Origin of the sequence: Stenotrophomonas sp. STK17_22, assembly GCF_051983905.1 — a bacterium.
In the GTDB taxonomy this organism is placed as follows: domain Bacteria; phylum Pseudomonadota; class Gammaproteobacteria; order Xanthomonadales; family Xanthomonadaceae; genus Stenotrophomonas; species Stenotrophomonas maltophilia_A.
This window is the reverse complement of the sequence record NZ_CP197010.1, coordinates 1,575,121-2,479,284: the sequence shown is the minus strand read 5'-3', so window position 1 is coordinate 2,479,284 and position 904,164 is coordinate 1,575,121. Positions and strand designations below refer to the sequence as shown.

The window sequence follows — 904,164 nt, the reverse complement described above, 5'->3', positions numbered from 1 at the left end:
AAGGTTGTTCTCACGCGCACCGCGCACCTCTACAAGGCCGCTTGCTGCGACACTGCAGGAAGCTTCACCGAATGTGGCGTTTGGCATGTGCATGTCTCTGTAGGTTGTAGACGTTAAGTTCAGCTGGATCACTGGCCCGAAGAGGGATCGGCTTCGGTTTGCGATGCCTCTTCATCCAAGGCTCGCTGCCATGCCTGTCTCTCAGCCAAGGCGCGCTCAGCTCCCCGATCAGTGGGCCGATACCAGTTCGGCCTCTCCACACCCTCCGGCAGGTACGTCTGTCCAGCTGCGTAGCCGTCTGGCTCATGATGCGCGTAGCGATATGCTTGTCGATACCCCATCTGCCTCATAAGCTTCGCTGGAGCATTCCGAAGATGCATGGGAACTGGTAATGATCCGTGCTCCTTGACGAAGGCCCTTGCTAGATCCCAAGCCGCATAGGACGCATTCGACTTGGGGGAGAGCGCCAGATAGGTCGCAGCCTGGGCCAAGACAATTTCACCTTCAGGAGAGCCAAGTCGCTCATACGCCTGCGCAGCGTGGATGGCCAAGTGCAGAGCGCCCGGATCAGCATTTCCGATATCTTCGCTTGCCATAACAATCATTCGACGTGTGACCTGGCTCACGTCCCCGCCCCCATCCAGGATGCGCGCTAGCCAGTAGAGGGAGGCGTCGGGATCAGAGCCACGCAGTGATTTGTGAAACGCGGAGAGCTGCCAATAGAACTCGTCCCCACCCTTATCGAATCGACGCAGTGACGGGCTGGTGGAGCGCTTGGCAAACTCAAGATCCACCTCTTCCACCCGCTTCTCAGAGGCCGCAGTTGAGACCTGCTCGAGAAGATTCAGGAATCTGCGGCCATCACCATCAGCGAAGCCCTTCAGCAGCTGCAATGCGGGATCGGAGAGGTCAACGCCTCGCAAGTGAGGTCTGGCGCGTTCGTAGAGCTTCTCAAGATCTGCGTCAGACAGAGGCTCAAGTGTGTACACCTGCGCGCGCGAAAGCAGCGCCGAGTTAACGGCCAGTCCTGGATGCTCTGTGGTGCCGCCCACCAGCGTGAGTAGCCCTGATTCAACGTGAGGTAGCAGCGCATCCTGCTGGGCCTTGTTGAACCGGTGAATTTCGTCGACGAAAAGTACCGTGGAGCGACCGCGTACGTCGAGTTCGGCCCGCGCATCATCAATGGCCTGCCTGATGTCCTTTACCCCGGCGAGTACGGCGGAGATCGCAATGAAGTGACTGTCAGTCACCATCGCTGCGAGGCGCCCCAGGGTGGTCTTACCGACGCCCGGGGGCCCCCACATGATGAAGGAGTGCAGACTTCTTGCTTCAAAGGCAAGACGCAAAGGCTTCCCCGGCCCCAGCAGGTGCTGCTGCCCAACAAACTCGTCGAGAGACTTCGGTCGTAGCAGTTCGGCCAGGGGTGCCCTTGGTTTCGCTGTGAATAGATCTGCCAAGGTGTTCTCCTTCGGGAGGTCAGTTGCGAGTATGCATTCGGAGCTTCTTGGCCCCTATTTCAGCTTCCCATCCAATGAGCCGCTTGTGGCATTGCTTGCTTTATCACGGAGGATGATGCGAGCTCCTCTGTATCCAACGCTGTGATTCCATACCCAGCTCATTGCAACGCTCAGGCGATTTCGCACTCCGATAAGGAAGTAGATGTGAGCGAGCTTCCAGATCCACCATGCGATTCCTCCGCTCAGCTTTAGCTTCCCCATATCGATTACTGCAAGGCTGCGTCCAATCGTGGCGAGGTTGCCCTGGTGCCGGTACTTGAATGCAGCGGTCCTCCGCGCCCCTGTTATCAGCCCTTCAATCTGGCCCGCGACGTACTTGCCTTGTTGCTTGGCCGCCGGCGCGATTCCAGGAACGGTCTTTCCGTCCGCAGTGGCTGATGAAGCAGTGTCCCCAATCACGAAGATGTTGGGGGAACCAGGCACCGTTAGATCAGGGCCGACGATTGCGCGCCCCGCCCGATCTGATTCGGTGTCGAGCCAACGTGCGGCTGGAGACGCCTGAACTCCGGCTGCCCAGACGATTGTGGATGCCGCCAGCTTCTTGCCATTGAGCATCACCCCATCAGAGGCGCACTCTGTGACAGGTGCCCCCAACAAAACGGATACCCCAAGCTTCTCGAGGGCGCGCCTCGTGTACTCGGAGAGCTTTTCAGGAAAGACAGGAAGCAGCCGCGGACCCGCTTCAATGAGAAATACCCGGGTTTTGCTGGGATCAACTGACCGAAAGTCATCCTGCAGCGTGCCTCGCGCCAGCTCCGCGATGGTTCCGGCAAGCTCGACACCTGTAGGCCCACCACCAATGATCACAAAGGTTTGAAGGGCTTCTCGAACCTCGGGATCATTGCAGAGCTCCGCTTGCTCGAACGCGCTCAGGATCCTGCCTCGAATGGTTGTTGCATCCTCCAGGCTCTTCAGGCCTGGAGCGTACTTCGACCATTCGTCATGCCCAAAGTAGGCATGTGTCGCTCCCGTAGCGAGCACAAGGGTGTCGTAAGGGTATCGAGTGCCGTCCTGAAGGATCACTTGGCGGGCAGCTTTATCCACACCCTCGACCTCCGCCATGAGGGTCCTCACCTCCGGGCGGTCACGGAACAGATAGCGGATCGGCCATGCAATCTCCGACGGTGACAGTGACGCACCAGCTACCTGGTAGAGCAGCGGCTGGAACAAGTGATAGTTCCGCCGGTCAATGATTGTTACATCGACATCCACTCCTTCAAGGTGCGTGGCGGCCTCCAGTCCGCCGAAGCCCGCCCCAACGATCACAACTTGATGACGATTTCTGGAGGTCTTGATCACGGCAGCACTCCCTAATTAGGTGCTCAGTGCCGATGCGTGGTGCCTGAGGTGATCGGCAATGAAGCTGGAGATGAAGTAGTAGCTATGGTCGTAACCATCGCGAAGGTTCAGCGAAAGCGGATGATTCGCCTTGGCGCATGCATCTCGAAGCAGTTCAGGGCGAAGCTGATTCTGCAAGAAGTCATCACTGAGCCCTTGATCCACCAGTAGGGGCAGGCGCTCCTTTGCATCTGCAATCAGCTCCACGGCGTCATACTGCCGCCACTGCTCCTGATCTCCCCCCAGGTAGGCCGAAAACGCCTTCTGGCCCCAAGGAACCTGGGTGGGCGCCACTATCGGAGAGAAGGCGGATACGCTGCGATAGCGACCTGGGTTTCGCAAAGCGATGACCAAGGCACCGTGGCCGCCCATTGAATGGCCGCTAATTGAGCGAGCCTGGCTAACAGGGAAGTTCTTCTCAACGAGAGCAGGCAGCTCACTTACAACGTAGTCATACATGCGGTAGTGGTCAGACCACGGTGCCTCGGTGGCATTGACGTAGAACCCCGCGCCTTGGCCGAGATCGTAAGCTGGATCATCCGCGACGGACTCTCCGCGCGGACTTGTATCCGGAGCAACGATGGCAATGCCATGCTCAGCAGCGAGCTGCTGCACTGCAGACTTGGTGATGAAGTTCTGCTCTGTGCACGTCAGGCCAGAGAGCCAGTAGAGAACAGGTACCGGGCCGCTGGACGCCTGCGGAGGGAGATAGACTCCAAACTTCATGGTGCAACCAAGGCTGGATGATTCATGCTGGTAGACGTCCTGCCATCCACCGAAGCTTGCGTGACGCTCAATGCGTTCCATTGTTCTTTCCTCTGAATTGAATTTGATAGGCCATCTATCGCGAATCGAATGTGGCCTTAAGCGAGGCTTTAGGCCTTGTCCTCGACTGCCGAGTCACCGTGTGCATGCCTAATCCTTCGGACAATCCACCAAATCAGCAGCAATACAGCGGGAACCAAGATCGCAGTGACGGTTGCTGCGATGTCATGCGTCCCAGGCAAACCCTTGAGCAGGTATGCGAGAAGACTCACGACGTAGTACGAGATGGCGGCCACCGACAAACCTTCCACCGTCTGCTGCAGGCGCAGCTGAACCTTCGCCCGTTCATTCATGGACGCCAGTAGGTCGCGGTTCTGCCGCTCGAGCTCAACATCAATCCACGACCGAAGGAGCGAGATTGAGCGCGTCAACTTGTCTGAGAGCTTCCCCTGTCGCTCCTTCACTGACTGGCAAGTTCGCATGGCCGGTGCAATCCTTCGATACAAGAAGTCCGCCCAGGTGCTATAGCCGGCAACTTGATCCTCCGCCAACGCATCCAGTCGCTCTTCAACAATTTCGTAGTAAGCCCGACTTGCACCAAACCTATAGAGATTTGCCGCGGCGTCCGCCTCCAACTCTGCAGCCAAGCTGGTCAAATCCGAGAGGAGTACGTCACTGTCACGACGTCCACCGGAGGCCCTGCGCATCTCTTCAGTAATTGCAGCCAGACGCGCCTCCATGCGACGAAGATTCGACGTCATGGAGCGAGTCAGCGGTAGCGCTAGCAGGGCAAGCGTTCGGTATGTCTCGACCTCGAGCAGTCGTTGTGCCAGCGCCCCTGCCCGCGCCGGAGTCAGGCCGCGATCAAGGATGAGCATGTGGGTTAGCCCTTCCTCGTCTTGCCGGAAGTCGGTCACAATGGCCGCGGCACCGTTCTCAACCAGCGAATAGCAGCGGCTGACGGGATCAAAGCAATCTATTTCCTTCTCCGCCTCCGCGGTCCAAGGCAAAAGCCTGACGCTAACAGCCGAGATCACGGGTCCTGGCGGCTTGAATCCCTGTCTAAACGGGTTGTCCCCACAAGGCTCACCTGTTTCTGAGCTCAGTGGTGCGCTCCAGAGGTAGGAAGAGAACTCAGTGTGCTTCTCGCAGTGCAGATCGCCCTCATTCCACGTAAGCGCGTGATGAGGTGTGGTGTGATCCTCGACTGCAGCCCCCATACGACCTGAAAGATCGTCGATCGCGGCACGATCTCGACTCATGTCCCCTTCTGTCATGAAGGAGAGCTGGAGAAGGCTTCGCGGAGACTGGGTGAGCAGGTGCGGTCGCGCATGGACTTCCTCAACGGCGGCGCGGCGGTCCGCGTGCGCCGGCATCCCATATACGTAGCCTTCTGCTGGCGTGCCTGCAGCTTGGCTCAGGCCGGATGGGTCATTCATACATAGCCTCAAGAATGGATGATCTTCTAAACACCGCTCACGGGAGGTCTATCACTTGCTTGTGCGATAGCTCAGCGAAAGGTCGCGTGGTGGAACCGGCTCTGGTGTAGGGCGGTAGTGGGAACCACAACAAGCTGGGAGGACGGCACCGCATAGATCGCAGGCCCTTGCTCTCCCACCTTCCAAGCCAGGCGCGGACCACATGGGAGTCGCAACGAGGCTGGAAGCTCACTTCAAAGGGCCTGCCATGACTCAGTCAGATGCGGAAGGCAACGATGCCGACAGAGATTGCCCGCCCCAAGAAATACAGACAGGCACAACTCGACTGACATCATCCAGCATGCCTTGGAGCCTCCTGGAAAGGCCTCAACGTCCTAGTCGTGACGCCCTAACCCACGAAGGGGTTAGGAATGGCGGGTTCTACTTGGAAATGAAGTAGTTCGGACACCCATAGATTGCCTCCTCTACTTAGTACTAGCGCCATCAAGCAATGTCGCGAACTGACTAACGGAGATAGGAGCGGACAATAGAGATGGTCTCGTCAATCGACTTCCTTTGAGAGTCGGTGTGGGTGTCGCTATGCGGGAACTCTTCACGCAGATAGCTCTCCAGAACCGTCGCCATCAAACCATTGACCGCCCCGCGCACAGCAGCAAGCTGCTGAAGTACTGCAGCACATTCCGCCCCGCTCTCCAGAGCCTGCTCCAATGCAGCCACCTGTCCGCTGATCCGACGTACGCGGGTAAGGGCCTGCTTTTTCTCCCGAGGGCTGTGAGGCATTGCGCACCTGTCCGTATCACATGAGGGAACGATACTATACTCCCCGATAGTATGCAAGCTAGCAATCTGGGAGGGTCTTTAACTCCGTCAACTGAGTCTGCGCCTGATTTCGAGCAGCCGCCAGAGGCCAGTGAAAGGCCCCTCTCGCCCCACCCGCACACCAGAAAAGGCGGGCTCCTGCAGGAGCCACGCCCCACCACTCGGGAGAGTGGTTACATGTAGATGAATTGGCGGTATAGCTTGTCTAGCTCCAGCCTGACGAACTCGATCTCCTCCTCGTCCCCGGCATCAGAGAGATCCAGAAGCTGTCGCTCCTTTGATGTAATTCGATCACAGAGATCTTTTAGGCTGGCGCAGAACTCCGCTGAATGGGCATGCGACCGGTCAGGGCGAGCCTCTGTTGATCCCAACATTCCGCGAGACGTTGACGGGGTGATGCCGAACTCCTCATTGAACGCGATCTGATGCTGTCGCCTGTCATCAGTCTCAGAAATGGCCTGCCGCATCGCACTGGTGATCGTATCGGCATACATGATCGCCTTACCGCGCGAGTTTCTTGCAGCTCGTCCAATCATCTGAATGAGGGCCTGGCTCGACCGAAGGAAGCCCGCCTGGTCCGCATCAACGATAGCGACCAGAGAGGCCTCGGGAATATCGAGCCCCTCTCTCAGCAGGCTGATACCCACTAGCACATCGAACTCGCCGGCCCTCAGCCCATTGATGATCTCAACTCGATCCTCTGCCTTGATATCCGAGTGCATGTACTTCGCACGCACCCCTTGATCCTCGAGGAACTCGCACAGCTCCTCAGCAGACACCTTTGTCAGCGTGGTCACCAAGACCCTGTCGCCCTCTCGTACACAACGGGCGATCTCTGACAGAAGATCGCGCCTGTAGCCCTCCCTCGGCCTCACCTCTACCAGCGGATCGAGCAAGCCAGTGGGCCTGATGAGCTGGTCAATCAATCTTCCCTTGGATCTCCCAATCTCATAGGCGCCAGGCGTAGCCGAAACGAAGATCGTCTGGGGCTTGATGGCTTCAAACTCAGAGAAGCTAAGCGGTCTGTTGTTCATTGCCGAAGGTAGACGGAACCCGTACTCGATTAGAGTCTCCTTCCTGCTCTGATCGCTCCTGAACATTGCCGCGATCTGAGGAACCATGACGTGCGACTCGTCAACAAATAGCAGGCCATCCTTCGGGAGGTAGTCCATGAGCGTCGTCGGCCTAGCTCCTGACGGCTTTGAGTTCAGGTAACTGGAGTAGTTCTCCATGCCAGAGCAATATCCCAGCTCCCTCATCATCTCCACGTCGTTCGTGATCTTCTCGTAAAGCCTATTTGCCTCAACGATTCGACCAGATGCGTTGAGCTCCGCCACCCTGGCCTCCAAATCCTTGAGGATGGCCTTCGTAGCCTCATTGATTTCTGTTTTGGGGCTTGCGAAGAGTGTCTTTGGAGAAACGAGGTAGCGCGTCTCATCGCCAAGCTTCTTCCCTGTAACCGCATCAATCCAGATGAGCGACTGCACTCTCCCCTCGTCCGTGAGCTCTACTCTAATTGCCTTGTACTCAGAGTCGGCGGGAAAAATATCGACCACATCGCCAGACACACGGAACGTGCCACGCTTCAGGGTCCGCTCAGTCCTGTCGTACTGAAGCGATGCAAGCCGACGCAGGAAGTCCCTCTGATCCAGCTCGATTCCAAGCGCAAGCTCAACCTGCAGATCCCGGTAGCTCTGTGGGTCTCCCAGTCCATAGATTGAGGACACCGAAGCGACAACAATCACGTCTCTACGCTCAATCAGAGACTTCGTAGTCGATAGTCGAAGCCTCTCAAGGTGATCATTGATGGCTGAGTCTTTCTGGATGTAACGATCGCTACCTGGGATATAGACCTCTGGCTGGAAGAAGTCGTAGTAGGAAACGAAATACTCCACGGCGTTCTCGGGGAACAGCGCCTTCATCTCCCCGTAGAGCTGAGCAGTCAACGTCTTGTTTGGCGCAAGAATGAGCGTGGGTCGCTTCAGCCGATGGATCACATTGGCCATCGTGAAGGTCTTCCCTGACCCTGTAATTCCCTTCAAGGTCTGATGTGTTGCTCCCTCCTCGATGCCAGCAATCAGCCTGGCAATCGCCTCGGGCTGATCCCCCGCCGGCGTATGATCCGAATGCATCACGAACATATCTGTTGACATCACTCTTGCTCCTGCTGGCTCAATTTTTGATCGTTATGGAAGTTAAAGCCGTCTAGAATATTCCGCCGCATACGTGCGGACAGAATCGGATGAGCGACACGAATGCTACCTTTGGGCAAGTTCTTTCCAGGTGAGCCTCGTAATCCATGGCTGACTGACGCTAGGGCATGAGCTTGCCTGCTGGAAAATGCCGGAGCGGCCTTACAAGTGCACCGACCTTCCTCCGCTCACACCTCACTCCTCCCTACGTGGCTGCTGCACTGGCTGCTGTACCGACTCCTGATCGACCACAGTCAGGGCCAGCGTAGACATTAGCTCTGTCTCGATCGTCCTCTTCATTGAGTAGATCGGGAGCGCGTTCGGCGCGGAACTGAATGGCTCCTCCAGCTGACGGCCCAGCGCATCGAGACCAAAAAACGTGTACGCCACAATGAGCACCGGTAGAAAGGTCCACCACCCCAATGTTCCTGCCAGCGCAAAAGGAAGCGTTGTGCAGAATACGATCGCAGTCCGGTGAAGCAGCAGCGAATACGAGAATGGAATCGGAGTATTGAGTATCCTCTCGCACCCACCTTGGATACGAGCCAAGTTGGCAAGCTGCTTATCCAGCACCGAGTACTGAATCGAGTCGATCCTTCCCTCATGAGCCAGATGGGCAAGCTTCAAGCCAATGCCCTGGAGCACAGCGTCCGTCGGATTCGGGCCTTGTGATGCCTTGCCAATATCCCACCAAGGTGCGATCGCATGGGCTTCGTCGGCCCGGCGCAGTCGAGAATAGAGGCCCGCACTGAAGCCACACAGGCCTCGCAGGATCTGTGCTCGGCTGTTTGGATCCAGCAGGGACGTCTGCCTGGCTATCGAGCGACACGCTATGACCAGGTCACCCCAAAGGTGCCTCGCCTCCCACCATCTGGAGTAGCAAGCGTTGTTTCGAAAACTCATGAATACGGAAAGTGCGATACCAATGAGCGTGAACGGAACGGCACTGAAGCGAGCAAAGATTCCTGGATGCTCCGTTGATGCGAGCACCGCTCCTGCGGTCACAATGCTAATCAGTAGTAGATGCAATGCGATCCTGGGCAGGATGGTACCCCTGACGGCAAACGCAACGTCCCACAACGTCGGCTGCCTTCGCATTCTCGTTTCAACATCTGGGAGACGGTGTGTCATGCCAACCTCTGATTCATTGATCGACTGCTGGCGTCGATACGCCCAGGCAACAAATTCCTTCCACTTGAGTTCGAAATGCGAATGACATCACGCCGTTCGCATGACACTGCTACAGCAGGTCTAAAGCAGTTCATCGTCGGCAGCCTCGGGCATCCATAGTTCAATGACCGTCCCTGTCAGGCCGGTTCTCTCCACAGACAGGCTGCCACCGTAGCGGTTGGCAAGCATCTGACTGATGGAAAGACCCAGCCCGGTACCTTGACGATGTTTGGTCGTAAAGAATGGCTCAAAAATTCGGACCAGAATATCCTGAGGAATGCCGCTTCCAGTATCTGAGACTCGCAAAGCGACGCCAGGGTGACCATGAACGTCGTCAACGTCCAACGTCGCCAATCCCAGCGTTCCGCCCTTCTGCATCACATAGATTGCATTGATCATGAGGTTCACAAGAATTTGCTGCAGCTCGCCCCGATTGCCCGTTACGAGCCGTGTGGACAGGAAGTTCTCCTCTATCTTCACGGGATGGCGCTTGATGAGGTGTTGAATCAGGGGCAGCGTCTCCAACATCAGCGTGGCAGGCTCTAGCAGCTCACTATGACCGGAGTACTCACTGGGCTTGGAGAACTGCAGCAACTTGGAAACAATGGTGCTGATACGCCCAATCTGATCCTCAATGAGGTCAATCTCTTCTCCAAACCCTTGACCCTCGGGCTCCCTGATCGAGTCACGCAGAAGCTCGAGGTTCCCCTGCATGACGGCAAGCGGATTGTTGATCTCGTGCGCTATTCCTGCTGCGATCTCGCCAATTGTTGCCAGCTTCTCAGTGACAATCAGGTGCTGGGTCGTCTCTTCCAACCGTCTATTGGCTAGTGCGAGACCAGCAGTTCGCTCCTCTACCCTGGAATTGAGCTCCTCGTTCCAGGCGACCAGCTGTCGTTCCTTCTCTTCCAGCTGACAGAGCAGCTGGTCCAAGTGCGAAGCGACACGTCCGATTTCATCATTGGATGCCCCTGCTCCGGAGCGAGCACTGCGGTCACCCGCCTTGACCCGTCCAATTGCCTGATCCATCCGCTCAAGTGGCTTGAACACGCCGCGAGCGATGTACAGAAAAAGGGGTACGGTGATGACTGCAACAAGCAGGCAACCGAACACGATCGCTCCGATGGAGTTTCGACGGGCGGTGGTGAATGGCTTCTCCAGAAAGCCCACGAAGAGCATACCAATGGGTACGCCCCGGCCATTGAGAATGGGCATATAGCCGGCAATGTACCAATCATTGACTACGTAGGCTCTTGCCTGCCAGGTCTTTCCCTGGCCCAGCACGGCCTCGGCCACTTCAGAAGACACCCGTGTCCCCGACGCTGGGTTCCCTCCCGCCAACAACGCGTTGGTGCTGATGCGGGTATCACCAAGGAAGATGGAGGCTATCCCTGTTGCGCCAGTACGCAGGGCCTTATCTCGGTAGACAAGGTCAGTGATCTGCTTGATGAATTCGGTGTTGTGGTTCAGCAGAGTACCCGCAATCAAGACGCCGACCTGATTGTTTGGCAGTGCAACCGGCGTTGCAGCTTGAATCATTAGGCCCCGCTTCTCACTCTGGGCCGAATCGACAGGATTCCTTGCGTTATGCGGACGAATGACCTCGGCCCGTGCGGCGAGCTTTGGGGAGATCTCCATCAGATCGTCCCGGCTTACCACCCCCACCTCCACGCTGGACGCTCCCTTCAGGGCCTTTTCGATGACTGACCAGTCCAAGTCAAGCTCAGCTGGCGAGGCCGGCTCGCTACTAGCCAACAAGCGACCGTTTGAATCCAACAGTGCGATGAAGTCTAGTGAACCACCTTGGACTTTCGACGCTAGTAGGCTGCCAAGCTCTGCATTCTTGTTGACCCCCTGGCTAATGACGCCATGGAAGCTCTGCGAATCAGCAATCGCAGCCAGCGTCGCGCGGTCGTTGACGAGCAGCTGGTTCATGTACTGTCCCGCAACTTTCAGGTCCCCGCCAACCTTCGAGGCGAGCAGTCGGTCGAAGCGCAAATCCCATTGGTAGATGAGTCCGCCGACGATAGCCGGCAGGATCACAAACATTGGAAGGATCGCGATTAGAAGCAGGCGGAAGCGAACTGAGCGCGCTCGGTTCATTGCAGATTCCTAGGCTAATACATTCCAACTGGAGCACTTACGATCAATCGTCTTTCGCGATATGCCCAAGATCGTGGCCGCTCTTTCGCGATCTCCGCCAGTCTCACGAAGCACTGCAAGGATGTGCCTGCGCTCGACCTCCGAGAGCAGCCGGCTTCGTGGGTCAGAGAGTGACTCCAACCGCTCAAGCTGAGTCGGAAAGTGTCCGAGTATCAGGCTACGCTCAACGTAGTTGTGAAGCTCGCGGACGTTCCCGGGCCACGAGTAGCTCTGAAGATATGCCCGGGTCCTTTCGTCGATCGGAATCGGTTGAAGGCCAAGCTGCAGCCCCAGCTCACGCATGAAGCCCGCCGCCAGCTCCAACACATCAGCGCCGCGGTCATGAAGGCGAGGAAGCGACACCTCGAGAACGTTGATGCGATAGTAGAGATCCGAACGGAATGTTCCATTCTTCACTTCCGCAACCAAATTCTTGTTGGTTGAGAAGATGAATCTGACATCGATCGGAATCTCCCGATCTGCGCCAACTGGTCGTATCCGTCTATCTTCAAGCATCCTTAGCAGCTTTCCTTGGAGAGCCAAGGGAAGATCAGCGACTTCGTCAAACAGCAATGTTCCGCCTTCTGCATAGGCGACCAGTCCTTGGCGAGACGAGTTCGCTCCACTGAACGTTCCTTTGAGACTCCCGAACAGTTCAACGTCAATCAACTCGCTGGGAACAGCTGCACAATTTATTGGAATGAAAGGATGAGATGCCCTTGCGGACAACGCGTGCAGCGATCTTGCGGCAACCTCCTTTCCAGAGCCGGATTCTCCAGTGAACAGCACGCTACTGGGCAGTGGTGCGACCTTCGCGATCAGATCCTTGGTGGCCTGAATCGCACGCGAGCTACCTGTGAGCCTGTCTCGAAGCGCAGCTGGTGCACCGGAGCCATGTAGCTCGTGACGGAGAATGGCATTCTCCCGCCGTAGGCGACCGCGTTCCAGGCAGCGCGATATAGCGGCCAGCAACTGATTGGTTCTGAAAGGCTTGAGAAGAAAATCAGCCGCTCCCGCGCGGATAGCGCCGATAGCGGAATCCAAGTCTGCGTACGCAGTAATCAGAATGAAGTCGGCCAAGACCCCTCCCCTGCGCTGGTCCTCCAGCCACGCGATGCCACTCTTCCCTGGCAACACGTTGTCCACAATCACGATGTCAAAGTGGCGCTCCGTCAGATGCTGCTCCGCTTCAATGGTGTCAGCTGCAGCTTCCACAGCTTTGCATCGCGGTCGCAAGGCACGAACCAAGAAGCTACGCATGCCAGGTTCGTCGTCAACGATCAGTATCGATGAGCGCGCAAGGTCCGGCCATGCAAGATCGCCGTTTGCGCGCTCTTCGGAAGATTGGTTGGCGCTCTTTGGCGTCATGTTTCCCTCAGTACAATTGAAGCGTGGCTAGTTCCGTCGATTCGTGGTCGAGTTCATTTCGATCTTTCGACCGCTAGATGACGGGTGACATATCGAACAAAACACCCCCTCTCACGACGTAGGACGTTGTGCACCAAAGGCCAGTCTGAGACGTTCAATGCTGTCGACCTCAGTCATATGCCAATCCGGAATTCTTACCCTACGAGCCTCGTATCGACCTCTTGGTGGCCAAACGGACCGGGGGCTCCTCGCCATATTGCCCAGAGCGCCAATGGCCTCCGTGCCCCTCCAAGCCCCTCGGCGGTCTGCCGCCACGGGAGGCTGGAGAAGTCTCGCTCCCTTCGAGCGGATCATTACGCCAATTCGGCCATATGGGAAGCGCTGGGTGCGCGTTGTCCCCGCCTCGGCCGGAGCCACGAAGCGCGGCCAAGCGCGGGCGAGTCGATCCGCCTTGCAAGAAGGTCCAGGCCCTACCGCTCGCCTACCGGCATAGAGATGCCTATGCACCAGGGTCGTCTCCCATTTGCGCGGCTCGCGGGCAGATGTATCGTGGCTTTGGGCTCTCTGAGTCTCCAACCGACTGATGGTTGCTCTTCCCCTCAAGACCCGGGCTTGTTGGGGAGCTGACTAAGGATGGTAGAAGGCGGGGCTGACGGGTCGGCCTCTGACGCGAGCCGGGAGGAGAGATCAGTCGCCCATTTTCGATGTAGGCGATCTGGCCCCCAAATATCTCAATGTCGTTGGGATCATGGCTGATCAGCAGCAGTGGAATACCGGCCCCGTCCAGCACCGTCTCCAGCTCCCGCCGCAGGTGCTGGCGAAGATCATGGTCCAGCGCAGAGAACGGCTCATCCAGCAGCAACGCCTGCGGCTGCGTCACCAGAGCACGCGCCAATGCAGTGCGCTGGCGCTGGCCGCCGGACACCTGCGAGGGCAGCAGATCACCCACCGTATCGATGCGGAATGCGTGCAACCACTGTTCCACCGCATCGAAGCGCTGGCCGATCCGCGGATTCAACCACCCCTTCTCCAGACCGAACGCCACGTTCTGGCGCACGCTCAGATGCGGGAACAACGCGTAATCCTGGAACACGTAGCCCAGCCGGCGGCGTTGCGGCGGCAGATCCACGCCGGTGGCCGCATCAAACAGGGTCTGCCCCTGCAGCCGTACATGACCCTGGCCCGGTCGTAGCAGCCCAGCCACCGCCTTCAAAGTCAGGCTCTTGCCGGCGCCTGAAGGCCCGAACAGCACCACCTGCCGCTGCGTGCACTGCAGCGATACGTCCAACACAAAATCCTGGCCGGCCCCCTGCAGGCGGCGCCGCACCTGCAGGTCAAGCCACATCGCGCAGCTCCCGGCGACGCCCGCCCACCAGCCGCGCGGCCAGCAACAGGATCACGATACAGACCACCGAAGTCAGGATCACCAGCGCATTTGCCTTGCCATCCTGCCCGGCCTGCACCGCCTCGTAGATGGCGATCGACAGCGTCTGCGTGCGGCCTGGAATGCTGCCGGCCACCATCAGGGTCGCGCCGAACTCGCCCATCGCGCGCGCAAACGCCAGCAGCAGGCCGGCGAGGATGCCGCGCCAGGCCAGTGGCAGGGTGATGCGGAAGAACACCGCCGCCTCGGACACACCCAGCGTTCGTGCGGCCTGCTCCAGCTGACCGTCCACTTCCTCGAATGCCGCGCGTGCCGGTTTGAACACCAGCGGCAGCGAGGCCACCGCCGCAGCGATCACGGCCGCCTGCCAGGTGAACACCAGGTTGATGCCGAACCACGACTGCAGCCACGCGCCGATCGGGCCGTTGCGGCCGATCAGCACCAGCAGGTAATACCCCAGCACGGTCGGCGGCAGCACCATCGGCAGGGTCAGCAGCGAATCCAGCAGCTCACGGCCGGGAAATCGCCGACGCGCCAGCAGCGCGCCCAGTGCCACGCCCAGCACCAGGTTGATCGCGGTGGCCCAACCGGCCACCTTCAGCGACAACCACAGTGCGCTCCAGTCGAGATCCATGCCTCAGGGCTTGCCGAACCCGTGCTTGGCCAGGATCGCCTGGCCCTGTGCCGAACGCACGAAGGCGGTGAAGCGCTTTGCTTCAGCCGGTTGCGCGCTGGCCTTGGTCACCGCCAGCGGATAGGCAATGCGCCCCGACACAGGTACTGCGAAGGCACGGCGCACCCGGTCGGGCATCGCCTGCGCATCGGTGGCATAGACGAAGCCGGCATCCACTTCACCGCGTGCCACGTAATCCAGCGACTGGCGCACGTTCTGGGTGGTGATGGTCTTGCCCTGTACCGACGGCCACAGGCCCGCCGCCTCCAGCGCGCCCTTGGCATAGCGGCCGACCGGCACGCTGTCCGGGTTGCGCAGTGCGATGCGCTGCACACCAGCACCGGCCAGGTCCTTCAAGGTACGCGGCGCGGCCTTGGCCTGCGGTGGCACCACCACCCACAGCGCGTTCACCGCGAACACCTCGCGGGCACCGGCGGCCAGCAGATCCTGCTGCTGCGCCTGGTCCATCGTGGTTTCGTCGGCCGAGGCGAACACATCCACCGGTGCACCGCGGCTGATCTGCTGCAGCAGCACGCCAGACGCGGCAAAGTTGAAGTCGACCTTGGTGCCCGGGTGCGCCTTCTCGTAGGCCGCGCCCAGTTCACGGAAGCTCTCGGTCAGACTCGACGCCGCCGACACCGTCAGCTCGGCCGCCCAGGCCGGCACCGTGGCCAGCAGTCCCAGCAACAATAGTCCAGCTCGTTTCATCATTGGTTTCCCCGTTTGGTTGGGTTTAGATCGGTTTCACCGCCTATCCTTGGCATCGCAGGCGCTACATAGCTGGCCCGCCCAGAGCTAGGCAGAGGGTGCACGGCGGTGCGGACCTCGTTGGCGCAGGCTGTCTCGTACATCCACATCGAATTGAAGCTGCAGCGAGATGTCATCACCCAGCCCGATGCCAAAACCCAGACCATCACGACAGGGCAAACGTGATGCCAAGGACTGAACCGCTTCGCGAGGAAGCATCAACCGGCAGTACTCGCTCCCCTCCAGAAGCACCGCCTGTTGCCCTGCATGCAGTGATAGCACCATGCTCCAGCCGCGATCGCCGCCGAACCGCGTCAGGTTCTCCACCGATTCGCCGGCCAGCAACTGCGCTAGCTCCTCTTCATCAACGCGCAGACGAACTCCCTGCCGCTGTAGCTGGACTTTCATGATGCAATGAACTCGAGCTCGGTTGGGGTGTTGCAGTTGAGCAGCAGGTCGTGTTCGCTCAGTGGCAGCTCGATTGTGCCCAAGCGTTCTCGCAGGGCGCGTAGCGAACGGTGCGCAGCTGGATTCTCGATCAATTCCCGCAACACATGCCGGCAATGGTCATCAATCTGCAACCGCATCGGCAGCGGTTCTCCCGCAAACAGCACACAGGCAGCCGAGGGCGCATCACGTAACCGTTGAAGTAACGCCGGGGTCACGTTGGGCGTATCCACCGGAATCACCAGAGCGGCAGCGTCCGGCATGCACATGGCCACACTGTAGAGCCCGCCCAACGGGCCGCAGCGTGCCACGCGATCAGGAATGCCACCGAAGGCCGGGTAGTTGCCACTCACCCATACCCTTTCCGCACCTGCCTGTCGCAGCAGGCCACGCATGTGCTCTAGCAGGGTTCGCCCGTGCCACGGTACCAGCGCCTTGTCACGGCCCATCCGGCTGGAAAGACCACCGGCGAGCACGATGCCGTCAATGGAAGTGTTCGTGATCGTGTGCACGTTCATGGGCATTGTCATGGGCTTGCGTGGGTTCGTTATCCGCATGGCACAGGCTGCAGCCCTCGCTCCATTCGCTGTCGCCGTCCTGGTAATGCTCTTGCTTCCAGATCGGGCACTGGTGCTTGACCACCTCGATCAACTGCCGGCAGGCGCGGAACGCCTCGTCGCGGTGCGGGCTGCCGGCAGCCACCACCACCGCCACATCACCAATGCCCAACCGGCCCTTGGCATGCGCCACATACAGCTTCAGCTTCGGACCAAACGTGGCCTCGACCTCGGCGGCCAGGCGCTTGAACTCGTTCAGCACCAGCGGCTCGAACAGGTCGTAGGTGATGCCGGTCACTGCGCGGCCGATGTTCACATCGCGCACCTTGCCGATGAACACATCGATGCCGCCAAACCCCGGATCGGATACCGCCGCGATGCCTTCGGCCGGATCGATCGCCGCCTGCGCGCGGTCCACCACCTTCGCGATGATCTTCTCGTTCATGGCTCAGCCCCCGCTCACCGGCGGCAGGATCGCCACCCGGCCATCGTCGGGCAGTGCGTCGTGGTCCCGCAGCACGCGTTGCTGGTCGGCGAACGCCGAGTAGTCCAGCAGGCCGGCGCGGAAACCCGGCCAACGCACCGGCAGAAGTTCGCGCAGCGCCTGACGCAGATCGGCCACGGTGCCACCGCTCACGTCCACGGCAATCTCGCGGCTGGCATCCAGATCGGAAAACGCACCGAACAACTGCAGATTCACCTGTTTCATCATGACTCCTGGCTCACCAGCTGCACCGGTTCGTGGTGACCCCAACCCTGCACGCGTACGAAGGTGCCAGCGCTGGCCAGGTCTCCCTCGGCCTCCAGCACCACCCAGGCGTTGGCCTGCAGCATGGACATCAATCGGAACGACTCCTGCCCTGCCAGCACGCGCGCACTCAGGCGGCCCTGCCCGTCCATTTCCACCCGCGCCCGCGCGTGGAAGCGCAGACCGGGCGGCGTGCGCACGTCGGCCTGCAGCGGCAGCTGCAACATGACTTCCGGCGCCAGCCCCAACAGGCGGCGCAGCACCGGCTCGACGAAGAAGCGCTGGCCCACGGCAGCCGAGACCGGGTTGCCGGGCAGGCCGAAGTACAGCGCGCCATTGGGCAACACCGCGAACAACAACGGCTTGCCGGGGCGGATCGCCACCTTATGGAAGACGATGCGCGCACCACGGCCACGCAGTGCATCGGGAATGAAATCATAGCGCCCGGCCGACACCGCGCCGGTGCTGATCAGCAGCTGCGCGCCGGCGGCCAGCGCCTTATCCATCACTGCATTGAACGCGGCCGCCTCATCACCCACCGTACCCTGCCAGACCACTTCGGCACCGGCTGCCTGCAGACGGCCGACCAGGTACGGCCGGTTGCTGTCACGGATCTGGCCGGATTCCAGCGTCTGCACTGCTTCGGTCACCAGCTCCTTGCCCGTGGCGATCACCGCCACCTTCGGCCGTGCCACCATCGCCACCTTGCCCACGCCGATGGCATGCAGCAGCGTGCGCGCGTTGGTATCCAGCACCTGCCCGGCCTGCAGCACACGGTCGCCGTCGCTCACATCCTGGCCGCGCAGGCGTACGTTCTGGCCCGGCTTCACCGTGCTCTTCAGAGCAATGCGGGTCGGGCGGCCGTCCTCGCTGGTAAGGATCTCCACGTTCTCGACCGGCACCACCGTATCCAGCCCAACCGGCATGCGCGCTCCGGTCATGATTTCCCAGGCACCCTCGCCGCCCTCGGCACCGGCATCGCCGGCCGCCTGCCAGCCCTGCACCGCGAACCCGGTACCGGCCTCGAACGTCGCGCCGTTGGCGCGCAGCGCGAAACCGTCCATTGCCGAGTTGTCGAACGGCGGCAGCGACTGCTCACTGATGATGTCACTGGCCAGAGTGCGGCCGCCGGCCTCATGCAACGGCAGGCGCTCGGCCGGCAGCGGCGTGGCCGCATCCAGCAGGTGCTGCAGGGCTTCGCTATAGGCAATCATCAGTGGCCACCACCATCGACCATCGCCAAAGCGTGGCCCAGCACCGGCGCCAGAATATCGAGGCACTGCGCCGCCGCCTTCGGGCTGCCCGGCAGTGCGAACACCAGCATGCCGCCCAGCTGCACTACTTCGGCGCGGCTCAGCCAGGCCATCGGCGTGTGCTGTGCACTCAGTGCCCGCACCATCTGCGCCAGGCCATGCACCGGCCGTGCGTTCAAGGAACGCAGCGCCTCCGGGGTCAGGTCACGCGGACCCAGTCCGGTACCGCCGGTGCACAGGCACAGGCGCACGCCCTCGGCGGCCAGCGCCTGCAGCCGGCCGGCCAACGGCTCGATGCCGTCGGGCAGCACGTCGACCGCCACCACCTCGCCGCCCAGCTTTTTCAGGCCGCTCACCAGGGTCGGGCCAGACACATCTTCATAGGTGCCCTCGCTGGCGCGATCGCTCAGCGTGATCACCGCGCAGGCCGCGCCCTCCAGGCCCTTCGGCGCACGCGGCTTGAAGCGCGCGCGCTCGGCATCGTCCATGCCGTCGGGGTGCAGCCACACGCCGCGCTTGCCGCCTTCCTTGAACAGCAGGCGGATGCCTTCGATGCGCAGGGCCGGTTCCACCGGCTTGCTCAGGTCGTACAGGGTCAGCAGTGCCGCGTTGACGCCAGCCAGTGCCTCCATCTCCACGCCGGTGCGCGCCTCGCTGGCGCACTCGCACCACACGCGGATTGCCTCCCGTTCCGGCACCGGCGCGCAGAACACCTGCACCAGTTCCAGCGGCAGCGGATGGCACAGCGGCATCAGCATCGAGGCCATCTTGGCGCCCTGCAGGCCGGCAATCTCGGCCATCACCAGTGCATCGCCCTTGGGCAGGCGGCGCTCGACGATCAGCGGATAGGCCACCGGACCGGCATGCAGCTCGCCCACCGCCACCGCACGGCGGCGGGTGATGCGCTTGTCGCGGACATCGGCCATGTGGAAGGCCGCATTCAATTCCCCACTCATCGTGTTGCTCATCCTCCGATGGAGGCCAGGTGCGGGGTCAGCCCGGTCTGGCCCTGGTGCAGTCCATGCCCGGCCGCTTTCAGGCCAAGCTGTGTGGTGATGCGTGCCAGCAGCGCGTCGTGGTCGTCGTCGCGCTGCAGCAGCGGGCGCAGCGGTACGCCGAACTCGCCGAACAGGCACAGCCGCAGGTCGCCCTTGGCGGTTACCCGCAGGCGGTTGCAGCCCTTGCAGAAGTCACGCGAATACGGGGCGATGATGCCGATGCTGCCGCGATGGTCCGGATGCCCGAACTCCCGCGCCGGGCCGGCATCGGCGGCGCGCGGCCGTTCGTGCCAGCCGGCCGCCAGCAGCTGCTCGATCACCACGTCGGCGCGCAGGTGGTGGCGCTGGAAATAGGCTTCGTTGTCGCCGGTGCGCATCAGTTCAATGAAGCGCACGCTGAAGGGGCGATCGCGCAGGTAATCCATCCACTGCGGCAGCTCGTCGTCGTTCAGGCCGCGCAGCAGCACCGCGTTGAGCTTGATCGCCGGCAGGCCCAGTGCCTGCGCCAAGGCCAGGCCCTGTTCGATTTCCGGCAAGCGGTCATGCCCGGTGATGATCTTGAAGCGTTCGCGCTGCAGGCTGTCCATGCTCACGTTCAGCGCAGTCAGCCCGGCGCGGTGCCAGCCCGGCAGGCGCCGCGGCAGCAGCGTGCCATTGGTGGTGATAGCCACCTTGGCGATGCCCGGCACCGCCGCCACGGTGGCGATGATCTCGTCCAGATCCTTGCGCAGGCTCGGCTCACCGCCGGTCAGGCGGATCTTGCTCATGCCCAGCGCGGCGAACGCACGCACCAGGCGCGCGATTTCATCCACCTGCAGGAAGCGCGGGCGGTCGTCGGCCTGGTAACCGTCGGGCAGGCAGTAGCTGCAACGGAAGTTGCAGGCTTCGGTCAACGACAGGCGCAGGTACGGAAAGCTGCGTCCGAAACCGTCGGTGAGTTGGCGGGGATGACCTGCCAGTGCGCCCTCACCTACCGGCTCTGGCGCCCGAATGAGCTCGGCTGACATTCTTAGTCCTCCCTACGACATGCCGGCGCAATCACTGTGAAATGACCACCCTGACCGGGATCGACTTCGCCGCGGGGGTACCACTGATGCGATCGAAGTAATCCAGAGGTAGCAGTGGATTGAGTTCAGGGTAGTAGCCCGCAATCGCGCCACGCGGCATCGGATAGTCAAGCACAGTCAACCCATCGACCCGCCGGCAGACGCCATCACTGGAGATCGTCTCGAGGCTCACCTGTTCCTCCTTCCCAATCCCTCGTGCTACTCGATCTTCCAGGTTCATGAAGAGGATCATTCGATCGTTGTACACACCGCGATAGCGATCGTTGTAGCTGTAGATTGTCGTGTTGTACTGGTCATGGGAGCGAACCGTGGCCAGCCGAAGCATAGTGGGATCCTCGACCAGGTCGTTCACTTCAAGACCCGGCAACACCAGAATATTGGCCTTCCCGTTAGGTGTCGGCCACTCACGGCGGCGCGGCGGAATGTCCAAGTGGAAGCCACGCGGCGCCTGGATCCGTTCATTGAAGTCTGCGTAGATGCTGGGATAGACCGCCGCGATCAGCTCACGAACATGGTTGTAATCGTGCATGCAAGCTGCCCAGTCGACCTTGCTGTCCGGCAGTGTTGCCATTGCCATGCGGCACACGATCTCAACTTCCGGAAGAACATGTTCACTCACAGGCTCCAGTACTCCACGGGATGCGGTGACATTCGACATGGCATCCTCAATGGTGACAAACTGCTCACCCAGCGGGGTATGGATCCACTCCGAGCGCGCCACCACCGGTAGGATCAGCGCCTCCTTGCCATGCACTAGGTGGCCACGGTTGAGTTTGGTGGCGATGCCAACCGTAAGCTCAAGACCACGCATTGCCCTGTAGGCAATTTCGGTATCAGGAACAGCATGGATGAAGTTCCCGCCCATGCCGATGAAGACCTTGGCGGTTCCAGCCAGCATCGCCTCAATAGACTCAACCACATGGTGCCCATGTTCGCGCGGCGGTTCGAACCCGAACACGTCGCGAACTTGGTCCAGGTAGCGTTGCGTCGGCTTCTCATCAATGCCGACGGTACGGTCGCCTTGCACGTTGGAATGGCCGCGAATAGGAGCAATGCCCGCCCCGGGCTTTCCGAAGTTGCCGCGCAGCATCAGCAGATTGGCAACCTGCTGCAAAAGGCGAGATCCTTGCTGGTGCTGGGTCAGGCCCATGCCATAGCAGATAATGGTCGCACGGGAACGGATGTAGATCTCTGCACAACGCAGAATCTGCTCCTTCTTGATCCCGGACACTTGGGCGATCTGGCTCCACTCCAGGGACATCACTTCTTCACGCAATGCCTCCAGCCCGACGGTGTGCTCGGTCAGGAATTCGTGATCGAGAACAGACTCGCCGGCCGCTTCCCGCTCGAACATAGCCTTCATGATGCCCTTGATCAGGGCCAGGTCACCGCCGATGCGAATGTGTACAAATTCACTGGAAATCTCGGTGGAGCCAAACGTGGCCATCTGCACGACGTCCTGGGGCTCGGCAAAGCGAATCAGCGCACGTTCCGGCATAGGATTGACCGCGACAATTGGAGCATTACGCTTCCGCGCCTCCACCAAGTTGGACATCATTCGTGGTGAGTTGGTGCCTGTGTTCTGGCCGATGACGAAGATGGCCTCAGCATGCTCAAAGTCATCGAGCACGATAGTGCCCTTGCCGACGCCAATTGCCGGCGGCAACCCCCGGCTGGTCGGCTCGTGGCACATGTTCGAGCAGTCCGGGAAGTTGTTGGTTCCGAACTCGCGCACGAAGATCGAGTACAGGAACGCGGCTTCGTTCGGCGTCCTCCCCGAGGTGTAGAACTCAGCCTCATGCGGGCTGGACAGGGCCTGCAGGTGTCGCCCGATCAGCGCGAAGGCCTCATCCCAGCTACAAGGAACGTAATGGTCGGATACCGGGTCATATCGCATCGGCTCGGTCAATCGACCCTGCATCTCCAGCCAATAGTCGGACTGCGCCATCAGCTCCTGGACAGTGTGCTCCGCGAAGAACTCACGCGTGGCGCGATGCTTGGTTGCCTCCCATGCCAAGGCCTTCGCACCGTTTTCGCAGAACTCCAGCTTCTTGGTGTGATCTGCATCCGGGAAAGCGCAACTGGGGCACTTGAATCCCCCAGGCTGATTCATCGACAAGAGCGCTTTAGATCCCTTGGCAATGACGCTCTGCTGCATCAGAACCTTGGCGGTTGCACCGGCGGCACCCCAACCACCGGCAGGATGGTCGTAGGCTTTGTAACGGGGGATCTTCTGCTCTGACATGACAGGCACTCGCAGCATGCAATTGGGAGTGGGAAAAGTTAAGCACGCGACGGCCTCCCCTTCCACGGACAGTATGTCCACCCTGCCCAGACAAGACGTCCGGCGTACACGCCGGGGATCGAATCGAGGCACTGGTGTCCGATACGAGTGCCTCAACGGACCCGAAGCGCTCATCCTGGCCCTCACCACGAACAGGTCTTCACGCCACCCGCCATCGATTGTAACTATCTAATTTATCGGGCGTTCTCTAGCTACAGACACCTGTAGCGGACAGGCGGACCACAGCCCCTCGAACAGAATGTCGGATCAACTCAGCCAAACTGTCCATCTGCGAACATTTGTAAATTTTGACCGCAGCGGGGTGTACGCCTTGGGATACTCTCCGCACTGTCAAACCACTAAGAAGTCCCCGACCCGAGGGACCCTGCACGCCCAGATCATCGTTACCGGCTTCCCTCCCCGCCAGGCCTCATCTCCATGCAAGCGCCCAGCCCAGTACCTGCCAACGAGCCCTGCGGCATCGCATATCGAAGAACCCTTCGGTGGCGTGGTGGCGAGCGCGGCTCAATCATGGACAGCGTTGCCGAAGAAGTGCCTGTCGCGATGCTCTACAACGACAATCCTTTCTCGGTGATGATGGCCAGCCCAACGGATCTGGAAGACTTTGCGCTGGGCTTTTCCATGACGGAGGGAACAATTTCTGATCCCTCCCAACTTCTCCGGATTGAAGTGAGGCCATCGCTGGAAGGCATTGAGCTGGCGATGGAAGTCACAGATAGTGCGCCCATCGTGTCAATGCCCAAGGACGCCACCCGCAACCTACCCGGGCGTAGCGGTTGCGGGCTATGTGGAGCTAGTCGACTGGAGCAAGTGCTCAGAATGCCTTTGCCAATCGACCGACCCACCACCTACTCCGCCTTGGCGCTACGCGTAGCGCTGTCCTCGCTAAAAGGGCTACAGCCAATGAACGAGGCTGCCGGCTCAACCCACGCAGCAGCGTGGGCTCTCCCGGACGGAGCTATCGATGTGGTACGCGAAGACGTAGGCAGGCACAACGCACTAGATAAGCTCATTGGTGCAATGAGGCGCTCATCGACTTCAACCAACGAAGGTCTCGTGCTTCTATCTAGCCGTGCTAGCTACGAAATGGTGAGTAAGGCCGCCTATGCAGGCATGGCGATCGTTGCAGCGGTATCGGCACCCACAGCCTTAGCCATAGATCTCGCAAAGGCAGCAGGAATCTGTCTTGTCGGCTTCGCGCGCTCGGATGGCTTCAACATCTATTCACACCCCCAGCGCCTACTCGATTTGGAAGCTGCACACCTAGCAGCCGTATGACGCCAGATGACGCCTGCCGTGCAATAAGCAAGGATCTCCGCCGATGAAATTGCCAAGCACGATCGGAACTTGAGCCGCTAGCCACCACCCACCCCCTATTGGGATCGTTATGGACGCCCTCCTCCTTTCCCGAATTCAGTTCGGCTTTCTCATCAGCTTCCATGTGCTCTTCCCTGCCTTCACCATTGGCTTGGCCAGTTGGCTTGGTTTCGTGGAATGGCGCTGGCTTCGAACCCGCAACCCGGTGTGGCGGGATCTGTTCTTCTTCTGGCAGAAGATCTTTGCCGTGTCCTTCGGCATGGGCGTGGTAAGCGGTATCGTCATGGCGTTCCAGTTCGGCACAAACTGGCCTCGTTTGAGCCAGATCGCCGGAACCGTAATCGGCCCCCTACTGACTTACGAGGTCCTGACAGCCTTCTTCCTGGAGGCAAGCTTCCTCGGAGTGATGATGTTCGGCTGGGGGCGAGTATCACCACGCCTGCACTTCTTTTCCACATGCATGGTCGCACTTGGAACGCTCTTTTCAACGTTCTGGATTCTTGCCTCCAACAGCTGGTTGCATACGCCTGCGGGCTACGAAATGATCAACGGAGTGGTCCATCCGATTGACTGGTTCGAGGTTGTGTTCAATCCATCGTTCCCCTATCGACTGGCCCATATGGCAATAGGGTCATTCATAACAACCTGCTTCGTGGTGGGTGGTGTTGGCGCCTGGTACCTGCGGCGCAAGGAGCACGTCGAAGCCGGCCGCAAGATGCTTGGAGCGGCTGTGATATTTGCGGCCATTACCGTTCCTGTTCAGATTTTCGTGGGTGACATGCATGGTCTGAACACCCTCAAGCACCAGCCGATGAAGATCGCAGCGGTAGAGGCTCACTGGCATCAGGGCCAAGAAGGTGAAGGAGTTCCGCTGGTCGTCTTCGCTGTACCAAATGAGAAGGAAGAGCGGAACGATCTTGAGATCGCGATTCCCCGTGTTGGCAGCCTCATTCTGACTCACTCCATGGATGGAACCTTCGCACCGCTGACATCCGTACCGGCGAGCGAACGACCTCCGGTCATGCCTGTGTTCTTCGCATTCCGGATCATGGTTGGGATAGGCACCCTCATGCTACTGCTCGCTTGGCTTTCTGCTTTCACCCTGGCCCGCCGTAAGCTGTTCGATTCCGGGCCCCTGCTGCGCGCTTGGAACTGGATGCTTCCAAGTGGGTTCGTTGCTTTGGTGGCCGGCTGGTTTGTCACCGAGATGGGGCGCCAGCCTTGGATTGTCTATGGCGTTTTGCGAACGGCTGATGCCGTGGGGCCGCAAACGGCCTGGATGACAGCGATCTCACTCGCGGTCTATGTCGCTGGATATGCGTTCGTATTTGGTTGGGGCATCTGGTATCTGGTCAAGATCCTCCGACATGGCCCACATGCCCAAGACGGAAGTCCGTCGCTAGAGGGTGGTGATCGTACACCTGCACGGCCTATCTCGGCCGCTGATCAATCTCTCTGAGGAACGCTGACATGGACTCGATGACCTGGTTGCCCATCGCCTGGTTCGCCGTCATCAGCTTCGGCGTCCTGATGTACGTCGTCCTCGACGGCTTCGTACTCGGTATTGGCATTCTCGCGCCCTTTGCCGAGGATGAAGAGCAGCTCGATGTGATGATGAACACCGCTGCCCCAATATGGGATGGCAACGAAACCTGGCTGGTGCTCGGCGGAGCCGGATTGCTAGCAGCGTTTCCAACAGCCTATGCAGCGCTTCTTTCGGCCCTGTACCTTCCAGTACTTCTGCTGCTTGTATCATTGGTTTTCCGGGGGGTCGCCTTTGAGTTCAGGTTCAAAGCACATCGCTCCAAGAGGCTTTGGAGCGTGGCTTTTGGCCTTGGCTCGCTTCTGGCCGCGTTCTCTCAAGGAGTGATTCTTGGCACGGTGGTGCAAGGCGTGCCAATGACTGGTGACACCTACGTTGACGGACCATTTCTATGGTTCAGCCCCTTTGCCATGCTTACCGGAGCAGCCTTGGTTGCCGGCTACGCCTTGCTTGGAGGCACCTGGCTAATCTTGAAGACTGAGGGGCGAACCCACGCACTTGCCAGGCGCCTGACCCGCCCCCTGGTGGTCGCCGTGATCGTGGCCATGGGGCTCGTGAGTAGCTGGCTGCCGTTCCTTGATCTGCGACTAATGACTCGCTGGTTCAGTGACGGGAATTTCTGGTGGCTGTCCCCCGTCCCCCTTCTTACGCTCGCAGTGGCAGTGGCGCTGTGGCGCGCGGAGAAACGCCCCACTCATGATCTTGCCCCTTTCCTACTGAGCCTGTCGTTGTTTGTCCTGGGTTACCTAGGCCTCGTACTCGGCATGTGGCCGTACCTGCTCCCCCCGGCATTGACGATCTGGGATGCAGCAGCGCCAGTGTCGTCGCTTGGCTTCAGCCTGGTCGGCTTGGCGGTCATGCTTCCTGTCATCCTGGGCTACACCGCCTGGTCATACCGCGTTTTCCGCGGCAAGGTGAGTGCGAGCACGAGCTATCATTGAGCGTGATATGCAGCCCATTCGCCTGAAGTGGAGAATGGGCTCAACTAAAGCCCGGAAAGGGCGAGTGGGTTCGGTGGCGGCCGACTCATGAACTGAATGTCACTGGACTATCTTCAGCTAAGCCGAAGGTCAAATGCCACCGCCTCTGGCCCTCGACTTGACTCAATCAGTTAGCCAATACGCCCGGCCTCCCAGAATCGTGTATCGCCCTAAGACACACAGGATGTGATGAGTGGGGCCTTCAGCCGACCCTGAATCGTATGCCCTCGGATCGAACTGACTTGAAGGAAAGTCGATGATTCACGGTGAGGTGGTAGAAGAACGCCTCACACCAACGAAGTCGCCTAGAAAGAAGGACTACATCATGTATGGGGCCGCTACGAGATAGCCACCTGACAAGAGTGAGTGGGTCCCTTCCCGACAGCATGGGGCTAAGTAGCTCAACAGTAGAGCCTCTGGCCAACGTGCAAACCCACGGCCGTACGGATCTTAACCATAGGTGGAAGCCCTCCCGCTCAAGCCTACGCCTTTCAGCAAGCTCCGCTCTGAGCTGACGCCGGCGAACTTGGCGGGCTATCTCCAAGTGTGGCGAGTACTCCCCCTTGCCATGATAGGCAACCTTCAGGACGTAGCCCCGGGCCCTGGTAGGAATCGGTGAGTACGAAGCTCGAACACGCGCAAAGAAGTACCCCGCGAAAACGGCAGTTGCGACGAGAACAACATGAAGTTCGCTCGAGGCGATACGGTATCCACTCGCGGTGAAGAACTGGACGCAAACAAGTCCATCACAACCCGTAGGAATCAACGTTCGATACAACGTCGTCCCGGGAACATACAAGAGAAAAATGAAGCCATAGGCGCACCATTTCCAGCAATGAACCCGCTGATCCAGCACCGGCTCCCAACTGAGCTCTCTTTGGGGGCGGCGCAGAACGTAAGCGCCAATGAAGAGCAGCGAAGGAACGCCCAATAGCAGCAGCAGGTAGATGATCTTCTGAATTGAGTACATGGCAGGGTACTTAGAACGTCGCTCCGGAGCTCCTGGGCAAACGGGATGCCATCGACTGGATTCGTGGCCGGGACGACCCGCCAGGAGTCTGGACAGGGCTGTATCGGCCGCGCGACATGGAACTTGAACCACTGATTCGTCCATGCTCAATGGCCTACTCGCGCTCCTCGGCATAGCACGGCTCCCCAAAGAACCTAGAACACCGCTGGAGGAAGCGACGGGACTTTCACTCACAACTCCAGCGCAGCCACGGACAGCAGCGTGGCGATATCTGAAGATCAGATAGACGCGAACTCGCCTCGCTGCTATGCTGGTGAGCTAGGCGAGCGATCTGAGAGACAAGTGGCCTATGTTGTCACCCAACCGACCCTCATTTCGCATTGGCCAGAGTTGGACGATTTCGTTCGTTCAATCGGCCCGTTCTTAGCCTGCGCCTGGTGCGCACTGGAGCGCTCAAGGACCGTAAGCGGGCCTGTTGCCGCCGAGGGCTTGGCCTCAGCCGCACTCGATACGCTTGCCTCACTTCGCGTACTGCAGCGCATTCCCATCGCAGCCCCCAATTCCGGGGCGAGGTCCTTGTATGAGCCTCTGGCATGGACCTATCAGGCCGCTTGGTCACGTCAGGACGTGAGTCTGGAGGCCAGGTTGACCAGTACGCTTACCCGATGGGCTGCCGAATGCCCGTCCACTGCCAAACGGACCTTGGGAACCTCGCTCGCAGAGAGCGAAGCCCGTGCATACCTGGCCAACCTGCTACGCAAGTATCGGCTATCTCCCACGCTGGGCAATGGCCTAAGATCGACCCAGCTCCCGGAGTGGAATGCACTGAGCTTGGGACGCAAGAGGTATGTACTGTGGGCCGGCATGCGCAACGTTGCGTCGGAGTTCCTGAAAGCTGATCTGGACGAGGAGGCCGCCCGTCGGGTACTTGATCGAGAGATCAGCAGGAGATGCACTTGGCTCGTTAGCCGAGTTCAATCGGGAGCACTTGACCCGACTGACTTTTGCTTCGTGCCAGGCCACGGCTGGCGTCAGCCGTTGATCTTGGACGTGGCAATGGAGACCTTTATCCCTCTGGGCAGACAGTACTGGCTGCAGCCAAGTAGCGACTGGAGGCTTTAGCGGATACTCTCCGCGCCGCGTCCACTAGTGGGCGCGCGACCCAGCGAACCGGTGTCAGCGGTCAACTAGATCGCGTAGGTATCGGTGGCGCCAATAGCCAGGGCCTGGCCTTGAACGACTGATGAGCTCGCCACGCGTTTGATCTGGAAGGGCAACTACGAGCGCAGTCCCTGTGCCCATTGCTGCAGGAACTCCTCCTGGACAGCGGTCTCGATGGCACCCGGCCTGACACGTCGCACCGAGCCAATGGCAGCCTGCGCTGTTCGCTCAGCCCCTGACTGCAGTAGAAGCATCGCTGCGACAGTGCCGGCTCGCCCCAGCCCACCCTTGCAGTGGACCACAATGCGCAGGCCCGAATGCAAACTCCGAACGAGCATTGACCCCAGTACTGGCCATCGTTCGAGCAACCTCTGGTCAGGCGCTGCGCCATCCGTGATTGGAAGGCCATGCCATGAGATGCCCTGCCCTTCAACCACTTGAGGTAAGCACTCGATCCGCAACTCACTGAACTCCCACGGCTCGAGTAGCGTAATCAGGTGGCTGGCTCCCCAACACTGAATCACAGAGACATCCACATCGATGTCTCTCGCCCATGCCCCCGTCATCGCAACTTCTTGGTACTTACCTGGCGCGAAGGTCACACCAATTGCCCCTCCCCTTTCGCCAACCGGGAGTTCCGCGATAGCTAAAGGGTGGGTCAAACTTGTTCGAATCATGTCGGATCTCCTGAACGACAGCCCATTCCTATGCAGCAACCGGCGCTGCTGGCTGGAAGAGCTGCACCCGCCAACCCACTCACTAAGCACACCAACTACAACGGAACAACCAATCGTTCCTTCAGCATCTCAAGGGCCACTTCCAGGCCGACATCATCTGTGTCATATGGAGCGCCGAACAAAGAGACCTCAATCCAATAGCGCTCCTGACCCGGATGGATGTAGTCCGAGTGATCGTCCAGCAACAGCGCTGCCCCCAGGATCGGAGACACATACCGGAGGTCCTTCGTTGTCCCTCCCCAGAATGTATATGGCAACTCAGCGAACCAGCCTGGCACGCTCCCTTCATCGACCAGTAGCCGCGAAATCCTGCGGAAAGCTGCCTCAGGGACCGTGGTGTAGATGACCATATGCTCGAAGAGTTCATGAGCGACCTCAAGGAACTGATAGAGCCCTGGGCGTGGAATCTGGCTGACAGCATTTGAGATCAGCGTCCCCTCGAGATCGAGAGCAAGGATGGTCGGTCGCATTGAGCGCTAGGATCCTCATCAGCAGTTGGACACTTGGATCTGGAGCGTTCCGCGCTGCGCTTGGTCATCGGACGCAGTTGCGGAACGCCAATGAATCAGATATCTGAGAACTTCTCGGCTTGCTTAAGCTGATTCTCCAGAGACTGGATCTTTTCCCTATAGTTGGCAGCTATGTAGGGCTTGTCATTGAAGTCCAAAGCCGTCTGAGGAATTAGTTCGAGCTCAACTCGCGTTGAAGACGCTTGTCGAATTGCCAGTGTCGACCACGCATCATCACCTTTTACGAAACCAACATTGAAGCGCGCCGTGACGCCGTGGTTCGGCTTGAGGCCATCAATCGATCGGAAGTCGCTGTGCACCCGCGACTTTGCCGTGGGCTGCGCTTCGCCATTGATGTAGAGCGTCGCCGCCCAGCTGGCCTGGCTGAGCGCCAAAGTTGAGCCATTGGCAATTCGCGCCTCAATGACCGGCTTCGGGCCAAAGAAGCTGTCCTCGATCCGTAACGTTGCGCCACTCGCACGCACTCTTTCTAGTTCGGTGATCGTCGGCCGCTGCGCGTTGGCCTGCTCCTGCAGAGCAAGAATTTCTTTTGGATGGGCATCCCTAATCTGCTTGATGTGCCCCCTAACCACCTGTCTTACAGATGCATTCGGGTAGGCCTTGTTCAGCTCAGCCAGATCAAGGCCGGCAACGGCCCAGTTGAAGGCATCCCGCTCATGGGCACTCAGCTCGGCGTCAATTGCGTCAATCGACGCTCTGTATTGCTCCTGCGTGCCGTCAGTGACCATCTTCCTGTCTACTGGACCGCCGCAGGCGGCAACTAGGACCGTCAGAGCAAGCAGCAAACCCTGCCTGCCCCAGCCAGCTGCGTCGCGTCGACATTGTTCTTTGATCATGCCCTTCCCCTGTCAATGAGAAGCACAGGATATCTGGTTTTTAGATATCGGAGAACTGGATATAGCTTCTGAAGCCGCTCAACCAGGGTGCGGCCGTGGCCAAGACAATCCATCGCAAGGAATACGCCGCCCTGATTGAGACCGTCAGAGACGCGCGCTTGGCTGCTGGCCTTACCCAAGTACAAGTGTCCAGCAAGCTGGGGCGCAGCCAGTCGTTCATTAGCGATGTTGAGACAGGGAAGCGCAGGGTTGACGTCGTGGAGCTTAGGGACATAGCGCGCCTGACTGGCCTATCCCTGGGCAAGCTCATTGCCGACTTTGAGAAGCGACTCAAAGACTGACTTTACTGAGCTAAGGCTCAGTCTTCTTCAGATGCGTACCACCAGGCTCACACCTAGTGCCCCCCACTCTCCCGCCCAACGAGCATGCGACCACTTTGAGCAAATGGCTTCTTGCCAGTTCTGGCTATACAGGACTGGCTGGTCAAGTGGTGGCCTCCAGCGCACTATCCGAGCTAGAAGGGAAAGCATTCATAAGCCCTGTCGGCGCGCTTGACTGACGATTCCTTCGCAATAAGAGGTTCAGCGCTTCAAGGGAATTCTTCTAGGGCGATCTCTTTGTACTGGCCATAGCTTAAAAGGCTCGGCATGCATTGCAGAACCAGCATGCGCATCTCCCGGCAAGAACACTGACCTCCACCCCGCGGCTAGCGTTGATACCTCTCCCCTCTTGCCGCCACTTCAAGGTAACGAAAGATCCTGGAGGCGCATCTCACGGCTCATCAACCATGGAACGCGGATGCTCAACGTCAACCAGCCTGTCGACAGAACGCATGAACTTCAGAAGCGCTGCGCCCAGAGGCTTGATGCGGGTGTAAGGCGAGCTTCCGATGCTAGAAGTGGGCAGGACTTCCGCCACGCATGCCGCTACCGGACTGATTGGCGCAAACTGCTTGAGAGTTGCAACCTCGCCGTGACAAACATCCTCCGGCACGTCCAGCAGCCCAAGAAACAGGTCGTCAATTGCGTCTTGAGTCGGCAAAGATCCGCCGAGCTCAGTCCCAGCCAGCTGCGCGAATGCTTCTTGCCTTGTCAGATCATTCACGAAAGCAAGATAGTGCGAGTGAAACTGGGCGAAGAATGTATCCACCCCACCTGTGCGAGGAGTCACCGGAAGCATGCACGGATAGTCATCTGCGAAGAGTACCCCCTTCGCCGAATTGCTACTAAACGCGCTGGAATCCGTATTGCCAAGTGGAAACCCAACATCCTTTGGCAAGAGCGATCCCCTACGAAGCCTGACCACTCGCTGCTCCATCAACAGCTGGATTGCCGTGCATGCGTCGGGGCGCAATCCCCAAACAGCACAAAAACGAATAATTGCCCAGCGTAGTGCATCCCGGACATCTACTGCAGTCTCGAGCCTACCGCTGTCTATAGCTAACAGATAGTTACACGCACACAGGCCTATCGCGTCCAAGGAGCCACCTTCGGCCACGTTGAACATGGACTCCAAGGCATCTACCCGACTTGGCGCATAGCTGCTGAGGCCAGGGAGATTGTGATGAGAAGCCACCAGGCGTTCGGTGATGGACGGCATCAGTAGCCCAAGACGCTCCATTAGTGATCGACGTACGCCCCGCAATTGCTCCGCAGTGGGAGCCTCTGTGCTGCAGATCATCCAGATCGGATGCTCGAAGGCCTCCTTTGCAGCCGCGAACGCTGGTTCCCCATGCACCGAGTCAATCAAGTATCCACCAGGACCGCGTAGCTTCCCTGGATGATGCCCCTTGCTGAAGAACCGGTAGAAAGATCGGGGACGACCGTTCGCCGCTTGCGCGTGTATATCGAGCCCAATTCTAGGCAAGAGCAACTGATCAAGATCATCCCAGGTCAGTCGATCGCCATGCAGCCTTCGTACAACGCAGGCCCACACACTATTGCGGACGACCAGCGCCCCGTCTGTTGGAGTCTTGCCACGAGGCATACTTATGGATCTTCTGAAGCGGGACTAAAGAATCCCCTAGAACTGGCTGCAATTGTGCATGATGGAGCCCAACGGTAGCTAGGAGTTGGGTCATGCCTATCCAGAATCCAGAAGCAGCAGTCTCCACCGAACTCAGTCGTGAGCTGCTAGAGCGGCATGGGGAGCTCATGGGCGGCAGCGACCTCCAGCGGAACCTTGGCTTTCCAAACGGCCGCACCTTCGGCCGAGCCGTCCAGCGCGATCTTTTGCCGGTTCGCACCTTTCCGCTGCCAGGTCGGCGGGGGTTGTTCGCCAAAACGCGAGATGTCGCTGAGTGGCTGAACTCGCTGTAATGCCTAAGCACGCGAGCTGAGGCCGAAGCCAAAAGGCCCGCACCACTTCTGATCTGCTGAAACTCACTTGGGCGCACAGTGCGCCCCTGAATGGCTTGACGCCATAACTCCAGCTTCGAAGGAGGCATTTAGCCCCCCCAGCCCATCAAATCTCCGACCCCGGAAATGAAATCGCCCCCGCAGCAACGGGGGCGATAGCCTCTCGCCGGAGCGAGAGGAGGTGAAGCTCTACGATAACGAATGTAGGCTCCCGCAATTCCGACTTCGTGTCAAGCAGCAAAGCTGCTTGAGCGGGCATCTGCGCGCGCCGACTGCCACCGTATGGCAATCGGCACGGCGCCCCATGCCCGAAATCCCCAATGACCCTGCTGGCCATTGCCGCCAGTACCGAGCCTCATTCTCCGAGGCCAACCGGGAAGTCGATCGATGAAGATCCAACACTCAGCTGCCCATGCATTGAGTCATCCCTCAATCGCGATTGCGCAGCGCCACTCCTCGACCATGCGAACTGCAGTCATCCACAAGGAGGCAGCATGAGCAACCGCGCGACCAATCCCGTGAGCCCGTTCCAAGGCGTAGCGTCTGCACGCGCCTCCGACCCGCTCCACAATGGGACGGATCGACCGCTGGCCCCCCGTGAACTCACCGCTGGCCAGATCAAGAGGGGGGACATCTTCACCTTCTTTAGCCCGAAAGAGAACCGTACGGTTACCGTACACGGCCCCCTGCAACTCGCGCTTCGACTGCAATTGGAGTTTGATCCATCAGTGGCGGCCGTGACCGAGAGGCCTCGGTCCATCCCGGTAGGACTTGACAGCATGGAACTCCATTTCTGGTTTCAGAGGCGCGGAGGCCAGGAGATCTATGCAAACGTCATTCCGAATTCGCAGACAGTACCCGGCGTGGATGGCAAGCGTCGTCCTCGCGAGCTGGACCGGCTTCGTTCAGCAGCCAAGGATGCAGGCATCTCTTTGCGGCTAATCACGGAGGACGAGCTCAAGGCGCCCGGTGGCAGGAATGAGCTCTGCTACCAACTGCTCGGGTTCTGCCAGTCAGCCAGGGATCTGGGGAGCAGCCTGGCGTTGCGACAGGAAATCGCCGCGACCATCGAGCGAAGCGGCAGCATCAGTGCAGATGAACTCATCCATGAGCTTAGGCACCACCCTCGAACTCACATTCAGGGGGTCGTGGCTGAGTTGCTTCACGTCGGATTTCTGGCGACCGATGCATTTCCTCGAATGGCGGGGCGATCAAGGATCTGGAGGGCCGACGCATGAGTTCCAAGTTCAATGCCGTCGACCTCGAGTCGATCCGGGCAACTCCAAGGCCCAATGGGATCGTACTTCCAGCTGATCAACAGTCGGAATTTCAAGCCCGTCTGTCCGCACTCACCAGCGTCCTTGATGGGGCAACCTTGGTCGACGCAGCCCTTCGATGGGGCGTGCCGCGAAATACCCTCTCTCGAATGATCCGGACCGCACTGCTCTTCGACGAGAGCGGTCATCGAGTCGGATACCGAGCCTGCATTCCCTATGCGCGATTCAGCGTGTCAGATCGCAACAATTCGGTCGTCCCCGATAGCTCACATCCGTTCGCCATAGATGCTGTCCTGCAAGCGATCCCCGAACTCGGCGATGCAGTCGCAAGATTCAAGGGCGCCTTGCCAACAAGGTCCAAAAGGAGCCCCGCGTTCGACAGGCTGCATTCCCAGTTCGTGAAGGTGCTGACCGGGAAGGGCTTTCAGGCCATGTATCCGCTCAACATCCGCGACAAGGGAAGACGAGCACTGACCTCCTTCATAAAGCGCATTCGAGGCACAAAGAGCGAAAATGAGATGCTCTTGGCTGCGGATGAGCCTACTTCCACCCGAATCGAGAACCTACTCAGCATTCGGCCATTTGATCGAGTCGAGTACGACGAGCATTCCGTCGACATCGACGCATGGCTGGCCATGCCGATGGCGGACGGCTCATTCCGGCTAGAGAAGATTAGTCGGATCTGGCTACTGGCAGTTGTTGATGTCGGGAGTGGCGCCATCCTTGGATGGGAAATGGTGCTTGGCCGGAAGTACGAGCAACACGATGTAGTCAGCCTGTTCGCGAAGATCATGAGCCCCTGGCAACCAAGGGATCTGAGCACGTCGAACTTGAGCTACTCGACTAGTGCGTGGATGCCTTCGATCTACCTAGTGGATGAGGTAGTGATGAGAAGCGCAATGATCGCAATGGACAACGACTCATCCCATCACGCCAAGATGACAGTCCGAAATCTCATTGATCATCACAAGGGAATCCTGCACTTTGGACGATCCGGGATGGGCGAGGGTCGCCCCTACATCGAGGCGCTATTCAAGAAGATTGAGAATGGCCTGCTGCGCCACATCGCCGGCGGCTTTGCTCCCGCAACGCAAGTGAATGAGCGTCAAGTCACTACAAAGCTTGACGGGAAAGACCACCCCATCCTCCTGGAGGTCTTGAAAGACCTCATTGACACTTATGTTACCTCGCACAATGTGACAAGCCGGTCCACTCGCGAACCCAGGTCGCCCAAGCGAATCATTGATGAGCATCTGGCATCTGGGGAGTGGGTGTGGCATGCACCTGGCACCGAAGATGACGTGAGAAACATGACCGTTAGGCGGATGAAGGTGACCATCAGAGGCTCCAGAAGGAGTGGTGTACCTCCCCTCGTCTATCTCGACCACGCTAGGTACAGGTCACCAACACTGTCTGGACAGTGGCACCTGATTGGGCAGTCATTTGACGCAACCTACGAAGACTGGCGAGACATTCGCAAGCTGACCCTCTGGAGAGGCGGCAAGCGTGTACTCACACTTCACACTCTCGCCCCATATGCGAGCGTGGCCCACACGCTGTCGATCAGGAAGCGCGCGGCACGCTGGGCGAAGAGCGACGCGTCACGGGAGCCCGGTAGCTACTGCTTGGCCGACAACATTGAGGCCTATCATGCAGCCGTCCGATCGGCGGCCGCTGGCGTTAGGGACAGCGCCTCGCTCATGGCAGCTGGCGATGTGCCCAAGCCACCTTCCATGACCAACAGTCAGGGGCAAGGCTCTCCACTGATGGGAATCCGCAGGGCCGCGTTCAACACGAGGCTCCGCTGATGAAGGCCCCGGCGAGCCTTGAGAACCACCCAATGCACGCGCGACATCGCCCCAATATCCAGACTCTCCCCTTACTACGAATGGCATCTGGCTTCGCCACGTGCCTGGAGTACGGGCGGCCGAGCCTGAGGATCATTGGCGATGGCCGGTGTGGGAAGTCAACTGCCACGCGAATACTTGAAACCACCACTTCTTGGCGACCTTTTCCTATTGGATTCCTCCGGATGGTCGTCGGAAAACCGACTACCCCTAGCGAAGGCAACTTCTTCCGCGAGGTCATCCTTGGACTGGGCATGAGGGCAACAACCGTAGCCAGCCCACAGGATCTCCTCCTCAGGATCATCCGGGCAATTGAGCAGGAAGCCGCTAGAGCATCGGCCGATGTGGTCGTGATTGCGATCGATACGGCTGAGCAGCTCACGCTCAAGGACTATGCCCACCTTGCAAAGCTTCAGAACCACTTCCTCGGATCATCAGTGCAACCGTTCTTTCTCTTCATCCACCAGAGCAACAGCGTGATTGGAGGCGCAGACGATCTTAGTCAACTGGCGCCGCCACATCTGTATGGCCGATTCTTTGTCGACAGCCATCCTTTTACCGGGCTTCTCTGGGACATCCCGAAGGAGGACGCTGACGTGCAGGACGCATGTGACGTCGCCTTGGCATTTCGTCAGCTTGACCAAGTTATGAGATGGCCGGACGAGGGCGGAAAGACCTACACCGAAGCATTCGCACCCTATGCTTACAGCGTTGGCTGGCGCCTTGAGAAGGAGACCGAAGCGATACGTGAACGAATTGAGAACCTTGCCAATCAAGGCAACTATCCCGTCCCCAAGGATTGGCTCATGGCCTCCTTCAACCAGTTTGTTTACCACCTACTCACCAAGATCGCCGCTGGGCGCAGCGATTTCGAAGGGCTTACTACCCAGCACATCGATGAAGCTCTCCTGCGCAGCGCATACGCCGGCTTCGAAAGCTCAAGAAATAGGGCCGCAGGCAAATGAGGAGCGGCGCTCACCTGGTCGGAGGCAACCTCCGACTTGTTCCATACCAATCGGCTTTTGGCTGCGTCGCGAGGCTATCGCGACTGAACCAGGCCAGGCGGGTCACGGAGTACTCACAACTCCTCGGAATCAAGCCAAACAGAAACATCAACCTGCTCTTGAGCCTGACGACCTCGCAAGTACAACAAGAGGCACTCTCTACAACCCTTGGGATCGAGACTCCGCCCGAGTGGGACTTGGCGGCGTGGTATCCGTTCATGACGGACGACCCGAGACTGCCCTCACATCTCAGGTTGAGGTACTGCCTTCCTTGCATCAGACTCGGGTATCACACCACACTGCATCAGCTGCCCTGGATTTCCACGTGTCCCTGGCATGGCGTTCGCCTGCGCCAGAGTTGCCCACGATGCAATGGATTTCCGGGGACAGTCGCTGGCACGCCCACGAAGTTGCTCACCTGTGCGTGCGGCTTTGACCTTATGAATGAGTCGGCTTCCGCCTTGCAGAGACACCCCCACCCCAATGCCACGGCGTATCTACAGGCCTACCTCAACTGGTGTGCGGAGCAAAGGCGTACAAGTCGGCTGATCGTAACTCCAGGGGTACACGTTGATCCCAGCAGGATTTCCAGCCTTGTGGACCTTCCTCCTGGCCTGGCGCTACGCCAGGCCAGGAGGGTCTGCAACGCTAAAAGGTACAGGCTCACGACACACCCAGATCAACAATCACCACCAGCAGGCGCAGATGCAGCACTACGTGCAAACCATACGGGCCCTGAGGACGACTCAGGCCCAATCCTCCGTTACATTGACCAGAATGCAGCCAGAGGTTCCCGACGAGGTCGATCAGATCAGGCCTTTAGCCCTCAAGGTGAGCGAGTCGCCGGAGCTCGGGATCAACCGGCTCCGGATGGATGGAGCAGCTACGCCGCGACCAGGCCAGGCGGGCGCGATCGAGTGATTCACCCCAACTATTTGAACTTCGTAGATGAGCTCCTGGGCAAATTCAGCCATTCCAGCCCGCAGCGGGCAAGCAACGCGGGATTGGGACTACGAGTGAGACTAGCGGTGCTCGCCCAGGGCTACGCGGACGGCATCCTCCTCTCGGAGCATGAGGGCAACTTGAGCGCGCTTCCGGAGCGTTATAGATCGCCCAGTCCCATTGCGCTTTTGGATACGAGCCATCCACACGAATTGCGCGTGGCGTTCGGATAACGCAACCCTAAGCAAAGGCATCTATCGCCCCACCCTAAACTTCTGACGCACAACTCAGCTGCCGAGATAGAGAAGCCGCCTGTTTCCGCCCGGAAGTGAGCGGCCCCACTCACTCGTAGCATCTGCCAACAACAGCAATCGAATCCAGGCTAGAGCCAAGCACCTTCAGGCCCTGATGCTGATGTACCAGTCAATGCCAGATGGCGCCACCAGGTAGAGACTCTGGCTGGTCTATTATCAGTAGATAGTCAGGAGCGCGATGACGCTGGGGAGTCGACACATGGGGGCTACTCTGCGGAGCTTTCAGCCCTTTAGCGGCCCAGCAGCGGTCTTCTTGGCACTCGCCGGCCTGACGTCGATGGCCTTGCCAATGAGCTTCGCAACCTGGCGACGTTGAGCGAGAGCCGTTGCATACTTCTGAAGCACCGCAATCGCCTTGGGCACTTCATCGTCGCGCTTTTCCACCAGCAGCCTCTGGGCTTCGAGCCGCTTGATTTCCGCATTGATCGACTGGAGGGTGATCAGCACCAAGGGGGAATACTCCATTGAAAGCAAGCAGCGCTTATAGCCGATCGGCGGGTCGAGGCCCAAGCGATCGCCAGCGCCATTGCGCGTTCAGTAGGGGGCCCCCTTCAAAAGGCAAGCGAACGCACCTAAGCCGCCCCATCGAATCGGCCCCGTCCAGCCACGCCTCCACGTTCGCCTAGGGCCGGAAGATGGAGCCTCGTTGACCAGCAATCCATCCTGAGCGCCGGTATCTCGTCTGGTGAGACAGGTGAACACCACAATGCGCCAAAACATTGGCAGAGGAACGGCGAAGCTGTCCATTCCTAGTTGTGTGTAACATATTGCAAACAGATCCTGCGGATGGCCGCACTTCGTTATCAAGGAATGGACGGGGGAATCGATGGAAATTCTGAATGCGGTTGCGCACAGAGTGAACAAGAACAGAGGGATAAAGGGGGCGACCCTTGGCGAGGCCAAGGGTGAACTCGCTCGTACGGACGAGCTCAACTCTTTGATGCTCACCCTCCTCGACAGCTACAACAATCGCAGCTCCAGATTTGCCGGATCATTTGAGGAGGATGAGGACAACTACCGTTTCAGCGTCCATCTCAAGGATCACCTGGATGGAAGGACAACTTTCATCGAGTTCTCGATTCATGCTGGTCGTCGTTTGGTTGTCTCGATGAACGATGTCATCTTTGCCGGCGGTGGCTACATGCTGCTGCTCCGATATACGCATCAGCAGAGAGACATGCTGATGGTCGCGAAGCTAAACCCTCAGTCCGGCGCCATCTTTTCTGACGACCTCGACAAGGTCGTACGGGCGCCATATCTGAACTTGGATCGCCTCCAAGTCGCCGCCAGAATCGATTTGGCGGCTTGGCTTGCTGGCGGAGAACGCTACCTCAGCTTTGTTCTAAAGAAGAACAAGGACGATGGCCCGTCCGACTACTTCCAAGATTTCGTGGGTTGCAAAGTTGATCAAGACTCAAAGGTAGAATCAAGGAAGCTTGTGCTTGTTGTGAAGGATTTCGCAAGCAGCCTTGTCGATGCCGGGGCGATGCCAGCCGGGGACGTGCCCGACCTCCAGCGCCGGGCTTTCGATTACGTTGAGGGCCTGAGGAAAAGTGAATCGCCTCGGCTAGATGACTTCGATGGGTTGGCAAATGCAATCTGGCCCGATGAGCCTGCAGCGTTCGTGCACTTTCTTAATGGTCATGAAAGCGCCCCTTCGGCGGGATTCCTTCCTGACGCCACCTCGATAAAGGCATTGTCAGATATCAACTACAAGAGCAAGGAGCTTTCACTCAAGATGACCTACTCCTTCAAGCAGGAGCACGTCCATCTTGAAGGAACGACGGTGGTTATCAAGCACGCCCCTGAAAAACTGATCCAGGAACTCAACGAGTCCTGACATGCCCGCATTCGATTCGATAGTCGGTCTATGCCGTTTGAGCCGCGCCTGCCAGATCGCGGGCGCAAACTTGATCGTGCGAACAGAGTCATCTGCTGAAGTATCGGCCCTGATCGACGCCATCGAGGCGGGAGGGAGGCGAGTCACAACCATAGTTGAGGGGAAGGAGCGCCCCTTGGGAGTTGCGGGCATTGACCATGGATGTCAGATTGAACTTGTAGTGCACGGCGTTTCAAAGGCTGGCGAGGTGGTCGCACAGAACACTGGCGCGTTGCTTTCTTACAACATGGGACGATTCCAGGTCGAAGCACCAGAAGCTTTCTACTTGATCCAAGAGGACTACGCGCTTGGCGAGGCCCCCATTCCCAGCCTTGTGGCGGCCTACTTACGCTGTATTGAGTTCGCCGAAATTCTCAAGTTGGTGGCCGATGACTTCCGCACAGGCATCGGCGGTCCAGGCACAGCAATCATCCTGACTGGCCGTAAGTTGAGCATCCCGCTCACCTACAGCCAATGGCTCCTAGATGACGTCCCTTCCGAAGAGGACCTGTCGCAATCACGCCACGCGATATTTAACGATCACCTCAAGGTTGGCCGGCTTGACGCGATCAAGCGTGTTCTCGTCAGATTCTTGTTCAATGTGTCCACCGAGCAGCGTTTCGAAGTGCTGCTGAGATCGTGGGGCGAGATCATGCAGGCATTCCTGTCAGACTTTGACATATATGCTTCGGGATTCAATTTCGACAAGGCGCGAGAGGAGTTTGAGCGCAGGAAGCTCGATTTCGTCGTCAAGATGAATGCCACAAGCTCCGACGCGATGACAAAACTCATCGCGATTCCGGTGGGACAAGGGCTTCTGGCAAGCCAGATGAAGACGGACGCAAACTACACCATAGTTAACCATGCCCTCCTTACTGCTTCTGTGGTATTTCTTCTCGTTGCTGCAATGTTGGTTGTCGCTCACGTTCTGACGCTTCGACAGGTTGGTTTTGAACTGAAGGCAGAATCGGAGATGCTGCGCCAGCGAGCACTGTCCACCTACAAGCAGCTGCGCCCAATGATCGAGCAACTGCAAACCCGGCTTCGATTCCACCAGTGGGGTGTTCCCATCGTCATGTCGATCCTATTGCTCGTCACGACCGGCATGACGCTTGTGGCCTACACTGAACTAACAGCCACGACTTGACCCCACTGAACCTCATACGTGCAAGGCTTGAACCTGAGGCGGCGACTAGCCGCTGAGAGAGTCTTTGCTTGGACTCATCGAACCATCGTCGCCAAGTGACCCTGGATTACCGAGGGCGCCCGAGGGCGCCGCTTGCGCGACGCCCTCGGGCTCCAAGCCTGCAGTCATGCCGGCGCGAACCGCGTATCGACGCTGACGCGCATAGGCTTGCGGTCAGTGGTTAACGAAGTGATGCTTTGGTAGCGGCAACTGTTGGGCGCGACTTGAGGCATTCTTGCGCGGATCCTCCGGCGCTGCTGGATCAGGAAGCCTGCTTTCGAAAGACGCCTCCGGATTTCACACGCCTCCTGGATAGGTCGAGGCGGACTGAGTGAGGTCACTTTCTTGGCACAAGGCACAGATGTTGTAACTTGGTGCTTCACGCGCCTAGCTTATGCAACATTCGGCGTCAACGAGCCAGCGCGATGCAGGCTCGATCTCAGCCCTCGCTATCGGTAGCACGTTGGGCAAAGCACTCAAGCACCCGCAGCACTGGAAGCACCCAATTGAACTGCGGTGCCGCATACTGACGCCCCATTGGCAGGGTTCAAGACTGGGAGCCGTGCATTGGCACTGCACCAAATTCATGACCCAGCGTTGTTCAATGCCCACTTCGACAGCGTTGACTCGCGCGCGAATGTAGCGCGGGGCAGCATCGCATCCTTTATTAATCAACGAGATACAGATCCGCAATTCAGCGCGTGCAACAGGCCAGCGTCCCCACTCAATCCCCACAGCGTCGATAGTCAAACGGAATCCGCAGGATCTTGCCATCATCTACCGGACCGGTGATGCTCGCCTTCAGCGCAGTACCATCACGCCGGTACTCGATGCGTTTCGGGAAGTCATTCTGCAGATTCTCGAACACCACCCAGTTCGCGCCGTGCCCGGCAATGACGAACGTGGTTGCCGCCACGCCATTTGGCTGCACATGCAGGCCAGCCGCTTTGCCTGCAGGCACCAGGCGCATGTACTCGAATGACTCCATATCGCCGTGGCTCAGCGTCCGTGACATCCCAAGTAAGGCCCCGCCGGCCTCGGGCAGCCAGACCTCATCAAGCCTGCGCTCCTCGGTACCGCCACACCAATGCCCGGCCAGCCAGTCAAACTCGGCCGGTGCGGCCATAGCCGCGCCACTTCCAAACGCAAGGCCTGCGCCCAACACCGCCACCTTCGACTTCAACATGTCCTGACCTCCTGGATGGGTTGGCTGCAGGCTATCGACGTGGCACCTCGGGCGCTTGTAAAAATGCGCAGGATGGCGTCCGATGCCGCATGGACTACCGCGAGCACCCTGCCCCCGACGACCTGAGCCGTCACGTACAGTGCATCTGGTGGCTGCGCGACGATGCACCCGGGAATGACGTGCAGGTCATCTATCCCGATGGCCGGTGCGAGCTGCTGGCCGAACTGGGCGTGCCGCTGCAGCTGCATGGCGCAGAAGGCCGTATCCGTTCCGATCTACCGTTCTGTTTCGCTGCACAGCAGTGCGGGCCTATCCGGCTGCAAGCCGCTGGTGCGGTGTTCTGCATCGGTGTGCGCCTGCAGCCGGCCGCGAGCGCCTTGATCGCCGGTGCCCGCTTACCCGGCCTTCGTGACCAGGCCCCTGACCTGTACACGCTGGATGCCTCCTTTGCCGAGACCTTCAGTGCCGCCGCACGCGCCAGTGCGGTCATCAACACGCCCGAGCCTCTCTGGCAGGCTCTGCGGGATCGTTGCGCCAGCTTCATCCTGGACGAGCGTGTTGAACAGGCCGTAGCAGATCTGGATGCGATGGAGGGTGACCTGCGCATCGCCGAACTGGCGCGGCGGCTTGGCATGTCCCTGCGCGGCCTGCAATCCCGCTTTCTGGCTGCGGTGGGCATGACTCCGAAGGAGTACGCCCGTGTGTGCCGTCTGCAGGCAATTCTGCACACACTTGATGAGGAAGCCACGAGCATTGCCGCTGCAGCCGCACGCCATGGCTACAGCGACCAGGCCCATGCCACGCGCGACCTTATCCGCTGGACAGGAGTCACGCCCGGCCGACTGGCGAATGCCCTGCGTGGCGATCGTGGCAGCGACGATGCACTGCGATTGGCTGCCGCCTTCGTGCGCGGCACCAGCGGCGGCCGCTTACTGTGAGCCCCCTCCTCCACGTCGCCCTATAGAAAGCGGTGCATCACATACACATCAACCAACCCCAGCGTTCGATGCCGGAACGCCTCCGGTAGCGTCCCGACCACGGCAAAGCCCAGCTTCCGGTACAGCTCAACCGCTGGCGCATTGGAACTGACCACGTAATTGAACTGCATGGCCAGGAAGCCTTCCGATCTGGCTCGATCAAGACTGTGCTCCACCAGCGCCCGGCCAATGCCGCGACCTTGTACCCGAGGATCGACCACATAGGTAGCGCTGGCCACGTGCGCTCCCAGGTCCGGATAGTTGGCACCCATCTTGTACATTCCGGCCACGCGCCCTTCCAGAACGGCCGCAAAGGCCGGCTGCACTCCAAACCAATGACTCCGAAAGGTCCCGGCCTCGAAGGTGCCGGCGAACGGAAGCGCATCTTCCGTCGCAATGGCGGCCTGGAAGATCGCCCACATGGTCTCGATGTCGTCCGCGCTGGCGGGCCGGATTTCCATGCGGTTCCTCGCGGAGTGGCGTGATGGACAAGGCGGACACTAGCAGAATCCAGGCACGAACAATCCCGCAGGTAATGCGGACGCCTGCACATGGGATTGAGAGCTGCCAGAGCGCCCAATGGATGCAGAACCCGGCGCCGGCCAGTGAGCCGTAGCGCATGGGCCTCTCAACCCATGATCCACAGCACAGAGGCGTTCACATGGCACGTTTGAAAGACAAAGTAGCAATCATCACCGGCGCGGGTGCCGGCATGGGGGCAGCCGATGCCCGCCTGTTCGCGCGCGAGGGCGCCCACGTCTTCATCACTGACATCCGTGCCGACGCGGCACAGGCCATTGCGGCGGAGCTCAGTGCTGAAGGCCTGTCGGCCACGGCCCTGCCCCTGGATGTCACCCGCGAAGACCATTGGAACGACGTGGTCGACCAGGTCATCGCAACGCACGGCCGCATCGACGTCCTGGTCAACAATGCGGGGCTTCCCGGCCCTTTTGATACCTGGGACAACGCCACGCTGGAAGGCTTCAACGCCATCATCCAGCTCAACCTCAACAGCCATTTCCTCGGCATGAAGGCGGTCAGTCCGCACATGAAGCGCGCGGGCAAGGGCTCGATCGTGAACATGTCGTCCATCTGTGGACTCGTGGCCATCACCGGCATCCATCCTGGCTATTGCCCGTCCAAGGGCGCCAACCGCCTGCTTGCCAAGGGGGCTGCTGCCGAGTTCGCCAGCTTCAACATCCGCGTCAACTCCGTGCACCCGGGCATCATCGATACGCCACAGAACAAGGACCTGATCGCCAACGATGGCGCCAACCATGGCATGCGCTCACGCATCCCGCTCGGTCGCTTCGGACGTGCAGAGGAAGTTGCCAATGTGGTGCTGTTCCTGGCCAGTGACGAAGCGTCCTATGTCACCGGTGCCGAGATCGTTGTCGATGGCGGCTACGTCATTGTCTGAGCCCATCCGGCGCGGGACGGCCTCGCCCTCGCGCCATCAGGCACACCCCATGTCAGATCAGAAGAGAATCGTCATCGTCGGCGGTGGCATCGGCGGCTTGCTGCTTGCGACCCAGCTCGGCCAACAGCTGGGTCGCAGCGGTGGTGCCGCCGTCACTGTGGTGGACAAGAGCCCCACCCATATCTGGAAACCCATGCTGCACACACTGGCAGCGGGCACGCGCAGCCTGCAGCAGCAACAGGTGGTATTGCTTGCGCATGCCAGCGAGCACGGCTTCACTTACCAGCCGGGGGAAATGCGCGGCCTGGACCGGGAATCGCGGGAAGTCCTTATCGGCGACCTGCGCTCACCCGACGGAGAGTTGCGGGTACCTGCGCATCGAATCCCCTACGACGTGCTCATCCTCGCCATGGGCAGCCATGCAAATGATTTCGGCACACCCGGCGTCCGCGAGCACTGCCACTTCATCGACAGCCTGGCCCAGGCCGAAGTCTTCAACGATGCACTTCGAACCCGGGTGATGCGTGCCATGGCCCAGGACGAGCGCCTGCGTGTGGCCATCGTCGGGGGCGGTGCCACCGGTGTGGAGCTGGCTGCGGAACTGAGTCGGTTGCTGGAACTCGCTTCCAGCTATGCAGACCCTACCCTGCGTGATCGCCTGGATCTGACCCTGCTTGAGGGAGGCCCGCGCATCCTGCAGGCATTTACCCCAGCGATCTCATCGTCGGCCACACACCAGTTGCGCCACATCGGTTTCCAGGTCCTGACCGGGGCATCCGTGATCGCCGCCGAGGCCGAAGGCTTCCGTCAGGCCGATGGCAACCTGGTTCCAGCCGACCTCATGGTCTGGGCGGCTGGGGTGAAAGGCATCACGTTTGCAGAGGGACTGGATGGACTGGAGCTCAATCACGCAAATCAGGTACGGGTGCGCCCCAACCTGCAATCCACAACGGACGACACGGTCTTCGTGCTCGGGGATGCCGCAAGCCTGACCTTGGCTGGTGCCACACGCGCCCTGCCACCCACGGCGCAGGTGGCCACCCAGCAAGCACAGCATCTGGCCCGTCACCTTCCGGCCTGGCTGGAGGGCCGGCCGCTGCCCGAATTCGTGTTCCGTGACTTCGGTGCACTCGTTTCGATCAGCGACTACAACGCCTTTGGCACGCTGGGAGACTTCGGATTCTTCCGTGGCGCGTCGATCAAGGGGCGATTCGCACATCTCAGCCATGCGCTGCTCTATCGCCGCCACCAGCATGCGCTGCACGGCTTCCGCAAGGCGACCCTGCTGTGGATGGCCGAACGCTTGAACGGCTGCGTTCAACCGCGCGTTCGTCTTGCCTGAGGAGAAGACGGTGCATCGGGGCCAGCCATGGCCCCGATTGCATTGCGGCCCTTCCTTACGACTCCCACCCTCCTCCCAGCGCCAGGAACAGGGCGATGCGGCTTCGAGCGACCGTCGCATCGGAGGTGGCGACGGCCTGCTCGGCGGCCGCAAGGCTACGCGCCACATCCAGCGCTTCCAATGCCGATACTGTTCCTGCCTTCAGCATCTGCTGCTGTTGCGCATGCGCCCGTCGGGCCGCCTCGCGCACATCCACCAGTACGGCGTTCTCTTCCAATGCCTTGGCATAGGCTGCCGCGGCAGTCTCTGTTTCCGACAACGCCTTGAGAACCGTACCGTCGAAGGCGGCCAGTTCAGCCCGTGACGCCGCGTCGGCAGCGTCTATCCTCGCCCGTGCCACGGAGCGGTTCGGAAAGCTCCATGACACCAGCGGGCCTACCGAATAGCGCAGTGCGGAATCGTCGAACAGATGGTCCAGTCGACGCGATGTGGCACCCGCACTCAAGCCAAGATGCACACTGGGATACAGGCCCGCCGTCTCCACACCAATCCGTGCCGTGGCCGCTGCCAGTCGACGCTCGGCCGCACGTACGTCCGGGCGTCGTCGGATCAGGTCGGCGCCCTCGCCCGCTGGCACCACACCGGCCATGGTCGGAATCGAGGTGCAGTGCTGGTACTGCGCATCCAGTTGCGAGGGTGCCTGTCCCAGCAACAGCGCCAGTCGTGACAGTGCGGATTGCTGGCCGGCCTGTAGTGGCGGCATCTGCGCCTGCAGCTGCCCAAGCAAGCCCCTGGCCCGGGTCACATTGATGGCTGGCTGCTGCCCGGCCTTCCATGCACGCTCGATCAATGCCAGCTCCGAGGCCTGCAGCTGGATGGAACGTGCCACCACCTGCTGGCTCGCGCCGGCGGCGCAACTGTCGGTGTACACACGCACCACGTCGCTGACAATACCGATGGTGGCCAGGTCCCGCGCCGCAGCGACGGCCTCGGTCTGCGCGTCCTGCGCCTCGAGGAGCCGCTTTACCCGCCCGGCCAGATCAAGATCGTAGTCGATGCTGATGCCAGCATCGAAACTGGCATGCACGCCTGCGCTGGGTCCAATTCCGAGGCTGGAAGCCTGGCCGGCACCTGCCCCGGCACTGACAGCAGTACCCACACCCGCTGCGGCGCGGACCTCCCGCGCCTGAGCCCGGGCCTGCTCCAGCCGCGCCTGTGCGATCCGCAGATCGGTGTTGGCGGCAAGGGCGTGCTGCACAAGGGCATCGAGCGCGGGGTCGTCGTACAGCCGCCACCATCGTTCTGGTAACGGAGCATTGCTGACGGCCGCCGACGCTCCCTGTACGGGTTCGATCGATGCAAACCCAAGGCCTGCAGCCGGCGGTCTCGGAGGCCGGTAGTCCGGTCCTGCGGTACGGCACGCGCTGATGGCCAGCACGATGCACACCGGCAGTACCCACCGGGCGACATGCCCACAGGGAACGGCGCGCATCATGGGGCCCTCCCCTGCGAATCATCTTCGATCAGGGTCACCGTGGCGGTACGCCCCGCGATCATCGCCATCCCTTCAGGGATTTCATCCAGTTCGACCCGCACTGGAATGCGTTGGGCCAGCCGGATCCAGGTGAACGTCGGATTGACGTTCGCCAGCAGGGTGCCATTTGCAGTCACACGCTCACGGTCATCGATGCCCGGTGCCAGGCCGACCACGTGGCCACGCAGCGTGGCGGCCTCACCCATCACATGAACCTGGACCGGTGCACCTGGATGGATGCGTGGCAATTTGGTTTCCTCGAAGTAGCCTGCGACGTGATAGCTCTCGCTGTCGACGATGCTCACCAACGGCTGGCCTGCGCTGGCGTAGGTGCCGGGGCGCAACGAGAAATTGCTGATGTTGCCGTTCACCGGCGAACGCACGGTAGCGCTTTCAAGATTCAAACGCGCCAGGTCCCGCTCAGCGATGGCCTGGCGATGACTGGCCGCCGCCTCTTCAGCCTGCGTGCGGCGGGCAGCGATGTCCTGGTCGGATGCTACGCCGACCAATCCTCCGTAGCGCGACGCCTCACGGCGCGCAGAGCGGGATCGCTCCGCAGCCAGTGCCACCGCGGCGTCCGCCCGTTCCAGGGCATTGGCCAGGCGGTCACGGTCCAGCACGAACAGGACCTGCCCACGCTGCACCTGCTGGTTGTCTCTCACATGTACTTCAGAGACGCGGCCGGAGACCTCGGTGGCCAATGCCACCACGTCAGCGCGGATCTTGCCGTCGCGGGTCTGTGGCGCACTGATGTAGTAGCTGTAGATGTGCCAGGCCACGAACGCAGCAATGGCACTGAACATGAGGGTAAGGGCCTGCCGGGCAACGGCAAGCAGCAGGGGTTGCAGATTCTTCATGACGATGTGCGCCAGACAAGCGGAAAGAGAACCAAGAGCGCGCCGACGAGCATCACCAGCAGCGACAGGTCGAACAGAGGGCGATTGCCGAGCAGCCGATAGGCGCCAATCCGATCCAGCACGCGCGACAACGCAATGCGCAGCACGAATCCGATCAGCAGGCACGGCAGCAACGGCGAGACAAACAGTCCAGCCAGGTCGAGCTCTCCGATCATGCTGCCTCTCCGTTCTGCGCCGGCACCGGCTCCAGGGCCAGGCGCAGGTGAACCAGTGCATCGGTCAGTGCGTCGCCTTCCGGGCTGCCCAGCAGGATGTCGCGTCGCAGCACCCGGTCGAGGTGATCGCCCAGCATTCCGGGCGACGCTGCGCCCGCCAGTTCACGGTGGAGTCGACGCATCAGCGCATCCAGCAAGTCGCGTTCGATCCCTGCCACATGGTGGGTGGCACGTTGCAGGTGCACCAGGCTGTGGCCCAGGCGAAGCTGCCGAAACAGGTGCGCTGCCGCCACCGCATTCGCACCTGTGGCACGGGCGCCAAGCTGCCCGATGCGATCGAGATCGCGCTCAAGGAAGGCGTCCTCCACGTCGCGACCCGCGGTCCGGCCCAGCGTCGCCAGGTCCTGCCGCCCGTCCTCCTGCAATCGCTTCGAGGCCGCTTCGGCGCCCATGCGCTTGACCAGCAGCAGGCAGAAGAAGCCGATGAAGATGCCGATCAGGGTTCCCGCGGCCATGTCCAGGAAGGTGCCGAAGTCCTGGGGCTGGTAGTGACTGGCCAGACCTGCATTACTGAGTGTCAGCGCCAGCAGCAGGATCGCCAGCGGCTCCTCGATGCTCCACACCGCCAATGGCAGGATCACCAGTGCACAGGCAAGTGCGAATCCAGAGAAGCTCTGGGCCATGGGTAGAAGCAGGTATCCCAGTACCACCGACAACGCGACCGACAACGCGGCGAAGCGACCGAACTTCATCGCGGCGAGGTTGGCACCATCGAAGATGCCGAAGAAGGCCAGCGTCACGGTACCCATGATCAGCATGTTCGGCCCCTGTGCCCAGCCGGTGGCCCACCACAGCAGGCAGATCAGCGCATACGCGAGGGCGCAGCCACCGCCGATGCGGAGTGCGTGATGATGATCCGGCGCGAGCGGCAGTGGCTGGCTCGTGGCCAGGCTGCGCTCCAGATGCGGCGGCAGCGGGTCACCCTTCTCCAGGGCATCATCCAGCACCTGGATATCGGTCCATGCCTGCTGTGCACGGGCCAGGTCGCGCTGGCGTGTTGCCACGATGCGCGCGCGCCAGGCCGGGTCATGCAGGCGCGAGCTGCCCGCGGTAGTCGCTTCCAACGCTCCGATCAAGGGCACAAGACGCGCCAGCCGCCGCTGCAGCGCAAACAGCAGCCGGTGCTGGCGATTGCTTACCGTGCTGTCGAAACGCAGCTGCTCGGCCACCAGCGAGAGCGCCGAAAGGTCGGCTACGGCCTTGAGCCGATGCTGCGCAGCCACGTCCGTAGCCACGTTGCCAGCGACCGCGTCGTCCAGCCACTGCCTGACGTCTGGTAGCCAGCGGCGCAGTCGGGTTCTCACCGAAGGGCCCAATGCGGTTGGCGCCAGGCCGTCCACCAGGGTGATCGCGGCGATGCCGATGCAGATCTCGGTGACGCGCAGCAGCGCGATGTCGAACAGGCGCCCCGGGTGTTCCACGTTGCCCACGGCGATCAGGCACAACGTGACGGCAAACAACTGCAGCGCATATGCCCGTGGGGTGCGGTTGGCCGCCGCCACGGTGAAGCCCAGCGTGGCAACCACACCACTAGCCAGCACCACTGGGAAGGAAAGAATGCCGAACAGGCCGCCGATGGCCAGCGCAGTCACGCCGGCACCGAGGGTGCCCAGTAGACGGTACAGCGCTTTGGAGCGGACATTGGCCGAGATTGGATTGGCCAACGCGACGCAGGTCACGCTGGCCCAGTAATTCTGCTCCAGCCCGAGGTGCACGGAGGCGACGAACGCCAACATGCAGGCCACATAGAGCTTCAATGCGAACAACAGGGTGGCCGCCGCATTCATGCCGGCCACCGCGATTCTGGAAGTGGGTTCACGAGGAAGGGCCCGGAAGGCGCAGGGCGGCAAGCACCATGCCGCCGAGGTGGAAAGATGGACCGGGACGCAGGCCGGCGACCGGCACGTCCAGCCGGAAATTCTAGGAACGGAACACGGGCTGTACCATTCGCCACCGTTCGTGGTTGATGTGCATTCGTCCGCCCGCTTCGCGCCGGAGACGGGGTTGGCGCGGTACGCTATGTGCGGCCCTTCTGTTGCCGTTCTGGTGCATGGATCCTCTGTCTGAAGTACTAACCCTGCTCCGCCCCACCCATACGCGTACCGCAGCGCTGGATGTGGCGGGCCCATGGTCACTGCGTTTTCCCAACCGGCAGGGCATCAAGTTCTGTGCCGTCGAGCGCGGGGAATGCTGGATCTCCGCAGATGGCGGCCAACAGCCGCAGCACCTGCAGGAAGGTGACTGCTTCCTGCTCAGCAAAGCCGGCTCGTATGTCCTGTGCAGCGACCCTCAACTCGCCCCTGTTGATGCCGCCTCGGTGCTCGACCTCGAAGCCACTGGCCGCAGGACGCTGCACGGAGGCGGCGACCACCTGATCGTCAGCGGCAGCTTCCGCTTCGCCGATACCGATGCGGTGCGCGTCCTCGACCCCTTGCCCGGTATCGTGCAGGTGTCACATGGCGACAGCGAGGCCATCCTGCTGCGCCGTGCGCTGGCCCGCCTTGCCGAAGAACTGGTACAGCCACGCCCGGGGGCTGCGCTGGTGGTCGAGCACCTTGCCCATCTGATGCTGGTGGAGATGCTCCGCCTGTTCCTGTCCTCCGAGCACCCTGCCCTGCCGCCCGGCTGGATGCAGGCCATGACCGACCCGCGTATCGCCGACAGCATCCGCGCCATGCACGGCGAGCCGGCCCGTACCTGGCGGCTGGACGATCTTGCCAGCATCGCGGCCATGTCACGCACGGTCTACGCCGGCCGCTTCAAGCAGCTGATGGGTGTTTCGCCCATCGAGTACCTGACCAACTGGCGCATGCTGTTGGCCGCCTCCCGCTTGCGCAGCACCCAGCAGACGCTGGCACGCATCGCGGCAGACGTGGGCTACAGCTCCGAGTTCTCCTTCATCGCGGCCTTTACCCGGGTGATGGACGTCGCACCTGGCCGCTATCGCCGCCAGGTCCGCACCAGTATCGATGCGGACTGACGGCGGCAGCCAGGCGCATCAGAATGGCGTGTCAGCCACGCCACCATCCGCACGCAGCGCGGCGCCGGTAGTGCCGGATGCGAGGCTTGAGCAGGTGTAGGCCACCAGGTTGGCCACTTCCTGCGCAGTCTGGAAGCGCTCGGTGATCGACGAAGGCCGCATGGCCTTCACCAGCGCCGCGCCCTGCTCCTCGATGCTCTTGCCGGTCCGGCGGATCTCATCCTGCAACATCGCCTCCACACCTTCGCTCAGGGTCGGCCCCGGCAGCACCGCGTTGACGGTCACGCCAGTACCGGCCATGCGCTTGGCCATGCCACGCGAGAGACCCAGCAGTGCGGTCTTGGTGGTTGCGTAGTGCAACATGTCGGGAGGCGTGCTGATGCCGCACTCCGAGCCGATGAAGACCACCCTGCCCCAGGCCTTGCCTGCCATGGCCGGCAGGTACGAACGCGCAAGGCGCATGCCAGCCATGATGTTCACCGCCCAGTAGGTGTCCCACGTGTCATCGGCAATCTCGAAGAAGTCTGCGGTTTCGAAGACAGCGGCATTGTTGACCAGGATGTCGCACGCCGGCACCTGTGCCAGCAGCACGTTGCAACCCGCCGCGCTGGCCAGGTCCGCAACCACGCCCTGCACCGGTGCTGCTTCGCCGTGCTCGGCCTTCAGCCGCGCAACAGACTGGTCCACCTGGTCGCTCCTGCGGCCATTCACCACCACCGTAGCGCCCTCCGCCAGCAACGTGCTGGCGATGGCATAGCCAATGCCCTGGGTCGCACCGGTAACCACGGCGACCTTGTTCTGGATACCAAGTTGCATCTCACATTCACCTTGTTGAGGCGCACATCGTGCGCGGGTTGAAACAGCTGCGGCTGGCGTTGGATTCCATGCCATGGCCGCAAGCGTCGTGTTCAGGTCATTAAGCGCCGCGAGCAACGCTCAGGCCATGCGTGTCTGACCGCGATCACTCAGCCAGCGTCCGCAGGTGACCCGCTGCGCGAGCGCGCGTTCAGCCATGCCATCACCGTGGCGTTGGATTTGTGGGTGGCCCCCAGGTACAGGGCCGTGTTGGCCAGTGCGACCGCGCCCAGTTCGTCGCCGAATCGCTCCAGTACCTTCCAGGCCTCCAAGGCCCTGGTCTGCGCTCTCGGGTCGGACAGGCCGATGTCCTCGATGGCCATCTTGCTCAGGTTGCGTGCCAGGTACCGTGGATCACAGCCTCCATCCAGCATCCGGCAGATCCAGTACAGGGCCGCGTCGGGATTCGTGCTGCGCACCGACTTGAACGCCGCGGATATCTGGTCGTAGAACAATTCACCCTGCTTGTCGAAGCGGCGCACCTGGCGGGGCAGCGCGTCATCGAGCAACGAATGTGGGATCCGACCATCCGCGGGCGCCAGATCCGCCAGGATCTCCAGAGCATTCAGCGCCCTGCGCAGATCTCCATCAGCGCGAACGGCGATGGCGCCCAGAACGTCGTCGTCGATCTTCAGATCGCAGTGGGCCAGTCCCTGCATCCCCTCCACCAGCGCACGACGCAGTTGTCCGATGATGTGGATCGGCTGCAGCGGCTGCAGTACATGAACGTCGCAGCGCTGAAGCAGTGACGGTCGCAACTGGAACGACGGATTCTCGGTGGTGGCAGCAAGCAAGCGGGCGTCATTGCCCTGCAGATGACGTACCAGCACATCCTGCGTGGCGCGGTCCAGACGATGAACCTCGTCGACGAACAGCAGGTGGCCGCGCCCTGCCTGGTGGCTGGCCACGGCCAGCGCCCGGCTCAATTCGGAGGGCGTCATCACCGCTGCCGGCAGCGATGTGTGGCGATGCCCCGATGCTCCCAGTAACAGTTGCGCGATACTGGTCTTGCCACACCCCGGCGGCCCCCACAGGATGATCGAGCGTGGCAGGCCTGCTTCCAGTGCCCGCTGCAGCGGCTGTCCATCCGCCAGCAGATGGGACTGCCCGACAACGCCGGCAAGCGATACCGGGCGCAGCCGTTCGGCCAAGGGAGCGCGTGCCTCCGACATCACTCCGCGCCTGACGTCACGCCAGCGAAAGCATTGATGCCGGTCAGCTCGGCCGACAGCCGCCACAGGCGTTCTGCCTGCGCGGCGTCGACCGCATACGGGCGAACACCCCCTTCGCTCGGGACGGGAAGGTCTTCCTCCCATGCGACGTCGCAGTCCTCGCAGTACACCCCACCGATGCCATCCAGCAGCGACGATGTGGCCGCCCACACCGTGGTCGCCGCACCTTGAGCGGACGTCTTGAAGCTGGGGTCGATCAACCGGCCCTCTGCATCAAGCCAGCCCAATGCCTGCATTTCTTCCAGTGCCATGTGGCGCTGCAGCGCCGTGTGGATCTTGCCCGGATGGACCGAGTAGGAACGCACGCCAGCGGTGCGACCGAGCACATCCAGGTGCAGCGCGAACAGCGCGATGGCGGTCTTGGACTGCCCATAGGCCAGCCACTTGTCGTACCCCGTTTCGAACTGCAGGTCCGTCCAGCGCATGGGCGAATAGTGATGTCCCATCGAGGACAGCGAAACGATGCGGGCACCTCGCGCAATGGCCGGCCACAGCAGATTGACCAATGCAAAATGACCCAAGTGGTTGGTGCCGAACTGCGATTCCCAACCGTTGCCCACGCGCGATTCATCGTTGGCCATGACCGCGGCATTGCAGATCACGATATCCGCCCTGCGTCCGCTGGCGACGAAGCGCTCGGCACAGGCACGCACGCTGGCCTGGTCCGCCAGATCAAGCATGTCCACCTCCACCCCGGGAACATCGGCCAGCGTGGCCCGGGCCGCCGTCGGGTTGCGCGCAAGTACCAGCACGTCTGCGCCGGCGCTGGCCAGGGCCCGGGTGGCTTCCAGGCCGAGGCCACCGTGGCCGCCAGTGATGATGGCCAGCTTGCCGCGCAGATCGATACCCCGCACCACATCGGCTGCGGAACTCGTCCGGTCGAAGCCGGAGTTCAGGGGGCGCTGAGGGCTCATCACGACGACGCCCCCGCAGTGTCAAGCGTGGGAGCGGAATCGGCCAGCGTATGGAACGCGCACAGCTTGTTGCCGTCAGGGTCACGCAGATAGGCCAGATACAGCGAGCCCGCCGGAGTCTCGCGCACACCGGGCGGTTCCTCGCACGAGGTTCCACCGTTGGCCAGCGCCGCAGCATGGAAGGCATCCACCTGTGCCGGGCTGGCCATGAACAGGCCGATCGTGCCGCCATTGGCCGCCGAGGCAGCTTCGCCGTTCAGCGGCGTGGCCAGCACCAGCAGGCTACCTGCGTGCTGGTAGAGGATGCGCTCGGAATTGAAGTTGAGGCTGAGTGCCGGGCGGGCGCCCAGTACTCCCATTACGGCGTCGTAGAAGCGACGGGACCGCACAAGATCGTTGCTGCCAAGGGTTACGTGACTGAACATGTTTCTGTCTCGGTTCGGAATGAAGTCAGGCCCAGCGCTGGCGCGCCGCACCCGGCGAAGTGGCGTCGCGGAAGGAGCGCCCGAAGACCTGGCCCTGCAGCACCTGCTCGCGCATGTGGGGCAGGCGCCGTTGCTGGTAGAGCGCCAGGGCGTCCACCACGTCGGGTTCCAGGCGTAACGCCCGTGACACGTGCAGGGCATCGAGCATGGACTCAGCGAATCCCGCGCCGGTCATCGGCGATTGCGCATGCGCAGCGTCCCCCACCAGGGCCAGGCGCCCGCGCGCGACCTGCGTGGGGACGTACTCGGAGATGGGCATCGGCAGCGCGCCCGCCTGCCGGATCGCCCGCGAAAGTGCCTTGCCCCACGGTGCAGGCCACTGCACCCGCGCACGATTGGCCAACGCAATGCGGGCGTCTGCGGGCACTGCGTCCGCCCTCGGCGTGAACCGCACCCGGTCCTCGCAGACCGCACCGAGGGCCTGCAACAGCCGGGTGCTGCGCGCTTCGAACCACGCCCAACCCACGCGTCGCGGGGTGGCGTGTGCAGCCTCCAGCAACGGGTAGATGGCCAGCACATCGTGGCCGGCCGAATGGAACTCGACACCGCTCAGCGCACGCGCGTTCCGGGGTGGCACGTCCAGTTGCCCCAGCCACGCCAGATAGCCTGCGTAGGAGGCCTCGGGCTGCTCCGGGGCGACGCACCGTCGAACCACGCTCCGATGGCCATCGGCCCCGATCAGCAGGTCGGCCGTCCACTCCCGCCCTTCTGCGCTACGCGCCCATGCCGCGTCAACACGCTCACCAACGGTGGCCACCGCCTCGCCGTCCACCAGCGTGATGCCGGGCTCGACGCTGGCCGCCTGGCGGAGCGCACTGTAGACGTCCCACCACGCATGCGGCAGCACGGCCTGTTCGATGGCATCACCGCCCAATGCATCCACCACCTGCTGGCTCGCCGGTACAGTGAATGCCATCCGCAAGGCAGTGCCGCCGGCGCGGATGGCCACACCAGCACGCCCGCGCGCCGGTGCTCGCTCGAGCACGGTGGAGGCCACGCCGACGTTGGCCAGTGCCAGGGCCGCTGACAATCCTGCCAGCGAACCACCAATGATCAATGCCGTGCGCATGCTGTGCTCCTCGTCCGCTCTACCGCAGGCCTTCAGGCCAACGTGGACATGTCGATGACGAAGCGATAACGCACGTCGGCCCGCTCAAGCCGATCAAAGGCCTCGTTGATCTGGTCCATGCGGATCAGCTCGCAGTCCGGCAGGATCTGTTGTCGCGCGCAGAAATCCAGCATTTCCTGGGTCTCGCGGATTCCGCCGATCATCGAGCCTGCTACGCGGCGGCGGCCCATGATCATGGGCACGGTGAACGGCTCCTGCAGATCGCCCAGTTGCCCGACGACCACCAGCGTGCCGTCGATATCCAGCAGCGGAATGTACGGGTTGATGTCGTGCTTGGTCGGTACGGTATCGACGATCAGGTCGAAGCTGGAAGCCGCAGCCGCCAATGCCTGCGCATCGTCGGTCGGCAGGAGTGCCTCTGCACCCAGAGCAAGCGCGTCGGCCTGCTTGGCGCGCGAGCGGCTGATGACGGTGACGTGTGCGCCCAGTCCGATCGCCAGCTTGACCGCCATGTGGCCCAGCCCGCCCAGGCCAACCACGGCCACCCGGCTGCCCGGACCAACGTTCCAGGTGCGCAGCGGCGAATACGTGGTGATGCCGGCACACAGCAGCGGTGCGGCCCGAGACAGGTCCAATCCTTCGGGCACGCGCAGCACGAAAGCCTCCTTCACCACAATGTGCCGCGCATAGCCCCCCAGGGTCGGCTGGCCGGTGACGCGGTCCAGGCCGTTGTAGGTCTCGGTCAGCACCTCGCGGCACATGTGCTCTTCGCCCTTGTGGCACTGGTCGCAGTGCTCGCAGCTGTCGACGAAGGTGCCGACAGCCACCGCATCACCTGCCTTGAAGCGATGCGCGGACGCGCCGGTGGCCACCACACGACCGATGATCTCGTGGCCAGGCACGACCGGGTAGATCGCCCTGCCCCAGTCGTTGCGGACCATATGCAGGTCCGAATGGCAGACGCCGCTGTAGAGGATTTCGATAGCGACATCGTCGTCACGCAGTTCACGACGTTCGATGGTGTGCGGCACCATTGGCGTAGTTGCCGACAGCGCAGCGTAGGCCTGGGTTTTCATCTGCAGATCCTTGAGTAATTCAACGAAACGCCGTACTGGCGTGCTCAGCGCGCAACCAGCGCCTGGTGGTAGAACTCGCCCAGTGCCGCGCCCGCACGCGCCACGAATTCGGGCTGGTCGTACAGCGCCACGTGGGTACCACCGGCCAGGATCAGCAGGTGCTTGTCGGTGCTTGCCGCGCGCTGGTGCAGCTCTTCGCTCATCCAGCGGGTGCCGGCCTCGCTGCCGGCGATCGCCAGCAACGGTTGGGTGAGGAACAGTTCCGCGTTGTTGAAGGCGTCGTAGCCCACCAGTTCGGCCAGGTTCTGCAGCGGGAACAGCCCAGTGGCGTTCGGATGCTGGCCACGCGGTGTGCGGTAGTAGTCGAAGGCTTCGGCAAAGTCCGGGTGTGTGGCGGCTTCGCGGTTGGCTGGCAGCGCATCCTGGTACTGGAGCTGTCCGCCCTCGGCCTGACGGGTGCGGGCCTGCGCTGCGGCATCAAGCAGCGCGACTGAATTCCGGGGATCGGCATCGCCGTCCCAACCCTGGCGGAACATCTGGCCGTAATTGACGGCACTGATGGTGCCCACCGCGCGGATGCGGCGATCGTTCATCGTGGCGTGTGCCGCATAGCCGCCACCGGCACAGATACCAAGCACACCGATCCGATCAGCGTCGACGATCGGCAGCGTGACCAGCAGGTCAATCGCCGCGCTGATATCGGCCACACGCGCATACGGGTTCTCATTGCCGCGCGGTGCGCCGGTGCTGTTGCCCTGGCAGGAGGCATCGAAGGTCAACACCACGAAGCCCTGCTTGACCAGGCTGGCCGCATGCACCGTTGCGGTCTGCTCCTTCACGCCACCGGCCGGGTGAACGACCACGACGGCCGGATGACGGGCCGACAGTGCGGCGTGCTCCGGCACATGCAGCTGGCCGGCCATGGTGATGTTGCCATTGGGGAATTGCACTGCTTTCATTGCCGTCCTCACAGGTTGCTGTCCACGTTGTGTGGAATGACAGCTACGATAGGGCTGGCATGGCGTGGTGATAATCCGCAAAAATCGTAATGGACTTATAAGCAGGATCACCCAATGGCAGGCAGTCACCTCAAGGATCTCTCGGCCTTTCTGATGGTTGCCGAAGAGGCAAGCTTCACCCGCGCCGCGATCCGGCTGGGCATCACCCAGTCTTCGCTCAGCCAGATCATCCGCGGGCTGGAAACCCGCCTGGGGCTGCGCCTGTTCGCTCGCACCACCCGCAGCGTGGCCCTGACCGAGGCCGGCGAGCGCCTGCTCGGACTCATCGGCCCGGCCATGAACGAACTGGAAGCCGGGCTGGCCCGCATCGGTGAACTGCGCGACAAGCCCGCCGGCACCCTGCGCCTGACCGCAGACGAATATGCCGTGCACGCTGTATTGATGCCCGCCATCGCCCGGCTGGTACCGGACTACCCCGACATCCGTGTGGAAATCACCACCGACTACGGGTTGACCGACATCGTCAGCGGGCGCTTCGATGCCGGCGTGCGTCGCGGCGGCCTGGTTGCCAAGGACATGATCGCAGTGCCGATCAGCCTGCCGATACCGATGGTAGTGGTGGCATCACCGGCCTACTTCGCCCGCCACCCGGCACCCCAACAGCCGCAGCAGCTGGTGGAGCACCAGTGCGTGAACCTGCGCCTGCCCACCCATGGCGAGATCTATGCCTGGACATTCACTCGCGCCGGCCGCGACCACCGGGTGAAGTCCGAAGGCCAAGTGGTGGTCAACAGTATTTCGGCCATGCGCGATGCAGCTTTGCAGGGCGTCGGCCTTACCTATCTTCCACTGCATTACGTGCAGGACTGGCTGGCGTCAGGAGAGCTGGTCGAGGCGCTGACCGAGTGGCGCAAGACTTACGAGGGGCATCACCTCTACTACCCGAACCGGCGCTTGGCTTCGCCGGTGTTCACACTGTTGCTGCAAGCGTTGCGTGACAACCTGGAAGACAGCAGGAAGCGCACCGCAACGAGTGCAACACGTGCCGCCACCCAGCGTGCACCGGCCAGGCCTCGCCGGCGCGCGACCTGATACTTCTTACCTGGGCGAGGTGGCCTGCCTGCGATACTGCGCGGGCGCCTGCCCCATGATGCGCTTGAACGCAGTACTGAACGCACTCTCCGACTCGTAGCCCACGGCAAAGGCAATACTGGACACGGCATCGGCGCCATGGGACAGCCGGTCCGCCGCAAGCAGCATCCGCCAACGTGACAGATAGTCCATTGCCGTGTGCCCGACCAGTGCCTTGAAGCGCTGCGCGAACACCGTGCGCGAAACCCCTGCGATACGCGCCAGTGACTCCAGCGTCCAGGACTGGGCCGGAGCTGCGTGCATCGCCCCGAGGGCCAGGCTGATGTGGCTGTCGGTCAGGGCCAGGAACCAGCCCTTCGGCACCCGGCCCGGGGTAGCCAGGTGCAGGCGCAGCACCTGTACCAGCATGAGATGGGCCAGATGGGTGGACATCAACCCTGCGCCCGGCTGCGGCGCGTGCAGTTCATTGGCCCATTGATCCAGCGCCCAGCGCAGCACGCCTGCTTGTCCCGAAGCACGTGGCACATGGATCAGGGGTGGCAGCGCATCGAACAGCACGGCGGCATGCCGCCCGGGAAACGCGAATCGGCCGCTGATGAGGAAGGTCTCTCCTCCCCCGTTGTGAGTCACAACGCCCTGCCGCGCCGCCGCTTCGATGATGGGTTCGCCGCTGGCGATGGCCACTGCAGGATCCGAAGCGAGCACGAACCGGCAGCGGCTGTTGAGCAGGAAGCAGTCGCCGGCTTCGAAGTGGAACGGTGCGGGCTCACCCTCGACGCGGCCCCAGCAGCCGCCCCCCATGACTGCCGTGAACTTGATGCCTTCGTGCGCCGGGAAATCGAATGCCCAGTCGCCGGCGGCATTGAATCCGGCAAAGAACTGGCTGCTTGGCTGCAGCAGTGACAGCACATCGGACAGCGGATCAGCGCTCATATCCGTACGCTCGAAGAAGTCAGGCGAACGCCACGGCATGGATCGTACAGAACCCCGGGCCTATCGTGCATTCCATGGCGGCACATCACCGCCCCGCTCCCGATCAGACACAGGAATTGCCCATGAAACGCCTGCAGGACAAAGTCGCCATCATCACCGGCGCCGGCAGCGGCACCGGCATGGGTGCGGTCATCGCCCGGGTCTTCGCCAGCGAAGGCGCCGTCGTTGTTGCTACCGGCACCCCCGACCGCAAACAGAACCTTGACGCACTGGTGCAGGACCTCACCGCCCAGGGCCATCGTGCAACATCGGCGTTCCTGGATGTGACCCGGCCCGAACAATGGGCCGAGGTGGCCGCCACCACAATCGAGCGCCATGGCCGCATCGATATCCTGGTCAACAACGCCGGCACGCCGGGGCCGCGCGACGGCCGCTGGGACAACGCCACGGCCGAGGACTTCAGCCACGTCATCGACGTCAATCTGACCAGCCAGTTCCATGGCATCAAGGCGGTCACGCCGCAGATGGAACTGCAGCACAGTGGCGCGATCATCAACATCTCGTCTGCCGCCGGCATCATCGTCTTCCCCGACGTGCCGCCGGGCTACAGCGCCTCCAAGGGCGGCAGCCGTCACCTGACCAAGGCCGCCGCCGTCGATTTCGCCCGCCGCGGCATCCGCGTCAACGGCATCTACCCGGGGCTGATCGACACGCCGATGGCCACCCATTTCACCGAGGACCCGCAACTCCTGGAAAGCCTCCTCAAGGGCATTCCGATCGGCCGCGTCGGCACTTCGGAGGAAATCGCCAAGGCCGCGCTGTTCCTTGCCAGCGATGACGCGTCCTACGTCATCGGTGCCGAACTGGTGGTCGACGGTGGATTGACCATCATCTGATCGCGTGTTGCACAACATTCCGCAGGATTCTCCAATGAATACACAACAACCACGTGTCTGGTTCATCACCGGTGCGTCATCCGGCCTGGGCAAGGCCCTTTCCGAAGCGGTCATTGCCCGGGGTGACCGCGCCATCCTCACCGCGCGGCGGCTGGACCGCCTTCGCGCGATCGCCGCAGGCCATGAGGACCACGTTCTGCCGCTGGCGCTTGACGTGAACGATGCCGATGGCCGTGCACGTGCCGTGGCCGAGGCCATCGAACGCTTCGGGCGCATCGATGTGCTGGCCAATGTGGCTGGCCGCGGTGTGGTGGGCGCCTGCGAGGAATTCAGCCTGGAACAGCTGCGCGAGCAGATGGAACTGAACTTCTTCGCTGCTGCCGAAATGAGTCGCGCCGTGTTGCCGCAGATGAGGAAGCAGGGCGCTGGCCACATTCTCACTGTCAGCAGCATTGCCGGGCTGGTGGCAATGAACGCGGCCGGCCCCTACTGTGCAGCGAAGTTCGCCATCGAAGGCTGGACGGAAGCACTGGCGATCGAAGCAAAGCCGCTCGGTATCCGGGTGACGCTGGTGGAGCCGGGCGCGTTCCGCACCGAGTTCGCCGGTGATGCCAACATGCGGCCAGCACACCGCATCGATGCCTATCGGCCGGTTGTGGAGCCATTCGAAACCTACCTGGAATCATCCTCCGGTCAGCAGATGGGTGACCCGGCAAAGGCCGCGCAGCGCATGCTGGACGTTGTAGCCAGCAATGACCCACCGGTGCGGCTGATGCTGGGTGCGGATGCCTATTCGATCTTGGAGACCACACTGGCCAACCGCCAGGCCGATCTGGCCAGGTGGCGTGAGCGCGGTATCGATACCGCGTTCGAGGGCGCCGCTACGGTGCAGATCCAGCTGTAAAGCAAACGTCCCGCCCGCCTGAAATGGGCCGGCGGGACGTACGCTGCTCTGGCTGGTCTTGTTGCATCAAGCGCCAAGATGCATCCGGTAGAACGGAATCAGCTGCTGCAGCGCCTGGGTGGTGGCTGCTGGCTGGTCATACAGCTCGTAGTGACTGGCGCCGGCCACGATCTGGATGCTCTTCTGCGCCGAACGCGCCCTTGCGTACAGCTCCAGGCCGTCACGATACGAGCCGAAACCACCGGGCACACCGCCGATGACGATGTGCAGCGGCTGAGTCAGCAGATGCTCGGTGAACGCAAAGGCATCCCAGCTCAGGGCGGCGCCGGTGCTGGTGAAGCGCAGCTTGTTCGGCGAGCCCGGCTGCTGGCCACGCGGCGTGCAGTAGTACTGCACCGCCTCGACGATGTCGATGTCGTTGACTCCGGCGGCTTCGCGCTCCGCTTCAGAGCCAGGAATGTAGCCCACGATCAACGGCTCAGCACCCCGTGCCTCGGCAGTGCGCTGCTTGCCCAGCGCTTCCAACGTCTTCAACGCAGCATCCGGCGACATGTCACCTTCACGCATCAGCCGGCCATAGTTGGCAGCCACCACCGTGCCGACTGCCTTGAAACGGTGGTCGGTAGTGGCCGCGCTCACCGCATAGCCACCGCCGCCGCAGACGCCCAGCACGCCAACACGATCTTCATCGATGTACGGCAGCGTCATCAGGTAATCCATGGCACAGCGGAAGTCCTCTACTCGGGTAGCGGGATCTTCCATGAAGCGGGGCTCACCGCCGCTGGCGCCCTGGGTGGAGGCGTCAAAAGCGAGAGTGATGAAACCAGCGGCGGTCAGTGCCTTACCATAGATGGCGCCCGACGTCTGCTCCTTGCAGCTGCTGATCGGGTGCGCGCAGACGATGGCAGCGTACTTGCTGGCAGGGTCGAAGCCTTCCGGAAAGCGCAGGGTGGCGGCGACATCCCAGCTACGGTTCTTGAAACTGACGGTCTCTTGGGTGCTCATTTCAGTTCTCCAGGGGATTGGATTCGGCAGGCAAAGCGTAGGCCGCCGCTATTGGGTTGATAATCCCGGAAAAAAGCATTGCACTTATTCCAAGTACCACCTAATTGCTCCAGGTCGCCGACTTCAGGCCGTCTCCACGCCCGCATTCACACGGTGCAACCCAACACTTCGCAATAGTGCGCTGGCTCCCCATGTGATGAAGGTTGAAGCCGCTGATTTCCGTTCGCTACCCTCAATGGCCTCGCCATGCGCGCCTCACGGTGCGCATTCTGCTTGTCGTGTACGCTGCCTACCTGGTGGCCGGCAACATCTTCCTCAACACCCCGCTGTTCGACCAGGTCACCAACCGCAAGCCGCACAAGTTCGTGATGACCACCGGCCCGGCCATCACGCTGCTGCCGGGCCACGTCATTGCCTGGAACGTGCATATGCGCGGACACGTCAACCACACCGTCTACGTACTGCATGCCGAGCGTGCGAGCGCTCGCTTGGCCGTGCTGCCCCTGTTCCGCCGCGAAGTGCGGGTTCCCCGATTGCAGGCCACAGGCGTGTCGGCCGAAATCAGTCGCGTCGAGGACGCCATTCCGTCGCCCCCGCGCAGCGACCAGGGTTGGACCCTGCGTTTCGACGCCATCCACAGCGACAGCATCCGCAGCGCCCGGCTGGGCAAGCTGTTGATCATCGGCAAGGGCCAGGGCACGGTCGGGTTCCTCAAGCAGCTGCGCGGCGGCCCATCGGAACTGTTCGATTCCGAGGTCTCGTTCAGCAAGGCAGACACCAGCTATGACGGCGTGCAGCTGCTGGGCGACATGAATCTGACTGCGCGCTTCAGCTATCCGCGGCACTATCGCGACCAGGCGCCCGGCCTGGCCAAGTTGAAGCTGTTGCATGCGCAGCTTGAGGTGGATGCGCGCAGCCAGGGCCTGCGCATGGATACGGATGCCACAACGCCAAAGATCTCCAGCGCGCCCGTGCCCGGACGCCTGCAACTGGCGGTCCACCTGATCGACGGCCAGCTGCAACCCGGTGACCACGCGCTCTGGCAGGTGCCGCTCTTCCTCGGCGATGGCGCGCCCAATCGCGGCGTGCTGGCCCTGCAGCTCAATGTGGCCAACGACCTGCGCCTGCAGGCCCGCCTGCCGCCACGCCCGGATTCGGCCGCCGGCATCGATGCCGACCTGCTCATCACCGGGCGCGAGATTCCGTTCCAGCACCCTGCCCAGCTGCTGGAACGCAGCTCCGGTACAGTGCGTGGCGAATGGGCCTTCACCTCGCTCAGCTGGATCCCTGCCCTGTTCGTGCGCAAGCCGTGGCTGCAGCTCGACGGCGGCGGCACCCTGAAGGCCGATCTGCGCCTGCGCAATGGCGAACTGATCGAAGGCAGCACCGTGGACATTCCCTCCGCCGCGGCGGTGGCCGAAGTGGCCGGCGTGCGTCTGGCCGGCACCGCCAGCGCGCATGGCGAGCTGAAGGCCGGCACCCCCAACCAGGCACAGCTGGCGATCCGGCTGCCCCGCTTCACCGCGCGCCCCAGCGATGCGAAGGATGTGCGGCTGTTCGACGGGCGTGACCTGGCCGTGGACCTTACCGGCGATGGCCGCCTGCAGGAACTGCGCAAGGGCGTTCGCGCACGGTTGCGTTTCAGCGAGGCGACCATCCCTGACCTGGCCGCCTACAACCGCTACCTTGGCTCTCAACAGGTGCGCCTGCTGCGTGGCACCGGCAGCCTCAGCGGCGACGCCACGCTCGACACCGATGGCCGCGTCGGCCACGGCACCGCGCGCCTACAGGGGCGCAACGCCAGTGCGAAGGTTACAGGCCTGGACATGGGCGGCGATGTGAACGTGAACGCGACGCTTCGCCGTGGGGACTTCAACCAGCGCCACTTCGATCTGTCCGGCACCACCGTGGAGCTGCGCAATGTGCAGGTGGCGGGCACCGATTCCAGCAGCGCGTGGAAAGGCCGTGCTGTGTTCAAGCGGGGCCGCATCGACGCGCAGTCCCCGTTCCAAGTGGACGCTACCACCGATCTGACCCTGAGCGATGCACGCCCCCTGCTGGCCGTGTTCGCCAAGCGCACCGACTACCCGCGCTGGACGCTGTCGCTGCTCGACTCCGGCCAGGTCGATGCACAGGCCACGTTGCGCTGGCGCCCGGGTCATCTGCTGATCGACGGCCTGCGGGCCGAGAATGATCGCCTGGCGGTACGTGCGCGGCTGGATCTTCTGGAGCAGCGCAAGCGTGGCGATCTCTACCTGCGCTGGGGGCTGCTGGGCGCGGGCATCGAGCTTGATGGCGAACAGCGCCAGTGGCATCTGGCCAAGGCGCGGGAATGGTTCGACCAGCGCCCTTCGCTGTTGCCAGCTGGCGGAAGTGGAAGCGCTGCGGGTTCTTCAGATTGATCGCCCCGGGATGCATCCATTGGCCGCTTCCGTTCGTATGAGCGGGTAAACGCAGGATGGAGCAGCACGGAATGAAGCGGCGTTCACAGGTTATGGGTCTTCTGGGATGGGGCGTGGTCACTTTTGCGGCGGCGGCAGTCGGCGCGTGGGCATCGACATCCGCCGCCAGCTTCTACGCCACCCTCGCCCTGCCTGCCTGGGCACCGCCTGCCAGCGTGTTTGGCCCGGTGTGGAGCCTGCTCTACGCCATGATGGCCATTGCGGCGTGGCTGGTCTGGCGCGAACGCGGCTGGCGCAACGCGCAACCGGCCCTGGTGCTCTATCTGGTGCAGCTGGCCGTCAATGCCCTCTGGAGCTGGCTGTTCTTCGGCTGGAAGCTGGGCGCGCTGGCCTTCGTCGACATCCTGATACTTATCGCGCTGGTGTGCGCAACGATCGTTGCCTTCGCCCGCCACCATCGCGGTGCGGCGGCGATGCTGCTGCCTTACCTGGCCTGGATATCGTTCGCCTCGGCGCTGAACTTCGCGGTGTGGCGCGCCAATCCCGGGGTGCTGTGACCCCGTATCAGTGCTCTCAGGCCTGTGCGACGCGCTGCGGCTGCCATGCACGCAGCAACGCCGGCTTGAACGCCTGTTGGCCACAACCTGTGGGGCATCGCACCACGCGCGCGGCGGTGTGGCTGACCAGCCCTTGCCCTTCCTCGGCCTTGAACACCGTTTCGCAGCTCATGCACCGCGCAACCAGCGAGTACAGGTGGAGCAGGCGCCCACTGGCCGGATCCTGCAGGGCATCCACATCCAGCAGTTCAAACTGGCAGCTGTCGGCAAGCACGCGGTATGGCGTTGAAGGCAAGGTCTGCAGGTTCACGGGGCGTGGTCACTCAGGAATGTGCGTTCACCTTAGGCAAGTCGGTGTCGAGTGCGCGTGCAGCGCACATGTACCTTTCGCGAAACATGCAAGTGCTGTTGGAATGTCCAGATGAAGAATTCAGGTTTGAATGAAACGTTCTTCACACGCACGTACCGGTATGCGAATGCACGATTTTGCGTCACCATCCGTGCATGCCGGATGCAACGCTGGGCCATTCCAGCCATCCACGAATCATGAGTCCCGCCTTTGATGCCTTCTGCCGAGTCCACGCACGACACTGCCTTGTCCAGTTGCGCGCGCGAACCGATCCACACCCCCGGCGCGATCCAGCCCTACGGCGTGCTTCTGGTCGTTGAACCGCAGTCCCTGCGGGTGCGCGAGCGCGCCGTCAGTCATCCCGGCCTGCTGCAGCAGTTCGGCGAACCGTTGATGCAGCATGTCAGCGAGGTACTGGGCGGCGTGCTGGCGCCCTTCCAGGCGCTGTTCCAGCAGGCCACGGTGGGCAGCAGCGCGCATGTCGGCGCCGTGCACCTGGATGGCCACGGCCGCCATCAATTGCTGGTGCATCGCTCCGCCACCGATCTGCTGATCGAGCTGGAGGCGCCGGTTCCCGGCCAGCCTGGTTCGCTGGAAGAATTGTATCCGTCGATCCGCGAACTGATGACCGGCATCGAATCGGCTACCACCGTGGAAGATCTGTGCCAGCTGGCGGCCGCGCACATGCGCCGGCTGACCGGCTTCGATCGCACCCTGGTCTACCAGTTCGATCCCGGCTGGAACGGCATCGTGGTCGCCGAGGATGGCAACGGCCTGTTGCCGTCCTACCTGGACCTGCGCTTCCCCGAGTCGGACATTCCTGCGCAGGCCCGCGAGCTGTACCGCCGCAATCGGGTGCGCCTGATCGCGGACAACAGCTATACCCCTACCCCGCTGATGCGGGCCGAGGACCATCGCGACGCGCCGGCTACCGACCTGAGCCTGGCCGTGCTGCGCAGCGTTTCGCCCGTGCACCTGCAGTACATGCGCAACATGGGCACCGGCGCATCGATGTCGGTGTCGCTGGTGCACGAGGGCCAACTGTGGGGTCTGGTGTCCTGCCACACGGTGCAGCCACGCCGCCTGCCCTACCACGTGCGCACTGCCTGCGAGTTCATGGGCCAGATCCTGTCACTGCAGATCGCCCTGAAGGAGCGTGCACGCGCCATCGAAGAGCGCGTGGCGCGCCGCTCGGTGCTGGTCAAGCTGCTGGCACGCATGGCCGGCGACGAGGATTTCATGGCTGCGCTGCGCCACGATGAAGCCAGCCTGCTGTCGCTGACCGGCGCTGCCGGTGCGGCCATCGTGCACAGGGGCGACTGCATGCGCGTGGGTGAGTGCCCAGCCGCCAGCGACGTGCTGGCCCTGGCTGATTGGCTGGCTACCCAGCAGACCGGGCAGGAAACGTACTGCAGTGACCATCTGGCAGCCAACTGGGCGCCCGGCGCGCGCCTGTCCGACGTGGCCAGCGGCGTACTGGCGGTGTCCATTTCGCAGCTGCACGACAGCTATCTGATGTGGTTCCGCCCGGAAGTAGTGCGCACCGTGCGTTGGGGTGGCGACCCACGCAAAGCGGCGGCGCCCGGCGTGGCACTGTCCCCGCGCAGTTCATTCGAAGCCTGGAAAGAGACCGTACAGCAACGCAGCCTGCCATGGACCGACGCCGACTGCGATGCCGCACACGAAATGCGCACGGCCATCGTCGATATCGTTCTGCGCAAGGCCGAGGAAATGGCCGAGCTCAACGAGCAGCTGGTCCGCAGCAACAAGGAACTCGAAGCGTTTTCCTATTCGGTCAGCCACGACCTGCGCGCGCCGTTCCGCCACATCGTCGGTTATTCGGAGCTGCTGGGCAGCTCGGCCGGCGAACGCCTCAACGATACCGAGCGCCGCTTCCTGGATACGATCGTGGAGTCGGCCAAATCCGCTGGGACACTGGTGGACGATCTGCTGAGCTTCTCGCAGATGGGCCGTTCCACGCTCGGCCGGGTACGGCTGGATATGGCGGCGCTGGCCGAAGATGTGCACCGGAGCCTGGCTTTGGACTACGCCGGACGCGATGTGCAATGGACGCTGGCGCCGCTGCCGGAGGTGGAGGCCGATCCGACGATGTTGCGTCTGGTCTGGCAGAACCTGCTGGCCAACGCGATCAAGTTCACCCGCGAGCGCGAGCAGGCCGTTATCGAGGTCGGTCACGAGCGCAACGTCGACGAAGATCACTTTTTCGTGCGGGACAACGGCTGCGGCTTCGATATGCGCTACGTGGACAAGCTGTTCGGTGTGTTCCAGCGCCTGCATCACGTCGAAGAATTCGAAGGCACCGGCATCGGTCTGGCCAATGTACGCCGCATCATCGGCCGCCATGGCGGCCGTACCTGGGCCGAGGGCGAGCCCGGCAAGGGCGCCACGATTCATTTCACCCTACCCCGTTCCACAGGAGATCTCCCATGAGGGACCTGCGGCCGATCCTCCTGGTGGAGGACAGCCCCAAGGATGCCGAGCTGACGCTGGCCGCGTTATCGCGCTGCCAGTTGCTGAACGATGTCATCCATGTACGCGATGGTGCCGAGGCGCTGGATTACCTGCGCTGCGAAGGCAAGTTCGCCGGCGCCATGCACGGCGGCCCGGTGGTGGTGCTGCTGGACCTGAAGCTGCCCAAGGTGAACGGCCTGGAAGTGTTGGAACAGGTGCGTGGTGACCCACAGCTGAGCAGCACCCCGGTGGTGATGCTGACCTCGTCGCGCGAAGAACAGGATCTGGTGCGCAGTTACGAACTGGGCGTGAACGCATTCGTGGTCAAGCCAGTGGACTTCAAGGAGTTCTTCGACGCTATCCAGGGGCTGGGCATGTTCTGGGGCATCACCAACCAGCCCCCGCCGTATCGGCCCAACGGCTCGGGGCAGCACAATGCGTGATGGATCGCGCCGCAGCGAGCGCCTGCGCATCCTCATGCTGGAGGACAGCGCGCTTGATGCGGAGCTGATCAGCGCACAGCTGCAGCGTGCCGGCCTCGATTTCGAGGCCGAGCGCCTGTGGACCCGCAATGCCTTCATCGAGGCAATTGAGAATCGCGCCTTCGATGTGATCCTGGCCGATCATGTGCTGCCCGGATTCGACGGCGATGCGGCCCTTGCACTGGCACGCGAGCGGATTCCGCAGACCCCTTTCATCTTCGTTTCCGGCACGCTGACCGAAGAACTGGCGGTGCAGGCACTGACCCGCGGCGCACGCGATTACGTAGTCAAGCAGCGCCTGCAACGCCTGCCGGATGCGATCCGACGCGCCCGCCAGGAGGCGTACGAGCGCACCCAGTTGGCCCACGCGCAGGCCGCCCTGAATGACAGCCAGGCCCAACTGCAGCAGGTAACCGATGCCGTCCCTGCGCTGATCGCCCAGCTCGACACGGCGCATCGCTACCGCTTCGCGAACAAGGCGTTCCTGGACTGGCACGGCGTCAGCCTGGCCGAACTGCTGGGTCGCGCGGCACGGGATGTCAGCGGCATTTCCGCCTTCGAGCACGCCCTGCCCAGCCTGGAGCGGGTACTGCAGGGCGAGCGCACCAGCTTCCAGGTCGAACTGGTCCACCGCAGCGGCGAATCCCGATTCGTGCAGATGGACTGCGTACCGGAACATGCGGCCGATGGCAGCGTGGTCGGCTACATCTGCATGGGCAGCGATGTTTCACTGTTGAAGCAGGCCGAACTGGCGCTGCGCGAGGACAACCAGGTTCTCGAGCGACAGGTGCAGGCACGCACCGCCGAGTTGCGGGCCAGCAAGCGGCGCCTGCAGGCGATCTTCGAATCCAGCTTCCAGCATCAGGTGCTGTTGGATCTGTCCGGACGCGTGGTTGATGCCAATGACGCGTCACTGGCCGCGGTGCTTGCAGACAAGAAGGACACCGTTGGCGCGCGCTTCGGCGAATCGCTCTGGTTTGCCACAACCGATGGCATCAGTGCGCTGATCGACCAGGCCGTCGCCGCAGCCGTACAGGGCCGCAGTTCGCTGCATGCACTGGAACTGGAACTCCCGACCGGGCGGCGCAGCTTCGACTTCTCGTTCCGCCCGCTGCTGGATACCGAAGGCGTGGTCACCGCCGTGGTTTCCGAGGCAGTGGAAACCACCGCGCGGCTGCAGGCAGAACACGCACTGCGCCAGTCGCAGAAGATCGAGGCGGTCGGCCAGCTCACCGGCGGCATCGCCCATGATTTCAACAACATCCTGACGGTCATCTCCGGCAATGTCGAGCACGCCATGCTGCTCAACGAACGCGCCGGAGAATCCGGGGCAATGGTCAGCCGTGCACTGGACAATGCACTGAAAGGCGTCGGCCGTGCCGCCAGCCTGACCCAGCGCCTGCTGGCGTTTGCCCGTCGCCAGCCGCTGCACAGCCAGGCCGCCAACCTCAACGAACGCCTGCTGGACATGCACGACATGCTGCAGCGTGCACTGGGTGAGCTGGTGCAGCTGGAGATCCGCAATGCCGAGGACATCTGGTGCGTGGAGATCGACATCAGCCAGCTGGAGGCCTCCGTACTGAACCTGGCGGTCAATGCCCGCGATGCGATGCCGCATGGCGGCCGGCTGGTGATCGAAGTCGACAACAGCCATCTCGACCACGACTACGCCGCCCTGTTTCCCGATGCAGCGCCTGGCGAGTACGTGATGCTACGGGTTCGCGACAATGGCCACGGCATGGACGCGGCGACCCTGGCGCGCGTGTTCGAGCCGTTCTTCACCACCAAGCAGGTTGGCCGCGGCACCGGGCTTGGCCTGTCCATGGTGCATGGCTTCGTCAAGCAGTCCGGTGGCCACGTGCTGATCGACTCGGTGGAAGGCGGCGGCACCAGCATCACCATGATGTTCCCGCGCTCTCCGCTGGCTCTGCCCTGCGAAGCACGCACCCCACAGACCGGCCTGGCGGGTTACTCACCGCGCGAGGAAACCATTCTGGTCGCCGAGGACAATGACGATGTCCGCGCCCACACGGTGGATGCGCTGCGGCTGCTCGGTTACCGCGTGCTGGAAGCCCACGACGGCCCCTCCGCGCTGCGGCTGCTGGAGCGCCCCGACACCAAGGTGGATCTGTTGTTCTCGGACGTGGTGATGCCCGGCATGTCGGGGTGGGAACTGGTGCACGAAGTCCGTGAACGCTGGCCGGAAGTCGCCGTCCTGTTCACGTCGGGCTATCCACGTGACCACGACCAGGTGGGCAGCCAGGGACGCGCGGTTTCATTGCTGCCAAAGCCGTTTACCCGCAGTGATCTTGCAGCGGCGGTACGCACCGCGCTGGGGGCGACGCACTGAGGTCAGGACGCCGGATCACGCATGCCAGCGGCGATCCGGTTGATGTCTGCGCACTCCACCGTGGCCGGCGGATGCTCCCTGCCGGCCAACGCAATCATCGCCTGGCCCAGGGCCAGATTGCTGGTCATCAACGAAGGCGCAATCGCACCGGCCAGCTTCATCAACGGCGCGCCGCCCCAGTACAACGGCTTCAACAGGGCATGACGGGTGCCGGTTCCCGCGACCGGCCTGACGCCACCCGGGCGCAGCATCACCGAGCGCATCGGCAGGGCCTGCAAAGCAACTTCGGTCTCGCCCTTGACCCTCAGCGGCATCAGCCGGCTCTGAGGGTCCGCACCCGCACCGGATACATACAGAAAGCATCCCTCGGGATTCGCGGCCACCCAGGCACGGGCTACCGCCAGTGTGGTGTCCACGGTAACGCGTCGGTACTCGGCCTCGGCGGTGCCGACCGGTGGCGCTCCGGCGCAGTAGAGGCATGCATCGAACCCGGCAAGCTCCTCCACCCGCTCCTGGATACGCAGAAAGTCCGGGACAATCAGTTCGCTGCCGGTGCCGCTCAGACTGCCTGGGTGACGAACCAGCGCGGTCAGGCGGGAGACCTGCGGTGAGCGCTGGCAGGCCAGCACCACACCCTGCCCGACCAGGCCTGCGGCACCGGTCAACAGAATCCGTAGTGCACCTGTCCCGACCATCATCGCACCCGCCTCACAGTTTCACGAAACGCTGGATCTTCCGCGCCAGCCAACCGCTGAACACCAACGGCGCATCCAACGCAGACACGCAGATGCACGGCACACCCGGCGCGGTCACCGGCTGGTGCTCCACCTCCTCGTCCAGATCCGCCACGTCACCCGGCGCGAACAGCCCCAGCGCGTCGTTGTAGGAACCGCGCAGGATCTGGGTCAGCTCGCTGCGGCCATGGCTGTGCATGGGCAGGCACTTGCCGGGGGCGATCTTCAGCATGATCAGCGAGGGCATCTGCTCGGCCCGGATGCAGTGCACCCCCGGCGCCATCCAACGCCAGCGCAGGTCACCCAGCGAGGTGCCAAAGTAGGGATGCAATGATACCGGCAGATGATCGGGATCGGCCTCGGGCCGCTCCTTCGGCATAGGGCGCAGGGATTCCGCCATGGCCGTCGGGGTTTCCGTGGCCAGCTGCATCAGCATGGCCTCGCGCAACTGTTCGCGCCGCGTGTCGGTTGCAGGCGGCTGGGTCTGCTCCAGCAGTACCGAACCGATCGCCTCAGCATCGCGCAGGCGCTGACGGCAATGCGGGCACTGCTCCAGATGGGCACCCGCCACGATGCTCAACGGCGCCGGCAGCGCACCGGCGGCATAGCTCATCAGCGTGGATTCGTGCAGGTGATGGTGTGGATTCACAGCGCACCTCCCACTTTCGCCTGCAGTTGCAGGAAGGCACGGCGCAGGTGGGATTTGACCGTCCCCAGCGGCATGCCCAGCGCTTCGGCGATCTCGCTGTGGCTCTTGGCCTCGAAATAGGACATCCGCACCAGCCGCGCCTGCACCGCGGGCAGCTCGTTGATGCGCTGGCGCAGACGCGCCTGGTCAGCGAACTGCTCGGCGCTGCTGCGCTCGATCACATCCAGCGTCGCCGCGTCCTCCACCGCCGCCTGCACCTGCATCCAGCTGCGCTCACGGCGCACTCGATCGATATGCAGGTTGCGGGCGATGCGATACAACCACGTACTCAGCGCACCCTGCGCCGGATCGAAATCGGCGGCCCGCAGCCATAGGCGCAACAGGCATTCCTGCGCCAGCTCTTCGGCTACGGCATCGGGTGCGCCCAGGCCGCGCAGGTACACGCACAGCCGCGGCATGAAGTAGTCGTAGATCCGCATGAAACACTCGCGGTCGCGCAGCCGCGCCACGCCGTCCATGTCACCGGCCCAGTTCGTCGGCTCGCTGCTCGGCTGCTGGGAACTGGACACGGTGCGTGCGCTATCGAAGTTGAGGAGTGTGCTGGCGGCGTCAGGGTACATCTGCGTTCGCGGCGGGCGGGTGAAGGTCTGTCCTCTGTACGTGCAGGGGCAGCCATTGGATGCAGTCGGCACTGCGCATCCAACCGGGCGCCCCCACCGTATGACCTGAGAGACCTACCCTTCCGGATGAACACCATGCGCACTGCCTGGCTGCTGCTGTGCCTGCCCCATGCCGCGCTGGCGGCACCCTGGCTGCGAAGTGAGGGTGTGGCCACCTCCGCGCAGGGCGACCTCCTCTACCGCGAAGTGCACTGGCGACGCGAGGCAACGGAGGGCGCCGAGCGCTGGGTGCTGTACCAGTGCCCGGATGGCCAACCCTTTGCCCGCAAGCATCTGCCCGCCAGCACCCGCCCACAGGCACGGGGATATTCGCTGGAGGACCGCCGCAGCGGCCAGACCGCCGAGGTCGATGCCACTGGCGACTCGGTGTCGATTGCCTGGAAGGAAGATGCCGCCAGCCAGCCGCATCAGCGCCGGCTTGAACTGCCGCCGGACGCGGTGATCGATGCAGGGTTCGACGCGGCGGTGCGCCTGCACTGGCCGGCGCTGCTGCGCGGCGAACGCATCAGCCTGCCCTTCCTGGTGCCGGGGCGGCAGCGCTACTTCCCGGTGCAGGTGCGGCGCATCGGTCCGGTACGTTGGCAGGGTATTGATGCCCAGTCGATCGACGTCAGTCTGGACACCTGGTACGGCAGCATCGCCCCGCGTCTGTCACTGGTCTATGCCAGCACCGACCGCCGCCTGCTGGAATTCCGCGGTACCAGCAACCTGCGCGATGCACGCGGCAGCTATCCGCCGGTGACCGTGCGCTTCAGCTCGCCACCAGCCGAGCGAACGGCAGGCGACTGGCAACAGGCGTGGGCGCAACCCCTGGTGGAGCGTTGCGTCGTGACGCCCAGGTGAAGTGGAAATTTACTGCGCCGTGGCGCATCCATTGCGCATCCTGCTGCGTAAAGGAAGAAACGACACCCGCCGAGATCCGCCATGGCCTCTGTAGCGCCCCTTCCCCGTCGACGCTGGCGCCTGCTGCGCACGCTGCAGCGCTGGTTCGATACCGGCAACGCCGCAGAGGCCACCGGCGAGCGGCCGGGGCGCATCGACTGGGTGCGAGCCGTGCCGTTCGCGCTGATGCATGTCGCCTGCCTGGCGGTGATCTGGGTCGGTGCCTCATGGATGGCCATGGTGGTTGCTGCGGCATTGTATGCAGTGCGTATGTTCGCGATCACCGCGTTCTACCACCGCTACTTCTCACACCGCACCTTCCAGGCATCGCGAACGGTGCAGTTCGTGTTCGCTGTCATCGGCGCCTCCAGCGTGCAGCGTGGGCCGCTTTGGTGGGCCGCCCATCATCGCCATCACCATCGGCATGCCGACCAGCCGCTGGATCCGCACTCGCCACGCGAGGGCGGCTTCTGGCGCAGCCACATGGGTTGGTTCCTGACCCGCGAGGCGTTCGCCACCGATCTGTCACGGGTACCGGACCTGGCGCGCTTCCCCGAACTGCGCTGGCTGGACCGTTTCGATACGGCCGTACCGGTACTGCTGGCCGCAGCGCTGTATGCATTGGGCGCCGGGTTGGGGCGCTGGGCACCGGGCCTGCACACCTCCGGCCCACAGCTGCTGGTGTGGGGCTTCTTCATCTCCACCATCGTGCTGTTCCATGCCACGGTCACCATCAATTCGCTGGCGCATCGATTCGGCCGCCGCCGCTTCGATACACGCGATGACAGCCGCAACAACCTGTGGCTGGCGCTGCTCACCTTCGGCGAAGGCTGGCACAACAACCACCACTTCTTCCCTGGCACTGTCCGCCAGGGCTTCCGCTGGTGGGAAGTGGATTTGACCTGGTACGGACTGCGCGCGATGGCGGCGCTGGGCTTGGTCAAAGGTCTCAAGCCCATCCCCGAGTGGGTCCTGGCCAAGGCGAGGTATTGACATGCGCATCGCCGTCATCGGCTCGGGTATCGCGGGGCTGGCCAGTGCCTGGTGGCTCGATGGCCAGCACGACGTCACACTGTTCGAGGCCAACGACTACCTCGGTGGCCATACCCACACGCACGACGTGCAGGTGGATGGCACACGCATGGCGGTGGATACCGGGTTCATCGTGTTCAATCCCCAGCACTATCCGCTGCTGACCGCGCTCTTCGACGAGCTGGGTGTGGCTTCGCAGCCGACCACGATGAGTTTCTCGATGCACAGCGAGCGCAGCGGCGTGGAGTACAACGCCACCTCGCTGGATGGCCTGTTCTGCCAGCGCCGCAACCTGGTGTCACCTCGATTCTGGGGCATGCTGGCCGACCTGCGCCGGTTCTATCGGGATGCGCCGTTGCTGCTGGCCGAGGAAGACGGCCCCACGCTCGGCGAGTACCTGCGCAGCCAGCGCTATGGCGAGGCCTTCATCGACGAGCACCTGCTGCCGATGGCCTCGGCACTGTGGTCCTCACCGACCGCCACCGTGCAGGACTTCCCGGCGCGCTATCTGGCCCAGTTCATGGCCAACCACCAGATGCTGCAGATGAGCGGGCGCGCGCCGTGGCGGGTGGTGAGCGGCGGATCGGCACGCTATGTCGATGCCCTGCGCGCCCGCTGGCGGGTGCATGAGCGGCTGGAGTGCCCGGTGCAGTCGGTCGAGCGCATGCCCTGGGGCGCGCGCGTGCACAGCGCGGCCGGCGTGGAAGGCTTCGATGAGGTCATCCTGGCCTGCCACAGCGACCAGGCGCTGGCGTTGCTTGCCGACGCCAACCCCATCGAGCGCGACGTGCTCGGCGCCATCCGCTATCAAACCAATGAAGCGGTGCTGCACACCGATGCGTCATTGCTGCCGCGCAACCGCAAGGCGTGGGCAGCATGGAACGCGCACGTGCCAGAGGATCGCGCCGCGCCCTGCACGGTCAGCTACTGCATGAACCTGCTGCAGGGCCTGCCCGGCGATACGCCCCTGGTGGTTACCCTCAACCGCAGCGAGGCAATCGATCCGGCCAAAGTACTGCGTACGCTGCGCTATGCCCACCCGGTGCACGACCACGCCGCGGTGCGGGCACAGCAGCGCTGGGCGGAACTGCAGGGCCGTCGCCATACGTGGTTCGCAGGCGCATATTGGGGCTGGGGCTTCCATGAGGATGGCATCCGCAGCGCCCGCCGCGTGGTCGATGCCCTGCAGGCCTGCGCTCCACATCGGCTGGCATCCGCCGCGGATGAGGTGGCGGCATGAGCACCAGCGCGCTCTACATCGGGCAGGTGATGCATCGCCGGCATCATCCGCACCCGCATGCCTTCCGTTACCCCATCGCCCAGCTGCTGCTCGATCTGGACGAACTCGATACGGTGTTCGCCGGGCGATGGTTGTGGTCGGTCAATCGCCGCAACCTGGCCGAGTTCCGCCGCAGCGACTACTTCGGCGATCCCGCACGGCCACTGGCCGATGCCATCCGCGATCACGCTGCCCACACGCTTGGCTACCGGCCGACCGGCCCGGTGCGCCTGCTCACCCATCTTCGCTTTGCCGGGCACGTGTTCAACCCGGTCAGTTTCTACTACTGCTACCAGGCCGACGGCAGCACGCTGGACTGCATTGTCGCCGAGATCACCAACACGCCCTGGAAGGAACGGCACGCCTATGTGCTGCCGGTCGCTACCGCCACGCACGAAGGCAGCTCACTGCGTTGGCAGTTCGACAAGTGCTTCCATGTCTCGCCGTTCATGCCGATGGACTGCGGCTACGACTGGCGATTCAACCGCCCCGACCAGGACCTGCGCGTGCACATGCAGGTCTGGCGGGACGGCGTGCGCCAGTTTGATGCCACCCAGGCCATGCAGCGGCGTGCCTTGGATGGCCGCGGGCTGGCCCGGGTCCTGGCCTGCTATCCCCTGATGACCACCCAGGTGGTGGCCGCCATTCACTGGCACGCACTGCGGCTGTGGTTGAAACGCAACCCGGTGTACGACCACCCCACTCTTGCCGAGAAACCGCGATGAACTCGATGACTCCCTGGGTTGCCCTGCCGCGCCCCGGCGCCTTGGACGCGTTCCTGCGCCGCCGCCTGCTGGCCCAGCTGGCCCCGATGCGCGACGGTCGGCTGTGCGTGCGCGATGCACTCGGCGAAGTCTGGCTGGGCGATGCCCGTGATGAACTGCATGTCACCGTCACCATCGATGACCCGGCGTTCTATCGGAAGGTTGCTGCGCAAGGCAGCGTGGGCGCAGGTGAAAGCTACATCCAGGGCGAGTGGCACTGCGATGATCTGGTGGCACTGATCCGGCTGCTGGTGCGCAATCGCGATCTGCTCGACGGCATGGAGCGTGGCCCGGCCCGCTTGGGTGGGGGGATGCTGCGGGCCTGGAACCGCCTGCGCCGCAACAGCCGCGAAGGCAGTCGCCGCAATATCGCCGCGCACTATGACCTGGGCAACGACTTCTTTGCCCTGTTCCTGTCGCCGGACCTGATGTACTCGTCGGCGATGTTCGCCAGCGAATCCGAGCCATTGGAATCCGCCTCGCGGCGCAAGCTGGACCGCATCTGCCAGCAGCTGCACCTCAAGCCAGGCGACCGCGTGGTGGAGATCGGCACCGGCTGGGGCGGTTTCGCGGTACACGCCGCCCAGCACTATGGCTGCCATGTGACCACCACCACCATCTCCGCGGAACAGCATGCGCTGGCCGCCCAACGCGTAGAGGCGGCGGGCCTGCAGGATCAGATCACGCTGCTGATGCAGGACTACCGCGACCTGCAGGGCCAGTTCGACAAGCTGGTATCGATCGAAATGATCGAAGCGATCGGCGCCGAGTACCTGGACACCTACATGGCTACACTGCAACGCCTGCTCAAGCCGGATGGCGTTGCCCTGCTGCAGGCCATCACCATCGAGGACCATCGCTACGAACAGGCCCGGCGCAGCGTCGACTACATCAAGCGCTATGTATTTCCGGGCAGCTTCATCCCATCGATCAACGCGATCATGGCCGCCAAGACCCGATCCAGCGACCTGCAGCTGATCGCCCAGCAGGATTTCGGCCACTCCTACGCACTGACCCTGCGCGCCTGGCGCCAACGTTTCCTGGCCCAGCTGCCTGCGGTGCAGGCGCAGGGCTTTGATGCACGCTTCTGCCGGCTGTGGGAATTCTATCTGGCCTATTGCGAGGGCGGCTTCCTGGAACGTTCGATCGGCGTCTCGCATCTGCTGCTGGCCCGTCCGGACCACCGGCCCGTCCTCGCTGCGGGCGACAGCCGCTGACATGCGCCGGTTCTGGGCCAATCTGCTTGGCAACCAGCTGGTCTGGTTGTGTGCCGTGGCCGGCGCAGGGCGAGGCTGGCAGTGGCCGGCGCTGCTGGCCGCAACGATCTATATCGGCAGCCAGCTGCTGACTTCACCGCACCCTCGACTGGACCTTCGGCTGATGCTGCTGGCGCTGGCCTGCGCGTGGCTGGTCGACGCCAGTGCCGCCGCCAGCGGCGCCGTGCGCTACGCTGCTGCCCCGCCGGGCTGGACTCCGCCCCTTTGGATCATGGCGTTGTGGGCCGCGTTTGCGATGACGCTGACCACGTCGATGCGCTTCCTGCTGCGCCACCCTGCCCTGCCAGCCCTGTTCGGCCTGTTGCTGGCCCCGCTGGCGTATCTCTCCGCAGCGCGCGGTTTCGAGGCGGTCCGTTTCACTGCGCCGCTGTGGCAGGGCCTGCTGGTGCTGGGTGTGGGCTGGAGCATCGCGCTTTCGCTGCTGTGCATGGCTGCTCGTCGCGGCTCCCGCACCCTCCCGCCGCCCTTGGCAGGAGCACCGTCATGATCAATCTGTTGTGGGTCCTGCTGTATGCCGCACTTGTGATGAGCTGGGGTTGGGCCTGGCAGCGCCGCCATCACAACATCGGCGTGGTCGATGTGCTCTGGGCCAAGGGCGTGGGCGCATCAGCCCTGTTGCTGGCATGGCTCGGCGATGGTGCGGCGGCGCCACGGATGGCGCTCGGCGTGCTCGGTGGCCTGTGGGGCAGTCGACTCGCCTTGCACCTGTGGCACCGGGTCCGCCACGAACAGGAAGACGGCCGCTACCGTTATCTGCGCGAGCACTGGCAAGGGCATCAAGGCAAGATCTTCGGCTTCTTCATGGCCCAGGCGCTGCTGGTCGTGCTGTTCGCCCTGCCCTTCGTCGCGGTGGCTGACAATCCGCAGACAAGCACGACGTTGTGGATCGTGGCCGCCGCACTCGTCTGGCTGCTGAGCGTCGGCGGCGAGAGCCTGGCCGACCATCAACTGGCCCGGTTCCGCGCGAATCCAGCGAACAAGGGTCGCACCTGCCGCGAGGGGCTGTGGCGTTACTCCCGCCACCCCAACTACTTCTTCGAGTGGCTGCACTGGTTCAGCTATGTCCTGCTCGCGGTCGGCTCGCCACTGTGGTGGCTGACCTGGGCCGGCCCGCTGCTGATGTACGTGTTCCTGCGCTATCTCAGCGGCATTCCCTTCACTGAAAAGCAAGCGCTGCGCAGCCGAGGCGACGACTACCGCGCCTACCAGCGCACTACATCGATGTTCTTTCCCTGGTTCCCCCGTTCTTCCAAGGAGCATTCCGCATGAGCGCGATCCCGTCACTAAATCCGGCCGAAGATGCGGAAACCGGGCTGATCGCCTGGGCCGAACGTGGGCTGGTGCCCGATGCGGCGCTGCGTGCGGGCATCCGCCGCTTGTGCGCGCAACGCCTGCATGAGGAAAGCGAAGGCGGCATCGAAGGCCAATCGGCACGCTTCAGCCAGCGCATCGCCGAGCTGGCCGACAGCCCACTCGCGCTGCATACCGAAGCGGCCAACCGCCAGCACTACGAAGTTCCCGCGGCATTCTTCCAGGCCTGCCTGGGCAAGCGGCTGAAGTACAGCAGCTGCTACTACGCCACCGGGCGCGAAACGCTGGACCAGGCCGAGGACGCCATGCTGGAACTGTACGGCCAGCGCGCCGGACTGGCCGATGGCCAGCAGATACTTGAGCTGGGCTGCGGCTGGGGCTCATTGACCCTGTGGATGGCCGAACGTTACCCGCAGGCGCATATCACCGCCGTCTCCAACTCGCACAGTCAACGCCAGTACATCATGGCGCAGTGCCAGGCGCGCGGCCTGGGCAACGTCGAGGTGATGACCCGCGACGTCAACCAGCTTGACCTGCCGACGGCCCGGTTCGACCGCTGTGTCTCGGTGGAGATGTTCGAGCACGTACGCAACTACCAGCGCCTGCTGGCAGCCATCGCACGGTGGCTGAAACCAGACGGTGCACTGTTCGTGCACATCTTCGCCCATCGGACACTGATGTATCCGTTCGAGGCAGACGGCGGCGACAACTGGATGGGTCGCCACTTCTTTACCGGAGGACTGATGCCGGCGGCCGACACACTGCTGCATTTCCAGCGCGACCTGCGCCTGGAGCAACGGTGGTTGCTGGACGGCACCCATTACCAGCGCACGGCCGACCACTGGCTGGCCAACCAGGATGCAGCCCGCGAGCAGGTGATGCCGGTGTTGATCGCCACCTATGGCCAGGTTGCAGCGAAGGTCTGGTGGCAGCGCTGGCGGATGTTCTGGATGGCATGCGCCGAGCTGTTCGGCTACGACGACGGCCAGCAGTGGCTGGTGGCCCACTATCTGTTCCGACCCCGCTGAGGTGCCCGATGCGCATGTTTCCGCTGCTTCCCCTGATCGCGGTCGGCCTGTTCGGTTCCGGCTGCAGTTCCAGCGACACCCGCCCGTTGCCGCGTCCACCGTCGGTGGATGTGCCGCGCTTCATGGGCGACTGGTACGTGATCGCGCATATCCCGTCGCGCCCTGAGCGCGAAGCCTTCGACGCCGTGGAGAGCTATGCCCTGCGCCCCGATGGACGCATCCAGACCACCTTCACGTACCGCAAAGGCAGCTTCGAAGCGCCACAGAAGTCCATGCACCCCATCGGCCGTGTCGAGAAGGAAGGCAACGGCGCGGTCTGGGGCATGCAGTTCATCTGGCCGATCCAGGCTGAGTACGTGATCGCCTGGCTCGATGAAAGCTACCGCCAGACCATCGTGGCACGAAGCAAGCGCGATTACGTCTGGTACATGGCCCGCACCCCGCAGGTGTCGGACAGTGACTACCAGCAGGCGGTCGAGCGGATTGCGGCCATGGGTTACGACACCCGCAAGCTGAGGCGGGTGCCGCAATCGGTGCGATGACGCGGCACCTTCTGCCCGGGTCGATCGTCCTGGAGCATCAGTCGATCATCAATCATTGCAACGTGGTGCACTCGCGACGCGCCCTGCAGATACGATGCTGGGCAGGCCAGCAAGGCCGGAACGGATACACGATCGATGAACAGCCCCGCGGACGATGCCATCACAACCTCCTGGAATGGATTCGAAGTCCGGCAGATCCTTCCGTGCGACCTCGACCTCATCTGCGCTCACCGAGAAGCGATGTTCCGTGAAAGCGGCCGGAGCGAAGAGATCCTTCAGCAGATGGCGGCCCCGTTCCGTACCTGGCTCGAACCGCGCCTGGTGTCAGGCGACTACTTCGGCCATGTCCTTTCCGACAATGGACAACCCATCGCAGGCATTGGCCTGATGCTGATCGACTGGCCGCCCCACCCCGCCCATCCAGAGCAGGACACGCGCGGCTACGTACTCAATGTCTACGTGGAGCCCGGCTATCGGCGTCGCGGCATCGCCCGCCAACTGATGAAACTGGCCGACCATGCATTCGCCGGACGAGCGGTGGCCTACGCGGTGCTGCACGCTACCACCCAAGGGAAACCACTGTATGCGGATCTCGGATGGGCTGCGACCAGCGAAATGGCCCGCGACCTGCGCAGCGCGAGCGAAGTACCCCGAAGCGCTTGATTGGGTACTGACGATCCACCTCATCAATCGGCGGCATTGAATTGATGGGCTTTACGCATCGATTCTTAGGAATAATCGCAAAATTCCAACAAGTTCGATGCTCGACGCGACAGCGGCGCCAGAATGATCGCCACGCCCTGCGGGCGCCGATCACCTCCCTGCGCATGAATGGATATCCTGCACCGCGCCGACTGCGGCTGGCACTCCTCGACGATCACGAAATCGTCCGCCGCGGCACCGCCCTGCACCTGTCCCACGACGTCCGCTTCAGCATTGTCGCCAGCCACACCCGCAGCGATGAGCTCATCGGCAGCCTGCGCCAGTTGGCAGTGGATGTCGCCATCATCGATCTCACCCTGGCGCCTGGCGACCGCAGCAGTGATGAGCTGGTTCCGCTGCTGCGCGAGTGCTTCCCACATATTCCCCTGCTCGCCTTCGCCACGCTGACGCCATCCACCCGCATCGACCACCTGCTGGCGACCGGCATCTCCGGCGTAGTCAGCAAGTCCGAGCCCCTGGAGATGCTGTCTGATGCCATCGTGCGCATCTCGCAGGGGCTGTGCCGCCTCCCTGCCGATTGCCTGTTCCCGGCGTGCCGCGAGGAACTCAGCCGCAATGAACGCGAAGTGCTGGACCTGCTCCTGGCCGGCCTGACTGTCTCGGAAATCGCGCTGCGTCGCCACCGCAGCGTCAAGACGGTCAGTACCCAGAAGGTCGCGGCCCTGCGCAAGCTCGGGTTGCGCAATGATGCGGAGATCTATGCACTGCGGCAGCAGCTGGAGATCCAATGAGGCGGCGCGTTCGCCTCCGTCTGCGCACGTCGTGCACGTTGTTGCTGGCCCTGATCCTGCTGCCGGCTGCATCGGCCGAGGATGCACAGTTGCGGAGATGGTCCGCCGGCCGCGAAGTGCGGGTTGCCACCGCGCCATCATTGCGACCGCTCCCCCCAACGCTGGCGGATTCAAGCGCACTGCCCACCCTCGCCCATGGCTATGCCAAGCTTGTGGCTCGGCATTCCGGCCTGCGCTTCCGCGATCTCAACTACCCCAGCACGAGCGCAGCGGTCGCTGCCGTCTGCCGGGACGAGGCCGACCTGGTGCTGGTCATGGGCAGCCCCTCGCATCACCCGCTTCCCTGTCCCGACCTGAGGGCCTCCGGCGCCTTCCATGGCGGCAAGACGGTATTGGCTGTGCGTAAAGGCGAACACCCGCCCCGTGACATTACCGGCGTGAGGGCGCAGCTGCTGGCCGTAGTTGAAGGCGGTCCCTATGCCGACTGGCTGACGATCCACCACCCCCGGATCCACCTCCTGCATCTCCCCGACCGCCATGCGGCCCTGGCCGCTGTTGAAAGCGGCAACGCCGATGCTGCGATCGGCCTGGAAGCAACGCTGCACTCGATGATCCGGCAGCACTTCACGGGAAACCTGCAATTGCACCCGTTCGACAGCGGATTCTCCACCGATCTGCACCTGCTTGTCCGCCGGGAGGACCAGCAGCTGCTGGCGCGCATCGATCAGGCGCTGCGCGCCATCACCCTCGAAGAGCACGCAGGCCTGCTGGAGTTGTGGGCGCAGCAGATGCTGCCCACATCCATCGAGAGCGCACTGGATCGGGTGCGTTCCCCGCTCCTGCTCTGGCTGCTGTGTCTGGCCGCGGCACTCATCGGCCTGCCCGTGCTCTGGCAGGCGTTACGCTGGCGAATCGGCCGCGCGGAACAACGCCTCGGGCGCGCGGCGGGAATGATCAGCCATGAAGTGCGCAATTCCGCGCAGACAGTACTGGCTTCGATCGACCTGCTGAGCCAGTCACACCTGCCCAAGGGGCAGCGTGAACTGCTCGCGGCTGCCCTTGCCGCCGGCCACTCGCTGCGCAGGCTGCTCGATCGCTCGCTGGCGTTCTCGCGCCTTGCCAGCGGCAGCTTCAGGCCGCATCCCACGCCCTGCGACGTCGGCCAACTCTGTGCCCGTGCACTGGAAGCAATCCGGCCGGAGGCACTGCGGAGAGGGCTGTCACTCCAGTTGGATCGCGGGCCCGATCCAGCGCCAGTGGTTGTGCTCGATGCTGATGGACTGCGTCAGATTGTCGACAACCTGCTGGGCAATGCATTGAAATTCACCGATGTCGGCGGTATCGAGGTGCGCCTGCAACTACAACCCGCCCTGTCTCCCCGGGAGCTGTTGCTGGATGTGATCGACAGCGGCATCGGCATCGCACCCGCTCAACTGGCGCTTCTGTTCCGACCATTCCAGCAGAACGAGGATGGCCAGAGACGTGGCGGCAGCGGACTGGGCCTGACGATTGCGCACGAACTGGCCGTTGCCATGGGCGGCAACCTGACCGCACACAGCGTGCATGGGCGCGGCAGCCGTTTCACCCTGCGATTGCCGGTCCGCGCCGTTCACGGCGATCAGCCGCCCATCGAGCCGCTGCAGCAGACGCCACTGACCGGCATCGACCTGCTCCTTGTCGAAGATCATGCACTCAGCCGGCATGTCGTCGCAGAGCAACTGCGTCGGCTGGGCGCCGACGTACGCGCGGTTGCCGATGCCGACGCCGCATTGGCCGAGCATGCGCTACGACCGCGCGGCACGGTAGTACTGGATATCGGGCTTCGCGGCTCGGATGGCTATGCACTGGCGCAGCAGCTGCGCGCGCAGGCACAGGCACCTCTGCGAGTGATTGCCCTGTCCGCCCGCATGGGGCGCCGGCACGCGGCACGCTGCCGAAGGGCCGGCTTCGACGCCATCCTGGTCAAGCCGCTGCAGGTTGCGAGCCTGCTGCAGGCGCTGGACCTGCCGCCCTCGGCGCACGGCACCGCGCCCGATGACACCCCTGGCGCCGAGCCGGATTACGCTGCGGACATTGCCCATGAGCTGGCCAGGATTGAACAGGCCGTGCAGGACGCCGATACCTCGACACTGCGCCATCATGCACATCGGCTGCAGGGAACGCTGCAGATGTGCCGGGCAACGGATCAGGCCGGCACAGCGGCCGACCTGTGGGAACTGGGGCATGAGGCCGCGCCTGACTGGGTCGAGGCGCGGCGACTGCTGCGGGGATTGCAGCAGTGGCACGGCTCCCGCAAGGCGGAAGCCGCACCATCGGCCTGATCAGGCCGCCAGGCGCTCGACCTGGCGACGGGTCAGGTCATTGAAGCGACCCAGCGACATCAGGTGCTGGTGGATCAGCGCCAGCCAGCCGCTGCGGTGCCACTCGATCACGGTCGCTTCCGGCAGTGCCACGAACTTCTCCACGTCCACGACCTGGAAGCCGTTGAGGTTGAATTCGCGGCCATCCGGGGTACGCACGGTGGCGTTGCGCTCGACCAGCAGGCCGTTGTCGATCAGGGCCTTGGAGAAGGCCTGGGTCTGTTCGTGCTCGCGGGTGTACTGGCCGCAGAACTCCAACGCCTGCTGCACCATGTCGGTGGCCTTGCCATCGACGAACAGCGGCTGGCCTTCGTCACCCCCCTTGACCACGCGCGCGCTCTCTTCGTCGATGCCCAGCAGGAAGTCGTTCTCCGCGCCGGTGTCGATGAAGATGAAGGGGTGACGACGCAGGTAGGCCGGGATATAGGCCTCGTCTTCCCACAGGCCGTCCTTGATGAACAGGTTCTGGTCGGATACGCCCACGGCAGCCATCGGCACCGCGGTCGGGCCAGCGAACAGGATCGGGAAGTGATGCAGCGCCAGCGAGAACTCGCCGAGCACCAGCGGGATGGCGTTGTTGCCGGCGGCAAACTCGAGCCTGCCCGGCAGGATGCGCAGATCGGCGTGCACATCGGCCTGCAGCGGCACCGGACGGGTGTAGAACAGGGGGGCGCTGCTCGGCGCCGCTTCGGTGGTGGTGTCGCTGGTGGTGGTCATCTTGGGAACCGTTCGATCATGCGCGCCTGCCATCCCGGGCGCGCCAGCGGGAACAACCTGAATCCCGCATTATCAACAAGCTCGATGACAACGGCCACCCCACCGACGGCCTATTTCAACTGCAGGGGGTAGCGCTGCCAGAGGACGTGGACCAGGAACCCGGCCAGCTCGGTGTCGCGCGCGCTCACCGCCGCGCGGATCTTGTCCAGCAGCACCATGTCCGAGCAGGAGCGCACATCGGCATGGTTGGCCTGCCCGGCCCGGCGCGCGCGGTAGCGCGCTGCGCGCTGCGCGTCACTCATTGCGTACCCGAACTTGGGCGGACGACCGCGCTTTCGCGGCAGGGTCAGCTCCAGGGTTCCGGGGTCTTTGTCATCACGCATGAGAGGGGTGCGGGCGGCGGCGAGCAACGGGGGGTGCGCAATTTATCGTGAGGCATCACTTTAATCCAGCTTTTTCTGCAGTTTTGTTGCAATGCAGTGCAAATACTCGCGTGCTGATGCGGATTCATCATTCGCGCCGCTTCGCAGTAGATCCACGCCATGCGTGGATACGGAACCCCACCAACGCCTACAAAAAAGGGGAGCCCGCTCACGGGCTCCCCTCGCCTTTGCTTACGCAGCGCGTACCGGCTCGTAACCATGCAGGTGCGCCTCACTGCTGGCCCGCCCCTGGCTGAGCGAACGCAGTGATGTGGTGTAACCCACCAGCTGCGCCAGCGGCGCAAAGCCGCTGACCTCGGCGCGACCGTCCTGGTCGTCGATGCGGGCAATGCGACCATGGCGACGGTTGAGATCGCCCACCACATCACCCACCGACGCCGACGGCGAATGCACCGTCACCGCCATCACCGGCTCCAGCAGCTGCGTACCGCCCTCCACCAGTGCCGCCTTGACCGCTTCGGCACCGGCACGGTGGAACGCCATCTCCGACGAGTCCTTGGCATGGGTCTGGCCATCGACAAGACTGACCTCGATACCGACCACCGGATGGCCCTGCGGACCTTCCGACAGCGCGGCACGCACGCCCTTCTCCACCGCCGCGATGAAGCTGCGCGGCACCACGCCACCGACGATGCGGTCGTTGAACACCACCTGGTCGTCCTCGCGCGGCGATACATCCAGCACCACGTGCGCGAACTGGCCCTGGCCACCGGTCTGCTTGACCAGCCGCCCCACCACGCCGGCCATCGCACGCAGCGGTGTCTCCTGGTAGGCCACGCGCGGCGAACCTACGCCCACCTCGACCTTCCACTCGCTGCGCAGGCGCTCGACCATCACCTCCAGGTGCAGCTCGCCCATGCCCCAGACCAGGGTCTCCGCCGTGTCGCGATCGGTTTCGACGCGGAACGAGGGATCTTCCTGGGCCAGACTGGCCAGGCCCTGCGCCATCCGGATCAGGTCGGCCGCACGCGCCGGCTCCAGCCGCCAGGCCAGCACCGGCGCCTGTGCCTGGATGTTCTCCAGGCGTAGCGGCTGCGCACGGCCGCTCAGCGTTTCGCCACTGACTGCATCCTTCCAGCCCAGCACCGCGACAATGTCACCGGCCACGGCCTGCTCGATGTCGTGGGTCTGGTCGGCCTGCACCCGCACCAGCCGGCTGACACGCCGTCCCTGTGGATGCTGCGAGCTGGCCACCGCGTCGCCCACCTTCAAGGTGCCCGAGTACAGCCGCACGAAGCTCAGTGCGCCGTGCTGCTGGTGGGTGATCTTGAACAGCAGGCCCGCCAGCGGACCGTCCGGATCCGGCGGCAGCACCACCTCGCCGCTCTCGCTTTCGGCGGTCACGGCAGGGCGATCCAGCGGCGACGGCAGGTAATCGACCACCGCATCCAGCAGCGTCTCGATACCCTTGTCCTTGAAGGCCGCACCGGCCAGTACCGGCACGCCCGCACCGGCCAGCGTCGCCCGTCGGATCGCCGCGCGCAGCGGTTCGGCATCGATCGCGCGTCCTTCCAGCCAGGCATCGGCCAGTTGTTCATCGTGATCGGCCACGGCTTCGACCAGCGCATCGCGCTGAGCCTGCCACTGCGCGCGTGCCGCGTCGTCCCACGGGGTCACCGTGGTTACGGCGCCATCCTGCCAGTGCAATACGCGTTCATCGACCAGGTCGACCCAGCCGTTGAAGCCGCTTTCGCTGCCCAACGGCACGCCCAATGCCCACGGCCGCGCCTGCAGTTTGTCCTGCAGCTGCTCCAGCACGCGTTCGAACGAAGCGCCGACGCGGTCCATCTTGTTGACGAAGGCGATCAGCGGCACGCGATGGCGACGCGCCTGGCGCCACACCGTCTCGGACTGCGGCTGCACGCCATCCACCGCCGAGAACACGGCCACGGCACCGTCGAGCACGCGCAGTGAACGTTCGACTTCGATGGCGAAGTCGATATGGCCGGGGGTGTCGATCAGGGTCAGCCGATGCGGCGGCAGGTCACGTGGCGCCCACTGCGCCTGCACGGCGGCCGCGCCGATGGTGATGCCGCGTTCGCGTTCGATCGCCGAGAAATCGGTGGTTGCATTGCCGTCGTGCACTTCGCCGACGCGGTGGATCTCGCCGCTTTTCCACAGCAGGCGTTCGGTCAGCGTGGTTTTGCCGGCGTCGATGTGGGCAATGATGCCAAGGTTGCGACGACGGGAAAGGACGTGGGTGTTCATAAAGAGGTTCCTGCAAAGCCAACTTCAGGGGCCGCACACCCCGGTTGGCGACAGGGTGCGCGGCTAGCGTTCGGTCTCGGCGATCTGGTGCATGGCACGTTCTCCTTCGCAGTACTGTTGGGTAGCGTCGACTGGGTAGAGTCGACTGGGTAGAGTCGACTGTTAGTCGACTCACAAAAAACAAAAACGAAAAGAGCGCCCCGGAGGGCGCTCTGTCGAAGGTCCAGCGACAGCCGCTTCAACGGCCTCGTGGGGCTCCAGGCAGACACGCCCGTTCCGCGCTTGCGCGGGTCAGGGTGAAAAACTTCAGGAGCGGCATCCGGTTCATGGGGCGCATTCTAGACCTGCCAATCTGGCGCGCAAGTGAATATTGCACACATGAATAGAACGATGAGGCCGGCCGACATCGGGGTCGGCTCCCTTTGCCCAAAGCAAAGGGCTCTGACCCCCGCCATGTCCTACTTGCAGCCGTGCAGCTTGCGCGCCTCACCCACCGTCGCCGCCTGGTCATCCCCCATCGAGATCCACCCCTTCAGCGACGTCGCCGGGTCCATGTGTGGCAGTCGTGGCCCCTCATGGACAACCACCTCGGTCCAGCTGCCCACCGGCGCCAACTCGGACAGACGCGCCGCCTGATCGTCTTCGGTGCTGAACATATCGTCCGGGCGCTCCGGGGGCGTCGTGTTCACGATCTCGGTCTTGCGGGAATGCACGCGCACCGCGCCATCCGGCATGCGCTGGGTGGTCACCTCAAAGCGCTCCACCCCATAGGCCCATGGACTCTCTCCCGCGCTGCGGGTCTCGCTGCCATCAGCCGCCACCTTCAGGGATTCGCCCGATGCGGCACCGACGGCAGCGATTGCTCCAAGACTGGACATCATGGCCTGGTAAGCGAACATCTGACGCTGCTCTGCGGTCAACACCACCGCCTTGCCCTCGGGAAACCTCAGATACACCGCACCCTCGCACAACGTCAGGACCTGCTGACCGTCCCAGCTGAAATGCATTTCGTCACTGGCGTAGTACCTGGTGCTCATCGACGACACCGCAGCGCCCTCGCCGGAGGAATGGCGGCTCTCGATCAGCGAAGCCTGCTCGGTCGCATCCATCAGGGAAATGGAGGTTGCCGGTGCAGCACTCACCACGCCGGCAACCGCAGTCATTGCAGCAAAGAGTGCGCCGCGCGGGAAGAAACAGATCATCACATCAGTCCATTGAAGAAAACGAACTGCACATGATACGTGGCCGCGCAGAACGACTGGACGCTCAGGTCACAACCACCAGCGGCACGCCGCGCCGTGGGTGCTCCAGCACCACCACGTCCTGCTGGTAGACCCGCTGCAGGTTGTCTTCGGTGAGCACCTGCAACGGCGTGCCATCGGCTGCCACCCTGCCCTGCTCCAGCAGCACGATGCGGTCGGCATAGCCGGCGGCCAGATTCAGATCGTGCAGCACCACGATCACGCACGCACCGGCCTCGGCACAGGCGCGCACACTGCGCAGCGTGCGTTCCTGGTGGCGCAGATCCAGCGCTGCAGTCGGCTCATCCAGCAGCAGCAGCGGCGTGTCCTGCGCCAGCACGCGCGCGAACGTGGTCCGGGCCGATTCACCGCCCGAGAGCTGCTGCACCTCGCGCAGGCGCAGCGCCTGCAGTTCAGCGGCATCGATTGCCGCTTCCACCTGGGCGTCGTCCACGGCTGGATCCGGCGGATGCGGCAGCCGCCCCATCGCCACCACTTCTTCCACGCTGAAGGCGAAGCGCACGCCATGCTCCTGCGGCATCACCGCGCGCTCGCGTGCCAGCGGCCCCGCTTTGTAGCTGGCCAAGGGCTTGCCAAGCAGGCTCACCTCACCCACGTCGGCACGCAGGTCACCGGCAGCCACCGCCAACAGCGTGGATTTGCCCGCGCCGTTCGGGCCAACCAGGGCGGTCACCGTGCCCGGCTCGAACGCCAGCGAGATGCCATGCAGGATCTCGCGCTGCTGGCGGCGCACCACCACCTCGTGCAGCTTCAGCAGCGCGCTCATGGGGCCGCCTTGCGGCGCTGCTGCAGCACCAGCCAGAGGAAGAACGGTGCGCCCAGTGCGGCCGAAAACAGGCCCAGCGGAATCTCCGCCGGCGGATCCAATGTGCGCGCGGCGGTGTCGGCCACCACGATCAGCAGGGCACCGAGCAGCCCGGACAACGGCAGCAGCCAGCGATGGCCCGGACCGACCAGCAGGCGCGCTACGTGCGGCACCACCAGGCCGACGAAACTGATCGAACCGGCAAACGCCACCGCTGCGCCCACCAGCAGCGCACTGAACGCCACCAGACGACGCCGCGTGCGGGTGACATCCAGCCCGAGGTGCTGTGCCTGGCGTTCGCCCAGCGCCAGCATGTCCAGCGGCGTGGCCAACCGCTGCAGCGCGAACACACCGATGGCAAACAACGGCACCACGGCCGCCACATCGGCCCAGTTGGCGCGCGCCAGCGAGCCCATCTGCCAGAACACCAGCGACTGCAGCTCGCTCTCGCTGGCGATATATGTAAGGAAACCGATCAACGCCGAGCAGAACGCGGCCATCGCGATACCGACCAGCAGCAGCGTGGCGTTGCCCGTGCCCTTGCCGGGCCGGGCCAATGCGTAGGTCAGGCCGATGGCCAGTGCGCCGCCAGCGAACGCGGCCACCGGCACCAGCCAGCCGGCCGCACCGGCAGCACCCAGCACGATGGCGGCCACCGCACCCAGCGCAGCACCCTGGCTGACACCGACGATGCCAGGGTCGGCCAGCGGATTGCCGAACAGGCCTTGCAGGCTGGCACCGGCCATCGCCAGCGACGCACCGACCATCGCGCCCAACAGGGCACGCGGAATGCGCAGCTGCCAGACCACGGCCAGGTCGCGGCTGCTGACCGCCTGCGGATCGAGCAGGCCCAGCTTCACCGCCAGCGCCTGCATCACCTCCAGCGGCGGCAACCGCAACGGACCCACGGCGAACGACGCCAGCACTGCCCCCAGCAGCGCGAACAGCGCCACCAGCAACATCGTCCGCCCGCGACGGCGGCGCCGATCCGCCGGACTCATGCCTTCGGCAACGCCGCCAGGGCCTTGGCCAGCGCCAGCGCACCGGCACCGGAGCCCACGCTGGTGTACTTCAGCTGCACATCCGGCATCACCCAGACCCGGTTGGCCTGACCGGCCGGCGTCTGCTTCAGCGTCGGGTACGCCTTCCACAGGCCTTCGGCACCGCCGAACAGCTGCAGGTCATGCTCGGTCACCAGGATCACTTCCGGTGCCGCCGCGACCACGCCCTCATTGCTCAGCTGCGAGTAGTTCTTCACTCCCGCTTCGGTACCGATGTTGATGCCGCCCGCCAGTGCGATCAGTTGCGCCGACGCACTGTCGGCACCCGCAACGGTGGGTGAGCCACCGGCGCCGGTGGCCGACACGTGGATCAGTCGTGGCGCATGGCCCAGGCCCTTGCCAATCGCTGCAGCCTCGTCCAGCTGACGCTGCACCCGTGTGGCAAGTGCCTGCCCTGCTTCGGCCAGCCCTAGTGCGGCGGCGACCTTGCGCACCTTGTCCGGTGCCGGCTGCAGGTCATCGATGACCACCGCCGGTTCGCCCACCTCACGCAGTTTCTTCGCCAGCTCGGTGTGGCGGCGCAGGCTGTTGCCGAGGAACAGCGACCCCTGCAGGCTCAGCACGCCCTCCACGCCCGTGGTGCGGTTGAACAGGAACTGGTGCGGGGCAGCCAGGCCGGCCTGGGTGGTGGTATTGGTCGGCGCGGCGAACACCTGCTTGTCCAGTCCCAGCGCCTCGATCACCGCGATCACGTCGTCACCACCGGCAATGATGCGGCTGGTATCGGTCACCTCGACGTCGGCGCCGTCATCGGAATGCACCTTGGCCGGCAGCACTGCCTTCTGGTCGCGCACGGCCGGCATATCGGTGCCAGCCACGCGCTGCCAGCCAGCCGGCAACGCGGCTTCGCCAGCCGCGGTTGCGGCGGCGGCGGGCTCAACCGGCTTGCCGCTATCGGAGGGCGTCGATGAACCGCCACAGGCAGCCAGTGCCAGCGAGACAGCCAACGGAAGCGCACACAGGCGCAGACGGGACGCGATGTTCATGCTCGATCTCCTTGCTGGCGGGGCGACGCGCACGCCGCCCCGCCGTGTGACTTACTGCTTCGGGGTGATGCGGGTGATGCGGTCACCCTTCGGGTCTTCGGCGCCACGCGACTTGTTCACCGCAAACACGTTGCCCTTGCCATCGGCGCGGACATGGTTCGGCAGCGTGCCGCCGTCGAGGTTGGCGACCACCTTGCCGTCACCATTCACCACGGTGACCGTGCCGGCGCCGCGATTGCTCACATAGGCCAGGCCGGAGGCATCATCGAAGGCGACGTTCAGCGCACCGGCGCCGACCGGCACGTCACGCAGCACCTTGCCGGCGGCCACATCAACGATCAGCAGGTTGTCGGTGCCCTGCGAGGCCACGTAAAGGCGGTTGCGTGCCGCGTCGAAGGCCACGCCCGAGGCACTGATCGAATTGCCCAGGTCGATGACCTTCTCGACCTTGCCGCTGGCGACGTCGATCACTGCCGCTTCCGGGGTGCCGATGCTGACGGTGAACAGCTTGCCGCCCTTCTCGTCCAGCACCAGGCTCATCGGGGTGAACTTGCCGTCGTCCACGCCGGACTCCAGCGCCACCGCCGGCAGCTCCTTGAGGGTCTTGGCGTCGAACACCGACAGATGGTCCTCGCCCGTGGCCGAGGCAAACACCTTGCCGTGGGTGCCATCAACCACCACGTCGCGCGCATGCGGCACGGCATCGACCGGGAACTGATGGACCAGCGACAGGTCCTTCTGGCGGTAGACCGCGATGGAGTTCTGGCGGGTGTTGGTGACCCACACGTTGCCGTTGGTGTCATCCACGCCGACGCCGTAGACCGCGTACACCGCACCATTGGTGCTGCCCGGCACCTGCGCCGGGGTGATCGCCTTGGTCACCTTCAGCGACTTCGGGTCCAGCTTCAGCAGCTGCGACTGGGTCACCGGTGGGCGGCCCACGGCCGAGGTCACGAATACCGCGTTGCTGGCTGCGCTGTAGGCGGACTGGTACAGGCCCGGCACCAGCTTGTTGGACTGGGTGGCGAACTGCGCCTGGCCGGACAGCGGCAGCTGCGGCGAGACGCGCAGCTTCAGCACGGTGGCTGCAGCCGGCTGGCTGGCACGCACCACCACCGGGTGGGTACCAGGCACGGCATCGGCCGGAATGCTCAGCTGGGTCTTGAAGTTGCCATCGGCATCGACCACCAGCGGCTGCGTGTTGAGCACGCTGTCGCCACGCAGCAGGCTGACTTTCTGGCCCGGCACGAAACCGCGACCGACCACGTCGGCAGTGCTGCCGGGAACCACGTTCTCACCGCGCGAGACGACCTCACCCTTGAAGGTGGCGTTGGCCGGCTGATCGAACACCGGCTGTGCGGTGGCGGTCACGGCCAGCAACAGGCCAGCGGCGAGAGAAGTGAGACGGAAAGACGGACGGAACGACATGGAAGGCTCCTTGCACACGTAGGCCGCGCCATGTGACGCGGGATTCATCGGTTGCCTGGGCCGCTGCACATCGGCAGCCTCGCCTGGGTAGTGGGGTCGCACGCCGTGGCATGCGAAGGGATTCATTCGGCGGCGTTGTCACCACCGTTGGGCGCGCCGTCACCGGCGCTGCGGTCGGTCACGCCATACAGCTCGTGCAGCGCAGCGTGGAACGACGCGGGCAGCATCGGGCCATGGCCGAGGCCGGGGAACTCGCGGTACTGCACGCGCATGCCCGGCAGCTTGCCCAAGCGCTCGGACAGCTGCATGGCAGCATCCGGGGTGGCCCCACCGATACGACGCAGGTGCGCGACCACGCGTGGGTTGTTCATGTCGCGCTTGCCGCGATCGCCGACACGCTCGGCACCGCCCAGCATCAGCCACAGCTTCGCTGGCTGGCCATGCACGTTCTGCACGAACTGCTGTTCCGGATCACCCAGCGCCGCACCCTGGCTCCACCACAGCGACGGACTGGCCGCCAGATAGGCCTGGAAGGCGGCGGGACGGGTGTACAGCGCATTGAGCACGAACAACCCACCCAGCGAGTGGCCCCAGAGTGCTTGCTGCTGCGTATCAATGCGTGCGCGGCGCTCGACTTCCGGCTTGATGCGGCGTTCGATCACATCCAGGAACGCGGCAGCACCGCCACCGACCGCCTGGGTCGTACCGCTCTCGTCGTCGGCGCGGTCGATCCACGCGGTGTAGTCGCGGGTGCGCGCCTTGGAATCGATGCGCAGGTCGTTGTCATAACCGATCAGCACCAGTACCGGCGGCGCCTTGCGTGCCGCCAGCTCGGCCAGCAACGGCTGATCCAGCACCATCGCCACGGCATTGCCATCCAGCGCGTACAGCACCGGCGATGGCGTCTTGCCGGCCTTGGCCGGAATCGCCAGGTTCACCCGCCAGCGGCGTTGCTGGTCGGGACTGTCCACCACGAAATGCTCGAAGCGATAACTGACCGCCGGCTCGTCGAGCACGGTGTGGCCGATCTTCTGCAGCGGATTGCGCTGCTGCGCATGGACGTACGGGGTGGCCAGGAGCAGACCCATCATCAAGGCGACCAGGCCGCGGGCCAGTGGACCACGGCGCGAAGGCGGGACGAAATGCTTCATCAGCGGCAGCAGAAGCGGCTCACGGCCGCCGGTTCACAAGGGACCGCAGTCTACCTTAAACGCGAATGATTATCACATCGATCGAACGTCACGCTGTGTATCACGCGCGCGCATGCCGGGTTGCGCAAGGGGCGGCAATTCACCTATTTTGCGGGCCATCGGGGCATTGGATCGCCCCGCTTCCAGCGCAGCCGTGGATGGCGGGCACTTGCCGCCATCCGGGTCGCGTTCATCTGCACACAACCGCCATGGGATTGGATCCCATGATTGTGAGAACCCGTGAAGCACACCGCACTGATCGCCCTTACCCTCGGCCTGCTCGCCCCACTGGCCGCGCACGCCGCGCAGGATCTGCCGTCGCTCTACCAGGCCTTTGAAGAGGCCGGCAATTCGACGCTGAGCATGGACCAACTCAACCAGACGGTGACGTTCACCGCCGTGGCACTGGGCGTTTCCAGCAACCTGGCGGGCGAGCCGCTGATCGAAGCGGGCGATGACCAGGGCAATGTCCTGGCTCGGCTGACCAGCGATGATGAGCAGCAGGCCGCCAAACTGGGCGCACTGGAAGAAGGCGCCGTCTTCACCGCCAGCTGCACGCTGCAGTTCAGCTCCGGCACGGACTACCTGTCCTTCGGCGATTGCACCCTGAAATAACGACGAAGCCGGCGAAACGCCGGCTTCTTCTCTTTGCCTCTATAGAGTCGAGCCATGCTCGACTCATGCAAGATCACGGCCCCGCGGGCACCGGACCGTAAACATTCTCCTGCGGCGTGCCCGGCAGCAGCGAGAAGATCATGATCACGATCCCACCGCCTGGCACCAAGGCCAGCAGGAACAGCCAACCCGACTGGTTGCAGTCATGCAGGCGGCGCACGGTCACGGCAATCAGCGGCACGATCGTGGCCAGCCACATCACGCCCAGCAGCACCACCATGCCGATCAGGATGCCGGCCAGTGCATCGGGACTGTTGCGCAGGAGGATCGCCAGCACACCGGCCAGCAGCATCACCGCGGTTGCGACCAGGAACAGGAACAGCTGGTACATCCAGTACTCGCGGCGGTTGGCGCGGCCCTCGAACTGGGCGTAGCGCTTCAACGGCAGAATCATTTCCTGCACGGCATCGATCCTTGAAAGAGAAGCCGCGCAGTGTGCCAAATGCACGCGCGCTGGACAATGTTGCGACGAACCACGCCCGGCTGCCATTGCCCCCTGTAGAGTCGAGCCATGCTCGACTGCCATTGCCCTCCGTAGAGTCGAGCGATGCTCGACTGCTGTTCCAGAAGGCACCCGTAGTCCGTCAAAGAGCGGAGTCGAGCATGGCTCGACTCTACAAGAGCGGGCTCAACGACCCTTTGCCGCCCGCGCCGCCTCGCGCTCGGCGCGCAGCCGATCCAGCTTTTCCTTCAGCTTGATTTCCAGGCCGCGTGGCACCGGGTTGTAATACACGCGCTCGCCCATCGCATCCGGGAAACCGGTCTGGTCCAGTGCGATGCCGCCTTCGGCGTCGTGGTCGTACTGGTACTCGGCGCCGTAGCCCAGCTCCTTCATCAGCTTGGTCGGCGCATTGCGCAGGTGCAGCGGCACCTGTTCGGTACCGCTCTCGCGCACGTCGGCCTTGGCCTGGTTGAAGGCGGCATAGCCGGCATTCGACTTCGCCGTACTGGCCAGGTACAGCACCAACTGAGCGAACGCGAGTTCGCCTTCCGGACTGCCCAGCCGCTCGTAGATGTCCCAGGCTTCCAGCGCCATGCTCTGCGCGCGCGGATCGGCCAAGCCGATATCCTCGATGGCCATGCGGGTCAGTCGGCGCGCCAGGTAGGACGGATCGCAGCCGCCATCGAGCATGCGGGTCAGCCAGTACAGCGCGGCATCCGGATTGGAGCTGCGCACGGATTTGTGCAACGCCGAGATCTGGTCGTAGAACTGCTCGCCGCCCTTGTCGAAGCGACGGGTGCGGTCGGCCAGCACCTGGGTCAGGGTCTGCGGGGTGATGCGACCACCCTCCCCGCCCGCCAGCTCGGCAGCGATTTCCAACAGGGTCAGCGCACGTCGCACGTCGCCGTCGGCGGCGGTAGCGATTTCCAGCAGCAGCTCGGGGGCGACCTCGATACCCTCCTCGCCCAGGCCGCGTTCGCGGTCACCCAGCGCACGCTCCAGCGCCTCGACGATGTCGGTAGGCGAAACACCTTCCAGCACATGCACGCGGCAGCGCGACAGCAGCGCCGAGTTCAGCTCGAAGGACGGGTTCTCGGTGGTGGCACCGACGAACAGGATGGTGCCGCGCTCGATGTGCGGCAGGAACGCATCCTGCTGCGCCTTGTTGAAGCGGTGCACTTCGTCCACGAACAGCACGGTACGCCGCCCTTCAGCGAAACGCTGCGCGGCCTCGGCCAGCACCTGGCGCACCTCCGGCAGGCCGGACAGCACGGCAGAGATGGCGCGGAATTCAGCATCGGCGTACTCGGCCAGCAGCAGCGCCAGCGTGGTCTTGCCGCAGCCCGGCGGCCCCCACAGGATCATCGAATGCACGCGACCGGATTCGACTGCGCGACGCAGCGCACTGTCCGGCGCCAGCAGGCGCTTCTGCCCGACCATTTCGTCGAGGGTGCGTGGGCGCATGCGCTCGGCCAGCGGGCGCAGATGTTCCCGATCGACGCTCAGCAGATCGGGGCCAGGGAAGGAAGTTGAACGATGTCTTGCCACACGCTCATTGTACCGCGCCGGGTGATCACGATTCCGGTAGTGCCGGCCGCTGGCCGGCAGCCCCGCGATGTGTCGGAAATGAACCGAAGCCGGCGCAGCGAATCCATCAGTAAGTCGCTGATTCACATGGAGCATGCTTTCGCGGGGCCCGTGTGTCCTCATCAGTAACCGAGAATCTGGAACTCCACCATTCAGGAACCACCCGTGCGCGCCCCCCGACTCCAATGTCCTTGAGTTCGTCGCCGGCTGCGCTGTCGATGCGGATATCTACTATCTGGCTGCGGCGATTGGGCCAGGGCACGAATACTACGACCCGGATCCCGGCCCACCCACCCGCATGTTCGTCTTTGGCCGCACCCCCAAAGAGGAGTGGTTCCACCATGATCTGCAGGACTTCCAGGTCATGTCCACGCAGCTTGTCCCCGAGGAAGAAGGCGGTCGCCCCCGTCGCGTGCTTGCCCTGGATTTCCATGGACAGTTGGAAGACTACTCCCGCTCTGGCGCCACGATCGAGCGCGTATGCGCAGGCGCAGGCGCAGTTGGTTTGACTCGAATTCGACGACTGGGCGAGGATCTATTCTGCTGTGGCGTGCACGGTATGGTCTATCACCGCAGCAAGACCGAATGGAAGCAACTTCCCACCAACTTCCCCAAGCCCGAGCACAGAACTCTCAAGGACGATCTTGATTCACTCGATTTCGACAGCTGGGTTGAGTCTGTTGCCCACGTGTTTGAGTTCGACGGCATGGTTCCGCTACCCATCGATCCGGTCGAGCGGGAGACTGAGCTTCGCCGGAAGTATGCTGGGACGCGCGCTGAGATCACTGAGAGTCTTAAGAGCCCTGCATTCACTCAGATGCGTGCCAATCTTGATGTTGCCAGCGTAAACGACCTCTGCGGAACGGGCGTTGCTGATCTCTACGCCATTGGCTCTGATGGTCTGATTGCGCACTGGAACGGCTTGAACTGGACACACCCTGATCCAGTTGCAACCGCCGATCTGCTGCACGCCTACAGGACCGACGATGGCCACTGCATCTTTGTCTGCACCGAAGGCACTATCGTTACCGGCAATATCTCCAATGGATTTGGACGCCTGCCGCATGACGCAAGCGGGCACATCAACTTCAACTCCGCTTGCCAACACGGGCAACAGATCTACATCGGTACTGAATATGCAGGCCTGTACGTCTACAGCCTCGTAACTGGCGTACTTGAACCTTTGCTGGAAGGCATCCCCGAAGAGCTGAGAGATGCGACGATCGTTGACATCAGTTCCGCCGGTAGCGTGCTGTGGGTGCTGACGCCTTGGGACCTGCTGCGATTTGATGGCACTGAGTGGCAGGTCATCGTTCACCCTGACAACGGATGAGCCGGCCGAAAGCGTGCCGACCAAGGTTGGCACCTACCCAAGCGGGTCAGGTCGGATCGCGGTAGCGCCAGGCAATGCCCGGCGGATCAGGCGGCCGAATGCGGTAGTGCCGGCCGCTGGCCGGCAGATCAAGCAAAAGCGTGTCAACCAAGGTTGACACCCACCGGAGCAGAAGGTTGACACCCACCAAGGCGGTGCCGGTTGACACCCACCAGAGCAGGTAGCGCCGGGCCAAGCCCGGCGACTCCGATCAGTTACCGATGACGTCGGTGCCCTTCGGCGGGGTGAAGCTGAAGGTGCCGGCCACGAAGCCCGGGTTGCGCTTCCAGCCACTGAAGCTGATCACGGTACGCTGGCCAACCGCATCGGTGATTTCCATCTTGGCCAGGCCCTGGGCGTTGAAGCCCAGCGCGGCGTACTGGAAGCTGGCTTCGGTCTCGCGCTTCGGCGACAGCGACAGCCACTGCAGGCCGTCGCGCTGCGCGGCCTCTTCGCTGACGTCGTACTGCTGTTCCAGCAGCGCCGGATTGATCAGCGCGGTCAGCGGGCTGTTCTGCTCTTCCTTGCCCTGCTCGCGCACGGTCGCCTGCTCCAGGTCCGGCTCGTACATCCAGACTTTCTTGCCGTCAGCCACGATCAACTGCTCGTGCGGGCGCACGTATTCCCAGCGGAACAGGCGCGGCGCCGACAGGGCCACGCGGCCGCTGGTCGATTCCTTCACCTTGCCGCGGCTGTCGAACACCTGCTGGCTGAACTGGCCATCCAGGCCCTTCAGGCCGCTGGTGAAGGTCTTCAGGTCATCGCGGGCGCCAGCCCAGGCGCTGCCGGCGGCGGCACAGGCCACGGCCAGGGTGGTGGTGGCAAGGAAACGGCGGAAGCGGAAGTTCATGCGGGAATCCTGTGGGCGCGGGCGCCAGGAAAGGTGGTTGCCAGTGTGCCCGGGGAAAGATGAATGGGCGATCAGGGCGACATTATGCCGCCCTGAACGTCCATCGGCGATTCAGCCACCGGATCCCGGCAGCTTGCCGTACAGCACCTGGCCGCGGAAGCCACGCCGCACTTCGCGATACAGCGCGCGGAACGCCGGATAGTCCTGCGGCTGGCACAACGCCTCTGGCCCACGCACTGCATTCTGCTGCAAGCGGTGGTGCACGATCACCTCCTGCCCCTCGCGACTCCAGTCCACCCGGTACTCGCCGGCTGCATTGGCGAAACGCTGGCTGGCCGGGATGGCGATGATCGGCGCATTGGCCGGGAACTGCAGGCGATAGGTTTCCTCGCGCAGGCTGGCATTGCAGTAGAACGGCGTTTCGTTGGCCGGCGCCGAGGCAGTGGCGTACAGCCCACGCACCGACTCGCCACCCGGCGGGTCCGGCACGGCCATGCCGCCGGCCACGCTGAAGTCGGCGTAGTCCTCGGCCTGGAACGCCATGCGGTAGCCGAACGGCCGGGTCAGGTCGACCGGCACGCCCTGGATCTGCAGCTGCCCTCGCCCATCGAAACCGGAGGCGGCCATGATCTGCTCTTCAGCGCGCGCACGGTTCTGCGCGTTGAGCTGGGAGAACTGGGCACGCATGCCGATCTCGGCGTTCTCGCCCAGCTTCGGAATGGTCTCACCACGCAGGTTGCCGTTGGCGTCGAAGGTGAAACGCACTTCCATCGAGGTGGCGTTACGCTCCGGCGTGTTGGCCGGGGTGCGCGCCAGCGTGGCGTCACGGGTACGCATCACCGGCGCACCCAGATCACCTTCCGGCAGCTGACCGAAGCGCGCCCACGCGGTGGTCGAATCCAGGTACAGATCAAACTCGGGAATGTAGGTGATGGCGTGGTTGAAGCGGCCCAGCACCGGAATCTTCGGCAGCGTCGGACCGCCGCCGGCACCGATCAGCACCGGCGAGCTGGCGATGCCCTTGGCTGCCAGCAGCGCCTCCAGGATCGTCACATGGTCCTTGCAGTCACCATAGTGGTTGTCGAGGATGCTCTGCGCGCTGTTCGGCTCCAGCCCGCCATTGCCCAGGTACACCGCCACGTAGCGGATGTTCTGCGCAACCCAGCGATACAGCGCATCAGCCTGCTCGCGGCGGTCGCTGATACCCGCGGTGATCTCATCAGCCAGCGCCTGCAGCGCCGGGGTCACCTCGGCCGCCGGGCCCGCCTTGAGCTGGTAGGCGCGACCCATCTGCGACCAGTCACGATAGGTACTGGCCATGATGTTCGGGCCGAACTCCCAGCCCGCCGCCGACCAGTTCTGCGCCGGCATCGCCTCGCGACGCTGGTAGCGCCAGCGCCACTGCGCCTGGCCGTTCTTCACCGTCGGGCGATCGCTGCCCTGCACGCCGCGGCTGTCGATGAACATCGGCAGGTTGGCCGGCGCACTCAGGGTGACTTCGGCGTCCTCGTACTCGGTGAACACATTGAAGGTCTCCCACAAGCCGAAATAGCCCGGGAAGTACGGCGTGGCCTGGGTGCGGCGCACCTGATAGTACAAGCGGGTGCCCGGGGCCAGGTTCGGGAACACGATCACCCGCACCTTGCGGTCGGCATACATCGCCGCCGAGGCGCTGGAATAGCTTTCCTGGGTGTAGATGCGGTCGGCCGGCACGTCGCGGCGCTGGCCGTCGGCGGTGATGGTGTAGGCGCCCAGCACTTCCAGCGTCTCCATCTTCTCGCTGTAGCTCAGCCGCACCTGGCTGAACTGCTCGACCGAGGCCTTGGTCTTGAGCAGGACTTCGTAGGTTTCGGTCTGCACATTGCCCGCATCCGGCCGCACCTGGTAGTCGGCGCGGTAACGGACAATGCTGAAATTATTGCTGGCTTCGGTATCGCCGCTGGTGGAAGGCGGCGCCGTGGCGGGCGCGGAGGTGGCGGTGTCTGCCAGTGCCGGGCCGGCAGCCAGGAAGGCTGCCAGCGCCAGTGCCAGCGCGCTTGGTACGGGGTGAAGCATGCGTCGGTTCCTTGGACGTCGTGGGGGATACGTCGGGTCTTACTTCGGCGGCGGCGGTGCCAGCACCGTGCGGTCGCCGTTGTGCTCGGGCGGACTGACCACGCCGGCCGCTTCCATGGCCTCGATCAATCGCGCTGCACGGTTGTAGCCGATCTTCAGCCGGCGCTGCACGCCGGAAATCGAGGCACGGCGGGTCTCGGTGACCACCCGCAGCGCTTCGTCATACAACGGGTCGGACTCATCGCCGGCAGAGCTGTTCTCGGGCAGGCCGGTGGCACCGACGACCACGCCGTCGCCCATCGTCTGCACTTCGTCCAGCACGCCGTCGACGTAGTCGGCCGGGCCCATCGCCTTGAGGTGTTCGACCACGCGATGCACTTCATCGTCGGATACGAACGCACCATGCACGCGCTCGGGTAGCGCGGTGCCCGGCGGCAGGTACAGCATGTCGCCGTGGCCCAGCAGTGTTTCCGCGCCGGACTGGTCGAGGATGGTGCGCGAGTCGATCTTGGAGCTGACCTGGAAGGCGATTCGGGTCGGGATGTTGGCCTTGATCAGGCCGGTGATCACGTCCACCGACGGGCGCTGCGTGGCCAGGATCAGGTGGATGCCGGCCGCACGCGCCTTCTGTGCCAGGCGCGCGATCAGCTCTTCCACCTTCTTGCCGACGATCATCATCATGTCGGCGAATTCGTCGATGAAGATGACGATGAACGGCAGCGTCTCCAGCGGACGCGGTGCCTCGCCGAGCTCCGGGTTCGGCTTGAACAGCGGATCCATCAGCGGCTGTCCTGCGTCCTGGGCTTCCTTCACCTTCTTGTTGAAGCCAGCCAGGTTGCGCACGCCCACTGCGCTCATCAACTTGTAGCGGCGCTCCATCTCGGCCACGCACCAGCGCAGGCCGTTGGCGGCCTCCTTCATGTCGGTGACCACAGGTGCCAGCAGGTGCGGGATGCCCTGGTAGACGCTCAGTTCGAGCATCTTCGGGTCGATCATCAGCATCCGCAGGTCTTTCGGCGAGGCCTTGAACAACAGGCTCAGCACCATCGCGTTGACCGCCACCGACTTGCCCGAACCGGTGGTACCGGCCACCAATAGATGCGGCATGCGTGCCAGGTCGGCCACGGTCGGGCGACCAGCGATGTCCTTGCCCAGCGCCAGGGTCAGCACACTGGCCGACTTGTCATATTCCTTCGAGCGCAGCAGCTCGGACAGGAAGATCATCTCGCGGGTGACGTTGGGGATTTCCAGGCCGATCACCGACTTGCCCGGAATGACGTCGACCACGCGCACCGACTTCACCGACAAGCCGCGCGCGATGTCCTTGTCCAGCGAACTGATCTGGCTGACCTTGATGCCCGGTGCCGGCTCGATCTCGAAGCGGGTGATGACCGGGCCGGGATTGGCGCCGACCACCTGCGCATCGATGCGGAAGTCCTTCAGCTTGAACTCGATCTGCCGCGACAGGGTCTCCAGCGTCTCTTCGTCGTAGCCCTTCGGCTGCGGCTTGGGATCATCCAGCAGCGCCAGCGGCGGCAGGTCCGAGCCATCACCGTTGACGCCGCGGAACATCGGAATCTGGGTATCGCGCTTGGCCCGATCGCTCTTCTCGATCACCGGCTCCGGACGCGGCTCGATCTTCACCGGCTCGCGCTTGGCGCGCACCTCGGCGTCGGCCTTGCGCACTTCCTGGCGCTCCTCGCGCATCACCCGGGTCTGCTTCCACTCGGTGACTTCTTCCTTCTTGCGTTCCAGCAACGGCGCCAGCGACATCACGCCGCGGCCGATCTTCTCCATCACCGTGAACCAGGACAGCCCGGTCGCGAGCGTGATCGAGGCCAGCAGCAGCACCAGCACGAACAGGTTGGCGCCCAGCGCGCCGAAGCCCACCGTGAGCGAATTGCCGACCAGCTTGCCGAGGATGCCGCCGGCGCTGGAGACGTCGCCACTGAACAGGCGCACGTGCAGGAAGCCGGTGCCGGCGATCAGGAAACCGACCAGGCCGACCAGGCGCAGCGCAGGATCCAGGTCGTTCTCGCCCTTGCTCTCGCGCTTGAGCCCGAACATGGCGATCCACGCCAGCGCGCCGAGCACCACCGGCAGCAGGAAGGCAACGTAGCCGAACAGCTGCAGCAGCACGTCGGCGATCCAGGCCCCGGCGCGGCCACCCAGGTTGTGCACTGGCGCGACCACACTGCCGGTATGCGACCAGCCCGGATCAGTCGCTGAATAGGTGAAAAGACTGGCCGCCAGGTACAGCAGGGCCGGCGCGATGGCGATCAGGCCCAGATCGCGCCAGAGACGCTGGCGGCGTGGATTGTCGGTCGTCGCCGCCGCGGCCGTGCGACGTGACGCCTTGCTGTCGTCGGACTTGGAGCGTTCGGGGACCTGCTTCGCCACCTTAGACCATACCTTTGGAATGCGCTGTTAGTGATTGATAATAAATGAGACGGCGTCAGTTTTCAGTTATGCGACGTCCGGCAGGCCAATCCGACGGCCGAAACCACTGCTGGATGACGGCGTTCTGTTCATCGGCTTGAATCGCCCTGCCCCAGCCGCCACTCTATGACCAGCCACGGATGCTGCGCAAACATCGCCAGCGCCTTGTCCCATCTACCTTTTCGCGAGTCTACATGAGCACCAGCCTGCCCTCCCGCCACCAGCGCCTCGTCATCCTCGGTTCCGGCCCGGCCGGTTGGACCGCCGCCGTCTACGCTGCCCGCGCCAACCTGAAGCCGGTCGTCATTACCGGCCTGCAGCAGGGCGGCCAGCTGATGACCACCACCGAGGTGGACAACTGGCCGGGCGACGCCCACGGCCTGATGGGCCCGGACCTGATGGCGCGCATGCAGGCCCACGCCGAGCGCTTCGAGACCGAGGTCATCTTCGACCACATCCACACCGCCGACGTGTCGCAGCGCCCGTTCAAGCTGATCGGCGACAGCCACGAGTACACCTGCGATGCCCTGATCATCGCCACCGGCGCCACCGCCAAGTACCTGGGCATCCCGACCGAGGACGAGTTCAAGGGCCGCGGCGTGTCTGCCTGCGCCACCTGTGACGGCTTCTTCTACCGCGACCAGGACGTGGTCGTGGTCGGCGGCGGCAACACCGCCGTGGAAGAGGCGCTGTACCTGTCCAACATCGCCCGCAAGGTCTACCTGGTCCACCGCCGCGACACCCTGAAGGCGGAAAAGATCATGCAGGACAAGCTGTTCAAGAAGGTCGCCGAAGGCAAGATCGAGACCGTCTGGCACCATCAGGTTGAAGAAGTGCTGGGCAATGATGCCGGCGTGACCGGCGTGCGCGTGAAGTCCACGCTGGACGGCAGCACCCGCGACATCGACGCCCACGGCTTCTTCGTGGCCATCGGCCACCACCCGAACACCACCCTGTTCGACGGCCAGCTGGCGATGAACAACGGCTACCTGGAAATCCGCTCGGGCCTGGGCGGCAACGCCACCCAGACCTCGGTGGAAGGCGTGTTCGCCGCCGGCGACGTGGCCGACCAGCACTACCGCCAGGCGATCACCTCGGCCGGTTTCGGCTGCATGGCCGCACTGGACGCCGAGCGCTACCTGGACGCGCAGGGCAAGGCCAGCTGAGAGGCTGACCCGCTCCTGTAGGGTCGAGCCATGCTCGACTCCGGATAAAAGGCCGACGCCAGTGCGTCGGCCTTTCTGTTTCGTCTGCCCTATCCTTCCCCCATGCCCTCCTCCCGTTTCCTCGACTCCCTGCAGTCCGTTTCCGCCACCGACTGGGATGCCCTGCACGACGGCCGCAACCCCTTCGTCAGTCATGCCTTCCTTTCCGGGCTTGAACAGCACGGCTGCCTGCGCGAGGACTGGGGCTGGCAGCCCCGGCACTTCACGCTGTGGGAGGGCAACACGCTGGTCGGCGCCATTCCGGGTTACCTGAAGACCAACTCCCACGGCGAATTCGTGTTCGACCATGCTTGGGCCAACGCGTATGCCCGTCATGGCCGCGACTACTATCCGAAGTGGCTGGGCGCGGTGCCGTACTCGCCGGTCACCGGCCCGCGGTTGCTGGCCCGTCACGATTCAGAGCGCACCGCATTGCTGTCGGCGTTGCGCGACGCGTTGCCGCCACTGGACGTATCCTCGGCCCATATCAACTTCCACACCGCTGGTGACGAGGCGTTGTTCGGCGATGACTGGCTGCTGCGCGAAGACGTGCAGTTCCAGTGGCAGAACCCGGGCGACTGGGCGACGTTCGACCAGTTCCTCGGTGCGATGAACCACAAGCACCGCAAGAACATCCGCCAGGAGCGGGCCAAGGTCGTTCGCCAAGACATCACCTTCCGCGTGGTGCACGGCGATGAAGCGAGCCGCGCCGACCTGCAGGCGATGTACCGCTTCTACCTGCAGACGTTCCTCGAGTACGGCAATGCCCCGGCGCTGACCGAGGCCTTCCTGCGCCATCTGGCCATTTCTTTGGGCCGCGGGCTGGTGCTGTTCCTGGCCGAACAGGACGGCGAGCCGATTGCCGGCGCGCTATGCCTGCGGGGTGGAGACACGCTGTACGGCCGTTACTGGGGTGGCGCCACCCTGCCCGGCCTGCACTTCGAGGCCTGCTACTACCAGGGCATCGAGTACTGCCTGCGCGAAGGGCTGGCTCGTTTCGAACCCGGCGCACAGGGCGAGCACAAGCTGGCACGCGGCTTCCTGCCGACGCTGGTGCGCAGCCGGCACTGGGTGGCCGATCCGGACTTCGCGGAAGCGCTGCAGGAGTGGTGCCGGCAGGAGCGGCGCAATGTGCGGCGTTACCAGCAGGAGCTGCAGCGGCATGGGCCGTTCCGCGTAGAACCGTAGAGGCGCGCTTGCTCGATTGGCGCGGTGCCGAAAAGCGTGCCAACCAAGGTTGGCACCTACCAAGGCAATAGCGAGGGCGCTGTGCTCAGGTGCACTGCCAGAAGTGCCCGCTCACCCGGCACTTTGCACACCAGAACGTATAGAGCATGCCGCCGCTGCCCCACAGCAGCGTGCCCTCACCCGTGGTCGGCAGTGTCGAATCCAGCTGCATCACGAACGGCATCTCTTCGCCGCAATCGATGCACGCCGGGTACCAGGCACTCTGCACCCAGCTCGGCGCGCCGCCCACGCGCGACAGGTTCTGCCGATGATTGGACTGGCCCCAGTCCTGTTGTTGCCAGCGCGCACTGTCCATGGCGACCAGACCCACCTCGGCCTGCATCAGGTCGCCACTGTCGGTGGGTGTGTTCGGTACCTCACGGTGCTGGCTGGGGTGGCAGCTGGGCAGGCCGGCCGCATCATGGCGATAGAAACGCACGGGCGGGTCTTCCCAGCCGCAGCAGTCCAGACACAGGCCGAGCGTGATCTCGCCCGGCGCGCCCGGCTGCAGCGCGGCGGCATCGGTCTGCAGCAGGCGCTGCAGCGGCGCATGGCAGCTGCTACACAGCGCTTCCAGCGGCCCTCCCATCTGCCCAGCATGGTGTACCTGCCCACCATTCCAGGTCGGGTGCAGGCGCCAGGTGCGCTTGCGCCAGCTCGGCTCGTCCGCCTGCTGCGCGCGATGCTGTTCGCGGCCGAAGCGGAAGTGCAATGGCCGCTCGCCATGCAGGCGACGCGGCTGCGGACCTTCGGCGACGCCGGCCCAGTGCGCCCAGACCTCGGCATCCAAGCGCCCCCAGTCGACCAGGTAGCCGCGAGCAATGGCGTAGGTTCCGGGCTGGACGGCGAGCAGCAGCGCCCTGGCCCGCGCCATTTCGCGATCGTCATTGGCTTCGGCCAGGATCTGCGCCCAATGCGCTGCCGTCGCGCTGGGCAGGCCGTGCCAGACCTGCGCGGCCAACTGCACCTCATCCTCACTGGCGACCGCCAGCAATGCCTCCCAATCGCCCTGCAGCACCTGCGGCGCCTGATAGCTGGCGAACTCCATCACGCTCGTCAACACGTCACCGCGCTCGCCCGCGCGATAGCGGCGCCACGCGTCGGCCGCGACCGCGGGCACCGCGTCATCCGGCAGCAGGTCCAGTGCCATGTCGAGGAAGGCCGAGCCCGGCGAAGGCCGCGCCAGCGCCTGCAGCATCAACTCTCCCAGTTGACGCGGCTGTTCAGTGGCCAGTGACAGCAGCATGCCTTGGCTGTCGTTGCGCGTGCGCGGGGCGTCATGCAGGTCGAGGATGGCGCTGATCGAGTCACTCATTCGGAGGCTCCTTGCCGGTGAACAGTGATGGTGCCAGACATCACGAATCACCACGACGAATACAATGGCCCCATGACCCGCCAGCTGCCCTGGCGCCTGGCCGATGCGCCGGACGCCCCCTTCCCTCCGGCCGAGACCGCACTGCGCCAGCCCGATGGCCTGCTGGCGGTGGGCGGCGACCTGCATCCGGCGCGTCTGCTCAATGCCTACGCCGGCGGAATCTTTCCGTGGTTCAGCGAGGGCGAGCCAATCCTGTGGTGGTCGCCGGACCCGCGCATGGTGTTCCGCACCGACGGCGTGCACCTGCCCAGCCGCTTCCGCCGCCAGCTGCGCAGCAGCACGTGGGAGGTCACCGCCGACACCGCCTTCAGTCGTGTGATGCGCGCCTGCGCCGCGGCACCTCGGCCCGGCCAGGACGGTACGTGGATCAGCCCGGCGATGGTCGAGGCTTACAGCCAGCTGCACGACCTTGGCTTCGCCCATTCCTTCGAAGTCTGGGACCGGCAGACACTGGTCGGCGGCATCTATGGCGTCGCGATCGGTGCCATGTTCTTCGGCGAGAGCATGTTCAGTGGCGCCAGTGGCGGCTCCAAGATCGCCCTGGCCGCGTTGGCAGCCACCCTGCGTGGCTGGGGCTGGGAACTGATCGATGCCCAGGTGGAGAATCCGCACCTGCTGCTGATGGGCGCCGAGCACCTGCCGCGCGCGGACTTTCTGGAACACGTCCGCCAGGCCGTCCACCGTGACGGCCGTGAAGGCCCCTGGACCCAGGCGGTAGGACGCTTGCCAGCACAGCGTTTGGCCGGGGGTTAACACAAACTTTGCAAGCCGGGCCCATCACGCGTAAAATACCGCGCCTTAGGCCCAGCGTGGCCGTTTTCTGAACCGCACAGGACTACATGTCGAAAGACGATTCCATCGAGTTCGAGGGCACCGTCAGCGAGACGCTGCCGAACACCACTTTCCGCGTTCGTCTGGAAAATGGGCACGAAATCATCGCCCACATCTCCGGCCGCATGCGCAAGAACTACATCCGCATCCTCACCGGTGACCGGGTCAAGGTTGAAATGACCCCGTACGACCTGACCAAGGGTCGTATCACCTACCGCATGAAGTAAGCGGTCGGCGCATTGCGCCACTCCGACAGGGCCGGCCTCGCTGCTGGCCCTTTGTCGTGCGCGGAAGAAAGCGACCGGCACCGGGACCGCTCGATTTTCGTCCCTGTCCGAAGTACCGCATCGCGCCGCGACTCTAGACTCAACGCGTTCTTCACAGAAGGCGTTGCGCGCATGACCTACCTGATCGTCCTGGACCCCCAGTCCGTCACCAGCCGCTGCTACGCCAGCAAGGGCCCGGACGGCACCTGGTTCGGCCAGCCCTGCCTGGTCTGCACCAGCATGGACGCCTCGCACCCGCTGTACCTGGCCGTGCAGCGCGAGATTCCGCATATGGGCAGCACCCTCAAGCAGCGCCTGCACATTCCGCACGAGGCGGTTGCCTTTGTCATCGAAGACGGCGGCGACCAGGGGCGCCAGCAGGGATTCCGTTCGATCGCGGCCTGAGGCGCCAAAGGTCATCGTGACCGATCTCACCGTGGCGTCGGTCAGCCCTGCTTGCGGCAGATTCGCATTTGCAGCGGCGGCGGCATCCTGGGATCCGATCCAGTCCGGATCGCTGCCCCCTGCCCCGCCATGAACCTGTCTTCCCTGCTCATCCCCCTGGCTTTGTCTGCCGTCACCCTGCTGGCGTCGTCCGCCCATGCCGCCGACACCGCGCCGGCACAGTGCGTATCACTGACCGGCGAACAGCAGATCGTTCGCGCCGGCGCCGACAAGAACATCCTGCTTCGCTCCGGCGAAGACCACTATGTTGTGCATTTCCGCAACAGCTGCCCTTCTGCCGTACTGGCCACCCGCCTCGGCTTCAAGACCGACGGCAAAGAAGCTGACGAGCTGTGCAGCGAGGGCCGAAGCGCACTGGACACAGGTCGCGGCAGCTGCGAGGTTGCACGCATCGAGCCGATCGATGCCGAGCGATTCAAGCGTGAGGCGCGCCGCCGCAGCCGCTGACCCCAGACAGGACAAGGGCGGCCGAAGCCGCCCTTGTCATTTCCAGGCTTTCACGCCAAGCCTATGGCATCAGCTCATTCCACCGTGACCGGCAGCAGCCGCTCCGGCTCGGCCTGGGTCTCGACCACCAGCTCGTCGTCGCGGACATCGATGCTGACCTTGCCACCGTTGACCAGCTTGCCGAACAGCAGCTCGTCGGCCAGCGGACGCTTGATCCTGTCCTGGATCACGCGGGCCATCGGGCGGGCACCCATCAACGGGTCGAAACCATGGTGGGCCAGCCAGTCGCGCGCGGTCGGGGTGGCCGACAGGCTGACGTGCTTGTCCTGCAGCAGCATCTCCAGCTCGATCAGGAACTTGTCGACCACGCGCAGGATGTGCTCGAAGCCCAGCGCCTGGAACTGCACCACCGCGTCGAGGCGGTTGCGGAATTCCGGGGTGAAGCTGCGGCGGATGGTCTCCATCGCGTCGGTGGCATGGTCCTGCTTGGTGAAGCCGATCGAACGCCGCGAGGCCTGCGCCGCACCGGCATTGGTGGTCATCACCAGCACGACGTTCTTGAAGTTGGCTTCACGACCGTTGGTATCGGTCAGCACGCCGCGGTCCATCACCTGCAACAGGATGTTGAAGATGTCCGGATGCGCCTTTTCGATTTCGTCCAGCAGCAGCACGCAGTGCGGCGTCTTGACGATCTTCTCGGTCAGCAGGCCACCCTGGTCGAAGCCGACGTAGCCCGGAGGCGCACCGATCAGGCGGCTGATCGAATGCGGCTCCATGTACTCGGACATGTCGAAGCGGACCAGTTCGATGCCCAGCTGCAGCGCCAGCTGCTTGGTCACCTCGGTCTTGCCGACACCGGTCGGACCGGCGAACAGGAAGTTGCCGATCGGCTTTTCCGGGTTGCCCAGGCCCGAACGGGCCAGCTTGATCGCCGAGGACAGTGTCTCGATGGCCGGGTCCTGGCCAAAGATCACCATCTTCAGGTTGCGCTCCAGGTGCTGCAGCACATCCTTGTCGGTGGCGCTGACCTGCTTGGTCGGGATACGCGCCATCTTGGCGACGATCGCCTCCACTTCCTCGACGTCGATCAGTTCCTTGCGCTGGCCTTCCGGCAGCAGGCGCTGGCGGGCGCCCGCCTCGTCGATCACGTCGATGGCCTTGTCCGGCAGCAGGCGGTCGCCGATGTGCTTCACCGACAGGTCCACCGCCGCCTGCAGAGCCTCGTCGGAATAGGTCACACCGTGGTGCAGCTCGTACTTGGACTTCAGGCCCTGCAGGATCTCGTAGGTCTCGCCGACGGTCGGCTCGACGATGTCGATCTTCTGGAAGCGGCGGGCCAGCGCCCGGTCCTTCTCGAAGATGCCACGGTACTCCTGGAAGGTAGTCGAGCCGATGCAGCGCAGCTCTCCGGACGCCAGCGCCGGCTTGATCAGGTTGGAGGCATCCATGGTGCCGCCCGACGCCGAGCCAGCACCGATGATGGTGTGGATCTCGTCGATGAACAGCACCGCATTGGGCACCTTCTTCAGCGCGGTCAGCACGCTCTTCAGGCGCTTCTCGAAGTCGCCGCGGTACTTGGTGCCGGCCACCAGCGCGCCCAGGTCGAGCGAATAGATCACCGCATCGGCCAGAACGTCGGGCACCGAGCCCTCGACGATGCGGCGGGCCAGGCCCTCGGCAATCGCGGTCTTGCCCACGCCCGCCTCACCCACGTACAGCGGGTTGTTCTTGCGGCGGCGGCACAGGACCTGGATGGTGCGCTCGATCTCGTCGGCACGGCCGACCAGCGGGTCGATGCGACCGGCCCGGGCCTGTTCGTTGAGGTTGCTGGCGAACTCGGTCAGGGCATCACCCTTCGGCTCACCTTCCCCGCCCTCCATTCGGCTCTCGCCCTCGGAGGAAGAGGACGGCGGCTCGCCCTCCTCGCCCAGCTTGGCGATGCCGTGGGACAGGTAATTGACCACATCCAGCCGGGTGACATCCTGCTGGTTGAGGTAGTAAACGGCGTGCGAGTCCTTCTCGCCGAAGATGGCGACCAGCACATTGGCGCCGGTGACCTCCTTCTTGCCCGAGGACTGCACGTGGTAAACGGCCCGCTGCAGCACGCGCTGGAAGCCCAGGGTCGGCTGGGTATCGCGGCCGTCATCTTCGGCCAGGCGGGACACGGAGGCCTCGATGGCCTGCTCCAGCTCCTGGCGCAGGCGTTCGGCGTCGGCGCCACAGGCCTTCAGTACGGCCTGGGCGGACGGGTTGTCGAGCAGTGCCAACAGCAGGTGTTCGACCGTCATGAACTCATGCCGGGCCTCACGGGCGCGCTTGTAGCACTGGCCGATGGTGTGTTCGAGGTCTTTGCTGAACATGGATTACTCCGGCGGCAGATGGGGACAATATGCGGCCTGACTACGCGATTTCCATCACCCTAGCGGATTGCTGCGTTCAGATGGCGTTATCAGTGCGAATCGATTGATCTTCATTCACTCCAGGACAGCCCACCCAGCATGAGCGAACCCTACCTGAGTCGCTGGCGATTGCGGCGTGATGGCGCAGCCATCGAAACGCCCCATGCCCAGCTCTGGCCGGTGCTGACCGCCGCCGGCGAGCCGGCCATGCTGAAGATCAGCAGCGAAACCGAAGAGCAGAACGGCCATCGCCTGCTGCGTTGGTGGGACGGTGACGGCGCCGCCCGCCTGCTGGCCCACGAGGGGCCGGCGATCCTGATCGAACGTGCCGGCGGCGACTCACTGCGGCAACGTTCGATCAAGGGCGACGATGACACCTGCACCACGGTCCTGTGCCAGGTCCTGCAACGGCTGCACCGGCCACGGAGCGCACCGCCAGCGGAACTGGTCTGCCTGCAAACATGGTTCGCCGACCTGCTGCAGCCAAGGGCGGCGCTGCCGCCACTGCTGGAACAGTGCAGATCGCTGGCGGAGGGACTGTTGCAGCAGGAACAGGAGATCCGGCCGCTGCACGGCGACCTGCACCACGACAACGTGCTGGATTTCGGCGCGCGCGGCTGGTTGGCGATCGACCCGAAGCGGCTGCTGGGCGACCGCGCGTTCGATTACACGACGATGTTCAGTAATCCGGACCTGTGCGGCCCCGGCATCCATGTGGCCACCCGGCCCGAGCGGTTTGCCACCCGGCTGGAACAGGTCGGCGCGCTGGCGGGCCTGGAACGCACGCGCCTGCTGCGTTGGATCGCAGCCAGCGCGGGGCTGTCAGCGGTGTGGTTCCGGGATGATGGCGACCCCGCCGAAGTCGACGAGGCGGTGGCGCGGATGGCACTGGAGGCGTTGGCGGAGGGCTGATCCCGCGCTCTGGTAGATGCCCACCTTGGTGGGCACGCCCCATCCACTATCGATACGGGCCCCTGCCTTGGTAGGTGCCCACCTTGGTGGGCACACCGGGTCCGGAGTCCATGTGCCCGGACGAAAACCGGCAGCCGGTCAGGCCTTTTCCATCGTGCACAGCAGCGGGTGCTGGTTCATCCGCGAGTACTCGTTGACCTGGGCGACCTTGGTCTCGGCCACTTCGCGGGTGAACACCCCGCACACGCCGCGGCCACGGGTATGGACGTGCAGCATCACCTGCGTGGCCTTGTCCAGGTCCATGCTGAAGAACTGCTGCAGCACGTCCACCACGAAATCCATCGGGGTGTAGTCGTCGTTGAGCAGCATCACCTGGTAGAACGGCGGCGGCGCCACTTCCGGGCGCGCGGGCTCCACGGCAACGCCGTGCTCGTGATGGGAATCGGGGGAAGACTCATGGGGCATCTGACCATTATAGAGGCACGGGCCAGCCTGCGTCGGCCTGCCGCAGATTGGACGGCACGCACGCCCACCGTCACAATTGCACCCTCTCTCAACACTGTTTCACAGGATCTTCATGAAAAGGACCCTTCTTCCCGCCCTGCTGATCGCCCTGGCCGCCGCCGGCTCCGCCGCCGCCGAGACCCAGGCCGACAAGGCCGTGGCCCGCCACCTGGACAAGCTGGGCTATACCTACGAGGTCGACGAGGACGGCGACTACCGCATGGTGTTCGACGTCGAGGGTGATCGCACCCAGATGGTCTACGTGCGCTCGTCGGTGGAAGATTTCGGCACCCACAACATCCGCGAGATCTGGTCGCCGGCCTACAACGCCAAGACCAAGCAGTTCCCGGTGGCCGTAGCCAACCGCCTGCTGGAAGATTCGCAGGACGCCAAGATGGGCGGCTGGGTGAAGCAGGACACCACCGCCATGTTCGTGGTCAAGATCGACGCCGATGCCACGGCCGACCAGCTCAGCGACGCCATCGATGCGGCCATCCGCACCGCCGACGCCATGGAGCTGGAACTGACCAAGAAGGACGAGTTCTGAGTTGAACACCACGCCGGACCCGCGCTGGGCACCGCACGCCACTGTCGCCACCGTGGTGGTCGACGGTGGCCGCGTGCTGCTGGTCGAGGAGACCATCGACGGCCGCCAGGTGCTGAACCAGCCGGCCGGCCACCTCGAGCCGGGCGAAAGCCTGGCCGAGGCAGCCCTGCGCGAGACCCGCGAGGAAACCGGCTGGACGGTGCAGCTGACCCACTTCATCGGCTGCTACCAGTGGACGGCCGGCGACGGCACCACCTTCCTGCGCTTCTGCTATGCGGCGCGTCCGGTCTCGCACGACCCGGCGCAGCCGCTGGACACCGGCATCGATCGCGCGCTGTGGCTGACCCCGGCCGAGCTGCAGGCCGCCACGGAGCGCCTGCGCAGCCCGCTGGTCTGGCAGGTGGTGGCTGATTTCCTGGGTGGCCAGCGCCATCCGCTTTCGCTGGTCCGGGAGGTCGCATGAGCACTCCGCGCGTGATGGTGGGCGTCTCCGGTGGCGTCGACTCCTCGGTCGCCGCCTGGCGGCTGGTGCAGCAGGGCGAGGCCGTAGCCGGTCTGTTCATGCAGAACTGGGCCGACGACGGCAGCGGCGACTGCCGCGCCGAGGACGACCGCCGCGATGCGGTGGCCGTCTGCGGCCTGCTCGGTATCCCGTTCCACTTCCGTGATTTCTCCAGCGAGTACTGGCAGGGGGTGTTCGAGCACTTCCTGGCCGAGTACGCGGCCGGCCGCACCCCGAACCCGGACGTGCTGTGCAACCGCGAAGTGAAGTTCAAGCACTTCCTGGATGCCGCCCGCGAGTTGGGCGCCGAACGCATTGCCACCGGCCACTACGCGCGGGTGACCCAGCGCGGCCACCAGTGGCTGCTGCTGCGTGGCGCCGACCGTTCCAAGGACCAGAGCTACTTCCTGCACCAGCTGGGTCAGGCGCAGCTGGCGGCCACCCTGTTCCCGATCGGCGACCTGGAAAAGACCGACCTGCGTCGGATCGCGCGTGACGTCAGCCTGCCGACCCACGCCAAGAAGGACTCCACCGGCATCTGCTTCATCGGTGAGCGCGACTTCCGCGAGTTCCTCGGCCGCTACCTGCCGGCCAAGCCCGGCCAGATCCTCGACCCGGCCGACGGCAGCGTCATCGCCGAACATCCGGGCGTGTTCTATTTCACCCTGGGCCAGCGCGAGGGCCTGAACATCGGCGGCGTGCGCGGCCGCCCGGCCGCGCCGTGGTACGTGGTCGGCAAGGATGTGGCCAGCAACGTGCTGTACGTGGACCAGGACCGCGACAGCAAGTGGATGCTGTCCGGCCGCCTGCGCTCGGAAACCGCGCACTGGATTGCCGGCGCGCCGCCGGCACGGCGCTTCGAATGCACCGCGCAGACCCGCTACCGCCAGCCCGACGAGCCGTGTACGGTCGAGGTGCTGGACGATGGCAGTGTGCTGGTCACCTTTGCGCGCCCGCAGCGCGCCGTTACTCCCGGTCAATCACTGGTGCTGTATGACGGTGATGTGTGCCTGGGGGGCGCGGTGATCGCCGCCACCGATGCGCCGCTGGAACAGCGCCTGCGCACCACCCCTTCCCCTTTTGAGGTAATCGCTGCATGAGTTTCACTGTCGACGACCGCGTCCTGGCTTTGGCCGGCATTGCCCAGGCCCTGCAGCAGGTACGCCGCATCGCCGATACCGGCCATTCCGACGCCGCTGCCGTGCGCACCGCCGTGGACAGTGTGTTCCGCGTCGACGCGTCTTCGCCGCAGGAGGTGTTCGGTGACCGCCATGCATTGAAGGCTGGGCTGCGCCTGCTGCACAACTACTTCCGCAGCCAGGGCCAGGACCCGATCCTGCCCAAGCTGGCCCTGTCAGTGCTGCAGCTGGAGCGCCGCTTCGTGCAGGACGGCGCCACCGTGAACAAGGTCGCCTCCGGCATCGAACGCGCCCAGCGCCAGGCCGTCGAGCTGGGCGACAGTGGCCACCCGGACGTGCTGGCCAACCTGGGTGGCCTGTACGCCGACACCATCAGCCACCTGAAGCCGCGGGTGATGGTGCAGGGCAACCCGCACTACCTGGGCCAGGCCGGTGTGGTTGCGGAGATCCGCGCCCTGCTGCTGGCCGCGGTGCGTTCGGCGGTGCTGTGGCGCCAGCTGGGCGGCAGCTACTGGGACTTCCTGTTCAGCCGCAAGGCGATGATCGAGGCCGTGGACCGCCAGCTGGCCTGAGCCCCATGGGGTCGGATCCTTTTCCGGCAAGGAAAGGGCTCTGACCCCGAAGCCGCCGAGGCGTCGGAAAACCGGCGCATTCAGAATGCACTTCGAGGCATTTCGACGTTAAAGAGAAAGGGGGTACGGCCGATACATCCTCCGTGCACCTCCCGAGAACGTCCATGTACTCACGCATTTTCATCCGTCTGGCCGCCCCCCTGGCTCTGACCCTGCTGCTCCCCTTCGCCATCGGTTTCGAATGGCCGGCCGCCCTGCGCTGGGCGATCCTGACCACGATGACGCTGAGCTGGCTCGGCTTTGCGTGGTGGACCACCCGCGCCCAGGCGCACCGTTCCCCGGAACACGCCCGTGTCCTGCGTGAGCAGGACCAGCTGCTGACCGAACTGCGCAACTTCGTCGGCAACGAGATCGACGGCTCGCGCGGCGAAGTGGAACGCGCCCGTGACCTGATCCGCCAGGCGGTGTCCAGCCTGGGCGGCAGCTTCGACGCCATGAACCGCAAGTCGCGCCAGCAGAGCCAGGCCCTGTCGCGCATCGTCGATCGTGCCGGTGATGAAGGCAATGCCGGCCTCGACGTTGCCCGTTTCGCCCAGCACGCCAGCCACCGCATGGAACAGCTGGTAGAAGCACTGGAGCAGGTGAGCGGCCAGAGCAGCACCACCGTGCAGCACATCGACCAGATGGCGCAGCACCTGGATGGCATCTTCGCGCTGCTGGAAGACGTCAAGTCGATCGCCGACCAGACCAATCTGCTGGCGCTGAACGCCGCCATCGAAGCCGCGCGTGCCGGTGAAGCCGGTCGTGGCTTCGCGGTGGTCGCCGACGAAGTGCGCAACCTGTCCGAGCGCTCGACCACCTTCAACGAGCAGATCCGCAAGCTGGCGCACAGCTCCAAGGACGCCATCGCCAAGGTACGCGAGACGGTCTCGCACATGGCCTCGCGTGACATGGACCGCTCCCGCGAAGCGCGCCAGGAGGCGGCGGCGATGCTCGACAACGTCGCGCAGATCAATGCGTCGCTGGGCGACGGCATGCGCGAAGTCTCCGAGTGCGCCCGTTCGATCGATGGCAGCGTGGCCGAGGCCGTGCGCGCCCTGCAGTTCGAAGACATCGCCACTCAGGCGCTGGGCGGCGTGCACACCCACCTGGACCGCCTGACCGCGATCAACCGCGAGGCGGTGGCCCTGCAGGAACTGCTGCACCGCAATGGCGGGGTGTTCGACGAAGAGATCGCCACCGCCCTGCAGCGCACCGGCAGCCGCCTGCGCGAACTGCGCAGCGAATGGGAACGCCCGCCGCACAAGCCGGTTGCCCAGCAGAGCATGGGCGCCGGCACCGTCGAGCTGTTCTGATCCTGATGTCCGCTGCCGCCGCCGGCAGCCCGCAAGGCCCCGGTTCGTCCGGGGCCTTTGCCTGTAACCCGCCGTTGGATGCATCCTGTACACGCACCATGACCCTGATCCGCGCCCTGCCCTCCCTCGCCGACACCGAGCGCCCGCGCAACGCGAGCGTGCGTGAGCAGCTGCAGCAGCTGGAAGAGGTGGCCCGCGAGGAGATCCGCGAACTGCAGCAGCTGGCCGATGCGCGCCCTGCCCTGTCCCGCACGGACGACGCGCTGCTGGGTCTGGCGTGGGACCTGGGGTTGGATGGGGAAGCCTTGAGGTAGATCCACGCCATGCGTGGATGGTCTTCACCACCACCCGCTCCAAACCCATGGCATGATCCGCCCATGCCACCTACGGCTGGACACGGAGTGTCGTCGCATGAGCACCACGTTCATGACCTGGCTGGGATTTGCTGTGATGGTGCTCATCGCGGTCACCTTCACCTGGCGCCCCGCCTACGCCACTTTGCGGCCACCCCGGCATAGACCTGTCGCATTCCTGTTCGGCAGCCTGCTCTTCATGCTGATGGCCTTTCTATTTGCCTGGGCGCCGGCAACTGCCATCAACACCGGGCATGTTCATCTGAGCCATCACCGCTCCGGCACCATTGATGCATGGCGGGACATCGAGCCGATGACCTTCTGGCTGATCATCGTCGCGGAGTACGCGTTCGGGCTGTTGATCGCCAGCTATTCCATTGCAGGCATCGCATTGATGAAACGGTAGATCCACGCCATGCGTGGATGCATGCGATCGCCCTTCCACCCTCCATCCTTTCGGACTTGTTGCATGGCCTGGATAACAGGCACGGGGCACACTCGCCGCTCTCCCTCCCTGGCAACCGCATGACATTCAATCCGGAAGAAGCGCGAGAAACCTTCGAACAGTTTCTGATCATCATGGACGATCAGATTGAATGGATGATCGAACAAGCACAGCTCCGCGGCCTCGATCTTGACGGCAGCCTGGAGAGCCTTGATCGCTTGGAGGCGCTGTACACAACGATGGCTGCAACGTTGTCGGAGGACGAACAGGATGGCCTGAGGATTGTGTTTGCACGATATCTGGGCGATGTAGTGTGGGAGCATCACGGCGGCAAGTAGCTGGTTCCGGGCAACATCCACGCATGGCGTGGATCTACTGGGGTGGCGAAATCGCTATGGCATGATGCGCAGGTCCCGTTCATGGAAGACCGATGGCCATCGCCCTGATCGCCGTGCTGTTGATCGAAGTCCTGCTGCTTGTGCTGTGGGCGCCGTTCTTTTTCCGCACCGGCATCGTCCTGTTCAATCAGCGCATCGCCGCTACGCCCGCAGAGCTGGCGCAGCTTTCGCTGGCCGGGTTGGAGCATGATCTGCCGGCCGATACCTGGCTTCGCCTGGTGTTCCGCGCGCTGCCGGACGGCAGTGTCGCCTTTCGCGAGAGCTTCGCGCCGAGCTTTGGCGGTCGCTACTTTCCGCTGATGCGCGGGCGGGTGATGATCGACGCGCAACGCAGGGAGGTGCGGGTGGTCGGGCGGTGCAGCTGGTTCGCGCTGGGCCTGACACTGATGCTGGTGCCCATCATCCTGGTCCGCCCGGCTGCGTCGCCAATGCTGGTGGCCCTGCTGCTGTTCTACATGGGCTATTTCATCCAGCGCCGACGCTATGTACATGTGGTGGAAGCAGTGCGCGCACGGCTTCGCTCCGAATTTTCGCAGCGAATGGTTGCCGCATCGCAGTAGATCCACGCCATGCGTGGATGATCGCGAGCACCGGCATCCGTGTCGACCAAGGTCGACACCTACCAGAGCGGTGCGTCGGCGTGCGGCGATCCCGACTGGCATGGCCCGGCGCCAGCCTCAGCGCGCCAGCACGACCTCGCTGGCAGCGTCGGTGCGCCCGGGCGCGGCGTGCTGCTGGCGCAGCCACTGCGCCAGGTCGCGCGGGCTGAGCGGGCGCGAGTACAGGTAGCCCTGGATCTCGTCGCAGCCCTGGCGACGCAGCATGTCTTCTTCCTGATGCGTTTCCACGCCCTCGGCCACCACCTTCATGCCCAGTGCGTGACCCAGGTGCACGATGGCCTGGGTGACTTCGGCGGTGCCAGAGTCATGCAGCATGCCCTGCACGAAACTGCGGTCGATCTTCAGGCGGCCGACCGGGAAGCGGTTGAGATAATTGAGGTTTGAGAAGCCGGTACCAAAGTCATCCACCGCCAGCGGCACGCCGTGCCGTTCCAGCACGTCGAAGCAGTGGCGCAGGATGTCGGTGTCACGGATCAGCGCCGACTCGGTCAGCTCCAGTTCCAGCCTCTGCGGCGGCCAGCCATGGGCATGGCAGATCTCGATCACGCGTTCGGCGAAGCCACGATCACGCAGCTGCACCGCCGACACATTGACCGCGATGCGGTCGAAACACAGGCCGGCCCGGTCCCAGGCGATTGCCTGGCGGCAGGCTTCGTTCAGCACCCAGTCGCCGATGCGCACGATCTCGCCGCACTTCTCTGCAATCGGAATGAACTCGGCCGGGCTGCAGTAGCCGATGCCGGGCCGATGCCAGCGCAGCAGTGCCTCGATCGCCGGTGGCTCACCCTGGTGCGCATGCAGCAGCGGCTGGTAGGCCAGGCTGAACTCTTCGCGTTCGATCGCGCCGTGCAGGGCATGCTCCAACTCGAGCTTGCGCTGGATGCGGGCCAATGCGTCCTGGCTGTAGTACTGGTAGGTGTTGCGCCCCGCTTCCTTGGCCGCGTACATCGCGGCGTCGGCGGCACGCAGCAGTGAATCGAAATCGGTCTGCGCATCGCCCAGCATCGCGATGCCGACGCTGGCACCGACCTTCAACGTGGTCTCGCCACGGCGCAATGGCTCGGCCAGCGAAGCGATCAGCTTCCGCGCCACGTGGCCGGCGTCTTCCGGCTCGGCCAGGTCGCGCAGCACGACGATGAACTCGTCGCCACTGAAGCGGCCGAACAGGTCGTTGTTGCGCAGGTTCTGGTGCAGGCGGGTGGCGGCGGCCTTCAGCAGCGCATCACCGGTGGCATGACCGAAGCTGTCATTGATGGTCTTGAAGCCGTCCAGGTCGATGAACAACATCGCCAGCGAGGTGCCGCGGTCGCGCGCTTCCTCGATGGCTTCGGCGGTCTGTTCGCCGAGCAGCACACGATTGGGCAGGCCGGTGAGCAGATCGTAGTGCGCCAGCAGCTCGATGCGCTCGTTGGCCTCGCGCTCGCGGGTGATGTCACGGAACAGCACCACGAACCGAGGCGGCAGGCCATCACGGCGATCCAGCTCGATCAGCACCTGCACCCACACGCGCAGGCCTGACTGGCGGTAGAAGCACAGGTCCAGCTGTTCGGGCAGCCCGCCGCCGGCAATCCGGACCAACGCGGCATCGAAGGCATTGCGCGAATCCTCGGTGTACAGCGCCAGCGCCTGGTCGAGGGTGATCGGCTCCTTGCGCAGGCCGTGGATGCGGTAGCACTCCTCGGTCCACTGCATATGCCGGGTCTGCACTTCGATCTCGCAACCGCCGATGCGGCCCAGTGCGGAGACACGGTTGAGCAGTTCTGTACGCCAGCGGATCAGTGCATCGGTCTGGTGCTGCTCGGTGATGTTCTGCACCTGGCCAAGCAGGCGCTTGGGCTGGCCATCCATGTCCAGTAGCGGCTGCATCCATAGCCGCAGATGCTGCGACGGTTCGTTGCCCCGGGTCAGTTCCATCTCGATGTTGGCGGCCCGGCCGTCGCGCCACAAGCGCCGCCATGCTGCGCGTAGCGCACCACGCGAGCGCGGATGCAGCTGCTTCAGCCAGCGCCGCTGGCCGGGTACGGCCCCCTGCTCCAACGCCAGCAGCGAACGTAGCTCCGGCGACCACCAGAAATGACCGCTGTTGGGGTCGAACGACCAGCTGCCCATGCTGGCGATGCGCTGGGCCTCGCTCAGGTGCAGCTGCTGTTCCTGAAGCAGCCCTTCCAGCTGCTTCTGTTGTTCGATATCGGTATGCGTGCCGACCATGCGCAGCGGCTGGCCATCGGCGGTGCGCGCGACCACGCGGCCGCGGTCCAGTACCCAACGCCACTGGCCATCGGCCTGGCGGAAACGGAACTGTGCGCTGTACTGCTCGCTCAAGCCACGCAGATGCTCATCCAGTGCAGCCCGCACCTGTGCGATGTCCTCGCTGTGCACGCGGGCCAGAATCTCGGTAGCGGTTTCATCGCCCAGTGCAGGGGTGCGCACCACACGGTCGCTGGGAATGTCCCAGTCCCAGAGGCTGTGCCCGGCGCTGTCCAGCGCCAGCTCCCAGCGCCCACCCCCGCTGAGCGGCACCGGCTCGGGAATGCTCAGCGTGAAGGCCAGCAGGTTGCCGGCGCCATCATGCACCGCGCGCAGGTGGCCGTCGTAGTGGCCATGCGGGCCACCCGGCAGCGTGCAGGCCACGATGCCGCCATCGGCGGCCATCAGGCGCAGATCTTCCAGCATCGGCGCATACGCAGCCACGGTCGCCGGCAGGCCGTGCTCGCGCGCAGCCGGATTGGCCGCCAGCGGGCGGCCCGTGCGGTCGACGATGACCAGCGCCGACGCAAGCGGGTGCTGCAGCAGGCTGGCGATGATCCCTTGGTCCACGCGATCTTGCTCCGGATGACACGCCCGTCAGCGGGGCACGCAGTGGTTAACGGCGCCTGCGGCGGATAATTGAGTGGTCTGGGCGCACCTGCGCGGTAAGATGGCCGGCGCCCCTTTCTTCCGCCCTGTCCATGCCCGCAGAACCGACCGGCAACGCCCCAGTTCCCGACCCGCGGATGGCGCAGGCGCTGAGCCGCGACCGGCGCCGGGTGGTGCTGAGCTACCTGGCGATGGCGCTGGCCTGGATGATCTCCACCGACAGTGCAGTGCAGGCACTGGTGCCCGACCCGCAGCAGGCGGCCTTGTGGCAGGGCCTGAAGGGCTCGTTCTTTGCCCTCGCCAGTGCCGGCCTGCTGTATCTGCTGCTGCGCCCGCTGGCCGAGCATGTGCTGCACACCCATGCACGCCAGCAGGCCTCCGAGCTGCGCCTGCGGCAGATGTTCGAAGGCAACCCCGGCCCGATCCTGGTCTACGATCTGGACACACTGGCGATCCTCGATGCCAATCCGGCGGCCTGTACGGCCTTCGGCTGGGACCGTGACGAACTGCTGGAGCAGACCATCGATTCGCTGTGGCCGCCAGGCCAGGACCAGGCACTGCAGACCAAGCTGGAGGCGATCCGCGAGGCACCGGAGGAACTGTGCATACTGCGTACCCAGCTGCAGCTGCGCGACGGCTCCCTGCGTCAGATGGAACTTCGCTCCAACGCCATCAGCTATGACGGCCACAACGCCCGCCTGCTGATTGCCATCGACCGCACCGCTGAAAACCTGGCCCAGCTGCGCCGTGACCAGGCGCTGGCGCGGGTCGAAGAAGCCCACGAGCTGGCACGCATCGGCGCCTGGGAGCTGGACCCCTCCACGGGACTTGGCCGCTATTCGAACCAGGTCTATCGCCTGCTCGGTCGCCGCCCGCCCGAGGCGCGGCGCTGGCATCGCTTCGACGAACTGCTGGTGCCGGCCGACCCGGCCACCGCCACCCAGACCGAACAGCTGCTGGCCGAGCTCTGCTCCGGCGATCCCGTGCAGGTGGACGTGCTGTTGCCGTTGCTGTCGATGGATGGGCGCGCCTTGATGGTGCATCTGCGTGCGGCCAGCGGCATCGACGAGGCCGGCCGCAACCGCGTGCTGGGCACCCTGCAGGACGTGACGGAGCGCGAGCAGTCGCGACGCCTGCTGCGCGAGCGCGAGGAACAGTTCCGCGAGCTGGTACGGGTACTGCCCGACGGCGTGGTCATCCTCTCCGACGAACACGTGCTGTACGCCAACGCCTGGGCCGCCAGCCTGTTCGGCTATGGCAGCCACACCCTGCTGGGCGAGCCCCTGTCAGCACTGGTGGACAGCGCCGATCTGGCCCGCGTGCGCAGCCAATTGCGTGCAGGCCAGCCACACCTGGGGCCCGGTCACAGCAGCGTGGTGGCGATGCAGCGCGCGGATGGCCGCAGCTTCCATGCCGGCCTGGCGGTGGGCGAAGTGCGTTATGGCGGACGCGACTGCAAGCTGCTGATCGTGCGCGACCTGAGCGATTCCGAGCGCACCCGCAGTGCACTGGAAACCAGCAACCGTGAACTGCAGGCGATGGCCGGCCGCCTGTTCTCGCTGCAGGAGGATGAGCGCCGCGCGATCTCGCGCGACCTGCACGACGATATCGGCCAGGCGATCACCGCAATCAAGCTGTCGGCGCATGCGGCGCAGGATGAGGACGATCCGAAGCGCCGTGGCGAAGATCTGGCGCAGATCGTCAGCCTGGCAGACACCACCGTGGCCAAGCTGCGCGACATCTCCACGCTGCTGCGCCCGCCGCAGCTGGATGCCCTGGGCCTGGAGGCCGCACTGAGCTGGCAGGCACGGGTGCTGTTCCGTTCCTCGCCGGTGGAACTGCTGGCCGAGATCGAACCGCTGCCGCACCGCCCCGACAACAGCATCGAGCAGGCCTGCTTCCGCATCGCGCAGGAGAGCCTGACCAATGCCCTGCGCCATGCCCGCGCCAGCCAGGTACAGCTGCAGCTGCGCGATGTCGGCCAGCGCGGCCTGCACCTGCAGATCCGTGATGATGGCGAGGGCTTCGACCCGGACGGTCCGCGCGGGCTGGGCCTGATCGTGATGCGTGAGCGTGCGCAGAGCGTCGGTGGCCATGTGCGGATCGAATCCGCACACGGCGAAGGCACCCTGATCGACGTACACCTCCCCTACCAGGCGGCCAGCATGGCCGCCGTTGAGTCACCGGACTACTGAGCCTATGTGGAATCCCAACCAGCCCCCGGTCAGCATCGATGATGCGCCTGACCGCCTTGGCGCCGGCAACCCCGAGCTGCAGGCGATGGTCGCCGAGGCGGCCTCGGGCGGCACCGCACTGATGTTGATGCACGTGGACATCGACCACTTCGCCTCGGTCAACGAAAACATGAGCGCCGAGGTGGGTGACCAGGCCCTGGTGCTGGTGGCGCAGCGGTTGCAGTCCTACCTGCGTGGTCGCGGCAAGCTGTGGCGCCACGGCAGCGATGAGTTCCTGATCGCAGTGCCACGCACCGCCGACGTGCCATTGCCGGAGGACTTCGCAGAGGAGATCCGCCAGCAGATGGAACTTCCACTGTCGGTGTTGCCGTACACCTTGTTCATGACCGGCAAGCTGGGCGTCAGCCTGTGTCCGGACCATGCCAGCAGCACCTCGCGCCTGCTCGATCATGCCGAGGATGCGCTGTACCAGGCGGCCCGCGAAGGCGGCAACGCGGTGCGCATCCACGCCGTGGATACGCCACCGAGCGCGCACAGCGAAAGCATCATCGCCCGCCAGATCGTGGACGCCATTCCCAACGGAGAACTGAAACTGCGTTACCAGCCGCTGGTCAGCGCCCGCGATGGCCACGTGGTCGGCATGGAAGCGCTGCTGCGCTGGCAGTCGCCGACGCTGGGCATGCTGGTGCCGGAGCGCTTCATGCGCACCGCCGAGCGGCTGGGCATCATCGTGCAGATCGGCACCTGGGTGCTGGAAGGCGCACTGAAGCAGGCCCGCCTGTGGCGCGACCAGGGCTTCGACGACTTCACCATCGCGGTGAATGTCTCCACCCTGCAGCTGCTGCGGCCCAACTTCTTCGCTGAAGTCATGGGCCTGATCCAGGCCGCGGGCGTGCCGGCACAGATGCTGACGCTGGAGATCAACGAAAGCGCGCTGACCAACAACGTCAACTTCGTGCACGAGACGCTGGCCAATCTGCGCAACGAAGGCATCAGCCTGAGCCTGGACAATTTCGGCACCGGCGATTCCAGCCTGAGTGCACTGGTCCGCTACCCGGTGGACAAGCTGAAGATCGATCGCAGCTTCATCAAGAGCGCACCGGCCGGCAACCGTGAGGCGGCCATCGCCCGCGCGATCATCGCCATGGGCCATCAGCTGGGCATGACCGTGATCGCCAACGGTGTGGAATCGCAGGCCCAGCTGGGCTTCCTGCGCCGCAACGACTGCGATGTGTTCCAGGGCTATCTGTTCGGCGAACCGATGTCGGCCGATGCCGCCGGCATGACCCTGCGCCGCCGCTACCTGCGTCCGGAAGCCTTTGCCGAGACCCGTCCGGACCGCACGCTGCTGCTGCTGGACGACGAAGAGAACGTACTGCGCTCGCTGGTGCGTCTGTTTCGTCGCGACGGCTACCGCATCCTGGCCGCCGGCAACGTGCGCGATGCGTTCGACCTGCTGGCAATCAATGACGTGCAGGTGATCCTGTCCGACCAGCGCATGAGCGACATGAGCGGCACCGAGTTCCTGGGCCGGGTGAAGATGCTGTACCCGGACACGATCCGCCTGGTGCTGTCCGGTTACACCGATCTGAACACCGTGACCGACGCGATCAACCGCGGTGCGATCTATCGCTTCCTGACCAAGCCGTGGAACGACGACGAGCTGCGCAAGCACATCCACCAGGCGTTCCGCACCTATGAGGAACAGCGCCGCAGCAACGCCGGTCCGGCGCCGGTGGAAAGCGGAGATGGCGGTGAGGATCGCCCATTGCGGTAACGATCCCCTCTGGTAGCGCCGGCCGCTGGCCGGCTGCTCTGGATGTCGGGTTCAATGAGGTTGCCGGCCAGCGACCGGCACTACCCGAAGCGCGAACCCGGTCGGGGACAAGCCCTGGTAGAGCCGGCCGCTGGCCGGCTGCTCTCGATGCCCAGTTCAATGAGGTTGCCGGCCAGCGGCCGGCACTACCCGAAGCGCGAATCCAGGTCGGGGACAAGCCCTGGTAGAGCCGGCCGCTGGCCGGCTGCTCTGGATGTCGGGTTCAATGAGGTTGCCGGCCAGCGACCGGCACTACCCGAAGCGCGAACCCGGTCGGGGACAAGCCCTGGTAGAGCCGGCCGCTGGCCGGCTGCTCTCGATGCCCAGTTCAATGAGGTTGCCGGCCAGCGGCCGGCACTACCCTGAGCAGTCAGCGCGGCTGCTTCACCGGCAGCACCACGCGGAAACGCGAACCCACGCCCGGGGTGCTGTCCAGGTCGATGCGGCCGTGGTGCTTGTTGATGATGCTGTAGGAGATCGACAGGCCCAGGCCGGTACCGCTGCCCACCGGCTTGGTGGTGAAGAACGGATCGAAGATGCGCTGGCGCAGTTCCGGCGAGATGCCACCGCCGGTGTCTTCAAACTCGACCCACACGTGATCGCCATCGACGCCGGTACGCACCGTGATCGTGCCGCGCTCGGCGATGGCGTGGCCGGCGTTGAGCAGCAGGTTCATGTAGACCTGGTTCAATTCCGACGGCAGGCACTCCACCAACGGCAACTGGCCGAACTCCCGCACCAGGGTGACCTTGTACTTCAGCTCGTTCCAGATGATGTTGATGGTCGATTCCAGGCCCGCGTGCAGGTCGACCAGCTTCCACGACTCGTCTCGGCCGGAATACGAGAAGTCCTTCAGATCACGCACGATGCGCGTCACCCGCTCGATGCCTTCGCGCGACTCGGCCATCAGCTGCGGCAGGTCGCGGCTGATGAAATCGATGTCCAGGCGGTCACGGATATCGTCGATCTCCGGGATCAGCGCCTTCGGGTCCGGCGCCCGCAATGCGCGCTCGTAGGCTTCGATCACGGTGAACAGGCTGCGCAGGTACTCCTGCAGGCTGCCCAGGTTGGAGTGCACGTAGCCGATCGGGTTGTTGATCTCGTGCGCGACGCCTGCGGCGAGCTGGCCGATCGAGGCCATTTTCTCCGACTGCAGCAGTTTTTCCTGGGTACCGTTGAGGCGCAGGTAGGCCTGCCGCAGCTCTGCATGACGCTGCTGCAATTCGCGTTCGTAGTCTTCCTGGCCTTCGATATGGCGGAACAACGCCAGGAAGTGTCCCTGGCCGACCGGGCCGTGGTGATACAGATGGGCGATGACCACGCCCTCGCCCAGCGGCAGGCTGCCGTTCCAGTGACCATGCTGGCGCGCCTGCTCCAATGCATCAGGCGGCAGCAGTTCACGCAGGCGCTGCGGCGGCGGCAGACCGCCGCCCTCACCGCTGGCCAGCAGGTTCTGCGCGGCCGGGTTGGCCAAGGCCACCTGCCCGTCTTCGGTGAACAGCAGCAGCCCTTCGCGCAGGCGCTCAAGCAGCGCCTGCAGCACCGGCTGCGGCGGAAGGGGGGCGGTAACCAGGGCGTTGGCAGCGGACACGGCGACTCGGGGCATTCGAACAGGCGCCCAATATACGCGGTCGTGCGGCGGGCTTCAGCCCGCGGGGGTGGGATGTGCGACCGCCGTCGCGTCAGGCGATGGCGAGTGGGCGCCGCGCAGTGACCGTATGCGACTGGCCCTTGGCATCATAGGAGGAGGAGGCCTCGGTACGCCCGAGCTGGCGCAGCGCCCAATCGACCTCGCGGCGCCGGCGCGACAGCAGCACGCCATTGGCTCGGTTGCGTTCGGCCAGTTCCTGGAGGTGATCCCCCTCACCAAGCGGCGGCGTGCCTTCCAGTGCACGCAGCGCCTCCAGCTTGGCACCGGTCGCCCGGATCAGCGCGTGTACGTCATGATCGACCAGCGCCTGACGTTCAACGTCAAGCGCCTGGGCCAGCCGCTGCAGTTGTTCGCTCATCGGCGCGGTCATCCGTGCAGCTGCTGATCCAGCTCAAGCATGCGCGATGCGATCGCGTCCGGATTGATCTTGTAGGTGCCGTTCTGCAGCGACTCGCGCACTGCGGCCACACGCTGGGCGTCGATTGCCGGGGCGGTGGTCAGCTCACGCTCGATGGCCTGCAGATTGGTGGCCTCGCCGGTCAGGCGTAGGCTGTCGGCCGCTTCGACCGGGCGCGTCGCCGCATCCGTGCTGACGCCGGGCTTGTTGGCCGGGGTCGTCACGCTGCGCAGTGCCTGGGGGACCTGCAGGTTGCCGTCGATTTTCTGGCTCATGGGGTGTCCTGGAATTGCCGTTCACAAGGGATAACGGCCGCAGGGCCGTGATCTTTAGGGATATTTTGCGGTAAATCAACGCGCCACGATTACGTCACCGGCGGCATCGACCGTGCCCTGCACGATCCGCCGCGAGGACAGGTTCTCCACCGAGACCCGTTCGTTTTCACCGGCATCGCCCATCGCACGGCCTGCAATACGGACCTCGACCGAGCCGCGACGCGAAACCAGGGCCACACTGTCTCCTCGCTTGATGAGACGCTGCACCACCAGATCGTTGTTCGACAGCAGGGCTCCGGCCTGCAACGGACGGCGGGCGATGCGGCCGATCGCTGCATTCGGATCGGCCAGCACCGCACCGGCAATCCGGGCGGCATCACGCTGGGCAGTGGTGATATCGGCGGCGGTGAGGGTTTCTCCAGTACCGATTCCGCGGTTGAGCACCAGCACGGTCTGGTTGCGCCGCACCTTTACTGGCACGAACAGGCGCCACCCGCCGGCATCCGGGCAGCTGACTTCAACCGTGGTGTTGGCGGTGGGCTGCACCTGTAGCGCGCCACCACACCTGGGCAAGCGCAGCGCATCGGCCACCTGGGCCTCGCCCTCGCTGCCGGCCGGCAGCGTCGACAACGCGGCGGTGCGGATACTGGCCACCGGCTGCCAGTCGGCGGCAACCGCCCACGGCGAGGCCAGGGCCAGCGCGATGGCGAAGAGCGATGTGACCCGGCGCATGGCGCCTCCTGTCGATGGGATCTGGCCCAGGTCCGTGCAAGGGGTGTGCCAGAGGGGCTTGTGTAGAGTCGAGATCCTATGTTCGTGGTCAAGCCTGCTGGAAGCAGGCTTGACCCACCTTCAGCATGGCCGGATCGAAGTCCCGGCCGCTTTTGAAGACACCCCAGGCGATCCTGGCCAGCTTTCTGGCCAGGATGTTGAAGACGGCGGTGCTGGGGTGACCGCGTTTTGACAGCTCGTCGTAGAGCGGTTGCCCCTGGCGACACCGCTTGAGCCCCATGGCGGCCATGTAGAGCATCTGGCGCAGCACTGGCGCGCCCTGTTTGGACAGCCGACGCCGTCCCGTTCTGCCGCCAGACTCGTTGGGCCGGGGATCCAGGCCCGTGCAGGCGATCCACGCGTTGGCGTTGGCCAACGGCCAGCGCGTCATGTAGTAGATCAGGTGAGCGGCGACGGCGGGGCCGATACCAGGGATGGTCAACAGGCGCTTGTAGAGCGTGCCATGCTCTCCATCGCGACCCAAGCGCTGCAGTTCGCTTTCCAGCTCGGACAGCGTCCCAGCCAGAGCGCAGAACAGATCTGACAGCTCCCCGGGGGCACTTTTGCTTACCCCGAAGGATTGCTCCAGGCGCGCGCGTGTCTTTACCAGCGTCTGCCGCTTGCGCAGCAAATCGTGCATCTGCTGCTGCTCATCGGTACGCGGTACGTATTCACGCAGGCGATCGTTCTCCTTCTTCACGTACCGGGCGATCGCTTCGGCGTCCATGGCGTCCGTCTTGCCACGCGAGCCCGTCGCCCGGCCGTAGTGCTTGATCAGACGTGGATTGATCACATAGACAACGTGGCCTGCCTGGCCAGCCATCCGAGCCAACAACTCGTAGTATCGCCCCGTCGCCTCCATGCCAATCCGGCATCGCTGGGGCAAGGTGTTGAGCCACTGGGCTATGCCGGCCCGGGTGTTGGCGATCCTGTCGCCGGCCTTGCGGTCGGCCACTGCCGGTACGAACTCCTTGGAGTCCACGTCCACGCCAATATCGAGAGAATCAGACATTTGTACGGCTCCCAGCTATCTTTAAGGGGCTGGGGTGGTACCGCACCGACGTTAGCTTGCCTACATCGACGATCCCCTTTGGGGGCCGTACGATCCTTTATCGACGTTCGTGTGCGGGATGGGGATCGCTCGACTCGTCTGTCGGCTAGTATCCGCAGATGCATGCTTGACGGTCCCTCCACCCTGGCTCCTACATACCTCGTAGGAGCCGGGAGGAACATACAAGCTTGCTCGACTGCTTCGTGACCAGTCGAGCAAGCTCGACTCTACAGAGGCAGGGTCGAGCATGGCGCGACTCTACAAAAGCGCTCAAGTTCGGCGCCCACCCCGCCGATACAGCAGCCATGTCCCATGACCTGCTCAACCGGATCGACCAGCGGACCCGACTGGCCGGCCACAATCGCCTGGCGCTGCTGCTGTTCCGCCTCGGCGGACGTCAGCTTTTTGGCGTCAATGTCTTCAAGGTGCAGGAAGTCCTGCGCCGCCCGGAGCTGTTCCAGGTGCCCGGACTGCCCAGCCAGTTCGCCGGTGTGGCCGACGTCCGTGGCCGCTCGGTGCCGGTGCTGGACCTGGGCCTGGCCATCGGCCACCCCGAGCGTGAGCCCGATGCGGACACTTCGCCCGGCTACCTGGTCGTGACCGAGTTCAACCGCTCGATCCAGGGCTTCCTGGTCAGCGGCGTGGAGCGCATCGTCAACATCGCGGTGGAAGACATCCACCCGCCACCGGAACTGGGCGCCGAATCGAGCTATCTGACGGCGGTGACGCGCTTCCAGGGCGAGTTGATCCAGGTGATCGACGTTGAAAGCGTGCTGGCCGATATCGCCCAGGTACGCGGTGAAGCAGTACTCGACCCGGCGATGGCAATGCCCGCCGACGGCCCGCAGCTGCAGGTGCTGGTGGTGGACGACTCTCGTGTAGCCCGCCAACAGATCCGCAGCGTGCTGGACCAGCTTGGGGTGGGCGCCACCCTGCTTTCCGACGGCAAGCAGGCGCTGGACCACTTGCTGCAGATCCAGGCCTCGGGCGAGAACCCCGCCGAGCGCTACGCCATGGTCATCTCGGACATCGAAATGCCGGCCATGGACGGCTATACGCTGACGACGGAAATCCGGCGCCATCCGGGCCTGGCCGGCCTTTACGTCCTGCTTCATACCTCGCTGTCGGGCGTATTCAACAATGCGATGGTCGAGCGCGTCGGCGCCAACGCCTTCGTCGCCAAGTACTCGCCGCACGAACTGGCCGACTTCGTGCTGGACCGCCTGCGCAAGGTCGCGATGGCGGCCTGAGGCCTCTGATCCGGTAGTGCCGGCCGCTGGCCGGCAACCACAGACAATCCGGGAAGCCGGCCAGCGACCGGCACCACCCTCTCGAATCTGGCACACCCCTTGCAGCTTCCCGGGCAACGTTCCTGTGGGAGTGCACCGTGCGCAACCTGATTACCGACTACCTGGGCGTCCACGCCCAGGCCATGCCGTTGCGCGAACAGCGGATGAAGCTGATCGCCAGCAACCTCGGCAATGCCGACACTCCCGGCTACAAGGCCCAGGATCTGGACTTCGATGCCGCCCTGCGCCACGCCCAGGGGCAGGATGCCAATGGCCTGATGGCCACCACCCACGAGCAGCACTACGAGATCAGTAGTGGCCTGAACCCGTTCCAGATCGCGCGCGAAGGCGTGCAGCCCAGCCTGGACGGCAACACCGTCGATCCCGATGCCGAGCGTGCCGCCTATGGCCGCGCCGCACTCGAATACCGCGCCTCGCTCAGCTTCGTCGAGAGCAAGGTGCGTTCCATGCTGACCGCGATCACGGGGCAATAAGCCATGAGCAACCTGCCGATCTTCGATATCGCCGGCTCCGCGCTGCAGGCGCAGTCGGTGCGCATGAGCACCATCGCCTCCAACCTCTCCAACGCCGACACCGTCGCCGGTTCCGCCGATGCCGTGTACAAGCCGCTGGAACCGATCTTCCAGGCAGTGACCAGCAAGAACGATCCGAACATCACGTCGGTGAAGGTCAAGGAGATCACCCAGAGCGAGGCAGCGCCGATCAAGCGCTACGAGCCCGGCCATCCGCTGGCCGACGGCGATGGCTACATCTACCAGCCCGACGTCGATCCGGTGGCGCAGATGGTCAACCTGATCTCGACTTCGCGCAATTACCAGGCTGGCGTGGAGATGCTGACCACCGCCAAGGAACTGGCCCTGGCGACCTTGACCATGGGCCGCTGAGGCCCGTAGCACCGGATACCACCATGACCACCGCCGTCAACAACCAGACCAACCAGGACGTCTACGCCGCGCTCGGCCTGAACGCCCCGAACAGCAATGCCACCAAGAAGAAGAACACGCTGGACCAGGCCGATTTCCTGCGCCTGATGACCGAGCAGCTGCAGCACCAGGATCCGCTGAAGCCGATGGACAACACGCAGATGGTTGCGCAGATGGCGCAGATGTCCACCGTGCAGGGCATCACCGATCTGAACAAGACGGTGAAGGGTTTCCAGGAATCGATGGCCAGCGACCAGGTGCTGCGCGGTGCCGCTCTGGTTGGCCACCAGGTACTGGTGCCGTCGGAAAAGCTGGTACTGGAAAAGGAAGGCAGCGTCGAAGGCACGGTGGCTGCGCCCTCGGCCGGCATCGTGACCGTCGACATCACCGATGCCAACGGCACCAAGATCACCTCGCTGAGCGTAGAAGCCAAGGCCGCTGGCGAAACCGCGTTTCAGTGGGACGGCAAGGACGCCAACGGCAAGCGCATGGAACCGGGCAAGTACTCCATCGTCGCCAACCACGTCGACACCGCCGGCAAGAGCACCAAGCTGTCCACCTTCGTGCAGGCCCCGGTGGAGAGCGTGACCGTCGGCTCCGACGGCCTGTACCTGAATCTCAAGGGCCTGGGCACGGCCCCGATCGACTACGTGCTCCGCGTCAGCTGAGCCGCACATTCCGCATCTACCAGGAGCATCCCATGGGCTTCAACGTCTCCCTGTCCGGCATCAATGCCGCCAATACCGACCTGAGCGTCACCGCCAACAACGTCGCCAACGTCAATACCGCCGGCTTCAAGCAATCACGCGCCGAGTTCGCTGACCTGTTCGCCTCCACCAGCTACGGCCTGTCGAAGAACCAGACCGGCTCGGGCGTGCGTGTTTCCAACGTGGCCCAACAGTTCATCCAGGGCCACAACGAGCAGACCGGCCGCAGCCTGGACATGGCGATCTCCGGTGAGGGCTTCTTCACCATGAACATGAACGGCTCGCGCGTGTACTCGCGTGCCGGCAACTTCCAGACAGATTCCGCCGGCTATGTGATCAACCCGCAGGGCGCTCGCCTGCAGGTGTTCGCGCCGAACGCCGATGGCACCAACTTCGATGCCGGCCGCCTGGTGGACCTGCAGCTGCTGACTACCGACAGCGCGCCGAAGCAGACCAGCGAAGTGAAGGTCGGTTTCACCCTGCCCGCCAACGCCAAGCAACCGACGGTCACCAATTTCGACCCAACCGACTCCAACAGCTACAATCACTCCAGCGGCGGCATCACCGTGTACGACTCGCTGGGCGTCAGCCATATCCAGGTCTCGTACTTCGTGAAGGGCGCAAATCCAAACGAGTGGACCGTTCACAACTATGTGGACGGCCAACCGGCCGGTACCCCGACCGCGGTCGCCTTCGACAACAGCGGCAAGCTGATCAATCCGGCCAACGGCAAGGTCAGCCTCGGCACCTTCACCCCGACCACCGGCGCGGGCCAGCTGAACATGACGCTGGATATCAGCGGCTCGACCCAGTACGGCGAGAAGTTCGCGCTGCGCAACACCCAGCAGGACGGCTATGCCGCCGGCAAGCTCAACGAGATCACCGTGTCGGAAACCGGCGTGGTCTACGCCCGATATTCCAATGGCGACGACAAGCCGCTGGGCCAGGTCGCACTGACCACGTTCAACAACACGCAGGGTCTGGAGCAGAAGGGCAACAACCTGTGGGTGGAGACCTTCGAATCGGGCACGCCGCGCACCGGCATGCCGGACACCTCCAACCTCGGCAAGATCCAGGCCGGTTCGCTGGAAGCGTCCACCGTCGACCTCACCGAGCAGCTGGTCAACATGATCACCGCGCAGCGCAACTTCCAGGCCAACGCGCAGATGATCACCACGCAGGACCAGATCACCCAGACCGTCATCAACATCCGTTGATGACCTGCTGACCCCGTCACGGAACTCCCCGCATGGATAAAGCCCTTTACGTGGCGATGACCGGTGCCCGCGCCTCCCTGCAGGCGCAGGGTACGCTCAGCCACAACCTCGCCAACTCCGACACCCCCGGCTTCAAGGAAGCGCTGGCCAACACCGAAGCCTTCCCGATCCGTGGCCCGGGCTTTGCCTCGCGGGTGGATGCGCTGCATGTCGACGCCGGATTCAACCGCACGCCCGGTTCGCAGCACATCACCGGCAAACCGCTGGACCTGTCCCTGCAGACCGGCACCTGGCTGGCCGTGCAGTCCAGTGACGGCAGCGAGGCGTACACGCGCGGCGCAGCGTTGTCGGTGACGCCGAACGGCCAGCTGGTGACCTCCAGCGGCCGCCCGGTACTGGATGACAACAACAACCCGATCGCCATTCCGCCCTATCAGGCGATGGAGATCGGTGCCGACGGCACGCTCTCGATCATCCCGCAGGGCGAAGGTCCGCAGACCATGGCGCAGATCGGTCGCATCAAAGTGGTACAGGCACCGGATGAACGCCTGGAGCGTGGCCTCGATGGCCTGTTCCGCAACACCGACCCGCTACAGCCGTTCGCACCGGCACAGGGCACGGCCGTGCACAGCGGCCAGCTGGAAGGCAGCAACGTGGATGCCGCTGGCGCGCTGGTGCAGATGATCCAGCTGCAGCGCCAGTACGAAATGCAGGTGCAGGTGATCAAGCACGGCGACGAAAACGCGCGCAGCGCCAACAGCATGCTGCGCCTGGGCAGCTGACGGAATTCCGGCGCCGGTTGATGCCGGCGCTGGCACACCGCTTGCACACCCGCATACAAGGGCCGCACCGCGCGGCCGGCTTCAGCAGACAGGACATCGAAGATGAACCAGGCATTGTGGATCGCGAAAACCGGACTGGATGCGCAGCAGATGCGCATGTCGGTGGTTTCCAACAACCTCGCCAACACCAACACCACCGGCTTCAAGCAGGACCGTGCCAGTTTTGAAGACCTGCTGTACCAGCAGGTACGGCAGCCCGGCGGCTCCTCGTCGGCGCAGACGCAGCTGCCCACCGGCCTGCAGCTGGGTACCGGCGTGCGCGTGGTCGCCACAGCCAAGAACTTTGAACAGGGTGGCCAGCAGCAGACCGGCCGCGCCCTGGACGTGATGGTCAATGGCCGCGGCTTCTTCGAAGTTCAGATGCCTGATGGCAGCTCGGCCTACACCCGTGATGGCTCGTTCAAGATCAACCAGGACAGCGAGCTGGTCACCAACAGCGGCTACCCGGTGCAGCCGGGCATCCAGATTCCCGAAGGCGCGCAGTCGGTGACCATCGGCACCGATGGCACCATCAGCGTGAAGATGGCCGACGGCGCCGCCTCGGTGGAAGTCGGCGCACTGACCCTGACCGACTTCGTCAATCCCGCTGGCCTGCAGGCACGTGGCGAGAACCTGTTCCTGGAGACCACTGCGTCCGGCCCGGCACAGAACGGCAACCCCGGCCTCAACGGCCTCGGCACTGTGGTGCAGGGCGCGCTGGAAGGCAGCAACGTCAACGTGGTGGAAGAGCTGGTGTCGATGATCGAAACCCAGCGCGCCTACGAGATGAACGCCAAGGCGATCTCCACCACCGACTCGATGCTCGGTTATCTCAACAACAAGCTCTGACCGGCCAAACCGGGAAACCGCCATGTCGCCCATTTCCAACTTCGCCCGCACTGCCCTCGCCTGCGCCGTGGCCGCCCTGCTCGGTGGCTGCGTGATCGCGGGCGACGTGCGCCCCTACCCGACGATGGCACCGATCCAGCCGATCATGCCGCCGCAGGCACAGCCGACCGCCGGCGCGATCTACGCTGCCGGCCCGACCCTGCAGCTGTATTCGGACCGGCGCGCGCGCGATGTTGGCGACCTGTTGACCATCACCCTGCTGGAAAACACCACCGCGCAGACCAGCGCCAACACGGCCACCAACAAGGAATCGAACCTGAGCCTGGGAACGCCGTCCATTCTCGGTGCTCCGGTCACCCTCGGCGGCAAGGACATCCTGAGTGCCACGGCCAAGGGCGCGCGTGACTTCACCGGCAAGGGCAACAGCGCGCAGAGCAACCGCCTGCAGGGCAGCGTCACCGTCACCGTGGTGCAGCGCCTGCCCAACGGCAACCTGGTGGTGCAGGGTCAGAAGAACCTGCGCCTGAACCAGGGCGATGAACTGGTGCAGGTGCAGGGCATCGTGCGCCCGGGCGACATCAGCCAGGACAACACCATTCCGTCCAGCCGCGTGGCCGAGGCCCGCATCGTCTACGGCGGCCGCGGTCCCGTCGCGCAGTCCAACGCGATGGGCTGGCTGAGCCGCTTCTTCAACTCCGGCCTGACGCCGTTCTGAGTATGGCCATGAAACTCTTCTCCTCTTCTTCCTGGCAGCGACGCATGGCGTCGTTCGTTGCGCTGATGCTGCTGGTCGTGGCTGCCCCGGCCAGCGCCGAGCGCATCAAGGACCTGGCCCAGGTCGGCGGCGTGCGCGGCAATGCGCTGGTGGGTTATGGCCTGGTGGTCGGCCTGGATGGCAGCGGCGACCGCACCAGCCAGGCACCCTTCACCGTGCAGAGCCTGAAGAACCTGCTCGGCGAACTGGGCGTCAACGTGCCGCCGAACGTCAACCCGCAGCTGAAGAACGTGGCCGCCGTGGCGATCCACGCCGAACTGCCGCCGTTCGCCAAGCCGGGCCAGCCGATCGACATCACCGTGTCCTCGATCGGCAACGCGGTCTCGCTGCGCGGCGGTTCGCTGCTGATGGCGCCGCTGCGCGGTGCTGACGGCCAGATCTATGCCATCGCCCAGGGCAACCTGATCGTCGGCGGCTTTGGTGCGCAGGGCAAGGATGGTTCCCGTGTCTCGGTGAACGTGCCCAGCGTCGGCCGCATTCCCAACGGTGCCACCGTTGAACGCGCCCTGCCCGACCCGCTGGCCAACGGCGGCGACATCACCCTGAATCTGCACAACAACGACTTCACCACGGTCTCGCGCATGGTTGCCGCGCTCAACAACGCCTTCGGCGAAGGTGCCGCGCGTGCGGTCGACGGCGTGACCGTAGCGGTTACCGCGCCGACCGATCCGGGCGCACGCATCGGCCTGCTGGCGCGAATCGAGAACCTGGAACTGACCCCCGGCAGCGCCCCGGCCAAGGTGGTGGTCAATTCGCGTACCGGCACCGTGGTCATCGGCCAGCAGGTGCGCGTGGGACCTGCGGCGATCTCGCATGGTTCGCTGACCGTGACCATCCAGGAAAACACCAACGTCAGCCAGCCCAATGCGCTGTCCGGCGGCCGCACCGTGGCCAGCCCGCAGTCGACCATCACCGCCACCAACGACGGCAGCCGCATGTTCAAGTTCAGCGGCGGCACCACCCTGGACGAGATCGTGCACGCAGTGAACGCCGTGGGCGCAGCACCAGGCGATCTCATCGCGATCCTGGAAGCCCTGAAGCAGGCCGGCGCACTGAGTGCCGAGCTCGAGGTGATCTGATATGCGTATCAATCCCGCATTCGATCTGCACCCGGCGCAACAGAACGATCCGGCCAAGATCGACAAGGTCGCGCGCCAGCTGGAAGGCCAGTTCGCACAGATGCTGGTCAAGAGCATGCGTGACGCCAGCTTCGGCGACTCGCTGTTCCCCGGCGAAAACAAGATGTTCCGCGAGATGTACGACCAGAAGATTGCCGAGGCAATGACCCGCGGCAAGGGCCTGGGCCTGTCGGGCATGATCAGCCGGCAGCTGTCCGGCCAGGCCGCCGACGGCCCGGCGCTGGATACCCGCGTGGACCCGGCCAAGGCCAGTCGTGCCTACCAGCTCAATGCACCGGCCAAGCCGGCACCGTCGCTGCCGCTGGAAGACGGCAGCCAGGCCGTGCGCCTGCTGCAGCAGATGGCCGCCGGTGCACAGCACGGTGCGCAGGCGGCGGTCGCACCGATGGAACAGGCCCTGGACCTGATCGCCGGCCGCGAGAGCAGCAGCATGCACCGCTCGTTGGGCACCGAGGATCCGTACATCGGCAGCCTGCAGGGCGAGGACTGGGCCGCCAACAGCGACCAGTGGTCGGCCACCGTCAGCAACCGCGGCACCGCGATCAGTCCGGCCGATGCGATGGCTACCCGCACCGCCGTCGCCCAGCTGGGCGAGCACACCCCGGAAGGCTTCGTTGCCAGCATCTGGCAGCACGCGCAGAGTGCAGCCAAGGAACTGGGCGTGGATGCCCGCGCCCTGGTCGCCCAGGCGGCGCTGGAAACCGGCTGGGGCAAGCGCCACATCAAGCATGCCGACGGCAGCACTTCGCACAACCTGTTCGGCATCAAGGCCAATGGCTGGAACGGCCAGCGCGCCGTGGCCGGCACGCACGAATATGTCGATGGCGTGCGCCGCAACGAGACCGCCAGCTTCCGCGCCTACAGTTCGCCGGCCGAGAGCTTCGCCGACTACGTGCGCCTGCTGAAGACCAGCCCGCGTTACCAGCAGGCCCTGCAGGCCGGCACCGACGTGCAGGGCTTCGCCCGCGGCCTGCAGCGCGCCGGCTACGCCACCGATCCGCGTTACGCGGCCAAGATCGCCGCGATCGCCGGCGGCCCGACCATCGAGCGCGCCGTCAGTGCCGTGGCCGATGCCGGCTCGCGCCTTGGCCAGACCTTCGCCAGCACCGCAACCGCGGCGCTGGGTATCACTCGTCGTTGAGGAACCCCATGTCCAGCGTACTTTCCACCGGTACTGGTGCCCTGCTCGCCTTCCAGCGTGCGTTGGCGACCACCAGCCACAACGTCGCCAACATCAACACCCCTGGCTACAGCCGGCAGAAGGTCGACTTCGCCACGTCTGATCCGCAGAACTACGGCTTTGGGGACGTTGGCAGCGGCACCCGCATCACCGATATCCGCCGTGCTGCCGACCAGCTGGCCATCTCGCGCCTGCTCGACAGCAGCGGCGAGCTGGCACGCCTGAAGCAGCTTTCGGGCATGGCCGACCGGGTGAATGCCCTGTTCTCGGACCCGGCCACGAATGTCGCCGGCTCCTGGTCCAACTTCTTCGACGCCGTCAGTGGCCTTTCGTCCAACGCGGCCGGCACGGCCGACCGGCAGAGCCTGCTCGATGGCGGCAAGGCCCTGGCGAGCCGCTTCGTGCAGCTCAACACGCAGATGAACAACCTGAGCAGCGAGGTCAACAACGGGCTCATTGCCGGCGCCACGGAAGTCAATCGCCTGGCGCAGGAGATTGCGCAGATCAACGGCGCCATTGGCAGCAACGTGGCCAACGCGGCGCCGGACCTGCTCGACCGTCGCGACCAGCTGATCTCGCAGCTGATCGGTTACACCGGTGGCACTGCCGTCGTCCAGGATGGCGGCGTGATGAACGTCTATACCGCAGGCGGCAATGCGCTGGTGGTGGGCACGACCGCGTCCAAGGTCACTACGGTGACCGATCCATACCAGCCCGAACGCCTGCAACTGGCGCTGGAAACCCAGGGCAACACGATCACGCTCGATCCCAAGGCAGTGGGCGGAAAGATCGGCGGCATGCTCGAGTTCCGCGATACCGTGCTGACACCGGCCCAGGCCGAACTGGGCAAGCTCGCCGTCGGCCTGGCCGAGAGCTTCAACCAGGCGCACCACCAGGGCGTGGACCTGTACGGCAAGATGGGCGGCGACTTCTTCACCATCGGCAACCCACGCGTCACGCCCAACGCGAGCAATACCGGTACCGGCAGCCTCACTGCGACCTATGGTGACCTGTCCAAGCTGGAGGCACAGAACATCGTCCTCAAGTTCGACGGCACCCAGTGGCAGGCCACCCGCGCCGACACTGGCGCCACCGTTGCGTTGACCGGTACCGGCACGACCGCCGATCCGCTGGTGATCAATGGCGTCAAGCTGGTGGTCGGCGGCACCCCGGCCACCAACGACCGTTTCCTCCTGCAGCCGACCGCGGGCGTCGCCGGAAGCCTGGAAACCGCCATCACCGATCCCTCCCACATCGCCGCAGCGGCAGCGGTCAAGGGTACGGCTGCACTGGCCAACACCGGCACCGGGAAGCTGACCGGAGTCACCGTCAGCGATGTATCCAATCCGAACCTGCGCGATCCTGCCTCAATCGTGTTCACGTCGGCGACCACCTACACCATCAACGGTGGGCCGCCGCAGACCTACACACCGGGCCAGACCATCAGCGCCAATGGCTGGAGCTTCGTGCTGGACGGTGCACCGAAGGTCGGCGACACCTTCAATATCAGCCCTACTCCGGCAGGCTCGTCGGACAACAGCAACGCGGCAAAGCTGGCCAAGGTCGAGGACGCCAAGGCGTTCAACGGCGGCACCGTCACCCTCAACGGTGCGCTGGGGGGGTTGACCACGCAGGTCGGCGCGGCGGCACGTTCGGCCGAGTACTCGCTGGACGCGCAGCAGGTCATCACGGACAAGGCGCAGGCAGCCCGAGACGAGATCTCCGGCGTCAACCTGGATGAGGAAGCAGCCGACATGCTGCGGTTGCAGCAGGCCTATCAGGCCGCCTCACAGCTGATCTCCACCGCCGACAACATGTTCCAGACCATCCTGGGAGCCGTCCGTCGATGAGCAGCCGAATTTCCACCGGGATGATGTTCAACCAGTCCGTGTCGCTGATGCTCGCCAAGCAGTCGAAAATCAGCCACCTCGAGCAGCAGATCGCGACTGGCAGCAAGATCACCTCCGCCAAGGACGACCCGGTCGCTGCAGGTACGGCCGTTGGCCTGGACCGTGTCGTGGCCGGGCTCGAGCAGCTCGGCAAGAACGCCAACAGCGTGCAGAACCGCCTGGGCCTGCAGGAAAACGCCTTGGCTCAGGTCAATGAGCTCATGTCGCGCGCCGTGGAGTTGAGTATCCAGGCCAACAGTCCGGTGCCCAAGGCCAGTGACCTCAAGGCCATCGTCAGCGAGCTGAAGACCATCCAGGAAAGCCTGCTGTCGCTGGCCAATTCCAGGGATGGCAGCGGACGCTACCTGTTCGGTGGCAGCAACGACGCTGACGCCCCGTTCCAGCGAAGCGGCGGCACCGTGACCTACAGCGGTGACCAGAACCAGCGGCAGGTGGAGGTGGCACCGGGCCAACTGGTCTCCGACGCCCTGCCCGGCAGCGAGATCTTCATGCGCATCCCCACCGGCGATGGCCGTGTGGATGCCAGCGCGGCCGCCGGCAACACCGGCAGTGGCCTGTTGACCTCAGTCAGCCGTGACGGCAGCGGCAGCTGGGCCGGCGGCACGCTCAATGTCCGCTTCACCGGCACTGCCGAAGGTGCCTATGAGGTGGTTGATGGCACCGGCACGGTGGTCGGCAGCGGAACCCACAAACCCGGCGAGGACATTGTCGTTGCCGGCGTGCGCATGCGCATCGAGGGCAAGCCAGCCGCCGGTGATCAGTTCAACGTCAGCGACGCGGGTAGCCGCGACATCTTCTCCACCCTGGACAAACTGGTCGCCGCACTGGAAACCGACCCGTCCACCGAAAGCCAGCGCACGGCGCTGCAGAACACGCTGCAGTCCAGCATACGCGACCTCAACAGGGCCTCGGAAACGATGATCGACGCCCGCGCCAAGGGCGGCGCCCAGCTGGCCGCCATCGATACCGCGGCCAGCGCCCGCGAAGCCACTGCCGTCACCGTCAAGAGCACGCTCTCGACGATGCGCGACCTCGATTACGCCGATGCCATCGGCCAATACAAGCTGGAGACCGCCGCCCTTCAAGCCGCCCAGACGATCTTCAGCCAGATGCAGGCGATGTCCCTGTTCAACAAGATCCGCTAGTCCCTTTCCCCGTTCCATCCGTCTTCCAGCACGGCGCGTCCCGCGCCTTCCACACCGAAACAACCGAGCAACCACGGAGAAGCACCATGGCACAGATCATCAACACCAACACCATGTCGCTGAATGCTCAGCGCAACCTGTCCACCAGCAGCAGCTCGCTGGCCACCTCGATCCAGCGCCTGTCCTCGGGCATGCGCATCAACAGTGCCAAGGACGACGCCGCCGGTCTGGCGATCTCCGAGCGTTTCACCACCCAGATCCGTGGCATCAACCAGGCCGCGCGCAACGCCAACGACGGCATCTCGCTGGCACAGACCGCTGAAGGCGCACTGGGCGAAGTTGGCAACAACCTGCAGCGCATCCGCGAACTGGCCGTTCAGGCCCGCAGTGCAACCAACTCGGCCTCGGACCGCCAGGCGCTGAACGCCGAAGTGCAGCTGCTGAAGCAGGAAATCCAGCGTGTTGCCGAGCAGACCAACTTCAACGGCACCAGCCTGCTGGACGGCAGCTTCACCAACCAGGCCTTCCAGATCGGCGCCGACCAGGGCCAGACCATCAACATCTCGCAGATCACCAATGCGAATGTGCACAAGCTGGGCAGCTGGACGAGTGCTTCGACGAACGCGTCAGCACAGGGCGTCACGCCCGATGGCGGTGCCATCAAAGCTGTCAAGTCCGAATCCGGCGCTGCAGGTACCTTTGCACCCGTGGCCGCTGGCACTGCCTACAAGCTCACCGTTGCCGGCGTCACGATTGTTGACGAAGCTACTGACGCTGTTGCCGCCGCTGACGTTGATGCGAAGTTGACCGAGAAAGCAGATGAACTGAAGAAAGCTGGCATCACCGTCACCGGCTCAGCAGTTGGCGCTGACCTCAAGTTCAGCAAGGCGGATGGTTCCAACCTGGTCATCACCCAGACCGGTGGTGGCTTCCCCGGCCCGATTGCCGGAACCTTCACTGGCACCGAAGCCAAGGCAGCCAGCTATGCCAAGACCAGCTTCACCATCACCGGCACGGTGAACGGTGCGCCGGGCCAGCCCGTCACCATTGATCTGGACAACGCCAAGACCGCCGCAGAGCGTGCGACGCAAATGGTCAACGCGATCAACGCCAAGACCCACGAAACCGGTGTAAGTGCCTCTCTCGTGGATGGAACACTGCAGCTCACGTCGAAGGACGCGAACTTCACCGTCGGCGCAATTGGCACCGACCAGGCCGCAGCCAAGACTGCATTGGCGCAGCAGACCGGCCTGACCGCAGGCACTACCTCAAACTTTGCGGCTGGCGTTGCGCAAGTTGGCTTCGCCGAACTGGATATCTCCAACCAGGCCAACGCCGACAACGCCATCCTCGCCATGGATGCGGCACTGCAGTCCGTCAATTCCGCCCGCGCCGACCTCGGCGCGATCCAGAACCGCTTCACCTCGACCATCGCCAACCTGAACACCAATTCGGAGAACCTGTCCGCAGCACGCAGCCGCATCCGCGACGTTGACTACGCACAGGAAACCGCCGAGCTGACCCGTGGCCAGATCCTGCAGCAGGCTGGCACGGCCATGCTGGCCCAGGCCAACCAGGTACCGCAGAACGTACTGCGCCTGCTGCAGTCGTAATACCTGCACCACTCGAGCTGGAGCCGGGCCCCGCCATGCAGATGGCGGGGCCTTTTCGTTTGACCAGAGAAAAAAGGATCGAAACTCCGCTAAAGGCCGGAGGGGTAGTGCCGTTATTGATTTCAGCAGCGGTAGCACACCCCTTGGGGGGAAGCCAGCCACTGCCCCCCGAAACCGGTCAGGCTGCTCTGCCGGACACACTGCCTACAAGGAAACCGCACCATGGCACAAGTCATCAACACCAACACCATGTCGCTGAACGCCCAGCGCAACCTGGGCACCAGCGGCGCCAACCTGGCCACCACCATTCAGCGCCTGTCCTCGGGCATGCGCATCAACAGCGCCAAGGACGATGCCGCCGGCCTGGCGATCTCCGAGCGCTTCACCACCCAGATCCGCGGCGCCAACCAGGCCGCCCGCAACGCCAACGACGGCATCTCGCTGGCCCAGACCGCCGAAGGCGCGCTGGGTGAGATCGGCAACAACCTGCAGCGCGTCCGCGAGCTGGCCGTGCAGTCGCGCAGCGCCACCAACTCCGATTCCGACCGCCAGGCCCTGAACGCCGAAGTGCAGCTGCTGAAGCAGGAAATCCAGCGCGTCGCCGAACAGACCAACTTCAACGGCACCAACCTGCTGGACGGCAAGTTCACCAGCCAGGCCTTCCAGATCGGCGCCGACCAGGGCCAGACGATCAACATCTCGCAGATCGCCAACGCCAACATCAGCAAGCTGGGTAGCTGGACCAGCGCATCCACCAATGGTTCGACTGCAGGTGTTCTTCCTGATGGCGGCGCAGTTAAGGCCGAGAAGTCCGAATCCGTGCCTGCGGGTACTTTCGCCACAGTGGCGCCTGGCACTGCGTACAAGCTGACGGTCGGTAATGTTACCGTTGTGGATGAGCCGACGGCTGGCGTCACTGCTACCGCTATGCAAACGGCTCTGAATGACAAAGCAGATGACTTCAAGAAGGCCGGCATCACCGTGAGCGGCACTGTGGCTGGCGGCGATCTTAAGTTCAGCAAGGCTGACGGCACCGATCTGGTGATCACCCAGACCGGCGGCGGCTTTGATGGCACCGGCTTCGCAGGTACGTTCACGGGTGTCGAAGCGAAGGCAGCTACGTACACTGCCACCAGTTTCACGATCACCGGCAACGTTGATGGCAAGCCCGGTCAGGCTGTAACGATCAACCTCGACGCTGCGAAGAACGCTGGCGACCGCGCCACGCAGACCGTCAACGCGATCAACGCCAAGACCCATGAAACCGGCGTGACTGCATCGCTGGAAGACGGAAAGGTCATGTTGACTGCCAAGGACGGCAACTTCACAGTGGCCTCCTCGACGAATGACGCTGCTGGCAACGCCGCGCTCAAGGAGCAGACAGGCCTGACTGCAGAAAAAACCAACAACTACGCCGCTGGCGGAGCGGAAACCGGCTTTGCTGCTCTGGACATCTCTTCGGTGGGCGGTGCAGACAACGCCATCCTGGCGATGGACGCAGCCCTGAACTCGATCAACTCCGCCCGCGCCGATCTGGGTGCGATCCAGAACCGCTTCACCTCGGTGGTTGCAAACCTGAACACCTCGTCGGAGAACATGTCGGCTGCCCGCAGCCGCATCCGCGACGTGGACTACGCTTCGGAAACCGCCGAGCTGACCCGCAACCAGATCCTGCAGCAGGCCGGTACCGCCATGCTGGCCCAGGCCAACCAGTCCAGCCAGAACGTGCTGAGCCTGCTGCGCTGATCCAGCGGTAGTACAAGGTAACAACGGGAAGGGGGCGAAAGCCCCCTTCTTCGTACCCGGAGGCGGATTGGCATGGGCCTTGCAGATGGCTGGAGAGCGTTTCCACGCTCAAGCTCGCCCCTCCCAGGCCGATAGCAGGTGCAGGACACCCGCCCGGCCCGTCCAAGAAAAAGGATTCCCCTCATGGCCATCGGCACGATTGGTTCCGGCCTCGACATCCCCAGCCTGGTTGCACAGCTGACCGCCAAGGAACGCGAACCCCGGGAAAAGCAGATCAACTCCGCGGGCGTTGCCGCCAGTGCCAAGCTGTCGGCGCTTGGCACCATCAAAAGTGGAATGACCAGCCTGCAGAGCGCACTGAAGACTCTGGTCAAGGGTGTGGCCACCCCCGGCCTGAAAGTCAGCACGCCGACCGAGTCGAACTTCACTGCAACCCTGGACACCAGCACGACCGCCGGCAAGGCCGCTGCGGGCAGCCACCAGGTGGAAGTCAAATCCCTGGCGCAGAACCAGAAGCTCAGCTCCAAGGCTTATACAAAGGACGCCGTGGTTGGCGACGGAACGCTGACGATCGCATACGGCGACAAGTCCATCAGCGTGAACATCGAACCCGGCGCGACGATGGAGAAGATCGCAGCCGAGATCAATTCCGCCGCCGAGAGCAAGGGCGTTACCGCAGCCGTGGTGACCGCCGACGATGGCATGCACCTGGTATTGACCGCTGTCGATTCCGGCAGCAAGGGCGCGCTGAAGGTCAGCGCCAGTGGCGGCAATGGCGGACTCTCCGAACTGGCCTATGACGGCACATCGGCGTCGAAGATGACCGAGATGGTGCCCGCCAAGGACGCTGTGGTCGTGGTGGATGGCTTCACCCGCACCAGCAGCTCCAACACCATCACCGATCTGGTGCCCGGCATCAGCCTCACCCTGACCAAGGCGAAGGAAGGCGAGACGCAGACGCTGACCGTCACTCCGGACAACAGCACGCTGAAGACCAACCTCACGGCCTTCATCACCGCCTACAACGGCATTCAGGCGACACTGAAGAGCTCCAGCGCCTACAACGCCGAGACGCGCACTGCATCGACCATGACCGGAGATGCCATGGTCCGCGGCCTGCAGCAGCAGCTGCGCGCCCAGCTGAGTGCGAACGTCAACGATCTCAAGGATCTGGGCATCACCATTGCTGCCGATGGCAGCATGAGCCTTGATGGCGCCAAGCTCGACACGGCGTTGGCCAAGAACCCCGAGGCCGCCACCAAACTGTTCGGTGCAGAGGGCGCGCTGGGCAAGCCGATGACCGAACTGCTCAAGAGCAGCCTGGACGCGACCACCGGCACGATCACCCAGCGTACGGCGACCTTGAACAAGCAGATCAAGGCACTGGAAAAGCAGCTGGACGAGCTGGACAAGAACATGGAAAAGGTGGCCGACCGCTACACCAAGCAGTTCACCGCGATGGAAAAGATGGTCACGCAGATGCAATCGGCCGGCGGCTCGCTCATCCAGCAGCTCGGCAACTGATTTCCAGGCATTTTTCCGGCGCAGTCGGTACTCAAGTAGAGCCCCGGCTGCGCCGATAACCCGTTAGACCCGTGCCGAACCCCTCAACCCACGCGGATGGGCAGGCATTCCAGGAGACTTCCCCTATGTACGGTTCCAATCGGCAGTTCGCCGAGCAGTACCGAAAAGTCGGCGTGACCACCTCGGTCGTCGATGCCGATCCACACAAGTTGGTAGCGCTGCTGCTGGCCGGTGCCTGCGAGCGCATCCGCACCGCTGAAGCCTCTTTGCAGCAGAATGACCAGGCGCGCAAGGGCAAGGCCATCGGCGAAGCCTGCGCCATCGTCGGCCACCTCAACGGCTCGCTCGATCACGAAGCCGGCGGCGAGATTGCCGGCAATCTGTCGGCACTGTACGACTTCGTCATCATGCGCCTGACCGAGGGCAACCTGCACAACGATCCAACCGCACTGAAGGAAGCCCTGGGCTTGATGGTGGAGATCGATTCGGCCTGGAACGCGATTCCGGCAGACCAGCGCCAGGTCACCAAAGCGGTGGCGCCATGAACCTTCAAACTATGCACGACGCCCTTGATACGCTGGAAACCAGCCTCGAGGGCGAGGACCACGACACCAGCGAACGCCTGATGGCCGAACACCTGGAAGCCGTGGCTGCCCTGTCGCTGGTTGTCGAGCGCCCCAGTGATGCCGCCATCCTCGCCTTGCGTGACCACCAGCAACGCGTACTGGCGCGCATGATCTCCCTCCGCGATGAAGCCGCAGCTCACCTGAAGCACACCGGCCGCTCCCTTCGCGCGGCGCATGCCTACCTGCAGGCAGAATCACTCGCATGACCCAACTGCCGACCACGTCGCTGCACCACCCCGCCGAAAGCGAGCTGTTCGACGAAACGCTCAGCTGCGAGCTGGCCTTGCCGGCCGAGTTCCAGGCAGGCAGCGCCGCCGGTCGCACCAGCAGTGCCGAAGGCCTGCTGCGCAGCCTGGCCTTGGTCGAGGACAGCCGCGTTGACGAGCACGACGACCGCAATGAGTCCAGCCTGCAGCTGCAGAGGCTGGAAGCCAAGCTGGATCTGGCAATGGTGCTGCTCGGCCGCCTGGTACGCCAGCAGGGCCAGGAACTGACGCTGCGCCCCGTGCGCTGGTCACGCCGCGGCATCCGCCTGCAGCTGGGGCCGCGCAGCGGCGCCAGCCCTGGCCAGGCCGGCCTGGTGCGCCTGCAGCCCAGCGACTGGCTGCCTGACCATATCGACCTGCCCGTGGAAGTGATCGCCGAAGCGGCGGACGGTAGCGGTGGTCATTACCTGTGGCTGCGTTTCCAGCGCCTTGGCGATGGCCTGGAGATGGCCATGGAGCGGCATCTGTTCCGCCTGCATCGCCGCCAGGTGGCCGAAGCACGCCGCGCCCGCTGAAACCTGCCACCATGACGCCGGATGGGCAACCCTTGGCGCGCCCGTTCAGCTAAGTTAAGGTGGACTCCCCTCACGGACCTCCAACGTGCCTGTGCGAGTTCTCATCGTCGACGATCACACCCTGGTCCGCGCCGGCCTGGCGCGGCTGCTGCAGGGGTTTGCCGACGTGCAGCTCGTCGCCGAGGCCAGCAATGCCGAGCAGGCACTGCAGCTGGCCCTGCAGCACGCCCCGGACGTGATCCTGATGGACCTGTCACTGCCCGGCCGCACCGGCCTGGAAGCCCTCAGCGACATCCGCCTGCGCGCCCCCGGCACGCGGGTGGTGATGATGACCATGCACGACGACGCCGCGCACGTGCGCGACGCGCTGGATCGTGGCGCGGTCGGTTTCGTGGTCAAGGATGCGGCACCGCAGGAGCTGGAACTGGCGCTGCGCGCCGCGCACGCCGGCCAGGTGTTCCTGAGCCCGCAGATCTCGGCCAAGATGCTGGCGCCCATGCTGGGCCGCGAGAAGCCCACCGGCATCGCCGCGCTGTCGCCGCGCCAGCGCGAGATCCTGCGCCGCATCGGCAAGGGCGAAAGCAACAAGGAAATCGCCGCCGATCTCGGCATCAGCGTCAAGACGGTGGAGACCCACCGCGCACGCATGATGGAGTCGCTGGGTTGCCGGCGCGCCAATGACCTGTTGCTGCTGGCTGCACGCCACCAGCACGAGCTGGAGTGATTGCCTGCTGGTGGGGCCAGATCCCTTTCCTGTGGAAAGGGATCCGGCTGCTGCCCGGCACTGCACCGGCGACGAATTCCCGTCACCCTGACAGGCCCTGACAGGAATCCGTACACGGCGCACCACGGATACGGTCGGCTCGGCACCACGAATCAATGACTTGGCGGCAGCCTTCGCCAATATCCCGCGCCAATGTAGGGGAAACCCTTACACCCTGTCGGGATATCTACGAAAGCCCTCAGGAACCCCCCGATTCCGCCCCCGCCGGATCAAAAGCAAGATGCGTTCCACAAGGCGCCGGGGAGCGGTGCCGGGGAACCACGATGAAGGCTGCACTCTCGACCCAGCTGGGCCAACAACTCCACCTCACCCCGCAGTTGCTGCAGTCGATCCGGCTGCTGCAGCTCGATGGCCTGCACCTGGAACAGGAGATCCAGCGCCTGCTGGACTCCAACCCGCTGCTGGAGATCGAAGAGGCCGAAGCGCCTGCTGCCGAGGCCACCGAAGCGAGTGCCACCACCCTCGACACCGCCGCCTTCGACGAACTGCCCGAGTCGTCGATGTGGGACGTGGCGGGTGCCAACTGGCAGGATGGTGACGACGACCGCATGGCGCGCATCGCCGCCGGCGAGTCGACCGACCCGCAGCTGCGCGTGCTGCAGCGCCTGTCGCTGGACATGGACGACCGCCAGCTGGCGGTGGCCGCGTTCTGGCTGGACCACTGCGATGAAGCCGGCTACCTGCAGGCGCCGCTGGCCCAGCTGCAGCTGTTGGCCAGCGCCCAGTTCGACATCGCCGCCGACGGCGTGGAAGCCATCCGACAGCAACTGCTGCATGGCGAGCCCGCCGGCATGGCCGCGCAGGACCTGCGCGAAGGCCTGCAGGCCCAGCTGCGCAGCCTGCACGGTGCGGTTCCCGCCCGCCACCTGGCGGCCCGCATTCTCGATGGCGCGCTCGACGCGCTGGCCGCCCACGACTACCCCGCCCTCGCCCGCCAGCACGACGCCGAGATCGACGACGTGCGCGAGGCGGTGCGCCTGATCCTCTCGCTGCAGCCGCGCCCGGGTGACAGCCTGCTGCCCGAACGCAACGCCGTGGTGGTGCCGGACGTGGTCGCCTGGCACGCCGATGGGCAATGGAAGGTCGCCCTGAACCCGGCCACCAGCCGCCGCGTCTCCATCAACAGCGAGTACGAACAGGCCCTGGCCGAAACCAGCGAAGCCGCCCCGGCACTGCGCGAGATGCTGCAGGAAGCGCGCTGGTTCAGCCGCGGGCTGTCGATGCGCTACGACACCCTGCTGCGCACCGCGCGGGTGATCGTCGAGCGGCAGGCCGCCTTCCTGGTCCGTGGCGAAGAGGCCATGGCCCCGCTGACCCTGAAGGAAGTGGCCGAAGAAATCGGCATGCACGAGTCCACCGTCTCGCGCATCACCACCGGCAAGTTCCTGCAGACCCCGCGCGGTACCTTCGAGCTGAAGCACTTCTTCGCCGTGCGCCTGGAAGGCGCCAGCGTCTCCGGCCAGGCGGTGAAGGCCATGGTCCGCCGCCTGATCGACGCCGAACCGGCCGGCCGCCCGCTGGCCGACGAGGCCATTGCCGGCCTGCTGTCACGCCAGGGGGTGAACATTGCACGCCGAACCGTCGCAAAATACCGAGAACAACTGGATATCGCCCCGGCCCGCGAACGGCGCCGGCTCAGCGCCAGGCAACCCCAGCTGGCCCGGGTGGGCTGAAAAGGATGTTGGACATGAACAAGCTCACGGTCCTGCTGGTCGATGACCACGAGGGCTTCATCAACGCGGCGATGCGCCATTTCCGCAAGATCGACTGGCTGCAGATCGTCGGCAGCGCCGGCAACGGCCTGGAAGCGATCGAGCGCTCGGAAACGCTGCGCCCGCAGGTGGTGCTGATGGACCTGGCGATGCCGGAAATGGGCGGCCTGCAGGCCACCCGCCTGATCAAGTCGCAGGACGATGCACCGTACATCGTGATCGCCAGCCACTTCGACGACGCCGAACACCGCGAACACGCATTGCGTGCCGGCGCCGACAATTTCGTCAGCAAGCTGTCCTACATCCAGGAAGTCATGCCGATCCTGGAAGGCCTCAGGGAGGATCGATCGTGAGCGAATCGCGCATCCTGGTGCTGGACAACGACGCCGTGCGCGCTGAGCGCACCGTTGCCCTGCTGGAATTCATGGACTTCAACCCGCGCTGGGTGTCCGACGCGGCCGACTTCGACCTGGCCCGCCAGCGCCAGAACGACTGGATGGCCGTGATCGTCGGCAGCCTGGACGACACCGCTGCCAGCACTGCGCTGTACCACTGGCTGGGCGGCAGCAGCCTGCCGCCACCGGTGCTGCTGGCCGATGGTGATGCCGCAGCGTTTGCCCAGCAGCACGGGCTGCACGAAGCCAACATCTGGCCGCTGGAAACGCCGCTGCGCCATGCGCAGATGGAAGCCCTGCTGCGCCGCGCCAGCCTCAAGCGCCTGGACGCCGAGCACCAGGCCGGCGCCGCGCAGGACCAGGGGCCGACCGGCAACGGCCCGGCGGTGACCGAGCTGCGCACCATGATCGAACAGGTGGCCGCATTCGACACCACCGTGCTGGTGCTGGGCGAATCCGGTACCGGCAAGGAAGTGGTGTCGCGCGCGATCCACCAGCGCTCGCCGCGCCGTGATGGCCCGTTCGTGGCGATCAACTGCGGCGCCATTCCGGCCGACCTGCTGGAAAGCGAACTGTTCGGCCACGAAAAGGGTGCCTTCACCGGCGCACTGACCGCGCGCAAGGGCCGTTTCGAAATGGCCGAAGGCGGTACCCTGCTGCTCGACGAAATCGGCGACATGAGCCTGCCGATGCAGGTGAAGCTGCTGCGCGTGCTGCAGGAACGCAGTTTCGAGCGTGTCGGTGGCAACCAGACCATCCGCTGCAACGTACGCGTTGTGGCCGCGACCCACCGCGACCTGGAAACCCGTATTGCCGAAGGCAAGTTCCGCGAGGATCTGTTCTATCGCCTCAACGTGTTCCCGATCGACGTGCCCGCCCTGCGCGAGCGTCGCGAAGACCTGCCGGCGCTGGTGGAAACCATCGCCGCACAGCTGGCCCGCACCGGCCGTGGCGAAGTGCGCTTCACCCCGGAAGCCCTGCAGGCCCTGGCCGGCTACGAGTGGCCGGGCAATGTGCGCGAACTGACCAACCTGGTCGAGCGCCTGGCGGTGCTGCACCCGGGCGGCTCGGTGCGCGTGCAGGACCTGCCGGCCCGCTACCGTGGCGACGCTGCACTGGCAGCGGTGGCCGCACCGGCACCGGTACAGCCGACGGCCAGCGAAGAACGCCTGGACCTGCGCAGCTTCTCGTTCCACACCCCGGGCGGCGGCAACCAACCGGCGCTGGAGCACGGCATTGCCGTCAATCGCGCCGCAGCACCGGCGGCGCTGCCCGATGAAGGCATGGACCTGCGCAACCACATGGCCAACATCGAACTGGGCCTGATCAACGAAGCACTGGAACGCACCCAGGGCGTCGTCGCCCACGCCGCCCAGCTGCTCGGCCTGCGCCGCACCACCCTGGTGGAAAAGCTGCGCAAGTACGGCATCGAACGTGAGCAGGCTGAACTGGCCGGCTGAAGCTCGCAACCAGCATGAAGGGGGCACGAACGCCTGGGCTAGCCCAGGCGTTGGTGTTTCCAGTACCAGGGGTCAGATCCCTTTCCTGCGGAAAGAGATCTGACCCCATTGCATTTGCACGTTTTCCTAAAGACATCACCGCCGCAGTGCGGAGCATGGCAAGGACATCCCAATGAGGTCCCACCATGCATCGCCTCACCCTGCTTGCCACCCTGCTCTTCCCGGCCCTGGCCACCGCCGCCGACTGCACCCTGCCCACCACACTGGACCAGCGCCAGTTCACCAACCTCAGCGACCCGCTGTACGCACCGGACAACCCCAATGCCGGACGCATGGTGCAGGTCAGCTTCGCCGGCAACCAGTATGTACTGGACATCCTCGGCACCGACCTCCGCATCGGCGGCAGCTACCGCTATCAGCGCCTGGCCCCGCATATCGCGGAAATCCAGATGACCGAGTCCCACCCAGCCGGCCCGGCCCACTACACCCTGCTGCTGACCTGCCAGACCGACCACCAGGGCCGCTTCATCTACACCCAGCACGACGGCCCCATCGCACCCCGCCAGCGCCAGAATTCCGGCCGTTGGACCCTGCAGCCATAGGCCAGAAAACCGACGCCGGTTAAATGGCGCCGTCAATGGGGTAAGAGCCCGTGCCGACCAACGGTCGGCACCCACCATCAGCAGCAGGTTCCAACAGATCGCGGAATTCTGTCGAAGGCGGGGTGGGTCCGGTTGCGGGGGCGTGAGCGCCATGGATGGCGCGACCGAGCTTACATGGATGTACTTGCAGCGTCCCCCGCAACCGGACCCACCCCGCCAACCATCAGTAGCCCCGCTTTTGCTGTTGCTTCGGCCGTTGCCGCTGAGGTTGCCGGCCAGCGGCCGGCACTACCGCGGGGAGCGGGGTGCAACCCCGCACGCACACCCAACCTCCTCACTTCACTGAATCGAAAACCGGTTTCGGCACGGCACTTGCACCTGCTCCAGCAGACAACCCCATCCCCTGTTTCTGGAACCGTTGCAGATGTCCCACTCCGTCACGTCGATCCTTTCGCAGATCCGCTCCTATCAGACCCAGATGGGACAGCCGGCGCTCAACCCGCTGGGCGAAACGCCGCGCAGCAACGCCCTGCCGGGCACGGTGCTGGAAGCACCGCAGACCCAGCCGGCCAGCTTCACCGAAACCCTGCGTGGTGCGATTGCCGGCGTCAACGACGCGCAACAGAAATCCGGCGCCCTGGCCAAAGCCTTCGAAATGGGCGACCCCAGCGCCGACCTCGCCAAGGTCATGGTCGCCTCGCAGCAGTCCCAGATCGCCTTCCGCGCCACCGTGGAAGTCCGCAACCGTCTCGTCCAGGCCTACCAGGACGTGATGAACATGCCGCTGTAAGGATAGAACCGCATGGCCCTGTCGCTCTCCAAGGAATCCCTGAACGCCGAAAAGGCGGGCCAGTGGTTCGATCGGCTGCAAAGCCTGCAGATCACCCGTCGGCTCGGACTGATGGCGATGATCGCCGTGGCCGTAGCGGCCGGGCTGTCCGTGTTCTTCTGGTCGCAGAAGCCCGGCATGGTCCCGCTGTATACCGGCCTGGACCAGAAGGCGACCGCTGAAGCGACCGACCTGCTGCGCGCCGCGCAGATCCCGTTCGCCCTCGACCCGGCCACCGGTGGCATCACCGTGCCGGAAAAGAACCTGCACGACGCCCGCCTGAAGCTGGCCGGCTCCGGCCTGACCGACAGCGGCAAGCTCGGCTTCGAGCTGATGGAGCGCGACCCGGGCTTCGGCGTCAGCCAGTTCGTGGAAAGCGCGCGCTACCAGCATGCGTTGGAAACCGAGCTGTCGCGCACCATCAACACGCTGCGCCCGGTGCGCGATTCGCGCGTGCACCTGGCCATTCCCAAGCCCAGCGCCTTCACCCGGCAGCGTGACGTGGCCAGCGCCTCGGTCACCCTGGAACTGCGTGGCGGCCAGCAGCTGGAACGCAGCCAGGTGGACGCCATCGTGCACATGGTCGCGGCCAGCATTCCGGACCTCGCTCCGGAACGCGTGACCGTGGTCGACCAGAGCGGGCGCATGCTCAGCATCACCGACCCGAACAGCGAGGCGGCGGTCAATGCGGCCCAGTTCGAGCAGGTCCGCCGCCAGGAAACCTCGTTCAACCAGCGCATCCGCGAGCTGCTGGAGCCGATGACCGGTCCTGGCCGCGTCAATCCGGAAGTGAGCGTGGACATGGACTTCTCGGTGACCGAGGAAGCCCGTGAGCTCTACAACGGTGAACCGCAGAAGCTGCGCAGCGAGCAGATGAGCGAGAACACCACCAGCACCCCGGGGCCGCAGGGCGTGCCGGGCGCGACCAGCAACAGCCCGCCGGGCCAGCAGGCCGCACCGGCCACTGCGCAGGCCCCGACCGAAAGCAGCAAGAACGCGACCCGCAACTACGAGCTGGACCGCACCCTGCAGCACACCCGCCAGCCGGCCGGCCGCATCAAGCGCGTCTCGGTGGCGGTGCTGGTGGACAACGTCCCGCGCGCCGGTGCCAACGGCAAGATGAGCCCGCAGCCGCTGTCGGCCGCCGAACTGACCCGCGTCGAGGCGCTGGTCAAGCAGGCCGTCGGCTTCAACGCCGAGCGTGGCGACACCGTGTCGGTGATGAATGCCCCGTTCGTGCGTGACACCACGCCGGTCGAAGGCCCGGCATGGTGGGAGCTGCCGTGGGTGCACGACGCCGGCCGCATGCTGCTGGGTGCCGTGGTGGTGCTGGCGTTGCTGTTCGGTGTGCTGCGCCCTGCACTGCGCGCGATCACCGGCCAGAACAAGAAAAACGACGAGCAGGCACTGGAGCCGCATACCGCGGACGTGCAGCTGGTCGATGACGATGGCATGCCGCTGCCGGCGCTGGGCGCCGACCGGGCCAGCCTGGGCGGGCCGGATGCATTGGCCCTGCCGGTGGATTCATATGAGGAACGACTGCGGATGGCGCGTGAAGCCGTGAAGACCGACTCCAAGCGCGTGGCCCAGGTGGTCAAAGGCTGGGTGGCCAATGACTGAGGCCGCACTGACTGGCGTGCAGCGCGCCGCCGTACTGCTGCTTTCGCTGGGTGAGCTGGATGCGGCCGAAGTGCTGCGTCACATGGAACCCAAGGAAGTGCAGAAAATCGGCATCGCCATGGCCACCATGACCGACATCACCCGCGAACAGGTGGAACGGGTGATGGACCAGTTCGGCCAGGAGCTGGGCTCGAAGACCTCGCTGGGCGTGGGCTCGGACGATTACATCCGCAACATGCTGGTGCAGGCACTGGGCAGCGAGAAGGCCGGGAACCTGATCGACCGCATCCTGCTCGGCCGCAACACCACCGGCCTGGACGCGCTGAAGTGGATGGACCCGCGTGCGGTGGCCGACCTGGTGCGCAACGAGCACCCGCAGATCATCGCCATCGTGATGGCGCACCTGGAAACCGACCAGGCCGCCGACGCGCTGAAGCTGCTGCCCGACCGTACCCGCGTGGACGTGCTGCTGCGCATCGCCACCCTCGACGGCATTCCGCCGAACGCACTCAATGAACTCAACGAGATCATGGAGCGCCAGTTCGCCGGCAACCAGAACCTGAAGTCGTCCAACATCGGCGGCGTGCAGTGCGCGGCCAACATCCTGAACTTCATGGACAGCGGCCAAGACCAGGCGATTCTGGGCGAGATCGCCCGCATCGATGCGCCGTTGAGCAACCGCATCCAGGACCTGATGTTCGTGTTCGACGACCTGGTCGACCTCGACGACCGCGAAATGCAGCTGGTGCTGCGCGAAGTGAGCGGCGAGCGCCTGGGCCTGGCCCTGCGCGGTGCCGACATCAAGGTGCGCGACAAGATCACCCGCAACATGTCGCAGCGCGCGGCCGAAATCCTGCTGGAAGACATGGAAGCCCGTGGCCCGGTGCGCCTGTCCGACGTGGAAGGCGCGCAGCGCGAGATCCTGGCCATCGTCAAGCGCATGGCCGATGAAGGCACGGTCACCATCGGTGGCAGCGCGGAGGCCATGCTGTGAGCAACGTCGTGCGCTGGCTTGCCCCGGACCTGCTGGCCCAGCCCGAACCGGTGCTGGATCAGGAGGATGCGTTCGAACTCACCGAGCCGGACCCGGAACACGAGCCGGAGCCGCCGCTGCAGCTGCCGACCCTGGAGGAAATCCAGGCCATCCAGGACAGCGCAGAGAAGGAAGGCTTCCAGCACGGCCATACCGAAGGTTACGGCCAGGGCCAGGCGGAGGTGCGTCGCCTCGCCGCGCAGATCGAAGGCATCCTCGACAACTTCAGCCGACCGCTGGTGCGGCTGGAGAACGAAGTGGTCGGCGCGCTGGGCGAGCTGGCGGTACGCATCGCCGGTGCGCTGGTCGGCCGCGCCTATGAAGCCGACCCGGCACTGCTGGCACAGCTGGTCGGTGAGGCCATCGACGCGGTGGGTGGCAGCACCCGGGAAGTGGAAGTGCGACTGCACCCGGACGACATCGCCGCCCTCGCTCCGCTGTTGAACCTGCCGCCACAACAGCGCCTGGTGCCAGACACCAGCCTCAGCCGCGGCGATCTTCGCGTGCACGCCGAAGCCGTGCGCATCGACGGCACCCTGGAAGCCCGCCTGCGCGGCGCGCTGGACGCGGTGATCCGCCAGACCGGAGCCAATGCATGAACCCCGATCAGCAGCCGACTCCGCCCCCGGCCGACTGGGCCATGGCCCGCAACCTGCGCCTGGCCCGTCGCCTCGATGGCCTGCGTGTGGATACCGCCCATGGCCGCGGCCTGATCCGCGAGGGCGTGCTGCGCCGCGCGGTCGGGCTCACCCTGGAAGCGGTCGGCTGCGAGGCACCGCTGGGCGCCAGCTGCAAGGTGGAAGTGGTCGATGGTGGCTGGGTCGATGCCGAAGTGGTCGGCTTCGCCGGCGAGCGCACCTACCTGATGCCCAGCGCAGAGCTGCATGGCCTGTTGCCCAATGCGCGGGTGGTACCGTCGGCGCGACGTGGTGGCGTGGAAGTGGGTGAAGGCCTGCTCGGCCGCGTCATCGACAGCGACGGCGTGCCGCTGGATGGCAAGGGCCCGATCCGCGCCGAAGGGCATGTCGGCATGGCCGGCGTGTCGATCAATCCGCTGGCGCGTGAACCGATCACCCAGCCGCTGGACGTGGGCGTGCGCGCGATCAACGCGCTGCTGCCGATCGGCCGCGGCCAGCGTGTCGGCCTGTTCGCCGGTTCCGGCGTCGGCAAGTCGACGCTGCTGGGCATGATGACCCGCTATACCGCCGCCGACGTGATCGTGGTCGGCCTGATCGGTGAACGTGGCCGCGAAGTACGCGACTTCGTCGAGACCACGCTGGGCGAGGAAGGCCTGCGCCGCGCCGTGGTGGTGGCCAGTCCCGCCGACCGGCCGCCGCTGGCGCGCCTGCATGGTGCCTATCGCGCTACCGCCATCGCCGAATGGTTCCGCGACCAGGGCCTGAACGTGCTGTTGCTGATGGACTCGCTGACCCGCTTCGCCCAGGCCCAGCGCGAGATCGGCCTGTCGGTGGGCGAACCGCCGACCACCCGCGGCTATCCGCCGTCGGTGTTCGCCAAGCTGCCGGCGCTGGTCGAGCGTGCCGGCAATGGTGCCAAGGGCCGTGGCTCGATCACTGCGTTCTACACGGTGCTGACCGAAGGCGACGATCCGCAGGATCCAATCGCCGATGCAGCGCGCGCGATCCTCGACGGCCACATCCTGCTGTCGCGGCGCGTGGCCGACAGTGGCCTGTACCCGGCCATCGACGTTGAATCGTCGGTCAGCCGCGTGGTCACGGAAATCGCCGACGAACCGTGGCGCCTGCGCATCCGCAAGCTGAAGCGGCTGGTCTCGGCCTATTCGGCCAACCGCGACCTGATCGCCATCGGTGCCTACCAGCGCGGCAACGACGCGGCCACCGACGAAGCCCTGGAACGCTGGCCGGAAATCATGGAGTTCCTCGGCCAGGACGTCGCCAAGGCCGCAGATCTCCCGCACAGCCAGGCGGCACTGCAGCGCCTGGTGGAACAAGAGAGTTAAGCCATGAACCAGTCCAAGCGCATCGATCCCCTGCTCAAGCGGGCCCAGGAACACGAGGACGCAGTCGCCCGCGATCTGGCCGAACGCCAGCGCGTGCTCGATACCCATCTATCGCGACTGGACGAACTGCGCCGCTATGCCGAGGAATATGCGAACGCGCAGATGGCAGCGACCAGCCCGGCGCAGCTGCTGAACCGGCGCGCCTTCCTCGACCGTCTCGACAGTGCGGTGGAGCAGCAGCAGGCCACGGTCAACGGCAACCGCGAAAAAGTGGAAGCCGAGCGCGCCCGCCTGATCCTGGCCAGCCGTGACAAAGCCGTGCTGGAACAGCTGGCCGCCAGCTACCGCGCACAGGAAAAGGTGGTGACGGACCGCCGCGACCAGCGCGAGATGGACGACATTGGCGCGCGTCGCGCCCGCCTGGTACAGGCCGAAGATCAGGACGGCGCCGAGCAGGGAGGCCGCTCGTGATGCCCGCGCCATTGGCCAGCAGCGCCAACGCGCAGCCACAGCATTCCGGCAGCAGCGCCCCCCGCGCACCACGCGGTGATGGCAACAAGGGGTTCAGCCAACTGCTGCAGGGTGGCTCGCCGGCTGCCGATGCACCCTCGAAACCCTCGAACTCGCCCATGCCGTCCACGCAGGGACCGGCATCGGACAGCACTGGCCAGGCCGGCGCCGAGCGCAGGCCGGACAGCGCTGCCGCCCCCGAAGAGACCGCCGCCACGGTGCCCACATCACCGGCCAAGCCGGTTGCCGAAAAGGACACCCCGGCCGCGACCGAGGAAGCCCCGTGGCCGCCACTCGGCCTGGCTGGGCTGGTGCTGGCGGTACCGGCGCCTGCCGATCCTGCCGCCGCTCTGCCAGCAATGGCTGCAACGGCTACCGACGCAGACGGCAACGCACTACCCGCCCCCGCCGCACTACCGGCCGCCGCAGCCCTGCCATCCACAGCGGCGGCTGCCACATCGTCCACCACCAGCAGCGGCACCGACCAGACAGCCACATTGCCGTTGCCTGAACTGGTGCTGCCCGGCAAGCGCAACGAGCGTGGCGAAGGCAGCGACGCACCCCTCATCGGCGACCGTGCCGCAGCGCCGCTGCTGCATGCGCCGGGCAACGCGGCTGTGCAGGATCTGAAAGCCGCACTCGCTACCGGCAACGCCATCTTCAATGGCGAGCCGACTCCGAAGCCGGTGCTCGGTGACGATGGTTTCGACCAGGCCGTCGGCGCGCGCCTTGGCTGGCTGGCCGACCAGAAGATCGGCCACGCCCACATCCGGTTGAGTCCGGACGACATGGGCCCGGTCGACGTGCGCCTGCAGTTGAACGGCGACAAGGTGCATGCCAGCTTCAGCAGCCCACACGTGGATGTGCGCCAGGCACTGGAAAGCAGCCTGCCGCGCCTGCGCGAACTCCTCGGCGAGCAGGGCTTCCAGCTGGCTCATGCTGATGTTGGTCATCAGGCGCCCGGTGGTGACGGCAATGCGTCAGGCCAGGCCAGTGGCGGCGGCATCGCGGGTGACGGAGAACCGTCGCCGGGCGAGGCCAGCGTGTCGTCCGCGCAGTTGATCCGCCAGCGCGGGTTGCTGGACGCGTACGCCTGACAAGCGTGCCAACCAAGGTTGGCACCCACCAGAGCGGGACGGTTGGCACCTACCAGTATCGCGTTGGTGGGTGCGGAGCGTGCTCCGCACGGCCCCACCGGCACCCCGACGGAATTCCGTCGCACCCCTCTGCCCCGGCTCCGGCACACCCCTTGCATATCCCGGTGAAGCAACCCTCAGGAGCTTCACCCCGTGGCCGCAGCCGCTGACAAAACCAAGAAGACCGCCGAGAAGGACAAGGCCGCCAAGCCGCGCAGTCCGATCCTGATCACCGCACTGGTGGCCGTGCTCGCTGCCGCTGCCGCCGGTGGCGGCGTCTGGTTCTTCACCCAGTCCAAGCACGAAGAGAAGACCGCGCAGGCCCAGAAGAAGGCCAGTACTCCGGCACCGGCGCAGTACTTCGCGCTGGACCCGGCGTTCGTGGTCAATCTCAACGGCCCGGTCGACGGCCCGCGCTACCTGCAGCTGGAAGTGCAGCTGATGACCCGCGACCCAGCCGCACTGGAAGCGATCAAGACGCATGCGCCAGCCATTCGCGCACGCCTGCTGATGCTGTTCTCGCAGGTCAGCCCCGACCAGATCGCCGACATCGCCGGCAAGCAGAAGCTGCAGGCCGCTTCGCTGGCCGAAGTGCAGAAAGTGCTCAAGGCCGAGACCGGCAGCAACGGCGCCGACGATCTGCTGTTCACCAGCTTCGTGACCCAGTAAGGGCCCACCGATGAATGATCTGCTGTCCCAGGACGAGATCGATGCCCTGCTCCACGGCGTGGACAGTGGCGCGGTCGAGACCGATGCGGAACCGCCGTCAGGCGAAGCACGTTCATACGACTTCGCCAGCCAGGACCGCATCATCCGCGGTCGCATGCCGACCCTGGAAATGGTCCACGAGCGCTTCGCGCGCCTGTGGCGGATCGGCCTGTTCAACCTGATCCGCCGTTCGGCCGAACTGTCGGTGCGCGGCATCGAGCTGATCAAGTTCAACGACTACATGCACTCGCTGTATGTGCCGACCAACCTGAACCTGATCCGCTTCAAGCCGCTGCGCGGTACCGGCCTGATCGTGTTCGAACCGACCCTGGTGTTCGCCATCGTCGACAACTTCTTTGGCGGCGACGGGCGCTACCCGACCCGCATTGAAGGCCGCGAGTTCACCGCCACCGAAATGCGGGTGATCCACCTGCTGCTGAAGCAGACCTTCGCCGACCTGCGCGAGGCCTGGGCACCGGTGATGGATGTCGACTTCGAATACATCAACTCGGAGATCAACCCGCACTTCGCCAACATCGTGACGCCGCGCGAGTACGTGGTGGTGTGCCGGCTGCACGTCGAGCTCGACGGCGGTGGCGGCGACATCCATGTGACCCTGCCGTATTCGATGCTGGAACCGATCCGCGAGCTGCTCGACGCTGGCATCCAGAGCGACCGCAATGATCGCGACGAAAGCTGGGGCCAGACCCTGCGCGAACAGCTCAACATCGCCGAGGTGACCCTGTCCAGCGTACTGGCCAGCAAGCGCATGACCCTGCGTGACCTGACCCAGCTGAAGGTCGGCGACATCCTGCCGATCGAGCTAAGCCCGCAGGTGCCGCTGTGCGTGGAGAACATCCCGGTATTCACCGGCGAGTTCGGCATCGCCAACGGCATGAACGCCGTGAAGATCACCGCTACCCATCCGCCGGGCACCCGCCCGCGCGCACCCGTCATCCAGGAAGACCCGCAATGAACGATATCGACGCCCTCGAACCGACCCCGGCCCAGTTCGGCACCCTGCAGGCCGAAGAAGGGGCCGGCGCCGACCTCAACCTGGACGTGATCCTCGACGTGCCGGTGACCCTGTCGCTGGAAGTCGGTCGTGCCCGCCTGCCGATCCGCAACCTGCTGCAGCTCAACCAGGGCTCGGTGGTGGAACTGGAACGCGGCGCCGGCGAATCGCTGGATGTGTTCGTCAACGGCACCCTGATCGCCCACGGCGAGGTGGTGGTGATCAACGACCGCTTCGGCGTTCGCCTGACCGACGTGGTCAGCCCGAGCGAGCGGATCCGGAGACTGCGTTGAGCCTGCTGGCCTCCACACTGCTGGCGGTCGGCAAGACCGCCGCTCCGGTCGGCCCGCAGATCGGCCAGCACGCAGCCGCCGCACCGAGCCTGTTCGGCGCGGTGCTGGCGCTGCTGGCAGTGCTGGCGCTGGTCATCGGCCTCGGCTGGCTGCTCAAGCGCCTGCCCGGCAGCGGCTTCCGCCCGGCCGACGGCATGAAGGTGGTGGCCAGCCTGAGTGTCGGTGCCAAGGAGCGCGTGGTGGTGGTCGAGGTCAACGGCCAGCAGCTGCTGCTGGGCGTCACCGCTGGCGGCATCAACACCCTGCACACCCTGCCCGAACCGCTGCCGCCGCCCGCGCCGGTGCGCGTGCCGGACTTCAAGAACCTGCCGAATTTCGCCCAGCTGCTGCAGCAGCGGCTGCGCAAGGACCCCTGACATGCGTGTCACCCGTACTCGTCTTGCCACCCTGATGCCGTGGCTGCTGATGCTCGCCCTGTGCCTGTTGCCGGCACTGGCCTTCGCCGCCTCCGGTGCCCCGACCACGCCGCTGCCGGACATCAATGTCGGCAAGATCGGCGGTGCACCGGTCAGCCTGCCGCTGCAGACCCTGCTGCTGATGACCGCGATCACCCTGATCCCGTCGATGCTGCTGGTGCTGACCTCGTTCACCCGCATCATCATCGTGCTGGGCCTGCTGCGCCAGGCACTGGGCACCGGGCAGACGCCGTCCAACCAGGTGCTGCTGGGCCTGGCCCTGTTCCTCACCGCAATGATCATGCTGCCGACCTGGGACAAGGCCTGGAGCACCGGCATGGCGCCCTACCTCAACGGCGAGATCGACTTCCAGACCGCCTGGACGCTGACCACCACGCCGCTGCGCGGCTTCATGCTGGCGCAGATCCGCGAGACCGACCTGATGACCTTTGCCGGCATCGCCGGGCATGGCACCTACGCCAGCCCCGATGCGATCCCGTTCCCGGTTCTGGTCGCCTCGTTCGTCACCAGCGAGCTGAAGACCGCCTTCGAAATCGGCTTCCTGATCTTCATCCCGTTCGTGATCATCGACCTGGTGGTGGCCAGCGTGCTGATGTCGATGGGCATGATGATGCTGTCGCCGATGCTGGTGTCGGCACCGTTCAAGATCCTGCTGTTCGTGCTGGTGGATGGCTGGGTGCTGACCGTCGGTACCTTGGCGGCGAGCTTCAATCCGGCGTGATCGAGAGGCAGTCGAGCATGGCTCGACTCTACAGAAGCACAGTCGAGCGCGGCTCGACTCTACATGAGCAGATGGAACCCGAATGACTCCCGAACTTGCCCTGACCGAACTGCGTGGCGGCCTGATCACCGTGTTGTGGGTGGCCGGCCCGCTGCTGCTCACCGTGCTGGTGGTCGGTGTGGTGGTGGGCGTGGTGCAGGCCGCGACCCAGCTCAATGAGCCGACCATCGCCTTCGTTGCCAAGGCGGCGGCGCTGACCGCGGTGCTGTTCGCGCTGGGCAGCCTGCTGATCGGCCACCTGGTGGAGTTCACCACGCTGCTGTTCCAGCGCATTCCACACCTGATCGGCTAGGACACGCGCTTCGATGGACGCCGCCACCCAGATGGCTGCCGACGGCCTGCAGGCCTTCGGCATGATCGGCACCGTGCTGTGGACCATGCTGCGCATCGGCGCAGTGGCCATGGCCATGCCGATGGTCGGCACCCGTGCCGTACCCGCGCGGGTGCGCGTGGTGCTGGCTGGCGCCCTGGCCATCGCGCTGGCGCCGCTGCTGCCGCCGGTACCGGACTGGACCGGTTTCGATGCCGCCACGGTGCTGACCATCGCCCGTGAACTGGCCATCGGCGTATCCATCGGCTTCCTGCTGCGGCTGGTGTTCGAGGCCGGCGCGATGGCCGGCGAACTGATCGCCCAAGGCACCGGCCTGGCCTTCGCGCAGATGAGTGACCCACTGCGTGGCGGCACCTCCGGCGTGATCGGGCAGTGGTTCTATCTGCTGTTCGGCCTGCTGTTCTTCACCGCCAACGGGCACCTTGCGCTGATCTCGCTGGTGGTGGACAGCTACCGGGCGCTGCCGATCGGCGCCCCGCTGCCGGACCCGCACGCCTTCTTCAGCATCGCCCCAACCTTCCTGCTGACCGTACTGCGCGGCGCATTGACCCTGGCGATCCCGCTGACTGTGGCAATGCTGGCGGTGAACCTGGCGTTCGGCGTCCTGGCGCGTGCGGCCCCGGCGCTGAACCCGATCCAGCTCGGCCTGCCAGTGTCGCTGCTGCTGGGCCTGTTCCTGCTGGCGCTGCTGGCCGGGGAAATGGGTCCGCCGGTACAGCGCCTGTTCGATGCCGCCTTCCAGGCTGCGGACACGGTCACACACTGACCGGATCATCACGTTTTACTGCTTGCCCTTCCCCCGGGTCTGCGCGTTAGAGTGAATACGCGGCAACCGGGGGGATGCCGCACGTGGCCGGCGCCGTGCGTCGGCCTGCCTCATGCATGCCCCACCGTGGTTTCCGTCGACAGGCAGGTCCGGGAGACTGACGAATGCTGGTAGGCACGTACAACCCGTGGCTGGTGGCGATCTCGCTGCTGGTGGCCGTGATGGCTTCGTACACCGCGCTGGCGATGGCCGGGCGCACGGTCACTGCACCCGGCAAGGGCGCGGCGTGGTGGTGGCGCCTCGGTGGTGGCTTCGCCATGGGCCTGGGCATCTGGTCGATGCACTTCATCGGCATGCTCGCCTTCGATCTGCCCATTCCGCTCGGCTACGACCTGCCGATCACCCTGCTTTCCCTCGCATTGGCGATCGCCTCATCGGTGTTCGCGCTATGGCTGGTTTCGCTGCGTACCCTGCCCCACCCGCGGTTGGCCGGTGGCGCGCTGCTGATGGGCACCGGCATTGCCGGCATGCATTACGTTGGCATGGCTGCAATGCGCATGCAGCCGGGCATCGACTACGACCCGGGCTGGCTGCTTTTTTCGCTGATGGTGGCGGTGGCCGCCTCGTGGACGGCGCTGTACGTGGCGTTCCGCCTGCGCGCGCAGCGCACCCGTGTCGGCGACCGGCTCGCGGCTGCCGGCCTGCTCGGGCTGGCCATCGTCGGCATGCACTACACCGGCATGGCCGCCGCACGATTTCCGGAAGGCAGCATCTGCGGCGCAGCCGTCGGCGATGGGCTGCAGAGCGAATGGCTGGCCATGCTGGTGGTGGTGCTGACCGTCGCCATCCTGGCCGTGGTGCTGGTGGTCTCCTGGCTGGACCAGCGGGTGGAGGCGCAACTGCTGCGCCTGCGCAATTCCCTGTTGAGTACCTCGCTGACCGACGCACAGCAGGAACTGACCCAGGCCGCACTGCACGACCCGCTTACCCGCCTGCCCAACCGCCTGCTGCTACAGCGTCGCATCGTGCAGGCGCTGGCCGAGGCCGAACAGGGCGGCAGCCGCTTCGCGGTGATGTTCATGGACCTGGATGGCTTCAAGCAGGTCAACGATGCCTACGGCCACCAGGCCGGCGATGCACTGTTGGTTGCGGTGGCCGAACGCACGCGCCAGCTGCTTCGGCCCAACGACATGCTGGCGCGGCTGGGCGGTGACGAATTCGTGCTGGTGGTGCGCATCGAGCACGACGAGGACCTGCCGACCCTGGCCCGGCGCATCCTGCAGGCGGTCGGCAGCGGGCCGTTGCTGGCCGACAACGAACTGCAGGTGACCGCCAGCATCGGCGTGGCGATCTGTCCGGACCACGCTGCCAGCGAGCGGCAGCTGATGGCCTTTGCCGATGCAGCGATGTACCAGGCCAAGGAATCCGGACGCAACGCCTTCGTGCTGTTCGCCGACTGGATGAATGACAGCGCCGAACAACAGTTCCGGCTGCTGGCCGACCTGCGCCGGGCCATCGGCAGCGAGCAGCTGTTCCTGCACTACCAGCCGAAGATCCAGGTAGTCACGCAGAAGGTGGCCGGTGCCGAAGCGCTGATCCGCTGGCGCCATCCGGAGCATGGCCTGATCCCGCCGGACCGCTTCATCCGGCTGGCCGAACGCAGCGGTGCGATCAATGAGATCGGGCGCTGGGCGCTGGACCAGGCCTGCCAGCAGCTGCGCCGCTGGCACGATGCCGGCCACGAGGGCTGGTCGATGTCGGTGAACCTGTCGCCGGTGCAGTTCAGTTCGCCGCACCTGCTGCAGGATGTGCGTGAAGTGATCGAACGCTACGACATTGCCCCACGCCACCTGGTGCTGGAGATCACCGAAAGCACGGTCATGCGCGATACCGATACCAGCCTGCGCCTGCTGCAGGCGTTGTCGGCACTGGGCGTGGGCATCTCCATCGATGACTTCGGCACCGGCTATTCCAGCCTGCTGTACCTGAAGCGGTTGCCGGCCACCGAAATCAAGATCGACCACGCCTTCGTACGCGACCTGGAGCACAGCGCCGAGGACGTGGTGATCGTCTCGGCGATCGTGGCGCTGGGCCACGCGCTGGACATGGACATCGTGGCCGAAGGCGTGGAAACCGCCGCGCAGCGCGCCTACCTGGAGCGGCTGGGCTGCGATTACCTGCAGGGCTACCTGCTCGGCCGCCCGGTGGATGCGGCGCGCTTCATGCAGCTGCATGACCTGCCCCGGCCGCGGGTGGAACTGGCGCAGAGCCCGCCGACGCAGCACCCGCCGGGGTAAATCCAGGCTGCGCTCCCACCTGCACCTGCTCTGGTAGATGCCAACCTTGGTTGGCACATGAACCCATCACGGAACACTTCTTGCACGCACCCCGGCATCCCCTGCCGCAGTGCCCGTGATGTCCGAGAACGAATCCGCCGGCGAAAAGACCGAACAACCTACCGAAAAACGCCTGCGCGACGCCCGTGAACAGGGCAACCTGCCGCGCTCGCGCGAGCTCGGCACGGCCGCCGTGTTCGGCGCCGGCGTACTGGCGGTGATGGCCATGAGCGGCTCGATCGGCCGTGGTGCAAGCGCCTGGATGAAGCATGCACTCAGCCCGGAACAGAGCCTGCGGCAGAACCCGAAGGCGCTGTTCGGCCACTTCGGCGACCTGCTGCTGCAGTTCATGCTGGTGATCGCGCCGCTGGTGCTGGTCTGCCTGCTGGCCAGCTTCGTCGCCCCGCTGGTGATGGGCGGCCTGCGCTGGTCGCAGAAGGCGATGATGCCCGACTTCAACCGCATGAACCCGATGAGCGGGCTCAAGCGCCTGTATGGCCCGGAAGCCATCGCCGAGTTCACCAAGTCGTTGTTGCGCGTGGCTTTTGTCGGCGTTGCCGCCGGGCTGGTGGTGTGGACCGGCTTCGACACCCTGCGCGGGCTGATCCACCACCCGCTGGAGACCGCCATCACCGACGGCCTCGGCTTCACCCTGCGCCTGCTGCTGGCCACCGCCGGCGCGATGCTGGTGCTGGCTGCCATCGATGCGCCCTACCAGCGCTGGAACTGGATGCGCAAGCTGAAGATGACGCGTGAAGAGCTGCGCCGGGAAATGAAGGAAAGCGAGGGCAGCCCCGAGGTCAAGGGCCGCATCCGCCAGCTGCAGCAGCAGATGGCCAACCGCCGGATGATGGAGGCGGTGCCCACTGCCGACGTGGTGGTGGTCAACCCCACCCACTACGCGGTCGCCCTTAAGTACGAGGGCGGCGCCATGAACGCCCCCAAAGTGGTCGCCCTGGGTGTGGATGAGACCGCCCTGCGCATCCGTGAAGTGGCCGACGGCAACAAGGTGGCGATCGTCTCCGCCCCGCCTTTGGCACGCGCCTTGTATCGGGAAGGCCAACTCGGAAAGGAAATCCCCGTGAGACTGTATTCGGCCGTCGCCCAGGTCCTGTCCTACGTCTACCAGCTGCGCGCCTGGCGCACTGGCCCGATGCCGGACGCCCCGCACATCCAGGTGGATGAATTCGGCAAGGGAGGCCGCCCGTGAGCGCCCAGCCCTCCACCGGTTTCAACACCCGCCGCGCGCTGGAAATGATCCGCCAGGGCCTTGGCGCACCGCTGATCGTGCTGGCCCTGCTGGCCATGGTCGTGGTGCCGCTGGCCGCACCGGTGCTCGATGCCCTGTTCACCTTCAACATCGCCATCTCGCTGATGGTGCTGCTGGCGGTGGTCTACGTGAAGCGCCCGCTGGACTTCACGATCTTCCCGATCGTGCTGCTGATCACCACCATGCTGCGGCTGGCGCTGAACGTCGCCTCCACCCGCGTCATCCTGCTGAACGGCCAGAACGGCCATGACGCCGCGGGCAAGGTCATTGCCGCCTTCGGCGAGTTCGTGATCGGCGGCAACTACGCGGTCGGCATCGTGGTGTTCGCGATCCTGACCATCATCAATTTCGTGGTCATCACCAAGGGCGCCGGCCGCGTCTCGGAAGTGACCGCACGCTTCATCCTCGACGCGATGCCCGGCAAGCAGATGGCGATCGACGCCGACCTCAACGCCGGTTTGCTGACGCGCGAAGAAGCCAAGCTGCGCCGCGAGGAAGTCCGCGAGGAAGCCGACTTCTACGGCGCGATGGACGGTGCCAGCAAGTTCATCCGTGGTGATGCCATTGCCGGCATCCTGATCCTGTTCATCAACATGCTCGGCGGCCTGGCCGTAGGCGTGCTGCAGCATGGCATGCCGTTCGGCGATGCCGCTGCCACCTACACCCTGCTGTCGATTGGTGATGGCCTGGTGGCGCAGCTGCCGGCGCTGCTGGTCTCCAGCGCCGTGGCCATGCTGGTCACCCGCGCCTCGCGTTCGCAGGACATGGCCCAGGCCATGACCGGCCAGGTGTTCGGCCAGTACCGCGCGCTGGCGATCACCGCCGGCATCATCGGCGTGGTCGGCCTGGTGCCGGGCATGCCCAACGTCGCTTTCCTGACACTGTCCGCGATCCTCGGCTTCATCGCCTGGAAGGTCTACCGCAAGGGCAAGGCCGCGGCCACCGATCCGGCAGCCGCAGGCAATGACGCTGCCGCGCTCAACGCACTCGGCCGCCCGGCCGCGCCGGCTCCGACTGCCGAACTGAGCTGGGACGAACTGCGCCCGGTCGATCCGCTGGGCCTGGAGGTCGGCTACCGGCTGATTCCGCTGGTGGACAGCAGCCAGGGCGGCGAACTGATGGCACGCATCAAGGGCGTGCGGCGCAAGCTGACCCAGGACGTCGGCTTCCTGATCCCGTCGGTGCACATCCGCGACAACCTGGAACTGCCGGCCAACGGCTACCGCGTGCTGGTGCACGGCGTACCGGTGGCCACCGCCGAGATCCACCCCGACCGCGAACTGGCCCTGGACCCGGGCAGCGCGCTCGGCGCGCTGGAAGGCATCGCCGGCAAGGACCCCGCATTCGGCCTGGATGCCACCTGGATCCAACCGCACCAGCGTGCCCAGGCTGAAACGCTGGGCTATACCGTGGTCGATCCAGCCACCGTGGTGGCCACCCACCTCTCGCACCTCATCCGCGAACACGCGCCGGAACTGCTCGGCCACGAAGAAGTGCAGCACCTGCTGGCCAACCTGGCCAAGAGCGCACCCAAGCTCGTCGAAGATCTGACGCCGAAGGCACTGCCGTTGTCGGCGGTGGTACGCGTGCTGCAGAACCTGCTGATCGAGCGCATTCCGATCCGCCAGTTGCGCAAGATCGCTGAATCACTGGTCGAACACGCGCCCAACAGCCAGGACCCGGCCGTGCTGACTGCCGCCGTGCGCACCGCACTGGGTCGTTTCATCGTGCAGGAGATCGCCGGAATGTCGGCGGAGCTGCCGGTGTTCACGCTCAACCCACAATTGGAACGTGTCTTGCAGGAGTCCACGCAGGGCAACGGCGCCGCGCTGGAACCCGGACTCGCTGAGCGACTGCACCAGAGCCTGGCCGAATGTGTCAGCAAGCAGGAAGCCCGCAACGAGCCCGCGGTCGTGCTGGTACCTGGCCCGGTGCGTGCCGCGCTGGCCCGCCTGGTCCGCCACAGCGTTCCGTCGCTGTCGGTCCTGGCCTACAGCGAGGTGCCGGAGGACAAGCGCCTGAAGCTGGTCGGAACGATCAGCTGACGCCGCCCTCCGATGCGCCAGAAAACAGACACCACTTTCGAACCAACGCAACAGACAGATACCAAGGGGAACCCGCACCGTGCAGACCACCGACCACCCGAGTTCTCCGACCGCCACCCCGCCGTCTTCGTCCCGTGACCACAGCATGAAAATCAAACGATTCGTCGCCGCCGACATGCGCTCGGCCATGAACCTGGTGCGCAAGGAACATGGTCCTGACGCCGTGATCCTGTCCAACCGCCGGATCGAGGAAGGCATCGAGATCGTCGCCGCCGCCAACTACGACGAGAGCGCCGTGCAGCGTGCACTGGAAGCCTCGCGTCGTGACATCGCTCCGCCGCCGGCGCCGAAGCCGCGCACCGCCGCCGACGCGGTGATCGCCGCGGTCACCCGCCGCCGCAGCAATACCCCGGCACCGGAACCGGTCGCCGCAACCACCTCGGCCGTGGCTGCCCTCGCCCGCGCTGCGGTCGGCGCCACCGGCCGCACCCTGGACAGCGCCGACGAGATCGTGCCGACCCGCGGCAGCACCGGCTTCGCCGCCACCCTGGCACGCGCCGCCGTCAACGAACCGGCGCTGCCGGATCAGATCTTCGCTCCGTTCGCCGAAGCCATCGTCGCACCGGCGCCCAGCACCGCCGCACCAGCCAACCGCGCCCGCTTCCAGATCGACCCGCCGCACGAGACGCATCACGAAAGCGCGGCGTCGGCCGTGCAGCCGCCGCCGCTGCCGACCGCTGCCGTGACCGAAGCGCAACCCGGGATCGTCGCCAGCGAACCGGCACCGGTCGAAGCCAGCGACGAAACCGGCGCTGCCCCCGTGCTGGCCCCAGCCCCGGCACTGACCCTGGTGGCCCAGGACGACGCCGAGATCCGCCAGCTGCGCCAGGAAGTGGCCGGCATGCGCCATGTGATCGAGCGCGAGATGAACCGCTTCACCGACGAGCGCCTGCGCGGCTGCCCGGTGCGCGCCACCGCGCTGGACCTGATGGACGAGTATGGCTTCGATGCCGGCCTGGCCCGCGACGTGGCCATGCAGATCCCGCTGGAGACCGAAGCCCACCGTGGCCGTGGCCTGATGCTGGGGCTGATCTCGCGCAAGCTGCCGATCGCCCCGGTCGACCCGCTGGAAGAAGGCGGCGTGATCGCCCTGGTCGGCCCGACCGGCGCTGGCAAGACCACCACCATCGCCAAGCTGGCCTCGCGCTTCGCCGAGAAGCACGCGCCGCGTGACGTGGCCCTGGTCACCACCGACACCACCCGCATCGGTGCCCGCGAGCAGCTGTACGGCTACGGCCGCCAGCTCGGCATCGCGGTGCATGAGGCCAACAGCGGCACCGACCTGGACCAGCTGCTGGAACGCTTGAAGGACTACAAGCTGGTGCTGATCGACACCGCCGGCCTGGGCCCGCGCGACCGCGCACTGGCCGCCCAGCTGCAGTGGCTGCGTGCCGCGCGCCAGGTCCGCACCCTGCTGGTGCTGCCGGCCAACACCAGCTTCGGCGACATGGACGAGGTGGTCCGCCGCTTCGGCGCCGCCAACCTGCAGGGTCTGGTACTGAGCAAGCTGGACGAGACCGGCCGCTTCGGCAACGCCCTGTCGGTGGCCGTGGATCATGCCCTGCCGATCACCTGGGTGACCGATGGCCAGGACGTCCCGGAGGACCTGCACCGGGCCAGTGCAGCCAATCTTGTACTTCGCCTTGAAGATTTGCGCCGCGCGGCCGATATGCCCTGCAACCCGGAGTTGAACCATGCCGTCGCGTGAGTACGCCAAGCTGACCAAGACCTTCCCGCTGTCGGCCACCCGCAGCGAGCCGCTCGGCCCTGTGCGCACCATTGCGGTCACTGGCGGCAAGGGCGGCGTGGGCAAGACGAATGTGTCGGCCAACCTGGCCGTGGCGCTGGCTGGCATGGGCAAGCGCACGCTGCTGCTGGACGCCGACCTCGGCCTGGCCAACATCGACGTGATCCTGGGCCTGAACCCCACCTTTACGCTGGCCGACCTGGTCGCCGGCCGCTGCACGCTGGATGACGTCATCGTCGAAGGCCCGAACGGCGTGCTGGTGGTCCCGGCCGCATCCGGCCGCCGCCACATGGCCGAGCTGGCCCCGGCCGAGCACGTTGGCCTGGTCAACGTGTTCTCCGAACTGGAGCGCGAGCTGGACATCATGGTGGTGGACACTGCCGCGGGCATCACCGATGGCGTGCTGACCTTCTGCCAGGCCGCACAGGACACCGTGGTGGTGGTCTGTGACGAGCCGGCCTCGATCACCGACGCCTACGCACTGATCAAGGTGCTGTCGCGCGAGCGTGGCGTGGACCGCATCCAGGTGGTGGCCAACATGGTGCGCGACCCCAACGAGGGCCGCGTGCTGTACGAGAAGCTGACCCGCGTCTGCGAGAAGTTCCTTGCCGATGTCTCGCTGAACTACCTGGGCTGCGTGCCGCAGGACGATTGGCTGCGCCTGTCGGTGCAGCGCCAGCAGCCGGTGGTGAAGGCCTATCCGTCCAGCCCGGCGGCGCTGGCGATCACCGAGATCGCGCGCCGTACCGCGCGCTGGCAGGCGCCGACCGAACCGCGTGGCGGCGTCGAGTTCTTCCTCGAACGCATCCTCAAGCAGCGTGGGGTGACGGCATGAAAGGCGCAGCCCAGTACAGGGAAGTGCAGCGCTCGGCGGCGAACGAAGTCATCGCCCAGCATTCGGACCTGGTGCGGCGCATCGCCCACCACCTGGCCGCGCGCCTGCCGGCCAGCGTCGAGGTCGATGACCTGATCCAGGCCGGCATGATGGGACTGATCGAAGCCTCGCGCAGCTATGACGCCGACCAGGGTGCTTCTTTCGAGACCTACGCCTCGATCCGCATCCGTGGTTCGATGATCGACGAGATCCGCCGTGGTGACTGGGTCCCGCGCTCGGTGCACCGCCGTGCACGTGATGCCGCCGCCACCATCCGCCGCCTGGAACAGAGCAGTGGCCGTGCCGCCAGCGCCACTGAAGTGGCCGCCGCGATGGAGATGCCTCTGCCCGAGTACCTGCGGCTGATGGAAGACGCTGCACGTGGCCAGGTGCTGAGCCTGGAATCGCGCATCGAGGACCAGGGCGAGCTGGACACCGTCGCCCAGGGCGGGCCGACCCCGCAGCAGGTACTGGAGCGCGGTGAGTTCGGTCGCGAGCTGGGCAAGGCCATCGGCCACCTGCCCGAGCGCGAACAACTGGTGCTCTCGCTGTACTACGAGCAGGAACTGAACCTGAAGGAGATCGGCGCGGTGCTCGGCGTGAGCGAGTCGCGGGTCTGCCAGATCCACGGCCAGGCGGTACTGCGCCTGCGTGGCCGGCTGAAGCTGTTCGAGGCTGCCGACGCAGGCATCGAAGAATGAACATACCCGAGGCGGCTGCCCCCGGCCATCCGGAATGAACAACAAAGGAATTCTGCTTTGAACAAGAACATGCGCATCCTGATCGTCGACGACTTCTCGACCATGCGTCGAATCGTCAAGAACCTGCTGGGCGATCTGGGCTTCACCAATACCGCCGAAGCCGAGGACGGGCATGCCGCGCTGTCGCTGCTGCAGAGCCAGCCGTTCGATTTCGTGGTCACCGACTGGAACATGCCGGTGATGACCGGCATCGAGCTGCTCAAGGCGATCCGTGCCGATGCCAAGCTGAAGACCCTGCCGGTGCTGATGGTCACGGCAGAAGCCAAGCGCGAGCAGATCATCGAAGCCGCCCAGAGCGGTGTGAACGGCTACATCATCAAGCCGTTCACCGCGCAGACGCTGGAAGAGAAGCTCGGCAAGATCTTCGAACGCCTGGCGGCCAGCGCCTGATGGATACCACGGTCGACAAGAACGCCCTCGCCCTGCGCCTGCAGGAAGCCCTGGACGCACTCGAGTCCGGTGACGAGACCGCCTGGCGGCAGCGCATCGACGGGCTGGTCGCGCTGCGCACGCAGCCGATGATGAGCGGCCTCTCGCGGCTGGCCCGCGAGCTGGGACAGGCGCTGGGCGAACTGCCGACCGTGCCGAGCGAAGCCGGCGAACTGGACGACGCCTGCGCGCGACTGGACCACGTGGTGGCGATGACCGAACAGGCCACGCACCGCACCCTGGACCTGGCCGAGGAATGCCGCAGCCTGACCGAACAGCTGCGCGCTGAAGGCCTGCAGCCGGGCCAGGACGCGCAGCTCGAGCGCATCCGCCACAACCTGACCGAGATCGCCCTGACCCAGAGCTACCAGGACCTGACCGGGCAGATCATCCGTCGCGTGGTCGGCATCGTCCGCCGCGTGCACGAAGGCTTCGGCGCGCTCGGCCTGCCGCCGGAACAGCATCGCACCGACCCGGAACTGGCCGGGCCGGCACTGAAGGGACTGGACCGCCACGCGGTCTCGCAGAACGACGCCGACGACCTGTTGTCGGATCTGGGGCTGTAAGCATGAGCGCGGTATCCGACGACATCACTGCCGATTTCATCATCGAGGCGCAGGAGATCCTGGATCGCCTCGGCGAACAGCTGGTGTCGCTGGAGCAGGCACCGCAGGACAGCGACCAGCTCAACGCGGTGTTCCGCGGCTACCACACGCTCAAGGGCGGCGCCGGCTTCCTCGGCGTCACCGCCATGGTAGAGCTGTGCCATGCCGCTGAAGAGGCGCTGGGCGCCGCACGTGCCGGCCAGGCCGTGCTGCAGGCCCACCACTTCGACGCGGCCCAGCAATCGCTGGACTACCTGCAGTCGATGCTGGACGCGGTTTCCTCCGGCACCGAGCCGGGCTATGCGCCGCCGGACCTGATCGCACAGTTCGACGTGCACGGCGGTGCCGTGGCTGCACCCGCCGCCGCAACAGCACCCACCGCGGGTGGCAGCGACCTGATCACCGACGACGAATTCGAGGCTCTGCTCGACCAGCTGCATGGTGGCAACGCGCCGACCGCGGTCGCGCCAGCGAAGAAGGCCGACGACGGACTGATCAGCGAAGACGAGTTCGAAGCCCTGCTCGACCAGCTGCACGGTGGCGCCGCACCGGGCACCAAGCCTGCGGCCGTGGTGGCACCGGCACCGATCGCAGCGCCGCGCCCGGTCGCCGCACCGGCACCGGTGGCGAAGCCGGCCGCCAAGCCGCTGGCCGAGGCCGAACATACCGTGCGCGTGGACACCAAGCGCCTGGACGCGATCGTCAACCTGATCGGCGAACTGGTGCTGTCACGCAATCGGCTCAAGACCCTGCGTGCACGCCTGCGCGATGAAGAGCTGGACCGCGCCGTGTCCACGCTGGATATCGCCACCGCCCGCCTGCAGTCGGCAGTGATGCGCACCCGCATGCAGCCGGTGGGCAAGGTGTTCTCGCGCTTCCCCAAGGTTGCCCGCGACGTCGCCCGCTCGCTGAAGAAGGAAGTGGACCTGGAACTGATCGGCGCCGAGACCGAGCTCGACCGCAACCTGGTCGAAGCGCTGGCCGACCCGCTGGTGCACTTGGTCCGCAACGCCATCGACCATGGCGTGGAAATGCCCGACCTGCGCGAGGCACAGGGCAAGCCACGGATGGGGCATGTGCGCCTGTCCGCACAGCAGGAAGGCGACTACGTCAGCATCGAGGTGCAGGACGATGGCGCCGGCATCGACCCGGAAAAGCTGCGTGCCAAGGCGCGCGAGAAGGGCCTGATCGATCCGGAAGCCGCCGCGCGCCTGAGCAGCGAGGAGTGCCTGCACCTGGTGTTCCTGCCCGGCTTCTCGACCAAGCAGCAGGTCACCGACATCTCCGGTCGTGGCGTCGGCATGGACGTGGTGCAGTCACGCATCCGCGAACTGAGCGGCCAGATCCAGATCCAGTCGGAGCTGGGCCGTGGCAGCCGCTTCCTGATCCGCGTGCCGCTGACCCTGGCGATCCTGCCGACCCTGCTGGTGCAGGCCGGCGAGGACGTCTATGCGCTGCCGCTGGCCCGCGTGATGGAAGTGCTGCACGCGCCGCGCACCTCGCTGGGCTGGTTCGATGGCCGTGCCGTGCTCGACCGCCGCTCGCACACGCTGCCGCTGGTCGATCTGCGCCAGTGGCTGGATGTGACACCGGCCGCCTCGCCCCTGCTGACCATCGTGGTGCTGCAGGCTGGCGAAGCGCGCTTCGGGATGGTCGTGGACCAGGTACGCGGGCGTGAGGAAGTGGTCATCAAGCCGCTGCCGAAAGCGCTGCGCGGCCTGCGCGGTTATGCCGGTGCAACCTTGATCGGCGATGGTCGCATGGCGCTGATCCTGGACGTGGACGGGCTGCGATGAACCCCGCCGGGCCATGCCCGGCGCCCCGAAAACTGTGACTACCGTCTGTACGCGATCTACCGGTGTCTCAAGTCCCATTCATACACGCCGATACCGGAACCATGGATAGACTCAGCCTCATTGGACTCTTTCTCGCCCTGGCCTCGCTGGTCGGCGGCAGCATCCTCAAGGGCGCCGGCCTGGCGTCGTTGTGGTCGCCTGCGGCGTTCGTGATCGTCATCGTCGGCACCGTCGCCGCGATCCTGCTGCACACCTCGCCGGCGGTGTTCAAGCATGCCTTCAAGATCGTGCGCTGGGTCGTGCGCCCGCCGCACAGCGATCGCCGCGAACTGATCCAGCAGATCGTCGAGTGGAGCAACATCGCCCGCCGCCAGGGCCTGCTGGGCCTGGAATCGCAGGTGGAAGCACAGCAGGACCCGTTCCTGCGCAAGGGCCTGCAGCTGCTGGTGGACGGCGTCGAACCCGAATCGATGCGGCACATGCTGGAAATCGAACTGGGCAGCCAGGAACACCAGGACCAGGCCGGGGCCAAGGTCTTCGAAGCGATGGGCATCTATGCACCGACGCTGGGCATCATCGGTGCCGTGCTTGGCCTGATCGCGGTGATGAAGAACCTGGCCGACCCGAGCAAGCTCGGTCATGGCATCGCCGCAGCGTTCACCGCCACCATCTACGGCATCGCTTCGGCCAACCTGCTGTTCCTGCCGGTGGCCGCCAAGCTCAAGAGTGTGATCTCGCACAACACCCGCGACCGCGAAATGGTCATTGAAGGCCTGATCTCGATCGCCCAGGGCGAAAACCCGCGCAACATCGAAACCAACCTCTCCGGCTTCCTGCACTGACATGGCCCGCCGCAAGCACCACGAAGAGCACGCCAACCACGAAGCATGGGCGATCCCCTATGCCGACCTGATGACGCTGCTGCTCGCCTTCTTCGTGGTCATGTACGCGATTTCCTCGGTGAACGAAGGCAAGTACCGGATCATGGCCGACGCGCTGACCGATGCCTTCGGGGGCGCGCCGCGCACGATCAATCCGGTACAGGTCGGCAACAAGCAGGTGCAGGGTGGCGGCTGGGACAGCCCCTCGGTGATCAAGTCCGGCACCAAGATCGGGCCCTCGGCGCCTGCGCCGTCGCACGACCCGACCCTGCTGCCGTCGATGACCTCGCAGATGCGCATGCCTGTTTCGGTGCACAACCAGGAGCAGATCGCGCGCGCCGAGCGCCAGCTCAACAGCATCGCCGACCGCCTGACCGCCGCGCTCGCGCCGCTGATCGACCGCGGCATGATCAGCGTGCGCCGCACCGAGCTGTGGATCGAAGTCGAGATCAACAGCGACATCCTGTTCCCCACCGGCTCGGCGGCGCTGGACGTGCATGCGCGGCAGACCCTGGCCAGCCTGGCCGAGGTCCTGCGCGACGTGCCCAACAGCGTGCGCGTGGAAGGCCACACCGACAACGTACCGATCGCCACCGCCACCTTCCCGTCGAACTGGGAACTGTCGGCCGGGCGCGCGGCCAGCGTGGTGCACCTGTTCGCCGACCAGGGCGTGCAGCCGTCGCGGCTGGCGATGGTCGGCTACGGCCAGTTCCGCCCGCGCGAAGAGAACGACAGCGCACAGGGCCGCAACCGCAACCGCCGGGTGATGGTCATCATCCTGGCCGACACCTCGCACTCGGTGGACCCACTCGGCCAGCGCCTGAACGCAGCCACCGGCGCCACCCGGAACACCGATACCGAACAAGCCGCGGCAACTCCGGCTACCGCCCCCACCTCCCCCATCGCACCGGTGAAGTTGCCGCCGGTGCCGGCTGGCAGCCGCGTCGGCGCCGCCGTTCCCCCGGCAATGAAGGAGTAATCCGATGCGCATCTGGGCAGTCGCCAACCAGAAGGGCGGAGTCGGCAAGACCACCACCACCCTCGCCCTCGGCCGCGGACTGGCCGCACTTGGCCATCGCGTGCTGCTGATCGACCTCGATCCGCATGCCTCGCTCAGCCGCGCGTTCGGCGTACCGGTGGACCCGCCGCCGGCTGGCGTGCTGGAGCTGTTCGGCGCCCCGCCCGCCGATCTTTCCAGCCTGTGCCATGCCAGCAGCATCCATGGCCTGGACTATGTCTGCGCGCAGTCGGCGCTGGCCACGCTGGAGCGACGCAGCGCCAACCAGCCCGGCCTTGGCCTGGCACTGCAGAATGCGCTTGCGCGCCACCAGGGCCAGCACGACTACATCCTGCTGGACTGCGCCCCCACCCTCGGCCTGTTGATGATCAATGCGCTGGCCGCAGCCGACCGGCTGATCATCCCCACCCAGGCCGAACCGCTGGCGCTGCATGGACTGGACGGCATGGTCCGCACCGGCGAGATGGTCGAACGTTCGCGCCGCCGCCCGTTGCCGATCTCGATCCTGCCGACCCTGTTCGATCGGCGCACCCGCGCCGGCAACGAGTCGCTGCGCACCATGCAGGACCGTCATGGCGCGCGCGTATGGGAAGACGCGATTCCGATCGATACCCGCATCAGCAATGCCGCCGGCCTGACCCTGCCGAGCGTTGGTGAGGATTACCCGGGCCGCGGCCTGGCCGCCTATCGCCGCGCGCTGAACTGGATCCTCGGCGAGGATGCCCGTGCCCTGGAGCAGGCCGCATGAACAGCACCGGTGTACTGGACGACTACCTGGACGAACTGCTGGGCGAAGCGATCGCCGTGGCACCACCGGCTGCACCGCCGCCGGCGAGCGACGAAGCGTGCCCAGCAATTGCAGCCGACGCCGAACGCGAGCCGACCTGGGATGACCTGCCGGCCGAGGTGATCTACGAAACCGAGACCGTCGCCGCTGCGCCTGCCGTCGACAACGCCGCACTCGAAGCCGCCTTCGACGCGGCCGCAACGGCTGAGCGCGAACCCACCTGGGACGATCTGCCCGCCGAAGTGATCTACGAAACGGAGACTGTTGCTGCTGCCGCGGCAGAGGACGACGCAGCACTGGAGGCCGCCTTCGAGGCCGCCGCAATGCCTGTCGCCGCCCCCGAGCGCGAACCGACCTGGGATGACCTGCCTGACGAGGTGATCCACGAGACGGCCCCTGCTCCCGCCACCGCCAAGTCCGGCCCGGAACCTACATGGGACGACCTGCCGGACGAAGTGATCTACGAGACCGATCCGGCCGACAGCCATCGACTCGCCCACACCGACAGCCCCGGTCTGGAGGCCGCGTTCGAGGCCGCTGCCGGCGGCGAGGACGTTCCTGCGCCACCAGCGGCCGTGGTCGCAGCACCCGCTCCAGTTGCACGCACCGATGCCGCGCCGCCACCGCGCGTGGCCGTGGACGCGCCAGCAGGCAACCGCCCGAGCAGCTGGCAGGAGCTGCAGGCACAGGCACATCGGCCCGCCAGCAGCCCGCATCCGCAGAACCGACGCGCCGGCGAGCGTACCTCGCGCTGGCTGCGCCTGCGCTGCGGCACCCAGGCCTATGCACTGGAACTGCTGAAGGTGCAGGAAGTGGTGCTGCCGGTGCCGCTGCTGCCCTTGCGCGGCACTGCGCCGGCCATGCTGGGCATCATGAACCTGCGTGGCCAGGTGGTACCGGTGATGGACCTCGGCCTGCACCTGGGCGCCGCGGCCGCCGAAGACGACTCACAGACCCGCATCGTGGTGCTGGAGGAAGACGGCGAGACCATCGGCCTGCGCGTGTCGGCAGTGGAAGATGTCGCCAACCTCACCGATTCGCAGATCGAACCGCCCGATACCGCGCGCATCTGCCAGATCTCCAACGACCTGTTCCGTGGCGTTGCCCGGGTCAGCCAGCGCCCGATGATCCTGCTGGATGCCACCCGGCTGTTGAGTTGAACGAAAAAAGGGGACGGAGGGGATTAAGTCGCAATCGACCAGGCTCTCCCGCAGCCACCCTCGGCAACGGCGACCACGCAGTGGGGACGTAAGGTGTTGATCCAACGGATCAACGCCTTGCGTCCCCGACAGGCACCGCATCGGCGCAAAGCGCCGAGCCAGTTGCGACTTAATCCCCTCCGTCCCCTTTTCAACAGCGACCGCATCGACGCACCGCGTCGATTCCCCTAAAGAACCCCGCCGGGGTGCCGTTATGGATCACGGAACCGTTTGTCCGGAGCAACGATGAGCACTGTCGAACTGGGTGGGGATCTCGGCATCGAGAGCACCACCGAGCTCAAGAACCGCCTCGCCCCGCTGGTGGCGCAGGCAGGCGAGCTGACCCTGGATGCCAGCCAGGTCGCCCGCATCCACACGGCCGCCGTGCAGGTGCTGTGTGCGTTCGTGCAGGCCCGCCGCGAGGCAGGCCTCGGCACCGGCTTCCACGGTTGCACCGCAACCTTCCGTGACGCCGCGCGCCTGCTGGGCGTCACCCAGGCCCTGGGCCTGGACGTAACCCATGACAACCTGAAATCTGTGGAGAACGCTGCATGAGCGCACGTATCTTGGTGGTGGACGATTCGGCGTCAATGCGCCAGATGGTGTCCTTCGCCCTCACCTCGGCCGGTTTTGCCGTCGAAGAAGCTGAAGACGGCGCGGTCGCGCTCGGTCGCGCCAAGGGCCAGCGCTTCAATGCGGTGGTCACCGACGTCAACATGCCGAACATGGACGGCATCGCGCTGATCCGCGAACTGCGCCAGCTGCCGGACTACAAGTTCACGCCGCTGCTGATGCTGACCACCGAATCGGCCGCCGACAAGAAGTCCGAAGGCAAGGCCGCCGGCGCCACCGGCTGGCTGGTCAAGCCGTTCAATCCGGAACAGCTGGTCGCCACCGTGCAGAAAGTGCTGGGCTGATCGCCCGTCACCGCTCCCCTTCTTCGCTTCCGGACCACCACTGCCATGAGCATGGACCTGCAACGCTTCCACGCCACCTTCTTCGAGGAGAGCCGCGAAGGCCTCGACGCGATGGAGGCTGGCCTGCTGGCCCTGGAATCGGGGCAGCAGGACGCGGAGATCATCAATTCGGTGTTCCGCGCCGCCCACTCGATCAAGGGCGGCGCCGGCACCTTCGGCTTCGACGCGATCGCCGGCCTGACCCATGTGCTGGAGACGCTGCTCGATGAGCTGCGCGCCGGCAAGCGTGCACTGGAAGGCCACGCCGTCGACGCCATGCTGTCCTCGGTGGACGTGCTGCGCGCACTGCTGCGCGAAGCCGAACACGGCCAGGCTGCCGATCCCGCCGCTGTCGCTGCGGTGAAGGCGCGCCTGGAGGCGGTTCTTTCCGGCGAGGCCGCAGCGAGCGCCCCCGCGGCCGCCGCAGCCAAGGTGGACGATACGCCGGAAGCCTGGCAGATCGGCTTCACCCCGGCGCCATCGCTGTTCATGAGCGGCAACGACCCGCTGCGCATCATCCGCGAACTTGAGCACCTGGGTTCGCTGCAGGTCGCCGCGCGCATGGAACGCCTGCCCGGCTTCGCCCAGCTCGACCCGCTCGAGGCCCACCTGGCGTGGGACCTGGGTCTGGTCGGCAAGGTGCCGCGCAGCAAGATCGAAGACACCTTCGCCTGGGTGCTGGACGACTGCGAACTGGACATCCGTCCGGCTGCGCCGCCGAGCCTGGCCACCGAGGCACCTGCCACACCCGCCCCTTCCACACCGGCTGCCGTTGTACCGGCGGCACCCGCCGCCGCTGCCAGCAGCGCTGGCGGCCAGGAAGCCGAAACCTCGATCCGGGTTAGCGTCGACAAGGTCGATGCGCTGATCAACCTGGTCGGCGAACTGGTCATCACGCAGGCCATGCTCAAGCAGGTCTCGCACGCGCTGGACCCGGTCCACGCCGAGAGCCTGTTCGCCGGCCTGGACCAGCTTGAACGCAACACCCGCGACCTGCAGGAAGCGGTGATCGGCGTGCGCATGCTGCCGGTCGATGCGGTGTTCCGCCGCTTCCCGCGCCTGGTCCGCGACCTGTCCAGCCGCCTCGGCAAGCAGGTACGCCTGCGCACCGTCGGCGAAGGCACCGAACTGGACAAGGGCTTGATCGAAAAGATCGCCGATCCGCTGGTGCACCTGGTGCGCAACTCGATCGACCACGGCCTGGAAATGCCGGACGTGCGTCGCGGTGCGGGCAAGGACGAGACCGGCACGATCACCCTGGCAGCCTCGCATCAGGGCGGCCATATCGTCATCGAAGTCAGCGACGACGGCCGCGGCCTGGACCGTGCCAAGATCCTGGCCAAGGCCACCGAACGCGGTCTGGCGGTGCCGGACAACCCGACCGATTCGCAGGTCTGGGACCTGATTTTCCAGCCGGGTTTCTCCACCGCCGATGCAGTCACCGACCTGTCCGGCCGTGGCGTCGGCATGGACGTGGTCCGCCGCAACATCCAGGCGCTGGGGGGCGAGGTCCAGATCGAAAGCAGCCTCGGCGCTGGCACCCGCACGCTGATCCGCCTGCCTCTGACCCTGGCCATCCTCGACGGCATGACCGTGGCGGTGGCCGGTGAAACCCTGATCCTGCCGCTGGCTTATGTGCTTGAGGCCCTGCAGCCGCAGGCCGAGGACATCCGCAGCATGGCCGGCGAAGGCCGCGTGCTGCGCGTGCGTGGCGAGTATCTGCCGATCCTGTCGCTGAGCGAGTACTACGGCTACGGCAACCGCGCACCGGGCAGCGAATCGCTGGTGGTGGTGGTTGAAGGTGATGGCCAGAAGATTGCGCTGGAAGTGGACGAGCTGGTCGGCCAGCAGCAGGTGGTGGTGAAGAACATCGAGAACAACTACCGCCGCATCGGCGGGGTATCCGGTGCCACCATCCTTGGCGATGGCCGCGTGGCCCTGATCGTCGACATCGGCGGTCTGGTGCGCTCGCTGCGGATGCCGCAGGCCGCCTGATCCACGTTGCATGCGTGCACTGAGCCGCCGCCCTTCGGGGCGGCGGTTTTCGTTTGCGCGCACGGCCACGATCTGACCGCGCTCGCTTCGCCAGGCATACCGTGAACTCCGTCTGCACGAAGGTTTCGGGCGCAACCTTGCCGTTCAAGCGAAAGCCCTGTCATGGCGCCACTTTCGCGCCGCCGTCCCTACGCAACCGAATGTGATCTGCGTCCATAAAGTCCATCCGAACTGCGCCGCTATTTCGCTTTGACGGCCGTCACCGAACCCCCACCGGGCACCACCGTTCGCTCTGCAACCACCCCCAGCCGACGCAACGACGCCGGCGCCCTGCCCACCTGGAGCACCCTGCATGAAGTGGTTCCACGATCTGCCCATCGCCCGCAAGCTGGCCGTGGGGTTCACCCTCACCACCCTGATGACCGTCGTACTGGGCGCTTTCGCTCTGGTCCGCCTGTCCGAGGCCAACGCGCAGTTGAGCGCGATGGCCTCCAACGATATTCCGTCCGTGCAGTACCTCGGCGAAGTGCGCTCGCAGCTAGGTGAGTTCCGCACCTATGAGCTGGCCCAGCTGAGCATGCTGGACCAGCCCGAGAAGGTGGCCGACTACAACAAGCGCATGGACGACACCGCCGCCGTCGTGCGCGAACAGCTGGCCGCGTACGCCAAGCTGCCGGCCGGCGCCAAGGAGCGCGAGCTCTACCGCGCCGTGCAGGCCGACGTCGATGGCTACTTCGCAGCCAATGCCAAGCTGCGCGAAGCGGCCACCGCCGGCGATGGCGTCGTCGCACGGCAGATCTCCGACGACCAGTCGCGCCCGCTGCGCCGCAAAGCCTTTGAAGACCTCAAGGCACTGGGCGCGTACAGCAGCTCGCTGATGCAGGACAAGATCAACAACGCCAACGCCACCCACCGCAACAGCATGCTGGCGATCATTGCCGCCGTAGTATTGCTGGTTGTGGTCGCCGCAACCCTGGCAACGGTCATCTCGCGCGCCGTCACCGGCCCGCTCGGCAAGGCCGTGCATGCCATCCAGGCCGTTGCCCGTGGCGATCTCAGCGTCAGCACCCAGGCCACCAGCAAGGACGAAGCCGGCAAGATGCTGGCCGCCACCACCGAAATGACCGCGATGCTGCGCCGCTTCTCCGAGCAGACCCAGTTGATGGCGCAGATGCACGCCGGTCCGGACATCAGCCATCGCATTCCGGAAGACTTCCCGGGCGTCTACGGGCAGCTGGCCAGCGGCATCAACACGGTCATCTTCGAACATCTCGACGCGATCCGCGATGCCATCGACGTGCTCAACCAGTACGCCACCGGCAACCTCACCCCGGACGCACGCCGCCTGCCCGGCAGCCGCGCGATCCTGCACGAGTCGATGGATGCGGCCAAGGCCAGCCTGCTGGCCATCAACACGCAGATCCAGCAGCTGGCCTCGGCGGCTGCCGCCGGCGACTTCAGCCAGCGCGGTGATGCGCAGCGTTTCGATCACGACTTCCGCGTGATGATCGAGCAGCTCAACAGCATGATGCAGGTGGCCGACGGCAACCTCGGCCAGCTCTCGCAGCTGCTGCAGTCGATCGCCGCCGGCGACCTGACCGCGCGCATGGACGGCCAGTTCAACGGCGTGTTCGCACGCATGCGGGACGACGCCAACACCACCGTCACCCAGCTGACCCAGATCGTCGGCCAGATCCAGGCCAGCGCGTCCAGCATCACCCTCGCCGCTGGCGAGATCGCGTCGGGCAACAGCGATCTGTCGCGCCGCACCGAGCAGCAGGCCGCCAATCTGGAAGAAACCGCCGCGTCGATGGAGGAACTGACCTCCACCGTGCGCCAGAACGCCGAGCACGCCCGCCAGGCCAACCAGCTCGCCATCGGCGCACATGGCGTCGCCTCGCAGGGCGGTCAAGTGGTCGGCCAGGTGGTCACGACCATGTCGGCCATCGAAGCCTCGTCGAAGAAGATCGCCGAGATCATCTCGGTCATCGACGGAATCGCCTTCCAGACCAACATCCTGGCGTTGAATGCTGCAGTGGAAGCTGCCCGCGCAGGTGAACAGGGCCGTGGCTTCGCCGTGGTCGCTAGCGAAGTGCGCACCCTCGCCCAGCGCTCGGCCGCTGCCGCCAAGGAGATCAAGGGCCTGATTGATGATTCGGTCGGCAAGGTCGCCGAAGGCTCCAGCCTGGTGCACCAGGCCGGCAGCACCATGGGCGAGATCGTTGCCTCGGTGCAGCGCGTAACCGACATCATGGCCGAGATCTCCGCAGCGTCGCAGGAACAGAGTGCCGGCATCGAGCAGGTCAACCAGACCGTGGTGCAGATGGACGAGACCACCCAGCAGAATGCTGCGCTGGTGGAAGAAGCCACCGCTGCCGCACGTGCAATGGAAGACCAGGCCGTGCAGCTCGGTGAAGCCGTGGCCCGCTTCCGGCTGGCATCACAGGGCACGACGGCCATCCCGGCACGCCCGCTGGCGGCACCGGTACCGCGCCAGGTCGCAGCCGCCGCACCGGCCGCAAAGCCGGTCCCGGCGCGTACGCTGCGCACGGCGACGGCCCAGCCGGCGCTGGCCGCAGACGGCGACTGGCAGGAGTTCTGATGTACCCGGGGTCGGATCCCTTTCCTTCGGGAAAGGGATCCGACCCCTGACGCATGGAAAGTGATGCAATTCTCACTTCATAATCGGGCACAGTGGCCGATATCCCCATCGAGCCTCGCGCCAACGCGTGCTGGCGCCCGCCCCTGACCGTAGATTCCATGTCCGACGGCAACGACACTGCAGTGCATGATGTCCACGCGGCTGATGCCGCTGACGAACGTTTCCTGGTCCGTAATCCGCGCCAGCTGCGGCAGCTGCTGCGATCGTTGATCGACCAGCGATCACTGATCAATGCGCATATCGACGGCCGCGACCGCTCGTTCCCGACCGCGCTGCTTGAACTCGACGAGGACGACGACACCCTGCTGCTCGATGGCAGCCCGCAGGAGGCGTCCAACCGCGCCGCCGAACAGGCCGACCATCTGCTGTGCTTTGCCCAGCTCGAACGCGTGTTGGTGCGGTTCCGCCTGCAGGCACTGCAGCGTGTGGACAACGACGGCCACGTCGCCTTCCGTGCCCCTCTGCCGATTGAACTGGTCCATCTGCAACGACGTGAGATGTACCGGCTGGAGACCCCAGTCACCGATTCGCCCCAGCTGCTGATCCCCGCCGGCGAGAGCCGTGCCGAAGCGCTGTCGATGCGGGTGGTGGACATCAGCGGCGGCGGCCTGGCGGTGGCCGTACCTACCGACTGCGCGGTGTTCAGCCTGCAGAAGCGCTACCCGGCGATGCTGTCGCTGCCCGACGGCCCCGACCTGGAGATCGAGCTGGTCGTCTGCAACCTGCTGCCGCAGCGCCAACCCAATGGCATCGAGATCAAGCGCGTGGGCATGCGCTTCGACATCCTGCCGCGTGGCGCCGACAGTGCCATCCAGCGCTACATCTTCCGCATCGACCGCCAGCGCAAGGCGCGCCGCAACGGCGAGCTGTAAGGCCATCCGACCGGTAGTGCCGGCCACTGGCCGGCAATGACCGTATCCACATTGTTGCCAGGTTGCCGGCCAGCGCCCGGCACTAGCGCTTCCCGTGTAGATCCACGCCATGCGTGGATGCCCCCATCTTCCCCGGTAGATCCACGCCATGCGTGGATGCCTTCCCCCGGCACCTAAAGTCCCCCGACGAGGGGCCGATATCGAGCCTGACACCGGGACTTCCGGCAGAACCAGGACCCCTCGATGAACGACAAGACCAGCTCCGCCGCCAGCGCCGGTGGCGAATTCCTCAGCTTCACCCTCGGTGCCGAGCACTACGGCGTGGACATCCTCAAGGTCCAGGAAATCCGCGGCTATGACGCGGTGACCCGGGTCCCGGATGCACCGGACTACATCAAGGGCGTGATCAACCTGCGCGGCACCATCGTCCCGGTGATCGACCTGCGCCTGAAGCTGCGCCTGGACGATGCCCGCTACGACGCCTTCACCGTGATGATCGTGCTGAACGTCGACGACCGCGTGGTCGGCATCGTCGTCGACAGCGTCTCGGATGTGATCCCGCTGTCGGCCGAGCAGATCCGCCCGACCCCGGAATTCGGCGCCGCCGTCGATACCCGCTTCATCTCCGGCATCGGCACGCAGGACGACCGCATGCTGATCCTGCTCGACATCGAGACCCTGCTGGACAGCGCCGACATGGGCCAGGCCAGCGTCGTTGAAGACGCCGCTGCCTGATCGAACGGACCTGCTTCACGTTCTGGTCACAAAACCCTTCAGTTCCCTCCGGCAGTGCCGATAGGGGGACAGAAGCCGGTCGCGCAGGAGCGCGCAGGACCGGAACGACCATCACCATCCCCGGAGATACACCTCGATGAAGTCCCTGCTTGCGTTCGTTTCGGCCGCTGTCCTGGCCACCACTGCTTCCGCCGCGTTCGCCCAGTCGGCCGACATGATCCCGCCGGAACTGGCACCGCGCTCGGTCGGCAAGGACGGCATGGTCTGCGGCAAGGTCGAGAAGGCCCGCTACGCAGAAGGTTCCGAAGGCCAGCCGACCTTCCTGTACATGGGCGGCGCCTTCCCGCGCCACACCTTCTCGGCCCGCATCGCTGGCGAGAACCGCGGCAAGTTCTCCTTCCCGCTGGAAACCCTGGAAGGCAAGACCGTCTGCGTGATCGGCAAGATCCAGCGCGACGCCTCGCGCGCCGAAATCGAAGTCAGCTCGCCGGCCGGCCTGAAGCTGGCCAACATCAAGTAATCCGCTGTCCGTCGAACCACGCCGGACCTGGTGCCGGCGTGGTTTCTGCTGCAACCGGGCCCGATGCCCGGGCGCGTCTGCCTTAGGAGCTCGCAACGCCCATGCCGTGGATCAACAACCTGAAACTGATGCCGAAGCTGCTGCTGACCTTCGGTGTCCTCCTGCTGGTGATGCTGCTGCAGGGTATCGTCGCCTATCGCGGCCTGCACTCGCTGAACAACGTCACCACCGAGCTGGCGGGTTCTCGCATGGAGAGCATCCGCATGGCCGGCGAGATGCGCGGCATGCTGGGTGAATACCGCAACGCCGCCTACCAGCAGCTGATCCGCGCCAGTGACGACGTCAAGGCTGATGCACGCAAGCAGACCGTCGAGCTGCGTACCAGCATGGACAAGTCGATCAAGGACTATCCGAAGCTGGTCGACAACGCACAGCAGAAGAAGCTGTTCGACACCTTCGCCAAGGAATGGAAGGACGCCCTGGCCTCCTATGACAGCGTCACCGAGATGCTGGAACTGGACCTGCCGGACGACGCCATCGATACCTTCGTCGGCGAGACCCGCACCAAGCACCGCAAGGCCGCTTCGGCGCTGGAAGCGCTGATCGCCGAAGACAACCGCCTCGCCCGCGCCTCGCGCGAAGAGGCCGAATCCACCTACTCCGCCTCGGCCGTGCTGACCGTGATCGCTCTGCTGGGCGGCGCCGCACTCGGCCTGGTGCTGGTCTGGCTGTTTGCCCGTGCCCTGGTCGGCAGCGTGCGCGGCGCCGTCTCGGTTGCCAACGATGTGGCCGGCGGCAAGCTCGATGGCCACATCGACGTCAGCCGCCAGGACGAAGTGGGCGAACTGATGCAGGCGATGCAGCGCATGCAGCGCGACCTGCGCGAGCGCACAGAAACCGACCAGGCCATCGCCCGCGAGAACCTGCGCATCCGCACCGCGCTGGACTACAGCTCCACCGGCGTGTACCTGACCGACACCAGCAATACCATCGTCTACACCAATCGCGCCCTGCAGCAGACCCTGAGCCAGTACCAGGACGACGTGCGCCGCGACCTGCCGGACTTCGACGCGCAGGCCTCGCTGATCGGCAAGCCGGTCACCGTGCTGGAGCATCGCGGCGAGATGGACCAGACCCTGCTGGGCAACCTGAAGGCACACGGCGTCGCCCGTCGCCCGATGCAGTACGGCGATGCCCAGTTCGCCCAGGTGGTTTCCACCATCCGCAATGAAGGCGGCGACACCGTCGGCTACGTGGTGGAATGGCGCGACCGCACCCAGGAAGCGCAGGTGGAAGCCGAAGTGGCCCGCGTGATCGCCCAGGCCGCCGCTGGCGACCTGTCCGGCCGCATCGATGCCACCGACAAGGAAGGCTTCTTCCTGCAGCTGGCCCAGCAGATCAACGGCCTGCTGGATGCCAACGCCGGCAGCATCGAACAGATCTCCGGCCTGCTTGCCGCACTGTCGCAGGGTGACCTGACCGTGCGCATGCACGGTGACTACCAGGGCGTGTTCGCCCGTATGCGAGACGACGCCAACGCGACCGCCGCGCAGCTGAGCGAGATCGTCACCCGCATCAAGCAGTCCAGCCGCGCGATCAGCTCGGCCGCCGGCGAGATCGCCTCGGGCAACAGTGACCTGTCGCGCCGCACCGAGCAGCAGGCCGCCAACCTGGAAGAAACCGCCGCCTCGATGGAGGAGCTGACCTCCACCGTGCGCCAGAACGCCGAACATGCCCGCCAGGCCAACCAGCTCGCCATCGGCGCGCATGGCGTCGCCTCGCAGGGCGGTGAAGTGGTCGGCCAGGTGGTCACCACCATGTCGGCCATCGAAGCCTCGTCGAAGAAGATCGCCGAGATCATCAGCGTCATCGACGGCATCGCCTTCCAGACCAACATCCTGGCACTGAATGCCGCGGTTGAGGCCGCGCGTGCCGGTGAACAGGGCCGTGGCTTCGCCGTGGTCGCCAGCGAAGTGCGCACTCTCGCCCAGCGCTCGGCCGCTGCCGCGAAGGAGATCAAGGGCCTGATCGACGACTCCGTCGGCAAGGTCAATGACGGCTCGGCGCTGGTGCACAAGGCCGGCGCGACCATGGGCGAGATCGTCGCATCGGTGCAGCGCGTGACCGACATCATGGCCGAGATCTCCGCGGCTTCGCAGGAACAGAGTGCTGGCATCGAGCAGGTCAACCAGACCGTGGTGCAGATGGACGAAACCACCCAGCAGAACGCCGCGCTGGTGGAAGAAGCCACCGCCGCCGCACGCGCAATGGAAGAACAGGCCGGTCACCTCAGCGAGGCCGTGTCGATCTTCGTGGTGGACGAAGCCGAGACCGTGGTTGCCCCGCGCATCGCCGCTGCCCCGGCCCCGCGTGCTGCCGCACCTGCCGCACCGACCCCGGTCGCCCCGCCAGCCCGCCGCACCGCCGGTGGTCGCCCCATGGCCACCGAACTGGCCGACGGAGACTGGCAGGAGTTCTGATGCCTGCCTGACCTGACGTACGAGAACGCCCTGGCCCTGCGCTGGGGCGTTTTTGTTTACGGGGTATCTGGATATCCAGCCAACGGCGAAGCCCCTCGGGGTGGTCGCAGTAGGCGCGTGGCTACTGAGGGTTGGCCGGGAGGGTGGGCTGCGCAGGGGCCGCTGCAAGTACGTCCATGTAAGCTCGGTCGCCGCATCCATGCGGCTCACGCCCCTGCGCAGCCCACCCTCCCGGCCACGGACAGTTTCCGTGCGCGTCCACCCCGGATTGAAGAAAGAAGAGCAAGAGCAACAGCACCGCTTCCGGGTTCAGATTCGCTTTCCGCAGGAAAACGGATCTGCCCCCTCTTCCCACTTGGAAACCCAACGCTCTTGCCGTCCGTCACAGGAATGCCGAGAGGGCTGGGTCGGGGTGGGCTGGCGGGACCGTTGGCGCCATGGATGGCGCCATCGAGCCCCCAAGGGTGAGGGCGCTTTGCTTGCGAAGCACTGCTTCGCAAGCGCCCGAACGCCCAGCCGCCAGCGGCTGGGCCGGACCGCGGAGCGGGGTTTACGGCGTGTCCCGCCAGCCCACCCCGACCCAGCCTCCCACTGAAAATTCAGAGCCGACCAACCGCTGTTGCTGTTGCTGTTGCTGTTGCTTCAAAAGCCTGCCGCAGGCAGCGCCGCAGCCGCCGCTGCAAGGAAACCTGAATACGTTCGGACACCGCACCTCAATCCCCCGCCCGCGCGGCCGATAACGGGGTTGTCACCGCTTGTCCCGCTGTGACCGGCACGGCGCCGCCCGCCCGCTTCGACCTGGTCCTGCTCGATGAATCTCATGCATCGCTGGCAACACTACTTCAGCAACCTCTCCGTCCGGCGCAAGCTCAACCTGCTGACGCTGCTCATCGCGCTTGGCGTGATCGCGCTCTCGGTGATCGCCGCCCGCATGCAGTACCTCGACCTGACCGAGACCCGCAAGACCGCGCTGAAGACCCAGGTCGAACTCAGCTACGGCATCCTCCAGCACTACCATCGCCTGGCCGGTACCGGCGAGCTCAGCGAGGACGCTGCCAAGGCCGCTGCCCTGCAGGCGCTGGAAGTGATGCGCGCCGATAATGATGCCTACTATTTCAACATCTACGACACCGGCTACCGCCTGCTGATGCACCCGTTCCGCAAGGACCTGGTCGGCAAGGACATGAAGGATTTCCGCACCGACGACGGCGTGCGCATCTACTACGACCAGGTGGAAGCAGCCAAGGCCGGTGGCGGCTTCGTCAACTACCGCTGGGCCAAGCCCGGCAGCAAGGGCGAGGTCGAGAAGGTGGCTTACGCCGGCCTGTTCGCGCCCTGGAACTGGGTGGTCAGCAGTGGCGTCTACATGGACGACGTGCAGAAGCAGGCACTGGTGTTCACCGCCATCATGGCCGTCTCCGGTGGCGTGCTGGTACTGATCGTGCTGGCCCTGAGCTGGCTCATCGGCAACCGCATCGCCATACCGCTGAAGCAGGCAACGGCCGTCGCCGAGGGTATCGCCCGCGGCAAGCTGGACAGCCACATCGGCCCGCAGCCGCATGACGAGACCGGCCGCCTGCTGGACGCCATGTCGGGCATGCAGCAGCAGCTGCACGCGGTGATCAGCGGCCAGCGCGAGATGGCGCGTCGCCACGACGGCGGCGAACTGAGCTACCGCATCGATGCCAGCGCCTTCCCCGGCGAGTACGGGCTGATGGTGCAGGAAACCAATGCCCTGGTCGGCGGCCACGTGCAGACCCTGCACGATGTGCTGGACGTGGTGCAGCAGTACGCGGTGGGCGATCTGAGCCGCGACGTCGCGCGCTACCCCGGCGAGAAGGCCGCGATGACCACCACCGTCGACACGGTCAAGGCCAACCTCGGCCGCATCAACGCCGAGATCAAGCAGCTGGCCAGTGCCGCCGCCGCAGGCGACTTCAGCTGCCGTGGCGACGCGCAGCGCTTCGATCACGATTTCCGCCTGATGCTGGAAAACCTCAACGCGATGATGGCGGTCAGCGATGACAACCTCGGCAAGCTCTCGCAGCTGCTGTCGGCCATCGCCGAAGGCGACCTGACCGCGCGCATGCACGGCGACTACCAGGGCGTGTTCGCACGCATGCGGGACGACGCCAACACCACCGTCGCGCAGCTGACCAAAATCGTCGGCCAGATCCAGGCCAGCGCGTCCAGCATCACCCTCGCCGCCGGCGAGATCGCCTCAGGCAACAGCGACCTGTCGCGCCGTACCGAGCAGCAGGCCGCCAATCTGGAAGAAACCGCCGCGTCGATGGAGGAACTGACCTCCACCGTGCGCCAGAACGCCGAGCACGCCCGCCAGGCCAATCAGCTGGCGATCGGCGCGCAGGGTGTTGCTTCTCAAGGCGGCAGCGTGGTCGGCCAGGTGGTCAACACCATGTCGGCCATCGAAGCCTCGTCGAAGAAGATCGCCGAGATCATCTCGGTCATCGACGGCATCGCCTTCCAGACCAACATCCTGGCGCTGAACGCCGCAGTGGAAGCCGCACGTGCCGGCGAACAGGGCCGTGGCTTCGCCGTGGTCGCCAGCGAAGTGCGTACCCTCGCCCAGCGCTCGGCCGCCGCGGCCAAGGAGATCAAGGGCCTGATCGATGATTCGGTCGGCAAGGTCGCCGAAGGCTCCAGCCTGGTGCACCAGGCCGGCAGCACCATGGGCGAGATCGTCGCCTCGGTGCAGCGCGTGACCGACATCATGGCCGAGATCTCCGCGGCTTCGCAGGAGCAGTCGGCCGGCATCGAGCAGGTCAACCAGACCGTGGTGCAGATGGACGAAACCACCCAGCAGAATGCTGCGCTGGTGGAAGAAGCCACCGCTGCCGCACGTGCGATGGAAGAACAGGCTGGCCAGCTGGCCGACGCCGTGGCGATCTTCCGCCTGGACAACCAGGTCTCGGCCGCGATGAAGGCCGTGGCCGCGCGTGTCGAGCCGGTGCATGTTGCCGCCGCCGTGGCGCGTCCGCGGCCGGCTCCGACGCCAGCACCGGTTCGCCGCACCGGCAGCAACGCCAACACCTTCGTCGCCAGCGACAGCGACTGGCAGGAATTCTGAGACCCACCCGCGGCGGCTTCGGCCGCCGCCTCTGCCGATGGACACGTCCCCCGTGCAAAGTCCTACTCCCATCGTCACCGGCCCACGCGAATTCGAGTTCGCCGACCGTGATTTCCGCCGCGTCTGCGACCTGATCTACCAGCGCGTGGGCATTGCCCTCGCCCCGGCAAAGCGCGACATGGTCTATGGCCGCCTGTCGCGCCGCCTGCGCACGCTGGGCATGCGCAGCTTCCAGCAGTATCTGGACCATCTGGAGCAGGAAGACGGTGACGAGTGGCAGGCGTTCACCAACGCACTGACCACCAACCTGACCTCGTTCTTCCGTGAGCCGCACCACTTCGACAAGCTGCGCGAGGAGCTGCAGCAGCGCTCCAGCCGCACGCCGCTGCTGCTGTGGTCGTGCGCCGCCTCCACCGGCGAAGAGCCCTACTCGATGGCGATCACCGCCTGCGAAGCCTTCGGCACGCTGAAGCCACCGGTACGCATCATCGCCACCGACGTCGATACCCAGGTGCTGGCCACGGCCGGCCGTGGCGTCTACAACATCGACCGCGTCACCAGCCTCGATCCGGATCTGCGCCGCCGCTACTTCCAGCGCGGCAGCGGCCCCAACGAGGGCCAGTGCCGCGTGTTGCCGGCGCTGCGCGAGTTGATCGAGTTCCGCCCATTGAACCTGCTCGCCCCGCGCTACGACGTCGGCGGCCCGTTCGACGCGCTGTTCTGCCGCAACGTGATGATCTACTTCGACAAGCCGACCCAGCGCGCGATCCTGGGCCGGCTGGTGCAGCACCTGTCCGACGATGGCCTGCTCTACACCGGCCACTCGGAGAACTACCTGCATGCCGCCGACCTGATCCAGCCCTGCGGACGCACCCTGTACCGCCGTGCGGCAAAGGCAGGCGCATGAACGCATCGCTGCGCACCGATGATGTGATGCGTTACCAGGACGCGCGCTTCAAGACCATTGCGGCCAAGCTGCTGCCGACCCAGTACCTGGTGGTCGATGACACCACTGCGCTGACCACCACGCTGGGTTCCTGCGTGGCGGCCTGCCTGCGCGACCCTGTGCTGAAGATCGGCGGCATGAACCACTTCCTGCTGCCCGAAGGCAACGCCGGCGACGGAGCACCCGCGCGCTACGGCAGCTATGCGATGGAACTGCTGATCAACGACATGCTCAAGCGCGGCGCACACCGCAAGCGCATCGAAGCCAAGGTGTTCGGTGGTGCCAACGTGCTGAAGGGTTTCACCAGCAACCCGGTCGGCACCCGCAACGCCGAGTTCGTGCGCCAGTACCTGCAGGCCGAGCACATCCCGATCATCGCCGAGGATCTGTGCGGCATCCATCCGCGCAAGATCTGGTTCTTCGCCGATACCGGCCGCGTGGTGGTGCAGCGCCTGCCGCATGCCCATGAAGCCGAAGTGGCCGCGACCGAATCGGCCGTGCGTGCACGCCTGTCCAAGGCCCCGGTCACCGGTGGCGTGGAGCTGTTCGAATGACCCTGACCGGCAACGCCCCCTGCCGGGTCCTGATCGTCGACGACTCCGCCGTCGTGCGCCAGATGCTCACGGAAATCCTGTCCAGCGATCCGTCCATCGACGTGGTCGGCACCGCCGCCGACCCGCTGCTGGCGCGCGAGAAGATCAAGCGCCTGGCCCCGGACGTGATCACCCTGGACGTGGAAATGCCGCGCATGGACGGCCTGGCGTTCCTGGAAAACCTGATGCGCCTGCACCCGCTGCCGGTGGTGATGATCTCCTCGCTGACCGAACGCGGCGCCGACACCACCCTGCAGGCACTGGCGTTGGGTGCTGTGGATTTCGTCTCCAAGCCGAAGCTGGACGTGGCGCGCGGCCTGCAGGCCTACGCCGACGAGATCATCGCCAAGGTGAAGATGGCGGCGCGCTCGCGTGTGCGCCCGCTGGTGCGTGCCGCCCTGCCCAAACTGACACTGGACGCCGCCCCGGCGATGCGTCCCGCCACGCCCCAGTTCCGCACCACCGACCGCCTGATCGCGATCGGCTCGTCGGCCGGTGGCACCGAGGCCCTGCGCGTGGTGCTGGAAGGCATGCCCGCCGATGGCCCGGCCGTGGTGATGACCCAGCATCTGCCGGCCAGCTTCAGCACGGCCTTCGCCGAACGACTGGATCGCCATTCCGCCATGGCAGTGCGTGAGGCCAGCGACGGCGAAGCAGTGCTGCCCGGCCACGCCTACCTGCCACCGGGTGGCAAGCACCTGCGCATCATCCGCGACGGTGCACGCTGGCGCTGCCGGGTCGACGACGGCCCGGCAGTGAACCGGCACAAGCCCGCGGTGGACGTGCTGTTCCGCTCGGTCGCGCAGAACGCCGGCGGCAACGCCATCGGCGCCATTCTCACCGGCATGGGCGATGACGGCGCCCGTGGCCTGCTGGAGATGCGCCAGGCCGGCGCCCCGACGCTGGTGCAGGACGAGGCCACCAGTGTGGTCTGGGGCATGCCCGGTGCCGCCTTCAAGCTCGGCGCTGCCGAAGAGCAGGTGCCGCTGGAGCGGATTGCCGAGCGGTTGCTGGCCCTCGCCCGCGGCTGACAGGCCTCTGTAGAGCCGAGCCCACGCTCGGCTCTGCACCCTGCTGGACACCTCCAAGAGACGTCAGGCGCAATTGCCGATCCGCCGGCAGCACCTTCGACCATTGATGTTTCAACGGCGCTGCTCGAGGCTGGACCCTGCCGCAAGCCATGCGCGCCAAACGGGAGGCCCGCAGGACACCGACTTGGAGCGCGGCTGGAGCGGGTCGTATAGTCAGGTATCGCACAGCAATGGAACGCCGATGAACGTTACCCCGCAAGGCCGCGCTGCTCGGGTACGCAGGGAGGGATGTCCGGGTAACGGGCAATACCCACTGCGCAACCTGTCGCATTTGCCCGGATGGGGCGCCGTCGTTCGTGATGAGACCGCATGTTCCAGGGATCAAGGAAAATCCTGCAGCGACATGGACCGCTCATGCTGAAAGTTCTCCCGACCCTTGCTCACGTTTGGTTGATCGCCTCGATCACAATGGCCGTTCCGGGCTGCAACAAGGAACGCTCATACCCGGTCTATCGCGAGAATCCGGCGCCAAAGGATGCGCTGCCGATTGTGATTCGGGTCCATGATGCACCCGTGGATGTCCCCGTTCCTTCGGTCTTCGTCACGTATGAGATAGACCCACTCTGTCTCCCTCCGGTCAACAATTGGGAGGGGGTGCAGTACGAGCCGAACCAGCACAAGGTTGAGCTTCAGGCACAGCGCCTCAGTGCCACTGAATTCAGCAGTGTTGTATTCAACGATGGCATGGAAGTTGCCGACTATTACGGTCGCGGCCCGTGCACTTGGACACCCGTGCTCGTGGAAGCTTCATTCGCCTTCATCATCGATGATCGCCCTATCCAAGCAACCGCATGGACTTCATTCACAAAGCTTGAAACCGAGAAACTCGCTACTACCTACGTACATCGCGCCTTACGCCCCATGACTTCAGGGGGATCGCCAGAGTGGACGCCTACCGAGCCTTCGACTTGGTACGAGAAGATGCCTCAAGATAAGCGAAAGGATTACTTCCCAATCGAAATCTCCACACGGACTGAAGGAACAGCCCAATGAATCCTGGAGCAAATGCAGCCCTCTCAGATCATGTCTACAAGGATCCGCTCCCTGCGCCCAAGGCCATTGTTACCATTGCCGGGACGGAATATCGTGTATTGGCCAGCCTAAACTCCGCCACCGGCTACCAAGGCGTCATTTACCATAATCTCGAATCCAAAGAAGTAATCGTCACCCATCGCGGTACCGAGTTTGATCGCCAGCCTCTGATTGACGGCGGCATCGACGCTGCGATGGTCACCGCAAGAGTCAACGCACAACTCGGTGATGCCCTCGCACTGACCAAGCAGGCGATCGATCTGGCTAAAGAGAATGGGTATGGTCCGGTGTACGTCACCGGCCACTCGCTGGGCGGCGCGCTCGCCCAGATCACTGCACACCACTACAACCTCCCCGGCAACGCATTCAATCCTTACGGTGCTGCCGGGCTGGCGTATCGCCTTCCTGAGGGCCAGCCGGCCAACGCGGCGCCCTTCACCAACCATGTGATGGCAGGCGACCTGGTCAGTGCGGGCGGTCCTCATTACGGCAAGGTCGAGATGTATGCGCTGCCCAGGGAACTGGAGGTCCTGCGCAACGCCGAGCACGGCCAGCGCATCGCCTCGCTTGGAACACCTGGGATGAAAAGCGGCCATGTCATGTCCGCCGCGGTGGCGGTCCAGTTGGGCGACTCCCATCGATTGGTTCATTTCCTTGATCGCGTGACCGACAAGGGCCCGGTGCAGTCTGTACTGGACAATCCCCAGGCCCGGATCACAGATCCTGAAGACCTGCGCCGGATTGTCGACTACCGCAGTGATGTTCATCAGTTGCGCGCAGGCGCGACCGTGCTGGTCGGCGGCGGACCTGGCCTGCTGCGCGACGGGGTCAATTACCTGCGCGGTATTGAGGAAGCCGGTGCATATGCCCGCCGCGAGGCTGAAGCGGAGCAGCGGGCCCAGAATGCGCTCAGGCCGGGGGAGCAACTGACCCAGGATGCAACCGACAAGGGCTCGCCCTCTCTCGGCAATCCCGGCTTCTCTCCCAGGAGTCCATTGCAGGAGAGCATTGAGTCAACCTTGGACAAGGCAGGCTTGGATCCCAGGAAGGAAGGCCATCCAGACCATGTGCTCTACCAGCAGATCCGCGATGGTGTATCCGCCGTGGATGCCAGGCACGGGCGCAGCTTCGATGAAACCAGTGAGCGCATGACGGCCAGCCTGCTTGCGACGGCCAAGAGCAGCGGCCTCGAACGCGTTGATCATGTGGTCCTGGGCAGTCCACCCAGCGATGGCTCGGGCCCTCGCCTGTTCGTTGTTCAGGGAGCACCGGGCAATCCGGCACACCTGCGGGCGTCGGTTCCGATCAGCGAGGCAATCAATACGCCGGTAGAGCAGTCGATCGCCAAGGCCGAACAGATTGCGCAGGCACAGCAGGTCGGTCAGCAAGACCACGCCCAGGAGCAGACCCGAACCGCGATGCGCATGGGCTAGGCCACCTGGCCGGGCACAATAAAAACCCGGCTTTCACCGGAGGTTCTTCGTTTCAACGGGTTGCCGGCCAGCGGCCGGCACTACCATGCGTCGTCCGCTCACAAAAAACCCCCGGCGCGAGCCGGGGGCTTTTCGTTACCGCATCAGGCGGCGACGGTCTTGGCCACGTCCTGGTATTCCTCGATCTGGTCGAAGTTCATGTAGCGGTAGATCTCCGCACCATTGGCGTTGATCACGCCGATGTCCGCCATGTACTCCTCCTTGGTCGGGATGCGGCCCAGGCGCGAGCAGATCGCCGCCAGTTCCGCCGAACCCAGGTACACGTTGGTGTTGCGGCCCAGGCGGTTCGGGAAGTTGCGGGTCGAGGTCGACATCGCGGTGGAGCCTTCGCGGATCTGCGCCTGGTTGCCCATGCACAGCGAGCAGCCCGGCATTTCCATGCGTGCACCGGTGGCGCCGAAGGTGCCGTACACGCCTTCCTTGGTCAGCTCCGAGGCATCCATCTTGGTCGGCGGGGCCACCCACAGGCGGGTCGGCAGGTCACGCTTGCCTTCCAGCAGCTTGGCAGCGGCGCGGAAGTGACCGATGTTGGTCATGCACGAACCGATGAACACTTCGTCGATCTTGGCGCCGGCCACTTCGGACAGGGTCTTCACGTCGTCCGGGTCGTTCGGGCAGGCCACGATCGGCTCGTGGATGTCGGCCAGGTCGATCTCGATGACGGCAGCGTATTCGGCATCGGCATCCGGCTCCAGCAGCTCCGGGTTGGCCAGCCACGCTTCCATCTTCTCGATACGGCGCTGCAGCGAACGCGGGTCCTGGTAACCCTCGGCAATCATCCACTTCAGCAGGGTGATGTTGCTGTTGAGGTACTCGATGATCGGCTCCTTGTTCAGGCGCACCGAGCAACCGGCCGCCGAACGCTCGGCCGAGGCGTCGGACAGCTCGAACGCCTGTTCGACCTTCAGCTCCGGCAGGCCTTCGATTTCCAGGATGCGACCGGAGAAGATGTTCTTCTTGCCAGCCTTGGCCACGGTCAGCAGGCCCGACTTGATCGCGTACAGCGGAATCGCGTTGACCAGGTCACGCAGGGTCACGCCCGGCTGCATCTTGCCCTTGAAGCGCACCAGCACCGACTCCGGCATGTCCAGCGGCATCACGCCGGTGGCAGCGGCGAAGGCGACCAGGCCCGAACCGGCCGGGAACGAAATGCCCACCGGGAAACGGGTGTGCGAGTCACCACCGGTGCCGACGGTGTCCGGCAGCAGCATGCGGTTGAGCCAGCTGTGGATCACGCCGTCGCCCGGGCGCAGCGACACGCCGCCACGGGTGGAGATGAACTCCGGCAGGGTGTGGTGGGTCTTCACGTCCACCGGCTTCGGGTAAGCGGCGGTGTGGCAGAACGACTGCATCACCAGGTCGGCCGAGAAGCCCAGGCAGGCCAGGTCCTTCAGCTCGTCGCGGGTCATCGGTCCGGTGGTGTCCTGCGAGCCGACCGAGGTCATCTTCGGTTCGCAGTAGGTGCCCGGGCGCATGCCCTGGCCTTCCGGCAGGCCACAGGCGCGGCCAACCATCTTCTGCGCCAGCGAGAAGCCCTTGCCGGTATCGACCGGCTGCACCGGCAGGCGGAACAGATCGGTCGGGGCCAGGCCCAGCGCTTCGCGCGCCTTGCCGGTCAGGCCTCGGCCGATGATCAGCGGAATGCGGCCACCGGCGCGCACTTCGTCGAACAGCACTTCGGACTTGACCTGGAACTCGGCGATCACTTCACCGTTCTTCAGCGCCTTGCCTTCGTACGGACGCAGCTCGACCACATCGCCGTGCTCCATCTTCGACACGTCCAGCTCGATCGGCAGTGCACCGGCATCTTCCATGGTGTTGTAGAAGATCGGGGCGATCTTCGAACCCAGGCAGACGCCACCGGCGCGCTTGTTCGGGATGAACGGAATGTCATCGCCGGTCCACCACAGCACGCTGTTGGTGGCCGACTTGCGCGAGGAACCGGTGCCGACCACGTCGCCAACGTAGGCGACCAGGTGACCCTTGTTTTTCAGCGACAGGATCTGCTGGATCGGGCCGCGCTTGCCGTCTTCTTCCGGGGTGAACGGCGCGTCGTCGCGCTTGTTCTTCAGCATCGCCAGGGCGTGCATCGGGATGTCCGGGCGGGTGGTCGCGTCCGGCGCCGGCGACAGGTCGTCGGTGTTGGTTTCGCCCGGCACCTTGAACACGGTGACGGTCAGGCTCTGCGGCACTTCCGGGTTGCTGGTGAACCACTCGGCGTCGGCCCAGCTCTGCAGCACGGCCTGGGCGTTGGCGTTGCCGGCCTTGGCCTTTTCCTGCACATCGTGGAAGGCATCGAACACCAGCAGGGTCTTCTTCAGACCGTTGGCGGCGATGGTGCCGACGCTGGCGTCGTCCAGCAGCTGCACCAGCGGGGCAACGTTGTAGCCGCCGAGCATGGTGCCCAGCAGTTCAGTGGCGCGCTCGCGGCTGATCAGCGGGTTCTGCTCGCTGCCCAGGGCGATCGCCGCCAGGTACGAGGCCTTGACCTTGGCCGCGTCATCGACGCCGGCCGGCACGCGGTGGGTCAGCAGGTCGAGCAGGAACTCGGCCTCGCCCTGCGGCGGGTTCTTCAGCAGTTCGATGACATCGGCCGTCTGCTGCGCGCTCAGCGGCAGCGGCGGGATGCCAAGCGCAGCGCGCTCGGCGACGTGGTGGCGGTAGGCTTCCAACATGACAACTCCCGGGTAATGCGTAGGTTGAAAAAAAGTGGGCTCAGGCTTGCGGCACGATCAGCTTCAGGCCCTTGAAGTAGTCGCGGTAAAACGTGTCGTTCCAGGTGATCAGGCCATCGCACTGCAGCAGTGCGTGGGCGCCGACCATGAATTCGTCCAGGCTGCGGCGGCTGCCGCTGCGCTGGCGGTGGCGGCGGTGCATCTCGCCGGCGCGCAGCGCCGACTTGGCTTCCATCGGGTTGAAGTGCACGCCCATTTCTTCCAGCGCTTCGAGCACCTCGGCACCGCCACGCAGCGATGCGCAGACCTCGGCCAGGGTCGCGCCGCAGACCACCACGCGGCCACCGACCAGGCTCTGCCTGAGGATGGCTTCCACGGCATCGGCCTGCGGGCCATTGCTGAGCAGCTCGACCAGCACCGAAGAGTCGACGGCGATCATCACGGCTTATTCCTCGTCACGCACCGCACGTACCGCTGCGTCGGACGATTCGAAACCGTCCAGCGCGAACTTGCCGCGCGCCCGTGAAATGGCATCGTCAACACTCTTGCGCAGGATGATGCGGCTGCCGTCCAGCTCGACCTTCAGCAGCGTGCCCTTGGTCAGGCCGAGGGCATCACGCACCGCCTTGGGCAGGGTGATCTGTCCGCGTTCTGCAACAGTGGCTTCCATCGGTAGGCCCTCCAGAGTATGCACAAATTATACATACTTCCCCGGGCATACTTCCACCCTGAACAGGACCGGCAACCCGCCAGCCCTTGCCTCGCAAAGGATCGGCCACAAACGTGACATACGCCATACACCTTCCCCTGTAGTCTGGAACCGATGCCGCAGGCCGGAACCCGGCCCGGATGAATCCATTCAGCCTGGGGTTCATACTGGGACCACCGGGGCCGTCAGGCCCGCGGCGACCGCAAGCAGGTCCGCCCATGCGCGGGCCACTGCAAGCCATCCGCAAGAAGGAGTTACCCCGCATGAGCGATTCGTTCTCCACCCGCAGCCAGCTGAACGTCGGCGGCAAGACCTACGACTACTTCAGCCTGCCCACGCTGGGCCAGCGCTTCGATATCTCCCACCTGCCCTACTCGATGAAGATCCTGCTGGAGAACCTGCTCCGGCACGAGGACGGCGGCATCACCGTCGGCAAGGACCACATCGAAGCCGTGGCCCGCTGGAACCCGGCGGCCGAGCCGGACACCGAAATCGCCTTCATGCCGGCGCGCGTGGTCCTGCAGGACTTCACCGGCGTGCCCTGCGTGGTCGACCTCGCCGCAATGCGCGACGCGGTGGTCAAGCTCGGCGGCTCGCCTGAGCAGATCAACCCGCAGATTCCCTCCGAACTGGTCATCGACCACTCGGTGCAGGTCGACGTGTTCGGCAAACCGGACGCGCTGGACCTCAACGGCAAAATCGAGTTCCAGCGCAACCAGGAACGCTACGGCTTCCTGCGCTGGGGCCAGAAGGCCTTCGACAACTTCAAGGTAGTGCCGCCGAACACCGGCATCGTCCACCAGGTGAACCTGGAGAACCTGGCCCGCGTGGTGATGACGGCGGACAAGGACGGCAAGGCGGTCGCCTACCCCGATACCGTGTTCGGTACCGACAGCCACACCACCATGATCAACGGCATCGGCGTGCTGGGCTGGGGCGTGGGCGGCATCGAAGCGGAGGCGGCCATGCTCGGCCAGCCGTCGTCGATGCTGATCCCGCAGGTGGTCGGCTTCAAGCTGACCGGCAAGCTGCCCGAGGGCGCCACCGCCACCGACCTGGTGCTGACCGTCACCCAGATGCTGCGCAAGCTGGGCGTGGTCGGCAAGTTCGTCGAGTTCTACGGTGACGGCCTGCAGCACCTGCCGCTGGCCGACCGTGCCACCATCGGCAACATGGCCCCGGAGTACGGCGCCACCTGCGGCATCTTCCCGATTGACGCCGAGTCGCTGAACTACCTGCGCCTGTCCGGCCGCAGCGAAGAGCAGATCGATCTGGTTGAAGCCTATGCCAAGGCGCAGGGCCTGTGGCACGAACCGGGCAGCCCGCACGCGCAGTACAGCACCACGCTGGAACTGGACATGGGCACGGTGAAGCCGTCGCTGGCCGGCCCGAAGCGCCCGCAGGACCGCGTGCTGCTGGAAGACGTGCAGAAGAACTACCGCGAAGCCCTGGTCGGCATGACCGCCAACCGTGACAAGCGCAGCGACGACGTCTCGTCGTTCGTCAATGAAGGCGGCGGTGCCGCAGTCGGCAACGAGCAGCTGGCCAAGGGCTTCGCCGATATCGAGATCGAGAACCGCAAGGTGCGGCTGAAGGACGGTGCGGTGGTCATCGCCGCCATCACCTCGTGCACCAACACCTCCAACCCGGCGGTGATGATCGGCGCCGGCCTGCTGGCCCGCAATGCGGCCGCCAAGGGCCTGAACCGCCAGCCGTGGGTCAAGACCTCGCTCGGGCCGGGTTCGCGTGTGGTCACCGACTACCTGGAAAAGGCCGGTGTACTGAAGGAGCTGGAGAAGATCGGCTTCTACGTGGTCGGCTACGGCTGCACCACCTGCATCGGCAACTCCGGCCCGCTGCCGACCGAAGTCAGCGCCGGCATCGCCACCGGCGACCTGGTCGTCACCTCGGTACTGTCCGGCAACCGCAACTTCGAGGGCCGCGTGCACCCCGAAGTGAAGATGAACTACCTGGCCAGCCCGCCACTGGTGGTGGCCTACGCCATCGCCGGCACCACCGACATCGACCTGACCACCCAGCCGCTGGGTACCGGCAGCGATGGCCAGCCGGTGTTCCTGCGCGACATCTGGCCGAGCAACAAGGAAATCGGCGACGTCATCGCCGCCACCATCGGCCCGGAGATGTTCAAGCAGAACTACGCCGATGTGTTCAAGGGTGATACCCGCTGGAACACCATCGCTTCTCCGGACGGCAACCTGTACGAGTGGAGCGATGCCTCTACCTACATCAAGAACCCGCCGTACTTCGATGGCATGACCATGCAGACCGGCAGCATCGACGATGTGCACGGTGCACGCGTGATGGGCCTGTTCGGTGATTCGATCACCACCGACCACATCTCCCCGGCCGGCAACATCAAGAAGGACTCGCCGGCAGGCCGCTTCCTGCAGGAACGCGGCGTGCAGCCGGCCGACTTCAACAGCTACGGCAGCCGCCGCGGCAACGATGACGTGATGGTCCGCGGCACGTTCGCCAACATCCGCATCAAGAACCTGATGTTCGGTGGCGAGGAAGGCGGCAACACCCTGTACTACCCGGCCGGCGGCGGCCAGCCGGAGAAGCTGGCGATCTACGATGCAGCCATGAAGTACAAGGCTGACAAGGTGCCGCTGGTGGTGTTGGCCGGCAAGGAATACGGCACCGGCTCGTCGCGTGACTGGGCGGCCAAGGGCACCCTGCTGCTGGGGGTGAAGGCGGTCGTGGCCGAGAGCTTCGAGCGCATCCACCGCTCCAACCTGGTCGGCATGGGCGTGCTGCCGCTGCAGTTCCGCAACGGCGAGAACGCACAGAGCCTGGGCCTGGACGGTTCGGAAGTGATCGACATCACCGGCCTGCAGGACGGTGCCAGCAAGCGCGCTACGGTCACCGCGACCAAGGCCGACGGCACCAAGAAGACCTTCGAAGTCTCGGTGATGCTGCTGACCCCGAAGGAAGTCGAGTACTTCCGCCATGGTGGCCTGCTGCAGTACGTGCTGCGCCAGTTGGCAGCCAAGTAACTGGTAGCGCCGGGCCATGCCCGGCGGATCCCGGAAGCAAACGCAAAGGGCCGGATCCTCACAGATCCGGCCCTTTGCTTTGGCGTTCGCCGGGCATGGCCCGGCGCTACCTACCGCCGCGGGGCGTCCGGGTCGGTGCGCAGGGCCTTCAGCAGGCCCCACATGTAGAACGCCAGGGTGAACGAGAACGGCAGGCCGCACAGCACCACCGCGGTCTGCATCGCACTGAAGTTGCCGGCCAGCAGCAGGCCGACGCTGGCCACGGTGATGCCGGCCGCCCAGAACACGCGCAGCCAGATCGGCGCGTCGTGGCCATCCTCCACGCCGTCGTCAACGCGACGGGTGCACAGGTTGGCGATCATCAGCGTGCCCGAATCGACCGGAGTCAGGAACAGCACGAAGCCGATGACCACTGCGGCGCCGGCCACGTACGGCGCGGCGGGCAGGTACTCCAGCAGCTTGAACAGCGTCATCGCCGCATCATGCTGGGCCACGTCCCCCAGGATCGCCTGGCCGTGGTTGAGCACCAGGTCGATGGCGGTGTTGCCGAAGATCGACAGCCAGGCCAGGGTGAAGCCGAGCGGGATCAGCAGCACGCCCATGATCACTTCGCGGATGGTGCGACCACGCGAGATGCGCGCCACGAAAAGACCGACGAACGGCGCCCAGGCGATCCACCACGCCCAGTAGAACAGCGTCCACGAGCCCATCCACTCACGGCCCTTCGGGTCGTTGAGGTACATGTCGAAGCTCTTGCGCACGAATGCGCCGAGATAATCGCCGGTGTTCTGGATCAGACCATCGAACAGGTGCAGGGTCGGGCCGGTGACCAGCACGAACAGCAGCAGGCCGCACAGCAGGCGCACGTTGAGGTTGGAGAGCCAGGCAATGCCCTTCTCCACACCCGCCACCACGCCGATGGTGGCCACCACCATCATCACCAGCACGATTGCCACCAGCACCTGCGGCGTATCCGGAATGTGGAACAGGTAGACCAGGCCGGACTGCACCACCAGCGCGCCGATGCCGAGGTTGGTCACCATCGAGATCAGCGTGGCAAGGATGCCGAAGCCATCGACCATGTCGCCGATGCGGCCATGGATGCGCTCACCGAAGATCGGGTACAGCGCCGAGCGCAGCGCCAGCGGCAGGTCGCGGCGGTAGGCGAAATAGCCCAGCGCCACGCCGACCAGCGCATACAGCGCCCAGCCGTGCAGGCCCCAGTGCAGGAAGGTCAGCACCATCGCCTCGCGGCCGGCGGCCACGGTCCCGCCGGGCTGCCCGGGCGGATTGAGGAAGTGGTCCAGCGGCTCGTAGGCGCCGTAGTACAGCAGCGCGATGCCGATGCCGGCCGAGAACAGCATCGACACCCAGGCCACGTAACCGAACGCCGGTGATTCCTCGTTGTGGCCCAGGCGGATGCGGCCATACGGTGAGAACGCCAGCCACAGCACGAAGCCCAGGCACAGCACGATCAGCAGCATGTACCACCAGCCGAACGCCGCCGAGACTTCGGCCTGCGCCCACTGCAGCCAGTGCTCGCTGCTTTCGGGATAAAGAACGGTGAGCAGCCCGAGGATGCCGATCGACACCGAAGAGCTGAAGAAGACAAAACGGTTCAAGCGCAGGGGCGAACGCTTGGGATGAGCCAGGGAAGACATGGGGTCGTCTCATCAAGTCCGAGGGGGCACATGGGCGGGGCCGGACCGGTAAACCGGGCCCATGGCGTGGGGCGCGAGCGCATCCTAGGGTTTATTGATTGAACGTTCAATCAATAAAAAGCATAATGGCGGACAGCCCGATCCTTCGGGTCGCAATCCGTGGAGAGACAATGCCGAAGAAAGGCGTGGAACCGGTACGGCGCGAGCAGCTGATCCGGGCCACTTTCCAGACCATCGACGAGATCGGCATGGCCGATGCGACCGTCGCCACCATCGCGAAGAAAGCAGGGCTGTCCAGCGGCATCGTCGCCCACTACTTCGGCGACAAGGACGGCCTGCTCAATGCTGCAATGCGGCAGATCCTGCGTGAACTGAAGGACGCGGTCGCCCGCTACCGTGCCGACGCTGGCGATGACCCGCGCGAGCAGCTGCGCGCCATCGTCGACGGCAACTTCGACGACAGCCAGATCAACGGCACCGCGATGCGCGTCTGGCTGACCTTCTGGGCCGCCAGCATGCACCAGCCGGAACTGGCCCGGCTGCAGCGCGCCAACGACCAGCGCCTGTTCTCCAACCTGTGCCACCAGTTCAACCGCCTGCTGCCCCACCCGCAGGCCCGCCTGGCCGCCCGTGGCCTGGCCGCGATGATCGACGGCCTGTGGCTGCGCGGCAGCCTGGTCGGCGGCCAGTTCAACGCCGAGAAGTCCCGGCGCATTGCTTACGGCTACATCGACTTCCAGTTGCAGGCTGTCGCGCTATAAGCGCTTCAGCACCCGCCCCCTTCCAAGGAGTACGCCCCATGACCACCCTGCCCGTCCAACAGCTCTACATCCACGGCCAGCGCGTCGATGCCACCAGCGGCAAGACCTTCAAGACCGTGAACCCGGCCACCGGTGACGTGATCGCTGAAGTGCAGGTCGCCAGCCAGGCCGACGTCGAACGCGCCGTGCAGAGCGCGGCCGAAGGCCAGAAGGTGTGGGCGGCGATGACTGCCATGGAGCGTTCGCGCATCCTGCGCCGCGCCGTCGAGATCCTGCGCGAGCGCAACGACGAACTGGCCCACCTGGAAACCCTGGACACCGGCAAGGCACTGGCCGAAACCACCACCGTGGACATCGTCACCGGTGCCGACGTGGTCGAGTACTACGCCGGCCTGGCCACCGCCATCGAAGGCATCCAGCTGCCGCTGCGCGAATCGAGCTTCTTCTACACCCGCCGCGAGCCGCTGGGCGTGGTCGCCGGCATCGGCGCCTGGAACTACCCGATCCAGATCGCCATGTGGAAGTCGGCCCCGGCCCTGGCCGCCGGCAATGCGATGGTGTTCAAGCCGTCCGAAGTGACCCCGCTGACCGCGATCCGCCTGGCCGAGATCTACACCGAAGCCGGTGTGCCGGCCGGCGTGTTCAACGTCGTGCAGGGCCCGGGCCGCGAGATCGGCCAGTGGCTGACCGAGCACCCGGTGATCGAGAAGATCTCCTTCACCGGCGGCGTCGCCACCGGCAAGAAGGTCATGGCCAGCGCCGCATCCTCGTCGCTGAAGGAAGTGACCATGGAGCTGGGCGGCAAGTCGCCGCTGGTGATCTGCGATGACGCCGACCTCGACCGCGCCGCCGACATCGCGGTGATGGCCAACTTCTTCAGCTCCGGCCAGGTCTGCACCAACGGCACCCGCGTGTTCGTGCCGCGCAGCATGCTGGCCGCGTTCGAAGCCGCCGTGGTCGAGCGCGTCAAGCGCATCCGCATCGGCGACCCGATGGCCGCCGAGACCAACTTCGGTCCGCTGACCAGCTTCCCGCACATGGAAAACGTGCTGCGCTACATCGAAAGCGGCAAGGCCGAAGGCGCTCGCCTGCTGACCGGCGGCGGCCGTGCCACCGAAGGCGCGCTGGCCAATGGCGCCTACGTGCTGCCGACCGTGTTCTCCGACTGCCGCGATGACATGACCATCGTCAAGGAAGAGATCTTCGGGCCGGTGATGAGCATCCTTGCCTACGACGACGAAGACGAAGTGGTGCGTCGTGCCAACGACACCACCTTCGGCCTCGCCGCCGGCGTGGTCAGCAAGGACATCAGCCGCGCCCATCGCATCATCCACCGCCTGGAAGCCGGCATCTGCTGGATCAACACCTGGGGCGAATCGCCGGCCGAAATGCCGGTCGGCGGCTACAAGGAATCCGGCGTCGGCCGTGAGAACGGCATTTCCACCCTCGGCCACTACACCCGCATCAAGTCTGTGCAGGTGGAACTGGGCGACTACGCCAGCGTGTTCTGATCGGCGCGCCGCGAGCGCGCACCTTCGTCCGGCCACTGCGCCGATCCGACATTCCGCCGGGACGCCTGCACGCAGCGCGCCCCGGCCTGCAGGAGACACCCATGAGCACCGATAACGAGTACGACTACATCATCATCGGCGCCGGTTCGGCCGGCAACGTGCTGGCCACCCGCCTCACCGAAGATGCCGATGTCAGCGTGCTGCTGCTGGAAGCCGGTGGCCCGGACTACCGGCTCGACTTCCGTACCCAGATGCCGGCGGCGCTGGCCTTCCCGCTGCAGGGCAAGCGCTACAACTGGGCGTACAAGACCGATCCCGAGCCCTTCATGAACAACCGCCGCATGGACTGCGGCCGTGGCAAGGGGCTGGGTGGCTCGTCGCTGATCAACGGCATGTGCTACATCCGCGGCAACGCGATGGACTACGACAACTGGGCCAGCATGCCGGGCCTGGAAGACTGGACCTACCTGGACTGCCTGCCGTACTTCCGCAAGGCCGAAACCCGTGACATCGGCCCCAACGACTACCACGGTGGCGACGGCCCGCTGCGCGTGACCACGCCGAAGGCCGGCAACAACGAGCTGTTCGCCGCGATGGTCGAGGCCGGCGTGCAGGCCGGCTACCCGCGCACCGACGACCTCAACGGCTACCAGCAGGAAGGCTTCGGCCCGATGGACCGCACGGTGACCCCGAAGGGCCGTCGTTCCAGCACCGCCCGCGGCTACCTGGACCTGGCCAAGCCGCGCCCGAACCTGACCATCGTCACCCACGCGCTGACCGACCGCATCCTGTTTTCGGGCAAGCGTGCGGTGGGCGTGCAGTGGCTGCACAACGACCAGCCGCAGCGTGCCACCGCCCGCCGCGAAGTGCTGCTGTGTGGCGGCGCCATCGCCTCGCCGCAGATCCTGCAGCGCTCGGGCGTCGGCCCGGCCGACCTGCTGCGCAGCCTGGACATCGACCTGGTGCACCACCTGCCGGGCGTCGGCGCCAACCTGCAGGATCACCTGGAGATGTACCTGCAGTACGAGTGCAAGAAGCCCGTCTCGCTGGCCCCGGCTCTGAAGCTGTACAACCAGCCGGCAATCGGTGCCGAGTGGCTGTTCCTGGGCACCGGCATCGGCGCCAGCAACCAGTTCGAGGCCGGTGGCTTCATCCGCAGCGACGCCGAATTCGACTGGCCGAACCTGCAGTATCATTTCCTGCCGGTGGCGATCAATTACAACGGCTCCAACCCGATCAAGGCACACAGCTTCCAGATGCACGTCGGTTCGATGCGCTCGCCCAGCCGCGGCCGCATCCACGTGCGTTCGAAGGATCCGCGCGAACATCCGAGCATCCTGTTCAACTACATGTCGCACGACCAGGACTGGCGCGAGTTCCGCGCGGCGATCCGCATCACCCGCGAGATCTTCGCGCAGCCGGCACTGGCACCGTACAGCGGCCGCGAGATCTCCCCCGGCAGCGCGCTGCAGACCGATGCGCAGATCGATGCGTTCGTGCGCGAGCATGCCGAGACCGCCTACCACCCGTCGTGCTCGAACAAGATGGGCCATGCCGATGACCCGATGGCGGTGGTCGACGGCCAGGGTCGCGTGCACGGCCTGGAAGGCCTGCGCATCGTCGATGCCTCGATCATGCCGCAGGTGGTGACCGGCAACCTCAACGCACCGACCATCATGATGGCCGAGAAGCTGGCCGACGTGATCCGCGGCCGCACCCCGCTGGCCCGCAGCACCGCGCCGTACTACAAGGCCAACGGCGCACCGGTACGCAAGCAGGGCTGACGCAAGCGCCCCGCTTGGGGCCACGGTAGTGCCGGCCGCTGGCCGGCATCCACCGGAATCCCGATCGAGCGCAGATGCCGGCCAGCGGCCGGCATTACCAAGCAAAGAGGCCCTTCGGGGCCTCTTCGCGTTTTCCCTACGGCGGGGTATGCTGCAATGAACGGCCATTGTGGATACGCTCAGGGCCGTAACCTAAAACATCACGATTCCTGGAGGGGGAATATGAGTCTGGATCGTCCCTGGCTGCAGAGCTATCCGAAAGGCGTTCCCGCCGAAATCGACGTCAACGAATTCCATTCGGTCGCCTCGGTCTTCGACGCTTCCATCGCGAAATTCCGCGACCGTCCCGCCTACTCCAGCTTCGGCAAGGTCCTCACCTATGGTGAGACGGACGCGCTGGTCACCCAGTTCGCCGCCTACCTGCTGGGTGAGCTCAAGCTCAAGAAGGGTGACCGCGTCGCCCTGATGATGCCCAACTGCCTGCAGTACCCGGTGGCCACCTTCGGCGTGCTGCGCGCCGGCCTGACCGTGGTCAACGTCAACCCGCTGTACACCGCGCGCGAACTCAAGCACCAGCTGGTTGATGCCGGCGTCAGCGCCCTGGTGGTGGTCGACAACTTCGGCGACACCGTCGAACAGGTCATCGCCGATACGCCGGTCAAGCACGTGGTCACCACCGGCCTGGGCGACCTGCTCGGCGCCAAGGGCGCGATCGTCAACTTCGTGCTGAAGTACATCAAGAAGATGGTGCCCAACTACCACATCAAGGGCGCCGTCCGCTTCAAGCAGGCGCTCAAGCTGGGCAGCCGCCACGCGCTTCCGCCGGTCGAGATCGACCACGACGACATTGCCTTCCTGCAGTACACCGGTGGGACCACCGGCGTGGCCAAGGGTGCGATGCTGACCAACCGCAACCTGATCGCCAACATGCAGCAGGCGTCGGCGTGGCTGTCCACCTCGGGCATCGAGCCGGGCAAGGAAGTGATCATCACTGCCCTGCCGCTGTACCACATCTTCGCGTTGACCGCGAACGGGCTGGTCTTCATGAAGTTCGGTGGCTGCAACCACCTGATCACCAACCCACGCGACATGAAGGGCTTCGTCAAGGAGCTCAAGGGCACCCGCTTCACTGCCATCACCGGCGTCAACACGCTGTTCAACGGCCTGCTCAACACCCCGGGCTTCGACGAGATCGACTTCTCTTCGGTCAAGTTCACCCTGGGCGGCGGCATGGCGGTGCAACGTGCCGTGGCCGAACGCTGGAAGAAGGTCACCGGCGTGACCCTGGTCGAAGCCTATGGCCTGACCGAGACCTCGCCCGCGGCCTGCATCAATCCGCTCACCCTGCCCGAGTACAACGGTGCCATCGGCCTGCCGATCCCGTCCACCGATGCCTGCATCAAAGACGACAACGGCAACATCCTGGCGCTGGGCGAAGTGGGCGAGCTGTGCATCAAGGGCCCGCAGGTAATGAAGGGCTACTGGCAGCGTCCGGAAGAAACCGCCACCGCCATCGATGCGGACGGCTGGCTGCACACCGGCGACATGGCGAAGATGGACGAACAGGGCTTCTTCTACATCGTCGACCGCAAGAAGGACATGATCCTGGTGTCCGGCTTCAACGTGTACCCGAATGAGGTCGAAGACGTCATCGCGATGATGCCGGGCGTGCTGGAAGTCGCCGCCGTCGGTGTCCCGGACGAAAAGTCCGGCGAAGTGGTCAAGGTCGTGATCGTGAAGAAGGACCCGAACCTGACCGCGGAAATGGTCAAGGAACATGCGCGGGCAAACCTGACCGGTTACAAGCACCCCAGAATCGTAGAATTCCGAAAGGAGCTGCCGAAGACCAACGTCGGCAAGATTCTCCGTCGCGAGCTGCGTGATACGCCCGCCCAGTAAGGGTTTCCGGGCAACGGGAGAGTGCAGGGACCCCGCCGGAGACGGCGGGGTCTTTTTATTACCGGAACATGGCCGGTACAGCGCTTGCGGGCGGTTCACGACGGGTGCATAGAATCAGTCGCCGCCGCACGTTCAGCCCGCCCCCTCACTCCTCTCCGTCCGCTCTGCGGTTGGCCGGACGGTCACACGGAGAACGCCCATGTCCGCAGTACGCCCCATCATCACCCGTCCCTCGCAGCACCCTACCCTGCGTATCACCGAAGAACCCGAGCGGGATGTCTACTGGATCCACATGCACGCCAACCTGGTCAACCAGCCGGGCCGGCCGTGCTTCGCCTCGCGCCTGGTCGATGACATCGTCGACTACCAGCGCGAACTGGGCGATCGCCTCAGCGCCTCGCACGCTCTGTCACCCCATGTCGTTCTTGCCTCGGACAGCGACGTGTTCAACCTGGGTGGCGATCTCGAACTGTTCTGCCGCCTGATCCGCGAGGGCGACCGTGCCCGCCTGCTCGACTATGCCCAACGCTGCGTGCGCGGCGTGCATGCCTTCCATGCCGGCCTGGGCACCCGTGCCCAGTGCATCGCCCTGGTCCAGGGCAATGCACTGGGTGGCGGCTTCGAGGCCGCACTGAGCTGCCACACCATCGTCGCCGAGGAAGGCGTGTTGATGGGCCTGCCCGAGGTGCTGTTCGACCTGTTCCCGGGCATGGGCGCCTACTCCTTCCTGTGCCAGCGGATCAGCCCGCGCCTGGCCGAGAAGATCATGCTGGAAGGCAACCTCTACACCGCCAGCCAGCTGAAGGAAATGGGCCTGGTCGACATCGTGGTGCCGGTGGGCGAAGGTGTTGCCGCGGTCGAACAGGTGATCAAGGAAAGCCGGCGCATTCCGCACGCGTGGGCGGCGATGCGTGAGGTCAACGAGATCGCCACCATGGTGCCGCTGCATGAAATGATGCGGATCACCGAGATCTGGGTGGACACCGCCATGCAGCTCGGCGAGAAGTCCCTGCGCACCATGGATCGGCTGGTACGGGCGCAGGCCCGGCGCAATGGCGACCCGTCCTGACCGTCTGGCGGGTCAGGACGGGCTGCGCTCGCTGTCGTCGCGGTGCGATGCTCCCGCACTACGGGCAGCCAACGCATTCCTGCCGTTGCGCAGGGCGGTCGCCAGGCTGCCGAGGCGGGCGTTCCATTCCCCCTTCAGCTGCCAGTCCGCCATGCGCATGATTTCGCCACTGGAGGCGGCAACCTGGACAAGCCCCAGGTTGCTCGCCACCCCGCGCAGGGCGTGGGCGTGCTCGCGGAAATCCTCCCAGGCCTGGCGCTCGCCGCAGCCCTGCAGCTGGCCCATGCTCGCGTCGACGTCCGCCAGGCACTGGTCTATGAACTTGCGTTCGAAGCCATCGCCCATGCCCAGCGACGCCAGCTCGTCCAGCACCGCGGTATCGAGCACGCCATCGCCAACCGGCAATGCCGGCACCGACTGGATGCCGGACTCGGCGCGGGTGTTGGCGGCGACATCGGCCAGCACTTCCAGCAGACGGGTGGCCACCACGGGCTTGGCAAGGAAGGCGCGGGCACCGGCCTGCTCGCAACGCAGGATGGAATCGGGGGTGACGTCCGCGCTCAGCACCATGACCGGAACGTAGGGCATGCCACTGGCCTGCATCACCCGCAACTGCTTGAGCAGGTCCAGTCCGCTCATGCCGGGCATGTGCAGATCGACGATCGCTGCGTCGTAACTGGCCTGCTCCAACGCATCGAGCACTTCGGCGCCGCCATTGACGCAGGTGACCTTGTGGCCGGCCTTCTCCAGCAACCGCTGCAGCACCATGCGGTTGGCTTCGTGGTCGTCGGCCACCAGCACCCGCAGGCTGCGCACGCGCGCACGATGGCGCAGGAAGGGATTGGAGAACGCGATGACATTGCCGGCTTCAGCCACCTCGGACGGAACCGCCGGGGCTGATGAAGTGTCTGCGACGTCCAGCGTGATCTCGACCCAGAACACGCTGCCGCGCGGGCTGTTCGGCGCATAACCGACCTGCCCGCCCATCGACTCAACCAGACCCTTGGCAATGGCGGTGCCCAGACCGGTGCCTTCATGGCGGCGGGCCAGGCCGACATCGCCCTGCTCGAAGGCATTGAACAGCCGGCCGCGCAGCGCCACCGGCACGCCGATGCCGCTGTCGACGATCTCGAATCGCAGGCGCATCCGCTCGCTGCCCAGCACATCGGGGCTGGACACGCGCAGATGCACGTAGCCGCTGTCGGTGAACTTGACCGCGTTACCCATCAGATTGAGCAGGATCTGCTGCAGATGACCGGCATCACCCAGCAGGCGCGGCGGCACGTTGTCATCCACCTGCACGCGATAGTCCAGCGATTTGGAGCGGGTCTGCGGGGTCAGGATCAGGTTGATCGCCTGCAGCACGTCGGCCAGCGCGAACTCGTGCCACTCCACGCGCACCTTGCCGGCTTCGATCGCGGAGATGTCCAGCACCTCTTCCACCAGCGCCAACAGGCTGCGGGTCGAGGCCTGGATGGTGTTCAGGCACTCGCGCTGTTCGTCGTCCAGGCGGGTGGTGGCCAGCACTTCGGTCATGCCGGCCAGCCCGTTCAACGGCGTGCGGAACTCATGGCTCATGTTGGCCAGGAAACGGCTCTTGGCTTCGTTGGCCTGGCGCGCCTCTGCCACCGCCCGGGTCAAGGCATGCAGCAGCGAATCGAAGTACAGCGGAATCGCGCCCAGGCCCAGCAGCAGGCCCCAGCCCAGATAGTCGTGGCCGCGCCAGTACGGCGACAGCATCACCGTGCACAGGAAGGCCAGGCAGCCCATGGCCGTGGCCACGCGCAGGTAGGTGCTGCCGTAGCGCATGCCGTTGCCGATCGTGACCCACAGCATCACCGCATACAGCGGTGCCGCCGGCTCACCCTGGATGGTCATGATCCAGGCCATGCAGGTGTAGTCGGTCAGCATGCCGATCACCCGGCGCACATGCGACACACCCGGATTGACCAGGATCGCGGTCAGCAGGCCGGCGGAAATGGTCAGCTCGAAGGCGAGGATCAGCCACGTCGCAGTAAGTGCCTCACCGCCGCCGCTCAGCGAGCGCCAGCCGAGATAGCTGATGAACAGCGCCGTGATGATGATGCGGATCAGGTTCTGCGCGTGCTCGCTGTCCTCGCGCCCGGACAGGCGTTGCTTGAAGCGTGCCAGCAGCGAGCGCTTGTCGGAGCCAGCGGCGGGAGTCGTATCCATGGTCGGATGTCGCATCCTTCGGCGCAGCAGGGAAGAGCAGCACAACGGTACTGCCAGCAACCCCAACCACAGGGAAATGGCCAGCCCCAGGTTGGCCTGCCAGTAAGGGGTCAACAGCACGGTGGTGCCGAAACTGACCATCGCCAGCACGATGGCAGCGGCCAGGTAACGCGGCCCGAAGCGCAGGCCGTTGCCCACCGTGACCCACATCACCACCGCATACACCCACGCCAGCGGCTCACCCATCTGGATCATGCCGACCGCGATCAGGCCGTAATCGGCCAGCATCCCGGCCACCCGCCGCGGATCGGAGCGCTCCGGCTTCCACAGCAGCCAACCGAACAGCAGCAGCGAAAGTCCCAATCCGGTCAGTACCGTCGCCAGCACGCCCTGGTACTGCTCCAGACGGTGCAGGCGCGCACCGGACAGCAGCACATAGACCAGGATCAGCGAGATCAGCACCACCCGCACGATCGCCTGGCCATGTTCCGAATCCGGACGCTGCGCCAGCCGACGCCTCACGCGTGCGAACAGGTCCTGCATGTCACCCACCCGGTCGCGTCGATGCCGTCGAGTGCTGGGCGCAGATATCCATCAACTGCTGGTGGCCGCGCATCAGCGCATCCACGCAGCGTGGATCGAACAGGCGGCCACGCTGGGCATACAGATAGGCCAGTGTGGCTTCCATGGTCCATGCTTCCTTGTACGGACGGGGTGAGATGAGTGCGTCGAAGACGTCGGCCACGGCGACGATGCGCGCTTCCAGCGGAATCGCCTCACCGACCAGCCCATCCGGGTAGCCGCTGCCGTCGTAACGTTCGTGGTGGCGCAGCGCGATCAATGCGCCGACCTGGATGAAGCGGTTCTGGCTGCCACTGAGCAGCTCATGGCCGATGCGTGGGTGCCGGCGCATGATCGCCAGCTCCTCGTCGTTGAGCTTGCCCTGCTTGAGCAGCACTGCATCGGGAATGGCGATCTTGCCCATGTCATGCAGCGGCGCGGCCATCTCGATCAGGCGCACGTCGTCTTCGGGCAGGCCCAGCTGCTCGGCGATCAGCCCTGCCACGCGCGCCATGCGTTCAAGGTAGGCACTGGTGCCGGCATCACGGAACTCGATCGCCCGCGCCAACCGCGACAGTGTCTCGCGCTCGCGTTCCTCGACCTCGTGCATGCTGGCCAGCAAGCGCTGCTCCAGCGACAACGCGCGTTGCTTCACGTTCTCGGTCTGCTGGCGCAGCTGCAACAGGTTGTAGCAGCGCGCGCGCAGTTCGCGCGGACGGATGGGCTTGACCAGGAAGTCGATGACCCCCGCTTCCAGCGCCGCCTGACGGATCGGCTCGTCGCCGACCACGGTGATCAGGATCACGGGAATGTCGCGATGCTTGGGCAGGCGACGGAAACGGCGGGCGAACTCCAGCCCGTCCATTTCCGGCATGCGGTAATCGAGCAGCAGCAGGTCGACCGGATGCGCCTCGCACCAGGCCAATGCGGTCAGCGGATCACCGAAGTCATACACGCTCAGTTCCGGCGCGATATCTTCGATGACGTGACGCAGCATCGTCCGGGCGGACGTCTGGTCGTCAACAATGACGATGTTCAACGCGTACTCTGCCTGGTTTCTCGACCATGCTGGATCATCAGCAGGCGAGGATACCCTGCCGCTGCGAACGCTCGCACCCTGCATCGGCCTGACTCCCGTGTCATGCGTCCCGGTTCATGATCGTCATCACATTGTGAAGCGGACTCTCCACAATGCGCACTCCCCCTGGCGCCGATCAAGCCACAACAGACGTCAAGGTAGTGCATTAACGATACGCCGAGTGCGGGAGGCGTCAATCGCGCCGTCTCATTTCGCGACGGCGCGCACAAACAGGAGTCAAAAAGACGACTTACTGCTCCGGACGCATGTACGGGAACAGCAGCACGTCACGGATCGAGCTGCTGCCAGTCAGCAGCATCACCAGGCGATCGACGCCGATGCCGAGGCCGCCGGTCGGTGCCATGCCGTACTCCAGCGCACGGATGTAGTCGGCGTCGTAGTGCATGGCCTCGTCGTCGCCACCTTCCTTCGCGGCTACCTGGGCCTGGAAACGCTGGGCCTGGTCTTCCGGGTCGTTCAGCTCGGAGAAGCCATTGGCCAGCTCCTTGCCGTTGACGAACAGCTCGAAGCGGTCGGTGTAGCCCGGATCGTTGTCGTTGGCACGGGCCAGCGGCGAGACCTCCACCGGATGGTCGGTGATGAAGGTCGGCTGGATCAGGGTGTGCTCGACCGTGGCCTCGAAGATCTCCAGCAGCAGCTTGCCCCAACCGTAGGACGGCTTGACGCGGATCTTCAAGCGCTCGCAATGGCGCAGCAGCGCCTCGCGGTCGGTGCAGTCGGCAGCAGAGATTTCCGGGTTGTGGTGGCGCACAGCCTCGTCCATGCGCCAGCGGCGGAACGCCGGGCCCAGGTCGATCTTCGCGCCGTCCCACTCCACTTCGGTGGAACCGTTGACGGTCGTGGCCACGTCACGGATCACACCTTCGGTCAGGTCCATGATCTCGTTGTACGTGGCATAGGCCTCGTACAGCTCCATCATGGTGAATTCCGGGTTGTGGCGGGTGCTGACGCCTTCATTGCGGAAGTTGCGGTTGATCTCGTACACGCGCTCCAGGCCACCCACGGTCAGGCGCTTGAGGTACAGCTCCGGCGCCACGCGCAGGTACAGGTCCAGGTCCAGCGCATTGTGGTGGGTGGTGAACGGCTTGGCCGCCGCGCCGCCGGGGATGTAATGCATCATCGGCGTTTCGACTTCGAGGAAGTCGCGGTTGTCCAGCCACGCGCGCATGGCGCGGATGATCTTCGAGCGCTTGATGAACACCGCGCGCGACTCCGGGGTCACGATCAGGTCGACATAGCGCTGGCGGTAGCGCTGCTCGACGTCGGCCAGGCCATGCCACTTGTCCGGCAGCGGGCGCAGCGACTTGGTCAGCAGGCGGATCGATTCGGCCTTGACCGACAGCTCGCCGGTCTTGGTACGGGTCAGGCCGCCTTCGACGGCGATGATGTCGCCCACGTCCCAGCCCTTGAAGGCGGTGTAGGCATCGCCCAGCACCGTGCCCTGCAGGAACAGCTGGATGCGACCGGACTCGTCCTGGATCTGCGCGAAACTGGCCTTGCCCATGATGCGCTTGGCCATCAGGCGGCCCGCCATCTTCACCTGGCGGCCGTTGCCTTCCAGGGCCTCAGCGGTCCACTGCTCGGCGTCGGCGAATTCTTCCTGCAGGCGGCCGGCGAAGTCCTCGCGACGGAAATCGTTCGGGTACGCGATGCCCTGCCCACGCAGCGTTTTGAGTTTCTCGCGGCGCTCGGCGATCAACTTGTTTTCGTCAACGGGGGGGGTATCGGTAGCTTCGCTCATGGATCTGCGGGAATCGTGTAGTGAGGGGGGATGTTGCGCCCGGCACAGCCGGTTGCCCAGCATACCAAAACCGCCCCGCCCCAGCCCTGGGCCGGGCCCCGGCCCGCTGCCCGGTTGCCGCCAACCTTGGTTGGCGGTCCGCGTGTCGACCAAGGTCGACACCTACCAGGCCCACTGCCCGCCGCCTGGTAGCCGCCAACCTTGGTTGGCGCTCCATCGTGTCGACCAAGGTCGACACCTACCAGGTCCGCTGCCCGCCGCTCTGGTAGCCGCCAACCTTGGTTGGCGGTCCGTGTGTCGACCAAGGTCGACACCTACCGGATTCCGGGGAACCGATGCCCCGGTAGGCGTCAACCGTTCCCGGGGAATGCCTGCCGCAGCTCGTCCACCAGCACCCGCTGGTTCTCCGAGTAGTCGATCGGCACCGATACCAGGTGCACCCCACCCTCGTTGAACGCCGCCTCCAGCGTCGGGATGAACTGCTCGATGGCCGTCACCTCATGCCCCTTGCAGCCATAGGCTTCCGCATACTTCACGAAATCCGGGTTACTGAACGTCATGCCGTAGTCGGTGAAGCCATCCACCGCCTGCTTCCAGCGGATCATCCCGTAGGCGCCGTCGTTGAGAATCAGCACCACCAGGTTCAGGCCCAGCCGCCGCGCGGTCTCCAGCTCCTGGCTGTTCATCATGAAACCGCCATCGCCGCACACCGCCAGCACCCGCCGCTGCGGGTACAGGATCGAGGCCATGATCGCCGACGGCAGGCCCGCGCCCATCGTCGCCAGCGCGTTGTCCAGCAGCAGCGTATTGGCCACCTGGGTGCGGTAATTGCGCGCAAACCAGATCTTGTACATGCCGTTGTCCAGCGCCACGATGCCGTCCGGCGGCATCACCTGGCGCACGTCGTGCACCAGCCGCTGCGGGGTGAATCCAGCTTCCTCGGCTCGGTCAGCCAAGTGTTCCAGAATGGTCGCGCGCAGCGGCAGCAGCGCGTCGGCGTTCGGCACTGCACCTTCGATACGGTCGGCCAACTGGGTCAGCGAACGGCCGATGTCACCGATCACTTCCACCTGCGGGAAGTACACCTGCTCCACCGCCGCCTGCGAATAGCCAATATGGATCACGGTCGGCCCACCCGGGCGCATCACGAACGGCGGCTTCTCGGTGACCTCGTGGCCGATCGTCACGATCACGTCGGCCTGGTCGATCGCCATGTGCACGTAGTCGCGCTCGGTCAGCGCGGCGGTGCCCATGTACAGGCCCGAACCACCGGCCACCGCGCCCTTGCCCATCTGCGTGGTGAAGAATGGAATACCCGCGCGCAGCACGAATGCCGACAACGCTTCGCTGGACTGCGGCCGCGACGCCGCCGAGGCGATCATCAGCAGCGGGCGCTTGGCGTTGCGGATGATCTCCGCCGCGCGGTCCAGTGCTTCCGGACTGGCAATGGGACGATCCACCGCGTGCGGCGGAATCAGCGCTACGTCCCCGACCTCATCGGCCGCGATGTCTTCGGGCAGCTCCAGCAGCACCGGGCCCGGGCGCTCTTCCAGCGCGGTACGGAATGCCTCGCGGACGATGGTCGGAATGGTGCGCGCCGAGACAATCTGCCGCGCCTGCTTGGTCAGCGGCTTCATGGTGCTGACGATGTCGACGATCTGGAAACGCGCCTGCTTGCTGGCGACGATGCCCTTTTGGCCGGTGATCATGATCACCGGCCACGCACCCAGCAGCGCGTAGGCGGCGCCGGTGGTGAAGTTGAGCGCGCCCGGGCCGAGCGTGGCCAGGCACACACCCGGCTTGCCGGTCAGCCGGCCATAAGTCGCCGCCATGAACACGGCCGCCTGTTCGTGGCGGGTGATGACCAGCTCGATGCTGGAATGGCGCAGCGACTCGACCACGTCGAGATTCTCTTCGCCGGGAATACCGAAAATACGCTCGACGCCTTCGTTCTCAAGCGCGGCGACGAGCAGATCTGAACCCTTGGACATTGGAATGCCGTCCTTTTCGCTGGACTGATGATGGATCGTTGCAGGAAGGATGGAAGCTGCGCGTCAACGCTTGTCGAACCACACCGTCTGCGCGTTGACGAATTCGCGGATGCCGAAGTGCGAGAGCTCACGGCCGAAGCCGCTCTTCTTCACGCCACCGATCGGCACGCGCGGGTCAGAGGCGGAGAAACCGTTGACGAACACGCCGCCGGTCTGCAGCCGGCGCGCCAACTGCATGGCCCGTGCGCGGTCGCCGGTCCACAGGTTGCCGCTGAGGCCGAACTCGCTCTGGTTGGCCAGTTCCACCGCATGATCGGCATCACGGGCGCGGCTGATCGAGGCAACCGGACCGAAGGTCTCGGTATCGAAAGCCTGCATGCCCGGCTCCACGTCCGCCAGCACGGTGGGGGCATAGAACGCGCCTGGGCGATCCAGCTGATGGCCGCCGACCAGCAGCTTCGCGCCCGCGTCCACCGAGGCCCGTACCTGCGCGTCCAGCTGCTCCAGCAGGTCCTGGCGTGCCATCGGGCCGATACGGTTGTCGGCTTCACGGCCGTCGCCGATGGTCAGCGCCTGCACCTTCTGGCAGAACTGCGCCACGAACCGGTCGTAGACCGCGTCTTCAACGATGATGCGCTTGCCGGCGATGCAGACCTGCCCGGTGTTCTGGAAGCGCGAAGCCACCGCTGCATCGACGGCAGCGTCCAGATCGGCGTCGGCCAGCACGATGAACGGATCCGAGCCACCCAGTTCCAGCACCACCTTCTTCAGCGCCTGCCCGGCCTGGGCGGCGATGCTACGGCCGGCGGCCACGCTGCCGGTCAGGGTCACCGCCGCGATGCGGTCATCGGCGATCGCGCGGCTGGTGCCGTCGCGGCTGATGTTGGCGGCGATGAAGGTGCCTTCCGGCAGACCGGCATCGCGCCAGGCGGCGTCGAGCAGCTGCGCGGTACCGACGATGTTCTCGGCCGGCTTAAGCAGGAAGCCGTTGCCGCCCATCAGGATCGGTACCGCCGCGCGCATCACCTGCCAGTAGGGGAAGTTCCACGGCATGATGCCCAGCACCACGCCCAGCGGCAGGTAGGACACGTAGGCCTTGTCGTCGGGCACCTGGGTCGGTTCGTCGCGCAGGAACTGCGCACCGTGGTCGGCGTACCAGTCGCACAGCACGGCGCACTTCTCGATCTCGGCCAGCGATTCGGCCTGCACCTTGCCCATCTCGGCGGTGGCCAGTGCAGCCAGCTTTTCACGGTCACGGCGCAGTACCACCGCCATCGCACGCAGTACGTCTGCACGCTGTTCAAGGCTCTTGGCGCTCCAGGCCGCGAAGCCAACCTGGCCGCGATCCAGGATTGTTTCCAGTTCGGCGTCGGTGGCGAAGGGATGGCTGGCGATCTGCTGGCCGGTGGCCGGATCGCGGGAAATGGCGGTGCTGGGGGCAGCGGACATGCAGGTCTCCTGGTGTCTCGACAACGGGCGGCGGCCCGTCTCCTGCACAGGAATGTGGACCCGATCGACGGGCACAACAAGGCGTCTGCTTATCCTGTGACCTGCAGTTACCTGCCTGAATGGGTTGGGTTGTCCTGGCAGGGCTGCGCCCTGCACCCGCAGAGGCTTCAAACCGAGGCAACGGCAACAGCGTGCATTCCGCGGGATGGCGGGGTGGGTCCGGTTGCGGGGGACGGCGCAAGTACGTCCATGTAGCCTCGGTCGCGCCATCCATGGCGCTCACGCCCCCGCAACCGGACCCACCCCGCCTTCGACAGATTTCCGCGATCTGTCGGAAATGCTCTTGGGGTCAGATCCGTTTTCCGTAGGAAAACGGATCTGACCCCGGAATTTCTTTCGATATCTGACAGATGTGTCGACCAAGGTCGACACCTACCAACAACCGCGCGAAATCTGTAAGAGGCGGGGCGGTGTGGGTTGGCAGGACCGTTGGCGCCATGGATGGCGCCATCGAGCCCCCATGGACGGGTTTACGGCGTGTCCTGCCAACCCACACCGCCCCGCCAACCCACGGATAGCTCGCTGTTGCTGTTGCCGTTGCTTCGGCTTGAAGCAGGTGCAGGGCTGCAAGCCCTGCCGAACAACCCCCTACCTACGCGGCAGGTAGGTAACCAGTGACAGGTCGTGCCGGCTCTCCGGCACCAGCGCCACGTACTGCAGGTCCAGCAACCCGCGCGTGGGGTGGTTCAGCTTCTTCGCACCTTCGTCGAACCGGCGCACGTCGTGCTCCGGCCACCACTGGCGGAACTCCTCGCTGTGCGCAGCGATGTCCTCGGCCAGCGCCAGGAACGGGGCCTTGTCCGGCGCCTGCGCCATCGCCGCGCGGAAGCCGGCCAGCAGGCCGCGGGTCATTTCTTCCCAGTTGAGGATCAACGTGCGGTACGGCGGGTACAGGAACATCAGCCGCAGCGTGTTGCGCTCATGTGGCACCAGCTGGCTGTAGTCCACGAACAGGTCGGCGATGGCCGGGTTCCAGGCCAGAATGTCGTAACGGGTATTGCGCACGTAGGCCGGGATCGGCTGCATGGCCTCGACCAGCTGGCGCAGGCCATCGGTCACTGTCTCATCGGGAGATTCCAGTGGCACACCGTAGCCGGACAGCGCGAACGCATAGGCACGCTCGTCGTCGCTCATGCGCAGTACCTGCGCCAGGCGTTCAAGGAACTCCGGCGAAGCGCGCACTTCGCGGCCCTGTTCGATCCAGGTGTACCAGCTGACGCTGACCCCGATCGCCAGTGCGACTTCCTCCCGCTTCAGGCCCGGGGTACGCCGGCGCCCGGCCGGGAGGCCGAGCGTGGCGGGGTCGACACGGGCACGGCAGGCCTTGAGGAAGCCGCCAAGTTCCTTGCGTTCACTTTCGCTGCGCATCATCGGCCCGTCCTACCCTTTGTAGCGTCGAGCCATGCTCGACGCGTCCGCCAGCTCGCGAAAAACAGCCGAGCATGGCTCGGCTCTACACAAAAACGGTTCAACCACCCTCGGCGTTGAGCGCGAGGGTGACGATCTCCGCGCAGGCACGTCGATCAGGCATCGACACGCTTGGAGCCCACGGCCAGGCCGGCCTTCAGGCTGGCTTCGACGAACTCGTCCAGGTCGCCGTCGAGCACCTTCTGCGTATCCGAACGCTCGATGCCGGTGCGCAGGTCCTTGATACGGCTCTGGTCGAGCACGTAATTGCGGATCTGGCTGCCCCAGCCGATGTCGGACTTGGTGGCTTCCACCGCGTCCTTTTCGGCGTTGCGCTTCTGGATCTCCAGCTCGTACAGCTTGGCGGCCAGCATCTTCATCGCGTTGTCGCGGTTCTGGTGCTGGCTGCGGCCGGTCTGGCAGGCCACGACGATGTTGGTCGGGATGTGGGTGATACGCACCGCCGACTCGGTCTTGTTCACGTGCTGGCCACCGGCACCGGACGAGCGGTACACGTCGGTACGCAGGTCGGCCGGGTTGATGGTGATGTCGATGTTGTCATCGATTTCCGGCGACACGAACACCGAGGTGAAGCTGGTGTGGCGGCGGTTGTCCGAGTCGAACGGCGACTTGCGCACCAGGCGGTGCACGCCGGTCTCGGTCTTCAGCCAGCCGTAGGCATAGTCGCCTTCCACGCGCAGCGTAGCCGACTTGATGCCGGCGACGTCGCCACCGGAGACTTCCATCAGCTCGGTCTTCCAGCCGCGCGATTCACACCAGCGCAGGTACATGCGCAGCAGGATCTCGGCCCAGTCCTGGGCTTCGGTGCCACCGGCACCGGCCTGGATGTCGACGAACGCAGCGGCATTGTCCATCTCGCCGGAGAACATGCGCTGGAACTCCAGCTTCTCGACGTGCGACTGGTGCTTGTCCAGGTCGGCGACCACGGCCAGCGCGGTGTCTTCGTCCTGTTCGGACTCAGCCAGCTCAAGCAGTTCGGTGGCATCAGCCAGGCCGTCCAGCACCGAGGCGATGCCGCCCACGGTCTTTTCCAGGCTGGAACGCTCGCGGCCCAGGTTCTGGGCGTATTCGGCGTTGTTCCAGACGTCGGGGCTTTCCAGCTCCCGCGTTACTTCTTCAAGACGCTCTTTCTTGGCGTCGTAGTCAAAGATACCCCCGAAGCGACAGCACGCGATCGGTCAGATCGGTGATGCGCTGGCGGACAGGATTCAGTTCGATCATGTCGGCGATTATGCATTCAAAAGATGACTGTTCAGGATAGCGCCAAGTGCTTGATCCAGCAAGCCTTAGCGCACCTCCTCCAGCACCTCCTCCAGCACTTCCCCCACAACGTCCCCCGCACGCGCCAGGGGCTGGGAAGCGACGGACTGCCACCGCATGGGATCCACGTCCAGTAAGCATCCACATTATCACTCCAGATCCCGGCTCGTGGCCAGACCGGCGGAATTGACACGACCGATCCACCCCCGCTAACTGCCAAAAGACCATCCGGTGCCCCGCGTGCCACGCCTCTCCTTTGCGGGAACTCTCTTCGACCTTCTCTCCGGGCGCGCCCTGCTCACGGAGGGGACAATGCAAACCGCACGCCGCCCCGCCCTCACGACCGGCGCCACCCAGGCGGAGTTGACAAACACCAAGAACGGAACATACTTGCAATTACAAATCAGACAAATGGAACATTTAAATGAGTGATCCGACAAGCCCGAGCGCCGCTTCGCCTGATCTGTCCGACTCACGCTTGGAAGTGGTGGCCGGCCTGATGCTTGAAGTCCTTGCCAAGGCCGCAGAAGCCACCAGCACTGAGTTGGACTGCGCCTGGACCCGTGCCGTTCTCTCCTGGGGCTGGATCAAGAACGCGCTACTTCTCTTGGCCGGCTCTCGCACCCATGACTGGTTGACCATTCGCCACACCGGCAACGATCTGATCGTGGGCGTAGGCTCCGTGCCTGTACGCTTCTTCATCATCGCAGATCACAGCAAGCCGTCGAAGCGGAGAATCTTGAGCCCCACCGAAGCCGAAGCAATCCAGTTGTCCGAGATGAGCCAGAGCTCATTCGCTGGCGAAGGCTTCACCGTCTCCGGGATGCCCACGCTGTGGCGCTTCATCGTGGAGCGCGCCAAGACCGAAGACGATGAGAGCAAGATCTTCTTCGTCGGCTATGACGGTTATGGGAACATCCTGGCCAAGTGGCAGTTCACCGAATCGGTTCGTGCGTTCCATTCCACCGATGCCGACATCCCCCGTGCTACCGAGCTGGCCCCCATTGACCTGGATGCCATCTACGACCCGATCGACGACCAGCCGGCCGCGGATGACGCCTCGCCCAACTATGAACTAATCCCTGAAGTACCTGCTCGAACGAACCTGAATGAACGCCCTGTTTCCTAATCGCCAGCAACCTGAGTTCAACGGCGCTCAATTGCGTACTGCCCGCCACTTCTGGGGCATGACGTTGCAGGAGATCGCAGACGCGATCTCCACCACCCGACAGTTTGTCTCACAGCTGGAGTCTGGAAAGGCCAAGCCGGGCAGATCCGATGCCATCGTCCAGGCTTTGGCCAACGCCGTCGAGGTGCATCCGGACTTCTTGTTTCGCCGCGAGCGCGAGCAGGTCCACGAGGAGCAAGCTCACTTCCGAAAGCTGGCGGCCACCAAGGCGAGTACGCGCCAGATGGTGCTGGCCAGAGGAACCATTTTTGGCCAGGTCGTTGACTTCATTGCCAAGCGGGTTCGGCTTCCGGAGGTAAACATTCCCGACCATTCGGACAGCACGAGCGCCGAGCAGATTGAACGTGCCGCCGAACTCACCCGGATGCATTGGGGGCTCGGACTCGGTCCGATTTCTCACATGGTCCGGGTAGTCGAGCGCGCGGGAATCGTTGTTGCATTCTTCAATGAAGCCTCCGCTCAGGTGGATGCTCTTTCGATTGCCTCGAAGCGGCCGATCATCGTTCGAAACGACGCGAAGAAGAGCCCTTTCAGGCAGCGATTTGACATTGCTCACGAGCTCGGCCACTTGGTTCTCCATGAGGGGCAGGTGACCGGCGACCGAAAGACTGAAACCGAGGCAAACCGTTTTGCCTCTGCATTCCTCCTGCCCAGATCCACCTTTGCGAAAGCCTTCCCCAAAAAGGGAACCCGTTTGGATTGGGCTGGAATCCGGCAACTGAAGCTGACCTTTGGCGCGAGCAAGGCTGCGATCCTCTACCGGGCCCGTTCCTTGGATCTTATCGACGAAAATCAGTATCGCAGCGCGATCATCACCTTGAAAAACCGGGGTGAAGCCATTGAAGAGGCGGAGGATGGCTTGGTCGCGAATGAGCTCAGTGAGCTCATCCCCAAGTCGCTGGACGTATTGCGAAATGCCCACGGGATTAGCTTCTCGGATCTGGCCCAGGCTCTTTTGATCTCTCCCGATTTCCTCAAACAGATCGTGACCCGCCCCAACGAAGATATGGAGTCAAGAAGACCTTCTTTTAGGGTCGTTCACTGACCCTCTCTGCCGCCTTTTGGGCTAGCTCCTCGGGCGACTGGGTCTCGCCGCAGGAGTTTTGATAGCCCCCCCCCCCCCTGACTATTCATCAGGGAACGCTGGTTTGATTCCAACCTCGGGCACAATGAATTACAAGTACTTAGGCCGCGCATCGTCGCGGCCGTTGTCTCTTTTGGGTTCCCTGCGGAGCCTCCAGGCACGTGCTCTGCCCGAGGTGGCAACCACACAGTGGCGCATCTCCGTCGGCATGCAGCACCGATTGCACTTCTCCCTGGCGCGACGAAGCGCGCCAGGGACCCTGTTAGCTCGCCTCCCAGCGAGAGGGCGCCAGGCAGGGACACTCAAGCCTTGGGCCGCTTCCCCAAAGCCTTCTCGAACCCACCGCTCCAGAAGGGTTCGCACTCCGCCAAACCCCGAAAGAGTGCCGTACGCCAGTCGTTGGTTCCAAAGTTCTCCTTGTGGGCCTCTGCCGTCTCGACCAGAAACTCCTGGAGCAGGTGCGCCCCACGCTTGAAGGTGCCTCTTAGACCGGCGATCTGCTCAGCAAGATGGATATTGACCTGCTTTTTGTACTTCTCGTGCAGGTTGAACTCCTCAAGATGACAATTCAGGCGAGCGTAAAGCTCCTCGGACATCCCGTTGCACTGCTCAATGGAGTACACCACGGATAGCGCTCCAGTGTCTGGATCAATACTGGCGGAGGCACGCAGAAAGTCGAGTTGTGTCACCGATTCAAGGTAGGTGTGGAGCTGATGCTCGCCCGACTCTATGGACGGAATCTTCCGTTTCCCTCGATTGCAGGGACCACAACAGGGAACCAGATTCAATGCGAAAATGCTCAACAGCTTGAAGCGCGATCGTTGCAGGTGATGGTCCAGATCCGAGATCGGGGCGAACCCACAGTAGGGACAGTAGTCGGCCAGAAGCTTCAGATCGGCACGCAGCGTCTTTAGCCGACGATCGTCTTGCACGAGCTGGTACGCGTCGTGCACCAACTGGTACAACTCGGCGCGTTGTCCATCCGCGCGCATAGCATCGGAAGGGCGCCCGGAAGCTATCCGATACTGCCCATAGAGGTCAATCAAGAAAACCTTCTCAGCCTCCGTGACTTCGTCATCGGCAAAGGCCACATCCAGATGCTCTCGAGGATCGAAGTCCTGGAGAGGCCTCAAGTTCCACATGGTCACTCCGAGGCATCCTCCGCGAGCTTGGACATGACGTAGGCCCTAGCCTGACCGCTCATCACGCCGCCGAGGAACAATTTTTCGATTTTCTCGCGAGAGTCGTACTTGTCCACCAATCGATCAAGCACTGCATGGAAGTCGGTGGCATCGCTTTGCATGCCGAACACTTGAGCCGTGATGAGTCCGATGCTTTCACCAAAGGTCTCGGCACACAGCGGACGAATCGAGAAGCTTTCGCCCTCACGGCGCACCACGTGCACATGCTTGGCCAGACACTCCTGAACGACCACAGGAGAATGCGTCGCTACCAGCGCAGATGACTCAAAGCGGGTCAACACCCGACGGAACGCATGCATCATCGCCGACAGCAACGGCGGGTGAAGGTGCGTTTCCGGCTCGTCGATCAGCACCAAGGATCGATCCTCGAGACACGCGACCAGTCCGTAGATGGACAGAACCGCGATCTTGTGACCGGTGCTGAGCCTCATGAACCATGTCGCTGCTTCCTGATCGATCCCGCTACTGGTGCTGTCCAGCCATTCGTCCGATATCAGCCCAGTTTCGAGGGCATCCAGCGCCTTCTTGAGGACCAGCTCGCGCCGGGAATCGTTGCTGATCATGGAGCGGTACCGATCGAAGTCGATGGCCAGATCGGCGATCGATTTCAGCTTGGTCTGACTGACGCGATCGGTGTCCGCTTCGAGTTGGCCAAGCCTGGTACCCGGCAAGTCCGAGATCGCGATCTCGGCCTCTCCTGCGAAATCCCGAAGTCCGATGAAGACATATCGTCCGACCCCGTTCTGCATGTCTTTCGCAATCTGGGTGCGGTTGCGTGCATCCGCTCCGGGTAGCTTGAAATTGTCGAACGGACTGAATGCGATGACGACGATACGCGGGAAGCCAACGCCCTCCGGAAGCATCTTGCCGAGATCACTCAGTGGTGACGCTGCTCGTTCTGTCGTGGACGCGAAGGCGACACGCGCCAGGCGTGAGAGCAAGGTGCTCTTGCCGGAGCCATTTCGACCCACCAGGACGTTCACTCGCTCGGGCAGCCTCTCGTTGCCGGACCCCGACGCCTGCGACCTCGTGTCGATCTTCAGGCTACGCGACCAGCCAGTGACCTGGAACTCGAACGGTTGCTGATCCTTCGGCGGGGTCGTGTAGTGCCCTTGAACGATTCCCGTCGCCAGACTTCGGTAACTGGATCCGCCATCGTCCTGGTCACGAAACAGAGACTTGCGCCAGCCAGGCTCCCTCTGGAACCTCTCTACCAGTTCCGGAGCGTGAATTACGTCCCGAAGGCTAGCCAATATCTGCTCACCCAACGGTCCGATCGCGCGAAGCCGCTCGTAGTAGTCCAGAGAGTCCCCCACAGAGCAGAACTCCTCGCCCAGCTCCGGGAAATTCTCCCTTACCAGAATGCCATCGCTCTGGGTTTGTCCCCGCTTGAGGATCTTCACCGGACCAATGACGCTCTCCTGTCGCTTCCCATCCTTAATCGAGAAATGGGAAAGATGGTAAAGCGTTTGATAGGAGTAGTCGTTCCAATTGTCCTGAGCCAGCACCCAATCCGAGGCGCTGCTCGCATCTGTGCGAGTACCCGGTGCCACCACGCTAAAGTAGATGTCCTTCACTGCCCCTCGTCCCTTTAGATACTTCACTCTGTCTACATTCGCCTACCGGTAGGCCCCTGAAGGTTACCCACGCGATTTTCTGATCACAGGGCAACAAGAGTATCGAAAGCCCCTATGAGTGCAATATAACAATTCCCCTCGTAGATTCTGCTTCACTCAAAGCTCCCAATAAAGGAACGTTTCAGAGCGCGCCGAGGTCTTTCACAACCGCCTGTCCCTTCTGAAGAAACCCGATCAATAGACGTCCCCCAGCCACTTTCCGGCCAATCTGGAGGTTGAGGTAGTTGGCCTGCAACCGGCCGGCCGCCAGCAGGTCAGCCTGCCCCATGCTGGGCGCAACCTCTCGAAGTGGCTCACCGGGAGATGCCAGCTGCCCACTGATCGGCTGGACTACTGCCGGGTGTCGACTGTCGTTCTTGGCGTAGGCCGTGGCCATCATGCGACCATTCCTCGGTGACCAACCGCCCAACGCCACTTCCGTGCCCAACTGCTCAATCGGCAAACCTGCCTCCGCCATGGCCTTCTCGTAGTTCGGCCAAGGTGGTCGATGACCAGTCCCATCTCTGCGGTCAGCTGCTCCATGGTGAAGTCGGCCCTAAAGCCTGCCTGCAGGGCCAGTTCGTAGATCCGCAGAAAGAACTGTGCAGCTCCCCCGCGTTGCGAGCAGGAGATTGTGTTGGGGGATTAGCAGCATCTTCGCCCCCGCAGAGTGCACGCCCGTCAGCGCATCTTCGGCAAGCGTGTCGACCGTGATCACCAGCTGGTCATGGCTGACAAGAACGTTGAGGATACTCATCGAGCCTGCCCTGAGGACTGACTCAAACTATGACGGGCCCACTACCAGCTGTCCATGCCCGCCCCCTTTCCACGACCACCACGACCGAGGATGTCCTGGAACGCCTCTCCGCCTTTGATGCTCAATTGAAAGCACACTACGGCTACCTGAAAGCGCTTGAGTACGGATTGTGCGCCGTTATCGTGACCCATCCAAAGCCTCAGGATCTCGCCCAGATCTGGAAGCAACTGCCTCCCCAAATCAGCACCCTCCACGGCCAGAGCGGCAGTTCCCTTTTTGACGCAGCCCTGAATCAAGCGCTGGGGCTCTTGGCCGAGCAGATGGAGGAGTTTCGCACCTAGTCGGCGGCGCTGGACTCGGAGAGCGAGGGATAGCGAGCAACGCAGCTCTTGGGCGGGAGTGATGTCCCCTCAGTTCGACGAGTCAGGCTGGTCACTGTATTGGCCCGCCGCCGCCGATCCACCACACCGTGGGCAGACCGTCGCCACGAGAGCCTGATGCTCGCGCAAGAGAAGCGAACCCACGCTTTGATTGACCACAAAGGCACCGACGAAGACCCCCAATCCATACACCCACCCCGTCCCCTTCCCTTCCCAGCCGACCAGCCAGATCCCGAGCCCTGCGGCAACAACCACGAGGTATGTGACGACGGTCACGGGCAACCACCTCAGCTTGGGCTGAACTGCTTTCCAACCCCCACTGCGGAGCTTGCGGATGACGTCCTCCACTGCAACGTAGGCCAGCGAAGCCATGCTCCCAAGTAGAACGCCTGCCAGAAGTCGGTACACCCAAGGCTGGGCTTGCGCTTTAATCAACTCCATACAAGGGAGGAGGACGCAGAACAACACCAGCAGAATCACGCTGAAAATGCTCTCGTATCCGATGATGTCTTTCTTCATCGTGTTGGCACCCATGTCTGCAAGGCATCAGTCACACCGATTACCCCTGGGGAAAAGGCCGTTTTACCGGATGGTTGCTTCATTGTCGGCAGGGAGAAGCCGGAGCTTCTTTCTCAATCGGCCGATCCTTCGAAAACTTGAATGGGCTGCACTTCACCAGTCCAATGACCCTTTCGGTGGTGCTATTGAGATGGCACCCGGTCCCGATCATCACCCTTCACGTCCTGCAGGCCTTCGGATGCGTGGAGATAAGTCCCGTCGGCGTTGCGGCCGTTACCCGCCCCTAAGATCCTGCCGCGGATGCCTGCCGAGCCTCGCCCTTGATCGTGCGTCATCGCTCAACGGAGCGATGGCAGGTGCGTAACGACAGACTGGTCGTTGCAGATACAGCGACAGGCTTGGTCTGGAACCGCTGCACCTGGGGACAAGTGGGGAGTGACTGCGCCGGGGAGGTGCAGCTCTTTCTGGAATGGACGGACGCCATGCAAGTGGCTGAGGTCGCTAATCGGCAGCGGTACAAGGGTGCTTACGACTGGCGTGTGCCGAACGTACGAGAATTGGAGACACTGGTGAAGATCGATGCTGCTTGGTCTGCGATTGATGGGAAATTATTCCCGTACACACCACCCACGATGTACTGGACTTCATCCAGCAGCTGGCTCATTCCCGGAATGAGTATCGACGCATGAACCGTTCTCCTTCGGGAAGGGCTCGTGAGCTTTCAAGAGAAGACGGTTAATCCTGAGGTACCCTGACCGCTCTCGGGTCCGGCTGGTACGAGGTGGCCAGCCGGCTTCGGCCTTCGATGGCGTGAGCGACCGACTCTTTCACGCCGATTTCGATGGCCCAACGCTCCGTCAGCTGCATTAACAATCAGATGGGTCTACCAGCGAATGGCCGGCCACAGCCGGCCGTTCGCATTCGTACGGGCTCAGAGAAGCACCAAACTCAAGGGCGACGCAGCAATGTCATCAATGCTCGTATAGACGCACTCCGTTCCAGATGCACTTCCGGCCTTATGAATGCCGGCTGCCAATGTATCGACATACATGGGGCCGCCGCTGCGACCCGGAGCACTACACCGCGCTGCGTGCCGACTTTCGGGAAGATTTCCATGGGATCCCTGGCGGCTATGACCTAAAGCTCCAAAAGGAACAGAAGATACACAGAACGCCATCCAGTGTTGTCAACAACGTGAACATCACTCACTCAACGGGCATCCAAGTCAGAGACCGCAATCTTCAAAATCTGCAAGCCGCGTTTGTGAGCCTGGAGAAGGCGATTGACGCTCAGAACGCCCCTGCCGAATCCAAAGCTGATGCCAAGGCCAAGCTCAATGCTCTTCTGCAACATCCACTGGTCCTCGCAGTGCTTGGTGGCGTCGCAAGCGGACTTGCAGGCTAAGGTCAACTTCTCCTCAGCCGAAGTCGCTTTTCAGCACAGTTTCTTTCAGGCCCCGAGGAACGCCCGCTTCCGGCGCGAAGCGGGCAGCGGCCTGACAGGATCAGGGGACACTAGCAAATCGCGGGTCGCTAACGAAGCCGTCAGTCAACTGCGCTGGAACGCTCCCGAAACCATGCGCCGAACTGCCCGTTGTGAGTGAAGCGACGCAACTCAAATTGTCCGGACTCGTGAATGACCTGGGTGATCTGGCTGGAGCCGATCTATCCGTCCACCAATGCCCTGCTCGGCGACTGGTACCAGCACGCGAAGTACGCCACGGTGTTCCTGGCCGGATACCTGCTGGGTCGCGAGCCACTGTTCTGGGAACGGGTGGTGGCCCTGCGCCGCACCACGCTGTGGCTGGCACTGGCGGCGGTCGGCTGGTACATGGGCCTGCGCATCCTTGGCCAGGTGCTGGCGGCCGATTCCCCCCTGCGGCAATGGCCCGAACCGTTCTGGGACCTGCAGGTCCGGACCAGCCAGTCGCTGTACGTATGGACCGCGCTGCTGGCCATCCTGGGCTGGGGAAAGGTGTTCCTTGATCGCCCGTTCCGCTGGCTGCGGTACTGCACCGAGGCCATCTATCCCTGGTACATGCTGCACCAGAGCCTGATCATCGTGCTGTTGTTCTGGCTCAAGCCACTGCAACTGGGCCCGTGGATGGAACCGGCCCTGCTGCTGGCCGGTACCATCGGCGGCTGCCTGCTGATCCATGAGCTGCTGATCCGCCGCTCGCGCTGGCTGCGGCCGCTGTTCGGCCTGCGCGCCGATCCGCCAGCATCGCCGATTGCACGCGCCGCAACGTTGTAGAGCCGAACCCGCGTTCGGCTGCTTCTGCCGTGAGCCGAGCATAGGCTCGGCTCTACCCGTCCACAACCGACAATCCGCTAATGTCAGCGCCTACGCGCATGGCAACAGCGCAATGAGGACAACGGATGTTCCAGACCCATTGGCACCTGTGGCTGCAGCAGACCTTCGACGCCGGCGGGATGCTGTCGCTGATGCAATTCATCAGCCTGCTCGGCTACGAAATGGCCTATACGGCGCTGATCCTGCTGTGCGCGTTCGGCGCACGACTGCGCGCCGGATTGTGCGTAATGCTGGCGGTACTGCTGATGGCCTGCGCCACCCACGCGATCAAACAGGGTGCCGCCCTGCCCCGCCCGTCGGATGTGGATGCGCGCGTGCTGGATGAAGGGATGCCGTCGCACCCCTTCGTGGTCAACGGCGGCGGACAATCGTTCTGGTCACTGCCCGATGCGCAGTCCACCGCCATGCTGCGCGCGCAGCCCGACGCCGACTATGGCTTCAACAGTGGCCATGTGGGCGTGGCCACCGCTGCCTGCGTCGGCCTGCTGCTGGCCTTCGGCATTCGCCGACGCTGGCTGCGCTGGACGTTGGCGCTGGGCTGGCCGCTGCTGATGGCGCTGTCACGGATGTACCTGGGCCGGCATTTCCTGGCCGACGTGCTGGGCGGATGGCTGATCGGCATCGGCGTGGCTCTGTTGGCATGGCAGCTGATGCCAGGGATGCGCTCAAGCAGGCAATGGCAACTGCCGGTCCTGTTGGGGCTTGGCGTGCTGCTGGCATGGGCGGCGGCGACCACCCGCTTCGTTCCAGTTGGTGAAGCCGGGCGACTGCTCGCGCTGGGCCTGCTGGTGGCGTGGCTGCAATGGCGCGGCTGGCCGGTGGATCCGAAGAACATCGTGCAGCGGGGGTTGCGCGTGCTGGCTGTGGTGGTGATCTATCTACTGGCACGGCCGTTGATCGATCTGTTCGCCGCGGCCATTCCGCTGCCTGATGTACCGGCGACCGAAGTGCTGTGGCAGACCGTTGGCACGCTGTTGATCCTCGGTGGCGGTGTGGCACTGGCGCGGTGGATGCAGTGGATTCCGCATGGGGTCTCCAAGGTCTGAGACTAACCCTACCTGTTGGTTACCTTCACGGCATTTGCAACTATTCGCATTGGATGTTCCCAAGAACCTTGCGATTCTCCCTGGTCGCCTTCCAGACGGAAGTGGACCTTTGCCCTGGAGACCTGCAATGGATCAATCCGACATCAATATGCTGGCCGCCTTCATTGAATCAGAGGAGGCTGCGCTTGCTGAAGAACGTCAGGGCGACTTCTATCCGAGTTATCACTATCAACTCGCGGCACTCGCACCAAGGGCTGGTAACGGCCTGCCCCAAGATATACTGCAACGCTTCTACTTCCATTGGCTGCGAGTGGGAGACTGGAAGGTCGCAGGACTTCCGCAGAGAGACTTTCCCATCCTTGTTGCCGCGTACCAGGAGCTCACGAAGCTCCCTGTGGGCTACGACACACGCCAGCCAGGCCTCAGCCTCCCGCATCTCTTCTGCTTCGGCTTCAATGAACATGGCGAGCTGCCAAGCGGTGTGGTTACCAATGCCGCGGATCTGAAACAGCGCACGCGTCTGGTGGAGCACTGCAGGAAGTACCAGTCGTTCCAGGCCCAGCGAGAGAAGGTCGATAAATTTCTGCCATATCGCCCATTTGCGCGAACCATTCTCGAGACAGCTCGGTTCCTGCAACACGATATCAAGGGTATGGGTCGAATCCTCTATTGGGGCATGGCGCTCATTGTACTGCTCGATGAGGACACACGCATCCAGATGACAAACGACCTGATAGCCAGGAACTGGCCCGAAGACAGGGAACGCGGCCATGTGCTCTCCCTGCTTCATCACACCGCCGAGGCGACCCGGCCCCATTGCGCAGCGGACGCCGAGTTCGACGTTCTCTGCGAACATCTGGCGCAGCTGCACGACACCCGGATCATGACGGGCGACGCAGTCCAGTTGGCGCAGCGGGAGGGCTGGCACGTTGACAACATCCGTGATTGGAATGCCAGCATCACCCTCTATCACGGAGGTGAGTACAGCAGCGAGCCGGGGCATCCCCGGATCAGACTTGATCTCAACAGCTGGCCTGATACCCCTTGGTCAATCAATCTGAGCGTCGGCAATGGCTCCTACGTCGCCTACCGGGACGATCCCACCAGCAATGATTTCCAATTGCCGCCAATCATCGGCGCCACGCTTGATCATTTCCCTGAATGGGTCAAGCAGATAAACGCACGACTAGGAATCAATCTGGTTCCAGGCACTGGCTCAGCTGCATCTGCCTACAAGAATCGTACGTTGGCTAGACAACTCGACGCATGGATGCGCGGGAAATAGCAGCAGGATTGCGTCGTATAGAGCCGAGCATGGGCTCGGCTCTACATCGAGGCAGTCGAGCAAGCTCGACTCTTGTGTCTTGGATCGTGCCCTGATCAGGCACAATCCCCCGGTGACCCGGGAGGCTCCGATGACGCTGCCTCGGCTCTTAAGCCTTCGAGCTTGCAAAGTAGATTCAGCGCGTCGGCGGCCTGACACCGCCATGGAACTTGAACGGTATCTTAGGCCCGCCATCGGGTGAGAGCCTGTACTCACAAGGGCAAGTCTGGCGGCTTCCGATCACGATCGTAAGTTCAAGCTGGAGCGAAATCATGCAATTTATCGGCATCGACGCAGCCAAGGCGACTTTTGACATCGCCCTGCCTCTATCTCACGGCAAGTATCGAACCAAGGCCAAACTCCCCAATACGCCAAAGGGTTTTGATGAGCTTCTGGCTTGGCGCGCCAAGCATGCGCCGAACGCGGCGGTAGGTATGGAGGCTACAGGCATCTATCACGAGGCCTTGGCTCAAGCACTGGTGGAGGCGGGGGTCGTGGTTCATGTGGCCAATCCCGCCCGAGTAAAGGCGTTTGGGCAGGCGGAGGGGATGCGGACCAAGACTGACCGCAGCGACGCCAAGCTGATTGCCCGGTTTTTTGAGGCACAACGCTCGGAAAAGCTGCATCCCTACGTTCCGCCGACGCCCTCGGAGGTGAAGCTGCGCGCCTTGGTACGGCGTCGAGATGATCTCCAGGAAATGCTGCAGATGGAGCACAACCGCCTGGACGTTGCCGATATCTCGGTCCAGCAAGGGATCAAGGATGTGATCCGGACGTTGGAAGAGCAGATCAAGCAGGTCCAGAAGGCGATTGAGGACCATATCGATAACGATCCGGACCTGCGCCGGCGTCATCAACTGCTTACCAGCATCCCCGGTGTAGGCAACACCAGCAGTGCCCAGCTGTTGGCCATTCTGGGGGATCTAAGCAAATACAGCGACGTGCGCCAGGTGGTTGCCCACGCGGGCCTGAATCCGGCCCAGCGTCAATCAGGAAACTACGAAGGCAAATGCCGGATATCACGCGTCGGCGACGCCAATTTCCGCAAAAAGCTGTACATGCCGGCGCTGACCGGGAAGACCCACAACCCCACACTGAAGTCCTTTGCAGACCGGCTCAGCGCGAAAGGCAAGCCCTTCAAGGTCGTCATGTGTGCAGTGATGCGCAAGCTCATCCATCTGATTTGGGGCGTACTGAGAAGTGACCGACCCTTTGAGCCTGACGTCGCCCTTGCCTAGGCGAGGGCGACACGGTATCTACATATGCCTGGGGTCGGTCATTTCACCTCGAACTCACCCACCAGCACCGTCTCGGCACGATCCTTCAATCGCATCGTGACCATCTGGTCCTTCTGCTTCGGCGTGCCCCAGTGCGTGGTCAGCCGCAGCATCAGGGTCGTCGCACCGGTCACCAGCTGCTGGCGGCTGCCGAAGTAATTGGCCTCCACCTTGTACTTGCCGGGCTTGGCATTGCGCAGCGAGAACTGCTCGGGGCCATAGCCGCCGGTGAAGTCCTGCGACATCTGCCCGCCTTGGTAGGTCAGGCGGTTGCCGTAGTACGCGCGCTCGCCGTTCGGGTCGGTCACCCAGAGGTCCATGTCGCTGTTGTCGGCATCCCACGACAGCACCACGCGCAGGTCCAGCGGCATCGCCTGCAGCAGGCGCGGCTCGATGCTGCGGGTATCCAGCCGTGGCGTGCTGCGTGCCACCAGGTTGTTCAGCTCATCCAGCGCGATCAGGGCGATGCCGTCGAAGCGGTTGTCCCACGGCCGCACCACCACCTGATACAGCGGCGCCAACGCCTGCTGCGGCTTGCCTGCCGCTGCCAGTGCCAGGCCCAGATCGCGAAAGCTCTGCGGTTCCTCCTGGCCCATCGCCAGCACCTGCTCGAACACTGGCACCGCCAGTGCGGCGGCATCAGCCTGCATCAGCCGGTAACCGAGCACGCGCAGCAGGTGCCGGTTGTCCAGATCCATCTCGGCCAGGTTCGATAGCACACGCAGTGCCAGGTCGCGCTGACCCTGCTCCAGCAACAGGTCGGCCACGTCGAGGAAGAATGCGCTGCTATCGGCGTGTGCATCGCGCTCGGCCAGATAGCGGTCATACAGTTGCGACGCCGGGCCCTGGCGCAGTCGCCGGGCGATGGCCGAGTCCGGCTGCCACGCCGCCAGCTGGATGCCGAGCTCCCCATTGTTGGCGGCGGATGCAGCGACAACGCTGCCGGTGAGCGCGACCACATCCAGTGCCTTGTTCGATGCGGACGCTGAGCGACGTGCACGCGCACTGCTGGCTTCCATGCGCTGCTCGGCAACTGCGGCAATCGGTGCCGGGGCTGGCGGTGCCGCAGGGGCCGGCGCGGCGAGCATCGCCACCGGCGCCGAGTCCATCGCGTAGTCCGCGGATGCAACTTCCAGCGCCCTGCCCTTCAACTGCGGCGGCGCACCCTTCGGCCAGCTGCGGTTCCACCACTGCTGGCGCTCCTTCCAGCGTGCCGCCACTTCATCCAGACGCCGGCGATCAGCAGCGGCACGATCACTTACCTGCACTGCAAACCTGGCGTCGTACTCGGCGCGCAGCTTGCCCGAAGGGCGGATCGCATAGCGCAGGTAGTCCTCCAGGGTCTCCAGCACGATCAGCGAGGTGTCCGGGCCGACCAGGCCAAACTGCTGCGACAGGCGCTGCATCGCCTCGCGGTTGCCACGGCGGTCGGCGGCCAGCTGCTGCAGGCGCGCCTGCGCCCACAAGCCGGCCAGCAGCTCGCCGTCTTCACTCTTCTGCGTGGCGGGCAGCGCCTGCCATTCGCCGCCACCCACGCGCACCCGCATCGGCACACCGTCGGCCGCCAGTCGTGCATGCAGCCACAACCAGCCATGGGCTTCACTGCGACGATCGATCACCACGTCCTGCACGCCGCGCCCCGCATCGACCTGCACATCCAACGGCGACGACAGCAGCTCGCGCGCCGCCGCATCGACATCCTTGCCCAGCGCAACGAAGCGGCCGCCATGCGCTTCGCTCCAACCACGCAGTCGCACGGCATCGGTGCGCGCACCGGCGCTGCTGATCGCAAACAGGCGCTGGTCCGGCGCCATCGCCGGCAGCTGTTCCGGCCCATAGGTCAGCAGGCCATCGCTGACCAGCAGGTATTCCTTCACCCTCTGCTCTGGTTGCCACTGCGCCAGCGCGCTGGCACCGTCCGGGCGTACGGCCTGCAGTGCCGCACGCAGCTCACTCCAGTTACCGGCGCGGATACGGAATCGACGCACCGACTCGGCGCGATCCCGCAGCACGGTCAAGGCCACGGTGCCGTCACCCATCGCAGCGAAGTAGCGATCCAGCAGGGCAAGCTCACGCGAGCGATCGCGCTGTCCCGCCGAACCGGAGCCGTCCCACAGCAGGCCGATCTCGCTGGGCAACGTGCGCGGCGTGCTGCTGGCCGCCACCGGTAGCTGTGCCAACAGGTAGTGCCCGTCCTGCCAGGGCGCCACCTGGACCTGCGCCTGACGTGCTGCCGGCAGGTTCCACTGCAGCTGCTGCGGCAACTGCGCGCCCTTGCCCTGCCACAGCAGCTGGCCCCCGCTGATGCGGAAGGGCGCCGTACCCGCGGCCGTCGCGCCCGGGGCCTGCAGCTTCAGTTCAACCGAGGCTGCACCGGCGGCGAACTGCAGCGGCAGCGTCCACTGCCAGCCGTGGCCGTCGAAGGCCAACGGCTCACGCATCACCAGCTGCACGCGCCGACTGCCGCCGGCCGGCAGCGGGTAGATGCGCAGGCGGAACTGGTTGCCAGCGGTCTGTTCCAGCAGGCCCGGATCAACGCCACGGCGGGCAATCTCCTCGAACACCTGGCGGCCGCGGTCCTTCGGTACCGGCACCGCCTCGCGCAACTCGCCGTTGATATCAAGCGCGAAGCCGGAGATCTGCTGGCCATCGGCCAACGGGAACTGCAGCTCACCCTCCAGCACGCGCCGGTTCGGGTTATGGAATTCCAGGGTGATCCGGGTCTGAGCGATGCCGGCCTGCACCTCGCCCTCGATGCGGGCGTGTCGTAATTGAACCGGCTGCTCAGCCGCCGGCACGATCAGCAGCGGCGTGGCGGCCTGCGGCCGGGAGATCGGCGGCGACTGTGCGCCAGCGGGCCAGGCCGCAAGGGCCAGCAACAACACGGTGCAGCAACGGGCGAAGACCATGACCGGGCTCCAGTGGGATCGTGGACCTTTGAACGCACCAGCAACCGTAATGGGGTTGGCGCCTGTGCTCGCATCGACACACGCCCCTCCAACCAGCACCATGGAAGTCCTCGCCACACAGAGATGCACCATGCGCCCGTTGATTGCCTTGATCCTGCTGGTCCTGGCCGGCGCCGCCGCCGCTGGCAGCGTGAAAGGGGTGCGCTTCGCCCACTACGACTGGATGCTGGCCTGCGACAACACCCGTACCTGCCGCGCCGCCGGCTACCAGGACGATGTCGGCGGCAACTTGCCGGTGTCGGTGCTGCTGACTCGCAAGGGCGGACCCGGCCAGCCGGTCAGCGCCGAACTGATGCTGGGCCAGTACAACGAGGTCAAGCTGCCGACACAGCTGTCGCTGCAGATCAACGGCAAGGATCTGGGCGTGCTGTCGTTGACCGCAGACACGGCGACACTGTCTACAGCGCAGACCAAGGCACTCCTGGCCTCGCTGGCGCGCAGCAGCCGCATCGTGGCGGTCGGCAACGATGGCCAGCGCTGGACGCTGTCCGATCGTGGCGCCTCGGCGGTGCTTCTGAAGATGGACGAATTTCAGGGCCGGCTGGAGACTCCCGGCGCGCTGATGCGCAAGGGGTCGCGCGCCGAAGCCTCAGTTCCTCCCGCACTTCCGGTGCCTACGCTGGTTCTGGCGCCATTGGTGGCGGCACGAGCCACCGATGCCGCACTGGAACACTCACCCGCACTGCGCGCGGCGCTGGCCGCGGCCAACCCGGGCGGCGACTGCGTCGCACTGACACCCGAAGGCCTGCCGATGGTGGACGGCCCGCAGGAGCTGCGCGTGTCCCGGCTGGGGAGGACTTCCCTGCTGGTGTCTACGCTCTGCTGGCGTGGCGCCTACAACGAAGGCATCGGTTACTGGGTAGTGAACGATGCACCGCCCTTCAAGGCCACACTGGTGACCGCATCGGGCGGCGATGACGATGGTCGGGTAATCAGTTCGGCGCACAAAGGCCGCGGCTTGGGCGATTGCTGGTCCACCGCGAGTTGGGGCTGGGACGGGCGCCGCTTTGTGCAGACCGATGAATCCACCTCCGGCCTGTGCCGGCTGGTCGCGGCTGGGGGTGCATGGCACATGCCGACGCTGGTGACCGAGGTGACGCCCTGAGCTTGGCCAGTTGATTGGATCCACGCATAGCGCGCCGCCCACGGCCCCGCTCGCGAAGCGGCGCTCAAACCGGCAGGCAGTGCTCCACGATCAGCTGGATGGCGCTGCCGCCACGGTAGTCATCGCAGGCCAGCCGGTAGGCCAGGTGGACGTGACGTGATGGCGCGTTGCCGTGCCAGCCGCCGAAATGGATCGCGTTGATCGTGCCGGGTACGCCCGGCAGGCGCAGTTCCAGCTTGAGGTGGCGTTCCTTCAGCACGCGCCAGTTGGCCACTTCGAAGTGGCCGTCGAACAGCGGCTCGGGGAAGCCCTGGCCCCACGGGCCGGCCAGGCGCAGCGCATCGGCATGGCGATGATCGAGTTCGTCGGCGGCCAGTTCGCCGTCGCTCAACACCTGCTGTTGGAGCGCCGCCGGGTCGAGCATCTCCAGCACCACACCGACGAACGCGGCCTTGAAGTCATCGACGTGATCCAGCCGCATGCTCAGTCCAGCCGCCATGGCATGCCCACCGAAGCGTTCGATCAGGCCCGGATGCCGCGCATCGACCAGTGCCAGTGCGTCACGGATGTGCAGGCCGGGAATCGAGCGCGCCGAGCCACGCAGCGTGTCGGCGCCCGGTTCGGCCGGGGCGAAGGCGATCACCGGGCGATGCAGGCGATCCTTCATCTTCGACGCGACCAGGCCGACCACGCCCGGATGCCAATCGGCATCGAACAGGCAGGCGGCCACCGGACGCTGGCCGGCCATGTCCAGCACCACGCGGGTCAACGCCTGCTCGGCGTCGTCAGTCATCGACTGCTGCACGGCGCGCCGTTCCGAATTGATCTGCTCCAGCGTCTGCGCGATCTCGCGCGCCTGGCGCGGGTCTTCGGTCAGCAGCAGCGCGATGCCCAGCGCCATGTCTTCCAGCCGGCCCGCCGCGTTCAGGCGCGGGCCGAGTGCGAAGCCGATATCGGTGGCGGTCAGTCGCGCGGCATCACGGCCACTGGCTTCGATCAGCGCACGCAGGCCGACACAGCCCTGCCCTGCGCGTAGACGGCGTAGGCCCGCACTGACCAGCGCACGGTTGTTCGGATCCAGTGCCACCAGGTCGGCAACGGTGCCGACCGCCACCAGGTCCAGCAGCGCGGTCAGGTCCGGCCCCTTGCCATCGGCAAAGACGCCGGCCTCGCGCATCTGCCGGCGCAGCGCCATCAGCACGTAGAAGATCACGCCGACACCGGCCAACGACTTGCTGGGGAAGGCGTCGCCGTCCAGATTCGGATCAACGATCACGTCAGCCGGCGGCAGCTGCGGGCCCGGCAGATGGTGATCGGTGACGAGCACCTGCCAGCCACGTGCCTTGGCCGCGGTCACGCCCGCGTGGCAGGCAATGCCGTGATCGACCGTGACCAGCAGGTCCGGTTTCAGCTCGGCCAACTCCTCCACCAGTGAAGGTGACAGGCCATAGCCGTGCACCATGCGGTTCGGCACCGCGTGGAAGACATGCTGCGCGCCGAGCATGCGCAGGCCGCGCACACCGACCGCACAGGCGGTAGCACCATCGCAGTCGAAATCGCCGACCACCAGGATGCGCTTGTCGTTGGCGATGGCCTCGATCAGCAGGCCCACTGCATCGCCGATGCCGGTCAGCAGCTCGGGGGCATGCAGGCTGCCCAGCTTCGGCAGCGCCAGTTCCGGTGTGCCTGCGCCACGACTGGCGTAAAGCCGCGCCAGCAGCGGCAGCGTGCCCTCCGGCCAGCTACCGGGCGCGACCGTATCGCGGCGGCGGATCATCGGCGTATCAGAGGTGGGCTGCACGGCATCGGCGGCAAGGGACATCGGCATCGCCGGTTACGAAAGACAGAGGGATGATACCGCGCGTGGGAGAGGCTGGCGGGATTGCGCCCGGCTGCTGCGGTAGTGCCGGCCGCTGGCCGGCAACCCCGGCAAACGTCCAAGGTCAGAGCCGCTTTCCGATGGAAAACGGATCCGACCCCGCTCAATCGTGAAGCTGCCGCGGCTTTTTCCAGAACTGCCAGCGCTGTCCGCGATCCAGCTGGAACTGCAGGCCATCCTCGAAATCCAGCGCCAGTCGCTGCAGCTCGCCACGCTTCAGCGCAGCCAGCAGCGGACGGATCGCATCATTGCCGAGCTGCTGCAAAGAGCGCAGCTGGCGCAGGTCGACCAGTGCATCCACCGCCTGCTCGCCATCCACGGCCACGCCTGCCGCCAGAGCCAGGCCCTGCAGCAGGGCATCACGACTGCGCACCTGCGCATGCGCCGTACTGACCGACACCGGCATCACGCCGCCACCCCAGAACCACAGCGAATTGATCGGCTGTTGTCCCTGCGCGACGCGCTGCTGGTTCCAGGAATGGTTGTGCAGCAGCACCTGCGCTTCGGTCATCAGCGCCCGCCAACGGCGGCCACCCTCGCCTTCCGGCAGGTGCGAGAACAGGTCATCGCCCAGCACCTCGTCCGGACTGTCGAAGTCCGGCAGGGCCAGGTCGATCGGAAGCCGCAGGTACCAGCGCGAGGGATCGGGCGCGTCGAGCACGAACCCGGCATCGGCGAACAACGGCTGCAGCACCGGCAGCAGGGCCAGGCAGTCGGCCAGGGTCGGCCGCAACGTTTCGCCGTAGGCCATCATCCGCGCGCCGTGCATGTCCGGCACCATGCAGGCCGGATCGGCACGCAGCCAGCATGCGCCGGCAGCATCGCCGACGTCACGCTGGCGGCTCAGTGCGGCTACCGGCCAGTGCGGCGCGGCGACCGTGAAATGGCGCTGCAGCTGTGCCCGCTCGCCGGCTTCGAACTGCGAGGCGTTGGCGCGGCCCAGGGCACGCGCCACGTCATCAGGCAGCGCAGCCGCTGCAAAGCGGCTGCGTGCCGGCAACAGCAGGGTCGCCGTTGCCACCGGGTCAGTCCACGTAGCTGACGCTGACGATCTCGTACTCGCGCTGGCCGGCCGGGGCGTCGATCACGATCGAATCGCCTTCCAGCTTGCCGATCATCGCGCGCGCCACCGGCGAGGAGATGGCGATCAGGCCCAGCTTGATGTCCGCTTCCAGGTCACCGACGATCTGGTACTTCTTCTCTTCGTCGGTTTCCACGTCGGCCAGCGTCACGCTGGCGCCGAACACCACCTTGGAGCCGGCATTGAGCTTGCTCACGTCGATGATCTCGGCGTGCGACAGCTCGCCTTCCAGCTGCTTGATGCGGCCTTCGATGAAGCCCTGTTCCTCGCGCGCGGCGTGGTACTCGGCATTTTCCTTCAGGTCGCCATGCTCACGCGCTTCGGCGATGGCCGCAATGACCTTCGGGCGCTTGACCGACTTCAGGTGATCCAGCTCGTCGCGCAGCTTCTGCGCGCCCTTCATCGTGATGGGGGCTCTCATGCATTCAACTCCTTGTGCAGCTCCTGCAGCGACCAGACGGGGCCGGTGCCGCGGAATTCCAGTGAATCCACCAGCGCCTTGGCGCCGGCAATGGTGGTCGAGTAGGTGACGCGATGCTGCAGCGCCTCGCGACGGATCGAGAACGAGTCGTTGATCGCCGAACGACCTTCGGTCGTGTTGACGATGTAGACGATCTCGCCGTTCTTGATCGAGTCGACGATGTGCGGACGGCCTTCGACCACCTTGTTGATGATCTCGCAGTCCATGCCGTGCTGCTGCAGCCACGCGGCGGTGCCACGGGTGGCGACCAGGCTGTAGCCACGCGCCAGCAGCGCCTTGGCCACCGGCAGCACGCGCTTCTTGTCCGGATCGCGGACCGAGACGAAGGCCTTGCCGACCGGCGGTGCCTTGATGCCACCGGCTTCCTGCGCACGCGCGAAGGCAGCGTTGAAGGTGCGGCCGACGCCCATCACCTCACCGGTGGAGCGCATCTCCGGCCCGAGGATCGGGTCGACGCCCTGGAACTTGGCGAACGGGAAGATCGCCTCCTTCACCGAGTAGTAGTCCGGCACGATTTCCTTGGTCGCGCCCTGCTCGGCCAGGGTCTTGCCGGCCATGCAGCGGGCGGCGATCTTGGCCAGCGGCATGCCGGTGGCCTTGGACACGAACGGCACGGTGCGCGAGGCACGCGGGTTCACTTCCAGCAGGTAGATGGTGTCGGCACCTTCATCGCTGGTCTGGATCGCGAACTGGGTGTTCATCAGGCCGACCACGTTCAGGGCCTTGGCCAGTTCCACCACCTGGCGACGCAGCTCGGCCTGGGTTTCAGCCGACAGCGAGTACGGCGGCAGCGAGCACGAAGAATCGCCCGAGTGCACGCCGGCTTCTTCGATGTGCTCCATCACGCCGCCGATCAGGACGTTGCCCTGGGCATCGGCAATGATGTCGACGTCGCACTCCACGGCGTTGTCGAGGAAGCGGTCCAGCAGCACCGGCGAATCGTTGGACACCTTCACCGCGTCGCGCACGTAGCGGGCCAGGTCGGCTTCGCCGTAGACGATCTCCATCGCACGGCCGCCCAGCACGTAGCTCGGGCGCACCACCAGCGGGTAGCCGATCTCGCGGGCCAGCAGCAGGGCTTCCTGGTCGTTGCGGGCGATGCGGTTCGGCGGCTGCTTCAGGCCCAGCTTGTCGACCAGCTGCTGGAAGCGCTCACGGTCTTCGGCCAGGTCGATGGAGTCCGGGCTGGTGCCGATCACCGGCACGCCGTTGGCTTCCAGCGCGCGCGCCAGCTTCAGCGGGGTCTGGCCGCCGTACTGCACGATCACGCCCTTCGGCTGTTCCAGTTCGACGATTTCCAGCACGTCTTCCAGGGTCAGCGGCTCGAAGTACAGGCGGTCGGAGGTGTCATAGTCGGTCGACACGGTTTCCGGGTTGCAGTTGACCATGATGGTTTCATAGCCATCCTCGCGCAGTGCCAGTGCTGCGTGCACGCAGCAGTAGTCGAACTCGATGCCCTGGCCGATGCGGTTCGGGCCACCGCCCAGGATCATGATCTTGTCGCGGTTGCTCGGCGCGGCCTCGCACTCGTCCTCGTAGGTCGAGTACAGGTAGGCGGTACCGGTGGAGAACTCACCGGCGCAGGAATCGACGCGCTTGTAGACCGGGCGCACCTTGTGCGCACGACGCAGCGCGCGGATGGCGGCTTCGTTGGTGCCGGTCAGCTGCGCCAGGCGCGCGTCGGAGAAGCCAGCGCGCTTCAGCTTGCGCAGGCGGGCGGCGTCCAGCGCGTCGATGCCACCGGCAGCGACGTCAGCTTCGGCAGCGATGATTTCCTCGATCTGGTCCAGGAACCAGTGATCGATGAACGACAGTGCGTAGATCTCTTCCACGCTCATGCCGGCACGGAACGCATCGGCGACGAAGAACAGGCGCTCCGGGCCCGGGGCCTTCAGCTCGCGGCGCAGGGTCTGCAGGTCTTCTTCGTTGCTCAGGTCCAGGCCGGTCGGGTCGAAGCCGACCTTGCCGGTTTCCAGGCCACGCAGCGCCTTCTGCACCGACTCCTGGAAGGTACGGCCCATTGCCATCACCTCGCCCACCGACTTCATCTGGGTGGTCAGGCGGGCATCGGCGGCCGGGAACTTCTCGAAAGCGAAACGCGGGATCTTGGTGACGACGTAGTCGATCGACGGCTCGAACGAGGCCGGGGTCAGGCCACCGGTGATTTCGTTCTTCAGTTCGTCCAGGGTGTAACCCACGGCCAGCTTGGCGGCGACCTTGGCGATCGGGAAGCCGGTGGCCTTGGAGGCCAGCGCCGAGGAACGCGACACGCGCGGGTTCATCTCGATGACGACCACGCGGCCGGTCTTCGGGTTGATGCCGAACTGCACGTTCGAGCCACCGGTATCGACGCCGATCTTGCGCAGCACGGCGATGGAGGCATCGCGCAGGCGCTGGTATTCCTTGTCGGTCAGGGTCTGCGCCGGCGCCACGGTGATCGAGTCACCGGTGTGCACGCCCATCGGGTCCAGGTTCTCGATCGAGCAGACGATGATGCAGTTGTCCGCGGTATCGCGGACCACTTCCATCTCGAACTCCTTCCAGCCCAGCACCGACTCTTCCACCAGCACTTCGGTGGTCGGCGACAGTTCCAGGCCGCGGCTGACGATCTCGACCAGCTCTTCGCGGTTGTAGGCGATGCCGCCACCGCTGCCGCCCAGGGTGAAGCTGGGGCGGATGATGGTCGGGTAGCCGACGCGGGTCTGGATTTCCAGCGCTTCGTCCAGGGTATGGGCGACGGCGGCGGTCGGGCATTCCAGGCCGATCTCACCCATGGCGACGCGGAACAGCTCGCGGTCTTCGGCCATGCGGATCGCTTCGCGTTTGGCGCCGATCAGCTCGACGTTGTACTTCTCCAGCACGCCGTTGTCGGCCAGGTCCAGCGCGCAGTTCAACGCGGTCTGGCCACCCATGGTCGGCAGCAGCGCATCGGGCTTTTCCTTGGCGATGATCTTCTCGACCGTCTGCCAGTTGATCGGCTCGATGTAGACGGCGTCGGCCATCTCCGGGTCCGTCATGATCGTGGCCGGGTTGCTGTTGACCAGCACCACGCGGTAACCCTCGTCACGCAGGGCCTTGCAGGCCTGGGCGCCGGAGTAGTCGAACTCGCAGGCCTGGCCGATGACGATCGGGCCAGCACCGATGATGAGGATGGTCTTGAGGTCAGTGCGCTTGGGCATTTTCTTCTCTAAGTCAGTACAGCGTGACAAGGGGGGTGATCGCACGCTGTCGATCAGGAATCTTGATCCGCAGCGCCGCGCCAGCGGCAGCAGCGTTGCGGGGTTTACGGTCCATCGCGACGCCACCGGGGGGCCGGCGGCGTACTGATCACGCCTTGGCCTGCTCCATCAGCACCACGAAGCGGTCGAACAGCGGACCGACATCGGTCGGGCCCGGCGACGCTTCCGGGTGGCCCTGGAACGAGAACGCCGGCACGTCGGTGCGGGCGACACCCTGGTTGGTGCCATCGAACAGCGAGCGGTGGGTCACGCGCAGGGTCGCCGGCAGGGTCGCTTCATCGATCGCGAAGCCGTGGTTCTGCGAGGTGATCATCACCCGGCCGCTGTCCAGGTCCTGCACCGGGTGGTTGGCACCGTGGTGGCCGTGGCCCATCTTCATGGTCTGCGCGCCCGAGGCCAGGCCCAGCAGCTGGTGGCCCAGGCAGATGCCGAAGGTTGGGATCTTCACGTCGATGAAGGTCTTGATCGCTTCGATGGCGTAGTCGCACGGTTCCGGGTCACCCGGGCCATTGGACAGGAACACGCCATCCGGCTTCAGCGCCAGCACTTCGGCGGCCGGGGTCTGCGCCGGCACCACGGTCACTTCGCAGCCGCGCTCGGCCAGCATGCGCAGGATGTTGGTCTTCACGCCGAAATCGTAGGCCACGACCTTGTACTTGGCCGGCACGTTGACGAAGGCGTTGGCATCCAGGTCCAGCTGGCCCTCGGTCCAGGTGTAGGTCTTCTCGGTAGTGACGACCTTGGCCAGATCCATGCCCTTCAGCCCCGGGAACTTGCGGGCGGCTTCCAGTGCCTTTTCCACGTCGATGTCACCGGCCATCAGCGCACCGTTCTGCGCGCCCTTCTCGCGCAGGATGCGGGTCAGCTTGCGGGTGTCGATGCCGGCGATGGCGACCACGCCACGCTGGATCAGCCAGTCCTGCAGCGACACCTGGCTGCGCCAGTTGCTGGGACGGCGGGGAACATCGCGCACGATCAGGCCGGCCGACCACACCTTGGACGCTTCATTGTCCTGGTCGGTCATGCCGGTGTTACCGATATGCGGATAGGTCAGCATGACCATCTGCCGGGCGTAGGACGGGTCGGTCAGCACTTCCTGGTAGCCGGTCATGGCGGTGTTGAACACCACCTCACCGACGGACAGGCCGGGCGCGCCTACGGATTCGCCCTCGAATACGGTGCCGTCTTCGAGGACGAGGATTGCGGCTTGGGTCACGGGAATCTCACTTTGGCTACCGAGGGGGCTGCCGAAGTCACGCCTGCGCTTCACGGAAATCCGGTTGCAAAAAAGCGCGGACGTGCGGTCTGGGACCGGTCCGGCTTTCGTGATTCGGCGAGTGCGAATTGTAGCGCTGCCGGGGCGCTCGCGCCAGCGGTTATCGCACTTCATGAACAGGCGATTGCGCATTCATTTCAATCCGGCGGCGTATGCGGGCCGCCATGACCCTGGTAGACGCCAACCTTGGTTGGCGCTTCCCGGAAAGCCTGCCAACCAAGGTTGGCATCTACCATCGGCCTGGACCGTTACCGGGGGCCGTCCAGCAGGTCCCGCACCCGGTAGCTACCCGGGGCGCGGCCCTGCAGCTGGCGGGCGGCAAACAGGGCGCCGCGGGCGAAGATGTCGCGGTTGGTGGCCCGGTGCACCAGCTCGATGCGCTCACCCAGTCCTGTGAACTGCACCAGATGCTCGCCGACGATGTCACCGGCACGCAGGCTGGCGTAATGCGGCTCCGCCCCACCCCGCTGCGCGGCCGCGCCCAGGGTCAGCGCGGTACCCGACGGCGCGTCCTTCTTCTGCGTGTGGTGCGATTCGACGATGTCGCAGTCCCAGCCGGCCAGCGCCTGCGCCGCGCGCTCGACCAGCTCGTCCAGTACCGCCACGCCCAGGCTGAAATTCGACGCCCAGACCAGCGGGATGGACGCCGCCGCGGCCTCCAGCGCCTGCCGCTGTGTGCTGGAGATGCCAGTAGTGCCCGAGACCAGGCCCGCACCCCGCTCCACGCACAGCGCCAGCATCGGGTCGAAGCCCTCCGGCAGGCTGAAGTCGATCGCCACATCGAACACCGGCGCGCCAGGCAGTTCGCTGGCGCCGAAGAACGGCACGCCGTCGACCACGCGCTGGGTCGGCGCGCGGCCGGTTACCGCAGCCACGATCTGCAGGGTTTCGGGATGTTCGGCGGCCAGCCGCAGCAGGGCCTGGCCCATGCGCCCGGAGGCACCGTGAATGAGCAATCGCAGGGGAGTCTGGTTCATGCCTGCAGGCTAGCGGCAGCACGCCCGCTCCGGCAAGCGCCATCGCTGCTACGCTGCATGCCCTTTCATGCAATGGATGGCAGCTCCTTCATGCAGATCAGCGAACAGCTGGTGCTGGTCACTGGCGCCGGCCGCGGCCTTGGCAAGCACATCGCCCGCGCCTTCGCCGCCCAGGGCGCCCGCGTCATCATCAACTACCACCGCAGCGAAGCCGCCGCACGTACGCTGGCCACTGAGCTGGGCGGACAGGCGATCGCGCTGCCGGCCGACGTCACCGACCGCGCCCAGGTCGATGCGATGCTGCAGCACGCGCTGGCCCACTTCGGCCAAGGTGTCACCACCGTGGTCAACAACGCGCTGGCCGCTTTCTCGTTCAATGGCGATGCCCGCGACGGCGCCGCGGAAATCGGCTGGCCGGCCTTCCAGGCGCAGTTCGAGGGCAGCGTGCGTGGCGCACTGAACACCGTGCAGGCCGCCCTGCCCGGCATGCAGGCCCGCCGCTTCGGCCGCGTGATCAACATCGGCACCAACCTGTTCCAGAACCCGGTGGTGCCCTACCACGACTACACCGCCGCCAAGGCCGCACTGCTGTCGCTGACCCGCACCCTGGCCGGCGACCTCGGCCCGCATGGCATCACCGTCAACATGCTGTCCGGCGGCCTGCTGCGCACCACCGATGCCAGTTCCGCCACGCCCGAAGCGGTATTCGACTACATCGCCGCCAACACCCCGCTGCGCAGCGTCACCACCCCGGCCGAATTCGCCGATGCCGCGCTGTTCTTCGCCAGCCCGTGGTCACGCGCGGTGACCGGCCAGAACCTGGTGGTGGATGGCGGACTGGTGCGGGACTAAGCCGATGCGCATCTCCGAGGTCAGCCGCCTGACCGGTGCCAGCGCCAAGGCCATCCGACTGTACGAGGCGCGCGGCCTGCTGCCGCCGGTGCCACGACTGAACCGCTACCGCGACTACAGAGAACAGGACGTGGCCTGGGTGCAGCTGATCCGCCAGGCGCTGGGGCTGGGTATCACCCTGGCGGCAATCTCGCGCCTGCAGGGCCGCGACGGGCGGCTCGACTGGCAGGCAGTGCTGGCCCTGCTTGAGCAGCAGCGCAGCCGCATTGCCAGCGAGCGGGCACGGCTGGCGCAGGTCGAACTCGACCTGCAGCAGGTCAGCGACGAACTGCAGCAGTGGCTGCTCTCCGGCAGCAATGACTGCGTGCTGGAACCCAGCGGCTGCACGACCCAGGCTTGACTCTGCCCTTGGGGCAGACCGCAGCCTCGCGCACTTTCCATTGCCCGAGGTTGCCGTGTCCCGTTCCATCCTGATCCTGCTCGGCCATCCCGACCGCGACAGCCTGTGCGGCGCCCTCGCCCAGCGCTACGCCACCGCCGCCGAGAATGCCGGCCACTGGGTGCGCTTGATCGCATTGGGTGAACTCGAGTTCGATCCGGTGCTGCGGCGTGGCTACCGCCAGATCCAGCCGCTGGAAGCCGACCTGCAGGACGCGGCGGAAGCGATCGAGGCCTGCGATCACCTGGTGCTGGTCTATCCCACCTGGTGGGGTGCGATGCCGGCGCTGCTGAAGGGCTTCTTCGATCGCGTGCTGTTGTCGGGGTACGCCTTCCGCTACCGGCGCGATTCGGTGTGGTGGGACCGGCTGCTGGCCGGGCGCAGCGCGCGGGTGATCACCACGCTGGATACGCCGCCCTGGTACTACCGCTGGATCTACCGCGACCCGGGCATCACCCAGATCCGCGCCCCCCTCCTGGAATTCTGCGGCATCCGCCCGGTGCGTGTCAGCCGTCTCGGTGCGGTGCGCAGCAGTACCCCAGCAAAACGCAGCAAGTGGCTGGCGTTGGCAGCAGAGCTGGGTTCACGCGGCAGGTAGATCCACGCCATGCGTGGATGAAATGCCGGCCACGTTCCATGTGTCGCGTTTGCCAATTGACCGCCAGGCACCGTGCCTCAAGGCTGAGGGCCCTCTTCCGGCCCAGGCAACGCCCATGAAATCCTCGACTGTCTTCAGCAAGTGCGCCAGGAAGACCGGCTTTTCCGGCACGTCGACGACCCGCTACCGCTTGCTGGATGCCGCCCTGCTTGTCGTGAATCACCAGCGCGCCAGCGAAAGCCGGGGCTTCTATGTGAATGCCGGGCTCTACTTTCCAGAACTGCTCGAGCATCCCCTTGCGCCTGACGATCTTGAAACGGCTTTCCGGTACCGCTCCAGCATTCCCACGCCCCATGTCGACTGGCGGATCGAAGAGACGCCCGGCCTGCGCCGGGCTTTCATCCAGCAGGATCTGGATGATCTGCTGGAGGCCGGCAATCGCGATGGGATGAAATGCCTGCTGCTCGATGCCCTTGCCGACGTGGCGGGCTTCGCGGCAACCCATGGAAACCGCGAGTCGGTGCGGCGGTTGAATCAGGACGGGAACTTCCGGGCGATCATCCGCAGAGAGGTCTAGTAGATCCACGCCATGCGTGGATGGACTCCAGGAGTGTGCGAACCAAGGTTCGCACCTACCAGGACACATTCAGTGCTGTTTGGGCGGCGTCGGCCCGCAGCTGTCGCAACCGCCACAGGCGCCACCGCCTCCGCTCACCGGCGGTGCGATCTTCCGCCCCAGCGCCTGCAGCCAGGCAGCGCGGCCCGGCTTCAGCAGGGCCAGCGCCAGCGCCCCGCGCAGCTTGCGCACGGTGCCGGGGAACTGCTTCTTCAACACCACCCAGGCACTGACCAGTACGGCCACCGCGATGATCAGGTACTGGATCAGCAGGCCGGTATCCATCAGCCGCCTCCCAGCGCCTTGGTCACCTGGTAGGTGATCAGCGCCGCCACGTAGGCCGCAGCAAACAGGTAGAACGCCGAGAAGGCCATCGTCTTCCACGAATTGGTCTCGCGCTTGATGGTGGCCAGCGTCGAGATGCACATCGGGGCGTAGATGTACCAGACCAGCAGCGACAGCGCGGTGGCCAGCGACCAGCCGTCGCTGATCAGCGGGGTCAGTGCCTGGCTGGCGGCATCGTCATCGGCTGCGGACAGCGCGTACACGGTCGCCAGCGAGGACACCGCCACTTCGCGCGCGGCCAGGCCCGGAATCAGCGCGATGCAGATCTGCCAGTTGAAGCCCAGCGGCGCGAAGAACACCGCCATCGCATGGCCGATCTGGCCCGCATAGCTGTAATCGATGGCCGGCATGGTGGCGCCGGCCGGAGCCGCCGGGAACGACAGCAGCACCCACAGCAGGATGGTCAGCGCCAGGATGATGCCGCCGACACGCTTGAGGAAGATCATGCCGCGCTCGTACAGGCCGACCGCCAGGTCGCGCACGTGCGGCAGGCGGTATGACGGCAGCTCCAGCATCAGCGGGTGCTCGCTCTTGTCGCGGCGCCACTTCTTCATGATCCACGACATCGCCAGCGCACTGAGGATGCCCGCCGCATACAGGCCGAACAGCACCAGGCCCTGCTGGTTGAACACGCCCCACACCGTCTTCTGCGGGATGAACGCGCCAATCAGCAGCGCATACACCGGCAGGCGTGCCGAGCAGGTCATCAGCGGCGCGACCAGGATCGTGGCCAGGCGGTCACGCGGGTCCTGGATGCTGCGCGTGGACATGATGCCCGGCACCGCGCAGGCGAAGCTGGACAGCAGCGGGATGAACGAGCGGCCGGACAGGCCGGCGGCGGCCATCATGCGGTCGAGCAGGAACGCCGCACGCGGCAGGTAGCCGGATTCCTCCAGCACCAGGATGAAGAAGAACAGGATCAGGATCTGCGGCAGGAACACCACCACGCCACCCACACCGGCGATGATGCCGTCAGTCAGCAGGCTGGCCAGCGGGCCTTCCGGCAGCACGCTGCCAACAAACGCACCAAGCCAGGCGAAACCGGCCTCGATGCCGTCCATCAACGGTGTCGCCCAGGCATACACCGCCTGGAAGATCAGGAACATCACCACCGCCAGGCTGATCAGGCCGAACACCGGGTGCAGCAGCCAGCGGTCCAGCGCGTCGTCGACTTTGGCGGTCCGCGCCGGCATGCGCACGGCCACTGACAGGATCTCGCGCACCTTGGCGTGGTAGTCGATGCCACCTTCCGGGCCCGGCACCGGCGCATCCAGGTGCGGCACCATCGCATCGAGGCGCTCGACCAGGGCTTTGGCGCCCTGCTTGCGCACCGCCACGGTTTCCACCACCGGCACGCCCAGCTCGCGCTCCAGCGCGGCCACGTCCACCTGGATGCCACGGCGCTGGGCCGCATCGACCATGTTCAGCGCAACCACCATCGGCTTGCCCAGCTCGCGCAGTTCCAGCGCGAAGCGCAGGTGCAGGCGCAGGTTGGTGGCGTCGATCACGCACAGCAGCACGTCCGGTGCAGCCTCGCCCGGATAGAAGCCCCGGCACAGGTCACGGGTGATCGCCTCGTCCAGGCTGGCCGGGTGCAGGCTGTAGGCACCGGGCAGATCGAGTACGGCGAACTCGCGACCGGACGGCGCGCGCAGGCGACCTTCCTTGCGCTCGACGGTGACGCCGGTGTAGTTGGCAACCTTCTGCCGGCTGCCGGTCAGCTGGTTGAACAGCGCGGTCTTGCCGCTGTTGGGGTTACCGACCAGCGCAATGCGCAGGGGCGCGGTAGAAGTTGCAGCGGTCATGCGCGACGCTCCTGGCGGTTGGCGTCGACCACGACGCGCTTGGCTTCACTGATACGCAGCGCAAACCGGGTGAACCCGACCTGCACCAGCAGCGGCTCGCCACCGACCGGGCCCTTGGCCACCAGGCGCACTTCCTCGCCCTTCACGAAACCCAGCTCGCGCAGGCGACGGGCGATGGCATCGTTGGCATGGAGGTCCTGCACGGACTCGACCACGGCCGAGGCGTGCAGCGGCAGTTCGGACAGCGTCATCTAGCGCATTCTCTGCTGGATGTAAATGGTTCTCGATTCTAACATTCCCGCGTCGCGTCATGGCCCATGACCAATGGCCCGCTATGATCCATACAGGTATGGAGTGACCCTGGAATCCCATGAACGATGCTTTGCAGATCGAGCGCAGCGGCGCCGTCCTCACCCTCTGGCTGAACCGGCCCGAGCTGCACAATGCCTTTGACGCCGGCTTGATAGCGCGGCTGACCGCCGCCCTCGAAGCCGCCGGACGCGACGACGCGGTGCGCGCGGTAGTGGTGGCCGGCCACGGCGCCTCCTTCTCGGCCGGCGCCGACATGCAGTGGATGCGTGGCATGGCCGCCGCCAGCGAGGCCGACAACCGCGAGGACTCGCTGGCCCTGGCGCGGCTGATGCGCACCCTGGACGAGCTGCCCAAGCCGACCCTGGCCCGGGTCCACGGCGCGGCCTTCGGTGGCGGCGTCGGCCTGGTCGCCTGCTGCGACATCGCCATCGCCAGCACCGCGGCCCGCTTCGGCCTGACCGAAAGCCGCCTCGGCCTGCTGCCAGCGGTGATCTCGCCCTACGTGATCGAGGCCATCGGCCCGCGCCAGGCCCGTCGCTGGTTCGCCACCGGCGAACACTTCGATGCCGATACCGCACTGCGCATCGGCCTGGTCCACCAGCTGGTCGAGCCCGAGCGCCTGGACGAGGCCGTGCAGCGCCAGCTGGCCCTGCTCGACAAGGCCGGCCCGATCGCTTCTTCCAGCGCCAAGCAGCTGGTGCGGCAGGTGCGTGACAGCCATGACCGCGACGCCCTGGATCGCGATAATGCCGCCCTGATCGCGCGCCTGCGGGTGTCCGCCGAGGGCCAGGAAGGCCTGGGCGCCTTCCTCGACAAGCGCGCGCCCCACTGGGTCACGGAAGCCTGAACATGCTCGATCATCTTGGTTTGACCAGCGCCGACCTGGCGCGCAGCAAGACCTTCTTCCTGCAGGCGCTGGCGCCGCTGCAGATCGGCGTGGTGATGGAAGTCACCGCCGAACAGACCGGCGCGCACGACCACATCGGCTTCGGCAGCGAGGGCAAGCCGTTCTTCTGGCTCGGCAATGGCGGCACCGCCAGCCACGGTGTGCACGTGGCCTTCGCCTGCACCAGCCGCACCCAGGTGGACGCCTTCCATGCCGCTGCCCTCGCCGCCGGCGGTCGCGACAACGGCGCGCCGGGCCTGCGCCCGTGGTACCACCCCGACTACTACGGCGCCTTCGTGCTCGACCCGGATGGCAACAACATCGAGGCGGTATGCCACCGCCCTGCCGACGAGGTGGCCGCATGAGCGACTACGTCCGCATCGTCGAGGTCGGCCCGCGTGACGGTCTGCAGAACGAAAAGCAGTCGGTGTCCACCGCCGACAAGATCGAACTGATCAACCGCCTGTCGGGCACCGGCCTGCGCAGCATCGAGGCGACCAGCTTCGTCAGCCCGAAGTGGATCCCGCAGCTGGCCGATGCCGCCGAGGTCTACGCCGGCATCCAGCGCCGGCCCGGCATCCACTACCCGGTACTGGTGCCGAACGAACAGGGCTACGACCGCGCCCGTGCGGTGGGCGTGGAGGAAGTGGCGGTGTTCACCGCAGCGTCCGAGGCGTTCAACCGCACCAACACCAATGCCGGCATCGACGAATCGCTGGCCCGGTTCGAGCCGATCCTGCGCCGCGCCGCCGCCGATGGCGTGCGCGTGCGCGGCTATGTCTCCACCGTGCTCGGCTGCCCCTACCAGGGCGAGGTGCCACTGGCCGACGTGGTGCGGGTGGCGCGTGCCCTGCACCAGATGGGCTGTTACGAAATCTCGCTGGGCGACACCATCGGCGTCGGCACCCCGCGCAAGGCGCGGGCGATGCTGCAGGCGGTTGCCGCCGAGATTCCGATGGCGGCACTGGCCGTGCACTTCCACGACACCTATGGCCAGGCCATCGCCAACATCGCCACCTGCCTGGAAGAAGGCGTGCGCGTGGTCGACAGCGCGGTGTCTGGCGCCGGTGGCTGCCCGTATGCCAAGGGCGCCAGCGGCAATGTCGCCAGCGAGGACGTGGTCTACCTGCTGCAGGGCCTGGGCCTGGACAGCGGCGTGGACCTGCCGGCACTGGCCGAGACCGGCCGCTGGCTGGCCGGCCTGCTCGGCCGCGCCACCGCCAGCCGCACCGGCCAGGCACTGGCCGCCGCCGGCTGACCGCCGCGCTGCGCCGCCCTGCAGCGGCGGCGCAGTGCACAACAGCGGCGGTCGCGGCTTCCGTTAGAATCGGCGGTTCTCGAACCTGCAGGACCGTGCAATGCAGCTGTCTTCCGTACGTGCCGTGATCACTGGCGGCGTCTCCGGCCTCGGCCTGGCCGTGGCCCAGCACCTCGTCGCCCAGGGCGGCAAGGTGGCCCTGTTCGACCTCAACGACGACAAGGGTGCTGCTGCCGTTGCCGGGCTGGGTGCCGACAAGGCCCGCTACTTCAACGTCAACGTCAGTGATGAAGCGGCCGTCTCGGCAGCCATCGACCAGGCCCACGATTTCCTCGGCGGCCTGAACGTGGCGATGAACTGCGCCGGCATCCTCGGCGCCGGCCGCGTGCTGGGCAAAGAAGGCCCGATGCCGCTGGCCGGCTTCCAGGGCACGGTGATGGTCAACCTGGTCGGTAGCTTCAACGTTGCAAAGGCCGCGGCCAACCGCATGCAGCACAACGAAGCCGGCACCGACGGCGAGCGCGGCGTGATCATCAATACCGCCAGCATCGCCGCCTACGAAGGCCAGATCGGCCAGGCCGCGTACGCCGCCAGCAAGGGCGGCGTGGTGTCGATGACGCTGCCGATGGCGCGCGAACTGTCGCGCTTCGGCATCCGCGTCAACACCATCGCCCCGGGCGTGTTCTGGACGCCGATGGTCGATGGCATGCCCGAGGCGGTGCAGCAGTCGCTGGCCGCGTCGATCCCGTTCCCGTCGCGCCTGGGCAAGCCGGAAGACTTCGCCAGCCTGGTCGGCTTCATCCTCGGCAACACCTACCTCAATGGCGAGACCATCCGCCTGGACGGCGCTACCCGCCTCGCTCCGAAGTGATTCCCCCCGGGCGCCGGGACGGCGCCCTCCCCCAACGACCTAGATCACCATGAAAGCCAACGACATCAAGAAGGGCAACGTCGTCGAGTACAACAACGGCGTGTACCAGATCCGCGACATCGAGCGCAGCTCGCCGCAGGGTCGCGGCGGCAACGTCCGCTTCCGCTTCATCATGTACAGCGTGCCGGGCGGCAACAAGCTCGATGCCAGCTTCGATGCCGACGACAACCTGGTCGAGGTCGAACTGCTGCGCCGCCAGTCCACCTATTCGTACAAGGACGGCGATGCGTTCGTGTTCCTCGATGACGAGGACTACACCCCGTACACCCTGGACGCGGACGTGATCGGCGACGACGCCGGCTACATCACCGACGGCCTGACCGGCATCTACGTGCAGGTGATCGACGAGCAGCCGGTGGCGATCCAGCTGCCGGCCTCGGTGGTGCTGGAAGTGATTGAAACCCCGCCGGAACTGAAGGGCGGCACCGCCACCAAGCGCCCGAAGCCGGCCAAGCTCAACACCGGCATCGAGATCATGGTGCCGGAGTACATCGTCAACGGCGAACGCGTGCTGGTGAACACCGCCACCGGCGAATTCGCGGGCCGTGCCGACTAATCGCCTCGCGCTGATCGGCTGCCTGTCCCTGCCTGCGGCGCATTCGCCGCAGGCAGGCCATCGGATGTAGCAGTCGTGTAGCACCGAGCCCACGCTCGGCTGCTGTGCGTTGGACAGGGACTGCAGCCGAGCGTGGCTCGGCTCTACAGGTAGCTTACGGCTGCTTCGCGCCGAAATTGCCGCAGCCGTGGTACTGGCGGGTGCCGATGGTCAGGTTCACCTTGGCCTCGAACGCCTCGCCACTCATGTCATCCTGGCAGGTCGTGCGCTGGAAGCTGAGCTTGACGTCGGTGCCATCAGACGCCTTGCCACTCCAGCCGTCAGCACCTGCGGTGGGCTGGGCGACATCGAAACGACGCTCACCGTAATCCACTTCCACCTGCAGGCCCGGCGTGTCGCCGTCGACAACCGCCAGCCAGCCCGGCTCATTGCCTGTGGCACGGAATGCGGCATTGCCGGCACTGCCATCGCCTTCAGTGGCTTCGACCGCATGGCACTCGCGATCGGCTTCGCCCTTCAGGCTCAACAGGCCGTCATCGCTGCCCTTGGTCCAGAAGCTGTTGCCCTTGCCATCGCCGTACTTGGCACCCGACGCCGCACGCTCGGAGCTCATGGCGAAGGTGCGTTCGCCGATCACCACCGTGGCCGCATCCTCGCCATTGAAGGTCGCGCGCACGCTCAGATCACCACACTGGTACGTGGTCTCGCTGCCACCTTCGGTGCTGGCGCTCGGCTGCGGCGCGGCAGGCGGGGCGTCATTGCCGCCTGCGGCGGGCGGCTGGGCCGGCTGGCACGCGGCCAGCACCAACCCGAGGGAGGCTGCCAACAGACTGGGAACTACACGCATGGCTCGACTCCTTGTCGACACTACAGAGAGGCTCGACCCTACCACCTGTCGGTGAGCGGGGCCTGAAAGCGGCCTGACCGCGCTCATGCGGCCAGTACCGCCATCGACAACAGCTGCGCGCCGCTTTCGCCTGAACTGCAGGTCCACACCCGCAGCAGACGCAGTTTCAGCTCGCGCTCCTGGCCCTGCCCGCGCACCGACAAGCGCACGTCACTGGACAACAATGCCAGGCGTCCGCACAGCAGCGTTTCCACCGCGTACGATTGCAGGCTGCTCACCCGCAGGTTCCCGGCCAGCCAGTCGCCCAGCCAGGGCAGATCGAGCATGCGCCCGCCCTGCCCATCCATCATGAACAAGGCCGGCGATACCAGCGCGGTCAGCGCATCGTGGTCGTCATCCAGCAATGCCTGCCGCAGGCGCTGTTCCAGCGCTGCCAGCTGCCGCTCATGCAGGTCTTCAACGATGTCCCGTTCCATCCACGGATCCTTCCGGCATCGGCCGGCGCCTGCGCAGGCGTTGCGCGATCCACTGCCGCGCGCCCTGCACTACTACATAGAAGACCGGTACGAAGAACACCGCCAGCACGGTCGCACTGACCATGCCGCCGAACACACCGGTTCCAATCGCCTGCTGGGTTTCCTTCGACGCGCCCTGCGCCAGCATCAGCGGCACCACGCCCAGCGCGAATGCCAACGAGGTCATCACGATCGGCCGCAGGCGCAGACGCGCCGCCTCCAGCGCTGCTTCCACCAGGCCGCGACCCTGCTGCTGCAGCTGGCGCGCGAACTCGACGATGAGGATCGCGTTCTTCGCCGACAGCCCGATCACGGTGATCATGCCGACCTTGAAGAACACGTCGTTGGGCATGCCCCGCAACAGCACCGCAGCAACCGCACCCAGCAGGCCCAGCGGCACCACCAGCATCACCGCCAGCGGGATCGACCAGCTCTCGTACAGTGCCGCCAGCACCAGGAACACCACCAGCATCGACAACAGCAGCAACCACGGCGCCTGCGCACCGGACTCCCGCTCCTGCAGCGACTGGCTGGTCCACTGCAGGGCAAAACCGGACGGCAGCTTCTCCGCCAACCGCTCCATCTCCGCCATGGCCTGGCCGGTCGACACGCCGGAGGCCGGTGCGCCGGACAGGTTCAGCGCCGGGAAGCCGAGATAGCGCTGCAGCTGCAGCGGCGCCTCGGTCCAGTGCGGCGTCACCAGTTCCGACAACGCCACCATGCCGCCTTCGCTGTTGCGCACGTACAGCCTCAGCACATCCTCCAGCTCCATCCGTTGGGGTGCATCGGCCTGCAGGATCACCTGCTGCAGCCGCCCCTTGTTGGGGAAGTCGTTGACGTACTGCGAGCCCATCGCCGCCGACAGCGTGCTGCTGATCTGCTCGAACCCCACGCCCATCGCCTCGGCCTTGGCGCGGTCGATGTCTAGCCGCACGCTGGTACCTGCTGGCAGGCCATCGGCATGCACCTCCGACAGCAGCGGGCTGGCCTCGGCCAGCTTCAGCAGCTGCTGCAGGGCCGCACGCAGCTCTGCCTGGCTCTGCCCGGTACGCGCCTGCAGGGCGAGCGAGAAGCCGGACGAACGGCCCAGGCTGTCGATCGCCGGCGGCATCACGCTCATCACCTCGCCCTCGGCAATCGTCGCCATCGCCTTCTGCGCGGCCTCCACTTCGCCGGCCGCGGTGGCCCCTGCACGCTCGCCCCAATCCTTCAGCATCGTGTAGGTCAGTGCCGCGCTCGGGCCGGAACCGGAGAAGCTGTAGCCGAGGATCGACTGGTTGGAGCCGATGCCCGGGCGTGACGCCACATGCCGTTCGTAGGCTTCGACCACGGCCAGCGTGCGTTCGGCGGTGGCTTCGGCCGGCAGCTGGATCGAGGTCATGAAGTAGCCCTGGTCCTCTTCCGGCAGGAAGGCGCCCGGCAGCCAGTGCAGGCCCAGCAGCAGCGCCGCCACCAGCGCGGCGAACACGCCCATGACCCGCCCACTGCGCTGCAGCACCGACGCCACACCACGCTGGTAACGCCCGGTCATCCGTTCGAAGCCACGGTTGAAGGCGCCGAACAGCCCGCTACGACCATGATGGCCATGGGTGTTCGGGCGCAGCAGGGTCGCGCACAGCGCCGGCGTCAGGCTCAATGCCAGCAGCGCCGAGAACAGGATCGACACCGCCATCGCCACGGTGAACTGGCGGTAGATCGCGCCCACCGAGCCGCTGGCCAACGCCATCGGAATGAACACGGCGGTCAGCACCAGGGTGATGCCGATCACCGCACCGGTCAGCTCGCGCATCGCCTTGATGGTAGCCTCGCGCGGCGGCAGTCCTTCCTCGGCCATGATCCGTTCCACGCCCTCGACCACCACGATGGCGTCGTCGACGATGATGCCGATCGCCAGCACCATGCCGAACATGGTCAGCACGTTGATCGAGAAGCCCAGTGCCAGCATCACCGCGAAGGTGCCGAGCAGCGCGATCGGTGCGACCAGCGCCGGAATCAGCGTGTAGCGCCAGTTCTGCAGGAACAGGTACATCACCGCGAACACCAGCAGCATGGCCTCCAGCAGCGTCTGCACCACCTTCTGGATCGAGATCTTCACGAACGGTGCGGTGTCGAACGGAATGCTCGACTCCACGCCGCGCGGCAGCAGCGGCGCCAGTTCGGCCATGCGCTCGCGTACCGCCGACGCGGTGCGCACTGCGTTCGCGCCAGGACGCAACTGCACCCCGGCGGCGGTCGCTGGGTGGCCATCCTCGCGGGTGCCCCACGCATAGCTCTGCGCGCCCAGTTCGACGCGGGCGACATCGCCCAGCACCACCCGTGAACCGTCTGCCCCGGCGCGCAGCACGATGGCTGCGAACTGCTCCGGCGTGGACAGCTGCCCGTCGGCACTCAACGGCACGGTGATGCGCTGGCCCGGAACACCCGGCGAATCACCGATGCGTCCTGGCGAGATCTCCAGGTTCTGCTGCTCGATGGCGGTGGCCACATCGCCCATGGTCAGGCCGTAGCCGGTCAACCGGGTCGGGTCCAGCCAAACGCGCATCGCCTGTTCGGCACCGAACAGCTGCACGCGGCCGACGCCATCGATGCGGCGCAGCTCTTCGATGATGTTGCGCGCCATGAAATCGCCCAGCGCGGCTTCGCTGACGCTGGCATCCGGCGAACGCAGGCCGACCAGCATCAGGAAGCCGGAATCGGCGGCCTCCACGAACAGGCCGTTCTGGCGCACGCTGCGCGGCAGGCGCGGCTCGATCGCCTTGATCCGGTTCTGCACGTCCACCTGCGCCAGCTCCGGGTTGGTACCGGGCTTGAAGGTCGCAGTGATCGAGGCTTCGCCGGAGGTGTCCACCGACGATTCGAAGTACAGCAGGTGCTTGACGCTGGACAGCTCGCGCTCGATCAGCCCGACCACCGCATCATTCAGCGTCTGCGGGCTGGCACCCGGGTAGCTGGCATAGATGCTGACACTGGGCGGCGCGACCGCCGGATAGCGCTCCACGGCCAAGCGCGGAATCGCCAGTACGCCGGCCAGGATGATGAAGATCGCCAGCACCCAGGCGAACACCGGGCGATCGATGAAGAAACGTGCCATGTTGGATTTTCCTGGAGGGGCTGGCCCGGGAAAGGCTCAGCCCTTGCTGCCGGCCTGCACCGCGCCGGCGCTGGCGACCGGCACCTGCCAGTCGCGCGCATCGACCACCACGCCTTCCTGCAGGCGCTCCTGGCCCTCGACCACCACCTTTTCGCCCGCCTTCAGACCGGTGCGCACCAGCCACTGGCGATCAACGCTGCCGTCGACCTCCAGCGTGCGGATCACCGCCTTGCCGTCGCCACCGATCACCCAGGCATAAGCCTGGCCACCGGCGCTGCGCAGCACGGCCTGCTGCGGCACGGTCAGCGCACTGGCCGGTGCACCCCGCGGCACTTTCGCGCGCACGTACATGCCGGGCAGCAGCTGGCGCTGCGGGTTGTCGACCAGGATGCGGAGGATCACATCACCGGTACGCGCATCGACGTTGATGCCGGAGAACAGCATCTGGCCACGCTCGGACAGCGGCTTGCCGGCGGCACCGATGATCGTCACCGGCAGCTCGCCACCACCGGCAGCACTGCGCTGCAGCGATTCCAGCTGGGCCGCCGGCTGGCGCACATCGACGTAGACCTGGTCGATCTGCTGTACCACCGCCATCGGCTCGGCATCGGCCACGCCGACCAGTGCACCTTCGGTCACCAGCGCCTGGTCGATGCGGCCGGCAATCGGCGCGCTGACCGTGGCATAGCGCAGGTCGAGCTGGCGACGGGCCAGGATCGCGCGCGCTTCATTCACCGCGGCACGGGCCTGTTCGTACTCGGCACTGGCATCGTCGCGATGCTGCTGGCTGACGGCCTGTGCCGCGGCCAGTGCATGCAGGCGCTGCGACTGCACGCGACTGCGGCCCAGGGCGGCCTCACTGCGCTGCAGCGCGGCCAGTGCCGAATCGACATCGGCACGGAAGGCCGCCGGATCGATCTGGAACAGGGCCTGGCCGGCGTCTACTTCCGCGCCCTGGTCAAACAGCCGGCGCTGCACGATGCCACCCACCTGCGCTCGGATCTGCGCGGTGCGCACGGCGGCCACGCGGCCAGGCAGTTCGTCGTCACGCTGCACCACCTGCGGGCCGACGGTAACCACGCTCACGCGGGGTGCGGCTTCGGGCGTGGCTTCGGGGGTGGAGCAGGCCGTCATGGCCAGGGCGAGGGCCGCGATCAACGCGACCGGAGTCCTGAAGGTTCTCATTGCTGTGCACAATGCCGCGCGGGCGGCTGATAGGTTCTGAAGAACCCAGTGTGCGTGGCGATGATGGGGTTTCGATGGAGGAACTGTGGGGATACGATGGAGGCAAGCACCTTAAGGCCCCGCCCCTGCATGCATGCCGCCCCTGCCCTCGCCGCCCTCGTCCTGATCGTCGAGGATGAGGCCGAGATCGCCGACATTCTTACCGCCTATCTGGAACGCGAAGGACTGCGTACGCTGCGCGCCGCCGACGGCCACAGCGCACTGGACCTGCATCGCAGCGCCCGCCCCGACCTGGTCCTGCTCGACGTGCAGCTGCCGCGGCTGGATGGCTGGAGCGTGCTGACCCAGCTGCGCCAGCGCGGCGAGACGCCGGTGATCATGCTGACCGCACTGGACCAGGACCTGGACAAGCTGACCGCACTGCGCATGGGCGCTGATGACTACGTGGTCAAACCATTCAATCCGGCCGAAGTGGCGGCGCGCGTGCGCGCCGTGCTGCGGCGTACGTTGCGCGCCTCGCGCGTGGATGCCCCGACCGCGCTGCGGGCGGGCCCGCTGCTGATCGACTCGGCCACCCACGCCGTACACGTGGAAGGCGAAGGCTACAGCCACGAAGTGCTGCTCACGCTCACCGAGTTCAAGCTGCTGCACTGCATGGCGCTGGCGCCGACCCGCATCTTCAGCCGCAGCGAACTGATGCACGAATGCCTGCCGGAAAGCGAGGCGCTGGAGCGCACGGTCGACAGTCATGTCAGCAAGCTGCGCCGCAAGCTGGATGAAGTGGGCATGGTCAATGTGCCGGCCAGCGTGCGTGGCGTCGGCTACCGGTTGATGGCCGACCGCTGATGGCCCGCCTGCGCCGCTCCGGGCTCAGCCGCCACATCATCGTCTCGATGTCGTTGATGGTGATCGGCGTCATCGTGATGATGATCCTGTCGTCCTGGCTGCTGTATGCGGTGCTGGTCGAATTCTTCCCCGGCACTACCGAGGAACCGGAAAGCTGGCTGCCGACCGGCCCTGAACTGGCATGGATGGTCGGCGTGATCCTGACCGGCCTGGCGCTGGCCATCGCCGCCTCGTTCCGTCTTGCCCATCGCATCCTGTCGCCGTTGAATTCGCTGGTGGACAGCGTGCGCGCGCTCGCGGGCGGCGACCTCGGTGCCCGTGCCAGCGTCGACGAAAACTCGCCGGGCGAAGTGGCCACCTTGGTCGAGGACTTCAATGCCATGGCGCGGCGGCTGCAGCACGTGGAGAGCGAGCGTGCGATGTGGCATGCAGCCATCGCCCATGAACTGCGGACTCCGGTGACGATCCTGCGCGGCCGCCTGCAGGGCCTGGCCGAGGGCGTCTTCCAGCCGGACGAATCACAGTTCCGCAGCCTGCTCGCCCAGGTCGAGGGCCTGTCACGACTGATCGAGGATCTGCGCGTGCTGAGCCTGTCCGACAATGCGCGGCTGGACGTGCGCCGCGCACGTACCGACGTGGTGGCCGAAGTGCATTCGGTGATGACCCTGGTCGATCCCCAGTTCCGCGCCGCCGGCTTCGTGCTGGAGCTGGAAACCAGCCGCGAAGAACACAACGCGCACTGCGACCCGACCCGCCTGCGCCAGGCGCTGCTGGCGCTGCTGGAGAACGCGCGCCGCTATGCCAGCCCGGGCAAGGTGCGGATTGCCGTGCATGACACACCGGGCCATGTGCAGGTAGCGATCGAGGATGAGGGCCCGGGCATCGACCCTGAGCTGCACGCCGACATCTTCTCTCCGTTCATGCGTGCCGACGGTTCGCGTTCGCGCCAGGGTGGAGGTAGCGGGCTCGGTCTGGCGGTGGTCAAGGCCATCGCCGACGCGCACGGCGGCCGCGTCTACTGCACGGCGGGCAACGCTGGTGGCAGCCGTTTCGTTATCGAGCTGCCGCGCCAATAGCCGGCGTGGCTGCCTGTTCCCGCAGGCGGGCACCGAGCGCAGCGAGGTTGGCGTCGATCGCATCCATTTCGTTGCGCTGCTTCTCCGGCAGCTGCTGACGCAGCTGTACGCGCAGCGCCTGCCAGGCCGGCACCGCCTGTGCGCTGGCGGTGGCAACCGCTTCGGCCAGCACCGCCTGCTCATCGGCCAGCGGCAACCCGTAGCCGCCGCCCACCAGCAGCGTACCCGGGCGCAGCCATTGCCCACCCTGCTCCAGCAACTGGCGCAGGCCCCGGGTCTCGGCACTGTCCGGTGCGGCCAGCAGGCGCCGTTTCAGCACATCGCGCGCGCGCAGCTCGGCGCGGCGTTGCGCAGCCTGTTCCAGCAGCAGCAGGCCGGCGCTTGCGCGCAGGTCGCCTTGCAGCAACCACAGCGCACGCTGCTGTGCGGGCAGCTTCAACCAGCCGCGTACGTCGCGTGCGGGCAATGCCAGCTGGGCTGCCGCCACGCCGAACAACTGCTGGTAGTGATCGCGTGCCGAGGCGAAGTAGTAACCCTGCGCCTGTGCTGCATTGCGGTCCGTGAGTACCTGCTCGTCCAGCACATGCAGCTGCGACAGCCGACGCTTCAAACCACGCGGACTCAGCTGGGCCAGCCCGGCCTCCCCCAGCCGAGGCACACCCGCCTGCAGCAGCTTGGCGGTTTCCACCGCGCAGTTGTTGCTGACGAAGTAATAGCGCCCGTCATAGCTCCAGTGCACCTGCGCAGTGCGCTCGAGCAGGCTGGCGATCTCGCCGGGCGACAACTGCAACGGCAGCGACTGCAACCCGCGCAGTTCCACCTTGGTGTACTCATCCACCACCTGCTGCAGCGGCAGCACGAACAGTCGCGACGGGTAGCCACCGGTAAGGCCACGCCAGTTGGAAATCTGCACGTCACCAACGAAGGCACGGAACGAAAGCACACGGTGGTAATCCAGGTCCAGGCGACAATCCTGCCCAGGTGCGCGCCCCGGCTTGCAGATCACCAGCCGCAGCATGCTGTGGCCCCAGCGACTCATCGGCTGCGCACTGCCTTCGGCGAACAGGTAGTCCACCGCGTAGACGCGCGCCGGATCGAGGTGCAGCAGCGATGCAGCGCCTTCTTCCGATTCGGCCTGGAGCAAGGGCAGCGTCGTAGCGCACTGCGGCTGTGGCAGCGACGGCGGGGTTCCGAAATGGGCCTGGTACCACTGCGCCAGTGCCGGGCGCCGGCAGGCAAACTCGCTGTCGAGCACGAAATGCTCGGCGTTCACTGCCAGGTACTCGGCCGGATCCTTCAGTTCATAGGCGTCCGGGCTACGGTCATGGAAGTCGTTGTCGCCGCGGCCGAGGCGCCACGGCTTACGCTGCCACCCAGCCAGGTCCCGCCAACGCGCAGTGCGCGACCAGTCCGCACCGCCACGGTCGGCGACGTGGGTGAGTTCGTGCACCAGCGCGCTGCGGCGCGCACGGCGGGCGCCGGGCATGCCGTCATCCAGAAGATCGCGGCGCAACGTGATGCGGCCGGCGAAGGCGCGGCCATGCACCTCGGCGGGAAGGCCATCACTCCAGCGCACCTGCACCTGCGCCGGCAGGGCGCGCAGCAGGCCATCTGGCAACAATGACTGCACGTCGGCCAGGGTCTGCGTCGCCACCTGCTGCTGTGCAGGGCTCAACCCCGCAGGATCGAGCTGCAGGCGATCAGCCGCGTGCGCGACATGAGCGATCAGCAGTAGAGCCACGCCGTGCGTGGCTGCGTTCCGTGCAGATGTCATGGCGTTGCCGGCCAGCGGCCGGCACTACCCGAAGGCGGGATCAACGCGCCAGCAGCGCGCGGGCCAGTTCCAGGTCGCTCTGCTGCTGCGCGGCAGTGCTCTGCTCACGCAGGTGGACCAGCGCGGCTTGCAGGCGGGCACCACGGATCTGGCCATCGCTTGCGACGAACGCAGCGGCATCGTCGCGTGCAGCCAGTACCACCTTGTCGTCACCCGAGCTGCTGCCCGAGGAACCGGAGGAAGCACCCGTGGCCGAACCGGCCGACGTGCCGGCGAAGCTGGAAGCGAAGCCGGCCAGCGGCAGGGACAGCAGGGCGAGCAGCAGAAGCGGACGGGTCATCGGTTCGAAGCCGGTTGTTAGGAAGCGTGGAGCGTAACGGGTGCGTGAAGGATTTGCCCGGCTCAAACGTCGAACAGCTTGCCGGGATTCAGCCGCGCTTGGGGATCGAACGCGCGTTTGACCGCCTTCATCAGGGCGATCTCGGCCGGGCCGCGGGTGCTGTCCAGGTAGCCCTTCTTGACCAGGCCGATGCCGTGCTCGGCCGAGATGCTGCCATCGAAGCGCGCCAGCACCTGCGCGAGCAGCTTGGTCACCTGCTCGCACTGCGCCACGAAATCGGCGTCGCTGGTGTCGTCCGGCTTGAGCACATTGATGTGCAGGTTGCCGTCGCCGATATGGCCGAACCAGACCACGTCGAAGTGCGGGTAGGCCTGCCCGATCAGCGCCTGGGTCTCGGCCAGGAACGCCGGCATCGCCGAGATCCGCACCGAGACGTCATTCTTGTAGGGCGTGTAGCGCGCCAGCGATTCGGTGATGCCTTCGCGCAGGCGCCACAGCTGCGCGGCCTGGGCATCGCTGGCACTGATCACGCCGTCACTGACCCAGCCATTGCCCATGCAGTCCTCGAACGCGGCCATCGCCGCCGCTTCCTGGGCCTCGTCGCCGGCGGCGAACTCGGTGACTACGTAGTACGGATGCACCTCGTCGAACGGTGCCTGCGCGCCATGCGCCAGCACGTGCTCCAGCGCCCGGTCAGTGAAGAATTCGAAGGCCTGCAGCTGCAGGCGCGCGCGGAACGCGGCGAATACCTGCATCAGCACCTCGAAGCTGGGTACGGCCAGCAGCATCACGTTGCTGGCCGGCGGCGGGTCGGTCAGTTTCACCGTGGCTTCGACGATCACGCCCAGCGTGCCCTCCGAGCCGATCAGCAGCTGGCGGAAGTCATAGCCGCTGGAGTTCTTGATCAGCCCCTTGTTGAGTTCCAGCAGCTGGCCATCGGCCGTGACCACCTTCAGGCCGGCGATCCACTCGCGGGTGTTGCCGTAGCGGATCACGCGGATGCCGCCGGCATTGGTGGCGATGTTGCCGCCGATCGAGCAGGACCCGCGCGCGGCGAAATCCACCGGGTAGATCAGGCCGTGGTCCAGCGCGGCGTTGTGCACGGCCTCCAGCGGCATGCCGGCCTGCACCACCAGGGTGCGATCGACGGCGTCGTAGGCCAGCGCCTTGTTCATCCGTTCCAGGCTGAGCACCAGCTCGCCGTTGGCGGCCACCGCGCCACCCGAGAGGCCGGTGCGGCCACCGGACGGCACCACGGCCACGCCCTCGCCTGCGCTCCAGCGCATCACCGCCTGCACTTCCTCGACCGTGGCCGGCAGTGCGATCGCCAGCGGCGCCGGCGTCCAGCGCCGGGTCCAGTCGCGCCCGTAATGCTCCAGGTCGGACGGATCGGTCTTCAGCTTCAGGCCGGGACAGGCCTGCTGCAGCGAGGCAATGCGGGAATCGGTCATGACGGTCCAGCGCGGTGCGTGAAGAACGGGCAAGCGTGCCAGCGGCACGCGCCAGCGTCCAGCCCTGCAGCCGTACAGATAGCTACGGATGCAACCAATTGCGCACTGCACCATGGGCGGCACGATCTGGCATAGTGGTCAGCCCCTGTCCCACTGGCCGTGTTGCCCCATGTCGCCGAAGAAGACCTCGTTCCCGAAGCAGGATATCCGCGTGCTGTTGCTGGAGGGAGTCAGCCAGACCGCCGTGGAGGTGTTCAGCGCCGCCGGCTACAGCCAGATCGAAGCGCACACCAAGGCGCTGCCCGAGGACGAACTGAAGGCGCGCATCGCCGAGGCGCACATCGTCGGCATCCGTTCGCGCACCCAGCTCAGCGCCGAGGTGCTGGCCGATGCCAAGCGCCTGATCGCGGTGGGCTGCTTCTGCATCGGCACCAACCAGGTCGACCTGGACGCGGCCGAGCTGGCCGGCATCCCGGTGTTCAACGCGCCGTACTCCAACACCCGCAGCGTGGCCGAACTGGTGATCGCCGAGGCGATCATGCTGACCCGCGGCATTCCGCAGAAGAACGCCGAATGCCATCGCGGCGGCTGGTCGAAGTCGGCCAGCGGCAGCCATGAAGTACGCGGCAAGACGCTGGGCATCATCGGTTACGGCCACATCGGCACCCAGGTCGGCGTGCTGGCCGAATCGCTGGGCATGCAGGTGATCTTCCACGACGTGGAAACCAAGCTGGCGCTGGGCAATGCGCGTGCTGCGGCCAGCCTGGACGACCTGCTGGCCCGCGCCGACATCGTCACCCTGCACGTGCCGGAGACCCCGGCCACGCAGTGGATGATCGGCAGCACCGAGCTGGCGAAGATGCGCAAGGGCGCGCACCTGATCAACGCCGCGCGCGGCACCGTGGTCGACATCGATGCGCTGGACGCGGCGCTGGCCAGCGGCCACGTCGGCGGCGCCGCGCTGGACGTGTTCCCGGTCGAGCCGAAGGGCAATGGCGATATCTTCGAATCGCCGCTGACCCGCCACGACAATGTGATCCTGACCCCGCACGTGGGCGGCAGCACGCTGGAGGCGCAGGACAACATCGGCGTGGAGGTGGCGGCCAAGCTGGTGCGCTACAGCGACAACGGCAGCACCCTGTCGGCGGTCAATTTCCCGGAAGTGACCCTGCCCGAGCACGCTGACAGCCTGCGCCTGCTGCACATCCACCAGAACGTGCCGGGCGTGCTGTCCAAGGTCAACGAGATCTTCTCGCGCCACAACGTCAACATCGACGGCCAGTTCCTGCGCACCGACCCGAAGGTGGGCTACGTGGTGATCGACATCACCGCCAGCGAGGCACAGGCCGCCGCCGTGCGCGACGAGCTGGCCGCGATTCCGGGCACGCTGCGGACGCGCATCCTGTATTGAAAAAAGGGGACGGAGGGGATTAAGTCGTTTGCGGCACATGCGCTATAAACGACTTAATCCCCTCCGTCCCCTTTTTACCTCAACGTGCCAGCCACCGGCGCGCCATGCGCTGCATGGACTCGTCCGATTCCGGATCGGACGCGACTTCGGTCACCGGCCGCCATGCCAGGTCAAGTGACTCCTCGCTGAGCACGAAGGCTTCGCCACCCAGCGCGCGGATCACGAAACGTACGTCGTAGTGCCAGTGGCCCGGCACCTCCTTGCGCTCCGGAATCCAGTGCTTGTCGATATCGAAGATAGCCGGGTCTTCCAACACCAGGCCGCTCAGTCCCGATTCTTCTTCGGCTTCCTTCAGTGCCACCTGGGCCAGGTCGCGGTCGCCGTCGGCGTGGCCACCCAGCTGCAGCCAGCGCTGCAGCTTGCGGTGGTGGGTCAGCAGCAGGCGCAGGCCATCGGCACTGACCAGCCAGCAGCTGGCAGTGAAGTGGCCGGCCAGCCGCTCGCGCCGGAACGGATCTTCCGGATCGTCCAACAATGTGCCGAATTCGGCAGCCAATGCGTCGTGGGCGGGCTCGCGGCGGGCATAGTCCCGCAGCAGGCCACGCAGGCGATCGTCAAGCACGGCAAGGGTTTCGGCGGTCTGGCTCATGAATGGGCGGCGTTTGGAAAAATACTGCTCATTATCGCCGTTCATTGTTGCGATTGCGCTTGTGCGTTGGCTTCAGCTTTGGCTAAGGTACAGCGGGCCGTTCGCGCGGCCTTCACCATTCCAGGGTTGCCGGCAACGTATCGGCGGCCCACCCAATCCGATCACTAGGAAGTACTGCATGCTGAAAGCTCTGTTGAGGGTCAAGCCGGTTGAACCGGCCGGGCACGTCGATGCCGGCGAACCCATCGAAGGCAGCCTGGACGGCGAAGCCACGTTGAAACGGACCCTCACGGCTAAACACCTCATCCTGCTTGGCGTGGGTGCGGTGATCGGCGCTGGTATCTTCGTGCTGACCGGCCAGGCCGCGGCCAACCATGCCGGCCCGGCGGTGATGCTTTCGTTCGTGCTGGCCGGTTTCGCCTGTGCCCTGGCGGGCCTGTGCTACGCCGAATTCGCGGCGATGATGCCGGTCTCCGGCAGTGCCTATTCGTACTCCTACGCCACCCTGGGCGAGGGCATGGCCTGGTTCATCGGCTGGTGCCTGGTGCTGGAGTACCTGTTCGCCTCGGCCTCGGTCGCGGTGGGCTGGTCGGCGTACCTGATCAGCTTCATCACCACCACCCTGCACATGCCGTTCCCGGACCTGCTCAGCGCCGCGCCCATCGCCTGGACCGGCAGCGAGTTCGTCTCCTCCGGCAAGCTGTTCAACCTGCCGGCGGTGCTGATCGTGGCGGCGGTGTCCGGCCTGCTGTACGTGGGCGTGACCCAGTCGGCCTTTGTCAACGCGATCATCGTGGCGATCAAGGTCACCGTCATCTGCCTGTTCATCGGCATCGGCGCGGCCCACATCGACCCCGCCAACTGGCAGCCGTTCATTCCGGAAAATACCGGCGTGCCGGGTGAGTTCGGCTGGAGCGGCGTGTTCCGCGCGGCCACCATCGTGTTCTTCGCCTACATCGGCTTCGACGCGGTCTCCACCGCCGCCGGCGAAACCAAGGACCCACAGCGCAACATGCCGATCGGCCTGCTCGGCTCGCTGGCGGTGTGCACCATCGTCTACATCATCGTCTGTGCGGTGCTGACCGGCATGATGCCGTACCACCTGCTCGGCACCGACAAGCCGGTGGCGACCGCGCTGGAGCCCTACCCGACCCTGTCCTGGCTGAAGACGTTCGTGGAAATCGGCGCCATCGCCGGCCTGTCCTCGGTGGTGCTGGTGATGATGATGGGCCAGACCCGCATCGCCTACACCATCTCCCGCGACGGCCTGCTGCCGAAGTTCTTCGGCAAGGTCCACGCCCGCTTCCGCACCCCGTACGTCGCCACCATCGTGGTCGGCGTGATCGCTGCCGCGCTGGCCGGCCTGGTGCCACTGAACGTGCTCGGCGAACTCGTCTCGATGGGCACCCTGCTGGCCTTCGCCACCGTATGCGTCGGCGTGCTGGTGCTGCGCTATACCAAGCCGGAGATCCATCGCCCGTTCCGCGTGCCGGCGGTGTGGATCATCTGCCCGCTCGGTGCAGCCACCTGCCTGTTCCTGTTCTGGCAGGCGTTCGTGGTGCACTGGCACCTGTTCGTCGGCTGGACCCTGCTCGGCCTGCTGATCTACCTGGGCTACGGCATCCGCAACAGCAAGCTGGCCAAGTCGCCCTGATCCGCCTACGGGCCGGCCTCGCGCCGGCCCGTCCGTTTTCCCCGCGCGCCGCCCGTGGCGCGATTCGACAAGACCACCACACATGTTCAAGCAACTGTGGGCCACCAAGCACCCGCATGCCGCCCATGAAGACGCCAACGGCCTGAGCCTGCGCCGCCACCTCGGCCCCTGGGGCCTGACCGCCCTCGGTATCGGCGCGGTGATCGGCGGCGGCATCTTCGTCATCACCGGCCAGGCCGCCGCCAACCACGCTGGCCCGGCCATCATGCTGTCCTTCGTACTGGCCGCCATCTGCTGCGCCTTCTGCGCACTGGCCTATGCCGAGTTCGCCTCGATGGTGCCGGTCTCCGGCAGCGCCTACACCTACACCTACGCCACCTTCGGCGAGCTCTCGGCCTGGTTCATCGGCTGGATGCTGGTGCTCGAATACGGCGTCTCCGCCTCGGCGGTCGCGGTCAGCTGGACCGGCTATTTCCTCAGCCTGCTCAGCCAGTTCGACATCCATCTACCGGCGGCGCTGGTCAGTGCCCCGCTCGATGCACAGCTGCGCCCCACCGGCGCGATCGCCAACCTGCCGGCCGCCGCGCTGGTACTGCTGCTGACCTGGCTGTGCTACGTCGGCATCAGCAAGTCCTCGGCGATGAACATGGCAATGGTCGTGCTGAAGACCGGCCTGATCCTGCTGGTCATCGTGGTCGGCTGGAAGTACGTGGACACCAGCAACTGGACGCCGTTCATTCCCGCCAACGAAGGGCCTGGCAAGTACGGCATGGAAGGCGTGCTGCGTGGCGCGGCGATGGTGTTCTTCGCCTATATCGGCTTCGAAGCAGTGTCGGTGGCGGCGCAGGAATCGAAGAATCCGCAGCGTGACATGCCGTTCGGCATGATGCTGTCGCTGGTGATTTGCACCGTGCTGTACATCGCCATGGCCGCAGTGATGACCGGCCTGGTGCCGTTCCAGCTGCTGGGCACCGATGAGCCGGTGGTGACCGCCGTGGCGGCGCATCCGCAGCTGGGCTGGTTGCGCTGGGTGGTCGAGGTCGGCGCGCTGGTCGGCCTGTCCTCGGTGGTGCTGGTGATGATCATCGGCCAGCCGCGCATCTTCATGATCATGGGGCGCGACGGCCTGCTGCCGCCGGTGTTCACCAAGATCCACCCGAAGTACCGCACCCCGCACATCAACACCGTGATCACCGGCATCGGCATCGCCCTGCTGGCGGCGCTGTTCCCGCTGGACATCCTCGGCGAGCTGACCTCGATGGGCACGCTGATCGCGTTCGCTGCCGTGTGCGCCGGCGTGCTGATCCTGCGCCGCACCCAGCCGGACCTGCCGCGTCCGTTCCGCATGCCGATGGCATGGCTGATCTGCAGCCTGGGCGTGTTGAGCTGCCTTGCCCTGCTGTCGGCGATGACGATGCACAACTGGATGCTGATGGGGGTGTGGACGTTCGTCGGCTTCGTGATCTATTTCTGCTACGGCTTCAGGCACAGCCGCCTGCGGGGTAAGTGAGGTTTTTTGCATTGCAGGGCCTGCGGCCCTGCACCCGCCTTTGAAGCCGGAGCAACGGCAACAGCTGGGCTGAGGGGTTTGGCGGGGAGGCATGGGTTCGCGGGGGACGCCGTGAATCCGTCCATGGAGGCTTAGCCGCGCCATCCATGGCGCGGATACCCCCGCGAACCCATGCCTCCCCGCCCATGACAGTCTCCCGGCGCATCCGGTGGATCCACGCCATGCGTGGATGAATTGCGTCTGGGAGATGAATTCCTTGTAGATACCGTGTCGCCCTCGCCTAGGCAAGGGCGACGTCAGGCTCAAAGGGTCGGTCACTTCTCAGTACGCCCCAAATCAGATGGATGAGCTTGCGCATCACTGCACACATGACGACCTTGAAGGGCTTGCCTTTCGCGCTGAGCCGGTCTGCAAAGGACTTCAGTGTGGGGTTGTGGGTCTTCCCGGTCAGCGCCGGCATGTACAGCTTTTTGCGGAAATTGGCGTCGCCGACGCGTGATATCCGGCATTTGCCTTCGTAGTTTCCTGATTGACGCTGGGCCGGATTCAGGCCCGCGTGGGCAACCACCTGGCGCACGTCGCTGTATTTGCTTAGATCCCCCAGAATGGCCAACAGCTGGGCACTGCTGGTGTTGCCTACACCGGGGATGCTGGTAAGCAGTTGATGACGCCGGCGCAGGTCCGGATCGTTATCGATATGGTCCTCAATCGCCTTCTGGACCTGCTTGATCTGCTCTTCCAACGTCCGGATCACATCCTTGATCCCTTGCTGGACCGAGATATCGGCAACGTCCAGGCGGTTGTGCTCCATCTGCAGCATTTCCTGGAGATCATCTCGACGCCGTACCAAGGCGCGCAGCTTCACCTCCGAGGGCGTCGGCGGAACGTAGGGATGCAGCTTTTCCGAGCGTTGTGCCTCAAAAAACCGGGCAATCAGCTTGGCGTCGCTGCGGTCAGTCTTGGTCCGCATCCCCTCCGCCTGCCCAAACGCCTTTACTCGGGCGGGATTGGCCACATGAACCACGACCCCCGCCTCCACCAGTGCTTGAGCCAAGGCCTCGTGATAGATGCCTGTAGCCTCCATACCTACCGCCGCGTTCGGCGCATGCTTGGCGCGCCAAGCCAGAAGCTCATCAAAACCCTTTGGCGTATTGGGGAGTTTGGCCTTGGTTCGATACTTGCCGTGAGATAGAGGCAGGGCGATGTCAAAAGTCGCCTTGGCTGCGTCGATGCCGATAAATTGCATGATTTCGCTCCAGCTTGAACTTACGATCGTGATCGGAAGCCGCCAGACTTGCCCTTGTGAGTACAGGCTCTCACCCGATGGCGGGCCTAAGATACCGTTCAAGTTCCATGGCGGTGTCAGGCCGCCGACGCGCTGAATCTACTTTGCAAGCTCGAAGGCTTAAGAGCCGAGGCAGCGTCATCGGAGCCTCCCGGGTCACCGGGGGATTGTGCCTGATCAGGGCACGATCCAAGACACAAGAGCCGAGCCATGCTCGGCTCAGAGCAAGCGCAGCGCCGCGACCCGCTTTTCGCTTTTCCTTCTTCACTCCGTGGCTGGCCGCACGGAACCTGTCCGTGGTCGGGCGGGTGGGTTGTGCAGGGGTGTCCGCGGCATGGATGCCGCGGCCAAGCCCCCAAGGAAGGGTCTACGGCGTCCCCTGCGCAGCCCACCCAACCGGCCAACCCGCGAAATCTGCTTCTGACGCCAGCCACGAGCGGCTCAGCCGTTGGCCGAATCCAGTAAAATCGCCGACATGAACGCCCCCACCTTCCCGTACGACACCGCGCGCCTGAGCGAACTGGCCCAGCTGCTGATCGACAACGTCCGCGAACTGGCCCACGCCGGCTGGACCCCGGCCACCAGCAGCAACTTCTCCCACCGCCTGGACGACCGCCACGCCGCGATCACCGTCTCCGGCAAGGACAAGGGCCGCCTGATCGAGGACGACATCATGGTGGTGGACTTCGACGGCCTGGCCGTCGGCCGCCCGCTGCGCCCGTCCGCCGAGACCCTGCTGCACACCCATCTGTACCGCCGTTTCCCGGAAATCGGCTGCGTGCTGCACACCCACTCGCCGGTGCAGACCGTCGCCTCGCGCCTGTACGCGCCGCAGGGCCACATCCGCCTGGAAGGCTACGAGCTGCTGAAGGCCTTCGCCGGCAACAGCACCCACGAGATGGCCATCGACGTGCCGGTGTTCGCCAACACCCAGGACATGAACGTGCTTTCGAAGCAGGTCGATGACCTGCTCGACCGGCAGAACCTGTGGGGCTACCTGATCGACGGCCACGGCCTGTATGCCTGGGGCCGCGACATGGCCGAGGCACGCCGCCACCTGGAAGCCTTCGAATTCCTGTTCCACTGCGAACTGGAACTGCGCAAACTGCGCGGCTGAACCGGCGCGCAGATGCAGATGCCGATCCGGAATCTGCGCCCTGCCCCCACCCTGCTACCCTGTCTTCCCCCCGAGACGTTCAAGCTGCCGCCATGAGCCGACTGCGCATCTACGACGACACCCGCCCCGAATCGCCGCTGCTGGACACCCAGGACGGCGCGATCATCGCTGCCGAGCTGCAGAAGATCGGCGTCACCTTCGAGCGCTGGCAGGCCACCGCACCGGTCGCACCGGGCGCCAGCCAGGATGAAGTGTTCGCCGCTTACCGCGCCGACATCGACCGCCTGGTCGCCGAGCACGGCTTCAAGAGTGTGGACGTGGCCTCGATCGCCCCGGACAACCCGAACCGCGCCGAGCTGCGCAGGAAGTTCCTCGACGAACACTTCCACAAGGAAGACGAGGTGCGCTTCTTCGTCGCAGGCTCCGGCCTGTTCACCCTGCACGTGGGTGACAAGGTCTATGAGATCGAGTGCGTGAAGGACGACCTGATCGCCGTGCCCGACGGCACCACCCACTGGTTCGACATGGGCGATGAGCCCAGCTTCGTGGCGATCCGCTTCTTCACCGAGCCGGATGGCTGGGTCGGTCACTTCACCGGCACCGACATCGCGCAGAAATTCCCCCGTTACGTACCTACCCAGGCATCCTGATCCATGCAGCCCCGCGTCATCCTGACCGATATCGAAGGCACCACCAGCAGCATCTCGTTCGTCAAGAACGTGCTGTTCCCCTATGCCCGCAAGGCGCTGCCCGCGTTCGTCGCCGAGTACGGCCAGCAGCCGGAAGTCCGCCGCTGGCTGGATGCGGTGGCCACCGAGATCGGCGGCGCCTGCCAGGACAGCCTGGTGGCCGAGACGCTGCAGGGCTGGATCGACCAGGACCGCAAGCACACCGCACTGAAGGCGCTGCAGGGCCTGATCTGGGACGAAGGCTACCGCCGCGGCGACTACACCGCGCACTTCTACCCGGAAGTGGCGCCGGTGCTGAAGGGCTGGCACGCCTCCGGCCTGCCACTGTACGTGTACTCCTCCGGCTCGGTGCCGGCGCAGAAGCTGTTCTTCGGCTTCAGCGACGCCGGTGACCTCAGCCCGCTGGTGTCGGGCTGGTTCGACACCGAAGTCGGCGGCAAGCGCGAGGCCGACAGCTACCGACGCATCGTGCAGGCCATTGGCGTGCCGGCCGGCGAGATCCTGTTCCTGTCGGATGTGGTGGAAGAACTGGATGCTGCCCGCGAAGCCGGCCTGCAGACCCGCCTGATTGATCGCCTGGACGACTACCCGCTGCCGCGCACCGGCCAGGCCGCCAACGGCCATGAGCGCGTCGAGAATTTTCAGCAGATCCAGCTGTAAAGAAGAGATGTGTGCGGACCAACGGTCCGCACCTACCCGTCTCCGCTTCTGGTAGATGCCAACCTTGGTTGGCATGTTCGGGGTGTGCCAACCAAGGTTGGCACCTACCAAAACAGGATGCGCCGCCCTCAACGATCGTTGAGGGTTTTTACCTTCAGCGCTTCGCGCAGCGTCGTCAGATCCACCGGGCCACGCACTGCGATGTCGCGGGTTTCACCCGGCAGCAGATCCAGCAGATTGTCTTCCACCTGCACGTCCAATGCACCGAAGTCGATCCACGCCGAACGCACGTAGGCCGCGCTTTCCAATCGCAGACGGTAGTGGTCGCCTTCAATGGACAGGCTCGCCTTGAGCTTCTGCCGCGGCAGGATCTGATCCTTGGCTTCGACGAATCCGACCACCTGCCGCGCGATCACCGACCTGTCCTGCAGCAGCTCGAACACTGCCACCGTGCGCTTCGGATCGGCACCGGCCAACATTTCGGCGTCGCGGAAATCACCGATCGAGGTGACACCGGCGGCAGCCAGGGTCACCGCGTCTTCGCGACGACGCAGCACCTTGCCGTCTACATCCATCACCCGCAACCGCCAGCGTGCATCCAGCGCGGCACCGTCGTTGATCAGGCGCACCCGCGTACTGCCCTCGTCGCGCAACGCCGCCACCGCCACCGGCGCGAAGAAACGCCGCGCGGCGAAGTGCAGCGCCTTCCAGCGACCGAAGTAGTCCACGCTGGACCATGAAGCACCCGGCCAGACGTCGTTGAGCTGCCAGTACAGCGAGCCCATGGTGTACGGCCGCGAAGCGCGATGGTGCAACGCGGCCAGCGCGATGCCATCGGCCTGCATCACCTGGCTGAGGTAGACGAAGTCCTCGAAGTCCTTCGGCGTGCCATAGCCCAGTTCGATGTAGTGCAGCAGGCGGCTGTTGCCCTCGCCGGCCATGAACTTCTGGTGCGCGCGGATCACCGGGCTGTCGATGCGCTGCTCGGCGCGGGTGGCGATCTGGTCCACCGTCGCCACCGACGGCCACGCCTGCAGCCCGTACTCGGACATGAAGCGCGGGGTCTCACGCAGGTAGGCCAGCACCGGAAGCGCTGGATTGCCCCAGACCTGCCAGTAGTGCTTGTCGCCACGCGCTGAATCGTTGGCCTTCTCATCCAGATCATTGCTGGGCGAGCTGGACCAGTACGGTACGCCCAGCCCTTCCTCGCCCACCACCTGGCGCAGGTCGTTGCCGAACAGGTCGACGTAGCCCTGCCAGACCTTCGCCGCAAATGCCGGGTCAGCTGCCTTCAGGTCGCGGCCGTGACCCCAGTCCTTCCAGGCGGTTTCTTCCTCGTTGTTGCCACACCACAGCACGATGCTGGGGTGATGGCGCAGCCGGCGCACGTTGTCGCGTGCTTCGGCCAACACGCTTGCCCGGAAGGCCGGATCGTAGCCCGGCTGCATGCCGCCGCCGAACATGAAGTCCTGCCAGACCAGCAGGCCCAGCTCATCGGCGATGTCGAAGAACGCATCGTCCTCGTAATAGCCGCCGCCCCAGTTGCGCAGCATGTTCATGTTGGCGTCGCGCGCGGCGGTCAGCACCTGGCGCAGGCGTGCGGCATCGACGCGTGCGGGGAAGGCGTCGAACGGAATGACGTTGGCGCCCTTGGCAAAGATCTCCACACCATTGATGATGAAGGCGAAGCCCTGCCCTCCCTTGCCGTCTTCCTCGCGGCGCAGTTCGACCGTGCGCAGGCCGATGCGCTGCTCGCGCGCCAGCGTTGCATCGCCGCCACCATTCAGGCGAGCCTGCACGGTGTAGCGATCCTGCGCGCCATGGCCCACCGGCCACCAGCGCCGCGGCGTGGCCAGCTCAACCGGCAGCTCAACCGTATTCTGGCCTGGCTTCAGCAACACCGTGCGTTGCACCTGGGCCACGTTGCGGCCTTCCGGATCCTGCACATCTACAGTGACCATCGCAGAACCGGCAGCGCTGCCCTGCTCCACCTGCAGCAATACCGCCAGCTTCGCCTGCTCTGCACTCAATGCATCGGTGCGCACGGCAAGATCGGTCAGACGGTGCGCGTCCCAGGCCTGCAGGTCGACCCCGCGCCACACGCCGGCGGTGACATAGCGCGGGCCCCAGTCCCAGCCGAAGTGATAGGCCGGTTTGCGCGCGAAGTTGCCGACCATCGCGTCTTTGGGCTCATCCCCATAGGGTGAAGGATAGTTGCCGGCAATCTTGTGCGGCATCGCCTGCACGCCCGGCAGCAGCGTGCGGATCGGTGAGCGGAACACGATCTGCAGTTCATTGCCGTTCGCGCGCAGGCGCCCGTCCACACGTGCATGCCACGTGCGGTGCGCGTTGTCCGCGCGCAGCAGCGGCTTGCCGTTGAGGCTGACCTCGGCGTAGGTATCCAGCCCGTCGAAACGCAGTTCGGCATTCGGCTTGGCCAGCGTCGCCGCATCCACGTCAAAGCGGGCGCGGTACTCCCAGGCAGCCAGGCCGATCCATTGCAGCTCGGCCTCGGGTGCACCGACGTACGGATCGCGGATCAGCCCATGCGCCAGCAGGTCGGTGTGCACGCTGCCCGGCACCTTCGCCGCACGCCATTGCTGCAGGCCTGGACGCGCGGCGCCCTGCGCGTCGCCGGGCAGCATGCGGAATTCCCACTGCGCCTGCAGCGGGGCTGCGGCCACCGGGAAGGAGATGGCTGCAGTCAGCAGCAGGAGCAGACGGACAACGAGGGAAAGGCGATGCACGTGGCGCTCCTGTTTTTCCGCCGGGCGTGACCCAGCGCTACCGATTTCGGATTGCCAGGCATGGCCTGGCACTACTGCATTCGAACGATCTTCAACGCACGACGTTCAACACTTCGTAGCACGCGCCCATGGTGTGGTAATCCACCTTGCCGGCAGGGCTTTTCTCGTCGCTGTACTTGCGGTTGTCGGCATCGAGGATGCGGAACCATGCACCGTACTGGTGGTCGACGAAGTGCTCCCACGAATACGCCCAGATGCGTTCGTACCACTGCCAGTAGCGGTCATCGCCGGTACGCTTGGCCATCAGCGCGGCGGTCGCCAGCGTTTCGGCCTGCACCCAGAAATACTTGTCGTCGTCGCAGACGAAGCTGTCGCCACCGATCGGTGCGCCATCCATGCCCGGCTGCCGCCGCGATTCAGGTGCGAAGCCGTAGTACAAGCCACCCCGGGTGTCGTCCCAACTGCGTGCGACGGCGACGTCGAACAGATGCTGCGCGGTCGGCACCAGCCAGTCGGCCTGCACGTGGCGATCGAGGATCAGCAGCAGTTTGGCCCACTCGGTCTGATGCCCCGGCTGGAAGCCCCACGGGCGGAACAGGTGCTTGGGATCGTCCAGGTTGTAGTCCCAGTCGATTTCCCAGTTCACATCGTAATGTTCCCAGACCAGGCCACCGGCCTTGGCGGCCTGGCGGCGGGTCATGTTGTCGGCCAGCTGCAGCGCGCGCTCGACATAGCGCTGCTCGCCACTGGCCTCGAACGCGGCCAGCATCGCCTCGCACATGTGCATGTTGGCGTTCTGGCCGCGGTAGCCGGTGAAGTTCCACTGGCCGTCAGCCTCGTCCTTGTACAGGCCGTGCTGCGGCTCCCAGAAGCGCGCTTCCAGCAGCTGCCAGGTCTCGTCCATCCAGTCGCGCGCCTGCTCGATGCCCGCCTTCAGCGCGCAACTGTAGGCCAGCAGCACGAAGGCCACGCCGTAGCAGTGGTTCATATCGTCCTCGACCTTGCCGTCGCGCAGGGTCCAGGCATAACCGCCGGTGGCCGGGTTGCGGTGCACCTCGCGCAGATAGCGCACGCCATGCTCGACAGCCTCCCGGTATTCGGCATTGCCGAACTCGCGGTAGGCCATCGCATAGTTGAAGACGAAGCGGGTGCTGCTCACCAGGTGGCGGTGGCTGGCATCGTAGATGCTGCCGTCATCACGGAAGTAGTGGAAGAAACCGCCGTCCGGATCGATGCAGCGCGGGTGGTAGAACGCCATCGTGTCGGCGATATGCGCGCGCAGGAACGCGGGCGAACGGAAATCGGGCGAGGTGCTCATGCGGTAATGTCCTGGGCCTGCAGCAGCTGCTGCACTTCATCGAGCGAGGGCATCGCGGCGAACGCGCCCTTGCGGGTAACAGCCAGCGCACCCACGGCGGCGCCGAAGCGCAGCGTGGCGGTGATCGCCTCCGGGTCCTGGCAGAACGCGGCGAAACCAGCACCCGCCCCACCCCGCTCCAGCAGGCCCACCAGCACGCCACCGACGAAGGCATCGCCGGCGGCCGTGGTGTCGACCGTGGCCACGCGGAAACTGGTCACCGTGCCGTGGTTGTCGCGGGTGTACCACTGCAGCGTGGCCGCGCCATCGGTGACGATCACCCAGCGCGCCTGCGCGGCCAGCAGGCGCCGCAGCACCACCGCCTCGCCATCGGCGCCCAGCGGTGCGGCCAGGTAATCCAGTTCCTCGCGCGACAGCTTGACCAGGTCGGCGCGCTCCAGCGCCTGCCACAGGCGCGGCGTCGGATCGACGTCGACGGGCCACAGTGCCGGGCGCAGATTCAGATCGAGGCTGACCACCGCACCGGCCGCGCGCGCACGATCCATGCCGGCGAAGGTCGCCTCGGCGATGGCCGGCTCGGTCAGGCTGTTGGAACAGACGTGGAAGCACTGCGCGCTGTCGAGGCACTCCGCCTGGAAGTCACTGTCACGGAACAGCAGGTCAGCCGCCGGCGGGCGGTAGAAACTGAAGCTGCGCTCGCCACTGGCATCCAGCGCGACGAAGGCCAGCGCAGTCTTGGCGGCGTCGGTGCGCACGATGTAATCCGTGCCCACGCCGTGCTGGACCAGACTGTCGGCCAGGAAGTCACCGAACATGTCGCGGCCAAGCATGCCGACGAACTGGGTCTTCGCCCCCAGCCGCGCAGCCGCCACCGCGACGTTGGCCGGCGCACCGCCGGCGTACTGCAGGAACGCGCGCGGGGTATCGGCCGAGGCCGGCGGCTGCGCTAGTAGATCGATCAAAATTTCGCCGAAGCAAACGATGGCACCCATTCCGGACTCAGCCTCCCTGCGTTGCGGAGGCCGGCGTACGCGCACCGACCAGTCCGTAGAAAATGATGTAGCCGTAGCACAGCAACGGCAGGATGAAGCTGGCCTGCACACCGATGTGGTCGGCCAGCACGCCCTGCAGGTACGGCACCACGGCACCGCCGACGATGGCCATGATCAGCAGGCTGGACCCCTTGTTGGTCAGCGGGCCCAGGCGCTCGATGCTCAGCGCGAAGATGGTCGGGAACATGATCGAGTTGAACAGGCCGATCGCCACCACCGAATACAGCGCGACGTTGCCGGAGCTCAGCATGGTCGTGACCAGCAGCCCCACATTGACCAGCGCGAAGATCGCCAGCAGACGGCTGGGCGAGAAGCGCGCCAGCAGCGCCGAACCGGCGAAGCGGCCGATCATCGCCATCGTCCAGTAGGCCGACACGTAATGCGTGGCCTGCTGCTCGCTGAAGCCGCCGATGTTCGGCATCGACAGGTAGTTGACCAGGAAGCTGCCGATCGACACTTCGGCGCCGACGTAGAAGAAGATGCCCAGCACGCCCAGCAGCAGGTGGCGCTTGCGCAGCGCATCCAGGTAGCTGTGGTGGTGGCCCTGGTCGGCCTGCTCGGTGGCATCACTCAGCGCCGGCAGGCGGAACAGGAACACGAACAGCGCCAGCAGCACCAGCGCCACCGCCAGGCCCACGTAGGGGCCCTGCACGGCCTGCGCCTCGGCGGCACGGTAGGCCAGCTGCTCGGCGGCCGGCAGCGCCGCGATGTCATCGGCACTCTTGACCGTGTTGGACAGGATCAGCATGCCGCCGAAGATCGGCGCAATGGCCGTGCCCAGCGAGTTCAGCGCCTGCGCCAGGGTCAGGCGGCTGGAGCTGGTCTGCTCCGGGCCCAGCAGCGCAACGTAGGGGTTGGCAGCGACCTGCAGCACGGTGATGCCGGTGGCCAGCACGAACAGTGCGCCGAGGAACGCGCCATACACGCGCAGCTCGGCCGCCGGCCAGAAGCCCAGCGCGCCGATGCCGGCGATCACCAGGCCGGCCACGATGCCCTTCTTGTAACCCAGCGCCGCCACCAGCCGACCCGCCGGCAGCGACATCAGGAAATAGGTGCCGAAGAAGGTGAACTGCACCAGCATCGCCTTGGCGTAGTTCAGCTCGAACACCGCCTTCAGGTGCGGGATCAGGATGTCATTGAGGCAGGTCAGGAAGCCCCACATGAAGAAGATCGTGGTGACGACAGCCAGCGCCTTGCCGTTGGTAACGGCGGGTGCGTTGCCCGAAGAACCCGATGGACGGGGCGTTGCGGAGATCGGCATGCGGTACGCGCCTCGATGCGCGGAAGGTCGTTGTTGCGTGGAAGGGGTGTATGGAAGGAATCAGTTCGGTCGTGCGGCACTGCTTTCGCGGATGCGCAGCTGCACCGGCGCGACCGTGCGCCGTGGCGGCGCATCCGGCTCGTCCAGTCGTTGCAGCAACAGCGCGGCAGCTTGCCGGCCCCGCTCGCGCGGATCGGCAGTGAGCGTAGTCAACGGCGGCACCGCGACCGACGCCTCGGAAATATCATCGAAACCGGTAACGGCAAAGTCACCGCCCGGACGGATGCCACGCGAATTCAAGCCCAGCATCAAGCCCAGCGCGACGGTGTCGTTGTAGCAGACCGCTGCACTCGGCCGATGGCCGTCGGCAAACAGCTCATCGGTGCGCGCCGCAGCTTCCAGGCGGTTCGGCGCCGACTCGATCATCCAGCCCGGCGGCAGCGACAGACCGGCCTCGGCCAGCGCCTGCTGGAAACCGGCACGGCGCTGGTGGCACGAGCTCGATGCAGCGTGGCCGCCAAAGAAGGCGATCTGGCGATGGCCGCGTTCGATCAGGTGGCGCGTGGCCAGATAGGCGCCGTGCTGGTTGTCCAGGGTCAGGAAATCCCAGTCGGCCCCGTCCAGCTCGCGGTTGAACAGCAGCACGTTGGCATTGGCACCCAGTGCCTGCCGCAGCAGCGCGGTATCGCTGCCCTCGGCCGGCGACAGGATCAGGCCGGCCGGGGTGTGCTCCATCAGCGTGGACAGCACCGCCTGCTGCCGCTCCGGCGATTCACCGGTACTGCCGAGCAGGGTCACGTAACCGCGTCCGCCCAGCGCCTCATCCACGCCGGACGCGAATTCGGCGAAGAACGGGTTGGACAGATCGTTGATCACCAGCGCGATGCTCGACGAGGTCCGCCGGCGCAGGTTGGCCGCCGCGCGGTTGTAGACATAGCGCTGGCGACGCAGCTCGGCCTCGACCTTGGCGCGGGTATCGACGTTGACCAGCGGGCTGCCGCGCAGCACCAGCGATACGGTTGCCCGTGACACGCCGATGGCACGCGCGATGTCGGTCACCGTCACCGCCTTGCCGGCGCGCTTGCTGGGACTGCTGCCGTTGTCGTTCATCGTCTTCCCGGACTCCGCTGGATGCTCAAGCCTAATGGATCAGGGCCCTGTCGTGCCGTGCCGTTCGCTGGGTCACCGCGAACGGCACAGTCCGTCTCAGCGCAGCTGGCTACCCGGTGCCGCACACCAGGACACCGGAAGGTCCTTCACCGCCGTGCCCCAACCCTGCTCCGGCGCCTTCGCATCGAGCGCGAACTGCAGGCGCGGGCCCTGCTGCAGCTGGTTCCAGTCCAGCCACACCGGCGCATGCGCCTGGCCATCGACCTTCACGCCCTGCACGTACTGCAGGCGGCGGCCATCGGCACCCGGCGCGTCGATGCGCAGGGTGCGGCCATTGCCCACGTCCACTTCCACCTTGCTGAAACGCGGGGTGTGCAGCAGGAACTGGCCGCTGCCCGGCACCGCCGGATACACGCCGATGGCACTGAACAGGTACCAGGCCGACATCGTGCCGAGGTCATCATTGCCGGTCACGCCATTCGGGGCATTGGTGAACAACTGCTGCGCGGCACGCACCACGGCGGCGGTCTTCCACGGCTGGCCGATCAGCGTGTACAGCCACGGCGAGTGCAGGTCCGGCTCGTTGTTCGGGTTGTAGCGGAACTGGTTGTAGTAGCTGTACGGCCCGACCACCCACTCCTTGCGGGCGGCATTGAGCGGGTCGGCCTGCAGCGCGTCCATCGCGAAGAACGCATCGAGGCGGCGGCCGGCCTGTTCGCGGCCATCCATCGCTTCGACCAGGCCCGGCACGTCCTGCTGCGCCAGCCACTGGTACTGCCACGCCGTACCCTCATGGAAACCATGGTGCGAGCGCGGGCTGTAATGGCCATCGGCCGGCGTGTACCACTGGCCGTCCTCGGTACGCGGGCGCGGGAACCCGGTGAAGCCGGTTTCGGCGTCGCGCACCTGCGGGTCCCACACCTTGCGCCAGTTGCGGCCGCGCTCACGCAGCGTCGCCGCGTCCTGGGCGTGGCCCAGGCCATCGGCCATCTGCGAGAGCGCACAGTCGGCCAGCGCATACTCCAGCGTGGCCGAACCGCCGTGATGCGGATCGACGTCCATGCCCTTGGACGGGAACGCGCGGTCGTAGACCACATAGCCCTTGTCCAGGTAGGTCGGGTTGCCGGAACGGCCGGCCATCCGCGAGTTCAGCGGCGGCGTGCCGAACGCGTTGCGGCGCAGCGCATCCCACGCCTGCGATTCACGGCCCTTGAGCGCACCGAAGCGCCACAGGTCGACCATGAACGGCGTGACTGGATCGCCGGTCATGATGTTGGTCTCGAAGTTGGCATAGCCCCAGCGCGGCAGCCAGCCACCCTGCTCGTCGATCGCCAGCAGGGTACGGCCGATGTCACGCGCCACGTCCGGGCGGGTCAGTGCCAGCCACTGGTTCTGCGCGCGGTAGGTATCCCACAGCGAGAAGTACTCGTAATAGGTCCAGCCATCGGCGCGGTGGATACCATCGTCATAGCCGCGGTAGCGGCCGTCGGCATCGTTGCCGGTCATCGGCTGCAGCAGCGCGTGGTAGGCCGCGCTGTAGAACACGGTGCGGTCATCGGCCGTACCGCCCTGCACACGCACCCGACCCAGCTGCTCGCGCCACGACTGCTGGGACAGCGCACGCATGCGGTCGAAACCGAGCAGCGCCCCACCCTGCATGCCGTCCGCGCGCAGATTGATGCGCGCGCCTTCGGCGTCCACATGCGAGATCGCGCTGACCGCCGTCACCGACTGGCCCTTGGCCAGGTCGAAGCTGAGCCAGGCGCCGTTCGGCTTCTGCTCGCCTTCCATGCTGTGGCGCGCACCCGGCAGGCCACCGCCTTCGCCCCAGGTACCGTGTGCCTTGAACGGGCGGTCGAACTCGATGCGGAACCAGGTGGTGTACTGATGGCCACCACAGAAACTCTTGGTGACCAGCTTGCCTTCCACCACGCGGTCGCCGACCACATCGACCACGCTGCCGATCACCGAGTGGCGCTCGTTCGCCTGGCCGACATTGACCAGCACGTGGCCATCGCCACTGCGCTGGCTGAAGGTGTAGCGCTCGGCCGCGGCACGCGTACGCGCGGTGGTCTCGGCATCGATGCCGCCGTAGCTGGTCAGCCGCACCTTGTAATAGCCCGCCTGGCCGATCTCGCCGTCATGCGTGTACGACGCGGCATAGGCCTTGTGGTCAAACTTCTTCGCGTTGCCGGTATCGAAATCGCCGCCGGGACCGATCGAACCGGTCACCGGCAGCACCGACACCTGGCCACCCTGCTCCCAGCAACCTGCGCCGGAGATGAAGGAGTGGCCGAAACCGCGGATCTTCTCGTCGTCGTAGCGCCAGCCCGAATAGTGGCTGCCGATCGGGCTGACCTGGATCAGGCCGAACGGTGCCGACGCGCCCGGGAACGTGTTGCCGTCGTCCTTGCTGCCGATGAAGGTGTTGACCTCGCGCTCCAGCGCAGCCGGCGCGGCCTGCAGCAGCACCGGCACTGACGACAGTGCGAGCAGGCAGGCCAGGCGCAGCAGCGGGCGCGAGGACACTGGGACGGCGGGAGCGGACGGCACTGGACGCATGTCGGGTTCCTGTAGTCGATGAGGCGGAGGCAGACGGCCGGGGCCGTCCGGCACCGTTCCGCTGAGCCCCGCCATGACTGGCAGAAAGCTCCCCCTGGAATGACGCCCGACCCACCAGACCGTGAATTTAGATCGATTCAAGTAGAGCATGCAGGTTCAGCCGAATGCATTCTGCGGCGCAGCATGAGAGGGGGTGTTCGGCAGGGCTGCGCCCTGCACCCGCTCCGAGCTGGAGCAACAGCAACACCAACAGCAGAAGCTGATTTCCTGTGGGGAGGCGGGGTGGGTCCGGTTGCGGGGGCCGCTGCAAGTACGTCCATGTAAGCTCGGTCGCCGCATCCATGCGGCTCACGCCCCCGCAACCGGACCCACCCCGCCTTCGACAGTTTCTCGCGATCTGCAGTAGATCCACGCCATGCGTGGATCAATCTCTGTCGGATAACGAAATCAATCGGGATCAGATCCGTTTTCCAACGGAAAACGGATCTGACCCCATGACCTCGCGTGATTCCAAGACCTATCCAACCGTCACCAGGAAACTGTCGGGGGTGGGGCGATGTGGGCTGGCAGGACCGTTGGCGCCATGGATGGCGCCATCGAGCCCCCATGGGTGAGGGCGCTTTGCTTGCGAAGCACTGCTTCGCAAGCGCCCGAACGCCCAGCCGCCAGCGGCTGGGCCGGACCCCGGAGGGGGGTTTACGGCGTGTCCTGCCAGCCCACACCGCCCGGCCAAACCAGCAGAAAACCAGAGCCGCTTTGGCTTTGGCTTTGGCTTTGGCTTTGGCCGTTGCCCTGGCTTCAAGCAGGTGCAGGGCGCAGCCCTGCCGCCCCACCCTCCCCTGCGCACGAAAACGATTTCACTGATTTCAGCAAACCGTCATGCCTTCGCCACGCCAGTACCATATTGCGGAGCAGCATGCGCCCGCGGGCGACCCATGCTAAAAAACGCCCGCCCATCGCTTAGATCGATCCAAGAACGACACTGCGATGGCCGGGAGTTGGGGGAGCAGCAACAGGACGTACCAGGCCACGCGCACGGTGCTACTGCCACTGCATGGCAATAGCGACAATGTCACTTCAAATTAGATCGATTCAAGTTGTCCGTGCCACGTCACCGGATCAATCCAGGAGAGAGGGAGAGATGGGAATGAAGCATTCAACACGTACGCACGGCCAGGACGCACTGGCGCTGGCCATCGCGCTGGCCTTGGCCGCCGCCGTCATTCCGGCTGGCGCCGCCGCGCAGCAGGCCACTTCCACCGGCTCGCAGGAAGCCACCAACCTGGACAGCGTCCAGGTCACCGGCTACCGCTACGCCATTGAAAAGAGTCTTGAGCAGAAGCGCGACGCCAACGCCGTGGTCGAAGTGATCACCGCCGAAGACGTCGGCAAGTTCCCTGACAAGAACGTGGCCGACGCACTGCAGCGCGTGCCCGGCGTGGTCATCACCCGCAGTGGCGGCGAAGGCAAGAGCGTCAGCGTGCGTGGCCTGGCACCCGACCTGACCCTGACCCAGTTGAACGGCAACTACGTGGCCACGTCGGAAACCAACGACGAAGCCACCCGTTCGTTCAACTACACCCTGTTGCCGTCGAACATGCTGTCCAGCGCCGAGCTGTTCAAGTCGCCGGAAGCACGCATCGATGAAGGCGGCATCGGCGGCACGGTCATCCTGCACACCCGTCGCCCGCTGGACATGGAATCCAACTCGGGCTTCGTCACGCTCGAGGGCACCTCCTCCGATACCCACCACGATATCGACCCGCAGGCGTCGGCCCTGTATTCGTGGCACAGCAAGGACGAGCGTTTCGGCGTGCTGATCGGCGTGACGCAGCAGAAGCGCACCACCCGCACCATGGAAGCCAGCACCGAGGACTACCAGTGGTATGGCGCCGGCAAGGCGCGCGATGCCTATGGCAACGTGCAGGCGCAGGATGGCATCCACTACTGGTGGGGCAAGTCCGGCTTCAACAACCAGACCGGCGGCAACTACAGCGACTTCTTCATGCCGACGTCGGTCAACTTCGCGGTGAAGGAAGAGAAGCGCGAACGCAAGGGCGGCCAGCTGACCTTCCAGTTCAAGCCGGTCGACAACGTTACGATGACGGCCAACTACTTCCGCTTCGAGCTGCAGGGTGACTACACCCAGAACATGCTGAAGATTCCGGAATGGAGCATGGCCCGCTTCAACGGCGATGGAAACTGGGCCGGCGGCCGCCTGCTCAACGGCCTGGATTTCGATCCCAGCGGCAACACCGTTACCGGCGCCCAGTTCGAAAAGCTGGCTGGAAAGACCTACTACTGCAGCGAAGACCAGGCCAAGGCCGCTGGCCTCAAGCCCGGCGGCTGGGGCCCGGACGACTGCACGGTTCCGACGCCGCAGCTGACCGGTGGCTACAGCAAGGAAAAGGCGCTCTCGCAGACCGCTGACCTGACCATCGACTGGGACATCAGCCCGCTGTGGAAGGCCTCGTTCACCGGCGGCCGTACCTGGTCCGAAGGTGGTCCGTCGATGAACTTCCGGATGTCGGCCAAGCCGCGCCGCAAGGTCGGCAATGATTACCTGTCGGGCAACCTGTACAGCGCCTGGGACCTGACCGGTACGCCGTCGGCCACCTTCTCGCCCGACCTGCAGCAGCAGCTGATGAACGGCATCGCCGAAGTCGACACCGGCTCGACCGATTCGTCGTGGAAGCGCACCGAGGTCAAGCAGAACTACTTCCAGGCCGACGTCACCAAGCTGTTCGAGTCCGGCTGGCTGGACTCGATCCAGTTCGGCGCCAAGTACCGTGACGGCAAGGTCCATCGCAATACCGGCAACACCTACTGGGTGTGCCCGGGTCGCGACCCGGCCGACTATGACAACAGCCGCTACCAGAGTGGCTGCGATCCGACTGCGGGCGACGCGCAGCCGGGCTTCTTCCTGTCCAATCCGATCAACAACATCGCGGGCGGCTTCAATGCCAACGTGTTCCCGGGCATCAACTACCCGGCCTACATCGATTACCTGAACAAGACCTACGGTGGTTCTCACAACCGCACCGAGGAAGACTTCGTCTACAACGTCAACGAGAAGATCTACTCGGGCTACTTCCAGGCCAACTTCCGCACCGAACGCGTGCGCGGCAATGTCGGCGTGCGCGTGGTGCGCACCAAGCAGTTCGCGCAGTCCTCCGACTCGATCGAGAAGTTCAACGACTACTTCCTGGACAACGCGTCCGGCGCACCGATGGCGTGCACCGATCCGGCCGCTGCGGCCTACCCGACCTACAGCTGCGAGAGCGGCTTCGTGCGCCTGCCGCACGATCTGGCGCAGAGCAAGACCTACAGCCTCATCGGCGTGGATCGCACCTACACTGACGTACTGCCGAGTTTCAATATCGCCTGGGACATCACCGACACGCTGGTGCTGCGTGGTGCCGCATCGAAGGTGATCGCCCGCCCTGGCTACACCGACATCGCAGCACCGGGCGCACTGAGCTATTACAGCGAAGAGTACGTCAATGATCGCCGCGTTGCCGGTGGCGCATCGACCGCAGGCTGGGTCGGCCAGGGCAGCAACAAGCAGCTGGAACCGTTCAAGGCCACCCAGTTCGACCTGGGCCTGGAGTGGTACTTCCAGCCGGGCGCGGTCGCCGGCGTCGGCCTGTTCCGCAAGAACGTGGACAACTTCACCTTGCCGGTGGTGCGCGACACGCCGATGGTCATCAACGGTGAAGCGGTGAACGTGCAGCGCTACGAGACCCAGGCCAATGGCCGCGATGGTGTCTCGCAGGGCGTCGAGCTGTATGGCCAGTACACGTTCGATTTCGGCTTCGGTGTGCAGGCCAACTACACCTACAACGACACCAACCTGGCTTCCATTGTTCTGGACGGTCAGGAAATCGGCTCCTCGCCACTGGTCGGCAGCGCCAAGAACCAGGCCAATGTCACGGTGTTCTACGAGAACGAGAAGTTCCTCGCGCGCGCCTCGTTCAACCGTCGCGGCCAGGTGGTCGGTGGGCTCAACAATGGCCTCACCGTCTACACCGAGCCGTATGACCAGCTGGATCTGAACGTGGCCTACAACCTGACCCCGGACTGGACCCTGACCGCCTCGGTGATCAATGCCACCAAGTCCGAGCAGCGCGTGCACCTGGGCAGCGACACCAAGGCACGCCTGATCTCCAATACCTACGCAGGCCGCCAGCTGTACTTCGGCGCTACCTGGAAGTTCTAAGGCAACACCGGGTTGCCCGGGCCTGCCCCGGTGCAACCCACGCCCCGCCCTGGCGGGGACGTTCCTCCACGGCAGCCACGCTGGTACAGGTGGCTGCCGTTTTCATTGGTGCTTTGTCTTCGGTTCAGCCCAGCGCTTGACCCTGCCAATGTTGGAAGGTGCACACTGGCGCCACCCCAAGAGCACCGAAGGAGCTACAGATGGAATTCCACGTGGAAGGCATGACCTGCGGCGGCTGCGCACGCAGCGTGACCAAGGCGATCGAGCTGGTCGATCCGCAGGCCAGCGTGCAGGCAGATCCCGCCAGCCGTCGCGTGCAGGTACAGACCTCGGCCAGCGAAGCACAGATCGTGGCGGCGCTGACCGATGCAGGCTTCCCGCCGCGCACGGCCTGATCCCCTAGCCTGCGCCTGCAACGAAAAACCCGCCCGGTGCAGCTGCACCGGGCGGGTTTTTCATGTATGCAACGCCAGGTCAGTGCTTGTGCGTGCGGCGCCGTACTGCACCGGTCTTCGCGGTCTCCGGCGGTGCCAGGGTCTCTTCGTCCTCGCCCAGCCGCTGCAGAATCGGGCATTCCGGGCGCTCATCGCCCGCACAGCAGCTGATCAACGACTTCAGCGTGTCGGCCATCTGCCGCATGCTTTCGATACGCTGCTCCAGATCGGCGATGTGCTGTTCGGCAAGATGCTTGACGTCGGCACTGTGCCGTGAGGTGTCGTTCCACAGGCCGAGCAGATCGGTGATCTCGGCCACGTGGAAGCCAAGATCGCGCGCCCGCCGAATGAAGCGCAGGCGGTGGATGTCCGCCTGCGAATATGCCCGGTAGCCGGACTCGGTGCGATCGGCCGCAGGAATCAGGCCGATCTGTTCGTAGTAGCGGATCATCTTCGCCGAAACGCTGGACGCCTTGGCGGCTTCACCGATGTTCATGCGGTTCTCCTTCAGTGGCTCGCAGCGGGGGCATCCGCCATCGGCGGCTGGAAGCGGCGCAGGCGCAGCGCGTTGCCCAGCACGAACACGCTGGACAGCGCCATCGCACCGGCGGCGAACACCGGCGACAGCAGCACGCCCCAGACCGGGTACAGCACGCCGGCAGCCACCGGAATCAGCGCGGTGTTGTAGGCGAAAGCCCAGAACAGGTTCTGCCGGATGTTGCCCAGCGTTGCCTTCGAAAGCGCGATGGCATTCGGCACGCCCTGCAGGTTACCCGACATCAGCACCACATCGGCCGACTCCACCGCGATATCGGTGCCGGTCCCGATCGCCAGGCCAACATCAGCCTCGGCCAGCGCCGGCGCATCGTTGATGCCGTCACCAACAAAGGCGACGTGGCCATGCGTGGCCTTCAGGCGCCGCACCGCCTCGACCTTGCCTTCCGGCAGCACCTCGGCCACTACCTCATCGATACCCAGCTGGCGTGCGATCGCCTGCGCGGTGCCGGCATTGTCACCGGTGATCATCGCCACCTTCAGGCCAAGCTGGTGCAGCGCCGCGATCGCGGCCGGCGTGCTCGGCTTGATCGGATCGGATACTGCGATGATCGCTGCCAGGCGTCCATCGATGGCCGCGTACAACGGCGACTTGCCCTGCGCGCCGAGTTCGGCCGCCAGCGCTGCAAACGCGGTGATATCCACGCCAAGATCGCGCATGAAACGATCAGCACCGACCTCCACACGCGCACCCTCCACGCTGGCGCGTACACCCATACCGGTGACCGATTCGAAGTCGACCATGGCCGGCAATGCGAGGCCCTGCTCGGTGGCTGCATCGACAATGGCACGGGCGATCGGATGCTCCGAACGTGACTCCACGGTAGCCACCGCGGCCAGTACCGTGGCGCGATCGAAGCCGTCGGCGATCTCCAGGTCGGTCAGGCGCGGGCGACCTTCGGTCAGCGTGCCGGTCTTGTCCACCGCCACCACCTGCGCGTCCTTCAGCAACTGCAGCGCTTCACCCTTGCGGAACAGCACGCCCATCTCGGCGCCACGACCGGTTCCGACCATGATCGACGTCGGCGTAGCCAAGCCCATCGCGCAGGGGCAGGCAATGATCAGCACCGCCACCGCATTGACCAGCGCGAAGCTCAGCGCCGGCGATGGGCCGAAGATCAACCAGACCGCGAAGGTCGCCAGTGCGGCCAGCATCACCGCCGGCACGAACCACAGGGTGACCTTGTCGACCACCGCCTGGATCGGCAGCTTCGAGCCCTGTGCCTGTTCGACCATGCGGATGATCTGCGCCAGCATGGTCTGCGCGCCCACCGCCGTGGCACGCACGGTCAGTGCACCTTTCTGGTTGACCGTGCCGCCGACCACGCTGCTGCCCGGCTGCTTCTCGACCGGAATCGGTTCGCCACTGATCATCGACTCGTCGATGTAGCTGCGCCCCTCGATCACCTCGCCATCGACCGGCACGCGCTCGCCCGGGCGCACTTCCACCACATCGCCGCTCAGAACCTCGTTGACCGGGATCTCGATCGTGCGGCCGTCACGGATCACATGCGCGACCTTGGCCTGCAGGTTGACCAGGCGCTTGATCGCCTCCGAGGTACGGCCCTTCGCGCGCGCCTCAAGGAAGCGGCCGAGCAGGATCAGCGCGACGATCACCGCCGCTGCTTCGTAGTAGACGTTCACCGTGCCCGGCGGCAGCAACCGCGGTGCAAAGGTCGCCACTACCGAGTAACCGAACGCTGCGGCGGTACCCACCGCCACCAGCGAGTTCATGTCCGGTGCCAGCCGCAGCAGTGCCGGGAAACCCTTCTGGTAGAAACGGCGGCCGGGAATGGCCAGCACCAGCAGGGTCAGTACGAACTGCAGGTACCAGCTGGTCTGCATGCCGAGGGTGGCCATCACCCATTCGTGCATGCCGGGAATCAGGTGCGAACCCATTTCCAGCACGAACACCGGCAGTGCAAGTGCGGTGGCCACGATCAGGTCACGTTTCAGTTCGGCGCGCTCGGCATCCTTCTTTTCCGCCGCTTCGTCATCGGACTGAACGCCTGCTTCGATGGCACGGGCGGCATAACCGACCTTGTCGATGGCCGCTACCAGCGCATCCACAGCGGCCACGCCGCGCACCGTAGCGCGTTCGGTGGCCAGGTTGACGCTGGCCTGGCTGACGCCCGGTACCGCCAGCAGCGCGCGCTCGACGCGACCGACGCAGGAGGCACAGGTCATGCCTTCCACTGCCAGCTCGATGGTGCCGGCCGGCACGTCATAGCCCACCCGCTCCACCGCCTGGATCAGCGCGGCGCGATCGACCGGACCGGACGGGCGGATATCCGCGCGCTCGGTGGCCAGATTGACCGAAACACTGCCGACGCCCTCGACCTTGGACAGCGCCGCTTCGACACGGCCGACGCAGCTGGCGCAGGTCATGCCCTCGATGGGCAGGCTGATGGTGGACGGGCTTGCGGGGACTGCATTGGCGCGGGGCGTGCTCATGATCGGATTCCCGGGGTTCCTTCTGGATGCGGACAGGCTAAACCTTGCCATCGTGGGAAGGTCAAATCCAGCCACCCCGTCCAGCCGGTAGCGCCGGGCCATGCCCGGCGTACCGCCCGCAATCCACCTCAGAAGGTGAACACGTATTCCAGCGCGAACTCGCGGCCAACCGCGCCGAGCAGGCGGGTCGGGGCGAAATCGTAGTCCAGCTTGTACGGGTCCTTGTGGTTCCAGCTGGCCGAGTTGAACGCGTTGTTGACGTAGACATTCACCTTGGCGTGCCCGGTCACCTGGTAGCCCACGTTGAAGTTCCAGGTGATGAACGGCCCGACCCGCCCGTAGTAGCGCGCCGTCTGCTGGCCGGCGTTGGGATTCGGGTTGGGCGAGCCATCCGGACGCGTGGCCGGTTCCAGGCAGTTGAGCGACGGGCTGTCGCTGGGCACGTAACCATCGGCGAACGGCAGGCAGCCGCCAGGATTGTTCAGGCGATCGGTGCCCCAGTGGTAGCGCACGCCCGGCACCGAACCGATGCGATCGGCATAGACGTTGGCATTCCAGTTGCCACGCTGCCAGGCCAGGCTCGCGCGCAGCTTGCTGCGCAGGTCACGGTCACGACGCTCCGGGTTCGGATCGTTGGCGTAGCGCTGCTCCTTGGTCGAGATCTGGTTGGTGTAGTTCAGGCCGAGCTGGAAGCTGCCCCACTGCGCGGTTTCCAGACGATAGCGCGCGGTCAGGTCGATGCCGCGCACTTCGCGGCTGGCCAGGTTGAACGGGCCACGTTCAATCGATACCAGGCGACCGTTGCTGCCACGGTTCACGCGGGCCAGGATGCCAGCGCAATACTCGCCACCGGCCGGATTGGCCCACGGCGTACCGTCCATGTTCTTGCCGGTCAGGCAGCCCGCTTCGCTGGCCAGCACCTCGTCGGCGCCAACGTCGACGATCATGTCTTCCAGCTTGATTGCCCAGTAGTCGGCACTGACCGACAGATTGGGCATCACGTCCCAGACGAAACCGACCGTCCACGAATCACCGGTCTCCGAGCGCAGCAGCGGCGTGCCACGCCGGTTCACGTCGAACGTGTACCAGACATCGGTATTGCCCACGCCACAGTTGTTGACCAGGTACGCGCCGCTCTGGATGCAGCGCAGGCGGTCATAGGTCTGCACTTCGGAGCTGCTGGGCTGGCCCAGCAGGTAGTGCATGTCCGGCGCATGGAAGCTGGTGGCATAGGAGCCGCGCACCAGCAGCGACTCCACCGGGCGCCATTCCAGGCCGACATTCCAGGTGGTCTCCTTCTGGCTGCCGATGTCCAGCGCTTCGCCGCTGTTGTCAGCCTTGTAGCTGCCATAGCGGTCATAGCGCGCGGCCGCAGTGGCGGTCACGCTTTCCAGCAGCGGGATCTTGAACTCGACGCCGGCCGAATAGCGGGTGCGCTCGCCGCCACCGCGATCGACGTTCTGCAGGTCGAAGTCGATGCCGGCGCGCGGATCCGGACTGAGGTGGTAGCCCTGCTGCGCCACCTCGGCCACCGCCGCGAACGAGATCGGGCCGGCCCAGCCCTGGAACAGCTCGCCGGTGATGTCCGCCGACGCCTGATTGACCCATGAGGACGCACGGTTCTTCGCCACGGTGCCCATCTGCCAGTATTGATCCGGCGTCAGCGGGTTCCACCAGCGCGATTCGTTCAACGCATAGATCGCCTCGCCGTCGGCGGTAGTGCCCAGCTTCGGGCCTAGGAAATAGTCGTACGACTTCTGCTTGTCGACCACGTTCTGCCGCTCTTCAACGCGGTAGTAGGAACGCCCCACCGTGGCGCTCCAGTCGAAGCGATCGGCCAGGCGACCACGCAGGCCCGCACTCCAGTCCCAGGACAGTTCGCGGTTGGTGTTACGCAGCGTATCCAGGCCGCCCACCTCGTTCGGGGTGAACTGGCGCACGCCGAGGATCGGGCGGTTGCGGTTGGCATCCCAGTAGTAGCCGTTGTCATCGTCGATCAGCGACACGCCGGGCGGATTGGTGCCCCAGATCGCTTCGGAGCGGTACACCGCCAGGTTGGTCCAGGCCTGCAGGTCATTGCTGAAATCGAAGGTGGCATACAGGTTGCCGGACACGTTCTCGGCACCGCCGGTGAGCAGCCAGTTGGCGTAGTCGGCGCTCATGCCGCACAGGCGGCCGGTGTTGGTGATGGTGTTGGCGGCGTAGTTGTAGACCAGGCGATCGGCGGTGTAGTACTCGCCATCGAACTTCTCGCAGGTGCCGGTGGGCGGCGCCAGGCGCTGGCCGGTGGTGGGATCGATCAGCGCCAGGCCGGCGGTGGGACGGAAGCCGACCTTGCGTTGTTCCATGTTCCAGGACGGGTACGGCGCATCGTCGGCATCGTCCATCTGCGGACGGTCACGTCCGAACAGCGGATCGCGCTTGGTGTACTGCAGCGCGTAGGTCACGCTCCAGTTGTCGCCGGTCTTGCCGCCGGCCCAGGACAGATCCCAGGTATCGCGGCCGCCTTCGGTGGAGGTACCACCGCGCACGCGTACTTCGTCGCCGTCATAGTTGGTCTTCAGGATGACGTTGACCACGCCGGCGATCGCATCCGAGCCATAGATGGCCGAGGCGCCACCGGTCAGTACTTCGATGCGCTCGACTGCGGCAGCGGGAATGTTGCCGTAGTTGGAGAAGTTGGTTTCGCCACCGTAGGGCAGCGGGTAGTCGGCCACGCGGCGGCCGTTGACCAGCAGCAGCGAGCGGTTCGGGCCCATCCCGCGCAGGTTCAGGCCGCTGGCATTGGGCGTATGCGAGCCCCACTGCGAGGCCGCCTCGACGGTGCCGGTGGCTTCAGTGAGTGTCTTCAGCGCGTCGTACACGCTGACGAAGCCTTCCTTCTGGATCTGTGCGGCAGTGATCACGTTGACCGGCGCCGGACCTTCGACGCTGGCGCGCTTGATGCGCGAACCGGTGACGGTGACCGCGTCGAGATCCTTGGCGGACGAGTTGGCGGCCTCCTGCGCGCTGGCCGCCAGGGGCAACAGGGCCAGGACCAGGGCCTGGGACAGCAGGTGACGACGCTTGCGGACGATCTGAGCCATGGGTGGTTGCTCTTCGAAAGTGTGGACGCACGGACGGGTGGTGGCGCGGCACTACGGCTGATCCGGGCACCTGGATCGGTTCAAGACCGATACGGCGCCCTCCCCTGTGGATCGATCCAAACTAAAGCACAGCTGAACCGCGCCGGGCATGCGGCGACGCAGCAACACTTGGCGTAATGCCGTTATCGGCTGCAGGTATCCAGAACAATCAAAGGGTTGCGAAACATCGCTGAGAAGACGGCGCACACGTCAATGACACGATCGCGACAATCGTGCGCGGAACTATTTTGTCCGCCCCCAGCGGCTTCTCTCGTCCGATTGAGCCGGGACAAAACGGCCATTGCGGAGTGCATAGTGGCTTGAGCCCTTTCCGTCGGACCCGGCACCCCACCACGTGATGGTGAACCCGTCGTGCTGCCAGACCACCGAGGAAAAGTCGGACTCACTTTCGGGACTTCCCGAGTTCTGGCTGGCCAGGGACACGGTCTCAAGGCAACTACTGATCAGTATCCTGCCCCGCTCGACAGGCTTGGGCGGGATCAATTTGTAGACGTAGAGTTCGATCTCGCGCCCCGCGCCACAACGGCCCATCGGATTATCGGCGTTTGAATCGAATACCTGATACAGCGCGCGAAAGCGCTTTCCCCCAACTTCATGCATGCGCCTGTCGACGAATGCGCCCCGAGCGGCTGGCGCCAGTTTCACGCCGGGCATAGGCAGGATCTCTCGACCTTCCTCGCCATTGGCTTCGTGCCACTGCCACACGGATGCCGAAACCTCTTCGGCGCCACTCGCACTGAGCGCAAGCAAACAGGAGAGCAGCGGAAGCAGTTGAAACATCTGGGCGCTCGCGGTCGAAGGATGGTCGGCCACACTGTCCGGACTGATACCGTGCTCCGCCATATGCAGACGCAGATGACGTTTACTTTCCGTGACTTGCCGCTTCGACCCCGGCAATCACATGTGCCTGAAGCGTCATCTGATCCAGCGCCCCATCCATCGCGAACAGTGGGGTCGGAGCCCTTCTGCGAAGGGATCCGACCCCGGCGGCGTTCAACCGTCCAGCGCCTGCCGCAGCGAAGCTACGGTGGCGGTCGCGGTCTGGCTCCAGTCCGGGTCCAGTCCGCGCAGCGCCGGGTTCTGGAACTGCATCGCCGAGCGGCGCAGGCCCTTGGCCGAGGCGTGCAGTTCGGTGCAGCCGGTCTGCCTTGCCACGGTAGCGATGTTGCCCGGTGCCAATCCGGCACCAGCCATCACCGTAATGCGGCCTGCTGCCTGGGTAACGAGGCCTGCCAGCACATCGGCACCCGCCTCGGCACTGACCTGACCGCCCGAGGTCAGCACGCGCTGGCAGCCCAGCCCGATCACCTGCTCCAGCGCGGCGGGCAGATCGCGGGCGGCATCGAAGGCGCGATGGAAGGTCACCTGCAACGGCCCGGCAGCCTGCACCAGCTCGCGGCACAGCGCCACGTCGATCCCGGCCTGTACATCCAACGCGCCGATCACCACGCCATCGCAGCCCAGTGCGCGGCACTGCGCGATGTCACGCAGCATCAGTTCGGCTTCCAGCCCGTCGTAGTGGAAGTCGCCCGGGCGCGGCCGCACCAGCACGAACAGCGGAATCGACAGGCGTTCGCGGGCAATCGCAATGCTGGCGAACGACGGTGTGGTGCCGCCTTCGGCCAGGTTGTCGAACAGCTCGATGCGGTCGGCACCGCCGGCCTGCGCGGCCAGCGCCGATGCCAGCGAATTGCTGGCGATCTCCAGGGTGAGCCGCGTGCTCACGTCTGGGTGCTCGTGTAGATCGATGGCGAGTCGCGCAGGTCATCCTGGCGCTGTGCATCGCACACCGCATAGACAAAACCACGATGCAGCGCGTAAGCGCCGACCTCACCCTGCTTGTTCATGGCCAGGAAGCAGACCTGCAGTGTCTTGCTCGCTTCAGGGCGCTTGCGCACCACGCGGTCGATCGCTTCGCGGCAGGCCTGCGCCGGCGAGCGGCCCTGCCGCATCAACTCGACTACCAGGAACGAGGCGGCGTTGCGGATCATCTCCTCACCCACGCCCGAAGCAGTGGCCGCGCCCACTTCGTTGTCGACGTACAGGCCGGCACCGATGATCGGGCTGTCGCCGACGCGACCGTGCAGTTTCCAGGCCATGCCGCTGGTGGTGCAGGCACCGGCCAGATGGCCCTTGGCATCCAGCGCCAGCATGCCGATGGTGTCGTGGTTGTCGCTGTTGCCGGGAATACCGCGGCGCTCGGCATTGATCTGCGGCTGGTACTTCTCGGTCTTCAGCCACTCGCGCCAGGCCGCTTCGGCCTGCGGCGTCAGCAGGTGCTTGCGCTCGAAACCCTGCTGCACCGCGAACTGCTGCGCGCCCTCGCCCACCAGCAGCACGTGCGGGCTGTTCTCCATCACTTTGCGCGCCACCGACACCGGATGCAGGATGTCGACCAGCGCAGCCACTGCACCGCAACGGCCATCGCCGTCCATGATGCTCGCGTCCAGGCTCAGCACGCCGTCGCGATCCGGGTTGCCGCAATGGCCGACGGTGGGGTTGCACAGCTCGCTCTCGGCCCAGCGTGCGCCTGCTTCCACCGCATCCAGCGCGCTGCCGCCCTGCGCCAGCACCTTCCACGCGGCCTGGTTGGCCGGCACGCCGAAGTCCCAGGTCGAAACCACCCTGGCACCACCCTGCGTGCGCGCCTGCACGCCCGGCAATGCCGCCATGCCTGCGGCCAGGGCACCGGCCTGCAGGAACTGCCTGCGATCCACCATCTTCCCCTCCCAGTCTGCAATGCACGGCCGGCCCGATGCCGGCCCTGCCGATCAGTCGTGCGTGGGCTGCCGTGCGGCGTGCCAGACCGCTGCACCGAGCACGCCCAGCTGGCCGTGCTCCACCCGCCATACCGGCACCTGGCGCAGCACCTCGGTCAGCACGCCCTTGTTGAGGAAGCGCTCACGGAAGCGGCCATCGGCCAGGAAATCCTGCACATGCGCGGAAATGCCCCCGGCCAGGTATACCGAGCGCGCGCCGACGGCGATCGCCGCGTCGCCGGCCAGGCTGCCCAGCCAGGCACAGAACACCTGCAACGTTTCCACAGCAAGCGCGTCCTCGCCACTGCGCGCGGCGCCGATCAGTGCCTCGGTGCTGGTCCACACCGGGGTGACGCCGCGCAGTTCGCACAGGCACGGATACAGGTTCATCAGGCCGCTGCCGGAAAGCACCCGTTCGTTGTCCACGTGCGGCCAGCGCTGCAGCAGTTTGCCCAGCACCTGCAGTTCCAGCGCGTTGCCGGCGCCGAGCGCGGCATGGCCGATCTCGCTGGCCAGCACCGGGCGCTCGCCATCGGCGAAACGCAGCGCGGCACCCAGGCCGGTACCGGCACCCAGCACCAGCGCCGGGAAGGCCTGCGCCGGATCGGCGTCGCCATTCAGTGGGACCAGGGTTTCCGGCTGCAGGTACGGGATGGCCAGCGCCACCGCTTCGAAATCATTGATCAGCTGCAGTTCGCGCAGGCCGGACTGTTCGCGCGTGGTCGACAGCGAGACTGTCCACGGCAGGTTCGAGTTGATCAGCACATCGCCATCGAGCAGGCCGGCGATGGCGACCACCGCGGTCTGCACCGGCTGGCCAAGGCATGCGGTGAAATCGGCCAGGATCGCGGCCAGGCTGGGATGCTCGGCGCAGGCATAGGTGCGATGGCTGCCCAGCCGCGGCGCCTGACCGGGTTGGGTCTCAGCCAAGGCCAGGCGGGCGAAGGTGCCGCCGACATCGGCAACGACCAGATGGCGCGGACGACCGCCGCGGGCGGAGTCGGAGGAAACCGGGGACGCTGCTGCGATGGTCACGCTGGCCTGCTTGGATCGATTGAATCGCCCCGATTCTCAGGCATCGGGGCGGCTTTGCCTAGCGCGCCGATGGTTCAGGTTGGCCTACATGCCTTCCTGTTCGGCCACCTGCACGCCATCCACCAGCACGCGCAGGCGCTGGGGGCGGAAGCCGGCGAACAACAGCGGCCGGGTGCGCTCGACCAGTACTTCGTGGCCGGCGATGTGACGCAGCCACGACTGTACCAGCGAGAACGAGAAGTGGGTGCCCGGATGCAGCGGGTGCTGCACCCAGACCTTCTCGGTGGCGCTCTGCAGCAGCATCGCGCCGGTGAACCAGTGGCGGCTGAGGGTCACCGGCGTGGTGCCGGCCATGAAGCGGATATCCATGCGGGGTCCTTTCGCTGGAGCGCTGGTGCGCGGTGTCAGGGCTGGGCAGTCTGCAGGCTGTAGCTGGTGGTGGCGGTGAACACTGCACCATCAGGCTGGGTGGAGCGTACTTCGACCTTGTGGCTGCCTGTTGCCAGGTCGGTCGGCAGCGCGCCCCGCCACAGGTGCGGCGACGCAGTGGCCTCCGGCGAACGGTCGTAGCCGCGCAGGCTGTTGGCCAGATCATCGGCCACGTTCTCCACCATCAGGCGCGGATCGGGCTGGCTGACCTGCTTCATCGGCTGCCAGGCGCCGCCATCGACGCGGTACTCGACCACGCTGGCGTCCTCACCCATGTAGACGTTGGCGTAGACACCCCACGCCGGATAGGCGCCCTGGCGCAGCACCTTGGGTGCATGCAGGCCGATCTGCTCGCTGGCCGGCTGGCCGGCCACGCGGTACTGCAGCTTGTAGCTGCCGTTGCCGGCCACGTCGAGCAGCGCATAACCCTTCGGTGTGCCATCGCTCATGGTGCTGTCCGGCACGCCGGCGGCATTCTTCACGCCCGACCAGAACGCACCGCAGTTGGCACCGACGTTGTATTCGTGCAGCGGCTTGTCGCCGTTCCAGCCCTCGGCCTTGCCGTGGTAGACGTGCTGCTGGGTGTGACTGTGGCCGCTGAGCACCAGCACGTTGCGGAAGTCCTTCAGCAGATCGAACAGGCGCTGGCGGTCGGCGTGACGGAAAGTCTCGCGCCCCGGCGCCGCGTCGAACAGCGGGATGTGCATGCCCAGCACCAGCAGGCGGTCCTTGTGCAGGCCCTTCAGGTAGCTGGCGAGGAAAGCGAACTGGTCTTCGCGCAGGCCGCCGATGTACTTCGGCTTCGCCTTGGGGTCGTACACCACGTCGTCCAGGAACACGAAGCTGGCGCCGCCCTCTTCCACCGCGTAGGTGTCCGGGCCGTAGATGTTGCGCCAGCTGTCCAGCGAGTGTTCGTCGCTGACCGCATCGAAGTCGAGGTCGTGGTTGCCCGGCACGTGGAACCACGGCACGCCAAGCGCGGTGGTGACCTTGTTGATCGCCGGGTACAGGGTCAGGTCGTCGTTGACGATGTCACCCAGGGTGGTGCCCATGCGCGCCCTGGTCTGGCCAACCAGCGGCGCCACGATCGACTGCTGGTAGTAGCCGATGTCCTTCAGGCTGGCGGTCTGCGAATCGGTGAACACCAGCATCTGGAAACCACGGCGGCTGTCATGGCGATCCGACTGCAGCGCGAAATCCCAGTTGCGGGTGACGTCGCTGGTCGCGGCGATGCCACCGTACTTCAGTGCCGGTGAACCGTTCGGGCGGTAGTGGCGCCAGAACGAAGGCAGGCCATCGGCCGCCTTCGGGAACGAATACGCATCGGGCTTGATCACGAACACGGTCTGGCCGTCGCGCACTGGCAGGCTGTAGCTGCCATCGGCGGCGGTCTTGACGATGGCCTCGCCGTTGGAAACCTGCACCCCGGCCAGACCCGGATCGGTCGCACCGCGCCCGGGTTTGCCGTCGCGCTCCAGGTAGACCTTGCCGCTGACCACGGTATCCGCGGCCCAGGCCGGCGAGGTCAGCAACAGGCAGCACAGCCAGGTGGCAGGCAGTTTCATGGGCGGTCCGGGAAAGAAGAAGACCCCCTATTGTAAAGCCGAGCCATGCTCGGCTGCATTGCAGAGGTGGGTGCGGACCGTTGGTCCGCACGCCTTCCTCAACGATGGCGCTTTTCCAGCACCGCCCGCGCATCATCCAGCGACAAACCGCGCGCGCGCAGCAGCACCAGCAGGTGGTACAGCAGGTCCGAAGCCTCGCCCAGCAGTGCCTCGTCGTCCTGCGCCACCGCCGCAAGAGCCGTCTCCACGCCCTCCTCGCCCACCTTCTGCGCGATGCGGCGGATGCCGCCCTCGAACAGGCTGGTGGTGTAGCTGCCCGGCGGGCGTTGCGCCTCGCGCATCGCCACCAGCTGGCCCAGCCCACCCAGGAAGTCCTTCGGTGCCCCGTCGAAACAGCTCTCCGCGCCGGTGTGGCAGGTCGGCCCGGCCGGGCGTGCCATCACCAGCAGCGTGTCGGCATCACAGTCGACACTGATCGACTGCACCACCAGCACGTTGCCGGACTGCTCACCCTTGGTCCACAACCGCTGCTTGCTGCGGCTGAAGAAGGTCATGTGGCCGATGGCCAGCGTGGCAGCCAGCGATTCGGCGCTGACATAGCCCAGCATCAGCACCTGCAGGGTGTCGGCATCCTGCACCACCGCCGGCAGCAGGCCGTCGCCCTTGCCCCAGTCCAGCGCCTGCAGCGCATCCAGTGACGGCTTCACTTCAATAGACATCCCGCACCTCGATCTGCTGTCCGCGCAGGTAGCGCTTCAATTCCGGAATGGCGATGGCGCCGCTGTGGAACACACTGGCCGCCAACGCGCCGTCGACGTCGGCCTGGTCGAAGGCCTCGGCGAAGTGCTCCATCGCGCCGGCACCGCCCGAGGCGATCAGCGGCACCTGGCACAGGGCCCGCGCCTGCTGCAGCTGCACGACATCGTAGCCACGGCGTACACCATCGCTGTCCATGCAGTTCAGCACGATCTCGCCAGCGCCACGTCGTTGTGCTTCGACAATCCAGTCCAGCGTGCGCAGCGGCACCGCCTGGGTCTTGTCCGGGTCGCCACTGAAGCGGCGTACCCGCCACTGGCCATCCGCCTCGCGCACCGAATCGACACCGACCACCACGCACTGCACGCCGAACTCGTCTGCCAGCTCGGTGATCAGCTCCGGGCGACCCAGCGCCGGCGAGTTGATCGACACCTTGTCGGCACCGGCGAACAGCACGCGGCGCGCGGTTTCCACGCTGTCGATGCCACCGGCCACGCAGAACGGAATATCGATCAGGCGTGCGATGCGCTCGATCCAGGCGACGTCGACTGAACGCGCCTCGGGGCTGGCGCCGATGTCATAGAACACCAGCTCGTCCGCCCCCTGGTCGCGATAGCGCTGCGCCAACTCGGCGATGTCGCCCATGTCGACGTGGTCGCGGAAGCGCACGCCCTTGACCACGCGGCCATCACGCACGTCCAGGCACGGAATGATGCGGCGGCTCAACATGCCAGCGCCTCCGCCAGGTCCATGCGCTGCTCCAGCAGCGCCTTGCCGAGGATCGCACCGCCACAACCTGCGGCACGGGCTTCTGTCACATCGGCCACGTCACGGATACCGCCGGACGCCTGCACGGCCACGCCCGGCAGCAGCGCCGACAGGTGCTGGTAGAGGCTGATGTTGGGCCCGGCCAGCATGCCGTCGCGGGCGATGTCGGTGCACAACAGGTGGCGCATGCCGGCACGCGCATAACGCTGGGCCAGGTCATCCAGGGTCACGCCGGCGTTCTCGGTCCAGCCGTGCACCGGCAGCTGCCATTGGCCCTGGGCATCCTGGCGGGCATCCAGCGCGATGGTGATGCGCTCGGCACCGAACTCTTGTAGCCAGCCGACCACTTCGTCGGGGCGGCGTACTGCCAGCGAACCCACCACCACGCGGCCGGCGCCGGCATCGAGGATGCGCGCCACGTCGTCGCGGCCGCGCACGCCACCGCCGGTCTGCACCTGCAGCGGCGTCTGCGCACGAATCGACGCCAGCAGCGGCGCAAGGGTGTAGCCACCGGCACGCGCAGCGTCCAGGTCGACCAGATGCATCCACTGCGCGCCCCGCGCAGCGAAGGCCTGTGCACGCGGCAGCGGATCGTCGCCATACGAGGTTTCCTGCGCGTAGTCACCCTGGCGCAGCCGCACCACGCGGCCGTCGCGGATATCCAGCGCGGGGTAGACGATGAAACTCATGCAGCAGTGCCCTCGAGGAAGTTGCGCAGCATCAGCGAACCGGTCTCGCCGGAGCGCTCGGGGTGGAACTGTGCGCCGTAGTAGCGCCCCTGCTCCACCACGGCAGTGAACAGGCCACCGTGGTCGCAGGCGGCAACAGTGTGGGTATTGAGTGGCGCCGCATAGCTGTGCACGAAGTAGGCGCTGGCGCGTTCGGGCACGCCTTGCAGCAGCAGCGATTCGCGCAGCGGGAGCAGGCGGTTCCAGCCCATGTGCGGCACACGGATGCCACAGGCCGGTACCAGCTTGCGCACCACGCCCGGAATAAATCCCAGTGTCTCGACGCCGGCCTCCTCGGACCGCTCGAACAGCAGCTGCATGCCGAGGCAGATGCCCATCAGCGGCACCTCCAGTCGCTGCAGCGGTTCCACCAGGCCCTGCGCATGCAGGCGCTGCATGCCGGGACCAGCGGCGCCGACGCCGGGCAGGATCACCCGCTGCGCACCGACCAGACCGTCCGCATCGCGCACCAGCCGCACCGTCGCGCCCAGGCGCTCCAATGCGTAGCGCACCGAGCCCAGGTTGGCACCGCCGGCGTCGATCAGCGCAACGTCGCTCACAGCGCCCCCTTTGTGCTCGGCAGTGCCGTGCCCTGGCGGGCCAATGCCGGGCGCAGCGCGCGCGCCAGTGCCTTGAAGCAGGCCTCGACCTTGTGGTGGTCGTTGTCGCCGCGCACCTGCAGGTTGAGGTTCAGGCCGCTGGCGTCGCACAGCGAACGGAAGAAGTGCGGCACCAGCTCGGTCGGCATATCGCCCACGCGCTCACGCTTGAACTCGCCCTCGAACACGAAATAGGGGCGGCCACTGAAGTCCAGCGCGGCACTGGCCAGGGTCTCATCCATCGGCAGGGTGAAGCCGTAGCGGCCGATGCCGCGCTTGTCGCCCAGCGCCTCGCGCAGGGCCTGACCCAACGCCAGCCCGGTGTCCTCGATGGTGTGGTGCTCGTCGATGTGCAGGTCGCCCTCGGCCTGGATGTCCAGCGCGAACCCGCCGTGCTTGCCGATCTGTTCCAGCATGTGGTCGAAGAACGGCAGTCCGGTGGCGATGCGCGCATCACCGGCACGGTCCAGATCCAGTTCAACGCGGATCTTCGTCTCCTTGGTGTTGCGCTGGACCACGGCGGTGCGTGGCGCGTCGGCCAGTGCGTGGGCGATGCCCGGCCAGTCCCACTCGCCACCGAACTGTTCGGTGCGCAGCTGGAAGCCACGGATGTTGAGGTTGTCGGCGAACTGCAGGTCGGTGATGCGGTCACCAACCATGCCCGAACGCGCCCAGTCGATGCTGCGGTCCTGCAGGTAGCCTGTCATCAAGCCGATGCCCGGCTTGCGGGTCGGCGCATTGTCCTGCGGCCAGCTGCAGTCGATCAGCACGTCACGGAAGGTGATGCCCTGGCTCTCGAAGATCTGCAGCATCAGCTCGTTGGGGCCATCGAAGCTGGCGCGCGGGTAGCTGTCGCTGCCGAGGCCATCCTGATTGGTGACGATCACGAACTGGTAGCCGGCATCGCGCAGCTTCAGCAGCGCCGGGATCACCTGCGGCACGAAGCGCAGCTTCTCGTAGGCGTCGATCTGGAAATCGGACGGCTCCTCGATGAGGGTGCCGTCGCGGTCGATGAACAGGATTGGTGTCATGCTGCGGCCCTCCGCGCCGACAGGGCCGCAAGCACGCGGTCATTCTCTTCGGGGCTGCCGATACTGATGCGCAGTGCATCACCCAGCTGCGGCGCGGCGCGCTGGTCGCGCACCACCACACCGGCATCCAGCAAGGTGTCGAACGCTGCCTGCGCATCAGCGAAGCGGACCAGCAGGTAGTTGCCGGACGAGCGGTACACGCGACGAACGCCAGGCAGGCCCGGCAGCGCAGCGAACAGACGTTCGCGCTCGGCGATGACCGTGGCCACGCGCTCGGCGGTACGTGCCAGTGCGGCCGGCTGCAGCGCCTGCACGGCCAGCTCGGCGCACGGGGTCGGCACCGGGTACGGCGCCTGGCAGCGCCGCAGTACGGCAATCAGTTCCGGCGCGGCGATCAGGGTGCCGATGCGCGCGGCCGCAAGTGCGTGCGCCTTCGACAACGTGCGCAGCACTGCCAGATTGGCGTGCGTGGCCAGCAACGTGGTCGCCGACGGGCGCTGCGCGTACTCGACATAAGCCTCGTCCACCACCACCAGCGCTTGCCCGCGCAATGCAACCGCCACGCGTTCGACCTCGTCCAGGGCGATGTCACTGCCGGCCGGGTTTGACGGTGCGCACAGGAACACCAGCGTGGCATTGCGTGCCCTGGCGGTGTCGATCACAGCATCCAGATCGGCACGCAGGCCGTCTTCGGTATCCACCAGGGGCACTTCAATCAGTGCGGCGCCCTGCAAGCGCGCGCAGACCGCGTACATGCCAAACACCGGCGGCGTAACCAGCACGCCATCGCGGCCCGGCACGCACAGGGCACGCACCAGCAGATCAATGGCTTCGTCGCTGCCACGGCCGATAAGCAGCTGCGGCGGCGTCACGCCGTACAGCGCCGCCAAGCCCTCACGCAACGCCAGCGGCTGCGGTTCCGGATAGCGCCGGCTGTTGCCCGCCGCATCAGCCGGATTGGCCCAGGCCGACTCGTTGGCGTTCAACCAGACCTCGCCCTGCACCGCCGCGCTGCGCGCCGAGCTGTAGCCGTCGAAGGCCTGCAGATCCGGGCGCACCAGCGCCAGCACATCATCGATATCCGCGTTCATGCCGCCGCCTCCATGCGAAGCGCAACCGCACGCTCATGCGCATCCAGGCCTTCGGCGCTGGCGATGATGCGTGCGCAGCCGCCGATTGCCGCCAACCCTGCAGCGCTGGCGCTCTGCACGCTGATCAGGTTCTGGAAGCTGGCCACGCTGACACCGCTGTAGGCGCGCGCGGCACCCGCAGTGGGCAGCACGTGATTGGTGCCGCTGCAGTAGTCGCCCAGCGCTTCGGGGGTGTAATCGCCCAGAAACACCGAGCCGGCCGCCTGCACCTGGCCCAGCCAGTCGCGCGGTTCGCGCAAGGCCAGGATCAAGTGTTCGGGCGCATAGCGGTTGCTGATCGCGAAGGCCTCGTCCAGCGAATCGACCTGGATCAGCCGCGACGCCGACAACGCCTGTCGCGCGATCTGCTGGCGCGGCAGCAGGGCCACCTGGCGCTCCACCTCTGCCTCGACCGCCGCCAGCATCGCGGCATCGTCGGTCAGCAGCAGCACCTGCGAATCCGGGCCGTGCTCGGCCTGCGACAGCAGGTCGGCGGCAACGAACGCCGGATTGGCGCCGGCATCGGCGATCACCAGTACTTCGGAGGGACCAGCCGGCATGTCGATGGCGGCGGCGCCATCCTGTGCGACCTGCTGCTTGGCTTCGGTGACGAAGCTGTTGCCGGGCCCAAACAGCTTGTCACAAGCCGGAATGCTGGCCGTGCCATAGGCCATCGCGGCGATCGCCTGCGCACCACCCAGCTTGAACACGCGCTGCACGCCGGTCAGGCGCGCGGCTACCAGCACCGCCGGATCGGCGCTGCCATCGGCGCGCGGCGGCGTGCACAGCACCACCTGCGGGCAGCCGGCCAGCTGCGCCGGAACGCCCAGCATCAACGCGGTGGACGGCAACGGCGCGCTGCCGGCCGGCACATACAGGCCCACCCGGCCGATCGGACGCAACATGCGTTCGCAGACCACGCCCGGCGCGGTTTCAACTGCATAGCCTTTGCCCATGCCAGCGGCGTGGAAGCGCGCGATGCGTTCGGCGGCTTCGACCATCGCCTGTCGCAGTTCGGCGGGCACAGCGGCTTCGGCAGCGGCGAATTCGGCTTCGGAAACTTCAAACGAGGCCAGCTCGACACGGTCGAAACGTGCAGTAATCGCACGCAATGCGTCGTCGCCCTGCGCGCGCACCTGTGCAATCAGGGCCGCCACCGCGTCACGGGTCTGCTGCGCCACGGTCTGCACCGGGCGGGTCAATGCCGCGCTGCGCGCGGCCTCATCAAGTCGGGACCAGATCAGACGGTTCATGCCAGCGACCGCTCCACGCTCAGTACCATCAGGCCCTGCGCACCCGCACGCTCGAGTTCCTCCATGCGCTGCCAGCTCAGCGGCCCAGGGCACATGGTCTGCAGGCGCAGCGCGCCGCCATCGGCCGGCAACCGCACCAGTGGCTCGGCATCGGCCAGCAGCTGCGCCAGCGCATCGACGCGATCTTCGCTGGCACGGAACATCAGCAGCTTGCGGTCCTGTAGCTGAACCACGCCGTCGAGGCGGCGCAGCAGCATCGCGCGCAGCGATGCACGTGCATCATCCGGCGCGCGCACCGCGCCGGCCAGCACCGCCTCGCTGTCGAGCAGGTTGTGCACCGGGGTCAGCTGATTGGCGCGCAGGGTGGCGCCGCTGGACACCAGATCGCAGATCAGATCGGCGGTGCCCAGGCGCGGGGCGATTTCCACCGAACCGGACAGCTCGACCACCTGTGCGTCCACGCCCTGCTCGGCCAGCCACTGCTTGAGGATGGCCGGGTAGCTGGTGGCGATGCGGGTGCCGGCCAGCTGCGCCGGACCCTGCCACTGCCATTCCTCGGGCACCGCCAGCATCAGCCGGCACTGGCCGAAGCCCAGCCCGCGCAACGCCTGGTAGGCATCCGGCAGACCGATCTGGCGCCGCGCGGCGGCCTGTTCGTCCAGCTCGTTGCGGCCGACGATGCCGAGATCGCAGACGCCGTCGGCGATCAGGCCGGGGATGTCGTCGTCGCGCACCAGCAGCAGGTCCACCGGCAGCGATTCGCCGTAGCAGAACAGCTTGTCGCGGCTCTCGCGCCAGCTCAGGCCGCAGGCGCTGAGCAGGTTGCGGGCGGGTTCGGCCAGCCGGCCACTCTTCTGGATGGCGATACGCAGCCGGTCTCGTGCCGGCGCTGCCTGGGTTGCACTCATGGGGGATGTCTCGAAGTTCGGAACGGGGCGCGGATCAGCGCGAGGCAAGGCGGTCGATGGCGGCGGCATAGCCTCGATGGCCATGCTCGAGCGTGCGTGCCACCCGTCCGGTGGTGGTCACGCTGACGCCGGTGCGCTCGTGGATCTCGCGGTACGGCACGCCCTGCTGCAGCAGCGGCACCACTTTCCAGCGGTCGGCCATGGCTTCCAGCTCGGCCGGGGTGCACAGATCACGCAGGAAGGCTTCGACCTGTTCCGGCTCGCGCAGGGCGGCAAAGGCTTGGGCCAGGGCCTCCAGGTCGGCCTTCGGGTCTTTGGCGGCAATCTCGGGGCGGGCTTTCACGGGGTCGTATCCATGCATCAATGTAATAGCGCATTAGTACATTAGCGCATTCTTGCGCAGTGCGTCAAATCGAGGATTGAGGGGGCGGCAGGGCTGCTGCCCTGCACCCGCCAAGAGCCAGAGCAAAAGCAAATGCTGATTTGCTGAGCGTTGGCGGGGAGGGTCCGGTGACAGGGGACGCCGTTAACCCATCCATGGGGGCTTGGTCGCGGCATCCATGCCGCTCACACCCCTGCCACCGGACCCTCCCCGCCTTCGACAGTTGGCCGCGATCTGCTGGATCTCGCTGGGAAAGTGATCGAGAACGGCTTTTGTAGAGTCGAGCCATGCTCGACTGCGCTTCGTTCAGAAACGCAGAACGCCCACCAAAGGGTGGGCGTTCTGCTTTCAAATCAACAACCTGGCCCGACTCAGGGCAGACAGTGCACCTCGGCCTGCAGCGCCCCGCGCCGCAGGCATTCACCGAACAGGCTGCCCTGCCGGCTCGGCAGGGACTGGATGTTCTCCAACGCCCCCGCTCCCGCCCGGCACGTCCGCGAGGCCAGGGCCTGCAGATCGTCCTCCAGCTGTGCGCGGTCGATCGCATGGCAGCGATCAACCGCCAGCCGGTACTGCGCCGGTCCGATCCGCGTGCTGTGCAGCGACGGATCACTCTGGCAGCCCGCCAGCAGGAGCACGCTCAGCACTCCTGCGGCGGCAGGCTTCACACCATCGCCTTGGACTGCTCCAGCTCCACCAGCAGGGTGCTGGCCAGCTCGTCGCGGGAGACTTCGAACTGCTGCTCGCGCAGCAGGTCCTTCACTGCCACCACGCCGCGCGCCAGTTCATCCTCACCCGCCAGCACCACGAAGCGGATGCCGGCCTTGGCCGCGTACTGGAACTGCTTGCCGATCTTCTTCGGCTCCATCTGCACTTCGGTGTTGATGCCACCGGCACGCAGGCGGCGGGCAATGTCCAGCGACTGCGGCATGCCCTGCTCGTCCATCAGCGCCACCAGCGCCTGTACGCTGCTGGCTTCGATGCCGTCGATCAGGCCGGCCTCGCGCAGCTGCCAGAACAGACGCGACAGGCCAATGGAGATACCCACACCCGGCAGCTTGGACTTGCTGTAGTGGCTGGCCAGGTCTTCGTAACGGCCGCCCGAACAGATCGAGCCGATCTGCGGGTGGTCGGTCAGCGTGGTCTCGTAGACGGTGCCGGTGTAGTAATCCAGACCGCGCGCGATGGAGAAGTTCAGGCAGTACGCGGTTTCCGGCACGCCCAGCGCCTGCACCAGCTGCAGCACTTCGCGCAGTTCGGCGACGCCGGTGCGCAGGATCTCCGAAGAACCGGCGTCGGCTTCCAGCGTGGCCAGCTGCGCGAGTGCATCGGCATGGCCCTGCGAACGCACGGCGACGAACGCCAGGATCTTCTCGACCTGCTCGGCCGGAATGTCGAAGCCCTCGCCCACCAACGTCTCGCGCACGTAGTCGGCGCCGCGCTTGTCCAGCTTGTCGACTTCGCGCAGCACCGCCAGCTGGCGCTCACCCTCGGCCACACCCAGGCTTTCAAAGAAGCCGCGCATCAGCTTGCGGTTGTTCAGCTGGATGCTGAAGTCACCGATGCGCAGTTCCGAGAACACCGCATGGATGACCGCCAGCACTTCAGCGTCGTAACGCACGCTCAGGCTGTCCTTGCCGATCACGTCGATGTCGCACTGGTAGAACTCGCGGAAACGGCCGCGCTGGGCGCGCTCGCCGCGGTAGACGCGCTGCATCTGGTAACGGCGGAACGGGAAGGTCAGTTCGTGTTCGTGCTCGGCCACGTAGCGCGCCAGCGGCACGGTCAGGTCGAAGCGCAGCGCCATTTCCGGCAGCGAGCGATCGCCCGACTCGGCCGCGTTCGCCAGCGCGCCGGTGGACTGCACGAAGTACACCTGGCGCTCGGTCTCGCCACCGGACTTGGTCAGCAGCACGTCGGACAGCTCGAACACCGGCGTCTCCACCGGCAGGAACCCGAAGCGCTCGTAGTTGCGGCGGATGACGTCCAGCATGCGCTGGAACGCAATCTGCTCGCGCGGCAGCAGTTCAAGGGTGCCGGGCGGGGTACGGGGCTTGATCACGGGCGGAACTCCTGCTGGAACGGGACGTGGGAGGGGGCGACATTCTAGCGCCCCCGCCACGGGCAGGGTCGAACGGCCGCTTGAAGTATCATAAGGCCCTCCCCGCCCGCGATACGCCCCCCGCAACATGTCACGGCCTTCCGGCGCTCCGCCCGCCACCAACGATCCCGCCTCGCCGTCCTGCGCCACGCTGGACTGCCTGCACTGCTCGGTTCGCCACCTTGCGGTGTGCTCGGCGCTGTCGCCCGATGAAGTGCAGGCGCTGGAGCAGGTCACCGTCTCGCAGCAGGTCAGCATGGGCAGCACGCTGGCCCGCACCGGTGAAGAGCGCGACCATGTCTATACATTGACCGGCGGCGCACTGCGCCTGGTGCGCACCCTGGCCGACGGCCGCCGCCAGATCAACGGCTTCGTGCTGCCCGGCGACTACTTGGGCCTGAGTGGCAGCGACCACCATCGCTACGACATCGAGGCCATCGCCGACAGCCGCGTCTGCCGCGTCGCGCTGCCACAGATGAAGGCCCTGCGCAGCCGTTTCCCGCACCTGGAGCGCAAGCTGCTGCAGCGTGCCTGCCAGGAACTGGATGCCGCGCAGGACGCCGCGCTGGCACTGGCGCGCCTGCAGCCGGCCGAGAAGCTGGCTGATTTCCTGCTGCGCCTGGCCGCGCGCGAGGCCAAGCTGGGCGGCGACGGCCTGCGCGTATCGCTGCCGATGGGCCGCGGCGATATCGCCGACCATCTGGGCCTGACCATGGAAACGGTCAGCCGCACCTTCACCAAGCTGCGCCAGCAGGGGTTGATCGCCCTGCCCCACCTGAACGTGGTGGAGATCCTCGACGAGGATGGGCTGCGTACGCTGGCCGGTGAAGGGTTGATCTGACCGCATCGCGGTCCGTGGGGTTGCCGGCCAGCGGCCGGCACTACCCGAATGCATTTCCCTGGTAGTGCCGGCCGCTGGCCGGCAACCGCGCCCGATCCGTGCTGTATCTCTCCGGTAGTGCCGGCCGCTGGCCGCCAACCGCGTCCCTCTCCGATCAGCGCAGCAGCACCTCGCGCAACGCCGCGTAATCGGCCGACAACGGTTCGGCGTGCGCCGGTCGCTGCAGCAACGCATCCAGCGCAGGCGGCACCGCCACCGCTTCGCCGATCAGCGTTTCGACCACGGCCTCGAACTTGGCCGGATGCGCCGTGGCCACCACCGCCCAGTCGCCCTTCGCACCACGCGCACGCAGGTCCTGCAGCACCTTCACCGCCGTCGCCGTGTGCGGGCAGAACAGCTCGCCGCGGCTGGCATGCGCCGCCGCAATCGTCGCGCGGATGGTTACGTCATCCACCGCGAACGCACGGAACGCAGCACGCAGTTCCGCGTCGTCGCCGTGGTAGAGCCAGCGCAGTCGCTCGAAGTTGCTCGGCGCACCCACGTCCATTGCATTGGCCACCGTCGCCACACTGGCCTGCGGCTGGTACTCGCCGCCATTGAAGTACGCCGGCAGCACCGCATTGGCATTGGTGGCCAGCACGATCTGACCGATCGGCACGCCCAGCGCGCGCGCCAGCACGGCCGCCATCGCATTGCCCAGGTTGCCGGTCGGCACCACCAGATTGAGCCGGCGACGATGCGCCGCGTAGTGGCTCAACGCCGCATGCGCGTAATAGCTCATCTGCGGTAGCAGTCGGCCCAGGCTGATGCTGTTGGCCGAGCTCAACGGCACCTGCGCCTGCAGTTCGCGGTCAGCCAGTGCCTGCTTGACCATCGCCTGGCAATCGTCGAACGCACCCGCCACACGCAGGGCCTGGATGTTGTCGCCGAAACAACCGAGCTGATGCGCCTGGCGCGGAGATACGCGGCCATCCGGATACAGCACCACCACCCGCACGCCGGGCTGGCGATGGAAAGCCGCTGCCACCGCAGCACCCGTGTCGCCGGAGGTGGCGACGACAATCGTCAGATCGCGGTCCTTGCCGGCCTGCAGCCGCGACAGCGTACCGGCCAGGAAGCGCGCGCCGATATCCTTGAACGCCGCCGTTGGCCCATGGAACAGCTCCAGCACGTGGTCACCGTCGCCGAGCGCACGCAGCGGCACCGGGAAGTCGAACGCCTCACGACAGATCGCCGGAAGCGCAGTCTCGAGTGCATCGCCAGCAAAGAACGGCATCAGCAGATCGGCGGCGGTATCGGCCAGGGTCGCCCCGGCCTGCAGCTCGCGTGGCGCCGGCAGCATCTGCGGAACGTACAGCCCACCATCAGGCGCCAATCCGGCGGCGATCGCCGCGCTGAGGCCAACGGCCGGAGACTGGCCGCGGGTCGAAACAAATTGCATGGGTTCGGTATCCAGTAAAGGGGAAGGATTCAGCACAAGCGGGCTCCCGGTGCATCCAGCGGCGACACCCAGGCATCGCTGTCGAAACCGGCGGCGGCAAATGCCGCCTGCACCGGTGCGGCAGCGGCGCGGGCCTGGTCGGCGTCCTCGAACCAGGCGAACACGCTGGGTCCGGCACCGGAGATGCCCGCCCCCATTGCATGGGCCGACAGCGCCGCATCGCGAGCTGCTTCGAAACCTGCAATCAGGCCGGCCCGCCGTGGTTCGACCAGCACGTCGCGCAATCCAGCCCGCACCAGTGCGGCATCGCTGCGATGGCAACCACTGAGCACCAGTGCGAGGTTCGCGCTCTGCGCCACGAACTCGCCCAGCGCATAGCTGCCCTGCAGGGCCTGGCGTGCGCGGCGTGTTTCCAGCACCGCGTGCGGATGCACCAGCAGGCTGTGCCAGGTAGCCGGCACTGGAATCGGCAGCAGCCGATCGGCCGTGCACAGCGCAAGACCACCCAGCAGCAGCGGCCCCACGTTGTCACCGTGGCGGCCACCACTGGCCACCGCCTCGCCATCCAGCGCAAACGGATACAACGCCTCGCGCGACAGCGGCACATCCAGCAGCGCGTTGGCGGCGACCAGCGCCGCAACACTCGACGCTGCCGAACCGCCCATGCCGGAACCGAACGGAATGCCCTTGTCGATCTCCACCGCGAAACCGAAGTCCAGGCCCAGCCCTGCGCGCAGCGACATCAACGCAGCACCCGCAGTGTTCCCGGCGGCATCCAGCGGCAACTCGACGGCACTGCCACGGATCGCCTCGATGCGCACCAGCGGCTCATCGATGCGGTGCACGCTCACGGTATCGCCAATGCCGGCAATGGCATGGCCGAGAATATCGAAGCCCACCGCCACGTTGGCCACCGAGGCAGGCGCGAACGCACGTGCGATCACAGGCGCGCTCCTTCACCGGCCGCGACCCGCAGCAGGTCGGCAAACACACCGGCCGCGGTGACTTCCGGGCCGGCGCCCGGCCCCTGCACCACCAGCGGGTTGTCGCAGTAACGGCGGGTACGGAACTGGACCACGTTGTCGGTCAGCCGCAGGTTGGCGAAGGCATGATCGGCCGGCAGTTCCTGCAGGCCGACCGACGCGCCGTCGGCACCCAGCCGTGCCACATAGCGCAGCACCGCCCCCCGCGCCCGCGCATCCTGCAGGCGTTGCAGCAGGCTGGCGTCGGACTCGCCCAGCCGCGCCATGAAGTCATCCACGCTGCCCTCGCGCAGCAGCGCCGGCACCAGGCTTTCCACCTGTACCTGTTCCAGGCTGAGCGCGTGGCCGGCTTCGCGGGCGAGGATCACCAGCTTGCGCGCCACATCCACTCCCGAAAGATCATCGCGCGGGTCCGGCTCGGTGTAGCCCATCGACCGCGCCTGCGCGACCAGCTGCGAGAACGGCTGGCTGCCATCGAAGCGGTTGAACAGCCAGGCCAGCGTCCCGGAGAAGATGCCTTCAATCGCCAGCACCTCGTCACCGGTATCGACCAGATCGCGCAGCGTGGTGATCACCGGCAGGCCCGCGCCGACCGTGGCCTCGTAGCGGAAACGCGCGCCACTGGCCGCCGCTGCAGCACGGATGCGCTGGTAACGCGGCAGCGGCCCGGCACCGGCCTGTTTGTTCGGGGTGACCACATGGATGCCGGCCGCCAGCCAGCCCTCATAGCGCTCGGCCACCTCGGCACTGCCACTGCAGTCGATCACCACCGCATGCGGCAGGTGGGCGGCCAGCAGGTGTTCGGTGAAACGATCCAGATCGCTGGACTCGCCCGCTTCGCGCAAGGCCTCCCGCCAGTCGGCGTGCAGGCCATCCACTTCCAGGCGCATGCGCGAACGCGAGGCCAGCGCGCGAAGGCGCAGATCCACATTGGCCTTGGCCAGCAGCTGCGGGCGTGCGGCAAGCAACTGGTCCAGCAGTGCGGCACCGACGTTGCCCGGCCCGATCACACCGACCGCAAAGGTCTGCGGCGACAGCCAGAAGCCGGCATGTGCAGCGCGCAAGGCGCGGGTGGCATCGGCACTGTCCACCGCCACCGAAATGTTGCGCTCGGACGAGCCCTGCGCGATCGCCAGGATGTTCACCTGCGCACGGCCCAGCGCCTCGAACAGACGTGCGGCCACACCGGGCTGGCCGGCCATGCCGTCACCGACCGCGGCCAGCACGCTGACGCCCTCACTGACCTGCACGCGTTGCACCTGGCCCACCGACAGCTCATGCGCGAACGCGTGCAGCAGTGCCTCGCGGCCACGGCCGGCTTCAGCAGCACGCACCACGCAGCAGATCGAATGTTCCGACGAACCCTGCGAGATCATCACCACCGACACCTGCGCCTGACGCAGGGCGGCAAACACACGCTCGGCGGTACCGGGCACACCGATCAGCCCGGTGCCTTCCAGGTTCAGCAGGGCCAAGCCGGGGCTCAGGGTCAGGCCCTTCACCGGCCCGCGCGGCGAGCGCTCGGCGCTGATGCGCGTCCCCGGATGCGCCGGCTGGAAGGTATTGCGGATGAAGATCGGCAGGCCGAGGCGGATCGCCGGCGACATCGTCTGCGGGTGCACCACCTTGGCGCCGAAATAAGCCAGCTCGCAGGCCTCGTCGTAGCTCAGCGACTCCAGCTGCACCGCCTCGGGCACCAGCCGCGGGTCGGCCGACAGCACGCCGTCGACATCGGTCCAGATGTGCAGTTCATCGGCGTTGAACAGCGCGGCGAAGATCGCGCCGGAGTAATCGCTGCCGTTGCGGCCGAGCGTGGTGATGCGGTCATGACGGTCACGGGCGACGAAGCCGGTGGCGACCAGGCGTGGCTGCGGATGCTGCAGGCGCCACTTGGCCAGGCGGTCGGCGCTGGCTTCCCAGTCGACATCCACGCCCAGTTCGCCATGTCCCACCACCAGTACGTCGCGCGCATCCAGCACTGCACAGTCTGCGCCCAGCGCCTGCAGGTGCGTGCCGAGCAGCTGCGCGGAAAACACTTCGCCCAGGCCCTGCACGCGGTCGAGTACTTCGCGTGGCAGCTCGCCGATCACCGCCAACGCTGCCAGCACGTCGGCCAGTTGATCGAAGCGGGCGTCGATCCATTCGACGGTCTCGCCCACCTGCTCGCCCAGCAGCGCCACAGCGGCGCCACGATGGCGCGCGCGCAGCGCATGCCAGGCCTCGCGCCAGCCGTCGTCCCCCTTGGCTGCCAGCTGGGCCAGATCGATCAGTGCGTCGGTGACGCCCTTCATCGCCGAGACGACAGTGACCTGCAGCGATTCGGGGCGGGCCAGCAGCAGGCCGGCAACATGGCGGTAGCGTTCGGCATCGGCCACCGAGGTGCCGCCGAACTTGTGCACGACGATGGACGGTGCAGCCAGATCGGCCGGGGCAACGGGATGAGCGGGGGCGTGGGAAGACATGCAGACCTCGGTAGGAGGCCCCGTCGTATGCAGGTGTCGAGTTTCCCCGCCACCTGTATGGTGCGGGGCCGTGGTTTTCGGGAGTTACACGAAGACGACGGGCCGCACCAGGGCAGTGGTGACGGTGGTGGTGGTAATGGTGGTGGTGGCGACCGGCGCAGTCGAACGGCCCGCAGTAACGGGGGCGATCAGGCTGGCGTGGGCGGCATCAAGAACCATGACGCACAGAAAACACCGTGCGCCGGGCCGCTGTCAAGTGCTGCGGCGCAAAAAGTCGTTGCCGCGATCATCGGCCAACGTGCCGACATTTGGTTGCATCTGAGACAAAGCGGCCATCAGTATGCTTGACGGCCACATTCAGCCGGCATGTTCGGCGATCGCGCGGGGCGTGCGATGCGCATGCGCGCACAGCATCACGCCGGCCACCAGGAACACGATCGCCAGCGCTTCGAGCAGCGAGGGCCAGCGCTGCTGCCAGGCGAATGCGTAGAGCAACGCGAACAGGGTCTCGAACACGATCATCTGGCCGGTCAGGGTCAGCGGCAGCAGGCGGCTGGCACGGTTCCAGAACGCATTGCCAAGGATCGAGGCGACCACCGCCACACCCGCGCTGATCGCCCAGAAACCACTCCACTGCGCCGCCGTGTGCCCGCCGGTGTGGCCGATGAAGGCCATCGGCACCAGCAGTAGAGCCAGGCCGCCGGTGGTGACACCGGTCAGCAGCGACCAGTCGTGGCTGGACAGATCCGGTCGGCGCGCCAGCCAGCGGCTGTTGCCGATCGAGTACAACGCCCACGAGAACAGCGCGCCGAACGCGCACAGCAGGCCGATCAGGCGCTGCCGCCACGGTGTCGCGAGGTGCTCAGACATCAGTGCTTCCCAGCCAACCAGTGCCACGCCCAGCACGCACAGGCCCAGTGCCGGCAGCAGCTGCTTCAGCGGCACCGCGCCCTGCTCGCGCACACCGACCAGGGTCACTACCACCGGAATCAGGCCGACAATCAAGGACGCCGCCGCACCGCCAGCCCACTGCACCGCCGTCGCCAGCAGCAGGAAGTACACCAGGTTCCCGGCCAGGCTCAGCCACAACAGGCCGATCCACTCGGCGCGGCCCAGCCGTGGTGCCAGCCGCTTCCAGCGCGGCAGCAGCAGGGCTACGGCGATCAGACCGTAGACCAGATAGCGGCCGGCCGACAGTTGCAGGGCATTGAACGACTGCAGCACGGCGGGCGCGAGGAAGACCACGCCCCACAGCGCGCCAGCGGCAACGCCATTGGCGATGCCCAGGGCCATCGGGTTGTTGCGCATTCGGGTTCTTCGGGGGGAGGAACAGGCCGCGCAGTGTAAGCGCTGGCCGCTGGGCGCTCTTGACCGAGGCTACTGCCCTCCCGCCTTTGTAGCGTCGAGCCATGCTCGACTGCCGTTCGCGAGGTGGCCGGTGCAGAAGCCGTCGAGCATGGCTCGACGCTACAGTCCGGCGTTCCTGCGCCACGCGGCGGGGGTCTGCCCACACTCACGGCGCAGCGCGCGGGTCAGTGCGCTCTGCTCGGAATAGCCTGCGGCCAGCGCGATATCACTGATCGGCGCCGTGCTGGTGCGCAGCTGGTGCTTGGCCCAGCGCAACCGGCTTGCACTGAGCCATGCCTGCGGGCTGAGCCCGAACTCACGCTGGAACAGCGCGTGCAACCGGCTCTCGCTGACCCCGACAGACGCGGCCATGCGCGCCACCGGCCACGCCTGGCCCGGATCGGCCTGCACTGCCGCACACAGTCCCTGCATGCGCGCGCCACTGCCGGCCGGTGCAAATACCTGCAGCAGCTGCGGCAGCAGGGCCGGCATCGGCTGCCCGTCCTGCACGCCCGCCAGGCGTTGTCGCAGCGCATGCGGCAGGTGCAGCCAGCGCTGCCGGCACAGATGCTCCTGCGTGCCGTCATCAAGCACGCCCGGAGGACAATCGACGATCACGAAACCGTTCGGGCCATCGGCCATCTGGTCATGCGCTTCGCCGGCCGCAACGAAAACCCCCTGCAGCAGGTCGAGGCGACCACCGCGGCCTTCCATCTCGAAGTGCAGTTCGCCCTGCAGCGGCAGCACCCACTGCGCGTAGTCATGGCGGTCCAGGCCGGTGGCCTGGCCGTAGTGCCGCAGATGGAAGATGGCGCCCATCCGGGCAGTGTGCGCGTGTAGCAACGGCCGTGCAAACCGCTGCTATAGTCGATCCGTCATCCAACGCAGGGAGTGCAGGACATGACCCATCGGCAGGTGTCACTGGTGCTCGCCAGCAGCCTCGGCCTGGCGCTCGCAGCTTCGGCGTCCGCACAGGAGCGTACGCCCCCGGCCCCGCACTGCATGGACGCGGTCGGCGTGCAGGAAGTGGAGCAGGCATCACCGCGCTCGATCGCACTGCGCGCCGCCTCCGGACAGGCCTATCGGATCGACTTCAGCGAGGATTGCCCCGGCGTCCGCGGTGCTACCTCGCTGAAGCTGGAAGCACCTGCCGGCTGGGCCTGCGGTCGTCCCAGCGAACGCGTCGTGGTCGACGGCCGCCGCTGCGGCATCAGCGCGGTCACCCCGCTGCAGGATCGCGACTACGCCAGCGTCGCCCGCGACAGCGACCGCCTGCGCACGGCCACCCTGCCCGCCGTGACCATCCGCGAGCGCAAGGAAATCCGCCGCAGCTTCGGCGGCTCGCCGTCGTACTGCTTCGCCACCCGCAACGTCCGCGCGTGGTCGTCCGACCCGCAGGGCGTGCTGGTGGAGACCAATCCGCGCCGCAATGGCGGCCACCGCTACTACCGGGTCGAACTCGGCAGCCACTGCCGCCAGCTCGACCGTGCGCCGCAGCTGAGCTTCCACTCGGGCCTGCAGAACGGCCTGATCTGTGGCAATCCCGGCGATCGGATCATGACTGCCGAGTTCGAGACAGACGATCTGCGCGGTGAAAGCATCGCCCCGCTGCCGCAGTACACCCGCGGCAGCTGCGCGATCCAAGCGGTCTACCCGGCCTCCAGCCAGGCGTCGAACTAACCCTCGACGCCCAGGAAGGTGAACGGTGCGCTGGGCACGAACTGGCCCAGTGCATCGCCGGCAAAGGTGTTGCGCTGGTCCTTGCCAAGATCGAGCTTGAGCACCTGGCCGCCGAAATCGACCTTGTTCAGATCGACCCAGAAGGTGTTCGGGGTCAACGCCGACTCGAAGAAGTACAGCCGCCGCTTGTGATCAGCCACCGTGCGCCAGCGCGTGGATGAGATGTTCGGCTCACCCGGCGTGGTGATGCCATACGGCACCGACGCATTGCGGATCACGCTGAACACACTGGCCAGGGCCTCCACCGGGTCTTCGGCCTTGGGAATGGCGTTGATGTAGAACGAGGCGCGCGCGAAACGATCGGCGGAGCGGTTGGTGCCCGGCAGCATCACCGTGCCACCGATCTGCTGCCAGTAACTGTTGAGGGCCAGCTGCTGCTCGAAGATCGGCGAGTTGGTCATCACCTGATAGCGCCGGTCATGGTGGATCACCTGGCGACCGCCGATGTACTCGACGATGGCGCTGTCGCCGGTGGCATCGGACAGCGACAGGTGCAGCGTCGCCTGGCGGTCTTCGCCCGGCACCTTGTCGGTGACGATCGAGTACGGCTCACGCTTGAGCGCCGCGACCGCCTCGTCCACGGTGGCGAAATTGTCCAGCACATACTGCGCCCACAGCGAGATCGCCAGTCCCGGCTTGTTGCCACGCTGCTGCGGATACTCCGATTCCACCAGCCACAGCAGGTTGGCCACCAGCCCCTTCTCGTTCATGCCATCGGTGGTCGACACGTCGTAGCCGGTGGCCACCACGCTGCCGTAGCGCGCAGTCCAGGCCAGCGATTTCGGACCGGCCAGGCCGGTGCGCGCGATGCCACGCGGCAACACGTAGAGGTTGGTCGCCACATCGACCTTCCAGTCCATCGAGCGCGCGGTGATCACATCGCCGTTGTCGCCCCGATACACCGCACGCGTGCAGGCCAGTGCCGGCGTGATCGCAGATGCCAGCGCCATGGCCAGCATTGCCTTTCCCTTCCACTTCATCCGTGCCATGTCGTTACGCTCCTTTCCCCGTGGTCCGTCGATCTGACCCGATCCATGGTGACACAGGGGTGAAGCCTCAGTGCACGAAGCGATCGTGCAACCAGAAGCCCACCACCATGGCAGGCACGAACCACAGCGCTTCACGCGATGCGACGGCCAGCCCGGCGATGGCCGGTCCGGGGCAGTAACCAGCCCATCCCCAGCCGATACCGAACAGTGCTGCACCCAGCAGCAGGCGCGCATCGACATCACGTGCGCTGGGTAGCTGGAAGCGCGGAGCGAACCACGGCTGCGCGCGTCGCAGCACCCAACGCTGCCCGACGGCACTGACCAGCAGTGCCGAGCCCAGCACCCACATCAACGTCGGATCAAAATCACCGGCCACATCGAGGAAGCCGAGTACGCGACGCGCGTCGGTCATCCCCGAGAGCGCCAGTCCCGCGCCAAACAGCGCACCCGCCACCGCGGCGGCCATGACCGCGCGACTCATGCCAGGCCTCCGCCGTGACGGACCAGGAAGGTGGTCAGCATCGCGCAGGCCATGAACACCAGCACTGCCAGCAGCGAGCGCTTCGAGCCGCGGGCCATGCCACAGACGCCATGACCACTGGTACAACCACTGCCCAGGCGCGTGCCGAAGCCCACCAGCAGGCCGGCGCCGATCAACTGCCAGGCGGGCAAGGCATTGCGTAGCAGCACGCGTGGCGAGGCTTCGGGCAGCGACTGCCACCATAGCGCCATCCCCGCTGCTGCGAGGAGACCCAGCAGGAATGCCCAGCGCCAGCCGCGCTCACCTTTCGCTGCACGCAGGCTGCCCGCAGCGATCCCGCTGATACCCGCCACGCGCCCGACAGTGGCGAGCAGCAACACCGCGGCGGCGCCGATCAGCGCACCGCCAGCCACCGCAGTCCATGGCAGGTTCATGCCCTGCCCTCTTTTGCGCCGCTCATGGGATTGCCCTTTGATTTAGATTTATCTAAATTAGACACTTCTAAACAAAAAGGTCAACCATGGCCCGCACCCCGCTCGACAGCGCCGCCATGGCCGAACACGCCGCCGAGGCTGCAACGCTGCTTAAGAGCCTGGCCCATCCTGCGCGGCTGCGCGTGCTGTGCCGCCTGGTCGAAGGTGAGGCACCGGTGCCGGAACTGCAGGCACTGACCGGACTCAGCGCATCAGCGCTGTCACAGCATCTGGCGGTGTTGCGAGAACTGGATATCGTCGCGACGCGTCGCGAAGCACAGGCCATCCACTACCGCGTGATTGAAGGGCCCGCACTGGGCGTGCTGCAGGCGCTGCATGCTGCCTACTGCGGTGGCACTTCGCGTTGACGCTCAGCCGGCGTGCAGGGCGGGCTGCACGACGTTGTCGAGCAGATCCACCGGGGTCGGCGCCGAACGATCACCTTCCAGCGCCCGGCTGAAACCCGACCAGTCGCTGGCCGACAGCTGGCGCAGCAGCGCCGCATCCACCGGCAACGCGCGCATCGACCAGTATGGAAACTGACGCTGGCCCAGGCGGCCGCGCGCCAGCTCGATGATGTCGACATGGCTGCCGGCCTGCAGGATGCGCTCGTACACCGAATCGATACCGTCCGGCGGCCCCTCGATGTACTGCAGGAATCGCCCGCCGTCATGCAGCAGCACACCGGTCACGCCCGCCATCTTGTTGAAGCGGGCGGCATCGTCGACCAGCGCCTGCAACCGTTCAGCGGAAAGATCCGGCAACGCCTGGCTGACGTAGGCGATGGCACGCAGTGGCATGGTGCTTCCTTGACAAGATGTACACCCACGGTAGCAGTTGCGGACGAGTCCGTCTCAGTGCCCGTGGATGTTTCCTGAAGAATTCAGTTTGCCGCTGCAGGCAGCCCTTCTGCGCGTCTCGGCAGCAGGGCTTCGAACACCACCTGCCCGGCCTCGTTGCGCGCTGCGATGCGCCCTCCGTGCGCGCGCACGAACTGATCGACGATATACAGGCCCAGCCCCAGGCCCTTGCTCTGGTGGAAGCTGGCCTTGAACGGTTCGAACAGCCGCGGCAGCAGCGCGTCGTCGATCCGGCCGGCATTGCTGACCCGCAGCAGCACGCTGCGCGGATCGCGCCCGTCCACCTCCACCCTCGCCTCGCTGCCGTGGGTGAGCGCGTTGCCGACCAGATTGGCGGCAACCTGGCCGAGACGGTCCAGATCGCCCTGCAGCCGCGTATCGCCGTGCATGTCCAGATGGATCCGGTCCGCGCCATGCGCGCTGCCCGCTTCGGCCACCACCGCGCGGGTCACGTCGGCCAGATCGCAGGCACTGGCCTGCAGGCGCAGGCCGCCGCTGCGGATCCGCGAGAAGTCCAGTAGCTGTTCGACCATGCGTGCCATGCGCAGGGTGCTGGCCTCCAGGTACTGCAGGGTCTGCTGCGCGCCCGCATTGTCCTGCGGGATCTCCATCGCCAGCTTGTCACTGCACAGCAGGATCGCCGACAGCGGCGTGCGCAGGTCGTGGGTCAGCACCGCCGCCATTGTTTCGTTGAGCTTGAGCGCGCGTTCCAGCGCCTCGTTGCGCGCCTTCAGCAGCTGCCGCTGCTGGTACAGCTCGATGAAGACGTTGACCTTGCTCAGGATCACCTGCGGCGCTACCGGCTTGTGCAGGAAATCGACCGCACCGCTCTCGTAGCCCTTGAACACGCGCAGGGGATCATCCGGGGAGGCGGTCAGGAAGATGATCGGCACGTCGCGGCTGCGATGCGAACCGCGCATCAGTTCGGCCAGGGTGAAGCCATCGATCTCCGGCATGTGCACGTCCAGCAGGGCCAGTGCCACCTCGTGCTCGAGCAGCAGCTCCAGTGCCTGCGCGCCGGAGCCGGCCAGCAGCAGATTCACGCCCTCGCGCTGCAGCAGCGCCTGCATGGCCACCAGGTTCTGCGGTACGTCATCGACGATCAGCAGGTTGACCGGGGACTGCGACTGCGCAGGGTCCGGTGGCAGCAGGTTCATGCAAACAACTCCTTCAGGCGACGACACATCAGTTCAAGGGGCAGCACGGCATCGGCGCCGGCGTACTGCAGGGCGGAGGCCGGCATCATCGACGCTTCGGCTTCCTCGGGACATTGCAGCCAGGCACGGCCACCGGCACGGCGCACGGCGGCAACGCCCTCGCTTCCATCACTGCTGGCACCGGTCAGCAGCAGGGCCAATACCCGCCTGCCGAACACCGCAGCAGCGGAGTCGAACAGCGGATCGATGGCCGGACGGGAGAACAGCACCGGCGCATCCACCGACAACGCCACCGCCCCCTCGTCCTCCACCAGCAGGTGGTAATCCGGCGGCGCGAACGTCACCGTGCCCAGCTGCAACGGCTGCTTGTCTTCGGCTTCGCGTACCGGCAGCGCGCAGTACGGCGCCAGCACCTCGGCGATGCGGCTGGCGCGGTCACGCGGCAGGTGCAGCACGGCCAGTACCGGCACCTGCAGCGTCGCCGGCAGCGCACCGAGTACCGCCTGCAGGGCCGCCACGCCACCGGCAGACGCGCCGATCACCAGCACGGCAGGACGCGCCGGCAGCGCCATCAGGCCACCTTCCGGTACAGGCGGTGCTCGCGCGAACAGACCTCGAAGGCGTCATGGTGGCATCCGAACTGCAGCGATTCCTTGCTGCCAAGACCGAGGAAGCCCCGGTGCACCAGCGCTTCGCGGAACAGACCGACCGCGCGGTCCTGCAGGTCGCGGTTGAAATAGATCAGCACGTTGCGGCACGACACCAGGTGCACTTCGGAGAACACGGTATCGGTCGCCAGGCTGTGGTCGGCGAACACCACGTTGCGACGCAACTGGCGGTCGAACACCGCGCCGTCGTAGGCCGTGGCGTAGTAGTCGGACAGCGACGCCGTGCCACCGGCCGCCAGATAGTTGCGGCTGAACTGGGCCATCCGGTCGATGCCATAGGCGCCCGCCTCGGCGGTGGCCAGCGCGGCCGGATTGATGTCGGTGGCATAGACGATGCTGCGATCAAGCAGGCCTTCCTCATGCAGGAGGATCGCCAGCGACCACACTTCCTCACCGGTGCTGCAACCGGCCACCCACAGCTTCACCGAGGGATAGGTGCGCAGTACCGGCACCACCTGCTCGCGCAGTTCACGGAAGTACGCGGGATCACGGAACATCTCCGAGACCTGCACGGTGAAGAACTGCATGGCCTGGGCGAACAGCTCCGGCTCGTGCAGCAGCCGGTACTGCAGGTCGACCAGCCGTTCGCACTCATAGCGCTGCATCGCCTGGCGCATGCGCCGGCGCAGCGACGACACCGCATAGCTGCGGAAATCGTAGTGGTAACGCTGGTACAGCGCCTCCAGCAGGACCTTCAGTTCCAGGTCGAACAACGCCTGTTCGTTCATTGCCGCGAGCACCAGACCCGGCACAGCGAGACCAGCTTGTCGACGTCGATGGGCTTGGCGATGTAGTCGTTGGCACCGGCCTGCAGGCAACGCTCGCGGTCATCGGGCATGGCTTTGGCGGTCAGCGCGATGATCGGCAGGTCCTGCAGGTGACGCTGCGCACGGATCTCGCGCATCGCGGCCAGGCCGTCCTTCTCCGGCATCATGATGTCCATCAGCACCAGGTCGACCTCGCGCTCGGCCAGGCGATCCACCGCTTCCTGGCCGTTGCGCGCGATCTCCAGCGTCACGCCCAGCGGCTCAAGCACGCTGGACAGCGCGAAGATGTTGCGCACGTCATCCTCGGCCAGCAAAACAGTACGGCCATCGAGCACGGTGTCGCGACGGCGGGCCTCGCGCAGCAGGCGCTGCTGGTCGGTGGGCAGGCTGGCTTCCACGCTGTGCAGGAACAGGGTGACCTCATCCAGCAGGCGTTCGGGCGAACGCGCGCCCTTGATGATGATGCTCTTCGAATAGCGGCGCAGGCGCTGCTCTTCCTCGCGGCCGAGCGCGCGACCGGTATAGACGATCACCGGCGGGAAGCCGACATCATCGTTGCCGGCCATGTGCTCGAGCAGGTCGTAGCCGCTGCCGTCGGGCAGCGACAGGTCCATCACCATGCAGTCGAAGGTGACCGTGCTGAGCTGCTCCAGCGCGCCGGCCAGCGTTCCCACTGCAACGATCTGCAGCTGATCACGGCCCAGCAACAGTTCCAGGTTGTGGCGCAGCTCGCTGTCGTCCTCGACGATCAGCAGGCGCCGCACGTCGCGCTGGCTGGTCTGTTCCAGCTGTTCGATGGCCGTCACCAGCCGCTCGCGCGTGGTCGGCTTGATCGCGAAACCAATCGCACCCAGCTCGCGCGCCACCTGGCTGCGGTCCATCGCCGAAACCACGTGCACCGGGATATGCCGGGTATCGGGGTTGCGCTTCAGGCGCTCCAGCACGCTCAGGCCGGACACGTCCGGCAGGCCGATATCGAGCAGGATGCCGTTGGGGCGCAGTTCGCTGGCCAGGGTCAGCGCCTCTTCGGCGGTCCCGGCCACCACACAGTCGAAGTCCAGTTCATGGGCCAGGGCCACCAGCGCTTCGGCGAAGGTGGCGTCGTCCTCGACGGCCAGGATCAAGCGGCCGGCGCGTTGGCGACGGCCGCGGTCATCGGCCACGCTGGCGGTGACGGGCGCCACGGATGCAACGGTCGGTGCGACAGCGGTGCGCGCAGCGATCGGCGGCGCAGGCTGCGGCGCAGGCGCTATTGAGGCGGCGGCAGGCACTTCGCCCGGTTCCGAAACCGGCGCGCCCTGCAGCGGCAGTTCCAGGATGAAGCAGCTGCCGCGACCCGGTTCACTGTCGACCTGGATGCTGCCACCCATGCGCTCGGCCAGATCGCGCGAGATCGACAGGCCCAGGCCGGTGCCACCGTAGCGGCGGCGGGTGCTGCCATCGGCCTGGCGGAAGGCTTCGAAGATGACCTGCAGCTGCTCGCGGGCAATGCCGATACCGCTGTCGCAGACCTCGAAACGGATGCGTCCTTGACCGCCCGCACGCACGTGCAGGCTGACCTTGCCATGCTCGGTGAACTTCACCGCATTGGCCAGCAGGTTTTTCAGGATCTGCTGCAGGCGCTGGCTGTCGACCACCAGCTGGCTGGGGGCCAGCGCATCGGCCTCGATCTGCAGGGCCAGGCCCTTCTGCCGCGCCATCGGCTCGAAGGTCTCGCGCAGGCGCTGCAGTACGCTGCCCGTCACCACCACTTCATCGGCCAGCTCGACGTGGCCGGCCTCGATGCGCGACAGGTCCAGGATGTCGTTGATCAGCGCCAGCAGATCGTTGTTGGACGACAGGATCGCACGCGCATACTTCACCTGTTCCTCGGTGAGCGTGCCGTCCTTGTTGTCGGCCAGCAGCTTGGCCAGGATCAGCGAGCTGTTCAGCGGCGTGCGCAGCTCGTGCGACATGTTGGCCAGGAACTCGGACTTGTAGCGCGATGTCGCGGCCAGTTCGTTGCTGTTGCGCACCAGCTGGCTCTGCGCGACCAGCAGTGCCTGCTTCTGCGCCTCCAGCTCGTGGGTGCGCTCTTCCAGCTGGACGTTGCTCTGTTCCAGCTCGGCCTGCTGTTCTTCCAGATGGCTCTGCGACTGCAGCAGGCTGCGGCTCTGTTCTTCCAGTTCCTCATTGGCCACGCGCAGCTCTTCCTGCTGGGCCTGCAGCTCCTCACCCTGGCGCTGCGATTCCTCCAGCAGTACCACCAATTGCGCGCGCAACAGCGAGGCACGCAGCGCCATGCCGATGGTCTCGGCACAGCGCTCCAGCAGCTCGATATCGAGTCGATCCTGTTCTCCGGCGCGGGTGCGTCCCAGTTCAATGATGCCCACCACCGCACCATCGCTGCTGATCGGCGCCAGGATGCGCTCGCGCACCGGCAACCGCCCCAGGCTGGTCTGCAGCTCAAGCACCGCATCATCCCCCCCATGCAGGTGGCGGATGCGTTCGTCGCGCGCCACCTGCCCGGCCACGCCCTCCTGCAATGCCAGCGACGCCGGCATGCCGGACGGCAACGCCAGGCCGCCGGTCAGCTGCAGTCTTCCCCCTTCCAGACGGTAAACGGCGGCGACGTCCGCCTGCAGCTGGGCCCCCAGGCTGGTTGCCGCCGCCTCGGCGATCTGCTCCGGCCCCAGATCACCGCGCAGGCTCATCGCCACCGCGTTCTCGGCCTCCTGCAGCCACAGCGCGCGCATCGCGTCGCGCCGCGCCTGGATGGCGCGGGAGACGATCAGCGCGATCATCAGGAACGCACACCCGCCAATGCTGCGGTTGACGAACGAGAACGCCGAGTTGGAGCTGGCCGGGGCAACGTTGTAGCCGATGATCAACAGGATGCAGGCGACGACGGCCACGATGAACGGCGCGCGTGCACTGCGCTGGAACAGCGTGACGCCGACAGCGAGGAAGTACGCCAGCCAGACGGCGTAGCCCAGCGGAACCACCAGTTCCAACGCAATGGTCGCTGCCAGCAGTACGGCGGAGGTCATCCAAATCCAGCGGTCACGCGTAGTCGCACCAGGACGCATGCAGGTCGGTTCCAGAACACAAAGGGTGGGTGATGGTACTCCGTGTCGTATTCAGCCGCACAGGACAAATGGCACGTGTCCCGCCTCCACGCCTCCTTCACACTTGAATGCCTAGCTTCACGTCCCTCACAGGGGTAACACTTATTTTTACGTGGACGCTGCCGCCTCTACGACGTCCGTACTGACGGACCCTTCCCGCCAACTGCGACTGCTGATCGACAGCGTGCGCGACCATGCGCTGTACCTGCTTGATCCTGATGGCATCGTCTGCAGCTGGAACCCGGGTGCGGAGCGCATCAAGGGCTACTCAGCCGATGAAGTGGTGGGTACCCACTTTGGTCGCTTCTACCTGGCCGCCGACCGCGAGGCAGGGGAACCGCAACGCCTGCTCCGCCTCGCAGCGCAGCACGGTCACGTCGCCAGTGAAGGCTGGCGGGTGCGCCGCGATGGCTCGTCTTTCCGTGCCAGCGTGGTCATCGAGCCGGTCGTCGAAGCAGGCGAGCTGCTCGGCTTCGTCAAGATCACCCGCGACATCACCGAGCAGTGGCAGGCACAGCGGCTGCTGCGTGATGCCCAGCGTGCGCTGCGCAATACCCAACAGTTCGAGACCGTCGGCCGCCTCAGCCGCGGGCTGTCGCACGAGTTCAACAATCTGTTGACCACCATCGGCAACGCCCTGGACCTGCTGTCCCTGCGCGTGAACGGTGACGATGCACGGGCCGCCGAGCTGCTTGGTGCGGCGCAGACTGCGACCGATCGTGGTGCGCTGCTGACCCGCCAGCTGTTGGCCTTCAGCACCGGCCAGACCCTGATCCGCGAACCACTGGATATCAATGCGCTGATACGGCAGTGGCTGCCGGACCTGCAACGCGCCTGCCCGCCCACGGTGGTGCTGGATGCCCAGCTGGCGCCCGGCCTGCCTGCGATCAACACCGATGCGCTGCAGCTGCAGACGGCGCTGGCCAATCTGGTCGCCAATGCCGCGGATGCTACCCTTGAAGGCGGCCGCATCCTGATCGGCACTGCGCTGGAACATCGCCTCGATCCGGATGCGGACTCCACGCTGCAACGTGGCTATGTCACCCTCAGCGTCTGCGATGAGGGCCACGGGATGGCGGCCGACATCGCCGAACGGGCGACCGAGCCGTTCTTCACCACCAAGGACATCGGCAAAGGCAGCGGCCTGGGCCTGAGCCAGGTGTTCGGATTCACTACCCAGAGCGGCGGCTTCGTCGACGTGTCCACCACGCCCGGTGTCGGCACCACGGTCAGCCTGCTGCTCCCCGCAATGGAGGACCCTGCCGATGACCGATGACCCGATCCGCGTATTGATGGTGGAAGACCAGACCGATCTGCGTGAAATGATCGGCCTGGCCCTGCGCGACCTCGGCATCGACGTGGCCACGACCGCCGATGCGCATGAGGCCGCCGCCCTGCTGAAGGGCGAAGCGCGTTTCGACGTGGTGTTCAGCGACGTCAGCATGCCCAACGGCATGTCCGGCATCGAACTGAGCGAGCATGTGGCGCGCGAACAGCCGCAGGCGCGGATGATCCTGTCGTCCGGTTATGCGCGCTCGCAACTGCCGCCCCTGCCGGAACAGGTGGAATTCCTGCCCAAGCCGTATCGGCTACGCCAGTTGGTGCAGTTGTTGAAGCAGGCGTAATCCACGGTGCCCCGGCAGCAGGGCCCTGCGGTCACCCCGTCATCGCCCCCCGCTGGAACGAAGCCAGCAACGTAGAGGCTGCCGCTGCCGGCGCAAGCCGACCGCGCGCCAGTGACCAGGTGATGCCGTAGAAGCAGGTCCAGTAGAAGTCCGCGAGCCACACTGCGGTGAAACCAACGTTGAACTCTCCGGCCGCCTGACCACGCAGGAAGAAGGCCTCGAAGCGCTCGCCGATCGGCGCCCAGCGCTCCGGCAGCAGATGCAGGTCACCCTGGCGCTGCTGCTCTTCCATCATCCGCGCGAACAGCAGCGTTACCAGTTCCCAGTCCGCCAGCAGCGTGGCGGTGACCTGCTCCAGCACGTGGCGCGCATCACCGCCCTCATCGAACCAGACCGCCGCCGCTTCCACGCGCTCGAAGCCGGCCGCGAACAGTGCCTCGTCGATCGCCTCCCGGGTGGGCGCAAACCGGTACAGGGTCGCGCGGCTGATACCCGCCCCGCGCGCGAGTTCGCTGAGGGTGCAGCGTGGATGGCTGACCAGGGTGGCCGCCAGCGCATGGGGCAGGTCGCGGCGGGTGCGTGCTGCGGCAGGTCGCATGAAAGCGCTGAGGTGTGGGTTCGCCCTCACGCTAGCATGAATCACCAATTAATAAACTGAATCAAAGATGATTCATTCGGATCACCGATGCGCTAAAACAGAGATGCGTCCGGTGCACCCGGGTCGGTGCACGGCAGGGAACGCGTCACAGGCATCGAAGGAGACAACGCCATGCTGCATCCACTACGCGATATCGCTGTGTTGTTCGACGCCAGCGACACCGGGGACCGCGTTCTCAACATCGCCGCCCATCTGGCGCAGGCACAGCAGGCCCATCTGGTCGCGGTCTCCACCGCCCAGCATCCCACCGACATCGCCAACGGCTTCGCCCGCGGTGCCGGCATCGCCGCCGCGCTCGACCACGAGGCGCGCGCGGATGCCGCCTGCACCGCGCAGCTGATGCAGAACCTGCGTGCCGTGTCCGAGCCGCTGCAGATCAGCACCGAACTGCGCATCGTCTCGGACTATCTGGGCGGCGCCGACCTGGCCCTGCAGTCGCTGTACTGCGACCTGATCATCGCCGGCTATCCGCGTACTCCCGGCGCCCCTTCTGGCTGGCACCCGCTGGGAACGCTGCGCCAGACCGGCGTGCCGATGCTGCTGGTGCCACCACATTGGCAAGGCGACCAGGTCGGCCATCGCATCGTGGTGGCCTGGAATGCCAGCAAGCAGGCACGTCGTGCGGTAGCCGATGCGTTGCCGCTGCTCGCACGTGCGAAAGCGGTGCACCTGCTGATGGTCGACACGCCCAAGGCCGAGGCCACACCTGGCGCCGAGATGGCCCAGCACCTGGCGCGGCACGGCGTCGAAGTAGAGATCCAGGCGATCAGTTCAAGCCAGGGCGGCGTTGCCGCGACCATCCGCCAGCACGTGGTCGATGCCGACGCCGACCTGCTGGTGCTGGGCCCCTACAGCCGCAGCCGGGTGGTCGAGCGTGTGCTCGGCGGGGTCACCGAGGATCTGCTGGCCGAAGTACCGGCGCCCTTGTTCGTGTCGCACTAGTACCGCCCTGCCCTGCCCGGCGATAGCCGGTCAGCGACTGCCCGGTGTGCCGCCGGAAGTAGCGGCACAGGTAGGACGCATCCTCGAAGCACAGTCGCTCGGCGATGCGACCGATCGGCAATTCGCTGTAGGTCAGAAGCGCCTTGATTTCCAGCACCACCTGGCGATCAATCAACGCCTTTGGCGTTTCGTCGAAGCACTCGCGGGTCAGCAGCGAAAGATAGAACGGGGTGATGCACAGCGCGTCGGCATAGGACTGCACGTCGCGCTGGCGCGTGCTGCGCTCACCGACCAGTTCCCAGAAATTCCAGGCCAAGCGCTCGCGTCGGCTGACCTGCGCCACGGCCACACTGCGCGCCGGCAACAGCGTTGCGAATTTGAGGAAGAACGTCTGCAGCAGGTTGCGCAGCATCACGTGACGATAGCGGCCGCCATTGTGCTGCGCATCCATCAACTGCTGCAGCCAGCCCTGCAGCAGCGGCACGTCCAGCGGCGACGGCACGCAGTGGGGCTGATCGTGCAGGAACTTGAACAGTGCATTGGGAAGCACATAGGCCACCTCCGATGCCAGCGCCTTGGGCATCAGGCAGACCACCGCCAGAAAGCCGCGTGAGCGCTGCCGCAGCAGCGCCAGCGTGTCCTCTGCCAGCACCAGCACATCGTGCCGCTGCACCGCTACCTCGCGGAAGTTCAGTGCAAAGCGCGCGCGCCCCGATACGCATACCAGCAGCGCCAGATAAGCGTGGCCGAACGACAGCGGGACGCCCTGCCCTTCGGCCAGCGTACTGACCTCCAGGCGCATGGATTCGTCTTGGTCCAGGAGCTGGGGTACGCGATCCATCGGCCGATCCGGCTGTATTCCGGGCCCCAGCATACCCGGGCTCGGCCGCCCGTTGTGAAAAGTGCCGAAACCATCAAGGTCCCGCTCTGGGCCGATCGCGCCTGTCGACCTAGCCTGTGCACTCTCTTTGTTCCCGTGGAATTGACATGCAGCTGCACACCGAACGCTTGATCCTTCGCCCCTGGCGCGACACCGACGCTGCCGATCTGTACGAGTACGCCCGCGACCCGCGCGTGGGCCCCATCGCCGGCTGGCCGGTGCACACCAGCGTTGAGGAAAGTACCGAAATCATCCGCACCGTCTTCAACCGGCCAGAGGTCTACGCGCTGCAGAGCCGCGAGGACGGCCACGCGATCGGCTGTGTCGGCATCCTGATCGGCACCGACAGCAACTTCGAGATCAGCGATCGAGAGGGTGAGATCGCCTACTGGATCGGCGTTCCGTACTGGGGCCGCGGACTGGTGCCCGAAGCGGCGCGCGAAGTGATGCGGCACGCCTTCATGCAGCTGGAACTGGACGCACTGTGGTGCGGCTACTTCGCTGACAACCTGCAATCGCTCAGCGCACAGAGTAAATGCGGTTTCCAGCATCACCATACCGAAGTGAACAAGTTCAACAGCTTCCTCGGCGACTACCGCACAGAGCACATCAGCCGCATCACCCGCGAGCAATGGCTTGCCCTGCAGGCCACCTTGCCAGCATGAGCGGAGTTCAGGCCGACGTGCGCTGCATGAACAGAAGTTCCGGCGTCGAGAACGCATCAACCTGCTGGAAACCGAGGTCGCGATACAGGGCCACGGCAGCTGCGTTGTCACGATAGACCCGCAACGTGAGGCGCTGCACACCGTCTTCGCGCATGGCCTGTGCACTCAAGGCGTGCATGAGCAGCCGGCCAAGGCCGCGCCCGCGTGCCAGCGGGGAAACAATGATGCGACCCAGGTGCGCGGTGCCGGCGTCGGTCATCCAGTACTGGCCAAAGCCCAGGCACTGGCCCTGCTCGTCAAGCAGCGCCCAGCCCGGCCGCAGCCCGAGTTCGAGCACCTGCGCGAACCGTTCCTGCGGCAAGGGAAACGGCACGCCGGGGCCCGCCCAGCGCTGGGTGGCCTCGGCGGAATCAAGCCAATCGGCAATGGTGGCGTAGTGGGAAGGCTGGACGGCGCAAAGGCTTGGTTTCATGACCCGCATGGTGCGTCATTCGTGGCGATCAGACACGCTGCGTGGCGACACTTGAGTTTTGTCATAGGACAATAAAAAATGCCAGGTGTCCAGCCCATTCCCCCTTCGGGAGATCCCATGTTCAAAGGCCTCAGCGCGTTTCCACTGACCCCGCTCTCTGAAGCCGGCATCGACTTTCGTGCGTTTGCCGGACTGGTCGAGCGCCTGGCCGATTCCGGTGTTGATTCGATGGGCGTGCTTGGCTCCACTGGCAGCTACGCCTATCTGGAGAAGCACGAGCGCAAGCGCGTGCTGCGCGAAGCCCTGGCGCACGCCGGGGGTGTTCCGGTGATCGCCGGCATCGGTGCATTGCGTACCCGCGATGTGCTGGAACTGGCCCTGGACGCCGAGGATGCAGGTGCTGCAGGCCTGCTGCTCGCCCCCGTGTCTTACCAGCCCCTGAAGGACCATGAGGTGCAAGCACTGTTTGAGACCATTTGTAGGGCGGTGCGTACACCGATCTGCGTCTATGACAATCCAGGCACCACGCACTTCCGCTTCACCGATGCACTGCATGGCCGGATCGCCGCGCTGCCCAACATCGCTTCGATCAAGATTCCGCGCCTTGCTGATGATCCCGTCGAGGCTGACGCGCGCGTTGCTGCACTGCGTGCGTGCGTTCCCGCACATGTGACGCTGGGCGTCAGTGGTGACGCCTCGGCGGTGCGAGGGCTGCTGGCGGGGTGTGACGGCTGGTATTCGGTGACCGCCGGGCTTTTCCCCGAGGTTGCGCTGCAGATCATGCGGGCCGTGGGTAGTGGCGATGAAGAGGGTGCTATTGCCCTGTCTGCCCGGCTGGCGCCGCTGTGGTCCCTGTACGACCGGTTCGGCGGGATTCGCGTGATGGCCTGCGCGGCGGCACTGCTGGGACTGTGCGGCGAGAACTGCCTGCCGTTGCCGTTGCAGGGGCTGCGGGACGGTGAGCGCGAGGAGGTAGAGGCGGTGCTGGGTGGACTGGGGTTGTTGTCCAACAACTAGTCAAATCTTGCCACCTCCGGTGGCAGACGTCCCCAACTGATCCAAGCACTGACGAAATCGCCGCTGCTAGACACGGAATGACCTTCAGTCCACTCGTTCAGGCCTAAGCAAAATGCGCCATCTGGCAATAAGGACTTCGCTCACAACCTGTATTTTTTCGAGGACACTTCTACGCGACAGCATCGCAGGAAGTTCAATGCATCGATAACTGACAACGCAAGCGATGAGCAGTGGAAGCAACAAGGCTGCAGTCAAAGCCCAGTGCAAGGCGGGCGAGAGATCTGCAAAGGCAACCGTACCTAAGCTCTTGTAGGCAAGAAAGAGTACAAATCCGTGCAGGAGATAGATGCCATAGGACAGCTCACCCAAAATGGCTGAAACCCGAAGTGTAAGCAATCCGAACAAGGTGTTACCGCACGCAATCGCCGCAAAGAAAGCCGACCACAAGACGACTGCCGCTGGATGCCGGGCTGAATCGAAGCAGGCAACCGAGAGGATCATGCACGAAACCGCCAGAATCGAGCCCCACTTCCCACGGAGAAAGCTCACAACGGCCATTCGAGTTGTTGCGTAGTACGCGGCGACACCACCGGCAAAGGGCAACATCAGCACCCAACTCAAGCGGACAGCCGCATACGCCAGACCAAGTGCCGACAGCAGCAGCAATCCGCGCCGGACACGCTGACGCATGAAATACGCCAACAGTGGCAATACTGAATACCAAACCCACTCATACGGAAGCGACCAAACGACTCCGGCCATGATGTAGCGGGTCCCAACAACACCATTGATATCCGGCGCCCCAAGCACAGTGAATGAGAACCACTGGATCACCCCCACTCCAAACCGGATAAATGGATCGACAAGGTGAAAGTCGCTCTCGATCAAGACCAGAAGCAGCAACAGCACAACGCAGATCGCATAAAGCGGCAACATACGCAGGACTCTGCCGACGTAGAGCCTCGTCCAATCAGTGACGCCACCGGCAATTTGTCGATAAAAGAGATAGGCCGAAATCATGAAGAAGAGGACAACTGCGGCCTCGCCAAGCTGCGCGTACAAGGCGGAGGCTGGAGCCTTCCACTCCCCACTCCTCGCGTAGACATACCAGATGGATGAGTGGTGGACGAACACACCCAGGGCAAGCAGCCCCCTGAGACCATCGATCGAAGTAGCACGCCCCTTGGAGTCCGGTAGCGGCACGAACCTCCCCAGCGGCAAAGCACACAGCAGTGCGAGCAAGGCGATTCCAGCCGGCACGAAAGGCGAATAAAGATCGATCGACACCAAGCCACCTGGAAGTAAACAAAACAGCAGCGCGGGCCAGAACAAGTGCCCTCGAAGATTCAGACCCTACGACAAACGCATGGAAGCACTGGCGCCCAGTGCACTGCCATCCTATCCCAACATCTGGAGGACGAACTCACCCCGGCCCCCCAGCCTGGATGGTGACCCCGGCCCGATTCGAACGGGCGACCTTCCCCTTAGGAGGGGTAAGATAGACAATCGGCAAGCCCTGCGGCACAAGGCTATCGGCGGCTTTTGGAAGATCTGGGGCAACCGATTGGGGCAAAATCAATTACAACGATGGTGACCCCGGCGCGATTCGAACGCGCGACCTGCCGCTTAGGAGGCGACCGCTCTATCCAGCTGAGCTACGGGGTCAAAGAACGGCGTTAAGGATACAGGCAATGGCGAAGATGACCAAGATGAAGAAGCCCTCAAGCCGCGTTCCGGGTGTCACCTACCGCGACGACGGCTCCCCTCGTTGGGAGGTTCGAATCCGCTGGATGGTCAACGGCGAGAAGCGACACCTTCCTACGGTCCGCTACCCGGTGGACCTTGACGCGCCCAAGGGGGCAGACACCCACATCGAACGTGCGCGCACGGATGCCGAGGTGTACGCCAAGCAACAACGTCAAAAAATCAAAAGCGAGTCATTGGAGTGGTCCAGCGCCGCACACCACTACACCCTTCGCGGAATTTTGGAACGCTACCGCCAGGAGGTGGAACAAGGGCTCATCACTACCCAGGAGGACCGCGAAAACAAGAAGATGGCCTCTGAACATGTGCCGTTGAAGGCCCACGTGCGCAAGAGCGTGACTAAGGAATTGTCAGCCATCGCCGTGATGCTTGGCACAGCCACCACCGGTCCCAACCGCGAGGGATTTCCCGACATCGTGGACCGGCGAATGGACCAGCTTTCCTACGACCTGTTTCACTCCCCCAACAGCACCGAGGCATTGAACTGGCGGTTGAAGGGGCAAGAGGGTAAGCAAGCCCCACCCGGAAGTGTTAAGCGTCTTTTGTCGTCGCTGCGCACAATCATCAACCACGCCACAAAAGTGTGGAAGCTGTCTTTGGACAACCCATTGGCAACACTCAAGGACATCAAAATCAATGATAAGCGCGAGCGAACTATTGATGCCGAGGAATGGGAGTTGCTGTGCCAATGGATGGAGCGAAGCCGCACCGACCCCACCACCTACGCAGCAATTCGCTTCGCCCGCTTCTCTGCTGCACGCCGGGCGGAAGTGTGCAAGTTGGATTGGTCTGATATCGACCAGCGGAAAAAACTGGCGTTGCTGCGCGACACCAAATCGAACGCTGGGGAGAGCCGTCAGCGTTCCATTCCTCTCAATGGCGACACGATGGCCATTTTGGAAGCTCTTCGGGCCAATCGCACAGGCAAGGACCTAGTAGGCCCCGTGTTTCGCACCAGCAGAGGTAAGCGCCTGCGTCCCGACACCATCACCCAGGCTTGGTCTAGGGCACGCGAAGCGGTGGCCGACGAAACGGGGCGTGAGGAAATCCGCACCGCTCGCCTGCACGACCTGCGCCACACCCGTGTTACGGAATTGGGCACTTTGCTTTCAGCGGCAGAAGCAGCCATGGTGTCCGGGCATCGCGATATGGGCACCTTCATGCGGTACTTCAACCCAAAGCCCGAAGACATTGGGCGGCGCATTGACGCATTAGAAGCCCAAAAAGGTGACAACAAGGAGCTACAGGGGTTGATCGAAAAACTAGCTTTGCATTCGGTTGAAGATATCACAGCCGTTTTCATGTCGGCCATTCAACGGAAGACGCTCACAGAGTCCAACAAAGGACGATAACCAAGCCCCAGCAATGGGGCTTTCTTAATGCAAATAAATTGCATCACTCAAAGGACAACTCAAAAAAGTAACAACATTAAAAGAATTATATATAGCAACACAAAAGCTTGCCAAAAAACAAAACCCCCGTAATGTGAAATGAACATTTAAAATTCAGGGGCGAAAAATGGCAAGGAATGGATTTAATTTAGTTGAACTTACGCTGTGCCTCGCTCTATTTGTTGGCCTGGGCGCATTGACCTACAAGATGTTTAAGCCTTCCGCATCAATGGCGGCAATTCGCTCGGAGCAACAAAGAGCTGGTGAGATTGTTCAAGCGTTGACAGACCTATACGTACTTCAACCATCGTACAACGGTTTAACAACAGACACACTCAAAAGTACATTCAACTCAAGGTTCATTGTCCACAACAACGCATTGAGCACACCCGCATCAATTGCAGGAATGGCAACAGTTCAGCCCGGCTCTTCGTTCGGAGAAAATGACTCAATAGACCTTCTGTATTTATCGGTGCCAACGGGATCGTGCATCAAACTTGCAACAGCCCTATCCAAATCAGCGGACTTCATTGCCGTGAACAATGTGCAGGTGCAAAAGCCGTACACACCTTTAAATGAGGGATTGTTGGCAACGCATTGTGCAACACGCGAGCGCAATGAAGTTTTGTTCCGTTACGCGAATAAAAATGTTTCGACCCAAGCAACAGACATGCTTGCTTGTGAGTGTTCGCCCACGATTGAAACACAAACACTAGCGTGTCCGGACAACGCTGCTGGCTCTATTACCCAACGGCGCAACGGCACGTGCCCTGCAACATCGTGCCCAACCCGACAATGGACATCGTGGGTGACCACCAGCAACACGTGCGCGGCCAATGGGGCACCTATACCTGTCATTGATCCGCAAGTCCCACAATCCATCTGCACACCAATCACTGAGCAACGGGTGTCAAACTGTCCAAGCGATCAAATTGGATTTGTCGTTGAAGGGCGAACCCGTGCGTGTCCAACCCAACAATGGGGAGCGTGGACGCCCGTAACTCGGAACTGCATCGATCCTGCCCCACCCCAAACAGCGTGCGAATTTGATCCCGTGACGGATAAAGGCACGGAAACGACCACCTGTCCTGCCGGTCAAGGCGGAAACATCATTCGCGAGCGCTACCGGAGCTGCAAAGCGGATGGAACAAAAGAATGGGGTGAGTGGCAGACAATGACCAACACATGCAGCGCGTCGTGCACAACCACGGGCACGTGTTGTGCGCCTGGACGCATGCAACGCGCCACTGCTGTGCCCTGCCCTATTCACAGCTATGGAGAGCGCAATGGGGTTGAACAGCAATTTTCCCGGTGCACTAACGCAACATCCGCTCCTGTGTGGACTGGCGTGTGGGAATTGAATGCGTCAACCGTTGTCGGTCAATGCAATGCATGCCCCGCTGACACGTCCGCGACACTGACCCGCACAGAACCGCGCTCCGGTGCATGCCCAGCTGGAACGTTTGGTAATCAAAGTTGGGAAGCGTTGTTCAATCAAACAATGACAGTCGCTTATGCATGCAACGCCACATCCGGCCAGACATCACCAGGTCGAAAAGAGACGTATGGAGCATGGATCGAGTCAGGCACCAGAAATCACAACAGCAATTGCGCAACATGCCCATCGCCTTACAGCGAAACCGATGAGCAATGGCAACGGGTTGATATGGGATGCCCCAATGGCTACACGGGGCAGAACTCGTATGAGAAGCAACAGCATCGCCAACGGACAATAAGCTTCAATTGCCCAATCGGTCAGACAACTGCGCCATCACCCAGCGTTGGAGCATGGGGTGGATGGTACGACACAGGAGCACAACGAAATCACCTGAACTCGTGTGCTGCAAGTTGCACGGTCGAGAACCGTTCGTATCGAATTGCGTGGCAGAATTCCTCTGCGTTGAACGGGCTGAAAGACTGCAACGCGTCGAACATTGGTCAGCGCTCTTGGTCCAACTACACAAGTTGCAGTGGGATGGGGCCATGTGGGGGAACATTCCGCGCAGCGATTTGCACAGCAAGCGGGTGGCAAATTGTGGCCGGTGCTGGATCGTCACCCTACGTCGGATGGGCCAGTGGTCGTCCAGCGGAATGGGACGCGGTGTATATGCAGGGGTACAACGATGCACCCGCAATTGGTGCGCAACAGGGCTCAGCCGGTCAATCGAATTGGATCACCTATCAATGCTTATAACCCTAACCTTTTTGGGGCCGTCTTGATGCATCAAGCGGCCCTTGTCGGTGACCATGTAGCCAGGGCCTGCTTTGAAGTCTTCCTCGGAAAAGACATCCGTATGTCCGCGTGCTTCTTTCGCGCCCAGGCGATAGAAGGGACCAGATAGAAGCAAAGCCTTATCAGCGGCATTGATTTTGTAAGTCGAACCAGTTGGGTGCGAATGAATCCCCTGACCTGTCGCGGTCATGCCATCAGGGCAAACACTGGTGATTGGGCACATTACGTGCGAACCGACCGTTGTGACAATTGCACCCCAATCCCCCAAGGGGGACTTGCAAATCTGAGCGCACACCTCGTGCTGGGTGTTCTTTGTGTACTGCGCAATTGGATCCGAAATCGAGGCTGCAAACTGATCCATAGACATTGCAGAGCTTGCGGTCAATTCCCCAAGAACGCGGCCCTCAAGATGACTGCCACCGATATTTATTGAGGCACTCACTGACTCAAATACTAGGCGCGTCCAGCCCCCAGCCGTGTAAACAACGAGTTCCGCATCAGAATATTTCAGTGCACAGTCAACCAATCGAATGCGATAAGAGCTTGCCGCTTTAGAAATATAACCGCAGCTCGATTTCCGCTCAGCCAACGACACCCGCTCAACAAAGCTATGCAGCGCCTCCCCGTCTTGACTGACATATGCTCCCTCTCCGAACGCGCTGGCCGATGAAACTATTAAAGACAACCCAAAAGCAAGCAAAACACATTTATTCATATACAACCCCATAACATTGATTTAATTCAAGTTATGAGGTAAATGAATATTGTCAATTAGCTTGACTTGGCCATATCGACTGATGCTCTAATTGTGCCGGGAACGTCCAACCCCCTTACGTCTCTTCGGCAAGCCCCCATCACGGGGGCTTTTTTTATAGCCGAAACCGTAGTCGCGGTTTTGCTATTGACAAAATTGTAATGTCTGATTTCCTGAATTAGTGAATTCACACACTAACAATAAGGAGGTCCAATGAAACACAGTAAACATTCCTGCTTTTTTTTAGCTCTATGCATCGGCATGGCTTTAAGCGGACATGCTGCAGCTCAATCAACAATCAATGTCGGTGAAGGCAACACATCCACCGATGATGCTCCATCCTATGCATCCGGAGCCATTTTAATTGGTTATGACAACATCAATAATGGCGTGAAAAATAATCTCAATGGCTTTGGCAACACCAGCATTTGGTCGTCCACAGTTGCTCCCGATCCATCGGTCATGTATGGACTCACACGCAACACCGCATACGGAAATGGAAATTACCTGCAAGGCTATAATTTATATGCGACAGGCATTGAAAATCGTGTACTAGATGGGACTCAGATCTTTGTCTCAGGCCGGGAAAATGTGTTGCGCGGCAATAATATTTTCGTATCCGGAAATATGAACGTCAGCGACGAACTTGCCAATGGTGCAATGGCCTACGGTTCAAGCAATGGCTTGTACGGCTACGCAATGATTTACGGAACGAGCAACGTAGGCCACAGCGGCTTTATCTCTGGAACCAACAACTTCATCATGTCCGATGCAGGTGGCGCAGTGTTCGGCGTGTCCAACTACGAATACGGAACAAGCAACTACCTGTTCGGGTATGGGAACCGCAGTGCCGAAACAGCAAGCGGCAACCTGTTGTCGGGAACATACAACCAAGCCAGCGGAACCAACAGCACACTGGTCGGTCACTTCAATAACGCGGTAGGCAATGGCGGTTTGGGTTTGGGCAACAACACCCTGGTCAACGGAGCCTGCGTATCGCTGGGCAATTATTCGGAGTGTGGCGAGGCCAACACGGTGTCGTTTGGCAATGGAAACGCCAATGGCACAAAACGTTTGCTGTTCGTGTCCAACGGCATTGCCAGCACCGACGCAGTGAACCTTGGGCAGTTGTCGGCTGTCAGCCAATCATTGGGTGGCACTGCCGGCTTTACCAACGGCGTTTACAACGGATGGAGCGTCAACCTAGGGGGCTCGAGCTATACGAACGTACACGACGCTCTTGTGTCGCTCGACGGACGCCTCACCACCGTGGAGAACAACCCAGGCGGTGGCTCGTCAATTCCCGGCCCCGCAGGTCCTCCAGGTCAGGACGGAAAAGATGGAATTGGAACTGACGGACGGGATGGTGTTGACGGGTTGAATGGCTTGGATGGCCGCAGTGCTTATGAAGTGGCGGTTGCCGATGGCTTTCAGGGATCACAGCAAGAGTGGCTTGAGTCATTACACGGTCGTGATGGCGTGGACGGAAAGGACGGTATTGACGGTGCTACAGACCCGTTGGCCGTTAAGTACGACGACGAAAGCAAATCCACAGCCACCTTGCAAAGCGCCTCGGGTGGTTCGACACGCGTGAGTGGTGTTGCGCCTGGACGTATCGCGCAGGGTTCAACTGACGCCGTGAACGGCGGGCAGTTGTGGGACATGGAGAGCCGTTGGAACGACCGTTGGGAAGACACCAACCGGCGTATTTCCCAGCAGGACAAGCGAATCAACGGATTGGGCGCTCAAGCCATGGCAATGGGGCAACTGTCGATGGCAAGTCAGTATTTGCCGGTCGGAAAAGTTGCCGTGCATGCCGCTGTTGGTGCGTACGGACCTGAAACCGCTGTGGCGTTCGGCGGAAGCGCCCAGGTCAGTCCACGCATTCGTGTCACGGGTGGTTTGACGTTTGGTTCCGGTGGCGCGAAACCCGGTGGGGGTGTTGGCTTCTCGTACGTTTTGGATTGATTTTTACGCGCGCGGGGAAACCCGCATACAACTCGGCAAACATTCATAGGGGCGCCGAAAGGTGCCCCTTTTTTTATAGGAGAAATTTACGATGAAAGCATTATTGATTGCAGCAATCGCATGGATTGCTTTAACCGCCCAACCCGCTCATGCAGCTTACGTTTTGGCGTCGGATATCAACGGCATAGTGGTGGACGCCGATGGCAAACCCATGGCGGGTGAAGTGGTCCGGTTCCACCACCACGAAACCAACCGGGTGATTGAACGTCGCACCAACAGTAAGGGGCGCTACCACTTTTCAAATGTGCGCTCGGATGGTCATTACACCGTCTCGCACAATGCAACGTCGTACACAGGCCGCGTCCGCCTGGGGCAAACCCACCGACAGAATTTTATCGGTGAGCCTATTCGTTATGACTCACCTGCCCATCTCTTCTCGTGGATCTGGTCTGGTCCTCAACAAAAAATATCTGACATTAAAGTGGCAAACGCCGCACAGGAGGACTAATGGCCGCTCAGTATTTCCACGTCCCTTATGCCAATAAAGACACAGCCCGTGATTTGGGCGCACGCTTTGACGGCGAGACCAAGCAATGGTACGCCGATACACAAGACTCCATCGAACAAATGCAACAGCATTTCGATGCCATCAACGACCCCAACCCAATTGTAGAACTGGTCGGCGAGGACCGCACGTTTGGCGGGAACCATTTGCACATCACAATGGTGCCAATGAGTTCCTGGATGCGATCCGTGAAGCAAGCGGTGGATCCGTCCGACTGGAAACGTCTGTCCATGGGCCTGCGTCAGCGCTGCAACCACACATGCGAATTGTGTGGTGCCGTGGAGGACGCCAAACGCAATGAGTATTTGGATGTCCTGGCCCGCTGGGAGTATTGCGACGACAGCAAAACGCAAACCCTCAAGCGCTTGGTGAGTGCGTGCCAAAATTGCGTGAAGGCGACGAATTACGGCTACTCAAAGCTCATTGGTGAAGAAGAGCTTGTTCGGCACCACTTCAAAAGCGCAACTAAATGTGATGATGATTTCTTAGATCAACACATCTGTGATGCATTCGGGTTGTGGACGCAACGGTCCGCCAACAATCAAAAATGGAGCATGGATGTATCGCTGTTGACAAACAACGGCATCCACTTAGCTCGTAAAGGGGGCGTTTGAGTGGCGGTAAAGCGGCAGGATTGGGCCGCTCGGAAAAATACCACGCCCGCCCCCGACATCTGTACACGCTGCTGTTTGAGAACGGATGTTGCTATGTGGGGCAGACTACAGACTTGAAGCGGCGTGAGAGCCAACACCGCAACCCCACTGGTGGATGGGGAAATCAACCCTTTACCTTCGTTCATTTGGCAACCATGGAAGGAACAAAAGAGCAAGCCGAAGATCATGAGTACGCGTGGCGGTACACGGCTCAACGTGCCGGTTGGCGCATATACGGCAAGCCGCCCAATGTTCGCGTGAACACCGTTTTGCGCATGAATTCCAGACGGCAGGCGATTGCACGGCAATGCACATGGCCGTCACCCAAACGCAACGCATGGGGATGGATGAAATGGATTTTTGGTCTGTCCGCAGCCGCTGCAATCATCGCACTGGCACTGTAAAAGAAAAGCCACCCAATGGGTGGCTTTCTTTATACACACTAGATCCTTTGGGTGTTGGTGTTCGCGCGTTGTTTGGTTACGGCATCGTGGGTGGTCTTGATGGCGTCCACATGCTTTTGAACCCAGTCAAACATCTCTTTGTCTTCGATGGACACGCGAGCTTTCTTTGTGCGTGTGTTGGCCGATTTCATGTCGATCTTGATGGGACAAATGTTGGGTTTGACTTTGAGGCTGTCGAACAATTTGGTGATGTCCTGGCCTTCCGTTCCACGGATGCCTGCGTGCAATGTGTTCTCCTTGCGGTGATCCAAAGCGGCGCGTTGACGGATTGTTTCCACGTTGTCTGCCGTGGCGTACAGCGTGAACTTGCCTTTGGTGACGCGTGAGATGGCAACCATCAGGCTGCTGCTGTCGGTCATACCCGCGTTGCCCAGCAAGAAGACATCTGTTTTTCCTTGACCCTGTGCGCCATGAACGGTGCGCGCGTAGTTGTGCTGGATGGCGTTCCATTCCTCAGTGTTGAAGGTGAGTTTTCGCACGCCACCCTTTTCTTCTATGTCCACCGATACGTTGTATCCGCCGCGTTTGTGGTTGGGAACCACCGCTGTGATTTTTGCCTCGGTTCCGTTGACCACTTTCATCACACTGTCCGCCGTTGTGAAGCGAATGCGATCCCCAACTGAAATGGCGATGTTTTCAAAATACCTTTTGCCCATCGCGCGAATGACAACCTCGTCGGTCGAAACCTCACCCTTGTCCTGGAAGCCTTTGCGGATGGCTTGATTGAGTGTTTTAAGATCGGCGTTGGAGTGGGCCAACACCAACCGCTCATCCACCGTCGCATTGGACGCAAAATAGTCGCTCACCAACGCCTTGATCGCTTGCTTTTGGGTGTTGTATTCATCGATACATCCCGCCGCAATCAGTGCGTTCCAAATTTCTTTGGATTGTTCCAACACCTCGTTGCGCGATTTTGGCGAACGGGACTTCTTGGGCAGTCCGTCTTCATCGTATTGGTAGAACATCTTGATGATATCGCGCATAACGACATCCTTTTGGCGGCGGATTTCGGTGATGGTGCTTTCGCCCAACACGTCACTCATCAACGCCATGCCCTGCCCCGCGCCCACCGGCTTCAACTGTTCTTCGTCGCCTTGCAAGATCAATTTCGCGCCCGCCTTCTTGCAGTGCGCCGACAGTGCCCGAATTTGCGGGACATCGATCATTCCAGATTCATCCAACACCACCACATCGTTTTCGGTGAGCGTTAGACGGTTGCGCGACAAATCCACCAGCATTTTGGTGACCGAACGGCATTCCATGCGGCTTTCTTCCTCCAGCTTTTTTGCGGCTTGATTGGAGATGGCGCAGCCCAACATCTGCTTGCCCTGCGCACGGAACACCGCAGAGTAAAAATCGGAAACCGTTGTCTTACCGGTTCCCGCAAAACCAGAAGCGATGCAAACACCTGCGGTCTGGCACACAATGTGATTTACCGCAACACGCTGCTCCTGTGACAGTTTAAAGCCCTTCAATTTCTCCATTTCAGCGATGATGGTGTTGGCAACCTTTTGGTCAATCTTCCACCACTCTTCTTTCTGGCGTGCATTGGACATGGTGACCAGATCGATTTCGCAGTCCACCATCCAACGGGCGGCGTAGCGTGCTTCGGTGTGCTTGCGCGCCAGTGTTTTCCCCCTGTCGTCTTCGTGCAGTTCTTCGGGGTTGATTTCCATCAGATCGTCCATATTGGTGATGGCCTTTTCAGCCAGGTCAAACAGCTCGGCTGCGGTGACAAAGCCTAAGTTCTCCATTCCAAGTTGCTTCAACAATGTGGGGTAGCTAAAAGCAGCGTCGTGTTCGTGCAGCAACTCCAACAATTCCTCACGGCTGCGCGGTTCACACCGCACATCGGATTGACTCTTCAATTCCTCAATGGACGGAATGTGGCGGCGCTGGCGCACGTTGTCGATCAATTTTGAAAAGTGGTCCATCAACTCCGGATACGATGGCTCATCTTTGTGCTTGCGGGTCTTCGCCCACGCCTCGGCATCGGACGTGCCCTTGGCGCGCTCGTTCATGATGTCCATATGCCGGGTGGAGAATTCGTCAATCAAATCCCGGTCGTGCAACCCCGCGATTTCCCAATTGCGCTCCCCAGTTCTTTCACCGCGCGCATCCAATGTCTCTTCTTGGTGAATTTTGAAGCCCGCTTTGGACAACTGCGTTGCCAAGGTGTTTTGATACACCATGTCGGCGGCGTGGCAGAAACGGAAGATTTCCGACGCGTCAAAGGTGCTGTATTCCCCGTCCTTGCCTTTGCACACGTTGTAGACCAAAACGTGCGTGTGCAAGTGCGGCTCCAATTCGCGGCTACCAAATTGCATGTGCATGGAGTACGCCAATCCATCGACATCGATGACATCTTTACCACCCTTGCCGCGACGGCATTGAGTGAATTTTTCAAACATAAATTTCATCGATGTTTCCACCGCCAACTTTTGCGCGTCCATGACAATGCGTTTGGTGTCGTCGTCGCCCAAAGTCATCAACAGTGAGACGGATTTGGGGGGCGAATGGGTTAAGTCGTAGCCTGCGCGCCGCCCACCAACGTCCACGGTCATAACCGTTCCATCATCGTTGAGACGTGGCTTATTTGTCTTGGGATCAATTTTCACTTCCGCTGTTGGTCGCGCGCCCGCGTTTTGGCACAGCGCTGTTCCTGCTGGTGAGAAGCCGTCGAACAACGCGATCATGTCGTCTTTGTTGACGGGCTTGCCAATCAACCCCAGTTCTGCGGCAAGGTTCCCACCCCATTGTGAGGTTGAATAGAGTTCACCGACATTCGGTGTGCCGTCCAAATAATAGTCAGTGACCTGCCCCGACTCTTGAATGTGGGATGGAGCCTTCAATTCAATGTCGGGAACCGACAGTAAATAGTCAATGACATCATCGCCCTTGGGTCGTTGCGATTTATGTTTCAGTGGTTTCTTTTGGATCATGCGCTGCCCCCATCAATTTGATACAAACATCCAAACAAACAAATGGTATTTGTCAAGACAACAGGAGCGTTCACAAGCACATGCGTGGGGGTTTATCACCCCGTCCCACCTCGTATTGGATGCGCGCGGATCCCAGCAAGCGTTGCTTATACGCCAGGGCGTCGTTTTCGTTGATGGTGTGGGTGGTTGAGGGCGCGGATTGCGCACCGTGATCTTCCAACCATTGGGACGCTTGCTCACGGCCAAATTGGCGGGCTGTATCCAACGGTGTTTGCTTGAGCATGTCCAAGTCGTTGACGCTGTGCGACGCCAGCAATTCCAGGCACGCAACGCTGCCGCTGCGTGCGGCCAGATGCATTGCGGTTCGCTTGAGTGGATCCAACTGGCAGGGGTCGGCCCCCGTGTCCATTATCTTTTTCAGTGTCTCCGGTGATCCGCTGAGCGCGGCCAGATGCACAGGAGGGGTGGTTGAAGGGTGGACGTTGCGGCAGTCGGCTCCGGCGCACACAAGCTCGTCAACGATATCCGCGTGCCCCTGCATACAGGCGTGCTGCAAGATCGAAAGCTTGCTGTGGTCGGTGGTGTTCACATCGCCACCCAAGGCAATGTAGGCGCGGATTTGTTCGATATCCCCCAGCGCTGCAGCTTGGTGTGCGGTTAAGCGGTGCTGCTCACGGTTGTTAACCATGGGCTTGCGCAAATCAAACGCCCGTACACCATGTATATCTTCCGCGTCAACATTGGCCCCGTTGTCCAATAAAATGGCTGTGGCTTCGGTTCGCTCTCCCAGGACGGCGTAATGCAAGGGGGTGATCCCGCTTTCATCGTGGGCGTTTGCACCGTACTGGGCAACGCACAATTTCAGTTCATTGACGTTGTTGTCAATGATGGCGCTTTTGTACCTCTGATTGAAATATGACATTGGGATCCCCTGAAAGTGATGTATCCATTCACTCAAACAAAGAATGACCCAATGTCAAGCTCAACGCCCGTCAATTGACGGGCGTTCGTTACATGCGCCTGCGCATCCGTGGTTGTTCGTCTGTGAGTTCTGCGGTGTTGGTGAGTTGAGCCAAGAGTGTTTGTTTTTGAACAAAACTGTCAATAGCGTCCGCGATATCGCCACGACCATCTGCTCTGTGATGAATTGCAGGTGTTGCACCTTGATGAATATCAATGAGCGCCCTGTTGCTGTCCGCGCCCGCATTGAGCAGTTCTAACGCAATTTCCGGCGAATTTGCTGTATGCAATGGAGTAATGCCTTTGGGGTGGAAATGCATTAACTCTTCGTTTTCCCTGCGCATCATTTGGGCACCCATGGCATCGGAATTGACATCCGCCCCATGCTGGATCAGCAATCGGACTTGTTCGGCGGATCCTGCGCAATGGAGTGGAGTAAGCCCCTCAGCCACAGGGGTCATGAAATACTGATTTTGAGGATCGTCAATGAGGACATTCAATCTTCGATGAACATCCGCTCCCAAATTAAGCATTTTCTCGCTCAAAGTGGTGTCTGCCAGGGATGCGGCCAAATGGAATTCCTGAGAAAGCGAATGCATATTTGCGCCCTGCTCCAAAAGCTCAATGGCGACACTGTTGTATTGAGTGTCAATGGCACACCACAGCGCCGACTTATGTTCGTGCGAGTCGGTTAAAAAGTAGTCGCTGGGGCCAACACGATCAATCAACGCCGCAAACACATCGACGTGCCCATTGTCCAAAGCAATTTTCCACGCGGGTTCAACGTCCTCCAAGATACGTTCACGATACAGCGGGCGCTCTGGAACACCATGTTCAACGCTTCCGTAGTAATACCCCTCTCCGCGATATTCATTGATCGCGCCTTGAGATGGATACCCTTCATCAATGAGTGTGTTGACCGTTTCAAGATCACCAAGTGCAGCAGCTTGGCACAACTCCCTGTCCATAGCGATATCATATGGCGTGCGCCCTTCGGCGTTCTTCAAAAATGGATTGCAACCAAAATCGTTGATCAATAATTCCGACAATTCATGATCGCCCAAACGTGCCGCTGTGTGCAACGGTGAGTCGTTGAGGTCGCCACTGCCGTCAACGCTGCACCCACGGCTGTAAAACAATCGCATCACCGGTATATTGTGCGACAGCGCGGCGTTTTTAAATTCTGCATCAAAGTCCACGCCGGACCCACCGTATGAGTTGATCGTTAATGTGTCACCACCAACGTTCCCATATTGCAAGTATAACTCAGCAAGCTCGCGACTGGCCGTATCAAACTGTGATCCACCCCAATACTCAATAAAAGGATACCCCACCTTCGCCAGCACATCTTCTACAACATCAAGATTTTGCAAGCGCTCATCTAATGTCAGCTCCCCCAAAAGGAAATTTGCGTAATCAGAAGATGATATTTCATAATCATCCAAATTGACACTGGATGAGCGCTTGCTCTTTTTGAAATTCTCATATCTCACACGTGCATCCATAAACCCCCCTTTTACATGGTATTGCTTCATCCAAACAGATGAATCATTAAAGTCAACACTAACGGAACAAATCGTATATTTCCTCTTGAGTCATAACGGAATGGGTTCTCCCTCCACTGGGCGCTTCCTCGCGGGGTTCCAAAGGAGCATCGTCTTTCTTGACCGCAGCGGCTTCCGTCATCCATTTGGCTGGAACCTGCCCAGGACGTTTGACCTCCAATGGGAACCCAGGAAAGGCCAACAGCATTGGGTCGTAGCCCGCCACGGCAACAATGGCTCGGACTTCAAAGCCTTTCTTCAAACTGCGCGGGCCTAACTCGTTGGTCAGTTGATGCTCAAACACCACCTGTCGGCCATCTTGATGCACGTTCGCCTGCGGATCGTGCGCCAGCGATGCTGTCACGTTGGTTCCAAACATCTCGGCCACGTGCTTGCGTGTTTCAGACATCTGCAGCTGACAAATCACGTGCGTGCCAACAATGGTGGGCAGGATCTTGGCGTCCTCCTGTGAATAGACCTTTGCCAACTGCCCAAGCTCTTGAATGGCGGCAATAAACGTCACACCCTTGGAACGCCCTTTGTCGATCAGCGGCATGATGTTCAAACGTCCAGCGGATGTCAGCTCATCGAGCACAATGTAAATTCCCCGGTCTTTGTTCTCGGTCATTTTTGGCGAAATCACCTCACCCACCAAAGTGTTGATCAACGATGAAATGTACGCACTGGTGAGCAATTCCATCCCGCCACCTTGAACAATGACCGCCTTACGCCCACGGTAACTGTCGGACGCCCACTCTGTTATTGAGAACCGCCGCTTTGTGACCACCGGCCACGCCTGCGTCAAATACTCCACCGCTTGCATATTGGACATCACCGTGGACATAACGTTGGATGTCGTCTGTGACTCAGCGTTTTCGATCAGCGAAAAAGCTTTGGCGTAGTTCGCCAAAATGTCGGGTTGCATCTGCGCTGCGGTTTTATTCAGTTGCTCATTAAGATCTGTAAAATTCCACTGCCTGGGCTTGTTGGCAATCAGTGTGCGCACAGAGCCTACGAAAATCATGCGTGCGGCGTTGGTGAAAAAAGGATTGGTTTCACCGGGGTTGTCTGCAATCATGCTGCGGGCGAATTCCTCCACCTGCATGCTTGTGTGGATGTCGCAGGCAACATCCCACACATACCCCCGCTTGTCATACGGACTGAGAATGATGGGACGGGGAACCACCGTGTTGACCACAGCTTTTTTGAAGCGCTTTGCCCAGCGGGTTTGTGGTTCGCTGTCGGATGCGCCAAAGTCTCCGAAACTTGTGAAATCGCCTTTTACGTCGTACAAAAAGAGTTTCTTGCGCATCCGCATGATTTGTTGCAGCAAACGCTTCAAGAATTCCGTCTTTCCTGAGCCAACGGATCCATATATAAGGATGTGGCGGTTTAAAGTCGTCTGCGCCAAACGCAACAGTGGATGCAGCGCGAGTGTATTTGTGGCATTGCCAACCTCCTTCTTTGTGATCTGCCGCGCCAGTTTTTCGGCGTCTTTGCCTTGGCGAAGTTGAGGGCCATCGAGAACGTACATATTGCGGCGCGGCACCAAACCGATGCGCAAGGCAGTACCACCACACAGCATAGCCACGACAAAACTCACATAGGTTGCAATTTTCGCATTGGTCAGCGCAAGAATTTCAGTGCTGGTATTGTCGGGCGAAAAAATTCCCAAAGTCAAATAGTGGAGCGTACTGCTTGCGCCCACGATGAGATGCAGCATGTAGGGAACCTGCGTGGTATCACCCATTAAACGCACAAGCCAAATCAAAGCTCCATAGGTGAGAACAAACACCCCCAAAGCAAAAGCGAGTGCGGTATCCCAACGGCGAACCAAAGTGTGGGGGGCAACATGTTTCCCCACCGGCCCAAACGCATCGTATATCTTGCTCATATAAAACCCCCTTTTTCACTCAACTTAAAGGGGGTTTGCAATGTGTCAAGTCCAACTGTACGCGTAATACCCGCTCATCACGGACCACGGCAATGGTTCTGGCGTGTGTAGAGGCGTTGGGCACATCATTGCGGCGAAAAAGATCTGCTGTTCGCACGGACTGTCGAATGTGCATATGGTTCCATTGGGACTGGGTTGAACGAACGACGCCAACAGAATGTCGGGCGGTAATTGCATTGGGTCTGCCACCATCACGGGTGGCTTTTGACCGCTACGTTTTGCGCGAATGGCAACACGGCATTCGCTTTGCATTTCGACATGGGGATAGTCTTTGATGGTTGTCCACGCACCACCCCACTCAAGCCCCACGGCCTGCACCATTTCGCCAAACAGAAGGTAGCCGTCGCGCACGTGTTGGTTGTCCATGTCCCAGGTGGGTTTACCATCCACATACATCACACTGTCGATGGCGTATCCGTGGTTGTGGCAACTCATGCCAGCGCCCACGGTTGTTACCCCACTGCCACTGGCAAGCAACGACGCTTGACGTGCTTCACTGCGCAACCCTTCCATGGGGCGGATGTCAAATCCGCGTTTGGCCATCGCGCTGTACACCGCTTCCAACTTGGTGCGCATATCGGGGTGAACACCCTTCCAAATCCGCTCGTGCTTTTTCTTCTTGAAGAAATTCCACCACTGCGTTTCGTTGGCGTTCTTGATCGGATTTTCGCTAATCATGGGCCTTTCGTTGTATGCGCTTGTAGTGTGCGCGACACACGGAATTGCAAATATGAGCGCAAGATAAAATAGAATAATTTTTGTTTTCATGAATTCCCCTTTTCTAGCAATCTGTATTTATTACAAAAGAGAAATCAATATTGTCAACCGCCCAATAAAAAGGCCGGGAATTCCCGGCCTTTTGTGTTACTGGGTGTAAGTTTGACTTCGCCGCTGGGTTTGTACATGTGTTTGTTCTTCGCTTTCAACATCCACGTGCCCGCTTTGCGTGCGCTGATGTTTGAACAGAAGGTCGTCAATTTCCTTCTCCTTGGGCCAGCGGTTGTTTTCCAACACGAACTTGTGCTGCAAGTCAGCCAACAACTTTTCCTCTTCAGTTGGTTTTGCCAAAGTTTCTGCCGCCCACGCCATCCCACCTTGACGCTCTCCTTGTTCGGACTGCCCGCTGTCACCGTCGGAAGTCTCGCGGCGTTTCTGGATGCGCTCGGCTAAGGAAAAGGAGTCACGGCCTTGAAAAAGATTGTATGCATCCGCTGACGCCTGGGCGTGCATCAATTGCTCCGATGGCAGTTCACCCAATTTCTGACGTTCGCCCGTGGCCTCCAACAACTCTTCAAATTTTTGATTGCGGCGCTTGGTCAATTCTGCCAAAACTTCGGGGGAGGATTTCTCTTCCCACTCGTGCATCTGCTGCTTGCTGTCTTCAATTTGTTGTTCGTACTCACTGAACTTCTTCTGCCACTCGTCTTTACCAAACGCTAAGGGTTTAGGGTTGTTCTCCAAAAACACGGTGCGCGCGTGCAAAATGCTTTGGTAGTGCTCTTCCAACTTCAACACATGGGTTGGATCTTGGCGGCGTTCAATTTCATGGTCGTACTGTCCAATGCGGCGCTCAAGCCCATCAACGGTGGCGTCGTGGTCCACCCAGGCTTGCGCCTGGGGGTCTCCGCTTTCCGCTGCCTGCTGCTTTTCCGCGCGGAATATGTCGTCCGGTGCTTGGAAGATATCTTCCAACTTGGTGCTGAACATTGCGTCGTTGTAGGCTTTCTGGTCTTCAATGTGTTTGTTCATACTATTGCTCTCCTATTTTGAGTTGTTGTTTTATGCCAATTCGTTCTGGAAGTTCTCGGGTTCCAAGCGTTCCGCTTTGAACCGTTCCATGTACTTGTCCACTTTGCCGGGTGTGACAGGAATGGTTTTAGCAAAATCAACCCGCCGCACGTTTCCTCGGTTGAGGTACACCAACGCACGCGTACCACCACTTGTGTTGAGTTCGCGTTCCAATTCCACCGCTGACACAATCTCGCCGTCTTTTGCTGATCCTGCTCCACCCACAATGATTGCAGATCGCATCTTGGATCCCGCTGATTCACCTACATTGGTCCCCTGCAACGCCTGCATCTTTTGATCCCAACGGTGGCCGTAATCGCTGACCAGCATGTCTTGAGATACAACTTTCCCCATGCCGAAGCGTTTCAATTTCCGCAAGAACGCACGCTGCGGGTGATCGTCCACATTGAGTGTTGAACGTTTGAAGGCATTGGTGCTGGCCTTGTAATCAAATCCACGACCCGTGGGTTCGTATTGAACAATCGACCCATGCCCCACCTTACCTGCAACCCACTCATAGCTTGCTTTGGAGGCCATGGAACAGGTGACGGATTGGAAACAATCCAGGAACGCATCAAGCTCTTCACGTGTTTGAAAGCACTGCATCAAGCCTTCGACGTTTTGGGTCAAATACACAGCCCCCATTCCAAGCGAACGTATAATTGGCAGCAAATCTTTTTCCTGCTTGCTGACCAACAGTTGACATTCGTCCATCAACTGGATGAACACCGTGTCATCGGGCATTTCTTTGCGCCAATCGGTGGCTTCCACCCGACTTCTAAGCTTTGCATACACCCGCTGCTTCAAAAGGATTTGCACAGCTGTACCTGCACTTTTGTACAACGCTTCCGGAAGGTCGATCCCAATGCGTTCTCCACGCATAACGCCCGTAATATCCACACCGCTTGTCAATGCCGTCCAGGGGGTTCCATTTTCGTCCACCAACTGTTCGGACTGGTACAAAGGATTGATGCGTTGATCAACGTTCAAAAGGAACGATTGGCGTTGTTCGTGGGCGTACGGGGCCCAGATTTCGGCAATGTAGCCCACAGCTTTTTGCAACGCAGAACCTTCCACTTGAATTTTGGGGTGGATGGCTATGGGGCTGCGGCTCTCGCCTTGAACATTCACGCCCAAGAAGTTGAACCAGCGTTTGATTTCCGGACCAATCTCGCCCTTTTCACCGCCTTTGGGAACAACGATGTCGTTCAACATTGTTTTGGTCTTCACGAAATGGTCGTAGCTCCACTGCCATTCGCGCGGACGGCTCACTTCTTTGGCATAGAATTCACGGCGGTTGCGTGTGTCTTGCAACTCACGAACAGCTTTGTGATGCTGCTCAGTTTTCTTGGTGTCGGGATTGGTATTCAACTGTTTCACAATGAATTCCAAATTGGGAAGCATTGCGTCGATCTTGGTTAATTCCGAAACAGCTTTTTTGTAGACCGTTTTTTCATGCTCACACAACGCCTCAAAAATCAGACAGGTGTTCACCACAAAATTGTCCGCCCCTTGGCTCCACATCTTGTCTTTGTCGGACGAACTGGCGACCATTGAGTTGATGGCGTCGGCCAAATCCATTGCCTTCAGTCCCTCTATTAAACCCACCGCCATACCAGGCTTGATGTTCCAATCCAACGCGTTTCGGACTTCTCCGGGCAACGTTCCCTTTCCGCACAAAACGAACAAACCAACGCGGTATCCGTTCATGGCCGCCAGAGCTATTTGCAAGGCGATCAAACGGGCAAAGTTGGTGGTTTTACCAATACCAGTTCGCCCCAAGTTCAACATGTGGGTACACATGTCGTTGATCGACATCACCATGAACTTGTTTTGGTCGGGACTAAAGTTGTAGCCCTTGCGCGCCAAATACCCTGTGGAAATAGCAATCACGATGTCCGGAGATTTGTCGTTCTCAACATTCATCCGTTGGAACTGACGGTCTTCCATATCACGTTGATACGAGTGATCCTGCATCACACCGCCAATCCGTTTGTTTTGCTGATCCAACACCCAGCCGCGCGCTTGGAAATTCTGTTCGGTGTAGCGCATTGCGTACGCTGATGCGAACAATAAGATCACCCATGGAGCCATAACGGGTGGAAGTGACAACACCAACCCCAAGGCCAAACATAACTTGGCGTACGCCCACACCCAGGCTTTACCGCCTTGAACAGCCCCGCCAACTTTTGAGTCGTTCCCAGCATTCACCAATGAGCCAAGTAGCATCACAAAACCACTTCCCACAATAAACAGACCCAAGGCCATGGAGATGTTGCCCACCAAACCCCATTGGCCGGTGGCAAAGTTGGTTAGTCCCGCTACCACATCCGCCAACTTAAATCCTTGAGTGGTTGACACCAACTGCGCTTGGTCAAGTGCAGCCACGGCTTTCCCTGTTTTCACAGTGGACACCACGTTCAACGACAGGAGAACCGGGAGGATGAAGCCAACAAATCCGCTCTTGACGGCCTCGGTGATTGACTCACCTTGGTACAACGCAATGAGGTGCGGTATCACCAAGGCGGCGGGCAGACACGCGAGCAACGCCCACGGTCCTGGCAGCGCCAGCAACACAATGGTCAATGCAGCCAATACGGGAACCATTCCGTAGACAATTGATGTTGCTGTTGAGTCGCCCCCCTGCGTGGTGTCGGTTGGGGTGACAAAGTTTTCCCAGGGCAAGCCGTCGCTTGTGACTTTGTACGTCGAATGTTCGTCATCCAGGTCTTCTGCGACCATCGGCGAGTACATGCGAAATGGCTCGCGATTGACGCCCTCGGGCACATATAACGATCCGTCCTCACGCATCTTCGCGCCCATCTTTTGAACTTTCTCGTAGTCCTTCAGCTGAACGTTTGGCAGTTCACCATTGAGCACATGGCGGTCACCGCGACTGATCAAACGATGAAAACGCTTGTTGGCGTTACTGATTGTTTTCTGCTCACTCGTTGGAATAGAGCCTTGGCCTTTTAACCGACCACACAGCTTTTCGATAAAATCCGGAATTGTAAAAATACTTAAACCCATATCACCCCCTTATACTTTAATGATGAACCAAAACACCAACCCCAAAAGACAAATAATGGAAAGTGATGTCATAAACACGCCTCGCGACACACGCGGAGCCTCTTCGTCGCGGATCTGAGCCAAAAGCAAACTGTTATCCCGCCAATTGCTTTCCGACTCAGAAATATCCGCTGTACTGCCTCGATCACCCACGTTGTAATAATATTCCCGCTCTAAGTGTGGGTTCATCTTGGGATACTTGTGCAACGGCGTGCGAATAAGACGCCGCCCGTAGAAATTGTAAATCTTACTGCCCAGCGACAGGCCGAACTTTGTTTTGTATTGATCGTATATTTTGTTGAGCATTTTGACTCCTTATATATATGCCTTGTTTAATCAAACACAGAAGCTAACATTGTCAATAGTTTTAAAATTGTTTTGCCCATTCGTCCAAATCATCGCTGGCTTTGTCCTGCCAGTTCTGAGAGCGCGCATTGCGCGGCTCAACTTTGGGCGCAGGTTTTGTTTGGGCAGGTCGTGGATGTGGCGCGGGTTGTGCAACAGACGCAACCGGTTTGGGCGTTTCAATTTTCGGCTCGACCTTCGCTTCAACCTTTGGTGTTGCTTGAGGTTCAACACTCACATCTTTTGGTTCAACAGCAATTGGTTGTTGTTCAACTTTCGGCTCTTCAACGACGGTTGGCTCTTGAACCTTTTGTTGCGCACGCTCGGCATCAACAACCGACTTTTCGCGGAACACAATCGACACGCCAGCCACTTCATCAAAGACGATGCTTTTGGGAACCGTGTTGCTTGCGTTTCCATAATTGACCGATGCCCTGACAAATCCATTCCCGGCATCAATCAATATGCGCGGATTGGTCTGATTGGGTTCGTACTCCCCCGATGGCTCAATGTTGTATTCCTCGCGGACATCACCCACAGGGTTGATAAACACCACCTCACCATTTTTGGAAATCACAAGAGACTTCTCACCATCGACCCAGGTCTTTCCAAAGATCGCCGTCACGCGCTCATCCAAGATCGCACCGCGTTTGGTTTTGAATTCCACGATGGGCTTTTCTTCTTGAACCTCTTCGACCGCAACTGTTGTGGTGTCGTCGCTGGGCCAATACAGATAGCCTCCAACCACACCAGCAACGATCAACAATGCCGCGCCGACCAACACAATGGGTTTGCGTGAAGGGTGTTTCTTTTCATCGTCTTGCTGCAGCTCAGGTTGTTCAACCCGATCATCGCTAAAGAATGACTCATCCATTTCGGGCGCACGGGCAATTGCAATGGACACATTTGCTGGGGCTGAGTGTGTAAGGTCGTAACCCACCCTTTTATCTGCAACAATTTCTGCTTGTGCGACAACAGGCTCTTCAACGATGTTCGGCGCGCTGGCCTCATCGTGTTTTTTCTGTTGTTGTTTTTCTTTGACTTCGGAAGCTTTCTTGGCGGCTGCTGTCGCGCCACTTTTCAATCCACCCCACAAACCACTTCCGATTTTTTTTGCACCATCTTTGACCTTCTGCGCGGCCTCGACTGTCTTATCAACCGCCCGATCCAAATCCTTGCTGTTGCAGTCGTCAACAAGATCCTCGTCGTCAACCATCTGCATCTCTAATGCGCGCGGATCAATTTTTTTATTTTTATCGTCTGACATATTCACTCCTTATTGATTGCTCAACGTGCTGGGGATACTGGGCGTCATTGCGACGCCCAGTATCGTTTTGGATTACTGACGCGCCAATTCCGGCAACGGGGTGATGACGAACTTGCTGTCCCCTTGTCCGCAACTGACCTTCACCGCGTGTTGAACACCCGCGCCGTTGAATGCGCCACGCTTGCCCAACTCGGCCAACGGCAACTCACAGCCTTGGCGTCCGCTGAACTCAAAGGTCAGTTGGTTTTTGGAGCGCACGCTGATTGCGGCCACCTTGTCGAACACCGCCGATGTTTTCGCCGACATCGGGGACAAGTCGCTGGGGTTGTATGCAATCACCATTGCGCCCAACTCTTTGGTGGGTTTGCCGCGCTCATCCACACCGTCCCGCGCATCGACGGTTGCGGTCAAGCCTGCGGCTTGCGCCTGGGCTTGTGCCTCTTGGAACTCTTTGAGTTGTTTTGCTTTGCTCCACTTCTTGCCAAAGAAGTTTCCGCCCGCGCAACCCAATGCTCCACCGCCCACCGCTCCAACCGCTTGATCGTCTTTGAAGACCTTCGCGCCCACCACACCGCCCAACAATCCGCCGACAACACAGCCGATCTTTCCGGCCTTCTCTGTGCGCCGTTGGTCCTCTTGCTGGGTTTGTGCGTGTGCAGTCATTCCGCCTGTTGCCAACGCCACTGCCACCGCTGCTGCCAATACAATGTTTTTCATAAATCATTCTCCTTGTTGTGAATTCAAATAGTTTTGTACCTGGGGAGGTTGTTGGTCATCGTTCGTGAGGCTCCCCTGTACACCACGACCGATTTTTTTAATTACGATTTGTCACCGCTGGGGAATGACACTTGCGATCCACCCGATGAATGACTGCTTCTGCTGCTTGACGATGACGGTGAGCCGATATGCAGCGCGCCCGACTCAAGCCCCCTATTGAGAACGGTTGTCATTCCTGAAATGTGTTGCTGTGCGATCTTGATGTGATGCTCGGACATGGCGTCAGCGACCTGCTCGGCTTTCTCAATAAAGGATTTTTGATCGGCCAATAGGTTGAGCCGGAGATTTGCCAGTTCTTTGCGCAGGTCGTTTTGGGTGCGCAGTAAATCCTGTTTTGCTTGCTCAATGGCGTCCACTGTTTCCACTTGACTGAGCTTTACTTCGATGGCGTTGCGGATCCAATCGACAAATGTCATACCGCAACCGGCCATTTGACGTTCAATACGTTCGTTCTGCCGCTCTGTAATTTTGATGTGCTTGCTAATTTTTTTCATTTTTCCTCCTTTTTGTTTCCTTTACTCAAACAAAAAATTGGATAAAGTCAAGCTCATTGCCGAAACTCAAGCAAATCAATGGTTTTTGGGTATTTTATTAAGGCAAATAAATACACATGCGTGTACATCTGAAAAGCCTTGCTGCTGTAGGCTTTTCGTGTGCTTTTAATCGTTTCTATGTACACCGCGTTACAACACCGAAGGTGCGACATGTGCATACGTTCTGTTCAGTCCCAAACCGACGGCTGTAGACTTTCGGCCCCCGCGTGGTTTTGATTTTTCTTTTCGCTTTTTTGTTTTTTGCTCTGGCTTTTCGCTTCTGACTTGCTCCGGACGTCCCGCTGTTGCTCTTTGCGGGCGCTCGGGCTTTTTTGTTTTTTGCTTTGCCCACTGGCGCGCTCCACCGCCAGTCAGTGCCCCGTCCTGGCCGTCTCGTGCTGTTCTTCTGGATGTTTGCAGTGCCACACCACGGCTTGGGCCTGCAGCTCGTCTTGACCGCTGTCAAGTCGTTCGTGTGTCAGCCGTCTGTACCTGTTGGCTGGGCACCCCCTGCCCTCGCCTGCGGCTCTTGGCTGCACGTCTGGTTGCTTGCGAGACACCTGTGCGCCGTCTGTTCGGACGGCCTGCACACGTCGTCTGGTCCGCTCTGTGGGTTCGTGCGTGCAGCCGTCTGGTGATACCGTTTGGTTCTCGCACAACAATCAAGCGTCTGGTCCGGTCAACGCGCGCAGCGTCAGGTTCTCAAACCAAACACCTTTTGTTCGTCCAGCCGTTCTGGTTATACATACGTTGTCCTGCCTCAAGTACCCTGGAACACTTCATCGTCAGGTGTTGAGAATTCAACGGGCATAAAAAAGGCCGTCCATTGGACGGCCTATCGTGCAACCAAAAATTGTTAGTTGTCAGATCCCACCTTCACCACGCTTGATGCGGTCCGGTGAATTCTCAGATAACGCAAGCAACTCCGCGTTTAGCACTGCTCGTTGAATAATCGATTTAATGCCCGATCTGTTTGCAACATCACCGGGGGTTTTCCCCTTGGCATTTAATGCAGAGGGATTGGCACCAGCATGAAGCAGAACCCCAATTACTTCCTCACCATTTGCCCCATATGCTGCCATATGTAAAACAGTGTCACCATCATTGTTGACTGCATTAACGTCAGCCCCAAGGGCGATTAGGGACGCCACTGGATTAACTTCATTAGCGCACCACTCACTTGCGCTAATGAAGTGATGCATTAGAAGCGTTTCGCCGTCTTTGTTTCTTGCATTGACATCCGCACCCGCATGAACAAGCAATTTAATAGCATCAGTTTCGACATCACCCCAAAGATGGAAGATTGGCGTAAGACCAGAATGATCCATTGCGTTAATGTTTGCGCCAGCTTCAAGTAGAGCCTTAACTGTTTCCACTGTCCGTGCCGACACCAAGGGTGTCCTCCCTTCGTGATCAATGCAATTCACATCAGCACCACGGCGAGCAAGTTCTCTTATTAGATACGGCTTATCATAGCTCACTGCGTAATGCATCAATTTCATCCCAAGCACACGACCATCAGCGTTAAGATTATCGACTTCGCCGCGATCAATACTTGTCAAAAGTTCGTCAAACCTATTTTCAACCATAAGTTGAAAAGCATTTACTTTCAAAGGACACCTCCACCGTCCAGTTCCATCCCAGTCTATCAAAAAACCCGCCGAAGCGGGTTTCGTTTTTCTATTACATTCGCCGCCGCATTCGCACCGGTTCTGCGTCCAGGCTTGCTGTGACTTCACTCATGATTTTTGCATTGGTCTGAGTGTTCAACGCCTCGGTCAAACGGTCCCGTAGGGAAAAATCGTCTGCGAGTTCCGCTGGCACTTGTCCATCTTTAGTACGCGCTGTTGCGTCGGCTCCTGCTTGTAGAATTTTCTCAGTCACTTGCGGCAAGCTGTACGCCGCTGCGACATGCAAGGCGTTGTACCCCTCGTGGTCTGTGGCGTTGACATCCGCACCCATTTTCAAAAGCTCGTTTACGCACCCGAACGAATTCTTGACGATGGCTAAGTGCAACGGTCGAACACCATGTTTTTCGTTCTCAATATTGATGTCCGCGCCCGCATTGATAAGCTCACTCAGGACAAACGCTTGCCCTTTGTACGCAGCAATATGCATCATTGAGTTGCCTTGTTCGTTGAGCGCATTAAGATTGACAATACCATCAAGCGCCAACCGAAACTCATCCGCCGACTTTTCGTCACCGTTATTCTTTTCAAGATTTCCAGCCGCTTTCGCAAGCCGCTGGTAGTTCTCATCATTGAAATTCATATTTTTTTCTCCTGTGTGGGTGGATATATACATAGCAACACACGCGCTTAATTTGTCAAGGCCAATATTTGACAATACAGCAAATTGTGATTGAGTAAGACATGCATCAACAGGGGAACAACATGAATATTAAAGATGAGATGCTCTCGATCATTCTTACGCTCAACAAACGCAAACGGCACAGCGTCCCAAAATACGCGCGTCCCACAATATTGGGTTTGTTTGGCGGGGTGTGCGCGTACTGCGGGGATGTGATCAATGCGGAAAAGAAAAACGCGTGGGGCGTTACCCACGCCATACCTGTGGCATTGGGTGGGGAGGTTTCCATGGACAACTGGATCCCCTCGTGCATACCGTGCATCCAAAAATTTGGGAACTCCGATTGCCTTTCGGCGTTGACAACGAACGCCACAACCATGGATCCCACGTGGAAAAGTAAGTTGGAGCGTATACGTGATAAGGGGTTGCTTAGAAGCCGCAACCATCTCACTCATTTATCCCCAAGAACCGACATGGCGCATGTCCAAAAAGCTATTGCGGCGCGATGGACCCAGGAGCGCTGCACGGTGTTTGTTACGGTGTTGCCAACGCATGTCGTGTTGGCGTTGACCGCACGCAGTGGCTCACCCCAACGTGTGGGTGAGATGTCATCGCTTCTTGTGTTTGGATTTAAGGCTCAACGGATGGATGTCACAGGTCCATACACCGCTACGGCCACCAAAGCTGGGTTGAACCTGTTTGTTGTCCCCCGCGCGCGGCTCATCGATGTCACCATGGCGTTGACGGAGGAAAACTGCTGGTTAAGAGAGGTCCGTGTTTCCATTACGCCCAACCATGAAGACCGGTCAGTGTGGCGTTCGTTCTGGTTTCGCTCGTACGTGACACTCAAATCAAACTGGACGCGTCGTGTGTACGGAGAAGTGCAAGCGCCCTGGTACGTTCGCAATTCGTTGTCGATGACGCCCGGTGCGGTACGCAGGCGGCGGCACTACCTGAAAAAGAAAGCCAGTGCGCTGGAAGGATTGCAATACGACTCATACGTTATTGATTTGCGCGTGGCCGCAGGACAACCGGTGGAGAATTGGGATGATCGGGTGAAACGTTTGGAACACGAACTGAATTTGCAACTCAAACTGTCGTAACACACCAAAAGAAAAAGGACCGATCATTCGGCCCTTTTTTATATGTGCAACATGATGTTATCTCTCAGACAGCCAGACCCAGGGCAAACGCAACCAGCGCAAGACAGAGGATGGAGGCGGCGTGCAACTGGACTTGTGTTTGACGTTCAAAGCGCTTTAAGCGTTGCTGTGAAGATGTCTTCATTTTGCTCGCTCCTGAATGGATACGGGCGTTTCATAGGTCATGGGATCGTTTTCTTCAACACAGAAGACATAGAAGACTCCGTAGATGTTGAAAGCGATGGCTGCGTACAACGCTGCGCGCAAAGTGTAGTAGGTTAATGCGCTTTGTCCGTATTTTTTTTCATAGCGTAATTTCATAGCGGTTCCTTTTTAAGTTTTTAATGTTGGGATCAATCAGTTGATAGAAGCGGTGTACTTGTCGTACGTGGTCATGTCGATGGATTTGACATACTCCTGAACATAGGGTGGAAGACAACCTTTGAACAATTGGAAGATCGTTGTTCCAGTGTAGTCATCGCGTTGGCCGGTGCGGCGGTTGATGCTGCGGTTCATCAGTGTGGTGACGGATGCATACCCGTCGCGCACCAGCACTTCAATAATTGTGTTGTACACACCAGCCAGTTGATCGTCGTTTGTCAGCAGAGCTTTGCGGTACAAGCAGCAGGCCAAGTGGATGGGAGTGGCGTCGCAGGTGGTGGCTCTGCTGTTGGTCAGCGCGGTCAATTGTGCGGCGTCCACGCGTCCATCTTTTTCGCGGAAGTTGGTTAAGACGATAGAACGAACGGCTTTTAAGTTGGCGGTTTCGACGGCGTGGAAAAGTTGGGTTGATAAGTTCATGCAATGCTCCGTGAATGGATTGGTGATTAGCGGCGTTTGGATTTGTCTCTCAATTTTTTGATCAAGCGAATTTCACGTTTGATTTTTCTGCTATCACGTTTGATTTTATTACTGAAAACTTTGCTTGTGTTGCTCATAAGAAGTCCTGAATGGTGTGGTTAGCGGGCCTTGCTTGCGGCAATAGCGGCGTCGGCTTTGTCGTACATGCTGCTCGATGACGACACCGAGTTGAACAACCCGCCAATCAAAGTGCAGACCAACCAACCGACAAGGACGACACCGATTGCAACGGCTGTGAATTTTAAGGTGGTGGCGTTGATGATTTGTTCCATTGTTATTCCCCTTTTGAATTGAATTGTGAATTAGATTGCACAGATGCGGTTTAAAATATTGCAGATCGTGATGTGCATGACGGCTGCGGTGGTAAGTGTGGCGATAATCATTTTGAAACCCCTTTCTCTTTGTATGTATTGATCATACGAAATATAATTAACATGTCAATAGATTTAATTGACATTTTTTATCAAAAGTGTTAGTTATCTCACATTATTTGAAATTAAATCTCAGAATGAAAAAAAGAGCCAATTAAGGCTCTTTAATATTTCAATGAAACACCACTTCTGACTCAAGTTCCATTAAGAGAATTGGAATACAGACGCCAAATGATGAAAGCACCGGTAAAAAAATTTCCATGGAGATGGGCGCGTAAGGTATACACAAGTTGACGATCAATAAAATGATAGACATTGCCAGGGCAACACATGCCACGCCCATGAGATAGATGAGTATTTTCTTCATGCAGCCTCCGTCATTTCGGGCATAGCGTTGAGTCTTTTGGCGGTTTCAAGAATGTCAGCCAAGTCATGGGTTGCGACTTCCGATGCGTCCACCCAATGGAATGTCAGGTAATACTCGGCGGACAGATCCCCTTCCCATCCGCGTAAGAAATCTGAGTCACTGTTGGATTTGGCGCGGATGATGGCTTCGCGCACCACTCCTTCGCGAGTCCACAGTTGCGCGCTGTCTGTCAATTCGACAAATCCGTTTTCTTGCAATTGAGATAAGATGGATTTCATACAACCCCCGTTTTTTGATTGAGATACCTTCACTCAAACACGGATCACAACATTGTCAATAGCATTGATTGATATTATTTACAGCATATAAGCGCTTTGAATTGGGGATAAAATCCCAATAAAAAAAGCCCGCCGAAGCGGGCTTACTCTTGTGCTGTTACATCTTTCTGGTGCGTTGCTTTTCTGGTGGTTGATCGCAAACTGCGCTGAGTATGCGCAACCGTTGGACCTCACCGTCGATCAACTCGATCAAATCGGGCCGTGCGGTGTGTAGCGCGATGTCCTGGCACGACATTCCATAATGGGTGCGCAGACGTGTATTGGCCCCCAATTCCAACAGCAAGCGGATTATGTCTTTTGTGGCCGATGGGTTGGTCTTTAACGACGTGCTGCACCACAAAGCGAAGTGAAGTGGTGTTTCGCCGCGCAGATTGCAAACGTTGACATCCCAACCATTCGCCACAAGATTTTTAATGGCGTTGTGATCATGGCGGATGATGGCGTTGTGCAAGTCGGTACACCCGAATGCATCGTACGACGGAGTTACCATTTGATTGACTCCGAGGACCAGTGATCGCGGCTCAGCGCGTACAGTTCGTAGATGCTTGGGTTTTCGTAAAACGCTGCTTCCTCCATTTCCGTAGACAACAAGCGTTCTTCAAGCTGTTCCCAGGCATCAATGGCTGCAACCCGGCTGCATTCATCCGCCATGATCTTGTAAGGTTGATCAGCCCATCCCTCACCGTTCCATACGAATGCATCAAAGACGTGGTAACCCGCTAGCGTCTGACACCATTCAAAGCGGACGGAAGCATTGTCTTCGTTGCAAATGAGGTTTGTGTGGTTGATGTAAAAAATATTCATGTTGCCCCCGAAGTATGTGTGTGATGTATTCACACAATCATGGAAGGCAATATTGTCAAGCTCTATTTTTGGAGAAAGAAAAAGCCCGCCGAAGCGGGCTTAACCAATGCGTTTGCAGCAGGACTTACAGATCGCCGTAGGTGGGCTTACCCTCAGCGGTGAGTTTTGCGCCCGCTTCGCTGGCTTCAAAGTTCCTGAGGACTTCGGGCTTGGGACCCTTGCCACCGTAATAGAACGGCGTCTTCTTACCGTCGTGCAGGAAGCGGTTGTTGGCGCGCTGTTCCTTGGGAACGGTGTTGCGCGGCTTGGAGCCAGCAGCCTTACCACCCTTCTTCACCGGCCCAAAGAAGTTGGCGACCTGGGCCTTCTGCCCATCGGTGAGATAAGCGGAGATGTTGGACAGGGTGTTCAACACTTCTTCAAGAGCGTCGCCAGCAGAGGCGCGGCGCGCGTCCTGGATGCGCTGACGATCCGCAGCCTGCTTTTCTTCCAGTGCCGCGAGGTCTTTGGCGAGCTTCTTTTCCAGCTCATCAGCTTCTTTCCAGGTAAAGGTCTTCTCGTTCATTTGGTGATCTTTTGTCTATTGGGCCGCAATTGGCAACCGGATCATATCTCATCAAATTTCCATTGCCAAGCTATTCCCCGACCTTTTTGCTGAAAAAAAAGCCACCCGAAGGTGGCCATTTCAGTCATTTCTTCTTAAGCCCAGGTGGGCGTCTGCGCCGTGTTGAGTTTGGCAGAGACCAACTGTTAACAACCTCATCGACGCGATGGTAAGCGGCATTCTGGCGTTCGTTGTCCTGTTCAATACGCGCCTTTTCATCTTGGCGCTCGGTGTCGAAGCTTGCAAGGAACTGTTCCGCGCGTGCGGGGTCATTCCAGTTTGCAATCACTGCTTTCATCGCACTCATGATGCTTGAGCGGTCCAAAATGACATCCGTTGCAAGATCGCGTGTGACTTCACAGCGATGCTCCAAACTCCGCACTTTCCTTTGAAGTTCTTCCACTTCACGCGCCAGGTCATTGGCCCGCTGGATGGCGTCCAGCTCTAAGTTTAAACGCCGATGCTTCCGCCGTTCCTCAATCCGATCCTGCCGAATGCTTCGGTCCTCTTGTTGCCCCTGGGCAAACTGGATGTTGTTGTTGATCAAGTCACTGGTGGATTGATCCGCATCTTGATAGATACGTCCTAAAGTTTTGAGCAAGTCCATATTTCCTCCTATTTCATAGATCCATTCACAAAACCAGAAGTTGGAACATTGTCAAGCCCATACCGTGTCATCTAGCTCCTATTCTTCGCTGGAGTCAAGCTCAATTGCAGCGGAATGGGGTTCCAATCCGCTCTGTCGCGCGTCAAACGAAAATTTGATGGCTCCCAGGTCTTGAAATGCATCACGTGAGCGGTGACAGCACCACGTTGGTCAGGTCATAGCCTGAGTCCTTTGCAATCCCGGTGAGGACCAGCACCAAGTCCGCCTTGCGTTGCTCTTCGCGCTTTTTGTGGATCACCTGCTCCAACTCGGCAATGGACAGGTCGTTGATGTTCACCAATGCGACTGTGGGCAGTTCGTCACCGATCCCAAGAGCCTCAACGATGGACTGTAGGGCGTTGGGTTTGACACCTGGGCGGTCGAAGCCATCGTGGTAGTACCCTGCTTCCCCAGCCTCTGCAGCTTCAAGCAAAACGGTGTTGGGGATGCGAATGGCGGGGCGGTTGGGGTCAATAAACGAGCGCTTGTTGATCCACGTGGCCGGTCCTGTCTTCCAACGGGTTTTCAGTGACAGCCGTGTTTCCATACTGGTGACCACCGCCCACACTCCTTCACTGTCGTTGACTCCCAGGCACAGCAGTGGGTGGATAACGCGAAGCTTGGTGTCCACGTTGTTGCGGTGAAGCGCATCAACGCAGGCGTACACAATTATTCCGGGTTTTAATTCGTCTCTTTTGAGCATAGATATTCCTCGGTGGATGAAAAATTCATCCAAGCAGAATTTCAAGGCAAGTCAAGAAAAAGCCCGCTTTCGCGGGCGTATTCTTTTCGATTATGGAAATACTACATCCGCCGTTTGGCAACGCTACGAACCTCGTTCTCTTCCACGACGGATTGAGTGAGTTTCGACTTTAACAAAAAAGCCTCAATCAAAAGTCGTCGCTCCACCACCGCGTCAATTTCTGAATCCCACCCCATTTCCTTCATTCTCTTTTCTTCAGCCAGCAGGTAATCGATAGGTGTTTGACCCTCGTTGTCCAAAGGGTTGCAATCAACACCAGCCATCAACAACGCCTCCATTTTTTCAATGCGCGTTACGGCCTTTCCTTTACTGGGACCGTGAAAATACAGGCCATCCACCAAAAGATGAAGCGCAGCCCTACCGTTTGCATCTCGGGCGTTCAAGTCGAAACCATAGGTGATCATGCGCTCAACACTTCCATGCGACACATTGGATGCTATAAAACATGAGTCAATGGACTGATTGAAGCTATAACCGGCTTTGTTCAGAATTGTTGGATCCGCCCCGACCTCAATGAGTTGCTCAATCGCATAAATATTCAACGCCAGGTGAAGCGCTGTATCACCTGCGTCATCTTGCATGTTGATGTTGATCCCACCCAAGACGAGCTTATCGATGCTCCCCGAATTGACGCACTCCAAAACATGATGCGCCTGGAAATATTCAGACCGCTCGGCGATAAAAAAATCCAATGCTATGCCTCCAAGTTTGCACGCGTGACGTATATCATCATCGATCACTTCCTCCACACCCGCGCTCGTTGCATAATTGTAGTAATTAAAACCACTCATGCTGTGTAAACCCTTCATTGCAACCCCCGTTTTGATTGACATACATTCAATCAAACACAGTTGGCAATATTGTCAAGCATAAAAAAGCCCGCCGAAGCGGGCTTATCTCTTTTACATTTTACGTCGCATTTTTTGCACGGGCGCTTCCTCACCCACTTCCGCCAGGATTACGTCACGCTGTTGACGGTTTAAGGCATCTTGGACTGCATCTTTTCTGGACTTGTACACGTCTTCCATACCGGAACCTTTTCCAAGTGACATGTACTGCCGTTGTGCTTCGTCACTCATCACAGCGCCACGATCAATCAGCGCAACAATCCGATCAGCGTCGGGGATTTCCATCTTCATATAAGACGCCAAGTCAGCAGTTGGATTCTCTGAATGTTCAATCAAATAGTCTAACGCTCTTTTTTTAGATCCATATAAAAGAAGATTCTTCACTCCATCAAAGTGCTTCACAACCTCATCCATGGGCCGTTGGCCTTCACCTTCGTCAACCGCCCCGAAGCTCCGCAAGACCTCAAACGTCTCAAATTTTCCGTTCAAAAGCGAAGCCAACACCAAGCTTTGCCCCTCGTCATTGAGTGCGCGGGGATCGTGGCCCATCAAAAGCATTTCGGTGACCGCTTGGGGGTTTGTCATTGCATGCATGTGATGGGCTTCAAAGATGTCGGGATGCTCAGTGACCAGCCTCAATTCAAGCGGCGCAAGTTGTTTGACGTTCTCGGACGCTATGTGATGCCTCTGCCACGCTTCTTCTTGTTGCTCCGGTGGACTATGGAAATAAACGTGATACGCTTTGACGCCTTCATCTTTGATGCCATACAGAACGTCCCCCAAAAGGTGTTCCGTGGGAATTCCACCCCTGTCTAATGCACGGTTGATTTTATCAACCGAATGGCACAATTCGATCACGGACAGTTCGTCGTAGTTGTCTGTGTCATTAAGGCTTTCCACACGACATTGCGCATTGGGATCCCCGCCCGCCTGCAACAATTTTTCGAATGTCCAGCCGCTCACCTTGTCCTCAAACGCGGCCAAACCACAGATGGGTCCGGTGTAGCGTATATTTTTCTCAGGGTATTCCCAGGTGATTTCATCGTTGGGATCGTGCTTGAGTTCGGAAAAATACCGCTCGACGTTGCCGGTTGTCAGCAAATCATAGATTTCTGCATCACTGTATTTGCGATTGATCCAGTGTGCGTGCGCTTCCACTGCGTTGCGCAGCACCTCTTGCTTCTCTGCGCTGGCATCCTCAAACGCATGGAACGTGATTGCATCAGGATATTCATCATACTCTTCCAACTCTTTGAACAATTGGAACTCAAAGCTGTCAAGCTCTGCCCCGCTGTCGATAATTGCTTGAAGCTTGGCGCTGTCAACCTTATCCGAGAATATCGCGTATTGAAGCGCGCCGCCCTCGAAAGTTAGCCCTGAACCCACATCTGCAACAACAGCGTCCCTGTCATTAACATTATGATGTTTAAAGTGCTCCACCAATTCATCGACTGTCGCCGTTTCGATGAATTCAGCCATCTCGCGTGCCGAAATTTGTGTTCGCATGATGCACCCCCGTTTATGTGATTAAGATGCCTCCAATCAAACAGAAAACCATGTTTTGTCAATGATGATTTGACGTTGAAGGCAACATAAAAAAGCCCGCTTCGGCGGGCTTTACATTTCAACATCTGGTTACATGCGGCGCGTTACCGATTGGCGGTTTCGGGGTTCGTCTTCAATGGCCTGCTGTAAAACACTTCGCTGCTCCAACGCCCGTTGTTCTGCTCCCAAATCCAGGTTCATGCTCCCAACAGCTTGGTTGTAATCCTGACCACTGAACATGCGATCCTGAACGCGGCAAGCATTCAAGTCATCGGCAGTCCAACCATCATTATTTTTTATTGACGGGTCTGCACCATTTTCGAGCAGCAACTTCTGACACTCCCCACAGTCCGTGTTGTGCAATGGCGTTGAACCAAACTCGCCTTGATGATTGACATTCGCACCAGCGTCGATCAATAAACGGACCACCTCAATATCATTGATACGCGCGGCTGCGTTCAGTGGCGTATCACATCCGTCGCCATGCCAATCTTTGTCCTTGATATTGACATCCGCCCCGGACGCAATGAGTTCGTGGATGACGTTGTGAGCCTCATGATACACCGCAGCTGACAATAAAGACTCGCCATCTGAGTTGAGCCAATTTAGCTCAAGGCCATCTCCAATCATTTTCTGAACATACTCCACATCATCGTTCCGGAGAGCTAAATCAAGTTTGTGTTCAAACATATTGAATTCAGAACCACTGTTGCCCATAGAACCCCCTTAATATAATTGATTGAGATGCACTCAATAAAACATGAACTGCAACATTGTCAACATCGAAACGCCAGTAAAAAATCTAAAGCGCTTTTGAATGGGGATAAAATCCCAATAAAAAAATCCCGCCGAAGCGGGCTTATCTCTTTTACATTTTTCGTCGCATATCAAGTTGTTGTTGTGATTCACCCAGTTCTTCCACAAGTTTTCGTTTTGTGGCTGCGCTTTCCAACAAAAGTTTAGCTTCATGCCGATCTTCACCCCTGGAATCCACTTGGTAAGGAAGCTTGTCATCTGCGTCCCGAACAGTGGGATCGGCCCCAGCGTCCAACAGATTTCTAATACGCTCCAAATTGTTACCTTCGTACATCATCTTGTGCAGCGCGGTATCTCCAAAGTGATCTGGCGCGCTCAGGTTAACACCGAGATCTCTCATGATTTGAGCGCCATTGGCCGAGGAATTTTTCGCAATAAATTCCGCACGGCATTGATCCAAGAACGTTTCACCATCGTTGTTCGGAATACGAACCGAAGCTCCCGAATCAACAAGCCGCTTCACATTGTGAATGTCACGCACATAACTTAGTGGCGTGTCACCGTTCTCATCCTGAACATTAAAGTCGTAACCCGCAAGAGCCAGTTCATCAATGATTGCTGCACTTGCATCGTTGTTCTTTAAGTGGAAGAAGTGCCTTGGCTCTATCAAGTCGAAATATTTTTCTGCGATAAAAGCGCCATCCGCTCCTTCTTGGAATAAAGAGAGGATATGCGACTCTTTTGCGCTGGCTCCACTTTTGACCAACAGTTCAATGCGATCTGTGCCGTTAGCAAGATCTACCAATTCCTTGCCGTCACCCTTTAAAAACCCGTCACCGTAGTAATCAGACTTACGAACTGGCGCGTTGACATCCGCACCCAATTCAATCAAATCCCTCATCACATCAAGAGCGTTATCACGATCAAAATTGTTGATACTCTTTGATGCAACGTAAGCAAGTGGAGTCAGTAGAGTTTGACTCGCACCACCACTCACATAGAACGTCTCATTCACATCATGAGTTTGAAAATACTCTTTAATTTCCTCGCGATCCAACGGCGCGTCCCACTCACTGGTTTTGAGCAATTCATGTATTCTCATGTCAGTCATGCATCACCCCTTATATAGCCTTAAGACATCATCAATTAAGCAGAAGATTGAACCTTGTCAATACAAGAAAAAGGCCACCGTGCGGCGGCCTTAATGATGCTGGAGATCTCGTTCCTTATTAGCTTCTAAGAAATCGACTGACGCTATCCTTGCCCACAAAGAAAATTTGATCGATAGATGGGATGCACAGATCATCACCAGAACAGATGTGACCTACCCCATCATCACAACTTAGAATGATGGCAGTTTTTGTACCGGCAACAACGCGGCCACTGGGGGCAACAGACCAGTCCCGCTCTCCGCTCAGCCGCATTGCATAGCGCACGCGGATATAGGCGTTTATGGTGTCCAGTTGTGCGCCTTGAAATCGAATTTTTGCGACCGACAACGCCAGTTCCAGGGCTTGTGGAAGCTGCTCATTGGCTATTCCATCGATCACCGCCAAGTTGTTTGCAACAACATCAAGTTGTTCGTGACCAATATTATTGATCAGATCCAGTAGGCTTGGAAAATCTTGACGTTTTCTAGTCGCCTGCTCGCCTTCATGAGTGATTTCTTGAACACTACGCGTGCGTGCGTCAATATAATGGATCGACAGGGGAACGTAGTCCAAATCGAACGCCAGACGGTCATCTTCCTCCATTGGCTCGTCTCCAAAGAAGACGACATGATTGTTCACAGCAAACGAATGGATGATGCCTTCTGGCGAAATAGATGCCTTCACATTTGAGAATGGATTTGACTCATCCAATTCTCGACCATTTTGCTTGTAAAGCAAATCCCGTCCGGCACAGATGGCTGCAATAGCACAGCGGCGAAGATCGTTTGGATCTATGTCAACGTGACGGCTTTGATAGATACCCTTTACAACAGCCCCCAGCATTGGGTCGGTTGAATCTTTAAAAATTGATCCAGCCTGGGCGCGCGCCTCTGTCATTGTGTTCGGACGCTTGTATGAATCCCCACTGGCCTTCATTCGCTCCATAAAAGACACGACGTGATTACCATCATCTTCGTCTTCCAAACCTTGCAGCAGCCTCTTGAACTCTGAAAGCTTGGAGATTAGTTCTTCTGGCGTTGATGGCACATCATCGGAAACGGAGGATGTGCCGCCATACTCTGCATTCCATTTTGCGCGGTATTCCTTGTACGTCTCGTACAGGCAAACAGACAGATCTTCGTAAGCAATGACTGCGTACTTCCCATTCTCTGGCACATCAATTTCAATTTCCGCCAATTCAGAGTGACGCATTGTGAAGGCCACAATGTTTCCATGGCGCGGGTCAACCATTCCTATAATTCCAGCATCCTGATTGAGTACCGGCTGCATATCCCCGGAATTCGCCCACGCCGATAAGATATTTCTGGATTGGTGAATAAGCCACACATAACGCTCAACCAAATTGTCGCGCGAAAGCACGTCATCTTGAGTCAACTCACCCGAATTGATCATGCGTGATGCAGACTGCATCTCTCGCTGCGCAACACCATCATCGCGCTCAAATATTTTCTTAAATTTATCACTAAGATTGGCAATACTCACTAATAACCCCTTTGTAACGCGACAGATGCTCCTGCCGCATGGTCCATTTGGTGACGCTGTAAGGTGCAACGGTTGCGGATCCAAAGCCAATCCATCCGCGTCCGAACTCCATGTTTGCCTTTTCTACAACCTGCATTGCAGGGACTTTTGGTACATGCCGGTTCAACTCTTGCGTACCCTCTGATACGTCGCGTGTCACGTCACCGCATGTCCGTTCGCGGCCCAGTTTGACAGTTGTTAATTATAACGGGCAGCGTACAATTCAATCCGCACTCACAACCACACAAGGAAATGACCGTGCGACCATAACTTTACAAGGAAAAATAATTATGGACCTATACTCAACTCTAATTCTCATCTCAGCAATGGCAATTTACGGACCCGTTGAAAATCTCAAAATCATACTTAAGATAGTCAAAGAAATCGGAAAAATCATTGGTTGATTGGAAAACTATCGGCACTGGCAAGCAGCCCAATGGACGCATTGGACTGTTGCTCTCATGACCTACAAATCAGCTCGACAGCCCAAAGTTAAAGTGCTGGATCCGCCTCATTCCGCGTCACGGCGAGAACTTCACCCGTCCGTCCATCCACAATGCCGACGGCAATCAGGTCACCCAGCACCACCGATTTCTCAATGGCGAAGCTCCCAGGGCTGTCCATCGTAGCGGCATGAACATCGGTTCCTTGAGCCAGATATGGGCTTCGCAGCCTGTACTGGAACACCAACATTGCGTGTGGCTTCACGTCTCGCGCCTGGTTCGGATCCATGAGCATGGACATTGCCTTTGACCCATACGCGCTTTTGAAGCGGTGGTACGGAAGCTTTCGGTGAAATGCGTCCATCTGCTCGCTGGTGAAGCCTACGGATGCTGCTTTTCCAGTGGCATGTAACCCATCCACGCTGACACCCAAAGCATTGGTCATCACTCGGTCGGAAATCACGCTGTCCCATTCATCGGAGACAACATCCCTCACAGTGATCCGCCCACGAGCCGTACGGAAAATGCGGGTGCCGGATGCTGCTTCCACATTGGCCCACAGCGTTTGCGAGTCTGCGTCGTAGTCAAAGAGGGCACCATCGCCTTTGGGGGAGACGCACAACTGCCCATCTTTCCCAGCAACATCAAGCGAAACGAAGAACTCGCGTAGCTGTGAGTCGTGCCGCTCCGTGGATGTGAATTCATCCTTGGTGGGCGTGTGAGCGAGCAGTTCTACAAGCTCACGGGTTGGATGTGCTCCAACAGTAGATCCAACGATCAAATTGCACGGTTGTGATAGGGGAAGCGGTGCAGCGTGTGCGCTGCCGACAGCTAATGCAACAAGAGCAAGCCATTTCATCGGGAAAAATCCTTTTATTGATCCAACCAGCCAGGGCGTCGGTAGAAGCGTCCTCGCTCCAATAACTTATCCAGCCTTGTCACCCTCTTACTTGCCGCCAATCGTGGGGCTCTTTTCTTGAACTCGGCGAACGCGTTCTTTGCGGCGTCCAAGTCCCCCTGCCCCATGTACCATTCGACAATAGATGTAATGAAGTAATCATTGACCGGCTGTGATGCATCCATTGCCTTGAGAACTTCACCAAACCGGCCAGTCTCGCCACGATAGGGATCAAGTTCGTACTGCAATTGTTGAGCGGTCAGCGCCGCCTGAAATATTTCTGACGCTGGCTTCTTGCTATCAACAAATGCATAAAAGGGTCGGATTGCTCTTTTCTTGTCGTTCTCTTCTTTGAGTGCATCGTAGTCCATGCCCCTGTAGAAGCTCGATTGATTGAGCAATCTCGTGTTGTACATCTCTAGCATCTGCTCAAAAATGCTGTGGATGTGTGCTTCTGACAGGCCCACTGCCAGGACGACCACACGGTACTCGCCGCCCAACCGCTCGCGAACGAACCATTCCCAAGCAATGCCACCGTTCTTCTGCCACGCGTAGGGGCCACGACCGTAACCGGCGTAAAACGGCACGCCCTCTGCATCCACGTGCAGCCAGGCGTAGTGCTTGTGGTAATGCGGCAACATCATCCATTGAGTCTGCGAGACGCACGCCTCTTGGGTGTACGACGCAAGCAAAGGCACTTCAACACTGATCTTGCTCACACCAGATGCCTTGGCTTGAGCAATCAGTTCTTCAATATCAACGATCTTGAACGTCACCGCGAAATCTCCCTTTTCATGTGCCGCCGCTTCTACCCTTTAAGTCTGTCCGGAATGTGGTTCACCCCGAACGACATAGACTGAGCTTTATCTTCTTCGGCGCGCTGAACTTCGGCTCGATGCATTGCAAGGCATAGGTACATGATTGCAGAACGTGCCATCGTCAAAACTCGCAGGGCTTTGCTTTGGAACTCGTCAAATGTCATCTGTTCCGACAGTCGGTCGTGGTGCATCGATGTTTCGTCGCACTCGGACTTGGACCAAACAATTTTGAAGAACCGATGCTCCAAAGCATTTCGCACGACGTGAAGTTCTTGAGCGTCCGGCGATGCGTATTGCCTTGTGCCCTCATTGAAGATGTCTTCGGACAGGCTGTACAACGCGTGCAGCCATATATTTTGACTGCCTTCAAACTCTGGTCGAATGACTGACTCAGTATTCTTCTTGGGTTCTGTCCGCCACAGTCGTGCGAAGTCAGCCGATTTTCGTTTAGCATCAATCTCCCAGCGGTCACGCACAAAATACGCCACCTTATCCAACAGCGAGTAGGCCGCACGATAAGCGGTTTTTACCTGCTCAATGGCGATGCTGTAGCGCGCACTGTCGGCGTTGGAAGACAACAATACTTCACGGTCGGCTATATGCGTCTTCTGGTCATCCAGCCCAACGAACAAGCACCATCTGGCATAGATGTATTCCTGTTTGAGTTGGTTGAACGCAGCAAGATACGAGATCCCCACCCCATCGGCTCGATGTGTTGGCAGCGAAAGCGAGTCTGTGGCGGCAACTGGCTGGATGTACGCATCATTCATGGGGTTGAGGAAAAGCCTGTTGTCCAGACACCAACGTCGATACCGCTTCTCCTGGGCGCTCTTCCCCAGTGAGAAATTGTCCATCCATGTACAATCCGGTTTGCGCTCAATACCGTACTGATCCAAGCCTAGCTCTACGGCACCCAGCATGCGCCTAAAACGGTCAGCAGCTTCAACGAATGTGGCCCCATGAACGCCAATGGCAACGGCTTTGCGCAGTTGCTCACGCCCTTCAATGTTGATCCACTTCCGATCACCTTCGTCGTACAGATTGCGCGCGTAAAAGAACAGTGCACCAGCCATATTGCCTTGGGCCATCGCAAGCATGGGATCAAGAGCTAGCGCTTTGCGCCAGTGTTCCAATGCGTCATGAATTCGCCCCGTCTTGTTGAATGCGTTGCCCAGGTTGGAATGAACCTGCGCGCGGAATTCAACGGGATGCAGAGGAAAGCCAGCATGTGCAATAGCCGACCGCAATTCATAGATCTGTGCGGTGTTGTCCGGCTGGATCCACGACAGTGCGTTCTCATCCGTATGACGGTGGATGTACAACCATCCCAAAGCATTGGCGTGGAAGTAATGCAGCATGCACCCATGCCGCTTGTCTTCCAGTTCCCCACACCTGCCAATCAGCTCAATGCATTTTTGCATCAACTCAAAGTCGTTCGTGACATCGGCCGCGTCGATCAGCGCGCCGAGTTGATCCATAAACCGGGCGGTGATCTTTCCTGCTGCTGCACGGAACGATATTTGCTCAGCCAGGGCGAACATCTGTTCGCGTGTCAAATGTATGGCGGTCAATGCGCTCTCCGAACGCGTGCGTGTAGCATGAGGGCCTTACCGTCCATTACACACCGTCATGAGCCTAATTTCGACCGTTTTGATTTTGGCTGCAGCTGCTCATGCCCAGCCTCCGCTTGCTCTGGACTCAACGGTCTTGCTGGCGGCCTACACCCGTGACGCCGCTGCTGCCGACAGGCACTACATGGGTCAACGGCTGCGGGTCACTGGCGTGGTTGCCGAGGAGCCCGCGCTGTACCGGCGCTCGCCTCTTCTGAGCTTTGAAGGCACGGGGATCCACGACCGGCCCGTAGCTGTGCTGGACCCGGCGCGCAAGGATGAGTTGGCCGGTTTGCGCAGTGGGCAGTCAGTGACGCTCGATTGCCTGGGCAACGGACACGTCTCCGGCACGCCGATGCTGAAAAATTGCGTGAGGGTGCCAAAACACCCCTAACCACTGCCGCTTGTGTTGTGGATGGTTCGTCAACCGAAATCTTGGTGGTTGGCGTGGCGTCAGCGACCCACAACTGCCGGTTACGCTGACTTCCAACGGCTTGTGCCCGTCATTTTTTTGGCCTATACCTACGTTACCCCTTCCACAAGGAGACAACGATGGCTAAGAAGAAAGTGGTGCCCAAGAAGTTCCATGACATTGACGAACGTTTCATGCATTCCATGGCGCGGATTGCAAAAGATCATGAGGACGGTGCAAGCCTTACGAATATCGCCATGACTTGCAACAGCAAGGCGAATGGCATTGACATTGATATTGATGAGGCGTTCTTGAAAAAGGTGCTGGCATTGCGTGAGTGCAATCGCACCCACACCATGTACACAATTCGCGACCAAAAGAACACGCAACGCATCATCAAGGAAGTCAAGTCGGAACCGGCAGAGGAACTGCCGATCTACTCGGAAGACGAACTGGACTGCATCACAGTAATCTTTGATGAGTGACGCCCAGCCATCTTTCTACGCCCGCGCAAGCGGGCATTTTTATGTCCGATGAACTACCTTGCTCTTAGCTTCGCAAAAGCAATCAATGCTGTCTCCGTGTCATGCAATCTTCTGCGGTACTGGCTGCGCACTTGGGCAATTTGCTGCGGCGTGATGTCGGCGGTGGCCTTTTCAATTTTCAAATTGATCTGAGCCATTTTCCGTTCAAACTCGTCCGCGCCCATCCGCCCATTGATGACTTCAAGATAGACCTTTGACCGCTCATCAAATATCGCGCGAAGTTCCTCGCTGTGCGTTGCCAGCCCCGCCAACATGACATTGGACGTGCCAGCCACTTTCAACACCCATTGCATGTCGCTTTTGCTTTTGACGGCGGGGATCAACTTCGTTTCAACATGAGTTGACATGCCCAGGCCCAGCGACACTAGGACGATTTGCTGATCAAGCGAAGGCAACTCCTTCACCCACGCGGAGTTCACCGGCCAGTTCTCAGAATCTTCGGGCGGAATGTCGGACGCCATGGCTCCCTGCGTTAGCGCGAACATCAAAAATACAAGAACCACAAAATTGCGGTGAAAGGTACTCACGGATAATTCCTTTTAGACATTCATCAATTTGGCTTGGAACAGCCCCGCTGGACCCAGGTGATAATACGTGCATCACAGAGTTCATCCTCCTGCCCTTCAACCATCGTCATACCAGACGGCGGCGAACTCCACATGCGCTTGAGAACATATGTTGGATCAACGCCCATCTCTGACGTGTAGTTGAAGATTGCCTGATATATCGGATGTCCCACCGGCACAGCCGTCCCGTTTTCATCTGCGACTTGATGAAAGCCCAAGTCCCCGTATGGCGACCAATTGACTCGCTCCACGCCCCCCATAAAGACTAATGGGCACGCGGAATAGCAGTTGTTCCACAATGATGTCTCCAATCCCTTGCTGCGGATGTACCGTCCGGCTGCAATTGCTTCGAGCACATATCCACCTCCGCTCCCCAAAGCGACTTGCTCAACCTTTGGATTGGCTTCAACTGCGTCAGATACTTTTTGTGCAAAGCCTTTTTCGATATCCCCCAGCACTTGCAGCACTCTGCCCTCAGCTCTAATCACGTAGAACGACGACTGTCCTACTTGCTCGATTGATGCATCTCTAGGGATGCCAAATCGACCCACACAGTCCAAGTTCCATTCAATTACGCGCTCATGGTGAGCCTGCCCAATGATGCCGCTCGCCACACTGTTAAAGTTGCTCAACGAGACAGCCATAACGCGCAGGTCTTGGGCGTTCTCAGTCGTGGCGGTGACGTAATCTGGATCGTACGTCATCACGGTTCCAGCAATATATTTATCCTGCTTTAGCAGCCGCCCAAGTACGTAACAAGAATGCTCGGGGATATGGTACTCGTTGTAGTACGTCCCTACATGGTTGTAGTCGTTGATTGCGTTTGCGGCCGCCCACAACTTATCTTGCAGCGCCTTCTTGTCTTTCATCTGACGGTAAAGATCCTGGACCACTTCGGACACATCGGTAACGTCAGCGGAAGCTGCCGCCTCGGGCGCAGGCTCTTCCGCTGGCTGCACTTCTACAACAGGAGCAGGGTCTGTCACGGCAGGCGGTGAGATGGGAGAGGCCGGAGGTGGCACCGACTGATCGCAAGCACCCAAAATTGAAATGCTGACAAGCGCGAAGATCTGTTTAATTTTATTGGCACACAAGCCAATTGATCCGATACCGAATATCCATTTCATTAAAACCCCCTTGTTGAAACCCACCACTGCGTTTGTGAGCCGACCATCCAAAGCCACGCATGGTGCAGCCCTATCTGGCAACCAGTATCTCATCCCAGCGGGTCGTAAAGGAACGCGACAGATGCTCCTGCCGCATGACCCATTTTGGGGCACCGCCTGGACCCGTACTGGACGACGCAAACGACACACTGCCGCGCCCGAACTTGTGGTTGGCCGCGTCCAAAGCCTTCATCAGCGCCTCGGATTTCGGGTTGCGCACCGGGGCAAACAGATCCGCCTGTTGCACATGATCGGCGCTCAGATCCACCAACCCCACCCCAGCCTTCTTCCACGCAACATGGGGGCGGTACATCGCAGCGGTTGCCGTCTGCGCCGCCTCCAAAATGATACGGGTGTCGGCGGTTGGTGCCACCAGTCGAACGGTTCGCGATGGGTGGTATTGCTGGGTGTTCCCGAACGGGTTGGTGTGAAAGAACACCCACACTCCGTGCGCTGTGAGGTGGCGGGCGCGCAACTTCTCGGCGGCACGCTGAGCGAAGGTGGCCACCGCTTGTGCCAGGTCGTCGTGTGTGTGGATTTCGCTGCCGAATGAGCGGGACACCATGATCTGCTGGCGCTCGGGTTCTTCCTCCTGCAGCTCGGCGCAGCGCACCCCATTGAGTTCGGTTTGCGTGCGCACCAGCACCACTCCGTAGCGGTCCTGGATGCCTCGTGGATCTGCGGACACCAAATGGGCGGCTGTGGAGATGCCTTCGGCCATCAGGCGCGCGGCAAACTTACGCCCCACGCCCCACACGTCGCCAATGGGGAAGTTGCCCAGGTCGGGTCGTCGCACGTTCCACACGCCCTGCTCGGTCCCCTTGGCGATCTTGTTGCCCATCTTCGCTAGGGTCTTCGTGGGGCCGATCCCAACGCAACAGGGCACGCCCACCCACTTCAAAATACGTGCGCGGGCCTCCATGGCAATCTTGCGCCGATCCTGCGCACGGATCCCGTCAAAGGACACGAAGCTCTCATCAATGGAGTAGACCTCCACGTCGGGAAACAGATCGCGCAGGATCGTTGCAATGCGCGCGGAGATGTCTCCGTACAGCGCAAAATTGGCGCTTCGGACATGCAGTTGCTTGCGGATGTGCGAGGGAATTTGGTGGATTGGTTGCCCCATTCCAATGCCAAGTGCTTTGGCTTCGTTGGAGCGGGCAATGGCGCATCCATCGTTGTTGGACATCACAACAACCGGAACCCCACGCAACTTGGGGTCAAAGATGCGCTCAACGGAACAGTAGAAGTTGTTCCCATCCACCAAGCCGATCAATGGTTGCGCAACAGACATCACATCCTTCTTCTTGGCTTAGGGGTGTCATCTTGCGTCAGCCCTGCTTCCGCAAGCGCCTGGGCGATATTGGCGGCTTCTCGCTCGGCATTCCGACGTTCACCCTCACGCATTTCATCAATTATTGACTTAAACACCGGCATGAACTTTGGACGAATGGTTTGCATATGTTTAATGGACAGATAGTTATTCGGATCCTCTATGCGAAGACCCCAAGCTAGCAAATCAGAAATTACGCCAGCCTTAAAATGTTCGCAATGTATGGCGCACCACAAAAATGGCCAAATCTCAACCGGCTCGCAGACTGAAAAATCATATCCCTTGTTGCGCATTATTTTTGACAACCTGTGCAGTCCACTCAAGCCCCCCCCTTCTGCTCTGTCTTTGCCCGCCAGCAACATCAGCATCCCATCAAAGTTCAAAGAGAGCCGATGCTGAATGATTGCGCGCAGAAGATCCTCCATGCGCGGATGGCAGTCGATATGTTGAGACAGATCAAAAAGAAGTAGCTCACTGTAGCAATGAACACCTAAAACACCCTGCTCCACCAATTCAATTGACGTTTCAACGTCAAGGTTGCCAACCGTGTTGACAAAAAACTTTTCATGTATGCGCGAGAAATCTGCAATATATTTTGCAGCGACCCTTAAAAGATCCGAACGGGAAACTGATGTTTTTTCCGTAAAGCTAACAGCACAATTAAACACGCGTGCCGCTTCGTAGCGATAGATTGACAAGTAGTCATCTGCTTTCGCCAAATCCCCCTCCACCACAAGATTAGCAACATCCTGATGATAGCCCAATAGGACCAAAGAACTTCTTATTTCGTCAGCACCACTATCACGCACACAATCTTCTACGGCAGCAACCTCTTCAACTGCCACAGGCAATGCAACGACCGGCTCAACGGCTACCCGCGCAAATATCCCCTTAAGTTTTTGAAAAAAACCCATGACACCTCCGTTATTTGCCTTCAATAGATTCAAGCAAACACAGGTGCCAATATTGTCAAGCGGAAAATTACATCTTTCTTTTCGGCTTAGGGGTGTCATCTTGAGTCAGGCCAGCGTCTGCAAGTGCCTGGACGATATTGGCGGCGTCACGCTCGGCGATGCGACGTTCGCCCTCATCTATTTCAGAATTGATGTGTGCCGCCATCTCCGACAAGCCATGTTCCGTCGGACGCTCAACATACACACCCCACTCGATCAAGTCTGAAATCAACCCAGGACTGGGATTGGGGTGAAAGAATGTCTCTGGTGCTACAGGAAGACCGCCGTGGAAGTCGTAGCCATTCTTCTGCATGATCCGAAGAACATTGTGGACGGCTGACGCCCCATTCTCTAGTGGCGGGCGAGTCAGTTGATTAAGCACCTTGAGGTGGCTCACATTCCAGCGCCGACGAATAATTGCGGCCATCAAACTTTCAATTTCCGATTGACGTTTGCACCACACAGACAATTCAAAGAGAAGGCATTCAATATCCCAGCATCTATCAAGCACGCCCGAATTAACCAACTCGATTGACGTTTCCACGTCTAGATTGAAAGCTGCATTGTATAAGAATGCATCCCGTATGACTTCAAACCCAGCAACGTTTGCAGCACTCTTAAGAATGCCCGATGCTGAATTATTGAAATGCGAGTTGTACATAACAGCACTATCAAAGATGTCCCCGGCCTTTTTTGGCTTGACCGACAAGAATAATTGAACTGCTCTTACACCGCACGCAACAATTAGACAAATCAAGAGTGGATCAAAAAAAGCAATTACAGAAATCAATAACTCAAGGGACTTCCCATGAATATATGACCTAAACGATGAACACATCCCCATAGCGCCCCCCGTTATTTGCCTTCAATACATTCAAGCAAACACAGAAGCCAACATTGTCAAGCGTGCCGGGTAAACGACCACGTGACCACTCCCCACAGATCCAATTCAATGTCGGGCGGCACGATGATGGGCGGGATGTCTTCTGCGGACGAATGCAGTTCAAATCGACCCCGCCGCTGAACCAATTTCTTGACCGTGAACCCACCCTCCCAGTTCACCAGCACTATGTCGCCGGGACGTGCGGTGCGTGACCGGTCCACAATTAGGGTGTCCCCAGGTTGGATCCCAAAGCCCACCATCGAGGTGCCGGTGTCGGCTTGGGCAAAGAACGTGGCAATAGGGTTGGAGATGCAGTGCTGGTTGAGGTCCAGCCCATCACCTGCCCCGTAGAAGTCCTCTGCGGGGCTTGGGAAGCCACACGTGACGTTAACCGGCAACAGCGGCGAGGTGGCCGCAGCAGGCTCAGGGTGGGCTTTGACGGTGGTCTGGCGGGCCATGGGTGCAGGCGGGGTTGATGGCCCGGTATCCTACACCCGCCGTTAGCAGGATTACTAACATCCGCGCTGAACGTCTTCACCGAGCGACCATGGTGCGGAAAGCCCTGTCCTCGTCGGCCCCCTCGTAAGAACCAAGTCGCCGCAAGCTTTCCAACAATGCGCGGCCAGCGATGATTTCACCGATCTGCCTTAATTCGTCAAATGACTTCGTTCGGTCCACATGAGTTCCATGTAAAACCCCGGAACGACCGGTTTGCTTGTACAACCTAAAAACGACCACCTTCAAGGTTAGGCTCTCTCCATAACCTTCAATCACGCTCTGGTCCTCTTGTTTTTCGAGAAGAACCAGCAACATATTCAGTATCCCGTGCTCTTCCCCGCCACCAGATAGTACATCCAAGGCGGTACCAATTTTAGCTACAGCAACTGCATCATCAGGCTCTCGGCAGCCCTCCGCGTACCAGTTGAGCGCCGTGGACCATCGCTGGCAGAGCTTTGGATTTCTCACAACCCCTTGATTGAGAAGTCCAAATACCACTTTGTCAATTGACCCCTGGAAGTCATTAAAGCAGCGTCTCAGACTTACAATTTGCGAACTAGTGAGGCGATACGGGAGATTGGGCTCGCTATCAATCCCAAGAAAACCGTCCATTTCGTAAAAAAATGGCGCGTAAAGGGGGCGAGAATTCCAGTCGAAAATTCCTTGCTTCTTGAAAACAGCCGGAACGCGATGGAGCAAAGAAAGGATATCCAAGCAACACTGCGCAACAATCCGGCCAAACTTTCTTGAAAAGGCGGTCTCGAAGCCATCAACAGTCACTCGGAGAACAGCGCCACTGTTCCCCAATGCATACCTAACCGTCTCAGAGATCTCCTCGGAGCGTCGATTCAATACTTGCGCCCCAACACCAAGTACGGCTTGCTTCCACGCAGGATCCAACTCTTCACGATTGGGATCGGGGTTGACATGCACCTGCTCAATCCACTGACGAACCGTAATCAATTCGACCGGGCCCATGGTCAGTGGACCGGCTTTCTCGAACCCAGTTGTTGCGATGGGAAACACATGCGTGACGCGACCAGCACGCTTGTCGATCTCTGCCTCAAGCCGTTCTTTTAAAGTTTTCTTAGTGGATCGCATCACGCTTGCTTCTCCCGCGATCAGGACTCCCTCAAAAAATGCATGAGCGACCACGACCCGCAGCATTCGAATGAGATCATCTTGTTCGATCCGTTTCCGTGGCAGGTCACGGTTCCTATGTAGCTCCCGACCAAGCTTGGTGAGCGAAACCAAGGCAGCGCTTGTGAAATGACACTGAACCTCACCAACAGCAACAAAATTGGGGAAATCCTGCTCCGAAAACCAATCGAAGTCTCCACAATTGGCCCGATGAAGCTCACGGATCAATAATCCAAGTTCATTCTCTAGCATACGCAATCACTCAGGAAGCCGCGTACGGTAAGGGGCAAGCTTCACAAATCCGTCCTGCTCAAAGCCAACAATTTTGGACGTAAGCGCGTACTGATTGAGATAGATCTTCACTGGATGATCCTCAACGGTTGCCCAAGGGCGAGCAAAGCCGTAGGCCACCGCGTCCTTCTCACCTTCGGAGCGGAACTCAAGCCGGTCGTGCCGGTAGTGCAGGCCAGCGACTTCGGCGTCGTCACTCCCCCCACAGGCCATGATCAACTCACGCTCGGAACCGGCGCTCAGAGCTTTGAAGTCATCCAGGGCGAACGGCGGCAGTTCGTCAAACCACTTCACCCGTCGTTGTTCGCGACTCAGAAGCACACGATCCGCAATCGCGTCCACCACCTGCCGCAGTGCCGCGATGTCTCTGCCCTGCTGGGTGGACTGCTCACGCAACTCACGGATCACCCGATCCCTGGACGCCACGACATTGAACAAGACCACCAGTACAAGCCCGAGTACCAAGAACCCAACAAAACCAGCCATAGCGCCCCCTCCCTAGAGATGCCAGTCTAGCGGCTTAGTGGGCGAAGACTGTAGGCCCAGATATGATGGCTACTGGCCAGTGGACAAGGATCGTGCAATGAACACAGATGACCTTACGGACCGGCAGTTGCTCGATCTCCATTGCACCGTGATGGACGCATTGAGGCAGCGCGGGGTCATACGTTCATCGAACAACCCTGTGGCCGACTACACAGAGACATTGGTGGCGCGCGCGATCAATGCCACGCTGGCGACAGGCTCTCAAGCAGGCTTTGATGCTGTCGGTCCAGACGGAACGCGGTATCAAATCAAAGGCAGGCGACTGACCGCAGCCAATAAAAGCACACAGTTAAGCGCGTTGCGGAACTTACAGTCCAATCCCTTCGATCAACTCGCCGCAGTAGTGTTCAACAGCAACCTGCACGTTGAGTACGCTGCACTGATCCCACTGGATGTGGTACAGAGATTGGGGCGATACCGTGCGCATACCAACAGCCACACGCTGTATTTTCGGCGCTCACTTTTTGATGAGCCAGGCGTCATCAACATTACGGAATTGATCATTGAGGCAACAACCACGCACAAGTCACAATCAAGTTTGATTTGATCAGCCATTCACCATTGAAAACACGCACGTAGAGATCATGAGACATCATTTCACAAAGATCATTGAGAACAAGGCGCGCACAAAGCCGCCCGAATTGCAAAACTACCGGATGACCAACACCATCGCTATCACGTACAAGGATGCGAACACACCAAGCCCAAAGTATTTTGTGCTGACGTGCTTCTTGAACGCCGAAACGATGAGCGACGCCGCTGCCGAAGCAGCCGAGCGAAACTTGACTGTACTGCAAGTTCTAACGCCAGTGTTCGATGCCATGTTTCAAGACACGACATATCGTCCTGCAACAATGGTCCGATCCGTTCTAAACAATTTTGAAACAGGTATCGAACTCTGCGAGGATGTTGCAACGTTTGAAGACATCCCCGCAGACGCTCGATATACGGGCTTCATGGGATCGTGCTATGGACGTGAGTGCATCCACTTGGTCTACAAGTTGTTGCACACCGACACCGAGATAATCTCTTCTACTGTCACAGTCTGAACAATGTGATCGATGAACGAAGCTGGCTTACGAAAACACTTCGCCATCGATCCTTCACTTGACCACAAAGGGCTTCTTGATTGTAGACGGCCCCAGGCTCTTAAGATCACCATTGTTGGTGTTAGAACTGATGGACGCCGAAGGCTGCTCACCAGCCAGATCAAACACTTTCAAAATTAGACCAGTGCGAACGTTGATGACAGCCAACTTCTTGAGGGATGCAGTTACCAGTGTTTGTTTTTCTTCCGACTCAAAGGGCCAATCAATTTTCGGGAACTCATACTCAGAGTGGTTACCCACATACGGGCGAACCACACCGTACAAGTACACTACGTCAATATCATCCTTTTGAGCGCGTGCATCAGCCCCACTCATTTCCACATCAGCTCTCAGTGAAAGCTCCTTGTACGAAAGCCCTGGAAGCTCCCCGGCGTCCACCACTGATTGCTTATCAAAGGCCACGTAATAGGCGTCGCGTTTCTTCTTTGTGACAGACACAGACACCCCATAGGCGTTGCTTGCGTCGTAGACGCTTGTGCGAACGTTTCTCTCACCCCCGTAGACTTTGGCGATATCGTGGTATTTCTCGCCATCAAACCATCGGCTGCTGTACGTACCAAGTGTGCGCACCCGAAGAACTTGTGCGTCCGCGTCGAAGTCATCTGTCAAACGCGCACCGGCACTGATCACACACAGATGACCGTCTCGCAATGCAGATGGCTTCGTGGACAGCACGTTCTCCGTACGCGCCTTGAACTCATCGTTGGTTTCGTACTGATCTTTGGGCGGGATACTTCCTATCGCCGCAACCACAGCCATGACAGAGTGCCCCTTGAAGTTGGGACCGAGCCTCATTCCCTCCTCCAACACGCAGCCTTGTGTCAAAGGCATGAAGCCTCCGGCTGGGGTTTGGGCTTTGGATTTAGGCGCACCAACAGCAGCGGGAATTACAGCCATCCCGATGCACAACAGCATCAAACGCTTGAACACTGATAACTCCTCGACATACAGCCCGCTTGCTGCGGACTGTGCCTAATTTGAAATATTAACCCAGGATTAGGTAGGCAACTCCAACAACGACTGCGCCGATGACAAAATAGCGCCAGAACGTTGCCTTTTGGATGCGCTGCCCCTCAGCAACGAACTGTTTGAACGTGGATACGCGAAAGGCGTGCATGGAATGGGCAATCATCAAGATTGCAGTCAAGTAGGACTCGTCACTGTCAAAGCTGGACTTGTACTGCAAATCCCTAAGCAGCAAGTTAACAACAGCGCCAGATGTGGCTTTTGATTTTGGGTCGTTAACCTGCTGCATCGTCAGCATCGTAAAAGCGTGCGCTGCGTCAGCGGCGTCTTTGAACGAATAGTTGAACTCACCACGGTTGAACGAAAGCGCTACACCGTTCAAGCGGCGTGCAAAGAATTCGGAAAATTCCTTGTTGTGCGCACGCACAACAACTTGGCTTGCGGCAAACGCAGCCGCTACAGTCTGCGGATCTGCCCCAGGCTCATTGGCCTTGTCCATTAGCGTTTGAAGCCGCACAAGATCCTGTGCGAGCTCTGGCGTCATCTTCATACGGTCTTCCTTGCCCCTAGTGGCGTGATGATAGCCCACAACACGGCTATTGGGCAGATCCCCTCTAAGTCTTAAGGCGCTGAAAGACTTACACCCAACAGCGCTAAACCCCCAACTACATCCGCCGCACCTGCTGTGAGCGCTGCACCTCAGTGGGTGTCTGCTCAGCGGCGCTCACGTGCTGCTGCAATCGCAAGCGTTGGAACTCATCATCCAAATTGTTTACCACCGAAACATATTCGGCAGCGGATTGAATGGGGATAATGAAATCTGAGTTGCGCTCCACTACATAGAACGGTGCGGCTGAGCCAATAAGGCTTGCACCTTGGCCATCCGAGTTTAAATATTCATGAGTGCACACATAATGACTATCACCAATGACGTGGACATATGTATCGTCAATCATTTCAAATGTCATTACGGCATCACGCAGGGAAACAGGGATGCGCGTGTGGTCCACTTCATAACCCAGGTCGTACACCGTGGAGTCGATGACTTCTTCAAACGCACTTGTGACGCACTCGTACAACCAATCGTTGGACTCATCTTCACTCATAAGAGAGTTTGGGCCATCGAAGTGCAAGCCGCGATCATTAAGGATCGCGTCAAACCATGCAACGCACCCATCTCCGTCTTCATCAATGTACTCAACTTTGCAGACAACGCTCAGTTGCTCAATGATCAATCGATCCTCTTCATCCTCGTCAAACGACATGGAGGGATTGAACGCAGTGACCTCAATGATTTCCAGATATTGCCCATCACCTTCATCATAAATGTCTTCATTGTCGTACATAAACACCCCTTAAATTGATTGAGATACATTCACTCAAACACAAGAACCAACATTGTCAACAACCCAAAGCGTAATTCTTCTTTGGATGCACGACGCCAACTCAAATCTTGCGTGATTTCTTTGGGGTGGACTGTGCATTGAGAACTGCACGTTCCAACAGGATCCTCTGTCGTTGCTCAGGTGTGCTTTGTGCCAGGGCGTCAATGAAGGGCCACAATGAATAGATAGGCCGAGGTTGCGACTCCAACGGACGCTCGTCAACGCGAACACCCAGCATCTGGTAGCAAGATCGCGCCATTGAGTTAGTAAGGACATCAAGTGTTGCAGTGCTGCCATCAGACGAAAAGAAGACATAGCCGCACGCACGTCTGTGAAGATAGCGGCCAACCCGCTGGAATTGGGCGGCATCAAATGACAACACCTCATCCCAAATCTTATCGCTCGATATAGATATTGAATGTAGAACACTCTGCTCGTCCATAAGTCCTCCAATTGATTGACTCCATTCAATCAACCACGGATGGCAACATTGTCAAGCACACAAGAAAGCCCGCCGAGGCGGGCTATTGGAAGTGCTGTCTCGAGGGGCTATCGGGGTGGCGGCAATGATCCCGGATAGCGTCGAGCGATAACCTCGTTAAGCTTGTCCACCAAATCAAGACGCTTAAACACAATGTGGGCGTTTCTGTTCTTGTAAAACGTGACATCCATGTACTCAGTGAACACCTCGGGGCTTGAAGCTGCGCTTCTAAAATCCGGATGCGGCTTGCAGTCGAACATGTGAAACGCACGGATCATGTCTTGCACAACGTCTCTTGAAATGAAGTATGTCCAGCCCTCCATGTATTGCAAAATTATTTTTTTTCCAAAGCGAACGGGAAGGTGGCTTTTGTAGTCCCATGACAAACCTTCAAAGACGCCGACAATACCGTCTTCAAACATATCTGTGCGCGTGTCGTACAGTTGGGCAAACGTCGCAACAACATTGTCGTAGTTGAACTCAGGAACGGTGTTTTCATAGAACGCCCGGCCCCACTCAACGCGTTTTTTGTGGCACATGAAATCTTTCAGCCCCGTCTCACGCATGATTGTTGACCAACCGTTCTCCGTCATGGCTTTTGCGTGTGTGTTCCGCGCATCTTTCATGCAATCGAAGTTGCGGAAGTTCAGTTGGGCCAGGGCGCTACGCATAGCACCACCAACATGCATGTTGTCCGCTTCATGGAGTGCAGCTTCAATTGTCGCCATCAGAGCCTCAAATTTCTCATTCGCCAATTGATGTCGCGCCAACTCTTTTTGTATTGAAATGGATTTAATCATCTCGTTCATTGTTACCCCCTTGCTTAAATGAAGAGTCATCCAAACACAAGAACCAACATTGTCAATGGGTTTAATTCATATGTTTATAAAAATCACAGGCGCTTTTGATGGGGGATAAAATCCCAATAAAGAAGCCCGCCGAAGCGGGCTTAATCATTTGCTTTTACATTCTGCGCCATCGTGATGGGCGGGGTGGATCGTCCCGTACAATATTGACGGCGGACTCAATTTCGCGCCGCTGTGTGTGCGCGGCAATGGTCTGCAACATCCCATCATCCCCATACGCAATCTCCTGGGCGTTCGTGCCTTGAGCGTTGCGCAACGATGTGTCTGCACCGTTGTCCAGTAAAACACGAACCCCCCACTCCGATTTTAAAGACGCGGCGTTGTGCAAGGGCGTGTTGCCGTATCGGTCTTGGGCGTTGATATCCGCCCCGTTGTCCATCACCTTGCGTGCCAGTTCGCTGCGGTCCTTGGCAACGCCGTTGCTGGAAAAAAGGTGGTGCAGTGCGTTGGCACCGTTCACATCAAGAATGGATCCATCCGCACCGGCAGACAGCAAAATCTCAGCCATCTCGTAATGTTGGTACGCTAATGCACACGCCAATGGTGTTTTACCGGATAGAGTTGGGCGGTTGAGATCCACCCCCATATCAATAAGCATTTGCGTCACGTCCACACTGTCTTCTGCGGTGGACCAACACAAGGCGTTTTGATTGCCAGCGGCAATGCAATGGATATCAGCCCCTCGCTCAACCAGCGTCTCAATCATGCCAACGGGCCGCTTGGCTTCAATGGCACGAAAGAACGGTGTGGCCTGCTCGTAATCGCGGGCGTTCAGATCCGCTCCACCATCGATCAACGCATGTATGCGGTCCATGCGCGCAATAGCTTTTTCTTTCCCCAGGTTGACGTGCAATGGGGTTTGTTGATTGACATCGGTAAAATTAGGATCCGCCCCACAGGCGATGAGTTCGGCAATGGCCTCTGGGTGTCGCGCATAGTGCAAAGGTGTGCGGTGGTTGCGTTCAATGGCGTTGGGATCGATGCCAGCGTTGACAAGCGCGGCGACAACCCCAGGTTCGTAGAATTTGTCATCGACGGCGCGGTGCAAAGCTGTCAATTGAGCCGTGCCCGACCGCTGATTGATGTTGGTGGCGGATGAAATGTGTTTGTTAACGTCATGCAGTAGCCCTGTTGTGTACATACCGACCCCTTATAAGTGGATGATGCATTCACACAAACATAAGCTCGATTATTGTCAAGGGTCTGGATGGACGTGTTGAACATTGAGCAAAAGAAAAGCCCGCCGAAGCGGGCTTCATTCTCCCTATATGCGTACATCAGTACGTCACCGTGAAGGTTACTGATGCGGTGTAGGTGCCCTCCGCCAACGATTTGTAATAGCCGTAATAGGCGTCGCGCTGACCAAATTCATACGACAGAGGGATGGCTTGGTGTGCACCCGTACCGACTCCTGAAAGAGCCAAACCGTTTGCATCGGTACCGAACTTCGGTGCGGAACGGGTGTCCAATCCGCGATACAAGGTCACGGGATATTCGCGCGCCGATGTGGCGGATGTAGCCATAACCTGTCCGTTTGCATCTGTGGAAGCTTCCACAATGTAGGGCAAATCTTCGCTGCACAAGACTCCTAAGTTGTCGTCCCAACCAAAACCGGCGATCTCGCGGATGTCGGATTCATTGATCGTGTCAGTATCAGACAAGTAGATTTCGCATGTTGCGGCCACGGAGAACGAAAAGTTCATCGTTGCGGATTTGGAAGCGGCGAATGAGGATCCGGATGCCAGTAAGGCAACGGCGGCCGTAGAAGCAAGAATTAGTGTTTTTTTCATTGTTTATTCCTCCTAATAAGATGATTATTTTGTTTGATTGACGATCTATTAGTACACCACCGTAAAAGTCACACTGCCTGTGTAAGTGCCAGGTGCCAGTACTTTATCGATGTACCCAAAAGACCAACCAAATGGAACTGTCTGATACGCCCCTGTACCCACGGCGGCATGCGCCAGTCCATTGGCGTCCGTACCAAAATAGTTGCTGCTCGATGGATCGGTTCCACGTGTGAACGTCACTGGGTATTGGCGTGCGGAGGTGGCCGATGTTGCAATGACCTGTCCATTGGCGTCGGTAGATGCTTCCACGATGTACGGAAGATCTTCGCTGCACAACACGCCAAGATTGTCTTCAAAGCGTCCACCTGTGTAGTAGCCGCCTACGGCAGCTGTTTCCAAGGTGTCTTGCTCAAGTGAGATTTCGCATGTTGCCGCTACAGAGAACGAGAAATTCATGGTTGTGGATTTAGATGCGGCGAACGTGGATCCCGAGGCCAGCAAGGCGGCGACTGTTGCTGCGGTTAGAATTGCAATTTTCATTTATTCTCCTTTTTTAGTGATTGATTGTGTTGCATTCGACCAGAAAAACATAAATCGTCATATTGTCAATGGTCGAACTAATAATTTAAATTCAGCCGCACAGAACTGCTGTACAACCCCGCAGCTTTGTACCGAACCGAAGCTGACAACGCGCTTCGGAATTCAATCGTGACCAGCAGCGGCGTCTCAGCGATTTCAATGGGCACTTCGTCTACCAATGCTGATCCGTCCAGGACGGCAGACAATGGGATTTCTCTGTTGCTCTCAGAACGCAAGATCAGTTGCTCCTGGTCAATCTGCAAAGTGGCGGTTGTGGGTTGGTCGCATTCGATGAGGTACTGAACGTTCACTCCACCGTCCTGATCCAAAACCGCAAAGTCTTGGTTGGGGGTAATTGAACAGTCCGCGCAGGCTTTGCCTGAGAACAAAAGCAACGCGATGACAAAAACTTTCATAAGACCTCCTTGCATTCCAAGATTGGTTTGTCCAACTCGCCCGACTGCGGGATGGTGATGGCGCATGTGGAACCGTCCTTTTCAACGGTGAGTACGTCACCAGGGATGGGTGCTTCCAGCACCAACGCCCCACGCACTCCAATAACGGTTTCCTTGCCCTTCACATTGGCCATGTCGATGGGCACACCGTTCTGCACAACCACGTACTCACGTGTGGTGTTGCTCACAACGTCGAACTGCAGCTTTGTCCCGCCCCCACGTGGGACAACGATTTTTTTGCTCAGGCTGTCAAGTTGCACACCGAACGGAAGACTCAGCGCGTCCACCGTTACGGTTTGGTCGAACAGTGCTGAGACATTGGGGACCACGGCCACGCCCAGGGCGTTGGTGGTGACACTTTTGCCAGTGAGTTGAACGTGTGTATTGGGCAAATTGGGAACGCGGATGAGCGCGTACGATCCAAAAGGACGGGACGTTGGCAGTACCCCGCCCTCCCCGATCCACACCCCGCCGTTGGCTCCGAAGACGGTATTGGTTGTGCTGTTTTGCAGCAGCAATGTGGACATCGGAAGATCCCAACGCCCTGATACATAATGGTTGTTGGCGCTTGCGCTTGCGTTCCAGCTCAGGCGGCGATTTTTCAGTGTGGTTGAACCGTTGGCCTGTCCAAACCACTCACCATCATTGAGGTTGACGCTCGTGGATGCTGAGGATCCAAACTGGTAGCGGAACCCGAGATTTAACGTTGTGTCGCGTAGCGATAAGTCGTGCTGAGCGAATACAGACAGTTCTGACCGAGAGTTCAACTGCCAACGCGATTGGGCTGTAAGTAATTGAGTCGAGCGATTGGAATAGCGAACATCGCTGTAGTTAAGCGCCGCACTGAAACTATTCTGGCGGTACGCAACACCCAACGTGGTTTGAGACTCAAGAGCAAAGCGTGAACGTTCGCGGTTGAGGTTCCAGTAGTCGTCTGTGACATGGGTGTGCGAAGCGGACCACGAAACGCCATTGGTGCGCCGTTCGTATCCAATGGTGGCGGCCATGCCATCACCACTGGTCGCGATGTCAAAGGTGGCAGCGCCCCAGCGCCCAAAGGTCCACAAGTTGCCCCACATGGCAGTCCGGCCTTTGGCCGTGGCCTGAAACGCAGCGGTGGTGGTCCAGCGGTCGGACATACCGCGTGCGTACACTGCGTTGGCGGCCAAGTCTGCGTAGTTGTTGCCCAGTCCACCGTTGCGCATCAAGCCCCCAGACACTTCCCACTCGCTGCGGCCTTTGGCAAGCGCTTTGGGTGTGCTGTAGAACTGACGGGTTGTCCAGTATTCGCGGCCCAACTCATCGCGCACAACCATGGAGACGGTACTTAGACCAATCGGTGAATTGAGGTTGGCAAACTGATATGGCCCAGGCTGGAACTGCTGCTGAGACGCCCGCACACTGTTGACGAACACCTCCGCCGTCGAACGCGTGTCGGCAACACCATTGAACGTGGGCACCGGATAAAAGGCGTCATCACTCAACGATCGGTCTGTGCCCACGCGAACACCCAGCAAGTTGCGCGAGCCAAGCAACGCACCGTTGGGTGTGGCGTTGATGACATCACCGATCTGCACGCGAGTCTGCGATGCATACAGATCCCTACTCCACGTCGTCAATGAGCGCTCGTGGATTAAGCCAGTGCTGTCTTTATTGAATTGACCTGCACCGAACAATGCCCCTCCCAGGACATTGGTCCGAACGTCGTAGGACAACGACTGCGTGAAGCCATACGACTCGCTGTCTTGCGCGCGATAGTCGTAACCCAGCATCACCCCTTTAGGCGAAGGTCCAACGTTCGTACGCAAGCGTGATGCTTGGTTGTAATTGCGCGCAGGCAGGTACTTTGCCGGTACATTGATGCTGTAACTTTGAGTGGCCGGATCGAACTGAACATCCGCGTTCAAATCGGATGGAGACACGGCATCACGGTCGGCAAGCGATGCGGGCACCTGCACACCCCACTGGGTCCACCGATCAATTGATATCAACAACTGCCCATCCTCACGAACGCGCAGTTCTTCAACGTCGCTTTTATGCGATCCATTGATGGATACGGCGGCAATGGTTACGTCTGAGGCCCAAGATGGATGTGCAAAGCAGACAGCCATCGCCAATGCGATGACTGATTTCTTCATTTGATATCCCGGCGCTGGCCGTTGACTTCAACAGACACCACACCGTGCGGGAAATTTTCAAGTGCAAACTTGCGTGTTTCACCGGGAAGGACATAACCCAGCAAGCCACTGCGGGTTGCGGAGCCAGACGACGGAGACACCAATCGTGCAGACGCAGTACCAGTGTTTGTAACTTCAAAGTGTTCACCCACCCAGCGCCCGGACAAGTTGGGTTGGGCGGTAGGCGAACGCCAGATCCACGCCAAGTCCTGCTTGACCAACTTGATAAGCCCCACCTCACCAGGTGCGGGCAGTTCGGCCACACTGACTCGGAAGAACTCTTCACTTCCGCTTTGTTCGGCTTTGATGTAGCGGATGGACTGTGTAGCGCCTTTTTTTACTGTAACAATCGAAGGAGCAAACCGGATCTTTGATGATGCGCTTCGGCGTGAAGCACCGTTATCAACAGTTAGTTCATCCACTGTGATTTGATAAGAACGATCAGGACCATTATTTGAAATAGTTAAAACCCCACTTTTTTCCCCTGCGGTATTGACTTTAAATACCGGCCCTACAGAGCCCGCAATTGACACCAACGGAACCATAACCAACGACAACATCAATATAAAACCTTTAACCATTTAGACCTCCTAATAACTATAATTAAACTCAGGTAACCACGAACGCGAATATTGTCAACACCATTTATTGAACCTGACCCGCCTGGGCGCGCAATCCGCTGTAATCCATGGTGATCACATACGGCCCCGTGTTAGCCCAGCATTGCGCCCGGTCGCACCACATGGGCATTTCATCGGGGTCGAAGGCTTGGGTGTTGCGCTCCACAGAGATTTTGACGGGCAAAGTCACTGCTTCACAAAACACGCCCTGGCAGTCCTCATCAACGGGCACACGCTCATCGCATTGAAGGAATTCGGCGGCGCTGCCGCTGACATACGCGCAGGTTTGTTCGACGGTGAGGTACGCCCCCATGGGAGTGGATTGCGCGCCCATGGCGAACAAGGGAACAGCGGTTGCGGCGAATAAAAAGTTTTTCATACATGCCTCCTGTGGCGTGGGAAATGGGAGTTAGTTTTCATGATCCAGTGGGCTTGTACGTCCCAACAGGATGTTGAAAAATTGTTTGAAGCGGCTGTGTGGTTTGAACGACGCGTATTGAACGGCGTTGCACGGTTCCAGTTGTGACCAATCATTTTCTGAACGGTCTGTTGGCGTTGGTTCGACGGCGGGTGGAATATCGTTTTGGGGTTCGGGCGTGCATCCAAAGCCCGCGAACGCATCCACATGTCCATAGAACGCGGCAACCTGTTGGGGTGTAAACCCTTCGTTGTCTTTCAAATTGGGGTTCTCACCGAACTCCACCAAACGTTCAATCAACTCTTTGTCGTCGTACAACGCACTGCACCAGTGCAAAATCGACATCCCCCGCTCATCGGTGCCAGCCAAGTTGCATTTGTAGTCAAGACAAATGTGAATGATTTCTCGCGCTCGGCTGAGCATGTCGTTCTGCGCGTCGGTGAAGTCGTCGGGGTTGTTGGCAACGATGGAAGCGAACATATTAAAGATCGAGGAAATGGTGGCGTTGGTGAATTCTTGAGACCCCATGCGCACGGAATTTCCATCGGCACTGGCAATCGGAACAGACCCCGCACGACCCAACCATTTGACCGCCGCCATGTCGTGCAATGGCAGAGTGTCAATGAGCATGCCTGCGTCTTTGTCCAGCACTTCGCAATCACCGTGAGGCTGCACTTCATCGGCGGGGACACGCAGTTGCGCCGTCCAAACAGCCAATGTTCTGCGAAACAACGGTGTCGGCTCAGCTCCCAGGCTCAACGCGTTTTCAACGACCTCCGGCTGGATGTTTGCTATTCCATCCAAAAAGCGCCGCGTTTGTAATGTGTCGTATTTTTTAAACATATCGTTCCTTTTAGTAAATAATTTCAGTGATTGAACGCTTGTATGATTCACCGCCGACATTGAAAACACGCGTGGATTTCTTGATAGTGGGCGGCAACATTCCTGTTGTGCAGCGCTCAACTCCAAAATCCAACATGCGGCACGACGCAACAATGGTCATAGTCGCCAAGAAAGTTTTGCGTGTTTCAGTTGCGTTCGCCGAGACGGATGACAAAAGTGCGATACATAAACAGATTGCTTTCATAAATTTCCCCGTTGTTTTAATGAGTAAAACAAATATTCTTATATTGTCAATAGAAATAATTGACATTATGAAAAATAAAAAGCCCCAAAAGGGGCTTCTTGATCGGCGCTGGTGCAGACGGCTACATAACGTTCTTTCGGAGTATGTAACGGACCAAATCGGTGGTGCTAACCCCATATGCAGCGGCCAATGCATTGACACGTTTGACAATGGGTTGAGCGTCCGGAATAAAACCAATTCCTGAACGACGACCAGGATCCAGATGTTTGGGGTTGGTGGGTTTGGGACGTTGGCACTCGCACCCTAAGTTGGCGAAATGGACACGGCTGAAGTTCGGGGACTCAATAAAATCCCAAACAAACTCGCGAATTGTCTGCGCGCGTGATTTTTCAGCAGCCTCTGCTCTCTTGTCCAACAACTGAACAACCTTCTTTGTTTCATAAAACATTGGATACCCAATGGCATCCTTTGGCTTAGTTTTCGATTTCATGCACTCTCCTTAATTTGGTTTCGATATGTTCTTGTTTTGTCGTCAGTTTTGCCTTGCCCGTCCATGCAATCATCTTCATGTAATGGCGGTTGAGATCACCTTTTTGCAAATAATCATGAACGCCCTTGGGTTGCCAATACGTCGCGCCCGTCACATGTGTCCATTCGTAATATTTTTTTCTCATACACACCCCGCTGTATTTTTATCTAATCAAATCATCCAACAATGTCAAGCATCATATTTGACAAAAGCGTTGAATGTTATGAATTCAACCGTTGCATGAATTCAACAATGGTGAACCCCGCCCCCACACAAAACACCAGCGCGCCAAAAATGAGAGATGGCACCGCCAAATGGCGAATGGGCAACAGTTGCAGGCAGGTGATCAACGCACCACAGGACAACCAGAATGCCAATTTCATCACCGCCAACGTGATCCACACCCCAGTGAAATCCGCGCAGTAGACATGGCAGAACTTCATCAAACCAATGAGAACAAGCCACGGCACCGTTGAGAACAACATCATGGTGAGTGACAACTTCCAGTTGCGTTGAACTCCATAACGGACCGCGCAGATGGCGTAAAATAGAAACGCCGCCAGTGAAATCGCGTTCACCACCGCCATATCACCCCACGTCAACATCAATGTCCTGAAGCTCGGGCGTGGATGGCGGCCAAGCCTGCTTCAATCGTGTCAAGCTTTTCAAAAGCCGCCCCCGCAAAATGCAAGACGAACAACGGAAGACCGACAAAGATGATGTATCTGGCCAATATTTTTTTCATGGAAACCCCACAATTGATTGAGATACACTCACTCAATCACGAATCGCAACATTGTCAATAGGTTTAATTGATATTATTTAGAATAAATGCCGTTTTGAAGTGTGGATAAAATCCCAATAAAAAAACCCGCTTAAGCGGGCGCGCTTAAAAGAAAAGCCCCCTTGCGGGGGCGTTTCCTGCCGTGTGTTACCGTGTTGTGTATGGATGCAACGGGACGGGGATAACCCGCACATCACGACCACTGCCACTGATAAGAACACTCTGCCCAGGTTGAACGCTGATATCGGCGTCCTGAATGATGGAAATGACGTTGCTGCGTCCGCGCTGCTCGGTGCGAATAAATATTTCCAAACCGTCGCGGTCGCTGGCTGCGCGTTGAATGGCACCACCGGCCACCCCACCCGCTGCAGCTCCCACAATCCGTGCGGCATTGCGTGCGTCGCGGTTTTTCACCTGTTGGGCTGCTCCCAATCCAATGGCCGTCCCCAGGACGCTTCCGGTGTTGACTTTGGAACGGTTGGCAATTTTGACATCACGAACCATCACCACAACCCCCTCTTGGATATTGCGTGAGGTCAACGCCTGTTCGCGGCTGTAGTTGCGGCTGGACGTGTCGGATTCCGCCCACGCCGGAGTTGCTGAAAACAAAACTGCTGTTGCAATTGCAATGCATTGGATCTTCATAAATTCCCCCTTTTGATAAACATGCCCCCACTCAAGCAGATCTTGAAGCGTTGTCAAGCTTCATGCGCACATTTGTTGATTGGGACTGTTCAAGCGAATGTGACCGCAAAGCAACTTTGACGCGGAAATCCGTCAGCGCGGATTGTTCAACGGGCGCGTTGCGTTTCCAATATTGGGCAATCACGCTGGTGCGCAAGCGCCATTCCCGCTCTTTGAGAACGCTGCGGTCGGCGTAATCCATGGGCGTCTTACCGGACTTATCCGGCTTCAATGGGTTGGCTCCAAAAGCAACCAACGCGTCGGCCACATCAAAGCGCTTGTTGATCACCGCCCAATGAAGCGCGGTTCGACCGTGAACGTCCACCGCTTCCAACAATCGGTCCGGTGATACCGTCACAAGAACACGAACATCTTGAAGCGTCAAATTTTCCATATGCAACTCCCGTAGTGAATTGCATTTAGAAAATCAGATGCATGAATATTGTCAAGCCCTCTAGAAATTCAACTGCTGTTGTACGACAGGCTGTATTCGTGCAGACATCTGTGCAAGTGCGCTGTCCATTGAAATAGCTCTACCGTTGCCTTCCAAAAGAACATCTTTAAGGGGAACATACCATCGGTTCTCATCGTCACCCTTGACGTTAAACTCAACGTAATCATCGCGGATAGATGATATCTCTACAGGTTGACGCTCAACACGTGCGCGTTGGACTGACGCTACCACATCTTCGCCCAAACCGAACCGCTCAGAGAGACGCCCCATGAAAATGCTGGTTAAGACGGGCATGATGGGTGGAATACTCATATCCAACAAATCACCAAACTGCTGCGGGAATGAACTGCGACGCTCTACAGACCCTACCCCGGTTCGCGAAATAATCTGGTTTCCAATATCTAGATCCGTTATGTTTTCGCACAATGCCTTGACTTCCGAAACACATCGCGAAATAGGCTGCTCAAGGAGACGACTTCTAAATCTAACGCCCGTGAGCACACACACTTCATCAACCATGACTTTCAACGCTTCCTCGTTGCGTTTTTGTGCGTAGTCTGCGGCCTTCGCTTTTACGCTGTATATCAGCGCCATTTCCTCTGCGAGTGTTGTTTTGTCCATGGTTCCCCTCACATTTGTGGGTCGTGATTGACGTGTCGCCCAGGACACATCTGTCGCATTGCACTGGACAAGGAAACACTACGATCTGCGCTCCTTAAATAAACTTTGTTTGCCGCCACACTGTGAGTGGTCCCTGTTTCGTTGTGCACAAATGTCACCAAATCGTCTGTCCATGATTGGATCTGCACGGCATGGCTCTCCCAACTCCCACGAACAAAGAGTTGTGAGTCTCTGGGAAGATTGAAACGCTCCCGGACCCTTTGCAGAAACACATCGCACAACTGTGGATTTAACAACGGAATGCTTGTGTCAATCATGTCGCGCATATTTTGGGGCAATGCTGCGCGGGACTGTGGACCAGCGATACCAGTGTTTGCCATGACCTGACGGCCAATTTCAATATCACTGTAGTCGCCGGATATGTTGTCGAATGCCTCGCGATGACGCTCTACTTTTGACTCAAACAATTTTAGTCGCAGGTTCAGGCCCACCAGTTCTTTAATTTGGTCAACCATCCCTTCCAACGACGGGGCGTTGCCGTCCTTGTCGTAGACGGCGGACAGACGGACAATCTCGCTTTCAAGAAGTCGCTGCGTTTCTTTCGCGCTTGCATACCACATCACGCCACCTCCAATGCCGGGGCTTTGCTTCGGCGCACAACTTGGATGGTTGGACGCGCCTCACTGGATGGCTCAACCTCGTTCTCGTCGCGCTCCATCTCAAAGGCTTTACGTGTGTACTCTTTGACGTTGTAGTACGTCGCAATCTTCTCGGCTTCGGCAAACGCTGTGAAGATCAAAGAGTGATCGTTTTTAAGAACCTTGATCCACGACTGCAAGTAGGCAATGTGATTGCCGGGGTCATACTCTTGATCGACCGACAAGCCCAGGCGGTCGGCAACGATCAGGGAAAAGCATTCTGCGATCAACTCTTCTTTCGCGTACTTCTCCGAGCCAAACTTGCCGCTCAAATCACGCCCAAGTCGCGTGGGGTGGCCGCTGGCGTGGCCTGTCTCATGCAAGGCGGTGGCGTAGAAGCCTTCCATAGTGCGGAACTGCTCTTTGGTGGGCAGTTGCACGTAGTCCTGGGCGACGGTGTAGTACGCCGCGTTGCCCCCGTATCGGTACTCAACACCACTGTCGCGCATCAAGCGCTCAGCTTGCTCATGACTCCACTCCACGGGCTTTGGTACTTTTGACTCGCGGATGGGCAAGCCATCGCACTGTTCGCTGTTGAACACAGCGGATGTAATCAGTGCAATTTTCTGTCGCCCGTTCTCATCAAGTACAGGGTTTCCTTGCTTGTCGGAAACATTGATGACACGCACGACCTTAGATGACTTCTCACCTTTGCGTACCGCGCCGCCAAGTGCTTTGGCCTGGTTGAAGGTCAACCACCCGTTGCTTTGGAAGCCGCGCGCAGCCTGGGCCATCATCAGCATCATCACGTTGCTGCCGTGATATGTGTTACCGCGTGCATAATTGTACGGCAGGCTTCCAAACGCTCCTGTGGAACTGTGCTGTTTCCAATCCCGTCGCCACGGGATGACGCCCTGCTGCATCTGTTCAATGATGTATTCGGCGGCAACGCTGCGCGCTTCGTCTTGCTTGCTCATTGCCACCTCACAATGTCAGTGTTTGTTTTGCACCGTTGAGTTTTTGGGCTGCGGCCTTCTTGACTGCCTTACCCACCTGTTTGCTGGGCTTGTCGGCCACGTGGACAACTTGAATTTTGTCTTCCACAAACGCTTGCACGGGATCCACCTGCTGCTGTGCTTGTTGGTGATCTGCGGGCTGCACGGTGGGTCGGAACGCTTGCGAGGCTTCTTGTTTCCACACCTTGGAGCGCACGGGTTCTTGTTGAACCTCGGGCACGCCAATGGTCTTCAAAATGGTGTCTGCAGCTTTCGCGGCGCGTTCCAACTCCTGCCAGTTGGGACGGCTGTTGATGTAGTTATTGGCCCAACCGCTGTCATCGGGTTCGTAGGTCATTCCCAAGCGGCTGGCAATCTGCAACAACGCCAATTGGCGTCCCAAACGGTATTGGCTGTCCTGCTCACTGCCCTGCTCCCCAGGTTGCACGCCGTGATAGCGGCTGGGGTGGGTGGCCCAATCAGCAAGCAAGAACATCACATCGTTGTAGTACGCGCTTTTGCCATCGGCGTGTTTGGTGGCGTACTCCGTCTGAGGACGCATGTACAACGTATCGGTGGACCGTTCGTAGTACGGCGCGTTCATGGGATCAAATGAGAATTTCGCTCCCGTCTTGGCAATCATGTCATCCAAGAATGCATCGCGATTGTCCGCCAATCCCTGCCACGCGTATGTGTATTTGTTTTGGGGGAGATTTTTGATTTGATCCCCGTTGAAGCACACCGCCATCACGGATTTGAAATCGCCATCCTCTTGCTTGTACGTGCTTTCAATCTTCGTGGCTTTGGACTCACCTTTGGCGATGTAGTAGCCGTTCTTCTTGATCTGCTCGGATTTCATGTAGATGGGGCTGGTGAAGCCGCGATCCAGTGAAACGGTCATCAGTTGCAATGCGTTGAAGTCTTTGAATGGATAACCACTGGGGCCAACAGGCCAACCCCCAATCATCGACAATGGTGTTTCAGTCTCCCGAAAGCCGTGATCCAACACAGATCGGCGTTCGGCAAGTTGGTCGTAAAATTTTTCAGCAATATCTTGCTTGAGTTCGCTGGCTGCGCTCATGATTGTTTCTCCACGTTGATTGATACTGTTAAACCCCGTTCGAGGGCTTTCCGAAGGTGATACAAAACGTCATCGATGGTGTGAAGCTCAACTGTGGAGTCATCAAAGTCGTGATGCAGGACCATTTGCACGCCGCCATCCACTTTGTAAATTGCAAAGCGCTCCGCCGCAATAAGGTCATCCCACCAGTCTTCTTCATAATTTTCCATGCTTTATTCCATCGCTGATAATGAAAATTATTAAACGGGCGGAAAATTGAAAGTCAAGCTTTTCTGAAAAATCAAAATTCAGGAATAAAAAAAAATGGCCGCACGAACGCGGCCCTTGGTTATCATCGAGATGGATGTCATTGTTGGAGTCCTCTGGGCACAGAGTGGTTGTTCACCCTGCGCAAAAGGTTGAGGGCGTAGCCTTGGCGGGCTGTCTTGAAAACACATTCAAGCAATTGCACGTCCAATTCGGGGGTGGTCTTCCCGTGTCCAATCTTGCAGTCATAACGCTGCAAGATAAGAGCATCCCAGGTGACGTTGCCGTCCGGCGCGTGATTGGACAGGTGACAGAACCCACGCGCTACCCACTGTGCTTTTTCCAACAGTTCATCACCATCTACAATGATGTGGCTGAACGCCGCGCAAAATGCCTCTTCAATGTCTTTGTTGGTGTCCATATTAAAAGCTCCACTGTTCGTCGGTGAAGTCCTTATCCGACACTGTAATAAGAATGGGTTCGCCGTCGGCAACCTTGGGTGTATCAATCACGGATGGAGCGATTTTTGTGGGCGCACGCACAATGATTTCGCCGGTTGGAAGCTCCCAGGACAGATCCGCAGGAATGCGTGCGCGCACACAATTGACCTGGATCCCATCAATACGCTTTGTGTCTCCACGCACGGACTGTGGCCGTTCAAACCCTGGCATTTGCCAAAAGCGCGTCCAGAATTGTGCCGGACTCAAGACATGACGGCCATCGCCCTCAGAGAATTTGGCGTATGAGTTGTAGATATCGCTCTTAGGTGTCAATGTGCTTGCGTCAGGAACAATTCCACAGTAATCACGCCACGCGCCCACACAGTCGTTCTTGCTGCGAATTGACTGTTTAAAGATCTTCGTTGCTTCGGGCCATTCATCTTCGGGCAGAAAACCGCCGCGTTTAACAATGCGACTGATACCTTCCAACAGCCAGTCCAATACGATGTGCGCTTCATCTTTCAGAATGCGCTCCGCAAGATTTGGGACTTTGATGTATGTTCCATGCCGTTGATTCCACTTGACCACGCACAAGCGGCGGTACACACCGTCGGTTGCATCGCTAATCATTGGCTCATAGTTGGAACTGACGATGTGGCAGGACGTGTTCACGAACTCAATCATGTCGCGATACAAGAACTTTGCAGTCAGCAGATCACCCCCGCTGAGCGCTTTGAAAGCTTCTTGATTGATACCTCGCGCCCCATTCGTCACTTCTGGTGTGAAGATCAAGCTGGCGTTCACGCAACTGGCGAGCGCTTGAGGGTCACCACACTTATCCAGCCAGATTTGCGCCGTGCGATGGTGGAACCCACGAATGATGGACGACATCACACCTTTGCCATTGCCACCTGTTCCCACCCACCACCAGACCAATTGATGCGGCCCAGGAATGAGCGTGAGAGCACACTGTTCTTGCACCAATGCACAAATATCCGGGTCCGGCAATGCGCTGGCAAGGAAGCGGCCAAACAACGAGTTGGATGGAACAGCGTGAGGTGTGTGTTGCTTGTTGTACGTCGTGCTGACAGTCGCGTTAACTCCAAACATGAGGCCCAGTTTTTTATCGGCGGGGAGAACGGTCACGGCCCCATCTTTGCCCACGTGCAGGTAGCCATTTTTCGCGGCAATAACAATCTTGTCTGCATCCAACTTAGGCAGTGGATCAAGCATGTTTGTGGCAAATTTAAAGCAATCCGTTGCAGCCGAATTTGTAGCCTTGTCGGGCATATGCTTGAACAGGAAATCGGTTGCCATTGCCGTTCCATCTGCCTGGGTAACGGTGTCCCAAAATACACCGTTCCATTTGTATGCCATACCGTTGGCTCGTGCCCAATCTCCACACGCGCCGCTGTTGATGTAGTTCACCCAATTCCATGCGGGTGTATTAGATGGGATGATGTTCGCGCTGTTGATCTTCTTAATCTTCGGCTGAGCGGTTTTTGGAGCCGCCTGTTTGCCGATGGAAGCTGGCGGGGTTGACACCACAGCGTTATTTGATACGTTGGTTTTGGACATGAATTTCTCCTATAGTTTTACCTCATTGAAAACCGCTCGGCTGCAACCGCGCGGTTTTTTTATGCGTTTTGGACTTCGTTGAACAACCAGTTGTTACCAACAGCCAAATCCGTGAGTTCCCGGATGTATTCGGAAACGGTCATCCCACTGCGCTGCGCCATCTCTTCCAGTCGCGCCAATTTCTCTTGATCAAAGCGGAACGTGCGGTTGATTTTTTGTGGCCGCGCGCGGCGGCGGTACGGCTTGCGCTTTTTGTTGAATTTGAATTGCAGTACCTCACCCATGTGTTACCTCCAAAAAATCTGTTGTGTTATTTAGTTGTAATTAACTTTTGCATCTTGTCAAGCATATTTTGTATTGCAAAATTCGCAATCTTACTGCCGCAGGGGTTTTGGATGTTTTTTGCAACTTTTATTCATCCAATTTCAACCGCAGGTCGGGTTGTTTTTATCGCCGCTTTTTAAAAACCCCTTCAAAGCCTTATGGCGTAAGGCTTTGAAGGTGATTTCATCTGAATTTTGCAATACAAAATATGCCGTGAGTAGGGCTTTGAGTAGGGCTTGAGTAGGGCCTTTTGGAGCTACCCTACTCAGCCAGAACCGTTGGTATATATAGGTTTAACCTATTTTGAGTAGGGTGAGTAGGGTAAAACATAAAAAAGTTTCCTCTGGGAATGCTTTTTTGGTGTTTTTTTTGTATTTTTCTATAAATAATTTATCAACACCCACCCTACTCACCTACTCACCCAATTAAGCCTTACTCCCGCAAGGGTTTCAGTGAGTAGGGGTGTTGCGAATCACCCCTACTCATTCAATAATTTGTATTGCGTTTTTTATGAAACTAAGCAATTAAGATCCAGTTGATATTCAAGTATCATTACATCCGGCGTTTACCAAAGCTTGTGTCACCACAAGACTCAACCTGATCCATAATTTTTCGTGACAATCGCTCGCTCAAGATTTTCTGCGCCTCATCAGTGCAGTAAGAGTCTGCAATCTGCTCTGGCGTGAAACCGTAATCATCCAGAGCATACAGATCTGCGCCATTATCCAAGAGGAAATTGATTGTCTCGCTCTCAGGAAACAAGAACGCAGCATGCAACGGGGTGTAACCGCAATAGTCGCAATGCAAGTTGACATCAGCTCCGTACGAAATCAGCAACTTCATTGTCTTGATATCCCGCTGCCTCACTGCCATATGCAAAGCGGCGTGACCTGGGAAATCCATGTCACTCAACGACGCGCAAGTATTTGGATCCACCCCCATTTTGAGAACATCCTCAAGCTGCCACTGATCAATGCGGGTGCAGTAGTGAACCATTGTGTAGCCACAAGAAAATACAATGTTTGTGTTCGCCCCGTATCGAACCAAAATCTCCAACGACTCCATTTTCTTGCACTTGAAAGCTAGCTCCACAAGACTGCGAAGGTCACCTTCTTTGTAGTAGGTTGAATCTGGGTCAACGCCGAGCTTCAACCTTTCTTCAAGCAGATCCAATTTCCCCTTCACAACAGCAAGTCCCAGGACCGACTTGCCGCGCTTGTTGTAGTTCTCCATTTCATATCTCCACATTTGCCCGCTGGGCGACAGGGAAATGTTGACAATGGCGAATAGATTTCTCCACATAAAAAAAGCCCCCAAATTGGGGGCCGAAAAGGACTGCAAGGGACAACTAGGGACTGGGGCTTAACACCGCCTATCTCAGTGCTTGCGCGAGGACGTTTCTTTCGTGCAAAGCAATACGCTCTTGCACTTTGGCGCGCTGTTGTTGTTGCTCATCGAACAACATCTGCTGTGCTTCGATCATCAGATCTGTGCTGCTCCACTGCAGCTCGGTGAGCAATTCAAAAATACCGTCAACAACCGTGTTGTCGTCCAATTTGGTGGCGTGGTCCACGATGACCCCATTCGCCACCTGGAACGCATGAAGATGCACACTGGGCATCACAGGATGTTGGAGCCATGCGTCCACATCGCTCTTTCTGTAGCGCACTGGTGAAGTGGACCAACGCTCTTCGGTGCGTGCTGGACGCTCCCCAATGGGCGGTGGTGGCATCCCTTGGTTGCGCAGGCGCTGCAATGTCTTGGTGCTGACTTGCATCAACACAGCGGCTTGCGCTGCGGTGAGATGGAGATCCCCAGGCGCTTGGGCTAACGCTTGGCGCTGCTGTTCATCAACCTTCGCCACCACCGCCTCCAATGTGACTCATCAGTTCGTTATGCTGGACTTGTACGCTGTACAGTTCGTCTCGATCTGTAATATGCACGGGCTGGTGTTGGTCGGCGTATGGCGTGATGTTCAGTTCGCTCATCCATTAAATCTCGCTTATTTGGATTTCCACACCAATCTCTTGGATCTCATCCAAAATCATATTGAGGCTACCTATTGTTGAGCCCATCTTTCCCTTTAGACTGTCTTTTCTTTGAACGGTCAAGGCATTGGAAAAGTTTTCCAATATCCAATTGCGCCTGCGGCGGATATCGTCACTATCCAATGCCATTAAGCGCTCGTTGAGAGGATGGAACAACCGTCTGAGCTCTTGAAAGCGCGTGTGTGCGAATTTTGTGTACGTGGTGTTGGCTGAGCGCTGGTTCATTAGCCGAGCTTCCTCAACCATCCTTTTGAAGTCACGCACATCACGATACAAAAGCCTTAGTTCTTCAACTGAAAGCTTCCGCACCTTCTTTTTTTCATTTCGCTCGTCAACAAAGAGCATTCCATCACTCATAGCTCTTAATCATCCTTGGCGTGTCCCAGCCCTGCGAGCGCCTCAACCAAACACATCTTTGAGCGTTCGGCACGGCGGGCGTAGTCTTCTTGACGGAGTTCCTCACGCACTGTCCAAGCATCATTCCGGAGCGCTTGGGCACCCTGCGCGTATCCAATGGAGTCGCATACCTGAGCGAAAAATCGAGCATTGATCACAAAACGGATGCGTGGGCCAACCTGGGAGCGTCGGCGACCGGCCTTGGCCACAACCGGCACCATCACCGTTTCGGGCGTGGGATCGAGTATTTCTGCCAGGTCTTCCAGCGGCAGCTGCCAGTGTCCGTCAATCTTTCGGGCACCGGGGTAACGGCCACTCTTCATGCCCTCGCGGATCTTCTGCAACACGCCCCGAGAGTTGGAGTTGCGACCGAGAACAACCGCCACTTCCTCCGGGGTCAACGCATGGCGTTTGGGCCAGTCTCGACGCAGGTTTTCCAACGCTGTTTTGCTCATATCCAGACAGTAGCAGCGGACCTAGGCTGGGGCAAACGACTGGGGCAAAAAGGGGGTGTTCGTGGGTGTTTAAGGGTGTCTTATGGTGTTCGACTGAAGGCGGACAAACAACGCTCGACACGCTTAATTCTTTGAAATTAAAAGACTTTTCCTACCAGCCCGAACTTGCCCCAAAAAAGAGTTGACCTTAGGAGGGGGACGCTCTATCCAGCTGAGCTACGGGGCCATTGGCAGCGGGCAAGGATACCGCGTCTGGCTGAATGGACCAACCCGCCCAGCGCCGCCAATGCAGTCGGTCCCGTTATCCTTTGCGACTCCCCCGCTCCAGCAGCACTGTCGCCACATGATGATTGTCTGGGAGGGCCTGTCCGCAATCGGCGACAGCCGTGCCCTTCTACCTTTGGTTACCGTACTGGCGGTGTTCCTGCCAGCCATGCATCGCCCCCTGCTGAGGCGTTGGACAGTGGCCATCATCGCCGTGGCCGGGGCGACCCTGGCCAGCAAGATCGCATTCATGGGCTGGGGCCTGGGCGTGGAGTCGCTGGACTTCACCGGCATTTCCGGTCATGCTGCCATGTCCAGTGCGGTGTACCCGGTCGCGCTGTGGCTGCTGGCATCCGGCCGCAGCCAGCGGGCTTGGAACTGGGCCCTGGCGGGCATGATGCTTGCAATGGCGATCGCCATCTCGCGTTTCCCACTGAAGGCTCATTCCCCGTCCGAGATTCTCAGCGGACTTGGCCTCGGCATCGTTGCGTCCATTTGGGTTCTGCGCCGATCACAGGCACTGGGGCAAACCTTGGCTGTGCGTATCCGCACTGTGGTCCTGGCCATCGTGGCCGCGATTGGCTTGCCATTTCTGCTGGCAGACCTGCACACGCATGATCTTGTGAAAGCCGCTGCAAAGGCTCTGTCCGGTCGTGAGCGCGCACTGGATCGTCACGACCTGCGCAACCATGCATCGCCGACCGATCAGCGTTACTGACATGAGATGCAACAAGCCTTGACAGTCAACGTTCAGCAACCGAACATGGCGCCAGAATTTTCCCTGACGGAGCAGGCCTCCCCATGTTCAAGAAGACGATCGCAGTTGTGGCCCTGGCGGCCTTTTCCGCCTCCCCGATGATGAGTTTCGCGCAGGAAGCGCAGGCCGTTGCTGGCGCGCAGTCTTCCGCGGAAGCAGGTGCGGCTGAAGTTGCCGGTGCTGAAGCGGCGGGCGTCTCGACCGCTACCGTGGTGGGCACCACCGTGATTTCAGTGGCAGCGGCGGCCGTGGCCTACAGCGTCGGCGGCGACAGCACCAGCGGCAGCAATGATGGCGGCGGCGGCACCGATCCCGGCGGCCCGGGCCCGGGCGGCCCCGGCACCGGTGGTACTGGCGGCACCGGCGGCACCGGCGGCACCGGCGGCTGATCGAAGCACCGTGTAGCACACAAGCCCTCGCCGGGCGCGACCCGGCGGGGGTTTTTTATGCCCGCCAGAATCTCATTATCATGAACAAGACAAACCTTCACTTTCTTGCCGCTGCACTTGCCGCGCTGACATTGTCCAGCTGCGCGCTTGCACCGGGCCAGCATCTGCGCCGCAGCGACGTGGCCATTGACCGCCGCAGCGGCGACGGCCAGCTCGATATCGTCACCATCACCCCGAAGCTGATCGCACAGGAAAATGCCGCTCGTGCGCAGAAGTCGCTGCCAGCCGCGCTGTTCGACTACCAGCCCGGACCCTACAAGGTGGGTGCCGGCGACATCCTGTATGTCACGGTCTGGGATCATCCGGAACTGACCGTTCCGGCGGGCCCTCAGCAGCAGGGCTCGCTGGCAGGTCGACTTGTGCAGAGTGATGGCACATTGTTCTACCCGTACATCGGCAAGGTCGTTGCGACGGGCAAAACACCGATGGAGCTCCGCGAGGAGATCAGCAATCGCCTGTCCAAGTACGTGGAATCGCCGCAGGTAGACGTGTCAGTTCTCACCTACGGCAGTCAGCGCGTCTGGGTGACGGGCGCCGCACAGCGATCCTCGCCGATCGCGCTCAGCACTTCGCCCCTGACCCTGGCGGACGCCATCAGTCAGGCCGGCCTGGACAACCTGCAGGCCGACCTGTCGGGCATACAGCTCAGTCGCGAAGGCACGACCTACACCATCAACCTGGAAACCCTGGCCCGCGCGTTTGGCGGCCGCCAGTTGCTCCTGAAGGATGGTGACTCGATCTTCGTGCCCTATCTCGATCGCAAGGAAATCTTCGTGGTCGGCGAGGTCAATCAGCCGGGCGCGTACAGCTTCCGCACAGGCGACGTGTCGCTGAACCAAGCGCTCGGCCGGGCACGAGGCATCCTGCAGCAGACCGCAAACGGCAACGCTGTCTACGTCATTCGCGGCAGTGCTGACCTGCAGCAGGAGCCCTCTATGGTCTACCAGCTGGAAGCACGTTCGCCGACCGCGTTCGCCGCCGGCAGCCAGTTCCACCTGGAGCCAGGCGACGTTGTGTTCGTCGGTGCCGCCGGCGTGAGCCGCTGGAACCGCTTCGTGAATCAGCTGCTGCCCTTCACCAATATCCTGTACAACGCCGCACGTACCGGAACCGAAGTCAGGGACAACTGATATGGCGCGCAAGGATGCGGCCAGACATCGGTCGACGCAGCGTGTGCCCGGTGCGCTGCTGTCGGCCGCTGTCGGGGCTCTACTGCTGGCAGGCTGCACCACTGGCAGCCGCTCCACGGCTGATACCTTCCGCCTGATAACCCATCGCCCGGCACAGGCGACCGTCGAAAGCGTGGCCAGCAACCGCTTCCCGCAGATGCAGGTGGAGACACCTGAAATCGAGGCTGTCGCGGTGCTGGGCTACATCGATGGAGGCCGCCAGCAGTGGTATGCAGGTACGTACGCCGTGTTCGAAATGGACCGCAATGGCTTGCTGTTGGGCGGTAGCGGCCTGGGTGAGGAGTGGCGTGCGCGCATCGAAGGCCCCTCCCCCTTCGACAACCTGCTTGCCGTGACCACACCCGTGACGTTGCAGCGCCGCTATGACTGGGTGCCTGCTTACCAGGTCAACGTGGCCGTGACCGGCACCCTGAGCAAGGGGGCACTGGAGCAAGTAGAGATCCTGGGAACGCGGCGCACCCTGCAACGATTCGAGGAGCAACTCCAGGGCGGCGGCATGCACGGCCGCAACGTCTACTGGGCCGATCCGACCACGGGCTTCATCTGGAAGAGCCGCCAGCACCTGGACCCGGGCCGTGTTGCAGAGCTGACCCAGCTCAAACCCTATCGCCCGGCCAAGGATTGAGCCATGAAATTTCGACTTTCCAACGCGGCGATCATCGCTGCGCTGTTTGCCACGAGCTCCGCACAGGCAACTCCGGTGCGCTTCGAGGGAGCCAGCGAGGCAAGCGGCATGCGGGACTTGCCTGCCAACGCCCGTCTCGCCGACGCTCTGCTGCAGGCTCGCCCTCGACCTGACGCCTACCTGCTGGGCACCAGCTTCGAGCGCCCGCAGGCGATGGAAGAACAGGTGCGCCTTCGTGCCGGCCTGCAGTACGGCGCAGAGCAGCTTGCAGACTCCAGCGACGCAGAGACCTCAGCCTTGGCGCAGACGCTGATGGACTGGTTGGCCGCACACCCTGCGACCGGACGGAAACCCATAGCCGGTACAGCGCGACTGATCCAGGTGCAACCGGCCAACAACCCGGTACTCGCCGCCGGCGATACGCTGCGGCTCCCGCTTCAGCCACGCACGATCACTGTCATGGGCGCAGTTGGCCAAGCCTGCGTGCTGCGACACGCCCCGCAGCGCGACGCACGTGACTACCTGCGTGACTGCAATCCCAGCAGACTTGCCGACCGCAACGATATCTATGTGATCCAGCCAGACGGCCGCGTCCAACAGCTTGGCATTGCACTGTGGAACCGCGCCGACCCGCAGGCCATCGCCGCCGGCGGCACGCTATTCGTGCCCCTGCGCGCCCAGCTCATCAAGCGCATCGATCCGCTGTTCAACAGAGATTTCGCCGCGTTCATCGCCACCCAGCCTGTCAGCCCGTGATGACCCAGTCCCGCCTGCCCCCGCGCCTGCTCCGCCCCGCCAAGCTCACGTTGAGCGCGCTCGCCCTGTCTCTTTCCTTCGCTCTGCATGCCCAGGAAGCACCGCCCGCCACGGCCAATGAGTGGGGCGGCATAGGCCTGCTGCAGACACCGACCGCGCGGATGGCGCACGATGGAGACCTGAACTTCACTGCGTCCTACAACGCACCTTACGCGCGCTACAACCTCACACTACAGCCACTGCCATGGCTGGAAACGTCTTTCAGGTACATAAACGTCAACAACCTCCTGTATGGCAGAAGCGTGGCGGGCGACCAGCACTACAAAGATAAATCGATCGACTTCAAGCTGCGGCTGTGGAAGGAATCGCGCCTTCTGCCCGAAGTCGCCTTTGGTGTGCGGGATCTCGGCGGCACGGGCTTTTTTTCGAGCGAGTACGTCGTTGCCAACAAGAATTTCGGACCGATTGACGCATCCCTCGGCTTTGCGACGGGCTATCTCGGTAATCGCGGTGACTTTTCCAACCCGCTCGGAGCGATCGACAATCGCTTCAAGGACCGGCGGCCAATTGCAAACAGCGACATCATCCAGGCCGGCAAGTTTGGCCTGAGCAACATGTTCAAGGGACCGGTCGGTATCTTTGGTGGCATCACCTACCAGACGCCGATGGACGAGTTGTTACTGAAGGTCGAGTACGACGGCAATGACTATCGTCGCGAGCCTCGTGGCAACAACCTGCGCCAACGCGCGCCGATCAACGTTGGCGTGGTCTACATTCCCAGCCCCAACGTCGAGTTGACCGCAGCATGGGAACGGGGTGACGCCGCCATGTTCTCGCTTACGCTGCGCGGCAACCCAGGAAATGCCCCAGCGGCACCCAAGCCGTTCGACCCGCCACCTCAGCGCCTGCTGCCCGGGCCCTCCACTGCCGCCCAAGGCACGATCACCACGCCCGCGGCGGAAGCCCTAGACTGGGGCGCGGTCACCAGCGAACTGCAGCGCAACGCCGGCTTCCGCGTTGAACGCATCTCCCGCCGCGGCGACGAGCTGTACATCGACGGCTATCAGACCCGTTACCTGCATGCTTCCAAGGGCTTGGGGCGGGCCACACGCATCCTCGCCAACGCAACCGACGACGACTACAACTGGTACACCCTGCGCACCACCCGCGTGGGCATGCCCATCGCCGACCTGTCGATCAACCGTGAGGCGTTCGCGGGGTACCTCGATGGCACGGTCAGCGAGGATGTTCTGCGCCGCAGCACCGAACTTCAGGCGCCAGACATGCGTGCGCGCGAGACGCTTTACACGCCCAAGCGCTCCCCGTTCGGCGGAGGCTTCAACATTGGTTATCGACAGAATCTCGGCGGTCCCGACGGATTCATCCTGTACCAGGTGGCCGCCAACTATTCGGGCAGCCTGTTCCTGCGTGACAACATCTGGCTGACCGGCACCGTCAGTGCCGACATCACCAACAATTACCACAAGTTCAAGTACAACGCACCGAGCCGGTTGCCACGCGTTCGCACGGATATCCGCCAGTATCTCACCACGTCCGACGTGATGTTGCCGAACCTGCAGGCAAACATCGCCGGACGACTGGCACCAGACCTTTATGGCATAGCCTATGCGGGCTATCTGGAGTGGATGTATGCCGGTGTCGGCGGCGAACTGCTGTACCGGCCCAGCGGCGAACACTGGGCGGTGGGCGCCAACCTCAATCGTGTGCAACAGCGCGACTATGATCAACACTGGGGCCTGCGCGATTACCGGATCACCACCGGCCACGCCACGCTTTACTATGCTTTCGACGCGCGCGAGCGCATCATAGGCTCACTCTCGGTCGGCCAATACTTGGCTGGCGACAAGGGCGCCACCCTGGATATCGCCCGCGTATTCGACAACGGCGTAACGATGGGCGCCTACGCGACCAAGACCAACGTCTCGGCCCGCGACTTCGGCGAAGGCAGCTTCGACAAGGGCATCTACTTCAGCATTCCGCTAGACGGTTTCCTGCCCCGCTCCACGCGCGGCCGTGCTGCCTTCAACTGGAACCCGCTGATCCGGGACGGCGGCGCCATGCTCGGGCGCAAGTACGGCCTGTACGGCATGACAGGTGACCGCGACGAACGCTTCTTCTACGACAACCTGCGCGCGATAGAAGATTGATGGCATTGCCTGAGCCGTCCGGCGACCCCGGCTGTCCACGAAGATACGGTCGGACAAGGGTGGCCGACATCATATTGGTCGCGCCGTCCTACTTCGATTCTGGCCAAGCCACGCCCAAGGCTGCCCCTGTGCTGTAGAACAGGCAACAGCCCGTTACAGCCATCAAAGGACGTAAAGGAATCTGATGTCGCGATACTTGATCGCGAGCTTGGCGAGCACATAGCGCGCATAAAGCCACGAGAGCATCCGCGCCAGTGGTCTCCGTTCGAACACGACGGGCCACGAACTTATCAAGGACCGGATACGCCAGAGCATTCCGTCTGCGGGCATGTCCGACCAGAGCGCGGTGTCGTGGCGAATCACCGAGGGCATGACTACGAGCTGCCGCTCATTGTCCGCAAAGTCAATCATGAAGCGCGTGTCTATCCCATACAGGGTCAAGCGCTCGTCAAATCGCGGCTGCTGCAGGTAGCCAGAGCGAATCACCATTCCACTGGAGATCGCAAGAACATTCTTTGGGGACCGGACGCCTTGTTGCGGAGCGCTTTCATGCTTCCCCTTGAAAACACGGAGGCGCCCCGGGCTGACGCACCTGCCATTGGACTCCACGACAGGCAGGAACAGGCTGCAGTCCGGGTTGCTTGAAATCTCACGATCCAGAATCCCAAGGAAATCATCCGGCAGCATCGAGTCCTGATCAAGAATCAGAAGCAGGTCGCCCGGCAACTGTGTGCTGACCGTGTTGTAGACCTTTGCCAGGCCGAAATTCTCCGGGCATGCAATGTAGCTCCGATCGAATCCGGAAAGATCCAGGCCCGAGATTGAATCGGCGCCAAATGAATCGGGGCTGTTATCCCAGACCACGACACGCCCACCGAATCCCGCCGGGCGACGAAGTATCTCACCAAGAGACTGCAATGTCGGCGAGTCCTCTGGCGCCATCCGATAGAGCACGACAAGGATGACAAGGGTGGCAGATGGTCTCAACACAGATCTTGATCCATCGCGCGAGCCGCATCGGCACCACGCTGATGCCCATGCGAGAACGCCAAAAGCAACTCTTCGTACCGAGCTAGAATCTGCGTCCAGGTGAATGCCTCCTGATGACGGGATTTCGAAGCCACCGACATGGCGCCTAGCTGCGTCGTGTCTGCTTCAATCTCGTCCAGCAACGCAGCAAATCCAGGAGCGCCATCAAAGTAGCGCGCCCCATCGCCCGCAACCCAGCGATTGAAGAGATTGTCATGTGCAATGACCGGATTCGACGCGCCAAGCGCCTCCACCAGAGACGGATTTGTGCCACCCACTTGGTGGCCGTGGATGTACGCACCACTGAAGAATCGAAGCGCTTGAACGACCTTTTTGTCGTAAATCGCCCCAAGAAACACCACACCTTCTCCAGCCGCCTCGAGGACCTTCCGATGGTAATCGTTGTCCCGGTCATACTTACCCAGGATCACGAGCTTCCGTTCACGCGGAGCACGCGAAAACCCTTCAACGATCTCCAAGAGCGAATTCTCAGGCTCAGGACGCGCGATAACGGTGTAGTAACTGCCCGGAACGAGTCCAAGCGAAGCGACAACCGACGGATCAGCCGATTCAATCCTTTCGCCGCCATAGGCTATCGTGGTGATCTTGCTGCGCCTTACACGTGTGGAGAGATGGTCCTTGATCCGGGGATGATCGGCAATGAGGTGGTTTCCGAGCCAGCAGCCGAAGCGCTCATTGATCCAGAACCACGCCTTTGCCACCGGCCCCCACTTCGCACGTGCCCACTCGATGCCATCCATGTTGATGACATTGACGACACCGCGCAATCGCAGGAACACGGAGAACACTGCTGTGTTATAGCCAAGTGTCAGGCACAAACCCTTCGTCCGGACCGCATGCAGCGTCGACTTGAGATCAAAGAGTACTGTTCCAGCCGGACCGGAAACCGAGACCGGGATCCGAACTCGGCGGATCCCATGCCACTCGTCCTCGAAAACAGGGCCCGTGCCCTCTTCCTGGCAGTACACGACAACACGCCAGCCACGATCTGCCAGATGGATGGCCAGCTGCTCGGCAAAGGTTTCAAATCCACCATGGGCGGCAGGAATACCTCTGATTCCTAGAATTTTCAGCTCTGTTCCAGACATGCAGTTGCCCCAAATTCCTTGAACAGTTCACGAACTTCACGTGCATAGGATTCCGCCGAGAAGTGCGACATGAAGGCTTCACGCGCAGCAGAACTCATCGCGCAATACCCATCGCTCCCATGTTCTGGAAGGTGGCGAAGTACGGTGGCCAGGCTTTGCACGCTTCCTGGATCGAAGAGGCAGCCACTGGCGCCATCCGTAATGATTTCTAATAGGCCTCCATGGGCGGCAGCTACTACAGGCTTTCCAAATGACATTCCCTCAATCGCCACCCGCCCGAATGGCTCGGGCCGCGTCGAAGGTACCACTACGTAATCGGCCCATCGATAGTGCATGCCCGGATCATCACAGAATTCGAAAAATTCGACATTCACATTATCCGGCAGATCACGCGCCTGCGCCCTTAGCTCATCGACGATGTGCAACTGGGACGGAATCGATGAACCCACTATGCGAATGGATACCTCGCGCTCCAGTATCGCCGCCGCGTCCAGCAGAAGCCCTTGGCCTTTCCAGGCATTTATCCTTCCAATGACGAGGATACGCAGCTGGTCCGCACTCCGTCGCTTGCACGCCGCAGCGGAAACGTAGTCCTGCGGCGAATCCACTCCGTTGTAAAGCACTCGCCCATCCAACCCAAGTGCCTTCCTGGTTGCGTTTGAGTTGAAAACCAGCTCGGCCCGACAAATCCGGAGCAGCACACGGAAGAAAACCGCCTCAAGCGGGCGTGGGATCTCCCTGACGTGCACGATCAGACGCTTGCTGAACATGCCGCCGGACAGGATTGCCGACACACAGACCAGAGTATTTACGTAGATCACATCGCCGCCGCCGAGCTTACGCCTGAGGGCGGTGACGCCCCGCCAAAGCGCAGCCAGGAACCTCAGGGGCGAGCGGAGCTCTGAACGTCGCAGGTATCCATCCGGAACCAGGTCAACATTTGCTCCGATCGACCGTAGATGTTCAGTCAGCGGCCCCTCATCAGGCAGCACTACGCAAACCTGGAGCGGACTACCTGCATTTTCGATAATGGCCTCAATTGCCGAAAGGAAACTCCGGTCAGATCCATACATCTCCGAACTCTGATGTACCGCGAGCATCTTCATTCAAGCGCCACTCCGAGCCGAGGCAACACCAGCCATCGCACGAGGCGGGCAATCCGACTCTGCCGTTGACGCTCTGCCGATCCGCATCGACATCCTTGATCCCGCAAACAGCAACATCCATATCACCTGATAGTAAAGAGAACCTGAAACGTGCTGGAAGCTACAGATTACCAGCATCGGAATCACCGACGAAAACATGAATCCACGCAACATCGTGTCGCCTGGCGGCTTCCATTTCGCCATCCTACCGCCGAAAGAGCGCCAGAAAACACGCAGCACGTAGATGAGCCACGCGGCGAAAATTATGCCAAACGTGAGGAATCCATAGATGTAGTAAGAGTCGAACTTGCTTCTGAACGACCCCACACCATGCCCCGCCGCAATGAAGTTCTGGACCAGGAACGCGTACTGCGGGATTCTGCCCTGCACAGAAGCATCGAACGCGGACGCGTGGAACATCAGTGCCCAGGCAAAGACGACTACGGCGCCAACACCAATTGAGATTGCAATGCCTGCCTTGAACCGACCGCCATCGCGGGCGGAGAAGCAGATGACATGCAAAGCGATCGATACAAGGACTATGATCAGAGACGCCCGTACCTGGCTGACATACACGCCCCAGGCACAGAGAATCATCAGAGCGCCCCAGCCAACCGAGGAGAGAAGCCGTCCCCGGCGAATAAGATCCGACGATCGGCAATAGAAATAGAAGCAGGCAAGAGCAGCCGAATAGGAGAACTGCAAGGCACTGGCAAACACGCCGGAAGATCGCAGGTTTCCATCGCGAACAATCTGGTACTCCATCAACCTCGATTCGAAATCGCTATCAGCACGAAGCGCCTCCTGCAACAGGAAGTCATAACGCCAAGTGGATTCGAAATCGCCGGAGAAGGTGTAGTACTGAAGCACCGCGAAGGCCGAGTTGGCAGCGATGGCGATGGCCAGGAATGACATCAGCCTGCCGACACGCCTCTCGTCAAGAAGTCCAGCGTTAACCAAAAGAATCGCCAGAATGATTGGAAGGATAGAGCCTCTCCAATCGAGTGAGGCCAGCAGGAACCCATTCATGATGCTTCCGTAGAGCAGAAGTAACAGAGTGGCACCGATCATGACGACGACCTTTCTGTCGATTGTGCGACGCGATGCAGCAGATGCACCAATGGCAAGCACGAGCGTGATCAACAGCATTTCCTTGAACGACTTCGCCAATGTTCCTGTAGCCGTGTCGCCCAACCTGAACAGATAGTTCGAATAGTCGATGATCATGTAGAACGCGAGCAAACCATAAGCTGCGACACCACGCATGTTCCGCGTGAATACGGTCAGCGAAGCCACTATCGACAGAAAAATTACAATCGCGTACACGTCAGACTCCCGTCTTGGCAACTAGCAGCTTTCGTGCGCGACCAACCAGCAGCGCACGCGCCGAAGGCACCAGCACCATGCACAGCAAACAGTAGACAATCGAACCAGAGAGAACCACTGAAACAAGCCAAAGCAGACTGGAACCCGAGCTGGACAGGCCCGCACCAAATACCAAGACCAGCGCAAGCACCATGAGAAGTGCGCAGACCGCTGATCGCCCCATCACGAACAGCATCCTGGCGAAACCTGCGCCGACGGTGCGTGTGCAGACGGCCATCACAAGGACAAAATTGATGACGTTTGCATACAGGTAGAATTCCGCCATCCGCTCAACTCCATAGGGAGCTGCCATAACGAAGGCTCCTACCTGAAGAAACGCACCAATGCATCCAAGACGCAGCAGCAGTCCTGGCTTGTTCGTGGCCATGAACACGACTCCGGAGATGCTCATCACCGACTGCAGAAACCCGGTCGGGGCGAACCACTTCAACAACTCCGATGTCAGTCCCCACTGCTCACCAAAGACCATGCCTATCACCTGCTCCCTGATCAGGTAGAGGCCCGCCATCATCGGCGCTACGACCAGAGAAATCGTCTCCACGACGGCAAGGTATGGTGCCCGCAGGGACTCGCCTCTTCTCAGCCGATCAGCGAGTACAGGGAAAAGCGACCTGGTCGCGACAAATGTCAGGCTCTGCAGTGGGAACAGCATGATGCGATACGCCAACGAATAGGCGCCCAGGATGGATGCCGAATAGAGTCGCCCGATGATGAGCCCATCAGCGTTTCGCGAGAAATAGTTCACGATGTTGAAGCCAACAACGCCCGCACTGAACGACAGCACCTCTCGATATCGACCGGACTCGGCCCGTGTCATTGGGCCCGGCCTCCAGGGAGATGCAAACATCATCTGCACCACGCTCAGGATTCCGGTAACGAGAACCAGTACGACGAGACTGAATACACCGGCACCAGCAAGAGCTGCCACAACAGATGCGATCGCCCCGGTCAAATTGGCGATCACTTCGATGCGTGCAAGCTTTTTGAACGCTGACTCGCGTTCGAGGAGAGCCTGATTTACCGCAATCAGGCCCGATAGCGGAAATGAGAGACCCAGCAGAACAAGAACAGGCGTAAGCGCCGACTCGCGGAAATAGGCGCTAACCAAGGGCGAGCTTGCGGCGATGATGGTGCCGACCGCCAGCGAGCTCACCAAGGAAAGCCGGAACGCCGTATTCATGAGGCCTGAGGTCAGTTCAGCCCTCTGGATGATGACCGCAGTCACACCCATGTCCCGGAAAAGCATCGCAAACGCGGTAACGATCCCTGCCATGGCGATGACGCCGTACTCGGCAGGGGGTAGAAGCTTGGCCAGAACGAATGCGATGACCACCTGCGCAGCGATCTTGGACAGCTGGGACAGCGCGACCCAGCGCGCATTACCAAACGCATTCATCCGACACGCCCGCGGAGAGCGCGATCGGAAGAGTGGGTGCGCTTGCTGGCGCATGGCAAAGCCATGCGCCGCGCGGGCGGGCGCAGCGGGTGACGACTCCACGGTTCGCAGCAGGCGTCAGTCACCACCGCGCGTGCGGGGCAAGCATCGTACTTCCTGCAGCGCTTCACCTTGCCCGGATCAGCTGCACTTACCATAGCCTTGGCCTCAGTCCGCGGACTTGTACTCGTAGTAGCCGTAGCTGTAGTAGCCCGTCGCACGCCGCTGGACAGCATTGAAGATGGCGCCCTTGATTCGAACGTTGTTCTGCTCGAACCGCCGCTTTGCCAGCGCCAGCTCCTTGGCCTGATTCAGACCGAAGCGCGCAACCATCAGACAGGTACCTGCATGGTGAGCAATGATCGCCGCATCGGTCACCGCCAGAATCGGCGGCGTATCGATGATCACCAGATCGTATTGGCCCGCCACCGACTCCAGCACGCGCGTGAAGTTCGAATGCATCAGCAGCTCAGACGGATTCGGAGGCACATCTCCGCGCGCGATGAAGCTGAGATTCTCGACACCCGGCAGCGCACGGAGAACTTCGGACATCTGCGCCTTTCCGACAAGAAGGTCAGACAGCCCCGGCGTTTGGGGTACCCCCAACGCCTTGTGCAAGGTCCCTTTGCGCATGTCCGCATCGATGATCAGCACTTTCTGGCCTGCCTGCGCAATTACAGCGGCAAGGTTGGACGAAACGAAGGTCTTGCCTGCGTTCGGGCTGGCACCAGAAATCAAGACAATATTGTTCTTCGCTTCCAGGCGGGCGAAATGAAGACTGGTGCGCAGACTGCGGACCGCCTCCACTGCCAGGTCCGCGGGAGCCTTTACTGCAAGCAGATGAAGGTTGCCGTCCGCGCGGAACTTGCCCCGAACCGAATCACTCTGCTGCTGCGCACTGACCGGAATCGACGCATAGACAGGCAGGCCGAGCTCTTCAATCTGCGAGGGATCCTCAACGCCTCGGTTCAGCAGCTGCCTCAGCAGCACCAAGCCAACGGACAGAGCGAGCCCCAGAAGCGTTCCAACAAGCACAACGATGGCCTTGCGAGGCTTCACTGGCGTCGTCGCATCGACTTCCGCCCCGTCAACAATTCGAACGTTGCCGACTGTGCCAGCGCGGGCAACGTCAAGCTGCTGCGCCTGGTTCAGCATGCCAGTGTAGATCTCGTTGCTTACCTGCAGATCGCGGGTCAGCCGCAGCAGTTCCTGCTGAGCCTCCGGCAACTGCTTCACCTGGCCCTGGAATCCGTTCTTTCGTCCCTCCAGCTCACCAATCTGGCGCATAAGTGCCTGGTAGGCCGGGTGATCCCGGGTGAACTTGCGATCCATTTCAGCCTGCTGCAGACGCAACTGCTGGATGCTGGTCTCAACTGCTACAGCCTGATCGAGCAGGCCCTTCGTCTGAAGCGTGAGATCGACCGAGTTCGCCTTCGTCTGGTACGCACTGAGAGACTTCTGCGCCACGTCGACCTGGTTACGGACATTCGGCAGCTGCTCTTTCACGAACGCAAGCTGGGCAGATGCCTCCGCCGAGTTTCGCTCGACATTCTGTCGGACATAGGCCTGCGCAACCTGCTGCAGGAATCCGCGGGCTATATCGGGATCTGAATTCTCGTAGGCCAGCGTCAGGATTCCCGAATCCTTACCCGATTCACTGACCATGATCTTCGTCTGCAGGTCATTCACGACAGTCAAATGCCGCTGACGGGTGACCTCGAAACGCATTCCCGGGTGCGCCCGAAACTCTGCAATCTGTGCTGTAATGCCCTTGGCGGCCGCGACCTTGCCAACGTGCCCCCTGAGAAGCAGGTTGTCATCTTCGTCAAAGAGTTCATAGGAGCCACCCTCACCAGCGACCAGCGTCAAGGGGCGAGCAAGAAGAGTACGCGGCACGTCCAGCTGGAAGATGTCCAGCTTCTCCCCACCCCAACCATACCGGCTCATTCCGAACCAGACGTCTGCGAGCACGTCCGGCTCGGAACGTTCTGCCCGCCGAGCCAGATAACCCCCAATCAGAGGAAATCGATTGGGTTCGACTTCAACATCCAGCTTCAGCGCGTCGACAGCACTGCCGACGACCGCTCGCGAACCGATCAAGGCGATCTCAGTGGTCGCCTCCGCTGACCCCATCCCCATGCCCAGCGACTGACTGATATCCGTCAAGCCAGGAAGGCTCGGAACCTTAGACTCAACTTGTACGATCGCATCGGCTCGATACACCGGGGTTGCCAGGAATGCGTAACCGACCGAAACAATGAGAAACAGGCCTGTTATGCCTCCAATCCACCACTTGCGGTCAACCAGCGTGCCCAGGAACTGCCGCAGATCAATCTCGCCAGTATCGTCCTGCGCGGTGGAACGGGTTTCAGTGGTCATTATTCAGAGCTCTTGAATTCAGGGTTTTACGGGCCGGGTGATCGGAGCGGGCAGCAATCAAAGATGACGCACCCAACTCTCCACACCCTCGGCCATTAACTTGTAAACATGCTCGAACGCCGGGCGTTGTTGGCGGTATGGATCGGGAATCTCCCGATCCTGCTGCCATTTGCCCAGCAGGAAGGTTTTCCCGGACGCCTGCGGCGCGATTTCGGCGATGCGGCGCACGTGCTTGCGCTCCATGGTAAGCACCAGATCAGCGGCTCCCAGGATGGCGTCATCGATCTGGCGCGCGCGATGTCCCAGGCCATCCATGCCCTGCTCCACCAGCAACTCCTGCGCCGTAGCATCAATGCCATGCCCAACCAGCGCACCGAGACCAGCGGAGAACACCTGGATCCCCTTGCCCTCGACCGCCTGGCGCAGCATCACTTCTGCGGAGGGACTGCGGCAGATGTTGCCGACACATACAAAAAGAACGTTCTTGAACACTGACCTGGATCCTGTGGCATTCCTTGCAGCGCACGCGACCAGAACATCCGGGGCCGGCGGCAGCCGCACAGCATACCTTACAAGCACACTACAGGCGATGAAATCGCCAACAGATTCATGGAATTACGTCGCAGTTCCAGAAATCGATCACCCTAGTACGCCGATTTCTGACCCAGCACCTTCAAGGCTGTCAGCGCAATGATCCGCACGTCCAGCGTCGGGCTCCAGCGTCGGATGTAGTCGATGTCGTACTGCACGCGCTTCTTCATCGAGCGCAGCTCCGGGGTCTCGCCACGCAATCCGTGCACCTGCGCCCAGCCTGTGATTCCCGGCTTGACGTAGTGGCGGTGCATGTAGCGTTCGATCACCCGCTCGTAGTGGTTGTTGTGCTGGATCGCGTGCGGTCGCGGCCCCACCACGGACATGTTCCCACCCAGTACATTGAAGAACTGCGGCAGCTCGTCCAGGCTGCTGCGGCGCAGGAAGGCGCCAAACCGCGTGACGCGCGGATCACCGCGCGTTGCCTGGGTGATCTGCCCCGCGCCCTCTGCATGCACACGCATGGAGCGGAACTTGAGCATCCAGAATTCCTTGCCGCCCAGTCCGTGACGCTTCTGCCGGAAAAGCACCGGCCCCGGCGAACTCAGCTTCACGCCGATGGCCAGCACGGCAAACAGCGGCGCCAGAAGGATCACCGCAATGCCTGCCACAACGATGTCCTCAACCCGCTTGAACAGGCGGAAGCGATGATCCACCAGACCCTGGCGCACGCCGATCATCGGCACGTCACCCACTTGGTGTACGCCGGGATTCAACGCACCCAGCCCCGTGGTATCCGGAATCAGGCGCACCGGCACCGGAAATCGCTCGATCTGCTTGAGCATGTCCTTGATCGCGGCCGCGTGCCCCATCGGCATCGACACCCAGACCTGGTCGAACTCACCCCGATGCTGGTCCATGTACTGCGGGACCTCGGCCAGCATACCCAGCCTCCGCGGCGCATCACCGCCACGACGGGTGGCGATATCGCCTGCGCTCGCGAAGTAGCCAACGACTTCCTTGCCCAGCTCTGGTTTCCCACGCAGCAGACGGTGCAGCCTCAAGGCAGGCGCCCGCAGCCCGACCAGCAGGATCCGCTCATGATCCATCCCGCGCGAGCGCAGGCGGTGCAACTGCACCCTCAGCAATACGCGCAGCACCGCCATTGAGCCCAGGCCAAAGGCATACCAGCCAATCAGCCAGGTAGAGGGGACCGCATCGGCAAGTCCGACCAGGACGACATAGAGCGAGAACAACGCGAAGGTGCCGGACCAGGCCAGCAACAACAGCCAGAGATCAGCCAGAAGGCCACGGATCCGCCAGTTGCGGTACATCGGCGCTACAGAGAAGCAGACGATGGCGCTGAGGATCACCGCGCCGAACACGATGCGCTGGGAGGAGTCCGGCGCGCCTGCTCCGTTCAGCAGAATGTGGGAGAGCACCGCCATGCCCGGCAGCAGCAACAGATCGCCCAGGCGCAACCCCAACTCAAGGGCCGCCCGGGCCTCGACGCGGCGGCGGCCTGCCCGGGCCCGCGCTGCGGGGAGGTCTTCTACTGATCCATGTAGCAAAGCACTTCTCCATTCACGACTCGACCGAACGCTGAATTGTTCGTCTTCACGCGCATGGACTCCCCAGCCAGCACGTGATTGTCAAAGGTTTGTCAATCGGGCGTGACTGAATTGTGAATGATGTCTCGGCCAAAAGATAGGAATTTCGACAGGGCAGACACCTGACCGTACGACCTTACCAAGGTGTAAGTCATTGCAACTATTACGAATTTTAAATGTGTCAATTTGTATCAAAATGGGTCATTTCACGTCAAACCTGAACCTTCCCAACGGGCTCAACGTCGATTCTTTGACGTCCCACGCCACCCCGCACCGCACCAAAGCCCAGCAACCTCCCTCTGCTACCATCGGCGGTTCTGTTCATCGCGTCCCCCACCTGCCCGCGATGGCGCCAAACAACGTAACGAAACACAGGAGTCTGCATGTCTTCCGAGCTGCTCAAGTCCCTTGGCCTGGACGCGATCAACGCTGGCACGTACCTGGGCAACGGGGAGTGGTCGAGCGCGACCAGCGGTGAGCTGATCACCCCGGTCAACCCGACCACCGGCGAGCCGATCGCGCAGGTCCGCGCGACCACCGAGGCCGAGTACGAAACCGTCGTCGCTCGCGCCCAGGAAGCCTTCAAGGTCTGGCGCACCACGCCGGCCCCGCGCCGCGGTGAAGCCGTGCGCCTGTGCGGCGAAGCACTGCGCAAGCACAAGGACGCCCTGGGTTCGCTGGTCGCCCTGGAAATGGGCAAGAGCAAGCCGGAAGGCGATGGCGAAGTGCAGGAGATGATCGACATCGCCGATTTCGCCGTGGGCCAGAGCCGCATGCTGTACGGCTACACCATGCATTCCGAGCGCCCCGGCCACCGCATGTACGAGCAGTACCACCCGCTGGGCCTGGTCGGCATCATCTCGGCCTTCAACTTCCCGGTCGCGGTATGGAGCTGGAACTCGTTCCTGGCCGCCATCTGCGGCGACGTGTGCATCTGGAAGCCGTCCAACAAGACGCCGCTGACCGCCATCGCCTCGCTGAAGATCTGCAACGACGCCCTGCGCGAAGCCGGCTTCCCGGACATCTTCTTCCTGATCAACGATGCCGGCACCGCGCTGTCGGAGAAGATGGTCGATGACCGCCGTGTGCCGCTGATCAGCTTCACCGGCTCGACCCAGGTTGGCCGCACCGTCAATGAGAAGGTCGCGCGCCGCCTGGGCCGCTGCCTGCTGGAGCTGGGTGGCAACAACGCCATCATCCTGGACGAAACCGCCGACCTGAAGCTGGCCGTGCCGGGCATCGTGTTCGGCGCGGTCGGTACCGCCGGCCAGCGCTGCACCACCACCCGCCGCCTGATCGTGCACCGCTCGATCTATGCCGACGTGCTGGCCACGCTGGTCAAGGCCTACAAGCAGGTGGAAGGCAAGATCGGCGACCCGACCGACGCCGCCAACCTGATGGGCCCGCTGAACAGCGATGGCGCCGTGCAGCAGTTCCTCGATGCCATCGCCCAGGCCAAGGCGGCCGGCGGCACCATCGAAACCGGCGGCACCCGCATCGACCGCGCCGGCAACTTCGTGCTGCCGGCGATCGTCTCGGGCCTGAAGAACAGCGACGCCGTGGTCCAGCACGAAACCTTCGCGCCTATCCTTTACGTGATGCCGTACGACAGCATCGACGAAGCCATCGACATGCAGAACGGCGTGCCGCAGGGCCTGTCGTCCTCGATCTTCACCCAGAACCTGAAGACCGCCGAGAAGTTCCTGTCGGCGGCCGGCAGCGACTGCGGCATCGCCAACATCAACATCGGCACGTCCGGTGCGGAGATCGGCGGCGCCTTCGGTGGCGAGAAGGACACCGGCGGTGGTCGCGAGTCCGGCTCGGATGCATGGAAGGTCTACATGCGCCGCCAGACCAACACCATCAACTATTCGGATTCGCTGCCGCTGGCCCAGGGCATCAAGTTCGACCTGTAACGCTTTCTGTAGTGCCGAGCCATGCTCGGCAGGATGCGCCATGAACACCGCAGGTAATGCAGCCGAGCATGGCTCGGCTCTTCAGGCTGGCAAGCCGGTGATTGATTTCACCGGCCGCCGCGTGCTGATCGCCGGCGGCAGCAAGGGCATTGGCCGTGAAATGGCACTGGCGTTTGCCGGCGCTGGTGCGCAGGTCTCGGTCTGCGCGCGCGGCCAGGCCGGTCTGGATGCCCTGCGTGCCGATGCACGGGTGCAGGGCTACGAACTTCACACGTTCTCCGCCGATCTGGCCGACCCCGGCCAGATCCAGGCCTGGCTGCAGGCCGCCGCCGATGCACTCGGTGGCATCGATGTGCTGGTCAACAACGCCACTGGCTACGGCATGGCCGACGACGAGGACGGCTGGGCCGCCAGCCTGCAGATCGACCTGATGGCGGCCGTGCGTGCATCGCGCCTGGCCCTGCCTTGGCTGCGCGCATCCAGCGACGCCTGCATTCTCAATCTATCTTCGATTGCCGCACAGCAGCCGCGTCCCGGTGGTGCGCCCTACGCCGCCGCCAAGGCCGCGCTGTCGCACTACACCACCTCGCAGGCCCTCGCGCTGGCCAAGGACCGGATCCGGGTCAATGCCATCGCACCGGGCTCGATCGAGTTCGATGACGGCCTCTGGGACCGCCGCCGCACCGAAGACCCGGCGCTGTACCACGGCACGCTGGCGAAGATTCCGTTCGGCCGCTTCGGCCACCCGCGTGAGATTGCCGATGCCGCCCTGTTCCTGTGCTCGCCGCTGGCGCGCTGGATCACCGGCCATGTGCTCAACGTGGATGGTGGCCAGGTGTTGATGGGCTGACACCGGCACTCCGGTAGTTGCCAACCTTGGTTGGCATGCCTTTCGTCGACCAAGGTCGACGTCTACCACAGCTGGAATGCCTTTCGTCGACCAAGGTCGACGCCTACCACGGCTGGAATGCCTTTCGTCGACCAAGGTCGACGCCTACCGTGGCTGGCATGCCTTTCGTCGACCAAGGTCGACGCCCACCTGGCTGGAATGCCCTTCGTCTGCCAAGGTCGACGCCCACCATCGCATCCGCCGGGCATGGGATTGCCCGGGCAGAGGCACTATCATGTGCACACTGCCAAGGAGGACCCCGATGAGCGTGGCACCCCGACAGACAAGCGCCCTGGCCGTGGTCAGCCTGGTCATGGGCATCGCCAGCTGGACCGTCCTGCCCTTCGTGGCCAGCATCGTGGCCATCATCACCGGCCACATGGCCCGCGCCGAAATCCGCCGCCGCCCGCATGAACTGGAAGGCGATGGCCTGGCCGTCACCGGCCTGGTGCTGGGCTGGGTAATGGTCGGCGCCGTGATCGCCGCCATCCTGGTCTTCATCCTGTTCTTCGGCGGCCTGGCCTGGCTCGCTGCGATGTCGAACTGACTGCCATGACCGCCTCCGACAGCACTGAACGCTTCAGCAGCCGCGTCGCCGATTACGTCCGCTACCGGCCCGATTACCCACCCGCGCTGCTGGAATGGCTGCACGGCCCGATGGGCGTCAGCCGCGAGGCGCTGGTCGCCGACATCGGCGCCGGTACCGGTATTTCCAGCCGCCAGTTCCTGGCCAACGGCCATCCGGTAGTCGCGGTTGAACCCAATGCCGCCATGCGGGGCGCGGCCGAGCAATGGCTGGCACCGCAGTACCCGCAGTTCCGCGCGGTCGACGGCCGCGCCGAGGCCACCACACTGGACGACACCAGCATCGATCTGGTCAGTGTCGCGCAGGCCTTCCACTGGTTCGACACCGTGGCGGTGCGCGCCGAGTGGCAGCGCATCCTGCGTCCGGGTGGCCAGGCACTGATCTACTGGAATTCGCGCCTGCTCGATGCCAGTCCGTTCCTGGTCGGCTACGAACAGCTGCTGCTGGATTACGGCACCGACTACTCCGCCGTGGCCGAGCGCTACCAGGACGATGCCACCATGCAGGCCTGGTTCGGCCCCGGCCTGCGCGGCATGGTCGAGCTGCCGAACGTGCAGCACCTGGACTTCGATGCCCTGCGCGGGCGCCTGCTGTCCTCCTCCTATGCCCCGCAAGCCGGTCATCCGCGTCACGCGCCGATGATCGACGCTCTGCAGGACCTGTTCGCCGCCCACGCGGTCGACGGCCAGGTCGCTTTTGAATATCGAACCCGAGCCTTCCTCGGCACGCTGGACTGAACCGACGCATGTATTCGCTTGCCCGCCCCTTCCTGTTCTCGCTCGACGCCGAGCGCGCCCACGGCCTTGGCCTGTCCGCATTGGACCTGGCCTACCGCACCGGCACCACGCCGCTGCTGGCCGCACGCATCGCGCCGATGCCCAGCACGGTGTTCGGGTTGACCTTCCCCAATCCGGTCGGCCTGGCCGCCGGCCTGGACAAGAATGGCGAGCACATTGATGCGCTGTTCGCGCTGGGTTTCGGCTTCGTCGAAATCGGCACCATCACGCCGCGCCCGCAGGCCGGCAATCCGCAGCCGCGCCTGTTCCGCCTGCCGGAACACAACGCGATCATCAACCGCATGGGCTTCAACAATGCGGGCGTGGACGCGCTGGTGCGCAACGTCGAGCGCGCGCGCAACCGCCGCGGCCTGCTCGGCATCAACATCGGCAAGAACAAGGACACCCCGAACGAACAGGCCGTGGACGATTACATCGCCTGCCTGGACAAGGTGTACCCGCTGGCCGACTACATCACTGTCAACATTTCCTCGCCCAACACCGCCGGCCTGCGTGAACTGCAGGAAGAAACCGCGCTGCGCCAGCTGGTCAGCCAGTTGCGCGACCGCCAGGAAGATCTCGCGGCCCGCCACGGTCGCCGCGTGCCGATGCTGGTCAAGGTGGCGCCCGACCTGAGCGAGCGCGACATCGATGCTGCTGCCCGCGTGCTGGGCGAACTGCAGGTGGACGGCGTGATCGCCACCAACACCACCATCGACCACAGCAAGGTGGCCGGCGACCCGCTGGCCAACGAGGCCGGCGGCCTGTCCGGCGCGCCGGTGCTGGAGCAGTCCACCCTGGTACTGCGCCGCCTGCGTTCGCGGCTGCCCGAGTCGGTGCCGTTGATCGGGGTCGGCGGCATCCTGTCCGGTGCCGACGCCGTGGCCAAGATGGCTGCTGGTGCGGCCCTGGTGCAGTGCTACAGCGGCCTGATCTTCCGTGGCCCGGCCCTCGTCTCCGAATGCGTGGAGGCGATCCGTCGCCGCCGCGAAGCGCCGAGCCGCGGCGCGGTGGCCCCACTGTGAGCGCGCCCATGGATACCGTCGACGGCAACGCCCCGCTGCGCTGGACGCTCACCCGCAATGCGCCGCTGCAGGCGCTGAACACCTTCCATGTGCAGGCCAGCGCCGCTCAGCTGCTGGAACTGCACGATCCCACGCTGCTGCCGGAAGTGCTGGCATTGCCCGAAGTGGCCATCGGCCCGCTGCTGGTGCTGGGTGCCGGCAGCAATGTGCTGATCGCCGAGGACCTGCCGGGCACCGTGCTGGTGTTCGGCAACCGTGACATCAGCTTCCTCGAGCATCGCGCAGACCATGCCGTGATCCGCGCCGGTGCCGGTGTGCCGTGGCACGGCCTGGTGATGTGGTCGCTGCAGGAAGGCCTGTCCGGCCTGGAGAACCTGGCCCTGATTCCCGGCACCGCCGGTGCCGCGCCGATCCAGAACATCGGCGCCTACGGCGCGCAGGTCGGCGAGTTCATCCAGGCCGTTGAAGCCTGGGACTGCCAGGAACAGGCCTGGGTGCGGCTGGACAACGAACAATGTGGTTTCGCCTACCGCGACAGCGTGTTCAAGCAGCAGATGGACCGCTACCTGATCACCGCCATCGAACTGAAGCTGCCACTGCTGCATGACCTGCGCATGGACTACGCCGGCATCCGCGAGGAACTACAGGCACAGGGTGTGGAATTGCCCAGCGCGGTGGACGTGGCCAATGCGGTGATCGCGATCCGCCGCCGCAAGCTGCCCGACCCGGATGTACTGGGCAACGCCGGCAGCTTCTTCAAGAACCCGGTGCTGCCGCTGGAACAGGTCGACGTGCTGCTGCAGCACTTCCCCGAGCTGCCGGTGTTCCCGTCCGACCAGGACGGCAAGCGCAAGGTCTCGGCGGCCTGGATGATCGAGTCCTGCGGCTGGAAGGGCTTCCGCGAAGGCGATGCTGGCGTGGCGCCGAGCCACGCACTGGTGCTGGTCAACCACGGCAACGCCACCGGCGCTGAACTGCTGGCGCTGGCGCGACGCATCTCTGCTTCCGTGCTGGAGAAGTTCGGCGTGCCAATCGAACCGGAGCCCCGCCTGCTCGGCGCGCAGTGGTGAACACCCCCGCCCTCTCCCCCAGCGCCACCCCGATGCGGGCGGCGCTGCTGATGCTCGGCAGCACGATGGCCTTCGGCCTGATGGCCGTGGCGATCCGCTATGCCACGCGCTACGTGCCCACCCAGGAAGTGGCGTTCTTCCGCAACGCCTTCGGCCTGCTGGCGTTGCTGCCGATGCTGCTGCGGCCAGGCCACGCGCCGCTGAAAACCCAGCAGCTGCCGCGCTACTTCGTGCGCAGTGCGATCGGCCTGGGTTCGATGCTGTGCGCCTTCTGGGCACTGGGCCACCTGCCGTTGGCGCAGGCGGTGTCGCTCTCCTACTCCACGCCGCTGTTCGTCACCATCGCCGCCGTGCTGTGGCTGGGCGAGACCGTTCGCGTGCGCCGCTGGGCGGCGGTGGTTGTCGGCTTCATCGGCGTGCTGGTGATCGTGCGTCCCGGCACCGCCGGTTTTACTGCGGGCAGCCTGGTGGCGGTGGGTGCGGCCGTGCTCAGTTCGCTGGTGGCGATCCAGATCAAGCAGCTCACCCGCATCGACAGTGCCGATACCGTAGTGCTCTACACCTACGTGTTCTGGGTGCCATTGTCGTTGGTGCCGGCCGTGTTCGTCTGGGTCTGGCCGACCGGCGTGGCGTGGTTGTGGCTGCTGGCCACCGGCGTGCTTGGCACCATCGGCCAGCTGCTGTGGACACGTGCGCTGCGCCTGGGCGAAGTCTCCGCGCTGACTCCGATCAGCTTCCTGCAGTTGCCGCTGGTAACGCTGTTCGGCTGGCTGCTGTTCAACGAAACGGTTGACCGCTGGACGATCATCGGTGCCGGCATCATCCTCGCCGCCAACGCCTACATTGCCCATCGCGAGGCCGTGTTGTCGCGCCGCGCCGCGAGCGCAGCGGCCTCTGCAGCGGCCAAGCCCGCCGAGTAGAGCCACGCCACGCGTGGATGATTCCTGCACCTGATCAACGATGGCGGCCCGAAGAGCCGCCGAGCGTAACTGTAGAGTCGAGCCATGCTCGACTCATCGCGTGCAGCGCGACGCTTCATCGATGGCAGGTGACAGGCATTTACAGCGCGCGATACACCCGCTCCGCCGCATCGAACACATTGCCCGGCGCGAACTGCTCGCCCAGGTAATGCAGCGACTGCCGGCGCAGTTGCGGCGAGCGCTCCTCACCATCGCTGCCCAGCAGCACCTGCTGGAACTCGATCAGATCCTGCAGGATGCGCCAGTGCCGGTACCAGGCGATCCAGCGCGGATCGCCGCGGTCGCTGCCGTAGCCGTCCTCGAAGCCCAGCGGATTCTCGCGCCCCCAGCGCCCGCCAACCGCCGCACCGATGAACATCAGGTCGCGCTCGCGCGGTGCCAGCGACAGGCCATCCCAATCAATCAGGTGCAGGCCCCCGTCATTGCCCATCAGCAGGTTGCCGGCATGCAGATCGGTGTGGCACAGGTGCAGGTCTACCGGCACGTCCTGCAAGGCCGCGAGCAGTTCCCGTGCCTGTGCGTGCAGCGCTGTGATGCGCGCGTGCTGCTGGTCCCATACCGAAACGAATGCGCGGCCCAGCCCGTCCTTCGCGGCCGCCAGGCCCTCGCCGGCCAGCCATTGCCCAACGGTCTCCAGCGCCGCCGTTTCAAGCCGCACGATCGGCAACGCCTGCTGCAGTTCCGGTGGCAGCTGCGCGCCGTGCAGGCGCCGCAGCACCTGACCCAGCCGTTTCCACTGCGTGCGGCTCAACGCTGCCTCGAACCCGGACTGGCCTTCCACATAAGGGAACAGGGTGAACTGCAATCCCCAACGTTGCACCGACGCACCACCGGTCAGTGCCGGCCACGGCGCGACGATCTCATCGATACCCAACGTGCCGCGCATCCAGTGCAGGCTGTCCCACACCGATGGGTCGACCTGGTAGGTGCGGCATTTCAACCACCACTGCCCGTGCCGCGCATCGACGCGATACACGCTGGCATTGGCGTCGGCGCCCACCGGGCGTGGCACCACGGCGGTGGGGGTGATGCCATAGGATTGTTGCAGGACTTCGCCGAGATGCTGCGCCGAAGCGAATGACATGGATGCAAGCGGAAAGTGTTACCTGCCGCCACTATCGCAGATGCGCTCGCCACGACACAGACATGTCCGTCACAACATCACCTCGGCACGACCAGAGAACTAGCCTGCAATACGGCGCATCACCGCCTCCAGCGGACCGCGCGCGAACTGCCATGACCACAGCCACGCCGCAGCGGTCGCCAGCATCAGGAACAGCAGCGCCCACAACAGCACCGACGCCAGCGATGCACGGCCATCGAGCAGGCCCAGGCTTTCCAGCGTGCCCATGCCCAGCAGGATGTGACCCACATACAGGGTCAGGGTCATGCGCCCGGCCGCGGTGAACGGCTCCAGCCAGTCGCCCGGGCGTACACGCGTCAGCCACAGGCAGGCGGCGATGACACTGCAGGCCGCGCCCGCACCAGTAAGCACGTAGGCGGGTCCCGGCGGCATCGGCTGCGTTCCCAGCCACGCCTGCCAGGGCGTTCCGTGCGCAAGATGCTGCACGCCATGACCGGCGCCGATCAGCAGCAGCCCCAGCACCAGCAATGCATGCTGCACCCGCGGCTGCGACAACTGAAGGCGCGCCAGCAGCATGCCCAGCAGGAAGAAGCACAGCCACGGCATCAACGGGTGGAAGCCATTGAACAGCAGGTTGCGGGCCGCGCCCGGCCATTGCCACAGACCGGTGTATTCCAGCGTCTGCCAGTTCCATCCCTGGCTGTAGTCCCAGTGCAGCAACGCCCAGAACGAACAGGCCGCCAGGCCCACGATGCTGGCCAGCAACACCCGCGGCGAGGCACGCAGCCACAGCACTGCCAACGCGAAATACACCGCGTAGTAGTGCAGGATATCGGCCGGGAACAGGGTCAGGTTGAGCAGGCCCAGCACCATCAGGAACAGCGCGCGCCTCCAGGTCTGCACGCTGGCCGGCCACCACCCTTGCCGCTGCGTGGCCAGCACCAGGCCCAAGCCGGCCAGCGTAACGAACGTCGCCGAAGCCTTGCCTTCCAGCAGATGGAAGAACCCTGCCAGCCAACCCTCACCCTCTGCCGGCACGGCCATCGCCAGACGGAAATTCACCAGCACCATGCCGGCCAGTGCCAGGTAACGCGCCAAGTCCAGACCGTGCAACCGCCGGTCAGCAGCATTCATGCGCGTGCCCCGAGCAGCAGCGCGAGCAGGCCAAGATCCAGCGATGCTTCATCGGTGCCCTCGGCTTCGCCCAGCCCCCGACGCAGCGCATCGCTTTCGATGGCATCCAGCAGCACCTGCGCCTGCAGTGCCGGCGCCAGTACGGGACGCCGACGTTCGCGCTGTGCCATCTGCTGCAGGGCTTCGGCCAGCGTCGCCTGCAATTGCCTGCGATTGGCCGCGAAGGCCTCGGCCACGGCCGGATTGCGTGCACTCTCGGCCAGCACCTCCACTGCAAGTGTTGCCCACTCCGGCTGCCGGCACAGTGCATGGAAGTCCTGCAGGAAGGCCATCACCTGTGTGCGTTCGCCATCGGACGCGGCCAGTCGCTGCAGCAACGGTGCCAGTTCTTCGCTCTCGGCCACCGCCACCGCAAGGATGATCGCCTCCTTGCCCGGGAAGTGGTTGTAGAGATTGCCCAGGCTGACGCCGGCCGCCTGCGCGATGTCACGCATGCTGGTCTGGTGGAATCCCTTCACGAGGAAGCACTGCAGGGCGGCCTGCAGGATCTGCGCGATGCGTTGCTCGTTGCGGTCGGCTCGGTTCATGGCGCAAATAGTGAACGAACGTTCGTCCAATTAGAAGCTGGCAATCCGGCCAACGCCGGGCTCCGTTCAGCCAGCCTTGACCTCAACTGCGGTTGAGGCCCGATACTGCGCGGCCTGTCCCACGCTCAAGCCGGAGTTCCTGCATGCCACGGATGATCATCACCCTGCTCGACAGCCGCGTGCTGTGGTTCCTCGCGCGGCTGTTGCTGGCCGTGGTGTTCCTGTCCTCGGGCCTGGCCAAGCTGCTGGCGTGGGACAACAGCGTGGCCGAAATGCAGGCCGCCGGATTGCAACCACCTGTGCTGTTCAACATCGCCAGCGCCGTGGTGCTGCTGGGCGGCGCACTGTGCCTGCTGCTCGATCGCCTGCTCTGGCTGGGCAGCGGCGCGCTGGCGGTGTTCATGCTGCTGACCATCGTCATCGTGCATACCTTCTGGAACAAGCACGGCGCCGAACAGCAGCTGGCCCTGTTCTTCGCGCTGGAACACCTGAGCGTGGTCGGTGGCCTGATCTGCGCGGCCATCGCCAGCCATGCGCGGGCTCAGAAGAACTCGTCGAGCAACCGGTAGAACGCCAGCCGGCGCTCGTCGGCCACCGCACCGTAGCGTTGGAACAACGGCGCGACCCAACGCGTGTCGCCGAAGTTGTGGACCAGGCTGCGCGCGGCCAGCGCCAGGTCCTGGTAGCGGTCGGCCACACCCAGCCGGCCACAGTCGATGAAACCACTGAAGCGGCCCTCGGCCACCATCAGATTCGGCAGGCACGCATCGCCATGGCTGACCACCAGGTCTTCATGGTCGGGCCGGGTGCTGCACAGTTCGGCGAAGACCTGCTGCGGACTCTGCCCCAGGCGTTCGTCATCGAAATCATCGGCATCCACCAGGCCCGCTTCAATGCGGGCCTGCGCGACCTGCACGCGCGACGCCAGTCGCTGGTCGAACGGACAGGCTGCCACCGGCAACGCATGCAGCTCGCGTAGCGCGTCGGCCAGCAGCTCCACCAGCTGCTGCGGCGCGAGCTCCGGCGACGAGGCCAGGTCGCGGCCAGGCAGCGCGCTCATCAGCAACCAGCGCCGGCCCGCCTCTTCGGCAGTGGCAATCACCGTTGGCACCGGTTGTCCCTGTGCCTGCAGCCAACGCAGGCGTGCGATCTCATCGCCCAGCTCACTGAAGGCGTCGATCACTTCCGACTTCAGGAAAGCATCGGCCTGGCCCGGCCGATGCACGCGGGCAACATCCGCACGCGACACACCGATCGATTGCCGCTCGATGCGCGCATCGGCCAATGCGTCCTGCCACGCCCACGGCAGCGGCATGTCATCAGTGATGGGTTTGGGTGCTTCCATGCCGAGGTGTTCCTGTTGCCGGTGACCCCACGGATTCTCGCTCATCCTGCATGGACCGCAGCCAACAACAACGCGGAAAGGTACATGCCCAGGCCGAACACACTGTGCGCCACCAGGCTGCGCAGGCGCGCCTTGCCCGGCGCCGGGGTCTTTGAAGCGGCAATGCCCGCGCCCATGCCCGGCTGCAGGATGAGGAACGGTGCAGCGACGCTGAGGATGCCGAAGGCCAGCGCCGGCCACAGTGTCGGCGCCTGCACCCAACCGTTCCCCACCACGGCCAGCAGCAACGCGGCGAAGACCACACCGATCACGTAATGCGCGGTCCAACCCAGCGCGCGCTCGCCACTGACCACCGCCGAGCGGCCGATGCCATCGTGGCGGAAGCGCCCGCGCGGCAGATGCCCCAGCCAGCGGCCCACCATCGCGAAATCCAGCGAGGGAATGCCGAGCAACCGTCGCTGTAGCAGGGCCCACAGATCCATCACCGCGGTTGCGCCCACGCCGATTACCACCACATCCATCACGAATGTCGCCAGGCCAGCCATATCGCATACCTTCAATTATTTGCTTGAATGATAGAGCGATGCTAGCGTGCCGGCCATGAACACCGCAACCGAGCCGCCACCCTCACCGCTGGAGGCCCTGGCCGAGATCGCCCGCACGCTCGGCCACGCCCATCGCCTGGCCCTGCTGGAGCACATCGCCCAGGGCGAGCGCGCAGTGGAGCGCCTGGCCGAACTGACCGGACTGTCGGTGGCCAATACCTCCCAGCATCTGCAGCAGCTGCGCCGTGCCGGCCTGGTTCAGACCCGACGCGATGGCAAGCGCATCCTCTACCGCAGTGGTGAGGGTCCGCTGGGCAACCTGCTGGCCGCGCTGCGCGACTATGCCGACCACCAGCGCAGCGAGATGCACGGTGTGATCCACGATAGCCTGCAGCGCCGCGATGCTCTGGAAGGTCTGACTGTCGAGCAGTTGCTGGAACAACGCGGCAGCGTGGTGCTGCTGGATGTGCGGCCGCGTGAGGAATTCGATCTGGGCCACCTGCCCGGCGCGCTGAACATTCCCGTTACGGAACTGCGTGCACGGATGGACGAACTGCCGCGTGCCGTCCACATTGTCGCGTACTGCCGCGGTCCCTACTGCGTGCTGTCCAACGATGCGGTGGCGATGCTGCGCGAGGCCGGACTGACCGCGCAGCGGCTCGCCGCCGGTTACCCCGAATGGAAGGCCGCCGGCCTGCAGGTGGACCTGCCCCGGCACTGAGCGAGACACCGGTCATGGATGATGTGTTTGCCCCGTTGATCGATGCGACCTGGCGCAGCGTGTTCTCCGGGCAGCGCATGCTGCAGGATGATCCACTGCTGCAGTTGGCGTGCAGCGATGATTTCGATGAGGGCGAGGACGGCATGCTGCTGCAGCCGGTCGTGGGCCCCGCGCGCGCACTGCTGCGCCCGGCCCTGGCCGCTCGCCTGCAACTGCACGCGCAGCCGCACTGGACGCTCCCGCAGCTGCAACTGCGCCTGCAGCAGCTCGGCCAGCGCACGCATGGCGCGGATCGTATCTTCTACTTCCCCGCCGCAGAACTTGCGGCCCTGGCCGAGCGCCCTGCACCGCCACATATCCGCCGTCTTGGCCCGGCCGACGCAGGCGTGTTCGACGGGTTCCAGGCCAGCGCGAGCGAGGAGGATCTGGATGCCGCCTGGGTCGAGCTGGACCACTGGCAGGTGTTCGGCGCCTTCGATGGCGAGCGGCTGGTTGCCGCGGGGAGCATGTACCCGTGGAGCCTGGATCCGGCCCTGGCCGACATGGGCGTGCTGACCCTGCCCGAGGCCCGCGGTCGCGGGCACGCGCGCCAGCTGGTACACGCCATGGCCGTGTCCGCACAGACGGCGGGGCTGCAGCCGCAGTACCGTTGCCAGCTCGACAACACCGCCTCGATCATTACCGCCGAACGCAGCGGCCTGCGTGCGTTCGCCGATTGGGACACCGTTCTGGCGGCCGACTGAGGCCGCCGCAGTACAACAAGGAAGCAACATGAAATTGATGGTCATCGGCGCCAGCAGGGGCCTCGGTCGGGCGTTCGTGGAAGGCCTGTGCAGTGCAGGCGACACCGTCATCGGCGTTTCACGCAACCGACCGCGCGATATTGAATGCCCCGAGGGCGTCACCCTGCAGTGGATCGAAGCCGATCTGTCCCAGCCGACCGTGGCTGCCGACCACATCGCAGCACAGGCACCTGCCGATCTGGATGTGCTGATCCACAACCTGGGCATCTGGGAACAGACCGCCTTCAGCGACGAGTACGCCTTCCTCGACGAAACCGATGCCGCGCTCACCCAACTGGTCGACGTCAACATCACCGCCACCCTGGTGCTGCTGCAGCGCCTGCTGCCGCGGGTGCTGGGCGCGCCACGCCCGCAGCTGGTGCTGACCGGCTCGACCTCGGCACTGCCACGCAGCGGCCGCCCGGAAGTGGCGTTCGGCGCATCCAAGTTCGCGCTCAACGGCATCGCCGATGCACTGCGCGAGGGCTTCCGCGATCGCCGCCTGGCGGTGACCAGCCTGCAGCTGGGCTACCTCAACACCGACGATGCACTGTCAGTGCCGGTGGCCGAGGCCGCAGCGCGCGGCGACGGCGAGCTGGTGCCGGTGCACGACGTCGTTGCGATGGTGCGCGCGTTGCTGCAGTTGTCACCGTCCGGCTTCGTGCGCGAACTGGTGCTGCCGGCCATCGCCGACCCGCGCTACTGACCGCGCCTGCACAGGCCAGGCTCACCCTCTTCGCGTAACAGGTACCCAAGCACGATGGCGGTCAGCACGGTCGCCATCGCCAGGACAAACAGCTGGCCACGGACGGACTCCATGTATGCCTGGGCCAGCGCCGTTCTCGAAACGCCGGGCAATGCCTCCACCGCTCCGCCAAGGTCGCCCATGGACAGCCTGTGCACGGCGGCACGGGCCACGACGCTGGCCTCAAGCGCCATACTCCCACCAATGCGGGATGAGAGCATGATGCCGACAAGCGCGAGGGCAATGGAATCGCCTGCCAGTCGCATTGCGTTGAAGATGCCCGCGGCCATGCCTGCCTGCTCTTTGCCAACCACGCTGACCGCCAGGCCATCCATGATCCCCCAAGGCAGACCGATGCCGATCCCGATGACCAGCATCGGCATCCAGCGCACAGAAGGTAGCTGGAACACCTGCGCCAGCCATGCCAGCCCAAGCGCGCCGATCAACAGGCCCGCACAACACAGCGTCCGCGCCGGAATCCAGCGCAGCAGGTGACCCGCAACCAGGGGAACAACCAGCAATGGCGCAGACAGTGCTGCCATCGCCAGTCCAGCCTCGGTGGGCCGCAGCCCTTCAACACCGATGAACCCCGCCGGCAGCACCACCAGAAGAACGACGTACGAGAACGCGGGGGCAGCGGCGAGAATCTGCACGCCGACAAAGCGCCGGTTGCGGAACAGCCCGAGATCCAGCAGCGGTGTTCGATGGGAGCGCTCGACGGCAATGAACGCGGCCAGCAACACCATCGAGAGCGCCAGCAGTACCAGCGTCTGCGGATGCAACAGGCCGCGTTCCGGCAGCACGATCATGGCGTAGGTGAGTGCCCCCAGCGCCAGCATGAAGGTGACGGCGCCCAGCCAATCCAGGCGTGGCGAACCGGTGCTCTTCGATTCGACGGATGACAGGGCGACCAACGGTACGGTCAGGGCGGCCAGCAACGCAGGCAGGAAGAACACCCATTCCCAGCCCAGCGCATCGATCAATCCGCCTGCCAGCAGCGGACCGCCTGCGGCTCCTGCACCAAAGGTGGTGCCGATCAGGCTGAACACCCTAGCCCGCGCCTGGCCGTCGAACACCTGCGCCAGCGACGCCATCGCACCGGCAAACGCAGCCGACGCCGCCATCCCCTGAAGCAGTCGCAGTGCATTGATCCACGCCACATCGGGCATCAAGGGGACCAGGCCGGTGACGAGCGCAAACGACGCGCCGCCCAGAAGCCAGATCCGGCGCCTGCCATGCAGATCGGCCAGCCCACCGGCCACCAGCGTGGTGCAGCCGTAGGTCAACAGATAAGCGTTGATGATCCAGGACAACGCCGCAGGCGAACCGCCCAGCGCGTCCCGGATGGCGGGAATGCCCACGGCGGGGCTGGCAATGCTCAAGGGAATGGTGAGCGCCGTCAGGCAGCCCGCCAGCACCACTCCAAAGCGTGATGATCCGGCCGTCTCAGCAGAGGCAACAGACATGTCGATGAAGCTCCAGCGTGGCCAGGCGCCACCGCATTGATGCTATCGACGACGCTATCGCCTAAGAATCCATCGTTGTGTCCGTGCTTTAATGACATGAACGTCATCAATGGCCATGTCATGGACAGCTTTGCCGGTCTCAGCCTCTTCGTTCTGGTCGCCGAGGCACGCAGCTTCGCGGCCGCAGCACGACAGCGTGGCATCACCCCTTCGGCGGCAAGCAAGACCATTGCCCGGCTGGAAGAGCGTCTGGGCGCCCGCCTGCTGAATCGCAATACCCGAAGCGTCAGCCTGACTGCCGAAGGCGAGCAGTTCCTTGAACGCTGCCGTCGCATCATGACCGAGGTCGCCGCAGCGGAGCGCGAGCTGACCGACGCCCAGGCCGCGCCCAGCGGTCGCCTGAAGGTCAGTCTTCCACTCGCCAGCGGACTGATGCTGCCGGTGCTATCGGCCTTTGCGCACCGCTTTCCCGCCATCGAACTCGACCTGCACTTCAGCGACCGTCTTGTCGATGTCATCGAGGAGGGCTTCGACGCCGTTGTCCGCACGGGCAACCCCGCCGACTCCAGGCTGCACGGCCGCAACCTCGGCAGTGCCCGCCTGCTCTGTGTGGGCGCCCCTGCGTACTTCGCCAAGCGCGGCACGCCACAGCACCCGGATGATCTGAGCGGCCACGCGTGCCTTCTCCATCGCTTTCCCGGCACCGGCCTGATCGAACGTTGGCCACTGCCCACGCATGAGGGAGGCACCGAGCTGCGACTGACTGCCGCAATGACCGCCAATCATCTTGAGACGATCCTGCACATGGCCATTGATGGCCATGGCATTGCGTGCCTGCCCGACTTCGCCACGCGTGATGCGCTGGACCGCGGTGAACTCGTCAGCGTCCTGGACCCATGGAGCACCGAGCGCAGCACCTTCTGGGCCCTCTGGCCAAGCCATCGCCATCAGCAGCCGCGTGTACGCGCGTTTGTCGATTTCATGGCCGAACACCTCCTGCCCGAACCCAGCCAGTGCAATTGAACCTGCGCCCTGCTGCGACTACGCTGCTCGTCACTGGCCGTCGGTCACAGGCGGGAACCTGCTATGGATGCGCTTTCACGGGTCTCGGCCCAGGTCCTGGACAGCGCCCTGCCCAGCCTGCCGCTGTACCTGCTGCAGGCCACGGCGGTGATCGGCATGATCGGCGTGCTGCTGATCGCCACCCGCCGCGCCGGGCACGCCATTGAAGGCCGTCGCCTGTATGTCGGCGTGGCACTGGGCCTGATCTACCTGTTCAATTCCTGGTTCGTGGCCCGTTACACCCAGGGTGTGGTCAAGCTGCACCTCGGCTTCGACATCCTGCTGGTCAGTGGCCTGCTGGGCGGTTGGCGCGGTGGCCTGACCTGCCTGGCCGCCAGCCTGCTGTCGCGCTACCAGTTTGCCGGCACCCAGTATTTCCTGCCGGCCGGCCTCGAGGCCACGCTGCAGATGCTGGCCGGCGTCTGGCTGCGCAGGCGCCTGCACCCGCGCATGCTCAATGAGCTCTCGCTGCGCGTGATCCTGCAGGCCTGGGGCGTGCGTATCGCCGTCACTGCGTTGGGCCTGGCATTGGGCGTCGCAATCATCGGCGCCAATCAGCTGCCCGTGGAGGAGTTGGCAATCCAGCGGCTGCTGGCACTGCCACTATCGCTGCTGATGCTCGGCGCGGTGTTCGCGCTGGTCTACAACGATGCGCAGATCGATGCACAGCGTCAGCGCGAACAGGCCTGGCTGCGGATCGATCCGATCAGTGGCCTGCCCAACATGCGTGCACTTGGCGAACGCCTGCAACATTACTGGCGCGACAACGACGGCATCGGCAAGGCCTGCCTGATCGTGGCCGAGATGGGCAACCTGCGCGATCTGCGCCTGCGCTATGGTCCGCTGCAGGACAACGGCCTGTGGCAGCGCGACAGCACCGACGAGGTGCATCGGCTGCTGCCCTCGCTGCCAGCCGGGCAGCTGGAGATCTACCAGTTCGGCGATGCCGCGCTGGCGATCCTGGTGCGCGACCTGACCTTGTTCGAACTGCGCACGCAGCCGCAGATCACCGAGCTGGCCAGCAACCTGGCCGATCGGGTCGGCCGCGATTGGCCCGGCTTCCGGCCGCTGTTCCGCTGTGCGGTGGTCGAACTGAAGCCCCCCGCCGATGCCGACGAAGGACATCTTCCGTTCCGCGCGATCACCGTGGCGCTGAGTGCGATCGAATCCGGCGTCGTGTTCTTCGACGACCCGATCCAGCGCGACAGCGAGATCGACGCCCTGATCGAAGTCGCCCTCGAACGCTGGCTGCAGCAGGGAGATGCCCCCCTGTGCTACCAGCCCAAGCATCGCCTTCAGGATCGCCAGCTGGTCGGCGCCGAAGCACTGCTGCGCATGCGCGACGGCGAGGGCCGGCTGATCGCGCCGATGCGGGTGATCTCGCTGCTACGCCGGCAGGGGCGGTTGGCTGAACTGGAATGGGCCACGCTGCAGTCGGCCATCCACTTCCTGCAGCAGTGCCGACGCGATGGCTCGCAGTTGAACATCGCCGTGAACGTTTCGGCCGAGTCACTGCGCCTGCCCGACTTCGGCCTGCGCCTGCAGGAATTGCTGGCACTGCACGATGTGCCCGGCGTGATGCTGCGCCTGGAGATCGTCGAATGGACCGAGATCGTCGAACGCGACGTGGTCGATGCCAACATCGCACAGCTGCTGGCGGCGGAGGTCACGCTGTCACTGGATGATTTCGGTGCCGGCTATTCAACCCTGATCCTGCTCTCACAGCTGGCCATCGCCGAGGTCAAGATCGAGCAGGCGTTGATTGCCACCCTGTCCGACGCCAAGTCGCAGTCGATCGTTCGCTTCATCGTCGAAGTCGCGCATCGCTGCGGTGCGATCGTGGTGGCCGAGGGTACCGAAACCCTCGCGCAGGAACAGCAATTGCGCGCACTGGGTGTGGATGTCGGCCAGGGCTATCTGTACTCGGCGGCGCTGCCGGCCGACGAGTTCCGCCGCTTCGCCGCCAGCTAGACCGCGTAGTAACCCAGGAACATCGCCACCGCCGATTCGGCCACGCGTGCGCGCTCCTGTTCGTTCAACGGCGCCTGCCCCATCGTCACCTGCGGCCAGAATGCAAAGCTCTTCACCAGGCCGTGCAGCTGGTGGCCGGCGAACTCCGGATCGACCTGGCGCAGCCGGCCATCGGCGATTGCCGCGCGGATCCACGCACTCTCACCGCTTTCCTTCTCGCCCATGCGGCAGACGATGGCCTGCGCACGTTCCGGCGAATGGATGATCTCGGCCATCGCCACCCGCGCCAGGTCGATGAAGTTGGCATCACTGAGCAGCTCCAGCTTCTGCCCCAGCAGCTGCATCAGCTGCGCCTGCAGCGGCTGATCGGCGCGGTACGGCAGTGCGTCGCTGGCCACGCTGCGCTCCCACAGCTCCTCCAGGATCATCGAGAACAACGCTTCCTTGCTCGGGAAGTGGTTGTAGACGGTGCGCTTGGAGACCCCCGCCACCTCGGCGATGCGGTCCATGCTGGTCGCCTCGTAGCCCGATGCACGGAACTCCTCCACCGCCGCACGCACGATGGCTTCGCGTTTGCGGTCGGTCAGGCGTTGCGGGGCACGGGACATGGCAGGAACCAGATAACTGAACGGACGCCACCATTTTACACCCGGCAGTGTACTTTTGAAAAACACGAAACTACACTGTGCAGTGTACCCAGCGGACGTCACCCATGAAGCGCCTGCTCCTTGTCCTTTTGCTTGGAATCCTCGCCGTGACCGCCTACACCTTCTGCAAGTCCTGGTCCCTCCCCGACTTCCCCGATTCGCCGCAGTACCGCGACGGCAAGTTCCGCAATGCCCTGCCGCGTCCGGCGATGGGCCTGCGCGATGGCGCGGAGATCTGGTGGACGTTTCTGTTCAACAAGCCCAAGGGCACCGTGCCCGCCCACCCCATTCCGGTGCTGCCGCTGGACCGTGCAACCCTGGACGCCGCGCCTGATCGCAGCCTGTTCCGGCTCGGGCATTCCACGATCCTGCTGAAGCTGCGTGGCCAATACTGGCTGACCGATCCGGTGTTCTCCGAGCGCGCTTCGCCGGTACAGTGGCTGGGCCCGGCGCGCTTCCACGCACCGCCGATCAGCATCGACCAGCTGCCGCCGATCGCCGGCGTGATCCTCTCGCACAACCACTACGACCACCTCGACCATGCCGCGGTGATGCAGCTGGCCGGCAAGACCGCGCGCTTCATCGCCCCGCTTGGCGTGGGCGACCAGTTGATTGCGTGGGGCGTGGACGCCAGCAAGGTGGAACAGCTGGACTGGTGGCAATCGACCGAGGCCGGTGGCCTGCGCCTGACCGCCACCCCGGGCCAGCATTTCTCCGGCCGCGGTCTGGGCGACAGCGATCGCAGCCTGTGGGCGTCATGGGTGATCCAGGACGGCGACTTCCGCATCTTCTTCAGCGGCGACACCGGCTACTTCGACGGCTTCAAGGCCATCGGTGAGAAGTACGGCCCGTTCGACCTGACCATGATCGAAACCGGTGCCTACGACCCGCGCTGGGCCTTCGTGCACATGCAGCCCGAGCAGACCCTGCAGGCGCACCTGGACCTGCGCGGCAAGTGGCTGCTGCCGATCCACAACGGCACCTTCGATCTGGCGCTGCACGCATGGCAACAGCCGTTCGAACGCATCACCGCACTGGCCGCCGCAAAGAACGTGCCGGTGGCCACGCCGATGATGGGCGAAGCACTGGACATGCAGGCGCCGCAGGCGGGTACGCGCTGGTGGGAGACGGTGGAGCTGTAATGGGGGATGCCGCTTGACCTGCCGGAAGCCATGTAGAGCCGAGCCATGCTCGGCTGCTTCTGAGAAGTGCGCCGTGGACGTCAAACAAGCTCAGCTTTGGAGTCACCGCAATTGGAGACGCCGCCAGCATTGCTGACATCGACATGCACGGTTATCAATTCGGCTTCCGGTACCGCATTCTGGACCTGCACGCATGCGGCACGCGCGACATCGTCTGCGGCTGTGCCTTCTCGCTGGAATCGCAACGCCAACACGCCCGGCGAACCACTGCCCAGCAGCGCATCGTCGCACCCCACCTCTGCAAGACCTCGCTCAAATGCACTGAGATCTTTTCCGGTATCAGGCACTCGGTACATCAGCGTGAAACTGAACTCCATCATCAATCCATTTCAGATCGGTGGTCGTTGCCAATCAGCATAGGGGCAAGCCTGCAGCCGTCCAGAGCCACATCCGTCAGCGCTCCCGCGATGGCAGCGCCAGCGCCCGGCGGCGCTGCAGTGCGTCATGTAACCGATTACATCCCTTGCTAGCGTAGCGCTCGCCCGATTCCGGTCGAACCTGCGAGGCTGTCCGTAATGACGTTGCGCGCCGAACGCTCCAAGGTCTCCCGCCCACCTGCCCCATGGCGACCCGCCGCCACTCTGATGCTCGCCGTCCTGGCATCCTCCGCGCAGGCACAGACATTGCCACCACGCAGCCAATGGCAGGCCAGCGCCTCCTCGCAGCAGGTACCGGCGATGGCGATCAGCCACCTGATCGACGGCGACCCCGGGACCGTCACCGGCGGTGCCTTCAGTCCGGGCCACTGGTTCCAGATCGACCTCGGCGCGCCAACAATGCTGGCCGGCGCACGCCTCACCTGGGATGTCTCCAACCCGGAAGGCTATTCGCTGCAGACCTCGCTGGACGGCACACAGTGGCAGACCGCGTACACCATGGCCGATTCGCTGGGCGACGTGGAAACGCTGTACTTCGCGCCACGCCAGGCGCGCTACCTTCGGTTGGCCAGCCCGCAGCGCACGTCCGACTGGGGCGTGTCGATTTTCGAGATGGAGCCGCTGGACAGCACGCTCAGCGCACGCATCAGCGGTGTCGATGCAACGCAGGCGGCGGCGCTCTGGCAAGGCGGTGGCACCGTCGCGGTTCCAGCCGGAAAAGGTGGATCCCATACGCTCGAGATCATGCTGCCTCGCGCCCAGTCCACGGCCGGTCTCGCGGTCGACTGGGCCGATGGCGGGCGCGGCGCCGCCCGCTTGCAGGCGCAGGACGCACAGGGCCGATGGCAGGACCTCGCACACGATGCACAGGCGGCCAGCCATCGGCAGAGTTGGCTGGCTGCTGACACGGCACAACCTCTACGTGCATTCCGCCTCACCGTGGACGGCGCTGCCCCGCAGATCGCGCGCCTGCGCCTGCTCGGCCAGAAAGCGGTGATGACGCCGATGAAGCGCTACCAGATCGCGGCCAGCGGCGCGCAGCGTGCGTTGTTCCCGGCGTCGCTGCAGATGCAGCAGACCTACTGGACCGCCGTGGGTGTGCACGCGGGTCGGCAGAAATCCATCTTCGACGAATACGGCAACCTGGAAGCGTTCAAGGGTGCGCCGCTGGTGCAGCCGATCTGGCGCAATGCCGATGGCAGCGCAGCCGGTGCCGCCGGGCAGAAGGTGCAGCACGCACTGCGCGACGGCTGGAAGCCAATGCCCTCCGCCACCTGGTCACCGCAACCCGGGCTGGAGCTGCGCAGTGAGGTGTTCGCCATCGAGCGCGATGGCCAGCCGGTGACCTTTCTCCGCCATCGACTGCACAACACCGGCACCACCGCGATCGACGGCACGCTGACCCTGGCGGTACGACCGATGCAGATGAACCCGCCATGGCAGAACGGTGGGCTGTCGCCGATCCGCGAGGTCGCCGTCGAAGCCAACACGGTGCGCGTGAACGGCCGCACGCTGCTGCGCTCGCTCACGCCGGTGGCTGCGTCCGGCGTTGCGCCGTTCGGGAAGGACGGCACAACGGAGATCACCGCGGACATCGCTGCCGGCGAACTGCCTTCCTCGCAGCAGGCACGTGACGAGCAAGGACTGGCCGCAGCCGCATTGAGCTACCGGATCCGCCTCGCGCCCGGTGCCAGCGATGCGGTGGTCGTGGCGTTCCCACTCGGCACCGCCGCTGCCGATGCCAATGGCGTGCTGCCCGAGGCACCTGCGCTTGACCTGGCCACGCTGCCCCGTGATGCCGATGCAGCGTTCGAGACGCTGGCCACGCAGGCGTCCGCAGATTGGCAGGCGCGGCTGGGCCAGGTCGGCCTGCGCCTGCCCGATCCCTCGCTGGTCGACATGCTGCGCGCGCAGGCTGCCTACATGCTGATCAACCAGACCGGCCCGGCCATGCAACCGGGGCCACGCAACTACAACCGTTCCTTCATCCGCGACGGCATGGCCACCTCGGCGGTGCTGCTGCGCATGGGCGAAGCCAAGGTCGCGCGCGACTACCTGGCGTGGTACAGCCAGCACGGCGTGCACGGCAGCGGACTGGTCTCGCCGATCCTCAACGACGATGGCAGCGTCAACACCGGCTTTGGTTCGGACATCGAGTACGACAGCCAGGGCCAGTATGTGGCACTGGTCGCCGATGTCGCCCGCCTCGATGGCGGTGCGGAGTCGGTGCGCGCGTACCTGCCGAAAGTGAAGGCGGCGCTGCGCTTCCTGCAGCAGCTGCGCGAGCGCACGCTGGTAGCGGGTTACATGGCTGACCAGCCTTCGCCGGAACGCTTCGCGGGCATCCTTGCGCCATCGATCAGTCATGAGGGCTACCCCTCGCCCACCCACAGCTACTGGGATGACTACTGGGGCCTGAAGGGCTGGCACGACGGTGCGTGGCTGGCAGAGGCACTTGGCGACCATGAAACCGCCCGTTGGGCGCGCGAACAGTACAAGCTGCTGTACGACGCATTGCATGCCTCGATCCGCGCCACGATGGCGTGGAAGGGCATCGACTTCATCCCGTCCTCGGCGGATCTGGGTGATGGTGATCCCACCGGCGTATCCATCGCGCTGGATCCCACCGGCGCGCAGAGCGTGCTCCCGGCCGAGGCGCTGCGCACCACCTTCGCCCGCTATCTGGACGATGTGCGCAAGCGCAACCAGCCCGGGGCGCTGTATGCCTACACCCCGTACGAGATCCGCAACGTGCTGAGCTATGTGCACCTGGGCCAGCCGCAGGCGGCCGACGAGCTGCTACAGGGGCTGCTGCATGATCGGCGCCCGCTTGAGTGGCAGGTGCTGGCCGAGGTCGTGCATTCGCGGCTGCGCTTCCCGCGCTATCTGGGCGACATGCCGCACACCTGGATCGGCGCCGAGTATGGTCGCACGTTGTTCGGCATGCTGATGCGCGAGGACGATGACGCGTTGTCATTGCTGCCGGGCACGCCGCCCTCGTGGGTGGCGGGCGATGGATTGGCGGTGGAGCGTCTGCCGACCGCGTATGGCACGTTGCAGATGCAGGCGCGGCAGCGCGACGGCACGCTGACGGTCACGCTTGGTAAAGGGCTGCGCAGCGGGACGGCGGTGAAGGTCTGGTGGCCGGCGCGGACGATGCCGAACACGGTGCGTGTGGATGGACGCGAGGTTACCGCGTTCGATGCGGAAGGCGTGCGCGTGGCGAAGCCGTTCAAGACGCTGGAGGCGCGTTGGTAGAGTCGAGCTTGCTCGACTGCATTTCGCCGATCACCATGCGCCAGTCGAGCAAGCTCGACTCTACAGGGGCGCGCCGGGCCATGCCCGGCGTCATCTACAACGTCGGCAATCCCGGCGGATTGGTCTGCGACTGCGGCACGGCCTCCTCGGCCACGTTCCAGCGCGCCAGCGCCTGGGCATAAGTGCCGCTTCTGATCTGGGTGTTCAACGCCTGGGTCACCGCATCGGCCAGGCCACTGCCCTTGCGCGTGGTCACCGAGATCGCTGCGGCGTTCGGCCAGCCGCCCGGGAACAGGCCCACACGCCGCACCTTGCCATCGCGCGCCGAATAGGCGCCGGTGGCGTTGGGCTCGAATGAGACATCGGCGCGCCCGGTGATCACTGCCAGCCGCCCAACCACGGCGTCATCGAAGTACTGGTACTCCACCGGCTTCAAGCCAGCGGCGATGTTCTGCTGGTCCCACTGCCGCAGGATCTGGTCCTGGTTGGTGCTGGCACCGACCACCACCTTCAGCCCGGCAACGTCGGCCGGCTTTTCGATCTTCTGGATCGGCCCCTCAGTGCGCGTGTAAATTCCCAGCAGATCGTAACGGTAGCTGGAGAAATCGAACTTCTTCTTGCGCTCTTCGGTCACCGTCACGTTCGACAGCACCGCATCGTACTTGCCTGATTCCAGCCCCAGCGGCCAGTCGGCCCACGCCACCGGCACGATCACCAGCTTCAGGCCCAACCCATCGGCAATCAGCCGTGCGATGTCCGGCTCGATGCCCACGACGTCCTTGCTGTCGGCGCCGTAGTCGGCCAGCGGCAGCTGCCCCGGATGGGTGGCCACGGTGAACGTACCGGGCGTGACAAAGCGATAGTCGGCCGGGATCAACGCCTGCGCCCTCGGATCGAGCGTGCCCTTCAGGATGGCGGTGTTCGCACCCGCCAGGCTGGTTGCGGCCACGGTGCCGGTATCCGGCGCCTGACGCACGCGCGAGTAGACGATGCCGGCGATGCCGATGACCAGCACACCCACGACCAACAGGGTGCTGCGCGAGGGGCGACGCGGTGCTGCAGGGCTCATGGTGTTCCTTTCGCAGTTACAGGGTCTTGGCCAGGAAATCGGCGGTGCGTTGCTGGCGCGGACGTTCGAACAGCGCCTCGGGCGTGCCCTGCTCGATCACCCGGCCCTGGTCCATCATCACCACGTGGTCAGCCACGCGACGGGCGAAGCTCAGCTCATGGGTGACGATCACCAGCGTGGTGCCGGAACGGGCCAGCTCCTCGATCACGCTAAGCACTTCGGCCACCAGCTCCGGGTCCAGTGCCGAGGTCGGTTCATCGAACAGCAGCACCTTCGGTTGCAGCGCCAGTGCACGGGCAATCGCGATGCGCTGCTGCTGGCCGCCGGACAGCTGGCGCGGGAAGGCATCGGCCTTGTCGGCCAGGCCGACTCGTTCCAGCAGCGTGCGCGCCTGCTGCTCGGCCTGCGCACGCGGCACGCCGCGCACCGCGATCGGCGCCTCGATGATGTTCTCCAGCGCGGTCAGGTGCGGGAACAGGTTGAAGCCCTGGAACACCATGCCCACTTCCGCACGACGGCGGCGGATCTCACGTTCGGGCAGCTCGTACAGGGTGTCGCCATCGCGGCGGTAGCCGATCAGCTGCCCGCCGACGGTCACGTAACCGCTGTCGGCACGTTCCAGGTGGTTGATCAGCCGCAGCAACGTGGACTTGCCAGCGCCGGACGGGCCGATCAGCACGGTCACGCTGCCAGCGCGCAGGTCCAGGTTCACGTCTTCCAGCACCGGCTGGTCGCCGAACACCTTGCCTACGCCATGCAGCGATACCGATGCCCCCTCGCCCGCTTCAACCTGCGCGGCGATGCGCGGGCGATTGACCACGCGCGGTGCAGCCTCACCTGTGGCGCGCCTCGGTGACGAGACACGCGATACCGAACGCTCGCGCTGCAGTTGGCCGCGCGCAAAGCGCTGCTCCACGCGCCGCTGCAGCAGCGACAGCACGGTCAGGATCACCAGGTACCAGACCGTGGCCACCATCAGCAGCGGCACCACTTCCAGGTTGCGCCTGTAGATCACCTGCACGGTGTAGAACAGCTCCGGCAGCGCCAGCACGTAGACCACCGAGGTGCTCTTGGCCAGGCCGATCACATCGTTGAACGCGGCCGGCAGGATCGAACGCATCGCCTGCGGCAGGATGATGCGGCGCACCTGGCGACCACGCGGCAGGCCAAGCGCGGCCGCAGCCTCGTACTGGCCGTGGTCGACCGACAGAATGCCGCCACGGATCACCTCGGCCGAGAACGCGGCCTGGTTCAAGGTGAGACCCAGCACTGCGGCGGTGAACACACCGATCAGCTGCGTGGTCGGGTACGAGAACAGGCTGATGCCGGTGAACGGCACCCCCAGCTCGATGGTGCTGTACAGGTAGCCCAGGTTGTTCAACAGCAGCAACAGCACCAGCAGCGGAATCGAGCGGAACAGCCACACATAGCCCCACGACACCGCCGACAGCAGCGGCGAACCGGAGACGCGGGCCAACGCCAGCAAGGTGCCCAGCGCGAAACCGAGGCCAGTACCCAACGCGGTCAGCAGCAGCGTGCGACCCAGGCCTTCCAGCACCGGGCGTGCGAAGAACCACTCGGCGAACGTACCCCAGCCCCAGCGCGGATTGCCCAGCACTGATTGCAGCCCGATCAGGATCAAAGCCAGCGCCAGGAGGGTTCCGACCACCTGCAGAGGATGCCGGGCCGGCACGATCTTCAACGCCGGGGTGGGCGCCGGGCGTGTGGCAATGCCATCCAGCGCAGTCGAAGGCGTGCTCATGCGTGGGCTCCGTGCAGCTCGGTCTGTGATGGCACGGCGGCTGGCGCAGATACGCCCAGGTGCTTCTCGAACGGCAAGTGGGCGATGGATTCCGGATCGGCCTCCAGATCGAACAGCGCGGTGTAGCCGTGGCTGAGGTACAGGCCGACGGCTTCAGGCTGGCGGAAGCCGGTGGTCAGGAACACCCGTCGGTAACCCTGGCGCGCCGCCTGGTCCTCCAGTTCCTGCAGTACACGCCGCGCGATGCCCTGGCGGCGCAGGCCCGGCAGCGTCCAGATGCGCTTGAACTCGGCGGTGTCCGGATCGCGGTGCGGCATGAAGGCACCGCCGGAGATCGCCACACCATCGCGCAGCAGCAACACGAACGCCCCTACCGGCGCCGCGAACGCCTGCGCCGGGTAGCGCTGCAGTTCCTCGCGGGCGCTGCCGCCGATGCGTCGACGCACGTCGGCGTAGCGGCTGTCGTACTCCTGCTCCAGGCCATCGAACAGTGGACGGGCCAGTGGATCGTCCACCGAGGTGTAGAGGAAGCGTTCGTTGCTGCTCATGCCACGTCCTTCACCAGATAGTCTTCAGCCAGCCGCGCCCACAGGCTGGCAGCGGGCGCGATGGCGGCGTCGTTGAACACATAGCGCGGGCTGTGCAGCGGTGCGCTGTCGCCGTTGCCGACGAACACGAAACTGCCCGGCCGCGCCTGCAGCAGGAAGGCGAAATCCTCGCTGGCCGTGCGTGGCGCGAACTCCGGTACCAGCTGATCGCTGCCGAAGCCCTGTACGGCCACCTCACGGATGTAGGCGGTCTGCTCAGGGTGGTTGATCACGCTCGGGAAGCCACGCGGGAACTCGATCTCCGCGCGCGCGCCGAACGCGGCGGCGGTCTGCTCGGCGATCTCGGTGACCCGGCGCCGCAACGTGTCGCGCACTTCCGGCAGGTAGGCGCGCACGGTCAGCTTCAGCTCGACCACGTCTGGAATCACATTGGCGGCCTGCCCGCCGTGAATCGAACCGACGGTGACCACGCCCATCTGCCGTGGATCCACATTGCGCGAGACAACGCTCTGCAGCGCGGTAACGATGTGCGCTGCTGCAAGGATCGGGTCGACGCTGCCCTGCGGCTCGGCGCCGTGACCGCCCTTGCCGATCACCTTCAGCCGCGCCCAGTCCACCGACGCCATCGCCGGACCGTCGACGAAGCCGAAGTGCCCCACCGGCACGCCCGGCCAGTTGTGCAGCCCATAGATCGCATCCACCGGGAAGCGTTCGAACAGGCCGTCGGCGATCATCTTCGAGGCCCCCGAACCGGTTTCCTCGGCCGGCTGGAACACCAGCTGCAGGGTGCCGTCGATGCGGCCGTGATGGGCCAGGTAGTGCGCCGCGGACAGCAGGATGGCGGTATGCCCATCGTGGCCGCAGGCATGCATCAGCCCCTCGTTCTGGCTGGCGTAGGCCAGGCCGGAATCCTCATGGATCGGCAGTGCATCGATGTCGGCGCGCAGGCCGAGGCGACGGGTGCCCTGTCCGCGCTGCAGCGTCCCGACCACGCCGGTGCCGCCGAGGCCGGTGGTGACCTCATAGCCCCACTGTTGCAGCAGCTCGGCCACGCGTGCGCTGGTACGGTGTTCCTCGAAGGCCAGCTCCGGGTGCCGGTGCAGGTCATGGCGGATCGCGATGGCCGCCTCGGCGCGTGCCGCGATGTCGGGCAATATGCCCGTCGTTCGGGAATTCCGCTGGGCATGGCCCGGTGCTGCCGCGCTTTCTCCGCTCATCGCCTTACCCTGCCTTCCGCGCCGGCTCGGCGTCGGTCGAGTGGCGGCTGGCCTTGTACGGCAGGCCCAGATGCGCGCGCAGGGTCTGCCCTTCCAGCTCACGCTGGTGGTAGCCGCGCGCCTGCAGGATCGGCAGCACCTGGGTCACGAAATCGTCCAGGCCTTCGCGCTGTGCCGCGAAACCGAGGATGAAGCCGTCGCTGGCACCGGCATCGAACCACCGGATCAACTCGTCGGCCACATGCTCCGGCGTGCCGATGAAATTCGGTCGCGGGCTCACCGCTTCCAGTGCCACCTGGCGCAGGCTCAGGCCCTTTTCGCGCGCGTCCTGCTTGATGCGGTCGGTGGTGGAACGGAACGAGTTGCTGCCGATGTCACCCAGCTCCGGGAACGGCGCGTCCGGATCGTACTGGCTGAAATCGTGGTGGTCGAAGAAGCGGCCGAGATAGGCCAGCGCATCCTCCAGCGTGGCTAGTGCGGCGATCGCCTGGTACTTGGCTTCAGCCTCCTCCGCGGTGCGGCCGACGATGGGGCCGATGCCCGGGAAGATCTTCACGTCATTGCCGCTGCGGCCGTGGGCGATCGCCGAGTTCTTCACCTTCTGGGTGAACGCGCGGGTCTCCTCCAGCGATGGCGAATGGGTGAACACCGCATCGGCGTACTTTCCGGCCAGCGCGATGCCATCGTCGGACGACCCGGCCTGGAAGATCACCGGCTGCCCCTGTGGCGAACGCTGGATGTTGAGCGGCCCTTCCACCTGGAAAAAGCGACCCTTGTGGTCGAGGCGGTGGAACTTGTCCGGCGCGAAGAACGTGCCGCTGTCGCGCTCACGCACGAAGGCATCGTCGTCCCAGGAATCCCACAGCCCTTGCACTACGTCCAGGTACTCGTCGGCGATCTGGTAGCGCAGCGCGTGCTCCGGGTGCGGGCGACCGTAGTTGCGCCCCGAACCCTCCAGCGGCGACGTCACCACGTTCCACCCCGCACGACCGCCGCTGAGCAGGTCCAGCGAAGCGAACTGCCGGGCCACGGTAAACGGGTCGCTGTAGGAGGTCGACAGCGTGCCCGCCAGGCCGATCTTCTTCGTCGCCGTGGCCAGCGCCGACAGCAGCGAGATCGGCTCGAAGCGGTTAAGGAAGTGCGGGATCGACTTCTCGTTGATGTAAAGGCCGTCGGCTACGAAGCCGAAGGCGATGCCGTTGTCCTCGGCGGTACGCGCGATGTCGATGTAGAACTGCAGGTTGACGCTGGCATCGGCCGGATTGGAGGGATGCTTCCAGGCATGCATGTGGCTGCCAGGCCCCTGCAGCATGATGCCGAACGGAATGTGGCGCGGGGTCGTGCTCATGGGAATCGCTCCTGCAGGTCAGGCCACCGCCGCGCGCGGCGCGGGCGACAGCAGTTCAAGGGATGTAAGACGCGCGTCGAGGTCGGCCACCGGCGCATCGAGAACGAACTCGCCCACACCGAAACGCCGGTGCAGCGCATCCAGTTCGTCACGCACGTGCTGCGCATCACCGGACAACACGCTGGGGCGCGTTTCCTCGATGCGGAAGTCGGCCACGCCCACCTGCCGCGCATACTCAGCAGCTGCTTCGGGGCTGGGCAGATTCACCGTCTGCCCGGGACCGAGGTGCAGCTTGTAGACCCGCAACGCGCCGATGTGCCGGGCAGCGGCCTCGGCAGTTGGTGCGGCGAAGGCCACAGTGGCCAGCAACGGTGGCTGCGAGGAGACGCTGCGGTAGGCGTCGAACGCAGCTTCGATGTGCTTCGGGTCACCATCGAAATGCGCGGCATAGACAAAGCGCCAGCCCAGCTCGGCCGCCTGCTGCGCGCTCTGCGGGCTGGCCCCGAGCAGGAAGCGCTCCGGCGCCTGCTGCGGAACCGGCCGTGCCTGTGCGTCGGTGTCGGCGCCGGACAGATAGCCTTCCAGGTCACGCAGTTGCTGGTCGAAGTCGGCGAACGCCGGACGCCCGGCTGCCAGCGCCGCGGTCGAGGCCGGCAGGCCACCGGGGGCCTTGCCCACGCCCAGATCGACACGCCCCGGCGCCAGCGCCGACAGCAGGTTGAAGTTCTCCGCCACCTTGTACGGCGCGTAGTGGCGCAGCATCACCCCACCACTGCCGATGCGGATGCGCCGGGTCTGCGCCAGCACCCACGCAGCCAGCACTTCCGGTGCGGGGCTGGCCAGGGTCGGTGCGGCGTGGTGTTCGGCAAACCAGTAGCGGTGGTAGCCCAGCTGCTCGGCGCGCTGCGCCAGCTGCAGGCTGTTGCGCAGCGCCTGCTCCGGCGAGGCACCTTCGGCCACCGGACTCTTGTCCAGCACGCTGATCTGATAGCTCATGGTCGTGTCCTCGCTCAGGGGTGGGCCACGGGAATGCCGAGCAACCCGTTCAGCGCGGCCAGGATCGGCTCGGCACCGGAGATGTACTGGCGGTCCTGGTGCGCGCCACTGGCAAGCTCGCTGCGCACGCCCTGCGGCAGCACCAGCTTCGGCAGCGACTGGTCCTGCTCGCCGATCTCGGCAATCACCTCGCGGCGCGGCCGCGCGAAGCCGATGCGACGCACGTCCAGCTGCGCGTCCAGGCCATCGATGCTCGATAGCGCGCCCTCCAGCAACAAGCTGTGCCGACAGAAAAAGCGCTGGCCGGGAATCTGGCCGTCCTCGAACTCACGGTCGAGCAGGAACAGGATGGGTTTGCTTGCTGCGTCGAAAGTCACAGGGGTCGTCCTCATCGGGGCCGGCAATGCGATGCCGCTTCGATATCGATGCTAGAGATGCCAGCAGCCGCAGCAGCGACGGCTGGCGACAATCGGCGGTCAGATCCGGCCACGCAGATGCGGCGTAGCCATAAGCAAAGCGCTGCCGGTTATGGCGTCAGGCAATACGTCGCAGCGGCGCCGGAGCAGTCAGCGGCTGCGCGGCCAGATGGCCGGCTGCACGCTCGGCCGCCAGCGCGATGCGTGCCTGCAGGGCTGCACTGCTGATGTGCTCGCCTTCGAAATCGGCAGGCGTGGCATACACCCCGATCGGCAGCGTGTGCGCCTGCAGGAAACTGAACAACGGCCGCAGCTGGTGGTCGATCACCAGCGCATGTCGCTCGCTGCCGCCGGTGGCTGCCAGCAGTACCGGCGTATCCACCAGCGCCTCCAGCTCGATGAAGTCGACCAGGTGCTTGAACAAGCCGGGATAAGAGCCGCGATACACCGGCGCGGCCACCACCAGCAGCTCCGCCGCCTGGATGGTCTGCAGTGCCTGTTCCACCGCCGGCTCCACCTCACCGCGCGACAGCGACTGACCCAGCGAGCGCGCGATCGTCGCCAGCTCCACCAGTTCAACGCTGGCGTGCACCCGCTGCTGCAGCGAGTCCAGCAGATGCCGTACCAGCAACAACGTGCGCGACGTCGCCGAGCTGGTCGGTGACCCCACCAATGCAACCACCCTCAATGCAGAAGACATGAACTGCTCCCGTGTAGAGCCGAGCCATGCTCGGCTGCCCTTCGCTTTTGTAGAGTCGAGCCATGCTCGGCTGCTTCCCACCTCAGAACCGGTAACTGACCCGCCCGTACCAATACGCACCCACATTGCTCAGCACATCGCCGCTGTCCCACGTGGTCTCGATGCTCGCCACATCGGTGGCACTGCGCGCGTACTCCGGCACCTTGCGGGTGCGCTTGTCGAACACGTTGTTGATGCCCAGCGCCGCACTCCAGCCCGCGCCCAGCTCCACGCCACCGGACAGGTTGGTCACCAGCACCGGCGGCTGCCTGTACTCCACGCCGTTGTTCAGGCGCTTGATCGGGCCGTAGTAGGTGAAGTCCAGATTCGAGCGCCAGCGCCCGTTCTGCCAGCCCAGCCCCGCCACCTGCGTATAGCTGGGCGTGCGGAAGCGCAGCGCATACTCGCTGGATCTGGTCAGCAGGTTGATGTTCGGCAGGCCCTGCAGCGCCGCCGGAATGTCGCTGACCTTCTGGATGGTGGTACGGCCGACGTTGGCCGCGTAGCTCCAGCGCAGCTTGCCCCACGCGGTTTCCTGGTTCGCCTCCAGGGTCAGCTCCACACCCCGTGTACGGGTATTACCCACGTTGGTGAAGTAGCTGGCGTAGAACGCATCACCCGGCAGGATGCTGATGCCGGCCGAACCCAGCAGTGCATCGATGGTGTTCTTCTGCGCCGCACTCAGCACCGTGCCGCTGTTGTCGGTGACGCGCGCCGGATCCTGCGCGTTGTAGCCGATCTGGCTGGACTGGCCGAGCTGGCCGCGGATGTCGATCTGATAGGCATCCACCGCCAGATGGAACGCCGGGCTCGGGTCCCAGGTCACGCCCAGGCTGTAGTTGGTGGCCTTTTCCGGTTTCAGCGGTGTGGCACCCAACGCAATCGCTGCCGGCGAAGACACCTGCGCCACCAGCGTGGTCCCGCACGGGCAGCTGCCGGTGGCCTGGTAGAACTGCGCGCCCAGGCTGGGCGCATGGAAACCGTTGCTCACCGTTGCCCGCACACCCAGCGCATCGGTGAAGTCAAAGCGGGTGGTCAGGCGCCCGGTGGAGACACTGCCGAAGTCGGAGTGATCTTCCCAGCGCGCGGCCGCATCCAGGTACCAGCGCGAGGTGATGTTGGTGGCCGCACCCACGTACACCGCCTTGCTGTTACGGGTTGCCTTCACCGCGTCGGCGGTGGAATAGCCGACGAAGGCTGCAGCGCCGAAGCCGGTATACGACTCCCACTGCCCCGCCCCGCGCTCGTACTGCTCGTGCTGATACTCGGCGCCCGCGCTCACCTCCAGCGGCGAAGCGAATGCCGCCACCTCGAAGCCACGACGCAGGTCGAGGTTGGCGATGCCTTGCTGGTAATCCAGCTTGCCGTCATAGAAGTCGGTGGGCGAACCGGGATACGGCAGCGAGTAGTTCACCGAATTGCGGGTATAGGTACGTACCGTGCTGCGGTTGCCGGTCAAGCTGGCGTCGTAATCCCAGCCCGCGATCTGGCCTTTCACACCTGCGGTACCGGTGTACTGCTTCTCCTTGGTTTCCAGCACTGGCAGGAAGCCATCGGGAAACACGCTCAGCACGCCGGGCGCCTTGTAGGTGGTGAAGATGGTCGCCGGCAGGCGGAAATTCTGGATCGCCTGTGCGGTGCGGTCACTGGCCGTAGCATTGGCGTAGAACTGCGCGCTCTCGCCCAGGCCATGGCCCACGTTCACCGCGAAGGCCTTCAGCGCATACGAAGGCGAGCTGAGGATGGTGTTGGCCTCGGCATCGCGGTTGGCCTCGGCCGGATTCGGCGACGCGCCGGCCGGCAGTCGATTGTTCGGCCGCAGCGCCACCAGATTGCCGCTGCCATCCACTGCCGGATAACTCAGGTAGCCATCGATGTAGTGGCGGGTACGGATCGCATGATGCTGGCGGGTGGTCTCGCCGGACAGGTTGATGAAGCCATCCTCGCCCCACGGCAGGCCGACGTTGGCGCGCACGCTGGTTCGCGAACCATCACCATCGGTGCTCTGCCCGCTCTCCACCGACACATCACCACCGTGCGCCTGCGACTTCAGGATCACGTTGACCACGCCGGTGATCGCGTCCGAGCCGTAGATGGCGGAGGCACCATCACGCAGCACTTCCACATGGTCGATGGCCGAGACCGGAATCAACGCCAGGTCCGCCCACGCATGGCCGGGGAAGCCGCCCCCATTGGCACCGCTCACATAGGCGCTGGCGTTGCGGCGCTTGCCGTTCACCAGCACCAGGGTGTAACCCGGCGACAGATTGCGTAGCTGATAGCCGCGGATCAGGCTCTCCTGATCGCTCTGGTAACCGCCGATCTGGCTCAGCGACGGCAGGCTGCGCTGCAGGGCTTCCAGCAGATTGCCCTGACCGGTGGCGGCGAGGTCTTCAGCGGAAATCACATCGATGGGCGTGGAGCTGTTCTTCACCGTGCGCGTGCTGGTGCGAGAGCCGGTGACCACCACCGCATCCAGCGTGGAGGCTGCCACATTGGCGGTGGCTGCAGTAGTGGCAGGGTCTGCATCGGCTTCCGCCGCATGGCTGGGCGATGCAGCGAGGGCAGCGGCGATCAGGACGGCAAGAGTGCTCAAGGCTGGGGCGTAGGCGGCAGGCATGGGGGCTCGTGGGGGTGGGCCGGAAACACGCTTCCATTCAAGGGCCTGTTCACCCACCGCGACAGGCGGGATCGCGTCACCCAGCCGTAACATCCGGCCACCCACATGACCGCTGGTAATGACGTTAGGCAGGCCTGCGCACACGGGGTCAGAGCCCTTCCTCCGGAAGGGATCCGACCCCGGCCTCCATATACCCCGCAGGCATCACCTCATGCCCGCGCAGCACTCTGCGCCACGCATCGCCCCCCGTAGCATCAAGCCATGCCCAGCCTGACCGCCGATCCCACCGCCCCACTCGTCGCCATCGTCGCCTGCCACGGCCAGGGGCTGTTCGAGTTCGGCTGTGCGGTCGGCCTGTTCGCACCGATACGGCCTGAACTGGGCGTGGCCTGGTACCGCACCCAGCTGTGCGCCGGGGAGCCCGGCGCACTGCGCATGCTCGGCAGCACCCAGGTCCAGCTGCCCTACGATCTCAGCAGCGTCGATGACGCCGACATCATCGTCATCCCCGGTTGGCGCGAGCCCAGCGAACGTCCGCCGCAGGCCCTGCTCGATGCACTGATCCGCGCCCATGCACGCGGCACACGCATCGCGTCGATCTGCTCCGGCGCGTTCGTGCTGGCCTGGGCCGGGCTGCTCGACGGCCGCCAGGCCACCACTCACTGGCGCCTCACCGAAGCGCTGGCACGCGACTTCCCACGCATCGACGTGCGCGAGGATGTGCTGTACGTGGACACCGGCAGCATCATCACCTCGGCCGGCTCGGCCACCGGCATGGACATGATGCTGCACATGGTGCGCAAGGATTACGGCGCGCGCGTGGCTAATCTGGTGGCCGAGCGATTGGTGTTGGCACCTTGGCGTGATGCCGGGCGCAGCCAGCGCGTCAGCCGGGCCATCCCCAACGGCGAGCCCACGCGGTTGGCGAAGCTGATGGAGTGGATGCGCCGTAACCTGCGCGAGCCACATTCGCTAGGCAGCCTCGCCGAGCAGGCCGCACTCAGCCAGCGCACCCTGCAACGGCAGTTCCTGGAAGCCACCGGTCTGTCGCCCATCGATTGGCTGATCCGCGAGCGCGTGGCCTTCGCGCGTGAGCTGCTGGAAACCACCGACCGGCCACTGCAGTGGATTGCCGAGCAGGCCGGCTTTGGTTCGCAGGAGTCGTTCCGTCGGCACTTCCGTGGTCAGGTCGATGCCAGCCCCACCGAGTACCGCAGCCAGCATCGCAACGGCATCAGTGCGGACCGTCTGGTCGGCTGCTGAGCCCCGGGTAGTGCCGGCCCCTGGCCGGCAGGCAAGGCCCCCCGCCCTCTTCTTCGACGACTTTCCACGCCATCACCACCACTGCACTATAGGGGCATGCCCCGCACTGCCGACGGACCGGTGATGACCGACAGCCCCTACAGGACCTACCGCGTCGGAATCGGCGTATCGCTGCTGTTGGCGGCACTGATCGCCACGCTCTCGTTGATTGCCGTGTCCAGCCCCAACCTGGGTTGGGGCGTTGTGGCGCTGGCCACCATCGCGATATGGGCCGGCGTCCCGCTGCTGCTGGTGCTTCTGCTGGCCTGGCTGCGCTACATGGTGCGTCAGCGCGGGCAGGTGCCGGGCCGCATACACGTGCTGATGTTCGTGCCAACCGCCGCCGCCATGCTCATCATTCCACTGTGGCACTTCCTGCAAGGCAGTGTGGACAGCCTGGCCGGCGGCTCACGCGCATCCATCGCCGAGCTGCACGTCAACCTCAGCGGGCAACCCCTTTGGCTGGACACCTCGCCGTATGCATCCACCGGTTCTGGCGCTGGCCCGGACCTGCCCATGCAGGGCGAAACGCCCCAGCGCTTCCTGGCCTTCCACCGCTACCCCAACCCGCAGTCCGACGCAGACAGGGCCTTCCCGTATGAAGATGCGCGCCTGAAGCCCTCCGTCGACCACTACCGCTACGCCACACCGTCTGGAGATCGCGCCGTCACCGATGTGCCGCTGGTCCGTCGGCCGTACCCCGACCTTGCGTCATTCAATGCGGCCTGGCGACGCGCGGGTACACCCGAGCTCGTGCATATCTACTACCACTACAGCGATCACGTAGAGGTCGCGCCCGCGCTCGCACGCCTCACTGGCTTCACCACCGATGATCTGGAGCGCAGCCGCTTCGAAGGCCTGGCGCTGTTCAAGATCCACAACTACGGCAGTGCGCCCATCCTGCGGATGGAAGTCAATGGCCTCACACTGGACATCGGCGACGGGGCCATCGCGAACATCCCGGAAGCGCCCCGGGATTGCACAGCCTACGGCTACCCGGTCAGCCCCGCGCTGTTGCCGCTCAACCTGCCCCTGCAGGTGCGCTGGCAGACTGCAGACGCGCCGACGCGGTGGCACAGCGCGCACGTGCAGGTGCCCGCGTTCCGGCAGCCGCAGCCACTGCAGGGGCAATCCACATTGCAGCGCGTCCTGCTGTACATGCTGCCCGATGACGCGCTGGCCGCCGAACGCTACGCCGAGGTCTTTGACGGCGATTCGCGGCGCGGCATCAAGGCCACTGGCCTGCCAGCCAGCGCTGCCACCTATGCGGTGTGTGGCAGCGCCAAGGCAACCTATCGCGAAGGTGTAGGTACCGTGCTGGCCGACTGATCCGCGGTGTTGCCAGGACGCTCCCCTCCACGCCGACGTCCGCTCAGTCCTCCTGCACCAGCTTGAACTCGCGCAGCAGGCCACCGATCTGGGTCTTGTCCAGCTTGTTCATCAACAGGTTGCGCAGGAACGCCGGGCCGGGAATATCCAGTTCCTTGCCATCGCGCAGGCGACCAGTCGCGGCCAGCAACGAGCGCACGTCATAGGTGGAATTGAACACCTCCGGCACGCCGCGCTCGATACCAAGCAGGGTGTACACCGCCTCCATCGGTGTGCGCACCGAATACTCGGTGGTGAAGATACAGTCGCGCTGCTTCGATTCGGCGAACTGTCCGATGAAGGCGAAGTTCACCGCACCCTCCGGCACCACGTCCGGCCGATCACCGGCCTGGCGTGGCATGAAGAACGCGGTGATGTACGGCATCATCACCGGCACCGTCTTCGCGCCGGTCGCAGCCAATTCGTCGATCTCCTCCACCGGCACGCCCAGGTGGTACAACCACTCGCGGGTGACCTCTTCGCCGGTGCAGTCCTGCATCGGCTTCTTCACGTAGTCTCCAGGCGTATCCACGAACAGCGAATACACCCAGACCACGATCTGATCCTTGGGCTGGTTCTTGAAATGCGGCTGGCGGTTCACCGTCCAGCTCATCAACCAGCGCGAGTCACGCACACTGACGATGCCGCCGGTCACCACCTTGCCACTGAACGGGTCGCGCTTGGCGATCTTCTGGATGTAGGCCGGAATGCGTGCATCCAGCGTGGTCACCGTCGCCGACTCCCACTTGGTCTGCGGAATGTGCGCGCCGAATACATCCGGGCGGCCAAAGGCCTCGTCCTTGGCGGCGATGCGGCGCCACAGGTCCCAGGCGGGCGCCGGCCCCTCGTTCAAACGAGCAGCCGTCTGATGATCGCCGTTGTCCGAATTCTCGGTCAACGAACCGATCGTCATGAAAACAAGGTCATCCGCGCTCAGATCCATGCCACCCGCCACGCCCTCGCGCGTCCAGTGGATGCGCGTGGCCTGCTTGCGGCCGGCCTCCAGATCGAAGTCAACGTCGGTCACCTCGGTGCCGTACTGGAACACCACGCCCTGGTCCTGCAGCCACTTCACCAGCGGCAGCACCAGCGATTCATACTGGTTGTACTTGGTGAACTTCAGCGCCGAGAAGTCCGGCAGGCCGCCGATATGGTGGATGAAGCGGTGCAGGTACAGCTTCATCTCCAGCGCCGAATGCCATTCCTCGAAGGCGAACATGGTGCGCCAGTACAGCCAGAAGTTGCTGTCCAGGAAGTCGCGGCCCAGCACCTCGTCGATGCGCTTGTTCTCCATCTCCTGCCGGGTGGCCAGGAACAGCGCGATGATGTCCTTCTGCGCCTGCTCGCTCAGCGTGAACAGGCCGTCCGTGTGCGCATCTTCGCCGCGATTGATCGTGGCATGCTGCAGCGAATAGTTTGGATCATCCTTGTTCAACCAGTAGAACTCGTCCAACACACTGGCATCTTCAATCTCCAGCGACGGAATCGAGCGGAACAGATCCCACAGGCACTCGAAGTGGTCTTCCATCTCGCGGCCGCCGCGGATCACGAAGCCCTTTTCAGGCACCTTCAGGCCATCCAGCGCGCCGCCGGGAATCTGCTGCTGCTCGAGAATGGTGATGCACTCACCGGCCATGCGGCCATCGCGCACCAGGAACGCGGCGCCGGCCAGCGAGGCCAGGCCCGAACCGACAAACCATGCCCGCTTGTCATCGACACCGGCGGGCTTGCGCGGGCGCGCGAAGGCTTCGTAGTTGCCACTGCTGTAGTACATGCGTTGCTCCTTCCTGGAGGGGGTCATCAGGAACCCGCAGTGGAATGACACAGCCATTCCATGCAGGTCATGCCCCTACTCTAGCGCCGAACCGATGTACCAATTCCTGCACGCAGGCTGCGACCGAAAGACGCAGCCACGTCAGAGCTGTCGCCCCAGCAACATCCCCGGCCAGCCATCCACACTGAACGGCGCGATGCGCGTGTAGCCGCAGGTCTCATAGAAGCGCACCAGATCACCGTTGCCACCGCCGTAGCAGTCCACACGCAGATGGTCGAGCCCGGCAGCGCGCGCCTGCTCATCGGCAAAGGCCATCAGGCGCCGGCCGATGCCACGCACGCGCGCATCACGCGATGCCACCAGTACCCGTACATACAGTTCCGGGCCGGTGGGCGCAGGCACATAGGGCATCGACTCGCCCAGCGCCAGGAACGCGCGCACGTCACCCTGCTCGTTCTGCGCCACCCATGCACCCGGCAGCGCGCACGCATCGGTCACCTGGGTGATCCGGCGCGGCATCGTGGACCATGGCTCACTGCCCCATTGCTGCAGGTTGCCGATCGACACGAACCATTCGATGACTTCATCGAAGAGCATCAGCACCGCAGGGGCATCGTCTACGTTGGCGCGGCGGATGTTCAAGATTTCCTTTCCTGCTTCAGTCATGTGCGCATTCCTTTCAACGCTTCAATCAATTGCGACGAGGATGCCGGCCAGCGGCCGGCACTGCCAGGGCTGGAAGTCCGTGAGCCGGATTTGACATGCAGGTATTTACCTGCCTATAGTCCACCCAAGGACGGCGCCTGTCCGCCCAAGCGAGGAACCTGTAATGGTCGATATCGCACACAGGGTCGGCATCAAGGCCCCTGCAAGCCAGGTGTACCAGGCTCTGGCCACCCCCGAAGGCGTCGCCGCCTGGTGGGCTGAAGACACCCATGGCGACCGCGTGGCCGGCGGGACGGTCAAGGTTCGCTTCACGAACAACGGCCAGGAAATCGGCGCCATGGAAATGAAACTTGAGCAGCTTGTTCCAGGCGAGCTCGTGCTTTGGCGGTTCCTCGCCGGCCCTGCCGAATGGATCGGCACCCACGCGCGCTTCCTGCTGAAGCAGGAGGGCGACTACTTCATCGTGCTGTTCACCCATGAAGGCTGGAAAGAGCGCGTCGAGTTCACCTCCCACTGCAGCACCAAGTGGGCGGTGTTCCTGATGAGCCTGAAGGCGCTGCTGGAAACCGGCAAGGGCCAGCCCAACCCACACGACGTCAGGATCGATAACTGGAATTGAAGACATTCCCATGGCGGTAGACAACGCGCGCAACACAGACAAGGTCTTCAAGGCACTGGCCGACCCCACGCGCAGGACGCTGCTGGACCTGCTCTGCGAAGACAACGGGCAGACGCTCGGCCAGCTCTGCGAGCACCTGGACATGGCCCGGCAATCGGTCACCCAGCACCTGGGCCTGCTGGAAGACGCCAACCTGATCAGCACCGTGCGCCGCGGCCGCGAGAAGCTGCACTTCATCAACCCGGTGCCACTGCACGAAGTCTACGAGCGCTGGGTACGCAAGTTCGAGCAGCAGCGCCTGGGCCTGCTGCATGACCTGAAACGAGAACTGGAAGGAGAATGTCGATGTCCGCAGAGACCACCCGCTTCATCCACGTGATCTATATCGCCTCCACGCCGCAGAAGGTGTTCGAGGCCATCACCCGCCCCGAGATCGCCAGCCGCTACTGGGGCCACGAAAACGTCTCGGACTGGAAGCCCGGCTCGCGCTGGCAGCATGTGCGTGCCAACGAAACGCGCTCGGTCGAACTGGTCGGCGAAGTGGTGGAAAGCACCCCGCCCTCGCGGCTGGTCATCACCTGGGCCGCCGCCTCGCAGGCCGACAACCCCGCTGCCTACAGCCGGGTGACCTTCGAGGTCGTGCCCTACCAGGACATGGTGCGGCTGACGGTTACCCACGACGAGCTTGAACCCGGCAGTGGCATGGATACCGGCATCCGCCAAGGCTGGCCGATCGTGCTGTCGAGCCTGAAGTCGTTGCTGGAAACGGGCAAGGGGCTGGATGTGTTTGCGAAGCCGAAGTAAACGGCTGCGTCGGGACGACGCCGCAGGCGCCTTGGCTGCTGCGGCGTCGGCAATGCGGCCGATGCGGGTCCGCTAGCGCGCCGTCCAGCCACCGTCCACCGGCAACGCCGTGCCGGTGATCTGGGCGGCGGTATCCGAGGCCAGGAACACGACCATCTCGCCCAGCTGCTCGGGCGTCACGAACTGCAACGAAGGCTGCTTTTCGGCCAGCAATGCACGGGCAGCGGATTCCTGATCCGTGCCTTCCTTCTCCGCCAATGCGGTGATCTGCTGCTCGACCAGCGCCGTTCGCACCCAGCCTGGGCAGATCGCGTTTGCGGTGATGCCGGTGCCCGCATTCTCAAGCGCGGTCACCTTGGTGAAGCCGACCACGCCATGCTTGGCCGTCACATAGGCCGACTTGTTCACTGAGCCGACCAGTCCGTGCACCGATGCGATGTTGATGATGCGGCCGGCGCCCTGCTGCTTCATGTGAGGCAACGCCGCCGCCGTTGCATGGAACACCGCCGACAGGTTCAGCGCCAGGATCGCGTCCCACTTCTCGACCGGGAATTCCTCGATCGACGCGGTGTGCTGGATGCCCGCATTGTTCACCAGAATGTCGATGCGCCCCATCGTCGCCACGGCGTGGTCGATCAGTCCGCGCACTGCCTCGCCACGGGAAAGGTCCGCGCCATCGTGCGCTACCCGCACGCCGAACTCGGCTTCCAGTTTGGTGCGGATGCGTTCGATTTCCGCCGCATCGCCGAAGCCGTTCAGCACGATATCGGCGCCTTGCCGCGCCAGCGCGGTGGCGATGCCAAGGCCGATACCACTGGTGGAGCCGGTAACCACCGCAACCTTTCCACTGAACATGGGTGAGCTTCCATTGGGCGTAGGTGGCCAGTGTAGCTTCACCGGCGCGCCCCTTTAAGCGACGCTACCTTGGTCAATCAACGGTTAGAACGCGTTAGGTACCCGCCGAGGGAAGTGTCCAGCGTTCATTCAAAACGGACGGTACACCTCAGAGGGGGCACAGTCGTGGCCTCCTAGCGATACTGTCCGACTCCGACATAGGGCAATGCATCCATGCTTTGCCCGGCGGATCGAAATCGAACAGGTCCGAAAATAGCTTCTGCGGCCGTTCTACTCCCCCCACCGCCAACCGGGCGGGGCGCCTTTCATCCAGCAGATAAGGACAAGGACCAACACTACGGCCCACGTGTAGAGCTGAAACGCGATGGGCTCGCGAAATGGAGAGAACAGAAACGGACCCGCCAGCAGCAGGCCGAATGCGACTGCGTACACGAGCCCGCCCTGCCACGCGCACGGCATCCCCCAACCCCATCCGTACTTTTTCCTGGTAAACCAGTACTTCCTGCTGATCATTGCAATCTTCCTCGATGGCCGCCGGTCTCACGTACCTGATCCAAGCATGCTTTGAGCTGTTCGTGAAGACGTCGGTCCAGAATCAAGTCAGTATCCCCTCTGGTTGTGACGAGAACAGAGCTACGGTCCGTGCGCAGCACGAAGACGTTGCGACCGTTCTGCATGCGGAACTTGCCAAGTTCAACGCCCCCTGTGCTGGTCCCAAGTTGCCGGTGAGGCAGCGTGATCCTTGAAGCATCGGAAGCGTCCTGCCACGAGACACTGGAAAGCGGGAGCTGCAGTCGGACAAACGCTGCTGACCCAATCAGCTGGCCATCTGTAACGGCGATGTACGCTGTCCGCGCTTGATATACGAGGCCAAAGGCAACTACGACAACAACGGCCAGCGCAGAGCCGAGCGCAATATTCCTGGCTGGCACCCCGCCAGAGCGGGATGCAAACCATATTGCGATCAGAACCACGGCTGCTGCCACGCATATGCCGAGAGGAAGCGCGTAGGCGTGAATCAGGGATACATCCAGCGTCGATCGGCACATCATCAGGAACTACTCCGCAGAGATTGACCGCATGCCATAAACGTAAATCGTCTCGACAATTGTCTCAAATGCGTCTTCGTCACAGGTGACAAGGCCCACGCTTCGCATCGCGCGCAGAAACGAGCGGACCTCGTTCCATGTTACGGGCTTTGCGTGTTCATCGCAGATCATACTTGCACTGCCACGCATGAGAATGCTTCGGCATCAGATACCGCGCAACAAACGCCCATCTCTCATCGATCACATCGGTCGAACATGGGCTGCGCGCTGTGATGCCATTGCAGTGACACTGTTCATACCGAACTTCAAACACGCTCTAGAAGAGAACGCTCGCTCGATCAACGGTCGCGAGCGGATTGACCTTCCGCACCGCCTCCAGGAACAGCAGGAAGTCGCGGTTGAACAGCGTCAGGTTGTTGGTAAACGTCACGCACTTTCTGCCCGATGCCTTGCTGAAGCACACCTGCCAGACATAGCGCCCGTAGATCCTGTCGGACGTTCGTGTGACTGAGGTGATCTGCGAAAGCGGAACCGCCGTGGGCACCGGCCCACGCCGCAGGTAAAAGGACGCCGCATCAAAGAAATAGTGCTCGCGATCCTCTTTGCCATCCACCATCACCAAGGTCATGGATGTTCCGGAGATCCGGCGAGGAGGATCCAAATGCAGCCCCGATTTCACGGACGAGCGAGCAGTTGCCGACATTCGCCGAAGGGTAAACCAGAGGATCACCAACGGAAGTGCCGCGAGGACAATGAAGCCTACGGTCTTCAAAACAGTTTCCAGCGTGCTGGGCACACAGATCTCCAGGATGAACTTTCGGGCGATGCCCAAGTAGATCCACGCCACGCGCGGATGGCTCTCCCTCAACGCCCCATCACTTCCAATGATCCGGCCCCAGGAACGGCAGGCTCAACACAAACACCGGAACGGCCACAGGAATCAACGCGGCCCCCATTACCTTGCCCGCCGCCGAACCCACACCCGGCTTGTCCTCCCGCTCCGGCAGGATCCGTTGCGCCCGCGCACTGATCGGCTGTGCCAGCTTCCCCTTCTCCGCCAACGCTGCAGCGTCCGGCAACTTCACCCGCTCGCCGTCGCCCTCGAACAGCGCGCTGTAATAGCTGCCGCCCTTCGTTGAAAGGTTGCAGGCCCGATCAAACGCCAGCGCATAACGGCTCCGATCCTGCGGCAGGTAATAGCGCGCACGCTCATCCACATACTTCGCCTCGCGCGGGAGCACCTCAATCCGCTCCAGCTTGAACTGCGCGGCCTGTTCCGGCGTCACCTGCTCCGGCCGCAGCAGCAGCGCATAGGTGCCGTGCACCTTGGCCTTGTTGGCCGGGTCGCGCCAATCCTCATGGAAGTACATCTGCGCGCAGGCCACCGCCTCGCGCAGCGGGCTGTCCATCAGCGCGCGGTACTCGCGGAATGGCGCGGCATTGAAACGCATCGGCTCTTCAAAGCGCGGCAGCAGGTATAGCTGGCCGTCATCGGCCACGAACGCACCCGTGATCTCGCGGCTTGAGGCGTGCTCCTCCGGGCCACTGGCGCAGCCGGACAGCAAGCCAAGGCACAGGGCGGAGAGAATGAAGAAGGACGTTCGCATGTCGTGTTCGAGGGCTTCCCTGGGAAAACGGCCCCGCCCGGAAGGACGAGGCCAGCCCGTCATGGTGCCACGGCACCGCATGCGATGCAGAATCGGCCCTACTTCAACCGCTCCACCAACCGCTGCCCCACCTCCAACGCCGAAGCCGGGTTCTGCCCGGTAATCAGCTCACGGTCCACCACCACATGCCCGGTCCACGGCGTGGCATTGCTGCTGAACTTCGCACCCGCCCGCTGCAACGCAGTCTGCGGGTAGAACTTCATCTCGCCGCCGCCAAGCAGCGGCTTGGCCTGCTCTTCTTCCTGGTTGCTGATCACCGTCATCTGGTAGCCGCTGTAAATCCACTTCGGCGTAGCCGGCATCGCCCCCGCCTCCAGCTTCGCCACGAAACCCGCAGCATCCGGCAGTGTGGACAGCAGCGCGATCGGCCCGTGGCAGACCAACGCGGTGGTCTTGTTGCGCTGGTGGAAGTCGGCCAGCAGCCGGCCCAGCGCCGGGCTCTTCAGCAGATCCTGCATCGGCGCGTGGCCACCGGGAATGTAGACCGCATCGAAACGCGCGTAGCCCTGCTGCTCGATGCGCGCCAGGCTGACCACCGGCGAGGCCGTCGGCGAGGTCAGCGCCAGCTTCTCCAACAGGTCCTTGTGCAGCGTCAGCTGCGCGGCATCGTTGCCGAAGTATGCCGGCGTCACCGAAGACGCATCCACCGTCGGCGCCCGCCCCTGCGGCGTGGCGAAGGTCACTTCGTGGCCCGCGTCCAGCAGCAGCTTGACCGGCTGCATCAGCTCGTTGAGATAGAAGCCGGTGGACAGCACCTTGCCGTCCTTCAGGTCCAGGTGGTTTTCGTCGGACAGCACCACCAGCACGTTGGCGGCATGTGCGCCGCTGGCGGCCAGGGTCAGGGCCAGCGCTGCGGCCAGCCGGGTCATCAGGTTCATGGGGTAGTTCCTATCGGGGAATGGCCGACACTTTATTCATCGCTCCAGCGGCGATAAATTGGCCCCATCGCAAAACATCTGTTCCCCGGAGAGCCAAATGAGCCGCAAGTTCGACTACCTGGGCGACGTGGAGGTGTTCCTGGCGGTGGTCGAGCACGGCTCGTTCACGGCCGGCGCGGTGGCGCTGTCCACCACGCCCTCGGTGCTGAGCCGCGCGGTCACCCGCCTGGAAGCGCGGCTGGGCCGGCAGCTGCTGCAGCGGACCACCCGCCGCGTGGGCCTGACCGACGCCGGGCGGCTCTACCTGGAACAGGTGCGCACCGCCTTCGGCCTGCTGGACGACGCCGAGCGCGACGTACTGGCCCAGGACGGTGCGCTGGCTGGCCGCGTGCGCCTGAGCGTGCCCACCACCTATGGCCACTACCGGCTGCCGCCCGTGCTGGCGCGCTTTGCGCAGCAGTACCCGCAGGTGCAGGTGGAACTGAACATCACCAACCGCAACGTGGACCTGGTGGCCGAAGGCTTCGACCTGGCCATCCGCCTGGGCCAGCTGCCGGACAGCGGGCTGGTGGGGCGGAAGCTGGAAGACGCCCCGCTGCTGCTGGTGGCCGCGCCGGACTACCTGCAGCGCCGCGGCACGCCGCAGACGCTGGACGACCTGCAGCAGCACTTGTGCCTGCCGTTCGTGATGCCGCGTACCGGGCGGCTGGCGCCGTGGATCTTCCGCGACGACGGGCGCGACGTGGACTGGCTGCCGCGTTCGTCCATCGAGACCTCCGACGATGTGCTGGGCGTGGTGTCGCTGGCCGAACAGGGCATCGGCATCTGCCAGAGCTATGAGTTCATCGTGCGCGAGCGGTTGCAGCGTGGGGAGCTGGTGGAGGTGTTGCCGCAGCTGCGCGGGCGGTCGCGGCCGTTCTCGGTGATCTATGCGCCGCACCGCCGGCAATCGGCGGCGGCGCGGGCGATGATTGAGTTGCTGGTGGGGAATGCGGCTGAGGATGGCGTTGGTTGAAGTTGGGAGGCTCGTTGGCGGTGTCGGGTTTGAACCGCTTTTCGGGATGTGCGGCTGATCGCTTGCCGCTGCTTGGCGAGGCGGACTAAGAACTGTTGCAAAGAAGGCTGTCGCGCTATTCGCTTGTGGCGTGGGCGATTGCGCCAGTTTGGTTCGCCATCAGCAGAGCAGCTGCGCGAATGCGTCTGCTGGCGTCGCGTGCTGCACGAGTGGTGCGTGCAACAATAGTTCTGCGCTCTCGGATTCGGCGATTCCTTCGCGAATTTCTATTGGCATTCGAAGCGGCTGCGTAAACACCATGGCACGCCACCGACAACGGGTGGCAGCGGGCGTCCAAACCCGAGACAGATAGTTGTTTACGCTTGCCCGTCGGCACCGTCCTTAACCGGTGCCGGCGGGCAATCCGTCGGCCTTTATGGCGGGCGGTGCGTGGGGGTCTTCGGACCCGCCGGTTATTGACAACTGTCTGTCCCGGTTTGGAACCCGCACCGTCCGCCACCTCTTCGCGGTGGCGCTGTTAAGTACAGCCACGGAAGCCGACACCATGAACGAATCCGACGCCTTCTCCTCGTACACCGTTGTTGAGCCCATCAACGACGACACTCCCCTGCCCGACCTGAACTCCCTGCTCGGCATCCTCAAGCGCATGCGCGGCTGCGAGGGCGCAGATGGGCATCCTTGGCCAGAAACCGATGTGTCACCCGGCCGCCGCGTGAGCTTGGCGCGGAGCGAGCGTGCAATGGTGGGGGCGCTGACGGTGCTGGAACTGCTGCACGCGGCGGACCGCTGCCGGGTGGCAGCAGACCCGGAGCGGCATCTGGATGAGGGGGTTGTGGATGGCCTGTTCTTGGCTTGCCGGGGGCTGGTTGAGTGGGCTTGTCGTGAGGTTCGGCCGGATTGATATCCAATTCCCAATCCGCCCACAGAAGTAGCGACGCTCCCGCAAGATCAGAGTCCGTTTTCGCCTAGAAGCGGGCATTCCAGGTCAATGAGCAATCGGGAGGCTCACCCCCTTGGATCCTCGCTAGAGATCGAACAGTAAATGCAGAACTCCAGCAACCGGGCTGCCACCATCTGTCGATGCTGGAACAGATGCTGCCTTTGAACGAACGCTCCTGCTAGCATTGGTGCGACATTGAATAGGCGGGGGGATGGATGCAGTCGCGGATGTCAAAGTGGCGGATTTCGCTCCGAAAATCGCGAGGCGCGAACTTTTGGAACTACGGGTTGTCGACTTTAATGTCTGGGATAGCGTTAGGGATGCTCTGAACAATTCCTCGGCGACAATAGCGCAAGGTTCGACGGATGACGACGATGCAGCTGAGCTTCGGGGACGCGGAACACACGGGCAAGCGGAAGAAGACGCGACGCGAGATCTTCCTGGCGGAGATGGAGCAGGTGGTGCCGTGGAACGTATTGCTGGCGCTGATCGCACCGCACTACCCGAAGATGGGCCAGCGTGGCCGGCAACCGTACGCGCTGGCGACGATGCTGCGCATCCACTTTCTGCAGCAGTGGTACGCGCTGAGCGACCCGGGCATGGAAGAGGCGCTGTACGAGATGCCGGTGATGCGCCGCTTTGCCCGCCTGAGCGGGCTGGACAACATTCCGGACGAGACCACGATCCTCAACTTCCGCCGGCTGCTGGAGACGCATGATCTGGCGCCGCAGCTCCTGGAGCGCGTGAACGCGCACCTGGCGCGCAAGGGCCAGAGCTTGAAGGCCGGCACGATCGTCGATGCCACGATCATTGCGGCACCGAGCTCTACCAAGAACAGGGACGGCAAGCGCGACCCGGAGATGCACCAGACGAAGAAGGGCAACCAGTGGCACTTCGGGATGAAGGCGCACATTGGCGTGGACGAGGAATCGGGCCTGGTGCATCACGTGGAGTGCACAGCGGCGAACGTGAATGACGTGACGCAGGTGCACAAGCTGCTGCACGGCAAGGAAGATACGATCTGCGGCGACAGCGGCTACACCGGCGCGGACAAGCGCGAGGAGCTGCAAGACGTGGAGGCTGCGTTCTGGATCGCGGAGAAGCCCTCGAAGTTGCGAGCGCTGAAGAACAAGCGCGAGCGCAAGTACGCCGAGCGCTGGGAGCACTTCAAGGCCAGCCTGCGGGCGAAGGTGGAGCACCCGTTCCGGGTGGTGAAGCGCCAGTTCGGCTACACCAAGGTGCGCTACCGCGGCTTGGCGAAGAACACGGCGCAGGTGCTGACGCTGTTCGCGCTGTCGAATCTGTGGATGGCGCGGCGACGTCTGTTGCTGCCGACGGGGTAAATCCGTCTGTTGGACGGGGAAACCCGTCGAAAAGCGTCAGAAACGGCGCAAAATCGATCATATCGAGGTCGACTTGGCGCCTTGACGCTGAAATCCAAGTATCAGAGCGCTTTGATCAGACCTTCCTTAGCTTCTCTTTTTGCCTTGGGACCACTTGTTCAAGCAATTGTTGTGGCGCTCCTGTCGGGAGAAACGTCGTCACTGTACGACAGCGAGAACGTCGGCCAATTAGTAGATATCAAAACCTACTTGACGTCGACTTTGTGGATTCCGTATCTCTCAGCCGGATTATTCTCGGCAATTGCAATGCGTCTTGCATCGACAAAGCGAACAGTATTTGCTTCTGGAACGGCTGCGATTGGGGTCTCTCTAACCGCCATAGACCTGTCATCGGGCGCCTTGGACGGACTAATAGTATCGATCCTTTGCAACTTTGCAGCAGGCGCATTTCTCGCACTTTTGACGTTAGTTCTAGTGCTGGACGAGAAAATGTTCAGGCACATCGCTAACGGCAACGCCAAGGTAGAGCGAATCGCTTGGCTGCTCGCTCCGGCGACGGGTTATTTCGCCCTCACAACGATCCTTTTCATCGCCCTTGGATTCTTAACCAAAGTACCTACGACTCCAACCAGCTTTCGACTCGAGCCCTCTCTGAGCGGCTACTACGTCACAGCGAAAGAGGAGGAATGTCTGACTGGCAACCATGGCGAGTTGAAGAAATGCGGGTCGACAGACGAAAAGAACAACGAAAAGTTCTCATTTCTAGGGAAATTTATCGAAGCAGAGGGTACCAGGACTGAATTCCTAGGCGGCGGATCTGGCCTTGAAATTAAATGGACGAAGACTATCAAAGGCCCAATAAATGGCTCTTTATGGGCGACGCAGGGCTGCACAGGAAAAGATTCAAACTTTGAAGCCGCAATCAAGTCACCCCCTCTGTATACGGGCAAAATTCGTAACCTAGTTATTTCGGCAGATGACGGATTAACTGAGTTTCGAGTCATCGATCCAAAACTCAACGAAATCACAGTCTCCGACGACAACATCGCTCAGTTCTGGGTTAATCCATCGCGCGATGATCCTGAAAAGATTGACGTGAGCAGATTTCTTGGAAATGGAACCATCCAGGTTGCTGACAAGTTCGCCAGAACTGTATTCGTACTTGGAATCATCCCCCTAACTGGAAACGAGGGAGGAGCCGTATTCAAGGCAAGAAGCGCGAGGTACTCGATCAATGGTGATCGCGAGCGAGTGATCAATTTCAGAATGGCCTCAGAGATGATTGAGGCGGGGCGTGCAATGGCCTGCGAAGGCTTACAGGTAGTGGCAAATGACCAGCAAATGTCGGCTACCTCGAAAGTTCCGTACGTCAGCCTTGTAGTGTCCTTGGAGGCTCCAAGGCATCTCAGCCTGGAGGAAGTTGGCAAGCCCACTCATGTCACAGTTTCAGGCGCAAATGGCTGGATAAGTAGCACAGGTTACGGTAAGGACCGGTTCCATGAGGCGATTACTGCGGGCAACGTCTCGCAGCTGTCACTAGTTGGGGCCGTGAGAGACCTAGTCGTCGATGGACAGGTCATTTCCACGGGTACGACGAGTACGCTCCAGTTGAGCGGTAGAATGTTCGCCCGCACCGATGGCCCCGCCATACTTATTGAAGGCCGCGCCGACTATCTAATTCTTAATGGGAAACGACTTAGTAGTACTAGATGGGAGCGCTTGGACACAGGCATAAGAGTTCCAATAATTCTTGGAGTGCCGACTGCAGCGTATTTTCTACTAAGTTTCGCAGGTGCTACATTGCGAAGGCCAGCTCGTCTAGTGTGGAGACTCCCGGGGAAGCGGCGAGTTATCCCTTAAAGAACCACACGAGCATCCCACCAATGCCTTCGCACCAAACTCTAGAGCCAGATCAAGGAGATATTCTCCTCGCAACACCTTAACTTTATACGTCAAAACCGCCCTGGACAGAAGATTGAAATTCTCTTCAGAAGGACAATTTCGCCTATCGGAAGGTTCGTTATTTCACCCCCCCATTTCAACCGCTAATAGGATGCTAGAGCTACATCAAATAGATGCATTGCAGGCGCGCAAACTACTGATTCCGTACAAGATCATCAACGTGACTGGCGGGAGGGGGCGGCTTCAAGACAATTGAGGAGATGGATTGCCTCGCGCTCATATAACATCAAACACATCGACCGGATATAGGCAAAGCAGTACATCTCATTATTCTGATATGGAGTTGAAATAGTGAAGCTAAGTGAACTATGTGGTCACACCGCACGCCTCACCGGTTTGAACAACATAAATATAATTGTCGGCCGCAATGGCGCGGGAAAGAGTCGCTTCCTTCGTGACATTGAGGCATCAATTAACCAGAGCAAGGATAAGTTTTATGTCCGGTATGTCAGCCCAGAGCGAGCAGGCTCATTCAAGCGCAGTGGAAGTGTCCTCACCAACATGAGCGACAACCCTGAGTGGCTGAGACAGACGCGGGCAGTCAATCAGGCGAGCGACTTCAAAGCTGCGTCGGCGATGCTCTTTCGCGAGGCTGAAACGCTCTATCTGCGCCGACTCGCGCGCACACCTGAAATTCGCCTAGATCCAACACGAAGCTTCGAAACAGACCGACTGAGAAAGATAAATAACCTACTTACTAACATTTCACTGGAGGTGGGAAACACAGATTTCGAATTTCGCTCACTCCTCAATGGCGAAACTATACCTCCGCAAAACATCAGCAGTGGCGAATCAGAAGCCGTAGCTTTGGCAGCCGAAATTCTGTACTTTTTCGATACGATTGATCCCGCGAAGTTCAACGTACTACTTCTCGATGAGCCGGACGTACATCTTCACCCAGATCTTCAGGCACGGCTCGGACATTTAATCATCTCCATGCTTGATGAATTCAAAGATCACGCTGATAGCATCGCCGTATGCATCTCCACCCATAGCTCCCCACTAGTCTGCTCTCTTGCAGCTTCGAAGTATGTTTCGATCGGTACAAAGATCTTCGCGGTCGATATGGTTGAACTGAAACCAGCCAGCATCGAGCTTCGCAAGATCGCTCCGTTCTTCGGACACCCTCTTTCCCTTTCACTTAGCGATGATGTAGCCCTGATCCTCGAAGGAGAAGACGACGAGCGCGTCTGGCAGCAAGCCGCACGAACTTCGCAAGGCAGGATCAAGGTCTTTCCCGTGCTTTCTGCCAGTGTGGATCAGCAGGGCGCCCTTGAAACCTTCTGCATCCAATTGCTAGACACACTCTACGACAATCCAGTCGCATTCTCGATTCGCGATGGCGATGGCGTGGCGAACCAGCCGCTTGAGCACCGCCCGCCTCTCAAGCGCTACCGCCTCCAGTGCTATGCGATCGAGAATGCTCTATTGACTGACTCATGTCTTACAGTAATGGGCACTACCTGGCAGGACCTCGTCGCCAAATCAAGGAAATGGGTTGAGGACAATCCAAATCATCGTGACACCGCTCTCATTGAGGAGATCGCCGAATCGAGCGACCGCCTACGGCACAGGAAGATAAAGACAGTCCGTAACCTTATCTGCGACATCGCCAGTTGCAAGAAGCCCTGGGAAATCGTCGTTGGTCAAGCGATCGCAGCATTGGCAAGAGAAGATCTTTCACATTCAAATATGCTAATTGACTTCCTCGGCGCAGAATTGGTCAAGGACATCATCTTCAAAGATTCAGCAAATCTGTGAGAGATTCCCGATACCACGAGTCCACTAAATTGCCCTCATGGTATCGGGATCTTCTTTATAACCCACTTATAAATATTGACTTAAGAACAATATTCATAATTCGGCGAAGATCACTAGTGTGAATGAAACTCCACCATAGCTCAACAGCTTATAAATCAACTCATTCCCACTCAATAGTCGCCGGCGGCTTCCCCGAGATGTCATAGACAACCCGCGACACCCCCCGCAACTCATTGATGATCCGGTTGCTCACCGTACCCAGGAACTCATACGGCAGATGCGCCCAGTGCGCGGTCATGAAGTCGATCGTCTCCACCGCCCGCAGCGCAATCACCCACTCATAAGCGCGCGCATCACCCACCACGCCCACCGACTTAACCGGCAGGAACACGGCAAACGCCTGGCTGGTCTTGTCGTACAAATCCGCCTTGCGCAGCTCATCAATGAAGATGGCATCGGCCTTGGCCAGCAGCTCGGCGTACTCGCGCTTCACTTCGCCCAGAATGCGCACGCCCAGGCCCGGGCCCGGGAACGGATGGCGGTAGACCATGGTGCGCGGCAGGCCGAGTTCGACGCCCAGGCGGCGCACTTCGTCCTTGAACAGCTCGCGCAGCGGCTCCACCAGGCCCAGCTTCATGTGCTCCGGCAGGCCGCCCACGTTGTGGTGGCTCTTGATCACATGCGCCTTGCCGGTTTTGCTGCCGGCCGACTCGATCACGTCCGGGTAGATGGTGCCCTGCGCCAGCCACTTGGCGTTCTTCAGCTTGTTCGACTCTTCATCGAAGATCTCAATGAACAGGTTGCCGATGATCTTGCGCTTGGCCTCCGGGTCGCTCACGCCTTCCAGCGCGGCGAAGTAACGGTCGGCGGCGTTCACGCGCACCACCTTCACACCCATGTGCTCGGCGAACATCGCCATCACCTGGTCGCCTTCCTGCCAGCGCAGCAGGCCGGTATCCACGAACACGCAGGTCAGCTTCTCGCCGATGGCCTTGTGCAGCAGCGCGGCCACGACGGACGAATCGACGCCGCCGGACAGGCCCAGGATCACTTCGTCATCGCCCACCTGTTCGCGCACACGGGCGATCTGGTCGTCGATGATGTTGGCGGCGGTCCACAGGGTCTGGCAGCCGCACACATCCACCACGAAGCGGCGCAGCAGCGCCTGGCCCTGCAGGGTGTGGGTCACTTCCGGGTGGAACTGCACGCCGTACCAGCGCTTTTCTTCGTTGGCCATGGCGGCCACCGGAATGCGGTCGGTAGTAGCGGTGATGGTGAAGCCCGGCGGCGCAACGGAGACGTGGTCGCCATGGCTCATCCAGACATTCAGCTTCGGCTCGCCGCCGTGGTCGCTCAGGCCCTTGAACAGTGCATCCGGGTTGATCACGTTCACTTCGGCGTGGCCGAACTCGCGCTGGTCAGCCGCTTCGGTGGCACCGCCCAGCTGCGCGGCCAGGGTCTGCATGCCGTAGCAGATGCCGAAGATCGGCAGGCCACTGTCGAACACTTCCTGCGGCGCGGCCGGGGCACCCGGCAGCGTGGTCGATTCCGGGCCGCCGGACAGGATGATGCCCTTGGCGCCGAACGCCGCGATATCGGCCGGGTTGTGGTCCCACGCCCAGATTTCGCAGTAGACGCCCAGCTCGCGGATGCGGCGGGCGATCAGCTGCGTGTACTGCGCGCCGAAATCGAGGATGAGGATCTTGTCGTTATGGATGTTGGTCATGGTGCCGTTCCAGTGGTGTTTTTCGCAGCGCCCGGCGCTTCAAGGCTCTGCGTCAGCGTGGCGATGAACGCCTCGCGTTGTTGAATATGTGAGGGGTCTTCCTCGTCCCAGCGCAGCATCAGCAGGCCGTGCGGTGCGTTGGGGTTGGAGCGGTCGGCGCGCGGCAGCTCGGCGATTTCCTGCACTTCGGTGCCGGGCACGATGCGCCGTTGCAGCGCCGCCATCGAGACGCCCGAATCCGCAGCGCCCCAGGACGCCCAGCGCACGCTCATCCGTGCGGGCTCCAGCGCGCCCAGTACCGGCGTCAGCACCGGATCATCCGGCCCGTGCAGCAGCTCGGTAATGCATTGCAGCGTGACCTGCAGCGGGCGCTCGCCGGTGCCTTTCAGCAGCCAGCGCTGCTCGCCAGCGGCCTGCACCTGCCAGCCCTTCGGCAGCGAGAACGCGTTCTGGCACGCCTGTACGTCCTGCAATTGCGAAACCGCCGCGCCCGGAGACCCGGAGCGCGGCGGCGGTTCGGACAACGAACAGCCTGCCATCAGCAGGCTGCCCGTAATCGCAAGAGCAGTTCGCAAGCGCATCAGGCGCGGTAGTTCGGCGGCTCTTTGGTGATCGTCACGTCGTGGACGTGGCTCTCACGCTGGCCAGCGCCGCTGATCTTCACGAACTTGGGCTTGCTGCGCATGTCTTCGATGGTGGCGCAGCCCACGTAGCCCATGGTGGCGCGCAGGCCGCCCATCAGCTGGTGGATGATGCCGCCCACCGGGCCGCGGTACGGCACGCGGCCTTCGATGCCTTCCGGCACCAGCTTGTCGGCGGTGGCGGCGTCCTGGAAGTAACGGTCCTTCGACCCCTTCTCCATCGCAGCCAGCGAACCCATGCCGCGGTAGCTCTTGTACGAACGGCCCTGGTACAGCTCGGTCTCGCCCGGCGATTCCTCGGTACCGGCCAGCAGGCCACCGACCATGATGGTCGAGGCACCGGCGGCCAGCGCCTTACCGATATCGCCCGAGTAGCGGATGCCACCGTCGGCGATCAGCGGGATGCGGTCCTGCAGCGCTTCGGCCACCAGATCAATCGCGGTGACCTGCGGCACGCCAACGCCGGCGACGACGCGGGTGGTGCAGATCGAGCCCGGGCCGATGCCGACCTTCACTGCGTCCGCGCCGCTGTCCAGCAGCGCCAGTGCGGCTTCGCCGGTGCAGATGTTGCCACCGATGACCTGCACGTTCGGGAAGTTCTTCTTGACCCAGCTGACGCGGTCCAGCACGCCCTGCGAGTGGCCGTGCGCGGTATCGACCACGATCACGTCCACGCCGGCGGCGACCAGCGCTTCCACGCGGCGATCGGTATCGCCACCCACGCCGACGGCAGCGCCGACCAGCAGGCGGGTCGACAGGTCCTTGGCGGCGTTCGGGAAATCGGTGTTCTTCTGGATGTCCTTGACGGTGATCAGGCCACGCAGTTCGAACGAATCATTGACCACCAGCACCTTTTCGATGCGGTTGCGGTGCAGCAGCTGCAGCACTTCGTCAGACGCGGCGCCTTCCTTGACCGTGATCAGGCGATCCTTCTTGGTCATGATGTGGCGGACCGGATCGTCCAGCTCGGTCTCGAAGCGCATGTCGCGATGGGTCACGATGCCGGCCAGCTGGCCGTCGCTGCCCACCACCGGCACGCCGGAGATGTTGTGCGCCTGGGTCAGGGCCAGCACGTCGCGGATGGTGGTTTCCGGGCCGACGGTGATCGGGTCGCGGATGACACCGGCCTCGAACTTCTTGACTTTGGCCACTTCCGCCGCCTGCTGTTCCAGGCTGAGATTCTTGTGAATGATGCCCATGCCGCCGAGCTGGGCCATGGCGATGGCCAGGCGGGCCTCGGTGACGGTATCCATGGCTGCGGACAGGATCGGAAGCTTCAGCTTCAGGTCGCGCGTCAACCGCGTTTCGAGGTTGACGTCCTTGGGCAGGATGGTCGAGTGGGCGGGGACGAGCGAGACGTCGTCGTAAGTGAGTGCTTCAGCCTGGATGCGCAGCATCGGCATACCCGAGATGTGGGGAAGCGCGACATTTTACCCCTTTTTCGCGCCCTGTGGCAGGGGGTAGATGCGACGCAGTGTCGCGCGGGCGGTGATTGGTTCAGGGGGGCCGTCGGGGCCGACGGCATACCGCCTTTGGTGGGTGCCAACCTTGGTTGGCACGATCCGTCCGGCACCGGTGCCCCAGATGGGCCGATGGCCCCGATGGATGTGCCAACCAAGGTTGGCACCTACCAGGAGCGGGTCATCGGCCTGCCCCAGCATTGTGCCGACCAACGGTCGGCACCCACCTTAAGAGGATCACTCGGGCCAGTCCTGGAACTGCCTTTGGTAGGTGCCAACCTTGGTTGACACGATCTGTCCGGCACCGGTGCCCCAGCTGGGCCGATGGCCCCGATGGATGTGTGCCAACCAAGGTTGGCACCTACCAGGAGCGAGCCGCTGCGGTCAGCTCAGCGCTTCCGCCGCTTCCAAGGTGTTCTGCATCAACGTGGCCACTGTCATCGGGCCCACACCACCCGGCACCGGGGTGATCCAGCTCGCCCGCTGGGCAGCGGCCTCAAACCCGACATCGCCCACCAGCCGGCCGTCATCCAACCGGTTGATACCCACGTCGATCACCACCGCGCCCGGCTTCACCCATTCGCCCGGCACGATGCCCGGGCGACCCACCGCCACCACCAGGATGTCGGCGTTGCGCACGGCCTGTTCCAGCACGTCCTTGGGGGTGAACTTGTGGCAGCTGGTCACGGTGCAACCGGCAATCAGCAGCTCCAGACCCATCGGCCGGCCGACGTGGTTGCTCACGCCCACGATGGTGGCGTTGCGGCCACGCACCGGCTGGTCGGTGTGGCCCAGCAGCGTGGTGATGCCGCGCGGGGTGCACGGGCGCAGGCCGAACTCGCGCAGGGCCAGGTGGCCGACGTTTTCCGGGTGGAAGCCATCCACGTCCTTGCGCGGGTCGATGCGCTGGATCAACCGGCGCGCGTCCGGAATGCCCGGCAGCGGCAGCTGGATCAGGATGCCGTTGATCTTCGGATCGGCATTGAGCTGGTCGATCAGGTCGAGCAGCTCGGCTTCGGTGGTACCGGCCGGCAGGTCGTAGTCATGCGCTTCGATGCCGACCTTCTCGGCGGCACGGCGCTTGTTGCGCACGTATACGGTCGAAGCCGGGTCGCCACCGACCAGCACCACGGCCAGGCCCGGGCGGCTGCCGCCGGCGGCCACGCGGGCGTCGACGCGCACCTTCAGGCTGTCGAGCAGGCCCTCGGCGATACGGCGGCCATCAAGGATGCGGGCAGGAAGCTGGGGGGCGGAATCGGTCATCGGGAGCGGGCGTGGGGCGGCGGGGACGCTATTGTCCCCGATTCAGGCCCCCTCGCCCACCGCCACGGCTTGGGTAATTCCCCACCTGGTAGTGCCGGCCGCTGGCCGGCAACCTCATGACGTCGGAACGTTCCCGTATCTGCCGGCCAGCGGCCGGCACTACCGGGGCTACTCTTCCTCTTCCGGCACGTCCTGCGGGTTCAACGTCTTGCTTGCCCGCTTCGGCGCGGTGAACGGCGTCGGCGTCGGTACGCCCTGGCCGGAGTTGCCAAACACCATCTTGGCGCCGGCATTCAGACCACCACCGGCAATCTCCAGCTCGAAGCGCTCGGCATCGCGGCGACGGATCTGCTCTGCAATCTCCACCGCATCGTCTTCGTCCGCCCCCAGTTCCACCAGCGCGGCCTGGCCAAACAGCACTGCCGATTCAAAGGTCTCGCGAATCTGGAAATCGACACCGGCATGGATCAGCCGCAGCGAATGCTCGCGGTCGAACGAACGCACCATCAGCTTGGCCTGCGGGAACTCATGCGCCACCAGTTCAACGATGCGATCAGCCGCTTCGGCCTTGTCCACGCACACCGCAATCGCACGCGCGGTGGCCGCGCCGGAGGCATGCAGCACATCCAGCCGTGTGCCATCGCCGTAGTAGATCTTGAAACCGAAGCGCGCCGCGCTCTGGATCATCTCCACATCGTTGTCGATGATGGTCACGTCCACGTCGCGCGCCAGCAGCGACTGGCTGGCGACCTGGCCGAAGCGGCCGAAGCCGATCAGCAGCACGCTGCCTGACAGGCCATCGGCCTCGTCCACGCCGTCCATGTTCACCGTCGGCTTCGGCGCGATGCGCTTGTAGACCAGCACCACCAGCGGGGTCAGCGCCATCGACAGCACCACCACGGCGGTGAAGTTGGCATTGATCTCCAGATCGATCACGCCGGCCGATGCGGCAGCAGAGAACAGCACGAAGGCGAACTCGCCGCCCTGCGCCATCAGCACGCCACGGTCCAGCGCCTGCGCGTGGTCGCTGCCCATGATGCGCGCCACCACGTAGATGCACAGCGCCTTGGCCGCCATCAACGCCAGCACCAGGCCGAGGATCAGCTGCCAGTTGCCAGCCACCACGCCCAGGTCCAGCGCCATGCCCACGCTGAGGAAGAACAGGCCGAGCAGGATGCCGCGGAACGGTTCGATGTCCGCTTCAATCTGGTGGCGGAAGGTCGACTCGCTCAGCAGCACACCCGCGAGGAACGCGCCCATCGCCATCGACAGGCCGGACAGCTGCATCAGCAGCGCCGCACCCAGCACCACCAGCAGCGCGGCGGCGGTCATCACTTCGCGCGCCTTCGATTCGGCGAGCACGCGGAACAGCGGGTTGAGCAGGAAGCGGCCGACCAGCACCAGGCCGACGATGGCACCGACGCCGATCGCGACCGACAGCCAGCGCGAGCCTTCGCCGTCGGCACTGCCTGCGCTCGGGCCCATCCACGCCACCAGCGCCAGCAACGGCACGATCAGCAGGTCTTCGAACAGCAGGATGGAGACGATCTTCTGCCCCGACGGCAGCGCGATGTCACCGCGCTCGGCCAGCAGCTGCATCACCACCGCGGTGGAGGTGAGCACGAAACCGGTGGCGCCGATGAAGGCCACCTGCCATGGCAGGCCGAACAGCTTGGCGATGCTGGTCAGCACCACCGCGCAGGTGACGATCTGCAGCGTGCCCAGCCCGAAGATTTCCTTGCGCAGGCTCCACAGGTGCGAGGGCCGCATCTCCAGGCCGATCACGAACAGGAACATCACCACGCCGAGCTCGGCGGTATGCAGGATGGCCTGCGGGTCGGAGAACCAGCCCAGCCCGAACGGTCCGATCGCCAGGCCGGCAGCGAAGTAGCCCAGCACCGAGCCCAGGCCGGCCCGGCGGAACAAAGGCACCATCACCACCGCCGCGCCCAACAGGGCCACGACCTTGACCAGCTCGCTGGTCGCTGCTTCTACCGCCATGCGGTGTTTTCCCCAAGATCCAGAATCGGCTTCAACAATAGAGCAATGCCGATGACGGCAATAGCACGCATGTTGCGCCGGATTGTCTTGGAGGTGGAACGATGCAGGGAGCGACCCCCGGCATCATCCCGAAACCATGCATCCGCGTCGGTGGGTGCCACCATGCACCCGCTTCGGTAGGTGCCAACCTTGGTTGGCACGAAAACGCCGACCAAGGTCGGCATCTACCAAGGCATTCCCCGGCCAGCCTCACCCGCCCCGGCAAAACGCGGTGTAATCGATATACCCCGGGAACGACACGCCCGGCGCGCACACCGGGCAATGCGGGTCCGGCCGGATGCCGGATTCCGAAACCATGCATGCGTGCCGATGGGTGCCAACCATGCATGCGCATCGGCGGGCGCCAACCATGCACCCGCTTCGGTAGGTGCCAACCTTGGTTGGCACAAGAGCGCCGACCAAGGTCGGCATCTACCAAGGCATTCCCCGGCCAGCCTCACCCGCCCCGGCAAAACGCGGCGTAATCGATATACCCCGGGAACGGCACGCCCGGCGCGCACACGGGGCACTGCGGGTCCGGCCGGATGCCGGATTCCGAAACCATGCATGCGCATCGGCGGGCGCCAACCATGCACCCGCTTCGGTAGGTGCCAACCTTGGTTGGCACAAGAGCGCCGACCAAGGTCGGCATCTACCAATCCACTCCCCGGCCAGCCTCACCCCCCCCGGCAAAACGCGGCGTAATCGATATACCCGGGGAACGGCACGCCCGGCGCGCACACCGGGCAGTGCGGGTCCGGCCGGATGCCGGTTTCGCGGAAGCGCATGCCCAGCGCATCGAAGCGCAGCAGGCGGCCGACCAGCGGCTCGCCGATGCCCAGCAGCAGCTTCAGCACCTCGGTGGCCTGCAGCACCCCGGCCAGGCCAGGCAGCACACCCAGCACACCGGCCTCGGAACAGTTCGGTGCGAACTCCGGCGGCGGCGGCTCCGAGAACAGGCAGCGGTAGCACGGCGCCACACCGCGCTGGCGGCCGGCGTCAAACACGCTTACCTGGCCGTCAAAGCGCTCGATGGCGGCATACACCAGTGGCGTGGCGTGCTTGATGCAGGCGTCGTTGAGCAGGTAGCGCAGCGGGAAGTTGTCCGACCCATCCAGCACCACGTCCACGCCCTCCAGCAGCGCATCCACGTTCTCGGAGGTGACCCGCTCCGGCACCGCCTCGACCTCGATCGACGGGTTCAGCGCCAGCAGCCGCTCGCGCGCGGAATCGACCTTGAGCTGGCCGACGCTGGCCTCGGTATGCACGATCTGCCGGTGCAGGTTGCTGCGCTCCACCCGGTCGTGGTCGGCGATGCGTAGGTGCCCTACCCCGGCGGCGGCCAGATAGAAGCCAGCCGGCGCACCCAGCCCGCCCGCGCCCAGCACCAGCACACGCGACTGCTGCAGCGTGCGCTGGCCAGCCTCACCCACCTGCGGCAGCAGCAGGTGGCGCGAGTAGCGATCAAAGAAGTCGCGGTCGGCGGCGCTGGCCAGCGGCTGCACCAGCGGCAGCGATTGCTCGCGCCAGGCCACGGTGCCGCCCGTCACGGAAGCGACGTGGGTGTAGCCGGCCTCCTGCAGAAACAGCGCGGCATCGGCCGAGCGCTTGCCGCTCTGGCAGATCAGCAGGATCTCCTGGTCGTGCTTTGGCAGATGCGCGGCCGGGTCGGCCTGCAGTTCGCCCTTGGACACGCCGCGCGCGCCCTCGGCCATCCCGCCGGCCCGTTCATGCGTCTCGCGCACATCGATCAGCACGGCGCCGTGGGCCAGGCGCTCGCGTGCCTGCGCGGGGGAAAGCTCTTGGATGCTCATGGCCGCATTATCGCGCAGACACCCTCGACGCGCCTTGCCCCGAACATGGCACCATGCCGGCGTTGCCCCCTGCATCCCGGAACCGCTGCATGCGCTCTGCCACCGAATTCTGGCGTGACCCGCGCATGCCCTTCGTCGAAAGCCGACGGGCGTGCGACAGCCGCGCCAGCCATCGCCCGCACAGCCATGACACCTTCTCGATCGGCGCAGTGGACGCTGGCAGCAGTGTGTTCACCGGCGCGGCGGAAGGACCGCGCCTGCTGCAACCCGGCAATCTGGTCGGCGTACCCGCAGGCCGCGTGCATGCCTGCAACCCCCTGCCCGGCCAGGTCTGGAGCTACCAGATGCTGCACCTGGATGCGCGCTGGATGGCCGAAGTCCGCGCCGAGTATGACGGCCTGCCCGGACCCGACTGGCAGCAGGAACCCATCCGGATTTCCCACCATCGCCCGCGCTACCAGCAGTACTGCCAGCTCAACGAGACGCTGTTCTCCGACGATCCGGTCAGCGTCAAGGAAGCGGCCCTGATCACGTTCGTCGGCGATCTGGATGAACACGATGGTGTAGCCGTGGCCGGCCCACCTGAAGATGCCGCATTACAGCAGCGGCTGCAGCCGGTGATGGACATTCTGCGCCAGCGGCTCGAACACACCCCGGCCCTGCAGGAGCTGGCATCGCTGGCGGGCATGAGCCGCTACCAGCTGATCCGCGCCTTCCGACGCGCCACGGGCCTGACACCGCACGCCTGGCAGATCGACCAGCGCATCCAGGAGGCCCGCCGGCGGCTGTGCGAAGGGCAGGCACTGGCCGTGGTCGCGCATGCGCTGGGTTTTGCCGACCAGAGCCATTTCCAGCGGGTCTTCAAGGCCCACGCCGGTGCGACCCCGGGCCAGTACCGGCGCTGAGCCTGCAATAACGTTCAATACCATCGCGCGGCGCATCCCCAGACTGGCGCCCCAGCCAGCCGCCGCCGGACCCGATGGAACAATTCCTGGTCATCGCCACCGTACATTTTCTCGCCCTGCTCTCACCCGGCCCCGACTTCTTCCTCGTTGCACGCACCGCGATCACCTCGGGCTGGCGCACTGCCAGTGGTGCCTGCGCAGGCATCGCCCTCGGCAATGGCGTCTTCATCGTGGCCGCTTTCACCGGAACGGCCATGCTGCGCGCGGGCAGCGCAGGGTTCATTGCGGTGCAGTTGGCGGGCTGCGGGTTCCTGTTGTACCTCGGCACGCTGTTCCTTCGCCATGCGGGTTCGACGACGCTGCAGGCAGCTGACGCTGCCGCCGGATCGCCAGCGGGCGGTACCCATGGATGGTGGAAGGCGGCAGGACTGGGCACTCTGTCTGCGCTGCTGAACCCGAAGAATGCGCTGTTCTACGCAACGTTGGCGGCAATGCTCAATGGCCCCCAGGCCAACGCCGCAACGAAGTTCTTCTATGGCGCGTGGATGTTCGGCATCGTCCTGCTTTGGGATCTGCTGGTCGCCGCGCTGGTCGGTCACCCGTGGGTGCTGCGTCGGTTCGCACGCGCCCTGCCCTGGCTTGAGCGGGCCGCAGGGCTTCTGATGATCGCACTGGCGCTATGGATCGTCGTGTCGCTGTGGGCCGGCTGATGCCGGCGATTCGCACCTGTCGCAATGGCGTTCAATACCGCGCGTTCACACCCGCCCACACTCTGCACTTTCTGTAGGTCAGTGGCAGGTTTACGTTGCAGCAGTTCTTCGTCGTCGCGGTGCTGTACGGCTTCGCCATGCTCCTGCCTGCTTCGCATCACGCGAAGATCCTGCGCACCGCGATGGGCGCGGGCGGGCACGCCGCCATGGCCGCGTCGTTCGGTATCGCCATCGGTACGGGCGTCATCTGTGCCACGGCTTTCGTTGCAGCGGGCATGCTGGGAAACCGCGGCCTGTGGACGCTGGCGATGCAGTGCGCGGGCTGCCTCCTGCTGCTGCGCCTGGCGGGCATGTGCCTGCGCGACGCAGGCTTGACCCCGTTCTCTCCGCTTTCCCTGCAGATGCCCTGGGGCCTGCGCGCTCGCTCCCGTTGGCCGCACGCCGAAGCAGGATGCCTGCTGGCGCTCGCCAGCAGCAGCAACTGGATGCTGCAGTTCGCGATTGCAGCCCTGGTTACCGGCCTCGTTGCCGACACGGGCACCCAGGCCGCTTACGTGGCCGGCCTGAGTGGCGTCGCGCTGTCGCTCGGCCTGCTGATGGCGTGGCTCGGCAGCCATCCGCGCAGGGCACAGGGGTGTTGCCGATTGCTTCCATGGCTGGAGCATGCCGCGGGCCTGCTGATCGGGGCGGTGTCGGTGGCGTACCTGGCAGGTGCACTGGGTACGACCCTGGTCTGGGCAAGCATCACGGGGCAGGTGCAGCTACCGGAATCGATCCCCGCCACAAGCCAGGTGCAACCGGCTTCAACATCGCGGCGCGGCCGGGGCATGCCATGCGCGTTGCCGCATTGCCGCGCTCGTCGCAGCAGTCCGCCATGATCGAGATCTGTAGACGTGGGGGTAGTGCCGGCCGCTGGCCGGCAACCTCGTGAACACGCCAGGCATCATCGGGTTGCCGGCCAGCGGCCGGCACTACCACAAACAAGAAAGGCGGCCCTACGGCCGCCTTTCTCTGCATCACTTGCCCTTGACGTGCTTCATCAAGCGCCGCTTGGCCTTGACCTGCCGCTCGGTGAGGACGTTCTTCTTGCCCTCGTACGGGTTGGTACCCTCGCGGAAGATGAAGCTCACCGGCGTGCCGATCAGCTTGAAGCGCTTGCGGAAGAAGTTCTCCAGGTAGCGCTTGTACGATTCCTGCAGTTCCTTCAGGCGCGTGCCGTGCACGATGAAGGTCGGCGGGTTTGCACCGGCCGGGTGCACGTAACGCAGCTTGGAGACATGGCCGCGGATGGTCGGCGGCGGGTTGGTCTCGTACGCCACTTCCAGCGCCTTGTTCACTTCGCTGGTGGTGAAGGTCTTGTTCGCCGATTCGTGCGCGCGGTGCACCGCGCGGAACAGCTCACGCAGGCCCGAGCCATGCTTGGCCGAGATGCGCACCGACTCGGCCCACGGCACGAAGCCCAGCTTCAGCGACAGCATGGTTTCGGCCTGCTCGCGCTGATACTCGGTCAGGCCATCCCACTTGTTGATGGCGATCACCAGCGCGCGGCCGGCGTCGAGCACGGCACCGAGCACGGTGGCGTCCTGGTCGGTCACGCCTTCGGTGGCGTCCAGCATCAGCACGGCCACCTGGCACTGCTCGATCGACTGCATGGTCTTGACCACCGAGAACTTCTCGACGACCTCGTCCACGCGCGAACGACGGCGCAGCCCGGCGGTATCGATCAGGCGGTATTCACGGCCGTCACGCTCCAGGTCCACGGCGATCGAGTCGCGGGTGGTGCCCGGCACGTCGGAGGCGATCATGCGCTCCTCGCCGAGGATGCGGTTGACCAGCGTCGACTTGCCCACGTTCGGGCGGCCTACGAAGGCGATGCGGATGCGGTTCGGATCGTTGTCCAGCTCTTCGCCGCTGCCTTCTTCGGGCAGGCGCTGGATCACTTCGTCCAGCAGGTCGTCCAGACCCTGGCGATGCGCGGCCGACACGGTCAGCATCTCGCCGAAGCCGTAACGGGCGAACTCCGAACGCACGGTGTCCTCGTCGGTGCCGTCGATCTTGTTGATCAGCAGCAGCGTCGGGCGCGACAGCTTGCGCAGCCAGGCCAGGATCTCGTCGTCCATCGCCGAGGTACCCTCACGGGCATCGACCACGAACAGGATCAGGTCGGCTTCCGCCGCAGCGGCACGGGCCTGGCGGGTGGTAGCCCCTGCCAGACCCTCTTCCTCTTCCGCGATACCGCCGGTGTCGACGACGAGGAAATGATTGTCCTCGTCCAGACGGCAGACACCGTAGTTGCGGTCGCGGGTGACGCCGGGCTGGTCATGGACCAGCGCGTCACGGGTGCGCGTAAGCGCATTGAAAATAGTCGACTTGCCGACATTCGGCCGTCCAACCAGGGCGACCAAAGGCAGCATCGCGATTACTCCAATTTTTAATTTGCCAACCGGAAGGCGGTCAGCTTGCCATCAACGTTCTGCACCAGCAGCACCCCGTCTACGACGATTGGCTGGGCCAGCAGGGCGTCACCGCCGCTCTTTGCCCGTGCCGCCATCGCACCATCGGAGGTCTGCAGCCAGTGCACGTATCCCTTGTAGTCGCCGACCACGACGTAGTCGCCGTGCAGTGCCGGGCCAGTCAGCGAGCGACGGGCCAGTGCGGTCTGCGACCACATCGCCGCGCCGCTGGCCTTGTCCAGACCGAACACGCCGCCCTTGTTGTCGGTGACGAACACATTGCCAGACGAGACCGCCACGCCACCGGCACCGCCATGGTCGCGCGCCCACAGCGGGCGACCGGTCGGGCCTTCGATGGCCATCGTCTGGTTCTTGAAGCTGCTCACGAACAGGGTGTTGCCATCCAGCACCGGCGCACCGTCGACATCGGCCATGCGCTCCAGCTCGGTACGGCCTTCACCGTTGCCCACATTCTGTTCCCACAGGGTGCGGCCATCCTGCTGGGCCAGGGCGGCAACCGCGCCCTCGTCCTTGCCGATGAACAGCACGCCCGGGCCGGTCACCACCGGCGCGTTGCCACGCACGGTCAGCGCCGGCAGCTCGCTCGGGTTGAACCACTTCTGGGTGCCGTTGCCGGCATCGAATGCGGTGATGCGGCCGTCATTGCTGCGCACGTAGACCGCGCCCTGGGCGATGGCCGGCGCGGCGATGACTTCCCCCGGAACACGGGCGCGCCACTTCTCGCTGCCGTCGTTGATGTCCAGGGCGATGACCTGGCCATCGAGCGTGCCGATCACGACCAGGTTCTCACCGACCCCCGGGCCGCCGGACAGGCGCAGCTTGGCCTTCTTCTTTTCCTTCTTCGGCTCCCAGGTCCAGACCTTCTTGCCGGTCTGCAGGTCGATGGCGTGCACGCCACCGGTGAGTGCCGCAGCGAACACGTGGCCGTTGGCCACGGCCGGGCCCTGGCGCACGCCGATGCGGCGCTCGCCCTTGCCGAGGTTGACCGACCAGGCCTTGTTGACCTTCACGGTCGGCTCGAACTTGACCAGCTCAGCCGGTTCCTGTGCCTTCTTCGCGGCCGCGTCCTTGCCGGCGAACCAGCCCTTCACGGTGCTGCAGCCGGTCAGGGCCATGCCCATCAGGAGCACGGTGGCGACGCGGGTGATCATGACCTTCTGACTCATCAAACCGACTCCGCAGGGGCGGCAACGGTGCCGCCGGCGTCCATAACCTTGGTTTCCAGCAGGCGCCGCTGCGGCGCTGCCACGTCCAGCGACTTCAGCGCTTTCTCGTACTGTGCACGGGCGTCGTCACGCTTGCCCTGCGCCATCAGCGCGTCGCCATGGATTTCCAGGCTGCTGCTGTCGGTGGCGCTGCCCAGCAGCTTGATCGCCTCGTCACTCTTGCCGGTGGCCACCAGCAGGCGGGCCACACGCTGGTCGACCACGCGCTGCAGGTCACCTTCGACCTTCACGCCGCGCAGCGTGGCCAGGGCTTCTTCGTTCTTGCCGGCGTCGACCTGGGCCTTGGCCAGCTGCAGCGCCGCGAGGTCGCCGTAGATGCTGGACGGGCCGGCTTCGAGCGCCTTGACCGCCTTGGAGGCGTCGTCGAGCTTGTTCTGCTGCAGGCCAACGAGCGCCTTCTGGTACTCGACATTGGCCGAGGCCAGCTTGCCGCCCTGATCCTTCTGGTACCACTGCCAGCCGGCAATGGCACCGATGGCGATGACTACGCCACCGAGGATGCTGGCGCCATTCTTCCGCAGCCAGCTGCGGACGCGTTCACTTTGTTCGTGCTCGTCGAGCAGATCGTCGATCGCCATGCGTACTCTCGCCCCGCCCATCGGGAGGGACCATTGGGATTAATCGAAGGTGGTGAAACCGCGCCTCAGTGCGAAACCGGGACTACGGAGCCTTCAGAGGATACCTGAAAGCGTGCCACGTTGGCTCGCTGGTAGGGGGTCAGATCGACGATAGCGCCGTTCTGCTGAACCTGGACCGCCGAGGCGTTGCCCAGGGTCACCCGGGTCACCTGGCCCGGCGTGAAGCTGCGGCTCTCGCCGGACTTGATCAGCGCCTTCTCGACGGTAGCGCCGTCCGGGCCGCCGATATCGACCCAGCTGTCGCCGCTGAACTGCATGTCCAGCGTGTTGGCGGCAGCCGCTGGTGCCGGGGCTGAACGCGGCACCGGGGCCAGCGAGGCTACGTACGGGGTGGCGGCCGGCTTGCTGGCCGGGGCGCTCGCCACGTCAGCCACGGCGGCCGGCTCGACGCCGGCGGCAGACGGGGTCACCGGCACAGCGGCCGGGATCGCGTCCAGCGAAGCGGTGTTCGGCGACGGCGTCGCACTGCCATCAAAATGACCACGGGTGGCGAACCACACCGGCACCGCCAGCACCGCGGTGATACCGACATACAGCACGCGACGGCCGAGATTCTCGGCAATGCGGCGCGCACGCGGGGTATGGGTATGGCTGACCAGGGTGGGCGGAACCACCGGGCCGACCTGGGCCTGCTCCAGCAGCTGGCTCACATCCACGTCCAGCAGGCGCGCGTAGCTGCGCAGCTGGCCGCGCACGAACACCGGCGCCCCCAGCTTCTGCCATTGCTCCTCTTCCAGCGACTTGACCACCTGGACCGGCATGCGCAGGCGCGAGCCGACATCTTCGAGGGTCAGTCCGGCCGCCTCGCGGGCCTGGCGCAGGCGGCTGCCGCAGCCGGCCGCAGTCTCGAGAGCGCTCACAGTCTGGTCATCAATCACAATGCATCAACCCTGGAGTTAGGAGCCCGCTTCCTGCGGAAATTCCTGTCGAATGCGCTGAAGATAGCGGTCAGATGCCGCCCGATCTCCCAGCCGCGCTTCGATTTGAGACGCAAGTTGTAACACGGAACGCGTTGCGGGTGCAGCCGCAATCCTACGTTCGGCGAAGGCCCGGGCCTCCATGAAGCGGCCCTGGCGGAAGCTGAGCTGGGCCATCGCCTCCAGCGCGACCGGGTTTCCCGGCAGCGTTGCCAGCGCCGCACGCAGGTCGCGCTCGGCACGTTCGAACTGGCCGGCGTCCAGCGCACAGCCCCCGGCATTGGCCTGGGACTCGGCCGGCGTGGCGTAGCCCGGCGCCTGCAGCGCACGATCGAACCAGACCAGCGACTCGGCCGGCCGACCCTGCTGGCACAGCCACGCGCCGTAATTGTTGAGGATGTCCCCGCGCTGCGGCGCCTGCTCGGCAGCCCTGCGGAAGCTCTCGCCAGCCTGTTGGGTGCGGCCACCGCGCTCGTCGATGCCGGCCAGCAGCACCAGCGCATCGGGCGACTCGGGGGCCAGCTTCAGCGCCTCGCGCGCCTTGCGTTCGGCCGCATCGAGGTTGCCCACCTGCATGTCGCGGGCGGCCAGGGCCAGCAGGTCCTGCAGGCGCACCTGGCGCCGCACGCTGTCCGGATCACGGACCGAGTAGACCGGCGCCTCGCTGGGGCCCAGCTTGGCCTTGGGATGGGATTTGCAGCCGCCGACCGCAACGGCCAGCACGCCTGCGAACAGAACCAGCCAGAGGCGGTCAGGCCGCGGCATCGCTCCCCTTCCCCGCCTGCAGCGTCTTGTTGAACTCCGCCTGGCGGCGGGTGCGGTCCATCACCTGGCCCTTGAGCTGGCCACAGGCGGCGTCGATGTCGTCGCCACGGGTGCGGCGGACCATGGTCAGCACGTTGCTGTCGAGCAGGATCTTCTGGAAGGCACGGATGTGCGCTTCTTCCGAACGCTCGTAGCGGGTGCCCGGGAACGGGTTGAACGGAATCAGGTTGACCTTGCCCGAATCCTTGGCCTGCACCGCGTTGTCGAACTGGCGCATCAGGCGGGCCAGCTCGCGGGCATGCTCGGGCTTGTCGTTGATGCCCTTCATCAGGGTGTATTCGAAGGTGACCGATTCGCGGCGCTTGTTGGCGCGCAGGTAACGTGCGCACGAGGCCATCAGCTCGGCGATCGGGTACTTCTTGTTGAGCGGCACCAGGGTCTCGCGCAGCGCATCGTTCGGCGCATGCAGCGACACCGCGAGCGACACGTCGCTTTCGGCAGACAGGCGGTCGATCTGCGGCACCAGGCCGGAGGTCGACAGGGTCACGCGCTTGTTGGCCAGGCCGTAGCCCAGGTCGTCGCGCATCACGCTCATGGCGCGCACGACGTTGTCGAAATTCATCAGCGGCTCGCCCATGCCCATCATCACCACGTTGGTGAGGCGGCGCATCTGGTGCGGCACGTTGCCCAGGTGGCGTGCGGCAACCCACACCTGGCCGATGATCTCGGCGGTGGTCAGATTGCGGTTGAAGCCCTGGGTGGCGGTGGAGCAGAACGTGCAGTTCAGGCCGCAACCGACCTGCGAGGACACGCACAGCGTGCCGCGGGTCTTGTCCGGGATGTACACGGTCTCGATGGCGTTCTTGCCATCCACGCCCATCGCCAGCAGCCACTTGTGGGTGCCGTCGGCAGAGGGCTTGTCGAACACGATGTTGGGAACCAGCACCTCGGCATGGGCCTGCAGCTTGGCGCGCAGGACCTTGCCGAGGTCGGTCATTTCATCGAAGTCGGTGACGTAGCGATGGTGGATCCACTTCATCACCTGATGGGCACGGAACTTCTTCTCGCCGAGAACCTCGACGAAAAACTTCTCCAGGCCCGCGCGATCGAGGTCGAGCAGGTTCTGCTTGCCAGCCGTGGGTGCCGACTTCGGCAGCGGCTGGATGGCGGGGGACTGTACGACCTCGTTCACGGCATTACTCTCAGCGCGAAACGACTTCGGTGGCGGCGAAGAAGTAGGCGATTTCAATCGCGGCATTCTCGACCGAGTCCGAGCCGTGGGCGGCGTTGGCATCGATGGATTCGGCGAAGTCGGCGCGGATGGTGCCCGCAGCGGCTTCCTTCGGGTTGGTGGCGCCCAGCAGGTCGCGGTGGGCCAGGACGGCGTTCTCGCCTTCCAGGGCCTGGATCATCACCGGGCCGGAGATCATGAACTCGACCAGCGCGTTGAAGAACGGACGCTCGCGGTGCACGGCGTAGAAGCCTTCGGCTTCACGGCGCGACAGCTGCTTGTACTTGGCGGCCACGACCTTCAGGCCGGCCTTCTCGAAGCGGGCGTAGATTTCGCCGATGACGTTCTTGGCAACGGCGTCCGGCTTGATGATCGAAAGGGTGCGCTCCAGCGCCATGGGATGTCTCCAATGGAATCGGGCCGCTGATGGCCCGAAGGGTAACATGAAAAAAACCCGCGTCGGGACGCGGGCTTAGCCTGATAAACGTAGGCGAATTGTAAAAGATAAAGCGGCAGGGTGGTAGTGCCGGCCACTGGCCGGCAGGCTGGCACCCCACGGGCTGCCTGCGGTTGCCGGCCAGCGGCCGGCACTACCCTTTGCGCCCATTCACCCACCTGAGTGAAATCTGACCGCTGCAGGCAATTATGCTGCACTGCAAAATGCCATACGCTACCGTCTGGTTCTAGTATCAAACAATCGTTTGATTAAGGTCCGCCCGCCGATGGCCAAACCCGCCCACTTCTCGACCAAGGACCGGATCCTCGGCGCGGCCGAGGAGCTGTTCGCACAGCACGGCTTCGCCGGCACGTCGCTGCGCCAGGTGACCAGCCAGGCCGACGTCAACATCGCCGCGGTCAACTACCACTTCGGCTCCAAGGAAAACCTGGTCAACGAGGTGTTCCGCCGCCGCATGGACGAGATGACCGGCGCGCGCCTGGCGCAGCTCGAGCGCGCCCGCAGCGAACACCCCGGGCAGCTGCGCCCGGTGCTGGCCGCCTTCGTCGAGCCGGCACTGGCGCTGGCCCAGGACCGCCAGAACGGCGGCGCCTTCGTGCGCGTGATCGCCCGCGCCTACGCCGAGAAGAACGACAACCTGCGCAAGTTCCTGTCCGACCACTACGGTCACGTGCTGCGTGCGTTCGGCAAGGCGATTGCCGAATGCGCACCCGACCTGAGCAAGGAAGAGCTGTACTGGCGCCTGGATTTCCTGGCCGGCTCCCTCACCTATGCCATGGCCGACTTCGGGCTGATCAAGCGTCCCGCCGGTGTCACCGAAGCGGCGCATCGTGCCCATGCCGCCCACGAACTGATCCATTTCGCCGAAGCCGGGTTCCGCGCCGCCGCACGCGCCAGCGCCCTGCCCGCTTCCCCTTGATTCCACCCAGTAACTGCTGACCAACAAAGGCCCTACACCATGTCCAATTCCCTGCTAGTCCGCCGCGCCGCCGTGCTGGGTGCCGGCGTCATGGGTGCCCAGATCGCCGCCCACCTCACCAACGCTGGCGTCGACACCGTGCTGTTCGACCTGCCCGCCAAGGAAGGTCCGGCTGACGGCATCGTGCTGAAGGCCATCGCCAACCTGGGCAAGCTGAGCCCGGCGCCGCTGGCCAGCAAGTCGCTGGCCGAAGCCATCACCCCGGCCAACTACGAGTCCGGCCTGGAGCAGCTGAAGGACTGCGACCTGATCATCGAGGCCATCGCCGAGCGCATGGACTGGAAGCAGGACCTGTACAAGAAGATCGCGCCGTTCGTGGCGGACCACGCGGTGCTGGCCTCCAACACCTCGGGCCTGGGCATCAACAAGCTGGCCGACGTGCTGCCCGAGCAGCTGCGCCACCGCTTCTGCGGCGTGCACTTCTTCAACCCGCCGCGCTACATGCACCTGGCCGAGCTGATCCCGGCCACCACCACCGACGCCGCCGTGCTGGAAGGCCTGGAAGAATTCCTGGTCACCACCCTGGGCAAGGGCGTGGTGTACGCCAAGGACACCCCGAACTTCATCGGCAACCGCATCGGCGTGTTCTCGATCCTGTCGACCATCCACCACACCCAGCAGTTCGGCCTGGGCTTCGATGAAGTGGACGGCCTGACCGGCCCGCTGGTCGGCCGCCCGAAGTCGGCCACCTACCGCACCTCCGACGTGGTCGGCCTGGACACCATGGCCCACGTCATCAAGACCATGGGCGACACCCTGCCGAACGACCCGTGGCATGAATTCTTCAAGTCGCCGAAGTGGCTGGACGCGCTGATTTCCAAGGGCGCGCTGGGCCAGAAGACCGGCGCCGGCATCTTCCGCAAGGTCGGCAAGGACATCGTCGTACTGGACCTGGAGAAGCAGGACTACCGTCCGGCTGATCGCGCTGCCGCGCCGGAAGTGGTCGAGATCCTGAAGATCAAGAACCCGGCCGAGAAATTCGCCAAGCTGCGCGAAAGCCAGCACCCGCAGGCGCAGTTCCTGTGGGCGACCTTCCGCGACCTGTTCCACTACAGCGCCTACCACCTGGCCGACATCGCCGAAACCGCGCGCGACGTCGACCTGGCCATCCGCTGGGGCTACGGCTGGTCGCTGGGCCCGTTCGAAACCTGGCAGGCCGCCGGCTGGAAGCAGGTGGCGCAGTGGATTGCCGATGACATCGTCGCCGGCAAGAGCATGAGCAACGCCCCGCTGCCGGATTGGGTCTTCGATGGCCGCGACGGCGTGCACGCCGCCGAGGGCAGCTACAGCCCGTCGCGCAACGCCAAGCTGCCGCGCTCGTCGCTGCCGGTGTATCAGCGCCAGCGCTTCCCCGATCCGCTGCTGGGCGAGAAGTTCGCGCCGGGCGAGACCGTGTTCGAGAACGACGGCCTGCGCATGTGGCACGACGGTGATGGCATCGCCGTGGTCAGCTTCAAGACCAAGATGAACACCGTGTCCGACCAGGTGCTCGACGGCCTGCAGGAATGCGTGTCACTTGCCGAAAAGAGCTTCCAGGGCCTGGTGATCTGGCAGCAGAAGGAACCCTTCTCCGCCGGCGCCGATCTGGCCGGCGCGCTGGGCCTGCTGCAGGCCGGCAAGGTCGACCAGTTCGAAGAGATGGTCGCCAACTTCCAGCGCACCAGCCAGCGCATCAAGTACTCGCTGGTGCCGGTGGTGGCTGCCGTGCGTGGCCTGGCGCTGGGTGGTGGTTGCGAATTCCAGATGCACAGCGCCAAGACCGTGGCCTTCCTGGAAAGCTACATCGGCCTGGTCGAGGCCGGCGTCGGCCTGCTGCCGGCCGGTGGTGGCCTCAAGGAACTGGCTGTGCGCGCCTCGCAGGCCGCAGGCCCGGGCGGTGACGTGTTCGCCGAACTGAAGAAGACCTTCGAAACCGTGGCGATGGCCAAGGTGTCCAACTCGGCGGTCAACGCCAAGGAACTGGGCCTGCTGCGCAGCACCGACAAGGTGGTGTTCAACAGCTACGAGGCCCTGCACATCGCCAAGGCCGAAGCGCGCGCCCTGGCCGAAGCGGGCTACCGTCCGCCGCTGCCGGCACGCCGCATCCAGGTGGCCGGCGACGTGGGTATCGCCACCTTCAAGATGATGCTGGTCAACATGCTGGAAGGCCGTTTCATCAGCCCGTACGACTACGAGATCGCCGAGCGCATCGCCACCGTGCTGTGCGGTGGCAAGGTCGACCGCGGCACCCTGGTGGACGAAGAGTGGCTGCTGACCCTGGAGCGCAAGCACTTCGTCGAACTGGCCCAGCAGGAAAAGACCCAGGCCCGCATCGCGCACATGCTCAAGACCGGCAAGCCGCTGCGTAATTGATCGCCCCTCCCTGCTTTCGGTGGGTGCCGACCGTTGGTCGGCACTCCCTGATGTGGCAGTCGAGCATGGCTCGACTCTACAAAACCTATTCGAGAGATCACTGCAATGACCAAGCAAATCCAGGACGCCTACATCGTCGCCGCCACCCGTACCCCGGTTGGCAAGGCGCCCAAGGGCATGTTCCGCAACACCCGCCCCGACGACATGCTTGCGCACGTGCTGCGCAGCGTCGTCGCCCAGGCCCCGGGCGTGGACGTCAACCGCATCGATGACGCGATCATCGGCTGCGCCATGCCGGAAGCCGAGCAGGGCATGAACGTGGCGCGCATCGGCGTGCTGCTGGCCGGCCTGCCGAACACCATCGCCGCACAGACCGTGAACCGCTTCTGCTCCTCCGGCCTGCAGGCCGTGGCGCAGGCCGCCGACGCGATCCGCCTGGGCAATGCCGACCTGATGCTGGCCGGCGGCACCGAGTCGATGTCGATGGTGCCGATGATGGGCAACAAGATCGCCATGGCGCCGAGCGTGTTCGACAACGACCACGTCGCCATCGCCTACGGCATGGGCATCACCGCCGAGAAGGTGGCTGAAGAGTGGAAGGTCTCGCGCGAAGACCAGGACGCCTTCGCCCTCGCCTCGCACCAGAAGGCCATGGCCGCGATCCAGAACGGCGAGTTCAAGGACGAGATCAGCCCGTACGAGATCGTCTCGCACCTGCCGGACTTGGCCGATGGCCAGCGCATCATCACCCGCAACAAGATCGCCGACACCGACGAAGGCCCGCGCCCGGATTCCTCGGCTGAAGGCCTGGCCAAGCTGCGCCCGGTGTTCCGCAACGGCCAGTTCGGTGGCACCGTCACCGCCGGCAACTCGTCGCAGATGAGCGACGGCGCCGGTGCCGTGCTGCTGGCCTCGGAACAGGCGATCAAGGACTACGGCCTGACCCCGCTGGCTCGTTTCGTCAGCTTCTCGGTAGCCGGCGTGCGCCCGGAAGTGATGGGCATCGGCCCGATCGCCGCGATCCCGAAGGCACTGAAGCAGGCCGGCCTGACCCAGGACCAGCTGGACTGGATTGAACTGAACGAAGCCTTCGCCGCGCAGTCGCTGGCGGTGATCCGCGATTGCGGCCTAGACCCGAACAAGGTCAACCCGCTGGGTGGCGCGATTGCCCTGGGCCACCCGCTCGGTGCGACCGGCGCGATCCGTACCGCGACCCTGCTGCACGGCCTGCGTCGTCGCCAGCAGAAGTACGGCATGGTGACGATGTGCATCGGCACCGGCATGGGCGCAGCGGGTATTTTCGAGGCGCTGTAAGGTTCAAAGCGTTGCCGGTCGGGATGTCGGCGTACTGCAGGGCCCGGGTGGGTGAGACTGCCCGGGACACGCCGAGAACCCGTCCTTGGGGGCTCGATGGCGCCATCCATGGCGCCAACGGTCCCGGTCAGCCTCACCCACCCGTGCCAGCCAACATTCCACGCGGCGGAGGGATGAGCAAAGGCAGGGGCAAAGGCTGGGGTCAGAGCCCTTTGCGGTGCAAAGGGATCTAACCCCGACTCGACGCTCGCGGAAACAGAAAAGGCAGCCATCGGCTGCCTTTCTGCTTTTGCTCTTGCCTTTGTTCCGCCCTTCCCGTCCGCGCCCGCAGGAAACCTGACAGGTGGGATGGGTGGGCCTTTGCAGGACCGTTGGCGCCATGGATGGCGCCATCGAGCCCCCAAGGATGGGTTTACGGCGTGTCCTGCAAAGGCCCACCCGTCCCGCCCATCACGTATCAATCAAGGCGCCGCGAACGGAGCGCTTGATAAACCCTATTCCGCCAACATCGCCGTCAGTTTCTCCCGCGCCGGCCCGGCCAGCTTCGGGTTGTCCAACGCGAAACGGATCGTCGCCTCCACCAGCCCCAGGTGCGTGCCGCAGTCGAAGCGGGTGCCCTCGAAGCGGTAGGCATCGACCTCTTCGGTCTTCAGCAGCTGCGCGATCGCATCGGTCAGCTGGATCTCGCCACCGGCGCCACTGCCGGTCTGTTCCAGCAGCTCGAAAATCTTCGGGCTCAGCACATAACGGCCAACCACCGCCAGGTCGCTCGGCGCGTCCTCCGGCTTCGGCTTCTCCACGATCTGCGAAATGCGACCCTTGCGGCCGTCGAACGCGTCAGTGGCAACGATGCCGTAGCTGGCAGTCTTGTCGTGCGGCACGTCTTCAACGGCGATCACGCTGGCACCACTGGCCTCGTTGAGGTCTGCCATCTGCTTCAGTGCGCCGTCGCCGCGGTTCCAGATCAGGTCGTCCGGCAGCAGCACCGCGAACGGCTCGTCACCGATCACGGCCTTTGCGCACAGCACCGCATGGCCCAGGCCCAGTGCTTCGGCCTGGGTCACGAAGATCGCGCGCACGCCATTGGGCAGCACATGGCGGATCATCTCCAGCTGCTCCTGCTTGCCGGCGCGCTCGAGCTTCTGCTCCAGTTCGTAGGCCTTGTCGAAGTAGTCGGCCACGGCATGCTTGTAGCGGTTGGTGATGAACACCAGCGTGTCGCAGCCTGCTTCGATCGCTTCATCGACCGCGTACTGGATCAGCGGACGATCAATGATCGGCAACATTTCCTTCGGAACCGTCTTGGTTGCCGGCAAAAAGCGCGTCCCGAGCCCTGCCACTGGAAAAACTGCCTTGCGAATTCGCTTGCTCATTGGTGCCTGTTGGCCTCACGTGCCGGAAAGGGCACGACTTTAGCGGATGAAATGTAAGCATCCTGTTCGATGGGAGAGAACTCCGGCATCGTCGCGAACAGGATCTCCTGGATGCTGGTCGTGTCGTAACCAGCCACGGCATCGCGCAGGCGCGGGACATTGCCCAGCACCAGGTCACGCGAGAACGTACGTACACCGGCCTCGAGAATCTTCGGGTGCGCGGTGGAACGGTAGTCCTCGTCCGAATAGAACAGCGTCTCGTGCAGCTTCTCGCCCGGACGCAGCCCGGTGTAGATGATCGGAATGTCCTTGTACGGCTGCTTGCCGGCCAGGCGGATCATCTGCTCGGCCAGCACGCGGATCGGCACCGGCTCGCCCATGTCGAGCGTATAGATCGCACCATGCGATGCCGAAGCGGCCGCCTGCAGGATCAGCTGGCAGGCCTCCGGGATGGTCATGAAGTAGCGACTGACTTCCGGGTCGGTGACGGTCACCGGACCGCCACGCAGGATCTGTTCGCGGAACAGCGGCACCACGCTGCCGGCCGAGGCCAGCACGTTGCCGAAGCGCACCGTAACGAAACGGGTATGCGTGGACTTCTGGTCCAGGCTCTGGCAGATCATCTCCGCATAGCGCTTGCTGGCGCCCAGTGCATTGACCGGGTCGACCGCCTTGTCGGTGGAGATGAACACGAAATGCTCAACGCGCGCTTCCAGACAGGCGCGGGCCACGTTCTCGGTGGCCAGGATGTTGTTGCGCACCGCTTCGCGCAGCTGCCGCTCCAGCACCGGCACGTGCTTGTAGGCAGCCGCGTGGAAGGCGGTGTCGACCGGATGCAGCGACAGGGCGTGGCGGATCACCGCCGGGTCACCGCAGTCGCCCAGCACCGCTTCGATCTCGACATCGGGGAAGCTGCGCCGCAGCTCGCCTTCGATGGTCAGCAGCAGCAGTTCGCTGATCTCGAGCAGGATGATGCGGCCGGCACCATGCCGTGCGCACTGGCGGCAAAGCTCGGAGCCGATCGAACCGCCGGCACCGGTGACCATCACCGTACGCCCGCCCAGCCAGCCACGGATCAGGTTCCAGTCCGGCATGATCGGCTTGCGGCCCAGCAGATCCTCGATCGCCACTTCCTTCAGCTGCCCCGGCAGCGACTGGCCCTGCAGGATGTCGCTGAGCTTGGGCACGGTGCGGAACGGCACACCGGTGCTTTCACAGATGGCGACGATCCGCTGCATGCCCGCCGCGTCCAGCGACGGGATGGCGATCACCAGCAGCTTGGCCGCCGTCTCCCGGACCACTGTCGGCGCATCGTCCAGGGTGCCGAGGATCGGCAGGCCCTGCAGCTTGGCGCCGCGCAGGTGCGGCGCATCGTCCAGCAGGCCGACCGGCTCGAAATTACCGGAACGGCGCAGGTCACGGACCAGGGTCTCGGCGGCCTGGCCGGCACCCAGGATCAGCACGCGGCGCGCGGACGAGTCCGACTGCAGTGCCTGATAGTCCTTCCAGGCCCGGTACAGCAGGCGCGGCGCGCCCAGCAGCGCCGACAGCGCGAACGGATAGATCACCAGCACCGACATCGGCACGCCGTCGAAGCGCTTCCACATCAGCACCAGCACGATGGCGACCATGCCAATGAAGCTGGCCTTGAAGATGTTCAGCAGGTCGCTGACGCTGGCGAACCGCCACAGGCCCCGATAAAGGCCCACGCGCCAGAACACCATGCCCTGCAGCAGCAGCACCAGTGTGGTGTCGACGTTCCAGAGGGGGAGCTCGGGGGCGTTGGCCAGGATCGAATACCGCCCCGCGTGGAGCAGCTGCCAGCATGCCCAGACCATGAACAGGTCGTGGCAGACGATGGCCGAACGCGGCATCAGGCCGAGGATTCTGTCCCGCCAGGGTGAAGCCATAAGTCAGGTATTTCCTTTTGGGTGGCGCAATCCATTGCGCAGGAGGAGCCAGAGGACGCTCAGCGCAATGAACCACGCGATCGCCACGGCAGCCTCCCACCTCGGCTGCAAATTGGAGCAGACATTAAGCACTGTAATACTGAACAGGCCCAAAGCAAAGTACATCCCTGTTACCTGGGCGTGACTGGCTCCTGCCTGCACCGCGCGCTGGTAGACATGCTGGGTATGGGGTTCCATCCAGCGTTGTCCGGAAATGATGCGCGCCAACAGTGTGAAGCCCGCGTCCACAAGGAACGGCGATGCCGACACCAGCAGCAGGATCCAGTGGATATCGGTCTTGACGCTGGCCAGTGCCAGCACTGCCGCCACCGCGTAGCCCAGCGCGCCACTTCCGACATCGCCCATGAAGATCCGGGCCCGCGGGAAGTTGAACGGCAGGAAGCCCAGGCAGGCCAGGCCCAACGCGACCGCCGCCAGCGAGTACGGCCAGGGCAGCAGCGGTGCAAGCCCCAGCGCGACCACGATCGCCTGGCTGGCCGCGATGCCGTTGATCCCATCCATGAAATTCCAGATGTTGATCAGCGAGGCGGTGAACAGCAGGACCAGTACGGCCAGCAGCCAGCTGCCACCGTGGACCTTGACCAGCGCAGCCAGCAGCGCGGCGGCGATGAAGTGCACCATCAGGCGGCGCATGGCCGGCAGCGGCCGGTGGTCGTCCCACCAGCCGATACCCGCCACCAGCGCCAGGCCAAGGCTGGCGACCAGCAGGCTCGGACGCGCTTCGGGCCAGGCCCACATGGCAACACCGGCGGTCACCAGCAGGCTGATGACAATGGCGATGCCACCGCCGCGAGGGGTGGCCACGCTATGGCTGCGGCGCTCGCCCGGCTGGTCAAACAGTTGCCGCCGCAGCGCATAGCCCCGCGCTGCCCAGGTCAGTGCCGCACTCAGCAGGGCCAGGCCCAGCAGCGCGCCCATCACGAGCCACGGCATGGATCAGAGCACCGCGTAGTTCAGCAGCGGCTTGACCGTACCCCACTCCTTGCAGCTCGGGCACTGCCAGTGGTGGGTGCGCGCACCGAAACCACAACGGGTGCAGCGATAGGCCGGATTGCGCACCAGCAACTGGTCGGTGATGTGCTTGAGGTCGTGCAGGGTCGCCGTGGAATCGGCGCCTTCAGCCAGGGTCAGGTCGATCAGCGCGGACTCGCCACGCACCGACGGGCGATCCTTGAGCTGGCGGCCCAGGTAGGCACGGGCTGGCGCCACGCCCTCCTGCTCTTCCATCAGGCGGGTCAGCGCCAGCACCGGGGCGATGCCGCGGTAGTGCTCGGTCATCTCCGACAGGAACGCGCGTGCGCCTGCCAGATCGCCGACCTTGCGGTAGTTCTGCATCAGCGCCGGCAGCAGCTCCGGCAGGTATTCGGGGTCGTTGCGCGCGGCACGCTCGAAGGCGCGCACGGCCGCTTCCGGATTGCCGGCATCGGTTTCCAGGCGTCCTTCAATGATGCCGGCACGTACCGACATCGCATCGGCCTGGTAGGCCCGGGCAATCGCTGCCCTCGCCTCTTCCAGCTTGCCAGCACCGCGGAAGCGTTCGGCCAGTTCGCACTCGAACTGCCCGATCAGCTTGCCCATCGGCTCGCCGGTGACGTCCTCGAAACGGGTCGCGTTGTCGATCGCCTTTTCCCAGTCGCGCTCGGCCTGGTAGATACCGATCAGGTGCTTGAGTGCCTGCGGAGCACGCTGATCCAGCTGGGCCAGTTCGGTGAACACGGTCTCGGCGCGGTCCAGCAGGCCGGACTTCATGTAGTCCTCGCCCAGTGCCAGCAGCGCCTGCACGCGTTGCGCATCGCTGAGGTCGTGGCGGTTGACCAGGCCCTGGTGGAGGCGGATGGCGCGGTCGACTTCGCCGCGGCGGCGGAACAGGTGGCCCAGCGCGACCTGGGTCTCGAAGGTTTCCTTGTCCAGCTCGGCGATGTGCAGGAACAGCTCGATGGCCTTGTCCGGCTGCTCGTTGAGCAGGTAGTTCAGGCCGCGGAAGTAGGTGCTGGACAGGCGGCTGACCTGGCTGTCACCGTGGCGTTGACCACCACGCCGTCCGATCACCCACCCGGCCAGTGCGGCCAGCGGAACGAACAGGAAGAACCAGAACCACTCGGTGACGAAATCCATCTTCGATCAGCGTCCATCAAAAGATTGGGGGGAAGCAACCGGTGCCGGCGTGGCGACAGCGGACTTGTTGGCGCGGCGCAACTGGCTGTAGAGCGGAATGACCACGCTCACCAGCACCAGGCCGGCACCGACGATGACACCCACCAGCAGCGCGGCGATCAGGGCCACGCCCACCGAGGTATGCAGTTGGGTAAACAGCAGGTTGATCGACATCGCGGTCATGTTGACCGCACCGATGATCAATCCAAGGATCAGAACCGCCAGCAGGACCAGCAGACGAAAAACCTTCATGCGACAGCTCCAGTGGCAGGAGTCCGTAGCTTATCCGACTCGCGGCTGGATTCGCACGCGGTGGCGCGACGGGAGGCTCAGGCCGGATCGGCGTCCAGCGGCAGCACACTGCTGACCCGCTCACGCAGTTCCTTGCCCGGCTTGAAATGAGGGACGTGCTTGCCCGGCAGGGCAACCGATTCGCCGGTCTTCGGGTTGCGACCCAGGCGCGGCGGACGATAGTGCAGCGAGAAGCTGCCAAAACCACGGATTTCGATGCGATCGCCGGCGGACAGCGATCCGCCCATCATTTCCAGCAACGACTTCACCGCCAGATCGACATCATCGGCCTTCAGGTGCGCCTGGCGGCGCGCAAGGATTTCGATCAGTTCGGATTTGGTCATTACCGGCTCACATCAGGGGTATCTCAGCCTGAAACGGCCCGGGCAATGCCCGGGCCGTCCAGGAAACAACGAACAGCGTAAGGCCGATTACTCGGACTTGTTGCCGTTCAGCTGTGCACGCAGCAGCGCGCCCAGCTGGGTGGTGCCGCTGGAAGCCGAAGAGGACTGGTATTCCTCCAGCACTTCGCGCATTTCAGCGTCGTCCTTGGCCTTGATCGACAGCTGCAGGGTACGGCCCTTGCGGTCCATGCCCACGAACTTGGCTTCGACCTTGTCGCCGACCTTCAGGTGCTGGGTGGCGTCGTCAACGCGCTCGTTGGCGATGTCGCGTGCCGAGACGTAACCTTCGATGCCGTCAGCCAGCTCGATGATCGCGCCCTTGGCGTCGACTTCCTTCACCACGCCTTCGACCTTGGAGCCCTTCGGATTGGCAGCCATGTACTGGCCGAACGGATCCTGCTCCAGCTGCTTCACGCCCAGGGAGATGCGCTCGCGCTCCGGATCGACAGCCAGGACGACGGCGTCCAGGGTATCGCCCTTCTTGAAGTTGCGAACGACGTCTTCGCCGGTGGTGTTCCAGCTGATGTCGGACAGGTGGACCAGGCCGTCGATGCCGCCGTCCAGGCCGATGAAGATGCCGAAGTCGGTGATCGACTTGATCTGGCCCGACACCTTGTCACCCTTCTTGTGGGTGGCAGCGAAGGTTTCCCACGGATTGGCGGCAACCTGCTTCATGCCCAGCGAGATACGGCGACGCTCTTCATCGACGTCCAGCACCATCACTTCGACTTCATCACCAACCTGGACAACCTTGGACGGGTTGACGTTCTTGTTGGTCCAATCCATCTCGGAGACGTGCACCAGGCCTTCGACGCCCGGCTCGATCTCAACGAACGCACCGTAATCGGTGACGTTGGAGACCTTGCCGAAGACGCGGCTGTTGGCCGGGTAACGACGGCCGATGTTGTCCCACGGATCCTCGCCCAGCTGCTTCAGGCCCAGCGAAACGCGGTTGCGCTCGCGGTCGAACTTCAGCACGCGGACGTCCAGCTCGTCGCCGACGTTCACGACTTCCGACGGGTGACGCACGCGCTTCCACGCCATGTCGGTGATGTGCAGCAGGCCGTCGATACCGCCCAGGTCCACGAACGCGCCGTAATCGGTCAGGTTCTTGACGACACCCTTCAGGATCGCGCCTTCCTGCAGCTTGTCCATCAGCTGCTCGCGCTCTTCCGAGTGCTCGCTTTCGACGACAGCGCGGCGCGAGACCACGACGTTGTTACGCTTGCGGTCCAGCTTGATGAGCTTGAACTCGAGTTCCTTGCCTTCCAGGTAGGCCGGATCGCGCACCGGGCGCACATCGACCAGGGAACCCGGCAGGAAGGCGCGGACATCCTTGATGTCCACGGTGAAACCACCCTTGACCTTGCCGCTGATGCGGCCGGTGATGGTTTCGTTCTTTTCCAACGCTTCTTCCAGCTCGTCCCACACCATCGCGCGCTTGGCCTTCTCGCGCGACAGGACGGTTTCGCCGAAGCCGTTCTCGATCGAGTCGAGGGCGACCTTGACGATGTCGCCTTCGGCGACGTCGATTTCGCCAGCGTCGTTACGGAACTGTTCGATCGGCACGATGCCTTCGGACTTCAGGCCAGCGTTGATCACCACGACGTCGCCGCGGACTTCAACAACGGTACCGCTGACGATGGCGCCCGGCTTCAGCTTGGCCAGATTGGCCTGGCTGGCTTCAAACAGTTCGGCAAATGATTCGGTCATTAGATTTACTCTGTTGGACACATGGGTCGGTGGCGTCCCCTTCAGGGGAATGGCGACCGCCCGCCTGTTGGTCGACCCCGGAAACGCAGGTCGTGTGTAGTAGGAAAACCGCCACGCATCATTGCGCGACGGAGCTTGTACAGCACTGCTATGCGCGACCACCACCGATGCTGCTGGCAGTGCTCCCGCGCGAACGGATCAGGCAGCCGGAACCGGAAGCAGATCCATCACTCTGGCAACGACATCTGCGATGCCGATGCCTGTGGTGTCGATGAGGACAGCATCGTCTGCCGGCTTCAGGGGCGCCACGGTACGCTGAGCATCACGGGCGTCGCGGGCCATGATCTCGCGCAGGAGGTCATCAAAGTTAACAGAAACCCCCTTGTCTTTCAACTGCTTATGCCGGCGCTCGGCGCGCTCCTCGGCACTGGCGGTCAGGAAGACCTTGTAGGAGGCGTCCGGGAAGATCACCGTGCCCATGTCGCGGCCGTCGGCGACCAGGCCGGGCAGCTCCCTGAATGCGCGCTGGCGCTCCTTTAGGGCAGCCCGGACCTCGGGAATGGCGGCGATGGCCGAGGCCAGCGCGCCGGTGGTCTCCAGGCGCAGCTCGTCGGTGGCATCGGTCCCGTTCACCATGACCCGCATGGCTTCACCCTGCTCGACAAACTGAACGTGGGTATCAAAGGTGCAGCGGACCAGCGCCGAGGCATCGGAGGTATCGATGTCGGCCCAGCTCGCGGCCACGCCCACTGCCCGGTACAGCGCGCCCGAATCCAGGTAATGCCAGCCCATGCGGCGCGCGATGATGCGGCTGATGGTACCCTTGCCAGCCCCTGAAGGGCCGTCGATGGTCAGGACGGGAGCGAGTGGATTCATGGGGTTCCCAGAGCGTGTGAAGGGGTCATTCTAGCCCCTGTCAGACGCCCCCAATGGGATCTTTTGTGCAACCACTTGAAACCACGAGGAAAAGCCCGGTAGAATGGCGGGCTTGAACGAGCGTCAACTGCCGATTGTCTTTCGCATATCGCGGCCACGCTCCACCCGAACAACTACTGTTTACGCCGAGGTATGCCATGAAAGTCCTGTCCTCCCTGAAGTCGGCGAAGGCCCGTCACCGTGACTGCAAGGTCGTGCGTCGTCGTGGCAAGATCTTCGTCATCTGCAAGTCGAACCCGCGTTTCAAGGCGCGTCAGCGCTAAGCCCAACAGCCTTCGCGGCTGCGGCTGGCCCTACGCGGGGCCGACCCGATGCAAAAAGCCGCCTTCGGGCGGTTTTTTGTTTATGCGGCTTTTTCCTGCCGTTTTTGCTGTAATCGCCTTTCTTGACCACTGGGGAGTAGATCGAGATGAAGCGTTACCTGTCCGCCCTGGCCGTGATGGCCACCCTGGCCGCCGCCACGCCGGCGCTGGCCGATACCCTGCTTGTAGACCGTGCCCGCGAGAAGCCGGCCGGTGCCCTGCCCGTGCGCGGCCAGAGCATGCAGCAGGTACAGGCGCAGTTCGGCGCGCCAAGCGAGCAGCTGCAGCCGCGTGGCGGGCAGAAGCGGCAATGGCCGACCATCAACCGCTGGGTGTACCCGCAGTTCACTGTCTACTTCGAGAAGCAGAAGGTGATCGACGTGGTGGCCAACCAGGCGGACCCGAACGAAATCGGCCCGAAACCGCCGATCCGTTGATCCCTTTACCCGCCCTGGGCGGGCCTGTGTAGCGAGACCATGAACCAGACCCTTCGTTTTCCTGCCGAGTGGGAAGCCCAGAGCGGCGTCCTGATTGCCTGGCCCACCGCCGACACCGACTGGGCCGACCGCCTGGGCCAGGTGGAAGAGACCTACATCGCGCTGGTCGCGGCCATCACCCGCTTCCAGCCGGTGCTGATCTGCGTGGCCGACGACGATGTGGAGACCTATGCCGAGATGCGGCTGCGCTCCAACCGCATCGACATGGACAAGGTCCACTTCACCACGGCGGCCTACGACGATACCTGGTTGCGCGACTCCGGCCCGATCACCCTGCGCCGTGCCGACGGCGGCTTCCAGCTGCTGGATTTCCGCTTCACCGGCTGGGGCGGCAAGTTCGACGCCACCCTGGATGACCAGCTGGTGGGCGTGCTCGACCAGGCCGGCGTGTTCAACGACGCACCGGTGCGCAGCATTCCGTTCGCGCTGGAAGGCGGCGGCATCGAAACCGATGGCGAAGGCACCCTGCTGACCACCTGGAAGTGCCTGCACGAGCGCCACCCGGACCGCGACCGCGCCAGCCTGAGCGCCGACCTGGCCGACTGGCTGCAGCAGGACCGCGTGCTGTGGCTGGACCACGGCTATCTGGAAGGCGACGACACCGATGCGCACATCGATACCCTCGCTCGCTTCGCCTCGGCTGACAGCATTGTCTACCAGGCCTGTGACGACGAGAGCGACTCGCACTACGCCGAACTGCAGGCGATGGGCAATGAGCTGGCCGCGCTGCGTACCAAGGATGGCCAGCCGTACCGCCTGTTCCCGCTGCCGTGGGCACAGCCGGTGATCGACGAAGGCCGTCGCCTGGCTGCCTCGTACGCCAACTACCTGATCGTCAACGGCGCGGTGCTGATGCCGGCCTATGGCGATCCGGCCGATGACCTGGCCCGCGACGTGCTGGCACAGGCACACCCGGGTCGCGAGATCGTGCAGGTGCCCTGCCGCTCGCTGATCTGGCAGAACGGCAGCCTGCACTGCATCACCATGCAGCTGCCGGAAGGGTTGTTGAAGGCCTGAGGATGGGTAGTGCCGGCCGCTGGCCGGCAACCATGCAATGTCTGATGGATTGACGGGGTTGCCGGCCAGCGGCCGGCACTACCAGCACCCATTCAGCGGCCGACACGCCGTCGCCGCCCATCCGCGCTAACATGCAGGTTTTCCCCCGCAGGAACGCCCCGCATGAACTCGCGCAGCCCCCTTACCGTCGCCCTGATCCAGGAGCGCAACCACGGTGATGCCGCCGCCAACCTGGCGGTGATCGAAGCACGCGTGGCCGAGGCGGCTGCGCAGGGTGCCAAGCTGGTGCTGCTGCAGGAACTGCATAACGGCCCGTACTTCTGCCAGCACGAATCGGTGGACGAGTTCGACCTGGCCGAGCCGATCCCGGGCCCGAGCACCGAGCGCCTGGGCTCGCTGGCGAAGAAGCATGGCGTGGTGCTGGTCGGCTCGCTGTTCGAGCGCCGCGCCGCCGGCCTGTACCACAACACCGCCGTGGTGTTCGAGAAGGACGGCACGCTGCTGGGCAAGTACCGCAAGATGCATATCCCGGACGATCCGGGCTTCTACGAGAAGTTCTACTTCACCCCGGGCGACATCGGTTTCAAGCCGATCGATACCTCGGTGGGTCGCCTCGGCGTGCTGGTGTGCTGGGACCAGTGGTACCCGGAAGCGGCACGCCTGATGGCGCTGGCCGGCGCCGAGCTGCTGCTGTACCCGACCGCGATCGGCTGGGACCCGGACGACGTGCAGGACGAGAAGACCCGCCAGCGCGACGCCTGGGTGCTGAGTCACCGCGGCCACGCCGTGGCCAACGGCCTGCCGGTGCTGAGCTGCAACCGCGTCGGCCATGAAGCCTCGCCGCTGGGCGCATCGGGCATCCAGTTCTGGGGCAACAGCCACGTGCTCGGCCCGCAGGGCGAATTCCTGGCCGAAGCCGGCACCGACGCCACCGTGCTGCTGTGCGATGTCGACCTGCAGCGCAGCGAGCACGTGCGCCGCATCTGGCCATTCCTGCGCGACCGTCGCATCGACGCGTACGGTGACCTGCTCAAGCGCTACATCGACTGAGCCGGAGCCCGCGCATGGCCGTCCTCATCCGTGATGCCGGCCCGGCCGACATCGCCGCGATCACCGCGATCTACGCGGTGGAAGTGACCGACTTCGTCAACACCTACGAGTACGACATCCCGGACGCGACCGAGATGCTGCGCCGTATGCGCGACATCATCGATCGCGGCTTCCCCTACCTGGTCGCCGAGATCGACGGCCAGGTGGCCGGCTATGCCTACGCCAACACCTACCGCACCCGCGTTGCCTACCAGTGGACCGTGGAGAACTCGGTCTACGTCGATGCCCGCTTCCAGGGCCAGGGCGTGGGCACTGGCCTGCTCCAGGCCCTCATCGACGCCTGCGTGGCGCGTGGCTACCGGCAGATGGTGGCCGTGATCGGCGAACCGACCAATGCCGCCTCCATCAAGCTGCACGAACGCTTCGGCTTCGAGCTGGTCGGCGTGTTCCGTGGCCTCGGCCGCAAGCATGGCCGCTGGCTGGATACCGTGCAGATGCAGCGCGCGCTCGGCGATGGCGCCGACACCGCACCTTCCAATGAATGAATCCATGACTGAAACCCTTCCTGACACCGGCGACGACCTATTCGCCGGCCAGCCGGTGCGCGTCGTCGAACGCGACGGCGTGCGCTACACCCTGCTGGGCACTGCCCACGTCTCCCGCGCCAGCGTCGAGGCGGTGGAAAAAGCCATCGACAGCGGCCGCTTCGATGCCGTTGCCGTTGAACTGGACCCGCAGCGCCTGCAGGCCCTGAGCGATCCGGACACGCTGGCCAAGCTCGATCTGGTCGAAGTGATCCGCAAGGGCCGCGTGGCCCTGTTCGCCGCCAACCTGGCGTTGTCCGCCTATCAGCGCCGCCTGGCCGAACAGCTCGACATCGAGCCGGGCGCCGAACTGAAGCGCGCGGTGGAACTGGCGCGCGAGCGCAACCTGCCGGTACACCTGATCGACCGTGAAGTCGGCCTGACCTTCCGCCGTGCCTCGCAACGGCTGGGCTTCTTCGGCAAGCTGAAGCTGGTTGCCGGGCTTGGCGCCGGCCTGTTCTCATCCGAGGAAGTGGGCGAAAACGAGATCGAGAAGCTCAAGCAGGGCGACATGCTGGAGTCGAGCTTCGGCGAGTTCGCCAGCGAGAGCCCGGCGCTGTACGAGACCATCATCGGTGAGCGTGACCGCTACATGGCCACGCGCCTGCGCGAAGAACACGATCCGCAGCAGCGTGAGGTGCTGGCAGTGGTCGGTGCCGGTCACCTTGCCGGGCTGGCCCGCTACCTGGAAACCGACACCGAAGCACCGGCACCGCTGCGCGCCGAGCTGGAAGCGGTGCCGAAGAAGCGCAACATTCCGTGGTTCACGCTGGGCATCCTGGCCATCGTAGCGACCGGCATCGGCGTAGGTTTCTACCGCGGTGGTCTGGGCGTGGGCACCGAACTGCTGGCGACCTGGGCGATGTATACCGGCGGCCTCGCCGGCCTGGGCTGCCTGCTGGCCGGCGGCCATCCGCTGAGCATCCTCACCGCGATCGCGGTGGCGCCGTTCAAGCCATTCCGCCTGAGCATCCCGACCGGCGCATTCTCGGCGCTGGTGGAAGCGCGCCTGCGCAAGCCGGCGTATGAGGACTTCCTGAAGCTGCGCGACGATGCGCAGAGCCTGAAGGGCTGGTATCGCAACCGCGTCACCCGCGTGGTGCTGACCTTCATGCTGACCAACATCGGCAGCATGCTGGGCCTGTGGCTGACCACGTTCAAGGTGTGGGGCAAGGTCGCCGGTTGATTGCAACGCCCCGCCGGGCATGGCCCGGCGCTACCGGCCGCACGGCGTCTGCGCGCGCGACCGGCAGGTGCCAACCTTGGTTGGCACGCTTTACGCCGACCGCAAAGATCGGCCGAGCATGCTCTGCGCAGAACATCAAAAAAAAGGGGGAGGCCGCCCCACTACGACCGGCCTCCCCCACACCACAACACGTTGGCGCGCATTACGGTCGAGCAAGCTCGACCACTACACCGGGGTACCCGGCACGATCTCCAGACCGCGGGCGCGGCGGATCAGTCGCGTGACCGCACTGCGCAGGTCATCCAGCACTGCATAGATCGTCGGCAGGAACAGCAGGCTGACCACGGTCGAGAACGCCAGGCCGCCGGCAATCGCGCGCGCCATCGGCGCGTACTCCGGGCCGTTGCCGAACATCTGCGTACTGGTCAGCGAGATCGGCACCATCGCCAGGATCGCCGTGCCCATGGTCATCATGATTGGCCGCAATCGCTCGCGTGAGCCCTCCACCAGCGCCTGGGTGCGTCCCATGCCGCCGCGCCGCAGGTTGTTGATGTGCTCGATCATCACGATGCCGTTGTTCACCACCACACCCATCAGCACCAGGATGCCGATGAAGGACATGATCCCGAACGAGGTGCCGGTGATCCAGAACAGCCAGAACACACCGAAGATCGAGAACAGCACGCCACTCATGATCGCCGCCGGGAACAGCAGCGACTCGAACACCGCCGCCATCACCACGTAGATCATTACCAGCGCGATCAGCAGGTTGAACACCATCTGCTGCATCGCTTCGTCGTCGTTGCCGTAGTCACCGCCATCGAAGGTGAAGCCATAGCCGGCCGGGAAGTTCATCGGCTTGAGCACCGACTCCATCGCCTTGCGGCCATCCGGCGCGGTGACCTTCTCGGCCAGGTTGGCCTTGATGGTCAGCGTGGTCTGGCGGTTGGTGCGTCCGATCTGGGTGGCTGACGAACCAACGTCGACGGTGACCAGGCTCAGCAGTGGCACGCTGCGGCCATCGCCGGTGCGCACGCTGAAACCGGCCAGGTCTTCCGGGCTGCTCTGCTCGGCACCGGCGAAGCGCACCCATACCGGCACTTCGTTGTCGCCGCGGCGGAACTCGCGCATCGGTGCACCGCGCAGCGCCAGGCCGACGAAGCTGGCTACCTGTTCGGCATTGAAGCCGAACGCCGCCGCACGCTCGCGGTCGACGCGCACCTTCAGTTCACCACCCTTTTCGCCGTTGTCGATGCGCACATCGCGCAGCTCGGCGCGCTGGGCCAGCAGCGGCACCACTTCCTGGCCGATCTCCTGCAGCATCGAACTGGAGTCGCCGACCAGCTGCACCTGCACGCCCTGGTTGCCGCCACCGCCGCCATCACCGCCCTGGTTGCCAACGAAGTAGTCGGTGCGGGCCGACTTCGGCAGGCCCTTGCGCAGCTCTTCCTGCAGCGCCTTGATGTCCTTGGCGTACTTTTCGTCCAGGGTGACCACGGTGGAGCTGCCTTCCTGCTCGCTGTACCAGGAATACACCTGCTTCACGTGCAGGCGCTCGCGGTTGGCGTCGATCCAGTTCTCCACCCGCGCCACTTCCTCGGACATCTGCCGGTAGGTGTAGGCGCCCTTCCACATGTAGCCGATGAAGATGTCCTTGCCGCCGTCACCACCGAACATGTCGACCTTGGTCAGCTTCATCGGCACCAGGCTGACCAGCACCACCAGCACGATGCCGAGCAGGCTCCAGCCGCGATGGCGCAGCGACCAGTCCAGCAGTGTCGCGTAGCGCCGCTGCAGGCGCGCGATCACGCCGGTCTGCGAGTGCACCAGCTTCGGCGTGGCCATGCGCGCGGACAGCATCGGGATCAGGCTGACCGCGACCAGCCACGAGGCCAGCAGCGAGACCGAGATGGTGATCGCGATCTGTGCCATGAAGATGCTGATGTTGTTGGTCTCGCCGAACAGGTTCGGCACGAACACGATACAGTGGCACAGCGTACCGGCGCTGAGCGCGATGGCCACGTTGCGGGTGCCGATGATCGAGGCCAGCTGCGGCTGCCCCGGCATGCGCTCGCGCTCCTGGTAGATGCTCTCCACCACCACCACGGCGTTGTCGACCAGCATGCCCACCGCCAGCAGCAGGCCCATCATGGTCAGGATGTTCAGCGTCACCCCGACGAAGTACATGAAGCCCAGGGTGATGGTGAAGCAGATCGGAATGGCCAGGGTCACCATCAGCGTGGACGGCCAATGGCGCAGGAAGAAGAACAGCACCGTGATCGACAGGATCAGGCCGACCGCACCGGCTTCGGCCAGTTCCAGCAGCGAGGAGGTCACCGCCTTGCCCTGGTTGTCGATCACCTTGATCTGCACGTCGCGCATCGACGCTTCGGCACGGATGGATTCAACCTCGGCCAGTGCCGCGCGCGACACCTCCACCAGATTGGCACTGCGCTCCTTGAAGATGTCCAGGCCGACCGCCGGGTTGCCGTCCAGGCGCCGCCCGTAGTTCATCCGCGCCGGTTTCAGGCGCACGTCGGCTATATCGCCCAGGCGCAGGCCCTTGGCGTTGATCACCAGATCGCGCATTTCCTGCAGGTCGGTGATCTCACCCACTGGCTGCACGCGCACGCGCTGGCCGTTGTCGTCGATCTGCCCGGCCGAGATCGAGAAATTCAGCGTGCGCAGGCGCTCGCTCAGTTCATTGATGCTCAGGCCGTGCGCGTTGAGGCGGTTCGGATCGATGGCGATCTCCACCTCGTTCGGCGGCGCACCGGTGATGTCGACACGGGCCACGCCGGGAATGCGCTCGATGCGCCGCTTGAACTCGCGGTCGAGCATGTCATAGGCGGTGGTCAGGTCGGTGGTGCTGGCCAGGCGCACCTTCAGCACCGGCTGGTCGCTGCTGGACCACTTGAACACGTTGTAGCGCTGCAGGTCATCGGGCAGGTCGCTGCGGATCGCATCGATGCGCTCGCGTGCATCGGAGGCGGCGATGGCGATGTCGCGGTCCCAGTCGCTGAACTCGATGAAGATCAGCGCCGCTTCGGAGGTGGCCGACGAGCGCATGCGCTTGATGCCGGTCATCGTCGCCAGCGATTCCTCCACCGGGCGGATGATGGTCCGCTCCACTTCCTCCGGCGTCGAACCGGTGTACGGGATCTGCACGAACAGGAACGGCGCGGAGATGTCCGGCAGCGCTTCCAGCGGCAGCCGGAACGAAGCGATCAGGCCGATCACCACCAGTGACACGAAACACATGATGGTGGTGACCGGGCGGCGGATGGAGAACTCGGCAACACTCATGCCGGTTCCTCCGTACCCGCCGCACTGCCCACTGCACCCGGCTCGATCTCACCGGCATGCTTGCGGCCACGTTCGCGGTAATACGCATCGCCACGACGGTCCATCAGGTCGTACACCACCGGGATCACCAGCAGGGTCAGCAGGGTCGACACCAGCAGGCCGCCGATCACGGTGATCGCCATTGGCGCGCGCACTTCAGCGCCCTCACCCATCGCCACCGCCAACGGCAGGAAGCCGAACAGCGTGCACAGCGTGGTCATGATGATCGGCCGCAGGCGCGAGCGCGCGCCTTCCACCAGCGCCTCGTGCTTGGCCACGCCGGCCTCGCGCAGCTGGTTGACCTTGTCGATCAGGATGATCGCGTTCTTGGTGACCAGGCCGACCAGAAGGATCAGGCCGATGAACACCACCACCGAGATGGGCTTGCCGGTCAGCATCAGCGCCAGGATCGCACCGACCAGCGCCAGCGGGATGGTGAACAGGATCACGAACGGGTGCAGCAGCGATTCGAACTGCGAGGCCATCACCAGGTAGACCAGGAAGATCGCCAGGCCGAAGGCGAAGATCAACGACTTCGCCGCCTGCGCCAGCTCCTCACCCTGGCCACCGATGTGCAGGCCGACACCCGCACCCAGCGGCTGCTCGGCGACCATCTGCTGCACTTCGCGCATGGCCGCGCCGAGGTCGATGTCGCGCAGGTTGGCCGACACCACCGCCACCCGGGTCTGGTCGGCACGGTGGATCTCACTGGGGCCGGTGGTGGCAATCACCTCGGCCACCGCGTCCAGCGTGACCGGACGGGTGCTGCCCGGGTTGACGATCAGCCGGCGGATGCTCTCCACGCTGGCGCGGTCGCCCTCCTGCGCACGCACCAGCACGTCGATCTTGCGGTCACGGAAGCTGTAGCGGGTGGCGACATCACCGCGGACCTTCTTCACCACCACGTCGGCGATCTGGCGGGTGGTCAGGCCGAGCGCACCGGCGCGTTCCTGATCGAAGCGGATCTGGATTTCCGGGAAGCCTTCTTCCACCGTCGACTTCACGTCGGCGTAGTGCACGTTGCCGCGCAGCATCGCCGCCAGGCGCTGGCCGGCCACTTCCAGCGTGGCCATGTCCTGCCCGCGCAGCTCGATTTCCAGCGGCGTGGAGAAGCTGAACAACGCCGGCCGCGCGAAGTCGACCTGTGCCCCCGGATGCTGGCCCATGGTGTCACGCAGGCGCTCGGTGATCTCGGCCTCGGTGCGTGCATTGCCACCGCCTTCCATCACCACGGTCAGCTTGCCGATGTTCTCGCCGCTCTCGGTGGGGCTGGCATCCAGGCGGGTGCCGCTGCCGCTGACACCGTACAGCGACGCCACGCCTTCGCCCTTGCCGTGTGCCAGCTGCAGCTCGCGCACCAGTGCATCGGTCTGCTTCAGCGGCGTACCGGCCGGCAGCTTCACCGTCATCTCGAAACGGTCCTGCGCCAGCTGCGGAATCAGGTCGGCACCGAGCATCGGCACCAGCGCCATGGTCGCCACGAAGATGATCGAGGCCACGCCCAGCACCTTGCCCGGGTGCGCCAGTGCGCTCGGCAGCAGGCGCAGGTAGCCACGCTCGGCGCCGGCGTAGGGCTTCATCGCCAGATCGCTGGCCTTGCGCATCACCGGGCCGACCACCGCCACCACGCCACGCCACGCCCGCACGACCAGCCACGCCAGCGCGTAGAAGCTCCAGCGCGCAGTCGCCACGGCGCCACGACGGCCCAGCGCCACCGGCTTCTGCCAGTGGTTCTGCGGTTGCCACGGTTCGTTCGGCGCTTCTTCCGGGAACGCCAGCGGCGGCCGTCCCTTCAGCGAGCTCAGCATCGGGATCAGGGTCATCGACACCAGCAGCGAGATCGCGATGGCGATCGCCACGGTCAACGCCTGGTCGCGGAACAGCTGGCCAGCGATGCCATCGACGAACACCAGCGGCAAGAACACCGCGATGGTGGTCAAGGTGGAGGCGACCACCGCCATGCTCACTTCGCGGGTACCGACGATGGCGGCCTGCAGAATGCCCAGGCCACGCTCGCGGGCCTTGGCGATGCTCTCCAGCACCACGATCGAGTCATCCACCACCAGGCCGGTGGCCAGTGCCAGACCGCCCAGCGACATCACGTTCAAGCTCAGGCCGAGCTGGCCCATGAAGAAGAACGTGGCGATGATCGAGACCGGCAGCGACAGGCTGATCACGAACGTGCTCCAGGCCATCACGCAGGAACAGGAAGATGATCAGGATCGCCAGCAGGCCACCGATCACCGCATCCTTCTTGACGTCGGCGATGGCGTGCTCGATGAAGCGCGACTGGTCCTCGATGGTGGTCATCTCGACGTCGGACGGGAACGTGCCCTTGATCTGCTCCAGGCGCTTGCGCAGCGCTTCGGCGGTGGACACGGTATTGGCGTCGCCTTCTTTGTAGATCGCCAGTTCGACCGATTCCTTGCCGCCCAGGCGGATCACCGCTTCGCGCTCCTTGTAGCCCTGACGCACGGTGGCCACGTCCTTCAGGCGCACCGGCACACCGTTGGCGACCACGCTGGAACCACCGCCGGACGATGCGCTCTGCGCCGCCGATGCCGCCGCGATGGCTGCCGCCGAACCGGTCGACGCGGCGATGTTGAACATCTGCTGCAACGCCGAGTCGGCCGCGCTGCCGTTCGACGCCTGGGTGGTGACCAGCAGGTTGCGGATCTCCTCCAGATCGGCGAACTGGTTGACGGTGCGCACCAGGAAGCGCTGCGAGCCCTCCTCCAGGCGGCCGCCGGAGATGTTGATGTTCTCGTCCTTCAGGCGCTTGATGACGGTGTCGATCGGCAGGTTCAACTGGGCCAGCTTCTGCTGGTCGATGTCGACCTGGATCTCGTCCTCGAGGCCGCCACCGACCTTGACCGCCGCCACGCCGCTGACCGGCTCCAGCTTCTTCTTCAGGTCTTCATCGGCATAGCGGCGCAGGCCGGTCAGCTCACGGACCGCATCGGCATCGCTGGTCGGCGCCACCTTGTTCGACAGCACCAGGCGCATGATCGGCTCGGTGGACGGATTGAAGCGCAGCAGCACCGGGGCCTTGGCCTCCAGCGGCAGGTTCAGCGCTTCCATCTTGTCGCGCACCTCCAGGCTGGCCTGGTCCATGTTGGTGCCCCAGGCGAACTCCAGCACTACATCGCTCTGGCCGGTGCGCGAGACCGACTTCAGCTTGCGCAGGTTCTTGACCACGCCGACCGCTTCTTCAACCGGCTGGGTGATCAGGGTTTCGATTTCGGTCGGCGCCGAACCGGTGTACTCGGTGCGCACGGTCAGCGTCGGGTAGCTCAGGTCGGGCAGCAGGTTGACCTTGAGGTTGCCCAGCGCGATCAGGCCAAACAGCAACAGGGTGACCGTGCACATGGCGATGGTCACGCGGCGGCGGGTGGCGAATTCCACCAGGCCGCCGCGCATGCTGGCGGCGGCGCCGTCGCTCGCCGGCGAGGCACCGTGGTCGTGGCCCGGGGCGGTCATTGCTTGCTCCCGGCCTTGTCTGCCGGCTTGGCGGCCGCTGCGACCGTCTTCGCCTTTGCCTTCGGATCGGCGATCACCTGCACTGCGGTGCCGTCGCGCAGGGCGACCTTGCCGGCGGTGACCACCTGATCACCGGCCGCCAGGCCATCACGGATCTCCACCCACGGGCCCTCGGCGTAACCCAGCTTGACCGGAACGCGTGCGACCTTGCCTTCGCGCACCCGGAACACCGCCGGCTCACCATCGTCGAGCAGCGCCAGGCGCGGCACCACCAGCGCATCGGCACGCTGGTCGTAATCGATGCGGATGCGACCGAACATGCCGGGCTGCAACGCGTGCGCGGCGCCATCGAAGGCACTGACCACGCGAAACGTACCGCTGCCCGAATCCACCACCGGTGCGATGCGGTCGACGGTGCCGGTGAAGCTCTGCCCCGGCAGCGCATCGGCAGCCAGCGTCACCGGCTGGCCGGCGCGCAGGGTGGCCAGCTCGCGCTCGGGCACGTTGAGGGTGGCTTCCAGCCACGAGTTGTCGACGATGCGGAAGATCGGCGTGTTGATCTGCACGAAGTTGCCGGTCTTGATCGAGCGCGAGGCGATCACGCCGGAGATCGGCGCCACGACGGTGGTGTAGGACAGCTCCAGCGTGGCCAGGCGGTACTGCGCGCGGACGTTTTCCAGGTCGTAACGCAGCTGGTCGACATCGGCGGCGCTGACCATCTGCTGGCCCACCAGTTTCTGCGCGCGCTGGTAGTTGTTTTCCAGCTTGCGCATCTGCGCTTCGCTCTGCGCCACAGCCAGCCGAGCACGGTCCGGGTCCAGACGCACCAGTGGCTGGCCGGCAGTGACCCGCTGGCCTTCTTCGACCAGCACCGCCAGCGCCACGCCGGAGGTCTTGGCCACCACCTGCGACTCGGCGCGTGGTTCCAGCGCAGCGGTGCCGGTGTAGCTGGCCGCGACGGCACGGTGGCTGGCCACGGCCACTTCGACCGGGACCGCATCGACCTTCTTCTCCTCCTTGGTCTCGGCGGCCTTGGCTTCGGAATTGGGCCCTGCAGCGCAACCGCCCAGCAGCAGGGAGGTGGAGATCAGCAGTGCGGCAGCGCAGATTCCGCTGCGACGGCCGGACAGGAAGGTTGAGTGCGACATCGTCAGATCCCTGGAGGATGCGTGGACAGGTGTGGTAGCAAAGTAATGCACCACTTCACGGCAACACCATATCCCAAAGGTCATGGTGTCTTCGTGCCACTGGTCGGCCCGCCCCCCATTTCAGCTAGATGAAACCTGGGGCTATACTCGGGGCGTTCCGTACCCCACGCCGGAACGACCAGACCCGAATCCCCGGAAACGACACCATGCGCCCGCAGCCGCTCGCCGCTTGTCTCGCTCTGGCCGTCCTCCTGCCCCTTGGGGCCGCCGCACAGCCCGCTCCTGCACCTGCCACACCTGCCCCGGCCCCGGCTCCCGCCGCTGCCCCGGCGCCTGCCGCCCCCACCGGCAACTTCGACAATGGCCGTGTCCTGGCCTACACCTGCCAGGGGTGCCATGGCATCACCGGCTACAAGAACGCCTACCCCAGTTACCGGGTGCCGAAGATCGGCGGCCAGACCCAGCAGTACCTGGCCCAGGCCCTGACCGAGTACCGCCAGGGCAAGCGCAGGCATCCGACGATGCAGGCGCAGTCGATGAGTTTCAGCGAACAGGAGATCGCCGATCTCTCTGTTTACCTGTCCACCGTCAAGTAAGGCCCGCCCATGTCGAAAGCCGCGCATCCGATGCGTCACGCCATCGCCCTGTCCGTTGCCCTGCTGCTGGCCGCCTGTTCACAGTCGCAGGTGGAAAACAGCGAGAAATCCGCCGCCGACCCGGGCCATGCCAGCGGCGAACACGGCTCTTCATCCTCCGCCGGCCTGCCACCAGGTCGCGAGGCCGCCGGTGAAGCCCGCGCCAAGGTGAAGAGCAAGGCCACCAACCAGAGCTGCATCGACTGCCACGGCGCCGACGGCAACGCGCCGATCGATGCGACCTACCCGAAGCTGGGTGGGCAGTACGGTGATTACCTGGCGCATGCGCTGCAGGCCTACCGTGCCGGTGACCGCCAGCATGCGCTGATGACGCCACAGGCGAAGGACCTGAGCGATCAGGACATCGCTGATCTGGCGGCGTATTTCGGCAGCCGGCCGAGCCAGCTGCGGGATCTGCACGGGGTTAAATGACCACGCTGCGCGGATCATGACTGCTGCAATCTGAGGCGTTCATGGGCGTTACTTTTCTTTGCGCGCAAAGAAAAGTAACCAAAAGAAACGCTCCGCCGTCCGCGAGCCGATGCTGCGCACCGGCACCCTGCGCTCCTCGGCCCACCGAGGGACGGCGCGGGAACTCGCTACGCTCAGACACCCGCGCCTCTTCGCCCTCGCCGGACCTGCGGTGCTCGGCTCGCTTCAAGGCGGAATCAGATCAAAAGCCACAGCCGACCGCCGGGCGAGACGGCCGTGGCAGGCGCTCAGCCTTCCAGCTCTTCCCAGCGCGCGTACGCGGCATCCAGCTCGGCCTGCACCTTGGCCAGCTGCTGGGTGTGCGCGGTTACTTCGGCACTGCTGCGGGTGTAGAACGACGGGTCGTTCATCGCCGAGGTCAGCCCTTCGACGTCGCCTTCCAGCTTCTCGATGGTCTTCGGCAGCTGCTCCAGTTCGCGCGCTTCCTTGTAGGCCAGCTTGCGCTTGGGCGCAGCCGGAGCAGCGGCCGTGGCGGCCGGTGCAGCAACCGCCGGCTTGGCTGCTGCCGGGGCCGCGGCAAGTGCAGCCACGCTGGCCGCATAGCGCTGCCAGTCGCTGTAGCCGCCGACGTACTCGCCGATCACGCCGTCGCCTTCCATCACCAGCGTGGAGGTCACCACGTTGTCGATGAAGTCACGGTCGTGGCTGACCAGCAGCAGCGTGCCGGTGTACTCGCCCAGCAGCTCTTCCAGCAGCTCCAGGGTTTCCACGTCGAGGTCGTTGGTCGGTTCGTCCATTACCAGCAGGTTGGACGGCTGCGCGAACAGCTTGGCCAGCAGCAGGCGGTTGCGCTCACCGCCAGACAGGCGGGTGATCGGCGCACGCGCGCGCTCCGGCGTGAACATGAAGTCCTGCAGGTAGGCATGCACATGCTTGCGCTTGCCGTTGAATTCGAGGAAATCACGGCCCTCGGCCACGTTCTCGATGGCGCTCCAGTCTTCGCGCAGCACCGCGCGGTACTGGTCGAAATAGGCGATCTGCAGGTTGGTGCCGGGATTGACTTCACCCTTCTGCGGCTGCAATTCGCCCAGCAGCAGCTTCAGCAGCGTGGTCTTGCCGCTGCCGTTGGGACCGATCAGGCCGATGCGGTCGCCGCGCAGGATGGTGGTGCTGAAGTCACGGACCATGGTGCGCTCGCCGAAGGCGAACGAAATGTCCTTGACGTCGATGACCTTCTTGCCCGAGCTGACGCCCTGCGCGGCTTCCATCTTGACGTTGCCGCTGAGGTCGCGGCGCTGCGAGCGTTCGGTACGCATCGCCTTCAGGCGACGTACGCGGCCTTCATCGCGGGTACGGCGCGCCTTGATGCCCTGGCGGATCCAGACTTCTTCCTGCGCCAGCAGCTTGTCGAAGCGGGCGTTTTCCTGCGCCTGCGCATTGAGGCGTTCCTCGCGGCGGCGCTCGTAGTTGGCCCAGTCGCCCGGCCAGCTGGTGACCTGGCCGCGGTCGATCTCGACGATGCGGGTGGCCAGTGCACGCAGGAAGCGGCGGTCATGGGTGACGAACACCACGCTGCCGCTCCAGCCCTTCAGGAACGCTTCGAGCCAGTCGATGGCCTCGATGTCCAGGTGGTTGGTTGGTTCGTCCAGCAGCAGCACGTCGGGGCTGGACACCAGCGCGCGGGCCAGCAGCACGCGGCGCTTCATACCGCCGGACAGACGACCGAACTCGGCCTCGCCGTCCAGGTCGAGCTTGGTCAGGGTTTCGCTGACGCGCTGGTCCAGGCCCCAGCCGTTGGCGGCGTCGATCTTGGCCTGCACGTTGCCGAGCGCTTCGCCATCGAACACCTCGGCATGGCTGAGGTGGTGGAACTCGGCCAGCCACTGGCCCAGTTCGCCGAGGCCATCGGCCACGACATCGAACACCGAACCGGCGGCGCCGTCCGGCACTTCCTGCTCCAGGCGGGTGACACGCACGCCCTGCTGCACGCGGACTTCGCCGTCATCGGGCTTGTGGTCGCCGGACAGCAGCTTGAGCAGGGTGGATTTGCCGGCGCCGTTGCGGCCGATCAGGGCGATGCGTTCGCCCGGCTCGATCGACAGTTCGGCCTTTTCCAGCAACAACGGGCCGCCGACGCTGAAGTCGACGTTCTGTAGGGTAATCAGAGGCATCCGCCTATTGTACGGGTTGGCGGGCGCGCTTGGCGGAGGCTAGGCCGGTAGAGTCGAGCTTGCTCGACTACCCAGCCAGGCCCGACTGGCGGCAATGAAGCGACGGGTCAGGCTGCGGCCTTGATCCTTCTGACTTCTGGGGTCAGTGCAAAGCAGTCCTCCAACGGTTCCCCCTCCAGCGCCCAGTACTCAATCAGATCGAGGTGCTCCAAAAGGCCAGCGGCAAGCGCGTCCAATACAGCGGCGATGCTGTGATCCTGAGGGTTCGCGCCCGAGGAAAGCAGATCATTGCTCACATCAAGCGCCAGGATCATCAACTCATTCCTGACATCCCGTGGATAGCCGCCGGTGCGATATGCCGCCATGTATCGATCCAGCCATGCACTGGTCCGATACTCATCAGAAAGCTCATATGCCCAATCCTGGGTATAGGAATCACCGGATGGCAAGCCGAGATCGAGGCAGATCCTGTCAACAGCCTTCATCTTTCACTCCCACGGATCTCCACTCTCTCAGTGCGCACGCTTTCAAGAGAGATGTCTGCCAACAGCGCCATAGCGGACTCTGTCATCAACAAGCCTCCAAAGTCGGCCCATGAAACGCAGTTAATGGGGGCGTCCGCACAGTCGATGTACTTCGCTCCACGCCCATGACCAAATCGCGCGCCACATCCGACACATACCCGATCTTCCGCCCCGAGCCATGGTTGTCCATCAAAATATGAAGGCTCGTCTCCCTTGAGCGTCACCCAAGGGCGCTTTCCGACAAGTGCATGATGCGATTCCAGCGGACCGCCATCTCCTGCGAGCCACACCCTTCCGAAGTTGAAAAACGCACGGGATACCGCTGAAATCCTAGAGAAGATCCTAGTGGAAACAATAACCGGCGAAGCGTATTCCGAGAAGAACATGTCGGCTCTCTTCGGGATTCGCTGATCAACAATCAGGTCGGCGCCTGACACATCATTGGGCATGTAGTTCCCGCAAGACTGACAGATGAGGGACCCCGTCGCCTTCTGGCGCCACATCTCATTCTGATCGACAACATCCGCCCCCGAATAATAAACGTGCCAAAGACTATGCGATTTCATGCTCAATCCTGGCGAAGAACGCAGACTCACAGTGGCACCGCGCTGAATCAATAGAACACGGCCCTGCAGTCCGACAGATCAAAAATGCGCCCGTCCGACAGGACAATCCTGCCGCCGACCATTCTTCCGATGAACAGTCCCAGCGCCTCAGCCGCTTGCTCAAAGTACCTCCTCCAGCCATCAATATCCCCCTTGTATGACAAGCCACGCAGAAGCTCTCCAGAAGGCAACCGTAGGTTGCAGTTCTCCGTGATGGCTCCGCCACTCTCGGGAAGAGAAGAACTCGAGTAGTCAGTCAACTTTTGAAAGAGGCCCTTCCCATGGAAGCGACCACTCCCATCATCCGAGACATAGCAATACTCGCGCCCCTCCACAGGGATCAGGCCGGGAATTTCTCGATCATCTATCGCCACGGGACGTCCACATTGAACAGCGAACCTGGAGCCCCCCCCCCCATCAGGCAATTGCCCCAAGATAAAAACGCCGTGCATTTCGCCACCATCTCAATCGACCAGTGTCTCGCTAACACGAAGGAACTCCAGCCCAACCAGTTCGCCATCCTTGTCAAAGTCCAGAAGCACTTCTGGGCCCCGATAGTTCTCAATCAGCGAGCCCAACGAAATGTGCTTCGCGACCGAGCCTGGGTCGCCCTTTCCCGCATGTGCCGGAAGGTACAGATAGGCAACGTCATCATTTCGCCTTCTCTCCAGTCTTATCTTCGACTTGACCACGCGTGATTCCTTACTGGTCTGGTGAGGACGCCCACGGCCCCGGGGTTGCGCCACCTCCCCTAAAGAACCGCCGCCAGCCTCCCCCACCTTGAACGGACTGGCCCGACGGACGGGCGTTGGCGGCGAATCAGCCCTGACACAGGCCGTTGAGCACATCTGCCAGCTCACTGTAGGTAATTGCAACCTGCGGATATTCTTCATCATCGACAAAATATTCAAGAATAGCCGTTTGCGACAGATGCTCGAAAGTAAGGTGTACAAGGTTAAACCGGATGACCTTCCTTTCCCTCGCCCACATACCACTGAGAATCAGGCTCTTCATCCGCTGACTGCCGCGGATCGACTCAGCCAGGGCGTGCATCGTATTTTCCTTCATTTCACCACCATCATCGCATCTCGCGCGTAGACGGAAACCGACCTATGGCCTCGCTTGAAACGCTGAACTGAATAGATGAAACATGGTTGCATCGCCCCCCTCTCCAAGGGAAGTTCGCTTTGCGGCACTTGTTGTCGCATTCAACCATTGCAGGACTTCCGTGCCGCATGCAGTGCGCCCGCTTGAGACTCCGCCGCGTCATTGGAGTGGCAGAACAAGCATCCTCGACCGTCCAACGCTGCGATCGGAATTTACCGCCTCGCCCCCATGTGCAGCCAGATCGGCCTCATCGAGCCTCTCTCACCGGTTTCGCAAGGGCCGGCGGAATGATTCAAAAACTCCACTCCTGATTTCCAATGCGAGCCTTTGCTCAACCGGCAAACCGAAATGACTGACAAGCGCAGGCATCAATGAATTCATTACTCAATCCAATCTCTCTGTCTACGTAGCCCTATCACTCCGGACGGGCAATACATCAGCATCACGATGGCAAAGCAGCTTTCAGTATTCGATCACTGATTCATCGCCCCCAAGCACCTCTACCCCACCTCCCCCAACAACGCCTGCAACCCCGGCAGCCATTGCTTGCCGGGGTGACGTACCAGCCACAGGGTGCGCTGCAGCGGAGGCAGCGGAGTCTCGAGCACGCGCAGGCGACCGAGGGCCAGCGGCTCTTCCAGCGCATGACGGGAAAGACAGGCCAGGCCAAGACCGGCGATGGCGGCCTGCTTGATCGCTTCGGTATTGCCCAGCTGCAGGGTCTGGGCGAAGCCGCGCAGGTGCGGCAGCAGCGCCTGTTCCACCGCTTCGCGGGTGCCGGAGCCCGGTTCGCGCAGCAGCCAGCGTGCGCCGCGAAGTTCATCCAGCGACCAGCGTGCGGGGGCCTCGGCGGCCGCCACAATCACCAGCGGGTCCTGCTGCCAGGCCGTGACCTGCAGGCCGCGCTCGTGGCACGGGCCTTCGATCAGGCCGGCGTCCACGTCCAGTCGCTGCACGGCGGCGACCACGCCGGCACTGTTGTCGATGCGCAGGTCGACTTCCGCCTGCGGCGCCTGGCGCAGCAGTTCGGCAATGCGCGGCGGTAGCAGGTAATTGCCGATGGTGGTGCTGGCGGCCAGCACCAACCGCAGCGGTGCGCCCTGCGACGGGTCGCCGCCGGCGGCCAGCTGCCGCTCCAGATCGGCGGCGTTGACCAGCAGGGTGCGCGCCGGCTCCAGCAGCGCGCGGCCATGTCCATTCAGGGCCAGGCGGCGGCCGATGCGGTCGAACAGCGGGGTACCGAAGTGCGCCTCCAGTTCCTGCAGCGCGGCACTGCTGGCCGACTGTGAAAGGGCGATGGCCTGGCCGGCGGCGGTGGTGCTGCCATGGTCGGCGATGGCGACGAAGACCTGCAGCTGGCGCAAGGTCAGGCGCATGCTATTTACCCGTTTGATAGGTAGGTTTCACCCATATTATTCGTTTTACAGGTCGATCAAGCAGGCGCACGCTTGCCCCATCCCTCCAGCCCTGCCCCTGCCATGAACGCCCCCGCTCTCTCCTCCTGGTCCCTGCCCGCCCTGCGCCAACGCTGGCAGCCGCGCCTGCCCGGCCTTCTGCTGGTGGGCCTGATCGCGGCGGCGTCGCTGTACCTGGCCGAGCTTCCCTGGTTGCAGGCGCATGGCCTGAGTGCACTGACCGTCGCCATCGTCGCCGGCATCGTGGTCGGCAACACCCTCTACCCGCAGCTCGCGCCAAGCAGCGCGGCCGGCGTCGGTTTCTCCAAGCATTGGCTGCTACGCGCCGGCATCGTGCTGTACGGCCTGCGCCTGACCTTCCAGGACATCGGCCATGTCGGCGTCAGCGGCGTGCTGATGGACGTGCTGGTGGTCGCCAGCACCTTCGGCCTGGCCTGCTGGCTGGGCGTGCGTGTGTTCAAGATGGAGCGTGAGGCGGCAATGCTGATCGGTGCCGGCAGCGCGATCTGCGGCGCGGCAGCGGTGATGGCCGCCGAACCGGTGGTGCGTGGCCGCGCGGCACAGGTCACGGTGGCCGTGTCGACGGTGGTGGTGTTCGGCACGCTGGCGATGTTCCTGTACCCGGCGCTGTATGCCCTGGTGCAGTCGCACGGCTGGCTGGCGATGGACGCGCGACAGTACGGCCTGTTCACCGGTGCGACGGTGCATGAAGTGGCACAGGTGGTGGCGGCCGGCCGCGCGGTCAACGAAGCGGCAGCTGATACGGCAGTGATCACCAAGATGGTGCGGGTGATGCTGCTGGCGCCGTTCCTGGTCGCGCTGTCGCTGTGGCTGGCGCGTGGCGGCAAGGCCGGCGCCGACGGCAGCAAGGCGCGCATCGTGGTGCCGTGGTTCGCGTTCGGTTTCGTGGCGGTGGCCGGTTTCAACTCGCTGCATCTGCTGCCGGCCAGCCTGCAGGCGGGGCTGGTGCAGCTGGACACCGTGCTGCTGGCGATGGCGATGGCCGCGCTGGGCCTGACCACCCACGTCTCGGCGCTGCGCCAGGCAGGCCTGAAGCCGCTGCTGCTGGCGCTGATCCTGTTTGCGTGGCTGCTGTTCGGCGGGCTGGCGATACACCAGGGTGTGCTGGCGGTGCTGGGCTGAGCAGGAGCGTGCCGACCAAGGTCGGCACCCACATGGATGAAGGCCCCAGGACGGGGCCGGCCGCGCGGACGGGTACAATGCGCCATGACTGACTTCTCGACCCTGCCGCTGAGCCCGGCCCTGCAGCCCGGCCTGGACGCCCTCGGCTACACCACCCTCACCCCCGTGCAGGCGCAGAGCCTGCCGGCCATCCTGGATGGCCGCGATGTGATCGCACAGGCGCCGACCGGCAGCGGCAAGACCGCCGCCTTCGGCCTGGGCCTGCTGCAGGCCATCGACCCCAGCCTGATCCGTGTGCAGGCGCTGGTGCTGTGCCCGACCCGCGAACTGGCCGACCAGGTCGGCAAGCAGATCCGCAAGCTGGCCACCGGCATCCCCAACCTGAAGCTGCTGCTGCTGGTTGGCGGCGTGCCGCTGGGCCCGCAGCTGGCATCGCTGGAAGGCCACGATCCGCATGTGGTGGTCGGCACGCCCGGCCGCGTGCAGGAACTGGCACGCAAGCGTGCGCTGAACCTGGGCGCGGTGCGCACGCTGGTGCTGGATGAGGCCGACCGCATGCTCGACATGGGCTTCGAAGAGCCGATCCGCGAGATCGCCGGCCGCACCCACAAGGATCGCCAGAGCCTGCTGTTCTCGGCCACCTTCCCCGACAGCATCCGCGCCATGGCGCGTGACCTGCTGCGCGACGCAGTGGAAGTGACCGTGGAGGGTGCCGACCAGGCTCCGGCGATCCGCCACCTGTTCTGCGAGGTGGAACCGGCGCACCGCCAGAAGGCGCTGGCTGGCCTGCTGCTGAAGTACACGCCGGAATCGGCGGTGGTGTTCTGCAACACCCGCAAGGACGTGGACGAAGTGGCCAACTCACTGCAGCAGTTCGGCTTCTCCGCACTGGCCCTGCACGGCGACATGGAGCAGCGCGACCGCGAGGAAGTGTTGTTGCTGCTGGCCAACCGCAGCTGCAACGTACTGGTGGCCAGCGATGTGGCCGCACGCGGCCTGGACGTGGAAGAGCTGGCGGCGGTAATCAACTATGAGCTGCCGACCGACGTGGAGAGCTACCAGCACCGCGTGGGCCGTACCGGCCGTGCCGGTGCCAGCGGCCTGGCGATCAGCCTGGTGGCCGGCCGCGAGAAGACCCGCGCCGAAGCCATCGAAGCGCAGATGGGGCAGCCGCTGGACTGGCAGAAGACGCCGCTGGCAACCTCGCGCCCGGCCGAACTGCCGCAAGCCGCGATGCGCACGCTGCGCATCGACGGCGGCAAGACCGACAAGCTGCGCCCAGGCGACATCCTCGGTGCGCTGACTGGTGATGCCGGCCTGTCGAGCAAGTTCATCGGCAAGATCGCGATCTTCCCGACCCGCTCCTACGTGGCGATCGCCCGTGAGCAGGCCAACAAGGCCGTGGCCAAGCTGGAAGCCGGCAAGATCAAGGGCCGTCGTTTCCGCGTGCGGATGACGTGATTGAAGCAGCGTTGCCAACCACGGTTGGCAACGATCTGACCTGGTAGTGGCCAACCTTGGTTGGCCCGTCCATGGCACCAATCGCGAAAAGCGCTGCCAACCAAGGTTGGCAACTACCAGAGCTAATGGCCTGGAGCCGGTAGTTGCCAACCTTGGTTGGCACCCACCCTTCGATCAGAACACCAGTTCGGTGTACAGCGGCAGATCCGCTTCCCAGCGCGCGCGGCCGCCGAGACCGTCGAGTTCGACCAGTACACCGGCGCCGACCACGTCAACGCCCAGGCGGCGCACCAGCGACAACGCGGCGACCAGCGTGCCGCCAGTGGCCAGCACGTCGTCGATGATTGCGACGCGGGCACCGGCCGGCAGCGCATCGGCGTGCACTTCGATGCAGTCACTGCGGTATTCCAGCGTGTATTCCTCGCGCAGCACCTGGCCCGGCAGCTTGCCCGGCTTGCGCACCGGCACGAAGCCGACGCCCAGTTCCAGCGCCATCGCGGCGCCGAGGATGAACCCACGCGATTCGATACCGATCACCGCGTCCAGCTTCTGGTCGCGCCAGCGGTCGGCCATCGCGGTGATGGCACCGCGGAAGTCCTCGCTATGGGCGAGCAGCGGCATGATGTCCTTGAAGAGGATGCCGGGCTTGGGGAAGTCGGCGATGTCGCGCAGGCGGGAGGCCCACTGCGGAGCGACGATGGCGTCGGTCATGTCACGTTGGCTATCTGATGGCGGCATAGGGTACCTGTTCCGGGCGTCGCCTGCCTGTTGAGGGGTATCGGCCGGGCTGCGCCCGGCACCTGCAGAGGCTTCAAGCCAAGGCAACGGCAACGGCAACAGCAACAGCAACAGCAAGGGCAACAGCGAGTTTCCTGTGGGATGGCGGGGTGGGTCCGGTTGCGGGGGACGCTGCAAGTACGTCCATGTAAGCTCGGTCGCCGCTTGCTCGTGTGCGCTGTCCTGCGCACATGGCAAGACCGGGGTTGGGCGTCCTCCCCAACCCGCCCGAGGCATGCCTCGGGCCCATGCGGCTCACGCCCCCGCAACCGGACCCACCCTGCCTTCGACAGATTTCTGCGATCTGTCGGGCATTGCTTTCTGTAGATCCACGCCATGCGTGGATGAATCTTCATCGAAATCCAATATTTCGAAAATTGAACGAAGAGCATCCACGCATGGCGTGGATCTACCGTGTCGACCAAGGTCGACACCTACCCACAGCAACGGGAATCTGTCGGAGGTGGGGCGGTGTGGGGCTGCAGGACCGTTGGCGCCATTGATGGCGCCATCGAGCCCCCATGGACGGGTTTACGGCGTGTCCTGCAGCCCCACACCGCCCCGCCAAACCACGGAAGCCAGCTCTTGCCTTGGCTTTTGATCTGGCCTCTGCGGGTGCAGGGCGCAGCCCTGCCGAAACCCACCCTCAGGAACTGCAGGACAGCATCGAGCAGCCGGCGCGGTTGTCGGCCCAGGCCGGGCGCTTGCCGGCGAAATGCTCCAGCCCGGCACGCTCGGTGTACGGATCACGCAGCACGTCCTGCAGTGCGTGAACGCCACCGAGGTCGCCCTGCTCTGCACGATCGATGGCTTCCTGCGCCAGCCAGTTGCGCAGCACATACAGCGGATTGGCCGCGGCCATCTTCGCCGTGCGCTCAGTGGCCGACAGCGGATCGGCCTGCAACCGTGCCGCGTAGTCCTGCAGCCACTGCTGCAACGGAGCCTGCACCGCCTGCTGGCGCGCCTCGTCGTAGTACACCGCGTCCAGAACCGTCGCATCCGCTGCCGTCGGATCGATACGCATCAGCGCGCGCCAGGCCAAGGTCATGTCCATGCCACCGTCCTGCATCAACTGCGGCCAGCGCAGGTAGAGCTGCAGGTCGTCATCGTCGGCAGCGGCCAGGCCCAGCTTGGCTGCGGCATCGCGACGGGTGCAGGCCACGAAGGTGGACTGGTAGGCCGCCAGACCGGCCTGCAGCGGCGCCACATCGGCGAACAACGGCGACAACGCCTGGGCCAATCGGCTCAGATTCCAGTACGCCACCTGCGGCTGGGTACCGAAGCGATAACGGCGGCCCTGCGCGTCGGTGGTGTTCGGCGTCCACTCCGGGTCGAAGTCCTCGACCCAGCCGTAGGGACCGTAGTCGAGCGTGAGGCCGAGCACGGACAGGTTGTCGGTGTTCATCACGCCATGCACGAAGCCGACGCGCATCCAGTGCGCGATCATCTCGGCAGTGCGCACCGCGATCTGCGCAAACCAGTCGCCATACAGCGCCTCGCCCTGCCCTTCCAGCTCGGGGAAATCACGGACGATGCAGGCATCGACCAGCTGCTGCAGCAGGGCGGTTTCACCACGCGACGCAGGCAGCTCGAACGAACCGAAGCGCAGGAACGACGGCGACACCCGGCATACGATGGCACCAGGCTCGGCGCGCAGATGACCGTCGTAGAACATGTCACGCACCACGTCGTCGCCGGTACCGACCAGCGACAACGCGCGCGTGGTCGGCACCCCCAGATGGTGCATCGCTTCGCTGCACAGGAATTCGCGGATGGACGAGCGCAGCACTGCGCGCCCATCGGCGCCGCGCGAGTAAGGCGTGGGGCCGGCCCCCTTCAGCTGCAGCTCCCAGTGGCGGCCATCCGGCGCGACCAGTTCACCCAGCGAGATCGCACGGCCGTCGCCGAGCTGGCCGGCCCAATGGCCGAACTGATGGCCACCGTAGTTGGCCGCCCATGGCTGCATGCCTGCGTACAGTGCGTTGCCACCGAATACACGGGCGAAGCCTTCGCTCTCGACCTCAGCGGTATCGAAGCCCAGCATTTCGGCCACGTCCGGCGCCCAGGCCAACAGTGTGGGCGCCGTCACCGGGGTCGGCATCACTGGCGACCAGGCCGCGCCCAGCACTTCACGCCTGCGCGGGCCGGATTCGGGGTCGCCCGGCAGGGTATGCAGCAGGCGGTTGTCGAAACGGGGGCTGTCGGTATCCATGGTGCTGAAGATGGGGGCGACGGCCGCCCTCCTCAATTGCCGCTGAGCGCCTGCAGGTGGCCGCCGTGGGCCTCGGCACGCTGGTAGGCCGGGCGCTCACCGATACGCTTGAGGAAGCCACGCAGTGCCGGCTTGTCGTCGAGGCCACCACCGCGCGCGGCAGCGGCCTGGATCGGGAAGCTCATCTGGATGTCGGCCGCACTGAAGCGCTCGCCAGCAAACCACGGGCTTTCGGCCAGGCGGCGCTCCATCCAGTCCAGGTGCAGGCGCCGCTGCGGACCGATGAAGCCGCGCTCGGCCTTGTCGGCGATGCTGCGTGCGATCGGGCGCGCGAAGAACGGCATCGGTGCGCTGCGGATGCGACCGATCACCAGGGTCAGCAGCAGCGGCGGCATCGCCGAACCTTCGGCATAGTGCAGCCAGTAGCGGTAGGCGATGCGTTCAGCTCCGTCGGCCGGCATCGGTGACGGCGACAGCTGGCGCTGGGTGTCGTAGCGGTCGGCAAGGTAATCGAGGATGGCGCCGGATTCGGCCAGCACCAGCTCACCATCCTGCAATACCGGCGACTTGCCCAGCGGATGCACGTTGCGCAGTTCCGGCGGCGCCAGCAGCGTCTTCGGATCGCGCGGATAGCGACGCAGCTCGTAGTCCAACCCCAGCTCCTCCAGCATCCACAGCACGCGCAGGGAACGGGAGTTTTCCAGATGGTGGACGATGCGCATGGACGGTTCCGCGATGGGAGGATGCATCTGATCTTAGCCCGCCCAGCTGCATGCCTTTTGTAGAGTCGAGCTTGCTCGACTGCTTTCCAGAGACAGTCGAGCAAGCTCGACTCTACAAAACAACGGGCAATAAAAAACGCCGGAAGCTTTCGCTTCCGGCGTTCTGGCTACCAAACGGTAGCAGACGGATTAGACCGCCTGCACCTGGTCAGCCTGCATACCCTTCTGACCCTGGACGGCGATGAAGGTAACCTTCTGGCCTTCCTGCAGGGTCTTGAAGCCGGTGCCCTGGATGGCACGGAAGTGCACAAACAGGTCCGGGCCGCTTTCCGGGGTGATGAAGCCGAAGCCCTTGGCGTCGTTGAACCACTTGACGGTGCCGGTCTGACGATCAGACATTTGACTAACTCCTGAAACACATGTTGAAAAAATCGCAGCCACCGGGTATCGGGGCCGAGACTGAGTTGCAGGCGTTGGTAAAGCGGATCGATGAGCGGATCGTGAGATCAACTGCACCAGGCCACGATTCACGGTGACCCTAGCAAACACAGTGGGACGAACGATACGCGTGTTTTCTGCAAAAAGCGATAGCCCGGACGTTCATGGGCAGACCCCGCCCGCTAGACGTGACAAGGGCTGGCAGCCGATCGAGGCTAACTCCGAGCCCCCATTCAGGATTTTCCTACCCTACACTGGGTAAATGACTGAAGCTGAAACCCAAGCTGAACCCGCTCTCCCACGCATCTGGGTAGACGCGGACGCCTGCCCCACCGTCATTCGCGACATCCTGTTCCGTGCCGCTGAACGCGTTGGGATCGAGCTGACCCTGGTCGCCAATCAGTGGATCCGGACCCCGCCCTCACGTTGGCTGCGCTCGATCCAGGTCCCCCAGGGCCTGGACGTGGCCGACAGCGCCATCGTCGAGCGGGTCGCCGCCGGTGACCTGGTGGTCACCCAGGACATCCCGCTGGCCGCTCTGGTGCTGGAGAAGAAGGCGGTGGCGCTGAACCCACGCGGCCAGCTGTACACCCCGAACAACATGGCCGAGCGGCTGTCGATGCGCAATTTCATGGAAGAGCTGCGCGGCGCCGGGGTGCAGACCGGGGGCCCACCGCCGCTGGGCCCGCGCGACCGGCAGCTGTTCGCGGCCGAGCTGGACCGCTGGCTGGCGCGACGCCCGGTTCGCTGAACGACCCTACCCGCTCTGGCCGGGCAGGCACAGGCGACGCTGGCTGCTGAACCGCCTGGGCTCCCCACTCAATGGATCGTCGAAGGTCAGCCCCTGCGCCAGCAGCTGCAGGGGTGACTCGACCGTTTCATCCGGGCGCGGCCTCAGCTGCGGATACAGGTCATCGCCCTCGATGGGGGCGCCCAGCATCGCCATATGCACGCGCAGCTGGTGCTTGCGGCCGGTTTCCGGCCGCAACCGGTAGCGCCAGACCGGCCCCTCGGCCTCGATCAGCTCGATCCGGCTGCGGGCATTGGGCTCGCCCGGCACTTCGGCCATGCGGAAGAACGGCTCCCCCGGCACCAGACGACTGTCCCGCTGCAGCGGAAACTCCAGCCCCGGCAGCGCCGGTGCCAGCGCCTCGTAGGTCTTCCCGATGCGCCGCTCGCGGAACAGCCGCTGGTAGGCATCACGCGTGCCTGCCTGGGTGGAAAACAGCACCAGGCCGGCGGTCAGCCGGTCCAAGCGGTGCAGCGGCACCAGCTCGGTGTTGCCGGTGCGGGCGACCAGGCGCGACAGCAGGGTTTCCCGTACATACCCACCGGCCGGCGTCACCGGCAGGAAGTGCGGCTTGTCGACCACCAGCAGGTGCGCATCCAGATGCAGGATGGTCTCGGCAAAGGGAATCACCGGCTCGTCGGCCACCTCGCGGAAGTACTGGATTTCCAGCCCCACCTGCCAAGGCATGTCCGGCGCCAGTGCCCTGCCCTGCGCATCCTGCACGCGGCCTCGGGCGAAGCGGTCCTGCCATTGCGCACGGTCGATGCGCGGGAAACGCGCGCACAGGCCATCGAGCAGGCTGGACCAGTGGCCGGGCGGCAGCTGCAGGCGGCTGGGCAAGGTCATGGCGTCCACTCCGGCCACGGGAAAGAGCGCAAGAGTGCCACCGTTGACGCTGCGCAGACAGACCGGCAACGGACACCCCTGGAGCAAACCTCTATCATTGTCGTCTTTAGTCCACGGACCCCCCATGGCCCTCACCGCCACCATCCGCAAGGCCGAACTGCAGATCAGCGACATGGATCGCGGCTACTACGCGACCCACAACCTGACCCTGGCCCAGCACCCGTCCGAGACCGACGATCGCCTGATGGTGCGCCTGCTCGCCTTCGCGCTGAACGCCGGCGACCGCCTGGAATTCGGCCGCGGCCTGAGCACCGATGACGAGCCCGATCTGTGGGAACACGACTACACCGGCGACATCCTGCAGTGGATCGACCTGGGCCATCCGGACGAATCGCGCATCCGCAAGGCCAGCAATCGCAGCCGCCAGGTGCAGGTGATCAACTACGGCGGCAACGCCTCGGAGATCTGGTGGGGCAAGCAGAGCAAGGGCCTGGCACGCTTCGACAATCTCTCGGTGGTTGATCTGGACGGTGAATTCGTCGAGCGCTGGGGCCAGCAGATCCAGCGCGCCATGCGCTGGAGCGTGCTGATCCAGGACGGTGAAGTGCAGCTGCTCAACGACCAGATCCAGCTCGACGTGATCCCGAACTGGCGCAAGCGCGCCAAGGCATGAGCACGATCCGTTGCGACGTGGTGGTCATCGGCGCCGGTGCGGCCGGGCTGATGACCGCGATCACGGCTGGCCAGCGCGGCCGCCAGGTGCAGGTGATCGACCATGCCAACAAGGTCGGCAAGAAGATCCTGATGTCCGGCGGTGGCCGCTGCAACTTCACCAACACCGGCACCACTCCGGCCAACTTCCTGTCGGCCAACCCGCACTTCTGCAAGTCGGCACTGGCGCGCTACACGCCCTGGCACTTCATCGAGCTGGTCAGCAAGCACGGCATCGCGTATCACGAAAAAGAGCTGGGCCAGTTGTTCTGCGATGTCTCGTCCAAGCAGATCGTGAAGATGCTGGTGGACGAATGCCAGGCGGCAGGCGTGCAGGTGCGTACCGACTGCAGCGTGCAGCGCATCGAGCATGGCAGCGATGGTTTCCGCGTGCACACCACGCAGGGCCTGTTCCATTGCGCCTCGCTGGTGGTGGCCACCGGCGGCCTGTCCATTCCCAGCATGGGCGCCACCGGCTTCGGCTATGAAGTGGCCCGACAGTTCGGCCACCAGGTGCTGCCGACCCGCGCCGGGCTGGTGCCGCTGACGCTCAGCGGCAAGCACCAGGAACGGCTGGCCGATCTCAGCGGCGTCGCTCTGCCCATCGAGGCGCGCTGCAACGGAAAGAGCTTCCAGAATTTCATGCTGCTGACCCATCGCGGCGTGAGTGGCCCGGCGATCCTGCAGATCTCCTCGTTCTGGCAACCCGGCGACGCGCTGGAGCTGGACCTGCTGCCCGGCCAGGATGCCGGCGAGTGGTTGCGCCAGATGAAGCGCGAACGTCCTGCCGCCGAGCTGCGCACGGTGCTGGCCGAGGTACTGCCGAAGCGGCTGGCACAGCGGTTGTGCGAACACTGGCTGCCCGACCGGCCCGTGCGCCAGCTGGACGAGCCGGTGCTGCGCCAGGCCGCACAGCTGCTGGGCGCGTTCCCGCTGGTGGCCAGTGGTACCGAGGGCTACCGCACCGCCGAGGTCACCCTGGGCGGCGTGGATACCGCCGAGGTCTCGTCCTCGACGATGGAATCCAAGCGCGTGCCCGGCCTGCATTTCGTCGGCGAGGTGCTGGATGTGACCGGCTGGCTGGGCGGCTACAACTTCCAGTGGGCCTGGGCCAGCGGCCACGCAGCCGGTGGCGCGGTGTGAACCACATCGCCGTTCAATGCGTGCAAGGGGTGCGCGCATGGACGGTTCGCCGCGCATCGTGTATCTAGATTTGCAGATTGGGGAGCAGTGCATGCAGAACGCGAACGACATCACCATCCGCCTGCTGATCGTCGATGACAGCGGCGAGAATGCCGAAGCCATCGTCAGCACGCTGCGCAACAGCGGCATCGCGGTACGCCCGTGGCGTCCGCAGGATGCAGCCGAGCTGGCCCAGGTGCTGGCCAGCCAGGCCATCGACCTGGTGCTGGCTTCGCCCTCCCAGGGCATCCCGCTGCCACTGGTGGCCCAGCATATTGCTGCCAGCGGCAAGGACATTCCACTGGTACTGCTGGCCGAGCGCATCGACGAGGACGAACTGGTGCAGGCCAGCAGCCATGGCATCCGCGCCCTCGCCCTGCGCCAGCGCCCCGAGCACCTGCTCGCCGTGGTCCGCGACCAGTGGGTGGACCTGCAGGCACGCCGCGGCCTGCGCCGCATCGAGGCGCAGATGCGCGAGACCGAGCGCCGCTGCGACGCGCTGATCGCCTCCTCGCGCGACCCCATCGCCTACGTGCATGAAGGCATGCACATCCGCGCCAACGACGCCTATCTGGAGATGTTCGGTTACGAACATTTCGACGACATCGAAGGCATCTCGCTGCTGGACATGGTCGCCGCCCAGCATGTGGAAGGCTTCAAGCAGCTGCTGAAGGGCCTCAGCCGTGGCGAGGCGCCGCCGCCCCAGTACCAGCTCGACGCGCGCCACGAGGATGGCAGTGCGTTCCCGGCGACGATGGAGTTTGCCGCTGCCACCTACGAAGGCGAATCCTGCCTGCAGGTGGTGCTCCGCCGCCGCATGGAATTCGACCCTGAGCTGGCACGTGAGGTCGAGGACCTGCGCCAGCGCGACCAGGTCACCGGCCTGCTCAATCGCCCGACCTTCATGCTGCAGCTGGAAAGCGCGGTGGCCCAGGCCGGGCGCAGCGAAGGCCAGTTCGGCCTGCTGCTGATCGAGCCGGACCACTACGCGCGCCTGCTGCCGGACATTGGCCTGGCCTCGGCCGACACCCTGATCGGCGCGCTCGCCGCGCTGCTGGCCGAAGTCGTTGGCGAAGACGCACAGCTGGCCCGCTTCGGCGAGCACAATTTCGCCGTGCTGCAGGCCGGGCCCTATGCGCAGACCGTGGCACTGGCCGAGCGCATCCGCGAAGCCTACGCCGCACACGTCTTCAGCATCGGCGCGCGCTCGGCCACGGTAACGGTCAGCATCGGTGGCGTGCAGGTGGGCGAGAAGATCGCCAGCATCGGCCAGGTGCTGGCGCGCGCCAGCGAGTGCACGCAGGCCGCCGCCGAACTGGGCAACACCTGCCGCATCTTCGACCCGGCTGCCGCCGACCGCGTGGAGGAAGAACGCGTGCTGCGCTGGGTCGCCCGAATCCGTGAAGCGCTGGCCGGTGACGGCTTCCAGCTGCACTACCAGCCGGTGCTGAACCTACAGGGCGAGTCGCTGGAGCTGTATGAGGCCTACCTGCGCCTGGAGCACAATGGCGAACTGCTGAGCCCGACCGCGTTCCTCGGTATCGCGGAGGAGCACGGCCTGCTGGCCGACATCAACCGCTGGGTGGTGTCACGGGCCATCGCGGTGCTGGGCCAGCGTGCACGCGAAGGCCATGCCACGCAGATGCTGGTGAAAGTGACGCCGGAATCCTTCGACGACCCGCAGATGATCGCTACCCTGCGCCGCGAGCTGCAGGCTCAGGGTGTGCCTGGCGAACGGCTGTGGCTGCATGCGCCGGAAGCGAAGGTGTTCACCCACCTGCGCAGTGCACAGCAGTTCCTTGCTGAAGTGGCACCGCTGGGCTGCCGCATCGGCCTGGAGCAGTTCGGTTCGGGGCTGGATTCGTTCCAGCTGCTGGCCCACTTCCAGCCGCAGTTCCTCAAGCTGGACCGCGGCTTCACCGGTGACCTGGCGGCCACCCGCGAGAACATCGATCGCATCAGCCAGATCACCGCGCGCGCGCAGGAAGCCGGCATCCGCACCATCGCCGAGTTCGTCAGCGATGCCAATTCGATGACGTTGCTGTTCAGCGCCGGCGTGGACTACGTGCAGGGCGACTTCGTCGGCCCGGCGTTGCCGGAGATGGGCTTCGAGTTCGGATGACCGATGGTAGTGCCGGCCGCTGGCCGGCACCACCCAAAGAGAAGGCCGGCTTTCGCCGGCCTCTTCGTTGATCAGGTCATGTCGACCAGGTTTTCGATCTTCACGTCCGGATTGACGTCGGCCTCGTAGTCGACACCCTCCACGCCAAAACCGAACAGGCGCAGGAAATCGGCCTTGTAGCCGGCCAGATCGCTGATCTCGTACAGGTTCTCGTTGGTCACCTGCGGCCACAGCGCGACCACCTTGCCCTGCACGTCCGCGGCCATTTCCTTGTAATCGGCACGCAGGCGGCCTTCGTCATCGACCAGCGCAACGGTGTGGCCATCGCCATCGACCAGGTCGTGGCGCAGACGATCGACCGCCACGCCATCGGCCTTGCCGCCGTAGAGGATGTCGTACAGCACATCCAGCTGTTCGATGCAGCCTTCGTGGGTGCCCTTTTCCTTCATCACCTTGAACAGCAGCGACAGGTACAGCGGCATGGTCGGAATGGCCGAGCTGGCCTGGGTGACTACCGCCTTCAGCACCGACACGCGCGCGTCGCCGCCGATTTTCGCCAGCTTTTCGCGCAGGCCCAGCACCTTGGTGTCCAGGTCCTTCTTGGCGGCGCCGATGGAGCCGTTCCAGTAGATCGCCTGGGTGATCTCTTCGCCCACGTAGGTGAAGGCGGTGGTGGTGCAGCCGTTGGCCAGCACGCCGGCATCGGCCAGCGCATCGATCCACATCTGCCAGTCCTCACCGCCCATCACCGCAACGGTACCGGCGATTTCTTCCGGGGTGGCCGGCTGCAGGTGGGTCTCGGTCAGCACTTCCTTGTCGGTATCCAGGCCACGCAGGGTGATCGGCTCACCGATCGGCTTCAACGTGGAGCTGATGATCTCGCCGGTCTTCGGATGCTTGCGGCGCGGCGCGGCCAGGCTGTAGACGACCTGGTCGACCTGGCCGAGATCGGCCTTGATCATCTCGATGGTCCTGGCCTTCACTTCATCGGAGAAGGCATCGCCGTTGATGCTCTTGGCGTACAGGCCAGCTTCGTCGGCGTACTTGTGGAACGCGGCCGAGTTGTACCAGCCCGCGGTGCCCGGCTTGGTTTCACTACCCGGGCGTTCGAAGAAGATGCCCAGGGTGGCGGCGCCACTGCCGAAGGCGGCAGTGATGCGCGCAGCCAGGCCGTAGCCGGTGGAGGCGCCGATCACCAGCACGCGCTTGGGACCGTTCTGGATCGGCGGACGCGCGCGGATGTAGTCGATCTGCTGCTTGACCGCGGCCTCGCAGCCGGTCGGGTGGGTGGTGACGCAGATGAAGCCGCGGACGCGCGGTTTGATGACCATGGATACCTCGGGTTGGCAGATGCGGCGCACGGGGCGCTCAGCAGGAATACGGGTGCGCGCCTGCGCGCGCGAACCGCAGGATCGTAGTGCGCGGGGGCCGAATGCACAACCGACGCTGGCGTAGGGTGGGGTTTGTTCTGCAGGGTTGCACCCTGCACCCGCAGAGGCCGGAGCAACGGCCGGAGCCGGAGCAATTTCAAAAGCTGGGTTCCTGTGGGTTGGCGGGGTGGGTCCGGTTGCGGGAGACGCCGTAAATCCGTCCATGGAGGCTTGGCCGCGGCATCCATGCCGCGGACACCCCCGCAACCGGACCCACCCCGCCTTCGACAGATTTCCGCGATCTGTTGGAGCGGCATCCTGCTCTGGTAGGTGTCGACCTTGGTCGACATGGATGAACTCATTCAATATCTGACAGATGTGTCGACCAAGGTCGACACCTACCAACAGCCGCGCGATCCAACAGCCGCAGGAATCTGTCAGAGGTGGGGCCATGTGGGTTGGCAGGACCGTTGGCGCCATGGATGGCGCCATCGAGCCCCCATGGATGGGTTTACGGCGTGTCCTGCCAATCCACATGGCCCCACCATTCCACGGAATGCCCGCTGTTGCTATTGCTGTTGCCGGCCAGCGGCCGGCACTACCGCGGGTGCAGGGCTGCAAGCCCTGCCAACAAAAAACCCCGCTTGCGCGGGGTTCTCTGCGTGCTGCGTGCAGCGGGTGCTTACGGGCGACGGGCCAGGGCCTCGATGTCCTTCGCCTTCGGCAGCAGGTCCTGCTTGCTGACGCGCAGGAAACCGATCGTCAGCATCGGCACCGCCACCAGGATCGAGGACAGCACTACGATCACCGCACCGATCATGTGCGTCTCGGCCAGGCCTTCCATCGAGCTGCCGCCGTACATGTACAGGGCCAGCGCCGACAGGAAGAACATCACCGCGGTGATCACCGTACGCGACAGCGTCTGGTTGATCGAACGGTTCAGCACTTCCATCGAGTCCACGCGCAGGCTGCGGAAGTTCTCGCGGACGCGGTCGAAGACCACGATCAGATCGTTGATCGCAAAGCCCATCACCGACAGCAGGCCGGCCAGCACGGTCAGGTCGAACTCACGGCCCAGCAGGGACACGTAAGCGACCGTCACGATCAGATCGAACATCGCCACGATGCTGGCGGTGACCGCGAACTTCCATTCGAAGCGCACCGCGATGTAGATCAGGAAGCCGGCCAGCATGAAGATCGTGGCGTACAGGCCATTCATCGCCAGGTCCTTGCCGATCTGCGGGCCCACGAACTCGTTGCGGAGCACGGTGGCCTGGTTGTCGGCGGTGGACAGGGCCTTCACCACGGCGGCGGCGGTGGCCTTGTCCTCGTGCGCGGCGTCACCGGTACCGGCAGCGTGCTCACCGTGCGGGGCCAGGCGGATCAGCAGATCGGTGTTGCCACCGACGCTCTGCACCTGGGCACCGTCGAAGCCACTTTCCTCGAGCTTGGTACGGACCTGCTCGACGTCCACCGCCTTGTCGAAGCGGGCTTCGATCAGGGTGCCGCCGGTGAAGTCCAGGGCGTAGTTGAAGCCCTTGAAGCCGATGATGGCAACCGAGGCCAGGAACACGATGACCGTGACGACCATCGCGACATGGCGCCAGCGCATGAAGTCGATCTTGGTGTCGTTCGGGAGGATGTGCAGCGGAAACAGTTTCATGTGCGTGTCGTCCCGTCAGATGGCCACGTTCTGGAGCTTCTTGCGGCGGCCGTAGATCAGCGTCGCCAGCGCACGCGACACGGTGATCGCGGTGAACATGGAGGCGAAAATACCGATGATCATGGTCAGCGCGAAGCCCTTCAGCGGACCGGTACCGAATGCGAACAGCGCCACACCGACGATCAGGCCGGTCAGGTTGGCGTCGAGGATGGTGCCGGAAGCACGCTCGTAACCGGTCACGATCGCGGTCTTGCCCGGCACGCCGGCACGCAGCTCTTCACGGATACGCTCGTTGATCAGCACGTTGGCGTCCACCGACAGGCCGACCGACAACGCCAGGCCGGCGAAGCCCGGCAGGGTCATGGTCGCGCCGAACAGCGACATCACCGCTACCACGATCAGCAGGTTGAACAGCATCGCGATCGAGGTGATCACGCCGAACATGCGGTAGTAGACGCTGAAGAACACCAGGGTGAACAGGAATGCGAACACCACCGCGCGCATACCGTTCTTGACGTTCTCGGCACCCAGGCTCGGGCCCACCACGCGCTCTTCGACGAAGTCCATCGGCGCGGCCAGCGAGCCGGACTTCAGCAGCTTGGCCAGGTCCTCGGCTTCCTTCTTCTGCAGGCCGGTGGTCTGGAAGTTCTTGCCGAACACGCCGTTGATGTTGGCCACCGAGATGACTTCCTCGTTGACCTTGAAGCCACGCACTTCCTGGCCGTCAACGACGGTCACGGTCGGCACGCGCTCGGTGTAGACCACCGCCATCGGCTTGTTCACGTTGGCGCTGGTGAAGTCGAACATGCGCTGGCCGCCGACATTGTTCAGCGTCACGCTGACCGCCGGAGAGCCGCTGTTCGAATCGGTCACCGCCTGCGCGCCGACCATCTGGTCACCGGTGACGATCACGCGCTTGTTCAGCAGGACCGGACCACCGCCATCACGACGCTGGTAGACCTTCGCTTCCGGCGGAATGCGCCCGGAGTTGATGGCGTCCTGTGCATTGCCGTCAACCACGGCCCGGTATTCCAGGGTAGCGGTGGCGCCGATCATGCGCTTGGCTTCGGCGGTGTCCTGCACGCCCGGCAGCTGCACCACCACGCGGTCAGCACCCTGGCGCTGGATGATCGGCTCGGCCACGCCGAGCTGGTTCACGCGGTTGCGCAGGGTGTTGATGTTCTGCTCGATGGCGCCGTTGGCGATCTGGGTGATCTCGGTTTCCGGCACGGTCACCGTGATGCGATTGCCACTGACGTCGTAGCCGAGGGTCGGCTGCGCCTTCACCAGGGCAGTGCGGGCACGCTGCGCGGCGTCGTCACCGGCGGACGGGCTCAGGTTCGCCACGATGCTGTTGTCAGCGCGGCGTTCCACCGACTGGTACGGGATGCGCGCATCACGCAGGGTGCTGCGCACGTCTTCGGTATAGGCGTCCAGACGCTTGTCCAGAGCCGCCTTCTGGTCGACCTGAAGCACGAAGTGCACGCCGCCCTGCAGGTCCAGGCCCAGCACCATCGGACGACCGCCGAGGTTGGCCAGCCAGTCCGGCACGGTCGAGGCCAGGTTCAGGGCCACGGTGTACTGCTCGCCAACGGTGTCGCGCAGGGCGTCGCTGGCAGCGGACTGCGCCTTCAGGTCCGGCAGGCGGACAATCAGGCTCTCCCCTTCCTTCTCGGCACCGACGGTGGCGACACCGGCCTTCTTCAGGTCGGCCAGCACACGGTCACGCAGCGCATCGTCGATCTGGCCGCCACGGTTGGCGGTGATCTGGAGGGCCGGGTCCTTCTGGTAGATGTTGGGCAGCGCGTACAGCGCGCTGAGCGCCAGTACGATCAGGATGACGACGTACTTCCAGCGTGGAAATTCGAGCATTGCTTGGGTCCCGCGCGGCGCCATCCCCGGCGCCGCGGTTGTGCATCGGAAAGGGAGTGGCTTACTGGGCCGACTTCAGGGTACCGGCCGGCAGCACGTTGCCGACAGCGCCCTTCTGCACGCGGATGCGCACGTTGTCCGCCACTTCAATGGTGATGAAGTTGTCGCCGATGTCGGTGACGATGCCGGCGATGCCGCCGTTGGTCAGCACTTCGTCGCCACGCTTGATCTTCTCCAGCATGGCCTTGTGCTCCTTCTGCCGCTTCATCTGCGGGCGGATCATCAGGAAGTACATGATGGCGATCAGGATGACCGGGAACAGCAGCGTGGTCAGGCCCATGCCCTGCGGTTGGCCGCCGGCGGCCTGGGCGTGGGCGGCGGGAATCAGGAAGGCAAGCAGGTTCATCGTTGGTCCTTTGGTTGGGCGGCGCTCCGGCCCTTTCACGGGCACGGGGTGTCGACCGCGGATCTGGGTCAGCCTTGAAGTATGCCACGGCCCCGGGCGTTCGTCCTTGGGCCGTTTGGCAGGGGGTGTTCGGGTTACAGGGGCGGTGCTACCGCCCCGCGTGCCGCGTAGAAAGACTCACGGAAGGCCAGGAAGGTTCCCGCCTCGATGGCCGCACGGATGTCGGCCATGAGCTTTTCGTAATAGAACAGGTTGTGCAGGGTGCCCAGCATCGGCGCCAGAATCTCGTTGCAGCGGTCCAGGTGGCGCAGGTACGAACGCGTGTAACCGCCGCTGCAGGCCACGCAGCCGCAGCCGGGCTCGATCGGATCCATGTCGCGCGCGTACTGGGAATTACGGATGCGGACGGTGCCGAACGAGGTGAAATAGTGGCCGTTGCGGGCGTTGCGGGTGGGCATCACGCAGTCGAACATGTCCACGCCACGTGCGACACCCTCGACCAGGTCCTCCGGCCGGCCCACACCCATCAGATAGCGCGGACGGTCGCCCGGCAGTTCCGGGTCCAGGTGGTCGAGCATGGCGTTGCGCTCGTGCTCCGGTTCGCCCACGGCCAGGCCACCGATGGCGTAACCGTCGAAGCCGATCGCCTGCAGGGCCTCGGCCGAGCGGCTGCGCAGGTCGGTGTGCACGCCGCCCTGGACGATGCCGAACAGGGCGGCGTCGTTGCCCAGCTCGTCATGCGCGTTGCGGCTGCGCTGGGCCCAGCGCAGGCTCAGCTCCATCGAGCGGCGCGCCACATCCTCGGTAGCCGGGTACGGGGTGCACTCGTCGAAGATCATCACCACGTCCGAATCGAGCACTTTCTGGATCTTCATGCTCTCTTCCGGGCCCAGGAACACGCGGGCACCGTCGGTGGGCGAGGCGAAGGTCACGCCCTGCTCGGTGATCTTGCGGCGGTGGGCCAGCGAGAACACCTGGAAGCCGCCGGAGTCGGTCAGGATCGGGCCATCCCAGCGGCAGAAGCCGTGCAGGCCGCCGTGGTCGGCGATGATGTCCAGGCCCGGCCGCAGGTACAGGTGGAACGTGTTGCCGAGGATGATCTCGGCGCCCAGCGCACGCACCTGGTCCGGCAGGATGCCCTTGACCGAGCCATAGGTCCCCACCGGCATGAAGGCCGGCGTTTCCACCGTGCCACGCGGGAAGGTCAGGCGGCCACGGCGGGCACGGCCGTCGCGGGTCTTGAGCTGGAACTGCAATCGGGACATGGAGCGGTCATTCGGGCAAATAGTCACCCATTGTCTCCCAAAACCGGGTCGACCGCCCATTCAGGCCTGAACGGCACGGCAGTAGAGCCGCGCCATGCGTGGCTTTCCTGGCCTCCAGGCACCGGCAAGTGCGCACCAACGGTGCGCACCGACCACAAGCAGGCAGAGGTCAGCGCCCTACCCCGCCTGCGGGAACAGCAGCATCGCGTCGCCGTAGCTGAAGAAGCGGTAGCGCTGCTCGATCGCGTGCTGGTAGGCCTCGAACACGCGCTCCTTGCCGGCGAACGCGGAAATCATCATCAGCAGCGTGCTTTCCGGCAGGTGGAAGTTGGTCACCATCGCGTCGACGCTGCGGATGCGGTAGCCGGGGGTGATGAAGATCTGCGTTTCACCGGCGAACGGCAGCAGTTCACCATCGCGCATCGCGCTTTCCAGCGCGCGCACCACGGTGGTGCCGACGCCGATCACGCGGCCGCCAGCGGCGCGCGTGCGCCGCACCTGCTGCACCAGCTCGGCACCGACATTCAGCCACTCGCGGTGCATCACGTGGTCCTTCAGGTCATCGGCACGCACCGGCTGGAAGGTGCCCGCACCCACGTGCAGGGTGACGTGGCCGAAGTCCACGCCCTTGTCCTTCAATGCGGCCAGCAGCGGTTCGTCGAAATGCAGGCCGGCGGTCGGCGCGGCCACCGCGCCCACTTCACGCGCGAACACGGTCTGGTAGCGCTCGCGGTCATCCACACCCGGCTCGCGCTGGATATAGGGCGGCAGCGGCAGGCGGCCGGCATGCAGCAGCCACTGTTCCAGCGATTCCGGCACATGGAACTGCAGCACGTAGAACTCGCCATCGCGGCCCAGCACCTCGGCTTCGCCACCGGCATCCAGCGCGATGCGGCTGCCCGCTTTCGGCGACTTGCTGGCGCCCACCTGCGCGCGGGCCTGCTGGCCGCCGAGCAGGCGCTCGATCAGAATCTCCACGCGGCCGCCACTGGCCTTCTGCCCGAACAGGCGCGCCGGGATCACCCGGGTGTCGTTGAACACCAGCAGGTCGCCCGGCTGCAGCAGCGACGGCAAGTCGCGTACCTGCAGGTCGGTGAAGGCATCGGGCGCCGGAGGCACCAGCAGCAGGCGGCTTGCGGAACGTTCGGCCAGGGGCGCCTGCGCGATCAGTTCAGCCGGCAGGTCGTAGTTGAAATCGGACTTCTTCAAGGCAGTGGGCGGCAACAGGTCGACAATGGCGCGCATTGTACGTCCAGCGTCTGCGAGCCGGCGTGCTTCGCGGCGAACGTCGCGCAAAATGCTGCTATGCAGCAGGTTTCTGCGGGGTTATCGCGCAAAAAAACAAGTGCTAGCATCGAGTCGGAAGTCCGCTGCACGAGCCTGCCCCAAGCGCGCGTGATGACGCGCGTTTTGCTTTTGAAGACCCGTGCGACCCATTGTTTCAGGAGATCTGCAATGAGCTTCATCGAACGCCTCGCCCCCCTGCGCAACCAGCCCGGCACCCGCCTCACCTCCGGCCTGGACGACGCCACCCTGACCGCCCTGTCCGCCAACCACCCGCAGCTGATCGCCGCGGTGGACGCCGCCGCCGAGGAATTCGCGCGCGTGCAGGCCGACCTGGGGCCGCTGCTGGCGCAGGACGAACAGGCGCAGATCGACGCGATGCAGGACGGTTTCGTCAATTTCTATGCCGATGACGCGGTGACCCCGTATGTGGCACTGGCTGCGCGCGGCCCGTGGGTGGTCACCCTGAAAGGCGCCGTGCTGTACGACGCCGGCGGCTACGGCATGCTCGGCTTCGGGCACACCCCGGACGCCGTGCTGGAGGCGATGGCCCGCCCGCAGGTGATGGCCAACATCATGACCCCCAGCCTGTCGCAGCAGCGCTTCATCACCGCCCTGCGCGCCGAGATCGGCCACCGCCGTGGCGGCTGCCCGTTCGCCCGTTTCATGTGCCTGAATTCCGGTTCCGAGGCGGTCGGCCTGGCCGCGCGCATCGCCGACGTCAACGCCAAGCTGCAGACCGACCCGGGCGCACGCCACGCCGGTGCTGCGATCAAGCGCGTGGTGGTCAAGGGCAGCTTCCATGGCCGCACCGACCGCCCTGCCCTCTATTCGGATTCCAGCCGCAAGAGCTACATGCAGCACCTGGCCAGCTACCGTGGCGAGGATTCGGTGATCACCGTGGCGCCTTACGACGAAGCCGGCCTGCGCAAGGTGTTCGAGGATGCCACGCGCAACCAGTGGTTCATCGAGGCGGTGTTCCTGGAACCGGTGATGGGCGAAGGCGACCCGGGCCGCTCGGTGCCGCCGTCGTTCTATGCCGTTGCCCGCGAACTGACCAGTGCCCATGGCAGCCTGCTGCTGCTCGACTCGATCCAGGCCGGCCTGCGTGCGCATGGCGTGCTCTCGGTGGTCGATTACCCGGGCTTCGAAGGCCTGGACCCGCCGGACATGGAGACCTACTCCAAGGCACTCAACGCCGCGCAGTACCCGCTGTCGGTGCTGGCGGTGACCGAGCATGCCGCGCAGCTGTACCGCAAGGGCATCTATGGCAACACGATGACCAGCAACCCGCGTGCGCTGGACGTGGCCTGCGCCACCCTGGCCCAGCTGACCCCGCAGGTGCGCGCCAACATCGCCGAGCGTGGTGCCGAGGCCGTGCGCAAGCTTGAACAGCTGAAGAACGAGCTGGGCGGACTGATCACCAAGGTGCAGGGCACCGGCCTGCTGTTCTCCTGCGAACTGGCGCCGCAGTTCAAGTGCTACGGCGCCAACTCCACCGAGGAATGGCTGCGCCAGCACGGCATCAACGTGATTCACGGTGGCGAGAACTCGCTGCGCTTCACTCCGCACTTCGGCATGGACAGCGAAGAGCTGGACCTGCTGGTGGGGATGGTCGGCCGCGCGCTGCGTGAAGGCCCGCGCCGCGAGCAGGCAGCGGCGGCGTAAGTCTCGTTCTTTGTAGAGTCGAGCTTGCTCGACTGCACTTCGTTCAGGCGCCGCGATAGTCGAGCAAGCTTGTATGTTCCTCCCGGCTCCTACGCGGTATGTAGGAGCCAGGGTGGAGGGACCGTCAAGCATGCATCTGCGGATACTAGCCGACAGACGAGTCGAGCGATCCCCATCCCGCACACGAACGTCGATAAAGGATCGTACGGCCCCCAAAGGGGATCGTCGATGTAGGCAAGCTAACGTCGGTGCGGTACCACCCCAGCCCCTTAAAGATAGCTGGGAGCCGTACAAATGTCTGATTCTCTCGATATTGGCGTGGACGTGGACTCCAAGGAGTTCGTACCGGCAGTGGCCGACCGCAAGGCCGGCGACAGGATCGCCAACACCCGGGCCGGCATAGCCCAGTGGCTCAACACCTTGCCCCAGCGATGCCGGATTGGCATGGAGGCGACGGGGCGGTACTACGAGTTGTTGGCTCGGATGGCTGGCCAGGCAGGCCACGTTGTCTATGTGATCAATCCACGTCTGATCAAGCACTACGGCCGGGCGACGGGCTCGCGTGGCAAGACGGACGCCATGGACGCCGAAGCGATCGCCCGGTACGTGAAGAAGGAGAACGATCGCCTGCGTGAATACGTACCGCGTACCGATGAGCAGCAGCAGATGCACGATTTGCTGCGCAAGCGGCAGACGCTGGTAAAGACACGCGCGCGGCTGGAGCAATCCTTCGGGGTAAGCAAAAGTGCCCCCGGGGAGCTGTCAGATCTGTTCTGCGCTCTGGCTGGGACGCTGTCCGAGCTGGAAAGCGAACTGCAGCGCTTGGGTCGCGATGGAGAGCATGGCACGCTCTACAAGCGCCTGTTGACCATCCCTGGTATCGGCCCCGCCGTCGCCGCTCACCTGATTTACTACATGACGCGCTGGCCGTTGGCCAACGCCAACGCGTGGATCGCCTGCACCGGCCTGGATCCCCGGCCTAACGAGTCTGGCGGCAGAACGGGACGGCGTCGGCTGTCCAAACAGGGCGCGCCAGTGCTGCGCCAGATGCTCTACATGGCCGCCATGGGGCTCAAGCGGTGTCGTCGGGGGCAACCGCTCTACGACGAGCTGTCAAAACGCGGTCACCCCAGCACCGCCGTCTTCAACATCCTGGCCAGAAAGCTGGCCAGGATCGCCTGGGGTGTCTTCAAAAGCGGCCGGGACTTCGATCCGGCGATGCTGAAGGTGGGTCAAGCCTGCTTCCAGCAGGCTTGACCACGAACATAGGATCTCGACTCTACTGAACGAAGAGCAGCCGAGCGCGGCGCGGCTCTACAGAAGGCCTCTCCAGGCCTCATAATCCTTGGGCACCCCGTCCCTGACCGCCCTGCGGTCGGAGACGGGGCGTTTTCGTTTCCGGCCAAGAGACAGGAAGATCCATGAAATCGATCTGTGTGTACTGTGGTTCCAACGCTGGCAGCAAGCCGGCCTATACCGAACGCGCCATTGCCCTGGGTGATCGCATCGCCCGCGACGGGATGCGCCTGGTGTACGGCGGCGGCAATGTCGGCCTGATGGGAACCGTGGCCAATGCCGTGCTCGCCGCCGGCGGTGAAGTGACCGGCGTGATCCCGCGCCAGCTGGCCGACTGGGAAGTGGCCCACCGCGGCCTGACCGAACTGGAAATTGTCGGTTCGATGCATGAGCGCAAGTCGCGCATGTTCGACCTCGCCGACGGCTTCGTCACGCTGCCCGGCGGCTTCGGCACCATGGAAGAGATCTTCGAGATGCTGACCTGGCGCCAGCTTGGCATCGGCAACAAGCCGTGCGCCTTCCTCGACGTGGAAGGTTTCTACGCCCCGCTGATCGGCATGATCGACCGCATGGTGGAAGAGCGCTTCCTGCACCCGGACCAGCGCCAGGACCTGTGGTACGGCTCGGATATCGAAGCGATGCTGGAGTGGATGAAGAACTACAAGCCAGCGCAGGCCTCGAAGTGGATCGACGAAAAGCGTCGCGCCGCCCTGCGCTGATGCTTTCCTGCGCGGCGGCTCAGACCGCCGCGCAGCTCCACGGTGCGGGCCGCCCCAGCAGATAGCCCTGGCCGTAGTCGCAACCCAGTTCGCGCAGGGTCTGCCGCTGCGCCTCGGTTTCGATGCCCTCACCGATGGTCTCGATGCCCAGCGTACGCGCCAACGACAACACGCCCTCGACCAGCGCCCGCGTGCTCTGCACTTCCGGCCCATGCAGGCCGGCGATGAAGCTCTGGTCGATCTTCAGCGTACTGATCGGAAAACGGTGCAGGTAGGACAGCGCCGAGAAGCCGGTACCGAAATCGTCCAGCTGCACCTGGATGCCGCGCTCGCGCAGGCCCTGCAGGATGCGCAGCGTGTGCGGACCATCGTCCAGCAGCGCCACCTCGGTGATCTCCAGGCGCAGCCGACGCGGATCGGCACCACATGCATCCAGCAGGCCGAACAGGCGGCCACTGAACCCGGCGGAGCGGAAATGGCGCGGTGATACGTTCACCGAGACGTAGCTCTGCCCGCCCTCGGCCAGGCCGGCAATCACCTGTTCGTAGATCAGCCAGTCGACCTGCTCGATCAGGCCGCTTTCCTCGCCCAGCTCCAGGAACGCCCCCGGCAGCAGCAGGCCGCGGCGCTCATGCTGCCAGCGCAGCAGCGCTTCGTGGCCCACCACCTCGCCATCGGACAGGCGCACGATCGGCTGGTAGAACGGGACGAAATCGCGGTTGTTGATCGCACGCCGCAGGTCGGCTTCCAGATCGAGGCTGCGCATGGCCTGCTCGCGCATGTCTTCGTCGAAGATCGCACAGCGGTCATGGCCCTGCGCCTTGGCCCGGTACATTGCCGCGTCGGCATCACGCAGCAGCTCTTCGCCGGTGCGGTAGCGGGGGTTCCACAGCGCGATGCCCAGGCTGCCGGACGGAAACAGCTCGCGCCCGGCGATCCACATCGACTCCTGCAGCGCCAGCAGCAGGCGCTGGCCAAAGTCCAAGGCCTGGGCCAGGCCCTGCGGGCATTGCAGCAGCACCGCGAATTCGTCACCGCCCAGCCGGGCCACCACGTCCTCGGCGCCAGCCATCGATACGATGCGCTTGGCCACTTCCACCAGCATGCGGTCACCGGCAGCGTGGCCGATACTGTCGTTGACCAGCTTGAAGCGGTCCAGGTCGAGGAACAGCACGGCGAACACCGGGCCGCCCTCTCGCTTGGCCAGCGCCAGCGCATCCTGCAGGCGGTCCAGCAGGTGCAGGCGGTTGGGCAGGCCGGTCAGCGCATCGTGCATGGCCTGGTGGGTCAGGCGTTGCTCGGCCCGCAGGCGTTCACCAATCTGCCCGAGCAACTTCTCGTTGACCTCGGCCAGCTCGCGGGTACGTTCTTCCACGCGCTTTTCCAGCTCGGCATGCGCCGAGCGCAGCCGTTGCTGGTCGCGCTGACGGGCCAGGCCGGTACCGATGTTCTGTGCGACGAAGGTCAGCAGGCGCTGGTCGTGCACGCTGAAGATGCTGTTCTCGCTGTAGCTCTGCACCACGATCGCGCCGACCACTTCGTCGTCGCGCAGCAGCGGTACGCCCAGCCAGCAGTGCGAGCGCGCACCGGATTCACGCACTTCGCCACTGGCCAACAGCGCATCGATCTGCGCGCGTGATGCCAACAGTGGCCGCCGGTTGCGCACGACGTACTCGGTCAGGCCCCGGCTGAACGGTCGCGGCGCGCGGCTGGCATTGTGCTCGTCCACCGAATAGACGAAGTCCAGGCCGTTGCCGGCCGGGTTGACCAAAGCGATGTAGAAATTGCGTGCGTCGAGCAGGCGCCCGACCACCCCATGCACCTGTCCGTAGAACTGCGCCAGGCTGTCGGCCGACATCGCCATCTCGGCGATGTTGTACAGGGCGGTCTGCAGCTGTTCGGCGCGTCGACGCTCGGCCACCTCGTCCTGCAGGCTGTGATTGGCGCGCTGCAGTTCCTGGGTGCGCCGCGCCACCTGCTGCTCCAGCCGCACCTGCGCCTGGCGCCGGTCCATCGCGGTCTGCACGTGCTGCGCAACGAAGCCCAGCAATGCGCGCTCGGCCTCGCCATAGCGGGCCGCCTGCTCATAGCTCTGAACCACGATGGCACCGCATACGCGGCCATCGCGCAGCATCGGCACGCCCAGCCAATCCAGACTTTCGGGCCCGCGTTGCGGGTCGTGCTCCTGCTCCATCACCTGCGCCAGCAGTTCGCGCGAGGGACCACTGAGCGGCTTGCCATGACGCAGCAACGCCACGGTCAGGCTGCGCGGCATCTCGCTGGCGTCATGGCTCTGCGTGGGATCGGCAACGAAATCATCGACCTGATCGGCGAAGTACAGGAAACGGATCTGGTCGCGCACATCGTCGTATTCCACGATGTAGCAGTTCTCGGCATACATCAGCGTGCCCAGCACACCATGCACGTGGCGCAGCATCTCGGGCATTTCCAGGTCGGCACCGGCCAGATCTGCAATCTGGAACAAGGCCTGCTGCAACCGCTCGGCCTCTTCCAGCGCCTTGATCTGGCCGGCCTGGCGGCCGCGCTGCAGCGCCAGCTCCATCGCCTGCCGGGCAATCCCCCACCATGCCGGCGAAGGCACCGCGCCTTCCACCGACAACAGCAGGCGCGCCCCATCATGTTCCCAGCCATGCTGGCCGTCGCCCACGCCTGGCGCTGCCGCATCACCTCCGGCAGTCGCCCTCGGCCAGGCCCCCTGGCCACGGCCAAGCTGCGGGTCATCCCAGCCGACACGGACCACAGCCGTTTCCGGCAGAAGCGCATGCAACGCGCGCACCAGCGCCGTGCTCAGCACGGCCTCGTGTGGTGGCTCTTTCGCCGGTTCAGCATGCGTGGACAAATGACAATCTCTTGGCGCCGTCAGTGCGTCGCCTCCCCTGAGCCGCCGAGCATAGCGCGCCACCCGGGGGGCAATGGAAGCCCGTAAACCCCGAATCGTGCGCCCGTACGTTTTTCCTGCTGACCGTAGCCCCTTCCGAGCCATGACCCCCGCCCTGCCCGCCCTCGCCACCGGCTATGCGCCATCGCCTGCAGGCCTTACCCTGTACGCCGTGGAAGCCAGCGCACTGCCAACCGATGAAGCCTTGATGCTGGCCTGGGCCGGTGGCGACCTGCGCGCGTTTGAAAGCCTGTATGCGCGCCATCGCAAGCGCCTGTTCGGCTTCCTGCTGCGGCAACTGCGCGACAACGCGCTGGCCGAGGAGATCTTCCAGGACGTCTGGCAGCGGGTGATCAGCGCCCGTGCGGGGTGGCAACCGGACGCGGCGTTCAGCACCTGGCTGTTCCGCATCGCCCACAACCGCCTGAACGACCATTGGCGCGCCGCCCGCCACCGGCCGGCTGCCCCGGCCGATGCCGACCTGCGCCTGGCCGCGATCGAGGATGGACAGACCCCGGAAGGCGAGCTTTCCGAATTCGAACAACGTCGCCGCATCCAGCTGGCGATGGAACAACTGCCGCCGGAGCAGCGCGAAGTGCTGCAACTGCGGCTGGATCAGGAACTGAGCCTGGAGGAGATCGGCCAGATCACCGGCGTAGGCCGGGAAACCGTGAAATCGCGGCTGCGCTATGCGATGGACAAGCTGCGTGCGGGATTGAACGCATGAACCGAGACGAACCGCTGACGCCGGAAGAACGCGAGCTGGCCCGGCTGCTCGGCCGTCGCGCCGAACAGGCACCGCCCGCCGCACTGGACGCCGCCATCCTGGCCGCGGCCCGCGCTGCCGTGGACGCTCCGGCTGCCGATGCGGTCGCCTCTCCCGAAGCACCACGTACGCAGCGCACACGCCCGCGTTGGCCGGCGGTGTTCGGCATCGCCGCTTCGATGGTGTTCGCCATCGGCATCGCCTGGCAGCTGCGTCCGGAACCGCCACCGATTCCGGCGGGTGAGGCCGCTGTTGCGGCGGCACCGGCTGCGGCAGACGACGTCGCGGCTGCCGATCAGGCCGCTGAGCGCAGTGCAGCCGACAGCGCGGTGGCGACTGCGGAACCGGCCGCTGCGCCCGCAGCACCCGAGGCAGCCCCGGTTGCCGCTGCCCCGGCACCGGCCATCGCGCGCGCAAGCAAGCCTGCGCCCGCCGAGACCGCTGAAGCGCCGGCCCAGGCTGCACGATCGATGGCTGCGGATGCGGCCGCCGATACCTCCTTTGCGGCCCTGCCGCCCGCTCCGGCCGCAGCGCCGGCAGCAGCCCCCCCTGCGCCTCCGGCTCCCACCGCCTACTCGGCACCCGCGCCGCTGATGGCGCCGGTTGTCGCCAGTGGTTCGCTGAAGGCGCGCTCGGCAGGCACGCCAGAGTCCAACAGCGTGCAGGCCGAACAGGCCCCGGCGTTGGACCGGGTAGAAATCACTTCGATGAAGCGCGAGGCTCCCAGCCGTTCCGCACCTGGCATCATGCGCCGTGGCAGCGATGCGGGCCTGAGCGCGGATGCCGTGCAGGCCGAGGTGGACGCTGACGCACGACTGCCGCGCCGGCAGTGGCTGCAGAAGATCCGTACACGACGCGACGACGGCCAGCGCGATCTGGCCCGTGCCAGCCTGGAGCGCTACATGCAGCAGTACCCGGAAGCACGCCTGCCGCGCGACCTGCGCCCGCTGCTGGACGACTGAAGCGGACGGGAATACCCGGCAACCCCGTAGAATGACGGGAATGCTCGATACTCTCGCCCAGCCGGTCAGCCACACGCTGGAAGTCAAACACAGCCGTTTCATCGCCCAGGCCGCGCCGATCGATGGCGCCGCAGCGGCCATGGCGTTCCTGCAGCAGGTTGCGGTGGCCGATGCCACCCACAACTGCTGGGCCTACCGGCATGGGCAGGACTATCGCTCCAGCGACGATGGCGAGCCGGCCGGCACGGCTGGACGTCCGATCCTGGCGGCGATCGACGGCCAGGGTTTCGACCGGGTGATGGTGGTAGTGACGCGCTGGTTCGGCGGTATCAAGCTCGGTGCCGGTGGCCTTGTGCGCGCCTACGGCGGCGCCGCCGCCGAGTGCCTGCGCACCGCCCCGCGCCTGCCGCTGGTGGCGATGGCCCGGCTGCAGCTGCTGGCCGGCTTCGAGGACCTGGGTACCCTGCATGCCACCCTGCCCGCCTTCGGTGCCGAAAAGCGCGATGAACAGTTCGATGCCAATGGTGTGTGCCTGCGGATCGAATTGCCTGCCGATCAGGTCGACGCATTGAAAATCCGCCTGCGCGACGCCACCCGTGACCGTATCCGCATAGAAGACGACGACCAGGATGACTGACAAGGACGACGCCCCCGCTTCGACCCCGCCGCTGCGGCGCCTCGGCAGCCTGCGCACGCTGTGGCCGTTCGTGCGCCGCCACAGCGGCCTGTTCACCGCCTGGCTGCTGGCCCTGGCGGTGTCTTCTGCAGCCACGCTGAGCCTGCCTCCGGCGGTGAAGCAGATGATCGATCACGGTTTCAGCAGCGGCGGCCAGATCAACCGTGCCTTCGCCCTGCTGATGCTGGTGGCGGTCGTCATGGCGTTGGGTACGGCCGCGCGCTTCTACTTCGTATCGTTGCTGGGTGAAAAGGTCGTGGCCGACCTGCGCAGCCAGCTGTATGCCCACCTGATCCAGCTGGGTGCCGGCTTCCACGACCGCAGCCGCAGCGGAGAGCTGGTCTCGCGCCTGACCGCGGACACCGAACTGCTGCGCAGCGTGGTCGGCTCGACCATGTCCGTGGCGCTGCGCAGCACGGTCACCGTCATCGGCAGCCTGGCAATGCTGTTCGTCACCAGCCCACGGCTGGCCGCATGGTCGCTGCTCGGCATTCCGCTGGCGGTGCTGCCGATCATCATCGGCGCGCGCAAGCTGCGCACGGTCGCACGCAACAGCCAGGACCGCATCGCCGATGCCAACAGCCTGGCCAGTGAAACCCTGGGTGCGGTACGCACGGTGCAGGCACATGCACGCGAGCCGTACGAGCGCGGGCGCTTCGACAAGGCACTCGGTGATGCCATCGGCGCCGCCCGTCGCCGCATCGGCGCACAGTCGCTGGTCACCGCCAGCGCCATCCTGCTGGTGTTCGGCGCCATCGTCGGTGTGTTGTGGCTGGGCGCGCACGACGTCATCGACGGCCGCCTCAGCGCCGGTACGCTGGGCCAGTTCGTGCTGTATGCATTGATCGGTGGCGGCTCGGTGGGCGCGCTGGCCGAAGTGTGGAACGAACTGCAGCGCGCGGCCGGCGGCATGGGCCGCATCGGCGAACTGCTGCAGGAAGACATCGAGATCCGTGCGCCGGCACAGCCGCACGCGTTGCCGCAGCCCTTGCACGGCGAGATCCAGTTCAATGATGTGGTGTTCCACTATCCGCAACGCCCGGACCAGGCTGCGCTGGACCACTTCAACCTGCACGTGCGTCCGGGCGAGACCGTGGCGCTGGTGGGTCCGTCGGGGGCGGGCAAGAGCACCGTGCTTTCGATGCTGCTGCGCTTCCACGACCCGGCCGATGGCCGCATCTGCGTGGATGGCATCGACGTGCGCCAGGTCGACCCGGCCGAGCTGCGTGCGCAGCTGGCGCTGGTGCCGCAGCAGCCCACCCTGTTCGCGGCCAGTGCGCGCGACAACATCCGCTATGGCCGCCTGCAGGCCAGTGACGCCGAAGTCGAAGATGCCGCGCGAGCGGCCGAGGCCGATGGCTTCCTGCGCGCGTTGCCGCAGGGCTACGACAGCGAACTGGGAGAGCGCGGTGCCCGCCTGTCCGGCGGCCAGCAGCAGCGCGTGGCAATTGCCCGTGCACTGCTCAAGGACGCGCCGATCCTGCTGCTGGACGAAGCCACCAGCGCGTTGGATGCGCAGAGCGAGCACAGCGTGCAGCAGGCGCTGGAGCGGCTGATGGCCGGCCGCACCACGCTGGTCATCGCCCACCGCCTGGCCACCGTGCTCAAGGCCGACCGCATCGTGGTGATGGACCAGGGCCGTATCGTCGCCGAGGGCACGCACGCGCAGCTGCTGGCCGAAGGTGGACTGTACGCTGAACTTGCGCGCCTGCAGTTCATCGATTGATGACGTCCGGCTAACATCGGCGCGGCCAAGCTGGCCGCGCAACAGCCGCATCCGCTGAAGGAGGTGCACGATGTCGTTCCGTCAGTTTCCCGCCGTCGACAGCAACGGCGAAAGCCACATCATCATCGAGTTCAAGCCCGAGGCGAATGGCAGCGGGCATCACTCTGAAGCCACGCCACGCTACGAACTGGATGACGGGCGGCCGCTGGTGCGCGATGGCCGCGAGTTCACCACCAGTGGCGGCGAGCTGCGACTGACGATCTGAGGTTCGCCGGGCATGACCCCGGCGCTACCGGATTTCGTATCGCCCCGCTCTGGCGGCTGTCGACCTTGATCGACCCGCTTTCTTGCCTCTGGTAGGTGTCGACCTTGGTCGACACGCCTTTTGCCCAAGGCGGTCGAGCATGGCTCGACTCTACAAAAGGCGTGATCATTTTTTGGCCAGTCATCTTGACAGCCTTTGCTGCCAAGGCCTGAGCGAGGTTATCCACACGTTTGCTCAGAAACCATCCACACCGCCTGTGGATGAATTCAGCCCAGCACCCGCCCGATGCCGCTGGCGTCCACGTCGGCTGCGGCCCGGGTGATCGCCGCAGCATCGCTGCCGGCCACGAACCCGATGCGGAAATGCACTTCGCCACCAGGCGTGCGCGAGGAATGGATTGAAGCCAGGCTGATGCGATGCTGCTCGAACACGTTCAGCAGCTCACGCAGTGAGCCTGGCCGGTCCTCCGGCAGGTGCACCGACAACGCATTACGCTCGGTCAGGTCAGCCAGCAGATAACCCACGCGTTCAAAGGTGTAGTTGCCGTCCGCCAGCGCCTGCTCGCCGAAGGCACTGCGGTTGGCCAACAGCAGCTGCCCGCGGAATTCACCACGCGCACGGTCGTCGCCCTGCCCGACCTGCGCCTGCAGGGCCTGCAGCTGGCCGACCAGCCGTTCCAGCATCGGCGCCACGTACGGGTTACCGAACTGGATGTCTTCGTAGATCGCCGGGTTGAGCGACAGGATGCGCGAGATGATCGCCGTGTCCAGCTCGAACGATGCCGAGCGGTACGGCATCATCGCGGCCAGATCGCCCAGCTGCGGCTGGTACTGGCGCAGCACGCCGGCCTGGGCCAGGTGGGTGGCATGCACCATCGCCTGCACCAGCGCCATCATCTGGTCGTGGTGCTGCGGCGTGGCCCGCACGCACTCGGCCTGCAGCGCAGCGCACAGCGTATCGACCCATGGCTGCCAGTGCTGCAGCCGCGCTTCGCAGACCACCATCACCCGGCCCTTCAGGGTCGGCGCCTTGGGTGGCGCGGTCATCGGGTGCAGGCCGACCACTTCGGCTTGAGAGGCCAGCAACGCCTGCACCGGCGCTTCCTTCACCGAGGTCACGTCCAGCCATAGCCGGTCCTGCTCACGGCCGGCCGACTGCCGCACGTACTCGGCAATCAGAGCCGGCGTATGCCGGATCGGTGCCGAGAACACCAGCACGTCGGCCTGCGCCAGCAGCTGTTCCGGCGTATGCGAGTCCGGATCGGCCGGATCGTGGCCGATCACCTGCAGCTGCATGTGCTGCTGGAAGAAGCGGCTCAGCCAGCGCCCATAGGCGCCGGCACTGCCGACGATGCCGACCGTGCGCGGCGTGCGTTCGAGCAGACCGCTCATGCCACGCGTTCGGCGCGGAAGCGCGTGCCTTCGGCCAGTGCGGCAGGCGCCGCCGCGATCACGTCGAACTCTTCGAAGCCATTGTCCAGAGTCGCCTCCAGCGCCGCGTGGGTACCGGCAATCGCACGCGAAATCGCCTGCTGCATCGATTCACCTCGCAACAGGAACGACACCACCAGCGACATCAGCACGTCACCGGTGCCGGCCACGTCCACCGGCAGCAGCGGCGAAGTCCAGCGCCAGGTTTCCTCGCGACCGACCACCAGGGTCACCAGCTCACCCGGGTTACCGCCCACGCTGTGCGCGATCACCCAGTGCGGGCCACGGTCAAGCAGCGTACGCGCGGCGGCGATGGCATCAGCCTCGGCCAGTGCCGGCATACCGGTCAGACGATTCAGTTCGAAGGCGTTCGGGGTCACCAGCCAGGCATGCGGCAGCAATCGCTCGGCGAAGATCGCTTCCAGGCCCGGTTCCACGTAGGGGCCGGTGTGGGTGTCACCAATCACCGGATCCAGGCAGTAACGCAGCTGCGGACAGGCCGGCAGGATGTTGTCCAGCCAGTCGGCGAAGGCGGCACCGTTGGCGGTGCTGCCGAAGTAGCCGGAAACCAGCATTTTCGCCCGCTGCGGCAGGCCGCGCTCGTGGGTGCCCAGCAGCAGGTCGGCGAACCAGTCGGCGGGCAGCACCCGACCGCGCGTGGTGTCGTAGAACGGCGCATTGCTCAGCAACACGGTCGGAATTTCCGCGACGCGCACACCGAGCGCACGCATCGGCGGTACGGCGGCGCTGTTGCCGGCGTGGCCGTAGACAAGTTGCGACTGGACCGAGATGACATCGATCGGCGACGGGCCGTCGGGCCGCTGGCGGCGGCCGTGGACCAGGTGGTTATCGAGGGATTCGCTCATGCCCGCATTCTACGCCCAAGGGAGTTTTCGGCAGGGCTCGCAGCCCTGCACCTGCTCAATGCAACGGCAACCGCAACGGCCGAAGCCAAAGCGGCATTCCGTGGGGTGGCGGGGCCGTGTCGGAGTGCGGGGACGCCGCAAGTACGTCCTTGTAGGCTTGGCAGCGGCATCCATGCCGCTGACACCCCGCAATCCGACACCGCCCCACCTTCGACAGGTTCACGCGGCTGTTGGCAACTGCGGCTGTTGTTCCGCGCGGCTGTTGGTAGGTGTCGACCTTGATCGACACATCTGTCAGATATCGAACGAATTCATCCGTGTCGACCAAGGTCGACACCTACCAGGGCCGGACGCTGTTCCGACAGATCGCGGCCAACTGTCGAAGGCGGGGTGGGTCCGGTTGAGGGGGCGTGAGCGCCATGGATGGCGCGACCGAGGCTACAGGGACGTATTTACGCCGTCCCCCTCAACCGGACCCACCCCGCCAACCCACGGAAAGCCAGCTTTTGAATTTGACGTTGCCGTTGCCGTTGCCGTTGCCGTTGCCTTGGCTTCGGCAGGTGCAGGGCTGCAAGCCCTGCAAACCAAAACCCCTCAGTGAGCAGCAGGCCGCGACGGTGGCAGCCACGCCGCCACGATACCCAACAGCGGCAGGAACGCGGTCAACTGGTAGACGTACTCGATGCTGGTCTTGTCCGCCAGCAGGCCGAGCACGGCAGCACCCAGCCCGCCCATGCCGAAGGCGAAGCCGAAGAACAGGCCGGACACCATGCCGATGCGGTGCGGCATCATTTCCTGCGCGTACACCACGATCGCCGAGAACGCCGAGGACAGCACGAAGCCGATCAGCACCGCCAGCACGGTCGTCCACAGCAGATCGGCATGTGGCAGCATCAGTGCGAACGGCGCCACGCCCAGGATCGAGGTCCAGATGATCGGCTTGCGGCCGATGCGGTCACCCAGCGGGCCACCAAGGAAGCCGCCGGCGGCGGACGCCACCAGGAACGCGAACAGATGCAGCTGGGCCTGCGCCACCGGAATGCCGAAGTGATGGATCAGGTAGAAGGTGAAGTAGCTGCCGATGCTGGCCATGTAGAAGTACTTGCTGAAGATCAGCACCAGCAGGATCGCCAGCACCTTGGCCACGGTGCGAGACGGATGCCGCGGCGCCATCGCAGCCGTGCTGACCGGTCGAGGCGTACCCAGATGCAACGCGTACCAGCGGCCGACATAGGTCAGCAATGCGATGCCGATCAGGGCAGCACCGGCAAACCACGATGCGGCGTGCTGGCCATACGGCACGATCACTGCGGCGGCGATCAACGGGCCAAGCGCTGTTCCGAAATTGCCACCCACCTGGAACACCGACTGCGCGAAGCCGTGACGGCCGCCCGAGGCCAGTCGCGCGATGCGCGAGGCTTCCGGATGGAAGATGGCCGAGCCAATGCCGACCATCGCCGCAGCCATCAGCACCACCGCGTAGTTCGGTGCGAAGCCGAGCAGCAGCATGCCGCACAGGGTCGAGGCCATGCCGATCGGCAGCGAGTACGGGGCTGGGCGACGGTCGGTGGCCATGCCGATCAAGGGCTGGAAGATCGAGGCGGTCAGCTGGTAGGTCAGCGTGATCAGGCCGATCTGGGTGAAGCTCAGGTTGAAGCCGCCCTTGATCACTGGATAGATGGCCAGGATCAGCGACTGCATCATGTCGTTGACGACATGCGAGGTGGAAATGGCTGCCAGCACGCCGGGGGCCACCGGGCGTGAGGTCGTTGCGGGAGAAGCCAGGGTCGACATGGACACAGTCAGGTTGGGGGCGAGCCACGCATGCTACGGTGGCCTCCCCCTCCCTTCTGCCGCGTTCGGGTCATGGCATATCGCAAAAAGGACACTCCCTGCCCGGTCCGCGAGACTGCACCGTGGAACGAGGTTCCGGTACACCGCCCGGTGACCTGCCGCGCCCGCCACTACAAACCCGGCACCCACATCGCGCCCCACCGGCATCGCCGTCACCAGCTGGTGTTCGCCATGTCCGGACTGATGGTGGTGCGTGCGGACGGCGGCCGCTGGGTGGTGCCCTCGACCCGCGCGATCTGGGTGCCGGCCGGCATGGCCCATGCGGTGGACTGCATCGCTGAGGTGCATATGCGCAGCCTGTACGTGGAACCGGATTTCGCGCCGCAGCTGCCGGACGAGGCGTTCGCGGTACAGGTAGCGCCGCTGCTGCGCGAGCTGCTGCTCGCCGCCAGCCTGATCGAGACCGCGCATGTGGATGACAGCCGCGACGGCCGCGTGGTGCGCCTGCTGCTGGACGAGCTGCACCGCATGGACGTGCTGCCGCTACACCTGCCCTCGCCCTCCGACCCGCGCCTGCAGCGGATCTGCCAGCACATCCAGAAACATCCCGGCGACGACGCCACCCTGCAGGACTGGGCGCAGGCGCTGCAGGTGGACGTGAAAACCATCCAGCGTCATTTCGCCAGTGAACTGGGCATGACCTTCGGGCAGTGGCGGCAGCAGGCGCGGCTGCTGGCCGCCCTGGAGCGACTGGCGGTCGGCGACAAGGTCATCGATGTCGCGCTGGCGATGGGTTACGACAGCCCCAGCGCGTTCACCAGCATGTTCAAGCGGCAGCTGGGGCAGACGCCGGCGGCCTTCTTCCGATGATCCTTTGAACGGCATCCACGCATGGCGTGGATCTACTACACCACAAACGACAACGCCGGGCATGGCCCGGCGCTACCGTTCTACGCTTCCATGGAAAAACTCAGGACGTCATCCGGTCCCAGAAGCCCTTCACGCCATCCATGAAGGTGGCCGACTTCGGCGAATGCTTGCGCGCTTCCTCGCCGACGAAGGTGGCTTCGAACTGTTCCAGCAGCTTGCGCTGCTCAGGGGTGAGGTTAACCGGAGTCTCCACCACCACGCGGCAGTACAGGTCGCCCTCGCTGCGGCTGCGCACCGAACGCACGCCCTTGCCGCGCAGGCGGAACAGCTTGCCGGTCTGGGTCTCGGCCGGAATGCGGATCTCCGCTTCGCCGCCCAGGGTGGCCACGCGCACGGTGTCACCCAGTGCCGCCTGCGAGATGCGGATCGGCACTTCGCAGTGCAGATCGTCGCCATCGCGCTGGAAGATCGCATGCTCGCGCACGCGCACTTCCACGTACAGGTCGCCCGGCGGCGTACCGGCCGGACCGGCCTCGCCTTCGCCCTGCAGGCGGATGCGGTCGCCGGTATCGACGCCGGCCGGCACCTTCACCGACAGCACCTTGTCTTCCTCGACACGGCCGTTGCCGTGGCAGGTCTTGCACGGCTTGGCGATGATCTGGCCACGGCCGCCGCAGTTGTGGCAGGCCTGCTGCATGGCGAAGATACCGCGCTGGATGCGCACCTGGCCGCGGCCATGACACACATTGCAGGTCTCGACCTTGCCGTCTTCGGAGCCACTGCCATCGCAGTCGCCGCACTCGGCCAGGGTCGGGATCTCGATGCGGCGCTCGACGCCGCGCACGGCCTCTTCCAGGTCCAGCTCCATCACGTAGCCGATGTCGGCGCCACGACGGGCCTGGCGCGGACCACCGCCGCCACCGCCAAAGATGTTGCCAAAGATATCGCCGAAGATATCGTTCATGTCCGGGCCGCCCGGCCCGCCGCCGCCCATGCCGTGCTCGAACGCCGCGTGGCCATGGCTGTCGTACATGCGGCGCTTGTTGCCGTCGGACAGCACTTCGTAGGCTTCCTTGCACTCCTTGAAGGAGGCTTCGGCCGCCGCATCACCCGGGTTGCGGTCCGGGTGGAACTTCATCGCGCAGCGACGGTACGCCTTCTTCAGCTCGTCGTCGGTGGCGGTGCGGGCAACGCCCAGCACTTCGTAATAATCGCGCTTGCTCATATCGTGGATCTGGTTCCGGAAAGTCGGGATTCGTCAAAGCGGAAGAGCGGAACCAGGTCCGCTCTTGCGTCGGGCGCCCCGACACGCCGGTGGGCGGTCAGGACCCTGATGCGACAACGGGACGCTGGTGGCCAGCGTCCCGTGTCGGTCCGGATCAGGACTTCTTGTCGTCCTTGACTTCGGTGAACTCGGCGTCGACCACGTCGTCCTGCGCCTTGCCGGCATTGCCGGCATCGGCACCCGGGGCACCGCCCTGGTCGGCCGAAGCAGCGGCGAACAGCGACTGGCCAGCTTCTTCCAGTGCCTTCGACTTGGCTTCGATCTGTGCCTTGTCGTCACCCTTCATCGCGGTTTCCAGGTCGGCCAGGGCCGCCTCGACCTTGCCGATGACATCGCCGCCGACCTTGCTGCCGTGCTCGGTGATGGCGCTGCGGGTGCCGTGGATCAGGGCGTCGGCCTGGTTGCGGGCCTGCACCAGTTCCTGGAACTTCTTGTCTTCTTCGCGGTTGGCTTCCGCGTCGGCAACCATGCGCGCGATCTCTTCCTCGGACAGGCCCGAACCGGCCTTGATCTCGACCTTCTGTTCCTTGTTGGTCTTCTTGTCCTTGGCCGACACGTGCAGGATGCCGTTGGCGTCGATGTCGAAGGACACTTCCACCTGCGGCAGGCCACGCGGGGCCGGCTCGATGCCGGACAGGTCGAACTTGGCCAGCGACTTGTTGAAGCGGGCCTGTTCGCGCTCACCCTGCAGCACGTGCACGGTCACGGCCGACTGGTTGTCCTCGGCGGTGGAGAACACCTGCGAGGCCTTGGTCGGGATGGTGGTGTTCTTCTCGATGATCTTGGTGAACACGCCGCCCATGGTCTCGATGCCCAGCGACAGCGGGGTCACGTCCAGCAGCAGCACGTCCTTGACGTCGCCGCCGAGCACGCCGCCCTGGATCGCCGCACCCAGTGCCACGGCTTCGTCCGGGTTGACGTCCTTGCGCGGTTCCTTGCCGAAGAACTCGGTCACCGCCTGCTGCACCTTCGGCATGCGGGTCTGACCACCGACCAGGATCACTTCGCTGATGTCGCTCGAACGCAGGCCGGCATCGTTCAGGGCGACGCGGCACGGCTCGATCGACTTCTTGATCAGGTCGTCCACCAGGGCTTCCAGCTTGGCGCGGGTCAGCTTGATGTTCAGGTGCTTCGGACCCGACGCGTCAGCGGTGACGTACGGCAGGTTCACTTCGGTCTGCTGGGCGCTGGACAGCTCGATCTTGGCGCGCTCGGCAGCATCCTTCAGGCGCTGCAGGGCCAGCGGATCCTTGCGCAGGTCGATGCCCTGGTCCTTGTTGAACTCTTCAACCAGGTACTCGATGACGCGGTTGTCGAAGTCTTCGCCACCCAGGAACGTGTCGCCGTTGGTGGCCAGCACTTCGAACTGCTTCTCGCCGTCGACGTTGGCGATCTCGATCACCGAGACGTCGAAGGTGCCGCCGCCCAGGTCGTACACCACGATCTTGCGATCCTTGTTGTCGCCCTTGTCCAGGCCATAGGCCAGCGCGGCCGCGGTCGGCTCGTTGATGATGCGCTTGACGTCCAGGCCGGCGATGCGGCCGGCGTCCTTGGTTGCCTGGCGCTGGCTGTCGTTGAAGTAGGCCGGCACGGTGATGACCGCTTCGGTGACCTTCTCACCGAGGAAGTCCTCGGCGGTCTTCTTCATCTTTTCCAGCACCTTGGCCGAGATTTCCTGCGGAGCCATCTTCTTGCCGTCGCTGGTGGCCACCCAGGCGTCGCCATTGTCATGGGCCAGGATGCTGTACGGGACGTGCGCGATGTCCTTCTGCACTTCGGCGTCGGTGAACTTGCGGCCGATCAGGCGCTTCACCGCGTAGAAGGTGTTCTTCGGGTTGGTCACGGCCTGGCGCTTGGCCGAGGCACCGACCAGGACTTCGCCGTCCTTGGTGTAGGCGACGATCGACGGGGTGGTGCGATCGCCTTCCGAATTCTCGATGACGCGGGCCTTGCCGCCGTCCATGATCGCCACGCACGAGTTGGTGGTGCCGAGGTCGATACCAATGATCTTGCCCATGGGGGAGACTCCTGAGGATGCTTGTTGGTGTCAGTCCGGCCGTTCGGCCGGTGGATGAATAGGATGTGGGGGAGGCTCGTGGAACATTCAAGCCGTCTCCCGAACGCTGTGTTCAGCGCCTGGAAAACCTTGCCAGGCATGGCCTGGCACAACCGGGACCGGGCAAAGCCCGGCCCGGCCGATCAATCGGCGGCCACCACCACCAGCGCCGGCCGCAGCAGGCGCTCGTTGAGCAGGTAGCCCTTCTGGAACACGGTCACCACGCTGCCCGGGGCGGCGCCCGGCGTCGGCACCTGGCTGATAGCCTGGTGGTGTTCCGGGTTGAACGGCTGGCCGATCGGGTCCAGCAGGACCAGTCCGTTGTCGGCGGCCACCTTCAGCAGCTGCTTGTAGGTCAGCTCCAGGCCTTCGCGCAGCGGGTGCGGGTCGTCGCCGGCGGCCTTCAGGCCGGCATCCAGGCTGTCGAACACGGGGAGCAGATCGCCCAGCAGCTTCTCGTTGGCGAACTTGCGGGCCTGTTCGATGTCACGGGCAACGCGCTTGCGCTGGTTCTCCAGGTCGGCGCGCTCACGCAGGGCATCGGCCTTGACCTGTTCGATTTCGGCGCGCAGGCGCTCGACTTCGTCGTTGACGCCGGCGGTGGCGGCCGCATCGGCGGCACTCTGCTGGGATTCGATATCTGGCTGTTCGTGGTTCATGTCTGGGTCCCTGGCGGTCAATCTCCGCCTCCACCCACCCTAGTGTGGGCGGGATGCTGCGTTTCAAGCGTCGGATGTTCCCGGCGGGCGGCCGGCTGGCGAAAACGCCGCGCCCAGTACATCGGCGGTAGCCTGGACCAGCGGGATCACGCGGTCGTAGGCCATCCGCTTGGGGCCGATCACCCCCAGCACGCCCAGCACCTGGCCATTGGCGGTGTACGGGGCGGTGACCAGCGAGACCCCCTGCAGCGGCATCATCCCGGTCTCTTCGCCGATGAAGATGCGCACGCCTAGGGCCTGGATGGTCCGCTCCAGCAGCTGCAGGATCTCGCGCTTGCTGGAGAACAGCTCGAACAGTTCGCGCAGGCGCTCCAGGTCGGACAGGTCCTGCACCCCCATCAGGCGGGTCTGGCCGGCCACCAGCATGTCGTCGGCGGCCGGCTGCAGGGCCTGCTCGGCCAGTTCGATGCTGTGAGCCAGCAACTGCTCCAGCTCGGAACGGGCATCGCGCAGCTCCAGCAGCAGGCGGGTGCGGATCTCGGCCATCGGCAGGCCGGCGAAATGCGCATTGAGGTAGTTGGCCACCTGCTCCAGCTGGCCCGGCGCGAACTCCTGCCGGGTCTCGATGACGCGGTTCTGCACCTCGTTGTCGGCAAACACCAGGATCGCCAGCACCCGGCGCCCGTCCAGCGCCACGAAATCGATCTGGCGGAAGGCGAACTGCTCGCGCCGTGGCGCGCTGACCACGCCGACGAAGTGACTCATCGCCGACAGCAGCTCCGAGGCGCTGCCGAGCAGGGCCTGGGTGCTGCCGCCGCTGGCCAGCTCCTGGCGCAACCGGGCCAGCTCGCCCTCGCCCGGCGGCTGCATCTGCAGCAGGCTGTCGACGAACACCCGATAGCCATGCGCGGTCGGGATGCGCCCGGCCGAGGTGTGCGGCGAGGCCAGCAGCCCCAGGTCTTCCAGGTCGCCAAGGATGTTGCGGATGGTGGCCGGGCTGACCTCCAGGCCGGCCACGCGCGCCAGCGTCTGCGAGCCGACCGGCTCACCGTCCTGGATGTAACGCGCAATCAGCGTGCGCAGCAGATGGCGCGCACGCGGGGCAAGCTGGTCGGTAGAACCGTGCATGGAATCAACCTGTGAGACACGGACACTAGATAATGGCGGCGCATCACCTTGGCAAGTCATTGGACCTCCCTCGCCCGCGTGCTAGCGTTGCGCGGCTGCTGATACCCCCCTTACCCATGCTCAGACATCTTTCGATCAAGGATTTCGCCGTCGTCCGCGCCACCGAACTGGAGTTCGGGCCAGGCATGACCGTGGTTTCAGGCGAGACCGGCGCCGGCAAGTCGCTGATGGTCGACGCGCTGGGCTTCCTGTCCGGCCTGCGCGCCGACAGTGGCGTGGTCCGCCACGGCGCTGCGCGCGCCGAACTTTCCGCCGAGTTCGCGCTGGACCAGCTGCACGCCGCGCGCCAGTGGCTGGCCGACAACGAGCTGGACGACGAGGAACAGTGCCAGCTGCGCCGCGTGATCCGCGCCGATGGCGGTTCGCGGGCGTGGATCAATGGCCGCCCGGTGACCCTGGCCCAGCTGGGCGACCTGGCCTCGTTGCTGGTGGAGATCCATGGCCAGCACGAACAGCAGGCCCTGCTGACGCGCCCGTCGCAGCTGGCCCTGCTGGACGCTTATGCCGGCAACGAGAACGAGCGCCGCCAGGTGCGCCGCGCCGCCGCGGCCTGGCAGGCTCTGGTCGATGAATCGCTGGCGCTGTCGCAACAGGGCGACGTCAGTGACCGGATCGGCTTCCTGGAGCACCAGCTGCGCGAACTGGACCGCGAGGACCTGGAACCGGAGTCGATCGCCGCGCTCGGCGCCAGCCACCGCCGCCAGGCCCATGCCAGCGCCCTGCTGAGCGCCTGCCAGGCGGCCAGCAACCAGCTCAACGGCGACGACGGCAGTTCCGCGCTGGACCTGCTGCAGCAGGTGCGCCACGAGCTGTCGCGCCTGATCGAACATGACCCGCGCCTGGGCGAGGTGGACGGCCTGATCGAGAATGCCTCGATCCAGCTGCACGAAGCCCTGTCGCTGCTGGACCGGGTGCATGACGACCTCGACGCCGACCCGGAACAGTTCGAGGAGAACGAGCGCCGCCTCGGCCGCCTGCACGACCTGGCCCGCAAGCACCGCGTGCCGATGGACGAGCTGGGCGCGCAGCGCGAGCGCATGCATGCCGAAGTGGAACAGCTGCGCGGCGCCGACGAACGCTTGCAGCGCCTGGCCGGCGAGATCGACAAGGCCGCCGCCGCCTGGCGCGTACAGGCCGAGGTGCTGACCGCCAGCCGTCGCAGCGCCGCTGCCGAACTGTCGGCCACCACCACCGGCATCATCGCCGAGCTCGGCATGGGCGGCGGCCAGTTCCTGATCGAGCTGGAGCCACAGGACGCCGGCAAGCCCGATCCGCAGGGTGCCGAACGCGTGGAATTCCTGGTCGCGGCCAACGCCGGCCAGCCGCCGCGCGCCCTGCGCAAGGTCGCCTCGGGCGGTGAACTGTCACGTATCTCGCTGGCCATTGAAGTGGCTGCGCTGGACCTGGATGCGGTGCCGACCATGGTGTTCGACGAGGTCGACTCCGGCATCGGCGGTGCAGTGGCTGACATTGTCGGCCAGAAGCTGCGCGCGCTCGGCGAGAAGCGCCAGGTGCTGTGCGTGACCCACCTGCCGCAGGTCGCCTCCAAGGGCCACGCGCATTACCGGGTCAGCAAGGCGCCGGTGGAAGGCATGACCCAGAGCGCGGTGGAAAAGCTGGACAGCAAGGCACGCGAGGAAGAACTGGCGCGCATGCTGGGCGGCGTGGAAGTGAGCAAGGAAGCGCGCGCCGCCGCACGCAAGCTGCTGCAGGTCTGAGGCCTGTTCGCGGTTTTCCACGCATGGCGTGGATCTACAACGCGCGAGGTAGTGCCGGCCGCTGGCCGGCAACCTCATGATCTTCGTTCACCTGTGTTGGGTTGCCGGCCAGCGGCCGGCACTACCCCCGTGGCCGCGCCAGATCCACCGTTTCCACCAGGAAATCGAGGAAGGCGCGCACTCGCAGCGGCAGGTAGCCACCCTGCCCCAGGAACACCGCATGGACCTCTTCCAGGTCACCGGGATTGGCCTCTTCCAGCACCGGCAGCAGGCGTCCGGCGGCGATGTCCTCCTGCACCTGGTAGGTCGCCAGCCGCGCCAGGCCCAACCCGCCCAGCACCAGCTGCCGCAGCGCGTTGCCGTTGCTGGCGCGGGCATTGCCACTGGGCAGCACCATCCGCTCGCGTCCGTCCTGCAGCAGCGGCCAGCCCTGCATCGCACGCGCATGGCCGATGTCCAGACGGTTGTGCGACATCAGCTCCTCAGCGTTGCGCGGCAGTCCATGCCGCTGCGCGTAGGCTGGCGCGGCCACGATCATCATCCGCGTCGCACCGAGCCGTCGCGCCACCAGGCTGGAACTCTTGAGCGGGCCTGCCCGCACCGCCACGTCAGTGCGCTGCTCAAGCAGGTCGATCACCTCGTCGTTGAGGGTCAGGTCCACGCCCACCTGCGGGTTGCGTTCGAGGAACGCCGGCAGCAGCGGCAACAGGAAATGCTGGCCGAACGGCACGTTGGAATTGACCCGCAGGCGTCCGCGCGGCTCGGCATGGGCGCTGGCGCAGCGCTCGGCCTCCTCCAGGTCGGCCAGCACGCGCAGGCCGCGCTCGTAGAACGCGCAGCCTTCCGGGGTCAGCTGCAGCTGGCGGGTGGAACGCTGCAGCAGACGCGTACCCAGCCGCTGCTCCAGCCGTGCCACCAGCTTGCTGACTGCCGACGGCGTCATGTCCAGGGTACGGGCCGCGGCGGAGAAGCCACCGGTCTCGATCACCCGCACGAACACTTCCAGTTCGCCGGATCGGTTGATGTCGGGTCGCGCCATGGCGATGAATCCAGTTCACAGATGATTATCCACGCGCAGTCTAGTTCACAGATCGACGGAGAATCACCATGGCCCTCCCTCCTCCCGGGATTGCCCGATGAACCGCCTCAGCCAGCTCACCGCGACCGCCTTGATCGCCCTCTCCAGCGCAGCCAGTGCCGCCCCGGCCCCGCACTGGGTCGCCAGCTGGCAGGCAAGTCCGCAACCTGTCTGGGGCGCCGATTTCCTGTTCCCGACCCTGGTTCCGGCCACGCTGCAGGACCAGACCTTCCGCCAGACCGCGCGCATCAGCTTGGGCGGGCCCCGGCTGCGGGTGCGGCTGAGCAATGCCTACGGCACCCAGCCGCTGCGGATCGGGGCGGCCAGCGTGGCCGCACACGCGGGTGCCGCCCCGCAGCCGCTCAGCTTCGACGGCCAGCCCGGGGTGCTGATCGGCCCAGGTCAGGAACGGCTGAGCGATCCGCTGCCACTGGCCACGGATGACCGCCAGGCGTTGCAGATCAGTGTCTTTGTGCCCGGGCCGACGCCCGTGCAAACGTTCCACTGGGAGGGTCGGCAGACCAGTTGGATTGCGCCCGGCGACCAGAGCCTGGCCCAGGCCCTGAGCGGGGCCAGCAGCACCACTGCCCGCCTGTTCCTGGCCGGCATCGAGGTCGAGGCCGCTGCCAGCGCACGCAGCGTGGTGGTGATCGGCGATTCGATCACCGACGGTGCCACCGCCAGCCTCGATCAGGACCAGCGCTGGGCCGACCATCTGGCGGCGCGCCTGGCACCGCGAGGCGTTGCCGTGGTCAACGCCGGTATTTCCGGGGGGCGGCTGCTGCGCGATGGCATGGGCGAATCCGCCCTGGCCCGCTTCCGGCGTGACGTGCTGGATCAACCAGGCGTGGTCAGCGTAGTCGTGCTGATCGGCATCAATGACATCAGCTGGCCCGGCACCGCCTTCGCCCGGAACCAGGCCCGGCCCACGCTGGCCGAACTGCAGGCGGGGTATCGCACCCTGGCCGAACAGGCCCATCGGCGGGGTCTACGCATCCTCGGCGCCACCCTGACGCCGTTCGCCGGCGCCCTGCCCGGCACGCCGTTGGACGACTACTACCAGCCGGACAAGGAGGCCCTGCGCCAACAGCTCAATGCCTGGCTGCGCAGCGACAGCCCGTTCGATGCGGTGATCGACCTGGATGCGGCGCTGCGCGACCCGGCCGATCCGTCACGGATGGCCGCCGCCTACGACTCCGGCGACCACCTGCATCCGGGCGATGCGGGTAACCGGGCCATGGCCGAGGCGGTGGATCTGGAGGTGTTGATGGGGCCCCTCACACATGGCGTGGATCTGCCGCAAGCAACGAAAAACCCCGGGCAGGCCCGGGGTTTCGTCGCATCCAGCTGGCTGGAACGGCTTACTTGCGCTTCTTGCGCACGTACAGCACCAGCGAATGCTCTTCCAGCTCGTAGCCGTGGTCGGCCGCGATCTTGCGCTGCAGCTCCTCGATCTCGTGGCTTTCGAACTCGATGATCTTGCCGCTGTCCACGTCGACCATGTGGTCGTGGTGGCCGCCACGGTCCAGCTCGTAGACGGCCTGGCCGCCTTCGAAATTGTGCTTGAGCACGAGGCCGGCGGCCTCGAACTGGGTCAGCACCCGGTAGACCGTCGCCAGGCCGATCTCGTCGCCATGCTCGAGCAGCTGGCGGTAGATGTCTTCGGCGGTCATGTGGTGCTGGGCATTGCGCTGTTCAAGCAGCGCCAGGATCCGCATCCGTGGATGGGTCACCTTCAGGCCGACTTTTCGCAGGTCGTGGGTTTCCATAGGTCTCCGTTCATTGGCGATTTAGCGCCAGCTGCCTCGGATTGGGTCGCGGTGGCACGCCGGGAGTGTATCATCGGTTTGATTTCCCCAACCGCCAGTCCCGATGCGCAATCTCCTGTTGGTCGCCGCCGTCGCCCTGTCCACCACCGGGTGCGGCATCATCTACAAGCAACCCATCTATCAGGGCAACCTGATCCGGGAAGATGCCGTGGCCAAGCTGCAGGTCGGGCAGAGCAAGCAGCAGGTCACTGCGCTGCTGGGCACCCCGTCCATTCCGGACCCGTTCCACGCCCAGCGCTGGGACTACACCTCCAGCCAGCGCGTGAACCGCCTGGGCCGTACCGAGGTGAAGAACTTCACCGTGTTCTTCGACAATGACAACGTGACCCGCTGGGAAGGCGATTACTTCCCGGGTAACGACAAGGCCCTGGCCCAGCAGACCGTGCGCCAGTTCGGCCGCAATCTGCCGAAGGACAAGAAGAAGAAGGGTCGCTGACGCCCCCAGCCCGTTCTCGCGGACGGGCGACAGGAATCAACCGCCGAGCGCGCGACGCCGGCGGTTGTCCTTGGGGTCGGCCTGCAGCGGGCGTAGCAGCTCGATGCGGTCGCCATCCAGCAGCACCTGCTGCGGGCGCGCCAGCAGCCCATGCACGGCCGCCGCCGGGCAGTCGGCACTGCCTTCCAGCGCAGCAGCGGCAATGGCCTCGGCCACCGTCGCGCCCTCGTCCAGCTGCAACCGGCGCGAAAGCACCCGCTGCGGCCAGGCCAGCACCACCTCGACCTCGATCATCGCTCAGGCCTCGTCGGCAACGCGGATGAAGTCGTTGACCATGCGGTCGGCCAGGCTCTGGAAGCCCAACGCCAGCGCCGGACCGAGCAGGCGTGAACTGGGCTCGAAGTCCAGGGTCAGGGTGACCTTGCAGGCATCTTCGGCCAGCGCATGGAACTCCCAGCGGCCATGCAGCTGCTTGAACGGGCCATCGCGCAGCTGCATATCGATGCTGTGCGGGCGCTGCAGGGTGTTTTCAGTCTGGAACCAGGTGCTGAACGAGCCCAGGCCCAGGTCCAGGCGCGCTACCAGCCGGTCCTCGCCCTGCTCCAGGATCTGGGCAGCCGAACACCAGCGGAAACGGCGCGGATAGGCCTGGACATCATTGACCAGGTCGAACATGCGCGCGGCCGAATGTTCGACCAGGGCGCTGCGGCGGATAGTAGGCATGAATACAGGACGTTTCGGCAATCGACCGGGCGGGCCCGAATCGGAGACAATACGGAAATGAGCAAGAACAGCGGCAAGGATAAAGCAAAGAGCGCGACGGCCAACAAAACCATCGCGTTGAACAAGCGTGCCCGCCACGAGTACCACATCGAAGACCGCTTCGAAGCCGGCCTGGCCCTGCAGGGCTGGGAGGTGAAATCGATCCGTGCTGGCCGCGGCAACATCGTCGACGCCTACGCCTACGTGAAGGATGGTGAGATCTTCCTGATCGGCGCGCAGATCACTCCGTTGATCCAGGCCTCGACCCATGTCGTGGCCAACGACCGGCGCGATCGCAAGCTGCTGCTGCACCGGAGCGAGATCGACAAGCTGGTCGGCAAGGTCGAGCGCGATGGCTACACGATCGTGCCCACCGCGATGTACTGGAGCAAGAACAAGATCAAGCTGGAAGTGGCGCTGGCCAAGGGCAAGCAGACCCACGACAAGCGCGATGCCGCCAAGGACCGCGACTGGGCGATCGAGAAGCAGCGCGTGATGCGTCGCGGCAACCGCGACGCGTAAGGCCGTTGCACATGACCATGTAGAGCCGAGCCATGCTCGGCTGCCTTGGCCTTCTGTAGAGCCGAGCCATGCTCGGCTTCGGTAAGAAAAGCAGTCGAGCATGGCCCGACTCTACAAAAGGCGGGTCACCCCGCCAGCATGCCCTGCCTGCGCATCCGCGGCGACAGCGCCGCGTGCATCACCGCCAGGTGCATCACTACCGCCAGCTCCGGTGCGTAACGGTCATCACCCAAGCGCCACTGTTGGGCCAGGTTCGCGGCATCAGCCGGCAGCAACGCCAGCAACTGGGCGTCGTCCAGTGCATCGGCCGCGCCCTGCAGCTGGCGCGCCATCTGTCGCGACTGCCAGACATGCACACCGATGCTGAGGCTGGCCAGCGACATCAGGACCACGGCCAGCCCGTGCTCAAACCACTGCGACAGCACCTCCGGCCCCCACAGCAGGGCAGCCAGCACCGCCAGGCCCGGCAGGCGCCACCCCAGCCAATGGATGCGGCCGCGCTGCGACCAGTGCACCACCACCGCGCTGGCGACCAGTGCCGCAGCTGCCGTGGCCGGCAACTCCGTCACCCAGGTGGCCGCCAGCAGCACCGCCAGCACCGCCCAGACCCAGCCCGGCGGCAACGCACGCCGCTGGTAGTCGGCACCGACCGGCCCGATCAGCTGCCGCAGGCTGCGTTGTTGGCTTGCATCGGTCACCCATGGTCTCCGTGTCTGTCCTGGCTCGGATGGTCATCGCCAGTGTGTCGCAAATTCGTGCCCACGAAGTTAGCAATCCGCTATGACAGACGCTCTACAACAAGTTGCGGATTGACAGGACGCGCGGCTCGCCCGCAGCGCTCACCCCGCCGACAGATCCTTGCTGAGGAACACCCTGCATGTGCCGACCGGATCGCATGGCACCCGGCCGAACACGACCCATCCATGCTTCACATAGAAGTCGGGCGCCTGGAAGCTGAGGGTGTACAGCACGCCGGAACGGCAACCGCGACGCCGCGCTTCATCCTCTGCGGCCTTCAGCACACGGGACCCCAGCCCGTTGCCGCGATGGGCCGCTGGCAGATGGAACAGATCCACGAACCACAGGCCCAGTGAGGTTCGCCCGGTAAGGCCCCCTACCACCTCGCCACTGGCCGGATCGGTGACCAGCACCGCCAGTGTGCGCCGATCGGCGTAACCGGCAGCGTCAAGATTGAACTGATCCAAGCCAGTGCCAATCACCTCCAGCGCTTCGTCGCTGGGTTCATCTGTTACTGCAACGTCTAGCGTCATGGCGTCCTTCCACTGGCTCAACTTCAGGGATCTGGATGCTATCAAGCCTGATCGCACCTACGCCGGCCCGGTTCAGCGTTTGGCGCTATTGCGGCCCGTCTTGAGCACAGACCGATGCCACTGCCTTCAACAACAGATAGGCCTGCAGCCCTGATGCAGGACCTGTTGCCGGAAACGCTGCCGCGAGGGCCTTCGCCGCCCGATCTGCGTGTGGCTGGATGGACCAGGACGATTCAGCCGACAGCATGCCACCGCGCACCTCTTGCCCGATCCGATACTGTCCCCAGTTGCCGGGGCTGACGGAAATGGCCATGAGCCCCCCGTGGAGTGATGTCCGGAAATTCGAGCTCGGCGTCCCAAGGGATCGCAACGTGCCAATCAGCTGGGAGACGGACGCTCAGCGTGACTGTTCAGGAAGATTGCCGTAAGATCCGTCTCGTTGGGCAGGGTCAGTGTCAGCTTTTATGACGGCATTGACCCCAAAGCCTTGCAATGCTTGAAGAAGCCGGGGGTGCATTGGTTTCGACGGGGGTTGTGAAGTCGCCTGGCGCATGCCGAGGGGGTAGCTTTCCTCGTAAATCCAGCTGCAAAACTCTAGTTGCCAACGACGACAACTACGCTCCGGTCGCTCTCGCAGCCTAAAAACTGCGGTGCGTGACCTTCTGCCGACTTAGGCGGAGCCTCGAAACTGCTTGTGTCCATGCTCGCAGCGTAGAGTCATTATCATGGAATCGCGCTGGGCGGCTGCCTGTCAGTCCGGCACTAGAACACAACAGGCTGGTTCCCGGGTGCGCTTTGCACACCGTGCTGCTCGGGAATGAGATTCAACGGTGAGCTAAGCATGTAGTGCTGGGGATGGAGTGCCTTCGGACGGCGGTTCAATTCCGCCCACCTCCACCAACGAACGGTTCGTCAAGGACCGGAGAAGCCCGGAAATTCCACCAGCGTGGGTTTCCGGGCTTTTTTATTGGCTGCTCTACGCCGAAGTTCGACGCCCCGGCGCAATCGCGGTCCGATGCCGTCAAGCAATGTCGACAACCGCCATCTTCTCTCGCTTTCGACATCACTAAACCACTTCAGAAATTTCCCACCCTCTCCTTGGGGGGGATGTGTCCGCGAAGACGTTCGTCCTTGGTCGCCATCAAAAGGAGACCACGGGACACCTGCACCCTTCACATCCAAGCCGAGCCCGAGGGGCACGGCCTGTTCGACACATCTTCCACAAAGGAACTGTATCCATGCGTACGTCGCTTCGGGTTTCCCTTGCCAGTGCCATCACTCTGGTCCTGGCCAGCGCCCCCGCCTTCGCCCAACCCACCGAACGGGTATGGACGCGAGGCATGGCCAGCAACGAGCAGTACAGCAGTTTCATCGTCAAGTACCGGGACGGCAGCAGCAAGCGCGTCTCCGCCACCACCGCGCAGGATGCGCTGAAGAAGCGCCTCGGCGTCCAGCAGCGCAGCAAGCGTTCGATCGGCAACGCACCGCCAGCAGCCGCGTCCGTAACCCATCAACGCCGCATGGGCGGCGGGGCCGACGTGGTCACCACGGACAAGCCACTGGACCTCCCGGAAGCGCAGATCCTGATGCAGCGCATCGCCGACGATCCGGATGTGGAGTACGTGCAGCCGAACTACATGATGAGCGCATTCGCCACACCGAACGACCCACGCTACGGCGAGCAGTGGCACTATAGCAATCCGACCAGTGGTGCGCGCCTGCCCGGCGCGTGGGATCGCTCCACTGGCCAGGGCGTGGTGGTGGCTGTGGTCGATTCGGGCTACCTCAACAACAACGACCTGCAGGCCAACCTGCTGCCGGGCTACGACATGATCTCGTCGACCCGTCCGTTCAGTGATTGGCAATGCATCATCGGCGGAATGAATCCCGGCTGTGGCGGCTCCGACGATGGCGATGGACGCGACGCCGATGCCTTCGATGCCTCGGGCATCGCACATGGCACCCACGTCGCTGGAACAGTCGCTGCGGTGACCAACAACCAGATCGGCGTGGCCGGCGTGGCCTACAACGCGAAGGTCGTACCGGTGCGCGTACTCGGCAACCAGGGCAATGGCGGTTCCGCCGACATCATCGACGGCATGCTCTGGAGTGCCGGTATCAACGTGCCCAACGTCCCGGCCAATGCGAACCCGGCCGAAGTCGTCAATCTCAGCCTGGGCGGCCGCCGGGCCTGCTCGCCGGCCGAGCAGGATGCAATCGACGACATCACCGCGCAGGGCACGATCGTGGTGGTCGCCGCCGGCAACAGCAATCTGGATGTGTCCGAGTTTGCTCCGGCGAACTGCAAGGGCGTGATCGCCGTGGCTGCCAACGATCAGGGCGGGCGACGCGCGTTCTACTCCAACTATGGCGCAGGCATCCATATCACCGCACCCGGTGGTGAAACCTGGTCCTGCCGCGCGTCCGTCGGCGAGTTCCTGCCGCTGGCCACGCCGCCTAGCCAGGCCAACTGCGCCCCGACCCGTCAGCATCCGGCGCAGGGCATCCTGTCCACGGTGGGTAACAACGCCTTCGACTTCATGTCCGGCACCTCGATGGCGGCGCCTCACGTCGCTGGCATCGTCGCGCTGATGCAAGCGGTGGCGCCGGTGCCAAAGACCACCGACCAGGTCAAGGACATCCTGCGTCGCACTGCGCACCCGATCGCCGCAGCGAACTGCCCGGGTGGCTGCGGGCCAGGCATCATTGACGCGGCCGAAGCCGTGAAGGCAGCCAGCAACTGATGGCATGGCGCAGCGGCCCGGCAAGGTCGCTGCGCCCTCCTCCGTTCCTCAGTTCACGTCTGCCGGAAAGCGGCATCGCTTCACCAGCAGCATGCCCAGCATCGGCGCCAACGCGAAGGTGGCAAACAGCCACCGGGCCGCACGCGCGGTTCCCTCGGCCCCGCCCGGCTCGATCAGTCCCGCTGCATCGGCGACCATCCCGGCAAGCGCTGCCCCGGCCGCGGTGGCGAACAGCTGGATGGTGGTGATCGACGCACCGGCGCGCTCCTGTTCCTCCGGCGGTGCAGAGGTCAGAACACGTGTCAGCAGGTGAGGCCAAGCCAGACCCACGCCGATCCCGATGACGGCCAGCGCCACGCAGATCGGCACCATCTGCAACCACGTACCGCTGCCCGCAGCCGGCACCCGCAGCGCCAGCCCGATCATGCCCACCCACCCCAGCGCCGGGCCGATCATCAACGCCCGGTCAACGGCGCGCCCGCTGAAGCCGGAGCCGACCAACGACCCGAGCGTCCAACCGGCCGCCATCAGCGCCGCGAGATAGCCCGCAGCAAGCGGTGATTGCTGATGCAGCACCTGCAGGAACAGTGGCACGAAGACCTCGCCGCTGGTGATCATCAACACCAGCAGCGACATCAGCCCATACAACGCGGCCAGCCGCGAGCGGAGCCGGAGAGCGCCGGAAGGAAGCAGCGTCCGCTTCGCGCGGGACTCGATCCTCACCAGCACCACTGCGAGGAACACGGCCATCACGATGCCAACGAAATTGTTGACTGCGCTCGAGGATGTACTGCCAAGGGAGACGCTGATGACGGCCAGGGTCAGCAGCAGGATCTGCAGCCACGGGACCGAAGACCTGGCCGCAGCTGAAGACGATGCCTCCCTCTGCGGAAGGACATTCGACGCCAGCAGTGCAAACAACACGGCAACCGCAGCGACCGACCAGAAAGCGGCCCGCCATACGCCCCATTCGGCGAAGACGCCGCCCACAGCAGGCCCGATCAACGTCGCCACGCCCCACATCCCCGAAACCAGGGCCATCGCGCGGGGCCAGAGCGGCTCTTCGAACGCGAGCCGGATCATGGCGTAGGCCAGTGCGAACAGGAAGCCGCCGCCGACACCCTGCACCAGTCGCCCCACCAGCATCATCGGCATCGAGGTCGCGAGCGCGCAGATCACGGCACCGGCTGCGAAGATGAGCGTCGCCAGTGCATAGCTTCCACGAGGCCCGGCACGTTCAAGCAGCTTGATCGACAATGCCGACCCCAGGATGGACGCGACCACGAAGAGCGTGGTGTTCCATGCGTAGAGATCCAGGCCACCGATGTCCTCCACCACGGTTGGCAACATGGTGGTGGCGATGTAGACGTTGACCGCATGCAGTGCGACCCCGCCCGCCAGGGCAAGTGAGCGCACTGCATTGCGGCCGGACAGGAGATCGCCCCAGCGGGTGCCGGGGACGGCGATGCCTTGCTGTTCCATTTTCGTTCAAACCTATGATTCATGACCTGCAGCCCAGGGTTCACATGCAGGAAAAAGGGAACTGCCTTATAAAACCTCATGTATTGATGAGGTCAAGGAACCCCGGCCATGAAGATCGATGTCAGCGTTCCGCTTTCCGTGGGCGAAGTCGCGCGTCGCAGCGGGGTCAGCATTGCCACCGTGCACTTCTATGAAGCCAAGGGACTGATCCATGGCTGGCGCAACAACGGCAACCAGCGCCGCTACCGCCGCGACGTGCTGCGGCGCATTGCCGTGATCAAGGTCGCACAGCGGGCGGGCGTTCCTTTGGCCACGATCAAGATCGCGCTGGATGATCTTCCAGCCGAACGGGCGCCCAGTTCGAAGGACTGGGCAAGGCTGTCCAGCAACTGGCGCGACATGCTGAACGAGCGCATCCGCAGCCTGGTCCAGCTGCGCGACCAGCTTGACGGCTGCATCGGCTGTGGTTGCCTGTCACTGAAGGACTGTCCGTTGCGAAACCCTGGCGACCAGTTGTCACAACGCGGCGACGGCGCCGTCTTGCTTGAATCGGACGACGGCAACCGGAATGGGTCATGATCCATTGCTGCACGCGGCACTGACTGGAACATCGCACAATGAGGCGGCATCCTCCGTCCGTGTTGCTGCCCACTATCTACAGAAGGACCTGCGATGAGAACCGTGATCATCACCTCTGCCCTGCTCCTGGCTGCTTGTGCCGCGACCCCGGCTGCGCACGCGGCTGCACCCGCCATCGCGCCGCCCGGCACCGCAACACTCGAAGCCCTGCTGGCCTGCAAGGCAGGCTCGACCTTCAGCGAAGCCGAGGCCATCGATGCCCTGCAGGCAGCCGGCCTGGCCAGAAAGCCTGGCGGCACGTTCGAGCCGGAAACCACGCCGGTCGCCCTGTTCGGCGGTACCGTCACCCATGCCGACGTGAATGTCGCCGAGGGCGAGAAGAGCATCTTCGTCTACTTGAACGGTGTCGACCCCAAGCGCCTGGCCAAGACCTGGTCGGTGACCACGGTCAACGAATACGCCAACACCGAAGCACCGTCTTACGTGAAGCGCATCGACAAGCACCACACCCTGCACGTGATTGCCGGTGATGATTACGAAGGCTATTCCGCTGCCGTGAAGTGCCAGATCACACCGTGACTGCCTGACCCGCGCTAGAGCCAGCGCCGTACCCGCTGGCGGAAGGCTGCGTATGCCCCCGGAAAGCGGGCCGACAGTGCCCGCTCTTCCGGCATGATCTGCCATCGGTTGATGTACAGCACGAACAGCGGCACGGCCAGCAGCGCGGCGAGGTTCTGCAGGTACAGCATGGCACCTGCCAGGATAGTGGCCTGGCCCAGGTACATCGGATTGCGCGTGTAGCGGTACACGCCGTGCGTGACCAGCACGCTCGACGTCGCTGGCCGCAGGGGGTTGACCGTGGTGCCCACGCGCCGGAAGGCCAGCTTCGGCAGCAGGTTCAATACCACGCCGAAGGCCATCACCAGACCCGCAAGCACCTCCGGCACGGGTAGCTGCAGCGCCCCGCCCGGCTGCCATCGGCTGCCCATGTAGCCGATGGCGGCGCACAACAGCATCACAAGAGGCGGAGGAACACGGGTCTCAAGCCATCGCATCGCAGCCCCGCATTCATCCTGTTCACCCCAGTGTCACACGGAAATGCCTGAATCGCCCGGTTGGCGGCATTTCCGCGCTCCAAACCGACCGCCCGGTATCTTCCGCTTTGACATGCCGACCGCTAGAGTGGCGCCACCGCGCAGGAGGATCGTATGGCAACCACGGGCTTGGGCTTCATCGGCCGCACGACCCTCATCATCACCGTGCTGCTCACCCTGGGCGGCTGTGCGACGTTGCGCCAGTTCGGGCCGTCGGTGCAGGTGGCCTCGGTCACCCCCGGCCAGTACATCGCCCTGAAACGCGGCGACATCCTGACCACCGGCAAGCTCAGTTCGGCCACCATGGAGACGCTGCGCGTCGCCGGCCTCGACGAAGGCGTCTGCGCCAAGCCAGGCCTGCCCTGCATCGAGGCCATGGAAGGCAGCATCGTGGTGCGCGAGGAGGACAAGCGCTCAAGCCTGGCCGAACTGTGGCTGCAGTATGCGATGACCTTGCCCGCGCCCAAGCGCGAGTACTCCACGTCAGGCCGTGCCAAGAGCGCGATCACCGAACTGGATGCGGACTTCCAGCCGCGCCTGGACGCGTGGATGCAGGTCGCGCGGCAGGCCTACGCCTACCTGTTCTTCACCGAGCGCACGGCCAACCAGCGCGGTTTCGAAGACCGCCAGACCCAGGTGCGCGACTACTACAACCTGGCCGTGCAGGAAGCCTCGGTACAGTTGTACAACGCCTATGCCACCGGGCGCGTGCATGGTGAAGCCAGCCACTTCCAGCTGGGCCGCTGGACGTTCGTGCTGGCGCCGTCGGGCCAAGCATCACCGCTGGATACGCGTACGCCCACCGAACTGGTACCGGCAGCCTCGCTGTCGTTCACCGGCACGCTGCGCAGCGTGCATCGCCGCGATGGCTTCGGTGCCGAACTCGTGGCCGTGATGGATGATCCCGCCGCCGCTACGGCCACCACGCCGCCGGCCACCACAGCCGCCGCGCGGGCCACCACGCCCGTCACGCAGAGCTGGAGCGAGATGCCGTCGCCATCGATGACGGTGCTGCTGCGCTTCTCCGGAAAGAACCTGTGGGAAGTACTGCACGACGACGAGCCGGAACTGGAGATCCACGATCCCTACCAGGTCACGGAAGTCACCCTGCATGGGCAGCAGGTGCCATTGGCCGCGAACTTCACCGCAGGCTACGCACTGTGGCTGGCGCGCTCCAATTTCAGCCACCAATCGCTGCGTTCGCTGTTCGGTGGCAAGGGCGGCATCGACACGCCGCATCTGTACATGATGCAGCCCTACGACCCGAACCGCCGCGTGCTGCTGATGATCCATGGCCTGGCCAGCAGCCCGGAAGCCTGGGTCAACGTCGCCAACGAGCTGATGCGCGACGACGAGATCCGCCAGGACTTCCAGATCTGGCAGTTCTACTACCCGACCAACATGCCCATCGCGATGAGCCACGATGCGATGCGCCATACGCTGGATGAGGTGTTCAAGCACTTCGACCCCAGCGGCAAGGCGCAGGCCTCTCATGACATGGTGCTGGTCGGGCACAGCATGGGTGGGGTGATCTCACGGCTGATGGTGTCTTCTTCCGGCGACCACCTGGTAGAGACCCTGCTGGCGACCGCACAGATGACGCCTGCGCAGCAGGAGCTGCTGCGCACCAAGGGCGCGCCGGTGCTGACCTTCCTGCCGGAACCGGAAGTATCGCGCGTGGTGTTCATTGCCACGCCGCACCGCGGTACCGATGTGGCGAGCACCCGCCTCGGCCGCTGGATCGGCCGCCTGGTACGGCTGCCACTGACCGTCCTGGAGGACGTGGCCACCATCGCCAACGACGGCAAGATCGATCGCAACGACGGCAAGCACGGCTACCAGATGAACAGCATCCAGAACCTGGACAAGGACGATCCCTTCGTGCGCGCCGTGGCCGACCTGCCGATGGCACCGAAGGTGCGTTACCACTCGATCATCGCGCGCGCCAAGGCAGATGGTCCGCTGGAAAAGACCGACGACGGGCTGGTGCCCTACTGGAGCTCGCACCTTCCGCACGCGGATTCGGAGAAGGTGATCGTGTCCGGGCACAGCGTGCAGGAAGCCACGCCGGCCATCGTCGAACTGCGGCGGATCCTGCATGAAGACATGCAACAGCACGGCGCCGTGGTGAAATAGCAGGGGGCGAATGAGGGGAAAACCCTCATCGCCTGTACGCATCCGCCCTTCTATGCTGGCTCCACTACCCCACTGGAGGTCCGCATGAACACGCAAGAGCCCAGCCGCCACCCCAGCCCCGATCCGGCCGAGCGCGACGCCTTCTTCCCGTCGCCGTACTCGCTGTCACAGTTCACATCGGCGAAGAGCGACCTGTCCGGCGCCGACTATCCCGACGCGCGCCGCGATGGCCGCTGGAAGGTGCTGATGATCGCTGCGGACGAACGCTATCTGCCCACCGCCAACGGCCACCTGTTCTCCACCGGCAACCATCCGGTGGAAACCCTGCTGCCGATGTACCACCTGGACAAGGCCGGCTTCGACATCGATGTGGCCACGCTGTCCGGCAACGCCGCCAAGTTCGAGTGGTGGGCGTTCCCGCATGAGGACAAGGAGATCGGCGGACTGTACGACCGCTACGAAGCCCGCTTCCGCCAGCCACTGCCGTTGGATGAGGTGGTGGCAGGCCTCGATGCCGCGTCGGACTATGCAGCCGTGTTCATTCCCGGTGGCCACGGCGCCCTCATCGGACTGCCGCAGAGTCGCGCGGTAAAGGCGGCCCTGCACTGGGCGATGGCCGAGCAACGTCACATCATCACCCTCTGCCACGGCCCGGCCGCATTGCTGGCCGCAGGCGTTGACGAGGCCGACGGTGGTTCGCTGTTCCGCGGCTACCGCATCCGTGCCTTCCCCGATGCGATGGACCGGCAGACGCCGGAGATCGGCTACATGCCCGGGCAGCTGCCGTGGTTCTTCGGTGAGCGCCTGGCGCAGCAGGGCGTGCAGATCGTCAACGACGGCATCGATGGCAGCGTGCTGCAGGACCGCCTGTTGCTGACCGGCGACAGCCCGCTGGCCGGCAATGCGCTGGGCAAGCTGGCCGCGCGCACGCTGCTCGACGCATTGGCCGGGCGCTGACTGGCGTGAGCGATCTGGTGCAGGCGTTGCTGGAACTGGAACGCGCCCGCTCACTGAGTGCGGTGGGCGCGGTACTACGCGGCATCTCTGCACCGCTGGGCTACGACCGCGTGCTGGTGTTCGCCACCGGCACGGGGTTGGAACGCGGTACCCAGCGCGTGTACTGGATCGAGGGCGACTGGTTCGGCGACGGCAGCACTACCGACCTCGCGCGCTACCTGCACGCCTGTCCGGTCAATCGCCACGTTCTGGACAGTGACGCGCCGTTCTTCTGGAGCAAGCGCCAGGGCGTTCGCGGCGAACGCTATCAGGTGGTAAAGCAGCCACGTGGTGAAGGCCTGCACGGTCTGCAGGTGCCGGTGTTCGGCACCACAGGGCTGGAAGGCGCGATCAGTTTTGCCGGGACAGCGATCGATGCATCGGCCAGCGCGCGACTGCTGCTGGATGCTGCTGCAGCTGCAGCATTCCGTGCCGCACGCCGGCTTTCCGAGACGCCCACCGAGCTTTCCGGAAGTGCGTTGAGCACGCGCGAACGCGAGGTGCTGCGCTGGGTCGCCGCCGGCCGTCGCCAAGCGGAAATCGCGGCCACGCTGGGACTTTCCGCCCGTACGGTGGAGAATCATCTGCGACGCGCGCGCCAGCGCCTGGGCGTGGCAACCACCGCGCAGGCGGTGCGTGCTGCCAGTCGGCGCGGCGAGATCGAGGACTGATCCGGGCAAGACACTTCCGGCGCTCTGATTCGCGTGTTACACACGCCATGCGCATGTGCGCGATTGCAGAAAGCAAGGACGATGCTTATGAAACTGCAACTGGCCGCGATGGCCGCGTTGGTGATGGCAACGGCAACCCTGGCTCCGGTGGCGGACGCCAATGCCGGGGGACCGAAAGAAAATGTTTCGTGCGTGCCGGTGAAAGTGGACCACAACCGGGTCCACCAGCACTGCACTGAAACCTACACCGATGAATTCGGCAACGTGTACGAAGCCGAGTACTGGATCGACGAGTACGGCAACCCTTACCTGCGCGACTGAGCCGGCAGGGGACTGCGCCGGGCCGCCCGCCGGGCCGGCGCGCATGCAGCGGCTGCCACTCGGGCGCATGCTCTACCGGGGGGTAGTTGCACGACACCGCGCAGATGCGCGATTGCAGACACAAGGATGATGCCCATGAAACTGCACCTGGCCTCGATGGCCGCACTGGCCGTAGCCTTCGCTGGAATGATGTCGAGCGGCAACGCCAACGCCGGGGTAACCAGCCCACCCGGCAGCGTGACGCGCTGCGAACCATTTGAAGTGGAGCGCTACCGCATCCACCAGCATTGCATCGTGACCATGCCCGATGCGGACGGCGAGATTTTCCTCACCGAGTACTGGATCGACGAATACGGCAACCCGTATCTGATGTAATCCTCATCGACAAGGAGTGTGGGAATGAGACTGCATAAAGGCGTATCGGTGTGTTCGCTTGCCACCGTGCTGGCCGTGCTGATGCTGGCCCCCGTCGCCACCACAACGGCTGCCGAGGTCATCGAGGTCCAGGAAGAGTGTGTGCCCTTCCGCATCGCTGGCAACGTGTTCCACCAGCGCTGCACGTCGTACGTGGTCTACGACGACGGCTCCCGCGAAGTCACCAGTCATTACAACCGTGACGAGAACGGGATGATCTACGACCCCTGATCGCGCCCCCGCGATCCGCCGGGCGGGACCTTCACCGCCCGCCCGGCATCTTCCATCCGCCCATCCCGGCATATCGCCGACCCCACCGTCCATGGCATGCTTCATGAAACCGTTTTCATGGAATGGAGGGATTCCACGATGTTGTCGCGTTTCCGTCGCCCTGCGCTGTGTGCGCTGCTGGCGCTTGCTCTGCCTGCCGTCGCCTGGGCTGCTGCGCCGGCGCCACTGAAAGTGATGTCGTTCAATGTCCGTACCCCGGCCGATACCGAACCGGGCAAGCGCTGGCCGGACCGTCGCGATGCCATGGCCAAGGTCATCCTCGATGCACACCCGGCCGTGATCGGCACGCAGGAGCTGGTGAAGGAACAGGCCGACTTCCTGTCCGGGCATCTGCCCGGCTACCGCTGGTTCGGTGAAGGCCGCCGCGGTGGCAGCGGCGATGAACACATGGGCGTGTTCTACGACAGCAAGGTGCTGGCCATCGAGGAATCCGGCAACTTCTGGTTATCCGATACGCCCGAAGTACCCGGCAGCATCAGCTGGGGCAACCTGTACCCGCGCATGGTCACCTGGGCCCTGTTCCGGCGCCTGGACGATGGCCGCCGTTTCTACTTCATGAATACCCACCTGCCCTATCGCGACGAGGACGAACCGCGCAGGGTGAAGGGTGCCGAGCTGATCGGCAAGCGCCTGCAAGCCCTGCCTGCCGACCTACCAGTGGTCCTGACCGGTGACTTCAACAGCGAGCCCGGCGGTGACACCTACAAGGCGTTCACCCGCCTGCTGCAGGACACACGCACGCAGGTGAAGGCACCGCAGGGACCACGCCTGACCTTCCACGACTTCACCGGCAAGGCCACCGTGCAGCTGGACTGGGTGCTGGTGCGCGGCTTCCATGCCCGCAGTTTCCTCACCGATGACCGCCGCATCGACGGCGTGCTGCCGTCGGATCACTTCCCGCTGGTGGTCGAGCTGGACTGGCCTAAGCACTGAATCTCCGCGGCCGCCGTGGCTACCGCGGCGGCTGCCGCGACAACAGCCGGTACAACGCCAGGTGCTGGTTGCGCGCCTGGCAGATGCGGGCGCCGACAGCAAGGAACACGGCAACGCCGATCAGGCCCAGCCCCAGCATCGGATCAGGCAGTCGCAGGAAACCGATCGCAGCGGCCATCGTCGCCAGCACCAGCAGCACAACGACCGCCACCGAAAGGCCCGCGCCGGGTGGCCCCGGGTCGCCAAACAGCATGCGCTGGGTATCCCGCCTGTCATCACTCATCGTCTTTACTCCCTGGAATCTGCCCCACTAGTTACACGGCGGACACGGCTTCCGGCAGAGTCAGAAACGTCACGACTGTGACAACGTCCACAGCACACGCCGCGCTACCCTGCCCCCGTTCCCGAACTGTGGAGAAAGGCATGGCACACCAGAGCCGCCTGGCCGGTTTCATCATCGATTGCGAGGGCATTCCCGCCGACGAAGGTGCCCGCTTCTGGTCCGCCGCGCTCGGCCTGCAGGCGCAGCCCGCCTATGCCGAAGACGGCGCCGAGTACGCCGACCTGCAGGGCGCGCCCGCAGGCCTGAACGTGGAGGTGCAACGCGTCAATCATCCTTCACGGGTGCACCTGGACATCGAGAGCGACGACATCGACGCCGAGGCCGACCGCCTGGAGAAGCTCGGCGCGCGGCGGATAGGCTTCGTCAAACGCTGGTGGGTGATGGAAGCACCGACCGGCCATCGCTTCTGCATCGTGCGCATGCGCGAGCGCGAGACACCAGCCAATCACTGGCCCTGAAAGAAGAAAGGGACGGAAGCCACTGCTTCCGTCCCCTGCGCTTACTGCACCTGCGCCACACTCGCCGGCTGCGGTGATTGACCCCAACCACCCAGCGCCTTGTACACCCCCACCACGCTGACGTTGACCTCGGACTCGGCCGCGGCCAACGCATCATCGGCTGCCAGCTGCGTACGCTGCGCATCCAGCAGGGTCAGGAAGTCCTCCGAGCCCTCGCGATAGCGGATCTGCGCCAGCGACTCGGCACGGCGTGCCGCCTGCGCCTGCTCGACCACGATCGCCAGCCGCGCCTGCTGCTTGGAATAGCGGGTCAGCGCGTTCTCGGTGTCTTCCAGTGCCAGCAGCACCGTCTGCTCATACTGTGCTGCCACGCCTTCGGCCTCGGCCTTGCTGGCACGCAGGCGTGCACGTACGGTGCCGAAATCGAAGGCCGCCCAGCTCAGCGACGGCGTCAGCGACCAGGCCTTGTTGTTGCCATTGACCAGGCCACTGGCATCGCCACCGAGGAAGCCGACGAATCCGGACAGCGACAGCCGCGGGAACAGATCCGCCGTGGCCACGCCCACCCGCGCGGTAGCGGCGGCAAGACGACGCTCGGCCACGCGCACGTCGGCGCGTTGGCGCAGCAGCTCGCGGGTATCGCCCAGCGGCAGCGCCTTGGCGAATGCCGGCACTTCGTGCGGCGCAAGCATGGCGGTCAGCGTTTCCGGACGCTGGCCCAGCAGAACCGCCAGGCGGTTGCGCGACTGCGTTTCGGCCACTTCCAGTAGCGGAATGTCGGCCTCGATGGCCTTCAGCCGGGCACGACTGCTCTGCACGTCCAGCTCGCTGCCGGCGCCCAGCTCCCAGCGTGCCTCGGTCAGCTTCTGCGTCTCGCGCAGATTGACCAGGGTGTGCTGGGCCACGGCGATGCGCTTCTGTGTGCCGCGCAGCTCGAAGTAGTTGCGTGCCACTTCGGCGGCGACCAGTACCTGTGCGTCGGCCAGGTTGGCCTGCTCGGCGTCGAGGTCGGCACGCGCGGCTTCTGCAGCACGGCGCTTGCGGCCGAACAGATCCAGCTCCCAGCCCGCATCGAAGCCGAGCTGGTAGCTTTCACTGAACACCCGCTGCCCACCCAGCTGCGGATCGGGTTGCTTGCGGCGATCGTAGCTACCGCCCGCGGTAACGTGGGGCGCCTGGTCGAAGCGGCTTTCGACGAACACCGCGCGGGCCTGGCTGACGCGGGCCACGGCCACGCGCAGGTCCAGGTTGTCCGACAGTGCGCCGTGCACCAGCTCTTCCAGCACCGGATCATCGAACTGCGCCCACCAGCTGGCCACCGGCGAGGTGGTGCTGAACACCGGCTGCTGCGCACCCTGCAGCACCACCGGATCCTGCACCGGCGCCTTGTAGTTCGGGCCGACGCTGACACAGCCCGCCAGCACCAGGCTGGAGACGGCCATCGCCAACGTGCGGATCACCATGGCAGCACCTCGCCCAGGTAAGTGAAGCTGCCGTTCGGGCCTTCATGGCCGATCAGTGCCATCTGCACGCTGGAACGCGCGCCTTCGCTGATCTCAATCTCGCCGTGGCCGCCGTTCATATCGGTTTTCACGTAACCCGGATGCACGGTATTGACCTTGATCTGGGTGCTGCGCAGTTCATGCGCCAGCGCCAGCGTCCAGCTGTTCACCGCTGCCTTGGAGGCGTTGTACGCGGGGATCTTGAAATCGTAGATGCCCGAGGTCGGATCAGCGTGCAGGGTCTGCGAGCCGAGCATGCTCGAAACGTTGACGATGCGCCCGGACTTGGCCTGCCTGACCAGTGGCAGGAAGGCCTGGGTCACCGCAACCAGTGCGTACACGTTGGTGTCGAAAGTGCGCTTCCAGGTATCCAGCGACTGTTCGGACGGGGCTTGCGCCGGGTTCTCGATCATGATGCCGGCGTTGTTGACCAGGATGTCCAGGCGCCCATGGCGCTGGCGTACCTGCTCGACCGCTTCGGCGATGCTGGCTGCATCGGTCACGTCCAGCTGGATGGCTTCCACCGGCAGGCCCTCGGCCTGCAGCTTCAGCGCCTGCTCTACGGCGGTCTCGCGCTTGCGGCCGGCCAGCAACGTATGCACGCCGGCCTGGGCCAGCTGGCGCACGGTCTCGGCGCCGATGCCGCGGGTGGCGCCGGTGACCAGCGCGATCTTGTTCTGATGAGAGTTCATGGATTCTTGCCTCGTGAGGGGGAAGCCGCCGCCGGCCAGCGACCGGCGGCGACGGGGTTCCATGTCAGTGGTGGATGGTCGGCTCGCCGTGCTGCACCAGCTGGCCACCACCGTTGCGGGTGACGAACTTGCGCAGGGCCACGTAGAACACCGGGGTGAGGAACAGGCCGAACAGGGTCACGCCCAGCATGCCGGCGAACACGGTGATACCGGTCACCGAGCGCACCTCGGCACCTGCACCGTGCGACAGCACCAGCGGTACGGTGCCGGCGATGAACGCGATGGAGGTCATCACGATCGGGCGCAGGCGCAGGCGGCAGGCTTCCAGCGCAGCTTCAACGATACCCTTGCCGCCCATCTCCAGCTCTCTGGCAAATTCGACGATCAGGATCGCGTTCTTGCACGCCAGGCCCATCAGCACCACCAGGCCGACCTGCACGAACACGTTGTTGTCACCACCGGTCAGCCACACGCCGAACAGCGCGGACAGCAGGGTCATCGGCACGATCAGGATCACCGCCAGCGGCAGCGACCAGCTCTCGTACAGCGCGGCCAGCACCAGGAAGGCCAGCATGATCGCCACCGGGAACACGATGAAGGCGGCCTTGCCCTGGGTTGCCTGCTGGTAGCTCAGGTCGGTCCATTCGGTGGTCATGCCCACCGGCAGCACCTTGCCGGCGATCTCGGTCAGCTTGTTCATCGCCTCGGCCGAAGACAGCAGGCGCGGGTCGGCTTCACCGGCCAGATCCGCCGCCGGATAGCCATTGAAGCGCAGCACCGGGTCCGGGCCGAAGGTCTGCTTGATGGTGACCATCGAACCGATCGGCACCATCTCGCCGCGGTCATTGCGGGTACGCAGCTTGCCGATGTCCTCGACCGTTTCGCGGTACGGACCGTCCGCCTGCGCGATGACCTGCCAGGTACGGCCGAACTGGTTGAAGTCGTTGACGTAGGCCGAGCCGAGGTAGGTCTGCAGCGTGTCGAACAGTTCGGTGAGCTGCACGCCCTGTGCCTTGGCCTTGACGCGGTCGACCTCGGCATCCAGCTGCGGCACATTGGCCTGGTAGCTGGAAATCGGGAAGGCCATGCCCGGCGTCTGCGCAACGGTGCCCTGCATCGCCTGTACAGCATTCTGCAGCGCGCCGTAACCCAGGTTGCCACGGTCCTCGATGAACATCTGGTAGCCGTTGCCGTTGCCCAGGCCGAGGATCGGCGGCGGCATCATCGAGAAGGCGAAGCCTTCCTGCAGACCGGCGATCTTCTGGTTGATCTCGGCGTTGATCTGCGCGGCGGTACGGCCATGGCGCTCGGCGAACGGCTTGAGCGGAATGAACGCCACACCGGTGTTCGGCGTGTTGGTGAACTGCAGCGCGTTCAAACCCGGGAACGAGATGGTGTGGGCCACGCCATCGGTTTCCTGGGCGATCTTGGCGACCTTGCGCAGCATTTCATCGGTACGCGCGATCGACGAACCTTCCGGCAACTTCACACCCGCGATCAGGTACAGCTTGTCCTGGGTCGGGATGAAGCCCGGCGGCACCAGCTTGAAGATCACACCGGTACCGACCAGCAGGATCGCGTAGACCACGAACACCGCACCACGACGGCCGAGGATGCGAGCAACGCCACGCTCGTACTTCTCCGAACTGGACTTGAAGAAGCGGTTGAACGGACGGAACACCCAGCCGAACAGGCGGTCGATCAAGCGGCTCGGGCCGTCCTTCGGCGCTCCATGGGCCTTCAGCAGGCGCGCGGCCAGGGCCGGCGACAGGGTCAGCGAGTTGATCGCCGAGATCACCGTGGAGATGGCGATGGTGACCGCGAACTGCTTGTAGAACTGGCCAGTGACACCCGACAGGAAGGCCATCGGCACGAACACGGCACACAGCACCAGCGCGATCGCGATGATCGGGCCGGACACCTCACGCATGGCCTGGTGGGCCGCGGCGGTGGGCGACAGGCCTTCTTCGATGTTGCGCTCGACGTTCTCCACCACCACGATCGCGTCATCGACCACGATGCCGATCGCCAGCACCAGGCCGAACAGGCTCAGCGTGTTGATCGAGAAGCCCAGCAGGTACAGCGCGGCGAAAGTACCGACCACCGACACCGGCACCGCGATCAGCGGAATGATCGACGCACGCCAGGTCTGCAGGAACAGGATCACCACCAGCACCACCAGCGCGATCGCTTCCAGCAGCGTGGAGACCACGGCCTTGATCGAGTCGCGCACGAAGATGGTGGTGTCATACACGGCTTCGTACTTCACGTCGGCCGGCATGGTCTTCTGCATCTCGTCCATCGTCGAGATGACCTGGTCACGGATCTCCAGTGCATTGGCACCCGGCGACTGGAAGATACCGATACCCACCGCGTTCTTGCCGTCCAGCTGCGAACGCAGGGTGTAGTCACCGGCACCCAGTTCCAGGCGGGCCACATCGGCCAGGCGCACGATCTCGCCATCAACACCGCTCTTGAGCACGATGTCGCCGAATTCCTTTTCAGTCTTCAAGCGGCCCTGGGCATTGATCAGGGTCAGGAACTGGCTGTTCGGCAACGGTTCGGCACCGAGCTGGCCGGCCGAAACCTGTACGTTCTGCTCACGCATCGCGCGCACCACGTCGCTGGCGGTCAGGCCGCGCGAGGCGACCTTGTCCGGGTCCAGCCAGGCGCGCATGGCGTAGTCACCACCACCGAAGATCTGCGCGTCACCCACGCCCGGAATACGCGCCAGCGCATCCTTGACGTGCAGACGGGCGTAGTTGCGCAGGTACAGGGTGTCGTACTTGCCGTTCGGCGAGGTCAGATGCACCACCATCAGGAAGGTCGGTGACTGCTTCTGCGTGGTCACGCCCTGCCGGCGCACGTCCTCGGGCAGGCGCGCCTGCGCCTGCGCCACGCGGTTCTGCACCTTCACCGCCGCCGCGTCCGGGTCGGTGCCCGGGCGGAAGGTGACGGTCATCTGCAGCACACCGTCCGAGCCGGCGACCGACTTCAGGTACATCATGCCTTCGACGCCGTTGATCGCCTCTTCAAGCGGGGTGGCGACGGTCTCGGCAATGACCTTGGGGTTGGCGCCCGGATACACCGTGCGCACGACCACCGACGGCGGCACCACTTCGGGGTACTCGCTGATCGGCAGGATTGGAATCGTGATCAGGCCTGCGGCGAAGATCACGATCGACAGCACCGCCGCGAAGATCGGCCTGTCGATGAAGAAACGGGAAAAGTCCATGGAGGAATTCCTGGGAAAGGCGTTCGGCGGGCAACAGCCTCCCCGCCCCTCGCCGAGATGACGAAGGCAGGGAAGGCTGCTGCTGGCGCCGGCAGCTAAGCGGGGACGCGGATCAGGAGACGGCGGATCAGTGGTTCAGCGCGGCGGTGGCATCGCGGCCCGGTGCCGGTGGCGCAGCCTGCGGCTGCATCGCCACGGCCTTGGCCTGCACCGGCATGCCCGGCATGAAGACCTTCTGCACGCCGTCGATGATCACCTTGTCACCGGCGGCCAGGCCGTGCTCGACGATGCGCAGGCCTTCAGCGGTGCGGCCAAGCTGGATGTCGCGGCGCTGGGCCTTGCCATCCTTGTCGACCACGTACACGTACTTGCGGTCCTGGTCGGTCAGCACGGCCTTGTCGTCGATCAGCAGCGCCTGGAACTGGCCGCTGCCGAGCAGCTGCACGCGGGCGAACAGGCCCGGGGTGAACTGGCGATCGGCGTTGTCCAGCAGCGCGCGGACGCGGATGGTGCCGGTGCTGCGCGCCACCTGGTTGTCGAGGAAGTCGACCTTGCCCGCATGCGGGTAGCCCTCTTCGCCCGACAGGCCGACCTTCACCGGCAGTTCGCTGTCACGCTCGCTCGGGCGCTCGCCCTTGCGTGCCATCTGTGCGTAGCGCAGGAAGGTGCTTTCGTCGGCATCGAAGTAGACGAACACGGTATCCAGCGAGACCAGCGTGGTCAGCACGCTGGCGCTGTCGCCGGCGGTGACCAGGTTGCCGGCGGTGACCATCGCGCGGCCGGCGCGGCCGTCGATCGGTGCGCGCACCTTGGTGAACTCCAGGTTGAGGCGGGCCGCATCCAGCGCAGCCTGCGCCGCCTGCACGGCGGCACCGGATTGGTCGGCGGCAGCGCGACGCTGCTCGGCGGTCTCGGTGGAGATCGCCTGCTGCTCGGACAGCCGCTTGGCACGCTCGGACTCGCTGCGGGCCAGGGTGGCCTGGGTGCGGGCGCGGGCCAGCTCGGCGGCGGCACGATCGTATTCGGCCTGGTAGCTGCGCGCGTCGATGGTGAAGAGCACTTCGCCCTTCTTCACTTCCTGGCCTTCGACGTAGTTGACCTTGTCGATATAGCCGGACACGCGCGGGCGCAGTTCAACGCTCTGTACCGCTTCGACGCGGCCGCTGAACTCGTCCCACTGGCTGACCTGCTTGACCAGCACCGGCGCGGCGCTGACCTGCGGCGGCGGCGGTGCACCGGCTTCTTCGGCATGGCCGCCGCTGCAGGCTGCAAGCACGGCCGCGGCGAGGATCGACACGCCGACCATCGCGATGCGATGGCCGAAACGATGTGGGGTGGTGTTGGGGGAAGTCATGGCATGCATCCGTACGGAGGGGTGGTACAGCTATATGAGAAGGTGTTGCGAAAATCGGCGGCGCATACTGCGACCTCAACCTTGGTCGAGGTCAAGCGACGCCAGCGGTGTCGCGCCAAAGCGGAGGAACTTCCAGGTGCAGCAGGCCGCGCGGCAGTTCGGCATCACTGCTGTCGCAACGGACGATGGCGCGGTTGTCGCGACACCCATCGAGCAGCGAGACCACGCGGCGACCGACCAGCAGCGAGCTGGGCCACTCGATGCAGGCGTTGGCCGCGTTGGCCGGGGTACACACCGGGCTGCAGACTTCCAGCATCTGCGCGCGCACGCCGATCGCCTGCGCTTCCTGGTGCACCACCTGCGCGTACATGCGCATCGCCGCGGCGGTGATCGAGCTTTCGCCGTAACCGGCCCACGGCTTGACTGCGGCCGGGCTGCCGATCATCACGTAGCGGCGCGCGTGTACGTTGTCCTGCAGCAGCGGCAGCAGGTGGCGCACCGCGTGCACGTGCGGCATCAGGTCGGCCTGCAGCGCGCCGAGCAGTTCGTCGCCGTTGCGGTCGACCACGCGGCCGCGACGGTAGGGGCCGCCCATCGCGGCGATCACTGCAGCCAACGGACGCGGCCGCTGCGCGATGCGTTCGGCCAGCGCACGTGCCGAGCCGTCATCGCTGAGCGAACCCAGCACGGTTTCCAGGCCCGGCTCATCGGCGAACTGCTCATGCAGCGCCGCCAGCCGGCCCGGATCGCGCCCGACCACCAGCACCGGGCTGCCGGCCTCCAGCAGGGCGCCGACCACGCCCTGGCCCACGGCGCCGGTGCCGCCGAGGACCAGAACTTCGGGCGTCAGTATCCCATTCACGGGACATTTCCTCCCAAATCCGGGATAGTCCCAATTCGACGCAGTCGATCGCCCTTGTGCGGGACCAGGCGGATGACGCCGCCACGCTGCTGACGCATGGGCGCGGTAAACTCACGAAAGTCCTTGTGTACCAAGGAACTCGGACGGGCTTCGACGGTCATCGCCAGGTCCAGGGTGTTCTGGCCGGCGTTCCGGAGTCGGGCAAGAATGTTGCGCAGGCTCATGGCGGACGGGCTCCAATTAACGAATGGCGCCACGATAGACCTCAAACCTTTACTTGATTAGTCCTGATTAAGGGGAATAATCATCCCGCTCCCGGTCCAATCGTTCTGTCACGATTGTCCCATCCCCGACGTCCAGGATCCCCGACCATGTCCCACGATCTCAACGAGACGCTGATCTTCGTCAAAGTGGTCGAGCAAGGCAGTTTCATTGCCGCTGCCAAATCGCTCGGCCTGCCCAAGACCACGGTCAGCCGCAAAGTGCAGGAGCTGGAAACGCGCCTGGGCGCGCGCCTGCTGCACCGGACCACCCGCCGTCTCGGCCTGACCGAAGCCGGCTCGATCTACCACGAGCATTGCCAACGCATCGCGCGCGAGCTGGAAGAAGCCGAGAGCGCGGTGAGCCAGTTGCAGTCCGGCCCGCGCGGCTGGCTGCGCTTCACCGTGCCCTACTCGATCGGCATCACCTGGATCGCCCCGCTGCTGGGCCAGTTCCATGCGCAGTATCCAGAGATCCGCCTGGACATGCATATGGGCAACGAGAAGCTGGACCTGATCGCCGGTGAGGCGGATCTGGCGCTGCGTGTCGGTGCCCTGCCCGATTCCAACCTGGTCGCGCGCAAGCTCGGCAGCCTGCGCACGCAGGTGTTCGCCAGCCCGGCCTACATCGAGCGCTATGGCGAGCCGCTGCATCCGGAAGAGCTGCAGTTCCATCGCATCCTGGCAATGCGCAAGCCGTACCACACCGGCAATTCGCCGCGCTTCACCTGGCAGCTGGGCGAGAACGGCGGTGAGCTGCGTGACTTCCCGGTCACCCCGCTGATGACCGCCAACGACATGTCTGCGTTGAATGGTGCACTGGTGTGTGGCGAAGGCCTGCTGCTGACCGGTGATGTGATGGCCAAGCCGTTCGTCGAGTCAGGCATGGTACGGCGCGTGCTGGCCGGCTGGACCGGCCCGGAAGTGGACTTCAACGCCGTGTTCGCCGGTGGCCGCCTGGTCTCGCCGAAGGTGCGTGCGTTCGTCGATTTCCTGGTGGAAAAGCTCAACTTCGACGCCAACTACATGCTGGCGCAGTGCCCGGGTGCGAAGCTGGCGCAGCAGCAGAAGGAAAAGGAAGACGCCGCGCTGGAGAGCAGCGGCAAGCGCATCCTGGAGAAGGTCGCCGCTTCGGCGGCATGACCGAGGGTATCCACGCATGGCGTGGATCTACCCGGGCCACGATGCCGCTTTCTGCAGAGTCGAGCCATGCTCGACTGCTTTTCGAACGGCGCCGGCCAAGGTCGGCATCTATCAGAAGAGGTAGTCGAGCATGGCTTGTATGTTCCTCCCGGCTCCTACGGGGTATGTAGGAGCCAGGGTGGAGGGACCGTCAACATGTTATCTGCGGGTACCAGCCGACAGACGAGTCGAGCGATCCCCATCCCGCACCTTAACGTCGATAAAGGATCTAGCGGCCTTTGAGGACCGCCGATGTAGGCAAGCCAACGTGGTGCGGTACCACCCCAGCCCTTCAACAATAGCTGGGAGTTGCGCAGATGTCAGATCGTTTCGCCGTCGGTATTGATGCCGATTCACGGACCCTGGTGGTGGCCTGCCACGGCACCAAAGGCAGCGCCCGCATCGCCAATTCAGCGTCGGCCATCACTAAGTGGCTGTCCGCTCTGCCGGCCAGGTCTCGCATTGGAGTGGAGGCAACCAATCGCTACCACGAACTTGTGGTTCAAGCTGCCCAGAAGGCCGGTCATGCCGTCTTTGTGCTCAATCCGCGCGACATCAAACATTACGCCAAGAGCGTGGCCTCCCGCGGCAAAACCGACTCAGGTGACGCGCAGATCATTGCGCGTTACATCGCCAAGGAAGCCGACAATCTGCACGAGCATGTCGCCCGTTCGCCTGCGCAGGAGCAGCTACATGTGCTGCTGCAGCAACGTGACAGCCTGGTCCGGAGCAAGGCGAAGTTGAACCTCTCACTAGGCGTGGGGGCATCGGAGTCGGCCATCTTTGGGCGCATCTTCGGTGGTCTGAAAGAGGCCATTGCCATGCTCGACCAACAGATTCAGCAACTGTGCCGCAGCGGCGAACAGCGCGAGCTGTATCGGCGGATCATGACCATCCCGGGGATCGGGCCGACGGTGGCGGCCTTCGTCACCCATCACATCACCCGGTGGCCGCTGGCCAGCTCAGACGCTTGGGTGGCCTGCACCGGTCTGGATCCGCGACCCAACGAATCCGGCGCACGAATCGGCCGCCGCCGTTTGTCCAAGCGAGGCAACGCCGGCCTGCGTCAAATCCTCTACATGGCGGCCATGGGCCTGACCCGATCCAAAGGCGGCAAGCCTCTCTACCTAGCCATCCGCGAGCGCGGACACAGCAGCACCGCCAGCTTCAACATTCTGGCCAGAAAGCTGGCCAGGATCGCTTGGGGCGTCTTCAAGAGCGGTCGGGACTTTGACCCGGCCATGCTGAAAGTGGGTCAAGCCTGCTTCCAGCAGGCTTGACCACGAACATAGGATCTCGACTCTACAGGGGCGATCGGCGTGCCGAGCAACGCTCGGCACCCACAAAAATGCCGCCTGCAAGGGCGGCACTTTCGTTCCGGCCGATGGCCGGACCGGCTCAAGCAGTAACGCTATGCGTTACTGCTTGAGCGGAATCACGCGGATTTCGACGCGACGGTTCTTGGCACGGCCGGCATCGGTACTGTTGTCGGCAATCGGATACGACTTGCCGGCGCCCAGCGTTTCGATGCGCACGCTCTGCACGCCCTGGCCGATCAGGTACTGCGCCACCGAGTCGGCGCGTTCCTTCGACAGGCGGTTGTTGACCGCGTCGCTGCCGATGCTGTCGGTGTGGCCGACCACTTCGATCATGGTCTGGTTGTAGTCACGCAGGGTGCCTGCCACGCCGTTGAGCGAACCGTAGAACTGCGGCTTCAGGGTCGACTTGCCGAAATCGAAGGTGATGCCGTCCGGCAGGTTCAGCATGATGTTGTCGCCCTGGCGCTGCACATCGATGCCGGTGTTGGCGGTGCGCTCGCGCAGTGCGCGTTCCTGGCGATCCTGGTACTGGCCGACGGCAGCGCCGCTGAGCGCGCCGATACCGGCACCGATCAGCGCGTGCTGACGACGTTCGGTAGCGCTGTCGCCGGTCAGCAGGCCGGCGGCCACACCAATCGCGGTGCCGATCAGCGCATTGCGGCCGGTGCGGTTCTGCTGCTCGGTCGGGTTGCCGTACTGGTCACTCTGCACGTAGGAGCCGCCGGTGGCGCAGGCCGACAGGACGGCCGCACTCATCAGGGCCAGTGCGACGTTGCGGGTGGTGTTGCGGATCATGTGGTTCTCCTTGGTTTCCGGTCGGGCCGGCGGCTTGCGGGCGCAGAGAGAATAAACAGCCCAATGCGATGTCGGGATGATGATGCGACCCGGCGACAGGGCCACGTTCAGCTAACTGACTGGATCGCTCAACCCGCGCTTTACCCTGCCCCCGTCTGCCGGTAGGCGGCCAGCGCGGCGTCCCGACCGGCCGCCAGGTCCACCAACGGGGTGCGCGGATAGCCGGGGGCATGCGCGGCCAGCAGCAGTGGATGCTGCCACGGTGCGAAGCGCGCCTTCACCGGCAGCGCGGCCAGTTCGGGCACCCAACGACTGATGTAACGGGCCTGCGGATCGAACTTTTCGGCCTGGGTCACCGGGTTGAACACGCGGAAATACGGCGCGGCATCGGCGCCGGTCCCGGCCACCCATTGCCAGCCCATCGTGTTGTTGGCCAGGTCGGCATCGACCAGGGTGTCCCAGAACCAGCGCGCGCCATGCAGCCAGTGCGCGCGCAGGTGCTTGCACAGGTAGCTGGCCACGATCATCCGCACCCGGTTGTGCATGTAGCCGGTGTGCCACAGCTCGCGCAGGCCGGCATCGACGATCGGCACGCCGGTGTTGCCGCGTTGCCAGTCGTGCAGCTGCGCTGTGCTCGGCATGGCCCATGGGAAGCGATCGAAGCGCGGGTTGAGGTTGTCGGTCGGCGTCTTCGGGAAGTGATGCAGCAGGTGGTACGCAAAATCACGCCAGCCGAGCTGCCGCAGGTAGCCATCGATGTCGGCGTCAGTGCCTGCACTGCGCAGCCCCTCCAGCGCATGGGCGATGCGCCACGGCGCGATCTCGCCGAAATGCAGGTGCGGTGACATCCGCGAAGTGCCCACGCGATCCGGCAGGTCGCGCTGCTCGCGGTAACCGCGCAGTGCGCCGTCCTCGAACACGGACAGTGCCTCCAGCGCACCAGCCTCACCCGGCTGCCAGTGCTCCCAGAAGCCGGCATCCCAGTCCAACGTGGGCACCAGCCGCAGCTCGTCCAATGCGAGGCCGTCGACCGAGTGCGCGGTCAGTGCCTTCGGCGCGGCACTCAGCGTCGGCAGGCGCCAATGACTGAGTACGTTGCGCCAGTACGGAGTGAACACCTTGTACGGCTGCCCCTGCTGGGTGGCAATGTCCCAGGGTTCGAACAGCAGGCTGCCATTGCAGCTCTGCGCGTCGATGCCCTGCTCACGCAGCGTGCGCTTGATGGTGGCATCGCGAGGCTGGGTGGCCGGCTCGTACTTGCGGTTCCAGTACACCGCCTCTGCGCCGGTCTGCTCGATCAGCAATTGGAGGGCCGGCAGGCTGTCACCGCTGCGCAGCACCAGCGACGAACCGCGCGCGTGCAGGTCAGCGTCCAAGGCACCCAGTGAACGGTGGCGCCACGCATCGGAGGCCGCGCCAGGCACCCACTCGCCTTCCTCGTGCGGCGCATGGATGTAGACCGGCACCACGTCGTGACCTGCGTCCAGCGCGGCCTGCAGGGCCGGATTGTCCTGCAGCCGCAGATCACGGCGGAACCATACCAACGCTACCGACACATGCACCGCCTTCGTTGTGGAAGGCGCACATCATAGCCAGCGGCGGTGAAGGAGATGCGCGCAGGCGGCCATCCACCATGGCGTGTATCTACTGCCTGAACCGCTCCATCGCTTCGCTGATCAGCGCACGCGCCTCAGCGGCGTTGCCCCAACCGTTGAGCTGCACCGGGTTGCGACCGGCCGGCAGGTCCTTGTAGACCCGGAAGAACGCCTCGATGCGCTGGCGCTCGACCTCCGGCAGATCCGCCAGGTCACGGACGTTGGCATAGGTCGGATCGACCTTGTCGGTCGGCACGCCGATGATCTTCTCGTCGTGCTCGCCGCCATCGATCATTTTCAGATAACCGATCGGCCGGAAACGCACGATTACCCCTGGATGCAGGGGCTCGCGGGTCAGCACCAGCGCATCCAGCGGATCGTTGTCGCCGGCCAGCGTGCGCGGCATCGAGCCGTAGTTGGCCGGATAGGCGACCGGCATCGACTGGAAGCGGTCCACATGCACCAGACCGTCTTCCTTGATCTCGTACTTGGTGAAGCTGCCGGCCGGAATCTCCACCGCCAGATTCACTTCCTGCGGGGCCTGCTTCGGCTGGGCCACCAGGAACGGATGCAGCACGGTATCGGCAGCGGTCACCGCACTGGCCAGCAACAGCAGGGCTGCGCCGATGGCAGCGAGAGGAACGATGCGGCGGGGCGTGGTCATCGGCGCCTCCTCATTCCCAGCAGCGGTCGGCGCGACCCTTGGCGGTCTGCGCACGCGGGCAGTCGCGCGGTGCGATGCGGCCTTCGGTCAACTCCGTGCGTTGCTTTGCGCCCTTGGCATCGCGGCGCAGTTCGAAGGCGTCGTAGAGGCGCCCGGTCACGGTGCGCGCTTCGTAGCGCAGGTGCTGCGGATCGATGTTCAGCACCTGGAACAGCTGGGTGTCCTCGGCTACTGGATCCATCGTCTTCCGTGCCTCGTCGGAAAGGCGGTACTGCTTCGGCCCGGCCACGGTCACCACGTACTGCGGCGTAGCAGCCTGCCCTTCGCCACGACGGCCATAGGTATGATCGTGGCCCTGCAGCACCAGATCGACGTTGTGGCGGCGTACCACCGGCAGCAGCACGTCACGCAGCGCAGCGTTCTCGCGCCCTTCGCGCGGCGAGTAGAACGGCTGGTGCAGCAGCACGATGGTCCACGGCTGCGGGTTGCCGGTCAGGACCGTGTCCAGCCACTGTGCCTGCGCCTTGGCGGTGCCGAGGTCGAGCGCCGAGGTGCCATCGACCACGGCCACGCGCACGCCCTGCGCATCGAACCAGTAGCTGGTCTGCTGCGCGGCGCTGGCACCATTGCCCGGCAGCGCGAAGGTCACCGGCCAGTGCCAGCCCAGCACACGGCGCTCCTGCGGGGTGTCCTCGAATTCCTCGAAGTACTCATGATTGCCGATCGCCGGGGCCACCAGCGTTTCCTGCGCCAGCCAGCCGGTGGCGGCAAACCACTCGCCCCATTCGCTGTCGTCCATGTTGTCGCCGCCGCTGACCAGGTCGCCGGCGAACAGGCTCATGCGCGCCTGCGGCGCAGCCTTCTGCGCGGCACGCACCACGCGGCTGACATGGCTGACGTTCTTGTTCTGGGTATCACCGAAGTACAGCAGGGTCAGCGGCTGGTCGGCGCCGGCCAGCGTGCGCAGCTGGTTCCAGGCGCTCCAGCTGCCATTGCCCTGCACGCGGTAGACGTACTGGGTGTCCGGCTGCAGGCCGCCGATGTCGGCACGATGATGGTGCGACACCCCGTTCTCGGTGTGCAGCACGCGGGTCGTCGCACGCACCTGGCGGATGCCCTCGATGGCGGGCGAATCTGCGGCCAGCGCGATCTCCAGCAGTGGCGCCTGCACGCTGCCATCGGTACGCCAGGCCACGGCAAAACCGTGGCTGGGATCAGCCGAGGGCGAGGCAACGATACGGTCCGGCACCGATGTCGCTGCATAGTGGCGGCTACCCTCCGGCACCTGGGTATTCGGTTCGGCCGCCGCGAACGACAGCGACGGCAGCGCCAGCAGCAGGCCCAGCGCCAACGTACGCATCACACACTGGCCGCTCATGCGCCACACTCCAGCGGCAGCGCGAGCTGCTTGGCGATGCTCTCCCAGTCGAAGGCCACCACGCCCTGGTCGTCATGCACCGCATACAACGCACCGTGCGGGAAGCGCGCGCTGGGCTGCTGCATCATCCAGATGCCATCGGTGTTGGCCACGGTGTTGCCCTGGAACGCGCCGACCGGCTTCAGCGTGTGCCGGTCGAACAGGTGGAACACGCTGCGCTGCTTGCCCTGCTCGGTGGTGATCCACCAGCCGTCCTTGCCACAGGTGCGCAGGGTCACGCCTTCGGCCTGTGCCTTGAACACGTCGCGGCCGAAGGTGGTGCCGGTGAAGCGTCCGGCCAGGGTGTAGACCTTGAACTCACTGGCGTAGCTCTCGTCCTCTTCGGCGATCAGCAGCCGGTCGCTCTCGGGGTCGCCCCAGATCGACTCGACCACGCGCAGCGCACCGGCTTCGGTGGTATCGCCGATGCTGGCCTCCAGCTTCGCCTCGACCTTGGCGCCGTCGCGGGTCACGTGGTACTGGCGCACGCGCTTGTCCAGCTCGGCCAGCGGCGGCAGGATGTCACGCCCCTGCGCATCCTCGCCGTTGTCCCAGGAGTCGGTGACGTAGACGCTGTAGCCATCGGCACGGCGGTCGACCCACAGCCCGTACGGCTTGCGCAGGTCGTCCGCAGCGAACGTCGCCAGCGGCGTGAAGTCCGGCAGGCTCAGCACCTGCACGCGGTGATTGTCGCGCTCCACGATCCACAGCAGGTCGTCGGTCACCGCGATGCCGTTTGGGCGGTCGAACTGCCCCGGTGCGGTGCCGCTGCTGCCGACGTCACGCAGATGCTGCCCAGTGCTGCCGTCGTAGACCACCAGCTTGTCGGTGGCCTTGGCGGTGGCGATCAGCCACAGCGCGCCGTCCGGCGCGCGCCAGGCCGCCGGCGAGTCGATGTTGTCGGCCGGGGTCATCGGGGAAAGGAAGGCTTCGGCGATGGTGGTCACCACGCGCTCGCCGCTGGCGGCCGGCGCGACCGGATCGTTGCCGGTGGCCGGCGTACAGCCGGCGACCAGCGTGGCCGCCAGCGCGGCGGCCAGGACAGTGAGGCCACGCCCCATCACAGCGCCACCTTCAGGCCCAGCGCATAGGTGCGGCCGTACTCTTCCATCTGAAGGGTGCGCGAACGCGTGCCCTGGTACAGCTCAAGCGGCTTGTCCAGCAGGTTCTGCGCTTCGAAATAGACGCTCACGCGCGGGGTGAACTTGTAGTCCAGCGAGAAGTCGAGCTGGGTGTTGGGTGCCACATAGATGTCGAATGCGCGCCCCTTGCCGATGCTGTCCAGGTACTCGCTGCGGTACACCGCCGCCAGGCGCGTGCTTACGCCGTATTTTTCATAGCCGATGTGCGCGCTGTAGACATGCTTGGAGGCGCGCGGCAGTGTGAAATCCTCGCCTGCACGGTCCTTGATGCCGGCATCGAATTTGGTATCCAGCCAGGTGCCACTGGCACCGACCAGCAGGCCATCCAGGCCGTCCGGCAGGAAGGCCAGCTGCTGCTGCCAGTTGAATTCCGCACCGCGCACGGTGGCCTTGCGGCCATTGATCGGCTGGGTCACGTCGAAGCCGCCATAAGCGGGATCATTGGTCCGCACCATTTGCACGATGTAGCCATCGATCGACTTGTGGAACAGGCCAAGTGAAACGATACCGGTGCTGCCGATGTACTTCTCCACCGACAGGTCGATGTTCTTCGACTCGTACGGATCCAGTTCCGGATTACCCAGGCGCACTTCCTCGTCGCCGCGGCTGTAGCCCACGCGTGGCGAGACATCGCCGAAGGAAGGACGCGATACGGTCTTGTTGGCCGAGGCGCGCAGTACCCAGTCATCGGCCGCGTCGTAGCGCAGGTGCAGGCCCGGCAGCACGTTGGTGTAGCTGCTGTTGGCCACCCGCGGGGTGACGGTGAAGCTGCGCCCGTTGGCGGCCACGTCCACCTGGTTGCCGATCGCCTTGAACTGGGTGTTTTCCACGCGCACACCGCCGATGATGCGCAGCGCGCCCACGTCCCAGGTGCCCATCGCATAGCTGGCGAAGATGTCTTCGCTGGCCACGTAGTCCTCTTCCAGCGATGTCATCGCGTTGCCACCGGCATCCTGGGGACGGGCGCTGTACTGGCCGCCATTGGCCGCCCAGAAGGCACGCATCGCGGCCGAATCCATGCCGTCACCGAGGTTGCCGTGGCGGTGCTCCGGCGAGGAGGTGCTCCAGCTCGACAGCGCCACCTTCGGGCCGACACGCAGTTCGCGCTCGTCCACATTCACGTCGCGGTCGCGCCAGCGACCCAGCAGGCCGAATTTGATGCTGCTGCTGTCGCCGTCGAAGCGTACGTTGACCTGCGCGCTGTGTTCCTTGTCGTTGACCTGCTTGGGCGAGAGCACGAAGCGGTCGAACGCGTAGTTGCTGTTGTCCAGCCACTGCGGGTTGTCGAAGCTGTAGCTGGGCAGGCGGCTGCGCTGGTCGAGGGTGCCATTGAAGGCCTTGCCATCAAGCTTGAAACGGGCCTCCATCTCGTCGTTCACGCGCTCTTCGGTGCGGGTGTAGCCGATCCGGTAATCGACCACGGCGTTGGTCAGCTTGTTCTCGCCACCGAGACTGGCCGCGAAGGTGTTCTCCTTCTTGGTGCGGTAGCGCATGCGCTTGTCGATGGAATCTTTCGGCATTCCATCCAAGCGGTACTGGTCGGTGCCGGTCTTGACCATCTTCGCGTCGTCGAAGTTGAAGATCACGCGCTGGCGGGTCTCCGCATCGTCGAACTGGCTGTACAGCGTGCGCAGGTAGTACTTGCTGTCTTCATTCGGGCGCCAGTCGAGGTTGAGGTTGGCACCGATGCGCTTGCGCTCGATCTCGTACTTGCGGTGCTGCAGGTTGATCGCGGTGACATCGCCGGGGACGGCATCGTCCTCGCCGTCATACTCCACTTCGGTGTTGTCCGACTCGAACCTGCGCTTCTGGTAGTTCACGCCCAGCGCCACGCCGAAGGTGTCGTTGAACACTTCGCTGTAGTTGAATGCAGCCTTGGGGCTGGTCTCACCGGACAACTGCTGGTGGCTGCCTTCGATCTTGCCACGCAGGCTGCGACCGTTGCGGTCGAAGGCCGAGGCCGACTCCACGAGCACGGCGCCACCAATGGCATCACCCGGCATGTCCGGGGTCGGCGACTTGACCACGCGCAGGCGCTCGGTGGAATCGGACGGAATCACATCCAGCGGTGCGGCACGGCTGGAATCTTCCGGCGTACCGATGGCGATGCCGTCCACGCTGACGCTGTTGAGGTTGGCATCCAGGCCGCGGATGACCACAAAGCGCCCTTCGCCCTGGTCGCGGGTCACGCTGATGCCCGGCAGTCGCTGCAGCGACTCGGCCACGTTCTTGTCCGGGTACTGGCCCAGTGCATCGGAGGACACGGCGTCTTCGATCGCATCACTGCTGCGCTTGAGGTCAACCGCGCGGATCTGTGATTCGAGCTGGGCGCGCACTTCGATGCGGTCCAGGTCGACCGCGTCGGACGCCACGGCGCCGGTGGCGGCTACCGCCTGCTGCCCGGCGGCCTGCAGCGGGGCTGCGGCCCCCATCGCCAGGGTCAGGGTGATGGCAACGGCCAACGGAGTCTTGATATGCACTGGGAATCCCCATTCCTGTTAAGAATGGGTCTGCACGGTATGTCCGCAAGGTTGCATGGCCGTGACATGCGCCTGCACATTTCGAGTAACGCCGCTCCGGGCCAGGTTTGGGTTCGGCCCGCCAATCCGGCAAAATGGCGCCCTCTCTCCATTTCCCCCTTCCGACCATGAAGATCGTCGAAGTGCGCCACCCGCTGGTGCAGCACAAGATCGGACTGATGCGCAACGCTGCGCTCAGCACCAAGGATTTCCGCGAACTGGCCAACGAGCTGGGTACGCTGCTGGCCTACGAGGCCACCGCCGACCTGGACACCGAGCCGCACACCCTGCCCGGCTGGGCCGGCCCGGTCACCGTGCAGCGCATTGCGGGCGCCAAGATCACCGTGGTGCCGATCCTGCGCGCCGGCCTGGGCATGCTCAGCGGCGTGCTGTCGCTGATCCCGGCGGCCCGTGTCAGCGTGGTCGGCCTGCAGCGCGATGAGGAAACCCTGCAGCCGGTGCCCTACTTCGAGCGCCTGACCGGGCGCCTGGAAGAGCGCGACGCGCTGATCCTGGACCCTATGCTGGCCACCGGCGGCACCCTGATCGCCACCATCGACATGCTCAAGCGTGCCGGCGCCCGCCGCATCAAGGGCATCTTCCTGGTCGCCGCGCCGGAAGGCATCGAGGCGGTCAAGGCCGTGCACCCGGACGTGGAGATCTACACCGCGGCCATCGATGCCCAGCTCAACGACAAGGGTTACATCCTGCCGGGCCTGGGCGACGCCGGTGACCGCATCTTCGGTACCCGCGTCGGCTGATCCGACGAATCGGGGTCAGAGAGCTTTCGCCGCGAAAGGGGTCTGACCCCAACAGCGCAGGCCATCGCGGCCGCGTTGCGATTCTTCACGTGCTCTTGGCGCCGGGAAGCGAATGCTCCGCGCACCCGCCCCCCTTGGAGCTCCCGATGAAAGCCTCTTTCCTGCTGGCCGCCGTCCTGCTGGTCGGCCTGCCCCTGGCTGCCAATGCCACCACTCCGCAGCAGCAGCGCATGGCCGAATGTTCGGCCAAGAACAAGGGGCTGAAGGGCGATGCCTACAAGACTGCACAGAGCTCCTGCCTCAGCGGCCACGCCGCCGACGCCAAGCCGGTCAATACGCAGCAGGAACGCATGCGCAAGTGCAACGCTGACGCGGGCGCCAAAAAGCTGGCCGGTGATGCGCGCAAGACCTTCATGAGCAGCTGCCTGAAGGCGTCGTAATGGTCGCATCCGGATGAAACGCCATCCACGCATGGCGTGGATATACCGTCATCAGTAAAAGGCCGGGCATTGCCCGGCCATGCCGTTACCCCAGGGCGCGCGCCTTCAGCTCACCCTGCTCGTGCAGGGTCACGAATCGCCCCTTGTCATCCCTGCCAAGCTGCGCCAATGCCACCTGCGGGTCGTGGGTGAAGAACAGCCGCACGTTGCGCGCCAGCTTGTCTTCCAGGAACTGCCGCTTCTCGTCGATCAGCAGCTCGGCATTGCGGTCATAGCCCATGGTGATCGGCACGTGTACCCATGAGCGGCCCGGGATCAGGTCGGCACAGAACACCACGCCACCATGCGCACTTTCGCCTGCATGCGCGTGACCGACGATCTCGGCCAGCATCAGCCCCGGTGTATGCCCGTCGCTGTAACTGAAGCGCACGCTGCGGCCGAGCGCCTTCGAGTACTCCCCGTCCACCACTTCCAGCCGGCCACTGGCCTGCAGCAGGCCCGGCAGTTCCGGAATGAAGCTGGCGCGATCGCGCGGGTGTGGCTGCACGGCGCGCTGCCAATGCTGTGCGCCGACCACATAGGTTGCGTTGGGGAACAGCAGCTCGGGCTCACGCCCTTCGCTCCATGCCGCCAGCAGGCCACCGGCATGATCGAAGTGCAGGTGGCTGAGCACCACCACGTCGATATCCTCGTGCTCGAAGCCGGCTTCGCGCAGCGAATCGATCAGCACGTGCTGGCTTTCCTGCACGCCGTAGCGCTCGCGCATGCGCGGATCGAAGAACGCGCCGATACCGGTTTCAAACAGCACCGTCTTGCCTTCCAGCGGGCTGGCAAGCAGCGCACGGCAGGCCAGCTCGATGCGATTGAGCTCGTCCGGTGCCGCCCATTTTTCCCACAACGCGCGCGGCGCGTTGCCGAACATCGCGCCGCCATCGAGGCGCTGCGAGTTTCCACGAATAGACCAGAGTTTCATGTGTCGATTATCGGCGCCGGCTCGTTAAATAATCGCTAGAAGGGAAACAGAAAACCCCGCCGGCAAAGGCGGGGTTTCGATAATCAGCCGGATTGCCGGCCAGCAGCCGGCACCACCGGATCAGTGTGCCGGCACCACCTGGGCACTGCCCACCGGGTTGCGCGGGTCACTGCCACCGAACAGCTTGTTGGCCCTGCGGTCCCATTCCACGGTCTGCAGGTTGCCCCACACGTGGCTGGAACCGCGGCCACCCACGGCGACATTGCCCGGCAGGTCGATCTTGTGGCCCATCGCCTGCAGCTGCTTCACCGTCGCCGCGTCGAACGCATCGTCCTCGGCTTCGATCAGGTCCGGCAGCCACTGGTGGTGGTAGCGCGGCAGTGCGGCAACCTGCTGCGCATCCAGGCCGTCGTCGTAGCCGAGGATGCCCAGCAGCACCATGGTGATGATGCGGCTGCCACCCGGGGTGCCCAGCACCACCACCTTGTCGGCGTTCTCCATGAAGGTCGGCGTCATCGAGCTGAGCATGCGCTTGCCCGGCTTCGGCGCATTGGCTTCATAGCCCATCACGCCGAACGCATTGGGCGTGCCCGGCTTCAGCGCGAAGTCGTCCATCTCGTTGTTCAGCAGCACGCCGGTGCCCTTGGGAATCAGCCCCGAGCCGTACAGCAGGTTGACGGTCTGGGTGGCGCCGACGCGGTTGCCGTCGCGGTCGATGATCGAGAAGTGCGTGGTCTCGTCGTCTTCCAGCGGCGTCGGGTTGCCCGACAGCAGGTCGCTGGGCGTGGCCTTCTCCGGATGGATGGTCGCCCGCAGGCCCTGTGCATAGTCCTTGCTGGTCAGCACCTTCTGCGGGATCTGCACGAAGTCCGGATCGCCGAGGAAGAAGGTGCGGTCGCGGTAGGCGCGACGCATCGACTCCACCACCAGGTGGGTGCGGTGCGCCGGGTCCATCTTCTTGATATCCCAGCCTTCCAGGATCTGCAGCATGCTGGCCAGCGCGATGCCACCGGACGACGGCGGCGGCGCGGTGGTGATCTTCCAGCCGTTGTAGTTGAACACGATCGGCTCGCGCTGCTTCACGCGGTAACCGGCCAGCTCTTCAGCGGTCCACTTGCCGCCGGCCTGCTTCACGCCGGCCAGCAACAGCGTTCCGGTCTGGCCCTTGTAGAAGCCATCGAAGCCACCTGCGGCCAGGCGCTCCAGCGTCTGTGCCAGCTCCGGCTGCTTGAACAGGTCACCGCTGGCGATCGGCTTGCCGTTGCGCAGGTAGACCTCGCGCGTTCCGGGATAGCGATCCATCACTTCACGGCGCGAGGCATAGCCCTTGGCCATGCGGTCATACACCGGGAAGCCTTCGCGCGCGATGCGGATGGCCGGCTGCAGCGAGGCCGCCAATGGCAGCTTGCCGTGCTTGGCCGACAGCTCGACCAGCGCCGCAGGCAGGCCCGGGATACCGGCCGACCAGGCGCCATTGACCGAGCGGTCACGGTCGAGGTTGCCCTGCTTGTCGAGGAAGGCCTGCGGGGTCGCAGCGGCCGGTGCGGTCTCGCGCGCATCCAGCATCACATCCTTGCCGGTGGCCGCATCGTGCAGCAGGAAGAAGCCACCACCGCCCAGGCCGGAACTGATCGGCTCGACCACCGCCAGCGTGGACGATACCGCCACCGCGGCATCGAAGGCGTTGCCGCCCTGCGCCAGGATGTCGATGCCCGCCTGGGTGGCCAGCGCATGGCCGCTGGCAATGGCCGCGCCATCGGGGCGCTCGGCACGGGCCGGGCTGTCGGCCCAGGCAATCGGGCTCAGCAGCAGGCCGAGCAGCAACAGGGGGCGGACGATCAGCGTCTTCATTCGGATGGGGGCTCCGCGTAGAGTTCGGGGTGATCGTGCTGCAGCTGGCGCAGCTTGGCCAGCAGCTGGTCTTCCGTTTCCACGATCTCCGGGTCCGGGTCGATGCACTCGACCGGGCAGACGACCACGCACTGTGGCTCGTCGAAATGACCCACGCATTCGGTGCAGCGCGCAGGGTCGATCACGTAGATGGTTTCACCCATCGCAATGGCCTGGTTCGGGCAGGCCGGCTCGCATACGTCGCAGTTGACGCAGAGCTCGTTGATTTTCAGCGACACGGCGATACTCCTCGCCCGCGCCCTGGGACAAAGGACCGGCCAGCGCGGGCGCGCGGGCCGGTCAGGTCATCAGCGGCGCCCTTGCAGGACGCCGCCCGGGCCATGCCGGAGCATGGCCGCCATGGCTCGGTATTACTTGGCTTCGACGAAAATGTACTCGGCACCGGTCGGCTGGATCGCAGCCTGTACGCGGGCGTTGTCGGCCGACTGGCCGATGAAGACGACGCGCACGCCCTTCATCGAATCCGGCGACACGTCCTTGAACACGGCCTGGATCATGTCAGCCATCTTGCCCGAGGCCGACGAACCGAAGGCCAGCATGTTGCCCGGCTGCACGCCACGGGCCACGGCCTGGGTCGCGCTCTCGGTCTGGCGCTCGTACTTGGCCTGGAAGTCCGGGTCCGATTCCGGCGAGAGGTAGTACAGGAACGGGCTGTTGGTGATGTTGCCCATGTTCTGGATCGCCACTTCCTGCAGGTACTTCTTCCAGCCTGCATCGTCGTCCTTGGACGGAGCGACCAGGGCCTGCTTGGCCTCGTCGACCGGAGCGGCCTCTTCCTTCTTGCAGGCGGTGAAGGCCAGGGCCAACGAAGCGATCAGCATCGCGCGCATGGTGGTGTTCATGGGTTTCCTCCCGGAATGGTGCGTGGTGTTGTACGTAATGGGGTGCGGGTACAGCGGGGCTTACGACTGTGCCGACTTCGCTTCGCGGACCTTGCGCAGGGCTTCGAGCACCGCGGCCGGCACGAAGCCGGACACGTCGCCACCCAGGCGCGCGATCTCGCGGACCAGCGAGGACGAAATGAAGCTGTGCTGCTCGGCCGGGGTCAGGAACAGGGTCTCGACCTCGGGGATCAGGTGCCGGTTCATGCTGGCCATCTGGAACTCGTACTCGAAGTCGGACACCGCGCGCAGGCCGCGCAGCAGCACCCCGCCCTGGACCGAACGTACGAAATGCGCCAGCAGGGTATCGAAGCCGATGACCTCGACGTTGCTGTGGTGGGCCAGCGCGCCACGCGCCAGCTGCACGCGCTGCTCCAGCGGCAGCGCCGGGCCCTTGGACGGGCTCTGCGCCACGCCGACCACGACCTTTTCGAACAGCGGCGCGGCACGGCTCACCAGGTCGATGTGACCGTTGGTGATCGGATCGAACGTGCCAGGGTAAACGGCGATGCGGCGGTTGGCCACGGTCATGGGCGGATGCAGATGTTCAGATGAGGTCAAAGTGTAGCAGTGGCGCGGCGGTACAGGGCAAAGCGCACCTCGCGGGTGCCACCCTCGCGGTGCAGCAGCCAGTCCGGCGGCAGCACCGGCACGTGGCCGGCCGGCGATTCCAGGTACAGCCAGGCATCGGCGGCCAAGTGCCGCGGCAGCTGGGCCAGCACGTCCTGCCACAGGCCGTCGGCGAACGGCGGGTCGACGAAGACCAGATCGGCCTGCTGCGCCGGCGCGCCCTGCAGCCAGCGCAGGGCATCGGCCTGCACGACGCTGATCTGGTCGCTGGCCTGCAGCTTGGTCACGGCAGCGGTCAGATTGTGTCCCAGCTGCGCGTCGCGTTCGACCAGGGTGGCGTGGGCGGCACCGCGCGAGACCGCCTCCAGGCCCAGTGCGCCACTGCCGGCGAACAGGTCCAGCACGCGGGCCCCACCGAGCTTGGGCATCAGCCAGTTGAACAGGGTTTCGCGCACACGGTCGCTGCTGGGCCGCAGCCCCGGCAGGGTCGGCACCGGCAGGCGGGTATTGCGCCAGCGCCCGCCGATGATGCGGACCTGGCCTTCATTGCCGCCACGGCCGCTCATCGGCGCCCCCGGCGGGAGGTATTCGAGAATTTCAACATGAGCGGGATTGTAGTTCGGCCGGGCTTTGCCCGGCACCCGTCGAAGCCACGGCAACGGCCGGAGCAACGGCAAAAGCCGGCTATCCGTGGGCCGGCGGGGTGGGTCCGGTTGAGGGGGGCGCTGCAAGTACATCCATGTAAGCTCGGTCGCCGCATCCATGCGGCTCACGCCCCCTCAACCGGACCCACCCCGCCTTCGACAGTTTCCTGCGATCTGTCGAAAGGGCTTTCTGCTCTGGTGGGTGCCGACCGTTGGTCGGCACTGGGTTGGATATCGATGTCTTATGGAAAAATCGTGTCGACCAAGGTCGACACCTACCAACAGCCGCCGTTGCCAGTAGATCCACGCCATGCGTGGATGAATTCATTCGATATCTGACAGATGTGCCGACCAACGGTCGGCCCCCACCAACAGCCGCGTGAACCTGTCAGAGGCGGGGCACTGTGGGTTCGCGGGGTGTGAGCCGCATGGATGCGGCGACCAAGGCTACATGGACGTACTTGCGCCGCCCCCGCGAACCCACAGTGCCCCGCCATCCCACGGAATGCCGCTCTGGCCCTGGCTTTGGCAGTTGCAGTTGCACTGAGCGGGTGCCGGGCGCAGCCCGGCCGACCAACCCCTTGATTTCGGGACAATCAGCCATACCCCTTGGCGAGGCCGCACGCGCTGGCGCGGCATTGCACACGGAGCCTTATCGATGACCGAGACCACCCAGACCGAAACCCTTGGCTTCCAGACCGAAGTCAAGCAGCTGCTGCAACTGATGATCCACTCGCTGTACTCCAACAAGGAGATCTTCCTCCGCGAGCTGGTCTCCAACGCCGCCGACGCCGCCGACAAGCTGCGTTTCGAGGCCCTGACCCAGCCGGCCCTGCTGGAAGGCGACAGCGAGCTGCGCGTGCGCGTCAGCTTCGACCCCACCGCCCACACCATCACCATCGAAGACAACGGTATCGGCATGAGCCGCGCCGAAGCCATCGCCCACCTCGGCACGATCGCAAAGTCCGGCACCGGCGATTTCCTGCGCCAACTGTCCGGCGACCAGAAGAAGGATTCGCAGCTGATCGGCCAGTTCGGCGTCGGCTTCTACAGCGCCTTCATCGTCGCCGACGAAGTGGAAGTGACCTCGCGCCGCGCCGGCCTGGCTGCAGGCGAAGGCGTGCGCTGGACCTCGCGCGGCGAAGGCGATTTCGACGTCGCCACCATCGACAAGGCCGAGCGCGGCACCCGCATCGTGCTGCATCTGAAGGATGGCGAACACGATTTCGCCGATGGCTGGCGCCTGCGCAGCATCCTCAAGAAGTACTCGGACCACATCGGCCTGCCGATCCAGATGCCCAAGGAGGGCGGTGAAGAAGGCGCAGCGGTCGAGTGGGAAACCGTCAACCGCGCCAGCGCACTGTGGACCCGTACGCGCACCGAAATCAGCGATGCCGAGTACACCGAGTTCTACAAGCACGTCGCGCACGATCACAGCGACCCGCTGGCGTGGAGCCACAACAAGGTCGAAGGCAAGCTGGAGTACACCTCGCTGCTGTACGTGCCGGGCCGCGCGCCGTTCGACCTGTACCACCGCGATGCGCCCAAGGGCCTGAAGCTGTACGTGCAGCGCGTGTTCGTGATGGACCAGGCCGAGCAGTTCCTGCCGCTGTACCTGCGCTTCATCAAGGGCGTGGTCGACTCCAACGACCTGTCGCTGAACGTCTCGCGCGAGATCCTGCAGTCCGGCCCGGTCATCGATTCGATGAAGGCGGCGCTGACCAAGCGCTCGCTGGACATGCTGGAAAAGCTGGCCGCCGACAAGCCGGAGCAGTACGCCACGTTCTGGAAGGAATTCGGCCAGGTGCTGAAGGAAGGCCCGGCCGAGGACTACAACAACCGCGAGAAGGTGGCCGGCCTGCTGCGCTTCGCCTCTACCCGTGGCGACGGCGATGCGCAGACCGTGTCGCTGGCCGACTACCTCGGCCGCATGACCGAAGGCCAGGACAAGATCTACTACCTGACCGGCGAGAGCTACAGCCAGGTACGCAACAGCCCGCACCTGGAAGTGTTCCGCAAGAAGGGCGTGGAAGTGCTGCTGCTGACCGACCGCATCGACGAGTGGCTGATGGGCTACCTGACCGATTTCGACGGCAAGGGCTTCGTCGACATCGCCCGTGGTGACCTCGACCTGGGCGCGCTGGAAACCGAAGCGGACAAGCAGGAACAGGAAGCGGCGGCCAAGGACAAGCAGGGCCTGGTCGAGCGCCTGAAGACGGTGCTGGGCGATGACGTGGCCGAAGTGCGCGTCTCGCACCGCCTGACCGATTCGCCGGCGGTGCTGGCCATCGGCGAACAGGACCTGGGCCTGCAGATGCGCCAGATCCTGGAGGCCAGCGGCCAGAAGGTGCCGGAGAGCAAGCCGGTGCTGGAGATCAACCCGGGCCACCCACTGATCGCCAAGCTTGATGCCGAAGCGGATGGCGCGCGCTTCGACGACCTCGGCCGGGTGCTGTTCGACCAGGCTGCGTTGGCCGCCGGTGACAGCCTGAAGGATCCGGGTGCCTATGTGGCGCGCCTGAACAAGCTTCTGCTGGAGCTGTCGGTCTGATCGAGGCGGTGGTCGCCGGGCATGGCCCGGCGCTACCGGGTGCTGGTGGATGCCAACCTTGGTTGGCATTCCTGCTCTGGTAGGTGCCAACCTTGGTTGGCACTGTTGCCCTGGTAGAGGCCAACCTTGGTTGGCGCCCCAAAAGCGTGCCAACCAAGGTTGGCACCTACCAGGGCGGGTCGAGCGTGCCGACCAAGGTTGGCACCCACCAGAGGGCGGCGGTTGGCACCTGCCAAAACGGTGTTGCTCAGGCGTCCCGATCCAGCAGTGAGCCCAGCATCTGGTCCTGGCGACGGATCACCGTGGCGTTGGCGGCAAAGGCCACGACCTCGGCTTTCGCGGCCAGCAGATCACCCAGCGGCGCGCCGGCATTGGCGCCGGTGGGCGCCACCAAAGCCTGCACCCCACCCTGCTCGGTGGTATTGCGCTGCAACTGCAGGTGCTGGGCACCCGGGGTCGCCAGGTTGGCCACGTTGTGCGCGGACACCTGCACGCCCTGCTGGGCCGCGCGCATCCCGCTGAGGGCGATTCCCATCACGTTGTCCATGGCGGTCTCCGGGCCGCACGGCGCAGCCCTCCGGACCGGTTAGCGGCCGGTGGGCCGCCACCTTGAGTCCACATCGGCCGGACAGGCCCGAGTGGTAGCATATCCCTCTGATTTCAGCGCCTTTTGCCAATGCTCAGTTTTTTCCGCCGCAAGAAGCCCCAGGATGCCCCCGCAGCGGAGGCACCCAAGACCCAGCACTACTCGGCTGAAGAGCTGGCGGCGGCATTCCCGTCGGCCGCGCCGGTCGAGGACAGGGAACCAGCGCCGGTAGCTGCGCCGGCCGCACCTGCCCCCGTTGAGCCGCCCCCGGCAGCGGTCGCCCCGGTAACGGTCGAGCCTACCCCGGTGGCTCCCGCTCCGGTGGTCCCGGCCGTCCCGGCACCCATTGCTCCGGCCCCGATCGCGCAGATCGACGTCGCCCCTGTCGTTGCCCCAGCCATCGAGCCGGTGCCTGCGCCACTGCCGGAACCTGCGCCGACCCCGGCACCGGTCTCCGACGACCTGCCTGCGGCTGCCTCGATCGACGCCGTGCCCGCTCCGGCCGGCAAGCCCGGCTGGCGCGAACGCCTGCGCAACAGCGTCATCGCGCGCAGCTTCGGCGGCCTGTTCTCGCGTAACCCCAAGCTCGACGACGACCTGCTGGACGAGCTGGAAACCGCACTGATCACCGCCGACGTCGGCGTGGGCGCCACCACCGACCTGGTCGAGGGCCTGCGCAAGCGCATGAAGTCGCGCGAGTTCGCCGACGCCAATGCGCTGCTGGCCGCGCTGCGCGCCGAGCTGATCGCGATCCTGCAGCCGGTCGCCAAGCCGCTGGTGATCGACCGCAACGCCAAGCCCTTCGTGGTGCTCACCGTCGGCGTCAACGGCGTCGGCAAGACCACCACCATCGGCAAGCTGGCCAAGCGCTTCAAGGATGACGGCCACAGCCTGATGCTGGCCGCCGGCGATACCTTCCGCGCCGCCGCCGTGGCCCAGCTGCAGGCCTGGGGCGAGCGCAACGGCGTGGCCGTGGTCGCGCAGGGGCAGAACGCCGATGCCGCTTCGGTGGCATTCGACGCGCTGCAGGCCGGCAAGGCCCGCGGCACCTCGGTGCTGATCGCCGATACCGCCGGCCGCCTGCACACCCAGTCCGGCCTGATGAACGAGCTGGGCAAGATCCGCCGCGTGCTTGGCAAGATCGACCCCACCGCCCCGCATGAGGTGCTGATGGTGATCGACGGCACCACCGGCCAGAACGCGCTGTCGCAGCTGCGCCAGTTCAATGCCGCGGTGAACGTGACCGGCCTGGTAGTGACCAAGCTGGACGGCACGGCCAAGGGCGGCGTGGTGTTCGCGCTGGCGCGCGAGTTCGGCATTCCGATCCGCTTTGCCGGCATCGGCGAGCGCCCGGAAGACCTGCGCGTGTTCGATCCGGAAGCCTTCGTCGACGCCCTGCTGCCCGAAGCGCTGGGCGCCTGATACAGCGCGCAGCCACGCATGGCGTGGCTCTACTGAAACCGGTAGAGCCACCCCACGGGTGGCTGCCCACCTCCGGAACACCGATGCCCCGCCAGCCGCACGCCAGCGCCAAGACTGCCCGGGAAGACGGTTTCGTCGCCCGCCTGCTGCACTGGTTCGACGACCACGGCCGCCACGACCTGCCCTGGCAGCACCCACGCAGTCCCTACCGGGTCTGGCTGTCGGAAATCATGCTGCAGCAGACCCAGGTGAGTACGGTCATCCCGTATTTCCAGCGGTTCCTGCAGCACTTCCCGACCCTGCCCGACCTTGCCGCAGCCAGCAACGACGCGGTGATGGCGCAGTGGGCCGGGCTCGGCTACTACGCCCGCGCACGCAACCTGCATGCCGCTGCGAAGCGCTGCGTGGAACTGCACGACGGCGACCTGCCGCGTGATTTCGATGCATTGCATGCCCTGCCCGGCATCGGCCGCAGCACCGCCGGCGCGATCCTCAGCCAGGCCTGGAACGACCCGTTCGCGATCCTCGATGGCAACGTCAAGCGCGTGCTCAGCCGTTACCACGGCATCGATGGTTTCCCCGGGCTGCCGGCCATCGAGAAGCAGCTGTGGGCGATCGCCGAGGCGCACGTGGCGCAGGTGCCGGCCGGGCGCATGGCCGACTACACGCAGGCGCAGATGGATCTGGGCGCGACGGTGTGCAGCCGCGCCAAACCGGCCTGCGTGATCTGCCCGCTGCAGGATGACTGCGTGGCACGGCGCGAAGGCCGCACTGCCGAACTGCCAACGCCCAAGCCCAGCAAGACCCTGCCCGAACGCGAAGCAGTGGCCCTGCTGCTGCGCGACGCGCAGCAGCGCGTGCTGCTGCAGAAGCGGCCGGACACCGGCATCTGGGCGCAGCTGTGGACGCTGCCGCAGGCCGACGCCGGCAGCGTGCTGCAGGACTGGTTCGACGTGCACGTTGAAGGTTCGCTGGAAGACGCCGAGGAGCTGCCCGTGCTGCAGCACACCTTCAGCCACTACAAGCTGCATCTGCAGGTATTGTCGCGGCAGGTACACGGACTGCGCGTGGAAGAACCCACGCTGCGCTGGGTCGCCAGCGACGAACTGCACGCGCTGGGCCTGCCGGCACCGATCCGCAAACTGCTCGACGGCGCAACGATCAAGACGCCGAAACGAAATTCCAAGAAACCCCGCAACCACGAGTGAATGCCATGTCCCGAACCGTCTTCTGCCAGTACGAACAACGCGATGCCGAGGGCCTGGACTTCGTGCCCTACCCCGGCGAACTGGGCCAGCGCATCTTCAACAACATCGGCAAGCAGGCCTGGGCTGCGTGGCTGGCGCACCAGACCATGCTGATCAACGAGAACCGCCTGTCGCCGCGCACGCCGGAGCATCGCGCGTTCCTTGAAGGCGAACTGGTCAAGTTCCTGTTCGAGAAGGACGCGGAAAAGCCGGCCGGCTTCACCCCGGAAGCCTGACACACAGGTAGTGCCGGCCGCTGGCCGGCAACCTGGCATCTGCGCGATGCCGGCCAGCGGCCGGCACTACCACGCTATTTCGTGCTTTCCTCGCGCTCCTGCACCTGCGCCTGGCGCAGCTCCTGTTCGGAGGCACGCAGCGCCTTCACGTCCAGTTTGCGGATGCTGTCGATGAAGCACGGCATGCGCGGCCCGCCGGTCGGGTCGCGCACCAGCACTTTGTCGAAACGCGCCGAAACACGGTTCATCTGGCTGGTCAGGCCGATGGCGGTGGCATACGGCAGGTCCTGGCAGGGACCTCTCAATTCCAGCAGGTAGGCTTCGCTGGGACGGGTCCACACCGCCAGCGCGCTGTCGCCCAGCTCGGTCCAGCCATTGAGGCTGCCGAAGAACTGCATGTCGTTCTGCGGCGCGCCGGCATGGGCACGGTACAGGTCAAGTTTCTCGGCAGAGCTGAGCCGGCCGGTGGTCGCGCAGGCGGCCAGCGCCAGGCAGAGTCCGGCCATCAGGATCGGGGTCTTCATGGCGATCTCCTCGGGGAACTGTCGCCATCATGCGCCTGCGCAGACAACGCCGGCGCGAAAGCCAGTACCCCATTCAGCAGCCGGTCGGCGGTCGCCCCAAGCAGGCCCAAGGCTCCGGATTCCGGTAGTCGCCAACCTTGGTTGGCGCTTGCCCTGCAAGAGCAGCCGACCAAGGTCGGCTTCCACCAAAGCGGGCCCGGCGCCTCAGACGTCAGCGTGGGCCAGCGCGTGCAGGCGCCCCTCGCGCAGCTCCAGCACCCGGTCCAGGCGCCGTGCCAGGCTGCGGTCGTGGGTCACCAGCACCAGGCTGGTATGCCGCGCACGATTCAGTTCCAGCATCAGCTCGAACACCGTCGCCGCGGTGCGGTCATCGAGGTTGCCGGTCGGCTCGTCCCCGAGCACGCAGGCCGGATGATTGACCAGCGCACGCGCCACTGCGGCACGCTGGCGTTCGCCACCGGACAGTTCGCCGGGCTTGTGGTCCAGGCGATGGCCAAGGCCGACCGCTTCCAGCAGCGTGGTGGCCCGGCTGCTCGCCTCGGCCACTGCAGTACCGGCCAGCAGCACCGGCATCATCACGTTTTCCAGCGCGGTGAACTCAGGCAGCAGGTGGTGGAACTGATAGACGAAGCCCAGCGCCTGGTTGCGCAGCAGGCCACGCGCGGTGTCCGACAGCGCCGACATGCGCTGGCCGGTCACGTAGACCTCGCCAGCGGTCGGAATATCCAGCCCGCCCAGCAGGTGCAGCAGCGTGCTCTTGCCCGCACCAGAGGCGCCGATGATCGCCACGGTTTCGCCGGCGGTCACGGTCAGGTCCAGGCCATCGAACACCGGGGTCTGCATGCGCCCTTCGGCGTAGGTCTTGCCCAGTGCTTCGGCGCGGATCACTTCATCGCCGCGGTTGAAGACCTTATTCATAACGCAGGGCCTCCGCCGGCTGGGTGCGTGCTGCCCGCCAGGCGGGATACAGGGTGGCCAGGAAGCTCATCAGCAGCGCGACCACGGTGATCGCCACCACGTCGCCGGTCTGCATGTCGGTCGGCAGGCCGGTGATGTAGTAGACGTCCTCCGGCAGCAGCTTGACGTTGAACACGCTCTCGATGGCACCGAGGATGCGTTCCAGGTTGAGGGTCAGGGTGATTCCGCCGATCAGGCCGGCCAGCGTGCCGAAGATGCCGATCAGCGAACCCTGCACCATGAACACCTGCATCACCCCACCCGGGGTCAGGCCCAGCGTGCGCAGGATGGCGATGTCGGCCTGCTTGTCGGTCACCAGCATCACCTGCGAGGACACCAGGTTAAAGGCACCCATCGCGATGATCAGCGACAGCAGGATGCCCATCACCACCTTCTCCATGCGCAGCGAGTGGTAGAGGTTGGCGTTCTGCTGGGTCCAGTCACTCACGCGGTACGCACCGCCAAGGCTCTGCGCCAGGTCCACGCCCACTTCCAGCGAGCGGTCCATGTCGTGCAGTTTCAGGCGCACGCCGGTGGCACCATCGCTGCGCAGCACGCGCTCCAGGTCCTTCATGTTGGCGAAGCCGACGCCGCGGTCGACCTCGTTGTAGCCGGCCTCGAAGATGCCGCTCACGGTAAAGCGTTTCATCCGTGGCACCGCACCGGCAGGCGTGCCCTGCACTTCGGCGAACGTCACCAGCACCTGATCGCCAACGTCCACGCCCAGCCAGATCGCCAGCTCCTTGCCCAGCAGCAGGTTGAAGCTGCCCGGCGTGAGGCTGTCATAGCTGCCCTTGGTGACCTTCTTGTCGATCACCGATACCTTCGGCTCCAGCGCCGGATCGATGCCCTGGATGATCGCGCCCTGCACGCGCGGGCCGCTGATCATCGACTGGATCTCGATGTACGGCGCAGCACCGGCCACGCGCGGGTCCTTGCGGGCCACGTCGACTACGCGCATCCAGTCCGGCATCGGCTCGCCGTCGCGGCTGATGGTGGTGTGCGCGGTCATCTGCAGCAGGCGGCTGCGGATTTCCTTCTGGAAACCGCTCATCACCGCCAAGGTGGTGATCAGCACCGTGACGCCGAGCGCGATGCCCAGGATCGATGCCATCGAGATGAAGGAGATGAAGCCGTTGCGGCGCTTGGCGCGCAGGTAGCGCAGGCCAATGGCCACGGGAATGGGTTTGAACATGCAGGCACGCCGGTCAATTCAGCTTATGGTGCCATCGACCGGGGCCTACGGGAAACGCCACGTGCGGCCACGGCCAGTCGCAGTTCACGTCGCTGCCCGGAATCGAGCACATCCGGCCAGAACAGCAGGCGCCGGCGGCGGCGATCCTCACGCCAGAGCAACAACAGCCATGGACCACGCACGACCAGCTGGGGTGTATCGGCGTCCTGCCCCGCCACCTGCAGCGGCTCGGGCGGTGCCGGCAGAAGCACCTGCACGCGTGGCCTGCGCTGGCGCCAGGCCAGTTCGGCCAACCCGATGACCCAGGCCAGCACCACCGCGGGCATCAGCAACCGTGAAGGCAGATCCGATGCGCGCAGCAGCCAGGGCGCAGCCAGCAGCACCGCCAACTGGGCGGCGGCCTGCAGCCGCGAGGGGCGCCACTCAAGGCTTGAGGGCGAGGATCTTCTGCATGAGGGGGATCGCGTGCGCATGTGGACAGGCCTCATAGCCCATGAACCAGCGCCACAACTTATCGTCCTCGCAGTCGAGCAGGAACAGGAAAACCTCGCGCTCTTCGGTCGGCGCAGTGCTCCATTCGTGGTCCAGGTAGCGACCGAACAGCTGGTCCAGCTCACGCATGCCGCGGCGGCAACGCCAGCGCAGCTTCTTCAGCAGAACGTCTTCTTCCATCATGTTTCTCCAGATACAGCAAAGCCACGCATGGCGTGGCTTTGCTGGGGTGGCACAGCCACGCGTGGCGTGGCTCTACCGGGTACAGCCAGGCCTGATCAGGCGCGGCGTTCCATCATCAGCTTCTTGATCTCGGCGATCGCCAGCGCCGGGTTCAGGCCCTTCGGGCAGGTCCGGGCGCAGTTCATGATGGTGTGGCAGCGGTACAGCTTGAACGGATCTTCCAGATCGTCCAGGCGCGCACCGGTGTCCTCATCGCGCGAGTCGATGATCCAGCGGTAGGCCTGCAGCAGGATCGCCGGGCCCAGGTAACGCTCGCCGTTCCACCAGTAGCTCGGGCAGCTGGTCGAGCAGCAGGCGCACAGGATGCACTCGTACAGGCCGTCCAGCTTCTTGCGGTCTTCCGGCGACTGCAGGCGCTCACGGTCCGGCGGTGCCGGGGTCTGGGTGCGGATCCACGGCTTGATCGAGGCGTACTGCGCGTAGAAGTGGGTCAGGTCCGGAACCAGATCCTTGACCACGTTCATGTGCGGCAGCGGGTAGATCGGCACTTCCTTCTTGCCGCAGTCCGAGATGGCTCGAGTGCAGGCCAGGGTGTTGGTGCCGTCGATGTTCATCGCGCACGAACCACAGATACCTTCGCGGCAGGAGCGGCGGAAGGTCAGGGTCGGGTCGATCTCGTTCTTGATCTTGATCAGGGCGTCCAGGACCATCGGGCCACAGGCGTCCAGATCGACTTCATAGGTATCGGTGCGCGGGTTGCTGTCGTCGTCCGGACTCCAGCGGTAGATCTTGAAGGTGCGCACGTTCTTGCCGCCGTTCTTGACGGGGAAGTGCTTGCCCTTCGTGATCTTGGAATTCTTGGGGAGTGAAAACTCGGCCATGGCTGCTCTCGTTGGCTCAGGCGGCCCGCGCCCGTGGGCGCGGATTGCATGGTAGGCGGGGTCGGATCAGTACACGCGCGGCTTCGGCGGCACTACGGACACGTCGTCGGTCAACGTGTACATGTGCACCGGACGGTAGTCGAAGCTGCACTTGCCCTTCTCGTCGACGCTGACCAGGGTGTGCTTCTGCCAGTTGACGTCGTCGCGGTCCGGATAGTCCTCGTGCGCATGCGCGCCGCGGCTTTCCTTGCGCTGTTCGGCCGAGTTGATCGTCGCCACCGCGTTGAGCAGCAGGTTGTTCAGCTCGTAGGTCTCGATCAGGTCCGAGTTCCAGACCAGCGAACGGTCGGAGACCTTCACGTCCTGGAACGAGTCGAAGATCTTGTCCATCTTCTCGCAGCCTTCCTTCAGCGTCTGGCTGGTGCGGAAGACCGCCGCGTCGGCCTGCATGGTGCGCTGCATGCGATCGCGGATGACCGAGGTCGGGGTATCGCCGTTGGCGTGGCGCAGCTTGTCCAGCAGGCCCAGCGCCTTGTCGCAGGCATCGGCCGGCAGCGGCTTGTGCGACGCGCCCGGCTTGATGGTCTCGGCGCAGCGGTTGGCCACTGCACGACCGAACACCACCAGGTCCAGCAGCGAGTTCGAGCCGAGGCGGTTGGCACCGTGCACCGACACGCAGGCGGCTTCGCCGATCGCGTACAGGCCCGGGATCACCGCATCGGGGTTGTCGCCATCCTTGCGCACCACTTCGCCGTGGTAATTGGTCGGGATGCCACCCATGTTGTAGTGCACGGTCGGGATGACCGGGATCGGCTGCTTGTGCACGTCGACGCCGGCGAAGATGCGGGCGCTTTCTGCGATGCCCGGCAGCTTCTCGTCGATCACGCCCGGGCCGAGGTGGGTCAGGTCGAGCAGGATGTGGTCCTTGTGCTCGCCGACGCCGCGGCCTTCGCGGATCTCGATGGTCATCGAACGGCTGACCACGTCGCGCGAGGCCAGATCCTTGTAGTGCGGTGCGTAACGCTCCATGAAGCGCTCGCCGCTGCTGTTGCGCAGGATGCCGCCTTCACCGCGGACACCCTCGGTGATCAGGCAGCCGGCGCCGTAGATGCCGGTCGGGTGGAACTGCACGAACTCCATGTCCTGCATGGCGATGCCGGCACGCATGGCCAGGCCGCCACCGTCACCGGTGCAGGTGTGCGCCGAGGTGGCGCTGAAGTAGGCACGGCCGTAACCGCCGGTGGCCAGCACCACGCCCTGGGCGCGGAACAGGTGCAGGGTGCCGTCGGACATGTCCAGAGCCAGCACGCCGCGGCAGGCGCCTTCCTCGTCGAAGATCAGGTCGAGCGCGAAGTACTCGATCATGAAGCGCGCATCGTGCTTCAGCGACTGCTGGTACAGGGTGTGCAGCATCGCGTGGCCGGTACGGTCGGCCGCCGCGCAGGTACGCTGCGCCGCCGGGCCTTCGCCGTACTTGGTGGTCATGCCACCGAACGGACGCTGGTAGATCTTGCCTTCGGCGGTGCGCGAGAACGGCACGCCGTAGTGTTCGAGCTCGATGATGGCCGGGATGGCCTCACGGCACATGTATTCGATGGCGTCCTGGTCGCCCAGCCAGTCCGAACCCTTGATGGTGTCGAAGAAGTGGTAGCGCCAGTCGTCCTCGCCCATGTTGGCGAGTGCGGCCGAGATACCGCCCTGGGCGGCAACGGTGTGCGAACGGGTCGGGAAGACCTTGGTCAGGCACACGGTCTGCAGGCCCTTGGCGGCCAGGCCGAACGTGGCGCGCAGGCCGGCGCCGCCGGCGCCGACCACGACCATGTCGTACTTGTGTTCGGTGATCTTGTAAGCGGACATCTAATCTGGATTCCTGTGTTGGTGCCTGGGCTCAGGCAACGCCGAGGGCGATGCGGCCCACCGCAAACACACTGACGATCATGCCGAGCACGGCGACGAACTTCACCGCGGTCTGCAGCACCAGAGCCAGCAGCGATTCGTGGATGTAGTCTTCCAGCACGACCTGCATGCCGAGCTGCGCGTGCCAGAACATGGCGATCAGCAGGCCGATCAGCGGCACCGCATTCCACGGCTTGGCCACGGCAGCGGCGGCAGTCGCGTAATCCGAGCCCAGCAGGCCCAGCACGAAGACCAGGAACCAGATGCCCAGCACCACCAGGGCGGCGGCGGTCAGGCGCTGGTGCACGAAGTGCTCGGTGCCGGTCTTGGCCGAACCGAGGCCGCGCACGTTCTTCAACGGGGTACGGAACTTGCTCACGCGGCACCTCCGAACATCACATAGGCCCACACCAGCAGGGTGATCACCAGGCTGCCGATGACCGAAAGCCAGCTGCTGCGGATGAAGGCGGGGATGCTGAAGCCGATGGCGAAGTCCTGCACCACGTGGCGGATGCCATTGCACAGGTGATAGGCGAACGACCATGTCCACGCGAACAGGAACACGCGGCCATACCAGGCCCCGGCATGGCCGGTGAAGCAGTTCCAGGACTCGGGCCCCATCATCAGGGCCAGCAGGCCGGCAGCGATGATGAGGGCACCAACAGACAGAAAGACGCCAGTGGCTCGATGCAGGATCGAGGTGGCCATCTGAATCTGCCAGCGATACACCTGAAGGTGCGGGGAAAGTGGGCGTTGTCTGGTCGCCATTCGCTGGGCTCGTTGTCTCGGCTGGGCGGCACGTGGCCGCGTTGGCTCAATGCTGATCAGAAATCGATGCAGCGTCCGTTTTTCTCCCAATCGCCATACCGCACCGGATCGAGTCCGCCGCGGCCGCCGAATTCCTCTGCTTTTTCCTGTTCCACGGGCACGGGTGCCGCGGGGACCAGCGGGGCTTCAGATTCGTCGTCGGGAGTGGGGGTTGTTTGGCCTATCATGTTCGGTCTCGCAACGCACAAATTTTAGACCTCGTTCACGTGCCTGACAACCTGCCCCCTGCTTTCGTCGGATATCCGCGCCTGCCCGGCCACCAGCTGCTGAGCCTGCAGGGCCCGGATGCGGCCGTCTTCGCCCACGCTCAGTTCAGCAGCGATGTCACCGCCCTGCCCCTGCTGCACTGGCAGTGGAGCGCCTGGTTGAGCGCCAAGGGCCGCACTCTGGCGGTGTTCCAGCTGCTTCGACTGGCGGACGACCACGTGATGCTGGTGCTGGCCGACGGTGATGCCGATGCGATTGCGTCGCAACTGCAGCGCTTCGTGTTCCGCCGCAAGGTAAAGGTGCAGGTGCGCAGCGATCTGGCCGTGGCCGGTGCGTTCACTGCGCCCGAAGCCGCCAGCGGCGCTGCGATTGCGCAGACCGCAGGTGACGGCTGGGAACTGGACCTGGGCAGCGACGCCCTCCCGCGGACCCTGCGCATTGGCAGCGCCGATGCCTTCGCCGCCGGCAGTGAAGCCGATGAGGCCGCTTTCGCACTGGCCTGGCGCCAGGCCGACCTGCGCTACGGCCTGCCCCGGCTGCAAGAAAGCCAGCGCGAAGTGTGGACCCCGCAGCAGCTGGGGTTGGACCGCCTGAACGGTTACAGCGTGAAGAAGGGCTGCTATCCGGGCCAGGAGATCGTCGCCCGCACCCACTTCCTCGGCAAGGCCAAGCGTGCGGTGCAGCTGCTGCATACCGCGGCACCGGCGCAGGCCGGCGATGGCGTGCAGCAGGATGGCGCAGCGCTGGGCACGATTGCCTGCGTGGCCGGCGACCTGGCACTGGCGGTGCTGCCGCTGGAAGCCAGCGACGCTGATCTGCAGGTGGGTGATGCGATCGCGCAGCGCATGCCGTTGCTGGATGGCCTGGCGCGCTGAGCCCGGTGGATGAAGGAATGGTAGTGCCGGCCGCTGGCCGGCAACCATGCCTGGTTGAGGTTGCCGGCCAGCGGCCTGCACTACCCGTTACAGCCGCTCGCCGGATTCCGGGTTGAAGAAGTGCAGGCCCTGCGGGTGGATCGCCACGCGGATCTGCTCGCCCACCGCCGGCAGCGACTGCGGCGCCACGCGCATGGTCAGCGCGTGCTGGCCACTGCTCAGGTTGACGAAGATCTCGTTGCCGACCGGTTCGATGCCTTCAATGCGTGCGGCAAATGCATGCGCATCATCGGCACTGGCCGGCTGCAGGTGTTCCGGGCGCACGCCCACCGCGATCGGCTTCTGCAGCCACGCCGGATCGATCGTGGCCTGGCCCAGCGGTGCCCGCCATTCGCCGTCGACCACGGTCACGCCGCCGGCATCGCCCTGCAGCGTGCCACGCAGCACGTTCATCGCCGGGCTGCCGAGGAAACCGGCCACGAACAGGTTGGCCGGGCGGTCGTACAGCGCCATCGGCGTATCGATCTGCTGGATGATGCCGTCCTTCAACACCACGATGCGCTGGCCCAGGGTCATTGCTTCGACCTGGTCGTGCGTCACGTAGATCATGGTGGTGCCCAGCTTGCGGTGCAGCTGCGCGATCTCGGTGCGCACGCTGTGGCGCAGCTTGGCATCGAGGTTGGACAGCGGCTCGTCCAGCAGGAACACCGCCGGCTCGCGCACCAGCGCCCGGCCCAGCGCAACACGCTGGCGCTGGCCGCCGGACATCGCCTTGGGCAGCTTGTCCATCATCTCGGTCAGGCCCAGCGTCTGTGCGGCCTCGGCGATGCGCTTGTCGATGGTCGCCTTGTCATGGCCGCGCAGCTTCAGGCCGAAGGCCAGGTTCTCGGCCACGGTCATGTGCGGGTACAGCGCGTAGCTCTGGAACACCATGGCGATGTCGCGATCCTTCGGCGCCACGTCGTTGACCACGCGATCACCGATGGTCAGCGTGCCGCCGCTGATCTCCTCCAGGCCAGCCACCATCCGCAGCAGGGTCGACTTGCCACAGCCGGACGGACCGACCAGCACCATCAGCTCGCCATCGGCGACCTCGAAGCTGGCGTCCTTCACCGCGACCTGGCCGTTGTCATAGACCTTGCGCACACCCTGCAACTGCACTTTTGCCATATCACCTATCCGGTCCGCCCGAAGCCGGGCTGTCTTTTGGGACTGCCTCGGCCCTCCCGATGGCAGTGATGATTGCGCGCCTGCCGCATGACGGCGAGCACTGCAATCGAATACAGTTGCCCATTCTGCCATGTAAACGTTTTCACGTGGCACTATCCGATGATCGGTGCGCACCGATCTGCGTCGGCGGTTGAACGAAGGTTCTGCCGAAGCAGTGGTTTCGAATGGAACGGTCTTCCGCTACCCCGGAGATCGCACCTGACGAACCTCGGACAGGCAGTTGCGCGGATGTCCCCCGAACCCAGCCATGAAGCGATTGACAACGATGTCACCCGGATCTGAAACTCGAGCGATGCACGACACCCTCTTCCTGTTCGGTGCCACAGGTGATCTGGCCCAGCGCTACCTGTTCCCTTCGCTGCTTCGCCTGCTTGGCGACGGCCTGCTGCCGGAGGACTTCCGCATCCGTGCGCTGGCCCTGTCCGGGCATGACACCGAAGCCTTCCATGACATCCTGCGGCCGCGCCTGCAGCAGGCCATGCCGATGGCCACGCAGGACGACATCAGCGCCCTGCTGCGCCGCATCGACTATCGTTCGGTGGACCTGCGCGACGTCGACTCGGTTGCCGCCGCGGTCTCCGACCTGGTGCACCGCAAGTGCGTCAGCTACCTGGCCATTCCGCCGGGCCTGTACATCTCCACCTGCGAAGGCCTGGCCAAGGGTGGCGCCCTCGCCGCACCGGCACGCCTGATGCTGGAGAAGCCGATCGGCAGCGACAGCGAGAGCGCCGAGGAAATCATCAGCACCATCGGCCAGTGGATCGACGAGGACCGCGTGTTCCGCCTCGACCACTACCTGGGCAAGGCCGCAGTGCAGAACCTGATCGCGCTGCGCTTCGGCAACACGCTGCTGGAAGCGGTGTGGAACCGCAACTACATCGAATCGGTGCACATCCTGGTGGCCGAGAGCGAAGGCGTGGATGGCCGCGACGCCTACTACGCCCGCTCCGGCGCGCTGCGCGACATGGTGCAGAGCCACATCCTGCAGCTGCTGTGCATGGTGGCGATGGAGCCGCCGGCCTCGCTGGAAGCCGACCGCATCCGCGACGAGAAGGTCAAGGTGCTGCGCGCCCTGCGCCCGCTCGATGCCAAGCACGCCGCGCGTGATAGCATCCGTGGCCGCTACACCGCCGGTACCATCAACGGCCAGCCGGCCCAGGCCTACCAGCCGCCGGAAGGCAGCGACGTGGAGACCTTCGCCGGGGTCACCGCGCATATCGACAACTGGCGCTGGAGCGGCGTGCCGTTCCACCTGGTCACCGGCAAGCGCCTGCCCGAACGCACCACCCGCGTGGTGGTCACGCTGAAGCCGGTTACCCACTGGCTGTTCGAGCGCCCGCAGCGCGCGCAGGCCGCACCGAACCGCCTGGTGTTCCAGCTGCAGCCGCAGGAAAACATCGAACTGGGCCTGATGAGCAGCCTGGCCGGCCCGGAATGGGGCGCGCTGGAGCTGCATCCGCTGGAACTGGAACTGTCGGTGCCGACTGGCCTGCACCGCCGCATCGCCTACGAACGCCTGTTCCTGGATGCCTTCAACGGCAACCACACGCTGTTCGTGCGCGATGACGAAGTGCGCGCCGCCTGGGCGTGGATCGACAGCGTCGCCGACGCCTGGAAGGATGCCAAGCTGCCTCTGGAACCCTACCCCGCCGGCCAGTGGGGCCCGGCCAACGCGGGCGAGTTCCTGCCGCAGGGCGTGGACGCGCCGGACAGCGGAGCGTCGGCATGAGTGCCAGCTCGCAGCCGGTGCTGGTCGCCGACATCGGCGGTACCAACGCCCGCTTCGCCCTGGCCGACACCTCGCAGGACGCACCGCTGCAGAAGGACAGCATCCGCGAGTACGCGGTGGCGGAGTTCCCGTCGCTGGGTGATGCCGCGCGCCACCATCTGGAACAGATCGGTGCCACGGCCAGCCGCGGCGTGTTCGCGGTGGCCGGTCGCGTCGACGGTGACGAAGCACGCATCACCAACCATCCGTGGGTGATCTCGCGCAGCCGCACCGCTGCCATGCTCGGGTTCGACGAGCTGCACCTGATCAACGACTTCGCCGCACAGGCGATGGCGATTTCGCTGCTGCAGCCCGATGACGTGGTCCAGGTCGGCGGTGCCGCCTGGGTGCCGGGCAAACCCGGCCAGCCGCGCAACTACGCGGTGATCGGGCCGGGTACCGGGCTGGGTGTCGGTGGCCTGATCCTGCGCCACGGCCGCTGCTACCCGCTGGAAACCGAAGGCGGCCATGTCAGCTTCCCTCCGGGAACCCCGGAGGAGATCCGCATCCTGGAGATCCTGTCCGAGCAGTTCGGCCGCGTCTCCAACGAGCGTCTCATCTGTGGCCCCGGCCTGGTCAACATCCATCGCGCCGTATGCGAGATGGCCGGCATCGATCCGGGCCAACTGCAGCCGGTGGACGTGACCGCCCGCGCCCTGCACGGTGACCCGCAGGCGATGCGCACCGTCGATGTGTTCTGCGCCGTGTTCGGCGCCATCGCAGGCGACCTGGTGCTGACCCAGGGCGCGTGGGACGGCGTGTTCCTGACCGGCGGGCTGACCCCGAAGATGCTCGATTCGCTGCAGCACTCCGGTTTCCGCCAGCGCTTCGAACACAAGGGCCGCTTCTCTTCGATCATGGCGCGGGTGCCCTCGTTGGCCGTGATGCATCCCCACGCCGGACTGCTGGGCGCCGCCGCCTACGCCGCCGACGCCGAACGTGACGCACCTGGAGTTGCCGCATGAGCCCCACCACCTTCCACGACGACCGCATCGAGTTCATCCAGCACGGCGATGCCGATGGCTGGATCGAGGCGGTGGCCGCCGAGATGGCGCAGACCCTCAACCACGACATCAACGAAGTGGGCCGCGCCCGCATCCTGTTGTCCGGCGGCACCACGCCGGCACCGGTGTACCAGGCGCTGGCCGAACTGGACGTGCACTGGGACCGCGTGGAAGTGAGCCTGGCCGATGAGCGCTGGCTGTCGCCGCAGGATCGCGACAGCAATGCCTGGCTGGTGCGCGAGAATCTGCTCAAGCGCGCCGAAGGTGCGCATTTCGATCCGCTGGTACGCATCGGCAAGCCGCTTCCGGAATGCGTGTACACCGCCAACCTGCAGGCGCAGCACAGCCAACCGCCGAGCCTGGTGGCGCTGGGCATGGGCAACGACGGCCACACCGCCTCGCTGTTCCCCGGCTCGAAGGACCTGGCCCGCGCACTGGAAAGCACCCTGCCCTACGCGGCGCTGGATGCCACCGGCTGCCCGGGCGCGAACCAGTGGCCGCTGCGCATCACGCTGACCCCGCATGGCCTGCGCCAGTGCCGCCAGCGCCTGCTGCTGCTGCGCGGCAAGCAGAAGCTGCAGGTACTGCGCCAGGCGCTGGACAGCAATGACGCCCAGCAGTACCCCATCCTCAATGCGATCAACCTGGAAGGCGCGCGCCTGCGCGTCCACTGGGCTGATTGATGTTGGCGGCGGCGCCGTGCCGCCGCTTGCCTCTCGCCACCACGAACGCCGGTAGCCAATGAGCCTCCATCCGCAACTGCAAGCCATCACTGAGCGTGTCATCCGCCGCAGCGCCGCCTCGCGCGCCGCCTACCTGGCCGCGATCGACGCCTCCCTGCGTGAAGGCCCGTTCCGCAGCCGCCTGAGCTGCGGCAACCTCGCCCACGGGTTCGCCGCCTGCGGCGGCACCGACAAGAGCCGCCTACGCGGCGGCGTGACGCCGAACCTCGGCATCATCACCGCCTACAACGACATGCTGTCGGCGCACCAGCCGTTCGAGACCTATCCCGAGCAGATCCGCGAGATCGCCCGCGAGCTGGGCGCCACCGCACAGGTGGCCGGCGGCGTGCCGGCGATGTGCGACGGCGTCACCCAGGGCCGCGGCGGCATGGAACTGTCACTGTTCTCGCGCGATGTGATCGCGCAGGCCACCGCGATCGGGCTCAGCCACGATATGTTCGACACCACCGTCTACCTCGGTGTGTGCGACAAGATCGTGCCGGGCCTGCTGATCGGTGCGCTGGCCTTCGGCCATCTGCCGGCGGTGTTCGTGCCGGCCGGCCCGATGACCCCGGGCATCCCGAACAAGCAGAAGGCCGAAGTGCGCGAGCGCTATGCCGCTGGCGAAGCCACCCGCGAAGAACTGCTGGAAGCGGAGTCCGCGTCGTACCACGGCGCCGGCACCTGCACCTTCTACGGCACTGCCAATTCCAACCAGGTACTGCTGGAAGCGATGGGCGTGCAGTTGCCGGGCGCATCGTTCGTCAATCCAGGCACGCCGTTGCGCGACGCCCTCACCCGTGAAGCCACCGAGCGCGCGCTCGACATCACGGCACTCGGCGACGACTTCCGCCCGTTGGGCCGGATCATCGACGAGCGCGCGATCATCAACGCGGTCATCGCACTGATGGCGACCGGCGGTTCGACCAACCACACCATCCACTGGATCGCGGTGGCGCGTGCGGCCGGCATCGTGCTGACCTGGGACGACTTCGACGAGCTGTCACAGCTGATTCCGCTGCTGGCCCGCGTCTACCCGAACGGCGAAGCCGATGTAAACCGCTTCGCCGCAGCAGGCGGCCCGGCCTTCGTGTTCGGCGAACTGATCAAGGCCGGCCTGATGCACGGCGACCTGGTCAGCGTGGCGCGTGGCGGCATGACCGACTATGCGCGCGAGCCGCAGCTGCGCGACGGCCAGCTGGTCTACCTGCCGGGTCTGGAACGCAGCGCCGACGAAGAGGTGGTGCGTGGCGTCGACAATCCGTTCGAACACCAGGGTGGCCTGCGCCTGCTGCGCGGCAACCTCGGCAAGTCGCTGATCAAACTGTCGGCGGTGAAGCCGCAATACCGCACGATCGAAGCACCGGCGGTGGTGGTCGATGCGCCGCAGGTGTTGAACAAGCTGCATGCCGGCGGCCTGTTGCCCGAGCATTTCGTGGCGGTGGTGCGTTACCAGGGCCCGCGTGCGAACGGCATGCCGGAACTGCATTCGCTGGCGCCGCTGCTGGGCCTGCTGCAGAACCAGGGCCGGCGCGTGGCGCTGGTCACCGACGGCCGCCTGTCCGGTGCCTCGGGCAAGATTCCGGCGGCGATCCATGTGACGCCGGAAGCGGCGCGGGGTGGTCCGCTGGCCAAGGTTCGCGAGGGCGACATGATCCGCCTCGATGGCGAGGCCGGCACGCTGGAAGTGCTGGTGGACGCAGCCGAATGGGCTGCACGTCCGCTGGCGCCGAACACCGCGCCTGCCGCGCATGATCTGGGCCGCAACCTGTTCGCGATCAACCGTCGTGTGGTGGGTCCGGCCGACCAGGGTGCGATTTCGATTTCGTGCGGGCCGGCGGCGGCTGATGGTGGGCCGTGGGAGTACGACGCGGAGTATGAGTTGGGGCACGATGCCGCGGCGGCGGCGGCGCCGCATGAGGCGAAAGACGCCTGAAGCGAAAAGCCGCGGCAGGCTTCCCGGCTTGGGCAGTAGAGCGCCCTGGCCGGGACACGCCGTAAACCCATCCATGGGGGCTCGATCGCGGCATCCATGCCGCTCACGGTCCCGGCCAGGGCGCTCTACTGCCCTTGGACAATTCCCGGCGCGTCATTTGCGCTGCGGCCACTGAATCAAGAAGAGCAAAGGCAAGGGCAAAAGCATGGGTATCGAACAACATCAGGTGAAGGCGGCGGAGCTGTTGCGTGCGGCGGGCATCCTGCCGGTGGTGACGATTCATACGCTGGACCAGGCGCGTGCGGTCAGCGCGGCGCTGCTGGAAGGTGGCTTGCCGGCCATCGAGCTGACGCTGCGTACGCCGGTGGCGATGGAAGCGCTGGCGATGCTCAAGCGTGAGCTCCCGGACGTGGTGGTGGGCGCCGGTACGGTGCTGACCGTGGAGCAGATGCAGCAGTCGATCGATGCGGGCGCGGACTTCCTGGTGACCCCGGGTACGCCGCCGGCGCTGGCTGATGCACTGGCCGCTGCGCCGCTGCCGGTGGTGCCGGGTGCGGCCACGCCGACCGAGCTGCTGTCGCTGTATGCGCGCGGCTTCCGCGTGTGCAAGCTGTTCCCGGCCACGGCCGTGGGCGGGCTGGCGATGATCAAGGGCCTGGCCGGCCCGGTTGCCGACCTCAAGCTGTGCCCGACCGGCGGCATCACCGAAAACACCGCCGCCGAGTACCTCGAGCAGAAGAACGTGGTCTGCATCGGTGGTTCGTGGATGGTGCCGGGCAACTGGATCGCCAACGGCGAATGGGACAAGGTGCGCGCCAGTGCCACCGACGCCGCCAAGATCATCCAGCGCGTGCGCGGCCACTGAGCCCGACAAAGGGGTAGAGCCGAGCCCACGCTCGGCTCCGGCATCATCAAGGGTCAGAGCCCTTTCCCACCGGGAAAGGGATCCGACCCCGGGCGACGAGCGCGCACAGCGCGCGACCCGCTCCTGCTCTTCCTTCTTCATTCCGCGGTGGACGCGCACGGAACCTGTCCGTGGCCCTGCGGAGGGATTGCGCAGGGGCGTAAGCGCCATGGATGGCGCGCCCGAGCCTCCAGGGATGGATTCACGGCGTCCCCTGCGCAATCCCTCCGCAGGGCCAACCCCACGAATCCTGCCGCACACCGCGAGGGGCTCAGCCGTTGGCCGAAACCCTTACAGCGGCCGTGCCGGATCCACCAGCCCGTACTGGCTGGCCATCCGCGCCAACGCGATGTTGTCGTGGATCCCCATCTTCTCGAACAACCGCGCCTTGTGCGTGTTCACCGTCTTCGCACTCAGGCTCAGCCGCCGCGCGATGTCTTCCTGGCGCAGGCCCTGGGTCAGCAGCAACGCCACCTCCAGCTCGCGCGGGGACAGGCTGTCGAACGGCGAACCGTTGCCTTCCACCGTCGACAGCGCCAGGTTCTGCGCGATGCTGGTGCCCAGGTAGCGACGGCCGCCGGCCACGTCACGCACCGCGCGCAACAGCTCCTGCGCATCGCAGCCCTTGCCGATGTAACCGGCGGCGCCAGCCTCGAGCAGCCGCTTCGGCAGCGGGCCATCTTCCAGCACCGACACGATCACCACGCGGGTATTGCGGTGGCTGCGCACGATGCGCTCGGTCACTTCCATGCCGCTCACACCCGGCAGGTGCAGGTCACACAGCACCACATCGGGCAGCAGCTGGCGGACTTCACGCAGCGCGTCTTCGCCGGTCTCGGCTTCGCCCACCACCTCGATGTCGGTTTCCCCCGACAGAATCATCTTCATCCCGGTGCGGACCAGCGCGTGGTCATCCACCAGGTAGACTCGAATCGTCATTCACGTACCTCTTCGAATGCGGCCATTGCAGGTCAAGCTAGGCAGGGTGCCGATACCCCTGCAAGCGCGTTCGGAATGCGACCCCGGCAATCCGCCTTGCGCATCACACTACCGCGCGTTGTGCTTGCCCCCTGTCTTGCAGAACCTGCTGCAACGAAACAACTGATCTATCACGTAGACGTCCCTCAAGGGCCATCCACGTCAATCCCCCTGTGATGATGCTTCGCTGGCCTTCGCTGGCGGCGAGCCGTGACGTCGCCATGGGTGCCGGCGACTGAACATGACCAGATAGCACCCTACCACCCAAACCAGCGCGGCACACCATCCGGCCAGGATATCGGAGGGGTAATGCACCCCCAGGTAGACCCGGGACACGCTGACCAGCAGGCTGAATGCCGGTGCCAGCAGCAGCACCGGCCAGCGCCAGCGGGTGTTCCAGGCCAGCAGTACCAGGGTCACTGCCAGGGTCATCGAGCCCATCGCATGGCCGCTGGGGAAGCTGAACGTCGATTCCGGCGCGATCGATTCCCACAGGCTGGGGCGCTGGCGCTGGAAGAAGTGCTTGCTGCCCATGTTCAGCAGCGCCGAGCCGACGAAGCTGACCGCCACGAAGGTCGCCTCGCGCCAACGCCGGTAGCCCAGCAGCACGCCGATGATCAGCACGTCGGCCGGGATCAGGAACCATTCGTAGCCCAGTCTGGAAATGAGCACGAAGAAGCGGTCCAGCAGCGGCGAATGCAGGCCATGCATCTGCCACAGCAGCGGCGCATCGAAATAGAACGATTCAAACTCGTGCACCTCGTCAGCCAGGGCGACGAAGCCGGCCAGCGGCAGCAGCACGCCACCGAACAGCAGGACCAGGCGCCAGGCATTGCGCGCCATCCAGTGGCGGAAGCCGGAGGCGGACTCCGGTGCAGCGAGGATCGCAGGCTTATCCGGCGCTTCGGACATACTTGTGTTCGACGTAGTCGTCGATCAGGGCGACGAATTCCTGGGCGATGTTGTCGCCACGCAGGGTCACCTTCTTTTCGCCATCGACGAACACCGGCGCTGCAGGCGTTTCACCCGTGCCGGGCAGCGAGATGCCGATATTGGCATGGCGCGACTCACCCGGTCCGTTGACGATGCAGCCCATCACCGCCAGGGTCATGTTCTCCGCACCCGGGTGGTGGATCTTCCACAGCGGCATCTTCTCGCGCACGTGGTTCTGTACCACCTTGGCCAGCTCCTGGAAGAACTCGGAGGTGGTGCGGCCGCAGCCCGGGCAGGCCGTGACCAGCGGCGTGAAGGCGCGCTGGCCGGTGGTCTGCAGCAGCTCCTGGGCGACGATCACTTCCTGCGTACGCGACTGGCCCGGTTCCGGGGTCAGCGAGATGCGGATGGTGTCACCGATGCCCTCCTGCAGCAGCACGCTCAGCGCCGCGGACGAGGCGACGATGCCCTTGCTGCCAATTCCGGCCTCGGTCAGGCCCAGGTGCAGGGCGAAATCCGAGCGCTGGGCCAGGTCGCGGTACACCGCGATCAGCTCCTGCACGCCACTGACCTTGGCCGACAGCACGATGCGTTCGCGCGGCAGGCCGAGCTCCACCGCCTGCTCTGCCGAATCCAGCGCCGAGCGGATCAGCGCCTCGCGCAGCACGCGGCCGGCGTCCCACGGCTGCTCACGCAGGTTGTTCTCGTCCATCAGCTTCGCCGCCAGGGCCTGGTCCAGCGAGCCCCAGTTGGCACCGATGCGCACCGGCTTGTTGTAGCGGATCGCGAACTCGATCAACTGGGCGAACTGCAGGTCCTTCTTCTTGCCGAAGCCGACATTGCCCGGGTTGATGCGGTACTTGGCCAGCGCTTCGGCACAGGCCGGTTCGGCGGTCAGCAGCTGATGGCCGTTGTAATGGAAGTCACCGATCAGCGGCACGTCGATGCCCATCATCGCCAGCTTGTCGACAATGCGCGGGATCGCCGCAGCGGCTTCCACGGTGTTGACGGTCAGCCGCACCATTTCCGATCCCGCACGCCACAACTCGGCCACCTGCTTCACGCTGGAGGCCACGTCGGAGGTATCGGTGTTGGTCATCGACTGCACCACGACCGGCTTGCCTCCGCCTACGGTGACCCCGCCGATCTGGACGGCATGGGTCTGGCGGCGGGGCCAGGCAGTGGCATCGGAAGGGGGCGTCGGGCGGGTAACGGCGTCGTGCATGGGCGCATTCTACCGCCCGCCTCCGCATTCCGGGTGACTCGCATTCAGCCGGCGGCACGGCTGCGGCCGATTGTCGCAGGCACGGTCACGCGTGAACGCATACGATGAGCGTGAATGACCGGTCCCGACGCCCCGTTTCTCCGAACCCTGTGCAGCCTGCGCTGGCTTGCCGTAGGTGGCCAGGCCGCCACCATCCTGGTTGCCACCTGGGTGCTGGGCCTGCCGTTGCCGCAACTGCCATTGTGGGCGGGCGTGGCCGTGCTGACCCTGTTCAACATCTACACCCAGCTGCGCCCGGAGGCGGCCGACACCGCGCCACTGACCGCGTTCGGCCACATTCTGGTGGACGTGATCATCCTGACCTGGATGGTGGGCTGGAGTGGCGGCATGGCCAACCCGTTCAGTTCGCTGTTCCTGATCCTGATCGCGCTCGCCGCGTTCGCCCTGCCCCTGCGCTGGGCACTGGCGGTGGCGCTGGCCTGCCTGCTCGGCTACGCCGCCAGCGGCATCTTCGGCCAGTCGCTGCCGGATGGCTATTTCCGCGCCCAGGACCTCAACCGCTGGGGCGTGGTCGCCAATTTCCTGATTTCCGCAGCGGTCGTGCTGACCTTTTCCACCCGCCTGGCACTGGCGCTGCGCCAGCGCGAACTGGAACTGTCGGCCCTGCGCGAACGCTTCGCCCGCAACGAGGGCATCGTCGCCCTGGCCACCCATGCCGCCTCGGTGGCGCATGAACTGAACACGCCGCTGGCGACCATGACCCTGCTCGCCGATGACGTCGCCGAGCGCAGCGAAGAGCCCGAAGTACGCGAAGACATGGAAACCCTGCGCGAGCTGCTGGTGCAGTGCCGCGAGCGCGTGCTGGCGCTGGCCGCACCGGCCTCGGCCGATGCACCGGGTCGCAGCCACTCCAGCGCCCAGCAGGTACTGGAACAGTGGCGCCTGGTGCGGCCGACCATCGACCTGCATCGCAATGACGATGCGCCGCTGCGGCTGCCACTCGACCCGGGCGTGGGCCATCTGCTGATGGTCCTGCTCAACAATGCCGCCGATGCCGGCGAGCAGGCCGGCCGGCCGCGCGTGGACCTGGACCTGCGCATCGAAGGCGACGACCTGATCGGCGAAGTCCGCGACTACGGCCACGGCTTCGACGCCCGTGCCGCGGTGCTGCCGGGCAAGCTGTTCGGCAGCAGCAAAAGCGAGGGCATGGGCGTCGGCCTGGCCCTGTCCCATGCCACCATCGAACGCCTCGACGGCGAGATGTGGATGCGCCCGGCCCAGGGGGCCGGCAGCCGCGTCGGCTTCCGCCTGCCGCTGACCCCACGTGAGGACACCCCATGAGCCTTCATCACTCCACCCTGGGCCTGCTGGTCGACGACGACGAGCTGTACCTGCGCACCCTGCAGCGCAGCCTGGCCCGCAAGGGGCTTGAAACGCAGACCGCACAGGATGCCGCCAGTGCGCTGGCGCTGGCCCGCCAGCATCCGCCGGCGTTCGCGCTGATCGACCTGAAGCTGGGCAGCGATTCCGGCCTGGCACTGATCCAGCCGCTGCGTGCCCTGCGCGCGGACATGCGCATCCTGCTGGTGACCGGCTACGCGAGTATCGCCACCGCCGTGGAGGCGATCAAGCTCGGTGCCGACGACTACCTGCCGAAGCCGGCCACGGTGCCGATGATCCTGCGCGCGCTCGGCGAGGAAGACGACGGCCCGGCCGACGATGGTGAAATGGAAGTGCCTGATGCGATGACGCCGATCAGCCGCCTGCAGTGGGAACACATCCAGCAGGCGATGCACGAGACCGGCGGCAACGTGTCCGCAGCCGCCCGCCTGCTCGGCATGCACCGGCGTTCGCTGCAGCGCAAGCTGGCCAAGCGGCCGAGCCCGGAACGCGATCCCAGCCGTTGATCGCCGGACCCGTCCGGCTCAGACCTCGGCCAGCACTGCTCGGTCCTGCGCGGCGCTGGAGCGCGACGCCGTCGCATCGACCCGCGCCGCTACCGTCTCCTGCAGCAGCGGCGACGGCAGCGTGCAGGCCGGATGCATGCGCAGGAAGCCATAGATCGTACCTGCCAGACCGATCATCAGGCCCGGAGTAAAGGCCGCGCGGGTCAGCCCGCCGACCATGCCCTGGTGCTCCTCGATCGAAGAAACGATCTCGATGGCGGCCTCGTCCTGCGGATAGGGACATCCCTCCGGATCCAGCGCAGCCGCCAGCACCAGCAGCTCCCGGGTGGACACATCGCCATGGCACAGGGTGTGGCTGAACCCCCATTTGCCGCGCGCGTCGGCCACAGCCCGCCGCATGTCACGCAACTGCGCGGGATCGCCGGTGCGGGCATACAGATCCGCGGCCGCCAGACCGATGCCGACACTGCCATGGCACCAGGTCGGGAAATTCTTCTGCCCGTCCTCCAGGTGGATATCGCGCCAGCGCCCGGTATGCGGTTCGAACAGCGCCGCCTGGAACGCAAACGCTCCTTCGGCCAACTGCCACCAGGCGGCCCGCTCGGGCACGCTGCCGGCATCCGAACGCGCCAGCCGTGCCAGCGCCCAGCCCATGCCCATCGCGCCGTGGCCAAAGCCACCGATCGGCTCGCGGAACTGTGGCGTCGGCCAGCGTGCGCCGTCGGCATCGACGATCGCCGCTTCCTGCATGCGGCGCCCGGCCGCAGCCGCCAACTCCAGCCAGCGCGATCTGTCGGTGGCCTCGGCCAGCGCCAGCAACGGCAGGATCATGCCGGACACGCCATCAATCAGTTCGAATTTCACCGGCCCCTGGAAACCACGACGTTCCACTCCTTCCGCACAGCGCTCGGCCAGCGCGAGCAGTGCGGGGCGCTGCAGCAGATCATGCAATGCCAGCAGGGTCCAGATCTGCGAGCCCGAGCCGACGAAACCACCATCGATCCCGGCGGGATGGCGCTCGCACATGGTCTGGAACACCGCAATGGCGCCTTCGATGGCCGGATCCAACCCAGCCACCGGATCGGCACGTCCCTGCTCCACTTCCCGGCGGTAGGCCGCCAGCGCGAACGCAATGCCTCCCAGCCCGAAATACAGGTCGGGCTGCACCGGCTGGACGGTCCACCCGGTACGGGTCACCTCGGGTGTGATCCAGGTCATCGAACCGTCTTCGCCGTGCACCGCCAGCCGCAGCAGGCTCTCCACCGCGCGCGCGGCCAGCGTGCGACGGCGTGCATCCAAGTCGTCCGCACGCGGATGCTGTGCTGCATAGCTGTGGCCGGATCTAGCCTCGGCGCGGGCCAGCGCATGCTGGTTCAGGTCGGTGGCTACCAGCGTGCTGCGGATGGTCACGTCTTCCAGGTCGATGCGCATCGCACGCCAGTTGTCGGTGATGGAGCGGATGCGGGCCGCGTCCAGCTGCGATGCGAAGATCGGAATGTCACCGTGGCGCAGGTCGTCCACTTCGCCGCGCACGGTCTCCAGGTCCGATGGCGCGGCCGGTGACACCGCCGCATTGCGCACCAGCAGGTCGATCGCGCGTTCAACCGCCTGGGCTTCGTTGTGCAGCGATGCCGGATGCCAGAGCATTCGCCCGAGCTCGGCGTAGGCCATGGTCGGCCGCCGCACATCGCGCACCTGGCAGCCTTCGAAACCGGCCAGCAACGGCATCAGTTCGCCCCTGGCATCCAGCGCACGCAGGCGCCCGCTGGCATCGACGAAACCCTCGCTGATGTGATCCCAGTACAACGACACATCGGGCTGCGGGCTCGGATGGTTCTGTGCGATGGCGACCTCTGCCTCGACCAGGCCCAGCCGCGCCGGCGCCGTCCCGTCTTCGATGATCACCGGCACCTGCACGCGCGGCTGCTCGCCCGGCAATGCGCCGGCGGCGGACAGGTCCACGCCTTCCATGCCGAGGCCGGTGGTGCGGAACGGCACGATACCGGTGCGCAGCACCGAATTGCGCATCAGCTTGACTGCCGTGTCATAGGCATCGCCCAGACCGGATGGTTCGACGTCGATGACCTGCGAGAACACGCTTTCGGCGTCGACCACCACCGGCACCGGCCCGACCGCGATCAGGTTCTCCAGATGGATGTCGGTCCCGCCCACCAGGCGCAGGATGGCCAGCCAGTGACCGAGACCGCGGTAGTAGGCGCGCAGCTCTTCGTCACCGGAACAATAACGGTGCTCGGCAAATGCAGCCCAGCCGTGGCTGCCACGATCCACCACGCGCGGCACGCGTACCCGGCCAGGGCCCTCGCCGAAGACGGCTTCAAGCAGGCCATCAAGCGTGGCATCGATGCGCAGCGAGCGCGGCTTGTACATCAGCGTACCGCCGTCGAACTGCAACCGCGCCACGGTCCGGCCGCCACCGTGCAGGTCACCGCGCCCCAGCGACACCGCACGCAGCAATCCTGCCGGACTGCCGAGCAGGTCCGTCAGCAGCGCACGATCACGGCCGATGCGCGCGGCCAGCTCCACCACAGCCGCACATTGTCCTTCGAGCATGCGCGACAGTCGCGGCAGCAGCACCGGGTAGCGTCGCTGCAGATGCTCATGGAAGCCCTCGCCGGTGGCGAGGGCCACGAATTCGTCCAGCGCACCGGCGCCCTCAAGCGGGCCGATGTCACCACCGCGCGCGGCCGCATGCAGTTCCAGCAGCAGTACGCGGTTGAGCTTGAGCTGGGCATGTTCACGAAGCGCCGCATCGCCCTGCTCATGCAGGAGTGCGCGCTCGTCTGGCCGCAGATCGATGGCGGGGTCATGCAGGCCAGCCGCCAACGCTGTGCGCGCGTCGACAAGAAAATGTTCGGTGATGCGCGCAAACGCGGCCGCAGCCGGAGAAGCGGTCATTACGCCCCCTGCAAAGTGTCCAGAGTCTGTTCCAGTCGCCGGCACGCAGCGCAAGCCGCTGCGTGCCGGCTCGGGCTACATCAACAGCACAGGCAGTGATTGACCACCGACATCGTGGTGGTGCACTCGGTACCGCCACCGGTGATCAGGGTGTCGGAGGCCGACGTGAGCGCGGACTCGGTGGCCCCAGCGCCATAGATGAACAGCGAACCCGCAGGGTTGGCGCATCCATCCACATCGTCCGAGCCATTGAGCCAGCCGGACACAACATCGTCGTTCAGATCCATTCGCAATCTCCTGTCATTCACAACATGAGGCGTTGAGGACATGGATCGATTCCACGTCCCTTCGGATACGGCCAGTCCCTGGCATCAACATCATGCTGCGAGCGATACTGGATGACAGGTACAGCCGCCCGTGCACACTGCATCCGCGTGTGAAGTGCGTCAAGCTGCGCTGCGGCAGGACGCACGAATACGCTGCACGTGCAGTACGGAAGTGACGTGGAATGAGTGGCCGCGCCGCCATTCCTGCGCGACCGGATCGAAGGCAACCGCAGAGGCATCGGATGGCCGGCGGGCGCCGGCACATCCGCAGCCCGGGTCAGCCCTTCAGCTGCGCCAGGATCTCGCGGGTCATCGGATCGGCAATCGCCACATCCTCACCCTGCAGCGCCGGCAACAGGCCACTGGCCAACTGCTTGCCAAGCTCGACACCGAACTGGTCGAAGGCATTGATGTTCCAGATCACCGACTGCACGTACACGGCGTGTTCGTACATGGCGATCAGCGCACCCAGCGCCTGCGGGGTCAGCGCGTCGAGCAGGATCAGCGTGCTCGGGCGGCCGCCCGGGTAATCACGGTGCGGGTCGTCGCTGCTCTGGCCATTGGCCAGTGCTTCGGTCTGCGCCAGCAGATTGGCCAGCAGGGCCTGATGATTGATCGTGTAGGGATCATCGTTGTGCACGCAGCCGATGAAATCTGCCGGAACGATGCTGGTGCCCTGATGCAGTGCCTGGAAGAAGCTGTGCTGCACATCGGTGCCCGCGCCGCCCCACCACACCGGCACGGTGTCGGTGGTGACCGGCTGGCCGTCACGCTGCACGCGCTTGCCCAGGCTTTCCATCACCAGCTGCTGCAGGTAGGCCGGCAGCAGCGCCAGGCGCTGGTCGTAAGTCATCACCGCGTGCGTGGCATGGCCCAGCAGGTTGCGGTTCCAGATGTCGGTCAGGCCGTGCAGCACCGGCAGGTTGCGCTCCAGCGGTGCATCCAGCGCGTGCGCATCCATCTGCGCGGCGCCTTCCAGCAGCTGCTCGAAGCGCTCGAAACCGATCGCAAGCGCGATCGGGAAACCAACGGCCGACCACAGCGAATAACGGCCACCGACCCAGTCCCACATCGGCAGTACGCGATCGGCGGCGATCGCGAAGGCCTTGGCGGCGCGATCCGGATTGGCGCTGACTGCATACAGGCGCTCGCTGCCACCCAGCCAGTCGTGCAGGATCTGGCCGTTGAGCAGGGTTTCCTGGGTACCGAAGGTCTTGGAGATGAGGATGCCGGCGGTCTTCGCCGGATCCAGCGTGGCCAGCGTGCGCTGCATGGCGGCGCCGTCCACGTTCGATACGAAATGCACGCGCAGGCGCGCGCCGGTGACCGGGCGCAACGCATCGGCGACCAGGCGCGGACCGAGATCGGAACCACCGATGCCGACGCTGACCACGTCAGTGACGCCGCTGTCTTCCAGCGCACGCACCAGCACGCCCATGCGCTGGCGGATCCCGCGCGCGGTGGCATAGGCCTCGGCTGCAACCGGCGCATCGACCACGTCGCCGCGCAGCGCGGTATGCAGCGCGGCGCGACCTTCGGTCAGGTTGACCTGCTCGCCACGGAACAAGCGGGTGATGGCACCACCGACATCACGGTCGGCGGCCAACGTGAGCAGGGCCTGCAACGCCGCGGCATCGTATTTCTGCCGCGCGAAGTTGACGTACAACGGACCGACCCGCAGCGCCAGGTCCTGCACGCGGCCGGGTTCGGCGGCGAGCAGGCTGGGAATGCTTGCGCCCTTCAGGCGCTGGGCGTGGGAATGCAGCGAGTCGAATCCGTTGTTCGTTGTCATGCGGCCTGGGTCGGGATCGTGTCGTTGGTGTGGGAGATCTGGTTCTTGCCATCAACGTACACCAGCTTCGGCTTGAAGCTGTCAGCTTCCTGCTCGGTCATGCTGGCGAACGCGGCGATGATGATGATGTCACCGACCTGCACGTGGCGCGCAGCACCACCGTTGAGCGAGACAACGCCGCTGCCGGCTTCGGCGCGGATGGCGTAGGTCGAGAAGCGCGCACCGTTGGTCACGTCCCAGATGTGCACCTGCTCGAACTCGCGGATGCCGGTGGCAGCCAGCAGGTTGTCATCGATGGCGATCGAGCCTTCGTAGTTCAGCTCGGAATGGGTGACGGTGGCGCGGTGGATCTTGGTCTTGAGCAGGGACAGGTGCATGGGGGCGCTGCAACGGCAAAGGAAAGAGCGGATTCTAGCACCCGCTTGGCCATCGTCACGGGGCCGCAGCAGGACGCTGAAGGCTGTTCAGGCCCCCTCCCCCGGCGGCGGCGGCGCGGCATGCCCGGAACTGCCCTCCAGAGACAGCCGGAACACCGTATGGAAGGCCAGCCCGGCGACCAGGCCGAAGCCACCTGCGGCCAGCACCTGCAAGGCATAGCTGATCACGTCGAAGGTGTCGACATAGCGCAGGCGCTGCAGCAGCGGACCATTGTCCGCGCCCGGCCAGGTGCAGGTGGCCATGACCAGCGCGCCCAACCCGAAGCCGACCAGCACGAATCCAGTCCGGCGCAGCCGCTGTTGAGACTGCAGGATCAGCGCCATCGGCAGCAACACCGCAATCGCATTGCACACGGCCAACACGAACATCAGCCCACCGCCGGTGAGCGCAGGCATCGGCGTGCGCCGGAATTCAAGCGCGAACAACAGGCCGCCAAACAACTGGGCCGGCAGCATGCCGGCGGCCAGCACCGCCAGGATCGAGGCCTGGGCAAGACGGCCGGTATCGGTGCTGGGGGTCTTCATTTCCGGTCTCCCGTCCGTAGGAAGTCGAGAGGCGCCCGTTGCGGGCGCCCCGGAGCCACATGCGGCTCAGAACTCCAGGTTGTCGATCAGGCGCGTGCTGCCCAGGCGTGCGGCGATCAGCGCCACGCGGCCACCGCCGTCGAAGGTCGGCTCGGCCAGTTCCGGCGTGCGCAACACGGCGTAGTCGACCTGGAAACCATCCGCCTGCAGCGCGGCCGTTGCGTCGGCCTCGATCTGCGCGCGCGACTGGCCAGCCACGTAACCCTCGCGCATGCCCAGCAGGGTGCGGTGGATGCTGGTCGCGACCGGGCGCTGTTCGGCGCTCAGGTACTGGTTGCGCGAGCTCTTGGCCAGGCCATCGTCGTCACGCACGATGTCCGCGCCGACGATCTGGATCGGGAACGACAGTTCGGCCACCATCTGCTTGATGACGGCCAGCTGCTGGTAGTCCTTGCGGCCAAACACGGCCACATCCGGCTGCACCTGCAGGAACAGGCGCGCCACCACCGTGCACACGCCATCGAAGTGCCCCGGACGGCTGGCGCCTTCCAGCATTTCACTCACGCCCGGCGCGTGCATGCGCGTGGTCTTGTCCACCCCCAGCGGGTACATCACCTCGACGCTGGGCAGCCACACCGCATCGCAGCCGGCCTGGTCCAGCCCGGCCACATCGGCCTCGGGCGTGCGCGGGTAGCGGCTGAAATCCTCGTTCGGCCCGAACTGGGTCGGGTTGACGAAGATGCTCGCCACCACCTTGTCGGCGTACTGGCGGGCCAGGGTCACCAGCGAATGGTGACCTCCATGCAGGTTGCCCATGGTCGGCACCAGCGCCACGCGCAGGCCCTCGCGCTTCCACTGGGCGATCTGCCCGCGCAGTGCGCCGAGCTCGTTGAAGGTCTGGATCATTGGGCGTAGGCGTGCTGTTCGTCGGGGAAGCTGCCGTCGCGCACGGCGTCGGCATAGGCGCGGGTGGCACCGGCCACCGAACCGCCTTCGGCAAGGAAATCCTTGACGAACTTGGGACGGCGATGACCACTGTCCAGGCCGAGGAAATCATGCAACACCAGCACCTGGCCATCGCACTGCGGGCCTGCGCCAATGCCGATGGTCGGCACATCCACCGCAGCGGTCACTTCGGCGGCGACCGGAGTCGGCACGCATTCGAGCACCATGATGCTGGCGCCGGCAGCGGCCACAGCCTTGGCATCTTCCACCAGCTGGCGCGCGGCATCGCCACGACCCTGGATCTTGAAGCCGCCCAGTCGCAGCACCGACTGCGGGGTCAGGCCCAGATGCGCGCAGACCGGAATCTCGCGCTCCACCAGGTAGCGGATGATGTCGACCTTGAAGCCGGCACCTTCGATCTTGACCATCTCGGCGCCCGCCTGCAGCAGCTGCAACGAGGCATCCAGCGCGCGCTCCGGGGTGGCATCGGCGCCGAACGGCAGGTCGGCCACCAGCAACGCACGCTGCAGCACGCGGGCCACGGCGCGGGTGTGGTAGACCATGTCGGCCACGGTCACCGGCAAGGTCGAATCATGGCCCTGCACGACCATGCCCAGCGAATCGCCGATCAGGATCAGGTCGACGCCGTTGGCATCGAAAGTGCGGGCGAAGCCGGCGTCGTAGGCGGTCAACATGACCAGCTTCTGGCCATTGCGCTTGGCCTCGGCCAGGGCGGGAACGGTCCAGGGCTTGCTGTCTGCGTGGGTGCTCATGTGCTGATAACCGGGGGAGATAACCCGGGCATTATCACCCTATCGGCGCAATCCCGCAGGCATCCACCCGCATCACTGCATCCCGCACGCGGCCATGGCCGGGAATGGCCAGATCCGGCGCGATTTCGGCCAGCGGCACCAACACGAAGGCACGCTCGTGCAGGTAAGGATGCGGCACCTGCAGACCAGGCTGGTCGAGCACCTGCGCGCCATACAGCAGCAGGTCCAGGTCCAGCGCGCGCGGGCCCCAGTGCACCGCCGGATCGCGTACGCGACCAAAACGCTGCTCCAGCGCCAGCATCGCCTGCAGCAGCGTATCGGCGGGCAGCGTGGTCTCGACCGCAGCCACCGCGTTGACGAACGGCGGCTGGTCTTCATTGCCCCAGGCCGGCGTGGCGTACAGCTTTGAGGCTTGGCGCAGGCGGGTATCGGGCAGGCCGTCGAGCGCGGCAATCGCCGCGCCGACGGTGACGGCCGCGTCGCCAAGGTTGGCGCCGAGGCCGATCCAGGCAAGGGTCATCGTTTACTCGCTAGCCGCACCGGCCGGGGCACCCGGACGACGGCGGCGACGGCGGCGCTTGCGCGGTGCCCCGCTCTCGTCATCCCCCTCTTCGCTGTGCATCACGTCCAGCGACGATTCCAGCTCGCGACCGGACTGCGCCTGCGCCTCACGCCAGAACTCGACATCGGCGGCGTGCTCGGCCGAGGCCACCTGGCGCAGGCTGAGGAAGTCGAACGCAGCGCGGAAGCGCGGATGGGTCAGGGTACGGAACACGCGCTTGCGCTGGCGCGAGCTGAAGCGCGACTGCAGCAGCCAGATTTCCTGCATCGGCAGCGAGAAGCGGCGCGGCAGCGCGATGGTGCTCAGCTGCTGCACCGTGACGCGGTCGGCCGCACGGCGCTGCGCCTCTTCCGGTGCCACGCCCTGCTTGAGCAGGGTTGCCTGGGCGCGGCAGAACGCCGGCCACAGCAGCAGCGCAAACAGGAACGCGGGCGAGACTGGTTCATCGTTGGCCACGCGTGCATCGGTGTTGGCCAGGCCCTCCACCAGCATGCGGCGCAGCGCGCCGGTGCGGTTGGACTTCAGCGCCTTGGCGCTCTCCGGGAACAGCACGTCCAGCAGGCCGTAACGTTCGAGGCCTTCGAAGCTGGCCACGCCGTGCCCGGACAGGAACAGCTTGAGCACTTCTTCGAACAGGCGCGCCGGTGCGGCTTCGTTGAGCAGGCCCGCCAGGTGCGGGATCGGCGCGGCGGTGCCCTCTTCGATCTGGAAGCCGAGTTTGGCCGCCAGGCGCACCGCACGCAGCATGCGCACCGGATCTTCGCGATAACGCTGCTCGGGGTCGCCGATCAGCTTCATCAGGCGCGCCTGGACGTCTTCGAAGCCGCCGGTGTAATCGCGCACCGAGAAGTCCTCGATGGCGTAGTACAGGGCGTTGCAGGTGAAGTCGCGGCGGATGGCGTCGTCTTCGATGGTGCCGTACACGTTGTCGCGCACGAGCATGCCGTTTTCCATCTCGCGGTCGCCGCTGCCGTCATCGCTGTTGGCACGGAAGGTGGCGACTTCGATGATCTCGCGGCCGAACACGACGTGGGCGAGGCGGAACCGGCGACCGATCAGGCGGCAGTTGCGGAACAGCTGCTTGACCTGTTCGGGCGTGGCGTCGGTGGCCACGTCGAAATCCTTGGGTTGGCCATTGACCAGCAGATCGCGCACCGCGCCGCCGACAAGGTAGGCGCCGAAGCCGGCATCGCGCAGGCGATAAAGCACGCGCAGGGCGTTCGGGCTGATGTCCTTGCGGGAGATCGTGTGCTGGTCGCGCGGGATGACGCGCAGGCTGAACGGTGATGTAGCAGAGGAAATGATGTTGGCGCTTCCGGTTGAAGTTTCGGGATTGCCCAATGGCATCGAGGTGCATATACTAGCGCTCCTGCCTCGGCAGCGACACAGTTACGCTCCCTTCGTCTAGTGGTTAGGACGTGGCCCTCTCAAGGCTAAAACAGGGGTTCGAGTCCCCTAGGGAGCGCCAGTCGCCGCAGCAGGAACCGAAAAAGCCCGCCTTTGTGCGGGCTTTTCTGTTTTCCGGATTTGGCGCACCCCGCCCGCTTGATCGCTGTAGCGCCAACCCTCCCGAAGGGAGCTCGGGCAAGGCCATCCAGGGCAGGACACGCCGTAGACCCATCCCTGGGGGCTCGGTCGCGCCATCCATGGCGCTCACGGTCCTGCCCTGGATGGCCTTGCCCGCGCTCTTCACAGTTTCCGTACTCGCGGCAAACTCAACCCCGACGTGCTGCGCCGCGTCCGCGCAACCCATGATCTGACCAGAGGCTGCAGGCCCGCCGATCCAGGACCGTTGGCGCCATGGGTTGGGCGCATGCGCCCGACGGGTTGGGCAAGGAGCCCAACCCTGGTCTTGCCGAGTGCGCAGGACAGCGCACGCGAGCAAGGCGCCATCGAGCCCCCATGGATGGGTTTACGGCGTGTCCTGGATCGGCTGGCCTGCAGCCTCCCCACGGAGAAAGGAGGCGCTGAAACACAGGCCGGCCGTCAGCCTTCCATCTGCTCCAGCTCCTTGCCCTTGGTCTCGCGCACGTAACGGACCACGAAGAAGATCGAGAGGATCGCAACGACAGCGTAGATGCCGTAGGCCCCGGCCAGGCCGATGCCGGCCAGCAGCATCGGGAAGGTCACGGTGATCGCGAAATTCGACGTCCACTGCGCCGCACCGGCAACGGCCAACGCCGGGCCGCGGATCTGGTTCGGGAACATCTCGCCCAGCATCACCCACATCACCGGGCCCCAGGACATGTTGAAGAACACCACATAGACGTTGGCCGCAACCAGCGCCAGCCGGCCCATGCCATCGGACAGCTGCAGGCGACCATCGGCCAGGCTGCCGCTGGCAAACGCCACCACCATCAGCACCAGCGCCACCGACATGCCAACCGAGCCGATCCACAGCAGCGGCTTGCGCCCGATGCGGTCGATCAACAGCACCGTCAGCAGGCAGGCGCCGATGCTCAGCGCGCCGGACAGCACGTTGATCAGCAGCGCGTCGCTTTCCGAGAAGCCCACCGCCTGCCACAGCACCGCGCCGTAATAGAACACCACGTTGATGCCGACCAGCTGCTGGAACATGGCCAGGCCAATGCCCACCCAGAGGATCGGGCGCAGCTTGCCGGTGACCGTGTCGCGCAGGTCGCTGAAGCGCGGCTTGTGCTGATCCTGGGCCAGGCTGGCTTCGATCTCGGCCTGCTTGGTCGCCGCTGCCGCCTCGCCGTACAGTCGCGACAGTACCGCCCTCGCCTGCTGCTGACGCCCCTTCAGGACCAGGAAGCGCGGGCTTTCCGGAATCACCAGCAACAACAGCAGGAACAGCCCGGACGGCAGCGCCTGCATCCAGAACATCCAGCGCCAGGCCTCATGGCCCAGCCACAACGGCTCGGTCGAGGCGCCGGCGGCGCGGGCCAGCAGGTAGTTGCTAAGGAAGGCCGCGAACAGGCCGCAGATGATCGCCATCTGCTGCACCGTGGCCAAACGCCCGCGATAGCGCGCCGAGGCCACCTCGGCAATGTAGGCCGGCGACATCACGCTGGCCGCGCCCACCGCGAAGCCGCCGAGCACCCGTGCGGCGATGAACAGCCAGGAGGCGTGAGCGGCACCGGCGCCCAGCGCCGAGACCAGGAACATCAGTGCCGAGGCGATCAGCACGCCACGACGGCCCAGGCGATCCCCCAGCCAGCCGGCCAGGAAGGCACCGATCGCGCAGCCCAGCAGCATCGAGGCGACTTCGAAACCGAGCGCCGCCTCGCTGGAGTTGAAGGCCTGGCGCAGGCCATCGACCGTGCCATTGATGACACCACTGTCGAAGCCGAAAAGGAATCCACCCAGCGTGGCCACGCAGCTGATCAGGACGATGAATGCAGTGTTCTCACCACCATGGGAGGCGATGTTGGGCTGGGCTGGGGACATGAACGATCCTGCTGGGAAGGGGTCCGGCCATCCAACGCAGCCGGCTGACCCGCAGCGTCGCACAGGCCTCACCCTGCCGCCAACGACCACCACGGCCGCGCCTGCCAGACGCCCGATTTCCGCCCCGCGCCGACACCGGGGGCCAACCTGTTCTAGAATTGGCGGGTTCAGGAATCGATCCACCCCCAGCCCATGCCCTTTGTCGTCACCGAAAACTGCATCAAGTGCAAACACACCGATTGCGTGGAAGTATGCCCCGTGGATTGCTTCCACGAAGGCCCGAACTTCCTGGTGATCGACCCGGATGAGTGCATCGACTGCACCCTCTGCGAACCGGAATGCCCGGTCAACGCGATCTTCCCGGAGGACGATGTTCCTGCCGGCCAGGAGAGCTTCGTCGCCCTCAACGCCGAGCTGGCGAAGGAGTGGCCGGTACTGACCGTGCGCAAGGACCCGCCCGCCGACGCCGGCGAATGGGACGGCAAGCCGGACAAGCTGAAGCTGCTGGAGCGCTGAGAAGCGCCTCTTGCGGCAACGAAAAGGGCGCCCATGGCGCCCTTTTTCGTTGCTCGGCAGATAGCATCCGCGCGATCCGATAGGTGCCAACCGCAAGATCCGGTAGCTGCCAACAGCAGGATCCGGTAGGTGCCAACCTTGGTTGGCACAGAAGCGCCGACCAAGGTCGGCCTCTACCCGGGCACGTGCGGACCTGGGCCCGCACCCACCCGACCGGCCCTTACTGGGCCAGCTTTGCCTTGAGCGCGGCGATCAGCTTCACCGGCGCTTCTGCAGTGGCCGGCAGGCCACGCGGGTCGACCGCGGAGATGTAAGCGCCGGCATCGACGGCGACCACGCGGACCAGGAAGTTGCTGCCTTCGTAGGCCACGTCATACGAGCCCAGCAGCTGCGCGCGGCTGGCGATGGTCACGCCTTCCACGCCTTCCAGCGCCGTGCCGACCTTGGCGAAAGCCTCGTCCTTGCCGCCGGCAATGGTGAAGCCGGTGTTGCCCACGGCCGGGGCCGCAGCCACCGGGGCCGCCGGCTTGGTCGCCGAGGCAAGGGTCGGCACCTTGTTGTCACTGGTGGCGTTGGGCAGGTTCAGGTCCGGCGGCACTTCCAGCGGACGCATTTCCGGGGCCAGGGCGTAGTCGCCCTTGACGCCACGCTTGAAGCAGCCGGTGGTGCCGGCGGCAACGGCCACCGCAAGCAGGGCGTAGGACAGCACGCGGACGGTGGATACGGATTGACGCATGTGAATCTCCTGGGTCAGACCAAGACGGAAGGTCAGTGGCTGGAAAGGGCTTCGAGGGCGGCGATGTCGCCGGCAAGATGATCGGCCGCCGGATGGTGCGCCGCCGACAGCGGCAGCAGCGGCAGGCGCAGGTCGTGACCGATGCCGATACGGCGCAGCAGCGCCTTGACCGGAATCGGGTTCGGCTCAACGCCGCAGAAATCATGGAACGGCTGCAGGCGCGCATCCCAGGACCCGGTGGCTTCGTGGTCGTGGGCGGCAGCCAGCTCGCACATCCGGCGGTAGGCGCCGGGCAGCACGTTGGAGCCGACCGAGATCAGGCCATCGATACCGGCCTGGATCGAGCGCGCCGCCGTACCGTCGTCGCCACTGAGCACGGCAAACTGCGGGCTGCGCAGGGCGAGCAGCGCCTGCACCCGGCCGGTGTCACCCACCGCCTCCTTGATGCCGACGATGTTGGGATGGCTGGCCAGTTCGGCCACGGTCTCCGGCTGCATGTCGCACCCGGTACGGCCGGGCACGTTGTACAGCACGACCGGCAGCCCGCCCTGGTCGGCAACCGCGCGGTAGTGGGCGATCAGGCCAGCCTGGGTCGGCCGCACGTACGGCGGGGTGACCACCAGCGCGTGGCTGGCGCCAAGCGCGGCGGCACGGCGGGTCTGTTCGATGGTCTTGGCGGTGCCCGACAGGCCGGTACCGGCCATGACCGGGATGCGGCCGCCGATGCGCTCAACCGCGCTGGCCAGCAGCAGGTCGTACTCGGCATCGGTGAGGGTCGCTGCTTCACCGGTCGAGCCGGCTACGACAACGCCATGGACGCCACCTTCCAGTTGCAGGTGCAGCAGGCGCTGCCAACCGTCGGGATCGAGGGCGCCGTCGGCCCGGAACGGGGTCGCCAGCGCGGTGATGAGGCCGGAAAGGGACAAGGACGTGCTGCTCTTGGCTGGAAAGGGAAAACGCCCGCCACGAAAGGCCGGGGGCGACCTGAATGTTACTTGCGGCGCGAAAGCACGGGCAAGTATGCTGGACACCGGTGGATCCCCGCCTCTGGCGGGCATTCAGACTAACGCATGCATTACCCGGAATCGCCTTGACCGACACCACCCCGCGCCCCGCGCCGAGCGAAAACCACCTCCTGATCAACGCCTACACGACGCATCCGGAGTCCCCCCTGCTGTCCGTCACCCGCCGCATTGCCGACAGCGGCTGCAATCTGGTGGACGCACGCCTGGCCACGGTCGGCCGCGATGTCTCGGTCACCGCCCTGGCCACCGGCTCCTGGGACTCGGTGGCCAAGCTGGAAGCGATGCTGACCCGGCTGGAGCGCGAAGAGGGCCTGAAACTGGTCTGGTACCGCACCGCCGCCAAACAGGCGCAGTCCAACCTGCTGCCGTACATCGTCGAAGTGATCGCCGCCGACAAGCCGGGCATCCTGTTCCAGCTGGCCGATTTCTTCGACCGCCAGGGCATCACCATCGAGAACCTGCAGAGCACGCGCTACCGCGCCATGCAGACCGGTGCGGAGATGTTCAGCGCGCAGGTCACCATTGGCGTGCCGGCCAACATGCACATCGCCGCGCTGCGCGACGATTTCCTTGAATTCTGCGACCACCTGAACCTGGACGCGATCATGGACCCGATGAAATTCTGATTCTTCGCGCGCCTCTCACGGGCGCGTGGCGTTTCATGCAATTGTCGTAGAAACAACCCAGGCTCGACAGAAGGACCTCATGAACAACGGCGATACCCTGGACAGCACCACCCTCTCCCTGCCGCTGGCGCTGTCCGGTGGCGAACAGGCCACTCTCGGCGACTACGCCGGCCACTGGCTGGTGCTGTACTTCTATCCCAAGGACAGCACCCCCGGCTGCACCACCGAAGGCATCGACTTCAACGCACTGCTGCCGAAATTCAAGAAGGCAGGCGCGGTGGTACTCGGTGTCTCGCGCGACTCGGTGAAGTCGCACGACAACTTCTGTGCCAAGCAGGGCTTCAACTTCCCGTTGGTCAGCGATGGCGACGAAGCGCTGTGCAGCGCCTTCGACGTGATCAAGATGAAGAACATGTACGGCAAGCAGGTACGTGGCATCGAACGCAGCACCTTCCTGATTTCCCCCGACAGCCGCATCGTGCAGTCCTGGCGCAAGGTCAAGGTTGCAGGTCATGCCGATGCCGTTCTCACCGAACTGAAGGCCTACCAGTCCAAGTGAGTCCCACTGCCTACTGTGTCTGCCATCACCCTGCCCCGCAGCAGGCCGTGGTGGTTTTTCCCTGTCCGTAACCAGGAATCGACGATGACCCGAGGCAAGCGCATCTACGTGCTGGATACCAACGTGCTGATGCACGATCCCACCGCGCTGTTCAAATTCGAGGAGCACGACGTCTACCTGCCCATGCAGGTGATCGAGGAGCTGGACAACGGCAAGAAGGGCACCTCCGAAGCGAGCCGCAACGCCCGCCAGGTGAGCCGCTTCCTCAACGAGCTGGTGCAGGAATCCGGCCTGGACAACCTGGCCGACGGCATTCCGCTGCAGCGACCCAATGGCCTGCAGCTGCGCGGCAAGCAGAGCGCCGGCAAGCTGCGCTTCCAGACCAGCCATTTCGACGCCGGCAAGAGCTTCGGCAAGGTCATCCCGGACAACGCCATCCTCGGCGCGATCCTGGCGCTGAAGGAAGAAACCCCGGACCTGCCGGTGGTGTTCGTCTCCAAGGACATCAACCTGCGTATCAAGGCCGCGATCGCCGGCATCGTGTCCGAGGACTACGAGAACGACCGCGCGCTGGACGATTTCAGCCTGCTCTACACCGGCGCCACCGAGCTGCCGGAAGACTTCTGGAAGCGCCACGGCGATGACCTGCGCAGCTGGAGCGACAAGGGCCGCACGCATTACGAAATCCTGGCGCAGGATGGCGAGGAGTGGTACCCGAACCAGTACGTCTACCTGCCCGGCGAAGATGAAGTCGAGCTGCGCGTCAGCCGCGTGGTCGGCGACGGCAAGGTGGTGCTGTCGCTGGTCGATGATTTCCGCCACGGCAGCCACGCCGTGTGGGGCATCAGCGCACGCAACCGCGAGCAGAACTTCGCCCTCAACGCACTGATGGACCCGGAGATCGACTTCGTCACGCTGCTGGGCACCGCCGGCACCGGCAAGACCCTGCTGGCGCTGGCCGCCGGCCTGGCGCAGACGATGGACCAGCAGCGCTACCGCGAGATCATCATGACCCGCGCCACGGTCAGCGTCGGCGAGGACATCGGCTTCCTGCCCGGCACCGAGGAAGAGAAGATGACGCCGTGGATGGGCGCACTGACCGACAACCTGGAGGTGCTCACGCACAACCAGGAAGGCGGCACGTGGGGGCGGCAGGCGACCAATGACCTGCTCGCCAGCCGCATCAAGATCCGCTCGATGAACTTCATGCGCGGCCGCACCTTCCTGTCGCGCTACCTGATCCTGGACGAGGCGCAGAACCTCACCCCCAAGCAGATGAAGACGCTGATCACCCGTGCCGGCCCCGGTACCAAGATCGTCTGCCTGGGCAACGTCGAGCAGATCGACACCCCGTACCTGACCGAGACCACCTCGGGCCTGACCTACGCGGTGGATCGCTTCAAGAACTGGCCACATAGTGCGCACATCACCCTGCGCCGAGGCGAACGCTCGCGCCTGGCCGATTACGCTTCGGAGGTGTTGTGAACCGCTGCACCCGCCTGCTGCTGCCCACGGCTGCGATCGCCCTCGCAGCCGCCCTGGGTGCCTGCACCACCACGCGCGGCCCGGCCAGCGTGCCGACCGCCGAGCGTACCGGCCAATCCTGGGTGGTCACCCGCCCGATCATCGCCGCGCAGGTGCTCGATACCTGCTCGCGCCCCAGTCCCGGCCGCGAGGCCGGGCGGGTCAGTGGTTACTGGGCGCCCAGCCGGCAGCAGATCGACCAGCTGGAAGCGCAGCTGTCGTCGCTGGAATCACAGGTAACGAAGGTGCTGGACTTCGACCGCCAGTACGTCGGCATCGAAAGCGCCGGCAAGCGTCTGATCTACATCAACGCCTTCCATCTGCCCGACGACAGCGGCATCAACCCGGCACGGGAAGCGATCCGCGTCTGTGACGGCGGCACGCAGTTCTGGGGCGCGGTATTCGACCCGGCCAGCAACACTTTCAGCGAGCTGCAGTTCAACGGCGGCTTCGGCGGGCCCTGAGGGGCCCCGCCGATGGGAATACGCCTGCCCACCTGGGTCTGGATCGGCGCGGTCGCGCTCTCGTGCGTGGCCGGCATGGTCAACGTGGTCGGCTTCCTCGGTTTCGAGCACCAGGCGGTCAGCCACATGACCGGCAGCACCAGCCAGCTCGGCATGGCGCTCGCCCAGGGCGACTGGCGCGCAGTCGGCCATCTATGGGGACTGTTGATCGCGTTCTCGCTGGGCGCGATGCTCAGCGGCCTGCTGATCCAGGACAGCGCATTGCAGCTGGGCCGCCGCTACGGTGTCGCGCTGGCGCTGGAATCGGCACTGCTGCTGGTGGCCATTCCACTGTTCGAACAGCATCAGATCTGGGGCGCACTGGCCGCCGCCATGGCCTGCGGCCTGCAGAACGCGATGGCCACCACCTTCAGTGGCGCGGTGGTGCGCACCACCCACCTCAGCGGCATGTTCACCGACCTCGGCATCGGCCTGGGCCACCTGCTGCGTGGACTGCCGCTGCAGGTTCGACGGCTGACCCTCAGCGGCCTGATCATCAGCGGCTTCCTCGGCGGCGGCATCATCGGCGCCTGGTTGTTCATGCGCTGGCAATACGACGCCCTGCTCGCCCCCGCTCTGCTGACCGGCCTGACCGGGCTGGGTTATGTGGTGTACCAGCAGTGGGCGCGTTGGCGGCATTGAATCAAGGACATCCACGCATGGCGTGGATCTACCTTCCCCTGCGGGACCACGGCACAATCAACTGATGAGTCCGACCACTCCCGTTTCCGCCCTCACCATCGCCGGCTCCGACTCCGGCGGTGGCGCCGGTGTCCCTGCCGATCTCAAGGCCTTCGCCGCGCACCGCGTGCATGGCCTGGCCGTGTTCGCCGCGCTGACTGCACAGAACACCCGTGGCGTCACCGCCGTGCATGTGCCACCGATCGCATTCCTGCAGGCGCAGATCGAAGCCTGCTTCGATGACTTCGATATCCATGCCGTGAAACTCGGCATGCTGGCCAACGCCGAGGTGATCCATGCGGTCGCCGACGCACTGGAAAAGCATCGCCCGCCGCACGTGGTGCTGGACCCGGTGATGGTCGCCACCAGCGGCGCGCGCCTGCTGGAGGAAAGTGCGCTCAAGGCCATGCGCGAACGCCTGCTGCCGTTGGCGACGCTGGTTACACCCAATACCCCGGAAGCAGAACTCCTGATCGGCCGGAAGATCGGCAACGGCGATGACGCCGAACAGGCTGCCTCTGCCCTGCTCGATCTCGGTGCCGGTGCGGTGCTGCTGAAAGGCGGCCACCTGCAGGAAGGCAACCGCGTGATCGATCGCTACTTCGACGGCGTCAGCAGCGAAGAATTCATCCACGCCCGCCTGCCGCTGGACGCACATGGCACAGGCTGCACGCTCGCCTCGGCCATCGCCGCGCAGCTGTGCAACGGCCTGAGCCTGGCCAATGCCTGCGAAGCCGGCATCGACTACGTTGCGCGCGGCCTGCAGCAGGGCTACGCGCCTGGCCGCAGCGAGGTGCTGGTACTCGATCACTTCGGCGCGGCACCGCACGCATGAGTCTCGCACCGGACGTCGTTGCCGTGCAGTGCGCTGATGGCCATCGCTACGAAGTGATCGCCTGCGTGCCCGCACAGCCCATCGCGCGCCTGCTGTGGCTGCCAGCGCTGGGCGTGGCCGCGCGTCACTACCTGCCACTGGCATTGGCGCTGGCGGCGAAGGGCGTGGCGGTCTACCTGCATGAGTGGCGCGGCAACGGCAGCAGCTCACTGCGCCCCTCGCGCACGCAGGACTGGGGCTATCGCGAAGTACTCGAACAGGATCTGCCGGCCAGCCAGGCCGTCCTGGCCGCAGCCGATGACGCCACCGACGCCCTGCCCTGGATCATCGGTGGACACAGTCTGGGCGGGCAGCTGGCCTGCGTGCATGCCGGCCGCAACCCGCAGCACTTCAACCGGCTGTGGCTGGCGGCCAGCGGCTCACCGTTCTGGCGTGGCTTCCCACCACCGCGCGGCTGGCTGCTGCCGCTGGTCTATCGTTTCCTGCCGTGGATCGCGCAACGCCAGGGCGTGCTGCATGGGCGGCGCCTCGGCTTTGGTGGCACCGAAGCGCGCGGGCTGATTGCCGACTGGGCACGCGTTGGCCTGAACAACCACTACGCCGCGGCCGGCATGAACGAAGACCTCGATGCGCAGATGGCGCGCGTGCATGGCAGCGCACAGGCCGTATTGATGGAGCACGACTGGTTGGCACCGACCGGATCGATGCAGACGCTGCTGGCGAAGCTGCCGAATGTGGACGCGCAGCTGCGCGTGCTGTCCGCGCAGGAATTGGGCACGCGCGCCGATCATTTCGCGTGGCTGAAGGCGCCGGAGGCCGTAGCTGACAGCTTTTTCATTCAGTTGGATGAAAATTTTCACAAAACTGTTGACGGTACGCGCCGACATCCGCATAATTCCGCTCCTGTCGCAGGGCGCCCGTAGCTCAGTTGGATAGAGTACCTGGCTACGAACCAGGCGGTCGGGAGTTCGAATCTCTCCGGGCGCACCACTCGACAGGTTTTCAGCATCCGCCGCTGGAAATGCAGTAAAATTTAGCAGTAAGTTGATTGTGTACCGCGCGCCCGTAGCTCAGTTGGATAGAGTACCTGGCTACGAACCAGGCGGTCGGGAGTTCGAATCTCTCCGGGCGCACCATACACAGTCAGCACAACAAGTTTATGTAATTGGCGCCCGTAGCTCAGTTGGATAGAGTACCTGGCTACGAACCAGGCGGTCGGGAGTTCGAATCTCTCCGGGCGCACCATTACACCGAAACAGCAGGCCCCGGCCTGCTGTTTTTTTATGTGTGTTTTTCGGCAGGGCTGCGCCCTGCACCTGCAGATGCTTCAAGCCAAGGCAACGGCAACAGCAAAAGCTGGCATTCCGTGGGTTGGCGGGGCGGTGTCGGAGTGCGGGGACGCCGCAAGTACGTCCCTGTAGGCTTGGCAGCCGCATCCATGCGGCTGACACCCCGCACTCCGACACCGCCCCACCTTCGACAGGTTCACGCGGCTGTTGGTAGGTGTCGACCTTGGTCGACACATCTGTCAGATATCGAATGAATTCATCCACGCATGGCGTGGATCTACCGTGTCGACCAAGGTCGACACCTACCAGAGCAGTACGCCGTTCCGACAGATCGCGGAAAACTGTCGAAGGCGGGGTGGGCCCGGTTGCGGGGGCGTGAGCCGCATGGGCCCGAGGCATGCCTCGGGCGGGTTGGGCAGGACGCCCAACCCCGGTCTTGCCGTGTGCGCAGGATTGCGCACACGAGCAAGCGGCGACCGAGCTTACATGGGTGAGGGCGCTTTGCTTGCGAAGCATTGCTTCGCAAGCGCCCGAACGCACAGCCGCCAGCGGCTGGGCCGGGCCCCGGAGGGGGACTTGCAGCGGCCCCCGCAACCGGCCCCACCGCGCCTCCCCACAGGAAACCAGCTTCTGCTGTTGCTGTTGCTGTTGCTCCAGCTCGTAGCGGGTGCAGGGCGCAGCCCTGCCGTACCCCTACCCCCTGGCCATTGACTGCCACCACTGTGACAGCAGCTCCGGCCTGCGCAGGCGTTCGCGCCACCAGCGCAGTGCGGCGCCATCCTCTCCGGTGCGCCAGGCCAGCCAGAAGGTCTCTTCCGGCTTGTGTTCCTCCACCTCACGGATCACCAGCTGGCCGCGCGCCACCGCAGCGCGCGCACACGGTTCGGGCAGGAAACCGAAGCCCACGCCTTCGCACTGCAGCTTCAGCTTGCTGGCCATGTCCGGCACCGTCAGCATCTCCTGCCCCATCAACAGGCCGACCGTGCGCGGCAGCAGCCGTCGCGCCGAATCGGAGACCGCGATCGCGCAGTGCTCGACCAGCTGCTCGCGACCCAGCACACCCGGCACTGCGGCCAACGGATGATCGGGGGCGACCGCGAACACGAACTCCACCGTACCCAGCGGCTCGACCACGTAACCGCCGCCGCTGGGACCCTCGCCCGGCGCACCGACCAGCAGGTCGGCACGGCGGTCCAGCAAGGCCTCCCAGGTACCGGACAGGGCCTCGCCGATCAATCGCAGCCGGGTCGGTGCCTCGGCCTCACGAAATGCGGCGATGTCCGGGCCGAGCAGCCAGGTCGGGAACACCGAATCCACCGCCAGCGTCAGTTCGGTCTCCCAGCCCGACGCCACCCGGCGCACCCGCAGTTCCAGCTCGCGGGCGGCGCGCAGCAGGTGCCGGCCTTCGTCCAGCAGCGCGCGGCCAGCCTCGGTCGGCTCGGCACGCGGGCCGACCCGGTCGAACAGCTGAACGCCCAGATCCTCCTCCAGCTTGGCCACGGTGTAGGAGATGGTCGAGGGCACCTTGTGCAGGGCCTTGCCGGCGCCGGCGAACGAGCCGCGGCGGTCGATGGCATCCAGGATCTGCAGGGCATCGAGGCTGAGCTTGAGCATTCGAATTTTTCGATGATGGCTGTCAAAACTATCCGTTTTTCAAACCCAGGGCGCAAGCGGATACTTCTCTCCAACGGGGAAACACAGCGGCTATCGGCCCACCCCGCCCCATCGAAACCATCGAACAAGGAGATTCCATCATGCTGCAGATCCGCAAGAGCGCTACCCGTGGCCTGGCCGAGCATGGCTGGCTGTCCTCGCGCCATACCTTCTCCTTCGCCAACTACTACGACCCCCGCTACGTCAGCTTCGGACCGCTGCGGGTGATCAACGAAGACAAGGTGATCGGCGGCCAGGGCTTCGGCACCCACAGCCACAGCAACATGGAGATCGTTTCCTATGTGCTGGGCGGCGCGCTGGAGCACAAGGACTCGATGGGCACCGGCTCGGTGCTGCGTTACGGCGACGTGCAGCGCATGAGCGCCGGCAGCGGTGTCAGCCACAGCGAGTTCAATCACTCCGCCGACGAGACCGTGCACTTCCTGCAGATCTGGATCTTCCCGGACACCGAGAACATCACGCCGTCCTACGAGGAGACCCACTTCGCCCCGGAAACCAAGCGCGGCCAGCTGCGCCTGATCGCTTCGCCGGACGGTGCCGACGGTTCGCTGCGCATCCACCAGGATGCCCGCATCTTCGCCACCATCCTCGATGGCGGCCAGAAGCTGCACCACGCCCTCGGCAACGGTCGTGGCGCCTATGTGCAGGTGGCCCGAGGCCAGCTGCAGGTCAATGGCATCACTCTGGAAGCCGGTGATGCACTGCAGGTCAGCGACGAAGCGCAGCTGACCCTGGAAAACGGCAACGACGCCGAAGTGCTGGTGTTCGACCTGCCGCTGTAACGACAACGCCCGCGATGCCGAAAAGCATCGCGGGCGTATGTGTAGAGCCGCGTCAGAACCTGTAATTCAAGCTCAACCGCACGTTGCGCGGCTCACCCCAGGTATAGGTGCTGTACCAGCTGAAGATCGTGTAGTACCGCTTGTCCAGCAGGTTGTTGACGTTGAGCGTGGCCGACAGGCGATCGTTGAATTCATAGCGCGCCATTGCATCGAGCAGCCAGTAGGGTTGGGTGCGATGCACCACCTTGGCCTGCGTGGCCGGGTTGGTGATCTCGCCGAAAGTGGAATCCTGCCAGCGCGCACCACCGCCCAGCGTCAGGCCTTTCCAGTCGCCACGCAGGCGATAGCTGGTGTGCAGGCTGAACTGGTTTTCCGGTTCCAGCGTGGTGACCTTGGCACCGGCCTGGCGGGCGATCTTGTGCGAGAACCCACCCTGCACCTGCCAGCCTTCCGCCAGCTGGCCAGACATTTCCAGCTCGTAGCCCTTGGTACGCACGCCCATCAGCGCGCGATAGGCATCCTGCCCGTCCGGTGTCTTGCCGCCGGTGGGCTGGGCAAAGTTGTCCTGGTCGAGCTGGAACAGCGCCGCACTGGCGTTGAAGCGCCCATCGAGGAACTCGGCCTTCAGGCCCATCTCGTGGCTGCGGCCTTCCAGCGGATCCAGTGCCTTGCCCTGCTCGTCGCGTTCGCTATGCGGTTTGAAGATGGTGCTGTAGCTGGCATACACCGAATAGTGCTCGCCAAGGTCGTAGACCACGCCGGCATACGGTACGAACACGCCGGTTTCGCGCGTCTGCGGCGAACGGTAGCTGGCCAGGCGGCTGCCGACGATCACCTTCAACGGATCGGCCACGTCGAAGCGGCCGACCACGTACAGGCCGTTCTCACGCGTCACTTCGTTGTTGCTGTAGCTGCGCTGCCACTCCGGCTCGGGAATGTCGCCATTCCAGGTTCTGTAGTCCGGCACGGTATCCGGGAACCCCGCCTGCGGGCCGTAGCCGGTATTGGTCCAGCGCTTGCGCGAGGCGCTGCCACCGACCACCAGCTCATGCTCCCGCCCGAGCAGGCCGAAATGACCGCTCACATAGAAGTCGGCAGCATTGCTGACGGTCTTGCCAACGTACTTGCCGAGCCACAGGCTGACGCCCTCGCCGGTCAACGGATCGGGATTGCCGGCGGCGGCGCCGGCCAGTGCGGCGTCATAGCCGTTGACCTGGTGGTTGAGTTGCAGCTTGGCCACCCAATCGTTGGCGAAGGTATGCTCGAGCGTGGCAAAGCCGGTGCGCACATACTGGCGCCAGCCACTCCAGCGGGTGCCGTTGTTGAACGAACGCGGCATGTCATTGAAGTTGCCGGCACTGTCCAGCAGCGGGATGCCCCCCCAGGTCGAGCCCTTCGGGTCGCTGTCCATCGCATCGCCACCCACGGTCAGCAGCGTGCGCTCGCCCAGATCGGCTTCCAGCACCGCGTAGCCCACCTTGCTGGTGCGCTGGTAGAAGTCGAGATTGGAATGCTTGTCCTGCCAGGCGCCCACCGCACGACCGCGCACGCGTCCATCGGCGGTCAACGGGCCGCCAACATCGATCTCGGCACGATAGTCATCCCAGCGGCCGACACCCAGCGTCGCACTGCCGGCGAACTCCTTGCCCGGTTTCTTGCGCACCAGGTTGATGGTCGCCCCCGGATCGCCCATGCCGGTCAGCAGGCCAGTTGCGCCCTTGAGCACTTCGATGCGGTCATAGATCGCGGTATCGCTGAGCGTGTTGCCCGCCGAATAGGCCGAGTCACGCGACATCGGGATGCCGTCGTACTGGAAGTTCTGCACGGCGAATCCACGTGCGTAGTACTCGGTGCGCTCGCTGTCGTAGGTGACGATGCTGATGCCCGGGGTCACCCGCATCACGTCATCAATGCCGTTCAGGCCAAAGTCGTCCATCTGAGCGCGGGTAATGACGCTGATGGTCTGTGGGGTCTGCCGTGGCGTCAGCACCAGGCGGGTGGCGGTGGCGATGGTGCCGGGCGTGTACGCGCCGCTGCCCTCGGTGATGGTGCCGAGCAGATTGGCGGTGACCTGCACGGTCTGCAGGGTCTGCGATGCCGGGGCCTCGGCAGCCTTGTCCGGCTCGGTGGCGGACTGCGCGGCTGCGATGCCGCTGCTGGCCAGTGCAGTGATCAGCAGGCCCTGGGCAAGCGCCTGCGGCAACGCACGGCGACGCGGCAAGGGGGACGGAATACGGGCATCAGGCACAGACAGCACGACGGGACCTCCACGATCGGGTGGGATCCTCTGGCGGCGGCTGGAGGGAAGACGGGGACGCGGCCGGATGGCCGCAGGCGCAGGAGTGTACTCCCCTGCGCCCCGGCTGTCGTGCGATGTGCTGTGGTGCGGCGCGCTGCCGCAGGCTCAGCCGCCGATGGCGGCGCAGGCCTCCAGGATCAGCGCGGTCACGTCCTTCGGCTGCGAGGCCAGCGAGGCATGGCTGGCATCCAGCTCCAGCAGTCGTTTGGGCTGCATGCGCGTGGCCATGGCCCTCTGGTTCTCCGGCGCGATCATGCGGTCGTGACGGGACAGCTGGTACCAGCTCGGCCTGTGCTTCCACGCCGGGTCGCTCACCGCATCAGCGAAGGTGCTGGCCAGCGGTGCCTTCTGGGTCACCGCCATCACCCGGCCCTCGTCTTCGCTCAGATCCTGGCAGAAGCTCTCATGGAACTTGTCCGCACGCAGCCACAGGTAGCCATCGCTGTCCGGTGCCAGGTTCGGCGCCGCCTCCGGCAGGTGCTGCTGGGTAATGCCACCAGGGCTCTCGCCGGCATCAGGCGCGAAAGCGGCGATGTAGACCAGGCCCTTCACGTTGTCCTCGTTGCCAGCCTGGCTGATCACCGCACCACCGTAGGAGTGGCCGACCAGCAGCACCGGCCCGTCGATCTGCCGGATCATTTTCTGGGTGCGGCCGGCATCGTCAGCCAGCGAGGTGAGTGGCAGTTCCACCGCCTGCACGCGGTCATGGCCGTTGCGATGCAGCTCCAGGATCACTTTGGCCCAGTGTGCGGCCCCGCCCCAGAAACCATGGACGAGGAGGATGGTCGGTGTCGTGCTCATGTACGGATCTCCGGCAGCGGCCGGCGGAATGCCGACCGTGTCGCCACTGTCCGCGCAGGGCGTTAATCAGCGGTGACGCATTCGGGTCACTGCAATCGTATGCGTCGCTGGATGTCATGCATGGCACTTGCCGATCCCGCTTGAAAACGTTTTCATGGATGATCCTTGGAGCTTCGTATCGCGCATGACGCCTTCATCCCCACGTGCCCAGCAGCACGCCACCCGCGCTGCCTTCTTCATTCCCGGATTCGCCACCGCCGCCTGGGCACCGATGGTGCCCTACGCCAAGGCCAAGGCCGGGCTGTCCGACGCCAGCCTCGGCGCAGTGCTGCTGTGCCTCGGGCTCGGCTCACTGCTGGCGATGCCACTGGCAGGTGCGCTGACCGGGCGGCTGGGATGCCGCCGGGTGATGGTGATCACCTGCGTGATGATGCTGTGCGCCCTGCCCTTGCTGGTGCTGGCGCCCTCTCCGGTAGCGCTGGGCGCGGCCCTGTTCGTGTTCGGCGCCGGCGTCGGTGCGCTGGATTGTGCGATGAACATGCAGGCGGTCGCGGTCGAGCGCGACGCCGGGCGCGCGATGATGTCCGGATTCCATGCCTTCTACAGCATCGGCGGCTTCGTCGGTGCCGGCTGCATGACCGGCATGCTGATCCTGGGTACGCCGCTGTGGCTGGCCGCGTTGGTTTCGGTGGCCGCTCTGCTGCTGGTGGCAGTGCTGTCGGCACCGCACTGGCGCCCACAACGGATCCTGCATGAAGGCCCCCTGCTGGCACTGCCGCATGGCGTGGTGCTGTTCATCGGCGTGCTGGCCTTCGTGGTGTTCCTCGCCGAGGGCTCGATGCTGGACTGGAGCGCGGTGTTCCTCGCCGAAGTGCGGCAGGTGCCACGTGACCAGGCCGGTGCCGGCTTTGCACTGTTCACCCTGGCGATGACCGCGATGCGCCTGTTCGGCGACGGCATCGTCGAGCGCCTCGGCCGGACCCGCACCCTGGTCTTCGGCGGCATCACCGCTGCTGCGGGTTTCACCCTGGCCACGCTGGTGCCATCGTTTCCGGTGGCGCTGGCCGGCTACGTACTGGTCGGGCTGGGCTGCGCCAACATCGTGCCGGCGCTGTTCTCGATGGCGGGCCAACAGCGGGTGATGCCGGAGAGCATCGCCATCACCGCGGTCACCACGCTGGGCTACGCCGGCATCCTCGCCGGACCGGCAGCGATCGGCGCACTGGCGCATGCCACCAGCCTCGGCTTCGCCTTCCTGTGCGTGGCCGCATTGCTGCTCGGCGTCGCCGCATCCGCGCGATCACTGGCACGACGGGTGGCCTGACAGAAAAAGGGGACGGAGGGGATTAAGTCGTTTCCCGCACACCTGGGCTGGAAACGACTTAATCCCCTCCGTCCCCTTTTCTCAGCTGCGCGTCAGCCACTCGGCCTGGGCCGGCAGCTGCGGTGCCGGGCACGCGCTCTGCGGATGATGCTCGTCGCGCGCCATCCAGTCATCGACCACCCCGGCCAGCAGGTCCAGCCGCAACGGCAGGGTGATGTGGTCCTCACCGCGCATCTCGATGTAGTGCGCGCGCGGGTTGGCCAACGCCAGTTCGCGACCCTGGCTGACCGGAATGTGCTGGTCGCCCTGGCCGTGCAGCAGCAGTACGCAGGCGCGGGTATCGGCCAGCGCGCGCGCTACATCCACGCGGTCCAGATCGACGTCGATGCGGCGGCTGGCGGCGGCGATCACCTGGTTGATGTCCTGACCGCCGTAGCGCCAGCGCGCGTACGACGCCACCGCCTGCGCCTTCAGGCCTTCCGGCTGCAGTCCCATCAGGTGCGGAATCATCGTGCGGATCGCCACACCGGCATTGGCGAACGATTCCATCGCCACCACGCCTTCCACCTGGTCGCCCAGCTTGTCGGCGGTGAACACCGCTGTGGCGGCGCCATAGGACACGCCGAACAGGTACAGCGGGCCGGTTACTTCACCACGTGCACGCAGCTCGCCGATTACATCCACCACATCGTCGGATTCATAGGTGCCGTATCCGGACGGACCTGCACCGGACTGCCCATGGTTGCGCAGGTCCAGCGTGATCACGCGATAGCCGGATTCGGCCAGCTGCAGCGACCACGGCAGCATCGAATCGCCGTTCATCATCCAACCGTGCAGCAGCACCACGGTGCCGCGCGGGGCCTGCGCGCGGAACGGTTGCGGTACTGCCAGGCTCAGGCCGGTATCCAGCGGCAGGCCGTTCTCGTGGCGCTGCGGCAGGTAGTGATAACGCGCGCCGTAGTCGCCGGGATCGAACACACGCCAGAAGATCGGCACGCCATCGCGGCCCGGCGCGAAGCCATGGCGGTTGGGCAGTTCGGCGATGGCCGCGGCAATACGCGGGCGATCGAGCAGGGTCGATACGCCACCTGGCGCGATCAGCCTGTCGGCGAGCGAGGTGGACGAGGCATTGATCGAGGAGGAGCATGCAGCCAGCCACAGGCCGGCGCACGCCAGCAACAGCAGCAGCAGGCGCTTCATATCACGTCATTGGGGTGAATCAGACAGGCTGGGACGTTAACGCCCCGATAGACCGGTCATCTATCGCGCGCGGATGACGGCTTGATGACAACGCAGGAACGATTCAGCTTGGTGTACAAGCTGTATCCGTTCAGTCATTGATCCGGATCAATGAACGCGCGCGCGGGATTGCCCACAGTGCCGCCATGCGCACCTCGCTCAAGCTCGCCATTGCCCTGGCCGCCACGTTGGCCGCCGCCTACGGCATCGCCCGCACCACGCCCTACTGGTTCGCACCGCGACAGACGGCGCAGGTCGACATCCACGATCCGACGCTGATCGCGCAGGGACAGTACCTGTCGCGCGCCGCCGACTGCGCCGCCTGCCACACTGCGCCGGGCGGCAAGCCGTTCGCCGGTGGCCTCGGTATGCAGACGCCGATGGGCACGATCTACTCGACCAACATCACGCCCGATCCGGACACCGGCATTGGCGCCTACGACTACGCCGACTTCGAGCGCGCGGTCCGTCGCGGCATCCGTCACGATGGGCAGCCGTTGTATCCGGCAATGCCGTATGCCTCATACGTGATCGCCAGCGATGCCGAGATCAAGGCGCTGTACGCCTACTTCATGGGCTCGGTGCAGCCGGTGAAGCAGGGCAACGCCGACAGCACGATCCCTTGGCCGGCCAACATGCGCTGGCCACTGGCCTGGTGGCAGCTGCTGTTCGCACGCCCGCGTACGTTCAACCCGGATCCGTCGCTGGATGCCAGCCAGCAGCGCGGCGCCGAACTGGTGGAAGGCCTGGCCCACTGCGGCGCCTGCCACACGCCACGCGGCCTGGCGTTCCAGGAAAAGGCGATGGCCGATGATGGCAGCCGCCAGTTCCTGTCCGGCTCGGTGCTGGAAGGCTGGTATGCGAAGAACCTGCGCAATGAATCAACCGGTCTGGCCAGCTGGAACGAGGGCGAGATCGTCGACTTCCTGCGCACCGGACGCACCGATCGCTCCGCGGCCTTCGGCGGCATGGCCGACGTGGTCGAGCACAGCACGCAGTACCTGTCCGACGCCGACCTGCTGGCGATGGCCCGCTACCTGAAACAGCTGCCGGCGCGCGAGGGCCGCAGTGCGCAGTGGTCGCCGGGTACCGACACCACCACCGCCGCACTACGCAGTGGCGACTATCGCGTGGCCGGCTCGCTGGCCTATGCCGAGCATTGCCAGGCCTGCCATCGCGCCGACGGCCGCGGCATGCCACGGGTCTACCCGGCGCTGGCCGGCAACTCGATCGTGTTCGCCGATGATCCCAGCTCGCTGGTACAGGTAACCCTGATCGGCGGCCGCACGCCGCATACCCCGCACGACCGCATGGCCTTCACCATGCCCGGTTTCGAGCAGCTGCCGAATGCACAGCTGGCACAGATCCTGACCTTCATCCGCAGCAGCTGGGGCAACCAGGCCAGCGCGGTGAGCGAGGTCGACGTGGCGCGCATGCGCCGGGTGGTGCGTGACAAGCCGGTGCACTACGTTCCGCAGGAGGCCGCACGATGAAACGTTCGCGCAAACGCTCCCGCCTGCTGGTCGGCAGCGTGGTCACCCTCGTGCTGCTGGCCGGCGCCGGCACCCTCGCCTATCGCCATCTGTACCCGGACCTGGATGCTGCCGTAGCCAGCACGATCGATGTCCTCGATGCGCAGGGCAAGGTGGTCGGCCACTACCACGCACCCAGCGCCGAAGAGATCGCCGGGCTCGGCAATGCCGAATCGGTGATGCTTGGCCGCCGCCTCCTCAACGATACCGCACGGCTGCTGCCGGACAATGTCGGCAACGATCTGAACTGCAACTCGTGCCACATGGCCGAGGGCAAGCGGCCTTTCGGCAATCACTACTTCAATACCGGCGGCGGCGCCTATCCGCGCTACATGCCGCGTCCGGGCAAGGTGATCGGGCTGACCGAGCGCATCAACGGCTGCCTGCAGCGTTCGATGAACGGCAAGCCGCTGCCGAAGGACTCGCCGCAGATGCGCGCCATGCTCGACTATATGGCGTGGCTGAGCAGTCCCGTGCCAGAGGGTGCAAAGGTGGCCGCCCCCAGTGAGGGGCCGATCGACAGCACGCTGACCCCGGACCCGGTCCGCGGCCAGGCGCTGTACGCCGTGCAGTGCGCCGCCTGCCATGGCGACAACGGCGAAGGACGGCGCGACGCCAGCGGTGACATCGCCTTCCCGCCGCTATGGGGCGACCACAGCTTCAACATCGGCGCCGGCATGGCACGCCTGTACAAGGCCGCCGGCTTCGTCAAGCACAACATGCCACCGGCGGTGACCCGCGAGCCGCCACTGGGCCAGCAGGCGATGCCCGACCAGGATGCGGTGGACATCGCCAGCTACTTCATCAACCAGCCCCGGCCGGACTTCGCCAACAAGGCCAAGGACTGGCCGCGCGACCCGAAACCCAAGGACGCGCGGTACTGAGGAAGGCGTGGTTCAGCGCTTGACCAGCTCGACCCGTCGATTGCGCGCCTTGCCTTCCTCGCTGCCATTGTCGGCCACCGGCCTGTCGGCGCCGAAGCCGGCCGCCTGCAGGCGGTCGGCGGCGATGCCCTTGGCGGTCAACGCCGCCACCACCGACCGGGCCCGATCCTCGGACAAGCTGCGGTTGTGCGCGGCCGCGCCACTGTTGTCGGTGTGGCCTTCGATCGACAGTTTCAGCGACGGGTCGGCACGCAGCAGGTCCAGCACCTGCGCCAGTTGCGGTTCGGACGTCGGCAGGATCTGCGCCTTGTCGGTGGCGAAGTTGACCTGGATCGCCACGCGGCCGTCGCTGTCCAGCTTCTTCTTCAACGCATCGGCCGGCAGCAGCGCCGCGGTCTGGGTGAAACCCTTGCGCTCGACCACGACCCAGCCTGCGCTGAGGTATTCGAGGCGAGCATGCACCCACACCTGGCGGCCGTCAGCCAGATCGACGCGATAGACCACGGTGTCGTAGTTGTCCCAGCTGTAGCTGGCCGCGTTGCCGTAGGACGACTGCACCTGCTTCGACACGCCCTCGGCCGCCTCGTGCGGGATGCGCCCCTCGAACAGCTTGGTGCCGTTGACCTGGGCCATCATCGCCTCAAGGTTGCGGCGTACTTCATGCATCGAGTATTCGCGCTCGCCCTTGTCGAAATCGGCAGCGAAGGTGCGGCCCTCGACCGGTTCGAAGTGATCTCCGGTCCAGAACGGGAAGGCATCGAAATCACGCTGCTCGGGCGTGTTGCGCTCACGATAGCCGGCCGGCAGGGACAGGTGCGGGAAACTGTCCGACCACTGCGCGGTGGCCTTGAACGGAACGTCATCCACGACCACCAGACCGGCGCCGTTGCTGTCCACCGCCAGCTGCACCCACACGGTGCGGTTGGCCTGGCGCAGCACGTAGACGGTGGTGGGTGCGTCCTGTTCACCGTTCACCGCATCGATGAAGCCACCACCGATCTCGCCTTCCAGTTGCGGGCCGTAGTAGATGTCGCGCAGCAGCGTGCCTTCAAAGACCTTGCGGCCGCCAGCGGCGGTGATCACACCGTCGAAGTTGCGCTGCACTTCCAGCGCAGAGAACGCCTTGTCGGGGGCCGCCTCACTGTCGGTCACGATGCGTGCCGACCAGCTCGGACCTTCAACCCAATGCACACCCTCGCCCATCCGGAACGGGAAGCGCGCCCAGGCGCGCGGGTGCGGGGCGTTCTGCGGCGCGTAGCCCTGCGGCAGGCTGAAGAACGGCAGCTCACCCAGCGTGGTGTCGCTCAGCGGTACGCTGCCGGTGTCGAACGGCACCAGAGGCACCGGCTTGCCATCGCGGTCGGTGAGTGCGGTGCCATCGGCGGCTGCCGTTGAACCCGCTGGGGCGGCGGCCGGTGCTGCGGCCCCGTCCGCCGTGGCTGGCGCAGGCGGTGCCACCTCTCCATCCGAGGGCGTCCGGTTGCACCCTGCCAGCAGCACCAGGGCTGCACCTCCCAGCCAGATCTTCGATCGCTTCTGCATCGCCACCACCTCAGGTCCATTGAAGCGCCGAGCATACCCGAAGGCCGTGACCGCCCCCACAGTGCCATCGTTCCTGCGCTGCCACGTCATCCCGATGTCATTGGCGCTGCCGACACTCCGGGGTTTTCCTCCCTCTGAAGGTCCGGTTTCGATGCGAACGATTGCGCGTTTTCCCCGTGTCTCGCTGCTGGCCCTGCTGATCGCCCCCGCCCTGGACGCCCTCGCAGAAGCACCGCAGGGCGATACGGGCGAAGCGCGCAGCAGCGATGCGCGTACCCTCGACCAGGTACAGGTGATTGGTCAGGCCACCAGTTACGCGAAGACTTCGGTGCGCGCGGAAACACTGAACCGGCAGACCGTGATGAGCAGCGTCAACGACACGCTCAACGAAGTGCCCGGCGTGGTGGTCAGCGAGGCCGATGCCACCGGTTCGTCGGTGTGGGGCACGCAGATCAGCATGCGCGGCTTCGTGACCAACCGTGACACCCAGCAGATCGGCACCACCATCGACGGCCTGCCCAATGGCGGCTCGGGCTACGGCGGCGGTTCGCTGGCCAACCGCTACATCGATACCCTGGACCTGGAAACAGTGGAAGTCAGCCAGGGCACTGCCGACATCTCCTCGCGCTCGAACGAGGCGCTGGGCGGCACGCTCAACTTCCTCACCAGCGACCCACTGCAGGACAGCCGCCTGCGCTTCGTGGTCGGTGCCGGTGACAACGAAGCGCGCAAGTACTACGTGCGCTACGACACCGGCCTGCTCGGCGGCCATACCCGCGCCTGGGTCAGCGCTTCTTCCGCACGTGTGCACGACTGGATCGATGGCAGCGGCAAGACCAGCAATGACCACATCGCCGGCAAGTTCATCACCGAGCTGGATCGCTGGACGCTGACCGGCTACCTGTCCTACAACGATGCCGACGAGCCGGAGTACACCAGCGTCTCGCCGAAGGGCTTCGCCACCAATCCGGACCGCGACAACCTGGTCGGCACCCTCACCGGCATTCCGTACCTGGACCAGAACTACCGTTCCGGCTCGCGTGCGCTGCGCGAGAACACCTTCGGCTACCTGCGCGCGACCTTCGACGGCGGCAACGGCTTCAAGGCCTCGGTGGCGGCTTACGGGCACCGCATGGAAGGTCGTGGCGACTGGCTGCCCCCCTACCTGGCGCAGGTCAGCGATGATGGTGCCGGTCGCCCGGAGTCGGAGTACATCGGTGGAAAGACCGTGTACGGCGGCAGTAACCGCGGCCAGATTTTCTTCGTCAATCCCGATGGCAGCGCCGCGCAGCGCCTGGCCAGCTGCACCCCGCGCCTGGGCTTCACCGCCGAGTACGATCCGAACTGCTACGCGGGCAACGTGCTGGGCGCGCAGTCCTACCGCCACACCCACTACGACAACGACCGCATGGGCGTGACCGCCGACGTCGAATGGCGGCAGACCTTCGGTGCGATCGACAACACCATCCGTGGCGGCCTGTGGGTGGAGAAGCTAGACCGTTCGGCACGCCGTGACTGGCACCGCCTGCTCAACGTCGGCCAGGACATCGCCTTCGACCATCAGCCGTACTGGGTGCAGTTCGAGGACAAGTACAAGGTTGACGAGCAGATGTACTACGTCGAGGACGTGGCCCGCTTCGGGCCGTTCAGTGCCCGCCTGGGCGTGAAGCAGTTCTTCGTCGACCAGTCGCGCCGCCGCGTGATCGGTGCCAGCGAGCACGTGAAATCCGATTCCAGGTCCGATCCGCTGCTGTCGACCGGCTTCACCTGGGCACCGGGCGTGGAAGGCATGGAGCTGTTCGCCGGCTTCTCGCAGAATTTCGCCGCCATTCCTTCAGGCGTACTTGGCGAGACCGACCCGCAGCGCTTCCGCAATGTCGAACCGGAGACCGCCGACAACATCGAAGTGGGCATGCGCATCAGCCGCTGGCCGCTGACCGCCTCGGTGACCCTGTACAACATCAAGTTCGACAACCGCATCGTCTATCTGCCGGCCGGTTTCGTCAGCGGCATCGACTACCTGGGCGAGACCGACGGTGTCTACGAGAACTTCGGTGGCGTGGAAAGCAACGGCCTGGAGGCGGCGTTCGGCTACGGCTGGGACAATGGCTGGCGCCTCAACGCCGCCTATACCTACAACCGCTCCAAGTACCTGGGCAGTGGCGATGCCGCACGTGATACCCAGCTGGGCATCGTCGACGGTGCCAAGGTGATCGGCCAGCCCGAACAGACCCTGGTGCTGTCGGCCGACTGGCAGGGCGAAAACTGGAACTTCGGCCTGTCCGGTCGCTACCTCGGCACGCGCTACCTCGATGCCGCCAACGTCAACAAGCTGCCCTCGGCCACCGTGTTCAACGCCAATATCGGCTTCGACCTGCAGGGCCTGTCGCCGCGCCTGAAGGGCATGGGTGCCAACCTGGTGGTGAGCAACCTCACCGACAAGCGGTATCTTGCAGGGGTGGACGGCCGCGACAACGCCTTCATCGGCGCCCCGCGCACTGTCGGCATCTCCTTCCGTGTGGACCTGTGAGTGAGCCCGTGACTGATATCGGCCGACGCCGGTTGTTGCAGGCCGGCGTTGCCGCCGGCCTTTCTCCGCTGCTTCCCAGCATCGCCCGGGCCGCAGCGATCGCCCCCGCCGCGCAGACGCGCAGCCTCGAAGACCTGCAGCACATTGTGGTGTTCATGCAGGAGAACCGCTCGTTCGACCACTACTTCGGCACGCTGCCGGGCGTACGGGGTTTCGGCGATCGCTTCGTGGCTCCCGCGCCGGCACTGCAGACCGGCGGCCGCACGCGCAGCCTGTGGCTGCAACCCGATGCCAGCGGCACGCGCGCGATCGCACCGTTCCCGCTGGATACCGCCGCGCACTTCGGCTACATGCGGGTGGAAGGCACGCCGCACACCTGGCCAGACGCCCAGCGTGCCTGGGATCACGGGCGCATGGGGCACTGGCCGAACGCCAAGCAGAACCACTCCATGGGCTACTTCCAGCGCAGCGACATGCCGTTCCAGTTCGCGCTGGCCGATGCGTTCACGATCTGCGACGCCTACCACTGCGCGATGCAGGCCGGCACCAATCCGAACCGGGTGTTCCTGTGGACCGGCCACAACGATGCACAGGCCCGCGCCGGCGGCCCGGTGATCGCCAACTCGCATGACAACTTCCCCGAACACGGCGGGCATCCGGCGTCCTACCGCTGGACCAGCTATGTCGAGCGCCTGCAGAAGGCCGGCGTGTCTTGGCAGATCTACCAGGACATGGCGGACAACTTCACCGACAACCCGCTGGCCGGCTTCGAGGCGTTCCGTCGGGCGTACAGTGCTGCACCCGGGCATGACCCGCAACTGCGCGCACGCGGGGTCAGTACCCGTGGCCTGCCACAGCTGCGCCAGGACGTACTCGACGGGCGCCTGCCGCAGGTCAGCTTCATCATCGCCGACGCGGCCGGCAGCGAGCACCCCGGACCCTCCAGTCCGGCGCAGGGCGCGGCCTATACCGCGCGCGTGCTGGATGCGCTGACGGCCGATCCGGAAGTCTGGAGCCGCACCGCCCTGCTGCTGATGTTCGATGAGAACGACGGCTTCTTCGACCACATGCCGCCACCGGCACCGCCTTCGCCGGTGGATGGCGGCTGGGCGGGTGCGTCCTCGGTAAGTACCGAGGGCGAATACCACCGCCATCCCGCACCGGGCGACGAGAAGTACGATGCCGCCGAACTGCGCGGCCGCCCGTATGGACTGGGCCCGCGCGTGCCGCTGTATGTGATCTCGCCGTGGAGTCGGGGTGGCTGGGTCGACTCGCAGGTCTACGACCACACCTCGGTCATTCGACTGATCGAACGCCGCTTCGGTGTGGCGGCACCGGACATCTCGCCGTGGCGCCGCGCGGTCTGCGGTGACGTGACGGGTGCCTTCGACTTCGCCCAGCGCGATACCCGCCCGTTCGTACGCGGCCTGCCCGACGTGAGCGCGGTGGCCGCACGCGCCGCTGCGTTGCCGGGGCGCACCGTGCCCGCGCTGCCGGAGGGGCTGAAGCCAGCGAAACAGGAAAGCGGTGTACGCCCGGCGCGTGCCCTTCCCTATCGACCGCAGGCATCGATGGCTGCGGTCGACGTCGCGGGCGTGGATCTGGCGTTGTCCTGCGAGGGCGCAGCGGCAGTGCTGCATGTCTACGATCGGCTGCGGCTGGAGGCGGTGCCGCGCCGTTACACGCTGCTGCCGGGCATGCCGCTGCGCGAGCGCTGGCCGCTGGACGCCCAGGGCCGCTATGACCTGTGGCTGCTCGGTCCGAACGGCTTCCACCGCCACTTCCAGGGGGCGGCCAAGGCTCCTGCCGTGCAGGCTTCAATTGATCGCACGGATGGCCAACTGCGGCTGCGGCTGCGCAACCTGGGTGACGGCGCGCAGCAGGTGCGTGTGCAGCCTGGTGCCTATGACGGGCACATGCCCGATCAGGCGCTGGTACTACCCGCACACGCAGAAACCGCGTTGGCGTGGGACGCAACGCCCACGGCGGGCTGGTATGACCTGCAGATCGGCGCGGGCGAGAGCATGCTGCGCCTGGCCGGTCGCGCCGAGGATGGGCGCCCCGGCACGAGTGACCCGGCGATGGGCAGCGAGCCACTGCGGTTCGAGCAGGATTGAACCGTCGCGCTGTTGTAGAGTCGAGCCATGCTCGACTGCTTTTCGATCATTTACCGGAAAAAGCAGTCGAGCATGGCTCGACTCTACAGTGGTGCTGGCTGATCAGGCCTCCTGCAGCCCCGGCCGGCCGTGCTCCACCGCATAGCGCTTCCAGCGCTGCACCGCGCCATTCGGCTGCATCACGGTATCCAGCGTCTTCATGTCGCCGATCCACGCATCGCGGGTGACATCGCACAGCACGTAGCCACGCTTGTCGGTGGTCGCCTTCAGATAGGGGCTGTGCGCAAGCTGGTTCCTGGCGTACGCGTCCACACCCTGGCCATCGGCGCCGGAGGTGATCGACGTGGCGAGGAACTCGCTGGAGACCACGCCCGAGTCACGGTGGTCCTGCACCAGATCGCTGGCATAGTGGCGATGCGCGTCGCCGCAGGCGGTCACCACGTTGCCGAAGCCCACCTTCTGGATGTGGTCGAGCAGGCGCCGGCGGCTGTCCAGATAGCCCGACCACTGGTCGTCGGACGACTGCACCACCCCGTCCTTCTCGCGCATGTAGTTGCCCAGCGCCACCTGGTGGGCGATGGTGTGCCAGCGCGGTGCGGCATCGGCCAGGCCGTCGAACAGCCAGCGCTCCTGCTTCGCCCCCACAATGCTGCGCTCCGGCGATTCCACCTCGTCACGCAGCGCCATGTTCACCTGCTTGCTGCGGTACTGGCGGGTGTCGAGCAGGTGCAGGTCCATCAGCGTGCCGTAGCGTGCACGTCGGTACATCTGCATGTGGCCATCGCGCGGGAATGCCGAACGGCGCAACGGCATGTTCTCGTAGTAGGCCTGGAACGCCTGTGCGCGGCGCAGCAGGAATACTTCGCTGGGCGTGTCATCCTGGTCTTCGGCGCCGGCCCAGTTGTTGTCCACTTCGTGGTCGTCAAAGGTGACGAACCACGGTGCCGCCGCATGCGCGGCCTGCAGGTCCGCATCGCTCTTGTACTGGGCGTAGCGGCGGCGGTAATCATCCAGCGTGTAGATCTGCGGGCCGACGTGGTTGCGCAGGTTGGTGAACGGCTGGCCGTTCATCTTCCGCAGGCCCGGCTGGCTTTCGCCTTCGTAGATGTAATCACCATAGTGGAAGACGAAATCGAGCGGTTCCTCGGCAATGCGCCGCCACGCGGTGTAGTGGCCTTCTTCGTAGTGCTGGCAACCGGCCACCGCAAAGCGCACGCGATCCACCGCGGCCGTGGCTGCGGGCAGCGTGCGGGTGCAACCGACCGCACTGGCGTGGCCACCGACGCTGAAGCGGTACCAGTAGGGCCGTCCGGGCGCCAACCCGTCCAGCTCCACGTGCACGGCGTGGCCGAGTTCGGGATGCGCCATCGCCGTCCCCTGGCGTACCACCCTGCGCATGCCTTCGTCTGCGGCCAGTTGCCACTCGACCAGCATCGGCCGGGTCGGCATGCCGCCGCCGAACACCAGCGGTTCGGTCGCCAGGCGCGTCCACAGCACCATGCCATCGGCCGAGGGATCACCCGAGGCCACGCCCAGGGTGAAGGGTGTGCTGGCAAAGCGCGGCTTGGCCAGCAGGTTGCGCGGGTTCAGCGCGGTGGCATCGCCCTGCGCGGCCAGCGCGTGTGCCGTGCCCATCCAGGCACCGGCAGCGGACAGGCCGGCCAGGGCCAGGAATCGCCTGCGATTGATCGTCTCCACGGCTGTGGCCTCAGTTGTAGATGATGTGGAAGTAGAAGAAGCGGCCGTAGTCGTCGATCTCGGTACGGAAGCGCCCGTTCGGGCCGGTGCTGTAGGTCGGCTGGGTGTTGAACAGGTTCTTGGCCTCGTACTTCAGCGTCACGTGCTTGCTGACCTTGTGGCTGAAGCCCATGTTGAAGGTCATGTACGGGTCGTAGTACGAATCCAGCCACTGGGTGTCGCCGAAGTCGACCAGCATCCGGCTGCGGTAGGTACCGGACAGGCGCAGCTGTGCGCTCTTCCACGGCATGCGCCAGATCACCGACCCATTGAGCGACCAGTCCGGCTGGTACAGCAGGCGGTCCAGGCGGCGTTCGGTGCCATCACTGATGCGGTAGTTGGTCTGGCCTTCCAGCCGCGTGGCGTTGAAGTACATGTCGAAGCGCTGACGGCCCCACTGCAGGTTGCGGTTGGCCACCGCGAACTCGACACCGCGCAGCCTGGACTCGTCGGTGTTCATCGGCTGGGTGACCCGGTAGCGCGTGTCACCCACATTCTCGAAGGTGGTCAGGGTGTAGATGTCGTCCTTGATCACCTTGTCGAACAGTGCCACCGAGACCAGGCCGTTGTTGCCGTTGAAGTACAGGTCCCACGCCAGGTCGATGTTGGTGGAACGGCGCGGCTGCAGGTTGGCGTTGCCCTGCTTGATGGTGCAGAAGCCCCTGCCCTCCTCGTCATCACCACAGCTGGTGCTGGTGGCCTGGGCGATGTTGCTGGGTGTCGGCCGGCCCAGCGTTCGGCTGGCGGAGAAGCGCAGGCGCTGGTCCTCGCTCAACTTGAACGTCGCATTCAATGAAGGCAGCAGGTTGTTGTAGCCACCGCTCGTATTGCGGAAGGCAGAGGTATACGTAGTGCCGCCATCATCGCTGAATGGGCTGTAGGCATCGAAGCGGGTGTGGTCGTAGCGCAGGCCGCCGATCAGCAGCAGTCGGTCCCAGGCGTAGTGTGCGGACACGTAGGCATTGGTGATGTCCTCCACGTACTTGTAGTCGCTGGTGAAGTTGGCATTTGGATACGCCGCATTGTTGTTGCCCAGTTTCGGCAGCAGTTCCTCGTTCCACTTGCGGTTGTCGATCAGCGGGAAGCCCGGCACGCTGCCCAGCAGCGTCGAACCCGGATACAGGTAATCGTTGAGCGTGGCACTGCTCTTGAAGTAGTCGAAGTCGATGTCCTGCCAGATCTTCAGATGGCGGTATTCGGCGCCGGCGGCCAGGCCGAAGCCACGCGCATCGGCGTCGACGTTGTAGCTGAAGTCGGCACGCAGGTTGTCGATGCTCTCCTTGGCGTCGCGCGGCGAGACATAGGCCTGCGCCGGGTTCAGCTTGAACGCCGAGCTGGTCAACAGGCTGGAGTCGGAAACCGCCACTGCGTTCGGGAAACCGTGGCTGTCGTTCTCGTAGTCGACGAACAGATTGCTTGGGTAGGCGCGCACACCCCAGTAGACCTGGTTGTTGTGGAAGGTCTCTTCGGTATGGCCGCCACGCAGGGTCAGCCGCGAGCGATCACCGATATCCCAGTTGAAGCTGGCGATGGCGCCCCGGTTGCTGCGGTCCCAGCGGTCGTGGCGGTTCTTGATGTAGATGCTGTTGATCTGGGTGGTGCCACTGTCTTCGGTCTGGTTGCGGATCGGAAACTTGGCGTTGCCGTACAGATCGGTCTTGTTCATCGTCGAGTTCTCGTAGAACCGGTACGAGTACAGCAGCAACGATGCGTAGAAAGGATCGTCCGATGGCTTCCATTCCAGCTTGGCCGAGCCACCGAAGTTGGTGATGAAGTTGGTGTAGGTGCCGGTGCTGAAGTTGCCCGGCGCACGCAGCCCGTTCCAGCCCTTGGCCTCGTCCGGCCCGGTGGTGCCGTCGGTGAGGTATTTGCCAGCGTCGTTGTAGTAGTAGTTCGACTCCACCCAGCGCTTGACGCTGTTGCGCGAACGCTGCTCGTAGCGTGCCACCGCAACGATGCCGAACTCCTGGTCGACACCAAACTGGTTAGAGAACACCATCTTGGCGCTCTTGCCGAAGTGACCCAGGGTCTCGTGGTTGCCGCCAGCGCTGCGCTCGACGTTGGTCTCGGCGGTGGAATAGATGCCTGCCACATCGGCAAACACGTACTTGCCGGACCGGTCGAAGGCACTGCGGCTGATGATGTCGATCACGCCGCCGATCGCATCCGGTGCCTGCTCGGCACTGAAGCTCTTGTAGATGTCGGTACGGGTGCCGATGTCGCTGGGAATCAGCTGCAGGTTGTTCATGCGCTCGCCGGAGCCACTGCCACCCACGCTGGCAATCGCGATGCCATCGATGGTGGTGTAGTTGAGGTTGGCCTGCACGCCACGCACCGTCACGTAACGGGGCTCACCGGCATCCTCCACGGCACTCAGGCCCGGCGCGGCCATCAGGCTCTCGGCCAGGGTCTCGTCGCCGTAGCTGTCCATCTCGTCGTAGACCACCGAATCCTTGATCACCGGCGAGGTCTTCTTCTGGTCGATCACCTCATGCGCAGCAATCACCTTCACCGTGCCCAGGGTCGGCGCCACCACCGCTTCGGCCTCGCGCGGCTTCGGCGCGGCCGGCTTCGGTTCGTTGTGTGCCGGCGTAGGATCAATGGCGATGACGTTGCCATCCACCACGGTGTAGCCCAAGCCGGTCCCTGCCAGCAGCGCGTCCAGCGCCTGCTTGACGGTGGCACCGCGCGGCACCGCACCGGCCATGTGCACGTCACCGCTGCCCGAATACAGGAACTGCACGCCGGAACTGCGCGACAACTGCTCCAGCGCGCGCGCCAGCGGCTGCGCCGCGATCGGCGCCGAAACGCGGGCCTCGAGGCCATCGGCAGTGGCCGCAGCCGCCAGCGGCACGCTGCAGGGAGACAGCGCGAGGATGATCGACAGGTAAAGCGTGTTGCGCATCACGGGTCCTTGGAAGAGAGAAAGCAGCAGGTGCCGCTGCGTGACTCGGCAGCGGCTTCTCCCAAGTAAGAGCCCGCATCCACCGAAGTGGAGAACGCGGATTTGATGAATTTTTTCTGACAACCCACGGCCATGTCGACCTCAGCGACTGCCAACCCGCACGGTGTCGCCTTCGCGCCGCACCACGAAGCGCGGGTCGCGCTCGAGGAAGGCCTGCAGCGCACCGATGCGATGCGCGTCCAGGCTGCCGGACAACCGCGCCGACGCCGCACCTTCATCCAGCACCCGCACCTGCACCTGGTTGTGGCGGTTGAAGGCGGCGGCCACCTCATCCAGCCGCTCGTCCAGGAAAGAGACCTTGCGTTGCTGCCAGTCCAGCAGCATCGACAACGGCACATCCAACGACTCGACCGCATGGCTGCGCGCGTCGACCTGCACCACCTGGCCTTTACCCAGTTGTGCAAGACGCCGCGCATCCGCACCGTGGCTCCACACTTCCACCTCGCCGGAAACCACACCGATGCGGGTGCCCTGCAGCCGTCGCGACACGTCGAACACCGTGCCGATATCGCGGATCTGCAATCCGTTCACCTGCACCTCGAACGGCCGTCGGTCCTGGGCGATGTCGAACGTGGCCTCGCCCTGCAGCAGCTCCACCCTGCGGCTGAACCCGCCCATGCGCACCCGCAGGCGGCTGTCCGCGTTGAGCCGCACCTGGGTCTGGTCGGGCAGCACCAGGTCGCGAATTTCTCCATGTCCGGCGCTGTAAAGCTGCTCGGTAGGCATCAGCTGCGGAACCAGGCCCACGCCGAGCAGGGCGATACAGGCTGCGGCAGCCGCCACCCACCAACGCGTGCGACGGCTGTGCGGCGCACTGCGCAGCGGGGCCTGTGCGTGTCCGAACAGCGGCACGACCTTGGCAGCGGCCTGCTGTGGCGGCACCGAGGCCTCTTCAGCCAATGCCGATTGCAGCGCCTCACCAACCTGCCGGTGCAGTGCGAGCGCGTGCATATAGGCGCGCACATGCTCCGGCGAGCGCTTCATCCAGTCCAGCAACGCAACCCGCTCGGCTTCGCCCAGCACGCCCTCGCGATTGCGCTGGAACCAGTCCATGGCCTCGCTGGCGATCACGTCGTCGGCCGCACCCGATGGATTCCGTTTCATGTGAGCTCCCTGGCGCCCAGCGCCTTCCTGCAGGCGTCCAGCCCCTTGCCGATATGCTTGCGCACCATGTGCACCGAGACCTGCAGCTGCTGGCTGATCGCCGGGCAGTCCAGCCCGTCGCGATAATGCAGCTCCATCACCCGCCGCGTGGTCGCCGGCAGCCGTGCGATGGTGCTGCGGATATCGCTCCAGCGCTGCGCGCGCTCGAATTCGCCTTCGATGTCTTCTTCGCTCTTCAACACTTCGGCCAGGAGGTCGACGTCCTCCAGCGGCGGCAGCGACGAACGCGCGCGCGCGTGCTCCCGTGCAAGATTGGCGGCCACGGTGAACAGGTAGGCTTCCGGGTTCTCGACCGCGTCGGCATGCTCACCGGTGCTGCGCAGCAGCCGCAGGTAAACCTCCTGCGCCAGATCCTCGGCATCTTCGCTGGCAGAACCCCGGCGCAGGAAGAAGCCGCGCAGCAGCCGCCGCCGCAGCGCATAGCTCTTCTCCCAGATCCTCACGCTGTTCACGGCCGGCCAACCACCCCAAGGCTGGAAAGCCCCGCAGGGTGACGGCCATCGATGACAGTGGCGTTTCAACTGCCGGCACGCAGCCGCTAGAATGCCGCCCCTGCAGTTTCCAGCAGCCGGCACAAGGAGTGCCCCCCCCATGAACGCCCGCACCGCCATCAACACCCTCAGCAGCCTGCTGTTCCTGCTGCTGGTCGCCCACACCACCGCCTACCAGCAGCAGATGTGGCCGCCCAGCCGTGTCGTCCACGTGCATCCGGTGGTCGTCGCCCTCGCCTACGCGCTGGGCCTGCTCACCGTGCTGCTGTGGATCGGAGGACGCCGCTTGCCGGAACGCTGCCAGCAGCTCTCGGGCTGGCTGCCGATCGTGGCCTGGTGCCTGCTGGGCATTGGTGTGGCGGTCATCCCGATGTTCTTCCCGGGCCTGTCCCCGGCCTGATCAGCGGCCGCACCCAGCACGCCCGCCCATGATACGGCGCGCCGTGCCAACCCTTGCTTGCCAGAGACCCAAGCCGGGCCCGCCTATCGAAGCCGGGGGGCCGGGCCTACGCTTGTCTTCTCGGCGGCCGCCACGGTCGCCCTTCGCGTCACGGCCCCGCCGTTGCGACCCCGCTCCAGTGCTGTGCGCCCTGCCGGTGTTGTCGCCCAGGCAGAAGTCCGACCGGCGCCCTCTGGAGACAGTCATGAACCAAGCGCTCATTCCCTTCGATACCGATCCGCTGGAAACCCGCGAGTGGCGTGAATCACTGGAAGCGGTGATGCAGACCGGTGGCCGGCCGCGCGCGCACTACCTGATCGACCAGCTCAGCGAGCTGGATGCACAGCAGCACGGCGACCTGCATACCCGTGCCTGGACCGCCTACGTCAACACCATCCCGCCCGAGCGCCAGCCGGCCTACCCGGGTGATCTGGCCATCGAGCGCCGCCTGAACGCGATGATCCGCTGGAATGCGATGGTGATGGTGCTGCGTGCCGGCAAGCATTCCAACGTCGGTGGCCACATCGCCACCTACCAGTCGGCGGCAGTACTGTACGACGTGGGCTTCGATCATTTCTTCCGTGGCCGTACCGACACCTTCGACGGCGACATGATCTACATCCAGGGCCACTCCGCGCCGGGCATCTATGGCCGCGCGTACGTGGAAGGCCGCATCGATCCGGCGCGCATGGACAACTTCCGCCGTGAAGCCGGGCGCGAAGGCCTGTCCTCGTATCCACACCCGCGATTGATGCCGGAGTTCTGGCAGTTCCCCACCGTGTCGATGGGGCTGGGCCCGCTGACCGCCGCCTACCAGGCGCGCTACATGCGTTACCTGGAATACCGCGGCCTGAAAGAACACCAGGGCCGCAAAGTCTGGGCCTTCCTCGGCGACGGCGAGATGGACCAGCCCGAATCGCTGGCGGCGATCTCGCTGGCCGGCCGCGAGCGGCTGGACAACATCGTGTTCGTGGTGAACTGCAACCTACAGCGCCTGGACGGTCCGGTGCGTGGCAACGCCAAGGTCATCCAGGAACTGGAAGGCACCTTCCGCGCCGCTGGCTGGAACGTGATCAAGCTGATCTGGGGCAGCGGCTGGGACGACCTGCTGGCCCGCGACCACAGCGGCCTGCTGCGCCAGCGCATGATGGAATGCGTGGACGGCGACTACCAGACCTTCAAGTCGCAGAACGGTGCCTACGTGCGCGAGCACTTCTTCGGTCGTTACCCCGAACTGCTGGAGCTGGTCGCGCACATGAGCGACGACGACATCTGGGCGCTGGCGCGTGGTGGCCATGATCCGCAGAAGGTGTACGCCGCCTACCAGCAGGCAGTGAACACCAGCGGCCGGCCCACCGTGATCCTGGCCAAGACGGTCAAGGGTTTCGGCATGGGTGAAGCCGGTGAAGGCCAGAACATCAACCACCAGCTGAAGAAGATGAGCGCCGACGCGGTGCGCGCCTTCCGCGACCGCTTCAACCTGCCGGTCAGCGACGACCAGCTGGAGGACATGCCGTACCTGCGTCCGGAACCGGGCAGCGCCGAAGCCATCTACTTCGCCGAGCGCCGCCGCATCCAGGGCGGGCAACTGCCCGCGCGCCTGGCCAAGGTCGATCCGCTGCCGCTGCCGCCGCTGTCGATCTTCAACACCCAGCTGCAGGGCAGCGGCGATCGCGGACAGTCCACCACCATGGGCTTCGTGCGCATTCTCACCAGCCTGCTGAAGGACCCGGAACTGGGCAAGCTGGTCATTCCGATCGTGCCCGATGAATCGCGCACCTTCGGCATGGAAGGCCTGTTCCGCCAGATCGGCATCCACTCCTACCTGGGCCAGCTGTATACCCCGCAGGATGCCGGCCAGCTGAGCTACTACAAGGAAGCCAAGGACGGCCAGATCCTGCAGGAAGGCATCAACGAATCCGGCGCGATCTGCTCGTGGATCGCCGCCGGCACCGCCTACAGCAACCACGGCCTGGCGACGATCCCGTTCTACATCTTCTACTCGATGTTCGGCCTGCAGCGCGTCGGTGACCTGGCCTGGGCCGCCGCCGATGCGCGCACCCGCGGCTTCCTGCTCGGCGCCACCTCCGGCCGTACCACGCTGATGGGCGAAGGCCTGCAGCATGACGACGGCCACAGCCACGTGCTGTCGTCGGTGATCCCAAGCTGTGTGTCCTACGACCCGACCTACAACTACGAGCTGGCGGTGATCATCCACGACGGTCTGCGCCGCATGTACGTCGAGCAGGAAGACATCTACTACTACATCACCGTACTCAACGAGAACTATCCGCAGCCGGCACTGCCCGAGGATGCCGAAGCCGGCATCCTGAAGGGCCTGTACCTGCTGCACCCGGCGGCCGCCGACAGCGACTCGCAGCCACGCGTGCAGCTGATGGGCAGCGGTTCGATCCTGCGCGAAGTGGAAGCCGCGGCAGAACTGCTGCAGCAGGACTTCGGCATCGCCAGCGATGTGTGGAGCGCGACCAGCCTGACCGAACTGCGCCGCGATGGCCTGGCCGCCGAGCGCTGGAACCTGCTGCATCCGGCCGAGGAGCCCCGCGTGCCCTACGTGCAGCAGTGCCTGCAGGGCCATGAAGGCCCGGTGGTGGTGGCCACCGACTACATGAAGATCGTCGGCGACCAGATCCGTCCCTTCATCAACGACCGCCGCTTCACCGCACTCGGTACCGATGGCTTCGGGCGCTCCGACACGCGTGAGTCGCTGCGCACGTTCTTCGAAGTGGATCGCCACTTCATCGTGCTGGCCGCCCTGAAGTCGCTGGCCGACGAAGGCCGCATCGAGCGCGCGCGGATGCAGGACGCCATCGACAAGTACGGCATCGACACCGGCAAGCGCGACCCGGCTGCGGTGTAAGGCTGCTGCATTCACCACGCCCGTTCTACGGGCGTGGTGCCGGCGGCAACGCTAGGGCATTCGCTTGAACAGATTGGTCTGCAGGATCGGCGTACCGTCGTGGCCGTAGAACGCCTTGGTCTCGGTCATCGTCGAGCGGTCGGCCGCCACGGTATAGATACGGGTGGAGGCCGGCGTGCCGTGGTCCACCAGCTGCATCACCAGGGTGTTCGGCGCTGGCAGTTTCAGGTTGGCCTTGTCTGCGCCATAGGTGCCGGACAAGGGCCCCGGCGTGCCATCCAGCGCCAGCGTGCCGTCGGACTTCATGGTCTTGCCGTCGTGCAGGACGATGTCCACGTGTGAACTCCAACGCCCCGCACCGGCGTCCTTGAACTCCAGCACCACGTGCTTCGGGCGCTGCGCTTCGGGTAGCGCGGACGTGGCGATATCCAGCGACCAGCGCCCCAACAGCGGCGAAGGAGATGCCTCCATTGCCAGCGCCGGAACGGCAGGAAGTGAAAGCGCAGACAACAACACAGCGGACAACAGCTTCATACGTTGCTCCGTTCCCGTGAAGAGGATGCTGCGTGAAGCACTGTGGGGCGCAGCATCCGGATCCTGCACAGCATCGGCGCCCCGCACAAGGCAGGGCGCTGAACGGAGGGCAACGCCGTGCCTTAATAGCCAACCTTCACAGTGAACATCACGTTTCGCGGCGCGCCGTACCAGCCCTGGTTGTAGAAGCCGATCTGCGAGTAGTAGTGGCGGTCAAACAGGTTGTTGATGTTGACCGCCGCCGACACATTGGAACTGAACTGATAGCGCGCCATCAGGTTCACCAACGCGTAGCTGGGCTGCTCCACCGGCACACGGCGATTCCCTGGCGCGGTGGCGGTCTGGTACATGCGGTTCTGCCAGTCCACGCCACCGCCGATCGTCAGCCGGTCCCAGGCACCCGGCAGCCGCCAGGTGGTGAACAGCTTGAACAGGCTGCGCGGCTTGGCGGTGTTGATCGCCCGTCCCTGTGCATCCTGCGCGATGACGGTGGTGAAGCTGGTACCCAGGCTCCAGCCCGGTAGCGGCTCGCCGGCCAGCTCCAGTTCCAGGCCGTCCACGGTTGCGCCCTTCACCGCGCGATAGGCCGCCTGCGTGCTGCCATCGACCAGCCCGCCGGTGGCTTCGGCCAGGTTGTCCTGCTGGGTGCGGAACAGCGCCGCCGAAGCATTCAAACGCTCCTGCAGCCAGCTGCCCTTGAGGCCCAGCTCATAGCTGCGGCCACTGACCGGATCGAGGATCTGCCCGGATTCGTTGCGGTTGTTCTGCGGCTTGAAGATGCCGGTGTAGCTGGCGTACACGCTGCTGTAGCCGTTGAAATCCCAGACCACGCCTGCATACGGTACGAACTCGTTGCGGTAGCGGTACTTGCGCTTGGCACCGAAGTAGACCTGGTCGGTTTCCCAGTTGCTCAGGCGGCCACCAACGATCACGTGCAGTGGATCGGCCAGAGACAAGCGCGCCACCGCATAGGCACCGCTCTGCTGGTTGTCCAGGTCATCGGCCTGGGTCTTGCTGCTGGCCCACATCGGCTCAGGCGTGCCCGGCCCATGCCAATCCAGATAGCTGGCCAACGGCGGCAGCGGCGCCAGTGCGCGGTACTGCCCCAGCGCTATTTCATCGCGTGAGCGCGACCAGCCGATGGACGCAGTGTGCTGGCGGCCGAACAGCTGAAACGGTCCGGACAGGCTGGCACTAATCGCTTCGCGGCGCACCGGACCGTCGTAGCGGGTGAAGCTGTTGCCATTGGGCATGGCACCAGTGACCGGGTCGGGATAGCCACCGCGATAGAGATGCTTCATCTCCATGTCGGTATGCGATCGGCTGTAGGAGACGCGCGCCTGCCAGTCGTTGCTGAAACGATGGTTGAAGTCGAAGAAGCCATTGCGGGTGTCGGTGGTCATCCGTGCCCACGGCGCGGTGGCTGATACCGAGCGGTCGAAACGGGTGCGCGTGCCATCGGCGTTGAACAGCGCGAAGCCGCTGCCGAAGCCACGGTTGTCGTTGCCCTGGTAGGAGATGCCGGCGATCAACCCGGTCTCCTCGCCCAAGTCCACGCTGACCACGCCGTAGAGCGTCTTCACCGTACTGTCCAGGCCAGCGGTGTAGCTGTCGCCCTCTGCCTGCGCGGCCACCAGGCGACCACGCACACGCCCTTCCCGGCTCAGCGGGCTGGACACATCCACCCAGGCGCGCCGTGCGTCCCAGCTGCCGAGGCTGATGCCACCACTGGCAGCGAACTCGCGCAGCGGGCGCTTTCGCACGTAGTTCACTGCCGCCGAGGGATTGCCGGCGCCGGTCATCAGGCCGTTGGCGCCGCGCACGATCTCGATGCGGTCATACACCACCATGTCCAGGTTGTTCTCGCCGAAATTCCACGGCGACAGCACCGGCATCACCACGCCATCGAACTGGTAGTTGTCGATGTCGAAGCCGCGTGCGGAGAACGAGTAGCGGTTGGCGTCGCTGCGCGTGACCGAGATGCCAGGTGCGGTCGCCAAGGCATCGGCGGTGCTGAGCAGGCCACGGTCCTCGATCTGCTGGCGGGTGACCACGCTGACTGATTGCGGGGTCTGCCGCGAGGTCAGCGACAGTCCGGTCGCCGTGCCCATCGAGTCGGTGGTGTAGGAACGCGACGTTTCGGTGCTGCCATCGAGGTCGGCCGTGACCTGCACGGTTGGAAGCTGGGAAGGCGTTACGGACGGAGTGCGCTCGGCGGCGTGGGCAGCGTTGAACAGCGCCAGGATCGTGCCGATGGCGCTAGCCAGGGCACACGGGCGGAAACAGGCAGGCATGGGAGATCCAGCGGGAAGGAAAGGCTGGATGAGAATTATTGTCATTTGAGCGTGAGCGTACGTATGCGCGGACGCAGCAGGCGTATGCGCACTGCCGACGGTGGTCCGGACTCAGCGAAGCTCGCTGGGCGCGATGCCGTAGCGCGCGCGGAATGCGGTCGCGAAATTGGTGGCGTGCCGGTAGCCGACGAAATGTGCGGCCTGCTGCACGCTGCAGCCCTGCCGCAGCTGCTCGCAGGCCAGCTGCAGGGGCCGCTCGCGCAGCCAGGCGAACACCGAACACCGGTGCACCTGCTGGAACTTCAGCCGCAGGCTGCTCGGGCTCATGCAGGCCAGCCGCGCCAGATCCTCCAGGCTGTGGTCAGCCGCAGGTGATGCCTGCAGGCAGTCGATCACCCGTTGCAGCATGCGGCGATCACGTGCTGAAACACGCTGGTCCGGCGATGCCTCCTGGGCAGGCGCACCCAACGCCATCGCCAGCATCTGCAGGCCCACACCCTCGCACAGCAGCGCATGCATTGCGCCCTGCCAGGTCCCCGACAGCAACTGTTCGGCGGCATGTTCAAGATGCGCGGGTACCTGCCAGCTGTGCAGCCGCCGGCGACCATGGCGATGCGCCTGCAACAGCAGTTCGCTGATCACCGGATCATCCATCTCGGCCGGTGCATCCAGCGAGACATTCAGACTGCGCATCCGTTGACCGGCCGGATGAATCGCAGTCATCGGCGTGGCATCGGCCAACACCATCGCGCCGGCGCCGCGGTTCATGCCGATCACAGCCTGCCCTTCCAGGCGTGCTCCGGCACGACCTTCCAGCATCACGATCGCAGCGAACGGCGGGGGTGCCTCCGAAGTCGCCTCGAACGGCTGATGCGCGACCACGTCCGACAGCGCCAGGCTGATGCCAGGGCGCAAGCAGCGCTGTTCCACCCTGCCCTCGACCACGCACAGCGCCCCCGAATCCGCGGCGGACGCAAGTGCAGGCAGCCGATAGCGGAAGCCGCTGCTGCGGCCCAGGCGGTCCAGGTCGGCGAGGGTGAGGCTGTGCATGGTGCGCCCGTGAAGAATCACCCGCCATTCTCATATGAGAACCGTTCTCATATCCAGCCCTGGTGGCAAGGCCCAATCCGCCCTTGTCGATACAAAGAGTTACGTTATAACATTTCACATCAACTTCACGGATCGTGTCATGCGCCGCCATCTCCTTGCTGCAGCCATTCTGTTCGCCGTCCACACCGCCCAGGCCGCGGACGAACCCACCCTCCCCACCCTCCAGGTCCAGGCCTCCCAGCCCTCGCGCATCGACAGCCGGGTCACCGTCGACAATCCGCAGGCGCAGAACCGCACCCTCGGCGGCCTGCTCGAACACGTCTCCGGTGTGCAGAGCAGCGCCTTCGGGCCAAACGCGGGCGCTCCGGTCATCCGCAGCCTCAGCGGCAACCGTGTGCAGATCCTGCAGGACGGCCAATCGATTCTGGGCATGAACGCGATCAGCGGTGACATCAACATCCCGTTCGATCCGCTGTTCGTACGCAGCGTCACCGTCAACAAGTCTTCCGACACCGTGCGCTACGGCGGCAATGCGATCGGCGGCAGTGTTGAGATCGATTCGGGCCTGATCTCCCGCAGCATGGAAGACAAGGACCAGTCGATGGAACTGGTCCTGCGCAAAAGCTTCAACGCGGCCGACGCGCAGGGCTTCCGCATGAACTTCAACAACCAGCGCAACATCTCCACCAACCTGCAGGTGTCGCGACAGCGGATCTCGCACTACGACATCCCCGGCAACAGCAAGGCCAGCGTCTGCAACACCGGACTGTTCCCGGCCGGCGGGGGCGTCAACTCGGCACTGGCCGACGCCTGCCAGAAAGAGGCGCGCGTCCAGCAGCTCTACAACAAGGCCTCGCAGCCGTACATCGACCAGTTCATGACCGAGAACCCGGACTGGGCCGATGGTGATTTCTCCTTCTACACCAACAATCCGACGTCGGTCTGGCAGCGCCGCACCTACATCAATCCGGTCAACCCGGCCTACGTGCCCGGCACGCCGTCGTATGTGCAGAAGCAGATCAACAACGATGTGACGCCCGACTACCATCACCGGCTGGGCAACAGCTATGCGCGCAACAGTCAGGTGGCCTTCGGCTCGACCCTGTTCTTCGACCGTGGCTACGTGGGTGTCAGCATTGATGCCAAGGACAGCGAGTACGGCGTTCCAGGCTTCTCGATGCAGAACCTGTCGTTCGGTTCCAACTATGCCGATGGCCTGCCGGTGGGCGTGGTGATCAAGCAACAGCGCTACGCGCTGGAAGCCCTGCTGCGTGATCCACTACCGTGGTTCGAGCGCGCGGAACTCCGCGTTTCCAAGCTGGACAACACCTCAGGCGAGCGGCTGGGCGCCACCAAGGCCAACGACTACGATTTCGAGAGCACCCAGGCCGAGCTGCTGCTCAGCCATCAACGCATCGGTCCGCTCAGCGGCCTGCTCGGTTTCAGCCATCAGTCGCGTGATGTCACCGGCAGTGGTTCTCAGCGCTACCTGCCGGACGTGGACACCCGCAGCAATGCGGTGTTCCTGAAGGAAACGCTCGACTTCGGCTGGGCCAGTTTCGACGCTGGCGTGCGTCACGAGCGCGTTGACCATGACCTGCAACCAAGCCGCTTCAAGACCGCGCGCAATGCCGCCAACACCAAACTGCAGGACCGCGACTACCGGCTCAACAGCTACAGCCTGGGATCGTATGTCGAGCTCGGTCCGTTGTTCGCGGCCAAGGTGCGCTACTCGTCCTCGCAGCGCGCACCGGAGATCAACGAGCTGTATGCGAGCAATGCTCACTATTCGGTGATGACCCAGGAAGAAGGCAACCAGAACCTCGAACCGGAGCGCGCGAAAAACCTGGAACTGACCGGCCTGTTCCACCTCGGTGGTTTCGAGCTGTCCGCCACCGCGTACCGGATGAAGTACGAGAATTATCTCTACCTCGGCTACTCCGGCCTGCAGACCGCCAACCGCCTGCCACTGAAGTACTGGAAGCAGACCGACACCACGGTGAAGGGCTTCGAGATCGATGCTTCGCAGGCATTGGACCTGGGCCGCTTCGGCACGTTGAATGTGTCCGCCTTCGCCGACCTGGTGAAGAACAAGGCCGACCGCCCCGATTCGCTGCGTGCCCACAACGACGGCGAGTACCTGCCGAACATGCCGACCAACCGTTACGGCGCCAACCTGCAGTGGCAGCGCCAGGGCTGGAAGGCACAACTGTCCAGCACCTACTACGACACGCAGAAGTACCTCGGCCGCAACGTCAGTGAGGAAGTGCCGCTGGATGCATTCAACCTGGTCGACCTGCAGGTCAGCCGCGAACTTCCAGTGCGCAACAGCTACATCGCCGGCGTGGAGGTGTTCGTCAACGGCAGCAACCTGCTCAATGAAGAAGCACGGCCGCACAACTCGCCGTTGAAGTACATCGCACCGTTGCCCGGGCGTGGCTTCCAGGTGGGTGTGACGGTGAAGCTCTGACAACCGGATGCATCGGTACACGCCTGCAGGCAGACGGCCTGCAGGCGTCGTCCATCGCACCCCCTGCGTGGTTGCACCACGCTCCCCGGTTGATTCACCATCGGCAGAGAAGGAGAGCGTGATGAACTGGAAGCATGCGGTTTCACTGGCACTGTTGTTCTCCGTTTCATCAGGCGCAAGTGCTGCGTCTGCGATCACCTACGACAAGGATGGCCGCTACGGCTATTCGATGAACCAATCTTCCCTCACCACTGCGATGCAGCAGTCGCTGCACTACTGCGCAGCGCGATCGCGCAATTGCGGTCAGTCCGCCAGCACCAGCAGCGAAGGCTATTCGGCCATAGCGACCGGCACGATTGCGTTGGGCTTTGCACTGGGTGAGAAGACCGCGGACGCCGCGCAGCGGAAGGCCGAAAGAATGTGCAGGGAACGTGCCAACGACTGCACGCTTGCCTTGCTGTGGCGGGAAACCCCAACTCGCTATCTTGAACCGCCACAGCTGCCCGGTGCGCCCGCTCCGGCACCAGCGGCGACGCCCGCGCCCATGCCAACGCCTGCCATCCGCACCGATCAGCCAGGATAGCCAGCTCCACGCCGGCTGTACTTTCGAGTGTCGGATAAAGAAAAACGCCTGCAGATCGAGGATCTGCAGGCGCTTCTTTGTATCTGGCGGAGTGAGAGGGATTCGAACCCTCGATAGAGCTTTTGACCCTATACTCCCTTAGCAGGGGAGCCCCTTCGGCCACTCGGGCATCACTCCGGGGTTTTCTCCGCGTCTGGTGCGTTGCACCTCAGCGGGGCGTGAATCATAACGTTAATCGAGTGCGAAGGTAAAGCGTTATTCGGCAGAATTTTCGCTACCGGTGCCACCGGCTTCGTCACCGCGCTGGATGCGCTGATAGATCTCTTCGCGATGCACAGCGACGTCCTTCGGCGCGGTGATGCCGATACGCACCTGGTTACCCTTGACGCCAAGCACGGTGACGCTCACCGAGTCTCCGATCATCAGGGTTTCGCCGACGCGGCGAGTCAGGATCAACATTTTTGTAAGTCTCCATGGAACCGTGTGGAAGGGTATCCCCCACCGGCTTGACGCTCCGTCAAGAAGCGCTACCACGACAAAGGGAAAAGATTCGCAATGGTACCGTCAGCCGTCCCGCTCCTACAAGGAGGGGGACGGCCAGGTTCATCACAGGCGGGGGCTGACCCATTCGACGACTGCAGCCAGCGCAGTGGCAAGGGCGGGCCCGTCCTCGCCACCACCCTGGGCGAGGTCCGGGCGTCCGCCGCCCTTGCCCCCGATCTGACCGGCGATATGGGACAACAGTTCCCCGGCCTTGACCTTGCCCATTGCGCTGCCGTTCACACCCGCGACCAGGGCGGCCTTGCCGTCCTGGGCGCCGGCCAGCACGATCACCGCATCGCCCAGCTGCTGCTTCAGGCGGTCCATGGCGTCACGCAGGGCCTTGGCATCGAAGCCCTCCAGGCGGGCAGCCAGCACCTTCACGCCGGCAACCTCGACCGCCTGGCCGGACAGATCGGCCGTGGCACCGGCGGCAACCTTGGCCTTCACGGCTTCCAGTTCGCGCTCCAGCTGCTTCTGGCGCTGGCCGAGGGCACGGATCTTCTCGACCACGTCGGCAGCGCTGCCGCCGAGCAGGTCGGCGGCTTCGGCCAGGCGGGCCTCTTCGGCGTCCACGTAGTCCAGGGCGCCCTGGCCGGTGACCGCTTCGATACGGCGCACGCCAGCGGAGACACCGCCCTCGGAGGTGATCTTGAACAGGCCGATGTCGCCGGTGCGGTTGACGTGGGTACCGCCGCACAGCTCGGTGGAGTAGTCACCCATCTTCAGCACGCGCACGTGTTCGCCGTACTTCTCGCCGAACAGGGCCATCGCGCCGAAGTCCAGCGCTTCCTGCATGCCCATGGTGTGCACTTCGGCAGCGTTGTTGGCACGCACCTGCTGGTTGACCTTGCGCTCGATCACGGCCAGCTCTTCCGCGCTGATCGGCTGGAAGTGCGAGAAGTCGAAGCGCAGGCGGTCCGGCGCCACCAGCGAGCCCTTCTGCTGCACGTGGGTGCCCAGCACTTCGCGCAGGGCGGCATGCAGCAGGTGGGTGGCGGAGTGGTTGAGGATGGTGGCGCCACGGCGCTCGCCATCGACCTGGCCGGACAGCACGTCACCAACCTTCAGGCCGCCTTCGGACAGGATGCCGACGTGGCCATGGAACTGGCCGGCGAACTTCTGGGTGTCTTCCACCACCAGGCGCACGCCGTTGCCGGTGAGCACGCCGGTGTCGCCGACCTGGCCGCCGGACTCGGCGTAGAACGGGGTCTGGTTGGTGATCACGATGACCGCATCACCGGCATCGGCCGACTGCACCGGACGACCGTCCTTGAGCAGGGCCAGCACGGTCAGGCCGTCGGCCTGCAGGCGGTCATACCCCAGGAACACGGTCGGGCTGAGGGTCGCCACCAGCTCGGCCGGCAGGGTCACGCCACCACCGAACTTGCCGGCCGCGCGCGCGGTCTCGCGCTGCTGCTCCATCGCGGCGTCGAAGCCGGAAATGTCGACGGTCAGGTCGCGCTCGCGGGCGATGTCCTGGGTCAGGTCGAGCGGGAAGCCATAGGTATCGTACAGGCGGAACGCGTCAACGCCGGGAATCACGCCATTGCTGGCCTTGCCGGCAACGTCTTCGAAGATCTTCATGCCGGCGTCGAGGGTTTCAGCGAAACGCTCTTCTTCGGCCTGCAGCGCACGGGTGACGGTGTCCACCGCCGCCGGCAGTTCCGGATAGGCCTCGCCCATCTGCTCGACCAGGGTCGGCACCAGCTTGCTGAAGAACGGCTGGCGCACACCCAGCATCCAGCCGTGGCGCAGGGCGCGGCGGATGATACGGCGCAGCACGTAGCCGCGGCCTTCGTTGGACGGCAGCACGCCGTCGACGATCAGGAACGAGCAGGCACGGATGTGATCGGCGATCACACGCAGCGACTTGTTTTCCAGGTCGGCGGTGCCGGTCAGCTCGGACGCCTTGCGGATCAGCGCCTGGAACAGGTCGATCTCATAGTTGGTGTGCACGTGCTGCAGGATCGCCGCCAGGCGCTCCAGGCCCATGCCGGTATCCACGCACGGTGCCGGCAGCGGCACCAGGGTGCCATCCGGCTGGCGGTCGAACTGCATGAACACCAGGTTCCAGATTTCGATGAAGCGGTCGCCGTCCTCATCCGGGGAGCCCGGGGGGCCGCCGGCGATATGGTCACCGTGGTCGTAGAAGATCTCGGTGCACGGGCCGCACGGGCCGGTGTCGGCCATCTGCCAGAAGTTGTCCGAGGCGAACGGTGCGCCCTTGTTGTCGCCGATGCGCACGATGCGCTCTTCCGGCACGCCAACCATGTCGCGCCACAGCGCGTAGGCCTCGTCGTCGGTCTGGTAGACGGTGACCAGCAGGCGCTCGGCCGGCAGCTTCCAGACCTGGGTCAGCAGCTCCCAGGCCCAGGCGATCGCGTCCTTCTTGAAGTAGTCGCCGAACGACCAGTTGCCCAGCATTTCGAAGAAGGTGTGGTGGCGTGCGGTGTAGCCGACCTGGTCGAGGTCGTTGTGTTTGCCGCCCGCGCGCAGGCAGCGCTGCACGTCGGCCGCGCGCACGTAGCTGCGCTTCTCCGCGCCAAGGAACACGTCCTTGAACTGCACCATGCCGGAGTTGGTGAACAGCAGGGTCGGATCATTGCCCGGCACCAGCGGCGCCGACGGCACGATGGTGTGGCCTTTGCCCTTGAAGAATTCAAGGAAGTCGCTGCGGATCTGGGAAGTCGTGAATTTGGCGGATGCGTTCATTGGGGGCTGGCAGTCTGCGGGCCGGCGGGCCCGGACCACCGGCCGCGTTGGCCAGGGTCACGAGGGACCGCCGAAAACCTAAAGGGTATCAGGCCCGGCGCCGCCAGTCTCAGTCATCCGGGTCGTAGCGGGTTGCGCGGCGGATGCTGTCGCCGTCGAAGCCCCGTCGGGCCAGCAGATCGGCGGCCTTGCGCCGCTGCGTCAGGTCCTGCGGGCCGGCCTCGCCAAAGCGTCGGCGGACCAGATCACGGGCGTTTTCCTGCCAGTCGCCTTCGTAGCTGTCCATCGCTGCGGCAATCGCGGCACTGTCCAGGCCGTGGGTCCCCAGCTCGGCGCGGACATGGATCGGCCCATAACCGGTGTTGGCGCGCATCCTCACCAGGTTCTCGGCAAAACGGGTGTCGTCCTGCCAGCCGGCCTCGGTCAACTTGGCGACAGCGGCCTGCGCGGCTTCGTCTTCGATGCCACGGGCGGTCAGCTTGCGGGTGAGTTCCTTGCGCGAGTGCTCGCGGCGGACCAGCAGGCCCAGCGCCCGTTGCACGGGGGTCTGCTCACGCGGCCGGCGCTTGCGGCCGGTCGGAATGTCTTCGGCGTCGGACATGGGTACTCCAAGGGTGGCGCCATCCGTGGCGCCCAGCCCATCCCTGGGCGATTCGAACCTGCGGGACAGGGCGACGTCACTGACGGCGCCACCCTGCCCCACAGCAAGCCTTATTCGTCTTCGCCTTCGTCGTCGCCTTCCTCGCGGGCCGCTTCGGCCGGCTGGAATTTCTCGCGCAGCTCGGCCTCGAGCTTGGCGGCGACAGTCGGGTTGTCGCGCAGGTAGCCGCGGGCGTTGTCCTTGCCCTGGCCAATGCGTTCTTCACCGTAGCTGTACCAGGCGCCAGCCTTCTCGACCAGCTTGGCATCCACACCCATGTCGATCAGCTCGCCTTCACGGCTGATGCCTTCGCCATACAGGATCTCGGTGATGACCTGCTTGAACGGAGGTGCCAGCTTGTTCTTGACGACCTTGATCTTGGTCTGGTTACCGATGATCTCGTCACCCTTCTTGATCGCGCCGATACGGCGGATGTCCAGGCGGACCGAGGCGTAGAACTTCAGCGCGTTGCCACCCGTGGTGGTTTCCGGGCTCTGGCCCGGCATCATCACGCCGATCTTCATGCGCAGCTGGTTGATGAAGATCACCAGGGTGTTGGAGCGCTTGATGTTGCCGGTCAGCTTGCGCAGCGCCTGGCTCATCAGGCGGGCCTGCAGGCCCGGCAGCTGGTCGCCCATCTCGCCTTCGATTTCGGCCTTCGGGGTCAGCGCGGCGACCGAGTCGATCACCAGGATGTCGACCGAACCCGAACGGACCAGCATGTCGGCGATTTCCAGCGCCTGCTCACCGGTATCCGGCTGCGACAGCAGCAGGTCGTCCACGTTCACGCCCAGCTTGGCGGCGTAGATCGGGTCCAGCGCGTGCTCGGCGTCGATGAAGGCCGCGGTACCGCCCATCTTCTGGCATTCGGCGATGGCCTGCAGGGTCAAGGTGGTCTTGCCCGAGGATTCCGGCCCGTAGATCTCAACGACACGGCCCTTCGGCAGACCACCAATGCCCAGCGCGATGTCGAGCATCAGCGAACCGGTCGGGATGGCTTCGACGGGTTCGACCACGCGGTCGCCCATGCGCATCACCGAGCCCTTGCCGAACTGCTTTTCGATCTGGCCCAGAGCTGCAGCGAGGGCGCGCTTCTTGTTCTCGTCCATCGGATTGGTCCTTGCAGAGGTCGTGTCGTTGGAGGTGCTGTCTTTGGGGGTCTTCTTTGCCATGGGTTCACTTTAAGTCGGACGTATCGCACAGGCTGAGATTCTGCCCGGCGCTCTGAAAAGAATTATCGGACATCCGTACCAACCTCAGTGGAACCAGAGAATCGCCACAAAAGACCGCGGGTAATTCGCCATGGAACGGGTCAACGGTTGGGCCGCAGCAGGCCGCAATAGAGGCCCTCGATAGCGAAGTCCTGATCCGGCAGTACCTCGATCGGCTTGTAATCGGGATTGCGCGGCAGCAGGCGGATGCGATCCTTGGCGATCTTCAGCAGCTTGACCGTGATCTCGTCATCGATGCGGGCCACCACGATCTGCCCGGAATGGGCATCGCGGGTGCGGTGCACACCGATCAGGTCACCGTCGAAGATGCCCTCGTCGATCATCGAATCGCCCTGCACCTTCAACAGGTAATCCGGTGCCGGCGAGAAGAACACCCGGTCCAGCACCACGAAGTCGTCCGAGCCGATATCAGCACCGATCGGCAGGCCGGCTGCGACACGGCCCAGCACCGGCAGGCGCAGGACGCTGTCGGGCAGGCCCGGCTCGGCCAGCTTCTCGACCGGCGGCGCCTGCACCAGACGGATGCCGCGGGCCTGGCCCGGGATGCGACGGATCGCACCGGCCTGCTCCAAGGCCTCCAGGTGGTACTGGGCCGCGCGCACGCCCTTGAAGCCGAACGCACGTGCGATTTCAGTCTGCGACGGCGGCGCGCCTTCGCTCTCGATACGCTCGGCGATCAACTGCAGGATCGCCTGCTGGGTGTCGGTCAGGTCCATGATTAGTAGTATTACTACTAACGAGTGGAACTGCAAGTGCCGGGGGCGACACGGCGACAGCTGTAGTGCCGAGCCGAGCTCGGCAATCCGCGCCGGCTCGGCCCGGCTGGCAGAGGCAGAAGCAAAGGCGAGAGCAAAAGCAGCCGACCAGCGGTCGGCTCTACAGGAATCGCTGCGCGATTCCGCGGTTCCCGGGGAGAACCGCTGCGGTAAACACACTTATGTGTGTTTACCGCTTCTCCATATCGAAAACAGGATCCAGACGCCGCAGAAGCCGGCGCCGATGAAGCCGCACACGCCCAGCGCCAGCAGCCAGCGGCTGGAGACGCCACCTACACTGTGCATCACGATTGATGAGCCGATGATCAGGGCGGCAGTGACGATGCCCATCACCAGCCGGTTCGCCGCGCGGTTGACCTGCTCGCCGAAGCCCTGCAGCGCCGTGGTTTCCACCTTCAGCTGCAGGCGTCCCCGGCGCGCAGCCTGGACCAGCTTGCGCAGATCGCGGGGCAGTTCGCCGGCGAAGTCGACCAGGCCCAGCAGGCTGCGGCGGCCGCGCTTGAGCAGGGCCTTGGGCGCATAGCGCTGCAGTACCACCCGTTCCAGGAACGGGCGCGCGGCGCTGGCCATGTCGAAATCCGGGTCCAGCTGCCGCCCCATCCCTTCCAGCGTCAGGAACGCCTTGATCATCAGCGCCAGGTCGGCCGGCAGGGTCAGGCTGTAGCTGCGCAGCAGCTGGGTGATGTCGCCCAGCATCAGACCGATGCGCAGGTCCTTCAGCGGCACGCCACGGTACTGGTCGACGAACTGGCTGATGTCGTGCTGCAGCCGGTTCTCGTCCACTTCCACGCCACCCGCCCAGTCCAGCAGCACGTCGGCCACGCCCTGCGGATCCTGCTCGACCAGCCCGTGCAGCAGCTGCGCAACCTGGAAACGACGCACTTCGGACAGCGCACCGACCATGCCGAAATCGATCACACCGATGCGGCCGTCACGCAGGTAGATGATGTTGCCGGGATGCGGATCGGCGTGGAAGCTGCCGTCCTCCAGCACCATCTTCAGCACAATGCCGGCGCCACGCCGTGCCAGCTCGCGCCGGTCCAGGCCCGCCGCATCGACGCCGGCCAGGTCTCGGCCAGGAATGCCGTCGACGAAGTCCTGCACGTTCAGGCTCTCGCAGGTCCACTGCCAGTGCACCTTCGGAATCAGTATGTCGTCACGGCCGCTGAAGTTGCGCGCGATGCGCTCGGCATTGCGGCATTCGGCAGCGAAATCCAGCTCGCGGCGCAGCGACACGGTGAACTGCTGCACGACTTCGGCCGGGCGGTAACGACGCAGGTCCGGAAGCCGGGCTTCAACGATTTCGGCCAGGCGGGCCAGCAGCCGCAGGTCGGCCTCGACCACATCGCGGATGCCGGGGCGACGCACCTTCAGCACCACCTCGCGACCGTCATGCAGGCGCGCGCGGTGGGCCTGCGCCAGCGAAGCGGCGGCCATCGGGGTTTCATCGAGGAAGGCGAACACTTCTGAAGGCGATGCACCCAGGTCGGCCTCGAGCTGCTCGCGGATATCCGCGTACGGCAGCGCCGGCACCGCGTTCTGCAGTTCGGAGAGCTCGGCGATCCATTCCGGCGGCAGCAGGTCGACGCGCGTCGCCAGTACCTGGCCGAGCTTGACGAAGGTCGGGCCGAGATCCTGCATCGCGCTGCGCACGCGCACCGGCGCGGTCATCCGCAGCAGTTCCTGCCGCTCCTCGTTCCAGTGCAGCAGGCGCCCTGCCCGCTCCAGCGTGCTGGCCAGGCCGATGCGCCGCACCACATCGCCGAAGCCATAGCGGATCAGGACGACGGCGATTTCCTGCAGTCGGCCCAGGTCACGGACCGTGCCCAGCGTTTCCCACATCATGCGTGCTCCGGACGATTACCGGAGCAGCATGTCACAGCTGGGCGTCGATACCGCGCAATGCCGCCGCCACGGTTTGCCGGCGGATGGCTTCGCGGTCGCCATCGAACTGGAACAGCTCGGCACGGGCATAGCCGCCGCGGCGCTTCCAGCCAATCCAGACGCTGCCGACCGGTTTGTCCGGGCTGCCGCCACCAGGACCGGCGATGCCGGTCACCGCCACGGCGATACCGGCGCCGGAATTGACCAGCGCACCGGACACCATTTCCAGCACGGTTTCGCGGCTGACCGCGCCGAACTGCTCCAGGGTCTGCGCACGCACGCCCAGCAGGCGCTGCTTGGCCTCGTAGCTGTAGACCACCATGCCGCAGTCGAAGAACGCAGAGGAACCGGCGATATCGGTCATGCACTTGGCGATCCAGCCACCACTGCAGCTTTCAGCGGTCACCAGCTGCAGCGAAGCCTGCTGCAGGCGCTGCCCGAGCGCGGCGGACTGGGCATTGAGTTCAGCGTCGGTGGGAATGGACATCGGCATGACGGTGGGGTGAAGAACCTGCACGTTGTACCGCAGATGACAGCTGGATGTCGCGCCCCTCCGGCACGGTTACGCTGCCGGCCAGCGGCCGGCACTACCGGGCATGGGCCGCTACCTCACCACTCCGGCAGTTTCTCCGGCAGCAGCGCCCGGATCGGCGCGCCGTCGGCACTGGCAGCCAGTTTTTCGGCTTCGGCAATCGGCAGGTCAACCTGCAGCAGCCAGCCGTCTTCGTCGGCCTGCTCGCTGCGGATCACTTCCAGCTGGTGCAGGCGCGCACGCAGGCGACCGGCATCCGGCGGCAGGCGCAGTTCGCCGGTGACATGCTGCAGGCCCAGGCGCTTGCCCAGCACCGCCTGCAGCAGCTCCAGGCCCTGCCCGTCACGCGCGGAAATCCACACCCGCTCGCGACGCGATTCATCCGGGATACCGTCCTGGCCATCGTGGCGAACGTCGGCGCCCTCGATCCGGTCAATCTTGTTGAACACCAGCAGCTGCGGCAGGTCACCGGCACCGACCGCAGTCAGTACCTCGTCCACCTGGGCGATGCGCTCCTCGCGGTGCGGATCGGCAGCGTCGACCACATGCAGCAGGAAATCGGCCTCGCGCGCCTCGGACAGGGTCGAGCGGAACGCAGCGACCAGATCATGCGGCAGATCGCGGACGAAGCCGACGGTGTCGGCCAGCACCACGTTGCCGCCCGGCACCGCAATGCGGCGAACGGTCGGATCCAGCGTTGCGAACAGCTGGTCGGCGGCGTAGGCCTCAGCGCCGGTCATGGCGTTGAACAGGGTCGACTTGCCGGCGTTGGTGTAGCCCACCAGGGCGACACGCGGCAGCTCGCTGCGCACGCGCGCACGGCGCATCTGGGTCCGCTGCACCTCGACCTTTTCCAGCCGCTTCTGCAGCTGCTCGACCCGCTTCTGCAACAGGCGGCGGTCGGTTTCCAGCTGGGTTTCACCCGGGCCACGCAGGCCGATCGAACCACCGCGCTGGCGCTCCAGGTGGGTCCAGCCGCGCACCAGCCGCGTGGCCAGGTGACGCAGCTGTGCCAGCTCGACCTGCAGCTTGCCCTCGTGGCTGTGCGCACGCTGGGCGAAGATATCCAGGATCAGGCCGGTACGGTCGATCACCCGGCGCTCGAGGAAGCGTTCCAGGTTGCGCTCCTGGCCCGGGCTCAACGCATGGTTGACCAGGATCAGGTCGGCACCGCTGGCGTCGGCCGCGGCCTTGATCTCGTCCAGCTTGCCGCTGCCGATCAGGGTCGACGGATTCGGACGATCCAGGCGTGCGGTGATCGTCGCGGCGATGCTGGCCCCAGCCGAGCGGGCCAGATCACCGAACTCTTCAAGCACATCGTCTTCCAGCTTGCCGAAATGGGGCTGGATCAACAGGGCGTGTTCACCCTTTTTCGAGCGGTCAAACATTCACCGCTCCGGAATTACTCGTCTGCTTCATCACCTGCCTGACCACCTTCACCCGACTGCACGTAACCACCGCCCGGCCCGACCTTCACGTTGCGTGCCGGAACGACCGTGGAAATGGCGTGCTTGTAGACCATCTGACTGACCGTGTTGCGTAGCAGGACCACGAACTGGTCGAACGACTCGATCGTGCCCTGCAGCTTGATGCCGTTGACCAGGTACACCGAAACCGGCACGCGCTCGCGCCGCAGTGCGTTCAAGAAAGGATCCTGCAGCGATTGCCCCTTGGACATTGCACACTCCTGATTATTGTTCTTATTGGGTTGCCGACGGTTGCCACGGCCCCCGAGCCGCCCGCCGACCGATGATGTTACACGGCTGGCGGGGGTTCAGCGTTCGACGAAGGTCGACACCGCGCCGGCTAGGCGCTCCCCATCGACATGGGGGTCGAACCAGCGCGCATCAAGCTCGCCGCGCAGCCAGGTCAGCTGGCGCTTGGCCAGCTGCCGGGTGGCGAAGATCGCCTTGTCACGGAAACGGGCGGCATCACCCTCCCCGTCCAGGTATTCCCAGGCCTGGCGATAGCCAACCGCGCGCACCGCCGGCAGGTCCAGCGGCGCCGTCACGGCGGCCATTTCCGGCATTGCACGCAGTGCCCGCACCTCGTCCAGGAAGCCCTGCGCCAGCATGGCGTCGAAGCGCGCCTCGATGCGCTGGTGCAGCACCGCGCGGTCACGCGGCGCCAGGATCAGCTTGAGGGTGCGCACCGGCAACGGCGCCACGCCCGGCCGGCGCTGCCATTCAGTGATGGGGGTGCCGGTCAGGCGATAGACCTCCAGCGCCCGCTGGATGCGCTGCGGGTCGGTGGCATGGATGCGTGCCGCTGCTGCTGGATCGACCTTGGCCAACTCTGCGTGCAGCGCCGCCCAGCCACGCTCGGCCGCCTCGGCGCTGAGCGCTTCGCGCGTCGCCGGATCGGCCTCGGGCATCGGCGACAGGCCCTGCAACAGGGCGCGGAAGTACAGGCCAGTGCCACCGGCCAGGATCGGCATCTTGCCGCGTGCCACGATGTCGGCCACGACCCGACCGGCATCGGCGGCGAATTCGGCTGCCGAGTAGGTCTGCCAGGGATCGCGCAGGTCCAGCAGATGGTGCGGCGCCTGCGCACGCTCTGCCGCATCGGGCTTGGCCGAACCGATATCCAGGTGGCGGTACACCAGCGCCGAATCGACGCTGACGATCTCGCCATCCAGCTGCTTCGCCAGGGCGATCGCGGTGGCGGTCTTGCCACTGGCGGTCGGCCCCATCACGGCGATCGCCAGTGGCCGCCGGTCGATGCCCATCAGTCTTCGTCCGGCCAGCGGATCGTCGGCGTGGCGTCGGCGCGCGGCGTCGGCACCGCCTCGACTGCTTGCCAGATCTTCAGCGCATCGACGGTGGCCGCCACGTCATGCACGCGCACGATGCGCGCACCACGCTGCACCGCAATCAGGTGCGCGGCCACCGAAGCCGCCACGCGTTCGGACGGCGTGTCGCGGCCGGTCAGTTCCCCCAGGCTGCGCTTGCGCGACAAGCCGGCCAGCATCGGCACGCCCAGTTCCAGGAAGCGCTCGGAGCGCGCCAGCAGGGTCATGTTGTGGGCGGTGGTCTTGCCGAAGCCGAAACCGAGATCGATCAGCAGGTTCTTCTTCGCGATGCCGGCCATTTCTGCAGCGAACAGGCGCTGCACCAGGAAACCGTGCACCTCGGCGACCACGTCATCGTAGTGTGGGTCAGCCTGCATGTGGCCCGGCTCGCCCTGCATGTGCATCAGCACCACCGGCACGCCGGTTGCAGCGGCGGCGTCCAGCGCCCCTTCCTGGCGCAGGCCGTAGATGTCATTGATCATGCCCGCGCCGACGGCCACGGCCGCACGCATCACCTCCGGCTTGAAGGTGTCGATGCTGATCGGAACCTGGGTTCGGGCGGCCAGCTGCTCGATCACCGGAATCACGCGGCGCAGCTCGTCCTCGATCGATACCGGCGCGGCGCCCGGGCGGGTCGATTCGCCGCCAATATCGAGCAGGTCCGCACCCTCCTCGACCAGCTTCAGGCCATGTGCGACCGCGGCCTCGGTAGTGTCGTGCGCGCCGCCATCGGAGAACGAATCCGGGGTGACGTTGACGATGCCCATGACCCGGGCACGGTCGAGGCGCAGGATGCGGCCGGCGCAATCGAGCTGGGGCGAGGTATCGAACATGGGCAATCCTGCAGGGACAACGGCGGGTAGTTTAGTTCGGCAGGGCGGCGCCCTGCACCCGCAGAGGCCAGAGCGACAACAACAGCCGGAGCAACAGCGGGTTTACTGAGGGATGGCGGGGTGGGTCCGGTTGCGGGGGACGCCGTAAACCCCGCTCCGCGGTCCGGCCCAGCCGCTGGCGGCTGTGCGTTCGGGCGCTTGCGAAGCAGTGCTTCGCAAGCAAAGCGTCCTCACCCATGGAGGCTCGGTCGCGCCATCCATGGCGCTCACGCCCCCGCGACCGGACCCACCCCGCCTTCGACAGTTTTCTGCGATCTGCAGTAGATCCACGCCATGCGTGGATGACTCATTCGATATCTGACAGATGTGTCGACCAAGGTCGACACCTACCAACAGCTGCCGGCATCTGTCAGAGGTGGGGCGGTGTCGGAGGGCGGGGTGTCAGCCGCATGAATGCGGCTGCCAAGCTTACAGGGACGTACTTGCAGCGTCCCCGCACTCCGACACCGCTCCGCCATCCTACGGAAAGCCCGCTGTTGCTGTTGCTGTTGCTGTTGCTGTTGCTGTTGCTGTTGCTGTTGAGGTTGCCGGCCAGCGGCCGGCACTACCACGGGTGCAGGGCGCAGCCCTGCCGACACCCCCTCAACGGCGGCGGCGCTTGCGGTCCACGTACAGGGTCTTGGCAATGCTCAGCACGATGCCGACTCCGATGCCCACCACGCAGCCCAGCAGCAGGTTGTCGGCCCCCAGGCCCACACCCACGCCGACCACGGTGGCGATCACCATTTCGGCAGTGTGGGAAATCGGTTCGGGCTTCGGGGCGGACATGCGGGCTCCAGCGTCAGATCGGATCTTCGGGATGGGCCAGTGGCCCGGAAACGACGAAGCCGGGTTGCCCCGGCCTCGTCTGGTGTCACCTGCAGCGGGCCGTCAGTGCGATTCGGCCGGGCCTGCGATCGGCGGCAGCGGACGGGCGTCGCCGCCCTTGTCGTTGCCGCCATCCTTGTTCGACTTGCTCCAGCCCGCCGGCGGCGGCGGATCGCGGCCTTCCATGATCGCGTCGATCTGCGGCGCGTCGATGGTCTCGTACTGCAGCAGCAGCTGCGACATCGCGTGCAGCTTGTCGATGTTCTCGGTCAGCAGCTGGGTCGTGCGGGCGTAGGCCTTGTCGAGGATGTTGCGCACTTCCTCGTCGATCCGGCGCGCCGTGTCGTTGGACACGCTCTTGTGCTGGGTCACCGAACGGCCCAGGAACACCTCGTCGTCCTCTTCGCCATAGGCGATCGGGCCGAGCTGCTCGGACAGGCCCCACTTGGTGACCATGTTGCGGGCCATCTTGGTGGCACGCTCGATGTCGTTGGAGGCGCCGGTGGTGACCTTGTCCTCGCCGAAGATCAGCTCTTCAGCGACGCGGCCGCCGTACAGCGAGCACAGCTGCGACTGGATCGCCACGCGGTTCATCGAGTACTTGTCGCCTTCCGGCAGGTACATGGTCACACCCAGCGCACGGCCGCGCGGAATGATGGTGACCTTGTAGACCGGGTCGTGCTCGGGCACCAGGCGGCCGACGATGGCGTGGCCGGCCTCGTGGTACGCGGTCAGGGTCTTCTCGTCCTCGCTCATGGCCATCGAGCGGCGCTCGGCACCCATCAGGATCTTGTCGCGGGCACGGTCGAAGTGGTCCATGCGGACTTCCTTCTCGTTGCCACGCGCGGCGAACAGGGCCGCCTCGTTGCAGAGGTTGGCCAGGTCCGCACCGGAGAAGCCCGGGGTACCACGCGCGATCACCATCGGCTCGACGTCGTCAGCCAGCGGCAGCTTGCGCATGTGGACCTTGAGGATGTGCTCGCGGCCCTTCACGTCCGGCAGGCCGACCACGACCTGGCGGTCGAAACGGCCCGGGCGCAGCAGCGCCGGGTCCAGCACGTCCGGACGGTTGGTCGCAGCGATCACGATCACGCCTTCGCCGCCTTCAAAACCGTCCATCTCGACCAGCAGCTGGTTCAGGGTCTGCTCGCGCTCGTCGTGACCGCCGCCCAAGCCGGCGCCACGGTGGCGGCCGACGGCGTCGATTTCGTCGATGAAGATGATGCACGGCGCGTGCTTCTTGGCCTGCTCGAACATGTCACGCACGCGGCTGGCGCCGACGCCGACGAACATTTCCACGAAGTCCGAACCGGAGATCGAGAAGAACGGCACCTTGGCTTCGCCGGCGATGGCCTTGGCCAGAAGCGTCTTGCCGGTACCCGGCGGGCCCACCATCAGCACGCCGCGCGGAATCTTGCCGCCCAGCTTGGTGAACTTGGACGGGTCGCGCAGGAAGTCGACCAGTTCGCCCACTTCTTCCTTGGCCTCGTCGCAGCCGGCGACGTCGGCGAAGGTGACCTTGATCTGGTCTTCGCCCTGCAGCTTGGCGCGCGACTTGCCGAAGGACATCGCGCCCTTGGCACCGCCGCCACCGCCCTGCATCTGGCGCATGATGAACAACCAGAAGCCGATGATCAGGATGACCGGCAGGAAATTCATCAGGATCGCGCCGAGGGAAATGCCGCTGGACGGCTCCTCCTGCACGATCTCCACGTTCTTGGTACGCAGCACGTTGATCAGGTCACGATCGAACGGCGCGGTGATGGTGGAGGACTGACCACCGCGGGTGGTGTAGGTCAGCTGGCTGGTGCCGCCACGCATGTCGCCGCCAAAGGCGACCTTCTGCACGTTGCCGCTGTCCACCTGGTCCAGGAATTGCGAGTAAGACGCGCCCTGCGCGCCGGCCCCGGAGGACTTCGGCGAGAAGCTCTGGAAGACCACCATCAGCACGACGGCGACGACCACCCATAGCAGGAGGTTCTTGGTCAAGTCGTTCATCCTCATTGGCTCCGGTGTTCCTCTCAGTGCTGGCGTTGCGTTGGGGTCGAACTTGCGTACGTTGCGAGCTTACTTCATGTGGGCGCGTTTTCCCTGACCCAAGGCATACACCTCGGGAGAGCGCTTGCGCGACGCTTCCGGCTTGCGGATGGAGACCTTGTCGTACCGGCGGCGCATGTCGCGCACGTAGTCGTCAAAGCCCTCACCCTGGAACAGCTTGATCAGGAACGCCCCACCGGTCTTCAGGTGGTTGTCGGCAAAATCCAGGGCCAGCTCCGCCAGGTGCATCATCCGCGGCTGGTCGACCGCGCCTACACCACTCTTATTGGGGGCCATGTCCGACAGCACAAGGTCTACCGGCTGATCCCCGAGCATGGCTTCAAACTGCGATAGAACGGCTTCTTCCCTGAAGTCACCATGAAGGAACTCCACGCCGGCCAGCGGCGGCATGTCCAGGATATCCAGTGCCAGCACGCGGCCGGTATCGCCGATCTGTCTCCTAACCTGCTGAGACCAGCCGCCCGGAGCCGCGCCGAGGTCGACCACCACCATGTGCGGCTTCAGCAACCGGTCACGTTCCAGCAGCTCTTCGAGCTTGTAGGCGGCGCGCGAGCGCATGCCTTCGGCCTGGGCCTTCTTCACGAAGGGGTCGGAGAAGTGTTCCTTGAGCCAGCGCTGGCTGCTTTTGCTGCGGGTAGCCATTGAAAATAGGGGCTGATGGGGTCCTCATGATACCCTGATCGCCCCATTCAACCGTGTTTTCCTGCATGTCCATCGCCCTGACCGCCTCCCAGACCCGTTTCCTGCGCGGCCAAGCCCACGACCTGAAGGCCCTGCTGCAGACCGGCGGCAAGGGTGTGACCCCGGCCTTCATCGCTGAGCTGAACGAAGTGCTGGAGCGCCACGAGCTGGTCAAGGTGAAGGTCGCTGCTGAAGACCGCGACGCCCGTGACGTGATGATCGGCGAGATCGTCGAAGCCACCGAAAGCGCGCTGGTGCAGCGCATCGGCCACGTCGCCGTGCTGTACCGCCCGAGCAAGGAACAGCGCCAGATCGTGCTGCCGCGCGGCTGATCGCCCTACTGCCATGCAGCTGAACCACGAACCGCCGGATTACGCCTATAGCCTCCGTGCCGCCGATGGCCGCTCGGCCAAGGTGAATGACCAGGCGCTGGGCAGCAGTTTCTTCCTGACCCCGGACCAGCTGGTCTCGCAATGGCCGGTGACGGCTGCCGCTGCGCTGCAGTTGTCGGACCTGGAGCCGATCCTGGCGCTGAATCCGGCGCTGATCGTACTCGGCACCGGTGACCGCCAGGTGTTTCCGCCGGCGGTGGTGATGGCCGCCTGCCTGTCGCGCGGCATCGGCCTGGAAGTGATGAACAATCCGGCCGCCGCACGCACCTTCAATATCCTGGCCGGCGAAGGCCGCAAGGTCGCGGCCGCCTTCATCCTGGAAGGCTGAGTTCGGGTCGCCGGGAGCGTCCCGGCACTAGCCGCCCGAAGGTGTGCGGCGGAAGGCCGAAAACTGCTGCAACCGACCGATCAGGCTGCCGCCCTGCCCCCAGCGGATATCCATGACCTTCCAGTCCGGGCCCTGCCGCTGCAGCAGGACCCGATCGGTCCAGCGATAGTCGCCCACCGCCATGTCGACGCGGATCCAGGTGGCGTCACCGCTCGATCCGGGCGTTCCCACCGTTATCGCCTCCGGCCGGTCCGGCGCCAGCAGATAGGGGCTCTGGTCAAGCATGTGCGGCTTCTCGTCGTGCGCAGCCAGCGCGGCGCAGGCCCGCTCGTAAGCGCGCTGCGCATCGACGGCTGAGCGCAGGGCATCGCCCAGCAGCGACGGAATGGTCGCTTCGTTCGACGCCGGTGCCTGGACTGCGTCGTAGAGACGGGTGACCACGTCACGCGGATCGCTGGCCGCGGTGGCCAGCGGCGCGACGATGAGCAACGCGAGAGCGGAAGCAACGCGGAACATGGGGCACCGGGGCGGATGGGTCGGCTCAAGAATGCCGGGTATTCCCTACGCCGTGAAGGTGGGCCCGCAACACACACTTTCGCAAATGGCCGCATCTCTGCGGTACCCGGGTCGAGCATGGCTCGACGCTACAGGTCAGCAACGCCGGGCAAGGCCCGGCGCTGCCTGATCCAACGGCGTCAACGCGCCGGCAGGTACTGCTGCGGGTCGACCGGCTTGCCGTTGTAGCGAATCTCGAAGTGGACCATGTCGCGGTTCGCACCAGTGCGGCCCATCTCGGCGATCTGCTCGCCGGCCTTCACGCTCTGCCCTTCATTCACCAGGCGCTTGCGGTTGTGGCCATAGGCCGACAGCCACTGGTCGCTGTGCTTGATGATGATCAGCTCGCCGTAGCCGACCAGGCCGGCACCGGAGTACACCACCACGCCGTTGGCAGTGGCCTTGACGGCTTGGCCGCTGGTACCGGCGATGTCCACGCCCTGCTTGGTCGCGTCACCTGCAACGTAGCGGCCGACGATCGCGCCATCGGCCGGCCAGCGCCAGGCGATGTTGCTCTTCACCGGGCCAACCGGCGCCGGGGCCGGCGCGGTGCTGCCGGCGCTGCTGCCACCCGAGCGCGGCGGGGTGACCACCGTGGTCGGTGCGCGGCCGCCGCTGGCACCAGCCGGATACAGCCGGATCACTTGGCCCGGATGGATGGTAGAAGGGTTGTCCAGGCTGTTCCAGGCGATCAGGTCGGCCGGCGTGATGTCATGGATGCGGGCCAGCGCGTAGATGGTGTCACCCTTGCGCACCACCACTGTCTGCCCAGGCTTGGGCACCGAGGTCTTCGGCGTAGTCACGCCACCACCGGTGCTGCCACCACCAGGACGAACCACGGTGGCGGTGCCGCAGGCGGCCAGGGTGGAAACCAGCAACGCCAGCGCGCCGATGCGCACTCCCTTGCTCAGACGATCAGGACTCATGCGAACTTCGACCTCCATACAAGCCAGGCGATCAGCACCACCACCAGCGCGGTGGCGATCCAGCCCAGCGGTTCAATCCAGCGACGCAATGCCGCTTCGGCACGCGCACCACCGATACGGATGACCGCGGCCAGCACGAACACGCGCTTGCCACGACCGATCAGCATGCTCAACAGGTATTGCGGCATCGGAACGCCGACGATACCCGATGCCCACGTGAAGACCTTCATCGGGATGGGCATGAAGCCGCCCAGCACCAGGAAGGTGAACACCGCCCACGGCGACTCGGCCATCTTCGCCTGCACGGTGGTGATGCCCTGCTCGATCGCCGGCAGCATGCCCAGCGCTTCGAACAGCGGCTTGATCGCCTCGAAGGCGTAGTGACCCAGCACGTAGCCGACCAGCGCGCCAACCATCGAGCCGGCCAGGCTGAGGGTGGCAAACCACCAGCCTCGCTTGGGCTGGGCAACGCACATCGGTGCCAGCATCACCTCCGGCATCACCGGGAAGATGATCGCCTCGAAGAAGCTCAACACCGTCAGGTAGGTCGGCGCGCGTTCGTGCGCCGCCCACTTCATCGCCCGCTCGTACAGCGGCCCGAAAATCTTCATGCAACCCTGCTCCGTGGATTAGTCGAGCATGCCAGACAGCAGCGGCACGAACGTGACCGGCGCCAGCACGCGCTGTTCGATGCTGCCATCGGGCTTGCGATCCAGCTGCACCAGCGACTGCCCGCCCGGGCCACCGACCGGCGCCACCAGGCGCCCGCCTTCTGCCAGCTGCCCGACCAGTTCATCGACCAGTGCCGGCGCCGCGGCGGTGACCACGATGGCATCGAACGGGCCGTGCTCGGCCCAGCCGGCGCGTCCGTCGTCATGCTTGGTGCGGATGTTCATGCCCAGTGCGCGGAAGCGTTTGCGTGCCTGCCGCAGCAGGTCGCCGATGCGCTCCACGGTGTAGACCTCCAGGCCCAGTGCGCCGAGGATGGCGGCCTGGTAGCCGGACCCGGTGCCGACTTCCAGCACCCGTTTCGGTGCGACCTGGAGGACCGCCTCGGTCATCCGCGCGACCACCCAGGGCTGCGAGATGGTCTGGCCGTGGCCGATCGGCAGCGCGGTGTCTTCATACGCACGCGAGGCCAGTGCCTCGTCGATGAACAGATGGCGCGGCACCACCCGGATCGCATTCAAGGTCGGCTCGTCAACGATGCCGGCTTCGCGCAGGCGGTCGACCAGGCGGTCACGCACACGCTGCGAGGTCATGCCGATACCGACGGCTTCCGGTTGCAGGCGCAGGCGTGGACTCATGCCGGCTGGTCCAGCGCGGCACTGAGGCCGCCGACCCAGCTGGCCACTTTCTCCAGTGCCTGGTAGCGGGTCAGGTCCACCTGGATCGGGGTGATCGAGATATGCCCGGTACGCACCGCATGGAAGTCGGTACCGGGGCCGGAGTCCTGCTCACGGCCGGCCGGGCCGATCCAGTACACCTCGTTGCCGCGCGGGTCTTTCTGCGCGATGCAGCCTTCGGCGCGATGGCGGTTGCCGAGGCGGGTGACCTCGAAGCCCTTGACCTCGCTCCACGGCAGATCAGGCACGTTGACGTTGAGGATGGTGTCAGCCGGCAACGGATCGGCCTTGAGCCGGGCAACGATCTCCACCGCAGCGCGCGCGGCGGTCTCGAAATGTTTCGGATCGTGGTTGCGGGTAACCAGCGAGACCGCCACCGCCGGCAGCCCGAGGAAGCGACCTTCCATCGCCGCCGAGACGGTGCCGGAGTAGATCACGTCATCACCGAGATTGGCGGCATTGTTGATGCCGGACACGACAATGTCAGGCTCGAACTCGAGCAGCCCGGTCAGCGCCAGATGCACGCAGTCGGTCGGGGTACCGGCCACCGAAACGGTGTAATGGTCGATGCGCTTGAGGCGGATCGGCAGGTCCAGGGTCAGAGAGTTGCTGGCACCGGAGCGGTCACGGTCGGGGGCGACCACCGTCACTTCGTGGCCGGCCTCGCGCAGCACCGAGGCAAGCATCCGGATGCCTGCGGCGTCGACGCCATCGTCGTTACTGACCAGGATTCGCATCTTCGATTTAACCGCTTGATTTTCCAAGAATTCGATTCCGTCACCGTGCAGTGTGGGCGGGACCGTCGTACTCCCCTGCGGAAGCCGTCGACCCTGCAAGGGCATCGTCTATTGTGCCGCATGCGAGCCGCCGGTCCTACCCTGTCGGCGGTCATGACCGACATCGAACCGTCATAGGCAGACCTGCGCCGGCGGTTTACCCTGTGCGCATGTCGCACCCTGATGACGAAGATCCGGCCGCATTGTTCCGTGCGGCCATCGGCGAAGTGACGCCACTGCGTAAGGACGCCGAGCCGGCGCCTGCCGCGCCCCGGCCAAAGCCGCGCGCGCGCATGGCCGAACGTGACGAGGCCGAAGCCGCCGGCGAATTCGCCCGGCTGCTGCGCGACAGCACGCCGCTGGAAGCCGGCGACGTGGCCAGCTATCGCCGCGACAACCTGCCACCACGCTTGTTCCAGCGCCTCAAGCGTGGCCAGTACTCGGTGCAGGACGAGCTGGACCTGCACGGCGCCACTGCGTCGCAGGCGGAGGCGCTGCTGCGCCAGTTCCTGCTGGAAGCGCATGCACACGACTATGGCTGCGTGCGCATCATCCACGGCAAGGGCCTGCAGTCCGATGGCGGTGCACCGGTGCTGAAGAATCTGGTCGATCGCCTGCTGCGGCTGCGCAACGACGTACTGGCGTTCCATTCGGCGCCGACCGGACAAGGCGGCACCGGCGCGGTGCTGGTGCTGCTGGCGCGGCGTTGAAAAAGGGGACGGAGGGAATTAAGTCGTTTGTGCCACAAACGACTTAATTCCCTCCGTCCCCTTTTCCGTCAGGCCTGCGAGGCGTCCTCGACCGGGCCGAGTTCGTGCAGCACGGCGGTGGCGTAGCAGCCTGGCGGCAGCGCGAACGACAGCTCCAGCACGTCGTCGGCCAGCCACTGGTGCTGCAGCAGCGCCGGGCGCAGGCGCAGCGCGCGGCGCTCCTGCTTCAGGCGCGCGTCTTCCAGGCCGGCCCGCAGCGCCTTCGATTCCTCGTCGTCCAGCGCGGCCAGCTCCAGCTCGCGTGCCGCATCGGTGCTGCGCAGCTCGCCTTCACCCCACAGTGGCGCGCTGGGATGGATGTCGAAACGCGCCAGGCGCTCGGCCAGCACGTCGGTGTACGGCTCGGGACCGAACACGCTGCGGCTGCCATCGAGCATCCACACTTCACCCTCCACCGGCTGATCCCAGTTGCCCTGCTCCACGCGCGCGGCCAGCACGCGGTTGAACAGCGCCGAACGAGCGGCTGACAGCAGCAGCGAACGCTGATCCTTGCGCATGCGGCGGCCACCGAACATCGCCAGTGCCGCTGGCACATTGCCGCCGTCGCGGCCAAAGCGCTGCTCGCCAAACCAGTTCGGCAGGCCGCGCTCGGCAATCTGCTGCAAGCGTTCGCTGATCGCTGCGGCATCGCCCTGCACTTCACGCAGCACCAGCTTGAAGCGGTTGCCTGCCAGTGCACCGCGCTGCAGCTTGCGGTTGTGCCAGGTGGCTTCGAGCACTTCGATCTCGTCACTGGCCAGCTCGACCAGGTCCGGCGCAATGCGCTTGGGCAGGTGCACGCTGAAACGCTGGGTGGTGACCGCATGGCGATCCTTCATGCCGGCGTAGCTCACCGCCATTTCCGGCAGGCCCGCCCACTTGGCCAGCACCTTGGCCACATGCACGGTGTTGGCGCCGCGCTTGCGGATGTGCAGCAGCAGGTGCTCGCCTTCACCGGTGGCCTCGAAGGCCGGCAGTTCGTCAACCTGGAAATCGTCCGGCGTGGTGCGGATGCGCGCCGTCAACAGCGGCGCACCGAACGCCAACGGCAGCGGAATCATGCCGCCACCAGCAACACGACCGCCTGTGCGGCAATGCCTTCACCACGGCCGGTGAAGCCCAGCTTTTCCGAGGTGGTGGCCTTGACGCTGACCGTATCCAGCGGCAGCTGCAGCAGGCCGCCGATGCGCTCACGCATCGCCAGCGCATGCGGGCCAACCTTCGGCCGCTCGCAGATCACGGTGATGTCGGTGTTGCCGACACGCCAGCCGCGCTCGCGCAGCAGGCTGTCGCAGTGGCGCACGAAATCACTGCTGTCGGCGCCCTTCCAGCGGTCGTCACTCGGCGGGAAATGCTGGCCGATGTCGCCCAGCGCCAGCGCGCCGAGCATCGCATCGCACAGGGCGTGCAGGATCACGTCGCCATCGCTGTGCGCGAGCACGCCACAGCTGTGCGGCACGTTCACCCCGCCGAGCATGATGTGATCGCCTTCGCCGAAGGCATGGACGTCGTAGCCCTGGCCGATGCGGACGGGCGGGAACGGTGCGGTGCTCATGGATGCAACCCTTGTTACAGGGCCGCGCGGGTAATCAGCCGGCGCGGCGGGAAAGTACGAATTCGAACCGGTCCAGATCGGCCGGGGTGGTGACCTTGAAGTTGTCCTCGCTGCCCTCGACCAGCAGCGGGCGCTGGCCCTGGCGCTCCATGGCCATGGCCTCGTCGGTGACTTCAACACCGGCGGCGGCGGCGTCGGACAGCGCGCGGCTGAGCTGGTGGCGGCGGAACAGCTGCGGGGTCAGTGCGCGCCACAGGCGCTCGCGTGGCTCGGTGCCATCGATGCCGCCGTCGTCGCCGGCGCGCTTGAGGGTGTCGCGCACCGGTGCGGCCAGGATCGCCCCGACCGGGTCGGCACGACCGACTTCAAGCAGGCGACCGAGATCGGCCAGCGACAGGTTGGGTCGCGCGGCATCGTGGACCAGCACGAATTCATCGGCGCGCACCGAGTCCGGCAGCGCCTGCAGCCCGGCCAGCACCGAGGCGGCACGGGTGGCACCCCCGATGCAGGTCAGCACCGGCTTGCCGGACCATTCGCTCCAGCCCGGCCAGTCGGCGTCGTCCTGGCCGATCACCACCATCGCTCCGGCCACGGCCGGGTGCGCCAGCAGCGCGTCCAACGTGTGGGCGAGCAGGATCTGCCCACCCGCCTGCAGGTACTGCTTGGGCAGCGGCGCGCCAAAGCGGGCACCACGGCCGGCGGCCGGAACCACCACCCAGATCGCCGCGCTCATGGCACGTCCGCCGGATGATCGCCCGCCTGCGCACTGACACCTGCCGCGGGCTGCACCGGATGAACCGGTGCATCCTCGACCACGCGGTAGAACTTCTCGCCAGGCTTGATCATGCCCAGCTCGCTGCGCGCGCGTTCCTCGATGGCGGACTGGCCTTCCTTGAGGTCCTTCACTTCGGCAGCGAGCGCGTCGTTGCGCTGCTGCAGACCCTCATTGTCCCGCTCCTGGTTGGCGACCTGGGCTTCGAGCATCATCACTTCGCCCGAATTGCCCGGACCGAACCAGAAGCGGTACTGCAGCCAGCCCAGCAACAGGGCCAGCACCAGCAGCATCCAGCGCCAGTCGCGCATCGGCTCAGCGCTTCAGCGAAACGAACGCGTCACGACCAGCGTAACGCGCGCCGGCGCCGAGGGCTTCCTCGATGCGCAGCAGCTGGTTGTACTTGGCCACGCGATCGCTGCGGCACAGCGAGCCGGTCTTGATCTGGGTGGCGGTGGTGGCCACCGCGATATCGGCGATGGTGGTGTCTTCGGTTTCGCCCGAACGGTGCGAGACCACGGCGGCGTAACCAGCGCGATCGGCCATGGCGATCGCTTCCAGGGTTTCGCTGAGGGTGCCGATCTGGTTGACCTTGATCAGGATCGCGTTGGCGGTGCCCGAGTCGATGCCTTCCTGGAAGATCTTCGGGTTGGTCACGAACAGGTCGTCGCCGACCAGCTGGACCTTCTTGCCGATGCGGTCGGTCAGCAGCTTCCAGCCGGCCCAGTCGTTCTCGGCCAGGCCATCTTCAATCGTGATGATCGGATACTGCGCGGCCCAGTCGGCGAGGAAGTCGACGAACTGCTCGGAGGTCAGGCGCTTGTTCTCGCCGACCAGGTTGTACTTGCCGTTCTCGAAGAACTCGCTGGAGGCGACGTCCAGGCCCAGCAGCACGTCTTCACCGGCGGTGTAGCCAGCCTTGCCGATCGCTTCGAGGATGGTGTCCAGCGCTTCGACGTTGCTGCGGAAGTCCGGCGCGAAGCCGCCTTCGTCACCGACCGCCGTGCTCAGGCCGTGGCCCTTCAGCACCGACTTCAGCGAATGGAAGATTTCGGTACCGGCACGCAGCGCTTCGGAGAACGAGGTGAAGCCGACCGGCAGCACCATGAATTCCTGGAAGTCGACGTTGTTGTCGGCGTGCGCACCACCGTTGATGATGTTCATCATCGGCACCGGCAGCGACGGGGTCACGCCGGTCTTGGCGGCCAGGTACTGCCACAGTGCCTGCTTGTTCGAGGCGGCGGCGGCGTGCGCGGCGGCCATCGAAACACCCAGCAGCGCGTTGGCGCCCAGGCGGCCTTTGTTCTCGGTGCCGTCGAGGTCGATCAGGCGACGGTCGAGGCCGGCCTGGTCGGTGGCTTCGAAGCCCTTCAGCGCATTGGCGATGGTGGTGTTGACGTTGTCGACAGCCTTGCGCACACCCTTGCCCAGGTAACGGGTCTTGTCGCCATCACGCAGCTCGACCGCTTCCTTGGTGCCGGTCGAGGCGCCGGAGGGAACCGCGGCACGACCGAACGAACCGTCCTCCAGGATGACTTCGGCTTCCAGCGTGGGGTTGCCACGGCTGTCGAGGATTTCACGGGCGTGGATGCTGCGGATCGTACTCATGGTCGGGCCGGTTACCTGTATGGAGAGGGGGCGACAAAACGAATGCCGCGTGATTATCCCCGGCTGCCCGCCACTTGCCAAATGGCGTGGGCGGCTTCAGCCCCAACTGGACCCGATCACGATCAGGATCATCGACACCAGCATCACCAGCAATGCACCGGCAATCGCTGCCAGGATGGGGCCACGCCGCCGTCGCCAGGCCAGCACCATCGCCACCGGGCTGCCCAGGAAGGACAGCACCATCGTGACCAGCGCGCCCAGCAGCCACCACTGCGTGGCCTGCACGCCGTTGTTTCCATCCCCCGGCGGCCGGAAACCGGACGTGAAGGCCAGCACGCCCACCACCAGGGCGATCCAGGTCAACACGGACAGCCCCAGGGCGATCAGGCCCCAGGGCCAGCCACGCGCCGATGTGGTCGTATTCATCAGAGCAATCCGTAGAACAGGGCGCCCAGCCACAGCGAGAGCAGGATGATCGCCAGGCCAGCCGTCACCTTGCCGCGATTCAGCCGCCAGGCCAGCACAGCGGCAGCGACGCATCCCACCGCACCGAGCAGCTCCGCCACCAGCAGCGCAATGAAGTACGCCCCCAGATCGAGCGCACTGCTGCCATCACCGGGGGCCGCACCGACGCAGCGCCGATCAGTACCAGCCCGAACATGCCCACGGTGAACAGCACGGCCAGACCCAGTGCGATCACGCCCCAGGGCCACTGTTTCCAGTGCCGGCGGTGACGCTGGGTTTCCAGCGCCAGCCACGGGTCACGACTCACGCGAAGCGCGAAAAGCCGTGCTTCTTGGTCACCGCATCGAGTTCCATCAGGGTCTCGAGCAGCGCTTCCATCTGGTCCAGCGGCCATGCATTGGGGCCATCGGACAGCGCCTTGGACGGGTCCGGATGGGTCTCGGCGAACAGGCCGGAGATGCCCACCGCCACGGCGGCACGGGCCAGCACCGGCACGTGCTCACGCTGGCCACCGGAACTGGTGCCCTGCCCACCCGGCAGCTGCACCGAATGGGTGGCGTCAAACACCACCGGGCAACCGGTATCGCGCATCACCGCCAGCGAACGCATGTCGCTGACCAGGTTGTTGTAGCCGAAGCTGGCACCACGTTCGCAGACCATGATCTGCTCATTGCCGGTGGCCTTGGCCTTCTCCACGACCGGCTTCATGTCCCACGGTGCCAGGAACTGGCCCTTCTTGATGTTGACCGGCTTGCCGGCCGAGCACACCTTGCGGATGAAGTCGGTCTGGCGGACCAGGAACGCCGGGGTCTGCAGCACGTCCACCACCGAGGCCACTTCGTCCATCGGGGTGTATTCGTGGACGTCGGTCAGCACCGGCACGCCGATCTGCTTCTTGACCTCGGCCAGGACCTTCAGGCCCTCTTCCATGCCCGGGCCGCGGAATGCGGTGCCCGAAGTGCGGTTGGCCTTGTCGAAGCTGGACTTGAAGATGAAGTTGACGCCGAGCTTGTCGGTGACTTCCTTCAACTTGCCGGCGGTATCGAGCTGCAGCTGCATCGACTCGATCACGCAGGGGCCGGCGATCAGGAACAGGGGCTGGTCCAGCCCGACCTCGAATCCACACAGTTTCATGGCGTTTCCTTGTTGTCCGCGGCACCGGCCGGGCCGGTGCGCTGGGGGTTGAAGCGTGCAAGATGGGGGCCGGCGGCCCCCATCACAAGTCAGGCGCGGGCTTCCTGCAGCAGCTTGCCGCCGGCCTTGCGTTCGCGTGCGGCACGGATGAAACCGATGAACAGCGGGTGGCCGTCACGCGGCGTAGACAGGAATTCCGGGTGCGCCTGGCAGGCCAGGAACCACGGGTGCGCATCGCGCGGCAGCTCCACCACTTCCACCAGGGTGTCATCCATCGACTTGCCGGCGATCACCAGGCCCGCATCCTCCAGCTGGGTGCGGTAGCGGTTGTTGAACTCGTAGCGGTGACGGTGGCGCTCGGCAACCACATCCTTGCCGTACAGCTCACGGGCCAGCGTGCCCGGCTTCAGGCGCTGTTCCTGCAGGCCCAGGCGCATGGTGCCACCGAGGTCGCTCTTGTCATCACGCTTTTCGACGTCGCCGGTTGCCGTACGCCATTCGGTGATCAGGCCGATCACCGGGTTCGGCGACTGGCGGTCGTTCTCGGTGCTGTTGGCACCTTCCAGGCCGACCACGTTGCGGGCGTAATCGACGACGGCCGCCTGCATGCCGTAGCAGATGCCGAAGTACGGCACGTGCTGCTCGCGGGCGAACTTCGAGGTCAGCACCTTGCCTTCGAAACCACGGTCACCGAAGCCGCCCGGCACCAGGATGCCGTCGACATCGGCCAGTGCGGCCATGTCGGTGCCTTCCAGGTCCTGTGCTTCCAGCCACTTCAGGTTGACCTTGGTGCGCTGGCGCAGGCCGCCGTGCTTGAGCGCTTCGCCGACCGACTTGTAGGCATCCTGGTGATCGACGTACTTGCCGACCACGGCGATGGTCACTTCGTCCAGCGGATGCAGGGTCGCATCGACCGCGTCTTCCCACATCGACAGATCGACCGGACCGACCTTGTCGGCCAGCTTCAGCTGGTTGACGACGATCTCGTCCAGGCCCTGCGCATGCAGGCCTGACGGAATGCGGTACAGGACGTCCACGTCCGGCACGCTGATCACCGCGCGCTCGGAAACGTTGGTGAACTGGGCGATCTTGCGGCGCTCCGAATCCGGCACGGCCTGTTCCGAACGGCACAGCAGCACGTCCGGCTGGATGCCGATCGAGCGCAGTTCCTTCACCGAGTGCTGGGTCGGCTTGGTCTTCAGCTCACCGGCGGCGCCGATGTACGGCACCAGGGTGAGGTGCATGAACAGTGCCTTCTCCGGGCCACGCTCAGTGCGCACCTGGCGGATCGCCTCCAGGAACGGCAGCGACTCGATGTCGCCGACGGTACCGCCGATCTCCACCAGCGCCACGTCGTAGCCTTCGGTGGCTTCGTCGATGCAGCGGCGGATTTCATCGGTGATGTGCGGAATGACCTGCACGGTCGCGCCCAGGTAATCGCCGCGGCGTTCCTTGCGGATCACGTTCTCGTAGATACGACCGGTGGTGACCGAGTTCTTGCGGCTCAGGCGGGTGCGCACGAAGCGCTCGTAGTGGCCCAGGTCGAGGTCGGTCTCGGCGCCGTCGTCGGTGACGTAGACCTCACCGTGCTGGAACGGGCTCATGGTGCCCGGGTCGACGTTGATGTACGGGTCGAGCTTCATCATCGTGACCTTCAGGCCACGGGCTTCGAGAATGGCGGCCAGCGACGCGGCGGCAATGCCTTTGCCGAGCGAGGACACCACGCCGCCGGTTACGAAAATCAAGGGAGTCATGGCTGCAAGCATCCTGTCTGGAAATGGAAAACGGCAGCACCACGCGCGCCCGGAGGGCAGGCATGGTGCTCAGAGGGGGTTTTCCGGTTCGCTGTGGCAGCGAGGGAGGTGCGGATCCGTGCGACGGCAGGCGCCGGACGGGGACCACCGTGCGAGGTCGGGGCGACCGTGCCGGTCAAATCGACCGTCACCTGCGACCCGCCATGCTGGAAGCCACGCTTGGCCGCTCCAGCCCATTCGCAAATGGTGGACACGCACTTACTCCCGGAAAGCCATAGTTTACAGATTGATGGCCGCCAACCCAAGGGGCTTGTGCGGCCGATCCAACAAAAAACGCCCCGCTGGGCGGGGCGTTCCGGTGCGCAACCCTTGTCGCAAGGGCGCTTGGCAGGTTGCGGGATCAGCGCTTCTTCCGCGCCTCTTCCTCTTCTTCCTTCTGCGGGGCCGGCTGGCCCTGCGCCTTCATTTCGGCATTGGCCTGGGCACGACGCTTGGCCTTGGCATCGGCCTCGGCCTGCGCCTTGTCGGCCTGGTCACCCTGCTGCGGGGCCGGCTGGCCAGCGTTCTGCGCCACCACCAGCGGCACTGCAACAGCGGCAGCGGCCAGGATTGCAATGGTCAGCAACTTCTTCATGAGGTCCTCCTCGCGGTATGGCTTGGACGTTTCGACCCAACGGGGCCGCCGGCGTTCAGATTCCAGCGGCTGCCATTTTACCCCCTCCCCGGCGCCGAGGCTGAACCGCAGGCGTGCAAAATCGCCGCCCAGACCGCACACTTGCGCGTCGCTCCGCGCTTTAGAAGATAGATGAACGCCCGCTATAACGCCGCCGATATTGAAGTCCTGTCCGGCCTTGACCCGGTCAAGCGCCGTCCCGGCATGTACACCGACACCGCGCGCCCGAACCACCTGGCGCAGGAAGTGATCGACAACTCGGTGGACGAGGCCCTCGCCGGCCATGCCCGCTCGATCGAGATCACCCTGTACAAGGACGGCAGCGTGGAGGTCAGCGATGACGGCCGCGGCATGCCGGTGGATATCCATCCGGAAGAGAAGATCCCGGGCGTCGAACTGATCCTCACCCGCCTGCATGCGGGCGGCAAGTTCAGCAACAACAACTACACCTTCTCCGGCGGCCTGCACGGCGTCGGCGTCAGCGTGGTCAACGCGCTGTCGACCCTGGTGGAGGTGCACATCAAGCGCGAAGGCGCCGAACACCGCATCACCTTCCGCAATGGCGACCGCGCCACGCCGCTGGAAGTGGTCGGCACCGTCGGCAAGAAGAACACCGGTACCCGCGTGCGCTTCTGGCCGGACCCGAAGTACTTCGACACGCCGAAGTTCGCGGTGCGCGCGTTGAAGCACCTGCTGCGCGCCAAGGCCGTGCTGTGCCCGGGCCTGACCGTCAAGCTGACCGACGAAGCCACCGGTGAAATCGATACCTGGTACTACGAAGACGGCCTGCGCGATTACCTGAAGCTGGAACTGGGCGAGCGCGAATCGCTGCCGGCCGACCTGTTCGTCGGCAACCTGAAGAAGGACACCGAGGTGGTGGACTGGGCCGTGGCCTGGCTGCCGGAAGGCGAGCTGGTCCAGGAAAGCTACGTCAACCTGATCCCGACCGCCCAGCATGGCACCCACGTCAACGGCCTGCGTACCGGCCTGACCGAGGCGCTGCGCGAGTTCTGCGACTTCCGCAACCTGCTGCCGCGCGGCGTCAAGCTGGCCCCGGAAGACGTGTGGGACCGCGTGTCATTCGTGCTGTCGCTGAAGATGACCGACCCGCAGTTCAGCGGCCAGACCAAGGAACGCCTGTCCTCGCGCCAGGCCGCCGGCTTCGTTGAGGGCGCCGCGCACGATGCCTTCAGCCTGCTGCTGAACCAGAACGTGGAACTGGGCGAGAAGATCGCGCAGATCGCCATCGAGCGTGCCAGTGCGCGCCTGAAGACCGAGAAACTGGTCGTCCGCAAGAAGGTAACGCAGGGCCCGGCCCTGCCCGGCAAGCTGGCCGACTGCATCAGCCAGGACCTGTCGCGCACCGAGCTGTTCCTGGTGGAAGGTGACTCGGCAGGCGGCAGCGCCAAGCAGGCCCGCGACAAGGATTTCCAGGCGATCCTGCCGCTGCGCGGCAAGATCCTCAACACCTGGGAAGTCTCGTCCAACAGCGTGCTGGCTTCGGAAGAGGTGCACAACCTGGCCGTGGCCATCGGCTGCGACCCCGGCAAGGACGACATCGCCGGCCTGCGTTACGGCAAGGTCATCATCCTGGCCGACGCGGACTCCGACGGTCTGCATATCGCGACCCTGCTGACCGCGCTGTTCCTGAAGCACTTCCCGGCGCTGGTCGATGCCGGCCATGTGTTCGTGGCGATGCCGCCGCTGTTCCGCATCGACGTGGGCAAGCAGGTGTTCTACGCCCTGGACGAGGAAGAGAAACGCACGATGCTGGACAAGATCGAGCGCGAGAAGATCAAGGGCGCAATCAACGTGACCCGCTTCAAGGGCCTGGGCGAGATGAATCCGCCGCAGCTGCGTGAATCCACCATCCATCCGGATACGCGCCGCCTGGTGCAGCTGACCGTGGACGATGGCGAGCAGACCCGTTCGCTGATGGACATGCTGCTGGCCAAGAAGCGCGCGTCCGACCGCAAGGGCTGGCTGGAGTCGAAGGGCGACCTGGCTTCGCTGGAAGTCTGATCCCGGCGCGGGGTCGGATCCGTTTCCTGACAGGAAACGGCTCTGACCCCGTTACCCGGTAGTGCCGGCCGCTGGCCGGCAGATCTGCATGAATCAACTGGATATCGAGGTTGCCGGCCAGCGGCCGGCACTACCGGTTCATGCCCGCCGGGGGGCATTACACCCCCATCGGCAAACCCGGCGGCGCCATAATGCGCGTCCATCCGCGTGGACCACCGTATTGGCCAGCCACTCGCTGCTGTTCCCCGGCCTGCCGCTGCACAGTGCACGGCTGGTCCTGAGCCCGATCCGCCGTGACGACGCCGCCGCGCTGTTCACCCTGCAGTCCAACCCGGATGTGATGCGCTGGTGGAACCATCCGGCCTGGACGCGACAGGCCGAAGCGCGCGAGCAGATCGACGATGACCTCGCCGCCCATGCCATCGGCACCCAGCTGAAGCTGGCCGTGCGCGAATCGCTGGAAGGTCCGCTGCTCGGCATCTGCGTGGTATTCGCAGTAGACCGCGATGCGGCGCGCGCCGAGATCGGCTATCTGCTGGCCCCCGATCGCCAGGGCCAGGGCTATATGCACGAGGCCCTGCAACAGGTACTGGCCTACCTGTTCCGCACCCTGCACCTGCATCGCGTGGAAGCCGAGATCGACCCGCGTAACGCGCCCTCCGCACACGTGCTGGAACGCCTGGGCTTCCACCGCGAGGGCGTGCTGCGCCAGCGCTGGCGCATCCAGGGGCAACTGGCCGACTCGGTCGTCTACGGCCTGCTGGCCGATGACGACGCGGCAGCCACCCTGTCTACTTGACCCAATCTGGCCAGTAGCAGCCTCAACGCCCGGCCATGCCTTTGGACACATACGGCATGGGCCGCAACCGACCTAGCATCGGAACCCCCTTCCGCTGCCGATCCGGTGCCATGAAGTCCCTGCTGCACACTGCCGCGCTCTGCGTCGGCCTGCTCATCGCCCCCGCCAGCGTGCTGGCCGCGCCTGACGCCGAGGCCAAGCCCGATCCGAAAGACGACAAGACGGAGGCACCTGCGCTGCCCGCAGACGCCTCGGCCCGCCAGAGCATGCGCCTGGCCGGCCGTACCCTCGACTACACCGCCACCGTCGGCACCCTGCCGGTACGCGATGCCAAGGGCAAGGTGATCGCCGACGTGGTGTTCACCGCCTACACGATGCCGGGCAAGGAACGGCCGGTGACCTTCGCGCTCAATGGCGGCCCCGGTGCGTCGTCGGTGTACCTCAACATGGGCGCGATCGGGCCCAAGGTGGTGACCTTCGGCTCCGAGGGTGACAGCGCGTCGGCGCCGGCCACCCTGCACGACAATCCGGGCACCTGGCTGGACTTCACCGATCTGGTGTTCATCGATCCGGTCGGTACCGGCTTCAGCCGCGCGCGGATCGGCGACGATGAAGCCAAGAAAGCGCTCTACAACCCCAGTGCCGACGTCGAATACCTGTCGCGCTCGATCTACGACTGGCTGCTGCGCAACCAGCGCATGGCCTCGCGCAAGTACCTGACCGGCGAGAGCTACGGTGGCTACCGTGGCCCACGCATCACCCACTTCCTGCAGACCCGGCTGGGCGTGGCAATGAACGGCCTGGTGCTGGTCTCGCCCTACCTGAGCCCGACCCTGGAAGACAACGCTGATGTCTCGCCGATGGCGTGGATGCAGACGCTGCCGTCGATCGCCGCGGCGCACCTGGAGCGCCAGGGCAAGCTGACCGATGCGGCGATGCGCGAGGTGGTGGAGTACACCCGTGGCGACTACGCCACCGCGCTGATGAAGGGCCGCAGCGATCCGCAGGCTACGGAAGCCATGCTGCGCCGGGTGACCGCGCTGACCGGACTGGACCCGCAGTTCGTGCGCCGCGCCGGCGGGCGCCTGGAAACCCAGGCCTACCTGCGTGAAGTGTTCCGCGACAAAGGCACGCTGGGCAGCCGCTACGACTCCAACGTGACCGCGTTCGATCCGTTCCCGAACGATCCGGAGCAGCGCGCCAACGATCCGCTGCTGGACAGCATCATCGCGCCGACCACCACGGCGATGGTCGACTTCGTGACGCGGGTGGTCGGCTGGAAGGTGGATGCACGCTACCAGGCGCTGAACTACGACGTGAACCGGTTGTGGGACCGCAATGGCGAGCTTCGCCAGGGCGCGGTGACCCAGCTGCGCCAGGCGGTGGCGATCGATCCGCATCTGCAGGTGCTGATCGTGCATGGCTGGAATGATCTGTCGTGCCCGTTCATGGGCTCGATCCTGACGGTGGACCAGATGCCGGCGATGGGCAGCAATCCGGACCGGGTGCAGGTGCGCAGTTATCCGGGCGGGCACATGTTCTACAGCCGGGCTGACAGCCAGGCCGCGTTCCGGAAGGATGTGCAGGCGTTGTTCCAGCGTAATTGAGGGGTTCGGCCGGGCCTGCGGCCCGGCACCTGCCGGATCAACGGCAACGGCAACGGCAACGGCAAAAGCAGGGTTTCCGTGGGCTGGCGAGGTGGGGTGGGGTTGCAGGACACGCCGTAAACCCGTCCCTGGGGGCTCGATGGCGCCATCCATGGCGCCAACGGTCCTGCAACCCCACCCCACCCCGCCGCTGACAGGTTCCTGCTGCTGTTGGTGGGTGCCGCCGACCGTTGGTCGGCACGGGATCGGATCCCTGTTTCTGCTCTGGTAGGTGTCGACCTTGGTCGACACGATGTGTCCGGAAGAATTCTCTGCCCATGAAAAAAGCCCGCCGGATACCGGCGGGCTTTTTCGTTTGCAACCTTGGCGTGGCGATCAGGTCCAGCCGAACAGCTCGAACAGCTTCAGGATCAGGTACGCACAGCCGCCGGCGGCCGGAATGGTCAGAATCCAGGCCCAGACGATGCGCTCGATCACGCCGAACTTCAGCGAGCGCGGGTTCTTGGCGAAGCCGACGCCCATGATCGCGGTGGAGATACTGTGCGTGGTCGAGACCGGCATGCCGAAGTGGGCGGCCAGGGTCAGGATGGTGGCCGAGCTGGTCTCCGCGGCGAAGCCGTGGATCGGGTGCAGCTTGACCATCTTGTGGCCCAAGGTCTTGATGATCTTCCAGCCGCCCGAGGCAGTACCGGCCGCCATCACCACCGCACAGGTCAGCACGATCCACATGGCGATGCCGTCACCGGCGCTGGCGTCCGGGTGCATGAAGGCCAGCCACGACGGCAGGTCATCCAGCGCACCGGTGGCCTCGGCACCGATCAGTGTCATGGCGATGATGCCCATGGTCTTCTGCGCGTCGTTGTGGCCGTGGGCGAAGCCCATGTAGGCCGCCGAGGCGATCTGCGCCTTGCCGAAGAAGGCGTTGACGATGCGCGGGCGGGCCAGGCGACCGATGGCACCACCGATCTTGGCCAGCCCGGCGATCAGGCCCCACAGCAGCACCATCACCACGATGCCGAGCAGGAAGCCGGCGATCGGCGAGGTGATCATCGGCACGAATACCTTCCACAGCAGGCCCTTGTTCTGCGCCCAGCTGCCCAGGCGCTCGGACCAGATCAGCGCGTCCCAGTTGTTGTGGGCAGCGGCCAGGCCGGCGCCGCAGAGGCCACCGATCAGGGCGTGCGAGGACGAGGAAGGCAGCCCCTTCCACCAGGTGATCAGGTTCCAGATGATGCCGCCCAGCAGGGCGCACAGGATCACCTGCGGGGTGACGTCGACCACGTTGGTGTTGAGCAGGCCCGAGGCGATGGTCAGCGCCACCGCGGTACCGGTCAGTGCACCGATGAGGTTCATGAAGGCGGCCAGCATCACCGCCCAGCCGGGCGAGAGCACCTTGGTCGCCACCACAGTGGCAATGGAATTGGCAGTGTCGTGGAAGCCGTTGATGAACTCGAAAACGAGCGCGGCCAGGATCACCACCAGGACAAGGGTCAACATGCGGCGGCGTCCGTCAGCTGTTCTTCAACACGATCTGGTACGCCACCACGCCGGCCTCGCGGCAACGGTCGATGGCCTTTTCCAAGATCTCGAAGAATTCCTTCAGCAGGAACATCTGCAGGTTGTCCAGGCGGCCCGAATAGATGTCGCGGTACAGCTCGAGCATCAGGCGGTCGGCCTCGTTCTCCAGCGAGCGCAGCTTCTCGTTGAGCGCGGTCATCCGGTCCAGGTTCATGTGGCGCAGGTCGGCCACCATCTCCACCACCACGCCGGCGGCCTGTTCCAGCATCGCCGCGCGCGGCGCGAAGTCGATGTGCTCCAGGTGGGTCGTGGCCAACGAATAGCGATCGGCGAACTTCTCGATCTGCTTCGGAATCTTGTACAGCGCCGAGCCCAGCGCTTCGATGTCTTCGCGCTCGATCGGGGTCATGAAGCTGTCCACCAGCGCCTGGCTGATCTTGTCCGAGGCCGCGCGCTCGCGCAGGCGGGCCAGTTTGAAGGCGTCCAGCGCGGGCTGGCGGTCGGCCTCGCGCAGCATGGAATGCAGCGCCTTGGCGGCGTCGGAAGCCGCGACGGCAGCCTCATCGAGCAGGGTGTAGAACTGTTTGCCGGAACCGAAAATGGTCTGCAGAGAGAACATTGAGAAACCTGTCAGCCGTCGCGGGAAGGACGGCACCAGACGGAATTATGACGGCTAGATGACCATCACGGGTATCCCTGCCCCCTTCCGGGGCTCTGGAAGCCCCAACCTGAACAGGCGGTTGCCACCCTGCCACGCCCCTTTGCTAAGATGCCAGCGCGCCTTCGGGCGCACCTTATGGACGACGACCCTTATCCCCCAGCGCCGCGCCGGACCCCGTTCCTGAGCGCCTGCCGCCATCGCAAGCACCCGCCCTCCCTGCCACCAACCGGGGACGACGCCCGTGTTTGAAATGATCCTGATTGTCTTCGCGCTTGTTCTGCTGAACGGCTTCTTCGCCATGTCCGAGATGTCGGTCATGACCTCGCGCAAGAGCCGCCTGAAGCAGATGGCCGCCACCTCCAAGCGCGCGGCCAAGGCGCTGGAGCTGTCCGAGAAGCCGGAGAGCTTCCTGTCCACCGTGCAGATCGGCATCACCGTGATCGGCGTGCTGACCGGCTACCTCGGCGGTGAAGCGCTGGGCGAAGCCTTCGCCGGCTGGATCCAGGGCCTGATGCCGGGCTTTGCCTATGCCGGCAACATCGGTACCGCGCTGGCGGTCAGCCTGATCACCTTCATCACGCTGATCTTCGGCGAACTGGTGCCCAAGCGCCTGGCGCTGACCCGTTCGGAGGCCATTGCCGGCCTGGTCGCGATGCCGATGAGCTGGCTGGCCAAGCTCGCCCTGCCCTTCGTCTGGCTGCTGTCCAGGACCACCCAGCTGGTGCTGCGCCTGTTCGGCCTGGGCAAGGATGAAGTCGCCTCGGTGACCGAAGAAGAGATCCGCATGCTGGTCGCCGAAAGCCACGAGGCCGGCGTGATCGATGCCCACGAGCGCGACATGATGAACCGCGTCATGCGCCTGGGCGACCGCACCGCCGACAGCCTGATGACCCCGCGCAACCGCATCGCCTGGCTGGATACCCAGGCTGGGCTGGAGCGCAACCTGGAAATCATGGCCGAGCACGAGTTCTCGCGCTACCCGGTGCTGCGCGACAACGACATGGACGTGGTCGGCGTGCTGGAACTGAAATCGCTGGCCACACGCATGGCGCGTGGCGACAACGCGCTGTTCCAGACCCTGCGCGAACCGCTGTACGTGTCTGAATCCACCCACGCGATGAAGCTGCTGGAGATCTTCCGCGAGGAACAGCAGTCGATGGCGCTGGTGGTGGACGAGTACGGCGAAATCCAGGGCCTGGTGACCATCAGCGACCTGATGGGCGCCGTGGTCGGCCGCCTGCAGGCGGTGGAGAACGCCGACGAAGATGCGCTGGTGGTGACCCGTGAGGACGGGTCGCTGCTGGTGGATGGCTCACTGCCGATCGAGGACCTGCGCGAGCTGATCGGCAGCAACGATCTGCCCGATGCCGAGGATGGCGATTACTACACGCTGGCCGGCATGTGCATCCACTACTTCGGCCGCATCCCGCACGCGGGCGAGTACTTCGACTGGGCCGGCTGGCGCTTCGAGGTGGTCGACCTGGATGGTGCGCGGGTGGACAAGCTGCTGCTGCGCACGCTGTCCGACGAGCAGGCCGATGAGCTCACCGCCTGAGGCCGGCCAGGGTCCGGGCGTTGAGCGCCCGGCCTACCGTAACGAGGGCATCCGCACCCTGCTGGAGATGTTCGCCTCCGGCGACCCGGCCGAGCACATGCCGCTCGGCCAGATCCTGTGCAACCTGCAGCAGAGCGCGTTCGGCGTGTTCCTGTTCGTGGCGATCCTGCCATCGTTCATCCCGATCCCGGGCATGGGCGGCGCGGTCAGCGGCCCGCTGGTGATCCTGATCGGCCTGCAGATGCTGTTCTGCCTGCGCCGGCCGTGGCTGCCCGGCTTCATCGCCCGCCGCGGGCCCAAGCGCGGCACCATGCACCGCTTCCTGGACCGCATCGACCGCCCGCTGCGGCGGTTGGACAAGATGCTGAAACCGCGCCTGCCGCAGCTGCTGACACCGCTGCCGGCGCATGCCTTCAGCGGCCTGCTGCTGGTGTTGCTGGGCCTGCTGCTGTCGTTGCCGATTCCCTTCACCAACTTCCTGTTCGGCTTCCAGCTGCTGCTGTTCTCGCTGGCACTGCTTGAACGCGATGGTGCACTGATGCTGTTCAACTGGATCGCGGCGCTGGCGGCGATCGCCTTCTTCGGTTTCAGTTCGGGGCAGCTGGTGGGCTATACGGTGGAACTGTTCCAGCGCTGGTTCTGAGCCGGAATCCGGTAGAGCCGGCCGCTGGCCGGCTGCCATGTTTCCAGGGCTGCCGGCCAGCGGCCGGCACTACCAATAACGGACATCGGTCATCACCGAAGATCGATGAAACCGTTGTCGGCCAGCGCCGCCGGTTCGTCCTGCACTGCCGACAGCACGAAACTCAGCGCTGTGCCCAGCAGCGTGCCCGGACCGTCCCAATACTCGGCACTGTCGGCGCGCACATGGATCAGGCGAAGGTTGGGGTCATCCTTGCCACCGGGGAAGAACAGCTTCATCGCCGGTGACCACAGCTCCTCGATCTTCGCGCGATCATCGACCACGCGTGCCCGCCCCGCCACGGACACATAGGTGTTGTTCGGGGGCGAGGCATACGCCACGTTGACCCGCGGGTCGAGCGCGATCTCGGCCACCTTGGGGCTGTCGCCGGTGATCACGAACCACAGGTCACCGTCGAAGGCGACCTGCTGGGTGGCCAACGGCCGGCTGTAGAGGCGGCCATCGACGCCGGTGGTGGTAAACATCGCCACCTCCACGTCCTTGATCAGTTCTGCCAGTTGGGCAATGTGTTCGGCGCGGGTGTCGGCCATGTGGGGGCTCCTTCGATATGAGCCCCCATCAGACGCGGTTCGGCCGCAATGGGCCGTGACGCAATTGTTCAGCCCGCGTGGCGGGCGTGCCAGGCCTGCATCGCCAGTTCGAACGAGCGCAGGCGCGCACGGTGGTCATACAGGTTGGCGGTGAGCATCAGCTCGTCCGGCTTGTGGCGCTCGACAAACGCGGCGATGCCTTCCGCCACCTGCTGCGGATCCCCCAGCACGGTGCAGGCCAGTGCCCGCTCCACGCCCACTTTTTCGTGCGGCTCCCAGAAGGACTCGATGTCGTCGATGGGTGCCGGAATCTTGCCCGGTCGGCCACGACGCAGGTTCACGAAACTCTGCTGCTGGCTGGTGAACAGGCGCCGCGATTCGGCTTCGCTGTCGCTGGCAACGACGTTCAGGGCCAGCATCGCGTGCGGCTGCTTCAGCGTGGCCGAGGGGCGGAACTCGCGTCGGTACACCGCCAGCGCTTCGTCCATCACGTCCGGTGCGAAGTGCGAGGCGAACGCGTATGGCAGGCCCATCGAGGCGGCCATGCGCGCACCGAACAGGCTGGAACCGAGGATCCAGGTCGGCACCCGCAGGCCACCACCCGGAACCGCCTGCACCGCCTGCCCGGGCTGTACCGGTTCGAAGTAATGCAGCAGCTCGCGCACGTCCTGCGGGAACTGGTCGGCGCTGTCGAAGTAGCGGCGCAGTGCACGCGCGGTCGGCTGATCGGTGCCCGGCGCACGGCCCAGGCCGAGGTCGATGCGGTCCGGATACAGCGAGGCGAGCGTGCCGAACTGCTCGGCCACCTGCAGCGGCGCATGGTTGGGCAGCATGATGCCGCCGGCACCGACGCGGATGCGCTTTGTGCCACCCGCCACGTGACCGATCAGCACGGCGGTGGCCGCGCTGGCGATGCCGGGCATGTTGTGGTGTTCGGCCAGCCAGTAGCGGCGGTAGCCCAGCGCATCGGCGTGCTGGGCCAGTTCCAGCATGTTGGCGAAGGCAGCGGTGGTGTCACTGCCCTCGCAGACCGGGGCCAGGTCAAGGATCGACAACGGGATCATCAGCAGTTTTCCGTCACAGGATCCCCCATGCATGGGGTCGGCCGGGCGCGGCGGCCAGTGACGGTGGCGGGATGCTGATTCCCGTGGGACGGGTTCAGGGCTGACCGCGCTGATCCGGTAGTGCCGGCCGCTGGCCGGCAGGCAACCTGCCCTGGCAGCCGGCCAGCCGCCGGCTCTACCAAGGAAGCGTCAGAACGCGCTGGGGCGCGGCTCCGGCAGCGGCTGGTCGACCATTGGTTTCAGCTCGGCATCCAGCGCTACGCGCTCGTCGAACACGAAGCAGCGGCCTTCGTAACCTTCGCCGCCCACCTCCTCGAAGTAGCCGAGGATGCCGCCGTCGAGCTGCAGCACGTTGTCCATGCCGTCGTTGACCATCCACAGCGCGGCCTTCTCGCAGCGGATGCCGCCGGTGCAGAAACTGACCACGGTGCTGTCCTTCAGCGCTTCGCGGTGCGGCGCCAATGCCTCGGGCAGGTCGGTGAACTTGTGGATGGGCAGCACCAGCGCATCCTTGAAGGTGCCGTACTCCACTTCCTGCAGATTGCGCGTATCGAGCATGACCACCGGCTTGCCGGCGTCATCATGCCCCTGCCGCAACCAGCGCTGCACGGTAGCCGGATCGACCGCCGGTGCACGCGGATACTCCAGCGGCTGGCCGTCATCACGGCGGAAGCTGATGATCTCGTCCTTCACCTTGGCCTTCAGCCGCGCGAACGGCTGATGCTCGCTCAGGCTGGTCTTGACCCGCATATCGGCAAAGCGCGCATCGGCATGCAGCGCCGCATAGAAACTTTCGACCGCCTCCGGCGCACCGGCCAGGAACAGGTTCAACCCCTCGCCCGCCACCAGGATCGTGCCGCGCAGCTGCGCCGCCTCGGCACGCGCCAGCAGCTGGTCGCACAGGGCCTGGGGGGCGTCGATGACGGCGAAATGGTAGGCAGCGGTATTGGCGATCATCCCGCCATTTTAGCGCCAGACCACTCCAGGGTCAGATTTTCACGTTCATCCACGCATGGCGTGGATCTACAGAGTTCATGAACCTGTCAGAGGCGTGGCGGTGTGGGCAGGCGGGGGCGCAGAGCGCCATGGATGGCGCTCTACGAGGCACGCAGGAGCAGTTTTTGCCGTCCCCCGCCTGCCCACACCGCCACGCCATCCCACGGAATGCCAGCTGTTGCTGTTGCTGTTGCTGTTGCTCTTGCTGTTGCTGTTGCCGGCCAGCGGCCGGCACTACCGCGGGTGCCGGGTGCAACCCGGCCAGAAGCCCCATTACCCCCGCAACAGCACGAACGGCAGCAGCACCAGCGCCGCCGCACCGGCCATCGCCAGCAGCACCAGCACCACATATACCGGCCGGCGCCGGAACAGGCTGCCGAAGGTCTCCGCCGTCCCCTCGCGCAACGCCTGCTCGCGCTCGGCACGGATGCGCGGCCCGCGTTCGGCCTGGTACTCGGCCATCAGCGCCTTTGCACGCGGATGATCGGCGTCCTCGCGCAGCCACAGGCCGCCGTTGGAAATGCCCCAGGGGCTGGGTTCGGTGCGATACCAGGCGATGCCGTGCTGGTCGAGCAGCGTGCAGACATCGGCGTATTCGTCGTCGCCGACATTGCGCAGATTGAGCAGGAGTTTTGCCATGGCCCCATGATACCCGGCGCCGATGCGCTACCCTTGCCGCCCTCGCCCTGCGCCCTTCCGGAGACGCCCGATGCGCCGCCTGCTGCTTCCCCTGCTGCTGTCCCTCGCCGCCGTTGGCTGCTCGACCGAACCGTCCGGCCCGCCGCCGGGTGGCACCCTGACCACCTTCGAGCGCATCGATACCGTCCCGGGTACCGGCGCCGAAGCCGTTGCCGGCAACAAGGTGACCGTGCACTACACCGGCTGGATCTACGACAACCGCACCGAAACCAAGCACGGCAAGACCTTCGACAGCTCGGTCAGCCGTGGCGAACCGTTCACCTTTGCGCTCGGCGCCGGCCAGGTCATCCGCGGCTGGGATGAGGGCGTGGCCGGCATGAAGGTCGGCGGCAAGCGCACGCTGATGATCCCGCCGGACTACGGCTACGGCGACCGCCGGGTTGGCCCGATCCCAGCCGGCTCGTCGCTGGTCTTCGATGTCGAGCTGCTCGATGTCAAACCGTAATACCGCAACGTCTCTGCGGGTCGCCGTCATCGGCGGCGGCCCGGCCGGCCTGTTCGCCGCCGAGCGCCTGCGCGCCGCTGGGATGGACGTGGACCTGTACGAGGCCAAGGGTTCGCCCGGCCGCAAGTTCCTGATCGCCGGCAAGGGCGGGCTCAACCTCACCCATTCCGATCCGCGGCCGCTGTTCGACAGCCGCTACCGCGAGCAGGCCTCTGCCGTGGGACGCTGGCTGGACGGCTTCGACGCGCAGGCGCTACGCGACTGGGCTGCCGGCTTTGGCGTGGAGACCTATGTGGGCAGCTCCGGCCGCGTGTTCCCGGTCGACCGCAAGGCAGCCCCACTGCTGCGCGGCTGGGTGCGCCGCCTGAAAGAACAGGGTGTGCGCCTGCACGCCAACCACCGCTGGATCGGATGGAGCGACGACGGCGCCCTGCGATTTGAAACCGAAGACGGCGCCGTTGAAGTGCATGCCGATGCTACCGTGCTGGCCATGGGCGGCGGCAGCTGGCCGCAGCTGGGCAGCGACGGCGCCTGGGTCTCGCCACTGCAGGCACGTGGCGTGGATATCGCACCGCTGCAGTCGGCCAACTGCGGTTTCGACGCGGACTGGACGCCGTTCTTCGCCGAGCGCAATGCCGGCGCACCGTTGAAGCCGGTGGTCGCGCACTGGCTGGACCTGGCGGGACAACCGCAGTCGCTGCAGGGCGAGTGCGTGGCCAGCGAGTACGGCATCGAAGGCAGCCTGATCTACGCATTGGCCGCAGACCTGCGCGAGACCATCAACCGCGATGGCCACGCGATGCTGTGGCTGGACCTGGTACCGGGCCGCGATGAAGCACGCCTGCTGGCCGACCTGTCACGCCCGCGCAAGGGTCGCAGTTTCGGCGAGCACCTGCGCCGCCAGGCCGGCCTGGATGCAGTGAAAGCCGCACTGGTGTTCGAGATGCTGGGCAAGGAAGCGGGCAACGACCTGCCTGCCGTGGCAGCTACGCTCAAGCGCCTGCCCCTGCGCCTGCTGCGCCCCCGGCCGATGGCCGAGGTGATCAGCACCGCCGGTGGCGTGCGCCTGGATGCGCTGGATGATGGCCTGATGCTGCGGGCAGTGCCCGGCGTGTTCTGTGCCGGCGAGATGCTGGACTGGGAGGCGCCGACAGGTGGCTACCTGCTGACCGCGTGCTACGCCAGTGGCCTGCGTGCTGCGGAAGGCGTGATCGGGTGGCTGGCGGCGCGTTGACACCCGCGTTGTAGAGTCGAGCCATGCTCGACTGCTTTTGATTCAGGCGATAGAGCAGTCGAGCATGGCTCGACTCTACAAAAAACATCGAGCAAGCCCGACGCTACATCACCACGGCCGGCGCATGCTCACCGAGGCCAGCGCCACGCCACTGGGATGCGGATAGGTCTCTTCGCGCACGCTGATGAACCCGTGCCGTTGATAGAACGGCACGGCGTTGAGCGAGGCCGACAGCACTACCTCACGATCACGATCGGCCATCGCCAGCAGGCGCTGCATCAGCGCCTGGCCGATGCCCTTGCCGCCGCGATCCGGATCGACGAACAACGCATCAACCTCGTTGGCATCGGTATCAAACACGCCGAACCCGAGCAGGACACCCTGCCCGTCCTCGGCCACCACGCAGCCCCCCTGCGACAACAGCCGCGCGTACTGCAGCGGCGGTGGCGAGGCAGACCAGGGCGCGATGACCTCGGGAGGGTAATGGCTGCTGCAGGTCTCGCGCACACAGCGCGTGCGCAGGGCCCACAGCCTGGCCACATCATCCATGGTGCCGGTCCTGAACTGCATGACGCCTCCTTGTAGAGCCGAGCCCATGCTCGGCTGTTCTTCGTTCCAACAGCGCGATGCCTGATTGAAAGGCAGTCGAGCAAGACTCGACTCTACAGAATCGTTAATCTCGACGCCTGATCGAAAGGCAGTCGAGCAGGGCTCGACGCTACAGCAACGGTTACCGCGACTTGCTGGCGCGCAGCGCCTGGATCTTCGGCGGCGGCTGGAACGAGTCGCTGCGTGCATCGGCCCAGAACGCATGGAACACCGCATGGTCGGGCACCTTGTGCAGCAGTTCGCCTGGTTCCAGGTAGCGGTACAGCGAGGCCAGCGAACGGATTTCCACCGGTGAGACGCGGCGCAGGATGTGCTCCGGCCCCAGCTCGGCAGGATCGTTCAGGCCCGCCGCACACAGCAGCTCCTTCAGGGCGTGCAGCGTGTGCTCGTGGTAACTGTACACACGGGTGGCCTTGTCCGGTGCATCCAGATGCTTCCAGCGTGCCGGGTCCTGGGTCGCGATGCCGGTCGGGCACTTGTCGGTATGGCAGCTCAGTGATTGGATGCAGCCCAGCGCGAACATGAAGCCTCGGCCGGCATTGCACCAGTCAGCCCCCAGCGCGATGGTCCGCGCGATGTCGAACGCGCTGGTGATCTTGCCGGCCGCACCGATGCGGATGCGATCGCGCAGATCCAGGCCGACCAGGGTGTTGTGCACCAACAGCAGCGCTTCGTGCATCGGCACGCCGACATGGTCGACGAACTCCGCCGGTGCCGCCCCCGTGCCACCCTCGGCGCCGTCGACCACGATGAAGTCCGGTAGCAGCCCGGTTTCCTGCATCGCCTTGGCAATGCCGAACCACTCCCACGGGTGGCCGATGGCCAGCTTGAAACCGACCGGCTTGCCACCGGACAGCTCGCGCAGGCGTGCAACGAACTGCAGCAGCTCGACCGGCGTCGAGAACGCCGAGTGACGCGACGGTGACACGCAGTCCACACCCATCGGCACGCCACGCGTCACCGAGATCTCGGCGGTCACCTTTGGCGCCGGCAGCACGCCACCGTGGCCGGGCTTGGCGCCCTGCGACAGCTTGATCTCGATCATCTTGACCTGATCATGGGTGGCATTGGCAACGAAGCGTTCCTCGCTGAAACCGCCCTTCTCGTCACGGCAACCGAAGTAGCCCGAGCCGATCTCCCACACCAGGTCGCCGCCCATCTCGCGGTGGTAGGGCGAGATCGAACCTTCGCCGGTGTCGTGATAGAAGCCACCGCGGCGTGCGCCTTCGTTCAGCGCGCGGATGGCATTGGCCGACAGCGAACCGAAGCTCATCGCCGAGATGTTGAACACGCTGGCCGAATAAGGCTTGGCACAGTTCGGGCCGATCAACACACGGAAGTCATGCCTGGCGATGGCGGTCGGTGCCAGCGAATGGTTGATCCACTCGTAATCCACCGCATAGGTGCTGCGCAGGGTGCCGAACGGCACCGTGTCCATCTCGTTCTTGGCGCGCTGGTAGATCAGTGCACGCTGCTGGCGCGAGAACGGCACGTCTTCCAGGTCGCTCTGCACGAAGTACTGGCGGATCTCCGGGCCGATCGATTCCAGCCCGTAGCGGAAGTGCGCCATCACCGGATAGTTGCGGCGCAGCGTGCTGCGCTTCTGCAGCAGGTCCCAGGTCCCCAGCGCCACCATCGCGGCAGTCAGGCCGACGCCCCAATACCAGGCCGGCCAGATCGTGGCCAGCCACAGGCATATCGGGAACATCAGGATGGCGAGCAGGTAGACGATATACCGGTGCATGGCTTTCCTCGGTTGCAACTGCCCCCGAGTCTACCGCGCCGCCCGCTGCCAAGGCTTACAAGCGATCGTCAACCACGTTGCGCGGCCAGGCCGATTTCACGTCGTAGACCAGGCCTCCCGGCGCCAGCAGCCCCCGGATTGCGGATTCATCCATCGCCTTGAAACGGGCGTGGGCCACCGCCAGCACCACCGCGTCATAACACCCCGCCCCGGGATCGGCCAGCCAATCCAGGCCCTCGCCGGTCAACGCCGCCGGGCCGACCCAGGGGTCGCTGACCTCCACCTGCGCACCGGCATCGCGCAGGCGTTGCGCCAGCTCCAGCGCGCGGCTGTTGCGCAGGTCCGGGCAATCCTCCTTGAAGGTCACGCCCAGCACCAGGATGCGTGCGTCCGCCGGCGCACGGCCACGCTCGGCCAGCATCGCCAGCACCCGCGCCGCCACGTGCTCGCCGACGCGGTTGTTGACCTGCCGTGCGGTGTGGATCAGGTCCGGGTGATAGCCCACGCTCTCGGACTTGTGCAGGAGATAGTACGGGTCCACGCCGATGCAATGGCCGCCGACCAGCCCCGGCCGGAACGGCAGGAAATTCCACTTGCTGCCGGCGGCGTCCAGTACGTCCTGGGTATCGATGCCCAGCCTGTCGAAGATCAGGGCCAGCTCGTTGACCAGCGCAATGTTGACGTCGCGCTGGATGTTCTCGACCACCTTGGCCGCTTCGGCCACCCGCATCGACGGTGCCGGGAAGGTACCGGCAGCGATGATGCGCTGGTACAGACCATCAATCACCGCAGCAACTTCCGCTGTCGAGCCGGAAGTGATCTTGCGGATGTCGGCCAGGCGCCGCTGGCGGTCGCCGGGGCTGACCCGTTCCGGGCTGTAGCCGCAATAGAAGTCTTCGTTGAAGCGCAGGCCCGAACCCTGCTCCAGCAGCGGCACGCACACTTCCTCGGTGGTACCGGGGTAGACCGTGGACTCGTAGATCACCAGGTCGCCGGCGCGAAGATGACTGGCAATCAGCCGTGTCGCCGAACGCAGGGGCTCCAGGTCGGGCTGCTCGTAAGCATCGATCGGGGTCGGCACGGTGACGATGTAGACGTTGCAGGCATCGAGCAGTGCCGGATCGCTGCCGTACTGCAGCAGCTGCGCACTGGCCAGTTCGTCGGATTCCATTTCCAGCGTGTGGTCCTGGCCGTTGCGCAGCTCGGCGATGCGACCGGCATCGATATCGAAACCCAACGTCGGCCACTGCCGGCCAAACGCCACCGCCAACGGCAGGCCGACGTAGCCCAGGCCGATCACCGCAAACCGAGGTGCGCTGGCCGCCGCTACCGGCGCACTCATCGGCACATCCCGCGCAACGGATGCGATCGCACATACGCTGCCATGGCCTCGGCCAACACACTCATCTGCTGCACCACTCCGGAAAACCTGCGCCAGAAAGGGTACAGCCTACCGGCCCCGGCGCCCTGCCGCCAAGGCGGGCTCAGGACCCCAACGCCACCGCGGCCGGTTCCAGTTCGCCGTCTGCGCCGGTCCAGGCCTGCAGCAGGCGCTCGAATCCACCGCTGCCAAGCAGGAAGCCGGGCCACGCGGCGTCGACGATCTGTGCCAGCAGCTCCGGTTCGATCCGCCGCGTGCCCATCGACCAGCGCGGAAATGCGCGCTGCACCACGGGGGCACGGCACAACACTTTCAGCTGCCCGTGGCTGCGCGCATTGAGGATGCGCTGGAACACCGAATCGATGCCGTCCTCCGGGCCCTCGAGATACTGCAGGAAGCGCGCTCCGTCGAACATCAGCACACCGGTGACACCGGCTACACGATTGAATGCCGTGGCGTCGGCCAGCAGGCGGTCAAGATCGGTTGTCTGCAGATCGGCGCGGGCCTCACTGGCATAGGCAATCGCGTGCAGCGACATCAGGTGGCTCCCCCCCTGGGAACGATGGCAGGGACTATGACATGAATGCGATCGACAGTTAAGCACGCCGCGGCCATGATGCAATCCGGTTGCGGAACCGCAGGTGGGCTACAATCGGCGCCGCGCTGCAGGCCCGGATGGCGAAACTGGTAGACGCATCGGACTTAAAATCCGCCGGGGGCAACCCCATGCCGGTTCGATTCCGGCTCCGGGCACCACACGCACGCAGCACGTCCCGCTTTCAGATCGCCCGCGAATAACGTGGTTGCTCGTGCGCGGCACGCAGATACGGGTCAAAGCACATCGCCAGCAGCCGCAGCAGCGGTCGCCCGGGTTCACTGGCGTGCACCACGCCATCGCGGTATTCGGCCAGGCCGTCTTCCTGCAGCCTCTGTACCGAACGCAGGTCCTCGGCGAAGTACTGCTCGAAATCCACGCCGTGACGCTGCCCCAGCAGCACGCCATCCACCTCGCCCTGGCACATCAGCTGCTGGATCAGTTCCGCGCGCAACTGGTCGTCGGCACTCAACGCCACGCCGCGCCAGACCGGCAACTGACCCTGGTCCACCGCGTCCTCCCACGACGGCAGGTCGCGCGGATTCTGGCTGTAGGTGGCACCGATGTGGCTGATCGCACTCACGCCCAGGCCGAGCAGATCGGTATCGGCGTGGGTGGTATAGCCCATGAAGTTGCGATGCAGCTGGCCGGCGCGTTGTGCGCGCGACAGATCCTCTTCCGGCAACGCAAAGTGATCCATGCCGATGTACTGGTAGCCCGCCGCGGAGAGCTTCTCCACCGCCAGGCCCAGCAGCGCCAGCTTGTCCTCCGGCGACGGCAAGCGGCTTTCGTCGATCTGCTTCTGTGCGCGGAACAGATGCGGCAGGTGCGCGTAGCCGTAGACCGCCAGGCGGTCCGGGCGCAGCGCCAGCACCAGCTCGAGGGTGCGACCGAAGCCTTCCAGGCTCTGTCCCGGCAACCCATAGATCAGGTCGACGTTGACCGAACGCATGCCGCTGTCGCGGCAGGCGCGCAGGATGTCCAGCGTCTGCTGCACGCCCTGCACGCGGTTGATCGATTCCTGCACCTGCGGATCGAAATCCTGCACGCCCAGGCTGGCCCGGTTGAATCCCAGCCGCGCCAGCATGGCGACGTCGCGGGTGTCGATGAAGCGCGGATCGAGTTCGATCGAGAAATCGCGCTGCGGCGAATCACTGAAATCGAAGCGCCGGCGCAACCCTTCCACCAGCGTGGTCATCGCTTCGGCATCAAGGAAGTTCGGCGTACCACCACCCAGGTGCAGCTGGATCACCTCACGGCCGTCATCGAACTGCGGCGCCAGCAGGTCGGCCTCGGCCAGCACGCGTGAGACGTAGCTGTGGCCACGACCGCGATCACGGGTGATCACCCGGTTGCAGCCGCAGTAGAAGCAGGGGCTGGAACAGAACGGCACATGCACGTACAGCGACAGCGCACGGGCCAGCTGGTTGCTGTCGGCGATCGCCTGGCGCAGTGCCGGCGCGTCGAAGCCATCATGGAAATGCGGCGCGGTCGGGTACGAGGTGTAGCGCGGGCCCGGCCGGTCGTGCCGACGCAGAAGATCGGGGTCGAAGGTCCAGGCCAGGCCACCAGCGGCGGGAGAGAACGTGTCCATGCCGCCAGCATCGCGCCGGGCGGCCTGCGCCGCCTTGACCCAGATCAATCCTTGGCAGGGATGCCCAGCACCGGCAGGCCGACCTGCGGCCAGCGCAGCATCTGGTAGCGCTTCCAGAAGGTGTCACCGATGCGCGCGGCCACGTCGTTGGCCAGCTCCTGCATCGGCGGGTTGTTGCATTCGGCGGTGGTGATCCGGAACAGCACCAGCCAGCGGTCGAACAGGTCCTTGTCCAGCTCGATGGCCATGTGCTTGGACATCGGCGAGCCCTTGAACCGGCGGGTGCCGCGCAGCATCGCCGACCAGAAGTCGACCAGCTGCGCCAGGTGCTCGGGCCAATCGTGGACGTGCGCGCCGAACACCGGCCCCAGCCGCTCTTCCTCGCGCACGCGCGCATAGAAGTCGTGAACCAGGCGGGTCACTTCCTGCTCGGTGCACAACTCGGGCGAGGCGACGGGGAGGACAGGCGGCGGTGTTGCGTTCATCGGGGTACCCAAAGCGTGCCGGCAGTGTGCCGCAGCCGGCCATCACCACCGTTGATCCAGATCAATGTCGGCGCAGTCCGCTGCGCCTAGGCTGGCACGCTTGCAGGAAGCATGCCCTGCGGATGCGGCGCCGACCCTGGCGAAGTATACGCGCCGCCCACTTTTCGATCCGGGACAGCATGAACAGACCTTCTCCCAACCGCCGCCAGCGGCTGATCCAGCAGTGGGGCGCAATCCTCTGGCCCAGCTTCATCGCCGCCGGCGTGGCCAGCGTGGTGTTCTTCGCCTTCGTCGATCCATTGCGCCTGCAGGCCATCAGTTTCCCGGGCACCGCAATCAGCCGCGAACTGGGTTACACGGCGGGATTCTTCATGTTCTGGTCGGTGACGGCACTGTCCAGCGCGGTCACCTGGTACCTGCAGCGGCCCATGCCGAGCGATGACGACGACGAGCTGCCGCTGGGATGAGCACGTCATGTACCCGGACTCCCCGTCCCTGGCACTGGCGCGGCACGCTCAGCGCCGCCCTGCTGGCGCTGTTCTACGCACTGCCGTGGCTGCGCTGGGAGGGCCGCCAGGCGCTGCTTCTGGACATCAACGCGCGGCGATTCGACCTGTTCGGCTGGACCCTGTGGCCCGGCGACGTCGGCGTACTGATCGGCCTGCTGGCGGTACTGGCCGTCGGCCTGGCGCTGCTTACCCACCTCGCCGGACGCATCTGGTGCGGCCATGCCTGCCCGCAGACGCTGTGGCGGCGCGCCTTCGACTGGATCGCCCGCAGCGCGGCCCGCATGCTGCCGGCACCTGCTGTACGCCCGGTCACCCAGCTTGCCTGGGGACTGCTGTCAGTGTGGACCGGCATTACCTTCGTCGGCCTGTTCAGCCCGATCACCGGCTTGCTGGCCGCCGCGCCAAACGCTGGCTGGAGCGGCTGGGAAACGTTCTGGGTACTGTTCTATGCCGCTGCCACCTGGGGAAACGCCGGTTTCCTGCGCGAGCAGGTCTGCCGTTCGCTGTGCCCGTTCGCACGCATGCAACCACTGCTGACCGATCCGCATACGCCGCGCATGCTGTACGACGCCCGTCGCGGTGAGCCGCGCGGGCCACGTCCATCCGGGCTCGGCGGGGTGCTGGGCCGTGGCCGCGGCCTGCTCGACCCGACCACTGCGCAGGACTACGTATTCCGCGCCGCGCATCCGCTGCTGGCTGGACCGATGCCGACCTTCAGCGCCGACCGTCTGGGTGATTGCACCGATTGCGCGGCCTGCGTCATTGCCTGCCCGATGCAACTGGACATCCGACAGGGACCGCAAGCCGATTGCCTGGCCTGCGGTGCCTGCCTGGAGGCCTGCGCACAACAGCAGCACCGGGCCGGTTTCGGTCCGGCGCTGGTGCGCTACTGCAGTCCGCAGGCAATGGCCGGACAACCGAAGCGCCTGTGGCGACCCCGGACGTTGGCCCTGCTGTTCTTGTTGCTGGCGCTGCTTGCCTGCGGCGCCTGGCGCCTGCTCTGAATCAACGCGACCCGCTGGCGTGCGGCGGCACAAGCTGCGCACGCCGGACGATGCCCAGCTGTTCGATGATCAGCGCCATTTCGTTGGTGACTTCGGTACGCTCGGTCCCCTGCGGGACCAGACGGTCCAGCACCTGCTGGTAGGTATCCCAGAACGCCGGACCGCATCCGTGTTTGTGGTAACTGGCTTCCAGTTCGCGGCGTACCCGTTCAGCCAAGCCATGCATGCCGTATTCCATACGACCTCCGTTGGACTTGTTCTGCATTGTTGACGGTCTACCGACTCACTTGCGTGCTACTGAAAGACTCCCAGGCTTCACGCCTGGTTGACTCCAATTAGTCATAGATTTCACGACAGGTCAATTACATGCGGCGACTTTCGCGATTGAAATTATTAATCGTTCACGAAACTACATACGGGACCCCGGGGCCCCCGGATGGGGTGAAGCCGACAGGCCGCGGGAACCATGGACCGATGACTCCAGTAGATCGCGCCGATTGTGACCCTCAGATCGATCGATCTTGCCTATTTTGCTAAGCATACTTAGCAAATTGCGCTTAGCGTGCTAAATGCGACAAAAGGTGGCGCAAGTCAGATGGATTCGCCCGCCGACGCTTCTGTCGTGGGGAACAGGTTCGGATAGCGCTGATGCAGGATGTACTGCCGCAGGGCCGGAATCGGGAAATCCTTCGGCCATTGCGACACTGCGGAACGGCTGATGCCAAAGAAGCGGGCCAGTTCGGCATCGGTCTGGAATCCCAGCCGGGTGCGCACCTGCCGCTTGCTCCAGAATTCGGTCACGGTCGGTCCTTCTGTTAACCAGACTGATTCTTGCGACAAGGCTTCTTCGCAATCCACGCGTTAAGCTGGCTTGCATAGATGAATACTCTCGGCCAACGACTCGCGGCAGCCATGAAGAAAGCCGGGCACCCACGCCCGGCCGATCTGGCACGCGCCGCCAAATCAACGACAGCAACCATCAGCAACTGGCTCAACGACCACGTGAGCGCCTCGCACGTGAAAGCCGAACAGCTGTTCCGCATCGCCGATGCGGCCAAGCTGGACGCACGCGAGCTGCTGTACGGGGTCAGCGGGCTCGGCGTCGGTGAGCCTGGCAGTGCCTACATCCCCAGCCAGGCCCATCTGGATGTCTGGCAGGACGCCTACGAGCTGGTCAGTCACCTGGTGGCCGAGAACGGGCTGGAGATCGACCATCGCCGCCATGCAGCGTTGGATCTGCTCGCGTTCGAACTGCTGATGGATGGCTTCAGCCGCAGCAAGGTCGCCCGCGTGCTGACGACCTCGATGACGTGAATGCACCGCCGCTGGTAGCATGGACCGCGATGGGGATGGGGCTCCCCCGATAACCGCCTGAGAAGGCTGATGGCTCCTGCCAGGACGAACCCGGTGTTCGTCGACGGCAGGTCGTGCCTGCCCTCGGCGTTCGCCATTGACCCTGCGAACCCGCATTCGAGGCACGCCATGCAAACACTGAACAATTATTTCCTGGTCTTCGTCGGAGGCGGCATCGGTGCCTGCCTGCGCCATGCCTGCAACCTGATCGGCGCGCGGGTGGCCGTCGGCAGTCCCTGGCCCTGGTCGACCTTCCTGATCAACGTCAGCGGCGCCCTGCTGATGGGCGTGGTGGTCGAGGTCTTCGCGATGCGCAATGGCGCCTCGCCGCAGCTGCGCCTGCTGCTGGCCACCGGCATCCTTGGCGGCTACACCACGTTTTCCACCTATGCGCTGGAGATCGGCCTGCTGCTGCAGCGTGGCCAGCATGGGTTGGCGGCACTGTATGCCGGTGGCTCGGTGGCGCTGGGCCTGGCCGGTCTGTTCGGTGGGATGAAGCTGGCCCGGCTGGTGCTCGGCTGACGCTCAGGCCGCACTGGCACGGGTCTGTCCCCGCCATTCCCGCGGCGACTGCCCGGTGTGCGCCTTGAACGCGCGCGACAGCGCCGCTTCGCTGCCGTACCCCACATCGTCGGCAATCCGCTTCAGCGGTCTGCCTTGGCGCAGTGCCTGCTGCGCCAGCCCCACCCGCCAGCCCTGCAGGTACTGGCCCGGCGTGGTGCCCATCGCCTCGCGGAAGCTGGCGGCGAACACGCTGCGTGACATGCCGGCCACTTCGGCCAGGTCTTCCAGCGTCCACGCCTGCGCCGGCGCTTCATGCATCGCCACCAGCGCCAACCGCAGCCGCGGATGACCCAGCCCGGCGAACAGGCCGCCACGCATCTCGCCGCCTTCCATCAGCTGACGCAGCACCTGGATCATCACCACCTCGAACAGCCGGTTGACCATCGCCGCCCGCCCGCAACGCTGCTCGAACGCTTCTTCGAACAGCAGTTCCAGCGCCGCGTTGCCGCCATACAGATCGGCCAGCGGCAGGCAGATGAAATCAGGCAGCGCGGCGCTGATCGGATTGAGCCGGCCGCCCTCGAAATGCAGGTTGGCGCAGGCCATGTCGGCGCCCTGCTGCGGGTCGGTGCTGAAGCGATGCGGCATCGGCCGCGGATACAGCAGCAGGCTCGGCACTTCGACCTGCACGGTCTGCTGCCCGTGGCTGACCTGCACCGGCCCGCGCCGCACCAGGTGCAGCTGACCCGCCTCGTCTTCGCCCTCCAGCGTGTTGATGCCGCACAGCGCACCGGCATGGAATACCGAGGCGGTCACCGCAAAACGTTCAAGCAGTATGGCGAGACGGTCGACCATGACGGGACTCCGGGTCAAGCGAGACGAGCTCAATGCGACAGATCGTATCGGAATCGCCACCGAAATGGTCGACTGAACGCCGCACTCTCTGCGCCCTCAAGCCTCCTGTGAATGACGGATCACCATGAAGCCCTCTTCCTGCGCAGGTGCCACGAAGTGACGGGTGATCTGCTCGAAGGCTTCGTCGCTGGCCTGGAACGGGTGCTCGCCGCGCGCGTTGCGGGCATGCAGCCGCGCCTTGCAGATGGCGTCGGCAACATCGAGAAAATGCAGCTGGTGGGCAACACCGGCCGACTCGAACAGTTCGCGGCCCCATGCACGGGCGGCCGGCGTATTGAACGGAACGTCGAGCACGACCGAAACGCCGGCCTGCAGGATCGCGCATACATGCCGCGTCAGCGCTCCGCGCAGCGCGGCCGCGCGCTGCAGGTAATCGGCAACGGAATGGATCTGGTCGGGATACAGCGCGGCCAGCCAGGCGTCCTCGCTGATCAGCACGTGACGTGGCTGCGCCGCCAGCTGCTGCGACAGGGTGGATTTGCCGGCACCGATCTTGCCGCACACCAGGTGCAGGGTCGGCGCATTGTCGGTCGATGAAAGGTGATGCATCTGCGTTCTCCTTGATGGATTCCAGTACCCGGGAGAGCGCCGCATGCAACCCGCCTTCCCGGGCGGGTTGCATGGCCGTGGCGACCGCGCGCTATCCCGCCTTCCCGTGGGGAATGCGGATAATCGACGCGGTGCTGTGCAGGACCATGCCGCCAGCGTAGAGCGCAGCCTGGCCGGCGGGCAATCCCCTGCGGCAGTGCAGCGCGCGCAAGGTTTTGCGGGGATCTATGCTCGGCGCGATTCCCGCATGGAATGACCACGATGCGACCCTTGCTTCGATGCGCCCTCGCCCTCGGCCTTCTGCTGCCTGCGGCATCGCTGCTGGCTGCGCCCCCCACGGCACCACGCATGCTCAGCGGCGAGCTGCAGGGCGCACCCTGGCGGCTGGACGTGCCGGCTGACTGGAACGGCGACCTGGTGATGCTGGCGCACGGCTACGAGCCGGTGGGCGTGCCACGCACTACGCCGATGACCGCCAATGACAGCACCGCAACGCTGCTGTCCGCAGGCTACGCCGTCGCGCAGAGTGCCTACGCCAGCCAGGGCTGGGCAGTGGCCGATGCGATCACCGACATGGAGCGCCTGCGCCAGCACGCGCTGGGCGAACTCAAGCGCGTGCGCCACACCTGGCTGCTCGGATTCTCGATGGGCGGCGCGGTGACACTCGCCAGCCTCGAGCGCTACCCGCAGCACTACACGGGCGGCGTCTCGCTGTGCGGTGCCAATCTCAGTGGCGAACAGATCGCCGCAGATCTGCTGACCACGCTGGTCGCCTTCGATTACTTTTTCCCCAACGCTGCAGGCCTGCTGGCCACCGGACTGGCTTCGCATGAAGCGGCCGTGCTGCCGCAGGGAGTGCTCTATCAGGGCATCGCCGACGCGCTGCAACGGAATCCCCAGCATGCCGACGTGCTCGCCAAGCGACTGCAGGTCGCTCCGGATGCACTGGCCGGGACAATCAGCCTACACACGCTGGTCCTGCATGAACTGGCCACGCGCAGCGGCGGCATGCCGGCCGGCAACCTTGGTGTGGTGTACAGCGGATTCGGTGACGACGCCGCGTTCAATGCCGGCGTGCAGCGCATCGCTCCCGTGCCTGCGGCACAGGCCGATGTCCGCGCGAAGCTGGCACTGAGCGGCGCGTTGAAGCGACCGCTGGTGGTCCAGTTCAACAACAACGATCCCACCATCGTGCCGCACATGCAGGCGGTGTATCCGCAGATGGCCGCACAGGCCGGCGCGCGACCATTGCCGCGCGTGCTGCCGCCGGTGGGCGAAGGGCATTGTGGCTTCTCTGAAGCACAGGTTGTCGACGCCTTGAAGGCAATCCAGCGTTGAGCTCAACGTGTCGCAGCGCATCAGGGCGCACCATAAGGACTGCTATGGTGGCCGGGCCCATTGACGGGCACACAAAGGACTGACGTGATGATCAAGACGACCTTGAAGACCGTGATGTTCCTTGGCATGGCCGTGACCGGGCTGGCCTTCGCCGCAGGCCCCTGTGAATTCTGCAGCCAGCAGTACGAATATTGTCTGCGCGCAACTTGAGGCCCACTGGCCAAGACACCCGCAGAATGCCTGGCCCAGTACAAGATGTGCCGCGAAATGGATTGCCAGTCCTCCTGACCGGCATCCGGCCGGCTCCTGCGGGAGCCGGCTCAGCCGGCCACGCTGCCAAACGCTTACGATGCAGGGACCCGCGCAGCATCTGCCGCCTCCCCTCCCTGCTGACACAACGCATACGATGGCCTTCTTCGAACGACTGAGCGACACCCGCTACCTGCCGACCGAACACACGGGCGGCGCCTGGAACATCCGCGAACAACACATCGCACCTGCGATCGGGCTGCTGGCGCACCACCTGGAACGTGACGCCGCAGCGCGTGGGCACGGTTTTCTGATCGCGCGCCTGTCCTACGACATCCTCGGCACCATTCCGATCGAAGCGATGGAGGCCGACGTACAGGTGCTGCGCGGTGGTCGCACCATCGAACTGGTCGAAGCCACGCTGCGCCATGACGATCGCCCGGCGCTGCGCGTGCGTGCATGGCTGATGCGCCCGAACGATACGCAGGCCATCGCCGGCACGCCGATCACCGGCATTGCTCCGCCGGAATCAATGCCCGCGTGGGACCCAGGTACGGTCTGGCCAGGTGGTTTCATCAAGAGCGTGGAGATCCGCCGACACGATCAGGGGCCCGGCCGTGCCACCTACTGGACGCGCGCGAAGCACGCGCTGCTGGACGGCGAGCCGGTCAGTCCGCTGGCCCGTGCCGCCACCCTGTTCGATCTGTCCAATGGCATGGCCGTGCGCGCCGATCCGAAGGAGGTCGCCTTCCCCAACCTCGATCTGACCGCGCACCTGTTCGGCATGCCCGAAGGCGAGTGGCTGGGCTTCGACACGTCGGTGTCGTTTGGCCACCAGGGTCTCGGCTTGACCAGCACCGTGCTGCACGATGCGCGCGGTCCGATCGGCATGCTCGGCCAGGCACTGACCGTACGCCCGTAATCCCCAAAAGGGCGGCGTCAGCCGCCCAGCGTACCCATGGTGAAGGTGTAGCCGGAGCTCATCAGGAATTCGCGCATGCGCATCTCCGCGCGCCGCGGTGAGGCCAGGTTGGCCGGTGCATACAGCGCGTAGACCACGCCCGCGCCTTCGATGGCTTCACGCCGCACGCCACAGTGGCGGGTCTCCGAAGCAATCACCCATCCATCCTTCAGCCGATCCGGTCCGATCGACTGGCCGTTCATCAGGCGGAACGTCAGCCAGCGTACTTCCACAGAAGATCTGCTCATTGCCGGCATACCGCCAGCGTGCCGCGATCGTTCATGTCCTTGCTCGCCATTGCAGCTCCCTAAGACTTGGAACTCGACCATAGCGCCTTTCCATGTCGTGGGCGAATGAGACTGGAGGGGCCCTTATGTCGCCAGGCCGAACCGCGTCCACAGCGCTTCGCGCCCCGGCTGCGTCAGGCGCAGTTCGCGTCGACCCTCAACCCGCCGAAGCCAATCGTTCTTCACGAAGCTGTCCAGCATCGCCTCGCCGACCAGCCCGGCCAGATGCGGGCGCCGCTCGGTGCAGTCCAGGCATCCTCGGCAGTAGCGCGCAGGCTTGACCGTCACGGGAAGCCGCAGCAGCTCAGCCAGCGGCTGGCCGAGCTCCTGCAGGAACGCTGCGCCCTCCACACTCACCCGCCAATGCGCCTGGTGCGGGACCAGGTGCCCTGCCTGCAACAAGCGGTCGGTGATCGCCACCGCATGCACACCGGCCAGATGCCGGTAGCAGGAACGCGCCTGGCGCAACGCCGGCATGCTGCGTGATGCCTCAGCGGTGCAGGACGGCGTGCGGTCCGCAACGCGCAGGATGCCCTCCAGCATGTCGGCGACTTCGTGCGAGGCCAGCCGGTGATAGCGATGGCGCCCCTGCGCGACAGCGACCAGCAGGTCGCCCTCGACCAGCCTGCGCAGATGCGTGCTCGCCGTCTGTGGTGTCACCCCAGCCACGCGTGCCAGCTCCGTCGCGGTATACGCACGCCCATCCATCAACTGCAGCAGCATGGATGCGCGCGCCTGGTCGCCAACCAGGGCACCGACGCTGACAAGGGAACCGGAGGTGTGGACCATGCCCGCATTGTGGCACGCCGTTGCAGGCCGACAGTTCGATGCAGGCCGAAGCGTCGGCACCCGCTGCCAAGGCACAGTGGCCACCCCGATAGCGCAAGGCCTGCCGTGAAAACCGCTCCGATTCCCCGCCGCCGCATCACCCCTTCGGTCCTGTACCCGGGCACGCCTGTGTTGCTGATGACCACGCTGAACGACGACGGCAGCAGCAACATCAGTCCGTTGTCTTCGTTCTGGGCCCTGGGCAACCGGGTAGTGCTGGGCCTCGGCGTGCAGGGTCAGGGCTATCGCAACCTGCAGCTGCGCAACGAGTGCGTACTGAACTTCCCATCCTCCGCGCAGGCCGCACAGGTCGAGGCCATCGCGCGCGCGACAGGTTGCGACCCGGTGCCCACTGCCAAACAGACGATGGGCTACGTGCATGTGCGTGACAAGTTCGCGCTGGGGGGCTTCAGTGCCGTCGCCTCGACGCACGTCGCACCAGAGGCGATTGCCGAGTGCCCGCTGCAGGTGGAAGTCAGCGTGATGGCGATGCACCCGCCCGCCGAGGATGACAGCCAGGGCTTCGTGATCGTCGAAGGACGGATCCGTTGCGTGCATGCGCACGAAGCGATCACCGTGGTTGGCACCCAGCACATCGATGTCGCCCACTGGAAACCGTTGATCTATATGTTCCGCCACTACCTGAGCGTGGGTGAACCAGTCGGGCGCAACTTCCGCGCGCAGACGCCGGTCCACGACCCGGCGTAGAGCGGGTGATTCAAGGTGCCGGCGATGGTGGGTGGCTGGTCACTGAAATCCAGTACGACACCATGTCCACATAGCGGCCGTCGCGCTTCACCGCGCGCGGCTCGACGCCGGATTCGGTGAAAGCCAGCGATTCATACAGCGCGCGCGCGGCGGCGTTGTCCGCCAGCACCGTGAGAGTGAGCGATTCGATGCCTTCCGCGCGCGCAGCCGCGAACGCGGCAAGGAACAGTTGACGGGCGATGCCGTGTCCACGATGGGCTGCGCCAACATGGACACTGTGGATCTCCGCCGTATGCCACCGCGCCAACCGCACCGGACGCACATAGCGCAGGAAACCCACCAGCATGCCGTCCACGAACGTGCCGAAGTAGCGCGTGCCGGGATCGGCAAGCTGGGCGCGCATCACGTCCGCCGAGTCATTCTGCGCCTCGGCCAGCGTGGACAGGAACGCCGCAGACGACTCGCGAAGGGCCTGCAACCGTGCTTGCCAGAGAATATCGGCGTCGTCAGCGCCGAGTTGCCGGAGAAGCATGCGACACACCTGTGAGGTTGCTGATGCACAGGTGCCCAGCCTAGCGCGGGTTCGCCTGATACGGCGTGCATGCAAGAATGAAGACGGCTCCTTCTTCATTCTCTGCCATGACTGAACTTCAGATTCCCCGCGTTGGATGCGGCGCCGTCGTCCGTGATGCCGACGGCCGCATCCTGCTGATCCAGCGCGGACGCGATCCGGAGCGCGGGCACTGGGGCCTGCCCGGCGGCAAAGTCGACTGGATGGAAACGGTGGAGGCTGCCGTGGTCCGCGAAACTCGCGAGGAGACGGCGTTGGAAGTGACGCTGCTGCGCCTGCTGTGCGTGGCCGATCATTTCGAGCCGACACTTGCGCAGCACTGGGTTGCGCCGATCTTCGAGGCTCGGGCACCTGCCGGTGCCGAGGCCTCCATCCAGGAGCCGGGTGTGCAGACAGGGCTGGGCTGGTTCGCGCTGGATGCGCTGCCCCAGCCACTGACCCAGGCCACGGTGCAGGCGCTGGCCAGGCTGTAGCGGATATCGATCCGGACGCAGGTTAGCTGGCATCCAGACAAACAAAAAAGCCCTGACCGGAGTCAGGGCTTTTCAATTGGAGGCCTCAAGCGGAATCGAACCGCTGTAAACGGATTTGCAATCCGGTGCATAGCCACTCTGCCATGAGGCCAACGTACTGCGCGCCAGGAACGGAGCCCTGACAAGACAAAACCCCATGATGGGGCCTGTCGGAACATGGAGCGGGAAACGAGACTCGAACTCGCGACCTCAACCTTGGCAAGGTTGCGCTCTACCAACTGAGCTATTCCCGCATAAGCCGCCATGGTACCGGAAATCCGGAACACACACCAGCGATTTCACTTTTCTGACTGCGCGTAAAGCCTTGTGGCCCAACGTGCCCCGCCTTGCCGTGGCGGGAGAAAAACAAGGCCCCTACCGGGGCCCTGTAGAATCTGGAGCGGGAAACGAGACTCGAACTCGCGACCTCAACCTTGGCAAGGTTGCGCTCTACCAACTGAGCTATTCCCGCAGATTCCGTTCGACCTGCGTCGAAGGAGCGCTATTGTGTCCAAATTCCTTCACGCCGTCAACAGTCTTCACACGATGCGGTCATGGGCGTCCGCACTGGGGTACGCTGCCCCGCCCAACCCCGTGCGCCCATGTTCCTTCGCGGCAAGCCCCTGTTGATCGCCCTGCTGCTGCATCTGCTGGTGGCCCTGCTGTACTGGGCACTGATTCCACTGGGAATGAACTGGTATCGCGACCATTTCGGCTTCACCTCCCATCGCGACATCAGCCTTGGCATCGCCCAGTTCTATCTGTTCCATATGTTCCTCGGCGCCCAGCCACTGATTGCGGTGCTGCGGCCGCTGTTCGCCAAGCTGTTGGTGCTGGCGGTTCCGCTGACGTTCGCGACCTGGACGCTGATGCACAACCACCCGCTGCGCCTGCTGTACTTCACTGTCGGGCCTGGCCTGCTGGCGCTGGCCGCGATCGCCACATCGGTGTGCTATGCATCACGCAGCCGCCTGCCCGCTACCATGGACACCGCCGATGCCTAGACGTTACATCCGCCTGTTCTGGCTGCTGGTCGCGCTGACCTGGCTGGCGCTAATCGCCGCACTGGTCAATGCCGGCTTCACCCCGGACTACTGGTTGCTGCACCGCCTGGAAGGCGCCGAGCTGCCCTACCCGACCAGCACTGTCATCGTGTTCGCGTTGCTGGGCACGGTTGAACTGGTCGTGGCCGCCTTGATCGTGCGGCCATGGAAACTGAAGCGACTGTGGCTGCGCCTGTTGATTGCCTTCGTTCTGCTGCTGGCGTGGTCAGTACCGTGGATGCTGTCGGCCATGCACCAGCCACCGGTGCACGGCATGCACCTGCTGTGGTTGCTGCTGCTGGACGTGGGACTGCTGCTGACGCTGTGCGTGGTGTCGCTGGCCAGCGTCCTGGGACGCATTTCCGGCAGGAAGAAGACCCCGACTGCGGTTCCTTAAGGCGCTGGATCCGAGGGCTTCACCGCTTCATTTTCGGATCTCTTGCATGGATTGCGGCAGGCCGATGCAGGAAGGTTGAGGATCCGCCAGCGACGAACGCCTGCATCGTGCCCCTGCCCATCGCATTCCGTGCTCCCCCTTCCTTCTGGCTCCTGGCATCACTCATCTGGCTGCTGCTGGTTGCCGCACTCATCCATGCCGGCTTCAAGCCAGACTACTGGCAACTGCGTCACACCGAGTCCGGGACACTGCCCTATCCCATCGGCTCGGTGATCACGTTCGCGCTGATCGTCCTCGTGGAAATGACAGCGCTGGGCCTGGCTGTGCAGCCATGGCGGTTCCGCCGCCTGTGGCTGCGGATCCTGATCAGCCTCATTCCATGGCTGGGGTGGAACGTCCTATGGGGCTTGGCTGCCATGCATCAATCCCCCGTGAGCGACGTCCATTCGAACTGGCTGCTCGGCATGAGCGCCATCCTGCTGCTGGCACTGCTCGTGGTTGTGCCGGCCTCGCTCTGGCCTCGCCTGCGACGCTGGCTCGGGAACTGAGGCCAGCGCCTACTTCCGGAACTCCACCCGCACATGCTGGCCGAAGCGCGCCTTGGCCTCGCCGTCGAACTCCAGCACACACTCCACCACCTTGGCCACGCCACGCCCCGCGTCTTCGGGCAAGCGTGCCTGCGCGAACACCGGACTGATGCGCACCACGCGCGCGGGTGGCAGTGAGCCGGTGTTTTCAGCGCCATCGCTGTCCGGCACGACGGTGGCCTTCATGCCCACTTGCACGGCATCGGCATAGGCGGCGCTCAGTTCTGCACGCACCTGCAGCGGGCGTGCCGGCAGCAGCGAGATCGCCGGCTTGCCAGCCTGCACGAAGGCGCCGAGGCCCGGCACCTGGCCGACCACGGTGCCGGCTTCCGGCGCGCTCAGCGACATCTGCTGCAGTTTCAGTTTCGCGTGCTCCAACTTGTGCTGGGCCATGTCGACCTGCGCACCGGCCACGTCGACATCGGCGCGCACACCGGCCAGTTGCTGCTTGGCTGCATCGGCCTGCTGGTTGGACGACACGCCTTCGCTGGCGCCGGTGGACAGGCGAGTCGCATTGCGCTCCAGTTCGCGCAGCTGCGCCTGGCTGCCCTTCAGGCGGTCGTTGGCCAGGGCCAGATCGGCGGTGGCCATCGCCACTTCCTGCTGCAGCAGGGCGCCATCCAGCGACAGCAGCAGCTGTCCCTTCTTCACCGTGGCACCCTCCTTCACCGGCGCGGCGGTGATCGAGCCATCCACTGGCGGCGCCAGCGCGATCAGGCCACCCTCGACGTCGATGATGCCGCGCGCCACCGCGACCTTTCCGGCGGTGGCAGTGCCGGCTTTACCTGCAGGTGCTTGGGCAGGCGCGTCCTTGGAACAGGCGCCGAGCAGCGCCGCCGCGGACAGTACCAGGCTGAAGGGAAGCAGGTGCAACGTCTTGGTCATGGGGCGGACTCTACAGTTTCGTTCTGGCGGCGGTCATCACGGACCATGCCGTCTTCCATGGCGATCACCCGATCGGCATGCCGGATCAGGCGCGGATCGTGGCTCACGCACAACACGGTGGCGCCGTGCGCACGTGCGTAGCGATGCAGGATGTCGATCACGCGCTGGCCGTTCTCGGCGTCCAGCGCGCTGGTGGGTTCGTCGGCGAAGATCAGCGTCGGCGACTTGGCGAAGGCGCGCGCAACGGCCACGCGCTGCTTCTCACCACCGGACAGCTGCGCCGGTCGCATGTGGCTGCGGTGGCTGAGGCCCACCTCGTCCAATGCCTTGCGGGCCAGCGGTTCGCTTTCGCGATTGCTCATGCCGCGATAGCCCAGCGGCAGCTGCACCTGTTCCAGTGCGGTCAGTGCCGGGAACAGATTGAAGCCCTGGAACACGAAGCCGACATGGTGCAGGCGGAAGCGCTCCACTTCACTGCGCGTCATGTGGCCCACATCCTGCCCGAGCGCGTGCACGCGGCCGCCATCGGGCGCAGACAACCCAGACAGCAACGACAGCAGCGTGCTCTTGCCGCAACCGGATGGGCCCGATACCAGGGTCAGTTCACCGGGATAGATGTCCAGCGACAGGCCACGCAGCACCGGCACCTGTACATCGCCGGACATGAAACCCTTTTCAAGTGCGTCGGCCTGCAGGGTCGGGGCGACGGCGCGTATGGAAGTCATCGGCCGGTCCTCAACGCAACAGCAACGATGGATCGGAGCGGACGACACTGCGTACCGCCATGATGCTCGACAGCATGGCCATCACCGCGACCAGTGCAACGCAACCGATGATCACCATCGGTGTCAGCTGCACCGGCACGCGCTGGGTCTGTGCGATCAACAACACCACGGTGCTGAACGCCGCCGCCAGCAACATGCCCACGCCGCCGATCAGCAGCGCCTGCTCGAACACCACCCGCGCCAGCGCATAGCGCCCGGCACCGAGTGCATTGAGCGTGGCGTACTCGCGCACCGAACCGGCCACCACCGAAGCAAACGACTGGTTGGTGATCACCGCGCCGACGAAGCAGACGATGACGGCCATGAACAACACTGCGATGCCGGCACCGGTATCGAACAGCCAGTATTGCTGCGAGCGGCTGGCGAACTCCGGTGCGGTCCAGAACTCGACCGGCGTGGCCTGCCCCATCGACGTGGCCAGGCGGTCGCGCACACGGTCGGCCAGGTCCGGCGAACGCAGGCCCGCCACGAAATAGGTACTGCCCTCGTGCGGATCGGTACCCGCGATGGCGCGCGCGGTATCCAGCGAGGCCAGCACGTTGACGCCACCAAGGCCACGCAGGCCCGGTTGTGCCGCGACCACGCGCACTGCCTTGCCATTGATCCACGCACGGTTGTTCTGCAGGTCCACGCCCAGCGTATCCAGATCGGCGCTATCGACGATCACCGCACCGGGTTCGCGCAGCTGCACGCGCAGGTCGGCGGGCAGGATGCGCGCGAACATCATCGCGTCGCCTTGGGTGGAGATGCCGGACAGATACACAGACACGTTACCGGTACCCTGCGCGCTGGAACGCCATTCGCCATCGACCCATTCGTAGGGTTCGACGCGGGTGACATCCGGGTCCATGCGCAGGTGGCTTTCCACATCCGCACTGATTGCATGGCCGTAGTTCACGCTCTGGGTGCCGGGGAAACCGGCCCAGATATCAGCCGACGATGCCTTCACGTAGATCGCGGCGGTACCGAAGATACCCAGCACCAGCGCCGCCTGCACGATCAGCAGCACGCCAGCGAAGCACATCGCCAGCACTACCGGCAGGAACCGGCGCCACTCATAGGCCAGGGTCTTGCGGGCCAGCGCGATCATTGCTGTTCGCCCTCACCCTCAGCCGGCAGCGGTGCACCGCCAAGCGCGCGGTACAGCGAAGCAAAAGCGAGCACGCGTGCGCCCTGCGCACCGATCAGATCAGCCTGCGAAGCCAGTGCGGCACGCTGCGTGTCCAGTCCATCGAACTCGCTGGACAAACCCAGCTGCACCTGCCGTGCCTGGCGCTTGAGCTGCTGGCCGGCGGCATCATTGGCCGCACGCAGCGACTGGATGCTGCTGTCCTGGCGCGCCAGGCTGCCCAGCGCGCCCTCCACTTCGCTCACGCCTTCCAGTACCGCCTTGCGGTAACCGAGCAGTGCAGCATCCAGCTGCTTTTCATCGGCATTGAAGCGCGCACGACGCTGGCCCCAATCCCACAGCGGGATATCGATGTATGGGCCGATCGAGGGACTGGAGTCGGAATTGGAGCGCGCGTTCTGGGTGAGGTTGTAGGCGTACAGGATCGAGCCACCAAGACTGACCCGCGGATACATCGCGGCACGTGCGGAGCCCTTGCTCGCCGCGGCCTGCATCACTTCAGATTCGGCCAGCAGAATCTGCGGGCGGTGGCGCAGCAGATCGGCCGGTACCTGCTGCAGCGAGAACGTGCCCAGCTTCGGCGGCGAGCGATAGGCGCGCCAAGCCGGATCCGGGCCATCACGGCCCAGCAACAAAGCCAGCGCACGTGCGGCGTTGTCGGCGTTTTCCCGGGCTTGTGCGATGGCGGCGTGGGTGGCGGCCTGGCGTGCACGCAGGCGATCAAGTTCGCCAGGCTCATCCAGGCGCAGGCGCTGGCGGACCAGGGCCAGGTGCTCGCCGCGGTCATCCACCGATTGCTGGCGGGCCAGCAGGTCCTGCTGGGCCTGTGCAACGGTCAGGTCCAGATAGCTGCGCACCACGTCGGCAATCACCGCCACCTGCGCGGCATTGCGCAGCGCCTCGGCATTGCCGGCCGAAGCCTGCGCGCTCAGCTGCGCGCTCTCGGCGGCACCGAACAGGCCCAGGTCCCAGATCGCTTCGATGCCGGCATGGAAGTAGGTATCGACGGCGGCGGCGTCCTGCACCTGCTTGGCGCTGGCCGAGATTTCCGGCAGGAAACGCGAGTCGGAAGTGCCGGCGACGATCCGAACGGCCTGCAGGCGCAGCGTAGCCTGCTGCAGGTCCAGATTGCCGGCGATGGCCTGGTCGACCAGGCCATCCAGTGCCGGGTCGGACAGCACTTTCCACCACTGTCTGGCATCCACTGCCACGCCCTGGCCCTGCGGCACCTGGGTCCAGGTGCTGGGCGTGCGGTCAGGCAGGTCCGGAACAGGCACCGACATGCAACCGGCCAGGGCCAGGCTTGCCAACAACGCACCAGGGCGCAGCACTGCATGCAGGGAGAGTCCGTGCCCGGCCTTGGGCACCGCCACTGAAGTGATACGCCTGACCACCAGCCCGCCAACGTGTAGAAGGAGCATGAAGGCTACCGTGCGATTGTGGAGCGAACATGGAGAAATCGTCCGAAAAAGGTCACAGCACGCGTGCGGTTCAGGCAACGCCGACCCAGTCTTTCACTACGCTTTCAATGCGTTCCCGGCACGGAACACTGGACGACTTTCACAGCGTATTGCACATTGCGGCATTGTCTTGCTTCGATGCTGCCCGACCGTGAAACGTCCCCGCTGCTGGCTGCTGATTGGCTCGATCACGACAGCGACTGTCGGTGTGATCGTGCTCGTCCTGACCACCCCACTGGTCTCGAACGCCACGCTGCTACTGATGGAGCGCAGCAACTTCATTCCCGCCGAATCCTCGATCTTCACGTTCGAGCCGTATGCCATCAACCAGGGCTCGTCGAACTACTGGTTGTACGGGAAGGACCGGACCTACTACTACCACTTCACCTACGAAGATGACGCTCCCTACGTCTACATCCCGCAGGACAACCGCTGCCCCGGTTTCCACCGGCAGGATGCCCGGACCTGGTGCAGCGCCCTGCCCGGCAAGGCACGCTAGCGCGGCGGTGGTGCAACCGGTGTGACAAACGAAAAACGCCCCCTTGCGGGAGCGTTCTTCTTGAATCTGGAGCGGGAAACGAGACAGGCACTAGGGCGCTAAATCCTTGTTTCCCAATCACATTCTTCGCCGCCGTGAGCAGCGAAGGCCTGAATTATAGCCTTGTTCTTCGCCCTCGGCAACAAAACTCATCCAACAACTTCCATCAGCGTCCAAGGACTGCCATTTCATCCCCTGACAACCGACGCAGAATACACGGCTACCAGAGGCCCGCCCCTGCAACGCCGCTCGACACTCAGGTCTCCTTGCGTCAGGAATGGCATCAGCATCGAACGTTGAGACCGCGCTTGGTTTGATGCCGTGCGCACCACAGCCCAAGGCTGTTCGTGATGAAGGCCAAGCGGCGAGCAAGGAAAGATGGGGCGCATGTTCACATCACCTGGTCAGCTGGCGACCGTGTGGGAGCGGCGCGCAACAGCCTCAAACTGGCCACAGCCCAGGATCGCTGGATGCTATGTCGATATATCAGGATGCCAGAACAAGCATCACACGCGCGGTTTTCTCTGCGTCCCTCTGGACGTTGAGCAACGACTGCGCCCCAGCGCGACTTGTGAAACCGTAGGGATATCAGACCATAGCGAATCGGTCTTGATACGCCTGACGCACCCCATGACGCTGGCACCGTGAGCGCCATTGTCGAGCGTGCTTCTTCCTTGTTACTCGACGGGCCGGCAACTGGTCGATTCTTGCACATTGAGCAAGAGAGGGCCACCTGTGGCGGATGCCATGATCTCGTCCGCCCACGTTCCGGGGCATTCGTCCCTGGCATCCGCCACAGGCATAACGACACAACAGCCCTTGGCAGGGCGAGAAAGGAGCCGGTGATGTAGCGCTTCCGAAAGGAGACGAAAACATGCACAAGGAGCCACCATTATCAAAGGTGTTCTATCGTCCCATCGAAGCTGCCATACGGTGGGCTGGGTTGTTGCGGTACAAGGCGTCGATCCTCGCCTCGATCGCATCACCGCGGTGCCTGCCGCAGACATTGGACTGCCCGCGATGGAACGAGTGTCGGCTGTACTCGGAACGCATCTACGACGGCATCCTCAACTCGGAACTGCCCTTTGGCAAGAACGGGATCACGCTCAATGACCCAGAGTTGGTGAGTTCACCCGATCTGACCATCCGCCACGTCGATCTGAAACGCTGGATGCGCACTCACTATCCTGAGCATCGACCCGGATTCCTGTTCAGCCGCAGCGAGCGCATGGCGCATCCCTCCATCACCCTGGAAACAGGACAGGCAATCCTGCTGGAACGGCAGGCTCTGCAGGCCGCGCTGGACCATAGCCGGCGTGAGATGCGCAAACTTCAAGCGCAACACGAAGCCTTGCTCAAGCAGTCCGCGGTGCTGTTGGCATCCAAGCAGTGCGCGATCAGTGATCGAGCGGAGACCACGTACCTGAACATCATCGGTGGCATGCTGACGCTGATGCTGGGTCAATCCCCATCGGGTGTGCCGTACTCCAGCTTCAAGACGCAGGAGGCAATCGTCACCGCATTGCTCGCCCACTATGGCGGCACCATGGGCATCACGGAGCGAACCTTGAACGGCAAGTTCGCCAACGCCAGGAAGAATGTGCGTAGCGCAGCCGCGTGAATTCTTCCATCTTGTATGTGCAGTCTCGGAGATTGCATTTGCAATGTCTTTTTGCAGCCATGTCTATTGAATAGAGGTCACGCCAACAAACGCCACTGAGCGTTCAGGAGTGACCGCCATGTCGCAAGTACCTGTACTGCCACCGCACGAGCGCCGCATCCTGCGGCTCGATGAAGTTGAAGCGAAGTCCGGCTTCAAACGCGCCCACATCTACAACCTGATGAAGAAGCGCCAGTTTCCACAGGCGTTGCGCCTTGGCGTGCGCGCGGTGGGCTGGGATTCGGTCGAGATCGATCAGTGGATCGCCGAACGCCTTAACAACCGCACCTGACTCGCTCCCCCTCGGACTTCCCATCGCCAAACGGAGAGCGCCATGCAGGTCGTATCCATCATTTCAACGAAAGGTGGCGTCGGCAAGACGACCACGGCCGCCAACCTCGGCGGGCTCGCCGCGGACGCGGGGCTGCGCGTGCTGCTGCTCGATCTCGACGTGCAGCCCACCTTGTCCTCCTACTACGATCTGGCTCACCGCGCGCCCGGCGGCATCTATGAGCTGCTGGCGTTCAACGAGCGCGGTCTCGACCAGCTCGTGTCCCGCACCATCATCGCGGGCCTGGACCTGGTGCTCTCGAACGACCACCGGGGTGAACTGAACACCTTGCTGCTGCACGCGCCAGACGGGCGCCTGCGGTTGCGCCACCTGCTGCCGGCGCTGGCGCCGCTCTATGACCTGGTGCTAATCGACACCCAAGGCGCGCGCTCGGTGCTGTTGGAGATGGCGGTGCTCGCCTCCGGCCTGGCGCTGTCACCCGTGACCCCGGAAATCCTTGCGGCCCGCGAACTGCGGCGCGGCACCATGCAGTTGCTGGAGGACATCGCGCCGTATCGGCACCTTGGCATCGAACCGCCACCGCTGCACCTACTCATCAATCGTGTCCACCCCGTGTCCGCCAACGCACGCATGATCCAGCAGGCGCTGCACGACCTATTTCAGGATCACACGGGCATCCGCGTGCTGGGCACCGACGTGCCGGCCATCGAAGCCTATCCGCGCGCTGCAACCCGCGGCATGCCGGTGCATCGCGTCGAGTATCGACAGCCACCAGGCAGAGTTGCGCCCGCTGCGCTCGACACCATGCGCACGCTCGCCGGCGAACTGTTCCCGCAGTGGCAAGACAGATTCGCCCGCGTGTCCGGCCGTCCTCCACGTTCTATTGAAACCGGGAGGTCCCGTGGCGAGCGCACATGAACTGTCCCGTGGCCACAAGCGACTGCGCGCCCTGATCGAGTTTGCGGTGAGCGAAGGCTGGCACGTCAAACGTACTCGGGGTGGACACCTCAAATTCACCAAGACCGGCTGCGCCGCCATCTACACCAGCTCGACAGCGAGCGATTACCGGGCAGACCTCAATGCCCGTGCGCAGATCCGCCGAGCCGAGCGCGAGGCCCGCATGGCCCGGCCCGCCAACACCGAGGGATGCGGCCATGGCTGAGATGACCTCCCAGGACATGGCCGGCAAGCTGCTTGCCGCCGGGTTCGAGCGCAGTGGGCCATCGGCCACGGCTTTGAGTGACCCCATCGCCGACACGCCGATGGTCGTGACGCTGGACCAGTTGCGGCCCTACGACCACGATCCCCGCAAAAAGCGCAACTCGGCCTACGATGAAATCAAGGCCTCCATCCGCGAGCGCGGCCTGGATGCGGCGCCAGCCATCACACGCCGTCCTGGCGAGGCGCACTACATCATCCGCAACGGCGGCAACACCAGGCTGGCGATCCTGCGCGAACTCTGGACAGAAACGAAGGACGAGCGCTTCTTCCGCATATCGTGCCTGTTCCGGCCGTGGCCTGCGCGCGGGGAGATCGTCGCGCTGACCGGGCACCTCGCCGAGAACGAACTGCGTGGCGGCTTGACGTTCATCGAGCGCGCCCTCGGCGTCGAGAAGGCGCGCGAGTTCTATGAAGCGGAAAGCAGCACGACCTTGAGCCAGTCCGAGCTGGCCCGTCGCTTGGGCGCCGACGGCTTCCCCGTGCAGCAGTCACACATCAGCCGCATGGCCGATGCGGTGCGCTACCTGCTGCCTGCGATCCCGACCGTGCTGTATGGTGGCCTCGGTCGCCACCAGGTCGAGCGGCTGTCGGTCATGCGCAAGGCCAGTGAGCGCACGTGGGAGCACTATGCCAAGGGCCGCTCCCTGCCGCTCGACTTCGACAGTTTCTTCCAAGAAGTGCTGTCGCAGTTCGATACCCAGGCCGACGAGTTCTCGCCGCAGCGTGTGCAGGACGAGTTGATCGGTCAGATGTCCGAGCTGCTGGGCATCGACTACGACGTGCTTGCCCTGGACCTGACCGAATCCGAGAGCCGCCACCGCGCCCTGGTCAGCGACCCAACCCCGCCATCGGCGCCGCCGGCATTGCCTGAGCCTGGGGCCATCGCACGGCCGCCGATTGAACCGGCACCGTCCCCCGCCACAGCAGCACATTCTGCAGGCCACTCTGCCGCCGCGCCGACAAGGCCCCAGGACGATGCGGCCCCGCGTGAGGCATCCGCAGCCACCCCTGCGGCAGCGGCTGGCGATCTACTTGACGAGCACATCGTCTCTCCGGCACCCACGACGCAGCGGCTCCAGTCCATCCAGCGCATGGTCGCCGACCAGTTGGGCGATGCGCTTCCGCCCGACTTCTCGGCCAACGTGCTGCAGTCGATTCCCGTGCAGGCCGGTGGCCTCTATCCCATCTCGGACATCTGGCATATCGACCCAGGTCTCGACGCACCCGGCCGCCTGCGCGTCCACATCGCGCAGTTCGCGCGCGAGATCGCGGGCGAGGTCGACCTGGACGCGTGTGTCGAGGATCGTTCAGATGGCATCGGGTTCGCGTGTCGTGCCCCGACCCAGGTTTCGTCGCCGCTCGCACGTGCCGTGCTCGCGCTGCTGGTTTCCCTGGCCGGTCAGCAGTCGGCCGACGTGGGCTTGGACGGCGGGCACTTCGTCACCGACCTGCCAGCGCTGTTGCACGGCCAAGGCCAACGTCATGCCGACGGGGCCCGGCGATTGAGCGACACCGCGCTGGTCAAGCTGTTTCGTCTGCTGCGGCTGGCCCGGCGCCTGCTGGATCTGGAAGCCGGCGCTCTCGGTCCTGGGACCTGAGCGAGGGAGGCCCGCATGTCCGCACCTAACCCACTCAACCAGGCCGTCATCGCGCAGGCGCTCTACGATCTGCGCAACGGGCAACTGCGCCGCTGCAAGGCGATGGGATTCGGTGAGGAAGAATTGGATGCGCTCAAGCATCCGGCGCTGATCAGCGTACTGGCCAATGCCAGCGTCTCGTGGTGCTCTGTCTCGGTGAACCGGGAAGTGCTCCGGCGATTGCTCAAACAGGCGCAGGACGTGGAGAAGGAGATCGCCACCGTCGATCGCATGTTGCGCCTGGGGGCCAGTACGGAAATGGCGAGCCGTTTTTATGGGCTGACGCACCAGGAAGTCGCGCTACGGCGTGAAGTTCTCGGCCTGCCCAAACGCAAGGGGCGCCATCCGGTTCTGGACGAGGAGCAGGACACCGAGCTGTGGCGACGCTGGAAGGCCGTGACCAGCAGCAGGAATGTCGAGCTGGAGGATGAGACCTCGGTTCTTGATGCGGCAATGGACCTCGCCGAAGGCATGGAACTGCCGCTGTCGGTGGTCTGGGCTGCGATCAAGAACTGGATCGATCAGGGATTGGGTTGAGTCATGGCCGTGGACGACGCTGCACCACGAGCACCACGCCAAGGCCCGGTCGCCCTCGCTGATCTGTTCGACAGCGCGCTGAAAGACCTTGCACCGAAACCTCGCCCGCCCGCGTCCGCGCCAGCTCCCGCATCCGCAACATCTCCTGTCTCCGCAACCGGCGACGGTTTTCTGTTCAGCGGCAATCGGCACGAGAGCGTGCCGCGACGGCTGTTCCTGGACCGACGCCTGACGCCGCTGGAACGCAATGCCTGGCAAGTCTTTCGGATGATGCTCAACGAGGATGGGGTCACGGCGTTTCCGACGTATGAGCAACTTCGCCCGTGGCTCGCGTCAATGCCCTGCGCCGGACAGGCCTCTCACGAGACCGTGGCACGGGCGCTGACGCTGTTGCGCCTGACTCGCTGGTTGAGTCTCGTGCGCCGCAGGCGTGACCCCAAGACCGGGCGCATCCTCGGCAACCTCTACGTCCTGCACGATGAGCCCCTGACGCCTTTCGAGGCGATGCAGCTCGACCCGGACTACTTGGAGCTCGTCAGCCAAGCCCTGGGCCATTCGGCCAAGGCCGTCCAGGTCGTGGGCTTGCACACCCTCAAGGAAATCGCCGAAGACCCGTTGTTGTCTGGCCGCACGTTGCCCTCGCGGCTGCAGGTCCTTGCCGAACGCCTCGCGAGCCAGGGCATTGGGTCGCAGGAGAGTTATCCACAGAAGGATAGGGTTCACGATTCCGAAGAAGGGGCGCCGAGCCTTCTTCGGAATTCTGATGACCCCTCTTCGGATTCCGAAGCAGGGCCGAAACCCGCGTCAGACGGCGCTCTTCGGAATCCGAAGCAGGACCGTACTGTACGTAGTAGTCGTATGAATGAAGTACGTACTACCGCGCGTGAGCGTGGGCAGGCGCGTGCGATGCCAGGAGTTCGCCTGCCTGATCGCTTTCTCGGCTTGAAGGAAGAGCAGCAGGCCGCCGCCATCGTGGCATTGCAGCAGGTCGATGCTCCGCTACGCCAGGCCGTGCTGGACGAATGGGCGGATCGCTGTCGCGGCAGCACCATCCGCAACCCGGCAGGCTACCTGTTCGGCATCATCCAGCGCGCCATCCGTGGCGAGTTCAACGCCTGGGCCAAGCAAGCCGGGTCAGCACCGCCACCTGCCCCTGCACGAGATGCACCGCCTGAACCACCGCGCAATGTGGTTCCACCCGAGGTGGCCCGGCAGCACATTGACCGGCTGCGCGACCTTCTGCGCAGTAGCTGAGCGCGACGAGCGACAAGGGCGTGAAGCAGACGTCGATGGCCGTCAGTAGAGCTATCCCCAGGGGATAGATGTACTACAAGCTGTAACGCCGACAGGCACGGCATGGCACTTCGGTCCAGGGGGGCCGTAATGGCGTCGGTTGCATGAGCGCACGCACCATTTGCGCGAGCAGCGCTCCATGGCTTTCGATGGAGCTATCCCCTGGGGATAGCTCGTGTCACAGGCCACCGCTGCCACGACAACCGGGTCCCGGTTCATTTCGGTTTGTTGACTGACTGCCTTCCGTTGCGTGCCGATCCTGACCGCTCCTTTTCCCAAGCGAGCGGACGCCATGGCAACCAACGAACCTCTGCAACTCAATCTCGGCTCTTTGCGCAGCGCGATGTCGCTGACGCTTCACACCCACCACGCCTCGCGCATCTGGCATGGCCGCGCCGCCGCCGAGGGGCGACCCGGCATCGTCGGCCTGAACGGCTACATCGCCGTGATGAACAAGATGAAGCGCGGCTCGGAGCAGGACGACCCGTACAGCGACTGGTGGATGTTGCGCATCGAGGAAAAGCTCGACCAGACCAGGACCACGTTGCAATCGCTGCGCGACCAGGTGGACCAGGCCCTGGCCGGCGTGCCCGCCGCGTTGACCCTGGGCGAGAACCTCAACGTGCAGCCCGTCAAGCTTCCGCTGTTCGTCAATGCGCAGTTGGGCTTTGCCGCCGTCTATCTCCTGGCCGACTACGACGACATCGCGCGCAAGCTGATCCTCGCCCACCACACCGCGCTGATCGATCGCTCGACGTTGGAGCGCTGGCTCAACGAAGGTGCCCACGCGCTGCGCAGCCTGTTCAGCCTGGCCCAGCAATACCGCTACTCGGGCTGCACCCGCGACGACTTCGCGGCCAAGAACGCCGCAGCTCGGGCAGCATTGGAGAAGTTCGGCGAACTGCCGCAGGACGTGCTCGAAGGCATGCGCCGCTCGAAGTTTGCGCCGCCCGTCGTGCGCCGTGGTCTGCAACAGCGTGGTGATAGCGCTGCCGCAGCCGCATCTCCCACCGACGAAGGCGCTGCCGCCGATTCGGCCGAGGCCAAGTCCACAGCCGCCGGCGAGGACGAACCGGCATGAGCGACCCGAACCGCGAACCGCGCTACTTCCGTCGTCTGGAACAGCCAGCCTTCATGCGGCTGGAACACGCGGCCTCTCTAAAAGGCCTTTTAAAGCCTTTTAAAGGTAAAGGGGACTTCGAGGCCTGGGCCAGCCAGTGCTTCGCCATGCGCGACGAGTTGATTGCCCTGGCGCAGCGACAGGTGCTGCCACAGGCGTGCGGGCATCCCTTCCACCTGCTTCCCGTCGAGCTGGCCCAGCAGACCACTGGCGCAGGCACGACCTTTCTTCGCTGGCGCAAGCACGATCGATCGGCCATGGGCGTGGCGTTGTGGCAGGAGCTGATGGCGAGCCCCAGCACGCCGGTCAACCTGCTGCACGACCTGCACGAGATCGAACTGCAGCGCGTCATGCTGAACATGCAGATCAGCCTGCTGCACACCCTGGGCAGGCAAGCACAGGAATGCGCCAGCAAGGCCGCGCAGGCGGACAACACCTACCTGCGCCGGCTCGCGTCCGTTCCTGCCGCAGTGCGCGATCGGTGATTGCGCCTGCCATCCGAGCACGCGCCCGAGCCCAACGAGGCACGGGTATTTCAACCACCACGGAGATTCCAACATGAGCACACAATTCATCGGCGAGGGCAACATCGGATCGCCTCCCGAGTACCGCGAATTCCCCAATGGCAACGACGATCCTCGCCGGTTGCTCCGGCTGAACGTGTACTTCGACAACCCCGTCCCCACCAAGGGCGGCGAGTTCGAGGACCGCGGCGGCTTCTGGGCGCCGGTGGAACTCTGGCACCACGACGCCGACCGCTGGCAGCAGCTCTACCAGAAGGGCATGCGGGTGCTGGTCGTCGGCCGCATGGAGCGCGACCCCTGGACGGACAACGAAGATCAGCCGCGTGAGACTTGGCAGGTCAACGCGCGCAGTGTCGGCATCCTGCCGTACCGCATCGAGTCTGTGGCCCTCAGCCCGAAGCCACAGGAGGCAGAGCCGAAGCCCCAGGCCACCCAGGAATCGACGGCGCCGAAAGAGACCAAGCGCAGGAAGTGATCGGGCATGGAGGGCGGCTGCCGCAGTGCTTCGCCGCCCTCCATGCGCTGCGAATTATCCCCAGGGGATAGCTCCACCAACGTCCACCGAGTTCCACGCGCGCTCCCGGAAATCGCGGCTCTCGGCCCGCACACTTCCGGCCACGCACCTTCCCCGCACTCGCCATTTCATCGGCGTGAAAGCGGTCGCTGCCGCATGCGGCTTGTTTGCTGCTGCCAGGGGCTGCGCTCGGCATCCTCGATCCCAGCAACTCCATGAACAACAGGAATCGGGATGGACGGATATGCGGCTGTTCTTGTGCGAGAAGCCCTCCCAGGGCAAAGACATTGGCCGGATTCTCGGCGCCACGCAGCGCGGTGAAGGCTGCCTCAACGGTTCCGGCGTCACGGTCACCTGGTGCATCGGCCATCTCGTGGAGGCGGCGCCGCCCGAGGCCTACGACGAGCAGCTCAAACGATGGTCCGTTGAGCAGTTGCCCATCATTCCCCAGCACTGGCGGGTCGAGGTCAAACCGAAGACCGCCACGCAATTCAAGGTCGTCAAGGCGCTCTTGGCGAAGGCGACTCACCTGGTTATCGCCACCGATGCCGACCGCGAGGGCGAATTGATCGCCCGCGAGATCGTGGAGCTTTGCGGCTACCGCGGCCCCATCGAACGCCTGTGGCTGTCGGCGCTCAACGATGCGTCCATTCGGGCGGCACTGGGCAAGCTGCGGCCTTCGGCCGAGACGCTTTCGATGTACCACTCGGCGCTGGCGCGCTCCCGTGCGGATTGGCTCGTGGGCATGAACCTGAGCCGGCTGTTCACGGTGCTGGGGCGACAGGCGGGTTACGACGGCGTGCTGTCGGTCGGCCGCGTACAGACCCCGACGCTCAAGCTCGTTGTGGACCGCGACCGCGAGATCGCGCGCTTCGTGTCCGTACCATACTGGGCCATCGCCGTGTCCCTGTTCGCAGGCGGTTCGACTTTCGCCGCGCAATGGGTTCCACCCGATGCGTGCACCGACGACGCAGGCCGCTGCCTGCGGCAGCCGGTCGCACAGCAGACCATGCAGCAGATCCGCGCTGCGGGCAGTGCCCACGTCGTGTCGGTGGAGACTGAGCGTGTCCGCGAAGGCCCGCCGCTGCCGTTCGACCTGGGCACCTTGCAGGAAGTGTGTTCCAAGCAGCTTGGGCTGGACGTGCAGGAAACCTTGGAGATTGCCCAAGCCCTGTACGAGACGCACAAGGCCACGACGTACCCCCGCTCGGACTCCGGCTACCTGCCCGAGAGCATGTTTGCCGAAGTGCCCACCGTTCTCGACAGCCTGCTCAAGACCGATCCCTCGCTGCGCTCGATCATGGGCCAGCTCGACCGCTCGCAGCGCTCGCGCGCCTGGAACGATGGCAAGGTCACGGCGCACCACGGCATCATCCCGACGCTCGAACCGGCGAAGCTCTCCGCCATGAGCGAGAAGGAACTGGCCGTGTACAGGCTCATCCGGTCGCATTACCTGGCGCAGTTCCTCCCTCACCACGAGTTCGACCGCACTGTGGCCAAGTTTTCGTGCGGGGGGCAGAACCTGGCGGCCACGGGCAAGCAGGTTGTCATCCCGGGTTGGCGCCAGGTGCTCGCCGAGCCGCAGGCCGAAGACGGTGATGGCGAGGGCGATACTGCGGTCCGCGCCCAGGTGCTGCCCGCGCTGCCGAAACTGTATGAGGGCCTGGCATGCCAGGTGGCCGACGTCGATCTCAAGGCACTCAAGACGCTGCCGCCCAAACCGTACACGCAAGGCGAGTTGGTCAAGTCCATGAAAGGCGTCGCCAAGCTGGTGTCCGATCCCCGCCTGAAGCAGAAGCTCAAGGATACGGTTGGCATCGGCACCGAAGCGACGCGGGCCAACATCATCGGCGGCCTGATCGCTCGCGGCTACCTCGTGAAGAAGGGGCGCGCCATCCGCGCCTCGGATGCGGCTTTCACTTTGATCGATGCCGTGCCTGCGGCGATTGCCGACCCTGGCACCACCGCCGTCTGGGAACAGGCGCTCGACATGATCGAGGCCGGACAGCTCACCCTGGACGTGTTCATCGGCAAGCAGGCCGCGTGGATTTCGCAGTTGATTGCGCAGTACGGCAGCGCCTCCCTGTCCATCAAGGTTCCCCAAGGGCCGGCATGCCCGCAGTGCGGCGCACCCACGCGCCAGCGCAGCGGCAAGAGCGGCCCGTTCTGGTCGTGCAGCCGCTACCCGGACTGCAAAGGCACGCTGCCAGTCGAATCCGGCAGCTCCAAGCGCGGCGCCTCGCGCCCGCGCCGTAGCGGCCGCAAAGGCTCCTGACCGCCCCCGTTCCCCGTGAGCCGTGCCCGCCTTCGGCGGCGTGGCCCCTGTCCCGCACTCCGCCGCATGCCCTGCGGGACGCCCAGCGCGCAACGCCTTCTTGATCCGTGTGCGCGTCCCGCCCAGCCGTCCCCGGCCGCGGGACCTGAAGGTAGCTTCTCTGCGAGCCGCACCACGCGCGTTCTGTTGATCTGCGTTTCTTCCGCCCTCTGCGAAGGGTCTCCCGGTGGCTTGCCAGGCTGCACGAGCCACCGGGAGACCCTTCGTGGTCAGCGGTAATCGGTGCCGGTGCCCGCCGGTGCAAAAACGGGCTCCCTTTGTGCGCGGATGTGCGCCAGACGATGCCGGCCCCAGCCACGACATGGGCCGGGTGTGATTGCTTGATGAGCAGACGGTTCTAGCGACGACCGGGCCTGCCAATCAGCCCACGGGTGGTTCCTCTTTTCTCCCGAGCCGAAGGCCGTTGGGCCTTCGGCGCCATTCTCCTGCCCATCAACGTCCCGGCCCGGCCATTGGCCTGGGCCACACGAACAGGAGAGACGACATGCACCCTCAACCTTGCGCACCGCTGCTGTACGGCAGACGGAGGTCGAGAACGGCATGCCCGCCTATCGCGCGGCCATCGCCAATGGTACGCTCGGCTGCAGCCGAGGCCGTAGCCCAAAGGCTGGACTACCTCTTTTGCAGAGGTAAACCTCGGGATGAACTGGGCGAAAACATGCCTTATGTGCCCGCCTTACGGCGAGCTGTTTCCGATGCTTCGCGCAGGATTTCCCGCCCCCCATTCGCTGCGATTGCGGCCACGATGACGCCCAGCACCAGATCCGGGATGTTCGACCCGAACCCCATCACCAGCACCCCGGACAGCACAATCGCACCATTGACGATGGAGTCGTTGCTGGTAAAGATCGCTGACGCCTTGAAGTTCACATCTTCCCCGCGATGGCGGCGCAGTAGTCTGAGGCACACTAGGTTCAAAGCCGCGTTCAGCGCGGCCATGGCCATCATGGCTGGGCCGACAGGCTCTTCCCCTCCAGCGAAGCGGCGTAGGACTTCCAACAGCAGCAGCGCGGCCAGGCCGATTAGCAAGAAACCCGACAAGCGGGCCGCGCCCACCTTGACCGTTGCCGCACGACCGACGGCATACAGGCTAACCGCATAGACCGACGCATCGGCGAGGTTGTCCAACCCGGCGCCCATCAGCGCCGTAGAGCCAGCCCAGATGCCAAGGGCAATGCCGGCGGCGGACTGCGTCAGGTTGATCAGCAACACAGTCAGAAGAATCTTTCGGTCCTTCGCATCGCTCGCATCTAGGCGGCCCAACTCGTCGTTTTCGTGATTTCTGTGGTTTTCAGCCATGCATTGTTCCTTCCAAATCGATGGATGCTGAAGCCTGTAGCGGCTGGAGAGTCAAGGCGCAGATGCAACGAACTTGCCACAGGGTCTTCCCGGACGCCCTTGACTCTACCGTAGCTAGAAGGTTTTCCAATCCAGTCAGAGCTTTAGGACAGAACAGATGAGCACCAATGCGCCCCCTTCATTGTGACTGTCATCCGGTATGGCTGCTATCCACTGATCCGTGGCGCCACTGCGGTTGTGCTCTTCGGCGAGCTCGCGACCGGCCGGCCGTCTTTTCCGACGGAGCTACTCACAGTGATCGTCGCGCTCGCTTGTGCCGCCTTGCTAGAGGGCGGGCGGCCTTTCCACTCCCCGTTGAGCCAGTAGCGGCGTTCCAAGCTGTGGTTGGCCGTCGGCGCATGGCTCGGCTTCTTGGTCGTGCATCTGGCCTTCCAGCACTCCAATCTGGGATACCGGGTCGGGCCGTTGGGATTGTTGATCGGGGTGGCTGAAGCCCATCGCTGGCATCACAAGCGTGAGCACGAAGACGCCCAAGTCAACTACGGCGATTTCTGGATGCCCGGGGGCCACTTGTTCAGCGCTTTCCGGTCGCAAAAGCACACGCTGGGCGCCAAAGAGTGACACTCAAGAAAGATGGACTTTCCAATGGACTACGGCCCGCAGCTTGTCTATCCCTTCCGGAGCCGGCCAGCAGCGGCAAACGCTTGCGCTGCTGGCTATACGATCTTGCCCACGTCGCATTCTTGCGCGAGTCGGGCCTTGCGGCTTCTTGCGAAGCGATCGCGAGTTGCGTGGCGTGCCCATGAGTCGGGCCGCGTCGTGGCGCACTGCTACCTTGGCCTGCACCTGCACCTGCGCAGCCACGCCGCGATGCTCGGTCTGGCCTGGAGAACCCGTAAGGTGGCGGAGATTGCGGCGCGCAGGTCGTCCGGCTCGCGCTGGCTCCTGTGGGCCACGCCCTCGGTCGCACGCCGTCTCAAAACGTCAGAACCGCGCGCTTTCGCATGATGGAGCGCGGCACGTGGCTCTCAGAACTGGACCCGATCACTTCCAGCACCGATGACACGCTCGAGCTTCAGGCGGGCTCGGCCAAGCTGTTGAGAATGCCGCACTCGCGCGAGGTTCGGGCGCTATCGCAGGAGCGTCGCAGATCCATTAACTCGCGCTCCAAGGCGCGCAATTCCTTCATCTTGGTCCGCACTTGCGCGATATGAGCGTCGACCAGCGCGTTCACCTCGCCGCAGCCCAACTCTGGCCGATCCCGTAAGTTCAGCAGTTGACGGATCTCATCCAGCGTCATGTCCTTCGCCCGGCAGCGGCGGATGAACAGCAAGCGCTGCAAATGGACTTCGTCATAGAGCCTGAAGTTGCCCTCGCTACGTGCAGGCTCGGGCAGCAAGCCTTCTGACTCGTAAAAGCGCACGGTCTGCACCAAGCAATCTGCCTTCTTGCCCAGTTCACCGATCCGCATCATGGTTGCTTCCTATAAAAAACTTGACTCTATATCTACTAGAGGTTTTCTAATGATGGCATCCGGGGAAAACCTTGTCAATGAAGAGCGATCTATGAACAAAGAACCTTCCAGCCCATGCGCCTGCTCCGGCGGCAATGGCCAACAGACGGCGTGCGCCAGTGAGCAGGCCAGCACTGAAACCACCGTTTTCCACGTGAGCAACATGGATTGCCGCAATGAGGAAGCACTGGTGCGGCGAACGCTGGAGGGCATGCCCGGTGTCGAGCGGCTCCTGTTCGATCTTCCGCAGCGTTTGTTGACCATTTCGCACCGCGAAGTCTCGGCCGATGCCTTGGAGCAAGCGCTGAATTCGGTGGGCATGAAGGCTCAGGCTGTCCGAGACGCCGCCGTGTCGACCACCTACCGCATCGAGAACATGGACTGCCCGAGCGAGGAGAAACTCATCCGCTCGCACCTCGGGGCAGTCGAGGGAATTCAGGACCTCGACTTCGACCTCGCTGAGCGCACCCTGTCGGTGAAACACCTCGCTCAGGCACGCGCGCAGATGGAGCAGGTCCTGGCCTCGATCGGCATGCGCGCCAAGGAGCAGACCTTCGGCCACACGGGGCCGATCGAAGCCGCGGCTGTGATCCCATCCTCGGCCCTGCAGCAGCAACCAACCGCTGCCGTTTCCGCGCCGCCGATCGGCGAGCGGGTGACGTACCGGATCGAGAACATGGATTGCCCGACGGAAGAAGCGCTGATCCGCGACCGGCTGGGCAAGCTGCCGGGTGTGACCGCGCTCGACTTCAATCTGATGCAGCGTGTGCTGGGAGTCCAGCACACGCTGGCGACCTCAGCGCCGATCGAGAAGGCGCTTGCTTCCATTGGAATGCAGGCTGCGCGGCAGGACATGCAGACAGCCACCACGGTACTTCGCATCGCGAAGATGGACTGTCCGACCGAGGAAAGTCTGATCCGCGGCAAGCTGCAAGGCATGCCGGGCGTGCAGGGAATGGATTTCAACCTGATGCAGCGCACGCTCACGGTTCGGCACACACCCGACGCGATCAAGCCGGCAGTCGAAGCCATCGAATCGCTGGGCATGGAAGCCGAGGTCCAGAGGACTGATGAGCCGCGCGATGCCCCGGTGGCCGCGCACAAGACCAATTGGTGGCCGATGGCGGTTTCGGGCGTTGCGGCGGTGGCCGCCGAAGGCGTGTACTGGGTCAACGACGGCAATCATTGGGCCGTGATCGTGCTGGCACTGGTTTCGATCTTCACCGGCGGCCTCAGCACCTACAAGAAGGGCTGGATCGCGCTGAAGAACCTCAACCTGAACATGAACGCCCTGATGGCCATCGCGGTCACCGGCGGCATGGCGATCGGCCACTGGCCGGAGGCCGCCATGGTCATGTTCCTGTTCGCGTTGGCGGAAGTGATCGAGGCGAAGTCGCTGGACCGCGCCCGCAACGCCATTCGGGGGCTGATGGACTTGGCGCCCGAGACCGCGACCGTGCGGCAGGCCGATGGCTCATGGACAGAGCTGCCGGCCAAGGAGGTCGCAAAGGGCGCGGTGGTCCGCGTGCGTCCTGGCGAGCGCATCGCACTGGACGGCCTGATCACCTCGGGTCGATCGGCCATCAACCAGGCGCCCATCACCGGCGAGAGCCTGCCCGTCGAGAAGGCCGAAGGTGACCAGGTCTTCGCCGGAACCATCAATGAGACCGGCTCTTTCGAATACAAGGTGACCGCAGGCGCCAGCGACTCGACGCTCGCGCGCATCATCCATGCCGTGGAGTCCGCGCAGGGCAGCCGTGCGCCCACGCAGCGCTTCGTCGACCAGTTCGCCCGCGTCTACACGCCGGCGGTGTTCGCGGTGTCCGTGCTGGTTGCCGTCGTGCCGCCGCTCGCCTTCGGCGGCGCATGGTTTGACTGGGTCTACAAGGCCCTGGTACTGCTGGTGATCGCCTGCCCCTGCGCTCTGGTCATCTCCACGCCGGTCACCATCGTCAGCGGCTTGGCCGCTGCCGCCCGACGCGGCATCCTGATCAAGGGTGGCGTCTACCTGGAGGGCGGGCGCAAGCTCAAGGCGTTGGCCCTGGACAAGACCGGCACACTCACACATGGCAAGCCCGAGCAGACCGACTTCGTGCCGCTGATCGGCGAGGCGCAGGAAGTTGCCGCCTGGGCCGCAAGCCTCGCGGCACGCTCGGACCATCCTGTGTCTCAGGCCATCGCCCGCAAGGCGAACCGTGACGGCATCGCGCTGCACGAGGTCGACGACTTCGCGGCGCTGCCTGGCCGCGGCGTGCGCGGCCGCGTCGCCGGGCGCATGTTGCACATGGGCAACCACAGGCTCGCCCAGGAGCTGGGCCTGAGCGAAGCGACGCTCCAGGCTCGGCTGGAGACCCTGGAGCGCCAAGGCAAGACAGCGATCCTGCTGATGGACGATGCGACCGTGCTCGGCATTTTTGCAGTGGCCGACACCGTGAAGGAAACCAGCCGTGAGGCGGTGGCCGACCTGCAGGCGCTGGGTGTGCGCACGCTGATGCTGACGGGGGACAACCAGCACACGGCCGCGGCCATCGCTGCCCAGGTCGGAATCTCTGAAGCCCGTGGTGACCAACTGCCCGAAGACAAGCTCAAGACCATCGAAAGCCTGGTCGGCGGCGAGGGCCAGGTGGGCATGGTGGGCGACGGCATCAACGATTCGCCCGCGCTCGCCCGTGCCGACATCGGCTTCGCCATGGGCGCGGCCGGCACCGACACCGCGATCGAAACAGCCGACGTCGCCCTGATGGACGACGACCTGCGCAAGATCCCCGCCTTCATCCGGCTGTCGCGTAGCACTGCGGCGATCCTCACGCAGAACATCGTTCTGGCCCTTGGCATCAAGGCGGTGTTCCTTGCGTTGACGTTCACAGGGCATGCCACCATGTGGATGGCTGTGTTCGCTGACATGGGGGCAAGTCTTTTGGTTGTCGTCAATGGGCTGCGCCTCCTGAAGTTCAAGGCGGCATGAACAATGGATGAACCATCTCTTCGCAAGACGCAGTGGTACTCACTCGCGATCGTTATATTCGCCGGCGATCAGGCAGCTAAGAGCTACATTGACGCGACAACTCCCTTGGGTTGGTCGCACGAGGTGGCGTCATTCTTCAACCTAGTTCACGCTCTCAATCCCGGCGCGGCGTTCAGCTTCCTTGCTGGCGCGGGCGGCTGGCAGCGGTGGTTTTTTCTGGCGATCGCGTTCGCAATATCGGCATGGCTCGCATGGCTGCTCTCCCGGCCGCTGCGCAAAACGGAAGGCCTTTCGTACAGCCTCATTCTGGGCGGCGCATTGGGCAACGCGTTCGACCGCGCCACGCGCGGGCACGTTATCGACTACATCGACTTTCACCTGCACGGCTGGCACTGGCCCGCCTTCAACATCGCTGACATGACCATCGTGGGCGGGGCGATCGCGCTGGTGGCCCAGTCGTTCATGAGCGTGGAGAACCCGGCCGCCACAAAGGAGTCCCAGTGACATTGGGACGATCCGGAAATTCGCAATGCACACGGTGCAGGACACCAATCTGAAGAGAACGGCCCCCAGCATGAGCGGCCGCGGCTTGGCCCTCATGCTAGCGCCCACCGCCGCTTTTGCTGCAACGCCCTGTTGCGATGGCGGCGATTGCTGCAACGACGTCGCAATGCCTTGCTGTGAATAAACAGCACGCAAGCCAGTTGACCTGGCAATTATGAAAGTCCATCACGGCGATGCTGGCCTTTTTCGTTCCAATGAGCCGTCACGGAGAGGTGATGATGAAGCTATGCCGGGATCCTGCAAGCTTTAGGACGGTCTTCTTTACCGCATAGCGATATGCTGATGTCACCCGTTCGCCTCGCCTGGCAAGTACAAGTAGTTCGTCGCGGTTTTCTGGCCGTGTCCGCCCGCTTCGCTGGCCCTTTTGCCCCAAACAAGCGCAATCATGCCTGCGTTACCACCAAAGTTCGCCCCCGCCAGTTGCTGTTCCTAAAGGGCATCAAGCTCAACGCCATCGCCGACCGGCCAGCGTATTTCGCATCGCTGCGTGCCCGTCGGGGCCAGCCCATCGTCATCCTCGCAGAGCTGGGACCGGACGAGGCATTCGCCCTGTGGAAGCAGCATGTACTGGGCGACAGGCCTCGCTGACCCAGTTTCGCCTCATCCTCCTGACAGCCCCGCACTTATTGCGGGGCTTTCTTTTTTCCGCGTTCGCCAATCGGGGCTGTTGCAAATGCCGATTTCCGGCTGACGCGGCTCGCCTCGCGCATGAAGCTGCCCGCATGTGTCGCTGATTCGTCAGCACCATGCCAGCAGCCAGAGTTTCCAGGCTGCCGCGGATTCTTTCCGCGCTACCCGCCAGTCCGCCATCGCATCGAGTCTGCGGACGCGCGTCACCCGTGACGCCGATGCTTTTTTCTCAACCGCGTGCGGGAGCTGCCATCCCGTGAGGGACGAGGCCCCGCTTTTTCCAAGGAGCCCGTCCATGTCCCAGCAAGCCTCTTTCGGCCAGTTGGCCTTGATCCATTGCGGCAAGTTCCTGCCGCTCGAAATCCTGCATAGCGCCGCCGGCCACTACATCGGCACGCGCGATACAGAAGGTCCCGTTTCGCGGGAATCCTGCCAGTACTTCCGCAGCTATGCCGCGGCTCAACGTGCCCTCGAAAGAGGCGGCTGGTCCCAGCTCGCCACACCCTGATCCAACTGGAGGAACCACGTCATGAACCAGCTTTTGCCCCAGGAAGTCGTCGATCAGATCATGCGGGAAGAGCAGCATTTCGCCGCCGCGCCCCAAGCCTTCTTCGAGGTCTGGAAGCGCGGCGTCGAGATCGCAGGCCCGCAATGGTTTGGCGACGGCACGCGCGAAGGCCTGAACCAGGCAAAGAGCAAGTGGGATCTGCGTCCCGACATGCTGCGTGCCAACGACGCACTCGGCGTCCTGAGCAGCGGGGAACGCATGTTCCTGTCCGCCATGTTCAGCTTCTACAACGCGCGCGAGGGCGGTGCCATGCTCAAGCGCTGCCACTTCCAAGGACTGTCGGACTTCGATGGTCTCGATCTGCAACGTCGCCAGGTGATCGCCGACCTGCTGCTGAACTACAGCGGTTGGTGAGCCGGTCCCTGGCACACCTTCATCACTGCGTTCACGGGACCCCATGAGGGACATGCGCCTCGTTCGAGGCCATGTCCCTCGCGTTTTCTCCCCGCCCAGCGCCATCCGGCATCAGGCGGTTTCCCCTGCGGATGCCATCGTCCGCAAGGGCTGGCTCCGTTCATTCATCGAAAGGAGCCTTCATGGCCAACAACTACTACGAAGCCACCGGCGTTCTCGTGCTCGACCGTGTGACGCCCGTCATCCAGGCGCTGTTCGGCGCCTTCGCGCTGGACGAGAGCCACCCCGGCAACGGGCAGGCCTACATCGCCCAGATCGCCGAGACCACCAATCCGCAATGGCCGGACGTGCTCGATGGCCTGGAAGACCTGGCCACGCAACTCGGTATTCCGATGCCGGACGACGAAGGGCTGTCGATCCCGCCGCTGCTCGAACTGCTCGCCGTGCACTTCCGTGCCGATGAGGACGAAGAGCTGGGGAACTTGATCGACCGTCATTCGTTCGAGGACACCGCCGATCTCGACGCATTGTTTCTGATCGCCACCCGGTTCGATGACGGGCACCACCTGACCGCCATCCAGTTCGAGGGCTGCTGGTACTGCAGCAAGCCGCGGCTGTTCGAGTTCGGCGGCAACGGCTGCTACCTGAGCCGCGAGGTCCGCTTCATCAGCTCCTCCTCCCAGGCCCTCCAGCTCGGCGACCAATTGCGCAAGACCATTGTGGCCGCCGACATCGAAGAGGCTTCGGCCCTGATCGCGCTGGAGACCATCAATCTGCTGGCGGGCGTCAGCGACGAGCCATTCCGCATGAATTTGCGCCGGCGCGTCGCCGAGCGATTGGCCCAAACGCCAACGATCAGCGTCACCTGACGCTGTTTCCTTTCTTTCCACCCACCGGGGTCAATTCCCGGTGGCGGGGATTTGCTCCATCATTATTCTGTTGGAGAAATCCCATGTCCCAGAATCCCAATCCCTTTCTACGCGGCTACTGGAATCTGAAAATCGTCCGCACGCTGTCCATCAGCTACGAGGACGGAAGCCCGCATGTTTGGCGAAACATCCACCCGAGCCAGCAGCACCTCTGCGACGCGGCGCTGGTTTCTTCTCCTTGCATCATCACCAGCGACTTCGCGGTGGTCAGGACTGGCACCGAACCTGTCGGCGCCGCACTGATCGCCGAATGCGACGCGGCTGAAGGGGGCAGCGGCGAAGGCATGGTGGGTGCCGTGGTGTACGCGATCCACGGCGACGACTTCGACGGCCGCCCCGTCCACATTGGCGACACCTATTCGGCCGAGGCCGCACGGGAAGTCGTGCAGCGGTTGAGCTTCGAGACCGGCTACTACAGCCGGTGCTGGGAAATCAGCAGCGCGCACATCAGCCGCGAAACCGGCCAGTACCTGGCCAACCTGGCTGACCTCGCGACGCCGGAGGCCTTTTTGTTCATCGCGTTCCGGATTCCCTACAGCCCGGCGATCGGCGTCAAGCTGATCTCCACGCCCTGGACGGACCAGCACCTGCAGGACGTCGAGGGGATCGCCGCCGAGCAGCTTCGGCAGGAGCACCGCAGCAAGGGCATGCCGGACGAGCTGGCACAGATCCTTGAACTGGCCGGCCAGGCCGACGTGCGCATCCTCATCCTCGATGCCGACGCACCCGTGTTGCCGGGCCTATCGCTGGCCGGCGAATAGCTGCCACACACATCCCCGGCCTTCCTTGTCCTCACCGCATGCCGGCCCGGTCTCCCGCCAGAGAGCCGGGCCGGCGCACTTTCACAGGAGCGATCCCATGTTCCCCGACCTCATCACACCCGCATCCGACTTCGAGCACCAACTCGGAGCCTGCGTCAACGCCATGAGCCAGGAAGATGCCATCGGCCAGATCCTGGTATTCGAGCGCATGAGCGGCACGCTGCACATGCGCCATATCGCCAGCGCCGACCTGGTGGACACCGACGTGGACGACTACGAAATGGTCGTCTTCGACGGTGGCAACACAAGCGGCGACACGTGGAAACACGTGTTCTTTCCGCGTCAGCGCGAGCACTACTTCGTGTACCAAGCCTGATTCCTCCAGCCCCTTTCGAGGGGCTTTTTCTTGCCCGCAGCACAGGAAAACGGTTGTGGTGCGGTGCCGTTTCCTGCGGGCAGGCAGACCGCCCCAGGGCCATGCTTGCCCCATGTTCGTCGGCGTTGCCGGCACATGCCCAGGCAGTCGAGACCTTCGAGGCTGCAAGCGCGGGAAACCGTGCTGGTCGTTTCTTCCTACGGACCTACCGCGTCCATCCACGCCACCCACAAGGGACCTCTCCCTTGCGGGCGGGGAATCCCTTGTTTTTCCTCAAGGAGTTTCCCCATGGATCGTTCCCTCATCAAATCCATGATGCCTTCGCTGGTCGCAGGCCATGTGCCCCGCAACGTGCGGTCGTTCAAGTACCGCGTGTTCGATGATCAGCCGCTGTCCTCAACGCTGGGCTTCGCCATCGACCCCCAACCCTTCGACGGCAAGGTGGTCGCCGCGACCGACGATGCCATCGTCGTCAAGCTCAAGCCTTCCGAGTTCGCGGTGCTCGATCCCAGCCTGGTGACCACGGTTCCTGCCGAAGGCGCCAAGGTGCATGTCCAACCCTATGCCCGTCGTCGCTTCGACGGACTGCGCGCGGACACGCCGGAGGTCATCACCGAGGAGACTTCGGACGGCACGCCGTACACCATCACGAGGCACATCCTCGGCTCGGCGCCGGCCAAGCTGCCCATTCCCACGCCGCAGTGCATGGAGTTGGGCCAGCTCATCGAGCAGTTGGAGGAGATGCCGGCCCCCGATCGCTTCCGGCGCATCACCCACATGCTGGTGGATGCCGGTGCCCGCGACTTCACCTGGGTCGATCCCACGCCCTCCAAGATCATCGAGACCCCGCCGGCGATCAGCTTCACGGTCTCGACCGCGAAGTTCGAGGGCCGGGTGACGATCCTCTACGACCGCGGCGGAGACACCTACGTGGTGGAACTGCACCGTCAGAACGGTGAATCGGTCGAACTGGTCGATCGGCACGACGAGGTGTATTTCGACATGCTCGGCGAAGTGCTGGAGAGGCTCATCGACGACGGGCGCTGGCGCCAGATCGACGTGAGCATCCTCGACGCGAAAGCGGCCCGCAAGCGCCAGGCCGTCCCGGCATGACGCCCCGCAGCGAAACCGGGCGGTCCTGCGGCTGACCCGAGGCATCCGCCACGGCGTTCCAGCCGTTCCGGCCGCGTGCACTACAGGCCCTTCATCCCATCGGATGGAGGCCTTTCTCATTCTTCCACACAGGAGATTTCATCCATGTCACTGCGATTCAAAGGCGCTGACCTGCGCCCCGTGCTGACCGAAGCCATCGCCAATCAGGGGTCGTCTCAGAAAACGGAAAAAAATCGTACGCTAAGAGCCGAAGTGGGCCCTTTAGCAGCAATGCAAAGCTGCGATCAACGGGCAGGAAACATTGCCATGGTGCGCGTTGCACTCTCTCACTAGCGTCGACAGGGCCTCTTCCATCCGCGTGAGGTCCGCCATGCGTGCGCGCACATCGGCCAGCCGGTGAGCAGCCAGTTCGGCCGCCTCGCTGCAATGGGTGCCGTCCTCCAGTTTCAGGAGCTGGCCGACTTCATCCAGGCTGAATCCCAGGCGCTGGGCTGACTTCACGAACTTCACCCGCGCCACGTCCGCCTGCCCGTAGCGGCGGATGCGACCGTAGGGCCGCTCCGGCTGGGGTAGCAAGCCCTTGAGCTGATAGAAGCGGATCGTCTCCACGTTGACCCGGGCTGCCTTGGCGAAGGCCCCGATGGTCAGATTCTCTTGAGCGTTCTCCATGGCGCTTGACTCCGTAGTTGACTACGGAAGTAACGTTACAGCATCAAGCGAAGTCCCGGAAGGAGAACCTTATGTCGGAACCCAAGAACGGCTGCGGCGCACTGGCGACCGGCGGCGTCGCGGCCGTCCTCGCCTCGGCCTGCTGCCTCGGCCCCCTTGTCCTGGTCGCGCTCGGCTTCTCTGGCGCGTGGATCGGCAACCTGACCGTGCTGGAGCCGTATCGGCCGATCTTCATCGGCGCAGCGCTCATCGCGCTGTTCTTCGCCTGGCGCAGCATCTTCCGACCAGCCCATGCCTGCAAGCCCGGCGACGTTTGCGCCGTGCCCCAAGTGCGGACTGCCTACAAGGTGATCTTCTGGATCGTGGCCGCCCTGGTTCTGGTTGCCCTCGCGTTTCCCTACGTCCTGCCGCTGTTCTACTGAAAGGAGATCACCATGAAGAAACTCACCACCCTCACCACCCTCATCGCCCTGGCCGCCGCTCTAAGCGCGCCCGCCTGGGCTGCCACCAAGACCGTCACCCTGTCGGTGCCCGGCATGACCTGCGCCGCGTGCCCGATCACGGTCAAGACGGCTCTGTCCAAGGTCGCCGGCGTCGAGAAGGCCGAAGTCAGCTTCGAGAAGCGGGAGGCCGTCGTCACCTTCGACGAGGCCAAGACCAATGCCGACGCCTTGACCAAGGCCACCGCAAACGCGGGTTACCCGTCCAGCGTCAAGCAGTGAGGGCGTAATCATGGCCGAGGCGATCACCCTCCACATCGAAGGCATGACCTGCACGTCGTGCGCCGAGCACGTCCAGCAGGCTTTGACGAACGTGCCCGGCGTGCGCGCGGCCTCGGTGTCCTATCCGCAGCGGCAGGCCGAAATCGAGGCGGATGCAGGCGTGAGCGTGGCCCCGCTGGTTGCCGCAGTGGCCACGCTCGGCTATCGCGCACGGCTTACCGACACGCCGAACAAGCCTGCCGGCCTGCTAGACAAGGCGCTGGGCTGGCTCGGTGGCGAAACGAAGCATGTTGGCGGTGAACAAGCGCTGCACGTGGCTGTGATAGGCAGCGGCGGCGCGGCGATGGCGGCTGCCTTGAAGGCCGTGGAGCAAGGCGCCCGCGTCACGCTGATCGAGCGCGGCACCATCGGCGGCACCTGCGTCAATGTCGGCTGCGTGCCGTCCAAGATCATGATCCGCGCCGCGCACATCGTCCACCTGCGCCGCGAAAGCCCGTTCGATGCTGGCCTGCCGGCCGCAGCGCCCGCTGTACTGCGCGAGCGGCTGCTGGCCCAGCAACAAGGCCGCGTCGAGGAGCTGCGCCATGCCAAGTACGAAGGCATCCTGGCAAGCACTCCGGCCATCACCGTGCTGCGCGGCGAGGCCCGGTTCAGGGACACGCGCACGCTGACCGTGGCGACCGCTGACGGCGGCACGCACGAGGTGAACTTCGACCGCTGCCTGATTGCCACCGGCGCGAGCCCGGCGCTTCCGCCAATCCCGGGCCTTGCGGACACACCCCACTGGACCTCCACCGAGGCGCTGGAAAGCAGCTCGCTCCCCGAGCGGCTGGCCGTGATTGGTTCCTCCGTGGTGGCGGTCGAGTTGGCGCAAGCCTTCGCCCGGCTGGGCAGCCAGGTCACGATCCTGGCGCGCAGCACGCTGTTCTTCCGAGAAGACCCGGCCATCGGGGAAGCCGTAACAGACGCCTTCCGCGCCGAGGGCATCGAGGTGCTGGACCACACCCAGGCGAGCCACGTTGCCTATGCGGGCGGGGAATTCGTGCTCACCACCGGGCAGGGGGAAGTGCGCGCCGACAAGCTGCTGGTCGCCACCGGTCGCGCGCCGAACACGCGCAGCCTGAACCTTGAAGCGGCAGGCGTCGAAGTCAATGCGCAGGGAGCCATCGTCATCGACCGCGCCATGCGCACGAGCGCACCGCACATCTTTGCTGCCGGCGACTGCACCGACCAGCCGCAGTTCGTCTATGTGGCGGCGGCGGCCGGCACGCGCGCCGCGATCAACATGACCGGCGGCGACGCGGCGCTGGACCTGACGGCGATGCCGGCGGTGGTGTTCACCGATCCGCAGGTGGCGACCGTGGGCTACAGCGAGGCGGAAGCGCACCACGACGGCATCGAGACCGACAGCCGGCTGCTGACGCTCGACAACGTGCCGAGGGCGCTCGCCAACTTCGACACGCGCGGCTTCATCAAGCTGGTGGCGGAAGCTGGCTCAGGGCGGCTGATCGGCGTACAGGCGGTCGCGCCGGAAGCGGGCGAACTGATCCAGACGGCCGCGCTGGCGATCCGCCACCGGATGACCGTGCAGGAGCTGGCCGACCAGTTGTTCCCCTACCTGACCATGGTCGAGGGACTGAAGCTCGCGGCGCAGACCTTCAACAAGGACGTGAAGCAACTGTCCTGTTGCGCCGGATGAGGAAAAGGGAGGTGTTCGATGAACGCCTACAGCCGCGCCAACCGCCGCATCTACGCGGCCTTGTCCGATCCCCTGTCGGCCACCCACCGGCACCGCCTCGACGATCTGCTCAAGCGCCACGACAACGGCAAGACGACCTGGCTGGCCTGGCTGCGCCAGTCGCCCGTCAAGCCGAACTCGCGCCACATACTCGAACACATCGAGCGCCTCAAAGCCTGGCAGGCGCTCGACCTGCCTTCCGGCATCGAGCGGTCGGTGCACCAGAACCGCCTGCTCAAGATCGCCCGCGAAGGCGGCCAGATGACGCCCGCCGATCTGGCCAAGTTCGAGGCACAGCGCCGCTACGCGACCCTGGTGCGCTCGCCATCGAGGGCATGGCCACCGTCACCGACGAAATCATCGACCTGCACGACCGCATCCTGGGCAAGCTGTTCAACGCTGCCAAGCACAAGCATCAGCAGCAGTTCCAGGCGTCCGGCAAGGCGATCAACGCCAAGGTGCGGCTGGCCACCTCGATCAAGCAGGGCACGGTGACGGCCTCGCTGATGCTCAGGAAACTCGGCAGCTACCCGCGCCAGAACGGCCTGGCCGTGGCGCTGCGCGAGCTGGGCCGCATCGAGCGAACGCTGTTCATCCTGGACTGGCTGCAAAGCGTCGAGCTGCGCCGCCGCGTGCATGCCGGACTGAACAAGGGCGAAGCCCGCAACGCGCTAGCCCGCGCCGTGTTCTTCAACCGGCTGGGCGAAATCCGCGACCGCAGTTTCGAGCAGCAGCGCTACCGGGCCAGCGGCCTCAACCTGGTGACGGCGGCCATAGTGTTGTGGAACACGGTCTATCTGGAACGGGCCTCAAACGCCTTACGCGGTCACGGCCAGACTGTCGATGACGCCCTGTTGCAGTACCTGTCGCCGCTGGGCTGGGAGCACATCAACCTGACCGGCGATTACCTCTGGCGCAGCAGCGCCAAGATCGGCGCGGGCAAGTTCAGGCCGCTACGACCGCTGCAACCGGCTTAGCGTACGATTTTTTCCGTTTTCTGAGACGTCCCCAATCAGTGCCGCATTGTCCTGGTCAAGGATCAGGGCGTGTACTTCCTCGCCGAGCGTGGGGAGCGTCGCCCGGATGGGCGCCAGGCACTGCTCGCCTACGCCGTCGGATGCAACCCGGACACCGACCCGTTCGATGACTGGTGGCACCTCGCCGGCCGCGAGCTGGGCGGCGATGACTTCGCGGAGTATTTCGACCCGAAGGACGGCCTGTTCACGCGCCTCCAGCACTCGGCGGACGATCTCGTGCTTTCCGCCACCGCCACGCACCTGTCCTTAGCAGTGGTGCCTCCCGCCTGACGCGGCAACCGCCTCGCAGCCCCCGCATCGGGGGCCTTCTTTTGTTCGCACCGCCGCCATCGCCGCGCGTGCGCGTTTGTCTCCAGCCGCCGAGGCACGCCCCGCCGGCCACAACGCCGGCATGCCACCGGAGACAACCGCATGAACACGCCATCGACCTCGCCGAGGCTGCACCTCCTACCGGTGTCGCTGCGCACGGCCAATGCATTCGTTCTGTCGCACCATCGCCACCACCGCCCGGTCCAGGGCGCGAAGTTCGCCCTGGCCGTCACGCTGAGCGACAGCGACCTGATCCACGGCGTGGCCATTGTCGGCCGCCCGGTCGCGCGGCACCTGGACGCTGGAAGTCACGCGGCTGTGCACCGACGGCACACCCAGCGCCTGCAGCAAGCTCTACGGCGCGGCCTGGCAGGCGGCAAGGGCGCTGGGCTACATACGCCTGCTCACCTACACCATGCCCGACGAAGGTGGCGCCAGCCTGCGCGCCGCCGGCTGGCGGCTGATCGGCGCGCGCGGTGGCGGCGCCTGGAGCCGTCCCGGCCGTCCGCGCGCCGATACCCCCGAGCACCTGCGCGGCGCCAAGTGCCTGTGACAGGCGCCGGGTGGCGCGGACAAAGGGAAGCGCCCGGGTGCCGATTGATTGCTGCCGCGCGCGCGAGGCCCCGCCATGCTGGCCCCATGCCTGCTGACGTCGTCAGCGACATGCCAGGCAACCATCGGTCTTCGAGGTTGCGGCGCAGTTCCCACTGCGTGACCGAGCCAGCTCGCACCGCATCCTTCCGCGAGCGGCCACCAGCCTCTGGTGGCGGATGCTTTCGCCTTATCAACCCACCGCGGGGTCACGCACCTTCCCCGCATGCGTGGGCCGGTGTGTCTCCGCTTCATCCCAATGGAGATTCACCATGAACACCACGTCCAACGAGAAATCGTATTTCGACCTCCACACCTCGGGCATCGGCTACATCCAGCGTGTCCGTGAAGTGCCCGTCCGGGGCGGCCGCCGTGCGCAGCCTTTCCTGGCATGCACCATCGCCGCGCTGGTCGGCCCCGCCCGGGACCCCAGCTACCGCTACTTCGACGTCAAGGTCTCGGGTGCCGAGGCCAAGAAGCTCGTTCAGCGCTACATCGGCGTTGACGATCCCCAGCAGCGCCCGCTGGTGCGCTTTCGCCTCGGTGACCTGTGGGGCGATGTGTACATCCGCGACAAGGGTGAGCAGAAGGGTCAGGCCGCCGCGTCCCTCAAGGCGCGACTGCTCAAGGCCGAACTGATCGACCGGGCCGAACTGGCCTCGATCGAGCAGCACGAGTTGATCACCCGCGGCATCGGCTATCTCAATCGTGTGAAGGACGTCACCCCAAAAGCTGGCGACTCGTTCCTCTCTTGCACCGTCGCGGCACTGGCCGGGCCTGTCGATGAACCGGAGTATCGGTACTTCGACACCATCGTCGCCACCCCGGAAGCCGAGCACCTGGTTCGCCGGTGCGTTCAGGCCGTCGAGGGTGACCGCAAGGTGCTGATCGCCTTCCGTCTGAACGACATGAAGATCGATCCGTACATCCGCACCAAGGGTGAGCACGCCGGGGAACCGGCCGCCAGCCTGGAATCGACGCTGGTCCACATCGGTCTCATCAAGATCGACGGCACCCAGGTCTATCCGACGAGCCAGGCGCAAGCCGAGGCGCCGCCGGCCGAAGACGCATCCGCGTCCGAAGCCGACGATGCCATCGACACGGCCACCGAGCCCGCCGAGCGCGAGCCCGAGGCGCAAGTCCAGGAGCAGGAGCCGGCATTGGCTGCTTCGTTCTGATCCGGCACGGCCTCTCACGGGGCCTTGTCGCTTTTCCTCCCCACGTACGCCGCGTCCCCAGGACGCGTGCTTGCGCATTTCATCCCCCGAGTTCCGCGTGGTCTCACGGCCACGCGGTTGTCGAATTTCTCAAAGGAGATCAGCCATGTCTCTGGTATCCCGCTTTGCTCAGCAATCCCCGATCCTGCGCTCTGATCGCCCACTCTCGGACGACCGCATTCGTGCCGTCGTTCCGTCGATCTTCGCCGACGCTCCACATGGGAGCCGGTCCGATCGGTATGCCTACATACCGACCTCGACCGTGCTGACCAAGCTGCGCCAGGAGGGCTTCGAGCCCTTCATGGTGTGTCAGACGCGCGTGCGCAACGAAGACCGGCGCGAGTACACGAAGCACCTCATCCGACTTCGCCATGCAAGCCAGATCAACGGCGACGAGGCGAACGAGATCATCCTGCTCAACAGCCATGACGGCACGAGCAGCTATCAGATGCTCGCCGGCATGTTCCGGTTCGTCTGCCACAACGGCCTGGTTTGCGGTGACACCACCGCAGACATCCGCGTTCCCCACAAGGGCGACGTGGCCAGCCAGGTGATCGAAGGTGCCTACGGAGTCCTCGAAGGTTTCGAGCGCGTGCAGAACGCGCGCGATGCGATGCGCACCATCACCCTCGATGAGGGCGAAGCGGAGGTCTTTGCGAACTCTGCGCTCGCACTCAAGTACGACGATCCGGCCAAGTCCACGCCTGTCACCGAGAGCCAACTGCTGGCCCCTCGGCGATGGGACGACCGCAAGAACGACCTGTGGGCCGTCTTCAACCGCGTCCAGGAGAACCTAGTCAAAGGGGGCCTGAACGGACGCACGGCCAACGGCCGCAATCAGCGCACCCGTCCGGTGCAAGGCATCGACCAGAACCTGCGCCTGAACCGGGCGTTGTGGCTGCTGGCCGAAGGCATGCGCCAGCTCAAGGCGTGATGCCACGCGGACCTCGCCCACCTCGGGCGAGGCCATTTCCTCTCATCCACCGGGTGCCGTCGGCGGCCCGTCATTCATCATCAGGAGAACCATCATGGCAACCCCATCGGCTTCCGAGAAATCTGTTGCGCCCATCGTCGTCCCCGGCCAGCTCACGCTGCGTACCATCCGCGGCAAGAACGGCCCGTTCACGGTTGGCCGCCTCGCGACGCACCTCGGTACTTTCGAGGTCAAAGACCCGGAGCTGGAGCAGTACCCCGAAGGCAAGTACGACGGGGAATTCATCATCAGGTACATCTTCCCGAAGTCCTATCCGGTCGGCGGCGGCATGCGGTTCGAGATCCGTGCCAGCCTCGACGGCATGACGCTCAACGGCATCGACAAACTCAGCCGCGACGAAGCCCGCAGCTTCGCCACCCAGGACGTCGATCCGCTCGATGAAGAGCAAGGGGCGCAGCCTGCGGCAACGCCGGCCAAGCCCACCAAAGCGTCCAGGCCCGCCAAGCCCGCACCCGTGCAGGCGTCCGCGGACCCGCTGGTCGATACCACGCCCTTCGGCGTGGATGCGCCACCGCCTGCTACGGCCGCTGCCCCCGGCAGCACCGAAGACGGTGACGCCGCGCTCTTCGGCCTGCTGTGGCCGCTGGGCGAGTCCGTGAAACTGGATTCGACCATCGACCGCCGCACCCTGCGCGCGCAGATCGCCCGCCTGGGCGAGCTGGGCTACGCGCTGGACTTCAAGACGCAGGAGTGGAGCCGCCAGGCCGAACCAAAACCTGCGTGATCGCAGACGCCGCATGCGCGGTGTTCTTCATCCACCCGCCGGGGTTCCTTTCCCATGCGGGGGAGGCCCTGGCCATTTTCTGGAGGTCTCCATCATGTCCACCATCGCTTGCGATACCCCGCGTTCAACGCTGGATGAACCCGCGTGGCGGGACCTTTGCAAAGCGGCCGCCGCACACGCCCAGCGCGGTTGCGGCTTGTCCTACGACCACTACGTGACGCTCTTCAGTTCGGCGATCGACGCACAGGCCAATCGTTTGCCGGATGAGCAACGTGCTCAGGCTCTCGAAATCGCGGCCCAGGAATGGGACTACGCAACACCTGCCGAACGGCAGGAAACCCAGGACTGGAATGCGGAGCATGGCTATTGCTCGCACGGGATCGAGTTCGGCTACTGCCCGGCCGGTTGTGATCGAGACGATGACGACTGGGATTGAGGGCGACGCATAGGTTCCTTCGCCGCAGATGCGGCATTCCATCACCCGCTGGGGGTTCTTCCCCACGGGGAGGCCTTCAGCTCAACTTTTCGAGGAGGCCTCTCATGGGCTGGTATTTCTCAAACCAATCGCGGTCCGAACTGATCGCGGAACTGATCGCACCGCAAGAGACCGAGCGCGCCAGCGTCAAGGTCATCGCTCACACCCTGCGCGGCAACGTGCTGTGGTCCGTCGCCGAAGTGACCGCCAAGGTCGAAGGCGTGCATCGTGATCTCGCACCGGGCCAGTCCCTGCGCTACATCCGCTGCGATCTGCTTGAACGAAGCGGCGGCCAGTGGGGCTACAAGTCCTTGGACGAGTCCATGCACCCGTACTACTACACGTGCCCGCTGTCCTATCTGGACCTCGCACCGGAGCAGTCCGCCGACTGGCGTGCAGGCGTTCGCGCCTACCACGCCCGGCGGCGCACACCCACGGCATCCGCGGCATCCGCCGCGGCGTCGATGGCCTGAGCCAGGAGGAACCGACATGGACCCGATCCTGGCAACGCTTCCGCCCTCGTTGCTGGCACTCGTTGAAGGGAGTTTGTCCAACGACGAAGTGTCCTCCGACGAGGAAATGCTGGCGTACTTCATCGACAACGGCCTCACCGAGGACCAGGCACGGCAGGCACTGACCTACCGCGACCAGTACCTCAACAACATCTACCTGGAAGGCTTCACGCCGATCACTTCGGCGGACGAGCCGCTTCACTTCAACCCGCACACCCGGCAGTTCGAGCCGGACTGAGCGGTTTTCTTCCACCCCCTGGGGCAGTACTTGCCCCAGCGGGCGGTGCTGTTCCCGTTCATCCGAGGACACCACCATGCCCGCAAACACTTCTTCCACGCTGTACCGCATCGACGAATGCCCGGACGTGATGGCCGACGCCTGCGTCGGCGATGACCAGGGCAACCTGATCTTCCTGTCCATCTGGGCGCGGGACACCGCCGTCCAGCAGTTCCTCGCTCGCCTGACCCTCGGGCGCGACGAGCAGGGACTGGACCAGTTCCACGTCATCACCGACCAGGGCGGCAGCGTCCCGGTATTCATCGGCAACGTCGATCGCCTGGAAAAGCGCATCACGCGCGCGTACCGGCGGACGCTGTTCGGCTCGCTGTCCAACGTGTGGCTGTTCGACCGGCGCTGCGTCAAGCCCGACAAGGCCAACGCCAGCGCATTGGCACTGCTGCCACGCGACAGCGCCCACAGGCTTGACCGCCTGTGGATGCTGGTGCGGGACACCTGCCCGTTGCCGCTGCTCGATCACTGGCGCGAGACCGTGCTGGAACTGCTGCAAACCCGCGAGATGCTGGCCCGCCTTCCGTTCGCCCTCGGGCCGCTGGAAGGCCATCGGCTCGCCATCGACGTGCCGGCGCTGACCCTGGCGCTCGGCTCCCTGATCCGCAGCGACGCGCTCACCGCCTATCCGTATCCGGCCAAGATTTGGACGCCGGAAGCGGTAGCGGCTTGACCCACCCTCGGAGGCACGCCTTGGCGTACTTCCGTGTTTCATCCCCGCCAACCAGGAGACTTCCATGGCCCTCATGTTCCCGCGGCTCGCCCGCAATTTCGTCAAGAACGGATATTTCCCGACCGACGAACCCACGCTCGAAAGAGCGCTCAACGCACTGATGCCCAGCGACGGGCCGATGTGCATCCTCGATCCCTGCGCCGGCGAAGGCGTGGCGATCGCCGAAGCCGCCCATGCCCTCGGGCGCGAGCAGGCAAAGGCGTTCGCCGTCGAGTTCGACGCGGAGCGGGCGCGCCATGCCCGCGGCCTGGTCGATCACTGCCTGCACGCGGACCTGATGGACACGATGGTCTCCAAGCAGTCCTTCGGGCTGCTCTGGCTCAACCCGCCGTATGGGGACCTGTCCAAGGACGTCAACGGCAACATCGGCTATCAGGGCCAGGGCCGTGCCCGCCTTGAAAAGCTGTTCTACCAGCGCACGCTCTCGCTGCTGCAATACGGCGGCGTGCTGGTTTTCATCGTCCCCGGCTACGTGCTCGACGCGGAGTTGGTCGGCTGGCTGACGCGCCACTACACGGACCTGCGCATCTACCGAGCGGTGGAGACGCAGTTCAAGCAGGTGGTGATCTTCGGACGCCGGGTGCGCCAGCGCGAGCAGGTGCCCGATGGCGTCAAGGCCGTGCGCAATCTGCTGTTGCAGGTAGGGCAAGGCGAAGTCGAAGCCGAGGAACTGCCGAGCGAGTGGCCGTTCCTGCCGTACATCGTCCCCGCCAGCCCGGCCGAGCCAGAGCATTTCTTCCGCGTGACGATGGAGCCCGAGCAGTTCGCCGATGAGGTTGGCAGGCTGCAAGGCTTGTGGCCATCGCAGGACACGCACCTGGGGGCTGCGCAGCAATCGCTGCGTCCACCGGCGCGGGCCTTGTCCCGCTGGCATCTCGCCCTGGCTCTGGCCGCGGGTGCGATCTCGGGGGTTGTGCGCTCCAAGACCGGGCGCGTGCTCGTCGTCAAAGGTGACACCCACAAGGACAAGACGCTCCAGCGGGAGTTCACCGAACGCGAAGACGGCTCCATCGCCGAGACCCGCATCCTCACCGACAAGTTCGTTCCCGTCATCCGCGCGTGGGACATGACACCTGGCTCCGCGACACGGGGCGAGGTGTTGACCATTCGCTGATCCACCGGACGCGCTGCCGTCCTGCTGTACCAACTCGAAGGAGAAACACCATGATCCCCAATCCGTTCAAGCGGCCTGCGCCGCACAAGCAACCGTTGTTCGCACCGAGTACGTTGAAGTTGAGCGAGAAGGTGCATTGGCTGGCCCGGCGAGGCCTGATCGACCCCTTGGCCTATGTCCAGCGCCATGTGCGCGGGGACTGGGGCGAGATCGATGAGGCCACACGCCAAGCCAACGACGTGGCGATCCAACAGGACAACCTAATGATCTCGCAGTTCAGGATCACGCCGGACCTGGCGCTGATCGTCAAGACCAGCGAGGACCACCAGACCACGGTGGTCCAGCTTCCCGAAGAGCGGGACCTGATCTGAGGCCCCACATCGTCATCCTCATCCACCTGACGGAGCCACTTCACTCCGGCAGGGGTGTCGTGGCTCAATGACTCATCAAGGAGGAGCCCATGGCATCGCATCGCATCGAAACCTACTGCCAGCGGCTGGCGTTCCCCATCGGGGCGCTCATCTTCAGCAGAGGTGTAGACCGCCTGGTCCGCGCGGGTCGCCTGGACCCGATCCCGTACTTCAGGCGCCACACCCGTGGCGACTGGGGCGACGTCAACATCCAGCAATGGCAGACGAACAGCAGCGCGCTTCAATCGGGCGCGTCGCTGGAATCGCACTACGTGATCCATCCGGGGCTCGCCATTCGCATCGTCACCGATTCGCAGCGCTGCGCAACCGTCATCGTGCTTCCGTCCGAAGACTGAGCACGGTTCACCTGCGGGCCGCCCAGGCCAGCACCTTCAACCACCCTCAGCCACGCGTCGATTCTCTTCCCACCACGGGGCATGCCATTGCCCCGCTGGGGGTGGTGCATGCCCCATTTTTCTTTGGAGCATCACCATGTCCCTCGATCTCGAAACCACTGCCGCTGAATCCGCGCCCGTACAGGGCGAACTGCTCGACGCGGAATCTTCCCCTCTGACCCTGAGCCTTCAGGATTTTGTCGGCGAGTTCGGCGACGAACTACTCGACGCCCTCAACAGCGCTAATCCGCCGGTCTATACCGGCCAACCGCAGGCGCACCGGCAACTGGTGGTCGCCAGCCTCAAGCGCAAGCTGTTCCCAGCCCAGGCCGAAGTCGTCCACGCCGCCGCCGAGCTGCTGATCGACCGTGGCGAACGTGCTGCGATCGTCAATGGCGAGATGGGCTGCGGCAAGACGACCGTCGGCATTGCCACGGCCGCCGTGCTCAACGCCGAAGGCTATCGCCGCACTCTGGTGCTGTCGCCGCCCCACCTGGTTTACAAGTGGCGGCGCGAGATCCAGGAGACGGTGGCCGGTGCCAAGGTGTGGGTACTCAACGGGCCGGATACGCTCGTCAAGCTCATCAAGCTGCGCGAGCAGTTGGGCGTGCAGCCCACGGGCCAGGAGTTCTTCGTCCTGGGGCGCGTCAGGATGCGGATGGGCTTTCACTGGAAGCCTGTCTTCACCACGCGGCGCACCCGCCACGGCGACGTGGCGGCCTGCCCGGACTGCGGCACGGTCATCACCGACCTCGACGGCGAGCCGGTCAACCCGATCGCGCTCCAAGCCGAGGAGTGCCGCAGGAAGTGCGGCCACTGCGCCGCGCCCCTGTGGACACTGATCCGCCCGCGCAGTCTGTCCGGCAGCGACCAGTCCTCGGCCGTGCTCAAAGCCTTAAAGCGCATACCGACCATCGGAGAGGTCACCGCGCAGAAGCTGATGCAAAAGTTCGGTGACGGGTTCCTGGCGTCGATGCTCGGCGACAACATCCATGAGTTCATCAACCTCATGGATGGCAACGGCGAGCTGGTGTTTTCCGACCGTCAGGCCACGCGCATGGAACGTGCGATGGCCAACATGGAGTTCGGCTTTGGCGAGGGCGGCTATCAGCCGTCCGAGTTCATCAAACGCTACCTGCCGCAAGGCACGTTCGACCTGCTCATCGCCGATGAGGCACATGAGTACAAGAACGGGGGCAGTGCCCAGGGCCAGGCCATGGGCGTGCTGGCGGCGAAGGCTCGCAAGACCTTGCTGCTGACCGGCACGTTGATGGGCGGCTACGGGGACGACCTGTTCCACCTGCTGTTCCGAGCCCTTCCGGGGCGGATGATCGAAGACGGCTACCGCCCGACCACGAGCGGCAGCATGACCTCGGCTGCGATGGCGTTCATGCGCGATCACGGGGTGTTGAAGGACATCTACTCCGAGAGCACCGGCACGGCGCACAAGACGGCCAAGGGCACCAAGGTATCGGTGCGCACGGTCAAGGCCCCGGGGTTTGGCCCCAAGGGCGTGCTGCGCTGCATCCTGCCGTTCACGATCTTTCTCAAGCTCAAGGACATCGGTGGCAACGTCCTGCCGCCGTATGACGAGGAGTTCCGTGAAGTCGCGATGGACACGGCGCAAGCCGCGGCCTACCGCGATCTGGCGGGTCGGCTGACCGCGGAGCTGAAACAGGCTCTGGCGCGACGCGATACGACCTTGCTGGGTGTGGTCCTCAACGTGCTGCTGGCCTGGCCGGATTGCTGCTTCCGGTCGGAGACCGTGGTGCATCCGCGCACGCGCAACACCTTGGCGTTTGTCCCGGCTCAGTTCAACGAGTTCGAGATCAGCCCCAAGGAGCGTGAGCTGATCGACATCTGCAAAGCGGAGAAGGCGCAGGGCCGCAAGGTTCTGGCCTACACGGTCTATACCGGCACGCGGGACACCACGTCGCGCCTGAAGGTGCTGCTGGAGCAAGAAGGCTTCAAGGTGGCGGTGCTGCGCGCAAGCGTGGATGCCAGCCGCCGCGAAGACTGGATCGCTGAGCAACTGGATCGTGGCATCGACGTGCTCATCACCAATCCCGAGCTGGTCAAGACGGGATTGGACTTGCTGGAGTTTCCGACGATCGTGTTCATGCAGTCGGGCTACAACGTGTACTCGCTCCAGCAGGCGGCACGCCGCTCCTGGCGCATCGGGCAGAAGTTGCCGGTGCGCGTGATCTACCTCGGCTACGCCGGTTCTTCGCAGATGACCTGCCTGGAACTGATGGCCAAGAAGATCATGGTCTCGCAGTCCACCTCGGGCGACGTGCCCGAATCGGGGCTGGATGTCCTGAACCAGGATGGTGATTCCGTCGAGGTCGCACTGGCCCGGCAACTGGTCGCCGCCTGAACTTCACGCAATGCCGACGACCGAGAGGTCGTCGGCTCTTTTTTCAGCGCCTCGCAGCGTCAAATTGCACCTTGCCGTACACGCCTGGACAGTGATTCAGCGCTTTCCTTGCGCTCGCTGTAACGATCCACCAGATACGGCGCCACGTCGCGCGTGAGCAGCGTGAACTTCATCAGTTCTTCCATCACGTCCACCACGCGGTCGTAGTAGGCCGAGGGCTTCATGCGTCCGGCCTCGTCGAACTCCTGGTACGCCTTGGCGACCGAGGACTGGTTCGGGATGGTCAGCATCCGCATCCAGCGGCCCAGCACGCGCATCTGGTTGACGGCGTTGAACGACTGCGAGCCGCCCGATACCTGCATCACCGCCAGCGTCTTGCCCTGGGTCGGGCGCACCGCGCCGACCGACAGCGGAATCCAGTCGATTTGGGTCTTCATCAGGCCGGTCATCGCGCCGTGGCGCTCCGGCGAACTCCACACCATGCCCTCGGCCCATTGCACCAGTTCGTGCAGTTCCTTGACCTTCGGGTGATCGGCCGGCGCATCGTCCACCAGAGGCAGCCCGGACGGATTGAACAATCGGGTCTCGCCGCCCAGCGCCCGCAAGATGCGTGCGGCTTCTTCGGCTGCGAGGCGGCTGAACGAGCGTTCGCGCAGCGAACCATAGAGCAGCAGGAAGCGCGGCGCGTGCGTGGCCCGTGCCGGCGCGAACAGATGTTCGGTGTCCGGTTGCTGGAACAGCGCCGTGTCGATGTTCGGCAGGTCGAGACGAGATTCAGACACGGCGGCCGTCCTGATCGACCACCGGCTCGCCGTCTTCCTTGTTGAACGCGCCGCGCTGCGGCTGCGGCAGCAGGTCGAGCACGGCTTCCGAAGGCCGGCACAGGCGCGTGCCTAGCGGCGTGACCACGATAGGCCGGTTGATGAGGATGGGATGCTGGAGCATGAAGCCGATCAGGTCGTCGTCGCTCCACTTCGGGTTGCCCAGGTCGAGGTCGGCATAGGGCGTGCCTTTCTCGCGCAGCACGTCTCGCACCGGCACGCCCATCGCCGCGATCAGCGCCTGGAGCGTGTCGCGGTCGGGCGGCGTTTTCAGGTACTCGATGATGGTCGGTTCCTCGCCGCTGTTGCGGATCAGGCCCAGCACGTTGCGCGAGGTGCCGCAGGCTGGGTTGTGGTAGATCGTGATGGTGCTCATGGATGCCTCTTAGAGGTTACGAAGTGGTCGCGCGGCGTTCGTACCAGCCGCGTGAGCGATTGACCACGCGCACCACCAGCAGCATGACCGGCACCTCGATGAGCACGCCGACCACTGTTGCGAGTGCTGCGCCGGAATGGAAGCCGAACAGGCTGATGGCGGCGGCCACGGCCAGCTCGAAGAAGTTGCTGGCACCAATCAACGCGGATGGCCCAGCGACGCAGTGCTTTTCGCCCACCTGGCGGTTGAGCCAGTACGCCAGACCGGAATTGAAGAACACCTGGATCAGGATCGGCACCGCCAGCATGGCGATCACCAGCGGCTGCCGGATGATGGCCTCGCCCTGGAAGGCGAACAGCAGCACCAGCGTCAGCAACAGCGCGGCGATGGACAATGGGCCGATGCGTTCCAGTGCCCTGTCGAACACGGCCTGCCCCTTGCGCAGCAGCGCCCGGCGCCAGAGCTGGGCCAGGATGACCGGAATGACGATGTACAAACCCACCGACACCAGCAAGGTGTCCCACGGCACCGTGATCGACGACAGGCCCAGCAGCAGGCCGACGATGGGTGCGAAGGCGAACACCATGATGGTGTCGTTCAAGGCCACTTGCGACAGCGTAAATACCGGATCACCGCCAGTCAGCCGACTCCAAACGAAAACCATTGCGGTACACGGTGCAGCAGCCAGCAGGATCAGGCCGGCGATATAGCTGTCGAGCTGATCGGCGGGCAGCCAGTCGGCAAAGACGTGGCGGATGAAGATCCACGCCAGCAACGCCATTGAGAACGGCTTGACGGCCCAATTGATGAACAGCGTGACCCCCATGCCCCGCCAATGCTGGCGCACCTGGCCAAGCGCGGCGAAGTCCACCTTCAGCAGCATGGGGATGATCATTACCCAGATCAGCAGGCCGACCGGCAGGTTGACCTTGGCAATCTCCATGCGGCCGATGGCCTGGAATGCGGCGGGCGCGAACTGGCCCAGAGCGATCCCCGCGATGATGCACACCGCCACCCATAGCGTCAGGTAACGCTCAAAGCCGCTCATGGCGGAGTTTGCTGGCGCGGGGCCGGCAGTATCGGTTGCGCTCATCGGGCGGGCCTCACTGGCGGCCGATGTCGCGCAGTTCACGCTGCAACGACATGGCATCGAGACTCTTGATCGGAAGCGACAGGAACAACTCGATACGTCGGCGCAGCGTCATGGCGGTATCGAAGAACGCCTTGCTTTGTCGTTCCAGGGTGCCTTCCACGGCTGCCGGGTCAGGCACGCCCCAATGCGCCGACACCGGCTTGCCCGGCCACAGCGGACACGCCTCGCCGGCTGCGTTGTCGCAGACGGTGAAGATGAAATCGAACACCGGCGCATCGGGCTTCACGAACTCGTCCCAGCTCTTGCTGCGGTAGCCCGTTGTCGGAAGGTGCAGCCGCTCCAGCGTGGCGAGTGCCAGCGGGTGAACTTCGCCTTTCGGATGGCTACCTGCCGACCAGGCGTGAAACCGCCCTTGGCCCATGTCGTTGAGGATGCCTTCGGCGAGGATGGAGCGGGCCGAATTGCCCGTACAGATGAACAAGGCGTTGTAAGTGGTATCGGTCATGGTCAGCAGCAGGTCTTGGATGGAGAAACCTCGCATACGCCACCTTGGCAGCAATGCTCGGTCAGGTAACCGATCAGACCGTCCATGCGGCCGTACTCGGCGCGATAAATCAGGTTGCGGCCCTGCTGCTCGATGCTGACGAGGCCAGCATGGGCCAGTTCCTTCAAGTGGAAGGACAAGGTGTTGCGGGCCACGTCGAGCTGGTCAGCTAGCGTGCTCGGCGTCAGTCCGCCCGGGCCAGCAACGACCAAGGCGCGGAACACGCGCAGGCGCTGGGTGTGAGCCAGGGCGTTTAAGGCGGAAATGGCTTGATCCTCTTTCATGATTCGATAATACAACATTTATAGAATTAATGTGCAAACCACAGTTGGATTTGCGGGTTGCGCTATGTGTTGGACTGCAAAAGCGGGCACCCCCCAGTTCGCATTTCTGACTGACCGCGCAGCCGCGCGCAGCCAAGGTATCGGCATCGCAACAGAAGAGCCGATGCCATGCCTGCAATCCATGTATCCCGGTGTCTGGTCGGTACCAGCCTCCTGGCCGCAGCCTTGGCCAGCGGCTGCGCGACCACGCCACCGCCGCTGGCCGCCAGCACCGTCGAGGACGTCCCACCCGCGCCCGAGGCTGCACCGCCCGAGTTCATTCCCGTCGTGCGCTATGGCCGCTACACCCTGGTGGAGCTGGCGCCGATGGCGGCGCAGCGCGATCTGCTGGTGCAGACCATCGACGTGTCCATGCCCGAGGAGGTCCGCGCCACGGTCGGCGACGGGCTGCGGCATGTGCTCAAACGCAGCGGCTACCAGCTTTGCGAGACCCCGCATGCGGTGATCGAGCTGTACGCGCTGCCGCTGCCGGCGGCGCACTTGCATCTCGGCCCCATGACCTTGCGCGATGCACTGCTCACCCTGGCCGGTCCGGCTTGGGAACTGCACGCCGATGACCGGACGCGGCAGGTCTGCTTCGAGCGGCCTGGTCGCGACACCGGTGCCGAGCCGGTGTCCGAGCCGCCTGCTGCCGAGGCCGTGCAGACGTTCCCCTTTGCGGGAGGCCAGCCATGAACGCGGCACAGCCGCTCCGGCGCCCGACCGCCGCCGTGGTGTTGCAAAGCCTGCTCTGGCTTTGGCTGCTGGGTCTCAGTGTCTTCGCGATCCTGGGCCACCAGACGATGACCGATCAGGCCGACCAGCAGCAGCTCGATGTCCGGTTGCAGCGCCTCGAAGCCCAGGTGACCGGGCTGGCCGAGACCACGCGGGCCTTGCAGCAGCAGCCCGCAGCCGCCACCGCCGCAGGCCTGCAAGACGCTCGGCAGGCAATGGAGGCGCGCATCGTTCAAGCCGAACAGGCGCTGGGTGGCTATGCCACCGCCGAGGACGTTCAGGCGCTGCGTACCGAAGTCGAGCAGATCAAGGTGCGCCAAGCGACTGCGCGTGCAGCGGCGCCTACCCAGCGGCGCACCCCGAGCCAACCGGCCACCGCCAAGTCCGAACCGCCGCCGCTGCCATTTCGTGTCGTCGGCGCTGAGCTGCGCGCGGGTCAGCGCAGCGTGTCCGTCGCCCCGAGTGCCGGAGATTTCACGCCCGATCAGCTCCAGGTGCTGCTGCCGGGTGATGCGCTGGGTCCGTGGCGCCTGCAGGCGATCGAGGGCAATGCCGCGGTGTTCCAGGCCGGCGACCAGACCCGTCGCGTGGCGATTCCTTGACCGGAGCCCACCACATGAAGCCGTCGATCATCCTGTACGCGTTCCTGCTGGGCTCCATGCAGTTGCCCGCCTGGGCGCAGCAGCCCGCCACGACCCCCGCCCGCAATGCGCAGAGCCAGGAGCGCCCGCTGGCCGCCCGCATCCTGGACGACCGGGTGGCAGGCGAATGGGGCCTGCAACCGCAGGAATGGGCGCGCTATCGCGACTTGATGGATGGGCCGCTGGGCATCTACTCGCCAAATCTGGACCCGCTGTCCGCCCTGGGCATCGAGGCGCGCACCGACGAAGAACGGCGGCGCTACGCAGAGCTGCAGGTGCAAGTCGAAGCGCGCCGCGTGGAGAAGCTGCTCGCGTACCAGCGCGCCTACGACGAGGCCTGGCAGCGCCTGAACCCCGGCATGCAGCGGGTGAACCTGTCTGACGAGAGGCCAGGCGCCGCCGCTGCGCGGGGCAGCGGTCGCACGGCAGTGTTCATCAAGGACGGCTGCGCGGCTTGCGGGCAACTCGTCCAACGCCTGCAATCCTCGGGTGCCGAGTTCGACCTTTACATGGTCGGCAGCCGCCAGGACGATGCGCGCATCCGCGACTGGGCCAAGCGCGCCCAGATCGACCCGGCCCGGGTGCGCAGCGGCGGCATCACGCTCAACCACGACGGCGGCCGCTGGCTGTCGCTGAGCCTGCCCGGCGATTTGCCTGCGGTTGTGCGCGAAGTGAACGGCCAATGGCAACGCCAGCCGTAACGGCGCTGCTGCGCGCACTGGCGCTCACTGCGGGCCTGTTCGCCTGCGCCGCCCATGCCCAGGAGGTTCCGCCACCGGCCTACCAGCTTGCCGCACAGCGCGCGGGCATTCCCTCGACGGTGCTCTACGCCGTGGCCTTGCAGGAGAGCGGCATGCGACGCAATGGACGCATCGTCCCATGGCCGTGGACCCTGAATGTCGCCGGCCAGTCGCGGCGCTTCGCCACCCGTGCCGATGCCTGCGCCGGTTTGCAGCAGGCGATGCGATCTACGCCACCCACGCGCATCGACGCGGGCCTGGGCCAGATCAACCTGGGCTACCACCCGCACCGCTACACCCATGCCTGCGACTTGTTGGACCCGTACCGCAATCTCGCCAGCGCCGCCGAGATCCTCAAGGAGCAGTACACCCCCGGTGAAGACTGGCTGCTGGCCATGGGCCGCTACCACCGGCCCGCGGGCGGTGAGCCTGCCGCCCGCTATCGACGCAGCGTATCCCGACACCTCGCCCGCGTGCAGGGCACGCACTCAATCGCCACGGCGCGAGCCGTGCGTCAGGAGTCGACCCCATGACGAAACCGCTCTGGACCCTGCGGGGCCTGCTCGCGCTGCTGGCGGCGCTGCCGTTGGTCGCGCATGCCGCCGAACCGCTGATCGTGGTCGAGGACCGCGGCGGCGCGTCGGCGCTGCCGTACTACGAAGCGCTTAACCTGCAGCCACGCGCCAACAGCGCGTTGCGGCCTCCCATTCCGACGCCGCAGATTCCCGCCACCCCCGCTGACGAGGCAGCGATGCTGCCGGTACGCAGCGCGAAGCTGATGCCCGGCTTCGTCGCGCGGCGCGTGATCGAGGCACCGGGCCTGCGGCCTTTCGTGGTCATCGGCGACGATGAGACCTCGCAAGCCTGGCTGCGCCGTCACGCGGCGTCGCTGCACGACCGCGGCGCGGTCGGCCTGGTGGTCAATGTCGAGACCGCGCAGGCTTTGGCGCGGTTGCGCGCACTGGCGCCTGGCGTGCCGATGGCCCCCGTGGCCGGCGATGATCTGGCCGAACGCCTGGGCCTGCGGCACTACCCGGCGCTGATCACGGCGACCGGCATCGAGCAATGAGGCCATGTCGGGGAAACAGCCCGTCGAAGTCCTGTTGCGCCCAGCGGTGGAGCTATACACCGTCGCGGCATGTGCGGGCGCCGCGTTTCTGTCCCTGGTGGCCCCGTGGTCGCTCGCGCTGAGCCCAGCCATGGGCGTCGGTGCCGCACTGGCGTTCGGCGCCTATGGCGCGATCCGCTACCGCGATGCGCGGGTGATCCTGCGCTACCGCCGCAACATCCGGCGCCTGCCGCGCTACGTGATGACGAGCAGGGACGTGCCGGTCAGCCAGCAGCGCCTGTTCGTGGGGCGCGGTTTCCTGTGGGAACAGAAGCACACCCACAGGCTGATGCAGACGTACCGGCCGGAATTTCGTCGCTACGTCGAGCCAACACCGGCATACCGGCTGGCGCGACGCCTGGAGGAGCGGCTGGAGTTCGCACCGTTTCCACTGTCTCGCCTCGTACGGCTCACGGGCTGGGATGTGTCATTCAACCCCGTGCGGCCACTGCCACCGGTAGGCGGCCTGCCGCGATTGCACGGCATCGAACCCGACGAGGTCGACGTCAGCCTGCCACTGGGTGAGCGCGTCGGCCATTCGCTGGTGCTGGGCACCACGCGCGTGGGGAAGACGCGGCTGGCCGAGTTGTTCGTCACCCAGGACATCCGTCGCACGAATGCAGACGGTGAGCATGAGGTCGTGATCGTCATCGACCCCAAGGGCGACGCGGATCTCTTGAAACGCATGTACGTCGAAGCCAAGCGAGCGGGTCGCGAGGGCGAGTTCTACGTCTTTCACCTCGGCTGGCCCGAGTTCTCTGCACGCTACAACGCGGTGGGGCGCTTCGGACGCATCAGTGAAGTCGCCACGCGCATTGCCGGGCAACTCTCCGGCGAGGGCAACAGTGCAGCGTTCCGCGAGTTCGCATGGCGCTTCGTCAACATCATTGCGCGCGCATTGGTGGAACTGGGGCAGCGCCCGGACTACATGCTGATCCAGCGGCACGTAATCAACATCGACGCGCTGTTCATGGAGTACGCCCAACACTACTTCGCCAAGACCGAGCCCAAGACCTGGGAGGTGATCGTCCAGATCGAGGCCAAGCTCAACGAGAAGAACATCCCAAGGAACATGATCGGGCGCGAGAAGCGTGTGGTGGCGCTGGAGCAATACCTCTCCCAGGCGCGCAACTACGACCCTGTGCTCGATGGCCTGCGCTCGGCGGTGCGCTACGACAAGACCTACTTCGACAAGATCGTTGCATCGCTGCTGCCGCTGCTGGAAAAGCTCACCAGCGGCAAGATCGCCCAACTCCTGGCGCCGAATTACTCCGACCTGTCTGACGCGCGCCCGATCTTCGACTGGATGCAAGTCATCAGGAAGCGCGCCGTGGTCTATGTCGGCCTGGATGCGCTGTCGGATGCTGAAGTCGCCGCGGCGGTCGGCAACTCCATGTTCTCCGACCTGGTGTCGGTAGCCGGGCACATCTACAAGCACGGGATCGACGACGGCCTGCCGGGTGCCTCGGCTGGCACGCGCATTCCCATCAACGTCCATGCCGACGAGTTCAACGAACTGATGGGCGACGAGTTCATCCCCCTTATCAACAAGGGCGGCGGTGCCGGGCTGCAGGTGACCGCGTATACGCAGACGCTCTCGGACATCGAGGCCCGCATCGGCAACCGCGCGAAGGCCGGCCAGGTGATCGGCAACTTCAACAACCTGTTCATGCTGCGGGTTCGGGAAACCGCCACCGCGGAATTGTTGACCCGTCAATTGCCCAAGGTGGAGGTCTATACCACCACCATCGTCTCCGGCGCGACCGATGCCTCGGACATCCGCGGGACGACGGACTTCACCAGCAACACGCAAGACCGCATCAGCATGTCGAGCGTGCCGATGATCGAGCCATCCCACGTCGTCGGCCTGCCCAAAGGCCAATGCTTCGCGCTGCTGCAGGGTGGTCAGCTCTGGAAGGTCCGGATGCCACTGCCAGCGCCTGACCCCGATGAAGTGATGCCGGCGGACTTGCAGCAACTGGCTGGGTACATGCGTCAGAGCTACAGCGAGGCCACGCAATGGTGGGAGTTCACCAGTTCCCCAGCCTTGCAGGAGGCTGCCTTGCCCGACGACCTGCTGGATGACGCCGCTCCGGCCGAGCCTGACGCGGTGGCCACCGGCGCCGACGACAGCACCGGCGAGGCCGCACCATGAAGGATGCCGCCTCGACCGCGCAGCGGGAGCAGAACCAGCGCCAGGGGCTGATCGTCGGCACCATCACCTTGCCGTTCAGGCTGCTCGGGGTGCTGATCGGTTCGCTGCTGTTCTCGATCGTGGTGGAGTGCGTCGGCATGCACCTGTTCTGGAAGGACCAGGGCTGGCGCCACTCCCAGCAGATGCTGCAGTACGAACTCGGGCACCTGTCGAACCACTTCACGCGCAGCGTGGTGGTGCAGGAGCCCGGGCGCACGGCGCACGAGCTGGTGGATACCGGGTACGGGTGGGTGTTCGTGCGCTCGGGGTTGCTGGAGCGCATGAGCCAGACCGCCGAGCGCGCCCGTGCGCCCAGCCGCGAGCCGACGCGCAACTTCCGCTATTACATCAGCCAGGCCTATGTCTGGGCCGAGAGCTACCTGATCGCCGCGGCCTTCACGACGCTCACGTTCCTCGTGCGCCTGCTGGTCCTGGTGCTCACGCTGCCGCTGATCCTCACTGCGGCATTCGTCGGCCTGATCGACGGCCTGGTGCGGCGGGACGTGCGGCGGTTCGGCGCGGGCCGGGAATCCGGCTTCATCTACCACCGCGCGAAAGCGAGCCTGATGCCGCTGGCCGTGCTGCCCTGGATCACCTACCTCGCGCTGCCGATCTCGGTGCATCCGCTGCTGATCCTGCTGCCCAGCGCAGCCTTGCTGGGACTGGCCGTGAGCCTGACCGCGGGCAGCTTCAAAAAGTACCTCTAGGCCATCAATCCGGTCGCTTCCGGGTTCCTATTGTTTGCGGCCTGAAACAGCCCTGATCTCCACGATCAACCCATTGCTGATCACACAGGAATGGCGCGATGTTGGCTTCGATCTGGCTGCGCGCCGCGCATCGCGGCGTGCCCACTTTTCTCGTGACGGCCCTCGTGCTGGGCCGGTCCCCGATGGCCTTGGCCGAGTCCCCGGCGCAGCGCCAGGAGTTGGTCGCCGCGCTGCGCCAGCTCGACGCGCTGGAACGCACCGTCGCGGACAGCGCCGCGCATACCCCCATCACACCGGGCGAGCGCTACCACTTCGATTACCCGCGGCTCCAGGCTGACTTGGCGCGCGTGCGCGCCGGCATCCAATTTCACCTGACGCCATCGCGCGCTCAACCGCGCGCCCCCTCCGAACTGGCCGGCGAATACCGCACCGAACGGGCGACCGAGCCGCTGCCGGCGACGACTGCGGAGGGCAAGCAATGAACGGCGCCCAGGTCTCGGCATTTCAAGCCAACAGCGGTATCGCGCCTTCCGCGATGGCGACCGTTCTGGTCGGCGTCGTGTTCGCGGTCCTGCTCGTGTGAGGCGTCTGGGCCATCCGAACGGCCTACGTGGGGTGGTCCGAGAGCCGCCTCAACCAGCGCCAGTTCCTCGGCGTCTGCATCCGCTTCGTCGCGATGTACCTCGTCCTGAGTTTCTTCCTTCTGTCCTGACCTGAAAGGCCCGACCATGCACAACCGCAACCTCACTTCCCGTTTTGCCCAGCGCGCCGCCGTGGCCCTGGGCGCCGCCGCGCTGCCGGCGCTGTCGTTCGCGCAAGGTCTGCCGCAATTGGAGAACCCCACGCGCGGCACCGGCAACGGCATCATGGAGACGATCCGCAACTACGGCTACGACATCATCATGCTCGTGGCCCTGCTGGTGGTGGCGTCGATGTTCATCGGCGTCTGCTACCACGCCTACGGGACCTACGCGGAGATCCACACCGGCCGCAAGACGTGGGGCCAGTTCGGCCTCACGGTCGCTATCGGCGCCGTGCTGCTTGTGATCGGCATCTGGCTGCTCACCGAAGCCACCGGCATCCTGTAAGCGAGGCCGGTATGTCCGAGCAGCAGCACGTCCGTGCGGACGGAACGGTCACCTTCCTTCCGCACCGGCTCAACCGCCATCCCGTTGTGGTGCGCGGCCTCACCGCTGACGAACTCTGGATTTGCTGCGGCCTGTCCGGTGCCGCCGGCCTGCTGGTCGGCGCGCCGCTGTCCTGGGTGTTCCGCACGATCGCGCTGGCGCCGACCTTCGTCGTCCTGGGCGTGGCGCTCGGCGTCTTCATCGGCGGCGGCATCCTGCGCCGCCTCAAGCGTGGGCGTCCCGACACCTGGCTGTATCGGCAACTGCAATGGCGCATCGCCACGCGCCATCCGCTGATGGCCGGCTGGGTGGGTGGCCATGTGCTGATCTCGCGCTCGGGCTTCTGGTCCACCCGCAGGAGCATGCGATGAGCCGCTTCAAAAACGAGATCACCCACCTGCAGGCGCACATCAAGACCTTGCGGCTGGCCGCGGGCGCGCTGGTCGTCGTCGCCCTGGTCATGGGCGGCGGCTGGTGGAGCGCGCCGCGCGACCTGACCATCCACGTCCCGCCCGACCTGCGCTCTGGCAGTACCCGCAAGTGGTGGGAAGTGCCGCCCGAATCGGTCTATGCGTTCACGTTCTACGTGTTCCAGACGCTGAACCGCTGGCCAACCAATGGCGAGGAAGACTACTCGCGCAACCTCCACACGCTCTCGCCGTACCTCACCCCGTCCTGCCAGGCCTTCCTGCGGGCGGACTATGACTACCGCCGCTCCACGGGCGAGCTGCGTCAGCGCGTGCGCGGCATCTACGAGATTCCCGGCCGCGGCTATGGCGACGACCCCACGGCGCGCGTGCGCACCGTGTCCGATCGCGACTGGGTGGTGACGCTGGACATCACGGCGGACGAGTACTACGGCGCCGAGCAGGTCAAGCGCGCCCTGGTGCGCTATCCGATCAAGGTCACGCGGGTGGACGTCGATCCCGCCCGTAACCCGTTCGGCCTGGCGCTGGACTGCTACGACGGCGCGCCCCAGCGCATCAGTGCACCGGAGCCGACGCGCCCGGCGCCGAGTGGCCTGTCTCCGCAAGCGCCTCAAGGAGGAAACACCCCATGAAGCACCCTGTACTCGCGCTGCTGGGGCTACTGGCCGTGGCCGCGGCACCCGTCGCCCATGCAGTGGAAATCCTGCGCTGGGAACGCATGCCACTGGCAGTGCCGCTGAAGGTCGGTCAGGAACGCATCGTGTTCATCGACCGCAACGTGCGCGTGGGCGTGCCCGCGGGCGTGGGCGAACGCCTGCGCGTGCAGAGTGCGGGGGGCGCGGTGTACCTGCGCGCCAGCGAGCCGATCGAGCCCACGCGGTTGCAACTGCAGGACGCCGACACGGGCGCGCTGATCCTGCTGGACATCGCAGCCGAACCACCCAAGGACGGGGAAGCCGAGCTGGAGCCGGTGCGCATCGTCGAGGGTGACAGCGCACCGGGACGCTATGGCGAGCAGGCCGACAGTGCCGAGGCCCCGGCACGCGCCCAGGGCCAAGCAGGTGCGCGGACCGCGCGGCGCGAAACTCCGGTCCCTGTCGTGCTGACGCGCTTCGCCGCGCAGAACCTCTACGCACCGCTGCGCACCGTCGAGCCGCTTCCGGGCGTCATGCGGGTCAACCTGCCCCGCGACCTCGACCTGGACACACTGATGCCAACGCTGCCCGTGCGCGCGGTCGCACTCGCGTCGTGGCGCCTGGAGGACCAGTGGGTCACTGCCGTGCGCCTAACCAACGGCAGCGGCGGCTGGATCACGCTCGACCCGCGCGTGCTGCAAGGCGATTTCCTCACCGCCACCTTCCAGCACGAGGCGCTGGGCCCGCGCGGCACGCCCGAGGACACGACCGTCCTGTACCTGGTCACGCGCGGCCGCGGTCTCGCGCAGTCGCTGCTGCCGGCGATTCACCGCTTCGACCCGGCCGTGCATCTGCCGCAGCCGGACGGCGACGAGAACACCAAGGAGGCCCGCCATGCGCAGTAACGGCCTGCTCAAGTGGCTGATGATCCCTGTTGCCATCCTGGTGCTGTTCGTCGGTATCCGGCTGTTCTCGGGTGGAGGCAGCACGGCGCCACCCGCGGCGGACAACGGCGCCCAGCTCACGCCCGATGAAATGAAGGCGCTGGGCATCGAAGGCGACACCCCGCGCGACACCGTGGCGACGCTCGTTGCCCAAGTGAAGCAGTTGCGCACCGAGCTTCAGACCGCGCTCTCGGACAACAAGTCGCAGCGTGAAGAGAACCAGCGACTGCGCCAGCGCGAGAACTCCATCGACCAGCGCATCAACTCGGCGCTCGAATCCGAGCGGTCCAACCTGCGCCGCGACCAAGAGCAGGCGGCCAGCGCGCGCCAGCAGACCGAAGGGCTGCTCGCCGACCTGCAGCGGCGTCTGGACAGCATCGGCGGGCGCGGCGGCGGCCATGCGGACCTGCCCGTGGGCCTGGGGCTGCAGGGCGGCGACGAGGCAGGCATGGAGGGCGGCGTGCGGTGGGTCGAGCCGGACGACGCAAAGCCCGCCGAGGGGCGCAACGGGGGGCGTGGCGCGAGCGGCGGCATGAGCTTCCCCACGAGCTTCGGCCCGGCGCAGAGCACGCTCGAAACCACTGCGGAAACCGTGGCCAACGCGGGCGCCCGCGCCGCCGGGGTCAAGAGTGCCAAGCCGGTCTACACCGTGCCGACCAACTCCACGCTCATGGGTTCGGTCGCCATGACAGCGCTGATCGGCCGCGTGCCGATCGACGGCACGGTCAACGATCCCTATCCGTTCAAAGTTCTGGTCGGGCCGGACAACCTGACCGCCAATGGCATCGACATTCCCGACGTGGCCGGCGCCGTGTTCAGCGGCACCGCTTCGGGCGACTGGACGCTCTCGTGCGTGCGCGGCCAGGTGCGCAGCATCACGTTCGTCTTCCACGACGGCACGATTCGCACGATCCCCGAAGACCGCGAGGGCAACCAGCAGAACAACCAACAGCGCGATGGCTTGGGCTGGATCAGCGATCCCCACGGCATTCCTTGCGTCAGCGGCGAGCGGCGCAGCAACGCCCAGCAATACCTCGGCTCGCAGGCCCTGATCACCGCGGCCGGCGCCGGTGTGGCCTCACTCATCGAGAGCGACAGCGGCCGCATGTCCTATGTCGGCTCGGACGGCTCCATCGGCACCGTGGGCATCACCGGCCAGGAAGCGGTCGGCCAGATTCTGGCGGGCGGCGTGCGGGACATGTCGGCCTGGGTCAACAAGTTGTACGGCCAGGCGTTCGCCGCCGTCTATGTCCAGCCCGGCGCCAAGGTTGCCGTCCACCTCGAAAAGCCGCTCGCCATCGACTTCGATCCCGAAGGCCGCAAGGTCGATCACCGCGCAGGAGAAAGCCATGCACTCGAACTTGACTAACCTGGCCCGTGGCCTGGCACTGGCCCTCGCCGTCGCGGTGCTTGGCGGCTGCGCCACCAGCAAGGAAAAGCTGCTGACCCACGGTGACCGCACGATGATGGACATCTGGCAGCAGGAGGCCGGCGACGGCGGTGGCGCAGCCGGACGGAACGCCGGCCGCCAGCTGCTCGATGCGCGCCAGAGCCTGCGTCGGCCCCTGACCGACGCCGACGTGCAGGTCGCACCCGTCGAGCAGATGCGCTACACGCGCACCGCGCGCAATGAGGTCCACCGCCAGTTCCAGCGTCTGCCCAATCCCGATCTCGTCATGTACGTGTATCCGCACCTGGCGGGCACGGACCCCGTGCCGGTGCCGGGCTACACGACGGTCTTCCCGCTCAACCAGCGCATCCAGTACGCCATGCCAGGCGAGCGCGTGGAGGCCTACTGATGCGGTGGAAACTTCCCTGGCCTAAGCCGGCCGCGCCGAAGCTGGCCGCATCCGGCGCTGGTGATGATGAGCAGCCGGACGGCTGGCAGCGCCACGTCGAGGCCTTGCGGCAGGTCGGCATCCCCGAACCCGGCTCGGCAGTCCGGGGCCGCAAGCCGGCGACGGAGGCCGACGAGCAGGCGCTGTACGACGTCGCACCGTCCTTCGTGGAACTGCTGCCCTGGGTGGAGTTCTTGCCCGAGTCGAAATCGATGCTCCTGGAGGACGGCCAATCGGTGGCCGCCTTCTTCGAGCTGGTGCCGCTGGGGACCGAGGGCCGGGAACCCGGCTGGCTCGCGCACGCCCGCGACGCCTTAGAAAACGCGCTCCAGGACAGCTTCGATGAACTGGACGAGAACCCCTGGGTGTTGCAGCTCTACGCCCAGGACGAACCGAGCTTCGACCAGTACATGCAGACGTTGCGCGACTACGTGCAGCCGCGCGCCCGTGGCACGGTGTTCACGGAGTTCTACCTGCGGTTCTTTGCCCACCATCTGCGCGCGGTGGCCAAGCCCGGTGGCTTGTTCCAGGACACGGTGGTCACACGCTTGCGCTGGCGCGGCCAGACGAGGCGTGTGCGCATGGTCGTCTATCGCCGCGTGACCGGACAAGGACAGGGCCAGGCAAACCGCCGGGGCCAGACACCCGAGCAGATGCTGAACATCGTCTGCGACCGCCTGTGCGGCGGGCTGGCGAACGCCGGCATCCAGGCTCGCCGCCTGGGTGCGGCAGACGTCCATGACTGGCTGCTGCGCTGGTTCAACCCGCGTCCGACGCTGCTCGGGCCTGGGGTCGAGGACCGGGAGCGCTTCTATGCGTTCGCGCGCTACCCCGCCGACACCGAGGCTGGCGAGATCGAACTGGCGAGCGGGCGGGATTTTAGCCAGCGGCTTTTCTTCAGCCAGCCACGCTCGGACGTGGAGCATGGCACCTGGCACTTCGACGGCATACCGCACCGTGTGTTGGTCACTGACCGGCTGCGCATGCCGCCCGGAACGGGACACCTGACTGGCGAAACCCGCAAGGGCGATGCGATCAACACGCTGTTCGATCAGATGCCCGAGGACACGACGATGTGTCTGACCATGGTGGCGACGCCCCAGGACATTCTCGAATCGCACCTGAACCACCTGGCGAAGAAGGCAGTCGGCGAAACACTGGCATCGGAGCAGACGCTCAAGGACGTGCAGGAGGCGCGCTCGCTCATCGGCAGCGCGCACAAACTCTACCGCGGCACGCTGGCCTTCTATCTGCGCGGACGCGACGAAGCCGAGCTTGACCGGCGCGGTCTGGACCTCGCCAACGTGATGCTCAACGCGGGGTTGCAGCCCGTTCGCGAGGACGATGAAGTCGCGCCGCTCAACAGCTATCTGCGCTGGCTACCGTGCTGCTACAACCCCGCGCAGGATCGGCGAAACTGGTTCACCCAACTGATGTTCGCCCAGCATGTGGCGAATCTCTCGCCGGCGTGGGGTCGCAGCCAGGGTACGGGCCATCCGGGCAACACGTTCTTCAACCGCGGTGGCGGGCCGATCACGTTTGATCCGCTGAACCGCTTAGACAGGCAGATGAATGCCCATCTATTCCTGTTCGGCCCCACCGGCTCGGGCAAGAGCGCCACGCTCAACAACCTGCTGAACCAGGTCACGGCCATCTACCGGCCGCGCCTCTTCATCGTGGAAGCCGGCAACAGCTTCGGGCTGTTCAGCGACTTCGCCAGGCGCCTGGGCCTGACGGTGAACCGGGTCAAGCTGGCCCCCGGATCGGGCATCAGCCTGGCACCGTTCGCGGATGCCCGCCGGCTGATCGAAACACCCAGCGACGTGCAGACGCTCGATGCCGATGCGTTGGACGAAGACCTGCCACCGGATGCCTCGGTCATGGAGGCAGACGAACAGCGTGACGTGTTGGGCGAGTTGGAGATCACGGCACGGCTGATGATCACCGGCGGCGAGGACAAGGAGGAAGCCCGGATGACGCGGGCCGACCGTTCGCTGATCCGCCAGTGCATCCTCGACGCCGCCGAACACTGCGTGGCTGAGAAGCGCACGGTGCTCACTCGCGACGTGCGCAACGCGCTGCGCGCCCGCGGTCAGGACTCGACGCTTCCCGAGATGCGGCGCATGCGGCTGCTGGAGATGGCGGACGCGATGGACATGTTCTGCCAAGGCACCGATGGCGAGATGTTCGACCGCGATGGCACGCCGTGGCCCGAGGCCGACATCACGCTGGTGGATCTGGCGACCTATGCCCGCGAGGGCTACAACGCGCAGCTCTCCATCGCCTACATCAGCCTGATCAGCACGGTGAACAACATCGCCGAGCGCGACCAGTACCTGGGTCGTCCGATCATCAATGTGACCGACGAAGGCCACATCATCACGAAGAACCCGTTGCTCGCGCCCTACGTCGTGAAAATTACCAAGATGTGGCGCAAATTGGGCGCCTGGTTCTGGCTGGCGACCCAGAACATCGACGACCTGCCGCGTGCCGCAGAGCCCATGCTCAACATGATTGAGTGGTGGATCTGCCTGTCGATGCCGCCCGATGAGGTCGAGAAGATTGCACGCTTCCGTGAACTCTCACCAGCGCAGAAAGCGCTGATGCTTTCTGCGCGCAAGGAGGGGGGGAAATTCACCGAGGGCGTGATCCTGTCGAAGTCGATGGAAGTGTTGTTCCGCGCGGTGCCGCCGAGCCTTTACCTCGCGCTTGCGCAGACCGAACCCGAGGAGAAGGCCGAGCGCTACCAGCTCATGCAGCAATACGGCTGCACCGAGCTGGAAGCCGCCTTCAAGGTGGCCGAGAAGATCGACCAGGCACGCGGCATCGAGTCGCCCGCCTTGGAACTGTCGTAAGCCGGAGAACGCCATGGAACACAAACATCCTTCCATCCCGATGCAGGTGCAGGCGTTCCGCCGTCGGCGCTGGGGGACCCGCTGGCCGTGGGCGTTGGCTGCAGTGCTGGTTGCGCTGCTGCTGATCTGGCTCGTGTCCCGTTCGCCAGGCGGGTCCACACCTCAGACTTCGGCGCCAGTCAGCGAGACACAGGTGGCAGGGCCTCCGTGGCAGATGGGCAATCCGGAAGGTCGTTTCACACTGACGCTGTACGCGGACCTCGAATGCCCGTTCTGCCGGTCCTATTTCCCTGTGCTCAAACGTTGGGTGGCCGGCAATGCCGACGTGGCCTTGCAATGGCACCACCTGCCGTTGGCCGCACATGAACCGGCCGCTTCTGCCGAAGCGCGTCTGGCGGAATGCGCCGGCGAAGCCGGCGGGCATGCCACCTTCTGGCAAGCCGTCGAGTGGGTATATGCCCACACGCGCAGCGACGGCCAGGGCTTGCCCGAGGACCTGCGCTACCCCGACCTGACGCCAGCCATCGAGCAGTGCATCGCGAGCGAGCGGCCCGACGCGGCGATTCGTACCCAAACTGCGGAAGCCACGAACAGCGGCGTGACCGCCACGCCGTCGCTGCGGCTGCACGATCGCGAAAGCGGCAAGGCGATCCTGCTGCAGGGTCCGATCGAGGGCGATGCCTTGCTGTCAGCCATGGACATGCTCGCCGCCGGCGATCCCGCCACCACACCCACATCGGAAATGCCTGCCGACGTCGTCGGCGACATGCCCAGGTAGCCCCGGTCTTCAAGGCTACGGCGCAGTCCGCTGCGCTGACCGCAACCCGTTCGCCTCGCGTCCTGGCCGCGAACGATCACCGCTACCGCGGTGATGGATGCACCTTGTTCGTTCCCCAGGAGGGCTTGCCCTCCCAGGGCGCGCGCCCTCCGATCTCACCGTCTGGAGGTTCGCCATGTCTTTCGTCGTCAATGACTCCTACCTGGAGTCGCTTTCCGCCATCGCTACCCAACACGAGGACTGGATCATCCAGCAAGCCATCGTGCTGCTGGAGAGACGGATCTTCAAAGCTGGACCGTGCCTCAGCCGACCGGCCGCTGTGCGGGACTACCTGCGTCTGAAACTGGTCGCTGAGCCCAATGAGATATTCGCCGCTGTGTTCCTGGACAGCATGCACCAGGTGCTGGCCTACGAGCCGTTGTTCAGGGGCACGATCAACTCGACATCGGTCTATCCGCGTGTCGTCGCGCAGCGTGTGCTGGAGTTGAATGCCGCCGCGGTGGTCTTCAGCCACCAGCACCCCTCGGGCATCTCCGAACCGTCGAGCGCGGATCGCATGCTGACCCAGCAACTGCAGGTCGCGCTGGCGCTCATCGATGTGCGGGTACTGGACCACATCATCGTCGGCCAGGGTGCCCCGTTCTCCTTTGCGGAGTCCGGCCTGCTGTAAAGGTTGCACTGCTTCGTTGATCAGCGCGGAGGCTTCGGCCTCCGCTTTTTCTTCGCAGCGACGCAAGCAGGTATGCGGGGTGGCCGCGATGCGCATTGTTTGTTGGGGCCGCGTGGGGTTCGGCGTTTGACTATGGCCCTGATCAACTTCCGGGGCGCATGACATGCCAGCAGCTTTTACCCGGTTCGCACCAGGCTGGCGAACCCTTGGCCTGGCCGTGGCGCTGCCGGCATCTCTGGCCGTGTTCAGCCCGGCCACCTTCGCCGCCGACGTGGTGGTCGTCACCGACAGCCGCCACCCGGTCAAGACCGCCGGCGGCGAGCGGCTGATCGAGTTGGACGAAGCGCCCCGGATCGAGGCCGAGCTTTCCGCGGATCTGCCGGCCGACCCCGAGCGGGCAGCAGCCATCGTCCGGCAACGACTGAACCAAGGCGGCACCGATCTTCAGCGCCGCATCGGCACCGCCTACCAGGGCGTCGCCGATGCATGGAGCCTGGGCGTCGCCGCCATCCCGGCCGTCGTGGTAGATCAACGCTATGTGGTCTATGGCGAGCCGGACGTGGCCCGGGCGGTGTCCCGCATCGAGCAGTACCGGAGGACGCAGCCGTGACCCATCGCCCATTCGACTTGCTGCGCCGCCTGCGCGTCGCCGTGGCCTCGCTGCTGTTGGTCAGCGCCACCGGCAGCTACGCCCTGAACACCGCCACCATCGTGTCCTCCGTCATGTCGCCGGACTGCCTGGAATACCGGGTGGTGGGCATCTGCTACTGGCTCTACTGCACCTGGACGGGCTGCACGGTGCGCACGTCCACCAAGGTCCGGCACTACGTGCCCGATGCGGTCGTCTCCAGCTACAGCAACACCGGGGAGAACCCCTGGGTCGAAGTGCAGGCGATGAGCACGCCCAACCCATCCGCACAGGCAGGTGGGGATGGGACCACGAACGAAGACCACGAAAACAACCTCGCCAAATTCAAGAACAGCGATGTCATCGGCCATCCTGGCGGCGAGGTATTCAACCAGTTCGCATCGTCGTCGGGCTATTTCTGCCAAGGCGCGGGCACGGCCTTCATGCCGTATCTACTCAGCACGCTGGACACGCTGGCTTGGCGCTACAACGTGCCTGAAATGGCCTACCCGGAGGCGTTGATTCCGGGCATGCGCGAGGTCGGTGCGCGCACCACGATGAATCTCTGGGGCAACGTCTATCCGCGCGGCGGCTTCCTGCACCAGACCGACGACCAAAAATCCGGGGCTGTGGTGGCCCAGCGCGCGGGCGATGTCGTCACGCGCCGCGGGCAGATCCACGTGTACCAGCCGCTGCTTGCCAACGCCCGCGACGGCTACTGGCCGGCCGGCGAGCTGATGGAGGGTGATGCCTCTACGGGCAAGTGGCAGGAGCTGACGCCGCGCCTGTCCAACACCTGCGTGGTGTTCCCGCACAGCGGCACGCTGACCCAGGCCCAGCAAGGCGACTACGCCTGGGCGCTGTGGCGTCCCTATGCGTGCTGCGAACGCCGCGGTCAGGTGTTCCTGGGCAGCGTCGATTTCCTCTGAGGTGCCACGATGAAGCGTCCTGAACCGATGAACCTTTCCGCCAAGGCGTGCCGCCTGCTGCGCCCGACGGCGCTGGCCGGCACGCTCGCTCTGGTCTGCGGCATGGCGTGGGCGCAGGTCGGATACCAGAACAGCGGCCCCGTCCTCGGCGATGACGTCATGTACTCGATCGGCGGTGGCAGTGCGGTGTCCATGGGCCGCGCGGCCGGCATGCGTTCCATCGGGGTCGGCGTGGGGTGGAACAGCAACCTGATCTGCGGCGACATGAGCATCCAGACCACGCTGCGCAATCAGCTTAACGGCATCACGAACGGCTTTCAGCAGATCATGAGCAACGTGATCCAGAGCGCGACCAGCGCGGTTGCATCGCTGCCGGCGCTGATCATTCAGCGCGCCGATCCGGGCCTGTACAACCTGCTGACTAACGGCGTGCTGCAGGCGCGGCTGGACTTCGACCGCTCCAAGCTGACGTGCCGCGCCATGGCGGAGAAGATGGCCGAGACGGCGGGTGGCCAGCTTGGCTGGAGCCAGATGGCCGAAGGCATGGCCCTGCGTGACGCGGTTGGCAGCAACGATGCCGTATCGGCCGTCGAGCAGGCCGAGACGCGCCGCGGCAACGACGGCGTGCCCTGGGTGGGCGGCAGCAATGCCGGTGGCGCGGGCCAGTCCGCCATCCGGGTGGTCGGCGACGTCACCCGCGCGGGCTACAACCTGGTCAACGGTCGCGGCGTGACGGACACCTCCTCCATCGCGTCCACCAGTTGCGCGAGCCTGTCCTGCCAGACCTGGACGTCGCCGCAGCAGGCGACCGAATGGGCCACGCGCGCCCTCGGAGAGCAGGTGCAGCGCACGTGCGACTCCTGCACTAAGACCGAGACGGTGCCCGGCGTCGGGCTGACGCCGCTGATCCAGGAGGAGTACGAAGCCAAGCTGGAGGTCTTGCAGGAGCTGGTTTCCGGCACGCGTAATACCACCTTCGAGAACTTGCGCGAGGCCGGCAGCACGTCGCTGCCGATCACCCGCGGCGTGATCGAGGCGCTGCGCGACGAGCCGGACCAGGACCTGCTGGCGCGGCGCCTCGCGTCCGAAGTGGCGCTGTCATCGGTGCTGGAGAAGGCGCTCCTGCTCCAACGCACGCTGCTCACGGGCAAGAAGGAGCCCAACGTCGCAGCCAACGAACTTGCGGTGCAGGCCGTGAACCATGAGAGCGACACGCTCGACCGGGAGATCCGCAACCTGAAGACGGAATTGGAGCTGCGGCGCGAACTGGCGAACAACTCGCCGATGGCCATCATCCAGCGCCACGGCACGCGGGCGGCCGGCTCGCGCGGCATCTACGAGGGCGATCCGGTACCCGACCGCCTTGACCAGTTGCAGAAGGGCAATCCCGGAGCCAGGCCATGAACGCGGAGCGCATGGCCTGGCGCCCCTTGCGCTGGCTCTTCAGCCGGCGCGCGGCGACGGCGCTGCTGTGGGCGGTGGTGCTCGTCGCCGCTGCGGTGGGTGCCAACATCGCCGGCATCTACCTGGTCGGCAGCGTGGCCGGATGGGAGCGGTGGCTCGCGGCCGCATCGGGCTACTTCTTCGTGTGGCGGCTGTGTCTGTACGGGGCCACGGTTTACGGGTGGCTCTGGATGCGCCGCCGGCTGCTGGCGCGCGAAGACCAGGACGGGGCAGATGGGCAGGCACGGCGCCGCCTGATGCGCAGCGAGATCGCGGGCGTCGTCGCCATCGTCGTGCTGGAAGCCAGCTTGTTGATGCAGGCCGCTTGAGGGGATCGAGGCCATGACGCTTTTCACGACCGACTACCTGGAGTACTACCTCACACTCGTTTCCTGGATCGTCAACAACGGCATCTGGGCGGCCCTCGTATCCAGCGGGGTATTCGCGCTGCCTTTCGTCGCCATCGTCGTGCAGGAGTGGTTGAAAGCTCGTGCTGAAGGCGCCGACGAGGGCAATAAAGGCGTGCTGAGCGCCGCCCGCATCGAGAACCGGGTCTTCGTCGCCATCGTGGTGGTGATGTTCGCCGGCATTCCGTTCATCGACGTGGACCTAAACACCATCCAGTACGACAGCTCGCGCTCGGCCCAGTGCCAGGTCAGCGTGGCGCAGCCCGCGGATACCGGCTGGTCGCAGTCCTTCAGCACCATCAACAACCAGTCGGCGAAGGTGCCGGTGTGGTGGGCGTTCATGCACGCGCTCTCGCGCGCCGTCACGGGCGCTTCGGTGGCGGCAATCCCGTGCGGCACGGACCTGCGGCAGATGCGCATGGAGATCGACGCCACGCGCATCGATGATCCGGTGCTGGCTCAGGAAGTAGCGGATTTCTCTCGGGATTGCTATGGGCCTGCACGGGCCAAATTGTTCATGCAGCGCCCTCAACTTGATGAGCAGCAGATGCACGACGTGACCTGGATCGGATCGCGGTTCTTCACCGACACGAACGGGTACTACGACACGTATCGCTCCAGCACGCCGCGCGATGACTGGCCCTATGACAGCAACCGCGACGCTGGGCTGGCCCAGGTATCCAGTGGCGGTGGCTACCCGACCTGCAGGCAATGGTGGGCTGATGGCAGCAATGGCCTGCGGGCACGGCTGCTGGGACAGGTGGACCCGAGCCTGCTCAATCGCCTGGCGGGCTGGGCTGGCTTCCTGAGCCGGGCCGAGGTGGACAATTCGGTGATCCGCGCGATCGCGTCACCGCGGCAGCAGAAGCTGAACCAAGGCAGCGTCTATACCGACTACGGCGGCCAGATCGACAAGACCTTGCCAAACATCGTGACGCGGGCTACGGGAGACGTTGGAATGGCAGTTGGCGCGATTGCCTCGTTTCCCGCGATGGACGTCGTGCGGCAGGCGCTGCCGATGGTGCTCGCCTTGCTCAAGATGGCATTGGTAATCTGCATCCCGCTCGTGCTGGTCGTGGGCACCTATGACTTGAAGACGGTCGTCACGGTCAGCGTCGTGCAGTTCGCGCTGTTCTTCACGGATTTCTGGTTTCAGCTTGCGCGCTGGATCGATTCGACGATCCTGGACGCACTTTATGGCTGGGGGTTCGGCTGGAACCGGCCGCACACCAACTTCGACCCGCTGGTGGGGCTGAACAACGCCTTCGGCGACATGCTCCTGATGTTCGTCACAGGCACGATGTTTCTGGTCCTGCCGACGTTTTGGGTCGCTGCTTTGGGGTGGGTCGGAGTTAAGGCTGGGGTGATTGCTCAGAACCTTGCTGTCGGCTCCAAGGAAGCGCGTGATAGCGCCGGGTCAGGTGTAAACAAGGTAGCCGGCAAGGTTCTGTGACAAACAGGCCAAACCTCAGTCATCGAACGGATCGTTCGGGTCGTGAGGGTCGAGCCGCTGGCCATTGGAAGAATACAGGCCAAAGCCCGCCTCGCCATTGCGCAATTCATCCTGTTGCGTCCAGCGGTCTTCATCTCTAGCCGAATTGCCAGCCATCCATACCGCCGCAACGCCCAGCAGTAGCAACACCGCCAGCCAGAAGGTGGTGTACAGCAGCACCCCGAGCGCAACCAGCTTGACCACCCACACGAGCGCGGTGGCACCGGCCGCCGCCCCCCCCTTTGACACCAACCAGCTCGATGCCCGGCGTTCGCCGCGCACGTAGGCACGCCATCCGCGACCCAAGGTGCGGCCGAGTCGTTCTGCGGTACGGATGCGTGTCGTGGTGTTCATGGTCGTCTCCTGCTATTGAGCGATGCCTATTCCAGTTTGCTCCAATCCTGCTTGCTTGCCTGTATCAGCGCATGCCAGTCGTCTGGTGGGTTCCCGCGCCCGAGCATCTTCTCGAACACGACATACGGGTCCGATTTGCTACCCGAAGACCGCAGGGTCTGTTCATCGTTGACCCAGGCGTACACGATGACCTTCGCCTTCGAGTCATACCGGAAGAACAGCCGGAACCGCCGTCCGATCTTGGCCCTTCGCCAGTGGCGGTGGGCAGGTCCCAAGGTGTTGCCCTGGCGGTACTCGTCGCGTGCCGGATCGCCTGGCACCACATCCAAGATCAACTGGCTCAAGGCCCGGAAGAGCTTGACGTTGGCATTGGACTCGAAGCCCGTCGGGTCGTTCTCCTGCGCGCGCCTCGCGGTCGCATGCAGTTTCTGCAACTGCTCGATCACGCAGTCGTGGAAGAGCAGCGTCCAGCCATGCCGTTGCATCAGAGTTCCACTTTCCCGTCGATCTCCTCGTCCAGGTCCAGACCGTGGCCAGCATGCTCCAGCATGGCGCGGGCCAGATCCTCGGGCAGGCCCTGGACGTTCCGGCCAGCTTCGATGTCGCGGGCCAGCAGGCTCAGGAATGCGCCGATGGCGGGGTCCTCATGCTCGGCATCGACGCGGGTGACGACGACTTCGCTGCCCCGCAGATCGAACGCGAGCTTGCCACCGGCATCGACGCCGAGCGCCTGCCGGATGGGCTTGGGCAGCGTGATCTGGCCTTTGGAGGTCAGCGTGGCAACTTCGTGGATGGCAGGCATGGCGGCTCTCCTGATTGCGATACCCGCATGGTAAGGAAATTTCCTTACTTTGTCAACGTGAAGCCTCACGGCGTTCTCCGAGTCCAAGAATCGGCCCATCGTAGGGCGTGAACAGCCAGCCTTCCTGCATCAATCCGGCCCTGCTGCAACCCGCATTGGCGGTGGACGGTCAGCACCCGTCGCCCTATACCCAAAGGCTGTAAAGGGTCGAAATGGCAAGGGAATGGGGTGCAAGGGGAAAGGCTCTATCCCGAAAAGGCAAAAAGGCCTCCCCGCTCGGCCCGCGACAGGACACCCGCATGCTCTCTCTGTTCCAGCGAAAACGGCCCGCGGTTGCTGCTGCTCCGACGCCACCATCGGTCACCGACCTCCCGAAAGGGTTGATGCGGCCCGAGTCGGCCGCATCGCTGCTGGCCACCCCGCGCCGGCAGAAGCTGCTGGAGCACATCTGGCAGCGCACGTCGCTCTCACGTAAGCAGTTCGCCACCTTGTACCGGGCGCCACTGGAACGCTACGCCGAGCTGGTCCAGGCTTTCCCGGCTTCCGAGGCGCATCATCACGCTTACCCCGGCGGCATGCTGGACCATGGCCTGGAAATCGTCGCCTACAGTCTGAAGCTGCGGCAGTCCCATCTGCTTCCCATCGGCGCAAGCCCCGAGGACCAGGCTGCGCAGGCTGAGGCCTGGACTGCTGCAGTCGCCTATGCCGCGTTGTTGCACGACATCGGCAAGATCGCCGTCGATCTGCACGTCGAACTGGCCGATGGCTCGCTGTGGCACCCGTGGTACGGTCCGCTGCACCAGCCGTACCGCTTCCGCTACCGCGACGATCGCGAATACCACCTGCACAGCGCGGCGACGGGCTTGCTCTACCGCCAACTGTTGGACACCCAACTCCTGGACTGGCTCAGTGGCTATCCCGACCTGTGGGGACCGCTGCTCTACGTCCTGGCCGGCCAGTACGAGCACGCCGGTGTGCTGGGCGAACTGGTCGTGCAGGCCGACCGCGCTTCCGTGGCCCAGGAACTGGGCGGCGATCCGGCGCGCGCCATGGCCGCTCCCAAGCACGCGCTGCAACGCAAGCTGCTCGACGGGCTGCGCTACCTGCTCAAGGAACAGTTGAAGCTGAACCAGCCGGAAGCCTCCGATGGCTGGCTCACCGAGGACGCGCTGTGGCTGGTGAGCAAGACGGTATCGGACAAACTGCGTGCGCACCTGCTGTCCCAAGGCGTTGACGGCATTCCTGCGAACAACACCGCGGTGTTCAACGTCCTCCAGGATCACGGCATGTTGCAGCCGACGCCCGACGGCAAGGCGATCTGGCGCGCGACCGTGACCAGTTCCACCGGCTGGTGTCACTCGTTCACGCTGTTGCGCCTCGGGCCCGCGCTGATCTGGGAGCCAAGCGAGAGGCCGGCGCTGTTCGCCGGCACAGTGGCGATCGACGCGGCGGCCACGGACAAAGGGCCCGATGTGTCAGCCACTACTCCGCCGGCCGGAGCGCAGTCAGCCTCGGAGGGCCAAGAGGTTCCGCCATGGGAGGGAGGTAACCCCTCTCGTCCAGCGAAAGGTGAACCGCTGCCCGACGCCATGGAAGACATGCTTTCGATGGTGGGCATGGTGAATTCACCCGCAACCCGGCAGGACGCTGAAGCACCTTCGGAGCCGGTGTCTGCCGCGCGTACTGAAGCGACGACCTTGACCGCACCTCAGCGTTCGTCCCCAGCGCCCAAGCCCACGACAGCGCCATCCGGAGAGCACTTCATGGCGTGGCTGAAACAAGGCATCGCTTCCCGCCGGCTCATCATCAACGACGCGAAAGCGCTCGTGCATACCGCGAGCGGCACCGCCTACCTGGTCAGCCCCGGCGTATTCCAGCGCTATGCGCAGGAGCATCCGCAAGTCAGCGCGCTGGCCAAGCAGGAGAGCCAGCAAGACTGGCAGTGGATACAAAAGCGCTTCGAGAGGCTGCAGCTGCATCGCAAGCAACCGAACGGCCTGAACATCTGGACCTGTGAAGTAACCGGGCCTAGAAAATCCCGCCGTCTGCATGGATACCTTCTGGAAGATCCGAGCCTGCTTTTCTCGGAAACGCCTCCGAGCAATCCCTATCTATCCCTGTTGGGTGAGACCAGACACTGCGAACAGACTTCAGGAAAGCAAGGGGCGTCAACATGACCTCCTCAATTTCGCCGGGGCAGTCTATTGCCGCCAAAGCGCACCTTTATTCAGACAGAGCCAAAGGCCCGATGAGCGCAGCGATGATGGAACAAGGCAGCGCCTCTCCCGTCTCTGGGCTGCACTACGCCGGCAAGAAGCATAAGGTCATCGCTCCCGACCGGGAGATTGTCTTCGAGTTCTCGCAGGACTGTCTGGACTCGGGCCGATTCGCTCCTTGACACCACAAATACAGCTAACAGGAAAGAGCATTCATGAAGTCGATCAACGTTGAAGTCGGAGGGCTTGTATCGAGCCTGAGCGGTGAGGGAGTGCGCCGCAAGCTGCTGTATCTTCACGGCGTCCATAATGCGGATGCCAACTATGTTGCGGGAAGCGCAACGATTCATCTCGACGAGCGATGCCTCAGGGTCAAGGATCTGCGCCATTGCATCTCCGAATGCGGCTATCCGGCACCGAAGCTCACCCGGACTACTGCCGCAGATGGGGCAGTGCCAAGTCAAATCTTGTGACAAGCTCGCTGGAGGTCACGGCAACAGAACCACCATGCGCCTCCGCAATCGATTTCACGATGGCAAGGCCAAGACCGGCGCCCGCCGTATTTCGTTGCCGTGCCGGATCAACTCGGTAGAATCGATTGAAGAGCTTTGGTAGATCGGGCTCAGGAATTTTCTCACCGGGATTGACCACACTGATCGTTGTCCACTGCTCATCCTGCGAGAGCAAGACCGTGATGCTCTTCCCGCGAGGAGTGTGTCGAATTGCGTTCGAGAGAAGATTGTTCAGCGCCCGGGTGAGCATTTCCCGATCCGCCGCTATGCTGCCGATCGCCCCTTTAACGCCAAGCGTAATGCCGCTATCTTCTGCCAGCGCCTCGAAATAGTCGAACAGACTCCGCACCAATTCGGACAGATCAATTGTAGACAAGCGCAAGTTGCGGGGATCATTTTCCGTTTGGGCAAGAAACAGCATGTCTCCAATCATGCGTCCCATCCGATCAAACTCTTCCAAATTTGAATAGAGGATTTCTCTGTATTCCTCGTTGCTGCGCGGCTGGCCAAGCGCTACGTGAGTCTGCGTGACCAGGTTGGTGACGGGCGTGCGCAACTCGTGCGCTATGTCTGCGGAAAAGTGTGATAGCCGGGTGAAGCCTTCCTCGATTCTCGCCAACATATCGTTGAAGGCAAATACCAGTTCCGCCAGTTCGATCGGCACATCCCGAGGATCCAACCTCACATCCAGCTTTGAAGAGCGAATCGCCCGAATCTCTTCATTGACCTTGCGAATCGGCAGATGGCCCCACTGCACCGCCAGCCAAGCCACACCGAGCGCCAGACACATGACCAAGCCGGTTGCCCACCAAAGCATGCGCTTGAACTCCGCCAGGAAGTCGAGATGAAAGCCGATGTCCATGGCGGCGACGATGCGGTAGCCGGACGCCGCTGAATCGTCAGCAGGCAGTTGTACCACCACACCTCGATATGACCTCTGATCCTCGTGCCACACGATCAAATCGTCAGCGGTGATGCGGTTCACCAACTTTTTGTTACTGTCAAGTTTCGACAGGTCAGGACCGGGCGTGGCATAGATGCTATTGCCAGACCCATCGTAGACGCCGTACGTCATCCCATGATGTCCTGCGACTGCGTTGGCCAAGTGTTGCTTCAGTTCGTCGCTTGCGATGTCACTTGCAAGCTGGTGCAAGGGCTGAGCCAAAGCGGCTGTCACTGCCTCCAGTTCGTGGGCATCCTGTTGAGCAAAGTGGTGCTCCAACGACCGGAGAATGACCCAGTTGAACACAAGAAACACCAAGGTCGTGGCGATACCAACCAGGGCCGTGACCCTCAATGCAAGCGACGCTGGACGGCTTTGCCGCGGCTTATGGCGCAGGGGCATCATCGGGCGCATCGAGCGTGTATCCCATTCCACGCACGGTGTGGATGAGCTTCGGATTGAACGCATCGTCTATCTTCGCGCGTAGGCGGCGGATGGCTACATCGATGACGTTGCTGTCGCTGTCGAAATTCATGTCCCATACCTGCGACGCGATCAGAGAACGTGGAAGGACTTCCCCCTGGCGACGGGCCAGGAGCTCAAGCAACGCGAACTCCTTGCTGGTGAGATTGATGCGTTGGCCAGCGCGCGTTGCACGTCGGCGCGCCAAGTCCAGTACCAAATCGGCAACCTGGATGCGATCAGGCTGGCTCGGAGCGCTTCCGCGTCGCAGCAGCGTCCGCACCCGCGCCAGCAACTCAGAGAAGGCGAATGGCTTGACGAGGTAGTCGTCCGCTCCCAGTTCCAATCCCTTGACACGGTCGTCCACACCGCCACGCGCCGTCAGAAAGAGTACAGGGACCTGTTTACCGGCATCTCGAAGGGCACGCACGATGCGCCAGCCATCGACATCCGGCAGCATGACATCCAAGACCACCAGATCGTATGTCTCGCCCATGGCCAGGTGGTGTCCGTCCAATCCGTTGCGCGCCAGATCCACTACGAATCCCGCCTCCATGAGACCTTGGCGGACGTAATCCGCCGTCTTGTTCTCGTCTTCAACGACCAGCAGTTTCATCGCATGTCCCATGAAATCGCTGCGGCGCAGAAAAATAGCCGCTCACGATGTACGCATTCATCCACTTCAATCAGCAATTTACTGGTTGCCAGCTTCCACGAACATGACACGAACATTACATGAATGTAATTCAAGGGTCATTCGGTGGAAAGTGCCCAACCCATAGCATGACCTGCATTGCGTCGAACTGTGCCGCTCAGGATGGGGTGGCGTTTAGAACGACTTCCGAGTCATCTATGGAGGATTTCAGGCCATGCCGCCTCGTTCACCCTTTTTTATCGTGCCCCCACAGGGCCTTTCTCGTCGGCGTTTCGTCCAAGGGTTAGCCGCCGGCGGCGTTCTCGCTGGGCTGTCCACGCCGGCGTTCAAGGCATTTGCCCAGCAAGGCTCCGCGACGCGCGGTGCCGCCCCTGTGCTAAAAGGCACCGAGTTCGACTTGGTGATCGCCGAATCGCCCGTGAACTTCACGGGCAAGCCAGGCGTGGCTACGACCATCAACGGCTCGCTGCCGGCACCGACATTGCGTTGGCGCGAGGGTGACACCGTCACAATCCGTGTGACCAACAAGCTGCGTGAAGCCACATCCATCCACTGGCACGGGATCATCCTGCCGTATCAGATGGATGGCGTGCCGGGCATTAGCTTCAAAGGCATCGCTCCCGGCGAGACCTTCACGTACCGCTTCAAGGTTCAGCAAAGCGGCTCCTACTGGTACCACTCGCACTCCGGCTTCCAGGAACTCACGGGCATGTACGGGGCGATCATCATCGACCCCGCTGGCGCCGAGACCATCCGCGCCGACCGTGACCACGTGCTGCTGTTCTCGGATTGGACCGACGAAGACCCGATGCGGGTGTTCACCAAGCTCAAGTCCCAAAGCGACTACTACAACTACAACCAACCTACCGTCTTCGACTTCTTCCGGGACGCCTCGCGCGACGGCATGGCCGCTGCGATCGACAAGCGCAAGATGTGGAACGAGATGCGGATGAATCCGACGGATCTCGCCGATCTGTCCGCCGCCACGCTGACCTATCTGGCCAACGGCGTCACCCCCGCCGGCAATTGGACGGCGTTGTTCCGACCGGGGGAGCGCGTGCGGCTGCGCATGGTCAACGGTGCGGGCAACACCTTCTACGACGTACGCATTCCCGGACTGAAACTCACGGTGGTGCACGTCGATGGTGTTGACGTGGAGCCGGTGACGGTCGATGAGTTCCGATTCGGTCCGGGCGAAACCGTCGATGTGATCGTCCAGCCACGGGATGACGCTTACACGATCTTCGCCCAGGCGATGGACCGGACAGGCTACGCGCGTGCCACGCTGGCCGTGCGTGAAGGTCTTCAAGCTCCCGTGCCTGCCCTCGATCCGGTCGAATGGCTGACCATGAACGACATGATGGGCGGCATGATGGGGGGCATGGACCATGGCGGGTCCGGCCAGGCCATGGAGATGACCGGGATGACGGGCATGACGGGCATGACGGGCATGACCGGGATGACCGGGATGACCGGGATGGGCTCGGGTTCGATGTCCGGGATGGATCATGGGGCGATGGCTGGCATGAACCACGGTGGCATGGCGATGGATCACAGCCAACACGCCGCGGCTGCGGGGGGACTGGCCGTGCCCAGCACTACTGCCCGCCACGCTCGCACCGAGTATGGTGCCAGCACGGACATGCGCGTTGACATGGCGCGCACCAACCTCGATGACCCCGGCATTGGACTGCGCAACAACGGTCGGCGCGTGTTGACCCTCGCGGATCTGCATACCCCGTCGGGGCCGCTGGACAAGAGAGGCCCTGGCCGGGAGGTCGAATTGCACCTCACGGGCAACATGGAACGCTACGCATGGTCCCTGGACGGGCTGGAGTTCGGAAAGTCCACGCCGGTGCACTTCAAACACGGCGAGCGGCTGCGGGTCATTCTGCACAACGACACCATGATGACCCATCCCATGCACCTGCACGGCATGTGGAGCGAGCTGGAAAGCCCCGACGGTCGCTTCCTTGCGCGCCGCCACACCCTGCCGGTGCAGCCGGCACAACGCATCAGCTTCCTGGTGACAGCCGACGCGCTCGGCCGCTGGGCGTGGCACTGCCACCTGATGTTCCACATGGATGCCGGCATGTTCCGCGAAGTCGTGGTGTCTTGAACCCAGCGCACAAGGAAGACCAAGAATGTCCAAAGCACTCCCCACTCGCGCACTGGCCACGACGCTACTGGCCCTGGTAAGCGTCGCCGCACAGGCACAAGCACAGAACGACCATGCTGCGCACGGCCAGGCCGACTCTCAAACGGCCGCGCCATCCACTCAGACCGTGGCTCCTGCCGCCGACCCGCACGCGGGTCACGCGGCGTCGGCGAGCGGCTCGACCGCGGCCCCGGCCATGGATCACGGCAACATGCAGATGCAGGGCGGGTCGGCGCCTCCTGACGCCCGCGATCCGCATGGCTACTCCAATGGCCTGACATTGGGATCGGGCGACTACGCCGTACCCGGTGTGCCGCGGCTGATGCTGGCCGACGAACACAGGTTCTTCTCGTTGCGCGGCGAAACCCTGGAACGCCGCTTCACGCGCAAAGGGGACGATTCCACGGCCTACGACCTCCAGGCGTGGTATGGGACGACCTACAACAAGGCCGTCGTGAAGGCCGAAGGCGATATCGCCAAAGGAAAGCTCGAAGAATCGCGTACCGAGCTTCTCTGGGGGCACGCCGTCGCACCGTACTGGGACACCCAGCTCGGCATTCGGGTGGATAACGGCGAAGGCCCGAGCCGTCAATGGTTGGCTTTCGGCATCCAGGGCCTCGCCCCCTACTGGTTCGAGCTGGAGGCGACGGGCTACGTGGGAAGTGGCGGACGTACGGCGCTGCGTGTCGAAGGCAGCTACGAGCTGCTGCTGACCCAGCGACTGATTCTGGAGCCTCGCGCCGAGTTGCAGTTCTATGGCAAGGACGACCCGGAACGCGGTATCGGCAAGGGCTTGGCCGAAGCGTCTGCTGGCTTGCGCCTGCGCTATGAATTCAGTCGCCAGTTCGCCCCCTATATCGGCGTGGAACGGGCGGGCAGCTTCGGACGCACCGCGGACTATGTGCGTGCCGAAGGCGGCCGCGCGCAGCAGACGCGCTGGGTGGCTGGCGTGCGATTCTGGTTCTAGAACCTAGCGGGTTTGATCATCTGATGAGAGGCAATCTATGAACATGCACTACGACAGAAGCCAGGGCAAAGTGCCGAGACGCCAGGCATTGATCGCTGGCTTGTTGGTGATGGCACTCGCAGGACCGAGCCTGGCGCAGAGCCGACCGATTGCCAAGGTCTGGAAGGACCCGAGCTGCGGATGCTGCAAGGACTGGGTCTCACACCTGCAAGGCGCAGGCTTCGATGTGCAGGTTCTCGACACCGGGAACACGGCAGCGCGCACGCGGCTGGGCATCCCGCAGAAGTACGGTTCGTGCCACACGGCGCAGATCGGCAGCTATGCCATCGAGGGTCATGTGCCTGCCTCGGACATTCAACGCTTGCTGCGCGAAGCCCCGCAGGCCATCGGCCTTGCGGCGCCCGGCATGCCGGTCGGTTCGCCCGGCATGGATGGTCCGGCCTATGGTGGACGCAAGGACGCCTACGACGTGCTGCTGATCGGGAAAAACGGTAGCAGCACGGTCTATCAGTCGCATCGCTGACCATCCATCAACCCTTCTCCGTGGAGATATGCCATGCAGCATCAGCACACACATACCCCCAGCGATCGTCCCCGGTTCTGGCGATCGCGCTACGGCGTGGCGTTCCTCATCATCGCCGCTGTCGCCGCGTATTTCCTGCTCAAGGAGCACACGGCACATGTTGCCGGCTATCTCCCCTTCCTGCTGCTGGCGGCTTGTCCGCTGATGCACCTGTTCATGCACCGTGGTCACGGCCACGGCGGACACGATCATGCCGCGCGTCAGGGTGAGGAAGGTGCCGCAGCCTCCAAGGAGCAGAAGCAATGAGTCGAGGCACTCGCACCGTGCGAGCACGCGACGCCGCGCTTGTCTCCTTGCGCGCGTGCGGCCTGCTGCGATCACCAGACACCAACGGTTAACGGCGGAGGGCACTTGTCACTATGAATTCACCCAGCAAGTCTTCAGGACATGAGCACGCAGGCATGGCGGCGGGTGCCACAACGTCCGGCACGCATACCCACCACCATCACGCCAGCCATGCTGGAAGTGACGATGCGGGCGGGCCCTCAAGCCACTCGCAGCCCGATGCCTCGACACGAGATCCGGTGTGTGGGATGGCGGTCACGGCGGCGTCGGAGCACCGCTCCACGCACTTGGGGAACACGTACCTGTTTTGCAGCACCGGATGCAAGGCCAAATTCGACGCCGATCCGGCGCGATATGCCAGCGGTGGCGCGGGCATAGGCACAGGCAGCGGCCATGCACCGCATCACCATGCCAGCACCGCGATTTCACCGGCCCCGGCGGCATCGCCAACCGCACCCGGAACAATCTACACCTGCCCGATGCACCCGGAGATCCGCCAGGATCATCCGGGAATCTGCCCCAAGTGCGGGATGACGCTGGAGCCTCTGCTGCCCGACCTCGACGACGACAACCCGGAGTTGCGTGACTTCTCGCGTCGCTTCTGGTGGACCTTGCCGTTGACGCTCGTGGTCCTGGCGCTGGCGATGCTGGGCGAGCGGCTACACCTGATGGACATGGCTACACAGAGCTGGGTCGAGTTGGTGCTGTCGTTGCCGATCGTGCTGTGGGCCGGCTGGCCCTTCTTCTCCCGCGGCTGGCTGTCCGTGGTCAACCGCAGCCCGAACATGTGGACACTGATCGGCCTGGGAACGGGTGCGGCATTCATCTACAGCGTCGTGGCAACCGTTGCGCCGGAAGTGTTTCCAGCTTCCTTCATGTCCATGGGACGGGTCGGCGTGTATTTCGAGGCCGCCGCCGTCATCATCTCGCTGACACTGCTCGGCCAGGTGCTGGAACTCAAGGCGCGCTCCCAGACTTCGGCGGCCATCAAGTCGCTGCTGGGGCTGGCGCCCAAGACCGCGCGGCGCATCAATGCGGACGGCAGCGAGGAAGACGTGCCGCTCAGCCATGTGCACGTCGGCGATCTGCTGCGCATCCGACCCGGCGAGAAGGTGCCGGTGGATGGCATCGTGCACGAGGGCAGCAGCTCGATTGACGAATCCATGCTGACCGGCGAACCGCTGCCCGTAAGCAAGCGCGCGGGCGACAAGGTCATCGGGGCCACACTCAACACCAGCGGCGCGCTGGTCATGCGTTCGGAGCGGATCGGCTCGGACACCGTTCTGTCGCAGATCGTCCAGATGGTCGCCCAGGCGCAGCGTTCCAAGGCGCCGATGCAACGCATGGCCGATGTCGTTGCCGGCTACTTCGTGATGGCCGTCGTTGCCATTGCGGTCACGACGCTCTTTGTATGGGGATTCTTCGGGCCGCAGCCCACCTGGGTCTATGGACTCATCAATGCGGTGGCCGTTCTGATCATCGCCTGCCCGTGCGCGCTGGGTCTGGCCACGCCGATGTCGATCATGGTCGCAACGGGCCGTGGCGCCACGCAGGGCGTGCTATTCCGCGATGCCGCGGCGATCGAGAATCTTCGCAAGGTCGATACCCTCGTCATCGACAAGACAGGAACCCTGACCGAAGGCCGACCTGCTTTCGATCAGGTCGTCGCAGCACCCGGCTTTACGAACGATGAGGTGCTGCGTCTTGCGGCCAGCCTGGACCAGGGCAGTGAACACCCCCTGGCCGACGCCATCGTGCAGGCCGCGCGTGCCCAGGGCCTCCAACTCGTGAAGCCTCAGAGCTTTGAATCGGGAACCGGCATCGGCGTGCGCGGAAAGGTTGAGCACCGGCAACTCGCGTTGGGCAACACAGTGCTGATGGAACAGTCTGGCGTATCGGTGGAACCGCTCGTACCCCAGGCCGAAGCTCTGCGCGGCGAAGGGGCAAGCGTCATGTACTTGGCTGTGGACGGGCAGCTCGCGGGCTTGCTCGCCGTATCCGATCCGGTCAAGGGCAGCACCCCCGAGGCCCTGGCCGCGTTGAAGGCTGCGGGCCTGCGGGTCATCATGGCCACCGGGGACGGGCAGACCACCGCCAAAGCCGTCGGTGCACGCCTAGGCATCGACGAGGTGCATGGTGAGGTCAAGCCGGCGGACAAGCTCATGTTGATCGAGCGGCTGCAGAAAGAAGGACGCATCGTCGCCATGGCCGGAGACGGCATCAACGACGCGCCGGCCTTGGCGAAGGCAGACGTGGGCATCGCCATGGGAACGGGGACCGACGTGGCGATGAACAGCGCCCAGGTCACGCTGGTCAAGGGCGACCTGCGTGGCATCGCTGTCGCTCGCACGCTCTCGGTGAGTACCGTGCGCAACATGAAGCAGAACCTCATGTTCGCCTTCCTCTACAACGCGCTGGGCATCCCCATCGCCGCCGGGGTTCTCTATCCCCTCACGGGCTGGCTGCTGTCGCCGCTGATCGCAGCATTGGCGATGAGCCTGAGTTCGGCGTCGGTCGTTGGCAACGCCTTGCGCCTGAGAGCGAGCCGACTGTGACCGGATTTTCTTTCTGAACCTACAGGAGCCTGCTATCGCCCAGCGAACCGTTTCTTTCGTTCCACGCCGTTGCGAAGGTGCAAGCCTTATCTCGGCACTTCGTTCTTAAACCACTCCTCACACATCAAGGTAGAAATCTCTATGACCCGTTCACATTTCATCGCCAAGCTCGTCGCGCCGATCGCTGCTGGTCTGTTCGCCACCGCCGCATTCGCGCATCCTTCGCTGGTGTCTTCAACGCCAGCCGACAAGTCGCAGGTTTCCGCGCCAGCCACCATCGAGCTGAAGTTCTCCGAAACGCTGGTGCCGCAGTTCTCCGCCGCGAGCCTTGTCATGACTGGCATGCCGGGAATGGCGAGCCATGGCCCGATGAAGATCAACGCCAGCGTCGCGGGTGCCGGCGACGGCAAGACCATGGTCATCACGCCAGCACAGGCGCTCCAGCCCGGCGACTATCGCGTCGAATGGCGTGCCGTCTCCTCGGACACGCATCCGATCACGGGTAACGTCACCTTCAAGGTGAAGTAAGCCCATGGCCGGGGATTGGTTGACCATCGTCCTGCGCCTGGCGCTTTATCTGGACCTGGCGGCGGCGTTTGGCGTCGCCATGTTCGGACTCTATGCTTTGGGCAACGACGAGCGATCCTCGACGATCTCGCGCCGCTATCGCGTCCTCATTGGCGCATCCGCTGCCATCGGCATTGCCCTGTCGATGTGGGGCATGACGGTCATGGCCAAGGCCATGTCCGGCGCCCAAAGCTACGCGGAGCTGTCAACGCACGTTTTCGACATGCTCATTACGGGCACGCACATGGGCATCGCCTGGTGCATTCGCATCCTCGCGCTGTTGGTGTGTGTGCTCGTCGCAATGTTGAAATTGAACGCTACCTTGCGATTTGCAGTGATGGCGCTCTCCACCGGCGTGGCGCTGGCGACCCTTGCGTGGGCAGGCCACGGCGCCATGGACGACGGCGTTCGCGGCTACATCCATCTTGCGTCGGATATCACCCACCTCTGGGCAGCGGGCGCTTGGGTGGGCGCATTGTTGGCGTTCTTGATGCTGGCATCCCACAAGCGGGATGTCGCGCAAGACCCGGTAGCGGTCCTCAGTCGGACGTCGAATGGCTTTGCTCGCATAGGTACAGCGATCGTGGCTGCACTCGTCGTGAGTGGAACTCTCAATTACCTGTTGATCGCCGGACCATCGTTTGATCCGCTCATCTCGACGCTGTATGGCCGGCTGCTGATGGTAAAGCTCCTGCTTTTCGCAGGCATGCTGGCGTTGGCTGCTGCCAATCGGTATCGGTTGAGCCCGAGCCTGGAGGCAGCTTTGAAGGCAGGCAATCGCGCACAGGCAGTCATCAAGCTTAGGCAGAGTCTGTTCACGGAGGCAACCTTGGCCGTTTTGGTTCTGGCGAGCGTTGCATGGCTTGGCATCTTGTCTCCCACTGGAACCTAATCCTTCATGGGCGGCAGATGACAGCGCATGAATTGAATGTAATGCACGGGTAAGCCCTCTGTAGACCGCCTGCTTCTACATTTAACGACGCGGCGCAAGTTGTCGTCGTTTTTACAAAGGAGTCGATCATGAAATCGCAAATTGTCATTGCCGCCCTGTTGAGCGCTCTCTCCGTGCCAGCCTTCGCCGGTCATGCAGCAGCCCAAGCAGCCAAGGAGATGGTTCCCTTGGCTGACGGGGGAACGCTGTACATCTTCAAGGACGGAAAGATGGCACAGGAAAGCCGCTTCGGGCGCGCCGTCTATCTCAATGTCGGGGCTTCGGTGTCGACGAAGGATGGGCGCAACATCGCGATCACCAGCAATGAAGTCGCTCGCCTCGGCTCGCTGCTACAAAAAGAGCACGGCGGATGACGCCGCGGGTGTGCGGTGCTTTTCAAAGCTTCTGCACAGTGTGACAGAGACGCGCGCCCCGATTGGGCGCGCGCGATTGGGACGCGTCACGAGCAACCACGAGCGCTCAAGATGCCAGTTTTTGCGATGTCAAGCGCATCAACTTCCCTGGAATGGATCCAGCCTCCACATCCACCGTGATTCGTCCACGGGACATCTTGCGCGAATGAGAACCTGCGAGGAGCCCGATTTATGGAGTTGCGTCATCTACGATGCTTTGTCGTCTTGGCAGAGGAGTTGCATTTCACGCGGGCGGCCGAGAGGCTGCATATAGAGCAACCCCCCTTGTCTCGCGCGATCAAGGAATTGGAAGATGAGCTTGGGGTCACGCTGTTTGACCGCGACCGCAGGGGTACACGGCTGACCGTGGCGGGGGCGGCATTCTTGCAGGACACCCGCCGACTCTTCACTGTCCTGGAGCAAGCGCGTGAGAATGCCAGAGCCATTGCCGCGGGCCTGAGGGGCAGCCTGCGCATTGCAATTTCCGATGGTGCGATGGACCCACGACTATCGGCGTTCCTAGCTCGTTGCCGCGCGGAAGAGCCCGAGGTCGAGATACGTCTCTCCGAGGTACCGCTGACCGAGCAGATACGGGGCCTACGGTCTGGCGACTTCACGATCGGATTTGCACACGCGGCGGATGTTGGCGAAGGCATCGTGGCTGAACCGATCTGGCGAGACCCGATTGTGATCGCCGTGCCAGCGCGGCACTCGCTTCTTGCGCACAAGCAAGTTCCGCTCAACGAACTTCAGGGTCACCCACTGGTTCTGTGCGACAAACTGGCCTGCGAAGGCTACTGCCGAGAACTAAATCGGCTGCTACAGGTTCTGGAACACAGGCTCAACGTTGTCGAAGAAGTGTCGTCGCTGGACATGATGCTAACGCTGGTCGGCGCAGGCTATGGGATTGGTTTCATGACAGCGACCAAGATTCCCATCAGCCAGAGGCCGGACGTGGTGATTCGCCCTCTGGCGCAGGACACGGCGGTAATCACAACCTATCTGCTTCGGCCAGAAAGCAGCAACTCATCGGTTTCGCTGGATCGCTTCATGGAACGTCTGCGAGGACCTCCGGATGACTAAAGCGTCAATGCCCATCTGAATCGTGCGCCGCAGCACGAAGATTGCGTTCGGCTGCGCTGACGAGTTCCGCAGCACTAAGCTTGAGTCCGGCGGCGATTCTTAAGATCAGAGCGAGAGTGGGCATGTGCTCCCCACGCTCTATTTTGCCCATGTGCGATCGCTCGATCCCTGCTTTCGCAGCCAGTTCTTCCTGAGCAATACCTTGCGTCAGGCGGGCGACACGAACGGCCGCTCCGAATGCCAACGCTGGCTCGGCGTCGAAAGTGGTAGTGCCTGGGGGACGGCCTCGTCGGACAGTTCGCTTCTCCATCCTTGGAAGCGTCGAACAGTCCCGACAATTTAACCACGTTAAGTTTAACTCAAACTAGCTATCATGAAGACTTTCCATCCTTGTCTTATCGCTTCTTGGGGCCTCTCATGCACGACGCCACCAGCCCACGCCCACAGCTCAGGCTCGCCATAGCGCCTGGTGTGGCCTCTTCGAACCTAGCTGCATTGCTTGCCCTGCAGCGCGCGGAGGAGCCCGAAGTTTTTATGGAATTTAATGAGGTTACGACGAGCGATCTCATTACAGGCCTCTACAAACGGCGCTTCGACGTCGGCCTTTCTCTGAAGCAGGTGAGCGATTCTTCGCTGAAGAGTCTTTCTCTTTGGTTTGAGGCGACAGCTCTTGCCACGCCGCTGGGATACCCACTGCTCCGGCAGCAGTCAATCAGAATAGACGAACTTAAGGAGCACTCCGTGTTTCGATGGAAGGCCGAATATTCTCCTTCGCTGGACCAGTACCTGTCCTCCATGTCATCAACGGAAAGGCCGAATGTCCAGCATGTCAGTTCTTTTGAGATGTTGTTGCTCTGGGTCGCAGCTGGATATGGCGTAGGGATTTCTTCGCGATCACGCATCGAAACCGCTAGCCAGTGCGGAATCTGCACGCGTCCAATAGCCGATGGCCCCTACGAGGTCATTACGCACCTGCAGCGACTCTCGGGACAGACGAATCTTGTAGCTGATCGATTTGAGCTTAGAGCCTTGCGAGTTGCCGAGGCGCGTAAAGCATGACAGCCACGTGCGGTGCCCGCCCTTGCCGGTGGATTTGCAGTGGATGCCGGTTCGGGCCAAGGCGCCGTCCAGACGCATCAATTCATCCTGGAAACTGACCTTGATCAATTCAACTCCCCACAACTTCCAATAGTATGTCCACATGATCGGCTTAAGGCGCCTTCTCGCAAGATGGAGCCGCTGGATTACCAGCGGCCTAGTCGTAACCTTGCTTTTCTCGCAGGTTGCGATGGCGATGTACGTCTGTCCCAAGCCAGACCCGAGGGCATCTGTGGAAACCACGCAAATGCGTGCCACGATCTCGATGCAGCAGGCTGACAAGTTGCCAATGTCGGATTGCACCGGCATGCCTGATTCCATGGACAGCGAAGCGCCACAGTTGTGCCACGCTCATTGCAGTGGCGATCGGGAGTCGGCGCTTTCATGGCAGGGGCTGGACATTCAGTTTCTCGCGGCGCACGTGATGTGGCTCGCCAACTCGCTGCCCGGGTTGGTTCTCGACCGGGTAGCCCTCAGGCGGCACGTTACCTACATTCCTCCCAATCCCCGCGCGGGCTTTCCGCCGATCTACCTCACGTTCCAAGTCCTGCGGAATTGATTTATGTGTCCGTGCTCGCCGCGCACCGATGCGGCAGACCACGTGATTTCGTGAACACCAATTCCGAGGACAACCATGTTTACTCCCTTTTTTGGCGCCCCCGAGGGATGCTCTGAACAATTCCTCGGCGACAATAGCGCAAGGTTCGACGGATGACGACGATGCAGCTGAGCTTCGGGGACGCGGAACACACGGGCAAGCGGAAGAAGACGCGACGCGAGATCTTCCTGGCGGAGATGGAGCAGGTTGTGCCGTGGAACGCATTGCTGGCGCTGATCGCACCGCACTACCCGAAGATGGGCCAGCGTGGCCGGCAGCCGTACGCGCTGGCGACGATGCTGCGCATCCACTTCCTGCAGCAGTGGTACGCGCTCAGTGACCCGGCCATGGAAGAGGCGCTGTACGACACGGCGGTGATGCGCCGCTTCGCCCGCCTCAGCGGGCTGGACAACATTCCGGACGAGACCACGATCTTCAGCTTCCGCCGGCTGCTGGAGACGCATGATCTGGCGCCGCAGCTCCTGGAGCGCGTGAACGCGCACCTGGCGCGCAAGGGCCAGAGCTTGAAGGCCGGCACGATCGTGGACGCCACGATCATCGCGGCGCCGAGTTCGACCAAGAACAGGGACGGCAAGCGCGATCCGGAGATGCACCAGACGAAGAAGGGCAACCAGTGGCACTTCGGGATGAAGGCGCACATTGGCGTGGACGAGGAGTCGGGCCTGGTGCACCACGTGGAGTGCACGGCGGCGAACGTCAACGACGTGACGCAGGTGCACAAGCTGCTGCACGGCAAGGAAGACACAATCTGCGGCGACAGCGGCTACACGGGCGCGGACAAGCGCGAGGAGCTGCAAGGCGTGGAGGCTGCGTTCTGGATCGCGGAGAAGCCGTCGAAGCTTCGTGCGATGAAGAACAAGCGTGATCGCAAATACGCCGAACGCTGGGAGCACTTCAAGGCCAGCCTGCGGGCGAAGGTGGAGCATCCGTTCCGAGTGGTGAAGCGGCAGTTCGGTTACACCAAGGTGCGCTATCGCGGGTTGGCGAAGAACACGGCGCAGGTGTTGACGCTGTTCGCGCTGTCGAATCTGTGGATGGCGCGGCGACGTCTGTTGCTGCCGACGGGGTAAATCCGTCTGTTGGACGGGGAAAGCCGTCGAAAAGCGTCAGAAACGGCGCAAAATCCATCATATCGAGGTCGACTTGGCGCCTTGACGCTGAAATCCAAGCATCAGAGCGCTTTGATCAGACCTTCCCGAGGGGCGCCCGTCAGCGTACGGCCGAGGCACAACGCCGGCCTCGATGCGATTGCATCGTCTGAAAGCTATCAGCATCGCGTTGGCAGGCAGTGCGCTTGTTTCGCCTGTGGCCTACGCCCTCGATTTTGCTGAGGCACGCCTTATCGCGGAGCAGCAGAGCCCGCGCATAAGCGCGCAGCAGTTGCAGGTCAACGTCGCCGAATCCGTGCAGAAGGCAGCAGGCTCGCTGCCCGACCCCAAGCTCTCGCTCGGCATCGAAAACTATCCCATCAGCGGCATGGATCGCTGGAGCATGACGCGCGAATCCATGACGATGCAGCGCCTGGCGCTCATGCAGGAAGTGCCCAACAGGGCCAAGCGCGACGCCCAGGTCGCCAGTGCGCAGGCGCGTGTGGATCGAGAGCGCGCGGCGCTGGTTTTGCAGCGATTGCAGATCCGCCAGGAACTCAGCCTGGCGTGGATCGCCGCGCAGGCGGTGGAGCAACGGGAGATACTGCTGACGGAACTGCTCGCGGAGAACCAGCGCCTGCAAGACAGTCTCCCCGCTCGCGTCGCCGGCGGCACGGCCCAGACTGGCGACCTGTTGGTCGCGCAACAGGAGGCGCTGACACTCACGGACCGCCGTGACGATCTACAGCGGGACCGGGCCAAGGCCAGGGCCGCATTGCGGCGCTGGGTGGGCTCCAGGGCCGACGAAGCACTGCAAGGCGATCCAGGCCCGCTCACTCACCCCGTCGCGCAACTGCGCACAGAACTGGCGAATCACGCGGAGCTTGAACTCTATCCGGCGATGCAAAGCATGGCCCGGGCCGAGTCCCGCGAAGCCCAATCAGAGACCCGCGGCGATTGGGCCTGGGAGATTGCCTATAGCCGGCGGGATCGCCGATGGGGCGACATGGTGTCATTCCAGGTGACATTCGATCTGCCATGGCAGAAGGATCGACGCCAAGTGCCCATGATCGAGGCAAAACGGCACGAGTTGGAGCGTCTGGACGCCGAACGCGAAGACGTGGCGCGGCGTCATTTGCAGGAGCTGGACGACAGCGCCGCCGAACTCCAAGCGTTGAACAGCCAGATCGACCGCCTGCAGACCGCAGGCTTGCAGCTGGTACGGAACCGAGCGGCGCTTGCGTTGAGCAACTACCGATCCGCCAAGGGGGACCTGAGCGCTGTGCTCAGTGCACGCGCCCAGGTACTGGAGACGCGCATGCGTCTGATCGACCTCGGAGCGCAGCGCGACAGCCTCGTCGCCCGACTGAACAGCCTGATCGCGGACTGAGTGGAGACCCTCGCCATGAACACCTCTTCGAGAAACATCCTTGCCGGCTTGACGCTGATTGCTGCCGGTATTGCCGTTGGATGGAGCGTCGCCCAATGGCGCGCCGGCCACCTCAGCGGCTCCCCCGCTGCCACCATTGCAAGTGCTCCGACCGAGCGCAAGGTGCTGTATTGGTACGACCCGATGGTGCCGGCCCAGAAGTTCGACAAGCCCGGCAAATCGCCCTACATGGACATGGCGTTGATGCCGAAGTACGCAGATGAAGACACTCAGGACAGCACGGGCCTGAGCGTGTCGGCGCAAGCGGTGCAAGCCCTGGGCCTGCGTACAACCGAAGTCGTGCAAGGCAAGATCGGCGCAGATGTGAACGTCGTGGGCACCGTGCTGCTCAACGACCGCGACGTCAGCATCGTGCAGGCGCGGACCGCTGGCTTCGTCGAGCGTGTCTACGCACGGGCTGCGGGCGACGTGATCGCAGCAGGGGCACCGCTGCCTGACCTATTGCTGCCGGAGTGGATCGCCGCACAGCGCGAGTTTCTCTCGGTTCGCGCGATGGGCGACGCACCGTTGACCGCAGCTGCCCGCCAACGGCTGCTGCTGCTCGGCATGCCGCAAGCCCTGATCGCCCAGGTGGAGCGCACAGGCGAGCCCAAGGGGCTGTACACGGTCACAACACCTCAAGGCGGCTTGGTGGCCGAACTGATGGTGCGTCAGGGCATGACGGTTTCCGCCGGGGAAAGCCTGGCCCGGGTGAATGGCTTGGCCACGGTGTGGATCGAAGCGGCTGTCCCCGAAGCACAAAGCGGGCCATTGCAGGTCGGCCAAACGGCGCAGGTCCGGCTGGCGGCGTTTCCCGGTGAAGTGCTCCAGGCGCGCATCGTGAGCATCCTGCCCGAAGCCAACCGCGACACCCGTACGGTGCGAGTGCGGCTTGAAATGGCCAATCCCGGCCAGCGCCTGAAGGCCGGCATGTCCGGCCAGATCGCGCTCAAAGGCAACGAACAGCCCGCGCTGCTTGTTCCCAGCGAGGCGGTCATCCGCACCGGCAAGCGCGCACTGGCCTATGTGGTCGATGGACCCGGCAAGTTCCATCCCGTGGAGGTCCAGGTGGGCGCGGAGGTAGGCGATCAACTGGTGGTCAACGGCGGGCTCGCGGCGGGACAGCAGGTGGTGGCCTCGGCGCAGTTCCTGATCGATTCGGAAGCCAGCCTGCGGGGCGTGCTGCCTGCAGGTGCCGCGGCGTCCGCGCCTGCATCGCCGCACAACGGGCACGGCACCTCGTCGCCACCGGCCGCGGCCACCAACGCTTTCGTGGTGCGCGGCGTGATCGAGGAGATGTCGCCCACCGAGCTGACGCTGGCGCACGAGGCCGTGCCAGCCCTCCAATGGCCGGCCATGACCATGGGCTTCAAGCTGAGCAGCCCGCAGCTCGCCGCGGGTCTTTCGGTTCGGCAGCAGGTGCGATTCACCTTCTCCAAGCAAGGTGAGGACTACGTGATCACCGCCATCGAAAAGGTGCAGCCATGATCGCCAAACTGATTCGATGGTCGGTGGCCAATCGCTTCCTGGTGCTGCTGGCCACCGCCATGCTCACGGCATGGGGCGTGTGGGGCGTTCGCAGCACGCCCGTGGATGCGCTGCCGGACTTGTCAGACGTGCAGGTCATCATTCGCACCAACTACCCAGGACAGGCGCCGCAGATCGTCGAGAACCAGGTCACCTACCCGTTGGCCACCACCATGCTGTCGGTGCCAGGGGCCAAGACCGTGCGCGGCTTCTCGTTCTTTGGCGACTCGTTCGTCTATGTCTTGTTCGAGGACGGAACCGACCTGTACTGGGCCCGCTCACGGGTACTGGAATACCTGAACCAGGTCCAGGGCCGATTGCCCGCCACGGCGAAGCCGGCCCTGGGTCCGGACGCCACAGGCGTCGGCTGGATCTTCCAGTACGCGCTCGTGGATCGCACGGGCAAGAACGATCTGGCGCAACTGCGTGCGTTGCAGGACTGGTTCCTGAAGTTCGAACTCAAGAGCCTGCCCAACGTGGCCGAAGTGGCATCGGTGGGGGGCATGGTCAAGCAGTACCAGGTCGTGCTCGACCCGATCAAGTTGGCGTCCTATGGCCTCAGTCAGGCTCAAGTCCGCGATGCCCTGATGGGGGCCAACCAGGAGACCGGCGGCTCCGTCCTGGAATTGTCAGGCGCGGAGTACATGGTCCGCGCGAGCGGATACCTCAAGACCCTGGACGAGTTCCGGGAGATCCCCTTGACGGCACGCGGCGGTGTGCCGGTGCGGCTGGGGGATGTGGCGACGCTCCAGATAGGCCCGGAGATGCGGCGTGGCATTGCCGAACTCGACGGAGAAGGCGAGGTCGCCGGCGGCGTGGTGGTGCTGCGCTCCGGCAAGAATGCCCAGGAGACGATCGCTGCCGTCAAGGCCAAGCTCGCGGAGCTGCAGGGCAGCCTGCCGCCGGGCGTCGAGATCGTCACCAGCTACGACCGCAGCGCGCTGATCGAGCGGGCCATTCGCAATCTCACGACCAAGCTGGGCGAAGAGTTTCTGGTGGTGGCGCTGGTCTGCGCACTGTTCCTTTGGCATCTTCGTTCTGCGCTGGTGGCCATCATCTCGCTACCTCTGGGCGTGATGACGGCGTTCCTGGTCATGCGCTACCAGGGCATCAACGCCAACATCATGTCGCTGGGGGGGATTGCCATCGCCGTGGGGGCGATGGTGGATGCAGCGGTGGTGATGATCGAGAACGCCCACAAGAAGCTGGAGGCTTGGCAGCACGCGCACCCGGATCAACGACTGCAGGGCAAGGAACGGTGGGACGTGATCACACAGGCCGCAGAGGAAGTCGGTCCTGCGCTCTTCTTCTCGCTGCTCATCATCACGCTCTCGTTCATCCCGGTCTTCACCCTAGAAGCGCAGGAAGGCCGGCTGTTCGGCCCGCTGGCGTTCACCAAGACCTACGCGATGGCCGCGGCCGCAGGGCTGTCAGTGACGCTGATTCCCGTACTCATGGGCTACTGGATTCGCGGGCGTATCCCGGATGAGCAGAAGAACCCCATCACCCGCATCCTGATTGCAGCCTACCGGCCAGCACTGGAGTGGGTACTGCGCCGGCCTAAGGCGACGCTGCTGATCGCCGTGCTGGCCTTGGCGACCACGGCCTGGCCCTTGGCGCGGCTCGGCGGTGAGTTTCTGCCGAGGTTGGACGAAGGGGACCTGCTCTACATGCCCTCGGCCCTGCCGGGACTCTCGGCGCAGCGCGCCACGGAGTTGCTGCAGCTGAGCAACCGCATGATCAAGACCGTACCTGAAGTGGACAAGGTGTTCGGCAAGGCAGGACGGGCCGAAACTGCGACCGATCCGGCGCCCCTTGAGATGTTCGAGACCACGGTGAAGCTCAAGCCCAGGGAACAATGGCGTCCAGGCATGACGCCCGAGAAGCTCGTGGAAGAGCTGGATCGTGCCGTGAAGATCCCGGGCCTGTCCAATATCTGGATTCCCCCTATCCGCAATCGCATCGACATGCTGGCTACCGGCATCAAGAGCCCGATCGGGGTGAAGGTGACCGGCAACGACCTGGGCGTGATCGATCGCATCGCTGCAGAGGTCGAGCAGGTCGCCAAGGGCATTCCCGGCGTGACGTCATCCCTCGCGGAGCGCTTGACGGGCGGGCGCTACGTGGATGTTCAGATCGACCGCGTAGCCGCCGGTCGCTACGGCCTGAACATCGCCGATGTCCAGGCCGTCATCGCCGGCGCGGTGGGTGGCGAAAACGTCTCGGAAACGGTCGAGGGGCTTGCCCGCTTTCCGATCAATCTGCGCTACGCGCGAGAATGGCGTGATTCACCACAACGGCTGGCAGAACTACCCATCTTCACGCCGATGGGTCAGCAGATCACGTTGGGGACCGTGGCACGCATCGCGATCACCGATGGGCCGCCCATGCTCAAGAGCGAGAACGCACGGCCCTCCGGTTGGGTCTATGTCGATGTGCGCGGCCGTGATCTAGCCTCGGTGGCCAACGAACTGCGCGATGCCATCGGGCAGCAGGTCAAGCTGGAGCCGGGTGTGAGCATCACCTACTCCGGGCAGTTCGAATACATGGAGCGGGCCAATGCACGCCTGAAGGTTGTGGTGCCTGCCACCCTGTTGATCATCTTCGTTCTGTTGTACCTGACCTTCGCGCGTGTGGACGAAGCGGGCTTGATCATGGCGACCTTGCCCTTCGCGCTCACGGGGGGCATCTGGTTCCTGTACCTGCTGAACTACAACCTGTCCATCGCCACCGGCGTGGGATTCATCGCGCTGGCAGGTGTGGCGGCGGAGTTCGGCGTGGTGATGCTCATCTATCTGAAGCAGGCCTTGGCGGAACGTTGCCCCGATGGACGCGACCCGACGCGAGAAGAACTGCTCGATGCGATCCGGGAGGGTGCCGTGCTGCGCGTGCGGCCCAAGGCGATGACCGTCGCCGTCATCCTGGCGGGCCTGGTACCCATTGTCTGGAGCAGCGGTACGGGCTCGGAGGTCATGAGCCGCATCGCAGCCCCGATGCTTGGAGGGATGGTGACCGCTCCGTTGCTGTCGCTCTTCGTGATTCCGGCTGCCTACATGCTGATGCGTAAGCCGCGCTAACGTTGCAACGCGGCAGGGTCTCATAACCAAGGCCCTGCCGTTTCCGGTGCGGCCTATCGGCACCCGAGCGAATAACCATTCGACACATGCGCTTTAGCCGGCGTAAGAACTGGCCGAAGGCGCGGAGGCACGACTAACCGCTTGGCAGTGACGAGCCATATCAGGGAACAAAACCTGACCCCGGCCGTTCAGACAGAATCGTCAGCATTTCTATGACAGCCCGAACCTTGGGCTGCAGGTAACGCGATTGCGGCCACACTGCATGGATAGGCATCTCACCACCTGCCCAGTCCGGCAGCAAGGGGATCAAGCGCCCCTGCCGTATATCTTCGGCCACCAGCCATGTCGGCATCTGCATGATGCCGCAGCCGGCCAGACCCGCCGCCAACATTGCTTCACCATCACTGAATTCATGGCGCGGATAGATTTCCTGCCGACGTACGCGCTGGTCCGATACGCGGAGCAACCAAGTGGGTCTCTGCCGTCCCCGAGGACCAGTGATGCAGTCCCGATGCCTTACCCCATTACTTCTCGGTAATTACTGCGGCGCGCTCACTAATACGACCACTACATTCTGGGACGACGTAGGGGCTGACTCAGTCCGGTTGTAGGCGCTCAGAAGGCTATGGCCTTCAGGATGGCCGCACGCCTCATCGCGCCGCGCCGTATGCGCTGCGGACTGCAAAGGCCCGCATCCTGTAGCTCACTTCCGACGGCCAAAGCATCCATCTTTGGCCGTCGGCCAGCGTCAGGCACTTTCGAGCATTGCCGCATCATTTAGCAACCGTTGAATGCGCTGGCGAATCTCCTCTGGAATACCTTGCGCAGACGAATCAGGTCCGGGCCTGTTTGGCTGCTGCTGGGTGCCCGCGATGACCCGCACGACCATGCCCAAATTTCCGGGTGTCACGATGTCGATGGCCGCGCGATCACCCAGATCCGGGTGTACGCGGGTCAGCATCCGGTACAAGTCCCACGAATCCGCGTGCGGACACTGGTTCATGAGCACCTGGGCCAGTTTGTGCTTGAGCGGCACCAGTTGCCAGTCGGGCACACGTTGCCCGCGATTGCCCAAGCTGATGGACAGCAGTTTGCCCGCCTTCAGCTCGCGGTTTATCTGGTCCTTGGACTTTCCGGCCAGCTTACCGAACAGCGGAACCGGCAAACTGCTCGGCGATTCGTAGATGGCGAGCATTTCCTCGCGCTCGCGCTGGATGGCGGATACTTCCGGCGCCGGCGCCGGCGCACGCGTCGGGGGCGGTGGCACCTGCGACAGCCGCTGGAAGGTGATTCCCGCGTCGTTTGGCGTCACGACAATGGGGGTGACCACCACGGGCGGAGCCGAAGCCGCAGAAGTGCCTGCAACGATGGCGTCGGGGTTGTCCTCCCCTGCGATGGCTGGCACGCCCTCGATATGGATGGTGAGGTGGGCGCTGGCCGCTTCGACCTGGCCCTGTTCGAGTAAGTCGAGGCGATCCGCCCAGTCCTGCATCATCCGACGGCGCGGCTCAACATACTTGGCGTGGTTGTAGGCCGAACTCACCTTGTTCGGGTCCGAGTGCGAAAGCTGCGCGTCCACCCAAATCTTGGGATAGCCGATCTCGTTGAGCGCCGTCGAGATGGTTCCGCGGATGCCGTGCCCGGTCAGTTGATCCTCGTAGCCCATTCGTTTCAAGGCCGCGTTGAGGGTGTTCTCGCTGATGCGCTTCTTGAGTTCGCTGCGGTGCGTGAGCAGATGGACCTGGGCCGGCTTCATCACACCCAACAGGTAGCGCACGATCTCGATGGCCTGCACGGACAACGGCACGATGTAGGGCGGAACGTCCTGCGGGCGCTTGCCGGCCTTGCGCATCTCGTCCTGGAGTTGTTTGACAATCTGCGGCGGGATGATCCACAGGCCACGGTCGAGATCGAACTGGTCCGGGGTCGCCAGCCGCAGCTCGCCGGTACGCACGCCGGTCAGGAACAGCAGCCGGATGCCGAGTTGGGTCTGCCAACCACGAGGGTTGTAGAGCCTGAGCTTGTGCAGGAACTCGGGAAGCTCCCGAAGATGCAGGTAGGGGTTGTGGTTCACCGGGGGCTTGGGCTCGGCCACCACGTCCAGGTCGGAGGCCGGATTGGCTTCCAGCCCCTCCACGATGACGAGGGCATAGCGGAACAACTGCCCCAGCCAGGTGCGGACCTTCTCGGCAGTGGTGAACGCCTTGCGCTCCTCGATCCTCGCCAGGACGCCCAGGAGTTGGGGCCGGCGAATGTCGTAGATCGACATCTGCTTGAGGCTGGGCAGCACGTCCTTGTTGAAGATCCGCAGGATCTGCGACAGCGTGCTGTTCCTGCCCTCCTTGATTTCCTTGCGGCGATGCTCGACCCACGCATCGAAGACGGCCTTGAAGGTGTAGTCGGCCGCAAGCTTGACCGCGTGTCGCTTCTGTTTGCGATCGGTATGGGGGTTGATGCCCTTTGCCAGAAGCGCCCGGGCTTCGTCGCGCAAGGTGCGCGCTTCGCGCAAACCGATCTCGGGGTAGTTCCCCAGGGAGATGCGCTTTTGCTTGCCGAGCCAGTAATAGCGCAAATGCCACGACTTGCCGCCGGTGGGGGCGACCACCAGGCCGAGGCCATCGGTGTCGGGGATGCTGTACGTTTTCTCGGCGGCCTTGGCTTGCCGCACGGTCAGATCAGAGAGTGTCATCATCAAGCTCCTAAGTCTTGGACTTAGGCCCGATGCTGCTTGTCATCCCGATCCAACCCCAGCAACAACCCGGAACCGGCACCACCCGCATTCTTTGGCCTTGTTTTTGGCCTCAAAAACGCTGGCTGTCAGTGGATTTCCGTGGCTTTCGCTGGAATGAAAAAAGGAGCCGAAGCTCCTCTTTTCAACGACTTACAGACGTCAGTGGAAGTCCGTAGATCATAACTTGGAGCGGGAAACGAGACTCGAACTCGCGACCTCAACCTTGGCAAGGTTGCGCTCTACCAACTGAGCTATTCCCGCAGATTCCGTTCGACCTGCGTCGAAGGAGCGCTATTGTGTCGATATTGCTGCACGGCGTCAACAGGAATTTTCAGGTGAAGTGAAGGGGGGCGTTCAGGCCCCTGCGCCCGGGCCTCAGGTCCGCAGGCCAGGCCGGACTTGCCGCAGCAGAGCCACGTTCTCGTTGATACGCCCTTGGATCATGCTCAAGGTGTCTTGAGCAATAACGCTTGAATACATGCCGTTGGCGATTTCGGTGAATTGGCTGGCCACCTCGCAGATGCTGTCAATCGCCAGACTGGCGTCACCCTGCTGCACTTCTGCTTCCTCGGCAAGCCGAAGCATGTCAGCACGGGAAATCGCCAGTGCCTCCCCCATGACGTCCATCTGGTGATATCCGTTGGGTCCCTCGCAGAAGGTCACGTCGTAGGCCGGGGCCAAGCGCCATTGCCCATCCGGCGACATGATGTAGGCAAAATTCTTCGGATGATCGTCCCGGTTGTTGAAGGCGACGTTGAAGACCGCACGCTCGAAGGCCACGGCCATTTGCCGCACGTCATTGGTACACAGCTGGGTCGCGCGCAGGAAGTTGACATAGTCCAAGGACCCCGCCGTCTGGTAGTTGGCGCCCGTGAATGCGGCAAGACTCTGCATGGGTACACGCAACCCATCGTGGCGATCAAAGCGCTTGCTGGCGAACGCGGCCAGCCCATTTGGCAGGCTGAAGTACTGCGTGTCCGGGGTCTCGATGCCGCACCTGCGCAAGCACTCGGCGTAGACCATTTCGATGGCGCACGCCTCGGCATGCTCTTCTCTGGCCGGGAACTTGACCAGCCAGGCTTCGAACCCTGGCTCGGCGGCCGTGGTGAACCCACCGAACTGCGGATCGCGATAGACAAGTGCCTTGGGCCTTGCACCTTGGGGTGAGCCGCCCACCAGCAGCAAGGTCTGCAGAAATTCGCCACCTTCTCCCCGGAGCACCTCCTGCACTTCGGCGGCAAGCTGCTCCAGCGGGATGTGGACCTGCGGCGCCTCACCCTCGGGCGCCACAGGTTCAAACGTCATGGCCCCCATCGCGTTGCCACCGATGCAGGCCAAACGCTGGAGCGGGCCGATGCGTGCTGTACTGATCCTTCGGCGCCTGAACATGCGGTCCATCAGCAGCATGCCCCAGCCGTCTGGCAAGGCGTCATACACGGGCCCGGGCAGTTGCAGTTGATGGTCCGGGAAATCCCGCCGCAACGGAGGGCCGGCCAGCGGCAGCTTGTACGAAGACAGCTCCAGCCCCTTTTGCCTGGCCTCGTTGCTGTACTCGAAGGCGATCAGCGGGCGGCCGGTCAGGGCGGTGGTGGAGACCAGCGTTCCCCAGAGCCATCGCTCTCCCCACCCCTCGTAGAAGACATTCACTTGCTCAGGCATTGCGGGGCTTCCTCTTCGTCCGCAGGCGATTCGCGGCCTCTTCGTAGCGCCGAATGTCTTCGATGCTGTCCAGCTTTGGCTGGAACAGGCCTTCGAGTTCGTTGATCCGACCAAGGACCATCGCCACGCGGACCACCGCCTCGAAGCCAACATTGCGCCCGGCCTCCAGGTTGGACACGGTGTTGGTCCCAATGCCGGAACGCCCGGCCAGATCCGACTGTGTCATGCCCAACGCCATGCGCTCTGTGCGCAAGCGCTCGCAGAGTCGCTTGACGACCTCGCCGGGCTTGCTGAAGCCCAAATCCAACATAGCGCTCACCACCCTCTTCCCATGCCAGTTGGCACCCAAATTATAGAATCGACACCACTCCTGTTCAATGAATTTAATTCCCTAATTTTGTGGCTTATGTGTGTATTCACGTAAATAAATACAGAATCATGGAATTAGATGGCCATCGAATTGCGCATCACGTGCGTAGGCCACGGTGGTGGAAGTAGACCTGCTCAGCGATGCGCCGCGTGGCCGCCGTATGCAGCAGTGCGTTGAGCGGCCAGTCGGCCTGCAGATGATCCATCGCCCAGCGCAGCAGGCGCTTGCCATGGAATGCCGGCGCCACCTGCCGCGCCACCCGTTCCGCTTCCCGCCCTTGCCCACGCAGATGGCGGGCAATCGCCTCGCCGACTGCCCAGCCATGCCGCCACGAGGAATGGATGCCTCCGGCGGACAGTGGTGAGACGATGCCCGCCGCGTCGCCGGTCAGGATCACGCGTTGGCCGGTGAACGGCCCATCCGGCCGGCCGCAGGGCACCAGCCCTGCGCGGGTGGCCGAGGGACGCGCCGAAGGCGGAATGCCGACCACATCGCGCACGTGCTCAAGAAAGCCATCGATATCAGGCGGCCGCACCTGGTTCGGGTCATGGCGCAGCGCCAAGCCGACCTGCAGCCCGGTCGGGTTCTGTGCGACCCACCCGATGTAACCCGGTGCAAAGCGCTTGCTGACGAAGCAATGGAGTGCGTCGCCCTGCGGCAACTGGAGGCCGGCGAACTCACGTTCCACGCCGTAGAGGTTGTCAGGCACCTTGCCGAGCCCGGTGCGCTGGGCAACGCGTGAGCGTGCACCATCGGCACCGACCAGGTAGGCGCACCGCCCTGCCCCTTCCACCTGCCAGCCGTCACCACTGCGATGGGCGCCGGTGAAGGACTGCTGCAGGCGAAGGTCGACACCATTCGCGCGCAGCTCGCTGGCCAGCCAGCGCATCAGGTTCGGCGTATCGGTGGTGAGGAAGTAATAGCCCGGCGCGGCCAACAACACGCTGCGCAGGTTCGGCGCATACAGCCGCACATTGGCAACGCGTTGCACCAGGCATTCGGGCATGCGCCCCAGCCAGGTCTGCTCCATCGCTTCCTTCACCACGATGCCGGTGGTGTGCAGGCGTTCGCCGGGGTCGGCCTTGCGTTCAAGCACGCAGACGCGCAGGCCGTACTGCGCTGCAGCCAACGCGCAGGCCGCACCGGCGAAGCTTGCGCCAACGATGACCAGATCGTGGTCGTAGGCAGAGGATTGATGAGGCATCGCGGCGTCACCCTTGGAACGAAGGATGCAGCATCCAGCATTCATGTGGTGGGGCGATGGAGCGACGGTGAAGTGACAATGAAGCGCGTTGGGCGCAAACGAAAAACGCCCCCTTGAGGGAGCGTTTTTCTTGAATCTGGAGCAGGAAACGAGACTCGAACTCGCGACCTCAACCTTGCAAGGTTGCGCTCTACCAACTGGTCTATTCCCTCCGGCATCGACCGATCTGCGTCGGAGGACTGGCACTGTTCCAAAGGCTGGCAGGCCCCTCCTCGTCGCCCGGAAATGTCCTGGTCACATTAGATTCGAACATGGGCATTTGCTGCGTCTTTTCGGACTATTTGTATGGCCCCTTTCCGCCCAGCATAGCAACGTACGACAAGCCATTCGGAATGAGCGCACTGCCAAGAGGCCGAGCAGATGCTTATTCAAAATTTCGAGACAGACGGATTCATCGATCAGCAGAACGATTGGTTTACAGGAATTGATTTCGGGCCGCTGCAGGAAGAATGACATGACTACGCTTGATGACATTGCCAGGGACCTTGGCGATACATTCCCTCATCACAAGGTATGCCTTTCACTCAAGGATGTACCTCAAGATGTCGCATTGCCCAGAAGCTGGGAGAACTTCGGACTCAGGCCCGACGTCGCCCCGGTCTTTCCTGCTGGCTGGAACTCATTCTCCAATGAGTTCCCATCGACCATTGCGCTGTTCAACGGCTGCCTGCTGGGCACAGCACTACTACTAGGTGATGAAATTGAATTGGCGTACATCTTTCACGATGGAAACAGCCTCTACTACTACGTAGGGGGAAGGCCCGTCGAAGGTGGAGCCGCAGAGACCTTCGAGTTCAAGCATCTGCCCAGGAGACTGCAGGACTTCTATCGCGAAGTGCACGACGGATATACCTTCTTTCCTGCACGCTCCATGGGCCCGCAACGCCTTGGCGACCAGTCACGGATCTCCGAACTGGTCGACGAGTCAGACGACTCCTTTGCAGCAGGTTGGATCACCGTATTCTCAAACGGCGGCGGAGACTATGTCGCAGTAAACGCCGACAACCATGGTGATTCGGATGGCCTGATTTGGTGGCATGAGAATCCTGAAATTCCAGAATTCGACATTGATGTCTTCAGCGTCATGGATGCATGGATGAAAATTTTTCTGGAGGACACCAAGCCTCGCGAGCCAAGGACCAAGTCTGGTGCGCGATGATGATCGACCGGCCTGACAGGCCGGATGTTGGGGACACCACATCGAGCAACCCTCATACCCCGGCCGAAATCACCTCAGGGCACTTTGATGGCCCATAACGAAAAACGCCCCCTCGCGGGAGCGTTTTTCTTGAATCTGGAGCGGGAAACGAGACTCGAACTCGCGACCTCAACCTTGGCAAGGTTGCGCTCTACCAACTGAGCTATTCCCGCTTGGGAGGCGAAATTCTACCTGTTCTGGAAGTGGCGTCAAGTGCTTTTTCCGGGGCCTCACGAAGTCACTGAAATGTCGATTCCACGCATGGCGTGGATCTACCAAGGAGATGAACATCAACACCGAAATCCATGGCATCTGGGTCTTCCACGGCGCAGGCGCGCGCTTCGCCGGAGGTGTCTTCGTCAGCCGGGAGTCGGGACTGACTTGGGCCGCTAAGCACTCCCTGACAGGCGTACTGACCCGCTATCCATTGAATGAAGGCGCGTACGACCAAGCACTGCGCTTGGGCACCTTCACGCCCAAGTGCCCAGAGCAATGCAATGCCCTCTTCATTGGACGGTTTACATGCGCGTCGATGGAGCATGTACACGTCGAAGACGGCATACCCCAGTAGATCCACGCCATGCGTGGATAGGCGCATCGATGGGGTCAGAGCCCTTTCCTGCGGAAAGGGATCCGACCCCGGGGCTCAGTTGCCCAGCTTCTTCTGCCGCGCACGCTCGCGCGCCGCGCGCTCGTCATCACGCAGGCTCGGCCAGGCGGCGTGCAGGTACTGCAGGCCCGACCACAGGGTCAGCACCGCGGCGATCGCCAGGGTCCAGTCGCCGATGTGGAACACCGGCCAGCCCATCCAGATGTCTTCCACCGGCACGTTCGGGGCCACCGAGTACAACAGGCACAGCAGCGCGACCATCTGCGCGGTGGTCTTGACCTTGCCGATCATCGCCACGCGCACCTTGGCGCGCTGGCCGAGTTCGGCCATCCATTCGCGCAGCGCCGATACCGCAATTTCACGACCAACGATCACCGCCGCCCAGAACGCCATCCACGGCGTCGGGTGACCCTGCACGATCAGGAACAGTGCCACTGCCACCATCAGCTTGTCCGCGACCGGGTCGAGGAAGGCACCGAAGGCCGATTCCAGCTGGTAACGGCGTGCGATCCAGCCATCGAGCCAGTCGGTGATCGCGGCCAGGCCGAAGATCGCCGCCGAAGCGAAGTTGGTCCAGGTGTAGGGCAGGTAGAACACCAGCACCAGCACCGGGATCATCACGATCCGCAACAACGTCAGCCAGGTGGGCAGGGTCAACTTCATGCTTGCGTGCTTCTCTCTCTACTCGGCCGCATCAGGCGTGGCCAACCCGTGCAGGTTAGCGTAGATACGTGCCGCGAGGGCGTCATTGATGCCTTCCACCTTGGCGATTTCCGCTTCACCAGCGGCTTTCAGGCCGACCAGGCCGCCGAAATGCTTGAGCAGGCTGGCGCGGCGGCGCGGCCCGATACCGGGAATGTCCTCCAGCTTGCTGGTCATCCGCGCCTTCTGGCGGCGGCCGCGATGGCCGGTGATGGCGAAGCGGTGCGCCTCATCGCGCACCTGCTGGATGAACTGCAGCGCCGGATTGGCCGCGCCCGGGCGCAGCTCGCGGCCATCGGGCATCACCAGCGCTTCGTGGCCGGCGCGGCGTTCCACGCCCTTGGCCACGCCCACCAGCAACACGCCTTCCACGCCCAGGTCGGCCAGCGCGGCCTGGGCCTGGGCCAACTGGCCGGCGCCGCCGTCGATCAGCAGCACGTCCGGCAGCACGCCCTGCTCTTCCACCGCACGGCGGAAACGGCGGTCGATGGCCTGGCGCATGGCGGCGTAGTCGTCGCCCGGCTCGATGCCGCTGATGTTGAAGCGGCGGTACTGCGCGCGCACCGGACCGGCGGCGTCGAACACCACGCATGAGGCCACGGTGGCCTCACCCATGGTGTGGCTGATATCGAAACATTCAACACGCTTGACCGGCTCGGCCAGGCCCAGCATGTCGCGCAGTGCATCGCTGCGCGCGTGCTGCGCGTTGCGGCTGTTGAGTTCGGTCGCCAGGGTCAGCTGCGCGTTGCGGCTGGCCAGCTCCACGTAGCCGGCACGCTCGCCGCGCACGTTCCACTTCAGCTGTACCTTGCGCTCGGCCGAGGCCGACAGCGCGGCGACCAGCAGGTCGGCATCGGGAATCTCGCGGTCCAACAGGATCTCGCGCGGCGGCTCGAATTCGATGTAGTACTGCGAGACGAACGCGGCCAGCACTTCCTCCGGGCTTTCTTCACCGTTGGTGCGTGGGAAGAACGGGCGGGTACCGAGGTTGCGGCCATCGCGGAAAGCCAGCAGCAGCACGCAGGCCTGCGAACCCTGCATGGCCACCGCCAGCACGTCCAGATCCGCGGCACGGCCATCCACGTACTGGCGGGTCTGCATGCTGCGCAGCGAGGAGATCAGGTCGCGCAGGCGCGCGGCCTGCTCGAACTCCAGTGCCTCGCTGGCGGCCTGCATCTGCTCGCCCAGTTCGCGGGTCAGCTCGTCGCTCTTGCCTTCCAGGAACAGTGCGGCGCGACGCACCGACTCGGCGTAGTCCGGCGCCGGCACCAGCTCCACGCAGGGCGCGCTGCAGCGACCGATCTGGTACTGCAGGCACGGCCGCGAGCGGTTGCGGAACACGCTGTCCTCGCAGCTGCGCAGCTTGAACAGCTTGTGCATCAGGTTCAGCGTTTCACGCACCGCGGTGACGCCGGGATACGGCCCGAAATAGCGGCCGGGAATGGCGCGCGGGCCGCGATGCAGCGCGATGCGCGGCCAGTCCTCTCGGGTCAGCAGCACGTGCGGATAGGTCTTGTCGTCGCGCAGCGAGACGTTGTAACGCGGCGACAGTGATTTGATCAGCTGGTTTTCCAGCAGCAGCGCCTCGGCTTCCGAGCGCGTCACGGTCACGTCCATGCGCGCGATCTGCGAGATCATCGACATGATCCGCGCGTTCTTCGGGCTACCGTTGAAGTAGCTGCCCACACGGTTGCGCAGTGCGCGCGCCTTGCCGACATACAGCAGGGTGTCGTCGGCAGCGTACATGCGGTACACGCCAGGGGCGGTACTGAGCTGGGCCGCGAAGGCCTTGCCGTCGAAGGCCGGGGCGGGAACGTCTGTCATTCGCTGATCGGGACTTCGCTGAGCACGCCGCTGTCCGGGTCGAATCGCAGCACGGCATGGGCGTCGGTCTCGGCAATCCACACCGCACCGGCGCCTACCGCCAACCCCGCCGGGCCATGCAGGCGTCGTGGCAACGGCTGGGTGGTCAGTTCGCCACCGCCCAGGCGCAGCGTGCGCAGGCGGCCGTTGCCGGTATCGGCAATCCACAACAGCGGCGCATCCGGACTCAGCGCGATGGCCTGTGGGAACTGCAGGCTGGCGTCCGAACGCGGACCGTCTTCGCTGCCGAAGCGCCACGGCCCCTGCCCGACCAGGGTCTGCACCAGGTCGCCGCGCAGCTGCAGTGCACGCACTGAAGATCCCAACGCATCAGCCACGTACAGCACCTGCTGCACCACGGCCAACGCGGTGGGTTGGGCGAAGGCGGCCAGATGCCCGCTGCCATCACGCTCATCGATGGAACCACTGCCCGCGCGCCATTGCAGGCTGCGCTGGCCCAGGTGGTAGCTCCAGATGCGGTTGTCGCCGGCCATGGCGATGTGCAGCTGATTGTCGGCGATGGCCAGGCCGACCGGATGGTCCAGCGCAACCTGCCGCGCATGCGCGACCGGCCCTTCCATCGGTGCACCGGGACGACCGTTGCCGCACAGCGTGTCGACGATCCCGGTCAGCAGGTTGATGCGGCGCACCGCGTGGTTGCCGGTGTCGGCGACGTACAGCGAATCGCGCTCCAGCACCAGCGCCTGCGGGCGGTGGAACGCGGCTTCGGCGAGGTTGCCGTCCATGAAATCGGCGGTGCCCAGCCCGAACTGGCGAAGGATGCGACCACCATGGCTGCATTCGAGGATGCGGTGATGGCCGCTGTCGGCGATGTACAGGCGTTCGGTGCTGACCGCCAGGCCAAGCGGGAAGCGCAGCGCGTGGCGCGGCTCCGGATGCAGCTCGCTGCCACCGCGCGGCGGCGCCGATGGCGCGCCCTCGCACAGCGCGTTCAAGGCTCGCTCCAGTTCGCCGGGGGCGCCCTGCCCGACCAACCGTTGTTGCTCGCGCCCCTGCGCATCCAGCAGCACCAGGGTCGGCCAGGCGGTGATGCCGAAGCGGCGCCAGCCATCCCAGTCGGCATCGAGCAGGACCGGCATCGTCAGGCCCTGGCGACGCAGCAGCTTCAGTGCGGCGCCGGCCTCGCGTTCGAAATCGAAGCGCGGCACCTGCAGCACCAGCGGCTGCAGCTTGCCGGGGTGGCGCGACAGCCATTGGCCGAACTCGGCCAGGCGTTGCGCGCTCCAGGCGGAGGCGGCGTTGACAAACAACAGCGCCACCGGCCGACCGCGCAGTTCGGTCAGGGTGCAGGGGGTGGCGTTGAGCCAGGTGGCGAACTCGGGCAGGTCCGGGACGGGCTGGACGTTCATGGCCCGATTATGCCGGAGTCGGCGTCATGCAACAGTCGTGCCACGGCACGTTTTGCAGCATCGTCGACCAATGTCCAGACCTGTTCGAAATGCTCACTGCCGCCGGTGTACGGGTCCGGGATCGCACCCCTGCCCTGCCCGCCGGACCACGGCAGGTACAGCGCCAGGCGTTCGCGCTGGGCGGGTGTGGCCAGGCGACCCGCATCGCGCAGGTTGGCCTCATCGGCGCACAGGATCCAGTCGAAGCGGTCGAAATCCGCGACCTGCAGCTGGCGCGCGCGCAGGCCGCCGATGTCCACGCCATGCCCGGCCGCGCAGGCGATCGCACGGCGGTCCGGTGGCTCGCCCACATGCCAGTCGCCGGTGCCGGCCGAATCGACCTGCACCCGACCAGCCAGCGGCGAGGCGTCCAGGCGCGCGCGCAGCGCACCTTCGGCCATCGGCGAACGGCAGATGTTGCCGAGGCAGACGACCAGCAGCTTCATCGGGCAGCCAGCGTCTGCAGCAATGCTTCGGCGCGTTCCAGGTCCTCGGGCGTGTCGATGCCCGGCGGGAACGGTTCGGGCGAGATCGCCACGCTGATCGGGAAACCCGCTTCCAGCACGCGCAGCTGTTCCAGCGATTCGATCTGCTCCAGCTGGCCCGGCGGCATCGCCGCGAACTGCTGCAGGAAACCGGCGCGATAGCCGTAGATGCCGATGTGGCGCAGCCAGTTGTGACCGGCCGGCAACGTGTCACGGCTGCGTGCAAAGCCATCGCGGTGCCAGGCGATCGGGGCGCGGCTGAAGTACATCGCCTCGTTGCGCACGTTGCGCACCAGCTTCACCACGTTCGGGTCGAACAGGGTATGCGCGTCTTCGACGGTCGTGGCGAGGGTCGACATCGGCGCATTACCTTCAACCAGTGCCTGGGCCACCGCGCGGATACCCGCCGCCGGCGCGAACGGCTCGTCGCCCTGCAGGTTGACCACGACGGTGTCATCGGCCCAGCCGGCGATGCGCGCGCACTCGGCCAGGCGGTCGGTGCCGGACGCATGCGAGGTCGCAGTCATCGCCACCCTTACTTCGGCCAGCCCGGACAGTGCGTCGGCAATGCGTTGATCGTCGGTGGCGACCCAGACCTCGCCGGCACCGGCCTGCAGCGCGCGACGCGCCACGTGCAGCACCAGCGGCTCACCGCCCAGCGGGCGCAGCGGCTTGCCCGGCAGCCGCGAGGCGGCATAGCGGGCCGGGATGGCGACGACGAATTCGGTCATGGGGCGGTACTCGGCAGGCTCGTTACAACGGGAATGCGGCCGGCGGCGCATGAATGCAAGCGCCGCCGCGCCACTCAGTTCGGTCGCAGCTTGTCCAGGCGGTCGGTCAGCGCCACCCAGAATGCGGCAGGCAGCTCGGCGCGCAGCGGGACCGCGTAGTACCAGTCATTGCCGAACGCGCGGCATTTCACCGCGTCCTTTTCAGTCATCAGCACCGGCAGCTGGCTGCCAAAGGACAGGTCCTGCGGCTGATAGGCCTGATGGTCAGCGAAGGCGTGCGGCACGACACCGATGCCACGCGCGCGCAGCATGTCGAAGAAGCGCTGCGGGTGGGCGATGCCGGCCACGGCGTGCACACGCTGGCCCTTGAAATACGACAGCGGACGGGCACGGCCACCGGCCAGCGGTTGTGCGCTATCGATGTGCAGGGCCATCGGCCACTGGCCGAAGCCGCAGGCCTGTGCTGCAGTCTCCTCATCGGCCTGGCCGAGGTTGACCACGCGGAAATCGCACTCGCTGGCGCGGCTGACCGGCTCACGCAGCGGCCCGGCCGGAATCATCCGGCCATTGCCGTAGCGGCGCTGCGCATCGACCACTTCGATCTCGATGTCCCGCGCCAGCCGGTAGTGCTGCAGGCCGTCGTCGCAGACGATCACATCGCAGCCGGCCTCGATCAGCGCCTTGCCGGCTGCAACACGATCACTGTCCACGCGCACCGGCACGCCGGTCTTCCAGGCAATCAGCACCGGCTCGTCGCCACCCTTGGCGGTCGGCGTATCGGCCTTGACCCACATCGGCTTGTCGGCATCTTCGCGGCCGTAGCCACGACTGGCCACGCCCGGCTTCCAACCGGCGGCGCGCAGGCGCTCCACCAGCGCGATGGTCAGCGGCGTCTTGCCAGTTCCACCGGCGGTGATGTTGCCAACCACGATGACCGGCACCGGCAGCGTGTAGCGCTTGCGCCAGCCACGCCGATAGGCGCGCCGGCGCAGCGCGGTGACGCCGGCATACAGCGGCGCCAGCAGGCGCATTGCCCACGGAACCGGGGTGCCGTCGTACCAGTACGGGGGGGTCTGGGTACCCTTGCCGGCCATCAGTCCTGCCTTTCGCGGAACTGCATGCTGTGCAGATGCTGGTACAGGCCACCCATGGTGAGCAGCTCCTTGTGGGTACCGCGCTCGACGATGCGACCGTGGTCCATCACCAGCACCTGGTCTGCATGCTCGATGGTCGACAGGCGATGCGCGATGACCAGCGTGGTGCGCTCGGGCATCAATCGCTGCAGCGCGTCCTGCACCAGGCGCTCCGATTCGTTGTCCAGCGCTGCGGTGGCTTCATCGAGGATCAGGATCGGCGCGTCGCGCAGGATCGCACGGGCGATCGCCAGGCGCTGGCGCTGGCCACCAGACAGCAGCGCGCCGTTCTCGCCCACCGGGGTCTGCAGCTGCTGCGGCATGCGTGCGATGAACTCCCAGGCATTCGCGGCTTCAGCTGCCGCTCGGATCTGTTCATCGGTCGCGTCCATGCCATAGGCGATGTTGGCGCCGATGGTGTCGTCGAACAACATGACCTTCTGCCCGACCATCGCCACCTGGCGACGCAGGTCGGCCAGCGGATAGTCGTCCAGTGCCACCCCGTCGAGGGTGATGCGCCCGCCGCTGGGTTCGTAGAAGCGCGGCACGAGCCGGATCAGGCTGGTCTTGCCGCTGCCGGATCGACCAACGATGGCGGTGACCGTACCCGGCTTGGCCACGAAGCTGATGTCGTCCAGAGCGATGCCACTGTCTTCGCGGTAACGCAGCATGACGTGCTCGAAGGCCAGTTCGCCACGCACGCGCTGCACCGTGTTGCGGCCTTCGTCGCGCTCGACCGGCATGTCGAGGATGTCAAACAGGCGCTCGGCGGCGGACACACCGCGGGAGATCGAGGACTGCACGCTGGTCAGGCGGCGCAGCGACGGGATGATCGCCGTCATCGAGATCATCAGGCCCATGAACTGGCCGGCATTGAGGCGCCCTGCCAGTGCTTCACGGGTCGAAACCCAGACGATCACCGCCAGCGCCAGCGCGGCCAGGAACTGGACCACGCTGGAGGCACCGGCACGGGTGATTTCCACCTTCATGTTCAGCGCCAGCATGCGGTTGGCCAGGCGCGAGTAGCGCGACATCTCATGCTGCTGGGTGCCGTGCACCTTCACTTCCTGCTGGGCCGCCAGTGACTGCTCGGCGGTCTGCGCCATCGTGCCCATGCCGTCCTGGATACCGCGGCTGATGCGCCGGTAGCGCTTGCCCACGTAAGACACGATCACGCCGATCATCGGCACCACCACCAGCATGGCCACGGTCACCTTGACACTCATCTGCAGCATCACCGCCAGCATGGCGATGATGGTCAGGGTGTCGGCAACCACGGTCTTGAGCGCATCGGCGCTGGCCTGGGTGACCTGCTCGGTATCGAAGTTGAGGCGGCTGACCATCACCGGCGTCGATTCGGTATCGAAATGCGAGGACGGCAGGTGCAGGTACTTGGCCAGCACCTGTTCACGCAGGTCGCGCACCACGCTGCGACCGGTCTTGGCCAGCGCGTAGTCGCTCACCCAGGTGGCGGCGCTGCGCATCAGGAACAGGCCAAGGATGGTCAGCGGCAGGATCACCGCCATTTTCGGTTCGGGATTGACGAAGCCACGGTTGACCAGCGGCTCCATCAGCTTGGTGAAGTGGTAGCCGGCTACCGACTCCACCGCCATGGCGATGACGGCGGCGACCATCATGCCCCAGTAGGCACGGGTGTATCCCAGCAGACGTTTGTAGATCGGCCACACCGGCGCGTGTTTGGAACTCATGGACGCACCTCGGGTGCTGTTGCAATGGCAATACGGCGGAAGCCGAGCTGACCCAGCGCATCCTGCGCGGTCACCACGGCCTGATAGGGCGTGCGGGCATCGGCACGCAACAGCACCGGCTGGGTACGGTCGCTGCCGGCAACGGCCGCGATGGTCTGCTTGACCGACTCGACGTCGCTGCGCAGCACTTCCTGGTCATTGATGAAGTAGCGGCCCTCGGCGTTGATCAGCACGCTCAACGAGCGCGGCGGCTCATTGCTGGGCTGCTGGCTGGCCGTAGGCAGCTCCACCTGGAGTGTCGAGCGCGCATCGAAGGTGGTGGTGACCACGAAGAAGATGATCAGCACCAGGATGACGTCGATCAGTGGCACCAGGTCGATATGCGGCTCATCCTGGGATCGGTCGTTGCCGATACGCATCGATCAGGCCTTCGCCGTGGCCGCGCCGGCCGGGCGCGTGGCAGCAGCAGGGTTCATCACGCCGGGGCGGCCATCCAGCGTATCCAGCAGCGCGCTGGCTTCCTGCTCCATCTCTACCACATAACCGTGGATGCGGCCCTTGAAGTAGCGGTGGAACATCAGTGCTGGAATGGCAACGATCATGCCGGTGGCGGTGCACACCAGCGCCTTGCCGATACCACCGGCCAGCTGGTTCACATCACCCACGCCATGGTCGAGGATGCCCAGGAACATCTGGATCATGCCGATCACCGTGCCCAGCAGGCCCAGCAGCGGCCCGGCCGATGCGATGGTGCCCAGCGCGTTGAGGAAACGCTCCATGCGGTGCACCAGGTGGCGGCCGGTGTCTTCGATGCGCTCGCGGATCTGGTCGCGCGGGCGGTTGCGTGCTTCCAGCGCGGCGGCCAGCAGCGCGCCCAGCGGCGAGTTCGCACGCAGGGTCTGCAGGTGGGCGGGGTCGAGCTTGCCGCGTGCCGCCCAGTTGCGCACTTCCTGGCCGAGGCCGGGCGGCAGCACTTCAGTACGTCGCAGGGACCAGAAACGCTCCAGGATGATCGCCAAAGCCAGTACGCCCAACAGCAGCAGCGGCACCATCGGCCAGCCACCGGCCTTGACCAGTTCCCACACGTTTCAACCCTCCGGCCCAACGGCCGCTTGTTCGATCGGCGATAGGATAGCAGCCGACCGCGCCCGCCCAGCGGCATCCCACCACCGGGATGCGTGGATGCGCTGTTCACGCAGCTGCAGCCCTTGTGCGCCAAGCCATATGCGGATCGCCCCGGAATCGGCCGTGGCCAGTACCTCGGCCCCTTGCGCCTGCCAGCGCTGGACCACGTCCTGGCGCGGGTGCCCGAAGCGGTTGCGGTGCCCGGCCGAGACCACCGCCAGCCGTGGCGCCACGGCGGCCACCCACGGCGCGCTGGAGCTGCCGCCACTGCCATGGTGCGGCACAAGCACCACATCCGCCTTCAGCGCTGCCGGGTATGCCTTCAGCAGCGCCTGCTCGGCCGGGCGGCCGATATCGCCAGGCAGCAGGACCACGCCGTGACGGCTGGCGACGCGCAGCACGCAGCTGTCCTCGTTCTCGGCCTGGCGGCTGCCCGGTGCCGGGTGCAGGACCTGGAAATCAACTCCGTCCCACTGCCACTGCATCCCTTGCTGGCAGGGCGCAGCGCCGGCGATGGTGCTGCCCGGTGGCGCCAGCAGCTGCAGCCCGGGCAGCTGCCTTCGCAGGCTCGGCAGGCTGCCGGTGTGATCAAGATGGTCATGGCTGAGCATCGCCTGCTGGGGCGGCCCCTGTCCGAGCGCGCGCAGGGCCGGGACCAGAATGCGTTCGTTGCCGTCGCCGCCGGTCGGCGGCCCCACGTCGTACCAGAGCGCGTGCCGCGCCGTACGCACCAGCACCGCGGTGCCCTGCCCTACGTCGTGCACCAGCAGCTCCAGTTCGCCTTCAGCCGGTGCATGCCGGGCGGGCCACAGAAGCGGCAGGCACAGCAGCAGGCCTGCCAGGCCACCGCCAGCGCCGCGTGGCAGCAGCCACCAGAACACCCCCGCCACTGCCGCCGGCACCGCCCAGCGCGGTGCCTCGGCCAGCCACCACATCGCCTGCGGGTGCAGCGCCAGTGGCTGCAGGGCCTGCCAGCTGAGCTCGAACAGCCAGGCGGCGGCGCGCCATGCCCAGCGCCCGGCGCCATCCTGCAACGCGTGCAGGCCGGTACCCAGCAGCGACAACGGCACCACCAGCAGGGTCCACCACGGAATGATCGGCAGATTGACCAGCGGCCCCAAGCGCGCGGTGCCGCCGAACAGGGCCACGCACAGCGGCAACAGGCCGAGGCTGGCCACGCCCTGGGCGGCCATAAAGCCGCGCAGGCCCCCACCGACGCCGTCCGGCCCGGTTCGTGGAAGGCACCACAGCAGCCACAGCACTCCCCCGAAACTGAGCCAGAAGCCGGCCGACAGCACCGACAGCGGCGCCGGCAGCAGCATCACCATCGCGGCCAGGGCCAGTCCCTGCCCCGCACCCACCGGGCGACGTCCGGCACGGGCCAGTGCCACCAGCCCGATCATCAGCGCCGCACGCACTGTTGGAAGCGCGCCGCCGGCGGCCACGGCATAGACGGCTGCGGCCAGCGCCGCACCCCATGCCGCCGCCTGCGGCCGAGGCCAGAACCGTCCCAGCACCGGGCACAGCCACCACGACACGCGGCACAGCAGTACACCGAAGCCAGCCACCACGCCCACGTGGAAACCAGAGATGGCGACCAGATGGGTCAGGCCCAGAGCGCGCAGGTGTTCCCAGTCGGTATCGGACAAGCCGCGGGTATCGCCCAGTGCCAGCGCCTGTACGAAGCGAGCGGCAGGATGGGCCACCTGGGTGGCGATGGCGTCACTGCTGCGCTCGCGCCAGGCCGGCAGGCCCTGTGCAGGCGCGCGCTCACGCGCAGCGCCGGGGTCGCGCACCGTGCCATTGCCGGAAATACCGCGCAGCAATGCATGGCGTTCGCCGTCGAAGCCGCCAGGATTGATCCGCGAGCGTGGCGCGCGCACGCGCAACGACAACTGCCAATGTGATCCCGCACGAACCGCATGGCGCCCGCCCTCCGCCTGGTGCGCTGGCGATCCGCGCCACGGGTCGTTCCAGGTGACCTGCAGGCGCTTGCCACGCAGCACTGGCGGCGCATCGGCGTCATCCACGTGCAGCACGAAACGTGTGTAGCCGGCCCCTCTCTGTGGAAGATCGGCCACCCGCCCCCGCACCTGCACATCCTGCGGCGGCGCACCGGGTGGAAGCTGGCCGTGCAGGGCCCACTGCCCGTGCACTGTTGCCCATGCCAGGCCGAGCAGGACTGCAGCCCACGCGCGGCCGCGCCAGCGCAGCAGCCAGCCCGCGACGCCGGCAACGGCCATCGGCGCGCTCAGCCACAACGGCAGCAGTGCCGGCATCTGCACGCAGGCCAGCGCGCCCAGCACCAGGCCGGCGGCGCAGCCGGGGCCAAACAGTGCCGGAGCGGAACGTTCGGGAACCATTCCAGCAGCCTGCCGAGGGACGTAGCAGGTTGCCTATCGGGGATTTCCCCGCGTGGCTGTCAGCGCCGGACGCTACCGCGATGGAAGTTGACCCGGAAGCTGGCACCACCGCCAGCCGCCTCACCGACACTGACCGAACCGCCGTGATGCTGCACGATTTCCTTCACCAGATGCAGGCCCAAGCCACTGCCGCTACCCGCTGCGCGCAGACGATGGAACGGCTCGAAGATCGCTTCACGGTCGCCCACCGGAATGCCGGCGCCCTGGTCGCTGACCTCCAGCAGGCCACGTGCATCCAGGCGCACGCAAATGGTGCCGCGTCCGCCGCCGTGGACGATGGCGTTGTGCACCAGATTAGCGATCACCCGCCCCAGCGCCAGGCTGTCGCCATGGATCCACACTGGCATCTCGGGCGCATCCACTTCGAAGCCGTAACCGGCCCCCACCACCAGCGGCGCCAGATCGGCGGCAGCTTCGCGCACCAGCAACGCCAGATCCAGCCGCTGCAGTGCGCCGACATTACGATCAAGTCGCTGCAGGTCGAGCAGGTGCTCGGCAACGTTACCGAGCCGCGCAACGTCGGTCAGCAGCTGCGACTTCAGCTCGCCCTGCGGCAACTGCGACAGGCGCGCCTGCACTACTGCAATCGGCACCCGCAGTTCGTGCGCGGCATCGGCGAGGAACTTGTCACGCGCGGCATACCCCTGCTGCACCTTGTCGATCGCGTCGTTGAAGGCTTCCACCAGCGGTGCGACCTCGGTCGACACCAGCTGCGCATCCAGACGCGCCCCCGGCTGGCCGATATCCAGCTCCTTGGCCTGTTGTGCGGAGCGGCGCACGCCGCGCATCGCGCGGTGGATCACGGTCGGCATGACCAGCAGCGTGATCACGATCAGCGGCAGGAAAAACCACAGCCCGATCAGGCGCAGCACCATCAGCGCACCGTCCAGCAACCCGCCCTTCGGCGCCCCACCCACCATCACCGTGATGCGCCGCCCGTCCTCCTTGCGGATCATGACCCGCGCCACGTCCAGGTACGGCGGCACCAGCGAGCCGAGTTCGGTGGCACCCAGCGTCGGCAGGCGCGCGAGCAGCGGGGCGTGGATCGCCGGAATCGTGCCGCGTTCCAGCCAGACACCCTTGTCGTCGACCGCCGCGAACCAGAGGTTGCCACCGGCCTCGGCGTCGAGCTTGTTCCAGCGCGCCTGGTCCAGCACCAACCGCCCGCCTTCACTGTGCACGGCCTTGGCCACGGCTTCGGCCATGAACATGTCCATGCCCCAGGTGTCCTTGTCGCCCCAGGTCAGGATCAGCGCAACAACGGCGAACAGCACGGTGAAGGCCTGCGCCAGGAACAACCGCCAGGCCAACCCCAGCGTGATGGAACGGATCGGACGTGTCGGACGCGCCATCTCAGGCCTCCGCCAGCAGGTAGCCGACGCCCCGGATCACATGGATTTCAACGCCCGCCCCGGCCTGCTGCAGCGCCTTGCGCAGCTTGGAAATGTGCGCATCGAGCGCATTGGACTGGATCTCATCGTCGAAGCCGTACACCGCGGCCTCCAGTGCCGTGCGGGTGACCGTGCGCCCCTGGCGCATCGCCAGTGCCTGCAGCACCAGCACCTGGCGCCGCGGCAGCGCCAGCGGTTGGCCCTCCACCTGTGCCTGCAGCGATTCGAAGTCGAATTCCAGCCGGCCCAGATGCAGGCTCGGTGTCACCATCGCCGAGGGCCGCCGCGAGACAGCACGGATCCGCGCCATCAGCTCCTCGATCGCCACCGGCTTCACCAGGTAGTCGTCGGCACCGACATCCAGGCCCTCGACCTTGTCCGACAACCTGCCCTTGGCCGTCAGCATGATCACCGCCAGGTTCGGGCGCAGCGCGCGTGCGGTGGCGACGAAAGCCACGCCATCGCCATCGGGCAGCTGACGGTCCAGCAGCATCAGCTGATGCACCGGCTCGCGCAGCGCAACCGCGGCTTCGGCCAGGCTGCCGACCACGTCGGCGACCACGCCCTGCCGCTCCAGGCCCGACTGCAGGGCTCGGGACAGATCGGGATCGTCTTCGACCAGGAGAATGCGCATCAGGGGCTCGGCTACCGGAAACGGTGCCGATCATAGTGCCTGGCGCCAGGTTTGGGCGTCTTCGTGTGCCAGTTGCGAAGGCGCAATGTTCTGACAATGTTGTACCCGCACCATGCACAGCCATCCCCCGCAAAGTGGTTGATCGATGCCGTCGCTGTCCCCGACCCTGCTGCGCCCGTTGCTGTTCTCCGCTGCCATCGGCCTGCCGTTGATCACCCACGCCGCCGACCAGAACCCGGGCGTGCAGGCCGGTATCAGTGCCGGCGCGACCTCGGGGGCGTACGCCCACTACGACGTCAAGCCGCTGGTCGTACCGTCCATTGCCTGGCAGGGCGAGCGCTTCTTCGCCAGCCCGGGCTCGCTGGGCATGTACCTGTACAAGCGCGAGGGCCTGCGCCTGTCGGCGGCAGTCACGCCCTACACGCTGCGCTTCAAGACCGACGACGTGAACGATCCTCAGCTGCGTCGCCTGCACAGCCGGCAGATGTCGGCCATGGCCGGCATCAACGGTGAGTACAGCGCCGACTGGGGCATCGTCGAGGCCAGCGTGATGCGCGAGGTCACCGGGCACGGAGGTGGCATGGAGTCGCGCCTGCACTACAGCTATCCGATCCAGGCCGGTCGCTTCACCTGGGTGCCCAAGGTCGGCGTGGTGCACTCCAGTGCGCGCCTGCTCGACTACTACTACGGCATCACCGACGAAGAAGCGCTGCGCTCGGGACTTGCTGCCTACAACCCGGGCAGCGCGACATCACCGAGCCTGCAGATCGCAGTCAGCACGCCCTTGGGCACGAAGTGGCGCGCGACCGGCGTCGTAGCCAACCAGTGGTTCGGCGATGCAGTAAAGGACAGCCCGATGGCCCGTCGCGGTACGCAGACGTCGGCCTTCGTTTCCCTGATGCGCTCGTTCTGATCGAGCGCCCGCAACGGACAAGGACCCCCCATGGCCTCCGTCTCCCCTGCTGCTGAAGCGCACGCGATCCTGCGTGCCCCCGACCTGGACAGCGCCGAGCGCGCCTACCTGGGGCTGCTGCCCGACCTGGAACACGTGAACGCGCTGACGCGCCGCGCACTGGGCCTTTCGCGTGCTGCCGATGCGGCACGCGGCTATGCGTTGTCGATGATGCTGGTGGGATTGCGCCTGCAGGAACTTGAGATGGGCGAAGCAACCGCAAAGGAACATCGCCAGGCCACCCTGCGCAGCCTGCGCCAGGCCTTCAGCGCCTGAGCGCAGGCCAGCAACGCTGCCGGTGCTGCAGGGCGGCGGGAAGACTCAGCGGAACGTGGTCCACGCCAGCACTGCCGCCAGCAGGGCCACCCAGATCACCGCCTTGAAGGTACCCTCCAGCATGTTGCCGCCGAACAGCAGCTCAAGGATGGGATTGGGCCGGGAAACCGGAACGTGATCACTCATGCGGCAGCTCCTTGCAGTGACGGCGCGATTGCGCGGTAGACCGGAGTCTACGCCTGCACGGCCCGGATTCATCGCCCCCCGGCCGTCTTTGGCGGTTCAATTCCGGCCTTCGTCGCAGGCTGGCTGCAGCACCCCACATGTCATGCCAGCCTGCGTGCACTTTCCCGCTGGAGCACCGTGCCATGCCGATGCTTGCCCTGATGCTGCTGCTCTCCAGCCTGTTCGGCGCTGGCAACGGGCCCACTGAAGAGGCCCTTCGCAGCCAGATCCTGCTTGCCGAAACCCACCAGCCGGACGTCGTACGACAGGATTGCGGTTCGCCCTCCCTGCTGCTTTACCGGCTGCGCCAGGACCGGGTCCTGAGGCTGGCCAACCAGCCCCTGCAACACGAACCCGGCGTTGCCCAGCCCACGCGTGGTGCGACGGTTCGCGTCGCCCAGCTCTGGGAGCGCGTGGACGGTCACTGGAAGCTGCAGCGGATGATCAGCGTCGAAGACCTGGTCGTGCAACGCTGACCATGTGGAACCGTGATCGATGCCTGAAACGAGAAAAGCCGGCACAAGGCCGGCTTCCGTCGTGATCCACCGCTGCACCGGCAATGCCGGGAGCCAGGTGGTGGGCGGTACAGGGTTCGAACCTGTGACCCCTACCATGTCAAGGTAGTGCTCTACCGCTGAGCTAACCGCCCATCTTGTTCTTGCCGCCCGAAAGCTGGCCTTGCTACGTAAAAACCCGGCGCCAAGGCCGGGCTTTGCAGTTCACGACAGCCCCCTTCCAGAGACTTCGTGGTGGGCGGTACAGGGTTCGAACCTGTGACCCCTACCATGTCAAGGTAGTGCTCTACCGCTGAGCTAACCGCCCGTTTTTGCTTCTGAACGTCCGCGATTGCGTCGGTGCAGGCCGCGTATATTACGGATGCCGGCCGTGAAGCGCAACACTTTTGTGAAGAAGATGCTGCACTGCCGCGTTCAGCCCAGACTCGCTTCCTTCAGCTGCCGGATCTGGTCACGTACGCGCGCGGCATCCTCGAATTCCAGGTCCTTGGCGTGCTGGTACATCTGCTGCTCCAGCGCCTTGAGACGGGACGCCAGCTGGGCCGGGCTGAGCGATCGATAGTCACTCCCCTCCTCGGCAACGCCGGGCCTGCCCTTGCCCTTGCCCTTCTTTGCTTCCTTCTCGGCCGCATCGGAGCGCGCGCCTTCCAGCACGTCGGTGATCGGACGCGCCACCGAGCGCGGCACGATGCCGTGCTGCTCGTTGTACTCGACCTGCTTGGCGCGACGGCGGTCGGTCTCGTCGATCGCCGCCTGCATCGAGCGGGTGATCTTGTCCGCATACAGGATCGCCTTGCCACGCACGTTGCGGGCGGCACGGCCGATGGTCTGGATCAGCGAGCCGGTCGAGCGCAGGAAGCCCTCCTTATCGGCATCCAGGATCGCCACCAGAGACACCTCGGGCATGTCCAGGCCCTCGCGCAGCAGGTTGATGCCCACCAGCACATCGAACTTGCCCAGGCGCAGGTCGCGGATGATCTCCACGCGCTCGACCGTGTCCACGTCCGAGTGCAGGTAGCGCACGCGGATGCCGTGCTCGGTCAGGTATTCGGTGAGGTTTTCGGCCATGCGCTTGGTCAGCGTCGTGACCAGCACACGGTCACCGGCCTTGATGCGCGCGTTGGCCTCGCTCATCAGGTCGTCAACCTGGGTGCCCACCGGGCGGATCTCCACCACCGGGTCGATCAGGCCGGTGGGGCGTACGACCAGTTCAGTGATCTCGTCACCGGCCTCGCGGTACTCATAGGGGCCTGGCGTGGCCGACACATAGATGCTGCGGGGGCAGCGCTCTTCCCACTCCTCGAAGCGCAGCGGCCGGTTGTCCAGCGCCGAGGGCAGCCGGAACCCGAACTCGACCAGCGTCTCCTTGCGCGAACGGTCGCCCTTGAACATGGCGCCGATCTGCGGAATGGTCACGTGCGATTCGTCGATCACCAGCAGCGCGTCGGCCGGCAGGTAGTCGAACAATGTCGGCGGCGGTTCACCGGCGTTCTTGCCGGTCAGGTGCCGGGAGTAGTTCTCGATGCCGTTGCAGTAGCCGACCTCGGCCATCATTTCCAGATCGAACTGGGTACGCTGCGCCAGGCGCTGCGCCTCCACCAGCTTGTTCTGCGCGTACAGCTGCTCCAGGCGCTCCTTCAGCTCGACCTTGATCGTCTCGATCGCCGCCAGCACACGCTCGCGCGTGGTGGCGTAATGGGTCTTCGGGTAGACCGTGAAGCGCTGCATGTTGCGCAGCGTCTCGCCGGTGAGCGGATCGAACAACGTGATCTTCTCGACCTCGCCATCAAACAGCTCCAGGCGCAGCGCCTCGCTGTCCGACTCGGCCGGGAACACGTCGATGACTTCACCACGCACGCGGAAGGTACCGCGCTGCAGCTCGTATTCGTTGCGCGTGTACTGCAGCTGGGTGAGGTGGTTGATCAGGTCGCGCTGGTCGATGCGCTCGCCCTTGGACAGGATCAGGCGCAACGACAGGTAGTCTTCCGGCGCGCCCAGGCCGTAGATCGCAGATACCGTCGCCACCACGATCGCGTCCGGGCGCGACAGCAGGGTCTTGGTCGCCGCCAGTCGCATCTGCTCGATGTGCTCGTTGATCGAACTGTCCTTCTCGATGAAGGTATCCGACGACGGTACGTAGGCTTCCGGCTGGTAGTAGTCGTAGTAGCTGACGAAGTACTCCACCGCGTTGTGCGGGAAGAACGCCTTGAACTCGCCATACAGCTGCGCCGCCAGCGTCTTGTTCGGCGCCATGATCAGCGTCGGCTTCTGCACGTTCTGGATGACGTTGGCGATGGTGTAGGTCTTGCCCGAGCCGGTCACGCCCAGCAGCGTCTGCTTGGCGATGCCCGCTTCGAAGTTGCTGGTCAGCTTCGCGATGGCATCAGGCTGGTCGCCCGCCGGCGAATACGGCGAGACGAGTTCAAAACGGTCGCTCATGGTGGTGCCAGTTCCCGGGAGTGGTGAGTATACGGGGCATGGAGTGACGGCCCGCTGAGGGGTTTCCGGGCAGGTGAGCGCGGCGTTGGCTGATGGTGAATGCCCCGGCGTACGTCGAGGCTGGAGGCATGTCCCATCGTCTTCGCCCTGCCCGGCTCCACCGCGGGCTCCATCTGATCGAGCTGCTGATCGCCGTCATGGTGCTGTCGGTCCTGCTGGCGTTGGCCTGGGGCCCTTGGCAACGCACGCTGCGGCACTTCCAGGCGGAAGCGCTGCGCGCCGAACTGGTCGCCAGCCTGTCGATGGCGCGCAGCGCCGCCATCACCGAACGCCGCCGCGTGACGGTCTGCGGATCGTCGGACGGCATGATGTGTGACCAGGCATGGAGCCAGGGCTGGCGGGTGCAGGTCGAACCGGCCAACAGCGCGACCGCCGCCGCAAGGGAACTGCGCGTGCACGGGACACGCCAGCGTCATGTCGACCTGCACACCAGCGATCATCGACCCGACGTGCGGTTCCGGCCCGACGGCCGCAATGCCGGTACCAACCAGTCCATCGTGTTGTGCGTGGATGGACAGGAGCACAGCCGCGTCATCATCAGCGTCCCCGGACGGGTCAGGAGCCAGCGCCCGCGCAGGTCCACCCCCTGCTGAAACCTGCAATGCCATCGTGGAAACGAAAAAAGCCGCGGTTTCTCGCGGCTTTTTCGAATCTGGCGCCCGAAGTTGGACTCGAACCAACGACCCCCTGATTAACAGTCAAGTGCTCTAACCGGCTGAGCTATTCGGGCGGGGTGCGCATTTTAGCCAGCGTTTGGCGGCCAGCGCAAGCCCTTTTTCCAGCCGCGATGCTCAACCGCTACCAGCACTCCGCATTGGTCTTCTTGTCCGGAGTCTTGCGTCCGGCCTGATCCAGCGTCAGCGTGCCGCACACATCCTTGTCCTGGCCGGTTTCCGGCACCGCCTGCAGCGTGTAGGTGCTGGCCGTGGCCTTGCCGTTCAGGGACAGCGTGTAGCGCTTGTTGCCCTGGCGCGGCGACTGGTTGAACGGCAGTGAGAAACCGTCATAGCTGTTCTGCACCGTATGGTAGCGCTCGAGCAGCTGTGCGATCTCGACCAGATCAGCCTTGGCCAGGGCCCGGTTGGTCTTCAGCACATGACGCTGGTAGGACGGCAGGGCTACGGCTGCCAGAACGGCGATCACGGCTACGGTGATCATCAGCTCGATCAGGGTGAACCCAGCTGCAAAGCGGCGGTTTGAGGGTGCGTGCATGGGCGATCTCATGTTCATGGTCATCAGCGGATCTGCCGCCAGGACTGGCGACCGCAGGCACGCTGGCCGTATGCAGTATCCGCGCCCGGAGTGTTCAGCGTCACGATGCACCGGTCAATCGAACCATCGACCGAGCACTTCGGATCGCTGGGGTCGCAGCCCTTGCGCATCGATGTACTGACTTGTGTATCCAGCACAGGAGCCCCCGTCGCGACGTCGCCGCCGCGAGTCAACGCCCCGGCGCCACAATTCGCGCCACACAGCGGATCCCCCCCCACTTCGTCGGTGAGGCCGCCCATCGCGGGCTGGCCGGTGGCCATGTTCAGCCGATAGCGCCAGTTGACGCCACCACCTGTACCGCAGACGGACTGTCCAGGCACATACGTGGTGAACATCACCGTGCCACCCTGCAACGTCGGATATCCAAAGAAGCGCTCACCCTCCACCGTGGTATCCACGATCAGATCAACGTACCAGCCACGCTTTGTTGAATAGTCCACCGCGTTGCTGGATATGTCGCGGAATGCTGCACCATTGGCACTGATCGACTGCCCCACCAGCACGTCGCGGCTGGAGATCGCGTCGCTGAGGTTGTCCCATATTCCGTACAGCGTCTGCACAGGTGAATTGCGGGTAACGGCGTTGTCATCGGCGGTGAAATAACGACCGGTACCGAAGAACAGGCTGACGCCCCCACCCGGCCCCGCAGACGTCTGGATCGCTCCGGTGATCGGTTGCGCCACCGCGCTGCGCATGGCGGTGAACAGTGGTGTACCGCTGAGCGACACATTCCATGCCGTGGGGTCGCCCCCCCGCAGATCGAAGCGCCAGATGTTGCCCTGCATGTCACCACCGTACACGGTATCGGCCAGGCTGCTGCTGTTGTGCAGTGCCACCGCTGTGACGTGGTTGAGGCCATTGGCGATCGCGTACTTGCCCCCGCTCGGATACAGGCGCTTGAGTACCTCACCGCTCTGGATGTCGACCACATACAACACAGGACGGCCCGTACTCGAATTGACGCCGTTACCGAACAGTGCAACAAATCGCGGCGCGCCGTTCGGATCAGTGCCAGCGACAGGCACCACCACCGGCTTGCCGAACGCGAAGCCCATGTCCGATTCGGTCTTGCCGGAAATCTCCCACAGCACGTTGCCGCTGTTGAACGCCGTTGGATTGCTGATATCCAGCGCAAACACCGAGCCGTTACCGACTGCCGTGGCGGACGGGCCGCGCGTGGCACCGCCACCGCCGGTGGTCCCTACCAGTACCGTATGCCACGCCTCGCCGTAGTGGACGTCGGATGCCGTCAGTCCGCCGTCAACGTAGTAGCGATGGCCATAGGCAGGGTTGGCCAGTTCGGCCATGTGCTGCAGCGACGTGGAGGGAATGTAGGCGAACTGTTCAGTGCCGGCCGCGGTTCCGGTGCCGGCATTGAATCCGTGCAGCATGCCGTCGTTGGCCCCGACATAGACCATCGAGGGCGGGCCGCCAGACGCAGTCTTCGATGTCAGATAGGCCTTGTAGCGGGTACCCAGTGTGGTCTTCCAGCCTATCCCGCCCTGCTCCTTCCAGGATGTATAGCCGTAGTCATCCCGGGTGGAAACAATCTCAACACTGGAATTGACGATGTCGCCGAGCAGTACACTGCGCGGACGGAACCCGCTGACCGGTGAACCACGCAGATAGCTGACGAGATCGGCAACCGTATGCGAACCGAACCAATTGGGAACGGTATTGAGCCCCAGGTTGCCCAGTTTCTCGGCGCGGTCGCGGCCGGGAATGTTGTCCGCAGTGAAATCTGCCGCTGCTACAGGAATCAACTGATTGGACTTGTTCACAGAAGTCGGCGCAGTCGACACCACGATATTGCGGCCCGAAGCGCTCATCCTGGTCGACGCCCGCCACAGCTCAGGGCCAACTTCGCCATTGGAGAGGGTCTGACGGGCGATGAGATCGCCAGTCCAGTCATTGGATCCCGACGGTACCGTGTAGTGCGCCGAGACGGTGAAGGAACCTGCGTTGACCCGGGCGCCAGTCGCGCTGCCCCCCACCGGCGCCTCGCCCGCGGCAGCACTGTCGAAGATCGACTCCAGCGCAGACTTCAGCTTGGCCGGATTGCGCGCCAGGAAATAGTTGTCCGGCACGCCAGGCACCTTGCTGTCCCATTTCTTGCCAGCCGGCACGCCATACTTGGCGGCGTACCACAGCGGGCTCTCCAACTGATTGGCCTGGCCGCTTCCCAGGCGGTAGCGCAGGACAATGGCACCTGTCCATTCTGCCGGAGGAGCCGAGGTGGTCGTCAGCACCGAACCGTTCTTGTCGCCGGGCCGCAGTACCAGTCGCTGCACGTTGTCGGCCGCGTTCGAACCCACGATCGTGTAGCCGGTGAGCATCGCGTTGCCGGCATAGGCAGAAAGATTCTCAATGCGGACCAGCACCTCATCGCTGCCCACGGTATTGCGTACAGCATTGTTGCTGCACTCCGCACTGCTGGAGCGCCAGCAGATGTTGCGGAAATTCGTGTTGTCGCCGTCGTTGCAGGTAGCGCCCACGCAGTAGCTGAGCATGGAGACAACGTCGTTGTCGTGGTCATTGCCCCACAACGAGTCTTCCCATACCAGCGAGAAACTGCCAGCCTTGCCGTCTGCGCGATAAGTTCGTCCATAGACGAAATTCGGCGAGACCGTAGACTGTTTGGTGCCGATACCAACAGAACCGAGGAAGCAACTGCGCCAGCCATTGCTGGTGATTTTTGCCGTACCGGTATTGTTGGCCTGGCACAGTGGGGCCAGGGTGATCTTGCCGTTGCCCACCGGAATCTCGAACTTGGGCAGGCTCTCAGCCATGGCCACGGTATAGGTGGTCGCAGTGAGCTTGTAGGTATCCGGCTTGTTCTGCACGCCCGGACGAAGGTCGGTCTCGGCCGCGGCCTTTGACAAGCCCGCCATCAGGTAGCTGCCTTCCGTGGAAGGCACATCCGGGCAGATGCCACGCACCAGCGACAGGCCAGTAACCTTGGCCGCGCGACAGATGTCCTCATGGGTATTGATCGAGGCATAGCGCTCGGTCAGGCCGACGCGGCCAGCCATGTAACTGCCACCAGTAATGCCTTCAAGATTGCCGATCGCATCCGTTGCCGACGCCGCAGGTGCCAGGCCATTGATCGACCCGATGTTGTCGCTATCGAACGACGGCAGGCCTGAGGACATCACCAGGATGTTGCAGGTGGCGCAGTAGGAGTTGCCGCCATCGTTCGGGGAGCGGTAGGGATCCTTCCAGGCAACCGCATTGGGCAGCCCGCTCAGGTCTCCGGACGCACTGTAGATGCCCTTGGTTTCACCCTTGATGTAGCGCACAGCTTCGGCATACATCTCGGCCAGGGGATTGCCCCAGGCACTGCACTTCTTCGAGGCATTGCCCGGATCGGTCAGATTACCTCTGTCACCGAAGCCCTGTCGGTTGAGGATGCTGTAGTCGTTGCAGTCATTCCAGTTATTGCTCCAGTTCCACTGGTCGATACGGAAGTTGGAGATGGTATTGATGATGCCTTCCGCACCACCGGACAAGCTGTTACAGAACTGACCGTTGGACAGGTTGATTTCGTCGCCGGCCGCACAGAATCCGGTGCCGTTGCCTGCGATCTTTCCGATGTTCCGCCGCACCACGCCACCATCGCGCGGATTGACATAGGTACCCGTGACCAGACCGAAGCGAAGACGGCCGCTTTCGCCATACGACTGCAGCAGCCCAGCCGGTTTCAGATAGTCCCTTGTGCCATCGTTGTACTTGCGGCAGAACGCCTCCGGGAAAGCTCCGCTGCCACTGGCGCAGACCTCAACCCGGACGTTGAAGTTGGTGGCAGAGCCAGGTGAATCAGCCTTGCCTTCATCGCTTCGGCCGGTGATGCACTGGCGGCTGGCGGTGGCCGCCCACTCGCCCCAGTTGCCCGACGCAGCGCGCATCAGCGGTGCACCACCGGATTCGATGGTGGCGTTGCAGAAGGACATGGTGGTCTTGTACGGGGTGAAACTGTTGATATCACTGCCGCTGTATACCTTTACCCACGCGTGCAGATCGTTGGGGATCTGCGCGCGCTCCAGCACGGTGCTGGCGGCGCTGTCGGTGATGCGATGGCCGCCGTACAGCACGTAGCGCATCACGTCCAGGCGACTCATCGTTGCCCAGTTCAGGAAATTGCCGGACCAGCTTCCACCGCAGCTGTGCTTCCAGGTGCCGCCGGCCTGTGCACTGGCCTTGAACTGGCCGCTGGCGTAGGAATAGCAGAGGTTGGAATCGAAGTAACCGGAGTAATCGAACTTGTCCTGGTATGTGGTGTCGAGGGTGCCATCCTCATCCAGGTCGCTGTAATCGCTGTAGGCCTTGTTGAACAGCTGCTCGTCGCGCGACATCACCATCATCATCAGCGGCGGCTGGGTCTTCTTGCTGTACAACGGCTCCTGCGCGATGTCGTAGTCGCCAAGCGCAGCGAACAGCGGGTAGACCAACGCCCCCACCCCAGCCAGCACGGCAACGGCAGCGCCCGCGCGCAGCCAGGGAGTCGAGACGATGCGGGAGAAGCGGCGCGAAGTGTTCATGGAATGAAGATCGTATCGATGACAGCGCTGGAAGATGGATTGGCCGGATCGTCACTGGCCAGGACGGTGATCTGGTAGATGTTTTCGGTCTCTTCGTTCTTCCGGCCCCCGAGGCCGGTCCCTCCGCCGCCCATCACGCACTTATCAAGGCGCCGGGTATGGAATGCCGCAGCCGCAGTCTTGCCATCGGCCCAGGTTGCCGGGTCGAATACCGGACTGCATTCTTCCTGGTTGGCCTCGAAAACGCCGCCGCTTTCGATGGCTGTCTTGATGGCCGCCTCCTGGGTACGCACGTCGGCTTCAGCGTTCTGGAACGCCTGATTGGAACGCAGGTAGTTGGCCGCCATGCGCTCCTGCATACCGGTAACCTGCATGCCGGCGATGCCGATAAGAGCCAGCAGGATCAACATAATCAGGGCGACATACAGCACAGCGCCTCGCTGCTGCCGGCGTGCTGTGAAGGAAGGAAGACGCGGGCGTGTGTACATGCGAGCCTCAGTTGCCAAAGAGGCGGTTGCGAAGGGCGATGGTGGTTTGATAGACAGCGCGCATGCGACCGTCTGCCGGCGTCGTGAACGTCACGCCCAGCGAAGTGAGCGCAGCGTTCTGGTCGGCCTGCGGCGCCGCCGATGGATCCGGACTGGACATCACCATCCCCAGCTGCACGGCGCCGACACGACGCCAACCATTCGCGGCCGGATTGGTAGACCCCTGCACCGTTTCGGCAGTGCCCTGGCGATCAATGAAACCGGTTGGATAAACGTCGGTAAGCCCGCGGTCCTGGCCATACAACAACTGCATGTTTTCTACGCCCTCCACCAGTGCCTCCGGCGCATTGGCCACCAGCGCGCCATTGGGGATGGCGGTGAAGCGCACGCGATACAACGAAGAACGGGCAATGGCGGCGTCATAGCCGATGTAGTACAGCGCGCTTTCTGCACGGTGCAGCATCGCCTGACCGGTGGTGACCGGACGGGTGAAGTTCCCTGCATTGTTCGGCGCATCCCCAAAGGTGACGGTGCCGGCGCCCTTGTCCACCGCGCGCGCCTGGAAGATCGTGACGCTGGCGCAGTCGGCCGCACCATACAGCCCCGGGTTGGAGACACCACTCTGCAGTACCGCAAGGCGCGCTTTGTCAAAACTGAAAATCGGCTTGCCTGGAACGCCGCCAATGGCGGTGATCGGCACACCATCCGGCATCAGGTAACGCAGCACCACGATGTCGCTGCCATTGACTCGGTTGGGCATGGCCGCAGCAAACTCGGCAGGCAGCGCGGGCTTGTAGTCGGTTCCGCCGGTTGCGGGTGCGGCTGTCAGGGTAACCGCCGCTCCCGGCGCGGTTCCGGTAGCTTCAAAGCCCTGGATCGATGTCTGGAAGTCCAGCGCCGGATGCGGAGCCGTTGCGAAGGTACTGAACAGCGAGGCATTGTCCGGTGTATTTCGTCCCTGGTCATTGACACAGCCGAAATGCCCGGCCATGCGAAGTTCGCGTTGCAGGGCATCCATCGCGAAGCGACTGTTTTCCTGCACCCGCGCCAGGCCATCGGACAGCTGGTAGGCCGCCCTCGATGCTGCAAACACCTGCACCACGCCGAGCATGACGATCACACCAATGGCCAGTGCGATCATCAGCTCAACCATGGAAAGACCCGACATGTGTCGGGATGAAGAGCATGAGGCGCGCATCACAAGCCACTCCTGGCAGTGAACGTGGTGTCACCGGCATCGGCATTCCAGCGCTCATCCCCCCAGCTCACGCTGACCGAGTACTGGTCACCGTTCCGGGTTACTTTCCCCGTAGCGCCGTCGCCCAGCGCCTTGCCCAGGCGGCACCTCCAATCCAGGGTGAAGGCGTCTTTGCTGATGTCCTTGCCGGTGGGAGGTAAGCAGTTCTTGCTGGACGTGGTGGCGGTATAGTCGCCGACATAGACCGGCGCCATCTTCCGATTCACCCGCAGCTGGTCCAGCATCTCGTAGGTCAGATTGGTCGCCTGGGTGCGGTAGTTGGCACTCTGGACGAAGCGCACGTTCATGGTCTGCATCAGCGCGAAACCGAGCAGGCCAACGCCAAGCACGAGAATGGCGATCAGCACTTCGATCAGACTGAAGCCCCCTTGCACGCCGCGCGGGGAACGGGATCGGGACGGCCTCACTTGCAATCCTCCTTTAACAGCCGGACCTGTCCGGTCGGCGAAATGCGCAACGTTCGTTGCAGCGGTTGCTTGCCGCAGGTGTCCGGGCGCAGGGTCAGGTCCAGCGATGCATTCGCGCGGTTGCGACCACGTGGGTCAAAACCCACGGACAGATCTGGCGTACCCGCCGTAGTCAGACCCGGCCGACCGGCGCTGTAGCGGAGCACGGTCTCCCCAGCGCTCAGCGCACCATCTCCATTGGTGTCCGCCCAGACCAGCCAGCCGTCAGCCCAGCTTTTGCCATCACATGTACTGCCCGCAGACGACGCACAGACACCCGCACCACGACGATTCTTTACCGCCTCGCTGCGGGCCAATGCGAGTGAAGCGATCAACTCGTTGCTCGCGGTAGCGATGCGATTGGATCGCAGGGTGCCCTGGAAACTGGGAAAGGCGATCGTGGCGAGCACGGCCAGGACCATGATCGTGACCATCAACTCAACCAGCGTAAAGCCGTTTTGCCGGCGCAAAGACATTGGACGCTCCCCAGCGTGTTGATGGCCACGATGGGCCATCGTCCTGCCACCGGCAAGCGGCGGCAGGATGAACGGTCATTCCGGGGTGACGGGCGTCAACGCCTTGACGGCCCGCCCTCCCCCGCCTGTCCCGGCGCGATCCCCATCGCGCCGGCGCAGGCTCAGGCCAGCACCTGGTAGCAGGGCTGGTATTCGCCGGAGATCTTCATCCGGCGCTGTTCGACGAAGGCGCGCAGCAGCGCGTCCAGGGCCTGCATCATGTCCGGGTCACCATGGATCTGGAACGGCCCGAACTGCTCGATGCGGCGCATGCCGTCTTCCTTCACGTTGCCGGCAACGATGCCCGAGAACGCCCGGCGCAGGTCGGCCGCCAGCGCGTGCGGGGCACGTCCGTGGTGCAGGTCCAGCGCGGCCATTGCCTCGTGGGTCGGCACGAACGGCTGCTGGTACTCCCACGGAATCTCGATCGACCAGTTGAAGAAGAACGAGTCCTTCTGTGCCAGGCGGTGCTCACGCACGCGCTTGATGCCGTTGGCCATCTTCTTGGCCACCGCCACCGGGTCGCCAATGACGATCTCGTAGCGCTCGGCGGCCGCATCGCCCAGGGTCAGGCGGATGAAGCGGTCGATCTGCTCGAAGTACGGCGCTGCCACCGTCGGGCCGGTCAGGATCAGCGGGAACGGCAGGTCCTTGTTTTCCTCGCGCAGCAGGATGCCGAGCAGGTACAGGATTTCCTCCGCGGTGCCGACGCCACCGGCGAACACGATGATGCCGTGGCCGATGCGGACGAAGGCCTCAAGGCGCTTCTCGATGTCCGGCATGATCACCAAGTGGTTGACGATCGGGTTCGGCGACTCGGCCGCGATGATGCCCGGCTCGGTCAGGCCGATGTAGCGCGTCACGGTGCGGCGCTGCTTGGCGTGGGCAATGGTGGCGCCCTTCATCGGGCCCTTCATCGCGCCTGGACCGCAGCCGGTGCAGATATCCAGGCCGCGCAGGCCCAGCTCGTAGCCCACCTGCTTGGTATACAGGTATTCGTCGCGCGAGATCGAATGGCCACCCCAGCACACGACCAGGTTCGGGTCGCCCGGGTTGAGGATGCGCGCATTGCGCAGCAGGCCGAACACCGCGTTGGTGATGCCCTCGGACGACTCCAGCTCGGCCGCGTAGGCCGGGCCCATCTCGATGGCCATGTAGGCCAGGTCACGCACCACCGCGAACAGCAGTTCGGCGACACCGCGGATGATCTCGCCGTCGACAAAGGCCATTGCCGGCGCATTGACCAGGTCGATACGCACGCCGCGATCCTGCTGCGCCACCTGGATGTCGAAATCGGGATACAGATCGCGCGCCGCGCGCGGATCGTCAGAGGCACTGCCGCTGGTCAGCACGGCCAGCGCGCAGCGGCGCAGCAGCTCGTGCATACCGCCGGCAGACGCATCGCGCAGGCGGGCCACTTCGGCCCGCGACAGCACATCCAGCCCACCGCGCGGGTAGATCCGCGCGTCCTGCACCGGCAGTGCACGGGCTGATTTTTCGTTCGTGGTCATGTCCAATTTTTCGCTTCCTTCAAGGTTTCCGACTGTACTGCCGCCCCCTTAAAAAGCAAAACGGCCGGGAAGCCCGACCGTTGGATGTGTGCTTCCCGCGTTCGCCTTTCCGGGACCGCATCGGCGGCGTTGGCACCGCGCACATTTCTGGATGCTACGCCGATGCCAGGTGACCTGCAAGAACTTTCGCCTGAACGGGAAACGGCCGGGTTTCCCCGGCCGTTTCCACTTACTGCTTCAGGCTCTGACGGATCAGAACTTGTACTTCACGGTCAGCTGCATCGACCAGCGCGACACGGCGGTGTTGCCCTTGTCGTTGTTGTTTTCCTGGACCGAGGAATCATCCGCGCCGGTGAACGAGTACACGTACTTGCCGGTGGCCGGATCGATACCTGCGAAGTTGCCCACGCGACGGGTGGCGTAGAAGCCGTAGTCGTCGATCAGGCCCCACTTCTTGTTGAGCAGGTTGCCGACATTCATGATGTCCAGCGCGATCTCACCCTTGTGGGTCTTCGCGAAGCCCGGGAACTCCTGGCTGATGCGGACATCGAAGCTGTTGACCCACTTGGCGCGGTGCTGGTTGGCCGGCACCGTGCTGCCACGGTAAGCATCGAGTTCCGGATTCTGCGCCAGCCAGTCGAAGAACTTCTGCTCCATGGTTGCACCACCCACGAAGATCACGTCGCCCGGGCCCTTCGGCACGTAGAACAGGTCGTTGCCGATTGCGCTGTCGCCGTTGGCATCGTTGTAGAACACGTAGCTGTACGGACGGCCCGAACGGCCTTCATAGAACAGACCGACGCGGGTGGCGTTGTCACCGAAGAAGTTGTGCTTCCACTCCAGGGTACCGGTGACACGGTCCTTGATCGCATAGCGCGAGTTGTACGCGATGTTCTCGTTGGCGTTCAGGATCTGGGTGTTGTTCCAGTTCGAGGTGTTCTGCGAGCTGGTCAGCGGGCTCACTTCCTTCGACTGGGTGTAGGTGTAACCCAGCGACCAGCCCCAGTTCTCGGTCAGCGGCTTGGCCAGCGAGAAGGTCGCCTGGCTGCCACGGCCCTTGTTGGTGTTGCGCAGGAGCAGCACGTCGCCGATGTTGTTCGGGCGGTAGTTGCGGTTCAGCACGCCGTTGGTGCCGTTCTCCATGCCCAGGTTGTCGCCGCTGCGGTTGTCGATCTTGCTGTTGGCCTGGTTCAGGCCCTTGTCGTTCCAGTAGATCTCACGACCGTCCTGTGCGGACACGAAGGTCGGGCCATTGCCCTTGCCATCGGTCAGGTCCAGGCGTTCGAAGTACAGGCCATCCTTGACCTTGGTGAACAGCAGTTCGGCCGATGCCACGATGCCGTACCACGGCAGTTCGTGATCGAAGGCCAGGTTGGCCTTCCACACCGACGGCAGGCGGGTGCCCGGGTTGATGATGTCGACGTTCTGGCGCGCAACGATACGCGACGGGTCCGGAATGAACGGATTGTCGGCATCGACGCTGAAGCCACCCGGATTACCCGGAACGTTGTACTCGACGTAGTTCAGGCCGGTGTTCTGGTAAGCACCTGCCAGCCACACGTTCGGGGCAGCGCCGCCGAACAGGCCCACGCCGCCTCGCAGCTGGGTCGGGCGATCGCTGTCGAAGGTGTAGTTGAAGCCGACACGCGGCTGGATCAGGCTCTTGTCCACCAGCTTGGTGTTGTTGTAACCATACAGCGTCTGGATGTCGGCGTTGTACTTGGTCTGGCTGGTGAAGTCCGGGATGTCCACGCGGACGCCGAACATCAGGCTCAGGTTGTAGTTGACCGCCCAGGTATCCTGGATGAACAGACCGGTGTTCTTCAGATGGAACTTGGCCGGAATGTCATCCAGGCTGCCGCCCGGACGCGGAACGCGCAGCTGGTAGCCGTTCGCGGTGCCCTTCAGGAACGAGGCCAGGTCACGGAAGTCATACGCGCCGTACAGGTTGCGGCCGTAGAAGTTCATCAGGTCGTTGTCGGTGTAATCGAAACCGAACTTGATGGTGTGGTCACCGACGTACCAGGTACCGGCACCGAAGGCGCTCAGTTCCTTCGACTCGACCAGGTTGGTGTGGGTGTTCTGCTCGGTACCCAGGTACAGCGAGTTGTTGCCGAAACGGACGCGCATCTGCGGCAGGTGCGAGGCAGCGACGCGGTTGGACGAGTAGTCCTTGTGCGAGATCTTGAACTCGGTCGAGAAGTTCTCGGACCAGTCGCTGAACAACTCACCCATCCAGGTTTCGTACTGGGTCGGCTGGGTGTACCAGAAATCGCTCAGCGAGAGTGCGCTGCTGCTGACCTGCGGGAAGCGGACGACGTCCTGCTTCATCTTGTTGTAGCGCAGGGCCGCACGGTGGTTCTCGTTGATGTTCCAGTCCAGCTTGACCGCGTACTCTTCGATCTCGGTCTTGTTGTTCAGGTCGCTGACGCTACCCACCGGATGACCCAGTTCCGCCATGCGCTTCTGCACGGCCGAGATGTCGGCGTCGCTGATGCCCCCCTTCGCCGGATCCTTGTTGTACGGGCTTTCGCTCAGGCTGACGCCGCCACCGCTACGCTCGTACTTTTCGTAGTTGGTGAAGAAGAACAGCTTGTCCTTGACGATCGGGCCGCCGAAGGTCATGCCGTAGGTCTTCTCGTCCTTGAAGCCGTTGAAGTCCGTACGATCACCTTCCAGGCGCGAACGGACCATGTCCTTGTCGCGGTACGAACCGTACACGGTGCCGTGGAACTCATTGGTACCCGACTTGGTCACGGCGTTGATCACCGCACCGGTACCACCAGCGATGGTGGTGTCGTAGTTGGCCAGGTCGATGTTGATTTCCTGGATGGCGTCCATCGACACCGGCTGACGCTCGGTCGGCAGGTTGTTGGAGCCCAGGCCGAACGGATCGGAGGCGCTGATGCCGTCGATGCGGATGGCGTTGTAACGGGTGTTCTGGCCACCGGCCGAGATCGCGCCGTCAGCCTTGCTGACCTGCGAGATGCGCGGATCCAGGCGGATATAGTCCTGGATGTTGCGGTTGGCCGACGGCAGCGCGTCCATCGTTTCGCGCGTCACGTTGGTGCCGCTGCCCATCTTGGTGGCGCTGAACAGGTCCAGGCCGCCGGCGGTGGCGACAACGTTCACGGCGTCCAGGTTGGTCGCGGCCAGATCACCGCCCAGATTGGCGTTGACCGTGTTGACCTGGTTCAGGTTCAGGAAGACACCCTCTTCGGTCTTGGTGCCTTCACCGGACTTGGTGATGGTGATGGTGTACGGGCCACCCACGCGCAGGCCGCGCGCGTTGTAGCGACCCGACGCATCGGTGGTGGCACGCGAAACGGTGCCCGACTCGGTGTGGGTGATGGTGACTTCAGCGCCGACCACAGGCTGGCCTGCGGCGGACATCACCTGGCCGCCGACACCGGCAGAGGTGCTCTGGGCGAAGGCGGGAGCGGCGGCGAGCGCAGCCACGAGACCAAGGGTGAGCTTGGACATCCGGAGTGGGTGGGTCATTTTTCGGTAGCCTCGATGCGAGTTGGCGATGGCGGAAAAAAAGCGCATCCAAACAGCCCTGCGGGTGGCTGGTCGGACATTTATCTGGGGTTCCCTACCGCTTGGCTGAAGGAAGCCACAACGGTTAACACTAGATTAACACGCTACGCCATCAATGTGACGGTTGTGCGACAAACGGCACCGGATCGCAACGCAATCGTGACGGGTTCTTCACTCCGCCTTTCCCCGGCGCTCACTCGGCCGGGGACGCCCCGCTGGCATCGAGAATCCGGCCGCGCCAGGTGGCGCCAGCACCGGACAACAGGGTCACGGCCGCAGCGGCGGCGGCCTCCGGGCCTTGGGCGGCCGGGTCCTGGTCGACGGAATACGCCCGGGCCCGCAGGGCTGTGCGCAGCGGGCCGGGGTACAGACCACTGACCCGTACCGGGCTGCGGCCGAGTTCGTCATGCAGGCTGGCGATCAGGCCACGCAGGCCATGCTGGGCCACACCGTAACCGCCCCAGTAAGCCTGCCCGACCCGGTCGGGGGCATCGACCGCAAACACCAGCGCCGCATCTTCGCGCTGCCGCAGCAGTGGCAGGCAGGCCTGGGCCAGCCAGGCCGGCGCGGTCAAGGTAACGTGCACCGCGCGGGCGAAACTGGCTGGGTCGGCCAGCTCGAACGGGGTCAGGCCCGGGAAGTGGGCGGCACAGACCAGCAGGCCGTCCAGCCGCCCCAGCTCGCGCTGCAGGGCCTGGGCCAGCTCGGCATAGTCGTCGGGGCCTGCGCCTTCCAGGTCCAACGGGTACAGCAGAGGTTCCGGGCCGACCGCCTGCACCTGGGCGTAGACACGGTCCAGGCGCCGCGGCTTGCGGCCCAGCAGGACCACGGTGGCCCCAGCGGCTGCAGCAGCCACTGCCGCAGCACTGCCCAGCCCACCACCGGCACCGGCGACCAGTACCACGCGATCCTGCAACGGGCGGCCATCGAGCGCCCCGTCGGTCGGTGACGTCGATGGCCAGGCACTCATCCCTGGGTCGCCTCTTCGACGATGCGCTTGAGCTCGCCGGCTTCGAACAGCTCCAGGACGATGTCGCAGCCGCCAATCAACTCACCGTTGATGAACAGCTGCGGGAAGGTCGGCAGGTTGGAAAAGCGCGGCAGGTTGGCGCGGATCTCGGGCTCTTCCAGCACGTTGACGGTGCGCAGGGTGACCGCGCCGGCCGCCATCAACGCCTGTACGGCGCGGCTGGAGAAGCCGCACATCGGGTATTGCGGGGTGCCCTTCATGAACAGCACGAGCGGGTAACGATCGACCTCGGCCTGGATTTGCTGCATTACCGCCACAACCACACTCCTTGCTTCGCCGGACAAACCGACCGTGGTGGTCGGCTAGACTGCCCACGGTAGCCGCCATTGTAAGCGGATGGAACCGGCTGCCGCCGCCCCCTGGCCACGAACCTGTCCATGCCTGTCGAATTGCCTGCCCTGCCCTACCTCTCCGGCTCCCTGCAGCCGCACCTGTCCGCACAGACCGTGGAACTGCATCACGGCCGCCACCATCGCGCCTATGTCGATGCCGTCAACGCCGGCATCCTCGGCACCGAGTGGGAGGAAGCGTCACTGGAAGAGATCGTCCGCCACGCCCAGGGCACGCTGTTCGATGTCGCCGCCCAGGCCTGGAACCATGGCTTCTACTGGCAGTGCCTGCGCCCGCGCGGCGGCGGTGAGCCGCAGGGGCGGCTGGGCGAGCTGGTCAAGCGCCAGTTCGGCGACGTGCAGCGCCTGCGCGAGGAATTCAACCGCACCGCACTGGGCCTGTTCGGCTCGGGCTGGGTGTGGCTGGTGCAGCATCCGGGCGGGCAGCTGGGCCTGCAGGCCACCCGCAACGCCGGCACGCCATTGACCGGCGAAAGCACCCCGCTGCTGTGCTGCGACGTCTGGGAGCACGCTTACTACACCGACTACCAGAATGATCGCGCGCGCTATCTGGACGCGTTCTGGCAGATGGTCAACTGGGAATTCGCCGAGAGCCAGCTGCGCTGAGGCAGCGGCTCCGCCAAGGGGTAGTGCCGGCCGCTGGCCGGCATCCCCATCGGTGTACAGAGATGGCGAATCTGCCGGCCAGGGGCCGGCACTACCGGGAAACAGTACGGAGCTTCACGCGCTCTCGTGCGCGGCCACCGCGTCCATGACCCGCGCCGAGTACACCAGCGCGGCGCCTGCATTGAGCGACACTGCCACGCCCAGCGCCTCGGCGATTTCCTCGCGGCTGGCGCCGTGCTTCAGCGCTGCATCCACATGCACGGTGATGCAGCCGTCGCAGCGGGTGGTCACTGCCACGGCCAGCGCGATCAGCTCGCGGGTCTTGGCATCCAGGTGGTTGGTCTGCGCGCCGGCATTGGCCAGGGTGGCATAGCCCTTGACCGTATCCGGCGAGAGCTTGCCGATCTCGCCGATGCGGCCCTTCAGTTCCTTGCGGTAGGCATTCCAGTCGAGCATGGTCGTGACTCCTGTGAAAGGAGCTCCACGCTACCACCGGGAATGTTGCGCCGATGCCTGCACCGGCGCGCCACATCGTTGCATTGCCGGCCAGCGGCCGGCGCTACCGGGTTCAGCGGTTGCGCAGCGCGTGTACCGCCGGCGCCACCTGGGCCTGGCGACCCAGCTCCAGACCCACCTGGTCCAGTGCATCGGCCAGTGCATCAGCAGCATCATCGCGCAGCGTGGCATGACCAACCTTGCGGCCCTCACGCGGCTCCTTGCCGTAGTCGTGCCAGTGGCCGCTGGCCTGGGCCAGCACCGGCGCGGGGTCCGGCATCGCGCCCAGCCAGTTCAGCATGCAGGCATGGCCGAGCATGCGGGTGCTGCCCAGCGGCAGGCCCAGCACAGCGCGCAGGTGATTCTCGAACTGCGAGGTCTCGCTGCCTTCGATGGTCCAGTGGCCGGAGTTGTGCACGCGCGGCGCCATCTCGTTGGCCAACAGCTCGCCATCGCGGCAGAACAGCTCCAGCGCGAACACGCCGACATACTGCAGGTGCTCGGCGACGCGACGGGCATAGCCGATCGCGGCCTCGTGCTCGGCGGCCGACAACACGGCCGGCGCCACGCTGGCCGACAGCACGCCGTCTACGTGCCAGTTGCCGGTGACCGGCCAAGCCTCGAAGCTGCCATCGCGGCCACGCACGGCAACCACGCTGACCTCCCGCTGGAAGGCCACGAAGCCTTCCAGGATCAGACCAGTACGCTCGACCTGCGCACCCAGCGCATCCCATGCGGCATCGATGTCGGCCTCGCTGCGCAGGCGGAACTGACCCTTGCCGTCGTAACCGAGGCGGCGGGTCTTGAGGATGCACGGCAGACCGAACTCGGCAGCCTTCGCGGCCAACTCGTCACGGCTGCGGATGTCAGCGAAGGCCGGCAGCGGAATGCCCAGCTGCTGGAACAGGGTCTTCTCGCTCAACCGGTCCTGGGCCACGGCCAGTGCGGCCGGCGGCGGGTAGACCGGCACGCGGTCGGCCAGGAACTGCGCGCTGTCGGCCGGCACGTTCTCGAAATCGAACGTGACCACGTCGACCTTGGCCGCGAAATCCGCCAGCGCCTGGCGGTCATCGAAGGCACCGACGGTGAGCGGCGCCAGCGGGCCGCTGCAGGCGTCGGCTGCGGGGTCGTACAGTTCGAAGCGCAATCCCAGCGGCGCACCGGCCAGTACCATCATGCGGGCGAGCTGGCCGCCACCCAGAATGCCGACGGTCAGGCTCATTGGCGCGGATCGTCGTGGGCCATCACGTCTTCGGTCTGGCGTGCGCGGAACGCGTCGAGCGCCTGGCCGATCGCCGGCTGGTCACTGGCCAGCATTGCGGCGGCGAACAGCGCGGCGTTGGAGGCGCCGGCATTGCCGATGGCGAAGGTGGCGACCGGGATGCCGGCTGGCATCTGCACGATCGACAGCAGCGAATCCATGCCGTTGAGGGCCTTGGACTGCACCGGCACGCCCAGCACCGGAACGGCGGTCTTGGCGGCGATCATGCCCGGCAGGTGCGCGGCCCCGCCGGCACCGGCGATGATCGCGCGCAGGCCACGCGGGCCCGCCTGCTCGGCGTAACTGAACAACACATCCGGCGTCCGATGCGCGGACACTACCTTCACTTCGAACGGAACACCCAGAGCTTCAAGCTTCTGGGCGGCGTGCTGCATGGTTTCCCAGTCGGAACGGGAACCCATGACGATGCCGACAAGCGGCGCGATCGGGTTGGGGGTCATTGGCCGTCACCTGCCTTAAAGACGTATTCTAGCCATCTTCCACGCAAGACGAAGAACCATGGATCGCAAGCTGCTCGACCTGCTGGTGTCACCGGACACCCGCCAGCCCCTGTCCCTGCTGGATGGCAAGGGCCTGGAAGCCCTCAACAAGGCCATTTCCGCCGGCGCGGTGAACAAGGCCGATGGCAACTCGCTGGCGCAGCCGCTGCGCGAAGCGCTGGTCACCCGCGACCGCAAGCAGGTGTTCCGCGTTGACGATGGCATCCCGGTGCTGCTGGCCGAGGAAGCCATCCCCACCGCTCAGATCGCAGACTTCCCGGCCGCATGAGCACGCTGCCGACGCCGGATGCGGCCGTTGTCGCCGCCGATGTCGCGCGTGCGCTGGCCGAGGACCTGGGCAGCGGCGACGTCACCGCCGCCCTGCTGCCCGACCAGGCCGACAGCGCCTACCTGCTGTGCAAGCAGGACGGGGTGATCGCCGGCCGCCCCTGGTTCGACGCCACCCACCGCGCACTCGATCCGGACGTGCGCATCGAATGGCATGTCTCCGAGGGCGACACGGTCACCGCCGGCACCGTACTGGCGCTGCTGCACGGGCGCAGCCGCAGCCTGGTGAGCGCCGAGCGCACTTCGCTGAACTTCCTGCAGACGCTGTCCGGCACCGCCACGACCACCGCGCGCTACGTGGCGGCCGTGGCCGGCACCGGCACGCGCATCCTCGACACCCGCAAGACCCTGCCCGGCCTGCGCCTGGCGCAGAAGTACGCGGTGCGCTGCGGCGGTGGAGAGAACCATCGTTTCGGCCTGTACGACACGGTGATGCTGAAGGAAAACCACATCCGCGCTGCCGGTTCACTGGCCGCAGCCGTGGCTGCCGCACGCCGGCAATGGCCTGGGTTGCCGCTGGTGGTCGAGGTCGAGGATCTTGCGCAGCTGCGCCAGGCGCTGGAGGCTGGTTGCGAACGCATCCTGCTGGATGACTTCAGCCCCGACCTGCGCCGCGAGGCGGTGCGCATCACGGCGGGCCGCATTCCGCTGGAAGTGTCCGGCAGCGTGGGCCTGGGTGGCCTGCGTTCGATCGCCGAGGACGGCGTGGACTGCATCTCCATTGGCGGCCTGACAAAGCACGTGCAGGCGATTGATCTGTCGCTGAAGCTGGGCCCGCCGCCGGGCTGAGGCCTGACCCGGTTCTCACACCCGGCGTTCACGACAGCGCTGCGACGCTGCGGTCATCCCCCACAGGAGCCGCGCATGCGCCGGATGCTCTTGCCTGCCTGCCTGCTGCTGGCCGCAGCCCCCTTGTCCGCCGCGGCCGCCGAAGCCTGCGATGTGCCGCCCCGCTTCGGCCTGAGCCCGTTGGCGGTGGCCATCCGCAATACCGCCTGCAACGAGCACCGGCTGTGGTTCCGGCCCTTCATTGATCGCGATGGCCGCGCCGCCAGCCTCAGTGTCACCGAGGCCGAAAGCGATCACCTGGCCGACAACGGCCTGATCGCCTGGCAGCGCGTGGCCGGCTACTGGCGCAACAGCGGCACGCTCAACGCAATGGGCAGCATCGCCGGCGCCAACAGCTGCCTGGCACCGCTGGGTACGCGCTACACCGACAGCGACTGCCGCGCCTTCCTGGTCGACAACCCGTGGTCAGCCGCGTTCATTTCCTGGGTGATGGTGCAGTCCGGCGTTCCCGGCTTCAACACCTCGCCACGCCACATCGACTACATCCGTGCCGCGTACCAGGGCGGCCCCTCGGGCGTGCCGTACCGGTTGGTCGATCCCGCGACCGCAAAGCCCGCACCGGGCGACCTGCTGTGCTTCCTGCGCGACCGCAGCACCACGCTCAGCTACAGCGGGCTGGTGCAGGCACTGGGCAATGGCTCGGTGGGCCACTGGAAATCACATTGCGAAGTGGTGGTAGCGGCCAATCTTGGCGGCGACCAGACCCTGTACCTGGTCGGCGGCAACGTGATGAACACCGTGGCGATGCGGTTGCTGCCTCTGGACCGCACCGGACTGATCAAGCTGCCGCCCGCGCGCGAACGCAACAGCACCGGCATCGACCCCAGCTGCACGCCGGGCCGCGAGGACGAATGCAGCTTCAACCGGCAGGACTGGGCGGCGCTGCTGCAGTTGACCGCCACATCACCGCTGGTGATGCCCTCGCCCACTGCGACGCCGATGCAGCCCGCCCCGACACCGCAACCGGTCATCGTGCCCGCGCAACCGGTATCCGGCGAACCGCAGCCGCGGCGGTGAATCCAGCGCTTGATCCAGCGCTCGTTCGCCGCCATCTTTGCGGAATCGACCTCTGACGGCTGACGCCATGCCCACCCTGCTGCTGTTGCTGATTGCCGGCGGAATCATATACTTCTTCTGGAACGCTGCGCGTTCGGCCGCCGAGCGCGCGGTCGAGCTGGGACGCAATGCCTGCCGCGCAGCCGACGTGCAATGGCTGGACCAGGCGGTGCATGCCACCGGCCTGCGCCTGTCGCGCGGCGAGGATGGCCGGCTCGGTTTCGAGCGCACGTTCAAGTTCGAGTATTCCTACGATGGCATCGATCGCCACGTGGGCCGCATGGTGCTGCGCGGCGACCAGTTGATCTCGTTCACTGGCCCGGGCGCGGCGCGGATCAGCCAGATCCGGCCGGATGCGGAGGATGCCGAGGATGTCTAAGGGCTTTGAGTGCCGACCAACGGTCGGCACCCACCGGTAAATCCTGTAAAGGAAAACGCCGCCCATCGGGGCGGCGTCAGAGGGATTACTTGACCACGCGCAGGTTCGGGCGCCCCTTCGGCGGCGGACTGGCCGGCGGCGTATCGTCCGGCGGCGTGCCTTCCTCGTGCAGCAGCTCGTCGCTGGTCGGCGCGGTTTCGTTGCCCGGAATGTCATCCGGCAATGCCATGCCCTGCCCGGTCTCGCGGGCGTAGACGGCCAGCACGGCGCTGATCGGCACCTGCACCGGGTAGCTGGTGCCGGAGAAGCGCGCCGAGAAGCTCACCATCTCGTTGTCGATCATCAGCCGCACGACAGCGCGTTCAGCGATGTTGAGCACAACCCGGCCATCCTTGACCGCCGAAGGCGGGACCTGCACGCCGGGGACGCCGGCGTCGACCAGGATGTGCGGGGTCAGCTGGTTGTCGTTGATCCATTCCACCAGCGCCCGCAGCAGGTACGGGCGGTGGCTGCTCATGTGGAAGAAGTCTTCGGTCATGCGTGAAGTGTACGCGCCCGGCGCCCCGCCGGGGCGGATCGCCTGCACGCCGGTCGGCGTGCAGACGGGTAATGCGGGGCCGGATCAGACCGGCAGATCGCGCAGTTTCTTTTCCTGATCGGTCAGGCTGCGGACGAAACCGGGATGGCGGAAGATGCGGTTGCCGTAGTCCTCGATCGCCTTGCCGTCCTTCGGCAGCGGCACGTCCAGCGACTGCAGGCGCCAGATGATCGGCGCCATCGCGCAGTCGGCCAGGCTCATTTCCGGGTTGAGGAAGAACTTGCTGGCCTTGAACAGCGGCAGCGAGGCGGTCAGCAACTCCTTCAGGCGCTTGCGGCCGGCCTCGGCCTGGGTCTTGTTGCCCAGCTGGATGGCCTGCACCTGCGGTACCCAGTCGTGCTCGATGCGCAGCATGGCCAGGCGGATGCGCGCACGCGACAGCGGATCGACCGGCATCAGTGGCGGATGCGGATAGCGCTCGTCCAGGTATTCGCTGACCACCGACGCCGCGTACAGCACCAGCTCGCGCTCGACCAGGGTCGGCACCGAGTGGTACGGATTGAGATCGATCAGGTCTTCAGGCGGGTTCTGCGGATCGACCGGAACGAAGTCGAACGTGACCCCTTTCGCCGCCAGCACCAGACGTACACGGTGGCACAGCACATCGTCGTTCGAGGAAAACAGCGTCAGTGTATTGCGCATGCGTACGCTCGCCGCCATCAAAGGCTCTCCCACGACAGGAGACCGCCTGCCGCATCGGCGCCGCCGGCACCGTGCCAGCGGTCGACTCCTCCCCGAGTGTGCAACCGACCATCACAAAAGCCAATAGGCCCATGCAATGGTCGGCGGCAGAATCAGTGAACGTCCTTCCAGTATTCCTTCTTCAGCAGGTACAGCAGGAAGGTCAACAGGGCCAGGAACAGGATCACCCACACGCCCAACTGCTGGCGCTTGAGCGCGGCCGGTTCACCGGCGTATTCGAGGAAGTTGGTGATGTCCCGCACGGCCTGGTCGTACTGGCCGGCATCCACCGAACCGGGCGTTTCGATGCGCAGGCCGGTCACCGGCGGGTCCATGCCGGGGGCCTCGGGCTTGCCATGCACGGCATGCTGCAGGCCCTGCATTTCCCACAGCGGGTTGGGCATGGAGGCGTTCGCGAACAACGCGTTGTTCCAGCCCAGCGGCCGGCTGGTATCAAGGTAGAACGACTTGAGATAGGTGTAGACCCAGTCACTGCCACGCACGCGCGAAATCAGGCTGAGGTCCGGCGGCATCTTGCCGAACCACTTCTCGGCGTTCTCCTTGGGCATCGCCACCGGGATCGGGTCGCCGATCGCCGAGCCGGTGAAGTTGAGGTTGTTCATCACCTCTTCTTCGGTCAGCCCCAGGTCCTGCGCCATCCGCGAATAGCGCAGGTACTTCAGCGCATGGCAGCCGGAGCAGTAGTTCATGTACAGCTGTGCGCCGCGCTGCAGCGAGGCGCGGTCACCGAGGTCGTTGCCGGCCTGCAGCAGCTTGGCGCCGCCCTCGGCGGCGGAGGCCAGGAAACTGCCCAGCATCAAGGTGGCCGCCAGGGCCAGTCGGACCATCCAGCGCTCAGTCATGCGTGGTCACCCTCTCCGGTACCGGCTTGGTCTTGTCCAACCTTGTCCATAGCGGCATGGTGATGAAGAACGCGAAGTACAGGAAGGTCAGCACCCGCCCGATGTAGGTCTCGTGCACGTCGGTACCCGGGCCGGAGCCGATCACGCCCAGCCAGACGAAGCACACCGCCAGTACACCCAGCATCACCTTCGAGATCCAGCCGCGGTAGCGCACCGATTTCACCTTCGCCTTGTCCAGCCACGGCACCAGGAACAGGATCGCGATGGCCGAGAACATCACCAGCACGCCGCCCAGCTTGTTCGGCACCACGCGCAACATCGCGTAGTACGGCGTGTAGTACCAGACCGGCTTGATGTGCTCCGGGGTCACCAGGCGGTTGGCCTCGGTGAAGTTGTCGTGCTCCAGGAACAGGCCGCCGAAACCGGGCGCGAAGAAGATGATGAAGGCGGCGATGATCAGCAGGAAGCCGGCGCCGACGCCATCCTTGAGCGTGTAATAGGGATGGAACGGAATGCCGTCGGCCGGGGCGTTCGGCGACCAGCGGTTGCCCTTCGGCCCCTTCTTGATCTCCACGCCATCGGGATTGTTCGAACCCACTTCGTGCAGCGCGCCCAGGTGCAGCACCACCAGCAGCAACAGCACCAGCGGCAATGCGATGACATGCAGCGCGAAGAAGCGGTTGAGCGTGGCGTCACTGGGCAGGTAGTCGCCCATGATCCACTCGGTCAGGCCGTTGCCGATCACCGGTATCGCGCCGAACAGCGAGATGATGACCTTGGCGCCCCAGAACGACATCTGGCCCCATGGCAGCACGTAGCCCATGAAGGCTTCGGCCATCAGCACCAGGTAGATCAGCATGCCCAGGATCCACACCAGCTCGCGCGGCTTCTGGTAACTGCCGTACAGCAGGCCGCGGAACATGTGCAGGTAGACCACGATGAAGAACAGCGAGGCCCCGGTGGAGTGCATGTAGCGGATCAGCCAGCCCCACTCCACATCACGCATGATGTATTCGATGGAACCGAACGCCTCGGCGGCGTTGGTCTTGTAGTGCATCGTCAGGAAGATGCCGGTGACGATCTGGTTGACCAGCACCAGCAGCGCCAGCGAACCGAAGTAGTACCAGATGTTGAAGTTCTTCGGCGCGTAATACTCGCTGACGTGCTTGCGGTAGACCGGCATCAGGCCCGGCGCGCGGGTATTGACCCAGTCGGCGACGCCGCTGGCGGTACGGCTGAGGATATTGGCCATCAGGCAGCCCCCTGCGGATCGACACCGATGATGATGGTGTTGTCGTCCTGGTAGTGGTGCGCGGGCACCTTCAGGTTGATCGGCGCCGGCACGTC

855 protein-coding genes, 15 tRNA genes, 1 other RNA gene, 8 pseudogenes and 1 riboswitch (2 of these 880 cut by a window edge) are annotated in these 904,164 nt (G+C 64.3%); of the genes and pseudogenes, 403 read left to right on the top strand and 476 right to left on the bottom strand.

Translation table 11 applies throughout. The features are described 5' to 3' along the window. The 21 genes and pseudogenes from ACSYS9_RS11515 to ACSYS9_RS11415 form a co-directional block, all read right to left on the bottom strand. Positions 1-87: the 5' portion of an excinuclease ABC subunit UvrA gene (locus tag ACSYS9_RS11515; RefSeq protein WP_032967168.1), read on the bottom strand. Its footprint begins 2,565 nt before the window's first position; the window shows 87 of its 2,652 coding nt (coding positions 1-87); the start codon lies at positions 85-87; its stop codon lies off the left edge, out of view. A 41-nt stretch (positions 88-128) separates the two neighbouring features. Then, complete coding sequence (locus ACSYS9_RS11510) at positions 129-1,457, bottom strand: replication-associated recombination protein A (protein WP_005413341.1); 1,329 nt, start codon at positions 1,455-1,457, stop codon at positions 129-131. Positions 1,458-1,511: 54 nt separating this feature from the next. Beyond that, a complete protein-coding gene (locus tag ACSYS9_RS11505; RefSeq protein WP_032966743.1) occupies positions 1,512-2,816 on the bottom strand; it encodes an NAD(P)/FAD-dependent oxidoreductase in 1,305 nt (434 codons plus the stop codon). A gap of 15 nt (positions 2,817-2,831) precedes the next feature. Continuing rightward, a complete protein-coding gene (gene fghA / locus ACSYS9_RS11500) occupies positions 2,832-3,662 on the bottom strand; it encodes an S-formylglutathione hydrolase (RefSeq protein ID WP_180874487.1) in 831 nt (276 codons plus the stop codon). A 68-nt stretch (positions 3,663-3,730) separates the two neighbouring features. Continuing rightward, positions 3,731-5,059, bottom strand: coding sequence for a DUF3422 family protein (locus ACSYS9_RS11495; RefSeq protein WP_005413343.1), 1,329 nt, complete (start codon positions 5,057-5,059; stop codon positions 3,731-3,733). Between the two features lie 504 nt (positions 5,060-5,563). Then, on the bottom strand, positions 5,564-5,839 hold the full coding sequence (frmR, locus tag ACSYS9_RS11490; protein WP_017354484.1) for a formaldehyde-responsive transcriptional repressor FrmR: 276 nt from the start codon (positions 5,837-5,839) through the stop codon (positions 5,564-5,566). A gap of 212 nt (positions 5,840-6,051) precedes the next feature. Next, positions 6,052-8,031 carry an excinuclease ABC subunit UvrB gene (uvrB, locus tag ACSYS9_RS11485; RefSeq protein ID WP_099596069.1) on the bottom strand — a complete coding sequence of 660 codons (1,980 nt, stop codon included), beginning with the start codon at positions 8,029-8,031 and terminating at the stop codon, positions 6,052-6,054. Between the two features lie 234 nt (positions 8,032-8,265). Continuing rightward, complete coding sequence (locus ACSYS9_RS11480) at positions 8,266-9,201, bottom strand: bestrophin family protein (RefSeq protein ID WP_258016711.1); 936 nt, start codon at positions 9,199-9,201, stop codon at positions 8,266-8,268. Between the two features lie 120 nt (positions 9,202-9,321). Then, a complete protein-coding gene (locus tag ACSYS9_RS11475) occupies positions 9,322-11,343 on the bottom strand; it encodes a cache domain-containing protein (protein WP_099596071.1) in 2,022 nt (673 codons plus the stop codon). 9 nt (positions 11,344-11,352) lie between these two features. Continuing rightward, positions 11,353-12,750 (bottom strand): sigma-54-dependent transcriptional regulator, encoded by a 1,398-nt coding sequence (locus tag ACSYS9_RS11470; RefSeq protein WP_440569325.1) that lies wholly within the window; start codon positions 12,748-12,750, stop codon positions 11,353-11,355. Between the two features lie 685 nt (positions 12,751-13,435). Further along, positions 13,436-14,095, bottom strand: a pseudogene (locus tag ACSYS9_RS11465) (ATP-binding cassette domain-containing protein); the annotation flags it as partial. Further along, a complete protein-coding gene (modB, locus tag ACSYS9_RS11460) occupies positions 14,085-14,768 on the bottom strand; it encodes a molybdate ABC transporter permease subunit (protein ID WP_005413347.1) in 684 nt (227 codons plus the stop codon). The gene modB and the pseudogene ACSYS9_RS11465, both read right to left, overlap by 11 nt. Before the next feature lie 3 nt (positions 14,769-14,771). Then, entirely contained in the window at positions 14,772-15,515 is a 744-nt protein-coding gene (gene modA, locus ACSYS9_RS11455) for a molybdate ABC transporter substrate-binding protein (protein WP_099596074.1), read from the bottom strand. An 87-nt stretch (positions 15,516-15,602) separates the two neighbouring features. Next, complete coding sequence (locus ACSYS9_RS11450) at positions 15,603-15,962, bottom strand: hypothetical protein (protein WP_099596075.1); 360 nt, start codon at positions 15,960-15,962, stop codon at positions 15,603-15,605. Continuing rightward, positions 15,959-16,519 carry a molybdenum cofactor guanylyltransferase gene (gene mobA, locus ACSYS9_RS11445; protein ID WP_099596076.1) on the bottom strand — a complete coding sequence of 187 codons (561 nt, stop codon included), beginning with the start codon at positions 16,517-16,519 and terminating at the stop codon, positions 15,959-15,961. The genes ACSYS9_RS11450 and mobA overlap by 4 nt, the downstream gene beginning before the upstream one ends. After that, positions 16,485-17,003, bottom strand: coding sequence for a molybdenum cofactor biosynthesis protein MoaE (locus tag ACSYS9_RS11440; protein WP_099596077.1), 519 nt, complete (start codon positions 17,001-17,003; stop codon positions 16,485-16,487). The genes mobA and ACSYS9_RS11440 overlap by 35 nt, the downstream gene beginning before the upstream one ends. A 3-nt stretch (positions 17,004-17,006) precedes the next feature. Further along, positions 17,007-17,267, bottom strand: a complete 261-nt coding sequence (locus ACSYS9_RS11435) for a MoaD/ThiS family protein (RefSeq protein ID WP_099596078.1) — start codon at positions 17,265-17,267, stop codon at positions 17,007-17,009. Beyond that, positions 17,267-18,520, bottom strand: a complete 1,254-nt coding sequence (locus tag ACSYS9_RS11430) for a molybdopterin molybdotransferase MoeA (protein ID WP_440569321.1) — start codon at positions 18,518-18,520, stop codon at positions 17,267-17,269. The genes ACSYS9_RS11435 and ACSYS9_RS11430 overlap by 1 nt, the downstream gene beginning before the upstream one ends. Then, positions 18,520-19,515, bottom strand: coding sequence for a bifunctional molybdenum cofactor biosynthesis protein MoaC/MoaB (moaCB, locus tag ACSYS9_RS11425; protein WP_071227926.1), 996 nt, complete (start codon positions 19,513-19,515; stop codon positions 18,520-18,522). Before moaCB ends, ACSYS9_RS11430 begins: the two co-directional genes overlap by 1 nt. Positions 19,516-19,523: 8 nt before the next feature. Then, the gene (gene moaA / locus ACSYS9_RS11420; RefSeq protein WP_440569319.1) at positions 19,524-20,564 is read right to left on the bottom strand and encodes a GTP 3',8-cyclase MoaA; all 1,041 of its coding nucleotides are present in this window, start codon (positions 20,562-20,564) and stop codon (positions 19,524-19,526) included. A gap of 31 nt (positions 20,565-20,595) precedes the next feature. Continuing rightward, complete coding sequence (locus ACSYS9_RS11415; protein ID WP_099596081.1) at positions 20,596-22,869, bottom strand: FdhF/YdeP family oxidoreductase; 2,274 nt, start codon at positions 22,867-22,869, stop codon at positions 20,596-20,598. A gap of 477 nt (positions 22,870-23,346) precedes the next feature. Between ACSYS9_RS11415 and fdhD the strand changes: the two genes are divergently transcribed. The 3 genes from fdhD to cydB all read left to right on the top strand — a co-directional run bounded on the left by fdhD (position 23,347) and on the right by cydB (position 26,730). Further along, positions 23,347-24,207, top strand: a complete 861-nt coding sequence (gene fdhD / locus ACSYS9_RS11410; protein ID WP_414488679.1) for a formate dehydrogenase accessory sulfurtransferase FdhD — start codon at positions 23,347-23,349, stop codon at positions 24,205-24,207. A gap of 109 nt (positions 24,208-24,316) precedes the next feature. Beyond that, positions 24,317-25,705, top strand: a complete 1,389-nt coding sequence (locus tag ACSYS9_RS11405) for a cytochrome ubiquinol oxidase subunit I (protein ID WP_180874489.1) — start codon at positions 24,317-24,319, stop codon at positions 25,703-25,705. 11 nt (positions 25,706-25,716) lie between these two features. Beyond that, a complete protein-coding gene (cydB, locus tag ACSYS9_RS11400) occupies positions 25,717-26,730 on the top strand; it encodes a cytochrome d ubiquinol oxidase subunit II (protein WP_099596083.1) in 1,014 nt (337 codons plus the stop codon). A 2,286-nt stretch (positions 26,731-29,016) separates the two neighbouring features. On the opposite strand, the gene ACSYS9_RS11395 is transcribed toward cydB, so the two are convergent. The 3 genes from ACSYS9_RS11395 to ACSYS9_RS11385 all read right to left on the bottom strand — a co-directional run bounded on the left by ACSYS9_RS11395 (position 29,017) and on the right by ACSYS9_RS11385 (position 31,003). Then, on the bottom strand, positions 29,017-29,466 hold the full coding sequence (locus ACSYS9_RS11395) for a phosphatase domain-containing protein (RefSeq protein WP_099596085.1): 450 nt from the start codon (positions 29,464-29,466) through the stop codon (positions 29,017-29,019). A gap of 206 nt (positions 29,467-29,672) precedes the next feature. Further along, positions 29,673-30,107: an NIF family HAD-type phosphatase gene (locus ACSYS9_RS11390; protein WP_180874490.1), complete on the bottom strand. Its 435-nt coding sequence runs from the start codon at positions 30,105-30,107 to the stop codon at positions 29,673-29,675. A 95-nt stretch (positions 30,108-30,202) separates the two neighbouring features. Beyond that, positions 30,203-31,003 (bottom strand): hypothetical protein, encoded by an 801-nt coding sequence (locus tag ACSYS9_RS11385; protein WP_143578700.1) that lies wholly within the window; start codon positions 31,001-31,003, stop codon positions 30,203-30,205. Between the two features lie 95 nt (positions 31,004-31,098). On the opposite strand from ACSYS9_RS11385, the gene ACSYS9_RS11380 reads away from it, so the two are divergent. Beyond that, the gene (locus ACSYS9_RS11380) at positions 31,099-31,344 is read left to right on the top strand and encodes a helix-turn-helix domain-containing protein (RefSeq protein WP_017354505.1); all 246 of its coding nucleotides are present in this window, start codon (positions 31,099-31,101) and stop codon (positions 31,342-31,344) included. Positions 31,345-31,774: 430 nt separating this feature from the next. Here the strand turns inward: ACSYS9_RS11380 and ACSYS9_RS11375 are convergent, their stop codons facing one another. Then, complete coding sequence (locus tag ACSYS9_RS11375; protein WP_180874491.1) at positions 31,775-32,602, bottom strand: hypothetical protein; 828 nt, start codon at positions 32,600-32,602, stop codon at positions 31,775-31,777. 479 nt (positions 32,603-33,081) lie between these two features. Here ACSYS9_RS11375 and ACSYS9_RS11370 point away from each other — a divergent pair, with 479 nt between their 5' ends. From ACSYS9_RS11370 to ACSYS9_RS11355, 4 genes are all read left to right on the top strand, one after another. Next, complete coding sequence (locus ACSYS9_RS11370) at positions 33,082-33,321, top strand: hypothetical protein (RefSeq protein ID WP_099596089.1); 240 nt, start codon at positions 33,082-33,084, stop codon at positions 33,319-33,321. Between the two features lie 533 nt (positions 33,322-33,854). After that, positions 33,855-34,598 carry a hypothetical protein gene (locus ACSYS9_RS11365; protein WP_099596091.1) on the top strand — a complete coding sequence of 248 codons (744 nt, stop codon included), beginning with the start codon at positions 33,855-33,857 and terminating at the stop codon, positions 34,596-34,598. Further along, entirely contained in the window at positions 34,595-36,445 is a 1,851-nt protein-coding gene (locus ACSYS9_RS11360) for a hypothetical protein (RefSeq protein WP_099596092.1), read from the top strand. Before ACSYS9_RS11365 ends, ACSYS9_RS11360 begins: the two co-directional genes overlap by 4 nt. Next, positions 36,445-37,449: an ATP-binding protein gene (locus tag ACSYS9_RS11355; RefSeq protein WP_329762335.1), complete on the top strand. Its 1,005-nt coding sequence runs from the start codon at positions 36,445-36,447 to the stop codon at positions 37,447-37,449. Before ACSYS9_RS11360 ends, ACSYS9_RS11355 begins: the two co-directional genes overlap by 1 nt. 1,517 nt (positions 37,450-38,966) lie before the next feature. Here the strand turns inward: ACSYS9_RS11355 and ACSYS9_RS11350 are convergent. Continuing rightward, entirely contained in the window at positions 38,967-39,194 is a 228-nt protein-coding gene (locus tag ACSYS9_RS11350) for a hypothetical protein (RefSeq protein WP_180874493.1), read from the bottom strand. A gap of 376 nt (positions 39,195-39,570) precedes the next feature. Between ACSYS9_RS11350 and ACSYS9_RS11345 the strand changes: the two genes are divergently transcribed. After that, on the top strand, positions 39,571-40,584 hold the full coding sequence (locus ACSYS9_RS11345) for a nucleoid-associated protein (protein ID WP_099596095.1): 1,014 nt from the start codon (positions 39,571-39,573) through the stop codon (positions 40,582-40,584). 1 nt (position 40,585) lies between these two features. Further along, complete coding sequence (locus ACSYS9_RS11340) at positions 40,586-41,770, top strand: hypothetical protein (RefSeq protein ID WP_099596096.1); 1,185 nt, start codon at positions 40,586-40,588, stop codon at positions 41,768-41,770. A gap of 763 nt (positions 41,771-42,533) precedes the next feature. On the opposite strand, the gene ACSYS9_RS11335 is transcribed toward ACSYS9_RS11340, so the two are convergent. Further along, positions 42,534-42,995: a DUF6265 family protein gene (locus tag ACSYS9_RS11335; protein ID WP_071227383.1), complete on the bottom strand. Its 462-nt coding sequence runs from the start codon at positions 42,993-42,995 to the stop codon at positions 42,534-42,536. Between the two features lie 20 nt (positions 42,996-43,015). On the opposite strand from ACSYS9_RS11335, the gene ACSYS9_RS11330 reads away from it, so the two are divergent. After that, positions 43,016-43,933, top strand: a complete 918-nt coding sequence (locus ACSYS9_RS11330; RefSeq protein ID WP_440569312.1) for a helix-turn-helix domain-containing protein — start codon at positions 43,016-43,018, stop codon at positions 43,931-43,933. Between the two features lie 20 nt (positions 43,934-43,953). Here ACSYS9_RS11330 and ACSYS9_RS11325 read toward each other — a convergent pair whose 3' ends face one another. Continuing rightward, on the bottom strand, positions 43,954-44,433 hold the full coding sequence (locus ACSYS9_RS11325; protein WP_071227385.1) for a GNAT family N-acetyltransferase: 480 nt from the start codon (positions 44,431-44,433) through the stop codon (positions 43,954-43,956). Between the two features lie 200 nt (positions 44,434-44,633). On the opposite strand from ACSYS9_RS11325, the gene ACSYS9_RS11320 reads away from it, so the two are divergent. Both ACSYS9_RS11320 and ACSYS9_RS11315 read left to right on the top strand, forming a co-directional pair. Further along, positions 44,634-45,392 carry an SDR family NAD(P)-dependent oxidoreductase gene (locus tag ACSYS9_RS11320; protein WP_071227386.1) on the top strand — a complete coding sequence of 253 codons (759 nt, stop codon included), beginning with the start codon at positions 44,634-44,636 and terminating at the stop codon, positions 45,390-45,392. Next, entirely contained in the window at positions 45,343-46,734 is a 1,392-nt protein-coding gene (locus tag ACSYS9_RS11315) for an NAD(P)/FAD-dependent oxidoreductase (protein ID WP_440569309.1), read from the top strand. Before ACSYS9_RS11320 ends, ACSYS9_RS11315 begins: the two co-directional genes overlap by 50 nt. Before the next feature lie 55 nt (positions 46,735-46,789). Here the strand turns inward: ACSYS9_RS11315 and ACSYS9_RS11310 are convergent, their stop codons facing one another. From ACSYS9_RS11310 to ACSYS9_RS11295, 4 genes are read right to left on the bottom strand one after another with little or no spacing between them, the layout of a single operon-like run. Further along, on the bottom strand, positions 46,790-48,172 hold the full coding sequence (locus tag ACSYS9_RS11310) for an efflux transporter outer membrane subunit (protein ID WP_440569307.1): 1,383 nt from the start codon (positions 48,170-48,172) through the stop codon (positions 46,790-46,792). A 53-nt stretch (positions 48,173-48,225) separates the two neighbouring features. Next, positions 48,226-49,125: an efflux RND transporter periplasmic adaptor subunit gene (locus ACSYS9_RS11305; RefSeq protein WP_071227389.1), complete on the bottom strand. Its 900-nt coding sequence runs from the start codon at positions 49,123-49,125 to the stop codon at positions 48,226-48,228. Continuing rightward, positions 49,122-49,340, bottom strand: coding sequence for a DUF1656 domain-containing protein (locus ACSYS9_RS11300; RefSeq protein WP_049399289.1), 219 nt, complete (start codon positions 49,338-49,340; stop codon positions 49,122-49,124). Before ACSYS9_RS11300 ends, ACSYS9_RS11305 begins: the two co-directional genes overlap by 4 nt. Then, the gene (locus tag ACSYS9_RS11295; protein WP_071227390.1) at positions 49,337-51,187 is read right to left on the bottom strand and encodes an FUSC family protein; all 1,851 of its coding nucleotides are present in this window, start codon (positions 51,185-51,187) and stop codon (positions 49,337-49,339) included. The genes ACSYS9_RS11300 and ACSYS9_RS11295 overlap by 4 nt, the downstream gene beginning before the upstream one ends. A 263-nt stretch (positions 51,188-51,450) precedes the next feature. On the opposite strand from ACSYS9_RS11295, the gene ACSYS9_RS11290 reads away from it, so the two are divergent. Further along, the gene (locus ACSYS9_RS11290; protein WP_049399293.1) at positions 51,451-52,380 is read left to right on the top strand and encodes an AraC family transcriptional regulator; all 930 of its coding nucleotides are present in this window, start codon (positions 51,451-51,453) and stop codon (positions 52,378-52,380) included. An 18-nt stretch (positions 52,381-52,398) separates the two neighbouring features. On the opposite strand, the gene ACSYS9_RS11285 is transcribed toward ACSYS9_RS11290, so the two are convergent. From ACSYS9_RS11285 to ACSYS9_RS11255, 7 genes are all read right to left on the bottom strand, one after another. After that, entirely contained in the window at positions 52,399-53,196 is a 798-nt protein-coding gene (locus ACSYS9_RS11285; protein WP_071227391.1) for an SDR family NAD(P)-dependent oxidoreductase, read from the bottom strand. Between the two features lie 149 nt (positions 53,197-53,345). Beyond that, positions 53,346-54,386: an AAA family ATPase gene (locus ACSYS9_RS11280; protein ID WP_177179479.1), complete on the bottom strand. Its 1,041-nt coding sequence runs from the start codon at positions 54,384-54,386 to the stop codon at positions 53,346-53,348. 20 nt (positions 54,387-54,406) lie between these two features. Further along, complete coding sequence (locus ACSYS9_RS11275) at positions 54,407-55,321, bottom strand: oxidoreductase (protein WP_440569302.1); 915 nt, start codon at positions 55,319-55,321, stop codon at positions 54,407-54,409. Positions 55,322-55,380: 59 nt separating this feature from the next. After that, positions 55,381-55,806 carry a VOC family protein gene (locus ACSYS9_RS11270; protein ID WP_071227394.1) on the bottom strand — a complete coding sequence of 142 codons (426 nt, stop codon included), beginning with the start codon at positions 55,804-55,806 and terminating at the stop codon, positions 55,381-55,383. 25 nt (positions 55,807-55,831) lie between these two features. Then, on the bottom strand, positions 55,832-56,935 hold the full coding sequence (locus ACSYS9_RS11265; RefSeq protein ID WP_049399301.1) for an FAD-dependent monooxygenase: 1,104 nt from the start codon (positions 56,933-56,935) through the stop codon (positions 55,832-55,834). A 32-nt stretch (positions 56,936-56,967) separates the two neighbouring features. Continuing rightward, entirely contained in the window at positions 56,968-58,011 is a 1,044-nt protein-coding gene (locus ACSYS9_RS11260) for an NAD(P)-dependent alcohol dehydrogenase (protein ID WP_071227395.1), read from the bottom strand. Positions 58,012-58,055: 44 nt separating this feature from the next. Then, positions 58,056-58,970, bottom strand: a complete 915-nt coding sequence (locus ACSYS9_RS11255; RefSeq protein WP_071227396.1) for an alpha/beta hydrolase — start codon at positions 58,968-58,970, stop codon at positions 58,056-58,058. Positions 58,971-59,084: 114 nt separating this feature from the next. On the opposite strand from ACSYS9_RS11255, the gene ACSYS9_RS11250 reads away from it, so the two are divergent. Then, positions 59,085-60,062 carry a LysR family transcriptional regulator gene (locus tag ACSYS9_RS11250; protein ID WP_440569299.1) on the top strand — a complete coding sequence of 326 codons (978 nt, stop codon included), beginning with the start codon at positions 59,085-59,087 and terminating at the stop codon, positions 60,060-60,062. Positions 60,063-60,068: 6 nt separating this feature from the next. On the opposite strand, the gene ACSYS9_RS11245 is transcribed toward ACSYS9_RS11250, so the two are convergent. Then, the gene (locus tag ACSYS9_RS11245) at positions 60,069-60,995 is read right to left on the bottom strand and encodes an AraC family transcriptional regulator (protein ID WP_071227439.1); all 927 of its coding nucleotides are present in this window, start codon (positions 60,993-60,995) and stop codon (positions 60,069-60,071) included. Positions 60,996-61,117: 122 nt separating this feature from the next. Between ACSYS9_RS11245 and ACSYS9_RS11240 the strand changes: the two genes are divergently transcribed. Both ACSYS9_RS11240 and ACSYS9_RS11235 read left to right on the top strand, forming a co-directional pair. After that, entirely contained in the window at positions 61,118-61,891 is a 774-nt protein-coding gene (locus ACSYS9_RS11240) for an SDR family NAD(P)-dependent oxidoreductase (protein ID WP_049399308.1), read from the top strand. Between the two features lie 34 nt (positions 61,892-61,925). Continuing rightward, entirely contained in the window at positions 61,926-62,795 is an 870-nt protein-coding gene (locus ACSYS9_RS11235; RefSeq protein ID WP_071227398.1) for an oxidoreductase, read from the top strand. A gap of 66 nt (positions 62,796-62,861) precedes the next feature. Here the strand turns inward: ACSYS9_RS11235 and ACSYS9_RS11230 are convergent, their stop codons facing one another. Then, entirely contained in the window at positions 62,862-63,800 is a 939-nt protein-coding gene (locus ACSYS9_RS11230) for an alpha/beta hydrolase (RefSeq protein WP_071227399.1), read from the bottom strand. Between the two features lie 260 nt (positions 63,801-64,060). On the opposite strand from ACSYS9_RS11230, the gene ACSYS9_RS11225 reads away from it, so the two are divergent. Both ACSYS9_RS11225 and ACSYS9_RS11220 read left to right on the top strand, forming a co-directional pair. Beyond that, positions 64,061-66,202, top strand: a complete 2,142-nt coding sequence (locus ACSYS9_RS11225) for a hypothetical protein (RefSeq protein WP_256200877.1) — start codon at positions 64,061-64,063, stop codon at positions 66,200-66,202. Between the two features lie 71 nt (positions 66,203-66,273). Then, the gene (locus ACSYS9_RS11220; RefSeq protein ID WP_071227400.1) at positions 66,274-66,759 is read left to right on the top strand and encodes a TspO/MBR family protein; all 486 of its coding nucleotides are present in this window, start codon (positions 66,274-66,276) and stop codon (positions 66,757-66,759) included. Positions 66,760-66,775: 16 nt separating this feature from the next. Here the strand turns inward: ACSYS9_RS11220 and ACSYS9_RS11215 are convergent, their stop codons facing one another. After that, entirely contained in the window at positions 66,776-67,069 is a 294-nt protein-coding gene (locus tag ACSYS9_RS11215) for a hypothetical protein (protein WP_071227401.1), read from the bottom strand. A gap of 252 nt (positions 67,070-67,321) precedes the next feature. Between ACSYS9_RS11215 and ACSYS9_RS11210 the strand changes: the two genes are divergently transcribed. From ACSYS9_RS11210 to ACSYS9_RS11200, 3 genes are read left to right on the top strand one after another with little or no spacing between them, the layout of a single operon-like run. Then, positions 67,322-69,559: an ATP-binding protein gene (locus ACSYS9_RS11210; protein ID WP_071227402.1), complete on the top strand. Its 2,238-nt coding sequence runs from the start codon at positions 67,322-67,324 to the stop codon at positions 69,557-69,559. Continuing rightward, positions 69,556-70,023 carry a response regulator gene (locus ACSYS9_RS11205; RefSeq protein ID WP_049399316.1) on the top strand — a complete coding sequence of 156 codons (468 nt, stop codon included), beginning with the start codon at positions 69,556-69,558 and terminating at the stop codon, positions 70,021-70,023. Before ACSYS9_RS11210 ends, ACSYS9_RS11205 begins: the two co-directional genes overlap by 4 nt. After that, positions 70,016-72,412 (top strand): response regulator, encoded by a 2,397-nt coding sequence (locus tag ACSYS9_RS11200; protein ID WP_071227403.1) that lies wholly within the window; start codon positions 70,016-70,018, stop codon positions 72,410-72,412. The genes ACSYS9_RS11205 and ACSYS9_RS11200 overlap by 8 nt, the downstream gene beginning before the upstream one ends. Before the next feature lie 2 nt (positions 72,413-72,414). On the opposite strand, the gene ACSYS9_RS11195 is transcribed toward ACSYS9_RS11200, so the two are convergent. The 3 genes from ACSYS9_RS11195 to ACSYS9_RS11185 are packed head-to-tail and all read right to left on the bottom strand — an operon-like array spanning position 72,415 to position 74,415. Beyond that, a complete protein-coding gene (locus ACSYS9_RS11195; RefSeq protein ID WP_071227441.1) occupies positions 72,415-73,107 on the bottom strand; it encodes an oxidoreductase in 693 nt (230 codons plus the stop codon). A 13-nt stretch (positions 73,108-73,120) separates the two neighbouring features. Further along, positions 73,121-73,795 carry a ChrR family anti-sigma-E factor gene (locus ACSYS9_RS11190; protein ID WP_071227404.1) on the bottom strand — a complete coding sequence of 225 codons (675 nt, stop codon included), beginning with the start codon at positions 73,793-73,795 and terminating at the stop codon, positions 73,121-73,123. Then, positions 73,792-74,415 carry a sigma-70 family RNA polymerase sigma factor gene (locus ACSYS9_RS11185; protein ID WP_071227405.1) on the bottom strand — a complete coding sequence of 208 codons (624 nt, stop codon included), beginning with the start codon at positions 74,413-74,415 and terminating at the stop codon, positions 73,792-73,794. The genes ACSYS9_RS11190 and ACSYS9_RS11185 overlap by 4 nt, the downstream gene beginning before the upstream one ends. 135 nt (positions 74,416-74,550) lie before the next feature. Here ACSYS9_RS11185 and ACSYS9_RS11180 point away from each other — a divergent pair, with 135 nt between their 5' ends. From ACSYS9_RS11180 to ACSYS9_RS11125, 12 genes are all read left to right on the top strand, one after another. Further along, positions 74,551-75,318, top strand: a complete 768-nt coding sequence (locus tag ACSYS9_RS11180; RefSeq protein ID WP_071227442.1) for a hypothetical protein — start codon at positions 74,551-74,553, stop codon at positions 75,316-75,318. An 81-nt stretch (positions 75,319-75,399) separates the two neighbouring features. Beyond that, positions 75,400-76,350 (top strand): acyl-CoA desaturase, encoded by a 951-nt coding sequence (locus tag ACSYS9_RS11175; protein WP_071227406.1) that lies wholly within the window; start codon positions 75,400-75,402, stop codon positions 76,348-76,350. Between the two features lies 1 nt (position 76,351). After that, positions 76,352-77,629 (top strand): NAD(P)/FAD-dependent oxidoreductase, encoded by a 1,278-nt coding sequence (locus tag ACSYS9_RS11170; RefSeq protein ID WP_071227407.1) that lies wholly within the window; start codon positions 76,352-76,354, stop codon positions 77,627-77,629. Beyond that, positions 77,626-78,393, top strand: a complete 768-nt coding sequence (locus ACSYS9_RS11165; RefSeq protein WP_071227408.1) for a DUF1365 domain-containing protein — start codon at positions 77,626-77,628, stop codon at positions 78,391-78,393. The genes ACSYS9_RS11170 and ACSYS9_RS11165 overlap by 4 nt, the downstream gene beginning before the upstream one ends. Continuing rightward, on the top strand, positions 78,390-79,649 hold the full coding sequence (locus tag ACSYS9_RS11160) for an SAM-dependent methyltransferase (protein ID WP_071227409.1): 1,260 nt from the start codon (positions 78,390-78,392) through the stop codon (positions 79,647-79,649). Before ACSYS9_RS11165 ends, ACSYS9_RS11160 begins: the two co-directional genes overlap by 4 nt. Position 79,650: 1 nt before the next feature. Then, positions 79,651-80,196, top strand: a complete 546-nt coding sequence (locus ACSYS9_RS11155; protein ID WP_071227410.1) for a DUF2878 domain-containing protein — start codon at positions 79,651-79,653, stop codon at positions 80,194-80,196. After that, the gene (locus ACSYS9_RS11150) at positions 80,193-80,978 is read left to right on the top strand and encodes a DUF1295 domain-containing protein (protein ID WP_071227411.1); all 786 of its coding nucleotides are present in this window, start codon (positions 80,193-80,195) and stop codon (positions 80,976-80,978) included. Before ACSYS9_RS11155 ends, ACSYS9_RS11150 begins: the two co-directional genes overlap by 4 nt. Then, positions 80,975-82,048 (top strand): SAM-dependent methyltransferase, encoded by a 1,074-nt coding sequence (locus tag ACSYS9_RS11145; RefSeq protein ID WP_071227412.1) that lies wholly within the window; start codon positions 80,975-80,977, stop codon positions 82,046-82,048. The genes ACSYS9_RS11150 and ACSYS9_RS11145 overlap by 4 nt, the downstream gene beginning before the upstream one ends. Before the next feature lie 8 nt (positions 82,049-82,056). Next, entirely contained in the window at positions 82,057-82,590 is a 534-nt protein-coding gene (locus ACSYS9_RS11140; RefSeq protein ID WP_049421983.1) for a lipocalin family protein, read from the top strand. A gap of 135 nt (positions 82,591-82,725) precedes the next feature. Further along, positions 82,726-83,253 (top strand): GNAT family N-acetyltransferase, encoded by a 528-nt coding sequence (locus ACSYS9_RS11135; RefSeq protein WP_032127338.1) that lies wholly within the window; start codon positions 82,726-82,728, stop codon positions 83,251-83,253. A 164-nt stretch (positions 83,254-83,417) separates the two neighbouring features. Then, on the top strand, positions 83,418-84,044 hold the full coding sequence (locus tag ACSYS9_RS11130; protein ID WP_049399337.1) for a response regulator transcription factor: 627 nt from the start codon (positions 83,418-83,420) through the stop codon (positions 84,042-84,044). Continuing rightward, entirely contained in the window at positions 84,041-86,365 is a 2,325-nt protein-coding gene (locus ACSYS9_RS11125; protein ID WP_081352231.1) for an ATP-binding protein, read from the top strand. The genes ACSYS9_RS11130 and ACSYS9_RS11125 overlap by 4 nt, the downstream gene beginning before the upstream one ends. Here the strand turns inward: ACSYS9_RS11125 and ACSYS9_RS11120 are convergent, their stop codons facing one another. The 9 genes from ACSYS9_RS11120 to ACSYS9_RS11080 form a co-directional block, all read right to left on the bottom strand. After that, complete coding sequence (locus ACSYS9_RS11120) at positions 86,366-87,121, bottom strand: SapC family protein (RefSeq protein ID WP_071227413.1); 756 nt, start codon at positions 87,119-87,121, stop codon at positions 86,366-86,368. A 110-nt stretch (positions 87,122-87,231) separates the two neighbouring features. Continuing rightward, a complete protein-coding gene (locus ACSYS9_RS11115; RefSeq protein ID WP_005409616.1) occupies positions 87,232-87,504 on the bottom strand; it encodes a hypothetical protein in 273 nt (90 codons plus the stop codon). 231 nt (positions 87,505-87,735) lie between these two features. Then, positions 87,736-89,772: an elongation factor G gene (gene fusA / locus ACSYS9_RS11110; RefSeq protein WP_071227414.1), complete on the bottom strand. Its 2,037-nt coding sequence runs from the start codon at positions 89,770-89,772 to the stop codon at positions 87,736-87,738. A 458-nt stretch (positions 89,773-90,230) separates the two neighbouring features. After that, the gene (locus tag ACSYS9_RS11105) at positions 90,231-90,974 is read right to left on the bottom strand and encodes a hypothetical protein (protein ID WP_071227415.1); all 744 of its coding nucleotides are present in this window, start codon (positions 90,972-90,974) and stop codon (positions 90,231-90,233) included. 64 nt (positions 90,975-91,038) lie between these two features. Beyond that, positions 91,039-91,800: a heme ABC transporter ATP-binding protein gene (locus tag ACSYS9_RS11100; RefSeq protein ID WP_071227416.1), complete on the bottom strand. Its 762-nt coding sequence runs from the start codon at positions 91,798-91,800 to the stop codon at positions 91,039-91,041. Continuing rightward, positions 91,797-92,840 (bottom strand): FecCD family ABC transporter permease, encoded by a 1,044-nt coding sequence (locus ACSYS9_RS11095; protein ID WP_049421974.1) that lies wholly within the window; start codon positions 92,838-92,840, stop codon positions 91,797-91,799. The genes ACSYS9_RS11100 and ACSYS9_RS11095 overlap by 4 nt, the downstream gene beginning before the upstream one ends. After that, positions 92,837-93,886 (bottom strand): heme/hemin ABC transporter substrate-binding protein, encoded by a 1,050-nt coding sequence (locus tag ACSYS9_RS11090; protein ID WP_071227417.1) that lies wholly within the window; start codon positions 93,884-93,886, stop codon positions 92,837-92,839. Before ACSYS9_RS11090 ends, ACSYS9_RS11095 begins: the two co-directional genes overlap by 4 nt. A 51-nt stretch (positions 93,887-93,937) precedes the next feature. Next, entirely contained in the window at positions 93,938-95,314 is a 1,377-nt protein-coding gene (locus tag ACSYS9_RS11085) for a YncE family protein (protein ID WP_071227418.1), read from the bottom strand. A gap of 122 nt (positions 95,315-95,436) precedes the next feature. Further along, on the bottom strand, positions 95,437-96,465 hold the full coding sequence (locus tag ACSYS9_RS11080; RefSeq protein WP_071227419.1) for an alpha/beta hydrolase: 1,029 nt from the start codon (positions 96,463-96,465) through the stop codon (positions 95,437-95,439). A gap of 279 nt (positions 96,466-96,744) precedes the next feature. Here ACSYS9_RS11080 and ACSYS9_RS11075 point away from each other — a divergent pair, with 279 nt between their 5' ends. Continuing rightward, a complete protein-coding gene (locus tag ACSYS9_RS11075; RefSeq protein ID WP_071227420.1) occupies positions 96,745-97,119 on the top strand; it encodes a hypothetical protein in 375 nt (124 codons plus the stop codon). Between the two features lie 73 nt (positions 97,120-97,192). Here ACSYS9_RS11075 and ACSYS9_RS11070 read toward each other — a convergent pair whose 3' ends face one another. Both ACSYS9_RS11070 and ACSYS9_RS11065 read right to left on the bottom strand, forming a co-directional pair. Next, positions 97,193-97,582, bottom strand: coding sequence for a DUF805 domain-containing protein (locus ACSYS9_RS11070; RefSeq protein ID WP_071227421.1), 390 nt, complete (start codon positions 97,580-97,582; stop codon positions 97,193-97,195). A 225-nt stretch (positions 97,583-97,807) separates the two neighbouring features. After that, a complete protein-coding gene (locus ACSYS9_RS11065; RefSeq protein ID WP_256200878.1) occupies positions 97,808-99,085 on the bottom strand; it encodes a replication-associated recombination protein A in 1,278 nt (425 codons plus the stop codon). A 421-nt stretch (positions 99,086-99,506) separates the two neighbouring features. Between ACSYS9_RS11065 and ACSYS9_RS11060 the strand changes: the two genes are divergently transcribed. Continuing rightward, on the top strand, positions 99,507-100,541 hold the full coding sequence (locus ACSYS9_RS11060; RefSeq protein ID WP_440569284.1) for a hypothetical protein: 1,035 nt from the start codon (positions 99,507-99,509) through the stop codon (positions 100,539-100,541). Positions 100,542-100,791: 250 nt separating this feature from the next. Here ACSYS9_RS11060 and lolA read toward each other — a convergent pair whose 3' ends face one another. From lolA to ACSYS9_RS11045, 3 genes are all read right to left on the bottom strand, one after another. Next, a complete protein-coding gene (gene lolA, locus ACSYS9_RS11055) occupies positions 100,792-101,430 on the bottom strand; it encodes an outer membrane lipoprotein chaperone LolA (RefSeq protein ID WP_071227424.1) in 639 nt (212 codons plus the stop codon). 111 nt (positions 101,431-101,541) lie between these two features. After that, a complete protein-coding gene (locus tag ACSYS9_RS11050) occupies positions 101,542-103,485 on the bottom strand; it encodes a DUF3857 domain-containing protein (RefSeq protein WP_005409602.1) in 1,944 nt (647 codons plus the stop codon). A gap of 39 nt (positions 103,486-103,524) precedes the next feature. Then, positions 103,525-105,885 carry a DNA translocase FtsK gene (locus ACSYS9_RS11045; protein WP_071227425.1) on the bottom strand — a complete coding sequence of 787 codons (2,361 nt, stop codon included), beginning with the start codon at positions 105,883-105,885 and terminating at the stop codon, positions 103,525-103,527. A gap of 233 nt (positions 105,886-106,118) precedes the next feature. On the opposite strand from ACSYS9_RS11045, the gene trxB reads away from it, so the two are divergent. Together trxB and ACSYS9_RS11035 are read left to right on the top strand one after the other, a co-directional pair. Further along, a complete protein-coding gene (gene trxB / locus ACSYS9_RS11040) occupies positions 106,119-107,090 on the top strand; it encodes a thioredoxin-disulfide reductase (protein ID WP_014037154.1) in 972 nt (323 codons plus the stop codon). A gap of 102 nt (positions 107,091-107,192) precedes the next feature. Beyond that, complete coding sequence (locus ACSYS9_RS11035) at positions 107,193-108,317, top strand: GNAT family N-acetyltransferase (RefSeq protein WP_071227426.1); 1,125 nt, start codon at positions 107,193-107,195, stop codon at positions 108,315-108,317. An 85-nt stretch (positions 108,318-108,402) separates the two neighbouring features. On the opposite strand, the gene ACSYS9_RS11030 is transcribed toward ACSYS9_RS11035, so the two are convergent. Further along, positions 108,403-109,671 carry a hypothetical protein gene (locus tag ACSYS9_RS11030; protein WP_071227427.1) on the bottom strand — a complete coding sequence of 423 codons (1,269 nt, stop codon included), beginning with the start codon at positions 109,669-109,671 and terminating at the stop codon, positions 108,403-108,405. 72 nt (positions 109,672-109,743) lie between these two features. Here ACSYS9_RS11030 and aat point away from each other — a divergent pair, with 72 nt between their 5' ends. The 4 genes from aat (at position 109,744) to ACSYS9_RS11010 (ending at position 111,740) form a co-directional block, all read left to right on the top strand. Continuing rightward, entirely contained in the window at positions 109,744-110,484 is a 741-nt protein-coding gene (aat, locus tag ACSYS9_RS11025) for a leucyl/phenylalanyl-tRNA--protein transferase (protein WP_071227428.1), read from the top strand. An 86-nt stretch (positions 110,485-110,570) separates the two neighbouring features. After that, positions 110,571-110,789, top strand: coding sequence for a translation initiation factor IF-1 (gene infA, locus ACSYS9_RS11020; protein ID WP_005409596.1), 219 nt, complete (start codon positions 110,571-110,573; stop codon positions 110,787-110,789). Positions 110,790-110,960: 171 nt separating this feature from the next. Further along, entirely contained in the window at positions 110,961-111,233 is a 273-nt protein-coding gene (locus ACSYS9_RS11015; protein ID WP_049399363.1) for a hypothetical protein, read from the top strand. Positions 111,234-111,362: 129 nt separating this feature from the next. Beyond that, positions 111,363-111,740, top strand: coding sequence for a hypothetical protein (locus ACSYS9_RS11010; RefSeq protein ID WP_032127355.1), 378 nt, complete (start codon positions 111,363-111,365; stop codon positions 111,738-111,740). A 74-nt stretch (positions 111,741-111,814) separates the two neighbouring features. Here the strand turns inward: ACSYS9_RS11010 and clpA are convergent, their stop codons facing one another. Then, the gene (gene clpA / locus ACSYS9_RS11005) at positions 111,815-114,100 is read right to left on the bottom strand and encodes an ATP-dependent Clp protease ATP-binding subunit ClpA (RefSeq protein WP_071227429.1); all 2,286 of its coding nucleotides are present in this window, start codon (positions 114,098-114,100) and stop codon (positions 111,815-111,817) included. A 138-nt stretch (positions 114,101-114,238) separates the two neighbouring features. On the opposite strand from clpA, the gene ACSYS9_RS11000 reads away from it, so the two are divergent. Beyond that, a complete protein-coding gene (locus ACSYS9_RS11000; RefSeq protein ID WP_440569279.1) occupies positions 114,239-115,051 on the top strand; it encodes an APH(6) family putative aminoglycoside O-phosphotransferase in 813 nt (270 codons plus the stop codon). A gap of 138 nt (positions 115,052-115,189) precedes the next feature. Here ACSYS9_RS11000 and clpS read toward each other — a convergent pair whose 3' ends face one another. Continuing rightward, the gene (gene clpS / locus ACSYS9_RS10995) at positions 115,190-115,516 is read right to left on the bottom strand and encodes an ATP-dependent Clp protease adapter ClpS (RefSeq protein ID WP_006444529.1); all 327 of its coding nucleotides are present in this window, start codon (positions 115,514-115,516) and stop codon (positions 115,190-115,192) included. Between the two features lie 112 nt (positions 115,517-115,628). Here clpS and ACSYS9_RS10990 point away from each other — a divergent pair, with 112 nt between their 5' ends. The 9 genes from ACSYS9_RS10990 (at position 115,629) to ACSYS9_RS10950 (ending at position 121,426) form a co-directional block, all read left to right on the top strand. After that, complete coding sequence (locus ACSYS9_RS10990) at positions 115,629-116,102, top strand: hypothetical protein (protein WP_032127360.1); 474 nt, start codon at positions 115,629-115,631, stop codon at positions 116,100-116,102. A gap of 1 nt (position 116,103) precedes the next feature. Continuing rightward, a complete protein-coding gene (locus tag ACSYS9_RS10985) occupies positions 116,104-116,565 on the top strand; it encodes an NUDIX hydrolase (protein WP_071227431.1) in 462 nt (153 codons plus the stop codon). Further along, positions 116,562-117,704: a tRNA 2-thiouridine(34) synthase MnmA gene (mnmA, locus tag ACSYS9_RS10980; RefSeq protein WP_071227432.1), complete on the top strand. Its 1,143-nt coding sequence runs from the start codon at positions 116,562-116,564 to the stop codon at positions 117,702-117,704. The genes ACSYS9_RS10985 and mnmA overlap by 4 nt, the downstream gene beginning before the upstream one ends. Further along, positions 117,701-118,315, top strand: coding sequence for a high frequency lysogenization protein HflD (gene hflD, locus ACSYS9_RS10975; RefSeq protein ID WP_032127363.1), 615 nt, complete (start codon positions 117,701-117,703; stop codon positions 118,313-118,315). The genes mnmA and hflD overlap by 4 nt, the downstream gene beginning before the upstream one ends. A gap of 164 nt (positions 118,316-118,479) precedes the next feature. Further along, a complete protein-coding gene (locus ACSYS9_RS10970; RefSeq protein WP_010485867.1) occupies positions 118,480-119,670 on the top strand; it encodes a methyl-accepting chemotaxis protein in 1,191 nt (396 codons plus the stop codon). A gap of 98 nt (positions 119,671-119,768) precedes the next feature. Further along, positions 119,769-119,984 carry a hypothetical protein gene (locus ACSYS9_RS10965; protein ID WP_049399379.1) on the top strand — a complete coding sequence of 72 codons (216 nt, stop codon included), beginning with the start codon at positions 119,769-119,771 and terminating at the stop codon, positions 119,982-119,984. Between the two features lie 97 nt (positions 119,985-120,081). Continuing rightward, complete coding sequence (locus ACSYS9_RS10960; protein WP_049399381.1) at positions 120,082-120,429, top strand: hypothetical protein; 348 nt, start codon at positions 120,082-120,084, stop codon at positions 120,427-120,429. A gap of 119 nt (positions 120,430-120,548) precedes the next feature. Next, positions 120,549-120,806: a hypothetical protein gene (locus ACSYS9_RS10955; RefSeq protein ID WP_223224721.1), complete on the top strand. Its 258-nt coding sequence runs from the start codon at positions 120,549-120,551 to the stop codon at positions 120,804-120,806. Positions 120,807-120,898: 92 nt separating this feature from the next. Then, entirely contained in the window at positions 120,899-121,426 is a 528-nt protein-coding gene (locus tag ACSYS9_RS10950; RefSeq protein ID WP_071227433.1) for a hypothetical protein, read from the top strand. A 117-nt stretch (positions 121,427-121,543) separates the two neighbouring features. On the opposite strand, the gene ACSYS9_RS10945 is transcribed toward ACSYS9_RS10950, so the two are convergent. Further along, positions 121,544-124,303 carry a bifunctional diguanylate cyclase/phosphodiesterase gene (locus ACSYS9_RS10945; protein ID WP_071229600.1) on the bottom strand — a complete coding sequence of 920 codons (2,760 nt, stop codon included), beginning with the start codon at positions 124,301-124,303 and terminating at the stop codon, positions 121,544-121,546. Between the two features lie 131 nt (positions 124,304-124,434). Between ACSYS9_RS10945 and ACSYS9_RS10940 the strand changes: the two genes are divergently transcribed. Further along, positions 124,435-126,537, top strand: a complete 2,103-nt coding sequence (locus tag ACSYS9_RS10940; protein WP_071229601.1) for a sensor histidine kinase — start codon at positions 124,435-124,437, stop codon at positions 126,535-126,537. Between the two features lie 4 nt (positions 126,538-126,541). After that, entirely contained in the window at positions 126,542-128,314 is a 1,773-nt protein-coding gene (locus ACSYS9_RS10935; protein ID WP_032127372.1) for an EAL domain-containing protein, read from the top strand. 409 nt (positions 128,315-128,723) lie between these two features. Here ACSYS9_RS10935 and ACSYS9_RS10930 read toward each other — a convergent pair whose 3' ends face one another. From ACSYS9_RS10930 to ACSYS9_RS10910, 5 genes are all read right to left on the bottom strand, one after another. After that, positions 128,724-129,944: an ATP-binding protein gene (locus ACSYS9_RS10930; RefSeq protein ID WP_019337422.1), complete on the bottom strand. Its 1,221-nt coding sequence runs from the start codon at positions 129,942-129,944 to the stop codon at positions 128,724-128,726. 91 nt (positions 129,945-130,035) lie between these two features. Then, positions 130,036-130,374 carry a flagella protein gene (locus ACSYS9_RS10925; RefSeq protein ID WP_049399388.1) on the bottom strand — a complete coding sequence of 113 codons (339 nt, stop codon included), beginning with the start codon at positions 130,372-130,374 and terminating at the stop codon, positions 130,036-130,038. Continuing rightward, on the bottom strand, positions 130,371-130,676 hold the full coding sequence (gene flgM, locus ACSYS9_RS10920; RefSeq protein ID WP_049421929.1) for a flagellar biosynthesis anti-sigma factor FlgM: 306 nt from the start codon (positions 130,674-130,676) through the stop codon (positions 130,371-130,373). The genes ACSYS9_RS10925 and flgM overlap by 4 nt, the downstream gene beginning before the upstream one ends. Positions 130,677-130,751: 75 nt before the next feature. Then, positions 130,752-131,408 (bottom strand): flagellar basal body P-ring formation chaperone FlgA, encoded by a 657-nt coding sequence (gene flgA, locus ACSYS9_RS10915; protein ID WP_071229602.1) that lies wholly within the window; start codon positions 131,406-131,408, stop codon positions 130,752-130,754. A gap of 88 nt (positions 131,409-131,496) precedes the next feature. Further along, positions 131,497-132,459, bottom strand: coding sequence for an IS110 family transposase (locus ACSYS9_RS10910; protein ID WP_132809226.1), 963 nt, complete (start codon positions 132,457-132,459; stop codon positions 131,497-131,499). Positions 132,460-132,803: 344 nt separating this feature from the next. Between ACSYS9_RS10910 and ACSYS9_RS10905 the strand changes: the two genes are divergently transcribed. The 64 genes and pseudogenes from ACSYS9_RS10905 (at position 132,804) to ACSYS9_RS10590 (ending at position 201,407) form a co-directional block, all read left to right on the top strand. Continuing rightward, positions 132,804-133,748, top strand: a complete 945-nt coding sequence (locus ACSYS9_RS10905) for a chemotaxis protein (protein WP_032127374.1) — start codon at positions 132,804-132,806, stop codon at positions 133,746-133,748. Between the two features lie 137 nt (positions 133,749-133,885). After that, entirely contained in the window at positions 133,886-134,281 is a 396-nt protein-coding gene (gene flgB, locus ACSYS9_RS10900) for a flagellar basal body rod protein FlgB (RefSeq protein ID WP_005409576.1), read from the top strand. 3 nt (positions 134,282-134,284) lie between these two features. After that, positions 134,285-134,692 (top strand): flagellar basal body rod protein FlgC, encoded by a 408-nt coding sequence (gene flgC, locus ACSYS9_RS10895; protein ID WP_010485892.1) that lies wholly within the window; start codon positions 134,285-134,287, stop codon positions 134,690-134,692. Positions 134,693-134,715: 23 nt separating this feature from the next. Then, positions 134,716-135,399, top strand: coding sequence for a flagellar hook assembly protein FlgD (locus tag ACSYS9_RS10890; RefSeq protein WP_071229188.1), 684 nt, complete (start codon positions 134,716-134,718; stop codon positions 135,397-135,399). 32 nt (positions 135,400-135,431) lie between these two features. After that, positions 135,432-136,655 carry a flagellar hook protein FlgE gene (flgE, locus tag ACSYS9_RS10885; RefSeq protein ID WP_071229189.1) on the top strand — a complete coding sequence of 408 codons (1,224 nt, stop codon included), beginning with the start codon at positions 135,432-135,434 and terminating at the stop codon, positions 136,653-136,655. A 32-nt stretch (positions 136,656-136,687) separates the two neighbouring features. Continuing rightward, positions 136,688-137,437 (top strand): flagellar basal body rod protein FlgF, encoded by a 750-nt coding sequence (locus tag ACSYS9_RS10880; protein WP_032127377.1) that lies wholly within the window; start codon positions 136,688-136,690, stop codon positions 137,435-137,437. Between the two features lie 102 nt (positions 137,438-137,539). Further along, positions 137,540-138,325, top strand: coding sequence for a flagellar basal-body rod protein FlgG (gene flgG / locus ACSYS9_RS10875; protein ID WP_005409571.1), 786 nt, complete (start codon positions 137,540-137,542; stop codon positions 138,323-138,325). A 22-nt stretch (positions 138,326-138,347) separates the two neighbouring features. Further along, a complete protein-coding gene (gene flgH / locus ACSYS9_RS10870) occupies positions 138,348-139,040 on the top strand; it encodes a flagellar basal body L-ring protein FlgH (RefSeq protein ID WP_010485899.1) in 693 nt (230 codons plus the stop codon). 2 nt (positions 139,041-139,042) lie between these two features. After that, the gene (locus tag ACSYS9_RS10865) at positions 139,043-140,179 is read left to right on the top strand and encodes a flagellar basal body P-ring protein FlgI (protein ID WP_049421917.1); all 1,137 of its coding nucleotides are present in this window, start codon (positions 139,043-139,045) and stop codon (positions 140,177-140,179) included. Between the two features lies 1 nt (position 140,180). Further along, a complete protein-coding gene (gene flgJ, locus ACSYS9_RS10860) occupies positions 140,181-141,380 on the top strand; it encodes a flagellar assembly peptidoglycan hydrolase FlgJ (RefSeq protein ID WP_071229190.1) in 1,200 nt (399 codons plus the stop codon). Between the two features lie 8 nt (positions 141,381-141,388). Then, a complete protein-coding gene (flgK, locus tag ACSYS9_RS10855; protein ID WP_071229191.1) occupies positions 141,389-143,269 on the top strand; it encodes a flagellar hook-associated protein FlgK in 1,881 nt (626 codons plus the stop codon). Then, positions 143,266-144,474, top strand: a complete 1,209-nt coding sequence (gene flgL, locus ACSYS9_RS10850) for a flagellar hook-associated protein FlgL (protein ID WP_071229192.1) — start codon at positions 143,266-143,268, stop codon at positions 144,472-144,474. Before flgK ends, flgL begins: the two co-directional genes overlap by 4 nt. 86 nt (positions 144,475-144,560) lie before the next feature. Then, a complete protein-coding gene (locus ACSYS9_RS10845; RefSeq protein WP_071229193.1) occupies positions 144,561-146,087 on the top strand; it encodes a flagellin N-terminal helical domain-containing protein in 1,527 nt (508 codons plus the stop codon). A 222-nt stretch (positions 146,088-146,309) separates the two neighbouring features. Beyond that, a complete protein-coding gene (locus ACSYS9_RS10840) occupies positions 146,310-147,833 on the top strand; it encodes a flagellin (RefSeq protein WP_071229194.1) in 1,524 nt (507 codons plus the stop codon). A gap of 183 nt (positions 147,834-148,016) precedes the next feature. Beyond that, positions 148,017-149,357, top strand: a complete 1,341-nt coding sequence (gene fliD / locus ACSYS9_RS10835; protein ID WP_071229195.1) for a flagellar filament capping protein FliD — start codon at positions 148,017-148,019, stop codon at positions 149,355-149,357. A 125-nt stretch (positions 149,358-149,482) separates the two neighbouring features. After that, positions 149,483-149,902 carry a flagellar export chaperone FliS gene (gene fliS / locus ACSYS9_RS10830; RefSeq protein WP_049398118.1) on the top strand — a complete coding sequence of 140 codons (420 nt, stop codon included), beginning with the start codon at positions 149,483-149,485 and terminating at the stop codon, positions 149,900-149,902. Then, positions 149,899-150,189, top strand: coding sequence for a hypothetical protein (locus ACSYS9_RS10825; RefSeq protein WP_125895720.1), 291 nt, complete (start codon positions 149,899-149,901; stop codon positions 150,187-150,189). Before fliS ends, ACSYS9_RS10825 begins: the two co-directional genes overlap by 4 nt. Continuing rightward, positions 150,186-150,764, top strand: a complete 579-nt coding sequence (locus ACSYS9_RS10820; protein WP_071229197.1) for a PilZ domain-containing protein — start codon at positions 150,186-150,188, stop codon at positions 150,762-150,764. The genes ACSYS9_RS10825 and ACSYS9_RS10820 overlap by 4 nt, the downstream gene beginning before the upstream one ends. Before the next feature lie 91 nt (positions 150,765-150,855). Then, entirely contained in the window at positions 150,856-151,488 is a 633-nt protein-coding gene (locus ACSYS9_RS10815; RefSeq protein WP_071229198.1) for a response regulator, read from the top strand. A gap of 323 nt (positions 151,489-151,811) precedes the next feature. Further along, the gene (gene rpoN, locus ACSYS9_RS10810) at positions 151,812-153,221 is read left to right on the top strand and encodes an RNA polymerase factor sigma-54 (protein ID WP_071229199.1); all 1,410 of its coding nucleotides are present in this window, start codon (positions 151,812-151,814) and stop codon (positions 153,219-153,221) included. Positions 153,222-153,235: 14 nt separating this feature from the next. After that, positions 153,236-153,613, top strand: a complete 378-nt coding sequence (locus ACSYS9_RS10805; RefSeq protein WP_010485922.1) for a response regulator — start codon at positions 153,236-153,238, stop codon at positions 153,611-153,613. Further along, the gene (locus ACSYS9_RS10800; protein ID WP_071229200.1) at positions 153,610-155,115 is read left to right on the top strand and encodes a sigma-54 dependent transcriptional regulator; all 1,506 of its coding nucleotides are present in this window, start codon (positions 153,610-153,612) and stop codon (positions 155,113-155,115) included. The genes ACSYS9_RS10805 and ACSYS9_RS10800 overlap by 4 nt, the downstream gene beginning before the upstream one ends. Before the next feature lie 185 nt (positions 155,116-155,300). After that, positions 155,301-155,717: a hypothetical protein gene (locus ACSYS9_RS10795; RefSeq protein WP_071229201.1), complete on the top strand. Its 417-nt coding sequence runs from the start codon at positions 155,301-155,303 to the stop codon at positions 155,715-155,717. A 424-nt stretch (positions 155,718-156,141) separates the two neighbouring features. Then, entirely contained in the window at positions 156,142-156,507 is a 366-nt protein-coding gene (gene fliE / locus ACSYS9_RS10790) for a flagellar hook-basal body complex protein FliE (protein ID WP_071229202.1), read from the top strand. Between the two features lie 12 nt (positions 156,508-156,519). Then, a complete protein-coding gene (gene fliF / locus ACSYS9_RS10785; protein WP_049401196.1) occupies positions 156,520-158,166 on the top strand; it encodes a flagellar basal-body MS-ring/collar protein FliF in 1,647 nt (548 codons plus the stop codon). Positions 158,167-158,173: 7 nt separating this feature from the next. Further along, positions 158,174-159,160 carry a flagellar motor switch protein FliG gene (gene fliG, locus ACSYS9_RS10780; protein WP_024958226.1) on the top strand — a complete coding sequence of 329 codons (987 nt, stop codon included), beginning with the start codon at positions 158,174-158,176 and terminating at the stop codon, positions 159,158-159,160. Beyond that, positions 159,157-159,798, top strand: a complete 642-nt coding sequence (locus ACSYS9_RS10775) for a FliH/SctL family protein (RefSeq protein WP_071229203.1) — start codon at positions 159,157-159,159, stop codon at positions 159,796-159,798. Before fliG ends, ACSYS9_RS10775 begins: the two co-directional genes overlap by 4 nt. After that, positions 159,795-161,180 (top strand): FliI/YscN family ATPase, encoded by a 1,386-nt coding sequence (locus tag ACSYS9_RS10770; protein ID WP_032129207.1) that lies wholly within the window; start codon positions 159,795-159,797, stop codon positions 161,178-161,180. Before ACSYS9_RS10775 ends, ACSYS9_RS10770 begins: the two co-directional genes overlap by 4 nt. A 3-nt stretch (positions 161,181-161,183) precedes the next feature. Then, positions 161,184-161,651, top strand: a complete 468-nt coding sequence (gene fliJ / locus ACSYS9_RS10765) for a flagellar export protein FliJ (protein WP_005416437.1) — start codon at positions 161,184-161,186, stop codon at positions 161,649-161,651. Beyond that, complete coding sequence (locus ACSYS9_RS10760) at positions 161,651-162,787, top strand: flagellar hook-length control protein FliK (protein ID WP_071229204.1); 1,137 nt, start codon at positions 161,651-161,653, stop codon at positions 162,785-162,787. Before fliJ ends, ACSYS9_RS10760 begins: the two co-directional genes overlap by 1 nt. Before the next feature lie 192 nt (positions 162,788-162,979). Beyond that, positions 162,980-163,495: a flagellar basal body-associated FliL family protein gene (locus ACSYS9_RS10755; protein ID WP_071229205.1), complete on the top strand. Its 516-nt coding sequence runs from the start codon at positions 162,980-162,982 to the stop codon at positions 163,493-163,495. A 10-nt stretch (positions 163,496-163,505) separates the two neighbouring features. Then, positions 163,506-164,510 (top strand): flagellar motor switch protein FliM, encoded by a 1,005-nt coding sequence (gene fliM / locus ACSYS9_RS10750; RefSeq protein ID WP_032129211.1) that lies wholly within the window; start codon positions 163,506-163,508, stop codon positions 164,508-164,510. Continuing rightward, positions 164,507-164,842: a flagellar motor switch protein FliN gene (gene fliN / locus ACSYS9_RS10745; protein ID WP_012510967.1), complete on the top strand. Its 336-nt coding sequence runs from the start codon at positions 164,507-164,509 to the stop codon at positions 164,840-164,842. The genes fliM and fliN overlap by 4 nt, the downstream gene beginning before the upstream one ends. After that, the gene (fliO, locus tag ACSYS9_RS10740) at positions 164,839-165,258 is read left to right on the top strand and encodes a flagellar biosynthetic protein FliO (protein WP_032129212.1); all 420 of its coding nucleotides are present in this window, start codon (positions 164,839-164,841) and stop codon (positions 165,256-165,258) included. Before fliN ends, fliO begins: the two co-directional genes overlap by 4 nt. 1 nt (position 165,259) lies before the next feature. Then, positions 165,260-166,039, top strand: a complete 780-nt coding sequence (gene fliP, locus ACSYS9_RS10735) for a flagellar type III secretion system pore protein FliP (protein ID WP_071229206.1) — start codon at positions 165,260-165,262, stop codon at positions 166,037-166,039. An 82-nt stretch (positions 166,040-166,121) separates the two neighbouring features. Then, positions 166,122-166,391 (top strand): flagellar biosynthetic protein FliQ, encoded by a 270-nt coding sequence (locus ACSYS9_RS10730; RefSeq protein ID WP_012510965.1) that lies wholly within the window; start codon positions 166,122-166,124, stop codon positions 166,389-166,391. 13 nt (positions 166,392-166,404) lie between these two features. Beyond that, positions 166,405-167,196, top strand: a complete 792-nt coding sequence (gene fliR, locus ACSYS9_RS10725) for a flagellar biosynthetic protein FliR (protein WP_071229207.1) — start codon at positions 166,405-166,407, stop codon at positions 167,194-167,196. A 164-nt stretch (positions 167,197-167,360) separates the two neighbouring features. Continuing rightward, positions 167,361-169,493 carry a putative bifunctional diguanylate cyclase/phosphodiesterase gene (locus ACSYS9_RS10720; RefSeq protein WP_071229208.1) on the top strand — a complete coding sequence of 711 codons (2,133 nt, stop codon included), beginning with the start codon at positions 167,361-167,363 and terminating at the stop codon, positions 169,491-169,493. 118 nt (positions 169,494-169,611) lie between these two features. Then, a complete protein-coding gene (flhB, locus tag ACSYS9_RS10715; protein WP_049461531.1) occupies positions 169,612-170,742 on the top strand; it encodes a flagellar biosynthesis protein FlhB in 1,131 nt (376 codons plus the stop codon). Positions 170,743-170,786: 44 nt separating this feature from the next. Further along, a complete protein-coding gene (flhA, locus tag ACSYS9_RS10710) occupies positions 170,787-172,847 on the top strand; it encodes a flagellar biosynthesis protein FlhA (protein ID WP_177179529.1) in 2,061 nt (686 codons plus the stop codon). Positions 172,848-172,992: 145 nt separating this feature from the next. Continuing rightward, on the top strand, positions 172,993-174,615 hold the full coding sequence (flhF, locus tag ACSYS9_RS10705; RefSeq protein ID WP_049461532.1) for a flagellar biosynthesis protein FlhF: 1,623 nt from the start codon (positions 172,993-172,995) through the stop codon (positions 174,613-174,615). After that, positions 174,602-175,489: a MinD/ParA family ATP-binding protein gene (locus ACSYS9_RS10700; RefSeq protein ID WP_049401182.1), complete on the top strand. Its 888-nt coding sequence runs from the start codon at positions 174,602-174,604 to the stop codon at positions 175,487-175,489. The genes flhF and ACSYS9_RS10700 overlap by 14 nt, the downstream gene beginning before the upstream one ends. Next, on the top strand, positions 175,486-176,229 hold the full coding sequence (locus ACSYS9_RS10695) for an RNA polymerase sigma factor FliA (RefSeq protein WP_071229210.1): 744 nt from the start codon (positions 175,486-175,488) through the stop codon (positions 176,227-176,229). Before ACSYS9_RS10700 ends, ACSYS9_RS10695 begins: the two co-directional genes overlap by 4 nt. Before the next feature lie 57 nt (positions 176,230-176,286). Further along, entirely contained in the window at positions 176,287-176,679 is a 393-nt protein-coding gene (gene cheY, locus ACSYS9_RS10690) for a chemotaxis response regulator CheY (protein ID WP_006365466.1), read from the top strand. Beyond that, the gene (locus tag ACSYS9_RS10685; RefSeq protein ID WP_032129220.1) at positions 176,679-177,284 is read left to right on the top strand and encodes a protein phosphatase CheZ; all 606 of its coding nucleotides are present in this window, start codon (positions 176,679-176,681) and stop codon (positions 177,282-177,284) included. The genes cheY and ACSYS9_RS10685 overlap by 1 nt, the downstream gene beginning before the upstream one ends. A 2-nt stretch (positions 177,285-177,286) precedes the next feature. Then, positions 177,287-179,119: a chemotaxis protein CheA gene (locus tag ACSYS9_RS10680; protein ID WP_071229211.1), complete on the top strand. Its 1,833-nt coding sequence runs from the start codon at positions 177,287-177,289 to the stop codon at positions 179,117-179,119. A 101-nt stretch (positions 179,120-179,220) separates the two neighbouring features. Continuing rightward, entirely contained in the window at positions 179,221-179,961 is a 741-nt protein-coding gene (locus tag ACSYS9_RS10675) for a flagellar motor protein (protein ID WP_010482457.1), read from the top strand. Between the two features lies 1 nt (position 179,962). Then, a complete protein-coding gene (gene motD / locus ACSYS9_RS10670; protein WP_071229212.1) occupies positions 179,963-180,979 on the top strand; it encodes a flagellar motor protein MotD in 1,017 nt (338 codons plus the stop codon). 4 nt (positions 180,980-180,983) lie between these two features. Next, on the top strand, positions 180,984-181,766 hold the full coding sequence (locus ACSYS9_RS10665) for a ParA family protein (RefSeq protein ID WP_071229213.1): 783 nt from the start codon (positions 180,984-180,986) through the stop codon (positions 181,764-181,766). Continuing rightward, a complete protein-coding gene (locus ACSYS9_RS10660; RefSeq protein WP_071229214.1) occupies positions 181,763-182,965 on the top strand; it encodes a chemotaxis protein CheW in 1,203 nt (400 codons plus the stop codon). Before ACSYS9_RS10665 ends, ACSYS9_RS10660 begins: the two co-directional genes overlap by 4 nt. Positions 182,966-183,250: 285 nt before the next feature. Then, the gene (locus ACSYS9_RS10655; RefSeq protein WP_014037092.1) at positions 183,251-183,559 is read left to right on the top strand and encodes an STAS domain-containing protein; all 309 of its coding nucleotides are present in this window, start codon (positions 183,251-183,253) and stop codon (positions 183,557-183,559) included. After that, positions 183,556-183,921: a response regulator gene (locus ACSYS9_RS10650; RefSeq protein WP_005409521.1), complete on the top strand. Its 366-nt coding sequence runs from the start codon at positions 183,556-183,558 to the stop codon at positions 183,919-183,921. Before ACSYS9_RS10655 ends, ACSYS9_RS10650 begins: the two co-directional genes overlap by 4 nt. A gap of 45 nt (positions 183,922-183,966) precedes the next feature. Continuing rightward, positions 183,967-185,955 carry a chemotaxis protein CheA gene (locus tag ACSYS9_RS10645; protein ID WP_032129224.1) on the top strand — a complete coding sequence of 663 codons (1,989 nt, stop codon included), beginning with the start codon at positions 183,967-183,969 and terminating at the stop codon, positions 185,953-185,955. 352 nt (positions 185,956-186,307) lie between these two features. Continuing rightward, on the top strand, positions 186,308-188,557 hold the full coding sequence (locus tag ACSYS9_RS10640) for a methyl-accepting chemotaxis protein (RefSeq protein ID WP_071229215.1): 2,250 nt from the start codon (positions 186,308-186,310) through the stop codon (positions 188,555-188,557). Positions 188,558-188,715: 158 nt separating this feature from the next. After that, on the top strand, positions 188,716-189,489 hold the full coding sequence (locus ACSYS9_RS10635) for a flagellar brake protein (protein WP_049401200.1): 774 nt from the start codon (positions 188,716-188,718) through the stop codon (positions 189,487-189,489). 243 nt (positions 189,490-189,732) lie between these two features. After that, positions 189,733-190,224 carry a chemotaxis protein CheW gene (locus ACSYS9_RS10630; protein ID WP_049401162.1) on the top strand — a complete coding sequence of 164 codons (492 nt, stop codon included), beginning with the start codon at positions 189,733-189,735 and terminating at the stop codon, positions 190,222-190,224. Positions 190,225-190,360: 136 nt separating this feature from the next. Further along, complete coding sequence (locus ACSYS9_RS10625) at positions 190,361-190,744, top strand: hypothetical protein (RefSeq protein WP_010482470.1); 384 nt, start codon at positions 190,361-190,363, stop codon at positions 190,742-190,744. 101 nt (positions 190,745-190,845) lie between these two features. After that, a pseudogene (locus ACSYS9_RS10620) lies at positions 190,846-193,060 on the top strand (methyl-accepting chemotaxis protein); the annotation flags it as partial. Positions 193,061-194,035: 975 nt separating this feature from the next. Further along, complete coding sequence (locus ACSYS9_RS10615) at positions 194,036-196,312, top strand: methyl-accepting chemotaxis protein (RefSeq protein ID WP_071229332.1); 2,277 nt, start codon at positions 194,036-194,038, stop codon at positions 196,310-196,312. A gap of 37 nt (positions 196,313-196,349) precedes the next feature. Beyond that, complete coding sequence (locus ACSYS9_RS10610; protein WP_050509861.1) at positions 196,350-197,219, top strand: CheR family methyltransferase; 870 nt, start codon at positions 196,350-196,352, stop codon at positions 197,217-197,219. Then, complete coding sequence (gene cheD, locus ACSYS9_RS10605) at positions 197,216-197,812, top strand: chemoreceptor glutamine deamidase CheD (protein ID WP_008264676.1); 597 nt, start codon at positions 197,216-197,218, stop codon at positions 197,810-197,812. The genes ACSYS9_RS10610 and cheD overlap by 4 nt, the downstream gene beginning before the upstream one ends. Then, complete coding sequence (locus ACSYS9_RS10600; protein WP_143048253.1) at positions 197,809-198,882, top strand: protein-glutamate methylesterase/protein-glutamine glutaminase; 1,074 nt, start codon at positions 197,809-197,811, stop codon at positions 198,880-198,882. The genes cheD and ACSYS9_RS10600 overlap by 4 nt, the downstream gene beginning before the upstream one ends. A gap of 414 nt (positions 198,883-199,296) precedes the next feature. Next, positions 199,297-199,935 carry a hypothetical protein gene (locus tag ACSYS9_RS10595; protein ID WP_071229331.1) on the top strand — a complete coding sequence of 213 codons (639 nt, stop codon included), beginning with the start codon at positions 199,297-199,299 and terminating at the stop codon, positions 199,933-199,935. Further along, positions 199,932-201,407, top strand: a complete 1,476-nt coding sequence (locus ACSYS9_RS10590) for an XVIPCD domain-containing protein (RefSeq protein WP_071229330.1) — start codon at positions 199,932-199,934, stop codon at positions 201,405-201,407. Before ACSYS9_RS10595 ends, ACSYS9_RS10590 begins: the two co-directional genes overlap by 4 nt. Before the next feature lie 143 nt (positions 201,408-201,550). On the opposite strand, the gene acnB is transcribed toward ACSYS9_RS10590, so the two are convergent. From acnB to ACSYS9_RS10575, 3 genes are read right to left on the bottom strand one after another with little or no spacing between them, the layout of a single operon-like run. Then, on the bottom strand, positions 201,551-204,142 hold the full coding sequence (gene acnB, locus ACSYS9_RS10585; RefSeq protein WP_071229329.1) for a bifunctional aconitate hydratase 2/2-methylisocitrate dehydratase: 2,592 nt from the start codon (positions 204,140-204,142) through the stop codon (positions 201,551-201,553). 40 nt (positions 204,143-204,182) lie between these two features. Continuing rightward, entirely contained in the window at positions 204,183-204,581 is a 399-nt protein-coding gene (locus ACSYS9_RS10580) for a type II toxin-antitoxin system VapC family toxin (protein ID WP_071229328.1), read from the bottom strand. 6 nt (positions 204,582-204,587) lie between these two features. Beyond that, positions 204,588-204,812, bottom strand: a complete 225-nt coding sequence (locus ACSYS9_RS10575) for an AbrB/MazE/SpoVT family DNA-binding domain-containing protein (RefSeq protein ID WP_005409505.1) — start codon at positions 204,810-204,812, stop codon at positions 204,588-204,590. Between the two features lie 302 nt (positions 204,813-205,114). Here ACSYS9_RS10575 and acnA point away from each other — a divergent pair, with 302 nt between their 5' ends. Next, positions 205,115-207,868, top strand: coding sequence for an aconitate hydratase AcnA (acnA, locus tag ACSYS9_RS10570; protein ID WP_071229327.1), 2,754 nt, complete (start codon positions 205,115-205,117; stop codon positions 207,866-207,868). A gap of 110 nt (positions 207,869-207,978) precedes the next feature. Here acnA and ACSYS9_RS10565 read toward each other — a convergent pair whose 3' ends face one another. Further along, entirely contained in the window at positions 207,979-209,529 is a 1,551-nt protein-coding gene (locus ACSYS9_RS10565; protein WP_032129837.1) for a BCCT family transporter, read from the bottom strand. A gap of 170 nt (positions 209,530-209,699) precedes the next feature. Between ACSYS9_RS10565 and betI the strand changes: the two genes are divergently transcribed. The 5 genes from betI to ACSYS9_RS10540 all read left to right on the top strand — a co-directional run bounded on the left by betI (position 209,700) and on the right by ACSYS9_RS10540 (position 216,553). Beyond that, positions 209,700-210,290 carry a transcriptional regulator BetI gene (gene betI / locus ACSYS9_RS10560; RefSeq protein WP_005416394.1) on the top strand — a complete coding sequence of 197 codons (591 nt, stop codon included), beginning with the start codon at positions 209,700-209,702 and terminating at the stop codon, positions 210,288-210,290. A 38-nt stretch (positions 210,291-210,328) separates the two neighbouring features. Beyond that, positions 210,329-211,801: a betaine-aldehyde dehydrogenase gene (betB, locus tag ACSYS9_RS10555; RefSeq protein ID WP_071229326.1), complete on the top strand. Its 1,473-nt coding sequence runs from the start codon at positions 210,329-210,331 to the stop codon at positions 211,799-211,801. A gap of 101 nt (positions 211,802-211,902) precedes the next feature. After that, the gene (gene betA / locus ACSYS9_RS10550; protein WP_071229325.1) at positions 211,903-213,585 is read left to right on the top strand and encodes a choline dehydrogenase; all 1,683 of its coding nucleotides are present in this window, start codon (positions 211,903-211,905) and stop codon (positions 213,583-213,585) included. A 222-nt stretch (positions 213,586-213,807) separates the two neighbouring features. Then, positions 213,808-215,484, top strand: coding sequence for a long-chain fatty acid--CoA ligase (locus tag ACSYS9_RS10545; protein ID WP_071229324.1), 1,677 nt, complete (start codon positions 213,808-213,810; stop codon positions 215,482-215,484). Positions 215,485-215,683: 199 nt separating this feature from the next. Continuing rightward, positions 215,684-216,553, top strand: a complete 870-nt coding sequence (locus ACSYS9_RS10540) for a crotonase/enoyl-CoA hydratase family protein (RefSeq protein WP_071229323.1) — start codon at positions 215,684-215,686, stop codon at positions 216,551-216,553. 12 nt (positions 216,554-216,565) lie between these two features. Here ACSYS9_RS10540 and ACSYS9_RS10535 read toward each other — a convergent pair whose 3' ends face one another. From ACSYS9_RS10535 to prfB, 7 genes are all read right to left on the bottom strand, one after another. Further along, on the bottom strand, positions 216,566-219,289 hold the full coding sequence (locus tag ACSYS9_RS10535) for a response regulator (protein WP_440569253.1): 2,724 nt from the start codon (positions 219,287-219,289) through the stop codon (positions 216,566-216,568). Between the two features lies 1 nt (position 219,290). Then, positions 219,291-220,430, bottom strand: coding sequence for a response regulator (locus tag ACSYS9_RS10530; RefSeq protein ID WP_006364528.1), 1,140 nt, complete (start codon positions 220,428-220,430; stop codon positions 219,291-219,293). A 205-nt stretch (positions 220,431-220,635) separates the two neighbouring features. Next, complete coding sequence (gene lysS / locus ACSYS9_RS10525) at positions 220,636-222,147, bottom strand: lysine--tRNA ligase (protein WP_032129833.1); 1,512 nt, start codon at positions 222,145-222,147, stop codon at positions 220,636-220,638. Between the two features lie 350 nt (positions 222,148-222,497). Continuing rightward, complete coding sequence (locus ACSYS9_RS10520; protein WP_012510938.1) at positions 222,498-224,138, bottom strand: acetolactate synthase large subunit; 1,641 nt, start codon at positions 224,136-224,138, stop codon at positions 222,498-222,500. Between the two features lie 63 nt (positions 224,139-224,201). Then, complete coding sequence (locus tag ACSYS9_RS10515; RefSeq protein WP_071229322.1) at positions 224,202-225,587, bottom strand: NAD-dependent succinate-semialdehyde dehydrogenase; 1,386 nt, start codon at positions 225,585-225,587, stop codon at positions 224,202-224,204. A 648-nt stretch (positions 225,588-226,235) separates the two neighbouring features. Further along, positions 226,236-227,018, bottom strand: coding sequence for a helix-turn-helix transcriptional regulator (locus ACSYS9_RS10510; RefSeq protein ID WP_071229321.1), 783 nt, complete (start codon positions 227,016-227,018; stop codon positions 226,236-226,238). Positions 227,019-227,170: 152 nt separating this feature from the next. Continuing rightward, a protein-coding gene (gene prfB, locus ACSYS9_RS10505; protein WP_097048047.1) for a peptide chain release factor 2 occupies positions 227,171-228,296 on the bottom strand; the annotation gives its coding sequence in 2 pieces (ribosomal slippage) (positions 227,171-228,220 and positions 228,222-228,296; 1,125 coding nt in all). Between the two features lie 463 nt (positions 228,297-228,759). Here prfB and ACSYS9_RS10500 point away from each other — a divergent pair. Together ACSYS9_RS10500 and ACSYS9_RS10495 are read left to right on the top strand one after the other, a co-directional pair. Further along, on the top strand, positions 228,760-229,464 hold the full coding sequence (locus tag ACSYS9_RS10500) for a hypothetical protein (RefSeq protein ID WP_071229320.1): 705 nt from the start codon (positions 228,760-228,762) through the stop codon (positions 229,462-229,464). Then, positions 229,445-230,569 carry a helix-turn-helix domain-containing protein gene (locus ACSYS9_RS10495; protein ID WP_071229319.1) on the top strand — a complete coding sequence of 375 codons (1,125 nt, stop codon included), beginning with the start codon at positions 229,445-229,447 and terminating at the stop codon, positions 230,567-230,569. Before ACSYS9_RS10500 ends, ACSYS9_RS10495 begins: the two co-directional genes overlap by 20 nt. 341 nt (positions 230,570-230,910) lie before the next feature. On the opposite strand, the gene ACSYS9_RS10490 is transcribed toward ACSYS9_RS10495, so the two are convergent. From ACSYS9_RS10490 to ACSYS9_RS10480, 3 genes are all read right to left on the bottom strand, one after another. After that, complete coding sequence (locus ACSYS9_RS10490) at positions 230,911-231,756, bottom strand: hypothetical protein (protein ID WP_143048252.1); 846 nt, start codon at positions 231,754-231,756, stop codon at positions 230,911-230,913. Further along, complete coding sequence (locus ACSYS9_RS10485; protein WP_218141877.1) at positions 231,753-233,387, bottom strand: AAA family ATPase; 1,635 nt, start codon at positions 233,385-233,387, stop codon at positions 231,753-231,755. The genes ACSYS9_RS10490 and ACSYS9_RS10485 overlap by 4 nt, the downstream gene beginning before the upstream one ends. A 181-nt stretch (positions 233,388-233,568) precedes the next feature. Next, positions 233,569-233,826, bottom strand: a complete 258-nt coding sequence (locus tag ACSYS9_RS10480; protein WP_256201515.1) for a hypothetical protein — start codon at positions 233,824-233,826, stop codon at positions 233,569-233,571. A 386-nt stretch (positions 233,827-234,212) separates the two neighbouring features. Between ACSYS9_RS10480 and ACSYS9_RS10475 the strand changes: the two genes are divergently transcribed. Further along, complete coding sequence (locus tag ACSYS9_RS10475; protein WP_071229317.1) at positions 234,213-234,524, top strand: hypothetical protein; 312 nt, start codon at positions 234,213-234,215, stop codon at positions 234,522-234,524. A 69-nt stretch (positions 234,525-234,593) separates the two neighbouring features. On the opposite strand, the gene ACSYS9_RS10470 is transcribed toward ACSYS9_RS10475, so the two are convergent. Then, positions 234,594-235,082 (bottom strand): hypothetical protein, encoded by a 489-nt coding sequence (locus ACSYS9_RS10470; RefSeq protein ID WP_143048251.1) that lies wholly within the window; start codon positions 235,080-235,082, stop codon positions 234,594-234,596. Between the two features lie 326 nt (positions 235,083-235,408). Between ACSYS9_RS10470 and ACSYS9_RS10465 the strand changes: the two genes are divergently transcribed. From ACSYS9_RS10465 to ACSYS9_RS10440, 6 genes and pseudogenes are all read left to right on the top strand, one after another. Then, the gene (locus ACSYS9_RS10465) at positions 235,409-235,771 is read left to right on the top strand and encodes a DUF1566 domain-containing protein (RefSeq protein WP_428992382.1); all 363 of its coding nucleotides are present in this window, start codon (positions 235,409-235,411) and stop codon (positions 235,769-235,771) included. Between the two features lie 346 nt (positions 235,772-236,117). Continuing rightward, entirely contained in the window at positions 236,118-236,486 is a 369-nt protein-coding gene (locus ACSYS9_RS10460) for a hypothetical protein (protein ID WP_143048250.1), read from the top strand. Positions 236,487-236,717: 231 nt separating this feature from the next. Then, positions 236,718-237,335: pseudogene (locus tag ACSYS9_RS10455) on the top strand (acyltransferase family protein); the annotation flags it as partial. 125 nt (positions 237,336-237,460) lie between these two features. Beyond that, entirely contained in the window at positions 237,461-238,441 is a 981-nt protein-coding gene (locus ACSYS9_RS10450; protein ID WP_071229313.1) for a phosphatase PAP2 family protein, read from the top strand. A 127-nt stretch (positions 238,442-238,568) separates the two neighbouring features. Further along, the gene (locus tag ACSYS9_RS10445) at positions 238,569-239,726 is read left to right on the top strand and encodes a hypothetical protein (RefSeq protein WP_440569247.1); all 1,158 of its coding nucleotides are present in this window, start codon (positions 238,569-238,571) and stop codon (positions 239,724-239,726) included. 311 nt (positions 239,727-240,037) lie between these two features. Next, positions 240,038-241,003 carry an IS110-like element ISStma4 family transposase gene (locus ACSYS9_RS10440; protein ID WP_440568522.1) on the top strand — a complete coding sequence of 322 codons (966 nt, stop codon included), beginning with the start codon at positions 240,038-240,040 and terminating at the stop codon, positions 241,001-241,003. A gap of 38 nt (positions 241,004-241,041) precedes the next feature. Here ACSYS9_RS10440 and ACSYS9_RS10435 read toward each other — a convergent pair whose 3' ends face one another. Next, positions 241,042-243,951 (bottom strand): VIT domain-containing protein, encoded by a 2,910-nt coding sequence (locus ACSYS9_RS10435; RefSeq protein WP_071229311.1) that lies wholly within the window; start codon positions 243,949-243,951, stop codon positions 241,042-241,044. Between the two features lie 130 nt (positions 243,952-244,081). On the opposite strand from ACSYS9_RS10435, the gene ACSYS9_RS10430 reads away from it, so the two are divergent. Beyond that, the gene (locus tag ACSYS9_RS10430) at positions 244,082-245,116 is read left to right on the top strand and encodes a DUF1176 domain-containing protein (RefSeq protein WP_071229310.1); all 1,035 of its coding nucleotides are present in this window, start codon (positions 244,082-244,084) and stop codon (positions 245,114-245,116) included. A 64-nt stretch (positions 245,117-245,180) separates the two neighbouring features. Here ACSYS9_RS10430 and recJ read toward each other — a convergent pair whose 3' ends face one another. The 6 genes from recJ to ACSYS9_RS10400 form a co-directional block, all read right to left on the bottom strand. Continuing rightward, a complete protein-coding gene (recJ, locus tag ACSYS9_RS10425; protein WP_071229309.1) occupies positions 245,181-246,938 on the bottom strand; it encodes a single-stranded-DNA-specific exonuclease RecJ in 1,758 nt (585 codons plus the stop codon). A gap of 160 nt (positions 246,939-247,098) precedes the next feature. Continuing rightward, positions 247,099-248,016: a phosphoglycerate mutase gene (locus ACSYS9_RS10420; RefSeq protein ID WP_071229308.1), complete on the bottom strand. Its 918-nt coding sequence runs from the start codon at positions 248,014-248,016 to the stop codon at positions 247,099-247,101. 4 nt (positions 248,017-248,020) lie between these two features. Continuing rightward, positions 248,021-248,485, bottom strand: coding sequence for a transcription elongation factor GreA (gene greA / locus ACSYS9_RS10415; RefSeq protein WP_026347191.1), 465 nt, complete (start codon positions 248,483-248,485; stop codon positions 248,021-248,023). A gap of 8 nt (positions 248,486-248,493) precedes the next feature. Further along, a complete protein-coding gene (carB, locus tag ACSYS9_RS10410; protein ID WP_071229307.1) occupies positions 248,494-251,736 on the bottom strand; it encodes a carbamoyl-phosphate synthase large subunit in 3,243 nt (1,080 codons plus the stop codon). Between the two features lie 148 nt (positions 251,737-251,884). Then, entirely contained in the window at positions 251,885-253,012 is a 1,128-nt protein-coding gene (gene carA / locus ACSYS9_RS10405) for a glutamine-hydrolyzing carbamoyl-phosphate synthase small subunit (protein ID WP_071229306.1), read from the bottom strand. A gap of 308 nt (positions 253,013-253,320) precedes the next feature. Beyond that, positions 253,321-254,001 carry a 4-hydroxy-tetrahydrodipicolinate reductase gene (locus ACSYS9_RS10400; RefSeq protein ID WP_032128797.1) on the bottom strand — a complete coding sequence of 227 codons (681 nt, stop codon included), beginning with the start codon at positions 253,999-254,001 and terminating at the stop codon, positions 253,321-253,323. Between the two features lie 138 nt (positions 254,002-254,139). Here ACSYS9_RS10400 and ACSYS9_RS10395 point away from each other — a divergent pair, with 138 nt between their 5' ends. From ACSYS9_RS10395 to ACSYS9_RS10380, 4 genes are all read left to right on the top strand, one after another. Beyond that, a complete protein-coding gene (locus ACSYS9_RS10395) occupies positions 254,140-254,901 on the top strand; it encodes a 3-oxoacyl-ACP reductase (protein WP_428992381.1) in 762 nt (253 codons plus the stop codon). Positions 254,902-254,905: 4 nt separating this feature from the next. Further along, the gene (locus tag ACSYS9_RS10390) at positions 254,906-255,301 is read left to right on the top strand and encodes a MerR family transcriptional regulator (RefSeq protein WP_071229304.1); all 396 of its coding nucleotides are present in this window, start codon (positions 254,906-254,908) and stop codon (positions 255,299-255,301) included. Between the two features lie 55 nt (positions 255,302-255,356). Beyond that, entirely contained in the window at positions 255,357-255,938 is a 582-nt protein-coding gene (locus tag ACSYS9_RS10385) for an NAD(P)H-dependent oxidoreductase (RefSeq protein WP_071229333.1), read from the top strand. A 115-nt stretch (positions 255,939-256,053) separates the two neighbouring features. Further along, positions 256,054-256,515 carry a DUF4304 domain-containing protein gene (locus ACSYS9_RS10380; protein WP_071229303.1) on the top strand — a complete coding sequence of 154 codons (462 nt, stop codon included), beginning with the start codon at positions 256,054-256,056 and terminating at the stop codon, positions 256,513-256,515. A gap of 69 nt (positions 256,516-256,584) precedes the next feature. Here the strand turns inward: ACSYS9_RS10380 and ACSYS9_RS10375 are convergent, their stop codons facing one another. The 3 genes from ACSYS9_RS10375 to ACSYS9_RS10365 are packed head-to-tail and all read right to left on the bottom strand — an operon-like array spanning position 256,585 to position 258,955. After that, positions 256,585-256,839, bottom strand: a complete 255-nt coding sequence (locus ACSYS9_RS10375; RefSeq protein ID WP_071229302.1) for a DUF6587 family protein — start codon at positions 256,837-256,839, stop codon at positions 256,585-256,587. Further along, positions 256,839-258,704 carry a ferrous iron transporter B gene (feoB, locus tag ACSYS9_RS10370; RefSeq protein ID WP_049400127.1) on the bottom strand — a complete coding sequence of 622 codons (1,866 nt, stop codon included), beginning with the start codon at positions 258,702-258,704 and terminating at the stop codon, positions 256,839-256,841. Before feoB ends, ACSYS9_RS10375 begins: the two co-directional genes overlap by 1 nt. Then, positions 258,701-258,955, bottom strand: coding sequence for a FeoA family protein (locus ACSYS9_RS10365; RefSeq protein WP_032128790.1), 255 nt, complete (start codon positions 258,953-258,955; stop codon positions 258,701-258,703). Before ACSYS9_RS10365 ends, feoB begins: the two co-directional genes overlap by 4 nt. Positions 258,956-259,074: 119 nt before the next feature. On the opposite strand from ACSYS9_RS10365, the gene ACSYS9_RS10360 reads away from it, so the two are divergent. The 5 genes from ACSYS9_RS10360 to yeiP all read left to right on the top strand — a co-directional run bounded on the left by ACSYS9_RS10360 (position 259,075) and on the right by yeiP (position 262,647). Beyond that, a complete protein-coding gene (locus ACSYS9_RS10360; RefSeq protein ID WP_032128789.1) occupies positions 259,075-259,863 on the top strand; it encodes an enoyl-CoA hydratase-related protein in 789 nt (262 codons plus the stop codon). Between the two features lie 2 nt (positions 259,864-259,865). Then, positions 259,866-260,267 (top strand): VOC family protein, encoded by a 402-nt coding sequence (locus tag ACSYS9_RS10355; protein ID WP_071229301.1) that lies wholly within the window; start codon positions 259,866-259,868, stop codon positions 260,265-260,267. Continuing rightward, entirely contained in the window at positions 260,264-261,160 is an 897-nt protein-coding gene (locus ACSYS9_RS10350) for a hydroxymethylglutaryl-CoA lyase (RefSeq protein WP_071229300.1), read from the top strand. The genes ACSYS9_RS10355 and ACSYS9_RS10350 overlap by 4 nt, the downstream gene beginning before the upstream one ends. A 100-nt stretch (positions 261,161-261,260) precedes the next feature. Beyond that, complete coding sequence (locus tag ACSYS9_RS10345) at positions 261,261-262,031, top strand: SDR family oxidoreductase (protein WP_049457458.1); 771 nt, start codon at positions 261,261-261,263, stop codon at positions 262,029-262,031. A 49-nt stretch (positions 262,032-262,080) separates the two neighbouring features. After that, positions 262,081-262,647 (top strand): elongation factor P-like protein YeiP, encoded by a 567-nt coding sequence (gene yeiP, locus ACSYS9_RS10340; RefSeq protein WP_005409468.1) that lies wholly within the window; start codon positions 262,081-262,083, stop codon positions 262,645-262,647. Between the two features lie 154 nt (positions 262,648-262,801). Here the strand turns inward: yeiP and ACSYS9_RS10335 are convergent, their stop codons facing one another. The 4 genes from ACSYS9_RS10335 to ACSYS9_RS10320 form a co-directional block, all read right to left on the bottom strand. After that, entirely contained in the window at positions 262,802-263,494 is a 693-nt protein-coding gene (locus ACSYS9_RS10335; protein WP_071229299.1) for a COG3650 family protein, read from the bottom strand. An 83-nt stretch (positions 263,495-263,577) separates the two neighbouring features. After that, positions 263,578-263,970, bottom strand: a complete 393-nt coding sequence (locus ACSYS9_RS10330; RefSeq protein WP_071229298.1) for a nuclear transport factor 2 family protein — start codon at positions 263,968-263,970, stop codon at positions 263,578-263,580. Beyond that, positions 263,951-267,100, bottom strand: a complete 3,150-nt coding sequence (locus ACSYS9_RS10325) for a multidrug efflux RND transporter permease subunit (RefSeq protein ID WP_071229297.1) — start codon at positions 267,098-267,100, stop codon at positions 263,951-263,953. Before ACSYS9_RS10325 ends, ACSYS9_RS10330 begins: the two co-directional genes overlap by 20 nt. A gap of 36 nt (positions 267,101-267,136) precedes the next feature. Then, a complete protein-coding gene (locus ACSYS9_RS10320; protein ID WP_032128781.1) occupies positions 267,137-268,285 on the bottom strand; it encodes an efflux RND transporter periplasmic adaptor subunit in 1,149 nt (382 codons plus the stop codon). A 129-nt stretch (positions 268,286-268,414) separates the two neighbouring features. On the opposite strand from ACSYS9_RS10320, the gene ACSYS9_RS10315 reads away from it, so the two are divergent. Both ACSYS9_RS10315 and ACSYS9_RS10310 read left to right on the top strand, forming a co-directional pair. Further along, the gene (locus ACSYS9_RS10315; RefSeq protein WP_020424480.1) at positions 268,415-269,131 is read left to right on the top strand and encodes a response regulator; all 717 of its coding nucleotides are present in this window, start codon (positions 268,415-268,417) and stop codon (positions 269,129-269,131) included. After that, on the top strand, positions 269,131-270,207 hold the full coding sequence (locus ACSYS9_RS10310; protein WP_071229295.1) for an ATP-binding protein: 1,077 nt from the start codon (positions 269,131-269,133) through the stop codon (positions 270,205-270,207). Before ACSYS9_RS10315 ends, ACSYS9_RS10310 begins: the two co-directional genes overlap by 1 nt. Here ACSYS9_RS10310 and ACSYS9_RS10305 read toward each other — a convergent pair. From ACSYS9_RS10305 to ACSYS9_RS10295, 3 genes are all read right to left on the bottom strand, one after another. Continuing rightward, positions 270,185-271,981: a DUF7844 domain-containing protein gene (locus ACSYS9_RS10305; protein ID WP_071229294.1), complete on the bottom strand. Its 1,797-nt coding sequence runs from the start codon at positions 271,979-271,981 to the stop codon at positions 270,185-270,187. The genes ACSYS9_RS10310 and ACSYS9_RS10305 overlap by 23 nt on opposite strands. A 40-nt stretch (positions 271,982-272,021) precedes the next feature. Then, positions 272,022-272,321, bottom strand: coding sequence for a DUF2388 domain-containing protein (locus ACSYS9_RS10300; protein WP_014037036.1), 300 nt, complete (start codon positions 272,319-272,321; stop codon positions 272,022-272,024). 62 nt (positions 272,322-272,383) lie between these two features. Continuing rightward, a complete protein-coding gene (locus ACSYS9_RS10295) occupies positions 272,384-273,772 on the bottom strand; it encodes an FAD-binding oxidoreductase (RefSeq protein WP_071229293.1) in 1,389 nt (462 codons plus the stop codon). A gap of 169 nt (positions 273,773-273,941) precedes the next feature. Here ACSYS9_RS10295 and serA point away from each other — a divergent pair, with 169 nt between their 5' ends. Beyond that, positions 273,942-275,183, top strand: coding sequence for a phosphoglycerate dehydrogenase (serA, locus tag ACSYS9_RS10290; RefSeq protein WP_071229292.1), 1,242 nt, complete (start codon positions 273,942-273,944; stop codon positions 275,181-275,183). 79 nt (positions 275,184-275,262) lie between these two features. On the opposite strand, the gene ACSYS9_RS10285 is transcribed toward serA, so the two are convergent. Beyond that, a complete protein-coding gene (locus tag ACSYS9_RS10285; RefSeq protein WP_081352355.1) occupies positions 275,263-275,877 on the bottom strand; it encodes an NUDIX hydrolase in 615 nt (204 codons plus the stop codon). A gap of 133 nt (positions 275,878-276,010) precedes the next feature. Between ACSYS9_RS10285 and ACSYS9_RS10280 the strand changes: the two genes are divergently transcribed. After that, positions 276,011-277,486 carry an amino acid permease gene (locus ACSYS9_RS10280; RefSeq protein WP_071229290.1) on the top strand — a complete coding sequence of 492 codons (1,476 nt, stop codon included), beginning with the start codon at positions 276,011-276,013 and terminating at the stop codon, positions 277,484-277,486. Positions 277,487-277,568: 82 nt separating this feature from the next. Further along, the gene (locus ACSYS9_RS10275; protein ID WP_010482555.1) at positions 277,569-278,996 is read left to right on the top strand and encodes an amino acid permease; all 1,428 of its coding nucleotides are present in this window, start codon (positions 277,569-277,571) and stop codon (positions 278,994-278,996) included. 280 nt (positions 278,997-279,276) lie between these two features. Here ACSYS9_RS10275 and ACSYS9_RS10270 read toward each other — a convergent pair whose 3' ends face one another. Next, on the bottom strand, positions 279,277-280,242 hold the full coding sequence (locus ACSYS9_RS10270) for an IS110-like element ISStma4 family transposase (protein WP_440568522.1): 966 nt from the start codon (positions 280,240-280,242) through the stop codon (positions 279,277-279,279). 514 nt (positions 280,243-280,756) lie between these two features. Between ACSYS9_RS10270 and ACSYS9_RS10265 the strand changes: the two genes are divergently transcribed. The 3 genes from ACSYS9_RS10265 to mtnC all read left to right on the top strand — a co-directional run bounded on the left by ACSYS9_RS10265 (position 280,757) and on the right by mtnC (position 282,747). Then, complete coding sequence (locus tag ACSYS9_RS10265; RefSeq protein ID WP_071228231.1) at positions 280,757-281,398, top strand: methylthioribulose 1-phosphate dehydratase; 642 nt, start codon at positions 280,757-280,759, stop codon at positions 281,396-281,398. 92 nt (positions 281,399-281,490) lie between these two features. Further along, positions 281,491-282,048, top strand: a complete 558-nt coding sequence (locus ACSYS9_RS10260) for a 1,2-dihydroxy-3-keto-5-methylthiopentene dioxygenase (RefSeq protein WP_071228230.1) — start codon at positions 281,491-281,493, stop codon at positions 282,046-282,048. 3 nt (positions 282,049-282,051) lie between these two features. Next, a complete protein-coding gene (gene mtnC / locus ACSYS9_RS10255; RefSeq protein ID WP_071228229.1) occupies positions 282,052-282,747 on the top strand; it encodes an acireductone synthase in 696 nt (231 codons plus the stop codon). 128 nt (positions 282,748-282,875) lie between these two features. Here mtnC and ACSYS9_RS10250 read toward each other — a convergent pair whose 3' ends face one another. The 6 genes from ACSYS9_RS10250 to ACSYS9_RS10225 form a co-directional block, all read right to left on the bottom strand. Next, positions 282,876-285,494, bottom strand: coding sequence for a beta-mannosidase (locus ACSYS9_RS10250; RefSeq protein WP_071228228.1), 2,619 nt, complete (start codon positions 285,492-285,494; stop codon positions 282,876-282,878). Positions 285,495-285,585: 91 nt separating this feature from the next. Then, positions 285,586-286,812, bottom strand: coding sequence for an AGE family epimerase/isomerase (locus ACSYS9_RS10245; RefSeq protein ID WP_049398497.1), 1,227 nt, complete (start codon positions 286,810-286,812; stop codon positions 285,586-285,588). Beyond that, positions 286,809-287,804: a carbohydrate kinase family protein gene (locus ACSYS9_RS10240; protein ID WP_071228227.1), complete on the bottom strand. Its 996-nt coding sequence runs from the start codon at positions 287,802-287,804 to the stop codon at positions 286,809-286,811. Before ACSYS9_RS10240 ends, ACSYS9_RS10245 begins: the two co-directional genes overlap by 4 nt. A gap of 7 nt (positions 287,805-287,811) precedes the next feature. Further along, positions 287,812-289,125, bottom strand: a complete 1,314-nt coding sequence (fucP, locus tag ACSYS9_RS10235; protein WP_071228226.1) for an L-fucose:H+ symporter permease — start codon at positions 289,123-289,125, stop codon at positions 287,812-287,814. 60 nt (positions 289,126-289,185) lie between these two features. Then, positions 289,186-290,235, bottom strand: coding sequence for a LacI family DNA-binding transcriptional regulator (locus tag ACSYS9_RS10230; RefSeq protein ID WP_049424705.1), 1,050 nt, complete (start codon positions 290,233-290,235; stop codon positions 289,186-289,188). A 96-nt stretch (positions 290,236-290,331) separates the two neighbouring features. Then, positions 290,332-292,797, bottom strand: coding sequence for a GH92 family glycosyl hydrolase (locus ACSYS9_RS10225; protein ID WP_071228225.1), 2,466 nt, complete (start codon positions 292,795-292,797; stop codon positions 290,332-290,334). A gap of 1,141 nt (positions 292,798-293,938) precedes the next feature. On the opposite strand from ACSYS9_RS10225, the gene ACSYS9_RS10220 reads away from it, so the two are divergent. Beyond that, positions 293,939-297,016: a TonB-dependent receptor gene (locus tag ACSYS9_RS10220; protein ID WP_071229217.1), complete on the top strand. Its 3,078-nt coding sequence runs from the start codon at positions 293,939-293,941 to the stop codon at positions 297,014-297,016. A 200-nt stretch (positions 297,017-297,216) separates the two neighbouring features. Further along, positions 297,217-297,411, top strand: a complete 195-nt coding sequence (locus ACSYS9_RS10215) for a heavy-metal-associated domain-containing protein (RefSeq protein ID WP_021204511.1) — start codon at positions 297,217-297,219, stop codon at positions 297,409-297,411. A 79-nt stretch (positions 297,412-297,490) separates the two neighbouring features. On the opposite strand, the gene cueR is transcribed toward ACSYS9_RS10215, so the two are convergent. The 20 genes from cueR to hisS all read right to left on the bottom strand — a co-directional run bounded on the left by cueR (position 297,491) and on the right by hisS (position 319,010). Continuing rightward, the gene (gene cueR / locus ACSYS9_RS10210) at positions 297,491-297,946 is read right to left on the bottom strand and encodes a Cu(I)-responsive transcriptional regulator (RefSeq protein WP_071229218.1); all 456 of its coding nucleotides are present in this window, start codon (positions 297,944-297,946) and stop codon (positions 297,491-297,493) included. Between the two features lie 11 nt (positions 297,947-297,957). After that, a complete protein-coding gene (locus ACSYS9_RS10205; protein WP_071229219.1) occupies positions 297,958-300,459 on the bottom strand; it encodes a heavy metal translocating P-type ATPase in 2,502 nt (833 codons plus the stop codon). Between the two features lie 128 nt (positions 300,460-300,587). After that, the gene (locus tag ACSYS9_RS10200; protein ID WP_071229220.1) at positions 300,588-303,545 is read right to left on the bottom strand and encodes a TonB-dependent receptor plug domain-containing protein; all 2,958 of its coding nucleotides are present in this window, start codon (positions 303,543-303,545) and stop codon (positions 300,588-300,590) included. Positions 303,546-303,827: 282 nt separating this feature from the next. Next, on the bottom strand, positions 303,828-304,385 hold the full coding sequence (locus ACSYS9_RS10195; protein WP_071229233.1) for a hypothetical protein: 558 nt from the start codon (positions 304,383-304,385) through the stop codon (positions 303,828-303,830). A 213-nt stretch (positions 304,386-304,598) separates the two neighbouring features. Further along, positions 304,599-305,330, bottom strand: a complete 732-nt coding sequence (locus ACSYS9_RS10190; RefSeq protein WP_071229221.1) for a copper homeostasis protein CutC — start codon at positions 305,328-305,330, stop codon at positions 304,599-304,601. Further along, the gene (locus tag ACSYS9_RS10185) at positions 305,327-306,325 is read right to left on the bottom strand and encodes a N(4)-(beta-N-acetylglucosaminyl)-L-asparaginase (protein WP_164081154.1); all 999 of its coding nucleotides are present in this window, start codon (positions 306,323-306,325) and stop codon (positions 305,327-305,329) included. Before ACSYS9_RS10185 ends, ACSYS9_RS10190 begins: the two co-directional genes overlap by 4 nt. Before the next feature lie 51 nt (positions 306,326-306,376). Next, positions 306,377-307,399, bottom strand: a complete 1,023-nt coding sequence (locus ACSYS9_RS10180) for a glucokinase (RefSeq protein WP_071229223.1) — start codon at positions 307,397-307,399, stop codon at positions 306,377-306,379. A gap of 84 nt (positions 307,400-307,483) precedes the next feature. Beyond that, positions 307,484-307,768 (bottom strand): hypothetical protein, encoded by a 285-nt coding sequence (locus ACSYS9_RS10175; RefSeq protein ID WP_005409434.1) that lies wholly within the window; start codon positions 307,766-307,768, stop codon positions 307,484-307,486. A 35-nt stretch (positions 307,769-307,803) separates the two neighbouring features. Continuing rightward, positions 307,804-309,393 (bottom strand): calcineurin-like phosphoesterase C-terminal domain-containing protein, encoded by a 1,590-nt coding sequence (locus tag ACSYS9_RS10170; protein ID WP_071229224.1) that lies wholly within the window; start codon positions 309,391-309,393, stop codon positions 307,804-307,806. A gap of 98 nt (positions 309,394-309,491) precedes the next feature. Continuing rightward, a complete protein-coding gene (hisIE, locus tag ACSYS9_RS10165; RefSeq protein WP_071229225.1) occupies positions 309,492-310,112 on the bottom strand; it encodes a bifunctional phosphoribosyl-AMP cyclohydrolase/phosphoribosyl-ATP diphosphatase HisIE in 621 nt (206 codons plus the stop codon). Then, positions 310,102-310,878: an imidazole glycerol phosphate synthase subunit HisF gene (hisF, locus tag ACSYS9_RS10160; protein WP_005409431.1), complete on the bottom strand. Its 777-nt coding sequence runs from the start codon at positions 310,876-310,878 to the stop codon at positions 310,102-310,104. Before hisF ends, hisIE begins: the two co-directional genes overlap by 11 nt. Beyond that, positions 310,872-311,606 carry a 1-(5-phosphoribosyl)-5-[(5-phosphoribosylamino)methylideneamino]imidazole-4-carboxamide isomerase gene (gene hisA / locus ACSYS9_RS10155; RefSeq protein ID WP_071229226.1) on the bottom strand — a complete coding sequence of 245 codons (735 nt, stop codon included), beginning with the start codon at positions 311,604-311,606 and terminating at the stop codon, positions 310,872-310,874. The genes hisF and hisA overlap by 7 nt, the downstream gene beginning before the upstream one ends. Next, positions 311,603-312,205, bottom strand: coding sequence for an imidazole glycerol phosphate synthase subunit HisH (gene hisH / locus ACSYS9_RS10150; RefSeq protein ID WP_071229227.1), 603 nt, complete (start codon positions 312,203-312,205; stop codon positions 311,603-311,605). Before hisH ends, hisA begins: the two co-directional genes overlap by 4 nt. Next, positions 312,202-313,275: a bifunctional histidinol-phosphatase/imidazoleglycerol-phosphate dehydratase HisB gene (hisB, locus tag ACSYS9_RS10145; RefSeq protein ID WP_071229228.1), complete on the bottom strand. Its 1,074-nt coding sequence runs from the start codon at positions 313,273-313,275 to the stop codon at positions 312,202-312,204. Before hisB ends, hisH begins: the two co-directional genes overlap by 4 nt. Beyond that, the gene (gene hisC, locus ACSYS9_RS10140) at positions 313,272-314,366 is read right to left on the bottom strand and encodes a histidinol-phosphate transaminase (RefSeq protein WP_071229229.1); all 1,095 of its coding nucleotides are present in this window, start codon (positions 314,364-314,366) and stop codon (positions 313,272-313,274) included. Before hisC ends, hisB begins: the two co-directional genes overlap by 4 nt. Then, the gene (gene hisD / locus ACSYS9_RS10135; protein ID WP_049398513.1) at positions 314,363-315,658 is read right to left on the bottom strand and encodes a histidinol dehydrogenase; all 1,296 of its coding nucleotides are present in this window, start codon (positions 315,656-315,658) and stop codon (positions 314,363-314,365) included. The genes hisC and hisD overlap by 4 nt, the downstream gene beginning before the upstream one ends. Next, positions 315,655-316,566, bottom strand: coding sequence for an ATP phosphoribosyltransferase (hisG, locus tag ACSYS9_RS10130; RefSeq protein WP_071229230.1), 912 nt, complete (start codon positions 316,564-316,566; stop codon positions 315,655-315,657). The genes hisD and hisG overlap by 4 nt, the downstream gene beginning before the upstream one ends. A 34-nt stretch (positions 316,567-316,600) precedes the next feature. Next, positions 316,601-316,909 (bottom strand): YerC/YecD family TrpR-related protein, encoded by a 309-nt coding sequence (locus tag ACSYS9_RS10125; protein ID WP_088025802.1) that lies wholly within the window; start codon positions 316,907-316,909, stop codon positions 316,601-316,603. 410 nt (positions 316,910-317,319) lie between these two features. Beyond that, positions 317,320-317,586, bottom strand: coding sequence for a hypothetical protein (locus ACSYS9_RS10120; RefSeq protein WP_256201512.1), 267 nt, complete (start codon positions 317,584-317,586; stop codon positions 317,320-317,322). Between the two features lie 26 nt (positions 317,587-317,612). Beyond that, positions 317,613-319,010: a histidine--tRNA ligase gene (gene hisS, locus ACSYS9_RS10115; RefSeq protein ID WP_032130537.1), complete on the bottom strand. Its 1,398-nt coding sequence runs from the start codon at positions 319,008-319,010 to the stop codon at positions 317,613-317,615. Positions 319,011-319,137: 127 nt separating this feature from the next. Between hisS and ACSYS9_RS10110 the strand changes: the two genes are divergently transcribed. Next, positions 319,138-319,890, top strand: a complete 753-nt coding sequence (locus ACSYS9_RS10110; RefSeq protein WP_043397202.1) for a Crp/Fnr family transcriptional regulator — start codon at positions 319,138-319,140, stop codon at positions 319,888-319,890. Between the two features lie 154 nt (positions 319,891-320,044). Here the strand turns inward: ACSYS9_RS10110 and thrC are convergent, their stop codons facing one another. From thrC to thrA, 3 genes are read right to left on the bottom strand one after another with little or no spacing between them, the layout of a single operon-like run. Further along, positions 320,045-321,331 (bottom strand): threonine synthase, encoded by a 1,287-nt coding sequence (gene thrC, locus ACSYS9_RS10105; RefSeq protein ID WP_071228887.1) that lies wholly within the window; start codon positions 321,329-321,331, stop codon positions 320,045-320,047. A gap of 29 nt (positions 321,332-321,360) precedes the next feature. Further along, entirely contained in the window at positions 321,361-322,275 is a 915-nt protein-coding gene (locus ACSYS9_RS10100) for a homoserine kinase (protein WP_071228888.1), read from the bottom strand. Beyond that, positions 322,272-324,776 (bottom strand): bifunctional aspartate kinase/homoserine dehydrogenase I, encoded by a 2,505-nt coding sequence (gene thrA, locus ACSYS9_RS10095; protein ID WP_071228889.1) that lies wholly within the window; start codon positions 324,774-324,776, stop codon positions 322,272-322,274. The genes ACSYS9_RS10100 and thrA overlap by 4 nt, the downstream gene beginning before the upstream one ends. Positions 324,777-324,803: 27 nt before the next feature. On the opposite strand from thrA, the gene ACSYS9_RS10090 reads away from it, so the two are divergent. Continuing rightward, a complete protein-coding gene (locus ACSYS9_RS10090) occupies positions 324,804-325,124 on the top strand; it encodes a hypothetical protein (RefSeq protein ID WP_177179521.1) in 321 nt (106 codons plus the stop codon). Positions 325,125-325,133: 9 nt separating this feature from the next. On the opposite strand, the gene ACSYS9_RS10085 is transcribed toward ACSYS9_RS10090, so the two are convergent. After that, the gene (locus ACSYS9_RS10085; protein ID WP_049462024.1) at positions 325,134-326,084 is read right to left on the bottom strand and encodes a DMT family transporter; all 951 of its coding nucleotides are present in this window, start codon (positions 326,082-326,084) and stop codon (positions 325,134-325,136) included. A gap of 159 nt (positions 326,085-326,243) precedes the next feature. Next, a complete protein-coding gene (locus tag ACSYS9_RS10080; protein ID WP_049462025.1) occupies positions 326,244-326,942 on the bottom strand; it encodes a helix-turn-helix domain-containing protein in 699 nt (232 codons plus the stop codon). 81 nt (positions 326,943-327,023) lie between these two features. On the opposite strand from ACSYS9_RS10080, the gene ACSYS9_RS10075 reads away from it, so the two are divergent. Further along, positions 327,024-327,803 carry a DUF6491 family protein gene (locus ACSYS9_RS10075; protein ID WP_071228890.1) on the top strand — a complete coding sequence of 260 codons (780 nt, stop codon included), beginning with the start codon at positions 327,024-327,026 and terminating at the stop codon, positions 327,801-327,803. Here the strand turns inward: ACSYS9_RS10075 and ACSYS9_RS10070 are convergent. The 3 genes from ACSYS9_RS10070 to ACSYS9_RS10060 form a co-directional block, all read right to left on the bottom strand. After that, positions 327,800-328,852, bottom strand: coding sequence for a linear amide C-N hydrolase (locus ACSYS9_RS10070; protein ID WP_049462027.1), 1,053 nt, complete (start codon positions 328,850-328,852; stop codon positions 327,800-327,802). The genes ACSYS9_RS10075 and ACSYS9_RS10070 overlap by 4 nt on opposite strands. Positions 328,853-328,919: 67 nt before the next feature. Beyond that, positions 328,920-329,333, bottom strand: a complete 414-nt coding sequence (locus tag ACSYS9_RS10065) for a DUF6691 family protein (RefSeq protein WP_071228891.1) — start codon at positions 329,331-329,333, stop codon at positions 328,920-328,922. Continuing rightward, the gene (locus ACSYS9_RS10060; protein ID WP_071228892.1) at positions 329,330-329,767 is read right to left on the bottom strand and encodes a YeeE/YedE family protein; all 438 of its coding nucleotides are present in this window, start codon (positions 329,765-329,767) and stop codon (positions 329,330-329,332) included. The genes ACSYS9_RS10065 and ACSYS9_RS10060 overlap by 4 nt, the downstream gene beginning before the upstream one ends. An 86-nt stretch (positions 329,768-329,853) precedes the next feature. Here ACSYS9_RS10060 and ACSYS9_RS10055 point away from each other — a divergent pair, with 86 nt between their 5' ends. Further along, positions 329,854-330,174: an ArsR/SmtB family transcription factor gene (locus ACSYS9_RS10055; protein WP_071228893.1), complete on the top strand. Its 321-nt coding sequence runs from the start codon at positions 329,854-329,856 to the stop codon at positions 330,172-330,174. 3 nt (positions 330,175-330,177) lie between these two features. On the opposite strand, the gene ACSYS9_RS10050 is transcribed toward ACSYS9_RS10055, so the two are convergent. The 5 genes from ACSYS9_RS10050 to ACSYS9_RS10030 all read right to left on the bottom strand — a co-directional run bounded on the left by ACSYS9_RS10050 (position 330,178) and on the right by ACSYS9_RS10030 (position 336,326). Further along, the gene (locus ACSYS9_RS10050) at positions 330,178-330,606 is read right to left on the bottom strand and encodes a BLUF domain-containing protein (RefSeq protein WP_032127425.1); all 429 of its coding nucleotides are present in this window, start codon (positions 330,604-330,606) and stop codon (positions 330,178-330,180) included. 83 nt (positions 330,607-330,689) lie between these two features. After that, positions 330,690-331,823, bottom strand: a complete 1,134-nt coding sequence (locus ACSYS9_RS10045; protein ID WP_032127426.1) for a hybrid sensor histidine kinase/response regulator — start codon at positions 331,821-331,823, stop codon at positions 330,690-330,692. Further along, on the bottom strand, positions 331,820-332,395 hold the full coding sequence (locus ACSYS9_RS10040) for a chemotaxis protein CheB (RefSeq protein ID WP_071228894.1): 576 nt from the start codon (positions 332,393-332,395) through the stop codon (positions 331,820-331,822). Before ACSYS9_RS10040 ends, ACSYS9_RS10045 begins: the two co-directional genes overlap by 4 nt. Then, positions 332,395-333,219, bottom strand: a complete 825-nt coding sequence (locus ACSYS9_RS10035) for a CheR family methyltransferase (RefSeq protein WP_032127427.1) — start codon at positions 333,217-333,219, stop codon at positions 332,395-332,397. Before ACSYS9_RS10035 ends, ACSYS9_RS10040 begins: the two co-directional genes overlap by 1 nt. Then, the gene (locus ACSYS9_RS10030) at positions 333,216-336,326 is read right to left on the bottom strand and encodes a response regulator (protein WP_071228895.1); all 3,111 of its coding nucleotides are present in this window, start codon (positions 336,324-336,326) and stop codon (positions 333,216-333,218) included. Before ACSYS9_RS10030 ends, ACSYS9_RS10035 begins: the two co-directional genes overlap by 4 nt. Positions 336,327-336,477: 151 nt before the next feature. On the opposite strand from ACSYS9_RS10030, the gene ACSYS9_RS10025 reads away from it, so the two are divergent. Further along, complete coding sequence (locus ACSYS9_RS10025; RefSeq protein WP_071228896.1) at positions 336,478-337,641, top strand: two-component system sensor histidine kinase NtrB; 1,164 nt, start codon at positions 336,478-336,480, stop codon at positions 337,639-337,641. Then, positions 337,631-337,990, top strand: a complete 360-nt coding sequence (locus tag ACSYS9_RS10020) for a response regulator (RefSeq protein ID WP_010482617.1) — start codon at positions 337,631-337,633, stop codon at positions 337,988-337,990. The genes ACSYS9_RS10025 and ACSYS9_RS10020 overlap by 11 nt, the downstream gene beginning before the upstream one ends. A gap of 31 nt (positions 337,991-338,021) precedes the next feature. On the opposite strand, the gene ACSYS9_RS10015 is transcribed toward ACSYS9_RS10020, so the two are convergent. Beyond that, positions 338,022-338,588: a TetR/AcrR family transcriptional regulator gene (locus ACSYS9_RS10015; RefSeq protein WP_071228897.1), complete on the bottom strand. Its 567-nt coding sequence runs from the start codon at positions 338,586-338,588 to the stop codon at positions 338,022-338,024. 171 nt (positions 338,589-338,759) lie between these two features. On the opposite strand from ACSYS9_RS10015, the gene ACSYS9_RS10010 reads away from it, so the two are divergent. Then, complete coding sequence (locus ACSYS9_RS10010; protein ID WP_071228898.1) at positions 338,760-339,590, top strand: universal stress protein; 831 nt, start codon at positions 338,760-338,762, stop codon at positions 339,588-339,590. On the opposite strand, the gene ACSYS9_RS10005 is transcribed toward ACSYS9_RS10010, so the two are convergent. Next, positions 339,538-340,431 (bottom strand): helix-turn-helix domain-containing protein, encoded by an 894-nt coding sequence (locus ACSYS9_RS10005; RefSeq protein WP_071228899.1) that lies wholly within the window; start codon positions 340,429-340,431, stop codon positions 339,538-339,540. The genes ACSYS9_RS10010 and ACSYS9_RS10005 overlap by 53 nt on opposite strands. 146 nt (positions 340,432-340,577) lie before the next feature. On the opposite strand from ACSYS9_RS10005, the gene ACSYS9_RS10000 reads away from it, so the two are divergent. Beyond that, positions 340,578-341,135, top strand: a complete 558-nt coding sequence (locus ACSYS9_RS10000) for a GNAT family N-acetyltransferase (protein WP_071228900.1) — start codon at positions 340,578-340,580, stop codon at positions 341,133-341,135. 7 nt (positions 341,136-341,142) lie between these two features. On the opposite strand, the gene ACSYS9_RS09995 is transcribed toward ACSYS9_RS10000, so the two are convergent. Further along, positions 341,143-341,616 (bottom strand): GNAT family N-acetyltransferase, encoded by a 474-nt coding sequence (locus ACSYS9_RS09995; RefSeq protein ID WP_071228901.1) that lies wholly within the window; start codon positions 341,614-341,616, stop codon positions 341,143-341,145. 108 nt (positions 341,617-341,724) lie between these two features. On the opposite strand from ACSYS9_RS09995, the gene ACSYS9_RS09990 reads away from it, so the two are divergent. Next, positions 341,725-342,624, top strand: coding sequence for a dihydrodipicolinate synthase family protein (locus ACSYS9_RS09990; protein WP_071228902.1), 900 nt, complete (start codon positions 341,725-341,727; stop codon positions 342,622-342,624). A gap of 84 nt (positions 342,625-342,708) precedes the next feature. Here ACSYS9_RS09990 and ACSYS9_RS09985 read toward each other — a convergent pair whose 3' ends face one another. Together ACSYS9_RS09985 and ACSYS9_RS09980 are read right to left on the bottom strand one after the other, a co-directional pair. Further along, positions 342,709-343,911, bottom strand: coding sequence for an acyltransferase family protein (locus ACSYS9_RS09985; RefSeq protein WP_177179522.1), 1,203 nt, complete (start codon positions 343,909-343,911; stop codon positions 342,709-342,711). A gap of 301 nt (positions 343,912-344,212) precedes the next feature. Further along, a tRNA-Arg gene (locus ACSYS9_RS09980) sits at positions 344,213-344,289 on the bottom strand. Between the two features lie 26 nt (positions 344,290-344,315). Here ACSYS9_RS09980 and ACSYS9_RS09975 point away from each other — a divergent pair. Both ACSYS9_RS09975 and ACSYS9_RS09970 read left to right on the top strand, forming a co-directional pair. Then, positions 344,316-345,740 carry a tyrosine-type recombinase/integrase gene (locus ACSYS9_RS09975; RefSeq protein ID WP_440569216.1) on the top strand — a complete coding sequence of 475 codons (1,425 nt, stop codon included), beginning with the start codon at positions 344,316-344,318 and terminating at the stop codon, positions 345,738-345,740. A 166-nt stretch (positions 345,741-345,906) separates the two neighbouring features. Beyond that, positions 345,907-347,973, top strand: coding sequence for a type 4 pilus major pilin (locus ACSYS9_RS09970; RefSeq protein ID WP_440569214.1), 2,067 nt, complete (start codon positions 345,907-345,909; stop codon positions 347,971-347,973). Here ACSYS9_RS09970 and ACSYS9_RS09965 read toward each other — a convergent pair. After that, positions 347,954-348,727 (bottom strand): hypothetical protein, encoded by a 774-nt coding sequence (locus ACSYS9_RS09965; RefSeq protein WP_440569212.1) that lies wholly within the window; start codon positions 348,725-348,727, stop codon positions 347,954-347,956. The two genes, ACSYS9_RS09970 and ACSYS9_RS09965, sit on opposite strands and share 20 nt — an antisense overlap. 252 nt (positions 348,728-348,979) lie before the next feature. Here ACSYS9_RS09965 and ACSYS9_RS09960 point away from each other — a divergent pair, with 252 nt between their 5' ends. From ACSYS9_RS09960 to ACSYS9_RS09945, 4 genes are all read left to right on the top strand, one after another. Continuing rightward, positions 348,980-350,734, top strand: a complete 1,755-nt coding sequence (locus ACSYS9_RS09960; RefSeq protein WP_440569210.1) for a YadA-like family protein — start codon at positions 348,980-348,982, stop codon at positions 350,732-350,734. Positions 350,735-350,825: 91 nt separating this feature from the next. Beyond that, positions 350,826-351,242, top strand: coding sequence for a carboxypeptidase regulatory-like domain-containing protein (locus tag ACSYS9_RS09955; protein WP_197631386.1), 417 nt, complete (start codon positions 350,826-350,828; stop codon positions 351,240-351,242). Further along, positions 351,242-351,913: a DUF5710 domain-containing protein gene (locus tag ACSYS9_RS09950; protein ID WP_440569208.1), complete on the top strand. Its 672-nt coding sequence runs from the start codon at positions 351,242-351,244 to the stop codon at positions 351,911-351,913. The genes ACSYS9_RS09955 and ACSYS9_RS09950 overlap by 1 nt, the downstream gene beginning before the upstream one ends. 113 nt (positions 351,914-352,026) lie before the next feature. Beyond that, positions 352,027-352,356: a hypothetical protein gene (locus tag ACSYS9_RS09945; protein ID WP_440569206.1), complete on the top strand. Its 330-nt coding sequence runs from the start codon at positions 352,027-352,029 to the stop codon at positions 352,354-352,356. Between the two features lie 38 nt (positions 352,357-352,394). Here the strand turns inward: ACSYS9_RS09945 and mobF are convergent, their stop codons facing one another. From mobF to ACSYS9_RS09880, 13 genes are all read right to left on the bottom strand, one after another. Continuing rightward, a complete protein-coding gene (gene mobF / locus ACSYS9_RS09940; protein WP_440569204.1) occupies positions 352,395-355,358 on the bottom strand; it encodes a MobF family relaxase in 2,964 nt (987 codons plus the stop codon). Between the two features lie 70 nt (positions 355,359-355,428). Further along, positions 355,429-356,280 (bottom strand): ankyrin repeat domain-containing protein, encoded by an 852-nt coding sequence (locus tag ACSYS9_RS09935; protein WP_440569202.1) that lies wholly within the window; start codon positions 356,278-356,280, stop codon positions 355,429-355,431. A gap of 88 nt (positions 356,281-356,368) precedes the next feature. Continuing rightward, positions 356,369-357,853 (bottom strand): hypothetical protein, encoded by a 1,485-nt coding sequence (locus ACSYS9_RS09930; RefSeq protein WP_440569200.1) that lies wholly within the window; start codon positions 357,851-357,853, stop codon positions 356,369-356,371. A 28-nt stretch (positions 357,854-357,881) separates the two neighbouring features. After that, positions 357,882-359,756, bottom strand: a complete 1,875-nt coding sequence (locus tag ACSYS9_RS09925; protein WP_440569198.1) for a helicase HerA-like domain-containing protein — start codon at positions 359,754-359,756, stop codon at positions 357,882-357,884. Positions 359,757-359,801: 45 nt separating this feature from the next. After that, a complete protein-coding gene (locus ACSYS9_RS09920; RefSeq protein ID WP_440569196.1) occupies positions 359,802-360,584 on the bottom strand; it encodes a M15 family metallopeptidase in 783 nt (260 codons plus the stop codon). A 96-nt stretch (positions 360,585-360,680) separates the two neighbouring features. Then, entirely contained in the window at positions 360,681-361,565 is an 885-nt protein-coding gene (locus tag ACSYS9_RS09915) for a hypothetical protein (protein ID WP_440569194.1), read from the bottom strand. 30 nt (positions 361,566-361,595) lie between these two features. Continuing rightward, the gene (locus ACSYS9_RS09910; protein ID WP_197631385.1) at positions 361,596-364,634 is read right to left on the bottom strand and encodes a hypothetical protein; all 3,039 of its coding nucleotides are present in this window, start codon (positions 364,632-364,634) and stop codon (positions 361,596-361,598) included. A gap of 9 nt (positions 364,635-364,643) precedes the next feature. Beyond that, the gene (locus tag ACSYS9_RS09905) at positions 364,644-364,979 is read right to left on the bottom strand and encodes a hypothetical protein (RefSeq protein ID WP_197631384.1); all 336 of its coding nucleotides are present in this window, start codon (positions 364,977-364,979) and stop codon (positions 364,644-364,646) included. Positions 364,980-365,040: 61 nt separating this feature from the next. Then, entirely contained in the window at positions 365,041-366,285 is a 1,245-nt protein-coding gene (locus tag ACSYS9_RS09900; RefSeq protein ID WP_197631383.1) for a hypothetical protein, read from the bottom strand. Positions 366,286-366,357: 72 nt separating this feature from the next. Next, positions 366,358-367,002: a glycine zipper 2TM domain-containing protein gene (locus tag ACSYS9_RS09895; RefSeq protein ID WP_182681022.1), complete on the bottom strand. Its 645-nt coding sequence runs from the start codon at positions 367,000-367,002 to the stop codon at positions 366,358-366,360. 101 nt (positions 367,003-367,103) lie between these two features. Continuing rightward, positions 367,104-367,556 carry a hypothetical protein gene (locus ACSYS9_RS09890; protein WP_182681023.1) on the bottom strand — a complete coding sequence of 151 codons (453 nt, stop codon included), beginning with the start codon at positions 367,554-367,556 and terminating at the stop codon, positions 367,104-367,106. Positions 367,557-368,458: 902 nt separating this feature from the next. Next, a complete protein-coding gene (locus tag ACSYS9_RS09885; protein WP_143570037.1) occupies positions 368,459-369,208 on the bottom strand; it encodes an ankyrin repeat domain-containing protein in 750 nt (249 codons plus the stop codon). 70 nt (positions 369,209-369,278) lie between these two features. Continuing rightward, the gene (locus tag ACSYS9_RS09880) at positions 369,279-369,866 is read right to left on the bottom strand and encodes an ankyrin repeat domain-containing protein (protein WP_158490958.1); all 588 of its coding nucleotides are present in this window, start codon (positions 369,864-369,866) and stop codon (positions 369,279-369,281) included. Between the two features lie 122 nt (positions 369,867-369,988). On the opposite strand from ACSYS9_RS09880, the gene ACSYS9_RS09875 reads away from it, so the two are divergent. Continuing rightward, positions 369,989-371,008, top strand: coding sequence for an HNH endonuclease (locus tag ACSYS9_RS09875; RefSeq protein ID WP_141097810.1), 1,020 nt, complete (start codon positions 369,989-369,991; stop codon positions 371,006-371,008). A gap of 180 nt (positions 371,009-371,188) precedes the next feature. Here ACSYS9_RS09875 and ACSYS9_RS09870 read toward each other — a convergent pair whose 3' ends face one another. From ACSYS9_RS09870 to ACSYS9_RS09780, 19 genes are all read right to left on the bottom strand, one after another. Beyond that, entirely contained in the window at positions 371,189-371,368 is a 180-nt protein-coding gene (locus tag ACSYS9_RS09870) for a hypothetical protein (protein WP_141097811.1), read from the bottom strand. A 36-nt stretch (positions 371,369-371,404) separates the two neighbouring features. After that, positions 371,405-371,848: a hypothetical protein gene (locus ACSYS9_RS09865; protein ID WP_088470199.1), complete on the bottom strand. Its 444-nt coding sequence runs from the start codon at positions 371,846-371,848 to the stop codon at positions 371,405-371,407. Positions 371,849-372,006: 158 nt separating this feature from the next. Further along, positions 372,007-372,180, bottom strand: coding sequence for a hypothetical protein (locus ACSYS9_RS09860; protein ID WP_158490959.1), 174 nt, complete (start codon positions 372,178-372,180; stop codon positions 372,007-372,009). Positions 372,181-372,451: 271 nt separating this feature from the next. Continuing rightward, on the bottom strand, positions 372,452-372,646 hold the full coding sequence (locus ACSYS9_RS09855; RefSeq protein ID WP_088470200.1) for a hypothetical protein: 195 nt from the start codon (positions 372,644-372,646) through the stop codon (positions 372,452-372,454). Next, complete coding sequence (locus tag ACSYS9_RS09850; protein WP_088470201.1) at positions 372,643-372,924, bottom strand: hypothetical protein; 282 nt, start codon at positions 372,922-372,924, stop codon at positions 372,643-372,645. Before ACSYS9_RS09850 ends, ACSYS9_RS09855 begins: the two co-directional genes overlap by 4 nt. Positions 372,925-373,081: 157 nt before the next feature. Continuing rightward, positions 373,082-373,435, bottom strand: coding sequence for an ankyrin repeat domain-containing protein (locus ACSYS9_RS09845; RefSeq protein WP_158490973.1), 354 nt, complete (start codon positions 373,433-373,435; stop codon positions 373,082-373,084). Between the two features lie 32 nt (positions 373,436-373,467). Then, positions 373,468-373,788 (bottom strand): hypothetical protein, encoded by a 321-nt coding sequence (locus ACSYS9_RS09840; protein WP_182681026.1) that lies wholly within the window; start codon positions 373,786-373,788, stop codon positions 373,468-373,470. Positions 373,789-373,912: 124 nt separating this feature from the next. Then, on the bottom strand, positions 373,913-374,353 hold the full coding sequence (locus ACSYS9_RS09835; protein WP_088470203.1) for a hypothetical protein: 441 nt from the start codon (positions 374,351-374,353) through the stop codon (positions 373,913-373,915). A 124-nt stretch (positions 374,354-374,477) separates the two neighbouring features. Further along, entirely contained in the window at positions 374,478-374,999 is a 522-nt protein-coding gene (locus ACSYS9_RS09830; RefSeq protein WP_197631382.1) for a hypothetical protein, read from the bottom strand. A 181-nt stretch (positions 375,000-375,180) separates the two neighbouring features. Further along, positions 375,181-375,774, bottom strand: a complete 594-nt coding sequence (locus ACSYS9_RS09825) for a hypothetical protein (protein WP_164146570.1) — start codon at positions 375,772-375,774, stop codon at positions 375,181-375,183. A gap of 68 nt (positions 375,775-375,842) precedes the next feature. After that, entirely contained in the window at positions 375,843-376,634 is a 792-nt protein-coding gene (locus tag ACSYS9_RS09820) for a hypothetical protein (protein WP_440569186.1), read from the bottom strand. A gap of 69 nt (positions 376,635-376,703) precedes the next feature. After that, positions 376,704-378,128 (bottom strand): hypothetical protein, encoded by a 1,425-nt coding sequence (locus ACSYS9_RS09815; protein ID WP_440569184.1) that lies wholly within the window; start codon positions 378,126-378,128, stop codon positions 376,704-376,706. 156 nt (positions 378,129-378,284) lie between these two features. Further along, on the bottom strand, positions 378,285-378,911 hold the full coding sequence (locus ACSYS9_RS09810) for an ankyrin repeat domain-containing protein (protein ID WP_440569182.1): 627 nt from the start codon (positions 378,909-378,911) through the stop codon (positions 378,285-378,287). A 151-nt stretch (positions 378,912-379,062) separates the two neighbouring features. After that, on the bottom strand, positions 379,063-380,061 hold the full coding sequence (locus ACSYS9_RS09805) for an ankyrin repeat domain-containing protein (RefSeq protein WP_141097815.1): 999 nt from the start codon (positions 380,059-380,061) through the stop codon (positions 379,063-379,065). A 118-nt stretch (positions 380,062-380,179) separates the two neighbouring features. Then, the gene (locus ACSYS9_RS09800) at positions 380,180-381,604 is read right to left on the bottom strand and encodes a hypothetical protein (RefSeq protein ID WP_141097816.1); all 1,425 of its coding nucleotides are present in this window, start codon (positions 381,602-381,604) and stop codon (positions 380,180-380,182) included. Continuing rightward, positions 381,585-381,716, bottom strand: coding sequence for a hypothetical protein (locus ACSYS9_RS09795; RefSeq protein ID WP_440569401.1), 132 nt, complete (start codon positions 381,714-381,716; stop codon positions 381,585-381,587). The genes ACSYS9_RS09800 and ACSYS9_RS09795 overlap by 20 nt, the downstream gene beginning before the upstream one ends. 419 nt (positions 381,717-382,135) lie before the next feature. Next, positions 382,136-382,945, bottom strand: a complete 810-nt coding sequence (locus ACSYS9_RS09790) for a hypothetical protein (RefSeq protein WP_440569180.1) — start codon at positions 382,943-382,945, stop codon at positions 382,136-382,138. Between the two features lie 14 nt (positions 382,946-382,959). Further along, positions 382,960-383,760, bottom strand: a complete 801-nt coding sequence (locus tag ACSYS9_RS09785) for a hypothetical protein (RefSeq protein WP_440569178.1) — start codon at positions 383,758-383,760, stop codon at positions 382,960-382,962. Positions 383,761-383,792: 32 nt separating this feature from the next. Continuing rightward, positions 383,793-385,373 carry an LA2681 family HEPN domain-containing protein gene (locus tag ACSYS9_RS09780; protein WP_242883738.1) on the bottom strand — a complete coding sequence of 527 codons (1,581 nt, stop codon included), beginning with the start codon at positions 385,371-385,373 and terminating at the stop codon, positions 383,793-383,795. A gap of 58 nt (positions 385,374-385,431) precedes the next feature. Here ACSYS9_RS09780 and ACSYS9_RS09775 point away from each other — a divergent pair, with 58 nt between their 5' ends. After that, positions 385,432-385,806: an OB-fold protein gene (locus ACSYS9_RS09775; protein ID WP_197631375.1), complete on the top strand. Its 375-nt coding sequence runs from the start codon at positions 385,432-385,434 to the stop codon at positions 385,804-385,806. Between the two features lie 158 nt (positions 385,807-385,964). Beyond that, positions 385,965-386,309 (top strand): hypothetical protein, encoded by a 345-nt coding sequence (locus ACSYS9_RS09770; protein ID WP_088470216.1) that lies wholly within the window; start codon positions 385,965-385,967, stop codon positions 386,307-386,309. Between the two features lie 53 nt (positions 386,310-386,362). Here ACSYS9_RS09770 and ACSYS9_RS09765 read toward each other — a convergent pair whose 3' ends face one another. From ACSYS9_RS09765 to ACSYS9_RS09730, 8 genes are all read right to left on the bottom strand, one after another. Next, the gene (locus ACSYS9_RS09765) at positions 386,363-386,896 is read right to left on the bottom strand and encodes a hypothetical protein (RefSeq protein WP_440569175.1); all 534 of its coding nucleotides are present in this window, start codon (positions 386,894-386,896) and stop codon (positions 386,363-386,365) included. A 23-nt stretch (positions 386,897-386,919) separates the two neighbouring features. Then, entirely contained in the window at positions 386,920-388,062 is a 1,143-nt protein-coding gene (locus ACSYS9_RS09760; protein WP_440569173.1) for a hypothetical protein, read from the bottom strand. A 70-nt stretch (positions 388,063-388,132) separates the two neighbouring features. After that, complete coding sequence (locus ACSYS9_RS09755) at positions 388,133-389,395, bottom strand: Y-family DNA polymerase (protein WP_088470219.1); 1,263 nt, start codon at positions 389,393-389,395, stop codon at positions 388,133-388,135. Beyond that, positions 389,395-390,348: a hypothetical protein gene (locus ACSYS9_RS09750; protein ID WP_440569171.1), complete on the bottom strand. Its 954-nt coding sequence runs from the start codon at positions 390,346-390,348 to the stop codon at positions 389,395-389,397. The genes ACSYS9_RS09755 and ACSYS9_RS09750 overlap by 1 nt, the downstream gene beginning before the upstream one ends. A gap of 67 nt (positions 390,349-390,415) precedes the next feature. Further along, the gene (locus ACSYS9_RS09745) at positions 390,416-391,177 is read right to left on the bottom strand and encodes a hypothetical protein (RefSeq protein ID WP_440569169.1); all 762 of its coding nucleotides are present in this window, start codon (positions 391,175-391,177) and stop codon (positions 390,416-390,418) included. A 110-nt stretch (positions 391,178-391,287) separates the two neighbouring features. Further along, the gene (locus ACSYS9_RS09740; protein ID WP_088470221.1) at positions 391,288-391,728 is read right to left on the bottom strand and encodes a LexA family protein; all 441 of its coding nucleotides are present in this window, start codon (positions 391,726-391,728) and stop codon (positions 391,288-391,290) included. A gap of 76 nt (positions 391,729-391,804) precedes the next feature. Beyond that, the gene (locus tag ACSYS9_RS09735; RefSeq protein ID WP_197576200.1) at positions 391,805-393,160 is read right to left on the bottom strand and encodes a hypothetical protein; all 1,356 of its coding nucleotides are present in this window, start codon (positions 393,158-393,160) and stop codon (positions 391,805-391,807) included. A 6-nt stretch (positions 393,161-393,166) separates the two neighbouring features. After that, entirely contained in the window at positions 393,167-393,685 is a 519-nt protein-coding gene (locus tag ACSYS9_RS09730; protein ID WP_440569166.1) for a hypothetical protein, read from the bottom strand. A 97-nt stretch (positions 393,686-393,782) separates the two neighbouring features. Between ACSYS9_RS09730 and ACSYS9_RS09725 the strand changes: the two genes are divergently transcribed. Together ACSYS9_RS09725 and ACSYS9_RS09720 are read left to right on the top strand one after the other, a co-directional pair. Further along, positions 393,783-394,292 carry a hypothetical protein gene (locus tag ACSYS9_RS09725; RefSeq protein ID WP_440569164.1) on the top strand — a complete coding sequence of 170 codons (510 nt, stop codon included), beginning with the start codon at positions 393,783-393,785 and terminating at the stop codon, positions 394,290-394,292. Positions 394,293-394,329: 37 nt separating this feature from the next. Continuing rightward, positions 394,330-394,794 carry a hypothetical protein gene (locus tag ACSYS9_RS09720; RefSeq protein ID WP_440569162.1) on the top strand — a complete coding sequence of 155 codons (465 nt, stop codon included), beginning with the start codon at positions 394,330-394,332 and terminating at the stop codon, positions 394,792-394,794. Positions 394,795-394,848: 54 nt separating this feature from the next. Here ACSYS9_RS09720 and ACSYS9_RS09715 read toward each other — a convergent pair whose 3' ends face one another. From ACSYS9_RS09715 to ACSYS9_RS09570, 30 genes are all read right to left on the bottom strand, one after another. Beyond that, the gene (locus tag ACSYS9_RS09715; RefSeq protein WP_440569160.1) at positions 394,849-395,784 is read right to left on the bottom strand and encodes a hypothetical protein; all 936 of its coding nucleotides are present in this window, start codon (positions 395,782-395,784) and stop codon (positions 394,849-394,851) included. A gap of 55 nt (positions 395,785-395,839) precedes the next feature. After that, positions 395,840-396,370 carry a hypothetical protein gene (locus tag ACSYS9_RS09710; protein WP_088470227.1) on the bottom strand — a complete coding sequence of 177 codons (531 nt, stop codon included), beginning with the start codon at positions 396,368-396,370 and terminating at the stop codon, positions 395,840-395,842. Between the two features lie 115 nt (positions 396,371-396,485). After that, a complete protein-coding gene (locus ACSYS9_RS09705; RefSeq protein ID WP_088470228.1) occupies positions 396,486-397,166 on the bottom strand; it encodes a hypothetical protein in 681 nt (226 codons plus the stop codon). Between the two features lie 588 nt (positions 397,167-397,754). Then, the gene (locus ACSYS9_RS09700; RefSeq protein ID WP_440569152.1) at positions 397,755-398,495 is read right to left on the bottom strand and encodes a DUF4942 domain-containing protein; all 741 of its coding nucleotides are present in this window, start codon (positions 398,493-398,495) and stop codon (positions 397,755-397,757) included. Between the two features lie 154 nt (positions 398,496-398,649). Further along, on the bottom strand, positions 398,650-399,693 hold the full coding sequence (locus ACSYS9_RS09695; protein ID WP_099476035.1) for an ankyrin repeat domain-containing protein: 1,044 nt from the start codon (positions 399,691-399,693) through the stop codon (positions 398,650-398,652). 136 nt (positions 399,694-399,829) lie between these two features. Next, positions 399,830-400,342, bottom strand: a complete 513-nt coding sequence (locus tag ACSYS9_RS09690) for a hypothetical protein (protein WP_440569150.1) — start codon at positions 400,340-400,342, stop codon at positions 399,830-399,832. A gap of 48 nt (positions 400,343-400,390) precedes the next feature. After that, positions 400,391-400,882, bottom strand: a complete 492-nt coding sequence (locus ACSYS9_RS09685; RefSeq protein WP_440569148.1) for a hypothetical protein — start codon at positions 400,880-400,882, stop codon at positions 400,391-400,393. Between the two features lie 77 nt (positions 400,883-400,959). Continuing rightward, complete coding sequence (locus ACSYS9_RS09680) at positions 400,960-401,337, bottom strand: hypothetical protein (RefSeq protein WP_440569146.1); 378 nt, start codon at positions 401,335-401,337, stop codon at positions 400,960-400,962. Further along, positions 401,334-403,514 carry a fimbria/pilus outer membrane usher protein gene (locus ACSYS9_RS09675; RefSeq protein WP_440569144.1) on the bottom strand — a complete coding sequence of 727 codons (2,181 nt, stop codon included), beginning with the start codon at positions 403,512-403,514 and terminating at the stop codon, positions 401,334-401,336. The genes ACSYS9_RS09680 and ACSYS9_RS09675 overlap by 4 nt, the downstream gene beginning before the upstream one ends. Beyond that, positions 403,511-404,134: a fimbrial biogenesis chaperone gene (locus ACSYS9_RS09670; RefSeq protein WP_440569142.1), complete on the bottom strand. Its 624-nt coding sequence runs from the start codon at positions 404,132-404,134 to the stop codon at positions 403,511-403,513. Before ACSYS9_RS09670 ends, ACSYS9_RS09675 begins: the two co-directional genes overlap by 4 nt. Before the next feature lie 64 nt (positions 404,135-404,198). After that, positions 404,199-404,552: a hypothetical protein gene (locus ACSYS9_RS09665; protein ID WP_440569140.1), complete on the bottom strand. Its 354-nt coding sequence runs from the start codon at positions 404,550-404,552 to the stop codon at positions 404,199-404,201. A gap of 30 nt (positions 404,553-404,582) precedes the next feature. After that, a complete protein-coding gene (locus tag ACSYS9_RS09660; protein WP_440569138.1) occupies positions 404,583-405,554 on the bottom strand; it encodes an ankyrin repeat domain-containing protein in 972 nt (323 codons plus the stop codon). A 245-nt stretch (positions 405,555-405,799) separates the two neighbouring features. Continuing rightward, positions 405,800-406,168 (bottom strand): hypothetical protein, encoded by a 369-nt coding sequence (locus ACSYS9_RS09655; RefSeq protein WP_182681037.1) that lies wholly within the window; start codon positions 406,166-406,168, stop codon positions 405,800-405,802. Positions 406,169-406,428: 260 nt separating this feature from the next. After that, entirely contained in the window at positions 406,429-406,812 is a 384-nt protein-coding gene (locus ACSYS9_RS09650) for a hypothetical protein (RefSeq protein ID WP_440569136.1), read from the bottom strand. Continuing rightward, positions 406,812-406,952 carry a hypothetical protein gene (locus ACSYS9_RS09645; protein WP_440569134.1) on the bottom strand — a complete coding sequence of 47 codons (141 nt, stop codon included), beginning with the start codon at positions 406,950-406,952 and terminating at the stop codon, positions 406,812-406,814. Before ACSYS9_RS09645 ends, ACSYS9_RS09650 begins: the two co-directional genes overlap by 1 nt. A 186-nt stretch (positions 406,953-407,138) precedes the next feature. After that, entirely contained in the window at positions 407,139-407,636 is a 498-nt protein-coding gene (locus ACSYS9_RS09640; protein WP_440569132.1) for a hypothetical protein, read from the bottom strand. 31 nt (positions 407,637-407,667) lie between these two features. Next, on the bottom strand, positions 407,668-408,069 hold the full coding sequence (locus tag ACSYS9_RS09635; RefSeq protein ID WP_440569130.1) for an ankyrin repeat domain-containing protein: 402 nt from the start codon (positions 408,067-408,069) through the stop codon (positions 407,668-407,670). Positions 408,070-408,129: 60 nt separating this feature from the next. Then, positions 408,130-408,750 (bottom strand): hypothetical protein, encoded by a 621-nt coding sequence (locus ACSYS9_RS09630; RefSeq protein WP_440569128.1) that lies wholly within the window; start codon positions 408,748-408,750, stop codon positions 408,130-408,132. Positions 408,751-408,758: 8 nt separating this feature from the next. Further along, entirely contained in the window at positions 408,759-409,370 is a 612-nt protein-coding gene (locus ACSYS9_RS09625; protein WP_197638525.1) for a hypothetical protein, read from the bottom strand. Further along, positions 409,370-410,365, bottom strand: coding sequence for a zincin-like metallopeptidase domain-containing protein (locus ACSYS9_RS09620; RefSeq protein WP_197631369.1), 996 nt, complete (start codon positions 410,363-410,365; stop codon positions 409,370-409,372). Before ACSYS9_RS09620 ends, ACSYS9_RS09625 begins: the two co-directional genes overlap by 1 nt. A gap of 7 nt (positions 410,366-410,372) precedes the next feature. Continuing rightward, positions 410,373-411,464, bottom strand: a complete 1,092-nt coding sequence (locus ACSYS9_RS09615) for an ArdC-like ssDNA-binding domain-containing protein (protein ID WP_440569125.1) — start codon at positions 411,462-411,464, stop codon at positions 410,373-410,375. Further along, a complete protein-coding gene (locus ACSYS9_RS09610) occupies positions 411,461-411,673 on the bottom strand; it encodes a hypothetical protein (RefSeq protein ID WP_182681045.1) in 213 nt (70 codons plus the stop codon). Before ACSYS9_RS09610 ends, ACSYS9_RS09615 begins: the two co-directional genes overlap by 4 nt. 137 nt (positions 411,674-411,810) lie before the next feature. Beyond that, on the bottom strand, positions 411,811-412,131 hold the full coding sequence (locus ACSYS9_RS09605) for a hypothetical protein (protein ID WP_182681046.1): 321 nt from the start codon (positions 412,129-412,131) through the stop codon (positions 411,811-411,813). 1 nt (position 412,132) lies between these two features. Continuing rightward, positions 412,133-413,728 (bottom strand): DUF5906 domain-containing protein, encoded by a 1,596-nt coding sequence (locus tag ACSYS9_RS09600; RefSeq protein ID WP_440569122.1) that lies wholly within the window; start codon positions 413,726-413,728, stop codon positions 412,133-412,135. Between the two features lie 59 nt (positions 413,729-413,787). Further along, a complete protein-coding gene (locus ACSYS9_RS09595) occupies positions 413,788-414,012 on the bottom strand; it encodes a plasmid mobilization protein (protein WP_440569120.1) in 225 nt (74 codons plus the stop codon). Positions 414,013-414,604: 592 nt separating this feature from the next. Beyond that, positions 414,605-415,285 carry an ankyrin repeat domain-containing protein gene (locus tag ACSYS9_RS09590; protein WP_440569118.1) on the bottom strand — a complete coding sequence of 227 codons (681 nt, stop codon included), beginning with the start codon at positions 415,283-415,285 and terminating at the stop codon, positions 414,605-414,607. A gap of 139 nt (positions 415,286-415,424) precedes the next feature. Then, complete coding sequence (locus ACSYS9_RS09585; RefSeq protein WP_440569116.1) at positions 415,425-415,916, bottom strand: helix-turn-helix domain-containing protein; 492 nt, start codon at positions 415,914-415,916, stop codon at positions 415,425-415,427. Next, positions 415,903-416,040 (bottom strand): hypothetical protein, encoded by a 138-nt coding sequence (locus tag ACSYS9_RS09580; protein ID WP_440569114.1) that lies wholly within the window; start codon positions 416,038-416,040, stop codon positions 415,903-415,905. The genes ACSYS9_RS09585 and ACSYS9_RS09580 overlap by 14 nt, the downstream gene beginning before the upstream one ends. A gap of 3 nt (positions 416,041-416,043) precedes the next feature. Continuing rightward, complete coding sequence (locus ACSYS9_RS09575) at positions 416,044-416,457, bottom strand: hypothetical protein (protein WP_440569112.1); 414 nt, start codon at positions 416,455-416,457, stop codon at positions 416,044-416,046. A 5-nt stretch (positions 416,458-416,462) separates the two neighbouring features. Further along, a complete protein-coding gene (locus tag ACSYS9_RS09570) occupies positions 416,463-416,951 on the bottom strand; it encodes a hypothetical protein (protein ID WP_440569110.1) in 489 nt (162 codons plus the stop codon). A gap of 343 nt (positions 416,952-417,294) precedes the next feature. On the opposite strand from ACSYS9_RS09570, the gene ACSYS9_RS09565 reads away from it, so the two are divergent. The 6 genes from ACSYS9_RS09565 to ACSYS9_RS09540 all read left to right on the top strand — a co-directional run bounded on the left by ACSYS9_RS09565 (position 417,295) and on the right by ACSYS9_RS09540 (position 423,160). Next, positions 417,295-417,933 carry a phosphatase PAP2 family protein gene (locus ACSYS9_RS09565; RefSeq protein WP_081352336.1) on the top strand — a complete coding sequence of 213 codons (639 nt, stop codon included), beginning with the start codon at positions 417,295-417,297 and terminating at the stop codon, positions 417,931-417,933. An 83-nt stretch (positions 417,934-418,016) separates the two neighbouring features. Then, entirely contained in the window at positions 418,017-418,361 is a 345-nt protein-coding gene (locus tag ACSYS9_RS09560; RefSeq protein ID WP_071228904.1) for a hypothetical protein, read from the top strand. Positions 418,362-418,441: 80 nt separating this feature from the next. Continuing rightward, positions 418,442-419,551 (top strand): polysaccharide biosynthesis/export family protein, encoded by a 1,110-nt coding sequence (locus ACSYS9_RS09555; protein WP_071228905.1) that lies wholly within the window; start codon positions 418,442-418,444, stop codon positions 419,549-419,551. Position 419,552: 1 nt separating this feature from the next. Further along, on the top strand, positions 419,553-420,236 hold the full coding sequence (locus ACSYS9_RS09550) for a YjbF family lipoprotein (protein WP_071228906.1): 684 nt from the start codon (positions 419,553-419,555) through the stop codon (positions 420,234-420,236). 3 nt (positions 420,237-420,239) lie between these two features. After that, positions 420,240-420,992, top strand: a complete 753-nt coding sequence (locus tag ACSYS9_RS09545) for a capsule biosynthesis GfcC family protein (protein WP_071228907.1) — start codon at positions 420,240-420,242, stop codon at positions 420,990-420,992. Beyond that, positions 420,992-423,160: a YjbH domain-containing protein gene (locus ACSYS9_RS09540; RefSeq protein ID WP_071228908.1), complete on the top strand. Its 2,169-nt coding sequence runs from the start codon at positions 420,992-420,994 to the stop codon at positions 423,158-423,160. Before ACSYS9_RS09545 ends, ACSYS9_RS09540 begins: the two co-directional genes overlap by 1 nt. A gap of 162 nt (positions 423,161-423,322) precedes the next feature. On the opposite strand, the gene ACSYS9_RS09535 is transcribed toward ACSYS9_RS09540, so the two are convergent. The 8 genes from ACSYS9_RS09535 to ACSYS9_RS09500 form a co-directional block, all read right to left on the bottom strand. Next, complete coding sequence (locus tag ACSYS9_RS09535; protein WP_177179523.1) at positions 423,323-424,024, bottom strand: glycosyltransferase; 702 nt, start codon at positions 424,022-424,024, stop codon at positions 423,323-423,325. A gap of 119 nt (positions 424,025-424,143) precedes the next feature. Continuing rightward, entirely contained in the window at positions 424,144-425,298 is a 1,155-nt protein-coding gene (locus tag ACSYS9_RS09530) for a DUF1972 domain-containing protein (protein ID WP_071228910.1), read from the bottom strand. After that, a complete protein-coding gene (locus ACSYS9_RS09525; protein ID WP_440569105.1) occupies positions 425,280-426,404 on the bottom strand; it encodes a glycosyltransferase family 4 protein in 1,125 nt (374 codons plus the stop codon). The genes ACSYS9_RS09530 and ACSYS9_RS09525 overlap by 19 nt, the downstream gene beginning before the upstream one ends. After that, positions 426,405-427,769, bottom strand: coding sequence for a hypothetical protein (locus ACSYS9_RS09520; protein WP_071228912.1), 1,365 nt, complete (start codon positions 427,767-427,769; stop codon positions 426,405-426,407). A 1-nt stretch (position 427,770) separates the two neighbouring features. Next, positions 427,771-429,225, bottom strand: coding sequence for a lipopolysaccharide biosynthesis protein (locus tag ACSYS9_RS09515; RefSeq protein ID WP_071228913.1), 1,455 nt, complete (start codon positions 429,223-429,225; stop codon positions 427,771-427,773). 207 nt (positions 429,226-429,432) lie between these two features. Continuing rightward, on the bottom strand, positions 429,433-431,643 hold the full coding sequence (locus ACSYS9_RS09510) for a polysaccharide biosynthesis tyrosine autokinase (protein ID WP_071228914.1): 2,211 nt from the start codon (positions 431,641-431,643) through the stop codon (positions 429,433-429,435). A gap of 57 nt (positions 431,644-431,700) precedes the next feature. After that, positions 431,701-432,135 carry a low molecular weight protein-tyrosine-phosphatase gene (locus ACSYS9_RS09505; RefSeq protein WP_071228915.1) on the bottom strand — a complete coding sequence of 145 codons (435 nt, stop codon included), beginning with the start codon at positions 432,133-432,135 and terminating at the stop codon, positions 431,701-431,703. Positions 432,136-432,287: 152 nt separating this feature from the next. Further along, positions 432,288-433,637 carry an undecaprenyl-phosphate glucose phosphotransferase gene (locus ACSYS9_RS09500; RefSeq protein ID WP_440569102.1) on the bottom strand — a complete coding sequence of 450 codons (1,350 nt, stop codon included), beginning with the start codon at positions 433,635-433,637 and terminating at the stop codon, positions 432,288-432,290. A gap of 530 nt (positions 433,638-434,167) precedes the next feature. Here ACSYS9_RS09500 and amaB point away from each other — a divergent pair. The 7 genes from amaB to ACSYS9_RS09465 all read left to right on the top strand — a co-directional run bounded on the left by amaB (position 434,168) and on the right by ACSYS9_RS09465 (position 440,966). After that, positions 434,168-435,700, top strand: a complete 1,533-nt coding sequence (gene amaB, locus ACSYS9_RS09495; RefSeq protein WP_049398541.1) for an L-piperidine-6-carboxylate dehydrogenase — start codon at positions 434,168-434,170, stop codon at positions 435,698-435,700. Between the two features lie 40 nt (positions 435,701-435,740). Further along, positions 435,741-436,550: an SDR family NAD(P)-dependent oxidoreductase gene (locus tag ACSYS9_RS09490; protein WP_071228917.1), complete on the top strand. Its 810-nt coding sequence runs from the start codon at positions 435,741-435,743 to the stop codon at positions 436,548-436,550. A gap of 301 nt (positions 436,551-436,851) precedes the next feature. Beyond that, on the top strand, positions 436,852-437,136 hold the full coding sequence (locus tag ACSYS9_RS09485) for a DUF4190 domain-containing protein (RefSeq protein ID WP_010484694.1): 285 nt from the start codon (positions 436,852-436,854) through the stop codon (positions 437,134-437,136). A gap of 5 nt (positions 437,137-437,141) precedes the next feature. Next, the gene (locus ACSYS9_RS09480) at positions 437,142-437,912 is read left to right on the top strand and encodes a class I SAM-dependent methyltransferase (protein WP_071228918.1); all 771 of its coding nucleotides are present in this window, start codon (positions 437,142-437,144) and stop codon (positions 437,910-437,912) included. 8 nt (positions 437,913-437,920) lie between these two features. After that, on the top strand, positions 437,921-438,976 hold the full coding sequence (locus ACSYS9_RS09475; RefSeq protein WP_032127499.1) for a quinone-dependent dihydroorotate dehydrogenase: 1,056 nt from the start codon (positions 437,921-437,923) through the stop codon (positions 438,974-438,976). A gap of 8 nt (positions 438,977-438,984) precedes the next feature. Then, positions 438,985-440,046: a UDP-N-acetylmuramate dehydrogenase gene (murB, locus tag ACSYS9_RS09470; RefSeq protein WP_071228988.1), complete on the top strand. Its 1,062-nt coding sequence runs from the start codon at positions 438,985-438,987 to the stop codon at positions 440,044-440,046. A gap of 32 nt (positions 440,047-440,078) precedes the next feature. Continuing rightward, on the top strand, positions 440,079-440,966 hold the full coding sequence (locus ACSYS9_RS09465) for a DMT family transporter (RefSeq protein WP_071228919.1): 888 nt from the start codon (positions 440,079-440,081) through the stop codon (positions 440,964-440,966). A 139-nt stretch (positions 440,967-441,105) separates the two neighbouring features. Here the strand turns inward: ACSYS9_RS09465 and ACSYS9_RS09460 are convergent, their stop codons facing one another. The 3 genes from ACSYS9_RS09460 to ACSYS9_RS09450 form a co-directional block, all read right to left on the bottom strand. After that, on the bottom strand, positions 441,106-442,110 hold the full coding sequence (locus tag ACSYS9_RS09460) for an aminoglycoside phosphotransferase family protein (RefSeq protein ID WP_071228920.1): 1,005 nt from the start codon (positions 442,108-442,110) through the stop codon (positions 441,106-441,108). 99 nt (positions 442,111-442,209) lie between these two features. Then, entirely contained in the window at positions 442,210-443,244 is a 1,035-nt protein-coding gene (locus tag ACSYS9_RS09455; RefSeq protein ID WP_071228921.1) for a DUF418 domain-containing protein, read from the bottom strand. Then, positions 443,241-443,831, bottom strand: coding sequence for a TetR/AcrR family transcriptional regulator (locus ACSYS9_RS09450; RefSeq protein ID WP_071228922.1), 591 nt, complete (start codon positions 443,829-443,831; stop codon positions 443,241-443,243). Before ACSYS9_RS09450 ends, ACSYS9_RS09455 begins: the two co-directional genes overlap by 4 nt. 143 nt (positions 443,832-443,974) lie before the next feature. Between ACSYS9_RS09450 and ACSYS9_RS09445 the strand changes: the two genes are divergently transcribed. Then, positions 443,975-444,400: a DoxX family protein gene (locus ACSYS9_RS09445; protein ID WP_049421317.1), complete on the top strand. Its 426-nt coding sequence runs from the start codon at positions 443,975-443,977 to the stop codon at positions 444,398-444,400. Here ACSYS9_RS09445 and ACSYS9_RS09440 read toward each other — a convergent pair. Together ACSYS9_RS09440 and ACSYS9_RS09435 are read right to left on the bottom strand one after the other, a co-directional pair. Beyond that, positions 444,373-445,176 carry an APH(3')-II family aminoglycoside O-phosphotransferase gene (locus ACSYS9_RS09440; RefSeq protein WP_071228923.1) on the bottom strand — a complete coding sequence of 268 codons (804 nt, stop codon included), beginning with the start codon at positions 445,174-445,176 and terminating at the stop codon, positions 444,373-444,375. The genes ACSYS9_RS09445 and ACSYS9_RS09440 overlap by 28 nt on opposite strands. Before the next feature lie 41 nt (positions 445,177-445,217). Beyond that, complete coding sequence (locus ACSYS9_RS09435) at positions 445,218-445,721, bottom strand: DUF2938 domain-containing protein (RefSeq protein ID WP_071228924.1); 504 nt, start codon at positions 445,719-445,721, stop codon at positions 445,218-445,220. A gap of 55 nt (positions 445,722-445,776) precedes the next feature. Between ACSYS9_RS09435 and ACSYS9_RS09430 the strand changes: the two genes are divergently transcribed. Genes ACSYS9_RS09430 through ACSYS9_RS09420 form a run of 3 tightly spaced genes read left to right on the top strand, consistent with a single transcriptional unit; the run spans position 445,777 to position 447,930 of the window. Beyond that, entirely contained in the window at positions 445,777-446,442 is a 666-nt protein-coding gene (locus tag ACSYS9_RS09430) for an ArsR/SmtB family transcription factor (RefSeq protein WP_071228925.1), read from the top strand. 14 nt (positions 446,443-446,456) lie between these two features. Beyond that, positions 446,457-447,185 carry a GNAT family N-acetyltransferase gene (locus ACSYS9_RS09425; RefSeq protein ID WP_071228926.1) on the top strand — a complete coding sequence of 243 codons (729 nt, stop codon included), beginning with the start codon at positions 446,457-446,459 and terminating at the stop codon, positions 447,183-447,185. A 28-nt stretch (positions 447,186-447,213) separates the two neighbouring features. After that, positions 447,214-447,930: an SDR family NAD(P)-dependent oxidoreductase gene (locus ACSYS9_RS09420; protein ID WP_071228927.1), complete on the top strand. Its 717-nt coding sequence runs from the start codon at positions 447,214-447,216 to the stop codon at positions 447,928-447,930. Here the strand turns inward: ACSYS9_RS09420 and ACSYS9_RS09415 are convergent. Then, positions 447,924-449,435 carry an MFS transporter gene (locus ACSYS9_RS09415; protein ID WP_071228928.1) on the bottom strand — a complete coding sequence of 504 codons (1,512 nt, stop codon included), beginning with the start codon at positions 449,433-449,435 and terminating at the stop codon, positions 447,924-447,926. The two genes, ACSYS9_RS09420 and ACSYS9_RS09415, sit on opposite strands and share 7 nt — an antisense overlap. A gap of 96 nt (positions 449,436-449,531) precedes the next feature. Here ACSYS9_RS09415 and ACSYS9_RS09410 point away from each other — a divergent pair, with 96 nt between their 5' ends. Both ACSYS9_RS09410 and ACSYS9_RS09405 read left to right on the top strand, forming a co-directional pair. Further along, positions 449,532-450,458, top strand: a complete 927-nt coding sequence (locus ACSYS9_RS09410; RefSeq protein ID WP_428992376.1) for a LysR substrate-binding domain-containing protein — start codon at positions 449,532-449,534, stop codon at positions 450,456-450,458. Positions 450,459-450,521: 63 nt separating this feature from the next. Then, on the top strand, positions 450,522-452,468 hold the full coding sequence (locus tag ACSYS9_RS09405; RefSeq protein WP_071228929.1) for an EAL domain-containing protein: 1,947 nt from the start codon (positions 450,522-450,524) through the stop codon (positions 452,466-452,468). On the opposite strand, the gene ACSYS9_RS09400 is transcribed toward ACSYS9_RS09405, so the two are convergent. Continuing rightward, a complete protein-coding gene (locus ACSYS9_RS09400) occupies positions 452,465-453,076 on the bottom strand; it encodes a TetR/AcrR family transcriptional regulator (protein ID WP_049398557.1) in 612 nt (203 codons plus the stop codon). The two genes, ACSYS9_RS09405 and ACSYS9_RS09400, sit on opposite strands and share 4 nt — an antisense overlap. A gap of 104 nt (positions 453,077-453,180) precedes the next feature. Here ACSYS9_RS09400 and ACSYS9_RS09395 point away from each other — a divergent pair, with 104 nt between their 5' ends. After that, complete coding sequence (locus tag ACSYS9_RS09395; RefSeq protein WP_071228930.1) at positions 453,181-454,257, top strand: MBL fold metallo-hydrolase; 1,077 nt, start codon at positions 453,181-453,183, stop codon at positions 454,255-454,257. 80 nt (positions 454,258-454,337) lie between these two features. Here ACSYS9_RS09395 and ACSYS9_RS09390 read toward each other — a convergent pair whose 3' ends face one another. Further along, positions 454,338-454,637 carry a hypothetical protein gene (locus ACSYS9_RS09390; RefSeq protein ID WP_177179524.1) on the bottom strand — a complete coding sequence of 100 codons (300 nt, stop codon included), beginning with the start codon at positions 454,635-454,637 and terminating at the stop codon, positions 454,338-454,340. A 195-nt stretch (positions 454,638-454,832) separates the two neighbouring features. On the opposite strand from ACSYS9_RS09390, the gene ACSYS9_RS09385 reads away from it, so the two are divergent. After that, entirely contained in the window at positions 454,833-457,952 is a 3,120-nt protein-coding gene (locus tag ACSYS9_RS09385) for a discoidin domain-containing protein (protein WP_071228932.1), read from the top strand. 94 nt (positions 457,953-458,046) lie between these two features. Here ACSYS9_RS09385 and ACSYS9_RS09380 read toward each other — a convergent pair whose 3' ends face one another. From ACSYS9_RS09380 to ACSYS9_RS09340, 9 genes are all read right to left on the bottom strand, one after another. Further along, positions 458,047-459,021 (bottom strand): ABC transporter substrate-binding protein, encoded by a 975-nt coding sequence (locus ACSYS9_RS09380; RefSeq protein WP_071228933.1) that lies wholly within the window; start codon positions 459,019-459,021, stop codon positions 458,047-458,049. Between the two features lie 16 nt (positions 459,022-459,037). Continuing rightward, complete coding sequence (locus ACSYS9_RS09375) at positions 459,038-460,783, bottom strand: amino acid ABC transporter permease/ATP-binding protein (RefSeq protein WP_080291824.1); 1,746 nt, start codon at positions 460,781-460,783, stop codon at positions 459,038-459,040. Next, positions 460,780-461,331: a GNAT family N-acetyltransferase gene (locus ACSYS9_RS09370; RefSeq protein WP_071228934.1), complete on the bottom strand. Its 552-nt coding sequence runs from the start codon at positions 461,329-461,331 to the stop codon at positions 460,780-460,782. The genes ACSYS9_RS09375 and ACSYS9_RS09370 overlap by 4 nt, the downstream gene beginning before the upstream one ends. Then, positions 461,328-462,548, bottom strand: coding sequence for a M20 aminoacylase family protein (locus ACSYS9_RS09365; RefSeq protein ID WP_071228935.1), 1,221 nt, complete (start codon positions 462,546-462,548; stop codon positions 461,328-461,330). Before ACSYS9_RS09365 ends, ACSYS9_RS09370 begins: the two co-directional genes overlap by 4 nt. Before the next feature lie 4 nt (positions 462,549-462,552). Beyond that, positions 462,553-463,896 carry an LLM class flavin-dependent oxidoreductase gene (locus tag ACSYS9_RS09360; RefSeq protein ID WP_071228936.1) on the bottom strand — a complete coding sequence of 448 codons (1,344 nt, stop codon included), beginning with the start codon at positions 463,894-463,896 and terminating at the stop codon, positions 462,553-462,555. Between the two features lie 18 nt (positions 463,897-463,914). Continuing rightward, positions 463,915-464,892 carry an MsnO8 family LLM class oxidoreductase gene (locus ACSYS9_RS09355; RefSeq protein WP_071228937.1) on the bottom strand — a complete coding sequence of 326 codons (978 nt, stop codon included), beginning with the start codon at positions 464,890-464,892 and terminating at the stop codon, positions 463,915-463,917. A 14-nt stretch (positions 464,893-464,906) separates the two neighbouring features. Beyond that, a complete protein-coding gene (locus tag ACSYS9_RS09350; RefSeq protein WP_219626372.1) occupies positions 464,907-465,284 on the bottom strand; it encodes a DUF3088 family protein in 378 nt (125 codons plus the stop codon). A 142-nt stretch (positions 465,285-465,426) separates the two neighbouring features. After that, on the bottom strand, positions 465,427-466,008 hold the full coding sequence (gene msuE / locus ACSYS9_RS09345) for an FMN reductase (RefSeq protein ID WP_071228938.1): 582 nt from the start codon (positions 466,006-466,008) through the stop codon (positions 465,427-465,429). An 82-nt stretch (positions 466,009-466,090) separates the two neighbouring features. After that, positions 466,091-468,667: a TonB-dependent receptor plug domain-containing protein gene (locus tag ACSYS9_RS09340; protein ID WP_071228939.1), complete on the bottom strand. Its 2,577-nt coding sequence runs from the start codon at positions 468,665-468,667 to the stop codon at positions 466,091-466,093. Positions 468,668-468,928: 261 nt separating this feature from the next. On the opposite strand from ACSYS9_RS09340, the gene ftrA reads away from it, so the two are divergent. Beyond that, a complete protein-coding gene (ftrA, locus tag ACSYS9_RS09335; protein ID WP_071228940.1) occupies positions 468,929-469,930 on the top strand; it encodes a transcriptional regulator FtrA in 1,002 nt (333 codons plus the stop codon). A gap of 123 nt (positions 469,931-470,053) precedes the next feature. Continuing rightward, positions 470,054-471,298 carry a hypothetical protein gene (locus tag ACSYS9_RS09330; RefSeq protein WP_071228941.1) on the top strand — a complete coding sequence of 415 codons (1,245 nt, stop codon included), beginning with the start codon at positions 470,054-470,056 and terminating at the stop codon, positions 471,296-471,298. 43 nt (positions 471,299-471,341) lie between these two features. Here the strand turns inward: ACSYS9_RS09330 and ACSYS9_RS09325 are convergent, their stop codons facing one another. Further along, positions 471,342-473,111: an oleate hydratase gene (locus ACSYS9_RS09325; protein WP_071228942.1), complete on the bottom strand. Its 1,770-nt coding sequence runs from the start codon at positions 473,109-473,111 to the stop codon at positions 471,342-471,344. Positions 473,112-473,252: 141 nt separating this feature from the next. Continuing rightward, positions 473,253-473,777, bottom strand: a complete 525-nt coding sequence (locus ACSYS9_RS09320; RefSeq protein ID WP_049462067.1) for a GNAT family N-acetyltransferase — start codon at positions 473,775-473,777, stop codon at positions 473,253-473,255. A gap of 163 nt (positions 473,778-473,940) precedes the next feature. On the opposite strand from ACSYS9_RS09320, the gene ACSYS9_RS09315 reads away from it, so the two are divergent. Genes ACSYS9_RS09315 through ACSYS9_RS09305 form a run of 3 tightly spaced genes read left to right on the top strand, consistent with a single transcriptional unit; the run spans position 473,941 to position 475,200 of the window. Continuing rightward, complete coding sequence (locus ACSYS9_RS09315) at positions 473,941-474,396, top strand: SRPBCC family protein (protein WP_071228943.1); 456 nt, start codon at positions 473,941-473,943, stop codon at positions 474,394-474,396. A 10-nt stretch (positions 474,397-474,406) separates the two neighbouring features. Beyond that, positions 474,407-474,775, top strand: a complete 369-nt coding sequence (locus ACSYS9_RS09310) for an ArsR/SmtB family transcription factor (RefSeq protein WP_071228944.1) — start codon at positions 474,407-474,409, stop codon at positions 474,773-474,775. After that, positions 474,742-475,200, top strand: a complete 459-nt coding sequence (locus tag ACSYS9_RS09305; protein ID WP_071228945.1) for an SRPBCC family protein — start codon at positions 474,742-474,744, stop codon at positions 475,198-475,200. Before ACSYS9_RS09310 ends, ACSYS9_RS09305 begins: the two co-directional genes overlap by 34 nt. A 72-nt stretch (positions 475,201-475,272) precedes the next feature. On the opposite strand, the gene ACSYS9_RS09300 is transcribed toward ACSYS9_RS09305, so the two are convergent. The 4 genes from ACSYS9_RS09300 to ACSYS9_RS09285 form a co-directional block, all read right to left on the bottom strand. Further along, entirely contained in the window at positions 475,273-476,055 is a 783-nt protein-coding gene (locus ACSYS9_RS09300; RefSeq protein WP_071228946.1) for a 3-hydroxybutyrate dehydrogenase, read from the bottom strand. Positions 476,056-477,420: 1,365 nt separating this feature from the next. Next, the gene (locus ACSYS9_RS09295) at positions 477,421-477,951 is read right to left on the bottom strand and encodes a hypothetical protein (RefSeq protein WP_256201503.1); all 531 of its coding nucleotides are present in this window, start codon (positions 477,949-477,951) and stop codon (positions 477,421-477,423) included. A gap of 28 nt (positions 477,952-477,979) precedes the next feature. Then, positions 477,980-478,711, bottom strand: coding sequence for a hypothetical protein (locus ACSYS9_RS09290; protein WP_071228948.1), 732 nt, complete (start codon positions 478,709-478,711; stop codon positions 477,980-477,982). Positions 478,712-478,809: 98 nt separating this feature from the next. Then, positions 478,810-479,649 (bottom strand): type 1 glutamine amidotransferase domain-containing protein, encoded by an 840-nt coding sequence (locus ACSYS9_RS09285; RefSeq protein ID WP_071228949.1) that lies wholly within the window; start codon positions 479,647-479,649, stop codon positions 478,810-478,812. Between the two features lie 97 nt (positions 479,650-479,746). Between ACSYS9_RS09285 and ACSYS9_RS09280 the strand changes: the two genes are divergently transcribed. The 5 genes from ACSYS9_RS09280 to ACSYS9_RS09260 all read left to right on the top strand — a co-directional run bounded on the left by ACSYS9_RS09280 (position 479,747) and on the right by ACSYS9_RS09260 (position 486,670). Then, the gene (locus ACSYS9_RS09280) at positions 479,747-480,664 is read left to right on the top strand and encodes a LysR family transcriptional regulator (RefSeq protein ID WP_071228950.1); all 918 of its coding nucleotides are present in this window, start codon (positions 479,747-479,749) and stop codon (positions 480,662-480,664) included. Between the two features lie 544 nt (positions 480,665-481,208). Next, the gene (locus tag ACSYS9_RS09275) at positions 481,209-481,565 is read left to right on the top strand and encodes a hypothetical protein (protein ID WP_071228951.1); all 357 of its coding nucleotides are present in this window, start codon (positions 481,209-481,211) and stop codon (positions 481,563-481,565) included. Between the two features lie 413 nt (positions 481,566-481,978). Then, entirely contained in the window at positions 481,979-482,947 is a 969-nt protein-coding gene (locus ACSYS9_RS09270) for an IS5 family transposase (RefSeq protein ID WP_440569388.1), read from the top strand. Between the two features lie 81 nt (positions 482,948-483,028). Further along, positions 483,029-484,807 carry a hypothetical protein gene (locus ACSYS9_RS09265; RefSeq protein WP_440569084.1) on the top strand — a complete coding sequence of 593 codons (1,779 nt, stop codon included), beginning with the start codon at positions 483,029-483,031 and terminating at the stop codon, positions 484,805-484,807. A gap of 393 nt (positions 484,808-485,200) precedes the next feature. After that, the gene (locus tag ACSYS9_RS09260) at positions 485,201-486,670 is read left to right on the top strand and encodes an AAA family ATPase (protein ID WP_071228952.1); all 1,470 of its coding nucleotides are present in this window, start codon (positions 485,201-485,203) and stop codon (positions 486,668-486,670) included. A gap of 160 nt (positions 486,671-486,830) precedes the next feature. Here the strand turns inward: ACSYS9_RS09260 and guaA are convergent, their stop codons facing one another. The 6 genes from guaA to moeB all read right to left on the bottom strand — a co-directional run bounded on the left by guaA (position 486,831) and on the right by moeB (position 495,614). Then, a complete protein-coding gene (gene guaA, locus ACSYS9_RS09255) occupies positions 486,831-488,396 on the bottom strand; it encodes a glutamine-hydrolyzing GMP synthase (protein WP_071228953.1) in 1,566 nt (521 codons plus the stop codon). Further along, positions 488,393-488,869: a hypothetical protein gene (locus ACSYS9_RS09250; RefSeq protein WP_071228954.1), complete on the bottom strand. Its 477-nt coding sequence runs from the start codon at positions 488,867-488,869 to the stop codon at positions 488,393-488,395. The genes guaA and ACSYS9_RS09250 overlap by 4 nt, the downstream gene beginning before the upstream one ends. A 107-nt stretch (positions 488,870-488,976) precedes the next feature. Further along, positions 488,977-490,434 (bottom strand): IMP dehydrogenase, encoded by a 1,458-nt coding sequence (guaB, locus tag ACSYS9_RS09245; protein ID WP_005416248.1) that lies wholly within the window; start codon positions 490,432-490,434, stop codon positions 488,977-488,979. A gap of 447 nt (positions 490,435-490,881) precedes the next feature. Then, a complete protein-coding gene (gene folD, locus ACSYS9_RS09240) occupies positions 490,882-491,760 on the bottom strand; it encodes a bifunctional methylenetetrahydrofolate dehydrogenase/methenyltetrahydrofolate cyclohydrolase FolD (RefSeq protein ID WP_071228955.1) in 879 nt (292 codons plus the stop codon). A gap of 168 nt (positions 491,761-491,928) precedes the next feature. After that, the gene (locus tag ACSYS9_RS09235; RefSeq protein WP_071228956.1) at positions 491,929-493,761 is read right to left on the bottom strand and encodes a monovalent cation:proton antiporter-2 (CPA2) family protein; all 1,833 of its coding nucleotides are present in this window, start codon (positions 493,759-493,761) and stop codon (positions 491,929-491,931) included. A 716-nt stretch (positions 493,762-494,477) separates the two neighbouring features. Then, the gene (gene moeB, locus ACSYS9_RS09230) at positions 494,478-495,614 is read right to left on the bottom strand and encodes a molybdopterin-synthase adenylyltransferase MoeB (protein ID WP_071228957.1); all 1,137 of its coding nucleotides are present in this window, start codon (positions 495,612-495,614) and stop codon (positions 494,478-494,480) included. Between the two features lie 89 nt (positions 495,615-495,703). On the opposite strand from moeB, the gene ACSYS9_RS09225 reads away from it, so the two are divergent. The 3 genes from ACSYS9_RS09225 (at position 495,704) to ACSYS9_RS09215 (ending at position 498,107) form a co-directional block, all read left to right on the top strand. After that, entirely contained in the window at positions 495,704-496,519 is an 816-nt protein-coding gene (locus tag ACSYS9_RS09225; protein ID WP_071228958.1) for a helix-turn-helix domain-containing protein, read from the top strand. 74 nt (positions 496,520-496,593) lie between these two features. Continuing rightward, the gene (locus tag ACSYS9_RS09220) at positions 496,594-497,229 is read left to right on the top strand and encodes a LysE family translocator (protein ID WP_071228959.1); all 636 of its coding nucleotides are present in this window, start codon (positions 496,594-496,596) and stop codon (positions 497,227-497,229) included. 95 nt (positions 497,230-497,324) lie between these two features. After that, the gene (locus ACSYS9_RS09215) at positions 497,325-498,107 is read left to right on the top strand and encodes a lysine transporter LysE (RefSeq protein ID WP_071228960.1); all 783 of its coding nucleotides are present in this window, start codon (positions 497,325-497,327) and stop codon (positions 498,105-498,107) included. 138 nt (positions 498,108-498,245) lie between these two features. On the opposite strand, the gene der is transcribed toward ACSYS9_RS09215, so the two are convergent. From der to ndk, 7 genes are all read right to left on the bottom strand, one after another. Beyond that, positions 498,246-499,643: a ribosome biogenesis GTPase Der gene (gene der / locus ACSYS9_RS09210; protein WP_014036905.1), complete on the bottom strand. Its 1,398-nt coding sequence runs from the start codon at positions 499,641-499,643 to the stop codon at positions 498,246-498,248. A 17-nt stretch (positions 499,644-499,660) separates the two neighbouring features. After that, positions 499,661-500,869: an outer membrane protein assembly factor BamB gene (gene bamB, locus ACSYS9_RS09205; RefSeq protein WP_032130494.1), complete on the bottom strand. Its 1,209-nt coding sequence runs from the start codon at positions 500,867-500,869 to the stop codon at positions 499,661-499,663. Continuing rightward, a complete protein-coding gene (locus ACSYS9_RS09200) occupies positions 500,869-501,507 on the bottom strand; it encodes a YfgM family protein (protein WP_049399466.1) in 639 nt (212 codons plus the stop codon). The genes bamB and ACSYS9_RS09200 overlap by 1 nt, the downstream gene beginning before the upstream one ends. Positions 501,508-501,572: 65 nt before the next feature. After that, the gene (locus tag ACSYS9_RS09195) at positions 501,573-502,445 is read right to left on the bottom strand and encodes a RodZ domain-containing protein (protein ID WP_032130492.1); all 873 of its coding nucleotides are present in this window, start codon (positions 502,443-502,445) and stop codon (positions 501,573-501,575) included. 18 nt (positions 502,446-502,463) lie between these two features. Then, complete coding sequence (gene pilW, locus ACSYS9_RS09190) at positions 502,464-503,249, bottom strand: type IV pilus biogenesis/stability protein PilW (RefSeq protein ID WP_071228961.1); 786 nt, start codon at positions 503,247-503,249, stop codon at positions 502,464-502,466. Further along, positions 503,236-504,441 carry a 23S rRNA (adenine(2503)-C(2))-methyltransferase RlmN gene (gene rlmN, locus ACSYS9_RS09185; protein ID WP_005409296.1) on the bottom strand — a complete coding sequence of 402 codons (1,206 nt, stop codon included), beginning with the start codon at positions 504,439-504,441 and terminating at the stop codon, positions 503,236-503,238. Before rlmN ends, pilW begins: the two co-directional genes overlap by 14 nt. A gap of 10 nt (positions 504,442-504,451) precedes the next feature. After that, entirely contained in the window at positions 504,452-504,877 is a 426-nt protein-coding gene (gene ndk / locus ACSYS9_RS09180) for a nucleoside-diphosphate kinase (RefSeq protein ID WP_008265389.1), read from the bottom strand. 325 nt (positions 504,878-505,202) lie between these two features. On the opposite strand from ndk, the gene ACSYS9_RS09175 reads away from it, so the two are divergent. The 3 genes from ACSYS9_RS09175 (at position 505,203) to ACSYS9_RS09165 (ending at position 509,582) form a co-directional block, all read left to right on the top strand. Further along, on the top strand, positions 505,203-505,856 hold the full coding sequence (locus ACSYS9_RS09175; protein ID WP_006431024.1) for a TetR/AcrR family transcriptional regulator: 654 nt from the start codon (positions 505,203-505,205) through the stop codon (positions 505,854-505,856). Between the two features lie 39 nt (positions 505,857-505,895). Next, complete coding sequence (locus ACSYS9_RS09170; protein ID WP_071228962.1) at positions 505,896-508,268, top strand: 3-hydroxyacyl-CoA dehydrogenase/enoyl-CoA hydratase family protein; 2,373 nt, start codon at positions 505,896-505,898, stop codon at positions 508,266-508,268. A 105-nt stretch (positions 508,269-508,373) separates the two neighbouring features. Beyond that, entirely contained in the window at positions 508,374-509,582 is a 1,209-nt protein-coding gene (locus ACSYS9_RS09165) for an acetyl-CoA C-acyltransferase (RefSeq protein ID WP_049399460.1), read from the top strand. A 494-nt stretch (positions 509,583-510,076) separates the two neighbouring features. Here the strand turns inward: ACSYS9_RS09165 and galU are convergent, their stop codons facing one another. The 8 genes from galU to cmk all read right to left on the bottom strand — a co-directional run bounded on the left by galU (position 510,077) and on the right by cmk (position 518,363). Beyond that, positions 510,077-510,955 (bottom strand): UTP--glucose-1-phosphate uridylyltransferase GalU, encoded by an 879-nt coding sequence (galU, locus tag ACSYS9_RS09160; protein WP_019336276.1) that lies wholly within the window; start codon positions 510,953-510,955, stop codon positions 510,077-510,079. After that, complete coding sequence (locus ACSYS9_RS09155; protein WP_032130079.1) at positions 510,952-512,865, bottom strand: polysaccharide biosynthesis protein; 1,914 nt, start codon at positions 512,863-512,865, stop codon at positions 510,952-510,954. Before ACSYS9_RS09155 ends, galU begins: the two co-directional genes overlap by 4 nt. A gap of 3 nt (positions 512,866-512,868) precedes the next feature. Further along, the gene (locus ACSYS9_RS09150) at positions 512,869-513,858 is read right to left on the bottom strand and encodes an MraY family glycosyltransferase (protein WP_049399455.1); all 990 of its coding nucleotides are present in this window, start codon (positions 513,856-513,858) and stop codon (positions 512,869-512,871) included. Positions 513,859-513,861: 3 nt separating this feature from the next. Continuing rightward, positions 513,862-515,040: a lipopolysaccharide assembly protein LapB gene (gene lapB, locus ACSYS9_RS09145; protein ID WP_005416232.1), complete on the bottom strand. Its 1,179-nt coding sequence runs from the start codon at positions 515,038-515,040 to the stop codon at positions 513,862-513,864. A gap of 6 nt (positions 515,041-515,046) precedes the next feature. Continuing rightward, positions 515,047-515,331, bottom strand: a complete 285-nt coding sequence (locus ACSYS9_RS09140) for a LapA family protein (RefSeq protein WP_010484569.1) — start codon at positions 515,329-515,331, stop codon at positions 515,047-515,049. Positions 515,332-515,408: 77 nt separating this feature from the next. Continuing rightward, complete coding sequence (locus ACSYS9_RS09135; RefSeq protein ID WP_005409286.1) at positions 515,409-515,714, bottom strand: integration host factor subunit beta; 306 nt, start codon at positions 515,712-515,714, stop codon at positions 515,409-515,411. Between the two features lie 87 nt (positions 515,715-515,801). After that, complete coding sequence (gene rpsA, locus ACSYS9_RS09130; protein ID WP_005416230.1) at positions 515,802-517,487, bottom strand: 30S ribosomal protein S1; 1,686 nt, start codon at positions 517,485-517,487, stop codon at positions 515,802-515,804. A gap of 198 nt (positions 517,488-517,685) precedes the next feature. Continuing rightward, positions 517,686-518,363, bottom strand: a complete 678-nt coding sequence (gene cmk, locus ACSYS9_RS09125; protein ID WP_032130077.1) for a (d)CMP kinase — start codon at positions 518,361-518,363, stop codon at positions 517,686-517,688. A 197-nt stretch (positions 518,364-518,560) separates the two neighbouring features. Between cmk and ykgO the strand changes: the two genes are divergently transcribed. From ykgO to ACSYS9_RS09095, 6 genes are all read left to right on the top strand, one after another. Then, the gene (ykgO, locus tag ACSYS9_RS09120; protein WP_005409283.1) at positions 518,561-518,686 is read left to right on the top strand and encodes a type B 50S ribosomal protein L36; all 126 of its coding nucleotides are present in this window, start codon (positions 518,561-518,563) and stop codon (positions 518,684-518,686) included. A gap of 176 nt (positions 518,687-518,862) precedes the next feature. Further along, positions 518,863-519,162 (top strand): hypothetical protein, encoded by a 300-nt coding sequence (locus ACSYS9_RS09115; protein ID WP_227837998.1) that lies wholly within the window; start codon positions 518,863-518,865, stop codon positions 519,160-519,162. 39 nt (positions 519,163-519,201) lie between these two features. Beyond that, positions 519,202-520,239: an agmatine deiminase family protein gene (locus ACSYS9_RS09110; protein ID WP_005413039.1), complete on the top strand. Its 1,038-nt coding sequence runs from the start codon at positions 519,202-519,204 to the stop codon at positions 520,237-520,239. 162 nt (positions 520,240-520,401) lie between these two features. Further along, the gene (locus ACSYS9_RS09105) at positions 520,402-521,289 is read left to right on the top strand and encodes a carbon-nitrogen hydrolase (protein ID WP_071228964.1); all 888 of its coding nucleotides are present in this window, start codon (positions 520,402-520,404) and stop codon (positions 521,287-521,289) included. Positions 521,290-521,303: 14 nt separating this feature from the next. Then, positions 521,304-521,834, top strand: a complete 531-nt coding sequence (locus tag ACSYS9_RS09100; protein ID WP_071228965.1) for a GNAT family N-acetyltransferase — start codon at positions 521,304-521,306, stop codon at positions 521,832-521,834. Between the two features lie 4 nt (positions 521,835-521,838). After that, positions 521,839-523,059 (top strand): TraB/GumN family protein, encoded by a 1,221-nt coding sequence (locus ACSYS9_RS09095; RefSeq protein WP_143048236.1) that lies wholly within the window; start codon positions 521,839-521,841, stop codon positions 523,057-523,059. Between the two features lie 225 nt (positions 523,060-523,284). Here the strand turns inward: ACSYS9_RS09095 and ACSYS9_RS09090 are convergent, their stop codons facing one another. From ACSYS9_RS09090 to ACSYS9_RS09080, 3 genes and pseudogenes are all read right to left on the bottom strand, one after another. Next, on the bottom strand, positions 523,285-526,365 hold the full coding sequence (locus ACSYS9_RS09090) for an efflux RND transporter permease subunit (protein WP_071228967.1): 3,081 nt from the start codon (positions 526,363-526,365) through the stop codon (positions 523,285-523,287). Beyond that, positions 526,362-529,884: pseudogene (locus ACSYS9_RS09085) on the bottom strand (efflux RND transporter permease subunit). The gene ACSYS9_RS09090 and the pseudogene ACSYS9_RS09085 overlap by 4 nt, the downstream one beginning before the upstream one ends. Next, positions 529,881-531,032, bottom strand: a complete 1,152-nt coding sequence (locus tag ACSYS9_RS09080) for an efflux RND transporter periplasmic adaptor subunit (protein ID WP_071228969.1) — start codon at positions 531,030-531,032, stop codon at positions 529,881-529,883. Before ACSYS9_RS09080 ends, ACSYS9_RS09085 begins: the two are co-directional and overlap by 4 nt. Positions 531,033-531,238: 206 nt before the next feature. On the opposite strand from ACSYS9_RS09080, the gene ACSYS9_RS09075 reads away from it, so the two are divergent. Together ACSYS9_RS09075 and ACSYS9_RS09070 are read left to right on the top strand one after the other, a co-directional pair. Next, positions 531,239-531,628: a c-type cytochrome gene (locus ACSYS9_RS09075; RefSeq protein ID WP_005413034.1), complete on the top strand. Its 390-nt coding sequence runs from the start codon at positions 531,239-531,241 to the stop codon at positions 531,626-531,628. Between the two features lie 9 nt (positions 531,629-531,637). Next, positions 531,638-532,099 carry a c-type cytochrome gene (locus tag ACSYS9_RS09070; RefSeq protein ID WP_006361215.1) on the top strand — a complete coding sequence of 154 codons (462 nt, stop codon included), beginning with the start codon at positions 531,638-531,640 and terminating at the stop codon, positions 532,097-532,099. Positions 532,100-532,386: 287 nt separating this feature from the next. On the opposite strand, the gene ACSYS9_RS09065 is transcribed toward ACSYS9_RS09070, so the two are convergent. From ACSYS9_RS09065 to ACSYS9_RS09035, 7 genes are all read right to left on the bottom strand, one after another. Beyond that, positions 532,387-534,270 (bottom strand): ATP-binding cassette domain-containing protein, encoded by a 1,884-nt coding sequence (locus tag ACSYS9_RS09065; protein ID WP_071228970.1) that lies wholly within the window; start codon positions 534,268-534,270, stop codon positions 532,387-532,389. 107 nt (positions 534,271-534,377) lie between these two features. Next, positions 534,378-534,755 carry a hypothetical protein gene (locus tag ACSYS9_RS09060; protein WP_071228971.1) on the bottom strand — a complete coding sequence of 126 codons (378 nt, stop codon included), beginning with the start codon at positions 534,753-534,755 and terminating at the stop codon, positions 534,378-534,380. Next, positions 534,752-535,360 carry a hypothetical protein gene (locus tag ACSYS9_RS09055; protein ID WP_143048237.1) on the bottom strand — a complete coding sequence of 203 codons (609 nt, stop codon included), beginning with the start codon at positions 535,358-535,360 and terminating at the stop codon, positions 534,752-534,754. Before ACSYS9_RS09055 ends, ACSYS9_RS09060 begins: the two co-directional genes overlap by 4 nt. 47 nt (positions 535,361-535,407) lie before the next feature. Continuing rightward, on the bottom strand, positions 535,408-535,773 hold the full coding sequence (locus tag ACSYS9_RS09050; protein WP_081352340.1) for a hypothetical protein: 366 nt from the start codon (positions 535,771-535,773) through the stop codon (positions 535,408-535,410). A gap of 90 nt (positions 535,774-535,863) precedes the next feature. Then, entirely contained in the window at positions 535,864-536,091 is a 228-nt protein-coding gene (locus tag ACSYS9_RS09045; protein WP_071228973.1) for a DUF2283 domain-containing protein, read from the bottom strand. A 127-nt stretch (positions 536,092-536,218) separates the two neighbouring features. Next, positions 536,219-536,452, bottom strand: coding sequence for a hypothetical protein (locus ACSYS9_RS09040; protein ID WP_218141874.1), 234 nt, complete (start codon positions 536,450-536,452; stop codon positions 536,219-536,221). Positions 536,453-537,006: 554 nt separating this feature from the next. Beyond that, complete coding sequence (locus ACSYS9_RS09035; protein WP_071228975.1) at positions 537,007-537,882, bottom strand: LysR family transcriptional regulator; 876 nt, start codon at positions 537,880-537,882, stop codon at positions 537,007-537,009. Between the two features lie 102 nt (positions 537,883-537,984). On the opposite strand from ACSYS9_RS09035, the gene ACSYS9_RS09030 reads away from it, so the two are divergent. After that, positions 537,985-539,064 (top strand): YeiH family protein, encoded by a 1,080-nt coding sequence (locus tag ACSYS9_RS09030; RefSeq protein ID WP_071228976.1) that lies wholly within the window; start codon positions 537,985-537,987, stop codon positions 539,062-539,064. A gap of 84 nt (positions 539,065-539,148) precedes the next feature. Next, positions 539,149-540,525 carry an ATP-dependent RNA helicase DbpA gene (gene dbpA, locus ACSYS9_RS09025; RefSeq protein ID WP_071228977.1) on the top strand — a complete coding sequence of 459 codons (1,377 nt, stop codon included), beginning with the start codon at positions 539,149-539,151 and terminating at the stop codon, positions 540,523-540,525. 174 nt (positions 540,526-540,699) lie between these two features. On the opposite strand, the gene ACSYS9_RS09020 is transcribed toward dbpA, so the two are convergent. The 4 genes from ACSYS9_RS09020 to ACSYS9_RS09005 all read right to left on the bottom strand — a co-directional run bounded on the left by ACSYS9_RS09020 (position 540,700) and on the right by ACSYS9_RS09005 (position 544,635). After that, positions 540,700-541,236, bottom strand: a complete 537-nt coding sequence (locus tag ACSYS9_RS09020; protein WP_071228978.1) for an adenine phosphoribosyltransferase — start codon at positions 541,234-541,236, stop codon at positions 540,700-540,702. A 712-nt stretch (positions 541,237-541,948) separates the two neighbouring features. Continuing rightward, positions 541,949-543,514, bottom strand: coding sequence for a protein adenylyltransferase SelO (locus tag ACSYS9_RS09015; RefSeq protein WP_071228979.1), 1,566 nt, complete (start codon positions 543,512-543,514; stop codon positions 541,949-541,951). Between the two features lie 32 nt (positions 543,515-543,546). Next, the gene (locus tag ACSYS9_RS09010) at positions 543,547-544,236 is read right to left on the bottom strand and encodes a glutathione S-transferase family protein (RefSeq protein ID WP_049461212.1); all 690 of its coding nucleotides are present in this window, start codon (positions 544,234-544,236) and stop codon (positions 543,547-543,549) included. A gap of 189 nt (positions 544,237-544,425) precedes the next feature. Beyond that, on the bottom strand, positions 544,426-544,635 hold the full coding sequence (locus tag ACSYS9_RS09005; protein WP_004153307.1) for a cold-shock protein: 210 nt from the start codon (positions 544,633-544,635) through the stop codon (positions 544,426-544,428). Between the two features lie 301 nt (positions 544,636-544,936). On the opposite strand from ACSYS9_RS09005, the gene ACSYS9_RS09000 reads away from it, so the two are divergent. Beyond that, complete coding sequence (locus ACSYS9_RS09000) at positions 544,937-545,425, top strand: YaiI/YqxD family protein (protein ID WP_010484520.1); 489 nt, start codon at positions 544,937-544,939, stop codon at positions 545,423-545,425. Positions 545,426-545,431: 6 nt separating this feature from the next. On the opposite strand, the gene ACSYS9_RS08995 is transcribed toward ACSYS9_RS09000, so the two are convergent. Further along, on the bottom strand, positions 545,432-546,310 hold the full coding sequence (locus ACSYS9_RS08995) for a pseudouridine synthase (protein WP_071228980.1): 879 nt from the start codon (positions 546,308-546,310) through the stop codon (positions 545,432-545,434). 124 nt (positions 546,311-546,434) lie between these two features. Here ACSYS9_RS08995 and ACSYS9_RS08990 point away from each other — a divergent pair, with 124 nt between their 5' ends. The 3 genes from ACSYS9_RS08990 (at position 546,435) to ACSYS9_RS08980 (ending at position 550,325) form a co-directional block, all read left to right on the top strand. Beyond that, a complete protein-coding gene (locus ACSYS9_RS08990; protein ID WP_049400101.1) occupies positions 546,435-546,983 on the top strand; it encodes a YaeQ family protein in 549 nt (182 codons plus the stop codon). Next, positions 546,980-548,164, top strand: coding sequence for an NAD(P)/FAD-dependent oxidoreductase (locus ACSYS9_RS08985; protein ID WP_071228981.1), 1,185 nt, complete (start codon positions 546,980-546,982; stop codon positions 548,162-548,164). The genes ACSYS9_RS08990 and ACSYS9_RS08985 overlap by 4 nt, the downstream gene beginning before the upstream one ends. Positions 548,165-548,255: 91 nt before the next feature. Continuing rightward, positions 548,256-550,325 carry a GGDEF/EAL domain-containing response regulator gene (locus tag ACSYS9_RS08980; protein WP_049400115.1) on the top strand — a complete coding sequence of 690 codons (2,070 nt, stop codon included), beginning with the start codon at positions 548,256-548,258 and terminating at the stop codon, positions 550,323-550,325. A 71-nt stretch (positions 550,326-550,396) separates the two neighbouring features. Here ACSYS9_RS08980 and fabV read toward each other — a convergent pair whose 3' ends face one another. The 6 genes from fabV to queA form a co-directional block, all read right to left on the bottom strand. Continuing rightward, the gene (gene fabV, locus ACSYS9_RS08975; protein ID WP_071228982.1) at positions 550,397-551,656 is read right to left on the bottom strand and encodes an enoyl-ACP reductase FabV; all 1,260 of its coding nucleotides are present in this window, start codon (positions 551,654-551,656) and stop codon (positions 550,397-550,399) included. Positions 551,657-552,377: 721 nt separating this feature from the next. Further along, positions 552,378-553,358: a protein translocase subunit SecF gene (secF, locus tag ACSYS9_RS08970; RefSeq protein ID WP_071228983.1), complete on the bottom strand. Its 981-nt coding sequence runs from the start codon at positions 553,356-553,358 to the stop codon at positions 552,378-552,380. 15 nt (positions 553,359-553,373) lie between these two features. Then, on the bottom strand, positions 553,374-555,230 hold the full coding sequence (secD, locus tag ACSYS9_RS08965; protein WP_071228984.1) for a protein translocase subunit SecD: 1,857 nt from the start codon (positions 555,228-555,230) through the stop codon (positions 553,374-553,376). Positions 555,231-555,291: 61 nt separating this feature from the next. Next, on the bottom strand, positions 555,292-555,636 hold the full coding sequence (yajC, locus tag ACSYS9_RS08960) for a preprotein translocase subunit YajC (RefSeq protein WP_005409257.1): 345 nt from the start codon (positions 555,634-555,636) through the stop codon (positions 555,292-555,294). A 134-nt stretch (positions 555,637-555,770) separates the two neighbouring features. Further along, positions 555,771-556,901, bottom strand: a complete 1,131-nt coding sequence (gene tgt, locus ACSYS9_RS08955) for a tRNA guanosine(34) transglycosylase Tgt (RefSeq protein ID WP_071228985.1) — start codon at positions 556,899-556,901, stop codon at positions 555,771-555,773. A gap of 177 nt (positions 556,902-557,078) precedes the next feature. Further along, positions 557,079-558,146 (bottom strand): tRNA preQ1(34) S-adenosylmethionine ribosyltransferase-isomerase QueA, encoded by a 1,068-nt coding sequence (gene queA / locus ACSYS9_RS08950; protein WP_049462689.1) that lies wholly within the window; start codon positions 558,144-558,146, stop codon positions 557,079-557,081. 210 nt (positions 558,147-558,356) lie between these two features. Between queA and ACSYS9_RS08945 the strand changes: the two genes are divergently transcribed. The 3 genes from ACSYS9_RS08945 to ACSYS9_RS08935 all read left to right on the top strand — a co-directional run bounded on the left by ACSYS9_RS08945 (position 558,357) and on the right by ACSYS9_RS08935 (position 561,868). Further along, positions 558,357-559,853 carry an aminotransferase class III-fold pyridoxal phosphate-dependent enzyme gene (locus ACSYS9_RS08945; protein ID WP_071228986.1) on the top strand — a complete coding sequence of 499 codons (1,497 nt, stop codon included), beginning with the start codon at positions 558,357-558,359 and terminating at the stop codon, positions 559,851-559,853. A gap of 294 nt (positions 559,854-560,147) precedes the next feature. Beyond that, positions 560,148-561,110, top strand: a complete 963-nt coding sequence (locus tag ACSYS9_RS08940) for an IS110 family transposase (RefSeq protein ID WP_132808894.1) — start codon at positions 560,148-560,150, stop codon at positions 561,108-561,110. A 164-nt stretch (positions 561,111-561,274) separates the two neighbouring features. After that, entirely contained in the window at positions 561,275-561,868 is a 594-nt protein-coding gene (locus ACSYS9_RS08935; protein WP_071229539.1) for a TIGR00730 family Rossman fold protein, read from the top strand. Between the two features lie 19 nt (positions 561,869-561,887). Here ACSYS9_RS08935 and ACSYS9_RS08930 read toward each other — a convergent pair whose 3' ends face one another. Further along, the gene (locus ACSYS9_RS08930) at positions 561,888-564,728 is read right to left on the bottom strand and encodes a bifunctional diguanylate cyclase/phosphodiesterase (protein ID WP_071229540.1); all 2,841 of its coding nucleotides are present in this window, start codon (positions 564,726-564,728) and stop codon (positions 561,888-561,890) included. Between the two features lie 247 nt (positions 564,729-564,975). On the opposite strand from ACSYS9_RS08930, the gene ACSYS9_RS08925 reads away from it, so the two are divergent. The 5 genes from ACSYS9_RS08925 (at position 564,976) to ACSYS9_RS08905 (ending at position 569,162) form a co-directional block, all read left to right on the top strand. Continuing rightward, entirely contained in the window at positions 564,976-565,494 is a 519-nt protein-coding gene (locus tag ACSYS9_RS08925) for an RNA polymerase sigma factor (RefSeq protein WP_229301232.1), read from the top strand. Then, the gene (locus ACSYS9_RS08920; RefSeq protein ID WP_071229541.1) at positions 565,491-566,495 is read left to right on the top strand and encodes a hypothetical protein; all 1,005 of its coding nucleotides are present in this window, start codon (positions 565,491-565,493) and stop codon (positions 566,493-566,495) included. The genes ACSYS9_RS08925 and ACSYS9_RS08920 overlap by 4 nt, the downstream gene beginning before the upstream one ends. 40 nt (positions 566,496-566,535) lie before the next feature. Continuing rightward, positions 566,536-567,132: an IMPACT family protein gene (locus ACSYS9_RS08915; protein ID WP_049437266.1), complete on the top strand. Its 597-nt coding sequence runs from the start codon at positions 566,536-566,538 to the stop codon at positions 567,130-567,132. Beyond that, positions 567,125-568,897 (top strand): ABC transporter transmembrane domain-containing protein, encoded by a 1,773-nt coding sequence (locus ACSYS9_RS08910; RefSeq protein ID WP_071229542.1) that lies wholly within the window; start codon positions 567,125-567,127, stop codon positions 568,895-568,897. Before ACSYS9_RS08915 ends, ACSYS9_RS08910 begins: the two co-directional genes overlap by 8 nt. Positions 568,898-568,967: 70 nt before the next feature. After that, positions 568,968-569,162, top strand: coding sequence for a hypothetical protein (locus ACSYS9_RS08905; protein ID WP_005409247.1), 195 nt, complete (start codon positions 568,968-568,970; stop codon positions 569,160-569,162). A gap of 266 nt (positions 569,163-569,428) precedes the next feature. Here ACSYS9_RS08905 and ACSYS9_RS08900 read toward each other — a convergent pair whose 3' ends face one another. The 3 genes from ACSYS9_RS08900 to ACSYS9_RS08890 all read right to left on the bottom strand — a co-directional run bounded on the left by ACSYS9_RS08900 (position 569,429) and on the right by ACSYS9_RS08890 (position 573,252). Beyond that, the gene (locus ACSYS9_RS08900; protein WP_071229543.1) at positions 569,429-570,553 is read right to left on the bottom strand and encodes a prephenate dehydrogenase; all 1,125 of its coding nucleotides are present in this window, start codon (positions 570,551-570,553) and stop codon (positions 569,429-569,431) included. After that, on the bottom strand, positions 570,550-571,458 hold the full coding sequence (gene pdxY, locus ACSYS9_RS08895; RefSeq protein ID WP_071229544.1) for a pyridoxal kinase: 909 nt from the start codon (positions 571,456-571,458) through the stop codon (positions 570,550-570,552). Before pdxY ends, ACSYS9_RS08900 begins: the two co-directional genes overlap by 4 nt. A gap of 594 nt (positions 571,459-572,052) precedes the next feature. After that, positions 572,053-573,252, bottom strand: coding sequence for an MFS transporter (locus ACSYS9_RS08890; RefSeq protein ID WP_071229475.1), 1,200 nt, complete (start codon positions 573,250-573,252; stop codon positions 572,053-572,055). Between the two features lie 72 nt (positions 573,253-573,324). On the opposite strand from ACSYS9_RS08890, the gene ACSYS9_RS08885 reads away from it, so the two are divergent. After that, positions 573,325-574,122, top strand: a complete 798-nt coding sequence (locus ACSYS9_RS08885) for an AraC family transcriptional regulator (protein ID WP_049463047.1) — start codon at positions 573,325-573,327, stop codon at positions 574,120-574,122. Positions 574,123-574,222: 100 nt separating this feature from the next. Here ACSYS9_RS08885 and dnaJ read toward each other — a convergent pair whose 3' ends face one another. The 4 genes from dnaJ to hrcA all read right to left on the bottom strand — a co-directional run bounded on the left by dnaJ (position 574,223) and on the right by hrcA (position 579,250). Next, positions 574,223-575,347, bottom strand: coding sequence for a molecular chaperone DnaJ (dnaJ, locus tag ACSYS9_RS08880; protein ID WP_005409242.1), 1,125 nt, complete (start codon positions 575,345-575,347; stop codon positions 574,223-574,225). A 154-nt stretch (positions 575,348-575,501) separates the two neighbouring features. Next, complete coding sequence (gene dnaK, locus ACSYS9_RS08875) at positions 575,502-577,424, bottom strand: molecular chaperone DnaK (RefSeq protein WP_005409241.1); 1,923 nt, start codon at positions 577,422-577,424, stop codon at positions 575,502-575,504. Between the two features lie 182 nt (positions 577,425-577,606). Then, positions 577,607-578,122: a nucleotide exchange factor GrpE gene (gene grpE, locus ACSYS9_RS08870; RefSeq protein ID WP_005409240.1), complete on the bottom strand. Its 516-nt coding sequence runs from the start codon at positions 578,120-578,122 to the stop codon at positions 577,607-577,609. Between the two features lie 63 nt (positions 578,123-578,185). After that, positions 578,186-579,250: a heat-inducible transcriptional repressor HrcA gene (gene hrcA / locus ACSYS9_RS08865; protein ID WP_071229474.1), complete on the bottom strand. Its 1,065-nt coding sequence runs from the start codon at positions 579,248-579,250 to the stop codon at positions 578,186-578,188. A 116-nt stretch (positions 579,251-579,366) separates the two neighbouring features. Here hrcA and recN point away from each other — a divergent pair, with 116 nt between their 5' ends. Continuing rightward, positions 579,367-581,028 (top strand): DNA repair protein RecN, encoded by a 1,662-nt coding sequence (recN, locus tag ACSYS9_RS08860; RefSeq protein ID WP_071229473.1) that lies wholly within the window; start codon positions 579,367-579,369, stop codon positions 581,026-581,028. Positions 581,029-581,149: 121 nt separating this feature from the next. On the opposite strand, the gene ACSYS9_RS08855 is transcribed toward recN, so the two are convergent. Beyond that, entirely contained in the window at positions 581,150-582,067 is a 918-nt protein-coding gene (locus ACSYS9_RS08855) for a LysR family transcriptional regulator (protein WP_071229472.1), read from the bottom strand. A 97-nt stretch (positions 582,068-582,164) separates the two neighbouring features. On the opposite strand from ACSYS9_RS08855, the gene ACSYS9_RS08850 reads away from it, so the two are divergent. Then, positions 582,165-583,583, top strand: a complete 1,419-nt coding sequence (locus ACSYS9_RS08850) for an SGNH/GDSL hydrolase family protein (protein WP_256201525.1) — start codon at positions 582,165-582,167, stop codon at positions 583,581-583,583. On the opposite strand, the gene fur is transcribed toward ACSYS9_RS08850, so the two are convergent. Further along, positions 583,468-583,875, bottom strand: coding sequence for a ferric iron uptake transcriptional regulator (gene fur / locus ACSYS9_RS08845; RefSeq protein ID WP_005409235.1), 408 nt, complete (start codon positions 583,873-583,875; stop codon positions 583,468-583,470). The genes ACSYS9_RS08850 and fur overlap by 116 nt on opposite strands. A 103-nt stretch (positions 583,876-583,978) precedes the next feature. Between fur and ACSYS9_RS08840 the strand changes: the two genes are divergently transcribed. Further along, entirely contained in the window at positions 583,979-584,371 is a 393-nt protein-coding gene (locus ACSYS9_RS08840; protein WP_010484453.1) for an outer membrane protein assembly factor BamE, read from the top strand. Between the two features lie 36 nt (positions 584,372-584,407). Here the strand turns inward: ACSYS9_RS08840 and ACSYS9_RS08835 are convergent, their stop codons facing one another. Continuing rightward, positions 584,408-584,665: an RnfH family protein gene (locus tag ACSYS9_RS08835; protein WP_032128285.1), complete on the bottom strand. Its 258-nt coding sequence runs from the start codon at positions 584,663-584,665 to the stop codon at positions 584,408-584,410. 3 nt (positions 584,666-584,668) lie between these two features. After that, positions 584,669-585,094 (bottom strand): type II toxin-antitoxin system RatA family toxin, encoded by a 426-nt coding sequence (locus tag ACSYS9_RS08830; RefSeq protein ID WP_010484449.1) that lies wholly within the window; start codon positions 585,092-585,094, stop codon positions 584,669-584,671. 57 nt (positions 585,095-585,151) lie between these two features. Between ACSYS9_RS08830 and smpB the strand changes: the two genes are divergently transcribed. After that, positions 585,152-585,655, top strand: coding sequence for an SsrA-binding protein SmpB (smpB, locus tag ACSYS9_RS08825; protein WP_010484447.1), 504 nt, complete (start codon positions 585,152-585,154; stop codon positions 585,653-585,655). 125 nt (positions 585,656-585,780) lie between these two features. Here smpB and ACSYS9_RS08820 read toward each other — a convergent pair whose 3' ends face one another. Further along, positions 585,781-586,353, bottom strand: coding sequence for a hypothetical protein (locus ACSYS9_RS08820; RefSeq protein WP_032128284.1), 573 nt, complete (start codon positions 586,351-586,353; stop codon positions 585,781-585,783). Between the two features lie 141 nt (positions 586,354-586,494). Continuing rightward, a complete protein-coding gene (locus ACSYS9_RS08815) occupies positions 586,495-586,926 on the bottom strand; it encodes a GNAT family N-acetyltransferase (protein WP_071229471.1) in 432 nt (143 codons plus the stop codon). A gap of 507 nt (positions 586,927-587,433) precedes the next feature. On the opposite strand from ACSYS9_RS08815, the gene ssrA reads away from it, so the two are divergent. Next, positions 587,434-587,826: a transfer-messenger RNA gene (ssrA, locus tag ACSYS9_RS08810) on the top strand. A 338-nt stretch (positions 587,827-588,164) separates the two neighbouring features. Next, positions 588,165-589,670 (top strand): S8 family serine peptidase, encoded by a 1,506-nt coding sequence (locus tag ACSYS9_RS08805; RefSeq protein ID WP_256201524.1) that lies wholly within the window; start codon positions 588,165-588,167, stop codon positions 589,668-589,670. 48 nt (positions 589,671-589,718) lie between these two features. Here ACSYS9_RS08805 and ACSYS9_RS08800 read toward each other — a convergent pair whose 3' ends face one another. Further along, positions 589,719-591,152 carry an MFS transporter gene (locus ACSYS9_RS08800; protein ID WP_071229469.1) on the bottom strand — a complete coding sequence of 478 codons (1,434 nt, stop codon included), beginning with the start codon at positions 591,150-591,152 and terminating at the stop codon, positions 589,719-589,721. Positions 591,153-591,260: 108 nt separating this feature from the next. Here ACSYS9_RS08800 and soxR point away from each other — a divergent pair, with 108 nt between their 5' ends. Both soxR and ACSYS9_RS08790 read left to right on the top strand, forming a co-directional pair. Further along, entirely contained in the window at positions 591,261-591,731 is a 471-nt protein-coding gene (gene soxR, locus ACSYS9_RS08795; RefSeq protein WP_071229468.1) for a redox-sensitive transcriptional activator SoxR, read from the top strand. 93 nt (positions 591,732-591,824) lie between these two features. Then, on the top strand, positions 591,825-592,310 hold the full coding sequence (locus tag ACSYS9_RS08790; RefSeq protein WP_071229467.1) for a hypothetical protein: 486 nt from the start codon (positions 591,825-591,827) through the stop codon (positions 592,308-592,310). A 14-nt stretch (positions 592,311-592,324) separates the two neighbouring features. Here ACSYS9_RS08790 and ACSYS9_RS08785 read toward each other — a convergent pair whose 3' ends face one another. Further along, complete coding sequence (locus ACSYS9_RS08785; RefSeq protein WP_071229466.1) at positions 592,325-592,786, bottom strand: methyltransferase family protein; 462 nt, start codon at positions 592,784-592,786, stop codon at positions 592,325-592,327. Positions 592,787-592,939: 153 nt separating this feature from the next. Here ACSYS9_RS08785 and ACSYS9_RS08780 point away from each other — a divergent pair, with 153 nt between their 5' ends. The 7 genes from ACSYS9_RS08780 to ACSYS9_RS08750 all read left to right on the top strand — a co-directional run bounded on the left by ACSYS9_RS08780 (position 592,940) and on the right by ACSYS9_RS08750 (position 598,587). Then, positions 592,940-594,961, top strand: a complete 2,022-nt coding sequence (locus ACSYS9_RS08780) for an esterase/lipase family protein (RefSeq protein WP_071229465.1) — start codon at positions 592,940-592,942, stop codon at positions 594,959-594,961. Between the two features lie 84 nt (positions 594,962-595,045). Beyond that, the gene (hchA, locus tag ACSYS9_RS08775; RefSeq protein WP_071229464.1) at positions 595,046-595,918 is read left to right on the top strand and encodes a glyoxalase III HchA; all 873 of its coding nucleotides are present in this window, start codon (positions 595,046-595,048) and stop codon (positions 595,916-595,918) included. Between the two features lie 5 nt (positions 595,919-595,923). Next, positions 595,924-596,628, top strand: coding sequence for a PA1136 family autoinducer-binding transcriptional regulator (locus tag ACSYS9_RS08770; RefSeq protein ID WP_049423583.1), 705 nt, complete (start codon positions 595,924-595,926; stop codon positions 596,626-596,628). Between the two features lie 87 nt (positions 596,629-596,715). Then, positions 596,716-596,949, top strand: coding sequence for a hypothetical protein (locus ACSYS9_RS08765; RefSeq protein WP_032128272.1), 234 nt, complete (start codon positions 596,716-596,718; stop codon positions 596,947-596,949). A gap of 135 nt (positions 596,950-597,084) precedes the next feature. Beyond that, positions 597,085-597,324: a hypothetical protein gene (locus ACSYS9_RS08760; protein ID WP_317217777.1), complete on the top strand. Its 240-nt coding sequence runs from the start codon at positions 597,085-597,087 to the stop codon at positions 597,322-597,324. A gap of 24 nt (positions 597,325-597,348) precedes the next feature. Beyond that, the gene (locus ACSYS9_RS08755; RefSeq protein ID WP_049400327.1) at positions 597,349-597,594 is read left to right on the top strand and encodes a hypothetical protein; all 246 of its coding nucleotides are present in this window, start codon (positions 597,349-597,351) and stop codon (positions 597,592-597,594) included. Between the two features lie 138 nt (positions 597,595-597,732). Further along, entirely contained in the window at positions 597,733-598,587 is an 855-nt protein-coding gene (locus ACSYS9_RS08750; RefSeq protein ID WP_071229463.1) for an endonuclease/exonuclease/phosphatase family protein, read from the top strand. A 19-nt stretch (positions 598,588-598,606) separates the two neighbouring features. On the opposite strand, the gene ACSYS9_RS08745 is transcribed toward ACSYS9_RS08750, so the two are convergent. Next, positions 598,607-598,870, bottom strand: a complete 264-nt coding sequence (locus tag ACSYS9_RS08745; RefSeq protein WP_049423576.1) for a hypothetical protein — start codon at positions 598,868-598,870, stop codon at positions 598,607-598,609. Positions 598,871-599,010: 140 nt separating this feature from the next. Here ACSYS9_RS08745 and ACSYS9_RS08740 point away from each other — a divergent pair, with 140 nt between their 5' ends. Then, entirely contained in the window at positions 599,011-599,388 is a 378-nt protein-coding gene (locus tag ACSYS9_RS08740; protein ID WP_071229462.1) for a VOC family protein, read from the top strand. A gap of 41 nt (positions 599,389-599,429) precedes the next feature. On the opposite strand, the gene ACSYS9_RS08735 is transcribed toward ACSYS9_RS08740, so the two are convergent. The 6 genes from ACSYS9_RS08735 to ACSYS9_RS08710 form a co-directional block, all read right to left on the bottom strand. Beyond that, a complete protein-coding gene (locus tag ACSYS9_RS08735; protein ID WP_071229461.1) occupies positions 599,430-600,851 on the bottom strand; it encodes an efflux transporter outer membrane subunit in 1,422 nt (473 codons plus the stop codon). Continuing rightward, complete coding sequence (locus tag ACSYS9_RS08730) at positions 600,845-601,582, bottom strand: SDR family oxidoreductase (RefSeq protein WP_012510730.1); 738 nt, start codon at positions 601,580-601,582, stop codon at positions 600,845-600,847. Before ACSYS9_RS08730 ends, ACSYS9_RS08735 begins: the two co-directional genes overlap by 7 nt. Before the next feature lie 64 nt (positions 601,583-601,646). Then, a complete protein-coding gene (locus tag ACSYS9_RS08725; protein WP_032128264.1) occupies positions 601,647-604,817 on the bottom strand; it encodes an efflux RND transporter permease subunit in 3,171 nt (1,056 codons plus the stop codon). A gap of 127 nt (positions 604,818-604,944) precedes the next feature. After that, positions 604,945-606,171 carry an efflux RND transporter periplasmic adaptor subunit gene (locus ACSYS9_RS08720; RefSeq protein WP_071229460.1) on the bottom strand — a complete coding sequence of 409 codons (1,227 nt, stop codon included), beginning with the start codon at positions 606,169-606,171 and terminating at the stop codon, positions 604,945-604,947. A 91-nt stretch (positions 606,172-606,262) separates the two neighbouring features. Then, positions 606,263-607,033: an SDR family NAD(P)-dependent oxidoreductase gene (locus ACSYS9_RS08715; RefSeq protein WP_014036826.1), complete on the bottom strand. Its 771-nt coding sequence runs from the start codon at positions 607,031-607,033 to the stop codon at positions 606,263-606,265. Then, a complete protein-coding gene (locus tag ACSYS9_RS08710; RefSeq protein ID WP_071229459.1) occupies positions 607,030-607,257 on the bottom strand; it encodes a hypothetical protein in 228 nt (75 codons plus the stop codon). Before ACSYS9_RS08710 ends, ACSYS9_RS08715 begins: the two co-directional genes overlap by 4 nt. Before the next feature lie 147 nt (positions 607,258-607,404). Here ACSYS9_RS08710 and ACSYS9_RS08705 point away from each other — a divergent pair, with 147 nt between their 5' ends. Together ACSYS9_RS08705 and ACSYS9_RS08700 are read left to right on the top strand one after the other, a co-directional pair. Beyond that, positions 607,405-608,436, top strand: a complete 1,032-nt coding sequence (locus ACSYS9_RS08705) for a LysR family transcriptional regulator (RefSeq protein ID WP_005409107.1) — start codon at positions 607,405-607,407, stop codon at positions 608,434-608,436. 356 nt (positions 608,437-608,792) lie between these two features. After that, complete coding sequence (locus ACSYS9_RS08700) at positions 608,793-609,755, top strand: IS110 family transposase (protein WP_071229476.1); 963 nt, start codon at positions 608,793-608,795, stop codon at positions 609,753-609,755. Positions 609,756-609,893: 138 nt separating this feature from the next. Here ACSYS9_RS08700 and ACSYS9_RS08695 read toward each other — a convergent pair whose 3' ends face one another. The 6 genes from ACSYS9_RS08695 to ACSYS9_RS08670 form a co-directional block, all read right to left on the bottom strand. Further along, positions 609,894-610,589, bottom strand: a complete 696-nt coding sequence (locus ACSYS9_RS08695) for an OmpA family lipoprotein (RefSeq protein WP_010484399.1) — start codon at positions 610,587-610,589, stop codon at positions 609,894-609,896. A gap of 140 nt (positions 610,590-610,729) precedes the next feature. Beyond that, a complete protein-coding gene (locus tag ACSYS9_RS08690) occupies positions 610,730-612,145 on the bottom strand; it encodes a cryptochrome/photolyase family protein (protein WP_071229477.1) in 1,416 nt (471 codons plus the stop codon). Between the two features lie 88 nt (positions 612,146-612,233). Beyond that, positions 612,234-612,848, bottom strand: coding sequence for an inorganic diphosphatase (locus tag ACSYS9_RS08685; protein ID WP_071229478.1), 615 nt, complete (start codon positions 612,846-612,848; stop codon positions 612,234-612,236). A gap of 10 nt (positions 612,849-612,858) precedes the next feature. After that, positions 612,859-614,208, bottom strand: coding sequence for a metallophosphoesterase (locus tag ACSYS9_RS08680; RefSeq protein WP_256201526.1), 1,350 nt, complete (start codon positions 614,206-614,208; stop codon positions 612,859-612,861). A 14-nt stretch (positions 614,209-614,222) separates the two neighbouring features. Next, complete coding sequence (locus ACSYS9_RS08675) at positions 614,223-615,326, bottom strand: phytase (protein WP_071229480.1); 1,104 nt, start codon at positions 615,324-615,326, stop codon at positions 614,223-614,225. Further along, positions 615,326-617,839 carry a TonB-dependent receptor gene (locus ACSYS9_RS08670; protein WP_428992384.1) on the bottom strand — a complete coding sequence of 838 codons (2,514 nt, stop codon included), beginning with the start codon at positions 617,837-617,839 and terminating at the stop codon, positions 615,326-615,328. Before ACSYS9_RS08670 ends, ACSYS9_RS08675 begins: the two co-directional genes overlap by 1 nt. A 215-nt stretch (positions 617,840-618,054) precedes the next feature. Between ACSYS9_RS08670 and upp the strand changes: the two genes are divergently transcribed. Continuing rightward, complete coding sequence (upp, locus tag ACSYS9_RS08665) at positions 618,055-618,687, top strand: uracil phosphoribosyltransferase (protein ID WP_005409099.1); 633 nt, start codon at positions 618,055-618,057, stop codon at positions 618,685-618,687. Positions 618,688-618,833: 146 nt separating this feature from the next. Next, complete coding sequence (locus tag ACSYS9_RS08660) at positions 618,834-619,127, top strand: PsiF family protein (protein WP_032130275.1); 294 nt, start codon at positions 618,834-618,836, stop codon at positions 619,125-619,127. 85 nt (positions 619,128-619,212) lie between these two features. Here ACSYS9_RS08660 and ACSYS9_RS08655 read toward each other — a convergent pair whose 3' ends face one another. The 6 genes from ACSYS9_RS08655 to rsmD form a co-directional block, all read right to left on the bottom strand. Further along, entirely contained in the window at positions 619,213-620,100 is an 888-nt protein-coding gene (locus ACSYS9_RS08655) for an MBL fold metallo-hydrolase (protein WP_019338337.1), read from the bottom strand. Between the two features lie 120 nt (positions 620,101-620,220). Further along, a complete protein-coding gene (ggt, locus tag ACSYS9_RS08650; protein WP_071229482.1) occupies positions 620,221-621,951 on the bottom strand; it encodes a gamma-glutamyltransferase in 1,731 nt (576 codons plus the stop codon). Beyond that, on the bottom strand, positions 621,948-622,229 hold the full coding sequence (locus tag ACSYS9_RS08645; protein ID WP_004153175.1) for a YfhL family 4Fe-4S dicluster ferredoxin: 282 nt from the start codon (positions 622,227-622,229) through the stop codon (positions 621,948-621,950). Before ACSYS9_RS08645 ends, ggt begins: the two co-directional genes overlap by 4 nt. Before the next feature lie 132 nt (positions 622,230-622,361). Further along, positions 622,362-622,853, bottom strand: coding sequence for a hypothetical protein (locus ACSYS9_RS08640; RefSeq protein ID WP_004153167.1), 492 nt, complete (start codon positions 622,851-622,853; stop codon positions 622,362-622,364). Between the two features lie 60 nt (positions 622,854-622,913). Beyond that, complete coding sequence (gene coaD / locus ACSYS9_RS08635) at positions 622,914-623,423, bottom strand: pantetheine-phosphate adenylyltransferase (protein WP_032130277.1); 510 nt, start codon at positions 623,421-623,423, stop codon at positions 622,914-622,916. Between the two features lie 26 nt (positions 623,424-623,449). Next, positions 623,450-624,028 (bottom strand): 16S rRNA (guanine(966)-N(2))-methyltransferase RsmD, encoded by a 579-nt coding sequence (gene rsmD / locus ACSYS9_RS08630; RefSeq protein ID WP_071229483.1) that lies wholly within the window; start codon positions 624,026-624,028, stop codon positions 623,450-623,452. Positions 624,029-624,764: 736 nt separating this feature from the next. Here rsmD and htpG point away from each other — a divergent pair. After that, entirely contained in the window at positions 624,765-626,657 is a 1,893-nt protein-coding gene (gene htpG / locus ACSYS9_RS08625; RefSeq protein ID WP_071229285.1) for a molecular chaperone HtpG, read from the top strand. A gap of 247 nt (positions 626,658-626,904) precedes the next feature. Here htpG and ACSYS9_RS08620 read toward each other — a convergent pair whose 3' ends face one another. Next, a complete protein-coding gene (locus tag ACSYS9_RS08620; protein WP_071229284.1) occupies positions 626,905-627,204 on the bottom strand; it encodes a flagellar basal body protein in 300 nt (99 codons plus the stop codon). Between the two features lie 129 nt (positions 627,205-627,333). Here ACSYS9_RS08620 and ftsY point away from each other — a divergent pair, with 129 nt between their 5' ends. The 3 genes from ftsY (at position 627,334) to ACSYS9_RS08605 (ending at position 630,148) form a co-directional block, all read left to right on the top strand. After that, the gene (ftsY, locus tag ACSYS9_RS08615; RefSeq protein WP_071229283.1) at positions 627,334-628,665 is read left to right on the top strand and encodes a signal recognition particle-docking protein FtsY; all 1,332 of its coding nucleotides are present in this window, start codon (positions 627,334-627,336) and stop codon (positions 628,663-628,665) included. Between the two features lie 83 nt (positions 628,666-628,748). After that, positions 628,749-629,873 carry an A/G-specific adenine glycosylase gene (mutY, locus tag ACSYS9_RS08610; RefSeq protein ID WP_071229282.1) on the top strand — a complete coding sequence of 375 codons (1,125 nt, stop codon included), beginning with the start codon at positions 628,749-628,751 and terminating at the stop codon, positions 629,871-629,873. Between the two features lie 5 nt (positions 629,874-629,878). Beyond that, the gene (locus ACSYS9_RS08605) at positions 629,879-630,148 is read left to right on the top strand and encodes an oxidative damage protection protein (protein ID WP_004153160.1); all 270 of its coding nucleotides are present in this window, start codon (positions 629,879-629,881) and stop codon (positions 630,146-630,148) included. A gap of 74 nt (positions 630,149-630,222) precedes the next feature. Here the strand turns inward: ACSYS9_RS08605 and ACSYS9_RS08600 are convergent, their stop codons facing one another. From ACSYS9_RS08600 to ACSYS9_RS08555, 10 genes are all read right to left on the bottom strand, one after another. Next, positions 630,223-630,672: a DUF6491 family protein gene (locus ACSYS9_RS08600; RefSeq protein WP_032128869.1), complete on the bottom strand. Its 450-nt coding sequence runs from the start codon at positions 630,670-630,672 to the stop codon at positions 630,223-630,225. A 204-nt stretch (positions 630,673-630,876) separates the two neighbouring features. Continuing rightward, positions 630,877-631,590 (bottom strand): lipoprotein-releasing ABC transporter ATP-binding protein LolD, encoded by a 714-nt coding sequence (lolD, locus tag ACSYS9_RS08595; RefSeq protein ID WP_005409083.1) that lies wholly within the window; start codon positions 631,588-631,590, stop codon positions 630,877-630,879. Further along, a complete protein-coding gene (locus tag ACSYS9_RS08590) occupies positions 631,583-632,824 on the bottom strand; it encodes a lipoprotein-releasing ABC transporter permease subunit (protein ID WP_071229281.1) in 1,242 nt (413 codons plus the stop codon). Before ACSYS9_RS08590 ends, lolD begins: the two co-directional genes overlap by 8 nt. 23 nt (positions 632,825-632,847) lie before the next feature. Continuing rightward, positions 632,848-633,297, bottom strand: coding sequence for a hypothetical protein (locus ACSYS9_RS08585; RefSeq protein ID WP_071229280.1), 450 nt, complete (start codon positions 633,295-633,297; stop codon positions 632,848-632,850). Continuing rightward, complete coding sequence (locus ACSYS9_RS08580) at positions 633,248-633,496, bottom strand: FAD assembly factor SdhE (protein ID WP_005409080.1); 249 nt, start codon at positions 633,494-633,496, stop codon at positions 633,248-633,250. Before ACSYS9_RS08580 ends, ACSYS9_RS08585 begins: the two co-directional genes overlap by 50 nt. Positions 633,497-633,594: 98 nt before the next feature. Further along, positions 633,595-634,380, bottom strand: coding sequence for a succinate dehydrogenase iron-sulfur subunit (locus ACSYS9_RS08575; RefSeq protein ID WP_005409079.1), 786 nt, complete (start codon positions 634,378-634,380; stop codon positions 633,595-633,597). Between the two features lie 66 nt (positions 634,381-634,446). Beyond that, positions 634,447-636,237, bottom strand: coding sequence for a succinate dehydrogenase flavoprotein subunit (gene sdhA, locus ACSYS9_RS08570; RefSeq protein WP_071229279.1), 1,791 nt, complete (start codon positions 636,235-636,237; stop codon positions 634,447-634,449). A 31-nt stretch (positions 636,238-636,268) separates the two neighbouring features. Further along, complete coding sequence (gene sdhD, locus ACSYS9_RS08565; protein WP_005409077.1) at positions 636,269-636,655, bottom strand: succinate dehydrogenase, hydrophobic membrane anchor protein; 387 nt, start codon at positions 636,653-636,655, stop codon at positions 636,269-636,271. After that, a complete protein-coding gene (gene sdhC / locus ACSYS9_RS08560) occupies positions 636,652-637,044 on the bottom strand; it encodes a succinate dehydrogenase, cytochrome b556 subunit (RefSeq protein WP_024958620.1) in 393 nt (130 codons plus the stop codon). The genes sdhD and sdhC overlap by 4 nt, the downstream gene beginning before the upstream one ends. A gap of 56 nt (positions 637,045-637,100) precedes the next feature. Then, on the bottom strand, positions 637,101-637,271 hold the full coding sequence (locus tag ACSYS9_RS08555) for a DUF1674 domain-containing protein (RefSeq protein ID WP_005409075.1): 171 nt from the start codon (positions 637,269-637,271) through the stop codon (positions 637,101-637,103). Between the two features lie 39 nt (positions 637,272-637,310). On the opposite strand from ACSYS9_RS08555, the gene ygfZ reads away from it, so the two are divergent. Beyond that, positions 637,311-638,186, top strand: a complete 876-nt coding sequence (gene ygfZ / locus ACSYS9_RS08550) for a CAF17-like 4Fe-4S cluster assembly/insertion protein YgfZ (protein WP_071229278.1) — start codon at positions 637,311-637,313, stop codon at positions 638,184-638,186. A gap of 87 nt (positions 638,187-638,273) precedes the next feature. Here ygfZ and ACSYS9_RS08545 read toward each other — a convergent pair whose 3' ends face one another. Beyond that, positions 638,274-639,356, bottom strand: a complete 1,083-nt coding sequence (locus ACSYS9_RS08545; protein WP_071229277.1) for an ABC transporter ATP-binding protein — start codon at positions 639,354-639,356, stop codon at positions 638,274-638,276. 352 nt (positions 639,357-639,708) lie between these two features. Here ACSYS9_RS08545 and zwf point away from each other — a divergent pair, with 352 nt between their 5' ends. The 5 genes from zwf to eda all read left to right on the top strand — a co-directional run bounded on the left by zwf (position 639,709) and on the right by eda (position 645,711). Then, on the top strand, positions 639,709-641,145 hold the full coding sequence (gene zwf / locus ACSYS9_RS08540; RefSeq protein WP_049400949.1) for a glucose-6-phosphate dehydrogenase: 1,437 nt from the start codon (positions 639,709-639,711) through the stop codon (positions 641,143-641,145). Next, a complete protein-coding gene (gene glk, locus ACSYS9_RS08535; protein WP_010484331.1) occupies positions 641,142-642,149 on the top strand; it encodes a glucokinase in 1,008 nt (335 codons plus the stop codon). The genes zwf and glk overlap by 4 nt, the downstream gene beginning before the upstream one ends. Further along, positions 642,146-642,871: a 6-phosphogluconolactonase gene (gene pgl / locus ACSYS9_RS08530; protein ID WP_012510707.1), complete on the top strand. Its 726-nt coding sequence runs from the start codon at positions 642,146-642,148 to the stop codon at positions 642,869-642,871. The genes glk and pgl overlap by 4 nt, the downstream gene beginning before the upstream one ends. A 58-nt stretch (positions 642,872-642,929) precedes the next feature. Beyond that, entirely contained in the window at positions 642,930-644,846 is a 1,917-nt protein-coding gene (gene edd / locus ACSYS9_RS08525) for a phosphogluconate dehydratase (RefSeq protein ID WP_049400947.1), read from the top strand. Between the two features lie 205 nt (positions 644,847-645,051). Continuing rightward, positions 645,052-645,711: a bifunctional 4-hydroxy-2-oxoglutarate aldolase/2-dehydro-3-deoxy-phosphogluconate aldolase gene (gene eda / locus ACSYS9_RS08520; RefSeq protein ID WP_049423523.1), complete on the top strand. Its 660-nt coding sequence runs from the start codon at positions 645,052-645,054 to the stop codon at positions 645,709-645,711. 330 nt (positions 645,712-646,041) lie between these two features. On the opposite strand, the gene ACSYS9_RS08515 is transcribed toward eda, so the two are convergent. The 3 genes from ACSYS9_RS08515 to ispG all read right to left on the bottom strand — a co-directional run bounded on the left by ACSYS9_RS08515 (position 646,042) and on the right by ispG (position 648,886). Further along, entirely contained in the window at positions 646,042-646,689 is a 648-nt protein-coding gene (locus ACSYS9_RS08515) for a response regulator (RefSeq protein ID WP_004153112.1), read from the bottom strand. A gap of 201 nt (positions 646,690-646,890) precedes the next feature. After that, positions 646,891-647,640: a phosphatase PAP2 family protein gene (locus ACSYS9_RS08510; protein WP_071229275.1), complete on the bottom strand. Its 750-nt coding sequence runs from the start codon at positions 647,638-647,640 to the stop codon at positions 646,891-646,893. After that, positions 647,621-648,886, bottom strand: coding sequence for a flavodoxin-dependent (E)-4-hydroxy-3-methylbut-2-enyl-diphosphate synthase (gene ispG / locus ACSYS9_RS08505; RefSeq protein ID WP_071229274.1), 1,266 nt, complete (start codon positions 648,884-648,886; stop codon positions 647,621-647,623). The genes ACSYS9_RS08510 and ispG overlap by 20 nt, the downstream gene beginning before the upstream one ends. A gap of 114 nt (positions 648,887-649,000) precedes the next feature. On the opposite strand from ispG, the gene ACSYS9_RS08500 reads away from it, so the two are divergent. After that, positions 649,001-650,227, top strand: coding sequence for an ATP-binding protein (locus tag ACSYS9_RS08500; RefSeq protein WP_032128856.1), 1,227 nt, complete (start codon positions 649,001-649,003; stop codon positions 650,225-650,227). Further along, on the top strand, positions 650,224-650,793 hold the full coding sequence (locus ACSYS9_RS08495; RefSeq protein ID WP_012510702.1) for a response regulator transcription factor: 570 nt from the start codon (positions 650,224-650,226) through the stop codon (positions 650,791-650,793). The genes ACSYS9_RS08500 and ACSYS9_RS08495 overlap by 4 nt, the downstream gene beginning before the upstream one ends. Positions 650,794-650,811: 18 nt before the next feature. Here the strand turns inward: ACSYS9_RS08495 and ACSYS9_RS08490 are convergent, their stop codons facing one another. The 9 genes from ACSYS9_RS08490 to pcnB all read right to left on the bottom strand — a co-directional run bounded on the left by ACSYS9_RS08490 (position 650,812) and on the right by pcnB (position 660,410). Beyond that, the gene (locus ACSYS9_RS08490; RefSeq protein ID WP_071229273.1) at positions 650,812-653,709 is read right to left on the bottom strand and encodes a type 2 lanthipeptide synthetase LanM family protein; all 2,898 of its coding nucleotides are present in this window, start codon (positions 653,707-653,709) and stop codon (positions 650,812-650,814) included. 80 nt (positions 653,710-653,789) lie between these two features. Continuing rightward, positions 653,790-653,996, bottom strand: coding sequence for a DUF6229 family protein (locus ACSYS9_RS08485; RefSeq protein ID WP_049400943.1), 207 nt, complete (start codon positions 653,994-653,996; stop codon positions 653,790-653,792). A 316-nt stretch (positions 653,997-654,312) separates the two neighbouring features. Next, positions 654,313-655,827, bottom strand: a complete 1,515-nt coding sequence (pgi, locus tag ACSYS9_RS08480) for a glucose-6-phosphate isomerase (protein WP_071229272.1) — start codon at positions 655,825-655,827, stop codon at positions 654,313-654,315. Then, positions 655,824-656,204 (bottom strand): aspartate 1-decarboxylase, encoded by a 381-nt coding sequence (gene panD, locus ACSYS9_RS08475; RefSeq protein ID WP_032128853.1) that lies wholly within the window; start codon positions 656,202-656,204, stop codon positions 655,824-655,826. The genes pgi and panD overlap by 4 nt, the downstream gene beginning before the upstream one ends. Before the next feature lie 87 nt (positions 656,205-656,291). Further along, complete coding sequence (locus tag ACSYS9_RS08470; RefSeq protein WP_071229271.1) at positions 656,292-656,789, bottom strand: hypothetical protein; 498 nt, start codon at positions 656,787-656,789, stop codon at positions 656,292-656,294. Between the two features lie 66 nt (positions 656,790-656,855). Then, on the bottom strand, positions 656,856-657,695 hold the full coding sequence (gene panC, locus ACSYS9_RS08465) for a pantoate--beta-alanine ligase (protein ID WP_071229270.1): 840 nt from the start codon (positions 657,693-657,695) through the stop codon (positions 656,856-656,858). Next, entirely contained in the window at positions 657,692-658,507 is an 816-nt protein-coding gene (gene panB, locus ACSYS9_RS08460) for a 3-methyl-2-oxobutanoate hydroxymethyltransferase (RefSeq protein ID WP_005416119.1), read from the bottom strand. Before panB ends, panC begins: the two co-directional genes overlap by 4 nt. A 34-nt stretch (positions 658,508-658,541) precedes the next feature. Beyond that, positions 658,542-659,027: a 2-amino-4-hydroxy-6-hydroxymethyldihydropteridine diphosphokinase gene (gene folK / locus ACSYS9_RS08455; protein ID WP_071229269.1), complete on the bottom strand. Its 486-nt coding sequence runs from the start codon at positions 659,025-659,027 to the stop codon at positions 658,542-658,544. Between the two features lie 3 nt (positions 659,028-659,030). Further along, on the bottom strand, positions 659,031-660,410 hold the full coding sequence (pcnB, locus tag ACSYS9_RS08450; RefSeq protein ID WP_071229268.1) for a polynucleotide adenylyltransferase PcnB: 1,380 nt from the start codon (positions 660,408-660,410) through the stop codon (positions 659,031-659,033). A 52-nt stretch (positions 660,411-660,462) separates the two neighbouring features. On the opposite strand from pcnB, the gene ACSYS9_RS08445 reads away from it, so the two are divergent. Continuing rightward, positions 660,463-660,537: transfer RNA gene (locus tag ACSYS9_RS08445), tRNA-Glu, on the top strand. Between the two features lie 518 nt (positions 660,538-661,055). Here the strand turns inward: ACSYS9_RS08445 and ACSYS9_RS08440 are convergent. Then, positions 661,056-662,480, bottom strand: a complete 1,425-nt coding sequence (locus ACSYS9_RS08440) for a sugar porter family MFS transporter (RefSeq protein WP_071229267.1) — start codon at positions 662,478-662,480, stop codon at positions 661,056-661,058. A 192-nt stretch (positions 662,481-662,672) separates the two neighbouring features. On the opposite strand from ACSYS9_RS08440, the gene fdxA reads away from it, so the two are divergent. Further along, a complete protein-coding gene (gene fdxA, locus ACSYS9_RS08435) occupies positions 662,673-662,996 on the top strand; it encodes a ferredoxin FdxA (RefSeq protein ID WP_004153066.1) in 324 nt (107 codons plus the stop codon). 220 nt (positions 662,997-663,216) lie between these two features. Here fdxA and ACSYS9_RS08430 read toward each other — a convergent pair whose 3' ends face one another. After that, positions 663,217-663,732: a hypothetical protein gene (locus ACSYS9_RS08430; RefSeq protein WP_006432432.1), complete on the bottom strand. Its 516-nt coding sequence runs from the start codon at positions 663,730-663,732 to the stop codon at positions 663,217-663,219. Between the two features lie 32 nt (positions 663,733-663,764). After that, positions 663,765-664,658, bottom strand: a complete 894-nt coding sequence (gene dapA / locus ACSYS9_RS08425) for a 4-hydroxy-tetrahydrodipicolinate synthase (protein WP_049463695.1) — start codon at positions 664,656-664,658, stop codon at positions 663,765-663,767. A 164-nt stretch (positions 664,659-664,822) separates the two neighbouring features. On the opposite strand from dapA, the gene ACSYS9_RS08420 reads away from it, so the two are divergent. From ACSYS9_RS08420 to ACSYS9_RS08375, 10 genes are all read left to right on the top strand, one after another. Further along, positions 664,823-665,383, top strand: coding sequence for a glycine cleavage system protein R (locus ACSYS9_RS08420; RefSeq protein WP_005409051.1), 561 nt, complete (start codon positions 664,823-664,825; stop codon positions 665,381-665,383). Between the two features lie 79 nt (positions 665,384-665,462). Further along, complete coding sequence (locus tag ACSYS9_RS08415; protein ID WP_071229266.1) at positions 665,463-665,942, top strand: peroxiredoxin; 480 nt, start codon at positions 665,463-665,465, stop codon at positions 665,940-665,942. Positions 665,943-666,026: 84 nt separating this feature from the next. Continuing rightward, a complete protein-coding gene (locus ACSYS9_RS08410) occupies positions 666,027-667,427 on the top strand; it encodes a PhoH family protein (protein ID WP_010484287.1) in 1,401 nt (466 codons plus the stop codon). Continuing rightward, complete coding sequence (locus ACSYS9_RS08405) at positions 667,424-667,930, top strand: hypothetical protein (RefSeq protein WP_071229265.1); 507 nt, start codon at positions 667,424-667,426, stop codon at positions 667,928-667,930. The genes ACSYS9_RS08410 and ACSYS9_RS08405 overlap by 4 nt, the downstream gene beginning before the upstream one ends. A gap of 12 nt (positions 667,931-667,942) precedes the next feature. After that, the gene (locus ACSYS9_RS08400; RefSeq protein WP_071229264.1) at positions 667,943-668,611 is read left to right on the top strand and encodes a YoaK family protein; all 669 of its coding nucleotides are present in this window, start codon (positions 667,943-667,945) and stop codon (positions 668,609-668,611) included. 64 nt (positions 668,612-668,675) lie between these two features. Next, on the top strand, positions 668,676-669,485 hold the full coding sequence (gene thiD, locus ACSYS9_RS08395; RefSeq protein WP_049423499.1) for a bifunctional hydroxymethylpyrimidine kinase/phosphomethylpyrimidine kinase: 810 nt from the start codon (positions 668,676-668,678) through the stop codon (positions 669,483-669,485). After that, positions 669,482-670,408: an alpha/beta hydrolase family protein gene (locus ACSYS9_RS08390; protein ID WP_071229263.1), complete on the top strand. Its 927-nt coding sequence runs from the start codon at positions 669,482-669,484 to the stop codon at positions 670,406-670,408. The genes thiD and ACSYS9_RS08390 overlap by 4 nt, the downstream gene beginning before the upstream one ends. After that, positions 670,399-670,475: transfer RNA gene (locus ACSYS9_RS08385), tRNA-Arg, on the top strand. Before ACSYS9_RS08390 ends, ACSYS9_RS08385 begins: the two co-directional genes overlap by 10 nt. Before the next feature lie 69 nt (positions 670,476-670,544). After that, a tRNA-Arg gene (locus ACSYS9_RS08380) sits at positions 670,545-670,621 on the top strand. 32 nt (positions 670,622-670,653) lie between these two features. Further along, positions 670,654-670,730 (top strand) — tRNA-Arg (locus ACSYS9_RS08375). 737 nt (positions 670,731-671,467) lie between these two features. On the opposite strand, the gene ACSYS9_RS08370 is transcribed toward ACSYS9_RS08375, so the two are convergent. Next, complete coding sequence (locus ACSYS9_RS08370; protein WP_049400457.1) at positions 671,468-672,388, bottom strand: LysR family transcriptional regulator; 921 nt, start codon at positions 672,386-672,388, stop codon at positions 671,468-671,470. 140 nt (positions 672,389-672,528) lie between these two features. Here ACSYS9_RS08370 and ACSYS9_RS08365 point away from each other — a divergent pair, with 140 nt between their 5' ends. Continuing rightward, positions 672,529-673,230 (top strand): pirin family protein, encoded by a 702-nt coding sequence (locus tag ACSYS9_RS08365; RefSeq protein ID WP_049461316.1) that lies wholly within the window; start codon positions 672,529-672,531, stop codon positions 673,228-673,230. Between the two features lie 52 nt (positions 673,231-673,282). Here the strand turns inward: ACSYS9_RS08365 and ACSYS9_RS08360 are convergent, their stop codons facing one another. Continuing rightward, positions 673,283-675,487: a TonB-dependent siderophore receptor gene (locus tag ACSYS9_RS08360; protein ID WP_440569038.1), complete on the bottom strand. Its 2,205-nt coding sequence runs from the start codon at positions 675,485-675,487 to the stop codon at positions 673,283-673,285. Positions 675,488-675,634: 147 nt separating this feature from the next. Then, positions 675,635-676,330 (bottom strand): alpha/beta hydrolase, encoded by a 696-nt coding sequence (locus tag ACSYS9_RS08355; protein ID WP_071229261.1) that lies wholly within the window; start codon positions 676,328-676,330, stop codon positions 675,635-675,637. 184 nt (positions 676,331-676,514) lie between these two features. On the opposite strand from ACSYS9_RS08355, the gene ACSYS9_RS08350 reads away from it, so the two are divergent. Next, positions 676,515-677,654 (top strand): MFS transporter, encoded by a 1,140-nt coding sequence (locus ACSYS9_RS08350; protein WP_071229288.1) that lies wholly within the window; start codon positions 676,515-676,517, stop codon positions 677,652-677,654. Positions 677,655-677,735: 81 nt separating this feature from the next. On the opposite strand, the gene ACSYS9_RS08345 is transcribed toward ACSYS9_RS08350, so the two are convergent. Next, complete coding sequence (locus ACSYS9_RS08345) at positions 677,736-678,854, bottom strand: alpha/beta fold hydrolase (RefSeq protein WP_071229260.1); 1,119 nt, start codon at positions 678,852-678,854, stop codon at positions 677,736-677,738. A 185-nt stretch (positions 678,855-679,039) separates the two neighbouring features. On the opposite strand from ACSYS9_RS08345, the gene ACSYS9_RS08340 reads away from it, so the two are divergent. Together ACSYS9_RS08340 and ACSYS9_RS08335 are read left to right on the top strand one after the other, a co-directional pair. Beyond that, the gene (locus ACSYS9_RS08340) at positions 679,040-680,386 is read left to right on the top strand and encodes a c-type cytochrome (RefSeq protein WP_071229259.1); all 1,347 of its coding nucleotides are present in this window, start codon (positions 679,040-679,042) and stop codon (positions 680,384-680,386) included. Next, positions 680,383-681,309, top strand: a complete 927-nt coding sequence (locus tag ACSYS9_RS08335; RefSeq protein ID WP_071229258.1) for a c-type cytochrome — start codon at positions 680,383-680,385, stop codon at positions 681,307-681,309. The genes ACSYS9_RS08340 and ACSYS9_RS08335 overlap by 4 nt, the downstream gene beginning before the upstream one ends. 12 nt (positions 681,310-681,321) lie before the next feature. Here ACSYS9_RS08335 and ACSYS9_RS08330 read toward each other — a convergent pair whose 3' ends face one another. Beyond that, the gene (locus tag ACSYS9_RS08330) at positions 681,322-682,851 is read right to left on the bottom strand and encodes an OmpA family protein (protein ID WP_071229287.1); all 1,530 of its coding nucleotides are present in this window, start codon (positions 682,849-682,851) and stop codon (positions 681,322-681,324) included. 151 nt (positions 682,852-683,002) lie between these two features. Between ACSYS9_RS08330 and ACSYS9_RS08325 the strand changes: the two genes are divergently transcribed. Together ACSYS9_RS08325 and ACSYS9_RS08320 are read left to right on the top strand one after the other, a co-directional pair. Beyond that, positions 683,003-685,381 (top strand): TonB-dependent receptor domain-containing protein, encoded by a 2,379-nt coding sequence (locus ACSYS9_RS08325; RefSeq protein ID WP_071229257.1) that lies wholly within the window; start codon positions 683,003-683,005, stop codon positions 685,379-685,381. Positions 685,382-685,389: 8 nt separating this feature from the next. Beyond that, the gene (locus ACSYS9_RS08320) at positions 685,390-687,498 is read left to right on the top strand and encodes a phosphocholine-specific phospholipase C (protein ID WP_071229256.1); all 2,109 of its coding nucleotides are present in this window, start codon (positions 685,390-685,392) and stop codon (positions 687,496-687,498) included. A 102-nt stretch (positions 687,499-687,600) separates the two neighbouring features. Here ACSYS9_RS08320 and ACSYS9_RS08315 read toward each other — a convergent pair whose 3' ends face one another. From ACSYS9_RS08315 to ACSYS9_RS08300, 4 genes are all read right to left on the bottom strand, one after another. After that, complete coding sequence (locus ACSYS9_RS08315) at positions 687,601-689,196, bottom strand: alkaline phosphatase D family protein (RefSeq protein ID WP_071229255.1); 1,596 nt, start codon at positions 689,194-689,196, stop codon at positions 687,601-687,603. 10 nt (positions 689,197-689,206) lie between these two features. Further along, on the bottom strand, positions 689,207-692,140 hold the full coding sequence (locus tag ACSYS9_RS08310; RefSeq protein WP_071229254.1) for a TonB-dependent receptor: 2,934 nt from the start codon (positions 692,138-692,140) through the stop codon (positions 689,207-689,209). Positions 692,141-692,281: 141 nt separating this feature from the next. Beyond that, the gene (locus ACSYS9_RS08305) at positions 692,282-693,304 is read right to left on the bottom strand and encodes a FecR family protein (protein WP_071229253.1); all 1,023 of its coding nucleotides are present in this window, start codon (positions 693,302-693,304) and stop codon (positions 692,282-692,284) included. Beyond that, the gene (locus ACSYS9_RS08300) at positions 693,301-693,816 is read right to left on the bottom strand and encodes an RNA polymerase sigma factor (protein ID WP_032128424.1); all 516 of its coding nucleotides are present in this window, start codon (positions 693,814-693,816) and stop codon (positions 693,301-693,303) included. The genes ACSYS9_RS08305 and ACSYS9_RS08300 overlap by 4 nt, the downstream gene beginning before the upstream one ends. A gap of 139 nt (positions 693,817-693,955) precedes the next feature. Here ACSYS9_RS08300 and ACSYS9_RS08295 point away from each other — a divergent pair, with 139 nt between their 5' ends. Further along, positions 693,956-694,255, top strand: a complete 300-nt coding sequence (locus ACSYS9_RS08295; protein ID WP_071229252.1) for a hypothetical protein — start codon at positions 693,956-693,958, stop codon at positions 694,253-694,255. 244 nt (positions 694,256-694,499) lie between these two features. Further along, positions 694,500-697,172 carry a pyruvate dehydrogenase (acetyl-transferring), homodimeric type gene (gene aceE, locus ACSYS9_RS08290; protein WP_149908636.1) on the top strand — a complete coding sequence of 891 codons (2,673 nt, stop codon included), beginning with the start codon at positions 694,500-694,502 and terminating at the stop codon, positions 697,170-697,172. Positions 697,173-697,223: 51 nt separating this feature from the next. Here the strand turns inward: aceE and ACSYS9_RS08285 are convergent, their stop codons facing one another. The 3 genes from ACSYS9_RS08285 to ACSYS9_RS08275 form a co-directional block, all read right to left on the bottom strand. Next, positions 697,224-697,706 (bottom strand): hypothetical protein, encoded by a 483-nt coding sequence (locus ACSYS9_RS08285; RefSeq protein ID WP_049422682.1) that lies wholly within the window; start codon positions 697,704-697,706, stop codon positions 697,224-697,226. A gap of 122 nt (positions 697,707-697,828) precedes the next feature. Further along, a complete protein-coding gene (fauA, locus tag ACSYS9_RS08280; RefSeq protein ID WP_071229250.1) occupies positions 697,829-700,000 on the bottom strand; it encodes a TonB-dependent alcaligin siderophore receptor FauA in 2,172 nt (723 codons plus the stop codon). Between the two features lie 111 nt (positions 700,001-700,111). Beyond that, the gene (locus ACSYS9_RS08275; RefSeq protein ID WP_071229249.1) at positions 700,112-701,050 is read right to left on the bottom strand and encodes a helix-turn-helix transcriptional regulator; all 939 of its coding nucleotides are present in this window, start codon (positions 701,048-701,050) and stop codon (positions 700,112-700,114) included. A gap of 139 nt (positions 701,051-701,189) precedes the next feature. Between ACSYS9_RS08275 and ACSYS9_RS08270 the strand changes: the two genes are divergently transcribed. Together ACSYS9_RS08270 and ACSYS9_RS08265 are read left to right on the top strand one after the other, a co-directional pair. Further along, positions 701,190-703,520, top strand: coding sequence for a TonB-dependent receptor (locus ACSYS9_RS08270; protein ID WP_071229248.1), 2,331 nt, complete (start codon positions 701,190-701,192; stop codon positions 703,518-703,520). A 121-nt stretch (positions 703,521-703,641) separates the two neighbouring features. Continuing rightward, positions 703,642-704,103 (top strand): DUF4189 domain-containing protein, encoded by a 462-nt coding sequence (locus ACSYS9_RS08265; protein WP_071229247.1) that lies wholly within the window; start codon positions 703,642-703,644, stop codon positions 704,101-704,103. Between the two features lie 84 nt (positions 704,104-704,187). Here the strand turns inward: ACSYS9_RS08265 and ACSYS9_RS08260 are convergent. From ACSYS9_RS08260 to rlmE, 15 genes are all read right to left on the bottom strand, one after another. Then, a tRNA-Ser gene (locus ACSYS9_RS08260) sits at positions 704,188-704,280 on the bottom strand. A 78-nt stretch (positions 704,281-704,358) separates the two neighbouring features. After that, on the bottom strand, positions 704,359-704,562 hold the full coding sequence (gene csrA / locus ACSYS9_RS08255; protein ID WP_004152909.1) for a carbon storage regulator CsrA: 204 nt from the start codon (positions 704,560-704,562) through the stop codon (positions 704,359-704,361). Positions 704,563-704,709: 147 nt separating this feature from the next. Continuing rightward, complete coding sequence (gene alaS / locus ACSYS9_RS08250) at positions 704,710-707,358, bottom strand: alanine--tRNA ligase (protein ID WP_071229246.1); 2,649 nt, start codon at positions 707,356-707,358, stop codon at positions 704,710-704,712. Between the two features lie 109 nt (positions 707,359-707,467). After that, positions 707,468-707,959 carry a recombination regulator RecX gene (gene recX, locus ACSYS9_RS08245; RefSeq protein WP_005409024.1) on the bottom strand — a complete coding sequence of 164 codons (492 nt, stop codon included), beginning with the start codon at positions 707,957-707,959 and terminating at the stop codon, positions 707,468-707,470. Positions 707,960-708,069: 110 nt separating this feature from the next. Beyond that, positions 708,070-709,107 (bottom strand): recombinase RecA, encoded by a 1,038-nt coding sequence (recA, locus tag ACSYS9_RS08240; protein ID WP_005412937.1) that lies wholly within the window; start codon positions 709,105-709,107, stop codon positions 708,070-708,072. Between the two features lie 203 nt (positions 709,108-709,310). Beyond that, a complete protein-coding gene (lexA, locus tag ACSYS9_RS08235; RefSeq protein WP_005412936.1) occupies positions 709,311-709,946 on the bottom strand; it encodes a transcriptional repressor LexA in 636 nt (211 codons plus the stop codon). Between the two features lie 219 nt (positions 709,947-710,165). Continuing rightward, positions 710,166-711,848, bottom strand: a complete 1,683-nt coding sequence (gene ubiB, locus ACSYS9_RS08230; protein ID WP_107432346.1) for a 2-polyprenylphenol 6-hydroxylase — start codon at positions 711,846-711,848, stop codon at positions 710,166-710,168. Between the two features lie 34 nt (positions 711,849-711,882). After that, on the bottom strand, positions 711,883-712,377 hold the full coding sequence (locus ACSYS9_RS08225; RefSeq protein WP_010484249.1) for a CinA family protein: 495 nt from the start codon (positions 712,375-712,377) through the stop codon (positions 711,883-711,885). A 122-nt stretch (positions 712,378-712,499) separates the two neighbouring features. Then, complete coding sequence (hflX, locus tag ACSYS9_RS08220; RefSeq protein ID WP_032128411.1) at positions 712,500-713,810, bottom strand: ribosome rescue GTPase HflX; 1,311 nt, start codon at positions 713,808-713,810, stop codon at positions 712,500-712,502. Between the two features lie 14 nt (positions 713,811-713,824). Continuing rightward, positions 713,825-714,100, bottom strand: a complete 276-nt coding sequence (gene hfq, locus ACSYS9_RS08215) for an RNA chaperone Hfq (RefSeq protein ID WP_004152891.1) — start codon at positions 714,098-714,100, stop codon at positions 713,825-713,827. Positions 714,101-714,196: 96 nt separating this feature from the next. Next, the gene (gene miaA, locus ACSYS9_RS08210) at positions 714,197-715,150 is read right to left on the bottom strand and encodes a tRNA (adenosine(37)-N6)-dimethylallyltransferase MiaA (protein ID WP_071229245.1); all 954 of its coding nucleotides are present in this window, start codon (positions 715,148-715,150) and stop codon (positions 714,197-714,199) included. After that, a complete protein-coding gene (folP, locus tag ACSYS9_RS08205) occupies positions 715,150-716,046 on the bottom strand; it encodes a dihydropteroate synthase (protein ID WP_071229244.1) in 897 nt (298 codons plus the stop codon). Before folP ends, miaA begins: the two co-directional genes overlap by 1 nt. Positions 716,047-716,688: 642 nt before the next feature. Continuing rightward, entirely contained in the window at positions 716,689-716,874 is a 186-nt protein-coding gene (locus tag ACSYS9_RS08200) for a hypothetical protein (protein WP_005409016.1), read from the bottom strand. 102 nt (positions 716,875-716,976) lie between these two features. Beyond that, entirely contained in the window at positions 716,977-718,911 is a 1,935-nt protein-coding gene (gene ftsH, locus ACSYS9_RS08195; protein WP_005409015.1) for an ATP-dependent zinc metalloprotease FtsH, read from the bottom strand. A 69-nt stretch (positions 718,912-718,980) separates the two neighbouring features. Next, entirely contained in the window at positions 718,981-719,613 is a 633-nt protein-coding gene (gene rlmE / locus ACSYS9_RS08190) for a 23S rRNA (uridine(2552)-2'-O)-methyltransferase RlmE (RefSeq protein WP_005409014.1), read from the bottom strand. Between the two features lie 65 nt (positions 719,614-719,678). Here rlmE and yhbY point away from each other — a divergent pair, with 65 nt between their 5' ends. Together yhbY and ACSYS9_RS08180 are read left to right on the top strand one after the other, a co-directional pair. Further along, complete coding sequence (gene yhbY, locus ACSYS9_RS08185) at positions 719,679-719,984, top strand: ribosome assembly RNA-binding protein YhbY (protein ID WP_004152868.1); 306 nt, start codon at positions 719,679-719,681, stop codon at positions 719,982-719,984. A gap of 13 nt (positions 719,985-719,997) precedes the next feature. Then, a complete protein-coding gene (locus tag ACSYS9_RS08180) occupies positions 719,998-720,372 on the top strand; it encodes an Mth938-like domain-containing protein (protein ID WP_071229243.1) in 375 nt (124 codons plus the stop codon). Positions 720,373-720,399: 27 nt separating this feature from the next. Here ACSYS9_RS08180 and ACSYS9_RS08175 read toward each other — a convergent pair whose 3' ends face one another. The 5 genes from ACSYS9_RS08175 to surE all read right to left on the bottom strand — a co-directional run bounded on the left by ACSYS9_RS08175 (position 720,400) and on the right by surE (position 723,936). Beyond that, on the bottom strand, positions 720,400-720,888 hold the full coding sequence (locus tag ACSYS9_RS08175; protein ID WP_071229242.1) for a hypothetical protein: 489 nt from the start codon (positions 720,886-720,888) through the stop codon (positions 720,400-720,402). A gap of 179 nt (positions 720,889-721,067) precedes the next feature. Further along, positions 721,068-721,853 (bottom strand): peptidoglycan DD-metalloendopeptidase family protein, encoded by a 786-nt coding sequence (locus ACSYS9_RS08170; protein ID WP_071229241.1) that lies wholly within the window; start codon positions 721,851-721,853, stop codon positions 721,068-721,070. Beyond that, on the bottom strand, positions 721,850-722,464 hold the full coding sequence (locus ACSYS9_RS08165; protein WP_071229240.1) for a YqaA family protein: 615 nt from the start codon (positions 722,462-722,464) through the stop codon (positions 721,850-721,852). The genes ACSYS9_RS08170 and ACSYS9_RS08165 overlap by 4 nt, the downstream gene beginning before the upstream one ends. An 18-nt stretch (positions 722,465-722,482) precedes the next feature. Then, positions 722,483-723,160: a protein-L-isoaspartate(D-aspartate) O-methyltransferase gene (locus ACSYS9_RS08160; protein WP_071229239.1), complete on the bottom strand. Its 678-nt coding sequence runs from the start codon at positions 723,158-723,160 to the stop codon at positions 722,483-722,485. Beyond that, complete coding sequence (gene surE / locus ACSYS9_RS08155) at positions 723,157-723,936, bottom strand: 5'/3'-nucleotidase SurE (RefSeq protein WP_010485979.1); 780 nt, start codon at positions 723,934-723,936, stop codon at positions 723,157-723,159. The genes ACSYS9_RS08160 and surE overlap by 4 nt, the downstream gene beginning before the upstream one ends. A gap of 209 nt (positions 723,937-724,145) precedes the next feature. Here surE and ACSYS9_RS08150 point away from each other — a divergent pair, with 209 nt between their 5' ends. Further along, a complete protein-coding gene (locus ACSYS9_RS08150; RefSeq protein WP_071229238.1) occupies positions 724,146-724,685 on the top strand; it encodes a Smr/MutS family protein in 540 nt (179 codons plus the stop codon). A 68-nt stretch (positions 724,686-724,753) separates the two neighbouring features. Here ACSYS9_RS08150 and truD read toward each other — a convergent pair whose 3' ends face one another. The 10 genes and pseudogenes from truD to ACSYS9_RS08100 form a co-directional block, all read right to left on the bottom strand. Next, the gene (gene truD, locus ACSYS9_RS08145) at positions 724,754-725,785 is read right to left on the bottom strand and encodes a tRNA pseudouridine(13) synthase TruD (RefSeq protein ID WP_071229237.1); all 1,032 of its coding nucleotides are present in this window, start codon (positions 725,783-725,785) and stop codon (positions 724,754-724,756) included. Continuing rightward, positions 725,782-726,279: a 2-C-methyl-D-erythritol 2,4-cyclodiphosphate synthase gene (gene ispF / locus ACSYS9_RS08140; protein ID WP_071229236.1), complete on the bottom strand. Its 498-nt coding sequence runs from the start codon at positions 726,277-726,279 to the stop codon at positions 725,782-725,784. Before ispF ends, truD begins: the two co-directional genes overlap by 4 nt. Positions 726,280-726,313: 34 nt before the next feature. Further along, positions 726,314-727,012 carry a 2-C-methyl-D-erythritol 4-phosphate cytidylyltransferase gene (ispD, locus tag ACSYS9_RS08135; RefSeq protein WP_014036741.1) on the bottom strand — a complete coding sequence of 233 codons (699 nt, stop codon included), beginning with the start codon at positions 727,010-727,012 and terminating at the stop codon, positions 726,314-726,316. Further along, positions 727,009-727,362, bottom strand: a complete 354-nt coding sequence (gene ftsB / locus ACSYS9_RS08130) for a cell division protein FtsB (protein ID WP_014036740.1) — start codon at positions 727,360-727,362, stop codon at positions 727,009-727,011. The genes ispD and ftsB overlap by 4 nt, the downstream gene beginning before the upstream one ends. A gap of 4 nt (positions 727,363-727,366) precedes the next feature. Next, the gene (eno, locus tag ACSYS9_RS08125; protein ID WP_014036739.1) at positions 727,367-728,659 is read right to left on the bottom strand and encodes a phosphopyruvate hydratase; all 1,293 of its coding nucleotides are present in this window, start codon (positions 728,657-728,659) and stop codon (positions 727,367-727,369) included. Between the two features lie 96 nt (positions 728,660-728,755). Next, a complete protein-coding gene (locus tag ACSYS9_RS08120; RefSeq protein ID WP_049400376.1) occupies positions 728,756-729,085 on the bottom strand; it encodes a hypothetical protein in 330 nt (109 codons plus the stop codon). Continuing rightward, positions 729,085-729,431 (bottom strand): annotated as a pseudogene (locus ACSYS9_RS08115) (hypothetical protein). The gene ACSYS9_RS08120 and the pseudogene ACSYS9_RS08115 overlap by 1 nt, the downstream one beginning before the upstream one ends. After that, positions 729,428-730,258: a 3-deoxy-8-phosphooctulonate synthase gene (gene kdsA, locus ACSYS9_RS08110; RefSeq protein WP_014036736.1), complete on the bottom strand. Its 831-nt coding sequence runs from the start codon at positions 730,256-730,258 to the stop codon at positions 729,428-729,430. Before kdsA ends, ACSYS9_RS08115 begins: the two are co-directional and overlap by 4 nt. A gap of 89 nt (positions 730,259-730,347) precedes the next feature. Further along, positions 730,348-732,012: a CTP synthase gene (locus tag ACSYS9_RS08105; RefSeq protein WP_032130113.1), complete on the bottom strand. Its 1,665-nt coding sequence runs from the start codon at positions 732,010-732,012 to the stop codon at positions 730,348-730,350. A gap of 400 nt (positions 732,013-732,412) precedes the next feature. Then, positions 732,413-732,646 carry a hypothetical protein gene (locus tag ACSYS9_RS08100; RefSeq protein WP_014036734.1) on the bottom strand — a complete coding sequence of 78 codons (234 nt, stop codon included), beginning with the start codon at positions 732,644-732,646 and terminating at the stop codon, positions 732,413-732,415. Positions 732,647-732,817: 171 nt separating this feature from the next. On the opposite strand from ACSYS9_RS08100, the gene parE reads away from it, so the two are divergent. The 3 genes from parE to ACSYS9_RS08085 all read left to right on the top strand — a co-directional run bounded on the left by parE (position 732,818) and on the right by ACSYS9_RS08085 (position 737,113). After that, positions 732,818-734,707, top strand: coding sequence for a DNA topoisomerase IV subunit B (gene parE / locus ACSYS9_RS08095; protein ID WP_071229235.1), 1,890 nt, complete (start codon positions 732,818-732,820; stop codon positions 734,705-734,707). A 220-nt stretch (positions 734,708-734,927) separates the two neighbouring features. After that, positions 734,928-735,506: a GNAT family N-acetyltransferase gene (locus tag ACSYS9_RS08090; protein ID WP_071229596.1), complete on the top strand. Its 579-nt coding sequence runs from the start codon at positions 734,928-734,930 to the stop codon at positions 735,504-735,506. A 110-nt stretch (positions 735,507-735,616) separates the two neighbouring features. Next, positions 735,617-737,113 carry a S10 family peptidase gene (locus tag ACSYS9_RS08085; protein ID WP_071229595.1) on the top strand — a complete coding sequence of 499 codons (1,497 nt, stop codon included), beginning with the start codon at positions 735,617-735,619 and terminating at the stop codon, positions 737,111-737,113. A 375-nt stretch (positions 737,114-737,488) separates the two neighbouring features. Here the strand turns inward: ACSYS9_RS08085 and ACSYS9_RS08080 are convergent, their stop codons facing one another. Both ACSYS9_RS08080 and ACSYS9_RS08075 read right to left on the bottom strand, forming a co-directional pair. Then, positions 737,489-738,610, bottom strand: coding sequence for an inorganic phosphate transporter (locus tag ACSYS9_RS08080; protein WP_032128946.1), 1,122 nt, complete (start codon positions 738,608-738,610; stop codon positions 737,489-737,491). A 13-nt stretch (positions 738,611-738,623) separates the two neighbouring features. Next, on the bottom strand, positions 738,624-739,250 hold the full coding sequence (locus ACSYS9_RS08075) for a DUF47 domain-containing protein (RefSeq protein ID WP_004152833.1): 627 nt from the start codon (positions 739,248-739,250) through the stop codon (positions 738,624-738,626). 292 nt (positions 739,251-739,542) lie between these two features. Between ACSYS9_RS08075 and ACSYS9_RS08070 the strand changes: the two genes are divergently transcribed. Together ACSYS9_RS08070 and ACSYS9_RS08065 are read left to right on the top strand one after the other, a co-directional pair. Next, positions 739,543-740,847 (top strand): hemolysin family protein, encoded by a 1,305-nt coding sequence (locus ACSYS9_RS08070; protein WP_071229594.1) that lies wholly within the window; start codon positions 739,543-739,545, stop codon positions 740,845-740,847. Beyond that, complete coding sequence (locus tag ACSYS9_RS08065) at positions 740,831-741,490, top strand: exopolysaccharide biosynthesis protein (RefSeq protein WP_032128944.1); 660 nt, start codon at positions 740,831-740,833, stop codon at positions 741,488-741,490. Before ACSYS9_RS08070 ends, ACSYS9_RS08065 begins: the two co-directional genes overlap by 17 nt. Positions 741,491-741,582: 92 nt before the next feature. Here the strand turns inward: ACSYS9_RS08065 and ACSYS9_RS08060 are convergent, their stop codons facing one another. The 4 genes from ACSYS9_RS08060 to ACSYS9_RS08045 form a co-directional block, all read right to left on the bottom strand. After that, the gene (locus tag ACSYS9_RS08060; protein ID WP_071229593.1) at positions 741,583-742,080 is read right to left on the bottom strand and encodes a pyridoxamine 5'-phosphate oxidase family protein; all 498 of its coding nucleotides are present in this window, start codon (positions 742,078-742,080) and stop codon (positions 741,583-741,585) included. 68 nt (positions 742,081-742,148) lie between these two features. Further along, positions 742,149-743,144, bottom strand: a complete 996-nt coding sequence (locus ACSYS9_RS08055) for an LLM class flavin-dependent oxidoreductase (RefSeq protein ID WP_049400370.1) — start codon at positions 743,142-743,144, stop codon at positions 742,149-742,151. A gap of 189 nt (positions 743,145-743,333) precedes the next feature. Continuing rightward, positions 743,334-744,101: a sulfurtransferase gene (locus ACSYS9_RS08050; RefSeq protein WP_049421507.1), complete on the bottom strand. Its 768-nt coding sequence runs from the start codon at positions 744,099-744,101 to the stop codon at positions 743,334-743,336. A gap of 312 nt (positions 744,102-744,413) precedes the next feature. Beyond that, complete coding sequence (locus ACSYS9_RS08045; protein ID WP_032128940.1) at positions 744,414-744,779, bottom strand: DUF6164 family protein; 366 nt, start codon at positions 744,777-744,779, stop codon at positions 744,414-744,416. A gap of 70 nt (positions 744,780-744,849) precedes the next feature. Here ACSYS9_RS08045 and ACSYS9_RS08040 point away from each other — a divergent pair, with 70 nt between their 5' ends. Both ACSYS9_RS08040 and ACSYS9_RS08035 read left to right on the top strand, forming a co-directional pair. Beyond that, positions 744,850-745,284 carry an FKBP-type peptidyl-prolyl cis-trans isomerase gene (locus tag ACSYS9_RS08040; RefSeq protein WP_049421508.1) on the top strand — a complete coding sequence of 145 codons (435 nt, stop codon included), beginning with the start codon at positions 744,850-744,852 and terminating at the stop codon, positions 745,282-745,284. Further along, complete coding sequence (locus ACSYS9_RS08035; RefSeq protein ID WP_071228356.1) at positions 745,271-746,518, top strand: TIGR03862 family flavoprotein; 1,248 nt, start codon at positions 745,271-745,273, stop codon at positions 746,516-746,518. Before ACSYS9_RS08040 ends, ACSYS9_RS08035 begins: the two co-directional genes overlap by 14 nt. A 108-nt stretch (positions 746,519-746,626) precedes the next feature. Here the strand turns inward: ACSYS9_RS08035 and ACSYS9_RS08030 are convergent, their stop codons facing one another. The 4 genes from ACSYS9_RS08030 to ACSYS9_RS08015 all read right to left on the bottom strand — a co-directional run bounded on the left by ACSYS9_RS08030 (position 746,627) and on the right by ACSYS9_RS08015 (position 750,790). Beyond that, a complete protein-coding gene (locus ACSYS9_RS08030) occupies positions 746,627-747,088 on the bottom strand; it encodes a GNAT family N-acetyltransferase (protein ID WP_071228357.1) in 462 nt (153 codons plus the stop codon). 160 nt (positions 747,089-747,248) lie between these two features. Then, positions 747,249-748,871, bottom strand: a complete 1,623-nt coding sequence (locus ACSYS9_RS08025; protein ID WP_071228358.1) for an FMN-binding glutamate synthase family protein — start codon at positions 748,869-748,871, stop codon at positions 747,249-747,251. A gap of 55 nt (positions 748,872-748,926) precedes the next feature. Then, complete coding sequence (locus tag ACSYS9_RS08020) at positions 748,927-750,213, bottom strand: nucleotide sugar dehydrogenase (protein WP_049399955.1); 1,287 nt, start codon at positions 750,211-750,213, stop codon at positions 748,927-748,929. A 142-nt stretch (positions 750,214-750,355) separates the two neighbouring features. Next, entirely contained in the window at positions 750,356-750,790 is a 435-nt protein-coding gene (locus ACSYS9_RS08015) for a BLUF domain-containing protein (protein WP_032128935.1), read from the bottom strand. Positions 750,791-750,921: 131 nt separating this feature from the next. Here ACSYS9_RS08015 and ACSYS9_RS08010 point away from each other — a divergent pair. Beyond that, positions 750,922-751,008: transfer RNA gene (locus ACSYS9_RS08010), tRNA-Leu, on the top strand. 23 nt (positions 751,009-751,031) lie between these two features. On the opposite strand, the gene hemN is transcribed toward ACSYS9_RS08010, so the two are convergent. Continuing rightward, positions 751,032-752,441 carry an oxygen-independent coproporphyrinogen III oxidase gene (gene hemN / locus ACSYS9_RS08005; protein ID WP_071228518.1) on the bottom strand — a complete coding sequence of 470 codons (1,410 nt, stop codon included), beginning with the start codon at positions 752,439-752,441 and terminating at the stop codon, positions 751,032-751,034. A gap of 44 nt (positions 752,442-752,485) precedes the next feature. Continuing rightward, a complete protein-coding gene (locus ACSYS9_RS08000; RefSeq protein WP_032128934.1) occupies positions 752,486-752,926 on the bottom strand; it encodes a group III truncated hemoglobin in 441 nt (146 codons plus the stop codon). 179 nt (positions 752,927-753,105) lie between these two features. Here ACSYS9_RS08000 and ACSYS9_RS07995 point away from each other — a divergent pair, with 179 nt between their 5' ends. Then, positions 753,106-753,393, top strand: coding sequence for a hypothetical protein (locus ACSYS9_RS07995; protein WP_010486039.1), 288 nt, complete (start codon positions 753,106-753,108; stop codon positions 753,391-753,393). Beyond that, the gene (locus tag ACSYS9_RS07990) at positions 753,390-754,439 is read left to right on the top strand and encodes a 4Fe-4S dicluster domain-containing protein (protein WP_071228359.1); all 1,050 of its coding nucleotides are present in this window, start codon (positions 753,390-753,392) and stop codon (positions 754,437-754,439) included. Before ACSYS9_RS07995 ends, ACSYS9_RS07990 begins: the two co-directional genes overlap by 4 nt. 1 nt (position 754,440) lies before the next feature. Here ACSYS9_RS07990 and ACSYS9_RS07985 read toward each other — a convergent pair whose 3' ends face one another. Both ACSYS9_RS07985 and ACSYS9_RS07980 read right to left on the bottom strand, forming a co-directional pair. After that, complete coding sequence (locus ACSYS9_RS07985) at positions 754,441-754,677, bottom strand: hypothetical protein (protein WP_032128931.1); 237 nt, start codon at positions 754,675-754,677, stop codon at positions 754,441-754,443. Between the two features lie 353 nt (positions 754,678-755,030). Beyond that, positions 755,031-755,240 (bottom strand): hypothetical protein, encoded by a 210-nt coding sequence (locus ACSYS9_RS07980; RefSeq protein WP_032128930.1) that lies wholly within the window; start codon positions 755,238-755,240, stop codon positions 755,031-755,033. Between the two features lie 111 nt (positions 755,241-755,351). Here ACSYS9_RS07980 and ACSYS9_RS07975 point away from each other — a divergent pair, with 111 nt between their 5' ends. Continuing rightward, on the top strand, positions 755,352-755,753 hold the full coding sequence (locus ACSYS9_RS07975) for a transcriptional regulator (RefSeq protein ID WP_010486043.1): 402 nt from the start codon (positions 755,352-755,354) through the stop codon (positions 755,751-755,753). A gap of 22 nt (positions 755,754-755,775) precedes the next feature. Beyond that, positions 755,776-755,839: riboswitch (Fluoride riboswitch) on the top strand. Positions 755,840-755,921: 82 nt separating this feature from the next. Then, the gene (gene crcB / locus ACSYS9_RS07970) at positions 755,922-756,314 is read left to right on the top strand and encodes a fluoride efflux transporter CrcB (RefSeq protein WP_032128929.1); all 393 of its coding nucleotides are present in this window, start codon (positions 755,922-755,924) and stop codon (positions 756,312-756,314) included. A gap of 3 nt (positions 756,315-756,317) precedes the next feature. Here crcB and ACSYS9_RS07965 read toward each other — a convergent pair whose 3' ends face one another. Beyond that, positions 756,318-757,151: an AraC family transcriptional regulator gene (locus tag ACSYS9_RS07965; RefSeq protein WP_071228360.1), complete on the bottom strand. Its 834-nt coding sequence runs from the start codon at positions 757,149-757,151 to the stop codon at positions 756,318-756,320. A 96-nt stretch (positions 757,152-757,247) separates the two neighbouring features. Further along, a complete protein-coding gene (locus ACSYS9_RS07960; protein ID WP_071228361.1) occupies positions 757,248-757,760 on the bottom strand; it encodes an AAA family ATPase in 513 nt (170 codons plus the stop codon). Between the two features lie 261 nt (positions 757,761-758,021). Here ACSYS9_RS07960 and ACSYS9_RS07955 point away from each other — a divergent pair, with 261 nt between their 5' ends. The 3 genes from ACSYS9_RS07955 (at position 758,022) to ACSYS9_RS07945 (ending at position 760,269) form a co-directional block, all read left to right on the top strand. Continuing rightward, positions 758,022-759,098: a hypothetical protein gene (locus tag ACSYS9_RS07955; RefSeq protein ID WP_071228362.1), complete on the top strand. Its 1,077-nt coding sequence runs from the start codon at positions 758,022-758,024 to the stop codon at positions 759,096-759,098. An 87-nt stretch (positions 759,099-759,185) separates the two neighbouring features. Next, positions 759,186-759,308 (top strand): hypothetical protein, encoded by a 123-nt coding sequence (locus tag ACSYS9_RS07950; RefSeq protein ID WP_256200965.1) that lies wholly within the window; start codon positions 759,186-759,188, stop codon positions 759,306-759,308. A 196-nt stretch (positions 759,309-759,504) separates the two neighbouring features. Continuing rightward, positions 759,505-760,269 (top strand): thioesterase family protein, encoded by a 765-nt coding sequence (locus ACSYS9_RS07945; protein ID WP_071228363.1) that lies wholly within the window; start codon positions 759,505-759,507, stop codon positions 760,267-760,269. Between the two features lie 17 nt (positions 760,270-760,286). Here the strand turns inward: ACSYS9_RS07945 and ACSYS9_RS07940 are convergent, their stop codons facing one another. Together ACSYS9_RS07940 and ACSYS9_RS07935 are read right to left on the bottom strand one after the other, a co-directional pair. Further along, the gene (locus tag ACSYS9_RS07940; RefSeq protein ID WP_071228364.1) at positions 760,287-760,556 is read right to left on the bottom strand and encodes a hypothetical protein; all 270 of its coding nucleotides are present in this window, start codon (positions 760,554-760,556) and stop codon (positions 760,287-760,289) included. Between the two features lie 123 nt (positions 760,557-760,679). Beyond that, on the bottom strand, positions 760,680-761,384 hold the full coding sequence (locus ACSYS9_RS07935; RefSeq protein WP_049420989.1) for an ArsR/SmtB family transcription factor: 705 nt from the start codon (positions 761,382-761,384) through the stop codon (positions 760,680-760,682). A 105-nt stretch (positions 761,385-761,489) separates the two neighbouring features. On the opposite strand from ACSYS9_RS07935, the gene ACSYS9_RS07930 reads away from it, so the two are divergent. Then, complete coding sequence (locus ACSYS9_RS07930; protein ID WP_071228365.1) at positions 761,490-762,131, top strand: flavin reductase family protein; 642 nt, start codon at positions 761,490-761,492, stop codon at positions 762,129-762,131. A gap of 10 nt (positions 762,132-762,141) precedes the next feature. Here ACSYS9_RS07930 and ACSYS9_RS07925 read toward each other — a convergent pair whose 3' ends face one another. Next, on the bottom strand, positions 762,142-762,663 hold the full coding sequence (locus ACSYS9_RS07925) for a GNAT family N-acetyltransferase (RefSeq protein WP_071228366.1): 522 nt from the start codon (positions 762,661-762,663) through the stop codon (positions 762,142-762,144). 107 nt (positions 762,664-762,770) lie between these two features. Here ACSYS9_RS07925 and ACSYS9_RS07920 point away from each other — a divergent pair, with 107 nt between their 5' ends. Next, positions 762,771-763,175, top strand: coding sequence for an NUDIX hydrolase (locus tag ACSYS9_RS07920; protein WP_032128919.1), 405 nt, complete (start codon positions 762,771-762,773; stop codon positions 763,173-763,175). A gap of 77 nt (positions 763,176-763,252) precedes the next feature. On the opposite strand, the gene ACSYS9_RS07915 is transcribed toward ACSYS9_RS07920, so the two are convergent. The 3 genes from ACSYS9_RS07915 to ACSYS9_RS07905 all read right to left on the bottom strand — a co-directional run bounded on the left by ACSYS9_RS07915 (position 763,253) and on the right by ACSYS9_RS07905 (position 763,686). Beyond that, a tRNA-Cys gene (locus ACSYS9_RS07915) sits at positions 763,253-763,326 on the bottom strand. A gap of 66 nt (positions 763,327-763,392) precedes the next feature. After that, positions 763,393-763,468 (bottom strand) — tRNA-Gly (locus ACSYS9_RS07910). Positions 763,469-763,610: 142 nt separating this feature from the next. Continuing rightward, positions 763,611-763,686 (bottom strand) — tRNA-Gly (locus tag ACSYS9_RS07905). 130 nt (positions 763,687-763,816) lie between these two features. Between ACSYS9_RS07905 and ACSYS9_RS07900 the strand changes: the two genes are divergently transcribed. The 3 genes from ACSYS9_RS07900 (at position 763,817) to ACSYS9_RS07890 (ending at position 765,202) form a co-directional block, all read left to right on the top strand. Further along, positions 763,817-764,218: a hypothetical protein gene (locus ACSYS9_RS07900; protein ID WP_071228367.1), complete on the top strand. Its 402-nt coding sequence runs from the start codon at positions 763,817-763,819 to the stop codon at positions 764,216-764,218. Beyond that, positions 764,211-764,654, top strand: a complete 444-nt coding sequence (locus ACSYS9_RS07895) for a hypothetical protein (RefSeq protein WP_071228368.1) — start codon at positions 764,211-764,213, stop codon at positions 764,652-764,654. Before ACSYS9_RS07900 ends, ACSYS9_RS07895 begins: the two co-directional genes overlap by 8 nt. A gap of 107 nt (positions 764,655-764,761) precedes the next feature. After that, positions 764,762-765,202, top strand: coding sequence for a hypothetical protein (locus ACSYS9_RS07890; protein WP_256200966.1), 441 nt, complete (start codon positions 764,762-764,764; stop codon positions 765,200-765,202). Positions 765,203-765,211: 9 nt separating this feature from the next. On the opposite strand, the gene ACSYS9_RS07885 is transcribed toward ACSYS9_RS07890, so the two are convergent. The 4 genes from ACSYS9_RS07885 to ACSYS9_RS07870 are packed head-to-tail and all read right to left on the bottom strand — an operon-like array spanning position 765,212 to position 769,461. Continuing rightward, positions 765,212-766,126, bottom strand: a complete 915-nt coding sequence (locus ACSYS9_RS07885) for an HlyD family secretion protein (protein ID WP_071228369.1) — start codon at positions 766,124-766,126, stop codon at positions 765,212-765,214. Continuing rightward, the gene (locus ACSYS9_RS07880) at positions 766,123-766,851 is read right to left on the bottom strand and encodes an ABC transporter ATP-binding protein (RefSeq protein ID WP_032128913.1); all 729 of its coding nucleotides are present in this window, start codon (positions 766,849-766,851) and stop codon (positions 766,123-766,125) included. Before ACSYS9_RS07880 ends, ACSYS9_RS07885 begins: the two co-directional genes overlap by 4 nt. 10 nt (positions 766,852-766,861) lie before the next feature. Then, positions 766,862-768,001 (bottom strand): ABC transporter permease, encoded by a 1,140-nt coding sequence (locus ACSYS9_RS07875; RefSeq protein WP_071228370.1) that lies wholly within the window; start codon positions 767,999-768,001, stop codon positions 766,862-766,864. After that, positions 767,998-769,461, bottom strand: a complete 1,464-nt coding sequence (locus tag ACSYS9_RS07870) for an efflux transporter outer membrane subunit (protein WP_071228371.1) — start codon at positions 769,459-769,461, stop codon at positions 767,998-768,000. Before ACSYS9_RS07870 ends, ACSYS9_RS07875 begins: the two co-directional genes overlap by 4 nt. A 190-nt stretch (positions 769,462-769,651) precedes the next feature. Here ACSYS9_RS07870 and ACSYS9_RS07865 point away from each other — a divergent pair, with 190 nt between their 5' ends. The 12 genes from ACSYS9_RS07865 to ACSYS9_RS07810 all read left to right on the top strand — a co-directional run bounded on the left by ACSYS9_RS07865 (position 769,652) and on the right by ACSYS9_RS07810 (position 781,111). Continuing rightward, positions 769,652-769,999, top strand: a complete 348-nt coding sequence (locus ACSYS9_RS07865; protein ID WP_071228372.1) for a hypothetical protein — start codon at positions 769,652-769,654, stop codon at positions 769,997-769,999. Between the two features lie 913 nt (positions 770,000-770,912). Continuing rightward, positions 770,913-771,659: a hypothetical protein gene (locus ACSYS9_RS07860; RefSeq protein WP_012112309.1), complete on the top strand. Its 747-nt coding sequence runs from the start codon at positions 770,913-770,915 to the stop codon at positions 771,657-771,659. 118 nt (positions 771,660-771,777) lie between these two features. Beyond that, positions 771,778-771,990, top strand: a complete 213-nt coding sequence (locus tag ACSYS9_RS07855; RefSeq protein ID WP_012112310.1) for an AlpA family transcriptional regulator — start codon at positions 771,778-771,780, stop codon at positions 771,988-771,990. A 42-nt stretch (positions 771,991-772,032) separates the two neighbouring features. Next, a complete protein-coding gene (locus ACSYS9_RS07850) occupies positions 772,033-772,908 on the top strand; it encodes a ParA family protein (RefSeq protein WP_012112311.1) in 876 nt (291 codons plus the stop codon). Further along, complete coding sequence (locus ACSYS9_RS07845; RefSeq protein WP_440569014.1) at positions 772,892-773,152, top strand: hypothetical protein; 261 nt, start codon at positions 772,892-772,894, stop codon at positions 773,150-773,152. The genes ACSYS9_RS07850 and ACSYS9_RS07845 overlap by 17 nt, the downstream gene beginning before the upstream one ends. Continuing rightward, complete coding sequence (locus ACSYS9_RS07840; RefSeq protein ID WP_012112313.1) at positions 773,145-774,809, top strand: ParB family protein; 1,665 nt, start codon at positions 773,145-773,147, stop codon at positions 774,807-774,809. Before ACSYS9_RS07845 ends, ACSYS9_RS07840 begins: the two co-directional genes overlap by 8 nt. Positions 774,810-774,824: 15 nt before the next feature. Further along, positions 774,825-775,385 carry a DUF2857 domain-containing protein gene (locus ACSYS9_RS07835; RefSeq protein ID WP_012112314.1) on the top strand — a complete coding sequence of 187 codons (561 nt, stop codon included), beginning with the start codon at positions 774,825-774,827 and terminating at the stop codon, positions 775,383-775,385. 3 nt (positions 775,386-775,388) lie between these two features. Continuing rightward, on the top strand, positions 775,389-776,639 hold the full coding sequence (locus tag ACSYS9_RS07830; RefSeq protein WP_012112315.1) for an STY4528 family pathogenicity island replication protein: 1,251 nt from the start codon (positions 775,389-775,391) through the stop codon (positions 776,637-776,639). Between the two features lie 331 nt (positions 776,640-776,970). Then, complete coding sequence (locus ACSYS9_RS07825; protein ID WP_286894577.1) at positions 776,971-777,759, top strand: PFL_4669 family integrating conjugative element protein; 789 nt, start codon at positions 776,971-776,973, stop codon at positions 777,757-777,759. Then, positions 777,756-778,283: a DUF3158 family protein gene (locus ACSYS9_RS07820; RefSeq protein ID WP_003098978.1), complete on the top strand. Its 528-nt coding sequence runs from the start codon at positions 777,756-777,758 to the stop codon at positions 778,281-778,283. The genes ACSYS9_RS07825 and ACSYS9_RS07820 overlap by 4 nt, the downstream gene beginning before the upstream one ends. Before the next feature lie 73 nt (positions 778,284-778,356). Next, positions 778,357-778,797, top strand: a complete 441-nt coding sequence (locus ACSYS9_RS07815) for a single-stranded DNA-binding protein (RefSeq protein ID WP_003098976.1) — start codon at positions 778,357-778,359, stop codon at positions 778,795-778,797. A 283-nt stretch (positions 778,798-779,080) separates the two neighbouring features. Continuing rightward, positions 779,081-781,111: a DNA topoisomerase III gene (locus ACSYS9_RS07810; RefSeq protein ID WP_003116834.1), complete on the top strand. Its 2,031-nt coding sequence runs from the start codon at positions 779,081-779,083 to the stop codon at positions 781,109-781,111. Positions 781,112-781,834: 723 nt separating this feature from the next. Here the strand turns inward: ACSYS9_RS07810 and ACSYS9_RS07805 are convergent. Next, complete coding sequence (locus ACSYS9_RS07805; RefSeq protein WP_003098972.1) at positions 781,835-782,470, bottom strand: cation transporter; 636 nt, start codon at positions 782,468-782,470, stop codon at positions 781,835-781,837. 411 nt (positions 782,471-782,881) lie between these two features. Between ACSYS9_RS07805 and ACSYS9_RS07800 the strand changes: the two genes are divergently transcribed. After that, on the top strand, positions 782,882-783,091 hold the full coding sequence (locus tag ACSYS9_RS07800) for a hypothetical protein (protein WP_014747696.1): 210 nt from the start codon (positions 782,882-782,884) through the stop codon (positions 783,089-783,091). Positions 783,092-783,103: 12 nt separating this feature from the next. Further along, the gene (locus tag ACSYS9_RS07795) at positions 783,104-783,478 is read left to right on the top strand and encodes a DUF3703 domain-containing protein (RefSeq protein ID WP_055312603.1); all 375 of its coding nucleotides are present in this window, start codon (positions 783,104-783,106) and stop codon (positions 783,476-783,478) included. A gap of 67 nt (positions 783,479-783,545) precedes the next feature. Here ACSYS9_RS07795 and cadR read toward each other — a convergent pair whose 3' ends face one another. After that, a complete protein-coding gene (gene cadR / locus ACSYS9_RS07790) occupies positions 783,546-783,944 on the bottom strand; it encodes a Cd(II)/Pb(II)-responsive transcriptional regulator (protein ID WP_003098965.1) in 399 nt (132 codons plus the stop codon). A 91-nt stretch (positions 783,945-784,035) separates the two neighbouring features. Here cadR and ACSYS9_RS07785 point away from each other — a divergent pair, with 91 nt between their 5' ends. From ACSYS9_RS07785 to ACSYS9_RS07745, 9 genes are all read left to right on the top strand, one after another. Beyond that, the gene (locus tag ACSYS9_RS07785) at positions 784,036-786,948 is read left to right on the top strand and encodes a heavy metal translocating P-type ATPase (protein ID WP_003098961.1); all 2,913 of its coding nucleotides are present in this window, start codon (positions 784,036-784,038) and stop codon (positions 786,946-786,948) included. A gap of 3 nt (positions 786,949-786,951) precedes the next feature. Continuing rightward, positions 786,952-787,452, top strand: coding sequence for a signal peptidase II (gene lspA / locus ACSYS9_RS07780; RefSeq protein ID WP_034137618.1), 501 nt, complete (start codon positions 786,952-786,954; stop codon positions 787,450-787,452). A 336-nt stretch (positions 787,453-787,788) separates the two neighbouring features. After that, positions 787,789-788,100, top strand: coding sequence for a hypothetical protein (locus tag ACSYS9_RS07775; protein WP_003108988.1), 312 nt, complete (start codon positions 787,789-787,791; stop codon positions 788,098-788,100). Between the two features lie 337 nt (positions 788,101-788,437). Next, entirely contained in the window at positions 788,438-788,650 is a 213-nt protein-coding gene (locus tag ACSYS9_RS07770) for a hypothetical protein (protein ID WP_003116833.1), read from the top strand. A 21-nt stretch (positions 788,651-788,671) separates the two neighbouring features. After that, positions 788,672-789,064: a hypothetical protein gene (locus ACSYS9_RS07765; protein WP_003116832.1), complete on the top strand. Its 393-nt coding sequence runs from the start codon at positions 788,672-788,674 to the stop codon at positions 789,062-789,064. A 182-nt stretch (positions 789,065-789,246) separates the two neighbouring features. Then, positions 789,247-789,933: a hypothetical protein gene (locus tag ACSYS9_RS07760; RefSeq protein ID WP_003116830.1), complete on the top strand. Its 687-nt coding sequence runs from the start codon at positions 789,247-789,249 to the stop codon at positions 789,931-789,933. A gap of 83 nt (positions 789,934-790,016) precedes the next feature. Beyond that, entirely contained in the window at positions 790,017-790,754 is a 738-nt protein-coding gene (locus ACSYS9_RS07755) for a hypothetical protein (protein ID WP_003116829.1), read from the top strand. A 97-nt stretch (positions 790,755-790,851) separates the two neighbouring features. Then, positions 790,852-791,130 (top strand): hypothetical protein, encoded by a 279-nt coding sequence (locus ACSYS9_RS07750; RefSeq protein ID WP_003116828.1) that lies wholly within the window; start codon positions 790,852-790,854, stop codon positions 791,128-791,130. A gap of 288 nt (positions 791,131-791,418) precedes the next feature. After that, positions 791,419-792,243 carry a hypothetical protein gene (locus ACSYS9_RS07745; RefSeq protein WP_003098941.1) on the top strand — a complete coding sequence of 275 codons (825 nt, stop codon included), beginning with the start codon at positions 791,419-791,421 and terminating at the stop codon, positions 792,241-792,243. A 261-nt stretch (positions 792,244-792,504) separates the two neighbouring features. Here the strand turns inward: ACSYS9_RS07745 and merR are convergent, their stop codons facing one another. Then, on the bottom strand, positions 792,505-792,912 hold the full coding sequence (gene merR / locus ACSYS9_RS07740; RefSeq protein ID WP_003098939.1) for an Hg(II)-responsive transcriptional regulator: 408 nt from the start codon (positions 792,910-792,912) through the stop codon (positions 792,505-792,507). 71 nt (positions 792,913-792,983) lie between these two features. Here merR and merT point away from each other — a divergent pair, with 71 nt between their 5' ends. The 18 genes and pseudogenes from merT to ACSYS9_RS07650 all read left to right on the top strand — a co-directional run bounded on the left by merT (position 792,984) and on the right by ACSYS9_RS07650 (position 806,549). Next, entirely contained in the window at positions 792,984-793,334 is a 351-nt protein-coding gene (gene merT, locus ACSYS9_RS07735; protein ID WP_003116827.1) for a mercuric ion transporter MerT, read from the top strand. A gap of 12 nt (positions 793,335-793,346) precedes the next feature. Next, complete coding sequence (merP, locus tag ACSYS9_RS07730) at positions 793,347-793,634, top strand: mercury resistance system periplasmic binding protein MerP (RefSeq protein WP_003116826.1); 288 nt, start codon at positions 793,347-793,349, stop codon at positions 793,632-793,634. A gap of 10 nt (positions 793,635-793,644) precedes the next feature. Then, positions 793,645-795,333 carry a mercury(II) reductase gene (gene merA, locus ACSYS9_RS07725; RefSeq protein ID WP_003098932.1) on the top strand — a complete coding sequence of 563 codons (1,689 nt, stop codon included), beginning with the start codon at positions 793,645-793,647 and terminating at the stop codon, positions 795,331-795,333. 18 nt (positions 795,334-795,351) lie between these two features. Then, positions 795,352-795,867, top strand: a complete 516-nt coding sequence (locus tag ACSYS9_RS07720) for a Tn3 family transposase (RefSeq protein ID WP_003098931.1) — start codon at positions 795,352-795,354, stop codon at positions 795,865-795,867. Continuing rightward, a pseudogene (locus tag ACSYS9_RS07715) lies at positions 795,831-796,349 on the top strand (Tn3 family transposase); the annotation flags it as partial. The gene ACSYS9_RS07720 and the pseudogene ACSYS9_RS07715, both read left to right, overlap by 37 nt. 45 nt (positions 796,350-796,394) lie before the next feature. After that, positions 796,395-796,679 (top strand): DUF3085 domain-containing protein, encoded by a 285-nt coding sequence (locus tag ACSYS9_RS07710; RefSeq protein WP_031629745.1) that lies wholly within the window; start codon positions 796,395-796,397, stop codon positions 796,677-796,679. 141 nt (positions 796,680-796,820) lie between these two features. Further along, positions 796,821-797,271: pseudogene (locus ACSYS9_RS07705) on the top strand (XF1762 family protein). Positions 797,272-797,581: 310 nt separating this feature from the next. Then, positions 797,582-798,487, top strand: coding sequence for a DUF3577 domain-containing protein (locus ACSYS9_RS07700; protein WP_440569010.1), 906 nt, complete (start codon positions 797,582-797,584; stop codon positions 798,485-798,487). Positions 798,488-798,632: 145 nt separating this feature from the next. After that, positions 798,633-799,460, top strand: coding sequence for a DUF932 domain-containing protein (locus ACSYS9_RS07695; protein ID WP_440569008.1), 828 nt, complete (start codon positions 798,633-798,635; stop codon positions 799,458-799,460). A 94-nt stretch (positions 799,461-799,554) separates the two neighbouring features. Continuing rightward, positions 799,555-800,244, top strand: coding sequence for a DUF3275 family protein (locus tag ACSYS9_RS07690; RefSeq protein WP_003116823.1), 690 nt, complete (start codon positions 799,555-799,557; stop codon positions 800,242-800,244). Positions 800,245-800,338: 94 nt separating this feature from the next. Beyond that, a complete protein-coding gene (locus ACSYS9_RS07685) occupies positions 800,339-800,680 on the top strand; it encodes a hypothetical protein (protein WP_003116822.1) in 342 nt (113 codons plus the stop codon). A 104-nt stretch (positions 800,681-800,784) separates the two neighbouring features. Beyond that, positions 800,785-801,192: a hypothetical protein gene (locus tag ACSYS9_RS07680; protein WP_003116821.1), complete on the top strand. Its 408-nt coding sequence runs from the start codon at positions 800,785-800,787 to the stop codon at positions 801,190-801,192. Positions 801,193-801,208: 16 nt separating this feature from the next. Continuing rightward, a complete protein-coding gene (locus ACSYS9_RS07675) occupies positions 801,209-801,469 on the top strand; it encodes a hypothetical protein (RefSeq protein WP_003090124.1) in 261 nt (86 codons plus the stop codon). A gap of 76 nt (positions 801,470-801,545) precedes the next feature. Next, complete coding sequence (locus tag ACSYS9_RS07670; protein ID WP_003116820.1) at positions 801,546-802,193, top strand: hypothetical protein; 648 nt, start codon at positions 801,546-801,548, stop codon at positions 802,191-802,193. Positions 802,194-802,257: 64 nt separating this feature from the next. After that, positions 802,258-803,367 carry a DUF6094 domain-containing protein gene (locus tag ACSYS9_RS07665; protein WP_003116819.1) on the top strand — a complete coding sequence of 370 codons (1,110 nt, stop codon included), beginning with the start codon at positions 802,258-802,260 and terminating at the stop codon, positions 803,365-803,367. Positions 803,368-803,417: 50 nt separating this feature from the next. Then, the gene (locus ACSYS9_RS07660; RefSeq protein WP_003116818.1) at positions 803,418-803,738 is read left to right on the top strand and encodes a hypothetical protein; all 321 of its coding nucleotides are present in this window, start codon (positions 803,418-803,420) and stop codon (positions 803,736-803,738) included. 89 nt (positions 803,739-803,827) lie between these two features. After that, on the top strand, positions 803,828-804,133 hold the full coding sequence (locus ACSYS9_RS07655) for a hypothetical protein (protein ID WP_003116817.1): 306 nt from the start codon (positions 803,828-803,830) through the stop codon (positions 804,131-804,133). 136 nt (positions 804,134-804,269) lie between these two features. After that, on the top strand, positions 804,270-806,549 hold the full coding sequence (locus ACSYS9_RS07650) for a helicase-related protein (RefSeq protein ID WP_013391793.1): 2,280 nt from the start codon (positions 804,270-804,272) through the stop codon (positions 806,547-806,549). 59 nt (positions 806,550-806,608) lie between these two features. Here the strand turns inward: ACSYS9_RS07650 and arsH are convergent, their stop codons facing one another. The 5 genes from arsH to ACSYS9_RS07625 are packed head-to-tail and all read right to left on the bottom strand — an operon-like array spanning position 806,609 to position 809,667. Beyond that, positions 806,609-807,331 (bottom strand): arsenical resistance protein ArsH, encoded by a 723-nt coding sequence (arsH, locus tag ACSYS9_RS07645; protein WP_013391794.1) that lies wholly within the window; start codon positions 807,329-807,331, stop codon positions 806,609-806,611. Then, complete coding sequence (gene arsC / locus ACSYS9_RS07640) at positions 807,324-807,746, bottom strand: arsenate reductase (glutaredoxin) (protein ID WP_013391795.1); 423 nt, start codon at positions 807,744-807,746, stop codon at positions 807,324-807,326. The genes arsH and arsC overlap by 8 nt, the downstream gene beginning before the upstream one ends. Before the next feature lie 16 nt (positions 807,747-807,762). Then, positions 807,763-808,794, bottom strand: coding sequence for an ACR3 family arsenite efflux transporter (arsB, locus tag ACSYS9_RS07635; protein ID WP_425483440.1), 1,032 nt, complete (start codon positions 808,792-808,794; stop codon positions 807,763-807,765). Between the two features lie 55 nt (positions 808,795-808,849). After that, a complete protein-coding gene (locus ACSYS9_RS07630) occupies positions 808,850-809,344 on the bottom strand; it encodes an arsenate reductase ArsC (protein WP_013391797.1) in 495 nt (164 codons plus the stop codon). A gap of 2 nt (positions 809,345-809,346) precedes the next feature. Continuing rightward, a complete protein-coding gene (locus tag ACSYS9_RS07625) occupies positions 809,347-809,667 on the bottom strand; it encodes an ArsR/SmtB family transcription factor (protein WP_016445103.1) in 321 nt (106 codons plus the stop codon). A 168-nt stretch (positions 809,668-809,835) separates the two neighbouring features. Here ACSYS9_RS07625 and ACSYS9_RS07620 point away from each other — a divergent pair, with 168 nt between their 5' ends. The 23 genes and pseudogenes from ACSYS9_RS07620 (at position 809,836) to ACSYS9_RS07510 (ending at position 829,966) form a co-directional block, all read left to right on the top strand. After that, the gene (locus tag ACSYS9_RS07620) at positions 809,836-810,402 is read left to right on the top strand and encodes a PilL N-terminal domain-containing protein (protein WP_013391799.1); all 567 of its coding nucleotides are present in this window, start codon (positions 809,836-809,838) and stop codon (positions 810,400-810,402) included. Further along, positions 810,399-811,043: a hypothetical protein gene (locus ACSYS9_RS07615; protein ID WP_013391800.1), complete on the top strand. Its 645-nt coding sequence runs from the start codon at positions 810,399-810,401 to the stop codon at positions 811,041-811,043. Before ACSYS9_RS07620 ends, ACSYS9_RS07615 begins: the two co-directional genes overlap by 4 nt. Before the next feature lie 14 nt (positions 811,044-811,057). Further along, positions 811,058-811,783 (top strand): TIGR03759 family integrating conjugative element protein, encoded by a 726-nt coding sequence (locus ACSYS9_RS07610; protein ID WP_013391801.1) that lies wholly within the window; start codon positions 811,058-811,060, stop codon positions 811,781-811,783. Beyond that, a complete protein-coding gene (locus ACSYS9_RS07605) occupies positions 811,765-812,355 on the top strand; it encodes a transglycosylase SLT domain-containing protein (protein WP_013391802.1) in 591 nt (196 codons plus the stop codon). Before ACSYS9_RS07610 ends, ACSYS9_RS07605 begins: the two co-directional genes overlap by 19 nt. Then, a complete protein-coding gene (locus tag ACSYS9_RS07600) occupies positions 812,352-812,891 on the top strand; it encodes an integrating conjugative element protein (protein ID WP_013391803.1) in 540 nt (179 codons plus the stop codon). Before ACSYS9_RS07605 ends, ACSYS9_RS07600 begins: the two co-directional genes overlap by 4 nt. A 4-nt stretch (positions 812,892-812,895) precedes the next feature. Beyond that, positions 812,896-815,085, top strand: a complete 2,190-nt coding sequence (gene traD, locus ACSYS9_RS07595) for a type IV conjugative transfer system coupling protein TraD (protein ID WP_013391804.1) — start codon at positions 812,896-812,898, stop codon at positions 815,083-815,085. Continuing rightward, positions 815,082-815,831 (top strand): TIGR03747 family integrating conjugative element membrane protein, encoded by a 750-nt coding sequence (locus ACSYS9_RS07590; RefSeq protein WP_013391805.1) that lies wholly within the window; start codon positions 815,082-815,084, stop codon positions 815,829-815,831. Before traD ends, ACSYS9_RS07590 begins: the two co-directional genes overlap by 4 nt. Positions 815,832-815,929: 98 nt before the next feature. Continuing rightward, on the top strand, positions 815,930-816,313 hold the full coding sequence (locus ACSYS9_RS07585) for an RAQPRD family integrative conjugative element protein (protein ID WP_013391806.1): 384 nt from the start codon (positions 815,930-815,932) through the stop codon (positions 816,311-816,313). Further along, a pseudogene (locus tag ACSYS9_RS07580) lies at positions 816,310-816,543 on the top strand (TIGR03758 family integrating conjugative element protein). Before ACSYS9_RS07585 ends, ACSYS9_RS07580 begins: the two are co-directional and overlap by 4 nt. Positions 816,544-816,559: 16 nt before the next feature. Beyond that, positions 816,560-816,919, top strand: coding sequence for a TIGR03745 family integrating conjugative element membrane protein (locus ACSYS9_RS07575; protein WP_003090173.1), 360 nt, complete (start codon positions 816,560-816,562; stop codon positions 816,917-816,919). An 11-nt stretch (positions 816,920-816,930) separates the two neighbouring features. Then, a complete protein-coding gene (locus ACSYS9_RS07570) occupies positions 816,931-817,329 on the top strand; it encodes a TIGR03750 family conjugal transfer protein (protein WP_003050133.1) in 399 nt (132 codons plus the stop codon). Beyond that, on the top strand, positions 817,326-818,018 hold the full coding sequence (locus ACSYS9_RS07565) for a PFL_4703 family integrating conjugative element protein (RefSeq protein ID WP_003116810.1): 693 nt from the start codon (positions 817,326-817,328) through the stop codon (positions 818,016-818,018). The genes ACSYS9_RS07570 and ACSYS9_RS07565 overlap by 4 nt, the downstream gene beginning before the upstream one ends. Further along, positions 818,015-818,926 carry a TIGR03749 family integrating conjugative element protein gene (locus ACSYS9_RS07560; protein ID WP_003116809.1) on the top strand — a complete coding sequence of 304 codons (912 nt, stop codon included), beginning with the start codon at positions 818,015-818,017 and terminating at the stop codon, positions 818,924-818,926. The genes ACSYS9_RS07565 and ACSYS9_RS07560 overlap by 4 nt, the downstream gene beginning before the upstream one ends. Continuing rightward, positions 818,916-820,334 (top strand): TIGR03752 family integrating conjugative element protein, encoded by a 1,419-nt coding sequence (locus tag ACSYS9_RS07555; protein WP_003116808.1) that lies wholly within the window; start codon positions 818,916-818,918, stop codon positions 820,332-820,334. Before ACSYS9_RS07560 ends, ACSYS9_RS07555 begins: the two co-directional genes overlap by 11 nt. Next, on the top strand, positions 820,315-820,764 hold the full coding sequence (locus ACSYS9_RS07550; protein ID WP_003116807.1) for a TIGR03751 family conjugal transfer lipoprotein: 450 nt from the start codon (positions 820,315-820,317) through the stop codon (positions 820,762-820,764). The genes ACSYS9_RS07555 and ACSYS9_RS07550 overlap by 20 nt, the downstream gene beginning before the upstream one ends. Further along, positions 820,764-823,658, top strand: a complete 2,895-nt coding sequence (locus ACSYS9_RS07545; RefSeq protein ID WP_013391807.1) for a conjugative transfer ATPase — start codon at positions 820,764-820,766, stop codon at positions 823,656-823,658. The genes ACSYS9_RS07550 and ACSYS9_RS07545 overlap by 1 nt, the downstream gene beginning before the upstream one ends. 13 nt (positions 823,659-823,671) lie before the next feature. Further along, complete coding sequence (locus tag ACSYS9_RS07540) at positions 823,672-824,436, top strand: DsbA family protein (protein WP_003116805.1); 765 nt, start codon at positions 823,672-823,674, stop codon at positions 824,434-824,436. A gap of 175 nt (positions 824,437-824,611) precedes the next feature. Next, on the top strand, positions 824,612-825,106 hold the full coding sequence (locus tag ACSYS9_RS07535) for a JAB domain-containing protein (protein ID WP_003116804.1): 495 nt from the start codon (positions 824,612-824,614) through the stop codon (positions 825,104-825,106). Between the two features lie 163 nt (positions 825,107-825,269). Next, entirely contained in the window at positions 825,270-825,716 is a 447-nt protein-coding gene (locus tag ACSYS9_RS07530; protein ID WP_003116803.1) for a TIGR03757 family integrating conjugative element protein, read from the top strand. Between the two features lie 20 nt (positions 825,717-825,736). Beyond that, the gene (locus tag ACSYS9_RS07525) at positions 825,737-826,663 is read left to right on the top strand and encodes a TIGR03756 family integrating conjugative element protein (RefSeq protein WP_208392483.1); all 927 of its coding nucleotides are present in this window, start codon (positions 825,737-825,739) and stop codon (positions 826,661-826,663) included. 9 nt (positions 826,664-826,672) lie between these two features. After that, positions 826,673-828,067, top strand: a complete 1,395-nt coding sequence (locus tag ACSYS9_RS07520; protein ID WP_013391809.1) for an integrating conjugative element protein — start codon at positions 826,673-826,675, stop codon at positions 828,065-828,067. Next, on the top strand, positions 828,064-828,435 hold the full coding sequence (locus ACSYS9_RS07515; protein WP_013391810.1) for a hypothetical protein: 372 nt from the start codon (positions 828,064-828,066) through the stop codon (positions 828,433-828,435). Before ACSYS9_RS07520 ends, ACSYS9_RS07515 begins: the two co-directional genes overlap by 4 nt. 13 nt (positions 828,436-828,448) lie before the next feature. Beyond that, positions 828,449-829,966, top strand: a complete 1,518-nt coding sequence (locus tag ACSYS9_RS07510; RefSeq protein WP_013391811.1) for a conjugal transfer protein TraG N-terminal domain-containing protein — start codon at positions 828,449-828,451, stop codon at positions 829,964-829,966. Between the two features lie 15 nt (positions 829,967-829,981). Here ACSYS9_RS07510 and ACSYS9_RS07505 read toward each other — a convergent pair whose 3' ends face one another. Genes ACSYS9_RS07505 through ACSYS9_RS07495 form a run of 3 tightly spaced genes read right to left on the bottom strand, consistent with a single transcriptional unit; the run spans position 829,982 to position 831,161 of the window. Then, positions 829,982-830,359, bottom strand: a complete 378-nt coding sequence (locus ACSYS9_RS07505) for a DUF3742 family protein (protein ID WP_013391812.1) — start codon at positions 830,357-830,359, stop codon at positions 829,982-829,984. 26 nt (positions 830,360-830,385) lie between these two features. Beyond that, a complete protein-coding gene (locus ACSYS9_RS07500; protein ID WP_013391813.1) occupies positions 830,386-830,844 on the bottom strand; it encodes a type II toxin-antitoxin system YhaV family toxin in 459 nt (152 codons plus the stop codon). Continuing rightward, complete coding sequence (locus ACSYS9_RS07495) at positions 830,844-831,161, bottom strand: type II toxin-antitoxin system PrlF family antitoxin (protein ID WP_013391814.1); 318 nt, start codon at positions 831,159-831,161, stop codon at positions 830,844-830,846. Before ACSYS9_RS07495 ends, ACSYS9_RS07500 begins: the two co-directional genes overlap by 1 nt. Positions 831,162-831,460: 299 nt before the next feature. Here ACSYS9_RS07495 and mobH point away from each other — a divergent pair, with 299 nt between their 5' ends. Genes mobH through ACSYS9_RS07480 form a run of 3 tightly spaced genes read left to right on the top strand, consistent with a single transcriptional unit; the run spans position 831,461 to position 833,850 of the window. Further along, positions 831,461-833,338 (top strand): MobH family relaxase, encoded by a 1,878-nt coding sequence (gene mobH, locus ACSYS9_RS07490; RefSeq protein ID WP_016445100.1) that lies wholly within the window; start codon positions 831,461-831,463, stop codon positions 833,336-833,338. Continuing rightward, on the top strand, positions 833,335-833,559 hold the full coding sequence (locus tag ACSYS9_RS07485; RefSeq protein ID WP_034012201.1) for a hypothetical protein: 225 nt from the start codon (positions 833,335-833,337) through the stop codon (positions 833,557-833,559). The genes mobH and ACSYS9_RS07485 overlap by 4 nt, the downstream gene beginning before the upstream one ends. 33 nt (positions 833,560-833,592) lie before the next feature. Then, positions 833,593-833,850 (top strand): heavy-metal-associated domain-containing protein, encoded by a 258-nt coding sequence (locus tag ACSYS9_RS07480; RefSeq protein WP_013391817.1) that lies wholly within the window; start codon positions 833,593-833,595, stop codon positions 833,848-833,850. On the opposite strand, the gene ACSYS9_RS07475 is transcribed toward ACSYS9_RS07480, so the two are convergent. Both ACSYS9_RS07475 and ACSYS9_RS07470 read right to left on the bottom strand, forming a co-directional pair. Then, positions 833,810-835,237 (bottom strand): heavy metal sensor histidine kinase, encoded by a 1,428-nt coding sequence (locus ACSYS9_RS07475; protein ID WP_425483442.1) that lies wholly within the window; start codon positions 835,235-835,237, stop codon positions 833,810-833,812. The genes ACSYS9_RS07480 and ACSYS9_RS07475 overlap by 41 nt on opposite strands. Next, entirely contained in the window at positions 835,218-835,910 is a 693-nt protein-coding gene (locus ACSYS9_RS07470) for a heavy metal response regulator transcription factor (protein WP_003097513.1), read from the bottom strand. Before ACSYS9_RS07470 ends, ACSYS9_RS07475 begins: the two co-directional genes overlap by 20 nt. Positions 835,911-836,163: 253 nt before the next feature. Between ACSYS9_RS07470 and ACSYS9_RS07465 the strand changes: the two genes are divergently transcribed. The 9 genes from ACSYS9_RS07465 (at position 836,164) to ACSYS9_RS07425 (ending at position 845,491) form a co-directional block, all read left to right on the top strand. After that, positions 836,164-838,068, top strand: coding sequence for a copper resistance system multicopper oxidase (locus ACSYS9_RS07465; RefSeq protein WP_013391820.1), 1,905 nt, complete (start codon positions 836,164-836,166; stop codon positions 838,066-838,068). Between the two features lie 25 nt (positions 838,069-838,093). Then, on the top strand, positions 838,094-839,074 hold the full coding sequence (locus ACSYS9_RS07460) for a copper resistance protein B (protein WP_013391821.1): 981 nt from the start codon (positions 838,094-838,096) through the stop codon (positions 839,072-839,074). Between the two features lie 37 nt (positions 839,075-839,111). Next, positions 839,112-839,597, top strand: a complete 486-nt coding sequence (locus tag ACSYS9_RS07455; RefSeq protein WP_013391822.1) for a DUF411 domain-containing protein — start codon at positions 839,112-839,114, stop codon at positions 839,595-839,597. Between the two features lie 33 nt (positions 839,598-839,630). Then, positions 839,631-839,903 (top strand): DUF2933 domain-containing protein, encoded by a 273-nt coding sequence (locus tag ACSYS9_RS07450; protein WP_013391823.1) that lies wholly within the window; start codon positions 839,631-839,633, stop codon positions 839,901-839,903. 287 nt (positions 839,904-840,190) lie between these two features. Further along, complete coding sequence (locus ACSYS9_RS07445; RefSeq protein WP_013391824.1) at positions 840,191-842,497, top strand: heavy metal translocating P-type ATPase; 2,307 nt, start codon at positions 840,191-840,193, stop codon at positions 842,495-842,497. Positions 842,498-842,638: 141 nt separating this feature from the next. Then, on the top strand, positions 842,639-843,025 hold the full coding sequence (gene copC / locus ACSYS9_RS07440; protein WP_008063308.1) for a copper homeostasis periplasmic binding protein CopC: 387 nt from the start codon (positions 842,639-842,641) through the stop codon (positions 843,023-843,025). Positions 843,026-843,044: 19 nt separating this feature from the next. Continuing rightward, positions 843,045-843,956, top strand: a complete 912-nt coding sequence (gene copD, locus ACSYS9_RS07435; RefSeq protein WP_425483444.1) for a copper homeostasis membrane protein CopD — start codon at positions 843,045-843,047, stop codon at positions 843,954-843,956. A gap of 128 nt (positions 843,957-844,084) precedes the next feature. Then, the gene (locus tag ACSYS9_RS07430; protein ID WP_003090336.1) at positions 844,085-844,369 is read left to right on the top strand and encodes a CopK family periplasmic copper-binding protein; all 285 of its coding nucleotides are present in this window, start codon (positions 844,085-844,087) and stop codon (positions 844,367-844,369) included. Between the two features lie 231 nt (positions 844,370-844,600). Then, positions 844,601-845,491 carry a LysR family transcriptional regulator gene (locus ACSYS9_RS07425; protein WP_013391826.1) on the top strand — a complete coding sequence of 297 codons (891 nt, stop codon included), beginning with the start codon at positions 844,601-844,603 and terminating at the stop codon, positions 845,489-845,491. 4 nt (positions 845,492-845,495) lie between these two features. Here the strand turns inward: ACSYS9_RS07425 and ACSYS9_RS07420 are convergent, their stop codons facing one another. Further along, the gene (locus ACSYS9_RS07420) at positions 845,496-845,801 is read right to left on the bottom strand and encodes a helix-turn-helix domain-containing protein (protein WP_013391827.1); all 306 of its coding nucleotides are present in this window, start codon (positions 845,799-845,801) and stop codon (positions 845,496-845,498) included. 107 nt (positions 845,802-845,908) lie between these two features. Here ACSYS9_RS07420 and ACSYS9_RS07415 point away from each other — a divergent pair, with 107 nt between their 5' ends. From ACSYS9_RS07415 to ACSYS9_RS07390, 6 genes are all read left to right on the top strand, one after another. Next, positions 845,909-846,550: a LysR substrate-binding domain-containing protein gene (locus ACSYS9_RS07415; protein ID WP_013391828.1), complete on the top strand. Its 642-nt coding sequence runs from the start codon at positions 845,909-845,911 to the stop codon at positions 846,548-846,550. Positions 846,551-846,836: 286 nt separating this feature from the next. After that, complete coding sequence (locus tag ACSYS9_RS07410) at positions 846,837-847,148, top strand: hypothetical protein (RefSeq protein WP_006226245.1); 312 nt, start codon at positions 846,837-846,839, stop codon at positions 847,146-847,148. Positions 847,149-847,309: 161 nt separating this feature from the next. Beyond that, on the top strand, positions 847,310-848,278 hold the full coding sequence (locus ACSYS9_RS07405; protein ID WP_016445093.1) for an IS5 family transposase: 969 nt from the start codon (positions 847,310-847,312) through the stop codon (positions 848,276-848,278). A 172-nt stretch (positions 848,279-848,450) separates the two neighbouring features. Next, positions 848,451-849,686 carry a TolC family protein gene (locus tag ACSYS9_RS07400; RefSeq protein WP_013391831.1) on the top strand — a complete coding sequence of 412 codons (1,236 nt, stop codon included), beginning with the start codon at positions 848,451-848,453 and terminating at the stop codon, positions 849,684-849,686. A gap of 15 nt (positions 849,687-849,701) precedes the next feature. After that, complete coding sequence (locus tag ACSYS9_RS07395; protein ID WP_013391832.1) at positions 849,702-851,213, top strand: efflux RND transporter periplasmic adaptor subunit; 1,512 nt, start codon at positions 849,702-849,704, stop codon at positions 851,211-851,213. Next, complete coding sequence (locus tag ACSYS9_RS07390; RefSeq protein WP_016445091.1) at positions 851,210-854,329, top strand: efflux RND transporter permease subunit; 3,120 nt, start codon at positions 851,210-851,212, stop codon at positions 854,327-854,329. Before ACSYS9_RS07395 ends, ACSYS9_RS07390 begins: the two co-directional genes overlap by 4 nt. A gap of 160 nt (positions 854,330-854,489) precedes the next feature. Here ACSYS9_RS07390 and ACSYS9_RS07385 read toward each other — a convergent pair whose 3' ends face one another. The 6 genes from ACSYS9_RS07385 to ACSYS9_RS07360 form a co-directional block, all read right to left on the bottom strand. Further along, on the bottom strand, positions 854,490-854,795 hold the full coding sequence (locus ACSYS9_RS07385; RefSeq protein WP_071537155.1) for a LysR substrate-binding domain-containing protein: 306 nt from the start codon (positions 854,793-854,795) through the stop codon (positions 854,490-854,492). A 282-nt stretch (positions 854,796-855,077) separates the two neighbouring features. Beyond that, entirely contained in the window at positions 855,078-857,021 is a 1,944-nt protein-coding gene (locus ACSYS9_RS07380; protein WP_034012210.1) for a tyrosine-type recombinase/integrase, read from the bottom strand. A gap of 224 nt (positions 857,022-857,245) precedes the next feature. Continuing rightward, positions 857,246-857,321, bottom strand: a tRNA-Gly gene (locus ACSYS9_RS07375). 114 nt (positions 857,322-857,435) lie between these two features. Further along, positions 857,436-858,719: a type II toxin-antitoxin system HipA family toxin gene (locus ACSYS9_RS07370; RefSeq protein ID WP_071228373.1), complete on the bottom strand. Its 1,284-nt coding sequence runs from the start codon at positions 858,717-858,719 to the stop codon at positions 857,436-857,438. After that, positions 858,712-859,029: a helix-turn-helix domain-containing protein gene (locus tag ACSYS9_RS07365; RefSeq protein WP_071228374.1), complete on the bottom strand. Its 318-nt coding sequence runs from the start codon at positions 859,027-859,029 to the stop codon at positions 858,712-858,714. Before ACSYS9_RS07365 ends, ACSYS9_RS07370 begins: the two co-directional genes overlap by 8 nt. Positions 859,030-859,186: 157 nt before the next feature. Further along, positions 859,187-860,293 (bottom strand): NAD(P)/FAD-dependent oxidoreductase, encoded by a 1,107-nt coding sequence (locus tag ACSYS9_RS07360; protein ID WP_071228375.1) that lies wholly within the window; start codon positions 860,291-860,293, stop codon positions 859,187-859,189. Positions 860,294-860,807: 514 nt separating this feature from the next. On the opposite strand from ACSYS9_RS07360, the gene ACSYS9_RS07355 reads away from it, so the two are divergent. Beyond that, a complete protein-coding gene (locus ACSYS9_RS07355; RefSeq protein WP_071228376.1) occupies positions 860,808-861,512 on the top strand; it encodes an SMI1/KNR4 family protein in 705 nt (234 codons plus the stop codon). Positions 861,513-861,648: 136 nt separating this feature from the next. Here ACSYS9_RS07355 and ACSYS9_RS07350 read toward each other — a convergent pair. Continuing rightward, positions 861,649-861,724, bottom strand: a tRNA-Gly gene (locus ACSYS9_RS07350). 110 nt (positions 861,725-861,834) lie between these two features. Here ACSYS9_RS07350 and ACSYS9_RS07345 point away from each other — a divergent pair. After that, positions 861,835-862,122, top strand: coding sequence for a DUF7710 domain-containing protein (locus ACSYS9_RS07345; RefSeq protein ID WP_071228377.1), 288 nt, complete (start codon positions 861,835-861,837; stop codon positions 862,120-862,122). Between the two features lie 75 nt (positions 862,123-862,197). On the opposite strand, the gene pgsA is transcribed toward ACSYS9_RS07345, so the two are convergent. The 12 genes from pgsA to ACSYS9_RS07285 all read right to left on the bottom strand — a co-directional run bounded on the left by pgsA (position 862,198) and on the right by ACSYS9_RS07285 (position 875,766). After that, a complete protein-coding gene (gene pgsA, locus ACSYS9_RS07340) occupies positions 862,198-862,824 on the bottom strand; it encodes a CDP-diacylglycerol--glycerol-3-phosphate 3-phosphatidyltransferase (RefSeq protein ID WP_012510614.1) in 627 nt (208 codons plus the stop codon). A gap of 18 nt (positions 862,825-862,842) precedes the next feature. Then, entirely contained in the window at positions 862,843-864,687 is a 1,845-nt protein-coding gene (gene uvrC, locus ACSYS9_RS07335; RefSeq protein WP_071228378.1) for an excinuclease ABC subunit UvrC, read from the bottom strand. Then, the gene (locus ACSYS9_RS07330) at positions 864,684-866,096 is read right to left on the bottom strand and encodes a hypothetical protein (protein ID WP_071228379.1); all 1,413 of its coding nucleotides are present in this window, start codon (positions 866,094-866,096) and stop codon (positions 864,684-864,686) included. The genes uvrC and ACSYS9_RS07330 overlap by 4 nt, the downstream gene beginning before the upstream one ends. Then, entirely contained in the window at positions 866,093-866,581 is a 489-nt protein-coding gene (locus ACSYS9_RS07325; RefSeq protein WP_032128907.1) for a low molecular weight protein-tyrosine-phosphatase, read from the bottom strand. Before ACSYS9_RS07325 ends, ACSYS9_RS07330 begins: the two co-directional genes overlap by 4 nt. After that, positions 866,578-867,351: a 3-deoxy-manno-octulosonate cytidylyltransferase gene (gene kdsB / locus ACSYS9_RS07320; RefSeq protein ID WP_071228380.1), complete on the bottom strand. Its 774-nt coding sequence runs from the start codon at positions 867,349-867,351 to the stop codon at positions 866,578-866,580. The genes ACSYS9_RS07325 and kdsB overlap by 4 nt, the downstream gene beginning before the upstream one ends. 74 nt (positions 867,352-867,425) lie before the next feature. Then, positions 867,426-868,445 (bottom strand): tetraacyldisaccharide 4'-kinase, encoded by a 1,020-nt coding sequence (gene lpxK, locus ACSYS9_RS07315; RefSeq protein ID WP_071228381.1) that lies wholly within the window; start codon positions 868,443-868,445, stop codon positions 867,426-867,428. Continuing rightward, positions 868,445-870,193, bottom strand: coding sequence for a lipid A export permease/ATP-binding protein MsbA (msbA, locus tag ACSYS9_RS07310; RefSeq protein WP_032128904.1), 1,749 nt, complete (start codon positions 870,191-870,193; stop codon positions 868,445-868,447). The genes lpxK and msbA overlap by 1 nt, the downstream gene beginning before the upstream one ends. Then, on the bottom strand, positions 870,190-870,612 hold the full coding sequence (locus ACSYS9_RS07305) for an ExbD/TolR family protein (RefSeq protein WP_032128903.1): 423 nt from the start codon (positions 870,610-870,612) through the stop codon (positions 870,190-870,192). The genes msbA and ACSYS9_RS07305 overlap by 4 nt, the downstream gene beginning before the upstream one ends. 3 nt (positions 870,613-870,615) lie before the next feature. Continuing rightward, on the bottom strand, positions 870,616-871,278 hold the full coding sequence (locus ACSYS9_RS07300; RefSeq protein ID WP_019337175.1) for a MotA/TolQ/ExbB proton channel family protein: 663 nt from the start codon (positions 871,276-871,278) through the stop codon (positions 870,616-870,618). 3 nt (positions 871,279-871,281) lie between these two features. After that, positions 871,282-873,681, bottom strand: coding sequence for a DNA internalization-related competence protein ComEC/Rec2 (locus tag ACSYS9_RS07295; RefSeq protein ID WP_071228382.1), 2,400 nt, complete (start codon positions 873,679-873,681; stop codon positions 871,282-871,284). 59 nt (positions 873,682-873,740) lie between these two features. Next, positions 873,741-875,093, bottom strand: coding sequence for a sensor histidine kinase (locus tag ACSYS9_RS07290; protein WP_049462677.1), 1,353 nt, complete (start codon positions 875,091-875,093; stop codon positions 873,741-873,743). Position 875,094: 1 nt separating this feature from the next. Then, positions 875,095-875,766, bottom strand: a complete 672-nt coding sequence (locus tag ACSYS9_RS07285; protein WP_032128900.1) for a response regulator transcription factor — start codon at positions 875,764-875,766, stop codon at positions 875,095-875,097. Positions 875,767-875,911: 145 nt separating this feature from the next. On the opposite strand from ACSYS9_RS07285, the gene ACSYS9_RS07280 reads away from it, so the two are divergent. Then, entirely contained in the window at positions 875,912-876,679 is a 768-nt protein-coding gene (locus tag ACSYS9_RS07280) for a MipA/OmpV family protein (protein WP_071228384.1), read from the top strand. Positions 876,680-876,709: 30 nt separating this feature from the next. After that, positions 876,710-876,994, top strand: a complete 285-nt coding sequence (locus ACSYS9_RS07275) for a hypothetical protein (RefSeq protein ID WP_010486086.1) — start codon at positions 876,710-876,712, stop codon at positions 876,992-876,994. Positions 876,995-877,039: 45 nt separating this feature from the next. Here the strand turns inward: ACSYS9_RS07275 and ACSYS9_RS07270 are convergent, their stop codons facing one another. Continuing rightward, the gene (locus ACSYS9_RS07270; RefSeq protein WP_010486087.1) at positions 877,040-877,180 is read right to left on the bottom strand and encodes a hypothetical protein; all 141 of its coding nucleotides are present in this window, start codon (positions 877,178-877,180) and stop codon (positions 877,040-877,042) included. 182 nt (positions 877,181-877,362) lie between these two features. On the opposite strand from ACSYS9_RS07270, the gene ACSYS9_RS07265 reads away from it, so the two are divergent. Beyond that, positions 877,363-877,695 carry a hypothetical protein gene (locus tag ACSYS9_RS07265; RefSeq protein WP_071228385.1) on the top strand — a complete coding sequence of 111 codons (333 nt, stop codon included), beginning with the start codon at positions 877,363-877,365 and terminating at the stop codon, positions 877,693-877,695. A gap of 98 nt (positions 877,696-877,793) precedes the next feature. On the opposite strand, the gene ACSYS9_RS07260 is transcribed toward ACSYS9_RS07265, so the two are convergent. The 3 genes from ACSYS9_RS07260 to uvrB (ACSYS9_RS07250) form a co-directional block, all read right to left on the bottom strand. Further along, positions 877,794-877,868 (bottom strand) — tRNA-Val (locus tag ACSYS9_RS07260). 98 nt (positions 877,869-877,966) lie between these two features. Continuing rightward, positions 877,967-878,041, bottom strand: a tRNA-Val gene (locus ACSYS9_RS07255). A gap of 107 nt (positions 878,042-878,148) precedes the next feature. Beyond that, on the bottom strand, positions 878,149-880,173 hold the full coding sequence (gene uvrB / locus ACSYS9_RS07250; protein ID WP_032128896.1) for an excinuclease ABC subunit UvrB: 2,025 nt from the start codon (positions 880,171-880,173) through the stop codon (positions 878,149-878,151). A gap of 128 nt (positions 880,174-880,301) precedes the next feature. Here uvrB (ACSYS9_RS07250) and ACSYS9_RS07245 point away from each other — a divergent pair, with 128 nt between their 5' ends. Further along, positions 880,302-880,826 carry a GspH/FimT family pseudopilin gene (locus ACSYS9_RS07245; protein WP_071228386.1) on the top strand — a complete coding sequence of 175 codons (525 nt, stop codon included), beginning with the start codon at positions 880,302-880,304 and terminating at the stop codon, positions 880,824-880,826. Between the two features lie 60 nt (positions 880,827-880,886). Here the strand turns inward: ACSYS9_RS07245 and ACSYS9_RS07240 are convergent. The 11 genes from ACSYS9_RS07240 to grxD form a co-directional block, all read right to left on the bottom strand. Next, positions 880,887-880,963, bottom strand: a tRNA-Asn gene (locus ACSYS9_RS07240). Positions 880,964-881,031: 68 nt separating this feature from the next. After that, positions 881,032-881,445: a type IV pilin protein gene (locus ACSYS9_RS07235; RefSeq protein ID WP_049412583.1), complete on the bottom strand. Its 414-nt coding sequence runs from the start codon at positions 881,443-881,445 to the stop codon at positions 881,032-881,034. A gap of 23 nt (positions 881,446-881,468) precedes the next feature. After that, a complete protein-coding gene (locus ACSYS9_RS07230; protein WP_440568982.1) occupies positions 881,469-885,605 on the bottom strand; it encodes a pilus assembly protein in 4,137 nt (1,378 codons plus the stop codon). Between the two features lie 434 nt (positions 885,606-886,039). Then, entirely contained in the window at positions 886,040-886,531 is a 492-nt protein-coding gene (locus ACSYS9_RS07225) for a pilus assembly PilX family protein (protein ID WP_071228388.1), read from the bottom strand. A gap of 7 nt (positions 886,532-886,538) precedes the next feature. After that, entirely contained in the window at positions 886,539-887,672 is a 1,134-nt protein-coding gene (locus tag ACSYS9_RS07220; protein ID WP_081352316.1) for a PilW family protein, read from the bottom strand. Positions 887,673-887,728: 56 nt separating this feature from the next. After that, entirely contained in the window at positions 887,729-888,196 is a 468-nt protein-coding gene (gene pilV / locus ACSYS9_RS07215) for a type IV pilus modification protein PilV (protein WP_010486096.1), read from the bottom strand. After that, on the bottom strand, positions 888,193-888,711 hold the full coding sequence (locus ACSYS9_RS07210; RefSeq protein WP_049412580.1) for a GspH/FimT family pseudopilin: 519 nt from the start codon (positions 888,709-888,711) through the stop codon (positions 888,193-888,195). Before ACSYS9_RS07210 ends, pilV begins: the two co-directional genes overlap by 4 nt. 161 nt (positions 888,712-888,872) lie before the next feature. Further along, complete coding sequence (gene ppnN, locus ACSYS9_RS07205) at positions 888,873-890,261, bottom strand: nucleotide 5'-monophosphate nucleosidase PpnN (protein ID WP_010486098.1); 1,389 nt, start codon at positions 890,259-890,261, stop codon at positions 888,873-888,875. A gap of 252 nt (positions 890,262-890,513) precedes the next feature. Continuing rightward, positions 890,514-893,762, bottom strand: a complete 3,249-nt coding sequence (locus ACSYS9_RS07200) for a TonB-dependent receptor (RefSeq protein ID WP_081352304.1) — start codon at positions 893,760-893,762, stop codon at positions 890,514-890,516. 232 nt (positions 893,763-893,994) lie between these two features. Further along, on the bottom strand, positions 893,995-894,771 hold the full coding sequence (locus ACSYS9_RS07195; protein WP_049399918.1) for an SDR family NAD(P)-dependent oxidoreductase: 777 nt from the start codon (positions 894,769-894,771) through the stop codon (positions 893,995-893,997). Continuing rightward, positions 894,768-895,088, bottom strand: coding sequence for a Grx4 family monothiol glutaredoxin (grxD, locus tag ACSYS9_RS07190; protein ID WP_005408852.1), 321 nt, complete (start codon positions 895,086-895,088; stop codon positions 894,768-894,770). The genes ACSYS9_RS07195 and grxD overlap by 4 nt, the downstream gene beginning before the upstream one ends. 120 nt (positions 895,089-895,208) lie before the next feature. On the opposite strand from grxD, the gene ACSYS9_RS07185 reads away from it, so the two are divergent. Next, the gene (locus ACSYS9_RS07185; protein ID WP_071228391.1) at positions 895,209-895,787 is read left to right on the top strand and encodes a superoxide dismutase; all 579 of its coding nucleotides are present in this window, start codon (positions 895,209-895,211) and stop codon (positions 895,785-895,787) included. A 114-nt stretch (positions 895,788-895,901) separates the two neighbouring features. Here the strand turns inward: ACSYS9_RS07185 and ACSYS9_RS07180 are convergent, their stop codons facing one another. From ACSYS9_RS07180 to purE, 3 genes are all read right to left on the bottom strand, one after another. Continuing rightward, the gene (locus tag ACSYS9_RS07180) at positions 895,902-896,243 is read right to left on the bottom strand and encodes a carboxymuconolactone decarboxylase family protein (RefSeq protein WP_004152082.1); all 342 of its coding nucleotides are present in this window, start codon (positions 896,241-896,243) and stop codon (positions 895,902-895,904) included. 112 nt (positions 896,244-896,355) lie between these two features. Continuing rightward, the gene (locus ACSYS9_RS07175; RefSeq protein WP_032128885.1) at positions 896,356-897,504 is read right to left on the bottom strand and encodes a 5-(carboxyamino)imidazole ribonucleotide synthase; all 1,149 of its coding nucleotides are present in this window, start codon (positions 897,502-897,504) and stop codon (positions 896,356-896,358) included. Beyond that, the gene (purE, locus tag ACSYS9_RS07170) at positions 897,501-898,004 is read right to left on the bottom strand and encodes a 5-(carboxyamino)imidazole ribonucleotide mutase (protein WP_005412808.1); all 504 of its coding nucleotides are present in this window, start codon (positions 898,002-898,004) and stop codon (positions 897,501-897,503) included. The genes ACSYS9_RS07175 and purE overlap by 4 nt, the downstream gene beginning before the upstream one ends. A gap of 58 nt (positions 898,005-898,062) precedes the next feature. On the opposite strand from purE, the gene ACSYS9_RS07165 reads away from it, so the two are divergent. The 4 genes from ACSYS9_RS07165 to ACSYS9_RS07150 all read left to right on the top strand — a co-directional run bounded on the left by ACSYS9_RS07165 (position 898,063) and on the right by ACSYS9_RS07150 (position 900,675). Then, positions 898,063-898,332, top strand: coding sequence for a Trm112 family protein (locus tag ACSYS9_RS07165; protein WP_071228392.1), 270 nt, complete (start codon positions 898,063-898,065; stop codon positions 898,330-898,332). Continuing rightward, positions 898,329-899,180, top strand: coding sequence for a carboxylating nicotinate-nucleotide diphosphorylase (gene nadC / locus ACSYS9_RS07160; protein WP_071228393.1), 852 nt, complete (start codon positions 898,329-898,331; stop codon positions 899,178-899,180). Before ACSYS9_RS07165 ends, nadC begins: the two co-directional genes overlap by 4 nt. A 75-nt stretch (positions 899,181-899,255) precedes the next feature. After that, positions 899,256-900,257 carry a DUF2272 domain-containing protein gene (locus ACSYS9_RS07155; protein ID WP_071228394.1) on the top strand — a complete coding sequence of 334 codons (1,002 nt, stop codon included), beginning with the start codon at positions 899,256-899,258 and terminating at the stop codon, positions 900,255-900,257. Positions 900,258-900,324: 67 nt separating this feature from the next. Further along, positions 900,325-900,675, top strand: coding sequence for a DUF3301 domain-containing protein (locus ACSYS9_RS07150; protein WP_049423257.1), 351 nt, complete (start codon positions 900,325-900,327; stop codon positions 900,673-900,675). Between the two features lie 85 nt (positions 900,676-900,760). Here ACSYS9_RS07150 and ACSYS9_RS07145 read toward each other — a convergent pair whose 3' ends face one another. The 5 genes from ACSYS9_RS07145 to petA all read right to left on the bottom strand — a co-directional run. Then, positions 900,761-901,213 carry a ClpXP protease specificity-enhancing factor gene (locus tag ACSYS9_RS07145; protein WP_071228395.1) on the bottom strand — a complete coding sequence of 151 codons (453 nt, stop codon included), beginning with the start codon at positions 901,211-901,213 and terminating at the stop codon, positions 900,761-900,763. 84 nt (positions 901,214-901,297) lie between these two features. Continuing rightward, the gene (locus ACSYS9_RS07140; RefSeq protein ID WP_005408842.1) at positions 901,298-901,933 is read right to left on the bottom strand and encodes a glutathione S-transferase N-terminal domain-containing protein; all 636 of its coding nucleotides are present in this window, start codon (positions 901,931-901,933) and stop codon (positions 901,298-901,300) included. Positions 901,934-902,067: 134 nt separating this feature from the next. Then, on the bottom strand, positions 902,068-902,817 hold the full coding sequence (locus tag ACSYS9_RS07135; RefSeq protein ID WP_049423258.1) for a cytochrome c1: 750 nt from the start codon (positions 902,815-902,817) through the stop codon (positions 902,068-902,070). After that, the gene (locus ACSYS9_RS07130) at positions 902,810-904,069 is read right to left on the bottom strand and encodes a cytochrome b (RefSeq protein ID WP_071228396.1); all 1,260 of its coding nucleotides are present in this window, start codon (positions 904,067-904,069) and stop codon (positions 902,810-902,812) included. The genes ACSYS9_RS07135 and ACSYS9_RS07130 overlap by 8 nt, the downstream gene beginning before the upstream one ends. After that, positions 904,069-904,164: the 3' portion of a ubiquinol-cytochrome c reductase iron-sulfur subunit gene (petA, locus tag ACSYS9_RS07125; RefSeq protein ID WP_049423262.1), read on the bottom strand. 525 nt of this gene lie beyond the right edge of the window; 96 of the gene's 621 nt are visible here — the last part of the coding sequence; its start codon lies beyond the right edge, outside the window — the gene reads right to left on this strand; it ends in the stop codon at positions 904,069-904,071. The genes ACSYS9_RS07130 and petA overlap by 1 nt, the downstream gene beginning before the upstream one ends.

Coding starts and splice junctions, on each gene's coding strand:
- ACSYS9_RS09430 (WP_071228925.1), top strand. CDS start 445,777: ATGAACACCGCAACCGAGCCGCCACCCTCACCGCTGGAGGCCCTGGCC.
- ACSYS9_RS08835 (WP_032128285.1), bottom strand. CDS start 584,665: ATGATCGAGGTCGAGGTGGTGCTGGCCTGGCCGCAGCGGGTGCTTTCG.
- ACSYS9_RS07605 (WP_013391802.1), top strand. CDS start 811,765: ATGGCAACGCCAGCCGTAACGGCGCTGCTGCGCGCACTGGCGCTCACT.
- soxR (WP_071229468.1), top strand. CDS start 591,261: ATGAAGATCGATGTCAGCGTTCCGCTTTCCGTGGGCGAAGTCGCGCGT.
- ACSYS9_RS08330 (WP_071229287.1), bottom strand. CDS start 682,851: ATGCAGAAGCGATCGAAGATCTGGCTGGGAGGTGCAGCCCTGGTGCTG.
- ACSYS9_RS08275 (WP_071229249.1), bottom strand. CDS start 701,050: ATGCACAGCCTCACCCTCGCCGACCTGGACCGCCTGGGCCGCAGCAGC.
- ACSYS9_RS10360 (WP_032128789.1), top strand. CDS start 259,075: ATGAACGATGCTTTGCAGATCGAGCGCAGCGGCGCCGTCCTCACCCTC.
- ACSYS9_RS10430 (WP_071229310.1), top strand. CDS start 244,082: ATGCGCCCGTTGATTGCCTTGATCCTGCTGGTCCTGGCCGGCGCCGCC.
- ACSYS9_RS08605 (WP_004153160.1), top strand. CDS start 629,879: ATGTCCCGAACCGTCTTCTGCCAGTACGAACAACGCGATGCCGAGGGC.
- ACSYS9_RS07600 (WP_013391803.1), top strand. CDS start 812,352: ATGACGAAACCGCTCTGGACCCTGCGGGGCCTGCTCGCGCTGCTGGCG.
- bamB (WP_032130494.1), bottom strand. CDS start 500,869: ATGAGTCAGAAGGTCATGATCACCCGCGTCGCCACCGTGCTCCTGATG.
- ACSYS9_RS10635 (WP_049401200.1), top strand. CDS start 188,716: ATGTCCGACGGCAACGACACTGCAGTGCATGATGTCCACGCGGCTGAT.
- edd (WP_049400947.1), top strand. CDS start 642,930: ATGAGCCTCCATCCGCAACTGCAAGCCATCACTGAGCGTGTCATCCGC.
- fliF (WP_049401196.1), top strand. CDS start 156,520: ATGGCCCTGTCGCTCTCCAAGGAATCCCTGAACGCCGAAAAGGCGGGC.
- ACSYS9_RS07975 (WP_010486043.1), top strand. CDS start 755,352: ATGAAGAAAGCCGGGCACCCACGCCCGGCCGATCTGGCACGCGCCGCC.
- panD (WP_032128853.1), bottom strand. CDS start 656,204: ATGCACCTGTCCCTGCTCAAGACCAAGATCCACCGCGCCACCGTCACC.
- ACSYS9_RS09775 (WP_197631375.1), top strand. CDS start 385,432: ATGAGCCTAATTTCGACCGTTTTGATTTTGGCTGCAGCTGCTCATGCC.
- ACSYS9_RS11135 (WP_032127338.1), top strand. CDS start 82,726: ATGAACAGCCCCGCGGACGATGCCATCACAACCTCCTGGAATGGATTC.
- ACSYS9_RS10185 (WP_164081154.1), bottom strand. CDS start 306,325: ATGGTGGATCGCAGGCAGTTCCTGCAGGCCGGTGCCCTGGCCGCAGGC.
- ACSYS9_RS07195 (WP_049399918.1), bottom strand. CDS start 894,771: ATGAGTGCCTGGCCATCGACGTCACCGACCGACGGGGCGCTCGATGGC.
- ACSYS9_RS09835 (WP_088470203.1), bottom strand. CDS start 374,353: ATGAACGAGAAGACCTTTACCTGGAAAGAAGCTGATGAGCTGGAAAAG.
- ACSYS9_RS08175 (WP_071229242.1), bottom strand. CDS start 720,888: ATGTTCCGCGTTGCTTCCGCTCTCGCGTTGCTCATCGTCGCGCCGCTG.
- ACSYS9_RS10770 (WP_032129207.1), top strand. CDS start 159,795: ATGAACCCCGATCAGCAGCCGACTCCGCCCCCGGCCGACTGGGCCATG.
- ACSYS9_RS07835 (WP_012112314.1), top strand. CDS start 774,825: ATGTCCGCACCTAACCCACTCAACCAGGCCGTCATCGCGCAGGCGCTC.
- ACSYS9_RS09925 (WP_440569198.1), bottom strand. CDS start 359,756: ATGAGCAAGATATACGATGCGTTTGGGCCGGTGGGGAAACATGTTGCC.
- ACSYS9_RS11305 (WP_071227389.1), bottom strand. CDS start 49,125: ATGAAGAATCTGCAACCCCTGCTGCTTGCCGTTGCCCGGCAGGCCCTT.
- ACSYS9_RS11285 (WP_071227391.1), bottom strand. CDS start 53,196: ATGCAACTTGGTATCCAGAACAAGGTCGCCGTGGTTACCGGTGCGACC.
- ACSYS9_RS08050 (WP_049421507.1), bottom strand. CDS start 744,101: ATGATCGCCAATACCGCTGCCTACCATTTCGCCGTCATCGACGCCCCC.
- ACSYS9_RS09635 (WP_440569130.1), bottom strand. CDS start 408,069: ATGGAAAATTTGACGCTTCAAGATGTTCGTGTTCTTGTGACGGTATCA.
- upp (WP_005409099.1), top strand. CDS start 618,055: ATGAAGATCGTCGAAGTGCGCCACCCGCTGGTGCAGCACAAGATCGGA.
- ACSYS9_RS09665 (WP_440569140.1), bottom strand. CDS start 404,552: ATGAAAAACTTTTTATTCGCCGCAACCGCTGTTCCCTTGTTCGCCATG.
- ACSYS9_RS07570 (WP_003050133.1), top strand. CDS start 816,931: ATGTCCGAGCAGCAGCACGTCCGTGCGGACGGAACGGTCACCTTCCTT.
- ACSYS9_RS07840 (WP_012112313.1), top strand. CDS start 773,145: ATGGCTGAGATGACCTCCCAGGACATGGCCGGCAAGCTGCTTGCCGCC.
- ACSYS9_RS10285 (WP_081352355.1), bottom strand. CDS start 275,877: ATGAACGGCGATAATGAGCAGTATTTTTCCAAACGCCGCCCATTCATG.
- ACSYS9_RS07895 (WP_071228368.1), top strand. CDS start 764,211: ATGCCTAGACGTTACATCCGCCTGTTCTGGCTGCTGGTCGCGCTGACC.
- ACSYS9_RS07130 (WP_071228396.1), bottom strand. CDS start 904,069: ATGGCCAATATCCTCAGCCGTACCGCCAGCGGCGTCGCCGACTGGGTC.
- ACSYS9_RS07880 (WP_032128913.1), bottom strand. CDS start 766,851: ATGACTTCCATACGCGCCGTCGCCCCGACCCTGCAGGCCGACGCACTT.
- ACSYS9_RS09795 (WP_440569401.1), bottom strand. CDS start 381,716: ATGGAGTTCGGACGCGGATGGATTGGCTTTGGATCCGCAACCGTTGCA.
- ACSYS9_RS07745 (WP_003098941.1), top strand. CDS start 791,419: ATGGATCGTTCCCTCATCAAATCCATGATGCCTTCGCTGGTCGCAGGC.
- ftsY (WP_071229283.1), top strand. CDS start 627,334: ATGCTCAGTTTTTTCCGCCGCAAGAAGCCCCAGGATGCCCCCGCAGCG.
- ACSYS9_RS10335 (WP_071229299.1), bottom strand. CDS start 263,494: ATGCGTGTAGTTCCCAGTCTGTTGGCAGCCTCCCTCGGGTTGGTGCTG.
- ACSYS9_RS10170 (WP_071229224.1), bottom strand. CDS start 309,393: ATGAAACTGCCTGCCACCTGGCTGTGCTGCCTGTTGCTGACCTCGCCG.
- ACSYS9_RS09755 (WP_088470219.1), bottom strand. CDS start 389,395: ATGTCTGTTGCGCAACCATTGATCGGCTTGGTGGATGGGAACAACTTC.
- ACSYS9_RS07150 (WP_049423257.1), top strand. CDS start 900,325: ATGCCCACCCTGCTGCTGTTGCTGATTGCCGGCGGAATCATATACTTC.
- ACSYS9_RS09710 (WP_088470227.1), bottom strand. CDS start 396,370: ATGAAGATGACGCCAGAGCTCGCACAGGATCTTGTGCGGCTTCAAACG.
- ACSYS9_RS09475 (WP_032127499.1), top strand. CDS start 437,921: ATGTATTCGCTTGCCCGCCCCTTCCTGTTCTCGCTCGACGCCGAGCGC.
- ACSYS9_RS10075 (WP_071228890.1), top strand. CDS start 327,024: ATGACCCATCGGCAGGTGTCACTGGTGCTCGCCAGCAGCCTCGGCCTG.
- ACSYS9_RS09140 (WP_010484569.1), bottom strand. CDS start 515,331: ATGAAGGTTTTTCGTCTGCTGGTCCTGCTGGCGGTTCTGATCCTTGGA.
- ACSYS9_RS09695 (WP_099476035.1), bottom strand. CDS start 399,693: ATGTACACAACAGGGCTACTGCATGACGTTAACAAACACATTTCATCC.
- ACSYS9_RS07345 (WP_071228377.1), top strand. CDS start 861,835: ATGAACATCAACACCGAAATCCATGGCATCTGGGTCTTCCACGGCGCA.
- ACSYS9_RS08485 (WP_049400943.1), bottom strand. CDS start 653,996: ATGGATCTGAACGACGATGTTGTGTCCGGCTGGCTCAATGGCTCGGAC.
- queA (WP_049462689.1), bottom strand. CDS start 558,146: ATGCGCGCCATTGTCGACCTGTTGCCGCCCACTGCCTTGAAGAAGTCC.
- ACSYS9_RS11115 (WP_005409616.1), bottom strand. CDS start 87,504: ATGCGTGATGACAAAGACCCCGGAACCCTGGAGCTGACCCTGCCGCGA.
- ACSYS9_RS11290 (WP_049399293.1), top strand. CDS start 51,451: ATGGATCCTCTGTCTGAAGTACTAACCCTGCTCCGCCCCACCCATACG.
- ACSYS9_RS10365 (WP_032128790.1), bottom strand. CDS start 258,955: ATGACGCTGTCCGAACTGCCGCTGCACGCCTCGGCCGTGGTCGAGTCC.
- ACSYS9_RS08340 (WP_071229259.1), top strand. CDS start 679,040: ATGCGCACCTCGCTCAAGCTCGCCATTGCCCTGGCCGCCACGTTGGCC.
- ACSYS9_RS08720 (WP_071229460.1), bottom strand. CDS start 606,171: ATGACTTCCCCCAACACCACCCCACATCGTTTCGGCCATCGCATCGCG.
- ACSYS9_RS09920 (WP_440569196.1), bottom strand. CDS start 360,584: ATGAAAACAAAAATTATTCTATTTTATCTTGCGCTCATATTTGCAATT.
- ACSYS9_RS10615 (WP_071229332.1), top strand. CDS start 194,036: ATGAATCTCATGCATCGCTGGCAACACTACTTCAGCAACCTCTCCGTC.
- ACSYS9_RS09515 (WP_071228913.1), bottom strand. CDS start 429,225: ATGAATGCGTTTGGTAATGCGCGCTGGGTCGCGCTGTCCCAGCTGTCC.
- ACSYS9_RS10070 (WP_049462027.1), bottom strand. CDS start 328,852: ATGGCACGGATGAAGTGGAAGGGAAAGGCAATGCTGGCCATGGCGCTG.
- flhA (WP_177179529.1), top strand. CDS start 170,787: ATGATCCGCCAGGGCCTTGGCGCACCGCTGATCGTGCTGGCCCTGCTG.
- ACSYS9_RS09840 (WP_182681026.1), bottom strand. CDS start 373,788: ATGAATATTTTTTACATCAACCACACAAACCTCATTTGCAACGAAGAC.
- ACSYS9_RS08700 (WP_071229476.1), top strand. CDS start 608,793: ATGTCAGATCGTTTCGCCGTCGGTATTGATGCCGATTCACGGACCCTG.
- ACSYS9_RS07620 (WP_013391799.1), top strand. CDS start 809,836: ATGCCTGCAATCCATGTATCCCGGTGTCTGGTCGGTACCAGCCTCCTG.
- ACSYS9_RS07400 (WP_013391831.1), top strand. CDS start 848,451: ATGCGATTGCATCGTCTGAAAGCTATCAGCATCGCGTTGGCAGGCAGT.
- ACSYS9_RS08575 (WP_005409079.1), bottom strand. CDS start 634,380: ATGGCCGAGTTTTCACTCCCCAAGAATTCCAAGATCACGAAGGGCAAG.
- lexA (WP_005412936.1), bottom strand. CDS start 709,946: ATGGACCTGACCGACACCCAGCAGGCGATCCTGCAGTTGATCGCCGAG.
- ACSYS9_RS07155 (WP_071228394.1), top strand. CDS start 899,256: ATGCGCCGGATGCTCTTGCCTGCCTGCCTGCTGCTGGCCGCAGCCCCC.
- ACSYS9_RS10345 (WP_049457458.1), top strand. CDS start 261,261: ATGCAGCTGTCTTCCGTACGTGCCGTGATCACTGGCGGCGTCTCCGGC.
- ACSYS9_RS08590 (WP_071229281.1), bottom strand. CDS start 632,824: ATGTTCAAACCCATTCCCGTGGCCATTGGCCTGCGCTACCTGCGCGCC.
- ACSYS9_RS08120 (WP_049400376.1), bottom strand. CDS start 729,085: ATGAATACGACCACATCGGCGCGTGGCTGGCCCTGGGGCCTGATCGCC.
- ACSYS9_RS07355 (WP_071228376.1), top strand. CDS start 860,808: ATGACTACGCTTGATGACATTGCCAGGGACCTTGGCGATACATTCCCT.
- ACSYS9_RS07470 (WP_003097513.1), bottom strand. CDS start 835,910: ATGAAACTGCTGGTCGTTGAAGACGAGAACAAGACGGCGGATTACGTC.
- flgK (WP_071229191.1), top strand. CDS start 141,389: ATGTCCAGCGTACTTTCCACCGGTACTGGTGCCCTGCTCGCCTTCCAG.
- ACSYS9_RS10015 (WP_071228897.1), bottom strand. CDS start 338,588: ATGCGACCTGCCGCAGCACGCACCCGCCGCGACCTGCCCCATGCGCTG.
- ACSYS9_RS11390 (WP_180874490.1), bottom strand. CDS start 30,107: ATGCGACCGACCATCCTTGCTCTCGATCTCGAGGGGACGCTGATCTCA.
- merR (WP_003098939.1), bottom strand. CDS start 792,912: ATGGAGAACGCTCAAGAGAATCTGACCATCGGGGCCTTCGCCAAGGCA.
- ACSYS9_RS10905 (WP_032127374.1), top strand. CDS start 132,804: ATGTCCCATGACCTGCTCAACCGGATCGACCAGCGGACCCGACTGGCC.
- flhF (WP_049461532.1), top strand. CDS start 172,993: ATGAAAATCAAACGATTCGTCGCCGCCGACATGCGCTCGGCCATGAAC.
- ACSYS9_RS07225 (WP_071228388.1), bottom strand. CDS start 886,531: ATGTACACACGCCCGCGTCTTCCTTCCTTCACAGCACGCCGGCAGCAG.
- ACSYS9_RS07670 (WP_003116820.1), top strand. CDS start 801,546: ATGCCCGCAAACACTTCTTCCACGCTGTACCGCATCGACGAATGCCCG.
- ACSYS9_RS10265 (WP_071228231.1), top strand. CDS start 280,757: ATGAACGCCCCCACCTTCCCGTACGACACCGCGCGCCTGAGCGAACTG.
- ACSYS9_RS10845 (WP_071229193.1), top strand. CDS start 144,561: ATGGCACAGATCATCAACACCAACACCATGTCGCTGAATGCTCAGCGC.
- ACSYS9_RS07995 (WP_010486039.1), top strand. CDS start 753,106: ATGAACAGACCTTCTCCCAACCGCCGCCAGCGGCTGATCCAGCAGTGG.
- ACSYS9_RS07415 (WP_013391828.1), top strand. CDS start 845,909: ATGCACGACGCCACCAGCCCACGCCCACAGCTCAGGCTCGCCATAGCG.
- ACSYS9_RS07795 (WP_055312603.1), top strand. CDS start 783,104: ATGGACTTTCCAATGGACTACGGCCCGCAGCTTGTCTATCCCTTCCGG.
- ACSYS9_RS09690 (WP_440569150.1), bottom strand. CDS start 400,342: ATGAAAAAAACACTAATTCTTGCTTCTACGGCCGCCGTTGCCTTACTG.
- ACSYS9_RS07700 (WP_440569010.1), top strand. CDS start 797,582: ATGAACACCACGTCCAACGAGAAATCGTATTTCGACCTCCACACCTCG.
- ACSYS9_RS08440 (WP_071229267.1), bottom strand. CDS start 662,480: ATGTCCCCAGCCCAGCCCAACATCGCCTCCCATGGTGGTGAGAACACT.
- serA (WP_071229292.1), top strand. CDS start 273,942: ATGTCGCCGAAGAAGACCTCGTTCCCGAAGCAGGATATCCGCGTGCTG.
- ACSYS9_RS10890 (WP_071229188.1), top strand. CDS start 134,716: ATGACCACCGCCGTCAACAACCAGACCAACCAGGACGTCTACGCCGCG.
- ACSYS9_RS11010 (WP_032127355.1), top strand. CDS start 111,363: ATGAACCTGTCTTCCCTGCTCATCCCCCTGGCTTTGTCTGCCGTCACC.
- ACSYS9_RS11200 (WP_071227403.1), top strand. CDS start 70,016: ATGCGTGATGGATCGCGCCGCAGCGAGCGCCTGCGCATCCTCATGCTG.
- ACSYS9_RS08745 (WP_049423576.1), bottom strand. CDS start 598,870: ATGAGTGATGACAGGCGGGATACCCAGCGCATGCTGTTTGGCGACCCG.
- flgL (WP_071229192.1), top strand. CDS start 143,266: ATGAGCAGCCGAATTTCCACCGGGATGATGTTCAACCAGTCCGTGTCG.
- ACSYS9_RS10580 (WP_071229328.1), bottom strand. CDS start 204,581: ATGATCGCCGTCGACTCTTCGGTGCTGGTCGAGCTGCTCAGCAATGGC.
- ACSYS9_RS10470 (WP_143048251.1), bottom strand. CDS start 235,082: ATGAAGAAAGACATCATCGGATACGAGAGCATTTTCAGCGTGATTCTG.
- ACSYS9_RS07210 (WP_049412580.1), bottom strand. CDS start 888,711: ATGTCTTTGCGCCGGCAAAACGGCTTTACGCTGGTTGAGTTGATGGTC.
- ACSYS9_RS07655 (WP_003116817.1), top strand. CDS start 803,828: ATGGCATCGCATCGCATCGAAACCTACTGCCAGCGGCTGGCGTTCCCC.
- ACSYS9_RS09135 (WP_005409286.1), bottom strand. CDS start 515,714: ATGACCAAATCCGAACTGATCGAAATCCTTGCGCGCCGCCAGGCGCAC.
- moeB (WP_071228957.1), bottom strand. CDS start 495,614: ATGAGCATCCAAGAGCTTTCCCCCGCGCAGGCACGCGAGCGCCTGGCC.
- ACSYS9_RS08390 (WP_071229263.1), top strand. CDS start 669,482: ATGAGTCTCGCACCGGACGTCGTTGCCGTGCAGTGCGCTGATGGCCAT.
- ACSYS9_RS08755 (WP_049400327.1), top strand. CDS start 597,349: ATGAGACTGCATAAAGGCGTATCGGTGTGTTCGCTTGCCACCGTGCTG.
- ACSYS9_RS09360 (WP_071228936.1), bottom strand. CDS start 463,896: ATGAGCACGACCCCGCGCCACATTCCGTTCGGCATCATGCTGCAGGGG.
- ACSYS9_RS09080 (WP_071228969.1), bottom strand. CDS start 531,032: ATGTCGCACTCAACCTTCCTGTCCGGCCGTCGCAGCGGAATCTGCGCT.
- ACSYS9_RS11245 (WP_071227439.1), bottom strand. CDS start 60,995: ATGAGCGCTGATCCGCTGTCCGATGTGCTGTCACTGCTGCAGCCAAGC.
- hflX (WP_032128411.1), bottom strand. CDS start 713,810: ATGTTTGACCGCTCGAAAAAGGGTGAACACGCCCTGTTGATCCAGCCC.
- ACSYS9_RS10320 (WP_032128781.1), bottom strand. CDS start 268,285: ATGAGAACCTTCAGGACTCCGGTCGCGTTGATCGCGGCCCTCGCCCTG.
- ACSYS9_RS10720 (WP_071229208.1), top strand. CDS start 167,361: ATGCTGGTAGGCACGTACAACCCGTGGCTGGTGGCGATCTCGCTGCTG.
- ACSYS9_RS08980 (WP_049400115.1), top strand. CDS start 548,256: ATGCAGAACGCGAACGACATCACCATCCGCCTGCTGATCGTCGATGAC.
- ACSYS9_RS09675 (WP_440569144.1), bottom strand. CDS start 403,514: ATGAAGAAATCAGTCATCGCATTGGCGATGGCTGTCTGCTTTGCACAT.
- flgG (WP_005409571.1), top strand. CDS start 137,540: ATGAACCAGGCATTGTGGATCGCGAAAACCGGACTGGATGCGCAGCAG.
- ACSYS9_RS10315 (WP_020424480.1), top strand. CDS start 268,415: ATGCATGCCGCCCCTGCCCTCGCCGCCCTCGTCCTGATCGTCGAGGAT.
- hisG (WP_071229230.1), bottom strand. CDS start 316,566: ATGAGTGCAACCCAGGCAGCGCCGGCACGAGACCGGCTGCGTATCGCC.
- ACSYS9_RS09150 (WP_049399455.1), bottom strand. CDS start 513,858: ATGCCGTGGCTCGTGATGGGCGCGCTGCTGGGCCTGGCCCTGCTGAGT.
- ACSYS9_RS11375 (WP_180874491.1), bottom strand. CDS start 32,602: ATGCCGTCCATCACCGAACGCCTGGTGGCTTCTCATCACAATCTCCCT.
- ACSYS9_RS10270 (WP_440568522.1), bottom strand. CDS start 280,242: ATGCAATTTATCGGCATCGACGCAGCCAAGGCGACTTTTGACATCGCC.
- ACSYS9_RS07560 (WP_003116809.1), top strand. CDS start 818,015: ATGAAGCACCCTGTACTCGCGCTGCTGGGGCTACTGGCCGTGGCCGCG.
- ACSYS9_RS11395 (WP_099596085.1), bottom strand. CDS start 29,466: ATGACGGGGGCATGGGCGAGAGACATCGATGTGGATGTCTCTGTGATT.
- fghA (WP_180874487.1), bottom strand. CDS start 3,662: ATGGAACGCATTGAGCGTCACGCAAGCTTCGGTGGATGGCAGGACGTC.
- ACSYS9_RS09990 (WP_071228902.1), top strand. CDS start 341,725: ATGTTCAAAGGCCTCAGCGCGTTTCCACTGACCCCGCTCTCTGAAGCC.
- ACSYS9_RS09040 (WP_218141874.1), bottom strand. CDS start 536,452: ATGCACGCCCTGGCTGAGTCGATCCGCGGCAGTCAGCGGATGAAGAGC.
- ACSYS9_RS10840 (WP_071229194.1), top strand. CDS start 146,310: ATGGCACAAGTCATCAACACCAACACCATGTCGCTGAACGCCCAGCGC.
- ACSYS9_RS11335 (WP_071227383.1), bottom strand. CDS start 42,995: ATGTTGAAGTCGAAGGTGGCGGTGTTGGGCGCAGGCCTTGCGTTTGGA.
- ACSYS9_RS08545 (WP_071229277.1), bottom strand. CDS start 639,356: ATGGCAAAAGTGCAGTTGCAGGGTGTGCGCAAGGTCTATGACAACGGC.
- ACSYS9_RS11180 (WP_071227442.1), top strand. CDS start 74,551: ATGCGCACTGCCTGGCTGCTGCTGTGCCTGCCCCATGCCGCGCTGGCG.
- ACSYS9_RS07720 (WP_003098931.1), top strand. CDS start 795,352: ATGAACGCCTACAGCCGCGCCAACCGCCGCATCTACGCGGCCTTGTCC.
- aceE (WP_149908636.1), top strand. CDS start 694,500: ATGAACCAAGCGCTCATTCCCTTCGATACCGATCCGCTGGAAACCCGC.
- ACSYS9_RS07825 (WP_286894577.1), top strand. CDS start 776,971: ATGGCAACCAACGAACCTCTGCAACTCAATCTCGGCTCTTTGCGCAGC.
- ACSYS9_RS08015 (WP_032128935.1), bottom strand. CDS start 750,790: ATGTCGCTGCACGCGATTGCCTATGCCAGTGAGGCCCGCGCCGATCTG.
- ACSYS9_RS09380 (WP_071228933.1), bottom strand. CDS start 459,021: ATGAGCCCTGCAGCACCGCGTCGCCCCTCGCGCAGCACCCTGTTGGTC.
- ACSYS9_RS08345 (WP_071229260.1), bottom strand. CDS start 678,854: ATGAAGCGCCTGCTGCTGCTGTTGCTGGCGTGCGCCGGCCTGTGGCTG.
- rlmE (WP_005409014.1), bottom strand. CDS start 719,613: ATGGCTACCCGCAGCAAAAGCAGCCAGCGCTGGCTCAAGGAACACTTC.
- ACSYS9_RS08000 (WP_032128934.1), bottom strand. CDS start 752,926: ATGAACGCAACACCGCCGCCTGTCCTCCCCGTCGCCTCGCCCGAGTTG.
- ACSYS9_RS09805 (WP_141097815.1), bottom strand. CDS start 380,061: ATGACTGACATGAGAATACATGAATTGCTCAAAACCAGTGAGTGGGAC.
- ACSYS9_RS10085 (WP_049462024.1), bottom strand. CDS start 326,084: ATGCGCAACAACCCGATGGCCCTGGGCATCGCCAATGGCGTTGCCGCT.
- ACSYS9_RS11175 (WP_071227406.1), top strand. CDS start 75,400: ATGGCCTCTGTAGCGCCCCTTCCCCGTCGACGCTGGCGCCTGCTGCGC.
- ACSYS9_RS10645 (WP_032129224.1), top strand. CDS start 183,967: ATGAGCATGGACCTGCAACGCTTCCACGCCACCTTCTTCGAGGAGAGC.
- ACSYS9_RS08515 (WP_004153112.1), bottom strand. CDS start 646,689: ATGACGATTCGAGTCTACCTGGTGGATGACCACGCGCTGGTCCGCACC.
- hflD (WP_032127363.1), top strand. CDS start 117,701: ATGAGTTTCACTGTCGACGACCGCGTCCTGGCTTTGGCCGGCATTGCC.
- ACSYS9_RS09700 (WP_440569152.1), bottom strand. CDS start 398,495: ATGAACGAGATGATTAAATCCATTTCAATACAAAAAGAGTTGGCGCGA.
- ACSYS9_RS07665 (WP_003116819.1), top strand. CDS start 802,258: ATGGCCCTCATGTTCCCGCGGCTCGCCCGCAATTTCGTCAAGAACGGA.
- guaB (WP_005416248.1), bottom strand. CDS start 490,434: ATGCTGCGCATCCAGGCTGAAGCACTCACTTACGACGACGTCTCGCTC.
- ACSYS9_RS10395 (WP_428992381.1), top strand. CDS start 254,140: ATGCAGATCAGCGAACAGCTGGTGCTGGTCACTGGCGCCGGCCGCGGC.
- ACSYS9_RS11295 (WP_071227390.1), bottom strand. CDS start 51,187: ATGAATGCGGCGGCCACCCTGTTGTTCGCATTGAAGCTCTATGTGGCC.
- parE (WP_071229235.1), top strand. CDS start 732,818: ATGAACGCCCGCTATAACGCCGCCGATATTGAAGTCCTGTCCGGCCTT.
- hrcA (WP_071229474.1), bottom strand. CDS start 579,250: ATGCACGGTTCTACCGACCAGCTTGCCCCGCGTGCGCGCCATCTGCTG.
- ACSYS9_RS08265 (WP_071229247.1), top strand. CDS start 703,642: ATGAACTGGAAGCATGCGGTTTCACTGGCACTGTTGTTCTCCGTTTCA.
- ACSYS9_RS10970 (WP_010485867.1), top strand. CDS start 118,480: ATGTACTCACGCATTTTCATCCGTCTGGCCGCCCCCCTGGCTCTGACC.
- ACSYS9_RS07685 (WP_003116822.1), top strand. CDS start 800,339: ATGTCCACCATCGCTTGCGATACCCCGCGTTCAACGCTGGATGAACCC.
- truD (WP_071229237.1), bottom strand. CDS start 725,785: ATGATTCCGCTGCCGTTGGCGTTCGGTGCGCCGCTGTTGACGGCGCGC.
- ACSYS9_RS07220 (WP_081352316.1), bottom strand. CDS start 887,672: ATGATCGCACTGGCCATTGGTGTGATCGTCATGCTCGGCGTGGTGCAG.
- ACSYS9_RS08850 (WP_256201525.1), top strand. CDS start 582,165: ATGAACCGCCTCAGCCAGCTCACCGCGACCGCCTTGATCGCCCTCTCC.
- ACSYS9_RS09655 (WP_182681037.1), bottom strand. CDS start 406,168: ATGAAATCGAAAACTAAGCCAAAGGATGCCATTGGGTATCCAATGTTT.
- pgsA (WP_012510614.1), bottom strand. CDS start 862,824: ATGAAGTTGACCCTGCCCACCTGGCTGACGTTGTTGCGGATCGTGATG.
- ACSYS9_RS08180 (WP_071229243.1), top strand. CDS start 719,998: ATGCAGCTGAACCACGAACCGCCGGATTACGCCTATAGCCTCCGTGCC.
- ACSYS9_RS07630 (WP_013391797.1), bottom strand. CDS start 809,344: ATGACCGATACCACTTACAACGCCTTGTTCATCTGTACGGGCAATTCG.
- ACSYS9_RS07760 (WP_003116830.1), top strand. CDS start 789,247: ATGGCCAACAACTACTACGAAGCCACCGGCGTTCTCGTGCTCGACCGT.
- ACSYS9_RS11105 (WP_071227415.1), bottom strand. CDS start 90,974: ATGATCTGTTTCTTCCCGCGCGGCGCACTCTTTGCTGCAATGACTGCG.
- ACSYS9_RS07965 (WP_071228360.1), bottom strand. CDS start 757,151: ATGGTCGACCGTCTCGCCATACTGCTTGAACGTTTTGCGGTGACCGCC.
- ACSYS9_RS09620 (WP_197631369.1), bottom strand. CDS start 410,365: ATGAGCAAGCAAGACGAAGCGCGCAGCGTTGCCGCCGAATACATCATT.
- ACSYS9_RS07625 (WP_016445103.1), bottom strand. CDS start 809,667: ATGAAAGAGGATCAAGCCATTTCCGCCTTAAACGCCCTGGCTCACACC.
- ACSYS9_RS10220 (WP_071229217.1), top strand. CDS start 293,939: ATGGGAATGAAGCATTCAACACGTACGCACGGCCAGGACGCACTGGCG.
- hisB (WP_071229228.1), bottom strand. CDS start 313,275: ATGACACCAATCCTGTTCATCGACCGCGACGGCACCCTCATCGAGGAG.
- recA (WP_005412937.1), bottom strand. CDS start 709,107: ATGGACGAGAACAAGAAGCGCGCCCTCGCTGCAGCTCTGGGCCAGATC.
- folK (WP_071229269.1), bottom strand. CDS start 659,027: ATGACCCTTGCCTGGATCGGCCTCGGCGCCAACCTTGGCGACGCGGCC.
- ACSYS9_RS09015 (WP_071228979.1), bottom strand. CDS start 543,514: ATGGATACCGACAGCCCCCGTTTCGACAACCGCCTGCTGCATACCCTG.
- ACSYS9_RS09320 (WP_049462067.1), bottom strand. CDS start 473,777: ATGACTGAAGCAGGAAAGGAAATCTTGAACATCCGCCGCGCCAACGTA.
- ACSYS9_RS07185 (WP_071228391.1), top strand. CDS start 895,209: ATGCCTGTCGAATTGCCTGCCCTGCCCTACCTCTCCGGCTCCCTGCAG.
- arsB (WP_425483440.1), bottom strand. CDS start 808,794: ATGAGCGGCTTTGAGCGTTACCTGACGCTATGGGTGGCGGTGTGCATC.
- ACSYS9_RS07535 (WP_003116804.1), top strand. CDS start 824,612: ATGTCTTTCGTCGTCAATGACTCCTACCTGGAGTCGCTTTCCGCCATC.
- fusA (WP_071227414.1), bottom strand. CDS start 89,772: ATGAACACCCACGTCCTTTCCCGTCGTCGCAACCTTGGCATCATTGCC.
- ACSYS9_RS09200 (WP_049399466.1), bottom strand. CDS start 501,507: ATGGCGATCGACGATCTGCTCGACGAGCACGAACAAAGTGAACGCGTC.
- ACSYS9_RS10595 (WP_071229331.1), top strand. CDS start 199,297: ATGCTGAAAGTTCTCCCGACCCTTGCTCACGTTTGGTTGATCGCCTCG.
- ACSYS9_RS09610 (WP_182681045.1), bottom strand. CDS start 411,673: ATGGAAAATTATGAAGAAGACTGGTGGGATGACCTTATTGCGGCGGAG.
- ACSYS9_RS07960 (WP_071228361.1), bottom strand. CDS start 757,760: ATGCATCACCTTTCATCGACCGACAATGCGCCGACCCTGCACCTGGTG.
- frmR (WP_017354484.1), bottom strand. CDS start 5,839: ATGCCTCACAGCCCTCGGGAGAAAAAGCAGGCCCTTACCCGCGTACGT.
- ACSYS9_RS07280 (WP_071228384.1), top strand. CDS start 875,912: ATGCCGTCGCTGTCCCCGACCCTGCTGCGCCCGTTGCTGTTCTCCGCT.
- ndk (WP_008265389.1), bottom strand. CDS start 504,877: ATGGCGCTGGAGCGCACCCTTTCGATCATCAAGCCGGACGCCGTTGCC.
- ACSYS9_RS08805 (WP_256201524.1), top strand. CDS start 588,165: ATGCGTACGTCGCTTCGGGTTTCCCTTGCCAGTGCCATCACTCTGGTC.
- ACSYS9_RS11470 (WP_440569325.1), bottom strand. CDS start 12,750: ATGACGCCAAAGAGCGCCAACCAATCTTCCGAAGAGCGCGCAAACGGC.
- ACSYS9_RS10660 (WP_071229214.1), top strand. CDS start 181,763: ATGAACAGCACCGGTGTACTGGACGACTACCTGGACGAACTGCTGGGC.
- ACSYS9_RS07615 (WP_013391800.1), top strand. CDS start 810,399: ATGAACGCGGCACAGCCGCTCCGGCGCCCGACCGCCGCCGTGGTGTTG.
- ACSYS9_RS10280 (WP_071229290.1), top strand. CDS start 276,011: ATGCTGAAAGCTCTGTTGAGGGTCAAGCCGGTTGAACCGGCCGGGCAC.
- ACSYS9_RS10305 (WP_071229294.1), bottom strand. CDS start 271,981: ATGACATCTGCACGGAACGCAGCCACGCACGGCGTGGCTCTACTGCTG.
- ACSYS9_RS07485 (WP_034012201.1), top strand. CDS start 833,335: ATGACCTCCTCAATTTCGCCGGGGCAGTCTATTGCCGCCAAAGCGCAC.
- ACSYS9_RS07305 (WP_032128903.1), bottom strand. CDS start 870,612: ATGCGTATCGGCAACGACCGATCCCAGGATGAGCCGCATATCGACCTG.
- ACSYS9_RS07405 (WP_016445093.1), top strand. CDS start 847,310: ATGCAGCTGAGCTTCGGGGACGCGGAACACACGGGCAAGCGGAAGAAG.
- kdsB (WP_071228380.1), bottom strand. CDS start 867,351: ATGACCGAATTCGTCGTCGCCATCCCGGCCCGCTATGCCGCCTCGCGG.
- ACSYS9_RS10260 (WP_071228230.1), top strand. CDS start 281,491: ATGAGCCGACTGCGCATCTACGACGACACCCGCCCCGAATCGCCGCTG.
- hisD (WP_049398513.1), bottom strand. CDS start 315,658: ATGAACCGTCTGATCTGGTCCCGACTTGATGAGGCCGCGCGCAGCGCG.
- fliM (WP_032129211.1), top strand. CDS start 163,506: ATGAATGATCTGCTGTCCCAGGACGAGATCGATGCCCTGCTCCACGGC.
- ACSYS9_RS11000 (WP_440569279.1), top strand. CDS start 114,239: ATGAGCGAACCCTACCTGAGTCGCTGGCGATTGCGGCGTGATGGCGCA.
- lpxK (WP_071228381.1), bottom strand. CDS start 868,445: ATGGCCGGCAAGGGTACCCAGACCCCCCCGTACTGGTACGACGGCACC.
- ACSYS9_RS09445 (WP_049421317.1), top strand. CDS start 443,975: ATGCCACGGATGATCATCACCCTGCTCGACAGCCGCGTGCTGTGGTTC.
- ACSYS9_RS08085 (WP_071229595.1), top strand. CDS start 735,617: ATGAAGTCCCTGCTGCACACTGCCGCGCTCTGCGTCGGCCTGCTCATC.
- ACSYS9_RS08730 (WP_012510730.1), bottom strand. CDS start 601,582: ATGAACTCTCATCAGAACAAGATCGCGCTGGTCACCGGCGCCACCCGC.
- ACSYS9_RS08815 (WP_071229471.1), bottom strand. CDS start 586,926: ATGACGCTAGACGTTGCAGTAACAGATGAACCCAGCGACGAAGCGCTG.
- ACSYS9_RS08600 (WP_032128869.1), bottom strand. CDS start 630,672: ATGAAGACCCCGATCCTGATGGCCGGACTCTGCCTGGCGCTGGCCGCC.
- ACSYS9_RS08735 (WP_071229461.1), bottom strand. CDS start 600,851: ATGGTGATCCGCACGTTGGCGATGGCCGTCTCCAGCCTGGTGCTGGCG.
- ACSYS9_RS07805 (WP_003098972.1), bottom strand. CDS start 782,470: ATGGCTGAAAACCACAGAAATCACGAAAACGACGAGTTGGGCCGCCTA.
- ACSYS9_RS09375 (WP_080291824.1), bottom strand. CDS start 460,783: ATGAGCACGCCTTCGACTGCGCTGGATGGCATTGCCACACGCCCGGCG.
- ACSYS9_RS08160 (WP_071229239.1), bottom strand. CDS start 723,160: ATGAGTCCACGCCTGCGCCTGCAACCGGAAGCCGTCGGTATCGGCATG.
- ACSYS9_RS07515 (WP_013391810.1), top strand. CDS start 828,064: ATGAACGCGGAGCGCATGGCCTGGCGCCCCTTGCGCTGGCTCTTCAGC.
- folD (WP_071228955.1), bottom strand. CDS start 491,760: ATGACCGATTCCGCCCCCCAGCTTCCTGCCCGCATCCTTGATGGCCGC.
- trxB (WP_014037154.1), top strand. CDS start 106,119: ATGAGCACCAGCCTGCCCTCCCGCCACCAGCGCCTCGTCATCCTCGGT.
- ACSYS9_RS11100 (WP_071227416.1), bottom strand. CDS start 91,800: ATGAGCGCGCTGCTGAAGCTGCACGAGGTGGTGGTGCGCCGCCAGCAG.
- infA (WP_005409596.1), top strand. CDS start 110,571: ATGTCGAAAGACGATTCCATCGAGTTCGAGGGCACCGTCAGCGAGACG.
- ACSYS9_RS08945 (WP_071228986.1), top strand. CDS start 558,357: ATGAGCTTCATCGAACGCCTCGCCCCCCTGCGCAACCAGCCCGGCACC.
- ACSYS9_RS10225 (WP_071228225.1), bottom strand. CDS start 292,797: ATGCGTCCAGTGCCGTCCGCTCCCGCCGTCCCAGTGTCCTCGCGCCCG.
- ACSYS9_RS09440 (WP_071228923.1), bottom strand. CDS start 445,176: ATGGAAGCACCCAAACCCATCACTGATGACATGCCGCTGCCGTGGGCG.
- ACSYS9_RS10275 (WP_010482555.1), top strand. CDS start 277,569: ATGTTCAAGCAACTGTGGGCCACCAAGCACCCGCATGCCGCCCATGAA.
- ACSYS9_RS10000 (WP_071228900.1), top strand. CDS start 340,578: ATGCAGCTGCACACCGAACGCTTGATCCTTCGCCCCTGGCGCGACACC.
- ACSYS9_RS09005 (WP_004153307.1), bottom strand. CDS start 544,635: ATGTCTGATCGTCAGACCGGCACCGTCAAGTGGTTCAACGACGCCAAG.
- ACSYS9_RS09595 (WP_440569120.1), bottom strand. CDS start 414,012: ATGGGTGAGGTACTGCAATTCAAATTCAACAAAAAGCGCAAGCCGTAC.
- ACSYS9_RS11120 (WP_071227413.1), bottom strand. CDS start 87,121: ATGACCACCACCAGCGACACCACCACCGAAGCGGCGCCGAGCAGCGCC.
- ACSYS9_RS11205 (WP_049399316.1), top strand. CDS start 69,556: ATGAGGGACCTGCGGCCGATCCTCCTGGTGGAGGACAGCCCCAAGGAT.
- sdhA (WP_071229279.1), bottom strand. CDS start 636,237: ATGTCCGCTTACAAGATCACCGAACACAAGTACGACATGGTCGTGGTC.
- ACSYS9_RS11080 (WP_071227419.1), bottom strand. CDS start 96,465: ATGAAGCATTTCGTCCCGCCTTCGCGCCGTGGTCCACTGGCCCGCGGC.
- mobF (WP_440569204.1), bottom strand. CDS start 355,358: ATGATCCAAAAGAAACCACTGAAACATAAATCGCAACGACCCAAGGGC.
- ACSYS9_RS11365 (WP_099596091.1), top strand. CDS start 33,855: ATGAGCAACCGCGCGACCAATCCCGTGAGCCCGTTCCAAGGCGTAGCG.
- ACSYS9_RS11095 (WP_049421974.1), bottom strand. CDS start 92,840: ATGAGTCCGGCGGATCGGCGCCGCCGTCGCGGGCGGACGATGTTGCTG.
- ACSYS9_RS10625 (WP_010482470.1), top strand. CDS start 190,361: ATGAAGTCCCTGCTTGCGTTCGTTTCGGCCGCTGTCCTGGCCACCACT.
- tgt (WP_071228985.1), bottom strand. CDS start 556,901: ATGTCCCGATTGCAGTTCCAGCTCAAGACCCGCGACGGCCGTGCCCGC.
- ACSYS9_RS09455 (WP_071228921.1), bottom strand. CDS start 443,244: ATGAATGCTGCTGACCGGCGGTTGCACGGTCTGGACTTGGCGCGTTAC.
- fucP (WP_071228226.1), bottom strand. CDS start 289,125: ATGCCGATCTCCGCAACGCCCCGTCCATCGGGTTCTTCGGGCAACGCA.
- lysS (WP_032129833.1), bottom strand. CDS start 222,147: ATGAGCGAAGCTACCGATACCCCCCCCGTTGACGAAAACAAGTTGATC.
- ACSYS9_RS10355 (WP_071229301.1), top strand. CDS start 259,866: ATGCTCGATCATCTTGGTTTGACCAGCGCCGACCTGGCGCGCAGCAAG.
- ACSYS9_RS10760 (WP_071229204.1), top strand. CDS start 161,651: ATGCCCGCGCCATTGGCCAGCAGCGCCAACGCGCAGCCACAGCATTCC.
- ACSYS9_RS07425 (WP_013391826.1), top strand. CDS start 844,601: ATGGAGTTGCGTCATCTACGATGCTTTGTCGTCTTGGCAGAGGAGTTG.
- ACSYS9_RS11170 (WP_071227407.1), top strand. CDS start 76,352: ATGCGCATCGCCGTCATCGGCTCGGGTATCGCGGGGCTGGCCAGTGCC.
- ACSYS9_RS10675 (WP_010482457.1), top strand. CDS start 179,221: ATGGATAGACTCAGCCTCATTGGACTCTTTCTCGCCCTGGCCTCGCTG.
- ACSYS9_RS08655 (WP_019338337.1), bottom strand. CDS start 620,100: ATGAAACTCTGGTCTATTCGTGGAAACTCGCAGCGCCTCGATGGCGGC.
- ACSYS9_RS07370 (WP_071228373.1), bottom strand. CDS start 858,719: ATGCCTGAGCAAGTGAATGTCTTCTACGAGGGGTGGGGAGAGCGATGG.
- ACSYS9_RS11230 (WP_071227399.1), bottom strand. CDS start 63,800: ATGAGCACCCAAGAGACCGTCAGTTTCAAGAACCGTAGCTGGGATGTC.
- flgM (WP_049421929.1), bottom strand. CDS start 130,676: ATGAGCCAGAAAATCGACGGCAACCTGCAGGTCCCCCAGGCACTGCGC.
- ACSYS9_RS11435 (WP_099596078.1), bottom strand. CDS start 17,267: ATGAAACAGGTGAATCTGCAGTTGTTCGGTGCGTTTTCCGATCTGGAT.
- ACSYS9_RS08670 (WP_428992384.1), bottom strand. CDS start 617,839: ATGGGGGCCGCAGCCCCGCTGCAGGCCGCCGGGCAGCAGGCGGTAGCC.
- ACSYS9_RS08200 (WP_005409016.1), bottom strand. CDS start 716,874: ATGTCCGCCCCGAAGCCCGAACCGATTTCCCACACTGCCGAAATGGTG.
- ACSYS9_RS07660 (WP_003116818.1), top strand. CDS start 803,418: ATGATCCCCAATCCGTTCAAGCGGCCTGCGCCGCACAAGCAACCGTTG.
- ispF (WP_071229236.1), bottom strand. CDS start 726,279: ATGAGCACCGCACCGTTCCCGCCCGTCCGCATCGGCCAGGGCTACGAC.
- fliJ (WP_005416437.1), top strand. CDS start 161,184: ATGAACCAGTCCAAGCGCATCGATCCCCTGCTCAAGCGGGCCCAGGAA.
- ACSYS9_RS08740 (WP_071229462.1), top strand. CDS start 599,011: ATGGCACACCAGAGCCGCCTGGCCGGTTTCATCATCGATTGCGAGGGC.
- ACSYS9_RS10325 (WP_071229297.1), bottom strand. CDS start 267,100: ATGGCACGTTTCTTCATCGATCGCCCGGTGTTCGCCTGGGTGCTGGCG.
- ACSYS9_RS10700 (WP_049401182.1), top strand. CDS start 174,602: ATGCCGTCGCGTGAGTACGCCAAGCTGACCAAGACCTTCCCGCTGTCG.
- ACSYS9_RS08710 (WP_071229459.1), bottom strand. CDS start 607,257: ATGAGCCTGCGCAACATTCTTGCCCGACTCCGGAACGCCGGCCAGAAC.
- ACSYS9_RS09735 (WP_197576200.1), bottom strand. CDS start 393,160: ATGCTAGAGAATGAACTTGGATTATTGATCCGTGAGCTTCATCGGGCC.
- ACSYS9_RS08910 (WP_071229542.1), top strand. CDS start 567,125: ATGACTGACAAGGACGACGCCCCCGCTTCGACCCCGCCGCTGCGGCGC.
- ACSYS9_RS09855 (WP_088470200.1), bottom strand. CDS start 372,646: ATGAAGAAAATACTCATCTATCTCATGGGCGTGGCATGTGTTGCCCTG.
- ACSYS9_RS07555 (WP_003116808.1), top strand. CDS start 818,916: ATGCGCAGTAACGGCCTGCTCAAGTGGCTGATGATCCCTGTTGCCATC.
- merT (WP_003116827.1), top strand. CDS start 792,984: ATGTCGGAACCCAAGAACGGCTGCGGCGCACTGGCGACCGGCGGCGTC.
- ACSYS9_RS08985 (WP_071228981.1), top strand. CDS start 546,980: ATGAGCACGATCCGTTGCGACGTGGTGGTCATCGGCGCCGGTGCGGCC.
- ftsB (WP_014036740.1), bottom strand. CDS start 727,362: ATGCGCGACTGGCGCTGGATGCTGCTGGTGCTGGCCCTGTTGCTGGGC.
- lspA (WP_034137618.1), top strand. CDS start 786,952: ATGGATGAACCATCTCTTCGCAAGACGCAGTGGTACTCACTCGCGATC.
- ACSYS9_RS10060 (WP_071228892.1), bottom strand. CDS start 329,767: ATGAACCTGCCATGGACTGCGGTGGCTGGCGGTGCGCTGATCGGCGCC.
- ACSYS9_RS08165 (WP_071229240.1), bottom strand. CDS start 722,464: ATGAAGATTTTCGGGCCGCTGTACGAGCGGGCGATGAAGTGGGCGGCG.
- surE (WP_010485979.1), bottom strand. CDS start 723,936: ATGCGAATCCTGGTCAGTAACGACGATGGCGTCGACGCCGCAGGCATC.
- ACSYS9_RS11355 (WP_329762335.1), top strand. CDS start 36,445: ATGAAGGCCCCGGCGAGCCTTGAGAACCACCCAATGCACGCGCGACAT.
- ACSYS9_RS08070 (WP_071229594.1), top strand. CDS start 739,543: ATGATCCTGATTGTCTTCGCGCTTGTTCTGCTGAACGGCTTCTTCGCC.
- ACSYS9_RS10730 (WP_012510965.1), top strand. CDS start 166,122: ATGACTCCCGAACTTGCCCTGACCGAACTGCGTGGCGGCCTGATCACC.
- ACSYS9_RS08830 (WP_010484449.1), bottom strand. CDS start 585,094: ATGCCTACTATCCGCCGCAGCGCCCTGGTCGAACATTCGGCCGCGCGC.
- ACSYS9_RS08100 (WP_014036734.1), bottom strand. CDS start 732,646: ATGAAGAAGTTGCTGACCATTGCAATCCTGGCCGCTGCCGCTGTTGCA.
- ACSYS9_RS09810 (WP_440569182.1), bottom strand. CDS start 378,911: ATGGGCAACAGTGGTTCTGAATTCAATATGTTTGAACACAAACTTGAT.
- ACSYS9_RS09415 (WP_071228928.1), bottom strand. CDS start 449,435: ATGTCTGTTGCCTCTGCTGAGACGGCCGGATCATCACGCTTTGGAGTG.
- ACSYS9_RS11260 (WP_071227395.1), bottom strand. CDS start 58,011: ATGAAAACCCAGGCCTACGCTGCGCTGTCGGCAACTACGCCAATGGTG.
- ACSYS9_RS11145 (WP_071227412.1), top strand. CDS start 80,975: ATGAGCGCGATCCCGTCACTAAATCCGGCCGAAGATGCGGAAACCGGG.
- ACSYS9_RS11315 (WP_440569309.1), top strand. CDS start 45,343: ATGTCACCGGTGCCGAGATCGTTGTCGATGGCGGCTACGTCATTGTCT.
- fdhD (WP_414488679.1), top strand. CDS start 23,347: ATGCAAGCGCCCAGCCCAGTACCTGCCAACGAGCCCTGCGGCATCGCA.
- hisC (WP_071229229.1), bottom strand. CDS start 314,366: ATGAACGCGGATATCGATGATGTGCTGGCGCTGGTGCGCCCGGATCTG.
- ACSYS9_RS10460 (WP_143048250.1), top strand. CDS start 236,118: ATGTATCGACATACATGGGGCCGCCGCTGCGACCCGGAGCACTACACC.
- ACSYS9_RS08365 (WP_049461316.1), top strand. CDS start 672,529: ATGCTGCAGATCCGCAAGAGCGCTACCCGTGGCCTGGCCGAGCATGGC.
- ACSYS9_RS09910 (WP_197631385.1), bottom strand. CDS start 364,634: ATGGGTTTAAGTATTTTTACAATTCCGGATTTTATCGAAAAGCTGTGT.
- ACSYS9_RS11270 (WP_071227394.1), bottom strand. CDS start 55,806: ATGTTCAGTCACGTAACCCTTGGCAGCAACGATCTTGTGCGGTCCCGT.
- cadR (WP_003098965.1), bottom strand. CDS start 783,944: ATGATGCGGATCGGTGAACTGGGCAAGAAGGCAGATTGCTTGGTGCAG.
- ACSYS9_RS08780 (WP_071229465.1), top strand. CDS start 592,940: ATGGCAACCACGGGCTTGGGCTTCATCGGCCGCACGACCCTCATCATC.
- ACSYS9_RS08430 (WP_006432432.1), bottom strand. CDS start 663,732: ATGCGTCAATCCGTATCCACCGTCCGCGTGCTGTCCTACGCCCTGCTT.
- ACSYS9_RS08025 (WP_071228358.1), bottom strand. CDS start 748,871: ATGCACCGGTATATCGTCTACCTGCTCGCCATCCTGATGTTCCCGATA.
- mutY (WP_071229282.1), top strand. CDS start 628,749: ATGCCCCGCCAGCCGCACGCCAGCGCCAAGACTGCCCGGGAAGACGGT.
- hfq (WP_004152891.1), bottom strand. CDS start 714,100: ATGTCCAAGGGGCAATCGCTGCAGGATCCTTTCTTGAACGCACTGCGG.
- ACSYS9_RS08225 (WP_010484249.1), bottom strand. CDS start 712,377: ATGTCCATTCCCACCGACGCTGAACTCAATGCCCAGTCCGCCGCGCTC.
- betI (WP_005416394.1), top strand. CDS start 209,700: ATGCCGAAGAAAGGCGTGGAACCGGTACGGCGCGAGCAGCTGATCCGG.
- ACSYS9_RS08925 (WP_229301232.1), top strand. CDS start 564,976: ATGCTGGCCTGGGCCGGTGGCGACCTGCGCGCGTTTGAAAGCCTGTAT.
- ACSYS9_RS09110 (WP_005413039.1), top strand. CDS start 519,202: ATGAACCAGACCCTTCGTTTTCCTGCCGAGTGGGAAGCCCAGAGCGGC.
- ACSYS9_RS08270 (WP_071229248.1), top strand. CDS start 701,190: ATGCGCCGCCATCTCCTTGCTGCAGCCATTCTGTTCGCCGTCCACACC.
- ACSYS9_RS08885 (WP_049463047.1), top strand. CDS start 573,325: ATGGCATATCGCAAAAAGGACACTCCCTGCCCGGTCCGCGAGACTGCA.
- ACSYS9_RS10175 (WP_005409434.1), bottom strand. CDS start 307,768: ATGGATATCCGCTTCATGGCCGGCACCACGCCGGTGACCCTCAGCCGC.
- ACSYS9_RS07540 (WP_003116805.1), top strand. CDS start 823,672: ATGGAACACAAACATCCTTCCATCCCGATGCAGGTGCAGGCGTTCCGC.
- ACSYS9_RS11220 (WP_071227400.1), top strand. CDS start 66,274: ATGAAGCGGCGTTCACAGGTTATGGGTCTTCTGGGATGGGGCGTGGTC.
- ACSYS9_RS09550 (WP_071228906.1), top strand. CDS start 419,553: ATGGCGCGCAAGGATGCGGCCAGACATCGGTCGACGCAGCGTGTGCCC.
- ACSYS9_RS11495 (WP_005413343.1), bottom strand. CDS start 5,059: ATGAATGACCCATCCGGCCTGAGCCAAGCTGCAGGCACGCCAGCAGAA.
- ispG (WP_071229274.1), bottom strand. CDS start 648,886: ATGCACGACGCCGTTACCCGCCCGACGCCCCCTTCCGATGCCACTGCC.
- ACSYS9_RS10655 (WP_014037092.1), top strand. CDS start 183,251: ATGAGCACTGTCGAACTGGGTGGGGATCTCGGCATCGAGAGCACCACC.
- mobA (WP_099596076.1), bottom strand. CDS start 16,519: ATGAACGTGCACACGATCACGAACACTTCCATTGACGGCATCGTGCTC.
- ACSYS9_RS09615 (WP_440569125.1), bottom strand. CDS start 411,464: ATGAGCGCAGCCAGCGAACTCAAGCAAGATATTGCTGAAAAATTTTAC.
- ACSYS9_RS09900 (WP_197631383.1), bottom strand. CDS start 366,285: ATGTCAGACGATAAAAATAAAAAAATTGATCCGCGCGCATTAGAGATG.
- nadC (WP_071228393.1), top strand. CDS start 898,329: ATGAGCACGCTGCCGACGCCGGATGCGGCCGTTGTCGCCGCCGATGTC.
- ACSYS9_RS08750 (WP_071229463.1), top strand. CDS start 597,733: ATGTTGTCGCGTTTCCGTCGCCCTGCGCTGTGTGCGCTGCTGGCGCTT.
- ACSYS9_RS08150 (WP_071229238.1), top strand. CDS start 724,146: ATGTCGCACCCTGATGACGAAGATCCGGCCGCATTGTTCCGTGCGGCC.
- clpA (WP_071227429.1), bottom strand. CDS start 114,100: ATGTTCAGCAAAGACCTCGAACACACCATCGGCCAGTGCTACAAGCGC.
- ACSYS9_RS10480 (WP_256201515.1), bottom strand. CDS start 233,826: ATGATGGCCACGGCCTACGCCAAGAACGACAGTCGACACCCGGCAGTA.
- ACSYS9_RS07480 (WP_013391817.1), top strand. CDS start 833,593: ATGAAGTCGATCAACGTTGAAGTCGGAGGGCTTGTATCGAGCCTGAGC.
- ACSYS9_RS07395 (WP_013391832.1), top strand. CDS start 849,702: ATGAACACCTCTTCGAGAAACATCCTTGCCGGCTTGACGCTGATTGCT.
- ACSYS9_RS08905 (WP_005409247.1), top strand. CDS start 568,968: ATGTCGTTCCGTCAGTTTCCCGCCGTCGACAGCAACGGCGAAAGCCAC.
- ACSYS9_RS09645 (WP_440569134.1), bottom strand. CDS start 406,952: ATGAAAAAAATATTGGCCAGATACATCATCTTTGTCGGTCTTCCGTTG.
- folP (WP_071229244.1), bottom strand. CDS start 716,046: ATGTTCGATACCTCGCCCCAGCTCGATTGCGCCGGCCGCATCCTGCGC.
- ACSYS9_RS11130 (WP_049399337.1), top strand. CDS start 83,418: ATGAATGGATATCCTGCACCGCGCCGACTGCGGCTGGCACTCCTCGAC.
- ACSYS9_RS09955 (WP_197631386.1), top strand. CDS start 350,826: ATGAAAGCATTATTGATTGCAGCAATCGCATGGATTGCTTTAACCGCC.
- flgC (WP_010485892.1), top strand. CDS start 134,285: ATGAGCAACCTGCCGATCTTCGATATCGCCGGCTCCGCGCTGCAGGCG.
- fur (WP_005409235.1), bottom strand. CDS start 583,875: ATGGAAACCCACGACCTGCGAAAAGTCGGCCTGAAGGTGACCCATCCA.
- ACSYS9_RS11340 (WP_099596096.1), top strand. CDS start 40,586: ATGCCCGCATTCGATTCGATAGTCGGTCTATGCCGTTTGAGCCGCGCC.
- ACSYS9_RS10950 (WP_071227433.1), top strand. CDS start 120,899: ATGGCCATCGCCCTGATCGCCGTGCTGTTGATCGAAGTCCTGCTGCTT.
- ACSYS9_RS08355 (WP_071229261.1), bottom strand. CDS start 676,330: ATGAGCACGACACCGACCATCCTCCTCGTCCATGGTTTCTGGGGCGGG.
- ACSYS9_RS09815 (WP_440569184.1), bottom strand. CDS start 378,128: ATGGCTGAATTCATCGAAACGGCGACAGTCGATGAATTGGTGGAGCAC.
- ACSYS9_RS10825 (WP_125895720.1), top strand. CDS start 149,899: ATGAACCTTCAAACTATGCACGACGCCCTTGATACGCTGGAAACCAGC.
- ACSYS9_RS07870 (WP_071228371.1), bottom strand. CDS start 769,461: ATGCTCCTTCTACACGTTGGCGGGCTGGTGGTCAGGCGTATCACTTCA.
- thrC (WP_071228887.1), bottom strand. CDS start 321,331: ATGCAATTTGTTTCGACCCGCGGCCAGTCTCCGGCCGTTGGCCTCAGC.
- purE (WP_005412808.1), bottom strand. CDS start 898,004: ATGACCCCCAACCCGATCGCGCCGCTTGTCGGCATCGTCATGGGTTCC.
- ACSYS9_RS09830 (WP_197631382.1), bottom strand. CDS start 374,999: ATGGACTTGCTCAAAACTTTAGGACGTATCTATCAAGATGCGGATCAA.
- fauA (WP_071229250.1), bottom strand. CDS start 700,000: ATGCCTGCCTGTTTCCGCCCGTGTGCCCTGGCTAGCGCCATCGGCACG.
- copC (WP_008063308.1), top strand. CDS start 842,639: ATGACCCGTTCACATTTCATCGCCAAGCTCGTCGCGCCGATCGCTGCT.
- ACSYS9_RS07455 (WP_013391822.1), top strand. CDS start 839,112: ATGAACATGCACTACGACAGAAGCCAGGGCAAAGTGCCGAGACGCCAG.
- uvrC (WP_071228378.1), bottom strand. CDS start 864,687: ATGACAGACGTTCCCGCCCCGGCCTTCGACGGCAAGGCCTTCGCGGCC.
- ACSYS9_RS09305 (WP_071228945.1), top strand. CDS start 474,742: ATGTCCGCAGAGACCACCCGCTTCATCCACGTGATCTATATCGCCTCC.
- ACSYS9_RS07650 (WP_013391793.1), top strand. CDS start 804,270: ATGTCCCTCGATCTCGAAACCACTGCCGCTGAATCCGCGCCCGTACAG.
- coaD (WP_032130277.1), bottom strand. CDS start 623,423: ATGACCGTGGCCAACCGCCGCATCGCCGTTTACCCTGGCACGTTCGAT.
- ACSYS9_RS09570 (WP_440569110.1), bottom strand. CDS start 416,951: ATGAGCAAAACAGCGTTGGAAAACCTGCGTCGAGACTGGCCCAAACGC.
- pgi (WP_071229272.1), bottom strand. CDS start 655,827: ATGACAACGAACAACGGATTCGACTCGCTGCATTCCCACGCCCAGCGC.
- ACSYS9_RS11385 (WP_143578700.1), bottom strand. CDS start 31,003: ATGATCAAAGAACAATGTCGACGCGACGCAGCTGGCTGGGGCAGGCAG.
- ACSYS9_RS10020 (WP_010482617.1), top strand. CDS start 337,631: ATGACCGATGACCCGATCCGCGTATTGATGGTGGAAGACCAGACCGAT.
- ACSYS9_RS10045 (WP_032127426.1), bottom strand. CDS start 331,823: ATGAACCTGCTGCCACCGGACCCTGCGCAGTCGCAGTCCCCGGTCAAC.
- ACSYS9_RS10390 (WP_071229304.1), top strand. CDS start 254,906: ATGCGCATCTCCGAGGTCAGCCGCCTGACCGGTGCCAGCGCCAAGGCC.
- ppnN (WP_010486098.1), bottom strand. CDS start 890,261: ATGACCACGAACGAAAAATCAGCCCGTGCACTGCCGGTGCAGGACGCG.
- rsmD (WP_071229483.1), bottom strand. CDS start 624,028: ATGAGCGGCCGTGGCGGCAATGAAGGCCAGGTCCGCATCATCGGCGGG.
- fabV (WP_071228982.1), bottom strand. CDS start 551,656: ATGGTCATCAAACCGCGCGTCCGCGGCTTCATCTGCGTCACCACCCAC.
- ACSYS9_RS10005 (WP_071228899.1), bottom strand. CDS start 340,431: ATGGATCGCGTACCCCAGCTCCTGGACCAAGACGAATCCATGCGCCTG.
- ACSYS9_RS10575 (WP_005409505.1), bottom strand. CDS start 204,812: ATGGAAGCCACTGTTGCAGAACGCGGACAGATCACCCTGCCCAAGGCG.
- ACSYS9_RS09315 (WP_071228943.1), top strand. CDS start 473,941: ATGGTCGATATCGCACACAGGGTCGGCATCAAGGCCCCTGCAAGCCAG.
- ACSYS9_RS07505 (WP_013391812.1), bottom strand. CDS start 830,359: ATGAACACCACGACACGCATCCGTACCGCAGAACGACTCGGCCGCACC.
- ACSYS9_RS09410 (WP_428992376.1), top strand. CDS start 449,532: ATGAACGTCATCAATGGCCATGTCATGGACAGCTTTGCCGGTCTCAGC.
- ACSYS9_RS10300 (WP_014037036.1), bottom strand. CDS start 272,321: ATGACCCGTCCGCTTCTGCTGCTCGCCCTGCTGTCCCTGCCGCTGGCC.
- flgJ (WP_071229190.1), top strand. CDS start 140,181: ATGCGTATCAATCCCGCATTCGATCTGCACCCGGCGCAACAGAACGAT.
- ACSYS9_RS10435 (WP_071229311.1), bottom strand. CDS start 243,951: ATGGTCTTCGCCCGTTGCTGCACCGTGTTGTTGCTGGCCCTTGCGGCC.
- ACSYS9_RS10540 (WP_071229323.1), top strand. CDS start 215,684: ATGTCCGCAGTACGCCCCATCATCACCCGTCCCTCGCAGCACCCTACC.
- miaA (WP_071229245.1), bottom strand. CDS start 715,150: ATGGGCATCGACCGGCGGCCACTGGCGATCGCCGTGATGGGGCCGACC.
- thrA (WP_071228889.1), bottom strand. CDS start 324,776: ATGTCTTCCCACGCCCCCGCTCATCCCGTTGCCCCGGCCGATCTGGCT.
- ACSYS9_RS07590 (WP_013391805.1), top strand. CDS start 815,082: ATGAAGGATGCCGCCTCGACCGCGCAGCGGGAGCAGAACCAGCGCCAG.
- ACSYS9_RS07275 (WP_010486086.1), top strand. CDS start 876,710: ATGGCCTCCGTCTCCCCTGCTGCTGAAGCGCACGCGATCCTGCGTGCC.
- ACSYS9_RS09330 (WP_071228941.1), top strand. CDS start 470,054: ATGACCGACAGCCCCTACAGGACCTACCGCGTCGGAATCGGCGTATCG.
- ACSYS9_RS07430 (WP_003090336.1), top strand. CDS start 844,085: ATGAAATCGCAAATTGTCATTGCCGCCCTGTTGAGCGCTCTCTCCGTG.
- flgA (WP_071229602.1), bottom strand. CDS start 131,408: ATGCGCCGGGTCACATCGCTCTTCGCCATCGCGCTGGCCCTGGCCTCG.
- ACSYS9_RS07330 (WP_071228379.1), bottom strand. CDS start 866,096: ATGAACGTCCAGCCCGTCCCGGACCTGCCCGAGTTCGCCACCTGGCTC.
- ACSYS9_RS10375 (WP_071229302.1), bottom strand. CDS start 256,839: ATGGATACCGGCCTGCTGATCCAGTACCTGATCATCGCGGTGGCCGTA.
- ACSYS9_RS10245 (WP_049398497.1), bottom strand. CDS start 286,812: ATGAGCACCTCGCCCGATTTCCGTTCGCCCGCGTTCCTGCGCGCGCAT.
- ACSYS9_RS10940 (WP_071229601.1), top strand. CDS start 124,435: ATGCCCGCAGAACCGACCGGCAACGCCCCAGTTCCCGACCCGCGGATG.
- ACSYS9_RS09460 (WP_071228920.1), bottom strand. CDS start 442,110: ATGTCATTCGCTTCGGCGCAGCATCTCGGCGAAGTCCTGCAACAATCC.
- ACSYS9_RS09165 (WP_049399460.1), top strand. CDS start 508,374: ATGACCAAGCAAATCCAGGACGCCTACATCGTCGCCGCCACCCGTACC.
- ACSYS9_RS08060 (WP_071229593.1), bottom strand. CDS start 742,080: ATGGCCGACACCCGCGCCGAACACATTGCCCAACTGGCAGAACTGATC.
- ACSYS9_RS10590 (WP_071229330.1), top strand. CDS start 199,932: ATGAATCCTGGAGCAAATGCAGCCCTCTCAGATCATGTCTACAAGGAT.
- ACSYS9_RS09490 (WP_071228917.1), top strand. CDS start 435,741: ATGAACACCGCAGGTAATGCAGCCGAGCATGGCTCGGCTCTTCAGGCT.
- flhB (WP_049461531.1), top strand. CDS start 169,612: ATGTCCGAGAACGAATCCGCCGGCGAAAAGACCGAACAACCTACCGAA.
- ACSYS9_RS11150 (WP_071227411.1), top strand. CDS start 80,193: ATGATCAATCTGTTGTGGGTCCTGCTGTATGCCGCACTTGTGATGAGC.
- uvrB (WP_099596069.1), bottom strand. CDS start 8,031: ATGTCAACAGATATGTTCGTGATGCATTCGGATCATACGCCGGCGGGG.
- ACSYS9_RS09915 (WP_440569194.1), bottom strand. CDS start 361,565: ATGAACAAACACATTGAAGACCAGAAAGCCTACAACGACGCAATGTTC.
- ACSYS9_RS07360 (WP_071228375.1), bottom strand. CDS start 860,293: ATGCCTCATCAATCCTCTGCCTACGACCACGATCTGGTCATCGTTGGC.
- ACSYS9_RS07420 (WP_013391827.1), bottom strand. CDS start 845,801: ATGGAGAAGCGAACTGTCCGACGAGGCCGTCCCCCAGGCACTACCACT.
- ACSYS9_RS09310 (WP_071228944.1), top strand. CDS start 474,407: ATGGCGGTAGACAACGCGCGCAACACAGACAAGGTCTTCAAGGCACTG.
- ACSYS9_RS09235 (WP_071228956.1), bottom strand. CDS start 493,761: ATGGCGGTAGAAGCAGCGACCAGCGAGCTGGTCAAGGTCGTGGCCCTG.
- ACSYS9_RS10110 (WP_043397202.1), top strand. CDS start 319,138: ATGTCACGGCCTTCCGGCGCTCCGCCCGCCACCAACGATCCCGCCTCG.
- cmk (WP_032130077.1), bottom strand. CDS start 518,363: ATGAATCCACTCGCTCCCGTCCTGACCATCGACGGCCCTTCAGGGGCT.
- yajC (WP_005409257.1), bottom strand. CDS start 555,636: ATGAACCTGCTTGCCTTCCTGATTCCCGCCGCCCACGCCCAGGCCGCC.
- ACSYS9_RS08790 (WP_071229467.1), top strand. CDS start 591,825: ATGAGAACCGTGATCATCACCTCTGCCCTGCTCCTGGCTGCTTGTGCC.
- ggt (WP_071229482.1), bottom strand. CDS start 621,951: ATGAAGACGCTGATCGTCCGCCCCCTGTTGCTGCTCGGCCTGCTGCTG.
- ACSYS9_RS07410 (WP_006226245.1), top strand. CDS start 846,837: ATGCGTGCCACGATCTCGATGCAGCAGGCTGACAAGTTGCCAATGTCG.
- ACSYS9_RS08045 (WP_032128940.1), bottom strand. CDS start 744,779: ATGGCAAAACTCCTGCTCAATCTGCGCAATGTCGGCGACGACGAATAC.
- crcB (WP_032128929.1), top strand. CDS start 755,922: ATGCAAACACTGAACAATTATTTCCTGGTCTTCGTCGGAGGCGGCATC.
- ACSYS9_RS07290 (WP_049462677.1), bottom strand. CDS start 875,093: ATGGCGCGTCCGACACGTCCGATCCGTTCCATCACGCTGGGGTTGGCC.
- ACSYS9_RS08705 (WP_005409107.1), top strand. CDS start 607,405: ATGTCCCACGATCTCAACGAGACGCTGATCTTCGTCAAAGTGGTCGAG.
- ACSYS9_RS07950 (WP_256200965.1), top strand. CDS start 759,186: ATGATCAAGACGACCTTGAAGACCGTGATGTTCCTTGGCATGGCCGTG.
- hisIE (WP_071229225.1), bottom strand. CDS start 310,112: ATGTCTATTGAAGTGAAGCCGTCACTGGATGCGCTGCAGGCGCTGGAC.
- ACSYS9_RS07955 (WP_071228362.1), top strand. CDS start 758,022: ATGCGACCCTTGCTTCGATGCGCCCTCGCCCTCGGCCTTCTGCTGCCT.
- ACSYS9_RS09880 (WP_158490958.1), bottom strand. CDS start 369,866: ATGAATTTCAATGATGAGAACTACCAGCGGCTTGCGAAAGCGGCTGGA.
- ACSYS9_RS07180 (WP_004152082.1), bottom strand. CDS start 896,243: ATGCTCGACTGGAATGCCTACCGCAAGGAACTGAAGGGCCGCATCGGC.
- ACSYS9_RS09970 (WP_440569214.1), top strand. CDS start 345,907: ATGGCAAGGAATGGATTTAATTTAGTTGAACTTACGCTGTGCCTCGCT.
- ACSYS9_RS11240 (WP_049399308.1), top strand. CDS start 61,118: ATGAAACGCCTGCAGGACAAAGTCGCCATCATCACCGGCGCCGGCAGC.
- ACSYS9_RS07465 (WP_013391820.1), top strand. CDS start 836,164: ATGCCGCCTCGTTCACCCTTTTTTATCGTGCCCCCACAGGGCCTTTCT.
- alaS (WP_071229246.1), bottom strand. CDS start 707,358: ATGAACGCATCCGCCAAATTCACGACTTCCCAGATCCGCAGCGACTTC.
- ACSYS9_RS09155 (WP_032130079.1), bottom strand. CDS start 512,865: ATGGCTTCACCCTGGCGGGACAGAATCCTCGGCCTGATGCCGCGTTCG.
- ACSYS9_RS07475 (WP_425483442.1), bottom strand. CDS start 835,237: ATGATGCCCCTGCGCCATAAGCCGCGGCAAAGCCGTCCAGCGTCGCTT.
- ACSYS9_RS09370 (WP_071228934.1), bottom strand. CDS start 461,331: ATGAGCAGCAACGAACGCTTCCTCTACACCTCGGTGGACGATCCACTG.
- ACSYS9_RS09580 (WP_440569114.1), bottom strand. CDS start 416,040: ATGAGCGAACTGAACATCACGCCATACGCCGACCAACACCAGCCCGTG.
- ACSYS9_RS09875 (WP_141097810.1), top strand. CDS start 369,989: ATGAATATTAAAGATGAGATGCTCTCGATCATTCTTACGCTCAACAAA.
- ACSYS9_RS09325 (WP_071228942.1), bottom strand. CDS start 473,111: ATGTACTACAGCAGTGGCAACTACGAAGCCTTCGCGCGCCCGCGCAAG.
- ACSYS9_RS09465 (WP_071228919.1), top strand. CDS start 440,079: ATGCGGGCGGCGCTGCTGATGCTCGGCAGCACGATGGCCTTCGGCCTG.
- ACSYS9_RS08800 (WP_071229469.1), bottom strand. CDS start 591,152: ATGGAACAGCAAGGCATCGCCGTCCCCGGCACCCGCTGGGGCGATCTC.
- ACSYS9_RS07445 (WP_013391824.1), top strand. CDS start 840,191: ATGGCGGTCACGGCGGCGTCGGAGCACCGCTCCACGCACTTGGGGAAC.
- ACSYS9_RS10205 (WP_071229219.1), bottom strand. CDS start 300,459: ATGAGCACGCCCCGCGCCAATGCAGTCCCCGCAAGCCCGTCCACCATC.
- fliP (WP_071229206.1), top strand. CDS start 165,260: ATGCGTGTCACCCGTACTCGTCTTGCCACCCTGATGCCGTGGCTGCTG.
- ACSYS9_RS10065 (WP_071228891.1), bottom strand. CDS start 329,333: ATGAGTCGCGCGGTCATGGCCGCCGCGGTGGCGGGTGCGCTGTTTGGC.
- ACSYS9_RS09270 (WP_440569388.1), top strand. CDS start 481,979: ATGCAGCTGAGCTTCGGGGACGCGGAACACACGGGCAAGCGGAAGAAG.
- ACSYS9_RS10350 (WP_071229300.1), top strand. CDS start 260,264: ATGAGCGACTACGTCCGCATCGTCGAGGTCGGCCCGCGTGACGGTCTG.
- cydB (WP_099596083.1), top strand. CDS start 25,717: ATGGACTCGATGACCTGGTTGCCCATCGCCTGGTTCGCCGTCATCAGC.
- ACSYS9_RS09560 (WP_071228904.1), top strand. CDS start 418,017: ATGTTCAAGAAGACGATCGCAGTTGTGGCCCTGGCGGCCTTTTCCGCC.
- ACSYS9_RS11035 (WP_071227426.1), top strand. CDS start 107,193: ATGCCCTCCTCCCGTTTCCTCGACTCCCTGCAGTCCGTTTCCGCCACC.
- ACSYS9_RS08760 (WP_317217777.1), top strand. CDS start 597,085: ATGAAACTGCACCTGGCCTCGATGGCCGCACTGGCCGTAGCCTTCGCT.
- ACSYS9_RS09630 (WP_440569128.1), bottom strand. CDS start 408,750: ATGGACAAAACAACACTCGCAGAGGAAATGGCGCTGATATACAGCGTA.
- ACSYS9_RS07925 (WP_071228366.1), bottom strand. CDS start 762,663: ATGCTTCTCCGGCAACTCGGCGCTGACGACGCCGATATTCTCTGGCAA.
- motD (WP_071229212.1), top strand. CDS start 179,963: ATGGCCCGCCGCAAGCACCACGAAGAGCACGCCAACCACGAAGCATGG.
- ACSYS9_RS09290 (WP_071228948.1), bottom strand. CDS start 478,711: ATGCGAACGTCCTTCTTCATTCTCTCCGCCCTGTGCCTTGGCTTGCTG.
- secF (WP_071228983.1), bottom strand. CDS start 553,358: ATGAAACTGTTTCCGCTGCACATCCTCCCGAACGACACCAAGATCGAC.
- ACSYS9_RS11475 (WP_099596071.1), bottom strand. CDS start 11,343: ATGAACCGAGCGCGCTCAGTTCGCTTCCGCCTGCTTCTAATCGCGATC.
- ACSYS9_RS08990 (WP_049400101.1), top strand. CDS start 546,435: ATGGCCCTCACCGCCACCATCCGCAAGGCCGAACTGCAGATCAGCGAC.
- cueR (WP_071229218.1), bottom strand. CDS start 297,946: ATGAACATCGGTGAAGCCGCCAAGGCGTCCAGCGTTTCGGCGAAGATG.
- ACSYS9_RS10510 (WP_071229321.1), bottom strand. CDS start 227,018: ATGATGCGCAGCGAAAGTGAACGCAAGGAACTTGGCGGCTTCCTCAAG.
- ACSYS9_RS07235 (WP_049412583.1), bottom strand. CDS start 881,445: ATGCACGCACCCTCAAACCGCCGCTTTGCAGCTGGGTTCACCCTGATC.
- ACSYS9_RS11405 (WP_180874489.1), top strand. CDS start 24,317: ATGGACGCCCTCCTCCTTTCCCGAATTCAGTTCGGCTTTCTCATCAGC.
- ACSYS9_RS07575 (WP_003090173.1), top strand. CDS start 816,560: ATGCACAACCGCAACCTCACTTCCCGTTTTGCCCAGCGCGCCGCCGTG.
- ACSYS9_RS10880 (WP_032127377.1), top strand. CDS start 136,688: ATGGATAAAGCCCTTTACGTGGCGATGACCGGTGCCCGCGCCTCCCTG.
- ACSYS9_RS09565 (WP_081352336.1), top strand. CDS start 417,295: ATGATGATTGTCTGGGAGGGCCTGTCCGCAATCGGCGACAGCCGTGCC.
- ACSYS9_RS10520 (WP_012510938.1), bottom strand. CDS start 224,138: ATGTCCAAGGGTTCAGATCTGCTCGTCGCCGCGCTTGAGAACGAAGGC.
- ACSYS9_RS07200 (WP_081352304.1), bottom strand. CDS start 893,762: ATGACCCACCCACTCCGGATGTCCAAGCTCACCCTTGGTCTCGTGGCT.
- ACSYS9_RS11265 (WP_049399301.1), bottom strand. CDS start 56,935: ATGCGCACGGCATTGATCATTGGTGGTTCGCTGGCAGGATTGTCAGCG.
- ACSYS9_RS09935 (WP_440569202.1), bottom strand. CDS start 356,280: ATGTCATATTTCAATCAGAGGTACAAAAGCGCCATCATTGACAACAAC.
- hchA (WP_071229464.1), top strand. CDS start 595,046: ATGAACACGCAAGAGCCCAGCCGCCACCCCAGCCCCGATCCGGCCGAG.
- pgl (WP_012510707.1), top strand. CDS start 642,146: ATGAGCCCCACCACCTTCCACGACGACCGCATCGAGTTCATCCAGCAC.
- dbpA (WP_071228977.1), top strand. CDS start 539,149: ATGACTGACTTCTCGACCCTGCCGCTGAGCCCGGCCCTGCAGCCCGGC.
- ykgO (WP_005409283.1), top strand. CDS start 518,561: ATGAAAGTCCTGTCCTCCCTGAAGTCGGCGAAGGCCCGTCACCGTGAC.
- ACSYS9_RS09350 (WP_219626372.1), bottom strand. CDS start 465,284: ATGAGGACGACCCCTGTGACTTTCGACGCAGCAAGCAAACCCATCCTG.
- ACSYS9_RS09895 (WP_182681022.1), bottom strand. CDS start 367,002: ATGAAAAACATTGTATTGGCAGCAGCGGTGGCAGTGGCGTTGGCAACA.
- acnA (WP_071229327.1), top strand. CDS start 205,115: ATGAGCGATTCGTTCTCCACCCGCAGCCAGCTGAACGTCGGCGGCAAG.
- ACSYS9_RS09065 (WP_071228970.1), bottom strand. CDS start 534,270: ATGCCTCTGATTACCCTACAGAACGTCGACTTCAGCGTCGGCGGCCCG.
- ACSYS9_RS08640 (WP_004153167.1), bottom strand. CDS start 622,853: ATGAACACCACCATGCGCGCGATGCTGATCGCTTCGTTGGCCCTGGCC.
- ACSYS9_RS11060 (WP_440569284.1), top strand. CDS start 99,507: ATGTTCGTCTTTGGCCGCACCCCCAAAGAGGAGTGGTTCCACCATGAT.
- ACSYS9_RS11415 (WP_099596081.1), bottom strand. CDS start 22,869: ATGTCAGAGCAGAAGATCCCCCGTTACAAAGCCTACGACCATCCTGCC.
- ACSYS9_RS09030 (WP_071228976.1), top strand. CDS start 537,985: ATGAACGCCCCCGCTCTCTCCTCCTGGTCCCTGCCCGCCCTGCGCCAA.
- smpB (WP_010484447.1), top strand. CDS start 585,152: ATGAGCAAGAACAGCGGCAAGGATAAAGCAAAGAGCGCGACGGCCAAC.
- ACSYS9_RS07675 (WP_003090124.1), top strand. CDS start 801,209: ATGGACCCGATCCTGGCAACGCTTCCGCCCTCGTTGCTGGCACTCGTT.
- kdsA (WP_014036736.1), bottom strand. CDS start 730,258: ATGAAACTGTGTGGATTCGAGGTCGGGCTGGACCAGCCCCTGTTCCTG.
- ACSYS9_RS07460 (WP_013391821.1), top strand. CDS start 838,094: ATGTCCAAAGCACTCCCCACTCGCGCACTGGCCACGACGCTACTGGCC.
- merP (WP_003116826.1), top strand. CDS start 793,347: ATGAAGAAACTCACCACCCTCACCACCCTCATCGCCCTGGCCGCCGCT.
- ACSYS9_RS08660 (WP_032130275.1), top strand. CDS start 618,834: ATGAAAGCCTCTTTCCTGCTGGCCGCCGTCCTGCTGGTCGGCCTGCCC.
- ACSYS9_RS07450 (WP_013391823.1), top strand. CDS start 839,631: ATGCAGCATCAGCACACACATACCCCCAGCGATCGTCCCCGGTTCTGG.
- ACSYS9_RS09865 (WP_088470199.1), bottom strand. CDS start 371,848: ATGAACTTATCAACCCAACTTTTCCACGCCGTCGAAACCGCCAACTTA.
- ACSYS9_RS08890 (WP_071229475.1), bottom strand. CDS start 573,252: ATGTCGACCCTGGCTTCTCCCGCAACGACCTCACGCCCGGTGGCCCCC.
- ACSYS9_RS07855 (WP_012112310.1), top strand. CDS start 771,778: ATGTCGCAAGTACCTGTACTGCCACCGCACGAGCGCCGCATCCTGCGG.
- ACSYS9_RS09540 (WP_071228908.1), top strand. CDS start 420,992: ATGACCCAGTCCCGCCTGCCCCCGCGCCTGCTCCGCCCCGCCAAGCTC.
- ACSYS9_RS09485 (WP_010484694.1), top strand. CDS start 436,852: ATGAGCGTGGCACCCCGACAGACAAGCGCCCTGGCCGTGGTCAGCCTG.
- ACSYS9_RS09760 (WP_440569173.1), bottom strand. CDS start 388,062: ATGAAATGGATATTCGGTATCGGATCAATTGGCTTGTGTGCCAATAAA.
- ACSYS9_RS07495 (WP_013391814.1), bottom strand. CDS start 831,161: ATGCCTGCCATCCACGAAGTTGCCACGCTGACCTCCAAAGGCCAGATC.
- merA (WP_003098932.1), top strand. CDS start 793,645: ATGGCCGAGGCGATCACCCTCCACATCGAAGGCATGACCTGCACGTCG.
- msbA (WP_032128904.1), bottom strand. CDS start 870,193: ATGAGTTCCAAACACGCGCCGGTGTGGCCGATCTACAAACGTCTGCTG.
- fliN (WP_012510967.1), top strand. CDS start 164,507: ATGAACGATATCGACGCCCTCGAACCGACCCCGGCCCAGTTCGGCACC.
- ACSYS9_RS08620 (WP_071229284.1), bottom strand. CDS start 627,204: ATGGACAACGTGATGGGAATCGCCCTCAGCGGGATGCGCGCGGCCCAG.
- ACSYS9_RS08350 (WP_071229288.1), top strand. CDS start 676,515: ATGACGCCTTCATCCCCACGTGCCCAGCAGCACGCCACCCGCGCTGCC.
- ACSYS9_RS11480 (WP_258016711.1), bottom strand. CDS start 9,201: ATGACACACCGTCTCCCAGATGTTGAAACGAGAATGCGAAGGCAGCCG.
- ACSYS9_RS08295 (WP_071229252.1), top strand. CDS start 693,956: ATGAACGCCCGCACCGCCATCAACACCCTCAGCAGCCTGCTGTTCCTG.
- ACSYS9_RS09355 (WP_071228937.1), bottom strand. CDS start 464,892: ATGAGCTATCAGATCAGCGTGCTGGACAAGAGTCCGGTGGCCGAAGGT.
- ACSYS9_RS08785 (WP_071229466.1), bottom strand. CDS start 592,786: ATGCGATGGCTTGAGACCCGTGTTCCTCCGCCTCTTGTGATGCTGTTG.
- ACSYS9_RS10010 (WP_071228898.1), top strand. CDS start 338,760: ATGCTGCATCCACTACGCGATATCGCTGTGTTGTTCGACGCCAGCGAC.
- ACSYS9_RS09730 (WP_440569166.1), bottom strand. CDS start 393,685: ATGGCTGGTTTTGTTGGGTTCTTGGTACTCGGGCTTGTACTGGTGGTC.
- mobH (WP_016445100.1), top strand. CDS start 831,461: ATGCTCTCTCTGTTCCAGCGAAAACGGCCCGCGGTTGCTGCTGCTCCG.
- ACSYS9_RS09480 (WP_071228918.1), top strand. CDS start 437,142: ATGACCGCCTCCGACAGCACTGAACGCTTCAGCAGCCGCGTCGCCGAT.
- ACSYS9_RS10240 (WP_071228227.1), bottom strand. CDS start 287,804: ATGGGTGCCATCGTTTGCTTCGGCGAAATTTTGATCGATCTACTAGCG.
- ACSYS9_RS09075 (WP_005413034.1), top strand. CDS start 531,239: ATGCGCCCGCAGCCGCTCGCCGCTTGTCTCGCTCTGGCCGTCCTCCTG.
- ACSYS9_RS08900 (WP_071229543.1), bottom strand. CDS start 570,553: ATGAGCGGTCTGCTCGAACGCACGCCGCGCACGGTCGGCATCGTCGGC.
- ACSYS9_RS10450 (WP_071229313.1), top strand. CDS start 237,461: ATGTTCCAGACCCATTGGCACCTGTGGCTGCAGCAGACCTTCGACGCC.
- ACSYS9_RS09555 (WP_071228905.1), top strand. CDS start 418,442: ATGAACAAGACAAACCTTCACTTTCTTGCCGCTGCACTTGCCGCGCTG.
- ACSYS9_RS07380 (WP_034012210.1), bottom strand. CDS start 857,021: ATGATGACACTCTCTGATCTGACCGTGCGGCAAGCCAAGGCCGCCGAG.
- ACSYS9_RS09435 (WP_071228924.1), bottom strand. CDS start 445,721: ATGGCTGGCCTGGCGACATTCGTGATGGATGTGGTGGTAATCGGCGTG.
- ACSYS9_RS10600 (WP_143048253.1), top strand. CDS start 197,809: ATGACCCTGACCGGCAACGCCCCCTGCCGGGTCCTGATCGTCGACGAC.
- ACSYS9_RS08500 (WP_032128856.1), top strand. CDS start 649,001: ATGACCGGTCCCGACGCCCCGTTTCTCCGAACCCTGTGCAGCCTGCGC.
- ACSYS9_RS07530 (WP_003116803.1), top strand. CDS start 825,270: ATGCCAGCAGCTTTTACCCGGTTCGCACCAGGCTGGCGAACCCTTGGC.
- ACSYS9_RS11450 (WP_099596075.1), bottom strand. CDS start 15,962: ATGAAAGTCCAGCTACAGCGGCAGGGAGTTCGTCTGCGCGTTGATGAA.
- ACSYS9_RS10805 (WP_010485922.1), top strand. CDS start 153,236: ATGAACAAGCTCACGGTCCTGCTGGTCGATGACCACGAGGGCTTCATC.
- ACSYS9_RS07940 (WP_071228364.1), bottom strand. CDS start 760,556: ATGAGCAGATCTTCTGTGGAAGTACGCTGGCTGACGTTCCGCCTGATG.
- ACSYS9_RS10330 (WP_071229298.1), bottom strand. CDS start 263,970: ATGGAACGGGACATCGTTGAAGACCTGCATGAGCGGCAGCTGGCAGCG.
- grpE (WP_005409240.1), bottom strand. CDS start 578,122: ATGAACCACGAACAGCCAGATATCGAATCCCAGCAGAGTGCCGCCGAT.
- ACSYS9_RS09070 (WP_006361215.1), top strand. CDS start 531,638: ATGTCGAAAGCCGCGCATCCGATGCGTCACGCCATCGCCCTGTCCGTT.
- ACSYS9_RS09870 (WP_141097811.1), bottom strand. CDS start 371,368: ATGAAATTACGCTATGAAAAAAAATACGGACAAAGCGCATTAACCTAC.
- recJ (WP_071229309.1), bottom strand. CDS start 246,938: ATGTCCCTTGCCGCCGATGCCGTGCAGCCCACCTCTGATACGCCGATG.
- csrA (WP_004152909.1), bottom strand. CDS start 704,562: ATGTTGATCCTGACTCGCCGCGTCGGCGAAACCCTGATGATCGGAGAC.
- ACSYS9_RS09525 (WP_440569105.1), bottom strand. CDS start 426,404: ATGAAGATGCTCGCGGTACATCAGAGTTCGGAGATGTATGGATCTGAC.
- ACSYS9_RS07265 (WP_071228385.1), top strand. CDS start 877,363: ATGCCGATGCTTGCCCTGATGCTGCTGCTCTCCAGCCTGTTCGGCGCT.
- ACSYS9_RS07750 (WP_003116828.1), top strand. CDS start 790,852: ATGTTCCCCGACCTCATCACACCCGCATCCGACTTCGAGCACCAACTC.
- ACSYS9_RS10495 (WP_071229319.1), top strand. CDS start 229,445: ATGAACGCCCTGTTTCCTAATCGCCAGCAACCTGAGTTCAACGGCGCT.
- ACSYS9_RS07510 (WP_013391811.1), top strand. CDS start 828,449: ATGACGCTTTTCACGACCGACTACCTGGAGTACTACCTCACACTCGTT.
- ACSYS9_RS09890 (WP_182681023.1), bottom strand. CDS start 367,556: ATGAAAAAAATTAGCAAGCACATCAAAATTACAGAGCGGCAGAACGAA.
- ACSYS9_RS08040 (WP_049421508.1), top strand. CDS start 744,850: ATGCGCCGCCTGCTGCTTCCCCTGCTGCTGTCCCTCGCCGCCGTTGGC.
- yeiP (WP_005409468.1), top strand. CDS start 262,081: ATGAAAGCCAACGACATCAAGAAGGGCAACGTCGTCGAGTACAACAAC.
- ACSYS9_RS11030 (WP_071227427.1), bottom strand. CDS start 109,671: ATGAGTGACTCGATCAGCGCCATCCTCGACCTGCATGACGCCCCGCGC.
- ACSYS9_RS11015 (WP_049399363.1), top strand. CDS start 110,961: ATGACCTACCTGATCGTCCTGGACCCCCAGTCCGTCACCAGCCGCTGC.
- ACSYS9_RS07145 (WP_071228395.1), bottom strand. CDS start 901,213: ATGACCGAAGACTTCTTCCACATGAGCAGCCACCGCCCGTACCTGCTG.
- ACSYS9_RS10215 (WP_021204511.1), top strand. CDS start 297,217: ATGGAATTCCACGTGGAAGGCATGACCTGCGGCGGCTGCGCACGCAGC.
- arsC (WP_013391795.1), bottom strand. CDS start 807,746: ATGAGCACCATCACGATCTACCACAACCCAGCCTGCGGCACCTCGCGC.
- ACSYS9_RS10440 (WP_440568522.1), top strand. CDS start 240,038: ATGCAATTTATCGGCATCGACGCAGCCAAGGCGACTTTTGACATCGCC.
- ACSYS9_RS08470 (WP_071229271.1), bottom strand. CDS start 656,789: ATGAAGACCCCCAGCACCGATACCGGCCGTCTTGCCCAGGCCTCGATC.
- ACSYS9_RS08335 (WP_071229258.1), top strand. CDS start 680,383: ATGAAACGTTCGCGCAAACGCTCCCGCCTGCTGGTCGGCAGCGTGGTC.
- ACSYS9_RS10965 (WP_049399379.1), top strand. CDS start 119,769: ATGACCCTGATCCGCGCCCTGCCCTCCCTCGCCGACACCGAGCGCCCG.
- ACSYS9_RS10200 (WP_071229220.1), bottom strand. CDS start 303,545: ATGGCTCAGATCGTCCGCAAGCGTCGTCACCTGCTGTCCCAGGCCCTG.
- ACSYS9_RS09770 (WP_088470216.1), top strand. CDS start 385,965: ATGGCTAAGAAGAAAGTGGTGCCCAAGAAGTTCCATGACATTGACGAA.
- ACSYS9_RS09115 (WP_227837998.1), top strand. CDS start 518,863: ATGGCCACCCTGGCCGCCGCCACGCCGGCGCTGGCCGATACCCTGCTT.
- ACSYS9_RS08585 (WP_071229280.1), bottom strand. CDS start 633,297: ATGCGCACGCGATCCCCCTCATGCAGAAGATCCTCGCCCTCAAGCCTT.
- ACSYS9_RS09850 (WP_088470201.1), bottom strand. CDS start 372,924: ATGAAATCCATCTTATCTCAATTGCAAGAAAACGGATTTGTCGAATTG.
- ACSYS9_RS10630 (WP_049401162.1), top strand. CDS start 189,733: ATGAACGACAAGACCAGCTCCGCCGCCAGCGCCGGTGGCGAATTCCTC.
- rpsA (WP_005416230.1), bottom strand. CDS start 517,487: ATGACCGAATCATTTGCCGAACTGTTTGAAGCCAGCCAGGCCAATCTG.
- ACSYS9_RS07390 (WP_016445091.1), top strand. CDS start 851,210: ATGATCGCCAAACTGATTCGATGGTCGGTGGCCAATCGCTTCCTGGTG.
- ACSYS9_RS09860 (WP_158490959.1), bottom strand. CDS start 372,180: ATGGAACAAATCATCAACGCCACCACCTTAAAATTCACAGCCGTTGCA.
- ACSYS9_RS10530 (WP_006364528.1), bottom strand. CDS start 220,430: ATGCAGGGTGCGAGCGTTCGCAGCGGCAGGGTATCCTCGCCTGCTGAT.
- ACSYS9_RS10990 (WP_032127360.1), top strand. CDS start 115,629: ATGAAAAGGACCCTTCTTCCCGCCCTGCTGATCGCCCTGGCCGCCGCC.
- ACSYS9_RS10090 (WP_177179521.1), top strand. CDS start 324,804: ATGCAGGTGTCGAGTTTCCCCGCCACCTGTATGGTGCGGGGCCGTGGT.
- ACSYS9_RS09000 (WP_010484520.1), top strand. CDS start 544,937: ATGACTGAAGCTGAAACCCAAGCTGAACCCGCTCTCCCACGCATCTGG.
- ACSYS9_RS11360 (WP_099596092.1), top strand. CDS start 34,595: ATGAGTTCCAAGTTCAATGCCGTCGACCTCGAGTCGATCCGGGCAACT.
- ACSYS9_RS07175 (WP_032128885.1), bottom strand. CDS start 897,504: ATGAGCCTGACCGTCGGCATTCTGGGTGGCGGCCAGCTCGCCCGCATG.
- ACSYS9_RS09175 (WP_006431024.1), top strand. CDS start 505,203: ATGGCCAAACCCGCCCACTTCTCGACCAAGGACCGGATCCTCGGCGCG.
- fliE (WP_071229202.1), top strand. CDS start 156,142: ATGTCCCACTCCGTCACGTCGATCCTTTCGCAGATCCGCTCCTATCAG.
- ACSYS9_RS09650 (WP_440569136.1), bottom strand. CDS start 406,812: ATGTTGACGTGGGGTGATATGGCGGTGGTGAACGCGATTTCACTGGCG.
- mtnC (WP_071228229.1), top strand. CDS start 282,052: ATGCAGCCCCGCGTCATCCTGACCGATATCGAAGGCACCACCAGCAGC.
- ACSYS9_RS11370 (WP_099596089.1), top strand. CDS start 33,082: ATGCCTATCCAGAATCCAGAAGCAGCAGTCTCCACCGAACTCAGTCGT.
- ACSYS9_RS10610 (WP_050509861.1), top strand. CDS start 196,350: ATGGACACGTCCCCCGTGCAAAGTCCTACTCCCATCGTCACCGGCCCA.
- mnmA (WP_071227432.1), top strand. CDS start 116,562: ATGAGCACTCCGCGCGTGATGGTGGGCGTCTCCGGTGGCGTCGACTCC.
- ACSYS9_RS11210 (WP_071227402.1), top strand. CDS start 67,322: ATGCCTTCTGCCGAGTCCACGCACGACACTGCCTTGTCCAGTTGCGCG.
- ACSYS9_RS07810 (WP_003116834.1), top strand. CDS start 779,081: ATGCGGCTGTTCTTGTGCGAGAAGCCCTCCCAGGGCAAAGACATTGGC.
- ACSYS9_RS07270 (WP_010486087.1), bottom strand. CDS start 877,180: ATGAGTGATCACGTTCCGGTTTCCCGGCCCAATCCCATCCTTGAGCTG.
- ACSYS9_RS08305 (WP_071229253.1), bottom strand. CDS start 693,304: ATGAAACGGAATCCATCGGGTGCGGCCGACGACGTGATCGCCAGCGAG.
- ACSYS9_RS10295 (WP_071229293.1), bottom strand. CDS start 273,772: ATGACCGATTCCCGCATTGCCTCGCTGCAGCAGGCCTGTCCCGGCCTG.
- ACSYS9_RS07135 (WP_049423258.1), bottom strand. CDS start 902,817: ATGACTGAGCGCTGGATGGTCCGACTGGCCCTGGCGGCCACCTTGATG.
- ACSYS9_RS08935 (WP_071229539.1), top strand. CDS start 561,275: ATGAAATCGATCTGTGTGTACTGTGGTTCCAACGCTGGCAGCAAGCCG.
- ACSYS9_RS11325 (WP_071227385.1), bottom strand. CDS start 44,433: ATGGAAATCCGGCCCGCCAGCGCGGACGACATCGAGACCATGTGGGCG.
- ACSYS9_RS10500 (WP_071229320.1), top strand. CDS start 228,760: ATGAGTGATCCGACAAGCCCGAGCGCCGCTTCGCCTGATCTGTCCGAC.
- amaB (WP_049398541.1), top strand. CDS start 434,168: ATGTCTTCCGAGCTGCTCAAGTCCCTTGGCCTGGACGCGATCAACGCT.
- ACSYS9_RS07690 (WP_003116823.1), top strand. CDS start 799,555: ATGGCAACCCCATCGGCTTCCGAGAAATCTGTTGCGCCCATCGTCGTC.
- ACSYS9_RS08995 (WP_071228980.1), bottom strand. CDS start 546,310: ATGACCTTGCCCAGCCGCCTGCAGCTGCCGCCCGGCCACTGGTCCAGC.
- ACSYS9_RS10545 (WP_071229324.1), top strand. CDS start 213,808: ATGAGTCTGGATCGTCCCTGGCTGCAGAGCTATCCGAAAGGCGTTCCC.
- ACSYS9_RS11320 (WP_071227386.1), top strand. CDS start 44,634: ATGGCACGTTTGAAAGACAAAGTAGCAATCATCACCGGCGCGGGTGCC.
- ACSYS9_RS08415 (WP_071229266.1), top strand. CDS start 665,463: ATGAACAACGGCGATACCCTGGACAGCACCACCCTCTCCCTGCCGCTG.
- ACSYS9_RS08920 (WP_071229541.1), top strand. CDS start 565,491: ATGAACCGAGACGAACCGCTGACGCCGGAAGAACGCGAGCTGGCCCGG.
- ACSYS9_RS10040 (WP_071228894.1), bottom strand. CDS start 332,395: ATGGCGCTGCCGGCGCGTCCTGCCGTGCTGGTGATCGGCGCGTCTGCC.
- sdhC (WP_024958620.1), bottom strand. CDS start 637,044: ATGGCGACCAGACAACGCCCACTTTCCCCGCACCTTCAGGTGTATCGC.
- ACSYS9_RS07985 (WP_032128931.1), bottom strand. CDS start 754,677: ATGGAATACGGCATGCATGGCTTGGCTGAACGGGTACGCCGCGAACTG.
- ACSYS9_RS09530 (WP_071228910.1), bottom strand. CDS start 425,298: ATGTCTGGAACAGAGCTGAAAATTCTAGGAATCAGAGGTATTCCTGCC.
- thiD (WP_049423499.1), top strand. CDS start 668,676: ATGAGTCCGACCACTCCCGTTTCCGCCCTCACCATCGCCGGCTCCGAC.
- ACSYS9_RS08105 (WP_032130113.1), bottom strand. CDS start 732,012: ATGACTCCCTTGATTTTCGTAACCGGCGGCGTGGTGTCCTCGCTCGGC.
- ACSYS9_RS07295 (WP_071228382.1), bottom strand. CDS start 873,681: ATGGTTCCCGAACGTTCCGCTCCGGCACTGTTTGGCCCCGGCTGCGCC.
- flgE (WP_071229189.1), top strand. CDS start 135,432: ATGGGCTTCAACGTCTCCCTGTCCGGCATCAATGCCGCCAATACCGAC.
- lapB (WP_005416232.1), bottom strand. CDS start 515,040: ATGGATTTCGTCACCGAGTGGTTCTGGTTCTTCCTGTTCGTTCCGCTG.
- yhbY (WP_004152868.1), top strand. CDS start 719,679: ATGTCCATCGCCCTGACCGCCTCCCAGACCCGTTTCCTGCGCGGCCAA.
- pilW (WP_071228961.1), bottom strand. CDS start 503,249: ATGCCGCGGCCTGACCGCCTCTGGCTGGTTCTGTTCGCAGGCGTGCTG.
- ACSYS9_RS09275 (WP_071228951.1), top strand. CDS start 481,209: ATGAACGAATCCGACGCCTTCTCCTCGTACACCGTTGTTGAGCCCATC.
- ACSYS9_RS07875 (WP_071228370.1), bottom strand. CDS start 768,001: ATGATCGCGCTGGCCCGCAAGACCCTGGCCTATGAGTGGCGCCGGTTC.
- ACSYS9_RS09385 (WP_071228932.1), top strand. CDS start 454,833: ATGACGTTGCGCGCCGAACGCTCCAAGGTCTCCCGCCCACCTGCCCCA.
- clpS (WP_006444529.1), bottom strand. CDS start 115,516: ATGCCCCATGAGTCTTCCCCCGATTCCCATCACGAGCACGGCGTTGCC.
- aat (WP_071227428.1), top strand. CDS start 109,744: ATGACCCGCCAGCTGCCCTGGCGCCTGGCCGATGCGCCGGACGCCCCC.
- acnB (WP_071229329.1), bottom strand. CDS start 204,142: ATGTTGGAAGCCTACCGCCACCACGTCGCCGAGCGCGCTGCGCTTGGC.
- ACSYS9_RS11430 (WP_440569321.1), bottom strand. CDS start 18,520: ATGATTGCCTATAGCGAAGCCCTGCAGCACCTGCTGGATGCGGCCACG.
- ACSYS9_RS07815 (WP_003098976.1), top strand. CDS start 778,357: ATGAGCACACAATTCATCGGCGAGGGCAACATCGGATCGCCTCCCGAG.
- ACSYS9_RS10665 (WP_071229213.1), top strand. CDS start 180,984: ATGCGCATCTGGGCAGTCGCCAACCAGAAGGGCGGAGTCGGCAAGACC.
- zwf (WP_049400949.1), top strand. CDS start 639,709: ATGCACGACACCCTCTTCCTGTTCGGTGCCACAGGTGATCTGGCCCAG.
- betA (WP_071229325.1), top strand. CDS start 211,903: ATGAGCACCGATAACGAGTACGACTACATCATCATCGGCGCCGGTTCG.
- ACSYS9_RS10910 (WP_132809226.1), bottom strand. CDS start 132,459: ATGTCTGATTCTCTCGATATTGGCGTGGACGTGGACTCCAAGGAGTTC.
- ACSYS9_RS10820 (WP_071229197.1), top strand. CDS start 150,186: ATGACCCAACTGCCGACCACGTCGCTGCACCACCCCGCCGAAAGCGAG.
- ACSYS9_RS08555 (WP_005409075.1), bottom strand. CDS start 637,271: ATGATAGGCCAAACAACCCCCACTCCCGACGACGAATCTGAAGCCCCG.
- ACSYS9_RS09725 (WP_440569164.1), top strand. CDS start 393,783: ATGAACACAGATGACCTTACGGACCGGCAGTTGCTCGATCTCCATTGC.
- ACSYS9_RS07245 (WP_071228386.1), top strand. CDS start 880,302: ATGTCCCATCGTCTTCGCCCTGCCCGGCTCCACCGCGGGCTCCATCTG.
- lolA (WP_071227424.1), bottom strand. CDS start 101,430: ATGAACTTCCGCTTCCGCCGTTTCCTTGCCACCACCACCCTGGCCGTG.
- ACSYS9_RS08855 (WP_071229472.1), bottom strand. CDS start 582,067: ATGGCGCGACCCGACATCAACCGATCCGGCGAACTGGAAGTGTTCGTG.
- ACSYS9_RS09960 (WP_440569210.1), top strand. CDS start 348,980: ATGAAACACAGTAAACATTCCTGCTTTTTTTTAGCTCTATGCATCGGC.
- ACSYS9_RS11235 (WP_071227398.1), top strand. CDS start 61,926: ATGAATACACAACAACCACGTGTCTGGTTCATCACCGGTGCGTCATCC.
- ACSYS9_RS08765 (WP_032128272.1), top strand. CDS start 596,716: ATGAAACTGCAACTGGCCGCGATGGCCGCGTTGGTGATGGCAACGGCA.
- rpoN (WP_071229199.1), top strand. CDS start 151,812: ATGAAGGCTGCACTCTCGACCCAGCTGGGCCAACAACTCCACCTCACC.
- ACSYS9_RS07545 (WP_013391807.1), top strand. CDS start 820,764: ATGCGGTGGAAACTTCCCTGGCCTAAGCCGGCCGCGCCGAAGCTGGCC.
- ACSYS9_RS10925 (WP_049399388.1), bottom strand. CDS start 130,374: ATGACCGCGCCGATGAGCGAACAACTGCAGCGGCTGGCCCAGGCGCTT.
- ACSYS9_RS09060 (WP_071228971.1), bottom strand. CDS start 534,755: ATGAAGGCTGTTGACAGGATCTGCCTCGATCTCGGCTTGCCATCCGGT.
- ACSYS9_RS08410 (WP_010484287.1), top strand. CDS start 666,027: ATGACCCGAGGCAAGCGCATCTACGTGCTGGATACCAACGTGCTGATG.
- recX (WP_005409024.1), bottom strand. CDS start 707,959: ATGTCCGACGCCGAAGACATTCCGACCGGCCGCAAGCGCCGGCCGCGT.
- ACSYS9_RS07820 (WP_003098978.1), top strand. CDS start 777,756: ATGAGCGACCCGAACCGCGAACCGCGCTACTTCCGTCGTCTGGAACAG.
- ACSYS9_RS07935 (WP_049420989.1), bottom strand. CDS start 761,384: ATGGTCCACACCTCCGGTTCCCTTGTCAGCGTCGGTGCCCTGGTTGGC.
- ACSYS9_RS07585 (WP_013391806.1), top strand. CDS start 815,930: ATGTTGGCTTCGATCTGGCTGCGCGCCGCGCATCGCGGCGTGCCCACT.
- ACSYS9_RS10680 (WP_071229211.1), top strand. CDS start 177,287: ATGAGCGCGGTATCCGACGACATCACTGCCGATTTCATCATCGAGGCG.
- recN (WP_071229473.1), top strand. CDS start 579,367: ATGCTCAGACATCTTTCGATCAAGGATTTCGCCGTCGTCCGCGCCACC.
- ACSYS9_RS07765 (WP_003116832.1), top strand. CDS start 788,672: ATGAACCAGCTTTTGCCCCAGGAAGTCGTCGATCAGATCATGCGGGAA.
- ACSYS9_RS09510 (WP_071228914.1), bottom strand. CDS start 431,643: ATGACCACTGAAACCCGTTCCACCGCGCAGGACGATACTGGCGAGATT.
- ACSYS9_RS08510 (WP_071229275.1), bottom strand. CDS start 647,640: ATGTCCGAAGCGCCGGATAAGCCTGCGATCCTCGCTGCACCGGAGTCC.
- ACSYS9_RS09740 (WP_088470221.1), bottom strand. CDS start 391,728: ATGGCCCGCCAGACCACCGTCAAAGCCCACCCTGAGCCTGCTGCGGCC.
- ACSYS9_RS08400 (WP_071229264.1), top strand. CDS start 667,943: ATGGGAATACGCCTGCCCACCTGGGTCTGGATCGGCGCGGTCGCGCTC.
- ACSYS9_RS10795 (WP_071229201.1), top strand. CDS start 155,301: ATGCATCGCCTCACCCTGCTTGCCACCCTGCTCTTCCCGGCCCTGGCC.
- ACSYS9_RS09685 (WP_440569148.1), bottom strand. CDS start 400,882: ATGAAAATTGCAATTCTAACCGCAGCAACAGTCGCCGCCTTGCTGGCC.
- ACSYS9_RS08685 (WP_071229478.1), bottom strand. CDS start 612,848: ATGACCACGCCCCGCCGCATCGTTCCTCTCGCTGCCATCGGCGCAGCC.
- ACSYS9_RS07325 (WP_032128907.1), bottom strand. CDS start 866,581: ATGAAGCTGCTGGTCGTCTGCCTCGGCAACATCTGCCGTTCGCCGATG.
- ACSYS9_RS10030 (WP_071228895.1), bottom strand. CDS start 336,326: ATGCGTCCTGGTGCGACTACGCGTGACCGCTGGATTTGGATGACCTCC.
- ACSYS9_RS09670 (WP_440569142.1), bottom strand. CDS start 404,134: ATGGTTAAAGGTTTTATATTGATGTTGTCGTTGGTTATGGTTCCGTTG.
- ACSYS9_RS10055 (WP_071228893.1), top strand. CDS start 329,854: ATGGCCCGCACCCCGCTCGACAGCGCCGCCATGGCCGAACACGCCGCC.
- betB (WP_071229326.1), top strand. CDS start 210,329: ATGACCACCCTGCCCGTCCAACAGCTCTACATCCACGGCCAGCGCGTC.
- ACSYS9_RS07500 (WP_013391813.1), bottom strand. CDS start 830,844: ATGCAACGGCATGGCTGGACGCTGCTCTTCCACGACTGCGTGATCGAG.
- panB (WP_005416119.1), bottom strand. CDS start 658,507: ATGAGCACCCACGCAGACAGCAAGCCCTGGACCGTTCCCGCCCTGGCC.
- ACSYS9_RS08035 (WP_071228356.1), top strand. CDS start 745,271: ATGTCAAACCGTAATACCGCAACGTCTCTGCGGGTCGCCGTCATCGGC.
- ACSYS9_RS07860 (WP_012112309.1), top strand. CDS start 770,913: ATGCACAAGGAGCCACCATTATCAAAGGTGTTCTATCGTCCCATCGAA.
- ACSYS9_RS10935 (WP_032127372.1), top strand. CDS start 126,542: ATGTGGAATCCCAACCAGCCCCCGGTCAGCATCGATGATGCGCCTGAC.
- ACSYS9_RS08495 (WP_012510702.1), top strand. CDS start 650,224: ATGAGCCTTCATCACTCCACCCTGGGCCTGCTGGTCGACGACGACGAG.
- ACSYS9_RS10310 (WP_071229295.1), top strand. CDS start 269,131: ATGGCCCGCCTGCGCCGCTCCGGGCTCAGCCGCCACATCATCGTCTCG.
- eda (WP_049423523.1), top strand. CDS start 645,052: ATGGGTATCGAACAACATCAGGTGAAGGCGGCGGAGCTGTTGCGTGCG.
- ACSYS9_RS11250 (WP_440569299.1), top strand. CDS start 59,085: ATGGCAGGCAGTCACCTCAAGGATCTCTCGGCCTTTCTGATGGTTGCC.
- ACSYS9_RS10445 (WP_440569247.1), top strand. CDS start 238,569: ATGGATCAATCCGACATCAATATGCTGGCCGCCTTCATTGAATCAGAG.
- ACSYS9_RS07885 (WP_071228369.1), bottom strand. CDS start 766,126: ATGACCAAGACGTTGCACCTGCTTCCCTTCAGCCTGGTACTGTCCGCG.
- ACSYS9_RS11440 (WP_099596077.1), bottom strand. CDS start 17,003: ATGAACGAGAAGATCATCGCGAAGGTGGTGGACCGCGCGCAGGCGGCG.
- ACSYS9_RS09975 (WP_440569216.1), top strand. CDS start 344,316: ATGGCGAAGATGACCAAGATGAAGAAGCCCTCAAGCCGCGTTCCGGGT.
- ACSYS9_RS09170 (WP_071228962.1), top strand. CDS start 505,896: ATGTCCAATTCCCTGCTAGTCCGCCGCGCCGCCGTGCTGGGTGCCGGC.
- ACSYS9_RS07550 (WP_003116807.1), top strand. CDS start 820,315: ATGCACTCGAACTTGACTAACCTGGCCCGTGGCCTGGCACTGGCCCTC.
- hisF (WP_005409431.1), bottom strand. CDS start 310,878: ATGTTGAGCCGCCGCATCATTCCGTGCCTGGACGTGCGTGATGGCCGC.
- pdxY (WP_071229544.1), bottom strand. CDS start 571,458: ATGAGCGAATCCCTCGATAACCACCTGGTCCACGGCCGCCGCCAGCGG.
- ACSYS9_RS09575 (WP_440569112.1), bottom strand. CDS start 416,457: ATGAGTGATGGAATGCTCTTTGTTGACGAGCGAAATGAAAAAAAGAAG.
- ACSYS9_RS11125 (WP_081352231.1), top strand. CDS start 84,041: ATGAGGCGGCGCGTTCGCCTCCGTCTGCGCACGTCGTGCACGTTGTTG.
- ACSYS9_RS09905 (WP_197631384.1), bottom strand. CDS start 364,979: ATGCTCAACAAAATATACGATCAATACAAAACAAAGTTCGGCCTGTCG.
- ACSYS9_RS09285 (WP_071228949.1), bottom strand. CDS start 479,649: ATGAACCTGATGACCCGGCTGGCCGCAGCGCTGGCCCTGACCCTGGCC.
- ACSYS9_RS07990 (WP_071228359.1), top strand. CDS start 753,390: ATGAGCACGTCATGTACCCGGACTCCCCGTCCCTGGCACTGGCGCGGC.
- ACSYS9_RS09365 (WP_071228935.1), bottom strand. CDS start 462,548: ATGAGCGGAGAAAGCGCGGCAGCACCGGGCCATGCCCAGCGGAATTCC.
- ACSYS9_RS09545 (WP_071228907.1), top strand. CDS start 420,240: ATGAAATTTCGACTTTCCAACGCGGCGATCATCGCTGCGCTGTTTGCC.
- ACSYS9_RS09420 (WP_071228927.1), top strand. CDS start 447,214: ATGAAATTGATGGTCATCGGCGCCAGCAGGGGCCTCGGTCGGGCGTTC.
- dnaK (WP_005409241.1), bottom strand. CDS start 577,424: ATGGGCAAGATCATTGGTATCGACCTCGGCACCACCAACTCGTGCGTG.
- ACSYS9_RS09450 (WP_071228922.1), bottom strand. CDS start 443,831: ATGAACCGAGCCGACCGCAACGAGCAACGCATCGCGCAGATCCTGCAG.
- ACSYS9_RS08675 (WP_071229480.1), bottom strand. CDS start 615,326: ATGGGGCGTGGCCTCACTGTCCTGGCCGCCGCGCTGGCGGCCACGCTG.
- ACSYS9_RS10050 (WP_032127425.1), bottom strand. CDS start 330,606: ATGCCACTGCGTGCCATCGCCTACGTCAGCCAGGCGTTGCCGGATCTT.
- ACSYS9_RS09930 (WP_440569200.1), bottom strand. CDS start 357,853: ATGAAGCAATACCATGTAAAAGGGGGGTTTATGGATGCACGTGTGAGA.
- cheD (WP_008264676.1), top strand. CDS start 197,216: ATGAACGCATCGCTGCGCACCGATGATGTGATGCGTTACCAGGACGCG.
- ACSYS9_RS09590 (WP_440569118.1), bottom strand. CDS start 415,285: ATGGAGAACTACAACAAGCGCGGCAAGTCGGTCCTGGGACTTGCTGTT.
- ftsH (WP_005409015.1), bottom strand. CDS start 718,911: ATGAACGACTTGACCAAGAACCTCCTGCTATGGGTGGTCGTCGCCGTC.
- ACSYS9_RS11140 (WP_049421983.1), top strand. CDS start 82,057: ATGCGCATGTTTCCGCTGCTTCCCCTGATCGCGGTCGGCCTGTTCGGT.
- hisA (WP_071229226.1), bottom strand. CDS start 311,606: ATGAGTTTCATCGTCTACCCCGCGCTGGATATCCGCGACGGCCGCGTG.
- lolD (WP_005409083.1), bottom strand. CDS start 631,590: ATGAATAAGGTCTTCAACCGCGGCGATGAAGTGATCCGCGCCGAAGCA.
- ACSYS9_RS07775 (WP_003108988.1), top strand. CDS start 787,789: ATGCTGATGTCACCCGTTCGCCTCGCCTGGCAAGTACAAGTAGTTCGT.
- ACSYS9_RS11155 (WP_071227410.1), top strand. CDS start 79,651: ATGCGCCGGTTCTGGGCCAATCTGCTTGGCAACCAGCTGGTCTGGTTG.
- ACSYS9_RS07770 (WP_003116833.1), top strand. CDS start 788,438: ATGTCCCAGCAAGCCTCTTTCGGCCAGTTGGCCTTGATCCATTGCGGC.
- ACSYS9_RS09225 (WP_071228958.1), top strand. CDS start 495,704: ATGCGCTCTGCCACCGAATTCTGGCGTGACCCGCGCATGCCCTTCGTC.
- ACSYS9_RS11160 (WP_071227409.1), top strand. CDS start 78,390: ATGAACTCGATGACTCCCTGGGTTGCCCTGCCGCGCCCCGGCGCCTTG.
- ACSYS9_RS10400 (WP_032128797.1), bottom strand. CDS start 254,001: ATGGGCCAGGCCCTGCTGCGGCTGGCCGCCGAACATCCCGAAACCCTG.
- ACSYS9_RS09400 (WP_049398557.1), bottom strand. CDS start 453,076: ATGTCCCGTGCCCCGCAACGCCTGACCGACCGCAAACGCGAAGCCATC.
- ACSYS9_RS11165 (WP_071227408.1), top strand. CDS start 77,626: ATGAGCACCAGCGCGCTCTACATCGGGCAGGTGATGCATCGCCGGCAT.
- ACSYS9_RS08695 (WP_010484399.1), bottom strand. CDS start 610,589: ATGATCCGCAACACCACCCGCAACGTCGCACTGGCCCTGATGAGTGCG.
- fliD (WP_071229195.1), top strand. CDS start 148,017: ATGGCCATCGGCACGATTGGTTCCGGCCTCGACATCCCCAGCCTGGTT.
- ACSYS9_RS09705 (WP_088470228.1), bottom strand. CDS start 397,166: ATGTACGACAATGAAGACATTTATGATGAAGGTGATGGGCAATATCTG.
- ACSYS9_RS08940 (WP_132808894.1), top strand. CDS start 560,148: ATGTCTGATTCTCTCGATATTGGCGTGGACGTGGACTCCAAGGAGTTC.
- ACSYS9_RS10695 (WP_071229210.1), top strand. CDS start 175,486: ATGAAAGGCGCAGCCCAGTACAGGGAAGTGCAGCGCTCGGCGGCGAAC.
- fliS (WP_049398118.1), top strand. CDS start 149,483: ATGTACGGTTCCAATCGGCAGTTCGCCGAGCAGTACCGAAAAGTCGGC.
- ACSYS9_RS09220 (WP_071228959.1), top strand. CDS start 496,594: ATGGAACAATTCCTGGTCATCGCCACCGTACATTTTCTCGCCCTGCTC.
- ACSYS9_RS11185 (WP_071227405.1), bottom strand. CDS start 74,415: ATGTACCCTGACGCCGCCAGCACACTCCTCAACTTCGATAGCGCACGC.
- ACSYS9_RS08075 (WP_004152833.1), bottom strand. CDS start 739,250: ATGTTCTCTCTGCAGACCATTTTCGGTTCCGGCAAACAGTTCTACACC.
- ACSYS9_RS10380 (WP_071229303.1), top strand. CDS start 256,054: ATGAAATCCTCGACTGTCTTCAGCAAGTGCGCCAGGAAGACCGGCTTT.
- ACSYS9_RS10515 (WP_071229322.1), bottom strand. CDS start 225,587: ATGTCCGCTGCCCCCAGCACCGCCATTTCCCGCGATCCGGCCACCGGC.
- ACSYS9_RS11085 (WP_071227418.1), bottom strand. CDS start 95,314: ATGTCGTTCCGTCCGTCTTTCCGTCTCACTTCTCTCGCCGCTGGCCTG.
- ACSYS9_RS08325 (WP_071229257.1), top strand. CDS start 683,003: ATGCGAACGATTGCGCGTTTTCCCCGTGTCTCGCTGCTGGCCCTGCTG.
- flgH (WP_010485899.1), top strand. CDS start 138,348: ATGTCGCCCATTTCCAACTTCGCCCGCACTGCCCTCGCCTGCGCCGTG.
- ACSYS9_RS09820 (WP_440569186.1), bottom strand. CDS start 376,634: ATGTCAATCAAAACGGGGGTTGCAATGAAGGGTTTACACAGCATGAGT.
- ACSYS9_RS09750 (WP_440569171.1), bottom strand. CDS start 390,348: ATGGGTTTTTTTCAAAAACTTAAGGGGATATTTGCGCGGGTAGCCGTT.
- der (WP_014036905.1), bottom strand. CDS start 499,643: ATGCTGCCTTTGGTCGCCCTGGTTGGACGGCCGAATGTCGGCAAGTCG.
- modB (WP_005413347.1), bottom strand. CDS start 14,768: ATGGATCTCGACTGGAGCGCACTGTGGTTGTCGCTGAAGGTGGCCGGT.
- fliR (WP_071229207.1), top strand. CDS start 166,405: ATGGACGCCGCCACCCAGATGGCTGCCGACGGCCTGCAGGCCTTCGGC.
- guaA (WP_071228953.1), bottom strand. CDS start 488,396: ATGACCAACATCCATAACGACAAGATCCTCATCCTCGATTTCGGCGCG.
- ACSYS9_RS07945 (WP_071228363.1), top strand. CDS start 759,505: ATGGCCTTCTTCGAACGACTGAGCGACACCCGCTACCTGCCGACCGAA.
- ACSYS9_RS09965 (WP_440569212.1), bottom strand. CDS start 348,727: ATGAATAAATGTGTTTTGCTTGCTTTTGGGTTGTCTTTAATAGTTTCA.
- ACSYS9_RS08915 (WP_049437266.1), top strand. CDS start 566,536: ATGCTCGATACTCTCGCCCAGCCGGTCAGCCACACGCTGGAAGTCAAA.
- carB (WP_071229307.1), bottom strand. CDS start 251,736: ATGCCCAAGCGCACTGACCTCAAGACCATCCTCATCATCGGTGCTGGC.
- htpG (WP_071229285.1), top strand. CDS start 624,765: ATGACCGAGACCACCCAGACCGAAACCCTTGGCTTCCAGACCGAAGTC.
- ACSYS9_RS11300 (WP_049399289.1), bottom strand. CDS start 49,340: ATGATCGGAGAGCTCGACCTGGCTGGACTGTTTGTCTCGCCGTTGCTG.
- ACSYS9_RS10230 (WP_049424705.1), bottom strand. CDS start 290,235: ATGAACGACAACGGCAGCAGTCCCAGCAAGCGCGCCGGCAAGGCGGTG.
- ACSYS9_RS10565 (WP_032129837.1), bottom strand. CDS start 209,529: ATGTCTTCCCTGGCTCATCCCAAGCGTTCGCCCCTGCGCTTGAACCGT.
- ACSYS9_RS07785 (WP_003098961.1), top strand. CDS start 784,036: ATGAACAAAGAACCTTCCAGCCCATGCGCCTGCTCCGGCGGCAATGGC.
- ACSYS9_RS07520 (WP_013391809.1), top strand. CDS start 826,673: ATGAAGCGTCCTGAACCGATGAACCTTTCCGCCAAGGCGTGCCGCCTG.
- glk (WP_010484331.1), top strand. CDS start 641,142: ATGAGTGCCAGCTCGCAGCCGGTGCTGGTCGCCGACATCGGCGGTACC.
- ACSYS9_RS11255 (WP_071227396.1), bottom strand. CDS start 58,970: ATGAAAGCAGTGCAATTCCCCAATGGCAACATCACCATGGCCGGCCAG.
- traD (WP_013391804.1), top strand. CDS start 812,896: ATGTCGGGGAAACAGCCCGTCGAAGTCCTGTTGCGCCCAGCGGTGGAG.
- panC (WP_071229270.1), bottom strand. CDS start 657,695: ATGATCCAGACCTTCAACGAGCTCGGCGCACTGCGCGGGCAGATCGCC.
- ACSYS9_RS09720 (WP_440569162.1), top strand. CDS start 394,330: ATGAGACATCATTTCACAAAGATCATTGAGAACAAGGCGCGCACAAAG.
- ACSYS9_RS09100 (WP_071228965.1), top strand. CDS start 521,304: ATGGCCGTCCTCATCCGTGATGCCGGCCCGGCCGACATCGCCGCGATC.
- ACSYS9_RS09995 (WP_071228901.1), bottom strand. CDS start 341,616: ATGCGGGTCATGAAACCAAGCCTTTGCGCCGTCCAGCCTTCCCACTAC.
- ACSYS9_RS10195 (WP_071229233.1), bottom strand. CDS start 304,385: ATGTTTCAACTGCTTCCGCTGCTCTCCTGTTTGCTTGCGCTCAGTGCG.
- ACSYS9_RS10080 (WP_049462025.1), bottom strand. CDS start 326,942: ATGGGCGCCATCTTCCATCTGCGGCACTACGGCCAGGCCACCGGCCTG.
- ACSYS9_RS09280 (WP_071228950.1), top strand. CDS start 479,747: ATGAGCCGCAAGTTCGACTACCTGGGCGACGTGGAGGTGTTCCTGGCG.
- ACSYS9_RS08840 (WP_010484453.1), top strand. CDS start 583,979: ATGCGCAATCTCCTGTTGGTCGCCGCCGTCGCCCTGTCCACCACCGGG.
- ACSYS9_RS09640 (WP_440569132.1), bottom strand. CDS start 407,636: ATGAAGATCCAATGCATTGCAATTGCAACAGCAGTTTTGTTTTCAGCA.
- ACSYS9_RS07695 (WP_440569008.1), top strand. CDS start 798,633: ATGTCTCTGGTATCCCGCTTTGCTCAGCAATCCCCGATCCTGCGCTCT.
- ACSYS9_RS10035 (WP_032127427.1), bottom strand. CDS start 333,219: ATGAACGAACAGGCGTTGTTCGACCTGGAACTGAAGGTCCTGCTGGAG.
- ACSYS9_RS09390 (WP_177179524.1), bottom strand. CDS start 454,637: ATGATGGAGTTCAGTTTCACGCTGATGTACCGAGTGCCTGATACCGGA.
- moaCB (WP_071227926.1), bottom strand. CDS start 19,515: ATGAGTGGGGAATTGAATGCGGCCTTCCACATGGCCGATGTCCGCGAC.
- ACSYS9_RS09950 (WP_440569208.1), top strand. CDS start 351,242: ATGGCCGCTCAGTATTTCCACGTCCCTTATGCCAATAAAGACACAGCC.
- ACSYS9_RS07140 (WP_005408842.1), bottom strand. CDS start 901,933: ATGGCGGCGAGCGTACGCATGCGCAATACACTGACGCTGTTTTCCTCG.
- ACSYS9_RS11345 (WP_099596095.1), top strand. CDS start 39,571: ATGGAAATTCTGAATGCGGTTGCGCACAGAGTGAACAAGAACAGAGGG.
- ACSYS9_RS09035 (WP_071228975.1), bottom strand. CDS start 537,882: ATGCGCCTGACCTTGCGCCAGCTGCAGGTCTTCGTCGCCATCGCCGAC.
- murB (WP_071228988.1), top strand. CDS start 438,985: ATGGATACCGTCGACGGCAACGCCCCGCTGCGCTGGACGCTCACCCGC.
- ACSYS9_RS09300 (WP_071228946.1), bottom strand. CDS start 476,055: ATGTTCAGTGGAAAGGTTGCGGTGGTTACCGGCTCCACCAGTGGTATC.
- ACSYS9_RS09340 (WP_071228939.1), bottom strand. CDS start 468,667: ATGCCTGCCGCCTACGCCCCAGCCTTGAGCACTCTTGCCGTCCTGATC.
- ACSYS9_RS11065 (WP_256200878.1), bottom strand. CDS start 99,085: ATGCGCCCACGCACCCTCGACGAAATGGTCGGGCAGAAGCGCCTGCTG.
- hemN (WP_071228518.1), bottom strand. CDS start 752,441: ATGGACACGTTCTCTCCCGCCGCTGGTGGCCTGGCCTGGACCTTCGAC.
- dnaJ (WP_005409242.1), bottom strand. CDS start 575,347: ATGAGCAAGCGCGATTATTACGAAGTGCTGGGCGTTGCCCGCACCGCC.
- ACSYS9_RS09680 (WP_440569146.1), bottom strand. CDS start 401,337: ATGAAAGTTTTTGTCATCGCGTTGCTTTTGTTCTCAGGCAAAGCCTGC.
- fdxA (WP_004153066.1), top strand. CDS start 662,673: ATGCCCTTTGTCGTCACCGAAAACTGCATCAAGTGCAAACACACCGAT.
- ACSYS9_RS09095 (WP_143048236.1), top strand. CDS start 521,839: ATGACTGAAACCCTTCCTGACACCGGCGACGACCTATTCGCCGGCCAG.
- ACSYS9_RS08580 (WP_005409080.1), bottom strand. CDS start 633,496: ATGGAAGAAGACGTTCTGCTGAAGAAGCTGCGCTGGCGTTGCCGCCGC.
- ACSYS9_RS10475 (WP_071229317.1), top strand. CDS start 234,213: ATGACGGGCCCACTACCAGCTGTCCATGCCCGCCCCCTTTCCACGACC.
- ACSYS9_RS08285 (WP_049422682.1), bottom strand. CDS start 697,706: ATGAAGCTGTTGTCCGCTGTGTTGTTGTCTGCGCTTTCACTTCCTGCC.
- ACSYS9_RS10960 (WP_049399381.1), top strand. CDS start 120,082: ATGAGCACCACGTTCATGACCTGGCTGGGATTTGCTGTGATGGTGCTC.
- galU (WP_019336276.1), bottom strand. CDS start 510,955: ATGAGCAAGCGAATTCGCAAGGCAGTTTTTCCAGTGGCAGGGCTCGGG.
- ACSYS9_RS08370 (WP_049400457.1), bottom strand. CDS start 672,388: ATGCTCAAGCTCAGCCTCGATGCCCTGCAGATCCTGGATGCCATCGAC.
- ACSYS9_RS07850 (WP_012112311.1), top strand. CDS start 772,033: ATGCAGGTCGTATCCATCATTTCAACGAAAGGTGGCGTCGGCAAGACG.
- ACSYS9_RS10650 (WP_005409521.1), top strand. CDS start 183,556: ATGAGCGCACGTATCTTGGTGGTGGACGATTCGGCGTCAATGCGCCAG.
- ACSYS9_RS09425 (WP_071228926.1), top strand. CDS start 446,457: ATGGATGATGTGTTTGCCCCGTTGATCGATGCGACCTGGCGCAGCGTG.
- ACSYS9_RS10955 (WP_223224721.1), top strand. CDS start 120,549: ATGACATTCAATCCGGAAGAAGCGCGAGAAACCTTCGAACAGTTTCTG.
- ACSYS9_RS09600 (WP_440569122.1), bottom strand. CDS start 413,728: ATGTCCAAAACCAACGTATCAAATAACGCTGTGGTGTCAACCCCGCCA.
- ftrA (WP_071228940.1), top strand. CDS start 468,929: ATGCCCAGCCTGACCGCCGATCCCACCGCCCCACTCGTCGCCATCGTC.
- ACSYS9_RS09105 (WP_071228964.1), top strand. CDS start 520,402: ATGAACTCGCGCAGCCCCCTTACCGTCGCCCTGATCCAGGAGCGCAAC.
- ACSYS9_RS07565 (WP_003116810.1), top strand. CDS start 817,326: ATGAGCCGCTTCAAAAACGAGATCACCCACCTGCAGGCGCACATCAAG.
- ACSYS9_RS10640 (WP_071229215.1), top strand. CDS start 186,308: ATGAAGTGGTTCCACGATCTGCCCATCGCCCGCAAGCTGGCCGTGGGG.
- ACSYS9_RS08490 (WP_071229273.1), bottom strand. CDS start 653,709: ATGACCGCTTCTCCGGCTGCGGCCGCGTTTGCGCGCATCACCGAACAT.
- ACSYS9_RS07920 (WP_032128919.1), top strand. CDS start 762,771: ATGACTGAACTTCAGATTCCCCGCGTTGGATGCGGCGCCGTCGTCCGT.
- ACSYS9_RS09090 (WP_071228967.1), bottom strand. CDS start 526,365: ATGAGTGTTGCCGAGTTCTCCATCCGCCGCCCGGTCACCACCATCATG.
- ACSYS9_RS09055 (WP_143048237.1), bottom strand. CDS start 535,360: ATGAAATCGCATAGTCTTTGGCACGTTTATTATTCGGGGGCGGATGTT.
- ACSYS9_RS10865 (WP_049421917.1), top strand. CDS start 139,043: ATGGCCATGAAACTCTTCTCCTCTTCTTCCTGGCAGCGACGCATGGCG.
- ACSYS9_RS10535 (WP_440569253.1), bottom strand. CDS start 219,289: ATGCAGGACCTGTTCGCACGCGTGAGGCGTCGGCTGGCGCAGCGTCCG.
- eno (WP_014036739.1), bottom strand. CDS start 728,659: ATGAGTACGATCCGCAGCATCCACGCCCGTGAAATCCTCGACAGCCGT.
- ACSYS9_RS08030 (WP_071228357.1), bottom strand. CDS start 747,088: ATGCAGTTCAGGACCGGCACCATGGATGATGTGGCCAGGCTGTGGGCC.
- ACSYS9_RS11195 (WP_071227441.1), bottom strand. CDS start 73,107: ATGGTCGGGACAGGTGCACTACGGATTCTGTTGACCGGTGCCGCAGGC.
- ACSYS9_RS09010 (WP_049461212.1), bottom strand. CDS start 544,236: ATGCGCATCGTCCACCATCTGGAAAACTCCCGTTCCCTGCGCGTGCTG.
- ACSYS9_RS11090 (WP_071227417.1), bottom strand. CDS start 93,886: ATGAACATCGCGTCCCGTCTGCGCCTGTGTGCGCTTCCGTTGGCTGTC.
- ACSYS9_RS10685 (WP_032129220.1), top strand. CDS start 176,679: ATGGATACCACGGTCGACAAGAACGCCCTCGCCCTGCGCCTGCAGGAA.
- ACSYS9_RS09605 (WP_182681046.1), bottom strand. CDS start 412,131: ATGGACACCAACAAAGACATTGAAGAGGCATTTTGCGCGGCGTTCAGC.
- ACSYS9_RS09625 (WP_197638525.1), bottom strand. CDS start 409,370: ATGTGGTATGCAAGCGCGAAAGAAACGCAGCGACTTCTTGAAAGCGAG.
- ACSYS9_RS07680 (WP_003116821.1), top strand. CDS start 800,785: ATGGGCTGGTATTTCTCAAACCAATCGCGGTCCGAACTGATCGCGGAA.
- ACSYS9_RS09020 (WP_071228978.1), bottom strand. CDS start 541,236: ATGACCGACGCCATCGTCGCTCCGCAGTGGGCCTCCCGCCTGCGCGAC.
- secD (WP_071228984.1), bottom strand. CDS start 555,230: ATGCTCGAATTTCCACGCTGGAAGTACGTCGTCATCCTGATCGTACTG.
- ACSYS9_RS07365 (WP_071228374.1), bottom strand. CDS start 859,029: ATGTTGGATTTGGGCTTCAGCAAGCCCGGCGAGGTCGTCAAGCGACTC.
- ACSYS9_RS09790 (WP_440569180.1), bottom strand. CDS start 382,945: ATGAAATGGCTTGCTCTTGTTGCATTAGCTGTCGGCAGCGCACACGCT.
- ACSYS9_RS09405 (WP_071228929.1), top strand. CDS start 450,522: ATGGATGCGCTTTCACGGGTCTCGGCCCAGGTCCTGGACAGCGCCCTG.
- ACSYS9_RS07285 (WP_032128900.1), bottom strand. CDS start 875,766: ATGCGCATTCTCCTGGTCGAAGACGATCCCGATCTGTCCCGAGCCCTG.
- ACSYS9_RS07755 (WP_003116829.1), top strand. CDS start 790,017: ATGTCCCAGAATCCCAATCCCTTTCTACGCGGCTACTGGAATCTGAAA.
- ACSYS9_RS07610 (WP_013391801.1), top strand. CDS start 811,058: ATGAAGCCGTCGATCATCCTGTACGCGTTCCTGCTGGGCTCCATGCAG.
- ACSYS9_RS07830 (WP_012112315.1), top strand. CDS start 775,389: ATGGCCGTGGACGACGCTGCACCACGAGCACCACGCCAAGGCCCGGTC.
- ubiB (WP_107432346.1), bottom strand. CDS start 711,848: ATGTGGGAAACGCTGGGCACGGTCCGTGACCTGGGCCGACTGCAGGAA.
- ACSYS9_RS08020 (WP_049399955.1), bottom strand. CDS start 750,213: ATGAGTGCGCCGGTAGCGGCGGCCAGCGCACCTCGGTTTGCGGTGATC.
- ispD (WP_014036741.1), bottom strand. CDS start 727,012: ATGAGCGCGGCGATCTGGGTGGTGGTTCCGGCCGCCGGCCGTGGTGCC.
- ACSYS9_RS07900 (WP_071228367.1), top strand. CDS start 763,817: ATGTTCCTTCGCGGCAAGCCCCTGTTGATCGCCCTGCTGCTGCATCTG.
- ACSYS9_RS08080 (WP_032128946.1), bottom strand. CDS start 738,610: ATGTTGACCCTTGTCCTGGTGGTGATCCTGGCCGCGCTCGTTTTCGAG.
- ACSYS9_RS08065 (WP_032128944.1), top strand. CDS start 740,831: ATGAGCTCACCGCCTGAGGCCGGCCAGGGTCCGGGCGTTGAGCGCCCG.
- ACSYS9_RS08725 (WP_032128264.1), bottom strand. CDS start 604,817: ATGGACTTTTCCCGTTTCTTCATCGACAGGCCGATCTTCGCGGCGGTG.
- ACSYS9_RS09395 (WP_071228930.1), top strand. CDS start 453,181: ATGAAGCGCCTGCTCCTTGTCCTTTTGCTTGGAATCCTCGCCGTGACC.
- uvrB (WP_032128896.1), bottom strand. CDS start 880,173: ATGAGCGACCGTTTTGAACTCGTCTCGCCGTATTCGCCGGCGGGCGAC.
- moaA (WP_440569319.1), bottom strand. CDS start 20,564: ATGTCAGCCGAGCTCATTCGGGCGCCAGAGCCGGTAGGTGAGGGCGCA.
- msuE (WP_071228938.1), bottom strand. CDS start 466,008: ATGTCTTCTGCATTGAGGGTGGTTGCATTGGTGGGGTCACCGACCAGC.
- feoB (WP_049400127.1), bottom strand. CDS start 258,704: ATGACCGCTGCAACTTCTACCGCGCCCCTGCGCATTGCGCTGGTCGGT.
- ACSYS9_RS07165 (WP_071228392.1), top strand. CDS start 898,063: ATGGATCGCAAGCTGCTCGACCTGCTGGTGTCACCGGACACCCGCCAG.
- ACSYS9_RS08055 (WP_049400370.1), bottom strand. CDS start 743,144: ATGATCCCGTTGTCGATCCTTGACCTGGCCCCGGTCTGCGAGGGCAGT.
- modA (WP_099596074.1), bottom strand. CDS start 15,515: ATGAAACGAGCTGGACTATTGTTGCTGGGACTGCTGGCCACGGTGCCG.
- ACSYS9_RS08680 (WP_256201526.1), bottom strand. CDS start 614,208: ATGCGTACGTTGGCGCTGGGCCTGCTGCTGGCGCTGCCGTCGCTGTCG.
- ACSYS9_RS07230 (WP_440568982.1), bottom strand. CDS start 885,605: ATGCGCTACGTGCTGTACGGCGGCCATCGCATCACCGACAGCGCCGCC.
- ACSYS9_RS08170 (WP_071229241.1), bottom strand. CDS start 721,853: ATGAGTCCTGATCGTCTGAGCAAGGGAGTGCGCATCGGCGCGCTGGCG.
- ACSYS9_RS11050 (WP_005409602.1), bottom strand. CDS start 103,485: ATGCTTCACCCCGTACCAAGCGCGCTGGCACTGGCGCTGGCAGCCTTC.
- ACSYS9_RS08310 (WP_071229254.1), bottom strand. CDS start 692,140: ATGCGCAACACGCTTTACCTGTCGATCATCCTCGCGCTGTCTCCCTGC.